This is a genomic window from Streptomyces formicae, assembly GCF_002556545.1.
In the GTDB taxonomy this organism is placed as follows: domain Bacteria; phylum Actinomycetota; class Actinomycetes; order Streptomycetales; family Streptomycetaceae; genus Streptomyces; species Streptomyces formicae_A.
The window spans coordinates 5,973,924-6,896,669 of record NZ_CP022685.1 but is presented as its reverse complement, the minus strand read 5'-3'; the positions used below and the strand labels follow the sequence as shown (position 1 = coordinate 6,896,669).

Annotated in this window: 780 protein-coding genes, 9 tRNA genes, 3 rRNA genes, 3 pseudogenes and 3 riboswitches (2 of these 798 running past the window's edge); of the genes and pseudogenes, 326 read left to right on the top strand and 469 right to left on the bottom strand. The window is 71.2% G+C overall.

Going from position 1 to position 922,746, the window contains the following annotated elements:
* Together KY5_RS30235 and KY5_RS30230 are read right to left on the bottom strand one after the other, a co-directional pair.
* On the bottom strand, positions 1 to 643 hold the 5' portion of the coding sequence (locus KY5_RS30235; protein WP_098245182.1) for a ribonuclease HII. It extends 59 nt beyond the left edge of the window; the window shows 643 of its 702 coding nt (coding positions 1-643); its start codon is at positions 641 to 643; its stop codon lies beyond the left edge, outside the window.
* 140 nt (positions 644 to 783) lie between these two features.
* On the bottom strand, positions 784 to 1,398 hold the full coding sequence (locus KY5_RS30230) for a TetR/AcrR family transcriptional regulator (protein ID WP_098245181.1): 615 nt from the start codon (positions 1,396 to 1,398) through the stop codon (positions 784 to 786).
* A 125-nt stretch (positions 1,399 to 1,523) separates the two neighbouring features.
* Here KY5_RS30230 and KY5_RS30225 point away from each other — a divergent pair, with 125 nt between their 5' ends.
* On the top strand, positions 1,524 to 3,080 hold the full coding sequence (locus tag KY5_RS30225) for an MFS transporter (RefSeq protein ID WP_098247555.1): 1,557 nt from the start codon (positions 1,524 to 1,526) through the stop codon (positions 3,078 to 3,080).
* A 101-nt stretch (positions 3,081 to 3,181) separates the two neighbouring features.
* Here the strand turns inward: KY5_RS30225 and KY5_RS30220 are convergent, their stop codons facing one another.
* From KY5_RS30220 to KY5_RS30205, 4 genes are all read right to left on the bottom strand, one after another.
* Positions 3,182 to 5,005 carry a DUF4173 domain-containing protein gene (locus tag KY5_RS30220; RefSeq protein ID WP_098245180.1) on the bottom strand — a complete coding sequence of 608 codons (1,824 nt, stop codon included), beginning with the start codon at positions 5,003 to 5,005 and terminating at the stop codon, positions 3,182 to 3,184.
* A gap of 133 nt (positions 5,006 to 5,138) precedes the next feature.
* Positions 5,139 to 6,047, bottom strand: coding sequence for an ADP-ribosylglycohydrolase family protein (locus KY5_RS30215; RefSeq protein ID WP_098245179.1), 909 nt, complete (start codon positions 6,045 to 6,047; stop codon positions 5,139 to 5,141).
* 12 nt (positions 6,048 to 6,059) lie between these two features.
* Positions 6,060 to 6,719 carry a histidine phosphatase family protein gene (locus tag KY5_RS30210; RefSeq protein ID WP_098245178.1) on the bottom strand — a complete coding sequence of 220 codons (660 nt, stop codon included), beginning with the start codon at positions 6,717 to 6,719 and terminating at the stop codon, positions 6,060 to 6,062.
* Positions 6,720 to 6,753: 34 nt separating this feature from the next.
* Complete coding sequence (locus tag KY5_RS30205) at positions 6,754 to 8,382, bottom strand: ABC-F family ATP-binding cassette domain-containing protein (RefSeq protein ID WP_098245177.1); 1,629 nt, start codon at positions 8,380 to 8,382, stop codon at positions 6,754 to 6,756.
* Positions 8,383 to 8,596: 214 nt separating this feature from the next.
* On the opposite strand from KY5_RS30205, the gene KY5_RS30200 reads away from it, so the two are divergent.
* Positions 8,597 to 9,226 carry a TetR/AcrR family transcriptional regulator gene (locus KY5_RS30200; RefSeq protein WP_234362916.1) on the top strand — a complete coding sequence of 210 codons (630 nt, stop codon included), beginning with the start codon at positions 8,597 to 8,599 and terminating at the stop codon, positions 9,224 to 9,226.
* A 76-nt stretch (positions 9,227 to 9,302) separates the two neighbouring features.
* On the opposite strand, the gene KY5_RS30195 is transcribed toward KY5_RS30200, so the two are convergent.
* On the bottom strand, positions 9,303 to 9,908 hold the full coding sequence (locus KY5_RS30195) for a YdbC family protein (RefSeq protein ID WP_098245175.1): 606 nt from the start codon (positions 9,906 to 9,908) through the stop codon (positions 9,303 to 9,305).
* Positions 9,909 to 9,941: 33 nt separating this feature from the next.
* A complete protein-coding gene (locus KY5_RS30190; protein ID WP_098245174.1) occupies positions 9,942 to 10,763 on the bottom strand; it encodes an arylamine N-acetyltransferase family protein in 822 nt (273 codons plus the stop codon).
* A gap of 169 nt (positions 10,764 to 10,932) precedes the next feature.
* On the opposite strand from KY5_RS30190, the gene KY5_RS30185 reads away from it, so the two are divergent.
* Complete coding sequence (locus tag KY5_RS30185; RefSeq protein WP_098245173.1) at positions 10,933 to 11,460, top strand: TerD family protein; 528 nt, start codon at positions 10,933 to 10,935, stop codon at positions 11,458 to 11,460.
* A 196-nt stretch (positions 11,461 to 11,656) separates the two neighbouring features.
* Here KY5_RS30185 and KY5_RS30180 read toward each other — a convergent pair whose 3' ends face one another.
* Both KY5_RS30180 and nrdR read right to left on the bottom strand, forming a co-directional pair.
* A complete protein-coding gene (locus tag KY5_RS30180) occupies positions 11,657 to 14,548 on the bottom strand; it encodes a vitamin B12-dependent ribonucleotide reductase (RefSeq protein ID WP_098245172.1) in 2,892 nt (963 codons plus the stop codon).
* A gap of 137 nt (positions 14,549 to 14,685) precedes the next feature.
* The gene (gene nrdR, locus KY5_RS30175) at positions 14,686 to 15,231 is read right to left on the bottom strand and encodes a transcriptional regulator NrdR (RefSeq protein ID WP_098245171.1); all 546 of its coding nucleotides are present in this window, start codon (positions 15,229 to 15,231) and stop codon (positions 14,686 to 14,688) included.
* 495 nt (positions 15,232 to 15,726) lie between these two features.
* On the opposite strand from nrdR, the gene lexA reads away from it, so the two are divergent.
* Entirely contained in the window at positions 15,727 to 16,512 is a 786-nt protein-coding gene (lexA, locus tag KY5_RS30170) for a transcriptional repressor LexA (RefSeq protein ID WP_030778599.1), read from the top strand.
* A gap of 122 nt (positions 16,513 to 16,634) precedes the next feature.
* Here lexA and KY5_RS30165 read toward each other — a convergent pair whose 3' ends face one another.
* From KY5_RS30165 to KY5_RS30145, 5 genes are all read right to left on the bottom strand, one after another.
* A complete protein-coding gene (locus tag KY5_RS30165) occupies positions 16,635 to 18,653 on the bottom strand; it encodes an ATP-dependent DNA helicase (protein WP_098245170.1) in 2,019 nt (672 codons plus the stop codon).
* A 40-nt stretch (positions 18,654 to 18,693) separates the two neighbouring features.
* Entirely contained in the window at positions 18,694 to 20,562 is a 1,869-nt protein-coding gene (locus KY5_RS30160) for an IucA/IucC family protein (protein ID WP_234362915.1), read from the bottom strand.
* 58 nt (positions 20,563 to 20,620) lie between these two features.
* The gene (locus KY5_RS30155) at positions 20,621 to 21,364 is read right to left on the bottom strand and encodes a GNAT family N-acetyltransferase (protein WP_098245169.1); all 744 of its coding nucleotides are present in this window, start codon (positions 21,362 to 21,364) and stop codon (positions 20,621 to 20,623) included.
* 36 nt (positions 21,365 to 21,400) lie between these two features.
* On the bottom strand, positions 21,401 to 23,494 hold the full coding sequence (locus KY5_RS30150) for an IucA/IucC family protein (protein ID WP_199843299.1): 2,094 nt from the start codon (positions 23,492 to 23,494) through the stop codon (positions 21,401 to 21,403).
* A 100-nt stretch (positions 23,495 to 23,594) separates the two neighbouring features.
* Positions 23,595 to 25,115 (bottom strand): diaminobutyrate--2-oxoglutarate transaminase family protein, encoded by a 1,521-nt coding sequence (locus KY5_RS30145; RefSeq protein ID WP_418952827.1) that lies wholly within the window; start codon positions 25,113 to 25,115, stop codon positions 23,595 to 23,597.
* 361 nt (positions 25,116 to 25,476) lie between these two features.
* On the opposite strand from KY5_RS30145, the gene KY5_RS30140 reads away from it, so the two are divergent.
* Together KY5_RS30140 and KY5_RS30135 are read left to right on the top strand one after the other, a co-directional pair.
* Positions 25,477 to 26,712 carry a trypsin-like serine peptidase gene (locus KY5_RS30140; protein ID WP_098245168.1) on the top strand — a complete coding sequence of 412 codons (1,236 nt, stop codon included), beginning with the start codon at positions 25,477 to 25,479 and terminating at the stop codon, positions 26,710 to 26,712.
* A gap of 179 nt (positions 26,713 to 26,891) precedes the next feature.
* On the top strand, positions 26,892 to 28,103 hold the full coding sequence (locus KY5_RS30135; protein WP_098245167.1) for a trypsin-like serine peptidase: 1,212 nt from the start codon (positions 26,892 to 26,894) through the stop codon (positions 28,101 to 28,103).
* 106 nt (positions 28,104 to 28,209) lie between these two features.
* Here KY5_RS30135 and hflX read toward each other — a convergent pair whose 3' ends face one another.
* From hflX to miaA, 6 genes are all read right to left on the bottom strand, one after another.
* On the bottom strand, positions 28,210 to 29,700 hold the full coding sequence (gene hflX / locus KY5_RS30130; RefSeq protein WP_098245166.1) for a GTPase HflX: 1,491 nt from the start codon (positions 29,698 to 29,700) through the stop codon (positions 28,210 to 28,212).
* A gap of 261 nt (positions 29,701 to 29,961) precedes the next feature.
* On the bottom strand, positions 29,962 to 31,461 hold the full coding sequence (locus KY5_RS30125; protein ID WP_098245165.1) for a M1 family metallopeptidase: 1,500 nt from the start codon (positions 31,459 to 31,461) through the stop codon (positions 29,962 to 29,964).
* 113 nt (positions 31,462 to 31,574) lie between these two features.
* Entirely contained in the window at positions 31,575 to 33,725 is a 2,151-nt protein-coding gene (locus KY5_RS30120; protein WP_098245164.1) for a RelA/SpoT family protein, read from the bottom strand.
* Between the two features lie 142 nt (positions 33,726 to 33,867).
* A complete protein-coding gene (dapF, locus tag KY5_RS30115; RefSeq protein WP_098245163.1) occupies positions 33,868 to 34,746 on the bottom strand; it encodes a diaminopimelate epimerase in 879 nt (292 codons plus the stop codon).
* A 65-nt stretch (positions 34,747 to 34,811) separates the two neighbouring features.
* The gene (locus tag KY5_RS30110) at positions 34,812 to 35,300 is read right to left on the bottom strand and encodes a hypothetical protein (RefSeq protein ID WP_098245162.1); all 489 of its coding nucleotides are present in this window, start codon (positions 35,298 to 35,300) and stop codon (positions 34,812 to 34,814) included.
* 107 nt (positions 35,301 to 35,407) lie between these two features.
* Positions 35,408 to 36,346 (bottom strand): tRNA (adenosine(37)-N6)-dimethylallyltransferase MiaA, encoded by a 939-nt coding sequence (gene miaA, locus KY5_RS30105; RefSeq protein ID WP_098245161.1) that lies wholly within the window; start codon positions 36,344 to 36,346, stop codon positions 35,408 to 35,410.
* Between the two features lie 183 nt (positions 36,347 to 36,529).
* Here miaA and KY5_RS30100 point away from each other — a divergent pair, with 183 nt between their 5' ends.
* Positions 36,530 to 36,829: a hypothetical protein gene (locus KY5_RS30100; protein WP_098245160.1), complete on the top strand. Its 300-nt coding sequence runs from the start codon at positions 36,530 to 36,532 to the stop codon at positions 36,827 to 36,829.
* 23 nt (positions 36,830 to 36,852) lie between these two features.
* On the top strand, positions 36,853 to 37,128 hold the full coding sequence (locus KY5_RS30095; protein ID WP_098245159.1) for an antitoxin: 276 nt from the start codon (positions 36,853 to 36,855) through the stop codon (positions 37,126 to 37,128).
* Positions 37,129 to 37,200: 72 nt separating this feature from the next.
* Here KY5_RS30095 and KY5_RS30090 read toward each other — a convergent pair whose 3' ends face one another.
* Positions 37,201 to 37,932 (bottom strand): class III extradiol dioxygenase subunit B-like domain-containing protein, encoded by a 732-nt coding sequence (locus tag KY5_RS30090; protein WP_098245158.1) that lies wholly within the window; start codon positions 37,930 to 37,932, stop codon positions 37,201 to 37,203.
* A 67-nt stretch (positions 37,933 to 37,999) separates the two neighbouring features.
* Positions 38,000 to 39,520, bottom strand: coding sequence for a tRNA (N6-isopentenyl adenosine(37)-C2)-methylthiotransferase MiaB (miaB, locus tag KY5_RS30085; RefSeq protein ID WP_098245157.1), 1,521 nt, complete (start codon positions 39,518 to 39,520; stop codon positions 38,000 to 38,002).
* Positions 39,521 to 39,632: 112 nt separating this feature from the next.
* Here miaB and KY5_RS30080 point away from each other — a divergent pair, with 112 nt between their 5' ends.
* Positions 39,633 to 40,628 (top strand): TAXI family TRAP transporter solute-binding subunit, encoded by a 996-nt coding sequence (locus tag KY5_RS30080; RefSeq protein ID WP_098245156.1) that lies wholly within the window; start codon positions 39,633 to 39,635, stop codon positions 40,626 to 40,628.
* 21 nt (positions 40,629 to 40,649) lie between these two features.
* On the opposite strand, the gene KY5_RS30075 is transcribed toward KY5_RS30080, so the two are convergent.
* On the bottom strand, positions 40,650 to 42,068 hold the full coding sequence (locus KY5_RS30075) for a sensor histidine kinase (protein WP_098245155.1): 1,419 nt from the start codon (positions 42,066 to 42,068) through the stop codon (positions 40,650 to 40,652).
* Positions 42,069 to 42,083: 15 nt separating this feature from the next.
* A complete protein-coding gene (locus tag KY5_RS30070; protein WP_098245154.1) occupies positions 42,084 to 42,776 on the bottom strand; it encodes a response regulator transcription factor in 693 nt (230 codons plus the stop codon).
* A gap of 273 nt (positions 42,777 to 43,049) precedes the next feature.
* On the opposite strand from KY5_RS30070, the gene KY5_RS30065 reads away from it, so the two are divergent.
* The 8 genes from KY5_RS30065 (at position 43,050) to KY5_RS30035 (ending at position 49,634) form a co-directional block, all read left to right on the top strand.
* The gene (locus KY5_RS30065; protein ID WP_055543637.1) at positions 43,050 to 43,829 is read left to right on the top strand and encodes an amino acid ABC transporter ATP-binding protein; all 780 of its coding nucleotides are present in this window, start codon (positions 43,050 to 43,052) and stop codon (positions 43,827 to 43,829) included.
* 55 nt (positions 43,830 to 43,884) lie between these two features.
* Positions 43,885 to 44,718, top strand: a complete 834-nt coding sequence (locus KY5_RS30060) for a glutamate ABC transporter substrate-binding protein (RefSeq protein ID WP_098245153.1) — start codon at positions 43,885 to 43,887, stop codon at positions 44,716 to 44,718.
* Between the two features lie 113 nt (positions 44,719 to 44,831).
* A complete protein-coding gene (locus KY5_RS30055) occupies positions 44,832 to 45,500 on the top strand; it encodes an amino acid ABC transporter permease (protein ID WP_098245152.1) in 669 nt (222 codons plus the stop codon).
* A complete protein-coding gene (locus KY5_RS30050) occupies positions 45,497 to 46,423 on the top strand; it encodes an amino acid ABC transporter permease (protein WP_098245151.1) in 927 nt (308 codons plus the stop codon). Before KY5_RS30055 ends, KY5_RS30050 begins: the two co-directional genes overlap by 4 nt.
* A 247-nt stretch (positions 46,424 to 46,670) precedes the next feature.
* Positions 46,671 to 48,338, top strand: a complete 1,668-nt coding sequence (locus KY5_RS30045; protein WP_098247551.1) for an FAD-dependent monooxygenase — start codon at positions 46,671 to 46,673, stop codon at positions 48,336 to 48,338.
* Positions 48,335 to 48,583: a putative leader peptide gene (locus tag KY5_RS43275; protein WP_418952826.1), complete on the top strand. Its 249-nt coding sequence runs from the start codon at positions 48,335 to 48,337 to the stop codon at positions 48,581 to 48,583. The genes KY5_RS30045 and KY5_RS43275 overlap by 4 nt, the downstream gene beginning before the upstream one ends.
* Before the next feature lie 83 nt (positions 48,584 to 48,666).
* Entirely contained in the window at positions 48,667 to 49,212 is a 546-nt protein-coding gene (locus KY5_RS30040) for a cysteine dioxygenase (protein ID WP_199843297.1), read from the top strand.
* A complete protein-coding gene (locus KY5_RS30035) occupies positions 49,209 to 49,634 on the top strand; it encodes a rhodanese-like domain-containing protein (RefSeq protein WP_234362914.1) in 426 nt (141 codons plus the stop codon). Before KY5_RS30040 ends, KY5_RS30035 begins: the two co-directional genes overlap by 4 nt.
* Before the next feature lie 74 nt (positions 49,635 to 49,708).
* Here the strand turns inward: KY5_RS30035 and KY5_RS30030 are convergent, their stop codons facing one another.
* The 4 genes from KY5_RS30030 to recA all read right to left on the bottom strand — a co-directional run bounded on the left by KY5_RS30030 (position 49,709) and on the right by recA (position 54,982).
* Positions 49,709 to 52,252 (bottom strand): FtsX-like permease family protein, encoded by a 2,544-nt coding sequence (locus tag KY5_RS30030; protein ID WP_098245149.1) that lies wholly within the window; start codon positions 52,250 to 52,252, stop codon positions 49,709 to 49,711.
* Positions 52,249 to 52,932, bottom strand: a complete 684-nt coding sequence (locus tag KY5_RS30025; protein WP_098245148.1) for an ArsR/SmtB family transcription factor — start codon at positions 52,930 to 52,932, stop codon at positions 52,249 to 52,251. Before KY5_RS30025 ends, KY5_RS30030 begins: the two co-directional genes overlap by 4 nt.
* 142 nt (positions 52,933 to 53,074) lie before the next feature.
* Positions 53,075 to 53,854 (bottom strand): recombination regulator RecX, encoded by a 780-nt coding sequence (gene recX, locus KY5_RS30020; RefSeq protein ID WP_098245147.1) that lies wholly within the window; start codon positions 53,852 to 53,854, stop codon positions 53,075 to 53,077.
* 3 nt (positions 53,855 to 53,857) lie between these two features.
* Positions 53,858 to 54,982, bottom strand: a complete 1,125-nt coding sequence (gene recA, locus KY5_RS30015; protein WP_098245146.1) for a recombinase RecA — start codon at positions 54,980 to 54,982, stop codon at positions 53,858 to 53,860.
* A 287-nt stretch (positions 54,983 to 55,269) separates the two neighbouring features.
* On the opposite strand from recA, the gene KY5_RS30010 reads away from it, so the two are divergent.
* The 3 genes from KY5_RS30010 to KY5_RS30000 all read left to right on the top strand — a co-directional run bounded on the left by KY5_RS30010 (position 55,270) and on the right by KY5_RS30000 (position 57,632).
* Positions 55,270 to 56,112 (top strand): class I SAM-dependent methyltransferase, encoded by an 843-nt coding sequence (locus KY5_RS30010; protein WP_098245145.1) that lies wholly within the window; start codon positions 55,270 to 55,272, stop codon positions 56,110 to 56,112.
* Positions 56,113 to 56,250: 138 nt separating this feature from the next.
* Positions 56,251 to 57,177, top strand: coding sequence for an RNA polymerase sigma-70 factor (locus KY5_RS30005; protein ID WP_098245144.1), 927 nt, complete (start codon positions 56,251 to 56,253; stop codon positions 57,175 to 57,177).
* Positions 57,165 to 57,632 carry an SRPBCC family protein gene (locus KY5_RS30000; RefSeq protein ID WP_098245143.1) on the top strand — a complete coding sequence of 156 codons (468 nt, stop codon included), beginning with the start codon at positions 57,165 to 57,167 and terminating at the stop codon, positions 57,630 to 57,632. The genes KY5_RS30005 and KY5_RS30000 overlap by 13 nt, the downstream gene beginning before the upstream one ends.
* Here KY5_RS30000 and KY5_RS29995 read toward each other — a convergent pair.
* Entirely contained in the window at positions 57,626 to 58,903 is a 1,278-nt protein-coding gene (locus KY5_RS29995; RefSeq protein WP_098247549.1) for an AI-2E family transporter, read from the bottom strand. The two genes, KY5_RS30000 and KY5_RS29995, sit on opposite strands and share 7 nt — an antisense overlap.
* Before the next feature lie 87 nt (positions 58,904 to 58,990).
* Positions 58,991 to 59,185, bottom strand: coding sequence for a DUF3046 domain-containing protein (locus KY5_RS29990; RefSeq protein ID WP_098245142.1), 195 nt, complete (start codon positions 59,183 to 59,185; stop codon positions 58,991 to 58,993).
* A gap of 459 nt (positions 59,186 to 59,644) precedes the next feature.
* Between KY5_RS29990 and KY5_RS29985 the strand changes: the two genes are divergently transcribed.
* From KY5_RS29985 to KY5_RS29970, 4 genes are all read left to right on the top strand, one after another.
* On the top strand, positions 59,645 to 60,277 hold the full coding sequence (locus KY5_RS29985; RefSeq protein ID WP_098245141.1) for a hypothetical protein: 633 nt from the start codon (positions 59,645 to 59,647) through the stop codon (positions 60,275 to 60,277).
* A 128-nt stretch (positions 60,278 to 60,405) separates the two neighbouring features.
* Positions 60,406 to 62,424, top strand: a complete 2,019-nt coding sequence (locus KY5_RS29980; RefSeq protein ID WP_098245140.1) for an SPFH domain-containing protein — start codon at positions 60,406 to 60,408, stop codon at positions 62,422 to 62,424.
* 106 nt (positions 62,425 to 62,530) lie between these two features.
* The gene (locus tag KY5_RS29975; protein ID WP_098245139.1) at positions 62,531 to 67,411 is read left to right on the top strand and encodes a DNA repair ATPase; all 4,881 of its coding nucleotides are present in this window, start codon (positions 62,531 to 62,533) and stop codon (positions 67,409 to 67,411) included.
* Between the two features lie 57 nt (positions 67,412 to 67,468).
* Positions 67,469 to 68,500 (top strand): hypothetical protein, encoded by a 1,032-nt coding sequence (locus tag KY5_RS29970; RefSeq protein WP_098245138.1) that lies wholly within the window; start codon positions 67,469 to 67,471, stop codon positions 68,498 to 68,500.
* Positions 68,501 to 68,551: 51 nt separating this feature from the next.
* Here KY5_RS29970 and KY5_RS29965 read toward each other — a convergent pair whose 3' ends face one another.
* The 3 genes from KY5_RS29965 to KY5_RS29955 are packed head-to-tail and all read right to left on the bottom strand — an operon-like array spanning position 68,552 to position 70,510.
* Entirely contained in the window at positions 68,552 to 68,860 is a 309-nt protein-coding gene (locus tag KY5_RS29965) for an AzlD domain-containing protein (RefSeq protein WP_098245137.1), read from the bottom strand.
* Positions 68,857 to 69,648, bottom strand: a complete 792-nt coding sequence (locus tag KY5_RS29960) for an AzlC family ABC transporter permease (protein WP_234362913.1) — start codon at positions 69,646 to 69,648, stop codon at positions 68,857 to 68,859. Before KY5_RS29960 ends, KY5_RS29965 begins: the two co-directional genes overlap by 4 nt.
* On the bottom strand, positions 69,608 to 70,510 hold the full coding sequence (locus KY5_RS29955) for an AraC family transcriptional regulator (protein WP_098247548.1): 903 nt from the start codon (positions 70,508 to 70,510) through the stop codon (positions 69,608 to 69,610). Before KY5_RS29955 ends, KY5_RS29960 begins: the two co-directional genes overlap by 41 nt.
* 136 nt (positions 70,511 to 70,646) lie before the next feature.
* Here KY5_RS29955 and KY5_RS29950 point away from each other — a divergent pair, with 136 nt between their 5' ends.
* The 3 genes from KY5_RS29950 (at position 70,647) to KY5_RS29940 (ending at position 77,240) form a co-directional block, all read left to right on the top strand.
* The gene (locus KY5_RS29950) at positions 70,647 to 75,323 is read left to right on the top strand and encodes an ATP-dependent helicase (protein ID WP_098245136.1); all 4,677 of its coding nucleotides are present in this window, start codon (positions 70,647 to 70,649) and stop codon (positions 75,321 to 75,323) included.
* 244 nt (positions 75,324 to 75,567) lie between these two features.
* Positions 75,568 to 76,368 (top strand): Fpg/Nei family DNA glycosylase, encoded by an 801-nt coding sequence (locus tag KY5_RS29945; protein ID WP_098245135.1) that lies wholly within the window; start codon positions 75,568 to 75,570, stop codon positions 76,366 to 76,368.
* Between the two features lie 74 nt (positions 76,369 to 76,442).
* Positions 76,443 to 77,240 carry an SDR family NAD(P)-dependent oxidoreductase gene (locus tag KY5_RS29940; RefSeq protein WP_098245134.1) on the top strand — a complete coding sequence of 266 codons (798 nt, stop codon included), beginning with the start codon at positions 76,443 to 76,445 and terminating at the stop codon, positions 77,238 to 77,240.
* Here KY5_RS29940 and KY5_RS42695 read toward each other — a convergent pair.
* The 10 genes from KY5_RS42695 to KY5_RS29890 all read right to left on the bottom strand — a co-directional run bounded on the left by KY5_RS42695 (position 77,188) and on the right by KY5_RS29890 (position 92,102).
* Entirely contained in the window at positions 77,188 to 77,559 is a 372-nt protein-coding gene (locus KY5_RS42695) for a hypothetical protein (RefSeq protein ID WP_098245133.1), read from the bottom strand. The two genes, KY5_RS29940 and KY5_RS42695, sit on opposite strands and share 53 nt — an antisense overlap.
* A gap of 247 nt (positions 77,560 to 77,806) precedes the next feature.
* Complete coding sequence (locus KY5_RS29930) at positions 77,807 to 78,277, bottom strand: Dps family protein (RefSeq protein WP_098245132.1); 471 nt, start codon at positions 78,275 to 78,277, stop codon at positions 77,807 to 77,809.
* Between the two features lie 179 nt (positions 78,278 to 78,456).
* Positions 78,457 to 78,828, bottom strand: coding sequence for a helix-turn-helix domain-containing protein (locus tag KY5_RS29925; protein WP_062782970.1), 372 nt, complete (start codon positions 78,826 to 78,828; stop codon positions 78,457 to 78,459).
* A 109-nt stretch (positions 78,829 to 78,937) separates the two neighbouring features.
* On the bottom strand, positions 78,938 to 79,462 hold the full coding sequence (locus KY5_RS29920; protein ID WP_234363232.1) for a CinA family protein: 525 nt from the start codon (positions 79,460 to 79,462) through the stop codon (positions 78,938 to 78,940).
* Positions 79,463 to 79,515: 53 nt separating this feature from the next.
* On the bottom strand, positions 79,516 to 80,199 hold the full coding sequence (gene pgsA, locus KY5_RS29915; RefSeq protein ID WP_098245131.1) for a CDP-diacylglycerol--glycerol-3-phosphate 3-phosphatidyltransferase: 684 nt from the start codon (positions 80,197 to 80,199) through the stop codon (positions 79,516 to 79,518).
* Positions 80,196 to 81,677, bottom strand: a complete 1,482-nt coding sequence (rimO, locus tag KY5_RS29910) for a 30S ribosomal protein S12 methylthiotransferase RimO (RefSeq protein ID WP_098245130.1) — start codon at positions 81,675 to 81,677, stop codon at positions 80,196 to 80,198. Before rimO ends, pgsA begins: the two co-directional genes overlap by 4 nt.
* A 117-nt stretch (positions 81,678 to 81,794) precedes the next feature.
* A complete protein-coding gene (locus KY5_RS29905; RefSeq protein WP_098245129.1) occupies positions 81,795 to 82,664 on the bottom strand; it encodes a helix-turn-helix domain-containing protein in 870 nt (289 codons plus the stop codon).
* A gap of 210 nt (positions 82,665 to 82,874) precedes the next feature.
* Complete coding sequence (locus KY5_RS29900) at positions 82,875 to 85,658, bottom strand: DNA translocase FtsK (protein WP_098245128.1); 2,784 nt, start codon at positions 85,656 to 85,658, stop codon at positions 82,875 to 82,877.
* A gap of 125 nt (positions 85,659 to 85,783) precedes the next feature.
* The gene (locus tag KY5_RS29895; protein WP_098245127.1) at positions 85,784 to 86,467 is read right to left on the bottom strand and encodes a response regulator; all 684 of its coding nucleotides are present in this window, start codon (positions 86,465 to 86,467) and stop codon (positions 85,784 to 85,786) included.
* Positions 86,468 to 86,711: 244 nt separating this feature from the next.
* On the bottom strand, positions 86,712 to 92,102 hold the full coding sequence (locus KY5_RS29890) for a HAMP domain-containing protein (RefSeq protein WP_199843295.1): 5,391 nt from the start codon (positions 92,100 to 92,102) through the stop codon (positions 86,712 to 86,714).
* Between the two features lie 373 nt (positions 92,103 to 92,475).
* Here KY5_RS29890 and KY5_RS29880 point away from each other — a divergent pair, with 373 nt between their 5' ends.
* A complete protein-coding gene (locus tag KY5_RS29880) occupies positions 92,476 to 95,151 on the top strand; it encodes a SpoIIE family protein phosphatase (protein WP_234362912.1) in 2,676 nt (891 codons plus the stop codon).
* Positions 95,152 to 95,209: 58 nt separating this feature from the next.
* Here KY5_RS29880 and KY5_RS29875 read toward each other — a convergent pair.
* The 8 genes from KY5_RS29875 to thyX all read right to left on the bottom strand — a co-directional run bounded on the left by KY5_RS29875 (position 95,210) and on the right by thyX (position 105,570).
* Positions 95,210 to 95,282: transfer RNA gene (locus KY5_RS29875), tRNA-Thr, on the bottom strand.
* Between the two features lie 110 nt (positions 95,283 to 95,392).
* The gene (locus KY5_RS29870) at positions 95,393 to 96,055 is read right to left on the bottom strand and encodes a DegT/DnrJ/EryC1/StrS family aminotransferase (RefSeq protein ID WP_234363231.1); all 663 of its coding nucleotides are present in this window, start codon (positions 96,053 to 96,055) and stop codon (positions 95,393 to 95,395) included.
* A gap of 116 nt (positions 96,056 to 96,171) precedes the next feature.
* Positions 96,172 to 96,288: ribosomal RNA gene (gene rrf, locus KY5_RS29865) — 5S ribosomal RNA — on the bottom strand.
* 88 nt (positions 96,289 to 96,376) lie between these two features.
* Positions 96,377 to 99,499: ribosomal RNA gene (locus tag KY5_RS29860) — 23S ribosomal RNA — on the bottom strand.
* A 313-nt stretch (positions 99,500 to 99,812) separates the two neighbouring features.
* Positions 99,813 to 101,338 (bottom strand): 16S ribosomal RNA (locus KY5_RS29855).
* The 16S, 23S and 5S rRNA genes sit together here, the layout of an rRNA operon.
* 566 nt (positions 101,339 to 101,904) lie before the next feature.
* Positions 101,905 to 103,590, bottom strand: coding sequence for a ribonuclease J (locus KY5_RS29845; protein ID WP_098245123.1), 1,686 nt, complete (start codon positions 103,588 to 103,590; stop codon positions 101,905 to 101,907).
* A gap of 149 nt (positions 103,591 to 103,739) precedes the next feature.
* The gene (gene dapA / locus KY5_RS29840; protein WP_098245122.1) at positions 103,740 to 104,639 is read right to left on the bottom strand and encodes a 4-hydroxy-tetrahydrodipicolinate synthase; all 900 of its coding nucleotides are present in this window, start codon (positions 104,637 to 104,639) and stop codon (positions 103,740 to 103,742) included.
* Positions 104,640 to 104,829: 190 nt separating this feature from the next.
* Positions 104,830 to 105,570: an FAD-dependent thymidylate synthase gene (thyX, locus tag KY5_RS29835; RefSeq protein ID WP_055548122.1), complete on the bottom strand. Its 741-nt coding sequence runs from the start codon at positions 105,568 to 105,570 to the stop codon at positions 104,830 to 104,832.
* A gap of 201 nt (positions 105,571 to 105,771) precedes the next feature.
* Between thyX and KY5_RS29830 the strand changes: the two genes are divergently transcribed.
* Positions 105,772 to 106,011, top strand: coding sequence for a hypothetical protein (locus tag KY5_RS29830; protein ID WP_055548124.1), 240 nt, complete (start codon positions 105,772 to 105,774; stop codon positions 106,009 to 106,011).
* Positions 106,012 to 106,136: 125 nt separating this feature from the next.
* Positions 106,137 to 106,694 (top strand): PH domain-containing protein, encoded by a 558-nt coding sequence (locus KY5_RS29825; protein ID WP_098245121.1) that lies wholly within the window; start codon positions 106,137 to 106,139, stop codon positions 106,692 to 106,694.
* 195 nt (positions 106,695 to 106,889) lie between these two features.
* On the opposite strand, the gene KY5_RS29815 is transcribed toward KY5_RS29825, so the two are convergent.
* From KY5_RS29815 to rpsO, 5 genes are all read right to left on the bottom strand, one after another.
* Positions 106,890 to 107,342 (bottom strand): hypothetical protein, encoded by a 453-nt coding sequence (locus KY5_RS29815; protein ID WP_098245120.1) that lies wholly within the window; start codon positions 107,340 to 107,342, stop codon positions 106,890 to 106,892.
* A gap of 13 nt (positions 107,343 to 107,355) precedes the next feature.
* Positions 107,356 to 108,108, bottom strand: coding sequence for a 4-hydroxy-tetrahydrodipicolinate reductase (dapB, locus tag KY5_RS29810; protein ID WP_098245119.1), 753 nt, complete (start codon positions 108,106 to 108,108; stop codon positions 107,356 to 107,358).
* A 37-nt stretch (positions 108,109 to 108,145) separates the two neighbouring features.
* Positions 108,146 to 109,525: a M16 family metallopeptidase gene (locus tag KY5_RS29805; protein WP_098245118.1), complete on the bottom strand. Its 1,380-nt coding sequence runs from the start codon at positions 109,523 to 109,525 to the stop codon at positions 108,146 to 108,148.
* Positions 109,522 to 111,738 (bottom strand): polyribonucleotide nucleotidyltransferase, encoded by a 2,217-nt coding sequence (locus KY5_RS29800; protein ID WP_098245117.1) that lies wholly within the window; start codon positions 111,736 to 111,738, stop codon positions 109,522 to 109,524. Before KY5_RS29800 ends, KY5_RS29805 begins: the two co-directional genes overlap by 4 nt.
* Positions 111,739 to 112,124: 386 nt before the next feature.
* Positions 112,125 to 112,412, bottom strand: a complete 288-nt coding sequence (rpsO, locus tag KY5_RS29795; protein ID WP_055548137.1) for a 30S ribosomal protein S15 — start codon at positions 112,410 to 112,412, stop codon at positions 112,125 to 112,127.
* A 449-nt stretch (positions 112,413 to 112,861) separates the two neighbouring features.
* On the opposite strand from rpsO, the gene KY5_RS29790 reads away from it, so the two are divergent.
* The 7 genes from KY5_RS29790 (at position 112,862) to KY5_RS29760 (ending at position 123,168) form a co-directional block, all read left to right on the top strand.
* Positions 112,862 to 113,176 carry a DUF397 domain-containing protein gene (locus KY5_RS29790; RefSeq protein WP_098245116.1) on the top strand — a complete coding sequence of 105 codons (315 nt, stop codon included), beginning with the start codon at positions 112,862 to 112,864 and terminating at the stop codon, positions 113,174 to 113,176.
* A gap of 390 nt (positions 113,177 to 113,566) precedes the next feature.
* Complete coding sequence (locus tag KY5_RS29785) at positions 113,567 to 116,851, top strand: SCO5717 family growth-regulating ATPase (protein WP_098245115.1); 3,285 nt, start codon at positions 113,567 to 113,569, stop codon at positions 116,849 to 116,851.
* Between the two features lie 329 nt (positions 116,852 to 117,180).
* The gene (locus KY5_RS29780; protein WP_098245114.1) at positions 117,181 to 119,067 is read left to right on the top strand and encodes an ABC transporter substrate-binding protein; all 1,887 of its coding nucleotides are present in this window, start codon (positions 117,181 to 117,183) and stop codon (positions 119,065 to 119,067) included.
* Between the two features lie 3 nt (positions 119,068 to 119,070).
* The gene (locus KY5_RS29775) at positions 119,071 to 120,165 is read left to right on the top strand and encodes an ABC transporter permease (protein ID WP_098245113.1); all 1,095 of its coding nucleotides are present in this window, start codon (positions 119,071 to 119,073) and stop codon (positions 120,163 to 120,165) included.
* Positions 120,162 to 121,094: an ABC transporter permease gene (locus KY5_RS29770; RefSeq protein ID WP_098245112.1), complete on the top strand. Its 933-nt coding sequence runs from the start codon at positions 120,162 to 120,164 to the stop codon at positions 121,092 to 121,094. Before KY5_RS29775 ends, KY5_RS29770 begins: the two co-directional genes overlap by 4 nt.
* Positions 120,983 to 122,143, top strand: coding sequence for an ABC transporter ATP-binding protein (locus tag KY5_RS29765; protein WP_199843293.1), 1,161 nt, complete (start codon positions 120,983 to 120,985; stop codon positions 122,141 to 122,143). Before KY5_RS29770 ends, KY5_RS29765 begins: the two co-directional genes overlap by 112 nt.
* A gap of 35 nt (positions 122,144 to 122,178) precedes the next feature.
* On the top strand, positions 122,179 to 123,168 hold the full coding sequence (locus KY5_RS29760) for an ABC transporter ATP-binding protein (RefSeq protein ID WP_098247546.1): 990 nt from the start codon (positions 122,179 to 122,181) through the stop codon (positions 123,166 to 123,168).
* 155 nt (positions 123,169 to 123,323) lie between these two features.
* On the opposite strand, the gene KY5_RS29755 is transcribed toward KY5_RS29760, so the two are convergent.
* From KY5_RS29755 to rimP, 9 genes are all read right to left on the bottom strand, one after another.
* Positions 123,324 to 124,274: a bifunctional riboflavin kinase/FAD synthetase gene (locus KY5_RS29755; RefSeq protein WP_098245110.1), complete on the bottom strand. Its 951-nt coding sequence runs from the start codon at positions 124,272 to 124,274 to the stop codon at positions 123,324 to 123,326.
* A gap of 29 nt (positions 124,275 to 124,303) precedes the next feature.
* On the bottom strand, positions 124,304 to 127,855 hold the full coding sequence (locus tag KY5_RS29750; RefSeq protein ID WP_098247545.1) for a trypsin-like peptidase domain-containing protein: 3,552 nt from the start codon (positions 127,853 to 127,855) through the stop codon (positions 124,304 to 124,306).
* A 383-nt stretch (positions 127,856 to 128,238) separates the two neighbouring features.
* Positions 128,239 to 129,144, bottom strand: a complete 906-nt coding sequence (gene truB / locus KY5_RS29745; RefSeq protein ID WP_098245109.1) for a tRNA pseudouridine(55) synthase TruB — start codon at positions 129,142 to 129,144, stop codon at positions 128,239 to 128,241.
* Positions 129,141 to 129,590, bottom strand: a complete 450-nt coding sequence (rbfA, locus tag KY5_RS29740; protein ID WP_055554469.1) for a 30S ribosome-binding factor RbfA — start codon at positions 129,588 to 129,590, stop codon at positions 129,141 to 129,143. The genes truB and rbfA overlap by 4 nt, the downstream gene beginning before the upstream one ends.
* Before the next feature lie 61 nt (positions 129,591 to 129,651).
* Positions 129,652 to 129,945, bottom strand: coding sequence for a DUF503 domain-containing protein (locus KY5_RS29735; RefSeq protein WP_098245108.1), 294 nt, complete (start codon positions 129,943 to 129,945; stop codon positions 129,652 to 129,654).
* A 150-nt stretch (positions 129,946 to 130,095) separates the two neighbouring features.
* Positions 130,096 to 133,230 (bottom strand): translation initiation factor IF-2, encoded by a 3,135-nt coding sequence (infB, locus tag KY5_RS29730; RefSeq protein ID WP_098245107.1) that lies wholly within the window; start codon positions 133,228 to 133,230, stop codon positions 130,096 to 130,098.
* 145 nt (positions 133,231 to 133,375) lie between these two features.
* Positions 133,376 to 133,666 (bottom strand): YlxR family protein, encoded by a 291-nt coding sequence (locus KY5_RS29725; RefSeq protein WP_098245106.1) that lies wholly within the window; start codon positions 133,664 to 133,666, stop codon positions 133,376 to 133,378.
* A 143-nt stretch (positions 133,667 to 133,809) separates the two neighbouring features.
* Positions 133,810 to 134,799 (bottom strand): transcription termination factor NusA, encoded by a 990-nt coding sequence (gene nusA / locus KY5_RS29720; RefSeq protein ID WP_098245105.1) that lies wholly within the window; start codon positions 134,797 to 134,799, stop codon positions 133,810 to 133,812.
* 2 nt (positions 134,800 to 134,801) lie between these two features.
* Entirely contained in the window at positions 134,802 to 135,299 is a 498-nt protein-coding gene (gene rimP / locus KY5_RS29715) for a ribosome maturation factor RimP (protein ID WP_098245104.1), read from the bottom strand.
* Between the two features lie 301 nt (positions 135,300 to 135,600).
* Here rimP and KY5_RS29710 point away from each other — a divergent pair, with 301 nt between their 5' ends.
* The 3 genes from KY5_RS29710 to KY5_RS29700 are packed head-to-tail and all read left to right on the top strand — an operon-like array spanning position 135,601 to position 137,548.
* Positions 135,601 to 136,149 (top strand): hypothetical protein, encoded by a 549-nt coding sequence (locus tag KY5_RS29710; RefSeq protein ID WP_098245103.1) that lies wholly within the window; start codon positions 135,601 to 135,603, stop codon positions 136,147 to 136,149.
* Positions 136,146 to 136,613 carry a ferritin-like domain-containing protein gene (locus tag KY5_RS29705; protein ID WP_098245102.1) on the top strand — a complete coding sequence of 156 codons (468 nt, stop codon included), beginning with the start codon at positions 136,146 to 136,148 and terminating at the stop codon, positions 136,611 to 136,613. The genes KY5_RS29710 and KY5_RS29705 overlap by 4 nt, the downstream gene beginning before the upstream one ends.
* A 35-nt stretch (positions 136,614 to 136,648) precedes the next feature.
* On the top strand, positions 136,649 to 137,548 hold the full coding sequence (locus KY5_RS29700) for an aminoglycoside phosphotransferase family protein (protein WP_098245101.1): 900 nt from the start codon (positions 136,649 to 136,651) through the stop codon (positions 137,546 to 137,548).
* A 60-nt stretch (positions 137,549 to 137,608) separates the two neighbouring features.
* Here KY5_RS29700 and KY5_RS29695 read toward each other — a convergent pair whose 3' ends face one another.
* The 8 genes from KY5_RS29695 to KY5_RS29660 form a co-directional block, all read right to left on the bottom strand.
* The gene (locus KY5_RS29695; protein ID WP_098245100.1) at positions 137,609 to 139,303 is read right to left on the bottom strand and encodes a proline--tRNA ligase; all 1,695 of its coding nucleotides are present in this window, start codon (positions 139,301 to 139,303) and stop codon (positions 137,609 to 137,611) included.
* 113 nt (positions 139,304 to 139,416) lie between these two features.
* A complete protein-coding gene (locus tag KY5_RS29690; protein WP_098245099.1) occupies positions 139,417 to 139,959 on the bottom strand; it encodes a GNAT family N-acetyltransferase in 543 nt (180 codons plus the stop codon).
* 108 nt (positions 139,960 to 140,067) lie between these two features.
* Entirely contained in the window at positions 140,068 to 140,916 is an 849-nt protein-coding gene (locus tag KY5_RS29685) for a GNAT family N-acetyltransferase (protein WP_098247544.1), read from the bottom strand.
* A 479-nt stretch (positions 140,917 to 141,395) separates the two neighbouring features.
* Positions 141,396 to 142,553, bottom strand: coding sequence for a flavodoxin-dependent (E)-4-hydroxy-3-methylbut-2-enyl-diphosphate synthase (gene ispG / locus KY5_RS29680; protein ID WP_098247543.1), 1,158 nt, complete (start codon positions 142,551 to 142,553; stop codon positions 141,396 to 141,398).
* 178 nt (positions 142,554 to 142,731) lie between these two features.
* Positions 142,732 to 144,033 carry a M50 family metallopeptidase gene (locus KY5_RS29675; RefSeq protein WP_098245098.1) on the bottom strand — a complete coding sequence of 434 codons (1,302 nt, stop codon included), beginning with the start codon at positions 144,031 to 144,033 and terminating at the stop codon, positions 142,732 to 142,734.
* A complete protein-coding gene (dxr, locus tag KY5_RS29670; protein ID WP_098245097.1) occupies positions 144,030 to 145,289 on the bottom strand; it encodes a 1-deoxy-D-xylulose-5-phosphate reductoisomerase in 1,260 nt (419 codons plus the stop codon). Before dxr ends, KY5_RS29675 begins: the two co-directional genes overlap by 4 nt.
* Before the next feature lie 77 nt (positions 145,290 to 145,366).
* Complete coding sequence (gene secA, locus KY5_RS29665; protein WP_234362909.1) at positions 145,367 to 148,033, bottom strand: preprotein translocase subunit SecA; 2,667 nt, start codon at positions 148,031 to 148,033, stop codon at positions 145,367 to 145,369.
* Between the two features lie 158 nt (positions 148,034 to 148,191).
* Positions 148,192 to 150,141: an acyl-CoA dehydrogenase family protein gene (locus tag KY5_RS29660; RefSeq protein WP_098247541.1), complete on the bottom strand. Its 1,950-nt coding sequence runs from the start codon at positions 150,139 to 150,141 to the stop codon at positions 148,192 to 148,194.
* A gap of 294 nt (positions 150,142 to 150,435) precedes the next feature.
* On the opposite strand from KY5_RS29660, the gene KY5_RS29655 reads away from it, so the two are divergent.
* Positions 150,436 to 150,840: a hypothetical protein gene (locus KY5_RS29655; RefSeq protein WP_234362908.1), complete on the top strand. Its 405-nt coding sequence runs from the start codon at positions 150,436 to 150,438 to the stop codon at positions 150,838 to 150,840.
* A 110-nt stretch (positions 150,841 to 150,950) separates the two neighbouring features.
* Complete coding sequence (locus KY5_RS29650) at positions 150,951 to 151,250, top strand: hypothetical protein (RefSeq protein WP_098245095.1); 300 nt, start codon at positions 150,951 to 150,953, stop codon at positions 151,248 to 151,250.
* An 81-nt stretch (positions 151,251 to 151,331) separates the two neighbouring features.
* Here the strand turns inward: KY5_RS29650 and KY5_RS29645 are convergent, their stop codons facing one another.
* From KY5_RS29645 to KY5_RS29635, 3 genes are all read right to left on the bottom strand, one after another.
* The gene (locus KY5_RS29645) at positions 151,332 to 152,777 is read right to left on the bottom strand and encodes an aldehyde dehydrogenase family protein (RefSeq protein WP_098245094.1); all 1,446 of its coding nucleotides are present in this window, start codon (positions 152,775 to 152,777) and stop codon (positions 151,332 to 151,334) included.
* Positions 152,778 to 152,941: 164 nt separating this feature from the next.
* A complete protein-coding gene (locus tag KY5_RS29640) occupies positions 152,942 to 154,663 on the bottom strand; it encodes a PucR family transcriptional regulator (protein ID WP_098245093.1) in 1,722 nt (573 codons plus the stop codon).
* Between the two features lie 206 nt (positions 154,664 to 154,869).
* The gene (locus KY5_RS29635) at positions 154,870 to 157,035 is read right to left on the bottom strand and encodes an ATP-binding protein (RefSeq protein WP_098245092.1); all 2,166 of its coding nucleotides are present in this window, start codon (positions 157,033 to 157,035) and stop codon (positions 154,870 to 154,872) included.
* A 265-nt stretch (positions 157,036 to 157,300) separates the two neighbouring features.
* Between KY5_RS29635 and gabT the strand changes: the two genes are divergently transcribed.
* On the top strand, positions 157,301 to 158,635 hold the full coding sequence (gene gabT, locus KY5_RS29630; RefSeq protein ID WP_098245091.1) for a 4-aminobutyrate--2-oxoglutarate transaminase: 1,335 nt from the start codon (positions 157,301 to 157,303) through the stop codon (positions 158,633 to 158,635).
* 417 nt (positions 158,636 to 159,052) lie between these two features.
* Positions 159,053 to 159,751, top strand: coding sequence for a phosphatase PAP2 family protein (locus KY5_RS29620; RefSeq protein WP_098245090.1), 699 nt, complete (start codon positions 159,053 to 159,055; stop codon positions 159,749 to 159,751).
* On the opposite strand, the pseudogene KY5_RS29615 reads toward KY5_RS29620, so the two are convergent.
* The 8 genes and pseudogenes from KY5_RS29615 to KY5_RS29580 form a co-directional block, all read right to left on the bottom strand.
* Positions 159,705 to 160,763 (bottom strand): annotated as a pseudogene (locus tag KY5_RS29615) (chitinase); the annotation flags it as partial. The gene KY5_RS29620 and the pseudogene KY5_RS29615 sit on opposite strands and share 47 nt — an antisense overlap.
* A 161-nt stretch (positions 160,764 to 160,924) precedes the next feature.
* Entirely contained in the window at positions 160,925 to 161,389 is a 465-nt protein-coding gene (locus tag KY5_RS29610; protein WP_098245088.1) for a hypothetical protein, read from the bottom strand.
* Between the two features lie 185 nt (positions 161,390 to 161,574).
* Entirely contained in the window at positions 161,575 to 162,993 is a 1,419-nt protein-coding gene (locus KY5_RS29605) for an NAD(P)/FAD-dependent oxidoreductase (protein ID WP_098245087.1), read from the bottom strand.
* A gap of 31 nt (positions 162,994 to 163,024) precedes the next feature.
* Positions 163,025 to 163,837: an ABC transporter permease gene (locus KY5_RS29600; RefSeq protein WP_098245086.1), complete on the bottom strand. Its 813-nt coding sequence runs from the start codon at positions 163,835 to 163,837 to the stop codon at positions 163,025 to 163,027.
* On the bottom strand, positions 163,837 to 164,787 hold the full coding sequence (locus KY5_RS29595; RefSeq protein ID WP_098245085.1) for an ABC transporter permease: 951 nt from the start codon (positions 164,785 to 164,787) through the stop codon (positions 163,837 to 163,839). The genes KY5_RS29600 and KY5_RS29595 overlap by 1 nt, the downstream gene beginning before the upstream one ends.
* The gene (locus KY5_RS29590; protein WP_098245084.1) at positions 164,784 to 165,944 is read right to left on the bottom strand and encodes an ABC transporter ATP-binding protein; all 1,161 of its coding nucleotides are present in this window, start codon (positions 165,942 to 165,944) and stop codon (positions 164,784 to 164,786) included. Before KY5_RS29590 ends, KY5_RS29595 begins: the two co-directional genes overlap by 4 nt.
* 120 nt (positions 165,945 to 166,064) lie before the next feature.
* Positions 166,065 to 167,318, bottom strand: coding sequence for an ABC transporter substrate-binding protein (locus tag KY5_RS29585; RefSeq protein ID WP_098245083.1), 1,254 nt, complete (start codon positions 167,316 to 167,318; stop codon positions 166,065 to 166,067).
* A gap of 58 nt (positions 167,319 to 167,376) precedes the next feature.
* The gene (locus tag KY5_RS29580; protein ID WP_098245082.1) at positions 167,377 to 168,879 is read right to left on the bottom strand and encodes a gamma-aminobutyraldehyde dehydrogenase; all 1,503 of its coding nucleotides are present in this window, start codon (positions 168,877 to 168,879) and stop codon (positions 167,377 to 167,379) included.
* Positions 168,880 to 169,084: 205 nt separating this feature from the next.
* On the opposite strand from KY5_RS29580, the gene KY5_RS29575 reads away from it, so the two are divergent.
* Both KY5_RS29575 and KY5_RS42680 read left to right on the top strand, forming a co-directional pair.
* Complete coding sequence (locus KY5_RS29575; RefSeq protein WP_098245081.1) at positions 169,085 to 169,651, top strand: NADAR family protein; 567 nt, start codon at positions 169,085 to 169,087, stop codon at positions 169,649 to 169,651.
* A gap of 53 nt (positions 169,652 to 169,704) precedes the next feature.
* Positions 169,705 to 169,956 (top strand): annotated as a pseudogene (locus KY5_RS42680) (WhiB family transcriptional regulator); the annotation flags it as partial.
* Positions 169,957 to 170,187: 231 nt separating this feature from the next.
* On the opposite strand, the gene KY5_RS29565 reads toward KY5_RS42680, so the two are convergent.
* From KY5_RS29565 to KY5_RS29555, 3 genes are all read right to left on the bottom strand, one after another.
* Positions 170,188 to 171,348, bottom strand: a complete 1,161-nt coding sequence (locus KY5_RS29565) for a serine hydrolase domain-containing protein (protein ID WP_098245079.1) — start codon at positions 171,346 to 171,348, stop codon at positions 170,188 to 170,190.
* A 161-nt stretch (positions 171,349 to 171,509) separates the two neighbouring features.
* Positions 171,510 to 172,190, bottom strand: a complete 681-nt coding sequence (locus KY5_RS29560) for a glycerophosphodiester phosphodiesterase (protein WP_098245078.1) — start codon at positions 172,188 to 172,190, stop codon at positions 171,510 to 171,512.
* Between the two features lie 21 nt (positions 172,191 to 172,211).
* Positions 172,212 to 173,303, bottom strand: coding sequence for an adenosine deaminase (locus KY5_RS29555; protein WP_418952884.1), 1,092 nt, complete (start codon positions 173,301 to 173,303; stop codon positions 172,212 to 172,214).
* A 134-nt stretch (positions 173,304 to 173,437) separates the two neighbouring features.
* Here KY5_RS29555 and KY5_RS29550 point away from each other — a divergent pair, with 134 nt between their 5' ends.
* Positions 173,438 to 174,199 carry a DUF4190 domain-containing protein gene (locus KY5_RS29550; RefSeq protein ID WP_098245076.1) on the top strand — a complete coding sequence of 254 codons (762 nt, stop codon included), beginning with the start codon at positions 173,438 to 173,440 and terminating at the stop codon, positions 174,197 to 174,199.
* Between the two features lie 27 nt (positions 174,200 to 174,226).
* Here the strand turns inward: KY5_RS29550 and KY5_RS29545 are convergent, their stop codons facing one another.
* On the bottom strand, positions 174,227 to 175,441 hold the full coding sequence (locus tag KY5_RS29545) for an epoxide hydrolase family protein (protein WP_098245075.1): 1,215 nt from the start codon (positions 175,439 to 175,441) through the stop codon (positions 174,227 to 174,229).
* 103 nt (positions 175,442 to 175,544) lie between these two features.
* Here KY5_RS29545 and KY5_RS29540 point away from each other — a divergent pair, with 103 nt between their 5' ends.
* Entirely contained in the window at positions 175,545 to 176,120 is a 576-nt protein-coding gene (locus KY5_RS29540) for a CGNR zinc finger domain-containing protein (RefSeq protein ID WP_098245074.1), read from the top strand.
* A 36-nt stretch (positions 176,121 to 176,156) separates the two neighbouring features.
* Here the strand turns inward: KY5_RS29540 and KY5_RS29535 are convergent, their stop codons facing one another.
* The 3 genes from KY5_RS29535 to KY5_RS29525 all read right to left on the bottom strand — a co-directional run bounded on the left by KY5_RS29535 (position 176,157) and on the right by KY5_RS29525 (position 181,711).
* Positions 176,157 to 177,320 carry an ABC transporter substrate-binding protein gene (locus KY5_RS29535; protein ID WP_234362906.1) on the bottom strand — a complete coding sequence of 388 codons (1,164 nt, stop codon included), beginning with the start codon at positions 177,318 to 177,320 and terminating at the stop codon, positions 176,157 to 176,159.
* Positions 177,321 to 177,443: 123 nt separating this feature from the next.
* Complete coding sequence (locus KY5_RS29530) at positions 177,444 to 180,044, bottom strand: MXAN_6230/SCO0854 family RING domain-containing protein (RefSeq protein WP_098245072.1); 2,601 nt, start codon at positions 180,042 to 180,044, stop codon at positions 177,444 to 177,446.
* A gap of 227 nt (positions 180,045 to 180,271) precedes the next feature.
* On the bottom strand, positions 180,272 to 181,711 hold the full coding sequence (locus KY5_RS29525; protein WP_098245071.1) for a gamma-aminobutyraldehyde dehydrogenase: 1,440 nt from the start codon (positions 181,709 to 181,711) through the stop codon (positions 180,272 to 180,274).
* Positions 181,712 to 181,874: 163 nt separating this feature from the next.
* Between KY5_RS29525 and KY5_RS29520 the strand changes: the two genes are divergently transcribed.
* The 6 genes from KY5_RS29520 (at position 181,875) to KY5_RS29495 (ending at position 187,626) form a co-directional block, all read left to right on the top strand.
* Entirely contained in the window at positions 181,875 to 182,420 is a 546-nt protein-coding gene (locus KY5_RS29520; protein WP_098245070.1) for an Lrp/AsnC family transcriptional regulator, read from the top strand.
* Entirely contained in the window at positions 182,405 to 183,784 is a 1,380-nt protein-coding gene (locus tag KY5_RS29515) for an aspartate aminotransferase family protein (protein ID WP_098245069.1), read from the top strand. The genes KY5_RS29520 and KY5_RS29515 overlap by 16 nt, the downstream gene beginning before the upstream one ends.
* 181 nt (positions 183,785 to 183,965) lie before the next feature.
* Entirely contained in the window at positions 183,966 to 184,733 is a 768-nt protein-coding gene (locus KY5_RS29510; protein WP_098245068.1) for an ABC transporter ATP-binding protein, read from the top strand.
* Positions 184,715 to 185,905: a hypothetical protein gene (locus KY5_RS29505; RefSeq protein ID WP_098245067.1), complete on the top strand. Its 1,191-nt coding sequence runs from the start codon at positions 184,715 to 184,717 to the stop codon at positions 185,903 to 185,905. Before KY5_RS29510 ends, KY5_RS29505 begins: the two co-directional genes overlap by 19 nt.
* Before the next feature lie 141 nt (positions 185,906 to 186,046).
* Entirely contained in the window at positions 186,047 to 186,451 is a 405-nt protein-coding gene (locus tag KY5_RS29500) for a VOC family protein (RefSeq protein ID WP_098245066.1), read from the top strand.
* Between the two features lie 38 nt (positions 186,452 to 186,489).
* Positions 186,490 to 187,626 carry an LOG family protein gene (locus tag KY5_RS29495; protein WP_098245065.1) on the top strand — a complete coding sequence of 379 codons (1,137 nt, stop codon included), beginning with the start codon at positions 186,490 to 186,492 and terminating at the stop codon, positions 187,624 to 187,626.
* Positions 187,627 to 187,703: 77 nt separating this feature from the next.
* On the opposite strand, the gene KY5_RS29490 is transcribed toward KY5_RS29495, so the two are convergent.
* Complete coding sequence (locus KY5_RS29490) at positions 187,704 to 188,843, bottom strand: glycosyltransferase family 4 protein (protein ID WP_098245064.1); 1,140 nt, start codon at positions 188,841 to 188,843, stop codon at positions 187,704 to 187,706.
* A 142-nt stretch (positions 188,844 to 188,985) separates the two neighbouring features.
* Here KY5_RS29490 and KY5_RS29485 point away from each other — a divergent pair, with 142 nt between their 5' ends.
* Both KY5_RS29485 and KY5_RS29480 read left to right on the top strand, forming a co-directional pair.
* Positions 188,986 to 190,236, top strand: coding sequence for a sensor histidine kinase (locus tag KY5_RS29485; protein ID WP_098247540.1), 1,251 nt, complete (start codon positions 188,986 to 188,988; stop codon positions 190,234 to 190,236).
* A 38-nt stretch (positions 190,237 to 190,274) separates the two neighbouring features.
* Positions 190,275 to 190,937, top strand: a complete 663-nt coding sequence (locus KY5_RS29480) for a response regulator (protein WP_199843291.1) — start codon at positions 190,275 to 190,277, stop codon at positions 190,935 to 190,937.
* A 38-nt stretch (positions 190,938 to 190,975) separates the two neighbouring features.
* On the opposite strand, the gene KY5_RS29475 is transcribed toward KY5_RS29480, so the two are convergent.
* The 10 genes from KY5_RS29475 to rpsB form a co-directional block, all read right to left on the bottom strand.
* On the bottom strand, positions 190,976 to 191,767 hold the full coding sequence (locus tag KY5_RS29475) for a maleylpyruvate isomerase family mycothiol-dependent enzyme (protein ID WP_098245063.1): 792 nt from the start codon (positions 191,765 to 191,767) through the stop codon (positions 190,976 to 190,978).
* A gap of 10 nt (positions 191,768 to 191,777) precedes the next feature.
* Positions 191,778 to 192,851 (bottom strand): ABC transporter ATP-binding protein, encoded by a 1,074-nt coding sequence (locus KY5_RS29470; protein ID WP_098247538.1) that lies wholly within the window; start codon positions 192,849 to 192,851, stop codon positions 191,778 to 191,780.
* An 11-nt stretch (positions 192,852 to 192,862) separates the two neighbouring features.
* Positions 192,863 to 194,584, bottom strand: a complete 1,722-nt coding sequence (locus tag KY5_RS29465) for an ABC transporter permease (protein WP_098245062.1) — start codon at positions 194,582 to 194,584, stop codon at positions 192,863 to 192,865.
* Entirely contained in the window at positions 194,560 to 195,645 is a 1,086-nt protein-coding gene (locus KY5_RS29460) for a thiamine ABC transporter substrate-binding protein (RefSeq protein WP_098245061.1), read from the bottom strand. Before KY5_RS29460 ends, KY5_RS29465 begins: the two co-directional genes overlap by 25 nt.
* 77 nt (positions 195,646 to 195,722) lie before the next feature.
* A riboswitch (TPP riboswitch) is annotated at positions 195,723 to 195,838 on the bottom strand.
* A gap of 34 nt (positions 195,839 to 195,872) precedes the next feature.
* Positions 195,873 to 196,979: a 23S rRNA (adenine(2503)-C(2))-methyltransferase RlmN gene (rlmN, locus tag KY5_RS29455; protein ID WP_098245060.1), complete on the bottom strand. Its 1,107-nt coding sequence runs from the start codon at positions 196,977 to 196,979 to the stop codon at positions 195,873 to 195,875.
* Between the two features lie 92 nt (positions 196,980 to 197,071).
* Positions 197,072 to 198,175, bottom strand: a complete 1,104-nt coding sequence (locus KY5_RS29450; protein ID WP_098245059.1) for a phosphatidate cytidylyltransferase — start codon at positions 198,173 to 198,175, stop codon at positions 197,072 to 197,074.
* A gap of 62 nt (positions 198,176 to 198,237) precedes the next feature.
* Positions 198,238 to 198,795: a ribosome recycling factor gene (gene frr / locus KY5_RS29445; RefSeq protein ID WP_055552949.1), complete on the bottom strand. Its 558-nt coding sequence runs from the start codon at positions 198,793 to 198,795 to the stop codon at positions 198,238 to 198,240.
* 158 nt (positions 198,796 to 198,953) lie between these two features.
* Positions 198,954 to 199,715 carry a UMP kinase gene (pyrH, locus tag KY5_RS29440; RefSeq protein WP_055552940.1) on the bottom strand — a complete coding sequence of 254 codons (762 nt, stop codon included), beginning with the start codon at positions 199,713 to 199,715 and terminating at the stop codon, positions 198,954 to 198,956.
* Between the two features lie 186 nt (positions 199,716 to 199,901).
* Positions 199,902 to 200,738, bottom strand: a complete 837-nt coding sequence (gene tsf / locus KY5_RS29435) for a translation elongation factor Ts (RefSeq protein ID WP_098245058.1) — start codon at positions 200,736 to 200,738, stop codon at positions 199,902 to 199,904.
* Between the two features lie 102 nt (positions 200,739 to 200,840).
* Positions 200,841 to 201,764, bottom strand: coding sequence for a 30S ribosomal protein S2 (rpsB, locus tag KY5_RS29430; protein WP_098245057.1), 924 nt, complete (start codon positions 201,762 to 201,764; stop codon positions 200,841 to 200,843).
* A gap of 356 nt (positions 201,765 to 202,120) precedes the next feature.
* Between rpsB and KY5_RS29425 the strand changes: the two genes are divergently transcribed.
* Positions 202,121 to 202,678 (top strand): murein hydrolase activator EnvC family protein, encoded by a 558-nt coding sequence (locus KY5_RS29425; RefSeq protein WP_098245056.1) that lies wholly within the window; start codon positions 202,121 to 202,123, stop codon positions 202,676 to 202,678.
* Between the two features lie 12 nt (positions 202,679 to 202,690).
* On the opposite strand, the gene KY5_RS29420 is transcribed toward KY5_RS29425, so the two are convergent.
* The 18 genes from KY5_RS29420 to proS all read right to left on the bottom strand — a co-directional run bounded on the left by KY5_RS29420 (position 202,691) and on the right by proS (position 217,279).
* On the bottom strand, positions 202,691 to 203,248 hold the full coding sequence (locus tag KY5_RS29420) for a TetR/AcrR family transcriptional regulator (protein WP_098245055.1): 558 nt from the start codon (positions 203,246 to 203,248) through the stop codon (positions 202,691 to 202,693).
* Between the two features lie 105 nt (positions 203,249 to 203,353).
* The gene (gene whiG / locus KY5_RS29415; protein WP_055552817.1) at positions 203,354 to 204,196 is read right to left on the bottom strand and encodes an RNA polymerase sigma factor WhiG; all 843 of its coding nucleotides are present in this window, start codon (positions 204,194 to 204,196) and stop codon (positions 203,354 to 203,356) included.
* 293 nt (positions 204,197 to 204,489) lie between these two features.
* On the bottom strand, positions 204,490 to 205,650 hold the full coding sequence (gene dprA, locus KY5_RS29410) for a DNA-processing protein DprA (protein WP_098245054.1): 1,161 nt from the start codon (positions 205,648 to 205,650) through the stop codon (positions 204,490 to 204,492).
* Positions 205,647 to 207,266 carry a YifB family Mg chelatase-like AAA ATPase gene (locus KY5_RS29405; RefSeq protein ID WP_098245053.1) on the bottom strand — a complete coding sequence of 540 codons (1,620 nt, stop codon included), beginning with the start codon at positions 207,264 to 207,266 and terminating at the stop codon, positions 205,647 to 205,649. Before KY5_RS29405 ends, dprA begins: the two co-directional genes overlap by 4 nt.
* A complete protein-coding gene (locus tag KY5_RS29400) occupies positions 207,266 to 207,670 on the bottom strand; it encodes a YraN family protein (RefSeq protein WP_098245052.1) in 405 nt (134 codons plus the stop codon). Before KY5_RS29400 ends, KY5_RS29405 begins: the two co-directional genes overlap by 1 nt.
* A 76-nt stretch (positions 207,671 to 207,746) precedes the next feature.
* The gene (locus tag KY5_RS29395; RefSeq protein ID WP_003965949.1) at positions 207,747 to 208,055 is read right to left on the bottom strand and encodes a DUF2469 domain-containing protein; all 309 of its coding nucleotides are present in this window, start codon (positions 208,053 to 208,055) and stop codon (positions 207,747 to 207,749) included.
* Between the two features lie 55 nt (positions 208,056 to 208,110).
* Positions 208,111 to 208,638 (bottom strand): NUDIX hydrolase, encoded by a 528-nt coding sequence (locus KY5_RS29390; RefSeq protein ID WP_098245051.1) that lies wholly within the window; start codon positions 208,636 to 208,638, stop codon positions 208,111 to 208,113.
* Positions 208,628 to 209,383, bottom strand: a complete 756-nt coding sequence (lepB, locus tag KY5_RS29385; protein ID WP_098245050.1) for a signal peptidase I — start codon at positions 209,381 to 209,383, stop codon at positions 208,628 to 208,630. The genes KY5_RS29390 and lepB (KY5_RS29385) overlap by 11 nt, the downstream gene beginning before the upstream one ends.
* Before the next feature lie 80 nt (positions 209,384 to 209,463).
* A complete protein-coding gene (lepB, locus tag KY5_RS29380; RefSeq protein WP_098245049.1) occupies positions 209,464 to 210,429 on the bottom strand; it encodes a signal peptidase I in 966 nt (321 codons plus the stop codon).
* Positions 210,314 to 211,405 (bottom strand): signal peptidase I, encoded by a 1,092-nt coding sequence (gene lepB, locus KY5_RS29375; protein ID WP_159072612.1) that lies wholly within the window; start codon positions 211,403 to 211,405, stop codon positions 210,314 to 210,316. Before lepB (KY5_RS29375) ends, lepB (KY5_RS29380) begins: the two co-directional genes overlap by 116 nt.
* Entirely contained in the window at positions 211,398 to 212,120 is a 723-nt protein-coding gene (gene lepB, locus KY5_RS29370; protein ID WP_098245048.1) for a signal peptidase I, read from the bottom strand. The genes lepB (KY5_RS29375) and lepB (KY5_RS29370) overlap by 8 nt, the downstream gene beginning before the upstream one ends.
* A 45-nt stretch (positions 212,121 to 212,165) precedes the next feature.
* Positions 212,166 to 212,516, bottom strand: a complete 351-nt coding sequence (gene rplS, locus KY5_RS29365) for a 50S ribosomal protein L19 (protein ID WP_098245047.1) — start codon at positions 212,514 to 212,516, stop codon at positions 212,166 to 212,168.
* A 131-nt stretch (positions 212,517 to 212,647) separates the two neighbouring features.
* Positions 212,648 to 213,469 (bottom strand): tRNA (guanosine(37)-N1)-methyltransferase TrmD, encoded by an 822-nt coding sequence (gene trmD / locus KY5_RS29360; protein WP_098245046.1) that lies wholly within the window; start codon positions 213,467 to 213,469, stop codon positions 212,648 to 212,650.
* Entirely contained in the window at positions 213,469 to 214,011 is a 543-nt protein-coding gene (rimM, locus tag KY5_RS29355) for a ribosome maturation factor RimM (RefSeq protein WP_098245045.1), read from the bottom strand. Before rimM ends, trmD begins: the two co-directional genes overlap by 1 nt.
* A 112-nt stretch (positions 214,012 to 214,123) precedes the next feature.
* Positions 214,124 to 214,363 carry an RNA-binding protein gene (locus KY5_RS29350; protein WP_014176063.1) on the bottom strand — a complete coding sequence of 80 codons (240 nt, stop codon included), beginning with the start codon at positions 214,361 to 214,363 and terminating at the stop codon, positions 214,124 to 214,126.
* A 2-nt stretch (positions 214,364 to 214,365) separates the two neighbouring features.
* A complete protein-coding gene (rpsP, locus tag KY5_RS29345) occupies positions 214,366 to 214,815 on the bottom strand; it encodes a 30S ribosomal protein S16 (RefSeq protein ID WP_098245044.1) in 450 nt (149 codons plus the stop codon).
* Positions 214,816 to 215,005: 190 nt separating this feature from the next.
* The gene (locus tag KY5_RS29340; RefSeq protein WP_098245043.1) at positions 215,006 to 215,602 is read right to left on the bottom strand and encodes a hypothetical protein; all 597 of its coding nucleotides are present in this window, start codon (positions 215,600 to 215,602) and stop codon (positions 215,006 to 215,008) included.
* A 261-nt stretch (positions 215,603 to 215,863) separates the two neighbouring features.
* The gene (gene proS, locus KY5_RS29335; protein WP_098245042.1) at positions 215,864 to 217,279 is read right to left on the bottom strand and encodes a proline--tRNA ligase; all 1,416 of its coding nucleotides are present in this window, start codon (positions 217,277 to 217,279) and stop codon (positions 215,864 to 215,866) included.
* Positions 217,280 to 217,496: 217 nt separating this feature from the next.
* Here proS and KY5_RS29330 point away from each other — a divergent pair, with 217 nt between their 5' ends.
* Entirely contained in the window at positions 217,497 to 218,369 is an 873-nt protein-coding gene (locus tag KY5_RS29330; RefSeq protein ID WP_098245041.1) for an SAM-dependent methyltransferase, read from the top strand.
* A gap of 28 nt (positions 218,370 to 218,397) precedes the next feature.
* Here the strand turns inward: KY5_RS29330 and ftsH are convergent, their stop codons facing one another.
* The 6 genes from ftsH to KY5_RS29300 all read right to left on the bottom strand — a co-directional run bounded on the left by ftsH (position 218,398) and on the right by KY5_RS29300 (position 228,638).
* Positions 218,398 to 220,332 (bottom strand): ATP-dependent zinc metalloprotease FtsH, encoded by a 1,935-nt coding sequence (ftsH, locus tag KY5_RS29325; RefSeq protein WP_098245040.1) that lies wholly within the window; start codon positions 220,330 to 220,332, stop codon positions 218,398 to 218,400.
* Positions 220,333 to 220,434: 102 nt separating this feature from the next.
* A complete protein-coding gene (gene ffh / locus KY5_RS29320) occupies positions 220,435 to 221,988 on the bottom strand; it encodes a signal recognition particle protein (RefSeq protein ID WP_098245039.1) in 1,554 nt (517 codons plus the stop codon).
* A gap of 637 nt (positions 221,989 to 222,625) precedes the next feature.
* Positions 222,626 to 225,109 (bottom strand): [protein-PII] uridylyltransferase, encoded by a 2,484-nt coding sequence (locus KY5_RS29315; RefSeq protein WP_098245038.1) that lies wholly within the window; start codon positions 225,107 to 225,109, stop codon positions 222,626 to 222,628.
* Positions 225,110 to 225,202: 93 nt separating this feature from the next.
* Complete coding sequence (locus tag KY5_RS29310; protein ID WP_084904268.1) at positions 225,203 to 225,541, bottom strand: P-II family nitrogen regulator; 339 nt, start codon at positions 225,539 to 225,541, stop codon at positions 225,203 to 225,205.
* Positions 225,538 to 226,896 (bottom strand): ammonium transporter, encoded by a 1,359-nt coding sequence (locus KY5_RS29305; RefSeq protein WP_098245037.1) that lies wholly within the window; start codon positions 226,894 to 226,896, stop codon positions 225,538 to 225,540. Before KY5_RS29305 ends, KY5_RS29310 begins: the two co-directional genes overlap by 4 nt.
* A gap of 266 nt (positions 226,897 to 227,162) precedes the next feature.
* Positions 227,163 to 228,638 carry a hypothetical protein gene (locus KY5_RS29300; protein ID WP_098245036.1) on the bottom strand — a complete coding sequence of 492 codons (1,476 nt, stop codon included), beginning with the start codon at positions 228,636 to 228,638 and terminating at the stop codon, positions 227,163 to 227,165.
* 457 nt (positions 228,639 to 229,095) lie between these two features.
* Here KY5_RS29300 and KY5_RS29295 point away from each other — a divergent pair, with 457 nt between their 5' ends.
* Positions 229,096 to 229,758, top strand: coding sequence for a bifunctional DNA primase/polymerase (locus KY5_RS29295; RefSeq protein ID WP_098245035.1), 663 nt, complete (start codon positions 229,096 to 229,098; stop codon positions 229,756 to 229,758).
* Between the two features lie 103 nt (positions 229,759 to 229,861).
* Here the strand turns inward: KY5_RS29295 and ftsY are convergent, their stop codons facing one another.
* Positions 229,862 to 231,094: a signal recognition particle-docking protein FtsY gene (gene ftsY, locus KY5_RS29290; protein ID WP_098245034.1), complete on the bottom strand. Its 1,233-nt coding sequence runs from the start codon at positions 231,092 to 231,094 to the stop codon at positions 229,862 to 229,864.
* A gap of 197 nt (positions 231,095 to 231,291) precedes the next feature.
* On the opposite strand from ftsY, the gene KY5_RS29285 reads away from it, so the two are divergent.
* Both KY5_RS29285 and KY5_RS29280 read left to right on the top strand, forming a co-directional pair.
* Positions 231,292 to 232,749 (top strand): purine-cytosine permease family protein, encoded by a 1,458-nt coding sequence (locus KY5_RS29285; protein ID WP_098245033.1) that lies wholly within the window; start codon positions 231,292 to 231,294, stop codon positions 232,747 to 232,749.
* Positions 232,750 to 232,891: 142 nt separating this feature from the next.
* A complete protein-coding gene (locus KY5_RS29280) occupies positions 232,892 to 233,875 on the top strand; it encodes an LLM class flavin-dependent oxidoreductase (RefSeq protein WP_098245032.1) in 984 nt (327 codons plus the stop codon).
* Positions 233,876 to 233,925: 50 nt separating this feature from the next.
* Here the strand turns inward: KY5_RS29280 and KY5_RS29275 are convergent, their stop codons facing one another.
* The 4 genes from KY5_RS29275 to KY5_RS29255 form a co-directional block, all read right to left on the bottom strand.
* On the bottom strand, positions 233,926 to 235,350 hold the full coding sequence (locus KY5_RS29275; protein ID WP_098245031.1) for a sugar porter family MFS transporter: 1,425 nt from the start codon (positions 235,348 to 235,350) through the stop codon (positions 233,926 to 233,928).
* A gap of 208 nt (positions 235,351 to 235,558) precedes the next feature.
* The gene (smc, locus tag KY5_RS29270; protein ID WP_098245030.1) at positions 235,559 to 239,110 is read right to left on the bottom strand and encodes a chromosome segregation protein SMC; all 3,552 of its coding nucleotides are present in this window, start codon (positions 239,108 to 239,110) and stop codon (positions 235,559 to 235,561) included.
* Positions 239,111 to 239,335: 225 nt separating this feature from the next.
* Positions 239,336 to 239,539, bottom strand: coding sequence for a hypothetical protein (locus KY5_RS29265; RefSeq protein WP_098245029.1), 204 nt, complete (start codon positions 239,537 to 239,539; stop codon positions 239,336 to 239,338).
* Positions 239,540 to 239,943: 404 nt separating this feature from the next.
* Positions 239,944 to 240,225 (bottom strand): acylphosphatase, encoded by a 282-nt coding sequence (locus tag KY5_RS29255; protein ID WP_098245028.1) that lies wholly within the window; start codon positions 240,223 to 240,225, stop codon positions 239,944 to 239,946.
* A gap of 129 nt (positions 240,226 to 240,354) precedes the next feature.
* Between KY5_RS29255 and KY5_RS29250 the strand changes: the two genes are divergently transcribed.
* A complete protein-coding gene (locus KY5_RS29250; RefSeq protein WP_098245027.1) occupies positions 240,355 to 241,245 on the top strand; it encodes a CAP domain-containing protein in 891 nt (296 codons plus the stop codon).
* Positions 241,246 to 241,297: 52 nt separating this feature from the next.
* On the opposite strand, the gene KY5_RS29245 is transcribed toward KY5_RS29250, so the two are convergent.
* Complete coding sequence (locus tag KY5_RS29245) at positions 241,298 to 241,888, bottom strand: flavodoxin family protein (protein WP_098245026.1); 591 nt, start codon at positions 241,886 to 241,888, stop codon at positions 241,298 to 241,300.
* Between the two features lie 125 nt (positions 241,889 to 242,013).
* Here KY5_RS29245 and KY5_RS29240 point away from each other — a divergent pair, with 125 nt between their 5' ends.
* A complete protein-coding gene (locus KY5_RS29240; RefSeq protein WP_098245025.1) occupies positions 242,014 to 242,394 on the top strand; it encodes a winged helix-turn-helix transcriptional regulator in 381 nt (126 codons plus the stop codon).
* On the opposite strand, the gene mutM is transcribed toward KY5_RS29240, so the two are convergent.
* The 9 genes from mutM to KY5_RS29195 all read right to left on the bottom strand — a co-directional run bounded on the left by mutM (position 242,367) and on the right by KY5_RS29195 (position 252,591).
* Positions 242,367 to 243,227 (bottom strand): bifunctional DNA-formamidopyrimidine glycosylase/DNA-(apurinic or apyrimidinic site) lyase, encoded by an 861-nt coding sequence (gene mutM / locus KY5_RS29235; RefSeq protein WP_098245024.1) that lies wholly within the window; start codon positions 243,225 to 243,227, stop codon positions 242,367 to 242,369. The two genes, KY5_RS29240 and mutM, sit on opposite strands and share 28 nt — an antisense overlap.
* A gap of 90 nt (positions 243,228 to 243,317) precedes the next feature.
* A complete protein-coding gene (gene rnc, locus KY5_RS29230; RefSeq protein ID WP_199843289.1) occupies positions 243,318 to 244,139 on the bottom strand; it encodes a ribonuclease III in 822 nt (273 codons plus the stop codon).
* Between the two features lie 7 nt (positions 244,140 to 244,146).
* A complete protein-coding gene (gene rpmF, locus KY5_RS29225) occupies positions 244,147 to 244,320 on the bottom strand; it encodes a 50S ribosomal protein L32 (protein WP_026165248.1) in 174 nt (57 codons plus the stop codon).
* Between the two features lie 2 nt (positions 244,321 to 244,322).
* On the bottom strand, positions 244,323 to 245,009 hold the full coding sequence (locus KY5_RS29220) for a YceD family protein (protein ID WP_098245022.1): 687 nt from the start codon (positions 245,007 to 245,009) through the stop codon (positions 244,323 to 244,325).
* A gap of 132 nt (positions 245,010 to 245,141) precedes the next feature.
* Positions 245,142 to 246,251: a cell division initiation protein gene (locus KY5_RS29215; protein WP_098245021.1), complete on the bottom strand. Its 1,110-nt coding sequence runs from the start codon at positions 246,249 to 246,251 to the stop codon at positions 245,142 to 245,144.
* A gap of 99 nt (positions 246,252 to 246,350) precedes the next feature.
* Positions 246,351 to 246,830 carry a pantetheine-phosphate adenylyltransferase gene (gene coaD, locus KY5_RS29210; RefSeq protein ID WP_199843647.1) on the bottom strand — a complete coding sequence of 160 codons (480 nt, stop codon included), beginning with the start codon at positions 246,828 to 246,830 and terminating at the stop codon, positions 246,351 to 246,353.
* A 26-nt stretch (positions 246,831 to 246,856) separates the two neighbouring features.
* On the bottom strand, positions 246,857 to 247,450 hold the full coding sequence (gene rsmD, locus KY5_RS29205) for a 16S rRNA (guanine(966)-N(2))-methyltransferase RsmD (protein ID WP_098245019.1): 594 nt from the start codon (positions 247,448 to 247,450) through the stop codon (positions 246,857 to 246,859).
* Positions 247,451 to 247,520: 70 nt separating this feature from the next.
* Positions 247,521 to 250,766: a helicase-related protein gene (locus tag KY5_RS29200; RefSeq protein WP_098245018.1), complete on the bottom strand. Its 3,246-nt coding sequence runs from the start codon at positions 250,764 to 250,766 to the stop codon at positions 247,521 to 247,523.
* 82 nt (positions 250,767 to 250,848) lie between these two features.
* Positions 250,849 to 252,591 (bottom strand): DAK2 domain-containing protein, encoded by a 1,743-nt coding sequence (locus KY5_RS29195; RefSeq protein ID WP_418952883.1) that lies wholly within the window; start codon positions 252,589 to 252,591, stop codon positions 250,849 to 250,851.
* 212 nt (positions 252,592 to 252,803) lie between these two features.
* On the opposite strand from KY5_RS29195, the gene rpmB reads away from it, so the two are divergent.
* The 3 genes from rpmB (at position 252,804) to KY5_RS29180 (ending at position 257,411) form a co-directional block, all read left to right on the top strand.
* Positions 252,804 to 252,989, top strand: coding sequence for a 50S ribosomal protein L28 (gene rpmB, locus KY5_RS29190; protein WP_016642993.1), 186 nt, complete (start codon positions 252,804 to 252,806; stop codon positions 252,987 to 252,989).
* Positions 252,990 to 253,107: 118 nt separating this feature from the next.
* Positions 253,108 to 256,122: a BTAD domain-containing putative transcriptional regulator gene (locus KY5_RS29185; RefSeq protein ID WP_098245016.1), complete on the top strand. Its 3,015-nt coding sequence runs from the start codon at positions 253,108 to 253,110 to the stop codon at positions 256,120 to 256,122.
* 35 nt (positions 256,123 to 256,157) lie between these two features.
* Positions 256,158 to 257,411 (top strand): FAD-dependent monooxygenase, encoded by a 1,254-nt coding sequence (locus tag KY5_RS29180; RefSeq protein WP_098245015.1) that lies wholly within the window; start codon positions 256,158 to 256,160, stop codon positions 257,409 to 257,411.
* Here the strand turns inward: KY5_RS29180 and thiD are convergent.
* The gene (gene thiD, locus KY5_RS29175) at positions 257,384 to 258,178 is read right to left on the bottom strand and encodes a bifunctional hydroxymethylpyrimidine kinase/phosphomethylpyrimidine kinase (protein ID WP_098245014.1); all 795 of its coding nucleotides are present in this window, start codon (positions 258,176 to 258,178) and stop codon (positions 257,384 to 257,386) included. The genes KY5_RS29180 and thiD overlap by 28 nt on opposite strands.
* Positions 258,175 to 259,143 carry a thiamine-phosphate kinase gene (locus tag KY5_RS29170; RefSeq protein WP_098245013.1) on the bottom strand — a complete coding sequence of 323 codons (969 nt, stop codon included), beginning with the start codon at positions 259,141 to 259,143 and terminating at the stop codon, positions 258,175 to 258,177. Before KY5_RS29170 ends, thiD begins: the two co-directional genes overlap by 4 nt.
* A 209-nt stretch (positions 259,144 to 259,352) precedes the next feature.
* On the opposite strand from KY5_RS29170, the gene KY5_RS29165 reads away from it, so the two are divergent.
* Together KY5_RS29165 and KY5_RS29160 are read left to right on the top strand one after the other, a co-directional pair.
* Entirely contained in the window at positions 259,353 to 259,586 is a 234-nt protein-coding gene (locus KY5_RS29165) for an Lrp/AsnC family transcriptional regulator (protein ID WP_016642988.1), read from the top strand.
* A 20-nt stretch (positions 259,587 to 259,606) separates the two neighbouring features.
* Entirely contained in the window at positions 259,607 to 260,104 is a 498-nt protein-coding gene (locus tag KY5_RS29160) for a DUF3515 domain-containing protein (RefSeq protein ID WP_098245012.1), read from the top strand.
* Between the two features lie 30 nt (positions 260,105 to 260,134).
* Here the strand turns inward: KY5_RS29160 and KY5_RS29155 are convergent, their stop codons facing one another.
* The 3 genes from KY5_RS29155 to KY5_RS29145 form a co-directional block, all read right to left on the bottom strand.
* A complete protein-coding gene (locus tag KY5_RS29155) occupies positions 260,135 to 261,316 on the bottom strand; it encodes a D-alanine--D-alanine ligase family protein (RefSeq protein WP_098245011.1) in 1,182 nt (393 codons plus the stop codon).
* A 34-nt stretch (positions 261,317 to 261,350) separates the two neighbouring features.
* Positions 261,351 to 262,301 (bottom strand): NAD(P)H-dependent glycerol-3-phosphate dehydrogenase, encoded by a 951-nt coding sequence (locus KY5_RS29150; protein ID WP_234363230.1) that lies wholly within the window; start codon positions 262,299 to 262,301, stop codon positions 261,351 to 261,353.
* Positions 262,302 to 262,375: 74 nt separating this feature from the next.
* The gene (locus KY5_RS29145; RefSeq protein WP_098245009.1) at positions 262,376 to 263,158 is read right to left on the bottom strand and encodes a lysophospholipid acyltransferase family protein; all 783 of its coding nucleotides are present in this window, start codon (positions 263,156 to 263,158) and stop codon (positions 262,376 to 262,378) included.
* Between the two features lie 165 nt (positions 263,159 to 263,323).
* Here KY5_RS29145 and cofC point away from each other — a divergent pair, with 165 nt between their 5' ends.
* Both cofC and KY5_RS29135 read left to right on the top strand, forming a co-directional pair.
* Positions 263,324 to 263,959, top strand: a complete 636-nt coding sequence (gene cofC, locus KY5_RS29140; protein ID WP_098245008.1) for a 2-phospho-L-lactate guanylyltransferase — start codon at positions 263,324 to 263,326, stop codon at positions 263,957 to 263,959.
* Positions 263,960 to 264,018: 59 nt separating this feature from the next.
* A complete protein-coding gene (locus KY5_RS29135) occupies positions 264,019 to 264,222 on the top strand; it encodes a hypothetical protein (protein WP_098245007.1) in 204 nt (67 codons plus the stop codon).
* A gap of 81 nt (positions 264,223 to 264,303) precedes the next feature.
* Here KY5_RS29135 and KY5_RS29130 read toward each other — a convergent pair whose 3' ends face one another.
* The 4 genes from KY5_RS29130 to leuC all read right to left on the bottom strand — a co-directional run bounded on the left by KY5_RS29130 (position 264,304) and on the right by leuC (position 267,666).
* Positions 264,304 to 265,005 carry an HU family DNA-binding protein gene (locus KY5_RS29130; RefSeq protein WP_055552746.1) on the bottom strand — a complete coding sequence of 234 codons (702 nt, stop codon included), beginning with the start codon at positions 265,003 to 265,005 and terminating at the stop codon, positions 264,304 to 264,306.
* A gap of 162 nt (positions 265,006 to 265,167) precedes the next feature.
* Complete coding sequence (locus tag KY5_RS29125; protein ID WP_055552748.1) at positions 265,168 to 265,404, bottom strand: hypothetical protein; 237 nt, start codon at positions 265,402 to 265,404, stop codon at positions 265,168 to 265,170.
* 238 nt (positions 265,405 to 265,642) lie between these two features.
* Positions 265,643 to 266,236: a 3-isopropylmalate dehydratase small subunit gene (gene leuD / locus KY5_RS29120; RefSeq protein WP_098245006.1), complete on the bottom strand. Its 594-nt coding sequence runs from the start codon at positions 266,234 to 266,236 to the stop codon at positions 265,643 to 265,645.
* A 5-nt stretch (positions 266,237 to 266,241) separates the two neighbouring features.
* Positions 266,242 to 267,666: a 3-isopropylmalate dehydratase large subunit gene (gene leuC / locus KY5_RS29115; RefSeq protein WP_098245005.1), complete on the bottom strand. Its 1,425-nt coding sequence runs from the start codon at positions 267,664 to 267,666 to the stop codon at positions 266,242 to 266,244.
* Positions 267,667 to 267,847: 181 nt separating this feature from the next.
* On the opposite strand from leuC, the gene ndgR reads away from it, so the two are divergent.
* Complete coding sequence (ndgR, locus tag KY5_RS29110) at positions 267,848 to 268,564, top strand: IclR family transcriptional regulator NdgR (RefSeq protein WP_055552755.1); 717 nt, start codon at positions 267,848 to 267,850, stop codon at positions 268,562 to 268,564.
* A gap of 107 nt (positions 268,565 to 268,671) precedes the next feature.
* Here the strand turns inward: ndgR and KY5_RS29105 are convergent, their stop codons facing one another.
* A complete protein-coding gene (locus KY5_RS29105; protein WP_199843287.1) occupies positions 268,672 to 269,157 on the bottom strand; it encodes a DUF4188 domain-containing protein in 486 nt (161 codons plus the stop codon).
* A gap of 108 nt (positions 269,158 to 269,265) precedes the next feature.
* On the opposite strand from KY5_RS29105, the gene KY5_RS29100 reads away from it, so the two are divergent.
* Positions 269,266 to 269,922 (top strand): MerR family transcriptional regulator, encoded by a 657-nt coding sequence (locus KY5_RS29100; RefSeq protein ID WP_098245004.1) that lies wholly within the window; start codon positions 269,266 to 269,268, stop codon positions 269,920 to 269,922.
* Between the two features lie 44 nt (positions 269,923 to 269,966).
* Here KY5_RS29100 and KY5_RS29095 read toward each other — a convergent pair.
* The 9 genes from KY5_RS29095 to KY5_RS29055 all read right to left on the bottom strand — a co-directional run bounded on the left by KY5_RS29095 (position 269,967) and on the right by KY5_RS29055 (position 273,945).
* Positions 269,967 to 270,039, bottom strand: a tRNA-Glu gene (locus KY5_RS29095).
* Positions 270,040 to 270,067: 28 nt separating this feature from the next.
* A tRNA-Gln gene (locus KY5_RS29090) sits at positions 270,068 to 270,139 on the bottom strand.
* A gap of 31 nt (positions 270,140 to 270,170) precedes the next feature.
* Positions 270,171 to 270,243 (bottom strand) — tRNA-Glu (locus KY5_RS29085).
* A gap of 62 nt (positions 270,244 to 270,305) precedes the next feature.
* A tRNA-Glu gene (locus tag KY5_RS29080) sits at positions 270,306 to 270,378 on the bottom strand.
* A 39-nt stretch (positions 270,379 to 270,417) separates the two neighbouring features.
* Positions 270,418 to 270,489 (bottom strand) — tRNA-Gln (locus KY5_RS29075).
* Between the two features lie 88 nt (positions 270,490 to 270,577).
* A complete protein-coding gene (locus KY5_RS29070) occupies positions 270,578 to 271,306 on the bottom strand; it encodes an HAD family hydrolase (RefSeq protein WP_098245003.1) in 729 nt (242 codons plus the stop codon).
* Positions 271,307 to 271,404: 98 nt separating this feature from the next.
* On the bottom strand, positions 271,405 to 272,883 hold the full coding sequence (gene gltX / locus KY5_RS29065; protein ID WP_098245002.1) for a glutamate--tRNA ligase: 1,479 nt from the start codon (positions 272,881 to 272,883) through the stop codon (positions 271,405 to 271,407).
* On the bottom strand, positions 272,876 to 273,664 hold the full coding sequence (locus KY5_RS29060) for a fumarylacetoacetate hydrolase family protein (protein WP_098245001.1): 789 nt from the start codon (positions 273,662 to 273,664) through the stop codon (positions 272,876 to 272,878). Before KY5_RS29060 ends, gltX begins: the two co-directional genes overlap by 8 nt.
* A gap of 80 nt (positions 273,665 to 273,744) precedes the next feature.
* Positions 273,745 to 273,945, bottom strand: a complete 201-nt coding sequence (locus KY5_RS29055; protein ID WP_098245000.1) for a hypothetical protein — start codon at positions 273,943 to 273,945, stop codon at positions 273,745 to 273,747.
* Between the two features lie 574 nt (positions 273,946 to 274,519).
* On the opposite strand from KY5_RS29055, the gene KY5_RS29050 reads away from it, so the two are divergent.
* The 9 genes from KY5_RS29050 to KY5_RS29010 all read left to right on the top strand — a co-directional run bounded on the left by KY5_RS29050 (position 274,520) and on the right by KY5_RS29010 (position 288,447).
* Positions 274,520 to 278,605 (top strand): nitrate- and nitrite sensing domain-containing protein, encoded by a 4,086-nt coding sequence (locus KY5_RS29050; protein WP_234362905.1) that lies wholly within the window; start codon positions 274,520 to 274,522, stop codon positions 278,603 to 278,605.
* The gene (locus KY5_RS29045) at positions 278,606 to 279,025 is read left to right on the top strand and encodes a roadblock/LC7 domain-containing protein (RefSeq protein ID WP_098244998.1); all 420 of its coding nucleotides are present in this window, start codon (positions 278,606 to 278,608) and stop codon (positions 279,023 to 279,025) included. It abuts the gene before it with no gap.
* A 130-nt stretch (positions 279,026 to 279,155) separates the two neighbouring features.
* Positions 279,156 to 279,560 (top strand): DUF742 domain-containing protein, encoded by a 405-nt coding sequence (locus KY5_RS29040; RefSeq protein WP_055552770.1) that lies wholly within the window; start codon positions 279,156 to 279,158, stop codon positions 279,558 to 279,560.
* Positions 279,541 to 280,125, top strand: a complete 585-nt coding sequence (locus tag KY5_RS29035) for a GTP-binding protein (protein WP_055552773.1) — start codon at positions 279,541 to 279,543, stop codon at positions 280,123 to 280,125. Before KY5_RS29040 ends, KY5_RS29035 begins: the two co-directional genes overlap by 20 nt.
* Positions 280,126 to 280,464: 339 nt before the next feature.
* Positions 280,465 to 283,632 carry a nitrate- and nitrite sensing domain-containing protein gene (locus KY5_RS29030; RefSeq protein WP_234362904.1) on the top strand — a complete coding sequence of 1,056 codons (3,168 nt, stop codon included), beginning with the start codon at positions 280,465 to 280,467 and terminating at the stop codon, positions 283,630 to 283,632.
* Between the two features lie 10 nt (positions 283,633 to 283,642).
* Positions 283,643 to 284,056 (top strand): roadblock/LC7 domain-containing protein, encoded by a 414-nt coding sequence (locus KY5_RS29025; protein WP_055564496.1) that lies wholly within the window; start codon positions 283,643 to 283,645, stop codon positions 284,054 to 284,056.
* Between the two features lie 95 nt (positions 284,057 to 284,151).
* Positions 284,152 to 284,742 carry a DUF742 domain-containing protein gene (locus tag KY5_RS29020; protein ID WP_098244996.1) on the top strand — a complete coding sequence of 197 codons (591 nt, stop codon included), beginning with the start codon at positions 284,152 to 284,154 and terminating at the stop codon, positions 284,740 to 284,742.
* Positions 284,723 to 285,307: a GTP-binding protein gene (locus KY5_RS29015; RefSeq protein WP_030361923.1), complete on the top strand. Its 585-nt coding sequence runs from the start codon at positions 284,723 to 284,725 to the stop codon at positions 285,305 to 285,307. The genes KY5_RS29020 and KY5_RS29015 overlap by 20 nt, the downstream gene beginning before the upstream one ends.
* Before the next feature lie 92 nt (positions 285,308 to 285,399).
* Entirely contained in the window at positions 285,400 to 288,447 is a 3,048-nt protein-coding gene (locus KY5_RS29010) for an NACHT domain-containing protein (protein WP_098244995.1), read from the top strand.
* Positions 288,448 to 288,506: 59 nt separating this feature from the next.
* On the opposite strand, the gene KY5_RS29005 is transcribed toward KY5_RS29010, so the two are convergent.
* The 7 genes from KY5_RS29005 to KY5_RS28975 all read right to left on the bottom strand — a co-directional run bounded on the left by KY5_RS29005 (position 288,507) and on the right by KY5_RS28975 (position 296,539).
* Positions 288,507 to 288,701 carry an acyl-CoA carboxylase subunit epsilon gene (locus KY5_RS29005; protein WP_098244994.1) on the bottom strand — a complete coding sequence of 65 codons (195 nt, stop codon included), beginning with the start codon at positions 288,699 to 288,701 and terminating at the stop codon, positions 288,507 to 288,509.
* Positions 288,702 to 288,750: 49 nt separating this feature from the next.
* Positions 288,751 to 290,352, bottom strand: a complete 1,602-nt coding sequence (locus KY5_RS29000; protein ID WP_098244993.1) for an acyl-CoA carboxylase subunit beta — start codon at positions 290,350 to 290,352, stop codon at positions 288,751 to 288,753.
* Between the two features lie 185 nt (positions 290,353 to 290,537).
* Positions 290,538 to 292,886, bottom strand: a complete 2,349-nt coding sequence (locus KY5_RS28995; protein WP_098244992.1) for a polysaccharide lyase 8 family protein — start codon at positions 292,884 to 292,886, stop codon at positions 290,538 to 290,540.
* Between the two features lie 172 nt (positions 292,887 to 293,058).
* Entirely contained in the window at positions 293,059 to 293,892 is an 834-nt protein-coding gene (locus KY5_RS28990) for an ABC transporter permease (RefSeq protein ID WP_098244991.1), read from the bottom strand.
* Entirely contained in the window at positions 293,889 to 294,854 is a 966-nt protein-coding gene (locus KY5_RS28985; RefSeq protein ID WP_098244990.1) for an ATP-binding cassette domain-containing protein, read from the bottom strand. Before KY5_RS28985 ends, KY5_RS28990 begins: the two co-directional genes overlap by 4 nt.
* Positions 294,855 to 295,002: 148 nt before the next feature.
* Complete coding sequence (locus KY5_RS28980) at positions 295,003 to 295,845, bottom strand: DUF4097 family beta strand repeat-containing protein (protein ID WP_098244989.1); 843 nt, start codon at positions 295,843 to 295,845, stop codon at positions 295,003 to 295,005.
* Positions 295,846 to 295,978: 133 nt separating this feature from the next.
* Positions 295,979 to 296,539 carry a hypothetical protein gene (locus KY5_RS28975; RefSeq protein WP_098244988.1) on the bottom strand — a complete coding sequence of 187 codons (561 nt, stop codon included), beginning with the start codon at positions 296,537 to 296,539 and terminating at the stop codon, positions 295,979 to 295,981.
* A gap of 319 nt (positions 296,540 to 296,858) precedes the next feature.
* On the opposite strand from KY5_RS28975, the gene KY5_RS28970 reads away from it, so the two are divergent.
* Positions 296,859 to 297,491, top strand: a complete 633-nt coding sequence (locus KY5_RS28970; RefSeq protein WP_098244987.1) for a YceI family protein — start codon at positions 296,859 to 296,861, stop codon at positions 297,489 to 297,491.
* Here the strand turns inward: KY5_RS28970 and KY5_RS28965 are convergent.
* Positions 297,475 to 298,005 carry an NADPH-dependent FMN reductase gene (locus KY5_RS28965; protein WP_098244986.1) on the bottom strand — a complete coding sequence of 177 codons (531 nt, stop codon included), beginning with the start codon at positions 298,003 to 298,005 and terminating at the stop codon, positions 297,475 to 297,477. The genes KY5_RS28970 and KY5_RS28965 overlap by 17 nt on opposite strands.
* Positions 298,006 to 298,045: 40 nt before the next feature.
* On the opposite strand from KY5_RS28965, the gene KY5_RS28960 reads away from it, so the two are divergent.
* Positions 298,046 to 298,621, top strand: a complete 576-nt coding sequence (locus KY5_RS28960; protein ID WP_098244985.1) for a hypothetical protein — start codon at positions 298,046 to 298,048, stop codon at positions 298,619 to 298,621.
* A 91-nt stretch (positions 298,622 to 298,712) separates the two neighbouring features.
* Here the strand turns inward: KY5_RS28960 and KY5_RS28955 are convergent, their stop codons facing one another.
* The 10 genes from KY5_RS28955 to ureA all read right to left on the bottom strand — a co-directional run bounded on the left by KY5_RS28955 (position 298,713) and on the right by ureA (position 310,914).
* Entirely contained in the window at positions 298,713 to 300,059 is a 1,347-nt protein-coding gene (locus KY5_RS28955; protein WP_098244984.1) for a hypothetical protein, read from the bottom strand.
* Positions 300,060 to 300,106: 47 nt separating this feature from the next.
* A complete protein-coding gene (gene cimA, locus KY5_RS28950) occupies positions 300,107 to 301,711 on the bottom strand; it encodes a citramalate synthase (RefSeq protein ID WP_098244983.1) in 1,605 nt (534 codons plus the stop codon).
* Between the two features lie 327 nt (positions 301,712 to 302,038).
* Complete coding sequence (locus KY5_RS28945; protein ID WP_098244982.1) at positions 302,039 to 303,307, bottom strand: PD40 domain-containing protein; 1,269 nt, start codon at positions 303,305 to 303,307, stop codon at positions 302,039 to 302,041.
* Positions 303,308 to 303,351: 44 nt separating this feature from the next.
* Positions 303,352 to 304,566 (bottom strand): PD40 domain-containing protein, encoded by a 1,215-nt coding sequence (locus tag KY5_RS28940; RefSeq protein ID WP_098244981.1) that lies wholly within the window; start codon positions 304,564 to 304,566, stop codon positions 303,352 to 303,354.
* Positions 304,567 to 304,586: 20 nt separating this feature from the next.
* Complete coding sequence (locus KY5_RS28935) at positions 304,587 to 305,660, bottom strand: hypothetical protein (protein ID WP_159072611.1); 1,074 nt, start codon at positions 305,658 to 305,660, stop codon at positions 304,587 to 304,589.
* Positions 305,657 to 306,739 carry a TolB family protein gene (locus KY5_RS28930; protein WP_234362902.1) on the bottom strand — a complete coding sequence of 361 codons (1,083 nt, stop codon included), beginning with the start codon at positions 306,737 to 306,739 and terminating at the stop codon, positions 305,657 to 305,659. Before KY5_RS28930 ends, KY5_RS28935 begins: the two co-directional genes overlap by 4 nt.
* A 102-nt stretch (positions 306,740 to 306,841) precedes the next feature.
* On the bottom strand, positions 306,842 to 307,468 hold the full coding sequence (locus KY5_RS28925; RefSeq protein WP_098244978.1) for a TetR/AcrR family transcriptional regulator: 627 nt from the start codon (positions 307,466 to 307,468) through the stop codon (positions 306,842 to 306,844).
* A 25-nt stretch (positions 307,469 to 307,493) separates the two neighbouring features.
* Positions 307,494 to 308,531 (bottom strand): agmatine deiminase family protein, encoded by a 1,038-nt coding sequence (locus KY5_RS28920; RefSeq protein WP_098244977.1) that lies wholly within the window; start codon positions 308,529 to 308,531, stop codon positions 307,494 to 307,496.
* Between the two features lie 11 nt (positions 308,532 to 308,542).
* Positions 308,543 to 310,225: an urease subunit alpha gene (locus KY5_RS28915; RefSeq protein ID WP_098244976.1), complete on the bottom strand. Its 1,683-nt coding sequence runs from the start codon at positions 310,223 to 310,225 to the stop codon at positions 308,543 to 308,545.
* On the bottom strand, positions 310,222 to 310,914 hold the full coding sequence (gene ureA, locus KY5_RS28910) for an urease subunit gamma (RefSeq protein ID WP_098244975.1): 693 nt from the start codon (positions 310,912 to 310,914) through the stop codon (positions 310,222 to 310,224). Before ureA ends, KY5_RS28915 begins: the two co-directional genes overlap by 4 nt.
* A gap of 177 nt (positions 310,915 to 311,091) precedes the next feature.
* Here ureA and KY5_RS28905 point away from each other — a divergent pair, with 177 nt between their 5' ends.
* On the top strand, positions 311,092 to 312,534 hold the full coding sequence (locus KY5_RS28905) for a cytosine permease (protein WP_098244974.1): 1,443 nt from the start codon (positions 311,092 to 311,094) through the stop codon (positions 312,532 to 312,534).
* A 45-nt stretch (positions 312,535 to 312,579) separates the two neighbouring features.
* The gene (locus KY5_RS41915; protein WP_159072610.1) at positions 312,580 to 312,750 is read left to right on the top strand and encodes a hypothetical protein; all 171 of its coding nucleotides are present in this window, start codon (positions 312,580 to 312,582) and stop codon (positions 312,748 to 312,750) included.
* A gap of 353 nt (positions 312,751 to 313,103) precedes the next feature.
* Here the strand turns inward: KY5_RS41915 and KY5_RS28900 are convergent, their stop codons facing one another.
* Positions 313,104 to 314,195, bottom strand: a complete 1,092-nt coding sequence (locus KY5_RS28900) for a branched-chain amino acid aminotransferase (protein ID WP_098247536.1) — start codon at positions 314,193 to 314,195, stop codon at positions 313,104 to 313,106.
* A 243-nt stretch (positions 314,196 to 314,438) separates the two neighbouring features.
* Positions 314,439 to 315,488, bottom strand: a complete 1,050-nt coding sequence (locus KY5_RS28895; protein WP_098244973.1) for a 3-isopropylmalate dehydrogenase — start codon at positions 315,486 to 315,488, stop codon at positions 314,439 to 314,441.
* Between the two features lie 151 nt (positions 315,489 to 315,639).
* Between KY5_RS28895 and KY5_RS28890 the strand changes: the two genes are divergently transcribed.
* Positions 315,640 to 317,238, top strand: a complete 1,599-nt coding sequence (locus KY5_RS28890; protein ID WP_098244972.1) for a purple acid phosphatase family protein — start codon at positions 315,640 to 315,642, stop codon at positions 317,236 to 317,238.
* Between the two features lie 13 nt (positions 317,239 to 317,251).
* Here KY5_RS28890 and KY5_RS42980 read toward each other — a convergent pair whose 3' ends face one another.
* Both KY5_RS42980 and KY5_RS28880 read right to left on the bottom strand, forming a co-directional pair.
* A complete protein-coding gene (locus tag KY5_RS42980) occupies positions 317,252 to 317,380 on the bottom strand; it encodes a hypothetical protein (protein ID WP_098244971.1) in 129 nt (42 codons plus the stop codon).
* 172 nt (positions 317,381 to 317,552) lie between these two features.
* Entirely contained in the window at positions 317,553 to 318,509 is a 957-nt protein-coding gene (locus KY5_RS28880; protein WP_098244970.1) for a LysR family transcriptional regulator, read from the bottom strand.
* A 101-nt stretch (positions 318,510 to 318,610) separates the two neighbouring features.
* On the opposite strand from KY5_RS28880, the gene KY5_RS28875 reads away from it, so the two are divergent.
* Positions 318,611 to 319,609, top strand: a complete 999-nt coding sequence (locus tag KY5_RS28875; RefSeq protein WP_098244969.1) for an MDR family NADP-dependent oxidoreductase — start codon at positions 318,611 to 318,613, stop codon at positions 319,607 to 319,609.
* A gap of 19 nt (positions 319,610 to 319,628) precedes the next feature.
* On the opposite strand, the gene KY5_RS28870 is transcribed toward KY5_RS28875, so the two are convergent.
* Positions 319,629 to 320,180, bottom strand: coding sequence for a GNAT family N-acetyltransferase (locus KY5_RS28870; protein ID WP_098244968.1), 552 nt, complete (start codon positions 320,178 to 320,180; stop codon positions 319,629 to 319,631).
* 166 nt (positions 320,181 to 320,346) lie between these two features.
* Between KY5_RS28870 and KY5_RS28865 the strand changes: the two genes are divergently transcribed.
* A complete protein-coding gene (locus tag KY5_RS28865) occupies positions 320,347 to 321,054 on the top strand; it encodes a nitroreductase family protein (protein WP_199843284.1) in 708 nt (235 codons plus the stop codon).
* Here KY5_RS28865 and KY5_RS28860 read toward each other — a convergent pair.
* Positions 321,033 to 322,154, bottom strand: coding sequence for an alkene reductase (locus KY5_RS28860; protein WP_098244966.1), 1,122 nt, complete (start codon positions 322,152 to 322,154; stop codon positions 321,033 to 321,035). The genes KY5_RS28865 and KY5_RS28860 overlap by 22 nt on opposite strands.
* A gap of 77 nt (positions 322,155 to 322,231) precedes the next feature.
* Between KY5_RS28860 and KY5_RS28855 the strand changes: the two genes are divergently transcribed.
* Positions 322,232 to 322,606 (top strand): MerR family transcriptional regulator, encoded by a 375-nt coding sequence (locus tag KY5_RS28855; protein WP_098244965.1) that lies wholly within the window; start codon positions 322,232 to 322,234, stop codon positions 322,604 to 322,606.
* Positions 322,607 to 322,689: 83 nt separating this feature from the next.
* Positions 322,690 to 323,598 (top strand): class A beta-lactamase, encoded by a 909-nt coding sequence (bla, locus tag KY5_RS28850; protein ID WP_098244964.1) that lies wholly within the window; start codon positions 322,690 to 322,692, stop codon positions 323,596 to 323,598.
* Positions 323,599 to 323,685: 87 nt separating this feature from the next.
* Here bla and pruA read toward each other — a convergent pair whose 3' ends face one another.
* Together pruA and KY5_RS28840 are read right to left on the bottom strand one after the other, a co-directional pair.
* Complete coding sequence (gene pruA, locus KY5_RS28845; RefSeq protein WP_098244963.1) at positions 323,686 to 325,317, bottom strand: L-glutamate gamma-semialdehyde dehydrogenase; 1,632 nt, start codon at positions 325,315 to 325,317, stop codon at positions 323,686 to 323,688.
* A gap of 48 nt (positions 325,318 to 325,365) precedes the next feature.
* The gene (locus KY5_RS28840) at positions 325,366 to 326,292 is read right to left on the bottom strand and encodes a proline dehydrogenase family protein (protein WP_098244962.1); all 927 of its coding nucleotides are present in this window, start codon (positions 326,290 to 326,292) and stop codon (positions 325,366 to 325,368) included.
* A gap of 162 nt (positions 326,293 to 326,454) precedes the next feature.
* On the opposite strand from KY5_RS28840, the gene KY5_RS28835 reads away from it, so the two are divergent.
* Entirely contained in the window at positions 326,455 to 327,660 is a 1,206-nt protein-coding gene (locus KY5_RS28835) for a PucR family transcriptional regulator (RefSeq protein WP_098244961.1), read from the top strand.
* Positions 327,661 to 327,755: 95 nt separating this feature from the next.
* Positions 327,756 to 328,109 (top strand): hypothetical protein, encoded by a 354-nt coding sequence (locus KY5_RS28830; protein WP_098244960.1) that lies wholly within the window; start codon positions 327,756 to 327,758, stop codon positions 328,107 to 328,109.
* A 225-nt stretch (positions 328,110 to 328,334) separates the two neighbouring features.
* On the opposite strand, the gene KY5_RS28825 is transcribed toward KY5_RS28830, so the two are convergent.
* A complete protein-coding gene (locus tag KY5_RS28825) occupies positions 328,335 to 328,922 on the bottom strand; it encodes a TetR/AcrR family transcriptional regulator (protein ID WP_098244959.1) in 588 nt (195 codons plus the stop codon).
* A 109-nt stretch (positions 328,923 to 329,031) separates the two neighbouring features.
* Between KY5_RS28825 and KY5_RS28820 the strand changes: the two genes are divergently transcribed.
* The gene (locus KY5_RS28820; RefSeq protein WP_098244958.1) at positions 329,032 to 330,576 is read left to right on the top strand and encodes an MFS transporter; all 1,545 of its coding nucleotides are present in this window, start codon (positions 329,032 to 329,034) and stop codon (positions 330,574 to 330,576) included.
* A 149-nt stretch (positions 330,577 to 330,725) separates the two neighbouring features.
* On the opposite strand, the gene serA is transcribed toward KY5_RS28820, so the two are convergent.
* The 6 genes from serA to KY5_RS28790 form a co-directional block, all read right to left on the bottom strand.
* Positions 330,726 to 332,330, bottom strand: a complete 1,605-nt coding sequence (gene serA / locus KY5_RS28815; RefSeq protein ID WP_098244957.1) for a phosphoglycerate dehydrogenase — start codon at positions 332,328 to 332,330, stop codon at positions 330,726 to 330,728.
* 318 nt (positions 332,331 to 332,648) lie between these two features.
* Positions 332,649 to 333,647, bottom strand: coding sequence for a ketol-acid reductoisomerase (ilvC, locus tag KY5_RS28810; protein WP_098244956.1), 999 nt, complete (start codon positions 333,645 to 333,647; stop codon positions 332,649 to 332,651).
* Between the two features lie 114 nt (positions 333,648 to 333,761).
* Positions 333,762 to 334,289, bottom strand: a complete 528-nt coding sequence (ilvN, locus tag KY5_RS28805; protein ID WP_098244955.1) for an acetolactate synthase small subunit — start codon at positions 334,287 to 334,289, stop codon at positions 333,762 to 333,764.
* Between the two features lie 29 nt (positions 334,290 to 334,318).
* Positions 334,319 to 336,166 (bottom strand): acetolactate synthase large subunit, encoded by a 1,848-nt coding sequence (locus KY5_RS28800; RefSeq protein WP_199843282.1) that lies wholly within the window; start codon positions 336,164 to 336,166, stop codon positions 334,319 to 334,321.
* Positions 336,167 to 336,400: 234 nt separating this feature from the next.
* Positions 336,401 to 339,385 carry a putative bifunctional diguanylate cyclase/phosphodiesterase gene (locus KY5_RS28795; protein ID WP_199843280.1) on the bottom strand — a complete coding sequence of 995 codons (2,985 nt, stop codon included), beginning with the start codon at positions 339,383 to 339,385 and terminating at the stop codon, positions 336,401 to 336,403.
* A gap of 385 nt (positions 339,386 to 339,770) precedes the next feature.
* Positions 339,771 to 340,724: a 2-hydroxyacid dehydrogenase gene (locus KY5_RS28790; protein WP_098244952.1), complete on the bottom strand. Its 954-nt coding sequence runs from the start codon at positions 340,722 to 340,724 to the stop codon at positions 339,771 to 339,773.
* Positions 340,725 to 340,849: 125 nt separating this feature from the next.
* Between KY5_RS28790 and KY5_RS28785 the strand changes: the two genes are divergently transcribed.
* Positions 340,850 to 341,866 (top strand): aldo/keto reductase, encoded by a 1,017-nt coding sequence (locus tag KY5_RS28785; protein ID WP_098244951.1) that lies wholly within the window; start codon positions 340,850 to 340,852, stop codon positions 341,864 to 341,866.
* 85 nt (positions 341,867 to 341,951) lie between these two features.
* Complete coding sequence (locus tag KY5_RS28780; RefSeq protein ID WP_107645713.1) at positions 341,952 to 343,118, top strand: PQQ-dependent sugar dehydrogenase; 1,167 nt, start codon at positions 341,952 to 341,954, stop codon at positions 343,116 to 343,118.
* A gap of 13 nt (positions 343,119 to 343,131) precedes the next feature.
* Here KY5_RS28780 and KY5_RS28775 read toward each other — a convergent pair whose 3' ends face one another.
* The 7 genes from KY5_RS28775 to KY5_RS28745 form a co-directional block, all read right to left on the bottom strand.
* Complete coding sequence (locus KY5_RS28775) at positions 343,132 to 343,335, bottom strand: DUF6191 domain-containing protein (protein WP_098244949.1); 204 nt, start codon at positions 343,333 to 343,335, stop codon at positions 343,132 to 343,134.
* Between the two features lie 80 nt (positions 343,336 to 343,415).
* Positions 343,416 to 346,529: a helix-turn-helix transcriptional regulator gene (locus KY5_RS28770; RefSeq protein WP_234363228.1), complete on the bottom strand. Its 3,114-nt coding sequence runs from the start codon at positions 346,527 to 346,529 to the stop codon at positions 343,416 to 343,418.
* A gap of 18 nt (positions 346,530 to 346,547) precedes the next feature.
* The gene (locus KY5_RS28765; protein WP_234362901.1) at positions 346,548 to 346,790 is read right to left on the bottom strand and encodes a hypothetical protein; all 243 of its coding nucleotides are present in this window, start codon (positions 346,788 to 346,790) and stop codon (positions 346,548 to 346,550) included.
* 137 nt (positions 346,791 to 346,927) lie between these two features.
* The gene (locus KY5_RS28760) at positions 346,928 to 347,602 is read right to left on the bottom strand and encodes a hypothetical protein (protein WP_098244947.1); all 675 of its coding nucleotides are present in this window, start codon (positions 347,600 to 347,602) and stop codon (positions 346,928 to 346,930) included.
* A 35-nt stretch (positions 347,603 to 347,637) separates the two neighbouring features.
* A complete protein-coding gene (locus KY5_RS28755) occupies positions 347,638 to 348,219 on the bottom strand; it encodes a GNAT family N-acetyltransferase (RefSeq protein WP_098244946.1) in 582 nt (193 codons plus the stop codon).
* The gene (locus KY5_RS28750) at positions 348,188 to 350,449 is read right to left on the bottom strand and encodes an MMPL family transporter (RefSeq protein ID WP_098244945.1); all 2,262 of its coding nucleotides are present in this window, start codon (positions 350,447 to 350,449) and stop codon (positions 348,188 to 348,190) included. The genes KY5_RS28755 and KY5_RS28750 overlap by 32 nt, the downstream gene beginning before the upstream one ends.
* A 235-nt stretch (positions 350,450 to 350,684) precedes the next feature.
* Complete coding sequence (locus tag KY5_RS28745) at positions 350,685 to 352,814, bottom strand: phosphocholine-specific phospholipase C (protein WP_098244944.1); 2,130 nt, start codon at positions 352,812 to 352,814, stop codon at positions 350,685 to 350,687.
* Between the two features lie 204 nt (positions 352,815 to 353,018).
* On the opposite strand from KY5_RS28745, the gene KY5_RS28740 reads away from it, so the two are divergent.
* Positions 353,019 to 354,239, top strand: coding sequence for an SMI1/KNR4 family protein (locus KY5_RS28740; protein WP_234362900.1), 1,221 nt, complete (start codon positions 353,019 to 353,021; stop codon positions 354,237 to 354,239).
* Positions 354,240 to 354,330: 91 nt separating this feature from the next.
* Here the strand turns inward: KY5_RS28740 and gatB are convergent, their stop codons facing one another.
* The 10 genes from gatB to KY5_RS28690 form a co-directional block, all read right to left on the bottom strand.
* Positions 354,331 to 355,845, bottom strand: coding sequence for an Asp-tRNA(Asn)/Glu-tRNA(Gln) amidotransferase subunit GatB (gene gatB / locus KY5_RS28735; protein ID WP_098244942.1), 1,515 nt, complete (start codon positions 355,843 to 355,845; stop codon positions 354,331 to 354,333).
* A 16-nt stretch (positions 355,846 to 355,861) separates the two neighbouring features.
* The gene (locus KY5_RS28730) at positions 355,862 to 356,092 is read right to left on the bottom strand and encodes a hypothetical protein (RefSeq protein ID WP_055544797.1); all 231 of its coding nucleotides are present in this window, start codon (positions 356,090 to 356,092) and stop codon (positions 355,862 to 355,864) included.
* Between the two features lie 5 nt (positions 356,093 to 356,097).
* Complete coding sequence (gene gatA / locus KY5_RS28725) at positions 356,098 to 357,591, bottom strand: Asp-tRNA(Asn)/Glu-tRNA(Gln) amidotransferase subunit GatA (RefSeq protein WP_098244941.1); 1,494 nt, start codon at positions 357,589 to 357,591, stop codon at positions 356,098 to 356,100.
* 6 nt (positions 357,592 to 357,597) lie between these two features.
* A complete protein-coding gene (gene gatC / locus KY5_RS28720) occupies positions 357,598 to 357,894 on the bottom strand; it encodes an Asp-tRNA(Asn)/Glu-tRNA(Gln) amidotransferase subunit GatC (RefSeq protein ID WP_010984178.1) in 297 nt (98 codons plus the stop codon).
* A 167-nt stretch (positions 357,895 to 358,061) separates the two neighbouring features.
* The gene (locus KY5_RS28715) at positions 358,062 to 363,125 is read right to left on the bottom strand and encodes an isopeptide-forming domain-containing fimbrial protein (protein WP_199843277.1); all 5,064 of its coding nucleotides are present in this window, start codon (positions 363,123 to 363,125) and stop codon (positions 358,062 to 358,064) included.
* A gap of 200 nt (positions 363,126 to 363,325) precedes the next feature.
* Complete coding sequence (locus KY5_RS28710) at positions 363,326 to 365,683, bottom strand: putative bifunctional diguanylate cyclase/phosphodiesterase (RefSeq protein ID WP_098244939.1); 2,358 nt, start codon at positions 365,681 to 365,683, stop codon at positions 363,326 to 363,328.
* Positions 365,684 to 365,995: 312 nt separating this feature from the next.
* Complete coding sequence (gene ligA / locus KY5_RS28705; RefSeq protein ID WP_098244938.1) at positions 365,996 to 368,179, bottom strand: NAD-dependent DNA ligase LigA; 2,184 nt, start codon at positions 368,177 to 368,179, stop codon at positions 365,996 to 365,998.
* A gap of 30 nt (positions 368,180 to 368,209) precedes the next feature.
* Complete coding sequence (locus KY5_RS28700; RefSeq protein ID WP_098244937.1) at positions 368,210 to 369,220, bottom strand: methionine synthase; 1,011 nt, start codon at positions 369,218 to 369,220, stop codon at positions 368,210 to 368,212.
* On the bottom strand, positions 369,217 to 369,915 hold the full coding sequence (locus KY5_RS28695) for an SDR family oxidoreductase (RefSeq protein ID WP_098244936.1): 699 nt from the start codon (positions 369,913 to 369,915) through the stop codon (positions 369,217 to 369,219). Before KY5_RS28695 ends, KY5_RS28700 begins: the two co-directional genes overlap by 4 nt.
* A gap of 7 nt (positions 369,916 to 369,922) precedes the next feature.
* A complete protein-coding gene (locus KY5_RS28690; protein ID WP_098244935.1) occupies positions 369,923 to 370,468 on the bottom strand; it encodes a TIGR00730 family Rossman fold protein in 546 nt (181 codons plus the stop codon).
* A 50-nt stretch (positions 370,469 to 370,518) separates the two neighbouring features.
* Between KY5_RS28690 and KY5_RS28685 the strand changes: the two genes are divergently transcribed.
* Positions 370,519 to 370,851 carry a DUF427 domain-containing protein gene (locus KY5_RS28685; RefSeq protein WP_098244934.1) on the top strand — a complete coding sequence of 111 codons (333 nt, stop codon included), beginning with the start codon at positions 370,519 to 370,521 and terminating at the stop codon, positions 370,849 to 370,851.
* On the opposite strand, the gene KY5_RS28680 is transcribed toward KY5_RS28685, so the two are convergent.
* Positions 370,835 to 371,812, bottom strand: a complete 978-nt coding sequence (locus KY5_RS28680) for a GlxA family transcriptional regulator (protein ID WP_098244933.1) — start codon at positions 371,810 to 371,812, stop codon at positions 370,835 to 370,837. The genes KY5_RS28685 and KY5_RS28680 overlap by 17 nt on opposite strands.
* A 122-nt stretch (positions 371,813 to 371,934) precedes the next feature.
* On the opposite strand from KY5_RS28680, the gene KY5_RS28675 reads away from it, so the two are divergent.
* Complete coding sequence (locus tag KY5_RS28675) at positions 371,935 to 372,870, top strand: NADP-dependent oxidoreductase (protein ID WP_098247534.1); 936 nt, start codon at positions 371,935 to 371,937, stop codon at positions 372,868 to 372,870.
* Between the two features lie 23 nt (positions 372,871 to 372,893).
* On the opposite strand, the gene mnmA is transcribed toward KY5_RS28675, so the two are convergent.
* Positions 372,894 to 374,024 carry a tRNA 2-thiouridine(34) synthase MnmA gene (gene mnmA, locus KY5_RS28670; RefSeq protein ID WP_098247533.1) on the bottom strand — a complete coding sequence of 377 codons (1,131 nt, stop codon included), beginning with the start codon at positions 374,022 to 374,024 and terminating at the stop codon, positions 372,894 to 372,896.
* A 67-nt stretch (positions 374,025 to 374,091) separates the two neighbouring features.
* Between mnmA and KY5_RS28665 the strand changes: the two genes are divergently transcribed.
* Positions 374,092 to 374,874 (top strand): N-acetylmuramoyl-L-alanine amidase, encoded by a 783-nt coding sequence (locus KY5_RS28665; RefSeq protein ID WP_098244932.1) that lies wholly within the window; start codon positions 374,092 to 374,094, stop codon positions 374,872 to 374,874.
* Between the two features lie 4 nt (positions 374,875 to 374,878).
* Here KY5_RS28665 and KY5_RS28660 read toward each other — a convergent pair whose 3' ends face one another.
* The 3 genes from KY5_RS28660 to KY5_RS42270 all read right to left on the bottom strand — a co-directional run bounded on the left by KY5_RS28660 (position 374,879) and on the right by KY5_RS42270 (position 376,599).
* The gene (locus KY5_RS28660) at positions 374,879 to 376,048 is read right to left on the bottom strand and encodes a cysteine desulfurase family protein (RefSeq protein ID WP_098244931.1); all 1,170 of its coding nucleotides are present in this window, start codon (positions 376,046 to 376,048) and stop codon (positions 374,879 to 374,881) included.
* 48 nt (positions 376,049 to 376,096) lie between these two features.
* Complete coding sequence (locus KY5_RS28655) at positions 376,097 to 376,315, bottom strand: DUF4190 domain-containing protein (protein WP_098247532.1); 219 nt, start codon at positions 376,313 to 376,315, stop codon at positions 376,097 to 376,099.
* Positions 376,316 to 376,446: 131 nt separating this feature from the next.
* Positions 376,447 to 376,599, bottom strand: coding sequence for a hypothetical protein (locus tag KY5_RS42270; RefSeq protein WP_098244930.1), 153 nt, complete (start codon positions 376,597 to 376,599; stop codon positions 376,447 to 376,449).
* 115 nt (positions 376,600 to 376,714) lie between these two features.
* Between KY5_RS42270 and KY5_RS28645 the strand changes: the two genes are divergently transcribed.
* Complete coding sequence (locus KY5_RS28645) at positions 376,715 to 377,341, top strand: TetR family transcriptional regulator (protein ID WP_098244929.1); 627 nt, start codon at positions 376,715 to 376,717, stop codon at positions 377,339 to 377,341.
* Between the two features lie 39 nt (positions 377,342 to 377,380).
* Positions 377,381 to 378,268: an alpha/beta fold hydrolase gene (locus tag KY5_RS28640; protein WP_098244928.1), complete on the top strand. Its 888-nt coding sequence runs from the start codon at positions 377,381 to 377,383 to the stop codon at positions 378,266 to 378,268.
* On the opposite strand, the gene KY5_RS28635 is transcribed toward KY5_RS28640, so the two are convergent.
* The 3 genes from KY5_RS28635 to KY5_RS28625 form a co-directional block, all read right to left on the bottom strand.
* Positions 378,216 to 379,205, bottom strand: coding sequence for a helix-turn-helix transcriptional regulator (locus tag KY5_RS28635; RefSeq protein WP_098244927.1), 990 nt, complete (start codon positions 379,203 to 379,205; stop codon positions 378,216 to 378,218). The two genes, KY5_RS28640 and KY5_RS28635, sit on opposite strands and share 53 nt — an antisense overlap.
* Positions 379,206 to 379,249: 44 nt before the next feature.
* The gene (locus KY5_RS28630) at positions 379,250 to 380,131 is read right to left on the bottom strand and encodes a thioesterase family protein (RefSeq protein ID WP_098244926.1); all 882 of its coding nucleotides are present in this window, start codon (positions 380,129 to 380,131) and stop codon (positions 379,250 to 379,252) included.
* 110 nt (positions 380,132 to 380,241) lie between these two features.
* Positions 380,242 to 380,916, bottom strand: coding sequence for a trimeric intracellular cation channel family protein (locus KY5_RS28625; RefSeq protein WP_098244925.1), 675 nt, complete (start codon positions 380,914 to 380,916; stop codon positions 380,242 to 380,244).
* A 174-nt stretch (positions 380,917 to 381,090) separates the two neighbouring features.
* On the opposite strand from KY5_RS28625, the gene KY5_RS28620 reads away from it, so the two are divergent.
* Positions 381,091 to 381,300 (top strand): hypothetical protein, encoded by a 210-nt coding sequence (locus KY5_RS28620; RefSeq protein WP_098244924.1) that lies wholly within the window; start codon positions 381,091 to 381,093, stop codon positions 381,298 to 381,300.
* Here the strand turns inward: KY5_RS28620 and KY5_RS28615 are convergent.
* The 9 genes from KY5_RS28615 to KY5_RS28575 form a co-directional block, all read right to left on the bottom strand.
* Positions 381,266 to 382,666 carry a M1 family metallopeptidase gene (locus tag KY5_RS28615; RefSeq protein WP_098244923.1) on the bottom strand — a complete coding sequence of 467 codons (1,401 nt, stop codon included), beginning with the start codon at positions 382,664 to 382,666 and terminating at the stop codon, positions 381,266 to 381,268. The genes KY5_RS28620 and KY5_RS28615 overlap by 35 nt on opposite strands.
* 121 nt (positions 382,667 to 382,787) lie before the next feature.
* Positions 382,788 to 383,972: an ABC transporter ATP-binding protein gene (locus KY5_RS28610; protein ID WP_098247530.1), complete on the bottom strand. Its 1,185-nt coding sequence runs from the start codon at positions 383,970 to 383,972 to the stop codon at positions 382,788 to 382,790.
* A 23-nt stretch (positions 383,973 to 383,995) separates the two neighbouring features.
* Entirely contained in the window at positions 383,996 to 385,096 is a 1,101-nt protein-coding gene (locus KY5_RS28605) for an ABC transporter ATP-binding protein (RefSeq protein WP_098244922.1), read from the bottom strand.
* Positions 385,093 to 386,094: an ABC transporter permease gene (locus KY5_RS28600; RefSeq protein WP_098247531.1), complete on the bottom strand. Its 1,002-nt coding sequence runs from the start codon at positions 386,092 to 386,094 to the stop codon at positions 385,093 to 385,095. The genes KY5_RS28605 and KY5_RS28600 overlap by 4 nt, the downstream gene beginning before the upstream one ends.
* A gap of 136 nt (positions 386,095 to 386,230) precedes the next feature.
* Complete coding sequence (locus tag KY5_RS28595) at positions 386,231 to 387,985, bottom strand: ABC transporter substrate-binding protein (RefSeq protein WP_098244921.1); 1,755 nt, start codon at positions 387,983 to 387,985, stop codon at positions 386,231 to 386,233.
* Between the two features lie 102 nt (positions 387,986 to 388,087).
* Positions 388,088 to 389,092: an ABC transporter permease gene (locus KY5_RS28590; protein WP_055544820.1), complete on the bottom strand. Its 1,005-nt coding sequence runs from the start codon at positions 389,090 to 389,092 to the stop codon at positions 388,088 to 388,090.
* Between the two features lie 340 nt (positions 389,093 to 389,432).
* A complete protein-coding gene (locus KY5_RS28585; protein WP_418952825.1) occupies positions 389,433 to 390,245 on the bottom strand; it encodes an enhanced serine sensitivity protein SseB C-terminal domain-containing protein in 813 nt (270 codons plus the stop codon).
* A gap of 119 nt (positions 390,246 to 390,364) precedes the next feature.
* Complete coding sequence (locus tag KY5_RS28580; protein ID WP_098244919.1) at positions 390,365 to 391,144, bottom strand: enhanced serine sensitivity protein SseB; 780 nt, start codon at positions 391,142 to 391,144, stop codon at positions 390,365 to 390,367.
* Positions 391,145 to 391,234: 90 nt separating this feature from the next.
* Complete coding sequence (locus tag KY5_RS28575) at positions 391,235 to 391,921, bottom strand: AAA family ATPase (RefSeq protein WP_199843645.1); 687 nt, start codon at positions 391,919 to 391,921, stop codon at positions 391,235 to 391,237.
* 130 nt (positions 391,922 to 392,051) lie between these two features.
* Positions 392,052 to 392,159: riboswitch (glycine riboswitch) on the top strand.
* A gap of 149 nt (positions 392,160 to 392,308) precedes the next feature.
* On the opposite strand from KY5_RS28575, the gene gcvT reads away from it, so the two are divergent.
* From gcvT to KY5_RS41910, 5 genes are all read left to right on the top strand, one after another.
* Entirely contained in the window at positions 392,309 to 393,433 is a 1,125-nt protein-coding gene (gene gcvT, locus KY5_RS28570; protein ID WP_098244918.1) for a glycine cleavage system aminomethyltransferase GcvT, read from the top strand.
* A gap of 75 nt (positions 393,434 to 393,508) precedes the next feature.
* Positions 393,509 to 393,886, top strand: coding sequence for a glycine cleavage system protein GcvH (gene gcvH / locus KY5_RS28565; protein WP_098244917.1), 378 nt, complete (start codon positions 393,509 to 393,511; stop codon positions 393,884 to 393,886).
* 23 nt (positions 393,887 to 393,909) lie between these two features.
* Positions 393,910 to 395,172 carry a serine hydroxymethyltransferase gene (gene glyA / locus KY5_RS28560; RefSeq protein ID WP_098244916.1) on the top strand — a complete coding sequence of 421 codons (1,263 nt, stop codon included), beginning with the start codon at positions 393,910 to 393,912 and terminating at the stop codon, positions 395,170 to 395,172.
* Between the two features lie 197 nt (positions 395,173 to 395,369).
* The gene (locus tag KY5_RS28555) at positions 395,370 to 396,740 is read left to right on the top strand and encodes an L-serine ammonia-lyase (protein ID WP_098244915.1); all 1,371 of its coding nucleotides are present in this window, start codon (positions 395,370 to 395,372) and stop codon (positions 396,738 to 396,740) included.
* A gap of 137 nt (positions 396,741 to 396,877) precedes the next feature.
* Positions 396,878 to 397,072, top strand: a complete 195-nt coding sequence (locus tag KY5_RS41910; RefSeq protein WP_159072609.1) for a hypothetical protein — start codon at positions 396,878 to 396,880, stop codon at positions 397,070 to 397,072.
* Positions 397,073 to 397,091: 19 nt separating this feature from the next.
* Here KY5_RS41910 and KY5_RS28550 read toward each other — a convergent pair whose 3' ends face one another.
* Positions 397,092 to 398,630 (bottom strand): alpha/beta hydrolase, encoded by a 1,539-nt coding sequence (locus KY5_RS28550; RefSeq protein WP_098244914.1) that lies wholly within the window; start codon positions 398,628 to 398,630, stop codon positions 397,092 to 397,094.
* A 194-nt stretch (positions 398,631 to 398,824) separates the two neighbouring features.
* On the opposite strand from KY5_RS28550, the gene KY5_RS28545 reads away from it, so the two are divergent.
* Genes KY5_RS28545 through KY5_RS28535 form a run of 3 tightly spaced genes read left to right on the top strand, consistent with a single transcriptional unit; the run spans position 398,825 to position 405,701 of the window.
* Positions 398,825 to 400,792, top strand: a complete 1,968-nt coding sequence (locus tag KY5_RS28545; RefSeq protein ID WP_234362899.1) for an HSP90 family protein — start codon at positions 398,825 to 398,827, stop codon at positions 400,790 to 400,792.
* Positions 400,789 to 404,001: a hypothetical protein gene (locus KY5_RS28540; RefSeq protein WP_098244913.1), complete on the top strand. Its 3,213-nt coding sequence runs from the start codon at positions 400,789 to 400,791 to the stop codon at positions 403,999 to 404,001. Before KY5_RS28545 ends, KY5_RS28540 begins: the two co-directional genes overlap by 4 nt.
* Positions 403,998 to 405,701: a serine/threonine-protein kinase gene (locus tag KY5_RS28535; protein ID WP_098244912.1), complete on the top strand. Its 1,704-nt coding sequence runs from the start codon at positions 403,998 to 404,000 to the stop codon at positions 405,699 to 405,701. The genes KY5_RS28540 and KY5_RS28535 overlap by 4 nt, the downstream gene beginning before the upstream one ends.
* On the opposite strand, the gene KY5_RS28530 is transcribed toward KY5_RS28535, so the two are convergent.
* Both KY5_RS28530 and KY5_RS28525 read right to left on the bottom strand, forming a co-directional pair.
* Positions 405,683 to 409,003 carry a helix-turn-helix transcriptional regulator gene (locus KY5_RS28530; protein ID WP_159072608.1) on the bottom strand — a complete coding sequence of 1,107 codons (3,321 nt, stop codon included), beginning with the start codon at positions 409,001 to 409,003 and terminating at the stop codon, positions 405,683 to 405,685. The genes KY5_RS28535 and KY5_RS28530 overlap by 19 nt on opposite strands.
* A 179-nt stretch (positions 409,004 to 409,182) precedes the next feature.
* A complete protein-coding gene (locus KY5_RS28525) occupies positions 409,183 to 409,842 on the bottom strand; it encodes a GNAT family N-acetyltransferase (protein ID WP_098244910.1) in 660 nt (219 codons plus the stop codon).
* 81 nt (positions 409,843 to 409,923) lie between these two features.
* On the opposite strand from KY5_RS28525, the gene KY5_RS28520 reads away from it, so the two are divergent.
* The gene (locus KY5_RS28520; RefSeq protein ID WP_098247528.1) at positions 409,924 to 410,136 is read left to right on the top strand and encodes an EF-hand domain-containing protein; all 213 of its coding nucleotides are present in this window, start codon (positions 409,924 to 409,926) and stop codon (positions 410,134 to 410,136) included.
* A gap of 58 nt (positions 410,137 to 410,194) precedes the next feature.
* On the opposite strand, the gene KY5_RS28515 is transcribed toward KY5_RS28520, so the two are convergent.
* Complete coding sequence (locus KY5_RS28515) at positions 410,195 to 410,989, bottom strand: ABC transporter ATP-binding protein (protein ID WP_098244909.1); 795 nt, start codon at positions 410,987 to 410,989, stop codon at positions 410,195 to 410,197.
* Complete coding sequence (gene leuA / locus KY5_RS28510) at positions 410,986 to 412,740, bottom strand: 2-isopropylmalate synthase (protein WP_098244908.1); 1,755 nt, start codon at positions 412,738 to 412,740, stop codon at positions 410,986 to 410,988. The genes KY5_RS28515 and leuA overlap by 4 nt, the downstream gene beginning before the upstream one ends.
* Before the next feature lie 316 nt (positions 412,741 to 413,056).
* Between leuA and KY5_RS28505 the strand changes: the two genes are divergently transcribed.
* Complete coding sequence (locus tag KY5_RS28505; protein WP_098244907.1) at positions 413,057 to 413,749, top strand: FadR/GntR family transcriptional regulator; 693 nt, start codon at positions 413,057 to 413,059, stop codon at positions 413,747 to 413,749.
* 173 nt (positions 413,750 to 413,922) lie between these two features.
* Here KY5_RS28505 and KY5_RS28500 read toward each other — a convergent pair whose 3' ends face one another.
* Together KY5_RS28500 and KY5_RS28495 are read right to left on the bottom strand one after the other, a co-directional pair.
* Positions 413,923 to 414,345: an RICIN domain-containing protein gene (locus KY5_RS28500; protein WP_098244906.1), complete on the bottom strand. Its 423-nt coding sequence runs from the start codon at positions 414,343 to 414,345 to the stop codon at positions 413,923 to 413,925.
* Positions 414,346 to 414,740: 395 nt separating this feature from the next.
* Positions 414,741 to 415,400: a MerR family transcriptional regulator gene (locus tag KY5_RS28495; RefSeq protein ID WP_098244905.1), complete on the bottom strand. Its 660-nt coding sequence runs from the start codon at positions 415,398 to 415,400 to the stop codon at positions 414,741 to 414,743.
* A gap of 204 nt (positions 415,401 to 415,604) precedes the next feature.
* Here KY5_RS28495 and KY5_RS28490 point away from each other — a divergent pair, with 204 nt between their 5' ends.
* Both KY5_RS28490 and KY5_RS28485 read left to right on the top strand, forming a co-directional pair.
* Positions 415,605 to 416,528 carry a hypothetical protein gene (locus KY5_RS28490; protein ID WP_234363226.1) on the top strand — a complete coding sequence of 308 codons (924 nt, stop codon included), beginning with the start codon at positions 415,605 to 415,607 and terminating at the stop codon, positions 416,526 to 416,528.
* Positions 416,525 to 416,989 (top strand): ABA4-like family protein, encoded by a 465-nt coding sequence (locus tag KY5_RS28485; protein ID WP_098244904.1) that lies wholly within the window; start codon positions 416,525 to 416,527, stop codon positions 416,987 to 416,989. The genes KY5_RS28490 and KY5_RS28485 overlap by 4 nt, the downstream gene beginning before the upstream one ends.
* On the opposite strand, the gene KY5_RS28480 is transcribed toward KY5_RS28485, so the two are convergent.
* Entirely contained in the window at positions 416,931 to 417,872 is a 942-nt protein-coding gene (locus KY5_RS28480) for an AraC family transcriptional regulator (protein ID WP_098244903.1), read from the bottom strand. The two genes, KY5_RS28485 and KY5_RS28480, sit on opposite strands and share 59 nt — an antisense overlap.
* 102 nt (positions 417,873 to 417,974) lie before the next feature.
* Here KY5_RS28480 and KY5_RS28475 point away from each other — a divergent pair, with 102 nt between their 5' ends.
* Both KY5_RS28475 and KY5_RS43270 read left to right on the top strand, forming a co-directional pair.
* Entirely contained in the window at positions 417,975 to 418,997 is a 1,023-nt protein-coding gene (locus tag KY5_RS28475; protein WP_098244902.1) for a zinc-dependent alcohol dehydrogenase family protein, read from the top strand.
* Positions 418,998 to 419,074: 77 nt separating this feature from the next.
* A complete protein-coding gene (locus tag KY5_RS43270) occupies positions 419,075 to 419,836 on the top strand; it encodes an endonuclease domain-containing protein (protein ID WP_418952824.1) in 762 nt (253 codons plus the stop codon).
* Here the strand turns inward: KY5_RS43270 and KY5_RS28465 are convergent.
* The 7 genes from KY5_RS28465 to KY5_RS28435 all read right to left on the bottom strand — a co-directional run bounded on the left by KY5_RS28465 (position 419,833) and on the right by KY5_RS28435 (position 427,161).
* Positions 419,833 to 420,387: a glycoside hydrolase family 25 protein gene (locus KY5_RS28465; protein WP_098244900.1), complete on the bottom strand. Its 555-nt coding sequence runs from the start codon at positions 420,385 to 420,387 to the stop codon at positions 419,833 to 419,835. The two genes, KY5_RS43270 and KY5_RS28465, sit on opposite strands and share 4 nt — an antisense overlap.
* Positions 420,388 to 420,477: 90 nt before the next feature.
* Entirely contained in the window at positions 420,478 to 421,722 is a 1,245-nt protein-coding gene (locus KY5_RS28460) for a YncE family protein (RefSeq protein WP_098244899.1), read from the bottom strand.
* Positions 421,722 to 422,498, bottom strand: a complete 777-nt coding sequence (locus tag KY5_RS28455) for a polysaccharide deacetylase family protein (RefSeq protein WP_098244898.1) — start codon at positions 422,496 to 422,498, stop codon at positions 421,722 to 421,724. Before KY5_RS28455 ends, KY5_RS28460 begins: the two co-directional genes overlap by 1 nt.
* A gap of 410 nt (positions 422,499 to 422,908) precedes the next feature.
* Entirely contained in the window at positions 422,909 to 423,412 is a 504-nt protein-coding gene (locus tag KY5_RS28450; protein ID WP_098244897.1) for an ATP-binding protein, read from the bottom strand.
* A gap of 293 nt (positions 423,413 to 423,705) precedes the next feature.
* A complete protein-coding gene (locus tag KY5_RS28445) occupies positions 423,706 to 424,473 on the bottom strand; it encodes an enoyl-CoA hydratase/isomerase family protein (RefSeq protein WP_098244896.1) in 768 nt (255 codons plus the stop codon).
* Positions 424,474 to 424,559: 86 nt separating this feature from the next.
* Positions 424,560 to 425,801 carry a L,D-transpeptidase gene (locus tag KY5_RS28440; RefSeq protein WP_098244895.1) on the bottom strand — a complete coding sequence of 414 codons (1,242 nt, stop codon included), beginning with the start codon at positions 425,799 to 425,801 and terminating at the stop codon, positions 424,560 to 424,562.
* 220 nt (positions 425,802 to 426,021) lie between these two features.
* Complete coding sequence (locus tag KY5_RS28435) at positions 426,022 to 427,161, bottom strand: L,D-transpeptidase (RefSeq protein ID WP_098244894.1); 1,140 nt, start codon at positions 427,159 to 427,161, stop codon at positions 426,022 to 426,024.
* A 226-nt stretch (positions 427,162 to 427,387) separates the two neighbouring features.
* Between KY5_RS28435 and glgX the strand changes: the two genes are divergently transcribed.
* The 3 genes from glgX (at position 427,388) to KY5_RS28420 (ending at position 432,455) form a co-directional block, all read left to right on the top strand.
* Entirely contained in the window at positions 427,388 to 429,685 is a 2,298-nt protein-coding gene (gene glgX / locus KY5_RS28430) for a glycogen debranching protein GlgX (RefSeq protein ID WP_098244893.1), read from the top strand.
* A gap of 59 nt (positions 429,686 to 429,744) precedes the next feature.
* Complete coding sequence (locus tag KY5_RS28425; protein WP_098244892.1) at positions 429,745 to 430,692, top strand: LysR family transcriptional regulator; 948 nt, start codon at positions 429,745 to 429,747, stop codon at positions 430,690 to 430,692.
* A 377-nt stretch (positions 430,693 to 431,069) separates the two neighbouring features.
* Entirely contained in the window at positions 431,070 to 432,455 is a 1,386-nt protein-coding gene (locus tag KY5_RS28420; protein ID WP_098244891.1) for a carbohydrate-binding protein, read from the top strand.
* Between the two features lie 9 nt (positions 432,456 to 432,464).
* On the opposite strand, the gene KY5_RS28415 is transcribed toward KY5_RS28420, so the two are convergent.
* From KY5_RS28415 to KY5_RS28400, 4 genes are read right to left on the bottom strand one after another with little or no spacing between them, the layout of a single operon-like run.
* Positions 432,465 to 433,097 carry a response regulator gene (locus KY5_RS28415; protein ID WP_098244890.1) on the bottom strand — a complete coding sequence of 211 codons (633 nt, stop codon included), beginning with the start codon at positions 433,095 to 433,097 and terminating at the stop codon, positions 432,465 to 432,467.
* The gene (locus tag KY5_RS28410) at positions 433,087 to 434,355 is read right to left on the bottom strand and encodes a sensor histidine kinase (protein ID WP_199843275.1); all 1,269 of its coding nucleotides are present in this window, start codon (positions 434,353 to 434,355) and stop codon (positions 433,087 to 433,089) included. Before KY5_RS28410 ends, KY5_RS28415 begins: the two co-directional genes overlap by 11 nt.
* Before the next feature lie 37 nt (positions 434,356 to 434,392).
* On the bottom strand, positions 434,393 to 435,172 hold the full coding sequence (locus tag KY5_RS28405) for an ABC transporter permease (protein WP_098244889.1): 780 nt from the start codon (positions 435,170 to 435,172) through the stop codon (positions 434,393 to 434,395).
* The gene (locus tag KY5_RS28400; RefSeq protein WP_199843273.1) at positions 435,169 to 436,071 is read right to left on the bottom strand and encodes an ABC transporter ATP-binding protein; all 903 of its coding nucleotides are present in this window, start codon (positions 436,069 to 436,071) and stop codon (positions 435,169 to 435,171) included. The genes KY5_RS28405 and KY5_RS28400 overlap by 4 nt, the downstream gene beginning before the upstream one ends.
* A 153-nt stretch (positions 436,072 to 436,224) precedes the next feature.
* On the opposite strand from KY5_RS28400, the gene KY5_RS28395 reads away from it, so the two are divergent.
* The 5 genes from KY5_RS28395 (at position 436,225) to KY5_RS28375 (ending at position 445,170) form a co-directional block, all read left to right on the top strand.
* A complete protein-coding gene (locus KY5_RS28395; RefSeq protein WP_098244887.1) occupies positions 436,225 to 438,057 on the top strand; it encodes an ABC transporter ATP-binding protein in 1,833 nt (610 codons plus the stop codon).
* Complete coding sequence (locus tag KY5_RS28390; RefSeq protein WP_098244886.1) at positions 438,054 to 439,931, top strand: ABC transporter ATP-binding protein; 1,878 nt, start codon at positions 438,054 to 438,056, stop codon at positions 439,929 to 439,931. The genes KY5_RS28395 and KY5_RS28390 overlap by 4 nt, the downstream gene beginning before the upstream one ends.
* 130 nt (positions 439,932 to 440,061) lie before the next feature.
* Entirely contained in the window at positions 440,062 to 440,676 is a 615-nt protein-coding gene (locus KY5_RS28385; RefSeq protein WP_234362898.1) for a hotdog fold domain-containing protein, read from the top strand.
* 555 nt (positions 440,677 to 441,231) lie between these two features.
* The gene (locus KY5_RS28380; RefSeq protein WP_098244885.1) at positions 441,232 to 443,265 is read left to right on the top strand and encodes a M4 family metallopeptidase; all 2,034 of its coding nucleotides are present in this window, start codon (positions 441,232 to 441,234) and stop codon (positions 443,263 to 443,265) included.
* Between the two features lie 276 nt (positions 443,266 to 443,541).
* A complete protein-coding gene (locus tag KY5_RS28375) occupies positions 443,542 to 445,170 on the top strand; it encodes a M4 family metallopeptidase (RefSeq protein WP_098244884.1) in 1,629 nt (542 codons plus the stop codon).
* Positions 445,171 to 445,272: 102 nt separating this feature from the next.
* Here the strand turns inward: KY5_RS28375 and glgP are convergent, their stop codons facing one another.
* Together glgP and KY5_RS28365 are read right to left on the bottom strand one after the other, a co-directional pair.
* Positions 445,273 to 447,933, bottom strand: a complete 2,661-nt coding sequence (gene glgP / locus KY5_RS28370; protein WP_098244883.1) for an alpha-glucan family phosphorylase — start codon at positions 447,931 to 447,933, stop codon at positions 445,273 to 445,275.
* A 421-nt stretch (positions 447,934 to 448,354) separates the two neighbouring features.
* Positions 448,355 to 449,689, bottom strand: coding sequence for a carboxylesterase/lipase family protein (locus tag KY5_RS28365; protein WP_098244882.1), 1,335 nt, complete (start codon positions 449,687 to 449,689; stop codon positions 448,355 to 448,357).
* Positions 449,690 to 449,835: 146 nt separating this feature from the next.
* Between KY5_RS28365 and KY5_RS42675 the strand changes: the two genes are divergently transcribed.
* A complete protein-coding gene (locus KY5_RS42675; protein ID WP_234362897.1) occupies positions 449,836 to 452,517 on the top strand; it encodes a serine/threonine-protein kinase in 2,682 nt (893 codons plus the stop codon).
* Between the two features lie 31 nt (positions 452,518 to 452,548).
* Positions 452,549 to 454,903 carry a protein kinase domain-containing protein gene (locus KY5_RS28355; RefSeq protein WP_098244881.1) on the top strand — a complete coding sequence of 785 codons (2,355 nt, stop codon included), beginning with the start codon at positions 452,549 to 452,551 and terminating at the stop codon, positions 454,901 to 454,903.
* Here the strand turns inward: KY5_RS28355 and KY5_RS28350 are convergent.
* Positions 454,891 to 455,355 carry a nuclear transport factor 2 family protein gene (locus KY5_RS28350; RefSeq protein ID WP_098244880.1) on the bottom strand — a complete coding sequence of 155 codons (465 nt, stop codon included), beginning with the start codon at positions 455,353 to 455,355 and terminating at the stop codon, positions 454,891 to 454,893. The two genes, KY5_RS28355 and KY5_RS28350, sit on opposite strands and share 13 nt — an antisense overlap.
* A 402-nt stretch (positions 455,356 to 455,757) precedes the next feature.
* On the opposite strand from KY5_RS28350, the gene KY5_RS28345 reads away from it, so the two are divergent.
* The 4 genes from KY5_RS28345 to glgB all read left to right on the top strand — a co-directional run bounded on the left by KY5_RS28345 (position 455,758) and on the right by glgB (position 463,735).
* Entirely contained in the window at positions 455,758 to 457,821 is a 2,064-nt protein-coding gene (locus tag KY5_RS28345; RefSeq protein WP_098244879.1) for an alpha-1,4-glucan--maltose-1-phosphate maltosyltransferase, read from the top strand.
* Entirely contained in the window at positions 457,818 to 459,536 is a 1,719-nt protein-coding gene (gene treS, locus KY5_RS28340) for a maltose alpha-D-glucosyltransferase (RefSeq protein WP_098244878.1), read from the top strand. The genes KY5_RS28345 and treS overlap by 4 nt, the downstream gene beginning before the upstream one ends.
* Positions 459,537 to 459,654: 118 nt before the next feature.
* A complete protein-coding gene (locus tag KY5_RS28335) occupies positions 459,655 to 461,097 on the top strand; it encodes a maltokinase N-terminal cap-like domain-containing protein (protein ID WP_098244877.1) in 1,443 nt (480 codons plus the stop codon).
* 37 nt (positions 461,098 to 461,134) lie between these two features.
* On the top strand, positions 461,135 to 463,735 hold the full coding sequence (gene glgB, locus KY5_RS28330; protein WP_324964957.1) for a 1,4-alpha-glucan branching enzyme: 2,601 nt from the start codon (positions 461,135 to 461,137) through the stop codon (positions 463,733 to 463,735).
* On the opposite strand, the gene KY5_RS28325 is transcribed toward glgB, so the two are convergent.
* The 3 genes from KY5_RS28325 to KY5_RS28315 form a co-directional block, all read right to left on the bottom strand.
* On the bottom strand, positions 463,710 to 465,959 hold the full coding sequence (locus tag KY5_RS28325; protein ID WP_098244876.1) for a HelD family protein: 2,250 nt from the start codon (positions 465,957 to 465,959) through the stop codon (positions 463,710 to 463,712). The genes glgB and KY5_RS28325 overlap by 26 nt on opposite strands.
* A 168-nt stretch (positions 465,960 to 466,127) precedes the next feature.
* Entirely contained in the window at positions 466,128 to 466,469 is a 342-nt protein-coding gene (locus KY5_RS28320) for a thioredoxin family protein (protein ID WP_098244875.1), read from the bottom strand.
* Positions 466,466 to 466,858 (bottom strand): MerR family transcriptional regulator, encoded by a 393-nt coding sequence (locus tag KY5_RS28315; protein ID WP_098244874.1) that lies wholly within the window; start codon positions 466,856 to 466,858, stop codon positions 466,466 to 466,468. Before KY5_RS28315 ends, KY5_RS28320 begins: the two co-directional genes overlap by 4 nt.
* A gap of 227 nt (positions 466,859 to 467,085) precedes the next feature.
* Between KY5_RS28315 and KY5_RS28310 the strand changes: the two genes are divergently transcribed.
* From KY5_RS28310 to narI (KY5_RS28295), 4 genes are all read left to right on the top strand, one after another.
* The gene (locus KY5_RS28310) at positions 467,086 to 470,772 is read left to right on the top strand and encodes a nitrate reductase subunit alpha (protein ID WP_098244873.1); all 3,687 of its coding nucleotides are present in this window, start codon (positions 467,086 to 467,088) and stop codon (positions 470,770 to 470,772) included.
* Between the two features lie 3 nt (positions 470,773 to 470,775).
* Complete coding sequence (gene narH, locus KY5_RS28305; RefSeq protein ID WP_199843271.1) at positions 470,776 to 472,374, top strand: nitrate reductase subunit beta; 1,599 nt, start codon at positions 470,776 to 470,778, stop codon at positions 472,372 to 472,374.
* 77 nt (positions 472,375 to 472,451) lie between these two features.
* The gene (gene narJ / locus KY5_RS28300; protein ID WP_098244872.1) at positions 472,452 to 473,081 is read left to right on the top strand and encodes a nitrate reductase molybdenum cofactor assembly chaperone; all 630 of its coding nucleotides are present in this window, start codon (positions 472,452 to 472,454) and stop codon (positions 473,079 to 473,081) included.
* Entirely contained in the window at positions 473,078 to 473,788 is a 711-nt protein-coding gene (gene narI / locus KY5_RS28295) for a respiratory nitrate reductase subunit gamma (protein WP_098244871.1), read from the top strand. Before narJ (KY5_RS28300) ends, narI (KY5_RS28295) begins: the two co-directional genes overlap by 4 nt.
* Before the next feature lie 13 nt (positions 473,789 to 473,801).
* Here the strand turns inward: narI (KY5_RS28295) and KY5_RS28290 are convergent, their stop codons facing one another.
* The 3 genes from KY5_RS28290 to KY5_RS28280 all read right to left on the bottom strand — a co-directional run bounded on the left by KY5_RS28290 (position 473,802) and on the right by KY5_RS28280 (position 476,432).
* Positions 473,802 to 474,743, bottom strand: a complete 942-nt coding sequence (locus tag KY5_RS28290) for an NAD(P)-dependent oxidoreductase (protein WP_267894301.1) — start codon at positions 474,741 to 474,743, stop codon at positions 473,802 to 473,804.
* Positions 474,744 to 474,835: 92 nt separating this feature from the next.
* Positions 474,836 to 475,459: a DsbA family protein gene (locus tag KY5_RS28285; RefSeq protein WP_098244869.1), complete on the bottom strand. Its 624-nt coding sequence runs from the start codon at positions 475,457 to 475,459 to the stop codon at positions 474,836 to 474,838.
* A gap of 4 nt (positions 475,460 to 475,463) precedes the next feature.
* Positions 475,464 to 476,432, bottom strand: coding sequence for a MerR family transcriptional regulator (locus KY5_RS28280; protein WP_234362895.1), 969 nt, complete (start codon positions 476,430 to 476,432; stop codon positions 475,464 to 475,466).
* A gap of 73 nt (positions 476,433 to 476,505) precedes the next feature.
* Between KY5_RS28280 and KY5_RS28275 the strand changes: the two genes are divergently transcribed.
* Positions 476,506 to 477,315 carry an alpha/beta fold hydrolase gene (locus KY5_RS28275; protein WP_098244868.1) on the top strand — a complete coding sequence of 270 codons (810 nt, stop codon included), beginning with the start codon at positions 476,506 to 476,508 and terminating at the stop codon, positions 477,313 to 477,315.
* On the opposite strand, the gene KY5_RS28270 is transcribed toward KY5_RS28275, so the two are convergent.
* A complete protein-coding gene (locus tag KY5_RS28270; RefSeq protein ID WP_098244867.1) occupies positions 477,312 to 477,929 on the bottom strand; it encodes a dihydrofolate reductase family protein in 618 nt (205 codons plus the stop codon). The two genes, KY5_RS28275 and KY5_RS28270, sit on opposite strands and share 4 nt — an antisense overlap.
* Positions 477,930 to 478,164: 235 nt before the next feature.
* Positions 478,165 to 479,844, bottom strand: a complete 1,680-nt coding sequence (locus KY5_RS28265) for an MFS transporter (protein ID WP_418952882.1) — start codon at positions 479,842 to 479,844, stop codon at positions 478,165 to 478,167.
* Between the two features lie 164 nt (positions 479,845 to 480,008).
* On the opposite strand from KY5_RS28265, the gene KY5_RS28260 reads away from it, so the two are divergent.
* Positions 480,009 to 480,611 carry a TetR/AcrR family transcriptional regulator gene (locus KY5_RS28260; RefSeq protein ID WP_098244865.1) on the top strand — a complete coding sequence of 201 codons (603 nt, stop codon included), beginning with the start codon at positions 480,009 to 480,011 and terminating at the stop codon, positions 480,609 to 480,611.
* 178 nt (positions 480,612 to 480,789) lie between these two features.
* Here KY5_RS28260 and KY5_RS28255 read toward each other — a convergent pair whose 3' ends face one another.
* Positions 480,790 to 482,208 carry a cation:dicarboxylate symporter family transporter gene (locus KY5_RS28255; RefSeq protein WP_098244864.1) on the bottom strand — a complete coding sequence of 473 codons (1,419 nt, stop codon included), beginning with the start codon at positions 482,206 to 482,208 and terminating at the stop codon, positions 480,790 to 480,792.
* Between the two features lie 566 nt (positions 482,209 to 482,774).
* Between KY5_RS28255 and KY5_RS28250 the strand changes: the two genes are divergently transcribed.
* From KY5_RS28250 to KY5_RS28215, 8 genes are all read left to right on the top strand, one after another.
* On the top strand, positions 482,775 to 484,517 hold the full coding sequence (locus KY5_RS28250) for a sensor histidine kinase (protein ID WP_098244863.1): 1,743 nt from the start codon (positions 482,775 to 482,777) through the stop codon (positions 484,515 to 484,517).
* Positions 484,514 to 485,197, top strand: coding sequence for a response regulator (locus KY5_RS28245; protein WP_098244862.1), 684 nt, complete (start codon positions 484,514 to 484,516; stop codon positions 485,195 to 485,197). Before KY5_RS28250 ends, KY5_RS28245 begins: the two co-directional genes overlap by 4 nt.
* A gap of 176 nt (positions 485,198 to 485,373) precedes the next feature.
* Positions 485,374 to 486,741 carry an extracellular solute-binding protein gene (locus tag KY5_RS28240; RefSeq protein ID WP_199843269.1) on the top strand — a complete coding sequence of 456 codons (1,368 nt, stop codon included), beginning with the start codon at positions 485,374 to 485,376 and terminating at the stop codon, positions 486,739 to 486,741.
* Between the two features lie 202 nt (positions 486,742 to 486,943).
* On the top strand, positions 486,944 to 487,846 hold the full coding sequence (locus KY5_RS28235) for a carbohydrate ABC transporter permease (protein WP_098244860.1): 903 nt from the start codon (positions 486,944 to 486,946) through the stop codon (positions 487,844 to 487,846).
* A complete protein-coding gene (locus KY5_RS28230; protein WP_199843639.1) occupies positions 487,843 to 488,694 on the top strand; it encodes a carbohydrate ABC transporter permease in 852 nt (283 codons plus the stop codon). The genes KY5_RS28235 and KY5_RS28230 overlap by 4 nt, the downstream gene beginning before the upstream one ends.
* A 179-nt stretch (positions 488,695 to 488,873) precedes the next feature.
* Complete coding sequence (locus tag KY5_RS28225; RefSeq protein ID WP_098244858.1) at positions 488,874 to 489,521, top strand: hypothetical protein; 648 nt, start codon at positions 488,874 to 488,876, stop codon at positions 489,519 to 489,521.
* Positions 489,518 to 490,579, top strand: coding sequence for a hypothetical protein (locus KY5_RS28220; RefSeq protein ID WP_234363224.1), 1,062 nt, complete (start codon positions 489,518 to 489,520; stop codon positions 490,577 to 490,579). Before KY5_RS28225 ends, KY5_RS28220 begins: the two co-directional genes overlap by 4 nt.
* Positions 490,580 to 490,647: 68 nt before the next feature.
* A complete protein-coding gene (locus KY5_RS28215; protein WP_098244857.1) occupies positions 490,648 to 491,364 on the top strand; it encodes a helix-turn-helix domain-containing protein in 717 nt (238 codons plus the stop codon).
* Between the two features lie 120 nt (positions 491,365 to 491,484).
* Here KY5_RS28215 and KY5_RS28210 read toward each other — a convergent pair whose 3' ends face one another.
* The gene (locus tag KY5_RS28210) at positions 491,485 to 492,510 is read right to left on the bottom strand and encodes a 6-phosphofructokinase (RefSeq protein ID WP_098244856.1); all 1,026 of its coding nucleotides are present in this window, start codon (positions 492,508 to 492,510) and stop codon (positions 491,485 to 491,487) included.
* 278 nt (positions 492,511 to 492,788) lie between these two features.
* On the opposite strand from KY5_RS28210, the gene pta reads away from it, so the two are divergent.
* The 3 genes from pta (at position 492,789) to pyk (ending at position 497,621) form a co-directional block, all read left to right on the top strand.
* Positions 492,789 to 494,876 (top strand): phosphate acetyltransferase, encoded by a 2,088-nt coding sequence (pta, locus tag KY5_RS28205; protein WP_098244855.1) that lies wholly within the window; start codon positions 492,789 to 492,791, stop codon positions 494,874 to 494,876.
* A gap of 26 nt (positions 494,877 to 494,902) precedes the next feature.
* Complete coding sequence (locus KY5_RS28200) at positions 494,903 to 496,117, top strand: acetate kinase (protein ID WP_098244854.1); 1,215 nt, start codon at positions 494,903 to 494,905, stop codon at positions 496,115 to 496,117.
* A gap of 73 nt (positions 496,118 to 496,190) precedes the next feature.
* A complete protein-coding gene (pyk, locus tag KY5_RS28195; protein WP_098244853.1) occupies positions 496,191 to 497,621 on the top strand; it encodes a pyruvate kinase in 1,431 nt (476 codons plus the stop codon).
* A 96-nt stretch (positions 497,622 to 497,717) separates the two neighbouring features.
* Here the strand turns inward: pyk and KY5_RS28190 are convergent, their stop codons facing one another.
* The 4 genes from KY5_RS28190 to KY5_RS28170 all read right to left on the bottom strand — a co-directional run bounded on the left by KY5_RS28190 (position 497,718) and on the right by KY5_RS28170 (position 502,076).
* Positions 497,718 to 499,103, bottom strand: coding sequence for a hypothetical protein (locus KY5_RS28190; RefSeq protein ID WP_098244852.1), 1,386 nt, complete (start codon positions 499,101 to 499,103; stop codon positions 497,718 to 497,720).
* Complete coding sequence (locus tag KY5_RS28185; protein WP_098244851.1) at positions 499,093 to 499,659, bottom strand: DUF6114 domain-containing protein; 567 nt, start codon at positions 499,657 to 499,659, stop codon at positions 499,093 to 499,095. The genes KY5_RS28190 and KY5_RS28185 overlap by 11 nt, the downstream gene beginning before the upstream one ends.
* A gap of 169 nt (positions 499,660 to 499,828) precedes the next feature.
* Entirely contained in the window at positions 499,829 to 500,449 is a 621-nt protein-coding gene (locus KY5_RS28180; protein ID WP_098244850.1) for a DUF6230 family protein, read from the bottom strand.
* A gap of 646 nt (positions 500,450 to 501,095) precedes the next feature.
* Positions 501,096 to 502,076 carry a tetratricopeptide repeat protein gene (locus KY5_RS28170; protein WP_098244849.1) on the bottom strand — a complete coding sequence of 327 codons (981 nt, stop codon included), beginning with the start codon at positions 502,074 to 502,076 and terminating at the stop codon, positions 501,096 to 501,098.
* Between the two features lie 312 nt (positions 502,077 to 502,388).
* Between KY5_RS28170 and KY5_RS28165 the strand changes: the two genes are divergently transcribed.
* Positions 502,389 to 503,021 carry a TetR/AcrR family transcriptional regulator gene (locus KY5_RS28165; protein ID WP_098247522.1) on the top strand — a complete coding sequence of 211 codons (633 nt, stop codon included), beginning with the start codon at positions 502,389 to 502,391 and terminating at the stop codon, positions 503,019 to 503,021.
* A 129-nt stretch (positions 503,022 to 503,150) separates the two neighbouring features.
* Here the strand turns inward: KY5_RS28165 and KY5_RS28160 are convergent, their stop codons facing one another.
* The gene (locus KY5_RS28160) at positions 503,151 to 504,176 is read right to left on the bottom strand and encodes a GDP-mannose 4,6-dehydratase (RefSeq protein ID WP_098244848.1); all 1,026 of its coding nucleotides are present in this window, start codon (positions 504,174 to 504,176) and stop codon (positions 503,151 to 503,153) included.
* Complete coding sequence (locus tag KY5_RS28155) at positions 504,173 to 505,354, bottom strand: UDP-N-acetylglucosamine--N-acetylmuramyl-(pentapeptide) pyrophosphoryl-undecaprenol N-acetylglucosamine transferase (protein WP_098244847.1); 1,182 nt, start codon at positions 505,352 to 505,354, stop codon at positions 504,173 to 504,175. Before KY5_RS28155 ends, KY5_RS28160 begins: the two co-directional genes overlap by 4 nt.
* A 64-nt stretch (positions 505,355 to 505,418) precedes the next feature.
* On the opposite strand from KY5_RS28155, the gene KY5_RS28150 reads away from it, so the two are divergent.
* Positions 505,419 to 506,162 carry a response regulator transcription factor gene (locus KY5_RS28150; RefSeq protein WP_098244846.1) on the top strand — a complete coding sequence of 248 codons (744 nt, stop codon included), beginning with the start codon at positions 505,419 to 505,421 and terminating at the stop codon, positions 506,160 to 506,162.
* On the top strand, positions 506,159 to 507,562 hold the full coding sequence (locus tag KY5_RS28145) for a sensor histidine kinase (protein ID WP_098244845.1): 1,404 nt from the start codon (positions 506,159 to 506,161) through the stop codon (positions 507,560 to 507,562). The genes KY5_RS28150 and KY5_RS28145 overlap by 4 nt, the downstream gene beginning before the upstream one ends.
* 12 nt (positions 507,563 to 507,574) lie before the next feature.
* On the opposite strand, the gene KY5_RS28140 is transcribed toward KY5_RS28145, so the two are convergent.
* The 5 genes from KY5_RS28140 to KY5_RS28120 all read right to left on the bottom strand — a co-directional run bounded on the left by KY5_RS28140 (position 507,575) and on the right by KY5_RS28120 (position 512,838).
* Positions 507,575 to 508,669, bottom strand: a complete 1,095-nt coding sequence (locus KY5_RS28140; protein WP_324964922.1) for an alpha/beta fold hydrolase — start codon at positions 508,667 to 508,669, stop codon at positions 507,575 to 507,577.
* A gap of 200 nt (positions 508,670 to 508,869) precedes the next feature.
* On the bottom strand, positions 508,870 to 510,570 hold the full coding sequence (locus KY5_RS28135) for an acyl-CoA mutase large subunit family protein (RefSeq protein ID WP_098244843.1): 1,701 nt from the start codon (positions 510,568 to 510,570) through the stop codon (positions 508,870 to 508,872).
* Between the two features lie 73 nt (positions 510,571 to 510,643).
* Positions 510,644 to 510,976 carry a DUF3817 domain-containing protein gene (locus tag KY5_RS28130; RefSeq protein ID WP_098244842.1) on the bottom strand — a complete coding sequence of 111 codons (333 nt, stop codon included), beginning with the start codon at positions 510,974 to 510,976 and terminating at the stop codon, positions 510,644 to 510,646.
* Positions 510,977 to 511,043: 67 nt separating this feature from the next.
* Positions 511,044 to 511,553, bottom strand: a complete 510-nt coding sequence (locus KY5_RS28125; RefSeq protein ID WP_055556497.1) for a MarR family winged helix-turn-helix transcriptional regulator — start codon at positions 511,551 to 511,553, stop codon at positions 511,044 to 511,046.
* 10 nt (positions 511,554 to 511,563) lie between these two features.
* Positions 511,564 to 512,838: an MFS transporter gene (locus tag KY5_RS28120; RefSeq protein WP_098244841.1), complete on the bottom strand. Its 1,275-nt coding sequence runs from the start codon at positions 512,836 to 512,838 to the stop codon at positions 511,564 to 511,566.
* Positions 512,839 to 512,997: 159 nt separating this feature from the next.
* Here KY5_RS28120 and KY5_RS28115 point away from each other — a divergent pair, with 159 nt between their 5' ends.
* Together KY5_RS28115 and KY5_RS28110 are read left to right on the top strand one after the other, a co-directional pair.
* On the top strand, positions 512,998 to 513,999 hold the full coding sequence (locus KY5_RS28115; protein ID WP_098244840.1) for an ArsR/SmtB family transcription factor: 1,002 nt from the start codon (positions 512,998 to 513,000) through the stop codon (positions 513,997 to 513,999).
* Positions 514,000 to 514,086: 87 nt separating this feature from the next.
* Positions 514,087 to 515,115 (top strand): glycoside hydrolase family 6 protein, encoded by a 1,029-nt coding sequence (locus KY5_RS28110; protein WP_098244839.1) that lies wholly within the window; start codon positions 514,087 to 514,089, stop codon positions 515,113 to 515,115.
* Between the two features lie 75 nt (positions 515,116 to 515,190).
* Here the strand turns inward: KY5_RS28110 and KY5_RS28105 are convergent, their stop codons facing one another.
* From KY5_RS28105 to KY5_RS28075, 7 genes are all read right to left on the bottom strand, one after another.
* A complete protein-coding gene (locus KY5_RS28105; protein WP_098244838.1) occupies positions 515,191 to 517,149 on the bottom strand; it encodes a kelch motif-containing protein in 1,959 nt (652 codons plus the stop codon).
* Between the two features lie 3 nt (positions 517,150 to 517,152).
* Positions 517,153 to 518,982, bottom strand: coding sequence for a glycosyltransferase family 2 protein (locus KY5_RS28100; RefSeq protein WP_418952881.1), 1,830 nt, complete (start codon positions 518,980 to 518,982; stop codon positions 517,153 to 517,155).
* Positions 518,983 to 519,685: 703 nt separating this feature from the next.
* Entirely contained in the window at positions 519,686 to 520,339 is a 654-nt protein-coding gene (locus KY5_RS28095; RefSeq protein WP_098244836.1) for a TetR/AcrR family transcriptional regulator, read from the bottom strand.
* Positions 520,336 to 521,025 (bottom strand): DUF4166 domain-containing protein, encoded by a 690-nt coding sequence (locus tag KY5_RS28090; RefSeq protein ID WP_098244835.1) that lies wholly within the window; start codon positions 521,023 to 521,025, stop codon positions 520,336 to 520,338. The genes KY5_RS28095 and KY5_RS28090 overlap by 4 nt, the downstream gene beginning before the upstream one ends.
* Positions 521,022 to 521,726, bottom strand: coding sequence for a hypothetical protein (locus KY5_RS28085; RefSeq protein WP_098244834.1), 705 nt, complete (start codon positions 521,724 to 521,726; stop codon positions 521,022 to 521,024). The genes KY5_RS28090 and KY5_RS28085 overlap by 4 nt, the downstream gene beginning before the upstream one ends.
* A gap of 213 nt (positions 521,727 to 521,939) precedes the next feature.
* Complete coding sequence (locus KY5_RS28080) at positions 521,940 to 522,233, bottom strand: MTH1187 family thiamine-binding protein (RefSeq protein ID WP_055549079.1); 294 nt, start codon at positions 522,231 to 522,233, stop codon at positions 521,940 to 521,942.
* Complete coding sequence (locus KY5_RS28075; protein ID WP_098244833.1) at positions 522,230 to 522,574, bottom strand: DUF3817 domain-containing protein; 345 nt, start codon at positions 522,572 to 522,574, stop codon at positions 522,230 to 522,232. Before KY5_RS28075 ends, KY5_RS28080 begins: the two co-directional genes overlap by 4 nt.
* Before the next feature lie 168 nt (positions 522,575 to 522,742).
* On the opposite strand from KY5_RS28075, the gene KY5_RS28070 reads away from it, so the two are divergent.
* The 4 genes from KY5_RS28070 (at position 522,743) to KY5_RS28055 (ending at position 525,431) form a co-directional block, all read left to right on the top strand.
* Entirely contained in the window at positions 522,743 to 523,381 is a 639-nt protein-coding gene (locus KY5_RS28070; RefSeq protein ID WP_098244832.1) for an AIM24 family protein, read from the top strand.
* 1 nt (position 523,382) lies between these two features.
* A complete protein-coding gene (locus KY5_RS28065; protein WP_098244831.1) occupies positions 523,383 to 524,033 on the top strand; it encodes an AIM24 family protein in 651 nt (216 codons plus the stop codon).
* 47 nt (positions 524,034 to 524,080) lie between these two features.
* The gene (locus KY5_RS28060; protein WP_098247521.1) at positions 524,081 to 524,836 is read left to right on the top strand and encodes an AIM24 family protein; all 756 of its coding nucleotides are present in this window, start codon (positions 524,081 to 524,083) and stop codon (positions 524,834 to 524,836) included.
* A 118-nt stretch (positions 524,837 to 524,954) separates the two neighbouring features.
* Entirely contained in the window at positions 524,955 to 525,431 is a 477-nt protein-coding gene (locus KY5_RS28055) for a MarR family winged helix-turn-helix transcriptional regulator (RefSeq protein ID WP_098244830.1), read from the top strand.
* A gap of 55 nt (positions 525,432 to 525,486) precedes the next feature.
* On the opposite strand, the gene KY5_RS28050 is transcribed toward KY5_RS28055, so the two are convergent.
* Positions 525,487 to 526,941 (bottom strand): sensor histidine kinase, encoded by a 1,455-nt coding sequence (locus tag KY5_RS28050; RefSeq protein ID WP_098244829.1) that lies wholly within the window; start codon positions 526,939 to 526,941, stop codon positions 525,487 to 525,489.
* Positions 526,938 to 527,603 carry a response regulator transcription factor gene (locus KY5_RS28045; protein WP_098244828.1) on the bottom strand — a complete coding sequence of 222 codons (666 nt, stop codon included), beginning with the start codon at positions 527,601 to 527,603 and terminating at the stop codon, positions 526,938 to 526,940. The genes KY5_RS28050 and KY5_RS28045 overlap by 4 nt, the downstream gene beginning before the upstream one ends.
* A 122-nt stretch (positions 527,604 to 527,725) precedes the next feature.
* Between KY5_RS28045 and KY5_RS28040 the strand changes: the two genes are divergently transcribed.
* Positions 527,726 to 528,421: a PepSY domain-containing protein gene (locus KY5_RS28040; RefSeq protein WP_098244827.1), complete on the top strand. Its 696-nt coding sequence runs from the start codon at positions 527,726 to 527,728 to the stop codon at positions 528,419 to 528,421.
* A gap of 81 nt (positions 528,422 to 528,502) precedes the next feature.
* On the opposite strand, the gene meaB is transcribed toward KY5_RS28040, so the two are convergent.
* Positions 528,503 to 529,459, bottom strand: coding sequence for a methylmalonyl Co-A mutase-associated GTPase MeaB (meaB, locus tag KY5_RS28035; RefSeq protein WP_098244826.1), 957 nt, complete (start codon positions 529,457 to 529,459; stop codon positions 528,503 to 528,505).
* Between the two features lie 68 nt (positions 529,460 to 529,527).
* Positions 529,528 to 530,730, bottom strand: coding sequence for an acetyl-CoA C-acetyltransferase (locus KY5_RS28030; protein ID WP_098244825.1), 1,203 nt, complete (start codon positions 530,728 to 530,730; stop codon positions 529,528 to 529,530).
* A 136-nt stretch (positions 530,731 to 530,866) separates the two neighbouring features.
* Between KY5_RS28030 and mce the strand changes: the two genes are divergently transcribed.
* The 8 genes from mce to KY5_RS27990 all read left to right on the top strand — a co-directional run bounded on the left by mce (position 530,867) and on the right by KY5_RS27990 (position 541,586).
* Positions 530,867 to 531,307, top strand: a complete 441-nt coding sequence (gene mce / locus KY5_RS28025; RefSeq protein WP_098244824.1) for a methylmalonyl-CoA epimerase — start codon at positions 530,867 to 530,869, stop codon at positions 531,305 to 531,307.
* Between the two features lie 247 nt (positions 531,308 to 531,554).
* The gene (gene scy, locus KY5_RS28020) at positions 531,555 to 535,526 is read left to right on the top strand and encodes a polarized growth protein Scy (protein WP_098244823.1); all 3,972 of its coding nucleotides are present in this window, start codon (positions 531,555 to 531,557) and stop codon (positions 535,524 to 535,526) included.
* A gap of 183 nt (positions 535,527 to 535,709) precedes the next feature.
* Complete coding sequence (locus KY5_RS28015; protein WP_098244822.1) at positions 535,710 to 536,645, top strand: cellulose-binding protein; 936 nt, start codon at positions 535,710 to 535,712, stop codon at positions 536,643 to 536,645.
* 125 nt (positions 536,646 to 536,770) lie between these two features.
* Positions 536,771 to 537,748 (top strand): ABC transporter ATP-binding protein, encoded by a 978-nt coding sequence (locus KY5_RS28010; protein WP_098244821.1) that lies wholly within the window; start codon positions 536,771 to 536,773, stop codon positions 537,746 to 537,748.
* Between the two features lie 3 nt (positions 537,749 to 537,751).
* Positions 537,752 to 538,522 (top strand): ABC transporter permease, encoded by a 771-nt coding sequence (locus KY5_RS28005; protein WP_098244820.1) that lies wholly within the window; start codon positions 537,752 to 537,754, stop codon positions 538,520 to 538,522.
* A 25-nt stretch (positions 538,523 to 538,547) separates the two neighbouring features.
* Positions 538,548 to 539,372, top strand: coding sequence for a hypothetical protein (locus tag KY5_RS28000; RefSeq protein WP_098244819.1), 825 nt, complete (start codon positions 538,548 to 538,550; stop codon positions 539,370 to 539,372).
* A 109-nt stretch (positions 539,373 to 539,481) separates the two neighbouring features.
* A complete protein-coding gene (locus KY5_RS27995) occupies positions 539,482 to 540,654 on the top strand; it encodes an ABC transporter ATP-binding protein (RefSeq protein WP_098244818.1) in 1,173 nt (390 codons plus the stop codon).
* 92 nt (positions 540,655 to 540,746) lie between these two features.
* Positions 540,747 to 541,586, top strand: coding sequence for an ABC transporter permease (locus KY5_RS27990; RefSeq protein WP_418952880.1), 840 nt, complete (start codon positions 540,747 to 540,749; stop codon positions 541,584 to 541,586).
* Between the two features lie 20 nt (positions 541,587 to 541,606).
* On the opposite strand, the gene KY5_RS27985 is transcribed toward KY5_RS27990, so the two are convergent.
* The gene (locus KY5_RS27985; protein ID WP_098244817.1) at positions 541,607 to 541,948 is read right to left on the bottom strand and encodes an ATP/GTP-binding protein; all 342 of its coding nucleotides are present in this window, start codon (positions 541,946 to 541,948) and stop codon (positions 541,607 to 541,609) included.
* A 211-nt stretch (positions 541,949 to 542,159) separates the two neighbouring features.
* On the opposite strand from KY5_RS27985, the gene KY5_RS27980 reads away from it, so the two are divergent.
* Entirely contained in the window at positions 542,160 to 543,194 is a 1,035-nt protein-coding gene (locus KY5_RS27980; RefSeq protein WP_098244816.1) for an LLM class flavin-dependent oxidoreductase, read from the top strand.
* A gap of 74 nt (positions 543,195 to 543,268) precedes the next feature.
* Here the strand turns inward: KY5_RS27980 and KY5_RS27975 are convergent, their stop codons facing one another.
* The gene (locus tag KY5_RS27975; RefSeq protein WP_005311822.1) at positions 543,269 to 543,661 is read right to left on the bottom strand and encodes an SCO5389 family protein; all 393 of its coding nucleotides are present in this window, start codon (positions 543,659 to 543,661) and stop codon (positions 543,269 to 543,271) included.
* Positions 543,662 to 543,903: 242 nt separating this feature from the next.
* On the opposite strand from KY5_RS27975, the gene nucS reads away from it, so the two are divergent.
* Positions 543,904 to 544,575 carry an endonuclease NucS gene (gene nucS / locus KY5_RS27970; protein ID WP_098244815.1) on the top strand — a complete coding sequence of 224 codons (672 nt, stop codon included), beginning with the start codon at positions 543,904 to 543,906 and terminating at the stop codon, positions 544,573 to 544,575.
* An 89-nt stretch (positions 544,576 to 544,664) separates the two neighbouring features.
* On the opposite strand, the gene KY5_RS41905 is transcribed toward nucS, so the two are convergent.
* The 4 genes from KY5_RS41905 to KY5_RS27950 all read right to left on the bottom strand — a co-directional run bounded on the left by KY5_RS41905 (position 544,665) and on the right by KY5_RS27950 (position 549,523).
* Positions 544,665 to 547,157 carry an ATP-binding protein gene (locus KY5_RS41905; protein ID WP_098244814.1) on the bottom strand — a complete coding sequence of 831 codons (2,493 nt, stop codon included), beginning with the start codon at positions 547,155 to 547,157 and terminating at the stop codon, positions 544,665 to 544,667.
* Between the two features lie 207 nt (positions 547,158 to 547,364).
* Positions 547,365 to 547,688 carry an STAS domain-containing protein gene (locus KY5_RS27960; RefSeq protein ID WP_030792181.1) on the bottom strand — a complete coding sequence of 108 codons (324 nt, stop codon included), beginning with the start codon at positions 547,686 to 547,688 and terminating at the stop codon, positions 547,365 to 547,367.
* 197 nt (positions 547,689 to 547,885) lie between these two features.
* Positions 547,886 to 548,734 carry a 3-hydroxyacyl-CoA dehydrogenase family protein gene (locus tag KY5_RS27955; protein WP_098244813.1) on the bottom strand — a complete coding sequence of 283 codons (849 nt, stop codon included), beginning with the start codon at positions 548,732 to 548,734 and terminating at the stop codon, positions 547,886 to 547,888.
* 147 nt (positions 548,735 to 548,881) lie between these two features.
* Entirely contained in the window at positions 548,882 to 549,523 is a 642-nt protein-coding gene (locus KY5_RS27950; RefSeq protein WP_098244812.1) for a TetR/AcrR family transcriptional regulator, read from the bottom strand.
* An 83-nt stretch (positions 549,524 to 549,606) separates the two neighbouring features.
* Between KY5_RS27950 and KY5_RS27945 the strand changes: the two genes are divergently transcribed.
* Genes KY5_RS27945 through KY5_RS27935 form a run of 3 tightly spaced genes read left to right on the top strand, consistent with a single transcriptional unit; the run spans position 549,607 to position 551,749 of the window.
* A complete protein-coding gene (locus KY5_RS27945; RefSeq protein ID WP_098247519.1) occupies positions 549,607 to 550,389 on the top strand; it encodes an ABC transporter ATP-binding protein in 783 nt (260 codons plus the stop codon).
* A gap of 18 nt (positions 550,390 to 550,407) precedes the next feature.
* Complete coding sequence (locus tag KY5_RS27940; protein WP_098244811.1) at positions 550,408 to 551,163, top strand: ABC transporter permease; 756 nt, start codon at positions 550,408 to 550,410, stop codon at positions 551,161 to 551,163.
* Between the two features lie 13 nt (positions 551,164 to 551,176).
* The gene (locus KY5_RS27935; RefSeq protein ID WP_098244810.1) at positions 551,177 to 551,749 is read left to right on the top strand and encodes a cob(I)yrinic acid a,c-diamide adenosyltransferase; all 573 of its coding nucleotides are present in this window, start codon (positions 551,177 to 551,179) and stop codon (positions 551,747 to 551,749) included.
* Here KY5_RS27935 and KY5_RS27930 read toward each other — a convergent pair.
* Positions 551,746 to 552,348 carry a hypothetical protein gene (locus tag KY5_RS27930; RefSeq protein WP_234362891.1) on the bottom strand — a complete coding sequence of 201 codons (603 nt, stop codon included), beginning with the start codon at positions 552,346 to 552,348 and terminating at the stop codon, positions 551,746 to 551,748. The two genes, KY5_RS27935 and KY5_RS27930, sit on opposite strands and share 4 nt — an antisense overlap.
* 225 nt (positions 552,349 to 552,573) lie before the next feature.
* On the opposite strand from KY5_RS27930, the gene KY5_RS27925 reads away from it, so the two are divergent.
* The 3 genes from KY5_RS27925 (at position 552,574) to KY5_RS27915 (ending at position 556,466) form a co-directional block, all read left to right on the top strand.
* Complete coding sequence (locus tag KY5_RS27925; RefSeq protein WP_098244809.1) at positions 552,574 to 553,764, top strand: sensor histidine kinase; 1,191 nt, start codon at positions 552,574 to 552,576, stop codon at positions 553,762 to 553,764.
* Positions 553,761 to 554,411, top strand: coding sequence for a response regulator (locus KY5_RS27920; protein WP_098244808.1), 651 nt, complete (start codon positions 553,761 to 553,763; stop codon positions 554,409 to 554,411). Before KY5_RS27925 ends, KY5_RS27920 begins: the two co-directional genes overlap by 4 nt.
* Positions 554,412 to 554,651: 240 nt before the next feature.
* Entirely contained in the window at positions 554,652 to 556,466 is a 1,815-nt protein-coding gene (locus tag KY5_RS27915; RefSeq protein WP_234362890.1) for a glycoside hydrolase family 18 chitinase, read from the top strand.
* Between the two features lie 78 nt (positions 556,467 to 556,544).
* On the opposite strand, the gene KY5_RS27910 is transcribed toward KY5_RS27915, so the two are convergent.
* From KY5_RS27910 to KY5_RS27790, 25 genes are all read right to left on the bottom strand, one after another.
* Complete coding sequence (locus KY5_RS27910) at positions 556,545 to 556,994, bottom strand: DUF2550 domain-containing protein (RefSeq protein WP_055696800.1); 450 nt, start codon at positions 556,992 to 556,994, stop codon at positions 556,545 to 556,547.
* A gap of 126 nt (positions 556,995 to 557,120) precedes the next feature.
* Positions 557,121 to 557,492: a F0F1 ATP synthase subunit epsilon gene (locus tag KY5_RS27905; RefSeq protein ID WP_098244806.1), complete on the bottom strand. Its 372-nt coding sequence runs from the start codon at positions 557,490 to 557,492 to the stop codon at positions 557,121 to 557,123.
* A 132-nt stretch (positions 557,493 to 557,624) separates the two neighbouring features.
* Positions 557,625 to 559,067, bottom strand: coding sequence for a F0F1 ATP synthase subunit beta (atpD, locus tag KY5_RS27900; RefSeq protein ID WP_098244805.1), 1,443 nt, complete (start codon positions 559,065 to 559,067; stop codon positions 557,625 to 557,627).
* Positions 559,067 to 559,984 carry a F0F1 ATP synthase subunit gamma gene (locus KY5_RS27895; protein ID WP_098244804.1) on the bottom strand — a complete coding sequence of 306 codons (918 nt, stop codon included), beginning with the start codon at positions 559,982 to 559,984 and terminating at the stop codon, positions 559,067 to 559,069. The genes atpD and KY5_RS27895 overlap by 1 nt, the downstream gene beginning before the upstream one ends.
* 20 nt (positions 559,985 to 560,004) lie before the next feature.
* Entirely contained in the window at positions 560,005 to 561,597 is a 1,593-nt protein-coding gene (atpA, locus tag KY5_RS27890) for a F0F1 ATP synthase subunit alpha (protein ID WP_098244803.1), read from the bottom strand.
* Between the two features lie 112 nt (positions 561,598 to 561,709).
* Positions 561,710 to 562,534 carry a F0F1 ATP synthase subunit delta gene (locus KY5_RS27885; protein ID WP_098244802.1) on the bottom strand — a complete coding sequence of 275 codons (825 nt, stop codon included), beginning with the start codon at positions 562,532 to 562,534 and terminating at the stop codon, positions 561,710 to 561,712.
* The gene (locus KY5_RS27880; RefSeq protein WP_055543558.1) at positions 562,531 to 563,079 is read right to left on the bottom strand and encodes a F0F1 ATP synthase subunit B; all 549 of its coding nucleotides are present in this window, start codon (positions 563,077 to 563,079) and stop codon (positions 562,531 to 562,533) included. Before KY5_RS27880 ends, KY5_RS27885 begins: the two co-directional genes overlap by 4 nt.
* A 39-nt stretch (positions 563,080 to 563,118) precedes the next feature.
* Positions 563,119 to 563,373 carry an ATP synthase F0 subunit C gene (gene atpE / locus KY5_RS27875; RefSeq protein WP_098244801.1) on the bottom strand — a complete coding sequence of 85 codons (255 nt, stop codon included), beginning with the start codon at positions 563,371 to 563,373 and terminating at the stop codon, positions 563,119 to 563,121.
* Positions 563,374 to 563,451: 78 nt separating this feature from the next.
* Positions 563,452 to 564,219 carry a F0F1 ATP synthase subunit A gene (gene atpB, locus KY5_RS27870; RefSeq protein ID WP_098244800.1) on the bottom strand — a complete coding sequence of 256 codons (768 nt, stop codon included), beginning with the start codon at positions 564,217 to 564,219 and terminating at the stop codon, positions 563,452 to 563,454.
* A gap of 276 nt (positions 564,220 to 564,495) precedes the next feature.
* On the bottom strand, positions 564,496 to 564,933 hold the full coding sequence (locus KY5_RS27865; protein WP_098244799.1) for a hypothetical protein: 438 nt from the start codon (positions 564,931 to 564,933) through the stop codon (positions 564,496 to 564,498).
* Between the two features lie 261 nt (positions 564,934 to 565,194).
* The gene (locus KY5_RS27860) at positions 565,195 to 566,532 is read right to left on the bottom strand and encodes an MraY family glycosyltransferase (RefSeq protein ID WP_098247518.1); all 1,338 of its coding nucleotides are present in this window, start codon (positions 566,530 to 566,532) and stop codon (positions 565,195 to 565,197) included.
* Between the two features lie 130 nt (positions 566,533 to 566,662).
* The gene (gene glyA, locus KY5_RS27855; protein ID WP_098244798.1) at positions 566,663 to 567,934 is read right to left on the bottom strand and encodes a serine hydroxymethyltransferase; all 1,272 of its coding nucleotides are present in this window, start codon (positions 567,932 to 567,934) and stop codon (positions 566,663 to 566,665) included.
* A 78-nt stretch (positions 567,935 to 568,012) separates the two neighbouring features.
* Positions 568,013 to 568,663 (bottom strand): protein-tyrosine-phosphatase, encoded by a 651-nt coding sequence (locus tag KY5_RS27850; RefSeq protein ID WP_098244797.1) that lies wholly within the window; start codon positions 568,661 to 568,663, stop codon positions 568,013 to 568,015.
* Complete coding sequence (locus KY5_RS27845; RefSeq protein WP_055543563.1) at positions 568,660 to 569,307, bottom strand: L-threonylcarbamoyladenylate synthase; 648 nt, start codon at positions 569,305 to 569,307, stop codon at positions 568,660 to 568,662. The genes KY5_RS27850 and KY5_RS27845 overlap by 4 nt, the downstream gene beginning before the upstream one ends.
* A 47-nt stretch (positions 569,308 to 569,354) precedes the next feature.
* A complete protein-coding gene (prmC, locus tag KY5_RS27840; protein WP_098244796.1) occupies positions 569,355 to 570,194 on the bottom strand; it encodes a peptide chain release factor N(5)-glutamine methyltransferase in 840 nt (279 codons plus the stop codon).
* 80 nt (positions 570,195 to 570,274) lie between these two features.
* Positions 570,275 to 571,351 (bottom strand): peptide chain release factor 1, encoded by a 1,077-nt coding sequence (prfA, locus tag KY5_RS27835; protein ID WP_098244795.1) that lies wholly within the window; start codon positions 571,349 to 571,351, stop codon positions 570,275 to 570,277.
* A 116-nt stretch (positions 571,352 to 571,467) separates the two neighbouring features.
* A complete protein-coding gene (gene rpmE / locus KY5_RS27830; RefSeq protein ID WP_098244794.1) occupies positions 571,468 to 571,689 on the bottom strand; it encodes a 50S ribosomal protein L31 in 222 nt (73 codons plus the stop codon).
* A gap of 158 nt (positions 571,690 to 571,847) precedes the next feature.
* A complete protein-coding gene (locus KY5_RS27825; protein ID WP_098244793.1) occupies positions 571,848 to 572,972 on the bottom strand; it encodes an LCP family protein in 1,125 nt (374 codons plus the stop codon).
* A 330-nt stretch (positions 572,973 to 573,302) separates the two neighbouring features.
* Positions 573,303 to 575,339 (bottom strand): transcription termination factor Rho, encoded by a 2,037-nt coding sequence (gene rho, locus KY5_RS27820; protein WP_098244792.1) that lies wholly within the window; start codon positions 575,337 to 575,339, stop codon positions 573,303 to 573,305.
* 388 nt (positions 575,340 to 575,727) lie between these two features.
* Positions 575,728 to 576,645 (bottom strand): homoserine kinase, encoded by a 918-nt coding sequence (gene thrB / locus KY5_RS27815; RefSeq protein WP_098244791.1) that lies wholly within the window; start codon positions 576,643 to 576,645, stop codon positions 575,728 to 575,730.
* A 266-nt stretch (positions 576,646 to 576,911) separates the two neighbouring features.
* Positions 576,912 to 577,970: a threonine synthase gene (gene thrC, locus KY5_RS27810; protein ID WP_098244790.1), complete on the bottom strand. Its 1,059-nt coding sequence runs from the start codon at positions 577,968 to 577,970 to the stop codon at positions 576,912 to 576,914.
* 6 nt (positions 577,971 to 577,976) lie between these two features.
* The gene (locus KY5_RS27805) at positions 577,977 to 579,269 is read right to left on the bottom strand and encodes a homoserine dehydrogenase (RefSeq protein WP_098244789.1); all 1,293 of its coding nucleotides are present in this window, start codon (positions 579,267 to 579,269) and stop codon (positions 577,977 to 577,979) included.
* A gap of 94 nt (positions 579,270 to 579,363) precedes the next feature.
* Positions 579,364 to 580,755, bottom strand: a complete 1,392-nt coding sequence (lysA, locus tag KY5_RS27800; protein ID WP_098244788.1) for a diaminopimelate decarboxylase — start codon at positions 580,753 to 580,755, stop codon at positions 579,364 to 579,366.
* A gap of 19 nt (positions 580,756 to 580,774) precedes the next feature.
* The gene (nrtL, locus tag KY5_RS27795; protein WP_098244787.1) at positions 580,775 to 581,842 is read right to left on the bottom strand and encodes an ArgS-related anticodon-binding protein NrtL; all 1,068 of its coding nucleotides are present in this window, start codon (positions 581,840 to 581,842) and stop codon (positions 580,775 to 580,777) included.
* Positions 581,843 to 582,144: 302 nt separating this feature from the next.
* Entirely contained in the window at positions 582,145 to 582,684 is a 540-nt protein-coding gene (locus tag KY5_RS27790; RefSeq protein WP_234362889.1) for a response regulator, read from the bottom strand.
* A 202-nt stretch (positions 582,685 to 582,886) separates the two neighbouring features.
* Between KY5_RS27790 and KY5_RS27785 the strand changes: the two genes are divergently transcribed.
* The 4 genes from KY5_RS27785 (at position 582,887) to KY5_RS27770 (ending at position 586,682) form a co-directional block, all read left to right on the top strand.
* Positions 582,887 to 582,958 (top strand) — tRNA-Arg (locus tag KY5_RS27785).
* Between the two features lie 270 nt (positions 582,959 to 583,228).
* Positions 583,229 to 583,921, top strand: a complete 693-nt coding sequence (locus tag KY5_RS27780; protein ID WP_098247517.1) for a response regulator transcription factor — start codon at positions 583,229 to 583,231, stop codon at positions 583,919 to 583,921.
* Positions 583,921 to 584,583, top strand: coding sequence for a DUF4255 domain-containing protein (locus KY5_RS27775; RefSeq protein ID WP_098244785.1), 663 nt, complete (start codon positions 583,921 to 583,923; stop codon positions 584,581 to 584,583). The genes KY5_RS27780 and KY5_RS27775 overlap by 1 nt, the downstream gene beginning before the upstream one ends.
* Positions 584,580 to 586,682, top strand: a complete 2,103-nt coding sequence (locus KY5_RS27770; protein WP_098244784.1) for an ATP-binding protein — start codon at positions 584,580 to 584,582, stop codon at positions 586,680 to 586,682. The genes KY5_RS27775 and KY5_RS27770 overlap by 4 nt, the downstream gene beginning before the upstream one ends.
* Positions 586,683 to 586,763: 81 nt before the next feature.
* On the opposite strand, the gene KY5_RS27765 is transcribed toward KY5_RS27770, so the two are convergent.
* From KY5_RS27765 to KY5_RS27750, 4 genes are read right to left on the bottom strand one after another with little or no spacing between them, the layout of a single operon-like run.
* Positions 586,764 to 588,092: a hydrogenase expression protein gene (locus tag KY5_RS27765; protein WP_234362888.1), complete on the bottom strand. Its 1,329-nt coding sequence runs from the start codon at positions 588,090 to 588,092 to the stop codon at positions 586,764 to 586,766.
* Between the two features lie 53 nt (positions 588,093 to 588,145).
* Entirely contained in the window at positions 588,146 to 589,747 is a 1,602-nt protein-coding gene (locus KY5_RS27760) for a peptidoglycan-binding domain-containing protein (RefSeq protein WP_098244782.1), read from the bottom strand.
* Positions 589,748 to 589,800: 53 nt separating this feature from the next.
* A complete protein-coding gene (locus KY5_RS27755) occupies positions 589,801 to 591,990 on the bottom strand; it encodes an ATP-binding protein (protein WP_098244781.1) in 2,190 nt (729 codons plus the stop codon).
* Positions 591,987 to 593,327, bottom strand: coding sequence for an AfsR/SARP family transcriptional regulator (locus KY5_RS27750; RefSeq protein WP_234362887.1), 1,341 nt, complete (start codon positions 593,325 to 593,327; stop codon positions 591,987 to 591,989). Before KY5_RS27750 ends, KY5_RS27755 begins: the two co-directional genes overlap by 4 nt.
* Positions 593,328 to 593,906: 579 nt before the next feature.
* Here KY5_RS27750 and KY5_RS27745 point away from each other — a divergent pair.
* From KY5_RS27745 to KY5_RS42265, 4 genes are all read left to right on the top strand, one after another.
* Positions 593,907 to 595,496, top strand: a complete 1,590-nt coding sequence (locus KY5_RS27745) for a phage tail sheath family protein (RefSeq protein WP_098244780.1) — start codon at positions 593,907 to 593,909, stop codon at positions 595,494 to 595,496.
* An 86-nt stretch (positions 595,497 to 595,582) separates the two neighbouring features.
* The gene (locus KY5_RS27740) at positions 595,583 to 596,026 is read left to right on the top strand and encodes a phage tail protein (protein ID WP_055548986.1); all 444 of its coding nucleotides are present in this window, start codon (positions 595,583 to 595,585) and stop codon (positions 596,024 to 596,026) included.
* Entirely contained in the window at positions 596,026 to 596,490 is a 465-nt protein-coding gene (locus KY5_RS27735) for a hypothetical protein (RefSeq protein ID WP_098244779.1), read from the top strand. The genes KY5_RS27740 and KY5_RS27735 overlap by 1 nt, the downstream gene beginning before the upstream one ends.
* A complete protein-coding gene (locus tag KY5_RS42265) occupies positions 596,487 to 596,648 on the top strand; it encodes a DUF6760 family protein (protein WP_098244778.1) in 162 nt (53 codons plus the stop codon). Before KY5_RS27735 ends, KY5_RS42265 begins: the two co-directional genes overlap by 4 nt.
* Before the next feature lie 1,313 nt (positions 596,649 to 597,961).
* On the opposite strand, the gene KY5_RS27725 is transcribed toward KY5_RS42265, so the two are convergent.
* A complete protein-coding gene (locus tag KY5_RS27725) occupies positions 597,962 to 598,657 on the bottom strand; it encodes a hypothetical protein (protein WP_159072606.1) in 696 nt (231 codons plus the stop codon).
* Positions 598,658 to 599,876: 1,219 nt separating this feature from the next.
* On the opposite strand from KY5_RS27725, the gene KY5_RS27720 reads away from it, so the two are divergent.
* From KY5_RS27720 to KY5_RS27675, 9 genes are all read left to right on the top strand, one after another.
* Positions 599,877 to 600,353 (top strand): hypothetical protein, encoded by a 477-nt coding sequence (locus KY5_RS27720; protein WP_098244776.1) that lies wholly within the window; start codon positions 599,877 to 599,879, stop codon positions 600,351 to 600,353.
* Between the two features lie 65 nt (positions 600,354 to 600,418).
* Entirely contained in the window at positions 600,419 to 600,856 is a 438-nt protein-coding gene (locus tag KY5_RS27715) for a phage tail protein (protein WP_098244775.1), read from the top strand.
* Position 600,857: 1 nt separating this feature from the next.
* Positions 600,858 to 601,607: a LysM peptidoglycan-binding domain-containing protein gene (locus KY5_RS27710; RefSeq protein WP_098244774.1), complete on the top strand. Its 750-nt coding sequence runs from the start codon at positions 600,858 to 600,860 to the stop codon at positions 601,605 to 601,607.
* A complete protein-coding gene (locus KY5_RS27705) occupies positions 601,604 to 603,523 on the top strand; it encodes a VgrG-related protein (protein WP_098244773.1) in 1,920 nt (639 codons plus the stop codon). The genes KY5_RS27710 and KY5_RS27705 overlap by 4 nt, the downstream gene beginning before the upstream one ends.
* 48 nt (positions 603,524 to 603,571) lie before the next feature.
* Positions 603,572 to 603,985 carry a GPW/gp25 family protein gene (locus KY5_RS27700; RefSeq protein ID WP_055546149.1) on the top strand — a complete coding sequence of 138 codons (414 nt, stop codon included), beginning with the start codon at positions 603,572 to 603,574 and terminating at the stop codon, positions 603,983 to 603,985.
* A 6-nt stretch (positions 603,986 to 603,991) separates the two neighbouring features.
* Entirely contained in the window at positions 603,992 to 605,983 is a 1,992-nt protein-coding gene (locus KY5_RS27695; protein ID WP_098244772.1) for a putative baseplate assembly protein, read from the top strand.
* Between the two features lie 140 nt (positions 605,984 to 606,123).
* Positions 606,124 to 606,705, top strand: coding sequence for a phage tail protein (locus tag KY5_RS27690; RefSeq protein WP_418952879.1), 582 nt, complete (start codon positions 606,124 to 606,126; stop codon positions 606,703 to 606,705).
* Positions 606,689 to 607,915 carry a discoidin domain-containing protein gene (locus KY5_RS27685; protein WP_098244771.1) on the top strand — a complete coding sequence of 409 codons (1,227 nt, stop codon included), beginning with the start codon at positions 606,689 to 606,691 and terminating at the stop codon, positions 607,913 to 607,915. The genes KY5_RS27690 and KY5_RS27685 overlap by 17 nt, the downstream gene beginning before the upstream one ends.
* A gap of 602 nt (positions 607,916 to 608,517) precedes the next feature.
* Positions 608,518 to 609,288 carry a thioesterase II family protein gene (locus KY5_RS27675; protein ID WP_098244769.1) on the top strand — a complete coding sequence of 257 codons (771 nt, stop codon included), beginning with the start codon at positions 608,518 to 608,520 and terminating at the stop codon, positions 609,286 to 609,288.
* Between the two features lie 20 nt (positions 609,289 to 609,308).
* Here KY5_RS27675 and KY5_RS27670 read toward each other — a convergent pair whose 3' ends face one another.
* Positions 609,309 to 610,343, bottom strand: coding sequence for a Ku protein (locus KY5_RS27670; protein ID WP_098247515.1), 1,035 nt, complete (start codon positions 610,341 to 610,343; stop codon positions 609,309 to 609,311).
* A 69-nt stretch (positions 610,344 to 610,412) separates the two neighbouring features.
* On the opposite strand from KY5_RS27670, the gene ligD reads away from it, so the two are divergent.
* The 3 genes from ligD (at position 610,413) to KY5_RS27655 (ending at position 612,754) form a co-directional block, all read left to right on the top strand.
* On the top strand, positions 610,413 to 611,309 hold the full coding sequence (ligD, locus tag KY5_RS41900) for a non-homologous end-joining DNA ligase (RefSeq protein ID WP_098244768.1): 897 nt from the start codon (positions 610,413 to 610,415) through the stop codon (positions 611,307 to 611,309).
* Positions 611,306 to 612,199 (top strand): ATP-dependent DNA ligase, encoded by an 894-nt coding sequence (locus KY5_RS41895; RefSeq protein ID WP_098244767.1) that lies wholly within the window; start codon positions 611,306 to 611,308, stop codon positions 612,197 to 612,199. The genes ligD and KY5_RS41895 overlap by 4 nt, the downstream gene beginning before the upstream one ends.
* A gap of 126 nt (positions 612,200 to 612,325) precedes the next feature.
* Positions 612,326 to 612,754 carry a hypothetical protein gene (locus KY5_RS27655; protein ID WP_098244766.1) on the top strand — a complete coding sequence of 143 codons (429 nt, stop codon included), beginning with the start codon at positions 612,326 to 612,328 and terminating at the stop codon, positions 612,752 to 612,754.
* 24 nt (positions 612,755 to 612,778) lie between these two features.
* On the opposite strand, the gene KY5_RS27650 is transcribed toward KY5_RS27655, so the two are convergent.
* Positions 612,779 to 613,588 carry a nuclease-related domain-containing protein gene (locus KY5_RS27650; protein ID WP_098244765.1) on the bottom strand — a complete coding sequence of 270 codons (810 nt, stop codon included), beginning with the start codon at positions 613,586 to 613,588 and terminating at the stop codon, positions 612,779 to 612,781.
* 264 nt (positions 613,589 to 613,852) lie between these two features.
* Here KY5_RS27650 and KY5_RS27645 point away from each other — a divergent pair, with 264 nt between their 5' ends.
* The 7 genes from KY5_RS27645 (at position 613,853) to KY5_RS27615 (ending at position 620,630) form a co-directional block, all read left to right on the top strand.
* Positions 613,853 to 614,362 carry a hypothetical protein gene (locus KY5_RS27645; RefSeq protein WP_098244764.1) on the top strand — a complete coding sequence of 170 codons (510 nt, stop codon included), beginning with the start codon at positions 613,853 to 613,855 and terminating at the stop codon, positions 614,360 to 614,362.
* A gap of 55 nt (positions 614,363 to 614,417) precedes the next feature.
* The gene (locus tag KY5_RS27640) at positions 614,418 to 615,086 is read left to right on the top strand and encodes a class F sortase (RefSeq protein WP_234362886.1); all 669 of its coding nucleotides are present in this window, start codon (positions 614,418 to 614,420) and stop codon (positions 615,084 to 615,086) included.
* Between the two features lie 51 nt (positions 615,087 to 615,137).
* A complete protein-coding gene (locus KY5_RS27635; protein ID WP_098244763.1) occupies positions 615,138 to 615,887 on the top strand; it encodes a hypothetical protein in 750 nt (249 codons plus the stop codon).
* Positions 615,884 to 617,197: an ATP-binding protein gene (locus KY5_RS27630; protein ID WP_098244762.1), complete on the top strand. Its 1,314-nt coding sequence runs from the start codon at positions 615,884 to 615,886 to the stop codon at positions 617,195 to 617,197. Before KY5_RS27635 ends, KY5_RS27630 begins: the two co-directional genes overlap by 4 nt.
* A 205-nt stretch (positions 617,198 to 617,402) precedes the next feature.
* Positions 617,403 to 617,753: an SH3 domain-containing protein gene (locus KY5_RS27625; protein ID WP_098244761.1), complete on the top strand. Its 351-nt coding sequence runs from the start codon at positions 617,403 to 617,405 to the stop codon at positions 617,751 to 617,753.
* Positions 617,754 to 617,811: 58 nt separating this feature from the next.
* The gene (locus KY5_RS27620) at positions 617,812 to 619,176 is read left to right on the top strand and encodes an FtsW/RodA/SpoVE family cell cycle protein (RefSeq protein ID WP_098244760.1); all 1,365 of its coding nucleotides are present in this window, start codon (positions 617,812 to 617,814) and stop codon (positions 619,174 to 619,176) included.
* Positions 619,173 to 620,630, top strand: coding sequence for a penicillin-binding transpeptidase domain-containing protein (locus KY5_RS27615; protein ID WP_098244759.1), 1,458 nt, complete (start codon positions 619,173 to 619,175; stop codon positions 620,628 to 620,630). Before KY5_RS27620 ends, KY5_RS27615 begins: the two co-directional genes overlap by 4 nt.
* Positions 620,631 to 620,655: 25 nt before the next feature.
* Here KY5_RS27615 and KY5_RS27610 read toward each other — a convergent pair whose 3' ends face one another.
* On the bottom strand, positions 620,656 to 621,762 hold the full coding sequence (locus KY5_RS27610) for a ferritin-like domain-containing protein (protein WP_098244758.1): 1,107 nt from the start codon (positions 621,760 to 621,762) through the stop codon (positions 620,656 to 620,658).
* Between the two features lie 128 nt (positions 621,763 to 621,890).
* Between KY5_RS27610 and KY5_RS27605 the strand changes: the two genes are divergently transcribed.
* The 4 genes from KY5_RS27605 (at position 621,891) to KY5_RS27590 (ending at position 625,345) form a co-directional block, all read left to right on the top strand.
* On the top strand, positions 621,891 to 622,829 hold the full coding sequence (locus KY5_RS27605) for an AurF N-oxygenase family protein (protein ID WP_098244757.1): 939 nt from the start codon (positions 621,891 to 621,893) through the stop codon (positions 622,827 to 622,829).
* Between the two features lie 107 nt (positions 622,830 to 622,936).
* Positions 622,937 to 623,662 (top strand): TetR/AcrR family transcriptional regulator, encoded by a 726-nt coding sequence (locus KY5_RS27600; protein ID WP_098244756.1) that lies wholly within the window; start codon positions 622,937 to 622,939, stop codon positions 623,660 to 623,662.
* A gap of 22 nt (positions 623,663 to 623,684) precedes the next feature.
* Positions 623,685 to 623,957: a hypothetical protein gene (locus KY5_RS27595; RefSeq protein ID WP_098244755.1), complete on the top strand. Its 273-nt coding sequence runs from the start codon at positions 623,685 to 623,687 to the stop codon at positions 623,955 to 623,957.
* Between the two features lie 230 nt (positions 623,958 to 624,187).
* A complete protein-coding gene (locus KY5_RS27590) occupies positions 624,188 to 625,345 on the top strand; it encodes a C40 family peptidase (protein ID WP_098244754.1) in 1,158 nt (385 codons plus the stop codon).
* On the opposite strand, the gene KY5_RS27585 is transcribed toward KY5_RS27590, so the two are convergent.
* The 5 genes from KY5_RS27585 to KY5_RS27565 are packed head-to-tail and all read right to left on the bottom strand — an operon-like array spanning position 625,315 to position 631,019.
* A complete protein-coding gene (locus tag KY5_RS27585) occupies positions 625,315 to 626,553 on the bottom strand; it encodes a styrene monooxygenase/indole monooxygenase family protein (RefSeq protein WP_098244753.1) in 1,239 nt (412 codons plus the stop codon). The two genes, KY5_RS27590 and KY5_RS27585, sit on opposite strands and share 31 nt — an antisense overlap.
* Positions 626,554 to 626,580: 27 nt before the next feature.
* Positions 626,581 to 627,198: a GTP-binding protein gene (locus KY5_RS27580; protein WP_098244752.1), complete on the bottom strand. Its 618-nt coding sequence runs from the start codon at positions 627,196 to 627,198 to the stop codon at positions 626,581 to 626,583.
* The gene (locus KY5_RS27575; RefSeq protein WP_098244751.1) at positions 627,179 to 627,610 is read right to left on the bottom strand and encodes a DUF742 domain-containing protein; all 432 of its coding nucleotides are present in this window, start codon (positions 627,608 to 627,610) and stop codon (positions 627,179 to 627,181) included. The genes KY5_RS27580 and KY5_RS27575 overlap by 20 nt, the downstream gene beginning before the upstream one ends.
* Complete coding sequence (locus tag KY5_RS27570; RefSeq protein WP_098244750.1) at positions 627,607 to 628,140, bottom strand: roadblock/LC7 domain-containing protein; 534 nt, start codon at positions 628,138 to 628,140, stop codon at positions 627,607 to 627,609. The genes KY5_RS27575 and KY5_RS27570 overlap by 4 nt, the downstream gene beginning before the upstream one ends.
* A gap of 8 nt (positions 628,141 to 628,148) precedes the next feature.
* Positions 628,149 to 631,019, bottom strand: a complete 2,871-nt coding sequence (locus KY5_RS27565) for a nitrate- and nitrite sensing domain-containing protein (RefSeq protein ID WP_418952823.1) — start codon at positions 631,017 to 631,019, stop codon at positions 628,149 to 628,151.
* A 359-nt stretch (positions 631,020 to 631,378) separates the two neighbouring features.
* Here KY5_RS27565 and KY5_RS27560 point away from each other — a divergent pair, with 359 nt between their 5' ends.
* Positions 631,379 to 632,224 carry a hypothetical protein gene (locus KY5_RS27560; protein WP_098244749.1) on the top strand — a complete coding sequence of 282 codons (846 nt, stop codon included), beginning with the start codon at positions 631,379 to 631,381 and terminating at the stop codon, positions 632,222 to 632,224.
* Between the two features lie 65 nt (positions 632,225 to 632,289).
* On the opposite strand, the gene KY5_RS27555 is transcribed toward KY5_RS27560, so the two are convergent.
* Positions 632,290 to 632,778: a MarR family winged helix-turn-helix transcriptional regulator gene (locus tag KY5_RS27555; RefSeq protein WP_098244748.1), complete on the bottom strand. Its 489-nt coding sequence runs from the start codon at positions 632,776 to 632,778 to the stop codon at positions 632,290 to 632,292.
* 258 nt (positions 632,779 to 633,036) lie between these two features.
* On the opposite strand from KY5_RS27555, the gene KY5_RS27550 reads away from it, so the two are divergent.
* Positions 633,037 to 633,864, top strand: coding sequence for a lysozyme (locus KY5_RS27550; protein ID WP_098244747.1), 828 nt, complete (start codon positions 633,037 to 633,039; stop codon positions 633,862 to 633,864).
* Between the two features lie 56 nt (positions 633,865 to 633,920).
* Here KY5_RS27550 and lon read toward each other — a convergent pair whose 3' ends face one another.
* Entirely contained in the window at positions 633,921 to 636,332 is a 2,412-nt protein-coding gene (gene lon, locus KY5_RS27545) for an endopeptidase La (RefSeq protein ID WP_098244746.1), read from the bottom strand.
* A 166-nt stretch (positions 636,333 to 636,498) separates the two neighbouring features.
* Between lon and KY5_RS27540 the strand changes: the two genes are divergently transcribed.
* The 5 genes from KY5_RS27540 (at position 636,499) to KY5_RS27520 (ending at position 641,174) form a co-directional block, all read left to right on the top strand.
* Positions 636,499 to 637,083: an RNA polymerase sigma factor gene (locus tag KY5_RS27540; RefSeq protein WP_199843267.1), complete on the top strand. Its 585-nt coding sequence runs from the start codon at positions 636,499 to 636,501 to the stop codon at positions 637,081 to 637,083.
* Positions 637,080 to 637,952: a hypothetical protein gene (locus KY5_RS27535; RefSeq protein WP_098244744.1), complete on the top strand. Its 873-nt coding sequence runs from the start codon at positions 637,080 to 637,082 to the stop codon at positions 637,950 to 637,952. The genes KY5_RS27540 and KY5_RS27535 overlap by 4 nt, the downstream gene beginning before the upstream one ends.
* Positions 637,949 to 638,740, top strand: coding sequence for an ABC transporter ATP-binding protein (locus KY5_RS27530; RefSeq protein ID WP_098244743.1), 792 nt, complete (start codon positions 637,949 to 637,951; stop codon positions 638,738 to 638,740). The genes KY5_RS27535 and KY5_RS27530 overlap by 4 nt, the downstream gene beginning before the upstream one ends.
* A gap of 470 nt (positions 638,741 to 639,210) precedes the next feature.
* Positions 639,211 to 640,545, top strand: coding sequence for a hypothetical protein (locus KY5_RS27525; RefSeq protein ID WP_098244742.1), 1,335 nt, complete (start codon positions 639,211 to 639,213; stop codon positions 640,543 to 640,545).
* Positions 640,542 to 641,174, top strand: a complete 633-nt coding sequence (locus KY5_RS27520) for a hypothetical protein (RefSeq protein WP_098244741.1) — start codon at positions 640,542 to 640,544, stop codon at positions 641,172 to 641,174. The genes KY5_RS27525 and KY5_RS27520 overlap by 4 nt, the downstream gene beginning before the upstream one ends.
* Here the strand turns inward: KY5_RS27520 and KY5_RS27515 are convergent.
* Positions 641,132 to 641,977 (bottom strand): rhomboid-like protein, encoded by an 846-nt coding sequence (locus KY5_RS27515; protein WP_234362885.1) that lies wholly within the window; start codon positions 641,975 to 641,977, stop codon positions 641,132 to 641,134. The two genes, KY5_RS27520 and KY5_RS27515, sit on opposite strands and share 43 nt — an antisense overlap.
* Positions 641,978 to 642,150: 173 nt before the next feature.
* On the opposite strand from KY5_RS27515, the gene KY5_RS27510 reads away from it, so the two are divergent.
* The 5 genes from KY5_RS27510 to KY5_RS27490 all read left to right on the top strand — a co-directional run bounded on the left by KY5_RS27510 (position 642,151) and on the right by KY5_RS27490 (position 649,117).
* Positions 642,151 to 642,828: a spermidine synthase gene (locus KY5_RS27510; protein WP_098244740.1), complete on the top strand. Its 678-nt coding sequence runs from the start codon at positions 642,151 to 642,153 to the stop codon at positions 642,826 to 642,828.
* A gap of 66 nt (positions 642,829 to 642,894) precedes the next feature.
* Positions 642,895 to 643,635 (top strand): response regulator transcription factor, encoded by a 741-nt coding sequence (locus KY5_RS27505; RefSeq protein ID WP_055555160.1) that lies wholly within the window; start codon positions 642,895 to 642,897, stop codon positions 643,633 to 643,635.
* Between the two features lie 13 nt (positions 643,636 to 643,648).
* Entirely contained in the window at positions 643,649 to 644,728 is a 1,080-nt protein-coding gene (locus tag KY5_RS27500; RefSeq protein WP_098244739.1) for a HAMP domain-containing sensor histidine kinase, read from the top strand.
* 276 nt (positions 644,729 to 645,004) lie between these two features.
* Complete coding sequence (locus KY5_RS27495) at positions 645,005 to 648,790, top strand: multifunctional oxoglutarate decarboxylase/oxoglutarate dehydrogenase thiamine pyrophosphate-binding subunit/dihydrolipoyllysine-residue succinyltransferase subunit (protein WP_098247512.1); 3,786 nt, start codon at positions 645,005 to 645,007, stop codon at positions 648,788 to 648,790.
* Positions 648,791 to 648,934: 144 nt separating this feature from the next.
* Entirely contained in the window at positions 648,935 to 649,117 is a 183-nt protein-coding gene (locus KY5_RS27490) for a DUF6104 family protein (RefSeq protein ID WP_055509879.1), read from the top strand.
* Here the strand turns inward: KY5_RS27490 and KY5_RS27485 are convergent, their stop codons facing one another.
* Complete coding sequence (locus KY5_RS27485) at positions 649,118 to 650,041, bottom strand: TIGR03620 family F420-dependent LLM class oxidoreductase (protein ID WP_098244738.1); 924 nt, start codon at positions 650,039 to 650,041, stop codon at positions 649,118 to 649,120.
* Between the two features lie 116 nt (positions 650,042 to 650,157).
* On the opposite strand from KY5_RS27485, the gene KY5_RS27480 reads away from it, so the two are divergent.
* Positions 650,158 to 650,739, top strand: a complete 582-nt coding sequence (locus KY5_RS27480; RefSeq protein WP_098244737.1) for a TetR/AcrR family transcriptional regulator — start codon at positions 650,158 to 650,160, stop codon at positions 650,737 to 650,739.
* A 52-nt stretch (positions 650,740 to 650,791) separates the two neighbouring features.
* On the opposite strand, the gene KY5_RS27475 is transcribed toward KY5_RS27480, so the two are convergent.
* The gene (locus tag KY5_RS27475) at positions 650,792 to 651,616 is read right to left on the bottom strand and encodes a hypothetical protein (RefSeq protein WP_098244736.1); all 825 of its coding nucleotides are present in this window, start codon (positions 651,614 to 651,616) and stop codon (positions 650,792 to 650,794) included.
* A 197-nt stretch (positions 651,617 to 651,813) separates the two neighbouring features.
* Between KY5_RS27475 and KY5_RS27470 the strand changes: the two genes are divergently transcribed.
* Both KY5_RS27470 and KY5_RS27465 read left to right on the top strand, forming a co-directional pair.
* Complete coding sequence (locus KY5_RS27470; protein WP_159072605.1) at positions 651,814 to 652,755, top strand: DUF4097 family beta strand repeat-containing protein; 942 nt, start codon at positions 651,814 to 651,816, stop codon at positions 652,753 to 652,755.
* A 1-nt stretch (position 652,756) separates the two neighbouring features.
* Positions 652,757 to 653,845, top strand: coding sequence for a PadR family transcriptional regulator (locus KY5_RS27465; RefSeq protein WP_098244734.1), 1,089 nt, complete (start codon positions 652,757 to 652,759; stop codon positions 653,843 to 653,845).
* A gap of 170 nt (positions 653,846 to 654,015) precedes the next feature.
* On the opposite strand, the gene KY5_RS27460 is transcribed toward KY5_RS27465, so the two are convergent.
* The 4 genes from KY5_RS27460 to KY5_RS27445 all read right to left on the bottom strand — a co-directional run bounded on the left by KY5_RS27460 (position 654,016) and on the right by KY5_RS27445 (position 657,192).
* Positions 654,016 to 654,594 (bottom strand): Clp protease N-terminal domain-containing protein, encoded by a 579-nt coding sequence (locus KY5_RS27460; protein WP_098244733.1) that lies wholly within the window; start codon positions 654,592 to 654,594, stop codon positions 654,016 to 654,018.
* The gene (locus KY5_RS27455; RefSeq protein WP_098244732.1) at positions 654,594 to 654,803 is read right to left on the bottom strand and encodes a helix-turn-helix domain-containing protein; all 210 of its coding nucleotides are present in this window, start codon (positions 654,801 to 654,803) and stop codon (positions 654,594 to 654,596) included. The genes KY5_RS27460 and KY5_RS27455 overlap by 1 nt, the downstream gene beginning before the upstream one ends.
* 71 nt (positions 654,804 to 654,874) lie before the next feature.
* Entirely contained in the window at positions 654,875 to 655,837 is a 963-nt protein-coding gene (locus tag KY5_RS27450; protein WP_098244731.1) for a zinc-binding dehydrogenase, read from the bottom strand.
* A gap of 131 nt (positions 655,838 to 655,968) precedes the next feature.
* Entirely contained in the window at positions 655,969 to 657,192 is a 1,224-nt protein-coding gene (locus KY5_RS27445) for an NAD(P)-dependent malic enzyme (RefSeq protein WP_098244730.1), read from the bottom strand.
* A gap of 493 nt (positions 657,193 to 657,685) precedes the next feature.
* On the opposite strand from KY5_RS27445, the gene KY5_RS27435 reads away from it, so the two are divergent.
* Genes KY5_RS27435 through KY5_RS27425 form a run of 3 tightly spaced genes read left to right on the top strand, consistent with a single transcriptional unit; the run spans position 657,686 to position 660,382 of the window.
* Complete coding sequence (locus KY5_RS27435) at positions 657,686 to 658,642, top strand: ABC transporter substrate-binding protein (RefSeq protein ID WP_098244728.1); 957 nt, start codon at positions 657,686 to 657,688, stop codon at positions 658,640 to 658,642.
* 34 nt (positions 658,643 to 658,676) lie between these two features.
* Positions 658,677 to 659,618: an amino acid ABC transporter permease gene (locus tag KY5_RS27430; protein WP_098244727.1), complete on the top strand. Its 942-nt coding sequence runs from the start codon at positions 658,677 to 658,679 to the stop codon at positions 659,616 to 659,618.
* Between the two features lie 11 nt (positions 659,619 to 659,629).
* Positions 659,630 to 660,382, top strand: a complete 753-nt coding sequence (locus KY5_RS27425) for an amino acid ABC transporter ATP-binding protein (RefSeq protein WP_098247511.1) — start codon at positions 659,630 to 659,632, stop codon at positions 660,380 to 660,382.
* 119 nt (positions 660,383 to 660,501) lie between these two features.
* Here the strand turns inward: KY5_RS27425 and KY5_RS27420 are convergent, their stop codons facing one another.
* Positions 660,502 to 661,287 (bottom strand): class I SAM-dependent methyltransferase, encoded by a 786-nt coding sequence (locus KY5_RS27420; RefSeq protein WP_098244726.1) that lies wholly within the window; start codon positions 661,285 to 661,287, stop codon positions 660,502 to 660,504.
* Positions 661,288 to 661,378: 91 nt separating this feature from the next.
* Between KY5_RS27420 and KY5_RS27415 the strand changes: the two genes are divergently transcribed.
* Positions 661,379 to 662,029 carry a CGNR zinc finger domain-containing protein gene (locus KY5_RS27415; RefSeq protein WP_159072604.1) on the top strand — a complete coding sequence of 217 codons (651 nt, stop codon included), beginning with the start codon at positions 661,379 to 661,381 and terminating at the stop codon, positions 662,027 to 662,029.
* On the opposite strand, the gene sodX is transcribed toward KY5_RS27415, so the two are convergent.
* Positions 661,912 to 662,346 carry a nickel-type superoxide dismutase maturation protease gene (sodX, locus tag KY5_RS27410; RefSeq protein ID WP_098244725.1) on the bottom strand — a complete coding sequence of 145 codons (435 nt, stop codon included), beginning with the start codon at positions 662,344 to 662,346 and terminating at the stop codon, positions 661,912 to 661,914. The genes KY5_RS27415 and sodX overlap by 118 nt on opposite strands.
* Before the next feature lie 144 nt (positions 662,347 to 662,490).
* On the opposite strand from sodX, the gene sodN reads away from it, so the two are divergent.
* Together sodN and KY5_RS27400 are read left to right on the top strand one after the other, a co-directional pair.
* On the top strand, positions 662,491 to 662,886 hold the full coding sequence (gene sodN / locus KY5_RS27405) for a superoxide dismutase, Ni (RefSeq protein ID WP_078075133.1): 396 nt from the start codon (positions 662,491 to 662,493) through the stop codon (positions 662,884 to 662,886).
* 173 nt (positions 662,887 to 663,059) lie between these two features.
* On the top strand, positions 663,060 to 663,647 hold the full coding sequence (locus KY5_RS27400) for a DUF2867 domain-containing protein (RefSeq protein WP_098244724.1): 588 nt from the start codon (positions 663,060 to 663,062) through the stop codon (positions 663,645 to 663,647).
* Positions 663,648 to 663,676: 29 nt separating this feature from the next.
* On the opposite strand, the gene KY5_RS27395 is transcribed toward KY5_RS27400, so the two are convergent.
* Together KY5_RS27395 and KY5_RS27390 are read right to left on the bottom strand one after the other, a co-directional pair.
* Positions 663,677 to 664,327: a response regulator gene (locus KY5_RS27395; RefSeq protein WP_098244723.1), complete on the bottom strand. Its 651-nt coding sequence runs from the start codon at positions 664,325 to 664,327 to the stop codon at positions 663,677 to 663,679.
* Positions 664,327 to 666,435, bottom strand: coding sequence for a histidine kinase (locus KY5_RS27390; protein WP_098244722.1), 2,109 nt, complete (start codon positions 666,433 to 666,435; stop codon positions 664,327 to 664,329). The genes KY5_RS27395 and KY5_RS27390 overlap by 1 nt, the downstream gene beginning before the upstream one ends.
* Positions 666,436 to 666,535: 100 nt before the next feature.
* On the opposite strand from KY5_RS27390, the gene KY5_RS27385 reads away from it, so the two are divergent.
* Positions 666,536 to 667,630, top strand: coding sequence for a CPBP family intramembrane glutamic endopeptidase (locus KY5_RS27385; protein WP_098244721.1), 1,095 nt, complete (start codon positions 666,536 to 666,538; stop codon positions 667,628 to 667,630).
* A 177-nt stretch (positions 667,631 to 667,807) separates the two neighbouring features.
* Entirely contained in the window at positions 667,808 to 669,904 is a 2,097-nt protein-coding gene (locus tag KY5_RS27380; RefSeq protein WP_234362884.1) for an elongation factor G, read from the top strand.
* 29 nt (positions 669,905 to 669,933) lie between these two features.
* On the opposite strand, the gene KY5_RS27375 is transcribed toward KY5_RS27380, so the two are convergent.
* A complete protein-coding gene (locus KY5_RS27375) occupies positions 669,934 to 670,848 on the bottom strand; it encodes a sigma-70 family RNA polymerase sigma factor (protein WP_098244720.1) in 915 nt (304 codons plus the stop codon).
* Between the two features lie 92 nt (positions 670,849 to 670,940).
* Between KY5_RS27375 and KY5_RS27370 the strand changes: the two genes are divergently transcribed.
* A complete protein-coding gene (locus KY5_RS27370; RefSeq protein WP_234362883.1) occupies positions 670,941 to 671,882 on the top strand; it encodes an aminoglycoside phosphotransferase family protein in 942 nt (313 codons plus the stop codon).
* On the opposite strand, the gene KY5_RS27365 is transcribed toward KY5_RS27370, so the two are convergent.
* Positions 671,879 to 672,541, bottom strand: coding sequence for an HAD-IA family hydrolase (locus tag KY5_RS27365; RefSeq protein ID WP_098244719.1), 663 nt, complete (start codon positions 672,539 to 672,541; stop codon positions 671,879 to 671,881). The genes KY5_RS27370 and KY5_RS27365 overlap by 4 nt on opposite strands.
* Positions 672,542 to 672,599: 58 nt before the next feature.
* Here KY5_RS27365 and KY5_RS27360 point away from each other — a divergent pair, with 58 nt between their 5' ends.
* Positions 672,600 to 673,430, top strand: coding sequence for a tyrosine-protein phosphatase (locus tag KY5_RS27360; RefSeq protein ID WP_234362882.1), 831 nt, complete (start codon positions 672,600 to 672,602; stop codon positions 673,428 to 673,430).
* Between the two features lie 66 nt (positions 673,431 to 673,496).
* Here the strand turns inward: KY5_RS27360 and KY5_RS27355 are convergent, their stop codons facing one another.
* Positions 673,497 to 674,300 (bottom strand): EamA family transporter, encoded by an 804-nt coding sequence (locus KY5_RS27355; RefSeq protein WP_234362881.1) that lies wholly within the window; start codon positions 674,298 to 674,300, stop codon positions 673,497 to 673,499.
* A gap of 578 nt (positions 674,301 to 674,878) precedes the next feature.
* On the opposite strand from KY5_RS27355, the gene KY5_RS27350 reads away from it, so the two are divergent.
* On the top strand, positions 674,879 to 675,391 hold the full coding sequence (locus KY5_RS27350; protein ID WP_098244717.1) for a CGNR zinc finger domain-containing protein: 513 nt from the start codon (positions 674,879 to 674,881) through the stop codon (positions 675,389 to 675,391).
* A gap of 14 nt (positions 675,392 to 675,405) precedes the next feature.
* On the opposite strand, the gene KY5_RS27345 is transcribed toward KY5_RS27350, so the two are convergent.
* The 6 genes from KY5_RS27345 to KY5_RS27315 form a co-directional block, all read right to left on the bottom strand.
* Positions 675,406 to 676,248, bottom strand: coding sequence for a hypothetical protein (locus tag KY5_RS27345; RefSeq protein WP_098244716.1), 843 nt, complete (start codon positions 676,246 to 676,248; stop codon positions 675,406 to 675,408).
* Between the two features lie 197 nt (positions 676,249 to 676,445).
* Positions 676,446 to 676,805: a GntR family transcriptional regulator gene (locus tag KY5_RS27340; RefSeq protein WP_098244715.1), complete on the bottom strand. Its 360-nt coding sequence runs from the start codon at positions 676,803 to 676,805 to the stop codon at positions 676,446 to 676,448.
* A gap of 4 nt (positions 676,806 to 676,809) precedes the next feature.
* Positions 676,810 to 677,757 (bottom strand): DUF1648 domain-containing protein, encoded by a 948-nt coding sequence (locus tag KY5_RS27335; protein WP_234362880.1) that lies wholly within the window; start codon positions 677,755 to 677,757, stop codon positions 676,810 to 676,812.
* A 587-nt stretch (positions 677,758 to 678,344) separates the two neighbouring features.
* On the bottom strand, positions 678,345 to 678,959 hold the full coding sequence (locus tag KY5_RS27325; RefSeq protein WP_098244713.1) for a GNAT family N-acetyltransferase: 615 nt from the start codon (positions 678,957 to 678,959) through the stop codon (positions 678,345 to 678,347).
* A 307-nt stretch (positions 678,960 to 679,266) separates the two neighbouring features.
* The gene (locus KY5_RS27320; RefSeq protein WP_199843264.1) at positions 679,267 to 680,355 is read right to left on the bottom strand and encodes a family 2 encapsulin nanocompartment cargo protein polyprenyl transferase; all 1,089 of its coding nucleotides are present in this window, start codon (positions 680,353 to 680,355) and stop codon (positions 679,267 to 679,269) included.
* Between the two features lie 108 nt (positions 680,356 to 680,463).
* On the bottom strand, positions 680,464 to 681,870 hold the full coding sequence (locus KY5_RS27315) for a family 2B encapsulin nanocompartment shell protein (RefSeq protein WP_098244711.1): 1,407 nt from the start codon (positions 681,868 to 681,870) through the stop codon (positions 680,464 to 680,466).
* 183 nt (positions 681,871 to 682,053) lie between these two features.
* Here KY5_RS27315 and KY5_RS27310 point away from each other — a divergent pair, with 183 nt between their 5' ends.
* The 4 genes from KY5_RS27310 (at position 682,054) to KY5_RS27295 (ending at position 686,749) form a co-directional block, all read left to right on the top strand.
* Entirely contained in the window at positions 682,054 to 684,657 is a 2,604-nt protein-coding gene (locus KY5_RS27310; RefSeq protein ID WP_159072603.1) for a bifunctional lysylphosphatidylglycerol flippase/synthetase MprF, read from the top strand.
* Positions 684,658 to 684,759: 102 nt separating this feature from the next.
* Positions 684,760 to 684,996 (top strand): hypothetical protein, encoded by a 237-nt coding sequence (locus KY5_RS27305; RefSeq protein WP_098244709.1) that lies wholly within the window; start codon positions 684,760 to 684,762, stop codon positions 684,994 to 684,996.
* Between the two features lie 139 nt (positions 684,997 to 685,135).
* A complete protein-coding gene (locus KY5_RS27300) occupies positions 685,136 to 685,726 on the top strand; it encodes an N-acetylmuramoyl-L-alanine amidase (RefSeq protein ID WP_098244708.1) in 591 nt (196 codons plus the stop codon).
* A 63-nt stretch (positions 685,727 to 685,789) separates the two neighbouring features.
* Positions 685,790 to 686,749, top strand: a complete 960-nt coding sequence (locus KY5_RS27295) for a 1-aminocyclopropane-1-carboxylate deaminase/D-cysteine desulfhydrase (protein WP_098244707.1) — start codon at positions 685,790 to 685,792, stop codon at positions 686,747 to 686,749.
* On the opposite strand, the gene KY5_RS27290 is transcribed toward KY5_RS27295, so the two are convergent.
* Positions 686,728 to 688,326: a Na+/H+ antiporter gene (locus KY5_RS27290; RefSeq protein WP_098244706.1), complete on the bottom strand. Its 1,599-nt coding sequence runs from the start codon at positions 688,324 to 688,326 to the stop codon at positions 686,728 to 686,730. The two genes, KY5_RS27295 and KY5_RS27290, sit on opposite strands and share 22 nt — an antisense overlap.
* 46 nt (positions 688,327 to 688,372) lie before the next feature.
* On the opposite strand from KY5_RS27290, the gene KY5_RS27285 reads away from it, so the two are divergent.
* From KY5_RS27285 to KY5_RS27275, 3 genes are all read left to right on the top strand, one after another.
* On the top strand, positions 688,373 to 688,633 hold the full coding sequence (locus KY5_RS27285) for a UBP-type zinc finger domain-containing protein (protein WP_055551725.1): 261 nt from the start codon (positions 688,373 to 688,375) through the stop codon (positions 688,631 to 688,633).
* A 259-nt stretch (positions 688,634 to 688,892) separates the two neighbouring features.
* Positions 688,893 to 689,306: an anti-sigma regulatory factor gene (locus tag KY5_RS27280; RefSeq protein WP_030780840.1), complete on the top strand. Its 414-nt coding sequence runs from the start codon at positions 688,893 to 688,895 to the stop codon at positions 689,304 to 689,306.
* The gene (locus KY5_RS27275; protein WP_098244705.1) at positions 689,303 to 690,334 is read left to right on the top strand and encodes an RNA polymerase sigma factor SigF; all 1,032 of its coding nucleotides are present in this window, start codon (positions 689,303 to 689,305) and stop codon (positions 690,332 to 690,334) included. Before KY5_RS27280 ends, KY5_RS27275 begins: the two co-directional genes overlap by 4 nt.
* 48 nt (positions 690,335 to 690,382) lie before the next feature.
* On the opposite strand, the gene KY5_RS27270 is transcribed toward KY5_RS27275, so the two are convergent.
* A complete protein-coding gene (locus KY5_RS27270; protein ID WP_098244704.1) occupies positions 690,383 to 690,841 on the bottom strand; it encodes a hypothetical protein in 459 nt (152 codons plus the stop codon).
* Between the two features lie 80 nt (positions 690,842 to 690,921).
* Here KY5_RS27270 and KY5_RS27265 point away from each other — a divergent pair, with 80 nt between their 5' ends.
* Complete coding sequence (locus tag KY5_RS27265) at positions 690,922 to 691,890, top strand: diacylglycerol/lipid kinase family protein (RefSeq protein WP_098244703.1); 969 nt, start codon at positions 690,922 to 690,924, stop codon at positions 691,888 to 691,890.
* 316 nt (positions 691,891 to 692,206) lie between these two features.
* Complete coding sequence (locus tag KY5_RS27260) at positions 692,207 to 692,464, top strand: WhiB family transcriptional regulator (RefSeq protein ID WP_016639615.1); 258 nt, start codon at positions 692,207 to 692,209, stop codon at positions 692,462 to 692,464.
* Between the two features lie 197 nt (positions 692,465 to 692,661).
* Here KY5_RS27260 and KY5_RS27255 read toward each other — a convergent pair whose 3' ends face one another.
* Positions 692,662 to 694,128: a PAS domain-containing sensor histidine kinase gene (locus tag KY5_RS27255; protein ID WP_199843635.1), complete on the bottom strand. Its 1,467-nt coding sequence runs from the start codon at positions 694,126 to 694,128 to the stop codon at positions 692,662 to 692,664.
* Positions 694,129 to 694,418: 290 nt separating this feature from the next.
* A complete protein-coding gene (locus KY5_RS27250; RefSeq protein ID WP_098244701.1) occupies positions 694,419 to 695,036 on the bottom strand; it encodes a TetR/AcrR family transcriptional regulator in 618 nt (205 codons plus the stop codon).
* A gap of 93 nt (positions 695,037 to 695,129) precedes the next feature.
* Between KY5_RS27250 and KY5_RS27245 the strand changes: the two genes are divergently transcribed.
* A complete protein-coding gene (locus tag KY5_RS27245) occupies positions 695,130 to 695,900 on the top strand; it encodes an SDR family oxidoreductase (protein ID WP_098244700.1) in 771 nt (256 codons plus the stop codon).
* Between the two features lie 13 nt (positions 695,901 to 695,913).
* Here the strand turns inward: KY5_RS27245 and KY5_RS27240 are convergent, their stop codons facing one another.
* Complete coding sequence (locus KY5_RS27240; RefSeq protein ID WP_098244699.1) at positions 695,914 to 697,002, bottom strand: SIS domain-containing protein; 1,089 nt, start codon at positions 697,000 to 697,002, stop codon at positions 695,914 to 695,916.
* Positions 697,003 to 697,287: 285 nt separating this feature from the next.
* Here KY5_RS27240 and nagB point away from each other — a divergent pair, with 285 nt between their 5' ends.
* Positions 697,288 to 698,073, top strand: coding sequence for a glucosamine-6-phosphate deaminase (nagB, locus tag KY5_RS27235; RefSeq protein ID WP_098244698.1), 786 nt, complete (start codon positions 697,288 to 697,290; stop codon positions 698,071 to 698,073).
* Between the two features lie 95 nt (positions 698,074 to 698,168).
* Here the strand turns inward: nagB and KY5_RS27230 are convergent, their stop codons facing one another.
* From KY5_RS27230 to KY5_RS27215, 4 genes are all read right to left on the bottom strand, one after another.
* On the bottom strand, positions 698,169 to 699,668 hold the full coding sequence (locus KY5_RS27230; RefSeq protein WP_098244697.1) for a glycoside hydrolase family 3 protein: 1,500 nt from the start codon (positions 699,666 to 699,668) through the stop codon (positions 698,169 to 698,171).
* Between the two features lie 9 nt (positions 699,669 to 699,677).
* Positions 699,678 to 700,508, bottom strand: coding sequence for a carbohydrate ABC transporter permease (locus tag KY5_RS27225; RefSeq protein WP_098244696.1), 831 nt, complete (start codon positions 700,506 to 700,508; stop codon positions 699,678 to 699,680).
* On the bottom strand, positions 700,505 to 701,494 hold the full coding sequence (locus KY5_RS27220) for a carbohydrate ABC transporter permease (protein WP_098247506.1): 990 nt from the start codon (positions 701,492 to 701,494) through the stop codon (positions 700,505 to 700,507). Before KY5_RS27220 ends, KY5_RS27225 begins: the two co-directional genes overlap by 4 nt.
* 147 nt (positions 701,495 to 701,641) lie before the next feature.
* Positions 701,642 to 702,916, bottom strand: coding sequence for an extracellular solute-binding protein (locus KY5_RS27215; RefSeq protein WP_098244695.1), 1,275 nt, complete (start codon positions 702,914 to 702,916; stop codon positions 701,642 to 701,644).
* 286 nt (positions 702,917 to 703,202) lie between these two features.
* On the opposite strand from KY5_RS27215, the gene KY5_RS27210 reads away from it, so the two are divergent.
* From KY5_RS27210 to mctP, 5 genes are all read left to right on the top strand, one after another.
* Positions 703,203 to 703,985: a GntR family transcriptional regulator gene (locus KY5_RS27210; RefSeq protein ID WP_098244694.1), complete on the top strand. Its 783-nt coding sequence runs from the start codon at positions 703,203 to 703,205 to the stop codon at positions 703,983 to 703,985.
* Between the two features lie 119 nt (positions 703,986 to 704,104).
* Complete coding sequence (locus tag KY5_RS27205; RefSeq protein ID WP_098244693.1) at positions 704,105 to 706,219, top strand: carbon starvation CstA family protein; 2,115 nt, start codon at positions 704,105 to 704,107, stop codon at positions 706,217 to 706,219.
* A 26-nt stretch (positions 706,220 to 706,245) separates the two neighbouring features.
* Positions 706,246 to 706,413, top strand: coding sequence for a YbdD/YjiX family protein (locus tag KY5_RS27200; RefSeq protein WP_098247505.1), 168 nt, complete (start codon positions 706,246 to 706,248; stop codon positions 706,411 to 706,413).
* Between the two features lie 121 nt (positions 706,414 to 706,534).
* Positions 706,535 to 706,789 carry a DUF3311 domain-containing protein gene (locus KY5_RS27195; RefSeq protein ID WP_098244692.1) on the top strand — a complete coding sequence of 85 codons (255 nt, stop codon included), beginning with the start codon at positions 706,535 to 706,537 and terminating at the stop codon, positions 706,787 to 706,789.
* Entirely contained in the window at positions 706,786 to 708,411 is a 1,626-nt protein-coding gene (mctP, locus tag KY5_RS27190; protein WP_098244691.1) for a monocarboxylate uptake permease MctP, read from the top strand. The genes KY5_RS27195 and mctP overlap by 4 nt, the downstream gene beginning before the upstream one ends.
* A gap of 63 nt (positions 708,412 to 708,474) precedes the next feature.
* Here mctP and KY5_RS27185 read toward each other — a convergent pair whose 3' ends face one another.
* The gene (locus KY5_RS27185) at positions 708,475 to 708,789 is read right to left on the bottom strand and encodes a type II toxin-antitoxin system PemK/MazF family toxin (RefSeq protein WP_098244690.1); all 315 of its coding nucleotides are present in this window, start codon (positions 708,787 to 708,789) and stop codon (positions 708,475 to 708,477) included.
* Positions 708,779 to 709,018 carry a CopG family transcriptional regulator gene (locus KY5_RS27180; RefSeq protein ID WP_098244689.1) on the bottom strand — a complete coding sequence of 80 codons (240 nt, stop codon included), beginning with the start codon at positions 709,016 to 709,018 and terminating at the stop codon, positions 708,779 to 708,781. The genes KY5_RS27185 and KY5_RS27180 overlap by 11 nt, the downstream gene beginning before the upstream one ends.
* 75 nt (positions 709,019 to 709,093) lie before the next feature.
* A riboswitch (cobalamin riboswitch) is annotated at positions 709,094 to 709,231 on the top strand.
* A 127-nt stretch (positions 709,232 to 709,358) separates the two neighbouring features.
* On the opposite strand from KY5_RS27180, the gene KY5_RS27175 reads away from it, so the two are divergent.
* A complete protein-coding gene (locus tag KY5_RS27175) occupies positions 709,359 to 711,752 on the top strand; it encodes a ribonucleoside-diphosphate reductase subunit alpha (RefSeq protein WP_098244688.1) in 2,394 nt (797 codons plus the stop codon).
* 56 nt (positions 711,753 to 711,808) lie between these two features.
* Positions 711,809 to 712,828, top strand: a complete 1,020-nt coding sequence (locus KY5_RS27170; RefSeq protein ID WP_199843634.1) for a ribonucleotide-diphosphate reductase subunit beta — start codon at positions 711,809 to 711,811, stop codon at positions 712,826 to 712,828.
* A gap of 66 nt (positions 712,829 to 712,894) precedes the next feature.
* Here the strand turns inward: KY5_RS27170 and KY5_RS27165 are convergent, their stop codons facing one another.
* The 10 genes from KY5_RS27165 to KY5_RS27120 all read right to left on the bottom strand — a co-directional run bounded on the left by KY5_RS27165 (position 712,895) and on the right by KY5_RS27120 (position 723,042).
* Positions 712,895 to 714,271, bottom strand: a complete 1,377-nt coding sequence (locus KY5_RS27165; RefSeq protein ID WP_098244687.1) for a cytochrome P450 — start codon at positions 714,269 to 714,271, stop codon at positions 712,895 to 712,897.
* On the bottom strand, positions 714,268 to 715,380 hold the full coding sequence (cyc1, locus tag KY5_RS27160) for an epi-isozizaene synthase (RefSeq protein WP_098244686.1): 1,113 nt from the start codon (positions 715,378 to 715,380) through the stop codon (positions 714,268 to 714,270). Before cyc1 ends, KY5_RS27165 begins: the two co-directional genes overlap by 4 nt.
* Positions 715,381 to 715,682: 302 nt before the next feature.
* On the bottom strand, positions 715,683 to 716,333 hold the full coding sequence (gene def / locus KY5_RS27155) for a peptide deformylase (RefSeq protein WP_098244685.1): 651 nt from the start codon (positions 716,331 to 716,333) through the stop codon (positions 715,683 to 715,685).
* A gap of 81 nt (positions 716,334 to 716,414) precedes the next feature.
* The gene (locus KY5_RS27150) at positions 716,415 to 717,395 is read right to left on the bottom strand and encodes a tetratricopeptide repeat protein (protein ID WP_055551119.1); all 981 of its coding nucleotides are present in this window, start codon (positions 717,393 to 717,395) and stop codon (positions 716,415 to 716,417) included.
* Between the two features lie 158 nt (positions 717,396 to 717,553).
* Positions 717,554 to 718,798, bottom strand: coding sequence for an HD-GYP domain-containing protein (locus tag KY5_RS27145; protein ID WP_234362878.1), 1,245 nt, complete (start codon positions 718,796 to 718,798; stop codon positions 717,554 to 717,556).
* Positions 718,795 to 720,141: an HD-GYP domain-containing protein gene (locus KY5_RS27140; RefSeq protein WP_098244683.1), complete on the bottom strand. Its 1,347-nt coding sequence runs from the start codon at positions 720,139 to 720,141 to the stop codon at positions 718,795 to 718,797. The genes KY5_RS27145 and KY5_RS27140 overlap by 4 nt, the downstream gene beginning before the upstream one ends.
* Positions 720,142 to 720,324: 183 nt before the next feature.
* The gene (gene rsrA / locus KY5_RS27135) at positions 720,325 to 720,633 is read right to left on the bottom strand and encodes a mycothiol system anti-sigma-R factor (protein ID WP_098244682.1); all 309 of its coding nucleotides are present in this window, start codon (positions 720,631 to 720,633) and stop codon (positions 720,325 to 720,327) included.
* Positions 720,630 to 721,313 carry a sigma-70 family RNA polymerase sigma factor gene (locus KY5_RS27130; RefSeq protein WP_199843262.1) on the bottom strand — a complete coding sequence of 228 codons (684 nt, stop codon included), beginning with the start codon at positions 721,311 to 721,313 and terminating at the stop codon, positions 720,630 to 720,632. Before KY5_RS27130 ends, rsrA begins: the two co-directional genes overlap by 4 nt.
* 231 nt (positions 721,314 to 721,544) lie before the next feature.
* Positions 721,545 to 722,186 (bottom strand): alpha/beta family hydrolase, encoded by a 642-nt coding sequence (locus tag KY5_RS27125; RefSeq protein ID WP_098244680.1) that lies wholly within the window; start codon positions 722,184 to 722,186, stop codon positions 721,545 to 721,547.
* A gap of 1 nt (position 722,187) precedes the next feature.
* On the bottom strand, positions 722,188 to 723,042 hold the full coding sequence (locus KY5_RS27120) for an SOS response-associated peptidase (protein WP_098244679.1): 855 nt from the start codon (positions 723,040 to 723,042) through the stop codon (positions 722,188 to 722,190).
* Positions 723,043 to 723,091: 49 nt separating this feature from the next.
* Between KY5_RS27120 and KY5_RS27115 the strand changes: the two genes are divergently transcribed.
* The 4 genes from KY5_RS27115 to KY5_RS27100 all read left to right on the top strand — a co-directional run bounded on the left by KY5_RS27115 (position 723,092) and on the right by KY5_RS27100 (position 726,637).
* The gene (locus KY5_RS27115; protein WP_098244678.1) at positions 723,092 to 723,814 is read left to right on the top strand and encodes a M50 family metallopeptidase; all 723 of its coding nucleotides are present in this window, start codon (positions 723,092 to 723,094) and stop codon (positions 723,812 to 723,814) included.
* 32 nt (positions 723,815 to 723,846) lie between these two features.
* Entirely contained in the window at positions 723,847 to 725,172 is a 1,326-nt protein-coding gene (aroA, locus tag KY5_RS27110; RefSeq protein ID WP_098244677.1) for a 3-phosphoshikimate 1-carboxyvinyltransferase, read from the top strand.
* Between the two features lie 17 nt (positions 725,173 to 725,189).
* Positions 725,190 to 726,200, top strand: a complete 1,011-nt coding sequence (rsgA, locus tag KY5_RS27105; protein WP_098244676.1) for a ribosome small subunit-dependent GTPase A — start codon at positions 725,190 to 725,192, stop codon at positions 726,198 to 726,200.
* 113 nt (positions 726,201 to 726,313) lie between these two features.
* A complete protein-coding gene (locus KY5_RS27100; RefSeq protein WP_098244675.1) occupies positions 726,314 to 726,637 on the top strand; it encodes a DMT family transporter in 324 nt (107 codons plus the stop codon).
* Between the two features lie 27 nt (positions 726,638 to 726,664).
* On the opposite strand, the gene KY5_RS27095 is transcribed toward KY5_RS27100, so the two are convergent.
* Positions 726,665 to 727,273: a TetR/AcrR family transcriptional regulator gene (locus tag KY5_RS27095; RefSeq protein WP_098244674.1), complete on the bottom strand. Its 609-nt coding sequence runs from the start codon at positions 727,271 to 727,273 to the stop codon at positions 726,665 to 726,667.
* A gap of 141 nt (positions 727,274 to 727,414) precedes the next feature.
* Between KY5_RS27095 and hisN the strand changes: the two genes are divergently transcribed.
* On the top strand, positions 727,415 to 728,215 hold the full coding sequence (gene hisN, locus KY5_RS27090; RefSeq protein ID WP_098244673.1) for a histidinol-phosphatase: 801 nt from the start codon (positions 727,415 to 727,417) through the stop codon (positions 728,213 to 728,215).
* A gap of 209 nt (positions 728,216 to 728,424) precedes the next feature.
* Positions 728,425 to 728,832 (top strand): cyclic nucleotide-binding/CBS domain-containing protein, encoded by a 408-nt coding sequence (locus tag KY5_RS27085; protein ID WP_098244672.1) that lies wholly within the window; start codon positions 728,425 to 728,427, stop codon positions 728,830 to 728,832.
* Positions 728,833 to 728,896: 64 nt separating this feature from the next.
* On the opposite strand, the gene KY5_RS27080 is transcribed toward KY5_RS27085, so the two are convergent.
* The gene (locus KY5_RS27080) at positions 728,897 to 730,366 is read right to left on the bottom strand and encodes a catalase (RefSeq protein WP_098244671.1); all 1,470 of its coding nucleotides are present in this window, start codon (positions 730,364 to 730,366) and stop codon (positions 728,897 to 728,899) included.
* A gap of 127 nt (positions 730,367 to 730,493) precedes the next feature.
* Between KY5_RS27080 and KY5_RS27075 the strand changes: the two genes are divergently transcribed.
* The 4 genes from KY5_RS27075 to KY5_RS27060 all read left to right on the top strand — a co-directional run bounded on the left by KY5_RS27075 (position 730,494) and on the right by KY5_RS27060 (position 733,929).
* Positions 730,494 to 730,910, top strand: a complete 417-nt coding sequence (locus tag KY5_RS27075; protein ID WP_098244670.1) for a Fur family transcriptional regulator — start codon at positions 730,494 to 730,496, stop codon at positions 730,908 to 730,910.
* A 222-nt stretch (positions 730,911 to 731,132) separates the two neighbouring features.
* Positions 731,133 to 731,909 (top strand): ABC transporter ATP-binding protein, encoded by a 777-nt coding sequence (locus tag KY5_RS27070; protein ID WP_098244669.1) that lies wholly within the window; start codon positions 731,133 to 731,135, stop codon positions 731,907 to 731,909.
* A complete protein-coding gene (locus tag KY5_RS27065) occupies positions 731,906 to 732,784 on the top strand; it encodes an ABC transporter permease (protein WP_098244668.1) in 879 nt (292 codons plus the stop codon). The genes KY5_RS27070 and KY5_RS27065 overlap by 4 nt, the downstream gene beginning before the upstream one ends.
* 11 nt (positions 732,785 to 732,795) lie before the next feature.
* Entirely contained in the window at positions 732,796 to 733,929 is a 1,134-nt protein-coding gene (locus KY5_RS27060) for an ABC transporter substrate-binding protein (protein ID WP_098247503.1), read from the top strand.
* Positions 733,930 to 733,999: 70 nt separating this feature from the next.
* Here the strand turns inward: KY5_RS27060 and KY5_RS27055 are convergent.
* From KY5_RS27055 to KY5_RS27040, 4 genes are all read right to left on the bottom strand, one after another.
* A tRNA-Met gene (locus KY5_RS27055) sits at positions 734,000 to 734,073 on the bottom strand.
* Between the two features lie 77 nt (positions 734,074 to 734,150).
* Positions 734,151 to 735,992 (bottom strand): tetratricopeptide repeat protein, encoded by a 1,842-nt coding sequence (locus tag KY5_RS27050; protein ID WP_098244667.1) that lies wholly within the window; start codon positions 735,990 to 735,992, stop codon positions 734,151 to 734,153.
* Positions 735,993 to 736,218: 226 nt separating this feature from the next.
* Positions 736,219 to 736,292: transfer RNA gene (locus tag KY5_RS27045), tRNA-Met, on the bottom strand.
* A 51-nt stretch (positions 736,293 to 736,343) separates the two neighbouring features.
* On the bottom strand, positions 736,344 to 739,286 hold the full coding sequence (locus KY5_RS27040) for a UPF0182 family protein (protein ID WP_098244666.1): 2,943 nt from the start codon (positions 739,284 to 739,286) through the stop codon (positions 736,344 to 736,346).
* A gap of 149 nt (positions 739,287 to 739,435) precedes the next feature.
* On the opposite strand from KY5_RS27040, the gene KY5_RS27035 reads away from it, so the two are divergent.
* Complete coding sequence (locus KY5_RS27035; RefSeq protein ID WP_098244665.1) at positions 739,436 to 739,975, top strand: PPA1309 family protein; 540 nt, start codon at positions 739,436 to 739,438, stop codon at positions 739,973 to 739,975.
* A gap of 75 nt (positions 739,976 to 740,050) precedes the next feature.
* Here KY5_RS27035 and KY5_RS27030 read toward each other — a convergent pair whose 3' ends face one another.
* The 4 genes from KY5_RS27030 to KY5_RS27020 all read right to left on the bottom strand — a co-directional run bounded on the left by KY5_RS27030 (position 740,051) and on the right by KY5_RS27020 (position 743,263).
* Positions 740,051 to 741,136, bottom strand: a complete 1,086-nt coding sequence (locus KY5_RS27030) for a PDZ domain-containing protein (RefSeq protein ID WP_098244664.1) — start codon at positions 741,134 to 741,136, stop codon at positions 740,051 to 740,053.
* A gap of 83 nt (positions 741,137 to 741,219) precedes the next feature.
* On the bottom strand, positions 741,220 to 741,396 hold the full coding sequence (locus tag KY5_RS42260) for a hypothetical protein (protein WP_199843260.1): 177 nt from the start codon (positions 741,394 to 741,396) through the stop codon (positions 741,220 to 741,222).
* A gap of 130 nt (positions 741,397 to 741,526) precedes the next feature.
* Positions 741,527 to 741,991, bottom strand: a complete 465-nt coding sequence (locus tag KY5_RS27025; RefSeq protein WP_098244663.1) for a molybdenum cofactor biosynthesis protein MoaE — start codon at positions 741,989 to 741,991, stop codon at positions 741,527 to 741,529.
* A gap of 159 nt (positions 741,992 to 742,150) precedes the next feature.
* Positions 742,151 to 743,263: an SDR family oxidoreductase gene (locus KY5_RS27020; RefSeq protein WP_098244662.1), complete on the bottom strand. Its 1,113-nt coding sequence runs from the start codon at positions 743,261 to 743,263 to the stop codon at positions 742,151 to 742,153.
* A gap of 188 nt (positions 743,264 to 743,451) precedes the next feature.
* Between KY5_RS27020 and KY5_RS27015 the strand changes: the two genes are divergently transcribed.
* Together KY5_RS27015 and KY5_RS27010 are read left to right on the top strand one after the other, a co-directional pair.
* On the top strand, positions 743,452 to 744,939 hold the full coding sequence (locus KY5_RS27015) for a zinc-dependent metalloprotease (RefSeq protein ID WP_098244661.1): 1,488 nt from the start codon (positions 743,452 to 743,454) through the stop codon (positions 744,937 to 744,939).
* Entirely contained in the window at positions 744,936 to 745,460 is a 525-nt protein-coding gene (locus KY5_RS27010) for an NUDIX hydrolase (protein ID WP_098244660.1), read from the top strand. The genes KY5_RS27015 and KY5_RS27010 overlap by 4 nt, the downstream gene beginning before the upstream one ends.
* Before the next feature lie 95 nt (positions 745,461 to 745,555).
* Here KY5_RS27010 and KY5_RS27005 read toward each other — a convergent pair whose 3' ends face one another.
* The 4 genes from KY5_RS27005 to KY5_RS26990 form a co-directional block, all read right to left on the bottom strand.
* Positions 745,556 to 746,311, bottom strand: coding sequence for an AIM24 family protein (locus KY5_RS27005; protein WP_098244659.1), 756 nt, complete (start codon positions 746,309 to 746,311; stop codon positions 745,556 to 745,558).
* A gap of 16 nt (positions 746,312 to 746,327) precedes the next feature.
* The gene (locus tag KY5_RS27000; protein WP_055556420.1) at positions 746,328 to 747,011 is read right to left on the bottom strand and encodes an AIM24 family protein; all 684 of its coding nucleotides are present in this window, start codon (positions 747,009 to 747,011) and stop codon (positions 746,328 to 746,330) included.
* 11 nt (positions 747,012 to 747,022) lie between these two features.
* Positions 747,023 to 748,753, bottom strand: a complete 1,731-nt coding sequence (locus KY5_RS26995) for a TerD family protein (protein ID WP_098244658.1) — start codon at positions 748,751 to 748,753, stop codon at positions 747,023 to 747,025.
* Between the two features lie 117 nt (positions 748,754 to 748,870).
* Positions 748,871 to 749,494 carry a M48 family metallopeptidase gene (locus KY5_RS26990; RefSeq protein WP_063806238.1) on the bottom strand — a complete coding sequence of 208 codons (624 nt, stop codon included), beginning with the start codon at positions 749,492 to 749,494 and terminating at the stop codon, positions 748,871 to 748,873.
* Between the two features lie 201 nt (positions 749,495 to 749,695).
* On the opposite strand from KY5_RS26990, the gene KY5_RS26985 reads away from it, so the two are divergent.
* Together KY5_RS26985 and KY5_RS26980 are read left to right on the top strand one after the other, a co-directional pair.
* Entirely contained in the window at positions 749,696 to 750,820 is a 1,125-nt protein-coding gene (locus tag KY5_RS26985; protein ID WP_098247502.1) for a TOMM precursor leader peptide-binding protein, read from the top strand.
* Between the two features lie 41 nt (positions 750,821 to 750,861).
* Positions 750,862 to 752,244: an ABC1 kinase family protein gene (locus KY5_RS26980; RefSeq protein WP_098244657.1), complete on the top strand. Its 1,383-nt coding sequence runs from the start codon at positions 750,862 to 750,864 to the stop codon at positions 752,242 to 752,244.
* Between the two features lie 31 nt (positions 752,245 to 752,275).
* Here the strand turns inward: KY5_RS26980 and KY5_RS26975 are convergent, their stop codons facing one another.
* The 5 genes from KY5_RS26975 to KY5_RS26955 form a co-directional block, all read right to left on the bottom strand.
* Positions 752,276 to 752,458 carry a hypothetical protein gene (locus KY5_RS26975; RefSeq protein WP_098244656.1) on the bottom strand — a complete coding sequence of 61 codons (183 nt, stop codon included), beginning with the start codon at positions 752,456 to 752,458 and terminating at the stop codon, positions 752,276 to 752,278.
* 157 nt (positions 752,459 to 752,615) lie between these two features.
* On the bottom strand, positions 752,616 to 752,939 hold the full coding sequence (locus KY5_RS26970; protein WP_098244655.1) for a hypothetical protein: 324 nt from the start codon (positions 752,937 to 752,939) through the stop codon (positions 752,616 to 752,618).
* The gene (locus tag KY5_RS26965) at positions 752,936 to 753,304 is read right to left on the bottom strand and encodes a WhiB family transcriptional regulator (protein WP_055555173.1); all 369 of its coding nucleotides are present in this window, start codon (positions 753,302 to 753,304) and stop codon (positions 752,936 to 752,938) included. Before KY5_RS26965 ends, KY5_RS26970 begins: the two co-directional genes overlap by 4 nt.
* A 170-nt stretch (positions 753,305 to 753,474) precedes the next feature.
* Positions 753,475 to 753,816: a hypothetical protein gene (locus tag KY5_RS26960; protein WP_098244654.1), complete on the bottom strand. Its 342-nt coding sequence runs from the start codon at positions 753,814 to 753,816 to the stop codon at positions 753,475 to 753,477.
* 163 nt (positions 753,817 to 753,979) lie between these two features.
* The gene (locus KY5_RS26955; protein ID WP_199843258.1) at positions 753,980 to 756,247 is read right to left on the bottom strand and encodes an ATP-dependent DNA helicase UvrD2; all 2,268 of its coding nucleotides are present in this window, start codon (positions 756,245 to 756,247) and stop codon (positions 753,980 to 753,982) included.
* 93 nt (positions 756,248 to 756,340) lie between these two features.
* Between KY5_RS26955 and KY5_RS26950 the strand changes: the two genes are divergently transcribed.
* Positions 756,341 to 756,580: a mycoredoxin gene (locus KY5_RS26950; RefSeq protein ID WP_098244652.1), complete on the top strand. Its 240-nt coding sequence runs from the start codon at positions 756,341 to 756,343 to the stop codon at positions 756,578 to 756,580.
* Between the two features lie 29 nt (positions 756,581 to 756,609).
* Here KY5_RS26950 and nudC read toward each other — a convergent pair whose 3' ends face one another.
* The 6 genes and pseudogenes from nudC to KY5_RS26920 form a co-directional block, all read right to left on the bottom strand.
* The gene (nudC, locus tag KY5_RS26945; RefSeq protein WP_199843256.1) at positions 756,610 to 757,557 is read right to left on the bottom strand and encodes an NAD(+) diphosphatase; all 948 of its coding nucleotides are present in this window, start codon (positions 757,555 to 757,557) and stop codon (positions 756,610 to 756,612) included.
* Between the two features lie 87 nt (positions 757,558 to 757,644).
* Positions 757,645 to 759,048, bottom strand: coding sequence for a dipeptidase (locus KY5_RS26940; protein WP_098247501.1), 1,404 nt, complete (start codon positions 759,046 to 759,048; stop codon positions 757,645 to 757,647).
* 10 nt (positions 759,049 to 759,058) lie between these two features.
* Positions 759,059 to 762,718 (bottom strand): ATP-dependent DNA helicase, encoded by a 3,660-nt coding sequence (locus tag KY5_RS26935; RefSeq protein ID WP_098244651.1) that lies wholly within the window; start codon positions 762,716 to 762,718, stop codon positions 759,059 to 759,061.
* 83 nt (positions 762,719 to 762,801) lie between these two features.
* Positions 762,802 to 763,506: a hypothetical protein gene (locus KY5_RS26930; protein ID WP_098244650.1), complete on the bottom strand. Its 705-nt coding sequence runs from the start codon at positions 763,504 to 763,506 to the stop codon at positions 762,802 to 762,804.
* Positions 763,507 to 763,655: 149 nt separating this feature from the next.
* Positions 763,656 to 766,991, bottom strand: coding sequence for an ATP-dependent helicase (locus tag KY5_RS26925; RefSeq protein WP_098244649.1), 3,336 nt, complete (start codon positions 766,989 to 766,991; stop codon positions 763,656 to 763,658).
* A gap of 275 nt (positions 766,992 to 767,266) precedes the next feature.
* Positions 767,267 to 767,659, bottom strand: a pseudogene (locus tag KY5_RS26920) (MGMT family protein); the annotation flags it as partial.
* 164 nt (positions 767,660 to 767,823) lie between these two features.
* Between KY5_RS26920 and KY5_RS26915 the strand changes: the two are divergent.
* A complete protein-coding gene (locus KY5_RS26915) occupies positions 767,824 to 770,640 on the top strand; it encodes a lysylphosphatidylglycerol synthase domain-containing protein (protein WP_098244648.1) in 2,817 nt (938 codons plus the stop codon).
* A 90-nt stretch (positions 770,641 to 770,730) separates the two neighbouring features.
* Here KY5_RS26915 and KY5_RS26910 read toward each other — a convergent pair whose 3' ends face one another.
* Positions 770,731 to 771,498 carry a YwiC-like family protein gene (locus KY5_RS26910; RefSeq protein WP_098244647.1) on the bottom strand — a complete coding sequence of 256 codons (768 nt, stop codon included), beginning with the start codon at positions 771,496 to 771,498 and terminating at the stop codon, positions 770,731 to 770,733.
* A 192-nt stretch (positions 771,499 to 771,690) separates the two neighbouring features.
* Between KY5_RS26910 and KY5_RS26905 the strand changes: the two genes are divergently transcribed.
* From KY5_RS26905 to KY5_RS26870, 8 genes are all read left to right on the top strand, one after another.
* Positions 771,691 to 775,326 carry a nitrate reductase subunit alpha gene (locus KY5_RS26905; protein ID WP_418952822.1) on the top strand — a complete coding sequence of 1,212 codons (3,636 nt, stop codon included), beginning with the start codon at positions 771,691 to 771,693 and terminating at the stop codon, positions 775,324 to 775,326.
* On the top strand, positions 775,326 to 776,867 hold the full coding sequence (gene narH, locus KY5_RS26900) for a nitrate reductase subunit beta (RefSeq protein WP_098244645.1): 1,542 nt from the start codon (positions 775,326 to 775,328) through the stop codon (positions 776,865 to 776,867). The genes KY5_RS26905 and narH (KY5_RS26900) overlap by 1 nt, the downstream gene beginning before the upstream one ends.
* Positions 776,864 to 777,481, top strand: coding sequence for a nitrate reductase molybdenum cofactor assembly chaperone (narJ, locus tag KY5_RS26895; protein ID WP_098244644.1), 618 nt, complete (start codon positions 776,864 to 776,866; stop codon positions 777,479 to 777,481). The genes narH (KY5_RS26900) and narJ (KY5_RS26895) overlap by 4 nt, the downstream gene beginning before the upstream one ends.
* The gene (narI, locus tag KY5_RS26890; RefSeq protein WP_098244643.1) at positions 777,481 to 778,203 is read left to right on the top strand and encodes a respiratory nitrate reductase subunit gamma; all 723 of its coding nucleotides are present in this window, start codon (positions 777,481 to 777,483) and stop codon (positions 778,201 to 778,203) included. The genes narJ (KY5_RS26895) and narI (KY5_RS26890) overlap by 1 nt, the downstream gene beginning before the upstream one ends.
* Positions 778,200 to 779,447 carry a TIGR04053 family radical SAM/SPASM domain-containing protein gene (locus KY5_RS26885; protein ID WP_098244642.1) on the top strand — a complete coding sequence of 416 codons (1,248 nt, stop codon included), beginning with the start codon at positions 778,200 to 778,202 and terminating at the stop codon, positions 779,445 to 779,447. The genes narI (KY5_RS26890) and KY5_RS26885 overlap by 4 nt, the downstream gene beginning before the upstream one ends.
* Positions 779,444 to 780,841: a protoporphyrinogen oxidase gene (gene hemG, locus KY5_RS26880; RefSeq protein ID WP_098244641.1), complete on the top strand. Its 1,398-nt coding sequence runs from the start codon at positions 779,444 to 779,446 to the stop codon at positions 780,839 to 780,841. The genes KY5_RS26885 and hemG overlap by 4 nt, the downstream gene beginning before the upstream one ends.
* A gap of 761 nt (positions 780,842 to 781,602) precedes the next feature.
* Complete coding sequence (locus KY5_RS26875) at positions 781,603 to 783,150, top strand: alpha/beta hydrolase (RefSeq protein ID WP_098244640.1); 1,548 nt, start codon at positions 781,603 to 781,605, stop codon at positions 783,148 to 783,150.
* 117 nt (positions 783,151 to 783,267) lie between these two features.
* Positions 783,268 to 784,845: an alpha/beta hydrolase gene (locus KY5_RS26870; RefSeq protein WP_098244639.1), complete on the top strand. Its 1,578-nt coding sequence runs from the start codon at positions 783,268 to 783,270 to the stop codon at positions 784,843 to 784,845.
* 116 nt (positions 784,846 to 784,961) lie between these two features.
* Here the strand turns inward: KY5_RS26870 and moeZ are convergent, their stop codons facing one another.
* The 12 genes from moeZ to KY5_RS26815 all read right to left on the bottom strand — a co-directional run bounded on the left by moeZ (position 784,962) and on the right by KY5_RS26815 (position 799,426).
* Complete coding sequence (moeZ, locus tag KY5_RS26865) at positions 784,962 to 786,140, bottom strand: adenylyltransferase/sulfurtransferase MoeZ (protein WP_098244638.1); 1,179 nt, start codon at positions 786,138 to 786,140, stop codon at positions 784,962 to 784,964.
* 63 nt (positions 786,141 to 786,203) lie between these two features.
* Positions 786,204 to 786,953, bottom strand: a complete 750-nt coding sequence (locus KY5_RS26860) for a spherulation-specific family 4 protein (protein ID WP_098244637.1) — start codon at positions 786,951 to 786,953, stop codon at positions 786,204 to 786,206.
* Positions 786,941 to 787,894, bottom strand: coding sequence for an NAD-dependent epimerase/dehydratase family protein (locus tag KY5_RS26855; protein ID WP_055553343.1), 954 nt, complete (start codon positions 787,892 to 787,894; stop codon positions 786,941 to 786,943). The genes KY5_RS26860 and KY5_RS26855 overlap by 13 nt, the downstream gene beginning before the upstream one ends.
* A 199-nt stretch (positions 787,895 to 788,093) precedes the next feature.
* Positions 788,094 to 789,482, bottom strand: coding sequence for a hypothetical protein (locus KY5_RS26850; protein WP_234362875.1), 1,389 nt, complete (start codon positions 789,480 to 789,482; stop codon positions 788,094 to 788,096).
* Complete coding sequence (locus tag KY5_RS26845) at positions 789,479 to 791,242, bottom strand: DUF3492 domain-containing protein (protein WP_098244636.1); 1,764 nt, start codon at positions 791,240 to 791,242, stop codon at positions 789,479 to 789,481. The genes KY5_RS26850 and KY5_RS26845 overlap by 4 nt, the downstream gene beginning before the upstream one ends.
* 201 nt (positions 791,243 to 791,443) lie before the next feature.
* Positions 791,444 to 793,066: a dipeptide ABC transporter ATP-binding protein gene (locus tag KY5_RS26840; protein ID WP_098244635.1), complete on the bottom strand. Its 1,623-nt coding sequence runs from the start codon at positions 793,064 to 793,066 to the stop codon at positions 791,444 to 791,446.
* Complete coding sequence (locus tag KY5_RS26835) at positions 793,063 to 794,052, bottom strand: ABC transporter permease (protein ID WP_098244634.1); 990 nt, start codon at positions 794,050 to 794,052, stop codon at positions 793,063 to 793,065. Before KY5_RS26835 ends, KY5_RS26840 begins: the two co-directional genes overlap by 4 nt.
* On the bottom strand, positions 794,049 to 794,975 hold the full coding sequence (locus tag KY5_RS26830) for an ABC transporter permease (RefSeq protein ID WP_234362874.1): 927 nt from the start codon (positions 794,973 to 794,975) through the stop codon (positions 794,049 to 794,051). The genes KY5_RS26835 and KY5_RS26830 overlap by 4 nt, the downstream gene beginning before the upstream one ends.
* A gap of 2 nt (positions 794,976 to 794,977) precedes the next feature.
* Positions 794,978 to 796,696: an ABC transporter substrate-binding protein gene (locus KY5_RS26825; protein ID WP_098244632.1), complete on the bottom strand. Its 1,719-nt coding sequence runs from the start codon at positions 796,694 to 796,696 to the stop codon at positions 794,978 to 794,980.
* A 191-nt stretch (positions 796,697 to 796,887) separates the two neighbouring features.
* The gene (locus KY5_RS43115; protein WP_324964634.1) at positions 796,888 to 796,980 is read right to left on the bottom strand and encodes an Ms4533A family Cys-rich leader peptide; all 93 of its coding nucleotides are present in this window, start codon (positions 796,978 to 796,980) and stop codon (positions 796,888 to 796,890) included.
* Between the two features lie 68 nt (positions 796,981 to 797,048).
* Positions 797,049 to 798,431, bottom strand: coding sequence for a DUF3152 domain-containing protein (locus KY5_RS26820; RefSeq protein WP_098244631.1), 1,383 nt, complete (start codon positions 798,429 to 798,431; stop codon positions 797,049 to 797,051).
* Between the two features lie 8 nt (positions 798,432 to 798,439).
* Positions 798,440 to 799,426, bottom strand: a complete 987-nt coding sequence (locus KY5_RS26815) for an alpha/beta hydrolase (RefSeq protein WP_098244630.1) — start codon at positions 799,424 to 799,426, stop codon at positions 798,440 to 798,442.
* 191 nt (positions 799,427 to 799,617) lie between these two features.
* On the opposite strand from KY5_RS26815, the gene KY5_RS26810 reads away from it, so the two are divergent.
* From KY5_RS26810 to KY5_RS26795, 4 genes are all read left to right on the top strand, one after another.
* The gene (locus KY5_RS26810; protein WP_098244629.1) at positions 799,618 to 799,845 is read left to right on the top strand and encodes a hypothetical protein; all 228 of its coding nucleotides are present in this window, start codon (positions 799,618 to 799,620) and stop codon (positions 799,843 to 799,845) included.
* A gap of 164 nt (positions 799,846 to 800,009) precedes the next feature.
* Positions 800,010 to 800,663, top strand: a complete 654-nt coding sequence (locus KY5_RS26805; RefSeq protein WP_098244628.1) for a TetR/AcrR family transcriptional regulator — start codon at positions 800,010 to 800,012, stop codon at positions 800,661 to 800,663.
* 139 nt (positions 800,664 to 800,802) lie between these two features.
* Positions 800,803 to 801,030, top strand: coding sequence for a DUF3107 domain-containing protein (locus KY5_RS26800; protein WP_055543834.1), 228 nt, complete (start codon positions 800,803 to 800,805; stop codon positions 801,028 to 801,030).
* 164 nt (positions 801,031 to 801,194) lie between these two features.
* Positions 801,195 to 801,464 carry a hypothetical protein gene (locus KY5_RS26795; protein WP_098244626.1) on the top strand — a complete coding sequence of 90 codons (270 nt, stop codon included), beginning with the start codon at positions 801,195 to 801,197 and terminating at the stop codon, positions 801,462 to 801,464.
* Between the two features lie 129 nt (positions 801,465 to 801,593).
* Here the strand turns inward: KY5_RS26795 and KY5_RS26790 are convergent, their stop codons facing one another.
* Entirely contained in the window at positions 801,594 to 802,340 is a 747-nt protein-coding gene (locus KY5_RS26790; RefSeq protein WP_418952821.1) for a ferritin-like fold-containing protein, read from the bottom strand.
* Positions 802,341 to 802,794: 454 nt separating this feature from the next.
* Between KY5_RS26790 and KY5_RS26785 the strand changes: the two genes are divergently transcribed.
* The 3 genes from KY5_RS26785 to KY5_RS26775 all read left to right on the top strand — a co-directional run bounded on the left by KY5_RS26785 (position 802,795) and on the right by KY5_RS26775 (position 806,697).
* A complete protein-coding gene (locus tag KY5_RS26785) occupies positions 802,795 to 805,038 on the top strand; it encodes a DEAD/DEAH box helicase (protein ID WP_234362873.1) in 2,244 nt (747 codons plus the stop codon).
* Between the two features lie 140 nt (positions 805,039 to 805,178).
* Positions 805,179 to 805,700, top strand: a complete 522-nt coding sequence (locus tag KY5_RS26780; RefSeq protein WP_098244624.1) for a DUF4232 domain-containing protein — start codon at positions 805,179 to 805,181, stop codon at positions 805,698 to 805,700.
* 118 nt (positions 805,701 to 805,818) lie between these two features.
* Entirely contained in the window at positions 805,819 to 806,697 is an 879-nt protein-coding gene (locus tag KY5_RS26775; protein ID WP_098244623.1) for an alpha/beta fold hydrolase, read from the top strand.
* 3 nt (positions 806,698 to 806,700) lie between these two features.
* Here KY5_RS26775 and KY5_RS26770 read toward each other — a convergent pair whose 3' ends face one another.
* Positions 806,701 to 807,609 (bottom strand): NYN domain-containing protein, encoded by a 909-nt coding sequence (locus tag KY5_RS26770; RefSeq protein WP_098244622.1) that lies wholly within the window; start codon positions 807,607 to 807,609, stop codon positions 806,701 to 806,703.
* A gap of 239 nt (positions 807,610 to 807,848) precedes the next feature.
* Here KY5_RS26770 and KY5_RS42255 point away from each other — a divergent pair, with 239 nt between their 5' ends.
* Complete coding sequence (locus KY5_RS42255) at positions 807,849 to 808,001, top strand: hypothetical protein (protein WP_098244621.1); 153 nt, start codon at positions 807,849 to 807,851, stop codon at positions 807,999 to 808,001.
* A gap of 76 nt (positions 808,002 to 808,077) precedes the next feature.
* Here KY5_RS42255 and KY5_RS26760 read toward each other — a convergent pair whose 3' ends face one another.
* From KY5_RS26760 to KY5_RS26750, 3 genes are all read right to left on the bottom strand, one after another.
* Positions 808,078 to 808,683, bottom strand: coding sequence for a MarC family protein (locus tag KY5_RS26760; protein WP_098244620.1), 606 nt, complete (start codon positions 808,681 to 808,683; stop codon positions 808,078 to 808,080).
* 172 nt (positions 808,684 to 808,855) lie between these two features.
* Positions 808,856 to 809,722 carry a PHP domain-containing protein gene (locus tag KY5_RS26755; protein WP_098244619.1) on the bottom strand — a complete coding sequence of 289 codons (867 nt, stop codon included), beginning with the start codon at positions 809,720 to 809,722 and terminating at the stop codon, positions 808,856 to 808,858.
* Positions 809,723 to 810,125: 403 nt separating this feature from the next.
* Entirely contained in the window at positions 810,126 to 810,767 is a 642-nt protein-coding gene (locus KY5_RS26750) for a DUF6758 family protein (protein ID WP_098244618.1), read from the bottom strand.
* Between the two features lie 162 nt (positions 810,768 to 810,929).
* Here KY5_RS26750 and KY5_RS26745 point away from each other — a divergent pair, with 162 nt between their 5' ends.
* Positions 810,930 to 812,183: an MFS transporter gene (locus KY5_RS26745; protein WP_098244617.1), complete on the top strand. Its 1,254-nt coding sequence runs from the start codon at positions 810,930 to 810,932 to the stop codon at positions 812,181 to 812,183.
* Between the two features lie 18 nt (positions 812,184 to 812,201).
* On the opposite strand, the gene KY5_RS26740 is transcribed toward KY5_RS26745, so the two are convergent.
* The gene (locus KY5_RS26740; RefSeq protein WP_098244616.1) at positions 812,202 to 812,786 is read right to left on the bottom strand and encodes a suppressor of fused domain protein; all 585 of its coding nucleotides are present in this window, start codon (positions 812,784 to 812,786) and stop codon (positions 812,202 to 812,204) included.
* 500 nt (positions 812,787 to 813,286) lie between these two features.
* On the opposite strand from KY5_RS26740, the gene KY5_RS26735 reads away from it, so the two are divergent.
* Together KY5_RS26735 and KY5_RS26730 are read left to right on the top strand one after the other, a co-directional pair.
* Positions 813,287 to 814,423, top strand: a complete 1,137-nt coding sequence (locus KY5_RS26735) for a magnesium and cobalt transport protein CorA (protein WP_098244615.1) — start codon at positions 813,287 to 813,289, stop codon at positions 814,421 to 814,423.
* 23 nt (positions 814,424 to 814,446) lie between these two features.
* Positions 814,447 to 814,959: a hypothetical protein gene (locus KY5_RS26730; protein ID WP_098244614.1), complete on the top strand. Its 513-nt coding sequence runs from the start codon at positions 814,447 to 814,449 to the stop codon at positions 814,957 to 814,959.
* Between the two features lie 79 nt (positions 814,960 to 815,038).
* Here KY5_RS26730 and KY5_RS26725 read toward each other — a convergent pair whose 3' ends face one another.
* Complete coding sequence (locus tag KY5_RS26725) at positions 815,039 to 815,812, bottom strand: hypothetical protein (RefSeq protein WP_098244613.1); 774 nt, start codon at positions 815,810 to 815,812, stop codon at positions 815,039 to 815,041.
* A gap of 193 nt (positions 815,813 to 816,005) precedes the next feature.
* Between KY5_RS26725 and KY5_RS26720 the strand changes: the two genes are divergently transcribed.
* From KY5_RS26720 to KY5_RS26710, 3 genes are read left to right on the top strand one after another with little or no spacing between them, the layout of a single operon-like run.
* The gene (locus KY5_RS26720; RefSeq protein ID WP_098244612.1) at positions 816,006 to 817,280 is read left to right on the top strand and encodes a magnesium transporter MgtE N-terminal domain-containing protein; all 1,275 of its coding nucleotides are present in this window, start codon (positions 816,006 to 816,008) and stop codon (positions 817,278 to 817,280) included.
* Positions 817,270 to 817,827, top strand: coding sequence for a DUF1003 domain-containing protein (locus tag KY5_RS26715; protein WP_098244611.1), 558 nt, complete (start codon positions 817,270 to 817,272; stop codon positions 817,825 to 817,827). The genes KY5_RS26720 and KY5_RS26715 overlap by 11 nt, the downstream gene beginning before the upstream one ends.
* Positions 817,828 to 817,871: 44 nt before the next feature.
* On the top strand, positions 817,872 to 819,005 hold the full coding sequence (locus tag KY5_RS26710) for an Mrp/NBP35 family ATP-binding protein (protein ID WP_098244610.1): 1,134 nt from the start codon (positions 817,872 to 817,874) through the stop codon (positions 819,003 to 819,005).
* A gap of 125 nt (positions 819,006 to 819,130) precedes the next feature.
* Here KY5_RS26710 and KY5_RS26705 read toward each other — a convergent pair whose 3' ends face one another.
* The 5 genes from KY5_RS26705 to sigE all read right to left on the bottom strand — a co-directional run bounded on the left by KY5_RS26705 (position 819,131) and on the right by sigE (position 824,181).
* A complete protein-coding gene (locus KY5_RS26705; protein ID WP_234362872.1) occupies positions 819,131 to 819,799 on the bottom strand; it encodes a hypothetical protein in 669 nt (222 codons plus the stop codon).
* A gap of 120 nt (positions 819,800 to 819,919) precedes the next feature.
* Positions 819,920 to 820,390 (bottom strand): sec-independent translocase, encoded by a 471-nt coding sequence (locus KY5_RS26700; protein ID WP_098244608.1) that lies wholly within the window; start codon positions 820,388 to 820,390, stop codon positions 819,920 to 819,922.
* A gap of 140 nt (positions 820,391 to 820,530) precedes the next feature.
* The gene (locus tag KY5_RS26695; protein ID WP_098244607.1) at positions 820,531 to 822,273 is read right to left on the bottom strand and encodes a S1C family serine protease; all 1,743 of its coding nucleotides are present in this window, start codon (positions 822,271 to 822,273) and stop codon (positions 820,531 to 820,533) included.
* A gap of 130 nt (positions 822,274 to 822,403) precedes the next feature.
* On the bottom strand, positions 822,404 to 823,318 hold the full coding sequence (locus KY5_RS26690; protein ID WP_234363220.1) for a zf-HC2 domain-containing protein: 915 nt from the start codon (positions 823,316 to 823,318) through the stop codon (positions 822,404 to 822,406).
* Positions 823,319 to 823,407: 89 nt separating this feature from the next.
* Complete coding sequence (sigE, locus tag KY5_RS26685; protein ID WP_199843252.1) at positions 823,408 to 824,181, bottom strand: RNA polymerase sigma factor SigE; 774 nt, start codon at positions 824,179 to 824,181, stop codon at positions 823,408 to 823,410.
* Between the two features lie 153 nt (positions 824,182 to 824,334).
* Between sigE and KY5_RS26680 the strand changes: the two genes are divergently transcribed.
* Positions 824,335 to 825,033, top strand: coding sequence for an O-methyltransferase (locus tag KY5_RS26680; protein WP_098247497.1), 699 nt, complete (start codon positions 824,335 to 824,337; stop codon positions 825,031 to 825,033).
* Between the two features lie 287 nt (positions 825,034 to 825,320).
* On the opposite strand, the gene KY5_RS26675 is transcribed toward KY5_RS26680, so the two are convergent.
* Both KY5_RS26675 and KY5_RS41890 read right to left on the bottom strand, forming a co-directional pair.
* A complete protein-coding gene (locus tag KY5_RS26675) occupies positions 825,321 to 825,488 on the bottom strand; it encodes a DUF3117 domain-containing protein (protein ID WP_003966491.1) in 168 nt (55 codons plus the stop codon).
* Positions 825,476 to 825,757: a hypothetical protein gene (locus tag KY5_RS41890; RefSeq protein ID WP_159072602.1), complete on the bottom strand. Its 282-nt coding sequence runs from the start codon at positions 825,755 to 825,757 to the stop codon at positions 825,476 to 825,478. Before KY5_RS41890 ends, KY5_RS26675 begins: the two co-directional genes overlap by 13 nt.
* Before the next feature lie 39 nt (positions 825,758 to 825,796).
* Here KY5_RS41890 and KY5_RS26670 point away from each other — a divergent pair, with 39 nt between their 5' ends.
* The gene (locus tag KY5_RS26670; RefSeq protein ID WP_098244605.1) at positions 825,797 to 826,597 is read left to right on the top strand and encodes an enoyl-CoA hydratase/isomerase family protein; all 801 of its coding nucleotides are present in this window, start codon (positions 825,797 to 825,799) and stop codon (positions 826,595 to 826,597) included.
* A gap of 192 nt (positions 826,598 to 826,789) precedes the next feature.
* Here KY5_RS26670 and KY5_RS26660 read toward each other — a convergent pair whose 3' ends face one another.
* A complete protein-coding gene (locus tag KY5_RS26660; RefSeq protein ID WP_098244604.1) occupies positions 826,790 to 827,380 on the bottom strand; it encodes a DNA-3-methyladenine glycosylase I in 591 nt (196 codons plus the stop codon).
* Complete coding sequence (locus KY5_RS26655; protein ID WP_098244603.1) at positions 827,377 to 827,772, bottom strand: DivIVA domain-containing protein; 396 nt, start codon at positions 827,770 to 827,772, stop codon at positions 827,377 to 827,379. The genes KY5_RS26660 and KY5_RS26655 overlap by 4 nt, the downstream gene beginning before the upstream one ends.
* A 126-nt stretch (positions 827,773 to 827,898) precedes the next feature.
* On the opposite strand from KY5_RS26655, the gene folP reads away from it, so the two are divergent.
* Positions 827,899 to 828,759, top strand: coding sequence for a dihydropteroate synthase (gene folP / locus KY5_RS26650; protein WP_098244602.1), 861 nt, complete (start codon positions 827,899 to 827,901; stop codon positions 828,757 to 828,759).
* Between the two features lie 45 nt (positions 828,760 to 828,804).
* Here folP and KY5_RS26645 read toward each other — a convergent pair whose 3' ends face one another.
* Positions 828,805 to 829,554 carry a TIGR00730 family Rossman fold protein gene (locus KY5_RS26645; protein ID WP_098244601.1) on the bottom strand — a complete coding sequence of 250 codons (750 nt, stop codon included), beginning with the start codon at positions 829,552 to 829,554 and terminating at the stop codon, positions 828,805 to 828,807.
* A gap of 98 nt (positions 829,555 to 829,652) precedes the next feature.
* Positions 829,653 to 830,732 (bottom strand): succinyl-diaminopimelate desuccinylase, encoded by a 1,080-nt coding sequence (gene dapE / locus KY5_RS26640; RefSeq protein ID WP_098244600.1) that lies wholly within the window; start codon positions 830,730 to 830,732, stop codon positions 829,653 to 829,655.
* A gap of 80 nt (positions 830,733 to 830,812) precedes the next feature.
* Between dapE and KY5_RS26635 the strand changes: the two genes are divergently transcribed.
* A complete protein-coding gene (locus KY5_RS26635) occupies positions 830,813 to 831,751 on the top strand; it encodes a heavy metal transporter (RefSeq protein WP_098244599.1) in 939 nt (312 codons plus the stop codon).
* A gap of 325 nt (positions 831,752 to 832,076) precedes the next feature.
* Positions 832,077 to 832,520 (top strand): ATP-binding protein, encoded by a 444-nt coding sequence (locus tag KY5_RS26630; protein ID WP_098244598.1) that lies wholly within the window; start codon positions 832,077 to 832,079, stop codon positions 832,518 to 832,520.
* Positions 832,521 to 832,587: 67 nt separating this feature from the next.
* Here the strand turns inward: KY5_RS26630 and KY5_RS26625 are convergent, their stop codons facing one another.
* The gene (locus KY5_RS26625) at positions 832,588 to 833,682 is read right to left on the bottom strand and encodes a bifunctional succinyldiaminopimelate transaminase/glutamate-prephenate aminotransferase (protein ID WP_098244597.1); all 1,095 of its coding nucleotides are present in this window, start codon (positions 833,680 to 833,682) and stop codon (positions 832,588 to 832,590) included.
* Between the two features lie 125 nt (positions 833,683 to 833,807).
* Positions 833,808 to 834,128, bottom strand: a complete 321-nt coding sequence (gene fdxA, locus KY5_RS26620; protein WP_030573070.1) for a ferredoxin — start codon at positions 834,126 to 834,128, stop codon at positions 833,808 to 833,810.
* A gap of 143 nt (positions 834,129 to 834,271) precedes the next feature.
* On the opposite strand from fdxA, the gene KY5_RS26615 reads away from it, so the two are divergent.
* From KY5_RS26615 to KY5_RS26605, 3 genes are all read left to right on the top strand, one after another.
* Complete coding sequence (locus KY5_RS26615; protein WP_098244596.1) at positions 834,272 to 835,273, top strand: GNAT family N-acetyltransferase; 1,002 nt, start codon at positions 834,272 to 834,274, stop codon at positions 835,271 to 835,273.
* A gap of 97 nt (positions 835,274 to 835,370) precedes the next feature.
* On the top strand, positions 835,371 to 836,219 hold the full coding sequence (locus KY5_RS26610) for a transglutaminase-like domain-containing protein (protein WP_098244595.1): 849 nt from the start codon (positions 835,371 to 835,373) through the stop codon (positions 836,217 to 836,219).
* A gap of 67 nt (positions 836,220 to 836,286) precedes the next feature.
* The gene (locus tag KY5_RS26605; RefSeq protein WP_098244594.1) at positions 836,287 to 837,141 is read left to right on the top strand and encodes a transglutaminase-like domain-containing protein; all 855 of its coding nucleotides are present in this window, start codon (positions 836,287 to 836,289) and stop codon (positions 837,139 to 837,141) included.
* Between the two features lie 30 nt (positions 837,142 to 837,171).
* Here KY5_RS26605 and KY5_RS26600 read toward each other — a convergent pair whose 3' ends face one another.
* The 8 genes from KY5_RS26600 to KY5_RS26565 all read right to left on the bottom strand — a co-directional run bounded on the left by KY5_RS26600 (position 837,172) and on the right by KY5_RS26565 (position 844,869).
* Positions 837,172 to 837,831, bottom strand: coding sequence for a response regulator transcription factor (locus KY5_RS26600; RefSeq protein ID WP_098244593.1), 660 nt, complete (start codon positions 837,829 to 837,831; stop codon positions 837,172 to 837,174).
* The gene (locus KY5_RS26595; protein ID WP_418952820.1) at positions 837,828 to 839,024 is read right to left on the bottom strand and encodes a sensor histidine kinase; all 1,197 of its coding nucleotides are present in this window, start codon (positions 839,022 to 839,024) and stop codon (positions 837,828 to 837,830) included. The genes KY5_RS26600 and KY5_RS26595 overlap by 4 nt, the downstream gene beginning before the upstream one ends.
* Positions 839,021 to 839,788 (bottom strand): ABC transporter permease, encoded by a 768-nt coding sequence (locus tag KY5_RS26590; protein WP_098244592.1) that lies wholly within the window; start codon positions 839,786 to 839,788, stop codon positions 839,021 to 839,023. The genes KY5_RS26595 and KY5_RS26590 overlap by 4 nt, the downstream gene beginning before the upstream one ends.
* Positions 839,785 to 840,744, bottom strand: coding sequence for an ABC transporter ATP-binding protein (locus KY5_RS26585; RefSeq protein ID WP_418952819.1), 960 nt, complete (start codon positions 840,742 to 840,744; stop codon positions 839,785 to 839,787). Before KY5_RS26585 ends, KY5_RS26590 begins: the two co-directional genes overlap by 4 nt.
* 95 nt (positions 840,745 to 840,839) lie before the next feature.
* Positions 840,840 to 843,017, bottom strand: coding sequence for a hypothetical protein (locus KY5_RS26580; protein ID WP_098244590.1), 2,178 nt, complete (start codon positions 843,015 to 843,017; stop codon positions 840,840 to 840,842).
* Positions 843,018 to 843,183: 166 nt separating this feature from the next.
* Positions 843,184 to 843,582: a DUF6113 family protein gene (locus KY5_RS26575; RefSeq protein WP_098244589.1), complete on the bottom strand. Its 399-nt coding sequence runs from the start codon at positions 843,580 to 843,582 to the stop codon at positions 843,184 to 843,186.
* Between the two features lie 137 nt (positions 843,583 to 843,719).
* Complete coding sequence (gene mshB, locus KY5_RS26570) at positions 843,720 to 844,643, bottom strand: N-acetyl-1-D-myo-inositol-2-amino-2-deoxy-alpha-D-glucopyranoside deacetylase (protein WP_098244588.1); 924 nt, start codon at positions 844,641 to 844,643, stop codon at positions 843,720 to 843,722.
* Positions 844,644 to 844,674: 31 nt separating this feature from the next.
* Positions 844,675 to 844,869, bottom strand: coding sequence for a hypothetical protein (locus KY5_RS26565; RefSeq protein WP_055548403.1), 195 nt, complete (start codon positions 844,867 to 844,869; stop codon positions 844,675 to 844,677).
* Between the two features lie 151 nt (positions 844,870 to 845,020).
* On the opposite strand from KY5_RS26565, the gene KY5_RS26560 reads away from it, so the two are divergent.
* The gene (locus tag KY5_RS26560) at positions 845,021 to 847,204 is read left to right on the top strand and encodes a prolyl oligopeptidase family serine peptidase (protein ID WP_098244587.1); all 2,184 of its coding nucleotides are present in this window, start codon (positions 845,021 to 845,023) and stop codon (positions 847,202 to 847,204) included.
* 13 nt (positions 847,205 to 847,217) lie between these two features.
* Here KY5_RS26560 and KY5_RS26555 read toward each other — a convergent pair whose 3' ends face one another.
* The 5 genes from KY5_RS26555 to KY5_RS26535 all read right to left on the bottom strand — a co-directional run bounded on the left by KY5_RS26555 (position 847,218) and on the right by KY5_RS26535 (position 852,908).
* Positions 847,218 to 848,282 carry an ABC transporter ATP-binding protein gene (locus KY5_RS26555; RefSeq protein ID WP_098244586.1) on the bottom strand — a complete coding sequence of 355 codons (1,065 nt, stop codon included), beginning with the start codon at positions 848,280 to 848,282 and terminating at the stop codon, positions 847,218 to 847,220.
* Entirely contained in the window at positions 848,269 to 849,315 is a 1,047-nt protein-coding gene (locus KY5_RS26550; protein ID WP_098244585.1) for an ABC transporter ATP-binding protein, read from the bottom strand. The genes KY5_RS26555 and KY5_RS26550 overlap by 14 nt, the downstream gene beginning before the upstream one ends.
* Before the next feature lie 6 nt (positions 849,316 to 849,321).
* Positions 849,322 to 850,293, bottom strand: coding sequence for an ABC transporter permease (locus KY5_RS26545; protein ID WP_098244584.1), 972 nt, complete (start codon positions 850,291 to 850,293; stop codon positions 849,322 to 849,324).
* Positions 850,286 to 851,209, bottom strand: coding sequence for an ABC transporter permease (locus KY5_RS26540; RefSeq protein WP_098244583.1), 924 nt, complete (start codon positions 851,207 to 851,209; stop codon positions 850,286 to 850,288). The genes KY5_RS26545 and KY5_RS26540 overlap by 8 nt, the downstream gene beginning before the upstream one ends.
* 67 nt (positions 851,210 to 851,276) lie before the next feature.
* Positions 851,277 to 852,908 (bottom strand): peptide ABC transporter substrate-binding protein, encoded by a 1,632-nt coding sequence (locus KY5_RS26535; RefSeq protein WP_098244582.1) that lies wholly within the window; start codon positions 852,906 to 852,908, stop codon positions 851,277 to 851,279.
* A gap of 397 nt (positions 852,909 to 853,305) precedes the next feature.
* Here KY5_RS26535 and KY5_RS26530 point away from each other — a divergent pair, with 397 nt between their 5' ends.
* The 5 genes from KY5_RS26530 to KY5_RS26510 all read left to right on the top strand — a co-directional run bounded on the left by KY5_RS26530 (position 853,306) and on the right by KY5_RS26510 (position 859,423).
* Complete coding sequence (locus KY5_RS26530; protein WP_199843250.1) at positions 853,306 to 854,331, top strand: ABC transporter permease; 1,026 nt, start codon at positions 853,306 to 853,308, stop codon at positions 854,329 to 854,331.
* 105 nt (positions 854,332 to 854,436) lie between these two features.
* On the top strand, positions 854,437 to 856,221 hold the full coding sequence (locus KY5_RS26525) for an ABC transporter substrate-binding protein (protein ID WP_098244580.1): 1,785 nt from the start codon (positions 854,437 to 854,439) through the stop codon (positions 856,219 to 856,221).
* Positions 856,222 to 856,329: 108 nt separating this feature from the next.
* The gene (locus tag KY5_RS26520) at positions 856,330 to 857,310 is read left to right on the top strand and encodes an ABC transporter permease (RefSeq protein ID WP_098244579.1); all 981 of its coding nucleotides are present in this window, start codon (positions 856,330 to 856,332) and stop codon (positions 857,308 to 857,310) included.
* 20 nt (positions 857,311 to 857,330) lie between these two features.
* Complete coding sequence (locus tag KY5_RS26515) at positions 857,331 to 858,356, top strand: ABC transporter ATP-binding protein (RefSeq protein WP_098244578.1); 1,026 nt, start codon at positions 857,331 to 857,333, stop codon at positions 858,354 to 858,356.
* Between the two features lie 26 nt (positions 858,357 to 858,382).
* Positions 858,383 to 859,423, top strand: a complete 1,041-nt coding sequence (locus tag KY5_RS26510) for an ABC transporter ATP-binding protein (protein ID WP_098244577.1) — start codon at positions 858,383 to 858,385, stop codon at positions 859,421 to 859,423.
* 76 nt (positions 859,424 to 859,499) lie between these two features.
* Here KY5_RS26510 and KY5_RS26505 read toward each other — a convergent pair whose 3' ends face one another.
* The 10 genes from KY5_RS26505 to KY5_RS26460 all read right to left on the bottom strand — a co-directional run bounded on the left by KY5_RS26505 (position 859,500) and on the right by KY5_RS26460 (position 872,312).
* The gene (locus tag KY5_RS26505) at positions 859,500 to 860,198 is read right to left on the bottom strand and encodes a hypothetical protein (protein ID WP_098244576.1); all 699 of its coding nucleotides are present in this window, start codon (positions 860,196 to 860,198) and stop codon (positions 859,500 to 859,502) included.
* On the bottom strand, positions 860,191 to 860,730 hold the full coding sequence (locus KY5_RS26500) for a SigE family RNA polymerase sigma factor (protein WP_098244575.1): 540 nt from the start codon (positions 860,728 to 860,730) through the stop codon (positions 860,191 to 860,193). The genes KY5_RS26505 and KY5_RS26500 overlap by 8 nt, the downstream gene beginning before the upstream one ends.
* A 79-nt stretch (positions 860,731 to 860,809) precedes the next feature.
* Positions 860,810 to 861,262, bottom strand: a complete 453-nt coding sequence (locus KY5_RS26495) for a GNAT family N-acetyltransferase (protein WP_098244574.1) — start codon at positions 861,260 to 861,262, stop codon at positions 860,810 to 860,812.
* A 101-nt stretch (positions 861,263 to 861,363) separates the two neighbouring features.
* Complete coding sequence (locus KY5_RS26490) at positions 861,364 to 862,518, bottom strand: ABC transporter ATP-binding protein (RefSeq protein ID WP_098244573.1); 1,155 nt, start codon at positions 862,516 to 862,518, stop codon at positions 861,364 to 861,366.
* Positions 862,511 to 863,572: an ABC transporter ATP-binding protein gene (locus KY5_RS26485; protein ID WP_098244572.1), complete on the bottom strand. Its 1,062-nt coding sequence runs from the start codon at positions 863,570 to 863,572 to the stop codon at positions 862,511 to 862,513. Before KY5_RS26485 ends, KY5_RS26490 begins: the two co-directional genes overlap by 8 nt.
* A gap of 11 nt (positions 863,573 to 863,583) precedes the next feature.
* Positions 863,584 to 864,546 carry an ABC transporter permease gene (locus KY5_RS26480; protein WP_098244571.1) on the bottom strand — a complete coding sequence of 321 codons (963 nt, stop codon included), beginning with the start codon at positions 864,544 to 864,546 and terminating at the stop codon, positions 863,584 to 863,586.
* A complete protein-coding gene (locus tag KY5_RS26475; RefSeq protein ID WP_098244570.1) occupies positions 864,539 to 865,468 on the bottom strand; it encodes an ABC transporter permease in 930 nt (309 codons plus the stop codon). The genes KY5_RS26480 and KY5_RS26475 overlap by 8 nt, the downstream gene beginning before the upstream one ends.
* A gap of 81 nt (positions 865,469 to 865,549) precedes the next feature.
* Entirely contained in the window at positions 865,550 to 867,175 is a 1,626-nt protein-coding gene (locus KY5_RS26470; RefSeq protein WP_098244569.1) for a peptide ABC transporter substrate-binding protein, read from the bottom strand.
* Positions 867,176 to 867,735: 560 nt separating this feature from the next.
* Positions 867,736 to 869,610 (bottom strand): translational GTPase TypA, encoded by a 1,875-nt coding sequence (gene typA / locus KY5_RS26465; protein WP_098244568.1) that lies wholly within the window; start codon positions 869,608 to 869,610, stop codon positions 867,736 to 867,738.
* Between the two features lie 335 nt (positions 869,611 to 869,945).
* Positions 869,946 to 872,312: an ABC transporter family substrate-binding protein gene (locus KY5_RS26460; protein WP_098244567.1), complete on the bottom strand. Its 2,367-nt coding sequence runs from the start codon at positions 872,310 to 872,312 to the stop codon at positions 869,946 to 869,948.
* A 356-nt stretch (positions 872,313 to 872,668) separates the two neighbouring features.
* Here KY5_RS26460 and KY5_RS26455 point away from each other — a divergent pair, with 356 nt between their 5' ends.
* The 6 genes from KY5_RS26455 to KY5_RS26430 all read left to right on the top strand — a co-directional run bounded on the left by KY5_RS26455 (position 872,669) and on the right by KY5_RS26430 (position 878,908).
* Positions 872,669 to 872,971, top strand: coding sequence for a hypothetical protein (locus KY5_RS26455; protein WP_098244566.1), 303 nt, complete (start codon positions 872,669 to 872,671; stop codon positions 872,969 to 872,971).
* Positions 872,972 to 873,024: 53 nt separating this feature from the next.
* Positions 873,025 to 873,861 carry a hypothetical protein gene (locus tag KY5_RS26450; RefSeq protein WP_098244565.1) on the top strand — a complete coding sequence of 279 codons (837 nt, stop codon included), beginning with the start codon at positions 873,025 to 873,027 and terminating at the stop codon, positions 873,859 to 873,861.
* Positions 873,861 to 875,804, top strand: a complete 1,944-nt coding sequence (locus KY5_RS26445) for a fumarate reductase/succinate dehydrogenase flavoprotein subunit (protein ID WP_098244564.1) — start codon at positions 873,861 to 873,863, stop codon at positions 875,802 to 875,804. The genes KY5_RS26450 and KY5_RS26445 overlap by 1 nt, the downstream gene beginning before the upstream one ends.
* Complete coding sequence (locus KY5_RS26440) at positions 875,801 to 876,571, top strand: succinate dehydrogenase/fumarate reductase iron-sulfur subunit (protein WP_098244563.1); 771 nt, start codon at positions 875,801 to 875,803, stop codon at positions 876,569 to 876,571. The genes KY5_RS26445 and KY5_RS26440 overlap by 4 nt, the downstream gene beginning before the upstream one ends.
* 98 nt (positions 876,572 to 876,669) lie before the next feature.
* On the top strand, positions 876,670 to 877,929 hold the full coding sequence (locus tag KY5_RS26435) for an alpha/beta hydrolase family protein (protein ID WP_098244562.1): 1,260 nt from the start codon (positions 876,670 to 876,672) through the stop codon (positions 877,927 to 877,929).
* A gap of 37 nt (positions 877,930 to 877,966) precedes the next feature.
* Complete coding sequence (locus KY5_RS26430) at positions 877,967 to 878,908, top strand: hypothetical protein (protein WP_098244561.1); 942 nt, start codon at positions 877,967 to 877,969, stop codon at positions 878,906 to 878,908.
* A gap of 4 nt (positions 878,909 to 878,912) precedes the next feature.
* Here KY5_RS26430 and KY5_RS26425 read toward each other — a convergent pair whose 3' ends face one another.
* Complete coding sequence (locus KY5_RS26425) at positions 878,913 to 879,650, bottom strand: SMI1/KNR4 family protein (RefSeq protein WP_159072601.1); 738 nt, start codon at positions 879,648 to 879,650, stop codon at positions 878,913 to 878,915.
* A gap of 198 nt (positions 879,651 to 879,848) precedes the next feature.
* On the opposite strand from KY5_RS26425, the gene KY5_RS26420 reads away from it, so the two are divergent.
* Positions 879,849 to 880,919, top strand: a complete 1,071-nt coding sequence (locus tag KY5_RS26420; protein WP_199843632.1) for a LacI family DNA-binding transcriptional regulator — start codon at positions 879,849 to 879,851, stop codon at positions 880,917 to 880,919.
* A gap of 48 nt (positions 880,920 to 880,967) precedes the next feature.
* Here KY5_RS26420 and KY5_RS26415 read toward each other — a convergent pair whose 3' ends face one another.
* Positions 880,968 to 881,978 carry an acetylxylan esterase gene (locus KY5_RS26415; RefSeq protein ID WP_098244558.1) on the bottom strand — a complete coding sequence of 337 codons (1,011 nt, stop codon included), beginning with the start codon at positions 881,976 to 881,978 and terminating at the stop codon, positions 880,968 to 880,970.
* Positions 881,979 to 882,330: 352 nt separating this feature from the next.
* Here KY5_RS26415 and KY5_RS26410 point away from each other — a divergent pair, with 352 nt between their 5' ends.
* From KY5_RS26410 to KY5_RS26380, 7 genes are all read left to right on the top strand, one after another.
* Positions 882,331 to 883,575, top strand: coding sequence for a sugar ABC transporter substrate-binding protein (locus tag KY5_RS26410; protein WP_098244557.1), 1,245 nt, complete (start codon positions 882,331 to 882,333; stop codon positions 883,573 to 883,575).
* A 9-nt stretch (positions 883,576 to 883,584) separates the two neighbouring features.
* Positions 883,585 to 884,616 (top strand): carbohydrate ABC transporter permease, encoded by a 1,032-nt coding sequence (locus KY5_RS26405; protein WP_098244556.1) that lies wholly within the window; start codon positions 883,585 to 883,587, stop codon positions 884,614 to 884,616.
* Positions 884,613 to 885,449, top strand: a complete 837-nt coding sequence (locus KY5_RS26400) for a carbohydrate ABC transporter permease (RefSeq protein WP_098244555.1) — start codon at positions 884,613 to 884,615, stop codon at positions 885,447 to 885,449. The genes KY5_RS26405 and KY5_RS26400 overlap by 4 nt, the downstream gene beginning before the upstream one ends.
* A gap of 63 nt (positions 885,450 to 885,512) precedes the next feature.
* Positions 885,513 to 886,718 (top strand): glycoside hydrolase family 1 protein, encoded by a 1,206-nt coding sequence (locus KY5_RS26395; protein ID WP_098244554.1) that lies wholly within the window; start codon positions 885,513 to 885,515, stop codon positions 886,716 to 886,718.
* Positions 886,719 to 886,850: 132 nt separating this feature from the next.
* Positions 886,851 to 888,275: a glucoamylase family protein gene (locus KY5_RS26390; RefSeq protein ID WP_098244553.1), complete on the top strand. Its 1,425-nt coding sequence runs from the start codon at positions 886,851 to 886,853 to the stop codon at positions 888,273 to 888,275.
* A 99-nt stretch (positions 888,276 to 888,374) separates the two neighbouring features.
* On the top strand, positions 888,375 to 890,474 hold the full coding sequence (locus KY5_RS26385) for a TPM domain-containing protein (RefSeq protein ID WP_199843248.1): 2,100 nt from the start codon (positions 888,375 to 888,377) through the stop codon (positions 890,472 to 890,474).
* A 103-nt stretch (positions 890,475 to 890,577) separates the two neighbouring features.
* Positions 890,578 to 891,291, top strand: a complete 714-nt coding sequence (locus KY5_RS26380) for a PspA/IM30 family protein (protein WP_098244552.1) — start codon at positions 890,578 to 890,580, stop codon at positions 891,289 to 891,291.
* Positions 891,292 to 891,323: 32 nt separating this feature from the next.
* On the opposite strand, the gene KY5_RS26375 is transcribed toward KY5_RS26380, so the two are convergent.
* From KY5_RS26375 to KY5_RS26340, 8 genes are all read right to left on the bottom strand, one after another.
* Complete coding sequence (locus KY5_RS26375; protein WP_418952818.1) at positions 891,324 to 893,981, bottom strand: SpoIIE family protein phosphatase; 2,658 nt, start codon at positions 893,979 to 893,981, stop codon at positions 891,324 to 891,326.
* A 173-nt stretch (positions 893,982 to 894,154) separates the two neighbouring features.
* Entirely contained in the window at positions 894,155 to 894,562 is a 408-nt protein-coding gene (locus KY5_RS26370; protein WP_098244550.1) for an ATP-binding protein, read from the bottom strand.
* A gap of 126 nt (positions 894,563 to 894,688) precedes the next feature.
* Positions 894,689 to 895,090: a (deoxy)nucleoside triphosphate pyrophosphohydrolase gene (locus KY5_RS26365; RefSeq protein WP_098244549.1), complete on the bottom strand. Its 402-nt coding sequence runs from the start codon at positions 895,088 to 895,090 to the stop codon at positions 894,689 to 894,691.
* A gap of 56 nt (positions 895,091 to 895,146) precedes the next feature.
* Positions 895,147 to 895,332: an SPOR domain-containing protein gene (locus tag KY5_RS26360; RefSeq protein WP_098244548.1), complete on the bottom strand. Its 186-nt coding sequence runs from the start codon at positions 895,330 to 895,332 to the stop codon at positions 895,147 to 895,149.
* Between the two features lie 281 nt (positions 895,333 to 895,613).
* On the bottom strand, positions 895,614 to 896,369 hold the full coding sequence (locus tag KY5_RS26355) for a GntR family transcriptional regulator (RefSeq protein ID WP_098244547.1): 756 nt from the start codon (positions 896,367 to 896,369) through the stop codon (positions 895,614 to 895,616).
* A 112-nt stretch (positions 896,370 to 896,481) separates the two neighbouring features.
* The gene (locus KY5_RS26350) at positions 896,482 to 897,693 is read right to left on the bottom strand and encodes an alpha/beta hydrolase (protein WP_098244546.1); all 1,212 of its coding nucleotides are present in this window, start codon (positions 897,691 to 897,693) and stop codon (positions 896,482 to 896,484) included.
* 118 nt (positions 897,694 to 897,811) lie between these two features.
* Positions 897,812 to 898,681 carry a DUF4190 domain-containing protein gene (locus tag KY5_RS26345; RefSeq protein ID WP_107645712.1) on the bottom strand — a complete coding sequence of 290 codons (870 nt, stop codon included), beginning with the start codon at positions 898,679 to 898,681 and terminating at the stop codon, positions 897,812 to 897,814.
* Positions 898,682 to 898,865: 184 nt separating this feature from the next.
* Entirely contained in the window at positions 898,866 to 900,440 is a 1,575-nt protein-coding gene (locus tag KY5_RS26340) for a S8 family peptidase (protein WP_098244544.1), read from the bottom strand.
* Positions 900,441 to 901,728: 1,288 nt separating this feature from the next.
* On the opposite strand from KY5_RS26340, the gene KY5_RS26330 reads away from it, so the two are divergent.
* A complete protein-coding gene (locus tag KY5_RS26330) occupies positions 901,729 to 904,500 on the top strand; it encodes a discoidin domain-containing protein (protein WP_098244542.1) in 2,772 nt (923 codons plus the stop codon).
* Positions 904,501 to 904,503: 3 nt separating this feature from the next.
* Here the strand turns inward: KY5_RS26330 and KY5_RS26325 are convergent, their stop codons facing one another.
* Positions 904,504 to 905,916, bottom strand: coding sequence for an amidase (locus KY5_RS26325; protein WP_098244541.1), 1,413 nt, complete (start codon positions 905,914 to 905,916; stop codon positions 904,504 to 904,506).
* 140 nt (positions 905,917 to 906,056) lie between these two features.
* Positions 906,057 to 907,145 carry a redox-regulated ATPase YchF gene (gene ychF / locus KY5_RS26320; protein ID WP_098244540.1) on the bottom strand — a complete coding sequence of 363 codons (1,089 nt, stop codon included), beginning with the start codon at positions 907,143 to 907,145 and terminating at the stop codon, positions 906,057 to 906,059.
* 197 nt (positions 907,146 to 907,342) lie between these two features.
* Between ychF and KY5_RS26315 the strand changes: the two genes are divergently transcribed.
* On the top strand, positions 907,343 to 908,002 hold the full coding sequence (locus KY5_RS26315) for a DUF6542 domain-containing protein (protein WP_418952817.1): 660 nt from the start codon (positions 907,343 to 907,345) through the stop codon (positions 908,000 to 908,002).
* A gap of 23 nt (positions 908,003 to 908,025) precedes the next feature.
* On the opposite strand, the gene ppgK is transcribed toward KY5_RS26315, so the two are convergent.
* Positions 908,026 to 908,769, bottom strand: a complete 744-nt coding sequence (gene ppgK / locus KY5_RS26310; RefSeq protein ID WP_098244539.1) for a polyphosphate--glucose phosphotransferase — start codon at positions 908,767 to 908,769, stop codon at positions 908,026 to 908,028.
* Between the two features lie 21 nt (positions 908,770 to 908,790).
* Entirely contained in the window at positions 908,791 to 909,774 is a 984-nt protein-coding gene (locus tag KY5_RS26305; protein WP_098244538.1) for a 4-hydroxy-3-methylbut-2-enyl diphosphate reductase, read from the bottom strand.
* A gap of 85 nt (positions 909,775 to 909,859) precedes the next feature.
* Here KY5_RS26305 and KY5_RS26300 point away from each other — a divergent pair, with 85 nt between their 5' ends.
* The 4 genes from KY5_RS26300 to KY5_RS26285 all read left to right on the top strand — a co-directional run bounded on the left by KY5_RS26300 (position 909,860) and on the right by KY5_RS26285 (position 913,599).
* Positions 909,860 to 911,254, top strand: a complete 1,395-nt coding sequence (locus KY5_RS26300) for an APC family permease (RefSeq protein WP_098244537.1) — start codon at positions 909,860 to 909,862, stop codon at positions 911,252 to 911,254.
* Positions 911,255 to 911,375: 121 nt separating this feature from the next.
* A complete protein-coding gene (xseA, locus tag KY5_RS26295; protein ID WP_098244536.1) occupies positions 911,376 to 912,593 on the top strand; it encodes an exodeoxyribonuclease VII large subunit in 1,218 nt (405 codons plus the stop codon).
* A gap of 9 nt (positions 912,594 to 912,602) precedes the next feature.
* Complete coding sequence (locus KY5_RS26290) at positions 912,603 to 912,860, top strand: exodeoxyribonuclease VII small subunit (RefSeq protein ID WP_098244535.1); 258 nt, start codon at positions 912,603 to 912,605, stop codon at positions 912,858 to 912,860.
* A gap of 148 nt (positions 912,861 to 913,008) precedes the next feature.
* Positions 913,009 to 913,599 (top strand): malonic semialdehyde reductase, encoded by a 591-nt coding sequence (locus KY5_RS26285; protein ID WP_098244534.1) that lies wholly within the window; start codon positions 913,009 to 913,011, stop codon positions 913,597 to 913,599.
* 83 nt (positions 913,600 to 913,682) lie between these two features.
* Here the strand turns inward: KY5_RS26285 and KY5_RS26280 are convergent, their stop codons facing one another.
* A complete protein-coding gene (locus KY5_RS26280) occupies positions 913,683 to 914,201 on the bottom strand; it encodes a DUF4245 domain-containing protein (RefSeq protein WP_098244533.1) in 519 nt (172 codons plus the stop codon).
* A 154-nt stretch (positions 914,202 to 914,355) separates the two neighbouring features.
* On the opposite strand from KY5_RS26280, the gene glpX reads away from it, so the two are divergent.
* Positions 914,356 to 915,387 (top strand): class II fructose-bisphosphatase, encoded by a 1,032-nt coding sequence (gene glpX / locus KY5_RS26275; protein WP_098244532.1) that lies wholly within the window; start codon positions 914,356 to 914,358, stop codon positions 915,385 to 915,387.
* Between the two features lie 133 nt (positions 915,388 to 915,520).
* Here the strand turns inward: glpX and KY5_RS26270 are convergent, their stop codons facing one another.
* Together KY5_RS26270 and KY5_RS26265 are read right to left on the bottom strand one after the other, a co-directional pair.
* A complete protein-coding gene (locus KY5_RS26270; protein ID WP_098244531.1) occupies positions 915,521 to 915,934 on the bottom strand; it encodes a WhiB family transcriptional regulator in 414 nt (137 codons plus the stop codon).
* Between the two features lie 126 nt (positions 915,935 to 916,060).
* A complete protein-coding gene (locus KY5_RS26265) occupies positions 916,061 to 916,750 on the bottom strand; it encodes a DUF1707 SHOCT-like domain-containing protein (protein WP_098244530.1) in 690 nt (229 codons plus the stop codon).
* Positions 916,751 to 916,932: 182 nt separating this feature from the next.
* On the opposite strand from KY5_RS26265, the gene KY5_RS26260 reads away from it, so the two are divergent.
* Positions 916,933 to 918,600 carry a fumarate hydratase gene (locus KY5_RS26260; protein ID WP_199843243.1) on the top strand — a complete coding sequence of 556 codons (1,668 nt, stop codon included), beginning with the start codon at positions 916,933 to 916,935 and terminating at the stop codon, positions 918,598 to 918,600.
* Positions 918,601 to 918,725: 125 nt separating this feature from the next.
* On the opposite strand, the gene KY5_RS26255 is transcribed toward KY5_RS26260, so the two are convergent.
* Positions 918,726 to 920,264 carry a ricin-type beta-trefoil lectin domain protein gene (locus KY5_RS26255; RefSeq protein ID WP_098244528.1) on the bottom strand — a complete coding sequence of 513 codons (1,539 nt, stop codon included), beginning with the start codon at positions 920,262 to 920,264 and terminating at the stop codon, positions 918,726 to 918,728.
* A 123-nt stretch (positions 920,265 to 920,387) separates the two neighbouring features.
* Here KY5_RS26255 and KY5_RS26250 point away from each other — a divergent pair, with 123 nt between their 5' ends.
* The 3 genes from KY5_RS26250 to KY5_RS26240 form a co-directional block, all read left to right on the top strand.
* Positions 920,388 to 921,800: a class II fumarate hydratase gene (locus KY5_RS26250; protein ID WP_098244527.1), complete on the top strand. Its 1,413-nt coding sequence runs from the start codon at positions 920,388 to 920,390 to the stop codon at positions 921,798 to 921,800.
* 73 nt (positions 921,801 to 921,873) lie between these two features.
* A complete protein-coding gene (locus tag KY5_RS26245; RefSeq protein ID WP_098244526.1) occupies positions 921,874 to 922,557 on the top strand; it encodes a DUF402 domain-containing protein in 684 nt (227 codons plus the stop codon).
* Positions 922,558 to 922,673: 116 nt separating this feature from the next.
* Positions 922,674 to 922,746, top strand: the start of a protein-coding gene (locus KY5_RS26240; protein WP_234362871.1) for a class I SAM-dependent DNA methyltransferase. It continues 569 nt past the right edge of the window; only the first 73 of its 642 coding nucleotides appear in the window; the start codon lies at positions 922,674 to 922,676; the stop codon falls past the right edge of the window.

Sequence of the window (922,746 nt, the reverse complement as noted above, 5' to 3'; positions counted from 1 at the left end):
GGGCCTTCTTGAGGTGCCGCCACTGGGGCAGCGCATCAAGATACGCCCACGAAAGCCGGTGGTACGGGGTGGGGCCCCGCTCCTCCAGCGCGGCCTTGTGCACCGGCGACGGATAGCCGGCGTTGGCCGCAAAACCGAAGTCTGCATGTTCGATGCCCAGTTCGGCCATCATTTTGTCGCGCCGGACCTTGGCGATCACCGAAGCCGCAGCGACGGCGATACAGGATTGGTCACCCTTGATCACGGTACGAACCTGCCAGGGAGACCCGAGGTAGTCGTGCTTCCCGTCGAGGATGACCGCGTCCGGGCGGACCGGCAGCCCTTCCAGAGCACGCACCGCGGCGAGCCGCAGCGCAGCCGTCATCCCCAGTCCGTCGATCTCCTCGTGCGAAGCGTGCCCGAGAGCGTGCGACGTGACCCAGCCCTCCAGCTCCTCCGCGAGCGCGGTGCGCCGCTTGGGGCTGATCAGCTTGGAGTCGGTGAGTCCTTCGGGCGGCCTGCGCAGTCCCGTGACCGCCGCACAGACGGTGACCGGGCCTGCCCACGCGCCGCGCCCGACTTCGTCGACACCGGCGACGATCTTCGCTCCGGTGGTGGCGCGCAAGGAGCGCTCGACGGTGTGGGTGGGTGCTTCGTACGGCATGGCGCCAGACAGCGTACGCCGCCGGACACCGCCCGCGACACCCAGGCTTGCCGAGTCGTCCGGAAGCTTGCGCCGACACCTCGCCCGAGGACGGCCGACCGGCGCTTTCACCACCGACCCACGGCGGCCTGAAGGCCCCCTCAGGGGCGGAGCAGCGGCACCATGACCTGGTCGATCAGGCCCTCGAATTCCTCGTCCGGCCATTCGCTCCCGCACACCTTGGAGCGATACATGAGCATGGCCGGAATGACGTCACACACATAAGAGTCGCCCCCTCCGGAACGCACCTCTCCGCGCTCAATTCCGCGACGTACGACCTCACTGATCAGTTTCACGACCGGCTCGATGACACCTTCGAAGATCACATCATGGAAGCGCTCGGCCGTTGCCGTATCGCATTCGTGAAGCACCGCACGCAGAGCGAATCCGGGGCGCGAGAACATCGCCTCTCGGACCTGTCTGCAGAGCTGAAGAAGATCTTCCCGAACGCTTCCGAGGTCCGGCGCGCTGTCGAGGCTGGGCAGTCCGGCCTGCAGCGCGTGCACGACCAGGTCCTCCTTGGACGGCCAGCGGCGGTACACCGCGGCCTTCCCCGTCTGCGCGCCCGCCGCCACTCCCTCCATCGTGAGCCCTCTCCAGCCGACCGTGCTCAGCTGCTCGAGGGCGGCTTCGAGGATCGCCTGCTCGAGGACGGGCCCCCGGCGGCGCGGTGATGCCGTCGGAGCGGCAGCTGCCGTCCAGCGCGAAGTAACCATCGTTTTCTCTCCGTTGAACGAGCGGGCAAGCCGTAGTGAACGCTTGCGTTCACTGAGGGGGAGTCACTACCGTCTTTCAGGACAGTGAACGGAACCGTTCACTATGGCGCTTGCGGGGGATCATGATGACCACCTCTCAATTGACGCACGATCAAAAGCCCGGGGCCGCCCGCCGAGAAGGGCATCCCGGCATAGCACTCACCGTCATCGCGGCCTGCCAACTCATGGTGGTCCTGGATGCGACGATTGTGAACATCGCGCTTCCCCACATCCAGGGCGCGCTCAAATTCTCGACGACCGACCTCACTTGGGTCGTCAGTGCCTACACCCTCACCTTCGGCGGTCTGCTGCTGCTCGGTGGCCGCGCCGGTGACATCCTGGGCCGTCGCCGCGTCTTCATGACCGGCATCCTCCTCTTCACCGTCGCCTCGCTCCTCGGTGGATTCGCCCAGGAGCCCTGGCAGTTGCTGGCCGCGCGCGTCCTGCAAGGCGTCGGCGGCGCGATCGCCTCCCCGACCTCGCTGGCGCTCATCACCACGACTTTCCCCGAAGGCCCGGAACGGAACCGCGCATTCGGCGTCTTCGCCGCCGTCTCCGCGGGTGGCGGCGCGATCGGGCTGTTGGCGGGCGGCATGCTCACCGAGTGGCTCGACTGGCGCTGGGTGCTGTTCGTGAACGTGCCCATCGGCATCCTGATCGCCGTACTCACCCCGCTCTACATCAGTGAATCCGAGCGTCACCCGGGCCGCTTCGACTTCCTCGGCGCGCTCACCTCGACGGCGGGCATGGCCTCGCTGGTCTACGGCTTCATCCGCGCGTCCGAAGAGGGCTGGCGCGACGGGCTGACCCTGGGGTCGTTCGGCGCCGCGGTCGTCCTGCTCCTGGCCTTCGTGCTGGTCGAGACCCGGGCGAAGGAACCGATCACCCCGCTCAGGATGTTCGCCGACCGCAACCGCTCGGGCACGTACGTGATCATGCTGAGCCTGGCCGCGGCGATGTTCGGCATGTTCTTCTTCATCGTGCTCTTCGTCCAGAACGTCCTGGACTACACCCCGATCGAGGCGGGCCTCGCCTTCCTGCCGGTGACCGTGGTGATCGCTGTTGGCGCCGCCCTGTCGCAAAAGTTCCTTCCGGTGCTCGGACCCAAGCCGTTCATGGTGACGGGCTCGATCATCGTCGCCATCGGACTCGGCTGGCAGACATTGATCAGCCCGGACAGTTCGTACGTCGGTGGCGTGCTCGGTCCGATGCTGCTGTTCGGCTTCGGCATGGGCCTGAACTTCGTGACACTGACGCTGACCGCGGTCTCCGGAGTGGCCCCTCACGAAGCGGGCGCGGCATCCGGGCTGCTCAACGCCACGCAGCAGGTCGGTGGTTCACTCGGACTCTCCATCCTGACCACGGTGTTCGGCACGGCGAGCCGCGACGAGGCCGAGAAGCAGGTGGGGGACTTCATGGCGCACGCCTCGCCCGAGCAGAAGGCCGAATTCGCCAGGACCCACGAACTCCCGGCTCCGTGGAGCCACGAAATCCTCTCCGAGGGCATCTCCACCGCCTTCATCCCCGCCGCAGCCATGGCGGTTCTCGCCCTGGTCACCGCCCTTCTGGTGATCCGCGTACGCAAGAGCGACCTCGACGCGCTCGCGGGTACGGCGAGCGCGGCTGGCCCGGCGGGCGGCTGACGGGGACGACTGCGCGCAGCGGGTCCCGGGCCTGCCTCAGGGGCGGCCCGGGACCCCCCTGGCGACACCTGGGGTCGCTGGCGGTGCCGTACGCGGAGTCCCTAGCCGTACGCGGGATCGGCGCTTGCCCCGTCGCAGAGTCCGGAAGACGCCGTGGGCGGCCGTTCCTCGGCGATCCGCCGGGCTCGGGACTCCCCCAGGCTCGTCGCGTACCAGGGGCGACCCTCCGTACCGAGCCGGTCCATGATGGCCTCGATCGCGCAGGAACGCTGGGGCTCCGGCAGCTTGTCCAGGGCCGGCACCGCATCGGCCGACATCTGCCGCATGTAGTCGAGGTCGAACTTGCCGGTCTCCGTGTAGCGCTGCACGTTGCGCTCGGCGATCAGCGCGTCCGGGGACAGCAGGCCGAAGGCGAGCACACCTGCCGCGGCGCTGGCGGCGACAGCGCGCGGCAGCCATCGGGTGCCCCAGATTCCAGCCGCCATGATCAACAGGATGACCACGCCGAGCCACAGCTCCCCCGCGACGACCGAGATCCTCAGCCTGGTCAGCCCGTACGCCTCCACGTACATGTCCATCCGGCGGACCGCTGACGCCACCACGACGAGCGTCAGCGCGCAGAGGGTGCCGAGCACGCCGCGCACCAGCGTCCGGTCACCGGCTCCGTCGCGAGGGGCCCAGCGCAGCGCGAAGACGATGACGAGCAGCGTCAGGAGAGTGGCGAGGAGCAGTTGCCAGAATCCCTGCCGCGCATAGGCGGAGTACGACAGTCCGGTCTTGTCGAGCACGGCGTCGTATCCGCCGAAGAGCACGGTCAGTTGCACGGCGTTGAACGCCGCGAACAGCACGTTGAGCACGATCAGCGGAAGCGCCCACTCGACCCGGGCGCGGGCACGGCCGGGCTTGATCACCAGCCGGTCCCAGAGCACGGGGGCGGCGGCCGTGTGCGCGGCAGCCAGCGCCCCGACCACGCCGACGATCAGGAGCAGGAAGCGCCAGGGGCTGCCCTCGATCGAGGCGTCGGGTATCAGGTCCCCGAGCAGACCCGCGAAGGCGGCATCGGCCCCGGCGAAGAGTGCCCCGAAGACCAGGAGCAGCACGGCGGTCACCGCGACCGCGCGCAGCACGGGGCCGAAGCCTCGTGCGCTGCCCGCGCGCCGACGCAGCCCCTGCCAGCCCCAGCGGACCCCGCTGAAGACGGCGTCGAAGATGCCGAGAGGGCTCAGGAGCACGCCGAGCCAGGTCCGGCAGCCGTGCAGCGCGAGCGAGCCGAGCGCGACCGCGGAGACGATCGCGAGGAACGACGGCCATCCCGCGTCGCGCAGCGCGGGCACGACCAGCAGGGCGAGGCCCCCGACCGCCCACGCCAGCGACCAGGGCCGGGGTCTGCGTCCTGCCGCCTGCGCGGCGAAGTAGGCGGCGAGCGCGGCAGGCACGGCGACGATCAGCAGGTTGAGCGCCAGCCCGTCACCGAGAAGCAGCATGCTCAGTACGCCGGTGGCGAGCACCGCGCACAGCGTCACCGTGCGGACCGGGCCGGGCGGGGCGGACCGCAGGTCGGCGAGCAGCGGTGTGTGAGAGGGCGCCGGATAATCCCACCCCGCGCGTGGCCCAGGAACTCCGTTCCCGGTGGACCGCCCTGGCGCGGGGCTTTCCGGCACGGGCCGGCCTGGCACGGGTTCCTGTACGGCGTCCTGGGGTTCGCCGCGGGCCCCCACCTTGTCGACGGCGTCACCACCGACGTCAGCGATGTCGGCGGCGCCAGCCGCGTCGCGCGGCTCCTCGCCGTCTGGCGCATCTGACGGTTCAGAGCCGTCCGAACCGTCGTGTCCGGCTCGTGATTCAGCCACGGGACCCCCTCCGGCCGATCCACGGGCGCACCGCACGGCACCTGTACAGAGCCGCGTGGCCCCCGGGACCGACATCTCGTTCAACGCACGCACGTCAAGATCAACTGACGGCCCGCCCACAGTAACGGCGCAGCCGACGGCAGCTCCCCCGCCGGACCTCCCCTGTGGCAGGACCGTGACAGTGCCGACCGGACGCCCGCGTCCGAGGTCAGCTCACGCCGACAGGAACCCAGTCCGGCAGTGCCTCGGTCCGCTCGAGCCACTCAGCGGGAGGCGCCCCGGCCTCACCGGAAGCGACCACACCGCCCACGATGGCGCACGTCGTGTCCATGTCCCCGCCGACCTGCGCGGTGTCCCAGATGGCCCGCTCGTACGCCCCGAGCCCCCGGGCGGCCGACCACAGCGCGAACGGCACCGTGTCATGGGCCGTCGTACGACGCCCGCACCCCAGCACCGCGGCGACGGTCGCGGAGTCGCCGTAGTCGAGCATGTCCCGCGCCCTGCGCAGCCCCGCACCGACAGCGCTCCGCGGCACCAGGTCGATGACGCCGTCGAGCAGTGCCCTGGGTGTGGGCGGCCCCGCGGGGTCGGCCGTCAGCGCCGCGGCCGCGGCCACCGCCATGGCCCCGACGACGGCTTCCCGGTGCTGGTGCGTGGGGTAGGCGGAGATCTCCGCCTGGTGCGTCGCCTGTTCCGGGTCGTCCGCGTACCAGGCGCCGAGCGGCGCGATCCGCATGGCTGCGCCGTTCCCCCAGGACCCCTGCCCCTTGAAGAGCGCGGAAGCCAGCTCCCGCCAGTCCCCGCCTTCACGGACCTGCCGCAGCAGCCGGTTCACGGCAGGGCCGTATCCCCGGTCGAAGTCGTGGTGCTCGGCGAAGGACCGGGCCAGCGCGTCCTGGTCGATCCGGTGATGCCGGATGAGGACGGCCAGCACGGAACAGGCCATCTCGGTGTCGTCGGTCCACTGCCATGGAGCGTCCGGCAACTGTCGGTGCTTGAGCAGCGGGTAGTGCGCGGGCACGAAGAACTGGGAGCCCAGCGCGTCCCCCACCGCCAGTCCGCGCAGGCTGGCCAGAGCGCGCTCCAGGCGCCGGTCGGGAGAGGAGTCAGCGGTCATCGCCCTGCCACTCTATCCGGTGACGCCGTACGGCTCGGGTTCGCGCCAGCGTTCGAAGGGACGGTCCAGCGTGTACTTGCCGTCGTCCCCGAGGACCAGCATCCGCATCTCACCGTTCCCCGGGTTGGACAGCGACTCGAACTCGGCGACCGACCAGTGGAACCAGCGCATGCAGAACAGCCGCATGGTCAGACCGTGAGTGACCAGCAGGACGTTCGGCGGGTGGTCCGGGGCTTCGAAGCTCCGGTAGAGGCTCTCCAGGAAGGCCCCCACCCGGTCGTAGACGTCGGCGCCCGACTCGCCCTGCGCGAAGCGGTAGAAGAAGTGCCCGTACGCGTCGCGATAGGCCTTCTGCAGCCGTACGTCGTCCCTGTCCTGCCAGTTGCCCCAGTCCTGCTCCCGCAGCCTCGGCTCCTCCCGGACGCGCACCAGCTCAGGGTCGAGCCGCAGCGCCTGGAAGGTCTCGTGGGTGCGGCGGTAGGGCGAGACGTACACGCTCACCCGCTCCCGGCCGAGCACCTCCCGCAGGCGTTTACCGGTGTCGGCCGCCTGGGACCAGCCCGTCTCGGTGAGGGCGAGCGCGTGATCGGGCTCGCGCTCGTACACGGTGTCGTCGGCGTTTCCCGCCGACTCGCCGTGCCGGACCAGGATGATGCGCCGCGGGCGTGCCATAGGAAGACCCTAGATCGGCTCTCTGCCGACCGGCTCAACCGGGTAGCCGTCCGGACTCCATCCGGCGTATTCGACCCGTGAAGCGCCGCCGCAGCAGTCGGTCGTGCGACACGACGACGAGGGCCCCCGCCCACTGGTCGAGCGCCGCCTCCAGCTCCTCGACCAGACCGAGCGCCAGGTGGTTGGCGGGTTCGTCGAGCAGCAGCAGGTCCGCGGGCCTGGCCAGGAGCCGGGCGAGGGCCAGCCTCCTGCGCTGCCCCGCGGAGAGCGATCCCACCGGGACGTGCAGGTCACGGGGCCGGAACAGTCCGTACGAAAGGATCAGTTCCGCCTGCTCCTCCTCGGTGAGCCCCAGACCCCTGCCGAACACCGCGAGAACCGGCTCGGCAGGTGCTCCCACAGGTATCTCCTGCGCGAGATACCCGATCCTGCCTCGGCGGACGACGGTCCCCTCGTCCGGTTCCAGGGCACCCGCCATGGTCCGCAGCAGAGTGGACTTCCCCGCTCCGTTGCCCCCGTGGATCAACAGGCGCTCGCCTGCCGAGACCGTGAGCTCGTCCACGACGAGGCGCTCGCCCACGCGAACGTCGCGCAGGGTCACCAGCGCCCCTTCGGCCGCTCCCGCGACCGGGCGCGCCGTGAAGCGCAGCGGCTCGGGAGGCTTGGCCACGGGCTGCTCGCGCAGCCGACGGAGCCGCTCCTGCGCATTGCGCACCCGTCCGGCGACCGATGCCTGGACACGGCCTCCCGCCCGGTCGTACGCCATCTTGTTGTTGTCCTTCATGCCACGGCCGCCCGCCACGGCATGGGCCGTCGTCGCCATGAACTCCTGGAGCCTGCTCGTCTCCGCGCACCACTCCTCGTACTCCTGCTCCCAGCGGCGCCGGGCGGCCGCCCGTTCCGCAAGGAGGCCCTGATAGCCGTCGCCGTGTCGCACGACCGAACGGCGGTCGGCGTCCACTTCGAGAATCGCCGTGGCGACACGCTCCAGGAACGTGCGGTCGTGCGAGACCGCGATCACGGTGCCCCGGTGCGCCCCGAGCGCATCCTCCAGCCAGTCCAGGGCGTCCTCGTCCAGGTGGTTGGTCGGCTCGTCAAGGAACATGACTTCGGGCGCCGCCGCGATGAGGCATGCCAAGCCGAGCCGCGCCTGTTCGCCACCGGACAGGCTGCCCAGAATCCGGTCGCGGCCGATGTGGGCGAGGCCAAGTCCGTGCATCGCCTTGTCCACGCGCGCGTCCGCCTCGTAGCCGCCGCGCAGCTCGAAGGCCGTGAGCAGACCCCCGTACTCACCCAGGGTCTGCTCGGTCGCGGTACCGAGATCGGCTTCGAGGTGGCGCAACCGCTGCTCCATGGTGCGCAGTTCGGCCAGCGCGGCATCGATCGTGTCTCCTACGCGGCTGTCCGGGGGCAGTTGCGGTGTCTGCGCGAGGAACCCAGCTCCGCGCTCGGCGACGGCCACGACCTCGCCCTCGTCGGGCAGTTGATGACCGGACATCAGGTGGAGCAGCGTGGACTTCCCGGCGCCGTTCTCCCCCACGACGCCGATGCGCTCGCCCGGGCGGATCGCAAGGGATACGTCATCGAACAACTGCCGTTCACCACGAGCCTTGGTCACGCCGTGCAACGAAATCTGAGTAGGCAAAGGCACCCCCGCACGCATGTCGACGATAAATAAATGCAACTGATGTCGCGTTACGACGAGTGTGACACGGCCATCGAGCTAATGCAACATGAGTTGCCATTAAAGTGCGTGCGTGAGACGTTCAGAGTCCGCGCACGGGGGCGGAAGAGAAGGAAGATCAATGACGGACAAGCGTGTTCCAGCTGGTCAGCGCGGCCGAGGCGCAAGCGCCACAGAGGCAGAAGGGGAAGCGGTGACGTCCACCGCCACCGACTCCGCGCCACCCGCACCCGGCACCCGGCGCCCCGGAGGCCGTACGGCCCGCACCCGCGCGGCCGTCCGCGACGCGGTGCTGAGCGGCCTTGCCGACCACGGCTACCCGGGCCTCACCGTCGAGTACGTCGCCGACCACTCCGGCGTCCACAAGACCACGCTGTACCGCCGGTGGGGCGGTCTCGAAGGGCTGGTCGCCGACGCCCTGGACATGGCGGGCGAGGACTCGTGGGTTCCGCCGGACACCGGCAGCCTGGAGGGCGATCTGCGCGAGCTCGCCCACGAGGTGGTCGACTCCTTCTCCGACAGCGCGGCCGCCTCCGCGCCCACCGCGTTCGTCGCGGCGGCCTTCCAGTCGGAGCGGGCCGCACAGGCCCTGCACGCCTTCTACGCCGAGCGGTTCACCCGCTGCACCGCCGTCGTCGCACGGGCGGTGGAGCGTGGAGAGGCGGACACGGACATCGACGCGGAGGCCGTCGTCCGCGCGGTCTCCGCGCCCCTCCTGCTCCGCGTGTTCATCACACGGGAGCCGATCGACGCGGCGCTCGCCGACCAGTCGGCGGCGGCAGCGCTCGCCGCCACACACGCCGGTGCCTACAACAGGCGATGACGATCCCTCCACCGCACCAGGCGGTGAGGATTCCTCCGCGCCGCCCACCGGCGCGCGATGGCGAAGGCCGGTGGGGTCACACGGTCCAGGACGGTTCCAACTCGACGATGTCGCCCGCGAGGGCCGAGACATCGGCGTCCGTCTGAGCTCTCAGCGAGAGGCGCTCCACCCGCTCGGCCCGGTACTTCCCGTGCTCGGCGGCCGACTGCCACATGGAAAGCACCATGAACTCGTGCCCGGGCGCCTCTCCGAAGAGGCCCCTCACCATCCCCGGCGAGCCGGCCATCGCCGGATTCCAGACCTTTTCCTGCATCAACGCGAAGTGATCGACGCGCGCTTCACGGACCCGGCAGTGCGCCACACGCACGACGTCCGCGTCCGTGAAGCGCGGTTCGAACCCCGTCTTCACGTCGAAACGGTGGTCGAAGAGCTTGGTCTGGAGGTTCTTGTAGGTGCCTCCCTGCGCGGCGGCCAGGCGGTCGTGCGAGCGGGCCATGAAGGAGTCGTAGAAGGCACGGCTCTCCCAGAAGGCGAAGACATGGGCCACGCCCGGCCGCCCCCGACTCCACCCTCCGCCCTGTCCTCGAAATCCCGGCTCGCCCAACAGCCCCGCCCACTTCCGCTGCCCTCGCTCGAACCCCCGACGGTCCACCACGGTGCAGCGAATCCACTTGACCAGCACCGCGCCATCGTACGGCGCGGAGCGTGGCCCGGGTCACGCTCCGGCGTAGTGCACCCGGATCAGCGTGGCCGTCTCCTCGGCATCCAACTCGACACCGAACTCCTGAACGAGAACAGCCGCCAATTCGTCCACAGGAACGCTTCGTTCAGTCACCGAGCCATCAGGGTGCGTCACCGTCAGATGATCACCGACCAGGCTGCGCCGCGCCGGGGAAGCGGCCTTCTGCACCACCGGGCGACGCATGAACGACGACTTGGGGTGGGTCGAGGTGTAGTGGTTCATGACTACGTAGTCGACGGGCAGGCGCGGTTCCTCCGTGTAGGCGTAGAGCGCGAACCACCCGTCGGGCCGCCAGGTCCGCAGCACAAGAACCCCGTCGGCCTCCCGGTCGAGCCGAAAACGCCACTCTTCTTGTCGTGCTTCGGTTCCCTCACGCAGCGGGATCGGCTCCAGGAGTCCGTCGCCGCCGAAGCCGACGTCACAGTGCCACTCCTCGCCGTCCGCCTCGACCTTGAGGAGCATGTGCGTCACCGCGCGCGTGGCGGACGCCCCGGCCCTGACCCTGGCGCCGAGTCCGGTCACCGTGAAACCGATGCGCTCCAGGGCCGCCGCGAAGAGCAGGTTCTGTTCGTAGCAGTAGCCGCCGCGCCGTCTTCGCACCAACTTGTCCTGAAGAGCGGTCAGTTCGAGCGGGACCGGACGACCGAGCATCATCTCCAGGTTCTCGAAGGGAATCGCCGCCACATGCGCCCGGTGCAGCGCGCGCAGCGTCTCCAGGTCCGGCTTCAGCTCTCCCGTGTGGCCGATTCGCGCCACGTAGGCTTCGAGATCGAGTTCTTCCCCGTTCCATGTCATGGGGCAATGATCCGCATCGCGGGAGCCCTCGCCAACCTGCTTTCCGCCTCGCGTACTTGACCACTTCTGATCAGGGAAGCTACGCCGTTGTCAGTCGTACGCCGTAGCGTGTGCCTTGGACTTGCCGAGTGAGTCCGCAGTGGCCAGGGCGCGAGAAGGGGGAAGTCCGGTGAGCAGTGTCAACAAGGGGATCTCGAAGGTCGAGATAGGGCTCAAGTGGGATCCAAGCCCGGCCGGAGAGCCGCCCAACGATCTCGACATCATCGCCGCGACGTACGCGAAGGACGCTCCGTACGGCAGCCCTGTCTATCTCGTGCACTTCGACAGCCGCTCACCGGACGGCACCATCACGCTGAACCGCGACAGCAGGACGGGGCAGGGCTTCGGTTTCGACGAGGTGATGACCCTGGAGCTCGACCGGCTCTCGTCCTCGTACTCCCGGGTCGTGGTGGGCGTCGCGATACAGCAGCAGGAAGAGCGGCGGGTGTTCGGCGACATCGCGAACACGGCGGTCCGGATCCGTGAAGGCCACACCGACCTGGCCCAGAGCGACCTGCGCGACGTCTCGCGGTCCACGGCCGCGGTCATCGCCGAGTTCGTACGGGACGACTCCGGAGCATGGTCCTTCCGCGAGGTCCTCCGGGGCTTCGACGCCGACCCGGCGGCGTTCGCCGCACTCATGGGAAGCGAGCTCTGACACCGCGCGGGAGACCTCCCCGCGGACCCGCGAACCGGCCGCCGCGCTCTGGGACCAGCGCACACGACGAAGGGGACCGACTTTTCGTCGGTCCCCTTCGTGCGCGGTGGATCAGCTGCCGCTACGGGTCAGCCACGCTGCGCTTCAGCGCCCCTCGGGGCCCGGCCGGAGGTGTGTCCGGCCAGATCCCACCGGGTCAGCTGCAGCCGCTGGTCGAGCCGCAGCCCTCGCAGATGTAGCAGGAGCCGGCCCGCTGCATCTTCGTACCGCAGGAGAAGCAGAGCGGGGCGTCGGCCTGGATGCCCAGCTGCATCTCGACGAGCTCGGCGCTGGTGTGCGCCTGCTGCGGGGCGGGCACGACCGCCTCGGCCTTCGGCGTGGAGACCGCCTTCAGCGCCTCGGTCTGCCGCGGGGCGGACTGGGCGAGACCCTCGACGTCGACCTCGTCCTCGGCGGGCTCGTACGAACCCGTCTCCAGGTGCCGCTGGCGCTCCTCGGCGGAGTGGATGCCGAGCGCGGAACGGGTCTCGAAGGGCAGGAAGTCCAGCGCCAGGCGGCGGAAGATGTAGTCGACGATCGACTGCGCCATCCGCACGTCCGGGTCGTCCGTCATGCCGGCCGGCTCGAAGCGCATGTTCGTGAACTTCGAGACGTACGTCTCCAGGGGCACGCCGTACTGCAGACCGACCGAGACGGCGATGGAGAAGGCGTCCATCATGCCCGCGAGGGTCGAACCCTGCTTGGACATCTTCAGGAAGACCTCACCGAGACCGTCGTCCGGGTAGGAGTTGGCGGTCATGTAGCCCTCGGCGCCGCCCACCGTGAAGGAGGTGGTGATGCCGGGACGGCCCTTCGGGAGGCGCTTGCGGACCGGGCGGTACTCGACCACCTTCTCGACCGCGGCACGGATCGTGTCCTCGGTCTTCTCGGTGATCTCGGCCTTCTCCTCCTCCTTCTTCTTGGCGGAGAGGGGCTGACCGACCTTGCAGTTGTCGCGGTAGATGGCGAGCGCCTTGACGCCCATCTTCCACGCCTCGAAGTAGACCTCTTCGACGTCCTCGACGGTGGCGGTCTCCGGAAGGTTGACCGTCTTGGAGAGGGCGCCCGAGATCCACGGCTGGATCGCGGCCATCATGCGGACGTGGCCCATCGCGGAGATGGAGCGCTCGCCCATGGCGCAGTCGAAGACCTCGTAGTGCTCGGTCTTCAGACCGGGGGCGTCGATCACATTGCCGTTCTCGGCGATGTGGGCGACGATCGCCTCGATCTGCTCCTCCTGGTAGCCCAGGCGACGCAGGGCCTGCGGCACGGTGCCGTTGACGATCTGCATCGAGCCGCCGCCGACGAGCTTCTTGAACTTGACCAGGGCGAGGTCGGGCTCCAGGCCCGTGGTGTCGCAGGACATCGCGAGACCGATGGTGCCGGTCGGGGCGATGACGGACGCCTGGGAGTTACGGAAACCGTTCTTCTCGCCGAGGCGGAGCACGTCCTGCCAGGCCTCCGTGGCGGCGGCCCAGATCGGGGTGTCCAGGTCGTCGACACGAGGAGCCGTGGCGTTGGCGTCGGAGTGCTGCTTCATGACGCGCTTGTGCGGCGTGGCGTTCTTGGCGTAGCCGTCGTAGGTGCCGACGACCGCGGCGAGCTCGGCGGAACGCTTGTACGACGTACCCGTCATCAGCGAGGTGATGGCGCCGGCCAGGGAGCGGCCGCCGTCCGAGTCGTACGCGTGACCGGTGGCCATCAGCAGGGCGCCGAGGTTGGCGTAGCCGATGCCCAGCTGACGGAAGGCGCGGGTGTTCTCGCCGATCTTCTGGGTCGGGAAGTCCGCGAAGCAGATGGAGATGTCCATCGCGGTGATGACCAGCTCGACGACCTTCGAGAAGCGCTCGGAGTCGAAGGACTGGGTGCCCTTGCCGTCGTCCTTCAGGAACTTCATCAGGTTCAGCGAGGCGAGGTTGCAGGACGTGTTGTCCAGGTGCATGTACTCGCTGCACGGGTTCGAGCCGTTGATCCGGCCGGACTCCGGGCAGGTGTGCCAGGCGTTGATGGTGTCGTCGTACTGGATGCCGGGGTCGGCACACGCCCACGCGGCCTCGGCCATCTTGCGGAAGAGCGACTTGGCGTCGACCTCCTCGATGACGTCACCGGTCATGCGGGAGGTGAGGCCGAACTTGCCGCCCTCCTCGACCGCCTTCATGAACGTGTCGTTCACACGGACCGAGTTGTTGGCGTTCTGGTACTGGACGGACGTGATGTCGTCGCCGCCCAGGTCCATGTCGAAGCCCGCGTCGCGCAGGGCGCGGATCTTCTCCTCTTCCTTCACCTTGGTCTCGATGAAGCCCTCGATGTCGGGGTGGTCGACGTCGAGGATGACCATCTTGGCCGCGCGGCGCGTGGCGCCACCGGACTTGATCGTTCCCGCGGAGGCGTCGGCACCGCGCATGAAGGAGACCGGACCCGAAGCGTTGCCTCCGGAGGACAGCAGTTCCTTGGAGGAACGGATGCGGGAGAGGTTCAGGCCGGCGCCGGAGCCGCCCTTGAAGATCATGCCCTCTTCCTTGTACCAGTCGAGGATCGACTCCATGGAGTCGTCGACGGCCAGGATGAAGCAGGCGGACACCTGCTGCGGCTGGGGCGTACCGACGTTGAACCAGACCGGCGAGTTGAAGCTGAAGATCTGGTGCAGGAGGGCGTACGCCAGCTCGTGCTCGAAGATCTCGGCATCGGCGGGCGAGGCGAAGTAGCCGTAGTCCTCGCCGGCCTTGCGGTAGGTCTTCACGATGCGGTCGATCAGCTGCTTGAGGCCGGTCTCACGCTGCGGGGTACCAACGGCCCCGCGGAAGTACTTGCTGGTGACGATGTTGACCGCGTTCACCGACCAGAAGTCGGGGAACTCGACGCCACGCTGCTCGAAGTTGACCGAGCCGTCGCGCCAGTTGGTCATGACGACGTCACGGCGCTCCCAGACCACCTCGTCGTACGGATGCACGCCGGGGGTCGTATGGATGCGCTCGATACGCAGACCCTTGCTGGCCTTGGATCCCTTGGCGCGGGAACCTCGTGCCGGGCCGCTCGTCGTCTCGGTCATGCCGCCTCCCTGTATCAGGCTAAAACGCCCTGAAGTGCCACGTTCTTCCCGTGGCACGGATGTGTGTCTGATGTCGCGGGCATCGCAGAGGACACCCACAACAGGTCTGGTTCGCCGCCGGCCGGTCGGTCAGCCGGTCAGTCGGCGGCGGTGGCGGGCACCGGGACTTCGACAGTCCCTCCGGGCCCGCAGTCATTCACGACGCGCTCTCCGTCCGCGTCGCACGGCTCGGCATCGAGCCGTTGTTCCCTCAGCTCCCCGATGGCGGCCTCGAAGTCCTCGAGCGAGTCAAAGGCTCGGTACACGGACGCGAAGCGCAGGTAGGCGACGAGGTCGAGCTCCTGCAGCGGACCCAGTATGGCCAGGCCCACGTCATGAGTGGTCAGTTCGGCACTTCCGGTGGCGCGCACCGCCTCTTCGACCCGCTGGCCGAGCAGAGCGAGGGCGTCCTCGGTCACCGGCCGCCCCTGGCATGCCTTGCGGACGCCATTGATGACCTTCGTACGACTGAACGGTTCGGTCACGCCGCTGCGCTTGACCACCATCAGTGAGCACGTCTCCACGGTCGTGAAACGACGGGAGCAGTCCGGGCACTGACGGCGCCTGCGGATCGACGTGCCGTCGTCAGTGGTGCGACTGTCGACTACGCGGCTGTCGGGGTGCCTGCAGAAGGGGCAGTGCATGGAACTCCCAACCCTCCTTCACGGCACGACTCATAAGCTTCAACAGGCCCTCGGGGCCCTCGAAGCAGCCCCAAGCATAGGCGATCCCAGGAGCCTCGAAAGACCAGGGACCACAACTTCTGGGCCGCTGTTGCAATCCAACCACTAGATCTGGGGTTTGGCCGCTTTTCCGACACCGATCGCGTGTCGCGCCGCCCCAGACCGTGACAGGCATACACAGCTGCGCCCACGCCGCCCGAAAAGGGGGTCGGTGCCGGGTTGACGGGGCACCGGATGGCACTATGGGGGCTCCACCGAGAGGCTGGCATCCCGGCGGTGAAGCGTACCGTAATGAACCGAATTGGCATTCGGCCCGAGCGCTAGCCATACACCTGAGCACATGGTCACGTCAGGTAATCTGCAATTTTTCACTCGAACGTGTGTTTGGCGCAACCTTTCGAAAGCAACTACCGTTGGCTAGCTAGGGAGAGAACATCTCGAGAGGGGCCGACCGACGTGACCACCACCGCAGACAGCGCCACCATCACTGCCCAGGACCGCTCCCAGAGCCGACTCGAGCCGGTGCATGCCATGAATGACGCAGCCACGAACCAGGAGGGGCCCAAGCCCACACGCTCCCTGCCGGGCCGACCTCCAGGAATCCGCGCCGACAGCTCGGGGCTCACCGACCGGCAGCGCCGGGTGATCGAGGTGATCAGGGATTCCGTCCAGCGGCGGGGGTACCCGCCGTCCATGCGGGAGATCGGGCAGGCGGTCGGGCTCTCCAGCACGTCGTCGGTCGCACACCAGCTGATGGCTCTGGAGCGCAAGGGCTTCCTTCGCCGTGACCCCCACCGCCCGCGCGCGTACGAGGTGCGCGGCTCGGACCAGCCGAGCAGCCAGCCCACCGACACCACGGGCAAGCCGGCCGCTTCGTACGTCCCGCTGGTCGGCCGCATCGCCGCAGGCGGGCCGATCCTCGCCGAGGAGTCGGTGGAGGACGTCTTCCCCCTCCCCCGGCAGCTCGTCGGTGACGGAGAGCTCTTCGTCCTGAAGGTCGTCGGCGACTCGATGATCGAGGCCGCCATCTGTGACGGCGACTGGGTCACCGTCCGCCGCCAGCCCGTCGCGGAGAACGGCGACATCGTGGCCGCGATGCTGGACGGCGAAGCCACGGTCAAGCGCTTCAAGCGCGAGGACGGTCACGTGTGGCTGCTGCCGCACAACTCCGCGTACCAGCCGATCCCCGGCGACGAGGCGACGATCCTCGGCAAGGTCGTGGCGGTACTGAGGCGGGTGTGAGACACCGCCCCTGACCGGGCCCCGGGACCACCTGCGCCGGTTCCGGGGCCCTGCTGTATCCGGGGAGCGCCGGGGGCACGGGGCCCCATGGAGAGCGAGGCGGCCCAGGCGAGTGAGCGAGGCTAGGCCTCCTCGCCCGCCTGTGTCTCGTCCCCCGCCTTCGTCTGATCCCCCGCCTCCGCAGCCTTCGCCACGGCGTCGATCGCGGCCAGGGAGCGACGCACCTGATTGCGGTCCGTCGTGTACCAGAATTCGGGCAGTGAGGCCCGCAGGTAGGAGCCGTACCGCGCGGTGGCCAGGCGGGGGTCCAGGACCGCCACCACGCCCCGGTCTCCCGACGCTCGTACGAGACGGCCCGCACCCTGCGCCATCAGCAGAGCCGCATGGGTCGCCGCGACGGCCATGAAGCCATTGCCCCCTGCCTCGTCCACCGCCTTCTGGCGTGCGCTCATCAGCGGGTCGTCGGGACGCGGGAACGGGATCTTGTCCATGATCACCAGCTGGCAGCTGGCGCCCGGCACGTCGACGCCCTGCCACAGGGAGAGCGTCCCGAAGAGGCACGTCTGCGGGTCGGCGGCGAAGCCCTTGATCAACTCCCCCAGGGTCTCCTCGCCCTGCAACAGAATGGGCGTGTCCAGGCGGCCCCTCAGCTCCTCCGCGGCGCTCTGTGCGGCACGCATCGAGGAGAACAGCCCGAGCGTGCGGCCGCCTGCCGCCTCGATGAGCTCCGCCAGCTCATCGAGCATGTCGCTGCGCGTGCCCTCGCGCCCCGGACGCGCCAGATGCTTGGCGACGTACAGGATGCCCTGCTTGCCGTAGTCGAACGGCGAGCCGACGTCCAGGCCCTTCCAGACGGGGGCGTCCTCCGACGCGGTGCCCTCCGGGGCGAGGCCGAGGGAAGCGCCCACTCCGTTGAAGTCGCCGCCGAGCTTGAGCGTGGCTGAGGTGAGGATCACCGAGCGGTCGGCGAAGAGCTTCTCGCGCAGGAGCCCCGAGACGGACATGGGCGCCACCCTCAGGGAGGCGCCGAAGCGCTCGTGCCGCTCGTACCAGACGACGTCGTACTCGGAGCCGTTCGTGATGCGCTCCGCCACGTCGTGGATCGACTCGACGGAGGCCAGCGCCTGCTTGCGGACCGCGTCCTCGTCCTGGACCGACTTGTCCCGGGTGGAACCGAGTGCCGTGATGACCGTGCGAGCGGCGTCGCGCAGGGCCATCAGCGCGTACCCGAGGTCCTCGGGGATCTCTTCCAGGCGACCGGGCAGGGCCAGCTCCATCAGCCTCTCGAAGCCCTCGGAGGCCGTCTGGAGCTGGTCGGCCGCCTTCTCGTTGACGAGCTTGGCGGCACGCCGCACGGCCCGGGTGACCTGCCCGGGGGTGAGCTCGCCCGTGGCCACGCCGGTCACCCGGGAGACCAGCTCGTGCGCCTCGTCCACGATCAGCACTTCGTGCTGGGGCAGGACCGGGGCACCTTCGATGGCGTCGATCGCGAGCAGCGCGTGGTTCGTGACGACGACCTCGGCGAGCTTGGCCCGCTCACGCGCCGCCTCGGCGAAGCACTCCGCTCCGTAGGCACACTTCGAGGCGCCGAGGCACTCCCTGGAGGAGACGGACACCTGCGACCAGGCCCGGTCGGAGACGCCGGGGGTGAGGTCGTCGCGGTCGCCCGTCTCGGTCTCGTCGGCCCAGTCCCGCATCCTCAGGAGGTCCTGGCCCAGCTTGCTGGTGGGCGCGGCCGCCTCGAACTGATCGAAGAGGCCCTCCTCCTCTTCCTGCGGCACGCCTTCGTGGAGGCGGTGCAGGCAGAGATAGTTCGAACGCCCCTTGAGCATCGCGAACTGAGGACGGCGGCGCAGCAGCGGATGCAGCGCGTCCACCGTCCTCGGCAGGTCCCGCTCGGCGAGCTGGCGCTGCAGGGCGAGAGTGGCCGTCGCGACGACCACCCGCTCCCCGTGCGCCAGCGCCGGTACGAGATAGCCGAGGGACTTGCCCGTGCCGGTGCCGGCCTGGACGAGCAGGTGGGAGCCGTCGTCGATCACCTCGGCGACGGTCTCGGCCATGGACACCTGGCCAGGGCGCTCCGTGCCGCCGACAGCGGTGACGGCGGCGTGCAGGAGCTCGGAGAGGGAGGGCTTCGTCATAGCGCGACCACCCTACGGTGCCCCACTGACAATCCCGCGATCACGGCTGGTGGAGAGGATTGGGCACGGTCCCGTGCACGGCGGCGTGCGGTCGCTCGGGGCGGTCGCGGTACCCGTCGAGGTGGAGCCGGTTCCGGTTGAGGCACAGCCGCTCGATCCGCGGGGTGAGCAGGTCGAACATCTCGTACCGCTCCTTCATCTCCGGAGCACGCGCCTGGTGCCTGAGGATCTCCGCCCGTACGAAGGACCAGAAATCGCGCTCCGGGACGCCCAGTTGTTCCTGGCACAGCGGTGCGAGGTAGCGGAAGACGCCTACGAAGAGGCCGGAATGGATGAACTGGGTGAGGAAGCCGGGCTGCTCCGTGAGCAGGACGTTCCGTACGTCGTCCGGCATGAAGTCGTGCTCCGGCAACGACTCGGCGCTGACGTTGACGTCGTCTACGAAGTCCTTCACCGCGAGCCGTACGGGTACGTCGTCGTCATCGAAGACGACGATGGCGTTCTCTCCGTGCGGGGAGAACACGGTGCCGTAGCGGTAGAGGAAGTGCAGCAGCGGAGGCAGCAGAGCGGCGAAGAGGCGCCGCAGCCAGACGTCCGGGGCCAGTCCCGAACGCTCCACGAGCTCCCTGACGAACGTCCTGCCGTCCGGGTCGGTGTGCAGGAGCGAGGCAAGCGTGCGGGCGCGCTCGCCAGGGGCCAGGTACCGGGTGAGGGGCTCGCGCCAGATGGCGCCGAGCAGTTCCCTGTACTGGTAGGGCACTTCGGGCAGGGCGTCGTACACCGGGTGCTCGACGGCCACCGAGGCGACCTCGCCGAGCAGGATCACCCGGCACTCGTCGCGCAGGAAGGGATCGGTGTCGCGCAGCTGGTGCATCCAGGCCGTGACGGCGGGCGCCGCGAGGGTCCGCACGGTCGGCAGACCGCGCCAGACCAGCGTGTTGAGCACCGACAGAGGCAACTTCACGGTGTGCCGGTCCGGCCTGGACGTGTTGAGGAAGGTGCGGATGGACTGCTGGGGAAGGCGCAGGTCTCCGTCGGTGGTGAGCGGCACGATGGTGCCCGCGGCCACGGAAGAGGCGAAGAGCGGCAAGACGACGTCGTCCCACTGCCAGGGATGGATCGGAAGGTAGAGGTAGTCCTGTGGGTCGAGCCCACGCGCGCAAAGTAAGTCCGCGAAGGCTTCCTGCGTGGTGGCCGACAGTTCGCGGGCGTAGAGCTGCTGCGCGGTCTCCAGTCCGGTGACGCCACGGTAGAGGCCGAGGTCCGTGTGGACGGCGATCCACGGCAGCGTGGTGGCACGGCGGGCTTCCGGCGCCCACCGGTCGGTGTCGCTCGCGGAGAAGCCGATGCGCCCCTTGTTGAGGACGAGCCAGGGGTGGCCTGTCTGGTGTCCTTCCAGGTCCGCGTAGCTGAGATCGGCCAGCTCGCCGGCGGTGAGCGCGGTGTTGTCGATCTTGGTGTCGGCACAGAGCGTGATGTTCAGCTCGCGGATGAGGTGGCCGAGGGTGGCGCCGTCGAGGCGCAGGGTCCGGCGGGCGAGGGCGAGGAAGCGCAGGGGGTCGCCGAAGGGCTCGGGCTGCCCGCCGCACTCGGCGAGAGCCACGCTGTCCGGGTCCACACACCAACTGCCGTACGCGCCGCGGCGGGCGCCGAAGGTGAGGTACGTGCCGTAGTGGCCGATCTGGGCCAGCGCCTGCCCCACCTCGGTGGATTCGAGATCGAGGCGGTAGGTGTCCGCCTCGCCAAGGGCTTCCGGCACGGGCCTGATGATCTCCTCGTACGCGAACTCCCCGAGCATCTTGGCGAGCAGGCGGCGTCCCGCCCGTTGCCACCTGTCCTGGTTCAGCTCGGGTGGGTCGAAGAGCTCGGCGGAAGGGTGGGGAATCTGACGGGCGGGCGGATTCGGCACGGGAACTCCTCAGGGAGGGAACCGGATCGGGTCGAGCGGTGTACTAAGAGTGACCGGGTCAGAGCACGGCGCGCAGGGCCCGGTCACGGACCATGAGCGCGGCTCGCTTGTCGGGCAGCTCCACTTCGGCAGAGAAGCGGAAGCCTGCGCTCAGGAATGCGGAGACGGAGGGGGTGTTGCGGAGGTCGGGTTCTGCTACGACACGTGCGCACGCGGGGCGATGGTCGAGCACCAGGTCGGCCACGGCTCTCAGCAGCGAAGTACCGAGCCCGCGGCCGCGGTTGGCGACACCACCGATCAGGAGGTGGATTCCGGTGTCGTGCGGACGCGCGGGATAGTGCCGGGCCAGCGGATCGAGGTCGGCCCGGTAGATCTCCCAGTAGCTCACCGGTGTGCCTTCGAGCACGCCCAGGCAGGGGACGCTGCGTCCATCGCCGTCGAGTTGGGGACGCAGATGGGATTCCGTGACGGTCTCGGGTCCCGCGAGTTCCCAGAAGGCCGCCACGGCGGGGTCGTTCATCCACCGACTGATCAGGGTGAGGTCGCGTTCCAGCCGGACGGGCACGAGTTGGAAGACCCCGGCCGTCGTCGTGGCAGGGCCCCATTGGGCGACGCCGTCGAGGAGATCGTCCGCGACGGCCCCCTCGCTGCCGAGGGGGCCGGTCCGCGCGGCTCGTGCATCGGTGTCGGCCAGCAGACCGATGAGCTCGTCGGGCAGCCGCAGGTCGAGGGTGTCGGTGCTGTCGGCACCCGCTGGTGCGGATTCGGTTCCGGCGTCGGTGCTCGCGTCGGTGGGAGGCACGGCGTCGCTCCTGTCAGAAGTGGTGGGTCATGTTCCTCAGGAATGAAGGGGGTTGGCGATGGAGACATAGACGGACTGGGTGTCGACCGGGCCGACGAGCTCGTCGAGGCCGTGCAGTCGGGTCAGCAGGTTGGCCTTGCACCGCAGCACGGGTGAGTCGAGCAGCGTCGCGGGCAGCGAGGTGCGCAGCCTGTCGGGGCCGGACGCGACGTCGCCGAGGAAGCGGCGGAAGGCCGCGAGCAACAGCCTTTCGTCCGCGAGTCGTTCGACGCCGAGAGCTCCGATGAGGCCGAGTACGTTGTTGATGCCGAGGTAGTAGGCGAAGCGCTCGTCCGTCACCTCGTCGGAGACGAACGTGTCGCTGTCCTGCCCGATGCCGGGGAGCCGCCGGTCGAGTTCGGCGCGCCGGGACTCGCGGAAGTAGTAGCCCTGGTTGTCCCGGTAGCGGCCGCCTACCGGCCAGCCGTCGATGTCAAGGAGAAGGAGCGTGTTCTGCTGGTGTGCCTCCAGGGCGACGCCCGCCTCGCTGTCCAGCCACAGCACGGGGCGGACGACGGTCTCGAGGTAGCGCAGGAACCACTCGGTGGCCACGGCGCCCCGGGGGCGGCCCGTTCGTCCGGCGAGCCGCGTGATGGTCTCGCCGAGCCGGGAGCGCATCGGGCGGCGACCGTGCTCCGCCTCCCGTGTCGAGGGCCTGGGCGACACGAGTCCGGCGATGCAGGTGGCATCGTCGCCGGGACCGAAGGGGTTGTGCCTGATCATGACGTCGAGCCCGAGGACGGGCGCGCCGTCGGGGCCCGTGACGGCGAGCCAGGCGGGGTCGCGGACCACGTCGAAGCCCGGGTGGGCGGCCTGCCACTGCTCGGCGAGGCCGCTGCGCAGCAGCCGGTGGACCTCGACGCCGCGGTGGAGTTCCTTACGGAGGTTCTCACGACGGGAGTTGGTGATGCGCAGGCCGAGCGAGAGCTTCAACATGGCTGCGGCGCCCGAGCGGTAGAGGGTGCGCACGGAGGAGGTGGGGTACCACGGGGCGCCGTGAGGACCGAGGTCCTGGAGGAGTCCGGCGTCCAGGAGGTCGGCGGCCGCGGGACGGTGCCGCAGTTCCCGGATCTGCCAGGGATGCACGGGCAGGGCCACGCGGCCGTCAGGCAACGGCAGTTCCGGTCCGGCGAGGCGGGCGGTGAGCTGGTCGGCGGGAAGGGCGCGGCCGCGCTCGGTCCAGGCCGAGTCCATGGCGAGCACGGACCGGTCGACCGCCAGCCAGTGCAGCGGGAAGGCGCCGCGCAACTCCGGTGAGTAGAGGCGGGATTCGGTGTCGGACAGGCCCTCGCGGCTCTTGGGGGTCGGATGGAGGGGGTGACCGAGGAGCAGGGACTGTTCGGCGGCGAGGAAGAGGTCGGGCTCATCGCCGGGGCTGTCGCGGCGGTCGGCGATGAACTCCGCGGTGCGGCGTACGGAGTCCGCGACCCGGCCGACGAGGTCGGCGCCGTCGACCTTGTCGACCAGGCCGATGTTCTTGGCGGTCCCGTCGGCGTCTGCGTCCGCAGGTGGGGCAGCCATGGCCTCGGGCTGGTCGGGCGTGGCCTCGGCCTGGTCAACCGCGGTCTCGGCGTGGTCAGCCGCGACCTCGGCCTGGTCAGCTGTCGGCTTCGGTTCGGGCGACTCCGCGGTCTGGGGCGTCGGGAACTCCGCACCACGGCGAGCGGTCTCCCGGCCGAGGAGCGCGGCGACGGTGACGGCGTCGACAGGAGGCGCGCTGTCAGGGCCGTCCGCCAGGTACGGGAGGCCGAAGCGGTGCCAGCCGGTTGCCGACCAGTAGTGGACGGGGACCAGCAGGGCCGTGCCGCTCGCGGCCAGCGGGATGCGCAGGGCGCCCTGGTCCGGCGCGGGGAGGTTGTTCTCCCTGACCCAGCAGCGCAGCAGGTTCTCGACGGCCGCCGCCTGCGCGGCGGTGTGCGCGTCGGGGTGCTCCAGCAGGTCGATGGAGATGCCGTGCAGGCGCTCGGCCTCCTGGCCGCCACCCTTCTGCCGGGGGACCGTACTGGAATCCGCCACCAGTGAGGATTGCGTACCGCACGCGCCTGAGGCGTGGTGGTGGGGTCGGCCTTCGGATGCGGGGGTGGCGTTCAAGAGGGCTTCCTTGTGAGGTTGTTCGGACTCCGTGGGGCGACGGGACTGGGCGCTCGTCGACAGTTCATGACCGACGCAGAGGCCCGAGTGTCCGCCTTGGCTATGTGTGGGGCGGGCGTGCCGCGGCGGCCAGCGCGTCGGCCAGGCGGTCGAGAACTGCGGCTGCCTGTTCGTCGGTGATGGTGAGAGGAGGAAGGAGTCGTACGACGCTGGAGTGACGGCCGCCGAGCTCGACGATGAGTCCGCGGCGCAGGCACTCGCGCTGCACGGTGGCGGCCAGTTCGGGGGCTGCCGGGTGGGGTCGGGTGGTGCGTGGCGGAGCGTCCGGGTCGGGTCCGCTCGGAACCGAGGCGTGCGCCTTGCCCTGTGCGGGGATCGGGGTGGCCGGTGCCGGTGCTGCCGGGCCCGCTCCTCCCCTCGTCGGGTCCACGAGTTCGACGCCGATCATCAGGCCCCGGCCGCGGACCTCGCCGATGCAGGGGTGTTCGGCGGCCAGGGAGCGCAGTTGGGCGAGCATGCGGGCGCCGAGGGCGGCGGCGCGTTCGGTGAGGTCGTTCTCCCGGACGTAGGCGAGGGTCGCCGTGCCCGCGGCCATCGCGAGCTGGTTGCCGCGGAAGGTTCCGGCGTGGGAGCCGGGCGGCCAGACGTCCAGGTCGTCGCGGTAGACCACGACGGCCAGCGGGAGGCTGCCGCCGATCGCCTTGGACAGCACCATCACGTCCGGGACGACGCCGCTGTGCTCGACGGCCCAGAAGGCTCCGGTGCGGCCGACGCCGGTCTGTACCTCGTCGGCGATGAGCGGGATGCCGCGCGCCGCGGTGATCTCGCGCATCCTGCGGAGCCAGGCGTCGGGCGCCGGAAGGACGCCGCCTTCGCCCTGGACGGGTTCGAGGATCATGCCGGCCGGTGCGGGTACGCCCGATTTGGTGTCGTCGAGGAGGCTCTCGGTCCACCGGGCGGAGAGTTCGGCGCCGTACTCGCCGCCGAGGCCGAACGGGCAGCGGTAGTCCTGCGGGTAGGGCAGGCGCGCGACGCGTACGTCCTGTGCGCCGCCGGAGGCTTCGAGGGCCCCTGCCGTCATCCCGTGGTAGGCGCCGGTGAAGGCCAGCATGCCGGTGCGGCCGGTGGCCGCGCGGACCAGTTTCAGGGCCGCCTCCACCGCGTCCGTGCCCGCCGGGCCGCAGAACTGGATGCGCGCCCGGTCGGCCAGGCCGCTCGGCAGGGTGCGGAAGAGCTCCGTGGTGAAGTCGTCCTTGACGGGGGTGGCCAGGTCGAGGACGTGCAGGGGAGCCTCCGAGTCGAGGACCTTCCTGATGGCTTCGAGCACCACGGGGTGGTTGTGGCCGAGGGCCAGGGTTCCCGCGCCGGAGAGGCAGTCGAGGTAGCGGCGTCCGTCCGCGCCCTCGATCGTCATGCCACGCGCGCGTACCGGCACGATCGGCAGGGCCCGCGCATAGGTGCGCGCCGCCGATTCGCGCGCCGACTGGCGGCGCAGGATCCCCTCCTGCGCCGCGGAGTGCGCGCCGGGGTGCTCCGCGGGGGTTCCGGTGGCGGGTGGGGCGGGGTGCGTCGCGGAGTGCGCTGCGGATACCGCCGCGGGCGCAGGCTCGGTCACGGCCACGACTGTTGGTCCTCCCGCTGGGGATGAGCGTGTCCCGCGTGGAGTCCGGGGAGGGCTCCATGTGGGCCTGCTCGGTGGCAAGTTGGCAGGGGGGATGAACGCACGGCGCGAGTCCCCCGTACGTACCAACGACGAGAGGCCCGGAGGATCACGGGTCACCAGAAGATCCTTGTCGTGACGGAACCGTTGCCCTTCCGTCGGCCGTCCCCAACGGCACCGGCATAGTGTGGGGTGCCGTTCATCAGGAACGGGGTGTTCCGCACCCGTGCCGAAGGGTGCTCCACGCCCGGTCGCAGCGGGTGCTCCGTGCCCGGATGAACAGCACTTTGGAACGATTTCTAGGCCCAGGGGGAATTTCACGATGCGACCCATACGTCCGCTCTCGACCGCGCGCAGCGGGAGGAACACGCGTTCCAGAACCTCCCCCGTGGCGGCCGCTGTGGCGCTCGGCGCGGCGCTCGTGCTGACCGCCACCGCCTGCGGCCCCGGCGACGACAACGCCGGTGGCGACTCGTCCGCCTCGCAGCCCGGCGACGGTGGCGGCGACGGCAAGGTCACGATCCCGGACGGTCTGAAGGACAAGCTCAAGGACCACGGCATCGACCTGGACGAGTGGAAGAACGGCGGCTGGAAGAAGAACTGGGACAAGGACAAGTGGCTCCGCGAGGCGGGTGAGTTCATCAACCCGATCATCAAGGACCTGTGGGACCCGGAGCGCATGCGGGACGCCGACAAGAACCCCGACCGCGGGGTCGACGACAACGACATCTCCGGTGACCAGGGCGTCACCGACCCGACGCCGCAGCCCGTGAAGGCGGCCGCCGTCAAGACGCCGTACCACGACCAGGTCGCCGAGTCCGGCAAGCTCTTCTTCGACGGTCCGGACGGCTCGATGGTCTGCTCCGCGACCGTCGTCAAGGACCCGGCCCGCCCCGGCAAGTCCAACATGGTGTGGACCGCTGGCCACTGCGTGCACGCGGGCGCCAAGGGCGGCTGGTACCGCAACATGGTCTTCGTCCCCTCGTACAACAACAGCGGCAAGTCGGTCGAGGAGCTCCAGAACGCCCCCAAGGAAGAGGTCGCTCCGTACGGCGTCTGGTGGGGCGACTGGGCGCAGACCTCTGACCAGTGGATCGAGCAGGGTGGCCCGACGGGCGGCAAGGGTGCCCCGTACGACTTCGCGGTCATCCACGTGACGCCCGAGAAGGGCGGTGACGGCAAGTCCCTCGAGGAGACGGTCGGTTCGGCCCTGCCGGTGGACTTCAACGCTCCCGCGGTGCCGCAGATCGACGGCATGACGGCGACCGGCTACCCGGCAGCGCCCCCGTTCGACGGCCAGAAGATGTTCCAGTGCGCCGACAAGCCCGGCCGGCTCTCGCTCAGCAAGCCCGACCCGACGATGTACCGCATCGGCTGCACCATGACCGGCGGTTCGTCCGGCGGCGGCTGGGTCGCCGAGGGCCAGGACGGCAAGCCCGCGCTGGTGTCGAACACCTCCATCGGCCCGGTGACGGCGGGCTGGCTCGCCGGTCCGCGCCTGGGCAAGGAGGCCAAGGGCATCTACGGCGCGGTCAGCAAGAAGTTCGCCGGCCAGTAGGCGGCGGCAGCGGCCGTACGGCGGCGGGGAACCGGAAATCTTCACGACCCCGCCGCCGTTCGCCCTCAACCTCACAGGCATAGTGAGGTGTTGCGTCGATGAGGAGCTCAGCGGAGTTCCCGCTTCGACGTATGACACGTACATGGCAATCACACGTTCTCAACGGGGGTAACACCACCATGCGTTCCACTCGTGCGCCCTTCGCGCGCCGCCGTGGACGGGGCGTCGCACTCGCCGCCACCGGCCTCGCCGCGACCCTGGCGCTCACCGCCACGGCCTGCGGCCCGAGCGAGGACAAGGCGGCTGACAAGCCGGACGCCGCCGCGTCGCAGGGAGCCGACGGCGGCTCCGACTCCGGCTCCCGGCTGCCCGGCGACATCGCCGACAAGCTCAAGGACCACGGCATCGACCTGGACGAGTGGAAGAAGGGTGGCTGGAAGAAGAACTGGGAAGACGGCGAGTGGCTTCGCGAAGCCAAGGACTTCGTCAATCCGGTCATCGAGGGGCTCTGGAAGCCCGAGCGGATGAAGGACGCCAAGGACCCGAACAAGACGATCGCCGCGAAGGACGCGAGCGCCGACCAGGGCGCGACCGACCCGGAGCCGAGGCCGGTCCAGGCCAAGCCCGAGAAGACGCCGTACCACGAGAACGCCGCCCCGGTGGGCAAGATCTTCTTCGACTCCCCCGAGGGTTCGATGGTCTGCTCCGGCACCGTCGTGAAGGACCCCCGCAACCCGGGCAAGTCCAACCTCGTGTGGACCGCGGGCCACTGCGTGCACGCCGGTAAGAACGGCGGCTGGTACCGCAACATCACCTTCGTGCCCTCGTACAACGACCTGGGCAAGTCCGAGGCCGAGCTGGGCAACGCGACCCCGCAGGAAGTCGCCCCCTACGGTCAGTACTGGGCCGACTGGGTCTCGACCTCCAACGAGTGGATCAACGAGGGCGGCCCGACGGGCGGCGCGGGCGCGACGTACGACTACGCCGTGCTGCACGTGAAGCCCGAGCAGGGCGGCAAGTCGCTGGAGGAGACCGTCGGCAACGCGCTCGACGTCGACTTCTCGACCCCCTCGACGCAGACCGTGAGCTCGATGGGCGCCTGGGGCTACCCGGCCGCCCCGCCGTACAACGGTCTGATGATGCACAAGTGCGTCGACAAGCCGGGCCGTCTCTCCCTGTCGCCGTCGCTGCCGACGATGTACCGCATCGGCTGCACGATGACCGGCGGTTCGTCCGGCGGCGGCTGGTTCCGGGTCGTGGGCGACAAGACCAAGCTCGTGTCCAACACCTCGATCGGCCCGGCCGCCAACACCTGGCTGGCGGGACCGCAGCTGGGCAAGGGTGCCGAGCAGGTCTACGACATGATGAGCAAGAAGTACGGCTCGCAGTAGCCCTTCGCACGAACGGAAGGCCCGCCCCCACCGAAGTGGGGACGGGCCTTCCGTCTGTCTGTCTACCTGCCGAAACGGGGCGGCGCGTGGCCGCTACCGAAACGGGTCAGCGCGTCACCGGCACGTACGGAGCGAGCTCCGCGGCAAGCTCCTCGTGCACCCGCGCCTTGAGCACCGTGCCCTCGGCGGTGTGCTCCTCGGAGAGCACCTCGCCCTCGGCGTGCGCCCGCGAGATGAGCTGGCCGTGCGTGTACGGAACGAGGGCCTCGATCTCGACCTCGGGGCGCGGCAGTTCGGTGTCGATGAGCGCGAGGAGCTCCTCGATACCGGCACCTGTCCGCGCGGAGACCACGATCGCGTGCTTCTCGTTGCGCAGCAGTCGCTGGAGGACCAGCGGGTCCGCCGCGTCCGCCTTGTTGACCACCACGATCTCGGGTACGTCGGTGGCGCCCACGTCCCTGATCACCTCGCGCACGGCGGCCAGCTGCTCCTCCGGCACCGGGTGCGAGCCGTCCACCACGTGCAGGATCAGGTCGGATTCGCCGACCTCCTCCATGGTGGAGCGGAACGCCTCGACGAGGTGGTGCGGCAGATGCCGCACGAACCCGACGGTGTCGGCAAGGGTGTAGAGCCGACCGCTCGGCGTCTCGGCCCGGCGCACGGTCGGGTCGAGGGTGGCGAACAGCGCGTTCTCCACCAGGACGCCCGCGCCCGTGAGTCGGTTGAGCAGGGAGGACTTGCCCGCGTTGGTGTAACCGGCGATCGCGACCGAGGGCACCTTGTTGCGTCGGCGCTCCTGCCGCTTGATGTCGCGGCCCGTCTTCATCTCCGCGATCTCCCGGCGCATCTTCGCCATCTTCTCGCGGATCCGTCGCCGGTCCGTCTCGATCTTGGTCTCACCGGGACCACGGGTGGCCATGCCGCCACCGCCGCCGCCACCCATCTGCCGGGAGAGCGACTGACCCCAGCCACGGAGCCTCGGCAGCATGTACTGCATCTGCGCGAGCGCGACCTGCGCCTTGCCCTCTCGGGACTTGGCGTGCTGGGCGAAGATGTCGAGGATCAGGGCAGTCCTGTCGACCACCTTGACCTTGACGACGTCTTCGAGGTGGATCAGCTGGCCCGGGCTGAGCTCACCGTCACACACGACGGTGTCGGCACCGGTTTCGAGGACGATGTCGCGCAGCTCGAGGGCCTTGCCGGAGCCGATGTAGGTCGCCGGGTCCGGCTTGTCGCGACGCTGGATGACGCCGTCGAGCACGAGCGCACCCGCGGTCTCCGCGAGGGCGGCCAGCTCGGCGACGGAGTTCTCCGCATCCTGGACCGTCCCGGAGGTCCACACGCCGACGAGCACCACGCGCTCCAGACGGAGCTGTCGGTACTCGACTTCGGTGACGTCCTCGAGCTCGGTGGAGAGGCCCGCGACGCGGCGCAGGGCCGCGCGCTCGGAGCGGTCGAACTGGTCGCCGTCCCGGTCTCCGTCGATCTCGTGGCTCCAGGCGACGTCCTCTTCCATCAGGGCATCGGCCCGAAGACCTTCGGGGTAGTTCTGCGCGAAGCTCTGTGCGTCCTGGGAAGGGGAAGAAGAGGAGGTCATTGGGTCCTTACGTCGATTCGTCGATGGGAATGCGGACGGCTGACTGATCCGTCACTTTCGACAACGCCCCGGACCGTCCGGAGATTCCCCGGACCGTCCCGAGCCGACCCCGAGATCTCCCCGAGGGGATGTCCCTGACGGGCCGCTCTGCCGACCTGAAGATGGTTGCACGGCACGCCCCGTCTCGTCACCCGGGTTATTGCGGGCTCGTCACCCGGGTCATCGCGGGGTCCTGCCCGGCGCGCCGCCCCCCGCCCCCGCTTACTTCCCGTCCTTCGCCGAGGTACGCCAGTCCGGGTGCCCCGGCATCGGCGGCGTCTTCTCCCCGTACAGCCATGCCTCGAAGAATCCGCCCAGGTCACGCCCCGCTTCCTGGGACGCGAGCCGCACGAAGTCGTCGGTCGTCGCGTTGCCGTCCCGGTACGCGTGGACCCAGGTCCGCTCCAGGCGGTCGAAGGCGGGCTGCCCGATCTCCTGCCGCAGGGCGTAGAGCACCAGCGCGCTGCCGTCGTACACGACGGGCCGGAAGAGGCTGATCTTCTGCCCCGGCGCGGGCCTCTTCGGCTTGGCGGGCGGACCGCCCGCCGCACGCCAGGCGTCCGACTGGCGATAGGCGTCCCGCATCCGCGTCGCGAGCGGCCGCTGGGACTTCTCCTGGGCGTAGAGCGCCTCGTACCAGGTGGCGTGGCCTTCGTTGAGCCAGAGGTCCGACCAGGACCGCGGGCTCACGCTGTCGCCGAACCACTGGTGCGCCAGCTCGTGCACCATGATCGCGTCGACGTACCACTCGGGGTACTCGGGACGGGTGAAGAGCTCTCTCTCGAAGAGAGAGAGCGTCTGCGTCTCCAGCTCGAAGCCCGTCTGCGCCTTCGCGATCAGCACTCCGTACGCCTCGAAGGGGTAGCGGCCGACCTTCTTCTCCATCCACCCGATCTGGCCCGGGGTCTTCTTCAGCCAGCGCTCCAGGGTCTCGCGGTCCTTGGTGGGCACCACATCGCGTACGGGGAGGCCGTGCGGCCCCTTCCGCCGGATGACGCTGGAGCGGCCGATCGACACCTGGGCCAGCTCCGTCGCCATGGGGTGCCGGGTCCGGTACGACCAGGTGGTGGCGGACCCGCCGTGCCGGGGCTCGGCCGCCGGGAGGCCGTTGGCGACCGCGGTGAGTCCCTTCGGAGCGGTGATCCGGAAGGTGAAGTCCGCCTTGTCCGAGGGGTGGTCGTTGCACGGGAAGACCAGATGGGCGGCGTCGGCCTGGTTGGCCATGGCGAGCCCGTCCCCGGTGCGCAGCCAGCCGCCCTCGGCACCCTTCGCGGCGACCGGGTCGCTGGTGTGCCGCACGGTGATCCGCATCCGCTCGCCGCTCGCCACCGGGGCGGCCGGCGTGATGACCAGGTCCTCGCCGCTCCCGGCGAAGCGGGCGGCCTTGCCGTTGACCTCGACGGAACGGACCTTGCCGTGCGCGAAGTCGAGATTCACGCGCTCCAGGGGCGCCGTCGCCCGCGCGTCGATCTTGGTCACGGCATCCAGCGGCTTGCTGTTGTCGCCGTGATAGGTGAAGGCGATGTCGTACGACGCCACGTCGTAGCCGGGATTGCCCAGGTGCGGGAAGAGCGGGTCGCCGATGCCGAGCGGGGTCGCGGGCGACGGCGCGCTCGCCGCGATGAGGGCGGCGGACGCGGACGCGGCGAGCAGGGCGGCGGCGACGCGGCGCGTGCGGAGCGCCTTCGTCCTGGCGGCCTTGGGCCGAGGGGTGAGCAGCATGAACTACCGCTATCAGCGCGGGCCTTCCCCGGTGGGACGGCGCGCGCCGTGCCACTCGAACGAGTCGCGACGATGGCCTCAGGGAACGCGCGGAGCGGGCCTCGGGGCGCAGGTCAGGGTGTTGCCGCCGCCGGGTGCTGGGCGCGGCTCACGTCGTACACCCCGGGCACGGCGCGCATCGCCCGCATCAGCCCGGGAAGGTGCGCGGCGTCCGGGAGTTGCAGCGTGTACGTATGGCGCACGCGCTGCTGGGTCGGCGGCTCCACCGTCGCGGAGATGACCGCCACGCCTTCGAGGGCGATCGCTTCGGTGAGGTCGGCGAGCAGATGTGCGCGGCCGAACGATTCAGCGATGAGCGTGACGCGGCACTCCGCGGTGTCGCCCCAGCGCACGCCGATCTCCGGGCGCCCCACTTCCTTCATGCGCTCCACGGCGGGGCAGCCGACCCGGTGCACGGTCACGACACCGCCGCGCACGGCGAACGCGGTGACCTCGTCGGGCGGCACGGGCGTACAACAGCCCGCGAGGCGCACGCTCGCACCCTCACGGTCCACGACGGCGTTCGCTGCGGCGGGGCGCGGGCCTTCGACGGATTGCGGTCCGGGCTCGGCCGGGGAGGGCTGACGCGGCGGCCTGCGCTGTCCGGCCGGGGCGGCAGCGGGGGTGTCGGGGGCCGGGTGCGTGGTGAGCCAGCGCCGGATGGCGATCCGCGCGGCGGGCGTGCGGGCGTGGTCGAGCCAGTCGCGCGAGGGCCCCGAGGCGGCGTCCTGGCCCATCAGCAGCTGGACCGTGTCGCCGTCGTGCAGGACCGTGCTGAGCGTCGCGAGACGGCCGTTGACGCGGGCCCCGATGCAGGCGTGGGCGTCCTCCCCGTACTGGGCGTAGGCGGCGTCCACGCAACTGGCGCCCGCGGGCAGGCCGAGGGTGCCTCCGTCGGGCCGGAAGACGGCGATCTCGCGGTCCTGTGCGAGGTCCTCGCGCAGTGTCGACCAGAAGGTGTCCGGGTCGGGCGCGGCCTGCTGCCAGTCCAGGAGCCGGGAGAGCCAGCCCGGCCTCGTGGGGTCGACGCGCTCGTCGTCGGCACCCGCGGGGATCTCCTCCGCGGGCGGGGCGTAGGGGTTGCGCAGCGCGACGACGCCCGCCTCAGCGAACTGGTGCATCTGGTGCGTGCGGATGAGGACTTCGGCGACCTCGCCGTCGGCCCGGGCCACCGCCGTGTGCAGCGACTGGTACAGGTTGAACTTCGGTACGGCGATGAAGTCCTTGAACTCCGAGACCACCGGCGTGAAGCAGGTGTGCAGCTCGCCGAGGACTCCGTAGCAGTCGGCGTCCTCGTTCACGAGGACGAGGAGGCGTCCGAAGTCCGCCGCGCGCAGCTCACCCCGCTTGCGGTGCACCCGGTGCACCGAGACGAAGTGCCGGGGCCTGATGAGGACTTCGGCCGTGATGCCCGCGTCGCGCAGCACGCCGCGCACATCGCCCGCGATGTCCCCGAGCGGGTCGCCCGCGCCCTCGGCATTTGCCGCGATCATGGCGTCGACCCGGGAGTACTCCTCCGGGTGGAGGATCGCGAAGACGAGGTCCTCCAGCTCGGTCTTGAGCGCCTGGACACCGAGGCGCTCGGCGAGCGGAATGAGGACGTCCCGGGTGACCTTGGCGATGCGCGCCTGTTTCTCGGGACGCATGACACCAAGGGTGCGCATGTTGTGCAGCCGGTCGGCGAGCTTGATCGACATGACGCGTACGTCGTTGCCGGTGGCGACCAGCATCTTGCGGAACGTCTCCGGTTCGGCCGCCGCTCCGTAGTCGACCTTTTCGAGCTTGGTGACGCCGTCGACCAGGTAGCAGACGTCCTCGCCGAACTCGTCGCGGACCTGGTCGAGCGTGACGTCCGTGTCCTCGACGGTGTCGTGGAGCAGGGAGGCGGTCAGCGTCGTGATCTCCGCGCCCAGTTGGGCGAGGATCAGCGTCACGGCGAGCGGGTGCGTGATGTACGGCTCGCCGCTCTTGCGCATCTGGCCGCGGTGCGAGGACTCCGCGAGGACGTACGCACGGCGCAGCGGCTCCAGGTCGGCGTCCGGGTAGTGGGCCCGGTGGGCCTCCGCCACATGGCCGATCGCGTCGGGCAGACGGTCCCGTGTCGCGGGGCCGAGCAGGGCGGCACGGCCGAGCCTGCGCAGGTCGAGACGGGCGCGGCCGCGCCTGCGCTGGACCCCGGATGTCACGGGGCCGGGCGTCGCAGGGTTCGTAGCCTCCGCACTCATGGGCACCTCCGGCTGCTTCTACCGGCGGTGAACGGACGGTGGCGTACTCCGTCCGGGCCGGTGCTTGATGCTACCGAGCCCATCACGCGGTGCTGACCGCCTCTCGCCGAGCGTGAAACGGATCACCCATTCGAGCGACAGTTCATGCGAGTACCGTTTCGAGCCATTCGGACGTGATCTCGCCCTCGGCGACGATGACGGCGGGTCCCGTCATCTCGATCTCGCCGTCGGGCCGCTCGGTGATGACCAGGCGTCCGCCGGGCAGGTCGACCGTGTACGTCACCGGGGCACCGGTCACCGCGGGGTCCACGCCGTCCTTGCGGGCGGCCGCGACGGCCACGGCGCACGCGCCCGTGCCGCACGACCGGGTCTCGCCGGAGCCGCGCTCGTGCACGCGCATGGCGACGTGGCGCGGGCCGCGGGCGACGACGAATTCGACGTTCACGCCGTCCGGGTAGGCGGTGGCCGGGCTGAAGGGCGGCGGGTCGTACAGATGGCCCGCTTCGGAGAGGTCGGCCACGAAGGCGACCGCGTGCGGATTGCCCATGTTCACGTTGCGCGCGGGCCAGCTGCGGTCGGCCACGGAGACGGTGACGTCGCCTTCGGGGAGCAGCGCCCTGCCCATGCCGACGGTGATCTCGCCACCGGATTCCGCCTTGGCGATGTGCACGGTCTTCACGCCGCCGCGGGTGGCCACCGCGACGTCTCCCTCGCCGACGTGTCCCGCGCGCTGGAGGTAGCGGGCGAAGACGCGCACTCCGTTGCCGCACATCTCGGCGACCGAGCCGTCTCCGTTGCGGTAGTCCATGAACCACTCGGCGCGGCCCGCGAGGTGGCGTGCCTCGGGGTGGGCGGCGGAGCGTACGACGTGGAGCAGGCCGTCGCCACCGATGCCCGCGCGGCGGTCGCACAGGGCGGCCACGGTGGCCGGGGCCAGCTCGACGGTGTTGTCGGGGTCGGGGATGATCACGAAGTCGTTCTCGGTCCCGTGCCCCTTGAGGAAGGCGATCCGCGTGCTCATTCCTCGATCGTACGGGGTGGGTACGACAACTCGGCCCGCGAGGCCGTCGGGGCCACCAGGAGCGTTCAGGAACGGAGTCGGGCCACCCGCCACACCGCGAGCCCCACGGCGGCCAGGAAGAGCAGTGCGTACGCGCAGACGACCCGCCAGTCCGGGCGGCGTCCGGAGCCGCGCTCCGGGAGCCCGGGCCAGGTGTGCCCCACGCGGCGGGCGGCCATCATGCCCCACCCCGCGGCGCAGCAGCTGATCAGCAGCCCCAGCATCGCGACCACGGCACCGCCGTCGGCGGCACCGCCCCCGCCACCGCCGCCGAACTCGAAGGCCAGCGGGAAGGCGAACATCAGGGAGCCGAGTGCGGCGAGGATCACGATCGGCGCGAGCTGCCAGATGCGCAGGCGGCGCTGCGGCCGGAGTTCGACCTCGACCTCGGCCTCCGGCGCCATCTCGTCCGCGCCGGGACCGTCGTCCGTCACGCCGCCCGCGAGGTCGTCGGGCCCGTCGGGGCTGAGTTGCTCCCCGCCGTCATGTGCGGTGTCACGAGGGCCGGCCTCCATCGCCACGCGCCCTCCCACTTCGGACTCCACCGGTCGATCGATGGTCGATGATGGCACGCCGTCAGGTACCGGGATGACCGCCTGAGCGTCCCGATGCCATCACGTGATCAGGCTGTGACCGGTCGTTCGAGCAACGCCAGTGCGCGCTCCGGAAGTTCCCCCCGATCGGCCACGGCCCCACTGAGCCAGTGCACCCGCGGATCGCGCCTGAACCACGAGTCCTGACGGCGCGCGAAGCGCTTGGTGGCGCGCACGGTTTCGGCGCGCGCCTCGTCCTCGGTGCACTCCCCCGCGAGCGCCGTGAGCACCTGCTGGTAGCCGAGCGCCCGGGACGCCGTACGCCCCTCGCGCAGCCCCTCGGCCTCCAGGGCGCGCACCTCGTCCACCAGGCCCGCCTCCCACATGCGGTCGACCCGGGTGGCGATGCGTTCGTCGAGTTCGGGGCGGGCCACGTCGACGCCGATCTGGACCGTGTCGTACACCGAGTCGTGGCCGGGCAGGTTGGCCGTGAACGGCTTGCCCGTGATCTCGATGACCTCCAGGGCGCGGACGATCCTGCGGCCGTTGCTGGGCAGGATGGCGTGGGCGGCCTCGGGGTCGGCGGCGGCGAGGCGGGCGTGCAGGGCGCCGGAGCCGCGCAGCGTGAGCTCCTCCTCCAGGCGGGCCCGGACGGCGGGGTCGGTGCCGGGGAACTCCAGGTTGTCCACGGCTCCCCTGATGTACAGGCCGGAGCCGCCGACCAGGATCGGCCAGCGCCCCTCGGCGAGGAGCCGGTCGATCTGCGCGCGGGCCAGCCTCTGGTACTCGGCGACGCTCGCGGCCTCCGTGACGTCCCAGATGTCGAGGAGCTGGTGGGGAACGCCGCCGCGCTCGTCGGGCGTCAGTTTGGCGGTGCCGATGTCCATCCCTCGGTAGAGCTGCATGGAGTCGGCGTTGACGACTTCGCCGCCGAGACGCTGGGCGAGGAAAACGCCCAGATCGGACTTTCCTGCCGCAGTGGGACCGACGACGGCGATGACCCGCGGGGCGGGAGCTGCACTACTCACCGTCCCAGTCTCGCAAACCCCACGCCCACTTCCCGAACGAGCTACGTGACGGCACGGCTCCGGGGTCGTTGCCTGTTGCGAGGTTCCGGCCGCCGGTTTCGAGGACCGATGACCCCGGGCGACGCAATGGGACGCACCGGGCGGCGCGGGATTTCGCCCACACGAGTACTGTATGGAGTAGATATGGGTGTCTTTTCACGGTTTCGCCGGAAGTCCAAGGCCACCGATGAAGCGTCGACGACCGATGCGGCTGCCGCCACGCTGACGGCCGAGCCGGAGGAGGCCGAGGAGTCCGCCAAGGAGTCCTCTGAGGCCCCCGCCGGCCCGAAGGCCGCCGCTGAGGCCACCGACGCGGACAGCGATGCCGAGGCCAAGCCGGAGGACGCCACCGAGGCGGCCGCAGCGGAGGGTGTGGAGATCCCGAAGCAGCAGTCCGCCGAGGAGGCGGCCGACAACGGGGCCGGTGAGAGCGCCCGCAAGTAGCCCCCAGCGAGGAAAGTGAATCCATGGGCTTCCTGGACCAACTGAAAGCCAAGCTCGCCCCTGCCAAGGACAAGGTCTCCGACCTCGCGCAGCAGCACGGGGACAAGATCGACCAGGGCCTGGACAAGGCCGCGAAGGTCGTCGACGAGAAGACCAAGGGCAAGTACAGCGACAAGATCCAGTCGGGTACGGGCAAGGCCAAGGAGGCCGTGGACCGCCTCGCAGGGACGGATGAGGGCAAGGACGCGGGTGGCGGCGCCACTCCCCCCTCGCCCCCGTCACCCCCTCCGGCGTCCTGAACCGCATCGGCGGACGGCCGTGAAGCAGCCACGCTTCGCGGCCGTCGCCGCGTGCCCGCGACCCGTGACCGCCTAGGACCAGGCCGCCACCACGTACCCCACGCCGTACGGCGCGTCCTCGTACAGCAGCTCGCCGCTCAGCCCCGCGCCGTCGGCCGCCCCCGCGAGCACCTGCCACGGGGCACGGCCCGCCGCCTTCAGCTCGTACGCCAGCTCCGCGTCCAGCGCCTTCAGCGCGGCCACGTCGGCCGCGCCCAGGGCCTTCCCGACCGCCGCGTCGAAACCGGCCGCTCGCTCGTCGAGATACCCCGGCGCCTTCAGCGTGCGGCACGCGCTGGCGTCGCCCATCACCAGCAGTGCCACCCGGTCCGCCCGCGCCGCGATGTCCCCTCCGACTTGGATACACCGCTCGGCGGCAAGTGGTTCCCCCACGCCGAGACCTTCCAGTGGGGCGGTCGACCACCGCGTACGCCCGAGCAGCCAGGCGGCCACGGCGAGCGAGGGCGGAAGTTCACGGTCGGCATCGCCGCCAGGGACATCGACATCGGCATCCGCGGACCCGAGCCGTACGTCGAGGTCCACTCCGAAGCCCCGGAACGATCCGCGCGCCCCTTGCGGATACGGCCCGCGCCCGGCCTGCTCGGCGGGGCCGACCACGACGAGCCGGTCGGGCCTTGCGGCGGCCAGGACCCCGATGGCGTCGGTGCAGGCCGCGCGCGCGGCGTCCAGTTCAGGAGCGGCGCCCGCGGCGACCTCGGGGACGAGCAGGGGCGGGCAGGGGCAGACGGCTGCGGCGACAAGCATGATCCGCAGCGTAACGCCCGCCCCGCGCGAGCGGACCCGAGCCGGTCAACTGAGCGAGCGGCCCCGGTCAGTCACAGCCGCAGCCACTGCCCGCGGCCACCGGAAGCGGCGCCGGAGCACCGATCTTCGGCAGGCCCAGCATCACGCCCGCGGGCTTGGCTGCCGCCTCGGCGTTCCGCTTCTCCCAGGCGTCCCCCGCGCGCGTGCGGCGCACGTTCAGGACGGCCCCCTCGGCGAGCAGGTGGTGCGGGGCGGCGTACGTGATCTCGACCGTCACCACGTCACCGGGACGCACCTCGGCGTCCGGCTTGGTGAAGTGCACCAGGCGGTTGTCGGGGGCGCGGCCCGAGAGGCGGTGCGTGGCGCCGTCCTTGCGGCCCTCGCCCTCGGCGACCATCAGCTCCAGGGTGCCGCCGATCTGCCGCTTGTTCTCCTCCCAGGAGATCTCCTCCTGGAGGGCCGCGAGGCGCTCGTAGCGCGACTGGACGACCTCCTTGGGGATCTGGCCCTCCATGGTCGCCGCCGGGGTCCCGGGGCGCTTGGAGTACTGGAAGGTGAAGGCTCCGGAGAAGCGCGCCTCGCGGACCACGTGCATGGTCTGCTCGAAGTCCTCCTCGGTCTCCCCGGGGAAGCCGACGATGATGTCGGTGGAGATCGCCGCGTCCGGCATGGCGGCCCTGACCTTCTCGATGATCCCCAGGAAGCGGTCCTGGCGGTACGAGCGGCGCATCGCCTTCAGGATCGGGTCCGATCCCGACTGCAGCGGCATGTGCAGCTGCGGCATCACGTTCGGCGTCTCCGCCATGGCGGCGATCACGTCGTCGGTGAAGTCGCGCGGGTGCGGCGAGGTGAAGCGCACGCGCTCCAGGCCCTCGATCCGCCCGCAGGCGCGCAGCAGCTTGCTGAAGGCCTCGCGGTCGCCGATGTCCGAGCCGTACGCGTTCACGTTCTGCCCGAGGAGGGTGATCTCGGAGACGCCCTCGCCGACGAGCGCCTCGATCTCGGCGAGGATGTCGCCGCTCCTGCGGTCCTTCTCCTTGCCGCGCAGCGCGGGGACGATGCAGAAGGTGCAGGTGTTGTTGCAGCCCACGGAGATGGAGACCCAGGCCGCGTACGCGCTCTCGCGGCGGGTCGGCAGCGTCGAGGGGAAGGCCTCGAGGGACTCGGCGATCTCCACCTGTGCCTCTTCCTGGACGCGGGCGCGCTCCAGGAGGACCGGCAGCTTGCCGATGTTGTGCGTGCCGAAGACGACGTCGACCCAGGGCGCCTTCTTGACGATGGTGTCGCGGTCCTTCTGGGCCAGACAGCCGCCGACGGCGATCTGCATCCCGGGACGCTTGGTCTTCATCGGGGCGAGGCGGCCGAGGTTGCCGTACAGGCGGTTGTCGGCGTTCTCGCGCACGGCGCAGGTGTTGAAGACGACGACATCGGCGTCGCCGTCCGCGTCCTTCGGAGCGCGCACGTAACCCGCGTCCTCAAGGAGACCGGAGAGCCTCTCGGAGTCGTGGACGTTCATCTGGCACCCGTAGGTGCGGACCTCATATGTTCGATTGACGTCCACTGCCTGGCTCCGGTCGCTGCTGGTCATGGAACAAGGGTAGGCGGTGTGAGAAGTCGTCCCCGACCCCGTCGGCCCACGGGCGCCCGGGCGTCCCCGACAGCCATGGACCGGGGGCGGGCGAGCTGGCAGGATCGCGCGCATGTTCCAGGCACTCCCCCGCATCAGCAGGCGCCGCGCCCTCCAGGGTTCGGCCGGGGCCCTCGTGGTGTTCGGGCTGCTGCTGTGGTGGCTGCTCCCGATGGGCGAGAGCTCGCCGAGCGGGCGGGTGACCGTCAGTACCGGCGTACGGAACGCGGTGTACGAGCACTACGGCAAGCTCCTGAAGACGGCGATCTCCCGGGACATGCCCGATGTCGACGTGAAGCTCATCAACAGCCAGGGCTCCCAGCAGAACGTCGAGCGGGTGGCGACCGGCAAGGCCGACTTCACGATCGCCGCCGCCGACGCCGTCGAGAAGTACCGCCTGGAGGGCGCGCCCGGCGCGGACCGCCTACGGGGCTGTGCGCGGCTGTACGACGACTACGTACAGCTCGTCGTGCCCCGGTCGTCCGCCGTCGACTCCGTGGAGAAGCTGCGGAACCTGCGGGTGGCCGTGGGGCAGGAGCGCTCGGGCGTGCGGCTGATAGCGGACCGGGTGCTCGAGGCCGCGGGCCTCGACCCGGCCAAGGACGTCAAGCCGGTGGCCGCGGGGATCGACACCATGCCCGAGCTCCTGAAGAAGAACAAGATCGACGCGTTCTTCTGGTCGGGCGGGCTGCCGACCGATTCCGTACGCGAGCTCTCCGAAGAGATGCCCGTCCGTCTGGTCAAGCTCGGCGGCCTGGTCAACAAACTGCACAAGCAGGGCGGCGCCTCGCGCTACTACCGGGCGGCGACGGTGCCGGCCGACGCCTACCCCAGCGCCCAGCAGGGCTCCGCCGTGCGGACCCTGGCCGTGGCGAACCTCCTGGTCACCACGGACCGGATCGATCCGGAGCTGACCGAGGGACTGACCCGCTCGGTCATCGACAGCCGCGACCACATCGGCGCACAGGTGCACGCGGCTCAGCTGGTGGACCTGCGTACCGCCCTCTACACGGACCCGCTCACCCTGCACGAGGGAGCGCGCCGCTACTACCGGTCGGTCAAGCCCTGACCCGCGCGGCCAGGGCGGCGCTCAGCGCGTCTGCGGCACCGGCTCGCTGCGCGGGACGCTGACGGTCACCTTGAGTCCACGCGGTTCGTGGCGCGCGTACGTGAGGGTGCCGCCGCCCGCCGCGAGCAGGGCCCGTGAGATGGACAGACCGAGGCCCGAACCCCGTACGTTCTGATGGCGGTTGCTGCGCCAGAACCGGTCGCCGACGCGGGCCAGCTCGTCCTCGGTGAGGCCGGGGCCGCCGTCGGTGACCACGACGGTCGTCGCGGCGGCACTGAAGGCGACGCTCACGTGGACCGCCTCCCCCTCCGGCGTGAACTTCAGGGCGTTGTCGATCACCGCGTCCAGCGCGCTGGAGAGGGCGACCGGGTCCGCCCAGCCGGTGGTGGCCGGGCAATCGCCGGTCAGCCGCACCCCGCGCTCGTCGGCGAGCGGCCGCCAGGCGCCGACCCGTTCGGCCGCCAGTTCACCGATGTCGGTCAGGCTCAGGTCGGCCGCGGCGTGTTCGGCGAGGGCCAGGTCGAGCAGGTCGTCGAGGACCTGGGCCAGGCGCTTGCCCTCGGTGCGGACCGAGGCCACCTCTTCGTTGCCCTCGGGGAGTTCGAGGGCGAGCAGTTCGATGCGCAGGAGCAGGGCGGACAGGGGGTTGCGCAGTTGGTGCGAGGCGTCGGCGACGAAGGCGCGCTGTTGTTCGAGAACGTCCTGGACGTTGTCCGCCATCTCGTTGAACGACCGGGCCAGGCGCCGGAGTTCCGGGGGCCCGCCCGCGGCCGCGACCCTGGACTTGAGGCTCCCTGTCGCTATGTCGTGCGTGGTCGCGTCCAGGACGCGGACGGGGCGCAGCACCCAGCCGGTGAGGCGCAGGGCCGCGCCGACCGCGAGGAGCATCGCCGCGGACTCGCCCGCGGCGATGAGCAGCCAGCCCCGCAGCGTCTGCGAACGCATGCGCCCGGTGGGCGAGTCGGTGACGACGACGGCGACGACGTCACCGTCCCTGATGACCGGTGTCGCGACGGACAGGCGCCCGCGCTGCCACGGCCACACCTGCTCGGGATCGTGGCTCCCGCGGGACCTGAGGGCCTCCTCGAAGGCGTCCCGCACCTGGCCGTCCGAGGGCAGGAACCAGTTGCCGGGAGCGTGGGCCATCGGGCCGCCGTCGCGGTAGAAGACGCCCGCCTTGATCCCGTAGACGTCGTGGTAGAAGTCGAGCTCCTTCTGGAGCGTCTCGCGGCGCTCGTCGGTGTCGCGCACCACCCGTGACCCCGTGACGCGTTTCGTGACGAACTGGGCGAGCGAGGCGAAGCGCGCCGTGTCGTCGATCCGGTCGACGACCACCTTCTGCTGCTGGGCGGCCGCGACGCTCACCGCGAGCGGGAAGCCGAGCGCGAGCAGGACGCCCGCCATGAGGATGATGAGCAGCGGGAGGAGGCGGGAGCGCACCTGTCCTCGCCCGCGCTACGTCGCCGGGGCGACGAGGCGGTAGCCGACGCCGCGCACGGTCTCGATCAGCGCCGGCATGTGCAGCTTGGCGCGCAGGGACGCCACGTGCACCTCCAGGGTGCGGCCCGTCCCTTCCCAACTGGTGCGCCACACCTCACTGATGATCTGCTCCCGGCGGAACACCACTCCGGGGCGCTGGGCGAGGAGCGCGAGCAAGTCGAACTCCTTGCGGGTCAGTTGGACGACCGAACCGTCCACGCTGACCTGCCGGGTGGGGAGTTCGATGCGTACGGAGCCGAGCCTGAGGTCGCCGACGTCCTCGGCGGCCTCCGGGCTGCCGGGCGCGGGGCGCCGCATGACCGCGTGGATGCGGGCGATGAGCTCCCCCGTGTCGTACGGCTTCACTACGTAGTCGTCGGCTCCGAGGTTGAGGCCGTGGATCCGGGAGCGTACGTCCGCGCGGGCCGTCACCATGATCACGGGGATCGAGCCGCGCTTGCGGATCTTGCCGCACACCTCATAGCCGTCCTGATCGGGCAGCCCCAGGTCCAGGAGGACCACTCCGAAGGGAGGCGTTTCGGCGGGCAGGAGCGCCTGTAGCGCCTCTTCGCCGTTGCGCGCGTGCACGACGTCGAAGCCGTGCCTGGACAGGACCGCGGACAGGGCGGCGGCCACGTGGTCGTCGTCCTCGACGAGAAGCAGTCTCATGCGGGCCCCCTCCAGTTCATCCGTGGTTCCTGCGTGGCCGGTATCCGCGCACACGCACCAAGGCATCCACGCCGATGGATAAGGACCGCGTCAAGAGGGTTCGGGGCGCGAGCACGTTCCGTTACCCACCCGGTACGCACGCCGTGCACCCTCTTCACACGGTGTGTCCGGTTGCGGCCGGATCGTTATGCTCAATTTCCCCTCAGATGTAATGACGCTGGTCGCACTGGGTTATTACTGTCCTCCCAACCGAGGAGGATGGAGCAACAAGCCGTGACCGAAGTATCGGTGACCAAGGACGCCATACCGCCCGGGGCGGACGACCTGGTCGTGCTGAAGAACGTCAACAAGCACTTCGGCGCTCTGCACGTCCTCCAGGACATCGACCTGACCATCGCCCGCGGTGAGGTCGTCGTCGTGATCGGCCCCTCCGGGTCGGGCAAGTCGACGCTGTGCCGCGCCATCAACCGTCTGGAGACGGTCGAGTCGGGAGAGATCTCGATCGACGGCAAGCCGCTGCCCCAGGAGGGCAAGGAGCTCGCCCGCCTCCGTGCGGACGTGGGCATGGTCTTCCAGTCGTTCAACCTTTTCGCGCACAAGACCGTGCTCGAGAACGTGATGCTGGGCCAGATCAAGGTGCGCAAGACGTCCAAGGCGGAAGCTGAGACAAAGGCACGCGGTCTCCTGGACCGCGTGGGAGTCGCCTCGCAGGCCGACAAGTACCCGGCGCAGCTCTCCGGTGGTCAGCAGCAACGCGTGGCGATCGCCCGCGCGTTGGCGATGGACCCGAAGGTGATGCTCTTCGACGAGCCCACGTCGGCGCTCGACCCGGAGATGATCAACGAGGTCCTCGAGGTCATGCAGCAGCTCGCGCGTGACGGCATGACCATGGTCGTGGTCACCCACGAGATGGGCTTCGCCAGGTCCGCGGCCAACCGCGTCGTGTTCATGGCGGACGGCCGGATCGTCGAAGAGGCCGTGCCGGATCAGTTCTTCAGCAACCCGCGCAGTGACCGGGCCAAGGACTTCCTGTCGAAGATCCTTCACCACTGACGCGCGACGCCCCCTGCGTCTCACCTCTCTCCTGCCGACACAAAGGATGTTCACCATGAAGGTTCGCAAGGTCACCGCGGCGGCCGCCGTCGCGCTCGCCCTTTCCGTCACCGCCACCGCCTGCGGCGGCTCGGACAAGGACGACAACGGCTCCGGCGGGGGCAAGAAGATCACCATCGGCATCAAGTTCGACCAGCCGGGTGTGGGCCTGAAGACGCCGGACGGTTACACCGGCTTCGACGTCGACGTCGCGACCTACGTCGCCAAGGAGCTCGGCTACTCCGCCGACGACATCGAGTGGAAGGAAACGCCGAGCGCGGACCGCGAGACCGCGCTGCAGCGCGGTGACGTGAAGTTCATCGCGGCGTCGTACTCCATCAACGACGAGCGGCAGAAGAAGGTCGACTTCGCGGGCCCGTACCTCCTGGCCCACCAGGACCTCCTCGTCCGGTCCGACGACAAGATCTCCAAGGCCACGGACCTCAACGGCAAGAAGCTCTGCTCCGTGACCGGCTCGACCTCGGCGCAGAACGTCAAGAAGACCATCGCGCCCAAGGCCCAGCTCAAGCAGTACGGCACGTACTCCGAGTGCATCAACGGACTGAGCAGCGGTGCCGTCGACGCGCTGACCACGGACGACTCGATCCTCGCCGGGTACGCGGCGCAGGACCAGTACAAGGGCAAGTTCAAGCTCGCCGGCCTGAAGCTGACCAACGAGAACTACGGCATCGGCATCAAGAAGGGCGACACCAAGCTCAAGGACAAGATCAACAAGGCCCTTGAGAAGATGGTCAAGGACAAGGCCTGGGACAAGGCCGTGAAGGACAACTTCGGTCCTGCCAACTACAAGAACGACCCCGCGCCGAAGATCGGCGACATCGTCAAGTGACCCCGTCGGGCCGACCGTTGAAGTCGTCCCCCTGACCGGGCACACGCCGGTACGCCGCCGCACGATCGCGGCGGCGTACCTCGCCATCACCACACGCGAGAGCGCGGGAGATCGTGTTCGACTTTCTTGAAGACTACGACTTGCTCGGAGCCTTCTGGGTAACGGTGAAACTCACCGTCTACGCAGGCATAGGCTCCTTGGTCTGGGGCACCGTACTGGCCGCTCTGCGCGTCAGCCCCGTTCCGGTCATGCGCTGGTTCGGCACGGCCTACGTCAACATCGTGCGGAACATTCCGCTGACCGTCATCATCGTGTTCAGCTCGCTCGGGCTCGCCGACGTCTTCGGCATCACCCTGGGCGCGGCCGACGACTTCGAGGCCCTGGGCTTCCGTCTCTCGGTGCTCGGTCTCGGGGCCTACACGGCGGCCTTCGTCTGCGAGGCGGTGCGGTCGGGCATCAACACGGTGCCGGTCGGCCAGGCCGAAGCGGCCCGCGCCCTCGGCCTCAACTTCCGCCAGGTGCTCGGTCTCGTCGTGCTGCCGCAGGCCTTCCGTTCCGTGATCGGCCCGCTGACCAACGTACTGATCGCCCTGACCAAGAACACCACGGTCGCGGCGGCCATCGGCGTCGGCGAGGCGGCTCTGCTGATGAAGGAAATGATCGAGAACGAGGCGCAGTTGCTCCTCATCACCGCGATATTCGCCTTCGGATTCGTGGTCCTGACCCTGCCGACCGGCCTCATACTCGGCTGGCTCAGCAAGCGCCTGGCGGTGAAGCGATGACCTCCGTCCTCTACGACGCTCCGGGCCCCCGCGCCAAACGACGCAACGTCCTGCTGTCCGTCCTCTTCTTCGCCGTGCTGCTCCTGGGCGCCTGGTGGGCCTGGTCCGCCATGTCCGACAAGGGGCAGCTGGAGTGGGCCCTGTGGCGCCCCTGGCTCGCGGACTCCGAGGCCTGGACGACGTATCTGCTGCCGGGGCTCGCGAACACGCTGAAGGCCGCGGGGCTCGCCATGGCGATCGCCCTTCCGCTGGGCGCCCTCTTCGGTATCTCGCGGCTCTCCGACCACATATCGGTCCGGGTTCCCTCGGCCGTGGTCGTCGAGTTCTTCCGCGCGATCCCGGTCCTGATCCTGATGGTGTTCGCCAACCAGTTCTACGCGAACTACACCGACATCAGCGTCGACGCGCGCCCGATGTACGCGGTGGTCACGGGCCTGGTGCTCTACAACGCCTCGGTACTCGCCGAGATCGTGCGGGCGGGCATCCAGTCGCTGCCCAAGGGTCAGACGGAAGCGGCCAAGGCGATCGGCCTGCGCAAGGGCCAGACGATGACGAGCATCCTGCTGCCGCAGTCCGTCACCGCGATGCTTCCCGCGCTCGTCAGCCAGCTCGTCGTCATCGTCAAGGACACCGCGCTCGGCGGCGCGATGCTCAGCTTCACGGAGCTGCTCAACGCGCGGAAGACGGCCGCCTCGTTCTACGCGAGCGTCATCCCCAGCTTCATCGTGGTCGCGGCGGTCTACATCGTCCTCAACCTGCTGCTCACCACTCTGGCGTCCTGGCTGGAGCGCAGGATGCGTCGCTCCAAGAAGAGCACGGGCGCCGTGGTGGGGCCTGGTGCGCTGGACGAGCTGGAGACGATCGGTCCCAAGAAGGTCCAGGCGCCGGATCACGGATACGGCGGCGGCGTAGGACCTGTCTGACTCGGTCCCTGACAGCCGTCGGCTCCCCCGGCACCACAGACACACAGCGAAAAGAGGCAGTGGCCACGGCGCCCCTGCCTCTTTTCGCTGCCTCTTTCATTTGAGGCGCCAGCTCACGACGTCGTCACTTGACGCAAGCACCGGCAATGGGTTGCATACGTTCTGTGATCGTGCACCGGGCTCCAACTGTCAGTTCCTGTACGTACGTCCAACGCTCCCGGGCCCTCGTGGCGGAGGGGTGCGCGCCGTGGACCCGGTGATCGTCGTCGGCGCGGGCCCCGTGGGGCTCACGCTCGCGCTGGCCCTCGCCCGTCACTCCGTACCCACAGTGGTGCTCGACGAAGGGCCCGGCAAGGACGAGCAGCGGCCCGCGCGGACCGTCGTCCTGCGGGAGGACACCGGAGCCCTCGTGGAGCGGCTCGCCGGTCACTCCTTCGGTGGGCAGGAGTCCGGCGCCCGGTGGGGCGGATGGCGGTCGCTGCGGCGCAAGCAGCTGATGCGGGAGCTCACGTTCAGTGATGAGGCACCGGCCCCGTTGCACGTACCGCAGCACGTGCTGACCGGTGCCCTGCGCGCGGCCATCGCCGACGAACGGCTGATCAAGGTCGCCGTGGAGAGCAAGCTCGACTCCCTGGAGCAGGACGCGGGCGGCCTGACCGCCCACACGCGCGGGCCCAAGGACACCTGGTGGCGTGGCAGTTACCTGGTGGGCTGCGACGGACCCCGCTCCACAGTGCGCAAGCTGCTCGACATCCGCTTCCCCGGACGCACCGCCGTCGAACGACACGCCGTGGCCGCGTTGCGCACGGAACTTCCGTGGCCCGGTGAAGCGTTGTTGCATCGGATGCCACCGTGGCGCGGCGGGGGCACCGAGGTGACGGGCCGTCCGCTCGCCGACGGGGTGTGGCGGCTCGACTGGCTGCTGCCGCCGCGCGGCGAACTGGTGACGCCCGACGCCCTCGTCGTGCGGATCAGGGAGACCCTCGCGGGCTGGTGCGGAGGCTCCACACCGCCGTACGAACTGCTTGACACGGGTGTGCACACCGTCCACCACCGGCTCGCCCGCCGGTGGCGGGTCGGCCGTGCCTTCCTCGCCGGGGACGCCGCCCACCTGCTGGGCGCGCTCGGCACTCAGGGGCTCGACGAGGGGTTGCGGGACGCCGACAACCTCGCGTGGAAGCTGGCCATCGCCTGGCACCACGGCGCCCGCGAATCGCTGCTCGACAGCTACCAGGCCGAGCGGCGGGCAGGCGTGGCAGCGCGGCTGCGCGCGGCCGACCAGTCGCTGCCGGTGCTGCGCGGCGGCGGAGGTCTTCGCTCGTACGTTCCGGGGACGGCGCGCGGGCACGACACGCTCCTCACGGACGGGCACGTGGGGCGCGGGCCGCTCGGTGCGCCGGGGACGTACGCCGAGTCCCCGCTGGCACCCGAGCCGTCCGACTCGGCGGTGGCGGTGGGCACGGAGCCGGGTGCGCCGGTCACCGATGTGCAGGTCACCGCGCCTGACGGGTCCTTCGTCCAGTTGCGGGACCGGCTCGGGCTCGGTCATCTGCTCGTCGTCCTCGTCGCCCCCGGCACGGTGGTGTGGGAGCGGCGGCACTGGGTCTCGGCCGGGATCATGCCGCGCCTGGCCGCCGCCGTCTCGGCGCTGCCGCACCGCGCCGAGCTGCTCGTCGCGGAGAGCTACCCGGGAGCCCCCGCGCACTCCGTGCTGCTCGTACGCCCCGACGGGCACCTGGTCACCGCGCTCTCGGGGGTGCGCCCTGCCGAGCTGTACGCGGCGGCGGAAGCGGCGCTGGGCGGGGCGGCACGGCCGGACGGTGCCGCCCGTTCGGACCGTTCGGACCGTCCTGGCAAGCAGGAGAGCGGCGCGGGAGCGTCGAAAGCGGTGGGGGGCACACGCCCCGCCGAGTGAAGGTACGGCCGAGTGAACGTACGCGGGTACGCGGGGCCGGGGTGTACGCACCCCGGCCCCGGCCTCGTCCGGGCCCTCGCCGACCGCATTGCGGCCCCCGTCGACCGCATGCTGAGCCGGAGTTGACCCGCCCCCACCCCCGTGGTCTACTCCGGATCGTGACCGACACCGATGTGCGCCTGTGGCGGAGGGTCCACATGGACCTCGTCCGCTATGCGGGCTGCGTGTGTCATCCGTCCTGCTGAATTCGCCTCCTTCTTCCTTCGCGCCGGGCCGCGGTCTGCTGACCCGTCCGCGCGTGCTTCCGCGAACTTCCAGGACGGTCACCGTGTCACCTTCCGCACCCGTTTCCACGACTTCCGGCTCCCGCGCTTCCGCCACGTCGCCCACCTCCGCCGAGCTCCTCGACTTCGTCCGCCGCACCGCTGCCGATCCCGAGCTGATCGCCTCGCTGCCGCTCGACCCGGAGGGCCGCACCTGGGTGCGCCTCCAGGGGCCCGGGGGCAGCGAGGCCTGGCTGATCGGCTGGCCGCCGGGCACCGGCACCGGCTGGCACGACCACGCCGAGTCGGTCGGCGCCTTCCTCACCGCGGCGGGCACGCTCAAGGAGAACTCACTCGCCGCACGGCTGCCCACGGACGGCTGGAAGACCCTGGAACTCTCCGAAGGGGTGGACAGGGAGCGGGAGTTGACGGCGGGCCAGGGCCGCGCCTTCGGCCGCAACCATGTGCACGAGGTACTGAACGAGTCCACGACCGAGCACGCCGTCTCAGTGCACGCCTACTACCCGCCGCTGCCACGGATCCGCCGCTACAGCCGCACCGGCGAGGTGCTCCGCCTGGAGTCCGTGGAGCGTCCGGAGGACTGGCAGTGAGCGAGCGCCCCATAGGCCCCGTGATCCCCCAGGGCTCCCAGGGCCCCCTGGGCATCGACGAGTTGCTGGAGCGCGTCCGTGCCGACCTGGACCGGGTCACACCCCACGAGGCGTACGACTCCGCCGAGGCCGGTGGGCTCCTTGTCGACATCAGGTACGCCGCGCTGCGCGACCGGGACGGGCTGATTCCCGGGGCGCTGGTCGTCGAGCGCAACGAGCTGGAGTGGCGCCTCGACCCGCAGGGCAGCCACCGCGCGCCGGAGGCCACCGGGCACGATCTGCGGGTCGTCGTGATCTGCAACGAGGGATACGCGTCGAGCCTCGCGGCCGCCTCCTTGCGGCAGTTGGGGCTCGCGAACGCCACCGATCTGGTCGGTGGCTTCCAGGCGTGGCGGGCGGCCGGGCTTCCGGTCACGGCCTGATCGCGTTGGTGGGTGCCCCTCCACTTCGGTCCCCTCCACTTCGGTAAGGGGCACCCACCATTGCGTACTGCCCCCTACTCCTTGGCAGTTGCCACCGTGACGGGGAGCGGCTTCAACGCTGCCCGGCCGGGCAGCGCCGTCGCGGCCAGGGCGAGCAGACCCGCAACGGCGACCACGGAGACGTACACCAGCGGAGTGATCGACGGTGCCGCGCTGCCCGTCATGCCGACGCTGAAGGCGGTCAGGACGGCGAGTGCCACGCCGCTGCCGAGCGCCGTGCCGATGAGCAGGACCGACAGCGCCTCGGTGCGCAGCATCCGCAGGACCTGGCGGCGTGTGGCACCCGCGAGGCGCAGCATCGCGAACTCGCGGACGCGTTCGGAGACCGACATCGCGAGGGTGTTGACGACGGCGATGGCGGTGAAGGCCAGGACCAGGCCCATGGCGAGGTAGTTCACCTCGGCGTTCTGCTGCTGTTGCGCCGCCTGGAGGTCGTCGACGGCGGCCGGGGCGAGGACCCGCACGCCCGGGAACTTCTGGACGTCGGCCGCGAGTTGTTCCCGCGTACGGTCGCTCTTGACGAGGACCGTGGCGGCGAGCGGGTTGTCCACGTGGCGGGCGACCAGGTCGTGCGCCATGGTCAGGTCCCCGAACCCGAGCCCGCGTGCGTAGACGGCGCGCACCGTGAGCTCGGTCTTCGTGCCGTCTCCGAGAGTGAGCTCGAGCGTGCTGCCCGGCTTCAGCCCGAGCCGGTCGGCGGCGAGTTCGCTCACGGCGACACCGCCCGTGCCGAAGCCCTTCAGGGATCCCTCGGTGACATCGGGGTCCCAGGTCCGGGTGAGTCCTTCGGGAGTGACGCCCTGCGCCGGGTACTTGTCGAGCCCGACGCGCACGGTGGTGCGGACGACCTCGGTGGCGGCATCGACGCCTTCGGTCGTACGCAGTTTCCGCGCGGCCTCGGCCGGGATGCCCGGGCCCTGCGCGGCGAGTGCCCAGTCGGCGTGGACGCCGTCGCGGGCCTGGGCCCGGGCGGCGTCGCCGAGGGTGGGCTGGACGAAGAGCACGGTGCAGGTCATGCCGGTGAGCAGGGCGAGCGGGGTGACGACGGCGGCCATCCGGCCCGCGTTGCCGCGCAGGTTGGCGTGGGCGAGCTTGCCGCCGGGCCCCGTCATCCGGAGCGGGCCGCGCAACAGGAAGGCGGCGGCCCGGACGACGAACGGCCCGAGCAGGGCGATGGCGCAGGCGAAGACCACCACGGCCAGGAAGGTGACGGGAGTCGACGCGGCCTCGGTGCGCAGGATGCTCAGCACGGCGACCAGGACGATGCCACCGGCCAGCAGGACGAGGCCGGCGATGACGCGGCCCCAGACCGGGCGGGCGCGTTCGACCCGCGCCTCGGCGAGCGCTTCGGCCGGGCGGATCCGGACGATGCGGCGCCCCGCGATGCGGGCGGCGGCCCAGGCGCCGAGCAGGGTCGCGGCGATGGCGGCGAAGGGCGGGAAGACGCTGACGGCGCGTTCCAGCGTGGCGGGGACGGCGCCCATCTCCACGAACCGGCCGTGCAGCCAGCCGCCGAGCGGGATACCGGCCAGCGCCCCGACGACACCGGCGACGCCGCCGACGAGCAGGGCCTCGCGGCCGAGCAGCCTGCGGATCTGCTGCGGCGTGGCGGCGATGGCGCGCAGCAGGGACAGTTCGCGGTGGCGCTGCTGGACGGAGAGGGCGAAGGTACCGACGACCACGAGAATGGCGACGAGCAGGGACGTGCCGCCCATGGCGCCGCCCATGCTGACGAGCTTGATCCGGGCGCCCGCCGCGTCGAGGAACTCGACGGGACCACGGCCCGCACCCGTGCTGACCTGCGCCGTCGTACCGTCGACGGCGTGCTCGACGGCCTGCTTGAGCGCGTCGGTGTCGGTGCCGTCCGCCGGGGCGACGCCGAAGGCCGTGACCTTGCCGGGGTGCGCCGCGAGCCGCTCGGCCTCCGCCGAGGAGAAGAAGAGCGAGGTCTGGTGGGCCAGGGCGCCCTGCTCGGGCGCGGCGATCCCGGTGACGCGGTAGGCGCGCGGGCTCCGCGTCGACTGGACGGTGAGGCGGTCGCCCGGCCTCAGCCCCGCGCGGTCGGCGAGCCCCCGGTCGATGACGAGGTCGTGGGCCGTGCGCGGCGCCTTGCCTTCGACGAGACGGAAGGGGGTCAGCGCGGCGGACTCCCAGGCGTGCCCGTACGAGGGCCGCTCGGTGTCGCCCTCGGCGGCGGGTGTCAACGGCTGGGCGAGGAAGGTGAGTTCGGGCACGACCGCGCCGACGCCCGGCGCCGCCTTCAGCCGGTTCTCGATGTCCCGTGGCAGCCAGGCCCGTTCGGCGATCGGTTTCGCCTTGTGCTTGACCTTGGTCTTGCCCTTCTTGTGCTTGACCGTGGTCTGGTGGACGTTCTGGTCAGCGGAGACGATCACGGGTGCGGCGGCGTAGCGCTCGGTCTTGATGGTGCCGCGCAGCCCGGTCTCCAGGAGGGTGCCGCAGGCCGTGATGAGGGCGGCGGCGCACATCAACGCGAGGAACGAGCCGAGGAATCCGCCCTTGCGGTCCCTGACGGTCTGCAGTGCGTAGCGCAGCATCATGAGGTCTCGGTCTCTTTTCGGTTGTCGCGGGAGGGCGCGTCGTTCGATGGCGCGGGAGCCGTCGGCGCGGGGAAGGCCAGGAGCCGGGTGAGCACGGTGCGGGCATCGGCAGGCGTGTCGGCGTCGGACCGCTTGTAGCGGTTGAGCAGCGCGATGTACTCCTCGAAGAACGCGTGGAGTTCGGGGAGGGTCAGCCGGATCGTGCCGCGCGAGGAGGGGAACGCGTCGGCCCACTCGCCGAGCGCGGCGCCGCTCTCCTGCCGCAGCTGTGCGAAGAGTTCGAGGTCGGCGGCGTACGAGAGCTGGTCGAGCTCGTCCATGACGAGCCGCACTTCGGGGCTCTGCCGACTGCGCGGCGGGAAGCGCCGGTCACCGGGGACGGCCCGCCACCAGCGCTCGCGACGCCCTCGCCCGGAATCAGCGGCACTCGTCTCCTCGACGAAGCCGTAGCGGGCGAGTTCGCGCAGGTGGTAGCTGGTGGCCCCGGTGTTGAGACCGAGCGCCCTGGCGAGCGTCGCGGAGGTGGCGGGACCGTGCACGGTGAGGTGCTGCAACATCCGCTGCCTGCGCGGCTGCGCCAGCGCCTTGAGTACGCGGAGGTCGCTCAGCTCTTCGGGAACGGGGCCCGACGCCGGGGCGCCGGACTTCGCCGCATCAGTGGTGCCGGGTTCCTGTGCCATGCGTACACAGTCGTCTGTGCACAGGTGTCTGTGCACTGCGGTGACCCGGCGTCTCCGCAGGGGGGTTAACCCCCCTGCGGAGAGGGCGTGTTGGGATACGGGGCTCGTCGCGGGCCGCCCCACCCCCGTGGGAGCGGCCCGGTCAGAACGCCTCGTATCCCAAGTCCTCGGTTTCCTCGCCCTCTTCTTCCAGGGCCTGGCGGACCACGCGGAGTGCCATGCCCTCCGGGTAGCCCTTGCGGGCGAGCATGCCCGCGAGGCGGCGCAGTCGCTTGTCGCGGTCGAGGCCCCGCGTGGAGCGGAGCTTGCGGGCGACCAGCTCGCGCGCGGTCTCCTCCTCCTGCTCGGAGTCGAGCTGCCCCACGGCCTCGTCGATCAGCGTGGAGTCCACGCCCTTGGTGCGCAGCTCCCGCGCGAGTGCCCGCCGGGCCAGACCCCGGCCGTGGTGCCGGGACTCCACCCAGGCCTCCGCGAAGGCGCTGTCGTTGATCAGACCGACCTCTTCAAAGCGGGAGAGCACCTCCTCAGCCACCTCATCGGGGATCTCCCGCTTGCGCAGCGCGTCCGCCAACTGCTTGCGCGTACGAGGGTTTCCGGTGAGCAGTCTCAGGCAGATGCCCTTCGCCCGCTCAGCCGGATCCCCCGTAGGCGGCTCCCCCTTCTCGGCCCTCGACGAGGAAGGGGAGCCGCTGTCCTGGTGGCCGTCGAAACCGCCGCGCCGTCGACGCCGTCGGCCGCGTCCGCGACCTCCGCCGTCCCCGAAGCCGTCTTCCCCGAAGCCGCCTTCCGCGAAGCCGTCCTCTCCGAAGCCGCCGCCCTGGCCGTGGTCACCCTGATCCACACCGCCCCCGTGGCCCCGCCCCGCGGTGCCGGGGCGGCTTTCGGAGGCGGTGTGGTCCGCCCAGTCGGTTCGTCGCGTCACGGACTAGCTCTTGGCCGCCGCGGTCTTGGACTTGGTGGCCTTGGCCGCCGGTGCGGGCACCGTCTTGGCGGCGTCATCGGCCGCTGCCGTGCCCGCCGCGTCCGCGCCCGGCTCGGCAGCCGCGGCTTCCGGCTTCACACCGACGCCCAGCTTCTCCTTGATCTTCTTCTCGATCTCGTTGGCGAGGTCGGGGTTGTCCTTCAGGAAGTTGCGCGAGTTCTCCTTGCCCTGACCGAGCTGGTCGCCCTCGTACGTGTACCAGGCGCCGGCCTTGCGGACGAAGCCGTGCTCCACGCCCATGTCGATCAGGCCGCCCTCGCGGCTGATGCCCTGGCCGTAGAGGATGTCGAACTCGGCCTGCTTGAAGGGCGGCGCGACCTTGTTCTTGACGACCTTGACGCGGGTGCGGTTGCCGACCGCGTCCGTGCCGTCCTTGAGGGTCTCGATGCGCCGGATGTCGAGCCGCACCGAAGCGTAGAACTTCAGCGCGCGGCCACCGGTCGTGGTCTCCGGCGAGCCGAACATCACGCCGATCTTCTCGCGGAGCTGGTTGATGAAGATCGCGGTGGTCTTGGACTGGTTGAGCGCGCTGGTGATCTTCCGGAGCGCCTGGCTCATCAGACGGGCCTGGAGACCCACGTGCGAGTCGCCCATCTCGCCCTCGATCTCCGCGCGCGGCACCAGGGCGGCGACGGAGTCGATGACGATCAGGTCGAGGGCGCCGGAGCGGACCAGCATGTCGACGATCTCGAGCGCCTGCTCGCCGTTGTCCGGCTGGGACAGGATGAGGTTGTCGATGTCGACGCCGAGCTTCTTCGCGTACTCGGGGTCGAGGGCGTGCTCCGCGTCCACGAAGGCGACCGCGCCACCGGCGCGCTGGGCGTTGGCCACGGCGTGCAGCGTGAGGGTCGTCTTACCGGAGGACTCCGGTCCGTACACCTCCACCACACGGCCGCGGGGGATGCCGCCGACGCCGAGCGCGACGTCGAGCGCGGTCGACCCGGTGGGGATGACCTCGATGGGGTCGTTCGGCCGCTCGCCCATGCGCATCACTGCGCCCTTGCCGAATTGCCGTTCAATCTGTGCGAGCGCGGCGTCGAGCGCCTTCTCGCGGTCGGTTCCTGCCATGGGTTCCACCCGATTTGCTTGAGTCGATCGCTTCACGTCAAAGACGCTAACGCCTGCCACTGACAATCCGCCCCGACGCCCGTCCAGCCTGTGGATAACTCGAGGCAATCCCTCACCGAAATCCTCCGGAGCCTGCCAGGGTTCCCCCCGCTCACCCCCGGAAAATCGCCGCCGGACAACCCATGAGAATGGATGTTCGATTTTAGTGTCAAGCGCATCGTGCGGCGAGTCGGCACCCTCATGAAGCACACCAAGCACACACGACGCACGAAGGATGGTGAACAGTCATGGACACCGACTGGGAGTGGGACGAGAGCCTCTTCTCGGGTGCGGCCGCCCACTACCGGCGCGGGCGACTCCCCTACGCGCCCGGCCTGGCCGACGCCCTCACCGAGGCACTGGCGCTCGACGGCCGGGGACGCCTGCTCGACGTGGGATGCGGTCCCGGCACCGTCGCGCTGCCCCTCGCGCACTCGTTCACCGAGGTCGTCGGCGTGGACCCGGACAGCGGGATGCTCACCGAGGCCGCGCGCGACGCCGCGACGGCCGGCGTGACCGACAGGACGCGCTGGGTGCGGATCCGCGCCGAGGAGCTGCCCGCGGGGCTCGGCACGTTCACCGTCGCGACCTTCGCGCAGTCCTTCCACTGGATGGACCGCGACCTGGTGGCGGCGACGGTCAGGGACATGCTCCGGCCCGGTGGAGCACTGGTGCACATCTCGGACCTGAAGACGGAGGACCTCTCCGTAGTGGGCCTTCCGCATCCGGCGGTGCCCCAGGAGGCGATCGGGGAACTGGTGCGGCGGTATCTGGGTCCCGTCCGGCGGGCCGGTCGTGGCGTGCTCCCGCACGGGACGCCGAGCGGTGAGACCGCGGTGTTCGCCGGGGCGGGCCTCCACGGCCCCCGGCGCCTCGTCGTGCCCGCGGGGCAGGCGCTCGAACGCTCCGTCGACGACGTCGTCTCGTCGGTGTTCTCGCTGTCGTTCTCCACCCCGCACCTGTTCGGCGCGCGCCGTGACGTCTTCGAGGCGGACCTGCGCCGACTGCTGACGGAGGCATCCCCTTCGGGCCGCTTCTCCGAGCGCCGGCCGAGCACCGAGGTCTTCGTCTGGCGCAAAGACCCTCCCTGATCCGCACTGTGAACTGAATCACAGCGGTCCACTGTCACGGTTCTCCGGTCCGCGGTGTCTCGATGGGCGGCCGAGGAGAGGAGCCGGGTGTGATGCCGAGACGCCGACACGCGCGCGTGGGAGCGGGAGGTCCGAGCCATGGCTGAGGACGCCTTCAACGAGAACGCCTCCGCCGAGGACGCCTTCAACGAGCACCGTCCGCTGCTGTTCACCATCGCGTACGAGATGTTGGGCAGCGCCGCCGACGCCGAGGACGTGTTGCAGGAGAGCTACCTGCGGTGGAGCGCGGTGGACCGGGAGAGCGTGGAGCACGCGCGCGCGTACCTGGTGCGTGTGGTGACCCGGCAGTCGCTCAACCACCTGCGCGCGGTCCGGGCACGGCGCGAGGAGTACGTCGGCGCGTGGCTGCCCGAGCCGATCCGTACCGCGCCGGAGGTGAGCGAGGACGCGATCCTCGCCGAGTCGGTGTCGATGGCCATGATGCTCGTCCTGGAGACCCTGAACCCGACCGAGCGCGCGGTGTTCGTGCTGCACGACGTCTTCGGCTACACCCACGGCGAGATCGCCGCTTCGGTCGGCAGGAACGAGGTCTCCGTACGGCAGATCGCCCACCGTGCCCGTCGGCACGTCCACGCGCGGCGGCGCCGTTTCGAACCCGACTCCGATGCCGGACGAGAGATCGTCCAGCGGTTCCTGCGCGCGGCGGCGACCGGTGAGATCCAGTCGCTGATGGACCTGCTGGCGCCCGACGTCGTGCAGATCTCCGACGGCGGCGGGAAGGTCGTCGCCGCACGCCGCCCGATCACCGGCCGCGACGATGTCGCGCGGTTCGTCCTCGGCGTGATCCGGACCACCACTGCGGCGACCGCCGTCGAACCCGCCACGTACAACGGCATGCCCGCGGCGCGATTCGTCACCGACGGCGAACTCGACTGGCTGGTCGCGTTCGAGATCCACGACGGGCGGATCACCGGCCTCTACGGAGTGCGCAACCCGGACAAGCTGCACCGCACCGAAGCGGTGCTCCCGCTCGACAGAGGAGGTCGCAGGACATGGAAACCATGACGGTGGAACGCGTCATCGCCGCCCCGATCGAGGAGGTGTTCAGCTGGCTCACCACGACCACCCACTACACGAGCTCGCCCCTCGTCCTGCGCTGCCGCCTGGCCCGGCGCGGCGAAGGCGCGCCCTACGGAGTGGGCGCCGTGCGCGATCACCTCTGGCTGATCGGCTGGTTCAAGGAGCGCATCACGCGGTACGACCCGCCGTATGCCACGGAGTACGTCGTGGAGCGCAGCCTGCCCCCGTCGCGGCACGAACTGGGCCGCATGACGTTCACCGAGGTCGACGGGGGCACCCGGGTGTGCTGGACCACTCGCGCCGAGATCCCCGTCCCGCTGCTCGGCCCGTTCCTCACGCGGCGCCTCGCGCGGCCGGTCATCACGCGCACCTTCGGCGCCATCCTCAAGGCGGCGGACAGGGCCCTGACGCGCACCACCGCGCCCAAGGGCTCCTACTGACGACCGTCCGGGCCGTCCTGCCCGGTCTCGGACTCCGCCGGGGCCGCGGGGTGGTTCGGCCCGCGCAGTGCGCGCCGCACGCGCGCGACGAGGGGCGCTCCGCCCCGGCGCCGGTGCCCGTGGACCCGGGGGTCGTCCGTGACGTCGTACCGCTTCACGTACGCCCCGAGGAACGCCTGTAGCGTCGCGACGGCCGGGATGGCGATGAGCGCCCCGACCGCGCCGAGCAGCGCGGTGCCCGCGATGACCGATCCGAAGGCGACCGCCGGGTGGATGTCCACGCTCTTGGCGGTGAGCTTGGGCTGCAGCATGTAGTTCTCGAACTGCTGGTAGACCACGACGAAGACCAGCACCCAGAGCGCGTACCAGGGGTCGACCGTGAAGGCGATCAGCATCGGCAGGGCGCCCGCGAGGTACGTGCCGATGGTCGGGATGAACTGGGACACCAGGCCGACCCAGACGGCGAGCACGGGCGCGTAGGGCACGCCCAGTGCCTGGAGCAGGATGTAGTGCGCGATCCCGGAGATCAGGGCCATCAGGCCGCGCGAGTACAGATAGCCGCCGGTCTTGTCGACGGCGATCTCCCAGGCCCGCAGGACCTCGGCCTGCCTGGCGGGCGGCAGCACCGAGCACAGGGCGCGGCGCAGGCGGGGCCCGTCGGCGGCGAAGTAGAACGAGAAGAGCAGGATCGTCAGGAGCTGGAAGAGGCCGCCGAGGACCTGCGCGGACACGTCCAGGACGCCGCTGGCGCTGTTCTGCACGTACTTCTGCAGCCAGTCGGAGTGGACCAGGCTGTCCTGGACCTCGACGCGGGAGAGGTCCGTGTGGAAGGTCTGGTTGATCCAGCTGATGACCTTGTCGAGGTAGTCGGGGAAGTCCTCGACCATGTCGACGATCTGGCCCGCCAGCATGGATCCCATCAACGTGATGAAGCCCGCGCTCGCGATCACGACGCTCAGGAAGACGAGGAAGGTGGCGAAGCCCCTGCGAAGGCCGCGCGCGGCCATCCAGCTCACCGCGGGTTCGACCGCGAGCGCCAGGAAGAACGCGATCAATACGTTGATCAACAGGCCGGTCAGCTGGTGGAAGGCCCAACTGCCCAGCTGGAAACAGGCGATGAGCGCGAGGGCGAGCACCATGGCCCGGGGCAGCCAGCGCGGCATGCGGGCGCCTCGGCCCGCGTCGGCCCCGGTGGGGGGCTGCGTGGGCGGCGTGGTGCCGAGTGAAGCGGTGTCCTGGGTGACCTGCACGGTCTCGTCTGTGGGTGCCACGGTGCCAGTCTCGCCCACTCCGGAGGCATTCGGTCGCCACCCCTGTCGGTCGGCACCCGCCCACGCGCGCGTGGGGCCGCCCCGGAGTCAGCGCTTTTCGGCCGGTACGTCCATCGCCGTGCAGACCGCGCGCCAGACGTCCTTGGCCTCCCAGCCCGCGTCCAGCGCCTCATGAACCGTACGTCCACCGAGCTCCGCCATCACATGATCACGCGCGAAGGAATCGGCGTACCCCGCTCCGAAGTGAGCCGCCATCCGCTCCCAGAAAACCGTCAACCTCATGCCATCCGCTCCACACTCGCTCTGCCCCGCATATCTTCCACCCCTCACTAGATCCGCACCATGATGCCGCTCCCTCACGCGGCGCACGAAGGGTTCTTCGCAGTCCCGGCGGCAGTGCCCGCGCTTACCCGGAGGTAATCGCCCCAGGCCGTCGGGGTCGCCCAGGCATTCGACACGGAGGGCGTGGAAGGCGTGGAGGGCACGGGGGTGCGGAGGGCCCCGGAGACGACCGCTGAGTTGCTCACCGAGGCGCCGCGAACGTCTTGACGGCGGCGCCCCCGCCCCCGCACGTCCGGCATCAAGAACGCGTAAAGATTGCCGGAATCCGGCAATGAACCGTGGCGCGCCGTCGGGTCATGATGGGCGCGGCAGAAACGGGGGCCTGGCCTCGGTGCCGGGTTGCGGAAGCGGAATCCGGCATCGGGGCCGGAGCTGCGGAAGCGCGAAGGGGGCGGACAAGTGCGGGAGTTCTTCGACGCCGCCACGGGGTTTCCGGCGTTCGCCTTCACCTCCGCCCTGGTGGTGGTCCTCGTCTTCTGGCTGCTCGTCATGGTCGGCGGGGCCGAAGCCGACGGTTTCGACGCCGATGTGGACCTCCATCCGGCGGGACTCGGCGGAGTGCCGGTCACCGTGGCGGTCTCGCTCGCGGTCCTGGCGGGCTGGTTCAGCGCCCTCACCGGCTCCGTACTCATCGGCAGGGCAGGGCTGACCGGGCTCGCGCACGCCGCGGCCGACGTCGTCCTGCTGCTCGTCTCCTTGCTGTTCGCCTGGCAGGGCGCGCGCGGCCTCGTACGCCCCCTCGCCAAGCTCTTCCCCGACGAACCCGGCCCTTCCCGGCAGGACTTCATCGGGTCGGTCTGCACCATCCGCACGGGGCGGGTGGACGCGGGCTTCGGTCAGGCGGAGGTCGCGGCCAGGGACGGTGCCGTCGCCGTCGTCCAGGTCAGGCAGGAACCGCGGGCGCGCGAGAGCGCGCTGACGGCGGGCAGCAGCGCGCTGTTGTACGCGTACGACGACGCCGGAGAGTTCTTCTGGGTCGCGCCCTACGCCGCGTCACTCGACCCGGGCCACCCGCGCGCCGACCACGGCTGACCCTCTCGTATCCAAGAGCCCCGGCACCCCGACGCCGCGTTCCGCGGCCGCCCCGCGCGCGCTCCCCCACTCCACCCGCTGCACCCGCTCACCGGGCCCATCGCCCCAGGAATCCCGAGGACTTCACCATGGATGCCATCACCCTGGGCATCGGCGTGTCCGTCGCCGCTGTCCTGATCGTCGTCGTCGCTCTGCTGCTCGTCCTCACCCGTCTCTTCCGCAAGGTGGAGCAGGGCAAGGCGTTGATCGTCTCGAAGATGCGGAAGGTCGATGTGACCTTCACCGGGCAGGTCGTGCTGCCGGTGCTGCACAAGGCCGAGGTCATGGACATCTCGGTGAAGACCATCGACATCATGCGGACCGGCAGGGACGGCCTGATCTGCCGGGACAACATCCGGGCCGACATCCGCATCTCCTTCTTCGTACGCGTCAACAAGACCGTCGAGGACGTGATCCGGGTCGCGCAGGCCATCGGTACGGCCCGCGCCAGCGACCAGAACACGTTGCAGGAGCTGTTCAACGCCAAGTTCTCCGAGGCGCTCAAGACCGTCGGCAAGCAGATGGACTTCGCCGACCTCTACACCAAGCGCGACGAACTGCGGGACCGCATCATCCAGGTCATCGGCACCGATCTGAACGGCTACAGCCTGGAGGACGCGGCGATCGACCACCTGGAGCAGACGCCGCTCAACCAGCTCGACCCCGCCAACATCCTGGACGCCCAGGGCATCCGGAAGATCACCGAGCTGACGGCCGTCGAGCACGTGCGCACCAACGAGTACACGCGGAACGAGGAGAAGGAGATCACCCGGCAGAACGTCGACGCGCGCGAGGCGATCCTGGAGCTCGAGCGCCGCCAGGCGGATGCCGAGATCAAGCAGAAGCGCGAGGTCGACACCGTGCGGGCGCGCGAGGAGGCCGAGACGGCGCGGGTGATGGAGGAGGAGCGGCTGCGGGCGCAGGGCGCGTTCCTCGCCACCGAGGAGAAGCTCGGAGTGCAGCGCGAGAACCAGGCCCGCGAGGTCGCCGTCGCGCAGAAGAACCGCGAGCGGGTCATCGCCATCGAGAACGAGCGCATCGAGAAGGACCGGCTCCTCGAAGTCATCGCCAGGGACCGCGAGACGGAGCTGACCCGCATCGCCGCCGAGAAGGAGGTCGAGGCGGAGAAGCGGGAGATCGCCGAGGTCGTGCGCGAGCGCGTCGCCGTGGACCGCACGGTCGCCGAGCAGGAGGAGTCCATCAAGAAGCTGCGCGCCGTCGAGGAGGCGGAGCGCGAGCGGCAGGCCGTCGTCATCGCCGCCGAGGCGCAGGCGCAGGAGGGCCTGGTCAAGAGCATCAAGGCGGCGGAGGCCGCCGAGCAGGCCGCCACGCACCGTGCCGCGGAGGAAATCACCCTGGCCGAGGCCCGGTTGAAGGCCTCCGACCTGGACGCGCGGGCCAAGCTCCGCCTCGCGGAGGCCGTGCAGGCCGAACGGGCCGCCGAGGGCCTTGCCGCCGTGCAGGTCCGCGAGAAGGAGGCCGGGGCCATCGAGAAGGCGGGCCGCGCCGAGGCCGAGGCCACCGAGGCCCGGATGCGCGCCGAGGCCGAGGGCGTGGAGGCGAAGCTGAAGGCCGAGGCCGCGGGCCTGACCGAGAAGGCGGCCGCGATGGCGGCGCTGGACGAGGCGTCCCGCACGCACGAGGAGTACCGGCTCCGCCTGGAGGCGGAGAAGGACGTCCGTCTCGCCGGCATCGAGGTGCAGCGCCAGGTCGCCGAGGCGCAGGCCACCGTACTCGCCACGGGTCTGGAGAACGCCGACATCAGCATCGTCGGCGGCGAGTCCGTCTTCTTCGACCGGCTGATGTCGTCGATCGCGCTCGGCAAGAGCGTCGACGGATTCGTCCAGAACTCCGAGACGGCGCAGGCCCTGGCGGGACCGTGGCTGGACGGCAGCGCGAGCTTCACCGACGACCTGACCAGGGTGCTCGGCTCCGTCTCCCCGTCCGACGTGCAGAACCTCACCGTCTCCGCCCTCCTGATGAAGCTCATGAAGAGCGGCGGCGAACAGTCCGGGCGGCTGGACGAACTGCTCGACAAGGCCGCCCAGTTGGGCCTGGCCGACCTGCCGCTCACCCAGCTCAACGGCTCCGCCGCACAGCGGAGCTGACCAGACCGGCCGGGGCCGTTCCACGGGGGTGAGCGGCCCCGGCCAGCACCGACACCGCACGCGGAACCCAGGACCGCGCAACTCAGGACAGGAGAGGAAGTCAGGCATGGCGAGCGGAGGAAGCGGTCCGGACGCGGGTACGTACGAGGTGCTGCGCGACCGCCTCGCGACGCGGACCCGGCAGCTGGCCGACCGGGCCACCGCCCTCAACGAGCAGCGGGCCGCCGCCTTCGGCTCCACCGAGCTGACGCTCACCGGCACCGGGAGCCTCCCCACCGAGCAGCCGTGCGTGCCGCGCGACATCGTCGCCGTCGGCGACGCCCTGCTCTTCGGGTACGCCGCCCACCTCGGGCCGAAGTCCGAGACCGCCGTCGGTGACGTGCTCGCGCTGCACGACCGCGATCTGAACCGGCTGCACGACAGCGCGGTCCCCGGCCTCCTCGACGACCCGGCCTTCGTACGCGAGTTCGCCGCGCTCTTCCGCTACTACCGCGACGCCCGCCTTCTCCAGCTCAGACTCACCGACGGCAGGCTCCTCGCCGTCTTCCGGACCGGCGAGAAGACCGAGGACATCCGGGTCCTGCGCTGGGCACTGTCCAGCGACGGAGGCGCCGAGTTCCTCGACGCGCGGGGCGAGCGCGACCACGTGTTCCCGCCGTCGCACGACGTCACCTGGACCGAGGCGACCCGCGAGGACCACGTCCTGGGCCGCCACCCGCACGTCTCCATCGGCGGCGAGGTGTTCGTCGGGACCACCGGCGGCACCCTCACCGTCAAGATCGAGAACGACACCGAGACGGGGCGGGGTGTCTACGAGGAGCCGGTCGACGAGCCGCTGCAGTCCCTCGCCGACGCGGAGGTGGCCCACGCGCGCGTGGGCGCGCTGATCCTGCTGCGCGTGCGCCCCTACAAGGAGGACGCCTGGCGCCACCTCGTCCTCAACACGCTCACCAAGGCCGTCGTACGCCTCGACGGCATCGGACGGGCCTGCCGCCGCCTCCCCGACGACCAGGGCATCGTCTTCCCCGGCGGCTACTGCCTGGCCACGGGCCCGCACAAGACCTTCGACGCCCTGGACACCGCCGGCCTGGAATTCGAGCGCGTGGTGCGCTCGCCCAACGGCGAGGACGTCCTTTTCGCCTTCCACGCGCGCGTGGAAGGCCGCAGCCTGCTCCTGCCGTACAACACGATCCGCAAGGAGATCGCCACTCCCCTGACCTGTCACGGGTACGCGCTCTTCGACGACGGCACCCTCGCCGTGCTGCGGGCCGACTCCCCGCAGGCCGCGCGGGTCCACCCCGTGCAGCTGTGGCAGTCCCCGTACGTCTCCGACACCCATGCCGCCGCCCGTCCCGCGGGACAGGGGCCGTTGGCACGCATCGGCAACGCCGAGCTGGTCCGCGGCATCTCCGACTGCCTCTCCATCGCCCGGTCCCTCACCGACACCGCGCCGACCGCGGAGGTGTACGCGGAGCTCGCGGCGTCCTGCGTGCGGGCCGCCGACTCCTTCCACTGGCTCGGCGACGCCGAGGTGGGCGATCTGCGGACCCCGCTGGAGGCCGTGCGCGCCACCGCCGAGCAGGTGCTCGCCGAGTTCGAGACCGTGCGGAGCCTGACCGCGCGGGCCGCCGACGCGCTCGACGAAGCCGCCTCGCGGATCACCGCTCTGGTCCGGCGCATCCGTGGCGAGGCCCCGCGCGGCGCCGCCGAGTGGGTCGTACGCCTGACCGAACTGCGGCGCGCGCAGGGCCACTTGCTGACCCTGCGTGACCTGCGGTACGTGGACACGGACCGCGTCGACGCGCTCGCCGACGGGCTGGCCGCCGACATCGCGTCGGCCGGACAGCGTGCCGTCGCGTTCCTGGAGCGCGCCGACGCCTTCGCCGCGCACCATGCCGACATCGAACAACTGACCGCCGACGCCGACGCCCTCGCCACCGTCGCCGAGGCCGAACCCCTCGCGGACCGGCTCCAGGAGCTGACCGAGCAGCTACAGACCGTCACCGAGGTCGTCGCGGGACTCGACATCGGCGATGCCACGGTCCGCACCGCCGTGCTGGAGCGCGTCGCCGAGGTCCTCGCGGGCGTGAACCGCGCCCGCGCCACGCTGGACGCCCGGCGCCGCGAGCTGACCGCGCACGAGGGACGGGCCGAGTTCGCCGCCGAGTTCGCCCTCCTCGGTCAGGCCGTCACCGGCGCGCTCGCCGCCGCTGCTACCCCCCGGAGCTGCGACGACCAGCTCGCCCGTCTCCTGCTCCACCTGGAGAACCTGGAGGGGCGGTTCGCCGAATCGGACGAGTTCCTGGCCGAACTCGACACCCGGCGCACCGAGGTGTACGAGGCGTTCGCGTCCCGCAAGCAGACCCTCGCCGACACCCGGGCCCGGCACGCCGAGCGCCTCGCCACCTCGGCGGCCAGGGTCCTGGAGACGGTCGCGCGGCGCGTGGCCACGCTCGCGTCCACCGACGAGATCCACACGTACTTCGCCTCCGACCCGATGGTCGGCAAGGTGCGCCGCACCATCGAGGAACTGCGCGAACTCGACGACCAGGTGGGGGCCGAGGAACTGGCGGGCCGTCTGAAGGCGGCCCGCCAGGAGGCCGGGCGCTCGCTGCGCGACCGCGCCGAGCTGTACGGCGACGGCGGCGACACCATCCGCCTCGGCCGCCACCGCTTCGCGGTCAACACCCAGCCCCTCGACCTCGCGCTCGTCCCGACCGCGGACGGCGACGGCATGTCCTTCGCGCTGACGGGCACCGACTACCGCGCCCCTGTCACCGACCCGTCCTTCGCCGAGCTGCGCCCCTTCTGGAACCAGCTCCTGCCGTCCGAGACCGCCGAGGTCTACCGCGCCGAACACCTCGCGGCCCGCCTCCTCGACGAGCACGGCCCCGAGGCCCTCCTGGCCGCCGACGACCTGCCGTCCCTGGTGCGGGCGGCGGCGCAGGCGGCGTACGACGAGGGCTACGAGCCCGGTGTCCACGACCACGACGCGACCCTGATCCTCGGCGCTCTGCTGCGCCTGTACGACGAGGCGGGCCCGCTGCGGCACACGCCAGAGGCGCGCGCGGCCGCCCAGTGCTTCTGGGCGCACGACACGACGGCCGACGAGCGGGAGCTGTGGACGCGGCGCGCGGTGTCCCTGGCCCGCGCCCGCGACACCTTCGGCCTCGTGCCCGCCATCGACGACCTCCGCGCTGAGCTCGCCCGGCACATCGGCGCCCCGGCCGCCGCGTACCTCTTCGACGAGCTCACCACGGGCCCCGCCGGGTTCGTCACCACGGAGTCCACCCGCGCCTTCCTCGACACGTTCCGCCGGGCCGCGGACAGTTCGGCGTACGAGGACGACCTGGCCCGCGTCGTCGACTTCGCGCCGCGGCGGCAACTGGTCCAGGCGTGGCTGTCCTCGTACGCGGCCGCCACCGGCGAGGGCGGCGACGACCTGGCCGAGGCGGTCGCCGTCGAGCTCTGCCCGGACCTGGAGCGCTACGACCGCGCCGCCCCACCCGCCGAGACCGTCGAGGGCCTCCTCGGCACGCACCCCCGCGTCCAGGGGCGCCGCCTCACCGTCCGGGTCGACGAACTCCTCGCCCGGACGCAGGACTTCCGCACCCGGACAGTGCCCGGTTTCCGCGCCTACCAGGCCCGCCGCACCGAACTCGTCGCGGCGGAGCGGAGCAGGCTGCGCCTGGACGAGTACCGGCCCACGGTGATGTCCTCCTTCGTCCGCAACCGCCTCATCGACGAGGTGTACCTGCCGCTCATCGGCGACAGCCTCGACAAGCAGCTCGGCACGGCGGGCGGCCTGCTGCTGCTCGTCTCCCCGCCCGGATACGGCAAGACGACACTCATGGAGTACGTCGCCGACCGCCTCGGTCTGGTCCTGGTCAAGGTCAACGGCCCCGCGCTCGGCCACGGCGTCACCTCGCTGGACCCCGCGCAGGCGCCGAACGCGACGGCACGCCAGGAGATCGAGAAGGTCAACTTCGCGCTCGAGGCGGGCAACAACGTGCTCCTCCACCTGGACGACATCCAGCACACCTCGCCCGAGCTGCTGCAGAAGTTCATCTCCCTGTGCGACGCCCAGCGCCGCATGGAAGGCGTCTGGAACGGCACGTCCCGCACCTACGACCTGCGCGGCAAGCGCTTCGCCGTCTGCATGGCGGGCAACCCCTACACCGAGTCGGGCGCCCGCTTCCGCATCCCCGACATGCTCGCCAACCGCGCCGACGTGTGGAACCTCGGCGACGTCCTGAGCGGCAAGGAGGACGCCTTCGCCGCCAGCTTCGTCGAGAACGCCCTCACCGCGCATCCGGTCCTTGCCCCGCTCGCCGGTCGCGACCGCGCCGACCTGGACCTCCTGATCCGCCTCGCCGGGAACGCCCCCACCGCGCGCGCCGACCGGCTCACGCATCCGTACGCCCCCGCCGAGGTGGAACGCCTCGTCGCCGTGCTCCGGCACCTGCTCACGGCCCGCTCCACCGTGCTCGCGGTCAACGCCGCCTACATCGCCTCCGCGGGCCGGTCGGACGAGACCCGCACCGAACCGCCCTTCCGGCTCCAGGGCTCCTACCGCGACATGAACAAGATCGCCGCCCGGATCGACCCCGTCATGAACACCGCCGAACTCGCCGCCGTCATCGACGACCACTACAACGGCGAGGCCCAGACCCTCACCTCCGGAGCCGAGGCGAACCTGCTGAAACTCGCGGAACTGCGCGGCACGCTCACTCCGGAGCAGGCCGACCGCTGGGCCGAGATCAAGGCCGCCCACGTCCGGGCCCGCACGCTCGGCGGCCCCGACGAGGACCCGATGATCCGCGCCGTCGCCGCCCTCGGCCTCCTCGCGGACCGCGTCGCCTCGGTCGAGTCGGCCATCAGCCGAGCGATCGACCCGCGCCAGAGGCTCGCCAATCCGGCGGCACGGCACGCCGGCCACGACCGCGCGTCGGCCGTCAACACCATGCCTCCCGTATCGCGCCCCTGAGAGTGCAGCCCGTCCCAGGGGGCTTGCCGAGAACGCTTTCCGTCCTACGGTCGGGACATGGCCGAAACCGGAGCATCCAACGACCCCGTGCCCTCCCCCGACGCGGCGCTCTCCCCGGTCGCCCGCGCCGAGCACTTCGTCTGGCTCACCGCGCGCGTCCTCGAACAGCGACGGTTCGCGTACCACTTTTCCCGAGGCACGACGGGTACCGCGGGCACGGGTACAGCGGGCACGGGTACCGCGGGCACCACGGGCACCACGGACGTCGGCGGCGACCAGGCCGCCGACGCGGTGGAGACCGCCCTGAACGCCTATGCCACGGGGGACGGCGGGTACGGCTACGCGCTGGAACCCGACCTGCGCGGTCCCGTCAGCCAGCCGCTGCACGTCGGGCACGCGCTGCGCGTCCTGGACTCGATCAGGCGTTGCGGCGGGCAGCGGGTGGAGCGCGTCTGCCGCTATCTGACGTCCGTGTCGACTCCGGACGGCGCCCTTCCGGCGATCCATCCCAGCCAGCGCGGCTACCCCTCGGCACCGTTCGTCCCGATCCTGGACGATCCGCCCAGCGAACTCCTCGCCACCGGCCCCGTGGTGGGCCTGCTGCACCGCAACGAGGTCTGGCACGCCTGGCTGTTCCGCGCCACGGACTTCTGCTGGGCGGCCGTCGAATCGCTGGAGAAGTCGCATCCGTACGAGGTGCAGGCGGCCGTCGCCTTCCTCGACGGCGCGCCCGACCGCCCACGCGCGCAGGCGGCGGCCGACCGACTCGGCCGCCTCGTGCGCGAACAGCGCCTCGTGGCACTGGATCCCGCGGCCCTCGACGCCCAGCCGGTGGCGCCCGGTTACGCGCCGGGCGAGCACCACTTCCCGCACGACTTCGCGAAGGCCCCCGAGTCCCTCGCGCGCGCGTGGTTCACCGACGAGGAGCTGGCACGCTCGCTGGACTTCCTCGAACGGGACCAGCGGTCCGACGGCGGCTGGCCCGTCCGCTGGCGTCAGTGGGCGCCCGGCACGGCCCTGGAGGCCCGCCCGATCGTGACCATCGAGGCGCTGCGCACGCTGCGGGCGTACGGACGGTCCATCGACTGAAGGCCGCTGACGGCTTACGGGACGCGACGACTCAGCCCGTCAGCGCCCGCATCAGCCCGTCAGCGCCCGCACCCCCGCCGTGACGGCGACGGCCGCCGCGATCACGACGAGGAACGGCGCGCGCAGCAGCAGCGCCACGGCCGCCGCCGCGAGCCCTGCCGCCTTGGCGTCCAGGACGAGCTCCCGCCCGTCGCCGAAGGCCTGCTGGGCCGTGAGCGCCGCAAGGAGGGCCACGGGAAGCAGGGCTGCCAGCCGTCTGACGAGCGGCCGCTCCAGCGCGCCCGCGGGCACAAGGAGTCCGGCGAGCTTGACGAGGTAGCAGCCGACGAAGGTCAGCGCGATCGCGATCCAGATGGTCAACGGGCTTCCCTCCGGAGCGTGCGGTCCGCTACTCGGCCCTCTACGTAGAGCACCATCGGCGCCGCGAGGGCCGCCACCAGGACCGGTACGCCGCCGGGCAGTACCGGCAGCAGCCCGAGCCCCAGGACGACGGCCAGGGCCGCGGCCGCGCGCTCCCTCGTCGTACGCAGCATCGGCGCGAGCAGCGCGAGGAAGACCGCGGGCCCCGCCGCGTCGAGCCCCCACGCGTCGGTGTCACCGATCGCCTCGGCGCCCAGCGCGCCGAGGAGCGTGGTGAGGTTCCACAGCACGTAGAGGCTGACCCCGGTGACGGTGAAGCCGATGCGGGCGCCGCGGCGGGTGGGCTGGGCGAGGGTGACCGCCGTGGTCTCGTCGATGACCCAGTGCGCGGCGAACGGCCGTACCGCGCGCGGGAGGGCCAGCACCTGCGAGAGCCGCAGTCCGTAGAAGGCGTTGCGCACGCCGAGGAAGAAGGCGCCCGCGGCGGCGGTGAACGGGTTCCCGCCGCCCGCGAGCGCGCCGACCAGGGCGAACTGCGAGGCTCCTGTGAACACCAGCAGGCTGAGCACGCAGGTCTGGAGCGCGGTGAGGCCGCTGCCCGCCGAGGTCACTCCGAAGGCGAAGCCGGAGAGCCCGACGGCGACTCCGACGCCGAGCGCGTCACGGACGACGGCAGCGTCCGGTTTCGGCTCCGCTCCCGGACCCGCTCCCGGCCTCGCGGGTTCGACGCCTCGCCCGCCGCCTCGGTCATGGTCGCCCGCGCCCGGCGGGATCGTCTGTTCTGCCACCTACGGGACGGTAGGAGGGGGCAGCTGCCAGGTCTTGTACGTTCTTGCGCTCGCGCTGGTACGCCCCAGGAGGCACCCCCACGATCCGGGTGAAGTGCCGGTTGAGGTGCGGCTGGTCGGTGAAGCCCACGGCGACGGCCGCCGCCGCGGGCGACGTGCCCGCGTCCAGGAGGCCGCGTGCCCGGCGCACCCGCGCGTCGGTGAGCCAGGCGTGCGGCGGCATTCCGTAGGCCTCGCGGAAGGCGCGCAGCAGGGCGAAGGGTCCCGTGCCGAGCTCGGTGGCGAGCTGTTCGAGGCTCGGCGGAGCGACGAGCCGCTGCTCCAGGACGGCACGCGCGCGTGCCGCCGTGCGCGCGCCCGCGGTGCGCACGGTCCGCTGCGGCAGACGCCCGCCGTTCTGCCGCAGCAGCCGCGTCACCGCCACCCGCAGCAGGGTGTCGGCGGCGAGCGCGTTGCCCTCCTCCGCGGCCCGCAGCACCCGGTGGACCAGGGCCACGGCGTACGGATCGTCGAGCACCGGACGGACGAAGCCGGGGGTGCCGCGGATGCCGGTGGTCTCCGCGGCGATGGCGGAGACCAGCTCGGGCGCCGGGTAGACGGCCCCGTACCGCCAGCCCTCGGGGACACCGGCCCGGCCCGTGTGCGCGGTGTCGGGATTGATCAGGGCGAGGGCGCCGGGCCCCGCGGCCTGCTCGCCGCCGCCGTGCTGGAAGACGTCGACGCCCTCGGCGATCGCGGCGATCACGAAGTGCTCGTGGGTGTGCCGGACGAACGTCTTGTGGATGTAGCGGGCCTGCAGCAGATCGACGCCGGGCAGCTCGGCGTACCGCCAGTGCCGTGCCTGCTCCGCCGAACCCGCCATGCCCCCATTCTGCGCGTCCCGGTCCTCGCGCTCACCGTGATTTCGCAGGTGGCCGCAGTGATCAGCGGCGTTGTCAGCGGCGTTGTCGGTGGCGTTGTCAGTGGCGTTGTCAGTGGCGGGGTGCACGATGGGGGGCATGGTCAGGTCCGCGCCCAGCGCCCCCAGCGCCCACGCCGCTCTCGACGGGTTCTCCCCGGCGACCCGCGGCTGGTTCACCGGTGCCTTCTCCGCGCCCACCGACGCCCAGGCCGGGGCGTGGCAGGCGATCGGCGAGGGCTCCGACGTGCTGGTCGTCGCGCCCACGGGATCCGGCAAGACCCTGGCCGCGTTCCTCGCCGCGCTCGACCAGCTGGCCTCGACCCCGCCGCCCGCCGACCCGAAGAAGCGCTGCCGGGTGCTGTACGTGTCGCCGCTCAAGGCCCTCGCGGTCGACGTGGAGCGCAATCTGCGCAGTCCGCTGACCGGCATCCGCCAGGAGTCGGTGCGCCTCGGCCTTCCGGAGCCCGAGGTGCGGGTCGGCATCCGCTCGGGCGACACCCCGGCCGCCGAGCGCAGGGCTCTTTCGACCAGGCCGCCGGACATCCTGATCACCACGCCCGAGTCGCTCTTCCTGATGCTGACGTCCGCCGCGCGGGACGCGCTGACCGGCATCGAGACGATCATCCTGGACGAGGTGCACGCGGTCGCGGGCACCAAGCGCGGCGCCCACCTGGCCCTGTCCTTGGAGCGCCTCGACCAGCTGCTGCCGAGGCCCGCGCGCCGCATCGGGCTTTCGGCGACCGTGCGGCCGGTGGACGAGGTGGCGCGCTATCTCTCCCCGCGGCGCAAGGTGGAGATCGTCCAGCCGCCGTCCGGCAAGGAGTTCGACCTGTCGGTGGTCGTCCCCGTCGAGGACCTCGCCGAGCTGGGAGGATCCCCGGTCGCCGACTCCGACGAGGGCGCCGAGCGCCCCTCGATCTGGCCGCACGTCGAGGAGCGCATCACCGACCTCGTCCAGGCGCACCGCTCGACGATCGTCTTCGCCAACTCCCGTCGCCTGGCCGAGCGCCTGTGCAACCGCCTGAACGAGATCGCGTACGAAAGGGCCACCGGCGAGGCGCTCCCCGAGGACCACTCCCCCGCGGAGCTGATGGCCGAGTCGGGCGCCGCCAAGGGCGCCCCGCCCGTCCTGGCCCGCGCCCACCACGGCTCGGTCTCCAAGGAGCAGCGGGCACAGGTCGAGGAGGACCTCAAGGCGGGCAGGCTGCCCGCCGTGGTCGCCACGTCCAGCCTGGAGCTGGGCATCGACATGGGCGCGGTCGACCTGGTCGTGCAGGTCGAGTCGCCGCCGTCCGTCGCCTCCGGACTGCAGCGCGTGGGCCGGGCGGGCCACCAGGTGGGCGCGGTCTCCACGGGAGTCGTCTTCCCCAAGTACCGGGGCGACCTGGTCCAGGCCGCCGTCGTCACCGAACGCATGCGCACCGGCGCCATCGAGTCGCTGCGCGTCCCGGCCAACCCCCTGGACGTACTGGCCCAGCAGTTGGTCGCGATGGTCGCGCTCGACACCTGGCAGGTCGACGACCTCCTCGCCACGGTCCGCGGGGCCGCCTCGTTCGCCTCGCTCCCGGAGTCGGCTTTCACGGCAGTACTCGACATGCTGGCGGGCCGCTATCCCTCCGACGCCTTCGCCGAGCTCCGCCCGCGCGTGGTCTGGGACCGCGTCGCGGGCACGGTCACCGGCCGCCCCGGGGCACAGCGCCTCGCCGTCACCTCCGGGGGCACGATTCCCGACCGCGGCCTCTTCGGAGTCTTCCTCGCGGGCGCCGACCCCAAGAAGGGCGGCGGCCGCGTCGGGGAGCTCGACGAGGAGATGGTGTACGAGTCGCGGGTGGGCGACGTCTTCACCCTGGGCACGAGTTCCTGGCGCATCGAGGACATCACGCGCGACCGCGTGCTCGTCTCCCCCGCCCCCGGTGTCCCCGGTCGGCTCCCCTTCTGGAAGGGCGACCAGCTGGGGCGCCCCCTCGAACTGGGGCGTGCGCTCGGCGCGTTCCTCCGGGAGGTCGGGGCGCTCCCGCAGGAGCGGGCACGCGCGCGTCTCCTCGCCGCGGGCCTGGACGCCTGGGCCGCGGACAACGTCCTGACCTACCTCGCCGAGCAGCGAGAGGCCTGCGGCCACATCCCGGACGACCGCACGATCGTCGTCGAGCGGTTCCGCGACGAGCTGGGCGACTGGCGGGTCGTCGTGCACTCTCCCTTCGGCGCCCAGGTGCACGCCCCCTGGGCCCTCGCGCTCGGCGCCCGCCTCACCGAGCGGTACGGCATGGACGCGCAGGTCATGCACGCCGACGACGGCATCGTGCTGCGCCTGCCCGACGCCGACCTGATGGGTCTTGACCTGCTCGACCAGGAGCCGAGCGCGCCCTCCATGGAGTACGACGCCGAGAAGGCACCCATCGGCGCGGGCGACGTCGCCTTCGACAAGGGCGAGGTCCACCAGATCGTCACCGACCAGGTGGGCGGCTCGGCCCTGTTCGCCTCACGCTTTCGCGAGTGCGCCGCCCGCGCGCTGCTGCTTCCGCGCCGCAGCCCCGGCAAGCGCACCCCGCTGTGGCAGCAGCGCCAGCGCGCGGCTCAACTGCTCGAGGTGGCCAGCGAGTTCGGTTCGTTCCCGATCGTCCTCGAAGCGGTCAGGGAGTGCCTCCAGGACGTCTTCGACGTCCCGGGCCTCACGGAACTGATGGGGGACATCGAGTCCCGCCGCGTCCGCCTCGTCGAGGTCACCACCCCCGAGCCCTCCCCCTTCGCCCGCTCGCTGCTCTTCGGGTACGTGGCGCAGTTCCTGTACGAGGGCGACTCCCCCCTCGCCGAGCGGCGCGCGGCCGCGCTCTCCCTGGACTCCCGGCTGCTCGCCGAGCTGCTCGGCCAGGCGGAGCTGCGCGAGCTGCTCGACGCGGAGGTCCTCACGGAGCTCGAGCAGGAGCTCCAGTGGCGTACGGAGGACCGCCGTGTCAAGGACGCCGAGGGCGTCGCCGACCTGCTGCGGCTCCTCGGGCCGCTCACGGAGGGCGAGTTGGCCGAGCGCGGCGCCGAGCCCGAATGGGCGGCGGAGCTGTCGTCGGCCCGTCGTGCCATCCGGGTCAGGATCGCCGGGACCGACCACTGGGCGGCGATCGAGGACGCGGGCCGCCTGCGCGACGCCCTCGGCACTGCCCTGCCCGTGGGCGTGCCCGAGGCCTTCACGGAGCCGGTCAAGGACCCGCTCGGCGACCTCCTCGCCCGCTTCGCGCGCACGCACGGCCCCTTCACGTCGGCCGCCGCGGCCGCCCGCTTCGGCCTCGGGGCTGCGGTCACGGAGGGCGCGCTGCAACGCCTCGCGGCGAACGGCCGCGTCGTACAAGGAGAGTTCCACCCGGCGGGCATCGGCCAGGAGTGGTGCGACGCGGCCGTCCTGCGCCGACTGCGCCGCCGCTCGCTCGCGGCCCTGCGGCACGAACTGGAACCGGTGCCACCGGCCGCGCTCGCCCAGTTCCTGCCCCAGTGGCAGCACCTGGGCGGACACGGTCTGCGCGGAGTCGACGGCCTGGTGCGGGCCGTCGAGCAGCTCCAGGGCGCGACCGTCCCCGCCTCCGCCCTGGAGAAGCTCGTGCTGCCCTCCCGCGTCGCGGGGTACGCCCCCGCGATGCTCGACGAACTCACCGCGGCGGGCGAGGTGGTCTGGGCCGGCGCGGGATCCCTGCCGGGGAAGGATGGCTGGGTCTCCCTCTACCTGGCCGACGCCGCGCCCCTGCTCCTGCCGCCCCCGCACCCCCTGGAGCTCACCGCGCTGCACCAGTCCGTCCTGGACGCCCTCTCCGGGGGCTACGGCCTCTTCTTCCGCCAGATCGCCGACCAGGTCCGCGCCACCACCCACCCGGACGCCACCGATCCCCAACTGGCCGACGCGGTCTGGGACCTGACCTGGTCGGGACGGCTCACGAACGACACGCTCGCCCCGATGCGCTCGCTGCTCGGCTCGGGCCGCACCGCGGGCGCCACGGCCCACCGCGCCAAACGCAGCATCCCGCGCGGGCGCTACGGCAGCCTGACCGCCGCCGCCCGCCCCGCTTCCCGCACCGGCCCCCCGACGGTCGCGGGCCGCTGGTCCCTGCTCCCCCTCCGCGAACCCGACCCCACCCTGCGCGCCCACGCCCTGGCCCGCACCCTCCTCGACCGCCACGGCGTGGTCACCCGGGGCGCGGTCGCGGCCGAAGGCGTCGAGGGCGGCTTCTCGGCGACGTACCGCGTCCTGTCGGCCTTCGAGGACAGCGGCCAGGCGCGCCGCGGCTATGTCGTCGAAGGGCTCGGCGCCGCCCAGTTCGCGATGGACGGCGCGGTGGACCGCCTGCGCGCCACGGCGAACTCCCGGGAGCGTTCGGACGGTTCACGCTCCTCCTCCGACACCCCGCCCGCGGTCGTCCTCGCCGCCGCCGACCCGGCCAACGCCTACGGAGCGGCCCTGCCCTGGCCCGAGCCGCCCAACGACGCGGGCCACAAGCCGGGCCGCAAGGCGGGCTCCCTGGTCGTCCTGGTCGACGGCGAACTGACCCTCTACATGGAGCGCGGCGGCAAGAGCCTCCTGGCCTGGCCCACCACTCCGGAGAGCCCGATCGCCGAGGACCCCCGCCTCCACGCCGCCGCCGAGGCCCTGGCCGCCGCGGCCCGCGCGGGCTCCCTCGGCACGGTCACCGTCGAACGCGTCAACGGCACATCCGCCCTGACCTCCCCCTTCGCCCCCCTCCTGGAGGGCTCCGGCTTCCACGCCACCCCACGCGGCCTACGGCTGCGTGCCTGACTCGGCGGAGGCCAGGAAACACGCCCCCGGCAGGGGCCGGGCACCTCCATGCCGTACCGGTACGCCTGGTGGCTGGTGCCGCGCGAACCCCAGCAGACCCCCAGCCGGTGCGCCAGCCAACCAGACACGGACCACACCCGCCCCGGGCACGGATCACCGGCGCCCCGGGCACCGGGACACCGGCTACCGCCCCCAGACCCCAGAAGCACCGACCACAGCCCCCCGCCATGCCACCCTGGACCCCATGCCCGAAGGAGACACCGTCCACCAAGCGGCCAAGCGACTGCACGCCGCGCTGGCCGGGCGCGGCATCACTCGGTCCGACCTCCGCGTCCCCAAGCTCGCGACGGTCGACCTCACCGGGCGTGCCGTCCTGGACGTGACCCCGCGCGGCAAGCACCTCCTCACCCGCATCGAGGGTGGCCTCACCCTGCACTCCCACCTCCGCATGGACGGCTCCTGGCGCGTGTACGCCCCTGGCGAGCGCTGGCGAGGCGGTCCCGGGCACCAGATCCGGGCGATCATCGGCAACCCCGAGCACATCGCCGTCGGCTACCGCCTGCCCGTGCTCGAACTGCTCCGCACCGCCGACGAGCACAAGGCCGTGGGCCACCTGGGCCCCGACCTCCTCGGCCCCGACTGGAACCCCGACCGCGCCCTCGCCAACCTCCTCGCGACCCCCGACCGCCCGCTCGGCGAAGCCCTCCTCGACCAGCGGAACCTCGCGGGCATCGGCAACATCTACAAGAGCGAGCTCTGTTTCGTACTCGGCGTCACCCCGTGGCTCCCCGTCGGCGAGCTCTCCGAAGACACGGCCGCCCGCCTGCCCGTCCTGGCCCAGAAGCTCCTGGAAGCCAACCGCGACCGCCCCTCGCGCACCACCACAGGACGCCCCCGCCCCGACCAGCGCCTGTACGTCTACGGCCGCGCGCCCCGCCCCTGCCTCCGCTGCGGCACCTCCGTGCGCACCGCCGAACAGGGCGACGGCTCCCGCAGCCGTCCCACGTACTGGTGCCCCACCTGCCAGCAGGGCCCCACCCCCTGAGCCCCACACCACCGCACCAACCCACCGCACCAAGCCAGTTGACGCCCCGTCAGAACCCGCCGTACCGTCCCGTCATGTCCCTCAAGGCGTACGACCTCACCGGACGCACCGCTTTCCTCACCGGCGCCGCCAGCGGCATCGGCCGCGCCTCCGCCCTGCTCCTCGCGGAGGCGGGCGCCACCGTCCACTGCGCCGACCGCGACGCCCAGGGACTCCACGAGACCGCGGCGCTCGTCAAGGAGAGCGGCGGCACGGCCCACGTCCACCCGCTGGACGTGTCCGACAGGGCACAGGTCGACGAGGCCGTGGCCGCCGCGGCACAAGCATCCGGCGGCCGCCTCGACATCATGGCGGCCATCGCGGGGATCATGCACAGCAGCCCGGTCCTCGAGACCACCGACGAGGACCTCGACCGCGTCCTGAACGTCAACTTCAAGGGCGTCCTGTACTCCTGCCAGGCCGCGGCCCGCACCATGCTCGAAGCAGCCACGACCACCGGCACCAGCCCCAGGGGCAGCATCATCACCATGGCCTCCGGCGCCGTGGACACCGGCGGCCCCGGCCTCCTCTGCTACGGCGCCGCCAAGGCCGCCGTCGTCCAGCTCACCAAGACCCTCGCCACCGAAGTGGGCCCCCACGGCATCCGCGTCAACGCCGTGGCGCCGGGCTGGATCCGCACCCCCATGACCCACCGGCACGACGCCGAGGCCCAGACCCACACCGAGGGATTCATGGCCCGCAGGTCACCCCTGGGACGCGTCGGCGAACCGGACGACGTCGCACACGCCGTACTGCACCTGGCCTCCGACGCCTCGGCCTTCACGACCGGCCAGATCCTCCGCCCGAACGGCGGCGTCGCCATGCCGTGGTGACCTGCCCCCGCGTCCACCCGCGCAGCCGCCCTGCCGCCGACACCGCGTGGGCCCTGCACCTCACGGCCGTACGTTCCCCGGGCCACCGCAGCGCGCCGTCAGGCCGCCTCGCGTGCTTCCGGGCCCCGGCCCCCGCCACACCGGCCGCCCGCGCCTTCGACACACAGTGCACGGGAAGCACGCTCAGCCCCCACCCCCCGGCCGCGACCGCACCCTCGAGCACTCCCGCGTCGGGCGCGAGGGCGAGCCTCAGCACGCCCCACCACCACAGCGCCCCGAGCCCCAGAGCGGGCAGCCAGCGCACCAGACGCCACACCACGGCTGCCACCTTTCGCCCGACCTGGGATCCGAGACCTGGGATCCCAGACCTGGGATCGACGCACAACGCTCATCGACGTAAAACGCTAAACGTCCCGCTTCACCCCACGGGAGGGCGCACCGGGGTCACCGGGAGCACCGGAGACACCCCGACGAACAGAACGAACAGAAGCGCCCTCGCACGCCACAGGGTCACCCCCGTACCGCGCGAGGGCGCCCCCTCGCTCCCCAGTGGGCCCTCAGGCCCGTCAGCTGTTCTCCGCCTGGAACATCCAGTGGTGCTTCTCGAGGTCGGCCGTGATCCCGATGAAGATGTCCTGGCTGACCGGGTCCGCCTCACCGGTCGCCTCGACCCGCTCACGCATCCGCGTGATCACGGCGCCGAGCGCGTCGACGAGCGTCCCCACCGCGTCCGCGTCCTTGACCCAGCCGTCCCCGACCGTGCCGATGCCGCTGCTCTGCGCCACCGTGACGGCGCGGCCGTCCGGCGAGACGCCGAGCGTCGAGGCGCGCTCCGCGACGGTGTCGGAGTGCTGCCTGGCCGTGTCCACGACCTCGTCGAGCTGCAGGTGCACGGAGCGGAAGCGCGGGCCGACCACGTTCCAGTGGATCTGCTTGGCCACCAGCGACAGGTCGACCAGGTCCACGAGCGCGCCCTGCAGCGCCTCCGAGACCGTCTTGAGATCCGCGTCGGACAGCGGGCTCTTCACGACGTACATCTGTCTCCTCCAACTCATCCACGAACAAGAGAAATCCCCACCAACCATGGCATATAAGAGCCATATAGGTCACTTCGGGGTACTTCAGCCCGTACGGAAACACGAAAGCCCTGGCCGGGTACCCGGCCAGGGCTTTCACAAGCATGAGCGCTCAGGGAGCGAACACCATCAGCGCGACATCACGCGGCGACGACGTCCACCGCCTCCGCGGGCGCCTTGATCGTTACCCGTTCCGGTGGCACACCGGCCACGGAGACGGAATTGAGCATCGGGCGAACCGGTGCGCGCACCGGTTCCGCTGCTGCAGACTCAGCCAGCTCGGCGAGCGACAGTTCATCGCTCACTTCACGCATGAGCTCGGACATCCGTACGTCAAGCGCGTCGCAGATCGCGGAAAGCAGCTCGGAGGATGCCTCCTTCTGCCCCCGCTCCACCTCGGAGAGATAGCCGAGCGAGACTCGGGCGGACGAGGAGACTTCGCGCAGAGTACGGCCCTGGCGCTGGCGCTGCCGACGCAGCACGTCACCCAGCAGGCGACGGAGCAGAATCATCGGTGGCTCCCTCCTCGGACCGCGTAGCCGCATCCTTCACGCCCCACCGTACCGCCTCGCGCGGCGGCCGTGCGGGGAGCGATGTCGTGTTCACTCAGGGCTGCAAACATCAATTCCCCCCGTTCTGTTCCGTATCCTGTGCCCGCCCATTCTCGGCACGTTCGCCGGAGAGCTGCTCCAGAAGCAGTGTGAGCACGCTCCGTACACTCTCCCTACGGATTTCCGAACGGTCGCCGTTCAACCGCGGAGCGGTCACTTTCCCCTCGGCTCCGCCATCGGCGTAACCGCGCACGCCTTCGGCATCCGGACCCACGACCGCCAGATACACGGTCCCGACGGCCTGCCCGTCCTGCGGATCCGGGCCCGCGACGCCGGTGGTCGCGATCCCCCAGTCCGCGCCGAGCGCCTTGCGCACACCGGCCGCCATCTGCCGCGCGACCTCCGGGTCCACGGCCCCGCGCTCGGCCAGCAGAGTGCCGTCGACGCCCAGCACGTCCCGCTTGAGGTCGGTGGCGTAGGCGGTGACGGAGCCGCGGAAGACCTTCGAGGCCCCGGGCGCCGCCGTGATCTCGGCGGCCACCAGGCCCCCGGTCAGCGATTCGGCCACGGCGAGCGTCTCGCCGCGAGCGGCCATCAGGCGCAGCAGCCTGCTCGCCGACACCGCGGTGGCCGAGAGCCCGGGGGACGTCACTTCGCGGCCTCCTCGGCCGCCTGAGCGGCGGACTCCCGTGCCTCGGCCATGCCCTGCCTGCGCAGCACCACGGCCTGCTTCACGTAGTCGAGTCCGGTCACCACGGTCAGCACCACGGCGACCGCCATCACCCAGAACCGCAGCGTCGCGAGCGGCCCGGTCAGCGCCAGGACGTACATCCCGACCGCCGTGCCCTGCGCGAGCGTCTTCATCTTGCCGCCGCGACTGGCCGGAATGACCCCGTAGCGGATCACCCAGAACCGCAGCAGCGTGATCCCGAGCTCACGCCCGAGAATGACCCCGGTCACCCACCACGGCAGGTCCCCGAGCCAGGAGAGACAGATCAGCGCGGCGCCCATGATCGCTTTGTCGGCGATCGGATCGGCGATCTTCCCGAAGTCCGTGACCAGGTTGTACGTGCGCGCCAGATGGCCGTCGAAGAGGTCGGTGATCATGGCGACGGCGAAGGCGGCCCAGGCGAAGGAGCGCCACGCCGGGTCGTACCCGCCGTTGCCGAGGAGCAGCATCACGAAGCCCGGCACGAGCAGCAGCCGGACCATCGTCAGCAGGTTCGCGACGTTCCACAGGCTGGCCTGGTTGACGGCCGCAGCGCCCAGCTTCCCGCCGCGCACCGGCTGCGCGCCGGAGCCGCCAGACGCGGATGCCGGGACTCCGGTCATCTGCCGGCCTCCTCTGGACACTCAGCCACCAAGTCCACGCCCTCCGTGCCGACGACCTTTGCCACGACCATACGGCCGACCTCCAGGCCGGCCCCACCGGTGGCGCCCGTCAAGCGGATCTGGCCGTCCGTCTCCGGGGCCTGGTGCGCGGCCCTGCCGAGCGGGCCCTCCTCCTCGTCGAGGGACTCCACGAGCACCTCGACGCTCTCGCCGAGCCGCTCGTCAGCGCGCTGCGAGGTGAGCTCCTCCGCGAGCCGCGAGATGTGCGCGAGCCGCGCGTCGACGACGTCCTGGTCGAGCTTCTGCTCGTAGGTCGCCGCCTCGGTGCCCTCCTCGTCGGAGTATCCGAAGACGCCGATGGCGTCCAGTCGCGCGCCCGTCAGGAACCGCTCGAGCTCCGCCAGGTCCGCCTCGCTCTCACCGGGGAAGCCCACGATGAAGTTGGACCGCACACCGGCCTGCGGCGCCTTGGACCTGATGGTCTCCAGGAGCTCCAGGAAGCGGTCGGTGTCCCCGAAGCGCCGCATGGCGCGCAGCACGCCCGGCGCGGAGTGCTGGAAGGACAGGTCGAAGTAGGGGGCGACCTTTTCGGTCGAGGTGAGCACGTCGATCAGGCCCGGCCGCATCTCGGCGGGCTGCAGGTAGCTGACGCGGACCCGCTCGATGCCGTCGACGGCCGCGAGCTCGGGAAGCAGCGTCTCCAGGAGGCGGATGTCGCCGAGGTCCTTGCCGTACGAGGTGTTGTTCTCGGAGACGAGCATGACCTCCTTGACGCCCTGCTCGGCGAGCCAGCGGGTCTCACCGAGCACGTCGGAGGGCCGGCGCGAGATGAAGGAGCCGCGGAAGGAGGGGATGGCGCAGAAGGAACAGCGCCGGTCGCAGCCGGAGGCCAGCTTCACGGAGGCGACGGGGTTGGTGCCGAGGCGTCGGCGCAGCGGCGCGCGCGGCCCGGAAGCGGGCGCGACGCCCTCGGGCAGGTCCTGCGGGATCACCGCGGCCTCGACGGGCGCGTGCCCGGGAAGCGCGACGGCCGCCTGGGCGTCCTGCCGCTCGGCCGGACTGATCGGCAGCAGCTTGCGCCGGTCACGCGGGGTGTGCGCCTCGACGCTGCCGCCGCTCAGGATGGTCCCCAGGCGGTTGGAGATGTCGGCGTAGTCGTCGAATCCGAGCACGCCATCCGCCTCGGGCAGCGCGTCGGCGAGCTCCTTGCCGTACCGCTCGGCCATGCAGCCGACCGCGACGACGGCCTGCGTCTTGCCGTGCCCCTTGAGGTCATTGGCTTCGAGGAGGGCGTCGACGGAGTCCTTCTTGGCGGCCTCGACGAAACCACAGGTGTTGACGACGGCTACGTCCGCGTTCTCAGCGTCCTCGACGAGCTGCCAGCCGTCCGCCTCCAAGCGGCCTGCGAGCTCCTCCGAGTCCACCTCGTTACGGGCGCAGCCAAGAGTGACAAGGGCGACAGTACGGCGTTCGGGCATGGTCTCAAGACTACTTCGTCCCTGCCTCGGCACCCGCCGCCAGGGTTACCCGGCGGTCAGCCCGGGGTCGCCGCCGCGTCACCGGGCCTTTCCACGGACCCGGCCCTGACCTGCCGCTCAGCCGACCTCGGGGTCGCCCTTGGTGTACGTGAGGCGCTCGACCTGGCCGGGTTCGAATTCGTTGTCGACCTGCTTGCCGTTCACGTAGAGCTGGATCGCGCCCGCGTCGCCGAGGACGAGGGCGATCTTCTGCTTGTCCTGGAACGTCTTGGCCTGGCCCTGCTCCAGGACGCCGTCGAAGAGGGTGCGTCCGCTGTGGTCCTTCGCCGAGATCCAGCTGCGGCCGTCCGCGGCGTCGACCTTGACCGTGACCTTGTCGCGCGGGACACCGGCGACGGCGCTGTCGGACGGGTCGGGCTTGGGGTCGGCGGGCTTGTGGGGCTTGGGCTTCTCCGCGGTCTTGGAGGGGGCGGGCGTGGAGCCCTCGGCGACCGACTTCGAGCCGTCGCCGTCGTCGCCGCCGCTGAACGCGGTGAAGCCGACGAAACCGATCACCGCGACGATCGCGGCGACCATGGCGGCGGTCCAGTTCGGACGCCGCGGCTCGGAGCGGATGCGCTCGGCCTCGAAGAGGGGCGCCGCCGGAGTGGGGGCGGGCGGGTGTCCGCCGTGCCCTTCGTCGTACTGGGCGAGGAGCGGGGCCGGATCGACACCGGCGGCGCGCGCCAGCGTTCTGATGTGGCCGCGGGCGTACACATCGCCGCCGCATCGCGAGAAGTCGTCCTGTTCGATCGCGTGCACGATCGGAATGCGCACGCGGGTGGACGAGCTGACCTCGTCGACGGTCAGGCCGGCGGCGACGCGCGCCTGCTGCAGGACCTGGCCGATCGAGGGCCGGTCGTCGGCCGGACGGTCACCCGAAGGGATCTCGTCCGCGAGGCGGTCGTCTGAAGGGCGGTCGTCTTCAGGGGAGTTGCCGATGGACACGGGGGCGCCTTTCGAGCGTGTAGCCACCTGCCGGAGGTTCATTTTATGGGGGTCTTGAAAGGGTGGGGCAACCGGGCGGACGGAGTTTGTACGCCATCAGAATGGCCGGACATCCTGATGGTGGGACATCGTGCTGCTCTTCCCCTCAACTTGACGTACGCCGAAGGGAAACGGTTGCCCGGCGATCCCATACGGGTGAGCCGCCCACCCTTACGGCTGAGCCTCCCCGCGGATCACGGCCAGCACGCCATCCAGCTCGTCAGGTTTCACAAGAACGTCACGAGCCTTGGATCCCTCGCTCGGGCCCACGATCGAGCGCGACTCCATCAGGTCCATCAGCCGTCCCGCCTTGGCGAAGCCGACGCGCAGCTTGCGCTGGAGCATCGACGTGGACCCGAACTGCGTGGAAACCACCAGCTCAGCGGCCTGGCAGAGCAGGTCGAGGTCATCGCCGATGTCCTCGTCGATCTCCTTCTTCGGCTTGCTGCCGACCGTGACGTCGTCCCGGAAGACCGGCGCCATCTGGTCCTTGCAGTGCTGGACGACGGCGTGGATCTCGTCCTCGGTGACGAAGGCGCCCTGCATGCGGGTGGGCTTGTTCGCGCCCATCGGCAGGAACAGACCGTCACCCTTTCCGATGAGCTTCTCCGCGCCGGGCTGGTCGAGGATGACGCGGCTGTCGGCGAGCGAGGAGGTCGCGAAGGCGAGCCGGGACGGCACGTTCGCCTTGATCAGACCGGTCACGACGTCCACGGAGGGACGCTGCGTGGCGAGCACCAGGTGGATGCCGGCCGCGCGCGCGAGCTGCGTGATGCGAACGATCGAGTCCTCGACGTCGCGCGGCGCGACCATCATCAGGTCCGCGAGCTCGTCGACGATCACCAGCAGATACGGATACGTCTTCAGCTCGCGCTCGCTGCCCTCGGGCGTCTTGAGCTTGCCGTCGCGGATGGCCTGGTTGAAGTCGTCGATGTGCCGGTAGCCGAACGCCGCGAGGTCGTCGTAGCGCAGGTCCATCTCGCGGACGACCCACTGGAGGGCCTCCGCGGCCCGCTTGGGGTTGGTGATGATCGGCGTGATCAGGTGCGGGATGCCCTCGTACGCGGTGAGCTCGACGCGCTTGGGGTCCACGAGGACCATCCGCACGTCCTCGGGCGTCGCTCTTATCATGATCGAAGTGATCAGGCAGTTGATGCAGGACGACTTGCCGGAACCGGTGGCTCCGGCCACCAGGATGTGCGGCATCTTCGCCATGTTCGCCATGACGTAGCCGCCCTCGACGTCCTTGCCGAGCGCCACCAGCATCGGGTGGTCGTCCTCGGCGGCGTCCGCGAGGCGCAGCACGTCGCCCACGTTGACCATCTCGCGGTCGGTGTTCGGGATCTCGATGCCGACCGCGGACTTGCCGGGGATGGGCGAGATGATCCGCACGTCCGGCGAGGCGACGGCGTACGCGATGTTCTTGGCGAGGGCCGTGATCTTCTCGACCTTCACGGCGGGGCCGAGCTCGATCTCGTACCGGGTGACCGTCGGTCCGCGCGTGAAGCCCGTGACGTCCGCGTCGACCTTGAACTCCGTAAAGACGTTCGACAGCGATTCGACGACCGCGTCATTGGCCGCGCTGCGCGACTTGCCGGGCCCGCCGCGCTCCAGGAGGTCGAGCGAGGGCAGCGAATAGGTGATGTCACCGGAGAGCTGAAGCTGCTCGGCGCGCGGCGGCAGGTCGCGCGGGGCCTCGGGCGAGGACTTGGTGAGGTCCGGCACGAGGCTCTCAGCGGCCTCCTGCGGCTTCTTCTTGAGCTTGCCGGGCACGGGGGCGTCCGTGGCGCGCGCGGTCGGCACAGGGGCCGCCCGCTCGCGCTCCTCCCGCTGTTCGCGCTCCTCGCGCTCCCCCGACACGCCCTGCGTCAGATCGGCGACGAGCGGCGAGGGCGGCATGCCGTGCAGCACGGCACCGTCCAGAGCGGCGGCCGCGGCGGCCGCCACGTCCACGGCGTCCATCGGACGGTCCATGTCCGGCTGTACGGGAGTCCTGCGCGGCCTGCGGCGCTTGGCGAGCGCCTCCTGCTCCGCCTGGTCCGGCTCGTACGCGTCGGGTGCGGCGGAGCGCCGCCGCGAGGAGCGCGCGGGCAGCGCCTCGCGCCACTGGTCCTCGTAGCGCTCGTCGTCCTGCGTGAAGTCGTCGGCCTCGGGCTCCTCCTGGATCACGCCGAGCTTCACGCCGAGCAGCCGCAGCCGCTGCGGGATGGCGTTGACGGGCGTCGCCGTGACGACGAGCAGCCCGAAGACGGTGAGGAGCACCAGGAGCGGCACCGCGAGGATCTCGCCCATGGTGAAGATCAGCGGCGTGGACGCACCCCAGCCGATCAGGCCACCGGCGTCCCTTATCGCCTGCATGCCGTCGCTGCGCGCGGGCGAGCCGCACGCCACGTGGACCTGCCCGAGCACCCCGATGACCAGGGCGGACAGACCGATCACGATGCGGCCGTTGGCCTCGGGCTTCTCCGGGTGCCTGATGAGGCGTACGGCGATGGCGCCGAGCAGCAGCGGAACGAGGAGGTCCAGACGGCCGAAAGCGCCGGTCACCAGGACCTCGACGAGATCGCCGACGGGACCGCGCAGATTCGACCAGGTGCCCGCGGCGACGATCAGCGCGATGCCGAGGAGCAGGAGCGCCAGCCCGTCCTTGCGGTGGGCAGGGTCGAGGCCCTTGGCGCCACGCCCTATGCCGCGGAACATCGCGCCGACCCCGTGCGCGACACCGAGCCAGACGGCGCGTACGAGCCGGTACACGCCCCCGGTGGGGCTGGGCGCGGGCTTCGGTGCGGGCTTCTTCGCGGGCGCCTTCTTGGCAGGTGCCTTCTTTGCGGGCGCCTTCTTCGCCGCCGACTTCTTCGCGGGCGGTTTGGCAGCGGCCTTCTTCGCCGGAGCCTTCGTCGGCGCGGCCGCCTTCTTCGCGGGCGTCTTCTTGGCTGCGGACTGACGTGAGGCCATGGGTGTGAGGTTACCGGTGCGGGCCACTGTGGACACGTGTGCCCACTGCTTCACCCGTCTGTGTCGCCCCTGCGGGGTCCGTCAACTGACGGGGAATCAACGGACCCGCGGGGCTCCATGGCACGTCAGTTCTGCGAGGGGACCGAGGGCGTGCCGCTGCCCGTGCCCGGCTCCAGCGCGTCAAGAGCCCGGCGCAGCCCGGTCAGTTTGCGTTCGAGATGGGCCGCGGTGGCGACCGCCGCCGCGTCCGCCGACTCCTCGTCCAGCTGCTTGGAGAGCGCCTCGGCCTGCTCCTCGACGGCCGCGAGCCGCGCCGAGAGCTCCGCGAGCAGACCCGCGGGCTCCTTCGCGTCGCCCGCCGCGGACTTGCCGCCGCCCTCCAGCTGGAGCCGCAGCAGGGCCGCCTGCTCCCGCAGTTGGCAGTTCTTCATGTACAGCTCGACGAACACCGAGACCTTCGCGCGCAGCACCCACGGATCGAACGGCTTGGAGATGTAGTCCACCGCTCCCGCGGCATAACCGCGGAACGTGTGATGCGGTCCGTGGTTGATGGCGGTGAGGAAGATGATCGGGATGTCCCGGGTCCGCTCCCGCCGCTTGATGTGCGCCGCGGTCTCGAAGCCGTCCATCCCCGGCATCTGGACGTCCAGCAGGATGACCGCGAAGTCGTCCGTGAGTAGTGCTTTGAGCGCTTCCTCCCCGGACGATGCCCGCACCAGTGTCTGATCGAGCGCAGAGAGGATGGCCTCCAGCGCCAGCAGATTCTCCGGCCGGTCATCGACCAGGAGGATCTTGGCCTTCTGCACCATGGCCCGCCCTCCTCGCCCCGGCGGTACACCGGGCGCCGCCCCAGAGGACGACTCCCTTGCGCCGTCCGTCCTTGTGCCGGTCATGGTAGCCGCACCCCGCCTGTCGCCACACCCTGTCACCGCGATGTCACTGTGCACGTAGCAGAAACGCGGTGGGAGACCAGAAGGTTCCCCGAATACCGCGCTTCTACACGGCCTCGGCCACACTCTGTCAGCAACTCCGTGTGACGAAGCCGGTTCTCGGTCACTCCGCGCGCATCCACTGCTCCATCACCGACAACAGGTGGTCGGGGTCGACCGGCTTCGTGACGTAGTCGGAAGCTCCGGAGTCGATCGCCTTCTCCCGGTCGCCCTTCATCGCCTTCGCCGTGAGCGCGATGATCGGGAGCCCGGCGAACTGCGGCATCCTGCGGATCGCCGTCGTCGTCGCGTACCCGTCCATCTCCGGCATCATGATGTCCATCAGAACAACGGTCACATCGTCGTGCTGTTCCAGGACTTCGATGCCCTCGCGGCCGTTCTCCGCGTACAGCACCGACAGGCCGTGCTGCTCCAGGACGCTCGTGAGCGCGAAGACGTTGCGGATGTCGTCGTCGACGATCAGCACCTTCTCGCCGCCGAAGTGGAACGAGGGCCTCGCGGTCGGCGCCTCCGGCGCCGGCGAGGGCCACTGCTCCTGCTGCCGCTCCTGGGAGCCCGCGGCGGGCAGGGCCGGGGGCTCCTGCGCGGGCGCGGGCCTGCGCCGCCTCCGGAAGAGCGCCGCGGGTCCCGTGGGCGCCTCGTGGTGCACCACGGTGCCCTCGGTCGGCACCGCGTCGTCGGCCGCCGGGGACTCCTCGATGGCGGGCAGTTCACGCGGCGCGGGCGGGGCCGCCAGCTGCGCGTAGCCCTGGGGCGGCAGTTCGCTCGGGTGCAGCGGCAAATAGAGCGTGAAGGTCGAGCCGCGGCCCGGCTCGCTCTGGGCGTGGATCTCGCCGCCGAGCAGCCGCGCGATCTCCCGGCTGATCGACAGGCCGAGCCCCGTGCCGCCGTACTTCCTGCTGGTCGTGCCGTCCGCCTGCTTGAACGCCTCGAAGATGACCCGCATCTTGCTGGCCGCGATGCCGATGCCGGTGTCGGTCACCGAGAAGGCGATCAGATCGGCGTCGGCGTCGCGCAGCGAGCCCGCTTCGAGGAGCTGCTCGCGGATCGCGTTGGGCACGTCGTTGTTGGCGTGCCTGATCACCAGCTCGACCGCTCCGGAGTCGGTGAACTTCACCGCGTTGGACAGGAGGTTGCGCAGCACCTGGAGCAGGCGCTGTTCGTCCGTGTGCAGCGTCGCGGGCAGCTCCGGGGAGACCCGTACGGAGAAGTCGAGGCCCTTCTCCGCGGTCAGCGGACGGAAAGTGGCCTCTACGTAGTCGACGAGCTGGACCAGGGCGATGCGCGTCGGGGAGACGTCCATCTTGCCCGCCTCGACCTTCGACAGGTCGAGGATGTCATTGATGAGCTGCAGCAGGTCCGAACCCGCTCCGTGGATCGTTTCGGCGAACTCGACCTGCTTCGGCGTGAGGTTCGCGTCGGCGTTGTCGGCGAGCAACTTGGCAAGGATCAGCAGGGAGTTGAGCGGCGTGCGCAGCTCGTGCGACATGTTCGCCAGGAACTCGGACTTGTACCGCATCGAGACCGCGAGCTGCTCGGCGCGCTCCTCCAGGACCTGCCGCGCCTCCTCGATCTCGGTGTTCTTGACCTCGATGTCACGGTTCTGCTGGGCGAGCAGCTCCGCCTTCTCCTCCAGCTCCGCGTTGGAGTCCTGCAGCGCCTTCTGCCGGTTCTCCAACTCGGCCGAGCGCTCCCGCAGTTGCTCGGTCAGCTCCTGCGACTGCTTGAGCAGCACCTCGGTCTTCGTATTGACGCTGATGGTGTTCACGCTCGTCGCGATCATCTCGGCGATCTGGCTGAGGAAGTCCTTCTGGATCTGCGTGAACGGCTGGAAGGCGGCCAGCTCGATCACGCCGAGCACGGTCCCTTCGAAGAGCACCGGCAACACGATGACCTGCGCGGGCGGCGCCTCCCCGAGACCCGACGCGATCCGCAGGTAGCCGGACGGCGCGTTCTCCACGAGGATCGTGCGCCGCTCCTTGGCGGCCGTGCCGATGAGGGTCTCGCCGGGCCGGAACGACGTCGGCATGGACCCCATGGAGTAGCCGTAGCTGCCCAGCATGCGCAGCTCGTACGCGTCCTCGTGGTCGCCCCCGAGGTCCGTGCCGTCGTCCGTGGGCATCGCCAGGAAGAAGGCGCCGTGCTGGGCCGAGACGACCGGCGTCAGCTCGCTCATGATCAGCGAGGCGACGTCCTCCAGGTCGCGGCGGCCCTGCATCAGGCCGGAGATCCGCGCCAGGTTGCCCTTCAGCCAGTCCTGCTCCTTGTTGGCGAGGGTGGTGTCGCGCAGGTTGGCGATCATGGTGTTGATGTTGTCCTGGAGGACCTGGATCTCGCCCGAGGCGTCGACCTCGATCTTCAGGTTGAGGTCGCCCCGGGTCACCGCGGTGGCGACCTTGGCGATGGCGCGCACCTGACGGGTCAGGTTCCCCGCCATCTCGTTCACGGACTCGGTGAGGTCGCGCCAGGTGCCGTCGACGTCACGCACGCGTGCCTGGCCGCCCAGCTGACCCTCCGTGCCCACCTCGCGGGCGACGCGGGTGACCTGCTCGGCGAAGGACGAGAGCTGGTCGACCATCGTGTTGATGGTCGTCTTGAGCTCCAGGATCTCGCCGCGCGCGTCGATGTCGATCTTCTTGGTCAGGTCGCCCTTGGCGATCGCGGTGGTGACCATCGCGATGTTGCGGACCTGCCCGGTCAGGTTGGACGCCATCGAGTTCACGGACTCGGTGAGGTCCTTCCACGTACCCGAGACGCCCGGCACGCGCGCCTGGCCGCCGAGGATGCCGTCGGTGCCCACCTCACGGGCCACGCGCGTGACCTCGTCGGCGAACGAACTCAGCGTCGTCACCATGGTGTTGACCGTGTCGGCGAGCTGCGCGACCTCGCCGCGCGCCTCGACCGTGACCTTCTTGGTGAGGTCACCGTTGGCGACCGCGGCCGACACCTGCGAGATGTTCCGCACCTGGCTGGTCAGGTTGTTGGCCATCAGGTTGACGTTGTCGCTCAGGTCCTTCCAGATGCCGGTGACACCCGGCACCCGCGCCTGTCCGCCCAACTGGCCCTCGGTACCCACCTCACGGGCCACGCGCGTGACCTGCTCCGCGAACGACGAGAGCTGGTCCACCATCGTGTTGACGGTCGTGACGAGTTCGAGGATCTCGCCCTTCGCGTCGACGGTGATCTTCTTGGAGAGGTCGCCCATGGCGACGGCCGTGGTGACCTCGGCGATGTTCCGCACCTGCAAGGTGAGGTTGTTCGCCATGCCGTTCACGGACTGCGTGAGGTCCTTCCAGGTGCCGGAGACGCCCTGGACCTCGGCCTGGCCGCCCAGGATGCCGTCCGTGCCCACCTCGCGGGAGACCCGCGTGACCTGCTCGGCGAAGGCGGACAGCTGGTCCACCATCGTGTTCAGGGTGTTCTTGAGCTCCAGGATCTCGCCGCGCGCGTCCACGTCGATCTTCTGCGACAGGTCGCCGCGCGCCACCGCCGTCGCGACCTGCGCGATGTTGCGGACCTGCGCGGTGAGGTTCCCCGCCATGCCGTTCACGGAGTCCGTCAGATCGCGCCACACACCGGCCACGCCGGGCACCTGCGCCTGACCGCCGAGGCGCCCCTCGGTGCCCACCTCACGGGCCACCCGGGTCACCTGGTCGGCGAAGGCGGAGAGCTGGTCGACCATCGTGTTGATGGTGTTCTTGAGCTCCAGGATCTCGCCGCGGGCGTCGACCTCGATCTTCTGCGAGAGGTCACCGCGGGCCACCGCCGTGGTGACCTGCGCGATCTGGCGCACCTGGGACGTCAGGTTCCCCGCCATGAAGTTGACGGAGTCGGTGAGGTCCTTCCACGTACCCGAGACGCCGTCCACGCGCGCCTGCCCGCCGAGCCGCCCCTCCGTGCCCACGTCACGCGCCATCCGCGTCACCTGGTCGGCGAAGGACGACAGCTGGTCCACCATCGTGTTCACGGTGTTCTTCAGCTGGAGCATCTCGCCGGACACGTCGACGGTGACCTTCTGCGACAGGTCACCGTTGGCGACCGCCGTCGTCACCTGCGCGATGTTGCGCACCTGCCCGGTGAGGTTGCGGAAGGCGGTGTTGACGGAGTCGGTGAGGTCCTTCCAGGTACCGGCCGCGCCCTGTACCTGCGCCTGACCGCCGAGCTCACCCTCGACACCGATCTCCCGCGCCACACGCGTCACTTCGGAACCGAAGGCGGAGAGCTGGTCGACCATCGTGTTCACGGTGTTCTTCAGTTCGAGCATCTCGCCCGCGACGTCGACCGTGACCTTCTGCGACAGATCGCCGCTCGCCACCGCCGTCGTCACCGTCGCGATGTCCCGCACCTGCGTGGTGAGGTTGCGGAAGACCGTGTTGACCGAGTCGGTGAGGTCCTTCCACGTCCCCGCGGCACCCGGCACGTTGGCCTGCCCGCCGAGCTGGCCCTCGGCACCGACCTCGTTGGCCACGCGCGTGACCTCGTCCGCGAACGTGCGCAGCGTCTCGGTCATCTGGTTGATCGTCTCTGCGAGCTGGGCGACCTCGCCGCGCGCGCTCACCGTGACCTTCCGCGACAGATCACCGTTGGCGACCGCCGTGGTGACCTCCGCGATCCCGCGCACCTGCGCGGTGAGGTTGCCGGCCATCAGGTTCACCGAGTCGGTGAGGTCCTTCCACACACCGGCCACACCGGGCACCTGCGCCTGCCCGCCGAGCTCGCCCTCGGTGCCCACCTCGCGGGCCACCCGGGTCACCTCGGAGGAGAAGGAGGAGAGCTGGTCCACCATGGTGTTCACGGTGTTCTTCAACTCGAGCATCTCGCCGGCGACATGCACGGTGACCTTGCGGGAGAGGTCACCCTTGGCCACCGCCGTCGTCACCAGGGCGATGTCCCGCACCTGAGCCGTCAGGCGGTACGCCATGGTGTTCACGGAGTCCGTGAGGTCCTTCCAGGACCCGGACATCCCCCGGACCCTGGCCTGCCCACCGAGCTTGCCCTCCGTGCCGACCTCGCTGGCCACGCGCGTGACCTCGTCGGTGAACGTGGAGAGCTGGTCGACGAGGTTGTTGACGGTCCTGCCGACCTTCAGGAACTCGCCGCGCAGCGGATGCCCGTTCCCGTCGACCGCCTGGGCCCGCAGCTCCATCCGCTGCTCGAGATCACCGTCGGCCACGGCGGAGAGAACCCGGCCGACTTCGGAGACGGGACGTACGAGATCGTCGACGAGCGCGTTCGACGCGTCGATCGCGGCGGCCCACGAGCCCTCGCTCGCTCCCGCCTCGAGCCGTTCCGTGAGTTTTCCCTCACGTCCGACCATCCGCCGCACCCGTGACAGCTCACCTGTCAGATGCAGATTCCGGTCAGCCACCTCGTTGAAAACAGCCGCGATCTCCGACATGACGTCGTCGCCGGAGACCGTCAGGCGCTTGCGGAAGTTTCCGTCCCGCATCGCTACCAGCGCCGCCAGGAGCCTGTTCAGCGCCGCCGCGTCCACGGAAGCGGTCGCCCCGTTGCGTGGTTTGCGCTGTTTGTTCAGGGACTGTCCGTCTTTCGCGCGCGTCTTAGTGCCCCGCGTCGCTGCGCCAGACTCCACTGTGTCCCTCCCGCAAGGGTCGACCGTACTGCTCGGGTTGTTCTGGGCTCTCTCCATGAAGCTTGCCCAGTGTTTCACCATGGCTGAACCAGGCCATAACAGTTCGGCAGCTTCGCACACCGTCCGCACACCCTCCGGGCGGAAACACTGACGACCGGCATCAGCATGGACGGCGAAGGTAAGTAACCTTGCATCCGGCTGTCCAACCACCCCGGTCCTGCCCGGCCAGGGCGGTGGTACACGAACAAGCGGGCATCGGAGGGGCGGCCGCACCATGAGTTCGGGAGACTTGGGCGTCGATACTGTCGATACTCGTACGAGGAGTGCTGTGATCACCGCGCGTGCGGCTGCGACCTTCGACCCCGTCGGACGTTCCGTCGCGACGGCTCGCTCCTTCGTCCGCGACACCCTCCAGGGCTGGGGGTTCACGGACGTCGTCGACGACGCCGTCGTCCTCACCAGCGAGCTGGTGACCAATGCCGTGGTGCACGCGGGCACGGCCGCCGACGTGCTGTGCCTGCGCTCCGAGGACGCCGTGCGCATCGAGGTCTCCGACCGCTACCCGGAGCGCGAGATCCCGCTCCAGCAGTCCTCCGTCAACATGGGCAGCCCCGACCGCGAGGGCGGCCGCGGCCTCCAGCTCTGCGCGGCGCTCGCCACCCGCTGGGGCGTCGACTACACCCCCACCCACAAGCAGGTCTGGTTCCAACTCGACCTCCCCGACCGCCCGGTGGGCACCCGCGCCGCGGGCCCCTCGCTGCCGGCCGACCTCCTTCCCATCGCCGACGGACGGGTCCGCGTCGCCGTCGTCCAGATCGACCGCGCGGGCGCCATCTCGGCCTGGAACGAGGACGCCGAGGAACTCTTCGGGTACGTCGCCGAGCAGGTCATGGGCAAGCCGCTCAACGACTTCGCGGCCTGGCCGCACACCCCTGGCACCAGCACCGGCATCGCCGAGGCCCTCCAACTCTCCCGCTGGGAGGGCAGTTACGGCATCCGCGGCTCCAACGGCTGCGTACTGCCCGTGTACGCCTCGCACCTGCGCGTCCGCGACACCGACGGCGAACCCTCCACCGTCTGCCTCCTCGTACGCGACGAGGAGCGCGCGGTCCTCCAGACCCCGCTCCGCGGCCCGAACCCCGACCAGAGCACCCTCAGCGAGCCGAACGCCACGGACCCCTTCGAGGTCTTCATCGGCTCCCCCGCCCCCGACGACCTCGACGGACTGCTCCAGCGCACCGTCGAGCGCGCCCGCGACATGCTGGACGGCGACGCCGCCTTCCTGCTCCTGGCCACCGACGACGAGACCGAGCTGGAGGTCCGCGCCTCCACCGGCCTGCCCTCGGCCCGCCAGCGCTTCGCCCGCGTCCCCGTCGAGGCGGGCCCCGGGCGCTACGGCTCGGCCCGCATGCCCGCCGTCCACGAGGACCTCACCGTCGTCCCGGGCGCCGTCCCGCTTCTCGGCGGCACCGGCATGCGCTCGGTCGTCACGGTCCCCCTCAAGGTCGAGGGCCGCCTCACCGGATCCCTCGGCGTCGCCGCCGAGGCCCCCGACCGGTACTCGAACGAAGAGGCGCTGCGCCTCCAGTTCGCCGCCGACCGGATCGCCCTCGCCGTGGAGTCCGCCCGCCTCGGCGAGCTGGAACGGCTGCGCCGCGGCTCCCTCTCCTTCCTGGTCGAGGCGTCCGACCTGCTCGCGGGCACCCTGGACCGCGACCAGACCCTCGCGCTCATGGCCCAGATGACGGTCCCGACACTCGCCACCTGGTGCGCCGTCTACACCATCGCCGACCAGTCGGCAGAGCCCTACCTCTCGTACGTCCTGCACGAGGACGAGGAGCGCATCGACGGCCTCAAGGCGCTCCTCTCCAAGATCGCCCCGCCCGAGCCCGTACCCACGCCGGGCGCCCGCGTCTGGGCGGCCCCCTCCGAGGCCGCGCACCAGGCGGCCCTCCGCTCCTCGATGCGCAGCCTGGGCCTCGGCGAACCCATGACCCTGAGCTCGGGCATCGGCACGACGCTCTCCACGGCGTCGGCGGTGGGCGGCGAGACCGTGGTCCTGCCCCTGGTCGCCCGCAACCGCGTCATCGGCATGCTGACCCTCGGCAAGCCCTCCGACGAACACTTCCGCCAAGAGATCCTGGAATTGGCCGAAGATCTCTCCCGCCGAGCCGCTCTCGCCCTGGACAACGCCCGCCTCTACTCCGAGCGCATGGCCATCAGCCAGTCCCTCCAGCGCAGCCTGCTGCCCCCGGGGCTCCCCCAGGTCCCCGGCGTCGAGGTCGAGGTCATCTACCGCGCGGCGGGCGAGGGCAACGAGGTCGGCGGCGACTTCTACGACCTCTTCCCGATCCGCGACGGCGCGTACGGCTTCGCGATCGGCGACGTCTGCGGCACGGGCCCCGAGGCGGCGGCCGTCACGGGCCTGGCCCGGCACGCCCTGCGCCTGCTCGCCCGCGAGGGCTTCGGTGGCCCCGCCGTCCTGGAGCGCCTCAACGCGGCGATCCTCGACGAGGGCGCCCGCAGCCGCTTCCTCACGCTCCTGTACGGCGAGCTGTGGCCCCAGGAGGACGGCTCGGCCGTCCTGAAGGTCGTCTGCGCCGGACACCCGCTCCCGCTCAGGCTGCGCCAGGACGGCACGGTCGAGCCGTACGCGGAACCGCAGCCCCTGCTCGGCGTCATGGACGACCTGGAGCTCTACGAACAGACGATGACGCTGGACCCGGGCGACGTCCTGCTCTGCGTGACCGACGGCGTCACCGAGCGCCGCGAAGGCACGCGCATGCTCGGTGACGACGGTCTTGCGGACGTCCTCACCACGTGCACGGGCCTGACGGCAGGGGCGGTCGCCGCCCGCATCATGCGCGCGGTGGAGCGCTTCGCCACGGACGCACCGTCCGACGACATGGCGATCCTCGCGATGCGCGTCCCCGGCCTCCAGAAGGACTGAGGCCCGCCGGGAAACGCAGAAGGCCCCCGCCCAACCGGGCGGGGGCCTTCATGAATTGAGCCCCCAAGCGGAATCGAACCGCTGACCTTCTCCTTACCATGGAGACGCTCTACCGACTGAGCTATAGGGGCCTGTTGTCCTTCGCGGTTTCCCGCTTGGCAACGAGATAGATCATACCTGAAATCGAAGGCCGCTCGAACCGCCCATTCCGCACGTCGTCAGAACACCGTCGGAACACTGGTCAGAATGCCGGCTGGAGAAGTCCACCGAGCGCGTTGCAGGCGGAGACCATGCGCTGAAGGTCCCGCCGCGACATCGACGCGTCGACGGGCAGCGCCAGCGTCTCGTCCGCGGCCCGCTCGGTCTCCGGCAGCACGACGTCCCGCCAGAACTCCGGCATGCGGTGGACCGGCGTCTTCACCGGCACCCGGCAGTCGACTCCCTTGACCCGTACGGCCCGTGCGAACGCGTCCCGGTCGGGCCGCCCGTTCCCCGGCACCCGCACGACGTACTGCTGGAAGCTGTGCCCGGCGCCACCGGTCGGCGTCACGACGCCACTGAGCCGCCCGTTGAGGTACGCGGCGTGCGCCTGCCGCCGCGCCTGCCCTTCGCGCGGCTCCGCCAACTCGCCCTGCTCCAGGACGAGAAGCCCGTGCCGCTGCCCCACGCCCCACAGCAGGCCCATGTCGGCCTGCTTCCCGAAGCGGTGGACCACCACGACGGCGGCCGTACGCGGGGTGATGGCGGCGGCGACGGCGTCAGGATCGAGGCAGTACGTCGATGGCTCTATGTCGGCGAAGACCGGCACGGCTCCCGCGGTGACGACTGCCTCGGCGACCTCGACATTGCCGTAGGCCGGCACGACGACCTCGTCACCGGTACCGACACCTGCGGCGCGCAACATTGCAACTGTGCCCATGTCTGCGGATGTTGGCTGCGCAACGTGAACGGAAGGTGACACAAAACAAAAAAGAGCTGGTCCCTGAACCGAAGTTCAGGGACCAGCTCTTATCAAGATGAGTTCGGCGGCGTCCTACTCTCCCACAGGGTCCCCCCTGCAGTACCATCGGCGCTGTGAGGCTTAGCTTCCGGGTTCGGAATGTAACCGGGCGTTTCCCTCACGCTATGACCACCGAAACACTATGAAACTGTCAACCGGAGCCGTGGCACATGGCTACGACGGTTGTTCGTGGTTTCAGAACCAACACAGTGGACGCGAGCAACTGAGGACAAGCCCTCGGCCTATTAGTACCAGTCACCTCCACCCGTTACCGGGCTTCCAGATCTGGCCTATCAACCCAGTCGTCTACTGGGAGCCTTAACCCCTCAAAGGGGGTGGGAATACTCATCTCGAAGCAGGCTTCCCGCTTAGATGCTTTCAGCGGTTATCCTTTCCGAACGTAGCCAACCAGCCATGCCCTTGGCAGGACAACTGGCACACCAGAGGTTCGTCCGTCCCGGTCCTCTCGTACTAGGGACAGCCCTTCTCAATATTCCTACGCGCACAGAGGATAGGGACCGAACTGTCTCACGACGTTCTAAACCCAGCTCGCGTACCGCTTTAATGGGCGAACAGCCCAACCCTTGGGACCGACTCCAGCCCCAGGATGCGACGAGCCGACATCGAGGTGCCAAACCATCCCGTCGATATGGACTCTTGGGGAAGATCAGCCTGTTATCCCCGGGGTACCTTTTATCCGTTGAGCGACGGCGCTTCCACAAGCCACCGCCGGATCACTAGTCCCGACTTTCGTCCCTGCTCGACCCGTCGGTCTCACAGTCAAGCTCCCTTGTGCACTTACACTCAACACCTGATTACCAACCAGGCTGAGGGAACCTTTGGGCGCCTCCGTTACTCTTTGGGAGGCAACCGCCCCAGTTAAACTACCCATCAGACACTGTCCCTGATCCGGATCACGGACCGAGGTTAGACATCCAGCACGACCAGAGTGGTATTTCAACGTTGACTCCACGAACACTGGCGTGCCCGCTTCACAGTCTCCCACCTATCCTACACAAGCCGAACCGAACACCAATATCAAACTGTAGTAAAGGTCCCGGGGTCTTTCCGTCCTTCTGCGCGAAACGAGCATCTTTACTCGTAGTGCAATTTCACCGGGCCTATGGTTGAGACAGTCGAGAAGTCGTTACGCCATTCGTGCAGGTCGGAACTTACCCGACAAGGAATTTCGCTACCTTAGGATGGTTATAGTTACCACCGCCGTTTACTGGCGCTTAAGTTCTCAGCTTCGCACGCCCGAAAGCGCACTAACCGGTCCCCTTAACGTTCCAGCACCGGGCAGGCGTCAGTCCGTATACATCGCCTTACGGCTTCGCACGGACCTGTGTTTTTAGTAAACAGTCGCTTCTCGCTGGTCTCTGCGGCCACCCCCAGCTCAGACAGTAAATGTCATCACCGGTGATGGCCCCCCTTCTCCCGAAGTTACGGGGGCATTTTGCCGAGTTCCTTAACCATAGTTCACCCGAACGCCTCGGTATTCTCTACCTGACCACCTGAGTCGGTTTAGGGTACGGGCCGCCATGAAACTCGCTAGAGGCTTTTCTCGACAGCATAGGATCATCCACTTCACCACAATCGGCTCGGCATCAGGTCTCACCCTTAATGAGTGGCGGATTTGCCTACCACTCGGGCTACACCCTTACCCCGGGACAACCATCGCCCGGGCTGGACTACCTTCCTGCGTCACCCCATCACTCACCTACTACAAGTCTGGTCCGTCGGCTCCACCACTTCCCTCAACTCCGAAGAGATCGGGACGGCTTCACGGACTTAGCATCGCCTGATTCGATGTTTGACGCTTCACAGCGGGTACCGGAATATCAACCGGTTATCCATCGACTACGCCTGTCGGCCTCGCCTTAGGTCCCGACTTACCCTGGGCAGATCAGCTTGACCCAGGAACCCTTAGTCAATCGGCGCACACGTTTCTCACGTATGTATCGCTACTCATGCCTGCATTCTCACTCGTGAACCGTCCACCACTGCCTTCCGGCGCGGCTTCACCCGGCACACGACGCTCCCCTACCCATCCATACAGGCGTTGGCCCTATTGTATGAATGACACGACTTCGGCGGTACGCTTGAGCCCCGCTACATTGTCGGCGCGGAATCACTAGACCAGTGAGCTATTACGCACTCTTTCAAGGGTGGCTGCTTCTAAGCCAACCTCCTGGTTGTCTGTGCGACTCCACATCCTTTCCCACTTAGCGTACGCTTAGGGGCCTTAGTCGATGCTCTGGGCTGTTTCCCTCTCGACCATGGAGCTTATCCCCCACAGTCTCACTGCCGCGCTCTCACTTACCGGCATTCGGAGTTTGGCTAAGGTCAGTAACCCGGTAGGGCCCATCGCCTATCCAGTGCTCTACCTCCGGCAAGAAACACACGACGCTGCACCTAAATGCATTTCGGGGAGAACCAGCTATCACGGAGTTTGATTGGCCTTTCACCCCTAACCACAGGTCATCCCCCAGGTTTTCAACCCTGGTGGGTTCGGTCCTCCACGACCTCTTACAGCCGCTTCAACCTGCCCATGGCTAGATCACTCCGCTTCGGGTCTTGAGCGCGCTACTAAATCGCCCTATTCGGACTCGCTTTCGCTACGGCTTCCCCACACGGGTTAACCTCGCAACACACCGCAAACTCGCAGGCTCATTCTTCAAAAGGCACGCAGTCACGAGATGGAAGCAAGCTTCCATCCGACGCTCCCACGGCTTGTAGGCACACGGTTTCAGGTACTATTTCACTCCGCTCCCGCGGTACTTTTCACCATTCCCTCACGGTACTATCCGCTATCGGTCACCAGGGAATATTTAGGCTTAACGGGTGGTCCCGCCAGATTCACACGGGATTTCTCGGGCCCCGTGCTACTTGGGTGTCTCTCAAACGAGCCGCTGATGTTTCGACTACGGGGGTCTTACCCTCTACGCCGGACCTTTCGCATGTCCTTCGTCTACATCAACGGTTTCTGACTCGCCTCACAGCCGGCAGACTGTGAAAGAGAGATCCCACAACCCCGCATGCGCAACCCCTGCCGGGTCTCACACGCATACGGTTTGGCCTCATCCGGTTTCGCTCGCCACTACTCCCGGAATCACGGTTGTTTTCTCTTCCTGCGGGTACTGAGATGTTTCACTTCCCCGCGTTCCCTCCACACTGCCTATGTGTTCAGCAGCGGGTGACAGCCCATGACGACTGCCGGGTTTCCCCATTCGGAAACCCCCGGATCAAAGCCTGGTTGACGACTCCCCGGGGACTATCGTGGCCTCCCACGTCCTTCATCGGTTCCTGGTGCCAAGGCATCCACCGTGCGCCCTTAAAAACTTGGCCACAGATGCTCGCGTCCACTGTGCAGTTCTCAAACAACGACCAACCACCCATCACCCCACTGGACAAGCCAGTGAGTGCACTGGGGTCGGCACTGAAGGCAGCCGAAACCGGCCGCACCTTCAGATACCCAACAGCGTGCCCGACCCGATCCCGTCCGGAGATCATGCTTTCCACGCTCCGAAGAGCAGTACTTGCAGCCTCCGACCCAGACTCAGGCCGAGTAGTCAACGTTCCACCCATGAGCAACCAGCATCGAACATTCGCCGATGTACTGGCCTCTGACCGAGCGAACTCGGTAAGAAGTGCTCCTTAGAAAGGAGGTGATCCAGCCGCACCTTCCGGTACGGCTACCTTGTTACGACTTCGTCCCAATCGCCAGTCCCACCTTCGACAGCTCCCTCCCACAAGGGGTTGGGCCACCGGCTTCGGGTGTTACCGACTTTCGTGACGTGACGGGCGGTGTGTACAAGGCCCGGGAACGTATTCACCGCAGCAATGCTGATCTGCGATTACTAGCAACTCCGACTTCATGGGGTCGAGTTGCAGACCCCAATCCGAACTGAGACAGGCTTTTTGAGATTCGCTCCGCCTCGCGGCTTCGCAGCTCATTGTACCTGCCATTGTAGCACGTGTGCAGCCCAAGACATAAGGGGCATGATGACTTGACGTCGTCCCCACCTTCCTCCGAGTTGACCCCGGCAGTCTCCTGTGAGTCCCCATCACCCCGAAGGGCATGCTGGCAACACAGAACAAGGGTTGCGCTCGTTGCGGGACTTAACCCAACATCTCACGACACGAGCTGACGACAGCCATGCACCACCTGTATACCGACCACAAGGGGGGCACCATCTCTGATGCTTTCCGGTATATGTCAAGCCTTGGTAAGGTTCTTCGCGTTGCGTCGAATTAAGCCACATGCTCCGCTGCTTGTGCGGGCCCCCGTCAATTCCTTTGAGTTTTAGCCTTGCGGCCGTACTCCCCAGGCGGGGAACTTAATGCGTTAGCTGCGGCACCGACGACGTGGAATGTCGCCAACACCTAGTTCCCACCGTTTACGGCGTGGACTACCAGGGTATCTAATCCTGTTCGCTCCCCACGCTTTCGCTCCTCAGCGTCAGTAATGGCCCAGAGATCCGCCTTCGCCACCGGTGTTCCTCCTGATATCTGCGCATTTCACCGCTACACCAGGAATTCCGATCTCCCCTACCACACTCTAGCCTGCCCGTATCGACTGCAGACCCGGGGTTAAGCCCCGGGCTTTCACAACCGACGTGACAAGCCGCCTACGAGCTCTTTACGCCCAATAATTCCGGACAACGCTTGCGCCCTACGTATTACCGCGGCTGCTGGCACGTAGTTAGCCGGCGCTTCTTCTGCAGGTACCGTCACTTTCGCTTCTTCCCTGCTGAAAGAGGTTTACAACCCGAAGGCCGTCATCCCTCACGCGGCGTCGCTGCATCAGGCTTTCGCCCATTGTGCAATATTCCCCACTGCTGCCTCCCGTAGGAGTCTGGGCCGTGTCTCAGTCCCAGTGTGGCCGGTCGCCCTCTCAGGCCGGCTACCCGTCGTCGCCTTGGTGAGCTTCTACCTCACCAACAAGCTGATAGGCCGCGGGCTCATCCTTCACCGCCGGAGCTTTCAACCCTCTCCCATGCGAGAGACGGTATTATCCGGTATTAGACCCCGTTTCCAGGGCTTGTCCCAGAGTGAAGGGCAGATTACCCACGTGTTACTCACCCGTTCGCCACTAATCCACCCCGAAGGGATTCATCGTTCGACTTGCATGTGTTAAGCACGCCGCCAGCGTTCGTCCTGAGCCAGGATCAAACTCTCCGTGAATGTTTTCCCGTAATCGGGACGACACCACGAGAGCGGAACCAAGGAGAGGAATAATCCCCCCGGTTCACAGCGTCCTCGCTGTGCTGCCTGCACGAGCCTCAAGGGCCGTACAGGACTTTTTCAAAGGAACCTCAACTCACCGAAGTGAGTCGGGGTATCAACATATCTGGCGTTGACTTTTGGCACGCTGTTGAGTTCTCAAGGAACGGACACTTCCTTTGTACTCACCCGCAGAACATTCTCTGGGGCTTTCCTCCGGGCGCTTCCCTTCGGTGTTTCTTTTTGTTCTTCGTTCTTGCGTTTCCGACTCTATCAGACTCTTTCGTGTCCGACTTCCTCGGTGCCTTTCCGGTTCCCGCTCCTGCCTTTCGGCTTTCGCGTTTCCCTTTCCGGCGGTTCCGACTTTATCAGAAGTTCTGAGTCGGAATTCCCGCCCCGCTCGGGTTGGTCCGTGGGCACCTGAGTGCGCCGGGTTTCCCTCGCTGGCGGAGCCGTAAACCTAACGGAGCGGGGCGCCCCGATGCAAATCGAGGCGCCCCGCTCCGGAGATCACGCGATCGTGAGGGTCAGACCTCGACGACCACGGGCAAGATCATCGGGCGTCGGCGGTAGTTGTCCGAGACCCATTTGCCCAGCGTGCGGCGGATGAGCTGCTGCAGCTGGTGGGGTTCGACGACACCGTCCTGGGCCGACTTGTCCAGGACTTCCTGGATCCGGGGCACGACGGCACTGAACGCCGAATCGTCGATGCCGGAACCGCGGGCCTGGATGGTCGGACCGCTGGTGATCTTGCCGGTGCTGGAGTCCACCACCACGAAGACCGAGATGATGCCCTCGTCGCCGAGGATCTTGCGGTCCTTCAGGGCGGGCTCGCCGACGTCGCCCACGGAGAGGCCGTCCACATAGACGTATCCCGCCTGGACCTTGCCGACGATCTTCGCCTTGCCCTCGACGAGGTCGACGACGACGCCGTCCTCGGCGATCACGATGCGGTCGTGCGGGACGCCGGTGAGGGCGCCGAGCTCGGCGTTGGCGCGCAGGTGGCGCCATTCGCCGTGGACCGGCATCAGGTTCTTGGGCTTGCAGATGTTGTAGAAGTACAGGAGCTCGCCCGCCGACGCGTGGCCGGAGACGTGCACCTTGGCGTTGCCCTTGTGGACGACGTTCGCGCCCCAGCGGGTCAGGCCGTTGATCACGCGGTAGACCGCGTTCTCGTTGCCCGGGATGAGGGACGACGCCAGGATCACCGTGTCGCCCTGGACGATCCGGATCTGGTGGTCGCGATTGGCCATGCGGGAGAGCGCGGCCATGGGCTCGCCCTGGGAGCCCGTGCAGACCAGGACGACCTCGCTGTCGGGGAGGTCGTCGAGCGTCTTGACGTCCACGACCAGGCCCGGGGGTACGCGGAGGTAGCCCAGGTCACGCGCGATGCCCATGTTGCGGACCATCGAGCGGCCGACGAAGGCGACCCGGCGGCCGTACTCGTGGGCGGCGTCCAGGATCTGCTGGATGCGGTGCACGTGGCTGGCGAAGCTCGCGACGATGATCCGCTTCTGGGCGCCCGCGAAGACGCCCCGGATCACGTTCGAGATGTCGCGCTCCGGCGGGACGAAGCCCGGGACCTCGGCGTTCGTCGAGTCGGAGAGGAGGAGGTCGATGCCCTCCTCGCTCAGCCGCGCGAACGCGTGCAGGTCGGTGAGGCGGCCGTCCATCGGGAGCTGGTCCATCTTGAAGTCGCCGGTGGCGACGACCATGCCCGCGGGAGTGCGGACGGCGACGGCCAGGGCGTCCGGGATGGAGTGGTTGACCGCGACGAACTCGCAGTCGAACGGGCCGAGGTGCTCGCGGTCGCCCTCGACGACCTCCAGCGTGTACGGCCGGATGCGGTGCTCCTGGAGCTTCGCCTCGATCAGCGCGAGGGTCAGCTTGGAGCCGATCAGCGGGATGTCCGGCTTCTCGCGCAGGAGGTAGGGGACACCGCCGATGTGGTCCTCGTGGCCGTGCGTGAGCACGATGCCCTCGATGTCGTCGAGGCGGTCCCTGATGGACGTGAAGTCCGGCAGGATCAGGTCGATTCCGGGCTGCTCCTCCTCGGGGAAGAGCACTCCGCAGTCGACGATCAGCAGGCGACCGTTGTACTCGAAGACGGTCATGTTGCGGCCGATCTCGCCGAGGCCGCCGAGCGGGGTGACCCGCAGGCCGCCCTTCGGGAGCTTCGGCGGAGCGCCGAGTTCAGGATGCGGATGACTCAAAAGACTCTCCTCACCACGCACGCCACGTACCTGAGGGGCACGTGGCGCGCATGACGTTCGTGCAGTAGCAGTTGTTGTGTGGGGTGCGGGCGGTCGACAGCTCGTGTCGCGCCCGCGGTGTTTCGCGTATTCAGTTGTGAAGTCTGTGGTTAGAGCTGTACCCCGCCGGCGGCGAGATCGATCTTGAGCTGGTGCGTCTCCTCGGGCGACAGCTCTACCAGCGGCAGCCGGAGGGGGCCCGCGGGGCGGCCCTGGAGGGTGAGCGCCGCCTTCGTGGTGATCACACCCTGCGTACGGAACATCCCGGTGAAGACCGGGAGCAGCTTCTGGTGGATCTCCGTGGCCTTCTGCACGTCGCCCGTGAGGTGTGCCTCCAGGAGGGCGCGCAGCTCCGGGGTGACGACGTGGCCGACGACGGAGACGAAGCCGCACGCGCCGACGGAGAGGAGCGGGAGGTTCAGCATGTCGTCGCCGGAGTACCAGGCGAGGCCCGAGCGGGCGATGGCCCAGCTGGCGCGGCCGAGGTCGCCCTTGGCGTCCTTGTTGGCGACGATCCGGGGGTGCTCGGCGAGGCGGACGATCGTCTCGGTGTTGATCGGTACGCCGCTGCGGCCCGGGATGTCGTAGAGCATGACCGGCAGTTCGGTGCTGTCCGCGATCGCGGTGAAGTGCCGGAACAGGCCCTCCTGCGGGGGCTTGTTGTAGTACGGCGTCACGGTGAGCAGGCCGTGCGCGCCGGCCTGCTCGGCGGCGCGGGCGAGCTCGATGCTGTGCCGGGTGTCGTTCGTGCCGACGCCCGCGACGACGTGGGCGCGGTCTCCGACGGCGTCCACTACGGCTCGTACGAGATCGTTTTTCTCCGCGTCACTGACGGTCGGGGACTCACCGGTGGTGCCGTTGATGACGAGGCCGTCATTGCCTGCGTCCACCAGGTGGGCGGCGAGCTGCTGCGCGCCGTCGAGGTCGAGTGCGCCGTCCGCCTTGAAGGGCGTGACCATGGCGGTGAGGACCCTCCCGAAGGGGGTCTGCGGAGTGGAGGTCGGAGCCATGGGTAACACGCTACTCGCTGCTCAGCGCGGGGTCGCCCCTCGGGGGATGCGAGCGGACCTGTCAAGTGTGGAGCCCGGCACTGCCTGCTCGGGGGTTCAAGCAGTGCCGGGTCCGTTTGATCAGGCTAGGTGAACTTCCCGAAATGCCGCAATACGGACACTTCACTCGGCCCACCCGTACATCAGTGCCTTACGGCGCCACGCGTCCGTTCTTGTTGAAGGCCGCGTGCGTCAGCGGCATCAGTTCGGCCCAGTGCTGCTCCATCTTCTCGCCGACCATCTCGATCTCCCGCTGCGGGAAGGACGGGACGGTGGCGAGCTCGTGCTGCGTGCGCAGGCCGAGGAAGTGCATCAGCGAACGGGCGTTGCACGTCGCGTACATCGAGGAGTAGAGGCCCACGGGGAGCACCGCTCGGGCGACCTCGCGGGCCACACCGGCTTCGAGCATCTCCTGGTACGCCTCGTACGCCTGGCGGTACGAGTCCTCCATGACGCGGCCCGTCAGCTCCTGCTGGGCCTGGGTGCCCTCGACGAACTCGTACTTGCCGGGGCGGCCCTGCTGGACCAGCTTGCGGGACTCACCGGGGACGTAGAACACCGGCTGGAGCTCCCTGTAGCGACCCGACTCCTCGTTGTACGACCAGCCGACGCGGTGGCGCATGAACTCGCGGAAGACGAAGATCGGAGCACTGATGAAGAACGTCATCGAGTTGTGCTCGAAGGGGCTGCCGTGGCGGTCCCGCATCAGGTAGTTGATCAGGCCCTTGGAACGCTCCGGGTCCTTCTGGAGCTCTTCGAGGGACTGCTCGCCCGCCGTGGAGACACGGGCTGCCCACAGGACGTCGGAGTCGGTGGCGGCGTGCTTCACCAACTCGACGGTGACCTCGCTGCGGAAGCTGGGCTTGAGGTCTTCGGTGGGGGTCTCGCTCACTGGCGGGGGTCCTTCCGTATGCGGCACTCGGGGCGGCGCCCACTCTATGGCCCGCCACTGACAATCGGCCGTTCGGTGACCCGCTACGACATTCTTCGACTAATTTGCCGAAACAGGGCACCTTTTGGGCGTTTCGAGCGTCTGTCTTAGTAACAGAGTCCACAGAGCTCCGTTCGAGACCCGTGAGGAGAAGCGCGCCCCATGTTCCGTCGGCGAGAGCCCGTCCCGTTCGCCTTCATCGCCGAAGCCGACAAGTTCCGCAGCAACGTCACTCCCCCGCCCCGCGAACGCGCCTCGGCCAGTCAGATCCTGGGGCGCACCCTGATGGGACTGACCGTCGTGGCCGGTCTCGTGGGATCCCTGATCTTCGGGATGCCCGCGATGTCCGCCGATCAGTCACCCGCCAAGACACAGCAGTCCGAAGCGTCCGACGGACGCTGATCAGCGCCTGACCTGCGCCTGACCGGCTCAGGTACCCCCTTGGCCCCCCAAGGGTGGTCGCGGGGGACGCGGCTCGATAGCCTCACCGGGCACAGCCCGTGCGTGGATCGAGTGAGGATCAGCCCGTGCCCCTGCCCTTCCTGACCGCGGACCGCGCTTTCGAAGAGACGGACGACACCGCCCTGCCCTTCGACGACCGCGACCAATGGCGTCGGCCCTACCGGCCGGGACCGTGGCGGGTGGGGTCCGGCGCACTCCTGCTGCTGCTCGCCTCTTTCGTCCTCGTCGCCGCCGTGATCATCGCGTTCGCCGGCTCCCTCGCGGGAGCGGCGATCTGCGCGGGGTTCGCCCTGCTCATCATCGCGAGCGCCCTGCGGCTGCTGCGCATGGGCACCTGGGTGAGCGCGCGGGGGCTGCGCCGCGTCGGTTTCCTGACCACCCAGACCGTGCCGTGGGCCCAGATCGCGGCCGTACGGACGGCGCAGCAGCCGGTGCGCTGGCTCGGGCTGCCGCGGACCGTGCAGGGGCAGGCGCTCGTTCTCGTACGCCGTGATCAGCGGGCCGAGGCGCAACAGCCGTTGCTGACCGACCGGAACGCCGACTTCCTGGCGCGGCACGAAGCCTTCGACCGGGCGGCCGACTCCATCGAGGTGTGGGCCGACGAGTACGGGCGCACGGCCTAGGCCCTGTCGTCAAACTCCCGTCTGCCCCGCGACGTCTGGCACCCACGCTCGCGGCGTTGCCGGAATGCCCGAGTAGGCCCACTACGAGGACATCCCGGCGCCTTGCGATCGCACGCACCAGACGCCGCGGGGCCGCCCTTCGGGCGACGACGGGAGTGTGACGACAGGGCCTAGGGACCAGCTGCCCACCACGGACTACGCGTTGATCGCCCTGCCTTCGTGCAGGGCGATCGCGCGTTGCATGGCCTTGCGCGCGCGGGGCGTGTCCCTGGCGTCGTGGTAGGCGACCGCCAGACGGAACCAGCAGCGCCAGTCGTCCGGGGCGTCCTCCGTCTCGGCCTTGCGCCGGGCGAAGACCTCGTCGGCCGAGTCGCGGTCGATGCGGCCGCCCGGCGTGCGCTTCAACTCGTCGACGGGGAGGCCGCCTTCGGCCTCCAGTTCGGCGGCGAGGCGGTTGGCGTTCCGGACGAACTGGGTGTTCTTCCAGAGGAACCAGACGCCGATGACCGGCAGGATGAGCACCGCGACACCGAAGGTGACGGTGAGGACGGTGCCGTGCTGTATCAGGAGCACGCCGCGGCTGCCGACCAGGACGAAGTAGACGACCAGGACGGCAGCCGTGACGGCGTAGGTGATTTTCGCTCGCATGAGGGTCAGGCGCTCAGCTCAGGTCCAGGAAGTGTTCCAGGCCGAACGTCAGGCCCGGCGTGCTCACCACGCGGCGCGCGCCGAGCAGGATGCCCGGCATGAAGCTGCTGTGGTGCAGCGAGTCGTGCCGGACCGTCAGGGTCTCGCCCTCGCCGCCGAGCAGGACCTCCTGGTGGGCCAGGAGGCCGCGCAGGCGCACCGAGTGCACGGGGACGCCGTCGACGTCCGCGCCGCGGGCGCCGTCCAGGGCCGTCGTCGTGGCGTCGGGCTGCGGGGCGCTGCCCGCCGCCCTGCGCGCCTCGGCGATGAGCTGAGCGGTGCGCGTGGCGGTGCCGCTGGGGGCGTCGGCCTTGTTCGGGTGGTGCAGCTCGACGACCTCGACGGACTCGAAGTACGGCGCCGCGAGCTGCGCGAACTTCATCGTCAGGACCGCGCCGATGGAGAAGTTCGGCGCGATGAGCACGCCCGTCTCCGGGGACTCGGCCAGCGAGGCCCGCAGCCGCGCGAGGCGCTCGTCGGTCCAGCCGGTCGTGCCGACGACGGCGTGGATGCCGTGTCGTACGCAGAAGTCGAGGTTGTCCATCACCGAGTCGGGGTGGGTCAGCTCGACCGCGACCTGGGCGCCGGTCTCCGCCAGCGTCTCCAGGGCGTCGCCCCGGCCGAGCGCCGCGACCAGTTCCATGTCGTCGGCGGCCTCGACGGCCTTGACGGCCTCGGAGCCGATGCGGCCCTTGGCGCCGATGACCGCCACGCGCAGCTTGCTCATGTCCTTCATTCCTTATGGGAGTCGGTCCCCTGGGGGACTACGCGACCGCTTCGTGGAGCCGGGCCGCCTGCTTGTCCTTGAGCGGGCCGATGGCCGAGAGGGACGGGCGGCGGCCGAGCACGTCGCGGGCCACCTCGCGCACCTCGTCGGGGGTGACCGCGGAGATCTTGGCCAGCATCTCGTCGACCGACATGTGCTCGCCCCAGCAGAGCTCGCTCTTGCCGATGCGGTTCATGAGGGCGCCGGTGTCCTCGAGGCCCAGGACCGTGGAGCCCGCGAGCTGGCCGATGGCACGGCCGATCTCGTCGTCCGACAGACCGTGCTGCGCGACCTGGTCGAGCTCGTCGCGGCAGATCTTCAGGACGTCGTGCACCTGGCTGGGGCGACAGCCCGCGTACACCCCGAAGAGGCCGGTGTCCGCGAAGCCCGACGTGTACGAGTACACGCTGTAGGCCAGGCCGCGCTTCTCCCTGACCTCCTGGAAGAGGCGCGACGACATGCCGCCGCCGAGCGCGGTGTTCAGGACGCCGAGGGCCCAGCGGCGCTCGTCGGTGCGGGCCAGGCCCGGCATGCCGAGGATGACGTGCGCCTGCTCGGTCTTGCGGTTGACGATCTCGACGCGGCCCGAGGTGCGCAGGGCGCGGGAGCCCTGGCGCGGGATCATCGGGGTCGCGTCGGTGCGCTGGAGGGCGCCCGCCTTCTCGAAGGCGGCGCGGACCTGGCGTACGACCTTCTGGTGATCCACGTTGCCCGCGGCGGCGACCACCAGGTGGGTGGGGTCGTAGTGCTTGCGGTAGAAGCGGCGGATGCGGTCGGCGGTCAGGGCGTTGATCGTGTCGACCGTGCCGAGGACCGGGCGGCCGAGGGGGGTGTCGCCGAGCATCGTGTGCGCGAACAGGTCGTGCACGCAGTCGCCCGGGTCGTCCTCGGTCATGGCGATCTCTTCGAGGATGACGCCGCGCTCCGCGTCGACGTCCTCCTGGAGGATCAGGGAGCCCGTCAGCATGTCGCAGACGACGTCTATGGCGAGCGGCAGATCGGTGTCGAGCACGCGCGCGTAGTAGCACGTGTACTCCTTCGCCGTGAAGGCGTTCATCTCGCCGCCGACCGCGTCGATCGCGGACGAGATGTCGAGGGCACTGCGCTTGCTCGTGCCCTTGAAGAGGAGGTGCTCCAGGTAGTGCGTGGCGCCGTTCAGGGACGGGGTCTCGTCCCTGGAGCCCACGTTCGCCCAGATGCCGAAGGTCGCCGAGCGGACGGAGGGCAGGGTCTCCGTGACGACGCGGAGGCCGCCGGGGAGGGTGGTCCTGCGGACCGTGCCGATGCCGTTCTCGCCCTTGATCAGGGTTTGGGTACGGGCGACGGCCCGCGCCTCCGAGGAGGTGCGGGCCGTCGTCGTGGTGCTACGCGACGTCACTTGTCGGTGTCGTCCTTCTTGTCGTCGTCCTCTTCACCCTCGATGACGGGGATGAGGGACAGCTTGCCGCGGGAGTCGATCTCGGCGATCTCGACCTGGACCTTCTGGCCCACACCGAGGACGTCCTCGACGTTCTCCACGCGCTTGCCGCCGGCGAGCTTGCGGATCTGCGAGATGTGCAGCAGACCGTCCTTGCCCGGCATGAGCGAGACGAACGCACCGAAGGTCGTCGTCTTCACGACGGTGCCCAGGTAGCGCTCGCCGACCTCCGGCATGGTCGGGTTGGCGATGCCGTTGATCGTGGCGCGGGCGGCCTCGGCCTGCGAGCCCTGCGCGGCACCGATGTAGATGGTGCCGTCGTCCTCGATCGTGATGTCGGCGCCGGTGTCCTCCTGGATCTGGTTGATCATCTTGCCCTTGGGGCCGATGACCTCACCGATCTTGTCCACCGGGATCTTGACGGTGATGATGCGCGGCGCGTTCGGGGACATCTCGTCCGGAACGTCGATGGCCTCGTTCATCACGTCGAGGATGTGCAGGCGCGCGTCGCGGGCCTGCTTCAGCGCGGCGGCCAGGACCGAGGCGGGGATGCCGTCGAGCTTGGTGTCGAGCTGGAGCGCGGTCACGAACTGCTTCGTACCGGCGACCTTGAAGTCCATGTCACCGAACGCGTCCTCCGCACCGAGGATGTCGGTGAGGGCCACGTAGTGCGTGTCGCCGTCGATCTCCTGGGAGATCAGACCCATGGCGATGCCGGCGACGGCGGCCTTCAGCGGCACACCGGCGTTCAGCAGCGACATGGTGGAGGCGCAGACCGAGCCCATGGACGTCGAGCCGTTGGAACCGAGGGCCTCGGACACCTGACGGATCGCGTACGGGAACTCCTCGCGCGTCGGCAGGACCGGCACGATGGCGCGCTCGGCGAGGGCGCCGTGGCCGATCTCGCGGCGCTTGGGCGAACCCACGCGGCCGGTCTCACCGACCGAGTACGGCGGGAAGTTGTAGTTGTGCATGTAGCGCTTGCGCGTCACCGGGGAAAGGGTGTCGAGCTGCTGCTCCATGCGGAGCATGTTGAGGGTGGTGACGCCCAGGATCTGGGTCTCGCCACGCTCGAACAGCGCCGAGCCGTGCACGCGCGGGATGGCCTCGACCTCGGCGGCCAGCGTACGGATGTCCGTGACGCCGCGGCCGTCGATGCGGACCTTGTCCTTGATGATGCGCTCGCGGACCAGCTTCTTGGTCAGCGCGCGGTAGGCACCGGAGATCTCCTTCTCGCGGCCCTCGAACTGCGGGAGCAGCTTCTCGCCGGCGATCTCCTTGACGCGGTCCAGCTCGGCCTCGCGCTCCTGCTTGCCCGCGATGGTGAGCGCCTGGGCGAGCTCGGTCTTGACCGCGGCGGTCAGGGCCTCGAGCACGTCGTCCTGGTAGTCCAGGAAGACCGGGAAGTCGCCGGTGGGCTTGGCGGCCTTGGCGGCGAGGTCCGACTGGGCCTTGCAGAGGACCTTGATGAAGGGCTTCGCGGCTTCCAGACCGGCGGCGACGACCTCTTCGGTCGGGGCCTCGGCGCCGTCCTTCACCAGCTGGATGGTCTTCTCGGTGGCCTCGGCCTCGACCATCATGATCGCGACGTCGCCGTCCTCGAGGACGCGACCGGCGACCACCATGTCGAAGACGGCGTCCTCGAGCTCGGTGTGCGTCGGGAAGGCGACCCACTGGCCCTTGATGAGCGCCACGCGCGTGCCGCCGATCGGGCCCGAGAAGGGCAGGCCCGCCAGCTGCGTGGAGCAGGAGGCGGCGTTGATCGCGACCACGTCGTACAGGTGGTCGGGGTTGAGCGCCATGATCGTCTCGACGATCTGGATCTCGTTGCGCAGGCCCTTCTTGAAGGAAGGACGCAGCGGGCGGTCGATCAGGCGGCAGGTGAGGATCGCGTCCTCGGAGGGGCGACCCTCACGGCGGAAGAACGAACCGGGGATCTTGCCCGCGGCGTACTGCCGCTCCTCGACGTCCACCGTGAGGGGGAAGAAGTCGAGCTGGTCCTTGGGCTTCTTGGACGCGGTGGTGGCCGACAGCACCATGGTGTCGTCGTCCAGGTACGCGACGGCGGAGCCGGCGGCCTGCTTGGCCAGGCGGCCCGTCTCGAAGCGGATGGTGCGGGTGCCGAAAGTGCCGTTGTCGATGACGGCCTCGGCGTAGTGGGTCTCGTTCTCCACTAGCGTTTTCTCCGTTACTTGTCGTCTTTCGTCCCCGGGCCCGTGTGGCGGGGGGACGGGGCGGAGAAGCGCGCCTCGGGTGCGGGCCGGTCTTCGATCGAAGCACCCGGGGCTGTTCGTCTGCGCATCCCGGGGGCCACTACCGAGGACCGGCGGCGGCTGGGGCGCCTCTCCTCGTCATTCGTTCATTTGTTCGCACGGGTGTGATGGCCCGTCCTTCGCGCGGAATGGACGGTCCGTTTCCGTCCCTTCCGTCACCGCGTGTGCGGTAATGCGCAATGCGTTGTGCGACCAGACTACAAAGCGTCGGTGACACTGCGCACGTACAGCAAAGGGAGCGGCCCCCTTCGAGTGCTTCGAGTGGGAACCGCTCCCTTCACGACGTCTTACTTGGCGCCCGCCGCACCGCGGCGGATGCCCAGGCGCTCAACCAGGGCACGGAAGCGCTGGATGTCCTTCTTGGCCAGGTACTGCAGAAGGCGGCGACGCTGGCCGACCAGGATCAGCAGACCACGGCGGGAGTGGTGGTCGTGCTTGTGCGTCTTGAGGTGCTCGGTCAGGTCGGAGATCCGACGGGAGAGCATGGCGACCTGAACCTCGGGGGAGCCGGTGTCGCCCTCCTTCTGGCCGAACTCGGTCATGATCTGCTTCTTCGTAGCGGCGTCGAGCGACACGCGTACTCCTCGTAGTCTTTTCGTGGCCACCGAGTGCCCCTGGTCCACATCTCAGGGGAGCTTCCATGACTCGGGAGGCGGGGTCCGCTGGGCGCTTCCTCCAGGGTCTCCGAGGGAGGTCCGGGGGAGCGTAGACATGCGGCCGTTACACAGGGTACCAGCCAGCCTGTCCACGATTCGCCGGTGGCCTCCGGCGCCTACCGCCCGGGCGGTAGGTCCGGGCTCGGCCGGTCAGCCGGTCAGCGGGCGCGCTGCCGCGAGAAGGTCCGGGTTTCGGGTCGGCGGGTGCGTCGCGGTCGGCGTCGCCAAGGTCGCAGTGTCCATGACATACGGGAGGGGCGTGGGGCCTCTCGTGCGGGTGAGCGTCCCGCTCCCCATCCCGGCGTCCCATGCCGCCAAGTAGGCTGAACCCACGGTTGGTTCGCACGTCGGGAAAGGGCCGGTTCGTCATGGGCGAAGGACAGGACGAGGACGTCAAGGCGCGCAAGGAGCGGGAGAAGGACGAGCTCTACGCCCTCGACATCTCCGGCGTCGAATGGAGCAGCGCGCCCGGTACGGAACAGGACGAGGAGCGGGTCGAGATCGCTTACCTGCCGGCGGGGGCCGTCGCGATGCGGTCGTCGTTGGACCCTGACACCGTGCTGCGGTACACCGAGGCGGAGTGGCAGGCCTTCGTGCTGGGAGCGCGGGACGGAGAGTTCGACCTGGAGCCGACCACGCGGAACGGCGGACTGCCGGCGGACGGCGCGGACGCCACCGGGTGAGTGCGGTCCACCCTGCCGATGCGGGGTGGAGGACGAAGCGTGGGAACGAAGCGTGGGAACGAGGGGAGCCGGGGCTCGTGACAGAGCCCCGGCTCCCCTTCGTTTATCGGTGAATTCGCGGCGAAGTGCCGGTCGTTGGGGGAATTGTCCGTCGCGGATTGATGTACGCGGATCGCTCCTGGATGGGGCGTGACGTAATGGACAGCATTGGTGGGGTGGACTGCCCTGCCGTGCTCGTGGTTTTGGTGATTAGGCTGGGACAGGGCGCAACGCCAGAACCCGTGAGCGGTTCGTGCGCGTCCCTCAACGGGGAGAGCCAGGCGGATCGGACGACAGGAACGGTCGCCCCCCACCACGGCACGAGGGTGCTCGACCACACCAGGAGGCATTGTGAACAGCGATCGGGACGAGATCCGCGGGGGCTGGGACACACCCGTCGATGATCAGTCCGACGCGGAGTCCGCTGCCGAGACGACGGGCGAGTTCACCATCGACTACGCCCCGCCCGCCTGGTACACGCAGAACGCGTCCGGCAGTGCGGGGGAGACTCCGTCCGCGCCGCCTGTCTCGACGCCGCCCGCCCCCGCGCCGGCCGCTCCGGACCCGGCCCCGGAACCTGCCCCGGAACCTGCCCCGGGACCGGCCTCGGGACCGGCCGCAGGACCCGCCTCGGTCCCCTTCGTTCCTGCTCCGGTGGCTCCGCCCGTCTTCACGCCGCCCTCCGCTCCGCCCGTCACCCCCGTGGGAGACGCTCCTTCGTCTTCCGATTCCGAGGCGTCGTCCAGTGCTGCGCCCGCGCCCAGCGCGCTGCCCAAGCTTCCCGTGGGGAACGGGTTCCTGCCCGCCTCCCCGTCATCGGACGACGCCTCGGTCGGCGCGTCCGGCAGCGGTGCATCCGACTGGAGCGGGGCCCTCGCCGGGCCCGCCGCCTCCGTTCACGTGACCGGTGTGGTGCCGAAGAGCGAGGTCGACTCCCTCGCCGCAGCCAAGGATGCCGAAGAGCTTGCTGCCGCCTCTTCACCCGTTGCCGAGAGCCTGGGGGGTGGCGATCTTGAGAGTGGCGCCACCATGCGGTTCTCCGCCCATGCGCTGAAGCGGGAGATCGAGGAGCGGGACAAGGAGAAGCGGGAGAAGAAGGAGAAGGAGAAGGAGAAGGAGAAGGAGTCGTCGGGCGAGGGCGACTCGGACGCGGGCGGATCGGGCAAGGACGGATCGGGCGCGGACGGATCGGGCGCGGGTGAGTCCGCGGTCGTACCTCCGCTTCCCGCCATGCCTCCGGCGCCGGTGCCCGCCCCCGTCGTGGACCCCGCTCCCGTCGTGGACGAAGTCGCCGACGACTCGGCGGACCCGGACGAGGACGGCGGTGACGAGCTGGCCGTGGCCGCCGAGGACGTCGCCGAGGTCGATGTCGATGGTGAGGCGGAAGCGGAGGCTGAGGCAGAAGCCGCCGATGGCGACCTGCCTTCCGTTCACTCGGGTCACGAGCAGGAGCAGGAGCAGGAAGAGGAGGAGAAGAAGCCTGAGGCTTCCGCTCCCGAAGCCGTCGCCCCCGTCGACGACGTGCAGGACTCCGTGCCGCCCGCCTGGACCCAGCCGCCCGCGCAGCAGGGCGGGCTCCCTCCGCTGCCGCCTGCCTATCAGCCCGCCGCTCCGACCTCCGCGCCGCAGTGGCCCGCGCCCACGCCGACTCCCCCGCCCGCGCAGCCGGTGCAGCCCGAGCCCGTACAGGCGCAGGCCCCGGTGCCCGCACCCGCCCCGGCTCAGCCGCACCCCCAGCAGCAGCCTCCGGTCCAGGCCCAGCCGCCGGTCGCGCCGCAAGCACCCGTCGTACCGCAGGCACAGCCACCGGCACAGCCGCAGCCGCAGCCCCAGGCCCAGCCGCAGCACGGCAGTTACGGGTTCCCGCAGGCGGGTCCGCAGGGCACTCCCCCGGCCGGTTACGGCTTCCCGCAGCCCGGTCAGCCCGGGCAGCCCGGGCAGCCCGCTCCCGGTACTGGTTACGGGTTCCCGCAGCCGCCCGCGCCGCAGGAGCAGCAGCCGTTCCCCGCCCAACCGCAACCGCAACCGCAGGCCCAGCCCCAACCCCCCGTCCAGGCGCAGCCTCCGATGCAGCCGCAGGCTCCCCAGCCGCCGCAGCAACAGCAGCAGCAGGTCCCGGCCCCGCAGCCGGAGCAGCCCGGCCAGATGGCGGGGCACCCGGAGCAGCCCCCGATCGACCCCCGCACCGGCGCCGCCTGGCCGCAGGCCCTGCAGCACGACCAGCGCGAGCGCACCAATCCCGGTGCGCCGCTCGGGTACACCGCCGCCGTCGAGCTCTCCTCCGACCGGCTCCTCCGCAACAACAAGCCGAAGGCGAAGAGCAGCCGTCCCGTGGGCGGCGGTTCGCGGTTCAAGCTCGGCGGCAAGAAGGAAGAGGCCGAGCGGCAGCGGAAGCTGGAGCTGATCCGGACACCGGTCCTTTCCTGCTACCGCATCGCCGTCATCAGCCTCAAGGGCGGCGTCGGCAAGACGACCACCACCACGGCGCTCGGTTCGACGCTCGCCACCGAGCGGCAGGACAAGATCCTCGCGATCGACGCCAACCCCGACGCCGGTACGCTCGGGCGCCGCGTGCGCCGTGAGACCGGGGCCACCATCCGTGACCTCGTGCAGGCCATCCCGTACCTCAACTCGTACATGGACATCCGCCGCTTCACCTCGCAGGCGGCGTCCGGGCTCGAGATCATCGCCAACGACGTCGACCCGGCCGTCTCGACGACCTTCAACGACGAGGACTACCGGCGCGCGATCGACGTACTCGGCAAGCAGTACCCGATCATCCTCACCGACTCGGGTACGGGACTCCTGTACAGCGCCATGCGTGGGGTCCTCGACCTCGCCGACCAGCTCATCATCATCTCGACCCCGTCCGTGGACGGCGCGAGCAGCGCGTCGACGACGCTGGACTGGCTCTCCGCGCACGGGTACGCGGATCTGGTCTCGCGGTCCCTCACCGTCATCTCCGGTGTGCGCGAAACCGGCAAGATGATCAAGGTCGACGACATCGTGTCGCACTTCGAGACGCGGTGCCGCGGCGTCGTCGTCATCCCCTTCGACGAGCACCTCGCCGCCGGTGCCGAGGTCGACCTCGACATGATGCGGCCGAAGGTGCGGGAGGCGTACTTCAATCTCTCCGCGTTGGTGGCGGAGGACTTCGTGCGGGCTCAGCAGCAGCAGGGGCTGTGGACGTCGGACGGGAACCCGCCGCCGCACATGGCTCCGCCGATGCCGGGGCAGCAGCAGGCCCAGCCGTACGGGGGGCAGGCGCCTCAGCCCGGACAGGCGCCCTACCCGGGGCAGGGTCAGCCGTACGCTCAGCCGCAGGCGCCCTATCCGGGGCAGCCTGCGCAGCCCGGGCAGTACGGGTATCCGGGGCAGCCCGGTGGGGCTCAGGGGTGGCAGTCGACCGGGCCTTCGCAGGCACACTCCGCGCCGGGGGCGGTGCCGCCGCCTCAGCCGCAGCAGCACCAGCAGCCGCAGCCGCAGCACCAGCAGCCCGCGCAGCCTCAGCACCCCGGGCAGCCCCAAGCCGTCCAGCCCGGAGCTCCCTTCCAGCCCGGGGCACCTTTCCAGCCGGGTCAGCCCGCGGCGCCCGGCGAGCAGCAGCCGACGCCTCCGCCGCCTCCGCAGCAGTAATCCCCCTACGACTGCCTCCAGTGGGCCCGCACCGTTCTCGGTGCGGGCCCACCCGCGTTTCCCCCCTCGTCAAGCGCACTCCGGAACGCCTGCCCACAGCTGCTGCCACCCCCTCACCAGCCATGCGTCAAAGGTCTTGACCAATGCGGATGAAATCCCGGTCAACTCGTTATTTCCGCAGGCCACATGGGGTTCACCTGCCGTTGACGCGCGCAGACTGGCGCTGGTAGACACTCACATCAACCAGCTGACGTCCCTTGATCACACAACGTGCAACAAGCGTTCAACCAGCCATCCCTGCGCGAGCGATGACGCGAGGTCACCGAGCCATGGACACACAAGATCAGCACGGCAGAACAGCAGCACCGAAGACCACAGCACCCCGCCGACCCCGCGGCCGCCTGAGGATCGCACTCGCCGGTGGCGCCGCCGCGTTCACTCTGACGGCCGGTCTCGCCACGCCGCTCAATCCGGCCCCGCAACAGGCCGAGGCCAAGGCGGGTGACGGCAAGAAGGTGCTGACCGTCGCCGTCGCGCAGAGCGTCGACTCGCTCAGTCCCTTCCTCGCCCAGCGGCTGCTCAGCACCAGCATCCACCGGCTCACGTACGAGTACCTGACGAACTACGACGCCGAGAACAACAAGGCGATCCCCGGCTTCGCCACCTCGTGGAAGCCCTCGGCCGACAAGCTGACCTGGACGTACACCATCCGGGGGGACTCCAAGTGGTCTGACGGCAAGCAGGCGACCGCCGATGACGCGGCGTGGACGTTCAACAAGGTGATGTCCAAGGAGGGCACCGCCACCTCGAACTCCAACTTCGTCACCAACTTCAAGAAGGTGACCGCGCCCAGCCCCACCAAGCTGGTCATCGAGCTGAAGAAGCCGCAGGCGACCATGGCCGCCCTCGACGTGCCGATCGTCCCCAAGCACGTCTGGGAGAAGGTCGACGACATCTCGAAGTTCAACAACGACAAGATGCCCGTCGTCGGCAACGGACCGTTCGTCCTCACGGACTACAAGACGGACCAGTACGTGAAGCTCAAGGCCAACAAGGACTTCTGGCGCGGCACGCCCAAGTTCGACGAGCTGGTCTTCAAGACGTACAAGGACCAGGACGCCGCCGTGTCCGCCCTCAGGAAGGGCGAGGTGTCGTTCGTCGCCGGGCAGCCCGCGCTCACTCCCGCGCAGGCCGCCTCGCTCAAGAACGAGAAGAACATCAAGGTCAACGAGGGGCCCGGGCGACGCTTCTTCGCCCTCGCCACCAATCCGGGCGCCAGGACGCTGGACGGCAAGAAGTTCGGTGACGGCAACCCTGCCCTGCTCGACAAGAAGGTCCGCCAGGCGCTGTTCCTCTCGGTCGACCGCAAGGCCATCGTCGACAAGGTCTTCCAGGGGCATGCCGTGGAAGGCGCGGGCTACATCCCGCCGCGCTTCTCCGACTACGCCTGGAAGCCGTCCGCCGACCAGGAGCTGACGTACGACCCGAAGCGGGCCGCCAAGCTCCTCGACGAGGCGGGCTACAAGAAGAACGGTGACGGCAAGCGCGTCGGCAAGGACGGCAAGCCGCTGGACTTCCGCATCCTGTGTCACGCCACCGACCCCAACGACAAGGCGGTCGGCAAGTACCTGAAGGAGTGGTGGGGCGATCTGGGCATCGGGCTCAAGGTCGACTGCCTGGACGACGTGTCCGTGCCCTGGTACGCGGGCGAGTACGACCTCGCCTTCGACGGCTGGTCGGTCAACCCCGACCCGGACTTCGTGCTCGGCATCCACACCTGCGCCGCGCTGCCGAAGAAGGCCAAGGAGAGCGCCGCCACCGACAACTTCATCTGCGACAAGAAGTACGACGACCTCTACGCCAAGCAGCTCGCCGAGTACGACCCGGCCAAGCGCGCGGACATCGTCAAGCAGATGGAGTCGTGGCTCTACGACTCGGGATACATGAACGTCCTCGCGTATCCGAACGCCGTCGAGGCCTACCGCACCGACCAGATCAAGTCCATCACCACCATGCCGAAGGCCGCGGGCAACATCTACGGCCAGGACGGATATTGGAGCTGGTGGTCGGCCGTGCCCGCGGAGGGGAAGAGTTCCTCCAAGGACGGCAGCTCGACCGGTGTCATCATCGGTATCGCCGCTGCCGCGGTGGTGCTCGTGGGCGGCGGAGCCCTGTTCGCCCTGCGCCGCCGTTCGACCGCAGAGGACCGCGAGTAACGCATGACCGCTGACAGCAATCCCGCACTGCTCGACACCGAGGGCCCGCTGGGTCCCGGGGCCGACGGCGACCCGGCAGCCGCCGGGCTGCCGTCGGCCCGCGGGCCGCGCGCCCGCGACACCCGCGCCTATCTCCTCTATGTGGCGGGCAAGATCGGCGGCGCCGTCGTGTCGCTGTTCGCCGTGCTCGTCACCAGCTTCTTCCTGTTCCGGCTCATCCCCGGCGACCCGGTCAAGCAGATGACGGGCGGCAAGCGCGTCTCCGCCGAGCAACTGGCCGCGATGCGCAAGGAGTTCGGCCTCGACAAGTCCGTCATGGCCCAGTTCCTCGACTACACGGGCAACGTCCTGACCGGTGACTTCGGCACCTCTTACCAGTTCCACGCGCCGGTCATGGACAAGATCACGGAGGCGCTCCCCGCGACCCTCCTGCTCACCGGAACGGCGTACGTCCTCTACACGCTCATCGGCATCTGGCTGGGCACCCGCACGGCCTGGCGCAACGGCAAGCTCGGCGACCGCTTCAACACCGGGCTCGCGCTGACGCTGTACTCCGTGCCGTCGTTCTGGCTCGGACTGCTGCTGATCATCACGTTCGCGGTGGGCATCGGGCCGATTCCGGGGATGTTCCCGACCGGCGGCCTGGAATCGGGCGGCGAGACGGGCATCGCGTACGTCCTCGACGTCGCGCACCACATGGTGCTTCCCGTGATCACCCTGGTCGCCGTCGGCTACGCGCAGACGCTGCTCGTCATGCGCTCCTCGCTGCTCGACGAGATGGGCAGCGACTATCTGACCACCGCGCGCGCCAAGGGGCTGCGCGACGATCTCGTACGCCGTCGGCACGCCGTCCCGAACGCGCTGCTGCCGACCGTCACGCTGATGTTCGTCAACCTCGGCACGGTGGTGGCGGGCGCGATCCTCGTCGAGACCGTCTTCTCCTGGCCGGGGCTCGGCGGGCTCTTCTACTCGGCCCTCAGCGTGCCCGACCTGCCGCTGGTGCAGGGGCTCTTCTTCGTCTTCTCCACCGCGGTGATCCTGATGAACACCCTGGCCGACGTGATCTATCCGCTGCTCGATCCCCGGGTGGGCCGATGACGACCGAATCCGCACCGACCGCCCCGGCAACGGCTTCCAAGAGCGCGCGCTCGCTCGCCTGGACCCGGCGCAGGCACTCCGCCGCCCGGTTCTGGCGCGAGTACCGCACGCACAAGGCCGGGCTCTTCGGGCTCGCCGTGCTCGCCGTGATCGGGCTCGCCGCGATCTTCGCGCCGCTGCTCGTCGGCGCGGACGCGCAGAGCGTGACCGACGCGCCGGGCAAGCCGATGGAGTCGCCGAGCGGCGAGTTCCCGCTCGGCACCGACCAGTTCGGCCGCGATCTGCTGGGGCTCCTGGTGTGGGGCGCGCGCATCTCGCTCTCCGTGGGGCTGCTCGCGGCCGTCCTCTCGGTGGCCATCGGCACCCTGGTGGGGATCACGGCGGGACACTTCAAGGGCTGGTACGCGACGGTCATCATGCGCGTCACCGACTGGTTCCTCGTGATGCCGACCCTGGTGCTCGCCATCGCCCTCGCGTCCGTCATGTCCCGGTCGATCTGGACGATCATCCTGGCGATCGGCGTGACGACCTGGCCGACGACGGCGCGCCTGGTCCGCGCGCAGACGCTCGCCGTGGAGTCGCGCCCCTACATCGAGCGGGCCCAGGCGCTCGGCGGCGGCCACGGCCACATCATGACCCGGCACGTGCTGCCCAACGTCATGCCGCTCGTCCTCGCGCAGACCACCCTCGTCATCTCCGGCGCCATCCTCACCGAGGCGACGCTCGCCTTCCTCGGCCTCGGCGACCCGACGAACGTCTCGTGGGGCGGACTGCTCCAGGACGCGCGCGAGGCGGGCGCGGTCAGCGCCGGCCACTGGTGGTACCTCGCCCCGCCCGGCCTCGCCATCGCGATCGTCGCGCTGGCGTTCACGCTGTGCGGCCGCGCCGTGGAATCCGTGCTCAACCCCAGGCTGGGGGCCTCCCGTTGAACCATGTGAGCAACGACGACGTAGCAGCAGGCGGTGCGCGCCCGGCCGAGCAGCGCCTCCTGGACGTCAAGAACCTCGAAGTGACGTACGCGAACGGCGCCGCCGCCGTCCGCGGCGTGCACCTCTCCGTCGACGCGGGCCAGAAGCTCGGCGTCGCGGGCGAGTCCGGCTGCGGCAAGTCGACGCTCGCGCTCGCCCTGCTCCGCCTCCTTCCCGCGGGCACCAAGGTGTCCGGCGAGATCCTGCTCGACGGCGAGGACGTCCTCACCATGAAGTGGGGGCGGGTCCGCGCGGTGCGCTGGGCGGGCGCGTCCATCGTCTTCCAGGGCGCCATGCACTCGCTGAACGCGGTGCACCGCATCGGCGACCAGATCGCCGAGCCGATCCTGCTGCACAAGAAGGCCACGCAGACCGGCGCGAAGAAGAAGGTCGGCGAACTCCTCGAACACGTGGGACTGCCCGCCGCCCGCGCCGACGCCTATCCGCACGAGCTGTCCGGCGGCCAGCGCCAGCGCGTGATGATCGCGATGGCGCTCGCCTGCGACCCGCGCCTGATCATCGCCGACGAGCCGACCACCGCGCTCGACGTGATGATCCAGGCCCAGATCCTGCGCCTGATCGAGCAGTTGGTGGCCGAGCAGGACCTCGGCCTGATGATGATCAGCCATGACCTCGCGGTGCTCTCCGACACCTGCGACCGGCTCGCGGTGATGTACGCGGGCCGCGTCGTCGAGGAGGGCCCCGCGTCCGAGGTCTACGAGAACGCCCGGCATCCGTACGGCAAGGCCCTGTCCGCCGCCTTCCCGCGGATCGGCGACGCGGCGTCGCGGTTCGCCCCGCGCGGCCTGCCGGGCGATCCGCCCGACCCGTCCGCGCTCCCCTCCGGCTGTACGTTCCATCCGCGCTGCCCGGTCGCCCTCGACTCCTGCGCCACCGACGACCAGGCCCTGCGGGACGCGGGCCCGCACCACCGGTCGGCCTGTGTCCACGCGGGCTCCCAGCTCCCCGCGCAGCCCACATCCGCATCGGCCGCGGAGCGCACATCGTGAACCAGAGCACGCCGACGAACCACGAGGAGCCGCGCATGACCACCGAGGCCCCGGGCGGTCCGCTCCTGTCGGCCGCCGACCTGCACATCGCCTTCCCCGGCCGACGGGGCGCGCCGACCGCACGCGCCGTGGACGGCGTCGACCTCGACATCAAGGCCGGTGAGATCGTCGCCCTGGTCGGCGAGTCGGGCTGCGGCAAGACGACGCTCGCCCGCTCCCTGCTGGGCCTGGTGCCGCCGACCACCGGCAAGGTGACGTTCGCGGGGAAGCCCCTCGACTACTCCGGCCGCGCCCTCAAGGCGTACCGCAAGCGGGTCCAGCTGGTCCTCCAGGATCCCAGCGGCTCGCTCAACCCCCGGCACACCGTGTACGACGCGGTGGCCGAGGGGCTGCGCATCCACGGCTACGCGGGCGACGAGCGGGCCGCGGTCGCCGACGCCCTCTCCCGGGCGGGCCTGCGCCCGCCGGAGCGGTTCTTCCTGCGCTACCCGCACGAGCTGTCGGGCGGCCAGCGCCAGCGCGTGGTCATCGCGGGCGCGCTCGTCCTGGAACCGGAACTCATCGTCGCCGACGAGCCGGTGGCCTCCCTCGACGCGTCCGTGCGCGGCGAGATCCTCGCGCTGCTGCTCCGGCTGCGCGACGAACTCGGCCTGTCCGCGTTGGTGGTGACGCACGATCTGGGGCTCGCCTGGAACATCGCGGACCGCGTGGCGGTGATGTATCTGGGCCGGATCGTGGAGACGGGGACGGTGGAGGAGGTGCTGACGTCTCCTCAACACCCTTATACGCAGGCGCTGTTGTCGGTGCTGCCCGAGGCGCCGGGTGACCCCGTGGTCCTCACGGGTGAGCCGCCGGATCCGTCGCGCATTCCCGGCGGGTGCCGGTTCCATGCTCGGTGCCAGGTGCTTTTCTCTGGCGAGGCGGAGCGGGTGGGGGTTGCGGATCGGTGCCGGGGGGAGGATCTGCCGGTTCTTTCCGGTGCGGGGGAGACGCAGGTTGCCTGTCACTGGGCGGTGGCGCGGTAGTCCCTGCCGGGGTCTGTTGTCACGCGACCGCGGGCCGGTGGGGGCTTGTCGCGCAGTTCCCCGCGCCCCTGCCCGAACCGCCCCTGCCCGTGCCGGGCCCCGTAAGGGGCGCGGGGAACTGCGCGAGCAACCACGACGCACCCGCGGCCGAAGGGCTACGCCTCCGCCGCCTCAACCAGCTCGCGGGACCGCTTGACGTCATCCGCCATCGCGACCAGCAACGTCTCGATCGAGTCGAACTTCGCCATCCCCCGCACGAACGCGAGGAACTCCACGGCGACGTGCAACCCGTACAGATCGAGCCCGACGCGGTCGATCGCGTACGCCTCGACCGTCCGCTCGGTCCCGTCGAACGTCGGATTCGTGCCGACCGAGATCGCCGCGGGCATCGCCTCGCCCTCGACGTGCAGCCACCCGGCGTACACGCCGTCCGCGGGGACCGCCGTGTGCGGCAGGGTCTCCACGTTGGCCGTGGGGAAGCCGAGCTCGCGCCCGCGCTGGGCGCCGCGCACGACGATGCCCTCGACGCGGTGCGGGCGGCCGAGGATCTCCGCGGCGCCCGTCACGTCGCCCTCGGCGACCAGGCGGCGCGTCAGCGTGGAGGAGAACGGCTCGCCGCCGCCCGCCGCGCCGCTGACGTACAGGTCGACGACGTCGACCTCGTAGTCGTACGTCTTGCCGAGCTCGGTCAGGAAGTCGACGTTGCCCGCGGCCTTGTGGCCGAAGCGGAAGTTGGGGCCCTCGACGACCACGCGCGCGTGCAGCTTGTCGACCAGGACCTTCACGACGAAGTCGGCGGGCGACAGCTTCGAGAACTCGGTGGTGAAGGGGAGGATGAGCAGCGCGTCCACGCCGAGGTCGGCCATCAGCTCGGCGCGCCGGTGGTGCGGGGCGAGCAGCGGCGGGTGACTGCCGGGGCGCACGACCTCGCTGGGGTGCGGGTCGAAGGTGACGACCACGGCGGGCACGCCGAGCTCACGGGCGCGCTCCACGGCGCGGCCGATGATCAACTGGTGCCCGCGGTGCACGCCGTCGTAGGAACCGATGGTGACGACGCTGCGCCCCCAGTCCTGGGGGATGTCCTCCAAGCCACGCCAGCGCTGCACTTCTTTGCTCCTCGCCGAACCCGTGTTTGTCACGTACTTCTGTACGTTCCCGATGCCGATTGCGCAGGTCTAAGACTGCCATGCCGACCGGTTCCCGCTCGCATCGGTGTCTCATCGGAGGGGGTGGCGGGGGTCACTGCGGTCCGGGCGGGGACCCGGCCCCCGTCCGCGATGCCGCCCAGCGTGCGGCGCGCGCTCGGGCCGACCAGCGCCGCCCACTCGTGCGGCGCCGCGCCGATCCAGCGGGTGACGAGCGCGGCGAAGCCCGGTTCGGAGCGGGCCAGTTCCACCAGGCGCCGGTCGAAGCAGACCGCGCCCTCGGGAGTGGGCACCAGGAGCAGCGCGGTGCGGTGGACCCGCTCGCGCGTACGGGCCTCGCCGCACTCGGGAAGAGCACGGACCACCGAGCACAGGACGCTCTCCAGGACGGCACGGTCCCGCTCCTGGCTCAGCAGTACGTCGAGCAGCTCGCCCCGCAGCTCCCGCGACGCGGCGGTGCCCGGCGCGGCGAGGACCGGCGCGAGGGCGGCACGCACCTGGGCGGGGCGGCTGTGCAGCAGGCCCGCGACCAGGGGAAAGAGCACGGCGCGTACGCCAGGACCCTGTTCGAGCCGCCGGTCGATGTACGCGGCGGCGGGTCCTGCCGCCTCGGGGCGGGCCTCCAGGAGGTCGTGCACGAGGGTGGCCACGCGGCGCGCCAGGGTGGGCGTCGTGACGTCGGCGAGGCTGCACAGGACGTCGTCGGCGGGCCGTCCGGGCGCGTGCAGGCGGGCCCGGAAGGCGGCGAGCACCGGATCGGGGTGGGTGGCGGCGGCCTCGGCGAGGGCGCTCGCGGGCAGCTGGGGGTCGCCGTCCGCGAAGTGCCGCAGGGCCCGGGCCAGGTGCCGTGACCGGGTGTGCGGATCGCGGACGAGGAGGGCGAGGGCGGCGCCGTGCAGGGTGTCGTCGGCCGGGCGGGCGAGCAGCGCGAAGGCGGCGTACCTGAGCAGCTCCCTGTCGGCCTCGGTGACGGTGTGCGGGGCGGCACGCAGGCCGTAGGCGACGGCGGCCACCCGGCGCGCGGGCCGCTCGTCGTGGGCCCAGCGGTCCACCGCGCGGCAGACCGCGGACGGCTCCTCCTCGGCGAGGGCGGCGAGCAGCTCGTCGGCGCGGGCGTTGGCGCACGCGACCAGGGCCTCGATCAGGTCGTCGATGGCGCGGTGCCGGTGGGTGTGGAGGAGCGCCTGCGCAGCGGAGGCGACGGTGGCGTCGGGCGCGGCGTCCAGCGGCCGCTCGTCGGCGAACCACCGGGCGAGGTGCGGCTGGACGCCCGCGGGATCCTCGGCGAGCAGCTCGGCGACGGCGTCCAGACAGCGGTCGGGGGTGCCCGGTGGCCCGTCCCGCACCACGCGCCGCCGCAACAGGTCGAACCGCGCGTCCTCCCCCAGCGGCAGCCCGAGCCAGAACCCGGTCCCGAACTCCCCCCGCTCGGCAAGGACCCCGAGCACCCCGAGGTACGGCGTGGCGTCCCCCACCCGCGACAGCACCTCCGACAGGAGCCTCCCGGCCCACCACCTCCCGTCCCTGGCCTCATTCCCCTCGGCCCCCTTGCTGCCGACGGCGCCGAGCTCCCCCAGCGCGTCCACCAACTCCCCCAGCCGCGAGGCCAGCTCGGCCGCCCCCCGCTGCCTTCCCAGGGAGAGCAGCGCCTGGATCACGGGGCCCACCCGGTGGCGCGGGACCGGCAGCGGGCGGGGGCCCCGCGGAAGCGGGCCCGGGGAGCGGTGGCGGTGGACCAGGGAGGACAGGGCGCCGTCCACGTCGAGGTGGAGGCCCTGGATCCAGTCGGCGAGTTCCTCGTGCGCGAAGCGGTAGCCCGACCCGGCGGGCACGAGCAGGCCCTCCGTGAGGACCGCTGAGGCCCACCCCGTGCAGGTGTCGAACCCCTTGCCCGGCAGCGCGCCCCACGGGAACACCTCCTCGAAAGCGGCCCGGTCGAGCTCGCCCTGACCGGGGCCGAGACAGCGCCGCGCCGCCTCGTGGAGCTGCCCCGACACCTGCGCCGCCAGGCGCCGCACGGCGGTCCCCCGCACTCCGTTCGCCGCCGCGAGCCGCACCGCGACCCGCAGGCACTGCAGGTCCAGGTGGGCCGCGAAGACCTCCGCGCGGTCCGGCCTGCCCGGCGGCGGCGCGTCCGGCAGCGCGGCCCGCACTTCCCTGAGCAGCCGCAGCGCCAGCGGATGCCGCGCGTCGGCGGTGGCGAGGGCGCCCTCCGGGATGCCGTACCGCGCACGGGCCCGCGCGGCCTGCGGCCCCGGCAGGTCACCGAGCCGTACGCAGCCGGGCAGACCGTCACCGGGGACCGAACCGTGCAGCGACGCCGCGTCGAAGTACGCCCCCGCCTGCTCCCAGTACTCCGCGCGGCAGGCGACGACGAGGCGCGCCCCGACCTCCCGCAGCCACGCGGCCGTGCCGTCGCTCCACCCGGCCAGCCGGTGCGCGAGCACGGGCGGCATCTCCTCCGGCCCGTCCAGGAGCAGCAGGAGCGGCCGTCCCGCGTCCCGCGCCACCCGGGCGACCCGCGCCGCCGAGACGTCCCCCAGCCCGTCGTCGGCCGGTGTCCCGTCGGACGCGGCGAGGATCCGGCCCGCGCGCTCCAGGGCGCGCGCCACCGCGTCGGCCACGGACGCGTCGTCGGCCCGCAGGTCGGCGCCGCGCAGCCAGAGCGTGGGGGCGGGCTCGGCACCCCTGGCCCGCCGGGCGGCGAGGGCGGCGAGCTCGGTCGTACGGCCGCTGCCGGGGTCGCCGACGAGTCCGAGCACGCACGCGTGCCCGTCGGCCGCCGTGAAGGCGTCGAACTCCCTTGTCGTGTCGGGCCGTTCGACGGGTTCGAGCTCGGCGGCGCGCGGCCCGTCGGAGCCCAGCGAGGTGGCGGTCAGATGCAGCGCCCCCGCCGTGTTGAGGTCGTCGCCGTACGCCGGGACGGTCGCCTCGTTGCGCGCGAGGAGCTCGGCGAGCGGCCCGCCGGGGTCGGCGGCCGCGGCCTCCCGCAACGGCACGGCGAAGCCCGCGGCACGGTGGGCGAAGGGCGCTTCCCCGGCCGGGGCGCGCTCGGACGCCTGCGGCAGCAGCGCGGTTCCGATGACGGCGAGCACCGCGCCGGACGCGGCGTCGACGACCGGTCCCCCGGCCGCGCCGCCGCCAAGACGCAGCGCGTCCGCGCCCTGTGTGCCGATCGCCAACTCCAGGGCGGCGCCCACCAGATGGAAGCGGTCGGTCGCCGTGTACGTCACCGGGGACGTGCCGAGGACCCGTGCCTCGCGCCACCCGCAGGCGGCGATCCGCACATAGGCGCCGGTCGTCACGGAGTCCCGCACGGTGACGGGCAGGGGCCGCAGATCGAGCCCTTCGGTGCGGACCAGAGCGAGATCGGTGCCGGGCAGCGCCACCACGGCGTCGGCCGGTACGACGCAGGTGCGCTCGCCGGGGCCGTGCAGGACGACCCTGGCGAGGCCGTCGACCGCTTCGTGGCTGGTGATGACCGTGCCGTGCTCGTCGGCGGCGAAGCCCGTACCGCGCGGGCGGCCCGCGAGGTCGCACATCCGCACCAGGGACCGGTCGAGCAGCCGGGTGTCACGCGCTCCGCCGGTGTCCCCCGCACCGCCGGTGTCCCCCGCGCCCTTGGCCCGCGGGCCCCTTCCCCCCATGCCCGAACCTCCCCGCCGCGCCCCGTCCTTCCGACCGTAGGTCGGCGGTGATCAGCGGGACAGAACGCGGCGCGAACGCGCCCCCTTCCGCTCCCCTGGTTCACTCCGAGCGCCTGCCCGAAGGGGTGAATCGGCGCGGGCCGATGGAAACACCTTGGGTGGGGGGTGGGGGGACCGTGGAGCGGCGCGCTGAAAAGCCCGCCGCTCCACGACGGAGAACACGCCGACGAACGCGCCGACGAACGCGGCGCGGAATACGGCTCGGAAGAGGCCCCGCCTCAGGCGAAGACGGCCAGGCTCTTGGCCTTGCCCCGCGACTCCTCCGCGAGGACCAGGAAGCGGCCCTCGGGGTCGAACGCGGCGACGGCGCCCTGGCCCGCGTACTCCTCGGGCATGTCGATCCGCACCCCGTTGAGCAGCAGCCGACCGCGCTTGTCGTCCACGTCCCAGCGCGGGAAGGCGCGGCTCGCGGCCTCGGCCACCGGCATCACCGTCAGCTCCTCCTGGAGCTGGTCGAGCGTCTTGGCGGCGTCCAGCTTGTACGGGCCGACGCGGGTGCGGCGCAGCGCGGTCAGGTGCCCGCCGACGCCGAGGTCCGCGCCGAGGTCGCGGGCGAGCGCCCTGATGTACGTCCCCGACGAGCAGACGACCGAGACGACCAGATCGAGGACGGGGGTGCCGTCATCGGCGACGGCCTCGCGCACGTCGTACACCGTGAAGCCGGAGACCGTCACGGGCCTGGCCGGGATCTCGAAGTCCTCGCCCTTGCGGGCCCGCGCGTACGACCGCTTGCCGTCGATCTTGATGGCGCTGACCTTGGAGGGCACCTGCATGATGTCGCCGGACAGCTTGGCGATGCCCGCGTCGATCGCCTCGCGGGTGACCCCGGAGGCGTCGGCGGACGAGGTGAGCTCGCCCTCGGCGTCGTCCGTGATCGTGTTCTGGCCCAGGCGGATGGTGCCCAGGTACTCCTTCTCGGTCAGCGCCAGATGACCGAGGAGCTTGGTGGCGCGCTCCACGCCGAGCACGAGGACGCCCGTCGCCATGGGGTCGAGGGTGCCCGCGTGTCCGACGCGGCGGGTCTTGGCGATCCCGCGCATCTTGGCCACCACGTCGTGCGAAGTGAAGCCGGACGGCTTGTCGACGATGACAAGTCCGTCCGGCGTGGTGCTGCTGTTGCTCATGCGGGGGCGTCGCCGTCCTCGTCATCCTCGGGCTTCTTGTACGGGTCGGCCCCACCGGCGAACTCGGCGCCCGCGGAGACCTCACGCACCTTGGCGTCGGACATCCGCGCCTTGTCGAGGAGGTCCTCGATGGCCCGCGCGTTGTCCGGCAGGGCGTCCGCGACGAAGGCCAGGGACGGCGTGAACTTCACGCCCGCGGCCTGGCCGACCGCCGACCGGAGCACGCCCTTGGCGCTCTCCAGGCCCGCGGCCGCCGCCGCGCGGTCCTCGTCGTCGCCGTAGACCGTGTAGAAGATGGTCGCCTCTCGCAGGTCACCCGTGACCCGGGTGTCCGTGATGGTCACATGCGTACCGAGCCGCGGGTCCTTGATCCCGCGCTGCAGCTTCTGGGCAACCACCTCTCGGATGAGGTCCGCCAGCCTTTTCGCCCGCGCGTTGTCGGCCACTGCTCCGTCTCCCTTTTTGCCACGTTCCCGGGGATCGGACCCCGGGCCGGTCTTGCTTCATTCAATCGTCGTCGCCGTGCAGCCGCCGCCTGACGGACAGCAGCTCCACTTCGGGCCGGCCCGCGACGAGGCGCTCGCACCGATCCAGTACGTCCGTCAGATGGCCCGTGTCACCGGACACCGCGGCGAGGCCGATCTCGGCCCTGCGGTGCAGGTTCTGACCGCCCACTTCCGCCGCGCTCACCGCGTACTTGCGCTGGAGTTCGGCGACGATCGGGCGGACGACGGAGCGTTTCTCCTTCAGCGAATGTACGTCGCCGAGGAGCAGATCGAAGGACAGAGTCCCCACATACATGTGTATCCGGATGTCCCGCCGGTACGGGGTAGAGGCCCCGCCAACCGCTTGGCAGGGACATCAGAACCGTACACGGAACGGCCGGGGCCGATCGACGGGATTTCTCCCGCCGACCGGCCCCGACACTGACCGCGCAGATCAGCTGGCTGATCAGCCGCGCGGCTTCTCGCGCATCTCGTACGTCGCGATGACGTCGTCGATCTTGATGTCGTTGAAGTTGCCGAGGTTGATACCGCCCTCGAACCCTTCGCGGATCTCGGTGACGTCGTCCTTGAAGCGGCGCAGGCCCACGATGTTGAGGCTCTCCGCGATGACCTTGCCATCGCGCAGCAGACGGGCCTTGGTGTTGCGCTTGACCTCGCCGGAACGGATGAGGACACCCGCGATGTTGCCGAGCTTGGACGAGCGGAAGACCTCGCGGATCTCCGCGGTGCCGAGCTCGACCTCCTCGTACTCCGGCTTGAGCATGCCCTTGAGGGCCGCCTCGATCTCCTCGATGGCCTGGTAGATCACCGAGTAGTAGCGGACGTCGACGCCCTCGCGCTCCGCCATCTGCGCGGCGCGACCGGCCGCACGGACGTTGAAGCCGATGACGATGGCGTCGGAGCCCATCGCCAGGTCGATGTCGGACTCGGTGACCGCACCCACACCGCGGTGCAGGACGCGGATGTCGACCTCTTCGCCCACGTCGAGCTGGAGCAGCGAGCTCTCCAGGGCCTCGACGGAACCGGACGCGTCACCCTTGATGATGATGTTGAGGTCCTGGACCAGACCGGCCTTGAGCACCTGGTCGAGGTCCTCGAGGGACACCCGGCGGGTGCGCTTGGCGAACGCGGCGTTGCGCTCGCGGGCGGCACGCTTCTCGGCGATCTGACGGGCCGTACGGTCCTCGTCGACGACCAGGAAGTTGTCGCCGGCGCCCGGGACGTTGGTGAGACCGAGCACGAGGACCGGAGTCGACGGGGTCGCCTCCTCCACGTTCTCGCCCTTGTCGTCGAGCATCGCGCGGACGCGGCCGTAGGCGTCACCGGCGACCATCGTGTCGCCGACGCGGAGGGTACCGCGCTGGACGAGGACGGTCGCGACGGCGCCGCGGCCCTTGTCGAGGTGGGCCTCGATCGCGATGCCCTGCGCGTCCTGCTCCGGGTTGGCCCGCAGGTCGAGCGAGGCGTCCGCGGTCAGGACCACGGCCTCGAGCAGCTGCTCGATGTTCTCGCCCTTGCGCGCGGAGATGTCGACGAACATCGTGTCGCCGCCGTACTCCTCCGCCACCAGACCGAACTCGGTGAGCTGACCGCGCACCTTGGCCGGGTCGGCACCCTCGACGTCGATCTTGTTGACCGCGACCACGATCGGCACGTCGGCCGCCTTGGCGTGGTTCAGCGCCTCGATCGTCTGCGGCATCACACCGTCGTTGGCCGCGACCACGAGGATCGCGATGTCGGTGGACTTCGCACCACGGGCACGCATGGCGGTGAACGCCTCGTGACCGGGGGTGTCGATGAAGGTGATGGCGCGCTCTTCGCCGTTGACCTCGGTGGCGACCTGGTAGGCACCGATGTGCTGGGTGATGCCACCGGCCTCGCCCGCGACGACGTTCGTCTTGCGAATGGCGTCGAGGAGTCGGGTCTTACCGTGGTCGACGTGACCCATGACGGTCACGACCGGCGGACGGGAGACGAGCATCTCCTCGCCGCCCTCGTCCTCGCCGAACTCGATGGAGAACGACTCGAGGAGCTCGCGGTCCTCCTCCTCCGGGCTGACGATCTCGAGGACGAAGTTCATCTCGTCCGCGAGGAGCTTCAGCGTCTCGTCGGAGACGGACTGCGTGGCGGTGACCATCTCGCCGAGGTTCATCATCACGCCGACCAGCGAGGCCGGGTTCGCGTTGATCTTCTCGGCGAAGTCGGTCAGCGAGGCACCGCGCGACAGGCGGACGGTCTGTCCGTTGCCGCGAGGCAGCATGACGCCGCCCACCGACGGGGCCTGCATGGCCTCGTACTCCTGGCGCCTCTGCCGCTTCGACTTGCGACCACGACGGGCGGGCCCACCGGGACGGCCGAAGGCACCCTGCGTGCCACCACGGGCACCGGGACCGCCGGGACGGCCACCGAAGCCGGGACGACCGCCGAAGCCGCCGCCACCACCGGGACGACCGGCACCGCCGCCGCCACCGGGACCACCGGGACGACCGGCGAAACCGCCGCCACCGCCACCGGGACGACCGGCGAAGCCGCCGCCGCCACCGGGACGACCGCCGCCGCCACCGCCGGGACGACCGCCACCACCGGGACCGCGGCCACCGCCGGGGCCACCGCCGGGACGCGGGCCCGCGGCGGGACGCTGCGGCATCATGCCCGGGTTCGGACGGTTACCGGCGGGACCGCCGCCGGGACGCGGAGCGCCGCCCTGCGGGCGAGGCATGCCGCCCGGGGTCGGACGGGCGCCGCCCTGACCCTGCGGACGGGGAGCACCCTGGCCGCCCTGGCCCTGCGGGCGCGGGGCGCCACCGGGACCACCGGGGCCGCCGCCGGGACGCGGAGCGCCACCCGGACGGGGCGCCTGCGGGCGCGCCATGCCGGTGGAACCACCGGAGGTGAAGGGGTTGTTGCCCGGACGCGGACCCGCGGGACGGGCGCCGCCGGGACGCGGGGCGCCACCCTGGCCGCCGGGGCGCGGGGCGCGCTCCTGACGGTCGCCACGACCGCCCTGAGCCTGGCCGCCCTGGCCCTGGCCCTGACCACCCTGACCGGGGGCCGGACGGCCACCGGGCTTCGGGGCGCCGGGACGGGTGCCGGGGCGCGGAGCCTGCGACTGCGGAGCCGCGGGGGCCGCGGGAGCGGCCGGCGGAGCGGTGAACTCCGGGGCGGAGGGCGCCGGGGAGGCCGGGGCCGGCTTGGGGGCCGGGGGCTTCGGACCGGGCGTCGGGCGCGGGCCCGGGGTCGCCGGAGCGGCGGCCGCGGGCTTCTCGGCCGCGGCGGGCTTGGGCGCCGGCGGCTTGGGCGCGGCCGGACCCGGACGGGCGGCCTGCGCGGGAGAGGGGGCAGCCGGACCCGAGGGGGCCGGCGGCTTGGGGGCGGCCGCCTTGCGGGGCGCCCCGGGCTTGGCGGCGGACTTGCCGTTGCCGCCCTGCTGCAATGCGTCAGTCAGTTTGCGTACTACCGGCGCCTCGATCGTCGAGGACGCCGAACGTACGAATTCACCGAGTTCTTGGAGCTTGGCCATGACGACCTTGCTCTCTACGCCGAACTCCTTGGCGAGCTCGTATACCCGGACCTTAGCCACTTCGCTCCTTTTAGGTCCGGGTTACGCCGGACCGTCGCTACTTCATGGGCGTACTCATCGCGTGCTCATCGAGTGCTCATCGCAATCTCGACCTACTTCCAACTCGCGGAATACCAGGCCACACGGGGTTCCGTGCGGCCACGTCTTACGGTGTCGCCTGCTGGGCAACTGTCTCGACGGCTCGGCGCAACGCCTCCGTGTCGAGCGGCCCCTGGGCGCGGAAGGCCCGAGGGAACGCCCGGCGGCGGACCGCCAGGTCCAGACAGACCAGGGCGGGGTGTACATACGCACCCCGGCCGGGCAGCGTACCGCTTGGATCGGGGGCGCAGGCGCCCTCTTTCCTCACGATGCGCAGCAGATCGCTCTTGGCCGCTCGCTCCCGGCACCCCACACAGGTGCGCTCAGGGCATGCGCGGGCATGCGTCCGGCCAGACACTCTTAAGTCTACCTCCCCGCACCGACCTCACCCCTTTGGGGCAACAATCGAACGGCTACTCGCCACATACTGTCGTGATCTCAGCGGTGATCGCCGGGAATTTATTCCCGGCGATCTTGCCGAAGGCCGTGCGCCGCGAACGGCTACTGGTCGGCGGGCTGCTCCGTGTCGGGCCTGATGTCGATGCGCCAGCCGGTGAGCCGCGCGGCGAGACGGGCGTTCTGCCCCTCCTTGCCGATCGCGAGCGACAGCTGGTAGTCGGGCACCGTGACCCGGGCCGAGCGGGCACCGAGGTCGACGATCTCGACCTTGCTGACGCGGGCCGGGGAGAGCGCGTGGGCGACCATCTCGGCCGGGTCGTCGGACCAGTCGACGATGTCGATCTTCTCGCCGTTCAGCTCGCCCATGACGTTGCGCACGCGGCTGCCCATCGGGCCGATGCAGGCGCCCTTGGCGTTGAGCCCCGACCGGGTCGAGCGGACCGCGATCTTGGTGCGGTGACCGGCCTCGCGGGCGATGGCCGAGATCTCGACGGAACCGTCGGCGATCTCGGGGACCTCGAGCGCGAAGAGCTTCTTCACCAGGTTCGGGTGCGTGCGCGACAGCGTCACCGAGGGGCCGCGGACGCCCTTCGCCACGCGTACGACGTACGAACGCAGGCGCATGCCGTGCGGGTACTCCTCGCCGGGGACCTGCTCCTGCACCGGCAGGATGGCCTCCAGCTTGCCGATGTCGACGAGCACGTTCTTCGGGTCGCGGCCCTGCTGGACCACGCCGGTGACGATGTCGCCCTCGCGGCCCGCGTACTCGCCGAGCGTCGCGTCGTCCTGGGCGTCGCGCAGGCGCTGCAGGATGACCTGCTTCGCCGTGGTCGCGGCGATGCGGCCGAAGTCGGACGGGGTGTCGTCGAACTCCTTGGGCTCCTGGCCCTCTTCGAGGTCCGCCGGGTCCTCCGTCGCCCACACCGTCACGTGGCCGCTCTCGCGGTCCAGCTTCACGCGCGCACGGCGGAAGCTGCCGTCCGTGCGGTGGTAGGCGATGAGGAGGGCCGACTCGATCGCCTCGACGAGGAGGTCGAAGGAGATCTCCTTCTCCCGGACCAGACCCCGCAGGGCACTCATGTCGATGTCCACGGCTACGCCTCCTCTTCCTTCTTGTCCTTGCGGTTGAACTCGACCTGCACGCGCGCCTTGTCGATCTCGGCGAAGGCGAGGCGGCGCGACGTGGCCTTGCGGCCCTTCACGCCCGGCACCTCGAGGTCGAGACCCTCGTCGTCCACGGTGAGGATGCGGGCGACGAGCTCGCCGCCCTCCGTCAGCTGGAACTTCACCAGGCGGTCCACGGCGCGCACGTAGTGGCGGTGCTCGGTCAGGGCGCGCTCGGCGCCGGGGGACCCGACCTCCAGGTCGTACTCCCCCTCGCCCATGGCGTCGCTCTCGTCGAGCTTCGCGGAGAGCAGGCGGCTCACTTCCGCGATCGTGTCGAGGTCCACGCCGTCCTCGGAGTCGATGACGACTCTCAGCACTCGCTTGCGTCCGACCGGGGTCACTTCGATCTCTTCGAGATCGAGGTCCTGGGAGCTGACGAGCGGTTCCAGTAGTTGCCGCAGCCTCTCGCTCTGGGTGGTGCTCATCCGGGTGACTCCTCGGCCGCGTGTGCTGTTGTGGGATCGTCGCGTGTCAGGTCAAAGGGTATCCGGTCCGGAGGGGTGTTGCCGCCCACGGGCGGGGCGGCGCACCGCTTCGCACCGAGCCGCTCGCGGGTACGGGAGGGGCCCGCGGGTACGGTGATCACGGACCCGTGCCACCCCTTCCTCCGCATCCCGCCAGGTTTCCCCTCGCCCCGCCTGCCCGCCTCCTGCCCGCCTCCTGTCCGCTTCCCGCTCGCTTCCCGCTCACTCACGCCTTTTGGCCCGCCTTCCGAGGACGTCTGCCGTGCCGTCGTATCTCACCGCCCCACGGTCCCCTTCGGGACCGCGCCGAAGGAGTCTGCTCACCGGGGTCGCCGGTGTCGCAGGAGCCGCCGGAGCCGCGCTGCTCACGGGCTGCTCGGACTCCGCGGACACCGACGAGCGCCCGTCCGCCGCCCGGCGGCTGCGCGCGCACGCGGCCGCGGACAGCAGGGAACTCCTCCGTCGCTACGACGCCGTCCTCGCGGCGCACCCCTCGCTCGCCGAGCGGCTGCGGCCGCTGCGGGCCGAGGTGCGGCGCCACGCGGAGGCGTTCGCGGACGACCGTGCTCCGGCTTCCGCCTCACCCGCGGGCTCCCCGGGCCCCGGGGGCTCCCCCGCCGCGTCACCCGCGCCGTCCGTCCCCGCGTCCCCCAAGGACGCCGTGCGCGAACTCGCCAAGGCCGAGAGGACGTTGGCGGACCGGCGGGCCCAGGCCCTGCTCGACGCCCCGGCGGAACAGGCCAGGCTGCTCGCCTCGGTGTCCGCCGCGGGGGCGGCACACGCGTATCTGCTGACGGAGGGCGACAAGTGAGCGGTTCGAAGGACGAGGAGCTGAAGGCCGTGCAGGCCGCGCTGGCCGCCGAGCACGCGGCGGTGTACGGCTACGGCGTGGTCGGCGGACGCGTCGGCGAGAAGCGCAGGGACGACGCGCGCACCGGGTACGACGCCCACCGCGCCCGGCGCGACGAGTTGCAGCGCGCGGTGCGCGACCTGGGCGGCGAGCCGCAGCCCGCGGACCCGGCGTACGCGCTGCCGTTCCCGGTGCCGGACTCCGCCTCCGCCGTGCGGCTCGCCGCGGAGCTGGAGGACCGGGTCGCCGGGGTCTACGCCGATCTCGTACGGGCCTCGACGGGCACCCGGCGCGGCAACGCGGCCCTCGCGCTGCGCGAGGCGGCGGTCCGTGCGGCACGGTGGCGCGGCGGGAGCGTAGCCTTCCCTGGGCTCGCCGAGCGGTCAGCCGCCGCCCCCTCGGCACCGGCGACGCCCCAGGCGTAACCCGTACAGGAAGTTCAGAAGGGAACGACTCGCGCATGGCTTTCGAACCGCCCCAGCGCCTCGTCACCGCGCTCGGCGAGACGGCGCGGGACGGCGACGACTGGCTGGACAAGCTGCCGATGGCGGCCGAACAGGCCGCCGGTCTACGCGAGTTGACCGTCGAGCGCGTGCACGTGCCCGGCGGGCGCAGCAGCCTCGTGCTCCTGGTGCGGCAGGCCGACGGCACCCCCGCCGTACTGAAGCTGGTGCCGCCACGGTCGCGTCCGGAGAGCGAGCGGGCGGCGCTCGCGCACTGGAACGGGCTCGGCGCCGTACGGCTGCTCGACCCCGCGGCGTCCGACGGGGCGCTGCTCGTCGAACGGCTGCACCGCGACGTGTCGGTGCGCTCGCTGCCCGAGGCCAAGGCCCTCCTGGAGGCTGCGGGGACGCTGCGCAGGCTCTGGGTGGAGCCACCGGCCGGACACCGCTTCGAGACGGTCGCCGAGCGGACCGGGCGGCAGGCGGCGGCGATGCGGGCTTCGGCCGACGCGGACGCCGAGCTCGGTCCCCTGGTCGACGCGGCGCTCGCGGCGCGGGACGAGCTGCTCGCCGCGGAGCCCGATGCCCGGCTGCTGCACGGCACGTTCCGGCAGAGCAAGGTGCTCGCGGGGGACCGGCTGCCGTGGCTGGCCGTGGGCCCCGACCCGGTGGTGGGCGAGCCCGCCTTCGACCTGGCGCGGCTCGTCAGGGACCGCGTGGAGGACCTCATCGCCTCGCCGTCCGGCGCCTCCATCACGCGGCGGCGCGTGAAGAAGCTCGCCGAGTCGCTCGAGGTCGAGCAGGAGCGGTTGCGCGGGTGGACGCTGTTCCGGGCGGTCGAGTCGGGCGTACGGGCGCTGCGCGTGGGGCGGGTGCAGGACTCGGAGCTGCTCCTCGAATTCGCGGGCTGGCTCTGACGCCGACTCCGACGCCGACGGAGGGACGCGGGGAAACCGCGCCCCTCCGGGCGGCGCCGACTAGGCGGTGAGGCGCGCGATCGCCTCGTCGACCGACAGCTCCTCGCGCTCGCCGGTGCGGCGGTCCTTCAGCTCCAGGACGCCGTCGGCGGAGCGGCGGCCCGCGACGAGGATCTTCGGGACGCCCATCAGCTCGGAGTCGGTGAACTTCACGCCCGGGGAGACGCCGGGACGGTCGTCGACCAGGACCCGGACACCGGCCGCGGCCAGCTTGTCGGAGACCTCGAGGGCCAGCTCGGTCTGGAGCGCCTTGCCCGCGGCGACGACGTGGACGTCGGCGGGGGCGATCTCCTCGGGCCAGATCAGGCCCTTGTCGTCGGCGTGCTGCTCGGCGAGCGCGGCGACGGCGCGCGAGACGCCGATGCCGTACGAGCCCATGGTCACGCGGACCGGCTTGCCCTCCTTGCCGAGCACGTCGAGCTGGAAGGCGTCGGCGTACTTGCGGCCCAGCTGGAAGATGTGGCCGATCTCGATGGCGCGGTCCAGCTTGAGTCCTGTGCCGCAGTTCGGGCACGGGTCGCCCTCCTGGACGACCACGACGTCGACGTAGGCGTCGACCTCGAAGTCACGGCCCGCGACGACGTTCTCGGCGTGCACGCCGTCCTTGTTGGCGCCGGTGATCCAGGCGGTGCCGGGGGCGACGCGCGGGTCGGCGACGTACTGGACCTTCGCCAGGCCCTGCGGGCCCACATAACCGCGCACCAGGTCGTCGCGGCCCTCGAAGTCCTCGGCCGTGACCAGCTCGACGGCGGCCGGGGCGAAGTGGGCCTCGACCTTGTCCATGTCGACCTCGCGGTCGCCGGGGACGCCGACGGCGACGATCTCGCCGTCGACCTTCACGAGGAGGTTCTTGAGCGTCGCGGACGCCTCGACGCCGAGGTGCGCGGCGAGCGTCTCGATGGTCGGCGTCTCGGGCGTCGGGATCTCCCGGAGCGCGGGCACGCCCGCCGCGTCGACCGGCTTCAGGGCGTAGGAGACCGCCTCCGTGTTCGCCGCGTAGTCGCAGTTCGGGCAGTCGGCGAAGGTGTCCTCACCGGCCGCGGCCGGGGCGAGGAACTCCTCGGACTTGGAGCCGCCCATGGCGCCCGCGGTGGCGGCGCAGATGCGGTAGTCGAGGCCGAGGCGCTGGAAGATCTTCTGGTACGCGGCGCGGTGCAGCGCGTACGACTGGGCGAGGCCCTCGTCCTCCAGGTCGAAGGAGTAGGAGTCCTTCATGAGGAACTCGCGGCCGCGCAGGATGCCGGCGCGGGGGCGGGCCTCGTCGCGGTACTTGGTCTGGATCTGGTAGAGGATCACGGGCAGGTCCTTGTAGGACGTGCACTGGTCCTTGACCAGGAGGGTGAAGATCTCCTCGTGGGTGGGGCCGAGGAGGTAGTCGCCGCCCTTGCGGTCGTTGAGCCGGAACAGCTCCGCGCCGTACTCGGTCCAGCGCCCGGTCGCCTCGTAGGGCTCCTTGGGCAGCAGGGCGGGCAGCGAGACCTCCTGGCCGCCCATGGCGTCCATCTCCTCGCGCACGACGCGCTCGACGTTGGCGAGGACCTTCTTGCCCAGCGGCAGCCAGGACCAGACACCGGCGGCGGTACGGCGCACGTATCCGGCGCGGACCAGGAGCTTGTGGCTCAGCACCTCGGCGTCCGCCGGGTCGTCGCGCAAGGTCTTCGCCATCAGTCGGGACATGCGCTGGACCTGGGCCATGGTGAACTCCTGCTGCAAGGTGGTCCCCCTGCTCGAACGGAGCCGAGAGCTCGGGGGAGGTGGTGTTCAGGAGGTTAGCCGGGGGCCGGGCGCGGGCGGAAATCGGTTACGGCTCAGGCCCGTTTCCGCAGGGGCAGCGGGGCGCCCATCACGGCGTACGGCTTGGGGGCGCTGGGGAACAGGACGCGGCGGGCCAGATCGGCGTACCCCAGGGAGCGGTAGAGGCCGCGGGCCGGGCTTTCGACGTCGATCGCGGAGAGGATCGAGCGGGGCTCGGGGACGCCGTCCGTGATGGTCGTGATGAGCGCGCGCCCGATGCCCCGGTTCTGGTAGCCGGGGTGCACGTGCAGCTCGGTGATCACGAACGACTCGTCGAGCCAGCCGTCCAGGTCCTGGCCGCGCAGATACGGCTCGACGACGGTGGACCACCAGTGGGCGCGGTCGTTGGGCATGCCGTAGACGAAGCCCACGAGACGGTCGTCACCGGTGGTCGCGCCGAACGCGCGGGCGCGGGGGTAGGTGAGGTGCCGCAGCACGATCTGCCGTCGTACGGCGACCTCGTCCTCGCTCAGCCCGAAGGCGTACGCCTGGACGCGCAGCGCCTCGTCCACGCGCGCGCCGAGGTCGAGCGGACCGATCACGACATCGTCTGTCATGACCCGACCCTACTTCGCACCGGCGCGCTTCTGAACAGGGCGCTCGGGGCGGGGGCTTGGCTTGCCGCGGGTCCTGGGCGGGTCTTGGGCGGGTCCAGGGCGGGCGGGTCAGAACAGCACGCTCATGAACGCGCCGATCTCCTTGAAGCCCACCTTCCGGTAGGCCGCCCTCGCCGCGGTGTTGAAGTCGTTCACGTAGAGGCTGGCGACGGGGGCGACGTCCGCGAGCGCGTAGCGCAGGACGGCGGCCATGCCGGGGGCGGCGAGCCCGCGGCCCCGGTACTCGGGGGCCACCCATACGCCCTGGACCTGGCAGGCCTGCGGGGTGGCGGCGCCGATCTCCGCCTTGAAGACGACCTTGCCGTGCTCGTCCAGGCGCGCGAACGAGCGCCCGGAGCCGACCAGTTCGGCCACCCGCGCCTGATAGAGCAGGCCGCCGTCACCGGCCATCGGCGAGATCCCGACCTCCTCGGTGAACATCGCCACGCACGCCGGCATGATCGTCTCCATCTCGTCCTTGCGGACACGACGGACGTACGGGTCGGGGGCGATGTCGTCCGGCAGCCGGTCGGCGACCATCAGGGGCTGCTGCGCGCGGATCTCGCGGGCGGGGCCCCAGGACGGCTCCAGGAGCCGCCACAGCTGGGCCGTGGGCTCCGCGGGCCCGACGATCGAGGAACAGCGCCGCCCGGCCCTGCGCGCCCGGTCGGCGAAGCCGCGGACGGCCCGTGGGGTGGCGCAGATCGGTACGAGATTGGCGCCCGCGTAACAGAGGGACCGCAGCATGCCGTCCTCGTACCAGCCCCACATCTCACCACCGAGCCGCCACGGATCCAGCCCCGCGACGTGCACGCGGGCGGCCACGAAGGCGTTCGCGACGGGCTCGCGCTCGAGCACGGCGAGCGCGGCGTCCAGGTCACTCGGTTCGAGGACCCTGGTGGTGGTCTGAGTCAACACGTGCGGGGGCCTCACCATACGGTCTGCTGATCTCCGCACTGTACCTGGCGGGGGCGCCTTGTGCGGGGGGTGGCATTTGTCCGTCGGGGCTCGGGCCCGGAGTGCCCGTTGCCCCCGGTGGGGGCTGACGCTCTTCCGCCGCTCCGCGGCGTGGTGCCCACCCGCCCACCCGTGACTCCGCGCCGGGGGTGGGGGTAGGGGCAGGAGCGGGACCGGGGCCCGCAGGCGACGATCCGCCGCGAGCGGGACCGGGGCCCGCAGGCGGCGATCCGGCGCGGAGCACGGGCGGGCGGGCTCCTACAGGGACGGATCGGCGCGGAGCACGGGCGGGCGGGTGGGGACCCGACCGCCGCGAAGCGGGCGGGCTCCTACAGGGACGGATCGGCGCGGAGCACGGGCGGGCGGGTGGGGACCCGACCGCCGCGAAGCGGGCGGGTCCCTACAGGGAGAGGGCGGTGCGGAACCACCAACAGACACCGCTACCCGGCAACCGCAACCGTCGGCTCGCCGGAGGCCACCCCGTCCTTCTCCATCTGCTCAGCGATCTTCATCGCCTCATCGATGAGGGTCTCGACGATCTTCGACTCGGGAACGGTCTTGATGACCTCCCCCTTCACGAAGATCTGCCCCTTGCCATTGCCCGACGCGACCCCGAGGTCCGCCTCACGAGCCTCACCAGGACCGTTGACCACACACCCCATGACCGCCACCCGCAACGGCACCTCCATGCCGTCCAGACCCGCGGTCACCTCTTCCGCCAGCTTGTACACATCCACCTGCGCCCGCCCGCACGACGGACACGACACGATCTCCAGACGCCGCTGCTTCAGGTTCAGCGACTCCAGGATCTGCATGCCGACCTTGATCTCCTCGACGGGCGGAGCCGACAGCGAGACACGGATCGTGTCGCCGATGCCCTCGCTCAACAGCGCACCGAACGCCACCGCCGACTTGATCGTGCCCTGGAACGCAGGACCCGCCTCCGTCACCCCCAGGTGCAACGGATAGTCACACGCCGCCGCCAACTGCCGGTAGGCATTCACCATCACCACCGGATCGTTGTGCTTCACCGAGATCTTGATGTCCCGGAAACCATGCTCCTCGAAGAGCGACGCCTCCCAGAGCGCCGACTCCACCAGAGCCTCCGGCGTCGCCTTGCCGTACTTCTTCAACAACCGCGCGTCCAACGACCCCGCGTTGACCCCGATCCGAATCGGCGTCCCCGCCGCCGAAGCCGCCTTCGCGATCTCCTTGACCTTGTCGTCGAACTGCTTGATGTTCCCCGGATTCACCCGCACCGCCGCACACCCCGCGTCGATCGCCGCGAACACGTACTTCGGCTGGAAGTGAATGTCCGCGATCACCGGGATCTGCGACTTCCGCGCGATCGTGGCCAACGCATCCGCGTCATCCTGCGTCGGACACGCCACCCGCACGATCTGACAGCCCGACGCGGTCAGCTCCGCGATCTGCTGCAACGTCGCACCGATGTCCGACGTACGCGTCGTCGTCATCGACTGCACCGAGACGGGTGCGTCCCCACCGACAGCCACAGAACCGACCTGGATCTTGCGGCTGACCCTGCGGTCGGCGAGCTTGGTCGGTACGGACGGGATTCCGAGAGAAACGGCAGTCATCTGGCGAGCATCCCCAAGAGTGTGGATCACAAGGTGTGGAACAAGGTCCCGAGATCGGCGGGCTCCAGGCTTCGAGATTACGGCACCCCGGCGGGCCCGGGCACATCACGCCCCGAAGTCCACTCAATGGTGGGCGGCCCGACACATAGAGTGCCGGGCCGCCGCAAACTTCTCGCAATCAGGAAATTCTGACCGGGTTCACCACGTCGGCGATGAGCACCAGGATCGTGAAGCAGATGAAGATCCCCGCCACCACGTAGGCGACCGGCATCAGCTTCGCGACGTCGAAGGGGCCCGGGTCGGGACGGCGCATGACCCGCGCGGTCTTGCGGCGCACCGACTCCCACAGGGCGCCCGCGATGTGCCCGCCGTCGAGCGGGAGCAGCGGCAGCATGTTGAACAGGAACAGGGAGAGGTTGAAGCCCGCGATGAGGAACAGCATCATCGCGATCTGGTTCTCCGGCGGGATGTCCAGGGTGAACACGTCGCCGCCGACGCGGGCCGCGCCGACCACGCCCATCGGGGAGTCCTGCTTGCGCTCGCCGTCACCGAAGGCCGCGTTCCACAGGTCGGGGATCTTGGACGGCAGGGCGACGATCGACTCGACGCCGTTCTCCATCATGTCGCCCATGCGGTTCACGGAGTCGCCGAAGGACTGCTGGACGATGCCGGACGCCGGGGTGAAGCCGAGGAAGCCCGCGTAGACGTACTTGCCCTCGACGTAGGCGCCGTCACCGTCGGTCTTGGTCACCTGGTTCTTGATCAGGTTCGCGTGCAGGTCCAGCTTCTTGCCGTCCCGCTCGACCGTGAGCGTGGCCGGGCCGATCGTCTCGCGGATCTTCGACTGGAGCGAGGACCAGTCGTCCACGGCCTGCCCCTGGAAGGCGACGATCTTGTCGCCCGCCTTCAGACCCGCCGCCTTGGCGGGCGCGGCCTTGTCGCCCTTCTCGCACTTGGCGCGGTTCTCGCTCTGCTGGATGACGCAGTCGGAGACCTTGCCGACGGAGGTCGTCTGGGTGCTGATGCCGAACGTCATCATCACGCCGAGGAAGATCGCCACGGCGAGGACGAGGTTCATGAAGGGGCCCGCGAACATCACGATCACGCGCTTCCACGGCTTGCGCGTGTAGAAGAGGCGGCGCTCGTCGCCGGGCTCCAACTCCTCGAAGGCCGCCGAGCGGGCGTCCTCGATCATGCCGCGCCAGGGCGACGTGGAGCGTGCCTCGATGCGGCCGTCCGGGCCCGGCGGGAACATGCCGATCATCCGGATGTAACCGCCGAGGGGGATGGCCTTGATGCCGTACTCGGTGTCGCCCTTCTTGCGCGAGAACAGGGTCGGGCCGAAGCCGACCATGTACTGCGGCACGCGGATGCCGAACATCTTGGCGGTCGACAGGTGCCCCAGCTCGTGCCAGGCGATCGAGAAGAGCAGCCCGATCACGAAGACGACTATCCCGAGGATCATCATCAAGGTCGTCATGCACGAGCCTCCGCGGTCGCCTTGCCTGCCAGTTCACGTGCCCGAGCACGTGCCCAGGTCTCCGCCTCGAGGACGTCCGCGACGGTCAGGGAGGTTCCCGCGGACGGTGTGCCGTGTTCCGCCACGACCTCCGTCACCGTCTCCATGATCCCGTTGAAGGGCAGCGCGCCCTTCAGGAACGCGTCCACGCACTCCTCGTTGGCGGCATTGAACACCGCCGGGGCCGTGCCCGCGAGCTCCCCGACGTGCCGGGCGAGCCCGACCGAGGGAAACGCGTCGTTGTCGAGGGGGAAGAACTCCCAGCTCGACGCCTTGGTCCAGTCGAAGGCGGGCGCCGCGTCGGGCACCCGCTCGGGCCAGCCGATGCCGATGGCGATCGGGCCCCGCATGTCGGGCGGGGTGGCCTGGGCGAGCGTCGATCCGTCGGTGAACTCGACCATGGAGTGCACGTAGGACTGCGGGTGGACGACGACCTCGATGCGGTCGAAGGGGATGTCGTAGAGCAGGTGCGCCTCGATGACCTCGAGTCCCTTGTTGACCAGGGTCGCGGAGTTGACCGTGATCACGGGGCCCATCGCCCAGGTGGGGTGCGCGAGCGCGTCCTCGGGGGTGACGTTCACGAGGTCGGCCTTCGTCCGTCCCCGGAAGGGGCCGCCGGAGGCGGTGACGACGAGCTTGCGCACGTCCGCGCGGGTTCCGGCGGCGAGCGCCTGGAAGAGCGCCGCGTGCTCGGAGTCGACCGGGATGATCTGGCCCGGCTTGGCGACCGCCTTGACCAGGGGCCCGCCGACGATGAGGGATTCCTTGTTGGCGAGCGCGAGGGTGCGGCCCGCCTCCAGGGCGGCGAGCGTGGGGGCCAGGCCGATGGATCCGGTGATGCCGTTGAGCACCGTGTGGCAGTCGGAGGCGGCCACCTGGGTCGCCGCGTCGGGTCCGGCCAGGATCTCGGGGAGCTGCTCCCCGGCGGCGTACTGCCCCTGGAGCGCCTCCCGCAGGGCCGGTACGACGTCCTCGCGGGCGACCGCGACGGTCTTCACCCGCAGCCGACGTGCCTGCTCGGCGAGGAGACCCACGCGGCCGCCCGCGGCGGAGAGCGCCGTGACGCGGAAGCGGTCGGGGTGGCTGAGGACGAGGTCGATGGCCTGGGTGCCGATCGAGCCCGTGGAGCCGAGGATGACGATGTCCCGCGGGTCCTCGCCGACGACCGGGTCGAAGACGAGATGCGGGTCCGCGAGGGGGGATGGGCTGTCGCTCATCCCCCCATTGTGGCCGCAACTCCTGTGGGCCCGGACCGTGTGGGCCCCGATGTGGCGCACGTGGCGTAGGACCGGCCTCATCGCCTCTTGTCGTCGGACGGCCCGAAGTCGCCCTCGACGACGCCCTCCGCGGTGTCCACCGTGGGCGCGCTGAAGTGGAGCTGGCCCGCGCTCCTGCGGTCCTGGAGGCCCTTCGCGCTGATCTCGACCGCGTCCAGGACGGTGTCGGGCGCGGGCTGCTCGACCTGGACCTCCAGGTTGAAGAGGAAGCCGACGGACTCCTCCTTGATGGCGTCCATCATGGCCGTGAACATGTCGAAGCCCTCGCGCTGGAACTCGAAGAGGGGGTCCCTGCCGAGGTAGGACCGCATCCAGATGCCCTCCTGGAGGTAGTCCATCTCGTAGAGGTGTTCGCGCCATTTGCGGTCGAGGACGGAGAGCACCACGCGGCGCTCCAGCTCGCGCATGGCGTCCTCGCCGAGTTCGCGCTCGCGTTCCTCGTAGCGTGCGTGCATGTCCTCGGTCAGCGCGTCGCCGATCAGTTCGGCGCTCACCTCGGAGCGGCCGCCCGCCTTCTCGTCGAGGTCGGCGGGGGTGACGCGCATCGGGTACAGCTCGCGGCAGGCCCTCCAGAGCCGCTCCAGGTCCCACTCCTCGGCGAATCCCTCGGCGGTGGCCGCCGCCACGTACGCGTCGACGGTGTCGTCCATGAAGTGGTGGATCTGCTCGCGGAGGTTCTCGCCCTCCAGGACCCGGCGGCGTTCGGCGTAGATGAGCCCGCGCTGGCGGTTGAGGACCTCGTCGTACTTGAGGACGTTCTTGCGGGTCTCGAAGTGCTGCTGCTCGACCTGGGACTGGGCGGAGGCGATGGCCCGGGTCACCATCTTGTTCTCGATGGGGACGTCGTCCGGCACGTTGGCCATGAGCATGACCCGCTCGACCAGCTCGGCGCGGAAAAGCCGCATCAGGTCGTCGCCGAGCGAGAGGTAGAAGCGGGACTGTCCGGGGTCGCCCTGGCGGCCGCTGCGGCCGCGCAGCTGGTTGTCGATGCGGCGGGACTCGTGGCGTTCGGTGCCGAGCACGTAGAGGCCGCCGAGCTCCTTGACCACGTCGTGTTCGGCGGCGGCCTCGGCCTCGATGCGCGCGAGGAGCTCGCGATGGCGCTCGGGGGCCTCTTCGGGGGTGAGCCCCTCGTCCGCGAGCGCGGCGTCGGCCATGGCTTCGGGGTTGCCGCCGAGCATGATGTCGGTGCCCCGGCCCGCCATGTTCGTGGCGACGGTGACCGCGCCCTTGCGGCCCGCCTGCGCGACGATCCGCGCCTCGCTCTTGTGGTTCTTGGCGTTGAGCACCTGGTGCGGGACCCCGCGCCGGGTGAGCAGCGCGGAGAGGTGCTCGGACTTCGCCACCGAGACGGTGCCGACCAGGATCGGCTGCCCCAGCTCGTGCCGCTCGATGATGTCGGCGACGACCGCGCCGAACTTCACGGACTCCTCGCGGTAGATCACATCGGCCTTGTCCTCGCGGACCATCGGCTTGTTGGTGGGAATGGGCACCACGTTGAGTTTGTAGATCTGGTGGAACTCGGCGGCCTCCGTCATGGCCGTGCCCGTCATTCCGGAGAGTTTTCCGTAGAGGCGGAAGAAGTTCTGGAGGGTGATCGTGGCGAGCGTCTGGTTCTCGTCCTTGATCGTCACTCCTTCCTTCGCCTCGATCGCCTGGTGGACGCCTTCGTTGTAGCGGCGTCCGGCGAGAATGCGTCCGGTGTGCTCGTCGACGATCAGGACCTCGCCGTCGGTGACGACGTAGTCCTTGTCCTTCTTGAAGTGCTCCTTGGCCTTGAGCGCGTTGTTCAGCTGCCCGATGAGCGAGGTGTGCGCGGAGTCGTAGAAGTTCTCGATCCCGAGCTGGTCCTCCAGGAATTCCACCCCGCGGTCGAGGATCGCGACGGTACGTTTCTTCGGGTCGTACTCGTAGTCGTACGCGGCCCGCAGCTCCGCCAGTTCCAGCTTGCGCGCCGGGGTGGTGAACTTCTCCTCCTGGATCGCGACGCCCTTCAACCCGCGCACGGCGTCGGCGAAGTAGCCGTACCAATGGGTGGGCTGATCGGCGGGTCCCGAGATGATCAGCGGTGTCCTCGCCTCGTCGATGAGGATGGAGTCCGCCTCGTCGACGATCGCGAAGTGGTGTCCTCGCTGCACCAGTTCGGCCTTCGACCAGGCCATGTTGTCGCGCAGGTAGTCGAAGCCGAATTCGTTGTTCGTGCCGTAGGTGATGTCGCAGGCGTACTGCTCGCGGCGGACGGCGGGCGCCATGTCGGACTTGATGACCCCCACGGTCAGGCCGAGGAAGCGGTAGGCGCGGCCCATCCACTGGGCGTCGCGCTCGGCGAGGTAGTCGTTGACCGTGACGAGGTGGACGCCCTTGCCCGCGAGCGCGTTCAGATAGGCGGGCAGCGTCGCCGAGAGCGTCTTTCCCTCACCGGTCTGCATCTCGGCGATGTTGCCGAGATGCAGCGCGGCGCCGCCCATGATCTGTACGTCGAAGTGGCGCATGCCAAGGGTGCGCCGCGCCGCCTCGCGGACGGCTCCGAAAGCCTCGGGAAGCAGATCGTCGAGGCTCTCCCCTTCGGCGTACCGCTCCTTGAACTCGGCGGTCAGCGCCTGTAGTTCGGCATCGGAGAGAGCCTCGAAGTCCGGCTCCACGGAGTTGACCTGAGCCGCGATGTGCTGCAGCTTGCGCAGCATTCTTCCCTCGCCCGCACGCATGATCTTTCCGGTGAGGCGATCCAATTTGAGGACGGACACGGAAATCCCCCACCCCTCGGCACCGGTCCGCTCATTGTTGTCGTGCGGAATCCGCACAGCAAGCAGTCCGGTGGCGCGAGGGACGGGGGAAACAGGGGTCAGCGAATGGGTCGGTGGACGTTTTCGTGAGTGGTGGGTCCGGGCGTGGCGTCAGCGATCCAGGGCCCTTCTCCGGAAGGATCGACAATTCCGGATTCGAGCCAGGTGTACGTTCCGGAAAGGACGCCCTTGACGACCTTGCGGTCCAGATCGTCGGTGTTGGTCCACAGTCGGCCGAAGAGTTCCTCGACGCGGATGCGGGACTGCTCGCAGAAGACGTCGGCCAGTTGGTACGCCTCGCGGCCGTGGTCCTCGGTGGTGCGCAGGAGTTCGGCGCGCACGCACGCCGCGCTCATCGCGAAGAGCTCGGCGCCGATGTCGACGACCCGGCCGAGGAAGCCCTGCTTGGTCTCCATCTTTCCCTGCCAGCGGGACATGGCGTAGAAGGTCGAGCGGGCCAGCTTGCGGGCGTTGCGCTCGACGTAGCGCAGGTGCCCGGAGAGGTCCGTGTGCCCCGCCGGGTGGAACTCTGCGTACGAACGCGGGAGTTGACCGGGCCCCGCGACCAGCTTGGGCAGCCAGCGGGCGTAGAAGCCGCCCGCCTTCGCGCCCGCCCTCGCCTTGTCGGACAGGGACTTGTCGGGGTCGATGAGGTCGCCCGCGACCTTCAGGTGGGCGTCCACGGCCTCGCGGGCGATCAGCAGGTGCATGATCTCCGTGGAGCCCTCGAAGATGCGGTTGATGCGCAGGTCGCGCAGGACCTGTTCGGCGGGGACCGCGCGTTCGCCGCGGGCCTTGAGCGACGCGGCGGTCTCGAAGCCCCGGCCACCGCGGATCTGGACGAGCTCGTCGGCCATCAGACAGGCCATCTCCGAGCCGTACAGCTTGGCGAGGGCCGCCTCGATGCGGATGTCGTTGCGGTCCTCGTCCGCCATCTGCGAGGAGAGGTCGAGGACGGCCTCCAGGGCGAAGGTCGTGGCGGCGATGAAGGAGATCTTCGCGCCGACCGCCTCGTGGTAGGCGACCGGCCTGCCCCACTGCTCGCGGGCACCCGACCATTCGCGGGCGATCTTCAGACACCACTTGCCCGCGCCGACGCACATCGCGGGCAGCGAGAGGCGACCGGTGTTCAGGGTGGTCAGGGCGATCTTGAGGCCCGCGCCCTCGGGGCCGATGCGGTTGGCGGCGGGGACGCGGACCCGGTGGAAGCGGGTCACCCCGTTCTCCAGGCCGCGCAGGCCCATGAACGCGTTGCGGTTCTCGACCGTGACGCCCTCGGAGGCCGCCTCGACGACGAAGGCCGTGATGCCGCCCTTGTGCCCCTCGGACTTCGGCACCCGCGCCATGACGACGAGCAGATCGGCGACGACGCCGTTGGTCGTCCAGAGCTTCACGCCGTCCAGGACGTAGTCGTCGCCGTCGGGGACGGCCGCCATCGCCATCCGCGCCGGGTCCGAACCCACGTCCGGCTCGGTGAGCAGGAACGCGGTGATGTCGGTGCGGGCGCAGCGCGGCAGGAAGGCGTCCTTCTGCTCCTGCGTGCCGAAGATCTTCAGGGGCTGCGGTACGCCGATCGACTGGTGTGCGGAGAGCAGCGCGCCGATCGCCGGGTTCGCCGAGCCGACCAGGGCCAGGGCCTTGTTGTAGTACACCTGGGTGAGGCCGAGCCCGCCGTACTCGGTGCCGATCTTCATGCCGAGCGCGCCGAGCTCCTTGAGGCCGTTGATGACCTCGTCGGGGATCTGCGCCTCGCGCTCGATGCGCGCCGAGTCGATCTTCGTCTCGCAGAAGTCCCGCAGCTTGGCCAGGAACTCCTCGCCGCGCTGCGCGTCCTGGTCGGGCGGCATCGGGTGCGGGTGGATGAGGTCGAGCCGGAAGCGGCCGAGGAAGAGCTCCTTGGCGAAACTGGGCTTGCGCCAGTCCTGCTCACGGGCGGCCTCCGCGACCTGCCTGGCCTCTCGTTCGGAGACCTTCGCCCGGTGCTGGGGTTCGGGGGATGTTGCGGACATGAGGTTCACCTCGCCGCGTGTCGGGGCCACCGGCCCGGCTCGTTACCGACCGGTGCTACTCGATCGTATGTACCCGATTCAGGGCATCTCAGCCAGCCCTCGCGCACGATCCGGCCCGACCTGAGGGTCGTGACCCGGCATCGCGGAATTCTTCGGCAGATCCCCATTCGTGTAAATCACCCGAATACGGCGTGGACTGAATGCGTGAATGCCGGTGACCTTTCCTCTCCGCTCCCCGTTCCAGCAGAACGACTGCTACAGAATGCAGCCGTCACCCCCTCTGCAATTGGAGAAATGATGATCCGGAAGGTTCTGGCCGGCGCCGCGCTCGCGACCGCCGCCACCGCCGCGACCGTGAGCGCCGCCGGTGTGGCCTCGGCCACGACGGGTGGTCCCGAGGCCGAGAACATGACCACCAGCGCGCACGACATGAACAAGGCCGCCCGCGTCGCCTACGGCGAGACGGTCAGCGGCACGGGCAACGGCTCCACGGAGTTCGCCACCAACAACGGTGACGTCGCCATCGCCGGTGACACGGGTGGTGTCGCCAACGCGTACGGCGCCCCGTTCGTCGACGTCGACCTGCGCTGCGCCGTCCCCGCGGCCCAGGGTGTCGGCGGCAACGTCCTCGGCGGCCCGGTCACGACCTGCAACAACGCGCCGGTCGACCAGTTCGACGCCCCCGAGCGCATCATCTGACCCTCCGCCGGGAGCCATTCCGCAATTCCACTCGCAAGTAATTGGCCGGGCATTGCACTGAACGCATGAAACACGGTGCCCTTTCCCTGGCCATTCCCATGGGAGCAAAGATGATCCGGAAAGCTCTGACCGGTGCCGCGCTCATGGCCGCGGCGACGGTCGCGACCCTCGGCGGTGCGGGCGTGGCCGCGGCGGACTCCACGGAGTTCGCCACCGACAACGGCGACGTGGCCATCGGCGGCGACGCGGGCGGCATCCTGAACAGCTACGGTGCCCCGTTCGTCAACGTCGACCTGCGCTGCGCCGTCCCCGCGCCGCAGGGCGTCGGCGGCAACGTGCTCGGCGGCCCCGTGGCGGCCTGCACCAACGCGCCGGTCGACCAGTTCGACGCGCAGGAGCGCGTCGTCTGACGCGGGCGTCGAGTCGAACAGGACCGGCCGGAGCCCCCGCACAGTGGGCTCCGGCCGGTCCTGTTCTCCTGGAGGGTTTCCCTAGAGGGCGAGGCCCGTCAGGACCATCACGCGCTCGTAGGTGTAGTCGTCCATCGCGTAGCGCACGCCCTCGCGGCCCACGCCCGACTGCTTCACACCGCCGTACGGCATCTGGTCGGCGCGGTAGGACGGGGCGTCGCCGATGACCACGCCACCGACCTCCAGGGCGCGGTGCGCGCGGAAGGCGGCCTGGAGGTCGTGTGTGAACACGCCCGCCTGGAGGCCGAACTTGGAGTCATTGACGGCGGCGAACGCCTCCTCCTCGCCGTTCACCTTCTTGAACGTGAGGACCGGGCCGAAGACCTCCTCGCAGGCGATCGTGACGTCGGCGGGCACGTCGGCGAGCACGGTCGGCGCGTAGGAGGCACCCTCGCGCTTGCCGCCGGTGAGGACCTTGGCACCGGCCTTCGCCGCCTCGTCCACCCAGGACTCCACGCGCTTGGCGGCGTCCTCGCTGACCAGCGGTCCCACGTCGGTCTTCGGGTCCGACGGGTCGCCGGTGACCTGGGCCTCGACGGCCTTGACGACGCGCGGTACGAGCCGGTCGTACACGGAGGCGTCCGCGATGACCCGCTGCACGGAGATGCAGGACTGGCCGCCCTGGTAGTTGGAGAAGGTCGCGATGCGCGACGCGGCCCAGTCGAGGTCCTCGTCCGAGGAGAAGTCGTCGAGGACGACGGCCGCGCCGTTGCCGCCGAGCTCCAGGGTGCAGTGCTTGCGCGGCACCGAGTCCATGATCGCGTAACCGACCTTGTCGGAGCCGGTGAAGGAGATGACCGGCATCCGCTCGTCCTGGACGAGGGCGGGCATCTTGTCGTTGGCGACCGGCAGGATGCTCCACGACCCTGCGGGCAGCTCGGTCTCGGCGAGCAGCTCGCCGAGGATCAGGCCGGAGAGCGGGGTGGCCGGGGCGGGCTTGAGGATGATCGGCGCGCCGACGGCGATGGCCGGGGCGATCTTGTGCGCGCAGAGGTTCAGCGGGAAGTTGAACGGCGCGATGCCGAGGACGACGCCCTTGGGGAAGCGGCGGGTCAGGGCGAGGCGGCCCTGGCCACCGGCGTCGGTGTCGAGGCGCTGGGCCTCGCCGCCGTTGAAGCGGCGGGCCTCCTCGGCGGCGAACCGGAAGACGGAGATCGCGCGGCCGAGTTCGCCCCGGGCCCACTTGATCGGCTTGCCGTTCTCGGCGGAGATCAGCTGGGCGATCTCCTCGGTGCGCTCGACCAGGCGGTTCGACACGTGGGTGAGGGCGGCGGCGCGGACGTGGGCCGGGGTCGCGGCGAACTCGTCGCGGACGGCGTACGCGGCGGCGACGGCCTCCTCCACCTGGGCGTCGGTCGGCACGGCCGCCTTGCCGACGACCCGTCCGTCCCAGGGCGAGGTGACGTCGAACGTGGTCTCGCCGGTGGTCTGGCGACCGGCGAGCCAGAAGGCGTGGATGGAAGTCATGTCGATTCCCGGCCCTTCCGCGGAGATGTGTCTGGGGGTACGTCCCTCACCGTAGGGGCAGGCGGTGGGGCTGACGCTTGTCCTACGCGGAGTACTGGCCCCTGGGCCTGCACCGGTTTGTATGTGTCCTGCCCCCCCGGGGTCTTAAGGGGCGCGCCGCTCCGTCAGTCCGAGCCCATTGATGTCGCCTTCAGGGACAGCCACAGCTCCATGCGGACGTCCGGGTCGTCCAGGGAGCGGCCGAGGATCTCCTCGACCCTGCGCATGCGGTAGCGCAGCGTGTGGCGGTGGACGCCGAGGTCGGCCGCCGCCGCGTCCCACTGGCCGTGCCGGGAGAGCCAGGCGCGCAGGGAGGCGACCAGGTCGCCCCGGCCCGTGGCGTCGTGTTCGTGCAGGGCCCGCAGCAGGCCGTCGGCGAAGGCGCGCACCGCGTCGTCCGCGAGCAGCGGCAGGACGGATCCGGCGGCAAGCTCCTCGTGCTCGACGAGGGCGCGGCCGCGCCTGCGGGCCACGGACAGGGCCTGTTCCGCCTGCTTGTAGGCGGTGGCGGCGGCGATCGGTCCTGCCGGTGCGGACAGGCCCATCACCAGCTCGGCCTCGTCGCCCGAGGTGGCAGGGGGCTCCGCGGCCGCGCCGACACGGCCCGCTTCCAAGGCCGCCGCGTACTCGGCGCAGGCCCGCACCCCGGCGCCGCCGTCCACCGCGAGCAGCACGAGCCGCTCCCCGTACGGCACGACGAGCAGCGCCTCGCCCGCGCGGGCGGCCGCCGCCTCGACGACGTCGACGAGCGCGGCCAGCCGGTCGGCGCCGTGCGCCTCCGCGGCCGCGAGGACGACGGCGGACGGCGTGGCGACGGGGCGCGCGCCCTCGTCCCGCGCGTCCCCCTCCCCCGCGGCGCCCGCGCCCGTTGCGCCTTGGGCACCGGCCCGCACCCGCGCGGCCGAGGCGGACGCGACGTCGGCGACGACGAGCCGGAAGGGCGCGTCGAGCAGCCCGCCGTACAGGTCGCCCGCGACGGTCCGCGCGTGGTCGGGCTCCCCCGCGAGCAGCATGCGCAGCACGGCCGCGCCGATGCGCTGCTCGGCGGCGTGCAGCGAGCTGGACCTTTCGGTGGTGAGGGTGAGCAGGGCGATGGCGGAGTGCACCGCGTACCGCTCGGCGGTGCCGAGGGTGGAGGCCGTGCCGACGGCGAGCGCGGCGCGCGGCCTGCGCCCGGTGCCGAGCGAGTGCAGCTCGACGCGGTCCTCGGCGCCCGCGACGACGGAGCTGGCGGGCGCGGGCCGCTCCCTGAGGCGCTCGACGTCGGCGGTGAGCCGGGCCGCCCTGCGCGAGGCCCACTCGGGCGCGGTGGCGACGACGGCGCCCGACGCGTCGTACAGCGCGGCCCAGCCGTCGACCTGTCCGGCGAGCGCGAGCAGCAGTCCTTCGGGGCCGTCGCTCAGCGCCTGTTTGGTCAGCTCGCGCTGGGCGGCGAAGCCCGCGGTCACCGCGCGGTACTGCTCGGCGGCGATGGCGGCGGACACGGCCTTGCTGATGGCGAGGAACGGGGTGCGCCGTGGCACCTCGATGAGCGGCAGGCCCGCGTCGGTCGCGGCGTCGACCAGGGCCGCGGGGATGTCGGGGTAGTGCACGCCGACGGCGAAGCCGAGGCCCACGACGCCGGCGCCCGCGAGGCGCTTCACGTAGCGCCGCATGGCCTCCGGATCCTCCGCGTCCAGCTTGAGCGCGGTGATCAGGAGGAGCTCGCCGCCCTCCATGTAGGGCACCGGGTCGGCGAGTTCGCTGGCGTGCGCCCAGCGCACGGGGGTGTCCAGGCGTTCCTCGCCCGCACGCACGGTCAGTTTGAGCGCGGAGTGGTGGACGAGCGAGGCGAGCGTGGGCGGCATGGGACCTTCAGGTCTGCGGCAGCGGGGCGGGCGGTTCCCGGCCCCCGGGTTGCGGGCGCCGGGATGTGGATCTTTTGGCCGGTCCGTATGAACGACCTGTGTCGATTCTGCCTCACCGTATGGTGCCCCCGAGACCGAACACCTCGTACGTACGGACCGCGGACCCCGGCCGCCCTGGACACCCCGGGTGCCCCGTCCCCGCCGCTTCAGGCCCGCAGGTCGACGAGGAGCGGCGGCGCGTACTCGCCCCGTACGTCTGTGAGCGAGAGCACCGCGTGCCCCGGCGGCACCCCGTGCGCCAGCTCGGAGGCGGACCAGCGCTCGCGTTCGACCTGCCGGACGGTCACGGCGCGGGCCGTCGGCGCGTTGCCGGTGATGACGCGGCGCAGCATGTGCACCGTCTTGCCCAGCGGGGTCTCGGCGATGATCTGCCGGTCGGTGACATCGCGTGCCTCCGTCCACTCCTTGCCCCAGACTTCCGCGAAGTCCTGGCCGTCCCACGGAGTGAGACCGGAGAGCGCCATGCGGCAGCCGATCGCGCCGAGCAGCGGGGTGCGCAGGGGCCGGGGTACGTCATCGAGCGTACGCAAGGTCATCACGACGCCCGCGTTGGCCGACCGCAGGCGCTGGACGCGGCGTACGGCTTCCGGGGTGACCGTGCCCGACGCGTCGTCCAGGACGAGGCAGGCGAACAGGGAGCGGTCCTCGCGGACGGCGGCGCTCGCGGTGAACTGGGCGAGGACCAGGCGGGCCAGGATGCGCGAGGCGTCCGCGTGGCCGCGCTCGGGCAGGTCGACACGGACGCGGACGGGGTGGTCGAGGGCCCGCAGCGAGAAGGGCGTGCTGCGGCCCGTGGTGTCGAAGAAGGCGGCGAAGGCCGGGCGGTCGAGCAGCGCGATGCGGTCGGCGAGGACCGCGCCCGGATCGCCCGGGTGACCCAACTGCCGCTCGCGTGCGTCGAGTTCGCGGATCATCGCCTCCTGGCCCGCTTCCTGCAACGCCTTGCGCAGCGCGCCGAGCGGCCCGGGGGAACCGTCGAGGAGCGCGCGCAGTTCCGGCACGGAGGGGAAGCGCCGGTGCACCGCGGAGTAGGGGCCGAGGAGCTGGGCGAGGCAGGTGGTGGAGCGGCGGCTGTCCCCGCTGGGGTGCGGGTCGACGAGGTCGCCGACGAGCGCCTCGGCGAGCACGGCGGCGGCCTCGTCGGGGTCGGTGGTGCCGCCGTACAGGTCGAGGTCGTACTCGGAGTCGGGGTGTCCCACGCGGACGACCACGTCGTAGTCCTCGGCGGGTCCGAGCCCCGCGCCCGCCGCCCCGACCACGACCACGGCGGCCCGCCCGGCCAGCGCACCCAGGCAGAGCGACTCCGCGATCGGCCACACCACGCGGGCGGTCTTGCCGGAGCCGCCGGGGCCGACGGCGAGCAGCGAGGTGCCGAGCAGCTCGGGCCCGAGCGCGAGCCCCGTGCCCCGATAGGCGTACGGATTGCGCGGGTCGTCGGCGGTCGTACCGATCCGCACCTGCGCGGTGGCCAGGTCGTGCCGGGCGGCCCGCGCGGGCAGGTCCCTGTCCCCCGAGGGGTGCGGGCAGGCGCGGGCGCCGTCGCGCACGACGGCGTCGGTGAAGGCGGCGAGCGGACTGCGCCCGGCCCGCACGGAGCGCCAGGCCCGCGCGATCCTCGCGTGGTCCACGTCCCGCATCAGGCCCGCGCCCGCGTCGGCGGCGAGCCGGTCGGCGGCGGCCTCCGCGCCCGCCGCGCGGAGCTGGGGCCAGCGGGCGGGGTCCTCCTCGGGCGGGGGCGGCGGGGCGGGGGCCTCGCGGCGGCGCAGGTGCGGGGCGACGAAGCGGCGCCAGACCTCGCCCCAGCGGCCGATCTTGCCGACCGCGATCATGATGCCGAAGGCGATGAGCGTGTAGTAGCCGTACCAGACGAACGCGTTGCCGAGCTCGTCGTGGGCGTAGATCCAGGAGTCGGGCAGGAACAGTTCGAGCGGCAGCACCCACCAGCCGCCCAGGTAGCCGTTCCAGAGCAGGGACCAGACGAGCCACCCGACGAGGAAGGCGATCAGCGCGCCGCTGAGCAGTTGCCGGGTCGGTACGACCTCGGGCTCCTGCGCGGGCCTCGGCTTGTGCGCGAACCGCCAGATGCCGGGCAGGGCGGCGGGACGCGGCGCCCGCAGCCAGCCGAGGAAGGCGGCCCCGTCGGGCAGCGGCGGGGCGCCGGGAGCCCCCGCGGGGCGGGGCGGCAGGCCCGGTGCGGGCACCCCTGAGTGCTGCCCTGAATGCGGCGCCACGGCCCCTGGCGGAGGCGCCGCCGGGCGCGGCACCGGTGTCGCGTGAGTGCCGCGTGCGTCGTGCGTGCCGTCGGAGTCCATGCCCCTTGCCCCCTGACCAGCCGATCTGTTGTTTCGCGGGTCAATCTAGTGCCCCGGAAGGGGGAGTTCACCGGATACGCGCCCGGGCCCTGGGTGATCCGGCGTCGCCGGGCCGTGTGCGCCGCTATGTCCACCACGGACAACCGCCACGCCGAACGACTCCCCCATGGAGCATGCCCACCCCCTGGCCCCACCCCTAACCTGCGAAGAAAGCAGTGAAGCGTCCGTATCGCCGCCCCACCCCCGTCAGCAACAGGAGCCCCTCATGACCGCCCTTCCGCAGGAGCGCCGCGTCGTCACCGCCATCCCCGGACCGAAGTCGCAGGAGCTGCAGGCCCGCCGTACCGCCGTGGTCGCCGGTGGCGTGGGCTCGGTCCTTCCCGTCTTCGCCGCGCGCGCGGGCGGCGGCATCATCGAGGACGTCGACGGCAACCGTCTGATCGACTTCGGTTCCGGCATCGCCGTGACCTCCGTCGGCGCCTCCGCCGAGGCCGTCGTACGCCGGGCGAGCGCCCAGCTCCAGGACTTCACCCACACCTGTTTCATGGTCACGCCGTACGAGGGCTACGTGGCCGTCGCCGAGGCGCTCGCGGAGCTGACGCCGGGTGACCACGAGAAGAAGTCGGCGCTGTTCAACTCGGGTGCCGAGGCCGTCGAGAACGCCGTCAAGATCGCCCGTGCGCACACCAAGCGCCAGGCCGTCGTCGTCTTCGACCACGGCTACCACGGCCGCACCAACCTCACGATGGCGCTGACCGCCAAGAACATGCCGTACAAGAACGGCTTCGGCCCGTTCGCGCCCGAGGTCTACCGCGTCCCGGTCGCCTACGGCTACCGCTGGCCGACCGGCGCCGAGAACGCCGGTGCCGAGGCCGCCAAGCAGGCCATCGACATGATCTCCAAGCAGGTCGGCGCGGACAACGTCGCCGCGATCATCATCGAGCCGGTGCTCGGCGAGGGCGGCTTCATCGAGCCCGCCAAGGGCTTCCTGCCCGCGATCGTGAAGTACGCCAACGACAACGGCATCGTCTTCGTCGCCGACGAGATCCAGTCCGGCTTCTGCCGCACGGGCCAGTGGTTCGCCTGCGAGGACGAGGGCATCGTCCCCGACCTGATCACGACGGCCAAGGGCATCGCGGGCGGCCTGCCGCTCGCCGCCGTCACGGGCCGCGCCGAGATCATGGACGCCGCGCACGCGGGCGGCCTCGGCGGCACCTACGGCGGCAACCCGGTGGCCTGCGCCGGTGCGCTCGGCGCCATCGAGACGATGAAGGAGCTCGACCTCAACGCCAAGGCGAAGGCGATCGAGGCGACGATGAAGGCCCGACTGTCCGCCATGGCCGAGAAGTTCGACATCATCGGCGACATCCGCGGCCGCGGCGCGATGATCGCCATCGAGCTGGTCAAGGACCGCGCGACCAAGGAGCCGAACCCGGAGGCCACCGCGGCCCTCGCCAAGGCCTGCCACGCCGAGGGCCTGCTGGTCCTGACCTGCGGTACCTACGGCAACGTGCTGCGCTTCCTGCCGCCGCTGGTCATCGGCGACGACCTCCTCAACGAGGGCATGGACATCATCGAGGGCGCCTTCGCGGGCGTCTGACGTGTGCGGACCCCGTCCGGTGCTGCCCCCGTGACCTGGGGTGACCGTCGGGGCCTGTGAAGAAGGTGTGCGGGCCCCATGTCGGGATGCTGTTCCGCCTGTTGGCCCGCACCTCGCTGCCGTACGGTTTCTGCAGTTGAGAGAAACACCCCGCCCACAGGGGACTGTGGGCGACACCATGGTGGAGCTTCCCCGGCCCCGCCCTGGTCGTGCCCTCGCGCACACACCCGGAGCTTCAGGTTCCGGAACTCCTCACCGATCGGATGGCCGCCCGCCCCACACCCCCCGGGGCGCGCGGCACCCCGATCCGGACGGCCACCCATCGGGAACGGCTGTTCACCGAAGGGCTAGCGCACACCCCCCCTTGCGCTAGCCCTTCGGCGCGTCCGGCCGCACCTTCCTGACAGGCTGCTGTCCATGGCTACCTCCCAGGACCCGCACTCCCCGCGGGCGGACGCGACGCCGGGGCGCCCCGCCCTGTCCCTCACGTCGTGCGCGCTCCTCTTCGCCCTCCTCACCTGGCAGGTCGTCGCCGAAGGGCCGCTGCGCGCGGCCGACGAGCGGGCCGGACGCGCCCTCGTCGGCAGCCGCATCCCCGGCCGGGCCGCCGAGTTCCTCGCCGACCTCGGCAACATCACGGTCGCCGTGCCGGTCCTCGCGGCGGTGATCGCGTACGTGTCCTGGCACCTCCGGCGCGCCGGAACGTTCCGCTGGTGGCTGCCGGGCCTGGCCGCCGCCGTCACGATGGCCTGCGTGCCCGCGCTCGTCGCCCCGCTCAAGTCCCTGATCACGCGGCCGGGACCGCCGGGCATGACCGGCGAGGGCGGCTTCTACCCCTCGGGTCACGCGGCGACGGCCCTGGTCGCCTACGGGGCGGCCGCCCTGCTCCTGCTCCCCCTGCTGCACTCCGCGTACGGCCGCCGCGAACTGGTCATCGGCTGCGCCCTGTTGAACGTGGCGATCGGCTTCGGGCTCGTGCGGCAGGGGTATCACTGGCCGCTGGACGTGGTGGCGTCCTGGCTGCTGTCAGCGATGTTGTTGCAGGGCATGGTGCTGGTCGTCGCGCGCCTCAGCCGAAGTACGCGTCGAAGTTCTTCGAGAACTCCCGGTTGTTGAAGCGGTCCCAGTTGATCGACCAGGTCATCAGGCCGCGCAGGTCGGGCCAGGTGCCGTGGGTCTGGTACGCGCCGCAGTTGGTCTTCTTCGTCAGGCAGTCCAGGGCCTTGTTGACCTCGGCCGTGGAGACGTGGCCGTTGCCCGCGTTGACGGACGCGGGCATGCCGATGGCGACCTTCTGCGGGGGCAGGGCCGGGAAGACGTTGTTCTTGTCGCCCGCCACCGGGAAGCCGGTCAGGAGCATGTCGGTCATCGCGATGTGGAAGTCCGCGCCGCCCATGAAGTGGTACTGGTTGTCCAGACCCATGATCGGACCCGAGTTGTAGTCCTGGACGTGCAGGAGCGTGAGGTCGTCGCGCAGGGCGTGGATGACGGGCAGGTAGGCGCCCGCGCGCGGGTCCTGGCCGCCCCATTTGCCGGTTCCGTAGAACTGGTAGCCGAGCTGGACGAAGAAGGTCTCGGGCGCCATCGTGAGCGTGAAGCCGGAGCCGTACTTGGCCTTGAGGGTCTTCACCGCCGAGATGAGGTTCACGATCGACGGGGTCTTCGGGTTCTTGAAGTCCGTGTCGTCGGCGTTCAGCGAGAGGGAGTGGCCCTCGAAGTCGATGTCCAGGCCGTCGAGTCCGTACTCGTCGATGATCGCCGAGACGGAGGAGACGAACGTGTCGCGGGCCGCCGTCGTCTTCAGCTGGACCTGGCCGTTCTGGCCGCCGATGGAGATCAGGACCTTCTTGCCCGCGGCCTGCTTGGCCTTGATCGCGGCCTTGAACTCGTCCTTCGTCTCCACGTTCGGGCACTCGGTCTTGGGACAGAGGCCGAAGCGGATGTCGCCCGAGGTCGCCGAGGTCGGTTCGCCGAAGGCGAGGTCGATGATGTCCCAGCTGTCGGGGGTGTCCGCGAGCCGGGTGTAGCCGGAGCCGTTGGCGAAGCTGGTGTGCAGATAGCCGACGAGGGCGTGGTCGGCGGGGGCCTTCGGCGCGGCGTCGGCGGTCTGCGCGGTCGCCGAGGTCACCGCGGGCGCGGCGAGCGCGAGCGCCGCGGCGATGGCAAGGGTCGTACGTCTGACATGGCTTATCAGCGAGCGGTCCACAAGTGCCTCCGGACATGGGGGGATTGGAGGGTGGCGCGCCCAACTTGGTCCAGACCAATTGAGTTGTCAAGGTTTCCGGCAGCTCAGCCCTCCGTCTCCCCCTCGCGCGCCATCCGCGCGGCCGCCTCGTGCATCGCGAGTTCGAGCAGCGCCGGGTCCGTCAGCGTGCCCGCGCCGTCCGGCGGGACCAGCCAGCGGACGCCGCCGGTGGACCGCCCCGGGTAGGGCACGACGATCCAGGTGCCCCGGCCGGCGCCGCGCACGCCCGTACCGATCCAGCGGGCGACCGTGCCCGGCGGCACGAAGAACCCCATGCGGGCGTCGCCGAAGTCGGCGAGCACGGGTCCCGGGCGGTCGACGCAGCGGGTCAGCACGTCGAGCGTGGGGTATCCGAGCTCGCCCGGCAGGATCAGCACGTCCCAGCGCCTGCCCGCGGGAAGGAGCGCGACCCCCAGCGGGTTGCGCTCCCACTCCCAGCGGCAGGCGTCCGGATCCGGCGCCACCGACACGAGCCATTCGACCGCCGACTTGGCCTCGGAGCCAGTCATGACGGGACCTCCCTTACCTGTGCGACAACAGTGCTTGCACAGGTGAGAGAGGTCCCGGGGCCACGCATTACGCAGGTTCCGACTACCAGTTGGTAGTGGAGGGAGTCACTGGCCGGAGGCGGGGCGTACGCCGGTCGATCACACCCCGCTCAGCCGCGCGGGACGGCTCCCCCGCGCCCGGCCGCTCAGCTGTCGAAGCCGAGCCCCAGCTTGTCCATGGTCTTGAGCCACAGGTTCCGCTTGCCGCCGTTGGCGTCGGAGCGGGCCAGCGACCACTTGGTGAGCGCCACCCCCGTCCACGCGAACGGCTCGGGTGGGAATGGCAGCGGCTTCGTACGGACCATCTCGAGCTCCGTACGCTCGGTGCGCTCGCCGGAGAGCAGGTCCAGCATGACGTCGGCGCCGAACCGGGTGGCTCCGACGCCGAGGCCCGTGTAGCCCGCCGCGTAGGCGACGCGGCCCTTGTGCGCCGTGCCGAAGAACGCCGAGAAGCGCGAGCAGGTGTCGATCGCGCCGCCCCACGCGTGCGTGAAGCGCACCCCCTCCAACTGCGGGAAGCAGGTGAAGAAGTGGCCCGCGAGCTTCGCGTACGTCTCGGGGCGGTCGTCGTACTCGGCGCGCACCTTGCCGCCGAAGGGGTAGATCGCGTCGTAACCGCCCCACAGGATGCGGTTGTCGGCGGAGAGCCGGAAGTAGTGGAACTGGTTGGCGCTGTCGCCGAGCCCCTGGCGGTTCTTCCAGCCGATCGCGGCCAGCTGGTCATCGGTCAGCGGCTCGGTCATCAGCGCGTAGTCGTAGACCGGAACGGTGTACGAACGCAGGCGCTTGACCAGCGAGGGGAAGATGTTCGTGGCCAGCGCGACCTGGCGGGCGAAGACCCTGCCGTAGGGCGTGCGGACCGCCATCCCCCCGCCCGCGGGGGCCAGTTGGAGCGCGGGCGTGTGCTCGTAGACGCGTACGCCCTTCTCCAGACACGCCCGCTTCAGGCCCCACGCCAGCTTCGCCGGGTGCAGCATCGCGACGCCGTCGCGGTCCCAGAGGCCGCCGAGGAACGTCGGCGAGTCGACCTGCTCGCGCAGCGCGTCCGCGTCGAGCAGCTCCGAGCCCTCGGCGAGACCGTGCTCGGCCATCTCCGCGTACATCTCGCGCAGTTCGGCCAGCTGGTGCGGCGCGGTGGCCACGTCGATCTCGCCGGTGCGTTCGAAGTCGCAGTCGATGGAGTAGCGCTTGACGGCCGCCTCGATCTCGTCGAGGTTGCGGGCGCCGAGCTCCTCCAGCTTCTCGATCTCGCCGGGCCAGCGGGACAGGCCGTTGGAGATGCCGTGCGTCAGGGACGCGGCGCAGAAGCCGCCGTTGCGCCCCGAGGCGGCCCAGCCCGCCTCGCGGCCCTCGACGAGGACCACCTCGCGGCGCGGGTCGCGCTCCTTGGCGATGAGCGCGGTCCACAGGCCGCTGTAGCCACCGCCGACGACGAGCAGGTCGCACCGGTCGTCACCGGTGAGGGCGGGTTCGGGGGCGGGCCTGCCGGGGTCGTCCAGCCAGTACGAGACCGGCTGGGCGTCGGAGAGGGACTTGGTCCAACGGGTCATGGCGCCAGGGGCCATGATTTCCACTCCTTCAGGAACTGCGTAATCGTTACTGAGATTGCTTGTTGCGGCGCTTGCCGATGAGCATTCCGGAAAGTACGAGGAGAACGGCGACGAGGAACATCGCCGTGCCGATCACATTGATCTGAACGGGCGTACCCCGCTGTGCGGATCCCCAGACGAACATGGGGAAGGTCACAGTCGAGCCCGCGTTGAAATTCGTGATGATGAAGTCGTCGAAGGAGAGCGCGAAGGCGAGCAGCGCGCCCGCCGCGATACCGGGCGCGGCGATCGGCAGCGTGACCCTGAGGAAGGTCTGCACGGGACCCGCGTAAAGGTCCTGCGCGGCCTGTTCGAGGCGCGGGTCCATCGACATGACGCGCGCCTTGACGGCGGTCACCACGAAGCTGAGGCAGAACATGATGTGGGCGATCAGGACGGTCCAGAAACCGAGCTGCGCGCCCATGTTGAGGAAGAGCGTGAGCAGCGACGCGGCCATGACGACCTCGGGCATCGCCATCGGCAGGAAGATCAGCGAGTTGACCGCGCCGCGCGCCCGGAAGCGGTAGCGCACAAGGGCGAAGGCGATCATCGTGCCGAGCACGGTCGCGCCGATCGTCGCCCAGGTGGCGATCTGCAGGCTCAGCGAGAGCGAGCCGCACATGTCGGCGACGCCGCACGGATCCTTCCAGGCGTCGAGCGAGAACTCCTGCCAGGAGTAATTGAAGCGGCCCTTCGGTTTGTTGAAGGAGAACACCGTCACGACGACGTTCGGGAGCAGCAGATAGGCGAGCGTGAGCAGACCGGCGATGACGACGACATTGCGCCGGAGCCAGCGGAAGAGGGCGGAGAAAGCGGCCATCAGACGAGGTCCTCCGTCCCTGACTTGCGGATGTAGAAGGTGACCATGAAGAGGATCGCGGCCATGAGGATGAAGGAGAGCGCGGCGGCCGTCGGGTAATCCAGAATGCGCAGGAACTGCGTCTGGATGACGTTTCCGACCATGCGGGTGTCGGTGGAGCCGAGCAGGTCCGCGTTCACGTAGTCGCCCGCCGCGGGAATGAAGGTGAGCAGCGTGCCGGAGACGACTCCCGGCATGGAGAGCGGGAAGGTCACCTTGCGGAAGGTCGTGGACGGCTTGGCGTAGAGGTCGCCCGCGGCCTCGTGCAGTCGGCCGTCGATGCGCTCCAGGGAGGTGTAGAGCGGCAGGATCATGAACGGCAGGAAGTTGTACGTGAGTCCGCAGATCACCGCGAGCGGGGTGGCGAGCACCCGGTCGCCGTCGGTGACGCCGAGCCAGCTGGTGACGTCGAGGACGTGCAGCGAGTTCAGGGCCCCGACGACCGGACCGCCGTCGGCGAGGATCGTCTTCCACGCCAGCGTACGGATGAGGAAGCTGGTGAAGAACGGCGCGATGACCAGGACAAGGATGAGGTTGCGCCAGCGGCCCGCGCGGAACGCGATCAGGTACGCCAGCGGATAGCCGAGCAGCAGACACAGGATCGTGGCGGCGCCCGCGTACATCACCGAGCGCAGGAACTGCGGCCAGTAGTCGCTCAGCGCGTCCCAGTAGGTCGCGAAGTGCCAGGTGACCTTGAAGCCCTCTTCGAGGGAGCCGGTCTGCACGGACGTCGACGCCTGGTAGACCAGCGGCAGCGCGAAGAAGACGACGAGCCAGAGGATGCCGGGGAGCAGCAGCCAGTAGGGGACGAGGCGGCCGCGCCTGCGGGTCTTGCGCGGGGCGGCGTCGGCCTCGGGGACGGGCTTGGCCTCCGGGGCCGGGGGCGGTGGTGCGTCGGTCACGGTCGTCATGCGGAGGTGTCCTCCTCGACCTTCTCGACGCCCGCCTCGACGTCCTGCGTCGCGTCGAGGCCGAAGGTGTGCGCGGGGTTCCAGTGCAGGACGACCTCGGCGCCCGGGGTGAGCCTGCCGTCGCGCTCGATGTTCTGCGCGTACACCTCGAAGGAGTCGCAGAGCGGGCTGTCGACGACGTACTGCGTGGAGACGCCAATGAAGCTGCTGTCGGCGATGGTGCCGGTGAGGCGGTTGCGGCCCTCGGGGATCTGCCCCGCGTCGTCGGCGTGCGTGAGGGAGATCTTCTCCGGGCGTATGCCGACCAGGACCTTGCCGCCCGCCGTGGTCGGGGCAGTACATCGGGCGGCGGGCAGCACGAGCTTGCCGTCCCCGGCCTTCAGGACGATGTCGTCGCCGCTGGTGCCGCCGATCTCGGCCTCGACGAAGTTCGACGTGCCGAGGAAGTTGGCGACGAAGGTGGTCCCCGGGTTCTCGTAGAGGTCGGCGGGGGCGCCCAGCTGTTCGACGCGGCCGCCGTTCATCACGGCCACGGTGTCGGCCATCGTCATGGCCTCCTCCTGGTCGTGCGTGACGTGCACGAAGGTGATGCCGACCTCGGTCTGGATGCGCTTGAGCTCCAGCTGCATCTGGCGGCGCAGCTTCAGGTCGAGGGCGCCGAGCGGCTCGTCGAGGAGCAGCACCTTGGGGTGGTTGATGAGCGCGCGGGCGACGGCGACGCGCTGCTGCTGTCCGCCGGAGAGCTGGTGCGGCTTCTTGCGGGCCTGCTCGCCGAGCTGGACGAGGTCGAGCATCTCGCCGACCTGCTTCTTCACGGACTTGATGCCGCGCCGGCGCAGGCCGAAGGCGACGTTCTCGAAGATGTCCAGGTGCGGGAAGAGCGCGTACGACTGGAAGACGGTGTTCACGGGCCGCTTGTAGGGCGGCAGCGCCGTGACGTCCTGGTCGCCGAGGTGGACCGTGCCCGTGCTGGGCTCCTCCAGGCCCGCGATCATGCGGAGCGTGGTGGTCTTGCCGCAGCCGGACGCCCCGAGCAGCGCGAAGAAGGAGCCCTGCGGCACGGTGAGATCGAGCGGCCGCACGGCGGTGAAGGAGCCGTAGGTCTTGCTGATCCCGCTGAGGCGGACATCGCCGCCGTGTTCTTGAGCAGTGGTCATGGTGGGTCCAGGGTCCAGGGGAGGTCGAGGGGGAACGGGGGGCGCCCCTTCAGGGGCGCGGGGAACTGCGCGAGCAACCACAAGAAGGCCGCGGCCGAATACACGCCGGAGCGCAGCCGCCTACGAACCCGTCAGCTTCGCGAACTTCTCTTCGTACGCGGTCTCTTCCTTCGGCGTCAGCGACCTGAACGCCCGGGACTTCGCCTTCATCTCCTTGTCGGGAATGATCAGCGGATTCGACGCCGCGTCCGCGTCGATCTTCGCGAGCGAGTCCCGCACTCCGTCGACCGGGCAGACGTAGTTGATGTACGCCGCCAGGCGGGCCGCGGGCTCCGGCTCGTAGTAGTAGTCGATGAGCCGCTCCGCGTTGCGCTTGTGGCGCGCCTTGTTGGGGACCAGCAGGTTGTCCGTGGACGTGATGTAGCCCTGGTCGGGGATGTGGAAGTCGACGGCCGGGTTGTCGGCCTTGAGCTGCACGATGTCACCGGCCCAGCCGAGGCACGCGGCGATGTCGCCCTTGTCCAGGTCGGAGGTGTAGTCGTTGCCGGTGAACCGGCGGATCTGCTTCTTGTCGACGGCCTTCTGGAGGCGGGCGATCGCCGCGTCGAAGTCGTCGTCGGTGAAGTCAGCGGGGTCCTTGCCCATGTCGATGAGGGTCATGCCGACCGTGTCGCGCATCTCGGAGAGGAAGCCGACGCGCCCCTTGAGCTTCGGGTCGTCGAGCAGCTGCGAGACGGACGTGATCTTCTTCCCGCCGGTCGCCTTCTTGTTGTAGGCGATGACGGTGGAGATGCCGGTCCAGGGGTACGAGTAGGCCCGCCCCGGGTCCCAGTCGGGATCGCGGAACTGGGTGGAGAGATGGGCGTACGCGTGCGGCAGGTTGGCCGGGTCCAGTTTCTGGACCCACCCGAAGCGGATCAACCGGGCGGCCAGCCAGTCGGTGACGCAGATGAGGTCGCGTCCGGTGTCCTGGCCCGCGGCGAGCTGCGGCTTGATCTTCCCGAAGAACTCGACGTTGTCGTTGATGTCCTCGGTGTACTTGACCGTGATCCCGGTGCGCTTGGTGAACGCCTCCAGGGTGGGCCGCCGGTTCGCGTCCTTCTCGTCGACGTCCATGTACTCGGTCCAGTTGGAGAAGGTGACGCGCTTCTCGTCGGCCGAGTGGTCATCGGCCGCGACGCCTCCCTTGGCCTTGCCCGCCGCGGGGATCCCGCAGGCGCTCAGCGCCCCGAATCCGCCGACGGCGAGCGCGCCGCCCGAGGTGGCGCGCAGCAGGGAACGGCGGGTCAGGGAACCCCGGCCGTTCCTCAGGCTGCGGTGCATGGCGGCCAGTTGGGCCGGGGAGGACAGGCGGTCTGGCTCGTACTGCTCCATGCGCGTGGTTGCCCTTTCGGGATGATGTGCGGCCGCGGGTCAGGCGGCCTGGTGATGGCTATCGGTCCCCGAAGATCGTGCGGTGCCAGTCCTTGCGGACCACCGCGGTGTTGTCGAACATGACGTGCTTGACCTGCGTGTACTCCTCGAATGAGTACGCGGACATGTCCTTTCCGTAGCCGGACGCCTTGTAGCCGCCGTGCGGCATCTCGCTGAGGATCGGGATGTGGTCGTTGACCCACACGCAGCCGGCCTTGATCTCGCGGGTCGCCCGGTTGGCGCGGAACACGTCGCGGCTCCAGGCCGATGCGGCGAGTCCGTAGGGGGTGTCGTTGGCGAGCCTGATGCCCTCGTCGTCGCTGTCGAAGGGCAGCACCACGAGCACGGGCCCGAAGATCTCGGACTGCACGACCTCGCTGTCCTGCGCCGCGTCGGCGATGAGCGTGGGCTTGTAGAACGCCCCGGGGTGCTGGAGCGCCTCGCCGCCGGTCACCACGCGCGCGTAGGAGCGGGCCCGGTCGACGAAACCGGCGACGCGGTCGCGGTGGACGTGCGAGATGAGCGGGCCCATGTCGGTGCTCGGGTCGAACGGGTCGCCGAGCCGCACGGACTCCATGAGGTCGGCGACGCCCGCCACGAAGGCGTCGTACAGCGGACGCTGGACGTACGCGCGCGTGGCAGCGGTGCAGTCCTGTCCGGAGTTGATGAGGGCGCCCGCGACCGCGCCGTGCACGGCGGCGTCGAGATCGGCGTCGTCGAAGACCACGAAGGGCGCCTTGCCGCCGAGCTCCAGGTGGAGGCGCTTGACGGTGGCCGTGGCGATCTCGGCGACGCGCTTGCCGACGCCGGTGGACCCGGTGAAGGACGTCATGGCGACGTCGGGGTGGCCCACGAGGCGCTCGCCCGCCTCCTTGCCCGCGCCCGTGACGATGTTGACGACACCGTCGGGGATACCGGCCTCGGTGGCCGCCTGCGCGAACAGGAGCGAGGTGAAGGGGGTCAGCTCGGCGGGCTTCAGGACGATGGTGTTGCCCGCGGCGATCGCCGGCAGGACCTTCCAGGCGGCCATCTGGAGGGGGTAGTTCCAGGGCGCGATGGAGCCGACCACGCCGATCGGCTCACGGCGTACGTACGAGGTGTGGTCCCCGGTGTACTCCCCCGCCGACTGGCCCTGCAGGTGCCGGGCCGCGCCCGCGAAGAAGGCGGCGTTGTCGACGGTGCCGGGGACGTCGAACTCCCGGCTCAACTTGATCGGCTTGCCGCACTGCAAGGACTCGGCCTGCGCGAACTCCTCGGCCCGGTCGGCCAGCACGCCCGCGAAGCGGTGCAGGGCGTCCGAGCGCTCGCCCGGGGTGGCCCGGGCCCAGCCGGGGAACGCCTCGGCGGCCGCGGCGACGGCGGCGTCGACGTCATCGCTCCCGGCGAGTTCGTACGAGTAGACCTCGTTGCCCGTGGCGGGGTCGACGACCGCGTGGTGGGTGCCCGACGTCCCCTTGGTCAGCCGCCCCGCGATGTACTGCGCGCCGTCCGAGAAGTGGTCCTGCGCCTGGAAGTTGTGCATGACGCTCTCCTCCGCCGCCCTCCCCGTCCCGGGGGTCGGCGTAGCTCCAGATCGATTTGAGTGCCGATCCTGGCAGAGCAGTAGTAGTCCAACAAGTGATTCCGTTGTTGCCTTTTGGTTACGCGACGGAATCTGTCGACCAGGTGTCGAGTCGTCCTGGAAAACCGAGGACGGAGTGTCAGTGGTGCCTGCCACACTCCCGTGTATGACGAAGATCGACTCGGTGCGTTCCGTGGCGGACCTCGTCCGCGTGGTGCGCGCGGGCGAGAAGGTGAAGTACCTGCACTTCTGGGGCCACGCCCCGCGAAGGGACGGCTCCCTGGGCGCCAGCTGCTTCAGCCAGTGGTGGCCCTCGCCGTTCACCGTGGACGGCGTCGGGTACGCGACGGCGGAGCACTGGATGATGGCCGCCAAGGCCCGCCTCTTCGGCGACGCGGAGGCGGAGCGGGCGGTCCTCGCGGCGCGGACGCCCGCGGAGGCGAAGAACGCGGGACGGCTCGTGCGGGACTTCGACGAGACGACATGGGCGCGGGAGCGCTTCGGGATCGTCGTCGAGGGCAGCGTCCACAAGTTCACGTCCGACCCGGCGCTCCGGGACTTCCTGGCAGGGACGGGGCGGCGGGTCCTCGTCGAGGCGAGCCCGCTGGACCGCGTCTGGGGCATAGGACTGGCCGCGGACGACCCTCGCGCGCAGGACCCCACGAGGTGGCAGGGCGCGAACTTGCTGGGATTCGCGCTGATGGCCGCACGAGAGCTGACGGAGGCGCCTTGAGCGAAGGGTTTCGGGGTACTCGCGGTGCTCCGTTACCCATGAGGGAGAAGGAAATGGAGTGGCTCGACAGGGCGGCGTGCGTCCGCGAGAACCAGGATCCGGAGCTGTTCTTCCCGGTGGGCGGGTCGGGGCCCGCCTTACGGGACGTCCGCGAGGCGAAGGCCGTGTGCCGCCGGTGCCCGGTGGCGACCCAGTGCCTGGAGTGGGCCCTGGAGACGGAGCAGTCCACCGGGGTCTGGGGCGGTACGTCGGAGACGGAGCGGGCGGCGCTGTCCAGGGCGTCGCGGCGCAGGGCACGCAACGCGAAGCGGCGTGCCCCGGCGGGCCGGGGCTCGGGCGGACGCGATGCGGGCGGACGCGGTGCGGACGGGCGGAGTTCGCAGGGGCGCCGGGCCACAGGGGCTCGGGAGCGCTCGACGCCGGGTGGGTGAGCGCTCCCTCGCGCAGGAGCGGAGTTCGTGCCGCGCGGGTCAGATCGTCGCGCCACGCGGATCAACTCGTTGCGCCGCGCGAATCAGCTCAGCGCGCCGCGCGAATCAGCTCAGCGCCGCCCTCGCGATGCGCTCGGCCACCGCGTTCATGTCCTTGCCCTTGGCATCGGTCGCGTTGACCGAGTAGACCAGGGTGCGTGAGCCGTTCTCGGTCGCGGCGATCATGTTCGTGTAGCCGTAGCGGGAGCCGGTCTTGAGCCAGACGACCCGGTCGCCGGCCTGGTACCGCTGGAGTCCCGCGCCGAAGGTCGCGTCCTTGACCTTCGCGGGCAGCGTGAACATCTCCTTCAGCTGCGGCCGCGGCACGACCTCCCCGCCGAACAGCGCCCGCGTGAACCGCTCCAGATCGGCCGTGGAGGAGATCATGTCGCCCGCCGCGAAGCGGTCGTACTGGTTCCACTCGGTCACGTCGACGAGCCGGGTGCCGCCGTCCGCCCGCTCCCGCGTCTGGTAACCGCGGTTGTGCGGACCGCGGATACGGGGATCGGCGCCGGGGAAGTACGTGTCGCGCATGCGCAGCGGCTCGAAGATCCGCTCGCTGGCCTGGTGCGCGTACGTGTCCCCGGTGACCTTCTCGATCAGCATGCCGAGCACGGTGTAGCCGATGTTGCGGTAGTGCTGCTCGACGCCCGGATCGTGCTCGGGGCCCTTCGCGACGGCCGACGCGACGACGGCCTCGTAGTCCAGCGTCTCGAAGCGGTGCGCGTACTCGTCGTCGAAGCCGTCGCCCGACTTCAGACCGCTGGTGTAGTTGAGCAGGCTGCGTACGGGGATGGGCTTGAACTTCCCCGTGAGCAGGCCCGGCATGTAGTGCTGCACGGGCTCGTCGAGGTCGAGCGTGCCCTCGGCGGCCAGTTGGAGCGCCACGGCCGCCGTCACGATCTTCGTCGTGGAACCGGCGCGGAACCGGCCGTTCGGATCGGCCTTGCGGTGCGTGACCAGGTCGTGCACCCCGGAACTGCCGCGCCAGGTCCCCTCCGGGCCGCCGACGCGGACGAGCGCGGCCGTCGCGTCGGCGTTCGGCAGGCCCTTGATCGCCTCGCGCAGGGCCTTGGCGTTGGGGCCGGTGGACGGCTCTGGCGCGGGCCGGTCGTGGGCGGCGAGGGTGTGGGCGGCGTGGGCGTCGGCCAGGGCGGGTGCGGCCGCCGCGCCGGTGAGGCCGAGGACGAGGGCGGCGGCGAGCGCGGCGCGGGCAGGGACCTTCACGGTGACGGGCTCCTCGGTCGTTTCGGTGTCGTGCTCTCATCCTGATGATCACCGGACCGGGGCGGATCGTCGGCGGGGAGGGGGTGGACCCGGGTTGTCGTCCGGGTCAACGGGCGTACAGATCAAGGGGGTTGCTGAGGGAAGCCCCCTAAGGGGTGCCCTCAGGAGGTGCGCAACGCGTCCAGGACGTCCACGCGGTTCGTGGTGATCGCGTCGACGCCCGCGTCGAGCAGGCGGCGCATCGAGCGGCGGGTGTCCGGCGTCCAGACCGAGACGAGGAAACCCTCGCGGTGGATCTGGAAGGCCAACTCGCGGTCGACCAGGGCGAAGCGGTAGTTGAGCCAGCGCGGCCGCACCGCGTCGAGCACGGCGCGACGCGGCGGTGCCAGGCTCGTCCAGGTCAGGGCGATCTCGGCGCCCGGGTCCGCCGCACGCACGGCGAGCATGGCCTGCGCGCCCGCGGTGTAGTACACGCGCTCGGCCGCCCCGCAGTCGGCGACGACCCCGACGATCGTGCGGACCGCGGCGGGCGTCGCGCCCGGCAGGTCGATCATGAGCCGGTGCCCGTCGGTGGCCTTCAGCGCCGCTTCGAGCGTGGGGACGCCGTCCTCGGTGAGCCCCGCGACCTCCGCGGCGGACAGCGCGGCGAGCGGACGGTCGTAGCCCCACAGCCGCTTGAGCGAATCGTCGTGCAGCAGGACGGGCGTTCCGTCGCCGGTCAGACGGACGTCGATCTCCACCGCGTCCGCGCCCCTTTCGAGCGCGGAGCGCAGGGAGGGGAGCGTGTTCTCGCGGACGCGGTAGGGATCGCCTCGGTGGGCCACAGCTGTCACGGTGCGCATGGGCCCATTGTGGTGCCGTCCTTACGGAGCGAGCCACGTCTCCGTGTACGTGTCGATCTCCGCGGCGATGCGGTCCTTGCCCGCGCGGTCGAGGAAGGACACCTCGACGGCGTTCTTGGCGAGGGCCGCGATGCCGCGCTCGTCGAGGCCGAGGAGGCGGGCCGCGACGGCGTACTCGGTGTTCAGGTCGGTGCCGAACATCGGCGGGTCGTCGGAGTTGATCGTCACCGTCACCCCGGCCTCGACGAACTGCTTGAGCGGGTGCTCGTCCAGGGTGCGGACCGCGCGCGTCGCGATGTTCGAGGTCGGGCAGACCTCCAGCGGGATGCCGCGCTCGGCGAGGTGGGCGAGCAGCTTCGGGTCCTGGGCGGCACTGGTGCCGTGGCCGATGCGCTCGGCACCGAGGTGGGTCAGCGCGTCCCAGACGGTCTCGGGCCCGGTGGTCTCGCCCGCGTGCGGCACCGAGCGCAGGCCCGCGGCGATCGCCTGGTCGAAGTAGGGCTTGAACTGCGGGCGCGGCACGCCGATCTCGGGCCCGCCGAGCCCGAAGGAGACCAGGCCCTCGGGGCGCAGCTTGTCGGTCGTGGCGAGCCGGAGCGTCTCCTCGGCCGACACGAGACCGGCCTCCCCGGGGATGTCGAAGCACCAGCGCAGTACGGTGCCGAACTCCTCCTCGGCGGCCTTGCGGGCGTCCTCGATGGCGTCCATGAAGGCGCGGTCGTCGATGCCGCGGCGCACGGAGGAGTACGGGGTGATGGTCAGCTCGGCGTAGCGGACGTTCTGCCGGGCCATGTCCCTGGCCACCTCGAAGGTGAGCAGGCGCACGTCGTCCGGGGTGCGGATCAGGTCCACGACGGACAGGTACACCTGGATGAAGTGCGCGAAGTCCGTGAACGTGAAGTAGTCGGCGAGCGCCTCGGGGTCCGTCGGTACGGCGGAGTCGGGGTGCCGGGCGGCCAGCTCGGAGACGATCCGGGGGGAGGCGGAGCCGACGTGGTGCACGTGCAGTTCGGCCTTGGGCAGCCCGGCGATGAAGGCATGCGGGTCTCTGTCGGGCGCGGCTGCGGGCTGCTGCTGCTCGGTCACGGTTTCCTCCCCAGGAACGGGTTTGATCGGCTGATCGGTGGGACGGGGCTCATCGTACGGTCGCCGCCGGTGGGGGCCGGTGCCGGTCGGGGACGGTGCCGGTCGGCGAGGGCGAACCAGGGGCCGTAGCATGACGGAACGTACGAAAGAGGTGACCCGCCATGTCCGAGGACGATGCCGCGCGGGGCGCGGACGCGCCTCAGGAGCGGGATCCCTGGGCCCCGCCCGCGGAGGACGCGGTGCCGCCGCCGTCCCTGGAGAAGCGGGGTGCGTGGCCGCCGCCGGGACCGGTGTCGGTGCAGCCGCCCGGTGACCCCTTCGCGCCGCCGCCCGGCGCGGGACAGGGGGAGCCGGTGCCGCCGCCTCCGGTGTCCCCTGACGGGCCCGGGCAGGCGCCATACGGGTATCCGGGCCATGGCTACGCGGGCTCCCCCGGCTACCCGGGCTACGACGGATATCAGGCGCCCCCGGGATACGAGGGGCACGGCCACCCGGGACATCCGGGACCCCACGGACCGGGCCCCCAGGGGTGGCAGGGCTACCCGGGGCATCCCGGCTACCCGGTCCAGGGCCCGCCCGGATACGGCTGGCCCGCGATGCCGATGGCGCCCGCCAACGGGATGGGCGTGGCCGCGCTCGTCCTCGGCATCGTCGCGGCGGTCGGCTTCTGCCTGTGGCCGCTGGCGATCGTGCTCGGCATCCTCGCGGTGATCTTCGGCTCGATAGGCCGCCGCAAGGCGCGACGGGGCGAGGCCACGAACGGGGGCCAGGCGCTGGCCGGGATCATCTGCGGCGCGGCCGGGATCGTGCTCGGGGTGGCCATGGTGGTCTTCCTGCTCGTGGTGCCGGACGAGGACGACGACACGGGCTCGTCGGACGACCCCGGCTTCTCGGCGACGCTGGTCGTGGACGCCCCGCGCTGACACCCGGCCGCGTTCACCCGGCCGCGTTCACCGAGGGGCGGCCAGCACCGCCGCGAGCCCCTCCCTCAGATCCTTGACGAAGAACTCGGGGACCTCGAGGGACGGGAAGTGTCCCCCGCTTTCCGGCGTCTCCCAGCGGACGATCCGCCGGTACCGCTCCTCGGCCCAGGGGCGTGGGCACTTCTCGATGTCGCGGGGATAGACGCTGATCGCCGACGGCACGTCGACCCGGAGACCGGGGTCCAGCGTGTTCACGCCGCCGTGGCTCTCGTAGTAGATGCGGGCCGCCGACGCACCGGTCCGCGTCAGCCAGTACAGCGTGACGTCGTCGAGGATCCTGTCGAGGGAGATCGTCTCGAACGGGCTGTCCTCGGTGTCCGACCACTCGGCGAACTTGTCGAGGATCCAGGCGAGCAGCCCGATGGGTGAGTCCACGAGCGCGTAGCCGATGGTCTGCGGCCGGGTCGCCTGCTGCTTCGCGTACGCGGCGCGACGGTGCCAGAAGTCGTGGGTCTCCTCGGCCCACCGGCGCTCGGCCTCCGTCAGCCCTTCCGTCGTCAGGCCGGGTGGCGCCTGCGCGAGCGTGGTGTGGATGCCGAGCACGTGTGCCGGGAACCTGCCGCCGAGGACCGTGGTGATCACGCCGCCCCAGTCGCCGCCGTGGGCCAGGAACGTGTCGTAGCCGAGCCTGCCCATGAGCTCCACCCAGGCGGCCGCGATCTTCTCGATCCCCCACCCGGTGGTGGTCGGCCTGTCGCTGAAGCCGAAGCCCGGCAGCGAAGGGACGACGACGTGGAAGGCGGGCGCGTCCGCGTCCGCCGGATCCGCCAGTTCGTCCACCACGTCGATGAACTCGGCGACGCTGCCCGGCCATCCGTGCGTCAGGATCAGCGGCGTGGCGTCCGCGCGCGCGGACCGGCGGTGCAGGAAGTGGATCCCCAGGCCGTCGACGGTCGTACGGAACTGACCGATCCGGTCGAGACGCGCTTCGAACGAGCGCCAGTCGTACCCGGTGCGCCAGTAGTGCACGACGTCGACGAGGTCGGCGAGCGGAACGCCCTGCTCCCAGCGGCGGGGGTCCGGCGCGGCACGCCGGACCGTCTCCGCCTCCGGCAGTCGCGCCGCGGCCAGTCTCGCGCGCAGGTCGTCGAGGTCGGCGTCGGCCGCACGGGCTTCGAAGGCGTGGACGTCGCCGGTCGCGCGGGCTGCACGCGCCCGTGCGTCGCTGGTGGGGCGGGTCATGGGACCTCCTGGCCGTCGCGGAACCGGCCACCACCTGTCGCGAACCGGCTAAGACGGTTCTAGCGCGCCTTCCCGCCCGCGCGCAACCGGCTATGGTGGTTCCATGTCTGCTGGGTTCCCTGACTTCCGCCTCGGTACGGTGCTGGCGACCAGCTTCACGGGGACTCTCTCGGAGCGGCAGGGCGACGCCGTCGAGCGCATTCCGACGCCGCGCCGGCTCATCGACTGGCTTGCGGTGTACGGCCTCGCCGTGGACTCCTGCACCACTGCCCAGCTCGACCTCGCCAAGGAGCTGAGGGAGTCGATCCACGCCGTCGCGACGGCGGCCGCGCTCCAGGACGCGCTCCCCGCGTCCGCCGTCCAGGTCATCAACGACCGCAGCACTCAGGGCCGGGCCTCTGCGGTCCTGACCCCGGGGGGCGAACGGCGGTGGCAGCTCAGCCCGACGTCCCCCGTGGAAGACGCCCTCGGCGTGATCGCCGCCGACGCGATCAGCGTCGTCGCGGGCGAGCGGGACGGAAAGCTGGCCCTGTGCGCGTCACCGACCTGCCGAGCCGCCTTCTTCGACACCAGCCGGAGCCGCACCCGCAGATGGTGCGACATGAACACGTGCGGGAACCGCCAGAAGAAGGCGCGCTTCCAGGCCAACCGGCGCGGGACGCCCGGCTCGGCGGGGTGACCGCCACCCGGACGTGCCGCGCGCGAGGCACCGCCCCTACAACCCCGCCAACGCGTTCCACCGCTTGGCGAACTCCGTGCGCTCCTTCGACGTGATGTCGCGCGCGATCGCGAGGCGCTTGCGCATCGTGTCGTCGGGGAAGATCAGCGGGTCCTCGGCGAGTTCGGCGCGTTCCTTGTCCTTGGACGAGGCCAGGACGTCGCGGGCGGCGGGGACCGGGCAGACGTAGTTGACCCAGGCGGCCAGCTCCGCCGCGACCTCGGGCTCGTAGTAGTAGTCGATGAGCCGCTCGGCGTTCCGCTTGTGGCGGGCGAGGTTGGGGACCATGAGGGACTCGGCCCACAGTTCGCCGCCCTCCTCGGGGACGATGAACTCGATGTCCGGGTCGTCCGCCTGGAGCTGGATGACGTCGCCGCTGTAGGCCTGGCAGGCCAGGACGTCGCCGCTGGAGAGGTCCTTGATGTAGTCGTTGCCGGTGAAGCGGCGGATGTGGTGGGAGTTCACCATCTTCTCGACCTTGTCGCACATCCGGTGGAAGTCGTCGGCCGTCCACTTGGTGACGTCGACGCCGTCGCCCTGGAGCAGCAGCGCGAACGCCTCGTCGAGCCCGGAGAGCAGGGTGACCCGGCCCTTGAGGTCGTCGGCCCACAGGTCGGAGACGTGCTTGATCTCGCGGCCGACCCTGCGCTTGTTGTACGCGATGCCGGTGATGCCGGACTGCCAGGGCACCGTGAACTTGCGCCCCGGGTCGAAGTGCGGCGAACGCAGCAGCGGGTCGAGGTACTTGGTGACGTGGGGCTGATGCGCGCGGTCCATCTCCTGCACCCAGCCGAGGCGTACGAAGCGGGCGCACATCCAGTCGCTGATGACGATGAGGTCGCGGCCCGTCTCCTGGTGGTTCATCAGGGACGGGCTGATCTTGCCGAAGAACTCGTCGTTGTCGTTGATCTCCTCCGTGTAGCGGACGTCGATCCCGGTCCGCTTCTCGAAGGCGGCCAGCGAGGGGCGCTTCGTCTTGTCCTTGTCGTCGGTGTCGATGTACAGCGGCCAGTTGGCGAAGGTCAGCTTCTTGTCCTGCCGCGAGCGGTCGCTCGCACCGCGCTCACCGGGGCCGATGTACGCGGCGGGCACACCGCAGCCCGCGAGCGTACTGACGGCCGCCCCGCCGCCGATGGCGCGCAGCAGGGAACGACGGGACACGGAGGAGACTCTGGGGTTCGCTCGCACCCCGGCAGCATGCGCCCCCGCTCCCCGGCCGGACAATGGACGCAGCGTCGAGCCCCGCCCCCTGGACCCGACACCCTGTCGATCACCCGCGCGCCCCTATGCGGGCCCCAGCCACCCCGCGAGGTCCCCCGCCGTGACCCGCTCAAGGGGCGCGGCGTCGACGGGCCCCGGGTAGAGGCGGTACGCCGTGCCGGACGCGACGCCCTCCGCGCCCGCCAACTCGCCGTGCAGCAGCGCGAGGAGAGCCCGGCGGTCGGCGAGCTCCGGCTCGGCGCTCAGCGCGTCGGGCTCCCAGCCGTCACGGACGCGCAGCGCGAAGTCGGCGCGCGGCTCGTCCTCGGCGCGGCGGTAGCCCCACAGGACGTGCCCGCGGCCGCGCACGTACACCTCGCCGTCGGTGCGGGCGGCCGCCGTCCAGCAGGCCAGGTCCCACAGCGTGGTGCGGCCGCACGGCTGGAAGGTGTCGAGCAGGTCGTTCCCCATCCGGCCGAGCTGTCCCCGGTAGCGCCACACGTCGTGGTCGGTGCCCTTCGTGGCGAGGGTGACGTCGGCCCACCAGGCGTGCCGGGTCCGCAGGTCGACGACCATCGGCACGCACAGCTTCGCGTCGCCCGCGAGGTCGAAGCGCTGCCGGACCGTGCGCGGGTCGTAGACGGCACGCTCCTCGCCCTCGACGGCCATGAACCCCGCGAAGGCGTCCGGGAGTTCGTCGAAGGGGACGTCGTTGTACGAGATGACCGCGGGCACCACGAACCGCACGCCCGAGTTCGCGAGCCTCGGCAGGTCGAGGTCCAGGTACTCGGTGGCGCCGTGCGGGGCGGGCGCCGACGTCAGGTCCCCGGAGTGCCGGGCAGCGCCGCCCGCGTACTCCAGATGCGTGTAGTCGCACAGGCCGACGAAGCGCCACAGGTCGTCGTAGAGCGCGACGGACAGGTCGAGGTCGACGCGCGTGCCCTTGGGCTGCGTCCAGTGCAGGAAGAGCCGCACGGTCTCGCTGTCCGCGGGCATGGGCAGCGAGCTGCCGCGCGGTACGGCGACGAGCGACGCGGCCGACGCGCGCTCGGCGAAGGGCACGGGAAGATCGGCGAGCGAGGCGTCCAGGACGGCCACGTCGTACCGCTCCCCCGCCCGCTCGGCGAGCCGCCGCACGGCCTCCGCCTCGATCAGCTCACCGGCGCGCCCCGCGACCCGCGCGGGCAGCGGAGGCCGGTGGTCCTCGACCGCGTACGCCTTGGTGACCCGGCCGCGCGGGAAGAAGACCCGACGGTGCCCCGGCACGGCACGGACCTTCATCCGGCCGTGCGCGCCGAGCAGCGGCCCGGGCCCCGCGCCCGGCAGGGCCTCGGCGAGCGCGCCGCGCACCGCGTCAGGGAGCGTCGGCTCGCCCGAGCGGGCCAGCAACAGGTCGAGCCTGCGCAGGAGTTCACCGGGCCGCTCACCGAGGAGCCGTACGGCGGCCGGGACGTCCCAGCGGGCGAGCGCCGCCTCGACGCGCCCCTGCCAGGTGATCACGCGCAGCCGGTCACCGGCGAGCCCGACCTCCTCGTGCCGGGCGGCCTCGGCGAGCAGCACCTCGCCGAGCGCGCCGTCACGGATGCGGGTCTCGCGCAGCACGGCGAACGCGAGCGCCACGCGCGCGTGCCGGTGGGCGTGCTCGAAGGGGTGCAGGATCTCCCCGACCCGCTTCCACGCGCGCGGGTGCCGCGCCATGTCCTCGACGAGGCGCGCGAAGGCCAATCCGTCGAGCAGCCCGAGGAGTTCACGGCGCACCGGTCGCGGGAGCCCGCGCAGACGCGGCGGTTCGAGCAGGTCGGGATCGCCCCCGGACCGTACGACGAGGATCCGCAGCACATCGGTGGCGGTGTCCGCGTGGCGCGCGACGAGCGGCCTGACCTCGGGCAGGTCGAGCAGCGAGGCGAGCGCGAGTGCCTTGCTCTCGCGCAGCGGTATGCACTCGGGCAGCCAGTCGGCGGCGCCGGCCGGGTCCAGCTGCCCCAGGAGCAGCATCAGGTCGTCGTGGTCCTGCGGGTTCAGCGGCGTACGCCGGGCGAGCAGCGCGGCGAGTTCGGCCGCGGCGTCGCCGGGCTCGGCGACGCGCAGCGCGCGCAGGACCTCGCCGCCGTCGCCGCCGAGGCCCGCTCCCGTGTCCAGCCACGGGTCGGTGGGCCCATCGGTCTCGTACCGCTGCTCGCAGATCGGGCAGGCGTACCAGACGCAGCACTCGTCGCAGCAGCCCCAGTCGTCGATCTTGGTGACGCAGTCGTCGCAGAGCAGGTGGGCGCAGGGCCCGAGGGCACGCACCCGGCGCGTGGTGCCCGCGCAGTTCATGCAGGGCTGATGCGGCTGGGCGGCGAGGCGCGCGACGACGAGGTCGGTGTAGTGGGCGCGCGCGTGCTGGTAGGGGATCTCGTCGGGGAAGCGCCGGAACAGCGGGGCGTGGTGGCGGTCGGAGCCCAGCAGCGCGTCGACGCCCGCGAGCAGCGCGCGCCCGGTGGCGGCGAGGTCCTCCACGGACAGCGCGGTCAGCGCGCGCCGCAGCGGGGCGGTCAACAGGTGCCCCCGGTCGGCGAGTTCGGCCTCGAGGACGACCACGGCGGCGTCGGTCACGGCGGACCGTCCGACGCCGGAGCCCACGCGCACGCTCTGCCTGCGGCGCAGCAGCAGCCCCGCGAGGTCGTCAGCGGTCGTCGTCGTCATCAGGCCACACCCCCGTAGTACAGAAAACGCGGGGGCGGGAAGTGGGTGCGCTACGGATCTTTTACAGAGATAAGAAAGAAGGAAGCACACCACGGAGCCGCCCCCGCGTACGCAACGGTACGCGGGGGCGGGGAGGCAGTCACCCGATTATCGGCGCAGGTGAGGGCGGCCCCTTAAGGGGCGCGGGGAACTGCGCGAGCAACCCCCACCGGCCCGCACGGGACGTGTCAGCCCTCAATCGACGTCATCACGTGCTTGATCCGCGTGTAGTCGTCGAACCCGTACGCCGAGAGGTCCTTGCCGTACCCGGACTTCTTGAACCCACCGTGCGGCATCTCCGCGACCAGCGGAATGTGCGTGTTGATCCAGACGCACCCGAAGTCGAGCACCTTGGACATCCGCATCGCACGCGCGTGGTCCTTGGTCCACACGGAAGACGCCAGCGCGTACTCGACGCCGTTCGCGTACTCGACGGCCTGCGCCTCGTCCGTGAAGGACTGCACGGTGATGACGGGGCCGAAGACCTCGTTCTGGATGATCTCGTCGTCCTGCTTGAGGCCCGAGACGACGGTCGGCGCGAAGAAGTAGCCCTTCTCGCCGACCCGCTGGCCACCGGCCTCCACGCGCGCGTGCGCGGGCAGGCGGTCGATGAAGCCGGAGACCTGCTTCAGCTGGTTGGCGTTGTTGAGCGGCCCGTACAGCACGTCCTCGTCGTCCGGCTGCCCGGTCTTCGTGTCGGCGGCGGCCTTGGCGAGCGCCGTCACGAACTCGTCGTGGATGGACTCGTGGACGAGCACGCGCGTGGCGGCCGTACAGTCCTGGCCCGCGTTGAAGAAGCCCGCGACCGAGATGTCCTCGACGGCCTTGGCGATGTCGGTGTCCTCGAAGACGACGACGGGCGCCTTGCCGCCGAGCTCCAGGTGGACCCGCTTGAGGTCCTTGGACGCGGACTCGGCGACCTGCATGCCGGCGCGCACGGAGCCGGTGATGGAGGCCATCGCGGGCGTCTTGTGCTCGACCATGGCGCGGCCGGTGTCGCGGTCGCCGGTGACGACGTTGAAGACGCCGGGCGGCACGATGGAGCCGATGATCTCGGCCATCAGGACGGTCGACGCGGGCGTCGTGTCCGAGGGCTTGAGGACGACCGTGTTACCGGCGGCGAGCGCCGGGGCGAACTTCCAGACGCCCATCATCATGGGGTAGTTCCACGGCGCGACCTGCGCGCAGACGCCGATCGGCTCGCGGCGGATGATGGAGGTCAGTCCCTCCATGTACTCGCCCGCGGCGCGGCCCTCCAGCATCCGGGCGGCACCCGCGAAGAAGCGGATCTGGTCGACCATGGGCGGGATCTCCTCGGACCGCGTGAGTCCGATCGGCTTGCCCGTGTTCTCGACCTCGGCCGCGATCAGTTCCTCGGCGCGCTCCTCGAAGGCGTCGGCGATCTTCAGCAGGGCCTTCTGCCGCTCGGCGGGCGTCAGGTCGCGCCAGGCGGGGAACGCGTCGGCGGCGGCCTTCATGGCGGCGTCGACATCGGCCTGCCCCGACAGCGGCGCGGTCGCGTACGCCTCGCCGGTCGCCGGATTGATCACCTCGGTGGTCCGTCCGTCGGCCGCGTCCCGGAATTCTCCGTTGATGTAGTTGCGCAGACGTCGCAGCTCGGTGGTCACTTCCGGCCCTCCAGGTCAGATGTCCAGTGGATGAGACACCCACCCTAGTCGCTGCACCGACGCTTTCAACATACCCAGCGGCCCAGAACTGCGGAATCCGTGACGATCGAAGTCGCAGACAACGAATTTCATCGATCTGGCCTTGCGGAAGTGACGAGACGTCGTGCACAGTGAGGTCGTGGCAAGTCGCAGCGCAGACCCCAGCAGCCCCCGCGGCTCACGCACCGGAAATCCGGGCGCGAGCGGCAGCGGGAACGGCACACCGCCCGTGGACGCCGTCTCTCTGGCGATCATCGAACAGCTCCAGGAGGACGGCCGCCGTCCGTACGCCGCGATCGGCAAGGCCGTGGGCCTCTCCGAGGCCGCCGTGCGCCAGCGCGTCCAGAAGCTGCTCGACCAGGGCGTGATGCAGATCGTCGCCGTCACGGACCCGCTCACCGTGGGTTTCCGCAGGCAGGCGATGGTCGGCATCAACGTCGAGGGCGATGTGGACCCGGTCGCGGACGCCGTGGCCGCCATGCCGGAGGCCGAGTACGTGGTGATGACCGCGGGCTCGCACGACCTCCTGGTGGAGATCGTCTGCGAGGACGACGACCACCTGCTCGAAGTCATCAACAAGCGCATCCGCGCCCTCCCCGGCGTGCGCTCCACCGAGAGCTTCGTCTACCTCAAGCTCAAGAAGCAGACCTACATGTGGGGAACCCGATAGCCGTGAGCAAGGACCTCAGCCAGACCGCGTACGACCACCTGTGGATGCACTTCACCCGCATGTCGGACTACGAGAACGCACCCGTGCCCACCATCGTGCGTGGCGAGGGCACCTACATCTTCGACGACAAGGGCAAGAAGTACCTGGACGGCCTCTCCGGCCTCTTCGTCGTCAACGCGGGCCACGGCCGTCACGAGCTCGCGGAGACCGCCTACAAGCAGGCGCAGGAGCTGGCCTTCTTCCCGGTGTGGTCCTACGCCCACCCCAAGGCCGTCGAGCTCGCCGAGCGCCTCGCGGACTACGCGCCGGGCGACCTCAACAAGGTCTTCTTCACCACCGGTGGCGGCGAGGCCGTCGAGACCGCGTGGAAGCTGGCGAAGCAGTACCACAAGCTCACCGGCAACCACACGAAGTACAAGGTCATCTCGCGCGCGGTCGCCTACCACGGCACCCCGCAGGGCGCCCTGTCCATCACCGGTCTGCCCGCGCTCAAGGCCCCCTTCGAGCCGCTGGTCCCCGGCGCGCACAAGGTCCCGAACACCAACATCTACCGCGCCCCGATCCACGGCGACGACCCCGAGGCGTTCGGCCGCTGGGCCGCCGACCAGATCGAGCAGGAGATCCTCTTCGAGGGCCCGGAGACGGTCGCCGCCGTCTTCCTGGAGCCGGTGCAGAACGCGGGCGGCTGCTTCCCGCCCCCGCCCGGCTACTTCCAGCGCGTGCGCGAGATCTGCGACAAGTACGACGTGCTGCTCGTCTCCGACGAGGTCATCTGCGCCTTCGGCCGCCTCGGCACGATGTTCGCCTGCGACAAGTTCGGCTACGTCCCCGACATGATCACCTGCGCCAAGGGCATGACGTCGGGCTACTCCCCGATCGGCGCGTGCATCGTCTCGGACAAGATCGCCGAGCCGTTCTACAAGGGCGAGAACACCTTCCTGCACGGCTACACCTTCGGCGGCCACCCCGTGTCGGCCGCGGTCGGCCTCGCCAACCTCGACATCTTCGAGAAGGAGGGCCTGAACCAGCACGTGCTCGACAACGAGGACGCCTTCTTCCAGACCCTCCGCAAGCTGCACGACCTGCCGATCGTCGGCGACGTCCGCGGCAACGGCTTCTTCTACGGCATCGAGCTGGTGAAGGACAAGGAGACCAAGGAGACGTTCAACGACGAGGAGACCGAGCGCGTCCTGTACGGCTTCCTCTCCAAGGCGCTGTACGAGAACGGTCTGTACTGCCGCGCCGACGACCGGGGCGACCCGGTCGTCCAGCTCGCCCCACCGCTGATCTCCACCCAGGAGACCTTCGACGAGATCGAGGGCATCCTGCGCCAGGTCCTCACGGAGGCGTGGACGAAGCTCTGATCGGTTATTGACTGATCAACACCGGCCCCTGGGGCGCCCGTTCGAGTGACAACGGGCGCCCCAGGGCCGCGTCGTTTCCGGGCAAGTCCGCCCGAATCCCTAGCGTGCCCAGTGACCGATCGGCCCCGCCTTCGTTCCCCCGTCCGGGGGAGGCAAACTGATCTGAACCGAGGTGTACGCGATGGCTGCCCCACCGGACAACGACGTGCTGTGGGCACGCGCTCTGCACGTCAAGCACAACGGCTCCCCCGCCCTCACCGGCGTCTCGCTCGGTGTCCGCGAGGGCGAGATCCTCGCGGTCAACGGCCCGCGCGGCTGCGGCAAGACGACCCTCCTGCGGTGTCTCTCGGGCCAGCTGCTCCCCCAGCAGGGCGAGGTGTGGTTCAACAGCACGCCCGTCCACACCATGCGCCCGCTGGTGCGCGAACGCCTGCGGCGCGACCGGTTCGGCTGGATCGACCCCGAGCCCCACCTCGTCCCCGAGCTCACCGCCTGGGAGAACGTCGCCCTGCCGCTCATGCTGCGCGGCGCCTCCCACCGCGTCGCCAAGCCCGTGGCACAGGAGTGGCTGGAGCGCCTCGACATCGGCACCTGCTCCCGCAAGCGGCCGCACGCCCTCCTCCAGGCCGAACGCCAGCGCGTCGCCGTCGCCCGCGCCCTGGTCACCACGCCCTCCGTGCTCTTCGCCGACGAGCCCACCGCCCCGCTGCACCGGGCCGACCGCGCGCACGTCCTGCGCACCCTGACCACCGCGGCCCGCTCGCACGGCATCACGGTCGTCCTCGCCACGCACGACGCCGAGGTCGCCACCCTCGCCGACCGCACCGTCACGCTGCTCGACGGACGGCGCGTCAACACGGTGCACCTGCCCGGCTCCGGCGACCCCGCCAGACCGGTGTCCGGGACCGCCACAGCGGAAGGCCGGGCCGCGTGCTCGCTCTCCGTCTAGCCCGCGGCGCCCACCCGCTCGTCCAGTTGCGGCGGCTCCTGGTCGCCGCCGCGACCGCGGGCACCGGCTTCCTGCTGCTCTGCACCCTGACGTACGCGATGGAACACCCCGGCGCCGGATCGGTCCTGCGCCTGGCCTGGTGCCTCGCGCCGATCGCCGCCACCGTGTACTTCGCGGTCGCCGTGGCCCGCACCGACCCCGCCACCCGCCCGCGCGCCGGGCTCTCCGCCGTGGGTCTGGGGCCCGGCCGCCTGATGGTGCTCGCCGCGATCTCCACGGCGGTGGCGTGCACGCTCGGCTCCATGCTGGCGCTGCTCTTCTTCCTGCATCTGCGCGGCGATCTGTCCGGGCTTCCGTTCGACGGGGCCGCGGCCGAACTGCTCGCCGCCGACAAGCCGTTGCCGCTGGCCGCCGCGCTGACGCTGCTCGCGCTCGTACCGCTCCTCGCGTCGGCCGCGAGCGCCGTCGCGCTGCGGCCGCGGTCCGTCAAGGCGGGCGGGCGGACCGACGGGGGCACCGCCTCCGAGCCGGAACCGGCCCAGGAAGGCCCCGCCCCCGCGCCCAGCGGTCTGCCCTGGGGCGTCGCGCTGCTCGCCGCCGGTCTCGCCGTCGAGACGTACGCGAGCCGTGCCGGGGGCGGTTCCGGCGCGGGCTCGGGGCTGCCCATGCCCGGCGGGCTCGCGGGCAGCCCCGCGGGCGTCCTCGTGGGCTGGGCGCTGACCGCCCTCGGCCTCGCGCTCGCGGGGCCGGGGCTCACGTACCTGTGCGGACGGATCCTCCAGGCGGTACGGCCCGGCGCGGTGCGGCTGCTCGCCGGGCGCGTGCTCCAGGAGGAGGCCCGGCGCATCGGGCGGCCGCTCGGGGTGGTGTGCGCGGTGGCCTCGGGGGCGTACGCGTCCGTCGTCCTCTACGCGGGGCCACGGCCCGACGTCGGTCCGCTCACCGCGCTCGGCGCGCTGCTCGTGGCGGGCTGCGCGGTGCTGACCCTGGCCACCGCGGCCGTCGAGGCCCGGCAGGCCCGCTCGGACACGACGGCGGCGCTGCTGCGGCTCGGGGCGCCCGCGACGATGCTGCGGAGCTCGGTGGCGCTGCGGGCGGGCGCGCTCGCCACCGTGTTCGGGACGCTGACCTGGGTGGTCGCGGAACTGGCCGCGGTGCCGCTCGCGCGCTGAGGACTCGTGGGCTGTGGACTCGTGGGAAGAAAGTTCGTGACGGGCGATGAGTTCCGGATCGAACGGCTGTCTACCCCTCCGTAAGGCACGCACACACGTACGGGCCGCACGCGCGGGACGCACCCACCGGGAGAAACACTCATGTACCAGCAGATGATCTTCGTGAACCTGGCCGTGAACGACATCGCGGCGTCGAAGAAGTTCTTCACGGAGCTCGGCTACGGCATCAACCCGCAGTTCTCGACCGACGACTGTGCCTGCGTGGTCATCAGCGACACCATCATCGCGATGATGCTCGGCAAGGAGCGCTACGCGGACTTCACCCAGAAGGAGATCGCCGACTCCACGAAGGTCAGCGAGACGCTGCTCTGTCTGAGCGCCGAGAGCCGCGAGAAGGTCGACGAGCTCGTCGACAAGGCGATCGCGGCGGGCGGCACCGCGGGCAAGGTCCAGGACTACGGCACGATGTACGGCCGCGCCTACGACGACCTCGACGGCCACACCTGGGAGATCATGTGGATGGACCCCTCCGAGGTCCAGGGCTGACCCGACCCGTCCCGCACGGCGCTGCTTAGCATGGGCGGATGCAGCCGAACCCCGAACACGCATCCGCCCCACAACTCCCCGGCACCGACCGTGAGATCGAGACCCTCGCCGAGTTCGACGAGGTCACGGCGCGCGGTGGCGTCGCCGGGTACCGCGTCCAGGCCGTCGACCTGACGCAGCGCACGTCCGCCCTCCTCGCGGCCGACGTGGCGGGTGCCGTCTTCCTCGGCTGCCCGATGGGGCAGGAGGCCGCTGACCGGGTGCGGGCCGCGGGGGCGCTGGTCTTCCCACCCGTCCCCGGACTGCCCTTCAACCCCTACCGGGGGCTGCTCTACGCCCCCGACGACCTGTTCGCGGGCCTCGCCGACGGCGGGTACGAGGCGACGCCGGACGCCCACGCGTACGCCTGGTTCCAGCGGACCAAGTCCGACGGCGACGTCTTCGCCTCGATGCTCCGCGCGATCCACGACGACTCCATCTCCGACGCCCTCGACGAAATCCTCGTCGGGGCGCGGGTGGTGGGCGTCATGGGCGGCCACGCGATGGCCCGGGGCACCGATGAGTACGCGGGCGCGGCGCGACTCGGCCGCGAGCTGGCCAGGGCCGGTTTCACGGTCGCGACGGGCGGCGGCCCCGGCGCCATGGAGGCGGCCAACCTCGGCGCCTACGCGGCCCCCTTCGACGACGAGATGCTCGACGAGGCCCTCGAACTCCTCGCCAAGGCACCCTCGTTCACGCCCTCCATCACCGAGTGGGCGAAGGCGGCCTTCGCGGTCCGCGAGCGCTGGCCGTCCGGCGGCGCGTCGGTGGGCATCCCCACCTGGTTCTACGGCCACGAGCCGCCGAACGCGTTCGCCTCCCACCTCGCCAAGTACTTCGCCAACGCCACCCGCGAGGACGGCCTGCTCGCCCGCTCGAACGCGGGCGTCGTCTTCCTGCCCGGCGCGGCGGGCACGGTCCAGGAGATCTTCGACAACGCCACCCCCAACTACTACGAGTCCCGCGGCGAACCCACCCCGATGGTCCTGGTCGGCCGCGCCCACTGGACGGAGCACCTCCCCGCCTGGCCGCTCCTGAAGGCCCTGGCCAAGGAGCGCCCGATGGAGGCGCGGATCGCCCTGGTGGACACGGTGGAGGAGGCGCCGGGGGCGCTGGGGGCGCTGCGGTCGGCGTAGGAAATCGCCCCTGCCTCGGCCGGTCGGTTCGGAGGTACGGGTGGGCGGCTGGGGATGATCCGTCGCGAAGCGGCGGGCTAGTGGTCCCGGTCGGCGCAGAGCAATCGCGACAGCACCTCGTACGACCGGTCCCAGTCCCACTCCCGCCGTACCCACGCCCGTCCCTTCTCCCCCATGGCGCGGGCGAGTTCGCGGTCCCTGAGCAGCCTTACGAGGCGGTCCGAGACGGCCGCGGGGGAACGGCCGTCCACGACGTAGCCGCTCTCGCCGTCCAGGACGGCGTCCGGCGCGCCGCCCGAGTCGCCCGCCACGACGGGCAGCCCGGCCGCTGCGGCCTCGAGGAAGACGATGCCGAGCCCTTCGACCTCCAGGCCGCGCCTGCGCGTGCGGCACGGCATGGCGAAGGCGTCGGCGGCCGCGTAGAAGGGCGGCATCGCCTCGTGCGGATGTCCGCCCGCGAAGACGACGCCGTCCAGGACGCCCTGTTCTTCGGCGATCCTGCGCAGCCTGGCCTCGTAGGGCCCCGCGCCGACCAGCAGCAGGGTGGTGTCGGCGACCGCCCTGCGCACCATCGGCAGCGCCTCGATCAGGGTGTCCTGCCCCTTGCGCGGCACGAGACGGGCGGCGCACAGGACGACGGGCCTGCCGTCGCCGAGCCCGTACCGCTCGCGCACCGCGCGCCCGTCGGCCCCGGGCCGGAAACCCGCCGCGTCGACACCGGGCACAAGGCGCGCGAACCGCACCCCGGGGTCCATCGCCCGCCGCACGGGGCCCCCGGTGCTCTCGCCGAGATACGTCACGCAGTCCGCCCCGGCCCCGACGCGCCGCAACAGCGTCCGCGCGCCCGGCGTGCGGGCCCACCACACCTCGTGGCCGTGCGTCGTGGCGACCACCGTCCGCACCGACGCCTCGCGCCGCAGCCGCCCGGCGAGCAGCCCGAGCGGCGCGGCCGCGCCGAACCAGACGCGGTCGCAGCCGTAGCGCCGGGCGAGGGCCACGGCGCGCTCCCCGGTGCGCCGGGTGGGCAACAGGGTGCGCGCCCGGTCGCGTACGACGGGGTGCGGGAACGTACCGTCGTACGTCACGTCGCCCGGCTCGGCCGAGGTGTACACGACGGCCGTGCCGGGCGGGAACCGGCGTACGAGCGCGTCCACGAAGGTCTCGATGCCGCCCTGCCGGGGCGGGAAGTCATTGGTGACGACGAGGGTGCGAGGCATGGCTCCGACGGTAGGAAGCCGCCGCGTCCGGGGCGTCACCCGGGACTCCGGACCCGGGCGTCAACCCGTGGCATGACGAGCGCCGTCCGTCTCCACCCCGGCGGCGACGCACCCGCCCCGTCCTGACGGAAGAATCATGGCCATGAGCACGACCACCTCGCCCCGGCAGGCGCCCCCTTCCCGGCCGACCGTTCCCACCCGGCCGACCGTCCTGCGCCGCCGCCTGCGCGCGCTGGCCGCCGCGCCCGCCTACCCGTGGATCACGGGCGCGGTCCTGACCGTGGGCGCGGCCGCCGAACTCGTGGTGTTCCCCGGCTCGGTGACCAACGCGAGCGCGATCCTGGTGTCCACGGCCTCACTGATGTGGCGACGCGCCTTCCCGCCGGTGGCCCTGGTGACCGTCGCCGCCGGGCTGGTCAGCTTCGGCGCCGACACCTCCCTGTCCATCGCGGTGATGACCAGCGGCCTCATCGGCTGTTACGTCCTCGGCAGGCACCGCGTCCTGCACCCCGCGCTGCTCGTCGCGGGCGGCACGCTCGGCGCCCTCGCCACCAACCTGTGGCACATCCTGAGCTGGGCCCGCGACGACCGCCTCCCCGACGTCCCCGCGCTCGGCAACGCGGGCTCGCTCGGTCTGTTCGCCGAGGCGTTCGGGCTCTGCGCGGTGATCCTCGGCGCGGTCAGCATGGGCGACGCGGTGCGCGCCCGCGAGGAGACCCGACGCGAACGGGCCCTTGCCCAGGCCCAGTTGATCGCCATGGAGCGACGGCAGGCCGCCCAGGCGGAGCGGGCGGCGATCGCCCGCGAGCTGCACGACATCGTCGCGCACTCGGTGTCGATGATCGCGGTGCAGGCGGAGAGCGCCACGTACACGACGCCGGGACTCACCCCGGGGGCCCGCGAGGGGTTCCAGCAGATCGCGGGCACGGCCCGAGACTCGATGGCCGAACTGCGCCGCCTGCTCGGCGTCCTGCGCACCCCGCAGCACGACGAGACCGCGGCGACCGCGCCGCAGCCCACGCTCGACCGCCTCGACGAACTCCTGGCCCGGCACCGGGCGGTGGGCGGCAGCGCGGAGCTGCGGATCACCGGCGAGCGGGTGCCGCTGCCCGCCGCGTGGGAACTGTCCGCGTACCGCATCGTGCAGGAGTCGCTGACCAACGCCCGCAAACACGCGCCCGGCGCCGCCACCGTGGTCGAACTGGGCTACCGCGCCGACCGATTGACGCTCCGCGTCGCCGACGACGGCCCGGGGCCACCACTGCCCGGCGGCTCGGCCGGCGGCCACGGCCTGACCGGGATGCGCGAACGCGCCGCCCTGGTCGGCGGCAGCCTCACCGCGGGCGCGGGCACCTCCGGCGGCTTCACGGTGGAGGCGGAACTCCCGTGGTGACACGGAACTCGGGCACCTCAGGACAGGACGGACCCCGCGTGATCAGAACCCTCGTCGCCGACGACCAGGCCGTCGTCCGCACCGGATTCGTGAACCTCCTGAGCACCCAGGACGACATCGAGGTCGTCGCCGAGGCGGCGGACGGCGCCCGGGCGGTCGCGCTCGCCGCCGAGCACCGCCCCGACCTGGTGCTCCTGGACATCCGCATGCCGACGATGAACGGCATCGACGCGGCCCGGGAGATCCTCGCCGCGTCCGGCGGCGCGACCCGGGCCCTGATGCTGACGACGTTCGGACTCGACGAGTACGTCTACGACGCGCTGGCCGCGGGAGCCTCCGGGTTCCTGCTCAAGGACTGCACGTTCCCCGAACTCCTGCACGCCGTACGGGTGGTAGCGGCGGGCAACGCGCTGCTCGCGCCCGAGATCACCCAGCGCCTCGTCGCGGAGTTCGCGCGCCAGCGGGCCGCCGTACCCCCGGCGCGGGACGTCGAGGGGCTGACCGCCCGCGAGGCCGAGGTGCTCGTCCTCATCGCGCGGGGCCTGTCGAACGCGGAGATCGCCGACCGCCTGACGATCACCGACCACACCGTGAAGACGCACATCAACCGGCTCTTCGCCAAGAGGGAACTGCGCGACCGGGCGCAGGCGGTGATCCTTGCGTACGAGTCGGGGCTCGTCAGGGCGTCACCCGAGCCCTGAGCGGGCCGATCCGGCACAGAACCGGTCAGCCGAACCGGTCAGCCGAACGTCGCCCGCTCCAGCCAGAAGTCGAGCAGTTCCCGCTCCCCGACGACCTCCACGAGACCGCTGTCGAGCGGCCGCCTCCGGTAGAAGGCGAGCAGCACCTCCGTGAGCGGCCCGCGCAGCGCGACGGACGCCTTCGCGTGCCCGCGCCGCCAGGTGAATCCGTCCTCGCCGAACTCGATGAGCCACTCGGCGTCCAGGCCCTGCGGGGCGTCGGTCGCGTGCAGGTGGATGCTGCGCCCCGCGCCCTTCAGCTCGGACGCGCTGTCCTCGGGAGAGGTCCGCTGCACGAACTGGACGATCTCCAGCCACTCGTCGATCGCGTCGGCCGCGACGTCCGGCGCCACCTCGTACGCGACACCCGCGGCGATCGCCGCGTCCGCGCGGTGGATCGCCAGCTCGTGCGTCATGCGCCGCGCCCAGAATCCCGCGGTGTGGTCCTCGGCCCACGCCCACACCTTGGTGTCGGCGTCGGTGTCCCGGAAGACGCGCTCGGCGAACTCGGCGGTCTCGGCGAGCCAGGCGTCGAGCGCGGCGGGGTCGTCGTCCTCGGGGCCCGGCGCGTTCGGCACGGCCTCGTCGGGGACGTTCTGCTCGGCGCGGGTCTCGATCAGGTGCCCGCTCCAGCGCACCGCTCCGCCCATGTGCCGGGCGAGCTGGCCCAGCGTCCAGTCCGGGCAGGTCGGCACGGTGACGGAGAGGTCGGCACCGGCCAGGGTCGTCCTCAAGAGGTCGAACTGGCGGGTGACTTCGGCACGGTACCGATCATGGCTCAAGGTGGTCATGGCTCGAACTCTAGAGCGACTTCACCGGAGCGGCACCTGTGTTTCGTCCGGCGCCGTCGGCGAGCACCACCACGTCCTCCGCGTCGAACCCGACGCCGACCCTCTCCCCCACCTCGGGCGCCCGCCGCAAAGCGCACGCCGCCTCCAGGCGCGGTCCCTCGGCAGCCTTGAGGTGCACGGCGACATGGGTGCCGCGGAAGGTACGGCCCGTCACCACGCAGGGCAGGCCCTCGGCGGTGGGGACGAGGCGCACTCCGGCCGGGCGCACCAGGATCTTGTGCCGTCCGGCCGGGGTGTCCTGCGGCACGGGCACCTTGCCCCAGGCCGTGTCCGCGCTGCCGCCCGACACCGTCGCCGCGACGATGTTGTCGAAGCCGAGGAAGCGCGCCACGAACTCGTCCGCGGGCCGCTGCCACACCTCGAGCGGGCTGCCGGACTGGGCGATCCGCCCGTCCCGCATCACGACGACCCGGTCGGCGAGCGCGAACGCCTCGCCCTGGTCGTGCGTGACGGCGAGCACGGTGGTGCCCAACTCGCCGAAGAGTTCGCGGAGTTCGACCACGAGGCGCTCCCGCAGCGAGCGGTCGAGCTGCCCGAGCGGCTCGTCCAGCATCAGGAGCCTGGGGCGCGGGGCCAGCGCACGCGCGAGCGCGACCCGCTGCTGCTCGCCGCCGGAGAGCGAGGCCACCGCCCGCCGCTGGGCCTTCGGGAGCCCGACGAGCTCCAGCAACTCGGCGACCCGGTCGGCCTGTTCACCCCGCGAAGCGCCGTGCATGCGCAGGCCGAAGGCCACGTTGCCCGCCACGTCGCGCTGCGGGAAGAGCTGGTGGTCCTGGAACATCAGACCGACGCCCCGCTTGTGCGCGGGCACCCCGGCCTGGTCACGGCCGCCGAGCAGGACCCGCCCCGCGTCGAGCCCCTGCAACCCGGCGACCGCCCGCAGCAGCGTCGACTTGCCGCTGCCGCTCGGGCCGAGCACACAGACGATCTCGTGCTCGGCGACATCGAGGTCGACGGCGTCGAGCGCGGCCCGCGCCCCGAAGCGTACGGTCGCGTCCCGCAGGCTCAGCAGGGGGTCCGTCAAGGCGGTCGTCATCAGAACTCCCCTGTGGTGCGGTCGGTACGGATGCGTTCCAGGAGCAGCAGCGACACCGCGCACACCACCATGAGGATCGTCGAAAGCGCCATCGCCTGGCCGTAGTTGAGGTCCCCGGCCCGACCGAGCAGGCGCGCCACGGCGACCGGAAGAGTCGGGTTGTCGGGCCGCGCGATGAAGACGGTCGCGCCGAACTCGCCGAGCGAGACGGCGAAGGCGAACCCGGCGGCGATCAGCAGCGCCCGCCGCACCATCGGCAGGTCCACCTCCCGCCAGGCCCGCAGCGGCGAAGCCCCGAGCACGGCGGCCGCCTCGCGAAGGCGTCCGTCCACCGCGCGCAGGACGGGCAGCATCGTGCGGACGACGAAGGGCACGCCCACCAGCGCCTGGGCGAGCGGCACCAGGATCCAGGAGGACCGCAGATCGAGCGGCGGCTTGTCCAGGGTGATCAGGAAACCGAAGCCGACGGTCACCGCGGAGACCCCGAGCGGCAGCATCAGCAGCGCGTCGAAACCGCGCACGAGCCGCCCTGCCCTGCGCGTGAGCGCGGCGGCGGCGAGCCCGCCGATGACGACCGCGATGGCCGTGGCCACGACCGCGTACTGCAACGAATTCCACACCGCCTCGATCGGCGGCACGAGGAAGGCGCCGCCCTCCGCCGAGGTCAGCTCCTTGTAGTACGCGAATCCGAACCCGTCGGGACCGTCGAAGGACCGCTGGATCAGCACCCCGAGCGGCAACAGGATCAGTACGGCGACCGTGGCCATGACCAGGCCGAGCAGCGTCCACTGCCCCGCGCCGCGCGGCCGCCGCGCGACGGCCGAGGCGTCGACGAGCTTCAGCGCGCTCTCGCGCCGCCGCACCGTCCACGCGTGGACGGCCAGGATCAGCCCGACCGCGGCGAACTGCACGATCGTCAGGACGGCGGCCGTCGGCAGGTCGAGCAGTTGGGCGGTCTGCCGGTAGATCTCCACTTCGAGCGTGGAGTACGCGGGTCCGCCGAGGATCTGCACGACGCCGAAGGAGGTGAAGGTGAAGAGGAAGACCATGAGCGCGGCCGCCGCGACGGCGGGCCCGAGCGCGGGCAGCGTCACCGTCCGCCAGGCCCTGAAGCGCGAGGCGCCGAGCATCCGCGCGGCCTCCTCCTGCCGGGGGTCGAGCTGCGACCAGAGCCCGCCCACGGTCCGTACGACGACCGCGTAGTTGAAGAAGACGTGCGCGAGCAGGATCGCCCAGACCGTGGTGTCCAGGCGCACGCCCCACAGCTCGTCGAGGAGCCCGCCCCTGCCGAGCAGCGCGAGGAAGGCGGTCCCGACGACGACCGTCGGCAGCACGAACGGCACGGTGACGACGGCCCGCAGGACCTGCTTGCCCGGGAAGTCGAAGCGCGCGAAGACGTACGCGCCGGGGAGCGCGACGAGCAGCGTGAGCGCGGTCGACGCGAGCGCCTGCCAGGTGGTGAACCACAGCACGTGCCGGATGTCGGACTGCCCGAGCACCTCGGTGATCCGCCCGAACCGCCAGGCGCCGTCGACGTGCAGTCCGCGCGAGACGATCGCCGTGACCGGATAGGCGAAGAAGAGCGCGAAGAACGCGACGGGCACGGCCATCAGACCGAGCCGCGCCGCGCCCCCGCGCGAACGCCCCTTCAGGGGGCGTCCCTTCAGGGGGCGCTCCTTCTCTCCGGTCGCCTCCGTCACTTCAGTACGAGCGAGGTCCACGACTTGATCCACGACTCGCGGTTGTCGGCGATCTTCTTCGGGGCCAGGGTCTCGGGCTTGTCGACCGTCACGCCGTGCTCCGTGAACAGCTCGGGCAGCTTGGTCCCCTCGCGCACCGGGTTCACGAACATGTTCAGCGGCATGTCCTCCTGGAACTCCTTGCCCGCGAGGAAGTCCAGGAGCGCCTTGCCGCCCTTCTCGTTCTTGGCGTTGCCGAGCAGGCCCGCGTACTCGACCTGCCGGAAGCAGGTACCGGTCGCGACGCCGGTCGGCGCCTGCTTCGGCTGCGGCTTGGCGTAGAGGACCTCGACGGGCGGGGACGAGGCGTACGAGACGACGAGCGGCCGGTCCCCCTTGGCCTTCTTGCCGCCCGCGGACCCGGAGAACTCCTCGTTGTATGCCTGCTCCCAGCCGTCGACGACCTTGACGCCGTTGGCCTTGAGCTTCTTCCAGTAGCCCTCCCAGCCGCCGTCGCCGTACGCGGCGGCGGTGCCGAGCAGGAAGCCGAGGCCGGGCGAGGAGGTCGCGGCGTTCTCGGTGACGAGGAGGTCCTTGTACCGCGGCTCGGCCAGATCGTCGAAGGACTTCGGCGGGGCCAGCTTCTTCTCTTCGAAGTACTTCTTGTCGTAGTTGACGCAGATGTCGCCGCTGTCGACGGGCGTGACCCGGTGCTTGTCCTGGTCGACCCGGAACTCCGGCTTGATCTTCTCCGAGCCCTTGGCCTCGTACGACTGGAAGAGCCCGTTGTCGAGCGCCCGCGAGAGGAGGGTGTTGTCGACGCCGAAGAAGACGTCGCCCTGCGGGTTGTCCTTGGAGAGGATCGCCTTGTTGACGGCGGCGCCCGCGTCCCCGTCCTTGAGGACGTTGACCTTGTATCCGGAGCGCTTCTCGAACGCCTTCAGCACGTCCTTGGAGACGTTGAAGGAGTCGTGGCTGACGAGCGTGACGCTCTTGGAGTCGGACGTGCCGGAACCGCTGTCGGAGCTGCCGCACGCGGAGAGCGCGACGAGTCCGATGCCCACCGCGACCGCGGTGAACGTGACCTTCTTGGTGGTGCTCACGGAAACCCCTCCTGGGTGACCAGGAGAAGACGCGGCCCCGCCCGCCGACCGGGTGGCCTGCGGGCAGGGCGCTACAGCTTGAGTAATGCCCGAACTTCCTACCCAGAATGACCTGGGCGAGGTTCAGAGGGTCTGCGGCGCACCTGTCCGGATGCCGCACTCTCAGCGCTGTGGCGCTCCCCTGTCGGAATATGCAGATGTGTGTACGAAGCCGTACGCCCGCCAGACTACCTCTCGGCCGCGGCGAGCTGGCCGCACGCTCCGTCGATCTCCTGACCACGGGTGTCCCGGATGGTCACCGGCACCCCATGGGCGGCGATGGCCTCGACGAACGCCTTCTCGTCCTCGGGCCGCGACGCCGTCCACTTCGAGCCCGGCGTCGGGTTCAGCGGGATCAGGTTCACGTGCACCGGCTTGTTCTTGAGCATCCGGCCGAGCCGGTCACCGCGCCACGCCTGGTCGTTGATGTCCCTGATCAGCGCGTACTCGATGGAGAGCCGACGCCCGGACTTCGCGGCGTACTCCCAGCCCGCGTCGAGCACCTCGCTCACCTTCCACCGCGTGTTCACGGGGACGAGGGTGTCGCGCAGCTCGTCGTCCGGCGCGTGCAGCGAGATGGCGAGGCGGCACTTGAAGCCCTCGTCGGAGAACCGGTGGATCGCCGGGACCAGGCCGACCGTCGAGACGGTGATCCCACGCTGCGAGAGGCCGAGGCCGTCCGGCTCCGGGTCGGTGAGCCGACGGATGGCACCGGCCACCCGGTTGTAGTTGGCGAGGGGCTCGCCCATGCCCATGAAGACGATGTTGGAGAGCCGCGCGGGACCGCCCGGAATCTCGCCGTCCCTGAGCGCCCGCATGCCGTCCACGATCTGGTGCACGATCTCACCGGTCGACAGGTTCCTGTCGAGACCGGCCTGGCCCGTGGCACAGAACGGGCAGTTCATGCCGCACCCGGCCTGGGAGCTGATGCACATGGTGACCCGGTCCGGGTAGCGCATGAGCACCGACTCCACCAGCGTCCCGTCGAAGAGGCGCCAGAGCGTCTTGCGGGTGGTGTCGTCGTCACAGCTGATGTGCCGCACCACGGACATCAGATCGGGCAGCAACGCCTCACGGAGCTTCTCGCGCGCACCGGCGGGGATGTCGGTCCACTCGGCCGGGTCGTGCGCGTACCGCGCGAAGTAGTGCTGCGAAAGCTGCTTGGCGCGAAACGGCTTCTCGCCGATGGCGGCGACGGCTTCCTTGCGCTCGGCGGGCGTGAGGTCGGCGAGATGCCGCGGGGGCTTCTTGGCACCGCGGGGCGCGACGAAAGTGAGTTCTCCGGGTACAGGCATGGTCCATCCAGTGTCGCAGACATACGACAAAGGGCTCGCCGCCCTGTGGACAACGAGCCCCTCACGCATGAATGCGCAGGTCAGACCGGCAATCAGCCGGACCCGACGAAGATCACGAGCAGCAGCCAGACCACGGGCGCCGTCGGCAGGAGGGAATCCAGCCGATCCATGATGCCGCCGTGGCCCGGCAGCAGCGTGCCCATGTCCTTGATGCCCAGGTCCCGCTTGATCATCGACTCGCCGAGGTCGCCGAGCGTGGCGCTCGCCGCGACCGCGAAACCGATGAGCAGGCCCTGCCACCAGGTGCCGTCCTCGATCAGGAACTGCATGCACAGCGCGCCCGCCGCCATCGCGAAGGTGACCGCTCCGAGCAGGCCCTCGCGGGTCTTGCCGGGGCTGATGCGCGGCGCGAGCTTGTGCTTGCCGAAGCGCCAGCCGATCGCGTACGCGCCGGTGTCGCTGACCACGGTCAGGAGCAGGAACGTGAGCACCCGCTGCGGGCCGTCGTCCGCGGTGAGCATCAGCGCCACGAAGGTCGCGAGGAACGGGACGTAGAAGGCCGCGAAGACCCCCGCCGTGACGTCCTTCAGATAGCCCTCGGGAGGCTCGGTCATGCGCCATACGAGGACCGCGAGCGCGGTGAGCGCCATCGCCACCCAGGCGCCCTCGGCCCCGCGCACGTAACCGGCGACGACCATCGCCGCGCCGCCCACCGCCAGCGGGACCAGCGGCGCCTTGATGCCCTTGCGCTCCTCGAGCCGGGAGGTGAGCTCCCACAGACCGACCACGACGGCGACCGCTATGACGCCGATGAAGACGGCCTTCACGATGAACAACGACGCGATGATCACCGCGCCGAGTCCCACACCGACTCCTATGGCCGCCCCGAGGTCGCGGCCCGCGCTCTTCTTCTGCGGCGCTGCCGGGGCGGGCTGTGGTGCGCTGGGCATGGGCTCCTGCGGAGGCTCGTCACGGAACAGGGGGCCGCCCATCCGAGTGGCCCCCCGGTCGTCGTCCTGGTCTCCGCCGCTCACGGGTACGTCGGGCACGATGGGCATGGGCTGCGTCTCAGACGGAAACAGCGCGTCCTGCGCATCGTACGCGGGACCTGCCGGGGTCGCCCCCTGACCAGGTCCCTGGTCGGACGGCCCCCAATACCCGGCTCTGGGCGGCGCCCCCCAGGAAGAGTCGTTCACGGATCGCTTTCCTGATTCCTCAGACTTCGATCAGCCTCGGTCGAACATCGAGCAGACCTCGGTCAGACCTCGAGCAGCTCGGCTTCCTTGTGCTTGAGCAGCTCGTCCACCTGTGCGACGTACTTCGCGGTGGTGTCGTCGAGCTCCTTCTCGGCGCGACGTCCCTCGTCCTCGCCGATGTCGCCGTCCTTGATCGCCTTGTCGAAGGCTTCCTTGGCCTTGCGACGGATCGACCGGATCGAGATCTTGGAGTCCTCGGCCTTGGTCTTGGCGACCTTGATGTACTCCTTGCGGCGGTCCTGGGTGAGCTCCGGGAACGTCACACGGATGATGTTGCCGTCGTTGCTCGGGTTGACGCCGAGGTCGGAGTCGCGGATCGCCTGCTCGATGTTGCGCAGCGCGCTCTTGTCGAACGGGGTCACCACGGCCATCCGCGGCTCGGGCACCGAGAACGAGGCCAGCTGGTTGATCGGCGTCAGCGCGCCGTAGTAGTCAGCCACGATCTTGTTGAACATCGCCGGGTGCGCACGGCCGGTGCGGATCGCGGCGAAGTCCTCCTTGGCGACCACGACGGCCTTCTCCATCTTCTCCTCGGCCTCGAGGAGGGTCTCTTCGATCACCACTTGCTCCTGCGTGTCTTGAGTAGGCCCGGCATTGCACGGGGGCGGCCGGCTGCGTCGCGTCTCTTTCCTGCACGGTGTCCGACCGGCAGGGCTTTGTCCATCCCCTCAAGGGGCGTCTCGCGTACGTCCCTTGAGGCTGGCCCAGGTCCCTGGGGTCAGGCCCGGCTTCCCTGGTCACCCACGAGAGTGCCGATCTTCTCACCCTTGACGGCCCGGGCGATATTGCCTTCGGAGAGCAGCTCGAAGACGAGGATGGGCAGTTTGTTGTCCCGGCACAGCGTGATCGCGGTCATGTCGGCGACCTTCAGGTCCTGGGTGATGACCTCGCCGTAGCCGAGGGCGTCGTACTTCACCGCGTCGGGGTTGGTCCTGGGGTCGGAGTCGTACACCCCGTCCACGCCGTTCTTGCCCATCAGCAGGGCCTCGGCGTCGATCTCCAGGGCGCGCTGCGCGGCGGTGGTGTCGGTGGAGAAGTACGGCATGCCCATGCCGGCGCCGAAGATGACCACACGGCCCTTCTCCAGGTGCCGCACGGCGCGCAGCGGGATGTACGGCTCCGCGACCTGGCCCATGGTGATGGCCGTCTGGACGCGGCAGTCGATGCCTTCCTTCTCCAGGAAGTCCTGCAGCGCGAGGCAGTTCATGACCGTGCCGAGCATGCCCATGTAGTCGGAGCGGGCCCGGTCCATGCCGCGCTGCTGGAGCTCGGCGCCGCGGAAGAAGTTGCCGCCGCCGATGACGATGGCGATCTGGGCGCCGTCACGGACGACGGCCGCGATCTCACGGGCGATGGCGTGCACCACGTCGGGGTCGACCCCGAGGCCGCCCCCACCGGCGAACGCCTCGCCGGAGAGCTTCAGCAGGAAGCGTCCGGCAACTTTGTCGTCGTCACTCTTCGAGTCGGCCTTGGTGGTCATGTGGTTCTCGCTTCTCTTACTTGGCACACATACGAAGGAGGCCACTGCCGGTGGGGTGTCGTTCGCATCCCATGCTCGGCAATGGCCTCCTCGTCAGATCCTGCGGTCGTACATCACGCACGAGGTGCCGTGCGCGGGCGACCGCTGTCGACCCTAGCGGGGTCTACCGTCGATCGCGGTACGGACTCAGATGCCGACCTTGATGCGCGAGAAGCGCTTCAGGGTGACACCGGCCTCGGCGAGAACCTTCTCGACCGACTTCTTGTTGTCCAGCGCGTACGGCTGACCGAGGAGGGTGGCCTCCTTGAAGAAGCCGTTGACACGACCCTCGACGATCTTCGGCAGCGCGGCCTCGGGCTTGCCCTCGGCGCGGGTGGTCTCCTCGGCGACGCGACGCTCGGACTCGACGACCTCGGCCGGCACGTCCTCCTTGGAGAGGTACTTCGGCGCGAAGGCGGCGATGTGCTGCGCGATGCCCTTGGCGACGGCGGCGTCGGCCTTGTCCAGCTCGACGAGGACACCGATCTGCGGGGGCAGGTCGGGCATCGTGCGGTGCATGTACGCGGCCACGTAGGCGCCGGAGAACTGCGCGAAGCGGTCCAGGACGATCTTCTCGCCCAGGTTGGCGTTGGCCTCGTCGACGTACGCCTGGACGGTCTTGCCGGCCTCGATCTCGGACGCGAGCAGCGCCTCGAGGTCGGCCGGGGAGGTCTTGGCGACGTGGGCGGCGAGGTTGTTCGCCACGGCCTGGAACTTGTCACCCTTGGCGACGAAGTCCGTCTCGCACTTCAGCTCGACGATGACACCGGAGGTGTTGTCGTCGGCGATGAGGGAGACCACGGCGCCGTTCTCGGCGGAGCGGCCCTCGCGCTTGGCGACGCCCTTCTGGCCCTTGATGCGCAGGGCCTCGACGGCCTTGTCGACATCGCCCTCGGCCTCGTCCAGCGCCTTCTTGCAGTCCATCATGCCGGCGCCCGTGAGCTCACGGAGCTTCTTGACGTCAGCGGCGGTGTAGTTCGCCATGATCGAAAATTCTCTCTCGAAGTCTGAAAGATCTACGAAGGTCTACGGGTGAACGGCGGGGGCCGATCGGGCCCCCGCCGTCAACTACCGAACCTGTGAGGGTCAGGCCTGCTCGGCGTCCGCGGCCGGAGCCTCGGCGGCGGGCGCCTCGGCGACGGGGGCCTCGGCGGCGTCCTCGGCCGGCTTGTCCTCGGCCTTGGCCTCGTCGGCCTTGGCGTCGTCAGCCTTGGGGGCCTCGTCGGCCTTCTTCTCGCCCTCGAGCAGGTCGCGCTCCCACTCGGCCAGCGGCTCGCCCTGGGCCTTCTCGCCCGGCTTCGAGTCGCCGGTGGCCACGCCGGAACGGGCGATGAGGCCCTCGGCGACGGCGTCGGCGATCACGCGGGTGAGCAGGGTGACGGAGCGGATCGCGTCGTCGTTGCCCGGGATCTTGTAGTCGACCTCGTCGGGGTCGCAGTTGGTGTCGAGGATGGCGACGACCGGGATGTTGAGCTTCCGGGCCTCGCCGACCGCGATGTGCTCCTTCTTGGTGTCCACGATCCAGACGGCGCTGGGCACCTTGGACATCTCGCGGATACCACCGAGGGTCTTCTCCAGCTTGGCCTTCTCGCGCGAGAGCACGAGAAGCTCCTTCTTGGTGAGACCGGAAGCGGCGACGTCCTCGAAGTCGATCTGCTCGAGCTCCTTGAGGCGCTGCAGACGCTTGTAGACGGTCGAGAAGTTGGTGAGCATGCCGCCCAGCCAGCGCTGGTTCACGTAGGGCATGCCGACGCGGGTCGCCTGCTCGGCGATCGCCTCCTGCGCCTGCTTCTTCGTGCCGACGAACATGACCGTGCCGCCGTGGGCGACGGTCTCCTTGACGAACTCGTAGGCGCGGTCGATGTACGACAGCGACTGGAGCAGGTCGATGATGTAGATGCCGTTGCGCTCGGTGAAGATGAAGCGCTTCATCTTCGGGTTCCAGCGACGGGTCTGGTGACCGAAGTGGACGCCGCTCTCCAGCAGCTCCCGCATCGTGACGACGGCCATGGCCGTACTCCTTGGTGTTCTCGGTTGTGCCGCGTCCGCCGGATGGCGGTCGCGCCTGACGCCCGCGTTGCGCCTTGCCACTAGGGACCGAGGGGCGCTGACACCGGCTTTTCATGGCCTGATGTCGGGGCGTGCGAAGTCGACCCGGTGACCCGGATCGCCACAAGAAGTGTACGGGACCCGCGGGGCAGCGGGTGACGCCGCTGGCCTCGACCGGCTGGGCCCCGCTTCCGACCGGCTGAGCCCCGCTCCGCGGTTCCCCACGATCGGGTGACACGGCTGTCCACAACCGGCCGGTGATCCACAGATCCGGACCAAGATCCCCGCGGCGCGGCCAGGCACGGGACGGTTCTCCCATGACCTTCCCGCGCCTGGAACTGCTGCTGCCCACGCTGGCGGCCCTGCTCGCGACCTTCCTGCCCACGCCCCCTGCACCGTCCGCGCCGTCCTCGGTCGCGACGCCGACGGCCGCGACCTGGCCGGTGGGCACCCGCCCTCCGGTCGTACGAGGCTGGGATCCCCCGGCGACGGAGTACGGCGCGGGCCACCGGGGCGTCGACCTCGCGGCGCCCCCGGGCGCCCCGGTGCGGGCCGTCGCCCCCGGGCGGATCTCCTTCGCGGGCCGCGTGGCGGGCCGTGGCGTGGTCGCCGTGGAACTGGACGGCACGGGAGACCCGCCCCTGCGCACCACGTACGAGCCGGTGCGGACAGCACTCCGCAAGGGCGACGAGGTCGGGGCGGGCGACCCTGTGGGCACGCTGGAACTTCCGACGGGCCACTGCCCGACGAGCTGTCTCCACTGGGGCCTGCGCAGAGCCGAGACCTACCTCGACCCGCTGACGTTGCTGCCCCCGTGGCTCCTGCGCCGAGGCCCTTCACGACTCCTGCCGATGACGGGACCGCTCCCGCCCTGATCGTCGGGTGCCTCAGCCCCGCACGCCCCGCAGGGCCATGGCGACGGCCGCCTCGGTGATGGCGGTCGGATCCTCCGCCGCCCCGAGCTCGATCCGCCGCACCGCCGCGTCCACCACGCCCTGCAGCAGCATCGCCGCGAGCCGCGGCTGCTCGTGGCCAAGCGCCTCGAGGGCCTCGACGATCATCGCGATGAGTCCGCCGTGCGCGGCCCGGATCTTCTCCCTGGCACCGGCGTCGAGCTCGCTCGCGGAGATGGCCACGACCGCGCGGTGGCGCCGGTCACCGACCAGGGCCAGCTGCTGGCGCACGTACGCCTCGACCTTGCCCTCGGCCGATTCCGCCCCCTCCATCGCCGCGGAGACCTCCGCGGCCCAGACGGGGAAGTCGACCTCGCACAGCTCTTCCACCACGGCGGCCCGTGACCGGAAGTACTCGTACACGGACGACCGGGCGAGCCCGGTGCGCTCGGCGAGTGCGGGGAAGGTCAACGCCTCCGTACCGCCTTCGGACAGCAGGGATCGCGCGGCGTCCAGCAGGGCGCCGCGCTGCATCGACCGGTGCTCGGCCACAGAGGCCGCTCGAATCCTTGGCACAGCTCCACTTTACGGACGGGACGCTCCGAGCGGGAGTGACTCCCCGCTCACACCCCCGGGGCAGGGACGATTCAGCGCCCCTCAGCGCCCAAAACTCGCCAGCTTCGCCCGCAGCTGCAGCACGGACTTCGTGTGGATCTGGCTCACCCGGCTCTCGGTCACACCGAGCACGTTGCCGATCTCGGCGAGCGTGAGGCCCTCGTAGTAGTAGAGCGTCACGACGGTCTTCTCGCGCTCCGGCAGGGTGTTGATCGCCCGCGCGAGCAGCCTGCGCAGCTCGCGGTCCTCCGCGACCTCCACGGGGTTGTCGGCCGCGTGGTCCTCGAGGGTGTCCATGAGGCTGAGGCGGTCGCCGCCGTCCCCTCCGGCGTGCAGCAACTCCTCGAGCGCCACCACGTTCGCCAGCGACAACTGGCTGAAAACGGCGTGCAGTTCCTCCAGCGCGATCCCCATCTCCGAGGCGACCTCGCTCTCCGAGGGCGTCCTGCGGAGCTGGGCCTCCAGCGTGGCGTAGGCCCGCTCCACGTTGCGCGCCTTCTGCCGCACGGAGCGCGGGATCCAGTCGAGCGCCCGCAGTTCGTCGATCATCGCCCCGCGGATGCGGGTGATCGCGTACGTCTCGAACTTGATGGACCGCTCGATGTCGAACTTCTCGATGGCGTCGATCAGGCCGAACACCCCGGACGAGACGAAGTCGGCCTGCTCGACATTGGGCGGGAGCCCCACGCTCACCCGCCCCGCGACGTACTTCACCAGAGGCGAGTAGTGCAGGATCAGCTGCTCCCGCAGCCGCCCGTCCCCGGTCTCCTTGTACGACCGCCACAACTCGTCCAGCGACGAGGGAGCGGGGGGCCGCTCCCGCTCCCCGCTTCGGGCGGCGGGGGGAACCGCCGCCCGGTCGGACCCTGAGGTGTGCTGGGGCATTCGTCGCCTTGAGCCGTTCTGCCGTGAACTGTTGAGGTCGCGTGGGCTGGTGAGATCTTGCGTGGAATGAATGAGGTTGTCCGTCTGGTCGCCTGTACGCGTCGGAATCCTTGTGAGCGTAGCGTGACTGAAGTGTCGCAGTGTGCGAAGACTATGGGATCCCGAGTGCGCAGATACGTTCCGCTGGGTGCACCAAGGAGTCGATTCCGTCGCACAGAGTGACGGAGCGGAAGTATCAACTGCACTATTTCCCAAGGTCGTCGGGGGCCCTCCATCCGGCGGAACACGCTCGGTCACGATTCCTCTCCGGCGCTGGAGACGGACAGAAACGCCTGGCGTGTCAACTGCCAACCGTCGCCGTGTCGTTCGACGAACCCGAGAGAGCGAAGCTCGTACAGTCGGCTTACGGCGTCGTCCTCCGTCGTGCCCGCGTCGCGGGCGACGTCCCGCGCCTGCGCGCACCCCCGCGCGGGCAGCGCGGCCAGGACGCGGGCCGCCCCCGGAGCGAGCAGATCCCGTGGCACGACGGGGCCCCGCCGCTCCGGTGCCAGCTCACCCATGTCCCCGACCAGCTCGACGACTTCCGCGGCATCGGTCACGAGGACGCCGTCCCCCCGCAGCAGTTCGTGCACCCCCGCGGAGAGGCCACTGGTCGCGGGCCCCGGCACCCCCATCGTGAAGCGCCCCAACTCCTGGGCACCGCGCGCCGTGACCAGCGCACCACTGCGGTAGGCGGCCTCGACCACCACCGTGCCCCGGGTCAGCGCGGCGATCACCCTGTTCCGTAGGATGAACCGGCTCGGGGTCGGATGATCACCCGGCGGCAACTCCCCGACCACGAGCCCCTGTTCCGCGATCCGCCCGAGCAACTGGGCGTGCCCGCGCGGATAGGGCCGATCCACCCCGCACGCGAGCACCGCCACGGTGGCCCCACCGGCGCCGAGGGCACCCCGGTGCGCCGCGCCGTCCACGCCGTACGCCCCGCCGGAGACCACGACCCAGCCGCGCTCCGCGAGCCCCGCTGCGAGCCCGGCCGCCATGTGCGCGCCGTACTCCGTGCAGGCCCGCGCGCCCACGACGGCCACCGACCGCAGCGCCCATATCCGCAGGGACGGCCGCCCGCGCACCCAGAGCCCCACGGGCCGCGCGTCCCCCAGATCGTCCAGCGGCACCGGCCACTCCGCGTCCCCGGGGACCACGAAGCGCGCCCCGATGTCCCGCGCCAGCGCCAGGTCCCGCTCGGGCCGCACCGTGGCGGCCCGCGCCCCGAGGCCCGCCCATCGGCGTCCCGTCACGCCGGACAACCGCTCCTCCCCCGCGCCGATCCGGCGCAGCACCTCGACGGCGCCCACTTCGCGAAGCCACCGCCCGCCCACGGTGTCCCCCGGTTCGAGCACCCGCGTCAGCGCGACCCGTGCGAGCCGCTCCTCGTCCGACGCGGACCCCCCGCTCACGCCCCCGCGCCGATCGCCATCGGCACGCCCCGCGAAATCCCGGTGCGCAGTTGCAGCGCGAGGGCCACGTCCTGCACGCCAGGCCGGTCGCGCCCCGCCAGGTCCGCGACGGTCCACGCGACCCGCAGCACCCGGTCGAGCCCGCGGGCGGTCAGGAAGCCGCGCTCCAGGTCGAGCTCGGCCGCGTCCAGAGCGCCTGGCTCTGCGGGCCACCGGGTGCGCAGCGCGTGCCCGGGGACCTCGCTGTTCGTCCGCCAGCCCGTGCCGGCCAGCCGGGCGGCCGCTCTCTCGCGCGCGGCACGCACCCGGTCCGCCACGGTCCGCGTGGAATCGCCCGCGCCGCCGTGCCCCACCAGCTCGGACCGGGTGACGGGCTCCACCACCACCTTCAGATCGACGCGGTCGAGCAGCGGACCGGAGAGCCGCCCCTGGTACCGACGGACCACGGAGGCGGAGCACTCGCAGCCCTCCCCCAGGAGCGTGTGCCGACCGCAGGGGCAGGGGTTGGCCGCGAGCACCATCAGGAATCTGGCGGGCAGCCGCACCACTCCGGCACTGCGGGCGATCACCACGTACCCGGATTCGAGGGGCTGGCGCAGGGAGTCGAGGGACTGGCTGTTGAACTCCGGCGCCTCGTCCAGGAAGAGCACGCCGCGATGGGCCAGCGAGACGGCCCCCGGCCGCGCGATCCCCTTCCCGCCGCCCACGAGCGACTGCATCGTCGCCGAGTGGTGCGGCGCGCAGTAGGGCGCGACGTCCACCAGCGGCCTGCCGGGCGGCAGCATGCCCGCCACCGAGTGCACCGCCGTGACCTCCAGCGACTCCTCGCGGGAGAGCCGGGGCAGGATCGCGGGCAGCCGCTCCGCGAGCATCGTCTTGCCCGCTCCCGGCGGCCCTTGCAGGAAGAGGTGGTGCGCCCCCGCGGCGGCCACCTCCAGGGCGGTCCGCGCCGCCACCTGTCCCACGACCTCGGCCAGGTCCAGCGCGTGGGCGTCGTCCGACGCGCCGCTCAGCCCCGTGCCCAAGCCCGTGCCCGGCACGCAGAGCCCCGCGAGCATCGGATCGGGCCGCCCCGGCTCCACCGGCTCCTCCTCGGGCACCGGCTCGTCGGTGAGGACGGCGATGAGCTGGCGCAGACTGCGTACGCCGAGGACCGAGACGCCGGGCACGAGCGAGGCTTCGGCCGCGGTGCACTCGGGGACGACGACCTGCTCGTACCCCGCGTCGGCGGCCGCGAGGACCGCGGGCAGCACCCCGCGCACCGGCCGCACCCGCCCGTCCAGGCCCAGCTCCCCGATCATGACGATGTCGGCGAGCACGCGCGGGTCGATCCGCTCGGCGGCCCCGAGCACGGCACAGGCGACCGCGAGATCGAATCCACTGCCGCCCTTGGGCACCGACGCCGGACTCAGTCCCACCGTGAGCTTCTTCTGGGGCCACTCACCGCCCGAATTGACCACGGCGGCCCTGACCCGGTCGCGGCTCTCGGTCAGGCTCTTGTCCGGCAGTCCCACCAGGGTGAAGGCCGCGACGCCGGGCTCCAGGTCGGCCTGCACCTCGACGACCACGCCCTCGACTCCGACCAGGGCCACGGAACACGTGCGCGCGAATCCCATCAGGCCACCCCCCGCGCGTGCTCGACGACGGGAGCGCCGCGCCGAGGGAGCAGGACGCCGACCAGGTCGATGCGGACGCCGCCGGGTGGCGGGCCGCCGCGCTCCTCGATCCAGTGCTCGGCGAGCCGCCGGAGCCGGGCCGCCTTGGCCGGGCTCACGGCCGCCATCGGATATTCGAAGGGCGTGCCCGTGAGCCCCGCCCTGCGCGTCTTGACCTCGCAGACGACGAGGGCCTCGCCGTCCAACGCCACGATGTCGATCTCACCGGTCCTGCCCGCGCGCCAATTGCGCTCCAGAACCGTCATGCCGGACTCGACCAGCCGCCGCGCGGCCAGCTCCTCGCCGTACTTTCCGAGTGCTCCTCGTGCGTTCATGTGGGCACCACCTCCGGCACCCACCGTCACGGATCAGCCCGCACCTATTGGATCTTGGTGCATTACTCGCCGGTTGTGGAAAACTCCGCCACCCCGGCGAGTGAACTCAGCCCCCCGGCAGTTCGAGATCGCTCTTGTTGAGCTCCTCGATATTCACGTCCTTGAACGTGAGCACACGCACCTGCTTCACGAACCGGGCGGGCCTGTACATGTCCCACACCCAGGCATCCGCCATGGACACCTCGAAGAAAACCTCACCCTGGACCGAGTGCACCTGCATCTCGTAGTCGTTGGTGAGATAGAAGCGCCGTTCGGTCTCGATCACATATTTGAACAGACCGACGACATCGCGGTACTCCCGGTAGAGCTTCAGCTCCATCTCGGTCTCGTACTTCTCGAGGTCCTCGGCGCTCATGGCATGTTCCCCTTCAGCCGTGCGTCCCCCTATTGTGCGTCAGCCCCGCGAGCCCCTACACGATTTCCGTGTCGAGGATCTCGGGCCTCTTCGGGGGCCCCTCGTCGAGCAGTCTGCGAAGCAGCTCGGCGAGCCTGGTCGGATACACCGTCTCACGAGCCTCGGTCAGTTCCCGGCACGACCACCAACGTGCTCCGGCGACACTGCGCCGTTCCAGCTCCGTCAGCCCTTCGGGAGCGGTCGCCGTCTGTGACGTACGCGCCAGGAAGTACCACTCGTCCTGATCCCAGCGCCGCCCGTCGAACGGGAAGGAGCAGACCCGCTGCCACAGGACGGGGCCGAGCTCGACGTCCGTGACGCCCGTCTCCTCGCGCAGCTCACGCAGGGCGGCCTGCTCGTGCGTCTCGTCGCCCTCCAGGCCGCCGCCCGGCGTGAACCACCAGTCGTCGGCCGGGTCCGCGGGCTCGTAGCCGTGCAGCAGCAGGATGCGGTCGTCGGGATCGAGCAGCACCACCCTGGCGACCCTGCGCAGCGGCCGCCCGGCCCCGGACGTCGTGGACGACCCGCCCTCCTCAGCCGGCACCGGTCACCGCCCGCGTACGGCTCGCCTCGCGCCTGCGGCCGAGCCGCTTGGCCACCGGGCCGTACGCGGCGCCGCCCAGGACGAGCACCACGCCGACCACCACCGCGGTCAGCACCATCCGCAGCGGACCCGGCTCGGAGATGCCGCCCGGCATGTCCGCGAAGCCGTCCGGACGTTCGAGCATCCCGAACTTGCCCATCGGCCAGGCCACCGCGTCGACCCGCGCCTGCACCGCGTCGCGCGGCACCGAGCCGTGGTCGCCGTCGCCCAGGTGCACGCTGGAGTCCAGGGAGCCGCTGCGCTCGTCACCGAGCAGGAAGAGGCGGCCCTTGGGCACGGTCGTGGTGGGGATGCCGGTGGCGGAAGCGCCCTTGCCCTCGGGGAGATACGGTTCTGCGACTTCCTTGCCGTTGACGGTCAGCTTGCCGTCCTCGCAGCAGGCGATCCGGTCGCCGCCCACGCCGACCACGCGCTTGACCATGGGCAGGTCGCCCCAGGTCGACTGCTTGAAGACGACGACATCGCCGCGGCGCACGTCGTCACCGTCCACCCGCTGGGCGAGGACGCGGTCCCCGGAGCCGATGGTCGGCGTCATCGATCCGGTCGGGACGGTGTACGGCTGGTACAGGACGGCGCCCCAGACGAAGCCTCCGAGGAAGAGCACACAGCCGAGGGCCACGGCGACACCCGACAGCACGCTGCCGAGCCGTCCGTGGCCCTCGTCCGTACGACGTGTCCTGCTCATCCCGGTGCTCCCCCGTCTCGGAGACGACCCCGCCGCCCGTACCCACGGGCGGCGGAAGATCGGCGATCTGGGACGGCACCCTACCTGGCGGTACCTCCGCCAGAAACCCTCGCGCCCTGGGCGGCGGCAACCGTGAGACGCCGCCTGCGCCACAGCACGATCGGCACCGCTCCGGCCAGTCCGAGGACGCCGGGCGCCGCGCTCGACAGCGCGTTGATGCCCGGCTGGTCGAAGGTGTCCGGCTTGGGCAGCGTGGCCCAGCGGGTGGGCGGCCAGGCGATCACGATGGCGCGGCCCACGACGTTGTCCACGGGGACGGCGCCGCCGCCCGGCTGGTTCTGGTGGTAGCGGGAGTCCAGCGAGTTCTGCCGGTGGTCACCCATGACCCAGATTTTGCCCTTGGGCACGGTGACCTTGAACTGACCGCCCTGGTCGTCGACGCTGCACGGGGTGTTCCCCGCGAAGACGTACGGCTCGTTCAGCGCCTTGCCGTTGACCTTCACCGGCCCGGTGCCCTTGCACTCCACGGTGTCGCCGCCGACCCCGATCACGCGCTTGATGAGGTCCTTCTCGTCGGCGGAGGGCATCAGACCGACCCAGCCGAGGACGCGCTGGATCGCGTTCGGGTCGGGGGTCGGCTCGCCGTCCAGCCAGTGGCCCGGGTCACGGAAGACGACGACCTCGCCGCGCTCGGGCTCGGAGCCGAACCACGGCGTCAGCTTGTCGACGAGGACGCGGTCGCCCTGCTGGAGCGTGTTCTGCATCGAGTCCGAAGGGATGGAGAACGCCTGGACCAGGAAGGTCTTGATGACCAGCGCGAGGACCAGCGCGATGCCGATGAGGAGCGGAAGCTCCTTCCAGAAGGAACGGGCCTTCTTGGGCGGCTTGCCACCCTGGTCGCCCTTCGCCTCGCCACCGCCGTCCGCGGCGTCACTCCCGGGGTTCGTGCCGTCCGCGACGGCCTCGCCGACCGGCTCGTCGGATCGCCCCGGCCGCTCCTCGGGCCCTTCGTGTCCGGATCGTGCGCCGACCGCCAAATCCCCCACATCCACTCCTCAGTCCGTGCCGCCGCCTGCCCCAGATGCGATGCAGGCCCACCACTCCCATAACGAGCGGGAGTTCCGCAGGGGTCGGGAGTCGGATCAATCCGTATCGATCGCCGGGGGCCACCCTATGCGACGCCCCTGTGACGACGTCCGATCCCCGGGGCGCGTCGGCCAGGGACGAGAAGGTGTCCGGCTCCTCCAGCTTGCGCCAGTGGCCGAAGGGCCAGGCGATGACGAGCGCCCGTCCCACCACCTCGTCCTCGGAGACGGTGCCGCTGAACTTCTCGGTGCGGTGGAACCGGGAGTCGGCCGAGTCGCTGCGGTGGTCGCCCATCATGAAGAGACGGCCCTCGGGCACCTTCACCGTGAACTCGAAGGCCGACGGCTTGTCGCCGGGGTGGATGTACGGCTCGTCGAGCGGCACTCCGTTGACGGTGACCTTGCCGTTCTTGTCACAGCACTTCACGGTGTCGCCGCCGACGCCGATCACGCGCTTGATCAGGTCCCGTTCGCTGTCGGAGGGCAGCAGCCCGATCTGGGTGAGCCCTTCCTTGATCTGCTTGACGACGACAGGGGGGTCCTTCTTCTTGCCCTGTTCCTCTTCGAGCCAGTTGCCCGGGTCCTTGAAGACGACGACGTCCCCGCGCTCCGGCTTCGACCCGAACCAGGGGGTGAGCTTGTCCACCAGGACCCGGTCGCCGATCCGGATCGTCTGCTCCATGGAGCCCGAGGGAATCACGAATGCCTGCACCAGGAAGGTCTTCAGGACGAGGGCTATCAGCAGCGCCACACCTATGAGGAGGGGTATCTCCTTGATCGCCGAACGCCGCCTGCGTCGCTTGACCTTCTTGGCGAGCTTGCGCCGCTCGGCCCTGCCGGGACGTGCGGGACCGGTGGTCGGCCGGGACCCGGTGGGCAGCGGCGTTTCCGTCCCGCGGTCGCCGGAGTCGGAGCGCACGCGTCCGCGGCTACCCATGTGCGCCGCCCGGTGCCGGCACGCGCGCGTAGCTCCCGGGACGCTTCAGAGAGGTCCAGTGTCCGGCGGGCCAGGCGATCCAGTCGGCCCTGCCGATCACCGCGTCCACCGGGATCATGCCGCCGCCCGGCTGGCCCAGGTGGTCGCGCGAGTCCCGGGAGTCGCTGCGGTGATCGCCGAGGAGGAAGAGGCTGCCTTCGGGAACGACGGCGGTGAAGGGCACCTGTGAGGGGGTGTCCCCGGGGTACAGGTACGGCTCGTCGATGGGCTCGCCGTTCACCTCGACCCTCCCCCGCTTGTCGCAGCAGACCACCCGGTCTCCCCCCGTGCCCACGACCCGCTTGATGTAGTTGGCGTCTCCGAAGTACCCGCTGCCGTCGAAGACGACCGCGTCACCCCGCTGCGGCTCCGAACCGAAACGGTACGCCAACTTGTTGACGAGTACCCGGTCCCCGACCCGGAACGCGGGCTCCATGGAGCCGCTCGGGATCTGGAAGGGCTGCATCACGAACGTGCTGAGGAGCAGCAGGAACCCCATGCACAGCAGCACCGACAGCGTGATGCGGCCACCGGGCAGCCAGGAGAGCAGGGACGCGAAAACGGAACGCGACCGTTCCTCCGTCTCCTCGGATTCTTCGGCGACGTGCGTGACGTCTCCGGAATCGGAGGGTGGGGAGGAGCGGTCGCGCTCCGTGTTCCGTGCTTCGGTGTCCATCGGGGCCAGATGCTATCCGGCCCCGCCGTGGACGCGCGCAGGAGCTCAGCTGTCGCGCTTCTCCTTGATCTTCGCGGCCTTGCCGCGCAGGTCACGGAGGTAGTACAGCTTCGCGCGACGCACGTCACCGCGGGTGACGAGCTCGATCTTCTCGACGATCGGGGTGTGCACCGGGAAGGTGCGCTCGACGCCGACGGAGAAGGAGACCTTGCGGACCGTGAAGGTCTCGCGCACGCCGGCACCCTGGCGACGGATGACTACGCCCTTGAACTGCTGCACACGGGAGCGGTTGCCCTCGATGACGCGCACGTGGACGTTGACGGTGTCACCCGGGCGGAAGGACGGGATGTCGGTGCGCAGCGACGCGCTGTCGACCGAGTCGAGCAGGTTAGCCATGATCGTCTGCTTTCTTCACTGATGCCACAGGTCATCAGCGGTACGTGTTGATGAGGTTTCGGTAGCTGATCGCGTCGGGCGGGCGTCGTTCCCCCTGTGGCAGGGGCGCACGCTGGACGTACAGCAGCGGTCTATTCTTCCACGGCCTCGGGGTCTCGCCCAAATCGGCCGTCGGGCCCCGGTCGCCACCCCAGGATCGAGAGCATCTCGCGATCCTTCTTGTCGAAAGCCTTGGGGTCGCAACGCTCAATGAGATCGGGCCTGTTGCGGGTGGTGCGCCGGAGCGCCTCGTCCCGCCGCCAGCGCGCGATCTTGCCGTGGTGCCCGCTGACGAGTACGTCGGGGATGCCGCGCCCGCGCCACTGGGGAGGCTTGGTGTACACCGGGCCCTCCAGGAGGTTGGCCATGGCGCCGGGGGCGAAGGAGTCGTCCTGGTGGGATTCGGCGTTGCCGAGGACTCCGGGCAGGAGCCGGGCCACGGCCTCGGTGACGACCAGGACGGCGGCTTCCCCGCCCGCGAGGACGTAGTCGCCGATGGAGACCTCGTAGACGGGCATGCGGGTCGCGTACTCGTCCGTGACGCGGCGGTCGATGCCCTCGTAGCGCGCGGGCGTGAAGACCAGCCAGGGCCGCTCGGAGAGCTCCACGGCGAGTTCCTGGGTGAAGGGGCGCCCACTGGGCGTGGGGACGACCAGGACGGGGCCGTGAGCCCCCTTCTCGTACCCGTCGGCCAGCACGTCGTCGAGGGCCGCGCCCCAGGGGTCGGTCTTCATGACCATGCCGGGGCCGCCGCCGTAGGGGGTGTCGTCGACCGTGTTGTGCCGGTCGTACGTCCACTCCCTGAGGTCGTGCACGTTGACGTCGAGCTGTCCACGCGCGCGTGCCTTGCCCACGAGGGAGACGTTCAGGGGTTCCAGGTACTCGGGGAAGATCGTGACGACGTCGAGTCGCATTACGCCTCGTCCCGCGTGGAAGCGATCTCGGCGCGGTCGTCGATCAGCCCGGGCGGCGGGTCGATGACGGCCTTCTGCTCCTCCAGGTCGATCTCGACGACGATCTCCTCGACGAAGGGGATCATCACCTCGCTGCCGTCGGGGCGCTCCACGATGAACAGGTCCTGCGAGGGCAGGTGCGAGATCTCGGTGATCCGGCCGACCTCCGTGCCGTCCTTCAGGACGACGTCGAGGTCCATGAGCTGGTGGTCGTAGAACTCGTCCTCTTCCTCGGGGAGCTCTGTGGGGTCCACCTCGGCGATCAGGAGGGTGTTGCGCAGCGCCTCGGCGCCGGTGCGGTCGCGCACGCCCTCGAAGCGCAGCAGCAGGCGGCCGCTGTGCACCCGGCCGGTCTCGATGGTCAGCGGACCCACGGAGGCGGGGTCGGTGGCGAGCACGGCACCGGGCCCGAGCCGCAGCTCCGGCTCGTCGGTGCGGACCTCGACGGTGACTTCACCCTTGATGCCGTGGGCACGGCCGATGCGGGCGACTACCAACTGCACTGCGTTCTCTCCTCATCCAACGACTACGGGCCGGGGACGGCTCGTAAGCCCTCCCCGGCCCGAGCCGGTGCTGCTGTGATTCTGTGAACCCTGTCGGTTCAGCGAACCCGGTTCAGCGAACCTGGTCCACGTCGACGAGGTCGACGCGGACACCGCGGCCGCCGATGGCGCCCACGACGGTACGCAGAGCGCGCGCGGTGCGGCCGTTACGGCCGATCACCTTGCCGAGGTCGTCGGGGTGGACCCGGACCTCGAGCACGCGTCCGCGACGCAGGTTGCGCGAGGCCACCTGCACGTCGTCGGGGTTGTCGACGATGCCCTTCACGAGGTGCTCGAGAGCCTCCTCGAGCATGCTCAGGCCTCGGTCGACTCAGCGGCGGACGCCGACGGAGAAGCCTCGGCCTCGTCCGTCTTCTTGTCAGCCTTCTTGGCCTTCTGGGTGATGGCCTCGCCCTTGGCGTCGTCGCCCTCGAGACCCTTGGTGAAGGCCTCGAACGCGGCGCGCTTGTCCTTGGGCTCCGCGACGAGCAGCGGCGCCGGGGCCGGCAGGCCCTTGTGCTTCTGCCAGTCACCGGTGAGCTTCAGGATGGCCATGACCGGCTCGGTCGGCTGGGCGCCGACGGACAGCCAGTACTGGGCACGCTCCGAGTTGACCTCGATGCGCGAGGGGTTCTGCACCGGGTGGTACAGACCGATCTCCTCGATGGCCCGGCCGTCACGGCGGGTACGGGAGTCGGCGACGACGATGCGGTAGTGAGGCGAACGGATCTTGCCCAGACGCTTCAGCTTGATCTTGACTGCCACGGGAGTGGTGTCTCCTGGTCTTGACGTGGGTGGGCACAACGACGATGCCGCGTGGGGTTGCGGTACTCGAGTGCCCGATGGACGCGTCAGCCGGAGGAGAGAGGGGTCCTATGCGGCTGTCGAGTACAGCTAGCCATTGTGCCATACGCCGCCGGGGCGGCCGAACCCGGTTCGGCCGCCCCGGTCCAGCTCAGCCCACGCCCGCGCCGATCGCCTCCGGGATGCGGAACGGCTTGCCGCAGCCGCCGCACATGATCGGCGCCTGGGCGAGCACGGACGGCACGACGCGGACATTGCGCCCGCAGTCGCAGACCGCCTTCACGCGCACGCCGCCCCCGGAGGAGCCGTGCCGCGCGGCCGGGCCCCGGAAACTGCGTCCGGTGTCCGCGGTCGTCGCCGCCGTGTGCGCCTTCAGGGCACGCTGGAGCCGCTCGATCGTCGGCCGGTAGCGCTTCTTCGCCTCGGGGTTGAGCGTGACCAGCGAGAAGCCGCTGCTCGGGTGCGGCTCCTCGGAGTGGTCGAGGCCCAACTCCTCGGCGATCGCCAGGAATCTGCGGTTGTGATAGCGGCCCGCACGTGAGGTGTCGCGTACGCCGCGCGAGGCGGCGATGCCATGGACTGCCTCGTGAAGCAGTCGCTCGAAGGAGAGCTCGGCGCCGCAGGCGGACGACGACTCTCCGATCAGGGATTCGGGCGCGGCAAGGTCGGGCAGCTCGGGGTGGTGCCGCTGAATGTCGGCCCACGCCTGTGCCAGCTCTGCGGCGAGAACAGGTGGTGTCGTGCTCACGTCGTGAACAACGAGCCGGAAGCCCCGGGGGTTCCATTCCGGGGCATCTCAAATAATTTGCACGTACCCGTCAGTTGCCGTTGATGCGTCCGGACGAGGGCGGGTGCGCTGATCTGCGGAGAAGCCTCACAGCTCGCACCAAGCCGGTACGTAGTGGCGCGTACGCCCCGGCGCGTAGGGCAACCCCTCGCGCCGGGACTCGTGTGGTCGGGGCGGGCGTACGAGCCCCGCCGGAGTGCGCTGGTACCGGAGGCGCCCTCCTCAGTAGGAGCGGGCCACGAGGGCGACGTTACCCGGGGTCTCGTCGGCGTCCGGCACCGCCCCGTCATCGGCGACCAGACACCGTACGGTCACGGAGTGCTCGGCGAGCGCGGCCTCGCCCTCCTCGCCGAGCACGGCCCAGGGGATGCGCGCCCAGTTGCCCGCCGCGGTGGCCTCCACCGCCTCCTCCAGGGTGCCGACGTCCGCGGTGCGGGACTCGCGGCGCTCGCGGGCCTGGGTGAGCAGCAGCGCCTGGTCCTCCTCGAGGGCGGCGGGCAGCAGCGCGGCGAGAGCGTCGATGGCGACCGGTGCCTTGCCTCCGGGAATGCGGCGGGCCACCATCGCGGTGCCGTTCTCCAGGTCGCGCGGGCCGACCTCGACGCGGACCGGCACTCCCTTGAGCTCCCAGTCGACGGCGCGACGCCCGAAGGGGGTGTCCGTGCGGTCGTCGACCTGGACGCGGAGACCGGCGGCCCGCAGGGTGTCGCCGATCTCGCGGACCTTGGCGAGTACGGCGTCGTCGCCCTTGATGGCGAGGACGACGACCTGGACGGGCGCGAGCCTGGGCGGCACGCGCAGGCCGTTGTCGTCGCCGTGCATCATCACCAGGGCGCCGACCATCCGCGTCGTACTGCCCCAGGAGGTCTGCCAGACCAGTTCCTGCTTGCCCTCCTTGGACAGGTACTGGGTGTGGAAGGCGCGGGCGAAGTTCTGGCCGAGCTCGTGGCTGGTGCCGAGCTGGAGGGCCTTGCCGTCGCCCATCATGCCTTCGAGCGTGAGCGTGTTGACGGCGCCCGCGAAACGCTCCTTGGCGGTCTTGCGGCCGAGCACGAAGTCCATGGCGAGGACCTCGCGCATGAAGTCTCCGTAGACGTCGCGGTGGATGCGGGCGGCGAAGTCCCTGGCGTCCTCGTACGTCGCGTGGGCGGTGTGGCCCTCCTGCCAGAGGAACTCCGAGGTGCGCAGGAACAGGCGCGGGCGCAGCTCCCAGCGGACCACGTTGGCCCACTGGTTGATCAGCAGGGGCAGGTCGCGGTAGCTCTGCACCCACTTGGAGAAGTACTCGTTGACGATCGTCTCCGAGGTGGGGCGGACGACGACCGGCTCCTCCAGCTCCTTGCCGCCGCCGTGCGTGACGACGGCGAGCTCCGGCGCGAAGCCCTCGACGTGCTCGGCCTCCCTGGTCAGGTACGACTGCGGGATGAGGAGCGGGAAGTACGCGTTCTGGGTGCCGGTCGCCTTGATGCGCGCGTCCATGTCCTGCTGCATCCGCTCCCACAGGCTGTACCCGTACGGTCGGATCACCATGGTGCCGCGCACCGGGCCGTTGTCGGCCAGCTCGGCCTTGTTGATCAGATCCTGGTACCAGCGCGGGAAATCGTCCGCACGCGGCGTGAGAACGGGTGTTTTGGCCATGGCGCGCATCGTAGGGGCGAGCCCTCGAAGGGCGTGAACGAATATCGCCCAGGGGGCGCACAACGGTGGCACGCAAGCATTGGCCCACAACCCCTGGACTCCACGACGGATGCGGAGTTCTCTGGCATACGGGGGGAGTGCGAGCGCACTACACGGGGGCGGACGAACCGTTGAATTCCGGCACGGCAGTAACTCTCGGCGGATTGGGGCGCTTTCGATGACACCAACGCTCGTGCATTCGCACCACCTCCATGCGAGCGCGACCCCTCGTGTGGACCTGTGGGCACGCGCGCGTGACTGGGCGGAGATTCAGGAACGGATGCTGGTCCCGCTCTACGAAGCGGTCTACGAACGACTCGAAGTGGGCACCGGCACCCGGCTCCTCGGCCTCGGCTGTGGATCCGGCCTCGCCCTGCTGATGGCGGCGTCGCGGGGCGCCGCGGTCACCGGCGTCGACCCCTCGGCGCCCGAGCGGCTCTCCCTCGCGCGCGAACGCCTGCTGCCGGACGCCGCGGGGGGCGTACGCGCGCGTACCGACACGCGGCTCGTCGAGGGCGGCCCCTCTGACGTCGCGGCCGCCGCGGGCAGCCCGGACGCCCTCCCGTACAACCTGGTGACCGCTTTCCATCCGATCGGCTGCGTGGCGGGCGACTCCGAAGGGCTCTCGACCCTCTTGGGGGCCGCCGCTCCGCTCGCCGCCCGCGGCACCCCGGTGGTGCTCGTCGGATGGGGGCCTCCGGAGCGCTGTGCGACCTCCTCGGTCCTGCGGGTGGCGACCAAGCTCGCCGACCCGCTCCGGAGCACGGGCAGTTGGCGCCCCGCGCTCCGGGACGACCTGGAGGAGGTGGCCCACCGGGCGGGCCTCAAACCGGACGGCTCGGGACGCGTCGCGTGCCCCTTCGGGTACGCGGACGTGGAGAGCGCGGCCCGCGGGCTGCTCTCGACGGGCCTCTTCGACGCGGCCGTGGGCGCCACGGACCAGGCGCAGGTCGACAAGGAACTCGCGGAGGCACTGCATCCGCACCGGCGTAGGGACGGGACGGTGTGGATGCCTAACGTCTTCCGGTACCTGATCGCGCGCACGAAGTAGCCACGACCTCGGCGGCCCTCAGCCGTCCTCAGCTGTCCTTGGTCATCCGCGTGACGCCCGCGACCCGGTACGCCTGCGCCTCCTCCAGCGTCTCGTTCTCCAGCAGCGCCGCAGCCAGGTCGTCCAGTTGCCCTCGGTGTTCCCTGAGCTGACGGCAGGCGCTGTCGTAGCACTCGTCGACGATCCGTCGCATCTCGCCGTCGATGGCGTCGAGGGTCTCCGGGGCGGCCGCGAGCCCGTAGGCCTGCTGCGCGTCGTTCGGGAGGGCCGAGAGGCGGCCCACCCGTTCGCTCATGCCCCAGCGGCCGACCATGCCGCGCGCGATGTTGGTGACCTGCTCCAGGTCGTTCTCGGCGCCGGTGGTGATGACTCCGTAGACGACGTGTTCGGCGGCCATGCCTCCTAGGGCACCGATGATTCGGCCCCGAAGGTAATCCTCCGTGTAGGCGTACTTGTCGGAGTCCGGGGTCGAGAGGGTGACGCCCAGGGCCCGGCCGCGCGGCACGATCGTGATCTTGCGGACCGGGTCGGCGCCGGGCTGGAGCATCCCGAGCAGCGCGTGACCGCTCTCGTGGTACGCCGTGCGCCTGCGCTCCTCCTCCGGCATGACCAGCGGCCGCTCGGCGCCCAGCTGGACCTTCTCCATGGCCTCGGAGAGGTCGGACTGCGTGACCTGCCGCTGCTTGCGCTTGACCGCGAGCAGGGCGGCCTCGTTGGCGAGGTTGGCGAGCTCGGCGCCGGTCATGCCCGGGGTCGTACGGGCGACCTGGGCGAGGTCGACGTCGTCGGCCAGCGGAATGGCGCGCGTGTGGATCTTGAGGATGGCCTCGCGGCCGCCGCGGTCGGGCGGCGAGACGTTGACGACGCGGTCGAACCGTCCCGGCCTGGTGAGGGCGGGGTCGAGGATGTCGGCACGGTTGGTGGCGGCCAGCACGATGACGCCCTCCGAGCCGGAGAAGCCGTCCATCTCGGTGAGGATCTGGTTCAGGGTCTGTTCGCGCTCGTCGTGCCCGCCCATCCCGCTGCCGCCGCCCCGCGCGCGCCCGATGGTGTCGATCTCGTCGATGAAGATGATCGAAGGGGCGACCTTGCGGGCCTCGGCGAAGAGTTCGCGCACCCGCGAGGCGCCGACGCCCACGATCATCTCGATGAACTCCGAGGCGGAGGCCGAGAAGAAGGGCACGCCCGCCTCGCCCGCGACGGCGCGCGCGAGCAGCGTCTTGCCGGTGCCCGGCGGGCCCGCGAGGAGCACGCCGCGCGGCATCTTGGCGCCCATCGTGCGATAGGCGTCGGGGTTCTTGAGGAAGTCGACGACGTCGTTGAGCTCGCCCTCGACCTCGTCGATGCCCGCGACGTCCGCGAACGTCGTCCGCTTCGCGCCGGGCTCCAGCTCGACCGGCTTGGGCGGCGTCTTGCGCCCGAGCATGCCGCCACCGCCGCCCATGCCCCCGCTCATCCGCCGGGCGATGAAGATCCAGAGCACCACGAGCAGCAGCATCGGGGCGAGCGAGATGAGCAGGTTGGAGAGGAAGCTGCGCTCCTGCACCACGGGCTCGGCGGTGACGGTGACCTTGTGCTTGGTCAGGTCGTCCCAGAGCTTGTCGTCGGCGAAGGCGGGGCGCTGCGTCGTGAACTTGGTGTAGTCGCCCTTGTCACCGTCCGGCTTGGGCTGCTCCTTCTTGAGCTGCCCCTGGATCGCGTCGCCCTTGGCGTAGATCTTCGTGACGTTGCCGGAGTCGACCTGCTTGCTGAACTCCGTGTACGAGATGGTCGGCTCGTCGCCGTCGTTGAAGAAGGACAGCACGAGGTTGGCGATGAGATAGACGATCAGAGCCGTCAGGATCAGACTCCCCCAGCCACCCGGCATCTTCTTCTTCGGCGGTGGCGTGGGCTCGGGCGGGGGCGCGCCCTCGGAGCGCCACGGCTGATCGGGCGCCTGGCGCGGCGGCACAGGGTTGCTCATATTCGGACGTTACGTCACAAAACACAGCAGGGCACCCGCTCCCGGAACGCGCTCGGGGCGCCCCTCCGCAGAGGGACGCCCCGGCTCGAACTCGTCGAAGGCTCAGCCCATGAACTTCTTGAACTCGTCCGGCAGCTCGAAGTCCTGCCCGGCCTGGCCGCCCGGGAGACCGAAGGCGCCGCCGGGCTGACCGCCCTGCTCGCGGCGCGTGGCCTCCTCCTGCTCCTGCTGCTTGCGCTTCATCGGGTTGCCGGAGCGCTGCTTGCCCTTGGCCTGCTTCTGCTTCTTCTTCTGCTTGCCGGGGCCACCGCCCATGCCCGGCATCCCGGGCATACCCGGCATGCCGCCGCCCTGGGCCATGCGGGACATCATCTTCCGCGCCTCGAAGAACCGCTCCACCAGGTTCTTGACGGCGCTGACCTCGACGCCCGAGCCCTTGGCGATGCGCGCACGCCGCGAGCCGTTGATGAGCGTCGGCTCCTGGCGCTCGCCGGGCGTCATCGACTTGATGATGGCGGCCGTGCGGTCGACGTCGCGCTCGTCGAGGTTGTTGATCTGGTCCTTGATCTGCCCCATGCCGGGCATCATTCCGAGCAGCTTGCTGATGCTGCCCATCTTCCTGACCTGCTCCATCTGGGCCAGGAAGTCGTCAAGCGTGAAGTCCTGCCCCTTCTTGGAGGCGAGCTTCGAGGCCATCTTCTCGGCCTCTTGCTGCGAGAAGGTCTGCTCGGCCTTCTCGATCAGCGTGAGCATGTCGCCCATGCCGAGGATGCGGGACGCCATGCGGTCCGGGTGGAACGCGTCGAACTCGTCGAGCTTCTCGCCGTTCGACGCGAACATGATCTGGCGCCCGGTGACCTGCGCGATCGAGAGCGCGGCACCGCCTCGGGCGTCACCGTCGAGCTTCGACAGGACCACGCCGTCGAAGCCGACGCCGTCCCGGAATGCCTCGGCGGTGTTGACCGCGTCCTGACCGATCATCGCGTCGACGACGAACAGGACCTCGTCGGGGCTGACCGCGTCGCGGATGTCCGCGGCCTGCTGCATGAGCTCCTGGTCGATGCCGAGGCGACCCGCGGTGTCGACGACGACGACGTCGTACTGCTTGGTCCTGGCGAAGTCGATGGAGTCCTTGGCCACCTGCACCGGGTCGCCGACGCCGTTGCCCGGCTGCGGGGCGTAGACGCCGACGCCCGCGCGCTCGGCGACCACGCTCAGCTGGTTCACGGCGTTCGGCCGCTGGAGGTCGCACGCGACGAGGAGCGGGGAGTGGCCCTGGCTCTTCAGCCAGAGGCCGAGCTTGCCCGCGAGGGTCGTCTTACCCGCACCCTGCAGACCCGCGAGCATGATGACCGTCGGCGCGGTCTTCGCGAACCGCAGGCGCCGGGTCTCGCCGCCCAGAATGCCAATGAGCTCCTCATTGACGATCTTGATGACCTGCTGGGCGGGGTTGAGCGCCTGGGAGACCTCGGCGCCGGCCGCGCGCTCCTTGATCTGCTTGATGAAGGCGCGGACCACGGGAAGGGCGACGTCCGCCTCGAGCAGGGCGATGCGGATCTCGCGCGCCGTGGCGTCGATGTCCGCCTCGGACAGGCGGCCCTTGCCCCGGAGGTTCTTGAATGTCGCTGCGAGGCGGTCGGAGAGAGTATCGAACACGGCGGTCGCGAATCCTCGGATCTGGGGGGCGGGCTGACAGGTCGCTTTCCAGAGTATCCGCCACGTGCCAGTGCCTGGGGCTCTGGGCGGGACTTCCCTTTCTCGGCACCGTGGGCACAGGGCGCGGCGCCCCGGGGTTTCGCGCGGGGCCCTGCCGGGTGGGTGGGGGAGGTGGGGGCCTCTTCCCCACGTCTGGCGCGACGGCACACGGGGGTTTTGCGCAGTTCCCCGCGCCCCTGAAGGGGCCACCGCGCGGGGTGGGTGGGGGAGGTGGCGGCTTCTCCCCCGCCACCACCGCGCGAGGGCGGGTGGGGGAGGCGGCGGCCTCTCCCCCACCACCACCGCGCGAGGTGCGTGGGGGAGGTGGCGGCATCATCCCCACGCCCGGCGCGGCGGCACACGGGGGTTCGCGCAGTTCCCCGCGCCCCTGAAGGGGCCCGCCCCCGCCGGGCCGCAGCCGCGAGCGCGGCCGAGGGGACGTGGGGGTATGTGCGCACGGAGCACATCAGTGAACGAGGCACGGAAGCAAACCCATTAGCAATGCTCTGGGACGGCGAGTACGCACATACCCCCGCGGCCCCGCCCCACAACCGAACCCAAGGCGCACCCCCCGCCCAAGGCGCCCCCGCCAGCAACCTCACTCCCGCGACGACAACACCCCCTCCACCCCCCGAGCCACCCCCACAGCCCGCTCCCCCTCCAACGGCACCCCATCAACCCCCGTCACATAAAACGCATCCACCGCATTGGCCCCCAACGTCGACACATGCGCACTCCGCACCACCACCCCCGCCGCCTCCAACGCCCGCCCGATCCGATGCAGCAGCCCCGGCGCGTCCTGCGCTCGCACCTCGATCACCGTCGCGAGCCGTGACGAGCCCGCCGATGCCACCGAGACCCGAGCCGCCGGCGCCACCGTCCCCCGCCGCCGCGGATACGCCGCGTCCCGTTCCGCGAGGCGTGCCGCGATGTCCAGCGATCCGTCGAGCGCCCGCACCAGATCCGCCCGCAACCGAGCCGCCTGGGGCAACGACCCGTACTCGGCGGCGACCCGCCAGTTCAGCAACAGCACACCCCCGCCTCCCTCGGCCCCGACCGGCGACGCCACCCACCGGAGCTCGGCGGTCCGCACCGCGAGCCGATGCAGCGCCAGCACCCCGGCCACCGCCGAAAGCACCCCGTCCTGCTCCGGCACGGCGATCAGCAACTCGACGCCCAACGGCTCCGCGGCCGCAGCCCCGGGGTCCCCCTCCGTCCTGGCCCGCAGCGCAAGCACCGGCCCACCCGTCCGTACCGCCTCCACCGCGAGCCGCTCCTGCTCGGCCGTCGGCGCCACGTCCACCGGCTCCGCCGGCTCGTCCCCGCAGAGCACCGCCCCCACCCGCTTCACCAGGTCGGCGACCAGCGCCCCGCGCCACGCGGACCACGCCGCGGGCCCGGTCGCGAGCGCGTCCGCCTCGGTCAGGGCGTGCAGCAGCTCCAGCGTCCCCACGGACCCGACCACGTCCGCGACACCCCGCACCGTCGCGGGATCGTCGAGGTCCCGCCGCGTGGCGGTCTCGACGAGAAGCAGGTGGTGCCGCACGAGGCACGCCAGGACGGCCACATCGCCCGGGTCGAACCCGATCCGCGCGGCGACATCGCGGGCGATGATCTCCCCGGCCACGGAGTGATCCCCCGGCCACCCCTTCCCGATGTCGTGCAGCAGCGCCGCGACCAACAACAGATCGGGCCGCCCCACCCGCCGGGTGAGCTCCGCGGCGCGCACCGCCGTCTCCACCAGATGACGGTCGACCGTCCACGTGTGGACGGCGTTGCGCTGGGGGCGGCACCGCACCCGCTCCCAGTCGGGCAGCAGCCGCGTGATGAGCCCCTCGGCCTCCAGCGCCTCCCACACCTGCACGGTGGGCCGCCCCGCGCCGAGCAGCGTCACGAGCTGCTCCCGCGCCTCGGCGGGCCAGGGCGTGGGCAGGGGCCCGGCCGAGGCCGCGAGCCGCCGCACCGCGTGCAGGGACAGGGGGAGCCCGGCCTGCGCCGCTGCCGCGGCGGCCCGCAGCGGAAGCACCGGGTCCCGTTCGGGCTTGGCGGTCCGCGCGAGAACGGCCTCCCCGTCGTGCTCCACGACGCCCTCGGCCAACGGCGACCGCTCGGCGGCGACCGCCGAGCGACCACCGAGCGCCGCCCCGCGACCACCGAGCATGGCCCGCAGCCGCGGCCTCGCGCCCCGCGCCCTGAGCACCCGCCCGACCTCGCGCCAGGTGACATCACTGGCGTACGACACGACGCGCGCGGCCTCGTACACCTGGCGCAGCAACGCGTCCGCGTCGAGCAGCCCGAGTTCGGCGGCGACCTGGTCCTGCTCCTGGAGGGCGAGCCGGTCGGTGGCCCGGCCCGTGGCGAGGTGCAGCGCGTCGCGCACGTCGAGCAGCCGCCGCCGTGCCTCGTCGAGCCCTTCGCGGGGCGCGTCGGCGAGCCAGGAGGCGGCGACGGCACGCAGCGCGGTGGCGTCCCGCAGTCCGCCCCGCGCCTCCTTCAGGTCGGGTTCGAGGAGGTGGCCCAACTCGCCCTGCCGCTCGGCCCGTTCCTCGCACAGTTCCCGCAGCTCGGGCAGCCGCTTCGGGGCCTGGTTGCGCCAGTCGGCGAGGACCGTGGTGCGCAGCCCCGCGGTGAGCCCGGGGTCCCCCGCAACGTGCCGCGCGTCCAGGAGCCCGAGGTGCACCTTGAGGTCGTCGCCCGCGGTCCCGCGCGCCTCGTTCGGCGTACGGACGGAGTGGTCGAGGGCGAGTCCGAGATCCCAGATCGGGTACCAGAGGCGGTCCGCGAGAGCGGCGAGCCGGGCGCCGTCCGCGCTGCCGTCGTGCAGGAGCAGCAGGTCGAGATCGCTGCGCGGGGAGAGCTCGCCGCGCCCGTAGCCGCCGACGGCGACCAGGGAGACGCCCCTGGACACCTCGGCGGCGGTGAAGAGCCCCGTCAGCCACTCGTCCGTGAGGTCGGAGAGGGCGGCACGGCGCGGCGGCCCTGACCGCGTCCCCTCGTGGAGGAGCCGCAGCCGGGCCGCCGCGTAGCCGCTGGGTCCGGAGTCTTCCGCTTCCGATTCGGTTCGTACGTCCACACGCGTCACCCAGCAGCTCCTGTTCAGTCCAGCTCAGCCCAGCTCAGTCCCGTTCGACCCCACCCGACCCCACCCGACCCACCGCCCCGACGCCCTACCGCCTCACAGCGCGTCGGGCCCCCGCTCCCCCGTCCGCACCCGCACCGCCGTGTCCACGGGCACGCTCCACACCTTGCCGTCCCCGATCTTGCCGGTACGGGCGGCCTTGACCACGACATCGATGAGTTGTTCGGCGTCGTCGTCCTCGACGAGGACCTCGATGCGGATCTTCGGCACCAGGTCGACGGTGTACTCCGCGCCCCGGTAGACCTCGGTGTGCCCGCGCTGGCGCCCGTAGCCGCTGGCCTCGGTGACGGTGAGGCCCTGGACGCCGAAGGCCTGGAGGGCTTCCTTGATCTCGTCGAGCCGGTGCGGCTTGACGACCGCGGTGATGAGCTTCATGCGTCCACCTTCTTGTTCTTCTTCGTCGGTACGCCGTCCGCGCCGGGCGCGGGCAGCGCCGCCGTGCGGGGAGCGGTGCCGCCGCCCGCGCCGCTGAAGTCGTACGCCGTCTCGGCGTGCTGGACCTGGTCGATGCCCGCGACCTCCTCTTCCTCGTCGACCCGCATCCCGATGGTCTTGTCGATGAGCAGGGCGAGGATCGCGGAGACGATCAGGGAGTACGCGAGGACGGCGCCGACGCCCGCGAGCTGCTTCCACAACTGGCTGAGGCCGCCACCGTAGAAGAGGCCCTGGGCCTTGGACTGCCCGCCACCGGTGGCGAAGAAGCCGACGAGGATCGAGCCGACCACACCGCCGACCATGTGGACGCCGACGACGTCGAGGGAGTCGTCGTATCCGAACCGGAACTTGAGGCCGACGGCCATCGCGCACAGCAGACCCGCGACGGCGCCGATGGCGATCGCGCCGAGCGGCGAGCAGGAGCCGCCGGAGGGGGTGATGGCGACGAGTCCCGCGACGGCGCCGGAGGCGGCGCCGAGCGTGGTGAACGCGCCGTGGCGGATCTTCTCGTAGGCGAGCCAGGCGAGCATGGCGCCGGCGGTGGCGACCTGCGTGTTGAGGAACATGAGCGCGCCGACGCCGTCGTCGTTGCCGAGCCACGATCCGGCGTTGAAGCCGAACCAGCCGAACCAGAGCAGGCCCGCGCCGAGCATCACGAGCGGCAGGGAGTGCGGCCGCATCGGGTCCTTCTTGAAGCCGACGCGCTTGCCGATGACGAGGATCACGCCGAGGGCGGCGGCGCCCGCGTTGATGTGTACGGCCGTGCCGCCCGCGAAGTCGATGACGCCGAGCTCGAACGCCCAGCCGCCGGTGCCCCACACCCAGTGGGCGACGGGGAAGTACACGATCGTGGCCCACAGGGTGATGAACAGCGCCCAGGCCGTGAACTTCACGCGGTCCGCGAGGGCGCCGCTGATCAGGGCGGGCGTGAGGACGGCGAACATCAGCTGGAAGACGGCGAAGACATAGACCGGGATGGTGTAGCCGTCCCAGAGCTCGTTCAGGCCGATGCCGCTGAGCCCGACGTAGTCGCCCTGCCACCCGAAGAGGCTGCCGTGGTCGGTGCCGAAGGCGACGGAGAAGCCGTAGAGGACCCACAGGACGCTGACGATCCCCAGGCTGATGAAGCTCATCATCAGCATGTTGAGGGTGCTCTTGACGCGGACCATGCCTCCGTAGAAGAAGGCGAGGGCCGGCGTCATCAGCATCACCAGGGCGGAACAGATGAGCATGAACCCGGTGTTGGCGGCAGACAGCTCGGGAGCGTCTGCGGCGATCGTGATGCCTGGGGGCATCGGCGTCTCCTCGTCGTCTGGGCCGGTGGTGCGCCAGAGACTGGCCCAGCGCGGTTTCGGCGCGTGCGCCTCGGTGTTTCGCCGGGGTGACGAAGAGGTCGTGGGTGTTACGCGGCCATGAACTGCCGGGTCGGCGGGGGTGGGATTTCCTCCCCCGCGCAGGGCACAAGAACCGGCCGCGGCGGCCATCCGACTGACCTGGCGTGGGGGAGCCGAGTCGGGCTGTTCGGGATGGTTGCCGCGGCCGGAGCCGGTCGTACCGGTTCTCAGACCGCCTCCGCGGTCTCCGGCATCTCGATGGCGAGCCGCTCGGTGATCTCCAGGACCTCGGCGACGTCTCCGAAGTCCCGCACGGCCGTGTCCACGGTCTTGCGCAGCCGGGTGTTCACCCGCTCCGAGCGGACCTTCTTGGCGATGTCGAGGGCCTGCCCCGCAAGCACCGTGCTCTGCTCGGGCTCGCGCTGGAGCAGGTGCACGGTGGCTTTGCCGATGAGGTTCAGGGCGTACGAACGCTGGTGCTCGATGTCCTTCCCGAAGAGCTCCACGGCACGGTCCATGACGGGTTCGGCGAGCGAGGCGTACGTGGGGCTGCGGCCCGCCACGTAGGCCAGGTCGCGGTAGGAGTGGGCGTTCTCGCCGTTCAGCTCGGCCTCGGAGAAGAAGCGGATCCAGTCCGGCTCGGGCTCGTCGAACTCCAGCGCGTCGGCGAAGGTGTCCTCGGCCATCCGCACGGCCCGCTTGCACTTGCCCGGCTGGCCCATGCTGGCGTAGGCGCGGGCCTCCATCGCATACAGCATCGCCTGGGTGCGCGGACTCGCGCAGTCCCGGCTGCCGTACTGCGCGAGGTGGATGAGCTCCAGGGCGTCGTCGGGCCGCCCGAGGTGGATCATCTGGCGGCTCATGCTGGACAGGATGTACGACCCGAGGGACTTCTCGCCCGCCTCCTTGGCGGCGTGCAGGGCGAGGACGAAGTACTTCTGGGCGGTGGGCTGGAGCCCCACGTCGTAGCTCATCCAGCCCGCCAGCTCGGCCAGTTCGCCCGCGACCTTGAACAGGCGCCGGGAGGTGGCTTCGGGCTGGGGCTCCTGCAACAGGTCCGTCACTTCGTGCAGTTGACCGACGACGGCCTTGCGCCGGAGCCCTCCCCCGCATTGGGCGTCCCACTGGCGGAACATCACCGTGGTGGATTCGAGCAGGTCGAGTTCGGGTTTGGAGAGCCGGGCCGGGCGGCGCGACGCGGCGGCGGACTCGGGCTCCTCGGGGGGCGTCGACGGGGTGGGCACCAGCCAGCGCTGCATGGGCTCGATCAGGGCGGGGCCCGCGGAGAGGGCGAGCGAGGTGCCGAGGAAGCCCCGGCGCGCCAGCATCAGGTCGCTGCGCGAGAACTCACTGATGAGCGCGACGGTCTGCGGTCCCGTCCAGGGCAGGTCGACGCCGGAGGAGGCGGGCGTGCGGTGCGGGGCGCGCAGGCCCAGGTCCTCGACCGCGACGACGCAGCCGAACCGCTCGGAGAACAGTTCGGAGAGGATGCGCGGGATCGGCTCGCGCGGATTCTCGCCGTCGAGCCAGCGGCGCACGCGTGACGTGTCCGTCGAGATGTGGTGGGCGCCCAACTGCCGCGCCCTGCGGTTCACTTGGCGTGCCAGCTCGCCCTTCGACCAGCCACTGCGCACGAACCAGGAAGTGAGCATCTCATTGGGGCGCTTCTCAGCGTTCATACCGCCTCCGCCACTGCCGCCCACTGGAACGCCCCCATCCTTCAAGACTTCTGTGCGCTGTCCACGCCTGTGTACTGCCCACCGGCCGCGCATCGTCCACGCCAAGCCCTAACAGAATGCCGCTACTTGCGGCCATCCGTCCGGTGAATGTCACCCATCGAACAGGAAACCGACTTGCCTCCGGCATACCCACGGGTGCCAGAACTCCCGGGGTCGTGCACTGAAAGTAATCCTACGATCACCCCTCCGGCGAGGGCGATTGCGGAAACGCCACCATTCGCCACCCCTTCGAATGAACTCCCTTGCCGCTACAAGCGATTCACTTGACATGGGACGACAGAAAGTGGGCGGAGCGGAGTGCGCCGGGGCGCATGACACCGGGCGCACCACCCGCGAGACCACCGGGCGCCGTCATGAAGACAGAGGGTCACGATCCGATTCCGTCACGTAACCGCGGCACGCTCGACCCGTTGGAGGGGGCATGGGCTTCACGATCGGCGGCATCCGGGGAACCGACAAGCCCCGGACCGGATCACGGCGACGCGCCCGCGCGTCGGACCGCACCACGGTGGCGGAGTACACCGGCTTGTGGGGATGGACCGCGGTGCCCGGCGCCCGGGCGCTCGACGGCGCCTGTTCGTGCGGCAGCGCGGCGTGCGCGGCCCCCGGCGCCCACCCGCTCGACTTCGCCCCTGAGGTCCCCGCCGGGGCCACGCTCGACGAAGTGACGGACGCCTGGGCCCAGTTCCCCGGCGCCTCGGTACTGCTGCCCGTGGGTCGCGCCTTCGACGCGATCGAGGTGGCGGAGACCGCGGGGCGGCGGGCGCTCGTGCGGCTGGAGCGGATGGGCCTTCCCCTGGGTCCCGTGACGGTCACGCCGGACGGCCGGGCGCAGTTCTTCGTCGCCCCCGGCGCCGCCACCGAACTCCCCCAGCTGCTCTACCGCATGGGCTGGGACGACGCGGCCCTCGACCTGCACGGCCTGGGCCCCGGCGACCACATCACGGCGCCGCCGTCCGACCGGGGCGGCCTCGGCCCGGTCCGCTGGCTGCGCCCGCCCGACCTCGACTCCGCGACCCACCCGCCGGAGGCCCGTCTGCTCCTGGGCACCCTGGCGTACGTGGCCCACCGCTCCCCCGCGTAGCGCCGCCCCGACCACCGTGGAACGGAAGGGCCCCCTCGCACCTGCACCGTGCGAGGGGGCCCTTCTTGCGTACGACGGGAGCGCCGGGCGTCCGGCGGATTCCCTAGTCCCCGATGAGCGCGTCCACGAACGCCTCGGGCTCGAACGGCGCCAGGTCGTCCGCGCCCTCGCCGAGGCCCACGAGCTTGACCGGGACGCCCAGCTCGCGCTGGACCGCGACGACGATGCCGCCCTTGGCGGTGCCGTCGAGCTTGGTCAGGACGATGCCCGTGATGTCGACGACCTCGGCGAAGACCCGCGCCTGCACCAGGCCGTTCTGTCCGGTCGTGGCGTCGAGCACGAGGAGGACCTCGTCCAGCGGGGCGTGCTTCTCGACGACGCGCTTGACCTTGCCGAGCTCGTCCATCAGGCCGGTCTTGGTGTGCAGGCGGCCCGCGGTGTCGATGAGGACGACGTCCGCGCCGTCCGCGATGCCCTCCTTGACCGCGTCGAAGGCGATCGACGCGGGGTCGCCGCCCTCGGGGCCGCGGACCGTGCGGGCGCCGACGCGCTCGCCCCAGGTCTGCAGCTGGTCGGCGGCGGCGGCGCGGAAGGTGTCGGCGGCGCCGAGGACGACGGACTTGCCGTCGGCGACGAGCACGCGCGCGAGCTTGCCCGTGGTGGTGGTCTTGCCGGTGCCGTTGACGCCGACGACCATCACGATGCCCGGGGTCTCCAGGCCCGACTCGGTCTTGACCGCGCGGTCGAAGTCGGTGCCCTCGCCCGTACCGAGCAGCGCGACGAGCTCTTCGCGCAGCAGCGTGCGCAGCTCGTCCGGTGTACGGGTGCCGAGCACGCGCACGCGCTCGCGGAGGCGCTCGACGAGCTCCTGGGTGGGGGCGACGCCGACGTCGGCGGTGAGGAGCGTGTCCTCGATCTCCTCCCAGGTGTCCTCGTCGAGGTGCTCGCGGGACAGCAGCGTGAGCAGCCCCTTGCCGAGCGCGTTCTGCGAGCGGGAGAGCCGGGCGCGCAGCCGGACCAGACGTCCGGCGGTGGGCTCGGGGGTCTCGATCTCCGGCGCGGCCGGCGCCTCGACGACCGGCTCCTCGACGACCGGGGCGGATGCCGAGGGCTCGACGAGCGGGAGTTCCACCTCCTCGATCGTGCGGCGCGGTTCGTCGCGCGGCGTCTCGGCCTCGTCGCCGACCTGAGGCTCGGCGGAAGGGGCGGTGATGGTGGGCGTGCCGGACGGGGCCTGCGGGGGCAGCTGCTTCTTCTTGCGGCTGCCGATCACGAGCCCGCCGAGCGCGCCGATCACGACCACGGCGATGACTACAGCAAGGATGACGATTTCCATAACCCACCCAGTATCGGCCATGGCCCCGGTGGAGGCCCAGATTGTGTGTTCCTCCAAAGAACATATGCCTCGGGAGGGGTTTACTCGGACTAAAGTACGATGGAGCTCGCCGCATCAACGCGCGTAGAGTCCAACGCGATCAACCCCACCGACGGATCGCGACGTTGCGAGCCGAGCGAGAGGCACGGACCACCCCCATGAGCACCACCGCCGAATCCGAAGGCGCCCTCGAGACGCGCGGCCTTGAACCCGTCCCGGACGCCGAGCGCACGGGCCGGACCCGCGAGCTGTTCCCCACCTGGGTCGCGGCCAACATCAGCGTCCTGCTGCTCACCATGGGCGCGGGCCTGATCGTGTCCAACGGCCTGAACTTCTGGCAGGTCCTGGTCGTCGCGCTCGTCTCGCCCCTGCTGAGCTACGGCATGGTCGGCCTGATCTCCATCGCGGGCAAGCGCGGCGGCTCGCCGGGCATGACGCTCTCGCGCGCGGTCTTCGGCCAGCGCGGCAACCTCTTCCCCGGCGCGCTCATCTGGGTCGCCCGCTGGGGCTGGGAGACGATCAACGCGGTCACGGGCGCGTACGCGATCCTGACGGTCCTGAACATCTGCTTCGGCGTGGAGTCGAGCACCTGGCTGACCGTCGTCACGCTGGTCGCCTTCGTCGCCTGCACCTTCCTGATCAGTGGCCTCGGCCGCAAGATCCTGCACATCTGCAGCACCTGGTCGACGTACGCCTTCGGCGCGTTCAGCGTGCTCGTGCTGGTCTACCTCCTCGCGGAGACCGACTGGTCGGCCGTCTTCGACAAGCCCGCGGGCTCCACGGCGATGATGGTCGCGGGCGTCGGCACGATCGCCGCGGGCGGCATCAGCTGGGTGCCCACGGGCCCCGACTTCACGCGCTACCTGCCGCGCACCGCGTCGAACAAGCCGCTCGTCGGCCACGCCATCGGCGGCGCGGGCATCGTCGTCGTCCCGATGGTCCTGATGGGCGCGGTGATGGCCGTCTCCGACCCGAAGCTGTCCTCGGCACAGGACCCGGTCTCCTTCCTCGGCGAGCTGCTCCCGATGTGGATCGCGGTGCCGTACCTGCTGATGGCCCTGATCGGCATGCTGCTGATCAACTCGATGTCGATGTACTCCGCGGGCTTCACCGCGATGACGCTCGGCATCAAGGTCCCGCGCGCGTGGGCGGTCAGCGTGAACGCCGTCATCAGCCTGATCTTCGGCTACATCCTGATGAACGTGGCGACGAGCTTCATGGGCTCGTTCATCTCCTTCCTCACGCTGCTCGCGGTCGCCTTCTCCGCCTGGATCGGCGTCTTCGGCATCGACATGCTGCGCCGCAGGACGTACGACGGCGACGCCCTGATGGACACCAAGCGCACCAGCGCCTACTGGTACAAGGCGGGCTTCGCCTGGCAGGCCATGACCGCCTGGGCGATCGCCCTGGTGGCGGGCCTGCTCTTCACCAAGGTCGACTGGTTCAGCGGCCCGCTGGCCACGTCCTGGATCGGCCGCCACGGCCTGGGCTGGCTGGCCACGATCGTCATCGCCGCCGTGCTGTACGCGGTCCTGCCGAAGTCCCCGCTCGTCGAGAAGGACGCGGCAGCCACGGAGGGCAAGGGCGAGGGCGAGACCGAGCTGGTCTCCGCCTGACCGGTCCGCGCCCGCCCATCGGCTCGATCCGCGCCAAGTCGCGTACGACGGCATCCAACTTCCGTACGAGGCTACCCATCTGATGTGGGGTCAACTAGCGTCCCCCTTCGCCCGCCCACGCTCGGTGAAGGGGGACGTTTCCATGCCCGTCACAGTCGTACGCTTCAATCTCGTCGATCCCGCCGCGACGCCCGCCTCGCTGAACGAGCGCTACCAGGCAGCCCTGGAGATGGCCACGTACGCGGACGACCGGGGCATCTCCACCATCCAGACCGAGGAGCACCACGGCGCCGAGAACAACTGGCTGCCCTCCCCCTTCGCCTTCGCGGGCGCGGTCTTCGGCGCGACCCGGCGCATCGCGGTGACGGTCTCCGCGATCATCGGCCCGCTGCACGACCCGCTGCGCCTTGCCGAGGACATCGCCGTGCTCGACCTGCTCAGCGGCGGCCGCCTCGTCACCGTGGCGGGCATCGGCTACCGGCCCGAGGAGTACGAGCAGTCCGGCGTGGAGTGGCACCGGCGCGGCAAGCTCCAGGACGAACTCCTCGAGACGCTCCTCAAGGCGTGGACGGGCGAGCCCTTCACCTTCCGCGACCGCACCGTGCGCATCACCCCGCGCCCCTTCACCCAGCCCCACCCGATGCTCCTGGTCGGCGGCTCGTCGAAGGCGGCGGCCCGGCGCGCGGCCCGGTTCGGCCTGCCGTTCTTCCCGAGCGCGCACCTGCCCGAGCTGGAGGCGTACTACAACGAACAGCTCGTGGAGCACGGCACCGAGGGCTGGACGATGATGCCCGCCGCCGAGACCCCGCTCCTGCACATCGCCGACGACCCCGACCGGGCCTGGGCCGAGCACGGCAAGCACTTCCTGCACGAGGCGCGGACCTACGCCTCCTGGCAGAACAAGGACATCCGCTCGGCGGTGAAGTCGGCGGCCACGACGGTCGAGGAGCTGCGCGCCGAGGGCGTCTACCGGATCCTGACGCCCGAGGAGTGCGTGACGTACGCGAAGGGCGACACCGGGAGCCTGGTCCTGCACCCGCTCTCCGGCGGCATGCCCGTCGACGAGGGCTGGCGCAGCCTGCACCACTTCTGCGAAAACGTACTGCCCCGGCTCAAGGACAAGTAGACGAGTCCTTCAGCCGGGGCAGCTTCCTGATGAGGAGGGGGCAGCGGGGTTTAGCCCATCTCCTCCAGGGCCTTGCCCTTCGTCTCCTTGACGAACTTCATGACGAAGGGGATCGAGACGGCGGCGAAGGCGCCGTAGATGATGTACGAGCCGGTCAGCGACCACTCGGACATGCTCGGGAAGGTCTTGGTGATCGCGAAGTTGGCGAGCCACTGGGCGGACGCGGCCACACCGAGCGCCGCGGCGCGGATCCGGTTGGGGAAGATCTCGCCGAGCAGCACCCAGACCACCACGCCCCACGAGAGGGCGAAGAAGAGCACGAAGGCGTTGGCGGCGATGATCGCGGTCAGGCCCTGCGCGTTGGGCAGCGAGACGCTGTCACCGGATCCCGTCCGGTACGAGAACGCCCAGGCCATGGTGAACAGCGCCGCCGCCATGCCCGCGGAACCGATGATCGCCAGCGGCTTGCGGCCGATCCGGTCGACGAAGATCATCGCGATGACCGTACCGACGATGTTCACGATCGACGTCTCGAACGAGTACAGGAACGAGCTGGACGGGTCCTTGCCGATCGACTGCCACAGCTGGTTCGAGTAGTAGAAGATCACGTTGATGCCGACGAGCTGCTGGAAGACCGAGAGCCCGATGCCGATCCAGACGATCGGCAGGAAGCCGACCTTGCCGAGCAGGTCCTTGAAGGAGGGCTTGTGCTCGCGGTGCAGGCCCGCCTCGATCTCGGCGGCGCGCGCGTCCAGGTCGATGTCGGTGCCCTCGACCTCGCCGAGCACCTTCTTGGCCTCGGCGGTGCGGCCGACCGAGATCAGGAAGCGCGGCGACTCCGGGATGATGAAGGACAGCAGGCCGTAGAGGAGCGCCGGGACGACCATGACCCCGAGCATCCACTGCCAGGCCTCGAGGCCCATCAGCTTGCCGCGCTGGTCGCCGTCGGCCATGTTCAGGATGCCCCAGTTGACCAGCTGGGAGACGGCGATGCCGATCACGATGGCGGCCTGCTGGAAGGAGGCCAGGCGGCCCCGGTAGGCGGGCGGCGCGACCTCGGCGATGTAGGCAGGGCCGATCACCGAGGCCATGCCGATGCCGATGCCGCCGATGAGCCGCCACATCGTCAGGTCCCAGGCCGCGAAGGGCAGGGCCGAGCCGACGGCGCTGGCCGCGAAGAGTACGGCGGCGATCTGCATGCAGCGGATGCGGCCGATGCGGTCGGCGATGCGACCGGCGATCGCGGCGCCCACGGCACAGCCGAGCAGCGCGGTGGCGATGATCCAGCCGAGCATGTTGGCGTCGACGTCGAAGCGGTGCTGGATGGCGACGGTCGCGCCGTTGATCACCGAACTGTCGTAGCCGAAGAGGAAGCCACCCATCGCGGCGGCCGCCGTAATGAAGATGACATGGCCGAGATGGTCCGGCTGGGCCTGCCTGGCTCCGGATCCTGGCGCCTGCGATGTGCTGGTCACGTGTACTCCTCGGGCCACCGGCTGCGTTGCCGGGGGTGGGGGCGAGCTCTTCAAGTGGCGCACAACTTCACGCCGCCCACCACCTGAAGGTAAAAGCAACGTTGCAGAGACTATGCCTTCAAGTTTCGAAGTCAATAGGTGGACTGCTGTGAATTTGTGGGCAGCGTGAGGCTTCGTACGTTCAAGACTTGAACTGTCGAAGAGATGCCTAGCGGAGCCGCTGGCTGATCACCTTGGAGACGCCGTCGCCCTGCATCGAGACGCCGTACAACGCGTCCGCGACCTCCATCGTGCGCTTCTGGTGCGTGATCACGATGAGCTGCGAGGCTTCCTGGAGCTCCTGCATGATGCGGATGAGCCGCTGCAGATTGGTGTCGTCGAGCGCGGCCTCGACCTCGTCCATCACGTAGAACGGGCTCGGCCGTGCCTTGAAGATCGAGACGAGCAGCGCCACGGCCGTCAGCGACCGCTCGCCGCCGGAGAGCAGCGAGAGCCGCTTGACCTTCTTGCCCGGCGGACGCGCCTCGACGTCGACGCCGGTGGCGAGCATGTTGTCGGGGTCGGTCAGGATCAGCCGCCCCTCGCCACCGGGGAAGAGCCGCGAGAAGACGCCCTCGAACTCACGGGCCGTGTCGTGGTAGGCCTCGGTGAAGACCTGCTCGACGCGCTCGTCGACCTCCTTGACCACCTGGAGGAGGTCGGCCCTGGTCTTCTTCAGGTCTTCCAGCTGCTCGCTCAGGAACTTGTGCCGCTCTTCGAGCGCCGCGAACTCCTCGAGCGCCAGCGGGTTCACCTTTCCGAGCTGCTGGTACGCCCGTTCGGCCGACTTGAGCCGCTTCTCCTGCTCGCCCCTGACGAAGGGCACCGGCCTGTTGCGCGGGTGCTCCGGGTCCTCGGGCAGCTCCTCGCCCTCGGCGGCGGGCGAGGGCGGCACGGGCTGATCGGGGCCGTAGTCGGCGACGAGTCCCGCCGGTTCCACACCGAGTTCCTCCAGCGCCTTGGCCTCCAGCTGCTCGATCCGCAGCCGCTTCTCGGCACCGAGTACCTCGCCGCGGTGAACCGAATCCGTCAGCTTGTCGAGCTCGGACTTGAGCTCGCGGCCCTGGTTGCGCTCGGCGACCAGATCGCGCTCGCGCACCTCCTTGGCGCGCTCGGCGGCGACCCGCTCCTCCTGCGCCCGTACGAGGGACACCTCGACATGGGCGAGCAGCTGGCGGCCACCGGACGCGACGGCCCCGGCGACGGCCGCCTCGTGGCGAAGGCGCGCCTTGCGCTGCTCGGCACGCGCGCGTGCCTCACGTTCGGCGCGCGCGGCCCGGTCGAGCGATTCGGCGCGGCCCGCGAGCCCCTTCACCCGCTCCTCGTGCGTGCGTGCCTGGAGCCTGGCCTCCATCTCGGTCTGGCGCGCGTTGGCCCCGTCGGCGGCGAGCCGGTCGCGCACCGAGGTGTCCGGCTCCTCGTCGGCCGGCGTCTCCTCGGCCACGGCGAGGCGTTCGGCCAGCTCCTCGGCCTCCTCGACGGCCCGGTCGAGGGCGTCCTGCGCCTTGGCGGCGGCAGCGGTGCTGCGCTCGGCCTCGCCCGCGGCGCCCCGCGCCTGTCCGGCGAGCCGTCCGAGCTGCTGCGCGACCGACGACTTCTCGCGGTCCGCGGCGCTGCGCCGCTGCCCCAGCTCGTCGACGAGCCGGGCACACTCCGTGCGGCGCTCGGTGGCGGCGCGCTGGGCGTCGGCCAACTCCTCGCACTGCTCGGCGAGTTGCTCCAGCTCGGCGGCCGCCTCGTCGACGGATGCCTGCACTTCGAGCAGGCTCGGCGCGCCGGCGGAGCCGCCGTGCGCGAAGTGCGCGCCGAGCAGGTCGCCCTCGGCGGTGACGGCGGTCAGCTCCGGATGCGCGTAGACGAGGTCCTCGGCGTCCTCCAGGGTTCCCACGGCGACGACGTCGCGCAGCAGGCGCCGCACGGCGGGCATCAGCTCATCGGGTCCCCGCACCAAGTCGGCGGCGTACGGCGGCCCTTCGGGTCGCTCCGGCCGTACGTCGTCGGGGGCGCCGCCGAGCAGCAGCGCGGCGCGCCCCGCGTCCTGCTTGCGCAGCAGGCGGATGGCCTCGGCCGCGGTGCTGGGGCCGCTCACGGCGATCGCGTCGGCACCGGCGCCGAGCGCGGCGGCGACCTGCACCTCGAACCCCGGGGCGACGGTGAGGAGTTCGGCGGCAGGGCCGAGCAGCCCGACCAGTTGTTCCCGCGCGGTGAGCAGCGCGCCGGTGCCGTCCTTGCGGCGCAGGCCGAGCGCGAGCGCCTCGTGGCGTGCGGCCACCGCGGCCCGCTTGCGCTCCACCGCGGTGGCCGCCTCCCGTGCGACGGTGAGGGCGGCCTCGGCCTCGGCGAGGCCCTGCTTCGCCGCGTCGTGCCGCTCGCCGAGCTCCGCGTCGTCCGCGTCGAGCCCGTCGACCTCGGCCTTGAGCTGCTCGTACTCCTCCTGTGCGGCGACCGCGCGCTCGGCGGCCTCGTCGCGCGCGAGGGCGAGCCGGTCGATCTCGGCCTGCGCGGAAGCGGCCCGCGAACGCGCCGCGTTGACCTGCCCGCCGAGCCTGGCGAGCCCTTCGCGCCGGTCGGCGATGGCCCGCGCCACGTCCTTGAGCCTGCGCTCCTCGACCGCCAACTCCCTTTCGAGCTGGGCCCGGTGGGAGACGGTGTCGTCGAGCGCGTGCTCGGCCGCTTCGAGCGCGGCCGTCAGCTCGGCCTCCTGCTCCCTGATCCTGGCGGCCTCGCGCTCCATGTCCTCGGGGTCGCGGCCGCGGCGCTCCTCGGGGGGCGCGGCGGTGGCGCTCTTGACCCGGGCGTCGGCCAGCGACACGGTGCCGCGCACCCGCTCGGCCAGCTGCGACAGGTCGTACCAGGTCTGCTGGGCGCGCTGAAGGCGTGGGGTGAGCCGCCGCACTTCCTCTTCCAGCTGCGCCTCGCGCTGCTGGGCGGCCCTGAGCTCGGCCTCGGCGCTCTCCTTGCGCTGCTTGAGCGCGGCCTCGTCGGCGACCTCGGCGTTGAGCGCCTCGCGCAGCCGTACGAGGTCGTCGGCGAGCAGCCGGAGGCGGGTGTCGCGCAGGTCGGCCTGGATGACGGCGGCCCTGCGCGCCACGGCGGCCTGTCTGCCGAGAGGTTTCAGCTGGCGCCGCAGCTCGTCGGTCAGGTCCTGGACGCGGGCGAGGTTGGCCTGCATGGCGTCGAGCTTGCGCAGCGCCTTCTCTTTGCGCTTGCGGTGCTTGAGGACGCCCGCGGCCTCCTCGATGAAGGCACGCCGCCCCATCGGGTCGGCGTGCAGCACCCCGTCCAGCTGTCCCTGTCCGACGATGACGTGCATCTCGCGGCCGATGCCGGAGTCGGAGAGCAGTTCCTGGATGTCGAGGAGGCGGCAGGTGTCGCCGTTGAGCTGGTACTCGCTGCCGCCGTTGCGGAACATGATCCGCGTGATGGTGACCTCGGCGTACTCGATGGGGAGCGCGCCGTCGGAGTTGTCGATGGTGAGGGAGACCTCGGCCCTGCCGAGCGGTGGCCGCCCGGTGGTGCCGGCGAAGATGACGTCCTCCATCTTGCCGCCGCGCAGCGACTTGGCGCCCTGCTCACCCATGACCCAGCTGAGCGCGTCCACGACGTTGGACTTGCCGGAACCGTTCGGTCCGACGACGCAGGTGATGCCCGGCTCGAACTTCAGCGTCGTGGCCGACGCGAAGGACTTGAAACCGCGCAGGGTCAGGGCCTTGAGATGCACGCCGTCGGACTCTACCTTTCACTGACCGTTTCACCCATGAAGGTGCAGGGCACATCAGACGTAAAGAAAGCAGCGTACGCGGGAGCGAGAAAGACAAGAAAGAAGGGACGCCGAAGCGTCCCTTGCAGATCTGGAGACAAGCGGCTGACACGAACAGCCCGACCACTTGTTGCTTACGAGACGCCTTTGCTGGGAGGCCCCTCGCAATCACTGTTCAAGCAGTGGTCAGGTGAGCGCAGGCTCCGCCTGGGGTACGTCGATGCTCTCCAGGAGCGATTCGTGAGAAGCGGCAGCCGCGAGCGCGTCGTTCTCGGCCTGGATCCTGACGAGCTCGGATTCCAGGTCCTGGACGCGCTGCTGGAGCCGTCGCATCTCGGCGAGGAGTCGCGGGTCGCTGCCGCCGACGTAACCGAGAAGCGCCTTTGCCATGATGGATGGTCCTCCACACTGAGTGACCGACCGAAGCGGTGTGGGTCGTGAGGGAATCGCACCCGCGGTGCTTGGCACTCGTTGTTACTTGCTGGTCTTGCTGGCCGTTCTCACATGCCAAACAGCTAAGGTGCGCGGGGATTCCAGAGTCTCACCAAAAAGTTTGACGGTCAACACGATCACGCCCCGTATTGGCGGGCGGCCCGGGCGCGCGCGGCCCTGGAACGGGCGGCGCTGCTACTCCTTCGGGGCCCTGGGGGCGTGGAGATCATCCTTACCTGGGGAGCCTGCCACGACAAGCGATTCTTGGCAACCACCAGGTCTTTTCTGCCTCAGGCAACTGCCCGCGACACCCCCGCCGGGCCGACGCCGACCCCTCGGGGAGGCGTCCGCCCGGGTCAGGGTCAGCGGATGGCGAAGCTCTCGTATATGCCACGTGGTGTGTCCCAGATCTCGGTGACCCCGTCGACCCGCCCGGGTGTGTCGCCCTCGCGGAGCCAGTCGAGCAGTGCCTGACAGCCGGTCCTGGGGCCCTCGGCGACGACCTGCACGCGGCCGTCCTCCAGATTGAGAGCAAAACCACTCAGGCCACCGATCTCCAAAGCCTTGGCCCGGGTGAACCAGCGGAAACCCACGGCCTGTACGCGTCCTCGCACCCAGGCGGTGAGTCGCACGTCTTCGTTCATGGGTGCACGCTAACCGGCCAATTGCTCTGGAGGCACTTCGCCCCCATCTGCCATCGCGTACAGTCCGGATTCGATGAGCCTCACCCGTATGGGCGAGTCACGTTGATCGTAAGAACGAAAGGCCAGGAGATGGGACGCCACAGACGCTCCGGCGCTGGGCGGGACGCCGACACCCCCGAGAATCACCCGGGAACGGTGTCGCACCGCCGCCGCGGGGGCCGGGCCTCCAAGCCGGTCCGCACGGGCCTGCTCGGTGTCTCCGCCGCCGTCGCGATGGGTGCCGTCGCGGTCGCCTCCGGCGTACTGCCCGGCGGCGACAACTTCCAGCTCGGCGGCAACGAGCCCGCCAAGGTGCGCTCGGCGGGTTCCCCGAGCGCGGTCGACACCCAGGGCGGTGCGGACGGCACCGCCGAGCGCGGCGAGGCGTCCGCGCCCAGCCGTGGTGCCGGACGGCCCGAGGCCCCCTCGCCGACCCCCTCCAAGGCCGACCCGAAGCCGTCGAAGACGCCGGACGAGCCCGCCGAGAAGCCGACGCCGAAGGCGCCGAAGCCCGACGCCGACAAGAAGAAGACGCCGAGCCCCTCGCGTACGCCTCAGGAGAAGGCCAAGGCTCCCGCGCCGAGCGAGCGGGCCCCGTCCGCCGAGAGCGCGGCCGAGGCCGAGGTACTCACCCTGGTCAACCAGGAGCGGGCGAAGGCGGGCTGCCGCCCGGTGCGCGCGGACGACAAGCTGGCGAAGCTGGCGGGCGACTTCAGCGCGGACATGGCGGCCCGCGACTTCTTCGCCCACACCGACCCGGACGGCGCGACCCCCTGGGACCGCGCGGAGAAGGCAGGCGTCCCCGACCTGGGCGGCGAGAACATCGCCCGCGGCCAGGCCAACGCCCGGTCGGTGATGGACGCCTGGATGAACAGCGAGGGCCACCGGGCCAACATCCTCAACTGCGACTACAAGACCATGGGCGTCGGCGTGCACTTCGGTGCCGGTGGGCCTTGGTGGACGCAGGACTTCGGGTTCTGACGGCGCGGGAGCGCGCTCGCTCCCGCGCTCGCCGTTGAGCTCATCGCCGAGGTCAGGCGGCGACCGCCGCGCGCCCCGCGAGGAACGTGCGGGCCGTCTCCGTGACGCGGCGGCCCAGGTGTTCCGCCGTGGCGATGTCCGCCTTGTGGACCGCTTCGGGGCCCTCGTCGGAGTTGGTCTGGGCGGCGGCTCCGGAGAAGAAGCCGAGGCGGTTGAGGTCGTTCTCGGAGCCGGTGGTGGAGTTCCAGCCGGGGAGCAGGCCGAGGTTCACCCAGTGCATCGCGTGCTGCGCGGCGAGCGTCTGGAAGTACTGCAGGGTGTGCAGCTTGTCGCCGCTCTTGGAACCGGAGTTGGTGAATCCGGCGGCCAGCTTGTCCTGCCAGTCCCTGCCGAACCAGCGCTTGGACGTGGCCTCGGCGAAGACGTGGAAGGCACCGGACGCGGTGCCCATGTAGGTGGGCGAGCCGAAGACGATCGCGTCGGCCGCGTCGAGCAGCTCCCACCCGGCCTCGGTGATCTCGTCGACCTTGATCAGGTGGACGGTGGCGCCCGCGTCGGCTGCACCGGCGCGGACGGCCTCGGCGACGACGGCGGTGTGGCCGTAGCCGGAGTGATAGGCGATCGCGACAACAGGGCTGGTCATTTCGGGCGTACTCCTCATGCGAAGGCGAGTCGTGGCGGCCTCGGCGAGGCACGAGAAGAAGGAAAGCACTACCTTTTGGTTAGCGCAACCCGTGAGTTAGCGCTGCGCGGGAGTATGGTGTCTTCATGGATGCCACGGACCTCGCCTACGACGTGTTCGCCAAGCAGTGCCCGTCCCGGACCACGCTCGAACACGTCACGGGCCGCTGGGGCGCACTCACCCTCGGCGCCCTGCACGACGGCACGTTCCGCTTCAACGAGCTGCGCCGCCGCGTCGACGGCGTGAGCGAGAAGATGCTGTCCCAGACCCTGCACGCGCTGGAGCGCGACGGCCTGGTGCTGCGCGACGCGCAGCCCACAAACCCGCCCCGGGTGGACTACCGGCTCACGCCGCTGGGACGCGAGATCGCCGAGCGGCTGCTGACCCTGATCCGCTTCGTGGAGGGCAGGCAGGACGACGTACTGAAGGCGCAGCAGAGTTACGACGAGGCGCGCGGCGGCCGCTGACAGCGCGGGCAGAAGTAGCTGGACCGGTTCATCCAGGGGCGCCTGCGGATCGCGGTCCCGCACCGGCGGCACGGCTCGTCCTCACGGCCGTAGGCGTCCAGGGACCGGTCGAAGTAACCCGACTCGCCGTTCACGTTGACGTAGAGACTGTCGAAGCTGGTGCCGCCGACCGCGAGGGCCGCGTTCATCACGTCCCGTACGTGGCCCAGGAGTTCGGCCGTCCGCGGGCGCGTGAAGGTGCCGGTGGGCCGCTCGTAGTGCAGCCGCGACCGCCACAGCGCCTCGTCCGCGTAGATGTTGCCTACGCCGCTGATCAGCGACTGGTCGAGCAGCGCCCGCTTGATCGTGGTGCGCCGCCCGCGCAGCGCCACGTGGAACGCCGCGTCATCGAACGCCTCGTCGAGCGGATCACGCGCGATGTGCGCGATGACGTCCGGCAGCCCGTCGGCGGTGTTGTCGTGGAGCGAGAGGCCGCCGAAGGTGCGCTGGTCGACGAAGCGGAGCTCGGTGCCCTGCGCGTCGTCGAAGCGGACCCTGATCCGCAGGTGCTTCTCGTCGTCGGCGTCGTGCGGCTGCACCAGGAGCTGGCCGCTCATGCCGAGATGGGCGAGCACGGACTGCGCGGAGTCGGCGAGCGGCAGCCACAGGTACTTGCCGCGCCGCCGCGCGAGCCCGATCCGGTGCCCCTTCAGCCGCGCCCCGAAGTCCTCGCCCCCCGCGACGTGCCGCCGCACGGCACGCGGATGCAGCACCTGCACGTCGGAGACGACCCGCCCACTGACCCAGCGCTCAAGGCCGCGCCGTACGACTTCGACTTCGGGCAGCTCGGGCATGTCCGCTCCGGGGCGATGAGAGGTGTGGGGAAAAGGGTGGTGCCGGTCACCCCTGAACAGGAGCGACCGGCACCAAAGGATAGGCGGCCGTCAGGCCGAGGGGGTGTCGGCGGTCCCCTCGGACTGCGCAGCAGCGGCGGCGGCTTCCGCCACCTTCAGCCGCTCGTCCGCCGCGGCGCGAATCGCGCGCCACGCGGACTCCGCGGCCTGCTGCTCCGCTTCCTTCTTGCTGCGGCCGGTGCCGGTGCCGTACGAGACGCCTCCGACGCGGGCGGCAGCAGTAAAGGTCTTCTCGTGGTCCGGGCCGCTCTCCGTGACGAGGTACTCGGGCACGCCGAGGCTCTCCATCGCGGTGAGCTCCTGAAGACTGGTCTTCCAGTCCAGGCCCGCGCCCAGGTTCGAGGACTTTTCGATCAGCGGGTCGAAGAGCCGGTGCACCAGCTCACCCGCCGCGTCCAGACCCTGGTCCAGATAGACCGCGCCGATCACCGCTTCGAGGGTGTCGGCGAGGATGGATGCCTTGTCCCGGCCTCCCGTGCCCTCTTCGCCCCGGCCGAGCCGGATGAAGGAGCCGAGTTCGAGGCCGCGGCTGACCTCCGCCAGCGCACGCGAATTGACCACCGCGGCCCGCAACTTGGCCAGCTGGCCTTCGGGCAGGTCGGGGTGGGTTCGGTACAGCGTGTCCGTGACGACGAGACCGAGCACGGAGTCCCCGAGGAACTCGAGGCGCTCGTTCGTCGGCAGACCGCCGTTCTCGTACGCGTACGAACGGTGGGTCAGCGCACGCACCAGAAGGGCGGACTCGAGCTTGTACCCGAGCCGCCCTTCCAGAAGCGTGTGGGACGAGGCCGTTGTCTCCGCCAATTTCTTGGCGTCTTCCGCCTTCTTGGGGCTAGACACGGTGCCTCTCACCAGCCGCTCAGACCTCGAGGACCTGGCGCTTGTTGTAGGTGCCGCAGCTCGGGCACGCGATGTGCTGCTGCTTGGGCTCCTGGCAACGCTCACACGAAACCAGGGTGGGGACCGCAGCCTTCCACTGCGACCGGCGGTGGCGCGTGTTGCTGCGCGACATCTTCCGCTTCGGAACAGCCACGGCTACTTCTCCTGCTTCTCGTCGGCGTGCGCTGATCGAGGCGCGCCGCCGCTCATCTCGTCCTTCTCGCCGTCCTGGATGGTCCCGGCGAGTCCTTGCAGTGCCGCCCAACGGATGTCGACGGCTTCGTGGTGGTGGTCCGGGTCGTCCGCGAGCCGCACTCCACACTCGGAGCACAGGCCCTGACAGTCGTCCTGGCACACCGGCTGCATCGGCAGTGCGAGCACCACCGCATCACGCAGCACAGGCTCGAGGTCGAACAAGCCGTCCTCGAGATAGAGCCTGTCCTCGTCTTCCTCGGCGTCGTCGGCCGGTTCCGCGGTGCGGCCCCGGTCGTCGGCGTCAGGGTACGAGAACATCTCCTGGAAGTCCGCGTCGAGCTCAAGCTCGAGCGGCTCCAGACACCTTACGCACTCCCCCTCGGCCGATGCACGGGCGGTGCCTGTGACAAGCACCCCTTCCATGACCGATTCGAGGCGGATCTCCAGCTCGACCGGGGCGCCCTGCGGCACTCCGATGACCCCGTCGATGCCGAAGGCGGCCGGCGGACCGGGCGCTTCGACCTCGCGGGTCAGCCGCTGCTGCGCACCGGGACGCCGACCCAGCTCGTGTGTGTCGAACACGAGGGGGTTGCGGTGGTCGAGGCGCGTACTCAGGGCTTTTCCTGCTTTCGAATCCTGGAAGTTCATACGAGGGGCCGCCGCACTGACGCGGTGGGAACACCGCTTGGGTGGGCAGCCCGGGTCGCGGACGTATGCGCGACCGAAGAGCCAGGATACTGGACCATTCGCTCTCGGCCCAATCCGACCCTGATGCGCCCCTCAGCGGCCCTGCTCGTACTGGCGCAGCTGCTCGGCGCTGATCATGGTCGTGTCGAAGAGGCTGGTCTCCTCAAGGGCGGCGGGCGCCTCGTACCGAGGCTGCTCGTAGCCCTGCTGACCCGCCTGCTCGTAGCCCTGCTGACCGCTCTGGTCGTAACCCTGCTGACCGGGCTGCTGATAGCCCTGCTGCTGGTATGCGTACTGATCCTGCTGCTGATATACGGCGTAGGGGTCCTGCTGGCCGTACGCCTGCTGCTGGTACGCGTACTGGTCCTGCTGCTGGTACCCGTACGGATCGGGCTGCTGCTGGGGCGGGTAGGGCTGCTGGGCCGGGGCCGCCGCCGGGACCGGCGGGGCCTGCTCCGGCGCCTGCGGGACCGGCTCCGCGGCGGCCGCGGGGCCCGCGAGGTCCGCCAGGTACTCGGCATCCGTGGTGTGGCCCTGGGCGCCGCCCGGCTCGCCGAGGGTGCCGAGCTCGTCGGCGGGCGCGCGGCCGTGCAGGGTCTGGCGGCCTCGGCCGACGGCCTCCAGGGTCTTGGCGAGGACCGCCTCGAAGGCGCCGAGCTTGGCGTCGACGTACGCGTCGGCGTTGCGGCGCAGCGTCTCGGGGTCGTGGCTGCGCTCGGGGGCGTCCTCGTCCTCGTACCCCTGCTCGTCCAGGCCGGGGCCCGTGCCGAGGAGCTTCTCGCGGCCCCGGCCGACGGAGCCGAGGGTCTTGGTGAGGACGACCTCGAAGTTGGCGAGCTTGCTGTCCACGTAGTCGTCGGCCTCGGCGCGGACCTCCTCGGCGGCCTGGCGGGCCTCGCTGAGGATGCGCTCGCCCTCGCCCTGGGAGCGGCGGGCGACCTCCGTGTCGGAGATCAGCGAGCCGCGCTCGGCGTGCGCGGTCTCGATGATCCGCTCCGCCTCCTGGCGGGCCTGCTCGACCAGCTGTTCGCGGCCCCCGATGAGCTCCTGGGCCTGCGCGAGGGAACCGGGCAGCGCCTGGCGCACCTCTTCGAGCATCGAGAGCAGATCGGCGCGGTTGACCACGCACGAGGCCGACATGGGCATGGACCGGGCACTGCCGATCGCCTCGACGATCTCGTCGATCTTCTTCTGCACGTCCACCGTGTGCTCGCCACTCTCTACAGCTGGTTGTGAGACGGACGGGACGACTGTAAGGCCATGGGGCGCCCGCCCGACACCGAGTGACGAGCCGTCAGCGGGTTACTTCTTGCCCAGGCGTTCGGTCAGGGCCTCGTGGACGAGCGGCGGCAGCAGGTGGGCGACGTCGCCGCCCCAGGCCGCGACCTCCTTGACCAACGAGGAGGACAGGAAGCTGTAGGTGGGGTTCGTCGGCACGAACAGGGTCTCGACGCCCGAGAGTCCGTTGTTCATCTGGGCCATCTGGAGTTCGTAGTCGAAGTCGCTGACCGCGCGCAGGCCCTTGACGATGGCCGGGATGTCGCGCTGCTTGCAGAAGTCGACGAGGAGGCCGTGGAAGGACTCGACCTCGACGTTGCCGAAGTCGGCGGTGACCTCGCGGATCATCTCGATCCGCTCCTCGATCTCGAACAGGCCCTTCTTCGACTGATTGATCATCACCGCGACGTGCACCACGTCGTACAGCTTGGAGGCGCGGGCGATGATGTCGAGGTGTCCATTGGTGATGGGGTCGAATGACCCCGGACAGACGGCGCGGCGCAACGTGAGTCCCTCGCTCTCCGGTCCGGTCATGGCGCGATCGCTGAGTCGTCGCACGTAGAGGCGGCGCGACCGTACCAAAACGTCCCTTCGCCGTAGCGACGGGACCTGAGGGGCTCGAAACCCTCCGGCCAGCCGAATTCTCCGCCTCTTGTACTGCGTTCAACGGTGACGAGCGCGTCGTCCGTGAGCCAGCTTTCCGAGCGGAGTGTGAGCAGGATCTCCCGAAGATCGTCATCGCTGACGGCGTACGGAGGATCGAGGAAGACGAGGTCGTACGGGGTGGTGGGGGTGCCGGAGCGGACGATCTGGGCGGCTTTGCCCGCTCTGACCTCGGCGCCCGGCAGGCCGACCGCCCGCACGTTCTCCCGGATGGTGCGGGCGGCCCTCGCGTCCGCCTCGACCAGCAGGGTGTGCCCCGCGCCCCGAGAGAGCGCCTCCAGGCCGACGGCCCCCGAGCCCGCGTAGAGATCGAGGACGCGGGCTCCGTCGAGCGTGCCGTGGAGGGCCTGCCAGGTGGAGAAGAGGCCCTCGCGTGCCCGGTCGGAGGTGGGGCGGGTGCCGTTGCCCGGCGGTACGGCCAGGCGGCGTCCGCCGGCCGTACCGGCGATCACGCGGGTCATCTGATTCCTTCTGGCTCGCTGGTGGGCGCCCCTTCGATGGGCTCACCCCACGATATGGCGTGCACGGGCCTCACCCCTTGTCGAGGTACTGCTCGCGCTCGGCGTCGAGCAGCGCGTCGAGGGCGGTGCGCAGCGCGGGCAGGCGCTCCAGGTCGGGGTCGGCGGCGACCACGGTGACCGCCTCGTCCCTGGCGGCCGCGATGACCTCCTCGTCCTCGATGACGGCGAGCATCCGCAGGCTGGAGCGGACGCCGGACTGGGCCTGGCCGAGCACGTCGCCCTCGCGGCGCTGCTCCAGGTCGATGCGGGAGAGCTCGAAGCCGTCGGTCGTCGAGGCGACGGCACCGAGGCGGGCCCGTGCCGGACTGGCCTCGGGCATGTCGGTGACCAGGAGACAGAGGCCCGCGGCCGAGCCACGGCCGACGCGGCCGCGCAGCTGGTGCAGCTGGGAGACGCCGAAGCGGTCCGCGTCCATGATCACCATCGCGGTGGCGTTCGGGACGTTGACCCCGACCTCGATGACCGTCGTCGCGACCAGGACCTGGGTCTCGCCCGCGGCGAAGCGGCGCATCACCGCGTCCTTGTCGTCGGGCTGCATGCGGCCGTGCAGGACCTCGATCCGCAGGCCCTGGAGCGGGCCGTGGGCGAGCTGCTCGGCGACGTCGAGGACGGCGAGCGGCGGCCGCTTCTCGGCGGTCGCCTCCTCCTCCGCCTTCTTCTCGGCCTTCTTCTTGGCCGCCTTGGCCTTCTTCGGGTCGGCGGACTCCTCGACGTCATCGCCGATGCGGGGGCAGACCACGTACGCCTGGTGGCCCTTCTCCACCTCCTCGCGCACGCGCTCCCACGCGCGGGCGAGGAAGTGCGGCTTGTCCTGAGCGGGGACGACGTGGCTGGCGATCGGCGAACGCCCGGCGGGAAGCTGGTCGAGGACGGAGGTCTCCAGGTCGCCGAAGACGGTCATCGCGACCGTGCGCGGGATGGGGGTGGCCGTCATGACCAGGAGGTGCGGGGGCTGCTTGCCCTTGCCGCGCAGGGCGTCGCGCTGCTCGACACCGAAGCGGTGCTGCTCGTCGACGACGACCAGGCCCAGGTCGTGGAACTGGACCTTGTCCTCGATCAGCGCGTGCGTGCCGATGACGATGCCCGCCTCACCGGTGACCAGGTCGAGCAGGGCCTGCCGACGCCCCGCCGCGCCCATGGACCCGGTGAGCAGCGTGACCTTGGTGGCCTGCTCCGCGCCGCCCAGCATCCCGCCCTCGGCGAGCTCGCCCATCATCTCCACGATGGAGCGGTGGTGCTGCTGGGCGAGGACCTCGGTGGGCGCGAGCATGGCGGCCTGCCCGCCCGCGTCCACGACGGCGAGCATGGCGCGCAGGGCGACCATGGTGTTGTGCGTCACCGTGAAGTTGTCGGTGATGTACGCCCGGCTCGGGTGGTCGACGCTGATGCACTGGACCGGCTTCCGCCCGACGAACTCGGCGCTGCGGATACCTCGTCGGAACGTGTTGTACTTCGGCCTCGGGCACACGCGCTCCGCCTTGCGCGTCAGCCGGAACGGCATGTACTCCTCGGGCAGCGCGATCGACACGTTGAAGGCGGCCTGCTTCGGCAGCACCCTGGCCCGGCCGCCCAGCGAGCGCACGAGCCAGGCGACGTCCTCGGCGAGCCGGAGGGACGCCGAGCACAGCGAGATGCTCAGCCCGTCCGACTCAATCGTGCCGTCCGTGTCCAGCAGCCCCTGCAACAGGGCCAGTCGATTCTTGATCGAGGTGTTCTTGAAGATCTCGGGCACGAATTTTCCGTGCGAGGTCACGCCCCACAACTCCAGGTCGCGAAGCGCTTGGATGACCGGATTGCGCACACCTCCTGCTCGGTGTGCCAGCTGAATCGTGTAGTCGCACGAGGAGCCTGCCACGGGGACCAGGCGGCATTCCGGTGCCACGGCGTCGACGGCCGCGTCGTGGATCTCCCTGTCGACCGTGGACAACCTCAAGTTGTGGCGAAACGACCCGTCTCCCAACAGCAGGCCGAAGAGGTAGGGGTCGAGCGGCAGCGGCTCGTCGTGCCCCAGGTCGGTCGGAGCCGCGGCGGGGAGGTACCACTTCGAGGAGCCGTTCGCCTTGAAGAGGTCGAGACGGATCTCCTTGGTCGTCAGGACCTTCGGCGACTGGCCCCGGTGCCAGCCACAGCTCGTGCCGACGATCCAGAGATGCTCGTCGTCACACTCGACGGAACTGCCGTCGGAAAGAGTCAGGCGCCATACGTCACGCTCTCCCTGAGGGAAGACGCCGCTGACGACGGCGGGCTCTCCCGTGGGCACGACGACGACGTCGCCGGTCCGCATGTCGCCCATCGGTCGGAAGCCTTCGGGAGTCAGCACCAGCGAGTCGAGCGGCTGTGCCTTACCGGAACCGACCTCCCCCTGCAGCAGCCGGTGCATCGGGTGTTCGGTCGCGAGGTCGTCGAAGATCTCCTTCGAGACCTTCTCCTGGCCCTCGGTGAGCGTGAAGGGCAGCTTGGCGTCGAAGGCGTCGAGGAGGCCGCCGTCCTGGGGTCTGCGGGCGACGGCGGGCAGTTGCGCGTCCGCGTAGCGCCGCCTGGCCAGGGCGACCTGGAGGACGAACGCCTCGTCCCACTTCAGGCGGTCCCTCGCGGCGGCGACGTCCGCCTTCGAATGCGGCCGGTGGATCTTCAGGAGGGCTTCGGTGAGCGGGACGAGGCCGCGGCCGTCGCGGAGCGCGGGCGGCAGCGGGTCCACCGCCTCCTGGGCGCTGGGCAGCACCATGTCGACCGACTTGGCGATCTTCCAGGACTCCAGCTTGGCGGTGGCCGGGTAGATCGGCAGGAGCGCGCCCGCCCAGGAGCCGACGGCCTCGCCCACCTCTTCGGCGTCGGCCTTCAGCAGTTCGTACGCCGGGTGGGCGAGCTGCGTCTTGCGGTTGAAGACCGAGACCTTGCCCGCGAACATCGCGCGGGTGCCGGGCAGCAGGTCCTTGTGCGGCTTGTGGATGCCCCGGCCGAAGAAGACGAGCTGGACCTGGCCGCTGCCGTCGGTGATCGTGACTTCGAGGCGCTGGCCCCTGCCGCCGTTGAACGTCAGGACGCGCGCGCTCGCGACCTGCGCGACCACCGTGACGTGCTCGTCCAGCGGCAGTTCGGCGAGGCGGGTGAGCTCGCCCCGCTCGGCGTACCGCCGGGGGTAGTGGTGCAGCAGGTCGCCGACCGTGTGCAGGTCGAGGTGCTCGGCCATCACCTTCGCGGTGGCGGGACCGACCACTTTCTTCAGGGGTTCTTCGAGCGCGGGCACGAGATCCATTGCACACCACGGCACTGACAATCCGCCGTACGTCCCCCGAATCCCGCGTACGTCCGCCGGATCCGGGGACGTGAGCGGGGCGCTACTCCACGCCGATCAGCAGCAGCGCCGACTGGCGGCCGCCGCGGTAGACCACGGTGTCGACGGCCAGATACGCCTCGCGCACGTGCTTCTCCAGATGCTCCGCGACGGTGTCGGGCACGGATTCGCCCAGCACGAGCGTGACCATCTCGCCGCCCGCCGACAGCATCCGGTCCAAGACGCCCGCGGCGGTGCGCGCGACCTCCGAGCCGATCACCGCGACGTCGCCGTCGATCAGGCCGAGGACGTCACCGGCCTGGCAGATGCCCGCCATGGTCCACGACTGCCGCTCGGCGACGGACAGTTCGCCGTACCGGGTCGCGCCGGCCGCCGACGTCATGGCGACGACGTCCTCGTCGAAGCGCCGGTCCGGCTCGTGCACGGCCAGCGCCGCGATGCCCTGGACCGCCGAGCGCGTGGGGATCAGCGCGACGCGCACGCCCTCCGTGCGGGCCTGGGCGGCCGCCGCGGCCGCGGTGTGCCGCAGCTCGGCGTCGTTGGGCAGGAGCACCACCTCGCGCGCGTGGGCGCGGCGGATCGCGTCGACGAGTTCACCGCTGGCGGGCGGCTCCCCCACGCGCGTGGGCACGGTGGTCGCCCCCGCCTCCGCGTAGAGGCCCGCGAGGCCCTCTCCCGGCACGACGGCGACGATGGCCCGCTGCGCGCGCTCCCGGGGCGGCTGGGGGGTGGTGTGCGCGTCGCCCACTCCGAAGTGGGTGATCCGGATGCGGTGCGGGCGGCCCGCCTCCACGCCCGCCTCAACGGCCGCACCCGCGTCGTCCACATGGACGTGGACGTTCCACAGGCCGTCGCCGCCGACCACGACGAGCGAGTCTCCGAGCCGGTCGAGGCGGGTCCGCAGCCGGGCGACGGCCGCGTCCTCCGCCTCCAGGAGGTAGATCACCTCGAAGGCGGGGCCGCCCTCCTCCACCGGCGGGTCGTCGCACTCGACGGGCTCCACGCGTGCGTGGCCGCCGCCGCTCCTGGATACCGCGCTCTTGGCGGCCGCCCCCTTGGGCACCGCGCCCCTGCGCCCCACCGTCTCCCCCGCCAGGGCGCCCACCAGCGCCCCCAGGACCGCGACGAGTCCGCTGCCGCCCGCGTCGACCACTCCCGCGCGGCCGAGCACCGCGAGCTGTCCCGGCGTCGCGTCCAGGGCCGCGCGTGCCCCTTCGTACGCCGCCCTGGCCACCGCCTCGCAGTCCCCTTCGGCGGTGGCCGCCGCGTCGGCCGCCGCGGTGGCCACCGTCAGGACGGTGCCCTCCACCGGGTGGGCGACCGCCTGGTAGGCGGACTCGGCGGCCTGCCGCAGCGCGCGCTCCAGGGTGTACCCGTCGACGTGATCTGCCTCACGGTCCCCGGTCTGCTCCGCCCCGAGGTCGTCGCCTTCGCCCTCGGCTCCGCCGATCACCTGCGCCATGCCCCGGAGCAGCTGCGACAGGATCGTGCCCGAGTTCCCGCGGGCCCCGATGAGCGCTCCGTGGGCCATCGCGCGCACGGTCTCGGCCAGCGAGGGGAGGGCCGGTTCGTGGCCGGTGAACACGGCGTCGACCGCCTGGGAGGCCGATTCCACGGTCAGATAGAGGTTCGTTCCCGTGTCCCCGTCCGCGACGGGATAGACGTTGATCGAGTCGATCTCCTCGCGGGCCCTGCCGAGGGCGTCCAGAGCCAGTCGGGACCAGGCGCGCACCGCGACCGCGTCGAGGTTCTGCGGCACCTGTTCGCCTCCTTGACCATCCGGAATGGACGCAGCGTAGACCCAGGGTGAACACGGGGGCCGGGGCGGGGGCCGGGCGGACCGTGGTAGTTTCGTTGTACCGAAGCAGTCGTTGTATGCTGCTCCGGTTGCCCGATACTCATCGGGACATTCCTCCTGGCAACGCCACCCCGATCATTGCACTGATCCCGGCATGCCGGGTTTAACCGTAAGTGCATCTGAAGTCTTTGGAGTGACCCGTGGCTGCCAACTGCGACGTCTGCGGCAAGGGGCCGGGCTTCGGCAACAACATCTCGCACTCGCACCGCCGTACGCCCCGTCGCTGGAACCCGAACATCCAGCGTGTGCGTGCCGTGGTGAGCGGGACGCCGAAGCGCCTCAACGCTTGCACCTCGTGCATCAAGGCCGGCAAGGTCTCGCGCTGACGCCAGCGCGGCCACCTAGCTGGTTGCTGAATCAGCCGGTTCCCTTCGGGGGACCGGCTTTTTCGTATGCCCGCACGCCCGTCCCCACGCGCGCGTGGCGCCTGCCAGAATCTGGCGGATGCGCTTCGGCATCCTCGGCCCGCTCGACGTACGCTCCCCCGACGGCACCCCGCTGGACCCCGGAGGGCCGCGCCCCCGCGCGTTGCTCACGCTGCTGCTCCTGGACGCGGGCCGCGCCGTCCCCCTCGCGCGGCTGACCGACGGGCTCTACGGGGACGAGCCGCCCGCGGGCGCCGCGAACGCCCTGCAGTCCCAGGTCTCCCGGCTCCGCAAGCGCCTCGCCCTGGACATCGAGGCGGTCCCCACCGGTTACCGCCTCGCGGTCTCCCCCGAGGACGTCGACCTCCACCGCTTCGAGCCCCTCGCGCGCGAGGGGCGGCGGCTGCTCGGCTCCGGTGATCACGCGCGGGCCGCCGCACTCCTGAGGGAGGCGCTGGGCCTGTGGCGCGGCCGCCCGCTCGCCGATCTGCCGGACGCCGCCGCCCTCCTCACCCGCCTCGACGAGATGCGCCTGGCCGCCGTGCAGGACAGGGTCGACGCCGATCTCGCGCTGGGCGGCGGCCCCGATCTCGTACCGGAACTGCGGGAGCTGCTCTCCGGGCAGCCGCTGAGCGAGCGGCTGTACGGGCAGCTGATGCGGGCGCTGCACGCGAGCGGGCGGCCCGCGGAGGCGCTCGCGGTCTACGAAGAGGCGCGGCGCGCGCTCGCCGACGCCCTGGGCACCGATCCCTCCGCCGAGCTGTCCGCGCTCCACCTGGAGCTGCTTCGGGGGCAGGAGCCCGCCAGGCAGCGGGGCGTGCCCGCGCAGCTGACGCGGTTCGTCGGGCGGGCCGACGAGCTCGCCAGGATCGGCGCGCTCCTCGCGGACGCCCGCCTGGTGACGCTCACCGGGCCCGGCGGCGCGGGCAAGACGCGGCTCGCCGTCGAGGCCGCGCGGACCCTGCCGGACGTCTGCTTCGTGGAGCTCGCGCCGCTCGCCGACGGGGCCCAGGTGCCGTACGCGATCCTGACCGCGCTCGGGGTGCGGGACGGTCTGCACGCGCCGGGCGGTGCCGCCACCGAGCGGCTGCTGTCCGCGCTGCACGGGCGTGCGGTGCTGCTCGTCCTGGACAACTGCGAGCACCTCGTCGACGCGGCGGCCGAGGTGGCCGGGCTGCTGCTCGCCGACTGCCCCGGGGTGCGGGTCCTCGCCACCAGCCGCGAGGCGCTCGGCATCACCGGGGAGGTCCTGTGCCCGGTGCCGCCGCTCGCCGCCGGGCCCGCGGCCAGGCTCTTCGCCGACCGGGCGGCCGCCGTACGGCCCGATCGGGCGGACGCCGACGACGAGCACCGGCGGCGTCTCACCGACGAGATCTGCGCGACCCTCGACGGGCTTCCGCTCGCCATCGAGCTGGCCGCGGCCCGGCTGCGCACGCTCACCCTGGACGAGCTCGCCGCGCGGCTCGGCGACCGCTTCCGGGTGCTCTCGCGCGGCGATCGCACGAAGGCGCCCCGGCACCGCACGCTGCGCGCGGTCGTCGAGTGGAGCTGGGAGCTGCTGGCGGACGAGGAGCGGGAGCTCGCCCGCCGTCTGACGGTGTTCCCCTCGGGAGCGACGCTCGACGCGGTGGAGGCCGTCTGCGGGATCCCGTACCCGGAGGACCTGCTCGCCTCCCTCGCGGAGAAGTCGTTCCTCGACGTGGTCGACGGGCGCTACGGCATGCTCAGGACCATCCACGCGTTCTGCGCCGGGCAGCTCGCCGACGCGGGCGAGGAGGACCGGCTGCGGGACGCGCACGCCGCGTACTTCCTGGCCCTGGCGGAGCGGGCCGAGCCGATGCTGCGCGGCGGGGACCAACTGCCGTGGCTGGCCCGGCTCTCCGCCGAGCGCGGCAACCTGGACGCGGCGCTGCGCAGGCTGACCCACTCCGATCCACGCGGCGGCCTGCGGCTGCTGGCCGCCCTCTCCTGGTTCTGGCGGCTGCGGGGCCTGAACGGGGAGCGGACGGCGCGTGCCGTCGAACTCCTGGACGCGGTCGGCCAGGAGCCGCCCGAGGGCCTGGCCGAGGAGTACGTCCTGTGCGTGATCAACACGCTCGCGGGCGACGGCGCCGACCCCTCGGAACCGGCGCGCCTGGCCCACGCCGACCGTCTCGTCGCCGGACTCGAAGGTCCGCTCAGACTGCCGCACCTGATCGTGCAGTGGTCGGTGACGGGCGGGCCCGCGCACAGCGAGAGCGCCCGCGTGCGCGCGCAGGTCGGCGACCATCCCTGGGGAGTGGCGCTGCTCGATCTCGGCCTGGGCTTCCAGGAGCAGTTCGCGGGCCGTCCCGACGCGGCGGACGCGGCGTTCGCGCGGGCCCTCGCCGGGTTCAGGGAGACCGGGGACCGCTGGGGCATGGCCAACTGCCTGGATCCGCTGGCGATGTTCGCGCACTGGCGTGGCGAGCGGGACCTGGCCATCGGCCTGCTCGACGAAGGTCTCGCGCACGTCGGCGAGTTGGCGGCCCCCGAGGAGACCGCCGATCTGCTGCACCAGCGGGCCACGGTCCTGCTGTACCGGGGCGATCTCGCGGAGGCCGCCGCCCACTACACGCGCGCCGCCGACCTGGCCCGCACCGCGGGCGTCCCCGACAAGGTGGCGACGGCGCTGCGCGGGCTCGGTGACGTGGCCCGGCGCCGTGGGGACACGGCACGCGCGCGTGAGCACTACGAAGCGGCCCTTCAGGCGTACGCCGCCAACTGGTTCAGCCTCGGGCAGAGCGTGCGGACGCTCGTGGGCCTGGGCCGCGCCGCGCTCGCGGAGTCCCGTGCCGAAGAGGCCGCCGACTGGTTCGAGCAGGCCCGCGTCCTGGCCTCGGACACCGGTGAACGCGCCGACGTGGCCGAGGCACTGGCGGCCGTCGCCACGGACCCCGAGGAGTCCGCCCGGCTCCTCGGGGCCGCGCACGGCCTGCGCGGCACGGCGATCGCCGGTGACCCCGACGTCGTGGGCGTCGCGGACGCGGCCCGCGCGCGGCTCTCCCCGCAGCGCTACGCGAGCGCCTTCGAGCAGGGCAGGCGCCTTCGGTCAGCGGCGGTCAGCCAACGGTAGGCGAACGGTCAGCGCCTCCCCCGACGCTTCCCTGCATGACGACATCGACGAGTACGAAGAGCCAGACACCGACCGCCGCCCACAGCCTCGCCCACCTGAACGTCCTGATCTCCGGGGCGAGCGTCGCGGGCCCCGCGCTCGCCCTCTGGCTGGCCCGCTACGGAGCGCGCGTCACCGTCGTGGAGAAGGCGCCCGCTCTGCGCGAGGGCGGCTTCGCCGTCGACTTCCGGGGTGACGCGCACCGCACCGTACTGCGCCGCATGGGCATCTGGGACGAGGTCCACCGCAGGCAGACGCACATGGGTCGCCAGATCCTCGTCGAGGCCGACGACACGGAGCGGGTGGACCTGCCCGCGTTCCTGATGAGCGGTGACGTGGAGATCTTCCGCGGCGAGCTCTCCAAGATCCTCCACGAGCGCACCCGGGACCGGGTGGAGTACGTCTTCGGGGACTCCGTCGCCTCGCTGACCGAGGACTCCGAAGGCGTCGCCGTCACCTTCGACCACGGCGCTCCCCGCCGCTTCGACCTCGTCGTCGGCGCCGACGGGCTGCACTCCCACACCCGCCGCCTGGCCTTCGGCGACGAGTCGCGGTACCTGCGCTTCCTCGGCTACTACGTAGCGGGGTTCGACGTCCCCAACCACCTCGGCCTGGACCGCACCGCCCGCATCTACAGCGAACCCGGCCGCACCCTCCTGCTCAGCAACTACGGCGCCGACCCGGCAAGGGCGGGCGTCGGCCTGGTCTTCGGCTCCGAGCGGCTCGACTACGACCGGCACGACGTCAAGCAGCAGAAGAAGATCCTCGCCGACCGGTTCGCGAACCTCGGCTGGCGGCACGCGGCGGGGGCCCTGGACGGCCTGGAGAGCGCCGGGGACCTGTACTTCGACGCCATCGCCCAGATCCACGTCGACCGGCTCTCGCGGGGCCGTGTGGTCCTGCTCGGTGACGCCGGGTACGGCGCCACGATGGGTGGCATCGGCACCGGCACCGCGCTGGTCTGCGCGTACGTCCTCGCCGGTGAGCTCGCGGCCGCCCGGGGAGACCACCACGTCGCCTTCGCCGCGTACGAGGCGGAGGTCCGCGACTACGCCAAGGGCTGCCAGAAGATCTCCGGCAACGCGGGCCCCTTCCTCGCCCCGCCGACCGAGAAGAAGATCCGCTCCCGGGACCGGATGTACCGCGTGCTCAGCTCCCGTTTCCTGGCGGGCTTCTTCAAGCGTCTCACCGAGAAGGCCGCGAGCGACATCGCGCTCAAGGACTACGCCCGGCTGGACCGCCAGCCGTGATCCACCGGGCCGATGCCGCCGCCGAGTGCGAACCCGGCCGCGATCGCCCCGGTGACGTACTCCTTGGCCGCGGCGACGGCCTCGGGGACGCTCCGGCCCTTCGCCAGCTCCGCGGCGATCGCGCTGGCGAGCGTGCAGCCCGTGCCGTGCGTGTGCCGGTTGTCGTGGCGCGGCGCGCGCAGCACGTGCTCCTCGGAGCCGTCGGTGAGCAGGTCCACCGCGTCACCGCGGAGGTGGCCGCCCTTGATGAGCACCCACTTCGGTCCGTACGCGAGGACGGCGGCGGCCGCGCGGCGCAGCCCGTCCTCCGACTCGACGTGGACGCCGGTCAGTTGGGCGACCTCGTCGAGGTTGGGCGTGGCGACCGTGGCGACCGGCAGCAGCTTCGTACGGACGGAGTCGAGGGCGGAGGACGCGAGCAGCGAGTCGCCGTGCTTGGAGACGCCCACCGGGTCGACGACCGCGGGCGCGTCCGTGCCCGCGAGCAACTCGGCGACGGTCTCGACCAGTTCGGCCGATGCCAGCATCCCGGTCTTCACGGCCTGCACGCCGATGTCGTCGACGACGCTGCGGTACTGGGCCCGCACCGCCTCGCCCGGCAGCTCCCAGAAGCCCTGCACGCCAAGGGAGTTCTGCGCGGTGACGGCGGTGACGACGCTCATGCCGTGGGTGCCGAGGGCGAGCATCGTCTTCAGGTCGGCCTGGATGCCGGCGCCGCCTCCGGAGTCGGATCCGGCGACGGTGAGCACCCGGGGCGGCGCGCTCACTCGGCGTCCCCGTTGTCCCCGAAGTGGTCCCAGCCCTTGCTGGTCCACGGGGCGCCGTCCACGGTCACCAGGGGCAGCGCCGAGGGGTTGAGAACCTCGCCGATGACCTTCCAGCGGGCGGGCAGCTTCACGTCCGGCGGGAAGGTCGCCACGATCGCGTGGTCCTCGCCGCCGTTGAGCACCCACTGGAGCGGGTCGACGCCGACGGCCTGACCGATGTCGTTCATCTGGGAGGGCACGTCGACGTCACCGGAGCGGATGTCGATGCGCACCTTGCTCGCGTCGGCGATGTGCCCGAGGTCGGCGATGAGGCCGTCGCTGACGTCCGTCATCGAGGTGGCGCCGAGCCCGGCGGCCGCGGGGCCCGCGTGGTAGGGCGGTTCCGGCCTGCGGTGGGCCTCCACGAAGGCGCGGGGCGAGCGGAAGCCGCGCGAGAGCACGGCGTGCCCGGCGGCGGACCAGCCGAGCCAGCCCGTCACGGCGACGACGTCGCCCGGCTGCGCGCCCGCGCGCGTGACCGGCTCGTGGTTGCGCAGATCGCCGAGCGCGGTGATCGAGACGGTGATGGTGTCGCCGCGTACGACGTCGCCGCCGACGACGGCCGCGCCCGCGACCTGGCACTCGTCCCTGAGGCCGTCCATCAGCTCCACGGGCCAGCTGGCGGGGAGTTCGGCGGGCACCACGAGGCCGAGCAGCAGCGCGGTGGGCACGGCGCCCATGGCCGCGATGTCCGCGAGGTTCTGGGCCGCGGCCTTGCGGCCCACGTCGTACGCGGTGGACCAGTCCCGGCGGAAGTGCCGACCTTCCAGGAGGATGTCGGTGCTCGCCACGACCCTGCGGTCCGGGGCGGACACCACCGCGGCGTCATCGCCGGGACCGAGCCGTACGGCCGGAGTGGAGGTGAGCCGGGAGGTGAGCTCTCTGATGAGCCCGAACTCCCCCAACTCGCCCACGGTTCCCTTCACCGAGTCTCACCATGCCCTTTCGCGCTGCCCGGCCCCCGGTCGCGAGCCGCCACTGTCGTCGGTACGGTCGACGTGACCGTCAACTTGTGTTGTCCGTCCACCACGATGTGCGCGCCACAGCTCCCCCGGGTCTCCCCGTGACGAGCGGTGACGCGGTACCGTGGCGTCCCTTCTCCCCACATGATCCTCGTGGCCGCCCTGGAGGTTCCGTGGTACAGGCGTACATCCTGATCCAAACAGAGGTCGGCAAGGCGTCGACCGTCGCCGAGCTGATCGGCAAGATCCCGGGAGTGATTCAGGCCGAGGACGTGACCGGACCCTACGACGTCATCGTGCGCGCACAGGCGGACACGGTGGACGAGCTCGGCCGCATGGTGGTCGCGAAGGTTCAGCAGGTGGACGGCATCACCCGAACTCTGACCTGCCCGGTCGTGCACTTGTAGCCCCCGTCTACCCTGGCCCGGTGAACATCCCCCGTCTCCGGCGCCGCTGCCTCGTAGGAACGTCCGCCCTCGCCCTGTTGATCACGACAGCGGCCTGTTCTTCTACGGACGACGAGGCGTCAGTGACGGTTCCGTCTCCGGAGGCGAAGGCCGCCGGGCTCTGCCGGGACCTGCACGAACAGCTCCCGGAGAAGGTCGAAGGTCTCGAGCGCACCGACCCGGGGCCCGAGTCGGAGCTGACCGCCGGGTGGGGAGACCCGGCGATCATACTGCGCTGCGGTGTGCCGCGGCCCCCCGAGATGATCGATCCCGACTACGCCGCGAAGAACGGCGTGAAGGTGAACGGCGTCGCCTGGCTCCTGCAGAAGAACGACGACGGCTCCTACACCTTCACTACGGGGGCGCGCCTCGCCTACGTGGAGGTGCGGCTGCCCGAGGAGCGCACGGGGGACGGTCTGGGGCCGCTCACGGACTTCGCCGGGCCCATCAAGAAGACCATTCCCCAGGGGATCGCCTGATCCCCTGGGGGGCGGCCGGCCCGGGGGCGGTCAGCGCAGGCCCGTCGAGCGGTTCAGCGCGGCCTGGATGAGCCGGTCCACCAGCTCCGCGTAGCCGACGCCGCTCTTCTCCCACATCTGCGGGTACATCGAGATGGGCGTGAAGCCCGGCATCGTGTTGATCTCGTTGATCACGAACTCGCCGTCCTCGGTGAGGAAGAAGTCCGCGCGCACCAGGCCCTCGCAGGACGCCGCCTCGAACGCCTCGACCGCGAGCCGCTGGATCTCCGCGGTCTCCTCGGGCGTCAGCGGGGCGGGCACGATGCCGGGCGTCGAGTCGATGTACTTCGCCTCGAAGTCGTAGTAGTCGTGCGCCTGCACCGGCGGGATCTCGGCGGGGACGCTCGCGCGCGGCCCGTCCTCGAACTCCAGGACGCCGCACTCGATCTCACGGCCCCGGAGCAGCGCCTCGATGAGGATCTTCGGGTCGTGCCGCTGCGCCTCGGCGATCGCCTCGTCCAGGCCCTCGAAGGAGTCGACCTTCGTGATGCCGATCGAGGAGCCCGCGCGCGCGGGCTTGATGAACAGCGGCCAGCCGTGCTCGCCCGCGAAGTCCGCGATGCGCTGCCGGGCGCCCGCCTCGTCCTGCTGCCACTCGCGCGGCCGGATCACCAGGTAGGGGCCGACGTTCAGTCCGAAGGACGTGAACACCCGCTTCATGTAGTCCTTGTCCTGGCCGACGGCCGAGGCGAGGACTCCGGAGCCGACGTAGGGCACTCCGGAGAGCTCCAGCAGCCCCTGGAGGGTGCCGTCCTCTCCGTAGGGACCGTGCAGCATCGGGAAGACGACGTCGACCTCGCCGAGCGCCTTGGGCACGGAACCCGGCTCGCTGTAGACGACCTCGCGGTTGCCGGGTGCCAGGGGCAGCAGGACACCGCCCTCCACGGAGTCGGAGAGGTCGTCCACGTTCGGCATCTGCCGGTCGGCGATCGCCATCCGCTCCGGCTCGTCGGCGGTCAGCGCCCAACGGCCGTCCGTGGTGATGCCGATCGGCAGCACGTCGTACTTGGCACGGTCGATCGCGCTCAGCACGGCGCCCGCCGTGACCACGGAGATGCCGTGTTCCGAGCTGCGGCCGCCGAACACGACGGCCACGCGCGGCTTGCGGAGCGGCCGCTCAGAGCTCGACTCGGGGTGCTGCTCAGGGCTCTGGGGGAGGTTCTCGCTGCTCATATCGCGTCGAGAGTACCCGCTGTCCCAAAAACAGTCAGCGACGCTCGGGCTTGGCGCTGCGCGACATGAGCTCCTTGAGGGCGACCATCGGCGGGGTGCCTTCGTGCACGATGCCCACGACCGTCTCCGTGATCGGCATGTCGACGCCGTGCCTGCGGGCCAGATCCAGCACCGACTCGCAGGACTTGACGCCCTCCGCGGTCTGCTTGGTGACCGCGATGGTCTCCTCCAGGGTCATGCCCTTGCCGAGGTTGGTGCCGAAGGTGTGGTTGCGCGAGAGCGGCGACGAGCAGGTCGCCACGAGGTCGCCGAGGCCCGCGAGTCCGGAGAACGTCAGCGGGTCGGCGCCCATGGCGAGGCCGAGCCGGGTGGTCTCGGCGAGGCCGCGCGTGATGAGCGAGCCCTTGGCGTTGTCGCCGAGGCCCATGCCGTCCGCGATGCCGACGGCGAGCCCGATGACGTTCTTGACGGCGCCGCCGAGCTCGCAGCCGACCACGTCGGTGTTGGTGTACGGGCGGAAGTACGGGGTGTGGCAGGCCGTCTGGAGGCGCTGCGCGACCGCCTCGTCCCGGCAGGCCACCACCGCGGCGGCGGGCTGCCTGGCGGCGATCTCACGGGCCAGGTTGGGCCCGGTGACGACGGCGACGCGGTCCCCGGGGACCTTCGTGACGTCCTCGACGACCTCGCTCATCCGCATCGCGGAGCCGAGTTCGACGCCCTTCATGAGTGAGACGAGGACCGTGTCGGGGGCGAGCAGCGGGGCCCAGGCCGCGAGGTTCTGGCGCAGCGTCTGCGAGGGCACCGCGAGCACGGTGAAGTCGGCGCCGTCCGCGGCTTTTGCCGGGTCGGTGGTCGCCCTGAGGTTCTCCGGAAGCTCGACACCGGGGAGGTAGTCGGGGTTGGTGCGGGTGGAGTTGACCGCGTCGGCGAGTTCGGCGCGGCGGCCCCACAGGGTGACGTCGCACCCCGCGTCGGCGAGCACCATGCCGAAGGCCGTACCCCAGGAGCCCGTTCCGAAGACGGCGGCCTTCACCGGTCCCGCCGAGTTCACGGGGTTCGTCACTTGCTGTCCTCCGGGGTGCTGTCCGCGGTGCTCGGGGGTGCGGTGGCACCCGCCGCCTTGCGTCGTTGCTCACGCCGTGCCCTGCGCGGGTCGTACGGCGTCTCTGGGGCCTTCTCGCCCCTGACCTCCTCCAGGAGTTCGGTGATCGCGGCCATGATGGTCTCGGTCACCTCGCGCAGCACCTCGGCGGTCGGCTCCTTGTCGTAGAAGCGCGACAGGTCGACGGGGGCTCCGGCCTTCACCTGAAGGGTCTTGCGGGGGAAGAAGGAGGGCTTCTTGCTGTACGGCGGCAGGGCGAGGTTGGCGCCCCACTGGGCGACGGGAACCACCGGGCACTTGGTCTTCAGGGCGACCCGCGCGGCACCGGACTTGGCGGCCATCGGCCACATGTCGGGGTCCCTGGTGAGGGTGCCCTCGGGGTAGAACGCGACGCACTCGCCGCGCTCGATGGCGTCGACCGCGGCGCGGAAGGCGTCCAGCGCGTTCGAGGTCTCGCGGTAGACCGGGATCTGGCCCGTGCCCTTCATGACCTTGGCGACAAAACCGCCCTTGAAAAGGCCGTCCTTTGCCAGGAAACGCGGCACCCGTCCCGTGTTGTACTGGAAGTGCGCGTACGAGAACGGGTCGATATGCGAGTTGTGATTCACCGCCGTGATGAATCCGCCGTCGGCCGGAATGTGTTCCATTCCACGCCAGTCCCGCTTGAACAGAACCACCAGCGGCGGTTTTGCGATGACCGCCGCCAGGCGGTACCAGAAGCCGATTCTGCGGCGGGACACGCGGGACACCTTCCTCCATGAACCTGGTCGGCCGCACAAGTGTCGCCCCAGGCTGCCTATCTGTCGAGAACACCGTACGCCCACCCGTCTCCGCCCACCGCTCCTCCCATCAAGCCTCTCGGTAGAGCAGGTCACAATGGGCGCGACGCGAAGGACGGAGCGCCCGTGCAGTGGACCCTGGTCATACCCCTGAAGCCGCTGGCGCGCGCCAAGAGCAGGCTGGCGGCGACCGCTGGCGACGGCCTGCGACCGGGTCTCGCCCTGGCGTTCGCGCAGGACACCGTGGCGGCCGCGGCGGCCTGTCCCGCGGTGCGGGATGTGGTGGTCGTCACGGACGACGCCCTGGCGGGCCGCGAGCTGTCCGCGCTGGGCGCGCGGATCGTCCCCGATACGCCGCAGGAGGGCCTCAACGCCGCTCTGCGGCACGGAACGGCCGCGGTGCGCGCCGAACGGCCCGACGTCGCCGTCGCGGCCCTGAACGCCGATCTGCCGGCGCTGCGCCCCCTGGAATTGGCCAGGGTGCTCGACGGTGCCGCCCCATTTCCCCGTGCTTTCCTGCCCGATGCCGCCGGAATCGGCACGACACTGCTCGCGGCGGCGGCGGGAACGGAATTGCGGCCGGTATTCGGCACCGCGTCCCGCGCCGGTCACGCGGCTTCCGGCGCCGTGGAACTCGCGCTCGACGGCGTCGATTCCGTACGCCAGGACGTGGACACCGGCGACGACCTGCGGGCCGCCCTCGCGCTCGGCGTCGGCCCGCGCACCGCGGCGGCCGCGGCCCGGCTGCTGATCGCCGACTGAACCGCCGAGCCGCTGAGCCGCTCGGGCTACGGCCGGGTGCGACTGAGTACGCTGCCCCCATGCAGGCCACCGCGTACACGTACGACTCCGAGACCCGCAGCGGCAGCGTGCTGCTCGACGACGGCACGCCCGTGCCCTTCGAGGCCCCCGCGTTCGACGCGGGCGGGCTGCGGCTGCTGCGGCCGGGACAGCGCGTGCGCATCGAGGTCGACGGCGACGGCGCCTCGCGCCGCATCACGCTGGTGACGCTGCAGACGTTTTGAGGCGGCGCCAGGGCGCGCACACGACGCGGGCCGGGCTCCCCCGTGGGAGTCCGGCCCGGCGCGTGAGTGCCCTCGGTGCCCTTACTTCTTGCGGGCCGTGGCCTTCTTGGCGGTCGTCTTGCGCGCCGTGGACTTCTTGGCGGGCGCCTTCTTGGCCGTGGCCTTCTTGGCGGGCGCCGTCTTCTTGGCGGTGGCCTTCTTCGCGGGCGCGGCCTTCTTGGCGGTGGTCTTCTTCGCCGTCGCCGTGGCCTTCTTGGCCGTGGCCTTCGTCGCCGTCTTCTTGGCGGTGGCCTTCTTCGCGGCCGCCTTCTTCGCCGTCGCCGTGGTCTTCTTCGCGGCGGACTTCTTGGCGGTGGTCTTCTTGGCAGCGGCCTTCGTCGCCGTCGCCGTGGCCTTCTTGGCGGTGCTGGCCTTCTTGGCAGCGGCCTTCTTGACGGTCGCCGAAGCACCGCCGGTCAGGCTGCCCTTGGGGGCCTTCTTGACCGCGACGTCGTTCTTCGGGAGCTTCTTCGAGCCGCTCACCAGGTCCTTGAAGCCCTGGCCCGCGCGGAACCGCGGAACCGAGGTCTTCTTGACGCGCACGCGCTCCCCGGTCTGGGGGTTGCGGGCGTAGCGGGCCGGGCGGTCGACCTTCTCGAACGAGCCGAAGCCGGTGACCGAAACACGGTCTCCGCTGACCACGGCACGGACGACGGCGTCCAGGACCGCGTCCACGGCGTCGGCGGCCTGCTGGCGGCCTCCGACCTTGTCGGCAATCGCTTCTACGAGCTGCGCCTTGTTCACGTCTTCCCCTTCGGAGACATTGCCGGGAGCGAAATACTCCGGCTTTTTCGCACGTTAGGCAGATATATACCGCAAATCAAACACGAAACGGCCTAATCACCCTTGTGCCGCAACGAACTAGACCATCTCGGAGTTCCTCGAAGGCATGTTGAGGCTTGTGGCTCAGGCGTCTTCGGGGAATCGGCCCTCGTCAGCTTCGTCGAGGGACGCCATCAATCGCTCCAGACGCCTTGCCGCATCGGCGAGATCGTGTTTGGCCGCGGCCGTAATGACCAGCAGCTTCCGGGTCAGCGCCATCCGTACGCCCTCCGGGACTTGCAGTGCACGCACCCGTGAGTGCGCTTCCTTCAGTTGGTCCGCGACGAGCCCGTAGAGCTCGAGTTGGCTGTCACGTTCCATGCACCGATTGTGCCATCTAGGGCGAGTTGTCGCCTCCGCAGGGGGTAACTACCGCCGTCCGGCGCTCTCCTGAGGGTACCCGGTCAGGCCGAGTACAAGGGGATTTCCAGCCTCTTCTCCCTTCCGAGCCAAGGGAGTTGAGACCACCCATTCAGGTCATCGGGGGCCCCTCGGGCGGCGCACACAGATGTACCCCCAACCGTCCACGATTGGGGGTACACGGGGGTGTTGCGGGATGTCAGACCTGCGCTGTGCGGGGCTTGTAGGAGGGGCGCCGGGTCTCGTACGAGGCGATGTCGGGCTCGTTCTGGAGCGTGATGCTGATGTCGTCCAGGCCGTTCAGGAGCCGCCAGCGGGCGTTCTCGTCGAGTTCGAAGTCGGCGGTGACGCCCTGCGCGCGGACTTGGCGGTCCCGCAGGTCGACGGTGATCTCGGCCTGCGGTTCGCTCTCCGTCAGCTCCCAGAGCGCGTCCACGACCTTCTGGTCGAGCACCACGGTGAGCAGGCCGTTCTTCAGCGAGTTGCCCCGGAAGATGTCGGCGAAGCGGGAGCTGATGACGGCCTTGAAGCCGTAGTTCTGCAGCGCCCAGACGGCGTGCTCGCGCGAGGAACCCGTACCGAAGTCGGGGCCCGCGACCAGGACCGTGGCGCCCTGGCGCTCGGGCTTGTTCAGGACGAACTCGCCGTCCTTGCGCCAGGCCTCGAAGAGTCCGTCCTCGAAACCGTCCCTGGTGACCTTCTTCAGCCAGTGCGCGGGGATGATCTGGTCGGTGTCGACGTTGCTGCGGCGCAGCGGTACGGCCCGGCCGGTGTGCGTGGTGAAAGCTTCCATGGTTCTCAGACTCCGGCGGTCACGGGGGCGTCGGACAGATCGGTGGGCGCGGCCAGGTGGCCGGTGACGGCGGTGGCGGCGGCGACCTGCGGGGAGACCAGGTGCGTGCGGCCGCCCTTGCCCTGCCTGCCCTCGAAGTTGCGGTTGGAGGTGGACGCCGAGCGCTCGCCGGGGGCCAGTTGGTCGGGGTTCATGCCCAGGCACATCGAGCAGCCCGCGTGCCGCCATTCGGCCCCCGCGGCGGTGAAGACCTTGTCCAGGCCCTCCTCGACGGCCTGCAGCGCGACCCGGACCGAGCCGGGCACGACCAGCATCCGTACGCCGTCGGCGACTTTGCGGCCCTCGACGATGGAGGCCGCCGCGCGCAGGTCCTCGATGCGGCCGTTGGTGCAGGAACCTACGAAGACGGTGTCGACCTTGATGTCGCGCAGCGGCTGCCCGGCGGTCAACCCCATGTACTCCAGGGCCTTTTCGGCGGCGTGGCGCTCCGAAGCGTCTTCGTACGAAGCCGGGTCGGGGACGCTCGCCGAAAGGGGCGCTCCCTGGCCGGGGTTGGTGCCCCAGGTGACGAACGGCGCCAGCGAGGTGGCGTCGATGTAGACCTCGGCGTCGAAGACCGCGTCGTCATCGGTCCTCAGGGTGTTCCAGTACGCCACCGCGGCGTCCCAGTCCTCGCCCTGCGGGGCGTGGGCGCGGCCCTTGATGTAGTCGAACGTGGTCGCGTCGGGGGCGATCATGCCCGCGCGGGCGCCCGCCTCGATCGACATGTTGCAGATGGTCATCCGGGCCTCCATCGAGAGCTTCTCGATGGCCGGGCCGCGGTACTCCAGGACGTAGCCCTGGCCGCCGCCGGTGCCGATCTTCGCGATGATGGCGAGGATGAGGTCCTTGGCGGTGACGCCGTCGGGCAGTTCGCCGTCGACCGTGATGGCCATGGTCTTCGGGCGGGCCATCGGCAGCGTCTGGGTGGCCAGGACGTGCTCGACCTGGGAGGTGCCGATGCCGAACGCCAGCGCGCCGAAGGCGCCGTGGGTGGAGGTGTGCGAGTCGCCGCAGACCACGGTGGTGCCGGGCTGGGTCAGTCCCAGCTGCGGTCCCACCACGTGGACGACGCCCTGCTCGACGTCGCCCAGCGGGTGCAGCCGCACCCCGAACTCGGCGCAGTTCTTGCGCAGCGTCTCCAGCTGGGCGCGCGAGACCGGGTCGGCGATGGGCTTGTCGATGTCGAGGGTCGGGGTGTTGTGATCCTCGGTCGCGATGGTGAGGTCGAGCCGCCGCACCTGGCGGCCCGCCTGGCGGAGGCCGTCGAAGGCCTGGGGGCTGGTCACCTCGTGCAGCAGGTGCAGATCGATGTAGAGGAGGTCGGGCTCGCCCTCGGCGCGCCGGACGACGTGGTCGTCCCAGACCTTCTCCGCGAGTGTCCTACCCATCGCTTTCCCTCCGACCGGCCGCATCGCCGGCCCAACTAGAGAATCTGATCGCCGACGCGCGTACCCCTCGTGCCGCACGTCGGCCGCGAAATCCGTTGGTCCGCGGATCGCTCGTACAGAGTGGCGCGTTCCACGGAAATGTGAACTTGCGTTTCACAGAGTGAGACGCGAGTATCGACGCATGGACAACTCTAGCGGCGTAGGCGTCCTCGACAAGGCAGCCCTTGTCTTGGGCGCCCTGGAGTCCGGTCCGGCCACCCTCGCAGGGCTGGTCGCGGCCACCGGGCTCGCACGACCCACGGCTCACCGGCTCGCCGTGGCACTGGAACACCACCGGATGGTGGCGCGGGACATGCAGGGCCGTTTCATCCTCGGCCCGCGCCTGGCCGAGCTGGCCGCCGCGGCGGGCGAGGACCGCCTCCTGGCGACGGCGGGCCCGGTGCTCACGCACCTGCGCGACGTGACGGGCGAGAGCGCGCAGCTCTACCGCCGCCAGGGCGACATGCGCATCTGTGTCGCCGCGGCCGAGCGCCTCTCGGGCCTGCGGGACACGGTCCCCGTGGGCTCCACGCTCACCATGAAGGCGGGCTCCTCGGCCCAGATCCTGATGGCCTGGGAGGAGCCGGAGCGCCTGCACCGGGGCCTCCAGGGCGCCCGCTTCACGGCCACCGCCCTCTCCGGCGTACGCCGCAGGGGCTGGGCCCAGTCGATCGGCGAGCGCGAGCCGGGCGTCGCCTCGGTCTCCGCGCCGGTGCGCGGCCCCTCGAACCGCGTGGTCGCCGCCGTCTCGGTCTCCGGACCGATCGAGCGCCTGACCCGCCACCCGGGCCGCATGCACGCGCAGGCGGTCATCGACGCGGCGGGACGCCTCTCCGAGGCCCTGCGCCGCACGGGCTGAGGCACCGAGCACCCGGACGGAGCACCAGGAGGGGCCGCCTCAACGCCGCGGCGCCCCCTCCTGGCCGAACTCCCCCGCTCAAGCCCCGCCGAGCCCTCGCGGGCCCCTCAGGCCGCCCTGAGCCGGTCGGCGGCCCGGTCCCCGCGACGGCCCACCGGCACCACGGTCGTGGCCTTGCCCAGACCGAACTCCGGCATGTTGACGTACACCGCCTCATGCGCCCCGGCCCGCACGACGAACGTCTCGTGCCAGAAGCCGACCTTCCCCTTGCCTTCCCGGATGCGCCGATTGAAGGCCGCCCACGCGGGCCGGTGCTCCTTGTCCGGCGCCGCCGAGTAGGCCAGCAGCTTCTCCTGCGACTCCCAGTACTGGACGACGTACATCAGGCGCGCGCCCCCGAGCAGCACCTGATACCCCAGCATCCCGCTCTCCGGGTCCTTGGACAGCTCCTTGAGCATGCGCGGCATCGCGAGGAAGACGGGCCACCAGCTGCGTACGGCACGGAAGTTGTTGATGCGCATCCCGATGTGGAAGACCACCACGCCGTCCTGCGCGCCGGCGGTCATGCGCCCTTCGATCGGCTTGCTGCTCATGACGGTTCCCCCTTCGTAGAGCCCTGGCCGTCGAGCCGGGCAATCTTTGGATAGTGCCGCTATCCATGATTGGATAGTGCCACTCTCCAATGGAAGGCGCAAGAGGACATGAGACTGGCGGAGCTGAGTCGGCGCAGCGGGGTCCCCACGGCCACGATCAAGTACTACTTGCGCGAGGGCCTGCTGCCGGCCGGTCACCGGGTGAGCGCCACCCAGGCCGAGTACGACGAGGCGCATCTCCAGCGGCTGCGCCTGGTGCGGGCGCTGATCCAGGTGGGCCGGGTGCCGATCACCTCGGCGCGCGAGGTGCTGACCGCCCTGGAGGACGACTCGCTGGACCACAACTCCCGCCTGGGGACGGCCGTCTGGGCCCTGCCGCACGGCCCGGAACCCACCGAGGAGGACGCGGCGGCACAGGAGGCGCGCCGCACGGTCGACGCGCTGCTCGCCGGACTCGGCTGGGCCAACGCCCAGGAGTACGCGGACGAATCCCCGGCCTACCGGATGCTGGTGACCGCGGTGGCCACCCTCTCCCGCCTCGGATACCCGTGCGCCGTGGACGACTTGGCGCCCTACGCCCGCTCGGGCCACCAACTGGCCGTCGCCGATCTGGACTTGATCGAGCGGTACGAGTCGCCCGACCGGCAACTGGAGGCGGCCGTCGCGCTGACGGTCCTGTACGAGCCGGTACTGCTGAGCCTGCGCCGGATCGCGCAGGCCGAGGAGTCCAACCGCCGCTACGGGCAAGGGAGTACGCGGGCATGAGAAAGGGGCCCTCCCTCACGGGAAGGCCCCTCGTCTCGCTCTTGTACCCCCGACCGGATTCGAACCGGCGCTACCGCCTTGAGAGGGCGGCGTGCTAGGCCGCTACACAACGGGGGCGAGGATCTCGTGTTGCCACGCGATCCAGCTGGGCTACCAGGACTCGAACCTAAACTAACGGAACCAGAAACCGTCGTGCTGCCAATTACACCATAGCCCAATGTGGTCTAGACCAGGTCTAGTACCTACAGTACCCCCGACCGGATTCGAACCGGCGCTACCGCCTTGAGAGGGCGGCGTGCTAGGCCGCTACACAACGGGGGCCCTAGCGATCCTGCATCAGAAACAGTGGGTGCGACCCGATCTGTCCCCGCGGGAAGGATCTGTACCCCCGACCGGATTCGAACCGGCGCTACCGCCTTGAGAGGGCGGCGTGCTAGGCCGCTACACAACGGGGGCCTGCGGATGAGATCCGCGGTTGCAGATGAGCTCTGCGAGCTGGCCTACCAGGACTCGAACCTAGACTAACGGAACCAGAAACCGTCGTGCTGCCAATTACACCATAGGCCATCAAAGCGCAACCCCTTGCGGGGGCTTTGTTTTGATTTACGCTTCCCGGCCGGACCTTTCGGCCCTCTCGGGCGGCGCAGGAAGAACATTACCCGAAGGTGGACGGCGCTCCAAAACGGGTATCCGCACGCAGCAGCGCGGGGAGCTCGGAGAGGTGCGTGATGCGGTGTACGCCCGACGGGCCTTGCCCCGCCGCGCCGTTGCGGTCGAGCCAGATCCCGAGCAGGCCCGCGTCCCTCGCGCCCCTGGCGTCGATCTCCGGCTGGTCGCCCACGTAGGCGATCTCGGCGGGCGCGAGACCCAGCTCCGTACAGACCGCGTGGAAGGCCCCGGCCGCGGGCTTGGAGACGCCGAGGTCGGCGGCGCATAGGACGGCCTCGAAGCGGTCGCGGACGCCGAGGAGGCGCAGCTTGCGGTCCTGGACGGCCAGGGCGGAGTTGGAGAGGACGGCGTGCCGGTACTCGCCCGCGAGGGCGTCCAGGGCGGGGAGGGTGTCGGGGAAGAGCGACCAGGCCGACTCGTAGTGACCGACGTAACGGGCGAACCAGGCGTCGGCGTCGGGGGCGGTCAGCGCCGGGGCGTCGAGGAAGTCCCGCACGCGGTCGCGGCGCTGCTCCTGGAAGTCCGTCTCCCCCGCGCCGAAGCGGGCCCAGTGGCGCTCGGTGATCTCCCGCCACAGGACCAGGGCGCGCTCGGCGGACTCGTACCTCTCCACCAGGCCCTCGGCGGTGAGGTGTGCCTGCATGCCCGCGGCGTCGGCGCGCGCGTAGTCGAAGATCGTGTCGTCGATGTCCCAGACCACGGCTCTGATCGGCATACCGACGACGGTAGGCGAAGGGCCCGGCAGCCGTCTCGGCTTCCGGGCCCTTCGTTTCGTGCGGTGCGGATCAGGCGGTGCTGATCAGGCGGTGCGGATCAGGCGGTGAGCTTCGCCAGGGCCGCGTCGACGCGGGCCAGTGTCTTGTCCTTGCCCAGGATCTCCAGGGACTCGAACAGGGGCAGGCCGACCGTGCGCCCGGTGACGGCGACGCGGACCGGGGCCTGGGCCTTGCCGAGCTTGAGCCCGTGCTCCTCACCGGCGGCCAGGACGGCTTCCTTGAGGGACTCCGGGGACGTCCAGTCGGCCGCCTCCAGCTTGGCGCGGGCCGTGCGCAGGAGGGCGTCGGAGCCTTCCTTCATGGCCTTGGTCCAGCTCGGCTCGTCGAAGACCGGCTCCGCGAGGAACAGGAAGTCCACGTTGTCCGTGATCTCGGAGAGGACCTTCAGGCGGGTCTGCGCGTGCGGCGCGATGGCCTGCCAGGCGGCCTCGTCGAAGTCTTCGGGGGCCCAGTTGGCGTGCGGGGCCTTGAGCCAGGGCTCGCAGGCCTCGGCGAAGGTCTTCACGTCGAGCATGCGGATGTGGTCGGCGTTGATCGCCTCGGCCTTCTTCAGGTCGAAGCGCGCCGGGTTGGCGTTCACGTCCGCGAGGTCGAACTTGGCGACCATGTCCGGGATCGAGAAGACGTCCTGGTCGGCGGAGAAGGACCAGCCGAGCAGGGAGAGGTAGTTGAGCAGGCCCTCCGGGAGGAAACCGCGCTCCCTGTAGAGGTTGAGCGAGGCCTGGGGGTCGCGCTTGCTCAGCTTCTTGTTGCCCTCGCCCATGACGTACGGGAGGTGGCCGAACGCGGGGATCGCCTTGGCGACGCCGAGCTCGATCAGCGCCTTGTAGAGGGCGATCTGCCGCGGCGTCGAGGAGAGCAGGTCCTCGCCGCGCAGGACGTGGGTGATCTCCATCAGGGCGTCGTCGACCGGGTTGACCAGGGTGTACAGCGGGGCGCCGTTGGCGCGCACGATGCCGTAGTCCGTGACGTTCTCCGCCTGGACGGTGATCTCGCCGCGGACCAGGTCGGTGAAGGTCGTGGCCTCGTCGGGCATCCGGAAGCGGACGATGTGGCTGCGGCCCTCGGCCTCGTACGCCTGCTTCTGCTCGGCGGTGAGGTCGCGGCAGTGGCCGTCGTAGCCGGAGGGCTTGCCAGCGGCGCGGGCGGCCTCGCGGCGGGTGTCCAGCTCCTCGGTGGTGCAGTAGCACGGGTAGGCGTTGCCCGCGGCGATGAGCTTCTCGGCGACGTCCCGGTAGATGTCCATGCGCTGCGACTGGCGGTACGGCGCGTGCGGGCCGCCGACCTCGGGGCCCTCGTCCCAGTCGAAGCCCAGCCAGCGCATCGAGTCGAGCAGCTGCTCGTACGACTCCTCGGAGTCGCGAGCCGCGTCGGTGTCCTCGATGCGGAAGACCAGGGTGCCCTCGTTGTGCCGGGCGTAGGCCCAGTTGAAGAGGGCGGTGCGGACCAGACCCACATGGGGGTTGCCGGTCGGCGAGGGACAGAACCGTACGCGTACGGGGGTCGCGTTAGCCACGCTTGATCACCTTGTTGGTGAGAGTGCCGATGCCTTCGATGGTGACGGCGACCTCGTCGCCGACGTTGAGGGGGCCGACCCCTGCCGGGGTGCCCGTGAGGATGACGTCGCCCGGGAGCAGCGTCATGGCCTCGGTGATGTTCACGATCAGGTCCTCGATGGAGTGGACCATCTCGCTGGTGCGGCCGAGCTGGCGCTGCTGGCCGTTGACCGTGCACTGGATCGTGAGGTCGTTCGCCGTGGCCAGGTCGATGTCCGTCTCCACCCAGGGACCGAGCGGGCAGGCGCTGTCGAAGCCCTTGGCGCGCGCCCACTGCTTCTCGCGGCGCTGGACGTCACGCGCGGTGACGTCGTTGGCGCAGGTGAAGCCGAAGATCACGTCCTTGACCCGCTCGCGGGGTACCTCGCGGCACATGCGGCCGATGACCACGGCCAGCTCGGCCTCGTGGTGCACTTCTTCGGAGAACGAGGGGTACGTGATGGCGTCGCCGGAGCCGATCATCGAGGTCGCGGGCTTGAAGAAGGCGAACGGGACGTCGGGGACGTCGCTGCCGAGCTCCTTGGCGTGCTCCGTGTAGTTGCGGCCGAAGGCCACGATCTTGTGCCCGATGACCGGGGGCAGGAGTCGGACCTTGCTCAGCGGGACCTTGACTCCGCTGAGCTCGAAGTCGGCGACGTACGGACTGCCCTTGATGATGTCGACGACGAGTTCGTCGGGCTTGTCGCCCTCGACCGCGCCGAAAGCGACATTGCCGTCGATGGAGAACCTGGCGATGCGCACGTGAGCGTTAGCCCCTTGCTGGGATTGGGTGGAGTCTGACGCTCCAGGCTAACGCGGCACGGCTCCCGGACCTCCCCTTTTCAACCCGCCACAGGGGCCTGCGGCTCCGGGGCGACCATCAGGATCGTCCGCTTGGGGTTGGCCGTCTGGGACGGGAGTTCGACCGCGTGCTCCGGGCGCTCGGCCGCGGCCTGGACCTCGTCGGCGTCCGTGAGGTGCGCGAGAGTGGTGCGGCGCGGGTTGGCTATGTTGCGGAACATCGTCGACTGCACAGTCTTCATCTGCTGTTCGGACCTTGTCGGTTGGGGCGTCGCGCGGTGGACGCCGCTTGTCGGATTCGCCATCCCTGTAAAGCGTCAGGCTAAACATCCAATTCCCGGCCAAAGTCCGGAAGAGGCCATGATCTTCATGTGAGTTTGCTCACGAAGGAGCGGGCAAAAGGGTCAATTCACCCCCTCGTATGGCCACTCGGAAACGGACATTGCGCCACTGAAGGCACTATTCCGCTCCTGATCATGAAGACTGGGACACCCCTCACCCCTAACTGCTTTGGGGTGATGCGCCCGATTTCCCCTAGATCATTTTCTACATCTCGTGACACCGCACTCACACCGTGTCACGTAGGTCGTGACGCGACACACGGGCCTTGTTGGAGATCCTGCACTGTGCTGGAATTCCCGGGACCGCCGCGGGATCGAACCGGCGCGCAGGGGCGCAACGCAGCGCCGAGTGGCGGCGGGAAGGGGGAGCAGCGCCGGTCACTCACGACCACCCATGGGGCGCCGCGCGCCCCACGACGCCGACACCGTCCCGCCGTTACGCGGAGGGACGCCTGGTCCAGAGGTTGCGACGCTAGTGCAGGGACGTTTCAAGAGGGATGGCAAGGGGTCTCCCCAGGCCGACCGCGGCCGAGGGGATGCTTCGGCGGAGCCGGAGCGCGGGACCGACCGCGGCTCCTCGCCCCAGCACGCTCCGAACCCCGGCCCGGGTGCGCCCGGCGACAGCGGCCCCGGCGCCGCGCGCCAGGGGACCACGGGCACCGGCCCGACGGCCGCCCCGGCCAAGGGCAAGGGGAAGGGCTCCGGCACCAAGACGCCCAGCGGCCCCGGCTCCCGAATAGCCCTGCGCAACTGGCGCATCTCCACCCGCCTCGTCTCGCTGCTCGCGCTCCCCGTGATCACCGCGACCTCGCTCGGCGCGCTCCGCATCAACTCGTCCATGGACGAGATCCAGCAGCTCGACAACATGAAGCTGCTGACCGACATGACCAAGCAGGCCACCGAGCTGGCCGCCGCGCTCCAGGAGGAGCGCGACAAGTCGGCGGGCCCCCTCGCGCACGGCGCGAAGGCCACCGACTACACGGTCAAGGGCGCGCGCGACAAGACCGACCGCGTCTACCGGAACTTCCTCCAGGGCACCCAGGACCTCAACGACACCGACGGCGAGAAGGGCCTTCTCGGCGTCCGGCACAGCGCGGTCCAGATCACCCAGCAGCTCCAGGGCATCAACAAGGTCCGCAAGGACGCCTACGCCGACAAGGCGTCGACCTCGCAGACCGTCGAGGCCTACAGCCAGCTCGTCGAGCAGCTGCTCGCGCTCTCGCAGGACATGGCGCAGGCGACCAGCAACCCGGACATGATCCAGCGCACCCGCGCCCTGGCCGCCTTCTCCTCGGCCAAGGAGTACGCGTCCGTCCAGCGAGCGATCATCGCCGCCGCGCTGCCCGCCAACGACGACGACTACGGCAAGCTCTCCGAGACCGACCGGACCTTCGGTCTCAGCGCGAACGAGAAGGAGCGCGCGGAGCTCCAGACGTTCAGCAAGATCTACGCGGGCAACGCCGACGAGCTGACCAAGCCGATCGACGGCGGCAACCCCGGCACCAAGGCCGCCAACGAGTACGCCAAGCGCGTGCTCGAGCAGGAAGGCGGCATCAAGCTCCAGGACAAGCGGTCCTACAAGGACTGGGTCGACGCGGACACCACCAAGATCGACGCGATGTCCAAGATCGAGCTGACGCTGCTCGGCGAGATGGAGCAGAAGGCCCGCCAGCTGCGCAACGAGGCCGAGCAGTCCGCCATCCTCAACGGTGCGCTGATCCTGCTCGTGCTCGGCGTCTCGCTCGTCGGCGCCTTCGTGGTGGCGCGGTCCATGATCCGCTCGCTCCGCCGCCTCCAGGACACCGCCACCAAGGTCGCACAGGACCGCCTGCCCGAGCTGGTCAAGCAGCTCTCCGAGTCGGACCCGCAGGACGTCGACACCTCCGTCGAGTCCGTCGGTGTGCACTCCAGGGACGAGATCGGCCAGGTGGCCGCGGCCTTCGACGACGTGCACCGCGAGGCCGTCCGCCTCGCCGCCGAGCAGGCCCTCCTGCGGGGCAACGTCAACGCGATGTTCACCAACCTCTCGCGCCGTTCGCAGGGCCTCATCCAGCGTCAGCTCTCGCTCATCTCCGAGCTGGAGTCGCGCGAGGCCGACCCGGACCAGCTGTCCTCGCTCTTCAAGCTCGACCACCTCGCGACCCGCATGCGCCGTAACGGCGAGAACCTCCTGGTCCTCGCCGGTGAAGAGCCCGGCCGCCGCTGGACCCGGCCCGTGCCGCTCGTCGACGTGCTCCGTGCCGCCGCCTCCGAGGTGGAGCAGTACGAGCGCATCGAGCTCTCCGCCGTACCCTCCACCGAGGTCGCGGGACGCGTGGTCAACGACCTCGTGCACCTGCTCGCCGAGCTCCTGGAGAACGCGACCTCGTTCTCGTCGCCGCAGACCAAGGTCAAGGTCACCGGTCACGCGCTGCCCGACGGCCGCGTCCTGATCGAGATCCACGACACCGGCATCGGCCTCTCCCCCGAGGACCTCGCCGCGATCAACGAGCGGCTCGCCTCGCCGCCCACCGTGGACGTCTCGGTCTCCCGCCGCATGGGTCTGTTCGTGGTCGGCCGCCTCTCGCAGCGCCACGGCATCCGCATCCAGCTGCGTCCCTCCGACTCCGGTGGTACGACCGCGCTGGTCATGCTGCCCGTCGACGTCGCCCAGGGCGGCAAGAAGGTGCCCGGCGCGCCCTCTCCGACCGGCGGTCCCGCGGCGGCCCAGGCCGCCGCGGGCGCTGCGGCGGCGCGACGCGGTGTCGGCGCGGGCAACAGCGCCCCCGGTCTGCCCGGTGGTCCCGGACGCGGCGGCCCCGGCGCGGGTGGCCAGGGCGGCCCCGGCCTGCTCGGCGCCGGTGCGCCGCGCGGCCAGGTGGCGGGCTCCGGTCCGCGGGCCGCGCTCCCCGCGAGGGACGCGGGCCAGCGCCCGCCGTCCGCTCCGCAGGGCCAGCAGCAGCCGGGCCTCCCGGGTCGGCCGCAGCAGGGGCAGCAGGGCCAGCCCCCGCAGGGCGAGCGTTCCGGTGCGGGCGCCGGTGTCTTCGGGCAGCAGGGCGGCCGCGGTGACGCGGGCGTCGCGCAGCCTCCGGTGCCGCAGCAGCGCACGAACGCCATCAACGAGCCCGGCGACCAGGGGCGTCGGCCGCAGCTGCCGCCCCGCGGTGGCCCGCGTGCCGAGCTGCCCGGTGGCAACCCGCAGCCGCGCGTGCCCAGCTGGAGCGACGAGAACGCGCAGCCGCAGGTCGCGCACGAGCCCTTCGACACCCCGCGCGGGCACGAGGAGCACGACTCCACGGGGCAGTTCGCGCAGCCCGCGGCCCCTGCCGCTCCCGCCGACGACTCGCAGGGTCCCGGCTCCACGGCGCAGTTCGCGCGTCCCGACTTCGACGGGCCGCCGCCCGGCACCTCCGTGCCGCAGCAGGACAGCGGTGCGGGTACGCAGGGTCCCGGCAACGGCGGCACCGGCCAGTTCGTCCGCTCGGACGTCTTCGGCGGGCCGCAGCAGGAGGCTCCGCAGAGCAGGCCGCAGGACCAGGGCAACGGCCCGGCGCCGCACGACGGCGGCCGGGAGATGCCCGACTACACCGTCCCGCGTCCGCCCGCTCCGCGCCGCGGCCAGGGCGACACGCACCAGGGCATACCCCAGCAGCCGAGCCAGCCCCAGAACCAGGGCGGACAGCAGGACCCGCAGGCACGGCAGGACCCGCAGGGACAGCAGGGACAGCAGGGACAGCAGGGCGAGCCGGACCCGCTGCGGGACCCGCTCAGCCAGCAGGACCTGCTGAACCAGCCCGCCTCCGGCGGCCGTACCCCGCTGTACGACACGCTGGAGACCAACTGGTTCCAGCAGCAGCAGAACCAGCAGGCCGCGCAGCAGGACCAGGGCCGCCAGGAGCAGGGCCACCAGGACCAGCGGCAGGACCACGGACAGCAGGGTCACGGTCAGCAGGACCAGGGCCGCCAGGGTCCGGACCTGTTCGGCGGACAGAACGGCGTCCGGGCTCCCGAGCCCACCCGCCACCAGGCTCCCGAGCCGCCGCAGCGCCAGGCACCGCAGGCCCCCCAGCGTCCGCTGCCCTCGCGTCCCCAGCGTCAGGGCCAGGGCGGCGCGCCGTCCGCCCCGACCTCGGGCGGCAACGGCGGGTTCAACGGCTTCAACAACGCCAACAGCTTCGGCGGGAACAGCGCCGGGTCGCCCGCGAACACGGGCAACCCGGCCAACGCGGCCACCGCGGCCGACGCGGGAAGCTCCGCCGCCTCCGGCAATCCCGGCAACGGCGCCGGTGCGCCCGGCACGTGGCGCACCTCGCCCAACGACGAGCTGGGCCGCCAGGCCGAGCGCGTCAGGCAGCCCACCGCGGGCGGCGTCACCACATCCGGTCTGCCGCGCCGCGTCCCGCGGGCCAACCTGGTCGCGGGCACGGCTCAGCAGCAGCAGGACAGCACAGGTCCGCAGGTCTCGCGTGCGCCCGATGACGTACGCGGCCGGCTGACGAATCTCCGTCGGGGCATCCAGCAGGGTCGCCAGGCCGGCACCGGCCAGACCGGCAGTTTCCCCACTCACCAGCAGGAGCGTTAGTTGAGTCCGAGTCAGGCGGCACAGAATCTGAACTGGCTGATCACGAACTTCGTGGACAACACCCCCGGGGTGTCCCACACGGTCGTGGTCTCCGCCGACGGCCTCCTTCTGGCGATGTCCGAGGGCTTCCCGCGTGACCGCGCCGATCAGCTGGCCGCGGTCGCGTCGGGTCTGACCTCGCTCACCGCGGGAGCCTCCCGGATCTTCGAGGGCGGCGCCGTCACCCAGACCGTGGTGGAGATGGAGCGGGGGTTCCTCTTCCTCATGTCCGTCTCCGACGGCTCGTCGCTGGCCGTGCTCGCGCACCCCGAGTGCGACATCGGCCTCGTCGGGTACGAGATGGCGCTCCTCGTCGACCGTGCGGGTGCCGTCCTCACTCCGGACCTCCGGGCCGAACTGCAGGGCAGCCTGCTCCACTAGCCCGAAGCCTTGCCCCCTTCGGCCGCCCCACCGACCGAACGTACTGACCAACCGTCCGGCCGCCACACTGCCCCCACCGGCTCTGTCAGACGGCACACGCAGATGACCTGCTGTCCCGCCCGGAGGATCCATGACCCCGCCCACCGCCTCTCACAACCCGTACGGCAATGACGCGTCGTACGGAATGGAGGGCGACCAGCCGCTGGTGCGTCCGTACGCGATGACCGGCGGCCGGACCAGGCCCCGCTACCAGCTCGCCATCGAGGCGCTGGTGAGCACCACGGCCGACCCGGCCCAGCTGATGGGTCTGCTCCCCGAGCACCAGCGGATCTGCCACCTGTGCCGTGAGGTCAAGTCGGTGGCCGAGGTCTCGGCGCTCCTGTCGATGCCGCTCGGTGTGGCCCGGATCCTCGTGGCGGACCTGGCGGAGGCCGGGCTCGTCGCCATCCACCAGCCCGGCGGCGACGAGAACGCCGGCGGCCAGCCTGACGTGACACTGCTCGAAAGGGTGCTCAGTGGACTTCGCAAGCTCTAGCGGTTCGGAGGCGACCCGTTCCACCACTTCCGCGAAGATCGTGGTGGCGGGCGGCTTCGGCGTGGGCAAGACCACGTTCGTCGGGGCGGTCTCCGAGATCAACCCGCTGCGCACCGAGGCCGTCATGACGTCCGCGTCCGCGGGCATCGACGACCTGACCCACACCGGGGACAAGACGACGACCACCGTCGCCATGGACTTCGGCCGCATCACCCTGGACCAGGACCTCATCCTGTACCTCTTCGGTACGCCGGGTCAGGACCGCTTCTGGTTCATGTGGGACGACCTCGTGCGCGGTGCCATCGGCGCGGTCGTGCTCGTGGACACCCGTCGTCTCGCCGACTGCTTCCCCGCCGTCGACTACTTCGAGAACAGCGGGCTGCCGTTCGTCATCGCACTCAACGGCTTCGACGGCCACCAGCCGTACACGCCCGACGAGGTGCGCGAAGCACTGCAGATCGGACCGGGTACGCCGATCATCACGACCGACGCGCGACACCGTGCGGACGCAAAGAGCGGCCTGATCACATTGGTTGAACACGCACTTATGGCACGTCTCAAGTAGGCAGAGCCGTACGGCAGTTGCCGTAGTCCACACGGAGCGGCCTGTGTCCTTTGACACGGCCGCCAGCCGTGTTCATAACGTTTCGACAGAGAATTGCCAGGTGACCGCCACACATCGCGGTCATCTGGTGTCGCTGCGCGCACAAGAGCCCCGCCTTTTGGCGGGGCTCGCTCTTTTTGACCGTTTTATCTGAGGCTTACGCCACTTGGAACTTCCGCTTCCGACTGTTTGGAAGAGCGGCCCCTGACGTGCTGGAATGCGCTGAACTGCCCAGTAGCACGGGCTATGGAGACGACAGCGGCACGACGTGAGTGCCGCCGCCGAGAGGTTGTTGGTCGAGTGAGGCGAAGCAAGCCGAGCCCCGCGGCATCCCCCACCGGGGACGCGCGGGGCAACTTCACCCCGCCGCCGCGCACAGCGGCGTCCCCCGCTGACGCGGCCGCACCCGGCACCGAGCCCCTGGCTCCCTCCGGCGGACGGATGTCCCCGCGCAACTGGCGCGTACCCACGCGACTGAACGCGATCCTGCTCATACCCGTGCTCGTCGGCCTCGTCATGGGCGGCTTCCAGGTCAAGGACTCCATCGACACCTGGCACGAGGCCCAGGACGCCGAGAGCACCGCCCGCCTGGTGCGGGCGTCGCTGAACTACGGCAACCGCCTCGTCGAGGAGCGCGACATCACCGCCGCTCCGCTGCTCAAGGGCGACCGGAACGACCCCGCCGTGATCAAGGCCCGCAAGGCCACCGACCGCGCGGCCGACGAGTTCGACGCGGCCGCCGCGAAGATGCCCGACAAGGAGGGCCTCAACCGGCGCCTCGACGGCTTCCACAAGGTGGAGCCGAAGCTCGCCGCGCTGCGTCAGGCCGCGTACACCACCAAGCTCAGCGGCGTGAAGACCGAAGAGGGCTACGTCGCCATCCAGCACCCGCTGATGGAGTTCGCCAACGAACTCGGTCTCGGCACCGGCAACATCACCAGCTACGGCCGGACCGTCTACGCCATCTCGCTCTCCAAGGCGGCGCTCTCCCTGGAGCGCTCCATCGGCACGCACCTGCTGGTCAAGCCGGGCCCCGGCACCGGCTCGCTCACGCTCCAGCGCACCTCGCTCTCCTCGTACGCCTACTTGGAGCGCATCGCCATCGAGGAGTACACCGGCGGCGGCACCCCCGAGGACGTCGCCAAGCTGGAGGACGCCAAGAAGCGCCTGACGGCCGCCGGTGAGAAGCAGGCCAAGGAGGCCGCGGCCGCCGCGAAGGCCCAGGGCAAGACGTTCGTCCCGCCGCCGTCGCAGGAGAAGATGGTCGCCGCCCTCGCCAACCTGTCGAGCACGCAGCCCAGCGCCCGCGTCGAGCTCGCCGGTGACGGCATCACGCGTGAGGCCTGGTGGGCGACGACCACCGCCAAGTTCGACGCGTACCGCGCCATCGAGTCGGACCTCGCGGACAAGGCCGTGGACGAGGCGTCCGACATCGCCGCCGGGGCCCAGCGCGACGCGTACATCTCCGGTGCCGTCGTGGTCCTCGCGCTGCTCGCCGCGTTCGTCCTGGCCGGGCTCATGGCCCGCCAGATGTCCCGCTCGATGCGTCAACTGCGCACCGCCGCCTTCGGCATCGCCGAGCAGCGCCTGCCGATGCTGGTCGACCAGCTCTCGCGCACCGACCCGGGCCGGGTCGACACCCGCGTCCAGCCCATCCCGATCACGTCCACGGACGAGATCGGCGAGGTCGCCCGCGCCTTCGACCAGGTGCACCGCGAGGCCGTGCGGCTCGCCGCCGAGCAGGCCCTGCTCCGCGGCAACATCAACGCGATCTTCACCAACCTCTCGCGCCGCAACCAGTCGCTGATCGAGGGCCAGCTGACCCTCATCACCGACCTGGAGAACAACGAGGCCGACCCGGACCAGCTGGAGAGCCTCTTCCGCCTGGACCACCTGGCCACCCGCATGCGGCGCAACGGCGAGAACCTCCTGGTCCTCTCCGGCGAGGAGCCGGGCCGTCGCTGGGACCAGCCGGTCCCGCTGGTCGACGTGTTGCGCGCCGCCTCCTCCGAGGTGGAGCAGTACGAGCGCATCGAGCTGTCCGGCGTACCGGAGGCCGAGATCCACGGCCTGGCCGTGACCGACCTCGTGCACCTGCTCGCCGAGCTCCTGGAGAACGCCACCACGTTCTCCTCCCCGCAGACCAAGGTCCGCGTCACCGCGACCCGTCTTCCCGACGGCCGCGTCATGGTGGAGATCCACGACAAGGGCATCGGCCTCACCGCCGAGGACTTCGCGGACATCAACCACAAGCTGGCCAACCCGCCGACCGTGGACGCCGCGATCTCGCAGCGCATGGGCCTGTTCGTGGTCGGCCGCCTCTCCGACCGGCACGGCATCCGCGTGCAGCTGCGCCCCTCGGGCGAGCAGGCGGGTACGACCTCGCTGGTCATGCTGCCGGAGGGGATCACCCACGGTGGCGGCGGCGAACACCACGCGCAGGACCCCGAGTTCACCGTCTCCTCGATCATCCCCGAGCAGCAGGCCCTGGCGGCAGAGCCGCTGCGCACGGCCGCGGAGCTCGGCTTCGACGACACCCGCTACCCCGGTGACGGCGGCGAGGCACAGCACGAACTCGACCCGGTCGGCCGCTCGTTGATGCGCGAGGAGCGCCGCGCGGCCCTTGAGGCGCAGGCCCACCAGCCCGAGGGCCACCGCCCGCTCTTCCGCGACGAGGTCGAACCGCGGCAGCAGCCCCAGCAGCAGGGTGCGTACGAGCAGCAGGCTCCCGTCTACGACGGACAGCAGCAGATCGCGTACGACCAGGGGCAGCAGTACGCCGACGGGCAGTACGGGAACGAGCAGTACGGCGACCAGCACTACGGCGACGGTCAGTTCGGCAACCAGCAGTACGCCACCGGCCAGTACGCCGAAGAGCAGCACACGGGCGAGCAGTACTACCCGGCCCAGGACGGCTACCAGGACCCCCAGATCGCCTATCCGGAGCGGTCCCGTCAGGACGACTGGCCCAGCGGTGAGGGACACAGGACCGAGTACGGCCAGGAACCGGAATCTGCTCCGGCGCCGCACGCGGCCGACGCCGAGCGCGTAGGCTTCGACCGGCCGGGGCCTGCCCCGTCCGCCGTCCACGAGATGACCGACGCGGGTCTCCCCCGCCGGGGTTCCTCCGCCGCGAACGGGAACGGAAGCGCTCCCGACGCGAACGAGGGCCCCGAGGACTGGCGTTCGTCGAACGACGAGCGCTGGCAGCGGGCCGAGCGCCTCAAGGAGCCGAAGGCGGGCGGGGTCACCCCGTCCGGGCTCCCGCGGCGGGTGCCCAAGGCCAACCTGGTCGAGGGCACCGCGGAACAGACCCCACAGGGCGGCCCCCAGGTCTCCCGCGATCCCGAGGACGTGCGGGGCAGGCTGAGCAACCTGCGCCGCGGCGTCCAGCGGGGCCGCACCGCAAGCAGTGACACGAATGGCCAGGGCTTCAGCCCTGATAGCACCTACCACCAGGAGCGTTAGTGTGAGCCCGATGAGCCAGGCGGCGCAGAACCTGAACTGGTTGATCACCAACTTCGTGGACAACACCCCCGGGGTGTCCCACACCGTGGTGGTCTCCGCCGACGGACTCCTTCTGGCGATGTCCGAAGGCTTCCCGCGCGACCGAGCCGACCAGCTCGCGGCCGTCGCCTCGGGTCTGACCTCGCTGACCGCCGGGGCCTCCCGGATCTTCGAGGGCGGCTCCGTGACCCAGACCGTTGTGGAGATGGAGCGAGGATTTCTCTTCATCATGTCCATCTCCGACGGCTCTTCCCTCGCCGTACTCGCCCACCCGGATGCGGACATCGGTCTCGTTGGGTACGAAATGGCACTTCTTGTCGATCGTGCGGGCACGGTGCTCACGCCGGACCTGCGCGCGGAGCTCCAGGGGAGCCTGCTCAACTAACAGACAGACGGTGCGTTTTCGCGCCTCGTGGCCGTAAGGTTTCGGGACGCGGCTCCACAGTGATGGTGCCCGGCACAGTTGGAGGAGGAAGCAACGTGGCAACACCCCCAGACGGTTCGTCTTCGGCGCACTGGTCCCCTGGTCACGGCCAGGGCGGTCAGCACGACGGCGGCCCGAACCGGTACAACTTCCCCTCCGCCCCGAGCCACCGCCGCCAGCCCTACGCACCGCCTCAGCAGCAGCCCCAGCAGCCGGGGCCGCGCCCGTACGACCAGGGACCCGGCCGAATCCAGCCGGTCCAGCCCCAGCGGCGCGCCCCCGAACCGGCGCCCGCGGGGTCGGTGAACAACCCCCTGGTGCGCCCGTACGCCATGACGGGCGGCCGCACCAGGCCCCGCTACCAGCTCGCCATCGAGGCGCTGGTGCACACCACCGCACAACCGCACCAGCTCCAGGGTCAGTTGCCCGAGCACCAGCGGATCTGCAACCTGTGCCACGAGATCAAGTCAGTGGCTGAGATCTCGGCACTGCTCTCCATCCCCCTCGGCGTCGCCCGGATCCTCGTAGCCGACCTGGCGGAGGCCGGACTCGTCGCCATCCATCAGCCCGGCGGCGACGAGTCCGCCGGCGGCCAGCCAGACGTGACACTGCTCGAAAGGGTGCTCAGTGGACTTCGCAAGCTCTAGCGGCGGAGCAACAGCCCGCTCCACCACCAGCGCGAAAATCGTGGTGGCGGGCGGCTTCGGCGTGGGCAAGACCACGTTCGTCGGGGCGGTCTCTGAGATCAACCCGCTGCGCACCGAGGCCGTCATGACGTCCGCGTCCGCGGGCATCGACGACCTGACCCACACCGGAGACAAGACCACCACGACGGTGGCCATGGACTTCGGTCGCATCACCCTGGACCAGGACCTCATCCTGTACCTCTTCGGTACGCCGGGTCAGGACCGCTTCTGGTTCATGTGGGACGACTTGGTCCGTGGCGCCATCGGCGCGGTCGTCCTGGTCGACACGAGGCGGCTCGCCGACTGCTTCCCCGCCGTCGACTACTTCGAGAACTCCGGACTTCCGTTCGTCATCGCGCTCAACGGCTTCGACGGCCACCAGCCGTACACGCCCGACGAGGTGCGCGAAGCACTGCAGATCGGTCCCGACACCCCGATCATCACGACCGACGCCCGGCACCGCGCCGACGCGAAGAGCGCGCTGATCACGCTGGTCGAGCACGCGCTGATGGCGCGCCTGCGGTAACACCGCGTCCTACGCGCGCGAGGGCGGGGGCAGTTCACCACGAATGCGGTGAACTGCCCCCGCCCTCGCGCGCGTTCGCCCACAATGCGCACATGAGTGCTGAGGCGGCGGCGATCAAGCTGGGCGGAACGGTGGCCACGCGGGCGGTCCGGCTGTGGCTCGGCCCCAGGGAGCGCGAGCAGTCGGCGCGCTCCTCGATGAGCGAGCTGATCCGGGTACGGGTACCGGGGCTGCGGGCCGGCCGGGGAATCGAGCGGCAGTTCGAGCAGATAGCCGACGCGGTGGCGGCCCGCGTCCAGCCGCTCATCGAACACGAGTTCCGTGACCTCACGGCCAACGGCAGGGAGGCGGTCCTGCGGGCCGTCACCGACACCTTCGTCCGGGCGGACCTCTCCGACGACGCCGTCCTCGGCTCCGACGCCGACCCGGCCGAGCTGACCCGGCGCGTACGGGCGTCGGTGCCGGTGCCGAGCGGGTTCTCCGAGGTGGAGGAGCGCTTCTACGAGGTGGTGCTCGGCGAGTGCTGCGACTGCTACGTACGCGTCCTGCGCAGGCTCCCGGTCTTCACCGAGCGGGCGGTGAGCGAACTCCTGACGCGCACGACCTCGCTCGGCGACGAGCTGGAGAAGGTCCTGGAACGCCTCCCGGCCCGCTCGCTGTACGCCCCGCAGGGCACCGGCCAGGACGAGGCGTTCCGGCGCCAGTACCTGGAGCTGATCAGCCGCTCCCTCGACGAGATCGAGCTGTTCGGGCTCGGCCCCGCCGACCAGGCGCCGCGCACCAAGCTGTCGGTGGCGTACGTGAGCCTGCGGGCGTCCGAGGACGACGGCGGTCGCGGACGGGCACTTCCCCGCCCCGTCCTCAGGGGCGGCGCGCGGCTCTGGGAGCCCGGCGAGGCCGAGCACGCCTCCAGCATGCGGGTGGAGGCCGCGCTCAAGGGCTCCCCCAGGGTGCTGCTGCGCGGCGAGGCGGGATCGGGGAAGACGACGCTCCTCCAGTGGCTCGCGGTGACGGCGGCGCGCGGCACCTTCACCGGCGCGCTCGCCGAGTGGAACGGCCTGATCCCGGTCCTGGTCAAGCTCCGCCAGTACGCCGGGGAGCCGCCGCCCGCGCCGGAGGCGATGCTGGACCGGGTGGCGGGACCACTGAGCGGCCTGATGCCTCCAGGGTGGCTGCACCGGGCGTTCGCCGACGGCCGTGTGCTGCTCCTGGTGGACGGCGTGGACGAGCTCCTCGCGGGTGAGCGGCGGGGCGTGCGCGACTGGCTGCGGGGGCTGTTGCATCAGTACGCCGACACCCGCGTCGTGGTGACCTCCCGGCCCGCCGCGGCCCGGGTGGACTGGCTGCGCGCGGAGCGGTTCACCGCGCTTCAACTGGAGCGGATGACACCGGCTGACCTGGCCTCTTTCATACGGCAATGGCATCAGGCGGTCCAGGGGCAGGACGCCGGACTGCCCTGCCCCGTGGCGGAACTGCCGCGCTACGAACGGTCCTTGCTGACCAGCCTCCAGGACCGCCCGCACCTCCAGTCCCTGGCCACGAACCCGCTGCTCGCGGCGCTGCTGTGCGCCCTGCATCTGGCCCGTCGGGGGCAGCTGCCGCGCAACCGCATGGAGCTGTACCGGATGACCCTGGAGGTCCTGGTGCAGCAGCGGGACACGGACCGGGGCGTGCGCAGTGAGCTGTCAGCGCCGCTGACGCTGACGGACAAGCTGTGCCTGCTGCGGGATCTGGCATGGCGGCTTTCGGACAACAGCCGCACCGAGATCGCCGTCGAGCGGGCGGCCGACCACGTCACCGCGAAGCTCGCGGCGATGCGACACCTGGACGAACTCGAAGGCCCCGCCGTCCTCGACCACCTCGTGCACCGCTCCGGGGTGCTTCGCTCACCTGCCGAGGGCCGCCTGAGCTTCCTGCACCGGACGTTCCAGGAGTACCTGGCCGGACAGGAGGCCGCCGTGGAGGACCGGATCGGGAACCTGGTGGGGCGTGCCCATCTGGACCTGTGGCGCGAAACGATCGTGATGGCGGCGGGCCATGCGCATCGTACGCAGCAGGAGGAGCTGATCGGCGGGGTCCTTCAGCGGGCCGGGCAAGAGCCCCGGCACGCGCGCGTGCTGCGTCTCGTCGCGGCGTCCTGCCAGGAGACGATGGCGTCGGTCCCCGACGGTCTCGCCGCCCGGCTCGACGAGGCGGTGGCGCGGCTCGTGCCGCCCCGGCGGAAGTCGGAGGCGGGGTCCCTGGCGGCGGTGGGCACTCCCCTGCTGCGCAGGCTGCCGACGACGCTCGACGGACTCAGCGACGCCGCCGCGGAGGCGACGGTCATGACGGCGGCGCGGATCGGTGGGAACGAGGCGCTGGGACTGCTTGCCGGGTACGCGACGGATCGCAGGTACGTGGTCCATACACGCCTGCTGGCCTGCTGGGAGTACTTCGACGCCGACGCCTACGGAGACGTCGTACTCCAGCAGTTGCCCCTGGACGAGGGGCGCGTCCTCACCCTGACCCTCACCTACTCCGGGCAGTGGAAAGCGGCGACCCGGCTCAGGCACGCCCGTTGGATCTCCGTGCAGTTCCCCTTCTCCACGGGCCTGGGCATCTTCGAAGAACTGCCCCCGCTCTTTGGCATGTGGCTGCACAAGCTGCGGCAGGACGTCGACATATCCACACTGCGCGGACAGCGGGAGCTGAGGGTGCTCGGCCTGATCGGGCAGGGCCACGACGTGAGCCTGTCCGCGCCCGAGGAGCTTGCCGAACTCCGCATGCTGACGCTGACCCGGTGGTCGACACCCCCTCCGCTGGAGGAGCTGTTGCCGCTCGCCTCGCTCAGCTCCCTGACCCTGGGAAACCTCCCCGCCGGATACGACCTGGGACCGCTGGCCGGGTTCACCGACCTGACGGAACTCGCACTGACCGGGAGCGACCAGGCGTTCGACTGCGACGACCTGGATTACCTGCCCCGCCTGGAACTCACCAAGTACGACCTCAGCGGCTGGGCCCCGTTGCGAGCCGGTTTCCCGCCCGCCCTGAACACCCTGAGGCGCTGCGTGCTGCCACCCGACATCGAGCCGCACGAACACTGCCTGATCCAGGGCTGCCGCACCCCCGACGGCCGCCCCCACCCCCTGAACGTCTCCTAGGAACGCACGCGGGCCCCGCCCTCCCGAAGGAGAACGGGGCCCGGCGTACAACGCGGGTGTCAGCCCTGCCAGCTGTGCGGCGCCCGGAAGCCCGGCGTGCGCTCCAGGCGGCGCCAGCCCGCCCTGTCGCGGCCGCGGCGGGCCGCGGGGGCGGCGGGCTGCGCGGCGGCGCGGGCCAGCAGGACGGCGGTGATGGCCGCGACCTCTTCGGGGTCGGCGAGGCCCTTCTCGACGCGGATGTCAGGGGTAGTCATGTGCAGCGTTCTCCTTGTGGGCTACTGCGGCGCAGGCGCAGGTGTACTGCTACTGCGGAGGGTTGCCGTGCTTGCGCGAGGGCAGGTCGGCGTGCTTGTTGCGGAGCATCGCGAGGGACTTGATGAGCACCTCGCGGGTCTCGGCGGGGTCGATGACGTCATCGACGAGGCCGCGCTCCGCCGCGTAGTAGGGGTGCATCAGCTCGGCCTTGTACTCCTTGACCATGCGGGCGCGCATGGCCTCGGGGTCGTCGGCGGCGGCGATCTGACGCCGGAAGATCACGTTGGCGGCGCCCTCGGCACCCATCACCGCGATCTCGTTGGTGGGCCACGCGTAGGTCAGGTCCGCACCGATGGACTGCGAGTCCATGACGATGTACGCGCCGCCGTACGCCTTGCGCAGGATCAGCGAGATCCGCGGCACGGTGGCGTTGCAGTACGCGTACAGGAGCTTGGCGCCGTGCCGGATGATCCCGCCGTGCTCCTGGTCGACGCCGGGCAGGAAGCCGGGCACGTCGAGCAGGGTGAGGATCGGGATGTTGAAGGCGTCGCACATCTGCACGAAGCGGGCGGCCTTCTCGGACGCCTCGATGTCCAGGACACCGGCCAGGGACTGCGGCTGGTTGGCGACGATGCCGACGACCTTGCCGTCCAGGCGGGCCAGGGCGCAGATGATGTTGCGCGCCCAGCGCTCGTGGACCTCCAGGTAGTCGCCGTCGTCGACGAGCTCCTCGATGACCTTGGTCATGTCGTACGGACGGTTGCCGTCCGCGGGGACCAGGTCGAGCAGGACGTCCGAGCGACGCTCGGCCGGGTCCTCCGACTCGTGCGCCGGGGGGTTCTCCCGGTTGTTGGAGGGGAGCATCGAGATCAGGTAGCGGACCTCGGCCAGGCAGGTCTCTTCGTCGTCGTACGCGAAGTGGCACACGCCCGACGTCTCGGCGTGCACGTCGGCGCCGCCCAGGCCGTTCTGGGAGATCTCCTCGCCGGTCACCGCGCGGACCACGTCGGGGCCCGTGATGAACATCTGCGAGGTCTCGCGGACCATGAACACGAAGTCGGTCAGGGCGGGGCTGTAGGCCGCGCCGCCCGCGCACGGGCCGAGCATCACCGAGATCTGCGGGATGACACCCGACGCCTTGGTGTTGCGCTGGAAGATGCCGCCGTACCCGGCGAGGGCGGAGACGCCCTCCTGGATGCGGGCGCCCGCGCCGTCGTTCAGGGAGACCAGCGGCGCACCGGCCGCGATGGCCATGTCCATGATCTTGTGGATCTTGGTGGCGTGGGCCTCGCCCAGGGCGCCGCCGAAGATCCGGAAGTCGTGGGCGTAGACGAAGACCGTGCGGCCCTCCACCGTGCCCCAGCCGGTGATGACACCGTCCGTGTACGGCTTCTTCGCCTCCAGGCCGAAGCCCGTGGCGCGGTGCCGACGCAGCTGCTCGACCTCGTTGAACGAGTCCGGGTCGAGAAGCAGCTCGATCCGCTCGCGTGCGGTCAGCTTGCCCTTGGCGTGCTGCGCCTCGGTCGCCTTCTCGCTGGGCCCGCGCAGCGCCTGGGCACGGATCCCGTGCAGTTCGGCCACGCGGCCACGCGCGTCGGTGGGCTCGCCCGCCGAATCACCGGCGGAAGCGGTCTCGTCCAAAACGGTCATGGATCGACCTTACGGAGCAGCCCCATGGAAACGGACCGTCGACTCTGTACAGTCTCCGGGCCGTTTTCCTGGCAGCCCCGAACAGAAGAGGGCGGGGTTACTGAAGAAGTGACTGTTCAGCACCCCGCCAGCTGTAGGGGTTCCACAAAAGATCCCCCCGGAAGCAACCCTTCCGGAGACCCGGGTCAGATGAGAGACACCTCACACCGGTGGCTCGCGCACGCGACTCCCGGCGTGATCCGCAGCCGCAGCGACCTGCCGGTGCCGAGCACCTCTATCGCGGGATCCTTGCCGACGACCCGTACTCCAGGCCGGTTCCAGGTGAATTCGAGGGGTTCTCCGGTGCGCGGAGGCTCGCTCACATGAACCGTAGCGCTTCTCCCCCGGCGGCGGACAAGGACGCTCGCGGGCCGTGAGACGGCCAGCTCACCGGCCTCCCCCGCCTGCCAGAAGGTGGCCGCGGTCAGGCCGAGCGAGTCGAGGGACACGGCCTGGACCGTGGCCGAATTGGCGAGGACCGACAACCAGCGCCGGTCGCGGGAGCGGGCCGCGAGGGTGCGGCGCGAGGCTCCCGGCATGAGCACATAGACGTACGAGGCGTCCTCGGGGTCGGTGCCGTGGTCGAGCCAGAGCGTCTGCCAGCGCCGGGTGCGGCGCTCGGTGGAGCTGGTGGTGTTGATGTCGGACCAGGCTCCGGCGCGCTCCTCGCGGAGGGTCTTCAGGGCCCCGGCGCCGTCGGGGAAGACCCAGCCGCCGTGCCCTTCGAGGTGGGCCCAGCGCGGCCGTGGCCCCTCGTCGAGGGTGAAGGCCGCGGTGCCCGCCTCGCCCAGGTTGCGGTTGTCGACGACCGTCTCGACGGGGACGCCGTCGGTCGCGGTGATCCCCGCCCCGAGACAGATCACGGCGTCGTCGACGCAGAACCACGACTTACGGGCCTGAAGGGTGGAGCCGAGGCCCTTGAGGTGCTGGCCGATCGCGGCGAACTCGCCGTCCGTGGCGCCGCCGACCCAGCTCACGGCGGGCCTGGCCGCGCCCCACTCGCCGCCCGCCCGGTCGGGGAGCCTCTTGGTCGACACGGTCGTGCCGGGCAGCCGGTAGGGGTCGACGGTCGGCCAGAACCAGTCGGTGTACTGGTCCGACGGCTTTCCCGCGGGCCACCAGGAGAGCATTCCCGCGCCCGTGTGCCAGCCGCGCGGGTTCTCGCCGTTGCCGCACTCGTAGTACGCGATCCGCTCCGAGGCCATCGAGAGGCTCGCGGCGAAGCCGGGGCGGCGGTGCACGGCGCGGTCCATCGCGGCGAAGAGCCGGTGCCCGACCGGCTCGGGCGCGGCCCGCACGGCGGAGTCCGCCACCGCGTGCAGCCGCGCGAGGTCGGCGACGCCGAACTGCCGGGCGGCGAGGATCGGGGTCACGGTGTCCCGCTCGATCCAGCCCTTGATCCGCGCGTGCCAGCGGGCGCGCTCCGCGGGGCTCGCGCCGCCCGCGAGCATGGCCATGGCGGCGATCAGGCCCTGCCCGTGGAAGTGGTCGCTGCGCATGATCTTGCGGTCGTCGCCCTTGAGGTAACCGCGGCTGACGGCACGGCCGTTGACACTGTCCATCGCGAGGCCGTCCAGGACGAGCGGCGCGTAGGCGTGCTCCACGCTGTCCAGGATGATCTGCTTCTTGGGGTCCTCGACCTCCCACGTCGACCCGGCGAGCAGCGCGAACAGCCGCCCGAGTCCGTCGAGCATGACCTGTCCGTACGTCCCCGAGTAGGCGACCCAGGTGTGCTGGACGAACGAGCCGTCCGCGTAGAGGCCGTCGCCCTTGGTGACGTAGGGGAAGACCGGCGAGAGCGCGTCGCGGGCGAGGGCGACCTTGGCCGGGTTCCTTCCGAGGATGCCGCGCAGGGCGACGGAGCGGCACAGGTCCACGCGGTTGGCGCCGGTCGACGTGCCGGTGTAGTCGCCGATCGCGGAGTCGGGGACGAAGTGGTCGACGGCGGCGAAGGCCGCGTCGCGCCGCGCCTGGGTGAGCCGGTCGTGGAGCGCGGCGACGATGTCCATCAGGAGGCGCGGGCTGCCGATCTGCCACTCCCACCAGTTGCCGTAGCGGGTGGTGGCCGCGTTGTAGACGGTGGCGCCGACGTGGTCGATGCCGCGCAGGATGTCGGCGAGCAGTCCGGCGTCCCCGGTGGATCCCGTGCCCTCGTACACATATGCCTGGGTCATCGTCCACAGCCTGCTGTAGCTGAGGGTGATGCCCGCCGGTGGGTCGAACGGAGCGGTGGGCCACAGGGAGCCCGCGGCCGGTGCCATCGACGACCGGAACCCGCGGGCGAGTTCGCCGGTCTCCTTCAGGCGGGCGGCGTAGGGCTCGGCGGTGGGGTCGTAGCCGGTGCCGAGGGATATCTCCAGCCAGCGCTTGCGCAGGGCCTCGAACTCGTCGTCCCCTTCGGCGGCGTACGCCGGGAAGGAAAGGTTCACCATGGCGGCGGCTCCAGCGGCACCGAAAGCGGTTGCGGCGAGAAATGTGCGACGGGTGGGCGTCATGCGACAGGGGTCTATCAACGAACAGAAAGCGCTGTCTACACCTCTGACAGAGATTTCGTGCCCCGCAGGGACGCTCCGGCCCGGGCCCCGTAAGGGGCGCGGGGAACTGCGCGCCCAGCCACAGCGGGCCCGCAGCTCCCCACCCCCCGAACCGAACCGCCCCAGCGCAGAGCTATCGCCTCGCGTCGCGACGGAACAGCGACCGCGCCCACAAGAAGCCGATCAGCGCGATCGCCACGCCCCAACCGACCGCGAGCGGACCGAACTTGCCGATCTCGTCGCCGAGGAGCAGTCCGCGCAGGGTCTCGATGAACGCGGTGTACGGCTGCCACTCCGCGAAGTGGCGCAGCCACCCCGGCATCGAGTCGAGCGGCACGAACGCGCTGCTGAGGAAGGGCAGCAGGAAGGAGAACGGCAGGGCGACGCTGCTGGCCGCCTCCGGGGCCTTGACCAACTGCCCGAGCGCGACCGCGAGCCAGGTGAGGGCGGCGCACATCAGGGTGAGGAGCCCGGCAGCCGCGACCCACTCGATCGGTTCGGCGCTGGACCTGAAGCCCACCAGGAAGGCGACGCCGACGACCAGGACGACGCTGAGCAGCGTCTGGACGACCGCGCCGACGGCACGCCCCGTCAGGACCGAGGAACCGTTGATCGGCATCGTACGGAAACGGGCCACGATGCCCTCGGTCATGTCGGTGCAGACGCCGACCGTGGTGGGCAGGACGCCGGAACCGACGGCCATCAGCAGGATGCCGGGGAGCAGGTAGTCGACGTACTGGCCGGAGGACGCGTCGCCGATGCCCGCCGACATCGTGCCGCCGAAGACGTAGTTGAAGAGCAGCAGCATGGCGATCGGCATGCTCACCAGGCTGATCGTCATCGCCGGGTAGCGCCGCGCGTGCAGGAGGTTGCGGCGCAGCATCGTGACCGAGTTCCGCAGCGCGGAGGTGGGGGCGGGGCCCTGGGGGCGCACGGCGGCGGCCGGGGTGCTGGTGACAGTGCTCATCGGGTCGTCACTTCCTGGTGGTCGGGGCGGCCGGTCACGGCGAAGAAGACGTCGTCGAGGTCGGGGGTGTCGATGCCGAGCCCCTCGACCTCGATCTCGGCGGCGTCGACCCAGTCGAGCAGCGCCTTGACGGACTTGAGGCTGCCGTCGCCGGGGACTTGCAGGGTCAGGGCCTCGTCGTCGCGGGTGCCGATGCCGAGCAGACGCGCGGCCTTCTCCAGGCCGCCGAGGTCGGCGAAGCGCAGGTGGACGTGGCCGCCGGGGACGAGTCGCTTGAGTTCGGCGGGGGTTCCCTGGGCGACCAGCCTGCCGCCGCTCAACACCGCGACGCGGTCGGCGAGTTGATCGGCCTCCTCCAGGTACTGCGTGGTCAGGAAGACGGTGACGCCGTCGGCGACGAGTTCGCGGACGATCTCCCACATGCCGTGCCTGCTGCGCGGGTCGAGGCCGGTGGTCGGCTCGTCGAGGAAGATGATGCTGGGGCTCCCGACGAGGGTCATCGCGATGTCGAGGCGGCGGCGCATGCCGCCCGAGTAGGTCGCCGCGGGCCTTCTCGCCGCGTCGACGAGGTCGAACCTCTCGACGAGCTCTGCGGCGATCTGCCTGCCCCTTCGGCGCCCGAAGCCGTACAGGTCGGCCATGAGCGTCAGGTTCTCCTCGCCGGTCAGGAGGTTGTCGACGGCGGAGAACTGGCCGGTGACACCGATCGCGGCGCGCACCGCGTCGGGCTCGCGGCGCAGGTCGTGGCCCGCGATCCGCACGTCGCCCGCGTCGGCGGTGATGAGCGTCGACAGGATCTGTACGGCGGTGGTCTTGCCCGCGCCGTTGGGCCCGAGCAGGGAGAAGATCGTGCCCTGGGGGATGTGCAGATCGATGCCGTCAAGGACGGTCTTCTCACCGAAGGACTTGCGCAGCCCGGTGGCGGTGATCGCCGCCGGACGCGCGGGATGAGGCGTTGCCATGTCCGTTCCTTTGCGGGTGTGGGCAGCCTCGACACCGGACATCAGTTCGAATCTGATTCCGGGCGGCTGCCTGGGTGGCAGCTGAGGGTGGGGGGCTAGGGGTCGGCGGCGCGGGGCCGGTGGCGAGAGGTGGCGCCCGCGCCGCTGGTCAGGCGCGGTGGATCACGATGTCCCCCAGCATCGTGCGGGCCCGCACCTTGAGGGTGTCCGTGGACTCGCTCGGCGTCCCCGACTCCTCCAGGGACTGGCGTACGGTGCCCGCCTTGGTCCGCACGTCGAGCCAGGCGGCCGTGCCCTCACGGACGCCGATCGCGATCCTGCCCGCGGCGCTCTCCAGGACGGTCGAGCCGCGCACCAACTCCCCCACCGTGATGGGCCCGTTGGCGGTCTTGACGGTGACGTCGGCGCCCGCGTGGTCGACGGTGACGCTGCCGTTGGAGGCCCGCACCGTGAGATCGCCCGCGACCTCGCCGACCTTGGTCGGACCGTTGGAGTTCTTGATCCTCGCGGTCCCCGCGGCCTCGCCGACGCGCACCTCGCCGGAGGACGTGGCGATCTCGGCCGCGCCCGCCGCGCGGCCGACGGACACCTCGCCGTACGCGGTGTTCAGGTCCAGCTCGCCCGCCTGCTCGACCTGGATGTCACCGGCCCCCGTCCGGAACGCGCAGTCGCCGAGCCTGCCGTGGGCGGCGAGTCCCCCCATGGCCGTCACCGCCCGCAGCTCGGACCCGGCGGGGAGCAGGATCTCCACGTCGACCGACGGGCTCGTCCGGCTGAAGAGGGAGCGCTCCTTGGGCCCCTTGACCAGCAGCTTCCCGTTGGCGAACTCGACGCGGACGCGCCCGGCCGTCTTGACGTCCTGGTCACTGGAGCCGTCGGTGGGGCGGACCTCGACGACGGTGTCCGCACGGTCCTCCGCCACGACCCGGAGGGATCCGACGGAGAACTCGACGGAGGCGGAGATGGGCTCGGGGGTCTCGAAAGCAGGCATGGCTGTCCCGTCCTGTTGGCTCGGTGAGAGATGAAGTCGTACGCCGGAACCGGTGGAGTCGTACGCCGGATGCGGTGAAGCCGTACGCCGGGTGGCGTGCCGGATGTGGTGAAGCAGCGGGCGGAGGGCGGTCCTACCGCACCCAGCCGGTGAATCCGCCCCCGAAGTTCTGGGCGTCCTGGCGCCCCCTGCCCCGCGCGGCCCGGCCGCCCTCGGGCTGGTCCACGGCGCCGGAGACGGCGCGGACCAGCCAGGCGTTGACCGAGAGCCCTTCGCGGTTCGCGGCTTCCTCGACGCGGGACTTCACGTGGGCGGGCAGACGGAGGTTGATGCGTGCGGTGCCGCCGTCGTCCCCGGCGTCGGGGGCGGCCGGCGGGGGCGGCGGAGCCGGGGCCGGTCCCGGCGACATGAGCGCCTCGTACTCGGCCTGGGCGTCGAACGCCTCCGCCGCGGGCGGCAGCGTCACCACGAACTCGGGGTCGAGTCCGCGCAGTCGCAGATCGACCGAGCCCGGCACGAGCTCACCGGTGATCTCTTCGGCGGCGGCGGACAGCGCGTTCAGCAGGGTGAGCCGGGCCGCCGACTCCAGCGGTGCGGTGAGGCGCTCGGCGAGAGCGCGAGCGTCGTCGCCACCCGCTTCGGCGGCCACCGCGAGCTCCTGCCTGAGCTGATCGACGTACTGCGTGAGGTTCATGGCACCATCATGGCGCCATGATGGTGCCATTGCAAGCGGTCGCGGCGATGAACTTGGCGCCATGGGGTGCCACAGGGGGCATTCAGGGCGGATCTGACGCTGCCGCGACACCGCGCGACACCCCCAGGAGGGCCTGCGACCTGCCAACGCCGCGCGGAATCCTCGCGGCGCGGAGACACTGAACAGAGACGTCGCGTTGCGTGATCGAGAGGACACCTTCCGATACAGGTTGAACATTGAACTGAATCGCGCTACATTCAATCTCGTTGAACATTCAACAGAAGCTCCGCACCGGAGCCCGTCCCCCAAGGAGCACGTCATGGGTCTCTTCAACCGCAAGAACGACACGGACGCCACCACCGCGCCGACCGCCGCCGCATCGCCCCCCGCCGGTGCCGACCTCGCCGCGCTGACCGGCACCTACACGATCGACCCCTCGCACACCACGATCGGCTTCGTCGCCCGGCACGCCATGGTCACCAACGTCAAGGGCTCCTTCCGCGACGTCTCCGGCACGCTGCACCTGGACGGCGCCGACCCGTCCCGCTCCACGGCCTCCATCGACGTCACCATGGACAGCATCGACACCGGCAACGCGGACCGCGACGGGCACCTGAAGAGCGCGGACTTCTTCAAGACCGACGAGTTCCCGCAGATGACGTTCCGCTCCACCGCCGCTCAGTCCCTCGGCGGCGACGACTACCGCATCACCGGTGACCTGACGATCCTCGGCACCACCAAGCCGCTCACCATCGACCTGGAGTTCAACGGCCTGGCCAAGGACCCGTTCGGCAACGAGCGCGTCGGCTTCGAGGGCAAGGCCGAGATCCTGCGCTCCGAGTGGGGCCTGACCTGGAACGCCGCGCTGGAGACCGGCGGAGTGCTCGTCTCCGACAAGATCAAGCTGAACTTCGACATCTCCGCGATCAAGGACGTCAAGGGCGGCGAATGAGCAGGCCGAGCGAGCTCGCCAGCTGTTCGCGGACCGCGGGGTCCCCGATGAGACCGTCCTCGTCGAGGGACCCCCGGTCCACCTGGACGCGTACGCACGCCTCCTCCACGACCGCCGCGCCCGTGTAGCCGAGCACGCTGCGAAGCGTGGCCGTCGCGCCCTCGCCCCTGCCGGGGGCCGCCGCGTTCACCCAGGCGACGGGCTTGTCGCTGATCTCCGTGCCGCCGACGGTCCAGTCGAGCAGGTTCTTGAAGGAGCCGGGGAGCGTGCCCGCGTACTCCGGGGTGCAGACCAGGATGGCCGCCGCCCCGTCGATCGCCGCGCGCAGCTCGGCCACCGGGGCGGGCAGCGAGTCCCCGTCGTCGTCGGGGTTGAAGTGGGGCAACGAGCCGAGGCCCTCGTACAGCACGGCACGTATCCCCTCGGGAGCCGCCGCGCGCGCGGTGCGCAGGACGAGTTCGTTCGACGAGCCCGAGCGCAGGCTTCCGGAGAGCAGAAGGATCACTGAAGACATCTCCCGAACCTAGCCGCGACAGCCGCGCTACGGTTCCGCTGTGCCCGAGTTCATACAGCAACTCCCCGCCCTCATAGGCGTGATCATCGGTGCGCTCGGTTCGTACGCGGCGATCATGCGCGGCGACCGGGCCCGCTTCCGGCGCGAGCAGGAGGCCCGCTGGGAGGAACGGCGGCTCGCCGTCTACACCGAGTACGCCCGGGTCCTGAAGCAGTCCGTCACGCTGACCTACCGGGTCGCCGCCCACCTCGGCAACGATCCGCATCCCCACCCCCTCTCCCCCGAGGCGGCCGAGCGGGACTTCACGGAGGCCGCCGACGCGCGCGATCCCGCGGGTGAGGCGCTGCTGCTTCTCGGGGCGCCCGACGTGGTGGACGAGGCACGGACGTGGGTCGTCACCGTGATCGAGATGGAGCGGTTCCTGCGGGAGGACCGGCGGGATCCGGAGGCGTGGGCCGTCCTGCTGGAGCGGCAGCGGGGCGCGCGTGAGGGGTATTACGCCGCTGTGCGGAGGGACTTGGCGTTGCCGCCTGGGCATTCTGGGCGGTGGCCGGTTACCGGGCCCGCGGCCGGGCCCGGGGCGGTGCCGCGGGGGGCTGCGCCCCGCGGTGACTGAAGCGACCGTCCTACAGTGCGGGTTTGATGTGGCTGGGCGCGCAGTTCCCCGCGCCCCTTGGGGGCGACCCCTTCGGGGTGCCCCCCCCCACTCAGAAGCTGCCGCCGCCGAAGTCCCCGCCGCCCCCGAAGTCCCCTCCGCCGCCGAAATCTCCGCCGCCCCCGAAGTCCCCCGGATCGAAGTCCGCCCCGGAGAAGTCGCCGCCGTCGTAGCCGCCGCCGAAGTCCCCGTAGCCCGAGCCGTAGTCCGCCGCGTAGGCCGGGCTCGCCATCATGCCGCCGAGCATCGTGCCGACCAGGAGTCCCGGCAGGATGCCGCCGCCGAAGTAGCCGCCCGCCCAGGGACCGTACGCCGGGCCCGCCTCCCAGTAGGGGCGCCGGCCGCCGGACTCGTCCGTCACCGTGCGCACCATCGGGTCCTGCCCGTCGGCCAGGCGGGCCGCGTCGGCCGCGCAGACCGGGACCTCGCGCTCGGCGCCGCCGACCGGTGTCCAGCGCGCGTCCTGGACGGAGGGGCCGTGCCGGGGGTCGAAGAAGCAGGGGGCGCGCCGCTCCGGGAGTTCCTTGCCTTCCCTGCGGGCGGCGAGCAGCGCGAGCGAGAAGCGGCCGTCCTCCAGGGCCTGGGTGACGCCCCGCACCTCTTCGGGGCGCGTCGCCGCCGCCATGAACGACTTCGCCTTCTCGTAGGCGTCGAGGGCCCGTTCGTAGTCGGCGCGCATCGCGTCGTCGGCGCCCGCCTCCGCCGGGTGGAAGTCGAGCCGGTCGAGCTCCTCGCCGAACGCGGTGATGTCCTCGTCGACCACGACCGCCAGCTTGCGCAGCGCCTCGCGCTGCTCCTCCTCACGGCGTCGCCGGTTGCGCCTGACCACCGCGTACGCGCCCGCGCCGCCCGCCACGACGACCGCGCCGACGCCGATCAGGGCGCCCACCGGGACCCCGTCGTCCGAACCGCCGCCCCAGGACTGCGGCGCGTGGCCCCTGGTCTGCACGAGCGCCTGGTCGACGAAGCGGTTGAGCTGCGTGTTCGCGTCCTCGCCCTGGACCAGCGACACGAGGTTTCCGACGGCGTTCTTCGACAGGACCGAGTGGTCCGCCTTGGCGTCGAAGGCGTTGCCGAGGCGCACCGCGTACACCCCGGTCACGCCCGTCTCGGTGCGCAGCTTCTGGAAGATCTCGGGGCGCGGGAAGCTCTTCGGCAGGACCGCGACGAAGACCGGCTTGTCCGCCTTCTTGATCTTCTCGGCGAGGGCGTCGGCCTGGGCGTCCGACAGCTGATCGGACGCCTGGGGGTCGACGTAGACCGGACTCTTCTCCCAGGCGTCGGCCACCACCGAGGTACTGGACGCCGCGACGGCCCCCGGTGCCGTGAACATCACGGCGCCCAGGGCGAGCAGCAGTCCCGTCAGAGCGGTGGTGATCCGGTTCGTCCGATTCCTCATGCTTCGAACGTAACCCAGCCGGGCCCGCGACGACGTACCCGGGAGGGCTACTCGACCGGTTCGACTCCGGCCCGCAGCAGACCGAAGGTGTAGGCGTCCTCCAGGGCGCCCCACGAGGCGGCGATGACGTTCTCCGCGACGCCGACCGTCGACCACTCGCCGACGCCGTCGGAGGTGGAGATCAGCACGCGCGTGGTGGAGGACGTGCCGTGCTTGCCCTCCAGGATGCGGACCTTGTAGTCGACCAGCTCCAGCTTGGCGAGCTGCGGGTAGATGCGCTCCAGGCCGACCCGCAGCGCCCGGTCGAGGGCGTTGACCGGGCCGTTGCCCTCGGCGGTGGCGACGATGCGCTCGCCCTTGGCCCACAGCTTCACGGTGGCCTCGTTGGCGTGCGTGCCGTCGGGGCGGTCCTCGACGATGGCCCGCCAGGACTCGACGCGGAAGTAGCGGCGGGCCCTGCCCTCGGCCTCCTCGCGGAGCAGGAGCTCGAAGGAGGCGTCGGCGGCCTCGTAGGTGTAGCCCTGGAGCTCGCGCTCCTTGACCCGCTCGACCACGCGGCCGACCAGCTCGCGGTCGTCGCCGAGGTCGACGCCGAGCTCCTTGCCCTTGAGCTCGATGGAGGCGCGGCCCGCCATGTCCGAGACGAGCATGCGGATGCGGTTGCCGACCAGGTCCGGGTCGATGTGCTGGTAGAGGTCCGGGTCGACCTTGATCGCGGAGGCGTGGAGTCCGGCCTTGTGGGCGAAGGCGGAGACGCCGACGTAGGGCTGGTGCGTGGAGGGGGTCAGGTTCACGACCTCGGCGATGGCGTGCGAGACGCGGGTCATCTCGCGCAGCGCGCCCTCGGGCAGGACCTGCTTGCCGTACTTGAGCTCCAGGGCGGCGACGACGGGGAAGAGGTTGGCGTTGCCGACCCGCTCGCCGTAGCCGTTGGCGGTGCACTGCACGTGCGTGGCGCCCGCGTCGACGGCGGCCAGGGTGTTGGCGACGGCGCACCCGGTGTCGTCCTGGGCGTGGATGCCGAGCCGGGCGCCGGTGTCGGCGGCGACGGTGGAGACGGTGGCCTGGACCTGCGCGGGCAGCATGCCGCCGTTGGTGTCGCACAGGACGACGACGTCGGCGCCCGCGTCGGACGCGGCGCGCACGACGGCCTTGGCGTACTCGGGGTTGGCGCGGTAGCCGTCGAAGAAGTGCTCGCAGTCGACGAAGACGCGGCGGCCCTCGGCGACCAGGTAGGAGACGGTGTCGCGGACCATCTCCAGGTTCTCGTCCAGGGTGGTGCGCAGGGCCAGTTCGACGTGCCGGTCGTGGGACTTGGCGACGAGGGTGATGACGGGGGCGCCCGACGCGAGGAGGGCGTTGACCTGCGGGTCGTCGGCGGCCTTGGCGTGCGCGCGGCGGGTGGCGCCGAAGGCGACGAGCTGGGCGTGCCGGAAGGTGATCTCCTGCTGTGCCCGCGCGAAGAACTCGGTGTCGCGCGGGTTGGCGCCGGGCCAGCCGCCCTCGATGAAGCCCACGCCGAAGTCGTCCAGGTGCCGGGCGATGGTCAGCTTGTCCGCGACGGTGAGGTTGATGCCTTCGCGCTGCGCGCCGTCGCGCAGCGTCGTGTCGAAGACGTGGAAGGAATCGTCGGGCGTGCTGGTTTCCGTCATGCTGATCTGGCTCCTGTGTCGGATCTCGGTCTACCGGAAGGACCGGCTCCACCACCCCCGATGATCCCGCGCGCTCCGCGTCCGGCTGCAGTTGGGCCGGGAAACGAAAAAACCCCTCGCGGGTGCGAGAGGTCTGCGCGCGGGTCGAGGACGACGGTGTCCGCCCGTACATGGTGGTACGAGACGGTCACTGCGGACCGGCGCGCCTGCTGCCAATAATCATGGCGAACGAGAGCACGGAGGCAGCTTGCCACGCTTTCGCCGTCCGTGGGGCTCCTGTCTCACGATGCGGGCGGCGCGTGGACACGCCGCCCGCATCGCCCCGGTTCAGCGCACGTGGCGCACGAAGACGTCGCCGCCGTCGTTGGTGTCACCGGGCAGCAGGGAGGCGTCCGACGAGTCGAAGGCGATGCGGCGGGCGTCGCCGGAGATGCCGCCGGGCAGCACGTTCGCGGTCGCGGCGCCGCCCTCGGTGTCCGGGGTCACCAGCGTGGTGGTGCCCTTCTTCAGGTCGCGCAGGTAGGTGGGCCACTCCTTGCCGTACTCGCTGCCGGGCTCGGTCAGTTCGGACATGTAGGTGAGGTAGCGGCCGTCGGCGCTGATCGCGGGCGAGCGGGTGTACGCCTCGCCGGGGCCGCCCTGGGTGCCGTGGACGCGCCGGTTGGTGCCGCTCGCGACGTCGTGGACGAAGACGTTCCAGGCGGCGTCGTTGTCGTCGGGCACCAGATGGGTGTCGCGGGACTCGAAGACGACCGTGCGGCCGTCGCCGCTGATGGAGGCGTCGAGCGACTCCTTCTCGGTCTTGGTCCCGTCGTACGAGCGGTCCACCTGCGTCAGCTTCCCGGTCGCGCGGTCGCGCAGCCACAGGTCGCTCCAGTCGTCGCCGCGCGGGCCGTTCACGAAGGAGGTGGCGTAGACGACGTGGCGGCCGTCGTCGCTGACGGTCGGCGAGTGCGCGTCGCGCTCCCCGTCGCCGCCCGTGTAGGGGTGGCTGATCCGCTCGGTGGTGCCCGCCCTGCGGTCGCGCAGGAAGACCGCCGTGCCGTCGAAGCGGGGCCCGTCCGTGCTGAAGACGGCGTAGCGCCCGTTCGCGCTCAGGGACACGGTGCCCGCGCTGTCGCCGGGGTAGCCGTCGGGCAGCTCGACGTCCAGGCGCTCGGTCTTCTTGGTCCTGCGGTCGTAGAGCCGTACGTCACGGACGGTCGGCCAGCCCTCGACGGTCGAGGCGACGAACGCGACGTAGCGGCCGTCGGCGCTGAGCGACGGGCTGCTCAGCTCCCGCCCGTCCACGGCGATCCGCTCCGTCCGGCCGCCGCGCAGGTCGCGGACGAAGACGTCGTCGTGGCCGTTGGTGTCCCCGGCCACCAGGTCGCTCGCGCCGGACACGAACGCCGCGTAGCGCCCGTTCCTGCTGATCGACTCCTGCGAGGAGCGGTCGTTGCCCGCCGCGCCCGCCGCGGTGACGCTGACGCCCTCGGTGCGGGGCGCGGGCGCACCGGCGGGCGCGGCGACGGCGGCGGGCAGGGCGGTGACGGTGGCCGCGGCGACGCCTGCCGCGACGGCCAGGGCGAGCCGGTTGCGCTGGGTGCAGTACATGGTCAAGTCCCCCGTGGTGTGCGGTGATCGAGATGTTTCCGATGTCATCGGACGGTACGCAAGAAGACGTCCGAGACCTTGTTGGTGTCGCCCGGCACAAGGTCGGGTGACGCCGAGTCGAAGGCCACGACGGTGCCGTCCTCGTTGACCGAGGGGTGGCCCGCCGCGAGGTCGTTGCGGCCGCCGTCGAGGTCGACGCTGATCAACCGTGTCTTCCCGGTGGCCAGTTCGCGCAGGTGGACGGCGGGCGCGGGGCCCTTGCCGCGGGCGCGCGCGGCGACGTAGGCGAGGTGTGTGCCGTCCTTGGCGAGCGACGGCTGCGTGGTGGCGTCCTGGGGGTGTGCGCCCTCGATCAGGGTCGTGGTGCCCGTGTCGAGGTCGCGGACGAAGACGTTCGCGGCGCGGTTCCTGTCGCCGGGCACGAGGTCGGACGCGCGGGACTCGAAGGCGACCCGGCGGCCGTCGGCGCTGAGCGAGGGCGCCGAAGAGGCACCGTTCGCCGCGCCGCCGCCGCGGGCGACGTCGGCCTTCTCCAGGGCGCCGGTGTCCAGGTCGCGTACGTACACGGCGCCGTCCTGCGCGTAGGCGACGTACCTGCCGTTCTCGCTGATGGACGGCTGCCCCGCCGCGCCGCCCCGCGCCTGGCTGACCAGGTCGGTGGTGCCGCCGTCGAACCGGAAGCGGTAGACGCGCGGGCGCGGGTCCGGGTCGGCCTCGGTCGGCGTGAGCGTGGCGGTGTAGGCGATCCACTGGCAGCCGGGGTCGACCCTGGGCTGTGTCATCGACGCGAACGGCACGCCCTGGTAGCCGTGCAGGCCGGTGATCTTGCCGACCGAGCGGTTGCGGACGTAGGCGAGCGGCCGGTGGTCGGGGCGCGGCGGGCTGCCGAGCGTCGTGGACTCGGAGACGAAGCCGAACATCCGCCCGCTCGCGCAGGGCCCCGCGTCGCGCGAAGGGCCGTCCGCGCCGTAGCTGACCTCGGAGTTGCCGCCGCCGTAGCCGTCGTGCAGGTACACGTCCGGCAGGCCGTCCGTGTCGACCCGCCCCGCGGGGCCCTCGGCGGTGAAGCCGGTGACGCGGCCCGAACCCATCGCGGGTCCGTAGGACGGCTCGGCCAGCTGCGCGCCCTCGTACGTGGTGCTGATCCGCTCGGTGGCGGGCGGCTGCGGGTCGGGCTCCGCGTGCGCGGGGAGCGCTCCCACCGTGCCGAGCACGGCGGCCAGGCACAGTCCGGTGACGGCTCTCTCGCTGCTGCTCATGTGTGGTCCCCCGATGTGGTTCAGCGTGTGTGCCGTACGAAGATGTCGAAGTCGCCGTTCGTGTCGTCCGGCACCAGGTCCGTGGCCCCTGAGGTGAACGCCACCTCGCGGCCCCGCGCGGTGACGGCGCCCGGTACGGCGTCGCCGTGGCCCACGGGCGTACGCCTGCCCGTGCGCAGATCGAGCAGCGTCAGGGTGCCCTCCTCCGCCGAGTCCCCCTTCACCGCGCGGACGACCGCGTACCGCCCGTCCCGGCTCGCGGAGACGGCGGGCGCGTCCGCGAGGTGCCGGGTCCTGCCGGTGCGCAGGTCGTGTACGTAGGTGCCGCCGTCGGCGACGAGGACCACCTCCCGTCCGCTCTCGCCGAGTTGGACGAGTCGGCTCCTTCCCAGGCCCTTGTCGACCTGGACGGTCTCGCCGGTCGTGCGGTTCCTGACGAGGACGTCGGCCCGGTCGTCGCCCGCCGTGCGCAGTTGGTAGGCGACGCGGGTGCCGTCGGCGCTGACCGACGCGAACTCCTTGTCGCCGTCCGCCTCGCCGGAGATCAGGTCGTCGGTGCCGCGTGCCGTGTCGCGCACGTACAGCCGCTGGGTGGGCCGGGGACGGGTGCCCGCGCCGTAGGCGACGTGGCCGCCGTCGCGGCTGAGCGACCACAGCTCGCCGACCCACGCCTGGTCGTCGGAGTCCGGCAGGACCCGTCGGGAGGTGCCGGTCACGCGGTCGTACACCTCGGGCACGGGGACCTTGGTGCCCGCCGTGAAGCCCACGTGGCGCCCGTCGCCGCTGAGGACCGGCGGCGCCCAGGAGAACCCGTCCGCGCCGGGCACCGCGGTCACCTCGCCGGTGGCCCGGTCCTTCACCTGGAGGCAGGTGTAGGCGTTGCGGTGACAGCCGAACTCGACGGCCTTCGTGGAGAAGGCGGCGTAGCGCCCGTCGTCGCTGAGCACGCCCTGGTGCGAGGAGCCGTCCAGCTGCGCGCCCGTGCTCGTGGTGCTGACGCGCTCGGTGCGGGGCGCCCGCGCGGTGGCCTCGGTCGCGGTGAAGGTCACGACGACGGCCGCCGCGAGGGCCGCTACCGCGGCGCCGTTCCTCATCGCGCCGTCCACTTGAAGACGTCGCGCAGACCGTTGGTGTCGCCCGGCACGATGTCGGCGTCCTCCGAGCTGAAGACGATGCCCCGCCCCTTCGCGGCGATCGCGCCGGGGCCCGCCGAGCCGTGCCCGACGGCCACCTCGTGGCCGCTGGAGAGGCGGCGCAGCACGACGTTCGACTCTCCGTCCCCGTAGAGGAGTTGGCGCCCGTCCCTGCTCAGGGCCTGCGCGTGGCCGCCCGGGAGGCGGCGGACCTTTCCGGTGCGCAGATCGCGTACGTACGCGCCGTCGGCGGAGTTCATCGCGACGCTGCGGCCGTTGACCTGCACCAGCGTGGACGCGGTGCCGTCGTCGACGCGGGTGAGGGTGCCCGTGGCCCGGTCGCGGAGCCAGACCTGTCCGGTGCCCTTGTCCTCGTAGGCGACATGGCGGCCGTCGGCGCTGAGGGACGGGTCCACCATGTCGCGGGTCGCGTCCTGCGGTCCTTCGCTGACGACCTCGCGGGTGTCGCTCACCCGGTCGTAGACCTCGACCCTGGCGGGGTCGCCGGGGTGGCGCGGCTGGAGCTTGTAGGCGACGAAGCGGCCGTCGGCGCTGATCGACGGGTGGGCCGAGCTGTCCTTGAAGCCCTTGCCGTCGATCTGCTCGCGCTCCCCCGTGCTCAGGTCGGTGAGGAAGACGTTGATGCCGTGCGCGCCCCAGCCGGTGTGTGCGGCATAGCGGCCGTCGTCACTGATGACGGGGGCGCCCATGGAGTTCTTCAGCCGGGTCACCTCGCCCGTGCGCAGGTCGCGCACGAATCCGTAGTCGTACGGACCCTGGTGACCCTGGGTCAGATTCTCGGCCGAGCTGCTGAAGGCCACGTGTCGCCCGTCGCCCGACAGGGACGCGGCGCCGGACGCGCCGTCGGCCTCGGTCCCGTCGGCCGCGACGCTCACCCGCTCGGCCCGGGGAGCGGGCGGCGCGGCCTGCGCCGTGGCCGGTGACACGGCGGCCCCGAGCGCGGCGGCCAGCACGACGCTCAGGGACACACGTCTGGCACCGGACACGACAGTGGACGTGGTGGACGTGGCAGTGGACACGGCTTCCCCCAAAGACCTGTCTCTCCCCCGGCCCGACACCGGGGCCCACGAGGATGGAAACGCACCACAAGGCAGCAGGCAATCCGATGGTTTGCGTACAACCTAGACAGGCCGCCGGGCGTCCGTGGCGAGCGTCTCGTCCAGGAACTCCCTTACGTGCGCGAGCACTTGGGCCCTCCCGGTGCCGCGCAGGCCGATCGCCACGTGGATCGAGAAGCCGTCGAGCAGCGCCCTGAGGCGGGTCGCGAAGCGGTCGGGGTCGACCGCGCCGAACTCACCGCGCGAGATGCCCTCGGCGAGCAGCGCCACCAGGTCGCGGTGCCAGGCGCCCTCGATCGCGGCCTGCCGGTCGCGGCCGCCCTCGTCGGCGTTCAGGGAGCGGTTCCACACCTCGAGCCAGAGCGTCCAGTGCGGATCGCCGGGAGCGTTGGGGACGTACAGCTCGACGTACGCGTCCAGGCGCTCGCGGGCCGTGCCCTGCCGGGCCAGGAGGCGGCCGCGCTCGGCGCCGAGGCGGCCCTCGCTCCACTCCAGGGTGCGCAGGAGCAGCTCGTCCTTGGTGCGGAAGTAGTAGAGGAGGTGGCCGGAGCTCATGTCGACCTCGCGGCCGAGCGCGGCCATGGTGAGCTTCTCCAGGCCGCGCTCGGCGATCATCTCCATGGCGGCGGCCAGGACGTCCTCACGCGGTGGGGCGTTCTTCCGCGCGCGGGACTGACCGCCACCTGCCATGGAGCACTCCTTGTCGATTCGCCGATCACACCCTCGGCTGCTGCTGGGTGATGCAGTGGATGCCACCACCCCCGGCAAAGATCGTACGGGCGTCGACGAGCGTCACGGTCCGCTCGGGGAAGAGCCCGCGGAAGATGCCCGCCGCGATCTCGTCGTTCGGGTCGCCGAAGGCGCACAGGACGACGCCGCCGTTGCAGAGGTAGTGGTTGATGTAGGAGTAGTCGACCCAGCCCTCGGCGTCCTTCAGGACGGTCGGCGCGGGCACCTCGACGATCTTCAGGGTGCGGCCGCGCGCGTCGGTCTGCCCCTCCAGGGTCGCGATGATCTCCTTGCTGACCTCGAAGTCGGGGTGGGCGGGGTCGCGCTGGGAGTGCACGAGGACCACGCCGGGCGCGGCGAACGCGGCGACGATGTCGACGTGGCCGATGGTGCCGAAGCCGTGGCCCGGGTAGTCGGCGGTGAGGCCGCGCGGCAGCCAGATCGCCTTCGTCGTGCCGAGGTGGGCGTGGATCTCCGCCTCGACCTGCTCCTTCGTCCAGCCGGGGTTGCGCTCGGGGCCGAGCTGCACGGTCTCGGTGAGCAGCACGGTGCCCTCGCCGTCGACGTGGATGCCGCCGCCCTCGTTCACCAGCCGCGACGTGTACGTCCGGGCTCCCGCGAGGTCGGCGACGTGCGCCCCGACCTTGGCGTCGTGGTCCCAGCGGGCCCAGTCCTGGGCGCCCCAGCCGTTGAACGTCCAGTCGACGGCGGCCAGTCGCCCCTTGCCGTCGGTCAGGAAGGTGGGGCCGATGTCGCGCATCCAGGCGTCGTCGAGCTCCCGCTCGGTCACCTCGACGTCCGGGCCGAGGAGCTCCTTGGCGTACGCGGCCTGGGCGGGCCCGCACACCACGGTGACGGGCTCGAAGCGGCGTACGGCACGGGCGACCGCGGCCCAGGCGAGGCGGGACTCGTCCAGGCCCTCCGGATCGTCGAAGGTGGGGTTGGGGCACGGCCACGCCATCCAGGTGCGCTCGTGCGGGGCCCACTCGGCGGGCATGCGGAAACCGTCGGCGGCAGCAGACATGTCGTACACCTTCAGAGGAAGTAGAGGCGGTTGAGGGAGACCGAGTCGGCGGGCTCGGAGCGGACCGGGTCGCCGTCGAGGGTGACCAGGCCGGTGCGCTGGTTCACGTCGACGGCTCCGGTACGGGAGTTCAGGCGCAGGTCGGCGGGCCCGATGCCCCGGGTGCCGCGCACGGCGACCCGCCTGCGCCGGGTGGGCATGAGGTCGTTGCCCTGGTCGACGGCGGCCTGCGCGACGAAGGCGACGGAGATGTCGGCGGGCACGGCGCCGTGCCCGCCGAACAGCGGTCCGAGTACGAGGGGTTCGCAGGTGTCGGTGGCGGCGTTCGGGTCGCCGGTGACTCCGTAGGCGGGGAATCCCGACTTGAGGACCATCTGCGGCTTGGCGCCGAAGTACTGCGGGCGCCAGAGCACGATGTCGGCCATCTTGCCGACCTCGATGGAACCGACCTCGTGGGCCAGGCCGTGGGCGAGGGCGGGGTTGATGGTCAGCTTGGCGATGTAGCGCAGCACGCGCGCGTTGTCGTCGTGCTCGCCGTCGCCCTCCATCGGACCCAGCTCGGCCTTCATCTTCCCGGCCATCGCGAACGTCCGGCGCACGGTCTCACCCGCCCGCCCCATGCCCTGCGCGTCCGACGACGTGATGCCGATCGCGCCCAGGTCGTGCAGGACGTCTTCGGCCCCCATGGTCCCGGCGCGGATCCGGTCACGGGCCATCGCCGCGTCACCGGGCAGATCGGTCTTCAGATCGTGGACCGAGACGATCATCCCGTAGTGCTCGGCGACCGCGTCCCGCCCGAAGGGGAGCGTGGGATTGGTCGAGGAGCCGATCACGTTCGGCACGCCCGCCATCTTCAACACGTTCGGCACGTGACCGCCGCCGCAGCCCTCGATGTGGAAGGCGTGGATCGTCCGCCCCTCCAGAACACTCAAGGTGTCCTCGACGGAAAGACACTCGTTCAACCCATCACTGTGCAGCGCGACTTGGACGTCATGCTCCTCCGCCACCCGCAACGCCGTATCCAGCGCCCGCGTGTGCGCGCCCATGTCCTCGTGCACCTTGAACCCGGACGCGCCGCCCTCGGCGAGCGCCTCGATCAGCGGCGCGTCGTACGAGGACGAACCGCGGCCCAGGAAGCCGATGTTGACCGGCCAGGCGTCGAAGGCATTGAAGGCATGCCGCAGCGCCCAGGGCGAGTTGACGCCCACACCCCACACCGGGCCGAACTCCTGGCCGATGATCGTGGTCACGCCGGACGCGAGGGACGCCTCCATGATGCGCGGCGAGAGCAGGTGCACATGGGTGTCCACGGACCCGGCGGTGGCGATGAGGCCCTCCCCCGACACGATGGACGTGCCGGTGCCGACGACGACGTCGACGCCGTCCAGGGTGTCGGGATTTCCCGCCCGCCCGATCGAGGCGATCCGCCCCTCCCGGATCCCGATGGACACCTTGCGGATGCCCTGCACCGCATCGATGACCACGACGTTGCTGATCACGACGTCACAGGTCTCACGGACCGCGGCGGCCTTCAGATGCAGCCCGTCACGGGCCGTCTTGCCGAAACCGGCGAGGAACTCGTCGCCGTGCCGCTGCGCGTCGGACTCGACCCGGATCGTCAGGCCCGAGTCACCGAGCCGGACGTGGTCGCCCGCGCGCGGGCCGTGCGTAGCGGCGTACTCATAGGGGTTCATCGCTCGTCCTCCGCTTCCGCTCCGAGGTAGCCGCAGGCGACGGCCCTGCGCAGCGCCTCTTCCTTCGCGCCGGGCGCGTCCAGCGGGCCGTCCACCAGACCCGCGAAGCCGATCGCGATCCGGGCGCCGCCGATGGGCAGCAGGCCGATCTCGACGCTCTCGCCGGGGCCGAAGCGCACGGAGGAGCCCGCGGGCACGGCGAGGCGCATGCCGTACGCGGCCGCGCGGTCGAAGTCGAGCCGAGGATTGGCCTCGAAGAAGTGGAAGTGCGAGGTCACCGAGACCGGGACGGTGGCGGTGTTGCGCACGGTCAGCGTGACGGCGGCCGCGGGCTCCTCGTGCGCGGGCCCGGGCAGCAGCGCGCCGGGCGCCGCGTCGCCGAGGCCGCCGCCGATCGGATCCGAGACCACCGCGAGCCGGGACCCGTCGTCGAAGACGGCCTCCACGTGCACCTCGGTCACGACGTCCGCGACGCCGGGCAGGACGTCGTCGGGGCCGAGCACGGAACGAGCCCGCTCGACGGCCTCGGCGAGCCGTGCGCCGTCGCGGGCCGCCTCGCACACCGTGTCGGCGATCAGCGCGGTGGCCTCGGGGACGTTGAGTCTCAGGCCGCGCGCCCTGCGGGACCTGGCGAGCTCGGCGGCCCCGAAGAGCAGCAGCCGGTCGCGTTCGGTGGGCGTGAGTCGCACGCGCCGTTCCTCCCTGTTCCCGATCCTGTTTCTGATCACATCTCTCGTTTAGAGCAACACTCTAAGCACAAAATCCGCATGCGGGAAGCATTGACGGGAGAGCTCCATTCGCGCCACATTGAGCGCTGCTCAAAAGTAGGGCAACCATCGGGACCAGCGAGCGTCAGGGGCAGCCTCATGCCGATAGAACAGCGCGGAGTCGACACCATCCCGGACGGGGAACGCACCAGCGGCCCCCGCGACCTCGTGTCGATCCTGATCGGGTCCAACCTCTGCCTCGGGGTGATCGTCTTCGGCTGGCTGCCGGTGTCGTTCGGGCTCGGCTGGTGGGAGTCGGTGAGCGCGGTGGTGGCGGGCACCGTCATCGGCACGGCCCTGACCGCGCCGCTCGCCCTCGTCTCGCTGCGCACCGGCACGAACCTGTCGACCTCGTCCGGCGCCCAGTTCGGCGTGCGCGGCCGCCTGGTCGGCTCCGTCGTGGGGCTGCTGCTCTCCCTCGGCTACACCGCGCTGACCATCTGGATCGGCGGCGACGTGATGGTGGGCGCGCTGCACCGCCTGCTCGGCCTGCCGACGGGCGGACTCTCGTACGCCCTCGTCTACGCACTGCTCGCGGCGGCCACCGTCACGGGCGCGGTGCACGGCTACCGCGTCCTGCTCCGGCTCTCGCGCGTCCTCGCCCTCGGCATGACGGCGCTCCTCGTCCTCGGCGTCGTCGCGTACGCCCCCGACTTCACGACCTCCGCGCTGCCCGGCGCGGGCGGCTACGCGCTCGGCTCGTTCTGGCCGACGTGGCTGCTCGCCCTGGTCGCGGCGGGCCTTTCGGGCCCGATCGCGTTCATCACCCTGCTCGGCGACTACACGCGCTACGTCTCCCCCGCCCGGCACGGCTCCCGTTCGGTCCTCGGCGCGGCCTGGCTCGGACTGCTCGCCGGGCTCCTGATCCCGCAGCTCTTCGGTACGTTCACGGCGTACGCAGCCCGTGCCGCCCTGGACTACGCGGGCGGACTCGTCGACGCGTCCCCCGCCTGGTACCTGGTCCCGCTCCTCCTCGCCGCCTCCGCGGGCTCGGTCGGCAACGCGGGCCTGATGCTCTACTCCATGGGCCTCGACCTGGACGCGATCCTGCCCCGCGCGTCCCGTGCCCGCGCCACCTGCACGGTCGCGGTCGTCGCCACGGCGTGCGTCTTCGCGGGCCACTACGCGTGGCAGGCACAGGACGCGATGACCTCCTTCGTCCTCCTGCTCACCGCGATCGGCACGCCCTGGGCGGTGATCACCCTGATCGGCTTCGCGCGCTGCCGCGGGGAGTACGACGCGGAGGCCCTCCAGGTGTTCAACCGCCGCTCCAAGGGCGGTACTTACTGGTACCGCGCGGGCTGGCACGTCCGGGCCACGGCGTCCTGGGCGCTCGGCGCGGGCGTCGGCGTCCTAGCGGTCTCCCTCCCCTCCTACGAGGGTCCGCTCCTGTCCCTGACGGGCGGGGTCGACTGCAGTTTCCTGCTGTCGGGGGCGGTGGGCGGGGCGGCCTATCTGGCGCTGACGGCACGGGAGCGGGGGGTCGTCGCGGGCACCCTGGAGACCACGCCGCAGGCCGTCGGCGTCGATCACGTAGCCTGACAAGGACCTGATCATCGGGGGACAGAGCAGCACGGGGAGTACGACATGGAAGAACTCATCGGACTCGGCGTCCGGGCGGCGAAGGGGGCCGGGGCGGCGGTCATGACCGTCGTCGACGCGATCACTAGCGGGCCGCTCAGCCCGGTGGGCTCGAACGTCCCCAAGCAGGACGAGGAGACCGCCTCCACGAAGCCCACGGAGGACACCGCCCCGTAGGGGCCCCTCCGGCGCCGACCGGGACGGACCACCCAGGGGCGCGGGGAACTGCGCGGCCAACCCCCACCGAACCCGCCACCGCACCTGCCAGGGCAGGCCCCACGGCGACTGCGGCCCCGCACGGGTCGCTCGCGCAGTTCCCCGCGCCCCTTACAGGGGCCCTCCGGCGCCGACCGGAACGGACCACCCAGGGGCGCGGGGAACTGCGCGGCCAACCCCCACCGAACCCGCCACCGCACCTGCCAGGGCACGCCCCACGGCGACTGCGGCTCCTCGGGGGTTGCTCGCGCAGTTCCCCGCGCCCCTTACAGGGGCCCTCCGGCGCCGACCGGAACGGACCACCGCCAAAGCCCTCAGCCGAGATCGTGCATCCAGCCATGGACATCCGAAGACGTCCCCCGCTGGACATCAAGCAGCGCCTCACGCAGCTTCAGCGTGACCTCGCCCGGCTTGCCCTCGCTCTGGAGCCACTCGCCGGAGGCGCACTTGACCGTGCCGACGGGCGTGATGACCGCCGCCGTGCCGCAGGCGAACACCTCGGTGAGCGTGCCGTTCTCGGAGTCGGTCTTCCACTGGTCGATGGAGACGCGGCCCTCCTCGGACTCGTAGCCCAGGTCACGGGCGACCGTGAGGAGCGAGTCACGGGTGACACCGGCGAGGAGCGAGCCGGTCAGGGTGGGAGTGACGATCTTGTTTCCGTACACGAAGTACAGGTTCATGCCGCCCAGTTCCTCGACCCACTTGTGCTCGACCGCGTCGAGGTAGGCCACCTGGTCACAGCCCTTGGCCGCCGCCTCCGCCTGCGCGAGCAGCGACGCCGCGTAGTTGCCGCCGGTCTTGGCGTCGCCCATGCCGCCGGGCACGGCGCGCACGCGGTCCTCGGAGAGCCAGATCGAGACGGGCTTGACCCCACCGGGGAAGTACGCGCCCGCGGGCGAGGCGATGACGATGAAGAGGTACTCGTTGGCGGGCTTCACCCCCAGGCCGACCTCGGTCGCGATCATGAAGGGCCGCAGGTAGAGGGACTCCTCACCGCCGTGCGCGGGCACCCAGTCCTTGTCCTGCTTGACCAGCGCGTCGCACGCCTCGATGAACGTCTCGACGGGCAGCTCGGGCATGGCCAGGCGCCGCGCGGACGCCTGGAAGCGGCGGGCGTTGGCGTCGGGCCGGAAGGAGGCCACCGAGCCGTCGGGCTGACGGTAGGCCTTGAGGCCCTCGAAGATCTCCTGGGCGTAGTGCAGGACGTTGGTGGCCGGGTCGATGGCGAGCGGGCCGTACGGCACGAGCTGGCCGTCGTGCCAGCCGCGGCCCTCCGTCCACTTGATCGTCACCATGTGGTCGGTGAAGTGGCGGCCGAACCCGGGGTTGGCCAGGATCGCCTCGCGCTCAGCGGCAGCCAGCGGGGCCGATGAGGGCTTGAGCTCGATGGTCGGCGTCGTCGTCATGAGTACTTCGTCCTTCACGTGTGATGGTGACGGACCGCGCTCACGCCCGTACCTCCGGTACTAGGACGTCCGAGCTTCCCTGTCTTCCACGGCCCCACGTTCGATTATCGCTCGCGGGGCCCCGAGGAAGAAACGGCATGAATGCGGCCCGGGGGTCGATCGTGACACCCGGGGGCGCATACGAGAAGCCGCCGGGTGCTTCGGAAGACCCGGCGGCTTTCGTGCGATGAACGAGCTACCGGGTCAGCCCGCTACTCGTACGGCGAGCGCGTCGCCGATCTGCTCGGTGCTGCGGACCGTCTCGCCGCGCTCGGCGAGGTCGGCGGAGACGGCGGCCTCGATGCGGGCGGCCTCGGGCTCGTAGCCCAGGTGGCGCAGCAGGAGGGCGACGGAGAGGACGGTGGCCGACGGGTCGGCCTTGCCCTGGCCCGCGATGTCCGGCGCCGAACCGTGCACCGGCTCGAACATCGAGGGGAAGTCGCGGCCCGGGTTGATGTTCCCGGAGGCCGCGACGCCGATGCCGCCGGAGACGGCCGCGGCGAGGTCGGTGATGATGTCGCCGAAGAGGTTGTCGGTGACGATCACGTCGAACCGCGCGGGGTCGGTGACCAGGAAGATGGTCGCCGCGTCCACGTGCAGGTAGTCGGTGGTGACGTCGGGGAACTCCTCGGCCACCTTGGCGAAGGTGTTGGTCCACAGGTGCCCGGCGTACGCGAGGACGTTGTTCTTGTGGACCAGCGTCAGCTTCTTGCGCGGCCGGGCCTGCGCGCGGGCGAACGCGTCGCGGACCACGCGCTCGACCCCGTAGGCGGTGTTCACGGAGACCTCGGTGGCCACCTCGTGCGGGGTCCCGGTGCGGATCGAGCCGCCGTTGCCCGTGTAGGGGCCCTCGGTGCCTTCGCGTACGACGATGAAGTCGATCTCGGGCTGGCCCTTGAGCGGGGTCGAGACGCCCGGGAGCAGCTTCGAGGGCCGCAGGTTGACGTGGTGGTCGAAGAGGAAGCGGAGCTTCAGCAGGAAGCCGCGCTCCAGGACGCCGGACGGGACCGAGGGGTCGCCGATCGCGCCGAGGAGGATCGCGTCGTGCTGCTTGAGGGCCTCGACGTCGGCGTCGGTGAGGGTCTCACCGGTCGCGTGGTACCGCTTCGCGCCGAAGTCGAATTCCTTCGTCTCCAGCTTCACATCCTGCGGGAGCACGGCGTTGAGGACCTTGAGCCCCTGGGCCACGACCTCTGGGCCGATGCCGTCTCCGGGGATGACTGCGAGATTGAGAATGCGAGAGCTTGCCGACATGCGGGCAGCCTACTCTTCGTCCCAGGGGCTGACACGCACCGTCCGGCATGCGGACACGCCTGGTCACCCGGCGGGTACGCCATCACTTGGACACCCCTTCTTCACCCGTAGGTCCGGCGGGAGTTGGGCTGCGCTGGGAACTTCTCCGGACATGGACACCCCCGATGTCGGCATACCGGAACAGCTCGCGAGCAGGCTGAGCATGCCGGAGCAGCACGCGTATCTGCGCGGGCGGTTCTCCCGGCGCAAGGTGCTCGCCGGGGCGTTCGCCGCGGCGGGCACGGTCGGCGGCGCCGCCCTCCTCGGCGGAAGCGCGGGCGGCACCGGCGGCCCGCACGACGGCGCCCCCTCCGCATATCGCACCTCGGCCGCGCCCGCCGCCCCGGTGCGCGTCGCGGGCTCGCTGGTGGCACCCTTCGGCCGGCACCTGGCGTTCGGGGCCGACCCGAGGACCCAGATGCGGATCTCCTGGCAGGTGCCGTTCGCCGTCACGTCCCCTTATGTACGCGTGGGATCGAAGCCCTGGGAGCTCGGCGAGAAGGTCGCCGCGGAGGTCCGCGACCTGCACACCCCCGCCCTCTCCAAGAAGCTGCCGAAGGTCGAGCAGTACTACCTGCACGCGGCCCTCGACGGGCTGCGCCCCGGCACGACGTACTACTACGGGGTCGGCCACGACGGCTTCGACCCGGCGTCGCCCGAGCGGCTCGGCACGGTCGGCACCTTCCGCACCGCCCCCGAACGCGCGGAGAAGTTCGTCTTCACGGCCTTCGGCGACCAGGGCGTCAGCTACCACGCGCTCGCCAACGACCAGCTGATCCTGGGCCAGGACCCGTCCTTCCACCTGCACGCGGGCGACATCTGCTACGCCGACACCACCGGGCACGGCAAGGAGTCGGACACCTATGACGCGCGCGTGTGGGACACCTTCCTCGCGCAGACGGAGTGCGTGGCCAAGTCCGTGCCGTGGATGGTGACGACCGGCAACCACGACATGGAGGCGTGGTACTCGCCGAACGGCTACGGGGGCCAGTCGGCCCGCTGGTCGCTGCCCGGCAACGGCTTCGATCCGAAGGGCGTGCCCGGCGTCTACTCCTTCCGGTACGGCAACGTCGGCGTCGTCGCCCTCGACGCCAACGACGTCTCGTACGAGATCCCCGCCAACCGGGGCTATTCGGAGGGGCGGCAGACCGCCTGGCTCGACCGGCGGCTCCGCGCGCTGCGCGCGGACGCGTCGGTGGACTTCCTCGTGGTGTTCTTCCACCACTGCGCCTACTCGACGTCGACGCACGCGTCCGACGGCGGGGTGCGCGACGCGTGGCTGCCGCTGTTCACCGAGCACCAGGTGGACCTGGTGATCAACGGCCACAACCACGTCTACGAACGCACCGACGCCATCAAGGGCGGCGAGGTCGGCAAGCCCGTGCCGGTCGGCGCGTCGACCGATCCGACGCGCGACGGCATCGTGTACGTCACCGCGGGCGGCGCGGGCAAGGACCTCTACGGGTTCGGCCCCGGCGTCGAGGACAGCTACGAGGGCAACGTCCACGATCGCGAGAGCATCGCGACCTTCCGCTGGACGAAGTCCCGCGCGGCGGACCCGGACACCGTGGAGTGGTCACGGGTGCGCTACACCGGCTTCTCGTTCCTCGCGGTGGAGGTGACGTCCGGCGCGCACCCGAGGCTCTCGGTCTCCGCGCTCGCCGAGAACGGCGAACGCGTCGACCACTTCGAGGTGGTGCGGGGAACCTAGCGCGGGAGGCGGCTCAGTGGCCGGTCTCGCCGCCGTTGTCCCTGCGGTCGAGGGCGCGCTGGAGGGCCGCCGCGGCGTTCTTGCGCTCGGCATCGCTCGTACGGGAGGTGTGACGGACTCGACGGACGGTCGTCTCGGCCATGGGAGATCCACTCCTTGAGGGAAGGGTGCATTCGAGACGCCGGAGGGGCGGGGAGCGGGGAGCGACAGGGTTCGCCTGCGTGGGGCTCCGGCTCACGACCGCCATTCGCTTGATCGAGCGAGACGTTCGGCTCCTACCAAGCTAAGCGAGGACGGAGCGTCTGTCTCCACAATTACTCGGACTTCCTACTATCTGAGACGGCGAGCTCCCTGAGCTCACGGATGAGGGCCCGCACCGCGACGGATCTGGCCAGCTCAGGGGTGGTGACATAGCCCACGGAGCGGATCGGGCGGTCCGTGCCGAGATCGGTGATCTCCACCGAGTCCGGTGCTCCGGTCAGCGAGAGCCCCGGCATGATCGCCATGCCGTGCCCCGCGCCGACCATCGCGAGCACCGCGCCGTCGTCCTCGGTCAGGACGGTCGCCTTCGGGATCCAGTCCTGTCCCGCCCACCACTGCCTGGTGTACGAACCGCAGTTCTCGTGCCAGTCGATCAGCGGCAGCGAGCGGGGGTCCGGGTGCCCCGCCGGGTGGACCAGGGAGTAGGGCTCCTCGACGAGCACGCCGCTGATGAGCCCCGCCGGGACCGTCGAGGTGCCGCCGATCGTCGCGATCCCCAGGTCGGCGCGCCCCTCGGCGACCTCGCCCGCCGTCCCCGCGCCCAGTTCCCGCACGACGCGGACCTCGGGCACGAGGCCGGGGTGGCGCGCGGTGAGACGCTCAAGGGCCGCGGGCAGCAGGTGCAGGGCGACACTGCGGAAGGCGGCGATCCGCAGCGGCCCCTCCACGGCGCCGCTTCCGGCCCCGCGCGCCTCGGCGGCCAGCGCGTCGAGCAGCCGCAGCACCCGCCGGGCGTGCGCGACGGCGGCGGCGCCCCCGGCGGTCGGCACGGCCCCCTTGCGCCCCCGCTCGAAGAGCACGGCGCCGACCTTGCGCTCGATGCCGCGGACCGAGTGCGAGACGGCGGACTGGGTGACGCCGAGCGCCCCCGCGGCGGCGGAGAACCCGCCCTCGCCCGCCACCGCGACGAGGACGCGGAGCTCGTGGGGCGCGAGGTCCCCTGGCCTGGCGGCACCCGGCGCGGGGTCCACGGATCCTGATCGGCCCGTACGGCTGGAGGCTGTCGTCATCAGGGTTCCCACCTGGGTCTATGAGGAGTCTTCATGGGTCGGGGCGTTCCATGAGCGCAACCCTCTGCCCGTGATCCGCATTCCTGCCTACGTTCTCGGACATGACCGAGACCGCGCTCACCGTGCACCAGATCGCCCGCCCCCACGGCTTCCCCACCCCCGACCAGCTCTCCTTCGTGGAGTCCGCCCTGCCCGCGCCCGCGCCCGGCACCGCCCTGGTCGAGAACCTGTACTGGTCCGTCGATCCGTACCACCGCGAGATGATGGACGGCGACTTCGCGCTGAACGCCCCGCTGGAGGGCCGGACCATCGGCCGGGTCGTCGAGTCGCGCGACCCGGCGCTCGCCGAGGGCGAGATCGTCCTCCACCGGAAGGGCTGGCGCACGCACTCCGTGGTCGCCCCCGACGAGGTGCGCCGCCTCCCCCGCTTCGACGGCGTACCCCTCTCCGCCTACCTCAGCATCCTCGGCGGCACCGGCCTCACCGCCTATGTGGGCCTCACCCGCATCGCCGAACTCCGCGAAGGACAGGACCTGTTCGTCTCCGCGGCGGCGGGCGGCGTCGGCACCGCGACCGGACGGCTCGCCCGGCTGATGGGCGCGGGACGGCTCGTGGGCAGCGCGGGCTCGGCGGCGAAGGCGGCGTACCTGACCGGACACGTCGGCTACGACGCGGTCTTCGACCACCACGCGGGCCCGGCGGCCGAGCTCCTGGCCGAGGCCGCGCCCGACGGCATCGACCTCTACGTCGACAACGTGGGCGGCGAGCAACTGGAGGCGGCGATCTCCGCGCTGCGCGAGCGCGGCCGCATCGTACGGATCGGCACGATCGCGCAGTACAACGCCACGAGCACCCCGTACGCGCTGCGCAATCTGCCCGACATCGTCGAGAAGAGCCTGCGCATGGAGGGCTTCCTCGTCCGCGACTACCCGCATCTCCAGGAGGAGTTGTACGAGTTCGTGGTGCCGCACCTCCAGAGCGGGCGCGTCCGGCTCGACGAGACGGTGGTCGAGGGCTTCGACCGGATCGTCGACGCGTTCCTGGGCATGCTGCGGGGCGAGAACCGGGGCAAGATGATCGTGCGCGGCACGGCGGCGTAGTGCGGCCCGGTACGTACGGCTAGTAGACGTCCCCGTCCCGCCATTCGATGAGCAGTTCGTGCGCCGGGTCGAGGTCCGCGCCCCACAGCAGCGGCGGCTCCTCGTCGGGCATGAGGAGGACGCCGTCGGGACCGAGCACGCCGACCGCGCCCTTCCACTCCTGCCAGCCGCGCCCGAGGTAGAGCCGCTGCCCCTCGTCGGACGCGGAGAGCGCCCCCAAGTCGTGCGCCGTGTCGATGATCCGCTCCAGCCCGCCCATCACCTGCCCGCCGAGCCCCTGTCGCTGCCGGTCGGGCCTGACGGCGACCGCTTCGACGTAACCGACGCGCAGCGAACGGCCGTTGTGCAGGATCCGGCGCTGGACCACGGCGCCGTGCGCGACGAGGTCCCCCTGCTCGTCGCGCACCAGGGCGTGCATGCCGCCGAGCGCGTGCTCCCAGTCCTGGTCGCTGAAGTCGCCCTCGAAGGCCGCGTCCATCAGTCGGCGGGCGGCGAGGAGGTCGCCCCGGGTCATATCGCTGGTGTGGGCGGTACGCAGGGTGGTCACACGCCCACCGTACTCAGCCCTCATCCGAGTGCGCACCCCGATTTCCCCGCGGCGGGCGTGGTGTGCGCGGCACTCCTCGTCGCGGGGTGGAGCCGAACCGGCCACCCCCGTCGGCCGAACCGGCCACCGCCGTCCCGCAATTGGTCTGCACCATGGCGCGGACACCCCCTTCCGCCGCAGAATCGGACCCATGTCTGAGACTGAACAGCAGCAGGAGTGGACCCCCATCCACGGCGCGCCCTACCGCTCGGTGCCCTACCGCCCGCAGCGCATGCCCGAGGCCGAATCACTGGCGCACGCGGCCGAGTTGAGGACGCGGATGGACGAGCGGCGCACGGTCCGGCAGTTCGCCACCGACCCGGTGCCCGCGCAGGTCGTGCGGGACGCCATCGCGTGCGCGGCGACCGCGCCGTCCGGCGCGCACCAGCAGCCGTGGACGTTCGTCCTCGTCCAGGACCCCGAGATCCGCCGCCGCATCCGCGAGGCCGCCGAGCACGAGGAGCAGATCTCCTACGACGGGCGCCTCGGCGAGGAGTGGCTCGCGGCCCTGCGTCCGCTCGGCACGGACGAGGTGAAGCCGCACCTGACGGACGCGCCCGCGCTGATCGTCGTCTTTCAGCAGCGCTACTGGCTGGGCGAGGACGGCACCAAGCACAAGCACTACTACGTCGACGAGTCGGTCGGCATCGCGGTGGGGATGCTCCTGTCCGCGCTGCACCTGTCGGGCCTCGCCGCGCTGATCCACACGCCGAGCCCGATGCGCTTCCTCTCGCAGGTGCTCGGCAGGCCGGAGAACGAGAAGGCGTTCGCGGTGATCCCCGTGGGCTATCCGGCGGCGGACTGCGAGGTCCCCGACCTCGTCCGCAAATCCCTCGATCAGGTGCTCGTGGAGGTCTGACCGGATGCCACCAACTCCCGCTCCAGGAAGGGGTAGTCGGTGTAGCCCCGCGCGCCGTTCGTGTAGAGGTGGGCGTGGTCGATCTCCTGGAGCGGCGCGCCCGTCGCCAGGCGCGCGGGCAGGTCGGGGTTGGAGATGAACGCCCGCCCGTACGAGACGAGGTCGGCGAGGCCGGACGCGAGGACGGCCTCGCCCGCCTCCCGTGTCGTCGGGTCGCCGTTCTCCCCGACGTTGCCGATGAGCAGGCCGTGCCAGCGCGGGCGCAGGTCGGCGAGGGCGGGATAGCGGTCGTTGTCGGTGAGGTGGAGGTAGGCGAGGCCGAGGCCGTCGATCTCGGCGAGCAGCGCGCGGTAGACGGGACCGGGGTCGGCCTCGGCCATGCCGAACTGCGGGTTGCCGGGCGAGAGTCGCAGCCCGAGCCGCTCGGCGCCGATGGCGTCGGCGACGGCGCGGACCACCTCGACGGCGAAGCGGATGCGGTCGGCGATCGACCCCTTGCCGTACTCGTCGTCCCGCAGGTTGGTGTTGTCGGCGAGGAACTGGTGGATCAAGTAGCTGTTGGCGCCGTGCAGTTCGACCCCGTCGAACCCCGCGTCGACGGCGTTGCGGGCGGCGGCCACGAAGTCCTCGACGGCCGTGCGGATGTCGTCCCTGGTCATCTCGCGCGGGGCGACGTAGTCGGGCTTGGTGCCGTCCGGGCCGTGCGCGTGTCCTGGCGGGGTCACGGCGGAGGGGGCGAGCGGCAGGTCGCCGTCGATGCGGGCCAGCGGGTGGCCGTTGCGGCCGCCGTGCATCAGCTGGGCGTAGATCCGGCCGCCCGCCGCGTGCACGGCGTCGGTCACGCGCCGCCAGCCCTCGATGTGCGCGGCGGTCTCCAGACCGGGGTAGCGCCAGCCGCTCTGGCCCCGGCTGCTGGGCCAGATGCCCTCGGTGACGATGAGTCCCGCGCCGGCGCGCTGGGCGTAGTGGTCGGCGACGACGGGCAGCGGGGTGCCGTCGTCGGCGGCGCGGGCGCGGGTCATCGGGGCCATCACGACGCGGTTGGGCAGGAGGCCGAGGGGGCCTGCGGAATAGGGGGCGAGAAGCTCGGTGTTCGTCATGCCGGAACGGTAGAAGCTGACACTGATGTCAGATTCAAGTCCGTGTCCCGACGGGGACGGCGACGAGAGGGCGGTACATGAGGATCGGCGAGCTGGCGAAGCGTACCGCTGTGAGCGAGCGGTCCCTGCGCTACTACGAGAAGCAGGGCCTGTTGCACGCCGAGCGCACCCCGGGCGGCCACCGCGACTACGCGGAGGCCGCGGTCGACCGGGTCGTCCACATCCAGGAGCTGTTCGCAGCGGGCCTGTGCAGCGCGAAGATCTACCAACTCCTGCCGTGCATGCGGGACAAGGACGGCGGCCCCTCCGAGCAGGCCACGCCGTGGCTCGCGGACGAGCTGATCAGGGAGCGGGAGCGGATCGACGGGCAGGTGGCGGACCTGCTGCGGGCCAGGGAGGTCCTGAACCAGGTGATCTCGGCGGCGGCCCGGCACCCGCAGCCCACGGCGTAGCCCCGGCGCCCGGCGGCCCACGACGCCGCCGCGGTCCCGCTGTCCACGGCGTCCCCACGGACCCGCCCGGTACGGTCGGGATCATGAAATCGACCTCCTCCCGCAGGACACTCCTCGGCGCCGCGGCCGCCGCGCCCGTACTCCTCTCGCTGTCCGGCACGGGCACGGGCGCCAGCACCGCGCACGCGGCGGCGGCCGCCCCCGACGTCCGGCGGCGGCTGCGCGAGCTGGAGAAGGGCTACCCGGGCCGGATCGGCGTGCACGCGCTGCACACCGGCACCGGTGCCACCGTCGGCTACCGCGCGGACGAACGCTTCGCGATCGCCTCGACGTTCAAGGTCCTCGCGGGCGCGGCGATACTGCGCCGCGCCCGCGAGCAGGAGCCAGGGCTGCTCGACGTACTCATCAGGTACGGGCGCGACGACCTCGTCACGCACTCGCCGCGCACCGAGATGCACCTCGAAACCGGCATGACGGTGCGGGAGTTGTGCGACGCGACGATCACCTACAGCGACAACGCCGCCGCCAATCTGCTGATGCGCCGCATCGGCGGCCCGTCCGGCATCACCGAGTTCGCGCGCTCGATCGGCGACTCCCGCACCCGCCTCGACCGCTGGGAGACCGATCTCAACACCAACATCCCGGGCGACCGGCGCGATACGACGACGCCCGCCGCGATGACGGAGAACCTGCGCAAGCTCGTCATCGGCGACGCCCTCCACCCGCTCGACCGCGACCAGTTGATCCGCTGGCTCCTGGAGAACACCACCGGCGACCAGCGGATCCGCGCCGGGCTCCCCGAGGGCTGGCGGGTCGGCGACAAGACGGGGTCCCCCGCCTACGGAGGGGTCAACGACGTCGCCGTTGCGTGGCCGCCCAAGGGGGCGCCACTGGTCGTCTCCGTCTACACGACCCGCCTGGACCCGGACACGCCCGGCGAGGACCGGATCGCCGAGGACATCACCCGGATCGTCGTCGACGCGCTGGGCTGACCCCGGAAAAGACACCGCCTCCGATCGGGGTGGGGCCCAGATCGGAGGCGGGGTTCAGGGGCGGGCCGCGAAGGCCCGGGAGGGGCGTCAGCCCATGTGCGGGTAGCCGTACTCGGTCGGCGGGACCAGCGTCTCCTTGATGGCGCGGGTCAGCGTCCACCGCTGCAGGTTCTGCGGGGCACCGGCCTTGTCGTTGGTGCCGGAGGCGCGACCGCCGCCGAAGGGCTGCTGGCCGACGACGGCGCCGGTCGACTTGTCGTTGATGTAGAAGTTGCCCGCGGCGTAGCGGAGCTTCTCCATCGTGTACGCGGCGGCGGCGCGGTCACCGGAGATGACCGAACCCGTCAGCGCGTAGTCCGAGGCCGACTCCATCTGGGTCAGCATCTCGTCGTACTTGTCGTCCTCGTAGACGTGCACGGCGAGGAACGGGCCGAAGTACTCGGTCTTGAAGACCTCGTTCTCCGGGTCGGCGCACTCGACGACGGTCGGGCGCACGAAGTAGCCCACCGAGTCGTCGTAGGTGCCGCCCGCGACGATCGTGCAGGAGTCGTCGGCCTTGGCGCGGTCGATGGCCGCCTTGTTCTTGGCGAACGCGCGCTCGTCGATGACGGCGCCGATGAAGTTCGACAGGTCGGTGACGTCACCCATGGTGATGCCGTCGACCTCGGCCGCGAACTCCTCCTTGAAGCCGGAGTTCCAGATGGAGGCCGGGATGTACGCGCGCGAGGTCGCGGAGCACTTCTGGCCCTGGAACTCGAAGGAGCCACGGGTCAGCGCGGTCTTCAGGATCGCGCGGTCCGCGGACGGGTGCGCGACGACGAAGTCCTTGCCGCCGGTCTCGCCGACAAGCCGCGGGTAGGTGCGGTAGTTGGCGATGTTCTCGCCGACCGTCTTCCACAGGTGCTGGAAGGTCGGGGTCGAACCGGTGAAGTGGATGCCCGCCAGGTCGCGGTGGGTGAGGGCGACCTCGGAGACCGCGATGCCGTCGCCGGTGACCAGGTTGATGACGCCCTTGGGAAGACCGGCCTCCTCCAGGAGCTGCATGAGCAGCACGGCGGCGTGGGTCTGCGTCGGGGACGGCTTCCACACGACCACGTTGCCCATCAGGGCAGGGGCGGTGGGCAGGTTGCCCGCGATGGCGGTGAAGTTGAACGGCGTGATCGCATAGACGAAGCCCTCGAGCGGGCGGTGGTCCAGGCGGTTCCAGACGCCGGTGGAGTTCGCCGGGGGCTGCTCGGCGAGCAGGTCACGGGCGTACTTCACGTTGAAGCGCCAGAAGTCGACGAGCTCGCACGGGGTGTCGATCTCGGCCTGCTGGGCGGTCTTGGACTGGCCGAGCATCGTGGAGGCGGCCAGCGTCTCGCGCCAGGTGGTGGAGAGCAGCTCGGCGGCGCGCAGGATGATCGCGGCGCGGTCGTCGAAGGACATCGCGCGCCAGGCCGGGGCGGCGGCGAGCGCGGCGTCCACCGCGTCCTGGGCGTCCTGCTTGGTGGCGCCGCGGCCGGTGCCGATGACGGCCTTGTGGTTGTGCGGCTGCACGACCTGGAAGGGCTCGCCGCCACCGAGGCGCTTGACGCCGCCGATGGTCATGGGCAGCTCGATCGGGTTCTCGGCGAGCTCCTTGAGCTTGCTCTCGAGACGGGCACGCTCCGGGGAGCCGGGGGCGTAGCCGTGGACCGGCTCGTTGACCGGGGCGGGGACCTGGGTCACAGCGTCCATGAGTTCCTGAGCTCCTTTGTGCGGGGGCTTTTGTACGGGGTGGGCGGCTCAGCCCTTGGTGAGGATGGAGCGGGCGAAGAAGAGCAGGTTGGCCGGCTTCTCCGCGAGACGGCGCATGAAGTAGCCGTACCAGTCGGTGCCGTAGGCGGTGTAGACGCGCATGCGGTGGCCCTCGGCGGCGAGCCGCAGGTGCTCGTCGCTGCGGATGCCGTACAGCATCTGGAATTCGTACTCGTCCAGCTTGCGCCCCGCGCGCCGCGCGAGCTCCTGCGCGATGGAGATCAGGCGCGGGTCGTGGGACCCGATCATCGGGTACCCCTCACCCTCCATGAGGATGCGCAGGATCCGGACGTACGCCTTGTCGATCTCGGGCTTGTCCTGGAAGGCGACCTCGGCGGGCTCCTTGTAGGCGCCCTTCACGATGCGCACGCGGCTGCCGTTGTCGGCGAGGCGCCGGGCGTCGTCCTCGGTGCGGAAGAGGTAGGCCTGGATGACGCAGCCCGTCTGCGGGAAGTCCTTCCGCAGCTCCTCGTGGATGGCGAACATCGAGTCGAGGGTGGTGTGGTCCTCGGCGTCCAGGGTGACCGTGGTGCCGATGGCGGCGGCGGCCTCGACGACGGGGCGCACGTTGCTCAGCGCGAGCTCGTGGCCGCCCTCGAGGGCCTGCCCGAACATCGACAGCTTCACCGACATCTCGGCCTTGGTGCCGAGGCCGAGGTCCTTCAGGCGCTCGATGAGCTCCAGGTAGGCGTCGCGGGCGGCGTGCGACTGCTCGACCGTGGTGATGTCCTCGCCGACCACGTCGAGGGTGACCTCGAGGCCCTTGTCGGCGGCGTCCACGATGATCGGCACGACCTGGTCGACGCCCTCACCGGCGATGAACCGGGCGACAACCTGCTTGGTGCCCGGGGCCGCCGAAACGAAACGGCGCATCTTGTCGCTGCGCGACGCGGCGAGGATCACGGGACCCAGCACGGGGCACCTCCACGGGTGTACGAAAGCGGGTGCCCTACCGGCATAGCCCTACAAAGGGGGAATGCGGCGGTACGGCACGGAGAACCACCGTGAAATTTAAGGATCCCTCCGATCCTGGGCCATCGACAGCTGTCACGCATCCGTGCCCTGGATCTCAGACATATGTCTGAAGGATCCGGCGGGCTGCGTGAGAATGGTGGGGTGAAAGGCGATTACCAAGAACTGGTCGACGAGATCTCGGCGCTGCTCGGCGCCCCGGCGACCCTGGAGAACCGCGATTTCGAGCTGATCGCGTTCGGCGCGCACGACGGCGGAGCCGACGGCGACAGCGGGTTCGACGCGACCGTCCTCGACCCGGTCAGGACCCGCTCGATCCTGACCCGCCGCTCCACGGCCGAGGTCCGCGCCTGGTTCGAGGGCTTCGGCATCACCCGGGCCACGGGCCCCGTCCGGATCCCGCCCACCCCGGAGGCCGGGGTCTACCGGGGCAGGATCTGCCTTCCCGTACGCCACAGGGGTTTCGCCCTTGGCTACGTGTGGCTGCTCGACGACGACCCGGGACCCGGCGAGCAGCAGCTGACCGCCGCCATGGAGGTGGCGGGCAGGATCGGCGCGCTGCTCGCCGACGAGGCGCAGGCGGGCGCCGACCTGACCCGCGAGTTCCGCGCGGTCCTCACCGCCGAGCGCGGCTGGCAGCGGGACATGGCGGTGGCCGCCCTGCGCACCGCGCTCGGCTCCCGGGGCGAGGGCCTGCACGCGGTGGTGTGCGTGGCCCCGTGGCGCTCGGCGGACCCGGACGACGCACCCGCGGCCCGCGCGGTGCCGGGCGCGGCCGCGGTGTGCACGGTGCCGTGGGGCACCACGGCGCAGTCCCTCGCGGCCCTGGTGCGGCTGCGGACGGCCGACTCGCTGTCGCCCGCGCACACGGCGGCCGCCCGCCTGCTCGACGCGGCGCCGGGCGCCACGGCGGGGATCGCCGGGGCCCGGTACGGCCTGGATGACCTGGGGGCCGCCTGGTGGGAGGCGGCGGGCGCGGCGCGCGCCGCGCTCGCCGAGCGGCGCTTCGGCCCGGTGGCGCAGTGGTCGGACGTGGGCCCTTTCCGGCTCCTGACGGCGCTGCCCCCGGAGGCCGCGCACGACCCGGTGGGCACCCAGCTCCTGAGCCCCACCCACCGCGAACTGGCGCGCACCGCCGAGGTGTTCCTCGACTGCGCGGGACAGGCGGGCCGCACGGCGGCGGAGTTGGGCATCCACCGCCAGACGCTGTACTACCGGCTCTCGCGCGTGGAGCAGCTCACCGGCCTCGACCTGGACGAGGGCGAGGACCGGCTGCTGCTGCACATGGTGCTGAAGTCGTCACGACTGTAAGGACCGCGCAACGAACGATTACAGCCATGATCGTGAGGCGATACGGTTCTCCGCGTCCGAACATTCATCCCCCCACTTGGGAGATCGAACACCACATGAAGTTCAGGCTGTTGGCCCCCGCGGTCGCCTTCTCCGCCGTCGCGCTCGTCGGCACCACCCTCGCCACGGGCGGCACCGCCGTCGCCGCCGCGAAGCCCGACTGCTCCCGGGGCATCACCAACGTCCCCGCCAAGGAGACGGTCAAGGTGCGCACCCACGCCAAGCTGAGCGCGACCGCGGTCGGCCAGTGGAACAAGGGCAAGAAGGGCTACCTCTGCAACGACGGCAAGTTCTACTCGGGCCAGAAGTACAAGCTGTGCGGCAAGACCTCCACCAAGTGGCTGTACGGCGGCCCGTACAGCAGCAACAAGCGCGGCTGGATCCCCGCCGCCTGCCTCAAGTGGTCATAACGACCGCTGACTTGAGGTCGGCCCGGAACGCGGGCCGCACCTCCACGCCGCACCACAGGCGGTAGACGGTCGTCCGCGACCGCCCGCGCACCCGGAGCCGCACCTCGGTCGGCCCCGGGTGCGCACGCCTCCGCCCAGGCCCTGCTCGACGGGGAGATCGGCGCGGTCTTCGCCCCTCTGCGCGAGCCCGCCAGGAACATCGACCCGACGGATCCCGCTCCGGCCTCATGCCTTCGTGGCCGCCCGCTCCATCACGCGCCGCATTCCCTCGGTGAGCTGACCGGCGCCGGTCGCCGTCTCGGGGTCGAAGAGCCACTGGACCAGCAGGCCGTTGAGCAGGACGGAGTACAGGCGTCCCTCGGCCTCCACCACGTCGTCGGTGACGGCGCTCTCCGGCACTCCGGTGAAGACCGACGCGAGCCCTCTGCGCCCCTCCACCTGCGCCTTGGCGAGCAGGTCACGGACCCCGGCGAGCCGGTCCCCCTGGGTGACGACCTCCAGATTGAGCATCCACAGGGACCTGGACTCCGGGAACGAGCGGATGATGCCCTCCCAGGTCTCCTGGAAGCGCTCGAACGACCCGACCTCGCCCGCACCACCGCCGGGCGGCACCTGCCCGAAGGTGCCGGTCATCTCCTCGATGAGCGCGAGGAACGCCTCGACGAGCAGCGCGTCCTTCGACCCGTAGTGGTAGCCGATGGACGCGAGGTTGGTCCCCGACTCCTTCACGATCTCGCGGGCCGTCGTGCGGACGAACCCCTTGTCCAGCAGGCAGCGCTTGGCGCCTTCGAGCAGATCTTCGCGGTGTCCCATGCGACCAGAGTACGCCCGGGTCATACAGGCGTCCCAGACCACCGTCTTATACGACCGATCTATACGTACGTACTAGACAGGCGTTTATGACGCCCGTACAGTCCCTGTCATGCAGACGAACCCGCGCGCCACCCGCAAGGAATGGACCGCCCTCGCCGTCCTGATGCTCCCGCTGCTCCTGGTCTCGATGGACGTCTCCGTCCTCTACTTCGCGATACCGGAGATCAGCGCCGATCTGGCGCCGAGCGGCACGCAGCAGCTGTGGATCTTCGACATCTACGCGTTCGTGCTCGCCGGACTCCTGATGACGATGGGCTCGCTCGGCGACCGCATCGGCCGTCGCAAGCTGCTCCTCTTCGGCGCCACCGCGTTCGGTCTCGCCTCGCTCACCGCCGCGTACGCCGACAGCGCCGAGACCCTGATCGCCGCCCGCGCGGTGCTCGGCATCGGCGGCGCGACCCTCATGCCGTCCACGCTGGCCCTCGTGCGCAACCTGTTCCGCGACCCCGGGCAGCGCGCGAAGGCGATCGGCCTGTGGCAGGGGGTCCTCGTCGCGGGCATCGCGCTCGGCTCGGTGCTCAGCGGCGTCCTCGTCGAGTACTTCTGGTGGGGCTCGGTCTTCCTGGTCAACCTGCCCGCGATGGTGCTGCTGCTCGTCCTCGCGCCGGTCCTGATCCCCGAGTTCAAGGACCCGACGCCGGGCCGCTTCGACCTGCTGAGCGTGCCGCTCTCGATGGCCGCCGTACTGCCGCTGGTCTGGGGCCTCAAGGAGCTGCCCGCCGAGGGCGTCAAGCTCCAGTACCTCGCGTCCGTGGCCGTCGGCCTCGCCTTCGGGGCCCTGTTCGTGCACCGCCAGCGCACCGCCGCGTCGCCGATGATCTCCCCGGAGCTGTTCCGCGGCAACGGCCGGGCCTTCAGCGCCGCCGTCTCGCTGAACCTCATCTCCTCGCTGGCGATGATGGGTTCGGCCTACTTCACCACCCAGTACCTGCAGTCCGTGCTCGGCAAGAGCGCCATGGAGGCCGCGCTGTGGGCGCTGCTCCCCTCGGTCCTGATCGGCTTCGCGGGTCCCGTCGCCACGGCACTCGTGCAGCGCGGCATGAACCGCGCCCACGTCGTCGCCACCGGCTTCGTCATCTCCGCCTGCGGCTACGGCCTGCTCACCCTGACCGACACCGATTCCCTCTGGCTGGCCCTCGCCGGTGCGGGCGTCCTGGCCTGCGGCGCCGTCATCATCGGCTCCCAGCTCACCGACCTGGCGCTCGGCGCCGCCCCCGTGGAGAAGGCGGGCACGGCCTCCTCGCTCCTGGAGACGGGGCAGGAGTTCGGCGGCGCGATGGGCATGGCCCTGCTCGGCTCCATCGGCAACGCGGTCTACCACGCGAGGATCCCGGACTCGGCCCCCGCCGAGGCCCGCGAGACGCTCGGCGGCGCGGTGGCGGTGGCCCACCACCTGCCGTCCGCGGCGGCGGACGACCTCCTGACCGCGGCCCGCACCGCGTTCACCGACGGCCTGCACGTCGCGGCACTGACCGGCACGGGGATCCTGCTGGCGGCGGCGGTCCTGGCGGCGGTGACGCTGCGGAGGGTGCAGGTACAAGCACCGGTGCAGGAGCCCGCGCCGGAACCGGATCCACAGAAGACACTCATCTGAAAACGCCGGACGGGCTGGATATTTCCAGCCCGTCCGGCGCTCGATATTTCCGGCCCGACCGGCGCTCGATATTTCCAGCCCGTCCGGCGTTTGAGGACGAACTCGGCGAAGCCGGTGATCTACATCAGCCGAACTCGCCGACCAGCAACCTAGTCCGTCAGATCAACTGCCCGCGCGGACTCCGCCCCGATCTCCGCAGCCAACTCATTGAGCACAGCCTGCGGCACGGTGTCGTCCACGGTGAGAACGGCCAGCGCCTCCCCGCCCACGTCAGCACGAGCGACCTGCATGCCCGCGATGTTGATGCCCGCCTCGCCGAGGACCCGGCCCACCGTGCCGACGACGCCGGGACGGTCCGCGTACCGCAGGACGACCATGTGGTCGGCGAGCGCCAGGTCCACGTCGTACTCGCCGATGGCGACGATCTTCCGGAGGTGCTTGGGACCGGCCAGCGTGCCGGAGACGGCGATCTCCTCGCCGCCCGAGAGCGTGCCGCGCACGGTGACCACGTTGCGGTGGTCGGGCGACTCCGAGCTGGTGGTCAGGCGGACCTCGACGCCACGCTCCTGCGCGAACAGCGGCGCGTTCACATACGACACGGTCTCGTCGACGACGTCCTCGAACACGCCCTTCAGCGCGGACAGTTCGAGCACCTTCACGTCGTGCTGGGTGATCTCGCCGTACACCTCGACGTCGAGCCGGGCCGCGACCTCGCCCGCGAGCGCGGTGAAGATCCGGCCGAGCTTCTCGGCGAGCGGCAGACCGGGGCGCACGTCCTCGGCGATGACACCGCCCTGCACGTTCACCGCGTCGGGCACGAGCTCACCGGCGAGCGCGAGGCGCACCGACTTGGCGACCGCGATGCCCGCCTTCTCCTGCGCCTCGTCCGTGGAGGCACCGAGGTGCGGGGTGCAGACGACCTGGTCGAACTGGAAGAGCGGGGAGTCCGTGCAGGGCTCCTTCGCGTACACGTCGAGACCGGCACCGGCGACGCGGCCCTCCTTGAGGGCGGAGTGCAGCGCCTCCTCGTCGACGATCCCGCCGCGCGCGGCGTTCACGATGCGGACGGTCGGCTTGACCTTGTGCAGCGCCTCGTCGCCGATGAGGCCGAGCGTCTCGGGGGTCTTGGGCAGGTGCACGGTGATGAAGTCGGAGACCTCGAGCAGCTCGTCGAGCGAGAGGACCTTCACGCCCATCTGCGCGGCGCGCGCGGGCTGCACGTACGGGTCGTAGGCGACGACCTTCATGCCGAAGGCGCTCATGCGCTGCGCGACCAGGGCACCGATGCGGCCGAGGCCGACGACGCCGAGGGTCTTCTCGGCGAGCTCGACGCCCGTGTACTTGGAGCGCTTCCACTCCGCGTTCTTCAGGGCGGTGTTGGCCTGGGGGATGTTGCGCGCGGTGGCCAGGAGCAGGCCGCAGGCGAGCTCGGCGGCCGTGACGATGTTCGAGGTCGGGGCGTTCACGACCATCACGCCGGCCTTGGTGGCGGCGGACACGTCGACGTTGTCCAGGCCCACGCCCGCGCGGGCGACGACCTTCAGCTTCTTGGCGGCGGCGATGGCCTCGGCGTCGACCTTGGTCGCGGAGCGGACCAGGATCGCGTCGACGTCGGCGATCGCGGGGAGCAGCTCGGCGCGGTCCGCTCCGTTGCACTGGCGGATCTCGAAGTCCGGGCCCAGGGCGTCGACGGTGGCGGGCGACAGCTCTTCAGCGATGAGTACGACGGGTTTGCCGGTGGCAGCAGTGCTCACGTGAGTCCTCACAAGTCCATTGCGGACGGCCGTCCCGACGGCCGCAGGCGGTGGAGGGTGCTAGCCGCGTGGAAGACGCACGACGCTGTGGGCCCGACGCGAATGTTGAACAGCAGTGTAGTGGCGCGACGGAGGTCATCTTGCGCCTCCGCGGAAGGATCACCCGTCCGTGAATGGACACGGTGGACAAGCGAGAAAGCCGGTCCCTACCGGTGGTAGGAATCAGCCCCTCCGGCTGGTAGGAATCAGCCCCTCCGGCGTTTGAGGAGCGGGGTCCGGGGCGGAGCCCCGAGGCATCGGCCCCGGACCCGAGCACCATCACTCCTCGTCGTTGACCCAAGACATGAGCTTGCGCAGCTCCTTGCCCGTGGTCTCCAGGAGGTGGTTCTCGTCCTGGGTCTTGTACTCGTTGTACTTCTTCAGACCACCGTGGTACTCGTCCATCCACTGCTGGGCGAACGTGCCGTCCTGGATCTCCGCGAGGACCTTCTTCATCTCGGCCTTGGTGGCGTCCGTGATGATCCGCGGGCCGGTGACGTAGTCGCCCCACTCCGCCGTCTCCGAGACGGACCAGCGCATCTTCTCCAGGCCGCCCTCGTACATGAGGTCCACGATCAGCTTCAGCTCGTGGAGGCACTCGAAGTACGCGATCTCCGGCTGGTAACCGGCCTCGGTCAGGGTCTCGAAGCCCGCCTTGACCAGCGCGGCCGTACCGCCGCAGAGGACGGCCTGCTCGCCGAAGAGGTCGGTCTCGGTCTCCTCGGTGAAGGTCGTCTTGATGACGCCCGCACGCGTGCCGCCAATGCCCTTGGCGTACGAGAGCGCCAGCGGGAAGCCCTTGCCCGTGGCGTCCTGCTCGACGGCCGCGATGCACGGAACGCCGCGGCCCTCCTCGTACTGGCGACGGACCAGGTGGCCGGGGCCCTTCGGGGCGACCATGCAGACGTCGACGCCCTCGGGGGCCTTGATGAAGCCGAAGCGGATGTTCAGGCCGTGGCCGAAGAACAGCGCGTCGCCGTCCTTGAGGTTGTCCTTGATGGACTCCTCGTAGACCTGGGCCTGGATCGGGTCCGGCACCAGGATCATGATGACGTCGGCCTCGGCCGCCGCCTCGGCGGGCGTGACGACGCGCAGGCCCTGCTCCTCGGCCTTGGCCTTGGACTTGGAGCCCTCGTGCAGACCGACGCGGACGTCGACACCCGAGTCGCGCAGCGACAGCGCGTGGGCGTGGCCCTGGCTGCCGTAGCCGATGACCGCGACCTTGCGGCCCTGGATGATGGACAGGTCTGCGTCGTCGTCGTAGAACAGCTCGGCCACTGGGAATCTCCTATGTGTGCTGGTGTTGCGTCCCACCGTACGGCGGGTTCGGTGAGGGAAGTTCGCGGGTCTCGCCATACGGGCGGACCCGGTGCGGGTTCAGGCCGCGCCGGCTCAGGCGCTGCGGTCGAGCGCCCGCAGGCTGCGGTCGGTGATGGAGCGGGAGCCCCGGCCGATCGCGATGGTGCCGGACTGGACCAGCTCCTTGATGCCGAAGGGCTCCAGCATCTTGAGCATGGCCTCCAGCTTGTCGCTGCTGCCGGTGGCCTCGATGGTGACGGCCTCCGGGGAGACGTCCACGGTCTTGGCGCGGAACAGCTGGACGATCTCGACGATCTGCGAGCGGGTCTCGTTGTCGGCGCGGACCTTGGCGAGCACCAGTTCGCGCGCCACCGCCCCGCCCGGCTCGAGTTCGACGATCTTCAGGACGTTGACCAGCTTGTTGAGCTGTTTGGTGACCTGTTCGAGCGGCAGGTCCTCGACGTTCACGACGATGGTGATGCGGGAGATGTCGGGGTGCTCGGTGACGCCCACAGCCAGTGAGTCGATGTTGAAGCCGCGGCGGGAGAACAGGGCGGTGATCCGGGCGAGGACACCGGGCTTGTTCTCGACCAGGACGGAGAGCGTGTGCTTGGTGGACATGACTGAAGGTCTCTCTTTCGCTCTCGGTCTCAGTCGTCTTCGTTGTCGCCGAAGTCGGGACGGACGCCCCGGGCCGCCATGACCTCGTCGTTCGAGGTGCCCGCCGCGACCATCGGCCAGACCTGGGCGTCCTCGTGGACGATGAAGTCGACCACGACGGGCCGGTCGTTGATGGCGTTCGCCTCGGCGATGACCTTGTCCAGGTCCTCGGGCCGCTCGCAGCGCAGCGCCACACAGCCCATCGCCTCGGACAGCTTCACGAAGTCGGGGACGCGCGTGCCCTTGTTGGGGCCGATGTCGTCGGGACCGCTGTGCAGGACGGTGTTGGAGTAACGCTGGTTGTAGAAGAGCGTCTGCCACTGGCGGACCATCCCGAGGGCGCCGTTGTTGATGATGGCGACCTTGATCGGGATGTTGTTCAGGGCGCAGGTGGTCAGTTCCTGATTGGTCATCTGGAAGCAGCCGTCGCCGTCGATCGCCCAGACCGTGCGGTCGGGCTGTCCGGCCTTGGCGCCCATCGCGGCCGGGACCGCGTAGCCCATCGTCCCCGCGCCGCCGGAGTTGAGCCAGGTCGCGGGCTTCTCGTACTGGATGAAGTGCGCGGCCCACATCTGGTGCTGGCCGACGCCCGCCGCGAAGATCGTGCCCTCGGGGGCCAGTTGACCGACGCGCTCGATGACCTGCTGCGGCGAGAGCGAGCCGTCCTCGGGCTGGGTGTAGCCGAGGGGGTAGGTGTCGCGCCAGCGGTTGAGGTCGCTCCACCAGGCGGTGTAGTCGCCGGTGTGGCCCTCGGTGTGCTCGGCCTGGACGGCCTGGACCAGGTCGGCGATGACCTCGCGCGCGTCGCCCACGATCGGCACGTCGGCGGCGCGGTTCTTGCCGATCTCCGCAGGGTCGATGTCGGCGTGGACGATCTTCGCGAACGGGGCGAAGCTGTCCAGCTTGCCGGTGACGCGGTCGTCGAAGCGGGCTCCGAGGGCGACGATCAGGTCGGCCTTCTGCAGCGCGGTGACGGCGGTGACCGCACCGTGCATGCCCGGCATTCCCACGTGCAGCTCGTGACTGTCGGGGAATGCGCCGAGCGCCATCAGTGTGGTGGTGACGGGCGCTCCGGTGAGTTCGGCGAGGACCCTCAGCTCCGCGGTGGCCCCGGCCTTGATGACGCCGCCGCCGACGTAGAGCACCGGCCGCTTGGCGGCGGTGATCAGCTTGGCGGCCTCGCGGATCTGCTTGGCGTGCGGCTTGGTCACCGGGCGGTAGCCGGGCAGGTCCTGGGTGGGCGGCCAGGTGAAGGTGGTCCGCGCCTGGAGGGCGTCCTTGGCGATGTCGACCAGGACGGGCCCCGGACGGCCCGTGGAGGCGATGTGGAACGCCTCCGCGATGGTCCGCGGGATGTCCTCGGCCTTGGTGACCAGGAAGTTGTGCTTGGTGATCGGCATCGTGATGCCGACGATGTCCGCCTCCTGGAAGGCGTCGGTGCCGATCGCCTTGGAGGCCACCTGACCGGTGATGGCGACCATCGGGACGGAGTCCATGTGGGCGTCGGCGATCGGCGTGACCAGGTTGGTGGCGCCGGGACCGCTCGTCGCCATGCAGACGCCGACCCTGCCGGTGGCCTGCGCGTATCCGGTGGCCGCGTGGCCCGCGCCCTGCTCGTGCCTGACCAGGACGTGCCGCACCCGGGTGGAGTCCATCATCGGGTCGTACGCGGGAAGGATGGCGCCGCCGGGAATGCCGAACACCGTGTCGGCCCCGACTTCCTCGAGAGAACGAATGAGGGACTGCGCACCCGTCACGTGCTCGACGGGGGCGGACGGCTGTCCTGAGGTTCGGGGCCGCGGCTGCGGATGGTGGGCCCCGGTGGCCTGCTCGGTCATCGGCATTCTCTTCTCGAAGCTGAGGGTTTTTGCGGGGTGTTTGCGGGGGTTTGGCAGGTGCCAGTGCAACAAAAAACCCCTCGTGCCGTGAGGCAAGCGAGGGGAGCGCGCCGGGTGCGGTCGCAGGGATTCCGGTGTTCGGACCGGTCAGTCCCAGCTTCAGCCGACGCGCTTTCCAAGTACGAGAATTCGGGTGCGCATGGCATTGACCCTCCCTCCGGCACGCAGTGCCTGTCAAGTAGGTGGGACGGGGGTCTCATTATGTGAGCGGACGTAGGTCGGGGCGTCCGCCGTGAGCGTCCCCGAAGAGCCGCCCACGAACGGTCCCGAGGCCCCGCCCGCGTACGACGCGGCGGGCCCGCCCGCGAACACCGGCTCGGCCGGGCAGCGCGGCACCCGGTACTCGCCCGTCGACAGGGCCCGGCGCAGCCGGTACTCGTCGACGGGTCCGGAGAACGCCATGCCCTGCCCGTGCGTGCAGCCCATCGCGCGCAGCGCGACCACCTGTTCGGGCAGGTCGACGCCGTCGGCCACGGAGAGCAGCCCGAGGTCGCCCGCGATGCGCAGGAGCCCCGAGGTGATCTTGTAGAGCCGGGCGGACTCGACGACGCCCTCGATCAGGCCGCGGTCCAGCTTCAGTACGTCGACGGGGAGCCGGCGCAGCGCCGTGATGGCCGCGTAGCCACTGCCGAACCCGTCGAGCGCGATGCGCACGCCGAGCCTGCGCAGGGCCGTCAGACGGCGCTCCAGGTCGTCGAGCGGCACCCGCGGGTCGCTGTCGGCCAGCTCGATGATCAACGCGCCCGACGGCAGACCGTGCCGGGTGAGCAGCGCCTCGATGGAGCCGAGCGGCATGGAGCGGTCCAGGAGACGACGCGCGCTCATCCGTACGACCACGGGCACCGCGTGGCCGGTGCGGCCACGCTCCGCGGCCTGTTCGACGGCCTCCTCCAGCATCCAGCGGCCCAGCTCGGCCGTGCGGTCGCCCTCGCGCCCCTCGCCGTTCTCGCTGACGCGCAGGAACTCGCCGGGCGTGAAGAGGATGCCCTGCGCCGAGCGCCAGCGGGCCTGCGCGGCGACCGCCGTGATCCGGCCGCTCTCCAGGGAGACCACGGGCTGGTGGAGCAGCGCGAACTCGCCGTCGTGCAGGGCGGCGCGCAGCCGGGTCGCGAGCTGCGCCTTGCGTACGACGTCGGCCTGCATCTGGGGCGCGTACAGCTCGACGCGGCCCTTGCCCGCGGCCTTGGCGCGGTACATCGCGAGGTCGGCGTTGCGCAGCAACTCCCCCGCGCCGATGCCCGGTTCGGCGAAGGACACGCCGATGGAGGCCGCCACGCGCACGTCGTTGCCGTCGATGGCGTAGGGCTGGGACAGGGTGATTCTCAGCCGGTCGGCGAGTTCGAAGATGTGTTGTTCTCTCGCGGCCTGGTCTCTGGTGCCGTCGCCGACGATGAGGGCCGCGAACTCATCGCCGCCGAGCCGGGAGGCGGTGTCGCCCGAACGCACCGCCTCCTGAAGTCTGCGCGCCGCCTGGATGAGGAGCTCGTCCCCGGCCTGGTGGCCGATGGTGTCGTTGACCGCCTTGAAGCCGTCGAGGTCGATGAAGAGCACGGCCGTGCCGCGGTCGGTGACTCTGCGGCCGGTCAGCGCCTGGCTGACGCGCCGGGTGAACAGGGCGCGGTTGGGCAGGTCGGTGAGCGGGTCGTGCTCGGCGTTGTGCTGCAACTGCGCCTGGAGCCTGACCCGTTCGGTGACGTCCCTGCTGTTGAAGATGAGGCCGCCCTGGTGGCGGTTGACCGTGGACTCGACGTTCAGCCAGTCGCCGTCGCCGGACCTGAAGCGGCACTCGATGCGGGTGGTGGGCTCCTCCACGGGGTTGGCCGCGAGGAATCTGCGGACCTCGTGGACGACCCTGCCGAGGTCCTCGGGGTGCATGAGCGAGGCGAGTTCGGATCCGACGAGCTCTTCGGCGTCGCGTCCGTAGACCCCGGCGGCGGCCGGGCTCACGTACCGCAGGATGCCGTTCGGCGCGGCGATCATGATGACGTCGCTGGAGCCCTGCACCAGGGAGCGGAAGTGGTTCTCCTTCTGGGCCAGTTCCTGGGTGAGGGTGATGTTGTCCAGGAGCATGATGCCCTGGCGCACCACGAGGGCGAGCACCACGGTGCCCGCGGTGAAGAGCACGACGTGGTCGACGCTGCGCCCGCTGAGGATGTTGTAGAGGATCCCCAACGTGCAGACGGCGGCGGCCAGATAGGGCGTGAGGGCGGCGAGCGAACCGGCGATCGGCCGGGTCGCGGCGGCGAGGCCCCGCGGCTCCTCGGGGCCGCTGTCGTACGTCACGTGCGCGTGCCCGCGACCGATGTCCCCTTGCGCGTGCCAGGGGGCCGCCCACGGCGCGTACGCGAGGAGCAGCGAACCGGCGAACCAGCCCGCGTCCAGCATCTGCCCCGAGCGGTAACTGGCGTGCAGCAGCGGCGAGGTGAAGAGCGCGTCGCACATGACGGTCAGGGCCAGCGCGCCGATCGCGGTGTTCACCGCGGTGCGGTTGGCGGACGAGCGCCTGAAGTGCAGCGCGAGGACCATGCTGACCAGCGCGATGTCGAGGAGCGGGTAGGCGAGCGAGAGCGCGGCGTGCGCGACGCTCTGGCCCTCGAACCGCGCGGTGTGCGCGAGCGCCAGGCTCCAGGAGAGCGTGAGGAGCGAGCCCCCGATCAGCCAGGAGTCGAGGGCGAGGCAGACCCAACCCGCCTTCGTCACCGGCCGCTTGGCTAGCACGAGGAGACCGATGATCGCGGGCGGGGCGAAGCACAGGAAGAAGAGGTCGGCGAGCCCCGGGCTCGGCACGGGCTCTTCGAGGACGACCTCGTACCAGCCCCACACCCCGTTACCGAGGGCTGCCATCGCGGAGGAGAGCGCGAAGAGCAGCCATGCGGGTCGAAACCGGCTGCGCCGGGTGCGGGAGTAGCGGAAGCAGGAGATCGCGGCGATCGATGCCGCGATGCTCAGCCCGAAGTCGCCCATGAACAGGGCGAGTCGACCGGAGCCCCAGCCGATCGCCGAGCCGGTCGCGTACCCGCCGCAGATGATCAGCAGGACCAGCTGGGAGACGAGACCGCGGCCGCCCGGCAGGGGGTGGCGGGTCAGTGGGGTCCTGGGAGGCAGTGGTGCCGCCAGGCCCCCGTCGAGGACGGTGGCGCCGGACGGGCGGGCATTCACCGGGCCGCCCTGGTCCGCGCCGCCCCCGTGTCCGTCCGGCCCCCGAGACAGGCGTGTGGGCTCTGTCGCTGATGAGTACGGCGACGGCCGCTCGTGCGACAGGCGCACCGCCTGCGTCTGCGGGCCGGTGCGTGCGAGAGTCGCCGGCGGCTGTCCCGCCGCGTCGGATCGTTCGCCCATAGGCCGTGCATCGCCCGTCGCCCCCCTCGCAGTCTGCTGTCTCATCCCCGCGCCGAACGTGCCACGGCGCATCCCCAGTCGGGACGATACACCAGTCTCGTCACTCAGGGACATAGTCTCTCTACGCTCCGTGACTACCGGAGCGGAAGCGGACACGGGGCGCACACAGGCGGGTGCGGAGCGTGCGCGAACGGACGTCAGGCGATCAACTGCCCGTCGTGAGCACGACGTTGCCCAGCGACCGCCCGGCCGCGTAGCGGCTCAGCTGATCGGCCAGCAACCGCTTCGCGCGGGGCAGGAAGGCCGAGCTCGATCCGCCCACGTGCGGACTGATGAGCACTCCAGGAGCGTGCCACAGGGGGTGACCTGCGGGCAGCGGTTCCGGATCGGTCACGTCCAGGGCGGCGGTGATGCGGCCGGACTCCAGTTCGGCCAGGAGCGCCTTGGTGTCGACGACGGGCCCACGGGCGACGTTCACCAGGAGAGCGCCGTCCTTCATGCGGCCCAGGAAGTCGGCTCCGGCCAGGCCACGGGTGGCTTCGGTGAGCGGCGTCGAGAGGATGACGACGTCGGCGTCGGGCAGCAGGGAGGGCAGTTCGACGAGCGGATGCACGGGGCCGCGCTCCGTGGCACGGGCGGAGCGCGCGACGCGCGCCACCCGCGCGCACTCAAACGGAGCGAGCCGGTCCTCGATGGCGGAACCGATCGATCCGTAGCCCACGATCAGTACGGACCTGTCGGCGAGCGCCGGATAGAACCCGGCGTGCCACTCCTCCTGCCGCTGCCCCTCCACGAAGCGCGGCAGCCCCCGCAGCGACGCCAGGACCAGGGTGAGCGCGAGTTCGGCCGTGCTCGTCTCGTGCACCCCGCGGGCGTTGCACAGCCGCACCCCGGGCGAGAGGAGTGGAATACCCGGCTCCACATGGTCGATCCCCGCGGTCAGTGTCTGTACGACGCGTACGGACGTCATCGCGGACAGCGGGCGTACCGCGACCTCCGTGCCCTTCATGTACGGCACCACGTAGAAGGCGCAGTCGGCCGGGTCGGCGGGGAAGTCGGGACCGCCGTCCCAGTACCGGTAGTTGAGGCCCGCGTCGGCGGCCGCGGGCAGCCCCTCGATCTCGTGCGCTTCGAACGGAAGCCATACGTCTGTCGTCATGCTCAGGAGGCTAATGCGCCTCCCCGCGCGCGGCCCGCGGGGAGGCCCCGCTCGGGACCGGGACGGCAGCGGTTAGTTTGGATGATCTCCGAACGAGGAGTGAGGAGTGGGGAGGGCACGACCAGGTGGAGCGCAGGACGATCGGTGCGGCGGCACTCGAAGTGGGCGCAGTCGGACTCGGTTGCATGCCGATGAGCTGGGCGTACAGCGGCTCGCGGCAGCGGGGCGACGCGTCGCTGCGCACGGTGCACGCCGCGTTGGACGCCTCGGGGCAGGCGGCGACCCTGCTGGACACGGCGGACATGTACGGCCCCTTCACCAATGAGCTGCTGCTCGGCAGGGTGCTGAAGGAACGGCGTGCGGACGCGTTCGTCTCGACGAAGTGCGGGCTGCTCGTCGGCGACCAGCACATCGTCGCCAACGGCCGCCCCGGCTATGTGAAGCGGGCCTGCGACGCCTCGCTGCGACGCCTGCAGACGGAGACCATCGACCTGTACCAACTGCACCGCGCCGACCCCGAGGTACCCGTCGAGGAGACCTGGGGCGCGATGGCCGAACTCGTCGCCGCGGGGAAGGTGCGGGCGCTCGGCCTGTGCGCGATGGGGGCGCGCGCCCGGCGGCGACCGGCACCGGGCCGCCCGGTGCCGGGGCTGCACGAGGCGACGGTCCGGCAGTTGGAGCGGGTGCAGCAGGTCTTTCCCGTGAGCGCCGTGCAGGCCGAGCTCTCGGTGTGGTCGCCGGAGGCGCTGGACGCGCTGCTGCCCTGGTGCGCGGCGCGCGGGATCGGCTTCCTCGCCGCGATGCCGCTGGGGAACGGTTTCCTCACGGGGACGCTGACGCCGGGGCAGGGCTTCGAGCCGGACGACCTGCGGGCCAGGCACCCCCGCTTCACCGCCGAGATGATGGCCGCCAACCAGCCGCTGGTGGTGGGCCTGCGCAAGATCGCGGAGCGGCACGGCGCCACGCCCGCCCAGGTCGCGCTCGCCTGGGTGCTCGCGCAGGGTCGGCACGTGGTGCCGGTGCCCGGCGCGAAGCGGGAGCGCTGGGCGGTGGAGAACGCGGGCGCCGCCTCGGTGCGGCTGACGGCGCAGGACCTGAGGGAGATCGCGGCGCTGCCCGCGGCGCTGGGGTCGTGGGACTGACGCCGTTCGGCTCTCGTGGCGGCGGATCGGGAACCTGCGGGGCGCGAGCGGTGTATGAACAGTAAGAGCGCTGCGTCGAAGGGACCTGATCGTGCAACGACCTGCTGTTACGGCCGTGTTGGCCGCCGCCGCCCTCGTGTTCGCGGCCGGGTGCTCGTCCGGTGGAGGCGATGATTCCGGCGGGCGCGAGAGCCCGCTGGATCCGGGGAGGTCGAGCCGGTCCCCCAGCGGGAAACCGGGCGCCGACGCCCCGCCGGAGAAGGGCTCGGCGAAAGTCACCCGCACCCTCACCAAGGGCCTGAAGTCCCCCTGGGGCCTCGCGGCGCTCCCTGACGGGGACCTGCTGGTGTCCTCGCGCGACGAGGGGACGATCACCCGCGTCGACGCGACATCGGGCAAGAAGACGGAGCTCGGCTCGGTGCCCGGCGTCTCCCCCGGCGGCGAGGGCGGCCTGATGGGCCTCGCCATCTCCCCGACGTACGCATCGGACCACATGGTGTACGCGTACTTCACGACCGAGTCCGACAACCGCGTCGCCCGCATGCTCTACGACGAGAAGAAGCCGTCCGGCGAGCAGTTGGGCGCGCCCGACACCCTCGTCAAGGGCATCCCCAAGGGCATGATCCACAACGGCGGCCGGATCGCCTTCGGCCCGGACAAGATGCTGTACGCGGGCACGGGCGAGACGGGTGACACCGGCCTCGCGCAGGACAAGAAGTCCCTGGGCGGCAAGATCCTGCGCCTCACCGCAGACGGCGAGCCCGCCCCCGGCAACCCCTTCGGCGACTCCCCCGTCTACTCGTACGGCCACCGCAATGTGCAGGGTCTCGCCTGGGACGAGCAGAAGCGGCTGTGGGCCTCGGAGTTCGGCCAGGACACCTGGGACGAGCTGAACGAGATCAAGTCCGGTGACAACTACGGCTGGCCCGAGGTGGAGGGCAAGGCCGGTGAGGAGGGGTACCACGACCCGGTCGCCCAGTGGAAGACCTCCGAAGCGTCACCGAGCGGCGTCGCCTACGCCGAGGGATCGGTCTGGATGGCGGGGCTGCGCGGCGAGCGGCTGTGGCGCGTCCCGGTCCGGGGCGTGACACCGGCGGGGAAGCCCCAGGCGTTCCTGAAGGGCGAGCACGGACGGCTGCGCACGGTGCTCGCGGCGGGCGGCGACAAGCTCTGGCTGGTGACGAGCGAGACGGACTCGCGGGGGACGCCGGAGAAGGGCGACGACAAGATCCTGGAGGTGAAGGTGGAGTGACCCGACCGGGGGGCTACGTCTCCTCCGTGCCCGGCGTCCCCTCCTCGCGCGATGACGGCACCGGCGCGCGCACGACCACCTTGCCCGACGTCAGATCTATCGGTCCCTTGCCGGGATCACCGTCGGCGAGATCCACGCGCGTCAGTTCCAGACGCCTGTTCTCGTCCTCGGTGTGCTTGCGTCCCGGTGCGAACAGAGCTTCAAACGGGGTGAACACCGCGCCTCCCTGGAGCCGAGTCTCTGCCGTCAAGCGTAGGCGAGCGGGCCAAAAACCGGCCGGGACCGAAAAAGTGCAGGTCAGCCGGGAGTCTGGGCGCTCTCGACCGGGAAGAGCCGGAGCCGGTGGGCGAGCGCCGCGGCCTCGCCACGGCCGGTGACGGAGAGCTTGGCGAGGATGTTGGAGACGTGGACGCTCGCGGTCTTCGGGGAGATGAAGAGCTCCTCGGCGATCTGGCGGTTGCTGCGGCCCACCGCGACCAGGCGCAGGACGTCCCGTTCGCGGCTGGTCAGGCCGAGCGCCTCGGCCGGGTCGGCGGGGGCGGCGGGCTCGCGCGCGGTCGCGGTCCTGTCGAGGTTGAGCCGGGCGCGCTGGGCGAGGCCGGTGACGGCATCGGCGAGCGGCCGGGCGGCGAGCCGCTCGGCGACCTCTCCGGCCTGGCGCAGGAGCTGGGCGGCGCGGTCGCGGTCCGTGTGCTGCGGGGCGAGGAGGGACTCGGCGAGACGCAGGCGCGCCTGGGCGAGGTCGTAGGGGCGGTCCATGGGTTCCAGTGCCTGGACCACGGCGGACCAGTCGTCGGGGCCGTCGCGGCCCTCGGAGCGCAGGAGTTCGGCGCGCGTCCACTCGTCGTAGGCGCGCCAGAGCGGGATGGGGGTGGCGAGGGACTTGGCGGCCGCGCGGATCCGTTCGACGGCGGCGGGGCGGCCGGGTTCGGCGATGGGCAGGCCCCGGGAGTCGGCCTCCATCGTGGCGGCGGCGAGCACCAGCGGCCAGCCGTACTTGTAGGTGCCGATGGGCAGACCGGTGGCGAGGCCGCGTTCGAACTCGGCGCGGCCGTCCAGGACGCGGCCCTCGCCCGCGGCGACGCCGAGGGCGATGCGGATGAGGACGAGGAGGTACTGCGGCTGTGGATCATGGGTGCCGAGGTGCTGGTGGGCGGTCTGCATGTGCTGGTCGGCGGCGACCAGGTCGCCTCGGTAGAGCGCCATGCGCGCGGTGCGTTCGGAGGCGGAGACGCGGGGTTTCGAGCTCTGCACACAGCGCTGGGTCTGGGCGACGGCTTCGGCCGCCTCGTCCCAGCGGCCCAGTGAGATCAGCGACTCGGCGGCGTTGGCCCACACCCAGCCCTCGGTGTCCACCAGGCCGTACTTCCGGCAGAACTCGATGCCTTCCATCGCGACCCGTACCGCCTCTGCGGAGCGGCCGACGCCTTCGAGCGACGAGGGGAGATTGATGTGGGCGCGGCTCAGGTTGGTGACCAGTGCCTCGCGGACGACGCGGTCCCTGATCTCGTACATCTCGGCGAGGCCCGCCTCGGGGTCGCCCGCCTCGACGAGGAGGGCGCCCCGGGTGAGCCGGGCGTTGAGCTCGATGACGTCGGCCTTGACCATGCGGGCGTACTCGACGGCCCGTTCGGCGGCGGCCAGGGTCTCGGCCCCCGGGTCGTGCAGCATGCCCCAGGAGGCGCGGTGCACGAGCACCTCCGCGTGCACCTCGGACGGCGGCAGTCCGCGCACCAGCTCCTGCGCCTTGGCGATCTCGTCCCAGCCGTCGCCCCGGCCGAGGGTGGAGACGAGGCGGGAGCGGGACACCCAGAACCAGGCGGCGCGGAGGGGGTCGTTCTCATCCTCCAGGATCCGCAGGGCGCGCTTGATGATCTTCAGGGCGCGTTCGCGTTCGCCGCACAGGCGTCCCGCGACGGTGGCCTCCGCCATCAGGTCGAGGTACTGGAGCGGGGTGGCGGCCGGGTCGCAGCCGCAGGCCGGGTAACCCTCGACGTAGTCGGCGGGGCGCAGTCCTTCGCGTACGGAGTCGGGAGCGTCGTCCCAGAGCTCCATCGCCCGTTCGAGCAGGCGCAGTTGCTCGGCGTACGCGTGCCGGTGGCGGGCCTCGACGGAGGCGCTGAGCACGGCGGGCAGGGCCTTGGCGGCGTCGTGCGCGTAGTACCAGTAGGTGGCGAGGCGGGCGGCGCGCTGGTCGGCGGAGACGAGTGCGGGGTCGGACTCCAGGGCCTGGGCGAAGCGGCGGTTGATGCGCGAGCGTTCGCCGGGCAGCAGGTCGTCGCTGACGGCCTCGCGGACCAGGGAGTGCCGGAAGCGGTAGCCGTCGCCGTCCGGCGACGCGAGCAGGATGTTGGCGCCGACCGCGGCCCGCAGCGCCTGGATCAGGTCGTCCTCGGCGAGCCCCGCGACCTCGGCGAGCAGTTCGTACTCGACGGTGGAGCCACCCTCGGCGACGATCCGGGCCACGCGCTGGGTGTCCTCGGGCAGTTCCTCGACGCGGACGAGGAGCAGGTCGCGCAGGGAGTCCGTGAGGCCCGCGCAGCTGCTGCCGTGGGCGGCGACCGCGAGCTCCTCGACGAAGAAGGCGTTGCCGTCGGAGCGGTCGAATATGTCGTCGACCAGGGACTGTTCGGGTTCGGCGGCGAATATCCCGGCCATCTGGCGGGCGACCTCGTCCTTGCTGAACCGGCCGAGTTCGATGCGCCGCACCGTGCGAAGCCGGTCCAGCTCGGCGAGCAGGGGGCGGAGCGGGTGGCGGCGGTGGATGTCGTCGGCGCGATAGGTGGCGAGCAGCACGAGGCGGCCGCCGCGCAGCGTGCGGAAGAGGTAGGCGAGGAGGTGCCGGGTCGAGGCGTCGGCCCAGTGCAGGTCCTCCAGGACGACGACGATCGTGCGGTCGCGGGAGAGGCGTTCCAGGAGGCGGGCGGTGAGTTCGAAGAGGCGGGCCATGCCCTGCTCGTCGGATCTGCTCGCCGGGTGGCCGACCGGGGCGGCGGAGCCCAATTCGGGCAGCAGCCTGGCGAGTTCCTCCTCCTGGCCCTCGGCCGCGGCGGCGAGTTCGTCGGGGAGCCTGCGGCGCAGCGCGCGCAGCGCCGTGGAGAAGGGGGCGAACGGCAGGCCGTCGGCGCCGATCTCGACACATCCGCCGAGCGCGACGACGGCGCCCCGCTCCTCGGCGGCGGCGGTGAACTCCTCGACGAGGCGCGTCTTGCCGACGCCCGCCTCGCCGCCGAGCAGCAACGCCTGGGGCTCGCCCGTGCCCGGCTCCCCGGCTCGGGCGAGTGCTTCGTTCAGTGCGCCCAGTTCGTCGGCCCGGCCGACGAACACCGGGCTGACGGACCTGGTCTCCACAGCGGCGAGCATCGCACAGTGGGCGGGCCTCGCGGCACCCGTTGTCCGCTGGGTGATCATCGACACGGTCGGGGCCCCTCAGGCGGCCCGGGTGAAGCGGGTTCTGCCGAGCTCCGCGATCACCCGCCCCTCGGCTTCGTCGCGGGCCGATCGGCGGGCGGCGGCGCGGGTCCTGCGGGCCTCGCGGACCAGGCGGCGGTGTGCGGCCTCCTGGGCCAGCTCGGCGGCGCGCATCTGGTGCATCTCGTAGTCGTACATCGCGTACCCCTCGGGTCTCTGGTGGTTCTCGGTGGTGTCCATCGCTCTCTGCGATGTCTCCACTTTCGTCTCCCAGGGTGGTCGCTCACATCGGGCGAGTGCCGCATCTCCGTGAGGTGGGGGGCCTTAGGTACGACGAAGGGCGGGGCAGGGTCCTTAGACCCTGCCCCGCCCTTGCCTTACGGCGCGTGTCCCGTTGCTCAGGAGGGTACGGACGGCAGTCCGAGCAGCAGGTCGGAGTACTTGGCGATGGCCAGGACCAGCCCGATCACACCGAGCACGAGACCCGCCCACGCCACGGACTTGATCCACGGTGCCTGCGGCTTGCCGGGCGCCCCGAAGGCGGGCTTGGCGAGCACGACGAAGGCGGTGACCAGGGCGGCGAGCGCGAAGAGCCCAGCGATCAGCGCGGTGGCCTTCCAGGAGTCGCCGTACATGGCCTGGACCGTCGTGGCGACGCTCGCGCCCTGCTGGGTCTCCAGCTGGCCGTACAGGTTCTCGCGGGCGGAGGCGATCGTGCCGAGCCAGCCGCCGGAGAGACCGATCACGCCGAGCGCGGCCGCGACGACCGCCGCGGCGCCCTCGCCGACACCGGACGACTTGGCGGTCGCGGCCGAATCGGCCGTGACGTCGTCCAGGTCGTCCAGGTCGTCCGCGTCGTCCTCGGCGTCCGCCGCGTGGGCGTCCGCGTCGGCGGCATCGGTCGTGTCGGCGTCGGTCTTGGTGAGATCGGCCTTGGCGGCGTCGGCCGTCTCGTCCTTTCCGGCCTCGTCCGCACGGACCGCGTCCGTACCGGCCGTGTCCTCGGCCACGGCGGTGTCCTCTGTTCCGGGTGCTTCCTTGGCCCCGGCCGCCTCATCAGTCTTGGTTCCCATGCCCCGCACCGTACGGACGGAGTCTGAGAGCTCTCTTAACGAACGGCCCCGGCCTCGGCGGCACGCGCCTCCCGCAGCGCCCGCCACTCCGGCGCGAGCACCGACCACACCTCCATGTCGTGCCGCACCCCCTGCCAGGGGAAGCTCTCGCGCAGGACGCCGTCCCGGGTGAAGCCGAGCCGCTCGGCCGTCGCCTTGCTGCGGTCGTTGAGGGAGGAGACGAGCCACTCCACGCGGTGCATGCCGCGCTCGTCGACGGCCCAGTCGACGAGGATCCGGGACGCCTTGTTGATCAGGCCGCGCCCGGCCACCGTCGGCTCCAGCCAGACGGCGAGCTCACAGCCGTCGACGCTCGTGTCGAAGATCCGGAAGGCGATACCGCCGACGAGCATGCCGTCGACCCAGATGCCGTAGAAGCGGCCGGTGTCGGAAGCCTGCTTGTCGGCGTACTTCTGGAGGTGGGCCCGCGCCGATTCGAGATCCTTCACGGTGACGGTGAAGGGCACCCAGGCCCCCGTGTACTCCCGCGCGCGCTCGACGTGCTCGTAGAACTCCTGCGCCTGCCACGGCTCGACCGGCCTCAGCTCAGCGCCCTCGCCCAGCGATATCGCGAACATCTCGCTCCCTCACCTCACGTGCGTCGTCCTGTACGTCCCGCTGTTCCGGGATACTCGCACGATCGCCGCGTGCGTTCGAACGACATTCCGGCGGCTCGATGCTGATGCGCGGAAGCAGCCGGTCGAGGCGCCTGGGCAGCCACCAGTTGGCGCCGCCGAGCAGATGCATGAGCGCGGGCACCAGCAGCGTGCGCAGGACGAAGGCGTCGAGCGCGACCGCCGCGGCGAGCGCGATGCCGAACATCGCGATGACGCGGTCGCCGCTGAGCACGAAGGCCAGGAAGACCGAAATCATGATCACGGCCGCGGAGTTGATCACGCGGCTGGTCTCGGCGAGACCGACCCGCACGGCCCTGCGGTTGTCGCCGGTCTCCAGCCACTCCTCGTACATCCGGCTGACCAGGAAGACCTGGTAGTCCATGGAGAGGCCGAAGAGCACGGACACCATGATCACGGGCAGGAAGGGTTCGATGGGCCCGGCCCTGCCGAGCCCGAGCAGTTCGCTCCCCCAGCCCCACTGGAAGATCGCCACGACGATCCCGAAGGCGGAGGCGACCGCGGCGACGTTCATCGCGGCGGCCTTGAGCGGGATGCCGATCGAGCGGAAGGCGAGCAGGAGCAGCACGCAGCCCAGCCCGATGACGACGCCCACGAAGAGCGGCAGCTTGCCGACGATGATCTCCGCGAAGTCGTCGTAGCTCGCGGTGACGCCGCCGACGTGTACGTCCAGGGAGCTGTCAGCACCGGCCTTCGGCAGCACGTCGCCGCGCAGCCGGTCGACGAGTTCGCTGGTCGCCTCGGACTGCGGGGCCGATGCGGGCACGACCGTGAGGAAGGCGGTGCGGCCGTCCTCGGCGTACGTCACCGGGCTCACGGAGGCGACGCCCTCGGTCGACTTCAGGGTGGTGCCGAGGTCGGTGAGCGCGTTGCGGTCGCCCGCTCCGTAGACCTCGCTGACCAGGGTCAGCGGACCGTTCACGCCGGGCCCGAAACCCTCGGCCAACAGGTCGTACGCCTGTCGGGTGGTGGCCTTCGCCGGGTTGTTGCCCTGGTCGGACGTGCCCAGGTGCAGCGCGAAGGTGGGCAGCGCGAGCACGGCCATGACGACGACGGCGAGGGCGCCGAGCAGCTTGGGGTGGCGCTCCACGAAGGCGGCCCAGCGGGCGGCGAAGCCGGTCGGCAGCTCCGGTTCGGGTCCGTGATCGGCGAGTCTGCGCCGTTCGCGGCGGCTGAGCGCGCGCGGCCCGATCCAGGAGAGCAGGGCGGGCAGCAGGGTCACGGACGCGGCCACGGTGAGGACCACGGTGAGCGAGGCGGCGATCGCGACGCCGTTGAGGAAGCTGAGCCGCAGGATGAGCATGCCGAGCAGGGCGATGCAGACGGTGGCGCCCGCGAAGACGACGGCGCGTCCGGTGGTGGCGACCGCCCGCTCGGCGGCGACGGGCACGGAGAGACCGCGTTTGAGGCCCTTGCGGTGTCTGGTCACGATGAACAGGGCGTAGTCGATGCCGACGCCGAGACCGATCAGGGTGCCGAGCATCGGCGCGAAGTCCGCGACCGTCATCACGTGGCCGAGCAGCACGATGCCCGCGTACGCCGTACCCACCGAGACGAGCGCGGTGGCGATGGGCAGCGCGGCGGCGGCGAGCGAGCCGAAGGCCAGGAAGAGGACGACGGCGGCGACGGCGACCCCGATGACCTCGGCGGTCTGGGCGCTCTTGGACTCGGTGAGCCCGATGGCGGTGCCGCCGAGCTCGACCTGGAGGTCGTCGGACGCGGCGCTCTTGGCGGCGTCGACGACCGCCTGGGCGTCCGCCTTCGCGATGTCGTCGGCCTGCTCGTGGAAAGTGACGGTCGCGTACGCCGTACGCCCGTCGGCGCTGACCTGGCCCGCGCCCGTGGCCTCGTACGGGCTGGTCACGGACGCCACCGCGGGCATCTCGGCGATCGTGTCCAGGGCCTTGGACACCGGCTGCTCGACGTCGGCCGCGCGCACGGACGTACCGGCCTCGGTGTGCCAGACGACGCTGTCGCTGTCGCCGCCGAGACCGTGGAAGCCCTGGTTCAGGAGCTGGGTGGCGCGGCCCGACTCGGTGCCGGGCACCTCGTAGTCGTTGGAGTACGCGGATCCGGCGACCGCGGCCGCCGACGCGGCGCCGCCGAGGGCGAGCAGCCACAGCAGGACGACGACGAGGCGGTGCCTGACGCACCACCGGGCGAGTGCTGCCACGGTCGGGCTCCCTGGATGGTTCGTGGATCTTTATCGGGAACAGCCGTAGATCAACCGAACAGCCCGCAAAGAACGCTTGAAAGGCGACATGAGCGCCAGGGTCACCTTGACAGCCCTTGGAGATCCTTAGTCCCTTTCGTGGCCTTACTCACAAGGGCACAAGAGGTGCATCGGGGCCGCACGAGAAGCGCGCGGGGGCTCGCACCGAGCCCCCGCGCGCCCCCTTGTCCGGACCTCAGCCCGAGACGCTCGGACGCCCGTTCTCGATGTGGCCCATCAGCCGTCGCCGGAAGGCTTCGTCGCCCTCGGCGGTGACCTCGACGTCGTACCAGCCGTGCTCGTCGGCGGTCCGCCAGGCGATCGTGCGGCTGCTTCCCGCCCGGACCCGGACGGTCCGCGTCCGCGACCGGATGTCGGATTCATCCACATATCCGAGCGGCTTGACCGTGAAGACGAGCTCCCCGCGGCCGCGGTTGGCCAGGGTGAGGTGGATCTCACGACGGGTGATCGCGGAGGCGAGCCGCGCGCCGCCGTCCTTGCCAGGACCGCCGCCCTTGCCCGGCTTGCCGCCCTCGAACTCGCGCCGGAAGCCGTTCGGCCCGGTGACCGTGAAGGCGTACGCGTCACCGGGCACCGGCACGGTCCAGGTGCCCTTGCGCACGACGTCCCTGTGCTGCGGGACCGTGAACTCACCGGCGTACGGATAGAGCGCGAAGTGTGCGCTGGAGCTGCCGCCGTTGCGCAGGCGCACCGTGAGCGCGCCGCCCTCGCCGGGCGTGACGTCCGCGTCGGGCTGGTAGGGCAGCGGGCGGGCGCGGCGGGATCCCGGCTCCTGGACGGGCATCGACTGCTTCAGGGGCGGCTGCGGGGCCCAGCGGCCGCTGAACGCCGGTATGGCGCCGGGCTGTTCGACCTCGGGCCTGCGGTGGCCGCGCCGGAAGTCGAAGGCGCCGGTGAGGTCACCGGTGACCTTGCGGCGCCAGGCGCTGATGTTGGGCTCCCGCACCCCGGTCCACTTCTCCAGGAAGCGCACCACGGAGGTGTGGTCGAAGACTTCGGAGCAGACGTATCCGCCGACGGTCCACGGCGAGATGACCAGCATGGGCACGCGCACGCCGAGCCCGGTCGGCTTCCCCTCCCAGCGCTCCTCCTTGTCCTCGGCGGACTCGGTGCCCGGCACGGGCGGCGGCACGTGGTCGAAGAAGCCGTCGTTCTCGTCGTAGTTGATGAACACGGCGGTGCGCCGCCACACCTCGGGGTGCGAGGCCAGGGCGTCGAGCACCTTGTAGACGATGGTCGCGCTGTGGATCGGCGAGGAGACGCTGGGGTGCTCGGAGTCCTGTGCGGACGGCACCAGATAGCTGACCTTCGCGAGCTTGCCGCCCGCGACGTCCTTGGCGAACTCCTCGGCGAGCTTCCCGGTGGGCACCCGCCGCAGGCCGCGCTCGAAGAGGGACCGCTCGCGCCTGTTCAGCGTGGCGACGCCCTCGTCCAGGGTGGCGAGCAGTTTGGCGCGCTCGGCCTCGTCCTTGGCGTCGCGCACCTTGGCGTAGAAGGCCTCCATGTAGGTGAGGCCGGTCTTGGCGAGGACCTTGCGGGCGATGGCCTTGAAGGTGGCGAAGAACTCGATCTGGTTGTCGGTGAAGTTCTCCCACTCCGTGTACGTCCGCCAGCTCACGCCCGCCTTCTCCAGGCGCTCGGCGTACGTCCCCCAGTCGTAGCCGGGATGCGTGCCCTCGTCGTACGCGTCGTTGCCGACGGCCCGCTTGCCGTTCGCCTCGTAGCCGGTCTTGCCGCTCCACAGGTGGTTGCGGTTGGGGCTGGTGGAGGTGTGGATGGAGGAGTGGTAGGCGTCGCAGACGGTGAAGGTGTCGGCGAGTTCGTAGTGCAGCGGGATGTCCCGGCGCGTGTAGTACGCCATCGTGGCCGCGGTCTTGGCGGTGATCCAGCCGTCCGACCAGCCGTCGTGCCACGCCTTGGAGCCACCGCTCCAGGAGTGGTCGAGCGCCCCGATGTACTGCAGGTCCTTCTTCTGCGTCTCGGCGGCCTCGCGGACCGGGAAGGGCAGGACCGTGCGCAGCCCGGCGGGCTGCTCGAAGACGGACGTGCCGCTGGGCAGGGTGATCGCGTTGCGGTCGCCGAAGCCGCGCACGCCGCGCAGGGACCCGAAGTAGTGGTCGAAGGAGCGGTTCTCCTGCATCAGGATGACGACGTGCTCGATCGAGTCGAGCCCGCCGCCCCCGTGCCGCGGCTCCCGCGCGAGCGCCTCCTGCAACGACGGCGGCAGGAACGAGCCCACCGCGGCGGCCCCGAGCGCGCCCCCGCCGATCGCCATCAGGCGTCTGCGCGACATCTCCCCAGTCACATCTCCCACGTCCGACCTCCCAGTCGACACCCAATGGTTCACGGTTGATCCATTGACCTGTTCGGCGGGGACGCTAGTGACGTCCGGTTTCCCTGTGAAGTCCATGGGCCAAAGTCGCGGTGAACGTCCAAATGGTTCTGGACGGAATGATGCTGATTCCTGCTCAGGGCGGCGTTGTCAGTGCCGGGTGCCATCCTCGGGGCCATGGATCTCACCGCGCGCCTCACCGCCTTCAAGGACCTGGTCGGACCCCCTCCAGGCCCCGCGCCCGCCGTCGACTGGACCGCGGTGGAAGCCTGGCTGGAGACCCCGCTGCCCGCGGACTACAAGGCGCTCGCGTCGGCGTACGGACCGGTGGAAATAGGCCACCCCGACTCCGCCGCCATCCGCCTGCACACGCCGTGCGTGAGCGCCGACGGCCGCTATGCGTACGGCTCCTGGCTGGTCGAGACCCACCGGCACTCCGCGATCAGGCCGCGCATGTTCACCCGGGAGCGGCGCCGCTTCCTGCCCGACGAGGGCGGCCTGCTCGCCTTCGCCACCACCTCGGGCGGCGACCACCTGTTCTGGGACACCTCCGCGGCGGACCCGGACACCTGGCCGGTGGTGCTCCTGACCACGTCCGTCGCGGTCGGCGGCGACGCGCCCTGGGTGGCGTACGAGGTCCCGCTGACCGAGCTGCTCCGCGCGGCCGTACGCGACGGCGTGCCGAACCCCGGCGAGCCCGGCGGCCTCCTCGGCCCCCTGCCCCGCACCGTCCGCACCTGGGCGCCGCTGTCCGGCGCCACGCCCTGGTCCCCGCCGCCCCGCGGGACGTACGTGGACGCCCGGCAGCACGCCGCGCTCACCGAGGGCGAGGGCCTCGACGCGATCACCGCGCTGATACCGCCGCCGCTCACTCCCCAGCTGGGCAAGGGCAGTTGGGAGGAGCTCTTCGAGCGGCTCGGCACCCGGCTGCCCGCCGACTTCGTGGCCCTGGCGCGGACGTACGGGGCGGGGATCTGGAGCTGGTGGCTCGACATGCCCGCGCCGCTCGACCTCGACCACCGGAGCGGTCTCGCGGCGGGCGTCGAGGAGATGCTGGACGGCTATCGGCAGCTGCGCGACGCGCACCCGGCGTACTACCCCTTGCCCGCCTGGCCCGAGCCCGGCGGCTTCCTGCCCGTCGTCTCGACCATCGACGGGGACCAGATCGGCTGGTGCGCCGAGGGGGACGACCCCGACCGTTGGCGCGTCGCCGTCAACCCACGGCACTCGAACCAAGGACCGCCCCTGACAGGGGACTTCACCGGGACGCTCCTGAACTGGCTGCGCGGCGGCCGCCCGGCCACCGAGGGGTTCTTCTGGCTGCGCAAGGACCAGGACCCGTTGGAGCACATGTTCTTCGAGCCGTTCCCCGCACCGCGCGAGGGTCACGTGCCATGAGGCCCGGACGACATGGCGAAGGGGCGGCACCCCCGAAGGTGTACCGCCCCTCACCTGCCGCGGAGGCAGACGCTTACCGCGAAGGCATGCCTCAGCCCTCGCTGACGCCCAGCCTCTCCAGGATGAGCTCCTTGACGCGGGCCGCGTCGGCCTGGCCACGGGTGGCCTTCATGACCGCGCCGACCAGCGCGCCGACCGCGGCGACCTTGCCGCCGCGGATCTTGTCGGCGATGGCCGCGTTGCCCGCGATGGCCTCGTCGACGGCCGTCGTCAGCGCGCCCTCGTCGGAGACGACCTTCAGGCCGCGCTTCTCGACGACCTCGTCCGGCGTGCCCTCGCCCTTGAGGACGCCCTCGATGACCTGACGCGCCAGCTTGTCGTTCAGGTCGCCCGCGGCGACGAGCTCGGTCACCCGGGCGACCTGCGCCGGGGTGATGGCGAGCTCTTCGAGGGCCTTGCCCGACTCGTTGGCGTTGCGCGCCAGTTCGCCCATCCACCACTTGCGCGCCGACGCCGCGTCGGCGCCCGCCTCGGTGGTGGCGACGATCGGGTCGACCGCGCCCGCGTTGAGGATCGACTGCATGTCGTGCTCGCTGACGCCCCACTCCTCGCGGAGGCGGTTGCGGCGCACGCGCGGCATCTCGGGCAGGGCGGCCCGCAGCTTCTCGACCCACTCCCTGGCGGGAGCGACCGGGACCAGGTCCGGCTCGGGGAAGTAGCGATAGTCCTCGGCGTTGTCCTTGATGCGGCCGGACGTCGTGGAGCCGTCTTCCTCGTGGAAGTGCCGGGTCTCCTGGACGATCGTGCCGCCGCCGTTCAGGACGGCCGCGTGCCGCTGGATCTCGAAGCGCGCGGCGCGCTCCACGGAACGCAGCGAGTTGACGTTCTTGGTCTCCGAGCGCGTGCCGAACTCCTCGCGCCCGTGCGGGCGCAGCGAGAGGTTCACGTCGCAGCGCATCTGGCCCTTGTCCATGCGGGCCTCGGAGACGTCGAGCGCCTTGATGACCTCGCGCAGCTCGGCGACGTACGCCTTGGCGACCTCGGGAGCCCGCTCGCCCGCGCCCTCGATCGGCTTGGTGACGATCTCGATGAGCGGGATGCCGGCGCGGTTGTAGTCCAGGAGCGAGTGCGAGGCGCCCTGGATGCGGCCCGTCGCGCCGCCCACGTGCGTGGACTTGCCGGTGTCCTCCTCCATGTGGGCGCGCTCGATCTCCACGCGGAAGATCTCGCCGTCCTCCAGCTGGACGTCCAGATAGCCGTTGAAGGCGATCGGCTCGTCGTACTGCGAGGTCTGGAAGTTCTTCGGCATGTCCGGATAGAAGTAGTTCTTCCGGGCGAAGCGGCACCACTCGGCGATCTCGCAGTTCAGCGCGAGACCGATCTTGATGGCCGACTCGACGCCGATCTCGTTGACCACCGGCAGCGCGCCCGGCAGGCCGAGGCAGGTCGGGCAGGTCTGCGAGTTCGCGTCGGCGCCGAGCGTCGTCGAACAGCCGCAGAACATCTTGGTCTTGGTGCCGAGCTCGACATGGACCTCGAGGCCCATGACGGGGTCGTACGTCGCGAGGGCTTCCTCGTACGACACCAGGTCAGTAGTGACAGTCACGGTGAAACTTTCCCTCTCAGCCCAGCAGGACGTCGTCGTCGCCGAGGCGCTTGAGCTCACGGAAGAGCAGCGCGACGCCGGTGGCGATGGCGGCAGCGGAGACGACGGCGTCCACGAGACGGAGCGTGTCGTGCTCGTAGCGGGCCTTCTTGGCCTGCTTGAGCACGCTGATCGCGCCGAACGCGGTGGTGCCGATCGACAGATACGTACCGGTCTTGGACTTCTTGAAGCCCTTGGCCTTGGTCATGGCACTCACAGCGACGGAGCCTCCTCAAGCAGCGGGTGCCCCCACTTTTCCACGAAGGCGGCCTCGACGGCAGCGCCCACCTTGTACAGGCGGTCGTCCTTCATGGCGGGGGCGATGATCTGCAGTCCGACGGGCAGGCCGTCCTCCGGCGCGAGGCCGCAGGGCAGCGACATGGCGGCGTTGCCCGCCATGTTCGACGGGATGGTGCACACGTCCGCGAGGTACATCGCCATCGGGTCGTCGGCGCGCTCGCCGATCGGGAAGGCGGTGGTCGGCGTCGCGGGCGACACGATCACGTCGACCTTCTCGAAGGCCGCCTCGAACTCGCGGGTGATGAGGGTGCGGACCTTCTGGGCACTGCCGTAGTACGCGTCGTAGTAGCCGGAGCTCAGCGCGTACGTGCCCAGGATGACGCGGCGCTTGACCTCGTCGCCGAAACCGGCCTCGCGGGTCAGCGCGGTGACCTCCTCGGCGGACTTCGTGCCGTCGTCCCCGACGCGCAGGCCGTAGCGCATGGCGTCGAACCGGGCGAGGTTCGAGGAGCACTCGGAGGGCGCGATCAGGTAGTACGCGGAGAGCGCCAGGTCGAACGTCGGGCAGTCGAGCTCGACGATCTCGGCGCCGAGCTCCTTGAGCAGCTCCACCGACTCGTCGAAGCGCTGGACGACACCGGCCTGGTAGCCCTCGCCGCGGAACTGCTTGACGACGCCGACGCGCATGCCCGCCACGGAGCCGTTGCGCGCGGCCTCGACGACCGGCGGGACCGGGGCGTCGATGGACGTCGAGTCGAGCTCGTCGTGACCGGCGATGACCTCGTGCAGGAGCGCGGCGTCGAGCACCGTGCGCGCGCAGGGGCCGCCCTGGTCGAGCGAGGACGAGAAGGCGACCATGCCGTAGCGCGAGACGCCGCCGTAGGTGGGCTTGACGCCGACCGTGCCGGTGACGGCCGCGGGCTGGCGGATGGAGCCGCCGGTGTCCGTGCCGATGGCGAGCGGGGCCTCGTAGGCGGCGAGCGCGGCGGACGAGCCGCCGCCGGAGCCGCCCGGGATGCGGGTGAGGTCCCACGGGTTGCCGGTCGGGCCGTACGCGCTGTTCTCGGTGGAGGACCCCATGGCGAACTCGTCCATGTTGGTCTTGCCGAGGATGACGACGTCGGCGGCCTTCAGGCGCTTGGTGACCGTCGCGTCGTACGGCGGGAGCCAGCCTTCGAGGATCTTGGAGCCGACCGTGGTCGGCACGCCCTCGGTGGTGAAGATGTCCTTGAGCGCGAGCGGGACGCCGGCCAGCGGGCCGAGCTTCTCGCCCTTGGCGCGCTTCTCGTCGACGGCGCGGGCCTGCGCGAGCGCGCCCTCGCGGTCGACGTGCAGGAAGGCGTGCACCTTCTCGTCGACGGAGTCGATGCGGGCCAGGTGGGCCTCGGTGACCTCGACGGCGGTGAGCTCGCCGGAGGCGACCTTCGCCGCGATCTCGGCGGCGGTGAGCTTGATGATGTCCGTCATGTTCTTTTAGTCCTCCCCCAGGATCTGCGGCACCTTGAAACGCTGCTGCTCCTGGGCCGGGGCGCCAGAGAGCGCCTGCTCGGGGGTGAGCGACGGACGGACCTCGTCCGCGCGCATGACGTTCGTCAGCGGCAGCGGGTGCGAGGTCGGCGGTACGTCTTGGTCGGCGACCTCCGAGACGCGGGCGACCGCGCCGATGATGTCGTCGAGCTGTCCGGCGAAGTGGTCGAGCTCCTCGGCCTTCAGCTCCAGACGTGCAAGGCGGGCGAGGTGGGCGACCTCCTCGCGCGTAATGCCAGGCATGCGGCGATCCTCAGGGGTGAGTGTGCGGGTTGTGACCCCAATCCTATGGGTCGCCGTCCCGTGCCCGCGAAACAGTTCCGCCGCCCCGGCCCGCGCCCGGGTACGGGGAGGGCCCCCGCGGCTGTCCCGCGGGGGCCCTCGGTGTCCGGCGCGCGGCCGGGCTCGGCTCAGCGGCGCCTCCTGGCTGCCAGGAGGAGACCCGCGCCGCCGAGCAGCAGTGCCGCGACCGCGCCGAGCGCCCAGAGCCGGTCGGTGCCGGTCTCGGGGAGCACCGGCGGCGGGGGCGGCGGGGTCACGGGCGGCGTCACCTCGGGCGTCACCCGGCAGCCCGGCTCCTCACCCGTACGGCAGTTGCCGCCCGGGGTGGTGGAGACGACCGCGTTGCGCAGCTTCCCGTCGCCCTTGCCGTCACGGCGGACGGTGACCGAGTACGTGACGGTGGCCGTCTCACCGGCGGCCAGCGGGCCGCTCCACTCCAGGCTGTCGCCGGAGCGTCGGACGGTGCCCGCGTCGGCGCGGGCGTCGCCGTTGTACGCCGCGTCGTCGAGCACGTTCGCCAGGTCGTCGGTGAAGGAAGCCCGCTCGTAGTCGGCGGTGCCGGTGTTGGTGGCGGAGATCACGAAGACGACCGTGTCGCCCCGCTTCACCTTGCCCGCGGGTTCGGCGCTCTTGTGCAGCTTCAGCGCGCGGACGCGGGTGTCGGTGGAGCAGTCGGGATCGATCGGCGCGCGCCCGGCGCGCGAGGACCGGGCGGGCATCGGCAGCGGGCAGTTGGACTTGTCGCCGCCGGTGACCGTGTTGCGCAGCCGCTTGTCGCCGCTGAGCGGGTCGTGCACGGTGACGGAGTAGCGGACGGTCGCGACGGCGCCGACCGCCAGGTCGCCGGTCCACGTCAGTCGAGGCGCGGCGAACGCGACCCGGCCCGCGCTCGCCCGCGCGTCCCCGTTGTAGGAGGCGTCGTCGAGGACGCCGCCGAGGTCGTCGCTGACCTTGGCTCCCTTGTAGCGGGCGGTGCCGGTGTTGCGGATGACCAGGGTGTAGCCGACCGTGCCGCCCGCGGTGGCCGGGGACGGCGCCCCGGTCTTGGTGATGTCGAGCCGGGGCTCGCCGTGCGGCTCGGGCTTGGGCGGCACGACCGTCTCGCAGTCCGGGTCGCCGGAGCCCTTCTCGCAGTTCGAGCCGGGCACGACGACCGTGTTGGTGAGCTTCTTGTCGCCCTTGAGGTGGACGGTGACCGAGTAGGTGAGGGTGACGGTCGCGCCCTTGGCGACGTCGCCGGTCCAGGTCAGCTTCGGCCGGTCGAAGTCCGTCGTCCCCGTGGTCGCCGTCGCGTCGTCGTTCCAGTCGGCGTCGTCGAGCACGCCGGTGAGGTCGTCGGTGAGCGTGGCACCGTCGTAGTCGCCGCCGCCGGTGTTCCTGATCGTGACGGTGTACGTGACCCGCTGCCCCTTGGTCACCTGCTTGACCGAGCTGGTCTTCTCGGCCTCGAGCTGGGCCAGCGGCGTCACCTTGCGGCAGTCCGGGTCGGTGGACCCTTCGGGGCAGGTGGATCCTTCGGGACCGACCACGGCGTTGGCCAGCTTCTTGTCGCCCTTCGGGGGCTTGCCGACCGTGACCTTATAGGTGACGGTGACCGTCGCGCCCTTGGCCACCTTGCCGTTCCAGTGGAACTTCTCGCCCGGCTCGTCGAACCGCGTCGTGCCCGCCGTGGCGGTCGCGTCGTCGTCCCAGGCCGCGTCGTCGAGGACTCCGGAGAGGTCGTCGGTGAAGGCGGCGCCTTCGTAGTCCGCCTCTCCGGTGTTCTTGACCGTCACGGTGTACGTCACCGTCTGGCCCGGCTTGGCGGCGGCGGGCGACACGGTCTTCTTGATCTCCAGGACCCCGACGGGCGTCTCGGAGGAGCAGTCGCCGTTCTTGCTGTCCTTCTCGCACGTGGAGTCGTCGGGGCCGACGACCACGTTCTTCAGCTTCTTGTCGCCCTTGGGCGGCTTGCCGACCGTGACCTTGTAGGTGACCGTGACCGTCGCGCCACCGGCCACGTCGCCGGTCCAGGTGAACGCCTTCTTCGCGGCGTCGTAGTCGGTCGTCCCCGAGGTCTTGGTGACCGCGTCGTTCCAGGTGGCGTCGTCGAGCACGCCGGTCAGGTCGTCGGTGAAGGTGGCGTCCTTGTACGCGGTGGACTTCTTGTTGTGCACGGTGACGGTGTAGGTGATCACGTCGCCGGGCTCGGCCTTCTTCGCCGACGAGGTCTTCTTGATCTCCAGGCCGGGCTCGGGGAGCACCGTGCGGCAGTCCGGATCCTTGGAGTCCGGCGGGCAGTTGCCCGAGGTGTCGCCGGTGACCACGTTGCGCAGGTACTTGTCGCCCGCGTTGGTCACCGTGACGGTGTAGGTGACGGTGGCCTTGGCGCCGACGGCGAGGTCACCGGTCCAGGTGAGCGTCTTCGCCGTGGCGTCGTACGCCGTCGTACCGGGGTTCGCGGTGGCGCTGTCGTCCCACGTGGCGTCGTCGAGGACGTCCGTCAGGTCGTCGGTGAAGGTGGCGCCGTCGTAGTCGACGGTGCCGGTGTTCTCGACGGTGACCGTGTAGGTGACCTTGCCGCCGGTCCGCGGGATCTTCGGCGACGCGGTCTTCTTGATCTTCAGGGAGCGGATCTCGGTCGTCTTCGCGCAGTCCGGATCGGTGCTCTTCGCCGGGCAGTTGGACCCCTCCGGGCCCGTGACGGCGTTGGTCAGCTTCTTGTCGCCCCTGGGCGGCTTGCCGACCGTCACCCGGTAGGTGACGGTGACCTTCGCGCCCTTGGCGACGTCCCCGCTCCAGGTGAAGGTCTTGCCGTCGGCGTCGAAGGCGGTGCTGCCCGCGGTCCTGGTGACGACGTCGTCCCAAGTGGCGTCGTCGAGCACCCCGGAGAGGTCGTCCGTGAAGGAGGCTCCCTCGTACGCGGCCTCGCCCGTGTTCTCGACCGTGACGGTGTACGTCACCCGGTCCCCCGGCTTCGCCTCGCTCCTGCTGACGCTCTTCTTGATCTCCAGTACGCCGACGGGGGTCGATGTCCCGCAGTCCGCCTTGGTGCCGCCCGCCGGACAGGTCGAGTCGTCGGGGCCGACCACGGCGTTGGTCAGCTTCTTGTCGCCCTTGGGCGGCTTGCCGACCGTGACCGTGTAGGTGATCGTCACCTTCTTGCCCGCGGCGATGTCACCGGTCCACGTGAGCTTCTTGGTCGCGGTGGCGTAGCTCGGCTGCGTGGCGGTGTTCGTGCCGTCCGTCCTGGCCACCGCGTCGTCGCCGTACGTCGCGTCGTCCACCACGCCCGTCAGGTCGTCGGTGAGGGTGACGTCCTTGGCCTCGGCGCCGCCGACGTTCTCCGCCGTGAGCGTGTACGTGACCTTGTCGCCCGGCTTGGCGTCGGCCTTGGAGGACGTCTTCTTGATGACGAGTCCGCCGACGGGGGTGACCGTCCCGCAGTCCGGATCCTTCGACCCGGCAGCGCAGTTGGAGCCGTCCGGGCCGACGACGGTGTTCGTCAGCTTCTTGTTGCCCGGCGGCGGATCGCCCACGGTGACCGTGTAGGTGATCGTGATGGTCGCGCCCTTGGCGACGGTGCCGACGTAGCGCAGCTTCTTGTCCGCGCTGCTGTAGGAGACGGAGCCGGGGGCCCGGCTCCCGTCGGCCTTCGTCGCTTTGCCGTCGAGGTTGTAGCGCGCGTCGTCCACCACGTCCGTCAGGTCGTCGGTGACCGCGGCGTCCTTCCAGTCGGCCTCGCCCAGGTTGCGGACGGTGATCGTGTACGTGACCTTGTCGCCCGGCTTGGCCTTCGCGGGCGACGCCGTCTTCTTGATGTCGAGGAGGGCGACGGGCACTTCGGAGGAGCAGGCGGCGTCGGCGGTGTCCTCACCGCAATTGCTCTTCTCCGACACCGCCGAGTTCGTCAGCTTCTTGTCGCCCTTCGGCGGCTTCCCCACCGTCACGGAGTAGGTGAGCGTGACGGTCGCGCCCGCCGCGATGTCGCCTCTCCAGTTCAGCTTCTTCGTCGCCGCGCTGTAGGTCGGCTGGGTGACGGCCCTGCCGCCCCCTGTCCTGGCCACGGCGTCGTCGTTGTACGTCGCGTCGTCGACGACGCCCGAGAGGTCATCCTTGACCTCGACGCCGGTGGCGGCCCCGTCACCGGTGTTCTTGACGGTGACCGTGTACGTGACGGTGTCGCCCGGCTTCGCGGTCTTCTTGTCCGCGCTCTTCTCGATCTCGATGTTGCTGGTCAGATCGGGCGCGACGGCACAGCTCGCCAGGTCGGTGATGGCCCAGCTACCACCGCCCTCGGACGTGATACGGCCCGTCTGGTTGTTCTGCGCCAGACCGCCGACCTCCACGGAGACCCCGGTCTTGGGGTTCACCTTGTAGAGGTTGCCGTTGTAGTAGCCGAGGTAGACCGACCCGTGGAAGTAGGCCATGCCGTAGTTGTTGAAGCCGTTGCCCGTGCCCGCGCCGGTGATCTTGGTGACCAGCTCCACCTTCCTGGCCGCGAAGTCGATGCGGTAGAGGTAGGTGTTGCTGCCGGAGAAGACGCCGACGTACACGCCGCCGCTGTTGTCCACGAACATGTCGGGAACCAGCGTGCCGCCGCGCCAGGGGGTACCGGCCGGTGCCCAGTCGGCGATGTTCGTGTAGTTCGTGATCGTCCCTGTGGCCAGGTCCATCGCGAAGAAGTTCTTGGCCGTGCCGCCGTTCTGCGCCCCGTACAGCATGCCGTTCGCCGGATTGACCGTGATGCCGCCCCAGGTGTACCCGGAGGGCGCGGTGCGGGTGGCCCCGCCCACGATCTCGTCGGTGACGGTGTTGGTCCCCGAGACATGCTTGTAGATCTTGTTCGTGTTGAAGTCCTGGTAGATGGCCGCGGTCCTGGACGCGTCGTCCGGGTCCTTGCCCATCGCCATGCTGGTCGACCAGTAGTCGACCGGGTTCGCCGTCTTCCGCTTGGTGATCACCGTGTTCTTGATCGTGGCGTCGCCCGAGGCGTCGTTGGCGAACTCCATCCCGGAGCGGTAGTTGCTGTAGTACAGGTGGTCGCAGTCGAAGGTGGAGGGGTTCTCCTCGCCTTCCACCGCCCAGCTGTCGGCGGCCGCGGACCCCGCGCCGAACAGGACGAGCCCCGAGGCCAGCACCGCCAGCGCGAGCAGCTGGGCGAGGAGTTTCCGCAACGGCGGCGAACTGCCGCGCAAACGCGATCGGGGCACGACCTTGACCCTCCGGATGATGTCGATCTGACATCCCCAAAGGGCCATAAAGCGCATTACGTAACAATGAGCAAAGGCGATTCACCGCCACGACAACCCGTACGCGCTCCGCACCGTCATCCGAACGGCGGCTGCCGGGATGCGCGGGCGCCCTCGGTGTGCTCCCGGCCGCTCCCCCGCCGCAGCCGGGCGGCGCCCGGCTACTGCACCGCCTGTCCCGACGGGTGCTCCGCGGCGTTCGGCGTCTCGGTCGGGTCGGCCTTGCCCGCCGCTGCCGCCGCCGCCCGCGCCGCGGCGAGGTCCGCGGGGCGCTGCCAGCCGCGCGAACCGCGCGCCCGCAGCCAGGCCGTGGTCTCCTCCGCGGGCATCGCCGCGGCGACCAGCCAGCCCTGCACGGCGTCACAGCCGAGGTCGCGCAGCCGCTCCCACGTCTCGTCGTCCTCGACGCCCTCGGCGACGACGAGCAGCCCGAGCGAGTGCGCGAGGTCCACCGTGCAGCGGACGATCTCCGCGTCCTCGTTGTCCACGGCGAGGCGCGCCACGAAGGAACGGTCGATCTTCAGCTCGCTCACCGGCAGGCGGCGCAGGTGCACGAGCGAGGAGTAGCCCGTGCCGAAGTCGTCGAGGGACATCTTGACGCCGTGTCCGGTGAGCCCGGCCAGGGTGTCGGCGGCCCGCTGCGGATCCTCCAGGAGCACGTGCTCCGTTATCTCCAACTGCAGGGCGCCCGGGGGGACTCCGTGCCGGGCCAGGCGCGCGGCGACGGCGCCCGCGAAGCCGGGGGTGTGGACGTCACGCGGGGAGACGTTGACCGCGACGGGGACCTTCAGGCCCTGCGCCTGCCACTTGGCGACCTGTCCGAGAGCCGTCTCCAGGACGTACTCCGTGAGGTGCGGCATGAGCCCCGAGGACTCGGCGATGGCGATGAACTCGTCCGGCGGCACCTTGCCGCGCTCGGGGTGCACCCACCGCACCAGCGCCTCGAGTCCCGCGACCTGTCCGTCGAAGCGGACCTTGGGCTGGTAGTGCAGCTCCACGTCGCCCGCGTCGAGCGCCCGCCGCAGGTCCCCCAACAGGCCGAGCCGGTCGGGGGTGTTGGAGTCGCGCTTGGACTCGTAGACCTCGACGCCCGTGCGGTCCCGCTTCGCCTGGTACATCGCGACGTCCGCCCGGCGCAGGAGTCCCTCCGCGTCGAGCGCGTGGTCGGGGAAGACGGCGAGGCCCGCGCTGGCCTCCAGGACCAGCGTCAGCCCGTCCAGGTCGAGCGGCGAGCCGAGCGCCGCGACCAGCTGGCGCGCCACGCGCGTGGCCGACGTCGTGGAGTCGGCGATCGGCAGGAGCACCGCGAACTCGTCGCCGCCGAGCCTGGCCGCCTCCGCGCCGCGCGGCAGCGCGAGCCGCAGCCGGTCGGCTATCTGCAACAGCAGCCGGTCACCCGCGAGGTGGCCGAGCGTGTCGTTGACCGAACGGAAGCGGTCCATGTCGATGAGCATTAAGGCGGCGCGCGCGCCGATCCGCTCGGCGTCGTCGAGCGCCGTCCAGGTGCGCTCCAGGAGCCACTGCCGGTTGGGCAGCCCGGTCAGCGGGTCGCGCAACTGCTCCTCCGCCCTGGCCCTGGCGATCCACAGGGTGGAGTCGAGCGCGACCAGCGGGATCGCGAAGAGCGGCAGCAGGATCGGCAGGGAGATCGCCACCACGCAGATCAGCGGCGCGATGCCGAGCAGCGCGATGCCGAGGAGACCCTGCCTGACCAGGGCCGTGCGGGTGACGGTCGGCAGGGCGCCGGTGCGTGGCGCGTGCACGTACCAGAGCAGGACGCGGGTGACGGCGAGATAGGCGACGGCGACGAGCGCCACCTCGAACGCGGTGTACAGGTCCCAGGTCTCGGGCAGCCAGGGCGACTCGGTCGTCGGCGCGGTGCCGAACGCGGCGAGCGTGAGCGCGCCCGCGCCGATGCCGAGGATGTCGACGGCGCCGTGCAGCACGCCCTGCCGCCAGCGGTGTCTGCGGGCCGCGCCGACCAGGACGACGACGGTGAGGCTGACCAGGCCCGCGGGCACCCAGCCGTACAGCAGCAGGACGGCGACGGTCAGCGCGCCGCCCGATCCCGTGCCGCCCCACCAGCGGTCGCGGCCCAGGGCCACCAGATGGCCCACGATGAGGCCCGTGAGGACCGCGAGGGACCAGCCCGCGGTGCCCGCGGGAAAGAGCGGGTGTCTGCCCGTGAGCGCCTGGAAGACGGCGGTGCCGAGCAGCACCGCGGCGGCGGTGACGATCACGACGGGCAGCAGCGGCCAGGGCTCGCGGACGGGCGGCACGGAGGAGCCGCCGGGCGTCGACAAGGGGCAGGGACTGTCCGGGGAGCGTCCCTCGGGGCCGCTCCAGGCGCGCTCGCGGGGTTCTATCGCCGTGCTCAGCGCCCCCGTCCCAGCCGGGGCCGTGCCCAGGGTGGTGCTGGTGGTCGGTGCTTCCCGGCGGCCACGCAGCCAGGCTCCCGGCGCGCGCCACAGGCGCGCGCGCAGCCGTGAGTCCGGGGCGGCGCTCTCGGTCGGTTCCATTCCCGTCCCTCTCACAGCCGGCGGTGCCCACGCCACGCGGACTCGGTCCGGAGTCGACCGCGTCCGATGTTCCTGTCCCAAGCCCTGACGAGCACGGGGTGATCCACTTCCGAACCCGCGCCGAGTGGGGGATGCCCCCTTCCAAGCTCTCGATGAGCAGGAGATACCCCGTTAGCAGCGGGGCACGGCAGGCGCACACCTCAACAGTAGGCCGCAGAAGGCTTCCACGGGCAGCGGTCGACTACGGTTGCCCGAATGCGACCCGGCCACCCGTATGCATCTGGTATGCGCTGAACGGGTGGCCTTCAACCGCTACTCCTCGGTCGGAAGCGCGACTTCCTTCGCCGCGTCCGGTCCCTGTTCGAGCAGGACAGCGAAGCCTTCCTCGTTGAGAACCGGAACCTTCAGTTGCATGGCCTTGTCGTACTTCGATCCGGGGTTGTCCCCGACAACCACGAACGCGGTCTTCTTCGAAACGGAACCGGTGACCTTGGCGCCACGGCTCTGCAACGCCTCTTTCGCGCCATCCCGGGTGTGGTGCTCGAGCGTTCCGGTCACCACGACCGTGAGTCCCTCGAGGGGTCGGGGCCCCTCGTCCTCGCCGCTCGCCTCTTCCTCCATGCGGACGCCCGCCGCCCGCCACTTGCGCAGGATCTCGCGGTGCCACTCCTCGGCGAACCACTGTTTGACGGAGGCGGCGATGGTGCCGCCGACGCCCTCCACCACGGCCAGCTCCTCCTCCGTCGCCTGCTCGATGCGGTCGATGGACCGGAACTCGCGGGCGAGCGCCTCGGCGGCCACCGGTCCCACGTGCCGGATCGAGAGGCCCGTGAGGACGCGGGCGAGCGGCCGGTCCTTGGCCGCCGCGATGTTCTCCAGCATGGCGAGGGAGTTCTTCTTCGCCTCGCCCTTCTGGTTGGCGAAGAAGGTGACGACCTTCTCCTCGCCGGTCTTCGGGTCGCGCTTGGGCAGGCCGGAATCCTGGTCCAGGACGTACGACTTGATGGGGAGCAGTTCCTCGATCTTCAGGTCGAAGATGTCGCCCTCGTCGCGGATCGGCGGATCGGCGGGCTCCAGGGGCCTGGTGAGCGCGGCCGCCGCGACGTACCCGAAGTTCTCGATGTCCAGGCTCTTGCGGCCCGCCAGGTAGAAGAGACGTTCACGCAACTGGGCGGGGCACGTCTGGGCGTTGGGGCAGCGGAGGTCGATGTCGCCCTCCTTCATGGGCCGCAGCGGCGTACCGCACTCGGGGCACTCGGCGGGCATCACGAACTCCCGCTCGCTGCCGTCCCGCAGGTCCACGACGGGGCCGAGGATCTCCGGGATGACGTCGCCCGCCTTGCGCAGCACGACCGTGTCGCCGATGAAGACGCCCTTCTTCTTCACCACGTCCTGGTTGTGCAGGGTCGCGAACTCGACCTCGGAGCCCGCCACGGTGACGGGTTCCACCTGGGCGTACGGCGTGACGCGGCCGGTGCGGCCGACGCCCACGCGGATGTTGATGAGCTTGGTGTTGACCTCCTCGGGCGCGTACTTCCAGGCGATGGCCCAGCGCGGGGCGCGCGAGGTGGAGCCGAGGCGGCCCTGGAGCGGGATCTCGTCGAGCTTGACGACGACGCCGTCGATCTCGTGCGCCACGGAGTGGCGGTTCTCCCCGAAGTACGCGATGAAGTCGCGGACGCCCTGGAGGTCGTCGACCACCTTGTTGTGCTGGGCGGTGGGCAGGCCCCATTCGTGGAGCAGCTCGTAGGCGTGGCTGAGGCAGTCGATGTCGAAGCCCTCGCGGGCGCCGATGCCGTGCACGACCATGTGCAGCGGGCGCGTGGCCGTGATGCGCGGGTCCTTCTGGCGCAGCGAACCCGCCGCCGCGTTGCGCGGGTTGGCGAAGGGCTTGTCGCCCGCCTCCACCAGGCGGGCGTTCAGCTCCTCGAACTTCTCCATCGGGAAGAAGACCTCGCCGCGGATCTCGACGAGGGCGGGCACGCGGTCGCCTTCGAGGCGGTCGGGGATGTCGGCGATCGTGCGGACGTTGGGCGTGATGTCCTCGCCGGTGCGGCCGTCGCCGCGGGTCGCGGCGCGGGTCAGCTTGCCGTCCTCGTAGGTGAGGTTGACCGCGAGGCCGTCGACCTTCAGCTCGCACAGGAAGTGGTAGCCCGGCGAGCCGACGTCCTTGGCCACGCGGTCGGCCCAGGCGGCAAGCTCCTCGTCGTCGAAGGCGTTGTCCAGGGAGAGCATCCGCTCGCGGTGCTCGACCGAGGTGAACTCCGTCTCGTACGCGCCGGCGACCTTCTGGGTGGGCGAATCCGGCGTGCGCAGCTCCGGATACTCCTCCTCCAGGGCTTCGAGAGAACGCAGGAGCTTGTCGAACTCGGCGTCGCTGACGACCGGTTGGTCCTTCACGTAGTACCGGAAGCGGTGCTCCTCGATCTGTTCGGCCAGCTGGGCGTGCTGATCCCGTGCCTCGGCGGGCACAGAGCCTTGCTGTTCGACAGCCACCGTTACGTCCTCCCGTTACGTCATACCCAATTACTCAGGGTTGTCCGCGAGTGATCTCGCCGCCTTGACGCAGTGGGCGAGCGCCGCGCGCGCGTACGCGGGAGAAGCTCCCGCGAGACCGCACGACGGAGTGATGACGACCGACTCCGCGAGTGATCCCGGATCCAGCCCCAGCCTGCGCCACAGCGTCCTGACACCCATGACGCTACCGGCAGGGTCTGACAATCCGCCGTCCACGCCGGGCACGACACCGGCGAAGAGCTTCGTACCCCCCTCGACCGCCTCACCGATCACCTCGTCGTCACGCTCGGTGAGCAGCGAGAAGTCGAAGGAGATCGCGTCGGCCCCGGCGCGGCGCAGCAGCGCGAACGGCACGTCGGGCGCGCAGGAGTGGACCACCGCCGCGGCGTCGCCCCGCACGGCGAGGACGTCCCGCAGCGTGCTCTCCACGAGCTGGCGGTCCACGGCGCAGTGGGTGCGGTACTCGCTGGCGGTCCTGACCTGCCCGCGCAGCACGGCGATCAGCGACGGCTCGTCGAGCTGGAGGACCACCCGCGCCCCCGGCACCCGGCGCCGGACGTCGGCGAGGTGCGCGCGCAGCCCGTCGGCGAGCGAGGCCGCGAGGTCACGGCAGGCGCCGGGGTCGGAGAGCGCGGCCTCGCCGTTCTTGAGTTCGAGGGCGGCGGCGAGCGTCCACGGCCCCACGGCCTGGACCTTGAGCGGGCCCTCGTACCCCTGGGTGAACTCCTCCAGGGCGTCGAGGTCCTCGCCGAGCCAGGCCCTCGCCCGCCGCGTGTCGCGGCCCGGCCGGTCGCCGATCCGCCAGCCGCTGGGCTCCACGCGCGCGTAGAGCTCGGTCAGCAGTCCCGCGGTGCGGCCGATCATGTCGGCGCCCGGCCCGCGCGCGGGCAGTTCCGCGAGGTGGGCAATGCCCTGCTCGGGGCTCTCGAAGCTGCCCGTGACGGTCTTCGCGGCCTCGCGCGCGTCGCCGCCCGGCATGGACCCGACGCCGGTCGCCGGGCCCCAACGGAACTCGCTCATCGTCCCGGCCGCACCGTCAGGTCGTTGACCTCGGCGTCGCGCGGCAGGTCCAGGGCCATGACGATGGTCGTGGCGACCGACTCGGGGTCGATCCAGCGGGACGCGTCGTACTCCTGGCCCTGCTGCTGGTGGACCTTGACCTGCATGGCGCTCGCCGTGCGGCCCGGGTAGACGGAGGTGACCCGGACGCCGTTCGCGTGCTCCTCCTGGCGCAGCGAGTCGGCGAGCGCCTTCAGGCCGTGCTTGGAGGCGGCGTACGCGGACCACTCGGGGCTCGCGCTGAGGCCCGCGCCGGAGTTGACGAAGACCACGTGCCCCTGGGCGAGCCGGAGTTGGGGCAGGAAGTGCCGGGTCAGCTCGGCGGGTGCGATGAGGTTGACGTTGAGCTGGTGGCGCCAGGCCTTGGGGGTCAGCTCGCCGACCGGGCCGAGGTCGACGACGCCCGCGATGTGCAGCAGGGAGTCGACCTGGGAGGGCAGCGACTGGTGGCCGAAGGCCCAGGAGAGCTTGTCGGGGTCGGAGAGGTCGCCGACGAGGGTGCCCGCGCCGGGGAACTGGGCGGCGAGCTCCTTGGCGCGGCCCGCGTCGCGCGCGTGCAGGACCAGGTCGTCGCCGCGTGCGTGGAGGCGGCGGGCGACGGCCGCGCCGATGCCGGAGCCCGCCCCGGTGATCACATGTGTTGCCATACCCGCCATGCTCGCATCACTGGGTGCCGAGCGATTCCTCCAGGTACGCGAGGGCGCCCACCGGCTCCTCGGCGAAGAAGACGAGGTCGGTCAGCGGCAGGGGCAGGAAGCCCTCGTCCTCCATGCGGCGGAACTGCTCCTTGAGGCCGTCGTAGAACCCGGCGGAGTTCAGCAGGACGACGGGCTTGGTGTGCTTGCCGTGCTTCTTCAGCTCCAGGATCTCGGTGGCCTCGTCGAGGGTCCCGGTGCCGCCCACCATGATCACGACGGCGTCGGCCTTCTCCAGGAGGAGGGCCTTGCGCTCGGCGAGGTCACGCGCGATCACCATCTCGTGGGGCGCGGCGACCTGCCTGGCCTTCGCCGCGAGGAAGTCCACGGAGATGCCCACGAGCCCGCCGCCCGCCGCGTCGACGCCGTCCGCCACGACCTTCATCAGACCGCTCTCGGAGCCGCCCCAGACCAGCGTGTGGCCGCCCTTGCCGAGCAGTTCGGCGAATTCTCGGGCGGGGCGCGTGTAGCGCTCGTCGAGGTCGGCGGCGGAGAGGAAGACGCAGATGTTCATGCGCCCACGGTACGTTCCGTCTCTGACAGCACTCGTCGAGGAGGGCACCCGTGACCCAAGGACACCGGATCACCATCGAGCAGGGCACCGACCACGTGCGCGTGGTGCGCGACGGGCAGGTCGTGGCGGAGAGCGGGCGTCCGCTGCTGCTGCGCGAGACGGGCTGCCCGGTGCGCCACTACCTGCCTCCGGAGGACGTGCGCACCGAGCTGCTGACCGCGTCCGACACCACCACGTACTGCCCGTTCAAGGGCACGGCCTCGTACTGGTCGCTGCCGGGCGCGGCCGACGCGGTGTGGGCCTACCCCGACCCGAAGCCGGACGTGGCCGCGATCAAGGACCACTTCTGCTTCTACGAGGTGGAGGTCATCGCGTCGCCGTGAACGTCCTGCGGTAGGCGGCGGGCGAGACGCCGAGTACGGCACGCATGTGCTGGCGCAGGGAGTTGCCGGTGCCGAATCCCGCGCGGTGGGCCACCACGTCGACGGGCAGGTCGCTCGACTCCAGGAGCGTCCTCGCCAGTTCGAGGCGCTGGCCGGTGAGCCAGCGCCCGGGCGGCATCCCCACCTCCTCCTGGAAGCGCCGTGTGAAGGTGCGCAGGCTCATGCGCGCGTGCCCCGCCAACTCCCCCAGGGACAGCGGCTCCTGGAGCCTTTCGAGGGCCCACGCGCGCGTGGCGGCCGTGGTGGCGAGCGTCGGCTCGGGGACGGGCCGCTCGATGTACTGGGCCTGGCCGCCGTCGCGCCAGGGCGGTACGACGCACTGCCGGGCGACGTGGTTGGCGACGGCGGAGCCGTGGTCGCGGCGCACCAGGTGCAGGCAGAGGTCGATGCCGGCGGCCACGCCCGCCGCGGTCAGCACGTCGCCGTCGTCCACGAAGAGCACGTCCGCGTCGACCTTGATCCTGGGGAAGGACCGCTGGAAGTCCTCGGCGACGTGCCAGTGCGTCGTCGCGGGGCGCCCGTCGAGCAGGCCGAGGGCGGCCAGGACGTACGAGGCGTTGCAGAACGAGACGATCCTGGTGCCGGGACCGATCCTGCCGAGCGCGGCGGCCACCGGCTCGGGCAGCTCGTCGCCCGCCATCCCCTCGTCGAAGTCCCGGGTCGGCGGGATCACCACGGTGTCCGCCCGCTCCAGGGCCTCGGGGCCGTGCTCGGCCGACACCGTGAAGCCGGAGTCCGTGCGCACCGGGCGCCCGTCGACCGTGCAGACGACGACGTCGTAGAGCGGCCGCTGCCGCTCGTCCCGCGCGGTGCCGAAGACCCGCGAGGGGATGCCCAGCTCGAAGGCGTAGACGCCGTCGAGGGCGAGGACGGCCACCCGGTGTGTGCCACTGCGCTCCATGGCCGAATCCTGTCACATCATGGCCAAACTGCCAGCACAAAGATCGGCCGGGGCGACGCACTCTGGGCCGAGCAGCCGTTCTCGGCGGCTCTTGGAGAAGCTGGAAGAGGAAGACCATGAAGATGCGTGCCGTCAGCCCCCTCGCCTGGGGCGCCCCCGAAAACCTGGTGCCCGTGGAGGTCGAGCGGCCCTCGCCCGGACTGACCGAGATCCTGGTCAGGGTGCACGCGGCGGGCGTCAATCCCGTCGACTGGAAGACCCGCGCCGAGGGCGCCTTCGGCACCTGGGGCGACACCCCGATCCTCGGTTACGACGTGTCGGGCGTCGTCGAGGAGGTCGGCCCCGGAGTGACCCTGTACCGGCCCGGCGACGAGGTGTTCGGCATGCCGCGCTTCCCGGAACAGACCGGCGGATACGCGGAGTTCGTCGCGGCACCCGCCCGTCGCTTCGCGCCCAAGCCGCGCGGCGTGGACCACGTGGCGGCCGCCGCGCTGCCGCTGGCGGCGCTCACCGCCTGGCAGGGGCTCGTCGAGACGGCGGGGCTGCGGGCCGGGCAGCGGGTCCTGATCCACGCCGCGGCCGGGGGCGTCGGCCACCTCGCCGTACAGATCGCCAAGGCGCACGGCGCGTACGTCATCGGGACCGCCCGCGAGGAGAAGCACGCGTTCCTGCGCGGCCTTGGCGCGGACGAGGTCGTCGACTACACGCGCGTGGACTTCACCGAGGCGGTCCGCGACGTGGACATCGTCCTGGACGGCGTGGGCGGCGCGTACGGCGAGCGCTCCCTGGACGTGCTGCGCCGCGGCGGCCACCTGGTGACCCTGCCCGACCCCGGCGGCCTGCCGGACCCCGTGCGGGCCGCGGAGCTCGGCGTACACACGGGCTGGACGGTCGTCGAGCCGGACCGCCTGGGCCTCCTGGAGATCGCGCGCCTGGTCGACGAGGGGAAGCTCCGCGTCGAGATCGACACGGTGCTGCCCCTGGAGGAGGCCGCCAAGGCGCACGCGCACGGCGAGCTGGGCCGCACCCAGGGCAAGATCGTGCTCCGGGTGGCGTGACGACGGCCTGCCGGACGGCCTTGCTACACCGCCGCCGTCGCCCGCTCCGTAGTGGCGATCGTCGCCGAGCCGACCACGCGCGTGCCGTCGTAGAGCACGATCGCCTGGCCGGGGGCCACGCCGCGCACGGGCTCGTCGAAGGAGACGTTCAGCGTCCCGTCGACGAGCTCGGCGGTCACCTCCGTCTCGCCGCCGTGCGCCCGCAGCTGGGCCGTGTACGTGCCGGGTCCGGTGGGCGCGAGGCCGCACCAGCGGGGCTTGATCGCGGTCAGGCCCGTCACGTCCAGGGCGGCGGCGGGGCCGACCGTCACGGTGTTGTCCACCGGGGAGATGTCCAGGACGTAGCGCGGCTTGCCGTCGGGGGCCGGGGTGCCGATCCGCAGGCCCTTGCGCTGGCCGATCGTGTAGCCGTACGCCCCCTCGTGGCTGCCGAGGACCGCCCCCGACTCGTCCACGATGTCGCCCTCCGCCTTGCCGAGGCGGTCCGCGAGGAAGCCCTGGGTGTCACCGTCGGCGATGAAGCAGATGTCGTGGCTGTCGGGCTTCTTGGCGACGGCGAGGCCGCGCAGCTCGGCCTCCGCGCGGATCTCCTCCTTGGTGGTGAGCGTGTCACCGAGGGGGAACATCGCGTGGGCCAGCTGCCGCTCGTCGAGCACCCCGAGGACGTAGCTCTGGTCCTTGGCCATGTCGGAGGCGCGGTGCAGCTCGCGCGTGCCGTCGTCGTTCACGACGACCGTCGCGTAGTGGCCGGTGACGACCGCGTCGAAGCCGAGGGCGAGGGCCTTGTCGAGCAGCGCGGCGAACTTGATCTTCTCGTTGCAGCGCAGGCACGGGTTGGGCGTGCGGCCCGCCTCGTACTCCGCGACGAAGTCCTCGACCACGTCCTCGCGGAACCGCTCGGCGAGGTCCCACACGTAGAACGGGATGCCGATGACGTCGGCGGCGCGGCGGGCGTCGCGCGAGTCCTCGATGGTGCAACAGCCCCGGGCGCCCGTGCGGAACGATTGCGGGTTCGCCGAGAGTGCGAGGTGCACTCCTGTCACGTCGTGTCCGGCTTCGGCGGCACGGGCGGCGGCGACGGCGGAGTCCACGCCGCCGGACATGGCGGCCAGGACACGGAGGGGGCGCTGGGCACGCTGCGGGGTCTCGGTCAAAGTCATAGCTCTAACAGGGTACGGGCCCGCGGGAACCGGATGCCCGTGAGTAAGCGTTGACGATCACATGGGGGAAGAAACCGAGGGCGCGGGGCAGCAGCCGGAGCGGCGGGGCATCGACCGGCGGACGCTGCTGATCGGCGGCGCCGCGGCGGCCGTCGGCACCGCGGTGCTCGCCAGGGACGAGCTGGGCAGGCTGTGGTGGCGGATGCCCGGCGTGGTCAAGCGGCGCAAGGAGGGCGAGGTGGACGCGCGGGGCGCGCAGTGGGTCGCCGCGTCGGACTACAACTGGCGGCGCGCGGACCGCCCGGACGACTACACGATCGACCGCGTCGTCATCCACGTGGTCCAGGGCAGCTACCGAACGGCGCTGCGCGTCTTCCAGGACCCGGCGCACGGCGCGGCCGCGCACTACGTGGTGCGCGCCGACGGGCACGTGGCGCAGATGATCCGCGAGCTGGACGTGGCGTTCCACGCGGGCAACAAGAGCTACAACGAACGCAGCGTCGGCATCGAGCACGAGGGCTTCGTCGACCGGAAGTCGTCGTTCACCGACGCGATGTACGCGGGCTCCGCGAGGCTCACCGCGGGGATATGCGAGCGGTACGACATCCCGGTGGACCGGGAGCACATCGTCGGCCATGTGGAGGTTCCCGGCACGGACCACACGGACCCCGGGCCGCACTGGGACTGGGACCGCTACATGCGCCTCGTGCGGCGGGAGCGGGAGCGGTTGGACCGCAAGGAGAAGAAGCCTGCCCGCGCCGGGGCGCGCGCTCCGGGGGCTTCGCCCCCGGGCCCCCAGTCCTCAATCGCCGGACGGGTTGATTCTTCGCGCGGACGGGCTTGATTCCTCAGCTCAGTCCCGCCGACCGCGCCCGCTCCACCGCCGGGCCGATCGCCGCCGCCACCGCGTCCACGTCCGCCTTCGTCGAGGTGTGGCCGAGGGAGAAGCGCAGCGTGCCGCGTGCCAGGTCGGGATCGGTGCCCGTGGCGAGCAGGACGTGGCTCGGCTGGGCCACGCCCGCCGTGCATGCCGAGCCCGTGGAGCACTCGATGCCCTGCGCGTCGAGCAGCAGCAGGAGCGAGTCCCCCTCGCAGCCGGGGAAGGTGAAGTGCGCGTTGGCGGCGAGGCGGCCCGCCGGAGAGGGGTCGCCGCCGAGGATCGCCTCGGGGACCGTCGAGCTGACGGCGGCCACCAGGTCGTCGCGGAGCGCCCCGATCTCGGCCGCGAACCGCTCGCGGTGCGCGGCGGCGTGCTCGCCCGCGACGGCGAACGAGGCGATGGCGGGCACGTCGAGCGTCCCTGAGCGCACGTGCCGCTCCTGGCCGCCGCCGTGCAGCACGGGCACGGGGCTGTACTCGCGGCCCAGCAGCAGCGCGCCGATGCCGTAGGGGCCGCCGATCTTGTGGCCGGAGACGGTCATCGCGGCGAGCCCCGATGCGGCGAAGTCGACGGGGAGCTGGCCGTACGCCTGCACGGCGTCGGCGTGCAGCGGCACGCCGAACTCGGCGGCGACGTCGGCCAGTTCACGGACCGGCTGGATCGTGCCGATCTCGTTGTTGGCCCACATGACGGTGGCGAGGGCGACGTCGTCGGGGTTGCGTTCGATCGCCGCGCGCAGGGCGTCGGGGTGCACGCGGCCGTAGCGGTCGACCGGCAGGTATTCGACGGTGGCGCCCTCATGCTCGCCGAGCCAGTGCACGGCGTCGAGGACGGCGTGGTGCTCGACGGGACTGGACAGGACGCGGGTGCGGGCCGGTTCCGCGTCGCGGCGGGCCCAGTACAGGCCCTTCACCGCGAGGTTGTCGGCCTCGGTGCCGCCCGAGGTGAAGACCACCTCGCTGGGGCGGGCGCCGAGCGAGGCGGCGAGCGTCTCGCGGGCCTCCTCGACGGTACGCCGCGCTCGGCGCCCCGCCGCGTGCAGCGAGGAGGCGTTGCCTGTGACGGCGATCTGCGCGGTCAGCGCCGCGATCGCCTCCGGAAGCATCGGGGTGGTCGCTGCGTGGTCGAGGTAGGCCATGGTGCGCACGATTCTACGAGCCGTGCGGGGTCCGACGACCCGGTGGTATCAGCCTGCGAGACTCCAGGACACGGTGTTGTCCATGGAGACGAGTGCGGCGAGCACGACGAGGTCGGCCACGCCGAGCCCGAGACCGAGCAACGCGCGGCCCCTGCGGGTGGTGCCGCGCCACAGGGCCAGGCCCGCGAGGACGATCGCGACCGGGCCGAGGAAGAGGTTGAGGACGAGCAGTCCGAGCAGGCCGAGCACGAAGGAGGCGACGGCCATCCCGTCGGCGTCCCGCCTGCCGACGGGGCGGCCCGGGGTGACTTCACCGGTGGCTTCCACGGTGCGTTCAGTGGCGCGATCAGCGATGAGTGCCATGGTGCGACTCCTGAGAGGTGGAGGTGTCGTACGGATCAGTGGTGGCGCGCCCGGCGCTCGCGGATCGCGAAGACCGTGAGCCAGACGCCGATGACGGCGGCGGCGACGAGGGTGACCGGCAGCGGGGCGTGGGCCACGGAACCCATGGCGACACCCAGCAGCAGGAGGGCGGCGACAAGGAAGAGCATGAGATCAGATCCCTCTCAATTCGGTGAACGCTTGTGGTAACAACTGTTCACTGACTGGAGAGTCTACTCCTTCCCCGGCTTCCAAAACTCGGAGAACAGCTGTTAACTGAATGGCATGAGTCACATCCCGCTCGGCACCCGGCAGGCCCAGAAGCAGAAGACCCGCCAGGCCCTCCTCGAAGCGGCCCTCGGCCTCCTGGAGGAGCAGAGCCTGAGCAGCCTGGGCCTGCGCGAGGTCACCCGCGCCGTGGGCGTCGCCCCCACCGCCTTCTACCGGCACTTCCGCGACACCGCCGACCTGGGCGTGGCCCTGGTCGAGGAGGCGCTCGACAGCCTGCACACGACGCTCGGCACGCTCCTGGCGACCACGGGCGACGGCGAGGAACGCATCTCCGCCACCGTGGAGTTGATCGCCGCGTACGTCGGGACGCACCCGGCGCACGTCCGCTTCATCGCCCGCGAGCGGCACGGCGGCGTCCAGTCCGTGCGGGCGGCGATCGGCGACCAACTCGCCCTGTTCGCGCGGGAGGTGAGCGACCAGTTCACCAAGGAGCCGGAGTCGGCGGGCTGGAGCGAGGACGACCTGCTGATGCTCGCGGGGATGTACGTCGACCACATGGTGATGACCGCGTCGGCGTTCCTGGAGGCGCCGCCCGGCACCGAGGAAAGCGTGGCGAACACCGCGCGCCGCCAGTTGCGCCTGGTGAGCCTGGGCCGCGCGCACTGGCTCGACGGCCGCTAGCCTCGACTCCACGGTAATGGGCAATTAGCCTCTACGCTCATGACAACCGCCCGTGAGAACCACGAGACCCGCGAGAACTGGGTCCTCGACCACAGCTTCGACAGCTCGTCCGGAACCGTCCGCTGGGCCGCGCTCGGCCCGGCCGACGCGCCGCCCGTCGTCCTGGTCCACGGCACCCCCTTCTCCTCGTACGTCTGGCGGGGCACCGCCCGCGCCCTCGCCCGCGAACACCGCGTCTACGCATGGGACCTGGCCGGATACGGCGCCTCCGAGATGCGCGCGGGGCAGGACGTCTCGCTCGCCGCGCAGGCCCGCGTGTTCACCGAACTGCTCGCCCACTGGGGCCTCGACGAACCCGCCGTCCTCGCCCACGACTTCGGCGGCTGCGTCAGCCTGCGCGCCCACCTGCTGCACGGCGCCCGCTACGAACGGCTCGCCCTCGTCGACCCGGTGGCGCTCGCCCCCTGGGGCTCCCCCACCTACCGGCTGCTCGGGGCGCACGCCGAGGTCTTCGGGCAGCTGCCGCCCGCCCTGCACGAGGCGCTCGTCCGCGAGTACGTGGGGTCCGCGAGCCACCGGGGACTGCACCCCGCCGTGCTCGACCGGCTCGTGGCGCCCTGGTGCACCGAGGAGGGCAGGCCCGCCTTCTACCGGCAGATCGAGCAGAACGACCAGCGCTACACCGACGAGATCCAGTCCAGGTACGGCGAGTTGGACCTGCCCGTGCTGATCTGCTGGGGCACGGACGACACCTGGATCCCCGTGGCGCGCGGCCACGAGCTCGCCGGGGCGATCCCCGGCGCCGAGCTGCGGCTCATCGAGGGCGCGGGACATCTCGTACAGGAGGACGCGCCCGCCGAACTCACGGGCGAGCTCAGCCGTTTCCTGCGGGCCCGGAGTCCTCGGGAGGCCCGTACAGCGCGGTGACGGCGGCGGCGGCGCGGGCGAGTTCCGCGCGGATCTCCGGCGGTGAGAGCACCTCCACGTGGTCGGTGAACGGCAGCAGCATCTTGGTCGAGCCCGGATGGCCGAATTCGAGCCGGACGGTGATCCACTCGCTGCTGCCGTCGTCGTCGGGCTGCTCCACGAGCGTGTTGCCGTTGATGCGCAGGAACTGGTCGAAACGGGTCCTGCGCACCCGGGCGGTCACCGCGATGCCGCCGGGCCGCTCCTCGACCTGGCGCTTCAACGCGGCCCAGACGTCGGCGAGATCGACCCCCGGGCGGCGGCGCACCGGCGCGTCCGTGAGCGTCGCGGAGCGGACCCGGTCGGCGCGGAAGAGCCGCGGCTCCCCGCGCCGGTCGGCGACCAGGTACCAGACGCCCGCCTTGGAGACGAGGCCGTAGGGGTCGACGGTGTACGTCCTCGGCTCCGCTTCCCCGCCGTGCCGGTAGCGAAGGCGCAGTCGCCGGTCGGCGAAGACGGCGTCCTGGAGCGTCTCCAGGTCGACGACGGGCCCAGGACCCCGCATCCAGCGCGAGGCGTCCACCAGGATGCGGCGGCTGGTCAACTCGGCGGCGGGGCGGTGCGGTTCGGGCAGCGCGGCCATGACCTTGCGCAGCGCGGAGCCGAGCGCCGCGTCCAGGCCGAGGGCGGCGTGCGTGCCCTCGGCGGCGAGGATGAACAGCGCCCGCGACTCGTCGGCGGTCAGGCCCGTCACGTCCGTACGGAACCCGGCGAGCAGTTCGATGCCGCCGTGCCGTCCCCGCTCGGCGTAGACCGGCACGCCCGAGGCGGACAGCGCCTCGACGTCCCGGTAGATCGTGCGGACGGAGACTTCGAGCCGCTCGGCGAGCTCGTGCGCGGGCACCCGCCCACGGGTCTGGAGCAGCAGCAGGATCGAGAGCAGCCGGTCGGACTTCACCCGCCCAAGGATCCCTCAGGGCGCTCCGCCCGGCCTCGCGGGCCCTACGACTTCAGCGCCCGCGCCAGCTGCCGCGACTGCGCCACCAGGCGCCCGGCGCTGTCCCAGACCTCCGCGTCCTCCTCCAGGAAGCCGCCCGCGAGGTTCCGCGTGGTGATCGAGACGCGCACCGGGCCCGGAGCCGGGCGGCAGCGGATGTGCACCGTCAGCTCCACGGTCGGCACCCAGCCCATCAGGCCCAGTTCGAAGGCGGTCGGCGGCAGCGCGTCGACCGCGAGGAGCAGGGAGAGCGGGTCGGCGTCACGGCCGTCGGCGAGGCCGAACCAGCCCCGCATCTCCCCCTTGCCGGACGGCTGGCCGAGCGCCCAGCCGAGCGTCGCCGGGTCGAGCTTGAGGAAGAGCCGCTCGGCGATGGGCGAGCCGCCGGGCACCGGTCCTTCGCCGGGGGCGTCCTCCGCGCCGAAGCAGTGCTCGACCGGCGGGATCGCGGGCGGTTCCGCCGTCGTGCGGACATCGTCGGGGAGGGCGTCGAGGTCGCCGTAGGAGGCGAGCACGCGGATCCGCTCGACCTCGCGGCCCTCGTCGTCGTACTGGAAGAGCGACGCCTGCCCGGTGGAGAGCGAGCGGCCGTCGCGCACCACGTCCGTGCGGATCACGGCCGGTCCCGGGCGGGAGGCGGTGAGGTAGTGCGCGGAGACGGTGAACGGGTCCGAGTGCGGCAGGGTGTCGGCGAGCGCGCGGCCGACGACGGCCAGGAGATAGCCGCCGTTGACGGCGCCGAAGATCGTCCACCCGGCGGAGAGCTCGGTGTCGTGGACGCCGGGCTCCCGCCGGACGACGGCGGTGTCGCGGTCGAACTCGCTGTCGCCGATGCGCGCGGGCACCGTGCCGGACGCCGATGCGGAAAGGGATGCTGCCGTTGCCATGCCAGCAACGTACAACACGAAACTACTGAGCGGTAGCTTTTTCTGCCGAGGCCCCGGGCGCCACCCCGCCGTCCCGCCGCCCGGGAGCCCAGGCAGCCCGAGCCACCCGGCTAAGGCGTCTCCTCGACCTCCGCCTCCACCGCCGTCGACCGCCGGTTCCAGGCCCTCGGCGCCCGCCAGTGGTAGTGCAGCGCGAGCAGCCGCAGGACGAACGCCGTCACCACGGCGAGGCCGCTGGTGAAGGCCGTCAGCATCTCGAAGCGGATGCACAGGGCGACCATCGTCGCGCCCACGATGGCGGGGACCGCGTACAGATCGCGGTCCCAGCGGACCAGCGAGGGCACCTCGTTGGCGACGATGTCGCGCAGCACGCCGCCGCCCACCGCGGTCATCAGGCCGAGAGCCGCCGACGCGGTGAGGCCGAGGCCGTAGTCGTACGCCTTGGTCGTGCCCGCGACACAGAAGAGGCCGAGCCCCGCCGCGTCGAAGACGTTCACCGCGAGCTGGGTGCGCTCCACCTCCGGGTGCAGGAAGAAGACCAGGAGGGCCGCGAACAGCGGGGTGATGAAGTAGCCGAGGTCGGTGAAGGCGGCCGGCGGGACCGCCCCGATCACCAGGTCCCTGAAGAGGCCGCCGCCCAGCGCGGTGACCTCGGCGAGGACGGCGATGCCGAAGACGTCGAAGTTCTTGCGCACGGCGAGCAGCGCGCCGGAGATCGCGAAGACGAAGATCCCCACGATGTCGAGCGCGTGCTGGACAGAGGGCGTGAACAGATCCTGGAGCACGCGCCATTCTTACCCGCGCGCGGCACGGCACCGCCGCCGCCTTCGCCGGGAGTTGAGACTTTCCCGTCACAGGGCCCGTGATCCCAAGGGCCCTCATCGGGAAAGTCCCCAAAAGCACTTCAATGAGAACGTTGAAGGAAGTGATTTTGGAACGACGGCGAATGGGGTGCGGGAATGAAGTTCGTCCTTGAGGTCGACATGGGTGAGGCGGCCTTCGAGGGGAAGGCCGCCGATGAGCTGGGGCGGATCCTGCGGTACTGGGGCGGCAACCTGCGGCACTACGCCCTGGAGCCCGGTGCCGGTGAGACGGTGTACGACTCCGGCTACCGCGAGGTCGGCGGCTGGCGCGTCACCGCGAAGGAAGCGCCGGCTTCCCCTTCGTGAAGAGCCAGGTGGTGAAGAGATCGTCGAGCTGCTCGCCGGAGATCTTCTCGGCGAGCCGCACGAAGTCCGCGGTGCTCGCGTTGCCGTACCGGTGTTCCTTCACCCAGGTCCGCAGCAGCTTGAAGAAGTCCTTGTCGCCGATGCGCTCCCTGAGCGCCTGGAGCGTCATCGCGCCGCGCTGGTAGACGGCCGAGGCGAACATGGTGTCGCGCTGCGGGTCGCCGACGGTGATCTGCCAGAAGGCCGAGTCGGCGGGGCGCGAGTTGTAGCTCGCGCGGAAGGCGTCATGGGCGCTCTGGGTGCCCTTGTGCTCGCTCCACAGCCACTGGGAATAGGTCGCGAAGCCCTCGTTGAGCCAGATGTTGTTCCAGGACTCGGGCGACACGGAGTCGCCGAACCACTGGTGGGCCAGCTCGTGGGCGATGGTCGACTCGCTGCGGATCGCGGAGTACACCGGCTTGGTCTGGGTCTCCAGGGAGAAGCCCGCCTGCGGCATGTCGTCGACGATCGCGCCGGTCTCCTCGAAGGGGTAGGGGCCGAAGAGCTTCGACCAGTAGTCGGTGACCTCGGCCGTGACGCCGTACACGTCGACGTTGTTGCTGTTCTCCAGGACGGGGTCGATGGCGACGTAGATCGGGGTCCCGCCCGGGGTCGTGCCCTTCTTCACGTCGAACTTGCCGATGGTGGCGGTCGCCAGGTAGGTCGCCATGGGCTTGGTGGAGCGCCAGTGCGCGACGCTCTGGCCGCCCTTGTCGTACGTCCCCACCAGGCGGCCGTTGGAGACCGAGGTCAGGCCCTTGGGCGCCTTGATGCGGATGTCGAAGGCGGCCTTGTCCGAGGGGTGGTCGCTGGAGGGGAACCAGGTGGAGGCGGCGTTCGGCTCGCAGGCCACGAAGACGCCGTCGTCGGTCTTCATCCAGCCGTAGTCGGAGCCGAAGACGATGGGTCCGGTGAGCGCTTCGGGTACGCCGCCGTAGGTGACCGTCACCGTGAAGTTCTTGTTCTTGCGCAGGGCGTCGCGCGGCGTGATCCGGATCTCGTCGCCGGTGCGCGTGAACGGGGCGCGTCTGCCGTTCACCTCGATCCGGGTGACCGTCAGCTTCTGGAGGTCCAGGTCGAAGGAGGAGAGGTTCTCGGTGGCGCGCGCGGTGATCGTGGTGCGGCCGTCGAGGCGGTCGGTGTCGGGGTTGTAGGCGATGTCGAGACCGTAGTGGCCGACGTCGAAGCCGCCGTTGCCGAGCTGGGGGAAGTACGGATCGCCGACGCCGTCGGAGCCGGGGTGGGGCGCGGGGGCCGCGGCGATCAGACAGAAGGAGAGCGCCGCGGTCGCGAGCGCTCCCAGACGTGCCGAACGGGAGAGTGCCATGAGTCTTCCCTTCGAACGCGTTCCGATGGGGTGTCCGAGGAGACGGACACGCAGACTCTGCACTCTCCCGCTAGGGCATGTACATGACCCAGGACGCGTACTTTGTCCGGGTCAACTTGCCTTATTCGTCAGTCGACTTCTGACCCTTGTCCTTCGAAGCCTCACCCTTGTCGGCGTCCGGCTCCGGCTTCGCCGTGACCTCCGCGGCCGTCTCCTCCGCCTTGGGCACCACCGTCACCACGTCGATCGCCTCCTTGGCGACCTGGAGCAGCTTGGTGTCCTGCGGAGCCTGGTCCTCGGCGTTCTCCGGGTGGTGGCACGCCACCTGGTGCCCGGTGCCGAGCGTGAGGAGCGGCGGCTCCTTCGTCTTGCAGATCTCCGTCGCCTTCCAGCACCGCGTGTGGAAGCGGCAGCCGGTGGGCGGGTCGATCGGCGAGGGCACGTCGCCGCGGAGCAGGATGCGCTCGCTCTTGGCGCCGCGCCGCCGCGGGTCGGGCACCGGCACCGCGGAGAGCAGCGCCTTGGTGTACGGGTGCATCGGCGTGGAGTAGAGGTCCTTGCGGTCCGCGAGCTCCACGATCTTGCCGAGGTACATCACCGCGATGCGGTCCGACACGTGCCGGATGACCGAGAGGTCGTGCGCGATGATCACGTACGTCAGGCCGAGCTCGTCCTGGAGGTCGTCGAGCAGGTTGACCACCTGGGCCTGGATGGACACGTCGAGCGCGGAGACCGGCTCGTCGGCCACGACCAGCTTGGGCCGCAGCGCCAGCGCCCGCGCGATCCCGATGCGCTGGCGCTGACCGCCGGAGAACTCGTGCGGATACCGGTTGTAGTGCTCGGGGTTGAGCCCGACGCGCTCCAGCATCTCCTGCACGGTCTTCTTCACGCCGCCCTCGGGCTTGACGCCCTGGAGCTTGAAGGGCGCGCCGACGATCGTGCCGATGGTGTGCCGGGGGTTCAGCGAGGAGTACGGGTCCTGGAAGATCATCTGCACGTCGCGGCGCAGCGGACGCATCCCGCTGGTGTTCAGGTGCGTGATGTCCGTGCCCTCGAACTCGACGCGGCCACCGGTCGGTTCGAGCAGGCGCGTGATGAGCCGCCCCATCGTCGACTTGCCACAGCCGGACTCGCCGACCACGCCGAGCGTCTCGCCGGGGCGTACGTCGAAGGAGAGCCCGTCGACCGCCTGCACCGCCGCCACCTGACGCTGGAGCAGCCCCTTCTTGATGGGGAAGTGCTTCACCAGGCCGTCGACCTTGAGCAGCGGCTCTGGCGAGCCCTTCGTCTGCGCCGGGATCGTCATCTCACGGCCCTTCACGTCGTCTTTCACAGCTTCGGCGCAATCTCTTCGGTCCAGATCCGGGTGCGCTCTTCCTGCCCCATGTGACAGGCGGTGTAGTGCCCCGCGGCCACCTCGCGCAGTTCCGGGCGCTCCTTGCGGGTGATCTGGTCCTTGGGGATGTCCGCGTAGGGGCAGCGCGGGTTGAAGGCGCAGCCGCTCGGCAGGTTGATCAGGCTGGGCGGGGAGCCCTTGACCGGGATCAGCCGCTCGGTCTCCTCGCGGTCGATGCGCGGCATCGAGCCCAACAGGCCCCAGGTGTAGGGGTGCTGGGGTTCGTAGAAGACCTTCTCCGACGTGCCGCGCTCGACGCACCGGCCGCCGTACATGACCAGGAGCTCGTCCGCCATCTCGGCGACCACGCCCAGGTCGTGCGTGATCATGATGACGGCGGAGCCGAACTCCTTCTGCAGGTCCCGGATGAGGTCGAGGATCTGCGCCTGGACGGTCACGTCCAGGGCGGTGGTCGGCTCGTCCGCGATGAGCAGCTCGGGGTTGTTCACCAGCGCCATCGCGATCATCGCGCGCTGGCGCATGCCGCCGGAGAACTCGTGCGGGTAGGAGTCGACGCGCTTGTCCGGCTGGGGGATCCCGACCCGGTCGAGCATCTCGACCGCCCGCTTGCGGGCGGTCTTCTTGTCGACGTCGTTGTGGACCCGGTACGCCTCGGTGATCTGCTTGCCGATGGAGTAGTACGGGTGCAGCGCGGAGAGCGGGTCCTGGAAGATCATCGCCATCTCGCGGCCGCGCAGCTTGCGCACCTCGTCCGGCGGCGAGCTCAGCAGCTCCTTGCCGTCCAGCCAGATCTCACCGGAGATCCGGGCCCGGCGGGCGCCGTACTGGCCCGCGGTGTGCAGGCCGAGGATGCCGAGCGAGGTGACCGACTTGCCGGAGCCCGACTCGCCCACGATGCCGAGGGTCTTGCCCTTCTCCAGCTGGAAGCTGAGCCCGTCGACGGACTTGACCAGGCCGTCGTCGGTCGGGAAGTGCACCTTGAGGTCGCGCACCTCGAGGAAGGCGGTGGGAGCGGGCGAGTCCGCGGCGACGGGTTCGCCCACCGCTGCTCCGCTCTTGGACAGTTCGGTCATCCCAGCCTCACTCGCGGGTCGATGACGGCGTACATAAGGTCGACGACGAGGTTGGCCACGGCGATCGCGAGCGCCGCGCACAGGGTCACGCCGAGAATGACGGGCAGGTCCTTGCTGCTGATGGCCCTGACCGCTTCGAGGCCGAGCCCCGGCAGGTTGAACGTGGACTCGGTGAGCACGGCGCCGCCCATCAGGACACCGAGGTCGAGTCCGAAGACGGTGAGGATCGGCGTCATCGCGGAACGCAGCGCGTGCTTGCGGATGACGGTGGCCTCGCCGAGACCCTTGGCGCGGGCGGTGCGGATGTAGTCCTCGCCGAGCACTTCGAGCATGGTGGCTCTGGTGAGGCGGGCGTACATGGCCGCGTTGAGGAAGGCGAGGACGATCCACGGCAGGATCAGGGTCTGGAGCCAGACCCCTGGTGAGTCGTCGGTACTGAGGCTGTCCGCGATCTTCACCCAGCCGAGCTGGTGGACGAAGATGCCCATCGCGATCATGCCGGTGAAGAAGACGGGGAGCGAGACGCCGCCGAGGGCGGTGGTCATCGCGGCACGGTCCCAGATGGAACCCCGCTTGAGCGCGGAGACCACACCGGTGGCGACACCGGCGACGAGCCACAGGACACAGGCACCGGCGGCGAGCGCGCCGGTGACGGGCAGCGCGTCCTTGAGGGTCTCCCAGACGGGCGCCTCGGTGCGGAAGGAGTAGCCGAAGCAGGGCGCGGGGCAGTGCGTGACGTCACTTCCGTTGACGTAGTCGCGCCCCATCGGGATGCCCTTGATGAAGTCCCAGAACTGGACGAGAAGTGGATCGTCCAGTCCGAGTTTGGTCCGGATGCCTTCGATCTGCTCGGCTCCGGTGGCCTTGCCGGCGAAGAGGACGGCGATGTCCTGTCCCGCCCACTTGGGCAGCATGAAGAAGACGGTGAAGGTCGCGAGCAGTACGACCAGCACCATGATGATTACGGCGATCAGGCGCCGGATGAGATAAGCAAGCACTGTGCGCGGCCCGGCGGTGACCGGGACCCCCTTGTGAGGGGTCCCGGTCATCGCCCGGGGCCATCACCTGCCCTTCGGACTGGCGGGATTCGGCGGCGATGTGACGGTCAATCAACTACTGGTACTGCGGGGGCAGTTACTTGACGACGCCGAGCGAGACGTAGTCGTAGCGGCCGTTGTACGCGTCGGACATGTAGGCGTTGGTGAGCCTCGAACCGCGCCAGGTGATGTTCTTCTCGTAGAGGAAGGGCATCCAGTCGGCCTGGTCCAGGATCCGCTTGTCGAGCTCCTTGTAGACCTCGCCCGCCTTGACCGGGTCGGTCTCGGCGATCGCCTTGTCGAAGAGCCCGTCGATCTTCTTGTCCTTGATCTGGGACTCGTTGTAGTTACCGGTCGGGTTCAGGAAGCGGCTGTCGAACAGCGGCTGCGCGTAACCCTGGCCCGACGGGAAGTCGGGGCCCCAGCCGCTCATCGTCATGCCGTAGCCGCGCTTCTTCACGACGGAGGGCGAGCCGGTGATGCTGGAGGTGTCGGCACCGTCGAGGGCGTCGACGTCGACCTTGATGTTGGCCTTCGCGAGCTGGGCCTGGAGCGCCTCGGCGGCGTCGACCTCACCCGGGTTGTTGTTGCGCGCGGTGAGCTTGGTGCTGAAGCCGTTCGGCATCTTGCACTGCTTCAGCTCGTCCTTGGCCTTGGCCAGGTCCGGCTTGCCCTTGCGCTTGAGGACGCCGTACGGGTCGTAGTCGCTGTGACCGGGGATCGCCACCGGGAAGGTGCTGTTGGCGATGTCACCGGCCGCGACCTTGCCGCCGCGGGTCTGCTGCAGGCTCGCGAAGTCCGTGGCGTAGAAGACGGCCTTGCGGCAGTGCTCGTTGTCGAACGGCTTCGCGGTGTGGATCAGCGCGACGTAGCGCACGAAGGACGTGTGCATGTTGTCGACGTTGGCACGGTGGTCCGAGACCGCGGTGACGCGGCCGGACTGGGTCATGCCCGTGCCGTTGAGGTCGACGTCGAAGTCGCCCTCCATCAGCTTCTTGTCGTTCTCCTCCAGGTTGGCGGAGATCGTCACGTCGATCTTGTCCGGCAGCGCGGCGCGGATCGGGTCCGAGGACTTCTTCCACTTGTCGTTGCGGACCAGCACGATCTTCTTGTTGGACTTGTACGTCTGGAACTTGTACGGGCCCGCGGAGAAGGGTCGCTGCGTGTACTTGGCCTTCGTGTCCTTGGACTCCTTCACCGGCGAACCGGTGGGCATGGCCAGGAACTGCTCGAAGTCACCGTTGCGCTTGGGCAGCTTGAAGATGATCGTCTGGTCGTCGGGCGTCTCGATCGCCTTCAGACCGCCCTTGTCCTTGTACGGCCCCTTGTACTCCTTCTTGGGGTCGAGCGTCTGGCGGATGTAGCCGGGACCACCGGTGATGGTGTCCGTCGCCCAGGCGCGCTCGATGCCGTACTTGACGTCCTTGGAGGTCAGCTTGGAGCCGTCCTCCCAGGTGAGACCGTCACGCAGCTTGTACGTGTAGGTCTTGCCGTCGTCGGAGATCTTCGCGGTGGAGGTGGCGAGGTCCGGGACCAGCTTCGTACCCGCCTTGCCCGGCTTGGTGTCGTAGGACACCAGCTGGCGCGTGTAGAAGCGCATGAAGTCCCACGACATGCCGTAGTAGGCACGCTGGGGGTCGGCGGAGTCCAGGTCCTGCTTGCCGACCATCTTCAGCGTCCCCCCCTTCTTCTTGGACGCGTTGGCGACCTTGTTGAGCGCCGCGTTGTAACCGGCACCCTTACCGCCGTCACCGTCACCGTCACCGCTGCCGCAGGCCGTGGTGGTCACCAGCGCCGCGACGACGAGGGCCGCACCAGCGGTGAGCCGTCGTTTCGAGGAAACTGTGGGCATTTTCTCGTAACCTCCGAGATTCGCGGTCCCTGGCCATGAGCTGCCGGAGAACCATGGGTAGAGCCACCTGACATGCGGCAGGGGCAAGTCAGTTGAGGACTTCTAGCGCGTCCCCTTCGGGTCGAGCGCGTCCCGCAGCCCGTCGCCGAAGAGGTTGAAGGCCAGGACCGTGATGAAGATCGTCACGCCCGGGAAGACCATGAACATCGGATCGTGCTCGTAGGTTTCGAGCGCGTCGCGCAGCATGCCGCCCCACGAGGCCGTCGGCGGCTTGACGCCGGCGCCGAGGAAGCTGAGGGCAGCCTCCGTGAGGATGTTGGTCGGGATCATCAGCGTCGCGTAGACGGTGATGGGGGCGACCAGGTTGGGCAGCAGCTCGCGGAAGAGGATGTGGCGTCGGCCGCCGCCGAGGCTGCGGGCCGCTTCGACGTACTCGCGCTCACGGAGCGAAAGCGTCTGGCCTCGGACGATGCGGCCGACGTACGGCCAGCCGAAGAAGCCGATGACCATCACGAGGATCGCGACGCGCACGCTGGTGCCCGTGAGGCCGAGCAGGTCGTCCGGCAGGACGGAGACCAGGGAGATGATGAAGAGCAGCTGCGGGAACGAGAGCAGCACGTCCATCACTCGGCTGATCAGCGCGTCGACCCAGCCGCCGAAGTAACCGGCGATGATCCCGAAGAGCGTGCCGAGCGCCACGGCGACGATGGCCGCGAGGAACGCCACGAGGAGCGAGATCCGCGCGCCGTAGACGATGCGGCTGAAGACGTCGCGGCCCTTGTTGGGCTCGACCCCGAAGAGGAAGTCGCTGCTCACTCCGCCGAGCGCGCCCTTGGGCAGGTTGGTCAGCTCGTCGAGCTTGTCCTGGTGGAAGTCGTTGGGCGGATGCCCCAGCAGGCTCACGATCAAGGGCGCGAAGATGGCGACAAGCACCAGGACCAGCACCGTGATGCCGCCGGCCAGGGCGACCTTGTCCCGCTTCAGGCGGTTCCAGGCGATCTGCTTGAGGGACCGACCCTCGACCTTCTTCACCCCTGCATCAACTGCGGGGGCGACGTCCTCGGTCGGGTCCGCGTCCGCAGGTGTGTCATGCAATGGTGCCGTCATCGTGGCAGGGACCCCTCTCAACCGGTGGTGACCGGCCCGCACTTGCCGCTGTAGCGACGTGATCAGTCCGTCGTACACAGGGGCGAAGGCCCCTTGGAGCGGGAGTCTTCATCCCCGTCGCGATCTGTTACCAGCCTTGGCGGTGAAAGGATGCGCAAACGTGATGCTGATCGAGGTGTTCCGTTATGCGGACGCGAGTGAACGAGGGTCGAACACGGGGCAGTTGGGGTGCAAGGCGTCACAGAAGCCCATAGGGCCCCACCAGCATCAGAACGGACATCACGCCCGTTCTCGCTGTTCAGTACCGCGATGCGTCTCGATGAGCGGTGAGTGGCGCTGTTCAGTACTGCGCGGGGTAGCCGTAGCCACCGGCGGGCGCGGGAGCCGCCTGGGCCTCGCGGTCGTAGAACGGCCTCGCGTTCGCGCGCAGCCACATCGCGACCGGGTCGTCCTCGTCGGACATCGCGACGGTCGACACGGGCAGCCCCTCGGGCACGGCCCCGATGGACTGCTGCATCATCGTCCGCACCGCGTCGACCGACGGCGGCGAGGTGTCGTACACATCGAGGCCGATGGCCAGATACGGCGCACCGAGCGAGGGCTGCACCCAGGCCCTGCGCAGCGAGCGGACCGCGGGCGTGCGGTGCGCGTTCTGCGTCAACAGGGCGTAGAACTGGGGGATTTCGATGCTCGGCTCGGTCAGCCTGAGCGGCCCCGCGGGCAGCAGGTCGAGGCCGGAGGCGATACGGCGCAGATCCAGCCACGGAATGCCGACGCCGCCGCCCGGGGCGTGCGGGTTGAGCCAGAGGCCGTAGTGATCGGGATAGAGGGTGCGGGACACGTCAATGCCGCGCACCACCTCGTAGCTACGGTTCCAGCCACTCGCGGAGAGCTCCTGCGCGGAGGTCACACACGGTGCGTAACCGAGCCCCTCGATCTCCATGTTCCCGTACTGGGCGTCGGGGGATCCGGCCTGGCCGTGCCAGAGCAGCATCCACACCTGGTCGGCGGCGAGCGCGCGCAGCAGTGCCTCGTAGGCGTCGTAGCGCCCCGGCGTCACCTGGCGCAGCACCTGCTCGACCTGTCCCCCGAGGCTCGAACCAGCTCGTCCAGGGGAGACCCCATCGCCCGCGGCCGTGCCCGACGCACTCACCCGTAACCGCCCCTTCATGACGAATCCGACGAACCCCGTCGCCGGGCACCACTGTGCCCCGGCCGGGTCATGGAACCAGCTTAAGCGGCGATCCCGGCGCGGACTTGACGTACGGGGCCTCAGCCCGCGCGGTGATAAAAGGGCCGCACCCGCTCGCGCAGCCAGTCGCCCACCGGGTCCTGCGCCACGTCGAGCAGCACGAGGTTCACCGGCCACGGCGCGGGCACCTGGCCGAGCGCCCGGCCGAGCGCCTCCATCGGCAGGTCGCGCGCGTTGCCGTCCCAGGTGGACAGCTCGACGCCGATGAAGAGGGTCGGGTCGTCCGTCTCGATGTCGGCGAGGCAGCGGCGCGCGGTGAGCACCACGCCCGTCGCCTCGAACTCCCGGCCCGCCGCGGCCAGGAAGTCCACCGGGTCGTGCTGCCAGTCCGGCTCGTACAGACGTACCCGGCCGCCGCCCGCGGGCCCGTCCAGCGGGGTGCGCCCGGCGCGGCAGAGCTCGGCGACGGCCGCGGGCGGCAGCGGGACGCCGACGGTGCCGTCCGGGTTCAGGGCGATGCCCAGCTGCGGGGGAAGGCCGCGCGCGAACTCGACGGCGGGCGCCACGGTGTGGCCCATGCGGTCCGCCGCCTCGCCCAGTGCCTGGCGGAACTGCTGCTCGGAGCTGAAGACGGGGACGTACGCCTGGCCCTCGATCTCCAGCGTCGGCAGGTCGAGCGTGCCGTTCTCGGGGCCGCCGCCGTTCGGCAGCGGGATCCAGATCGGGCTGCGGCCGAGCACCTCGACGATGCGCCCGCCCGCGGAGGCCGAGGCGCCGAGGGAGGCCGCGAGCACCTCCTCCAGTTCGTTGCCCGGCCATCCGCCGTACGGATGGGCATGTGCCTGCGCCGGAAAGTCCATCTGTCCAACCCCTGCTCGCGACCGCTCTGCCTGCGGCTCGAACCCTAACCCCCGAGGGGCGGCGGGCTCAGCCGACGGACTCAGACGGACTCAGCTCTCGAAGCCGATCCCCCGCAGCACCCCCGCGGCCCGGCGGTCCAGGAGCACCGCGGAGCCGCAGCCGCGCGGCAGGTCACCGCGCTCGGCGGCGCCGACCAGGCGGCCGACCGTTCTGCGGTGCCGGGCGAAGGCGTACCGCGAGACGCCCCGGCCGCGCGCCAGCTGGCCTTCCAGGGCGGTCTCCGCGGGCACGTCGAGCAGCAGCAGATGCAGGGTCGTGCCGCGCCGCGCCGCCTCGCGGGCGAGCCAGCGGCGCACCCACGCCTGGGTGCCGCAGTCGTGCACGACGACGCTCTCGCCGGAGCGCAGCACGCGGCGCAGGCCCGCGTAGTGCGCGAGGCGGACCAGGGGGCGGTAGACCGCGTACGGCAGGCGCCTCGGCATGCGGCGGGCCCAGCGGTCGCGGGTGTCCTGGGAGTCGACGCGCGGGCCGCCGACCGCCTGCCGCATCAGCGTCGACTTCCCGCCGCCCGGCAGGCCGGAGACGACGACCAGGTCGCCGGCGGCGAAGGTGAGGCGGTGCGGGCTGTGCCCCGACCGCTGCCTGAGGTCCCTGACGACGCCGGGGAGCGGGACACAGCTCTCCCGTGCCGGGGCGATGGCCTGCTTGGGCAGCGCCACCCCCGTGGTCGTGGCGTAGACACTGGCCTTGCTGCGCACCGTGATCGGCCTCCCCATAGCGGTCACGTACTGCTTCCCCGGCAAGTGTAAAGAGAAGGTAATGCGGCACAAGGGCATTCCCGGGCCACGGCTCCCCCTCAGCAGGGTCGCGTGCAATGATGTGCCCGCCAACTCCATACCGGCCGTTTGAATCCGCGCGGGAGAGTTCCCGGAGCCAGCACGCAGCGCGTGCCCGGGGCGCCGAAGGAGCAAGTCCCTCCCTTGAATCTCTCAGGCCCCGTACCGCGCGGGCGAGGCACATCTGAAAAGCGGACCGCCCTCGCGGTCCCACCCAAGGTGCAAGCCGGGTACCCCGTGTACGGGGCCACTCCCGGCGAACCTCTCAGGTTCCGATGACAGATGGGGAGGATCGACCTCGCCCGTCATGCCCTGGGAGTTCCCTTCATGAGCACTGCCCCCCGTCTGACCGCCCTCGATGCCGTGCATCGCGCCCTCGGCGCGACCATGACCGACTTCGCGGGCTGGGACATGCCGCTGCGGTACGCCAGTGAGCGCGACGAGCACGTCGCCGTGCGCACCAAGGCCGGTCTCTTCGACCTGTCCCACATGGGCGAGATCACGGTCACCGGCGCCGAGGCCGCCGACTTCCTGAACTTCTCGCTGGTCGGCAACATCGGCTCCGTGGGCGTCGGCCGCGCCCGCTACACCATGATCGTCGCCGCGGACGGCGGGATCCTGGACGACCTGATCGTCTACCGCCTGGGCGAGACCCAGTACATGGTCGTCGCCAACGCCTCCAACGCCCAGACCGTCCTGGACGTGCTGAGCGACCGGGTCACCCAGTTCGACGCCGAGGTCCGCGACGACCGCGACGCGTACGCGCTGCTCGCCGTCCAGGGCCCCGAGTCCGCCGGCATCCTGAAGTCGCTCACGGACGCCGACCTGGACAGGCTCAAGTACTACGCGGGCCTGCCCGGCACCGTCGCGGGCGTCCCCGCCCTGATCGCCCGCACGGGCTACACCGGCGAGGACGGCTTCGAGCTCTTCGTCTCCCCCGGCGACGCGGAGAAGCTGTGGGGCGCGCTGATGGAGGCGGGCACGCCCGTCGGCATGGTCCCCGCCGGGCTCTCCTGCCGTGACACGCTGCGCCTGGAGGCGGGCATGCCGCTGTACGGGCACGAGCTGACCGCCGCCCTCACCCCGTTCGACGCGGGCCTCGGCCGGGTCGTCAAGTTCGAGAAGACCTCGCAGTCCGACACCTTCGTGGGGCGCGCGGCGCTCGCGGCCGCCGCCGAGCGCGCCGAGGCCGCCCCGCCGCGCAAGCTCGTGGGCCTGGTCGCCGAGGGCCGCCGGGTGCCGCGCGCCGGGTTCTCCGTGGTCGCCGACGGCAAGGTCATCGGCGAGGTCACCTCGGGTGCCCCGTCCCCGACGCTGGGCAAGCCCATCGCCATCGCGTACGTCGACGCGGCGCACGCGGAGCCGGGCACCCAGGGAGTCGGCGTCGACATCCGCGGCACGCACGAGCCGTACGAGGTCGTCGCACTGCCGTTCTACAAGCGCCAGAAGTGACCCGCGCGCCCCGCGCGTGACCCCCTCGGCCCACCCGTTCATCAGCACTCCCCCGCGTACAGGAGAATTCAGGACATGAGCAACCCCCAGCAGCTGCGTTACAGCAAGGAGCACGAGTGGCTGTCGGCCACCGAGGACGGCGTGGCGACCGTCGGCATCACGGAGCACGCGGCCAACGCGCTCGGTGACGTCGTCTTCGCCCAGCTCCCCGAGGTCGGCGACACGGTGACCGCGGGCGAGTCCTGCGGCGAGCTGGAGTCGACCAAGTCGGTCAGCGACCTGTACGCCCCGGTCACCGGCGAGATCGTCGCCGCGAACCAGGACGTCGTCGAGGACCCGTCGCTGGTCAACTCCGCCCCGTTCGAGGGCGGTTGGCTGTTCAAGGTACGCATCTCGGGCGAGCCGGACGACCTGATGTCCGCCGACGAGTACACCGCATTCACCGCCGGCTGACCCATACCGATAGGGATCGTGTGATGTCGCTTCTCAACACCCCTCTCCACGAGCTCGACCCCGACGTCGCCGCCGCCGTCGACGCCGAGCTCCACCGCCAGCAGTCCACCCTGGAAATGATCGCCTCGGAGAACTTCGCTCCGGTCGCCGTCATGGAGGCCCAGGGAACGGTCCTCACCAACAAGTACGCCGAGGGCTACCCCGGCCGCCGCTACTACGGCGGCTGCGAGCACGTCGACGTCGCCGAGCAGATCGCGATCGACCGGGTCAAGGACCTGTTCGGCGCCGAGTACGCCAACGTCCAGCCGCACTCCGGCGCCTCCGCCAACCAGGCCGCCCTCTTCGCGATCGCCCAGCCCGGCGACACGATCCTCGGCCTGGACCTGGCGCACGGCGGCCACCTCACCCACGGCATGCGCCTGAACTTCTCCGGCAAGCAGTTCAACGTGGTCGCGTACCACGTGGACGAGGCCGGTCTGGTCGACATGGCCGAGGTCGAGCGCCTGGCCAAGGAGAACAGCCCCAAGGTGATCATCGCGGGCTGGTCCGCCTACCCGCGCCAGCTGGACTTCGCGGAGTTCCGCCGGATCGCCGACGAGGTCGGCGCGAAGCTGTGGGTCGACATGGCGCACTTCGCGGGGCTCGTCGCCGCGGGTCTGCACCCCAACCCGGTGCCGTACGCGGACGTGGTCACCTCCACCACGCACAAGACCCTGGGCGGCCCGCGCGGCGGCATCATCCTGGCCCGCAACAAGGACTTCGCGAAGAAGCTGAACTCCGCGGTCTTCCCCGGCTTCCAGGGCGGCCCGCTGGAGCACGTGATCGCCGCGAAGGCCGTCTCCTTCAAGGTCGCGGCCTCCGAGGAGTTCAAGGAGCGCCAGCAGCGCACGCTGGAAGGCGCCCGCATCCTGGCCGAGCGCCTGGTGCAGGACGACGCGAAGGCCGTCGGCGTCGGCGTGGCCTCCGGCGGCACGGACGTGCACCTGGTCCTGGTGGACCTGCGCGACTCCGAGCTCGACGGCCAGCAGGCCGAGGACCGCCTCCACGAGGTCGGCATCACGGTCAACCGCAACGCCGTCCCGAACGACCCGCGTCCCCCGATGGTCACGTCGGGCCTGCGGATCGGCACGCCCGCGCTCGCCACGCGCGGCTTCGACGCCGACGACTTCCGCGAGGTCGCCGACGTCATCGCCGAGGCCCTCAAGCCGGGCTTCGACGCGGAGGCCCTCAAGGCCCGGGTGACCGCTCTGGCCGACAAGCACCCGCTGTACCCCGGCCTGAAGTAGTTTCGTACGCTTTAGTTCGTACGTTCTTCCGGGGCACCGCGCACACTGGACACTGAGGACAGTGGGCGCGGTGCCCCGCACCACGTCACGCGCCCGGCGCCACCGCGCCACTCGCGTCACCCGCACGACCCGCACCACCCGTACTTCTGCACCACCCGGCAGACAACGGCGTCTACCAACCACCATTGGAGTTTCCCGTGGCCATCTCGGTCTTCGACCTGTTCTCGATCGGCATCGGCCCGTCCAGCTCCCACACGGTCGGTCCGATGCGCGCTGCCCGCATGTTCGCCAGCCGCCTCAAGAACGAGGGCCTGATGGCCCACACCACCGCGATACGCGCCGAGCTGTACGGCTCGCTCGGCGCCACGGGCCACGGGCACGGCACCCCCAAGGCCGTCCTGCTCGGCCTGGAGGGCGAGTCGCCGCGCACGGTGAACGTGGAGTCGGCCGACGACCGTGTCGAGGAGATCAAGTCGACGGGCAAGCTGAACCTGCTCGGCATGCACGAGATCGCCTTCGACTTCGACGAGGACCTGATCCTGCACCGCCGCAAGGCGCTGCCGTACCACGCCAACGGCATGACGATCTTCGCGTACGGCCATGACGGCGCGCTCGTCCTGGAGAAGACCTACTACTCGGTGGGCGGCGGCTTCGTCGTCGACGAGGACGCCGTGGCGGGCGAGAACCCGATCGTCCCCGACGACACGGTCCTGAAGCACCCCTTCCGCACGGGCGACGAGCTCCTGCGCCTGGCCTCCGAGACCGGCCTCTCCATCTCCGCGCTGATGCTGGAGAACGAGAAGGCCTGGCGCACCGAGGAGGAGATCCGGGCGGGCCTGCTCGACATCTGGGGCGTCATGCAGTCCTGCGTCTCGCGCGGCATGTCCCGCGAGGGCATCCTGCCGGGCGGCCTCAAGGTCCGCAGGCGTGCCGCGAACTCCGCCCGCCAGCTGCGCGCCGAGGGCGACCCCCAGGCCCGCGCCATGGAGTGGATCACGCTCTACGCGATGGCCGTGAACGAGGAGAACGCCGCGGGCGGCCGCGTCGTCACCGCCCCCACGAACGGCGCGGCGGGCATCATCCCCGCCGTCCTGCACTACTACATGAACTTCGTGCCCGGCGCCGACGAGGACGGCGTGGTCCGCTTCCTGCTCGCCGCGGGCGCCATCGGCATGCTCTTCAAGGAGAACGCCTCCATCTCCGGCGCCGAGGTCGGCTGCCAGGGCGAGGTCGGCTCCGCCTGCTCGATGGCCGCGGGCGCCCTCGCCGAGGTCCTCGGCGGCTCCCCCGAGAAGGTCGAGAACGCCGCGGAGATCGGCATGGAACACAACCTCGGCCTGACCTGCGACCCGGTCGGCGGCCTCGTCCAGATCCCGTGCATCGAGCGCAACGGCATGGCGGCGGTCAAGGCGGTCACCGCCGCGAAGATGGCGATGCGCGGCGACGGCTCCCACAAGGTCTCCCTCGACAAGGTCATCAAGACCATGAAGGAGACGGGGGCGGACATGAGCGTGAAGTACAAGGAGACGGCTCGGGGTGGGCTTGCGGTGAACATCATCGAGTGCTGAGGCCCGGCCCCGTCCATCGGCGCGGTCGCGGTCGACCGCATGCGGTGAGGAGTCCTCGGGTATGCCGGTAGGCACACGTCTCGGCGGCGGTGGCTCACCCTCGCCGAGGGCCACGGACCGCGGAGGGGGCAGGACCTGTGGACCCGACTGTCTTGGCAGCGCTGATCGGCGGAGTGTCGACCGTGCTCGCCGCCCTGATCGGCTACCGTGCCGCAACACGGGACCGGGGCAGGAGAGCCCAGGCGCGGCCACGAGCCCCGCGGGCCGAGCAGCGGCAGCCCGTCTGGGAAGCACACTCCAAGGGCAAGGGCGACATCCCGGACCAGCGGTGACGCGCCGAGGCCCGGACAGCTAACAGGTGGCGCCGGGGCGGACCGGCTTCCGGTCGATGAGGTAGGCGTCTACGGCCTCGGTGACGCAGGACCCCGCGCGGCCGTACGCGGTGTGGCCCACGCCTTCGTAGGTGAGGAGCATGCCGCCGGGGAACTGGTCGGCCAGGCTCTCGGCTTCCTCGTACGGTGTGGCCGGATCGCCCGTCGTGCCGACCACCAGGACCGGCGGGACGCCCTTGGCGCTGACGCGGTGGGGGCGCTGAGTGCCGGTCGGCCAGTTCGCGCAGGTCAGTTCGTCGACGACGCTTGAGGTGCCGTAGACGCCCGCGGACTTCTCCGCGGCGGTGAGGGCGTCCCAGTAGGGGCCCGGGGTGCGCGGGTGCGGGGTGTCGAGGCAGCTGACGGCGATGATGGCGGCGTCATCGTTCTCGGGGGCCGTGCCGCGTGCCTTCCGGTGGGAGTCGGTGGACGGCTCCTCGTCCTCCGCCAGCGCGGCGAGCTTCGTGCCGTCACCGTCGGCCGCCTCGGTCAGCGCATCCGAAAGGCCCTCCCACTCGTCCTCCGGGGTGTACATCGCGGCCGTGACGACGTCGAGCAGCGTCCTGGCGTCGACGTCGTACAGGTCCTCGTCATCGACCGGCAGCGGCTCGCGCGCCGCCTCCTCGTACAGGTCCTCGATCAGCTCCGATATCTCCGCCGGGGTCGCGCCGGGGCAGCTGTCGCCCGCGATGTCGGCGCACTGCTCGGCGTAGTCGTCCACGGCCCTGCGGAAGCCCGTGCCCTGGCTCAGCGCGCGCTCGCGCCAGTCGAGGGAGGGGTCGATCGCGCCGTCCAGGACGAGCGCGCGGACGCGGTGCGGGAACTGTTCGGCGTACGAGGTGCCGAGGCTCGTGCCGTACGACCAGCCGAGGTAGGTCAGCTTCGACTCGCCGAGGGCCGCGCGCAGGACGTCCAGGTCGCGGGCCGCGTCCACCGTGCCGACCTGGCGCAGGACGTCGCCGCTGGCCCGCACGCACCCGGCGGCCTCGGCACGGGCGGTGGCGAAGGCGCGGGCGCGGTCCTTGGTGGTGGCGGGAGTGATCGGTTCGGGCTCGGACTCCTCGCCGGTGTCCTCGTCGCACCTCACCGCGGGCTCGCTGCCGCCCACGCCCCGGGGGTCGAAGGACACGATGTCGAAGCGGGCGCGCACCGACTCGCTGAACGCCTCGCCGCCGTCGGACTTCAGGTCGCTCACACCGGACGCGCCGGGCCCGCCCGGGTTGTAGACGAGCGAGCCGACGCGCTCGCCCGGGTCGGCCGTCACCGCCTTCGCCACCGGCAGGACGAAGGTCTTGCCGTTCTCCGGGTGGGCGTAGTCCCTGGGCACGGTCAGGCGCGCACATCGCAGGCCGTCCCCGCAGGCGGTCCACTTCAGCCGCTGGGCGTAGAACGGCTTGAGCGCCGCCCGCTCCTCGGCGCCGGAGCCGTCCGCGGCGCTGCAGCCGACCAGCGAGGTGGCGGCCAGCGCGGCCAAGGACAGGGCGAGGAGTGGACGGACGTGCCGGGCGGCGCGGTTCAACGGGGTGCTCCCAGGATCGGTTCAGGGAGAAGCATGCCCCGGCGGGCCTCGGGCGCGAGCCGCGGGGCCGGTCTTGATTGCGTAGGCAATTGCGTAGTTCTACGGATGTCCGAAGGCCCGGACCTTTGACAGGCTCACTCCGGATGTATGCGCATCCATACCGCACGAGTCATCACCTGGTAGGCGCCGCACACATGTCACACAGCTTCCAGGTCGACCTGCGCGGGCTCGTCGACCTCCTCTCGCACCACCTGTACTCCAGCCCCAAGGTCTATCTGCGCGAGCTGCTGCAGAACGGCGTGGACGCCGTGACCGCGCGCAGGGGCTTCGAGCCCGACGCGCCCGCCGTCGTGCGGCTCCAGCCCGGCGACGGCGGGCTGCGCGTCGAGGACAGCGGTGTCGGGCTCACCGAGGCCGAGGTGCACGGGCTGCTCGCGACCATCGGGCGCAGTTCCAAGCGGGACGGCCTGGAGAGCGCGCGGGCCGAGTTCCTCGGGCAGTTCGGCATCGGGCTGCTCGCCTGTTTCGTCGTCGCCGAGGAGATCCGGGTCGTCAGCCGTTCGGCGCGGGACCGTTCGGCGCCGCCCGTCGAGTGGCGGGCCCGCGACGACGGTTCGTACACCGTCCGTACGCTGCCCGACGCGGCCCGCACCGAGCCCGGTACCACCGTGCACCTCACCGCGCGGGCCGGGTGCGCCGACTGGCTCGGGGCCGAGCGGGTCACCGAACTCGCCCGCCACTTCGGGGCGTTGCTCCCCTATGACGTACGCGTCGGCGACGTGCCCGTCTCCGAGCGGCCCGCCGTGTGGGAGCGCGCGTACTCCGGGCCCGACGCGCGCGGGGCCGCGCTCGCCGCGCACTGCCGCGAGACGTTCGGCTTCGCGCCGCTGGACGCCATCGACCTCGACGTGCCGCTCGCGGGCCTGCGCGGCGTCGCGTACGTCCTGCCCACCGCGGTCAGCCCCGCCCAGCGCGGCGCCCACCGCGTCCACCTCAAGGGCATGCTCCTGACCGAGCGGGCCGACGAACTCCTGCCGGACTGGGCGTTCTTCGTGCGCTGCGTCCTCGACTCGGACAGCCTGCGGCCCACCGCGTCCCGCGAGAACCTCTACGACGACGACACCCTCGCGGCGGTGCGCGAGGTGCTCGGCGAGCGGATCCGCGGCTGGCTCACCGAGCTGGCGGCCGGTGACAGGGAGCGGCTCGCGCACTTCCTCGGTGTCCACCACCTGGGCGTGAAGTCCCTTGCCCGGCACGACCCACAGCTGCTGCACGTCATGCTGCCGTGGCTGCCGTTCGAGACGACCGAAGGCACGGTCTCGCTCGACGAGTTCGCCCGCCGCCACCCGGTGGTGCACTTCACCCGCACCGCGGAGGAGTTCCGTCAGGTCTCCGCCATCGCCGCCGCCCAGGGCATCGGCGTCGTCAACGGCGGCTACACGTACGACTCCGAACTCGTCGAACTGCTGCCCGTCGCACGGCCCGGCAGCGTGGTGGCCGAGTTGGACACCGACACCGTCACCGCGCACCTGGACACCGTCGACCCGGCACGGGAACTCGCGCTCGCCCCGTTCCTCTCCGTCGCCAACGCCGCGCTCGAACCGCTCGGCTGCGACGTGGTCCTGCGCGCGTTCCAGCCGGTCAGCGTCCCCGCCCTGCACCTGGACGACCGCGACACGCGGCACGAAAGGGCCCGCGCCGAGGCGGCGGAGGCCGCCGACGGGCTGTGGGCCGACATCCTCGGCTCGCTGCGCGCCGGGCGGCCGCGGGCGCGGCTCGTCCTCAACCACCTCAATCCGCTGGTGCACCGCACGGCCGCGGCGCCCGACCCGCGGCTCGCCGCCACGGCGGTCGAAGCGCTGTACGGGCAGGCCCTGTTGATGTCCCAGCGGCCGCTGCGGCCCGCCGACTCCGCGCTCCTGAACCGGGCCTTCCTCGGGCTGCTGGACTGGGCGGTGCGGCCCTTGGAGGGCGCCGGGGGGCCGTACGGGGCGGTCGCCTCGGGCCCGTACGGGCAGGCCGGGGTGGCGCCCGCGTACGGAGGAGAGGCGGGGGTAGCGCCCGCGTACGGAGAGGCGGGGGCCGCGCCCGATCCCGCCGACCGGGCCGGTGACCGGCCCGACGACGACCCGACCGAACGACCCGCCGGGGAGCCCCGATGACCGCCCGCCCCAGCCACGAGATCCGCGCCGACATCTTCCGGCTCGACGACGAGCCGTACGGCAGCGCCCGCAACGCCCGCGCCGAGGCGCTCACCGACGAGGCGGCGGCCACCGGCGAGCGGCCGCTCCTCGTGGAGGCACTCGCGTCCCTGGTCCACGCGTACTCGTTCAGCGCCGAGTGCAACAAGATGTTCGTGCCGTTCGCGCGGCTGCTCCGGCTGTACGACGAGCATCCCGAGGACTTCGACGAGGACGACGTCCACCAGTTGCACTGGATGTTCAAGTGGGTGGCGGGGGACGCGCGGCAGCAGTACGACGTGCCACTCGCCTCCATCGAGGAGTGGCTCACCGAGATGCGGCGCCGCTACCGCGTCGCCGGGTACTCCGAACGGGCCGTGCACGGCTGCGAGTTCATGCTCGCCAGACATCTTGGCGACACCGCGCGCGCCGCCCGGGCGCACGCCGCGTGGACGGCCGCGGAGCGCGACGAGATGTCGGACTGCCTGGCCTGCGAGTGCGCCCTCGACGGCCTCTGGCAACTGGAACGCGGCGACGACACCGGCGCGCTCAAGGGCTGGCGGCCCGTCCTCGACGGCACCCACAGCTGCAACCGCGAGCCGCACGAGACCCTCGCCTGGTCCCTCCTCCCCCTGGTCCGCACCGGCGGCTCGGACCGGGCCCGCGCCCACCACCTGCGCGGCTACCGCATGGTCCGCTCCGACGAGACGTTCGGACCCGTCGTCGGTCTGCACATCGAGTTCTGCGCGCTCACCGGGAACGAGCCGCGCGGCCTGGAGATCCTCGCCGAGCAGGGCGCGCGCTGGACCCAGCACGGCGACCCGCTCGCCCGCCACGACTGGCTGGTGAGCACGGCCCTGCTGATGCGCCGCCTGGTCGAACTCGGGCACGGGGAGCGCTCCGTCCCGGGGCCCGTGCCCGTACCCGGAACGGGGCCCTCCGGCGGTCGGTGGACCGCGGCGACGCTCCTCGACCACGCACGCACCACGGCCCTCGACCTCGCGGCCCGCTTCGACGTGCGCAACGGCACCACGGCCGTCTCCGACCGCGCCCGCCGCACGATGGCGGCGCAGCCGCTGTGCGGGGCGCTGCCGCTGGGGCTGCGGGGGGAGCCGTTGGGGGGCGGGGGCGTGAGGGTCAGTCTCGGGCCTGGATTCGGGCCGGGCACCGACTCCGGCTCCGGCTCCAGCTCTGACGTCAGCATCGGCTCCGGCTCCGGCCCCGGCTCCGGCCCCGGCTCTGACGTCGGCATCGGCTCCGGCCCCGGCTCTGACGTCGGCATCGGCTCCGGCTCAGGTCGTGACGTCGGCACCGGCTCCGGCTCCGGCCCAGACATCGGCGCTGACCCCGGCCCCACCCCCACCCCCGAAGAACTCCTCCACCAAGCCCGCGAGTTCACCCGTCTCTCCCACCCCGCCGCGGGCACCGCCTGGCAGCAAGCCGTCGACGCTCTCGAAGTCAGTCGTGGCGGGCCGCTCGCGGACGCCGATCGTGCCGACTGGCTCGACGCCCTCGCGCTCGACCTCAACGGGGAGCAAGTGCCCCGGGGCGTCGCGCTGTTCGGGCGGGCAGCCGAGTGTCACGAGCGGGCCGGGCGGCACGGGCGGGCGCTGGTCTCGCGGGCGCGGGCCCTGCTGTGCCGTCCGGACGCCCTGACCGATCCGGAGACTCCGGGGCGGCTCGCGCAACTGCGGGCGCGGGCCGACGCGCTGCACCCGAAGGGCGGGGCCACGACCACCGACGTGGTCACCTTGTGGCTGCTGCACTGTCGGGTGCGCGCCACGCGGCTGGCCGCGGCGGCGCCCGGCGTGATGCGGGGCGGCATGGATCCGAAGAGTGAAAGAGGTGCTCTCGACGCCGAGTTGGAGAGTCTCGTCGACTACGCCCTGCGCCATCTCGACGACCCCGCCGTCTTCACCCACGTCGCCGGGGCCACCGAGCTCCTCGGGCTGCTCACCGTCGCCGACGACCCGGACGCCGCCGTCGACCTGTTCCGCACGGCCGTCGCCCGCCACCACGAGTCCGGCCGCCCCTGGCTCGCCGCCAACGCCGAGATCCAGCTCGCCACGGTGCTGCTGAGCCGCGGCCAAGGACAGCGGGCCGCGACCGTCGTACGCGCCGTCCTCGACGACCCGGAACGCCTCCCGCTGCTCGCGCCGCGCGACCGGGCGCGGCTGTGCCTGGTCCTGGCCCAGGCTCTGACCGGCACCGAGGAAGGTGCCGAGGAGGGCGCGCTGCTCATCGACGCCGCGCACTTCGCCGATCTGGCGGGCGAGAGCGCGGGGCTCGGCGCCCTGGCCAGGCTCCGGCTCGGCGGGCACTACTGCGAGCGCGGCCGCCACGACGAGGCGGCCACCGTCCTCGAGGCCGTGCTGCCCGACCTCGCGGCGGCGGGGCACGACCCGCGCGACGTGGTGCGGGCCCGCGTCTGGCTCGCGCACTCCTATCTGAGTACGGACGAACCCGCCCTGGCCGCCGAACAGTTCGCCCTCGCCGCCGACACCGCCTCGGCCAGGACCGATCAGCACCACCACGCGGCGCTCACCCAGCAGGCCGCGGAGGCACTGGGCCTCGCGGGGCTCGGGGCGGAATCCGTGCGGGCCTACGAACGGGCCGCCGAGCTGTGGCGCGGGCTCGGCGAGAGCGCGGCGGCGGTCCGCGCGCTGCGGGCCCTCGCGTGGCAGACCCGGGACACGGCAGGGCCGGACGCCGCCGAACCCGTCATGGCGCGGGCCCTCGACCTCTGCGAGCGTGCGGCCCTGGGGGCGAGGGACGACGCCGAACGTGCCGAACTCCACGCCGAACTCGGCCGTACCCACCAGCAGTTGGCGCAGCTGCACCTGGCGTACTCCGACGGTCCGCCCTCCCGCGAGCAGGACACCCCGCAGCGGTACGCCGAGAACGTCGCCGCGTACGAGCGGGCCCTGGCCGGCACGGAACGGGCCACCGAAGCGTTCGCGACGTGCGGCTCGGCCGGGCACGGCGATCTCTTCGCCGCCGAACTCTTCGCCGTACGACTGGAGTCGGGCCTCGGACGGCGGGCGGCCGCAGCCGAACGGGCGCGCCGCCTCGCCGCCCGGCTGCGCGAACTGCCCGACCCGGACGGCTCCCTGGCCGAACTCGGGGAGCTGTGCGCCGCGTTCGTGGACGAGAGCGCGGAGGACGGCGGCGACGGGAGTGGCAGCGCATGAGCTCGGCCGGATCCGCCCGTCGCGTGATCGACGACCGCTTCGAGCTGCTCGACCGGCTCGGCGGTGGCGGCATGGGCACGGTGTGGCGCGCCCGCGACCTGGCGCTCGACCGCGAGGTGGCGGTCAAGGAGGTACGCCCGCCCGACCCGGCCCTCGCCGAGTACGACCCGGAGGGCGCGCGGACGTTGCGGGCCAGGGTGCTGCGGGAGGCGCGCGCGCTGGCCCGTGTCGACCATCCCAACGTGGTGACCATCCACCACATCGTGGACGGCGGCGACGGCACGTACCCCTGGATCGTGATGGAGCTGGTCACCGGCGGTTCGCTCCAGGACAGGATCGGGCGCGGGACGCTGTCGCCCGAGGAGACGGCGGTCCTGGGCCGTGAGATCCTGGCCGCGCTGCGCGCCGCGCACGCGGCGGGCAGCGAGCACCGCGACGTGAAGCCCGCCAACGTGCTGCTGCGTCCGGACGGCCGCCCCGTCCTCACCGACTTCGGCATCGCCGCGATCCGCGAGTCCACCGCCCTGACGGCCACCGGATCCGTCATCGGCTCCCCCGACTACATGGCGCCCGAACGCGTCAGCGGCCGCGCGGGCGGACCCGCCGCCGACCTGTGGTCGCTGGGCATGCTGCTGTACGTCGCCGTGGAGGGGCACCATCCGCTCCGCCGCGACAACACCCTCGCCACACTGGCCGCCGTACTCAGCGAGGACGTCCCGCCCCCGCGGCGCGCGGGTCCGCTGAGCGGGGCGCTGCGGGCACTGCTCGTACGCGATCCGGAGGCACGGCCCGGGGCCGGGGAACTGGACCGGCTTCTCGCCGTGGCCGCCAACTCGCCCTCAAGGGAAGGGGGTTCGGCCTCGGGCTCCCCCACGGACGCGCGCGGCCCGGACGCCAGGCGCGGCCCCGCCGACGCCGAACCCACGCCCACCCCCACCTCCTACCGGCTCGCGCCGCCCGCGACGCCGCCGCCGACGCCCGGACCACCGCCGCTCGGGCCCGGTGCGGCACGGCGGCGGGTGCGGCGGGCGCGGATCACGACGGGGCTCGTCGCGCTCGGCGGGACCGCCCTCGTCGCGGTGCTGCTGTGGACGTTCCTGCCCGTGCCCGACGACGGGGCCGGGCAGGCGCGCGGCACGGCCGCCCCGTCCGCCGCCGGGAAGCCCGTGGATCGGAAGAAGCCCGAGGCACCTGAGACGGCCGGGACAGCGGAGACGTCCAAGTCCTCCGGAGCCGCCGGAAAGGCCGGTCTCCTGACGCCAGACGGCATCCGCGCCTCCGTCCGCGAGCTGACGCCGCTCATGGGCGGCGGCAAGGTCACCAGCTTCGTGGTGTACCCGGAGCACGTGAGCGCGCAGGCACTCGTCAAGGGCAGCACGAAGCGCTACGACTCCTTCTCCTACCGGGGCGGCGACTCGGCCACCCGGGACGGGGCGGGCGGCACCGTGATGTCCGGCACCGTCCCGGTGAACCTCGCGGGCTTCGACTGGGACGCGGTGCCCGCCCTGATCCGCAAGGCGGAGAAGGAACTCGGCGTCGAGCACCCCACCAGCCGCTACCTCGTCGTGAACACCGCGTCGACGGTGTTCGAGAGCCAGCGGCCCGGCATGAGCGTCCACCTCTCCGACGCGTACGGCTCCGCGTACCTGAAGGCCGATCCGAAGGGCAAGGTGATCGCCGCCTACCCGCGCGAGGACTGACCGCGCCCGACGGAACCGCGCGCCATCAGCGAGGCGAGGGCGGCGCGCGAGGTCACCCCGGTCTTGCGGTAGACCCGGGCGACATGGCTCTCGACCGTGCGAGTGCTGAGGCAGAGCTTGGCGGCCACCGCCTGGTTGGTGAGACCCTCGGCGACCAGCGCGGATATCTCGCGTTCGCGCGGCGTGAGCGTGGCGAGCGCGGCGCCGGGGGCAGCACCCGCCGCACCCGCTTGGCCCGGCGCGCCCGCCTGGCCCGGCGCACCCCCTTGGCCCGGCGCACCCGCTGCGCCCGGCACACCGACCGAGCCCGGCGGTCCGGCCAAGCCCGGCGGCCCCGCCAAGCCCGGTGGTCCGGCAAGGCCGGGCGGCCCCGCGGAGCCCGAATGAGCGGCGGTCGCGGCTGCGGCTGCGGCCGCAGCCGCCAGCGATCCGGTGCCCCCGGCCCCGGGAAGCCCCACGCCCGGAAGCCCCGCCCCGGAAAGCCCCGGTGCCACCGAGTGATCCGGCACGCCCTGCCCGTGCGGACCCGAAGGAACCGGTGCGGCCAGGTGAGCTGCCGAGTCCTGCGCTCCCGCGCTCCCCGCGCTCCCCGCGCTCCCCGCCCCGTCCGCGAGCCCGACCAGCAGCCGCGCCCCGCCCTCCTCGGCGATGCGACGGCCGCGCCGCCACATGGCGGCGGCCCGCGCTTCGTCACCCGAGGCGCGCACCAGCGGGGCGCCGAGCAGCAGGCTCTGCGCCTCCCTGAGCGCCGCTCCCGACCTGGCGCTCTCCTGCGCCGCCTCGGTGAACGCCCGCGCTGCCTCTTCGAGTTGGCCCTGCCGCGCCCGGACGAGTCCGACGGCGCGCAGCGCGGCCCCCCGCTGGGCGGGCAGGCCGAGCCGGTCGGCCTCGTCCCGCGCGCGGCCCGCCCAGCGCTCCGCGTCCGCGAGGTCGCCGGTGGCGAGCGCCGAAGTGGTGAGAAGCTCAAGGAAGTTGGGGCGCACGGAAGGCTGCAAGCGGGGCAGGTCGTGGCCGCCGCCCGCGGTCAGCAGGATGTCGCGCACGCGGTACGGGTCGCCCGCGCCCAGGGCCGCGTAGGCGAGCTGGCACCGGGCGAGCGTCGCCCACCAGCCGTCCAGCGCGCCGACGGTGGCCACCGCTTCCTCGGCGGCGGCGAGGACCTCCGGGTCGCCGGGCGGGCGGGCCTGCATGAGGACCATGGCGCGTATACCCCGCGCGATACCGAGGAGTTCGCCGCCGCCCAGGGCGCGGGCGACCGCCACGGACTCGTCGGCGAGGGCGAGCGCCTCGGTGACGCGGCCTGTGGTGAACCTGGCGTACGCGCCGCACAGCAGGAGCTGGGAGAGCGCGAAGGGGCGCCCTGCCCGCCTGGCGACCTCGACGCCGCGCTCGACGTGGCGCAGGGCGGCCGCGGTGTCGTCGAGGAAGACCTCGCTCCAGGCCAGGCGCACCAGGGACTCGCACTGCCCCGCGAGGTCGGCGTCGGTCAGGACGTCGGCGAGCGCGGCGGCCTCCTTCGCGTACGCGCGTGCGGTGGCGGTCTCCCCCTCGTACGCCTCGCCCATGGCGGACAGCGTGAGCGCCTCGGCCGTGCCGGGCCCGTCGCCGCGCGCGCGGGCGTCGGCGAGGGTGCGGGCGACCTCCTCGCGCACCTGCGGGAAGCGGGTGGCGAACAGGGCGCGGCAGCCCCATTCCACGACGAGCGCGGCGCGCCGGGCGCCCGGGGGCCCCGGGCGTCGGTCCAGTTCGCGGCGGAGCAGCGCGCCCGCTTCCACGTAGCGGCCCAAGTGGCGCTCCATGAAGGCGCATTGGACGACGGCGGCGGTGCGCAGCCCCGCACTGTCCCCGTCACCGCCCTCGCCCGCGTCACCGCCCTCGCCCGTGTCGCCGTCTCCGTCGCCGCCCTCCAGGTCGGGACCGTAGTCGTCGATCAGCCGGTGGAGCAGGTCCCTGCTCTCCTTGACGGCGCCGGTCATGCCGAGCGCGGTGGCGCGACGGAGCATCAACTCGCGTCGCAGGTCGCGGTGTTCGCAGGCGTCGGGCAGCACCCGGAGCACGGCGCCGAGGAAACGGGCGGCGTCGGCGGGCGCGGTGGCCGCCACCCGCTCCGCCGCCTCCGTCAGGACGGCGGCAGCGGCGGGGTCCCAGCGGGTCAGCGACCGGTCGACGTGGTGCGCCCGGTCGACGATCGTGGCGCCGGTCCCGGCGAGTTCGACGGCCGCGGCACGGTGCAGCTCCTGGCGGCGCCAGTGGTCGATGCCCGCGCGCAGCCGGTCCCACAGGAGCGGGTGGCGGGGCGCGAGCCGGCGCCGCACGGGGTCGGGGCGGAGCAGGTCACGTGCGACCAACTGCCGTAGGGAGCCCACGAGTTCCGCGCGCTCCGCGCCGGTGAGGGCGGCGATCGTGTCGGTGGTCGCGTGCTCGCCGAGGACGGCGGCCGCCTCCAGGGCGGCGCGCTCGGGCGGGGTGAGCGCGGCCAGTTCGTCGAGGGGCGCCGGATGACCGCCACGCCCGTCGTGCAGCAGCGCGAGGAAGTAGAGCGGGTTGCCCCGGCTCGCGGCGTGCATCTCCTCGGCCCGCTCGCGCGGCACTCCGGCGGCGAGCACGTCGGCGCACTCGGCGAGACCGAGCGGGCCGAGGCCGACGCGCAGTACGGCGCCGGTGTCGACGCCCCTGGCGAGCGCGGCGGCGAGCGAGGCGGTGGTCTGGCGTTCGCGGCGGGCGACAGCGAGCAGGAAGGGGGCACGCACGGGATGGCGTACGAGATGGTCGATCAGCTCGACGGAGGCGGCGTCCGCCCAGTGCAGATCGTCGAGGACGACGACGAGGCCGGGCGCGGGCAGCGCGCCGAGCGCCGCGGCGGCCGCGCGGCACAGCCCGAACAGGTCGTCCCCGGCGCCCTGCGCACGGCCCTGCTCCGCGCCCTCCCCCGGCACGCCCCGTACGGCCGGGGGCAGTTCGGTCAACGAGGGGAACGCCCGCGCAGCCCTCGGGTCGAGCTCGGCGAAGGCGTCGGCGAACGGGCGGAACGGGCGGCCGCGCGAGCGCTCCCCTGCCCGCCCGCGCAGCACGGTCGCGCCCCGCGCCCTGGCCCGCGCCGCGAACTCAGTGAGCAGTCTGCTCTTGCCGATGCCCGGCTCCCCGACGACGTCGACGACCACGGGCACCTCACCGTGGTCCCCCCGTCCCGGCCGGACTTCGCTCCCCACCCGCCCGAGCGGCGCTTCGAGCCGGTCGAGCTCCTCCGCCCTGCCCGCGAACGGCGCCCGCTGGGCAGCCCCCGCCCCTTCGAATGTCTCCACCACGTTCCCCTCACGGCGGCACACGGCCCCCTCGGTCACGTTGTACCGCACGCGTCCCGCCCGGAAAGGGGGCCATGATCTCAGTTTGTGAACAAGAAGTGGCGAAAGGTCTCGGTTGGAGAACGAACCCGGGGCGGAGCGGGGTCCACGTCACCCGCGCCGCCGCACGCCACGCCTCCTCACCGCGCGAAGAGCAGGGCCTCCGCGCCCACCGGCCGGTAGCCCGCCGCCTGGAAGGCCCGCACGCTGCGCGCGTTGCCCGGCGCCTGTTGCGCCCAGACCACGTCCCCGTCCGGCACGAGGTGCCGCGCCGCCCGGGCCAGCGCCCGCCCGAGCCCCCGGTGGCGCGCGTCCTCGCCCACCTCGATCGCGGTCTCCCACCGTCCGGCGACGCCGCGCCCGATGACCAGCACCCCGCAGCCTTCCGACGCCCACACCCGCACGTCGTCGCGGCGCTTGCGGGCCCGCGCGACACGGGGATGGTCCGGGTCGCCGAGCTCACGGAGACCGAGCTCGGGCGCGGGCCCGCCCGGCAGCGCGGGGGCCACGGTCAGCAGGTCGATGGTGTCCGTCGTCCGCCCCGTGCGGTCCATGAAGGCCGCGAGGAAGCGCGCGTTGAGGGTGGCGGCGAGGGGATCGCAGTCGAGCGAAGCGAGCGCGGACCGCACCCACCGGGGGTCCTCGTCGGTGAAGACGACCGAGTGGGCGGTGAAGGCGATGACGCCCGCGTCACGGTGCCCCGGCTGCGGGACGACCGTGGTGGCACCGTCCGGCGCGGGGAAGCTTCCCCGGGCCGCGGCGTCGAGGAGGGACCCGAGCGTGCCGGATGCGCTGGCCATGGACGTACTCCTTGTGATCCGGTGCCGGGACGGCCGTTACCCTAACCTCCGTCAGTAGTGCACCAAGAAGGGGTGGATCCGGTGGCGGACATCGAGGAAGCGCGCAAGACGTTCGAGCGGTTCGACTCGGACGGCGACGGCTTCATCACAGCGGCCGAGTGGAAGAGCGCCATGGCGCAGATGGGCGACTTCTACGTCACGGAGGCGGTGGCCGAGGCCGTCATCGGCACGAAGGACACCGACGCGGACAAGCGACTCTCGTTCGACGAGTTCTGGGCGAGCCTGAACAAGTAGGCGGTGCCGACCGCACGGAGGGGCCCCGCACACGCGATGTGCGCAGGGCCCCTCTCGCCTATCCGCGCGACGCCCGCACCGTCCAGCGTCCGTCCCTGCGTTCCAGGTGTACGGGGTGGTCGAAGCACTTGCTGATCCGGTCGCTGGTGAGGACCTCGTCGACCGGCCCGGACGCCAGCGCGCGGCCGTCCCTGAGCAGGAGTGCGTGCGTGGTGCCCGCGGGGAGTTCCTCCAGGTGGTGGGTGACCAGGACCGAGGCGAGTTCCGGGTGGGCCGCGCGCAGGGCGTCCAGGCTGTCGAGGAGCCGTTCGCGGCCCGCGAGGTCGAGGCCGGTGGCCGGTTCGTCGAGCAGGATCAGGCGCGGCTCCGGCATCAGGGAGCGGGCGATCAGGGTGCGGCCGCGTTCGCCCTGGGAGAGCGTGGGCCAGCGCGCTCGGGCGCGGTGCGCGAGGCCGAGCAGGGCGATGAGACGGTCGGCGCGCGCCTCCTGTTCGGGTGCGGGGCGCCAACGGGGCAGCGGTTCGACGCTGTTGGTGAGCCCGGTCAGGACGACGTCGCGGACCGCGAGCGCGGAGCGCAGCGGGTGGCGCGGGTTCACATGTCCGACGTACGCCCGCAGGTCCCGCAGGTCGACGCTGCCGAGGCGCCGCCCGAGCACCTCGACGGTGCCGTACGTGGGGTGGGTGACCGCACCGCAGAGGCTGAGCAGGGTCGACTTGCCCGCGCCGTTGGCGCCGAGCAGCGCCCAGTGCTCGCCGGGGCGGACGGTGAGCGTGACGTCCTCCAGGATGGGGCGGCCCTCGCGGACGACGGTGACGTCGGCGGCGTGCAGGACGGGGTCCTTCGGCGTCACCGGGTGACCCCCGCCCGGTTCACGGCGGCGAGCACGGCCTGCACGGAGGCGGCCAGCACGGACGTGTCCAGGCCCGCGCCCCAGCGGACGGCGTCGCCGACCCGGCACCGCGCGTACGCGACGGCCTCGCTCGCGCCGCCCGTCCCGACGGCGTGCTCGGCGTAGTCGAGGATGTCGACGGCGAGGCCCGCGGCGGCCAGGGCGTCGGCGAAGGCGGACAGCGGGCCGTTGCCGACGCCCTCGAAGTCCCCTGCCCTGCCGTCCCGTTGGAGCGTGCACACGAAACGGTGGGCGCCGTCGGGGGTCCGGTCCACGGTCCACGCGTCGAGCGCCACGTCACCCTCCCTTCCGGGCGCCACGTACGTCGCGCGGAACAGTTCGTACAGCTCCTTCGCGGTGGCCTCCCGCCCGCTGTCGTCGGTGGCTTCCTGCACCACGCGCGAGAAGTCGGGCCGCAGGTCCCTCGGCAGGTCGATGCCGTGCCGGTCCCGGAGCAGATACGCCATGCCGCCCTTGCCCGACTGGGAGTTGACGCGGATGACGGCCTCGTAGGTGCGCCCGATGTCGGCCGGGTCGATCGGCAGGTACGGCACCTCCCAGGGCGCCCGGCTCTCCGGCACGCCCAACTCGGCGGCGCGGCGGGCGTGATGGGCGAATCCCTTGCTGATGGCGTCCTGGTGGGTGCCGGAGAACGCGGTGTGCGCGAGCTCGCCCGCGTAGGGGTGGCGGGGGTGCACGGGCAGGCGGTTGCAGTGCTCGACGACCTCGCGCACGGCGTCGATGTCGGAGAAGTCGATCATGGGGTCGACGCCCTGGGCGTAGAGGTTCAGGGCGAGGGTCACCAGGTCCACGTTGCCGGTGCGCTCACCGTTGCCGAAGAGGCAGCCCTCCACGCGCTGGGCCCCTGCGAGGACGGCGAGTTCGGCGCAGGCCACGCCGGTGCCCCGGTCGTTGTGCGGGTGCACGGAGAGGATGACGGAGTCGCGCCGGGCGAGGTGGCGGTGCAGGTACTCGATCTGGTCCGCGTACACGTTCGGCGTCGCGATCTCCACGGTGGCGGGCAGATTGTGCGTGACGGGCCGGTCGGGGCTCGCGTCCCACAGCTCGGTGAGCCCGTCACAGACCTCCAGGACGTAGTCGGGCTCGGTGAGGTTGAAGGTCTCCGGGGCGAACTGGAAGCGGATGTCGGCACCGGGCCGCGCGTCGGCGAGCCGCGCCATGTGTTCGGCGGCGTCCTTGACGACGTCGAACACCTCGGCCCGCGACCGGCCGAGGACCACGTCGCGCCAGACCGGCGAGGTCGGGATGTAGAGGTGGACGACGGCGCGCGGCAGCCCCTCGATGGCCTCGAAGGTGCGCTCGATGAGGTCGCGCCTGGCGGGGGTGAACACGACGACGGTCACGTCGTCGGGCAGCGCGCCGCCGCCCGCCGCGCTCGACGCGGCGAGCTCGCGGACGAACGCGAAGTCGTCCCTGCTGGCCGACGGATAGCCGACCTCGATCTCCTTGAACCCCATCGAGACGAGCAGCTCGAAGAAGCGGCGCTTGCGCCCGGTGTCCATCGGCTCGGCGAGCGCCTGGTTCCCGTCGCGCAGGTCGACGGGGACCCACAGGGGCGCCCGCTCGATGCGCGCGTCCGGCCAACTCCGCTGGCCTGCAGGGACGTTGACGCGTTCCTGGTAGGGGCGGTAGCGGTGGTGGGGCATCGGCCCAGGACGCTGGGGGTTCCAGTCGTACGTGAGGGTGCTCATGGGAGGCGGATCCTCGATCCTCGGGTGCGCGCCTGCGGTGCGCGGTCGGTGGCCGACCGGCAGCACGGCATCCCGCGGCGGGGTGCCGGTCGCTTCAGACCCCGCCGCGGCAGCCGCGAAGAAGGAGACCGCGGAAGATCATGGCGCTACAGTAGACACACCTCAGCTCCTCAGACAAGTACTCCTCAGACAAGTGGGCTGCGGATAGGCACCCCTCAGGCAAGTACTTCCAGGACAATTGCTCCTCAGACAAGTTCCGCCCCATCCACGTCGCGCATCCCCATCCCCCATCCCGCCGCCCCCGAAAAGGTCCCCCATGCCGCTCGGCTCCGTACGTCCAAGCCCCCTCGTGGAACAGGCCGCCGCCCGGCTGCGCGAGCAGATCACCGGCGGCCACTGGCCCGTCGGCACCAAGCTCCCCGGCGAGACGACCCTCGCCAAGGAACTCGGCGTGGGCCGCTCCACCCTCCGCGAGGCGCTCCGCGCGCTCTCCGGTGCCGGGCTCGTGCGGTCGCGCCAGGGCGCGGGCGTCTTCGTCGTCGCGACCGAACCCGTCGCGGACTGGCCGACGCGGCTGCGGCGGGCGGCGGTCAGCGACGTGTACGAGGTGCGGATGCTCGTCGAGGTGCAGGCCGCCGGGCTCGCGGCGCGGCGCCGCACCGACGAGGACATCGCCGCGATGCGGGCCGCGCTCGACGGGCGCAGGGCGGCGTCGGAGCAGGGTGATGCCGCGTTCGTCGACGCCGACATCGCGCTGCACGCCGCGGTCGTGGCGGCGGCGCACAATCCCGTACTCACCGACCTGTTCGCGGAGTTCATGCCCGCGCTGCGGCAGGGCCTGATCGACCTGCTCGAACTCATCGACGTACGGACGGAGGAGTCGAACCACGGGGACGCCGCGCACGCGGACCTCGTGCGCGCGGTGGAGGCCAGGGATTCCGAGGAGGCGGCGCGGGTGGCCAGGGCGGAACTCCGGGAAACGCTCCGGCTCCTCCAGGACCACGGCTGAGGAATCGGCGAGCCCCGCCCGCTCGATACCGCCTTGGAACGTGCCGACAAATGACCGGCGGGCCCACATTCCACGTGGGCCCGCCGGCTTTCCCTCCGCCGCCCGCGCCGCTCAGTTCTCCTCATCCGGGAAGACGAGGTAAATCATCGGCGGGCGGGGATTCGCGACCTCTCTCACATCTTTTCGAAGAAGGTCCATGTCTGATTCGGCGCTTGGGGCACGGCCTCCGTGAGAGTGACCGGCTGGTCGACGCCGTTCGCCGTGATGAGCAGGGCCGGGAACTTCCGGCTCTCGATGGTCGTCTGTTCCTCGCCCGTGTCGATGACCCAGCGCTGCGACAGCTTGTCGGGGCTGCGCGGCTTCAGCGTCACCGTTCCTTCGCGCGTGGTGGCTTCGAGGCACTGGCCCGAGTAGTGGGTGCTCTCGATCGTGTAGATGCCGGTTCCTGCCGGGGTTTCGCCCACCAGCTCCAGCTTCCAGACCTGATAGGTCTGACCCGGGTCACGCGTCCACACGGTCTTGCCGTCGTAGGCGTCGAGATCGGTGTCGTCGCTGAACACCTGGATGGAACTCGTCAGGCTCTTCATCGAGGCCACGGAATTCCCCCTTTCAATCGACTGGTCCAGTTCGATTCCTGGGCGTCGACGGCTGGTCGGGCCGCCGAACGGATTTAACATTTCCAGAGGCGGCAGTTTCCTGGCAAGTTCCTTAATCAGCCACAGTCGAATTCCGCTTGAGCGACCGAATACCGAGGGAACTCGTCGGCGAATTCAGGACTTTCCCCTCCCCCGCACACACCGCACCGCACGGCACTTCCCTCACGACCGCCCCGGGAATTCCCCCCTCCCTTTCCGCTCACGCGCCACGGCTGGTGCGCGTGAGGCCCCGGGCCGCACGCCGCGTCAGAGGGGCGCGGGCGTCCGGCGCCGACCATGGCCCGCCGGACGCCGTCGCCGCGCCACCGATCAGCGGCCCTGAGACAACATGGCGGTCACCCCGTCTCCGCCCGCCCGGCAGCCCCGGGCTCCCCTCCGTACGACCGCGCCGACGCGTCCACGTGCGCGAGCCGTCGCATCGCGTTGAACACCGCCTCGCCGAGCACCGTGCCGATCACCACGCTCTCCACCACGTCGTCGACGGAGACCCGGCGGCCCACGTAGCCGAGGTCGGCGCGGGCGACGAGCTCGGCGGCGTCGGCGTAGTCGTCGAGCAGTTCCGTGAACGCCCCGTGGCCGACCCGGTCCATGGCGGCAAGCGCCCGCGCCAGGTCCTCGCCCGCCGGGTTCGACTCGTGCGCGACCCAGCCGCGCCGCGCGATCAGTTCCTGGACGGCGTCGCGCGCGGCCGTCGCCTCGGCGTCGTCGTCGGCGCCGCCCGCACCGCCGAGCCGGTCCGCCGCGGCGCCGAGCACCTTGTGCAGCGGGCGCCCCGGATCGTCGATGGCACCGAGCACCTCGGCGATCGCCGCCACTTTGAGGCCGCCGACGTCGAGGAGCGCACGGATCAGCCGCAGCCTGCGCTCGTGCGCCTCGTCGTAGTGCGCCTGGTTGGGGCTGCTCAACTCGCCGGGCGCGAGCAGCCCTTCGCGTACGTAGTACTTGATCGTCGGCACCGGAACCCCGGTCCTGCGACTCAACTCGCCAATGCGCACGGCCCGTCCACGCTCCCGTCCATCGAACTCCCCTTGCCAACCCCCTCCCCATCATAGATAGTGACGCTATCGGATAGCAGATAGCGCCGCTATCCATAATCCCTCGACACCCCCCTGGAGGGGATCCTTGTGCCCTTGCCGCCCCTGCCGTCCTTGCCTTTATGGCGCTCCTGGCACCGACCTCTGGTGCTGTTCTCCGCGTCGATGGCGGTCGTCGCCGTCATATCCGCCGTGGGACTCGTGGTCGACGACCGGGTCCTGGTGGGCGCGCGGATCTGGTTCAAGCCGCTGAAGTTCTCCGTCTCGTTCGTCGCGTACGGACTCTCGCTCGCCTGGATGCTGTCGCTGCTCGACCGGGGCCGACGCGCGGGCTGGTGGGCGGGGACCGTGGTCACGGCCACGAGCGCCGTCGAGATGGCGATCATCACCGGGCAGGTGGTGCGCGGGAAGCGCAGCCACTTCAACCACCAGACCCCGCTCGACGAGGCCCTGTTCAACACGATGGCCGTCACCGTCGTCGTCCTCTGGCTCGGCACCCTCGCCATCGCGGTCCTGCTGCTGCGCGCCCGTATCCCCGACCGCGCCGCCGCCTGGACGATGCGCTGCGGCATCGCCGTCGCGCTCGCCGGAGCCGCCGTCGGCTTCCTGATGACCCAGCCCGCGCCCGGCCAGGTCAGGGGCGAGTCGCCCATCGTCGGCGCGCACAGCGTCGGCGTACCGGACGGCGGCCCCTCGATGCCCCTGACGGGCTGGTCGACGACCGGCGGCGATCTGCGCATCCCGCACTTCGTCGGCATGCACGCGCTGCAACTGCTCCCCCTGCTGCTCATGACGCTGATGGCGCTGGCGCCGCGCTACGCCCGTCTCGCCGACCCGCGCGTCCGGCTGCGGCTCATCCTGGTGGCGTGCGCCGCGTACGCTGCCGTCTTCGCCCTGGTCCTGTGGCAGGCGCTGCGCGGCCAGTCGCTGATCCACCCGGACGGCGCGACGCTCACGGTCGCGGGCCTGATCGCCGCGGCCACGATCGCGGGGGCCGTCGCGGCACTGCGCCCTCACGCCTCAACTCACCTACGGGCCAACGTTGTTGAGCCAGCCGTGGAACCCATGGAAAAGGAGCTCGTCCCGTGACCGGATTCCTCTTCGACCTCTCCTTCTGGCTCGCCGCGCCGGTCTGGCTGCTCATGATCCTCGCCCCCGGCTGGGGACCCACGGCCCGCGTCGCCGCGTCACCGCTCACCGTCGTCCCCGTCCTGGCTGTCTACCTCGCGCTCGCGCTGCCCGTCTTCCCCGAACTCTGGTCCGCGGTCAGAAGCCCCGACCTCGACGGATTCCGCGCGCTCATGGAGGACGCCAACGGCGCGGGCGCGATCTGGGCACAGGTCATCGCCTGGGACCTGCTGATCGGACAGTGGATGTACCGGGAGGCGCGCAGGCTCGGCGTGCACCCACTAGTGATGAGCCCCCTCCTCGTCCTCACGATTCTCCTCTCCCCCTTCGGCGTGCTGCTCTTCCTGGGGCTGCGGGCCTTGCTCACCCGGCGGCGCGCAGCTTCCGGTAGCGCCCCGGCGCCATCCCGAATTCCCGCTTGAACGCCTTGGCAAAGGCGAACTCCGAGGCATAACCGGCACGTTCGGCCACCGAACGGAGCGGGGCGTCGTCCGGCTCCCGCAGCCAGCCCGCCGCCGTCGTCATCCGCCACCACGTCAGGTACGCGAGCGGGGGCGTCCCCACCGAAGCCGTGAACCGGCGCGCGAAAGGCGCCCGCGACAGGCTGGAGAGCGCACCGAGTTCCCCCACCGTCCAGGGATGCGCGGGGTCGCTGTGGATGGCGCGCAGCGCGGCCGCGACCACCGGATCGGCGAGCGCCGCCGCCCAGCCGGTCAACTCCCCTGCCCTGCCGCGCACTTGGAGCCACCAGGTGCGCAGGACGAGGAGAAGCAGCGTGTCGAGCATCGAGCTGACGATCGTGTCGGTGCCGGGCTGCGGATCCGCCAACTCGGCGCCGAGCAGCCCGAGTGCGGCACGCAGCGCGCCGTTGTCGCCGTCGCCCGCGGGCAGGTGCACGACGTCGGGCAGTTCGGAGAGGAGCGGGTGGGGCCGGTTCTCGTCGAGGAGGTACGCGCCGCAGACCATGACGGTGGACGGCGGGCGCCCCGCGACCCGTCGCAGCGCGGGCGGCTTGGGCCAGGTGCCGTCGGGGAGCAGCCCGATCTCCTCCACCGGCGTGCCGGGTTCGCTGACGAGCGCGTGGCCGCCGCTGCGCGCGACGAACACCACGTCACCGGCCCCGAGCGGCACGGGCTCGGCGCCCCCGTCCGCGTGCACCAGCCACGCGGATCCCTCCAGGACGGCGTGGAAGCCCGCCCTGCCGGGGCTGACGAACCGCACGCCCCACGGGGCGTACTTCTCCGTCCGCCCGGCGTGCGGGCGCCCGGTGCGCATCGCGGCTATCGCATCACTCAGTACGTCCATGACGGAACCGTAACCCGGCCCCCTGAACGGCGAGACGAACGGACATGGAGGCAGGATGACCAGGCATGGAGGCCGCCGCGCGGCCCGCCTAGCGTCTTGGACATGACGAAGAACACCGCGATGAAGACCGCGAAGAACACCGCACGGACAGTCCTCTTCGACGAGGTGGGCGGGCCCGACGTCCTGCGGGTCGAAGAGCTTCCGCTGCCCGCGCCGGGAGCCGGCGAAGTACTCGTCCGCGTCGAGGCGTTGGGCCTCAACCGCGCCGAGGCGCTGTTCCGCGCGGGGACCTACTACTACCCGCCGACCCTGCCCGCGTCCCGGCTCGGCTACGAGGCCGCGGGCATCGTCGAGGCCGTCGGCGAGGGGGTCACCGCGTACGCCCCCGGCGATGCCGTCCTCACGGGGCCCGGCATCGAGATGAGCGCGCGCGGCGTCTACGCCGACCGCGTCGTGCTGCCCGTCGACTCCGTCCTGCCGCGCCCGGCCGGACTCGACGCGGTGACGGGTGCGGCGACGTGGCTCGCGTACTCCACGGCGTACGGCGGGATGCTGGAGACGGGTGGCCTGCGGCCCGGCGACCACGTGGTGATCACGGCGGCGTCCAGCGGCGTCGGCATCGCCGCGCTGCAGACCGCGGCGCGGATCGGCGCGGTCCCGATCGCGGTCACCCGCACCGACGAGAAGCGGCAGCGGCTCCTCGACCACGGTGCGGCCCTGGTCATCGCGTCGGGCACGGAGGACGTCGTGAAGGAGGTCCACCGCTTCACCGGCGGCAAGGGCGCCGAGCTGATCTTCGACGCGGTCGGCGGGGCGGGCCTCGCGGAGCTTTCCGGCGCGGCGGTGACCGGTGGGACGGTGGTCGTCTACGGCTTCCTCGACCGGCGCCACCCGATGCAGATGCCGCTCAACTGGCCGCTCACCGTGCGCGGTTACGCCAATGCGCAGATGTCGGAGGACCCGGAGGGTCGACGCCGCGTGAACGCGTTCATCGAATCGGGCGTCCGCGACGGCACGCTCCGCCCGGTCGTGGCGGAGGTCTTCGAGGGCCTGGAGAGCATCAGGGACGCGCATCGGCTGCTTGAGGCCAATGGGCATGTGGGGAAGGTCGTGGTGCGGATCTAAATCGAACTGGTGAACCTATTCCGGCCAGCTTATCGGCGCGGCGGTGACCCGGATGCAATCGGTTCGTTGATCGAGTCATGCGCATATGTTCAGCAAGCGGGGCCGGGTGGGCCTGCGGCCGGTCTTCGGACAAATACCCTCTGACCAAGGGCCTGTGCCGATCCCACTACGCACAGGCCAGACGCGGCAAAAGCCCTTCCCCCCTCCGGGGCAATTCCGCCAACTGCGAAGAACACCGCGACTGCGCTTTCAGCGGATGCGACAGAGCAGCATCCGCCAAGGAATTGTGCACCGCTCATTACCAACAGCAGGCCGCTGGGCGCCCGTTAACACCAGTACGCCGAAAGAGAGACAGCTCTTCCTACCAAGCGATGATCCAGCGCGGCGTCATCGAATGCCTCGGCTGCGGTGAGAGCAAGCCAAAGTCCGAGTACTCACCGGTCAACCGAGGCGGCGCTCCACGCCCCTACTGCAAACCGTGCAACTCCGAACGCGTCCGTCTCAATCACTACAACGTGACCAAGGAATTCATCAACCAACTCTGGACGTACCAGGGTGAGCGATGCGCCATCTGCGGATCTGCCGAGGTGGCACAGTCACGTGCTCTGCACATCGATCACGACCACAGCTGCTGCAAAGGGAGAAGGAGTTGCGGCTCATGTGTCCGCGGGCTCGTCTGCAGCAACTGCAACGCCTACGGCCTCGCCTGGTACGAGGCACTCCCCCTCCCGCTCCGCACGTTCAGCTTGCTGAACGACTACATCGCCCGCCCGCCCGCGCAGCGGTTCAGGGAGGGAACGTCAACGGCGGGCGCGGAGGCTAGTTTCGACGGCCGCTAGGGCGTGGCCCAGTCCCGCAGCTCGTCCTCGTCCTCGAAATCGGCCACGTTCTTGTCCAACGGCGTCGACGTGTGCTGGTGGATCGTCCAGTCTGCCTGAATGCGCGGCTTGCCCGCCGTCACGTAGTCGGCTATCCACAGGCCGTCGCCCGCGTAGGACGTCACATCGCGGTTCAGCCAGAAATCGCGGTTCGTGTACAAGAGGACCCGGTGCGACGGGCGCAGTCGCTTCACCTCGCGGATGAAGCGGTCCTTCTCCCCGTTGGACGCGGCCGTGTGCTCACCCGTCCACTCCCAGTCCACCGCCAACAAGTCCCCCGCCTTCTCAGGAGCCTTGCTCACGAAGTACGCCGCCTGGGCCGCGATGTTCCCCGGCCACAGGAAGTGGTAGAAGCCGACGACGCAGCCGCCGTCGCGGGCCCGCTTCACCTGGGCGGTCATTTTCGGGTTGACGTACGAACGGCCTTCCGTCGCCTTGATGAAGACGAAGGAGAGGCCGTCCGTACTGAATGACGTCGACTGGTGCGAACTGACGTCGATGCCACGGATCATGGGCGCCTCCAGGAGTGGGGGGAGGGAGGTTCCTGAGCTGCCCATTTGGTGCCCGGTGTCAGCGACGGTCAACCGTCAACCATCCATGGTTCAACGGAAGATCCCCGTGTGCCCGAGCGAGTAGCGGCCCGGCTGCGGGTAGACCGCGAGGCCGTGCGGCCCCTTGCCCACCGGGATGCGCGCCAGCTGGACGCCGGTGCGGGTGTCGATGGCGTACACCTCGGAGTGGTAACGCCCGGACAGCCAGAGGGTGTTGCCGTCCGCCGAGACGCCGCCCATGTCGGGGCTGCCGCCCTGCGGGAGCTTCCACTTCTTGGTGAGCTTGTTCTTCGGGAAGTCGAAGACGGAGATGGTGCCCTCGCCCCGGTTGGAGATGTACATCTCCTTGGAGTCGCGGCTGACGTACAGGCCGTGGCAGCCCTTGCCGGTGGGCAGCAGCTTGGGCTTGGTGAACTTCTCGCCGTCCAGGACCCACATGCCGTGCGCCATCATGTCGGCGACGTAGAACGTCTTGCCGTCCGGGGACATCTTCACGTCCTGTGGCATCGCCCCCTCGAAGGGGATCTTCTGCTGGCCGACGACCTCCATCTTCTCGGTGTCGACCTTGAGGAGTTCGCCGGAGAACTCGCAGGAGACGATGAAGTAGCGGCCGTCCATGGAGAAGTCGGCGTGGTTGACGCCCGCGCAGGTGACGGGGACGGTCTTGACGCGGTTCATGGTCTTCGGGTCGCGGAAGACCAGTTCGCGGTCCATGGAGGCCATGACGACGGCGTACTTGCCGTTCGGCGTGAAGTAGAGGTTGTAGGGGTCGGAGACCTCGACGGTGCGTCCCGTCTTGCCGGTCACCGGGTCGATGGCGGTGAGGCTGTCGCCGAGGTCGTTGTTGACCCAGAGCGTCTTCATGTCCCAGGAGGGGACGACGTGCTGGGGCTGGTTGCCGACCGGGATGGTCTCGATGACCTCGAACGTCTTGGGGTCGATGACCGACACCGTGTTGGAGCTGGTGTTGGGGACGTAGACGCGCGGCAGGAACTTCTTGGCGACGGGCTGGAGGGCGTTGGGGCGGTCGGCCGCGTAGGCGTCCTCGGGGTCGAGGACGGGCGGCATGCCGGGCAGTCCGGGGGCCGCCTTCGGCTGGGCGGGCTTGCGGATGCCCGCCGTGCCGAGCGCCTCGTCGGCGCGTTCGTCGCCGCCGCTGCCGCAGCCGGCGAGGACGGCGAGCGCGGCGCCGGCGGCGAGCACGGCCGCGGTGCGCCGGGTCAGGTGGAGTCTCCGGGGCGGGGCGTGGTCCCCGGGCAGGGCGGGATTCCCGGGCGGGGTGGGTTTCCGGTGCATCAGGTCAGCAGCTCCGTGGTCGTCACCGCGCGCAGGCCGCGGCGTTCCAGTTCTTGCAGGACGGCGGGGAGCGCGGCGACCGTGTCCGCGTACCCGAAGTGGAGGCTCACCACGGATCCCGGGCGGATCTCGGCGGCGATCTTGCGGGTGACGGCCGGGGCGCCCGGCGAGGTGAAGTCGAGGGAGTCGACGTCGTACGAGAGGACGTGCGGGTAGCCCGCGCGGCGGGCGAGCCGTGCGACGAGGGGGGTCGCTGTCTGGGTGCGCGAGGGCCTGAACCAGGTGCCGATGGATCCGGTGAGGCGGCGCAGGCGGTCCGCGCAGCCGGTGATCTCGGCGTAGGCGTCGGCCTCGGACATGTCGTTGACGTCGAGGTGGTGGTGGGTGTGGTTGCCGAGGTCGTGGCCGCCTTCGAGGATGCGGCGGGCCAGCTCGGGGTGCTCGTCGAGCCAGCTGCCGACGGCGAGGACGGTGATTCTCGCGCCCGCCTTCTCGGCCTGGTCGAGCAGGGCCTTCGCGGTGGCGGGGTCGCCCTGGCCGTGGAAGGTGAGGGCCACCCGGGGGCGGGTGCGGGGGCCGTGGGTGATCTGGTCGGGCAGGCCGGGGAGGCGGCGGGGCGCGGGGGCCGCGGGGGCGGGCCCGGGGGTCTTGGCCCCGGGCGGGCGGGCGTGCGCGGCGGGTCCTGTGCCGGTCGCGGCGCACCCGGTGGCGAGCGCGCCCGTGAGGGCCAGTCCGGCGCCCGCGCGCAGGAGGGTGCGGCGGTCGGTCTCGATCACACGACCATTTAATGGGTAAAGAGGCAAAAAGGTACTGATTGCCCGCTTCGGGACCGTTACGGGTCGGGGTGGCCGGACGTCGGCCCCTGCGGGCGGACCTTGCTTATCGGCTGTCACAGCCTCCACTTAGCCAGCGTTTACCAGGCAGGTGTCCCATCTCACCAAGGATTCACCCCTAAACTGTCGCCTTTTGACCGACTATGCCCGGAATGGAGCTTTTGGATCGCTGGCCCCCGTCTGCCATAGTCGGAGACACGACCCCCATTGACCCGGGCTCAGGTCGTCATCAGCGGCCGTGGACCACACCCCAACAGGTCCCGGCGCTTCACGCAGGCCCCCGCAGCGCCGACATACCGGCCGACCCGGGGGCTTTCGTGTACCCGCCTTCCGCACGCCCGCCGGGGTGACGGTCAGCGGTCCAGGACCCGCATCTCGAACCAGGTCGTCTTGCCGCGCGGCAGCAGGTCGACGCCCCAGCGGTCGGAGAGCTTGTCGACGAGGAAGAGGCCGCGGCCGCTCAGGTCCGTCTCGCGGACCGGCATCAGGCAGGGCAGTCCGCGCGAGGGGTCGCGCACCTCGACCCGTATCCAGCCGCGCCGCCGCTGCATGCGCAGGCCGAAGACGCGGGCGCCGGTGTGCCGCACGGCGTTCCCCACGAGTTCGGAGACGAGCAGGACGACGTCCTCGGTGAGCTTCGGGGAGAGCCCCCAGTGGCGCAGGACCACGACCTGGGCGAGGCGGCGCGCGATGGCGGCGGACTCCGGGCGCGAGGGCAGCGGAACTTCCGCGTCCGTCGGATTGCCGAACAACTCCAGCGCCTTCAGCGCGTGTTCGTCCTCTACCGCCGGCGACCAGCGTGCCGCGGTCGCACTCCCGTGCCGCCGCGGCCGTTCATAACCCTCCAGCCCCGCCATGCCCCCCATCATGGCCGCCCAGAGCGCTCTCCGGGGCCGTTCCGGCGTAATAGGCCCCCCGGAACCAACCATTCCGGGGGGTCGGGTAGGCATATGCCACTGGCAGAACGGGCCGCCGGAAGCGGCCCTGACCTGCGATGACTTCTCGCTTACGGGTGATCACCGAGTGCCCCGAGCAGGGTGGGCTTAAGGTTCCGTTAAGTCGGCCATAAACCGCTCCTTCGGGGGACGTGCGGACTGACACGACCCAACTGGGGTAGCTCCGGGGGCAGTTCGGCGCTCCCCGGCGGGCCTCAGAGGAACTTGGCCTTGCCGGGCCCCTCCTCGACGAAGCTCCGCATGCCCCGCTCGCGGTCCTCGGTCGCGAACAGAGCGGCGAACCAGGTGCGCTCGATGGCGAGGCCCGTGTCGATGTCCGTCTGGAGGCCCGCGTCGATGGACTCCTTGGCGGCGCGCAGCGCGATGGCGGGCCCCTTGGCGAGGCGCGCGGCCCAGGCGTACGCCTGCTCGTACACCTCGGCGGCCGGTACGACACGGTCCACCAGGCCGATGGCGAGCGCCTCCTCGGCCTTCACGTGGCGGCCCGTGAAGATCAGGTCCTTCGCCTTGGAGGGGCCGACCAGGCGGGCCAGGCGCTGGGTGCCGCCCGCGCCGGGGATGACGCCGAGCAGGATCTCGGGCTGGCCGAGCTTGGCGTTGTCCGCGGCGACGCGGAAGTCCGCGCAGAGCGCGAGCTCGCAACCGCCGCCCAGGGCATAGCCGTTGACGGCGGCGACGACGGGCTTGGGGATGCGGGCGACGGCGGTGAAGGACTCCTGCAGGGCCCCGGAGCGCGCGACCATCGCCGCGTGGTCCATGTCCTGCATCTCCTTGATGTCCGCGCCCGCGGCGAACACCTTCTCGCCGCCGTGGATCACCACGGCGCGCACGTCGTCGCGGCGCGCGGCCTCCTCGGCGAGTTCCTTGATGCGGTCCTGGGTGGCGATGTCCAGGGCGTTCATGGGCGGGCGGTCGAGGCGGATCACGCCGACGCCGTCGGTGACTTCGAGGGTTGCGGTCATGGCAGCAGGTTAACGGGGGCTAACGCGCCGGGACCCGGTGCACTTGGTCACAGTGCGCCGGGTCCCGGGTCAAGCGGTGGTGGTCGTTACGCCTTCCACTTCTCCCACGACATGTTCCAGCCGTTGTAGCCGTTGTCCGGCTGGATCTTCTTGTCGGCGGAGTTCTTCACGACGACGAGGTCGCCGATCATCGAGTTGCTGAAGAACCAGCCCGCGGGCGTCTTCTTGCTGTAGCCGCCGCGCACGTCGCTCAGACCTATGCAGCCGTGGCTGGCGTTGGTGTTGCCGAAGGCGCCGCCCGACCAGTAGTTGCCGTGGATGAACGTGCCGGAGGTGGACAGGCGCATGGCGTGCGGGACGTCCTTGATGTCGTACTCGCCGCCGAAGCCGACGGTGTCGCCGTTCATCCGGGTCACCTGGAGCTTCTCGCTGATGACCATCTCGCCGTTGTACGTCGTCGTGCCCGGGGCGCCCGCGGTGATCGGGATCTTCTTGATCTGCTTGCCGTCGCGCACGACCTTCATCTGGTGCGTCTTGGCGTCGACGGTGGAGACCTGGCTGCGGCCGATGGTGAACTTCAGGGTCTTGGCCTGCTTGCCGTAGACGCCCGGGCGGCCCTCGACGCCGTCGAGGTTGAGCTTGACGGTCACCTTCGTACCGGCCGCCCAGTACTTCTCGGGGCGGAAGTCCAGGCGGTCGTTGCCGAACCAGTGGCCCTCGACGGGCACCGAAGGTTCGGTCTTGATGTCGATGGCCTTCTCGACGGCCTCCGGGTCGGTGATGCCCCGGGTGAAGCGGACCGAGAACGGCATGCCGACGCCGACCTCGGAGCCGTCCTCCGGGTTGAACTGGCCGATGAAGGTGTTCTTCGGGGTCAGCGTCGTGAAGGCGGTGTCCTTGGCGGACGCGCGTCCTTCGGAGTCCTTCGCCACGGCGTGCACCTTGTAGGTGGTGGCCGCCGCGAGGTGGTGGGCGGGCGTCCAGCTCGCGCCGCCCGACGTGATCTTGCCGGGGACGGGGTTGCCCTTGCCGTCCTCGACCTTGACCTCGGAGAGCTTGCCCTTCTCCGCGCCTATCTTGAGGGCGCCGTCGGTGGCGACCGACTTCGCGCCGTCCTTCGGCGCTATCGTCACGACGGCCGCCGACGCGGCGTTCTTGTCGGAGCCGCCCTTGCCCTCGCCGCCCTTGTCCGAGCCGCCTCCCCCGCCGCAGGCCGCGACGAGAAGCAGCGTCGCCCCCGAAACCGCTGCCGTGAGGCACCTGGCGCCCCTCCGCCGTACGCGCCCACGCGTATCCGACGAAGCCCCCGATATCGGTCGCCCGTTCACGATCTTGTCTCCCCTCGCACGGCCTGGTCACAGGCCCGCACCCCAGTGCACCCCGCGCGTTTCAGACACGCGCAAGCGTTAGATAACCACACGCCCCACGGCGATGACTCCCCGCCAATGTCACCGTTCCGTTCCAACTGGGCGCGAGGTGCGGGCAGACCAAGATCACCTGCCGGTCGACCGCCGGTCACCCCGCGATCACCTGCTGGTGGGCCGGCGGTCAGCTGTCGCGCTGCCACTCCTTCCATCCCATGTTCCAGCCGCCGAGGCCGTTGTCCGGAGCCACTTTCTTGTCATTGCTGTTCACGACTTCGACGACGTCCCCGATGAGGCTCCGGTCGAAGAACCAGCCCGCGGGCGTCCGTGAACTGCCGCCCTTCACATCGCGCAGACCCACACAGCCGTGGCTGACATTCGTGTTGCCAGGAGCGTCCGGGGACCAGTAGTTGCCGTGCAGGAAGGTGCCGGAGGTCGTCAGGCGCATCGCGTGCGGCACGTCGGGGATGTCGTACTCCCCGCCGAAGCCGACCGTGCGGCTGTTCATCCGGGTCACCTCCAGCATCTCGGTGACCACCATCTTCCCGTTGTACGTGGTGGTCTTGGGGGCGCCCGCGGTGATCGGCACGGTGGAGATCAGCTCGCCGTCGCGGCGCACCTCCATGGTGTGTTCGGCCGCGTCGACCAGGGACTCCTGGCTGCGGCCCACGGTGAAGGAGAAGCTCTTGTCCTGGAGGCCGTAGACCCCGCGCGCGGCCTGCACGTCACGCAGGCGCAGGCCGACGGTGACCTTCGTGCCCGGCTTCCAGTACTTCTCCGGGCGGAAGTCCACGCGCGTCTTGCCGAACCAGTGCGGCTCGATGTCGACGGCGGGGTGCGCGGTGACGTGGATGGCGCGCTGGACGGCGTCGCGGTTCTCGATCTCCCGGTTGAACTCCAGGGAGACGATCATGCCGGTGCCGACGGTGGCGCGGTTCTCCGGCGTCACGTATCCGATGAAGCGCTCGTCGGGGACGTACGTCGTGAACGTGGTGTGCCGGGCCGAGCGGCGGCCGTGGCCGTCCAGGGCGACCGCGTCGACCTTGTACCTGGCGGCGAGCGCGAGGGGACCCTCGTCGACGGGCCGCCAGCTCATGCCGTCCTCGTCGATCCGCCCCGGGACGTCGAACTCCTGCGCGTCCTGCGTCCGGACGACCTTCACCGACTCGAGGCGGCCGTCGGGGACCTTCACCTCGATCCGTTCGTCGGCCTTGACTCCCTTCATGTCGTCGTCGGGCGACACCCGGATCGCGTCGGCCGGCGAGCGCGATTTCCCGAGAACTCCGTCGATCCCACCGGCGGAGCAGCCCGCGGCCCCGGCCATCAGACCTGCCCATGTCAATACGGCGGCCAGTGCGGCCCCTGCGCGCCGTGCGCGCCTCGCAACCTGTCTCACGTGGGTCCCAACGACCGTCCCCCTGCTGGGGAAACGTGAGTGCGACGCACGCGGTGGGCAGAACAGTGAGGAGGACGACGTACGGGGAGCCGCGGCCGGGACGCCGCTCGCCCTTCTTCGCGCGTCGACCCACCGAGCCGCGGGAGGCTGACAGGTGTCGAGCGCACCCGAGCAAGGGACAGTGCAGGAGGCGCGGGCGAGGGGGCGGATCACGCCCGAGCGGCCCGCCGCCGCCCTGAACGGAAGTACGCGCGCCACGGTGCGTCCGGTGCTCACGCGGCCCGTGTGGCCGGGGACGCCGACGCCGTTGGGCGCCCGCTTCAGGATCGGGCCCGAGGGGGTCGCGGGCACCAACTTCGCGCTGTGGGCGGGCGGTGCGGAAGCGGTCGAACTGTGCCTGTTCGACGAGGAGGGGGCCGAGGCGCGGCACTCCCTGACGGAGCTGACGCACGAGATCTGGCACGGCTTCGTGCCGGACGTGCGGCCCGGCCAGCGGTACGGGTACCGCGTGCACGGCCGCTGGGACCCGTGGACGGGTGCCCGCTGGAACCCGGCGAAGCTGCTCCTCGATCCGTACGCACGGGCGGTCGACGCCGGTGCGGGGAACGACTACGGCGTGCTGCCGCCCGAGGTGTACGGGCATGTGCGCGACTGGCCCCAGCAGCACGTGGCGGACACCGTGCGCGACGACAGGGACTCCGCGCCGTACGTGCCCAAGGGCGTGGTCGTGCACGACGACGCGCCGGACGACGAGTGGACCGACGACCGGCGGCCCAAGACGCCGTGGGCGGACTCGGTCATCTACGAACTGCACGTACGCGGCTTCACCGAGCGGCATCCCGGGATTCCGGCCGAACTGCGCGGTACGTACGCCGGGTTGGCGCATCCCGCGGCCCTCGAACACCTCAAGGCGCTGGGGGTGACGGCGGTCGAGCTGCTGCCCGTGCACCAGTTCGCGCACGAGGACCATCTGCTGCGCAGGGGCCTGCGCAACTACTGGGGCTACAACTCCATCGGCTACTTCGCCCCGCACGCGGCGTACGCGGCGTCGGGGACGCGGGGTCAGCAGGTCGGCGAGTTCCGGCGGATGGTGCGGGCGCTGCACGAGGCGGGCATCGAGGTCATCCTCGACGTGGTCTACAACCACACGGCCGAGGCCGGGGAGCTCGGCCCGATGCTCTCCCTGAAGGGCATCGACAACCGCGGCTACTACCGGCTCCAGTCGAACGACGCGCGGCGGTACGCCGATTACACCGGGTGCGGCAACACCCTCCAGGTCGTCCAGCCGCACGTCCTGCGGCTGATCACGGACTCGCTGCGGTACTGGGTGAGCGAGATGGGCGTGGACGGCTTCCGCTTCGACCTGGCGGCGGCGCTCGCGCGCTCCTTCCACGACGTCGACATGCTGTCGCCGTTCCTCGCGGTAATCGCGCAGGACCCGGTCCTGCGGCGCGTGAAGCTGATCGCCGAGCCGTGGGACGTGGGCTCGGGGGGCTATCAGGTGGGCTCCTTCCCCCCGCTGTGGACGGAATGGAACGACCGCTACCGCAACGCGGTGCGGGACTTCTGGCGGGGCGCGCTGCCGGATGTCCGGGACCTCGGCTACCGGCTCTCCGGGTCGAGCGACCTGTACGCGTGGGGCGGGCGCAGGCCGTACGCGTCGGTCAACTTCGTGACCGCGCACGACGGTTTCACGCTGCGGGACCTGGTGTCGTACGAGCGCAAGCACAACGAGGCGAACGGGGAGGGCAATCGGGACGGGTCCGACGACAACCGCTCCTGGAACTGCGGCACCGAGGGCGAGACGGACGACGAACGGATCACGGCACTGCGCCGCCGGCAGCTGCGCAACCTGGTGACGACGCTGCTCCTGTCCACCGGCGTTCCGATGCTGGTCGCGGGCGACGAGATGGGCCGCACCCAGGGCGGCTCCAACAACGCGTACTGCCAGGACAACGAGACCAGCTGGGTCGACTGGACGCTGCGCGACGAGCCGGGCTGGCGCGACCTCTTCGCGCTGACGTCCCGGCTCATCGGGCTGCGGCACCGGCATCCGGTGCTGCGCCGCCGCGCGTTCTTCTCCGGGCGGGCCCATTCGGCCGACGGGCTGCGGGACCTGGCGTGGTTCACGACGCGCGGCACGGAGATGACGGAGAGCGACTGGTACGCGCCCGCGGCGACGCTCGGCATGTACCTCTCCGGGCGCGACATCCCGGGGCGTGACGCGCGCGGGGCGCCGGTCGTCGACGACAGTTTCCTGGCGATCCTGCACGCGGCGGACCGGCCCGCGAGCTTCGTACTGCCGGGACCGCCGTGGGCGGACGCGTACGAGGTGGTCGTGGACACCTCGGCCGAGGACCAGGGCGCGGCGCCGGGCACGGTGCACCGCGCGGGCGGCGCGGTGACGGTGCCGGGGCGTGCGGTGCTGCTGCTGCGGGTCGGCAGCGGCTGATCGGCGCTGGTCCGTACCAGAGTCTTGCCCCGGTACCCGTGGCACCTCAAGCTCACGGTATGGACCTGGAGTTGCGGCACCTGAAGACGATCCGGGCGATCGCCGACGCGGGCAGCCTGACCAAGGCCGCCACCGCGCTCGGGCTCGCCCAGCCCGCGCTGAGCGCGCAGTTGAAACGGATCGAGCGGGCCCTTGGCGGGGAGCTGTTCGAACGGGGACGGCACGGGGTGCGGGCGACCGCGCTCGGTGAGTTCGTGCTGGCCAGGGCCCGGGTCGTGCTGCCCGCCGTCAGCGGCCTGCGGGAGGAGGCGCAGCGGTTCGCGCAGACCTGGCAGGGCGGGGCGGGGTTCCGGCTCGGCGGTACGCACGGGCCGCTCTTCGGGGGGCTCGTGGACCGGCTCGCGGCCGCGCACCCCGGGGTGCCCGTGACGACCCACACCACCTGGTCGGAGCGGGAGATCGCGGCGCGCACGGCGGACGGGCGCCTGGACTTCGCGCTCGTGGGCACGTGCGGGGCGAGCGCGCCGCCGGAGAGCGAGCTGCTCGTCTGGCGCGAGGTGGCCCGCGACCCCGTCTTCGTCATGCTGCCGACGGGGCATCCGCTGGCGGGCGGGCAGGAGATCGACCTGGCGCTGCTCGCGGACGAGTCGTGGACGGACGTGCCGGGTGACGGGTGCTTCGCGGACTGCTTCAGCGCGGCGTGCGCCCGTGCGGGCTTCACCCCGTCGCGGGTGTACGAGACGGACGTCGCGTCGTGCGTCCATCTGGTGCAGGTCGGCAGGGCGGTGGGGCTGTGCAGGGCGACGTTCCCGCCGACGCCCGGCATGGTGACCCGCCCCCTCGCGGGCGCTCCCCTCTACTGGCGGCATCTGCTCGGCTGGCATCCGGCGGCTCCCGCGCACGACACGGCGGCGGTGGTGTTCGCGCAGGCGCGGGGGGCGCATGCGGACGCGGTGGCGCGGAGCGAGAGTTACACGGCGTGGCTGGCGGCGCCGCGGGGGGCTTGAGGGGGGTGCCGTGGCAGGTGCGGCGGTTCCGGTCCTCGGTGACGGGGCTGATCTCCCTCGGCGTCGCGCCTACGCCTGGGTCCAGCGTGTCGGCACACGGGGTTTCGCGCAGTTCCCCGCGCCCCTAAAAGACCCCACCGCGGCGGCACCGGGGGTGCGCGGTTCCCCCGCGAACCTGAAGGGGCGATAGCGGGTACGCACAGGCCCCCGCGGCCCCGCCCCACAGTCGAACCCGAGGCATAACGCCGACCACCGGGGTCAACTGACAGCTACTGCCCGTCAGTTGACGCTTCTACGGTATGGGCTACACCTCCACCCCTCCCCCTCCCCTCCCCCTCTCCCCTCCCCGCCCCGCGCTCTTCGAGGAGACCCCGCATATGCGTCCCACCCACCACAGACGCTTCACGGCCGCCTGCGCCGCCGTCGTCGCCGCCGGTGCGTTGGTTCTGGCCGGGCTGCCCGGCAGTGCGGCCGCCCAGGCCGAGCCGTCCTCCCCCGCTTCCCCGACGACCCTTTCCCCTGCCGAGACAGCATCCGTCGCCAGGACATCGCCCGGCGTCCTGAAGGCGATGCAACGCGATCTCGGCCTCACGTCGGCGCAGGCCAAGGCTCGTTTGGTCAACGAGGCCGAGGCCGGCGCCGACGCGGGCGTCCTGCGTGACGCGCTCGGCCGTACCTTCGCGGGCGCCTGGGTGGGCGGCGCCACCTCGGCCACGCTCACCGTCGCCACCACCGACGCCGCCGACGTCCCCGCGATCGAGGCGCGCGGCGCGAAGGCCCGGGTCGTGGACCACTCCGTGGCCCAACTGGACGCCGCCAAGGCCCGGTTGGACCGCGCGGCGAAGAAGACAGCGACGCGTGACGCGCCCGTCTGGTACGTCGACGTGCGCTCCAACGCGGTGGTCATCCGCGCCGTGCGCGCCTCGGCGGCCAACGACCTGGTCGCCGCGGCGGGCGTCGGCTCCTCGCTCGTACGCGTCGAGCGGACCGAGGAACGGCCCCGCCCGCTGTACGACCTGGTGGGCGGCGAGGCGTACTACATGGGCGGCGGCCGGTGCTCCATCGGCTTCCCCGTCACCAAGGGCACCCAGCAGGGCTTCGCCACGGCGGGCCACTGCGGGCGCGCGGGCACCGCGACCAGCGGTTACAACCAGGTGGCCCAGGGCACGTTCCAAGCCTCCATCTTCCCCGGCAGGGACATGGCCTGGGTCGCCGTCAACTCCCAGTGGACCGCCACCCCGTACGTGAAGGGCCAGGGCGGGCAACGGGTCGGCGTCGGGGGCTCCACGCAGTCCCCGGTGGGTGCGTCGATCTGCCGTTCCGGCTCCACTACGGGGTGGCACTGCGGCACCGTCTCGCAGCACAACACCAGCGTCACCTACCCCGAGGGCACCATCAGCGGCGTGACGCGGACGACGGTCTGCGCCGAGCCGGGCGACTCGGGCGGCTCCTTCATCTCCGGGAGCCAGGCGCAGGGCGTCACGTCGGGCGGCTCGGGCAACTGCTCCAGCGGCGGCACGACGTACCACCAGCCGATCAATCCGCTGCTCCAGCAGTACGGCTTGACGCTGAAGACGACGGGTGGCGGCGAGGACCCCGGTCCTGGTGAGCCGGAGCCGGGCGGCACGTGGGCCTCCGGCAAGGTGTACGCGGCGGGTGACACCGTCACCTACGGCGGGTCGACCTACCGGTGCCTCCAGGGGCACCAGGCTCAGGTGGGCTGGGAGCCGCCGAGCACGCCCGCGCTGTGGCAGCAGGCGTAGCGGCGCGGATCAGCCGAGGATCCCCCTGCTGTACGCCGTGGCCACCGCCGCCGCTCGGTCCTTGACGCCCAACTTGCCGTAGATGTGGGTGAGATGCGTCTTGACCGTGGCCTCGCTGATGAAGAGTTCGACGGCGATCGCACGGTTCGACGTGCCCTTGGCGACGAGCGCGAGCACTTCCCTCTCACGGGAGCTCAGCGGCTCGTTGCCAGGGGCACGCACGCGTGAGACGAGGCGGGAGGCGACGGCGGGCGACAGGACCGTGCGGCCCTCGGCCGCGGCGCGGACCGCGGTGAACAGCTCCTCGCGCGGGGCGTCCTTGAGGAGGTAGCCGGTCGCGCCCGCCTCGATCGCGGGGAGCGTGTCGGAGTCCGTGTCGTACGTGGTGAGGACGAGGACGCGGGCGCGGGCGCCGCGCCGGGTGAGCTCGGTGATCGCGTCGACTCCGCTGCCGCCGGGCATGCGCAGGTCCATCAGGACGACGTCCGGGTCGAGTTCGGCGGCGAGCGTCACGGCCTCCACGCCGTTGGACGCCTCGCCGAGCACCTGGAAACCGGGGTCCGAGAGGAACATGCCGCGCAGGCCGTCGCGGACGACGGGGTGGTCGTCGACGATGAGGAGAGTGATCACTTCAGTGCTCATGGCGGACCAACGGTACGCGAGCGGACACCGCGGTGCCCCCGCCGGGTTCGGACTCCACGGTGAGCGCTCCGGCGATGCGTTCGGCGCGGGCCCGCATGCCGTCGAGGCCGAAGCCGCCGGTGCCGGTGCGCTCCACGGTAGCGAGCGGGTCGAAGCCCCGGCCGTCGTCGCGCACGTCCAGGGTGACCTCGTCGCCCATGAAGGAGAGGGTGACGCCGACGCGGGTGGCTTCGGCGTGCCGGGCGGTGTTGGACAGGGCCTCCTGGACGATGCGCAGCAGGGTCGCCTCGATCTCGTCGTGGAGGTCCTCGGCGGTGCCGGTGACGGTGAAGTCGGCGCGCGCCCCGGTGCGTTCGGCCCATTCGGCGACGGTCTTCTTCAGGGCTTCGGGCAGGCGGTCGTACTCCAGGGGCGCGGGCGAGAGGTTGTGGACGGAGCGGCGGGCCTCGCCCAGGCTGTGCCTGGCCAGGTCGGCGGCGCGGCCCAGGTGCTCGCGGGCCAGCTCCGCGTCGGTGGTGCCCGCGACGACCTGGAGCTGGGCGATGATGCCGGTCAGGCCCTGCGCGATGGTGTCGTGGATCTCGGCGGCGAGCCTGCGCCGCTCGTCGGCGACGCCCGCCTCACGCGCTTGCAGGAGGAGCTGGGCGTGCAGGGCGACGTTCTCGTCCATGGACTCCTGGAGCGCGGTGTTGGTGCGCTCCAGTTCCTTGATGGTGGCGGCCTGCACGCGGGCGCGCTCGTCCTCCTGCTCGGCGAGGTGGGCGAAGACGCTGAGCAGGACGATGTTGACCGCGAGGAGCGCGCCGAAGACGCCCCAGCCCGCGCTGTTCCCCGGCGGCAGACCGCCGGACTGGGAGCCCGCCATGATGATCGCGGTGGCGAAGAGGCCGGGTTTGACCAGGCGGGGCGGGAGCAGCCGCTCGGCGCCGAAGTAGCCGACGACGGCGTAGAACGCGAAGAACGGGTTGAGCCAGGTGAGGACGAAGGCGAAGGCCCAGCGCACGGTGTAGTAGACGGTGCCCGCGACGCTGGGGTCAGGGCGGGTGCGCGCTGCCCGGCCCCACCACAGCTGGAGCACGAGCGCCGCGGCGACCGCGCCCCCGGCCACGTACCACTCGTCGGCGTGCATGCCGACCACCCCGCTGGTGCCGATCGCCATCAGGGTGCCGAAGCAGAGCAGGCCGTAGGGGCCCCAGCGGTTGAACAGGCCCCAGCGCTGCTCGACCGTCGTCGCGGCGTCCGCGGTGGTCGGGTTCATGTGCCAAGTGTCGGCCATCGACCAGGCCACGGCGGGCTCACTCCCACCGGAACCAGCGGGCCGCCCCCGCCGACAGGAGCACGGTCCACGCGAGGAGGACGCCGAGGTGGCCGAGGCTCGGCCAGTCGCCGGCCGCCGCGTCGCCCAGGGCCTGCGCGGCGGCTCCCAGCGGGGCGATCTCCACGATGCGGGCGAGCGTGTCGGGCATGGCCTGCACGGGCAGCCAGACGCCCGCGCTGAACATCATCGGGAAGAAGACGGCGGAGCCGATGGCGGTGGCGGCCTTCGTGGTGCGGGCGAGCGCGGAGACCAGGGCGCCGAGGGAGAGGCCGCACAGGATGGCGAGAAGCAGCGCGATCGCGTACCCGACGGCCTGGCGCGGCAGCGGTACGTCGAAGACGAGGCGCCCCACGGTGAGCGAGAGCAGGGCGGAGACGAGGGCCGCGGTGCCGTAGATGCCCATCTGCGCGCCGAGTACGGCGGAGGGGCGCACCGGGGTGGCGGACATCCGGCGCAGGATGCCGCGCTCGCGGTAGCCGGTGAGGAGCGGCGGCATGGCCTGGAGGCCCGCCATGATCAGCGAGAGGAGCACCGTGACGGGGACGTACGCGTCGACGAGGCGGAGCCCGCCGAGCGAGGCGTCGGTCTCGCGGAAGGAGGGGATGGAGCCGAGGAGCGTCAGGAGCAGGGTGGGGAACGCCATGATCCAGAAGACGGCGCCCGGCTCCCTGCGGAAGAGGCGGAGTTCGGCCCTGAGGACGGCCGATGACGCCTTGGGCCCGGTGGCGGTGTGCGGTGCGGCGACGGCGGTGGTCATGCCGATGCTCCCGTCAGGTCGAGGAACGCGTCGTCCAACGTGGCGTCGGAGACCCGGAGTTGGTGGGCGGTGATGCGGTGCCTGGCGAGCAGTGTGATGGCGGCGTCGACGGTCTCGTCGGTGCCGTTCAGGGTGTAGCGGCCGTCGCGTTCCTCCACGAGGGTGACCGCGGGCAGCGCGGCGAGCTGCCGCCGGTCCAGGGGCGCGGACGGGGTGAAGGACATGACGGTGGAGCTCGCGGCGCGGCTGATCAGGCCCGCCGGGGAGTCGAGGGCGGCGACCCTGCCCTTGTCGATGACCGCGATGCGGTCGCAGAGGCGCTGGGCCTCCTCCATGAAGTGCGTGACGAGCAGGACGGTGACGCCGCTGTCGCGCACGTCCTCGATGAGTTCCCAGGTGTCGCGGCGGGCGCGCGGGTCGAGCCCGGTGGTCAGCTCGTCCAGGACGACGACCTTCGGGTTGCCGATGAGGGCGAGCGCGATGAACAGGCGCTGCTTCTGGCCGCCGGAGAGCTTGCCGAAGCGGCTGTCGAGCTTGTCGGTCAGGCGCAGGCGCTCGGCGAGCGGCCGCCAGTCGGCGGGGTTCGGGTAGAACGCGGCGTACAGCTCCAGGGCCTCGCGCACGGTCAGCTTGGGCTGGAGCTCGCTCTCCTGGAGCTGCGCGCCGAGGATGCGGGTGAGGCGCTCGTGGTCGGCGACCGGGTCGAGGCCCGCGACGCGGACCAGGCCCGAGTCGGGGGTGCGCAGGCCCTCCACGCATTCGACGGTGGTGGTCTTGCCCGCGCCGTTGGGTCCGAGGATCCCGAAGACCTCGCCCTCCTCCACGGCGAAGGAGACGCCGTCGACGACGGTCCGGCCGCCGTAGAGCTTCTGCAGGTCGTGCACTTCGATGAGGGGCATGGGTCGAGAATCGCCGGTGGGCGGGGGTGCGGGCATCGCCCATCGCGCTCGAAGGCGCATCAACCGATCGGTTGACGGGGGCGTACGACTCCGTGGGCGGTCGGACCGAAACTCGGTGGGCTCTGTCAGTGGCGATCCGTAGGCTCGCCCCTGATGCCGAAATCAGATGCCCCCAGCAAGGATCGGTCGACCGTACGGACGCTGCTGCGCCTGTGGCCCTATGTCCGGCCGGTCCGAACTCGCCTGATCACCGCGGCTTTTGTCGCGATCGTCGCCTCCTGTACGGGGCTCGTCTTCCCCCTCGTACTGAAGTGGATGGTGGACGGCCCGGTGGCCGACGGCGACCCGGCGGGGGTGTGGCTCGGAGCGCTCGTGCTGCTCCTGCTCGGCGTCGCCGAGGCGCTCCTCTTCGGGCTGCGGCGCTGGCTCGTCGCGCGCCCCCTCGCGAGCGTGGAGGCGGCGATGCGGGCCGACCTCTTCCGCCATCTCCAGCGGCTCCCGGTCTCCTTCCACGACCGCTGGGCCTCGGGGCAGTTGCTCTCGCGCGGTACGACGGACCTGATGCTGCTGCGGATGTTCCTCGCCTTCCCGCTGACGTTCCTGCTGGTCAACGGCGCGACGATCCTGGTCGGCGTGATCATCCTCCTGGGCCAGGACTTCACGCTCGGCCTGGTGCTGCTCGCGCCCGTGGTGCCGATGGTGATCGCGTGCGCGTACTACGAGGGGCGGTACACCGCCGTGGCGCGGCGGGCGCAGGACCAGGTCGGCGATCTGACGACCGTGGTCGAGGAGAGCGTGCTCGGCATCCGCATCATCAAGGGGTTCGGGCGCCACCGCAGCCAGGCCCGGGCCTTCCGCGAGCTGTCGCACACGCTGCGCGGCACCGAGCTGGTCAAGGCCCGCATCCTCGCCTCGATCTACGCGGTGATCATGGCGCTGCCCGAGGCCGCGATCGGCGCCGCGCTGGTGCTCGGCACGGTGCGGGTGGCGGACGGCGACCTGTCGACGGGCACGCTGGTCGCCTTCCTGTCGACGGCGCTCGCGCTGCGCTGGCCCGTGGAGTCGATCGGCTTCCTGCTCGCGATGTCCCAGGAGTCGGCGACGGCCACGGAGCGGTACTTCGAGGTGATGGACGCGGAGCCGGAGGCGGCGGGACCTCGCACGGCGGACGCGGCGGCACCGGCCGCGGGCGGCGGACTCCAGTTCCACGGCGTGGAGTTCCGCTACCCGGACGCGGGCCCCGACGCTCCCCCGGTCCTCACGCACATAGACCTGCACGTACGCCCCGGCGAGACGATGGCCGTCGTCGGCGCGACCGGCAGCGGCAAGACCACCCTCACCGCGCTCGTCCCCCGGCTCCACGAGGTCACCGGGGGCCGCATCACGCTGGACGGCGAGGACATCACCGCGATGGACCGCGAGCACCTGCGCACCCTGGTCGCCGTCGCCTTCGAGGAACCGACCCTGTTCTCCGCGACGGTCGGCGAGAACGTCCTGATGGGCGCGGGGAAGACCGCGGGAGAAGCCGAGCTGGACCGCGCCCTGGAGGTGGCGCAGGCCGACTTCGCCCACGCGCTGCCCCAGGGCACGGGAACGCAGGTCGGCGAGCAGGGCCTGAGCCTGTCCGGCGGGCAGCGCCAGCGGCTCGCGCTGGCCCGCGCCGTGGTCGGCCGCCCCCGCTTCCTGGTCCTCGACGACCCGCTGTCCGCCCTCGACGTGCACACCGAGGCCCTGGTGGAGGCCGCGCTGCGGCGCGTCCTCGCGGACACCACCGCACTCGTCGTGGCGCACCGCCCCTCCACCGTGCAGCTCGCGGACCGCGTCGCGCTGCTCTCCGGCGGCCGGGTCGCCGCGGTCGGCACCCACCAGGAGCTGCTGCGGGAGAACGCGGAGTACGCCTGGCTGATGTCGGGCGCCGACACCCCGGCCGAACCCACGGTCGAACCCACCGCCGAACCCACCGCCGCCGAGGAGGCTGCCCGATGACCTCGTCGACCTCCGTACGCGAGAAGCCCGCACGCCCCGGGGAACCCGACCTCCCCGAGGCTCCCCAGGCCGACGGCGACCCCTTCGACAAGGACGATCTGCCCGCGCCCCCCGGCGCCACCCGCACCCTGCTGTTCTCGCTGCTCGCACCGCTGCGCGGCCGGGTCGTGCTCGCCACCGTGCTGCTCCTGGTGCAGCAGGCCGTCGTGCAGGCGGGCCCGCTGCTCGTCGCGTACGCCATCGACCGGGGCGTGCCCGCGGTGCGCGCGGGCGACCACGGCCCGCTGATCGCCGTGGGCATCGGCTACCTGCTCTGCGCCGCGTTGTCCGGCGGGCTCCAGTACGCCTTCATCGTGGCCTCCGCGCGCGTCAACCAGGACGTGCTGCTCGACCTGCGCGGACGGATCTTCCGGCACGCGCAGGCGCTGAGCGTCGACTTCCACGAGCGGTACACGTCCGGGCGGCTGATCTCCCGGTCCACCACCGACGTCGAGTCGCTGCGCGAACTGCTCAGCGAGGGTCTGCAGGAGCTCATCACCGTCCTGCTCTCGTTCCTGTACATCTCGGTGATGCTGCTCTGGCTCGACCTGAGTCTCGGCGCGGTGGCCGTGGCGTCCTTCGTGCCGCTCTACCTGCTCGTACGCCTCTACCAGCGGCGCGCGGGCGCGCTGTTCCGCGACCGTTCCACGGCGATCGCGGCCGTCATCGTGAAGTTCGCGGAGACGATGAACGGCATCAGGCCCGTGCGGGCGTTCCGCCGCGAGCGGGCCAACGACGCGGAGTTCGCGGTGCTCAACTCGCGGCACGAGCGGACCAACGGCAGCGCGATGCTGGAGATGGCCAGGTACGTGGTCGGCTCCCGGCTCGTCGCCAACGTCGCGGTCGCCGGGATCGTCCTGTGGGGCGCCTACCGCGTCGCGGACGGCGGGCTCGCGCTCGGCGTCCTTGCCGCCGCCGTGCTGTACCTGCGGCGCCTGTACGACCCGATCGACCGGCTCGGGATGTTCCTGAACTCCTACCAGTCGGCGGCCGCGTCCCTGGAGAAGATCGCCGGGCTGCTCGCGCAGACCCCGACCGTGCCCGAGCCCCCGGCCGCCGTCACGCGCCCGCTGCCCGCCCTGGAGTCCGCGCACCCGGGCCGCGAAGTGCGCTTCGACGGCGTGCGGTTCGCCTACCGTACCGGCGGCGAGGTGCTGCCCCGCTTCGACCTGACGCTGCCCGCGGGGCAGACCGTGGCCGTGGTCGGCTCGACCGGTGCGGGCAAGTCCACGCTGGCCAAGCTGCTCGCCCGGTTCTACGACCCCACGGAGGGCGGCGTCCTGCTCGACGGCGTCGACCTGCGCGAGCTCTCGGGCGCCGAGCTGCGGCGCGGGGTCGTCATGGTGACCCAGGAGGCGTTCCTGTTCTCCGGGACCGTCGCCGAGAACATCGCGATCGGGCGGCCCGACGCCACCCGCGAGGACATCGAGCACGCCGCGAAGGCCATCGGCGCCCACGACTTCATCACGGCGCTGCCCGACGGGTACGACACCGACGTGCGCAAGCGCGGCGGCCGGATCTCCGCGGGCCAGCGGCAGCTGGTGGCCTTCGCGCGGGCGCTGCTCGCCGACCCCGCCGTGCTGATCCTCGACGAGGCGACCAGCTCCCTGGACATTCCCGGCGAGCGGGCCGTGCAGCGCGCCATGCACACGGTGCTGCGCGGGCGCACGGCGGTGGTCATCGCCCACCGGCTCTCCACGGTGGAGATCGCCGACCGGGTCCTCGTGATGGAGCACGGCCGGATCGTGGAGGACGGCACCCCCGACGAACTCGTCGCGGGCTCGGGATCCTTCGCCGATCTCCACCGCGCCTGGCGGGACAGTGTGGTGAGCTGACCGCATGTCTACTGATCGCATGACCGAAGAGCTGGTCGTCCCCGCGCTGTACGAGGGCTAGCCCGGACTCGCCTTCGGCGGCTACGTCGCCGGTGTCCTCGCGGGGCGCACCCCGCCGGGGACGGTGCGGGTGGACTTCCGCGCCGCCGTCCGCGTGGGGGTGCCCGTACGGTTCGGTGAACTGCCCGACGGGGGCGCCGCGTTGACCGACGACTCGGGCAAGGTCCTGGTGGGCGCGCGGCCCGTCGCGGATCCCGCCCTGGACGTGCCGGACGCGCCCACCTGGGACGAGGCCGCGGCGGCCACGGCGGCCTACCGCGCCGCGCCGCCCAGCGGCGTCGCCGACGGCTCGGTCGACTGCTTCGGCTGCGGCGACCGCGCGCCGGACCGGGGCCTGCGCCAGCACTGCGCGCCCGTGCCCGGCCGCGATCTGGTCGCCGCGGCGTGGGTTCCGCATCCCGCGTTCGACGACGGCTCGGGCGTGCTCAGGTCCGACCTGGCCTGGGCCGCGCTCGACTGCCCGAGCGCGGCTCCCGGGATCCACTTCGGCGGGCTGCGCCGGGGCGCGGTGACGGCGTCGCTGACCGGCACGATGCTGCGTCCCCTGGCGATCGGCGAGGAGCACATCACGTATGCCTGGCTGATCTCCGAGTCGGGCCGCAAGCACGAGATGGGCGTGGCGGCGGTGACGGCTTCCGGTGAACTCTGCGCGGTCGGTTCGGCGTTGTGGGTGGACCCCCGCTGAACGCTGCGCTGTTCTTGGGGGTTCCGGGGCGGTGAGCCGCTGCGGGTGGCGTCGTGGCTGGTCGCGCCGTTCCTCGCGCCCCTTACGGGGCACCCCGCGATGTGCCGCGCCGTGACCGGTGAGCCGCTGCGGGTGCGTCGTGGCCGGGCGCGCAGTTCCCCGCGCCCCTGCGGGGCTCACCGGCGGGGCCCCCGCGAAGCCCACCGGCGAAAAGCAGCCACCGGCGACCGTCCGTTCCGTCAGGGGCACCCCCCGTCACCGGGGCTCACCAAGCTCTGCTACTAGGGCCCCTGTCAGACACCGGATAGCGAACGTCCCCCACCGGCCAACGGACTGATTCCGGCCAACTCTTGATGCGCTCCTGACAGCGACGTCCCTCTGGTGCCACTCTTCCCCTCGACCACCGCGCAGCTTTCAACAACGCGGCGGTTTCCCTCACGCAATACCCCGTGTGTACTGCCCAGTTCCGCGTTCCGCCTTGCTCTGCCCGGACGGCGACCCAACCGCCCGGTAGCTCTGGCCGCGCATCCCGCGGCCGCGCAGAAGGAGTCCGCGTTGAGAAGCACCTCCCACAGACGGGCCGCCGCAGCCGGCGCCCTTTCCGCCGTAGCCGCTCTGCTCGCCGTCGCCGTTCAGGCGGGCCCCGCGTCCGCCGACGACCCCTGGACCAGCGCCCCCAAGGCGCAGAAGCTCGGGAACGTCGACCCCGGCGCGCTCGCCGCCAAGCTCACCCCCGCCCAGCGCGCGGAGCTCCTCCGCGACGCCAACGCCACCAAGGCGGACACCGCCAAGGACCTGGGGCTCGGCGCCAAGGAGAAGCTCGTCGTCCGTGACGTCGTCAAGGACCGCGACGGCACCCTCCACACGCGCTACGAGCGCACCTACGACGGACTGCCCGTGCTCGGCGGCGACCTGGTGGTCGAGAGCGCCAAGTCCGGCAAGACCGAGGCGGTGACCAAGGCCTCCAAGGAGCAGCTCAAGGGCATCGACCTGAGCGCCGACGTCAAGGCGTCGGCCGCGGAGAAGCAGGCGCTCGGCGCCGCGAAGGCCGCGGGCTCGAAGAAGGCCGACGCGAACCGGGCGCCGCGCAAGGTCGTGTGGATGGCCAAGGGCGAGCCGACCCTCGCGTACGAGACCGTGGTCGGCGGCCTGCAGCACGACGGCACCCCGAACGAGCTGCACGTCATCACGGACGCGGCCACCGGCAAGAAGCTCTTCCAGTGGCAGGGCATCGAGAACGGCACCGGCAACACGCAGTACAGCGGCCAGGTGACGGTCGGCTCCGTCCAGTCGGGCTCCTCGTACAACCTCACCGACTCGGGCCGGGGCAACCACAAGACGTACAACCTGAACCACGCCACCTCGGGCACCGGCACCCTCTTCTCGGGTCCCGACGACATCTGGGGCAACGGGCAGGCCTCCAACCTGGAGACCGCGGGCGCGGACGCCGCCTACGGCGCCCAGCTCACCTGGGACTACTACAAGAACGTGCACGGACGCTCCGGCATCCGCGGCGACGGAGTCGGCGCCACCTCGCGCGTCCACTACGGCAACAACTACGTCAACGCCTTCTGGCAGGACTCCTGCTTCTGCATGACGTACGGCGACGGCTCGGGCAACTCCAAGCCGCTGACCTCCATCGACGTGGCGGCCCACGAGATGACGCACGGCGTCACCTCGGCGACCGGCAACATGACGTACAGCGGCGAGTCCGGCGGCCTGAACGAGGCGACGTCCGACATCTTCGCGGCGGCCGTGGAGTTCAACGCCAACAACGCCCAGGACAAGGGCGACTACCTCGTCGGCGAGAAGATCGACATCAACGGCGACGGCTCGCCGCTGCGCTACATGGACAAGCCCTCCAAGGACGGCGCCTCCCTGGACAAGTGGAGCTCCAACGCCGGCAACGTCGACGTCCACTACTCCTCGGGCATCGCCAACCACTTCTACTACCTGCTGTCCGAGGGCAGCGGCGCGAAGGTGATCAACGGCGTCCAGTACGACTCACCGACCTCCGACGGCCTGCCGGTGACCGGCATCGGCCGTGACAAGGCGTCGCTGATCTGGTTCAAGGCGCTCACCACGAAGTTCACCACGACCACCAAGTACGCGGACGCCCGCAACGGAACGCTCGCCGCGGCCGGTGAGCTGTACGGCACCACCAGCGCCGAGTACAAGGCCGTCGCCAACGCCTGGGCGGCCGTGGCCGTCGGCAGCCGTCCCGGTGGCGAGGAGCCCGGCACGTCGTTCGAGAACACCACGGACGTCAGCATTCCGGACAACGGTCCCGCGGTGACCTCGTCGGTCAACGTCACGGGCCGCACCGGCAACGCGCCGAACAACCTGAAGGTCGGCGTGGACATCGTCCACACCTGGCGCGGTGACCTGAAGGTCGACCTGCTCGCCCCCGACGGGTCGGTCTACCCCCTGAAGGCCGCCAGCGGTTCGGACTCCGCGGACAACGTCAAGGAGACCTACACCGTCGACGCCTCGTCCGAGGTGGCCAACGGCACCTGGAAGCTGCGGGTGCAGGACGTGGCCGCGCAGGACACCGGCTACATCAACAGCTGGAAGGTCACCTTCCCGTAAGCCCTCTCATCAGCCCTTTCGGCTGAGGAGAGAACGGACGGCGCCGCCCCGGGTGATCAACTCCCCGGGGCGGCGCGCTCGTTCACGCCCTGTTCGCAATGCGTATGTTGACCATCGCTCAACGAACTATTTCTGGCCAAGGTTTCGTCAAGAGGCTGACATGTACCTGGCTCGAATGACACTCTTCCCTCGCACGGCACAGCAGTAACCCGCACCGCATCTTTCACGTCCGGGCAGTCCCCAACGCCGCCCGGGCCCCCCACAGAAGGAGCCTGCGTGACCCCCCACATATCCCGGAAGCGTTCCACCCTGGCCATCGCCACCGCCGTGGCCGCCGGAGCGCTCCTCACCGCCGGACTGACCACCGGCGCCTCCGCACAGCCCGTCGCCGACGCGACCCCCTCCGCCGCGCCGCAGAGCCTGTCGGCGTCGGCCAAGGCGGGCCTCCTCCAGGACGCCAACGCCGACAAGGCGGCCACCGCCGACAAGATCGGCCTCGGCGCCAAGGAGAAGCTCGTCGTCCGTGACGTCGTCAAGGACCGCGACGGCACGGTGCACACCCGCTACGAGCGCACCTACGACGGCCTGCCCGTCCTCGGCGGCGACCTCGTCGTGCACACCGCCAAGAACGGCAAGCTGAAGGGCGTCACCAAGGCCACCAAGGCCACCGTGAAGGTCGCCTCCACGGACGCCAAGCTCGCCAAGTCCTCGGTCGCCAAGTCCGCCGAGTCGACCGCCGCGAAGGCGAAGACCGCCAAGGCCGACGCGCAGTCGCCGCGCAAGGTGATCTGGGCCGCCGAGGGCAAGCCCGTCCTCGCGTACGAGACCGTCGTGACGGGCGTGCAGAAGGACGGCACGCCCAGCAGACTGCACGTCATCACCGACGCCGCGACCGGCAAGAAGCTCTTCGAGCGTCAGGCCATCGAGAACGGCACCGGCAACAGCCAGTACAGCGGCAAGGTCGAGATCGGCACCAAGAAGGGCTCCAACGGCTTCGACCTCACCGACGACAGCCGTGGCGGCCACTCCACGATGAACCTGGAGAACGGCGAGGGCGAGGGCAAGCTCTTCACGGACGACGACGACACGTGGGGCAACGGCAAGCCGGACGACGCCCAGACCGCCGGTGTCGACGCCGCCTACGGCGCCCAGGTCACCTGGGACTACTACAAGAACGTGCACGGCCGTGAGGGCATCAAGGGCGACGGCAAGGGCGCGACCTCCCGCGTCCACTACGGCGACTCGTACGTCAACGCCTTCTGGGACGACAGCTGCTTCTGCATGACGTACGGCGACGGCGAGGGCAACAAGAAGCCCCTCACCTCGATCGACGTCGCGGCCCACGAGATGTCGCACGGCGTCACCTCGGCCACCGGCAACATGGAGTACTCCGGCGAGTCCGGCGGCCTGAACGAGGCCACCTCGGACATCTTCGGCACCTCCGTCGAGTTCAACGCCAAGAGCCCCGAGGACATCGGGGACTACCTCATCGGCGAAGAGATCGACATCAACGGCGACGGCTCCCCGCTGCGCTACATGGACAAGCCCTCCAAGGACGGCCAGTCCCTGGACAACTGGAGCGCGGACGCGGGCAACGTCGACGTCCACTACTCCTCGGGCATCGCCAACCACTTCTTCTACCTGCTGTCCGAGGGCAGCGGCGCGAAGGAGATCAACGGCGTGAAGTACGACTCCCCGACCGCCGACGGCTCCAAGGTCGAGGGCATCGGACGCGACAAGGCCGAGAAGATCTGGTTCAAGGCGCTGACGTCGTACTTCACCACGACGACGGACTACAAGGCGGCTCGTGAGGGCACCCTCAAGGCGGCGTCCGACCTGTACGGCGCCGACTCGGCCGAGTACAAGGGCGTAGAGGCGGCCTGGACCGGCGTCAACGTCAAGTAACCAGCAAGAGCGCAAAGATCGCGCAGTTCCCCGCGCCCCCGATCAGGGGCGCGGGGAACTGCGCAGTCTTTTGGGGCCACCCCCGCCGGCCCGCACACGGGGTCACCGCATGAGAACCCCCGCCCCCTCCCCGCCCCCTTCGAGCGGCACGGCCACAAGACCCAACTCCGCCCCGCTGGAAAGCAGCCGGTGCGAGGGCAAGATCCGCACCGTGTAGCCGAACGGCCCCGTGCGATCCAGCGCGAGAGGCCCCTCGTACACGAGACTCCCCTCCGCGTCGGGCCCACCCGTGGACTTCAGCGGAACCGGAGAGACATCGGCGATGTGGTCCTCCGGATCGACGCGCCCCGCGAGCACCTGCACCTCCACGTCGTCCGGCGTGAGCTCCCCGAGCCGCACGCGCACCCGCAGGGACAGCGTGGCCCCCAGCTCGGCGACGGCCCCCGTGGCCGACGCCTCCACATGGTCGACGGCGACCCGCGGCCACGCGGCCCGGACCCGCGCCTTCCAGGCCGCGAGTTCACCCGCCGCGGTGGCGTCGAGCACCCGGTGCGCCCGCGCGGCAGGGACGTACAGCTTCTCGACGTACTCGCGGACCATGCGACCGGCGAGGACCTTCGGGCCGAGCCGGGTCAGCGTCCTGCGGACCATCTCGATCCAGCGGTCGGGAAGCCCGCCGGGGCCCTGCTCGTAGAAGCGCGGCGCGATCCTGCGCTCAAGAAGGTCGTACAGCGCCGCCGCCTCGAGATCGTCGCGGCGGTCGTCGTCCGTGGCCGCGCCGTCCGCCGTGGGGATGGCCCACCCGAAGTCCGGTTCGAACCATTCGTCCCACCAGCCGTCCAGGACCGACAGGTTGAGGCATCCGTTCAGGGCGGCCTTCATGCCGCTGGTGCCGCACGCCTCCAGGGGCCTGAGCGGATTGTTCAGCCAGACGTCGCAGCCCGGGTAGAGCTTCTGCGCCATCGCCATGCCGTAGTCGGGCAGGAAGACGATGTGCCGCCGCACGCGCGGGTCGTCGGTGAACCGCACCAGCTCCTGGATGAGCCGCTTGCCGCCGTCGTCCGCCGGGTGCGCCTTGCCCGCGACGACGATCTGCACCGGGCGCTCGGGGTGCCTGAGCAGCTCCATGAGCCGGTCGCGGTCGCGCAGCATCAGCGTGAGCCGCTTGTACGAGGGGACGCGCCTGGCGAAGCCGATGGTGAGGACGTCCGGGTCGAGCACCTCGTCGATCCAGCCCAACTCGGCGGTGGCCGCGCCGCGTTGGCGCCACGACTCGTGCAGGCGCCGCCTGACCTCGTCGACCAGCTGGGCGCGCAGCGTACGGCGCAGCTCCCAGATGTCGTCGTCCTGGATGTCGGCCACCGCGTCCCAGCGGTCGTCGCCGCCGGGGGCGCCGCCGACGGAGAGCGCGTGCTCGGTGCGGCGTTCGCCGATCTGCCGGGCGCCGAGCCGGAACACCTCGGGCGCCACCCAGGTCGGGGCGTGCACGCCGTTGGTGATGGAGGTGATCGGCACCTCTTCGGCGTCGAACCCCGGCCACAGGCCCGCGAACATCTCGCGGCTCACCGCCCCGTGCAGCGTGCTGACGCCGTTGGCGCGGCTGCCCAGGCGCAGCCCCATCACCGCCATGTTGAAGACGTTGGGCTCGCCTCCCTGATAGCTCTCCATGCCGAGCCGCAGGACATCGCCGACGTCGATGCGGGGCAGTTCGGCGTCGGGCCCGAAGTGGCGGGCGACCAGTTCGCGGTCGAAGCGGTCAATGCCCGCGGGCACGGGGGTGTGGGTGGTGAAGACGGTCCCGGCCCGCACGGCCTCAAGGGCGGTGTCGAAGTCGACGTCCCGCGCGGCGAGTTCGTGGATGCGCTCCAGGCCGAGGAAGCCCGCGTGGCCTTCGTTGGTGTGGAAGACCTCGGGCTCGGGGTGTCCCGTCAGCCGGCAGTACGTCCGCACGGCGCGCACCCCGCCGATGCCGAGCAGCATCTCCTGGAGCAGCCGGTGCTCGCTGCCGCCGCCGTACAGCCGGTCGGTGACGTCGCGCTCGCCCGGGTCGTTCTCCTCGACGTCCGAGTCGAGCATCAGGAGCGGCACGCGGCCGACCTGCGCCTGCCAGATGTGTGCCCGCAGCGCGCGCCCTCCGGGCAGGGCGAGCGAGACGAGGGCGGGGGTGCCGTCGGTCTCGCGGAGGAGGGAGACGGGCAGTTCGTTCGGGTCGAGCACCGGATAGTGCTCCTGCTGCCAGGCGTCGCGGGAGAGGGACTGGCGGAAGTAGCCGTGCCGGTAGAGCAGCCCGACGCCGATGAGGGGGACGCCGAGGTCGCTGGCGGCCTTGAGGTGGTCGCCCGCGAGGATACCGAGACCGCCGGAGTACTGCGGCAGCGCGGCGGTGATGCCGAACTCGGGCGAGAAGTAGGCCACGGCGCGCGGGAGTTCGGCGCCGAGCCGGTCGGGGCCCTCGATGTCGCGGTCCCGTTCCTGGTACCAGCGGCTCCCCGTGACGTACCCCTGGAGGTCGTCGACGGCCTCGGTGAGCCGCCGCACGTAGCTCTCGTCGCGGGCGGCCTCGGCCAGGCGCGCGGGTGACACGGCGCCGAGCAGGCGCACGGGGTCGCAGCCGGATGACTGCCACAGGTCCGGATCGAGGGCCGCGAAGAGGTCGCGGGTCCGTGGATGCCAGGACCAGCGCAGGTTTCGGGCCAACTCGGCGAGCGGGCCGAGGGGTTCGGGGAGGACGGGACGTACGGTGAATCGACGGATGGCCTTCACAGCGACTCCACCTCTACGGGGAATGCGTTACGTATCGACCTACGGGTCGACGGTAGCGGTGACGGGCCCCGGCAACCACGGCGCACGGGCGGGCGCGAGAGGGCCCGTACCCATGGCTGTACGGGCCCTTCGGCAGCATGAATTTCCACGCCGCCGACCGGGTGCGCAAGGGACCCCTGCGGTTTCCGGCGGATCGGGAGAGGCTCAACTGAACACCTGTTCCCCGCCTCTTGGTGGCCCGCGCAACTGTCGAAGGATCAACCGTGCGACAGGAGTGCCCTGTGGTGCGCCAGGGGCCGCTGGACCGAACCAGCACCGCGCACACCCGGGCACGCCTACCACCTCGGCCGCGGACCGGACCCGTGTGTGCGCCGACCCTGTTCGGCCTTTTCCCCGGGCGAATTCCGACCGGATTACCGCGTCAGCGCACTGTTCCTTCGGCGGCCGCCATGGATGCCAGGCCCGGCTCGGCGTCCCAGATCCGGACCGTGCGCCGCCCCCTCGCGTGCCGCGGCCAGCCGCCGCCCGGGTCGAGGTCGCGGACGAAGGCGACCCAGGCCGCGTGCATCGCGGCGGCGAGGTGCCGCGGCGGGTCGTCGCCCGCGGCGGCCGTGACGCCTTCGGCGTCGAGCAGGTCGAAGGCGAAGGGCAGGTCGAGACAGTGGAAGGCGAGGCCCTCGGTGTCGCCGGGCACGGGCGACGGCCAGCCGAACTCGTAGAGCCAGGTGGGGCGGGAGCGCGCGGCGCGGGCGTCCGCGACCGCCAGGTTCGGTGCGCGGAACACGAGGTCGGTCAGCTCCTGCCCGCCGAAGGAGGTGAACTCGTGCCGGGTGAAGCCGAGCAGCAGCGGCACGTCCGCGCCCAGATCGCCCCCGGTGAGCTCGGTGAGCACCGCGCGCGGCACCAACTCCCCGTCGGCGAACGGCGCGAGGAGCAGGCCCGGCAGTTCCGCGCGGTCCGGGCCCTCCGCGCTCAGGGCGTCCTGGAGTTCCAGGAGGCGCGCGTCGGAGAGGTCGCGCAGCGCCGCCGCGGTCGCGGGCACCCCGGTGCGCCGGGTGAAGAGCTCGGAGACGGCGAGGCCCGCCCACCGCTCCCCCGGCACCATCGTCGCCGCCGACATGGCGAGCGCCGCGCGGAACAGGCCCCGGGCCGCGGGCGTGGCGAGCAGCGTCTGGACGGCGCCGCCGCCCGCCGACTGCCCGGCGACCGTGACCTTGGCGGGGTCGCCGCCGAACGCGGCGATGTTGTCGCGCACCCACTCCAGGGCGGCGATCCAGTCGCGCACGCCCCGGTTGTCCGGGGCGTCCGCCAGGTGCAGGAAGCCCTCGATGCCGAGCCGGTAGCCCAGCGAGACGAGCACGACGCCGTCGCGGTTGAACGCGACCCCGTCGTACCAGGGACTGGCCGCCGACCCCGCGACATAGCCGCCGCCGTGGATCCAGACGAGGACAGGGAGCGCCGCCGCCGGGTCCACGGCGGGCGTGAACACGTTGAGGTTGAGGGTGCCTTCGCCGGGGACGGACGGCTCGGGGATCGTGGCGCCCTCGCCGAAGCCGCGTCGCTGGGCGGTCGGCCCGTACGCGGTGGCGTCCAGCGGTTCGGTCCACGCCTTCGGGGGCTCGGGCGGCGCGAAGCGGAGGTCGCCGACGGGTGGCGCGGCGTAGGGGATGCCGAGGAACCGGGCCCCGTTCGGCCGGTGTTCGCCGCGTACGGGACCGTGGGCGGTGGTGACGGTGGGGCTCTGTCGGTCGGCCATGCCCCTACCCGACACCGGATTCGGCCGCCGCCGCAACATTCGTCCCCTCGCCCCGGCCGCCGCGCTCCCGCGGCACAACGGACGACCGACCGTCCCTGCCGCCCCACCCGCTGTAATCTGCAACCCGCCCGGGGAGCACGGGACGTGTGGACGACGGACGACAACACCATCGGGGGCGGCGGATGATCGGGCAGTTGAGGGAGTCGTCTCCCCTGCGGATAGGGCCGTACGAGACGCTGGCCAGGCTCGGCGCGGGCGGCATGGGCGAGGTCTTCCTCGCCGCCCCGGACCGCCGCGAGCCGGGCGGGGCCCTCGCGCCCGGCGCCCCCTACGACCCGGACTCGCTCGTCGCCGTGAAGGCGATCCGCGGCGAGATCGCGGGCGACGCCGCCTTCCGCGCCCGGTTCCGGCGCGAGATCTCCGTCGCCACGTCCGTCGAGAACCCCTTCGTGGCCCGCCTCGTCGCGGGCGACGCCGACGCCGAACAGCCCTGGCTCGCCACGGAGTACGTCGCGGGCCCCCACCTCGCCGAAGCGGTCCGCGCCCACGGGCCCCTGCCCCTCGCGTCCGTCGCCGCGCTCGGCGCCGGAGTGGCCCGCGCGCTGGCCGCCGTGCACGCGGCGGGCGCCCTGCACCGCGACCTCAAGCCCGCGAACGTGCTGCTCGGCGCGGACGGACCCAAGCTCATCGACTTCGGCGTGGCCCGGGCGCTCGACGCGACCACGATGACCTCCACGGGCCTCCTGGTCGGCACCCCCGGCTTCATGTCCCCCGAACACGTCGCGGGCGGCCGCCACGTGGTGCCCGCGTCCGACGTCTTCTGCCTCGGATCGGTCCTTGCCTACGCCGCGTCGGGCGACGACCCGTTCGGGGACGGGCCCGTCGCGGCGGTCCTGTACCGGGTGTCCGTCGCGGAGGCCCAACTGGACGGCGTACCGGCGGAGTTGCGTGAGCTGATCGGGGCGTGTCTGTCGCGGGACCCGGGCGAGCGGCCACATCCTGGGGAGCTTGCGGAGCGGCTGGCAGAGCTCGACCTGAGCACCCCGAACGACCGGCGGCCCGCCCACGGCACCGGCGACGACGGCGAGAGCGGACCCGGTGCCCGGTGGCCCTCGGCCGTGCGGGCGGCCATCGCCGAAGCCCGGCGCGACGCGGCGCAGTTGTGCGCGTCGGGGCAGCCACTGCTGCCGCTGCCACCGGCACCTGAGCACACCCCGTACTCACCGACGCGGACACCCACCCGGACGCCCACCCAGGCTCCGTTCGCTCCGGCCGCCCCTGGCGGTCCCGGCCACACCGCGCACGGGCTGCCCACCATGAGTTCCGCCGCGCCCACCGTGTCCCGCCGTCGCGGCATCGGCCGCAGGGGCGCGCTCGTCACCGTGCTCGCCGTGGCCGTGGCGGGCGGCGCCGTCGGGGCGCTGCTCGCGGCGCGGGGGCCCGACGGGGGCGGGGGCGACGGGCGGGCGGCGGGGCCCGGCCGGAGCGCGTCCGCCGCCGAACTGGTCGCCCGCGCCGGGGTGGACTCCGCGGGAACCCTCGAACACAACGGATCCGTACCGCAGTTGAAGGAGCAGCGCCCCCGGGGCTGGAAGCCGTGGCGCGCCGCGTTCGGCCACTCCCCGATGAGCTGCGCGGCCGACACGGAGGCCGTGGTGTGTCTGCTGACCAACGGTACGTACGAGGCACGGAGCGCCGCCGACGGACACCGCCTGTGGCGGTCCGACGGCCGCACGGCGGCGGACGCCGACGCGGGCGACACCGGCGACGAGGCGTACATCGGCCCGTCCGGCCATCTGTTCATGCCCGGTGACCAGGTGCGTCCCGTGGTCCGGGGCGGCAGGGCCGTCATCGCGCACAAGGGCCGCGTGCAGGTGCGCGACTCGGCGTCGGGCGAGGTCGACTGGTCCGTCGACGCCCCGGCGGGATCGCACGTCACCTCCGCGCTCCTCACTGACGAGCGCCTCGTCCTCTCCTCGGAGGTCACCTCGCGGACCGACGAAGGGCCGCAGGGCACCGAGCTCCTCGCGTATCCGCTGGACGGCGCGGACAAGCCGGTGTGGACGTACGAACTCAGCGACGAGGTCCTCGCCGAGGCCGAACTCGGCAACTACACCGCGGAGACCGCCCACGACGGCCGCGTCTACGCCACCTCCCGGGACGGTGTCGTCGCCATCGGCGAGAAGAAGGGCGGCCGCGAGGGCGGTGCCTACGACGACGGCCAGTGCCTGGCCCTGATGGTCGACCCGGTGGCCGACCAGATCCTGTGCACCCAGCTCGTCACCGGCACGGGCGACCTCGACGACCCGACGGCCGCCCCGGGGACCCGGGTGACCCGTCTCGACGCCAGGACGCTCGCGGTGCGGGGCAAGATCTCCTTCAAGGCGCCGCCGGTCAGCCCGCAAGGCGACCTCGGCCGCGACATCGTGGTGAGCGCGGTCGCGTCCGGCGCCGCGCTCGCGTACGACACGAGCGGCGAGAAGCTCCTGGTCGCCGACGCGAAGAACGGCCGGGTCACCCGCGAGGAACCGATCTCCGTCGCCGAGTACGTCATCAAGGAACCGATCTCCTCACCGGCCCTGATCGTCGGGGACCGGGCCCTGACCGCCGACAACTCCACGCTCAAGGCCGTGCCGCTGACGGGCAGGGGTAAGCCGGACGCGGTCCGCGTCCCCGGCGCGCCCGGCGACCGGGTGCCCGAGCAGCCCGAGGACACCGGCACGGTGATCGCGGACAAACCCAAGCCGCCGACGGTGCTCCCGCTGGGCGGGGTCGTGACGATCGTCTACGACCAGGGGACGGTCGTGTCGATGAAGATCCCGTCCTGACGCCGTTCCCGCCCCCGTTCCAGGAGGAGCCGTGCTCGATCCCCTGCCCGGGCCACCGCGCCACGTCGGCCCGTACCGCCTGCTCGCCACCATCGGCGCGGGCGGCATGGGCGAGGTGTACCTGGCCCGCGCGCCCGGGCCCGGCGCCCCGCTCGTCGCGGTGAAGACCGTCCGGCCCGACCTGGAGATCGACCGCGAGTTCCGGATCCGCTTCCGGCGGGAGATCGCGGCGGCCCGCGCGGTCACGGGAGCGGGCACGGCCGCGCTCCTCGACGGCGACGCGGACGCCGAAGTGCCGTGGCTGGCCACGGAGTACGTCGCGGGTCCCTCCCTGGCGGCGACGGTGGTCCGGTGCGGCCCCCTGCCGCCCGGCGCGGTGCGGGCGCTCGGCGCCGGGCTCGCCCGCGCGCTCGCCGCGGTGCACGACGCGCAGGTCCTGCACCGCGACCTCAAGCCGGGCAACGTACTCCTCACCCCCGAAGGCCCCACCCTCATCGACTTCGGCATCGCGCGGGCCCTCGACGCGACGGCCCTGACGGCGGCCGGGATGGTGGTGGGCACACCGGGCTTCATGGCGCCCGAGCAGCTCCAGGGCGGCCCCGCGGTGGTGCCCGCGTCGGACGTCTTCACCCTGGGCGCGGTCCTGTGCTTCGCGGCGTGCGGGCGCGGCCCGTTCGACGACCAGGAACTGGCCTCCGTGATCTTCCGCATCGCGCAGGGCGACGCGGACCTCTCCGACGTACCCGAAGAGCTGCGCGACGTGATCAGTGCGTGTCTGTGCCCGGCACCGGGCGACCGGCCCACGGCGGCGGAGCTCGCCGCCCGGCTCGCGCACGACGACGCCACCGCCGCGACCGCCGCCATCGGGAGTACGGTCCCGTGGCCCGCCCCCGTGCTCGCCCTCTTCGCCGAACACCGGGAGGCGGTGGCGCGCTGCGAACGGGCCACCGCCCAGGGCTCGTTCGCCACCGCGGCCACCGCGGCGGGCACGGACGGCCGCACCCCGCGCCTGCCGACACCGCCGCCTCCCGTGCCCCTCGCGCCCCCGGACTCCGGGCCCTCCCCGCGTCGGCGACGCCGGTCGTGGATCGCCGCAGCGGTGGTGGCGGCGGCCGCGGTGACCGTGGCGGCGGTGCTGCTGCCGGGAGACGGGAACGGGAACGGGAACAGCAACGGGAGCGGGGGCGCGAACGGGAACGGAGAAGGTACCGGCGACGCGGGCTCACCCCGCGTCGTCACCGAGTACGGAAACCCGGACCGCAGCGGCGAGTTCGGCGCCGCCGCGCGTGCCGCCTCCGCCCGCCCCGAGGGGTGGAAGCCCTGGTCGGCGGAGCGCCCCGAGAGTCTGGACGACAGGGGGTACGGCTGTGTCCTGGTCGGCCCGAAGCTGGTGTGCAGGGACGGCAAGGGCGCGGCGACGGCCCTGGACGCGGCGACCGGCGCCCACCGCTGGACCTCACGCGGCTTCACCGACGGCGCCGACGCGCTCCAGGGCATCCAGACCGTGCCGCCCGAGAGCGACGGCGAGCGCGTCTACGTGCCCAGTGAGCGCGGCGTCATCGCCCTGGACGCGGCGTCCGGCGCGGAACGCTGGCGCAAGCCGATGCCCGCCACCGCCGCCGTGATGGGGCTCGCACGGTCCGAAGGGGTGCTCTACACGGCGGAGTTCGGCTTCGCCGACGGTGAGTCGGGTTCCGGCGAGGCGATCGTGCGGGCCCGCAGGGGCCGCGACGGTCACACCCTGTGGACGTCGAAGCCGCTGCCGTCCAAGGTGCGGGAGGCGCTCGTCGTCAAGGAGGGACGGGTGTACGCGGCGCTGGAGGGCGGCGGCGTGGTGGCCCTCTCGGCGAAGGACGGCAGCCGTGCCGCCTCCGCCCCCGGCGAGCACTGCACCGGCGTCGTCGCCCACCGCGACGCGATCCTGTGCTGGGCCCTGGACCGCGCGGGGATCCGCGAGCTGGACGCCATGACCCTGAAGCCGCGCCGCACCCTGGCCCCCGACCGCACGCCCGCGCTGCCACCCTCGGTCGGCGAGGCGGACGTCCTGGTCGTGACGAGCCGCAACGAGGACACCGAGGCGCCGATCACGCACTTCATGACGGCGTACGACTGGCGCTCGGGCGATCGCCTGTGGCGCTACGGCGCCCCGAGGGACACCGTGACGGTGGCACTGTCCGGCAAGCGGATCCTCGCGGTGGGCCGGTACGAGATGTGGGGCAGGAGCACCGCGGACGACAAGGACTCCTACCGCAGGAAGACGATCCCGCACCCCGACGACGGCACGGCCTACGACGACGTGCAGACCCTCGGCCCGCCGCTCTACGTGGGCGGCGCCCTGTTCGCCGTGGCGCGGGACGGCAGGATCCTGTCGGGCTACGCCCCCTGACCCGCGTCCTGGCCCGAGGTGTGCCCGCACGCCGCCGCGATCTCGGCCGTGTCCCAGTAGAACGGCCACACCTCGGCGATCCGGCCCTCGCGCACCGTGAGCGTCTGGAGGATCGGGAACTCGAGCACCCGGCCACTGGCCCGTGCGCGGGCCCGCACCCGGGTGTGGACGACCGCCGTGCCGCCGGTGGCGAGGAAGCGCTGGTCGACCAGGTCGAAGGAGTCCCACGCCGCGCTCATCGCGAGGAAGAAGCGGGCCATGCCGTCGTGGCCGCGCCACGTCCCGCCGTACGGCAGGGCCGGTGCCTGGTGCAGGACGACATCGGGCGCGAAGTAGGGCGCGAGCAGATCGAAGGAGGCGCGGCCGGGGCCGCCCGCCGCCAAGTACCTCGCCTCCGCCGCATACATTCCGGTCAGTACGGGCAGCGAATCAACGGAATCGGTCGTCGTCATGGCCCCCACCCTGACCGCACGCCCCTCACCGCACCGGCGGATTTCGGACCTCTGCCTGCGCCGCGCGGCGCGTGGCACGGGCGCACTCCGGCCGAAAACCGCCGGGCCCGACCCGCGGGGACCGCCGGGGCGCTCGCCCCGCGCGCGGCGACCGGCAAGCTGGAGCAGGTGAACAACCCGTAGGGCATATGCGATTTGGGCCACTCCCACCGTTTTCGGCGGGGCCGGTCTTGCATGTGCTGTTACGCGATAGTAGTTAACAAAGCGCCGGATTGCGCACCCGAAGGGGGTGGGCAGACTTTTCCGGTACGCACTGCGGCAGACACATCCGCACGCGCACAGACCCACCGCGGAACCTCTCCACACCCCCGTATCCGTGCACGCGGACAGGAGCGGTCAGACATGCCCCTAGGCTCACCCTCGCAGCCCACCATTCCCGTTCTGGACGTATGCCCCATCGTCCTCCGCGGCCGAAAACCCGCGAAGGCCGTGGTGGGAGAAACGTTTCAGGTCACCGCGACCGTTTTCAGGGAAGGCCATGACGCGGTCGCCGCCAACGTCGTCCTGCGGGATCCCGAGGGGCGCGCGGGCCCCTGGACCCCGATGCGTGAACTCGCCCCCGGCACCGACCGGTGGGGCGCGGACGTCACGCCGGGCGCCGAGGGGCGCTGGACGTTCGCCGTGGAGGCGTGGGGCGATCCCCTCACCACCTGGCGCCACCACGCGGGCATCAAGATCCCCGCGGGTCTCGACACCGACCTCGTCCTGGAGGAGGGCGCCCGTCTCCACGAACGCGCCGCCGCGGGGGTGCCGAGCGCCGAACGCCCCGTCGTGCTCGGCGCGGCCGAGGCACTGCGCGACACGGGCCGCTCACCGGCGGCCCGTCTCGCTGCCGCCCTCACCCCGGAGGTCACCGGGGTGCTCGCCCGCCATCCGCTGCGCGAACTCCTCACCTCCTCGGAGGAGTTGCCGCTGCTCGTGGAGCGGCGCAGGGCCCTGTTCGGCTCCTGGTACGAGTTCTTCCCCCGGTCGGAGGGTGCCGTCGTCCGCGCGGGCGCCCCGCCCGTGCCCGGCACGTTCCGCACGGCGGCCGAACGCCTTCCCGCCATCGCGGAGATGGGCTTCGACATCGTCTACCTGCCACCGATCCACCCCATCGGCACCACGTACCGCAAGGGCGCCGACAACTCCCTGTCCGCGGGCCCGCACGACGTCGGCGTGCCCTGGGCGATCGGTTCGCCCGAGGGCGGCCACGACGCGGTCCACCCGGACCTCGGGACACTCGACGACTTCGACGACTTCGTCCGCGCCGCCGAAGCCCTCGGCCTCGAAGTCGCCCTGGACTTCGCCCTCCAGTGCTCCCCCGACCACCCGTGGGTGGAGAAGCACCCGGAGTGGTTCCACCACCGCTCCGACGGCTCCATCGCATACGCCGAGAACCCGCCGAAGAAGTACCAGGACATCTATCCGATCGCCTTCGACAAGGACATGCCGGGTCTGATCACGGAGACCGTGCGCCTCCTCCGCTTCTGGATGGACCACGGCGTGCGGGTCTTCCGCGTCGACAATCCGCACACCAAGCCCGTGGTGTTCTGGGAGGAGGTGCTCGCGGACATCAACCGCACCGACCCCGACGTCATCTTCCTCGCCGAGGCGTTCACCAGGCCCGCGATGCTGCGCACCCTCGCCGCCATCGGCTTCCAGCAGTCGTACACGTACTTCACCTGGCGCAACGGCAAGGACGAACTCACCGACTACCTGGTCGAGTTGTCCACGGAGACGGCGCACTACCTGCGGCCGAACTTCTTCGTGAACACCCCCGACATCCTGCACGCCTACCTCCAGGACGGCGGCAGGCCCGCCTTCGAGGCGCGCGCCGTGCTCGCCGCCACGCTGTCGCCGACGTGGGGCGTCTACAGCGGTTACGAACTGTGCGAGAACGCCGCCGTCCGGCGCGGAAGCGAGGAGTATCTGCATTCGGAGAAGTACCAACTCAGGCCCAGGGACTGGGAGTCGGCGGCCCGCAGGGGCGACACGATCGCCCCGCTCATCACCGCGCTGAACCGGGTGCGGCGGGCCAACCCGGCCCTGTGGCAACTTCGCGACCTTCACTTCCACGCCACGGACAAGGAAGCGGTGATCGCCTACTCCAAGTCGGCCGCCGACGCGACGGGATCGAACACGGTTCTGGTGGTCGTGAACCTCGACCCCCACCACACCCAGGAGGCGACGGTCTCGTTGAACATGCGGCGACTCGGCCTCGACCGGCACGAGAGCGTGCCGGTGCGCGACGAGCTCACCGGCGAGACCTACCACTGGGGCAGGGCCAATTACGTGCGCCTGGGTCCGGGCGGCGCGCACGTGCTCGTCGTCGGCCCGAGGCCGGGGGAGCACCACTCCCCCGACGCGCACGACCGGACCCTGCGGCCGTCCTCACCGTTGATCGGAGGGTCACCCACAACATGATCATCAACGAGCCCGTCCAGGACACCTTCGAGGACACACCCACCAAGGACCGCGACCCCGACTGGTTCAAGCGCGCCGTCTTCTACGAGGTGCTCGTCCGCTCCTTCCAGGACAGCAACGGCGACGGCGTCGGCGACCTCAAGGGCATCACCGCCAAGCTGGACTACCTCCAGTGGCTCGGCGTGGACTGCCTGTGGCTGCCGCCGTTCTTCAAGTCACCGCTGCGCGACGGCGGTTACGACGTCTCCGACTACACCGCGGTGCTCCCCGAGTTCGGCGACCTCGCCGACTTCGTGGAGTTCGTCGACAGCGCCCACCAGCGCGGCATGCGCGTGATCATCGACTTCGTGATGAACCACACCAGCGACCAGCACCCGTGGTTCAAGGAGTCCCGCAGCGACCCCGAAGGGCCCTACGGCGACTACTACGTCTGGGCGGACGACGACAAGCAGTACCAGGACGCCCGGATCATCTTCGTCGACACCGAGGCGTCCAACTGGACCTTCGACCCGGTCCGCAAGCAGTACTTCTGGCACCGCTTCTTCTCCCACCAGCCGGACCTCAACTTCGAGAACCCGGCCGTACAGGAGGAGATCATCTCGGCCCTGCGGTTCTGGCTCGACCTCGGCATCGACGGGTTCCGCCTGGACGCGGTGCCGTACCTGTACGCGGAGGAGGGCACCAACTGCGAGAACCTCCCCCGCACCCACGAGCTGCTCAAACGCGTCCGCGCCGAGGTCGACGCGCACTACCCGGACACGGTGGTGCTCGCCGAGGCCAACCAGTGGCCGGAGGACGTCGTCGACTACTTCGGCGACTTCGACAAGGGCGGCGACGAGTGCCACATGGCGTTCCACTTCCCCGTCATGCCGCGCATCTTCATGGCGGTGCGGCGCGAGTCGCGCTATCCGGTCTCCGAGATCCTCGCCAAGACCCCGGCCATCCCCTCGGGCTGCCAGTGGGGCATCTTCCTGCGCAACCACGACGAGTTGACGCTGGAGATGGTCACGGACGAAGAGCGCGACTACATGTACGCGGAGTACGCCAAGGACCCGCGCATGCGCGCCAACATCGGCATCCGGCGCCGCCTCGCCCCGCTCCTGGACAACGACCGCAACCAGATCGAACTGTTCACCGCGCTGCTGCTCTCGCTGCCGGGATCGCCGATCCTGTACTACGGCGACGAGATCGGGATGGGCGACAACATCTGGCTCGGCGACCGTGACGCGGTGCGCACCCCGATGCAGTGGACGCCCGACCGCAACGCGGGCTTCTCGTCCTGCGACCCGGGCCGGCTCTACCTCCCGACGATCATGGATCCGGTCTACGGCTACCAGGTCACGAACGTCGAGGCGTCCATGTCGTCCCCCTCCTCGCTCTTGCACTGGACGCGGCGGATGATCGAGATCCGCAAGCAGAACCCGGCGTTCGGCCTCGGCTCGTACACCGAACTCCCCTCGTCCAACCCGGCCGTGCTCGCCTTCCTCAGGGAGGCTCCCCCGTCCGGGGGCGAGGCCGACGACCTGGTGCTGTGCGTGCACAACTTCTCGCGTTTCGCGCAGCCCACCGAACTGGATCTCCAAGCCTTCAACGGACGCCACCCGGTGGAGCTGATCGGCGGGGTGCGCTTCCCGGCCATCGGCGAACTGCCCTACCTGCTCACGCTCGCCGGGCACGGCTTCTACTGGTTCCGGTTGCGCAAGGAAGCGGCGTAGGCTCCGGCAGCGCGGCTCTCGCGCGGGGCGGTTTCCACCGCCCCGCCCTGGGCACTCCTACGCACAACCGGCACTCCCGCACTCTGCCTTGTCCGCGACGCGGAAAGGACGCGACGCCATGTCGGAAGCCGCCACCCGCCCCAGTGTGAACTCCGGCGCGCTGCTCGCCTCGCTCGACCCGCTGCTGCGCGCCTGGCTGCCGCGGCAACGCTGGTTCGCGGGCAAGGGAAGGCCGATCAGCGTCCTCGAACCGGTGGCGGTGACCGAGCTCCTCCCGGCCGGCTCGCCCTCGGGCCTGCTCCACCTGCTCGTGAGGACCCGCAGGCCGATGGCGCCCGCCCAGGACATCGCGGCCGAGGGCCGTGCCGCCGAACGGGCCACCGACTGCTACCAGTTGCTCATCGGCGTGCGCCGGACGCTGCCGCCGCACCTGGCGCCCGCGCTCATCGGCCACGTCACCGAGGGCCCGCTCGCCGGGTTCACCGTCTACGAGGCGCTGCACGACCCCCGGCTCATGGCGCTGTTCCTTGAGCGACTGCGGATGCCGGGCAGGCACGGCGTGCTGCGCTTCGAGCGGGACCCCGGCACCGACATCCCCTCGGGGCTCGCTGCCCGCGTGCTCGCCGCCGAGCAGTCCAACTCCTCCGTGGTGTACGGAGATACGTTCATCCTCAAGCTGTTCCGCCGCGTCATGCCCGGCGTCAACCCCGACCTGGAACTGCCGCTGCGGCTCGCCGAGCGCGGCTGCGCACGGGTGCCCGCGCCCGCCGCCTGGTTCCACGCGCACCCGGCGGGCGGCGCGTCACCGGCCGACGAGGCGTACGGACTCGGGGTGGTCCAGCCCTATCTGGCGGGCGCCGACGACGGCTGGGAGCTCGCCCTGCGGATGATCGGCAAGGGCGAGGACTTCACCGGCGAGGCACGGGCGATCGGCCGCGCCACCGCCGAGGTCCACCGGGAGCTCGCGGCCGCGCTGCCCACCGTCACGCTCGGCCGGGCGCAGGTCGAACTCATCGCCGACGGCATGGCGGAGCGCCTGACCTCGGCGGCGCGGGCGGTCCCCGCGCTGCGGCCGTTCGCGCCCGCGCTGCTCACCGCCTACGAGGCGCTCGCCGACCTGGGCGGCGAGGGCCAGTCCTGGACCGCCCAGCGCGTCCACGGCGATCTGCACCTGGGACAGTGCCTGCGCTCCCCCGACGGCGGCTGGTCGCTCATCGACTTCGAGGGCGAACCCGCGCGCCCGCTCGCCGAACGCCGCCTGCCGCAGCCGACCGCGCGGGACGTCGCGGGCATGCTGCGCTCCTTCGACTACGCGGCGTACTCCGCGGAGCTCCGGGCACCCGGATGGGCGAAGGACTGCCGGGCCGCGTACTGCGTGGGGTACGCGGACGTCGCGGGCCGCGATCCCCGCACGGACCCGGTGCTGCTGCGCGCCCACGAGACGGACAAGGCCGTCTACGAAGTCCTCTACGAGGCCCGCCACCGCCCCGACTGGCTGCCGGTACCGCTGGCCGCCGTCCGCCGCCTCGCCGGGAACGGCTCCGCCGACGACGACCACTGACCATCCCTTTCGGATCCCTTCGGAGGAGGCCTCCCCCGTGACCCCCCGCTCCCGCAAACCGTCCGACGACGCCACCGAGCAGACCACCGGCCGCCGAGGGGGGCAGGAGGCGGCACGCGAAGAGAGCCGACCGGCCCCCGAGCCCGCGAAGCCCGCAGGGCCCGCGAGGGCCATCAGGGCGACGAAGTCCGCCAAGTCCCCGAAGGCGACGAAGGCGGGGAGGCCGGGGAAGGCGACGAGCCCTGCGAAGTCCGCCCGGGCCGCCGAGAGCGCCGAGACCGGCGAACCCTCACAGGGCGCCGAAGCCCCCGAAGCCACACAGCCCACCGGTCTCCCCGCACCACCGCAGTCGGCATCGGCATCGGCGTCGGCATCCGCAACGGCGTCTCGGAACGTCGCCCAAGTCACCCCCGACACCCCCGGCACCCCCGCATCCCTCTCCCCCGTCCCCGGGCCCGACCGCGCCCGCCTCCTCGACGGCACCCACCACGACCCGCACGGCGTGCTCGGCGCGCACCCCGTGCCCGGCGGCGTCGCCTTCCGTGCGCTGCGGCCCTACGCCAGGGCCGTCTCGGTGGTCGCCGCCGACCTCCGCGCCGAGCTGCGCGACGACGGCGACGGGTTCTTCTCCGCCGTGCTGCCGCTGCGGGCCGTGCCCGACGGCTACCGGCTGCACGTCTCGTACGAGGACGCGGAGCTCGACGTCCCCGACGCGTACGCGTTCCTGCCCGCGCTCGGCGAGTTCGACCTGCATCTGATCGGTGAGGGACGCCACGAGCAGCTGTGGCACGCGCTCGGCGCACGGCCGATGGTCCACCAGGGCGCGATCGGCACCCGGTTCACCGTGTGGGCGCCCAACGCCAGGGGCGTGCGGGTCGTGGGGAGCTTCAACTTCTGGGACGGCACCGGGTTCCCGATGCGTTCGCTCGGCGGCAGCGGCGTCTGGGAGCTGTTCGTGCCGTCCGTCGGCGAGGGCGAGCTGTACAAGTTCGAGATCACCCGGCCCGACGGATCCAGGACGCTGCGCGCCGACCCCCTCGCCCGCCGCACCGAGGCGCCGCCCGCCAACTCCTCCGTCATCGACGAGTCGCACCACGAGTGGCACGACGCCGAGTGGCTCGCGCGCCGGGGCGACGTGCCGGCGCACCGGGCGCCGTTCTCCGTGTACGAGGTGCACTTGGCGTCCTGGCGGCCGGGGCTCACCTACCGGCAGCTCGCGGAGCAACTCCCGGCGTACGTCGCCGACATGGGCTTCACGCACGTCGAGCTGATGCCCGTCGCCGAGCACCCCTTCGGCGGCTCCTGGGGCTATCAGGTCACCGGCTTCTACGCGCCGACGGCCCGCCTCGGCACCCCCGACGACTTCAAGTACCTCGTCGACGCGCTGCACCGCGCGGGGATCGGCGTCCTGATGGACTGGGTGCCCGCGCACTTCCCGCGCGACGACTGGGCGCTCGCCGAGTTCGACGGCAGGACCCTGTACGAGCACGAGGACCCGGCCCGCGCCGCGCACCCCGACTGGGGAACCCTGGAGTTCGACTACGGGCGCAAGGAGGTGCGCAACTTCCTTGTCGCCAACGCCAGTTACTGGTGCGAGGAGTTCCACATCGACGGCCTGCGCGTGGACGCGGTCGCCTCCATGCTCTACCTCGACTACTCGCGCGAGGACGGCGAGTGGACCCCGAACGAGCACGGCGGCCGCGAGAACCTGGACGCCGTGGCCTTCCTCCAGGAGATGAACGCCACCGTCTACCGTCGCACCCCGGGCGTCGTCACCATCGCCGAGGAGTCCACGGCCTGGGACGGCGTCACCCGCGCCACCCACCACGAGGGCCCCGGCGCCCCCAACAGTCCAGCACGCGGCGGCCTCGGTTTCGGCCTGAAGTGGAACATGGGCTGGATGCACGACTCCCTCGACTACATGACCAAGGAGCCGGTGCACCGCAAGTACCATCACCACGAGATGACGTTCTCGATGGTGTACGCCTACAGCGAGAACTACGTCCTGCCGATCTCGCACGACGAAGTCGTGCACGGCAAGCGGTCGTTGGTGTCGAAGATGCCCGGCGACTGGTGGCAGCGGCGCGCCAACCAGCGCGCCTACCTCGGCTTCATGTGGGCACACCCCGGCAAGCAACTCCTGTTCATGGGACAGGAGTTCGCGCAGGGCGCGGAGTGGTCGGAGGGGCACGGCCCCGACTGGTGGCTGCTCGACCCGGCGTACGGCGCGGAGGCCGACCACCGGGGCATGCGCGACCTCGTGCGCGACCTGAACATGCTCTACCGCGGCGAACCCGCCCTGTGGCAGCGCGACACCGACCCCGAGGGGTTCTCCTGGGTGGAGGGCGACGCCGCGGAGGACAACGTCTTCGCCTTCCTGCGGTACGACGCGGCGGGCTCGCCGCTGCTCGCCGTCTCGCACTTCTCCCCCGTCGTCCGGCACGCCTACCGCCTGGGCGTGCCTGACGAGTTCGGCGCCTGGAAGGAGGTCCTGAACACCGACGAGGCCCGCTACGGCGGCGGCGACGTCACCAATCCCGACCCGCTCAAGCCGGAACCGGTGCCGTCGCACGGCAGGCCCGCGTCGCTGCGCCTGACGCTGCCGCCGCTGGCTACCGTGTGGCTTCGACCCTCTTGAGCGCGACGGGCAACTCCTCGGCGTACAGGACGCCGAGGCGCTGGGTGGCCCGGGTCAGCGCCACGTACAGGTCGCTGGTGCCGTACCGCGCGGGCTCGACGACCAGGACCGTGTCGAACTCCAGGCCCTTCGCCTGACGCGGGTCGATCAGGACGACCGCCCGCGTCAGGTCCGGGGCCTCCCCGGCCGTCACTCCGGGGAGCTGTGCGGCGAGTTCCGCATGGAGCTCGCGCGGGGCGATGACCGCGAGGCGGCCCTCCTCGCGCGCCTCCGCCGCGACCGCTTCGGCCACGGCGGCGGCGAGGTCGTCGGTGCGGCGCGCCCAGGGGCGCACACCGGTGGACCGCACCGAGCTCGGGGGCCGGAAGTCCGGGTTCCCCGCGGCCCGAGGCACCTCGGCCGCGACCTCCATGATCTCCACGGGCGTGCGGTAGTTGACGCCGAGCCTGGTGTACTCCCAGCGGTCCTCGACGTACGGAGCGAGGATGCTCTCCCAGGAGCCACAGCCGCCCGCCTCCGCGGTCTGCGCCGGGTCGCCGACGAGCGTCATGGAGCGGGTCGGGCAGCGCCGCATCAGCAGCCGCCAGGCCATCGCCGAGAGCTCCTGCGCCTCGTCGACGATGATGTGCCCGAACGCCCAGGTGCGGTCCTCCGCCGCGCGCTCTGCGGCGCTGCGGTGGTCGGCCTCCTCCTGCCGTTCGGCCATCCGCTCGGCGTCGATGATGTTGTGCGCGAGCAGGACCTCGGCGTCCTCCTCGTCCTTGTCCTCGAACTCGTACGTCCGGGAGGCCCGCGAGACGTCGAGGACGCCCTGCGCGTACGCGATCTGCTTGGCCCGCTCCGCCTCGGCCGCCGCGAGCGCGGCGCTGTCGTCGTGCCCGAGCAGCTCGGCCGCCTCGTCGAGCAGCGGCACGTCGGCGGGCGTCCAGGCGGCGCCGCGCGGCCTGCGGATCGCGGCCGCGTCCGCCTCGTCGAGCCGGGTGGGCTCCGCGAGGAAGTCGTCGAGGAAGTCCTGCGGGGTCAGCGTGGGCCACAGCTCCTCGATGGCGGCGTGCACCTCGGGGCTGGCCGCGATGCCCTTGCCGAGCTGCGCGATGTCGTCGGGCCCGAGGAAGTTCGGCCCGCCGTACGGGTCGTGGCCGATGCGTTCGGCGAGCTGGGCGGTGAGCGAGTCGATGATCCGGAACGCGAAGTGCGGCCTGCCCAGGTTGTGCGGCACGTCCGCGTCACGGGCCGCCTCGCGCGCCTCGTGGGCGATCGTCCAGTCCAGGATCAGGTCGCCGTCGTCGTGCGCGATGACCAGGGGCTCGCCCGGTTCGGGGGTGGCCTGGCGGTCGCGCAGGGCCCCCGCGAGCACCTCCGCCATCTCCGCGCGGCCCTTCACCTCGGCGGCCTCCGGCGTGTCGGTGCCGGTGGCGCTCACGCCGGGGAAGAGCTCGCCGACGGTGGACAGGAGCACGCCCGTCTCGCCGAGCGCGGGAAGCACCTCGCCGATGTAGCCGAGGAAGGCCGGGTTCGGGCCCACGACCAGGACCGCGCGCTTGGCGAGCAGCTCGCGGTGGGCGTAGAGCAGGAAGGCGGCGCGGTGCAGCGCCACGACGGTCTTGCCGGTGCCCGGACCGCCCTCGACGACGAGGACGCCCCGGTGCGGGGCGCGGATGATGCGGTCCTGCTCGGCCTGGATGGTCTGCACGATGTCGTGCATGCGCCCGGTGCGCGCCGAGTCGAGGGCGGCGAGCAGCACCTCGTCGGCGTCGGCGCTCTCGAAGCCGGTGCGCGTGGTGTCGCTGAGGTCGAGGATCTCGTCGTGCAGGTCGGTGACCTCGCGGCCCTTGGTGGTCAGGTGCCTGCGCCTGCGCAGACCCATCGGCGTATGGCCGGTGGCGAGGTAGAAGGGGCGCGCGACATCGGCACGCCAATCGATCACGAGTGGGGTGCGTTCGGTGTCGGACGCGCGGATTCCGATGCGCCCGATGTGGTGGTCACGGCCGTCGCGGAATTCGAGCCTGCCGAAGCAGAGCCCGTTCTCCTCCGCGTTGAGGGCGGCGAGCACGCCGGACTGCTCCGCCACCATCACATCGCGCTCAAGACGCGCCTGGAGACCGTTGCCCACCTGCGACAACGACGCCTTCACGGCCGTCTCGGCCTCCTCGCGCAGCGCGTCCAGGCGCGCGTACAGCCCGGAGACGAATTGCTGCTCTTCCCGCAATTCCTCGGTTGACAATTCAGCCCCTCGCCGGTTACAGTGCTCTTATTGAACTTCTCGTGAAGTCGTCATGCGTAAATGGCAAGAGCTTCGCGAAAGAATCCAATATACGCAGAGATAAGCCCCGGACGTCAATTCGTCCGGGGCTTATCTCTTGTTCCCTCTCTCGTTCCGGCGCCGGAACGCTCAGAGCACGTCGGCCAGCTCCGCCAGGAGCTTGCGCTTGGCCCGCGCCCCCACCAGTTGCAGCACGGGCTCGCCGCCACGGAACACGATCATGGTCGGCGCCGAGAGCACCCGGTAGGCGATCGCCGCCTCGGGACTCCTGTCCACGTCCAGTTGCAGGATCTTGATCCGGTCCCGCTCCTCCCGCGCGATCTCGCTGAGGACCGGCGCGAGCTGACGGCACGGCCCGCACCAGTCCGCCGTGAACTCCACGAGCACCGGCCTGTCCCTCTCCCCCAGCACCTCCCCCGCGAAGTCCGCGTCCGTCACCTCGGCCACGCCGAGCGCTCTCATCGTCGTCATCCCCTCAGTTCGCACTTCGGTTCCGGACCCCCCGCAACCGCCGCCTCGGCCCGCGCGAGCTGCGCGCCGACCTGCGCCCGCACGGCCGACAACTCGCCGATCAGCGCGTCCAGTTCGGTGAGCTTGCGGCGGTAGACCGCGAGCGACGCCGGGCAGGAGTCGCCCTCCGGGTGGCCGGAGCGCAGACACTCCACGAAGGGCCTGGTCTCCTCCAGGTCGAACCCGAAGTCCTGGAGGGTCCTGATCTGTTCCAGGAGCCGCACGTCGCCCTCGTCGTACGTGCGGTAGCCGTTGCCGGTGCGCCGCGCGGGAAGCAGCCCGCGCGACTCGTAGTAACGCAGCGTCCGCGTGGTCGTCCCCGCACGCGCCGCGAGCTCGCCGATTCGCATGCCCTCGACCGTAAGCGTTGACGTGGGCGTCAAGGCCACCCGTCCGCTGAACGACGGCTTGGGCTCCGCTATACGAACAACGTTCCTTCGCCAACGCGAAGTAAAGATGCCTACCCAATCCATCCAAGTGGCGAGAAAGCGCTTCTGTTCACCAGCGGAAGCGGGAGCAGGCTGGCATCCAGACGTCGTGGGCGGCGCGGCAGGCCGGCCTGTTCCGCAGGTTCGGCATGCCCATCTCCGAAAAGGGGCACAGCGTGGGGCTTGGCAGGACCGGGCAGAAGGCGGAACGGGCCGCGGCCGAGGCGGCCGAGCGGCTCCTGCGGCTGGGCGGGCTGCTCAGCAAGGCGCCCCGCACCCCCGACCAGCGGGCCGCCTTCCGCACCGACCAGAGCGTCAACGACGCGCCCTACCGGGAGCGTTGGGCCCACGACAAGGTGGTCCGCTCCACCCACGGAGTGAACTGCACGGGCTCCTGTTCCTGGCAGGTGTACGTCAAGGACGGGCTCATCACCTGGGAAACGCAGGCGACCGACTACCCCACCACGGGGCCCGACCGGCCCGAGTACGAGCCGCGCGGGTGCCCGCGCGGCGCCTCGTTCTCCTGGTACACGTACTCGCCGACCCGGGTGCGCTATCCGCACGCGCGCGGCGTCCTGGTGGAGATGTTCCGCGAAGCGAAGCGGAATCACGGCGGGGACCCGGTGGCGGCCTGGGCCGAGGTGACCGGCGACCCCGACAAGCGGCGCCGCTACCAGGCGGCGCGCGGCAAGGGCGGCCTCGTCAGGATCGCCTGGGAGGAGGCCCTGGAGATCGCGGCCGCGGCCCACGTTCACACGTTGCAGGTGCACGGTCCCGACCGCATCGCGGGGTTCTCGCCGATCCCCGCGATGTCGATGGCGTCCCACGCGGTCGGGGCCCGCTTCCACGCGCTGCTCGGCGCGCCGATGCTGTCGTTCTACGACTGGTACGCGGACCTGCCGGTGGCCTCGCCGCAGGTGTTCGGCGACCAGACCGACGTGCCGGAGTCGGGCGACTGGTGGGACGCCGCGTATCTGATGCTGTGGGGCTCCAACGTCCCCGTCACGCGCACCCCGGACGCGCACTGGATGGCCGAGGCCCGCTACCGGGGCCAGAAGGTCGTGGTGGTCTCCCCGGACTACGCGGACGCCACGAAGTTCGCCGACGAGTGGCTGCACCCGCACCCGGGCACCGACGGGGCGCTCGCCATGGCGATGGGGCACGTGATCCTCAAGGAGTGCTTCGTCGACCGCCAGGTCCCCTACTTCGCCGACTACGTCCGCAGGTTCACGGACCTGCCGTTCCTGGTCGAGTTGGAGGAGCGCGGCGCCGACCACGTGCCGGGGCGCTTCGTCACCGCCGCCGACCTGGACCTCGCGCAGGAGGCGGAGCCCGCCGCGCGGCGCTGGATGCCGGTCCTGATCGACGCGCCGAGCGGCGAGGCCGTCGTACCGAACGGCACCCTCGGCGACCGCTGGACCAAGGGCGGCGAGGGCCGCTGGAACCTCGATCTCGGCTCGATCGAGCCGGAGTTGAGCCTGTACGGCGACGGGCGCGGCACGTGCGCGCGGGTGCGCCTTCCGCGCTTCGAGACGGACGGCGACACCGTGGCGCGTTCCGTGCCGGTGCGGCGCGTCGGCGGCCGCCTCGTGACGACGGTGTTCGACCTGATGCTCGCCCAGTACGGGGTGGCGAGGCCCGGCCTCGAAGGCGAGTGGCCCGCTTCGTACGAGGATGCCTCGGTCCCCTGCACACCCGCCTGGCAGGAGGCGCTCACCTCGGTGTCCGCCAGTGCCGTGGTGCGCGCCGCACGGGAGTTCGCCAGGACCGCCGAGCAGACCCGCGGCCGCTGCATGATCGTGATGGGCGCGGGCACCAACCACTGGTTCCACTCCGACACGATCTACCGGTCCTTCCTCTCCCTCCTGCTCCTGACGGGCTGTCAGGGCGTCAACGGGGGCGGCTGGGCCCACTACGTGGGGCAGGAGAAGGTCCGCCCCTACGCGGGCTGGCAGCAGCTGGCCACCGGCGCCGACTGGGCGCGCCCCTCGCGGCAGATGGCGGGCACGCCCTACTGGTACACGCACACCGACCAGTGGCGCTACGAGGGTTCGGGCGCCGACCGGCTCACGGCCACGACGGGCCGGGGCGCGTTCGCCGGGCTGCACACCGCCGACCTGGTCGCCCGCTCGGTGCGCAAGGGCTGGATGCCGTCCGCCCCCACCTTCGGCGCCAACCCCCTTGACCTGGGCGACCGGGTGCACGCGGAGGGCGCGGAGCCGCAGGAGTGGGTGCGCAGGGAACGCGACGAGGGGCGCCTCTCCTTCGCCTGCGAGGACCCTGACGACCCGGCGAACTGGCCCCGGGTCCTCACCGTGTGGCGCGCCAATCTGATCGGCTCGTCCGCCAAGGGCAACGAGTACTTCCTGCGGCACCTGCTCGGCGCCGCCGACAACGCGGACGCCGCGGAGGCGCCACCGGACGAGCGCCCGCGCGAGGTCACCTGGCGGGACGAGGCGCCCCGGGGAAAGCTGGACCTGCTGCTCGCCCTCGACTTCCGGATGACGTCGACCACGCTCTTCGCCGACCTCGTCCTGCCCGCCGCCACCTGGTACGAGAAGCACGACCTGTCCAGCACGGACATGCACCCCTACGTGCACGCCTTCTCGCCCGCGATCGACCCGCCCTGGCAGGCCCGCACCGACTTCGAGATCTTCCAGGGCCTCGCCGGGGAGGTGAGCAGGCTCGCCGAGGGCCGCCTGGACACCCGCCACGACCTGGTCGCCACCGCCCTCCAGCACGACACCCCGGACGAGGCCCCGCCGGAAGGTCTCACCGAACCGCGCTACACGCTGGTGGAACGCGACTACACCCTGCTCGCCGAGCGCCTCGCCGCGCTCGGGCCGCTGCCGGACTCCGCGGGCATGCAGGTGCGCGGCCTGACCGTGCACACCGGGGCGGAGTCCCGGTGGCTGGCCGAACGCTGCGGCACCGCCGCGTCGGGCGCGGCGCGCGGCAGGCCCCTCCTGGACACGGACGTCAAGTTCTGCGAGGCGATCCTGGCCCTGTCCGGCACCACCAACGGGCGCGTCGCCGCCGAGGGCTTCGACCGGCTCGCCGAACGGTGCGGACCGGGCAGCGACGTGGGCGAGCTCGCGGCCTCCGTCGCCGAGCGGCGCATCGTCTTCTCCGACACCCAGGCCCGCCCCGTCCAGGTCGGCGCCAGCTTCGAGTGGTCCGGCAAGGAGGGCCACGACCGGCGCTACGCCCCGTTCACCATCAACACCGAGCACCGCAAGCCCTGGCACACCCTCACCGGACGCCAGCACTTCTACCTCGACCACGAGTGGATCGCCGAGTACGGCGAGCAACTGCCCCTCTACCGGCCCCCGTTGGACCTCTCCGAGCAGACGCGCCGGTACGAGGAAGGGGACGAGCGATCGGTGACCGTGCGCTACCTCACCCCGCACTCGAAGTGGTCCATCCACTCCGAGTACCAGGAGAACCTGCTGATGCAGACCCTGGCCAGGGGCGGGCCCGTCATCTGGATCAGCCCCGACGACGCGGCCGCCATCGGCGTCGCCGACAACGACTGGATCGAGGCGGTCAACGCCAACGGCGTCGTGGTGGCCCGCGCGATCGTCTCGCACCGCATGCCGGTCGGCACCGTGTTCATGTACCACGTCCAGGAACGCCTGGTGAACGTGCCCAAGTCCGAGGCCACCGGGCGGCGCGGCGGCGTCCACAACTCCCTGACCAGGCTGCTCATCAAGCCGACTCATCTGATCGGCGGCCACGCGCAGCTCTGCTTCGCCCCCAACTACTACGGCCCCACCGGCAACCAGCGCGACGCCCTGACGACCATCCGGCGCCGCGCGCAGAACGTGGAGTACTGACTGATGAAGGTCATGGCACAAGTGGCGATGGTGATGAACCTCGACAAGTGCATCGGATGCCACACCTGTTCGGTCACCTGCAAGCAGACCTGGACCAACCGCGACGGCACCGAGTACGTCTGGTTCAACAACGTCGAGACCCGCCCGGGACAGGGCTACCCCCGCGGGCATGAGGACCAGGAGAAGTGGCAGGGCGGCTGGCGCCTCAAGCACGGCCGTCTCGTACCGCGCAGCGGCGGCCGCGCCCGGCGCCTGGCCCGCCTCTTCGCCAACCCCCGGCTCCCTTCCCTGTCCGACTACTACGAGCCGTGGACGTACGACTACGAGAACCTCACCACCGCCCCGCTGGGCGACGACGTGCCCACCGCGCCGCCCCGCTCCCTGATCGACGGCCGCCCCACCGAGGTGACCTGGGGACCCAACTGGGACGACGACCTGGGCGGCGGGCCCGAGCACCTGGCGGGCGATCCGGTCCTGCGCACGATGAACGAGCAGGTGCGCCACGAGTACGAGCAGGCGTTCATGTTCTACCTGCCGCGGATCTGCGAGCACTGCCTGAACCCGTCCTGCGTGGCGGTGTGCCCCTCGGGCGCGATGTACAAGCGGATCGAGGACGGCATCGTCCTGGTGGACCAGGACCGCTGCCGCGGCTGGCGGATGTGCGTCACCGGCTGCCCGTACAAGAAGGTGTACTTCAACCACCGCTCCGGCAAGGCCGAGAAGTGCACGCTGTGCTACCCGCGCATCGAGGCCGGTCAGCCCACCGTCTGCTCCGAGACCTGCGTGGGACGCCTGCGCTACCTCGGCGTCATCCTCTACGACGCCGACAAGGTCGGCGATGCCGCCTCCGTCGAGGACGAACAGAGGCTGTACGAGGCGCAGTTGGAGTGCTTCCTCGACCCGGAGGACCCGGCGGTGGCCCGCGCCGCAGAGGAGGCGGGCATCCCGCACGACTGGATCACCGCGGCCCGCCGCTCCCCGGTGCACGCCCTGATCAACACCTACAAGGTGGCGCTTCCGCTGCATCCGGAGTACCGCACCATGCCCATGGTCTGGTACATCCCGCCGCTCTCGCCGGTCGTCGAGTCGCTGACCGCCACCGGCCACGACGGCGAGGACCCGGCCAAGCTGTTCGCCGCGATCGATTCGCTGCGCATCCCCGTCGACTACCTCGCCGGGCTCTTCACCGCGGGCGACCCCGCCCCGGTGGAGGCGTCGTTGTGCCGCCTCGCCGCGATGCGCTCCCACATGCGGCGCGTCAACCTCGGCGAGGAACGCGACGAGAACATCTCCCGCGCGGTCGGCATGGATCCCGCGGGCATCGAGGCGATGTACCGGCTGCTCGCCCTCGCCAAGTACGAGGACCGCTACGTCATCCCCACCAGCTACACGGCCTCCACCGGCCGCAGCGCCCAGGAGCTGGCCGCCGGATGCAGCCTCGACGGCGCGGACGGCCCCGGCATGTACACGGCCGACACCTTCCACGCGTCGCCCGTACCCGAGCCGGAACCCGCGGCGGCGGGCGCGGGCCGGGGCCGCTTCAACCTCTTCGGCTGGAACGGCTCGGGCCGCCCCGAGGGCCTCTTCCCCGGCCGGCGCTGACTCCGGCTCCGGCTCCGCCACCTACCCACCGCACCACCGCCCCGTACCGGAAACCCGCACCGGAGAGCTGAACAGTCATGACGTACACCGCGGTCCTGCACCAGGCCGCTTCCCTTCTGCTGCAACACCCCGGCGCCCGCTGGGCCGAGCGCCTGCCCCTGATCCGCGCCTCGCTCACCGGACTGCCCGGCGACGAGGCCGACATACTGCGCCGGTTCTGCGACGCGGTCGCCGACACTCCCCAACTGGAGCTGTCCGCCCGCTACATCGTCACCTTCGACCGCAGCCGCCGACGCACCCTGCACCTGACGTACTACACCGACGGCGACACCCGACGGCGCGGCGAGTCCCTGCTGCGCTGGCAGCATCTGTACCGCGAGCACGGCTGGTGGCCGCCCGCCGACGAGCTGCCCGACTTCCTGCCGCTGGCCCTGGAGTTCGCCGCCCGCTGTCCCGCCCCCGGCATCCGCGCCCTCACCGAGCACCGCGCCGCGCTCGAACTGCTCCGCATGGCCCTGATCGACCACCGCAGCCCCTACGCCGACGTGCTCGGCGCGGTCTGCGGCACCCTGCCGGGCGCGGCCCCCGCCGACCGCGCCGCCGCCCTGCGCATGGCCCGCACGGGACCGCCGGTCGAGACCGTCGGCCTGCTGCCCTTCGCCGATCTGCCCACCGGGAAGGTCCGGCCACAGGAGGCCCGCCGATGAACCATCTGCACATCGCCCTGTGGGGCGTACTGCCCTATCTCGTCGTCGCCCTGCTCGTGACGGGCACCGCCTGGCGCTACCGCTACGACCGCTTCGGCTTCACCACCCGCTCCAGCCAGCTGCACGAGCACCGCCTGCTGGCCGTCGGCGGACCGCTCTTCCACTACGGCCTGCTGTTCGTCGTCGCGGGCCACGCCATGGGCCTGCTCATCCCCGAGTCGCTCACCGAACGGCTCGGCGTGCACGAGTGGCTCTACCACGTCAACGCGCTCGCCGTCGGCGGCACGGCGGGCCTCGCCACCCTCACGGGCCTCGGCATCCTGCTCTACCGGCGGCTGCGCGTGCCCGCCGTGCGCGCCGCCACCAGCCGCAGCGACCGCGCCGTCTATCCGATCCTGGCCACCGTCCTGTGCAGCGGCCTGTTCGCCACGGTCACCACCCTCGCCCCGCACCCCTACGACTACCGCCGAGGCGTGGCGATCTGGTTCCGCTCCCTGTTCTCCCTCGACCCCGATGTCTCCGCCATGGCGCACGCGCCGCTCGCCTACCAGACCCACGCCCTGCTCGGGATGGCGCTGTTCGCCCTGTGGCCCTTCAGCCGCCTGGTGCACGCCTTCACCGCCCCCGTCGGCTACGTCGCACGCCCCTATGTCGTCTACCGCTCCCGGGGCGCGAGCACCCGGGTCCCCGCGTCGACCCGCAGGTGACCGGGGCCCCCGCTCAGGCGGGGTCGCGGATGCCGACGACCGAGGCGGCCCACTCGTCGGCGCCGTGCCCGAGATCGATCGCCCTGCGGGCCACGGTGAGCACCCCCCGCAGGGCGGACGCGTCGAGGCCGCGGTGCTCGGCGGCGTGCACGAGGTGCTCGACGTTCGCGGCCTCCACGACGAGGTTGCTGGCCTCCGCGGGATACGTGCCGGAGTCCAGGTCCCTGGCGGTGCCCTCGACCGAACTCTCCAGGAGGGAGATGTTGGCCTTCAGATAGGGGACGAGCGCGGCGGCGGGCACGCCGTCCTTCGCCGCGAGGGCGAAGCCGTGCACCATGCCGTGCATCGCCGTCCAGAAGAAGTCGAGCAGGGCCAGGTCGTACACCGCGGCGAGCCCGTGGTCCTCGCCGACGTAGGCGCTCTGCCCGCCGAGCACCGTGAGCGTCGCCTCGTACTTCTCGTACGCGGACCTGGTGCCGCTGTGGAAGATCAGCGCGTCCGGCGTACCGATCAGCTGGATCGGCACCATGACCGAGCCGTCCAGGTAGGCGACACCGATCCCGGCGGCCCAGGCGGCGGCCTCGCGGGCGCGCTCGGGGGTGTCGGACGTGAGGTTCACCAGGAGGCGCCCGGCGAAGTCGGCCGGGTCCGCCCGGTCGAGGATGGCCTGCGCGGCGGCGTAGTCCACGACGCAGACGACGACCACCTCGCCCGCGCGGACCGCTTCGGCGGGGCTCGCGGCGCGGGTGGCGCCCCGGGCGACGAGGTCCTCGCCCTTGCCCGGCGAACGGTTCCAGACGGTGGTGGGGTGACCGGCGGCCAGGAAGGCGCCCGCGAGGGCCTGCCCCATGGACCCGAGGCCGAGGACGGTGACGGGCGGAAGGGCCTCGGAAGGCTCCGGCCGGGAGGCAGAGGGTGAGGTTGAGGGTGAGGAAAGAGGAGGCTGGTTCGTCATGACCACCATCGTTGGCGGAGCCCCAACTCCCCACAAGTACCGACTATTTAGTCAGGTACGCACCACGAGGTAAGCGTGGACGTCCGCCCCGCTCACCCGAAGTCCAGCTCCCCGTAAGGCCGTCTGAGCTCGTGGAACTCCGCGACCCCCGCCATCAGGACCACCCCGTCCCACAGCCGCCCCGCCGCCTCGCCCCTGGGCGCCGGGGAGACGACGGGCCCGAAGAGCGCGCCCACGCCCTCGACGGCGAGCACCGGCGTGCCGACGTCGTCGCCCACCAGCGCGACGCCCGCCTCGTGCGAGGCGCGCACCACGGCGTCGTACTCCGCGGTCATCGCCACGGACCCGAGCTCACCGGGGAGTCCCGCGTCGGCGAGCGCGGCCGCCATGCCGGACCAGTCCTGGCGGGCGTGGACGCGCGCACCGAGGGCGTCGAAGTACCGCCCGAGCGCCTCGTTGCCGTGCCGTTCGCGCACCGCGGCGCAGACCCTGCCGTGCGCCTTCATGTACTCCCCGTACAGCCCCTCGGGGTCCTCCGGGTCGACGTCCCGCGCCTCGTTGAGCGCGGCCAGGCTCATCACCCGCCACTGCACGGCGATGTCACGCACGCGCTCCACCTCGCGCAGCCAGCGCGAGGTGATCCAGGTGTACGGGCATACCGGGTCGAACCAGAAGTCGACGTTCACGCGGTGCCGTTCGGAATTCCTGACGTTCACTCAGTCACCGTACGCCTTCCGTAAGTTGAGGCTTACGTAGGGCCGCCCTGAGCCAGTCGTCCGCCGCGCCCGGCGTCGGTTCCGGCCGCCCGGACGGCGGGGCGGTGAGTTCCGCGACGAGGTTCCAGTAGGCGTCCAGGCGCGGCTCCGCGGCGAGTTGGGGGCCGAGCCCGCGCCGGAAGCCGGGGGTGTCGCGGACGCCGAGCGCGGCCGCATGGGCGGCGACGAAGCAGTCGAGCGCCTCGCCGCCGTGCGGCGCCCTGCCCTCGCGGACATCGGCAGCGGCCAGCGCGTACGCCTCGGCGAGGCCGTCGTAGAGCAGCTCGGGCCGGTAGCCGCGCCCGCCCTTGTGCGCCTCGGGCTGGAAGCGCGCGCTGCCGTCGCAGGGCGCGGAGACGAACGCCTGGAGCCGGGCGAAGGCCAGGACCTGGGCGGGCGTGGGGTCCTCGGGCACCGGAGGCACGGCCTGTTCGACGGTCGCGGAGACGACCCGCGCGGACATCCGCGCGGGCAGCCAGCCGCGCCAGAAGCGGGCGAGCGGGGCGGTGCTCGGCGGTGTGGTCATGGCACCGATCAGGCGCAGTCGCCCCGGGCGCTCCGCCGGGGCGCACTCGGCCACCAGGCGCAGGGCCGCCTCGCGCCAGCGCAGAGCGGTCAGGCGCGAGCCGATTTCGCGCAACTGGCCCGCGATGGCGCCCTCCAGGGCGTCGCCGAGGGAGTCCCCGGGGGAGTCGCCCAGGGCGTCCTGCTCGCCGAGGACCCGGCCCACCTCGGGGACCGGCAGGTCCAGGGCGCGCAGGGAGCGGATGAGCCGCAGCCGGTCGAGCGCGTCGGGTCCGTAGCGGCGGTGGCCGCCGCCGCTGCGGGCGGCTTCGGGCAGCAGGCCCCGGTCGGAGTAGAAGCGGACGGTCTTGACCGTGACGCCCGCCCGCTCGGCGAGCCCGCCGATGCTCCACAAACCGTCGGTCGACACGTCTTGAACCTCCCTCAGGGGGAGTTCTTACGGTACCGGCGAGCGAGACGCACACGGCATACGAGGAGGACTCATGACGACGTTCGTGCTGGTGTCGGGCGGGTACACGGGCGGCTGGATCTGGCGGGACGTGGCGGCGGGGCTGCGGGCCGCGGGCGCGGAGGCGCACCCGGTGACGCTGACGGGCACGGGCGAGCGCCGCCATCTGGGCGGGCCCGGGACGGACCTGGAGACGCACATCGAGGACCTGACGCAGGTGCTCGACCACCTGGACGCGCCCGATGTGATGCTGGTCGGCTACTGCTACGGCATCTACCCGGCCGTCGGCGCCGCCGACCGGCGTCCGGACCGGGTCGCGCGGCTCGTGTACCTGGACTCCCCGATGCCGCAGGACGGCCGGTCCATGCTCGACCAGGTGCGTGAGCAGATGCCCGAAGGGGCCACGCGCGGACGCGTGTTGGGCCTCCGGGAGCGCGCCGAGGGCGGCTGGCGGGTTCCGGCGCCGACGCGACAGGAGTGGCAGGAGTGGGGGAACCTCGCGGGCGTGGGCCCGCAGGCTCTCGACCGGATCGTGCGCCTCGCGTCACCGCAGCCGCTCGGCCCGCTCGACCAGAAGCTGCGGCTCACCGGGGCGGCGGCCGGCCTGCCGGTCACGGGCGTCTTCTGCACCGAGGGCGGCTCGATGGACATCGCCACCCTGGAGGGCCTGGTGGCGTCAGGACTGCCGCTGGTCCAGGGCCTCGCCGCCCCCGCCCACGCCTTCTTCGAGATCGCCACCGGACACTGGCCGATGATCTCCACCCCCGGCGAACTGACGGACGTGCTGCTCAGGTCCGCCGAGGGTGAGGGCCACCGGCTCGCGGCCCCTGCCGCCCGCGTCTAGTCGGCGCTTCCACCGGACTCGCCGCTCACCTTGTCGTACGTGAGGAAGACGGTGCCGCTGTCCAGCAGCTCGGCGTCCGTACGCTCGTACAGCGTGGGCTCGAAGGCGCTCTCGCCGCCGAACAGCGAGATGCCCGAACCCAGCGCCATCGGGCTGAGCTTGACGACGAGCCGGTCGATCTCGCCGCGCAGCGCCCCGGCGAGCTCACCGCCGCCGCACAGCCAGATGTCCTTGCCCTCCTCCCGCTTCAGCTCCCGCACCCGCTCGACCGGGTCGGTGGCGACGAGCTCGATCTCGGGGGCGGGCAGCTCGGTGAGGCTCCGTGAGAACACCAGGTGCCTCAGGTGCGGGTAGGCGTTGGGGATTCCGGCGTCGAGTCCGATGGCGTAGGTCCTGCGCCCTTCGAGGATCGTGTCGAAGTGGGTCCCCTCCGCGGTGATGCCGAGGGCGGCCCTGGCGGGAGCGGGCAGCGTCTCGGGATAGGTGGCGACGAGGTGCTCCACGTAGTCCTGCCCGACGGGCCAGAACCCGTCGGGCCCGGTGGGGTCGGCGCCGTCGGGCCCCGCGATGAATCCGTCGATGCTGACGGCGATGAAGTAGACGAGCTTGCGCATGCGGCCCCCTGGGTGTGGCCCGGTCGGCCACGTTGACTGTTGTACTTCAGATGAAGTGGTCAGAACGTAGTACTTCACCTGGAGTGGTGTCAACACTTTTCTTCGGGCCGCTTCCTCCGCGCGGCTGCGGCGGGGCCCCGTGCGGCTGACGCACGGAAGCCGGGCCTCCCCGAAACGGGGAGGCCCGGCTTCCGCGTGCGCGCGTCGGCGCCGAGATCGCCGCGACGCGCGGTCGTCAGTTCTGGAGCTGCGGTTCGGACGCTTCGTCGCGCGAGGGCTCCGCGTCCGCGCCGACGGGCCCGCCCCGCCCCTTGCGCGGCAGCAGCGCCGCGACGAGGACCGTGCCCACGCCGAGGATCACCGCGCCGATCAGGCTGGTGTGGGAGACCGCGTCCGAGAAGGCGGAGCCGACCGCGTCGGCCATCTTGCCCGCGCCCTGGGTGAGCTGTTCGGCCTGGCCCTTGAGCTGGGCGGCCTGCTGCGGGGAGGCCGCGTGGGCCGCCTTCTCGGCGAGCTCGCGCGCCTGGTCGCCGATGCCCTGCGCCACCGCGTACCCGGCACCGACGGAGTCCTGCGCGGTGTCCAGCGTGCCGTCGGGCAGCTTCGTACCGGAGGCCGCGGCCGCGTCGGAGAGCTTCGAGGAGTACGAACTGGCGAGCACCGAGCCGAGGATGGCGATGCCGAGCGAGCCGCCGAGTTCGAGCGACGTGTCGTTGACCGCGCCGCCGACGCCGAGCTCGGACTCGGGGAACGCGCCCATGATCGCGTCGGTGCAGGGCGAGAGCGCCAGACCGATGGCCAGGCCCAGGATGATCAGCGGGGCGACGAAGTCGCCGTACGTGGAGCCGGAGTCCACCCGGGTCAGCAGCGCCAGCGCCACCGTGCCCGCGACCATGCCCGCCGAGACCGTGATCTTCATGCCGATGCGCGGGGTCAGATAGCCCGTGAGCGCCGAGCCGACGAAGACCGCGCCCGCCAGCGGCAGCATGCGCACGCCCGTCTCGAGCGGGTTGTAGCCGAGCACGAACTGGAGGTGCTGGGTGAGGTAGTAGAACGCGCCGAAGACCGCGAGGAAGAACAGCGCGACCGCGAGGTTCGAGCCCGCGAAGCGGCGGTCCAGGAAGCGGCGGACGTCCAGGATCGGGTGCGGGTGGCGCAGCTCCCAGGCGACGAAGGCCAGCAGGGCCACGCCCGCGACGACCGCCGCCGAGATCGCCTTCGCGTCCCAGCCGAAGTGCGGACCCTGGATGATCATGTAGACGAGCGCGCCGGTCCAGACGACGGAGAGCGCGCCTCCGACGTAGTCGATCCGGTTGCTGTGGCCCGCCTTGGACGGCGGCACGAGGGCGAGCGCGCCGACGATCGCGAGGGCGGCGATCGGCACGTTGATCAGGAAGGTCGACGCCCAGCCGTGGCTCTCCAGGAGCGCGCCCGCGACCAGCGGCCCCGCCGCGATCGCGAGACCGGCCGTGGCGGTCCACAGCACGATCGCCTTGGCCCGCTCGGCCCGGGGGAAGGTCGCGGCGAGCAGCGAGAGCGTGGCGGGCATGATCATCGCCGCGCCGAAGCCCATCACGGCGCGGGCCGCGATGACCCCGCCCGAGCTGTCCACCAGCGAGCCCGCGACCGATCCGGCGCCGAAGACGACGAGACCGAGCACCAGCGCGCCGCGCCTGCTGTACTTGTCGCCGATCGCGCCGAGCAGCAGCATCAGGGCGGCGTACGGCACGGTGTAGCCGTCGATGACCCACTGCAGGTCCGAGCTGGAGAGCCCGAGGTCCTTGGTCATGTCGGGGGCGGCGACGGTCAGCGCCGTGTTCGCCATCACGATGATCAGCAGGCTCAGGCAGAGCACGCCAAGTGCCCACCAGCGCCGCGCGTACGGCTGCTTCATCTCCTCGACCGGTTGCTTCATGAGCAGAGCCACCGAAGCCTCACCCTTCCATGGTTCATGTGCGTTCCTGCTTGTCCGGTGACCTTGCACAGCACTGTGCAATTACACACGACTGTGCAACTTACGCCATGGCACACTGCCGTGCAAAACGGACGTCCGGAGCGCCGTACGCACCCGCGTGCACAATGGAGCCCATGAGCCGAGCCGACGCAAACCGCCGCCGCATCCTGGAGGTGGCACTCGCCGAGCTGCTGCGCGACCCGGAAGCGTCCATGGACCAGATCGCGCGCGCGGCGGGCGTCGTCCGCAGAACGGTCTACGGCCACTTCCCCAGCAGGGACGCGCTGATCGGCGCGCTCATCGACGGCGCGGTCGAGGCGGTCGCCGCGGCCCACGCCTCGGGCCGCGCCCGGGCGGACGACCCCGCCGAATCACTGGCCCACTCGATGGTCGCCGTCTGGGAGATCGCCGACGGCTACCGCCTGCTCGTCGCCCTCGCCCAGCGCAGCGTCGCGATGGAGGGCATCAGACAGCGCCTCGCCCCCGTCCGCGAGCAGTGCGTGAACGTACTCCAACTCGGCCTGGAAAAGGGCGACTTCACCTCGACCCTGCCGCCCGCAGCCCTCGCGTACGTCCACGAGCAGCAGCTCTTCGGCCTGATGGAGGCCGTCAACGACGGCCTGCTCGACCCGAAGGACGCGGGCCTGGCCGCCGCGTCGACGGCTCTCCTCTCGGCGGGGGTTCCGGCGGAGCGCGTACGGGAGATCGTCACGGGCCTCGCTCGCTGACCGCACGCCCCGGCGCTCCCCCGCGTACGCGAAAGCGCCGCCCACGACGTACGAGGGGGGAGTCTCGTACGGCGCGGGCGGCGCGGGTCGGCCCCGTTCCGGTGGGGCCTGTACCAGGGGGCCTGGCGGCCCGTCGCTACAACTACAGCTACAGCTAGAACTGGAACTAGAACTACAGCTACAACACCTTCGCGGGTTCCTTGCCGTCGCCCCGCGGCTCCGGCACGGCGTCGCCGTCTTGCGCGTCGTCCGTGTCGTCCGCGTCCCGCCGCGCCCCGTGCTCGTCGTCGACCAGCGTCTTCTCGTCGAAGGGCAGTTGGCCGTCGAGCACCAAGGCGACCCGTTCCTTGTCGACCTCCTTGGTCCAGGTGCCGATCAGCAAGGTCGCGACCGCGTTGCCCGCGAAGTTGGTGAGGGCGCGGGCCTCGCTCATGAAGCGGTCGACGCCGATGATCAGGCCGACGCCGTCGACGAGGGCGGGCTTGTGCGACTGGAGTCCGCTCGCGAGGACCGCGATGCCCGAACCCGAGACGCCCGCCGCGCCCTTGGACGCGATCATCATGAAGAGCAGCAGCGAGATCTGCTCGCCGACGCCGAGCGGCTGGTGCATGGATTCGGCGATGAACAGCGAGGCCATGGTCAGGTAGATCATGGTGCCGTCGAGGTTGAAGGAGTAGCCCGTCGGGACCGTGATGCCGACGACGGGACGGCTGACGCCCAGGTGCTCCATCTTCGCGATGAGCCGCGGCAGCGCGGACTCCGACGAGGAGGTGGAGAGGATCAGCAGGAACTCCCTGCCCAGGTACTTCAGGAGCTTGAAGAGGTTGACCCCGGTCACCACGCGCACCAGCGTGCCGAGCACGACGACGATGAACAGGGCGCAGGTGACGTAGAACCCGATCATGATCGTGGCGAGCGCCTTGAGGGCTGCCACGCCGGTCTCGCCGATGACGGCGGCCATCGCGCCGAACGCGCCCACCGGGGCGGCCCACATGATCATCCCGAGCACCCGGAAGACCAGCTTCTGGATGTGCTCGATGCCGCGGAGCACCGGCTCGCCGGAGCGGCCCATCGCCTGCAGCGCGAAGCCCACGAGCAGCGCGACGAGCAGCGTCTGGAGCACCTCGCCCTGGGTGAAGGCGGAGACCATCGTCTTGGGGATGATGCCGAGCGCGAAGTCGACGAGCCCCTTGTTCGCCTCGTCGGCCGCGGTGTGGCCCGCGTCCTTCTCGGACTGGCTGATGTCCATGCCCGAGCCCGGGTGCAGGATGTTGCCGACGAGCAGGCCGATGGCGAGCGCGACGACCGACATCGCCATGAAGTAGGCGAGCGCGAGCCCGCCCACCTTGCCGACCTTCGCGGCCTTGCGCACCGAACCGACGCCGAGCACGATCGTGCAGAAGATGATGGGCGAGATCATCATCTTGATCAGGCTCACGAAGCCCGTGCCGATCGGCTTGAGCTCCTTGGCGAAGTCCGGCCAGATGAAGCCGACGGCGATACCGAGCAGCGCGGCGCCGATGACGGCGATGTAAAGGTAATGCGTGCGGTCCCGCTTGGCTGCGGGTGCCGCGTGTGGGTCGGCCGTGCTGGTCACGGGGCCCTCCTTGAACGACGACGTCGGCGTTGGGTGACGTATCCCCGGAGCGTGTCGGTGACGTGCTCGCGGGATACGCACATCGGTGGCGCGCTCGCGGTGGGCTTGGATCCGGTGACCTGGCGGTCCGGTGACCCCGTGGTCCGGTGACCCGGTGGTCCGGTGACCCCGTGGTCCGGTGACCCGGTGGTCCCGTGATCCCGTGCCCGGCGAGTGCGCGGCTGCCCGCAGTGCGTGCGGCTCACGTCCTGGGCGATCCCGGTGACTATCTCTCGCCCTGTGAGGGCGGTCACCCTTGCGTTCATTTAGTTCGCACTTAGGGCCTGTCCGGCGGGCCAGGGCGCTGTCGCGGGGTCTGGCCCGCACATCTGCCGCGTTGTCGTCGGTTGCCGACTTCCCCAAGCTCTCGGCTCCGCTCGAGCAGGGGAGACCCCACTGCGTTGCCGCCCTCCTCCGCCTTGCAGCTGCACGCACCAGACCCCGCTCGTGCCCACCGGAAGGTGGGCGCCACCCGAGCGCGCCCTGCCCCGCCGGACAGGCCCTAACCGACCAGGCAGACTTGCGCCATGCCCCGCACCCCTCCACGCCGCCCCCGCCGGCTGCCGCGCAGCCTGGCGGGCCAGCTCTTCGCGATGCAGATCGTGCTGGTCACGGTGGTCGTCGCCGGGTGCGCGCTCTTCACGTACGTCAGTGACAAGCACCAGGCGGAGGAGGGCGCGCGGCGCCAGGCGACCGCGGCGGCTCGCGCGGTCGCGGACTCGCCCTCCGTACGCGAGGCGATAGCCGGCGACGACCCGACGCGACAGCTCCAGCCGTACGCGAGCCGGGTCCAGCGGCACACGGGCGTCGACTTCGTGACGATCATGGACCCGCGCGGCATCCGCTGGACCCACCCCGACGAGGAGCGCATCGGCGAGCGCTTCCTCGGCCACACCGCCGACGCGCTGCGCGGCAGGACCTTCTCCGAGACGTACACCGGGACCCTCGGCGCCTCCGTACGCGTGGTCACGCCGATCCGGGCGGGCGACGACGCCGAAGGACCCATCGTCGGCCTGGTCAGCGCGGGGATCACCATCCAGGAGATCACCGCCAAGGCGCGCGGCCAGCTGCTCGCGCTGCTCGGCGTCGCGGCCGCCGCGCTCGTCCTCGGCGGCATCGGGACGTACGTCATCAACGCCCGCCTGCGCCGCAGCACCCACGGCATGAACGCCGCCGAACTCAGCCGCATGCACGACTACCACGAGGCGGCCCTGCACGCGGTGCGCGAGGGGCTCCTGATGCTCGACGGACAGCGCCGCATCGCGCTGATCAACGACGGCGGCCGCGAGCTGCTCGGCGTCACCGGCGACACCGTGGGCCGCAACGTCGCGGACCTCGGCCTGCCCGCCCCGCTCACCGGCGCGCTCCTCTCCGCCGAGCCGCGCGTCGACGAGCTGCACCTGACCGCCGACCGCGTGGTCGTCGTCAACACCTCACCGGTGACCGGCGGGGAACGGCGCGGCACCGTCGTGACCCTGCGCGACCACACCGAGCTCCAGGCGCTCACCGGCGAGCTGGACTCCGAGCGCGGCTTCACCCGCGCCCTGCGCTCACAGGCCCACGAGGCCGCCAACCGGCTGCACACCGTGGTCTCCCTCATCGAACTCGACCGCGCCGAGGAGGCCGTCGACTTCGCCACCGCGGAACTGGAACTGGCCCAGGCCCTCACCGACCAGGTGGTCGCGGCCGTCAGCGAACCCGTCCTCGCGGCCCTCCTCCTCGGCAAGGCCGCCCAGGCCAACGAACACGGCGTGGAACTCGTCGTCTCACCGGACAGCAGCATCGACGACGGCATGCTCCCCGCTTCCCTGCCCGCCCGCGACCTCGTCACGGTCCTCGGCAACCTCATCGACAACGCGGTCGACGCGGCCCAGGGCTCCCCCGCCGCCCGCGTCACCGTCACGGCCCGCGCCGACGCGGCGGGCCTGCTCCTGCGCGTCGCGGACACGGGCCCAGGCGTCGCACCCGCCCAACGCGAAGCGGTCCTCGCCCGGGGCTGGTCGACCAAGGCACCCACCGGACGCGGCCTGGGCCTCGCCCTGGTCCACCAGACGGTGACGCGCGACGGCGGCACCCTGACGATCGGGGAATCCCCGGACGGCGGCGCCCAGTTCGAGGTGTTCCTGGCCACCGCACCGGCCGTGGGCCCCTCCGCGGGGGACGCCCCCGGTGCGCCCCCGGTGCGGAGCGCCGAAGACGAGGGCAGGGGCCGGCGCACGAGCGCGGACCGGCCGGGCGACACCACCGAACGTCAGGGAGGCACCCAGTGATCCGCGTACTCGTCGTCGAGGACGACCCCGTCGCGGCCGACGCCCACGTCCTCTACGTGAACCGCGTCCCCGGCTTCGAGTCCACCGAGAAGCCCGCGCACTCCGCCGCCGAGGCGCGCCGCGTCCTGGACCGCACCCCCATCGACCTGATCCTCCTCGACCTGCACCTGCCCGACGGCCACGGCCTCCAACTGGCCCGCTCCCTGCGCGCCGCGGGCCACCCCACGGACGTCATCGCGGTGACGTCGGCCCGTGACCTGGCCGTGGTCCGCGAGGGCGTGTCGCTCGGCGTCGTGCAGTACGTCCTGAAGCCCTTCACCTTCGCCACCCTGCGCGACCGCCTGACCCGCTACGCCGAGTTCCGCACGGCCGCCGCCGACGGCGAGGCCACCGGCCAGGACGAGGTGGACCGCGCCCTCGCCACCCTGCGCGCGCCGGGCCCCGCCGCCCTCCCCAAGGGCCTCAGCGGCCCCACCCTGGAACGCGTCGTACGCACCCTGCGCGCGGCCCCCGACGGCCTGACCGCCACCGCGGCCGCCCAGTCGGCGGGCCTGTCCCGGATCACCGCGCGGCGCTATCTGGAACACCTGGTGGAGACGGGCCACGCGGCACGCAGCCCCCAGTACGGCCACGTCGGCCGCCCGGAACTGGTCTACCGCAGACTGCCCGCCCCGGAGTGACCCGCCCGCCCCCTCGTCAACCCCTCGATAACAACGTTGTCACGACAATGACAAGCATCAACGCCGAGCCGCCGCACGGGCATTGACCTTGCTCCGAGCCCGCCCTTACGTTCACCGGGCAACCCCGCGTTGCGGCCCCCACGTGGCAACCCGGCCGCGTCGGCCAGTAGGAGGTCGTGCCCGTGCGCCCTACCACCGCCCCGCTGTTCCTCGCCGCCGCCACCCTGCTCGCCGCCGGAACCCTCACCGCGTGCGGCTCGGGATCCGGCGACGACCCGGACACCGTGAAGGTCTCCTTCAAGCAGTCCACGGACAACCAGATCAGGGTCATGGACACCTATCTGGCGGACATCAAGAAGCAGTTCGAAAAGGCGAACCCCGGCAAGAAGGTCAAGCTGGTGCCGATCAAGGCGCCGGACTCGGAGTACTACACCAAGCTCCAGCAGATGCTGCGCTCCCCCAAGACCGCGCCCGACCTGGTCTACGAGGACACGTTCCTCATCAACTCCGACATCACCAGCGGGTACTTGAAGCCGCTCGATCCCTACCTGGACAAGTGGAAGGACTGGGACCAGTTCATCGACACGTCCAAGTCGGCGGCGCGGGCGGCCGACGGCAAGACGTACGGCGTCCCCGACGGCACCGACACGCGCGGCCTCTGGTACAGCAAGGCGATCTTCAAGAAGGCGGGCCTACCGGCCCATTGGCAGCCCAAGACCTGGGACGAGGTCCTGGAAGCGGCCCGCACCATCAAGAAGAAGGTCCCCGGTGTCACCCCGCTGAACGTCTACACGGGCAAGCCCGCGGGCGAGGCGGCCTCGATGCAGGGCTTCGAGATGCTGGCGTACGGCACGGGCAAGAACCCCCTGTACGACCCGAAGTCCAAGAAGTGGGTCACCGGCAGCAAGGGCTTCAAGGACTCCCTGAGCTTCGTGGAGACGGTCTACAAGGAGAAGCTCGGCCCGGACGTCTCGGACGCGCTCGACCCCAACTTCGCGACGCGCGTGCGCGGTGAACTCCTGCCCGAGGACAAGCTGGGCATCAACCTGGACGGCTCCTGGCTCCCCCAGGACTGGGGCAAGGGCGCGGGCCACGAATGGCCCGAGTGGTCGAAGAAGCTGAGCCTCGCCGCGATGCCGACGCAGCACGGCCAGGCGCCGGGCAAGGTGAGCATGTCAGGCGGCTGGACCTGGGCGATCCCCGCCAAGGCCGACAACCCCGACCTCGCCTTCACGTTCATCAAGACGATGCAGACGAAGGCGAACGCCCAGAAGTGGTACATCGCCAACTCCGGCATCTCGGTCCGCAAGGACGTCGCGGCCGATCCCGCCTACGTGAAGGCCCAACCCGGCATCAAGTTCTTCACGGACCTGGTGGCCACGACGAACTACCGCCCGGCGTACCCGGCGTACCCCAAGGTCTCCACGGCGATCCAGGAGGCGATGGAGTCGGTGACGACGGGCGACGCCTCGGTCGACAAGGCGGCGTCCTCGTACGACGAGGAGGTCTCCTCGTCGACAGATGGCGAGGTCACCCAGAAGTAGCGGACGCGCCGTTCCCTGCCGGGTGGGTGGGGGAGGTGGGGGCATCTTCCCCACGTCCGGCGCGGCGGCACACGGGGGTTCGCGCAGTTCCCCGCGCCCCTGAGGGGCCCACCCCCACCGGGCCGCAGCCGCGAGCGCGCCGCCCCCACGACGAACCCAAGGCGCAAGACCCGCACCACCCGCAGAGAGTGAGTGCCGCAAAGTGACCACCGCACCCCACACGCACCGCGCACACCGCGCACACCGCACCCGCCGAGCCCTGCTCCGCGCCCTCCCCGTCTCCCCCGCCACCATCCTCCTGCTCCTCTTCCTCGCGGGCCCCATCGGCTACTGCGCCTACATCGCCTTCACCGACCTCCAACTCACCGGCCAGGCCGAATCCAGCTTCGTCGGCTTCGACAACTTCCGCGAAGCCTTCGGCGACGAACGCTTCCTCAACGCCGTCTGGCTCACCTTCGTCTTCACCGTCCTCTCCTCCCTCATCGGCCAGAACACCCTCGGCCTTGCCCTAGCCACCCTCATGCAACGCGCGTCAAAACCCATCCGCACCCTCACCGGCGCGATCGTCGTCACGGCCTGGGTCCTCCCGGAAGTCGTCGCGGGCTTCCTCCTCTACGCCTTCTTCCGCCGCGAGGGCACCCTCAACGCGGTCCTCGACTTCCTCCATCTCCCCTCCCAGAACTGGATGTTCACGCTTCCGATCCTGGCGGTCTCGTTCGCGAACGTCTGGCGGGGAACGGCCTTCTCGATGCTGGTCTACTCCGCCGCGCTCAACGAGATCCCCAAAGAGATCACGGAGGCCGCCGAGGTGGACGGCGCGAGCGGCTGGCGCCGCATGTGGCACATCACGCTGCCGATGATCCGCCGCTCGATCGGCACGAACCTCATGCTCAACACCCTCCAGACGCTCTCCGTCTTCGGTCTGATCTGGGTGATGACGCGAGGCGGCCCGGGCAACCGCAGCCAGACCCTCCCCCTGTTCATGTACGAACAGGCCTTCCAGAAGAGCATGATCGGCTACGGCACGGCGGTGGCCCTGCTCCTCCTCCTGGTCGGCTCGCTGTTCTCCCTGATCTACATGCGCCTACTCCGCACGGAGGTCTGAGAGTGACCACCAAGCCCAACAGGCTCTCCCGCCGTACGAAGCACCGCCTGGCGGCCGACGCGGGCCTGCTCGTCGTGGCCGCCGCGTTCGTACTCCCCCTGGCCTGGGTGGTCCTCTCCTCCTTCGACCCGAAGGCGGACCTCAAGGTACGGCTCCCCGACAGCCTCACCCTGGACAACTACGACAAGGTCCTGACCCCCGAGATCACCTTCACCCCGCTCCTCAACAGCCTGCTGCTCTGCGGCGGAGGCACCCTGCTCACGGTGGTCTGCGCGGCCCTGGCCGCCTACCCGCTCTCCCGCTACAAGTCGCGCCTGAACCGCCCGTTCATGCTGACGATCCTGTTCGCGACGAGCCTGCCGATCACCGCGATCATGGTCCCGGTGTACGCGCTGTTCGTGCAGGTCGACCTGATCGACACGATGCAGGGCACGATCTTCTTCTTCGCGGCGTCCCAACTCCCGTTCGCGATCTGGCTGATGAAGAACTTCATGGACGGCGTGCCCAAGGAGCTGGAGGAGGCGGCGTGGACGGACGGCGCGTCACCGTTCCAGTCGCTGCTCCGGATCGTGCTCCCCCTGATGGGCCCGGGAGTGGCGGTGGTGACCGTCTTCTCCTTCGTCATGATGTGGGGCAACTTCTTCGTCCCCTTCATGCTCCTGCTCACCCCGGAACAGATGCCCGCGTCGGTCAGCATCAACGACTTCTTCGGCAACAAGGGAACCGTGGTCTACGGCCAGTTGGCCGCGTTCTCGATCATCTACTCGACGCCGGTGATCCTCTTGTACGTCCTGGTCTCCCGGCGCCTGGGCGGCGGCTTCGCGCTGGGCGGCGCGGTGAAGGGCTGAAACACGCCACCCGGGTCCGCTCGGGGCCTCCGGGGCCGTCCGGCACAGAACTGTGACACGACTTCGCAGGCATACGTCCCCCGCACCCCATTCGTCACCCGCCAACCACCTGGTATCAGCCATCGGCTCGGGCTAGCGTGCGGAAATCGCGCCACCTCCCACCTCGCCAGGAGCCGACAGTGAACCGCCCTCTCCGCCTCGCGACGGCCGCACTCACCGCGTCCGCAGCCCTGCTCCTGTCGTCGTGCGGCAGCGGCGACGAGTCCCAGGACGACGACAAGATCGCCGGTGCGGAACAGGGCGGGGAGCAGGAGTCGAAGGCGCCGAGCGAGCCCGCTCGGCAGGTGGACCGGCCGAAGATCGAGCTGCCATCGGACCTGTCGTACGCGTTCCAGTGGAAGAAGACGGGCGACAAGGCGAAGGACGCGGTGCTCGCGGACAGGCAGCAGGCGATCCAGGCGGTCGACATGGCCATCGCCGACCAGGATCCGGCCGAGAAGGCGATGCGCTTCTACCACCGGGAGGACGCGGCGGCCGAGGCCGAGAAGTACGTCCGGGCCTACGTGAAGGCGCAGGCGCGGACCACGGGCGACTACCGCTACTACGCCGCGACCGTCACGACCGACGGCGGCAGCGCGGCCCTCACGTACTGCGAGGACCAGAGCAAGGTCTACGACAAGTACCTGAAGAAGGACACGATCGACAAGTCGCCCGCCACGAAGAACAGTTACGTGCTGTACGCGGCGAAGCTGCGCAAGAACGAGGCGGGCGTCTGGGTCACCACGAAGCTGAACGCGACTCGGGGGAGCGACACATGCCAACCATGAAGCACGGGAAGCGCAGGACGCACAGGACGCACAGGACGCACAGGACCGCGTGGCTCGCGGCCACGGCGGCCGTGAGCTGCGTCCTGCTGACCGCGGGGCCCGCCGCGGCCGAGAAGGGCGTCGGCGGAGGCACCCCGGCGGCGACGCCGGAGGTGTCGGGCGGCCAGGAGGGCGGATCCCTGCTCGCCTCCGCGGGCGGCATCGTCTACGACAGGTCGAAGAACGGCTCGGGTCCCAGGACCGGCGCGATCGCGCCCACCGGCACCTACAAGCCGCCGCCGTGCTGGTACGGCCCCACCTACACGCCCGCCGAGTTCAAGAAGGAGCGCGAGGCGGTCTGGTCGGTGGACTCCACGGGCTACGAGTGGGACGCGAAGCAGCGCAAGAAGTACGTCGAGGGCGAGCCGTACAAGGACTTCAACATGGACAAGGCCGGGAAGGGCTATTGGTGGACGTCGTTCCCCAACAAGTCGTACCCGCCCGGCTGGGACTCGTGCGACAAGGAGACCTTCTGGGTCGACAAGGGCGACCCGCCCCCGGCCGACGCGCCCGAGGCGATCGACCCGGAGATCCTCGCGAAGCTCGCGCTCGCCGAGATCCGCGTGCCCGGCACGAAGGTGTCCCTCGCCCCCGAGGCCACGACGAAGGTGAACCTGCCGACGTGGGCGTGGCTGGACGGCGCGGAGTTCAAGCCGGTGTCGGTGACGGCCTCGGTGCCGGTCCTGGACATCGAGGCGACGACGACCGCCGAGCCGGTCTCGCTGCGGATCGACCCGGGTACGCCGGACGCCGAGACGTACCCGGCCTCGGGCGTCTGCGACCTCACGAAGCAGGGGATCGGCGAGCCGTACGCCAAGGGCAAGTCGAAGGAGACCCCGCCCTGCGGCGTGAAGTACCTGCGCTCGTCCGGCAAGGGCTCGTTCCCGCTGAAGGCGACGGTCACCTGGAAGATCCACTGGGTGGGCACCGGCGTCAACGGTGAACAGGCCCTGCCCGACGGCGAGTTCGGGGCCGACCAGGACGTCGTGGTGGAGGAGATCCAGGCCATCAACCGCTAGGACGTTCGCACCAATCCGCAACCTCGTAGGAACACACCGTAGTCGCCGCTCCCAGGGGCGCCTACGGTGTGCCCGTGCAACCGAGCCAACCGCCGCACCAGCCCACGCCGCCCTTCAACTTCCCTGCCGCCCGCCGTCTGCGCGAGGCCCTCGGCATGGCGCCGGGTCACGTCGCGTACGGCATGCGCGCGAGCTACGGCCTCGCCCACATCACGCCCGACACGATCATGGCGTGGGAGCGCGGCCTCTCCTCGCCCACCTCCGCCGAGCTGACCGCCCTGGCCGCGACGCTGTGGTGCTCGCCCGGTGAACTCATGGGCGCGGCAAGGACGTTGCGCGAGCACAGGCTGGCGCGCGGTCTCGCGCCCGAGGACGTCGCGCGGGCGTCGGGCGTGGAGATCCAGGCGTATCTGCGCATGGAGGAGACGGGCACCTGGCGCGGGAACGAGCGGCAGTCCGAGGCGCTCGCCCGGGTCCTGGAGCTCGCGCTGCCCGACTTCGTGAACGTGACCGGACGCGCCGAGCCGCTCGCCGAGCTGTTGCGCAGCGCCGTCACCACCCGCTGGCAGGGGTACGTACGACCGGTCGCGAAGCTGCTGCCCGTGGAACGGCGGCGCGTGGAGCGCGTGCTGCGGCAGATGCACGAGGACTATCAGTCGCGGATGACGCGGACCCTGAGCTGGGGCGGCGGTGCGGGTTCGGACGCGTCCGGGGAGGCGGGCCGTGACTTCCTGGACCGAATCCTCGAACATTTCTGGCCTTTGGTCCTAGACGGCCGGACCTAAAGCCCCGCCCCGGCCGGGGCCAAGGGCCCCGTAAGGGGCGCGGGGAACTGCGCGCCCAGCCACAACGGCGCCGCAGAAGAACGACGGCACATCACGGCCAGATCCAGCGAAGCGCAAACGCTAGAAGACCGACTCCGCCTCGTCCATCCGGTCCTTCGGCACGGTCTTCAGCTCGGTGACCGCCTCCGCGAGCGGCACCATCGTGATGTCCGTGCCGCGCAGCGCCGTCATCTTGCCGTACTCGTCGCGGTGCGCCGCCTCCACCGCGTGCCAGCCGAAGCGGGTCGCGAGGACGCGGTCGTAGGCCGTGGGGGTGCCGCCGCGCTGGACGTGGCCGAGGATGACCGGCTTGGCCTCCTTGCCGAGGCGGGACTCCAGCTCGTAGGCGAGGGCCGTGCCGATGCCCTGGAAGCGCTCGTGGCCGAACTGGTCGATCGCGCCCTTGCCGTAGTTCATCGTGCCGTCCTGTGGGTGCGCGCCCTCGGCGACGCAGATCACCGCGAACTTCTTGCCGCGCGAGAAGCGCTCCTCGACGAGGGCGACCAGGTCGGCGGGGTCGAAGGGGCGCTCGGGCAGGCAGATGCCGTGGGCGCCGCCGGCCATGCCGGACTCCAGGGCGATCCAGCCCGCGTGGCGGCCCATGACCTCGACGACCATCACGCGCTGGTGCGATTCGGCGGTGGTCTTGAGGCGGTCCATGGCCTCGGTCGCCACGCCGACGGCCGTGTCGAAGCCGAAGGTGCGGTCCGTGGAGGAGATGTCGTTGTCGATGGTCTTCGGGACGCCGACGACGGGCAGGCCCGCGTCCGACAGCATCTTGGCGGCCGTCAGGGTGCCCTCGCCGCCGATCGGGATCAGCGCGTCGAAGCCGATCTCCTTGGCGAGCTGGGGCGCGTTCTCGCAGGCCGCGCGGAACCGGTCGCGCTCCAGGCGGGACGAGCCGAGGATCGTGCCGCCGCGGGCCAGGATGCCGCTGACCGCGTTCAGGTCGAGGGGGCGGTAGCGCCCGTCGAGCAGGCCCGCGTAGCCGTCCTCGAAGCCGATGACCTCGTCGCCGTAGTGCGTGACGGCGCGGTGCACGACCGACCGGATCACTGCGTTGAGGCCCGGGCAGTCGCCGCCCGCGGTGAGAATTCCGATACGCATCGCGCTGTGTCTCCTGCTCGCTGTTGGTACTTGTGAGCCGATCCGATTGTTCCACGGCCGGGAGGGGGTCGCCGCTCACGCGTGTCCGACGGATGCGCGTGCGATCCCGGGGCAGGGGCCTTATGGCCCTTGAGTCAGGGCCTTTCGTCCGGCGGGCGACCTAGCCAGCCGCAGAGGTATTGTCAAGAGGACACAGCAGCGATATCGGGTATTTTGTCCAGCTCGCACGGCGGCCCGCGCCGGGCGGCCACAGGACAGCGACGAAGGGGAGAGCACGCGTGACGCGCAGCGTGTACGTGACCGGGATCGACCGCGGCGACGGCCGCCAGGTCGTCGAGCTGGGAGTGATGGAACTCCTCACCCGCCGGGTCGACCGGGTCGGCGTCTTCCGCCCGCTCGTCCACGACGGGCCCGACCGCCTCTTCGACCTGCTGCGGTCCCGCTACCGCCTCTCGCAGGACGCCGCGACGGTGTACGGCATGGACTACCACGAGGCGTCCGCGCTCCAGGCCGAGCAGGGCACCGACGAGCTGGTCTCGCAGCTCGTGGACCGCTTCCACCGGGTGGCCCGCGACTACGAGGTCGTCCTCGTGCTCGGCACGGACTTCGCCGCCACCCAGCTCCCCGACGAGCTGGCGCTGAACGCGCGCCTCGCGAACGAGTTCGGCGCCTCCGTGCTCCCCGTCGTCGGCGGCAAGAACCAGACCGCCGAGTCGGTGCGCGCCGAGACGCGCAACGCCTACCGGGCGTACGACAGCCTGGGCTGCGACGTCCTCGCGATGGTCACCAACCGGGTGGCGCCCGCCGACCGCGACGAGATACACGAGCGGCTCGAGGCCAGGCTGCCGGTGCCCTGCTACGTGCTGCCCGACGAGCCCGCGCTCTCCGCGCCCACGGTCGCGCAGATCACCCACGCGCTCGGCGGCCGCGTGCTCCTCGGCGACGACGCGGGCCTCGCGCGCGACGCGCTCGACTTCGTCTTCGGCGGCGCGATGCTGCCGAACTTCCTGAACGCCCTGACCCCCGGCTGCCTGGTGGTCACCCCCGGCGACCGCGCCGACCTGGTGGTGGGCTCGCTCGCCGCGCACAGCGCGGGCACGCCGCCCATCGCGGGCGTGCTGCTCACCCTGAACGAACAGCCGGGCCAGGAGATCCTCACCCTCGCCGACCGGCTCGCCCCCGGCACCCCGGTGGTCGCCGTCTCCGGCGGCTCCTTCCCCACGGCCGCCGAGCTCTTCGCGCTCGAAGGCAAGCTGAACGCGGCGACGCCCCGCAAGGCGGAGACCGCGCTCGGTCTGTTCGAGCGGCACATCGACACCGCCGACCTGCTCAACCGCGTCTCGGCGCCCAGCAGCGACCGCGTCACGCCGATGATGTTCGAGCACAAGCTCCTTGAGCAGGCCCGCTCCGACAAGCGCCGCGTCGTCCTGCCCGAGGGCACCGAGGAGCGCGTCCTGCGCGCCGCCGACGTCCTGCTCCGCCGCGGCGTCTGCGACCTGACGCTGCTCGGGCCGGTCGAGCAGATCCGCAAGAAGGCCGCGGACCTCGGCGTGGACCTCGCCGACTCCGAGCTCATCGACCCCGGGGCCTCCGAACTGCGCGAGCGTTTCGCCACCAAGTACGCCGAGCTGCGCGCCCACAAGGGCGTCAGCGTGGAGCTCGCGTACGACGTCGTGGCCGACGTGAACTACTTCGGCACGCTGATGGTCCAGGAGGGCCTCGCCGACGGCATGGTCTCCGGCTCGGTGCACTCCACGGCCGCCACGATCCGGCCCGCCTTCGAGATCATCAAGACCAAGCCGGAGGCGAGCATCGTCTCCTCGGTCTTCTTCATGTGCCTGGCCGACAAGGTCCTCGTCTACGGCGACTGCGCGGTGAACCCGGACCCGAACGCGGAGCAGCTCGCGGACATCGCCGTCCAGGCGGCCGCCACCGCCGAGCAGTTCGGGGTGGAGCCGCGGATCGCGATGCTCTCGTACTCGACGGGCACGTCGGGGTCGGGCGCCGACGTCGACAAGGTCCGCGAGGCCACCGAGCTGGTGCGGGCGACGCGCTCGGACCTGAAGATCGAGGGCCCGATCCAGTACGACGCCGCCGTGGAGCCCTCCGTCGCCGCGACCAAGCTGCCGGACTCCGACGTCGCGGGCCAGGCCAGCGTGCTGATCTTCCCGGACCTCAACACCGGCAACAACACCTACAAGGCCGTGCAGCGCTCGGCGGGCGCGATCGCCGTAGGACCCGTCCTCCAGGGTCTGCGCAAGCCGGTCAACGACCTGTCCCGCGGCGCGCTCGTCCAGGACATCGTCAACACCGTCGCCATCACGGCGATCCAGGCCCAGGCCCAGACGCCCACGCCCTCCGCCTGACCCCCCACAGAAAGCGCCTCGAATCCGTGACCGCTACGCGCGTACTCGTCCTCAACTCCGGCTCCTCGTCGGTGAAGTACCAGCTGCTCGACATGCGCGACAGCTCACGCCTCGCCGTGGGCCTGGTCGAGCGGATCGGCGAGGAGACCTCGCGGCTCAAGCACACCCCGCTGACCGGCGAAGCCGGGTCCCGCGAGCGCGAGGAGCCGATAGCCGACCACGAGGCGGCACTGAAGGCCGTCGCCGAGGAGCTGGCCGCCGACGGCCTCGGCCTGGACTCCCCCGAGCTGGCCGCGATCGGCCACCGGGTGGTGCACGGCGGCCTGAAGTTCACCACGCCGACCGTGATCGACGACGTGGTGCTCGCCGAGATCCAGCGCCTGGTGCCCGTGGCCCCGCTGCACAACCCGGCCAACATCACCGGCATCCGCACCGCCCAGGCGCTCCGCCCCGACCTGCCCCAGGTCGCCGTCTTCGACACCGCGTTCCACACGACGATGCCGGAGTCCGCGGCGCGCTACGCGATGGACGTGAAGACCGCCGACGAGCACCGCGTGCGGCGCTACGGCTTCCACGGGACCTCGCACGCGTACGTCTCGCGCGAGACCGCGAAGCTGCTCGGCAAGGCGCCCGAGGACGTCAACGTGATCGTGCTGCACCTGGGCAACGGCGCGTCGGCGAGCGCCGTGCGGGGCGGAAAGTGCGTCGACACTTCGATGGGGCTCACGCCGCTTGAGGGGCTCGTGATGGGTACCCGTTCCGGTGACATGGACCCCGCGGTCATTTTCCATCTGGCCCGGGTCGGCGGGATGTCCATCGACGAGATCGACATTCTGCTCAACAAGAAGAGCGGTCTGATCGGGCTCTGCGGCGACAACGACATGCGGGAGATCAGGCGCCGTATCGATGCCGGTGACGAAGAGGCGGCACTCGCCTTCGACATCTACATCCACCGATTGAAGAAGTACATCGGCGCCTATTACGCGGTGCTCGGCCGGGTGGACGCCATCGCGTTCACGGCGGGCGTCGGCGAGAACGCGGCGCCGGTGCGCGAGGCGGCCGTGGCGGGCCTGGAGGAGCTCGGCCTCGCGGTCGACGGCGAGCTCAATTCCGTACGTTCCGACGAAGCCCGTCTCATTTCGCCGGAGTACGCGCGCGTGGCCGTCGCCGTGGTGCCCACCGACGAAGAACTGGAGATCGCCACTCAGACGTATGCATTGGTCGGCGACCGCAACGCCTGAGCGCACATCCGCCCATTTGTAGATTCCACCAGACGGAATATTCCGTAGCGAAACAAACCGATAGGATCGCCCCATGCGCCGTTCCAAAATCGTCTGCACGCTGGGCCCCGCCGTCGACTCCGAAGAGCAGCTCGTCTCGCTGATCGAAGCCGGTATGAATGTGGCCCGCTTCAACTTCAGCCACGGCACCCACGCCGAGCACCAGGGGCGGTACGACCGCGTCCGCTCGGCCGCCACGAAGACCGGCCGTGCCGTCGGCGTCCTCGCCGACCTCCAGGGGCCGAAGATCCGTCTGGAGACCTTCGCCGAGGGACCCGTCGAGCTGGTGCGCGGTGACGAGTTCACCATCACCACCGAGGACGTCCCCGGTGACAAGTCGATCTGCGGCACCACCTACAAGGGTCTGCCGGGCGACGTCTCCAAGGGCGACCAGGTCCTGATCAACGACGGCAACGTCGAGCTGCGCGTGGTCGAGGTGGACGGGCCGCGCGTGAAGACGATCGTCGTCGAGGGCGGTGTCATCTCCGACCACAAGGGCATCAACCTGCCCGGCGCGGCCGTGAACGTGCCCGCCCTGTCCGAGAAGGACATCGAGGACCTGCGCTTCGCCCTGAAGATGGGCTGCGACATGGTCGCCCTGTCCTTCGTGCGCGACGCCGACGACGTCAAGGACGTCCACAAGGTGATGGACGAGGAGGGCCGCCGGGTCCCCGTCATCGCCAAGGTGGAGAAGCCGCAGGCCGTCGCCAACATGGAGGGCGTCGTCGCGGCGTTCGACGCCGTGATGGTGGCCCGTGGCGACCTCGCCGTCGAGTACCCGCTCGAGAAGGTCCCGATGGTGCAGAAGCGCCTCGTGGAGATGTGCCGCCGCAACGCCAAGCCGGTGATCGTCGCGACCCAGATGATGGAGTCGATGATCACCAACTCGCGCCCCACGCGCGCCGAGGCGTCCGACGTCGCCAACGCGATCCTGGACGGCGCCGACGCGGTCATGCTGTCGGCCGAGTCGAGCGTCGGCGCGTACCCGATCGAGACCGTCAAGACGATGTCGAAGATCGTCAAGGCGGCCGAGGAGGAGCTGCTCTCCAAGGGCCTCCAGCCGCTCGTGCCCGGCAAGAAGCCGCGTACGCAGGGTGGTTCGGTGGCCCGTGCCGCGTGCGAGATCGCGGACTTCCTCGACGGCAGGGCGCTGGTCGCCTTCACGCAGTCCGGTGACACGGCCCGCCGTCTGTCCCGCTACCGCGCGGCCCAGCCGATCCTGGCCTTCACCACCGACGAGTCGACCCGCAACCAGCTCACGCTGAGCTGGGGCGTGGACACCTACGTCGTGCCGCACGTCGACAACACCGACGCGATGGTCGAGCTCGTCGACGCCGAGCTGATCAAGCTCAACCGCTTCAACGACGGCGACACGGTCGTCATCACCGCGGGGTCGCCCCCCGGCGTCCCCGGCACCACCAACATGGTCCGGGTGCACCACCTGGGCGGCGGCGACCGCGACTGATCCCCGCCTCGTACGACACCGAGGGCGCCCCCTGTGGAAGGGGGCGCCCTCGGTGCTTGTTGCGGCTCCCGGAAAGGTCCGTGTGCGACCGGTCGGCTAGTCGGTGATCGACTGTTGCAGGCCGGGAATGGTGAGGTTGCCGCCGAACTGGCCCGCCTGCTGCACCTTCACGTCCGTGAAGTAGATCAGCGGGATGTTGAGCGGCGGCGGGTGCTCGGGGTCGAAGGTGATCGGGATGAGGCCGAACAGCTTGCCGGAGATCCGCTCGGTGTACATCGTCGTCTCCCCGCCACGGATCGTGGACGTGGAGCCCTTGGCGGCCTCGACGTGGTACTTCTTGCCGGCCGGTCCCTCGACGATCTGGTGCAGGTCGCCGATGTCGGTGTTCTGGACGACGTACTTCAGGGCCTGCTTGGTCTTGCCGTTGGGCATCGTCAGGTTCACGACGCCCTGGTAGTCGGCGCCCTTGAGCGTCAGGGAGCTGGCCTCCAGGTTCCACGACTGGTTCGGGATCGGCGCAGGGGGCTTCTCGCCCTCTCCGGCGTCCTTCTTCTCGACCACGCACGGGAACGGCTTCTTGCCGTTCTCGTCCGGCGCCATCGGGTCCTCGGCCTGGTCCTCCCCGGCCTTGTCCGCGGCGTCCTTCGCCGCCTTCTCGGCGTCGTCCGTGACCTTGTCGGCCCCGTCCTTCGCCTTGTCGGCGCCGTCCTTCAGGCCGTCCTCGACCTTGTCGACCGTGTCCTCGACGGGCTTGGTGACCTTGTCCGTCGTGTCCTTGGCCTTGTCCTCAGGGGACTTGGGGGTCTCGGAGGACTCGGGGGTCCTGGTCCCGTCCGATTCCGACTCGGTCGGCTCCGGGCTCTCGGTCTTCTTCTCGTCGGGCGTGAAGGCGTCCTTGATGGCCTCGCCGACACCCAGCGGGTCCCAGGGGTTCTTGGTCTCGGTGGGCTCGGGGGCCGGCTCGGACTTCTTCTCGCCCGCGCCGTCGGAGGGCTTCGACGTGGGCTCGGACTTGCCGTCCGGGTCCGCCTCGTCACCCGCCTTGTCGCCCGCCTTGTCACCCGAGGAGGGCGTGGTCGACGGATCCGGCTCCTTGGCCTCGTCCTTCTTCGACCCGTCCTTCTTCGACCCGTCCTTCTTCGCCTTGTCCGCCGCGTCCTTCTCGGCCGCTTCGGGGTCCTTCTTGGCCTCGTCTTCCTTCGCCTTGTCCGCGGCGTCCTTCTCCGCGTCCTTGTCCGGCGCCGTGACGCACGGGCCGTCCTGGAAGGGGTTGTCCGGCACGCCCGGCTTGGCCTGCGCGAGCGTCGGGGTCAGGCCCATGCCCATGAGGACGGCGGTGGGCATCGCGGCGATGGCTATGGCCTTGCCCGCGGGCACCTGCAGCCGGGTGAGGAGCGGCTTCCTGGGTGCCGCGTGGCGCGGCCCGGTTCTCGCACGAGGCTCCCCCGCGGAGCTCTCGTGGTGGACCTCGTCAGCCGGCACGGTGCCTCCCGTTCGTCCCGTTTGTCGGGCTCGTTCCTGACAGATCGTCCAGCTCACCGCTCACCCCGCCCGCGGCCGCCGGAGCGGCGGGCTCGGGAGCCCCGTCGTCCACGGGGTCGCCGGACCCCGGTGCGGCTCCCTTCGCGGGCTCACCGGCAGGCCGTGCGTCCGCCCAGGAGACGCCGAGGGCGCCGCCGATCATGGCGAGCAGGAAGCCGATGACGAAGCCGCCGAAGTTGGAGACGACGAGGGAGACCAGGGCGAGCAGGATCGCCGCGACACCCGCGAAGACGCGGGAGAGCGGCTGGAACCACATGGTCAGGCCGAGCACGACCAACAGCACGCCGATGATCAGCGATCCGGCTCCGGCGGTGGTCGCCATCCGGATCGTCATCGTGCCGAGCGTGAGGTTCGCGTACGGGAAGTACATGATCGGGATGCCGCCGAGAAGTGTCAGCAGACCACCCCAGAACGGGCGCTGACCGCGCCACCCTCGGAACGATCGGCGCATCCGGCCGAGCTTGTCGCCCAGTCCCACTTGCGCTTCGGCGCTCATGTCGTACAGCTCCTCGGGAATGGCGTTGGTTCTGTGTGTCGTGCGGTGTCGGGCACGGGGACGGCTCCGCAAGTGTGCCGTCGCGCCCCCGCGCCCGGCCGTTCATCGCATCGAATGCGTACCGACCCGCGTACTCATCCGCGTACGCGGCACCAGGGCGTCAACCGCCCTAGTAGCACTCGTGCTTGCCCTTCTTGACCGACATGCCGAGGCCGGAGAGCTTGAAGGTGCCGGCGGTGGTCGCCCACGCGCGCTGCTGGACACCCTCGAAGTGCACCGACTCGGCCTGCTGAGCGAACGAGTCCGGGGCGTACTTGTCGCCCTTGGCCGGACCCGGCCCCTTGGTGGTCTGGTCGACCGAGACACCGATGTCGACGTTGTTGAAGGTCGGCTTGGCGACCTTCATGCTGTCGGCGTCGATGTAGAGCTTCTTGGCCTCGACCCGGTCGTGACCCTTGCCGCCGGCCTTGAGCACCATCGACACGTCGCCGAAGACCGGGACCGGAACGACCACGGACTGGCAGAGGTTGGTGATCTTCGCTTCTTCGATGCCGACGACGGACACCGGGTGGTTGCCCGACTTTCCGCTGTCGAGGGCGCCGTACTGGACGAACCCCGTACCGTCGAGCGTCTTGGCGGTCACCTTGAACTGCTGACCGGACACACTGAACGATGCCGCGAGCGCACCCTGGGACAGGGCCACGCCTATCGCGGCAGTCGCCGCGACGCTCGGCACCATGACTACGGCGAACCGCTTCCATCTGGTTCCGCCACGAGCCACGGATTCCATGACTTTCCTCCTTCTCGGACGTACATCTCCGGCCCTGACTGCTCCCGTTCGGGCGGTTCAGCCGGGCAGGGATGGGAGAAGTGCTACGTCCTCGGGAAGGAGAGCGCCCGCTTCGGAGGCGCACAACCGCACCACACATCACCGGCGATCACCCCCGAGCGACAACCACTGGTCGCGCCTGACGCATCACGCACAACCTCGCGGACAGGCCCTGCCGGAACCGGCAGAGACCCCCCTGTCCAAGACCGGCGACGGCGTCACCGGCCTGCTCGGTGGGGACCCAGAAACGCCGCTCCCCGATTGGCTGTCGGGCTGCGGGTTATTGGACCGAGCGTCGCCGATCGTGGTGCATTCTCGGCCCCCGCACAAGGGGGTTCGTTACTCGCTAGTAACGGGGGGATAACCGAAGCGCGACCGCGCGGTATCGGTCGAGCACGGACGGTGGCTCAATGGGCCGGAGCAGAACGGGGCATCGGCGGCCGAATGGGGTCAGAAGGACCGCGTCGTCTTACTCCAAGTAACAGCGGCCGCGTTTACCAAGTTTTGGTAAAGCGCGGCCGCTGTGACGCCTGGGGGCGAGGTTTTCACTCGGGCATCACAAGCCCCCGCGTTTAGGGACTGGTCAGCCGAGGGGTGGGTGCAGGCGTCAGAAGAGCACCCGCGCGAGCGCCGTGCGCGCCGCCGTCACCCTCGGGTCGTCCGAACCCACCACGTCGAAGAGTTCGAGCAGGCGCACCCGCGCGGCGTCCCTGTCGTCGCCCGCCGTGCGCTTGACCGCGTCGATGAGGCGCCCGAAGGCGTCCTCGACGTGGCCGCCGACCAGATCCAGGTCGGCCGCGGCGATCTGCGCCGCGACGTCCGCGGGGCGGTCGGCCGCGTCCTTGCGGACCTGCTGCGGGTCGAGGCCCTGGACGCGCTGGAGCAGTTCGGCCTGGGCGAGGCCGAGCTTGGCCTCCGTGTTGCCCGGGTCGTCGCTGAGCACGTTCTTGTACGCCTGCACCGCGCCGGCCAGATCGCCCGCGTCCAGCGCCCGCACGGCCGCTTCGAGCAGCGCGTCGTAAGGACCCGCGGGCACCTCGGCCGCCACCGGGGCCTGCTGCCCCTGCGCGTCCGGGTCGACCACCAGACCGGTCAGGCCGAAGCGCTCCTCGCCGACCTGGATCAGCTGGTCGAGCGTCTGGCGGATCTGCGCCTCGGGGGCCGCGCCCTGGAAGAGGGGCAGGGCCTGCCCGGCCACCACAGCGAAGACGGCCGGGATCCCCTGGACCCCGAACTGCTGCATCAGCATCTGGTTGGCGTCGACGTCGATCTTGGCAAGAAGGAAGCGGCCGTTGTACTCCTGCGCGAGGCGCTCGAGGAGGGGGCTCAGCTGCTTGCACGGTTCGCACCACTCGGCCCAGAAGTCGATGACGACCGGGACCTCGGCGGAACGCTGCAGGACCTCGTGCTCAAAACCCGCCTCGTCGACGTCGATGACGAGACTCGCCGGTGAGACGCCGGCCGGGGCACCACCGCCCTGCCTGGCCGCTTCGGCGCGCGCCTGCTCCGCCTTCGCCTTGGCCTCCTGGGCCGCCTTCACCGCGGCGAGGTCGACGACTCCACTCATGGACATGTTCCGTGGCTGCATGAGTACATCCTCCCCCAAGCCGTGCGGGAACCGTGCCGGTCCGCAGCCTCCGCCGGATTACGGGGCATGCGTGGGGCTCGGTTCAAGGTCCCGAGGAGGACCGGTGGTTGACGCGGGGTCCCCACCCCGCACATGTGGTTGTCTCTCGTGGCTCTCGCTCATGGGCGTAGGAGTGCGCCGTTCGCCGCGCCCATCTGCTTTCGCTACGCGTCGTAGCGTAACTGGCGCGCCCCGGACGTGGGAAGACGGCCGCGGTGATCTCGCTCACGCGGCACCCCGACCCCATCCGTACTGGCCGGTATGGTCGCGGGCATGCAGAGCCGCATCACACCTCCCGCCCGCACCGGAGGCCGCCCGCGCAGCGCGACGGCCGACGCCGCGATCCTGGAGGCGACCCGTCAGGGCCTGGTCGAACTCGGCTGGTCCAAGCTGACCCTGAGCGACGTGGCCACGCGCGCTGGCGTCGCCAAGACCACCCTGTACCGGCGCTGGGCGGGCAAGAGCGAGCTGGTCGTGGACGCGGTCGCGGAACTCTTCGACGAGCTGGAACTGCCGGACAGGGGCAGCCTCGCCGCGGACATCGAGGGCGTCGTCCTCCAGTTCGCGCTGCTGCTCGGGCGCCCCGAGACCAAGACGGCGCTGATGGCGGTGGTCGCGGAGTCGACGACGGACGCGCCGCTGCGGGAGCGGATCCGCACGTCCATCGTCGACCGCCAAAAGCGCCTGGTCCTCGCCGGACGGGCGCGGGCCCAGGAGCGCGGCGAACTCCCCGCCGAGCCGGACCCCGTCTCCGCCGCCCGCACGGCCGACCTCATCTTCGACGTGATCGCGGGAGCGGTGGTGCACCGCGCCTTGGTCAGCGCGGAACCGGTGGACACCGAATGGGCCCGCCGCTTCACCCTGCTCCTCCTGGGCGGCTTGGCGGCGGCCGCCGACGCCCCGTAAGGGCGCGCGGTCGCGTCTGCCGCCGACGGTCGCACGGCGGGTGAGGGCGCGCTTCGCTTGCTCGCGCAGTTCCCCGCGCCCCTGACGGGGCCGTGCCGACCGCAGCCCCCACCGGCCCGCGGCGAAAGGTCAGACCTGGTACCGCTCAGGAGCAAAGAGGTGCAGGTTCTCGGCGACCCAGGCGGACGTCAGCTTGAGGCCCTCCGCCAAGGAGACCTCGGGGACCCACCCGGAGAACTCGCGGGCCCGCGAGTTGTCCGACAGAAGCCGCTCCACCTCGCTGCCCGAAGGGCGAAGCCGCGCGGGGTCGACGACCACGGACGCCTCACGCCCGGACGCGACGATCAGCGCCTGAGCCAGATCGCCGATGGAGATCTCCCGTCCGACCCCCAGGTTCACCGCGTGCCCCAGCGCCCGATCGGCCACCGCGAGCGCCATGAACCCCCGCGCGGTGTCGGTGACATACGTGAAGTCGCGAGTCGGCGTCAGCGAGCCGAGCTTGATCTCCCGCGCACCGGCGTGCAGTTGGGCCAGGATCGTGGGGATCACCGCACGGGCCGACTGCCGCGGACCGTACGTGTTGAAGGGCCGCACCACCGTCACCGGCAGCTCGAACGCGTGCCAGTGGGACAGCGCCATCATGTCGGCGCCGATCTTCGAAGCCGAGTAGGGCGACTGCGGCTGGAGCGGATGCGCCTCGCTGATCGGCGCCGTGAGCGCCGTGCCGTACACCTCGCTGGTGGAGGTGTGGACGAGCCGCCGCACGGAGTGCCGCCTGCACGCCTCCGCGATGTTCTCGGTGCCGACCACGTTCGTCTGGACGTACGCGCCCGGCGAGTCGTACGAGTACGGGATGCCGATCAGCGCGGCCAGGTGGAAGACCGTGTCGCAGCCCTCGACCGCGTCCATCACGCGCCCGGCGTCCCGCACGTCGCCCGCGAGCATCTCGACCCTCGGGTCGCCGAGCAGATGGGCCAGGTGCCCCTTCTCGGCGTACGGCTTGTAATGCACGAACGCCCGGACCTTCGCGCCCGCTTCGAGCAGCAGGTCGACGAGCGTCGAGCCGATGAAGCCCTCGGCGCCGGTGACGAGGACGGTGCGGTCCTGCCAGGAGAAGTCCTGCCGGGAGAAGTCCTGCGGGGAAGAGGTGCTCATGCGTACTCCAGGTGGGGTGTGTGGTGGGTGAGTCCGAGGACCCGCTCGGCGAGCAGGTCGGCGGCGCGGGCGTGCGGCCCCGGCTCCGCGGCGCCGCTCATCGCGGCGAGCCGCGCGGGGTCCACGAGCAGCGGCCCCACGAGGTCGGCGAGGCGCTCCGCGGTCGTCTCCTCGTCGGGCAGCAGGAGCCCCGCGCCCGCGTCGGTCAGGACCCGGGCGTTGTGGGTCTGGTGGTCGCCCGGCGCGTGCGGGTAGGGCACGAGGACGGCGGGCACGCCGGTCGCGGCGAGCTCGGCGACGGTCGCCGAACCCGCGCGGCAGACGACGAGGTCGGCGGCCGCGTAGGCGAGGTCCATGCGGTCGAGGTAGGGCACGGCCCGTGCGACGCCACCGCCGCCCTCGTACGCGAGCCGGTCCCGCGCCTCGTCCAGGGCCGCGGGGCCCGTCTTGATCAGCAGATACACGTCGGGCCGCCCCTGCCAGCGCGCGGCGAGCCCGAGCGCGGCCTCCGTGAGGCGCTTGGCGCCCAGGCTGCCGCCGTTGAAGAGGACCAGGCGCCGCCCTTCGGGCACGCCGAGCGCCCGCCGCGCCTCGGCCCGCAGCGCGGTCCTGTCCAGGGCGGCGAGCGGCGCCGCGATGGGCATGCCCGTGGTGAACGCGCGCTCGCCGCCGGGCAGATGGGCGCGGCTGCGGTCGAAGGCGACCGCGATGTTCGGGGTGAGGCGGGCCGCGAACCGGTTGGCGCGGCCCGGCACGGCGTTGGACTCGTGGATCAGGCTCGGCAGGCCCGCCATGCGGGCGCCGACGATGACGGGGGCGCTCGGGTAGCCGCCCATGCCGACGGCGACCTGCGCGCCCTGCTCGCGCAGGATGGTCCGGCACTGGGCGCCCGACTTCACCAGCGCGGCGGGCAGCAGGTAGCGGCGGGCGCCGAGCGAGGGGTCGAAGGGGATCATGTCGACGGTGTGCAGGCGGTAGCCGGCGTCCGGTATCAGCCGGGTCTCCAGGCCGCGCTCCGTGCCGACGAAGGAGATCACCGCGTCCGGCACGGCCCGGCGCAGCGCGTCGGCGAGGGCGAGGCCCGGATAGATGTGGCCGCCGGTGCCGCCCGCACCGATCACGACGGAGAGACGGGAGCGGCCCGGACGATCCGCGGGACCGGAGTGAGAGGTTCGCATGGCAATGGAGCATTACGAGAGGGTCTAAGAGGGTTTTAAGAAGCACGTTTGGCACCGTGGGGGCATGAGCTTCACGAGCGCGCCCGGCAAGGGCGCCCCACCGGGCGGCGCGGAACCGGCGCCCCACAAGATCCTCGTCGTCGACGACGACCCCGAGGTGCGCGCCGCGGTGGAGGACGCCCTCACGATCGAGGGCCACCGGGTCCGCGGCGCGGCCGACGGCCACCGCGCGCTCCTCGCGGTCGCCCGCTGGCAGCCCGACCTGCTCGTCCTCGACGTCCTGATGCCGGTCATGGACGGCCTCGCCGTCTGCCGCCAGCTGCGCGCGGCGGGCGATCGCACCCCGGTCCTCGTGCTCACCGCCCTGGACTCGGTGAGCGAGCGCGTCGACGGCCTCGACGCGGGCGCCGACGACTACCTGGTCAAGCCGTTCGCCCTCGACGAGCTGGTGGCCCGCGTCCGGGCGCTGCTTCGCCGCGTGACGCCCGAGCAGCCCGAACGCGACGACGACGCCCTCTCGTACGGCGATCTGGTCCTTGACCCGGTCAGCCGCACCGGCCGCCGGGGCGGGCGCGCCGTGGAGTTCAGCCGCACCGAGGCCGCCCTCCTCGAACTGCTCCTGCGCAACGCGGGCCAGGTCCTGCCGCGCGACCTCATCCAGCGCACGGTCTGGGGCCGCGACTTCGGCCCGGACTCCAACTCCCTCGCGGTGTACGTCGGTTACCTGCGCCGCAAACTGGAGTCGGGCGGCGAGGCTCGCCTGGTGCACACCGTGCACGGCGTCGGCTACCGGCTCGGCACCCCGTGAGCGCCCGGCGCAGGCTCGGCGCGCGCTGGCAGCGCCGCAGGCCGCTGCGCACCCGACTGGCGCTGATGGCGGCCGCCGCCGTCGCACTGGTGGCGATCGGGGTGTGCGCCGCCGCGTTCTTCGTGATCCGCTACAAGCTCTACCAGCAACTCGACCAGAACCTCGCGCAGTCCGCCGGGCTCATCGCCCAGCAGCACCGCATCGAGGGGCCCGGCGTCGTGACGGGCGAGTGCCGCTTCCTGGGCGCCCCCGCCTGCTCGCAGATCGTCCCCGAGGACTCCGCGGACGACCCGTCGAAGCCGTACCTGCTGCCCGTGACGCAGCCGACCCGCCGCGTCGCCGCCGGTCAACAGGCCCCGTACTACTCGAACTTCACCCTCCCCGGCGGTAAGCCGGGGCGGATGTACACCACCACGTTCGGCAAGGACGGCGAGGCCGTCCAGGTCGCCCTGCGCGCCGACATCGCCGAACGCGGCGTCAGCCAGGCCGCGTCCCTGCTCGCCGCCGTGGGCGGCGCCGGAGTGCTGCTCTCCGGACTCGGCGGCTACTGGGTCTCGCGCACCGGCCTCGCACCGATCACCCGCCTCACCGCCACCGCCGAACGCATCGCGGCCACCCGCGACGCCCGCCACCGCATCGAACTGCCCCCCGGCCCGCCGGGACGCGAAGGCCACCAGGACGAAGTCACCCGCCTGGCCGCCACGTTCAACACCATGCTCGCCGAACTGGAGGAGTCCGTCGCGGCCCGCCGCCGCCTGGTCGCCGACGCCTCGCACGAGCTGCGCACGCCGCTCACCGCACTGCGTACGAACGCCGAACTCCTCGCCAAGGCCGAGCGCCTGACGGATGCTCAGCGCGACCGGGCGTCCGGCGCGCTCGGCCGCCAACTGCGCGAAGTCACCGGGCTCGTCAACGACTTGATCGAACTGGCCAGGGAGGAGGAGCCTCAGCCCCTCCTGGAGGAAGTGCGGCTCGCTCCCCTGGTCGCCCACGGGGTCGACGCCGCCCGCGGCCACTGGCCCGCCGTCCCCTTCGGCCTCCAGGTCGCACCGGAGGCGGCGGACCTCAGCGTCCCCGGCGTACCGGCGCGCCTGTCACGGCTGCTCACCAACCTGCTCGACAACGCCGCCAAGTTCAGCCCGCCCGGCGCCCCCGTCGAGGTCGCGCTGACCCCCACGTCCCTGACCGTGCGCGACCACGGCCCCGGCATCGCCGAGGAGGACCTGCCCTACGTCTTCGACCGCTTCTACCGCGCCGAGAAGGCCCGCGCCCTGCCGGGATCGGGCCTCGGCCTCGCGATGGCACGCCAGATCGCGCACGCGCACGGCGCGGAGCTGACGGCGGAACGGGCCCCGGGCGGCGGCGCGCTGTTCCGTCTGACCCTGCCCGCTTCTTCTTGACCCCGCTGACTGCTACTTCTTCTTGACCCAGGCGCAGCTGCCCAGCGTGGCCTTGCCCTTGTCGACGAACCGGTCGGCCTCACGCGCGACGAGCACCCGCGTCCTGCCGCCCTTGCACACGACCGTACGGTCCCCGTGCCCGGCCAGATCGACCAGGATCTGGTCCCAGTGCCGGTACTGCACGTCATGGCCGGAGTCGGCGTACGTCCGCACCTTCGCCTTGCCCGGCAGCGCCTCCTGCCACGTCTTCAGCGTCGACGGCGGCACGGTGGTGTCCTTCTTGCCGCCGTAGAGGTAGACGGGGGCGTCCAGCTTCGACAGGTCGGGCCCGGGGCGCTGGCAGTACAGCTTCTGCTCGTGCACCTGCGGCGCCGGGTCGGCCTGCTGGCCGCGCTGGTTGTAGGTGCGCGCTCCCTCCTCGTACGCGGTGTCGGCGAAGCCGGGAATCGACTTCACCGGGCTGTCGTCGGGGAAGGCCCACCACTTGCGCGGGTCCTTGATCTGGTCCTTGACGGCGGCGGCGAGCGCGTCGTCGGACAGGCCGCAGTAGGCCGGCTTGTCACCGTAGGGCGGCAAGGCGGCCGCGAGGTGGAGCTGCGAGATCCGGCCGGGGGCCCGCGCGGCGAGCTCGGCGGCGTAGGGGCCGCCACCGGAGATCGCGATCACCGAGACGTCGTCGACGCCGATCTTGTCGAGGACCTCGATGGCGTCCTTCGCGAAGTCGGCCTTGCCCAGCTTCTTGTCGTAGTCGGTGTCGCCGAAGCCGTTGCGCTCCACGGAGATGAGCCGCAGGCCCAGGTCCTCGCGCGTCGAACGGAAGAAGTCCGTCATGTGCGACGCACGGGCGCTGGTGCCGGTGCCGCCGATGAACAGCACGGGCTTGCCGTCCTTCTCACCGGTGTCCGAGTAGTGCGCCGTGCGCCCGTCGGAGAGCTTGGCCGCCCGCACCGCGGGGCCGAGCGAATCGAACTCGTCCTGAACCTTCGGCTCGGGCGGCGGGCTCGCACTGACTTCACCGGAGCCGCCGACGAGCAGCGCACCGAGAACGGTGCAGGTGGCGGCGCCTATCGCGAAGGCGGCGGTGCGGGCGTGACCGTTCGAGCTCAAGGGTGACTCCAGGGGCAGGACAGGCTGACCGGCCGCGCCTGCCCTGGCCCCTGGGCCTTAAACCTATGAATTCACGCCAGCCATCTGGATGAGGGACGATCGCCCCGGTTTGTCCTCATCTGCGGGGCAGTGGGGGCTGGGCGCGCAGTTCCCCGCGCCCCTGAAGGGGCTCCCCGCCGGCCCGCAGTCGATCGAAAGGGCTAGAAGCCCGGCGGCTCCACGTAGACGCCCCACTCGTCCCGGAGGACTCCGCAGATCTCTCCGAGCGTCGCCTCGGCCCGCACCGCGTCCAGCATGGGCGCGATCATGTTCGAGCCCTCGCGGGCCGCGGCCAGCATCCGGTCCAGCGAGGCACGGACCTTCGCGTCGTCCCGCCGCCCCTTGCGCTCCGCGAGCTCGCTGACCTGGTCCCGCTCCACCTCGTGGGAGACCCGCAGGATCTCCAGGTCACCGGTGACGGAGCCGTGGTGGACGTTCACGCCCACGACCCGCTTGTCGCCCTTCTCCAGGGACTGCTGGTACTGGAAGGCGGACTCGGCGATCTCGCCGGTGAACCAGCCGTCCTCGATGCCCCGCAGGATGCCCGAGGTGATCGGCCCGATGGGGTGCTGCCCGTCCGGATGGGCCCTGCGCCCCCGCTCCTTGATCTGCTCGAAGACCTTCTCCGCGTCGGCCTCGATGCGGTCGGTGAGCTGCTCGACGTACCAGGAACCGCCCAGCGGGTCGGCGACGTTGGCGACGCCGGTCTCCTCCATGAGCACCTGCTGCGTACGCAGCGCGATCTCCGCGGCCTGCTCGCTCGGCAGGGCGAGGGTCTCGTCGAGGGCGTTGGTGTGCAGGGAGTTGGTGCCGCCGAGGACCGCGGAGAGCGCCTCGACCGCCGTGCGCACGACGTTGTTGTACGGCTGCTGCGCGGTGAGCGAGACACCGGCCGTCTGCGTGTGGAAGCGCAGCCACTGCGCCTTGTCGGTCCGCGCGCCGTAGACGTCGCGCAGCCACCGCGCCCAGATGCGGCGCGCGGCGCGGAACTTGGCGATCTCCTCGAAGAAGTCGAGGTGCGCGTCGAAGAAGAAGGAGAGCCCCGGCGCGAAGACGTCGACGTCGAGGCCGCGCGAGAGACCCAGCTCCACGTACCCGAAGCCGTCGGCGAGGGTGTACGCGAGCTCCTGCGCGGCCGTCGCCCCGGCCTCGCGGATGTGGTAGCCGGAGACCGAGAGCGGCTTGTACGCGGGGATGTCGCGCGCGCAGTGCTCCATCAGGTCGCCGATGAGGCGCAGGTGCGGCTCGGGCTGGAAGAGCCACTCCTTCTGCGCGATGTACTCCTTGAAGATGTCGGTCTGCAGCGTGCCGTTGAGGACGCCGGGGTCGACGCCCTGGCGCTCGGCGGCGACGAGGTACATGCAGAAGACCGGCACGGCGGGCCCGCTGATCGTCATGGACGTCGTCACGTCGCCGAGCGGGATGTCCTTGAAGAGGACCTCCATGTCGGCGGCGGAGTCGATGGCGACGCCGCAGTGCCCGACCTCGCCGAGCGAGCGCGGGTCGTCGGAGTCGCGGCCCATCAGGGTCGGCATGTCGAAGGCGACGGAGAGCCCGCCGCCGCCGTTGGCCAGGATCATCTTGTAGCGCTCGTTCGTCTGCTCGGCGTTGCCGAAGCCCGCGAACTGGCGGATGGTCCAGGTCCTGCCCCGGTACCCGGTGGGGTAGAGCCCGCGCGTGAAGGGGTACTCCCCGGGCCAGCCGATCCGCTCGAAGCCGTCGTACGAGTCGCCGGGGCGGGGCCCGTAAACGGGCTCGACCGGGTCGCCGGAGAGCGTGGTGAAGTCCGCGTCGCGCTTGCGGGCCTTGTCGTAACGGGCCTGCCAGCGGAGGCGGCCTTCCTCGATCGCGTCAGCGTCCATGCCTTCGAATTTACTAGGACGTCCTAGTAAATGTCGATGCCAAACCGCCACGGACCTGTCCGTGGCGGTGGGGTTACGCCTTGGCGGTGACCGGGGAGCCGTCGGTGATCAGCGGCTCGACGTCGCGGACGACGTTGCGCTCGACGAAGAACGCGGCCGTCGGGATCGTGCCGGAGACGAGCACCCACAGGAGCTTGCCGAACGGCCACTTCGCCTTGGAGCCCAGGTCGAAGGCGAAGATCAGGTAGATGATGTAGAGCACGCCGTGGACCTGGGAGACGACGAGCGTCAGGCCCTCGCCCTTGTCGAAGCCGTACTTGGCCACCATGCAGGCGCACAGGATGAGGAGCATGACGGCGGTGACGTAAGCCATCACCCGGTAGCGGGTCAGCACGCTGGATTTCATGGCTACGAGCGTAACCGTCCGCATCGCGCGATCTTCGCCGCCCCCGCCCCGGGCCGAACCGGCGGCGCTACTTCTCCTCGAAGTCCTCCGCCGCCACCCGCAAGGGCCTCAGCATCGCGAAGATCTCCCCGCACTCCTCCGCGTCGTACACCCCGAGCCCGAAGTCCATCGCCATCAGTTCGCGCGTCGCCGACTCGACGACCTCGCGGCCCTTCTCCGTGATGGAGGCGAGCGTGCCGCGGCCGTCGTTCGGGTTGGGGCGCTTGTCGACGAGGCCGGACTTCACGAGCCGGTCCACCGTGTTGGTGACCGACGTCGGGTGGACCATGAGCCGCTCGCCGATCTTCGACATCGGCAACTCCCCGGCCTGCGAGAACGTGAGCAGGACCAGCGCCTCGTACCGCGCGAAGGTGAGTCCGTACGGCTTGACGACCGCGTCGACCTCGGCGAGCAGGATCTGGTGCGCGCGCATGATCGAGGTGATCGCGCCCATCGCCGGGACCGAACCCCAGCGCTGCTTCCAGAGCTCGTCGGCGCGGGCGATGGGATCGAAGGGGAGGCTGAGCGGCTTCGGCACGGAATCGACCTTACCCGTCGGTCACATGGTGGTCAGCCCCGTCTCGCAATTCGGGCGCATGTTCCCGTGCGGCAGGCACGGGACGGGGCGCGGTGCGCCGCACCTCGGCCACCAGGAGCAGACAGCAGAGCGTACCGAGCACACCCGCGGCGGCGACCACCGTGCTCACCGCGAAGAACTCGGCCGCCAGGCCCGCGAGCGCCATCCCCGCGCCCTGGACGGTCATGAGGCCCGCCGTGTGCACGGTCATCGCGCGGCCGCGCAGTTCGTCGGGGACCGCGTCGACGAACCAGCGGTCGAGGCCCAGGGTGTACGCCGATCCGGCGCCCGCGACGACCAGTGCGGCGACGGCCCAGACGAGGCCGGGGGTGAGCGCGTACACGGCGAGCGGGAGCAGGGTGAGCGCGGCGAGGGGCAGGACGACGCGGGCGCGCGCGGCGGCGGACAGCGCGGAGCCCACGTACAGCTCGGCGGCGATGGTGCCCACCGGCAGGGCGCACATCAGCAGGCCGACGCCCGCGACGCCGATGCCGATCTCGTCCGCGTAGGGGGCGGCGAGCACTTCGGGGGCGACCATGAACAGGGGCGGCGCCCAGAAGAGCAGGAGCAGGGCGCGGACGCGGCGGTCGGCGAGCACCTGCCGGGTGCCGCCGAGCGAGTACCGCACCAGCGTCCCGCCGCCCCGGCCCTCGCGCGCGGGCCGCCGCTTCGTGCCGCAGCGCAGGAGGAGTGCGGAGAGGGCGAAGGTGGCGACGGTGATGACGAGCGCGCCGCGCGGCGGGACGAAGGTGAGGAGGACGCCGCCGAGGCCGAAACCGACGAGGACGGAACTCTGCGAGACGATCCGCAGCAGGGAGCGGCCGAGGACGAAGAGGTCGCCGTCGCCGAGGACGTCGGTGAGGGTGGTCATGCGGGTGCCGTTGAAGACGGGGGCGACGAGGGCGTTGACGGCGCGCAGCGCGAGGAGCACGGCGACGGGGGTCGCGGGCAGTGCCATGAGGGCGGCGCAGGCCGCGCAGAGCAGGTCGCAGACGACGAGGACCCGGCGTGGCGGGTACCGGTCGGCGATCCCGGACAGGAGCGTCCCGCCGACGAGGTAGGGGAGCATCCCGAGCGCGAAGGTGAGGGCGCTCAGGAGCGGTGATCCGGTGAGCCGGTAGACGAGCACGGTCAGGGCGATCTCGCTGACGACGACGCCGAGCAGGGAGAAGGCGTGCGCGGCGAAGACGGTGCGGAACTCGCGTACGGCGAAGACACGGGTGTACCCGGTGGGCTCTGCTGGCATGGCCGCAGCCTCACGCGCGGGGCGGCGGGCGGCCTAGAGTTTCGGGCTGGGGCGAATCTTCGGCATCCGGTGAGTCGACATCCGGGCAGTCGGCATCCGGACAGTGGGCATCCGGGCAGTCGGCATCCGGACAGTGGGCATCCGGTTCAGGGGGGCGACATGCCGTTCCACATCCACTTCGGGCAGGACGATCTGCTGCGCTGCCGGTTCGCGGTGTCGCCGCTGTGGGAGACGCAGGAGGCGGTGCGGACGCTCAAGCGGCGCGACCGGCACGGCTACCACCCGCACTGGCTGCGCCGCATCCGGGCGGCGAGCCGGGAGCTCGACCTCAGCGGCCTGTGGCTGCTCATGCCGCAGCGCGGGCACTCCCCCGACTTCCTCGGGCCGCCGCCGATCGGGCCCGCCGCCCGTTTCGAGGAGGAGATCGCGGGTGTCCGCGCGTCCGACCCCGGGGCGGCGAGGGAGGATCTGGCGCGGGCGCTCGCCTGTACGCCGGGGGCCGCGGAGTCGGCAAGGGGGCGGGCGCTGCTGGCCGATCCCGCGGGGGCGGTGCGGGAGCTGGCGGATGCCCTGGAGGCCGCCTGGCACGCGTTGATCGAGCCGGACTGGCCGCGTCTGCGGGCGCTCCTGGAGGCGGATGTCGCCTTCCACTCGCGGCGGCTCGCGGAGGTCGGGCTCGGCGGGCTGCTCCCCGAGCTCGACCGGCGGCTGTCGTGGGACGCGGGCACGCTGACCGTGGAGTGGCACGAGGAGCACGTGCGGCATCTGGCGGGGCAGGGCCTGGTCCTGATCCCGAGCGTCTTCTCGTGGCCCGACGTGATCAGCGGGTTCGATCCGCCGTGGCAGCCGACGCTCGCCTATCCGGTGCGGGGCATCGCGGGGCTGTGGGCGGAGCCGTCGGAGCGTACGCCCGCGGCGCTCGTGCGGCTGCTCGGCCGGGGGCGCGCCACGGTGCTTGCCGCGCTCGACGCGCCCGCCACCACGTCGACGCTCGCGCACCGGCTGGGGCTCGCGCCGTCGACCGTGTCGGCGCACCTGGGGGCGCTGCGGGGCGCCGGGCTCCTGGTGTCGCGGCGGTACGGGCACCAGGTGCTCTACGAGTGCACGCCCCTGGGCATCGCGCTCGTCACCGGGGGCGGTGTGGCACAAGGGCGGGATTAGTCCTTTATGTAACGATTGCGGGGCTGACCGGCCGTCACTTTCGCGGTCACCGTCGTCAGCGTCGTCGCCGACGCCCAAGGGGTCCTGATGCACCGGCTGCTCCGCACCTGCACGGCACTCGCCGCCCTGACCGCCCTCGGGCTCGCGGCGGGCTGCTCATCGGGCTCCGGGTCAGGGCCGCAGGAGGCGTCCGCCGTGCGCGGCCCCGCCACCGACGGCACCCCGGCGCCCGGCGGCGCCTTCTGGGTCGATCCGGACAGCGCCGCCGCCCGCCAGGTCAAGCAGTGGCAGGAGCAGGGCCGCGACCGGGACGCCGAGGTGCTCAAGCGGATCTCCGAGCAGCCGGTGGCGGTCTGGCCCGCCGGGGACGACCCGGCGCCCGACATCAAGGAGGCGACGGGGGGCGCGGCGGCCGAAGGGCGCACGGCGGTGCTCGTCGCCTACAACATTCCGCACCGCGACTGCGGCCAGCACTCGGCGGGCGGCGCGGGCAGCGCCGACTACTACCGGACCTGGGTGGACTCCTTCGCCGACGCGATCGGCACCGCGCCCGCCCTGGTCGTCCTCGAACCGGACGCGGTCCCGCACATCGTGGACGGCTGCACCCCCGCCGAGTACCACGCCGACCGCTTCGCGCTGCTCTCCGACGCCATCCAGCGGCTCAAGCGGCAGCCGAAGACGAAGGTCTATCTGGACGCGGGCAACCCCGGCTGGATCTCCGACGCGCGCAAGCTCACCGAGCCGCTCCAGAAGGCGGGCATCGCGCGGGCCGACGGGTTCTCGCTGAACGTCTCCAACTTCCAGGACGACGAGACGACGAAGGCGTACGGCCGGACGCTCTCGGCCACCGTCGGCGGCAAGCACTTCGTGATGGACACCAGCCGCAACGGCAAGGGGCCCCTGGTGGGCGACCGCCAGGACGCCTGGTGCAACCCGCCGGGGCGGGGTCTTGGCACCCCGCCCACCGACCACACCGGCGATCCGCTCCTCGACGCCGTCCTGTGGATCAAGCGCCCCGGCGACTCGGACGGGCCGTGCCGGGGCGGCCCCGCGGCGGGGCAGTGGTGGCCGGACTACGCGCTGGGGCTCGCCAGGAACGCGAAGCCGACCCCGTAAGGGGCGCGGGGACCTGCGCGATCAGCCACGACGCCCCCCCCCCCCCCCCCCCCCCCCCCCGCTCCCCACCTCGACTCACTTCACATGAATCCACTTCGCCTCGGACGAAACCCCGTCCTTGTCCGTGACGAACAGCATGTACCAGCCGGGCGGCACGAGCGCCGCGTCGTCCCTCGGCACGTCCACGGTCACCGCGCCCTTGCCCTTGCCGACGTCGAGGGCGATCGAGCGCTGTTCCACGTCCGTCGTGTGCGTCACCGCGCTCGGGCGCATCAGCCGGGCCGACGCGATGTTCTCGGGGTGGTCGGTGCGGAACGTCGCCCTACCGTCCGCAGGGAGCTGCTCGGGACCCTCGCCGAGGACCGGGCGGTCCTTCCCGCCCCGGTGCAACGCGGGCGGCGTGAAGATCTCCATGCGCTGCTCGAAGTGGCCGAGCTTGGTGTTCTGTTCGTTGTCGTAGAGCGGGTCGGAGCCGAACGTGGCGACCCGTCCGTCGGGCAGCAGCAGCGCCTCGGAGTGGTAGTTGCGGCCCACCTTGGGTGACGCGGCCTCGCGGAAGGCGTTGGTCCTGGGGTCGTAGAACTGCGCCTTGAGGATGTTGCTCCCGCTGCGGCCCCGGTAGTCCGCGGAGCCGTTGGACGTGAACACCGAGTCGTCCGGCATGAGCACGCTGTTCAAGTACCGGGTGCCCTGCGGGAGTTCGGGTCCCGTCTTGAAGGACGGGTTGTCCTCCTTGAGGTCGATGACCGCCGTGCGGCGCGTCGCCTTCTCCGACTCGCCGACCCCGCCGCCGCCCATGATCATCACCTTCTGATCCTGCGCGGGCGGCAGCAGCACGGACGCCGAGGTCTCGGTCTGGTCGAGGTCCTCGAGACCGGGGACCTTCTCGAACTCGTTCGTCTCCAGGTCCCACAGGCCCGGCTCCCTGCCCTTGTCGGCGGGGCCGTAGCCCGCGTTCGACGCCGGGTAGAAGAGCTTTCCGCCCTTGGTGAGGAAGAGCGCGGGGTAGGTCGGGAAGTACCGCTTGGGGCCGTCCGACCACTGCTTCGTCTTCGGGTCGTAGATCTCGTTGTCGCCCGGGTCGATGACGCCCACGTCGTCGAGTCCGGAGACCGCGAGCACCTTGCCGTCCTCCAGACCCACCAGCGTGGGGTACCAGCGGGCCTTGTCCATCGGGTCCACCGGGATGTACTTCTCGGCCTTCGGGTCGAACTCGTACGCCGCCTTGATCCCCTGGAAGTCCTGCTTCTCCATGTCGATCTTCTCGGCGATGCCGTACGCGTTGTCCGCGTCCTCGCCCGCGAGGCCCTCGATCTCGTACTGCGCCGACTTCTCCGTCACCGCCTGCCTGCCCGGCTCCTTCGCCTCGACGAAGACCCGCACCTCGCTCGCCTTGACCTTCGTCTTCCAGGGCTGCATCACCCCGGCCTTGGAGTACGAGATCTCGAAGTCCCGCTTCGCCTTGGGGACTTCGACGTCGAACTTGCTGACGTACTCAACGCCGGAAGGCGAACGGAACGTGGTGCCCTTCTTGATGCTCACCGTCTTGTCCGGGCTCTCGTTCTTCACCCGCATGCCGCCGCCCGCGCGCTCCACCTCGCCGTCGAGCAGCTCGTAGCGGGCGGTGCCGCCCGCCACCAGGAGGCGCCCGTCGGGGAGTTGGGCGTGTCCGGAGCAGAAGAAGTCCTCCGGCGTGTCGATCTTCTTGAACGTGTCGTTCTTCGGGTCCCACAGGATCGTGTCGAACGATCCCGCGTCGAACTTCTTCTGCTCGTTGCCCGAGCCCGCCACGATCAGGACCTTGCCGGTGTGCAGGAGCGCCGCGTGGATGGCGTTGGTGCGGTACTCCTCCGGAATGCCGACCTGTTTCCACGACCCGTACTTCTTCTTGTAGCCGGGCTGGGCGATCTTGTACTCGTAGTACTGCTCCTCGGCGAAGGAGAGCGCGGCGGGGGCGTTCAGTCCGACGAGCAGCGCGCCCGCGCCGACTCCGATGAGCGTCTTCTTGGTGCGCTTCGAGGGCCGGTAGGCCATGGGTCAGTTCCCTCCTGTCGTCGTGCCGGTGGCGAACGCCGGCTCCGGCTCGCCCTCCGCTTCGGCTTCCGGTGCGGCGGCCCGCCGCACCGCCTCCTTGCGCGCCCTGCGCTCCTTGACCGTGGTGCAGCCCCAGATCGTCACCGGGGCGAGGGAGATGACCATCGCGAGCACCGCCCACGTGCGCATCGCCACGTGGGTGTGGCCGAGCACGAAGGAGGCGACGAGCGAACTGACGAGCACGGCCGCCCAGAACAGGTGGATGCGGAACGTCAGCAGGCGGTCCGGGCTGGCGTCGCCGCCCTTGGGCGTGACCACGAAGCGGCTCGGGCGGCGCACGAAGGCGGCGCCGAGGGACTTGGCGTAGATGGGCGCGGAGAGCGCCGACATCCCCATGCCCGCGAGGCCGCCGGATCCCTCCGGCTCGTGCGGGGACACGTTGTGGCGGCGGTTCCACAGGTACAGGCCGATCTGGAGAGCCGCCGCGTCGCTGTAGAGCATGAGCCAGACGGAGGCGGCGACCTGCGTCCCGCTCGCCCCGAACCACAGGAACAGCACGCAACTGAGCACGCCGAGCAGCCAGTTGACCGCCGTCATCGGGTAGTACACGAGCATCAGCGTGTACGAGAACAGGCGCCCGGGCGGCATCGTGAACGGTGCCTTCCAGTACTGCTTGAACAGCGTCTCGTACGTCCCTCTGGACCAGCGCATCTGCTGCGTGAAGAAGTCCGTCCAGGACGCCGGGCCCTCCCCGACGGCCAGCACGTCCGGCGTGTACACCGAGCGCCAGTGCCGCTTGGTGAGCGGGTTGCGGCGCCGGTGCAGCTCGAAGCCGGTCGCCATGTCCTCGGTGATCGAGTCGTACAGGCCGCCGATCTGGGTCAGCGCGCTGATGCGTACGACGTTGTTCGTGCCGACGAACATGGGGGCGCGGTAGCGGTTGCCCGCGCGCTGGATCAGCGCGTGGAAGAGGAACTGCTGGGACTCGGCGGCCTTGGTGACGGCGGTCGTGTAGTTCCCGTAGACCTGCGGTCCCACGACGAACGCGATGTCCGGATCCCGGAAGTAACCCATCATCCGCTCCAGGAAGTTGGGGAGCGGGACGTGGTCCGTGTCGACCGAGGCGAAGAACTCGTAGTCGGCGTGGTGCATGGCGAGCCACGCGTTGTAGTTGCCGTGCTTGGTGCGGGTCTTGTGCGGGCCCTTCTTGCGGTTCCACTCCGGTACGCCGTGGCGGGTGAAGTGGTGCACGCCGAGCTCTTCGCACAGGGCCTTGGCCCCGGGGTCGTCGCCCTCGTCCAGGAGCCATACGTCCAGGGGGCCCGTGTGGTGGATCCGGACGGCGCCCTCCAGGGTGGCGCGGACCATGGAGAGGGGTTCCTTGCCGGGGACGTAGGTGGTGAGGAAGGCGACGCGGGTGCCTTCTTCGGGGACGACGGGGATCGGGTCCCTCGCCACCATCGTCGCGTGGGCGATCGACACGACGTTCACGAGCATGAAGAGCTCGATGAGTCCGATCGCCACGAGCATCGTGATGTCCAGGCCGATCAGCCAGCGGTCGCCGCCCTCGCGTTCGGTCCAGTGGGTGGGCCAGACGAGGTAGACGAGGAGCAGGCCGGTGAGTACGGGGGCCAGTGTCATCAGGAGCACGGCGCGTATTCGGTGCGGCTCGCGGGAGAGGAGCTTGCTGTACTGGACCCGATAGCCGCTGCCGTCCTTGGCTTCGCCGGCGGCGGGCTCGGTGAGCGGGCCGGCGAGCGTGCTGTGGGTGTCGTAGTCGAAGCCCTCCGGCTGCGGCACAGCGCCCTCCAGGTTCTGGTGATCGATGGTGATCGAACAAACCGATACCCACACAAAAGTGGAGTTTCCCCGGCGTGTCGAACGGGGTTCGCCCGTGCGAGCGGTTTTAGGGTGGGCGGTTTTGGTGGGGTTGCGGGTGGGGGGTTGCGGTGCCTTTGCCTTCGGCGGGGGGCGGGGGGCTGCGCCTTCCGTGCGGGTGGGGGTGGGGCGGCGGCTGCGCCTTCCCTGCGGGTGGGGGCGGAGTGAGGGCTGCGCCGACCGTGCGGGGGGGGCGGCGGCGGCTGCGCCTTCCGTGCGGGTGTGGGGCGGGGCCGCGGCGGTATGTCCGTCCTCGCCGTCCCAGATGACCGCCACACTCCGGGCACCTCGGCACGTGGCCGCGAGTGCTCCGGGCGGACATACCGCCACGTCCCCTCGGGCCCGCTCGCGACTGCGGGCCGGTGGTCCTACCGCTGTGGGGGCACCGGTGCCCGGGCCGCTCCCACTCCCGCTGTGGCGGACCACGCCGATGCCGGTGGCTACCGCTGTGGCGGACCGCACCGATACCCGTGGCCACCGCTGTAGCGGACCGCGCCGGTGCCGGTAGCCGCCGCTGTGGGCAGATGTTCCGCAGGGCGGAACGGGTGGGCACAGCCCCCGTCGCCGAGGGGCGAGGGCCGGGGCGTCCACATGTCGCAGGCAGGCGCAGGTGCCGTGCCGAGGGGCGTGACCGGGACGCCGGCCCCGGCGCAGCCGGTCAGGGCCGGACGCGGCGCAAGCGGTGGCGGACCGCGCGCTGCGCGATGGGGCCCAGGTCCTCGATCGCCGTGACCAGCGTGGACAGTTGCTCCAAGGACTCGAGCGCCCTCTCCGTCCCGACGGCGTCCACCCCTTCGTACAGCTCAAGACCGACGAAGGACGCCGCCACCGCCCGGGAAAGCCCCACCGGATCCGCGAACTCCCCGAGCGGGGAGGCGGAAAGGACCCGGGTCAGGACCTTCTCGATCTCCTCGATCCAGAGGGCGAGCCCCGCCGCCGTCGCCGCCGCGAGGCGAGGCTGCGTCTGCGCCCCCGCGAGCAACTGCCCGAGGACGGCGACATGCCCGGCCTCGCGCTCCTCCTCGTGCATCTCCCGCCCGAAGGCGAGCAGTTCGGAGAGGGAGGAGATGCCGGAGAGCCGCTCCCGGTAGCGCGTCACGCGCTGCTCCGTACCGTGTCTGCACGCCTCGGAGAGGAGTTCGTCGACGGAGCCGAAGTGGTAGAAGACCAGCGCCTGGTTGACCCCCGCCGCCGCCGCGATCGTCCGCGCCGACGTCTTGGCGATGCCCTGCTCCGTGAGCGTGCGCAACGCGCCGTCGAGCAGCTTGGTCCGGGTCTCCAGGCCCTTGGCCGGGTCCTTCGCGGGTGTCACGCGCGCGCCTCCTCGCGCACCGGGCGCAGACCGGGACGGACTCCACAGGCACGGACGTCCGCGTACGTCGCCGTGAAGGAACCCTCGTACCCGAAGAGCGGCCCGAAGTGCCGGTTCACCACCCGCACCTGGATCCGGAAGCGGCCGGTCCGCTCGTCGTAGGACTCCCGCACCTCCGCGTCGCCGCCGATCAGCGAGGGCACGCGGCAGTCCACCGGGCCCTCCCGGAAACGGTGCTCTCCGGAGCGGATCACGAGCGAGCCGTCGGGCTCGGCCCTGAAGTGCAGGTCGCTGGCGAGGTGCTGGTGCGTGCCGAGGTAGTCGAGCACGCGGTCGCCCTTGGGGCTCAGGACCATCTGGGCGTCGAAGCGGCGGGGGCCGCCTGGCAGGTCGAAGGTGCGCACGAAGGTCACCGTCTCACGTCCGTACGTGTCGGCGTACGGCACGTTCTCGATGACGAAGGGCACGTTCCTGCCCTGGCGCGGTACGAGGATGTTGCGCGTGCCACCGGCCGCGAGGAACGGCTTCACGAAGCCCCTGCCGTGCCAGATCCGGTCCATCACGCCCCGGCCCGTGCACGCCTCGCCGCTCGCCAGGCCGACGGAGAAGCGGCGCTGGATCTGCGGGTGGAGGCGCTCGAAGTCGGCGCCCATCACGCTCCTGAAGATCGACGCGGGTCGCGTCATGACGACTGCTCCTTGGCGGTGGCGAGGGTGGTGAGGAGACGCGGGGCACGCGCGCGTTCCGGCGGCGTGCGCAGGCAGCGGCGGGCCGCGGGGGTCGTCGGCAGGGGCGGCAGCATCAGCATCAGGGCCGCCGTCGCGATGGCCGTCCAGGGGGCCAGGAGGACGGCCGCCACGACACACAGGACGCGCACGACGATCTCCGCGACGCCGTGCAGGAGCGCGCGTTCGGGGGTGATGCCCCGCTCCAGCCAGAGCCTGAGCCGGTCGAAGGACCAGGCCGTCGCCCAGCCCATCAGGGGGCGGAAGAGCGCACGGTCGGCGATCCGCCCGAAGCGGCCCCAGCGCGGGCGGTAGTCGTAGCCGGTGACGAAGCGGACGCCGTCGTCGGTCGGCACGTAGCGCCAGTAGCCGCTGCCCTCTTCGAGGAGGGAGAGCGGGTGCGGCGACGCGAAGCGCAGCGCGGAGGTCCTGGTGCCGTCGGGGCGGCGCTTCTCCCCCGCGGAGACTCCGGTGCCCGCGACGGCCAGGAAGGGCAGCACGCGCGTGGCGTACCGGAAGTGCTGCGGCTCGTCCTCCTGGCGCGGCAGGTAGTCGATCTCGGTGAAGCGCAGGTCCCAGCGCTGGTGCCGGTCGGGTTCCTGGGTGCGGGCCCAGAGGTCGTCGAGATCGGCGCGTATGCGTGCCTCGATGTACAGGCTCACGGTAAACCCCCACGTCAGCGTGTTTTTGAGCGACTGCTCAAGTCTTCTTCGAGGGAAGGTACAGATATTTGAGCACTCGCTCAAGTCGGTGGGCACAAAAAATCCCCCACCCGGAAGGGCGGGGGATTTCCGGGCCCCCGAAGGGGCGCAGGGAACTGCGCGACCGGCCACACGCAGCCCGCGGGGGCACGCGCCGGTCAACCGGCGAAGCGCTTACGCGGAGAGGTGACGCTCCACCGTCTCCACCTTGGAGGTGAGGCCGTCCGTCACGCCGGGGCGGATGTCCGCCTTCATGACGACCGAGACGCGCGGCGCGCGCTCCTCCACGACGGCGACGGCGCGCTTGATCACGTCCATCACCTCGTCCCACTCCCCCTCGACGGAGGTGAACATGGCGTCGGTCCTGTTCGGAAGGCCGGACTCGCGGACCACGCGGACCGCGTCCGCGACGTACTCGCCGACGTCGTCACCGACCCCCAGCGGGGTCACGGAGAAGGCGACGATCATGCGCCCACGACTCCCTCACGACGGGCGCGCGAGGCGATCACCGCGGCCTCGGCCTCGCGCTTCAGCTTGCGCTCGGCGAAGAAGCCGCCGGTCGGCAGGACGGAGAGCACGAAGTACAGGGCGCCGGTCTTCAGGTCCCACTTGGTGCGGTTCCAGGCGTCGAGCCAGAAGAGCACGTAGAGGACGAAGAGCACGCCGTGGATCATGCCCATCGCGGGCACGGCGTTGAAGTCCGAGGTCCGCTTGAGCACCGAGCAGACGAGCAGCAGCAGGAAGGAAACGGCCTCGGGGGCCGAGACCAGGCGGAGGCGGCGGAGTGCGGAAGCGGTCTTGATGTCCACGGAGCACCTTCGGGTGGGTGGGCGGCGGGAGGGGGCGGACGCACGGCGCGCGCCGATCTTGTGAACGCGCGCACAAGCGACCCCCATTGTGACATCGGGGCATTCTCGGGGTTCGCTCAGGGCCCTTCACCCTGTTCTGGGCGGGTACGGGGCGGCTACCGTCGGTTCGTGGCTACGTTCCGGCTCCAGGGGAGCAGAGTGCTCGCGGTCGACATGACCGGCGATGCCGTGAAGGCGAAGAACGGCTCGATGGTCGCGTACGACGGCCAGATGGCCTTCAAGAAGATGACCGGCGGCGGCGAGGGCATACGGGGCATGGTGACCCGCCGCGTCACCGGCGAGCAGATGACGGTGATGGAGGTGAAGGGGCACGGCACGTGCTGGTTCGCCGACCGTGCCACCGAGATCAATCTCGTCCAGTTGCACGGCGACAAGCTCTACGTGGAAGCGAGCAACCTGCTCTGCACCGACGCGGGGCTGCGCACGGGCACCAGTTTCACCGGGCTGCGCGGCGCGACCCAGGGCAACGGCCTGTTCACCACGACCGTCGAGGGCAGCGGGCAGGCCGCGATCATCTCCGACGGACCCGCGGTGGTCCTGCGCGTCTCCCAGCAGTACCCGCTGACGGTCGACCCGGGGGCGTACATCGCGCACCAGGGCAACCTCCACCAGAGCTTCCAGTCCGGCGTCACCTTCCGCACCTTCATGGGCGAGGGCGGCGGCGAGGCCTTCCAGATCCGCTTCGAGGGCGACGGCCTCGTCTATGTGCAGCCCAGCGAGCGGGCGACGATCGCGGGGGACGTCTGACATGCCCTTCCAGGAGATCAACTCGAAGATGATCGAGGCCACGGTGCAGCCGGGGACCAAGATCTTCAGCCAGCGCGGCGCCATGCTCGCCTACAAGGGGGACGTCTCCTTCACCCCCAACATCCAGGGCGGGCAGGGCGGCCTGATGTCCATGATCGGGCGCCGGGTCGCGGGCGAGGCGACCCCCTTGATGACCGTCGAGGGCAGCGGCACGGTCCTCTTCGGGCACGGCGGCCATCACATCCAGGTGATCGGCCTCTCCGGAGACACCCTCTACGTGGAGGCGGACCGGCTGCTCGCCTTCGACGGCACGCTCCAGCAGGGCACCATGTTCATGGGCTCGCAGGGCGGCGTCATGGGCATGGTGCGCGGCCAGGTCAGCGGCCAGGGCCTGTTCACCACGACCCTGAAGGGGCACGGCGCGGTCGCCGTCATGGCGCACGGCGGAGTCATCGAGGTCCCGATCTCCCCGCAGCGCCCGGTGCACGTCGACCCGCAGGCGTACGTCGCGCACCACGGTGACGTACGCAACAAGCTGTCCACGGCCCTCGGTTGGCGCGACATGGTGGGCCGCGGCTCCGGCGAGGCGTTCCAGCTGGAGCTGTCGGGCAGCGGCACGGTGTACGTCCAGGCCTCGGAGGAGAAGCTGTGAACCCGAACGTCTCGACTCCGGCGGGCGCTCCTGCCGTCTTCGACCCCATGACGCTGCCGAGCGACGACAACGTCAACGCGTACACCTTCTGCGTGGAGCTCAAGGCGAGCCAGTGGTTCCTGCAGAAGGGGAAGATGATCGCCTACTACGGGCGGGTCGACTTCAACGGCATCGGGCACGGCCGCCTGGACCGCCTGGTCCGGACCAGCTTTCATTCGCCGCTGCACGCGAGCGACTGGGTCGTGGCGGAGGGCCAGGGCAAGATGCTCCTCGCCGACCGGGCCTTCGACGTGAACTCGTACGACCTCGAAGACGGCAACCTGACCATTCGCTCCGGCAACCTCCTCGCTTTTCAGCCAACTCTCGCGCTGAAGCAATCGATCGTTCCGGGGTTTCTGACGCTGATCGGGACCGGCAAGTTCGTCGCCGCCTCGAACGGCCCGGTGGTCTTCATGGAGCCGCCGATCCGGGTGGATCCGCAGGCGCTCGTCGGCTGGGCCGACTGCCCCTCGCCGTGCCATCACTACGACCACGGATACCTCACGGGCGTGATCGGAGGCGTGCGGGCACTGACCGGCATCGGCGGCACCTCCGGAGAGGAGCACCAGTTCGAGTTCGTGGGCGCGGGCACCGTGCTGCTGCAGTCGACCGAGGCGCTCATGCCCGAGCAGGCCACCGGAGAGGTACCGCACCAGGCGGGCGTGCCGGGCGGACGGGGCACTCCGGGTCAACCGGGACAGCAGCCGGGCGCACCGCGTCTTCCCGGACAACTGGGGGACCTCCAGCGTCGCTTCGGGCTGTGAGCGGTAGTCTGCGGAGTGTGACGGCGAACGTCTGTGCCCCTCCGTGAGGCAGGGGGTGCGAGGCGCGTCACATCCCACCATTCGTTCACCTTTCAACTTCTTAGGTAGAATCGATTCCATGGAGACCGAGACGGCCCCGCAGTGGCTGACCGATGAGGAACAGCGCGCTTGGCGCATCCACGTGGAGGTCAACAGGATGCTGACGTATCAGCTCGAAAAAGACCTTCAGCCGTTCAACCTGACCATGAACGACTACGACATCCTCGTGCACCTCTCCGAATCCGATGAGTTGCGGATGCGCATGAGCGATCTCGCCGCCGCCACTCTGCAGTCCAAGAGCCGCCTTTCCCACCAGATCACCCGCATGGAGAACGCGGGCCTGGTGCGCCGTGAGAACTGCGAGTCCGACCGGCGCGGCCTCTACACCGTCCTCACCGAGGAGGGCATGGAGACCATGCAGAAGGTGGCACCACACCACGTCGCCTCCGTGCGGCGACACTTCGTCGACCTCGTCTCGCCCGAGGCGCTCGGCGATCTGCACAAGGCGCTGACCCCGATCGCCGAGCACCTGCGGGGACAGCGCGGCAAGCCCTGACGCCCACCCGCGCGTCCTCGCACCCGCACTTCTTCGCACCCGGCAGCGGCACCCCTCACTCCGCCGACGACTGAGGGATCGGCAGCCGGAGCTCGAAGAGCGCACCGCCCGACGGCGCCTCCCGGACCACGAGGGTGCCGCCGTGCCGCACCGCCACGTCCCGCGCGATCGCGAGGCCGAGCCCGGCCCCGCCGTCGTCCCTGCTGCGTGCGTCGTCCAGGCGTACGAAGCGCTCGAAGATCCGCTCACGCTCGCCCTCCGGCACGCCGCTCCCGTCATCGGCCACCTCGAGGACCGCCCAGGCACCATCGGTCCTCGTGGTGACCGCGACCCGGGAGCGTGCGTGCCGCTGTGCGTTGTTCAGGAGATTGCCGAGCACCCGCGCCAACTGACCACGGGAACCGGCGACTTCGAGACTCTTCAGGTCCATGCGCACGTCGACGCGGTCCCTGGTGCGCTGCGAGAGCTCCTCGCGGACGAGCGCCGCGAGGTCGACCCGCGCCCCGCCCGGCTTCTCCCCCGCGTCCAGGCGGGCGAGCAGGAGCAGATCGGCGGCGAGCTCCTGGAGCCGCACGGTGTCCTCGACCGCCCCGTCCACGTCCAGCAACTCCGGGTGGGCCGCGCCCACTTCGAGCTGGGTGCGCAGCGAGGCGATGGGGCTGCGCAGCTCGTGGGAGGCGTCCGCGACGAACCGGCGCTGGCGCTCCACGGAGGTCTGCAGCGCCGTGAGGGTCTCGTTCGTGGTGCGCGCGAGACGGGCGATCTCGTCGTGCGTGTCCGGCTCGGGGACCCGGCGCGCCAGGTCCTCCGACGCGGTGATCGCGGACATCTCCTCGGTGATGGCGGCCACCGGGCGCAGCGCGCGGCGCGTCACCAGCCAGGTGGTGCCCGCGACGACGGCGAGCAGCAGCGGGAAGCCGACCAGCATCGAGGTCAACGCCGTGGACACCGCGCTCTGTTCGTCGGAGAGGGAGCCGCCCGCGTAGACGGTGAGGTCCCCCTTCGACCCGTCCTCCGTGCTCACCTCGACGGCGGCGAAGCGGTAGTCGGCGCTCTCGCCGTCGACGGTGGCCGACCCTTCGCTGTACTCGGTGTCGTCGGAGATCTCACCGGCTCCCGAGTCGGCCCCGGAGTCCTCCTCCCCCTTCTCTTCCCTGTCGTCGTCACCCGACGGCTGCCCCGTCGCGGGCCCCGGCTTCACCGCGTCGACGCCGGTGCCGCTGATCCGCTCCAGATCCTCGCCGACCGCCACCAACCTGCCGTCCTCGTCCACGACTTGCACCGGACTGTCCTCGCTGTCCGGCAGGTCGAGATCGGCGTACGAGCGGCCCGAGACGAGCTGCGAGGCGACCTCGCGGGCGGCGGAGTTGGCGCGGGCGTCCGCCTGGCCGGTGAGGTTGTCGCCCAGCGAGAGCAGTACGGCGGCGCCCGCGGCGACCAGGGCGAGGGCGACGACGAGAGCGGCGCCGAGCGTGGCCCTGGCCCGCACCGAGCCGAAGAGCCGCCTCATCGCGGCACCTCCAGGCGGTAGCCCGCGCCGCGCACGGTCTTGATGAGGGTGGCGCCCAGCTTGCGGCGCAGCGTGCTGATGTACACCTCGACGATGTTGGGATCGCCCTCGTACGCGAAGTCCCAGACGTGTTCCAGGATGTCGCCCTTGGAGACCACCTCACCGGCCCGCAGCACCAGCTGTTCGAGGACCGCGAACTCCTTGGTGGTGAGGGTGACTTCGTCGTCGGCGCGGAAGACGCGGCGCGCCGCCGTGTCGACCTTGAGCGCCCCCAGCGTGTGCACCGGCGAAGGCCCGCCGGCTCCGCGGCGGCGCAGCAGCGCCTTCACCCGGGCGACGAGCACGACGTACGAGAAGGGTTTGGTGAGGTAGTCGTCGGCGCCCGTGTCCAGGCCCTCGGCCTCGTCGTACTCGCCGTCCTTCGCGGTGAGCATCAGGATCGGTACGTCGTTGCCCGCGGCGCGCAGCGTGGAGCAGATCCGGTAGCCGTTCATGCCGGGCAGCATGATGTCGAGGACGACCAGGTCGTACGTCCCCTCGCTCGCGCGGTGCAGCCCGTCGATGCCGTCGTGGACGACGTCGACGGCGTAGCCCTCCGCGGTCAGGCCCTTGGCCAGGGACAGCGCGAGCCGCTTCTCGTCCTCCACGATCAACAAACGCATGCGCTCAGGGTGGCAGAGCGAACCTGAAGAGTTCTTCAGGCGGCTTCAGGCTGGGTTCAGGGTCGCCGCGCCAGATTGGTCCTCGTCGAAAGCGAACGCCACCGTCTCGGGAGGGACCCCTCATGAAGCGCAACATCGTCATCGCCACCGTCGCCGCCGCCGCGCTGGTCGCCGGAGGCACCGCCACCGCCCTCGCGGTCACCGGCGACGACGAGTCGACGGCCGCCGAGCACTCCAGCGTCCAGGTCAAGGACGTCAAGGACGACGAGCGCGACGACACGGTGGAGAACGTCAGCGAGGCGAAGGCCGCGAAGGTGTCGGCGGCGGACGCGATCAGGGCGGCCCTCGCGGAGACCCGGGGCACCGCGGTCTCCGTCGAGCTCGACGACGAGGACGGCGGCCTGGTCTGGGACGTCGACGTCCTGAAGGGCAGCACCTGGCACAACGTCGAGGTCGACCCCGGCACCGGCAAGGTCCTCGGCTCCTGGGTCGACAAGGACGACGACGGTGACGACGCCGCCGACACCGCCCGCGTGAACTCCGCGCTCAAGGGCGCGTCCACCAGCGCCGGGGACGCGGCGAAGGCCGCCGCGGCCAAGGGCACCGTGACCTCCGTGGACCTGGACGACGACGGTACGGCCGGTGCCTGGGAGGTCGAGACGACCGACGCCAAGGGCGCCGAGGCCGACTGGCACGTGGGCCTGAAGGGCGACAAGGTCACGGCCGACCGCTCGGACCGCCACGACGACCGCGGCGGCAAGGACGACCACGACGACCGTGACGGTCAGGACCACGACGACGACGGCTCCGACGACTGAGGCAGCGCTGACCGGGGCCGCGCCGAGCACCACCCCGTCCCCCACGGAGGCGGCGTCACCGACGCCGCCTCCGCCGCGCGCTCAGCCCGACGTCAATCCGGCGACCAGTTCGTCGGCCGCCGCGTAGGGGTCCAGCTCGCCCGCCACGATCCGCTCCGCGAGAGCCGACAGGCGGCGGTCGCCGTGCAGGGAGCCGATCCGTTCCCGCAGGGCGGTGACCGCGATGGCCTCCACCTCGTGCGCGGCCCGCGCCGCGCGCCGCTCCGCGAGGACGCCCCGCTCCTCCATCCAGGCGCGGTGCTTCTCCAGGGCCTCGACGACCTCGTCGATGCCCTCGCCCCGCGCCGCGACCGTCTTGACAATGGGCGGCCGCCAGTCGCCGGGGCCGCGGGACTCGCCGAGCCCGAGCATGTGGTTGAGCTCGCGCGCCGTCGCGTCCGCGCCGTCGCGGTCCGCCTTGTTGACGACGTACACGTCGCCGATCTCCAGGATTCCGGCCTTCGCGGCCTGGATGCCGTCGCCCATGCCGGGCGCGAGCAGCACCACCGAGGTGTCGGCCTGCGAGGCGATCTCCACCTCGGACTGCCCGACGCCCACGGTCTCGACGAGGATCACGTCGCAGCCCGCCGCGTCCAGGACCCGGATGGCCTGCGGCGCGGCCCACGCGAGCCCGCCGAGGTGGCCGCGCGTGGCCATCGAGCGGATGTAGACGCCGGGGTCGGACGCGTGGTCCGACATCCGCACCCGGTCGCCGAGGAGCGCGCCGCCGGAGAACGGCGACGACGGGTCCACGGCGAGCACGCCGACCCGCTTGCCCGTACGCCGGTAGGCGCTCACGAGCGCGGACGTCGATGTCGACTTGCCGACTCCGGGCGACCCGGTGAGGCCCACCACGTACGCGCGCCCGGCCAGCGGGGCCAGCGCGGCCATCACCTCGCGCAACTGCGGGGACGCCCCCTCCACCAGGGAGATCAGCCGGGCCACGGCCCGCGGCCTGCCCTCGCGGGCCTGCGCCACCAGGGTGGGGACGTCCTGCATGAAACAGCTCCGTTCGCTACGTACGGGACACGGTCGGCCGTGGGTTCAGCCCCTCGCCACCTGGGCGGTCAGCCCTTCGCCACCTTGACGATCAGCGCGTCGCCCTGGCCACCGCCGCCGCACAGCGCGGCCGCGCCCACACCGCCGCCGCGCCGCTTCAGTTCGAGGGCGAGGTGCAGGACGACGCGGGCGCCGGACATCCCGATCGGATGACCCAGGGCAATGGCCCCGCCGTTGACGTTCACCTTTTCCGAGGACACCCCGAGGTCCTTCATTGACTGCACCGCGACGGCCGCGAAGGCCTCGTTGATCTCGATGAGGTCGAGGTCGTCGACGGCCAGGCCCTCCTTCTTCAGGGCGTGCTGGATGGCGTTGGAGGGCTGCGACTGGAGCGAGTTGTCCGGGCCCGCCACGTTGCCGTGCGCGCCGATCTCCGCGATCCAGTCGAGGCCGAGCTCCTCGGCCTTGGCCTTGGACATCACCACGACCGCCGCGGCGCCGTCGGAGATCTGCGAGGAGGTGCCCGCCGTGATGGTGCCGTCCTTGGCGAAGGCGGGGCGCAGCTTGCCGAGCGACTCGGTGGTCGTCTCGGCGCGGATGCCCTCGTCCTTGCTGAAGAGGACCGGGTCGCCCTTGCGCTGCGGGATCTCGACGGGGGTGATCTCGGCCTCGAAGATGCCGTTCTTCTGCGCGGCCGCGGCCCGCTGGTGGGACGCCGCGGCGATCTCGTCCTGCTCGGGGCGCGCGATGCCGAGGCGGGTGTTGTGCTTCTCCGTCGACTCGCCCATCGCGACACCGTCGAACGAGTCGGTCAGACCGTCGTGCGCCATGGAGTCGAGCATCTCGATCGCGCCGTACTTGTAGCCCTCGCGGGACTTGGGGAGCAGGTGCGGGGCGTTGGTCATGGACTCCTGGCCGCCGGCGACGACCACGTCGAACTCACCCGCGCGGATCAGCTGGTCGGCGAGCGCGATGGCGTCGAGGCCGGAGAGGCACACCTTGTTCACCGTGAGTGCGGGGACGTTCATCGGGATGCCCGCCTTGACCGCCGCCTGGCGTGCCGGGATCTGCCCCGCCCCGGCCTGGAGCACCTGGCCCATGATCACGTACTGCACCTGGTCGCCACCGATGCCGGCCCGGTCGAGCGCGGCCTTGATGGCGAAACCGCCCAGGTCGGCGCCGGAGAAGGACTTCAGGGAGCCGAGCAGGCGGCCCATGGGCGTGCGCGCGCCCGCGACGATCACTGAGGTGGTGCCGGTCGTTCCAGACATGTGCCACGGCCCCTTGGGAGGAGAAGTTAACGAGGGTTTATCTGAATGTACTGAGCGGTACTGCCCGCGTCATCGGGCGACGACTGTGATCGCGCGCACGTTGCGTAATCACCGCATGAAGCGCTGCACTTGACCCATGCTGACGCGAATCGATCACATCGGGATCGCCTGTTTCGACCTCGACAAGACCGTCGAGTTCTACCGCGCGACGTACGGATTCGAGGTGTTCCACACCGAGGTCAACGAGGAGCAGGGCGTACGCGAGGCCATGCTCAAGATCAACGAGACCAGCGACGGCGGCGCCTCCTACCTCCAGCTGCTCGAACCGATCCGCGACGACTCCGCGGTGGGCAAGTGGCTGGCCAAGAACGGCGAGGGCGTGCACCACATCGCCTTCGGCACCGCGGACGTCGACGGGGACGCCGCGGCCATCAGGGACAAGGGCGTACGCGTCCTCTACGACGAGCCCCGCATCGGTTCCATGGGGTCGCGGATCACCTTCCTGCACCCCAAGGACTGCCACGGAGTCCTGACGGAACTCGTCACTTCCGCGCCCTCCGAGTCACCGGAGCACTGACCTCCGTATATCTGGGCCGGTAGGGTTGGCCGCGGCCGCCCGATTTCTGGGCGGTCACATGCCGGGGTCCGGGTTTCGGGGGACGAGCGTCGGGGCAGCAGCCCATGCTCCGCTGTTGATCTGACACCATTCACCCGGGGGCCCCGTTCGGCGGATGGACGGGGCTCGTTGGAGAGACTTGCGACCAGGAGTGGGGCGTCCCCTGCTCGAGCGCAGCCGAGAGCTCGGGGAAGGATGGGACCGCGCAGTGCGGGGCTACGAACGCCAAGAGAACTCGCGGGCTGAGACCGACAGTCTTTCGCGCTTCGAGGCCGAGATGGACCGGCTGAAGACCGAGCGGGAGAAGGCCGTCCAGCACGCCGAGGATCTCGGCTACCAGGTCGAGGTGTTGCGCGCCAAGCTGCACGAGGCGCGCCGCAACCTCGCGTCCCGCCCTGCCTACGACAGCGCGGACATCGGCTACCAGGCGGAGCAGCTGCTCCGTAACGCCCAGATCCAGGCCGAGCAGCTGCGCGCGGATGCCGAGCGCGAGCTGCGGGACGCCAGGGCACAGACCCAGCGCATCCTCCAGGAGCACGCCGAGCAGCAGGCCAGGCTCCAGTCCGAGCTGCACACCGAGGCCGTGACGCGGCGCCAGCAGCTCGACCAGGAGCTGAACGAGCGCAGGCAGACCGTCGAGTCGCACGTCAACGAGAACGTGGCCTGGGCCGAGCAGCTCCGGGCCCGCACCGAGCAGCAGGCACGCCGGCTGCTCGACGAGTCGCGTGCCGAGGCCGACCAGGCGCTCGCCGCCGCCCGCGCCGAGGCCGAGCGCGTCGCCGAGCAGGCCCGTCAGCGCCTGGCGAGCGACGCGGAGGCCGCCCGCACCGAGGCCGAGGCCACGCTGCGGCGCGCCCGCGCCGACGCCGAGCGCCTCCTGAACGCCGCCTCCACGCAGGCGCAGGAGGCCACCGACCACGCCGAGCAGCTGCGCTCCAGCACGGCCACCGAGTCCGAGCAGGCGCGCCGCCGGGCCGCCGAGGCGAGCCGGGCCGCCGAGCAGCGCATGACCGAGGCCGAGACGGCCCTTCGCGAGGCGCGCGCCGAGGCGGAGAAGGTCCTCACCGAGGCCAAGGACACCGCGTCCAAGCAGCTCGCGGCCGCCGAGGGCGCGAACGAGCAGCGCACGCGCACCGCCAAGGAGCAGGTCGCCCGCCTGGTCGGCGAGGCCACCAAGGAGGCGGAGGCCACCAAGGCCGAGGCCGAACAGCTCGTCGCCGACGCCCGCGCCGAGGCCGAGCAGCTGATCGCGGACGCCGCCGAGAAGGCGCGCACGATCACCGCCGAGGAGACCGCGGGCCAGCTCGCGAAGGCCGCGCGGACCGCCGAGGAGGTCCTCGACAAGGCGTCCAAGGACGCCAAGGAGACCACCAAGGCCGCCACCGAGGAGGCCGAGCGGATCCGCTCGGAGGCCGAGGCCGAGGCGGACCGGCTGCGCGGCGAGGCGCACGACATCGCCGAGGGGCTCAAGGGCGCGGCGAAGGACGACACCAAGGAGTACCGCGCCAAGACCGTCGAGCTGCAGGAGGAGGCGCGCAGGCTGCGCGGCGAGGCCGAGCAGCTGCGGGCCGAGGCCGTGGACGAGGGCGAGCGGATCCGCTCCGAGGCCCGCCGCGAGGCCGTCCAGCAGATCGAGGAGGCGGCCAGGTCCGCCGAGGAGCTCCTCGCCAAGGCGAAGGCCGACGCGGACGAGCTGAAGTCCGCCGCGACCGCCGAGAGCGAGCGGGTCCGCACCGAGGCCATCGAGCGCGCCACGACGCTGCGCAAGCAGGCCGAGGAGACCCTGGAGCGCACCCGCGCCGAGGCCGAGCGGCACCGCGAGGAAGCCGCCGAGCAGGCCGAGACCACCAGGTCGGAGGCCGAGGACGCCGCGCGCGAGCTGCGCGAGGAGACCGAGCGGGCCATAGCGGCGAGGCAGGCCGAGGCCGCCGACGAGCTGGCCAGGCTGCACACGGAGGCCGAGGAGCGCCTGGCCGCCGCCGAGCAGGCGCTGACCGACGCCCGCGCGCAGGCCGAGCGCATCCGCAAGGAGGCCACCGAGGAGACCGACCGGCTGCGTACGGAGTCCGCCGAGCGGATCCGCACCCTCCAGTCGCAGGCCGAGACCGAGGCCGAGCGGCTGCGCACAGAGGCCGCCGCCGACGCCTCGCAGGCCCGCGCGGAGGGCGAGAACGTCGCCGTACGCCTGCGTTCGGAGGCCGCGGCCGAGGCCGAGCGGCTCAAGACCGAGGCGCAGGAGTCCGCGGACCGGGTGCGCGCGGAGGCGGCAGCGGCCGCCGAGCGCGTCGGCGCGGAGGCCGCGGAGGCCCTGTCCGCCGCCCAGGAGGAGGCTGCGCGGCGCCGCCGCGAGGCCGAGGAGACCCTCAACTCCGCGCGCGGCGAGGCCGATCAGGAGCGCGAGCGCGCCCGCGAGCAGAGCGAGGAACTCCTCGCGTCCGCCCGCAAGCGCGTCGAGGAGGCCCAGGCAGAGGCGGTCCGCCTGGTCGAGGAGGCCGACCGCCGCGCCACCGAGATGGTCTCGGCAGCCGACCAGCACGCCCAGTCCATACGGGACTCGGTGGCGGGCCTGCACGAGAGCGCGCAGGAAGAGGTCGCGGGTCTGCGCTCGGCCGCCGAGCACGCCGCGGAGCGTACGAAGACCGAGGCGCAGGAGGAGGCCGACCGCGTCCGCTCCGACGCGTACGCCGAGCGGGAGCGCGCCACCGAGGACGCCAACCGCACCCGGCGCGAGGCGACGGAGGCGTCCGAGGCCGCCAAGGCGCTCGCGGAGCGCACGGTCGCCGAGGCCATCGCGGAGGCCGAGCGGATGCGCTCGGACGCCTCCGAGCACGCCCAGCGGGTGCGCACCGAGGCGTCGGACACCATCGCGTCGGCCGAGCAGGACGCCGCGCGTACGCGTGCCGACGCCCGCGAGGACGCCAACCGCATCCGCAGTGACGCGGCGGGCCAGGCCGACCAGTTGATCGGCGAGGCGCGCAGCGAGGCCGAGCGGCTGCAGAACGAGACGATCGCGGAGGCGGACCGCGTCCGCACCGAGGCGGCCGAGCAGGCCGAGCGGCTGCGCGCCGACTCCACCGCGGAGGCCGAGCGCCTCAAGTCCGAGACGGCCACCGAGGCGGAGCGGGTGCGCACCGAGTCCGTGGCGCAGGCCGAGAAGCTCATCTCGGACGCGACGGGCGACGCCGAGCGGCTGCGCGCGGAGGCGTCCGAGACGGTCAACTCCGCGCAGCAGCACGCCGAGCGGATCCGCAGCGACGCCGAGCGCGTCAAGGCGGACGCCGCGCGCGAGGCCGAGCGGCTCACGTCCGAGGCGCGCGAGGAGAGCGAGCGCACCCTCGACGAGGCCCGGCAGGCCGCCAACAAGCGCCGTCAGGAGGCCGCCGAGCAGGTCGACACGCTCATCACGGAGGCCGCGGCCGAGGCCGAGAAGCTGACGAGCGACGCCCAGGAGAAGGCGCTCAAGGCGACCACGGACGCGGAGGCGCAGGCGGACACGATGGTCGGCGCGGCCCGCCAGGAGGCCGAGCGCCTCGTCGCCGAGTCGACGGTGGAGGGCAACTCCCTGGTGGAGAAGGCCCGTACGGACGCGGACGAGCTGCTCGTCGGCGCCCGCCGCGACGCGACCGCCATAAGGGAGCGCTCCGAGGAGCAGCGCGACCGTCTCACCGCCGAGATCGAGGAGTTGCACGAGCGTGCACGCCGTGAGTCCGCCGAGGCGATGAAGACCGCGGGCGAGCGCTGCGACGCGCTGGTCAAGGCCGCCGAGGAGCAGCTCGCCGAGGCCGAGGCGAAGGCCAAGGAGCTGGTGTCGGACGCCAACTCCGAGGCGGGCAAGGTCCGTATCGCCGCGGTCAAGAAGGCGGAGGGGCTCCTCAAGGAGGCCGAGACGAAGAAGACCTCGCTGGTGACCGAGGCCGAGCGGATCAAGTCCGAGGCGGAGGCCGAGGCGACGCGCATGGTCGAGGAGGGCAAGCGCGAGCTGGAGGTGCTGGTGCGCCGCCGCGAGGACATCAATGCGGAGATTTCCCGTGTCCAGGACGTGTTGGAGGCGTTGGAATCTTTCGAGGCACCGACGGGCGGCGCGAAGACCACGGCCAACGGCGGCTCCGGTGCGGGCGGCGTCAAGGCAGGGGCGGCTGCGGGATCGACTCGTTCGGGTGGCAAGCCGTCAGAGGGCTAGCCAACGAGTCATCTTCCGTGCTCGGTAAGGACCTTCGGCCCTGTCGCTGGCAAGTGCTCCGGCGGTTAGCCACTCAAAAGGGGTGTCATTCTCCAGATCAAACGGGCATCTGCTCGATGACACGCCGCTTGGACCCCTAGGATTCCCTCTATCACCTCACCGGTCTCATTCGACAGGAACCCCATGAGCGACACTTCCCCCTACGGCTTCGAGCTTGTGCGGCGTGGGTACGACCGCGCTCAGGTGGACGAACGTATCTCCAAGCTCGTCTCCGACCGTGACAGCGCTCTTGCTCGTATCACTGCTCTGGAAAAGCGCATCGAGGAGCTGCACCTCGAGACGCAGAACGCCCAGGCCCAGGTTGCCGACGCCGAGCCGTCGTACGCCGGTCTCGGTGCCCGCGTCGAGAAGATCCTCCGCCTCGCCGAGGAGGAGGCGAAGGACCTGCGCGAGGAGGCCCGTCGCGCCGCCGAGCAGCACCGCGAGCTCGCCGAGTCCGCCGCCCAGCAGGTGCGCAACGACGCCGAGTCGTTCGCGTCCGAGCGCAAGGCCAAGGCCGAGGACGAGGGCGTCCGGATCGTCGAGAAGGCCAAGGGCGAGGCGAACACGCTGCGCGCCGAGGCGCAGAAGGACGCGCAGTCCAAGCGCGAGGAGGCGGACGCCCTCTTCGAGGAGACCCGCGCCAAGGCCGCGCAGGCCGCCGCGGACTTCGAGACGAACCTCGCCAAGCGCCGCGAGCAGTCCGAGCGTGACCTGGCCTCGCGTCAGGCCAAGGCGGAGAAGCGCCTCGCGGAGATCGAGCACCGCGCGGAGCAGCTGCGCCTGGAGGCGGAGAAGCTGCGGACCGACGCGGAGCGTCGTGCCCGGCAGACCGTCGAGACGGCGCAGCGTCAGGCCGAGGACATCGTCGCGGACGCGAACGCCAAGGCGGACCGGATCCGCTCGGAGTCCGAGCGCGAGCTCGCCGCTCTGACGAACCGGCGCGACTCCATCAACGCGCAGCTCACCAATGTGCGGGAGATGTTGGCGACGCTCACGGGGGCGGCTGTGGCTGCCGCCGGGACGCCCGCGGAGGACGAGCCGATCAGCCGCGGGGTGCCTGCGCAGCAGACTCGCTGAGGTTGTGGGGGACCTGCCGGTCCGCTGTGGCTGATCGCGCAGTTCCCCGCGCCCCTTCCAGGGGCGCCCCAGCCCCCTGCCACTCCTAAGTGGCAGGGGGCTTTGTCGCGTTTTAGCGTTGGCGCATGATCGAGCTCGAGGGGCTGACCAAGCGGTACGGCGAGAAGGTGGCCGTCAACAACCTGACCTTCACGGTCCATCCCGGCATCGTCACCGGCTTCCTCGGCCCCAACGGCGCGGGCAAGTCCACCACCATGCGCATGATGCTGGGTCTGGACAACCCGTCCGCCGGCGTCGTCCGCGTCGACGGCAAGCACTACTCCCAGCTGAAGGACCCCCTCACGTACATCGGCGCCCTGCTCGATGCCAAGGCCATGCACGGCGGCCGCAGCGCCTTCAACCACCTGCTGTGCCTCGCCCAGAGCAACGGCATCCCGCGCGGCCGGGTCGACGAGGTCCTGGACACCGTCGGACTGACCGCCGTCGCCAAGAAGAAGGCCAAGGGCTTCTCGCTCGGCATGGGCCAGCGCCTGGGCATCGCGGGCGCGCTGCTCGGCGACCCCGAGATCCTGATGTTCGACGAGCCGGTCAACGGGCTCGACCCCGAGGGCATCCACTGGATCAGGAACCTGATGAAGTCCCTCGCCGCGCAAGGGCGCACGGTCTTCGTCTCCTCGCACCTGATGAGCGAGATGGCCCTCACCGCCGACCACCTCGTCGTCATCGGCCAGGGCCGCCTCCTCGCCGACATGACGATGTCGGACTTCATCCGGCAGAACTCCCGGTCGTACGTCAGGCTGCGCTCCCCGCAGCGCGAGCGCCTGCTCGACGTGCTGCACGAGGCGGGCATCACCGCCGTGGAGGCGGGCAACGGCACGCTCGAAGTGGACGGCACGTCGGCGGAGCAGCTCGGCGAGCTCGCCGCGGGCCACCAGCTCGTACTCCACGAGCTGAGCCCCCAGCAGGCCTCGCTGGAGGAGGCGTTCATGCAGCTCACCGCGGAGTCCGTGGAGTACCACGCGCACTCGGACCCCGCCGGGACGGGCGCACCGCCGCCCACCGAGGGCTGGGGCGACGGCTGGCAGCAGCGGAAGGGGGCCTGAGCGATGGCCGCGACGCAGGTACTGAAGTCGGAGTGGACCAAGATCCGCTCGGTCTCCTCGACGGTATGGACGCTCGGTCTCGCCGTGGTCGTCACGATCGCGCTCGGGATGCTGATCAGCATCCTGTCGAAGAACGACTACGACAAGCTCGACGCCCAGGACAGGCTGACCTTCGACCCGACCTACATCAGCTTCGCCGGGATGTCCCTCGGCCAGCTCGCGCTGATCGTCTTCGGGGTGCTCGTCGTCTCGAACGAGTACAGCACCGGCATGATCCGCACCTCGCTCGCCGCGGTCCCCCAGCGCGGCACGTTCCTGTTCAGCAAGGTCCTGGTGGCCACGCTGCTCGCGTTCGCGGTGGGCCTCGTCACCAGCTTCCTCACGTTCTTCGTCGGCCAGGCGATGCTCGGTACGCACCGGGCGCAGATCGGCGACCCGGGGGTGCTGCGGGCGGTCATCGGCGGCGCGATCTACATGACGCTCATCGCGGTGTTCTCGATGGGCGTCGCGGTGATGCTGCGCAGTCCGATGCTCTCCCTCGGCATCCTGATGCCGTTCTTCTTCCTGATCTCCAGCATCCTCGGCAACGTCTCGGCGACCAAGAAGATCGGCCGCTTCCTGCCCGACCAGGCGGGCAGCAAGATCATGCAGGTCAAGACGCCGTTCGACGACGACACCCCGTACGGGCCCTGGGGCGGTATCGCGATCATGGCGGTGTGGGTCGTCGTGGCGCTGCTCGGCGGGTATGCCCTGCTGAAGAAGCGGGACGCGTAGCCCGCATCCGGACCCAGGGGGGCGTGTGACGACTCAGGACCGCGGGCTCGCGGCACTCGGCTTCGACGGGGTGCCCGCGCTGCGGCCCCTGACCTACCCGGGCCGCCCGGTGGCGGCCCCCTCCCTGCTGACCGGCGACGAGCTGCTCGGGCTGCGCGTGGGGTCCGGCGGGCCCGGTGCGTGGGCCGTCGAGGGGCGCGGGCCGCGCCGCTCGCTCGACGCGGTCCTCACCGCGCTCGGGCAGGCTCCCGTCGCCGGGCGCCGCCCGGTCGTCGCCGTCGGCTCGAACGCCTGCCCCGGGCAGGTGGCCCACAAGCTCGCCGGACTCGGACTCTCCTGTGCCGTGCCGATGGTCCCCGTACGGCTGCGCGGCATCGGCGTCGGCTGCTCGGCCCACATCGGCAGGGCCGGATACGTGGCGGCAGCCCCCTACCCGGACCCCACCAGGCGGCTCTCCCTCGTCGTCTCCTGGCTGGACGCGGCGCAGCTCGCCGCGGTCGACGCCACCGAGCTGCCCAACTACCGGCGGACGTGGCTGCCCGGCGCCGCGTACGGGATGACCCTGCCCTGCGGGACGCCGCTGGACGGCGCGTACGTCTACGTGAGCGCGCGCGGCGTCCTCACCGACCCGGCGACGGGCCTGCCGCGCCCAGGCGGCGGCGACCAGGCGGCGCTGCTCGACGCGCTCCTGGCCGCGTCGCCCGCGCTGCACGCGCTTCTGGGGCCCGACGCGGCGGCCTGGGTGCGGCGGGCGGCCGAGGATGCCGCGCTGCGCGAGAGGGGCACACAGCTCTTCGCCGCCGCGGGCTGGGTGCTGCCGTCGACGGAGCTGCGGCCCCCTCTGGGGTGAGCCCGCGGTTTTACTCGCTCTTGGCTGGAACCGTCAGCTCCCCGTTATCCTCCTAACCCTTACGGGGGCGTGTGCCCCGACGTCCTGAACCATTCGATGGGTGCGGAGAATGATCGAGGCAGTCGGCCTGACGAAGCGCTACGGCGCCAAGACAGCCGTGTACAACCTTTCCTTCCAGGTGCGGCCCGGTACCGTCACGGGCTTCCTCGGCCCCAACGGCTCGGGCAAGTCGACGACGATGCGCATGATCCTTGGGCTCGACGCCCCCACCACGGGTCAGGTGACGATCGGCGGATACCCCTACCGCAAGCTCCCGAACGCCCCGCGCCAGGTCGGCGCGCTGCTCGACGCCAAGGCCGTGCACGGCGGCCGGCACGCCCGCAACCACCTGCTCTGCCTCGCGCAGCTCTCCGGCATCCCGGCCCGCAGGGTCGACGAGGTGCTCGGTGTCGTGGGTCTGCAGGACGTGGCGAAGAAGCGCTCCAAGGGCTTCTCGCTCGGCATGGGCCAGCGCCTGGGCATCGCGGCCGCGCTCCTGGGCGACCCGCAGGTGCTGCTCTTCGACGAGCCGGTCAACGGCCTCGACCCCGAGGGCATCCTCTGGGTCCGCAACCTGATGAAGTCGCTCGCCGCCGAGGGCCGCACGGTCTTCGTCTCCTCGCACCTGATGAGCGAGATGGCCCTCACCGCCGAGCACCTGATCGTGATCGGCCGGGGCCAGCTGCTCGCCGACATGAGCGTCAAGGACTTCATCTCGCACAACTCCGCCGACTTCGCGCGCGTGCGCACGCCGGAAGGCGACGGGCAGCAGCGCGAGAAGCTGTCGGCCGCGCTGAGCGAGGCGGGCGGCCAGGTCATGCCCGAGCAGGACGGCGCGCTGCGCGTGACCGGCCTGCCGCTCCCCCGCATCAGCGACCTCGCGCACGGCGCGGACGTCCGCCTGTGGGAGCTCTCCCCGCACCAGGCCTCGCTGGAGGAGGCGTACATGCGGATGACGCAGGGCGCCGTCGACTACCGCTCCACGGTCGACCAGCGCGCGGGCCTCCAGCAGCAGATGCCGCCCGGCGCGGCGCCCCAGGGCCAGATGCAGCCTCCGCTGCCCGGCCAGGGCCAGCCCGGCTGGTACGCGCCGCCGCCGCCCCAGCAGGGCGGTCAGCCCTTCGCGATGCCGCAGCCGCAGGACGGGCAGAACCCGTACGCCGCGGCGCCGCAGCAGCCCCCGGCCGCGGCTCCCGCCCCCGACATGTCCAAGCGCGCCACCGACAACGAGGATGCACGATGACCACGCCTCCGACTCCGCAGCAGCAGCCGCAGGCGCAGCAGCCCCAGCAGACGTACGCCACGGCCGGCGCGCCCGCGCCGCAGGGCGCCCCGATGGCTCCGCCGCCCGCCTCCCCCGCGCCGCCGTCCGCCTGGCAGCAGGCGATGGCCAACGCCTACACCTCGCCGATCCCGGTCAAGAAGACCCACCTCGGCAACGCGCTCAGCTCCGAGTGGACGAAGATCAAGTCGGTCCGCTCGACGATGTGGACCCTCGGCACCTTCCTGCTCCTGGTCGTCGGCATCGGCCTGCTCGCGGCCGCGAACACCGAGCCGCGCAACTACGCGGAGATGCCGTTCACCGTCCCGGCCTTCTTCGGCCTGATGCTCGGGCAGATCTGCCTGATCACGCTCGGCGTCCTCGTCACCTCGTCCGAGTACGGCACGGGCATGATCCGTACGACGTTCACGGCCTCGCCGCAGCGCCACCGCGTGCTGGCCGCGAAGGTCCTGGTCTTCTTCGCGACGGCCTTCGTCGTGTCCGCGGGCGCCATCCTGTTCGTCGGCCTGGTGACGTCGAGCATGAACAGCGGCCCCGAGGCGGGCGACGTCCCGTGGGCGGGCACGGTCGTCAAGGGCAGCCTGTACGTCTCGCTGCTCGGCGTGCTCGCGCTCGCCGTCGGCTCGATGCTGCGGCACTCCGCGGGCGCCATCACCGCGATGCTCGGCGTGGTCCTGGTCCCCGCGATCATGCCCGCGTTCCTGATGATCTGGGAGAGCACGCAGTCGCTCGGCGAGAAGATGAACGACTACAACGCCATCACCGCCCTCGCCAAGATCTTCGGCGCGGAGGACAACGGCACCGGCGGCGGCTCCCAGCTGGCGCTGCTCGCCGTCATCACGGCCGCGGCCGTCGCGGGCGCCTTCGCCCTCCTGGAGAAGCGCGACGTGTAGCCGTACAGCCGTACGAGGCGTCAGTACCTCGGAGCGTTACGGGACCGCTGCACCCGCGTGGTGCGGCGGTCCTTCGCGTTCCAGCACGCCTTGTGCCAGTGCCTGCGCTCGTCCACGCCCGAGTGCTCGGGCCAGGCCACCACGTGCGCGAGGCCCGAGGGGATCTCCTGGTCGCAGCCGGGGCAGCGGTAGCGCTTGCCCGCCGCGCTCGCGCCCGCGACCTGCCGTACCCTCCACACCTCGCCCTGCCAGTCCTCGGAGCGCTCGAAGCTTCCGTAGCGGCCGCCCTGTTCCGCGTCGGCGGACGGCGCGGACGGATTCGACTCTCCGGCGCCCTTGGGGCGGTTGCGACGCGGGGACACAGGACACCTCACGGGCTGTACGGCTATCAGGGGTGTGACCAGCCTACGCGCCACCCCGAGGGGTACCCGTCCCGCACCGGCGACCACAGGACCCCCTGCCATTGCGCAGAAAATCCAACAATCTTCATGCCAGGCCGTGCCTTTGGCACGTGTCACGCGTTGTTGCCCGTAGGGGGAGTGCCTGCGTCGGCGCCAAGGAGGCAGGAGTTTCATGCGTGTAGGTAGTTTTGTTCTGGCCGCCCAGTTCCCCGGTCAGGGGCAGGGGGAGGCGCTGCACCGGGCGGTGCGCTCCGCCGAGGTGGCCGAAGAGGCGGGGCTCGACGCGGTCTGGCTCGCCGAGCACCACTTCGTTCCGTACGGCACGTGCCCCTCGGCGGTGACGCTGGCCGCGCTGCTCCTCGGGCGGACCCGGCGGATCCACATCGGTACGGCGGTGAGCGTCCTGCCCACCGTGCACCCCGTCGCCCTCGGCGAGCAGGCGGCGCTGCTCCACCTGACGTCCGGCGGACGCTTCTCGCTCGGCGTCGGACGCGGCGGGCCCTGGGTGGACCTGGAGGTCTTCGGCTCCGGTCTCGACGCGTACGAGAAGGGGTTCCCCGAATCCCTCGACCTGCTGCTCAAGTGGCTGCGGGAACCCCGGGTCGAGAGCACGGGCGACCGGTTCGCCTTCCGTGAGGTCGCCGTCGTGCCGCGCCCCCAGGAGGCGCTCGGCGGTCAGGACGACGACGGCCCCGAGGTCGTCGTCGCCTGCACCTCGCCGTCGAGCGTGCGGCTCGCCGCGCAGCGCGGTCTGCCCATGCTGCTCGGCATGCATGTGGGCGACGTCGAGAAGGCCGAAATGGTGGCCTTGTGGAATCGGCACGCACGTGCTGCGGGGCATACGCCCGAGGAAATCGCCACCGCCCCCCACGTCTCCGCCGGTGTCGCCCAGATCGCCGACCGGCGTCTGGAGGCGGCGGAGGTCTTACAGAAGGCGATGCCCGGCTGGCTCAAACAGGGTCTGGACGCCCATGTGACCGTGGACGGCCGCAAACGGGCCATGCGCGATCCGCTCGCCTACACCGAACTGCTCTGCGGGCTGCACCCCGTGGGCACCCCACAGATGTGCGCCGACCGGCTCGCCGCCACCTCGGAGCGCACGGGCATCACGCGCTTCGCGCTGCTCGTCGAGGGCTCCGGTGATCTCACCGCCACCGAGGAGAACGTACGGAGACTGGGTGCCGAAGTGCTGCCCCAGCTCGGCTGAGGGCGACCGTCACGCTGCGGAGCTGCCGCTCCGGACTGAAACACCTCCCGCGTACGGAGCGGCAGCAACAGGCGTCAGCAGTCGCGCAGTTCGGGTGACTGGTTGAGCAGCTGGCCCCGGATCGAGGTGAAGCGGGCGAGCCGCTCGTCCACCGACGGGTCCAGCGGGAACACCGCCACACGGTGGCAGTTCTGGAATGCCAGACGCACCCCGAAGTGCCGCTGCAGAGCGCCGCGAATCGCGTCACTCGCGAGCGCGCGCAACAGCTGTCCACGTGCCTGCTCGTCCGGCGGCGGCGTCTGATTGTCGGCGAACTCTCCGCCGTCAACCTTCAGCTGGGCCACCAAGGAGCTGATCATCTCCCATGCGTAAGGCAGGGAGGTCCGGACGCAGTCGACGAATGCTGCTTCGTCCACCTCGCCTCGCTCGGCCTGTTCCAACAGTGCCGGTGAGACGTCGAGCGACATGGGTTCTCCTCTCGCACCCCCGGGGAGCGGGGGCTTACGGACAGGGAGGGAGTCCGCATACGCAGCGTGCACGGATGACGACCTCCCGCTTCTACGGTAGGCAACGGGCGGTAACGGCACCAGGAGATTGGGCGCATAACCGGCCAGGATCGAACAGGTTCATCGCCGGACAAGTCGTGCGCGTGCCGGAGAGGGACGGGCGAATCGCGTGCACCGGCCCCGGTCGAGTAGCGTTGCGCCCCATGCGTCTCGTCATTGCCCGATGCTCCGTGGACTACGCGGGCAGGCTCACCGCCCATCTCCCGTCGGCCCCCCGCCTGATCCTCGTGAAGGCGGACGGCAGCGTGTCGATCCACGCGGACGACAGGGCCTACAAACCACTGAACTGGATGTCTCCGCCCTGCACCTTGAAGGAGGGCTCGGGGGACGACGCCGGTGTGTGGACCGTCGTGAACAAGGGGGGCGAGAAGCTCATCATCACGATGGAGGAGATCCTGCACGATTCCTCCCACGAACTGGGCGTCGACCCCGGCCTCATCAAGGACGGCGTGGAAGCACACCTTCAGGAGCTCCTCGCCGACCGGATCGAGACACTCGGCGACGGATATTCGCTGATCCGCCGCGAGTACATGACGGCGATCGGCCCGGTGGACATCCTCTGCCGCGACGCCGACGGACAGACCGTCGCCGTCGAGATCAAGCGGCGCGGTGAGATCGACGGCGTGGAGCAACTCACGCGCTACCTCGAGCTGTTGAACCGCGACCCGCACCTGGCGCCCGTCAAGGGCATCTTCGCCGCACAGGAGATCAAGCCGCAGGCCCGGGTGCTCGCCACGGACCGCGGCATCGGCTGCGCCATCCTGGACTACAACGCGCTGCGCGGCATCGAGGACGACAAGCTGCGGCTGTTCTGACCCGTCGTACACGTTCTCGTACGCATGCGGAGAGGGCCGGGTCCACCAGGACCCGGCCCTCTCCGCGTGCGTGTACCGCGTCGGCTCGCCTAGGCCGTACCGGACTCGGCCGGGGACGGTGACCCGCCGCTCGCCGGGCCGCTCGCCGAGGTCGAGACGTCGGGCGAGGACGGCGGGGCGTCGCTGGTGGGCGGGGTCGTCGGCGGAGTCGTGGGGGGCGTCGTCGGCGGGGTCGTCGGCGGCTTGGTCGGCGGGTCCGTCGGCTTCGTCGGCTTGTCCGTCGGCTTGGTGGGCTTGTCGGTCGGCTTGGTGGGCTTGTCCGTCGGCTTCGTCGGCTCGTCGGTCGGCTCGTCGGACGGCTTGCCGCTCTCGCTCGGCGCGCCCGAAGGGTCGGCGCTGCCGCTCGGCGTGGGGTCGTCCGACGTACCGGCGACGCCGTCCTTGCCCGGGTCCTCGGGGCGGCTCGTGGAGTCCTTCTGCGGCTTGTCGGCGTTGAGGCCGTCGCCGTCGCGGTCCTCCTTCGCCGACTGCTCCGTCTTGACCTTGTCGCCCTGGGACGGGTCGTTGTTGTCGGAGGTGGCGCCGAGCGTGACGACCGTGCCGAGGACGGCGGCGAGCAGGGCGCCCGCGCCCGCCGCGATGAGGTTGCGCCGGGTGCCGCTGATGATGGAGCGGCGGCTCGGCGCGGGTCCCGAGCCCGCGGCGGGGCTGACCCTGCTGGTGACCAGGGTGTCCGGTTCCGGGGGCGGCTCCGGCAGCGCGAAGGCCGCGGGGACGCCGCCGGGGGGCGACGCCGACTCCTCGTACCGCGCGTCGGGCACCTCTTCGCCCGCGGTGGCGCCGCCGGGCGGGAGCCCGCCGCCCGAGCGGTCGGCGACCAGGGCGAGGGCCCTGCGCCCGGAGATCATGCCGCGCTTGTCGGCGAGCGCGCCGCGCAGGCCGATGGATGCCTCCAGCTCGGCGCGGGCCCGGTCGAGCTGTCCGCCGCAGAGCGCGAGGACGCCCAACTCGTGGTGGAAGTACGCCTCTTCGGCGACCTCACCGGCGTTCCGCGCGGCTTCCTGGCCCGAGCGCAGGGCGCGCTCCCAGGCGCCCCAGTCGAGGCCGCCCGCGAAGGCGGGCGCGGCGGTGCGGGCGAGCAGCACGGCGGCGCCGCTGGCCGGGGTGACCAGCGCGCCGAGCGCGGCGAGCACCGCGTCCGCCTCGGCGGCGACCCGCTCGGGGGTGACCGAGGGGTGCCCGGCCCACCAGGCGTAGTGCTGAGCGGCGGCCTGGGCCTGTGCTGCGGCGTCGTCGGCGTATCCGGCGGCCTCCAGCTGGGTGCGGACCCCGGCGGCGAGCCGGTAGTGCGCGCCGACCGCGCCGACCAGGGCGCAGCCCACCAGTTCGGCGAGGGCCGCGTCCGCGTGCGTGTCGCCCACCAGGGCGGGCAGGTGCGCCTGGTGCGGCAGTTCACCGCCGAGCGCGACGGCGAAGCGCAGCGTGGCGCGGGCCGACGGGCTGAGCCGGGACGCGAGCAGGGCCGCGGGCGCCGCGCCGTCGGCGAGCGAGGGCAGCGGTACGTCGGGGCCATCGGCGGCGTCGAAGGGCGCGTCGACCGGGGTCTCGGCGTAGTAGCCGTTCTCCTCGAAGGCGTGCGGGTCGGCGCGCAGTTGGTCGCGCTGGCGGAGCAGCGCGCCCGCCTGCACGAAGCGCAGCGGCAGCCCCTCGGACTCGAACCACAGGTCGCCCGCCCAGTTGGCCTCCTCGTCGTCGAGGACGCGGCCGACGACGCGCTCGATGAGCTCCAGGCTCCCGCCGCGGCCGAGCCCGCCGAGGAACACCTCTTCGAGGTGGGAGGCGCCGGACGGCGCCGCGACGTCGGGCGTGGCGCAGACGATGAAGGCGCACTCGGGTGTCGCGTCGAGCAGCTCGTCCAGGGCCGCGCCGCCGAACTCCAGGTCGTCCAGGACGACGACGGCGCCGATGTCGTGGACGAGTTCGAGCAGCAGGGCGCGCTCGGGGCGGTGCAGCGGTGCGTCGTAGACGTGCGCGAAGAGGTCGTGGAGCAGCTCCGTGACCGTCTTGCGGTAGCCGGAGAGCCGGACGACGCCGTCGGGCGCCAGGTCCGCGCAGTCCTCCGCGACGGCGTTCAGGAGCGTCGTGCGCCCCGAGCCCGCGGGTCCGGTGAGCCGTACGGAACGGCCGCGCGCGAGCAGTCGCACGAGGCGCTCGCGCTCCTCCTGGCGCTCAAGGAGCGGCAGCCTGGGCAGCGCGGGCCCCGGCGGCACGGGCGGCATCGCGGCCCTGCGCAGGTCGGCGCGCTCGGCCGCGGTGCGTTTGGCGGGCCTGCCCGGACGCTCGCCGGGCGGGCAGGGTTCGATCTCGCTGCCGTCGACGGGATTGACGGTGAGCAGGAAGTCGCCCGAGACGAGCTGCACGGTGCGGGCCAGCGCGGGTGCGGGCTGGCCGAAGTCCGGTGTCATGGGGTCGCGCTGCGGGCGCGCGGGGCGCGCCGATCCGTCGTCGTCGAAGTCGTCGCCGAAGCCGTTGTCGAAGCCGTCCTGGCCGTACTCTTCCGGTCCCCGGTTCATCGGGTCCATGGTCTTAGCCCCCCAGATGCGTGGTGTGCAGAGCCCCCTCCGGCCTTCGTGCACACTGCGCTGTCGCTTCTGGTCCGGTGCCCCCGTGCGGGTTCGTATATCGGTGGGCGACCGAACCCTAGACCTTTGCTCAGTATCTACGAGAGGGCGGGGTAGCGCCCCGCCCGAGACGTCACAGTCTCGTGAGGATTGTGCGTGAGGTGCGGTTCAGGCTCTGGGGAGCGATTCGACGCCGATGCCGCCCTCGATGGCGAGGATCCGGTGCAGCCGGGTCGCCACGAGGAGGCGCTGCATCTGGGGCGGCACGTGGCGCAGCACGAGTCTGCGTCCGCATCTGCCCGCCCTGCGGTGGGCGCCCATGATGACGCCGAGTCCCGTGGCGTCCCACGAGTCGAGTTCGGACAGGTCGAGCACCAGGTCGCCGGCTCCGTCGTCGACGGCCGAGTGCAGGACCGTACGGGCGTCCGCCGCGCTGCGTACGTCGAGGCGTCCCCCGACGACCAGCTGGGCCTGGTCGCCCCTGATGTGCATATGCGCTCCCCGAGAGTGCTGTGTCTGCTGTGACGTCTGATCCGTAACGCGTTCTGCGTATGTCACTGCAACTGACTGCCGCGCGGGCAAGGAAGTTGCCGTCTGTAAGCGAACCGATACCGAATTCACTCCGAGGGGTGACCCGCGAGGCGACGAAGCGTCCGACGAGGCGTCAGGCGGCGTACGTCAGTACTGGTTCAGTGCTTGTAGAACCCCTGCCCGCTCTTGCGCCCGATGTCACCGGCGTCAACCATCCGGCGCATCAGCTCCGGCGGCGCGAACTTCTCGTCCTGGGACTCGGTGTAGATGTTGCTGGTGGCGTGGAGCAGGATGTCGACGCCCGTGAGGTCGGCGGTCGCGAGCGGTCCCATGGCGTGCCCGAAGCCGAGCTTGCAGGCGATGTCGATGTCCTCGGCGGTGGCGACGCCCGACTCGTAGAGCTTGGCGGCCTCGACGACGAGCGCCGAGATCAGCCGGGTCGTCACGAAGCCCGCGACGTCGCGGTTGACGACGATGCAGGTCTTGCCGACGGACTCGGCGAACTCACGGGTGCGGGCGAGGGTTTCGTCGCTGGTCTTGTAGCCGCGCACGAGCTCGCAGAGCTGCATCATCGGGACGGGCGAGAAGAAGTGGGCGCCGACCACGCGCTCCGGACGCTCCGTCACGGCCGCGATCTTGGTGATCGGGATGGCGGAGGTGTTGGAGGCGAGCACCGCGTCGTCGCGCACGAGCTTGTCGAGCGTGCGGAAGATCTCGTGCTTGACCTCCAGCTTCTCGAACACGGCCTCGACGACGATGTCCACGTCGGCGACGGCGTCCAGGTCGGTGGTGGTCGTGATGCGCCCGAGGGCCGCCTCCGCGTCCTCGGCGGCGAGCTTGCCCTTGCTCACGAACTTGTCGTACGACGCCTTGATCCCGTCGGTGCCACGGGTCAGGGCCTCATCGGTGACGTCGCGCAGGACGACGTCCCAGCCCGCCTGGGCGGAGACCTGAGCGATACCGGACCCCATGAGTCCGGCTCCGATGACGGCGAGCTTCCGTGCCACTGTTCCGACTCCCCTACCGCTTATCACGCTTGACTTACACGCTGTTTACGTATGCCTCTTCGGCGCACGTTAGCGGTCGTGAGGGCGCCTGGGGCAACGAAGAGATGCGCGTCACGTCTCAGATGACGGACATCACACCGATCCGGCTCATTCGGCGGCGCGCACCGCGTAGTTGAGGACCTTGTCGCTCAGCAGGTCCTCCATCTCGTCGAGCAGCGCGAGCGCTTCGCGCGAGACCTCGGCGGCTTCCCTGCACTTGCTCATCTCGTCGCCGATCCAGGCCATCAGCGTGCTGTGGACCCAGGAGAGCTGGCCCGCGACGAGGCCGGGGAGCGGGTCCCCTTCGGCGGCTCCCGTCTCCTCGGCGAGGGTCTCGGTGAGCCGTCCGACGGCCTCCTGCTGGATGGCCCAGAGCCGGGAGCGCAGGGCGTGCGCCTCGGTGATGACCTTCATGAAGTCGGCCCAGCCGGGGAAGAGTCCGATGCGCGGCGAGACGCCCTCCACGTCGGCGCGCAGTTCGCGCAGGACGGCGTCGGCGGCGGACTCCTCGGCGCGGCGGCCGCGTACGTAGCCGGAGAGCCGGTCGACGACGTCCTCGCCCCGGTCGAGGAAGAGGTCCTCCTTGGCCGGGAAGTAGTTGTAGACCGTGTTGACCGAGACGTCGGCGGCGTCCGCGATCTCCGCGATGGTCACGGTCACGAAGCCGTGCTCCAGGAAGAGCCCGGTCGCGATGTCCGAGATCCGCTGCTTCGTCTGCCGCTTCTTGCGTTCCCTGAGCCCCTCAGCCATGGCTCCATCGTAGGCCGCTGTCTAGAGGGCCTGAAAACTTGGTGGCATTGCAAAATTTAAGAGACTCTGTTTTTGTGGTCGCCATGGCAATCATCAGTACGTCCGGGCTCGCCAGGACCTTCCGGACCAAGGGCGGCCCCGTCGAGGCCGTGCGCGGCATCGACCTGCGCGTCGAGCCGGGCGAGATCCTCGGCTTCCTCGGCCCCAACGGCGCGGGCAAGACCACCACTCTGCGGATGCTGACCACGCTCCTGCCGCCCACCGGCGGCGCCGCCACCGTCGCGGGCTGCGACCTGGCCCGCGACCCCGAGGGCGTGCGCGCGCGGATCGGGTACGTCGCCCAGTCCGGCGGCGTCGACCTGAGCGTCTCCGTACGCGAGGAGCTGGTCACCCAGGGCCGTCTGTACCGGCTGACGAAGACTCAGGCGGCCGCGCGCGCCGAGGAACTCGCGCGGGACCTCGGCCTGACCGAGCTGATGGAGCGGCCCTGCGCCGCGCTCTCCGGCGGCCAGCGCAGGCGCCTGGACATCGCCCTCGGCCTCACCCACCGGCCCGCCGTGCTCTTCCTCGACGAACCGACCACCGGGCTCGACCCGGGCAGCCGCGCCGACCTGTGGAAGCTGGTGCGGCGGCTTCGCGACGAGCACGGCACGACGGTCTTCCTCACCACGCACTACCTCGACGAGGCCGACGCGCTCGCCGACCGCCTCGTCGTCGTCGACGAGGGCGTGGTGGTCGCCGAGGGCACGCCGAGCGCGCTCAAGCTCCGGTACGGCGGCTCGATCGACGCCACCCTCCAGGACACCTTCCTCGCCATCACCGGGCGCACCGTCACGCCCACGGACACGGCCCCCGTCGCCGTCTGAGACCCCAGGACCCCTCCGATGCCCGCACTGCTCTCCGACACCGCGCTGATCTTCGGGCGGTACGCCCGGCAGACCCTGCGCTCCAAGTTCCAGATGCTCTTCGGCGTCCTGACGCCCCTGCTGTACCTGCTCTTCTTCGGGCCGCTCCTCGCCGATCTGCCGCTCGCCTCGCGGGGCGACTCCTGGCAGGTGCTCGTGCCCGGACTGCTGCTCCAACTCGGTCTGTTCGGCGCCTCGTTCAGCGGCTTCGCGCTCATCATCGAGAAGCAGTTCGGCGTGGTGGAGCGGATGCGCGTGACGCCCGTCAGCCGTCTGGCGCTGCTGCTCGGCCGGGTGCTGCGCGACGCCCTGCTCTTCGTCTTCCAGTCGGTGCTGCTCGTCATCGCCGCCCTGGCGCTGGGGCTGCGCGCGCCGGTCGGCGGCATCCTCATCGGGTTCGTGTTCGTGGCGGTCCTGAGCGCGGGGCTCGCCTCCCTCTCGTACGCCCTGGCGATGAAGGTCTCCAAGGCGCACGAGTTCGGACCCGCGGTGAACGCCATCAGCCTGCCCGCGATGCTGCTCTCCGGCCTGATGCTGCCGATGGCGCTCGCGCCCACCTGGCTCGACGTGCTCTCGCACTTCATGCCGTTCCGCTATCTCGTGGACGCGGTACGGGCGGGCTACGTGGGCGGGTACGGCACGACGGCCATGCTGTACGGCGTCCTGATGGCGCTCGGCTTCGTCGTGTTCTCCGTGACGGTGGGCACACGTGTCTTCAAGAAGGCCGGAGCGTAACTACGCTGGCCGCATGGTCAATCTGACGCGCATCTACACCCGGACCGGCGACCAGGGGACGACGGCCCTCGGAGACATGAGCAGGACCGCCAAGACCGATCTGCGGATCGCGGCGTACGCCGACGCCAACGAGGCGAACGCCGCCATCGGCACCGCGATCGCGCTCGGCTCGCTCGACGAGGAGGTCGTGAAGGTCCTCGTACGGGTCCAGAACGACCTCTTCGACGTCGGCGCCGACCTCTCCACACCGGTCGTCGAGGACCCCGAGTACCCGCCGCTGCGCGTCGAGCAGTCCTACATCGACAAGCTGGAGGCGGACTGCGACCGCTTCCTCGAAGAGCTGGAGAAGCTGCGCAGCTTCATCCTGCCGGGCGGTACGCCGGGCGCGGCGCTGCTGCACCAGGCATGCACGGTGGTGCGGCGCGCCGAGCGTTCCACGTGGGCGGCGTTCGAGGCCCACGGTGAGGTCATGAACCCGCTGACCGCGACGTATCTGAACCGCCTCTCCGACCTCCTGTTCATCCTGGCCCGTGCGGCCAACAAGGAGGTCGGGGACGTGCTCTGGGTGCCGGGCGGGGAGCGCTAGCGCTTGCTGAGGAAGCTCCGGCGGTCCGTCTCCCGCGGCTCCTGCGGCTCCTGCGGCTCCTGCGGCTCGAACGCCGGAGCCTTCTTCGGGAACAGCGTGTACGAACCGGCGATGACCACGTTGATGCCGATCAGCCAGAGCATCGTCTGCTGCCAGCCCCGCAGCGACTCGGTGTTCCCCTCGCCCACGTACCAGATCGCGCCCTGGAGCAGCGCCATGGCGATCAGGGCCGCGGCAATCCAGCGCGCGGCGATCCCCCACTCGTGCAGGGCGCGGCGGGTGCCGTACTTCGGGGTGCTCGGCGCGGGGCCTCCGGCGAAGCGGTGGGCGACGCGGACGTCCACCCACTTGATCGTGTAGTGGCCGAGCGCGACGGAGTAGCCGATGTAGACGGCGGCCAGGCCGTGCTTCCAGTCCGGCTCCGCGCCGTTCTTCAGGTCGATCGCGGTGGCGACGAAGAGGAGCGCTTCGAGCAGCGGCTGGCACAGCAGCACGGCGACGCTCGCGCGCGGCTTCTTCGCCCAGTACCGCAGGGCGAGGCCCGCGGCGATCAGCACCCAGAAGCCGACCTCGCAGATGATGATCAGTGTGACGATCACGGCGCACTCCTCCAGGTCGTTCCCTCGCTCGCCCTTCAAGGCTCTCCTCGCGTGCGCCGTCGATCGTCGTCACCAGTGACGAAGTGGGACTGCATCCTTCGATGTAGCGGCACCCCCGCGGCGCCGCCGCGACGGGCGCGGTAGGCAGTTCGATGTAGTCGCCACCGGCCGGGCTCCTCCCCCAGGACCAGGCAGGGCCCCCGGTCCACCGTGTTGGATGGGGTCATGGCCCTGTCCCCCGCCCGCCCGCACCGCGTCGATGTCGGCATCGCATCGGCCAGCCTGCTCAGCGGGCTCGCGCTGTGGGCGCTCGGGCTGCACGCGCAGACGGACCGGCCGCTGGACGCCGACTGGGCCCTGATCCCGCTGGCCGTCCTCGCCTGCCTGTCGCTGCTGCGCCGCACGGCTCCGCAGTTCGCCCTGACCGTGGCCACGCTCGCGTTGATCGCCGACCAGTTCACCGACGGCAACCTCGCGTCGATCATCATGTTCACGGACATCGTGTACGCGGCCGTCCTGTACGGCACCCCGGCCGCGGCCCGCCGCATCCCGGTCACCACGGGCCTGATCACGGTCGTGCTCACCGTCGGGTTCCTCGCCTGGTTCCAGGACCCGCAGGCCATCCTGATCGGCGTACTCGCCGGAGTGATCTCGTTCGCGCCCGCCACCACGGGCGTCCTCGTGCGCAACCACCGCGAGGCCGCGGACGCCGCCAGGCTGCGCGCGGAGCAGACCGCGCTGCTCGCCGAGATGGACCGCGTCCAGGCGGTCACCGCCGAGCGCGCGAGGATGGCCCGCGAGCTGCACGACATGGTCGCCAACCACCTCTCGGCGATCGCCATCCACTCCACGGCCGCGCTCTCCCTGGACAACCCGCAGACCAGCAAGGACGCGCTCGGCGTCATCCGCGAGAACAGCGTCGAGGGCCTCGCCGAGATGCGCCGCCTCATCGGCATCCTGCGCTCCGACAGCGGTGACCTGGAACCGGCGGCCGCGCCCACCCTCGACGGCCTGACCTCCCTGATCGCGGGTGCCCGCACCAACGGCCTCGCCGTCACCCTCGACGACGCCCGCGCCCCGGACGCGCCGAAGCTGCCCGCGCCGGTCGAGATGGCGGCGTACCGCATCGTCCAGGAGTCCCTCACCAACGCCCTCAAGCACGCCTCCCCCGGCCCCGTCACCGTGGCGCTCGCCCAGGAGTCGCGCGCCCTGACGGTCCAGGTGACCAGCCCGTACGACGACCCGTCGGGACCCCGCGCGCCCGGCTCGGGAGCCGGGCTCGTCGGCATGCGCGAACGCACCGAACTGCTCGGCGGCACCTTCACATCGGGCCCCGAGAGCACCCACGACGGCAAGGTGTGGACCGTGTCCGCGGCCCTGCCCGTCGACCCCGCGGACGAAGGAGTCAAGGAATGATCCGGGTGGTGGTCGCCGAGGACCAGTCAGCCGTGCGCGCGGGACTCGTCCTGATCCTGCGCAGCGCGTTAGACATCGAGGTGGTCGGCGAGGCCGCGGACGGGGAGCAGGCCGTCGAGCTCGCCCGCGAGCTGCGCCCCGACCTGGTCCTGATGGACATTCAGATGCCGCGCCTCGACGGGGTGTCGGCAACGCGCCAGGTGGTCGCCGAGGGACTTGCGGACGTCCTCGTCCTGACCACGTTCGACCTCGACGAGTACGTCTTCGGGGCGCTGCGCGCGGGTGCCTCCGGGTTCCTCCTGAAGAACACCGAGGCGAAGGACCTGCTCGAAGCGGTGCGCACGGTCGCGCGCGGCGAGGGCCTGATCGCACCGGCCGTCACGCGCCGCCTGATCGCGGAGTTCGCCGCCCCCGCCAAGGCCGTACGCAGGGAGAACGCGCCGGACCCGGCCGTCCTGGAGAGCCTCACGCGCCGCGAGCGCGAGGTCCTCTCGTGCATCGGCGACGGCCTGTCCAACGCGGAGATCGCGGACCGGCTCTCCATGGCGGAGGCGACGGTGAAGACCCATGTGAGCCGGATGCTCGGCAAGCTGGAGCTGCGCAGCCGGGTCCAAGCGGCGGTCCTCGCGCAGGAGTTGGGGATCTGAATCCCTGGCGCGCGAGGCACGAGGGGCACAATCCGGCCATTGGTTCAGACCTCTTGACCGCTGGTCCAGACCTTTCTATTCTCACCGCACTGCGGTGAGCACTCCCCCACGTGTTCCACGTGCTCACGGGCGGCGCAGGGTCCCAACCCCTCAGACCCCCGGAACTCACCCGAGGAGCACCTCGTGCGCTTCACACAGAGCCAGCACGCACGCTCAAGACCCAGACTCAGACACCGAACCGTGGCCGGACTGACCACCCTGCTGCTTCCGCTCGCCACGCTGGTCGCCCTCGGCGGTTCGGCCGAGGCGGCCCCCGAGGCCGCTCCCGAGGCCACCGCCACGTACGCCAAGACCCAGGACTGGGGCAGCGGCTTCGAGGGCAAGTGGACCGTCAAGAACACCGGCACCACCACGCTCAGCTCGTGGAACGTCCAGTGGGACTTCCCCGCCGACACGAAGGTGACCTCGGCCTGGGACGCCACCGTCACCAACTCCGGCACCCGCTGGACCGCCAAGAACCTCGCCTGGAACGGGACGCTCGCCCCCGGCGCCTCCGTCACCTTCGGGTTCAACGGCACGGGCTCCGGCGCCCCCTCCAAGTGCACGCTCAACGGCGGCAGTTGTGACGGCGGCAGCGTCCCCGGCGACAACCCGCCGAGCGCCCCGGGCGCCCCCGTGGCCTCCGGCATCACCGACACCTCGGTGAAGCTCGACTGGAAGGCCGCCACCGACGACAAGGGCGTCAAGAACTACGACGTCCTGCGCGACGGCGCCAAGGTCGCCACGGTGACGGGGACGTCGTACTCCGACACGGGCCTGACCAAGGGCACCGACTACTCCTACACCGTCCAGGCCCGCGACACGGCCGACCAGACGGGCCCCGCGAGCGACGCCGTCAAGGTCCGCACCACGGGCAGCACCGACCCGGGCCCGGGCCCCGGTGACAAGGTCAAGCTCGGCTACTTCACGGAGTGGGGCGTCTACCAGCGCAACTACCACGCGAAGAACATCGCCACCTCCGGCTCGGCCGGCAAGATCACGCACATCAACTACAGCTTCGGCAACGTCCAGGGCGGCAAGTGCACCATGGGCGACGCCTACGCGGCCACCGACAAGGCGTACACCGCCGACCAGAGCGTCGACGGCGTCGCCGACACCTGGGACCAGCCGCTGCGCGGCAACTTCAACCAGCTGCGCAAGCTGAAGGCGAAGTACCCGAACATCAAGATCCTCTGGTCCTTCGGCGGCTGGACCTGGTCCGGCGGCTTCACCGACGCCATGAAGAACCCGGCGGCCTTCGCCAAGTCCTGCCACGACCTGGTCGAGGACCCGCGCTGGGCCGACGTCTTCGACGGCATCGACCTGGACTGGGAGTACCCGAACGCCTGCGGCCTGTCCTGCGACACCTCGGGCCCGGCCGTCTTCAAGAACATGATGCAGGCGTTCCGCAACGAGTTCGGCACCAAGAACCTCGTCACGGCCGCGATCTCCGCCGACGGCTCCAACGGCGGCAAGCTCGACGCCGCGGACTACGGCGGCGCCTCGCAGTACGCCGACTGGTACAACGTGATGACGTACGACTTCTTCGGCGCGTGGGACGCCAAGGGACCGACGGCCCCGCACTCGCCGCTCACGTCCTACTCCGGCATCCCGAAGGACGGCTTCAACTCCGCGGCCGCCATCGCCAAGCTGAAGGCCAAGGGCGTGCCCTCCGCCAAGCTGCTGCTCGGCATCGGCTTCTACGGTCGCGGGTGGACCGGTGTCACCCAGAAGGAGCCGGGCGGCACGGCCACCGGCGCGGCGCCCGGCACGTACGAGGCGGGCATCGAGGACTACAAGGTCCTCAAGAACTCCTGCCCGTCCAACGGGACGGTCGCCGGTACGGCGTATGCCCACTGCGGCAGCAACTGGTGGTCGTACGACACGCCCGCCACCGTCCGCGCCAAGATGACCTGGGCCAAGGACCAGGGGCTCGGTGGGGCGTTCTTCTGGGAGTTCAGTGGCGACACCACCAACGGTGAGTTGGTGAGCGCGATCAACGACGGGCTCAAGTAGTCCGGCGCAGGTCCGCACGTAAAAGCCCGGGAGACGGGTACGCCCCCTGTCTCCCGGGCTTTCGTGTTGCCGTCCGCCCTACGCCACGTTCACCCGCTGGCCCGGAGGCGCCGCCTCCAGCCACGCCAGGAAACCCGTGAGCGCGTCCTCGCTCATCGCCAGTTCGAGGCGGACGCCGCGGTGCAGGCAGCCGAGGACGATGGCGTCGGAGAGCAGGGCCAGCTCCTCCTCGCCGTCCGGGGCGCGGCGGTCGACGACCTCGATGGCCGAGCGTTCGAGGACACGGCGAGGACGGGGAGCGTAGGAGAAGACACGGAACCACTCGATCCGGTCACCGTTGTAGCGGGCGACCCCGTAGCCCCAGCCTTTGCCGGACGTGTCGCCCTTCTCGGGCGCGTTCCAGCGCAGGCTGCAATCGAACGTTCCGCCGGAGCGCTGGATCAGCCGACGGCGCAGGCCGAAGACGAAGAGCCCCACCAATACCAGCGCGATCACAGCAAGTCCGCACACGAGCAGAGTGAGGATCATCGGCACCGACCTCCTCGCCTCTTCGAACGGACCAATACATTGCACCCGCATTGCCTCAGCCGCGACCCGGTCCGGAATGTTCCCGGACCTGGCCGCGGCTGAGTCACGTTACGCCGCGCGCTGGGGTCAGCGCGCCACCGCACGCAGTCGGACGTCGGCACGCCGCTCGGCGGAGGCGTCGGCCTCCGACTTCGCGCGCTCCAGCGCCCGCTCCGCACGCTGGACGTCGATCTCGTCGGACAGCTCCGCGATCTCGGCCAGCAGCGACAGCTTGTCGTCCGCGAAGGAGATGAATCCCCCGTGGACGGCGGCGACGACAGTGCTGCCGTCGCTCGTACGAATGGTCACCGGGCCCGACTCCAGCACACCGAGCAGCGGCTGGTGACCGGGCATGACGCCGATGTCGCCGGACGTGGTGCGCGCGACGACCAGGGTGGCCTCACCGGACCAGACACTGCGGTCCGCTGCGACCAGCTCGACATGCAGCTCAGCAGCCAAGGGTGGCTCCTCGGGTCACCACCCGGCGGTTCAGCCGGGTGTTGGGTCAAATTCTAGTGGGCGTACGAAGAGGGGCGGGACACGGCCCCTGCGCGGGGTGTACCCGCCCCTCTCCGAGATGAGCTACGGGGCTCAGGAGACGCCGAGCTCCTTGGCGTTCTTCTTGAGGTCCTCGAGACCACCGCACATGAAGAACGCCTGCTCCGGGAAGTGGTCGTACTCGCCGTCGCAGATCGCGTTGAAGGCCGCGATCGACTCGTCGAGGGACACGTCCGAACCGTCCACGCCGGTGAACTGCTTGGCGGCGTGGGTGTTCTGGGACAGGAAGCGCTCCACGCGACGGGCACGGCTGACGACGAGCTTGTCCTCTTCGCCGAGCTCGTCGATGCCGAGGATCGAGATGATGTCCTGGAGGTCCTTGTACTTCTGCAGGATCGTACGGACACGCATGGCGGTGTCGTAGTGGTCCTGCGCGATGTAGCGCGGGTCCAGGATGCGGGACGTGGAGTCCAGCGGGTCCACGGCCGGGTAGATGCCCTTCTCGGAGATCGGACGGGAGAGAACCGTCGTCGCGTCGAGGTGGGCGAACGTGGTGGCCGGGGCCGGGTCGGTCAGGTCGTCCGCGGGGACGTAGATCGCCTGCATCGAGGTGATCGAGTGACCACGGGTCGAGGTGATGCGCTCCTGGAGGAGACCCATCTCGTCGGCCAGGTTCGGCTGGTAGCCCACCGCGGAGGGCATGCGGCCGAGCAGGGTCGAGACCTCGGAACCGGCCTGCGTGAAGCGGAAGATGTTGTCGATGAAGAACAGCACGTCCTGCTTCTGCACATCGCGGAAGTACTCCGCCATGGTCAGACCGGCCAGGGCGACGCGCAGACGCGTGCCCGGCGGCTCGTCCATCTGGCCGAAGACCAGGGCGGTCTTGTCCAGCACGCCCGCCTCGTCCATCTCGACCATGAGGTCGTTGCCCTCACGGGTGCGCTCGCCGACGCCCGCGAAGACGGAGACACCGTCGTGCAGCTTGGCCACACGGACGATCATTTCCTGGATGAGCACGGTCTTGCCGACACCGGCACCACCGAACAGACCGATCTTTCCACCCTTGACGTACGGGGTGAGAAGGTCGACGACCTTCAGGCCGGTCTCGAACATCTCGGTCTTCGACTCGAGCTGGTCGAACGCCGGGGCCTTGCGGTGGATGGTCCAGCGCTCGGCGTCGGCGACCGTGGACGGGTCGTCGTTCAGAACCTCACCGAGGGTGTTGAACACCCGGCCCTTGGTCACGTCGCCGACCGGCACCGAGATGCCCGTGCCAGTGTCGGTGACGGGCGCCTGGCGGACCAGGCCGTCGGTGGGCTGCATCGAGATCGCGCGGACCACGCCGTCGCCCAGGTGCTGGGCGACCTCGAGGGTCAGCGTCTTCTTGGCGCCCTCTTCGGCCGGGTCGTCGACCTGGACGTGCAGGGCGTTGTAGATCTCCGGCATCGCGTCGACGGGGAACTCCACGTCGACGACCGGGCCGATGACCCGGGCGACGCGGCCCGTGGCAACGGCCGTCTCAACAGTGGTCGTCATTACTTGTCACTCCCCGCGGTCGCGTCGGACAGGGCTGCAGTGCCGCCGACGATCTCGCTGATTTCCTGGGTGATGTCGGCCTGGCGGGCCGCGTTGGCAAGCCGGGAGAGGCTGTTGATCAGATCCCCGGCGTTGTCGGTCGCCGACTTCATCGCGCGGCGCGTGGCGGCGTGCTTGGAAGCAGCCGACTGGAGCAGCGCGTTGTAGATACGGCTCTCGACGTAGCGCGGCAGCAGGGCGTCGAGGACGTCCTCCGCCGACGGCTCGAAGTCGAACAGCGGAAGGATCTCGCCCTTGGTGGGCGACTCCTCCGCGACCTCTTCGAGACTGAGCGGCAGCAGGCGGCCGTCGATGGCCGTCTGCGTCATCATCGAGACGAACTCGGTGTAGACGATGTGGAGTTCGTCCACGCCGCCCTCCGCCGTCTCCTTCTCGATCGCCTCGATCAGCGGTGCCGCGATGTTCTTGGCGTCCGCGTACGTGGGCTCGTCGGTGAAGCCCGACCACGATTCCACGACCTTGCGCTCGCGGAACTTGTAGTGGGCCAGACCACGGCGGCCGACGATGTACGAGTCGACCTCCTTGCCCTCGGCCTCGAGACGCGCGGTGAGCTGCTCCGCGGCCTTGATGGCGTTGGAGTTGAAGGCACCGGCGAGACCGCGGTCGCTCGAGAGGAGCAGCACCGCGGAGCGCGTCGCCGCCTCCGGTTCCGTCGTCAGCGGGTGCTTGGTGTTCGAGCCCGTGCCGACCGCGGTGACCGCGCGGGTGAGCTCGGTCGCGTACGGCGTGGAGGCCGCCACCTTGCGCTGTGCCTTGACGACACGCGAGGCGGCGATCATCTCCATCGCCTTGGTGATCTTCTTGGTCGCGGTGACGGATTTGATGCGACGCTTATAGACCCGGAGCTGGGCTCCCATGAGTCAGGTCCCTTCCGTCGTCACTTGCCGGCGGCGGCCGGAACGTCCTCGCCGAGAAGCTTCCCGTCCGAGGTCTCGAACTGCTTCTTGAACTCCGCGATGGCGTCGCCGACAGCGGTGAGCGTGTCGTCCGACATCTTGCCGCCCTCCTTGATGGAGGTCATGAGGCCCTGCTCCTTGCGGTGCAGGTACTCGAGCAGCTCGCGCTCGAAGCGGCGGATGTCCTTGACCGGCACCTCGTCCATGCGCCCGGTGGTACCGGCCCACACGGACACGACCTGGTCCTCGGTCGCCATCGGCTCGTACTGCGGCTGCTTGAGCAGCTCGACCATGCGCTGGCCGCGCTCGAGCTGGGCCTTCGACGCGGCGTCCAGGTCGGAACCGAAGGCGGCGAACGCCTCCAGCTCGCGGAACTGGGCGAGGTCCACGCGGAGACGGCCGGAAACCTGCTTCATCGCCTTGTGCTGCGCGGAACCACCGACTCGGGAGACGGAGATACCGACGTTCAGCGCGGGGCGCTGACCGGCGTTGAAGAGGTCCGACTCCAGGAAGCACTGGCCGTCGGTGATGGAGATGACGTTGGTCGGGATGAACGCCGACACGTCGTTCGCCTTGGTCTCGACGACCGGCAGACCGGTCATCGAGCCCTTGCCCAGCTCGTCGGAGAGCTTGGCGCAGCGCTCGAGCAGACGCGAGTGGACGTAGAAGACGTCACCCGGGTAGGCCTCGCGCCCCGGCGGGCGACGGAGCAGCAGGGACACGGCGCGGTAGGCGTCGGCCTGCTTCGAGAGGTCGTCGAAGATGATGAGGACGTGCTTGCCCTCGTACATCCAGTGCTGGCCGATGGCCGAACCGGTGTACGGCGCCAGGTACTTGAAGCCGGCCGGGTCGGACGCCGGGGCGGCGACGATGGTCGTGTACTCCAGGGCGCCGGCCTCTTCGAGGGCACCGCGCACGGAGGCGATGGTGGAACCCTTCTGACCGATGGCGACGTAGATGCAGCGCACCTGCTTGTTCACGTCGCCCGAGCGCCAGTTGTCGCGCTGGTTGATGATCGTGTCGACGGCCAGGGCGGTCTTGCCCGTCTGGCGGTCACCAATGATCAGCTGACGCTGGCCACGGCCGATCGGGGTCATCGCGTCGACGGCCTTGTAGCCGGTCTCCATCGGCTCGTGCACCGACTTGCGCTGCATGACCGTGGGGGCCTGCAGCTCAAGGGCGCGACGCCCGACGGTGTCGATCTCGCCGAGGCCGTCGATCGGGTTGCCGAGCGGGTCGACGACGCGGCCGAGGTAGCCCTCGCCCACCGCGACCGACAGGACCTCGCCGGTACGGCTGACCGACTGGCCCTCCTCGATGCCGCTGAACTCACCGAGGACGATCGAACCGATCTCGCGCTCTTCAAGGTTCAGCGCGAGACCGAGGGTCCCGTCCTCGAACTTCAGCAGCTCGTTGGCCATGGCCGAGGGCAGGCCCTCGACCTTCGCGATGCCGTCGCCGGCAAGGGTGACCGTACCGACCTCCTCGCGCGAGGCCGCGTCCGGCTTGTACGCCTGGACAAAGTTCTCCAGCGCGTCCCGGATCTCCTCCGGCCGGATCGTGAGCTCCGCCATCTGGGTTCCCTGCTCTCCTTGTTGGGCCCGAAAGTTTTCTTGGGGGGTCTGGGGTCAGCCCCCAGGAATCCTCTGCACGGCCCAACTAGGGCCGTAGGTCATGCTTGTTGAATTACTGGCCGACCACGCGGCGACCGGCTTCCTCGATGCGGTCCGCGATCGAGCCGTTGATCAGCTCGTCACCCACCTGGACCGTGATCCCGCCGAGGACCTCGGGGTCCACGTCGAGGTTGAGGTGCATCGGGCGTCCGTACACCTTCGCCAGGACGGCGCCGAGGCGCTGCTTCTGCTGATCCGAGAGCGGAACAGCGGAAGTGACGACGGCGACCATGCGGTTGCGGCGGTCCGCGGCCAGCTTGGAGAGGGACTCGAGTCCCTCTTCCAGGCTACGTCCACGCGGCGCGGTCACAAGGCGCTCGATCAGCCGCTCCGTGACGGTCTCGGCGCGACCGCCGAGCAGGCTGCGCAGCAGCTCGCCCTTGGCCGTACCGGTGGCGGCGCGGTCGGTCAGCGCGGCCCGCAGCTCGGTGCTCGACGCGACGATCCGGCCGAACCGGAAGAGCTCGTCCTCGACGTTGTCCAGGGCGCCGGACTTCTGCGCACCGGTCAGGTCGGCGAGGTCCGCCAGCTCTTCGAGGGCGTCCACCAGGTCGCGCGAACGCGACCAGCGCGAGCGCACCATGCCGCTCACCAGGTCGGCGGTCTCGCCGCCCACCTGGCCGGTGAGGAGACGGCCCGCGAGCTCGGCCTTGGCCTCACCGGACTGCGCCGGATCGGTCAGGACCCGGCGCAGCGAGACCTCACGGTTGAACAGCGCGGTGACCGAGGCCAGCTCGTCGGCGAGCTTCTTCGCGTCGACCGAGGTGCTGTCGGTCAGCGCGTCGAGGCGCTCACGCGCGGCGGCCAGGGCCTCGCGGCTCGCTCCGTGCGCTGTCATCGAGTTGCCTCGGCCTTCTCCTCGAGCTCGTCGAGGAAGCGGTCGATCGTGCGGCTCTGCCGGGCGTGGTCCTCGAGGGACTCACCGACGAGCTTGCCGGCCAGGTCGGTGGCCAGCTGGCCCACGTCCTGACGCAGCGACTGCGCGGCGGCCTTGCGGTCGGCGGCGAGCTGCGCGTGACCGGCGGCGACGATCTCCTCGCGCTGACGCTGGCCCTCGGCCCGCATCTCGGCGATGAGCTGGGCGCCCTGCTCCTGCGCCTCCTGGCGCAGACGCGCGGCCTCGTGACGAGCCTCGGCGAGCTGAGCCTTGTACTGCTCAAGAACGCTCTGGGCCTCGGTCTGAGCGGCCTCGGCCTTCTCGATACCGCCTTCGATCGCCTCCCGGCGCTCGTCCAGAACCTTGTTGATGTTCGGGAGGAGCTTCTTCCAGAAGAAGAAGAAGACGATGGCGAAGGCAAGGGCGCCGACGAGCAGCTCAGGACCCGGCGGGACGAGCGGGTTCTGCTCTTCCTCGGCCGCCAGCTGAACCAGGTTGGCGATCACATCAATGCCTTTCGTCGAAAAGTGTCAGGTAGCTGTTGCTTAGCGACCGAACACGAACGGCATGACGATGCCGATGAGGGCGAGCGCCTCACAGAAGGCGAAGCCGAGGATCTGGTTGGCGCGGATCAGGCCGGCGGCCTCGGGCTGACGGGCCAGGGCCTGCGTGCCGTTACCGAACACGATGCCGACGCCGATGCCGGGGCCGATCGCGGCGAGGCCGTAGCCGATGGAACCGAGGGAGCCGGTGACACCCTTGTCGGCGGCGAGGTTGACCATGTCGAGAGCAGCGGACATGCCGTTACTTCCTTCTCTTTCACTGGCCGGTGGGGGTTGGCCACCGGACGATCTAGGGGCTTGTGAGGTCGGGCAGACTCAGTGGTGCTCGGCGAGAGCGCCCTGGATGTACGAGCAGGCGAGGAGCACGAACACGTACGCCTGGACAGCCTGCACGAAGAGCTCGAAGAGGATCATGACCACGGTCATCACGAAGGAGACACCGGCGGCCGGGATCATGTAGCTGTTCAGCAGGTACCAGGAGGCGACGGTGAACATCACCAGCATCAGGTGACCGGCGAACATGTTGGCGAAGAGTCGCACGGCGTGCGTGAAGGGACGCACGAGCAGGTTCGAGAAGAACTCGATGAACGACACGAGCCACTTGATCGGACCGAGCGAGTTGTCGTAGCCCGTGATGTTCTTCCAGCCGCCCACGAACCCGTGACGCTTGAAGGTCAGGGACACCCAGAGCACGTAGACCAGGACGGCGAGCACGACCGGGTACGCGATGACCGACGACACCGGGAACTGGGCCAGCGGGATCACGGACCAGATGTTCATGATCCAGACGAAGAAGAAGATCGAGACCATCAGGGGGACGTACTTCTCGCCCTCCTTCTTGCCCAGCGTCTCGTAGACGATCCCGCGTCGTACGAAGTCGTAGCCGGCCTCACCGACCATCTGCAGCTTGCCCGGCACCAACTTGGCCTTGCCGAACGCCACGTAGAAAAAGGTGATGACGACGAGCGTGGTCAACAGGGCGAGCAGCATGACCTTGTTGAACTCGAACCCGCCGACGGTGAAGATCGGCTTGAAGAGGAACGAGTGCAGGCCCGGAGCCGGGAAGCCGCATCCGTCGGACATGATCCGACAGCTCCAGTCAAAGGCGAGCTCAGTTTGGTCAGCACTCACCGCGGGCTCCTTCGGCGTGACGCATAGGTACGGCAACCTCGTTGTCGTGTCGGCGCGGCGCGCGGCCGCGGGTCGGCACCGGACTGGTGTTTCGGAAGTGGGAGCGGCGTTCAGGCATCGAGCCTCGCGATCGTGCAGGCGTCAGCTCAGATGCCCGCGCCAGCAGTGCCGCAGTTGGCACCGGACGATAGCAGCATCTCGAACGGGCATTTATCCCGCCCCTACCCTTCACTGCGAGGACCCCGACTTCTCCGGCTTATTGCTGTTATCGGAGTCGGGCTCGACGTAAAGGATCTTGGCCTTCATGTGCGCTCGGGCCTGCGCTGCCATCCACGCGACGGTGGCCACCACAAGTCCGACGGCGAACGCCTTCGGGTTGAACAGAGTCGTGTCCTTGAACAGGGCCACGAAGAAGAGCAGCAGCAGGAGTTGCGCGACATAGAGCATCAGCCCCATTGCCTGGAACAACTGCGGAAGCGATTTTGCCGTCTTCTGCAGAACGAACAGACCGAGCCCCATGAAGGCGATGACGACCAGGGTGCCGACGACAGCGCCGATGGCCCCCTTGCCGCCGGCGACCACGGCGCTGACCGCGGCGACGATCGCGCCGACGGCAGCTGTGGGCACAGCGGACTGAAGGAGATTTCGGGCGTCTTGAGACGGCATGGCGGCAGCTCCGCTTACTGATGGGGGCAGGGTGTCGTCATGGACGAGCGTAGACCCGGGTCGAGAGGGTCCCTCGGGCCAATGGACCGTCGCACTACGGTCCTTCGGCTCTATCCCGGGGTTTCGTGAACGGTATCACAAACTATTTGATGAGGTCTTTACCTGCTCAGTGTGCTCACTGTCACACATGAGAGTGAACCCGCGCGTCTGTGCACTCACGGCGTCAACTTGTCTGGTAATGGGGCGATTTAGTGCCACGTCTCAGCGCGACGAACCCGCCTCGCGTCGATCCTGGAAGCGCGAACGGGCGCCGATCGCGGTCGCTCCGTTGACGCCCGCGGCGACCGGCGTCTTCTCCTCCGGGTCCACAGGGGTCTCCTCTCCCCCGTGCGCCCCCTCCGCCCCGCCCTGGGCGCCCTGTTCGGCCGTGCCGCGGCGCCGGTAGCGCGGCGGCACGAACGCCTCGGCCCAGCGCGGTGTGCGCGGTGTGAAGCGCGGAAGCAGCAGGAGCACCAGACCGAACGCGCTGAGCGCCACGATGAGGAGCAGGATCCACACGCTCGTGGAGTGCACCGAGTACGCCACGGTGCCGAAGGCGATCAGCGCCGACCAGAAGTACATGATCAGGACCGCGCGGCTGTGTGAGTGCCCGATCTCCAGGAGCCGGTGGTGGAGGTGGCCGCGGTCGGCAGCGAAGGGCGACTTGCCGTTCCACGTGCGCCGCACGATCGCGAGGACCAGGTCGGCGAACGGGATGGCGATGATCGTCAGCGGCATCAGGAGTGGGATGAAGACCGGGAGCATCGCGTGCGTGGCATCGCGGCCGCCGCCGAAGTTCAGCTTCATCGCCGCCGGGTCGACCTGCCCGGTGACGGAGATCGCGCCCGCCGCGAGGACCAGACCGATGAGCATCGAGCCCGAGTCGCCCATGAAGATCCGGGCGGGGTGCATGTTGTGCGGCAGGAAGCCCAGGCACATGCCCATCAGGATGGCGGCGAAGAGCGTCGCGGGGGCCGCGGCCTCGATGCCGTACCCGTACCAGATCCGGTAGGCGTACATGAAGGACGCGGCGGACGCGATGCACACCATGCCCGCCGCGAGACCGTCGAGGCCGTCGACGAAGTTCACCGCGTTGATGGTGATGACGACGAGCGCGACGGTGAGCAGCGTGCCCTGCCACTGGGTCAGCGAGACCGTGCCGACGCCGGGGATCGGGATCCACAGGATCGTCAGGCCCTGCATGACCATGACGCCCGCGGCGATCATCTGGCCGCCGAGCTTGATCAGGGCGTCGATCTCGAACTTGTCGTCGAGGACACCGATCAGCCAGATCAGCGCCGCTCCGGAGAGCAGGGCGCGCGGCTCGTTGGAGTTCTCGAAGACCTCGTTCAGGTTCGGCAGGTGATCGGCGACCAGGAGCCCCGCGCACAGTCCGAAGAACATCGCGATACCGCCGAGCCGGGGCGTGGGCTCCCGGTGCACGTCACGAGCGCGGATCTCCGGCATGGCGCCGGCCACGATCGCGAACTTCCGCACCGGGCCGGTCAACAAGTAGGTCACCGCGGCCGTGATGCAGAGCGTCAGCAGGTATTCACGCACGGGCATCCCCACAGATATCGCTGGCCATCTCAGCCCCACACCCTAGCTTCGCGCGCATATGGTTGGGGACTTCCGGGTAGCGACGATGGTTGCACGAGTATGCGCACGCCACGGACGCGGCTACCCCTTCCTAGCCCGGATAAGGCGGAAATCGCCCCGCCAGTTCACGTACCTCTTCTCGTACGTTCGGGTCTTCGCGCACCGCGTCGACCAGCAGTCCGGCGATGCGCACCACGTCCGGCCCGGTCATCCCCTGGGTGGTGATCGCGGCGGTTCCGAGCCGCAGGCCGCGGGTCTCGCCGTGCGGCAGCGCGCAGGTGTCGAGGACGATCCCGGCCGCCGCGAGGCGGCCGCGGGCGGTGCGCGCGTCGACTCCCAGAGGGGTCGGATCGGCCAGAATCAGATGTGTGTCCGTACCGCCGGTGGTGATCGCGAACCCGGCGGCGGCGAGCCCTTCGGCCAGCAGCCGCGCGTTGGTCACCACCTGATGGGCGTACGCGGTGAAGGCCGGTGTTGCCGCTTCGCCGAACGCGACGGCCTTGGCGGCGATCGTGTGCATCTGCGCGCCGCCCTGCGTGAACGGGAAGACGGCCCTGTCGATCCGTTCGGCGAGCTCCGCCCCGCACAGCAGGAGGCCGCCCCGAGGGCCGCGCAGGACCTTGTGCGTGGTCGCGCAGACCACGTCCGCGTGCGGCACGGGGCTGGGCGCCGCTCCCCCGGCCACCAGGCCCATCGGATGCGCCGCGTCGGCGATGAGGTACGCCCCCACGTCGTCGGCGATCTCGCGGAAGGCCGCGTAGTCGAGGTGCCGCGGATAGGAGATCGAGCCGCAGACGATGGCCTTGGGGTGATGCGTACGGGCCAGGGCGCGCACCTGGTCGTAGTCGACGAGGCCGCTCTCGGGGTCCACCCCGTAGCCGACGAAGTCGAACCAGCGCCCGGAGAAGTTCGCGGGTGAGCCGTGCGTGAGGTGTCCGCCGTAGGGCAGTCCCATCGCGAGGACCGTGTCCCCCGGTCTCAGCAGCGCGGCGTACGCGGCGAGCACCGCGGAGGACCCGGAGTGCGGCTGCACGTTGGCGTGCGCGGCGCCGAAGAGCGCCTTGGCGCGGTCGACGGCGATCCGCTCGGCGACGTCCACGAGCTCGCAGCCGCCGTGGTGCCTGGCGCCCGGGTAGCCCTCCGCGTACTTGTTGGCGAGCGGGGAGCCGAGGGCGGTGAGGACGGCGGGCGAGGTGAAGTTCTCCGCGGCGATCAGCTGAAGGGAGTCGCCCTGGCGCGCCGTCTCCCCCGCCAGGACGTCGGCGAGCTCCGGGTCCTGTCGGCGCAGCGCGTCGAGATCCGTGTACGCGGTGGTGGCGCCGCCGGGCGCGGTGCCCTGCGTGGTGACCGTGCTGAGCGACATGGTGGGCTCCGGGGCCGTGCGGGGGTGACCTCAGATCCAATGTAGGCCCGCGCGGGCGGCCCCGCGCGGGGCCGCCGGTCAGGTGTGGGCGGTCACCCCGGTCAGGGCCGTCACGACGGGGTCGAGGGCCTGGTTGATCTCGTCGCCGACCGAGCGGAAGAACGGCAGGGGTGCCCCGTAGGGGTCGTACACCTCGTCGGCCTCCACGCTGGGCGCGAGGAGCCAGCCGCGCAGCGCCGCCGCGGCCCGCACCAGCGCCCTGGCACGCTCCACCACGCCCTCGTCGGGGTCGGGCAGGGTCGTCGGGTCTATGGCCCGCACGAGCCGCGTGAACTCCTTGAGCGTGAAGGTGCGCAGGCCCGCCGAGTGGCCCATCGAGATGACCTGCGCCCGGTGGTCGCGGGTCGCCGTCAGGACGAGGTCGGCGCGGATGACGTGGTCGTCGAGGAGCTCGCGGCCCATGAACCCGGTGGCGTCCGCGCCGAAGTCGGCGAGGACGGTCTCGGCGTTGGTCTCCATGGGGGCGCCCTCGTGGCCCCAGGTGCCGGCGCTCTCCACGATCAGACCGCCCGTGGAGGGGTCGCCGAGCCGGTCGGCCAGGGCGTGCCGGGTCAGCCGCTCGGTGATCGGCGAGCGGCACACGTTGCCGGTGCTGACGTGGAGGATGCGGAACGCACCCGCAGAGCCCGGGAAGCCCGCTATGCCACGCCCCGTCTCAGGGGCTGTCAATTCGCCACCTCGAGGTCGGGTACGACCTTGCGCAGCTCCTCGGCGGAGAGCGCGCCCGCCCGGAGCAGCACCGGCACCTTGCCCGTGACGTCGACGATCGACGACGGGACGATGCCCGGGGTCGGGCCGCCGTCCAGGTACACGGAGACGGAGTCGCCGAGCATCTCCTGGGCGGCGTCGCAGTCCTCGGGGGCCGGGTGGCCCGTGAGGTTGGCGGAGGAGACGGCCATCGGGCCGACCTCGGTGAGCAGTTCGATGGCGACGGGGTGCAGCGGCATGCGGATCGCGACCGTGCCGCGGGTGTCGCCGAGGTCCCACTGGAGGGACGGCTGCTGCTTGGCGACCAGGGTCAGGGCGCCGGGCCAGAAGGCGTCGACGAGCTCCCAGGCCGACTCGGAGAAGTCGGTGACCAGGCCGTGCAGGGTGTTCGGTGAGCCGATCAGGACAGGGGTCGGCATGTTGCGGCCGCGGCCCTTGGCGTCCAGGAGATCGGCGCACGCCTCCGGGGTGAAGGCGTCGGCACCGATGCCGTAGACGGTGTCGGTGGGCAGCACGACCAGCTCGCCACGGCGGACGGCGGACGCGGCCTCGCGCAGACCGGTCGTACGGTCGGTCGCGTCGTTGGTGTCGTATCGCCGTGCCATTTAGCGGGCCTCCTCGTACACGTACTGCTGGCTTGACGTCATGGTGGTCACGGCATCGCCTTGCGGGCGGTGGCGAAGCGCGGCCGGTTGTTGAGGTCGGGGTGGTCGGCGGCGTCGGCCCAGCCCCGCTCCTCGGTGAAGATCCACGGCACCTGGCCGCCCTGGGTGTCGGCGTGCTCGATGACGACGACGCCGCCGGGGCGCAGGAGCCGGTGCGCGGTGCGTTCGATGCCCCGGATCAGGTCGAGGCCGTCCTCACCGGAGAAGAGCGCCAGCTCCGGGTCGTGGTCGCGGGCCTCCGGTGCGACGTACTCCCATTCGGTGAGCGGGATGTACGGCGGGTTGGAGACCACCAGGTCGACCTGCCCGTCGAGCTCGGGGAGCGCGTCACGGGCGTCGCCCTGGGAAAGCTTGACCCTGGATCCCTCGACGTTCTTCCGCGTCCACTTCAGGGCGTCCTCGGAGAGCTCCACGGCGTGCACCCGCGAGCGCGGGACCTCCTGCGCGAGGGCGAGGGCGATGGCGCCCGACCCGGTGCACAGGTCGACGATCAGCGGCTCGACCACGTCCATGGCGCGCACGGCGTCTATGGCCCACCCGACGACCGACTCGGTCTCCGGACGCGGCACGAAGACACCGGGGCCGACCTGCAGCTCCAGGTACCGGAAGTAGGCGCGCCCGGTGATGTGCTGGAGCGGCTCGCGGGCCTCGCGGCGGGCGATCGTCTCCCAGTAGCGGGCGTCGAAGTCCGCGTCCTTGACGGAGTGCAGCTCGCCGCGCTTCACACCGTGCACGAAGGCGGCCAGCTCCTCCGCGTCGTTGCGCGGCGAGGGCACGCCCGCGTCGGCGAGGCGCTGGGTGGCCTGGGCCACTTCCGCGAGCAGCACGCCGCGGGGGTTTGGGGGTCGCCCCCCAAGATGTTGCTGCACGCTGGTCCTCCGGGCTGAGCTGTGGACGGGCGGGGGTGTTACGCGGCGGCGAGCTTGGCGGCGGAGTCCGCGTCGACGCAGGCCTGGATGACCGCGTCGAGGTCGCCGTCGAGCACCTGGTCCAAGTTGTACGCCTTGAAGCCGACGCGGTGGTCCGAGATCCGGTTTTCCGGGAAGTTGTACGTCCGGATCTTCTCGGAGCGGTCGACCGTGCGGACCTGGCTGCGGCGCGCGTCCGCGGCCTCCTTCTCCGCTTCCTCCTGGGCCGCCGCGAGCAGCCTGGAACGCAGAATACGCATGGCCTGCTCCTTGTTCTGGAGCTGGCTCTTCTCGTTCTGGCAGGAGGCGACGACTCCGGTGGGCAGGTGCGTGATGCGCACCGCGGAGTCGGTGGTGTTGACGGACTGGCCGCCGGGGCCCGAGGAGCGGTAGACGTCGATCCGCAGGTCGTTCGCGTGGATCTCGACGTCGATCTCCTCGGCCTCGGGCGTCACCAGGACACCGGCGGCGGAGGTGTGGATGCGGCCCTGCGACTCGGTGGAGGGCACGCGCTGCACGCGGTGCACGCCGCCCTCGTACTTCAGCCGCGCCCAGACGCCCTGGCCGGGCTCGGTCGCGCCGTTGCCGCCCTTGGTCTTCACGGCGACCTGGACGTCCTTGTAGCCGCCCAGCTCGGACTCGGTGGCGTCGATGATCTCGGTCTTCCAGCCGACGCGCTCCGCGTACCGCAGGTACATGCGGAGCAGGTCACCGGCGAAGAGCGCCGACTCGTCGCCGCCCGCGCCCGCCTTGACCTCCAGGATGACGTCCTTGTCGTCGGACGGGTCCCGGGGCACGAGCAGCAGGCGCAGCTTCTCGGTGATCTCCTCGCGCTGCCGCTCCAGGTCCTTGACCTCGGCGGCGAAGTCGGGGTCGTCGGCCGCGAACTCGCGCGCGGTCTCGATGTCCTCCCCGGTCTGCTTCCAGGAGCGGTACGTCGAGACGATCGGGGTCAGCTCGGCATAGCGCTTGTTGAGCTTGCGCGCGTTGGCCTGGTCGGCGTGGACCGACGGGTCCGCGAGCTTCGTCTCGAGATCGGCGTGCTCGCCGATCAGTTCCTCGACCGCCTCGAACATTCGGGGGCTCCTGGTTTTCTACGCGAGGGTTCTACGCGAATTGGCTGCGGGACGGCAAAAGCGCCGGTCCCGGCCACCCCCTCCCGAGGGCGGCCGATGACCGGCGCAGTGGCTCGCTACTTGTTGGCGCCTGCAGCCTTGCCGAAGCGGGCCTCGAAGCGGGCCACGCGGCCACCGGTGTCGAGGATCTTCTGCTTGCCCGTGTAGAACGGGTGGCACTCGGAGCAGACCTCGGCACGGACGGTGCCGCTGGAGATCGTGCTGCGGGTGGTGAACGACGCGCCACAGGTGCAGCTGACCTGCGTCTCGACGTACTCGGGGTGGATGTCGCGCTTCAAGGTGTCTCCTAGTTTCGGGAGGGCGCCGGGTCGTACGCGCGGATTGCTCGTACGTGAACCGGGGCCGACGTACCAGTCTGCCAGGACCGGCCGTATCTCCCAAAACCGGGGTGGGGGCCGATCTATTCCTGACGGGTGCGGGGCGGGCGCAGGACCGCCTAGTCGCTGCTCACCACGGAGCCCACCGAGCCCTTGTCGCCCGCCGACTTGTCCGTGGCGGACTTGGGAATGGGCTTGTCGGCCTTGAGCGCGTCCCAGACCTCCCGGTCGGCCTTTTCGAGGGGCAGGACGCGGTTGAGGTCGGCCGGGTCGTACTCGACGGGCAGCGTGACCATCTTCATGTCGCCCGCGCCGATGCCCTTGAGACCGTTGGCGAAGCTCGCCAGGGACTTGACGTCGTTCAGGTCGGAGTCGGTGGTGATGGCGCTGGTCGCGTCGTCCGCGAGGTCGAAGAGCTTCTTCGGGTTGCTGAAGACGCCGACGTCCTTGACCTGGTTGAGCAGGGCCTTGATGAACGCCTGCTGGAGCTGGATGCGGCCGAGGTCGCTGCCGTCGCCGACGCCGTGCCGGGTGCGGACCAGGCCGAGCGCCTGCTCGCCGTCGAGGGTGTGCTTGCCCGCGTCGAGGTCGAGGTGGCTCTTCTCGTCCTTGATGGGCTTCTTCGTGGTGAGCTCGACGCCGCCGAGGGTGTCGATGAGCTTCTTGAAGCCCGTGAAGTCGACCTCGAGGTAGTGGTCCATCCTGATGCCGGACATCTGCTCGACGGTCTTGACGGCGCAGGCCGGGCCGCCGACCTCGTACGCCGTGTTGAACATCTGCCGCTGGCCGCCGGGGTCGGTCGTCTTGCCGTCCACGGACGTGCACTCGGGCCGGGATATCAGGGTGTCGCGGGGTATGGAGACGATGCTGGCCTTCTTGTGGCCCTTGTAGACGTGGACGATCATCGCGGTGTCCGAGCGGGCCGCGCCCTCGTCCTTGCCGTACTTGGCGTTGTCCCCGGAGCGCGAGTCGGAGCCGAGGACGAGGATGTCCTGGGAGCCGTTGTCGACGTCGAGCGGGCGGTCCGTGCCAAGGGCGGCGTTGATGTCGACGCCCTTGATGTTGCCGTTGAGCTTGAAGTACGCGTAGCCGAGACCGGCTCCGCCGATGACCACGACCGATGCGGCGGTCCAGGCCGTGACGACGAGCACCTTGCGGCGCTTGGGACGGGGCTTGCGGCGTCGGCCGCCTCCGCCGCGCGGACGCTTCGGCGTCGTATCGGCCGGCGTGCTCTCGTCGGTCATCTGCTCCTCAGTCCTCGTCGGTCGGTTACCCCCTGCTTTCAGGGACAGGCGCGGTTTTTCGTCACTTGTCAGACGTCGAAACCGCTTGAAGGGTTGCACAGCACTCTGTGTGCGCCCCGGGGTCCTTTCACTACGCACCGTGCGCCTCTGAGCCCCCTTCCCGCCCCTCACCTGCACTTTCGCCCGATCCGGAACTACTGCCCGTGATCGTGAGAATCTCTTAGCCGTGTGGCCAAGGTCTCGCTCGGGTCTCGTTTCGCACCCTGGGCACCAAAAGGGCCGCCCCGTCACAGCTGTGACGGGGCGGCCCCGGGGACCTGCTGAGGACGACTAGTCGTTGCCGTTGCCCGGCGCCGGGGTCGTCTTCTGGATCTGGAGCAGGAACTCGGCGTTCGACTTCGTCTGCTTCATCTTGTCCAGGAGCAGCTCGATCGCCTGCTGCTGGTCGAGCGCGTGCAGCACGCGACGCAGCTTCCAGGTGATGGCGAGCTCGTCGCTGCCGAGCAGGATCTCTTCCTTACGGGTACCGGACGCGTCGACGTCCACCGCGGGGAAGATGCGCTTGTCGGCGAGCTTGCGGTCGAGCTTGAGCTCGGCGTTGCCCGTGCCCTTGAACTCCTCGAAGATCACCTCGTCCATGCGCGAACCGGTGTCGACGAGCGCGGTCGCGAGGATGGTCAGCGAGCCGCCGTCCTCGATGTTGCGCGCGGCGCCGAAGAAGCGCTTGGGCGGGTAGAGCGCCGTCGAGTCGACACCACCGGACAGGATGCGGCCGGAGGCCGGGGCGGCGAGGTTGTACGCACGGCCCAGACGCGTGATCGAGTCGAGCAGCACGACGACGTCGTGGCCCAGCTCCACCAGACGCTTGGCGCGCTCGATGGCGAGCTCGGCGACCGTGGTGTGGTCCTCGGCGGGGCGGTCGAAGGTCGAGGAGATGACCTCGCCCTTCACCGACCGCTGCATGTCGGTGACCTCTTCCGGACGCTCGTCGACCAGGACGACCATCAGGTGGCACTCGGGGTTGTTGTGCGTGATCGCGTTGGCGATCGCCTGCATGATCATGGTCTTGCCGGTCTTCGGCGGGGCCACGATCAGACCGCGCTGTCCCTTACCGATGGGCGCGACGAGGTCGATGATGCGGGTGGTGAGCACGCCCGGGTCGGTCTCCAGACGGAGCCTGTCCTGCGGGTAAAGGGGCGTCAGCTTGTTGAACTCCGGTCGCCCGCGGCCGGATTCGGCCGCCATGCCGTTCGCCGAGTCGAGGCGGACGAGCGCGTTGAACTTCTCGCGGCGCTCGCCGTCCTTGGGCTGGCGGACGGCGCCGGTGATGTGGTCACCCTTGCGCAGACCGTTCTTGCGGACCTGGGCGAGCGAGACGTACACGTCGTTCGGACCCGGGAGGTAGCCCGACGTACGGATGAACGCGTAGTTGTCGAGGATGTCCAGGATGCCCGCGACGGGGATCAGGACGTCGTCGTCCGAGACCTGCGGCTCGTTGCCGAAGCCGCCCTCGTCGCGGCCGCGACGGCCCCGACGGTCCCGGTAACGGCCGCGACGGCCGCGGCGGCCACCGTCGAAGTCGTCGTCGTCCTGCGGACCGTTGTCCCGCTGGCGGTCCTGGCGGTCCTGACGACCGCCGCCACCCTGCTGCTGACGGTCCTGGCGGTCCTGACGACCGCCGCCCTGCTGGTCGTCGCCCTTGTTGCCGCGGCGGTCGCGGTCACGGCCGCGGCCCTGCCGGTCGCGGCGGTCGCGGCGGCCCTCGGCGTTGTTGTCGCCCGCGCCGTCGCCGCCCTTGGCCTCGGACGCGTCGCCCTTGGCCTCGGCCTTGGACTCGCCCTTCGCCTCGGCGGTGACGGTCTCCGGGCTGCCCGCGTCGGCGGTGGCCCTGCGGCGGCGGCGCTCACCGGCCGGCTGGTCGTCGCTGGCGGGCTGGCCGGGGATGTCGATCTGCTGCTGGGCGGTGGCCTTGGCGGCGGCCTTCTCGGCCTTGCCGCCCTCGTTCTTGTCGGCCTTGCCCGCCTTGCCGGTGCTCTCCGCGGCGTCCTCGCCCGTACGGGCCTTGGAGGTGGCGCGGCGCTTCGGCTTGGTCTCCGCGGTGTCCGCGGCGGCGGCGCTCTTCGCCGGGGCTCCGCCCCCTGCCTGCGCCTCCTTGATGACCTCGATCAGCTGGCTCTTGCGCATGCGCCCGGTGCCCTTGATCCCAAGGCCCGATGCGACCTGCTGCAGTTCCGCCAGCACCATGCCCTCGAGGCCGGTGCCGCGGCGCCGCCGGGACCCGGCCGAAGCACCGGTGGCAGGCGCCGCGGAGGCGTCCGTGGCGGGCGTGTCGGCAGTCACGCCCATCAGATCGGTGGTGTCGCTCACGAAGGGTCCTTCCCTGGAGCGGACGTCGGCCTGTCTGGCTCGGCGACCGGTTGTGCTGTCCGGCGGTCCCTGTGGTGGGGAACGTGCCGGGGCGGTGGTCCGCCAACGCGGCGGAAGAATTCACTGGTGATGGCGATTCCCGGTGCGGTGCCACTGATGTGCGGTGTCACCCGGCTCGGTCACGCCGGTTCCGGAGCGTGCTCAGGACCGTTCAGTGCGAGGCACAGAACAGTTTGGGAGGCTCCCGGAAGAATGGTTGTCCCGGACGGGGACACAAAGCACCTCGCCATGGTGGGGTCGGGTGCAGACTTGAGATTAACACTACCGGATCCAACAAACATTCCCCCTCTCCGAACCCGGACACCCCGGATTCGCGCGTTTTCCCGCCTCAGGGCGCAAGCGGCAGCACGCTCGCGCCTGTGGCGTCGAGCGCCAGGCGATTGGCCGCCCAGCCCTCTCCTGCCAGGCGTGCGACCTTGTCGGCCGCACTGTCTTCGGCCAGCGCGAGGACCGTGGGTCCCGCGCCGGAGATCACCGCGGGCACGCCGTCGGCGCGCAGCCGCTCCACCAGGGCGGCGCTCTCCGGCATGGCCGGGGCGCGGTACTCCTGGTGCAGTCGGTCCTCGGTGGCGGGCAGGAGCAGCTCGGGGCGCCTGGTCAGGGCCTCGACGAGCAGCGCGGCCCGGCCCGCGTTGGCGGCCGCGTCGACGTGCGGGACGGTGCGCGGGAGCAGTCCGCGCGCGGTCTCGGTGAGGACGGGCTTGCCGGGGACGAAAACCACCGGAACGATGGAATCGGCGGGTTCCATCCTGATCCCGCGCGCCGCTCCCCCGTCCATCCAGGACAGCGTGAAGCCGCCGAGCAGACAGGCCGCGACGTTGTCGGGGTGGCCCTCGATCTCGGTGGCCAGTTCGAGCAGCGCCGCGTCGTCCAGCTTGGCCTCGCCGCCTATCGTCACGGCGCGCGCGGCGACGATTCCGGCGCAGATGGCGGCGGAGGAGGAGCCGAGGCCCCGGCCGTGCGGGATGCGGTTGGCGCAGACGATCTCAAGTCCGCGCGGCTGTCCGCCCAGCAGGTCGAAGGCGGTGCGCAGGGACCGGACGAGCAGGTGCGACTCGTCGCGCGGAAGGGTCTCGCTGCCCTCCCCGGCGATGTCGATGTTCAGGCCGGAGTCGGCCACCCGGACGACCACGTCGTCGTACAGACCGAGCGCCAGGCCGAGGGCGTCGTAGCCCGGGCCGAGGTTGGCGCTGGTGGCGGGGACGCGCACCCGGACGGCGGCGGCGCGGAACGCGGGACCGGCCATCGCTCGATGACTCTCCTTGAGCTGCGTGTTTTCGAGGCTGCGTATTTTTACGCTGCGTATTTTCAACTACGTGCCACATGTACGGAACACCCGAAGGCCGCGAACAACGGCGGCACCGCGGCATATGCGGCGGGGCGGGTTCGGTACAGCCTATCGAAGGAAGGTTCTGTGGCGACATAGGGCGCACAGGAGGCGCACGATGCGTGTCGTAAGCCCCCTGTGCACCCCCTGTACGGAACTGCGGGTTTTCCCTGCTCTTGTGGCGGTTACGCCAGGCCGAGGCGTTCCGCGGCGGCGGCCGCGTCGACCGGGACGGTGACCGGCTGGGGGGCGCCGGCGACGGCCCAGTCGGGGTCCTTGAGGCCGTTGCCCGTGACCGTGCAGACGATCCGCTGGCCCTTGTCGACCTTGCCCTGCTCGGCGGCCTTCAGCAGGCCGGCGACCGAAGCGGCCGACGCGGGCTCCACGAAGACACCCTCCTGGGACGCCAACAGCTTGTAGGCGCGCAGGATCTCACGGTCCGTCACCTCGTCGATGAAGCCGTCCGACTCGTCGCGCGCCGAGAGCGCGTGCTGCCACGACGCGGGGTTGCCGATGCGAATCGCGGTGGCGATCGTCGAGGGGTCCTTGACGATCTCGCCGCGCACGATGGGCGCCGAGCCGGAGGCCTGGAAGCCCCACATCCGGGGAGTGCGCGTCGACACCGAGTCGGCGGCGTACTCCTTGTAGCCCTTCCAGTAGGCGGTGATGTTGCCCGCGTTGCCGACGGGAAGGACGTGGATGTCGGGGGCGTCGCCGAGCGCGTCGACGATCTCGAAGGACGCGGTCTTCTGACCCTCGATGCGGAACGGGTTGACCGAATTGACCAGCGCCACCGGGTAGTTCTCGGAGAGGCCGCGGGCCAGGTTCAGGCAGTCGTCGAAGTTGCCGTCGACCTGGAGGATCTTCGAGCCGTAGACGAGCGCCTGCCCCATCTTGCCCAGCGCGATCTTGCCCTGCGGGACCAGGACGGCACAGACCATTCCGGCCCGCACCGCGTAGGCGGCGGCCGAGGCCGACGTGTTGCCGGTGGAGGCGCAGATGACGGCCTGCGCGCCCTCCTCCTTGGCCTTGGTGATCGCCATGGTCATGCCGCGGTCCTTGAAGGACCCCGTGGGGTTGGCGCCCTCGACCTTGAGGTGGACCTCGCAGCCCGTGCGCTCGGAGAGCACCTGCGCGGGTACGAGCGGCGTACCGCCCTCGCGAAGCGTCACGACCGGCGTCGTGCCGGAGACCGGAAGACGGTCCCGGTACTCCTCGATGATTCCGCGCCACTGGTGGGTCATTGCTGCCTACTCCCCTTCAACCCGCATGATGCTGGCGACACCACGCACGGTGTCGAGTTTGCGCAACGCGTCGACGGTGCCGGTGAGGGCGGCGTCGGGCGCGCGGTGAGTGACGACGACGAGGGATGCCTCGCCGTCCTTGCCCGTCTGACGGACCGTGTCGATCGACACGCCGTGCTCGCTGAAGACCGTCGCGACCTGGGCGAGCACGCCCGGCTTGTCGGCCACGTCGAGGCTGATGTGGAAGCGCGTGACGACCGCGCCCATGGAGCTCACGGGCAGCTGGGTGTACGCGGAGTCGCCGGGCCCCGTGGACTCGGCGAGCTTGTTGCGGCACACGGCGACGAGGTCGCCGAGGACGGCGGACGCGGTGGGCGAGCCGCCCGCGCCGGGGCCGTAGAACATCAGCTGGCCCGCGGCCTCCGCCTCGACGAAGACGGCGTTGTACGCGCCGCGGACCGAGGCGAGGGGGTGGCTGAGCGGGATCATCGCGGGGTGCACGCGCGCGGTGACGGACTCGCCGTCGGCGGCCCGCTCGCAGATCGCGAGGAGCTTGATGGTGCAGCCCATGCGCTTCGCGGACGCGAAGTCGGCGGCGGTCACCTCGGTCATGCCCTCGCGGTACACGTCGTCGAGACGCACGCGCGTGTGGAAGGCGATGCCGGCGAGGATCGCGGCCTTGGCGGCGGCGTCGAAGCCCTCGACGTCGGCGGTCGGGTCGGCCTCGGCGTACCCGAGCGCGGTGGCCTCGTCGAGGGCCTCCTGGTAGCCCGCCCCCGTGGTGTCCATGGCGTCGAGGATGAAGTTCGTCGTCCCGTTCACGATGCCGAGGACGCGGTTGACCTTGTCGCCCGCGAGGGACTCGCGCAACGGCCGGATCAGCGGGATGGCACCGGCGACGGCGGCCTCGTAGTAGAGGTCACGGCCGTGCTCGACGGCGGCGGCGTGCAGCGCGGCGCCGTCCTGCGCGATGAGGGCCTTGTTCGCCGAGACGACGGACGCGCCGTGCTCGAAGGCGGTGGTGATGAGGGTCCTCGCGGGCTCGATGCCGCCGATCACCTCGACGATGACGTCAATGTCACCGCGTTTGACCAGGGCGGTCGCGTCGGTGGTGATGAGGGAGGGGTCGATTCCCTCGCGCACCTTGGAGGGGCGCCGCACGGCGACCCCGGCGAGCTCCACCGGGGCGCCGATCCTGGCCGTGAGGTCCTCGGCGTGCGTCGTCATGATGCGCGCCACCTCTGAGCCGACGACCCCACAGCCCAGCAGCGCCACCTTCAGCGGACGCGTACGCATCATCCGACCTCACTTCTCCTACATCTACGGTGGGACCAGTCTCACCCACCGGAACGGACTTTCTATCCATTGTCCGGATTCTGAGACACCAATTTCATCATCCGACGTCGAGACGCAGGAGATCTTCCTCCGTCTCGCGCCGGACGATCACCCGCGCCGCACCGTCGTCGACGGCCACGACGGGCGGGCGAAGAGCGTGGTTGTAGTTGCTCGCCATCGATCGGCAGTACGCGCCGGTCGCGGGCACCGCGATCAGATCGCCGGGCGCGAGGTCGGCGGGCAGGAAAGCGTCCCGTACGACGATGTCACCACTCTCACAGTGCTTGCCGACCACCCTCACCAGGACCGGCTCGGCGTCGGAGGAGCGGGAGACGAGGGCGACCGTGTACTCGGCGTCGTAGAGCGCGGTGCGGATGTTGTCCGACATGCCGCCGTCCACGGAGACGTACGTACGCAGCCCGTCGAGCGGCTTGATCGTGCCGACCTCGTAGAGCGTGAAGGCGGTCGGGCCGACGATGGCGCGGCCCGGCTCGACGGAGATGCGGGGCGTGCTGAGCTGCGCGGCGGCGCACTCGCGTCCGACGATCTCGTTCAGCGCCGCGGCGATCTCGTGCGGCTCGCGCGGGTCGTCGTCGGAGGTGTACGCGATGCCGAGGCCACCGCCGAGGTCGATCTCGGGCAGCTCCACGCCATGCTCGTCACGCACCTCGGCGAGCAGCTGGACGACGCGGCGGGCGCTGACCTCGAATCCGGCCATGTCGAAGATCTGCGACCCGATGTGGCTGTGGATCCCGATCAGTTCGAGCCCGTCGAGCTTGAGCGCCCGCCGCACGGCCTCGGCGGCCTGTCCCCCGGCCAGCGCGATCCCGAACTTCTGGTCCTCGTGCGCCGTGGCGATGAACTCGTGGGTGTGCGCCTCGACGCCCACGGTCACGCGGATCTGCACGCGCTGGCGCTTGCCGAGGCGCTCGGCGATGTGCGCGACGCGCACGATCTCCTGGAAGGAGTCGAGCACGATCCGCCCGACGCCGGCCTCGACGGCCCGCTCGATCTCGTCCACGGTCTTGTTGTTGCCGTGGAAGGCGATGCGCTCGGCGGGCATCCCCGCGGCGAGCGCGGTGGCCAGCTCGCCGCCGCTGCACACGTCCAGGTTCAGCCCCTCCTCGTGCAGCCAGCGCACGACGGCGCGGGAGAGGAACGCCTTGCCCGCGTAGAAGACGTCGGCGTCACCGCCGAACGCGTCGCGCCAGGCGCGGCAGCGCGCGCGGAAGTCTGCCTCGTCGATGAAGTACGCGGGCGTGCCGAACTCCTCGGCGAGCCGCGTCACGTCGATGCCGCCCATGCGGACGACGCCTTCGGCGGTACGGGTGACGGTGCGGGACCAGACCTTGGCGTCGAGGGCGTTGAGGTCGGTCGGCGGTGCGGCGTAGTGACCCTCGGGCAGGACGTCTGCGTGGCGGGGCCCGGCGGGGTGTGCGGATCGGCTCATGGCTCTGTCGTCTCGTCTTTCACAGGTGGTCGGGTGCGCTGATGCCGAGCAGGGACAGGCCACCGGCGAGCACCGTCCCGGCGGCTTCGGCGAGCGCGAGCCGGGCGCGGTGGGCGGCCGAGGGTTTCTCGTCACCGAGCGGCAGCACGGTGTGCTGGAAGGCGAGCAGGGCGTCGGCGGTGGTGACGAGGTGCCGGGCGAGGCGGTCCGGCGCGTGGTGGCGGGCGGCGGAGGCGAGGGCGCGGGGGTAGGCGGTAAGCACGTCGAGCACTTCCTGCGCTTCCCGCGCTTCCTGGTCCCGCAGCCCCCCGGCGTGGCCGCTCGTGGCTTCGCTCTCGAATCCGAGGTCGGCGGCGTTCCGTGTGAGGGCGCGGGAACGGGCGTGGGCGTACCGCACGCGGAACAGCGGGTTGCTCTCGCGCTGCGCGAGGTGCTCGTCGCCGACGCGGGGGCGGTCGTGCCCCGCCGGGTGGAGCAGGGCCCAGCGGGCGGCGTCGCGGCCGAGCCGCAGGGGGTCTTCCGGGGCGGGTACGGGACGCAGGGTGCGGAGGTCCTCCGGCGGGCGCCCGTACGCGGCGACGCGTACGTCCAGGACCGTCACCCAGTCGGGATCCGGGGCCTCGTCACAGGTGGTGCGGACCAGGACGCCCTGGGAGCGCAGGATCCGGCGCAGCGCGTCGGCGACGACGACGGCACGGACCTCGTGCGGCACGTGGAGCTGGGCGAGCTGCCCGGTGTCGGGGTGGACGTGCCCGTAACAGCTTCCACGCCCGATCACGTCACGTACGAGAGCGTCACCGCGCGTCCCCGCCAGGGTGATGTTCAGGAACCCGGGCCCGGTGATGTCGATCCCCGCGATGCCGGGTTCCCGGGCGAGCCTCGGCGACAGGACCTCGGCGACCTGCCGCGGCGACCGCCCTGCGGCGCGGGCCACCTGGAGCGCGACGTTGGTGGCGTAGTCCCCACACCCCCCAGGCCCCGGCCGCTCGACCCGGACGGCCTCGGGCACCGCCACGCTGAGCTCACCGGCATCGACGGCGCGACGCATGGCGCGCAGCACGGTGCGGGAGAGCTCGACGGGGGTCACGGGACAAGCGTATGGGAGGAGGGGGGTGGGTAGGCGACTTGGTTTACGGGATGGTCCGGGATGTGGACGGGGCGATGTCTCTGCGACTGGGTGGGGGGCGTCCGGGGCGGGTCGGGGTGAGGTGGGGTGGGTCGGGGTGGGGTGCGGTCCGGGGCAGACGCCCCGTGCATCCGAGGCGGTGGGTCAGACGCCGGAGGGTCCGGCGCGGCGGGTCAGATGCCGGGGTGTCCGGGGCGGTGGGTCAGACACCCCGTGCATCCGAGGCGGCGGGTCAGACGCCGGGGGGGGGCCGGCGCGGCGGGTCAGACGCCGGGGCGTCCGGCGCATTCCGCTTCGCCGGTGCTGCCGCCTGTGACGCCGCTGCCGCCGGTGCCACCGCCGCGGCGGCCGGTGGGACTGCCCCCTGAGATGTCCCCGAGCGGTTCGCCCCCGACCGCGTCGGCCCCGGCCACCCCGCCACCGTGCCCCTCACGCTCCATCAACTGCCGGACGACCCCGACCAGTTCACTCGGCTCGAAGGGCTTGGCGAGGAAGGCGTCCACACCGACGTCCAGGCCGCTCTCGACCTCGTACTGCGTGCACGCGCTGACGACGACGATGGGCAGGCTCCGGGTGCGCGCGTCGGACCGCAGCCGGGCCGCGGTCCGCAGACCGTCGAGCCGGGGCATCACGACGTCGAGGGTGACCACATCGGGCTGGACCTGCTGCACGACGTCCAGGCACTCGACACCATCGGCCGCGGTCACGACCTCGAAGCCCTCCAGCTCGAGGTTGACCCTGATCAGTTGCCGGATGACCTTGTTGTCGTCCACAACAAGCACGCGGCCGGGCACGCCTGACACAACTCGAGAGTAGGTCCGCACCGGCCACCGCGTCCGGGTTTTCCCCACTTCCGCCCCGTGCGAGGGAGCCGACGACGACACCCGGGCCACCCGACACGGCGGCACCACCCCGCTGACCACGGAACCCCGGAAATACCCGTTCATGGAGAGCCCCGGAGAGCTGGTAAGGTTCAACCCGTCGCCGCTCAACCAGCGCCGATACGCCCCCGTAGCTCAGGGGATAGAGCAACGGCCTCCGGAGCCGTGTGCGCAGGTTCGAATCCTGCCGGGGGCACCTTGTAGTTGGTGCCCAGAGACCCCGCCGTCAGCGCTTTCGCTGAGGACGGGGTCTTGGCGTTTCCGCCTCGGGAGTCGCGCTTCCCGCGCAGCGGACCGTACTTGCCGGGATGCGGGGCCTTTGGCTCCTCTCGGCCTCTCCCCCTCGCGGCCTTCCCTCATCACGCCTGCTCACCACGCCGAACCCCACCGCTGACGTCCCCGCGTAAGCCCCGTTGATTCATCGGCAATCGAATGTTGATTCGCCGTGGGCACTCTGTGCCTATTGATGCTCGGGGGAAGACAGGGAAAGCCAGTGCCAGATACACGTATCTCTGTGGCTGTCCATGCCGCGGATCCCTTGGGGCGGGCCGGGGTCATCAGTCACCTCCGGCAGCAGCCCAGTGTCGAGCTCGTGGATCGTCTCGGTGGTGCGGAGGCAGGCGGCGATGACACGGAGCAGGTTGCCGTCATGCTCGTCGACCGGCTCGACGACGTCGCGGGTGCCGAGCTGCGGCGGCTCGTGCGGTGCGGGGAGCAGCGCGTCGTGCTGATCGCCAGTGAACTGCGCGAGCCCGAGTTGATGGCCGTCGTCGAGTACGGCGTGCAAGCCATACTCTGGCGCCATCAGGCCACCCCGCAGAAGCTGTTGCACGCGGTGCACAGTGCCGCGCGCGGTGAGGGGGAGCTGCCGCCGGACCTGATCAACCGGCTCATGACGCAGCTCGGACAGTTGCGGCGGTCCGCGCTCGACTCCTCGCCCGGTGGCAGCGGGACGCTCGTGCCGACGTTGGGCATGGCCCCCCGCGAGGTGGACGTCGTCCGGCTCATCGCCGAGGGGCTCGACACCAAGCAGATCTCGGAGAAGCTCGCCTACTCCGAACGGACCGTCAAGAACGTTCTGCACGCGCTGATGACGCGCCTGCAACTGCAGAACCGCGCGCATGCCGTCGCGTACGCGCTGCGGGAGGGGTACATCTAGTGATTCACGACGTCGACGAGGTCCTGCGCGGGTTGTTGCGCGGGGCCCTTCCCGACGCGGCCGGTGACGTCGTCTTCGAGGCGCCCACCCGGGACTGGGCCGCCCGGCGGAACGCGCCCACGCTCAACGCCTACCTCTACGACATCCGCGAGGACGTGGCCCGGCGCGAGCGCGGCGCCTACGCCGAGCGCGGGTCCGACGGCACGGTCCTTCGCAGGCGGCAGCCGCCCCGCTGGTTCCGGCTCTCGTACCTGCTCACCGCCTGGACCAACCGGCCCGAGGACGAGCACCGGCTGCTCTCCGCCTGTCTCGGCACCCTCCTCGGGCACGAGTTGCTTCCGCCCGACGCCCTGCCCGAGTCGCTCGCCGCGCTGCGCGCCTCGATGCCGCTGACCGTCGCCGTGCCACCGCCCGAGTCCCGGTCCATCGCCGACATCTGGTCCGCGCTCGGCGGCGAGCTCAAGCCGTCGCTCGACGTCGTGATCACCGTGCCGTTCCCGGTCTCGCCCACGTACGACGTGGCGCCGCCCGTCACCGAGAGCGCGGTCGTCGTCCGCGGCTTCGACGGCCTCAACTCCGACGCGCGGCCCCGCGTGCTGCGTACGTCCTCCGCCGACCGGGCCGACCGGGCCGACCGGGCCGAGCGTACGGAGGGTCCGTGAGCGGGCCCGACGGCCTGCTCGTCCGGCTCGACGCGCTGCGCGGCCGCGTGGCCGAGCTCGTCGAGCGGCGCAGTGCCGACGATCCGACCGCGGGTGATCCGCTGCGCGGGCTGTATCTGACGGCGGAGAGTGCCCTTCGGATCGCCCACCAAGGGCAGGGGCAGAGAGAGGGGCAGGGAGAGGGGCAGGGGGCCGCGGCGTCGTCCGGTGGGGCCTCGGAGGGGGCAGGGCACCTTCCCGATCCCTCCTCCGACCCCTTCGGCGAGTTGGCCCTGCGCTTCTCCCTCTCTCCCCTCGACCAGCACATCCTCCTCGCCGCCCTCGCCCCCGACGTGGACCGTCGTTTCGAGCCCCTGTACGGGTACCTCAACGACGACGTCGGACGGCGGCGGGCCACCATGGCGCTGGCCCTCGACCTCCTCGGCACCGGGCCGCACGACCCCGTCGCCCGCGGCCGCTTCCATCCGCTCGCGCCGCTGCGCGCCGGTGGGCTCGTCCAGCTCGACGACGAGGAGCGGCCGTTGCCGGGGCAGGCGCTGCGGGTGCCCGAGCGGGTGGTGGCGTGGCTCCTCGGCGATGACGCCCTGGACCCCGAACTCGTCGGGCGTGGCGTTGAATTGCTGCCATCGAAGAGCGGCTCGGAAGGCGGCGGTGACGGCGTCGCCGCCCGGCTCGCCGCCGTCGCCGCCGCCGGGCCCCTCCTCCTCCATCTGCGCGAGCGCAGGGAAGGCACGGCCGCCGAGCCGGTCGCCGACGCGCTGCGGGCCGCGGGACTGCCCGTACTGCTGTACCGGCCCGCCCTCTCGGACTCCCCCCGGAGCGGCGACGCGCCCGGCAGGAGCGGCGAGTCCGAGCAGGCCGCCGCCCTGACGGCCCGCACCTGTACCGCCCTCCTGCGCGAGGCGCGGCTGCGCGGCGCCGCGCTGCTCGTGGGGCCGCTCTCCGGCGAACCCGGATCGTTGGTACGGCAGTTGGCCACCGGCGACGTACCCGTGGTCTTCTTCGGCAGTGACGCGTACGACCCGGGGTGGGCTCCGGACGCCGGGATCCTCGCCCTGGACGCGCCGCAGGAGCAGACCGACGCGCCGCGCGCCTGGCGGGCGGGGCTCGGGCAGGACGACGAGCTCGGGTTCGATCTGCCCGAGGCCATCGCGCCCTACCGGCTCGGTGCCGCCCAGATCAGGCGGGCCGCCCGCGCCGCCGTCGGTCTCGCCGCCTTCGAGGGCACGGGACTGACCGCCGCGCACGTCCAGCTCAGCGCCCGGCAGCAGTCGGCGCCGCTCCTCGACCGGCACGCACGGCGGATCCGGCCCGCGGTGGGCTTCGACGACCTCGTACTGCCCGATGAACCGCTCGGCCTCCTGCGGGAGCTCGCGCTGCGGGCCCGGCACCGCGATCAGGTGCTCGGCGAGTGGCGGCTGCGCACCGGGGGCGGCCGGGGGCGCGGGGTGATCGCGCTGTTCGCGGGCGACTCCGGGACCGGCAAGACGCTCTCCGCCGAGGTGGTGGCCGGTGAACTCGGCCTGGACCTCTACGTGGTGGACCTGTCGGCCGTGGTCGACAAGTACATCGGCGAGACGGAGAAGAACCTGGAGCGGATCTTCGCCGAGGCGGACCGCACCGACTCGGTGCTGCTCTTCGACGAGGCCGACGCCGTCTTCGGCAAGCGTTCGGAGGTCAAGAGCTCGCACGACAGGTACGCCAACCTGGAGAGCGCCTACCTGCTCCAGCGGCTCGAGGCGTTCGACGGGATCGCCGTGCTGACCACCAACCTGCGGGCGAACATCGACGACGCGTTCACCCGGCGGCTCGACCTGGTGGTCGACTTCCCGTTCCCCGACGTCGAGCAGCGGGTCGCCCTGTGGCACACCTGCCTCGCGGGCACGCCCCGCGCGGCGGACATCGAGGACGAGATCACGCGCTGCGCCAAGGACTTCGAGCTGGCGGGCGGCGCGATCCGGTCGGCCGCGGTGACCGCCGGATACCTCGCGGCGGGGCACGGCGGGCCGGTGTCGGGCGCGGACGTACGGGCCGGTGCGCGGCGCGAGTACCGCAAGATGGGCCGCCTGGAGCCGGGGGTCTCGCTGCCCTGGCGGTGACCTGCCGGACAGCGGCGTAAGACGTACGGGAGAGGGCGGCACGCCTGAGCGTGCCGCCCTCTCCCGTACGTGCCGCGCGCTCTACTCGGGCCAGCCCTCGATCGTCCAGCCCATGCTGTTGCGGTCGTCGCACTTCCACGTGACCGCGCTCGTGTCGTTCTGCATGTCGACCAGGCACTCACCGGAGCCGACGGCGACGATCCGCGTCTTGCCGTCCGGGCGCTTCTCCAGCTTCCACTTCTGGTTGTCGCCGAGGCGGCCGGTCTTGATGTTCTCCGGTGCCGCGTGGACGATCTGGACGATGTTGGTGTTGACCTTCTGGTCCATCACCGTGCCGGGGGCGCTCGCGGGCTCCAGGGCGTAGGTGTCGGACTCGGGGTAGTGGTGCAGGATCCAGTCCTGGTTCTTGCCGAACTTGTCCGTGAGGTTGGGGTTCTGTCCGACGTACGTGCCGTCGTCCTGTCCGCCCTTCACGACCTCCAGGTACCAGCCGCTGCCCTCGACGCTGCGGATGGTGTGCGTCTTGGGGCCCTTGGGCTTCTCTTCCCCGCCGCCGCCACCGCCGCCGCCCGGCTTGGAGTCTCCCCCGCCGCCACCGGTCTCCGGCTTCTCGGGCTCCTTCTCCTCCTCCTTCTCGGAGGGCTTGGGCTTGGGCGCGGGCTTCATCTCGTCGTTCTGCGGCAGCGGCTTCTGCTGCTCGACCTTCTCCTTGGCCTGCGTGGAGAAGGCGGGCTTGTGCTGGAACCACACCACCGCGAACGCGATGGCGAGCGCCAGGACGACCGAGCCGACGGCCGCCACCCAGCGCGGGATCACCGACGGCTGGACGTAGGTGCCGCGCAGCTCGACCGGCTCGGGCACGCCCGCCCGCAGCACGGAGACGGTGAAGGGGTGCTTGCGGGTGCCGCCGATCCAGCTCACCGCGCCCGGCTTGATCCCGAGGTCCGCGAAGGCGGCCCGGCCCGGGGAGACCTGGACGGAGCCGGGTTCGGAGACGACCTCCAGCTCCTCGCCGTTCTCGCGTCCCGAGAAGGAGGCGGTCAGCGGCTGGTTGCCGAGGTTGTCCACGGCGATCGCGGCCTTGGCGCGCATCCGGCCCCGGACGACCGAGGGCACGAGCTCCGAACGGAGCTCGGTGAACGGGCCCACCGTCACCTGGCCCTCGACCACGTTGACGGCCTCGGGGGCCTCGCGCGGCTGCACCCGGACGCCGAACGGCGTCGGGCCCGCCTGGGCGTCCGAGGTTCTGGGCGGGGCGATCTCGATCTCGGCGGTGCCCTCGGCACCGGGGTACAGGCGCAGCACGTCCGGCTGGACGCGGGACCAGCCGGCCACCGCTCCCACCATGTGCAGCCGGTACTCCTCGACCGTGTCACCTGTGTTGCGGATCCGCAGGCGCACCTTCGCCACGGAGCCGGGCTCCACGGTGGTCGCCGTAGGTTCCAGTGCGCTCCACATATAGCTCAACGCCCTACTACTCCGGGGTTCTTCACACTTCCGCCGACCATGGCCTGCAAGGTGGCGCTGTCCGCGACACCGCTGGCGGGCAGGCCGACCGCCTTCTGGTACTCCTTGATGTGCTGGGCCGTGCCGCTGTTGTACCTGGCGGTCTTCGGCGCCCTGCGACCGTTCTCGAAGTAGCTGACGCCGTACTGGGCGTAGGCCCGGTCGCGGTCCAGGTCGTCGTCGCTGATACCGGCCTGCGAGGCCCACCAGAACGCCGCCTGCAACTGCATGACCTGCCAGTTCTCGGCTCCCGAGCGGACGTCGTCGGGGCGGATGCCCTGGGCCCACAGCGAGGTGAGGGTGGCCCGGCCGAGGGTGCCCTCTTCGTCGGTGGCGAAGATCTGCGCCGTGTTGTGGCCGGTGCTCTCGCCGTCGCGGATCACGGCACGCTGGTAACAGATCAGGCTGGCCTCGGTGTTGGCGTCGATGACGCCGGGCGACCAGTCGCCGGTGAGCTGGCACTTGTTCTTGGAGCCGAGCGCCTCGAGGCGGCGCTGGGCGTACTCGACGACGACGTCCTTCTCGTAGCCGCGTCCCCACGCGGGTCCCACCTTGGCGCCGCCACCGCCGCGCTTGGTCTTCTTCGCGCCGGAGCCACCGCCCTCGTCGCTTCCGCCGCCTCCGCCGCCGCCCCCGCCGCCGGAGGACGAACCCGAGCCGCCTCCGGAGCCGTCGGACACCTCGTCGACACCGCCCTCGCCGCCGTCGCCGCCCTTGTCCTTCGGGGGCGGCGGCGCGTCGTCGAGCTTCTCCTTCTCGCCGCCCTGCGGCGCGGAGTTCGGGGTGGCGGCGGCCTGGTTCTCCCTGGCCCCGCCGGAGATCTTGGGCGAGAAGGAGAACCAGCACACCACGAAGGCCACGGCGAGCGCCGCGACGACGCTGCCCGCGGTGAGCAGCCAGCGCGGCAGGACCGGACGCTGGTCGAAGCTGCCCGGCACCTCGTAGGCACTCTCGTCGCCGGAGCGGCGCACGGAGACGGTCAGCGGGTGCGGCTGGGCCGAGCCCGTCCACTGCACCCGCTGGGGGCGCACCGTGAGGCGGGCGAACGCGGCGCGGCCCGGGGCGATCTGGACGCTGCCGGGGTCGAGGTCGAAGGAGAGCCGTCCCGCGTCGTCGCGGACGGTGAGCGCCGCGGTCAGCGGGGAGTTGCCGAGGTTGTCCACGGCGATGGAGCCCCGGCCGCGGAAGCGTCCGACGATGGTGGGCGGCAGCAGTTCGGCCCGCACCTCGGCGAACGGCGTGACGGTGACCTGGCCCTCGACGACGTCGCGCGCCTCGGGGTGTTCCCTGGGTTCGACACGGATGCCGTACGGCGTGGGGCCCGCCGGTGCGTCGGGTGAGCGGGGCGGTGCGAAGGAGATCTCCGCGGTGCCCTCGCTGCCCGGGTACAGGCGCAGCACGTCGGGTTCGACGCGGGACCAGCCCGCGGGCGCTCCGAGCACCGACAAGCGGTACTCCTCGACGGTGTCTCCCGTGTTGCGTACGCGAAGCCGCGCAGCGGCGCGCCCACCAGGATCGACGGTCACCGCGGCCGGGTCCAGGGAGTTCCACCACGTCATATGGGGCACGGTAGAGGGCGAGGGGCGCCGACTCCCTGTACGAAAGGGCCGCCTCAGGGGCAGACCGGGCTGCCCTTGCGTCCCTGTTCCCGCGGGGCATCCAACTCGGTGAGCACGGCCGCGATTTCGGTGGCCTCCACGGCGCCGCGCCGGTCCATCACGCGGTGGGCGCCGCGCAGGGCGGCGCGGGCGCCGTCCAGGTCGCCGCGCGCGAGCAGCGCCCTGCCGCGGGCGGCCTTGGCCAGGGCGCGGCAGAACACGTCGCCGAGTTCGCTCTCGATGGTCAGGGCCTGGTCCGCGCAGGCCAGGGCCTCCTCGGTCCTGCCCTTGGCCAGTTCGCAGGAGGCGAGGCGGGCCCAGCACAGGGCCTCCCAGCGCGGGGACCGCGACCAGCGGTGCAGCCGCTGTGCCTCGCGCAGCCGTTCGGCGGCCTCGGCGGTGCGTCCTTCGGCGAGCAGTGCGCAGCCGATCTGGTAGAGCGCGTGCGCCAGGGTGCCCGTACTGCCCGACGCGCGGGCCTGGCCGAGGGCCTCGGCCCGCGCGGTGTCCGCGTCCGCGTGCCGCCCGAGCGCGGCGTACGCGCGGACCAGGTGGGCCAGGATCTGGATCCGGTCGCCGCGCCCGTCGAGCGTGCCGAACCTGTCGTAGGCACGCGTGAGTTGTTCGAGTGCTTCCTCGGCGCGACCCATGCCCATGAGCACGATGCCCAGTTCGTGGCTGCTCTCGGCGCCGACGAGCGCGTCGCCCGCGGACTCGGCCAGGCGCAGGCTCTCGCGCAGGAGGCGTTCGGCGCGCGCGTAGGTCTCGGTGCCGTAGTGGAGGGTGCCGAGCAGGCGCAGGGCGCGGCCTCCTGAGAGGTCGTCGCCGTGTCGGCGCGCGGTCTCCAGGGCCAGTTCGGCGAGCGGTTCGAGGTCGCGGTGGCGTGCGGTGCCCGCCACCAGGTGGGACCAGGCGGTGAGCAGGTCGACGGTGGGGCGCAGGCCGGGCGGCGGGGTGGTGTCGGGCGCGGCGTCGGGTATGTGGCGCAGCGCGTTCTCCGCCGCCGCGTACAGCCGGGTGTGGGCGACCACCAGCCAGTCGTGCGCGGCGGCCGCGTCGGGCAGGTGCTTGCCGTCGGACGCGGGCTGGTGCAGCAGCGCGGGGAGCACGCTGTGCGGTTTCGTACGGCGGATCGCGGTGACGACGGTGGCGAGGACGTAGTCGAGGAAGCGGAGCCGGGCCGCGGCGCGTTCCGTGCTGCTCTCCTGGCGCTCGCACTGGCGGGCGGCGAAGAGCCTGACCAGGTCGTGGTACCGGTAGCGGTCGTCGTCGTGCAGCTCCATGAGCCCCGCGTCGACCAGGCGTTCCACGGTCGTCTCCGCCTCCTCCTCGCTGACGTCGAGGAGGGCGGCGGCGGCGCCCCTGCAGAACGACGGCATGTAGCAGAGCGACAGGACGCGGAAGGCGCGGGCGAGTTCGGGGGCGAGCGCCTCGTAGCCGAGCCGGAAGGTGGCCTCGACGCCGAGGTCGGCCACCCGCAGCTCGTCCAGCCTGCGGCGTTCGTCGCGCAGCCGGGCCGCGAGGTCGGCGACGGAGCGTCCGGGCCGCGCGGCGAGCCTGGCGGCGGCGATCCGGACGGCGAGCGGCAGCCCGCCGCAGGCGGCGACCAGTTCCCCGGCGGCCGCCGGTTCGGCGGACACCCGCTCGGGGCCGACGATCGCGGAGAGCAGGCCGAGCGCCTCTGCCTCGTCCATGACGTCGACGTCGATCAGGCGCACACCCGGCAGGGCGATGGTGCGCGAGCGGCTGGTCACCAGGACCGCGCAGCCCGGGGCGCCGGGCAGCAGCGGGCGGACCTGGGCGGTGTCGCGCGCGTTGTCCAGGAGTACGAGGACCCGGCGCCCCGCGAGCAGGGAGCGGTACAGCGCGGTCTGCTGGTCGAGCCCGTCCGGCACGGCGCTCTCGGGTACGCCGAGGGCGCGCAGGAAGCCGACGAGGGCGCTGCCGCTGCTGCCGTCGGGCGAGGGGTCGGGGGCGCTCAGGTCCACGTAGAGCTGTCCGTCGGGGAACTCCGCCCGCACGGCGTGTGCGACGTGCACCGCGAGGGCGGTCTTGCCGACGCCGCCGAGTCCGGTGAGCGCGGCCATGGCCATCGCGCTGCCGTCGACGGCGGTGCGCAGGACCTCGCGGAGGGCGCCGGATTCCCGCTGACGGCCGGCGAAGTCCGGTACGTCAGGGGGGAGTTGGGCGGGTACGGGGATCATGCGGGTCGGCCCCCGGCGCCGGGCTGCTGGGGCGTGCGCGCCGGGGCGGGGGTGGTGCGGCGGCGGGGCGGGGTCTCGGGCTGGCCCGAGGCGGACGGGGCGGACGGGGCGGGCCGCACGGGGGTGCGGGGGCTGGCCGCGGCGCGTTCGGGGGCCGCGGTGAGGGGCGTGCCGCCGTCCGGTGCGGTGGTGGGTTCGGGGGCCTCGGTGCACATCGGGCGCCGGACGGTGACACCGGCCGCGGGGCGCCGGTCGCGGGCGCGCGCCCCCTGGGCGGTGCCGCGGGTCTCCGTCCTGCCGTCCGCTTCGCCGCGCTCCCGGGCCGTCTCGGAGAGGCGGCGTGCGGCGTTGGCGCGCTGCGCGCCGACGCGCTGGGGCGGGACCTGACGCGCCGTTCCCGTGCGCTGCGCGGGTGCCGTCGGCGCCGGGAACACGTCGCCCTTCAGGAGGTCCTCGTGGAGCGTGGCGAGTTCGGCGCCGGGGTCGACGCCGAGCTCAGTGGCCAGGGTGTGGCGCGTGGCCTCGTAGACCGCGAGGGCGTCCGCCTGCCGGCCGCCGCGGCGCAGGGCCAGCATCAGCAGGGCCTGGGCGCGTTCGCGCAGCGGGTGTTCGGCGGCGAAGGCGCGCAGCGGCGGGGTGGCCTCCGAGTAACGGCCCAGTTCCAGGGCGCAGGCGAAGAGTTCCTCCTGGGCGGTGACGGAGAGTTCGGTGAACCGGTCGCGCTGGCGCTCGGCGTAGGGGCCCGGGAGTCCGGCGAGCGGCGTGCCGTTCGACAGGGCGAGGGCCGCGGTCAGCTCTCCGTACGCACCCGCGTGCTGGCCGGCTCCGCGCAGTCGGCGCGCGGCGGTGAGGCGGTCTTCGAGGCCGGTCGCGTCGAGCGCGCCGCGCGGCACCCGCAGGGCGTAGCCGCCGCCCGCCGAGACGAGGAGGCTGGCACGCCCCCTGGCCTGCCGGTCGGGTTCGAGGAGGGCGCGCAGCCGGGAGACGTACGTACGCAGGGTGCCGACCGCACGCGGCGGCGGCTCCTCGCCCCACAACGCGTCCACCAGCTCCGACACGGACACGGGGCGGCCGTGGCTCAGGAGCAGCACCGCGAGGATGGCCCGCTGCTGCGGCGACCCGAGCGCCAACTGCCTCCCGCCGCGCCAGGCGCGGACGGGGCCGAGGAGCTGGAAGGTCAGGGTGTGGCTGGGGGAGGCAGGGTCGGTGGGCTCCGGTGGGCCGCCGGGACCGGCCTCCTCCCCCGGGCCGCTCGGATCGCCCGAGCGGCCCGGACCGTTCCCGTCCGCTTCGGATTCCGTGTTCCGGCCCGGGTCGCCGTCCGCGTCGCCCAGCATTGTCAGCCCGCACCCCTTGCCCCGTGACGCACCGCGAATGTGCCCGTTCGTACTGGCCGCGGTTGGCCATACGAACCAAACGTTACGTCAGTACCCCGGGTCACCCGGACCCCGTAGGAACCTTGCCGACCTTGTTGACCAGCAATTGACGTGGAACAAGCCACAGGGCAAGGGAAACGCGCCATCGAGGAGTCACATTCGGCCGGACCGCGCGTTCCGCCCGTCGTCCATGATCGAACGGGCAGTCCGCCCTGCCCCCGGGGACGTCCGTCCGCCTCTGTGGCCAGCCGCGCGGACGCCGCACCATCGGGACGGGCGTCCGTACCGCGACCGGACCGATCCCGCGCGAGGAGCCGCGCCAGCCGCCGCGAGCCATCGGCCGACCCGTGCGGTGGCCGAACGGGCAGTGGCCTCTGCCCTCGGTGACGTCCGTCCGTCTCTACTGCACGGCCGTGCCCTGGGACATCGTCGTATGAAGACCGTACGACCAGCGGGAGCAGACCGCGGCCACGGGGAACCGGCACACCCGGGCCGACGTGCCGGCGCAGGATCCCGTCATCGCGAGGAGAGAACGGAAACATGCCCAACTACCTGTCCCCCGGCGTCTACATCGAGGAAGTCGCCAGCGGCTCGCGGCCCATCGAGGGAGTCGGTACCTCGGTGGCGGCCTTCGTCGGTCTCGCGCCCCACGGACCGCTCAACGAGCCGACGCTGGTGACCAACTGGTCGCAGTACGTGGCCGCGTTCGGCGAGTTCACGGACGGGTACTACCTGGCGCACTCCGTCTACGGCTTCTTCAACAACGGCGGCTCCGCCGCGTACGTCGTGCGCGTCGGCGGCCACGGCGCCGACGAGCCGCAGCAGCCCGCAGCCGCCACCGCGCAGGCCCCCAAGGAGCTGACCGCGGGCACCCCCGTGGCGCTCGGCGGCTTCTCGGTCGCGGCGATCACCGCCGGTTCCGCCGCCGGTGGGGCCCTGACCGTCGAGGTGCAGGACGGCGAGGGCGAGAGCGCCGCCGACCGCTTCAAGCTGGTCGTCAAGGACGGCGAGAAGGTCGTCGAGAGCTTCGACGTCAGCTCGAAGAAGACGGCCCGCAACTACGTCGTCACGCAGGTCAAGCAGCGCTCCAAGACGATCGTCCTGGAAGAGGCCGCGGCCGGTGGCCAGGTGGCCAAGCCCGACGCGCAGACCGTCACGCTCGCGCCGCCCGCCGCCGCGCCCGCCCCCGCCGTGCCCGCGTCGAACGGCGCGGCCGCCCCGATCCAGACCGGCCAGTTCATCGGCGACTCCGCCGACCGCACCGGCTTCGGCGGCCTCGAGGCCCTCGACGAGATCAACATGGTCGCGGTGCCGGACCTGATGGCCGCCTACCAGCAGGGCCTGATCGACGAGGAGCAGGTCAAGGCCGTCCAGCTCGGCCTGATCTCGCACTGCGAGCTCATGGGCGACCGCATGGCGATCATCGACCCGCCGCCGGGCCTCAACGCCCGCCAGGTCCGCCAGTGGCGCCAGGAGCTCGCGGGCTACGACTCGCGCTACGCCGCGCTCTACTACCCGTGGATCAAGTCCTTCGACCCGGCGAGCGGCCAGTCCGTGGTCGTGCCCCCGTCCGGCCACATGGCCGGTGTGTGGGCGCGCAACGACGCCGAGCGCGGTGTGCACAAGGCGCCCGCCAACGAGATCGTGCGCGGCGCGATCGACCTGGAGCTGCAGATCACCCGCGGTGAGCAGGACCTGCTCAACCCCATCGGCGTGAACTGCATCCGTGCCTTCCCCGGCCGCGGCATCCGCGTGTGGGGCGCGCGCACGATGGCCTCCGACCCGGCCTGGCGCTACCTGAACGTGCGCCGCTACTTCAACTACCTCGAAGAGTCGATCCTCATCGGCACCCAGTGGGTCGTCTTCGAGCCGAACGACCACGCCCTGTGGGCGCGCATCCGCCGCAACGTCTCGGCGTTCCTGGTCAACGAGTGGCGCTCGGGCGCCCTGTTCGGCCAGCGCCCCGAGGACGCCTTCTACGTGAAGTGTGACGAGGAGACGAACCCGCCGGAGTCGGTCGACCTCGGCCGCGTCGTCTGCGAGATCGGCATCGCGCCGGTCAAGCCCGCCGAGTTCGTGGTGTTCCGCCTCGCGCAGTTCTCCGGCGGTGGCGGCGAGCTGGAGGAGTAGCCCGCCCCGCGCGCGGGCCGCGTCGGCCCGCGCGCTTCCGGACCCCACATACGTATCGGCAAGAACCGCAACAGGAGTGAACCCCCTTGTCCCTTCAGCCCGGTGATGCGCTCACTACCCACAACTTCGGCCTCCAGATCGACGGCGTCATGGTCGAGTACCTCCAGGAGGTCAGCGGCCTGTCGATGGAGCAGGAAGTCATCGAGTACCAGCAGGTCTCGGCGGACGGCAAGCCCGTCGTCAAGAAGATGCCCGGCGTCAAGAAGGCCGGTGAGTGCACCGTCACGCGCGGCATGACGCAGAGCCCGGTCTTCAGCGAGTGGATCAACAAGTCCATCGCCGGTGACATGGGTTCGGCGCGCAAGAACGCCACGATCATGATGATGGACTACCAGAACTCCCCGGTGAAGCGGTACAACCTGCGCAACGCCTGGTGCAGCAAGGTGGAGACCAGCGGGGTCAAGGCCGGCGACGCCGCCGCGCTGACCGAGCAGGTCACCATCGTCTTCGAAGAGCTGGTCATCGAGTAATGCGGCGTGATGGCCCGGCGGCGGGCATGGCAGCGGGTACGGCGGGTCCGGCGGGGCCCGCCGCGGCGGGGACCGGTGCGGGGGCGCGTGAATCCCTGCGTACGGAGTTCGAGTTCGAGCTCCCGCGCGGGTACGTCGACGAGTCGGGCACCGTGCACCGCAACGGCGCGATGCGGCTCGCGACGGCGCGCGACGAACTCGTCCCGCTGCGGGACGTGCGCGTGCGCGAGAACCCCGCCTACCTCTCCGTCGTGCTGCTCGGCCGGGTCATCACCCGGCTCGGCACACTCGGCTCCGTCCACGACGGCACGGTGGAGAACATGTTCGCCTCCGACCTCGCCTTCCTCCAGGACTTCTACCGGCAGATCAACGCGGAGGGGCACACCCGCGCGGCGGTGGCCTGCCCGCACTGCTCGGAGTCCTTCGAGGTCGAGCTGGCCGGGAGCCGCCTGGGGGAATCGTGACGTACGCGGCCGACCGCATCGAGGAGGAAGTCGCGTACCTCGCCTATCACTTCCACTGGGGCCTGGACGACATCCTCGACCTCGAGCACGCCGACCGGCGCGGGTACGTGTCGCGGACGGCCTCGCTGGTGGAACAGGCCGAAGCAGCACGGCAGTGACGGGACAGTGTGGTGTCGGTGGTCGGTGAGTCGAGGTAAGTGATGGGCTTGTTCAGGTGGGGCCGGGGGGATCGGTCCCGGGGGCAGCGGGATGCCGCGGTGACGCCGGGTGCGCCGGTCGCGCCCGAGGCGACCGCTCCGGACGCGGGTGCGGACGGTGTGGTTGCCGCGTCGTCCGGTGCGCCCGGTGCGTCCGGTGCGTCCGGTGCGCCCCGTGACGGTGGCTGGGCCGCCGCGCCGCCCGTCCAGCGGGTGCTCGCCGCGCCGCGCCCGGTCTCCGAGCCCGGCTTCGCCTCGATGCTCGCCACTCACCAGAACCCGTCCTTCGGCGGCCAGTTGGGCCACGCCGTCCGCTCGTCGGCCCCCGGCGGCCTGCTCCGCGACGTGCTCACGCCCGTCGCGGGCACGCCGGGCAGCCTCGACCTGCCGTCGCTCCGGTTGCCGGTGCGGCGGGAGGGCGGGGCCGAGACGGGATCGGCCGAGGTCGGCGACGGGACGGGTGCGTCTGCTGCTTCTGCTACTTCTGCTGCTTCCGGCGCCTTCGGTTCTTCCGGTGGCGGGCAGGCGGCGCCTCGGGGGCGTGGGTCTGCTGCGACGCGGAAGGGGCCGGGGGCTGCTGCGGTGACGCCGCGTACGGCTTCGGCGGGAGGGACTTCTCCGGCTGGAGGGGCTTCTTCGGCGGCAGGTGGGTCTTCGGCCGGGACCGGCGCTCCGGTGCAGCGGGCCGCTTCGGGGTCGTCCAAGGCTGCTCCCGCGCCCGGTGCGGCTTCGGCGCCGGGCAGGGGTCCGGGGGCGAGCGGGGCTTCGGGGTCGTCCACGGCATCCCGTACGTCCGGGGCTTCGGGACCGGCTGCCGTGACTCCCGGTCCGTCCGGGGGCGCCGAGCGGTCCGCCGCTTCCGGCTCGTCCAAGGGGCCGGGGCAGTCCGGGACGTCTCAGCGGCCCTTGTCCTCCGACCCGTCCAGGACCTCCGGTCCGGCCTCGGCCTCCGGCCCCGCCAAGAGGCCCGGCCAGTCCGGGGCATCAGGGCTGCCCGTAACTCCTGGCCCGACCGGCGCTACCCAGCCGCCTTCGGCTTCCGCCCCCGCCAAGGGCTCCGGTCCGGCCCCGGCCTCAGGTCCCGCCAAGGGGACCGGTCCGTCCGGGGCATCGGGGCTGCCCGTGGCTCCTGGCCCGACCGGCGCTACCCAGCGGCCCTCGACCTCCAACCCGTCCAAGAGCTCCGGTCCGGCCTCGGCCTCCGGCCCCGCCAAGGGGCCCGGCCAGTCCGGGGCATCGGGGCTGCCCGTGGCTCCTGGCCCGACCGGCGCTACTCAGCCGCCCTCGGCTTCCGCCCCCGCCAAGGGCTCCGGTCCAGCCCCGGCCTCAGGTCCCGCCAAGGGGACCGGTCCGTCCGGGACCTCGGGGCTGCCCGTGGCTCCTGGCCCGACCGGCGCTACCCAGCCGCCCTCGACCTCCAACCCGTCCAAGAGCTCCGGGCAGGCCCCGGCCTCCGGCCCCGCCAAGAGGCCCGCCCAGTCCGGGGCATCAGGGCTGCCCGTAACGCCTGGCCCGTCCAGCGCCTCCAAGCCGTCGGCACCCGGCCCCGCCACGGGACCCGGTCCGTCCGCACCTGCCCACCGGCCCTTGTCTTCCGACCCCTCCAGGAGCAGCGGTCCTGCCAAGGGGCCCGTCCAGTCCGGGACTTCGGGCCCGACCGGGGCGGGTGGCCCGTCTGCGGCGTCCGGTCCGCCCACGATCGCCAGGTCGGCCAGGACCGGGAACCCGTCCAGCCCATCCGACTCGTCCAGCGCTCCTGGCCCGTCCAGGACCTCGGGACCGGTCGTCCCCCTCAACCCGCCCGCGACCGACGGCCCTTCCGCGACGCCCGGCTCACCCAAGGCCCCGAGTACGTCCGGGACTTCGGGTCCGTCCGGGACCCCTGTCGCGCCCGCGCCGCGCGCCTCGTCGGGCGCCAGCCCCGCCGTCCAGCGCACCGCCGCCGTGCCGCGCGACTCCGGAACACGCACTCCCAGCCGTACGCCCGGACCCTCCGGAACTCCCGACCCTTCCGGAACTCCCGCCACGTCCGCACCCGCTCCCGTCCGTACGGGCGGGTCCGACCGTCCCGGGCGCACCGCGCCACTCGCCGGTGACCGGTCCCTCTCCGTGCCCGGCGCGGACAACTCCCCGGCAGGCGAAGCCCGTACGGCCGACAAGGGCTCGTCCCCCGTACAGCGCAGCGCGAGCGCGCCCTCGGGCGAAGGCCCCGGGCCCCGGCTGACTCCGCTGTCCGACGCGGACGTTCAGGCGCTCGGACCGGCCGTTCCCGTCGTGCAGCGGATGCCCGTGAAGCGGTCGCCGCTGGTTTCCGCGACGCCGCCCGTGGAGCCTCAGCGGCGGTTGTTCCCCGTCGGCTCGGTGCCCACCGTGCCCGCCGTGCCCGCCGCAAGCTCCGCCCCCGCGATGGCCCCCTCAGACCCGGCCCCCTCCGGGCCGACCGAAGTCCCCGGGCCGGTTCCCCCGGCCGGTCCGGGGACGCAGACCCGGACCGCTCGCACGTCCGCGAGCGCGTCCGAGGCGGCGGGTCCCGTCGCTGCACGGGCGGGTACTACCCCCGTTCCGTCCGTGCAGCGTCGGGCCCCGGTTCGCCGGATCCAGCGCAAGCCCGACGGGGGCGGCAGCGCTGCCGCCGCCGCCAAGGGACGTCCCCGTACGGGACTCGGCTCGCCTCTCGCTGAGGTGCCCACCAGCGGCCCCGCGCCCGCGGCCCCGCCCGCACCCGCGCCCAGCAGCAAGGCAGGCTCTCGCCGCAGCCCGATCGGCGCGCCCGTCACGCCCCCGGAGACCTCCGCCCCCGTGCAGCGGGCCGCGGCCAAGGCCGAAGCACCCGCGCCCGCCCCCGCGGACCCGCCGGTGCCGACAGCCACGCCTTTGCCCATGCCCACGCCCCCGCCCACGCCCGCATCGGCGGAGGCACCCGCACCGGTGACCGCGCCCGCCCCCAAGCCCCTCCCCCGGCCCCTCCCCGTCGTGCCCGTCAACCGGCGCATCGCACCCGGGAGTTACCGGCCCGGCGGCCTCGGTGGTCCTCGTCCGCTGCCGCTCAGTTCCTCCCGGGGACTCGCGGTCCCGACGCCGGACGACTCCGGACCCGCGCCCTCCGTACCTCCCACATCTCCCGCATCTCCCGCATCTCCCGCATCTCCGAAGAGCACCACACCTGCACAGGCGGCAGCGTCCGCCCCCGTGCCCCTCCAGCGGTCCGCCGCGACGCCCTTCCACGCCGCGGCCCCCGTCGTCGTACCCCTGGCCAGGCACGCGGCCCAGGCGCCCGCGCGCCCCGCCGTGCCCGCCCCGGCACCGGCCCCCGTGCGCCCCACCGTCCAGCGGCGCGCGGCGGCCCCCACGCCCGCTCCCGCGCCGCCGCCCCCGCCGGCCCCGGCACCCGCACCCGCGCCCGCCCCCGCGCCCCAGCGCCCCGCACCCGTCCAGCGCACCGCCCCCGCCGACCACGGCGGCCAGCAGTCCAGCACCGGCGCCGCGCCCAAGGCGGCGGCACCCGTCGGGGCCTCCGAGTCCGGTCCCTCGTCCCCGGAGCCGCCCGCCCCCGCCGAGATCGACGAGCTCGCCCGGCGGCTCGTCGCGCCCCTGTCCCGGCTCCTGCGGGCCGAGTTGCGCGGTGACCGCGAGCGGCTCGGGCGGCTGCGTGACCACGGCCGCTGATCCGTCCGCCCGCCGTACTCGACCACCCGGTCTCCCCTCCGTCCGCCACAGGAAAGAACAGCCCGATGCCCTCGACCCTGGACCCCGGTTCCACCGTCTTCTTCAAGCTGACCATCGACGGCCAGGACCTCGGCCTGTTCAACGGGTGTGACGGCCTGTCCTCCCAGGTGGAGGTGGAGCAGCGACAGGAGGGCGGCAACAACGGGTTCGTCTGGCAGTTGCCCACCCGCGTGACGTTCTCGACGATCCGGCTGACCCGGCCGCTGACCGCCGACACCTCCCGCGTGGCCGCCTGGATCTCGTCCATCGCGACCGGGATCACGCGACCCACCGCGCAGATCGCCGCGCTGCGCGCGGACGGCTCGATCGTCGCCCAGTGGGGGCTCGTCGAGGTGCTCCCGGTGAGCTGGCAGGGGCCGAGCCTGAGCCCGGACAGCCCCGGCGTGGCGACCGAGACGCTGGAGATCGCCCACCACGGCTTCACCGACGCGGGGGGTGCCTGAGATGGCCGCGCCGTCCGGCGGCAAGGCGGGCGCGAGCCTGGTCCGCGCCGCCCTCGCCATCCACCAGCCGCCCACCGATCTCGGTGGATCGATGGGCGGGCGCATCGGGGAGGTGGAGTTCCAGTTCAACCCGACGCAGCTCCAGATGGGCCGCACCGCGGAGTGGCGCACGCAGCCCGCGGTCGCCTACACGCGGGGCGCACCGCCGAAGTTCACCGGCTCCCAGCCCGCCACGCTGCAGCTTGAGGTCTTCCTCGACTCCTCCGGCAAGCCCAACGGCGGCAAGGTGCAGAAGCAGGTGGAGATGCTGCTCTCCTGCTGCGAGGTGACGCCGCAGAGCGTGTCGACCAAGCGTCCCTCGCCGCCGTGGGTGCGGTTCTCGTGGGGGTCGTTCAACACGGTGCAGTTCGTCGCGTACGTGACCAGCGTCAACGCGACGTACACCCTGTTCAACCCGACCGGCGAGCCGCTGCGCGCCACCTGTTCGCTGGCCCTGACCGAGGTGGCCATGCCCACCAAGGGGCAGAACCCGACCTCGGGCGCGCTGTCCGCGCGGCGCGTGCACCGCACCGTCGCCGGTGACTCGCTGGCCTCGCTGGCCTGGCGCGAGTACGGCGACGCGACGCGCTGGCGGCTGATCGCGGAGGCCAACGACATCGACGACCCGATGCGGCTGCGGCCGGGCACGGAACTGCTCCTGCCCGCCGCCGACGAGCCCCGCATCGCCCCCGTTCACCCGGAGTCCGCATGAGCGAGAAGACGTACACGACAGTCCTGCACGCCGAGATCGGCGGCTCCCGGCTGCCCGACAAGCTGGCCGTGCTGCTCGTGGAGGGCTGGGTGGACTCCAGCGTGAACGTGCCGTCCGCATTCCAGTTGACCTTCGTCGACAGCGGCGGCGACATCCTGGAGAAGTTCCCGCAGATCAAGGTGGGCGCGGAGGCGGTGCTCGCCCCGTTCACCGACGGCGTGCGCGGCAAGCCCATGCTGACCGGCGAGGTGACCGCCCTGGAGGTGGACTCGGACGCGAGCGGCAAGACCCTCGTGGTGCGCGGCTACGACCCGGGGCACCGTCTCCTTCGCAACCGCCGGGTGCAGGGCTATCCGAACATGACGGCCTCCGACATCGTGCGCCGCGTCGCCGGTCTGAACCGCCTCAAGATCGGCAAGATCGAATCCACTCCGACCGTGTACGAGCTGGCGACCCAGCCCAACATCACGGACTGGGACTTCCTGTCCCGCCTCGCCCAGGAGAACGACAGCAGGCTCTCCTTCGACGAGGACGGCAAGCTGAACTTCGCGGGTCTCAAGCCCGCCGCGGGGGCGCCCGCCGACACCACTCCGTCCTCGCAGAGTCCGTACGTCCTGGAATTCAGGCACAACGCCCTGCACAGCCGGGTCGCGGTGACCGCGTCGGGGCAGGTGGCCACCGCCGGTGCGCGCGGCTGGGACGTGCGGTCCAAGCGCGCCCTTTCTTCGACGTCCCCGGCCACCGTCAGCAAGGACATCGACGCCGGCATCACCCCGGCGCAGCTGTCCCAGCCGTTCGGCAAGTCCGAACTCACCAGCACGCAGACGCCGTACACCACCCAGGCCCAGGTGCGGCACGCCGCCAAGTCGCTCGCCGACGACGTGTCGGGCTCCTTCGCGGAGCTGGAGGTCGCGGTCACCGGCAACCCCGACCTGCAGCCGGGCAGGCCGGTGGCGCTCAAGGGCGCGGGCTTCCCCTTCGAGGGGAAGTACACGGCGACCGGGGTGCGCCACGTCTTCGAGTCCGGGCGTCCCTTCACCACCTGGCTGACCGTGTCGGGGCGGCAGTTCCGTTCGCTGTACGGGCTCGCTTCCGGCGGCGCGGACGCCGCGCCGCCGATGCCGGGCGTCGCCATGGCGCTGGTCAGCAACGCCAAGGACCCGCTGAAGATGAACCGGGTCAAGCTGCGCTTCCCGTGGCTCTCGGACACCTACGAGAGCGACTGGTGCCGGATCGCCCAGCTGGGCGGCGTACGCGGTGGCGGTCTGATCATGCCGGAGGTGGGTGACGAGGTGCTCGTCGCCTTCGACCGGGGCTCGCTGGAGCACCCCTACGTGCTCGCCGGTCTGTACAACGGCAGGGACAAGCCGACGCCGAACACGGACGGGCTCCAGCCGATCGACCCGACCAGCGGGCGGGTCAACTGGCGCTCCATCTCCTCGCGCAGCGGCCACACCATGGAGCTCGTCGACGCCAAGTCCCGCATGAAGAGCGGCATCAGGCTCCAGACCGGCAACGGCCGCCTCACCGTCCACATGGACGAGACGAAGACCAGCGTGACCATCAAGAGCGACGGCTCCGTCTCCATCACCGGGACCCGGAACGTCAGCATCAAGGCGGGCGGCAACCTCTCGCTGACCGCGGGCGGTTCGCTGACGATGAGCGCGGGCGGGGCGGTCGACATCAAGGCGGGCGCCAAGTTCGGCGTGATGGCGGGCGCCGCGGCCGACATCAACGCGACCGGCGCCGTCAGCCTCAAGTCGGCGGGCGCGGTGGCCGTCAACTCGGTCGGCGCGGTCTCCGTCACCGCGGTCGGCGCCGTGGCCGTCCAGGCGGGCGCGGCGGCGGCGATCAGCTCGCCCGCCACGGTCGCGCTGAGCGCACCGGCCGTCCTGCGCAACGGCATCCCGTTCTAGAGGACGTGAGGAAGTGGAGTCACATGTGCCGCAAGGGGGTCACCGGAGATGAGTGAACAGTTCGTCGGCGCGGGCTGGACCTTCCCGCTGCGCACGGACGCGGGCGGCGGCATCGCGCTCGCCCGCCGCGAGCGCGAGATCGAGGAGTCGATCAGGCTGGTCCTCGCCACCGCGCCCGGCGAGCGGCCGATGCGGCCCGAATTCGGCTGTGCCGTCCACGACATGGTCTTCGCGCCGGTCAACGAGGCGACGGCGGGCCGGATCCGGTACGAGGTGCGGTCCTCGCTCGACCGCTGGGAGCCGCGGATCGAGGTCATCGACGTCGAGGTCAGCCCCGCCCCCGACGACCCGTCCGTCCTGTTCATCGACGTGAGCTACAGCGTGCGCGGCACCAACAACCCGCGCAGCCTCGTCTTCCCCTTCTACGTGATCCCTTCCACGGAAACCGAAAGCGGAGTCTGAAGTCCGATGGCCCTGCCCGCACCCCACCTCGACGACCGGCGCTTCCAGCAGTTCGTCGACGACGCCAAGCGCTACATTCAGCAGCGCTGCCCGGAGTGGACCGACCACAACGTCTCCGACCCGGGCGTCACCCTCATCGAGGCGGTCGCGCACATGGCCGACCAGGTCGTCTACCGCCTCAACCGGGTGCCGGAGAAGAACCACCTGGCCTTCCTCGACCTGCTCGGCGTCACCCTCTTCCCGCCCGCCGCGGCCCGCGCCGACGTCACCTTCTGGCTCTCCGCGCCGCAGACCGAGCCGGTGGTCCTGCCCGCCGGTACGGAGGTGGCCACCAGCCGCACCGAGACCGAGGAGGCGGTGGCCTTCGCCACCGAGGACGACCTGACGGTGGTGCCCTGCGAGCTGGAGTCGGTCCTTCGCCAGGAGTCGGGCGGCACCCCGCAGGACTGCGGCCAGGACGTCTTCGGCGGCCGCGACGTGGCCGCCTTCTCGGCCTCGCCGCAGCCCGGCGACACCCTGCTGTTCGGGCTCAGTTCGCCGGTCCCGCGCTGCGCCGCCGTGCTCCAGCTCGACAGCCGCGTCGACGGCGTCGGCGTCGACCCGCGCCAGCCGCCCCTGGTGTGGGAGGCGTGGACCGCGGAGGGCTGGACGGAGTGCGAGGTGGAGGAGGACTCCACCGGTGGCCTCAACCGGCCGGGCGACGTGGTCCTGCACATCCCCGTGGGGCACACCGTCTCGCGGATCGGCCGACAGGACGCGGGCTGGCTGCGCTGCCGGGTGACCGAGGCCGTGCAGGGCCAGCCCTTCTACAGCGCCTCGCCGACCGTGCGTGCCGCGTCCGCCTTCACCATCGGCGGTACGACGGCGGTGGCGCACGCCGACGTGGTGCGCGACGAATCGCTCGGTGACTCCTCCGGCGTGCCGGGGCAGCGGCTGCGGCTCGCCCAGGCGCCGGTCGTCGCCGACCGGCCGCCGCTGGTCCTGGAGATCGCCGAGCACTCCGCCGACGACGGGGGCGACGGCGAGAACGAGGGCGCGGGCTGGCACCAGTGGCAGGTCGTCTCCGACTTCGCCTCGTCGGGCCCCTTCGACCCGCACGTGACGCTCGACGCGGCGACCGGCGAGATCGCGTTCGGCCCCGCGGTGCGCGAACCCGACGGCTCCCTGCGGCAGTTCGGCGCGGTGCCCGCCAAGGGCGCGGCGATCCGCGCGACCCGCTACCGCACCGGCGGCGGCCGCGCGGGCAACGTGGCGCGCGGCGCCATCCAGGTGCTCCGCAGCTCCATCCCGTACGTCGCCCGCGTGGAGAACCGGGAGGCGGCGCGCGGCGGCGTGGACGGCGAGACCGTGCAAGAGGCCAAGGTCCGCGCGCCGATCGCGCTGCGCGCCCAGGAGCGCGCGGTGACCGCGCGCGACTACGAGGAGCTCGCGCGGCGCGCGGCGCCCGAGACGGCCCGCATCCACTGTCTGGCCGCGGACGCCGCCGAGGCGGGCGAGAACGCCGTGCGGGTTCTCGTCGTCCCGCAGGCCGTGTCGGACCGGGGCGGACGGCTCCGCTTCGAGCAGCTGGTGCCGGGCGAGGAACTCCTCTCGCGCGTCACGCAGTTCCTCGACGACCGGCGCCCGATCGGCACCCGGCTCGCGGTCGGGCCGCCGTTCTACCAGGGCGTCACGGTCGTCGCCACGCTGCACTCCTTCCGCGCCGCCCAGTCGGAGAAGGTGCGCACCGAGGCGCTCGACGCGCTGTACGCCTACCTGGACCCGCTGACCGGCGGCGCGCACGGCGACGGCTGGCCGTTCGGGCGTCCGCTGCGCGCGGGTGAGATCTTCGCCGCGCTGCAGCGCGTGCCCGGCGTCGAGCTGGTCGACGAGGTGCTCCTGCACCCCGCGGACCCGCTGACCGGGCGGCGCGGTGACGCCACCGACCGCATCGACCTCGCGCCGTCCGCGCTGCTGTTCCCCTTCGACCACCGCGTCCGCGTCATCGAGGCCCGATGAGCGGGCAGAACGGCGACGGGTCCGGCGCCGCGTCCATGTCCAAGGGCGCGGGGTCGTCCTCCGCGTACATGTCCAAGGGCTCGCCGTCCGCCGGGCAGGGGACCGGGAACGGCGCCGAGAACGGCACCGGGCCCGCGACCGTGTCGCACCGGGGCAGCATCGCGACGCTCGGCTCCGCCCATCCGCTCGACGAGCAGCTCCCCGCCGTCTTCGCCGACGACGACTTCGTGCTGCGGTTCGTCTCCGGGCTCGACGTCGTGCTCGCCCCCGTCTTCACCGTCCTCGACTGTCTGGAGGCGTACTTCACGCCCGCCCTGGCGCCCGAGGACTTCCTCGGCTGGCTGACCGACTGGGTCGGCACGGAGCTCGACGGCACGGAGCCGCTGGTGCTCCGTCGGCACGCGGTGGCCTCGGCGGTCGCCCTGCACCGGGTGCGCGGCACCCGGCGCGGCCTGGCCGCCGCCGTCGAACTCGCCTTCGGGGTACGGCCCGAGATCACCGAGAGCGGCGGCGCCACCTGGTCGGCGCGGCCGCTCGGCTCCTTTCCCGGCAACCCGCGCCCCGGACTGCACATCGCTCTGCCGGTCCGCGACCCGGCGTCGGTGGACGAGCACCGCCTGCACGCCGTCGTCGCCGCGGCCCGCCCCGCCCACCTCCCCTTCACGGCCGAGGTGACCACCACACCGTCCCTGAGGGAACCCACCCATGACCGAGAAGCCTGAGATGCCCGACTCCCCTGCGAACACCGCTCCCTGCCCCGAGTGCGGCACCCCGGCCCGCAAGCACGGCCAGTCCTTCTGCGACTCCTGCGGCGCCTTCCTGCGCTGGGACACCCCGGCCGCCCCCGCGGGCACCGGGCCCGGCGCTCCCCCCGCCGACGACGCCGTGCCCGACCTGCCGCCGGGCCCGGCGCGGGACCACGCGCGGGAGGGCTCCGTGCCCGGCGCGTCGGCGACGACCGTGCCGCTGCCGACGGCCGCGCCCGGCGAGCCCGCCCAGCCCCCGCACGCCCCGCAGCAGCAGGCGGCCCACCCCGACGGCGGTTACGCCCGCCAGGACGACCAGCGGCCGCCCGCCGGGAACTCCGACACCGCGATCAGGTCGCTGCTCGTGCCGGTGCCCGAGTCCGAGCCCGTCGCACCGCCCGAGGCGCCGGGCGGCGTGCTGCCCGGCAGGCCCGAGGCCGCCCGCCCCAGGGTGCGCCAGGCCGCCGTGCCCGCCGAGCCCGAGTCGGGCATGCCGTGCCCGGGCTGCGGGACCCCCAACGCGCCGCGCAGGAACTTCTGCCGCAGCTGCGCGACGCCCCTGAAGGACCACTCGGGCCCGGCGGCCGAAGGCCCGTACGCCGGTCAGCGGCCGCGCCTGAACCGGGACCGCACCCGGTGGATCTACCGCGCCGTGGTGGCCGCGATCGTCGTCGGCGTGGTGCTCGGCGGGATCTTCGGCGGACCGCCCGCCGCGCGGGCCGTGCAGGACCACTTCGCCAAGCGGGTCCCGGTCCGTCCGACGGACTTCAGCGCCTCGCACTCCTCGCCCAAGCACGGCCCCAAGGTGGCCTTCGACGGCTACTCCAACACCTGGTGGGGGACGGGCTATTCGGGCGACTCGGCGGGCCAGTGGCTGCAGGCCGAGTTCGGCCAGCCCACCGACCTGCTCAACCTGCTGATCACGCCCGGCACGTCGCCGCGCACCGCGCAGGCCGCCGAGCAGGCGCGTCCCATGGAGTTCGACCTCGTGGTGACGGACTCGGCGGGCAAGGAGCGCACCTTCAAGCGCCGGATCAACGACGGCGGCGCGCAGAAGGTCGACGTGCGGGTCCGCGACGCGGTCTCCGTCCGCCTGGTGGTCCGCTCCGCGTACGGCGCGGGCGACAAGCGCCAGCTGGCCATCGCCGAGCTGGAGTACTTCGGCAGGTCGACCGGCGGCCAGTGAGCCGGTAGGCGAGGGCGGGGGCGGTCCGGTGCCGGGCCGCCCCCGCCTTGTCGGTGGCGCGTGCCATGACCGCTCGCATGACCGTGACACTCCCCCACCGGGCGAACTCGTCGACCGTGTAGGTCGATGCCGACCTCGACCTGCCGGGCCTGCTCCTGCGCGTACGCCAGGTCCAGACGCTGCACGACGGCGTCGGCGGCCTGTCCCGCATGGTCGAACACGCCGCCAATTCCCCCGCAGTTGCGGGCGGTTAGGAGTGCGACCGCGGCTGAGCGCCCCCGACCTGGTTGCCGTGGCCGCCGGGGCGCTGGGCGTCGGCACGGACGCGGCGGAGCTCCCTCTGCAACTGCTCACCCTGCCCCGCCCGACCGACCGCGACGGGCGCAGTGGAGACGGGCAAGCGCCCACGCGCGGGCCGCACGGCGTTCGTGCCGGGCGGCTGGACCGAGGCCAAGGCCCCGCACCCTGCTCCCGCCCCTCCCTGCCCGCGAGTTGTTCACCCGGGCCTGGCCAAGGCCGAGGAATGGCATCCTGTCCGAGACGGTGCCGAAGCCGTGGACGGCAGGCGCCCCCATCACGGAGATGACGAGAGGACGCGGTCAGTGAGCGACTGGATACGGTGCTTCCACCCCGCCCCCGAGGCCCCGGCCCGGCTGCTCTGCTTCCCGCACGCGGGTGGCTCGGCCAGTGCCTACCACCCGCTGTCGGCCGCCGTCAGCGGCACGGTGGAGCCGCTGGTCGTGCAGTACCCGGGCCGGCAGGACCGGCACGGCGAGCCGTTCGCCGAGCGGACCGAGCAGGTCGTCGACGCGGTGGTGGGCGCGCTTCCGCGACGCCGAGGAGACGCCCCGCTCGCCCTGTTCGGACACAGCATGGGCGCGGTCATCGCCTACGAGACGGCCCGGCGCCTGACGGCCCAAGGGCGCCCGCCCGTAGCCCTGTTCGTCTCCGGACGCCAGGCACCCGCGCTGCCGCGCAGGACCGCAGGACCGCGCCCGGCCCGCGAGCTGAGCGACGCCGAACTCCTCGAAGACATGCGGCAGTTGTCCGGCACGGCCGACGAACTGCTCACCGACCCCGACCTGCTGCCGCTCATCCTTCCGCCGATGCGCGCCGACTACCAGCTGCTCGACGACCACGTCCACCGCGCGGGCCCCCGCCTCACCTGCCCGATCATCGCCCTGACCGGCGACAGCGACCCCCGCGTCGCCCCCGACGGCGTACGCCCCTGGGCGGACGAGACGAGCGCGGCCTTCGACTGCCACGTCCTGGCGGGCGGCCACTTCTTCCTGGACGCCCACCTGCCGTACGTCACGGAGGTCATCGCCTCCGCACTGCGCCACCGCGAGACCGAGGGCGCCCGGGTGGGCTGACGCCGTGGCCCGCCGGGACGTCAGGCGGACGCACGCCTCTTGGCCGTCGTCTTCTTCCCCGTAGCCGACTTCTTCTGCGTCGCCTTCTTGGAAGCGGCCGCCTTGCGCCCCGACTGCGCCGACTTGGACGCGGACTTCTTCGCGGGCGCGGCCGCCGCCTTCTTCTTGGTGGCGGTCGACTTCTTGCCCCCCACCTGCTTCGGAGCGGCAGGGGCCGACTTGCCGCGCCGGGACGGCAACGGAGTCACCTCCGCCACCTCCTCGCCGCCCTCGCCCCGCGCGGAGCGGGCCGCGCGCACACTGCTCTCCAGAGCGGCCATCAGATCGATGACCTTGCCGCCCCCCGCCTCGGCGGCGGGCGTCTGCTCCGTGGGGGCCGTCCCCCCGACCTTCGCGGCGATGAGCTCCTCGACCGCGTCGCGGTAGTCGTCGTGGAGCGTGGAGATGTCGACCTCGCCGAGGGTGTCCATCAGGGCGTCCGCCAGGTCGAGTTCGGCGTCGCGGACGGTGACGTGCGAGTCGGGCGCGACGCCTTCGGGGACCCGGATCTCGTCCGGCCAGAGCAGCCCGTGCATGGCGATCACGTCGTCGACCACCCGCAGCATGCCGAGCCGCTCCTTGCCCCGCAGTGCGAACTTGGCGATGGCGACCTTCTTGCTGCGCTTCAGCGCCTCGCGCAGCAGCGTGTAGGGCTTGGCGGCGGGGACGCCGTTCGCCGAGAGGTAGTACGCCGCGTCCATCTGGAGCGGATCGATGCGGTCGGCGGGGACGAAGGCGACGATCTCGATCGTCTTGGCGGTCGGGATCGGCAGCGCGGCCAGGTCCTCGTCCGTGATGGGGATGACGGAGCCGTCCGCGTCCTCGTACCCCTTGCCGATCTCCGCCGACGTCACCTCGCGGTCCTCCAGCTCGCACACCTTGCGGTAGCGGATCCGCCCGCCGTCCTCGGTGTGGATCTGACGGAAGGAGATGGAGTGGTTCTCCGTGGCGTTCACGAGCTTGATCGGGATGCTGACCAGACCGAAGGAGATCGCACCGTTCCATATGGATCGCACGTCCGGCACCTCTCACGGGTGAGACAGAGGAGAAAGTCGACATATCCCAATTTATGGGACTCTCATCGTATGACGCCGATCACGGAGGTGGAGGGCCGAAGGCTCGCGCTCAGCAACCTGGAGAAGGTGCTGTACCCGGCGGTCGGCTTCACCAAGGGCGAGCTGCTGCACTACTACGCCAGCACGGCGGGCGCCCTCCTCGCGCACCTCCACAACCGGCCCGTCTCGTTCCTGCGCTACCCGGACGGCCCCGAAGGACAGCGCTTCTTCGCCAAGAACGTGCCGCCGGGCACCCCCGCCTGGGTGCGCACCGCCGACGTGCCCCGCTCCGACGGCACCGCGCGCCAGATCCTCGTCCAGGACCTGGCCACGCTGATGTGGGCGGCCAACCTGGTCACCGAGTTCCACACCCCGCAGTGGCAGGCGGACGCCCCGGGACAGGCCGACCGCCTGGTCCTCGACCTGGACCCCGGCGCCCCCGCCACCGTCGTGGAGTGCTGCGCGGCCGCGCTCTGGCTGCGGGAGCGGCTGACGGCGGACGGCCTCCACGTGTACGCGAAGACGTCGGGCAGCAAGGGCCTGCACCTGCTCGTACCGCTGGAGCCGACCCCCGCCGAACGGGTCACGGCGTACGCGAAGGAGCTGGCCGTCGAGGCCGAGCGCGAGCTGCCCGCGCTCGTCGTGCACCGGATGACGCGGAGCCTGCGCCCCGGCAAGGTCTTCGTCGACTTCAGCCAGAACGCCGCGGCGAAGACGACCGCCACGCCCTACACCCTGCGGGCCCGCCCCGAGCCGACGGTCTCCACCCCGGTGACCTGGGCGGAGATCGAGGAGTGCGACGACCAGGAGCAGCTGGTCTTCCGCGCGGACGACATCGCGCCCCGCCTGCGCAGGTACGGGGACCTGCTCGGCCCGCTCATCAACCTCAACCGGGCCAGACCGCTGCCCGCGCGGGCGGCGCGGTGAGCCCGATCGACGCTCCCGTCCGGGTGGCCCTCGCCAAGGCGGTGAGCGCGCTGCCGGAGGGCGGCGGCTGGGCCTACGAGCCCAAGTTCGACGGCCACCGCCTGGTCGTGCACCGCGCGGCGGACGGCCGGGTGACGCTCCAGGCGCGCTCCGGGCGCCTGGTCACGACGGCCTTCCCCGACCTCGTGGAGGCGGCGGCCGCGCTGCCCGCGGGCACGGTCCTGGACGGCGAGGTCGTGGTGTGGACCGAGGGCCGCATCGACTTCGCCGCCGTCCAGCGGCGGGCCGCGGCCACGCGGACGCACGCCACCCAGCTCGCCAGGGCCCTGCCCGCCTCGTACGCCGCCTTCGACCTGCTCACCGAGGACGGCACGGACCGCAGGAGCGCGCCGTACGCGGAACGCCGCGCCCACCTCGTACACCTGCTCGAACCGCTCGGGCCTCCCCTCCAGGCGGTCCCCTCGACGACAGACCGCGCACTGGCGCTGACCTGGTACGAGACGCTGCCCTCGACCGGCGTCGAGGGCCTGGTGATCAAGCGGCTCGACGGCGCGTACCGGGGCGGCACGCGCGCGTGGCTGAAGCTGCGGCACAGCGACACCCGCGACGCGGTGGTCATCGGCTGCACCGGAGACCCCGCGCGCCCGCAGGCCCTGGTCCTCGCCCTGCCGGGCGACGGCACCCCGGTGGTGTCGTCCCCGCTCTCGCCCGCCGTGCGCGCGGCCGCCGCACGGACGCTGCCCGCACCGGCGGGCGAGGGCGTGGCGACGGCGATCGGCATCGGCGACGTCACGTACGCGGCGCTGCCCGCGGAGCCGGTGGTCCTGGTCGAAGTCCGGCAGAACACGACCCGGCACGCGACGGCGGTGGTGGTGCGGTTCCGCACGTGAGCGCCGTCGCGCGCACCGCGGACATGTGACGGGCATCACCACTCATCAAGTTTGACTAGTGAGCATCCGAGGCATACCTTCTCCATCAGTAGTCAAACTTGGCGAGTTGCTGAACAAGGAGACCGTGTGACCTTCCTTCCCGAGACCGGATACGCGCCGACCGACGAGGACCGCGCGAGCCTGGACGCCTGGTTCGCCGCCTACGACGGGCACAGCGCGCGGCGCGACGTGGAGCGCATGGCCGACCTGGCCGTCTTCCCGCTCAACCTGGTCAGCGACGACTCCGCGGGCGACGGGCGGGCCGCGCAGTGGGACCGGGAGCAGTTCGTGGGCACCATGACGCACGTGATGGGCGAGGGCGGCGAGGACATCACCTTCGAGTCCACGCGCACGCCCGTCTTCCTCTCCCCCGCGATGGCCGTCGTCTTCACCGACTCGGTGATGACGGCGAACGGCGAGAAGCAGCACCTGCGGTACGCCGACATCCTGATCAGGCGCGGCGGATCCTGGGCGTTCCAGACGATGATCCAGGGCGGCTGGGGAGACAACCTGTAAGCGCCACCGGCCCCCGCGCGGCCGTCAGACGCGCTGCCAGGTACGGCGGTCCCTGGCCAGCGCGTGCAGCGCCTCCACGTCGGCCGGTTTCAGCACGCCGCCCAGACGCGCGAGGCCCGGCAGGTCCGGCTCGCGCAGGACCCGCACGTCGCGCGGCGGCGCCGCGAGGTGCAGGTCCACCGCGCCGGTCCCCGCGATGGCGAGGACCGGCCGGACCTCCGCCGTCAGCGCGAAGGAGGCGCGGCCCGCGTCGGAGCGCAGCCCGCGCAGCAGCGGTACGGGGTCTCCCCTGCCGACCGTCACCAGCGGGTCGGCGATGCGCACCCGCTGCTTGCGGACGGCGAGGGTGCCCACGCAGAACAGCCCGCCGGGCCCGATCAGCAGGTGGTGGACGCGGGCGCCACCGGGCAGCGGGATCGAGTGGAGCACGCGCCAGCCCGCGCCTTCGAGCCCGTCGAGCGCGGCGCCGACGGCCTTCTCGCCGACGAGCGCGCTGTGCCTGGCGTCGGCACGCAGCCTGCGGGGCGCCACCGGGTCGCGCTCCAGGGCGATCCGCAGGGCCTCGCCGGGCCGGTTCGGCGCGAGGTCGTCATCGGGGTGCAGGGCCATGCGGGCCATCTCGACGGGGGTCGGCACCGGCGGCGGGCCCACCGCGACCTGACCGGTGAGGAAGGGCCCGAGAGCGTCGAGCACCTCCGCCTCGCGGTCCTCGCTCAGCAGGTTCACCCGGGACGTCTCCCGGTCGTACCACGCCACATTCCTGCCGTCGGCGAGGCAGACGTAAAGCCGCTCCTGGCCATGCCGCCAAGCCGGTACGACGCGCAGTCCGCTCATGCACCACCACCCCCTCGACCATGGGAGCAGCCCGGAAGCCCGGGGGCAAGAACCCGGTGGGGGCGGAGAGAAGTTGGGGCGTCTTTGCGCCGACTTCGGCCGTTCCCCGCGTGATGTCCCTCCGGTCCCGTAACGGCACTGCCTGCACAGCTATGGCGGGCTGTTACGTAGCCGCTGAATTGCCGCAACGGCAGACATCTAGCTTCGTAGATGTCCACCCCACCGCACCGGAGCGACCAGCCGACAGACCGTAAGGAACGTCCCGTGAGCACCCACCGCCGCCACCCCCTCCTCCGCACCGCCGCCGTCTCCACCCTCGTCGGCGGCGCGCTGCTGATACCAGCGGCGGGCGCCTTCGCGGCCACCCCCTCGCCCGAGCCGACCGCCTCGCAGCCGAGCGACAAGCGGGGACCCGTCTTCGAGGTCACCCTCGGCAACGGCGCCAAGGCCAAGGTCCAGAACCGCGGCGGCGCGTACGTCGCGACGATCTCCGTCAAGGGCAAGGAGACCGCGACCCTCTCCGCCACCCACTCGACCACCACCCAGGACGGCGTGCGGTACGAGCTCTACCCCTCCAACGGCCACATCGGCATCACCTACCTGAAGGGCGAGCACGAGCGGCAGGCCACCCCGAAGGGCGGCGTCAAGGCCGGCGCGGAGGGCGTGCACGGCGCCGGTGACCCCGCCTTCCTGGTGGCGGGCGGCGGGATGGCGGCGGCAGGTGCGGCGGGCCTCGGCTTCGCGATGCTGCGCCGGGGCCGCACGGACGCCTGACGCCGCACCCCCCAGAAGCCCCCCTCCCCCGCTTCCCTCCCTCCCAGGAGCCCTCGTGAGCACCCCCACCGACTACGAGCCCGTCGAGACCCCCGAAGGCCCCGAGGCCCGACAGCGCCGCCACACCCTCCGCATCGCCGCCTCCGCGGCGCTCCTGGTGACCCTCGGCGTCGGCCTGATCGCCTGCGGCCAGGGCGGCAAGGGCGACCCGGCCCCCGACGTGAAGGTCGACAACGCGGCCACCACGCAGGCCAGGCAGTCCCCCGAGTCGCTGAAGGCGTCCAAGCCGACCGGTCTGCGGATCCCCTCGGCGGGCGTCGACGCCACGTCGATGCTCGACCTGGGCGTGGGCGCGGACAAGGCGCTCGAAGTGCCGCCGGTGGACAAGGCCGACGAGCCCGGCTGGTGGACCGGTGGCGTCACGCCCGGCGAGAAGGGCGCGGCCGTGATCGTCGCGCACTACGACACGGCCAAGGGCCCCGCGCTGATGAAGAACGTCGCGAAGGTCAAGGTCGGCGACACTGTGCAGGTGCCCCGCGCGGACGGCTCGACGGCGACGTTCAAGGTCCGCGAGATCCAGCAGGTCGACAAGAAGGACTTCCCCACCAATAAGGTGTACGGGGCGACCGACCGACCCGAACTCCGCCTGCTGACCTGCGGCGGACCCATCGTGGACGGTCACCGCTCGGACAACATCATCCTCTACGCCGACCTGGTGTCGTAACAACAGGCCTGGTGCCACGACAGGCCGCGCCCCGCGGCAGGCAGGAGTGCAGTGAACCGCAGCCGCCTCGCGCTCGCCGCGGCCCTCACCGCGGCTGCCGCGCTCCTCGTCGCCGGTTGCGGCGACCCGGGCGGACTGCGCGGGGCCGGGGCGACGCCGACCGCCGAGGGCCCCACCCACCTCTGGCCCGACCTGCCGCCGCCGTCCGCGCCCGCCGAGGACTACGGCGCGATAGAGGCCGTGAAGGTCACGGGCGTGAAGGTGCCGGGCGGCGATCTGCACAAGGTCGACCCGGCCGACGTCGTGCGCGCGGACTTCATCCAGAACCCGGGGACGTACGAACCCTCCGACACCGCCTACAAGAAGACCGTCGACCGGCTCAAGGACTGCGCCGCCGACAACTCCGGCGGTACGGGGCGCTGCCCGGTCCTCAAGGCGTACTACCGCGATCTGACCGGCGACGGCAAGGACGACCTGATCGTCGGCATCTCGACGCCCGACGACAACCTCGACATCCGCGTCTACGCCGAGGAGGACCGGCGCCTGACGCAGATCATGGAGATGAGCGATGCCGTGCTCGGCGTCGAACTGGCGGGCCGCGACCTGATCATCCGGGCGATCTCCAGCCTGCCGGGGTACGAGTACCACACGGTCTGGTCCTGGGACGCGCACCAGAAGACGATGCTGCCGACCAGCGACGAGATCGTCCGCTCCGCGAACGCGTCCCGCCCCAAGTCGCCCAGGCCGTCCCCCGCGAGGCCCTCCGGGAGCGCCTCGCCGTCCGCGGGTGGGAGCCGATGACCCGCCGTCAGCCGCGCGGTCCGCGGCTGCCCGCGTGGACGGCGACGCTCACCTGGAAAGCGGCCGTCTTCATCACCGTGATGTGCTGCGCGCTCGCCGCGATGCTCGGCGCGCTCGTGCACGTCTCGGTGACCAACCAGACCGTGGGCCAGGCCCGCGAGCGCGCGCTCGTCCGCCTCAAGGACGTCACCGAGCGGTACGAGGCGGGCGACCGGCTCGGCCCCGGCGCGGGCGTCGATCCCGCGGGCCTGCCCGAGAGCCTGCGCGACCTCGCGGTGAGCGGACAGCGCGCCACGATGGTCGCCGCCCACGAGTCCCGGCCCACCATGTGGGCGGCGGGGCCCGCCGACGGGGGGCGCGCCATCGCCGTCCAGGTCGACTACGCGCAGGGCGCCCGCACCATCGACGGCCTCGACCGGGCCATCCTCGGCTCCTCCGCCCTGGCGATCGGCGCGACGCTGCTCGTCGGCGCGTTCGCGGTGACCCGGGTGACGCGGCGCCTGCACCAGACGGCGCAGGTGGCCAGGAAGATCAGCGCGGGCGACCTCGACGCGCGCGTCAACGACCCGCACTCGGGTCCTTCCGCCCAGGGCACGCCGCGCCACCAGGACGAGGTCGCCGCGGTGGCCGGGGCCCTGGACACCATGGCGTCCTCGCTCCAGGGCAAGCTCCTGAGCGAGCAGCGCTTCACCGCGGACGTGGCGCACGAGCTGCGCACCCCGCTGACCGGCCTGCACGCGGCGGCCGAACTGCTGCCACCGGGACGGCCCACGGAACTGGTGCGGGACCGGGTCGCCGCGCTGCGCACGCTGACCGAGGACCTCCTGGAGATCTCGCGGCTCGACGCGAAGAGCGAGCGGGTGGACCTGGACGCGCACCGGCTCGCTCCACTGGCGGAACGGGTGGTGCGTTCTTCGGGCCCCGGCACGGAGCTCGTCGTCGTACGCGACGTGTGCGTGGAGACCGACCGGCGGCGCCTGGAGCGGGTGCTCGGGAACCTGGTCGCCAACGCGCTCAAGCACGGGCGGGAGCCGGTGGTCGTGACGGTCGACGGGCCCGTGGTCACCGTGCGGGACCACGGGGACGGGTACCCGGACTATCTCGTGGAGCACGGGCCCCAGCGGTTCCGTACCGAGGGCACGACGAAGGGGCACGGTCTTGGCCTCACCATCGCGCTGGGGCAGACGCGGGTGCTCGGCGCCCGCCTGACGTTCGCCAACGCTCCCGGCGGAGGCGCCCTCGCCACGTTGCGGCTCCCCTACGAGGAACCGCCCGAGGCGGACTCGGACGGCGCCGAGGACGCCCCGTAAGGGGCGCGGGGAACTGCGCGAGCGACCACGAAGAAGTCGCAGCCGCGTCTGCCGAGGTCCCGGCAGTCGCGACTGCGGCTTTTCGCGCGCTGAGCGCGCAGTTCCCCGCGCCCCTGACGGGGCGTGTGCCATTGCACACGCCCCGTGCCACTTTTACGGTGAATTGCGGCTTAAGTGACGCCGCAACACTCCCCGAGGAGGCCCCATGTCCCTGCGGACCACCACCACCCGGCTCGGCATAGTCGCCGCCGGCGGCGCCGTCGCCGCGCTGACCGTCGCCGGTCCCGCCGCCGCCCTGGACGACTCGAACAACCACCCGCCCGTCTACAAGGGGCGCGTCACCGCCAAGACCGGACTCCTGCTGCGCGACGCCCCGACCCGCGGCAGCCGCGTGATCCGCAGCGAGCCGTACGGCAAGGTCGTCACCATCTACTGCAAGACCACCGGCGACACCGTGGGCCGCAACAACCTCTGGTACCTCCTCACGGACGGGACCTGGGCCTGGGGCGCCGCGCACTACATCGCCAACATCGGACAGGTCCCGCGCTGGTGCTGAACGTCGACATAGTCGACATAAGCGGACTTTAGGTCCCGTCACTTGCTACGTTCCCGGCATGAGCGGAACAAGAGCGGGCACGGCATCCACCGTGGTCCCCGCTGTCCGCGTCCCCCGGCGCCGTGGCACCGAACTGGCCCTGCTCGTCGTCGCCGTCCTGCTCTCCGTGTACGGCTACTGCGACGTCGGCCTCGCGAAGAACGGCACCGTCCCGCCCGGCGCCGCCGGATACGGCGCCGGGCTCGGCGTGCTCGCGCTCCTCGCGCACCTCGCCGTCCGCTTCCGCGCCCCGTACGCCGATCCGCTGCTCCTGCCGATCGCGGTGCTCCTCAACGGCCTCGGGCTCGTCCTCATCTACCGGCTCGACCTGGAGACCCCCCACGACGAGGCGGCGCCCACCCAGCTGATCTGGTCGACCATCGGCGTCGGCCTGTTCATCGCCGTCGTGCTCGTCCTGCGCGACCACCGGGTGCTCCAGCGCTACGCCTACCTCTCCGTCGTCACCGCGCTGGTCCTGATGATCGTGCCGATCTTCTTCCCCGCCGTGAACGGCGCCCGGATCTGGATCAGGATCGGCGGCTTCTCCATCCAGCCCGGCGAGTTCGCCAAGATCCTGCTCGCGGTCTTCTTCGCCAGCTATCTGGCGGCCAACCGCAACGCGCTCGCCTACACGGGCCGCACCGTCTGGCGGTTCAAGCGGCTCCAACTGCCCACCGGACGCGTCCTCGGCCCCATCGTCGCCATCTGGCTGCTGAGCGTGGGGGTCCTGGTCCTGGAGCGCGACCTCGGCACCTCGCTGCTCTTCTTCGGGCTCTTCGTGATCCTGCTGTACGTCGCCACGGGGCGCACCGGCTGGATCGCGGTGGGCCTGCTGCTCGCCGCGCTCGGCGCGTTCGCGGTCGGCTCGCTCGAACCGCACGTGCACAGCCGCGTCACCGACTGGCTGCACCCCTTCGCCTCCATCGACGCGGGGCAGGGCCCCAACCAGCTCGCCCAGTCCCTCTTCTCCTTCGCGGCGGGCGGGATGCTCGGCACCGGGCTCGGCGCGGGCCACTCCATCCTGATCGGCTTCGCCGCGAAGTCCGACTTCATCCTGGCGACGGCGGGCGAGGAGCTGGGCCTCGCGGGGCTCTGCGCGATCTTCCTGCTCTACGCCCTGCTCGTGGAGCGCGGCTACCGCGCGGGGCTCGCGCTGCGCGACTCCTTCGGGCGGCTGCTCGCCATCGGGCTCGCCTCGATCGTCGCGCTCCAGGTGTTCGTGATCGCGGGCGGCGTGATGGGGCTGATCCCGCTCACCGGCATGGCGATGCCGTTCCTCGCCCAGGGCGGCTCGTCCGTCGTCACCAACTGGATCATCGTGGCGCTGCTCATCCGGGTCAGCGACTCGGCGCGCGGCCAGCCGCTCGGCAAGGAGGCCAGGTGACCCGCTACATCCGGCACGCCGCCGCGTTCTGCGCGCTGCTCCTGATCGCGCTGCTCGTCAACGCCACCCGTGTGCAGGTCGTGCAGTCCGACGCGCTCGACGACAACCCGGCCAACCGCAGGGGCGCCATCGTCCGCTTCGACCAGCCGCGCGGCGACATCGTCGTCGACGACCGCCCGGTGACCGGCTCCAAGGACACCGGGGAGCAGCTCCGCTACGAACGCACCTACAAGAACGGGCCGTTGTACGCCCCGGTGACCGGCTTCGCCTCGCAGGTGTACGGCACGACGTTCCTGGAGAACGCCGAGGACGACATCCTCTCCGGCACCGACCCGATGCTCGCCCCGCTCCCCCTGTGGAACGACATCACGCGCGCGCAGAATCCCGGCGGCAAGGTCGTCACCACCATCAAGTCGGCCGTGCAGCAGGCCGCTTACGCGGGGCTCGGCGGAAAGAAGGGCGCGGTCGCCGCGATCGAGCCGTCCACCGGGAAGATCCTCGCGCTGGTGAGCACCCCTTCGTACGATCCCGAACGGCTCTCCGGGACGAGCAAATCGGTGGCGGACTCCTGGGCGGAGCTGAACGGCAGCGCCGCCAAGCCGATGCTGAACCGGGCGATCCGCCAGACCTATCCGCCGGGGTCGACGTTCAAGGTGGTGACGGCCGCCGCGGCGCTCGACGCGGGCGTGGTGACGGACCTGGACGCGGCGACCAAGTCCCCCAACCCGTACACGCTGCCCGGCACCAGCACCCAGCTGACCAACGAGGTGGACGGCTGCACCAACGCGAGCCTGCGCTACGCCTTCGAGTGGTCGTGCAACACGGCCTTCGCCAAGCTCGGCGTCGACACCGGGCTGAGCGACATGGCGGGCACGGCGCGGAACTTCGGGTTCAACGACAGCGGCCTGAGGATCCCCTCGTCCGTCGCGGCCAGCAACTTCGACACCTCGATGGACAAGGCGCAGCTGGCGCTCTCCGCCATCGGGCAGTACGACACCCGGGCCACCCCGCTCCAAATGGCGATGGTCGCGGCGGCCGTCGCGAACGGCGGCTCGGTCAAGTCCCCCTACCTGGTGGACCGTACGACCACGCGGGACGGCGACGTCGTCGACACCACCGGGACCAAGACCCTGCGCCAGGCGATGAATCCGGCCACCGCGATGCAGCTGCGCGAGATGATGACGGACGTCGTCGAGGAGGGCACGGGGACGAACGCGGCGATCCCCGGGGCGACGGTGGGCGGCAAGACCGGCACCGCCCAGCACGGCATCGACAACTCCGGCACGCCGTACGCCTGGTTCGTCTCCTGGGCGCAGGCCGCCGACTCCGGGGAGCCCGCGGTGGCCGTCGCCGTGGTCGTCGAGGACGCGGCGGCGGACCGAGGGGACATCAGCGGGGGCGGCAGCGCGGCCCCGATCGCCAAGGCGGTGATGGAGGCGGCGCTGAAGCACTGACGCCCCCGGCGTCCGGTCCCTGGGCTCAGACCGCCTCACCGGACGCGATCGCGTCCGACACCTCCGCCACGCGCGCGTGCTCCTCGGCCGCGAAACGCTCCGCGTCCAGCTTCTCCGCGATCTCCTCGTCCTGGGCCATGAGCTGGTCGAGGTTGGCGTTGCCCATCTCGAAGACGCCCATGTCGACGTACGCCTGCTGGAGGCGCTTGCCCCACAGGCCGATGTCCTTGACGCAGGGCACGATGCGGGAGAAGAGCAACTGCCGGAAGAGCGCGAGGTATTCGGACTGTTCGCTGTACTCCTCGGCCTGCGCCAGCGGAATGCCGAAGTTCTCCAGGACCTCCACGCCGCGCAGCCGGTCGCGCATCAAGTAGCAGCCCTCGATGACGAATTCCTCGCGCTCGCGCAGCTCCGCGTCGGTGAGCTGCCGGTAGTAGTCGCGCAGCGCCATCCGCCCGAAGGCCACGTGCCGCGCCTCGTCCTGCATGACGTACGCCAGGATCTGCTTGGGCAGCGGCTTCTCGGTGGTGTCGCGGATCATGCCGAAGGCGGCGAGCGCGAGGCCCTCGATGAGGACCTGCATGCCGAGGTAGGGCATGTCCCAGCGGGAGTCGCGCAGGGTGTCGCCGAGCAGCGCCTTGAGGTTGTCGTTGACCGGGTAGAGCATCCCGATCTTCTCGTGCAGGAAGCGGCCGTAGATCTCGGCGTGCCGGGCCTCGTCCATGGTCTGGGTCGCGGAGTAGAACTTCGCGTCCAGGTCGGGGACGGACTCCACGATGCGCGCCGCACACACCATCGCGCCCTGCTCACCGTGCAGGAACTGGCTGAACTGCCAGGAGGTGTAGTGCTTGCGCAGCTCGCCCCTGTCCTTCTCGGTCATCTTCGCCCAGTGCGGCGTGCCGTAGAGCGACATCGACTCGTCGGGGGTGCCGAGGGGGTCGAGCGGATCGACCTCCAGGTCCCAGTCGATGCGCTTGTTGCCGTCCCACTGCTTGTCCTTGCCCTTCTGGTAGAGAGCGAGGAGGCGGTCGCGCCCTTCGTCGTACTCCCAGCTGAAGCGGGCCGAACTGGCTGACGGCACCTGCCAGTTGAGCCCTCCGGTTGTGGTGGTGTAGAGCTCGTGCGTCGACATACGGGCAGGCTCACACGCTGTTGTACCAGGGGTCAACAAGTCGTGCGCGAGGGATTGACGCCCTTACTGACAAGCAGTCTCATAAGTGGTGACCGCCGGTAACCCGCATCGACAAGGCAGGAACAGCCATGACGACCGTGACGGAAGACGTTTCGCTCGAAGGACTGCGAGACGCGCTCGGTCTGCTCAAGGACCGGGAACAGGTGGCCGTGCGTCTGCTGGAGTCCTCGGCCAAGCACTCCTTCGATCCCGACAAGGAACTCGACTGGGACGCCCCGGTCGAAGAGGGCAAGTGGTTCTGGCCGCCCGAGCTCGTCTCCCTCTACGACACCCCGATGTGGAAGCGGATGTCCGAGGAGCAGCGCCTCGACCTCGCCCGGCACGAGGCCGCATCGCTCGCCTCGCTCGGCATCTGGTTCGAGATCATCCTGATGCAGTTGCTCGTGCGGCACATCTACGACAAGTCGGTGACCAGCGCGCACGTGCGGTACGCGCTGACCGAGATCGCCGACGAGTGCAGGCACTCGATGATGTTCGCGCGGATGATCCAGAAGGGCGGCGCCCCGACGTACCCCGTCACGCGCCTCAACCACAACCTCGCACGCGTCCTCAAGACCGTCTCCACGACCCCCGGTTCCTTCGCCTGCACGCTGCTCGGCGAGGAGATCCTCGACTGGATGCAGCGGCTGACCTTCCCGGACGAGCGCGTCCAGACCCTCGTCCGGGGCGTGACCCGCATCCATGTGGTCGAAGAAGCCCGCCATGTCCGCTACGCCCGCGAGGAGCTGCGCCGCCAGATGGTGACGGCGCCCGCCTGGGAGCGCCAGCTGACCCGCCTCAGCTGCGGTGAGGCAGCCCGCGTCTTCTCCATCGCCTTCGTGAATCCCGAGGTGTACACGAACGTCGGGCTCGACCGCCGTGAGGCGGTGGCCCAGGTGAAGGCGAGCGGGCATCGCAGGGAGGTCATGCAGACGGGCGCCAAGCGCTTGACGGACTTCTTGGACGACATCGGTGTGATGCGGGGGGTCGGGCGACGCCTTTGGAGGTCTTCGGGTTTGTTGGCCTGAGTTCTTTCACCGCGGGTGCGTCGCGGCTTGTCGCGCCCACGCGGCGGAGCCGCATATGTCGCAGTCCCGCGCCCCTCAAGGGGCTCACCCCGAGTTACGCTGCGGGCATGACTTCGCCTGCCACCACCCGCGCGTACCGCCGCCTGAGCGTAGAAGCGCGGCGGAGGCAGTTGCTGGAGTCCGCGCTCGGCCTCTTCGCGCACCGCGCGCCCGAGGAGGTCAATCTCGACGACGTCGCCGAGGCGGCCGGGGTCTCGCGGCCGCTCGTCTACCGCTACTTCCCGGGCGGCAAGCAGCAGTTGTACGAGGCGGCGCTGCGGTCTGCGGCGGACGAGCTCGAGCAGTGCTTCGCCGAGCCCCCGCAGGGCCCGCTCACCCAGCGCCTCTCCCGCGCGCTCGACCGGTACCTGGCCTTCGTCGACCAGCACGACACGGGCTTCAGCGCACTCCTCCAGGGCGGCAGCGTCGTGGAGACCTCGCGGACCACCGCCATCGTGGACGGCGTGCGCAGGGCCGCAGCCGACCACATCCTGGTCCACCTGGACGTGCCCGAGCCCGGACCCCGGCTGCGGATGACCGTGCGGATGTGGATCACCTCGGTCGAGGCGGCCTCGCTGATCTGGCTGGACGAGGAGAAGCAGCCGCCGCTCGACGAGCTGCGGGACACGCTCGTCGAGCAGTTCATGGCGGTGCTCGTGACGACGGCGGGCCGCGACGAGCAGACCGCGGGGGTCGTGCGGTGGGCGCTGGCCCTGGAAACGCCGGACGGTCCCGTGGGCGGCCTCGCGCGGCGCGTGCTGCCGGTGGTCAGCGACGCGGCGCATCTGCTGTGACCCGTGGTGTGACACTGGTGCCGTGAAGAGCCAAGACACCCCCTTCGTCGGCGGCCCGCTGGACGGCCGCGTGCTGCCCGTCCTGCTCGGCCCCACCGGGCACCCGCCGAAGGTCTACCGCGTCCCGGTCCCCGACGACGCGGGCGGCCCGCCGACGGTCCTGGTGTACCGCAGGGTGGCGGCGGAAACCGGCAGGCGCCTCGCGCTCACGCCGAACTGGCACTACGAGTACGACGCCGACGGCGACAAGACCACGGGCTTGAAGTGGCCGTGGTCGAAGCCTGACAAGAACTGAGCGGTGCGGGCAGAGGAGCGTCCCGAAGGGGCGCGGGGAACTGCGCGAGCAACCCGGACGCGCCCGAGGAAGCCCACCCACACGCGGAAGCAACCCCCCACGCCGACGCCCACCGCACGAGTGACCTCATTGCGCCACCCGCCCACCGCCGGGAGGCGCCCCCGGGCGCCCGGCCACATGCTCACGGTGCGCGCCGGGAAGTCCCCGGCGCCCGCACCGGAGGTGACGAGGTGTCAAGAACGCTCCTTCGCTGGATCTGCACCGGAGCCGCGCTCGGCGGACTGCTCGCCACCACGCCCCCGGCCGGAGCCGACCCCGCCCCAGGCCCAGGGGCCAGACCCGTCGCCGAACTGCTCACCGACCTCCAGCGCCTCTACCAGTCCGCCGAAGAGGCATCGGAGACGTACAACGCGACCGAGGAGAAGCTCACGGCGCAGCGCAAGAAGGCGGCCGACCTCCACAAGAAGCTGGTCAGGGCGCGCGCATCGGTGCACGACAGCAGGGGCGACGCGGGCCGCCTCGCCCGCCAGCAGTACCAGGGCGTCAGTGAGCTCTCCCCCTATCTGCGGCTGCTGCTCGCCCGCGACCCGCAGCACGCGCTCGACCAGGGCCATGTGATCGGCCGGGTGGCGGCGGGCCGGGCCGCCACCGTGGAGCGCCTGGTCGGCGGCGAGAAGAAGGCGGACGACCTCGCGGGCGCGGCGAAGAAGGCCCTGGACGCCCAACTCGCCCTGGCCGGACGCCAGAAGAAGCAGCGGGACACGGTGCGCGGACAGCTCAGGGAGGTCGAGGAGCTGCTCGCCGCGCTGACCGCGGACGAGTTGGCCGCCCTGCGGCAGGCGGAGGACTCGGGCACGGCCGACGCCCAGCGCCAGTTCCTGGACTCCGGCGCGCTCAGCGGCGGACAGGCCGCGCGGGTGCCGTCCCGGCAGGGCGGCCGCGCGCTCGACTTCGCCGTACGGCAGATCGGGCGGCCCTACGAGTGGGGCGCCGAGGGCCCGGAGGCGTACGACTGCTCGGGGCTGACCCAGCGGGCCTGGGCGCGGGCGGGCCGGGAGATTCCCCGGACGAGTCAGGAGCAGTGGGCCGAGCTGCGGCGCATTCCGCTGTCCGAGCTGCGCCCCGGCGATCTCGTCGTCTACTTCCCGAAGGCCACGCACGTGGCGATCTACCTGGGCGACGGCAAGGTCGTCCAGGCGCCGCGCCCCGGCGCGCGGGTCAAGGTCTCGCCGATCGCGGCGAACCCCGTGCTCGGGGCGGTGCGGCCCGACCCCGAGGGCCGGGCCGACCGCGACTACACCCCGCCGGTGCTGCCCGAGGGGGCCACCTCGGGCAGCGACCTGGGGTACGGCTCCGGTCAGGCGCCCGGCGCGACCGACTCCAGGTAGGCGGCGGCCTTGTCCGGGTCGTAGAAGAAGTTCTCGAAGTCGGCCGGGTCGTTGAAGCCGTTGGCGAACCGGTCGGCGACCGGCTGCAACTGGCCCGCCGCGCCGAGGATGTTCAGGACGTGCTCGGGCGGCGCACCCAGCATCGCGTTGGTCCACTTGGTGACCCACTGCGCGGTGTCCCAGTAGCGGTCGAACGCGGACTGCATCCACTCCTCGTCGAACGGCTTGTCGCCGTGCTCGACGATGGAGGAAATGTACGAAGCGGCGCACTTGGACGCCGAGTTGGAGCCCTGCCCGGTGATCGGGTCGTTGGCGACGACGACGTCGGCGACGCCCAGGACCAGGCCGCCGCCGGGCAGTCGGCCGATCGGCTTGCGCACGGTGGGGGCGTAGCGCCCGGCCAGCGTGCCGCCCGCGTCGGTCAGTTCGACCTTCGTGGCGCGCGCGTACTCCCAGGGCAGGAACTTCTCCAGGAGTTCGAGGGTCAGGGCGAGGTGCTCGCTCGGGTCCTTGATGCCCTGGAAGACGTCGAGCGGGCCGCCGGGGACGCCCTCCCAGAAGAGGATGTCCGCGCGGCCCGAGGTGGTGAGCGTCGGCATGACGAAGAGCTCGCCGACGCCGGGCACCAGGTTGCAGCGGACCGCGTCGAACTCGGGGTGCTCGGGGCGCGGGCCGAGCCCGTGCACGTACGCGACGGAGAGCGCGCGCTGCGGCTCGGTGAACGGCGAGCGGGACGCGTCGCGCTCGAACATCGAGACGAGCTCGCCCTTGCCCGCGGAGACGAGCACCAGGTCGTAGGCGCGCGAGAAGTAGTCGAGGTCGCCGACCGCGGCACCGTGGATGACCAGCTGGCCGCCGCGCTGGGCGAACGTCTCCATCCAGCCCGCCATCTTCACGCGCTGGTCGACGGACTGGGCATACCCGTCGAGCTTGCCGACCCAGTCGATGACGCGCGAGCCGTCGGGGCCCGCGACGGAGACGCCGACGCCCTCGATCTTCGGGGCCTGCGACTCCCAGAAGTTCGCCTGGATGTCGCGCTCGTTCTGGAGCGCCGTGTGGAACATGCACTGCGTGGACATGACCCGGCCCGCCCGGATCTCGTCCGCCGTGCGGTTGGACATCAGGGTGACCTCGTACCCCTGTGCCTGGAGCCCGAGGGCGATCTGGAGCCCGGACTGACCGGCTCCGACGACAAGTATCTTCCGCATGCGGGTCCTTCTTCTTCCTCGGGGCTCTTACTCGGGGGTGGCGTCGAGCGCGTGGCCGACCAGGGCGAGGAGCGACTCGATCGCCGAGATGCGCTGCCGGGCGTCCATGATCAGCACGGGTATGTGCGGCGGCACCGTCAGGGCCTCGCGCACGTCCGCCACCGCGAACTCCTCGCTGCCGTCGAAGTGGTTGACGGCCACGATGTACGGCAGGCCGCAGCTCTCGAAGTAGTCGAGCGCGGGGAAGCAGTCGGACAGGCGCCGGGTGTCGGCGAGCACGACGGCGCCGATCGCGCCGCGCACCAGGTCGTCCCACATGAACCAGAAGCGCTGCTGCCCAGGCGTACCGAAGAGGTAGAGGACCAGGTCGTCGTCGAGCGTGATCCGGCCGAAGTCCATCGCCACCGTGGTGGTGGTCTTGCCCGGCGTGCCGCTGAGGTCGTCGGTCTCGGCGCTGGCCTGGGTCATCAGCGCCTCCGTCTGGAGGGGCTGAATCTCGGACACGGCGGTGACCAGTGTCGTCTTGCCGACGCCGAAGCCGCCCGCCACCACGATCTTCGTGGCGATCGGGGCGCGCGACCTGTCCGTCTGCCAGGGCTGCAACTGCTCCTCGTCCTCGAGGAGTTCAGAGACGGCGGAGTCCACTCAGCACCCTTTCCAGCAGTGCGCGGTCGGGCTGACCCGGGCCGTGGCCCGTTCCGTACACGCGGATCTTTCCCTGGTCGGCGAGGTCGCTCAGCAGGACGCGGACCACGCCGAGCGGCATCTTGAGGAGGGCCGCGATCTCCGCGACCGTGCGCATCCGGCGGCAGATCTCGACGATCGCCCGCATCTCCGGCATGACACGGGTGGAGAGGTTGCCCTTGGGCAGTTCGAGGCGCTCCTCGGGCGCCTCGATCGCGGCGTTGCTCGCGACGAACGTCTCGACGAGCAGCACGTGCCCGAACCTGGTCCGCCCGCCGGTGAGCGAGTAGGGACGCACCCGGGCGGGTTTTCGGTCGCCGCCGCGCTGCGGCAGCCTCGGCGTCGTACGGCTGCTGCTCCTGCTACCGCTCATCGGGCGCTCTCCATCGACTGGCGCAGTTCGCTGCGGAGTTCGGGAGTGAGGACGTGTCCGGCGCGGCCGACGAACAGCGCCATGTGGTACGCCACGACGCTCATGTCGCAGTCCGGCGTTGCGTGCACGCCGAGCAGCGAGCCGTCACTGATCGACGTGACGAAGAGGCTGCCCTCCTCCATCGCGACGACGGTCTGCTTGACCGCGCCGCCGTCCATCAGCTTGGCGGCGCCGATGGTGAGCGAACCGAGGCCCGACACGATGGTGGCCAGGTCGGCGCTGGACCCTTTGGGGCCCGTGGGGCTCGCCGCGGGGTGCCGTTCGGCGTTGCGCCCGGGGTCGGAGGAGAGCAGCAGCAGTCCGTCGGAGGAGACCACCGCGACGGAGAGCAGGCCCGGCACCTCCTCCACGAGGTTGGTGAGCAGCCAGTGCAGGTTGCGGGCTTCGCTGCTGAGTCCGTACGCGGACGGGTCCTTCGTGGTGGATGGGCCGGCGGCACCGGCTGCGGCGGAAGAACTGGGCGTGCGCATGGGCGCAGTCAACTGCTTGCCTCCTCGACTGAATCCCCCATTACGTCTGCGGCTTCTGCGTTCTTTTCGTTACTTTGCGGCGGTTCGTCGCCTTGTCCCGCGATCTCGGCCTCCACGTCCCGTCGGCCGCTCAGCGCGCCCTGGTGGAAGCCGCCGAGCCTGCGGCGGAGCGCCTCCGCGTCCACGGATCCCCGCGCCTTGGGCGCGGCGGGCGCGGGCGCGGTGACCTTCGGCGTCCGCTTGGGCAGCCCCTTGTCGGTGACGCGCTCCCACTTGGGGGCCTCGGGGGCTTCCCGCGCGGGCTCTGCGGGCTCCTCGGGCTCCTCGGGCTCTGCGGGCTCCGCGGGCTCGGGGGGCGGAGGCGTCAGCTCCATGGTCGTTTCCGACGAGGGCTCGGGCTTCGGCCCGGACTCGGGAGCCGCCTGCGGAAGAGCCGCCTCGACGGTCCGCTCGGCCGCCGCGATCAGCGGATCCTCCCCGCCGGTGGTCAGCCGCCCGGGCAGGACGTTGGAGTTGGCCTCGGCCTCGGAGCCGGGCAGGTGCGTGAGGGGCTCGCCCGCGCGCGGCGGCGCGACCACCGCGGGCGAGGGCGCCGCCGCGAGGATCGACTTGGGCAGCACCACGACCGCCGCGACGCCGCCCTGCTTCTGCTCCCGCAGCCGCACCCGCGCCCCGTGCCGCGCCGCGAGCCTGGCGACCACGTAGAGACCGAGGCCGAGGCCGTCCCCGCCCTCCTGGTCGTACGCCGCGTCCGGGTCGAAGTCGGCCAGGCGCGCGTTCAGTTCGCGCATCCGGTCCTGGGTGACGCCGATGCCCTCGTCCTGGACGGAGAGCATGACCTCGCCGCTCTCCAGGAGCCATCCCGAGACCTCGACGGAGGCGTCGGGCGGCGAGAACGACGTCGCGTTCTCCAGCAGTTCGGCGGTGAGGTGGCTGATGTCGTCCGCCGCGAAGCCCGCGACGTGCGCGTGCGGCGGCAGCGTGGCGATGCGAACGCGTTCGTACCGCTCGATCTCGGAGACGGCGGCGCGCACCACGTCGACCAGCGGGACCGCTCCCGGGTGCTGGTGGCCGTGGTCGGCACCGGCGAGGACCAGGAGGTTCTCGCTGTGCCTGCGCATGACCGTGGCGAAGTGGTCGAGCTTGAAGAGCGTGGCGAGCCGGTCGGGGTCCTGCTCGCGGTCCTCCAGGTTCTCGATGACGGCGAGCTGGCGCTCCACCAGGCCGAGGGTGCGCAGCGCCAGGTTCACGAAGGTGCCGTGGATGGACTGGCGCACCCGCTGCAGGTGCACGGACGCCTCGGCGAGCTCGGCGCGCAGGGCCTCGCGCTCGTCGGCCATGGACTCGCGCCTGCCGATGAGGTGCTTGCGGTCCGCTTCGAGCGTGGTGATGCGCTCGTGCAGCGCGGCCGCGTGCCCGTGCAGGGCGTTGACGGAGCGTACGACCTGGGCGAACTCGTCGTCGCGGCCGGTGAAGCGGATCGGCTCCTGCGGCGCGGGCTCGGTGGCGAGGCGGGCCGAGCCCAGGCGCAGCACGGCGAGCGGGCGGGTCAGCGAACGGGCCGCGGCCATCGAGACGCCGACCGCGACGAGGAGGCAGACGCCGACGAGCGCGACGCGGATCTCCAGGGCCGTGACCTCGTCGTCGCGCAGCTGGGCGAGCTGCTTGGTGCGCGCGACGCCGAGCGCGGACTCGGTGCCGCGCATCGTCTCGATGCGGGCGGAGAGCGCGGCGTCGACCTTCTTGCGGTCGAAGCGGCGCTCGGCGGCGGAGAGCGTGGGCTCGTCGGTGAGGCGGGCCAGGTACTTCTCCGCGGTGCCGACCTCGGCGCCGGTGACGGCCGATTCGTACGTCGCGCGGGCGGAGTCGCCCGCGGTGTCGCTGAAGTCGGCGAGCGCGGCCAGTTCGCGGACGTGGGCCTGCTGGGCGGCGGCGCTGAGCTCGTCACGGCGCTTGCCGTCGGCCGGGGAGTCCTCGGTGACCGTGGTGGGCAGCCCGGTGACCGGGTCGACGGACGACGTGGAGGTGGATCCCGGCACGGCGAGCGCGGCGAGCAGCAGTCCGCGGGCGGCGGCGGCCTGCTCGACGGCGTGGTCGAGGTCGGCCAGGGCGAGGGCGCCCCTGTTGGCGTCGGGCGGCAGCCGCTCGGCCAGTTCGCGGGTCATCCCGTGCAGTTCGGCGATGACCTTCGTGTACGCCTCGTGCGCTTCCAGAGCGGTGCTCTTGCCGGTGAGCGCCTCTCTGCGGACGGCTCCGATGTCGGCGAGGTCGTCGCGCAGCCCGGCGGGCGCCTCCGCGTCGCGCAGCTCGTCGATCTGCCGGTCGACGCGGGCGCTGCGGCTCTGCGAGAGGCCCTTGCCCTGGGGGCGGCCCGCGGCGATGAAGGAGGTGACCTCGTCGCGCTCGTCGGCCAGCGAGTGCCCGAGGGAGACCGCCTGCTGGGTCCGCTCGGCGAACGTCACCAGGCTCTGCGCGTCGTTCAGTTGACCCGAGGCGGCGAGGATGGCGGGCGCGCCCGCGCCCACGACGGCGGCGGCCACCACGGCCACGGCGACCATCAGCCGATTGCGTACGCGCGCGGTGGGCGCCTTGTTGACGTGCGCCGCGGTGGACGGCTCGGGCGCGGCGGACTGGTCGGCGGGGGTGCTCACGGCCGACAAGGACCCCGAGTCGGCCGGATCGCCCTGCGCGGGCGGGGCGGACTGGGCGGACGCGGCGGGTCCTGGGGCCGATGAGGCCGCGGGCGGCGCCGCCGACGGGTCCGTGGCGGTGCGCTCCGACGCACGCTCGGTCGGGGTGGTCGCGCCCGGCGTGGCCTCTTGGGAGGCCGACTGCTTGCCTTTGCGCCCAGGCCGCATCTTCTGCACCGGTGCTCGCATTCTTGGTTTTTCGTCTGCCCTTGGGCCCGGGTGACGATCTGTCAACACGAGCGCGCCCCCGGTACGGCTCCCGACCCTTCCAGCGCCGGTGAGTGGCGGTCGGGCATCGCCTGCCCGGCCACCCGAAGGAGTGAACATCGGCGGGGAGTTGGCGGGCAAGTCCCGGTCGGCGGGGTCGCGGGCCCGCGCGGTGCGCCGGTTGGACGTCTCCCACAGGCTTTGGCAGGATGCGCCGCCACACCCCGCCGGAGGTGATCATTCCGGCCGAATTCCGGCGCCCCTTGCGCTGGTACGGGCCTTTCGGCCGCCCCTTTGCGGCTTCTGGTGGGCCTTGTGAAGGGGTCGTGCAGACTGGCCGGATGCGTATCGAACTCGCCACCGAACCCGGCGACCCCGCGCGCCCCAACGAGGACTACGCGTCGGTCGCGCTTCCCGCTTCCGGACAGGGCGGATCGCTCGTCCTCCTCGACGGCGTCACGCCGCCCGAGGGGGCAGTGGGCTGTCTGCATTCCGTCCCCTGGTTCACCGCGCGACTCGGCGGCGCATTGAGCGAACTGTCCGTTTCACTCCGGGATATGACGCTGCCTGAGATCCTGGCGGAGTCCATCTCGCGTACCGCCGAGGCCCATAGTTCAACCTGTGACCTTTCTCACCCACGCACCCCTCAGGCCACCGTGGTCCTGGTGCGCTGGGACGCGGAGCGCGTCGAGCATCTGGTCCTCTCCGACTCGGCGCTGCTCCTCGCGGGGCCCCGCGGCGCGGTGACCGCGGTCCTCGACCGGCGCCTCGCCGAGCTGCCGCCCCCGGTCCGCGCCATGCGTGACCAGGTGCGCGCCCTGCCGCGCGGCTCGACGGAGCGCGAGGTGGCGGGCCGCGCCTACGCGGCGAAGGTGGAGGCCCTGCGCAACGCGGAGGACGGCTTCTTCACGGCCGCGGCCGACCCCTCGGCCGCCCTGCGCGCGGTCGCGGGCGAGACGGCGCGGGCGGACGTGGCGGCGGTGGCGGCGCTCACCGACGGCGCGGGCCGCTGGACCGACACGTTCCGCGAGGGCGACTGGACCGACTGCTTCGCGCTGCTCCGCAAGGAGGGGCCGCAGCATCTGATCGACCGGGTGCGCGAGTTGGAGACGGCGGACCCCCAGGGCCTCGCCTTCCCGCGCGGGAAGCGGCACGACGACGCGGCGGTGGTGTACGCGGAGTTCTGAGCCCCGACGGGGTTCCGGTCCCGGCGGGGTTCCGAGTCCCCCGACGGGGGCCTCCCCCGGCGCCCTCAGGTGTCCGCGCTCGCGTTCAGCTGGCCGAGGAGGCGGGCGAGTTCGGCGACCTCCGCCCGGTCCCAGCCCGCGAGGCGGCGCACGTACTGGGCGCGGCGCCCCGCCCGCACCGTACGGAAGCGGGTGCGGCCGTCGGGCGTCAGCTGGATCAGCCAGGCGCGTCCGTCGGCGGGGTCGGGCTCCCTGGCCACCAGGCCGAGTTCCTCGAGGGCGCGCAGCTGACGGCTCATCGTGGCCTTGCCGACACCGATGAACGCGGCGAGGTCGGTGGCCCGCTGCGGACCCGAGTCGTCCAGACAGACGAGCAGGCCGTAGGCGGCGGGCTCCAGGTCGGGGTGGACCTGACGCGCCATCTCGCCGGACGAGGCCCGCGCGCGGCGCATCAGGAGCGACAACTCCCGTTCGAGGGAGAGGAACTCGCTGTCCACCCCTTGTTCGACGCCGTCGTGCGCGCCGCCCCGCGCACCCTCTTCTGCAGCACCCATGTCCCGCTTTCCCGATTCTGAAAGTTATCGCCGGATGACCCGCTCGCCGTGGCCGTCGTGGCAGCGGCCTGACCAGTATTTCGCAAGGTCGGGACGGTGCCGCCCCGAAGTCACCGTCACAGGAGTGGACCAACGGCACAACCCGCGCCCTCTTCCCCCGCACGGGTCTACGTGCGTAGCTTTTCACGTGACATGTTCACACCACGGCATGTCGACAGGTCCCCACCGAGCACCACCGAGGCCTTCGGAGGCACGCAGATGCCCGTGCACAGACCGGCCCGCCGCTCGCGCTTGTCGCCGGCGGGGGTTCTCCTCGCAGTACTGTCCGCTCTCTCCCTCCTCCTGACGCTCCCCACGGCGGCCCAGGCGGACGACGTCCCCGAGCGGGGCACCGCCCGGCTCGGCCAGGGCGTCATCGAACACGACGGCCAGGGCGGCCGGCCCACCGGCGGTGACGCCGCCCAGACCGAGGGCGTCGACGTCAGCAGCCACCAGGGCAACGTCGCCTGGCAGACGCTGTGGAACAGCGGCGTGAAGTGGGCCTACGTCAAGGCCACCGAGAGCACCTCGTACAAGAATCCCTACTTCGCGCAGCAGTACAACGGTTCGTACGGCGTGGGCATGATCCGCGGCGCGTACCACTTCGCGACCCCCGACACCTCGTCCGGCGCCACCCAGGCCAACTACTTCGCGAGCAACGGCGGGGGCTGGTCGCGTGACGGCAGGACGCTGCCCGGCGCGCTCGACATCGAGTGGAACCCGTACGGCGCGGCCTGCTTCGGCAAGTCCCAGTCGGCGATGGTCAGCTGGATCCGGGACTTCCTGACCACGTACAAGGCGCGCACCGGGCGCGACGCGGTGATCTACACGGCCACCAGCTGGTGGAAGCAGTGCACCGGCAACTACGGCGGCTTCGGCTCCACCAACCCGCTGTGGATCCCCCGCTACGACACCAGCCCGGGCGAACTCCCGGCGGGCTGGGGCTTCCACACGATGTGGCAGTACACCTCGTCGGGACCGACGGTCGGTGACCACAACAAGTTCAACGGCGCCCTGGACAGGGTGGTGGCGCTCGCCAACGGCTGAGCCCACGAGGAGGCGGCCCGCCCCGGTGCCGGGGCGGGCCGCCTTTCCCCCGTCGCCTACGCGGCGGCCGGGATCCGCACCTCGGCCTCGGTCAGGGCCAGTTCGAGCACCTGACGGACGTCCGTGACCGGGTGCACGTCGAGCTTCTCCAGGACCTCGGCCGGGACATCGTCGAGGTCCGCCTCGTTCCGCTTGGGGATGATCACCGTGGTGATCCCCGCGCGGTGCGCGGCGAGCAGCTTCTGCTTGACGCCACCGATCGGCAGGACCCGTCCGGTCAGCGAGATCTCACCGGTCATCGCCACGTCGGTGCGGACCAGGCGCCCGCTGAGCAGCGACGCGAGGGCGGTGGTCAGCGTGACGCCCGCGCTCGGCCCGTCCTTGGGGACCGCGCCCGCCGGGAAGTGCACGTGCACGCCCCGGTCCTTCAGGTCGCCGACCGGCAGCTCCAGTTCGGCGCCGTGCGAGCGCAGGAAGCTCAGCGCGATCTGCGCCGACTCCTTCATCACGTCGCCGAGCTGACCGGTGAGCGTGAGCCCCGAAGCGCCGGTCTCCGGGTCGGCGAGCGACGCCTCCACGAAGAGGACGTCACCGCCGGCGCCCGTGACCGCGAGCCCGGTGGCCACGCCCGGCACCGCGGTGCGGCGCTCGGCCGGGTCCTGGGCGGACTCGGGCACGTGGTGCGGCCGCCCGATGAGCCCGCGCAGGTCCTCGTCCTTCACCGTGAACGGCAGCTCCCGCTCGCCCAGTTCGTGCTGGGCAGCGATCTTGCGAAGCAGCCGTGCGACGGACCGCTCCAGGTTGCGTACGCCCGCTTCGCGCGTGTACTCACCGGCGAGCTTGCGCAGCGCGCTCTCGTCGAGGACCACCTCGTCCTCGTTCAGGCCCGCCCGCTCCAGCTGGCGCGTGAGCAGGTGGTCGCGGGCGATGACGACCTTCTCGTCCTCGGTGTAGCCGTCGAGCCTGACCAGCTCCATGCGGTCGAGCAGGGCCTCGGGGATGGCTTCGAGGACGTTGGCCGTGGCCAGGAAGACGACGTCGCTGAGGTCGAGTTCGACCTCCAGGTAGTGGTCGCGGAACGTGTGGTTCTGCGCCGGGTCGAGCACTTCGAGGAGGGCGGCGGCCGGGTCGCCCCTGAAGTCCGAGCCCACCTTGTCGATCTCGTCGAGGAGCACGACCGGGTTCATCGACCCGGCCTCCTTGATGGCCCGCACGATGCGTCCGGGCAGCGCCCCCACGTACGTACGACGGTGGCCGCGGATCTCCGCCTCGTCGCGCACGCCGCCGAGCGCGACCCGCACGAACTTGCGGCCCATGGCGTGCGCCACGGACTCGCCGAGCGAGGTCTTGCCGACGCCGGGCGGGCCCACCAGGGCGAGCACCGCGCCGCCGCGGCGTCCGCCGACGACGCCGAGGCCCCGGTCGGAGCGGCGCTTGCGCACCGCGAGGTACTCGGTGATGCGCTCCTTCACGTCCTGGAGCCCGGAGTGCTCGGCGTCGAGGACCTCCTGGGCGCCCTTGATGTCGTACGCGTCCTCGGTGCGCTCGTTCCAGGGCAGTTCGAGGACGGTGTCCAGCCAGGTCCTGATCCAGGAGCCCTCGGGCGACTGGTCGCTGGAGCGCTCCAGCTTGTCGACCTCCTTGAGGGCGGCCTCGCGGACCTTCTCGGGCAGGTCGGCGGCCTCGACGCGGGCGCGGTAGTCGTCGGACTCCTCGGCCGCGTCCTTGCTGTCGCCGTTGATCTCGCGCAGCTCCTTGCGCACGGCGTCCAGCTGGCGGCGGAGCAGGAACTCGCGCTGCTGCTTGTCCACGCCCTCCTGGACGTCCTTGGCGATGGTCTCGGCGACGTCCTGCTCGGCGAGGTGCTCGCGCAGCTGCGCGGTGGCGAGCTTGAGCCGGGCGACCGCGTCCTCGGTCTCCAGGAGCTCGATCTTCTGCTGGGTGGTGAGGAACGGCGAGTAGCCGGAGTTGTCGGCGAGCGCGGAGACGTCGTCGATCTGCGTGACGCGGTCGACGACCTGCCAGGCGCCGCGCTTCTTCAGCCAGCTGGTGGCGAGCGCCTTGTACTCCGTGACGAGCTCGGTGACGGCGCCGGGAAGCGGCTCGGGGACCGAGTCGTCGAGCCGCAGGCCCTCCACCCAGAGCGCGGCACCGGGCCCGGTCGTGCCCGCACCGATGCGGACGCGGCCCCGGCCGCGGATGAGCGCGCCCGGGTCACCGTCCGAGAGCCTGCCCACCTGCTCGACGGTGCCGAGCACGCCCGTCGACGCGTACGTCCCGTCGATGCGCGGAACAAGCAGCACCTTGGGCTTGCTGTCGCCACTGGACCGCGCGGCGGCCTGTGCCGCCTCCACGGCGGCGCGCACGTCGGCGTCGGACAGGTCGAACGGCACGACCATGCCGGGCAGGACGACCTCGTCGTCGAGCGGCAGCACGGGCAGAGTGAGCGGTGTGGACGTCGAAGCCATGATCTCCCCTTCGGCATTCAAGTTGAGCTATACCGACTCAATGCTTATGAGCTTCGGGATGTTCCCCGGGGCGCGTTCGCTGTGAGCGATCAGCGAAATCTCCTCCGCGACGGGCGGCGGTCCGCTCCCGTGAACCGCCGGGCGGCGAACGCCCGATAGGGAGGGCGTGAGACTGTTCCGCCCCATGGGGGCCGACCGCGACGACGACGCGGCGCTGCTGCGGTCCGTCGCCGAGGGCGACGCGCAGGCGCTCGCCGCGCTCTACGACCGGCACGCCGGATGGCTGTACGCGCGCCTCGCGCGGCGCTGCGGCGACCCCGACGTCGTACGCGAGGTACTCCAGGACACCTTCATGACCGTGTGGCGGTCGGCGGGCTCGCACCGGGGCGGGGAGGCGGGCGGCTGGCTGTGGGTGATCGCGGCGCGCCGCCTGGTGGACGCGCGGCGCGCACAGCCGCGGACGCCCTCGGCCCTCGCCCAGCCCCCCGCGCTCGCGCCCTCCGCCGAGGAACACGTGCTGGCCGGGCTGGAGTACGCGGACGTGGGCACCGCGCTCGACCGGATCTCCCCCGAGCTGCGCGAGGTGCTGCGCGCCACGGTCGTCGACGGCCTGACCACCCGCGAGGCCGCGCACCTGCTCGGGATACCCGAGGGCACGGTCAAGACCAGGGCCATGCGGGCCCGCCGCGAGCTGCGCGAAGCCCTGGCCCACCTCGCCTCCGGCGGCGATGCCCTGGGAGGACTGACATGACGACGACCTGGCACGTGACGGCCGCGAACGCGGCCCGGTACGCGGCGGGCGACCTGCCCGACACCGACGCGTGGTCACTGGAGAAGCACGTGGAGGTCTGCGGCCGCTGCGCGCCCCTGGTGACCGGCGCGGTCCGCCGTGGGCCCTCGGGCCCGGACCTGGCGGCCGTCAGGGGGGCGGTGCTCTCGGCGGTACAGGGGTCCGCCGAGAGCCCGGCCCCCTCCCCCCTCCCCGGCTCCTGGCAGGTGTTCCGGGCCGTGGGGCCCGCGCTGCGGGGGCCCTGGCTCGTCGCGCTCGTGACGGTGTGCGCGGGGGCCGTCGGGCTGGCGTACGCGACGGGGTTCCACGGAGCGCGCACCCTGCTGCTCGCGCTCTCCCCCGTCCTGCCGCTCGTGGGCGTCGCCGTCTCCTACGGTCCGCACGCCGATCCCGTGCACGAGCTCGCCGCCTCCACCCCGTCGGGCGGCCTCCGGCTGCTCCTGACCAGGACCCTCGCCGTGCTCGCCGTGAGCCTGCCGCTGCTCACCGCCGCCGGTGCCGCGGCGCCCGGCACGGGCGGCGCACCGGGTCCCGCCGCCTGGCTGCTGCCGGGGCTCGCCCTGACGGTGGCCGCCCTGGTGCTCGGTTCGTACGTGGGCTGCCGCGCCGCCACCGCGACGGTCGCCGCCGGGTGGCTCCTCGCGGTGCTCGCCCCGGTGCTCGCCGGGCCCGACGGCGGGACCGGGGTGCTCCCCGTCACCGCACTGAACCGGCAACTCGCCCAGTACCTCGCGGGCCCCGGAGCCCAGAGCTGCTGGGCCGCCGCGGCCGTCCTCGGCGCGGCCCTGCTCGCCCTGCGCCGCCACTCCTTCGACCTGGAGAAGCCGTGAACCACCCCGCCCCCGGCGCGGCCCGCGTCACCGGACTCACCGTCCGCCACCGCAAGGCCCTCGCCCTGGACGCCGTCGACCTGGACTTCGGCACCGGGGTGCACGGCCTGCTCGGCCCGAACGGCGCGGGCAAGACCTCCCTGATCCGCGTCCTCGCGACGGTCGCGAAACCGGACGGCGGCCGCGTCGAGCTGTTCGGCCAGGACATGACCGGCCACCGCGAGCGCTCGGCGGCCCGCCGCAGGCTCGGCTATCTGCCGCAGGAGTTCGGCTACTACCCGGGCTTCACCGTGCGCGAGTTCGTCTCGTACGTCGCCTGGCTGAAGGAGATGCCGAGCGAGCGCACCGCGGCCGCGGTGGAGCGCGCGGTGCGCCGCGTGGGTCTCGCCGACCGCATCGACGCGAAGGTGCGCACCCTCAGCGGCGGCATGGTCCGCCGGGTCGGCATCGCCCAGGCCGTCGTGAACGACCCCGACGTCCTGCTCCTCGACGAGCCGACCGCCGGACTCGACCCCGAACAGCGGGTCGCGTTCCGCGAGCTGCTGAGGGAGCTGGGCACCGGGTGCACCGTCATCGTCTCCACCCACCTGGTGGAGGACGTGGCCGCGGCCTGCACCGAGGTGACCCTCATGGAGTCGGGCCGGGTCGCCTACCGGGGCACGCCCGCCGCCCTGACGGAACTCGGTGCCGCCGCCCCCGACGCCGACCCCGGCGCCAACCCCATCGAGCGCGGCTACACGGCGGCCCTGCGGGACCACCGCACGGCCACCGCCGGAGCCCGAAAGTGACCACTTCCCGCACCACACGCCCCCACGGCACACGCCTCCGCACCACGCATCCCCCGGCCGCCGAACTCCGCCCCGACCCCAGCCCCAACCCCATCGAGCGCGGCTACACGGCAGCCCTGAGGAACCACCGCACGGCCACCGCCGGAGCCCGAAAGTGACCACTTCCCGCACCACACGCCCCCACGGCGCACGCCCCCGCACCACGCATCCCCCGGCCGCCGAACTCCGCCCCGACCCCAGCCCCAACCCCATCGAGCGCGGCTACACGGCAGCCCTGAGGAACCACCGCACGGCCACCGCCGGAGCCCGAAAGTGACCACTTCCCGCACCACACGCCCCCACGGCGCACGCCCCCGCACCACGCATCCCCCGGCCGCCGAACTCCGCCCCGACCCCAGCCCCAACCCCATCGAGCGCGGCTACACAACGGCCCTGAGGGACCACCGCACGGCCACCGCCGGAGCCCGAAAGTGACCACTTCCCGCACCACACGCCCCCACGGCGCACATCCCCGCACCCCGCACCCCCTCGCCGCCGAACTCCGCCGCGGCCCCGGCCCCTGGTCCGGCCTCGCCGTGCTGGGTGTCGTCGCCCTCGCCATGGGCACCCACGCCCAGGACTGGCAGGGCAGTTGGGCCAGGACCGGGGACTCGCTGCGGACCGCCGGACTGCTGCTCGGCGGGCCGCTCGCGCTCGCGACGGGCTGCTGGACCGGGGGCCGCGAGCGGCGCCGCGGCACCCTCGCCCTGCGCGCGTCGCTGCCCCGGTCGCCGCTGCGGCAGACCCTGCTCGCGCTGGCGCCCGCCGTGTGCTGGCCCGTACTGGGCCATCTCGTCGCCGCGACCGGCTGCCTGCTGGCGACCTGGCCGTACGCGAGCGCGGGCCGCCCGTTCCTGTCGCTGCTCATGGCGGACGCGGTGGCACTCGGCGCGCTGGCCGTCCTCGGCTTCGTGGCGGGCCGTGTGGTCCCCTGGCGGCTGACCGCGCCGCTGCTCGCCGCGGCGGCCTACGTCGTCCTCGGCTCGGCGAGCTACACCACGTCGCACCTCAGCCTGCTCTCCCCCGCCCTCGACCACGGCTACGACTGGGACCGCCCCGTGTGGTGGTTCGGCCCGGTGAGCGCCCTCTGGACGGCCGGGCTCGCGGTCGGCGCGCTGCTGCTGCTCGCGGCCAGGACACGGTCCACCGCACTCGTCCCGCTCGCCGCCGCGGGCTGCGCCGCGGCACTGCTCGTACAGACCGGCGGAGGTCTGTGGCGCCCCGATCCCGCGGCGGCCGCACTCGTCTGCGACGACGGCGCCCCGAAAGTGTGTGTGACCCGTGTCGAGCGGCGGCTGCTCCCCCAGGTGGGTGCGGCCCTGACGGACCTGCGCACCAAGCTGCGCGGGGTGCGAAGCGCGCCCGAACGGCTCGTCGGCGGGCCCTGGGAGACGTCGCCCGACGGCCGTCCCGCGCCCCGCTCGGGCACCGCCGCGGGCACGGCCCGCCTGGCCGACCTGGAACTCGCCTCGGTGCGCGACCGGCTCGTCGACCCCGCCGCGTACGCGAACTCCGTCGCCGGCGAGCTGTTCGCCGAGGAGTGCCCGCCGGGCGCGGACGGGGGCGGTTACTCGACGCGGTCCACGGAGATCGCCGACGCCGTGATCCAGTGGCTCGCGCCGTCGCCGTCCTTCGCGTACTACGGGCCCGGTGCGGAGCGCCAGTTGCGGAAGATCGAGGCGTTGGGCGCCCGGGAGCGGGCGGCCTTCCTCACGGAGTACTTCGCCGCGGACCGCTGCGACGCCGCTCGGGTGCCGTCGCCGTGAACCTCCGCCACCCGGCCCGCGCCGACGGTCGGCTGCTGCACGCACGGTCCCAGGCGCTCCCCCTCACCCTCGCGAGCCTGCTGTGCGCCGCCGCTGCCGCCGCCTGGGGCGGCCACCTGCTCCAGGAGCGGCTCGGCTACGGGAACAACGCCCGCGTCCCCGTCGTCGTGCTCGCCCCGCTCCTCGTCGCCGCCGCCGTCGGCACCGGGCTGCACAGCCACAGCGACGAGCTCGACCGCACGGCCGTACGACCGTGGTGGCCGCGGCGCGCCGCCCAGCTCGTGGCCCTCACGGCGCTCGCGGCGGGGCTGCTCGCGCTCGCCCTGCCGGGGTTCCCCGCCCGGTTCGGCGCCGCCGCGGTCGTCCGCAACGTCCTCGGGGACGTGGGCCTCGCGGCCGGGGCGGCCGCGCTGATCGGCGCGCGGCTGAGCTGGCTGCCGGTGACCGTTTACGCGGGCGCGGTCTACCTCGCCGCGCCCGCGCGGCCCGGCGGGTCCTCCGCCGTCTGGGCCTGGGCGATGCAGCCGGGGCCGCAGGGCGCGGCCTGGGCGGTGGCGGCGGCTCTCTTCGTCTGCGGCGGCGCGCTCTACGCCTCGTGCGGGGCGCGTCCCGACGGGGCGCGCGACTGACGCGCGCGCCTGAGCAGGGGCCAGGTGGCCACGCCGATCAGGAGCGCCAGCAGGTGGCCCCAGTTCGTCATCGGGTCGGCGAACGCCACCAGGTCGTCGATCAGCATCAGACCGAAACCGGCCAGGACGATCCAGCGCAGCCAGGGCGCGAGCAGGCCCGCGAGCGCGCCGACGCTGGCCGCCACGCCGAAGCTGATGCCGTAGTCGAGGCGGTGCAGCGAGCTGTCGGGCAGGTGGCCCGCGAGGACCGAGAGGCCGACGGGGATCTCGGTGGCGAGCGTGGCGACCCCGTGCCCGAGCAGGAAGACGCCCGCGGTGCGCCAGGCGCCGATGCGGCGTTCCAGCGCGGTCAGGACGAGCAGGAAGCCGATCGCGTACGGCGAGGTGATGCCGCCCGCGATCCACAGGGCGCTGGCCACCAGGACCAGGGCGGGCGCGTGGGCGAGGTTGGTGACGTCCGTGCTGGAGCCCTGGAGCAGCGAGTAGACGAGGTCCGGGTCGGCGTACTCGGTGAGGAGGGAGGTGGCCACCAGGACCAGGGCGTAGACGAAGGTGAAGGGGGTGCCCTTGGGGGTGGGGAGGAGGTGCCGGGGGCGGAGCTTCGCCGCGGTGACGGTCCGCCCGCGCGTGTCCGCCGAGTGCGCGGAAGGCTCCGGTTGCGCGAGTGCGGGACCGTCCCGGTACACCCGTTCTCGAACGCGGCCGTCCGCCGGTGGGGGCTGCGCGGGGATTCCGTTCAGGTGCGGCGCCGGGTCCTCCTGGGACCCGGGCGCGACCTCGGCAGACTTGACGCTCTGGTTCACGGGTGAGGCGCTCCTTCCGTCCCGGCCCACCCTTTGCCCCCTTTTCCCGCGTTGTCTATGACCGACGCCACGTGAGGGCCGATTCACAGCAACCCGGGAGCCCGAATGCGCGTTGTCGCCGGGTTCGGTCGGGGCCGGGTGGGATGACGGGCCTCTCTTCTACGCTGAGCGCCATGCACACCCACACCACCGCCCCCGTCGTCCTCGACCGGCGCGAGGGGCCGTACGGCGAAGTCGTACTGCGGCGCCACGGTGAGCTGCTGCAGATCATCGCCAACGGCTGTTTCCTGATGGACACCTCGGACGGACGTTCGGAGCGGCTGCTCGTCGACGCGGCGCGCGACGCCCTCGACGACCGGCCGGCGCCCGATGTCCTGATCGGCGGACTCGGCGTCGGCTTCTCGCTCGCCCACGCCGCCGCGGACCCGCGCTGGGGACGCATCGCCGTGGTCGAGCGCGAGCGGGCGATCATCGACTGGCATCGCGGCGGGCCGCTGGCCGGGCTCTCCGGCGCGGCCCTCGCCGATTCCCGCACCGAGATCCTGCACACAGACCTGGTCGCGTACGTCGAGGGCACCGATGACACCTTCGACGCCCTCTGTCTCGACATCGACAACGGACCCGACTGGACCGTGACCGAGGGCAACAACTCCCTTTATTCGCCTGCCGGTCTGGCCTCCTGCAAAGCCCGCCTCAACCCCGGCGGAGTACTCGCCGTCTGGTCCGCCCAGCCCTCGTCCATTTTCGAAGACTCTCTACGGAATGCCGGATTCTGTGGGGTACGCACCAAAGAGATCCCCGTTGCCCGAGGCGTCCCCGACGTGGTGCATCTCGGCGTAAGGGCTGCGTAGCCGAGGTGCCTTCGCGCCCCGTACCCTGCTGACCGAACACAAGCGATCAGTGTCAGGGGCGGGGCGATGGAGCAGACACACACCTCCCACAACGGCGCTACGGCGGCGATGCCCGGCGCCCAGCGCCGGGTGCTGGTGGTCGAGGACGACCCGACGATCGTCGACGCCATCGCCGCCCGGCTGCGCGCCGAGGGTTTTGTCGTGCAAACGGCGGGCGACGGTCCTTCGGCGGTCGACACCGCCCAGGCGTGGCAGCCCGACCTGCTGATTCTCGACATCATGCTGCCGGGCTTCGACGGCCTGGAGGTGTGCCGCCGGGTGCAGGCCCAGCGGCCCGTGCCCGTCCTCATGCTCACCGCGCGTGACGACGAGACGGACATGCTGGTCGGGCTTGGCGTCGGCGCGGACGACTACATGACCAAGCCGTTCTCCATGCGAGAGCTGGCGGCGCGCGTGCACGTGCTGCTGCGCAGGGTCGAGCGGGCCGCGCTCGCCGCGACCACGCCCCGCAGCGGCATCCTGCGCCTGGGCGAGCTGGAGATCGACCACGCCCAGCGGCGGGTGCGGGTGCGCAGCGAGGACGTCCACCTGACGCCCACGGAGTTCGACCTGCTCGTCTGTCTGGCCAACACACCGCGCGCGGTGCTCTCGCGCGAGCAGCTGCTCGCCGAGGTGTGGGACTGGGCCGACGCGTCGGGGACCCGCACCGTCGACAGCCACATCAAGGCGCTGCGCCGGAAGATCGGCGCGGAGCGGATCCGCACGGTGCACGGTGTCGGGTACGCCCTCGAGACACCCACACCGTGAGGCGGGCCCTGCGATGAGCGGGCCCTTCGGAGGGCTGCAGCCTTTCTCCATCAAGACGAAGCTCGGCGCCCTCGTCGTCGTCTCCGTCTTCATCACCACGGGCCTGCTCCTGGTGGCGATGAAGACGGAGACCGAGCTGCGCTTCATCACCGTCTTCTCGGTGATCGCCACGCTCCTGATCACCCAGTTCGTGGCGCACAGCCTCACCGCGCCGCTCGACGAGATGAACGCGGTGGCCCGCGCCGTCTCGCACGGCGACTACACGCGCCGGGTGCGCGGCGCCGACCGGCGCGACGAGCTGGGCGACGTGGCCTCCACCATCAACCGCATGGCCGACGACCTGGAGGCCCAGGACCGGCAGCGCAAGGAACTCGTCGCCAACGTCTCGCACGAGCTGCGCACCCCCATCGCCGGTCTGCGCGCGGTCCTGGAGAACGTCGTGGACGGCGTCTCCGCTGCCGACCCGGAGACCATGCGTACCGCCCTGAAGCAGACGGAACGCCTCGGCAGGCTCGTGGACACCCTCCTGGACCTGTCCCGCCTGGACAACGGCGTCGTCCCGCTGAAGGCCCGCCGCTTCGAGGTGTGGCCCTATCTGTCGGGCGTCCTGAAGGAGGCCAACATGGTCGCCTCCGCGCGCGCGGGCATCGCGTCGGGCTCCGGCAGCCATACGCGTACGGACGTCCATCTGCACCTCGACGTGTCGCCGCCCGAGCTGACGGCCCACGCGGACGCGGAGCGGCTGCACCAGGTCGTGGCGAACCTCATCGACAACGCCGTCAAGCACAGCCCTCCGCACGGGCGGGTGACGGTGCGCGCCCGGCGCGGCCCCTACCCCGAGTCGCTGGACCTGGAGGTGCTCGACGAGGGCCCCGGCATCCCGGAGTCCGAGTGGCACCGCGTCTTCGAGCGCTTCAACCGGGGCAGCCACGCGGGCGCCCCCGTCCACGGCCAGGGCAACGACGGCGGCACGGGCCTCGGCCTCGCCATCGCCCGCTGGGCGGTCGATCTGCACGGCGGTCACATCGGAGTGGCCGAATCCCCTCGGGGCTGCCGCATCCAGGTCACCCTTCCGGGCCTGCCCGAAGTGTGAAGTTGACGTAGGGTTCGAGACGGAAGCGGACCGCGGGCGGATGTCAGCCCCGCCCGGGCGCCGCCGCCGCGCGTAGACGCCTCACCGGCGTACCCGCGCGGCCATCTGGCGTTGCAGAACCTCGCTTGTTTCCCGCCATTCAGCGCCCTGAAACCCTCGTTCCGGTGTGACTTACGCGACGGATGACGGGCCCGGTCTGCACCTCGTGGCAATGGAGGCGTAGCCTTAATTCCCGCTGTCCATCACCTTGTGAAGCGGAAGAGGGCGGTTACCGCCGTGTCGTCACAGTCCCCCAGTAGCTCGAGCATCTCGACCGACCAAGACGGTCAGGGCAAGGACCCTGCTGCTGCCTTCGGTCCCAACGAGTGGCTCGTCGACGAGATCTATCAGCAGTACCTCCAGGACCCGAATTCGGTCGACCGAGCCTGGTGGGACTTCTTCGCCGACTACAAGCCAGGGGTGGGCGCTTCCGTAGCCGCCGCCCCGGCGAAGCCGGCGGGTGACGCGGCCGCGGGGGCCGCGCCCACCACTCCCGCCGCCCCGGCGAAGCCCGCGGCCAAGGCCGCGCCCGCCGCCCCCGCGGCTCCGGCAGCCCCCGCCGCGAAGCCCGCGGCCGCCGCTCCGGCCCCCGCGGCCAAGCCCGCCGCCGCGAAGCCCGCCGCCAAGGCGGAGCCCGCGAAGGAGGCCCCGGCAGGGCCCGAGTACGTGACGCTGCGCGGTCCCTCGGCCGCTGTCGCGAAGAACATGAACGCCTCCATCGAGGTCCCCACCGCCACGTCGGTGCGCGCGGTCCCGGTGAAGCTGCTCTTCGACAACCGCATCGTCATCAACAACCACCTCAAGCGCGCCCGCGGCGGGAAGATCTCCTTCACGCACCTCATCGGGTACGCGATGGTGCAGGCCATCAAGGCCATGCCGTCGATGAACTACTCCTTCGTGGAGAAGGACGGCAAGCCGACCCTGGTCAAGCCGGAGCACATCAACTTCGGCCTCGCCATCGACCTGGTGAAGCCCAACGGCGACCGCCAGCTCGTGGTCGCGGGCATCAAGAAGGCCGAGACCCTGAACTTCTTCGAGTTCTGGCAGGCCTACGAGGACATCGTCCGGCGCGCCCGCGACGGCAAGCTCGGCATGGACGACTTCACCGGCGTCACGGTCTCGCTGACCAACCCCGGCGGCCTCGGCACCGTCCACTCGGTCCCCCGCCTGATGCCCGGCCAGTCGGTCATCATGGGCGTCGGCTCGATGGACTACCCGGCGGAGTTCCAGGGCACCTCCCAGGACACCCTGAACAAGCTCGGCATCTCGAAGGTCATGACGCTCACGTCGACCTACGACCACCGGGTCATCCAGGGCGCCGCCTCCGGCGAGTTCCTGCGCATCGTCGCGAACCTCCTCCTCGGCGAGCAGGACTTCTACGACGAGATCTTCAAGGCGCTCCGGATCCCCTACGAGCCGGTCCGCTGGCTCAAGGACATCGACGCCTCGCACGACGACGACGTCACGAAGGCCGCCCGCGTCTTCGAGCTGATCCACTCCTACCGGGTGCGCGGCCACGTCATGGCCGACACGGACCCGCTGGAGTACAAGCAGCGCAAGCACCCCGACCTGGACATCACCGAGCACGGCCTCACCCTGTGGGACCTGGAGCGGGAGTTCGCGGTCGGCGGCTTCGCCGGCAAGTCGATGATGAAGCTGCGCGACGTCCTCGGCGTCCTGCGCGACTCGTACTGCCGCACCACCGGCGTCGAGTTCATGCACATCCAGGACCCGAAGCAGCGCAGGTGGCTCCAGGACCGCATCGAGCGCCAGCACGCCACGAAGCCGGAGCGCGAGGAGCAGCTGCGCATCCTGCGCCGGCTGAACTCCGCCGAGGCCTTCGAGACCTTCCTGCAGACGAAGTACGTCGGCCAGAAGCGCTTCTCCCTGGAGGGCGGCGAGTCGGTCATCCCGCTGCTCGACGCCGTCATCGACAGCGCCGCCGAGTCGCGCCTGGACGAGGTCGTCATCGGCATGGCCCACCGCGGCCGCCTGAACGTCCTCGCCAACATCGTCGGCAAGTCGTACGCCCAGATCTTCCGCGAGTTCGAGGGCAACATGGACCCCAAGTCCATGCACGGCTCCGGCGACGTGAAGTACCACCTGGGCGCCGAGGGCACCTTCACCGGCCTCGACGGCGAGCAGATCAAGGTCTCGCTCGCGGCGAACCCGTCCCACCTGGAGACGGTCGACCCGATCATCGAGGGCATCGTCCGCGCCAAGCAGGACATCATCAACAAGGGCGGCACGGACTTCACGGTCCTGCCCGTCGCCCTGCACGGTGACGCGGCCTTCGCGGGCCAGGGTGTGGTCGCCGAGACGCTGAACATGTCGCAGCTGCGCGGTTACCGCACGGGCGGCACGGTCCACATCGTCATCAACAACCAGGTCGGCTTCACCGCCGCCCCGGAGTCGTCGCGCTCCTCCATGTACGCCACGGACGTGGCCCGCATGATCGAGGCGCCGATCTTCCACGTGAACGGCGACGACCCCGAGGCCGTCGTCCGCGTCGCCCGCCTCGCCTTCGAGTTCCGCCAGGCGTTCAACAAGGATGTGGTCATCGACCTCATCTGCTACCGCCGCCGCGGTCACAACGAGTCGGACAACCCGGCGTTCACGCAGCCGCTGATGTACGACCTGATCGACAAGAAGCGCTCGGTGCGCAAGCTCTACACCGAGTCCCTCATCGGTCGCGGCGACATCACCCTGGAAGAGGCCGAGCAGGCGCTCCAGGACTTCCAGGGCCAGCTGGAGAAGGTCTTCACGGAGGTCCGCGAGGCCACCGCGCAGCCCGGCGAGGCCGAGGTCCCGGCGCCGGAGGCCGAGTTCCCCGTCAAGATCGACACCGCGATCTCCCAGGAGATCGTGAAGCGGATCGCCGAGTCCCAGGTCAACATCCCCGACCGGGTCACCGTCCACCCGCGCCTGCTGCCGCAGCTGCAGCGCCGCGCGACGATGGTCGAAGAGGGCACGATCGACTGGGGCATGGGCGAGACCCTCGCCATCGGCTCGCTGCTCCTGGAGGGCACCCCGGTCCGCCTGTCGGGCCAGGACTCGCGCCGCGGCACGTTCGGTCAGCGCCACGCGGTGCTCATCGACCGCGCGACGGGCGAGGACTTCACGCCGCTTCTGTACCTCTCCGAGGACCAGGCGCGCTACAACGTCTACGACTCGCTGCTCTCCGAGTACGCGGTGATGGGCTTCGAGTACGGCTACTCGCTGGCCCGCCCCGAGGCTCTGGTGATGTGGGAGGCGCAGTTCGGCGACTTCGTCAACGGCGCGCAGACGGTGGTGGACGAGTACATCTCGGCCGCCGAGCAGAAGTGGAACCAGCACTCCGGCGTCACGCTGCTGCTGCCCCACGGCTACGAGGGCCAGGGCCCGGACCACTCGTCCGCCCGCATCGAGCGCTTCCTCCAGCTGTGCGCGCAGAACAACATGACCGTCGCGATGCCGACGCTCCCGTCGAACTACTTCCACCTCCTGCGGTGGCAGGTGCACAACCCGCACCACAAGCCGCTGGTCGTCTTCACCCCGAAGTCGATGCTGCGCCTGAAGGCCGCCGCGTCGAAGACGGAGGAGTTCACCAGCGGTGGCTTCCGCCCGGTGATCGGCGACGCGACGGTCGACCCGGCCGCGGTGCGCAAGGTGGTGTTCTGCGCGGGCAAGCTCTACTACGACCTGGAGGCGGAGCGCACCAAGCGCGGCGCCACGGACACGGCCCTCATCCGCATCGAGCGCCTGTACCCGCTGCCGGGTGCCGAGCTCCAGGCGGAGATCGCCAAGTTCCCGAACGCCGAGAAGTACCTGTGGGCGCAGGAGGAGCCGGCGAACCAGGGCGCGTGGCCCTTCATCGCCCTCAACCTCATCGACCACCTGGACCTGGCGGTCGGCGCCGACATCCCGCACGGCGAGCGCCTGCGCCGCATCTCGCGCCCGCACGGCTCGTCCCCCGCGGTCGGCTCGAAGAAGCGTCACGAGCAGGAGCAGGAGCAGCTCGTACGCGAGGTGTTCGAGGCCTAGACCTCGGCGGTTCTCCGTACGGTGGGCCCGGTCCCGAGCGCTTGTCGCTCGGGGGCGGGCCCACCGTCGTTGGCGCCCCGGGTGGCGCCGCCGACCCACCGCTTACGATGAGACGCAAGAGACCGACCGCACCAGGAGCATGAGTTGTACTTCACCGACCGTGGCATCGAGGAGCTGGAGAAGCGGCGCGGCCAGGAGGAGGTCACCTTCGAGTGGCTCGCCGAGCAGCTCCGCACCTTCGTGGACCTCAACCCGGACTTCGAGGTCCCGGTCGAGCGCCTCGCCACGTGGCTGGCGCGTCTCGACGACGAGGACGAGGACGAGTAGTCACCTGCCGAGCAGGACGGGGGCCAGTTCGCGCCACTGCGGCAGCGGCAGCTCGGCCGGGTCCTCGGTGAGCACCTGTACGCAGACGTGGTCGGCGCCCGCGTCGAGGTGTTCCCGCACGCGCGCGTGGAGCGCGTCCACGTCTCCGTAGGCGACGATCGCGTCGACCAGACGGCGGCTGGGGCGTCCTCCCGCCAGGTCCTCCTCGCCGAACCCCAGGCGGCGCATGCTCGCCGCCTGATGGGGCGCCATCGTGACGTAGCCCGCGACGTGCGCGGCGGCCACCTCGCGGGCCCGGTCGACGTCCGTGTCGAGGACGACGGCCTGTTCGACGCCGAGGAACGCGTCGGGCCCCATCGCCTCGCGGGCCAGCGCGGTGTGCTCGACGGGGACGAAGTACGGGTGGGCGCCCCAGGTCCGCTCGGCGGCGAGACCCAGCATCTTCGGGCCGAGCGCGGCCAGGACGCGGCGCGGCGCCGGGTCGGGGGCCGGTCCGTGGGCCGGGGCCGCGTCCATGGAGTCCAGGTAGCGGCGCATCGTCGACAGCGCCTTCCCGCGCGCGGGGACCGGATATCCGTCGACCTCGCTGACGGTGTCGTCGACCCGGTGGCCGCCGAGGCCGAGCACGTAGCGCCCGGGAAAGGCCTCGCCGAGGGTGCGCTCCGCCGCGGCCATGGCGAGCGGCTCCCTGAAGGCGATGTTGGCGATGCCCGACGCGACGACGATGCGGCGGGTCGCGGTCAGCAGCAGCCAGGCCTGCCCCGCCGAGTCCCGGCCGAACGCCTCCCCGTACCAGAGCGCCCCGTACCCCAGCTCCTCGATCTCCGCCGCCGCTTCACGCACCCGCCCCGCGGGCTGTCCCTCGAAGGCGAACGTCCAGATCCCGGCCTCGCCGAGCCCCGTCCGTGCCAAGGCGTCACTCATCGCCCCTCCTTGCGCCACAGTCGATGCGGAGAGCTTCTCCGCTTGCCGGATGAGACCATACGGAGAACCTCTCCGCATGGCTAGCCCCCGGCCCCGGAGAACGGAAGGATGGCCCCATGACGACGGCCCACGAACGACAGCCGCGCGCCGATGCCCGACGCAATCGCGAGCGCATCGTCGCCGCCGCGCGCGAAGCGTTCGCCGAGTCGGGGCCCGACGCCTCCCTGAACGACATCGCCCGCCGCGCGGGAGTCGGCCCCGGCACGCTCTACCGGCACTTCCCCGCGCGCCCCGCCCTCCTGACGGCGGTCCTGAAGGACCGCATCGACACGCTGTGCGGCCGCGCGGACGAGCTCCTCGCGACGGACTCCCCCGACGACGCGCTCGCCGGGTGGCTGCACGTCCTACTCACCCACGCCCGTGCCAACCAGGGCCTCGGCGGCGCCGCCATGCTCGAGGAACTCAGCAGACCCGACGCTCTCGGCTTCGACTGCCACCAGCGCATCCAGGACACCGCCGAGCGCCTCCTGACCCGCTCCCAGCACGCGGGCACGGCCCGCCCCGACCTCACGGCCACGGACCTGATCCAGCTGGTGGTCGGCATCGCCCTCTCCACGACGCACCGCACCACGGATCCGTCCCAGCCCGAGCGGCTGCTCGCGTTGGTGCTGGACGCGGTGGTGGGGAGGCGGACCTAAGGCCCTTTGCGGTACCGGTACCGGCCCGCCTATCGCGGGCGCGCGCACCCCCTCAGTCGCGGGCGCGCAGCCTGTCGTACGCGAGGCCCAGCGCGCCCTGCACCAGGAGCAGCGCGGCCGCCGCCGCCCAGCCCCCGCTGCGCCGCCGTACCGCCCACGCGGCCAGCGGGAGTCCGGCCGCCACCTGTGCCGCGGCGAGCGCGCGGGCCCTCGGGCCGCGCACCCAGGGACCCAGCGGGCCCTTCTCGACCACGTCGAACTCCGCCCGCACCGCATCCCGCCAGCCGGACCACTCGACCTGGCGCGCGCCCCGCTGGACCCGCGCCACCTCGCGCAGCCGGTCGGCCGGTTCGCCGGGGGTGAGGCCGGTGGGGAGCGTGAGTCCGGTGCGGGTGAGCACCGCGAGGAGGCCGAGCATCCTCGCGCGGGCGTCGGCCTCGGTGTCGGGGCGGGCGAGCGCCTCCAGGGACTGCATGTCGAGGACGGGGTCGAGGCCGAGGCGCGCGGCGAACGTCCGCATCGCCTCGTCCTCGCCGACCGGCGTCCCGTTGGCCAGCCACACGTAGCCGACCGTGCGCCGGAAGCCCGCGGCGAGGGTGTAGCCGGAGCGGTCCGCGTCCCACCACAGGGCGAGGACCGGCCAGGTCGACCCGACGGCGAGCGCGGTGGCCCAGCCGGTGAGGACCCGGTCGACCGGCTCCTCACCGTGCAGCCAGGGCTTGCCCTCGGGCACGAGCACGCTCCACCCGGGACCGGCGGGCGCGAGCAGCATCCGCTCGCGCAGGAGCTGGGCCACCGCGTCGACGGTGTCGGGCTCGGCCCGGCAGAGCAGCAGCGCACCGGCCGATCCGGCGCGCTCGGAGACATCGGACGACATGGCCCCACGCTAGGACAGATCGGCACGAGGCGCATAAATGCCGCAGCCGGACGGCGGCCTCTCGCCGACGGTCTCTCGTCGGCGGTCTCCCGCTCGGGTCCGCATTGATGTCTTGACTTTCCATATCCGCGATATATCGTGAATAGCAGAGACGCGATATGGCGCGTCGCGCCCCCCGATCCGCCAAGGAGGTCACCATGTCCGAGTGGTCCGTCGCCGAGCCCCGGAAGCTCACGTTCGACGCCCCTGTGACGACACTCCATGTGCGCGTCGTCAACGGCACGGTGAACGTCGTGGGCACCGACGAAGGTTCCGCCCGCCTGGAGGTCTCCGAGATAGAGGGCCCGCCCCTGACGGTGACCCACGAGGACGGCACCCTCACCGTCGCCTATGACGACCTGCCCTGGAAGGGCTTCCTGAAGTGGCTGGACCGCAAGGGCTGGCGCCGCAGCGCGGTGGTCTCGCTCGCCGTGCCCTCGGGAGCGCGCGTCGAGGTGGGCACGGTCGGCGCGGGCGCCATGGTCTCCGGCATGGAGGGCCGCACGGAGGTGCGCGGTGTCACGGGCCAGACGACCCTCGTGGGACTCTCGGGCCCGGTCCGCGCGGAGACGGTGTCGGGCAGCGTCGAGGCCCAGGACGTCACCGGCAGCCTGCGGTTCTCCTCCGTCTCCGGCGACCTCACCGTCGTCGAGGCGGCGGGTTCCTCCGTCCGGGCGGATTCGGTGAGCGGCTCGATGATCGTGGACCTGGACCCGGCGGGCGGCGCGACCGACGTCGGTCTGACGAGCGTCTCGGGCGAGATCGCGATCCGGCTGCCGCACCCGGCGGACGCGGAGGTGGAGGTGGACACCGCGAGCGGCTCGGTGTCGAACGCCTTCGAGGACCTGCGCGTGAGCGGCCAGTGGGGCGCGAAGAAGATCACCGGTCGGCTCGGCAGCGGCCGGGGCAGGCTCAAGGCGACGACGGTCTCCGGCTCCATCGCGCTGCTGCGCAGGCCACCGATGGAGGAAGATCCTTACGACGAGGTCCCTCTGGAGACCCCTCCGGAGGACGCCGCCCACCCCGCCCCACCCACGGACCACACCCCCGAGCCGACCGACGGCCCCGTCGACGGCCCCACCGACAAGAAGGTGCTCTGAAATGCCCCCCGTGTTCGCCCACGGCCGCCTCCGCCTGTACCTGCTGAAGCTGCTCGACGAGGCGCCGCGCCATGGGTACGAGGTGATCCGCCTCCTCGAAGAACGCTTCCAGGGCCTGTACGCGCCTTCGGCGGGCACGGTGTATCCGCGCCTGGCGAAGCTGGAGGCCGAGGGCCTGGTCACGCACACCACGGAGGGCGGCAGGAAGGTGTACTCCATCACGGACGCGGGCCGCGCCGAGCTGGCCGACCGCAGCGGCGAACTGGCCGACCTGGAGCTGGAGATCCGCGAGTCGGTCGCCGAGCTCGCCGCCGAGATCCGGGACGGCGTGCAGGGCGCCGCTGGCGACCTGCGCCGCGAGATGCGCGCGGCCGCGGAGGAGGCCCGCGCTTCCGGCCCGTCCGGCGGCCGCAAGGGCCAAGGCCGCGGCTACCCCGACCCGTCGGACTTCTTCGACTGGGCGTCCGGCGACAAGGAGGGCTGGCGCCAGGCGAAGGAGGAGTTCAAGCGCGCCAAGCAGGAGTGGAAGGAGCAGGCGCGGCGGGCGAAGGACGAGAGCCGCCGGGCCCGCGAGGAGGCCCAGCGGGCGCGCCGCCAGGCCAAGGAGGCGCAGGAGCAGGCACAGACCCAGGCCAAGGAGGAGTTCCAGCGCATCGCCCGGCACGTCCAGGAGCAGGTGCAGGACCACTTCACCCGGGGCGACTGGCCGACGGGCGTGCGGGAGGGCCTGACGGAACTGGCCAAGGAGTTCGGCGAGTTCGGGAAGGAATTCGGCAAGGACTTCGGCAAGGGCTTCGGCCGCGGCGAAGCGGAGGCGGGCGCCAAGCCCGGACCGGCCACCGAGCAGCCCAAGTTCAGCAAGGGCGACCCCGAAGGCCCGGCCGTGGACTACGCCCCCGACTGGGCCAAGGAGGACCCGACCGGCGACCCGGCCCGCGACCTGGACCGCCTCCTGGACCGCTTCCGCGACGACATCCGCGACGCGGCCCGCGACCACGGAGTCTCCTCCGACCAACTCCGGGAGGCCCGCCAGCACTTGTCCACGGCGGCGGCCCACATCGGAGCGACGCTGCGGTCACCTCGCCCCTGAGACGGGGCGAGGCGGGCCACAACGGACGAGGTGGCGGGCGTGGGGTGAAGGCCCCACGCCCGCGGCCGCCAACGAACCCCCACCCCCACAAGAGACTCCAGCTCGCCGGGTAGGAGCACGGGTGGAGCGGGCGGGCAAGGGGGCCGCCCGCAGGGCGGAACAGTCCACCGTTACCCCGCCATCGCCTCCCCGCCCCCACCATGAAGAACCCTCCGGACCGACCCCTCCGTCACCCCGTGGTCCGCGAGGACATCGGCGACGGCGCCACGCCCCAGGGTGAGCGCGAGGAGGAGGTGCTCGTCGCCGAGTTGGCGCCCCCGTTCACCGGTGACGATGCGCAGCGCCCGGACGAGTACGTCCTTGGCTTCGGGGGTGAAGGGGCGGTGACCGGACCGTACGACGCCGAGCAGGCCGCGTCGGGGGCGTGCGTCCGACAACGCCCCGGCGCCATGCGCCTGTTCGACCCGGGAGACGATCTCGCCGAGGTCGATGCCGAGACCGGCCAGGGCATCGACGTCCGCCCGGCTCATCCCGCCCCTGCGCCGTACCTCGTCGAGGGCCGCGGCGATCGAGTCACGCCGCCCCTTCGCCCCGAGCGCGGCCAGGACGAAGGAGGCCCGGCTGCCCTCGCGATCGAGGAGCGAGAGGAGGAGATGGGCCTCTTCGACGCTGTCGTGCCCCGCCCGCTCGCAGTGGACGACAGCACCCTTGACGACATCCCTGGCGTTGCGCGTGAACCGTTCGAACATCACTGCCTCCCGTACTTCTTGTGCACGGCCTGCCTGCTGACCCCGAGCTCCGCGGCGATCTCCTGCCACGACCAGCCCTGCACACGCGCGCTGCGCACCTGCACGGCCTCCAACTGCTCCACCAGCTTCCGCAGCGCGGACACGGCTCGCAGCCCGATCCGTGGATCGCGATCACCCGCCCGCTCGGCGAGATCCGTTGCTTCGCTCATACATGTCAATGTAGGTTGACACGCCACCGGATGTCAACCGCAGTTGACATCCGGCAAGCGAGGAACGCCCCTCAGACCTCCAGCACGATCTTCCCGAACTGCCCGCCGGACTCCATCCGCTCGAACCCCTCGCGCGCCCGGTCGAGCGGCAGCACCTCGTCGATGACGGGCCGCACACCCGTGGCGGCGCAGAAGGCGAGCAGGTCCTCCAGCTCGTCCTTGGTGCCCATGGTCGAGCCGACGACCTTCAGCTCCAGGAAGAAGATCCGGGTGAGCTCGGCGTGCGAGGGCCGGTCGCCGCTCGTCGCCCCCGAGATCACCAGCGAGCCGCCCGGCTTCAGCGACTTGACCGAGTGGGACCAGGTCGCCGCGCCCACCGTCTCGATCACCGCGTCCACCCGCTGCGGAAGGCGCGCGCCCGGCTCGACGACCTCCACGGCGCCGAGTTCGAGGGCGCGCTTGCGCTTGGCCTCGTCCCGGCTGGTGGCGAAGACTCGCAGGCCCGCGGCCTTGCCGAGGACGATCGCGGCCGTGGCGACGCCGCCGCCCGCCCCTTGGACGAGCACCGAATCCCCGGGGCGCACACCGGCGTTGGTGAAGAGCATCCGGTAGGCGGTGAGCCACGCGGTCGGCAGGCAGGCGGCCTCGGCGAAGGACAGTTCCTTCGGCTTGGGCAGCACGTTCCAGGTGGGGACGGAGACCTGCTCGGCGAAGGTCCCCTGGTACTTCTCGGTCAGGATGGACCGGCCCTCGCGGGGCCCGACGCCGTATCCGGACTGGCCGATGACGGAGTGCAGGACGACCTCGTTGCCGTCCTCGTCGACGCCCGCGGCGTCGCAGCCGAGGATCATCGGCAGCTTGTCCTCGGCCAGACCGACCCCGCGCAGCGACCACAGGTCGTGGTGGTTGAGGGAGGCGGCACGGACGTTCACGGTCGACCAGCCGGGGCGCGTCTCGGGGGCGGGCCGCTCCCCCAACTCAAGGCCTTCGAGCGGCTGGTCACGGTCGATACGGGCGGCATAGGCAGCGAACATGCGCCGACCCTAGGCCGCCGCCGGGCCGCGGCGGAACCACGTACGACTGTGACACGCACCGCGCCCCCTGCCGTACGACGCGAACTCATCGCGTACGGCAGGGGGCGCGGGTCACACCACGGGGCGGGGCCTCAGCGGCGGGCCACGCCCTCGGCGCGCGCGGCGGCCGCGACCGCCGCCGTGACGGCCGGGGCGACCCGCTCGTCGAACGGCGAGGGGATCACGTAGTCCGCCGAGAGCTCGTCACCGACGACGCCCGCGAGCGCGTCGGCGGCGGCGATCTTCATGCCCTCGGTGATCCGCGAGGCACGGACCTGCAGCGCCCCGGCGAAGATGCCGGGGAAGGCGAGGACGTTGTTGATCTGGTTCGGGTAGTCCGAGCGGCCCGTCGCCACCACGGCCGCGTACTTGTGCGCGACGTCCGGGTGGACCTCGGGGTTCGGGTTGGCCATGGCGAACACGAAGGAGTCGGGCGCCATGGAGGCCACCGCGGGCTCCGGGACGGTGCCGCCGGAGACGCCGATGAACACGTCGGCGCCGTTCAGCGCGGCCTCGAGGGAGCCGCTCAGACCGGCCTTGTTGGTGATCTCGGCGAGCTCCCGCTTGACCGGCGTCAGGTCGTCCCTGTCCCGGCTCACGACGCCCTTGCGGTCGGCCACGGCCACGTCCCCGAGTCCCGCTTCGAGCAGGAACTTGGCGATGGCCACACCGGCCGCGCCCGCACCGGAGATCACGGCGCGCAGATCGCCGAGCGTGCGCCCGGTCAGCTTCGCCGCGTTCCGCAGGGCGGCCAGCGTCACGACGGCCGTGCCGTGCTGGTCGTCGTGGAAGACGGGAATGTCGAGCCGCTCCTGGAGCTTGCGCTCGATCTCGAAGCAGCGCGGGGCCGAGATGTCCTCGAGGTTCACGCCGCCGAAGGAGGGGGCGAGCCGCACCACGGTCTCGACGATCTCGTCCGCGTCCGTGGTCGCGAGCGCGATCGGCACCGCGTCCACGCCGCCGAACTGCTTGAAGAGGATGGCCTTGCCCTCCATCACGGGGAGGGACGCCTCGGCGCCGATGTCGCCGAGACCGAGCACCGCGGTCCCGTCGGTCACCACGGCGACGACATTGGATTTCCAGGTGTAGTCGTGCACGAGCTCCGGCTGCTCGGCGATGGCGCTGCACACCTTCGCGACGCCGGGTGTGTACGCGAGGGACAGGTCGTCCTTGTCGCGGACCGGCACGGTGGCCTGCACGGCCATCTTGCCGCCACGGTGCAGCGCGAATGCCGGATCGAAGGGCTCATCTGCACCCGCAGGGCCCACGTGATCCGTATCGCTGTCGCTGCGAGGATTGACGATCTCCGCTGCCACTTGTCTGACCCCTTAAGTCTTATTCATCAGTTGAGGGTGTCCACTCCTGGTTGAGAAGTGGGCGGGCACCGCGTCCGTTCCCCGCCTGTCGGCGGAGGGAGGTACGAACACGCGGGCGCGCCGCACACGCGCCCTGAGCCCCGGATGAGGGGTGTAACCGTCTTTTCTACCGGATAGGTCCGACCGCCGACGAGCTGTATTTGTTTCGACCCTAGGTCATTTGACCGATTTTACCGAAAAGTGCATTTGCGTTGTCCGCATCGCGAGATAGGTCGGCTTTCACTTGGTTAACGGCGATTCGCTCCCGCACCGATAAGCCCTTGCTGTACCGGGCTGTTCGGATTCGAGGCTGGCCCGTTATCCGATTTTGACATCTCCGGCACCCAGAATCGGACGGTCCGAATGGCAAGATGCCGTCATCACACGAGGTCGCGACACCCGAAGGTGTGTGCCCGACCCATCGGCAACTCCCTCATCCGCCGGAGGACCCACCATGACCGCAAGCTCCCTTTGTCGTAAGACCGCAGCGAAGTCCGCGAAGTCCCGGATTGCCGCGGTCGGCGCGATCGCGGTCGCCGGCACGCTGCTGCTGTCCGGCTGCGGCGACCAGACCAAGGACAAGGGGTCCGACTCGGTCAGCAACGCCCCGCTCGCCGACAAGCTCCCCAAGGACATCCGCGACAAGGGCGTCATCAAGGTCGGGTCCGACATCGCCTACCCGCCCGTCGAGTTCAAGGACAAGTCGGGCAACACGGTCGGCATCGACCCGGACCTGGGCGAGGCGCTCGGCAAGCAGCTCGGCGTGGACTTCGAGTTCGAGAACGGCACCTTCGACACCCTCCTCGGCGGCCTGCGCTCCAAGCGCTACCAGATCGCCATGTCGGCCATGACCGACACCAAGAACCGCCAGGAAGGCGTCGACGAGGACACCGGCAAGAAGGTCGGCACCGGCGTCGACTTCGTCGACTACTTCACCGCGGGCGTCTCGATCTACACCAAGAAGGGCGACGACCAGGGCATCAAGACCTGGTCCGACCTCTGCGGCAAGAAGATCGTCGTCCAGCGCGGCACCGTCTCGCACGACCTGGCCAAGGCCGAGTCGAAGAAGTGCGGGGGCGGCAAGAAGATCGCCATCGAGCAGTTCGACAACGACCAGCAGGCCCAGACGCGACTGCGTTCCGGCGGCGCCGACGCGGGCTCCTCCGACTTCCCCGTGGCCGCGTACGCGGTGAAGACCTCGGGCGGCGGCAAGGACTTCCAGCTGGTCGGCGAGCAGGTCCAGGCCGCCCCGTACGGCATCGCGATCTCCAAGAAGAACCCGGAGCTGCGCGACGCGATCAAGGCCGCGCTCGACGCGATCATCAAGAACGGCGAGTACGAGAAGATCATCAAGAAGTGGGGCGTCGAGGCAGGCGCGGTCAAGGAAGCCACGGTCAACGGCGGCAAGTGACCGCGTCCCTCCTAGTCGCTGAAAGGCCACTCCCGTGACCACCGACATCTCCAAGAAGGGCCCCGAGGACGGCGTCCCGAAGGCGCGCCCCGCGGAGGCCATCAAGGCCATCCCGGTCCGCCACTTCGGCCGCTACGTCGCCGCGGTCCTCGCGATCGGCGTCCTCGCCGCGATCGTCTACGCCTTCTCGCAGGGCGACATCAACTGGGGCGCGATCCCCGACAACTTCTTCGACGAGCGCATCCTCAAGGGTGTCCGAGAGACACTGATCCTCACCTTCCTCTCGATGCTCATCGGCGTCGTCGGCGGTGTGGTCCTTTCGGTGATGCGCCTGTCGAAGAACCCGGTGACCTCCTCGATCGCCTGGTTCTACATCTGGTTCTTCCGCGGCACCCCGGTCCTGGTCCAGCTCTTCGTCTGGTTCAACCTCGGCTTCGTCTTCGACTACGTGAACCTCGGTCCGATCTACAAGGACGAGTGGTCGGACTTCATGACGCCGTTCCTGACGGCGCTGCTCGGCCTCGGCCTCAACGAGGCCGCGTACATGGCGGAGATCTGCCGCGCCGGTCTGCTCTCGGTCGACGAGGGCCAGACCGAGGCGTCGCACGCGCTCGGCATGAGCCACGGCAAGACCCTGCGCCGCGTGGTGCTCCCGCAGGCGATGCGCGTGGTCGTGCCGCCGACGGGCAACGAGTTCATCAACATGCTGAAGACGACCTCGCTCGTCGCGGCCGTCCAGTACTACGAACTCCTCAAGTACGCCCAGGACATCGGCACCTCGTCGGGCGCGACGGTGGAGACGCTGCTGCTCGCCGCCGCCTGGTACCTGATCATGACGTCGATCCTCAGCGTCGGTCAGTACTACCTGGAGCGCTACTACGCGCGCGGCTCGTCCCGCACCCTGCCGGACACACCGTTCCAGAAGATCAAGGCCAACATGTTGTCGCTCGGCAACCGCGCGGGAGGTGTCCGCTGATGACCACCGCCATGGTGAAGTCCGAGGGCGTCCACAAGTCCTTCGGCAACGTGGAGGTGCTCAAGGGCATCGACCTGGAGGTCAAGTCGGGCGAGGTGTTCTGCCTCATCGGCCCGTCGGGATCCGGCAAGTCGACGTTCCTGCGCTGCATCAACCACCTGGAGAAGATCAACGCGGGCCGTCTCTACGTCGACGGCGAGCTGGTCGGCTACCGGCAGAAGGGGGACAAGCTGTACGAGCTGAAGGACAGCGAAGTCGCCCTGAAGCGCCGGGACATCGGCATGGTCTTCCAGCGCTTCAACCTCTTCCCGCACATGACGGCGATCGAGAACGTCATGGAGGCGCCGGTCCAGGTCAAGGGCATCCCCAAGGCCAAGGCGCGGGAGCGCGCCGGGCAGTTGCTCGAACGGGTCGGCCTCGCCGACAAGGCGGGCAACTACCCCTCGCAGCTCTCCGGCGGCCAGCAGCAGCGCGTGGCGATCGCCCGCGCGCTCGCGATGGACCCGAAGCTGATGCTCTTCGACGAGCCGACGTCGGCGCTCGACCCCGAGCTGGTCGGCGACGTCCTCGACGTGATGCGCGACCTCGCGGAGTCCGGCATGACGATGATCGTCGTCACGCACGAGATGGGCTTCGCCCGCGAGGTCGGCGACAGCCTCGTCTTCATGGACGAGGGCGTGGTGGTGGAGTCCGGGCATCCGCGTGACGTCCTGACGAACCCGCAGCACGAGCGGACGCAGTCGTTCTTGTCGAAGGTGCTTTAGCGCGGACTTCCGGTGCGGGTATTCCGGTGGCTGGTCGCGCAGTTCCCCGCGCCCCCTTGCAGGGGGCGCGGGGAACTGCGCGAGCAACCCCCACACACCCGCACCCGAACAACGACCCCTTACTTCAGCCCGAGAACCAGGGAGTCGGACGGCGACGCCCACACGACGCGCGCCTCGGCGAAGCCCCCGTCGCGGAGAGACTGAGCGTGCCACTCGGCCGAAGGCATGTCCCCGTCCGCGTGCTCCCCGTAGATCTCGAACCGCTTCGCGGTGGGCCCGGCCAGCACGGGATCAGCGGCGGCGAGCTGCCACCACTCCTTCCAGTCCACCGCGCCCTCGGCCTTCGCACGGTCCATCCGCCGGTGGCGCAACGCCCGCTCCGCCGCGTTGATGCGCGGCGTCGCCGGATCCGGCATGTGGTCCGCGTTCATGAAGACACCGCCCGCACGAACGAGGCCCGCGACCTGGCCGTACAGAGCGGCGAGCGGTTCGCTGAAGAGCCAGTGCAGCGCCGTCGCCGTGAGCACCGCGTCGTACGAGTCGTGCGGCAGCGCCGCCGTCCACTCGGGGTCCTTCAGGTCCGCGGTGACGAAGGTGACCCGGTCGTCCCCGGCGAAGGTGCCCTCGGCGATGGCGAGCAGCGCCGGGTCCAGGTCGACGCCGACACTGGTGGCGTCCGGGAACCTCTGGAGCAGCCGGTCCGTAATACTTCCCGTACCGCACGCCAGATCGAGCACGCGCGGCGCGGGGCCGACGACGGCCTCGACCATGTCGAGCATGATCTGGAACCGCTCCTCGCGGTCGGGCAGATACCACTGCTGCTGCCGGTCCCAACTGTCCTGCCAAGCGCGCCAGTTGGTCCCCGTCTCGGCGTCGGTCTCGGCGCCCGTCCCCGTTTCAGCCATCAGAACCCCTCCGCTTCGTAATACCCTGGTACCGCCATCGGTCATTACCGGCCGACGACTCGACCCTAGCCCGCGCCCGTAAGGACTACAAGTGGAACTGGCCCATTACTCAGACTTCGCCGTACGCCTGGTCAACAGCGAGGAGCCGGGCCGCGACAAGGACACGCTGACCTCGGTCGAGGCGGTCAAGGAGCTGTTCGGGCCGAGCACGCAGATGGCCCGCCGCGCCACGGACTCCGACCTCACGCGCTTCCGTTCGGTACGGGCCAGGCTCAGGGCGGTCTTCGAGGCGGCCGACGGGGGCGACGAGACGCTCGCCGTCGACCTGCTGAACTCACTGCTCCTGGAGTTCCCGGTCAGCCCGCAGATCTCGGGCCACGACCACCGGGACGAGGACGGCCGCCCGCTGTGGCACATGCACCTGGCGGACCACTCGTCGAACGCGACCGCGGGGTACGCCGCGATCGCCGCGATGGGCCTCGCCTTCCACCTCACCGAGCACGGCGTGGACCGCTTCGGCCTGTGCGAGGCGGCGCCGTGCCGCAACGCCTACCTCGACACCTCGACGAACCGCTCCCGGCGCTACTGCTCGGACCGCTGCGCGACCCGCGCGAACGTCGCCGCCTACCGCGCCCGCAAGCGCCTGGAGACGGAGCGGTCGGCCGCCACGGGCCGCACGGCGGACAGCGCCCAGCGCACCGCGGCGAGCGGCGAGCGGCGCCCCGGTGCGGGCGGGCGGTAGCGGAACCGCACCTTCCCCAGAACGAGTTCCTCGGGAACGACGCCGTAGTCCGTGCTGTCGCCGCCCGCGAACGCGTTGTCGCCGAGCACCCACCAGCCGCCGTCGCGGCGCTCGGTGGCGCGCTTGACGACCAACAGGTCCTGTTGGAACGGATGACGCAGCACCACCACGTCCCCCGGGCGCACGCGCGCGCCCCAGTGCACGAGCAGCCGGTCCGCGTGGCACAGCGTGGGCACCATCGAAGGGCCCCTCACCTCCGCCGCGCCGAACGGCAAGACGGCCCTTCCGCGCTCGGTCTCCTGCGACAGCTCCGGCATCACCGCACCTCCCCGGTCCTATCCTCCACCAGTCCCAGTCTGACCCTGGACTTTTGTCCTAAGCCCATGGGGGCACTCGCGAAAACCCGCCTCTCACGGAGTAATGTCCCACCTGAGAAGACGATCACGAGGAAGGACAGCTACATGCTTTCCCGCCTGTTTGCCCCCAAGGTGAAGGTCAGCGCCCACTGCGACCTGCCCTGCGGCGTGTACGACCCGGCCCAGGCCCGCATCGAGGCGGAGTCGGTCAAGGCCGTCCAGGAAAAGATGGCCGGTAACGACGACGCGCACTTCCAGGCCCGCGCCACCGTCATCAAGGAGCAGCGCGCCGAGCTCGCCAAGCACCACGTCTCGGTGCTCTGGAGCGACTACTTCAAGCCCCCGCACTTCGAGAAGTACCCGGAGCTGCACCAGCTGGTCAACGACGCCCTCAAGGCCCTCTCGGCCGCCAAGGGCTCGACGGACCCGGCCACGGGCCAGAAGGCGCTGGACTACATCGCCCAGATCGACAAGATCTTCTGGGAGACCAAGAAGGCTTGATCTCCCCCCAGGCCGACTGACCCGTGGTTCCGCGGGTCGCGTCGCCCACTCGACCGCATCCGGTCCGCAGGTCGCCGTCACGGCGTCCACGGCGGACGGGGTGCGGTCTTGTTTTTCCTGGCTACCGTACGTATGTGGTCGTAAGCCCCTGCGCCGAAGGAGACGACGTCGTCATGAGGCTCCCCGACACCGCGCACACCTCGCGCCCGTGGCGGATCCACGCGATCGCGCACGACTTCCGCCTCTACGACGTCTGGGCGCTGCCGACGCCCGGCGGCCCCGACGACTTTCCGCGCCTCGTGCGGAACACGGCCGCGGGCGACACGTCGGACAACCCCTCCTGGATCGCCCGCACGCTCTTCGCGATCCGCTGGAAGCTCGGGAGGCTCTTCGGCTGGGACGACCCGAAGGCGGGCCTCGGCTCCCGGGTCCCGACCCTGCGCGACCGGCTGCCGCGGGATCTGCGCGAAGGCCCGACCGGGCCGGACTTCGCCGGACTGCCCTTCACCCCGGTCTACCTCACGGACGACGAGTGGGCGGCGGAGGTGGCCAACTCCACCGTGCACGCGGTGCTGCACCTCAGCTGGGTCCCTGACGGGTCCGGCGGCTACCGCGGCCAACTGGCCGTGCTCGTGAAGCCCAACGGCCTGCTCGGCAAGGCGTACATGGCGGCGATCGCCCCCTTCAGGCACCTGCTCGTCTACCCGGCGATGCTGCGCGGCATCGCACGCGAGTGGCAGGAGTCGGCACCCCGCGCGTGACCTCGCGAGATCCTCCGACGCATGGCGCGCTAGGGCGTACGCCGTGGCCTGGCGAGGCCCAGGTCGTACGCGAGGATCGTCGCCTGGACCCGGTCGCGCAGGCCCAACTTGCCGAGCAGGGCGTTGACGTGGGACTTCACCGTGCCGGTGGTCACGCCGAGCGCCTCGGCGATCTCCGCGTTGGTGTGGCCCGCGGCCACCAGGGTCAGGACCTCGCGTTCGCGGGGCGTGAGGGACTCCAGGAGTTCGGGGTCCGGGGCGGGTGCCGTGTCGGCGAAGGCGGCGATCAGGCGGCGCGTGACGGTGGGCGCGAGCATGGCCTCGCCCGACGCCACCACGCGGATCCCGGCGAGGAGCTCCTCGGGCAGCGCGTCCTTGAGCAGGAAGCCGGACGCCCCTGCGCGCAGGGCGTCGTGGACGTAGGCGTCCTGGTCGAAGGTGGTCAGGACCAGGACGCGCGGGGCGTCGGCGCCCCGTCCCTCGGTGAGCAGGCGGGTCGCGGTCAGACCGTCCATGCCCGGCATGCGGATGTCCATCAGGACGACGTCCGGCGCGAGTTCGCCCGCGAGCCGCACGGCGGCCGCCCCGTCCTCCGCCTCGCCCACCACGTCCAGGTCCGGCTCCGCGTCGACGATCGCCGCGAAGCCCGCACGGACCACGGCCTGGTCGTCGACGACCATCACTCGGACGGTTCCAGCACGGTCCGCGCCGCCGCCGGTCCGCTCTTCGCCGGTGCGCCGTTCGCCGGCGCGCTCTTCGCCGTCCGCGCTCTCGGCAGTGTGGGGGGTGATGGCAGTGTCTCCTTCGGTGTGCCGGGGGGTGTGGGAGTCGTCGCCGAGGCGGTCGTCTCCCGCAGGGTGCTCAAGAGGTCACGCATCGCCGACAGCGCCGCCCTCGCCCCGTCCGCGACGGCCCCCAGGTCGCCGGCCTCAGCCCGGGTGATGACGTCCGAGGCGTGCCGCAGGACCTCGCCGCGCAGCTCCTCGGCGATGCGGCAGCGCTCCTCGTACGCCTCGACGACCGCCGAGTGGACCGTCGCGGCGAGGGCGTGGTCCTCGTACGCCCTGACGCGTTCGCGGCGGGTCCGGACGGCCGCGCCGACGGCCCAGAGGGCCGCCAGCGGGAACAGGAAGGCCAGGCCCACGGCGCAGACCAGGAAGAGCAGGAGGCCGAAGCCGCCCTCCGTCCTCAGGTCCGCGATGCCGTCGGCCGACGCGACGGCGATGGAGGCCAGCGCGAGTCCGGCCGCGCCCACCGCGGGCACGGGCCAGGTGACACGGGCCGGACCGGCGTACGCCCCCACCGCGTACACGCCCACGCACGCCGCCACGCCGCCGGACACCAGCAGACACAGCGCCACGTCCGGGTGCAGCAGGCCGAAGGCGCGGCCGAGCGGCGCGAGCCAGGTGAGGGCGAGCACCGCGCAGAGGGCCGCCCAGGGCGCCCGCCGCCGCCACAGCAACGGCAGGGCGTGCGCCAGGACGGGCCCCGTGGCGAGCCAGACGTCCGAGGGGCGCTCGACGAGCACCGCGAAGACGGGGAACGCGGCGACCGCGAGCGCGGTCGCCCCGTCGGTCGCGTCCAGGCCGCGCAGCGCCGGGTGGCGTGCCACACGGCCGCGCGGGGCCGCCGTGCCGCGCGGGAGCCGCGCGCGTACGGACCAGCCGGGTCCGTCCTCGCGCGGCCCCGCCTCCAGGGTCCCGCCGAGCGCGGCCGCCCGCTCCCGCATGCCCGTGGTGCCGCGCCCGGAGCCGAGCCGCTGCCGGGCCGCGGGCGCGCCTCCCGCCGCCGCGTCGCCGCACGCCCCGCCGTCCTCGACCGTCAGGTCGACCGCGCCCTCGTCGTCCGCCACCGCGACGCGTACGCGGACGGCGGCCCCGGGGGCGTACCTCAGCGCGTTCGTGAGGGCCTCGCGCACGATGCCGAACGCCGCGTCGGCCACCGGTCCTGTCAGCGCAGCGAGGCCCTGCGCCACCTCCACGGCCGGGCGCAGCCCCAGGCGGGCGAAACCGTCGGCGAGTTCACCGACGCGTTCCTCCAGGGCGCTGTCCTCGTCGGCCGCCGACGTCCGCATCATCGCCACCAGGCGGTGCAGCGAGGCCAGGGTCTCGCGGCCGCTGTCCGCCGCGAATTCCAGGGCCTGCGCGGTCAGTTCCGGCTTGCGCTCGCCGAGCCGCAGCGCGGCGTCCGCGGTGACCACCACCGAGGTGAGGTGGTGGGCGCTGACGTCGTGCAGTTCGCGGGCCAGGCGCTGGCGTTCGGTGGTGGCGGCCCTGCCCCGTTCGGCCTCGGCCCGCGCGAGGTCCCGGGCGGCGGCCCGCCGTCCCGCGTGCCAGCGGCGGCGTCCTCGGCCCAGGCCGAGGACGGTCAGGACGAGCGCGCCCGTCACCAGGACCTCGCCGCCGACCTCGGCCGCCGAGCCGAGCTGCACCGCGGCACGGACCGCCTCGGCCGCGGTGAGCACCGCTCCGACGAGTGCGGCACGCCGGTCGTCGCAGCGCACCGCGACCGAGTACAGCGCGACCAGCACGCTGATCGAGTGCAGCAGCGCCGCGTCCTCGGGGAGGGGCAGACAGGCGAGCAGGACGGCTTCGACGGCGAGCGCGGCGACGGCGGGGTGGCGTCGGCGTACGCCGAGCGCGACGGTGACGGCGACCGCCGCGCCGAGCGCCGCCGCGAGCGGGACGGCGCCGACCGGGTCGCCGTCCCGCAACGCGCGTCCCGGCCAGAAGGCCAGCTGCTGGATCGCCAGCAGGACGGGCAGCAGCCAGTTCCGTATCCGCTCCATATCGGGCACAAGGATACGGAGCCGCGTCTATCCCTGGTTGGAGAGCACGATCGTGCCGTCGGCCGACGAATCCGCGGGTCGGGGCCGCAATGCTGGAGGCATGACGACGACGCCCCACCCGGCAGGACCGCCGCCGCACCACCCGCCGCACCACCCGGACAGTGCGCAGGGAAGCACGCAGGCGCACGGATACGGATACGGATACGGATACGGATACGGATACGGATACGGGTACGCCCCGCCGCCTCCGTACGTCGCACCGCCCCTCCCCTACCATCGCCTCGCCCTGATCACGGGCCGCCACCGCTGGTGGCGCCCGCTGGCCGGGACCGCCCTGCTGCTCGCCGGTGCCGTGGCCGTCTCGCTCGTGGTGCTGCTCGGCGGCGAGATCCTGGGCGCGGCCCTGGACAAGCCCACCGGCAAGGACGGGTTCCGGGTGTGGGGCGGCGTCGGCGAGACGGGACAGGCCCTGCTCGCGTTGGCGCTGCTGCTCCCCGTGGTGCTCGCCGCCGCGCACTGGGCGCAGCGGCGTCCGGCCGGGACGCTGTCGTCGGTGACCGGGCGGCTGCGGTGGGGCTGGCTCGGACGGTGCGCGCTGGTGGGACTTCCGCTGGTCGCGGGGTCGTTCGGAGTCATGCTGCTGCTGCCGGAAACGGGGGGCGCGGGGCCGGAGGGCTCGGAGTGGGCGGGGCTCGGGAACTTCCTGCTCGGGCTCGCGATGGTGTGCGTGCTCGTGCCGTTCCAGGCGGCGGCGGAGGAGTACGCGTTCCGGGGCTGGCTCACCCAGGCGGTCGGCGCCTGGTGCCGTTCGCCGTGGGTGGCGATCGTGCCGCAGGCGCCGCTGTTCGCCGCGGCGCACGGGTGGGGCACGCCGTGGGGGTTCGCGGACCTCGTGGTGTTCGGCCTCGTCGCGGGCGTGCTGACCGTGCGTACGGGCGGGCTGGAAGCCGCGATCGGCCTGCACGTGCTCAACAACCTGCTCGCGATGGGTGTCTCGGCGGCGATCGCGGGCGCGCTCGCCTCCGACGAGACGGCGGCCGACATGGACTGGACGGCGGTGGCCGTCGACGTCGTGATGCTCTGCGCGTACGCGGCGGTCGTGCTGTGGATGGCGCGGCGCCGGGGGATCCGGTCGATGAGCACGGGCGCGGGCACGGGCACGGATGCCGGTGCTCTCTCGGGGGCCGCGCGGTAAATCGGTTGCCGCACGCGTGGGCCGCCTGCTGCACTGGGGAACGTCGGGGAGAGCCCGGCACCACCGAACAAGGCCCGAGTCAGGTCCGAATCAGGTCCGAATCAGGAGAGAAAATGCGGCGTTCGCGCATGTCCATCCCGGAAGGAAGTCACCCCTCTTCTAAGGACATGACGGTACGTGCATTCACCTGCTCCGCACACCCTGAACCTGGGCATTCTCGCCCACATCGACGCCGGTAAGACCAGCCTGACCGAGCGGCTCCTGCACGCCGCCGGTGTCATCGACGAACCAGGACGCGTCGACGACGGCAGCACCCAGACCGATTCGCTCGCCCTGGAGCGACAGCGCGGCATCACGATCAAGTCCGCGGTCGTCTCCTTCGTGATCGACGCCCCGGCGGGTGCCGACGCGGGCGACGGCGTCGAGGTCAACCTCATCGACACCCCAGGACACCCGGACTTCATCGCCGAGGTGGAGCGGGTCCTGAGCGTGCTCGACGGCGCCGTGCTCGTGATCTCCGCCGTGGAGGGCGTGCAGGCGCAGACCCGCGTCCTGCTGCGCACCCTGCGCCGGCTGCGCATCCCCACGCTGATCTTCGTGAACAAGACGGACCGCCGCGGCGCCCGGTACGAGGGCGTGCTCGACCACATCGCCACGCGGCTCACCCCGGACGTCGTCCCGATGGGCACGGTCCCCGGCCTCGGCACGCGCGAGGCCCGCTTCGTCCCCTTCACCGCCGAGAGCGGCACCGACGGCAACGGCTTCACCGCCCGTCTGACCGAGCTGCTCGCCTCGCACGACGACACGGTTCTTTCCGCGTACGTCGAGGACGCGGCATCCCTTTCGTACGACCGGCTGCGCGCCGAGCTGGCCCGCCAGACCCGCCGCGCGCTGGTGCACCCCGTCTTCTTCGGCTCGGCGATGACGGGCGTGGGCGTCGGCGAACTGGCCGACGGCATCCGCGAGTTGCTGCCGTCGAACGCCGGGGACGCCGAAGGGCCCGTCTCCGGCAGCGTCTTCAAGGTGGAGCGCGGAGCGGCCGGGGAGAAGATCGCCTACGTCCGGATGTTCTCCGGCACGATCCGCACGCGCGACCGCGTCGACATCGTGGCGGCGTCCGACGGGGCGAGCGAGTCGCGCGAAGGCAAGGTCACCGCCATCACGGTCTTCGACCAGGGCACCGACGTCCGGCGAACGGAGGTCGGGGCGGGCCGGATCGGCAAGCTCCGGGGCCTCGGCGACGTCCGCATCGGCGACGTGATCGGCGTACCGCGCCCGGGCGTCGAGCCCGGCGCGCACCACTTCGCGCCGCCGACCCTGGAGACCGTCGTCGCCCCGGTCCGCCCGTCCGACCGGGGCGCCCTGCACGTCGCGCTCACCCAACTCGCCGAGCAGGACCCGCTGATCGGCCTGCGGCAGGACGCCGTCCGCCAGGAGGTGTCGGTCTCGCTCTACGGAGAGGTGCAGAAGGAGGTCGTCCAGGCGACGCTCGCCGAGGACTTCGGACTCGACGTCTCCTTCCGCGAGACCACGACGATCTGCGTGGAGCGGGTCGTCGGCACGGGCGAGGCGTTCGAGATCATCGACAAGGACCCCAACCCGTTCCTCGCCACGGTCGGCCTGCGGGTGGCGCCCGCGCCGGTCGGCGCCGGGGTGGAGTTCCGGCTCGGCGTCGAACTCGGCGCGATGCCGTACGCGTTCTTCCGCGCGGTCGAGGAGACCGTCAGGGAGACCCTGCACCAGGGCCTGTACGGCTGGCGCGTGCCCGACTGCACGGTCACGATGACGCACTGCGGCTACTGGCCGAGGCAGAGCCACGCGCACGGCACCTTCGACAAGAGCATGTCGAGCACGGCGGGCGACTTCAGGAACCTGACGCCGCTGGTCCTGATGGACGCGCTGCGCCGGGCGGGCACGGTGGTGCACGAGCCGATGCACCGCTTCAGGATCGACGTGCCCGGCGACACGTTCGGCGCGGTCCTGCCCGCGCTCACGCGACTGCGGGCGGTGCCGCACACGCCGACCACGAGCGGAGCTTCGTACGTACTGGAGGGGGACATCCCCGCGAAGCAGGTGCACGCCCTGGAGCAGATGCTGCCCGGACTCACGCGCGGCGAGGGCGAGTGGGAGTCCGCGTTCGACCACTACGAGCCCGTGCGGGGCGCCCCGCCCACCCGCGCCCGGACGGATCACGACCCGCTGAGCCGCAAGGAGTACCTGCTGCGGGTGGTGCGCCGCACGTCCGGCGGGGGCCGGGAGGAGCCGGTCGCATGACACCGACTCCCCGCCGTCGTACGGCCTCCTCAGTCGTCGAACGACGGCATGCCGAGCCCCGCCAGCCGCTCCCGGTCCGCGATGATGTTGATCTCCACGATCCTGCCGTCCACGACCGTGAACGACGCGAGGGAGAACGGCTCGCCGTCCGGCACGGCGACGAGCCCCGGCGCCCCGTTGACCAGGACCAGGCGCGAGACCAGCGCGAACCGCGCGAACATCGCCGCCTGCCCGGCCACCGTCGCCGCGCCCCGCACCAGCTTGGACAGGCCCGACGACAGTTCGCCGGTGTCCGCGCGCAACACCACGTCCGGGTCGAGGAGTTCGAGCAGCGCCTCGAAGTCGCCGGCCTTCGTCGCGGCCATCCACGCCTCGACGACCTCGCGCTGCTTGGCGAGGCCGGTGTCCGTGGCGGGCGCCGAGCCCTGCACTCGGCGGCGGGCCCTGCTGGCAAGTTGCCGGGTCGCGGCCGTCGAGCGCTCCACCACGGGCGCGATCTCGTCGAAGGGCACGGCGAACATGTCGTGCAGCACGAACGCGAGCCGTTCGGCGGGCGCGAGGGTCTCCAGTACGACGAGGAGGGCGAGGCCGACCGAGTCGGCGAGCAGCACCTCCTGCTCGGGATCGGCCACCGCGTCCATGCGGCTCACCACCGGGTCCGGCACGTGCGTGTCCATGGAGACGTCCAGGGAGTCCTCGCGCCGGGACTGCCGCGAGCGCAGCATGTCGAGACACATCCGCCCCACGACGGTCGTCAGCCAGCCGCCGAGGTTCTCCACCGCACCGGAGTCGGAGCGGCTGAGCCGCAGCCACGTCTCCTGGACGGCGTCCTCGGACTCGCTCAGGGAGCCGAGCATGCGGTACGCGACGGCGTTCAGGCGGGGCCTGTGCTCCTCGAACCGGGCCGCGAGGGCGGCGGCGGCAGCGGCTTCGTTCTGGTCCATGCGTCACATTCTCTCGTCGCGGTCCGTCATGACAATGACGGACCGGACCGTTCCGGTGTGACGTTCACCCCTGCTCTCACCAGGAGTTCCTCTTGTCGACCGACTCGCCCGGCCCTGACCGATCGCCCGACCTGATCGACGACGACCTCGTCCGCGGCCTGCTCGCCGAGCAGTTCCCGCGGTGGGCGGACCTGCCCGTCTCGTCCGTGCCGCTGCCCGGGATGGACAACGCGACGTTCCGGCTCGGCGACGACCTCTCGGTCCGGCTGCCCCGCTACGAGCGCTGGATCGGGCAGGTCGAACGCGAACAGCGGTGGCTGCCGTGGCTGGCCCCGCAACTGCCCCTCCCCGTCTCCGCACCGCTCGCGTCGGGAAGGCCCGGCCTCGGCTACCCCTTCCCGTGGTCGGTCTACCGCTGGCTGGAGGGCGAGGCAGCGACCACCGAGAACCTCGCGGACCCGGTGCGCACGGCCACCGAACTGGCCGGATTCATCAGGGCGTTGCAGAGGATCGACGCGACCGGTGGCCCTGCTCCCTGCCTGAGCAACGCCTTCCGGGGCGAGCGCGTGGGCACCGAGTGCGATGCGCTGGCCGCCGACTCCCTCGTACGCGCGAAGATCGCCAAGCTGGACGGGATCGTCGACACGGACGCCGTGACGGCGGTGTGGGAGGCCGCGCTCGCCGCGCCCGCGTGGGACCGTCCCCCGGTCTGGCTGCACGGCGACCTCGCGACCGGCAACCTCCTCGCGGTGGAGGGACACCTGAGCGCGGTCATCGACTTCGGCACGCTCGCGGTGGGCGATCCGGCCTGCGATCTGATCCCGGCCTGGATGTTCCTGCCCGCAAAGGCGCGGGAGACGTTCCGCGACGCGGTCGACCAGGACGACGCGACGTGGGCACGGGCGCGCGGCCTGGCGCTCGCCGGGTCGCTGCCGGTCCCCGACGATCCGTTCTTCGCGGTTCCCGCGCGGGTGACCGCGTCGCTGCGGCATCTGGACGCGGTGCTCGACGACTTCAGGACGTACGGGGGTTAGTCGCCCCGCGCACGCGCCCGCGCCCCGGTCCGGAGCGCGGGCTCCAGCACCGCGCGCAGATCCGCGTGGTCGCGGTAGAGCAGCCCGGTCATGCCGAGCGCGGCGGCCGCGTCCACGTTCTCCTGGCGGTCGTCGACGAAGAGGCAGCGGGCCGGGGCGACCCCGGCCCGCTCCGCCGCCACCTCGTAGATGCGACGGTCCGGCTTGACGATGCCGAGGTCGGCGCTGCTGATCACGTCGTCCACGAGCCCGGTGGGCCCGGTGAGACCGAGCAGCGCGAGATCGTCGGCCAGCCACGGCGTCGCGTTGGTGACGAGCAGCACCGGCAGACCGGCGGCACGGGCCTGCCGCAGCATGCCCACGACCACCTCGTCGGCGCGGAACTTCGCCTCGGCGAGCGTCGTCGCGAGTTCCCGGCCGCGCTCGTGGGGCACGCGGTCGGCGAGCCCGTGCGCGATCGCCTCGGTCCACTGGTCCTTGGTGATCTCGCCGCGCATCAGGGGCAGGTCGGTCTCGGGCGCGAAGGCGATCTCGGCGGTACTGCCCACGGCGAGGCCCGCCGCGCGCTCCGACTGCTCCAGTTCCGCCATGTCGTAGAAGCGGATCACGCCGTCGAGGTCGCTCAGTACGGCGTCGAACGCCCGGCCGGAGATCTTCATCGCATGTGTCTATCACGGGGGCGAGGTCCGGCCCTCCCGCCCTCTAAGGTCCCGTTACGTGAACCGACACGACAGAGACACGCACGACAGAGACACGAACGACAGGCACATACCGTTCGCGCGCCTGCACAACGTCCGCGACCTGGGGGGCCTGCGCACCGCCGACGGGGGCCTCGTGCGGTCGGGGCTGCTGTACCGCGCCGACTCGCTCGGCAAGCTGCGGGCCGACGACGGGGCGGACGAGGCGGAGCGCGCGGACTGGGCACGCTTTTGCGCACTCGGGCCGCGCGCGGTCGTCGATCTGCGCTACGACTGGGAGATCGCCGCCAAGGGCCGGGTACCGGAGCTGCCCGGACTCGCCTACCACCAGCTGAGCATCGAGCACCGGCCCTACGACCAGGCCGCGCTCGGCCCGGACGTCGAGCCAGGACCGTACCTCGCCGAGCGGTACGTGGAGGTGGCGCACGACGGCGTCAAGGAGATCAGGGCCGTGCTCGACGTCATCGCGGCATCGGCGGCGGCGAAGGAGCCCCTCGTCTTCCACTGCGCCTCCGGCAAGGACCGCACCGGCCTGATCGCCGCCCTGGTCCTCGCGCTCGTCGGCGTCCCCGAGGACGCGATCGTCGAGGACTTCGCCCTCACCGGCCTCGCATCGGACCGCCTGCTCGCCGACTGGCGAACGACCCACCCCGAGGCCACCGGGATCTGGCCGGGCTACGGCAAGGCCCCCTCGGAGGTCATGACCCTGTTCCTCGCGGCGCTGACCGAGCGGTACGGGTCCGTGCGGGGGTACGCCGATGAACTCCTCGGCACGGATGAGGAGTTCGCGGCGGCGTTGCGGAGGGCTTTGGTGGAGGTGGCGGTGGAGGCGGAGGCGGAGCGGGGGTAGTTCCGGGTGAGGGCTCGGGGGCCCGGCGTCCGGGCCCCTGGAACCGGGTGGTTCAAGCCCGCGCCCTCACTCCGCCGTCCGCACGGACCACGCCGCCGCCGCGACGACCAGCGCCACCGCCGCGTACTCCCGGAGCCCGAGCCGCTCGCCGAGGGCGGCGTAGCCCACGCCGGTGCCCACCGCGGGCCCCAGCGCGAGCAGTACGCCGAAGGCTCGTGCGCCGATGCGGCGCAGGGCGAGCATGTCCAGGCAGTACGGGATCAGCGACGAGAGCAGCGCGACCAGGAACCCGGTGCCGAGCAGCGCCGGATGCTCGACGACGGACCGTCCGTCGACCGCCCCCGCGACCGGCACCAGCAGGCACGCCCCGATGCCCAGCGCCACGGTGAGCCCGTCCCAGCCGGAAAAGAGCCGCCCCACCCGCTGGTTGAGGACCACGTAACCCGCCCTGCACAGCGCGGCCACCGCCCCCGCCATGACGCCGACGCCGGGCAGCGCACCACCCGGCACCGCGAGCAACAGCACCCCGGCGAGCGCGAGCAGCCCGGACAGGAGGTGCGCGGCCCTGCGGGACAGCGCGAGCGCGAGGGCCAGCGGGCCGAGGAGTTCGAGGGTCGCCGCGACGCCCAGCGGGAGGTGGCGGATCGCCTGGAAGTACGCGGAGTTCATCCCGGCGAAGACGACACCGAGCCCGGCCGCGGCCCGCCACTGCGCGGCCGAAAGCCGCGAGAGCCGTGGCCGGACCACGGTCCACAGGACGAGCGCGGCGAACCCGAGCCGCATCCCGGCGAGCGCTGTGGGCCCGACCTGACCGTACGTCCCCTTGGCCAGCGCGGACCCGCACTGCAGGCTGACGATCTGCACAAACACGAGCCCGACAGCAACGCGAGCACCCCGCACCGCGCCCTTCCCCAAGCCACTCGCCGCCTCACCCCTCCCCGAGCCCTCTGCCACCACACCACTCCGCGAGCCCCTTACTGCCTCGCCTCTCCCCGAGCCACTCGCCGCCTTACCTCGCCCGGGGGCCTGTGCCACCTCACCTCTCCGCAAGCCACCTACCACCTCACCCCTTCCTGAGACCCTCACCGCCTCGCTTCCCCACAGGCCCCCTACCGCCTCGCCTCTCCCCGAGCCACTCGCCGCCTCGCTCCTTCCTGAGCCCCTCGCCGCCTCACCCCTCCCCGGGCCCTCTGCCGCCTCACCACTCCGTGAGCCACTCGCCGCCTTACCTCGCCCGGGGCCCTCTGCCGCCTCGCCTCTCCCCGAGCCCCCTACCGCCTCACCCCTTCCAGAGACCCTCACCGCCTCGCTTCTCCCCAAGCCCCCTGTCGCCTCACCCCTCCCCGAGCTCTCCGTCCCCTCACCCCCCGCCGAGCCCTTCGCCGCCTCGCCACTCCCCGAGTCCCGCGCCACATCTCTCACGCCCGTCAGCGTGATGTCATGCCCTTATGCATTTCAACCATTACGGGGGCGAGGCGGCCCTGCTCGCCGCCGACCTGGTCAACTCCCTCGCCCCCGCACCCCCTCTGGCCCCGCTCCTCGCCGCGCGCGGCGTCACGGACCACGCCCTCACCACCGCCCAGGAGGCCGACCTCCGCGACTGGGCCGTACGCCTCGCGGAGTGTTTCGGACCGCAGGACCTCCCCCGCCGCTGCGCCCGCGTCAACGCCCTGCTGGCGCACGCCTCCAGCAGCCCCCGCATCTCCCTGCACGACGGCCACCCGCACTTCCACTACAGCGCCCCCGCCGCGGATCCGGCCGCCCACGTCCGCGCCCTCACTGCGGCGGGCCTCGCCTACGTCGTCTGCTTCGCCGAGGCCCACCGCCTGGGCCGCTGCGCCCGCACGCCCTGCGGCACCGCCTTCGTGGACACGTCCCGCAACGGCCGCCGCGCGTACTGCTCGGTGCGCTGTGCGAACAACGACGCGGTCGCCCGCCACCGCGAAAGACGGCGGCACTGAGGACCCCGCGGCCCTCACTTCTCGCCGAGCACCTCGCGCAGGGTCCCCCGCAGCCGCTCCTGGTCCGCGCGCACGGCCTCGTACCGCGCCGCGTGGCGACGGATGTCGGCGCGCTGCTCCTCGTCGCTGACGACCCACCACACCCCGGCGACGTTCAGCTTCCTGTTGCACTCGACGTCGGCGACGGCCGTCCCCAACTCCCGCTGGCTACGTGCGGTGTTGCCGTCCGGGGCCCCGTCGCGCCACGCCTTGTCACGGAAGGCGTCGCGCGGACTTTCGTACGCCTTGTAGCCCTTGTCCTGAACGCAGCGCGACCACTCGCCAAAGATCCTGCGCACCCTCGGATCCTTGGCGACGACCTTGTCGATCTCCTCGGCGCGCTCGTCGACATACGCCCACAGGCGCGAGCGCTTCGTCTCGTCGCCCAGCAGCCGACGCGAACTCTCCCCGGTGCAGCCGCCGTTGGGCACCTTGCGGCCGTTCACCACGGCGGCCGTCCGCCCGGCCTCGCCGAAGTCGTTCAGCACCTCGTATTCCCGCTGCGTCACGGCCCGCCCCTCCGGCCCCTCGGCCTTCGGCGTGAACGTGGCGTCCGGGTCGAAGCCGTACCCCCAACGGCGGGCGTGGCCGAGGTCCAGCGTCCCGTACGGGGAGATCGAGACCACCGTCGAGGTGAAGGCCGACCCCATCTTCGGAAACGGCTCCGGCCGGGGGTTGAGGGGGAAGTCGGCGAAGCCGTAGGAGCGCATGCACCGCTGCACGAGACGCGACTTCGCCTGTCCCATGCGGCGGTTGTCGCGGTCGCTCAACTCATAGGCATCCAGGGGGAGTTCGGGGACGTCCGCGCTGGTCCTCACGCGCGGCTCGCCGTCCTCCGGCTCGCGACCTGAGACCCCGCCACCAGGACCGCCCCCGGCCCCACACCCCGCCAACACCGCCAACACCGCCCCCACCAGAGCGAGTACACCCCACCGCGCCCTCATCGAACCCCTCCCCGGGCGACATCACCGACCGTGGGACCCTACCCCCGCCGGAGCCGGGCCCCCGGACGGCCTCACGCCTTCAGGGCGGCCCCCACCATCGAGAGAACCTCGTCATCGGAAAGCCCGAGGTCGAGCGCGTCCGATACGAACTCCCGCACCCGCTCCACGAGTTGGGCGCGGGCCCGCGCCGCCGCGCTGTCGGCGACGATGGCACCCCGCCCCCTGCGGAGCTCGATCAGCCCCTCGTCCCGCAGGCGCTGGTAGCCGCGGAGCACGGTGTGGACGTTCACGCCGAGCGATCCCGCGAGCATCCGGGCGGCGGGCAGCCGCTCCCCGGGGCCGACGCTGCCGTCGACGACGGCGCGGCGCGCGCAGGCCGCGATCTGGTCGCCGAGCGGCACGGCCGATGTCGTATCGATCCGGAACAACATGTCGTCAGCGCTCCGCGGTCCGTCGTTCGACCAGGGTGTTGAGGAGCGCGGCAGCCGTGGCCGAGTCCTCCACGGTCACCGCGAACACCCTGCCACTCGTGCGCCGCACGACCAGCGCCTCGCCGGACCTGAGGATGATCCCGGACCGCCCTGGCCACACCCGGTAGCCCCAACCCCCGTAGTCGCCAACGGCGTTGACGTACTCGCTGTCCGCCCGCTCCATCCGGTCGAGCGGCAGCCGTACGCGCGGCCAGGGCACCACGCTCGGCGAGACGGTGAGACCGCGCCGGTCGACGGCGACGCAGGGCCTGGCGAACGCGGCGACGAGCAGCCCGGCCGCGACCAGGGAGAGCGGGGCCACCCACTCCCGCTGCACCCACGCCAGGCCGACCCCCGCCCCGGCCGTCGCGACACCGAGCCCGAAGAGCCACGGCGAGCCCGTCCTGCGCACCCACCCGGCCTGCTCCGCATCGCCGAGCCCGAGCCGCGCGGCATCGGTGTCCCGCACGGCGCCGCCCCCGTGCACGTCCGGCAGCGCCGTACGCCGGGCCAGCGCGAGCCCGAGGAGGGCCCCGATCCCCGCCGCCACCGCGGCGACGCCGACGGTCACGGCCAACTGCCACAGCGGGAACCGGGCCGACGCGCCGTCCGCGAGGTCACGGTTGGCGACGAGGCTCGCCGTCATCGGCCACCCGAGGAACGCGGCGGTCGCCCAGCAACCGGCCAGCAGCCCCACCACTCCACGCCGGTACGCGCGATATCCGCTCTTCAGCGCCACGAACGCGCCCACCGCGCCGAGCCCCACGAACAGCCCGCCGCCCACGGCGAGAAAGGCGCCCCGCCCGACGTACCCGTCGGCGGCGCCGTCGGGACCGAAGTGACTGGCCATCCGCCCGGGCAGCCGGTCCCTCAGCGCGGCGTACACCGCCAACTCCACGAGGAACGCGAGCACGAAAGGCAGGACGGCGAGCGAGACAAGACGAGCATCGGCGCGACGACTCCCGCGACCGGAATCTCCAACGAACCCCTCAACCTGCGACATATGAAAACCTCCCTTGTTCGCATCCTACTAGAACAATGAAGGCGCAAGAAGGCGCAAGAAGGCGCAAGAAGGCGAACAACCCACCGCCCTTCCGTGTCAACGGCCCCCGGCGGCCCCGGCATCGGCACTCCCGACGTCCGGCGCGTCCTCCCCGCCGGACGAACCCACGCCCCCGGACACCCCGGGGCCCTCGGCGTCCCGTCGGCCCCTGGACCTGACCCGCGAGTGGGAATGCCCGTGCCCGCGACGCCGGACGGCGGCCTCCCCGCTCTCCTCGTCCACGACGTACGCCGCACACTCCGGGTTACGGCACGGTCCCGGCCCCCACACGGGGACGAACACCCCGAGCACTTTGCGCCGCCGGATCGCCGTACCCACGATCTGCCCACAGCGCGCGCACACGGGTTCACCCTGCACTCCGGGGCCTGCCCCGCCCCCATCACTGCCCATGGCTTCAGGCTATTCCGGCCACGAACAGCGAGGCAGCCCCCGCGCCGTCAGCCGCTGACCCCGCCCACAACTCCGCGCGGCTCACGCCACATCGGCCACATGCGCGGGCCGTCGGGCAGGTCCAGCGCCGTCCCCATGAAGACGAACCCGAGTCGCGCGTACAGGTCGCGGCTGCGCGCGTTGCTCGCTTCGAGGTAGGCGTGCAGCCCGTCGCGGTCGCACCGCTCGAGGACGGCGTTGACCAACTCCGTGCCGAGCCCTTCGCCCTGCCGCTCCGGCCGCACGGCGATCATGTGCAGATACTCGTGGGCCCGGTCGGTCGGGTGGATCGCGTCCGTCAACCGCCCGATGAGCTCGACGCGTTCGTTCTCGGCGTCCACGGCCTCACGCAGCAGCGCGGGCCCGTCCTCCTCCCCCTCGGCCACCCCGCCGGGCACCGACCACCACAGGGCGGCGGCATCGCCGTCCTCGGTCACATCGACGTACCCCTCGGCGAGCGCGAGATCGAAGAAGGCCGCCATCAGCCCGCCGTGCATGCGCCGCCGGTGCTCCTCGCCGGGAAACACCCAACTGCTCACCGGATCCCGCAGGAACGCCTCGTCGAGCAGCCGGACGATGTCCGCCCGATCGGCCACCCCGGCCCGCCGTATCGCCACACCCACAGCCCACACCTCACCCAACTACACCGCTCACGCCAGCGGTTGCACCCTAAGCGATCACCTCCGTGGGCGGACGGCCGCGTGGCTGCGTGATTGCGTGCCTGTGTGGATGCATACCTGCGTACCTGCGTGGATGCGTGGCTGCTTGGCTGCTTGGCTGTGTGAGGGGACGAGCGCATCACGGGGCGGGCGACACCCAACGAGCGCATCACGGGGCGGGCGACACCCAACGAGCCGACGTCCAACGAGCCGACGCGTCACGCACCCGCCCCTGGCGCACCCGCAAGCTGCCGCACCTTAAGCCGCACCCTCAATACGTACGGCGAGTGACGAACTCCGCGAGCGCCAACAACCCACCCGCGGCCTCCGGATCGGGCACGGCCCGCGCCAACTGCCCCACCGCCCGGGACATCCGGTCCGCCGCGTGCACCTGCGCCCAGTCCCGTCCCCCGGCCCTCTCCACGGCCACGGCGACCCGCGCCAACTCACCCTCCCCCGAACCCGATCCCGCCGCCCCCGTGCCGTACAACTCCGCCAGCTCCCCCGCGGCCACCGTCCCCGACCCCAACGCGGCCACCACGGGCAACGACTTCCTCCGGGCCGCGAGATCCGCCCCCGCGGGCTTCCCGGCCCGCCCCGGATCCCCCCAGATCCCGATGACGTCGTCGATGAGCTGGAACGCGAGCCCGGCCTCGCGCCCGAACCCGTCGAGCGCCTCGACCTCCTCGCAGCCCGCCCCCGCGTACACCGCCCCCAGCGCACACGCACACCCGAGCAACGCCCCCGTCCTGGCCTCGGCCATCGCGAGGCACTCGTCGAGCGTGACCTCGTCGGGCCCGCGCCGCTCCAACGCCCAGTCGGCGTGCTGCCCCGCGCACAACTCCACCACGCACGCCGCAAGGCGGGCGGCCGCCACCGAGGCCCCGGGATGGGGGTCCTCGGCGAGCAGCCGCTGCGCCAGTGCCTGCAAGGCGTCCCCGGCAAGGATCGCGTCGGCGTCACCGAACACGGTCCACGCGGCGGGCCGGTGCCGACGCGTGGGGTCGCGGCCCATTACGTCGTCGTGCAGCAGCGTGAAGTTGTGGATCAACTCGACGGCCGCCGCGGCCCGCACGGCCATCGCGGGCTCCCCGCCGAGCGCCCGCACCGCGGCGAGCACGAGCGCGGGCCTGATGGCCTTGCCCGCGTGGCCGGCCGCGGCCGTACCGTCCGCGTGCTCCCAACCGAAGTGGTAGAGCGCGACCCGGCGCATGGACCCGGGCAGCGAGTCCACGGCCCGGCGAAGCTCCGGATCGACGCAGAGCCGCGCGGCCGCCAATATCTCACCGGCCTCACGTCCCGCGCCCGCTTCCGCCTCCGAACCCGTACGGAACCCCGAACCTGCCGTCGTGTCCGTCATGGACTCACCCCGAAAAGGATGTGGACGGTGGCTTTTCCTCGGCCTGTGGGCGCGTACGAAAGGCATGTACCCGGTGCGTCGAGCACGAACACGACCACGGCCGTTCTCTCACCTCCAGCGGCCGATCTCGACGTTCTCCAGTACGCCGAGCGCATCGGGCACGAGCACCGCGGCGGAGTAGTAGGTCGACACCAGGTACGAGATGATCGCCTGCTCGCTGATGCCCATGAACCGCACGGACAGGCTCGGCTCGATCTCGTCGGGGATGCCCGTCTGGTGCAGCCCGACGACGCCCTGCTCGTCCTCTCCCGTACGCATGCAGATGATGGACGTCGTCCGCGCCTCGGTGACCGGGATCTTGTTGCACGGGTAGATCGGCACCCCGCGCCAGGTCGGGATCCGGGTGCCGCCCACGTCGATGGTCTCGGGGACGAGCCCGCGCTTGTTGAGCTCGCGGCCGAACGCGGCGATCGCGCGCGGGTGGGCGAGGAAGAGCTTGGATCCGCGCCTGCGGCTGAGCAGCTCGTCCAGGTCGTCCGGGCTGGGCACGCCGTCGTGCGGCTGAAGGCGCTGGTCGTACTCGCAGTTGTTCAGGAGTCCGAACTCGCGGTTGTTGATGAGCTCGTGCTCCTGGCGCTCCTTGAGCGCCTCGACGGTCAGCCGCAGCTGGTGCTCGGTCTGGTTCATCGGCTGGTTGTAGAGGTCGGCCACGCGCGTGTGGATGCGCAGCACGGTCTGGGCGACGCTCAACTCGTACTCGCGCGGGGACGATTCGTAGTCGACGAACGTGCCGGGCAGCACCGCTTCGCCGACGTGGCCCGCCGAGAGGTCGATGGCCGCTTCACCGAACGCGTTGGTGCGCTGCGCAGGCACGGTGCGCAGCTGCTGGAGGTGGGCGCGCAGCGACTCCGAGCGCTCGGCGACCTGTTCGAGGTCCTGGCGGGGCAGCGTCAGGACGGTGCACGCGGTCACCGCGCGCGTGGTGTACTCCCAGATCGACTCGGCGTCGACGAGCGCCTGCTCGCCGAAGTAGGCGCCGTCGGCGAGCGTCCCGAGCACCGTGTCGTCGCCGTAAGGACCCGTGCCGATCTGCTCGACGCGGCCGTGCGCGAGCAGGAACACCTCGTCCGCCGCGCTGCCGAAGGAGGCCAGGACCTCACCCGCGGCGAATTCACGCTGGCGGCAGCGCTGCGCGAGCTCCCCGAGCACGTCCTGGTCCTCGAAGTCGCGCAGCACGGGCAGCTCACCGAGCTCGGCGGGGATGACCTGGACCTGGTCCCCCGTCTTCACGAAGGTCACCCGGCCGTCGCCAACCGAGTAGCTCAGCCTTCGGTTCACCCGGTACGTACCGCCCTGTACCTGCACCCATGGCAGCATCCGCAGCAGCCAGCGGGAGCTGATCTCCTGCATCTGCGGTGCCGACTTGGTGGTGGTGGCCAGATTCCGTGCCGCCGACGTGCCGAGACTCTGCTGCGGCTGCTCCGACTCGGCACGGATCTCTTCGCCTACCGACATTGGCTATGCCCTCCCCAGTACCCGCGGTGGTCTAGGCCGCCCACCCTTCCAGCACGGAGCGTGCTGGCGCCATTACACAAACGAGCGGGAATGGATCTCCCCCCGGCTGGGCAGGGCGGGCGTTTCCACTCGTTCGGCCCAGCTCGGGATGTGTCGGACCCCGCCGACTGGTGGGCTCGGGAGATGACCACCTCCGAGGCATCCGCAGCCGCCGCGGAGGACCCGGCTCCGTCGGCCCCGCTCGCGCCGCCGGGTGAGCGGGGCCCGGTCCGCTGGCTGCGCGCCGTCGGCCGGGCCTTCGAACCGGCCCGCCGCGCGCCCGTCACCGTGTTCGTCGTCGTCGCGCTGTGGGCGGTGGGCGCGTTCACGGGCAGCCTCGGCGGCGGCCCGCCCGAGGCGCTCCTGAACGACGTGGGCGTGGGGGTGCCCGCACTCGCGGGCGGCCGCTGGTGGACGCCGCTGACGTCGCTCCTGTGGTGTTCGGGGATCGGCAACTACGTCGGATCCACGCTGTTGTTGCTGCTGCTCGGCTCGGCGGCCGAACAGCGCATGGGGTCGGCGCGCACCGGCGTGGTGCTGTTCATCGGGCAGGTGCTCGGCTCGCTGCTGGGCACCGGGGTCGTCGAGCTCGGCTCGCTGGCGGGCGAGGACTGGCTCGACGGCCTCGCGCGGGACCTGACCGCCACGCCCGGCATCGCCGCCTGCGCGGTCGGCGCCTTCCTCAGCTTCCGGCTCAGCGCCCTGTGGCGGCGCAGGCTCCAGCTGACCCTGATCGTCTTCCCGCTGATGCTCGCGCTGTACGTCGGCCACCTCCAGAACGTCCTCGTACTGTTCGGCACGGTCGTCGGTCTAGGGCTCGGCGCGCTCGCGCACCGCGAGACGCACCGGCTGCGGATGCCGCACGCCTCGCACTCCGAGGGCCGGGTCTTGGTCGCCCTGGTGGTGGCCGCCTCCGCCATCGGCCCGCTCGTCGCCACGCTCTACAAGGACTCGCTCGGCCCCTTCAACGTCCTCGACCTGTACGTCTCGGGCGGCCCGAGCGCCCAGGAGATCGCGGACGCCTGCGTGAGCGCGGGCACGGAGTGCGCCCGCGTCCGTGCCGAGGACCACTTCTACGGCTCCCCCGCGATGCTCATGGGCATCGCCATCCCGCTGCTGCTCCTGGTCCTGGCCGAGGGGCTTCGGCGCGGTCTGCGGCTCTCCTGGCGGATCACGGTGGCCGCGCAACTGCTGTGGCTGGGGCTCATGGCGTACCTGCTGAGCGACATCGCCTCGCACGCGGACCGCTACGTCCTGGAGGGCAGCGAGCAGGCCGACCAGAAGGCCGCGATGATCCAGGCGGTCGTCGAGCAGATGCTGCTGCCGCTGCTCGTCCTCGTGCTGCTCCTCCTCGCCCGGAGGCTTTTCGACCAGCTCCTCGCCAAGGCCACCGTGACCTGGCTCCTGGGGACCGTCGGCGGCGCGCTCCTGCTGGCCTGCCTCGCCTACGTGGGCATCGGCTACGCGGTGCGCGACCAGTTCACGCCCGAGGCGACGTTCGCGAAGCTGGTGTCGGGCCTGCCCACCCAGTTCTTCCCGCCCAGCTACGAACCGTTCTTCTTCCAGGGCCAGGCCCCCGTCCCGGTCGGCGGGACCGCGCTCGCGCTGTACGAGTACTGCGGGATGCTCTTCTGGGTGGTCACCCTGATCGCCCTCTTCGTGGCGTTCCGGCGGCCCCTGACGCACGCCGACGACGAAGCGGCCACGCGCGCGCGTGCCCTGCTCGCGGCGCACGGCGGTGCCACGCTCTCGTATCTGACGACCTGGCCGGGCAACCACTACTGGTTCGCCGCGGACGGCAGGGCCGCGGTCGCCTACCGGGTGCACTCCACGGTCGCGCTCACCACGGGTGACCCGTTCGGCGCGGCGTCCGCGCGCGCGGACGCGATCGACGGCTTCGCCGAGTACTGCGACGAACGCGGCTGGACCCCCTGCTTCTACAGCGTCACCGCCGAGACCAAGGCCCGTACGGACGCGCTGGGCTGGAGTGCGGTGCAGGTCGCGGAGGACACCGTCGTACCGCTCGCGGAGCTGGCCTTCACGGGCAAGAAGTGGCAGGACGTGCGCACGGCCCTGAACAAGGCCAAGAAGGACGGCATCACCGCCGAGTGGCACTCCTTCCCCGACGCGCCGATCGCCCTGACGGACCAGATCCGCTCGATCTCCGAGGAGTGGGTGGCCGACAAGGGGCTGCCGGAGATGGGCTTCACGCTCGGCGGCCTCGACGAGCTCGACGATCCGCACGTGCGCTGTCTGCTCGCGGTCGACGAGGACCGCACGGTGCACGGCATCACGAGCTGGATGCCGGTCTACGGAGACGTCGGTGCGCTCGGGGACGGCGCCGAGCCGCGTCCGGTGGGCTGGACCCTGGACTTCATGCGACGCCGCTCCGACGGGTTCCGCGGCTCGATGGAGTTCCTGATCGCGTCGGCGGCACTCGGCTTCAAGGAGGAGGGCGCCGAGTTCCTGAGCCTCTCCGGAGCGCCACTGGCCCGCTCCGACACCGGCGAGCCGCCCGCCGCCCTGCAACGCCTCCTGGACCACGCGGGCCGCGTCCTCGAACCGGTCTACGGATTCCGTTCGCTGCTCAACTTCAAGGCGAAGTTCCAGCCCAGGTACCACCCGATGTACATGTGCTACCCGGATCCGGCGGCCCTGCCCAACATCACCCGGGCGATCGGCAAGGCGTATCTGCCGCACATGAAGCCGTCCCAGGGGGTACGCCTGATGCGCAAGCTCACGGCGTGACCGCACGGGTGCGGGGAACTACAAGATCCGCGCACCCGTTCAGACCACACGCGGGGCACCGGCCCCACCCGTACCCACCGCACCGACCGACAGGAGACAGCAATGGCAGGCTTCCTGGATCGCGCCAAGGAACAGGCGCAGAGCGCCCTCGCGCAGGGCAAGCAGAAGGTCGACGAGGTCCAGGAGAAGCGCGCGGGCGACGCCCTCCTGAAGAAGCTGGGCGCCGCGTACTACGCGGAGCGCCGGGGCACCGGCTCTCCCCAGGCCACCCAGCAGGCACTCCAGGCCCTGGAGAGCCACGTCGCGGCGAACGGCGACGGCTTCCTGCACGGCACCTGACCGGATCGGCTCGCACGGTGCCCGAACAGCCACCGGATTGCTTCCGAACAACTGGTCCGGGCACCGGAGTTCCGGTACAAGCAGGGCATACGAGGCGGACCGCGACCGGCGGCCGTCGCGCCTTGCAAAGGAGACGGTCATGGCCCCACCCATGTCCGCTGGCAGGTTCCTGGACATCCTGCGAGACGAAGGCGTGACCGTCGTCGAGGTAGGCGACTGGGAGCACCACAACCGCAACCACAAGGGCCCCTGGGGCCCCGTGCACGGCGTCGTGATCCACCACACGGTGACGTCGGGCAGCCAGCGCACGGTGGAGATCTGTCGCGACGGCTACGCGTCGCTGCCGGGCCCGCTCTGCCACGGCGTCATCACCAAGGACGGCCACGTCCACCTGGTCGGCTACGGCCGCGCCAACCACGCGGGGCTCGGCGACGACGACGTCCTGCGCGCGGTCATCGCCGAGAAGCGGCTGCCGCCCGACAACGAGGCGAACACCGACGGCAACCGCTACTTCTACGGCTTCGAGTGCGAGAACCTCGGCGACGGCGAGGACCCCTGGCCCGATGAGCAGCTGGAGGCGATCGAGAAGGTCTCGGCCGCGATCTGCCGCCACCACGGCTGGACGGAACGCTCGGTCATCGGCCACCTGGAGTGGCAGCCGGGCAAGGTGGACCCGCGCGGTTTCACCATGGACTGGATGAGGGACCGCATCGAAGAGCGCCTCAAGTAGCGCGCCGAGGGCCCGGCAAGGGGCTCCCCTGCCGGACGGCGTGCCACGGGGGACAATGGCGGGGTGCGTCCCACCCCGCCCGTCACCCCCGCCCCGGCCGCCCTGCGGCCCCGGCTGCCGTCGCCGTTGCAGGACGTCGACGACGACCGTTTCACCCGCCACGGCGTGCGGCTGCGACTCAAGCGGGACGACCTGATCCACCCGGACCTGCCCGGCAACAAGTTCCGCAAGCTCGTCCTGAACCTGGCGGCCGCGACCGACGCGGGCCACGACACCCTGCTCACCTTCGGCGGCGCCTACTCCAACCACCTGCGCGCCACCGCCGCCGCGGGCCGTCTCCTCGGGCTCGCCACGATCGGCGTGGTGCGCGGCGACGAGCTCGCCGAGCGTCCCCTGAACCCGTCCCTGACCCGTTGCGTGTCCGACGGCATGCGGCTGCGCTTCGTCGACAGGTCGACGTATCGCCGCAAGCACGAGCCCGGGACGCTGGCCGGGCTCCTGAGCGCGGCGGGCGCCCGCGACGCGTACGTGATCCCGGAGGGCGGCAGCAACTCCCTGGCCGTACGCGGCTGTACCGCGCTGGGCGAGGAACTGCGCGAGAGCACCGACGTGGCGGCCGTGGCCTGCGGCACCGGCGGCACCCTCGCGGGCCTGGCCGCCGGGCTCGGCCCGGACCGGCGGGCGCTTGGCATACCGGTCCTCAAGGGCGGCTTCCTGGGCCCCGAGATACGCGCGCTGCAACGCGGCACGTTCGGCGCCCCGACCGCCAACTGGCACCTGGACGACCGCTTCCACTGCGGCGGTTACGCCCGCACCACCCCCGAACTGCGCGCCTTCGCCGAGGACTTCGAGGACCGGCACGGCGACGAACTCGGCCTCTCCGTGGAACGCCTCTACGTGGCCAAGCTCCTGTACGCGCTGACCGCCCTCTCCGAAGAGGGCGCCTTCCGCCCCGGGACCCGCCTCACCGCCGTGATCACCGGCGCGCGCGAGGACACCTCTCAGTCCTCGACCTCCCGGTAGGCCGCCGCCTCCTCCAGGTCCAGCTTGCGCAGCAGCGTCCGCATCATCTCGTCGTCGATGCGCCGCTCGTCCCGCATCCTCACGAAGACCTCCCGCTCCGCGGCGATCGCCTCGCGCGCCAGCCTGCGGTAGGTGTCGTCCGCCGACTCCCCCGTGACGGGGTTCGGTTGGCCGAGCCGCTCCCACACGGAGTTGCGGCGCCGCTCCAGAACGGTCCGCAGACGGTCCTGGAGGGGCGGAGGAAGGCAGTTGCGGCGGTCCCGCATGAGTTCCTCCACCCGGGCCTCCGCGGCCTGCGAGGCGGCGTTCTGGGCCTGCGCCTCCGCGAGGGTCTGCGCCTGCGCGTCCCGGCCCGGCAGTTTCAGGACACGGATCAGCCACGGCAGCGAGAGTCCTTGCACGACGAGCGTGCCGATCACCGTGGTGAAGGTCAGAAACAGGACAAGATTGCGCGCGGGGAAGGGCTCCCCGTCGTCCATGACGAGCGGGATCGAGAAGGCGATCGCCAGCGAGACCACGCCCCGCATCCCGGCCCAGCTGACGATCAGCGGCCGCCGCCAGTCCATGTCGTCCTCGCGCTCCTTGATCCGCGTCGAGAGCCACCGGGGCAGATAGGTCGCCGGATACGACCACACGAAGCGCACGAGCACGACGAAGACGAAGACCCCGACCGCGTACCAGACCGCCTGTCCGACGCTGTACTCGCCGAGGCCCTTGAGCACGACGGGCAGCTGGAGCCCGATGAGCGCGAAGACCGCCGACTCCAGGATGAACGCGACGACCCGCCACACCGCGGCCTCCTGGAGCCGCGTCTCGAAGTCGACCTGCCAGGAGCGGTGCCCCAGGTAGAGGGCGACGACGACCACGGCGAGCACTCCGGAGGCGCCCACCTGTTCCGCGGCCGCGTACGCGACGAAGGGGATGAGCAGCGACAGCGTGTTCTGCAGCATCGCCTCCTTCAGGTGGGTGCGCAGCCAGTGGATCGGCACCATCAGGAGCAGCCCGACGCCGACCCCGCCGACCGCGGCCACCAGGAACTCCTGGATGCCGCCCGCCCAGCTCGCGCCCTCGCCGACGGCCGCGGCGAGCGCGACCTTGTAGGCGGTGATCGCGGTCGCGTCGTTCACCAGGGACTCGCCCTGGAGGATCGTGGTGATCCGCGAGGGCAGCCCCACCCGGCGCGCGATGGCGGTCGCCGCGACCGCGTCCGGGGGCGCGATGACGGCGCCGAGGACGAGCGCGGCGGTGAGCGGCAGGTCGGGGATGAGCAGATACGCGAGCCAGCCGACGGCGAGCGTGGCGAACAGGACGTAACCGACCGAGAGCAGCGCGACCGGCCTGAGGTTGGCGCGCAGGTCCAGATAGGAGCTCTCCAGGGCGGCCGTGTGCAGCAGGGGCGGCAGGATCAGCGGCAGCACGACGTGCGGATCGAGGTGGTAGCCCGGCACTCCGGGGACGTAGGCGGCGATGAGCCCCACCCCGACCAGGAGCAGCGGCGCGGGCACCGGAGTCCTGCGCGCGGCACCTGCCACCACCGCGCTCGCCGCGATCAGTGCCACCAGCGGCAATACGTCCATCGCCAGACCCCTCCGCGTTCCACGTTCCCGTCGTAACCTGGCCATCATGAACGAGTGCTCGCACGTCACAGCGCTGCCGCACCCCGAACCCGAGCCGCTGAGCGAAACGTGCCTCGAGTGCCTCGCGGTCGGCAGCCACCCCGTCCAACTGCGGTTGTGCCTGCTGTGCGGGCACGTGGGCTGCTGCGACTCGTCGCCGTTCCAGCACGCGACGGCGCACTTCAAGGACACCGGACATCCGGTGATGCGTACCTTCGAACCGGGCGAGAGCTGGCGCTGGTGCTTCGTGGACGGTTCGATCGTCTGAGCCCTGGGTACGTCACCCCCCTGTTGAAGTGACGGCCCGTACTTTGCAATTGGGCCCGCAGACCCCTAGCCACTGTCCGTACCCGTAGGCTTACTATGAGTGACAGCATCGGGGCGGGGTCCCCGGGACACGGAGCTGGGGAGCGCGGTAGCGTCACCGCAGAACGACGTGGTGCGTTACCCGTGTGACGCAGTCCGGACCCGCCGCTGCACGGCAGGCCCGGAGCCCCGAAAGTGCTTGTACCACCTTGGAGGTGAGGGTGTCCCAGATCGCAGGCGAGCCCGGGAATCAGGACTTCGTGGAGGTCCGCCTTCCGGCTGCGGGCGCCTACCTGTCGGTGCTGCGGACGGCGACGGCCGGCCTCGCGGCGCGTTTGGACTTCACTCTCGACGAGATCGAGGACCTCCGGATCGCGGTCGACGAGGCCTGCGCGATCCTGCTCCAGCAGGCCGTGCCCGGCTCCGTGCTCAGCTGCGTGTTCCGGCTCGTCGACGACTCACTGGAGGTGACGGTCTCGGCACCCACGACCGACGGCCGGGCCCCTGAGCGGGACACCTTCGCCTGGACTGTGCTGTCGGCCCTCGCGGGCCAGGTCGACTCCACCGTCGCCGAGGACAACACCGTCTCGATCAGCCTCTACAAGAAGCGCGGCGCGGGACCCGGGCCGGCGTGAGGAACGGGGACGGGCCGGTGCGGGACGAAGAGCGTGGCACACGAGGTCTGCCCGTCGGCGGCAGGGAGGGGATGCCCCGTATGACCACCGGAATCCCCGAGCAGCAGGCCAAGCCGCACCCGGAGGACCCGGGGAAGCCGGGTCCGCTGACAGTGGCCGATGTGTCGGAGCAGGCAGAGCCGACCGCCGAGGAGGGGCTCAGGAAGCTCTCCGGCCGAGGCGGCGGGCGACGGGCGGGAAACATGAGCGAGCACGAGCACAGCCGGCACGATCCACAGGACCGCAGCGGCGCACGCGCGATGTTCATCGAGTTGCGCGCCCTGAAGGACGGCAGTCGGGAGTACGCGGAGCTGCGCAATCAGCTGGTCCGCATGCACCTGCCGCTCGTCGAGCACCTGGCCCGCCGCTTCCGCAACCGCGGCGAGCCGCTCGACGACCTCACGCAGGTCGCCACGATCGGTCTGATCAAGTCGGTGGACCGCTTCGACCCGGAGCGCGGCGTGGAGTTCTCCACGTACGCGACGCCGACGGTCGTCGGCGAGATCAAGCGGCACTTCCGCGACAAGGGGTGGGCGGTCCGCGTGCCCCGGCGTCTTCAGGAGCTGCGGCTCGCGCTGACGACGGCGACCGCCGAGCTGTCCCAGCTGCACGGCCGCTCCCCCACCGTGCACGAGCTCGCGGAGAAGCTGGCCATCTCCGAAGAGGAGGTCCTGGAGGGCCTGGAGTCGGCGAACGCGTACTCCACGCTGTCCCTGGACGTCCCCGACACGGACGACGAGTCACCGGCCGTGGCGGACACGCTGGGCGCCGAGGACGAGGCCCTGGAGGGCGTCGAGTACCGCGAATCGCTCAAGCCCCTCCTGGAGGACCTGCCGCCACGCGAGAAGCGCATCCTGCTCCTGCGCTTCTTCGGCAACATGACGCAGTCGCAGATCGCCCAGGAGGTCGGCATCTCCCAGATGCACGTCTCGCGCCTGCTCGCACGCACGCTCGCGCAACTGCGCGAGAAGCTCCTCGTCGAGGAGTGACTGCTTCGCGGAGTGATTACTTCGCGGAGTAGTTACTTCACGGAGTGACTACTTCTGGTCCTGCACATCACCGGGGCCCCGGATCCCCAGGGCCTCGGTCGTCGCGGGATTGACCAGGAGGACGAGCGAGGCGATCGCCACGGCCGCGAGCGCGATGCCCGCCGGAATCGCCGCGCTGTCGGCCTGCAGCAGCTGCCAGGCCACCGGAAGCGCCATGATCTGCGTGATGATCGCGGGCCCCCGGCTCCAGCTGCGCAGCTTCAGGAGCCCGCGCGCGGCGAGCAGCGGAAGCAGCGCGAGGACGATCAGCGTGATGCCGCCCGTCTCGGCCTGCCGCGGGCTGTCGGGCGAGCCCGCGAGCCCCATCACGAGCATGTAGACACCCCCGCCGAGGAGGGCGAGCCCCTCCAGACCGGCGAGTGCCGCGGCGGCGGACAGCCGACCGGGGCGCGGCCCCGTCTCGGGCGCCTGAGGGGCTTCGGGGGTGGGTTTCCGCTCAGTACTCACTCCAGCAGGGTAGCTCTGCGTAGGCGCGGCCCGGCACCTCGGTCTAGGCCAGGTAAAGACGGCTAGGTAGTCTGCTTCGCATGCGTGCACTCCTCGTGGTCAATCCAGCGGCAACCACCACCAGTGCGCGTACGCGTGATGTCCTGGTCCACGCCCTCGCCAGCGAGATGAAGCTCGAGGCGGTCACTACGGAGTACCGCGGCCACGCCAGGGACCTCGGCCGGCAGGCCGCGGAGAGCAAGGACATCGAGCTGGTCGTCGCCCTCGGCGGCGACGGCACGGTCAACGAGGTCGTCAACGGCCTGCTGCACCACGGCCCCGACCCGGACAGGCTCCCCCGCCTCGCCGTCGTGCCCGGCGGCTCCACCAACGTCTTCGCGCGCGCCCTGGGGCTGCCGAACGACGCCGTGGAGGCCACCGGCGCCCTCCTCGACGCCCTGCGCGAGGGCAGCGAGCGCACGGTGGGGCTGGGCATCGCGGGCGGCACTCCGGGCACGGAGGACGAAGCCGTGCCGTCGCGCTGGTTCACGTTCTGCGCCGGTCTCGGTTTCGACGGCGGCGTGGTCGGCAGGGTCGAACAGCAGCGGGAGCTCGGCAGGCGCTCGACGCACGCCCTCTATGTGCGCCAAGTGCTCCGTCAGTTCCTCGACGAGCCGCACCGCAGGCACGGGATGATCACCCTGGAGCAGCCCGGCGAGGACCCGGTGACCGACCTGGTGATGTCCATAGTCTGCAACACCTCCCCCTACTCCTACCTGGGCAATCGCCCCCTGTACGCGTCCCCGCAGGCGTCCTTCGACACGGGCCTGGACGTGCTGGGCCTGAAGAAGCTCTCGACCGCCGCGGTGGCCAGGTACGGCACGCAGCTCCTGACGTCGACGCCGGATCGGGGACCGCACGGTAAGCACGCGGTTACGCTCCACGACCTCACGGACTTCACCTTGCAATCGAAGGTCCCCCTCCCCCTCCAGATGGACGGCGACCACCTCGGACTGCGGACGAGCGTGACGTTCACAGGCGTACGCCGTGCACTGCGTGTGATTGTGTGAGTGGAAGGGCCTAAAGTCCTTTCACTCGAACGTTTAGACCAGGGTCCACCCCATAGAAGTACGGCTGTGACCCAGTCGACACTGAGGAATCAAAAAAAACTTTCCTGAAGGGGTTGTATCCGCCGCCGAGGTTTGCGAATCTCTACATGGCGATCGGGACGGCCCGCAACATCGGCCCCACAGAGAGCCAGAACCCCTCCTCCACCACAGGTCCACACCAGGCGACTGGTTGTCGGCCCTTCCCGTGCGGGGGGATTCGTGAAAGCGTTCACATTCACAAGCAACCCGCATGTAATACCAAGGAGAGGTAGCAGCCATGGACTGGCGTCACAACGCCGTTTGCCGCGAGGAAGACCCCGAGCTCTTCTTCCCTATCGGCAACACCGGTCCTGCGCTGCTGCAGATCGAGGAAGCCAAGGCCGTCTGCCGCCGCTGCCCCGTCATGGAGCAGTGCCTGCAGTGGGCGCTCGAGTCCGGCCAGGACTCCGGCGTCTGGGGTGGCCTCAGCGAGGACGAGCGCCGCGCAATGAAGCGCCGCGCCGCTCGCAACCGTGCACGCCAGGCCAGCGCCTGACGACCACGCCCCCTACGAGCCTGAGCTTGGCGGCGCGTACAGCGAGTACGCATCTCCCGCCCCCGAGCCGCAGCCGCGCAGTACCCCCGATGCGCATCGCAACGTGAGCAGTGAGCCCCGGACCACATCGGTCCGGGGCTCACTGCTTTGCCGTGTCCGTTTGCCGTCGCTACGTACGGCTACCGCTCGTCACCCGTCTACTTGTCGCCGCTCACCGGCACGTCGAGGATGACCTGCGTGCCGCGCTCGGGGGCGCGGACCATGTCGAAGGTGCCGCCGAGCTCCCCCTCGACCAGCGTGCGCACGATCTGCAGGCCGAGGTTGCCCGAGCGGTGCGGATCGAAGTCGTCGGGCAGACCGACGCCGTCGTCCTGGACGGTGATCAGCAGCCGCGCCTCCTTGCTGGTGCCGCCGCGCACCGCGGAGACCTCGACCGTGCCGATGTCCCCCTCGCGGAAGCCGTGCTCCAGGGCGTTCTGCAGGATCTCCGTGAGCACCATCGACAGCGGGGTGGCGACCTCCGCGTCGAGGATCCCGAAGCGTCCGGTGCGCCGGCCCGTCACCTTGCCGGGTGAGATCTCGGCGACCATCGCGAGCACCCGGTCGGCGATCTCGTCGAACTCCACGCGCTCGTCCAGGTTCTGCGAGAGCGTCTCGTGGACGATGGCGATGGAGCCCACCCGTCGTACGGCTTCTTCGAGGGCTTCGCGGCCCGTCGCGGAATCGATGCGGCGGGCTTGCAGGCGCAGCAGCGCGGCGACCGTCTGGAGGTTGTTCTTCACCCGGTGGTGGATCTCCCGGATGGTCGCGTCCTTGGTGATCAACTCGCGCTCGCGGCGGCGGAGTTCGGTGACGTCGCGCAGGAGTACGAGCGAACCGATGCGGGGCCCCTTGGGCTTGAGCGGGATCGCGCGCAGCTGGATCACGCCGTCGCCGCCCTCGATCTCGAACTCGCGCGGCGCCCAGCCGCTCGCGACCTTGGCGAGCGCCTCGTCCACCGGGCCCCGGGACGGGGCGAGTTCGGCCGTCGCCCTGCCCAGGTGGTGGCCGACGAGGTCGGAGGCGAGCCCGAGGCGGTGGTACGCGGAGAGCGCGTTCGGCGACGCGTACTGGACGATGCCGTCGGCGTCGAGCCGCAACAGACCGTCGCCCACGCGCGGGGAGGCATCCATGTCGACCTGCTGCCCCGGGAACGGGAACGATCCCGCGGCGATCATCTGCGCGAGGTCGGACGCCGACTGGAGGTAGGTCAGCTCCAGGCGCGAAGGGGTGCGTACGGTCAGCAGGTTGGTGTTGCGCGCGATGACGCCGAGGACGCGCCCTTCCCTGCGTACGGGGATGGACTCGACCCGCACCGGGACCTCCTCGCGCCACTCCGGGTCACCCTCGCGCACGATGCGGCCCTCGTCGAGCGCGGCGTCGAGCAGCGGGCGGCGGCCGCGCGGGACCAGGTGGCCGACCATGTCGTCCTGGTAGGAGGTGGGGCCGGTGTTCGGCCGCATCTGCGCCACGGAGACATAGCGGGTGCCGTCGCGCGTGGGGACCCAGAGCACGAGGTCGGCGAAGGAGAGGTCGGAGAGCAGCTGCCACTCCGAGACCAGCAGGTGCAGCCACTCGAGGTCGGAGTCACCGAGAGCGGTGTGCTGGCGTACGAGTTCGTTCATGGAGGGCACGCGTGCGAGCGTACCTTTCGCTTCCCGACGAGCCGCGGCGCCAGGGGCAGGACCCTCAACCCACCCGCGGCACCGCAGCCCTTCAGGTGCATCGGCCGCCAGAATGTGCGGTACTGGCCGCCGATCGGGAGGCTCCGGCGCGGTCAGGGCAGAGAGCGCCGGTTCCTCGGTCCACCCTCCTGTGCGGGGAGGGCGGATGCTTTACCCACGCATTGTGGACTAGACCATTCTCCCATGTCTATGCGTCGGCGGATGTTTGTTGTCGTCTCTTCCTCCGAGTGTCAGACCGGGTTCTCCGGCCGTCGGCCCTGCGGCCACGCGCGCATGGCGAGATCGGCGACGGCCTCCAGGTCCTGCCGGGTCGCGCCGTCCCTGGCCTGCTGCGACATCCCCTGGAAGACCGCCGCCACATAGCGGGCAAGGGCGGCGGGGTCGGTGTCATCGGGCAGCTCCCCCGCCGCGACGGCCGCGCCGATGCGCGACTCGATGCCCGCCACGTTGGCGTTCCGCCGCTCCCGGAGGGCCTCTTCGACTTCGGGTGTCGTGCAGTTGGTGGCCGCGGTGATGACGAGGCAGCCACGGGGGTGGTCCGGGTCGGTGAACTCGGCGGCGGCCTCGTGCAGCAGCCGCGAGACCGCGCCGCGCACCGTCGGCTCCTCGTCGAGGGCGCGGCCGCCGAAGGCGCCGTGGGTGAGGCCGTAGCGCACGACGACCTCGTCGAAGAGCGTCCGCTTGTCGCCGAACGCGGCGTAGAGGCTGGGGGCCCCGATGCCCATCACGCGGGTGAGGTCGGAGACGGACGTCGCCTCGTACCCGTGCTCCCAGAAGGTGCGGATCGCCTGTTCGAGGGCCGTCTCGCGGTCGAAGGAGCGGGGTCGTCCGCGCTGTTTCGTCGCCATGGGGTGAATTGTATAGCGGGCGCTAGTAAATGGAATCGGGATCGGGTACGGTTTTTTCTGTAGCGACCACTAGAGAAAGAGGGGGCGCCTGACATGGGTGCACACGCGGGCAGGTTTGCGGGGAAGACGGCGCTGGTCACGGGCGGCAGCCGGGGCATCGGGCGGGGCATCGCCGAGCGGCTCGGGCGGGACGGGGCACGGGTCGGCGTGCACTTCGGGAGCAACGAGGTCGCGGCGAAGGAGACCGTGGCCGCGATCGAGGCCGAGGGCGGATCCGCCTTCGCGATCGGCACGGAGCTGGGCACCGAGGGGGACGCCCGGGCGCTGTGGTCCCGGTTCGACGCCCACGCGGACGGCCTGGACATCCTGGTGAACAACGCGGGGATCGGTACGTCGAGTTCCTTCACCGAGACGGAGGTGGCGGAGTACGACCGGCTGTTCGCCGTGAACGTGAAGGCGCCGTACTTCATCACGCAGCTCGGCGCGGAGCGGCTGCGGGACGGCGGCCGGGTCATCAACATCTCGTCCGGCCTCTCGCGGGCCGCGGCGATGCCGGAGATCATGGCGTATGCCATGACCAAGGGCGCCCTGGACGTGTTCACGCAGAACCTCTCGAAGGTCCTCGGCCCGCGCGGGATCACGGTCAACTCGGTGGCCCCGGGGATCGTGGACACCGACAACAACGCCGGATGGCTGCGCGGCGAGGAGAACAAGGACGCGTGGGAGAGCTCCGCCAAGCTGTCCGCGCTCGGCCGCATCGGCGAGGCGTCGGACATCGGCGACGTGGTGTCCTTCCTCGCCTCGCACGACGGCCGATGGGTCACCGGGGCGTGGATAGACGCGACGGGCGGGTCCCTGACGTGACCCCTCGGCCGCGTCAGCGGGTCTCCGTCACCTTGGCCAGAGCCCTGGGCGCGTCCGGGTCCTGCCCGCGCGCGATCGTCACCTCGTAGGCGAGCAGTTGCAGGGGGATGATCTCCAGGATCGGCTGGAGCGCCTCCGGTACGCCGTCGGTGGGCAGGACGAAACCGGCCGACGCCTGCTCGACCTGGGCCTTCGGGCCGATGACCACCAGGTCGGCGCCGCGTCCGCGCAGCCGGTCGAGCACGGGCTGGAGCGCCTCGCCGCCCCGGCCGTCCGTCACGACGGCGATGACCGGTGAGATGTTGTCGACCATCGCGAGCGGGCCGTGCAGCAGGTCGGCGCCGGAGTAGGCGAGCGCCGGGATGTAGCTGGTCTCCATCAGCTTCAGGGCCGCCTCTTTGGCGGTCGGGTAGCCGTAGCCACGAGAGGTGATCACCATGCGTTCCGCGAAGCGGTAGCGGGCGGCCAGGTCCTTGATCTCGCCCTGTCTGTCGAGGAGTTGGGCCGCGAGGTCCGGCAGCCGCGCGGCGCCCGCGTCGTCGCCGCCGGGGCCGGCGAGCCCTTCGACGAAGAGGTGGAGGGCGAGCAGGGCGGCGGTGTAGGTCTTCGTCGCGGGGAGCGCCTTCTCCGGTCCCGCGAGGATGTCGATGTGGTGTTCGCAGACGGCGGCCAGGGGCGAGTCCGGGTTGTTGGTCACCGCGAGCGTGATCGCACCGGCCTCGCGCGCGGCCTGGGCCGAGGCGACCAGATCGGGCGAGCCGCCGGACTGGCTCACGGTGACGACCAGGACGTCCCGCAGGTCGGGCTTGGCGCCGTAGGCCGTGATCGTGGACATCGAGGTGAGGCCGCAGGGCAGGCCGAGACGCACTTCGAGGAGGTACTTCGCGTAGAGCGCGGCGTGATCGGAGGTGCCACGGGCGGAGAGCAGGACGAAGCGGGGCTTCTTCTCGGCGACGCGTCGCGCGGTCTCCTGGATCTCGGGGGCGCCGGTATCGAGGATGCGGCGCAGGACCTCGGGCTGCTCGGCCATCTCCCGGCACATGATCCGACCCGGCCGCTCGCTCTGCGGGTGGTGCCCGTCCTGGGGAGTCATGGCGGTCATGCCTCCCACTCTCCCCGCTCGGGGCGCGGGGCGCCTCTGCTGCGGGCCGACTCGTGACGAGGCAGGGGGCGGGAGCGGAAGAGCGAGGGCAGCGGGAGGGGCAGGGGGCGGGGGCGGGAGGGATGTGGGGTGGGGTTCGCGTCGGTGTCGGGCGCTCGACGGGCGGAGGCGGTGTGGAGAGCCCAGCATGGACCGCAGGAATCGACTGTTCTGGCGGCCCAGCTCTGCTAGATTGGTCTATACCACCAGTCCTCTTGAGCCCCTCTCCAGATCGGCAGGCCCAGCGTGGAAGTTGTCATCGTCCCGGACGCCAAGGCAGGCGGCGAGCTCATCGCGGAGGCCATGGCCGCCCTGGTGCGCCGTAAGCCTGACGCCCTGCTCGGTGTCGCCACCGGATCCACCCCGCTGCCCATCTACGAGGCGCTGGCCGCCAAGGTCGCCGCCGGTGCCGTGGATGCCTCGCGCGCGCGCATCTGCCAGCTCGACGAATACGTCGGGCTGCCGGTCGGGCACCCCGAGTCCTACCGTTCCGTGGTCCTGCGCGAGGTCGTCGAGCCGCTCGGGCTCAGCGAGTCCTCCTTCATGGGTCCCGACGGCAGCGCGGACGACGTGCAGGCCGCCTGCGAGGCGTACGACAAGGCGCTCGCCGCAGCCGGTGGCGTGGATCTCCAGCTGCTCGGCATCGGGACCGACGGGCACATCGGGTTCAACGAGCCGTGCTCGTCGATCGCCTCGCGGACGCGCATCAAGACGCTGACGGAGCAGACGCGGGTGGACAACGCGCGCTTCTTCGACGGCGACATCGAGCAGGTCCCGCACCACGTCATCACCCAGGGGATCGGCACGATCCTGGAGGCGCGGCACCTGGTGCTGCTCGCCACGGGCGAGGGCAAGGCGGACGCGGTGGCCGCGACGGTCGAGGGCCCTGTGGCCTCCGTCGTGCCGGCGTCGGCGTTGCAGCTGCACCAGCACGCCACGGTCGTCGTGGACGAGGCCGCGGCCTCCAAGCTGAAGCTCGCCGACTACTTCCGGCACGCCTACACCAACAAGCCCGACTGGCAGGGCCTGTAAGGGAGTTCGGCGGCTCGACGGCCGCCGGTCAAGACGCCGGAAGGGGCGCCCCCACCAGGGGGCGCCCCTTCCGGCGTCGGTGCCTGTCGCGGGCGTCAGCCGCCGGTGACGACCTCCGCCGCCGCGGTCCCGCACACCCGTGCCGCACCCCGCGTGGCGATGTGCAGGGCGCCGATCGGGGCGGACTGGGGCACGCCCATCTCCACCACGACCGTGTCCGGACGGGCCGAGACGAGGGTCTTCAGGGCGTCGGACATCCAGGCGTGCCGGTGGGCGTCGCGGACCACCGCGACGACGCGGCGCTCCCCCGCGGCCGCGAGCGCCTTCGCGCCCGCGCCGTCCCCGGAGAAGGTGCCCGACTCCGTGCCGGGGAAGGTGGCCGTCAGTTCGGCGGTCACGCCCCAGGGGGTCTCGTCGCCGACCGCGATGTTCGGCAGCGGGGAGAACGTGGCGACGTAGGGGGCCTCGGTGACCGGGGCCGCGTACGTCTCGCCGCGGGTGACGGTCAGCGCGCGGCGGGCCGCGACGAGACCGATCTCGGTGTCGGGCGCGCCCCCCGAACGACTGGCCGCGCCCGACACCGAGGTCCAGCTCGCCAACGCCCTGACCCGCTCGGCCGCGTCGGCGAGGCGCTCCTCGGAGAGCTCCCCGGTGCGGACCGCCTCGATGAAGGCGTCCCGCAGGCGCACCACGGTCCCCTCGTCCGAGGGGCCGCCGCCGGTGCAGATCGCGTCGGCGCCCGCGGCGATGGCGAGCACACAGCCGCGCTCGAAGCCGTAGGTCCCGGCGATCGCGTGCATGTCCATGCCGTCGGTGACGATCAGGCCCTGGTAGCCGAGTTCCTCGCGGAGCAGGCCCGTGAGGATGCGGCGCGAGACCGTCGCCGGGTTCTCCGGGTCGAGCGCGGGCACCAGGAGGTGGGCGCTCATCACGGCGCGCGTGCCCGCGGCGATCGCGGCGCGGAAGGGCGCCAGGTCGCGGGAGTCGAGCACGTCCCTGCCGACGTCGATGAGCGGCACCGAGTGGTGCGAGTCGACCGCGGTGTCGCCGTGCCCGGGGAAGTGCTTGGCGGAGGTGGCGACGCCGGACGACTGCATGCCCTCGACGTAGGCGGCGGTGTGCCGCGCGACCAGGAGGGGGTCGGATCCGAAGGAACGTACGCCGATGACCGGGTTGTCCGGGTTGGCGTTGACGTCCGCGGACGGCGCCCAGTTGAAGTTGATGCCGCAGGCGGCCAGGCGGCGGCCGAGGTCGGCGGCGACCTCACGGGTGAGGTCGGTGTCGTCGACGGCGCCGAGCGCGTGGTTGCCCGGGTAGGAGGAGCCGGTGCGCACCTCCAGGCGGGTGACGTCGCCGCTCTCCTCGTCGATGGCGATCAGGAGGTCGTCGCGCTCGGCCTTGAGCTGGGCGGTGAGGGCGGTGACCTGCTCGGCGGTCCGCACGTTGCGGCCGAACAGACTGACGGAGGCGAGGCCCTCGTCGATCCGGCGGCGCACCCAGTCCGGCACGGCGGTGGTGCCGTCGAAGCCGGGCTGGAGGACGGTCAGGGCGTTGCGGGTGAGCGTGTCACCGGCGTGGGTGGTGGAGGTCGTCATGGTGCGGCGTTATCCCTTCACTGCGCCGTCGGTCAGGCCGCTCACGGCCCTGCGCTGCAGGAAGACGAAGAGGATCAGGATCGGGATGGCGAAGAGCGAGGCCGCGGCCATGGTGGCGCCCCAGTCGTCGCCGAATTGGGTCTGGAAGCTGGAGAGCCATACCGGCAGGGTCTTGGACTCTGCTTCCTTGTTGAGCACGAGGACCAGCGGGAACTCGTTCCAGGCGGTGATGAAGCCGAAGAGCGAGGTCGACATCAGGCCCGGCGCGAGCAGCGGCAGGATCACCCGGCGGAACGCCTGCATACGGGTGCAGCCGTCCACCATGGCGGACTCCTCCAGCTCCTTGGGCACCGCGGCGACGAAGCCGCGCAGCGTGAGGAGCGTGAAGGGCAGGATCATCACCATGTAGAAGAGGGTCAGCGGGATCAGGCTGTTCAGCATGTCCGCGTCGCGCACGATGATGTAGATCGCGATGACCATGACTTCCCACGGCGCCATCTGCGCCAGCATGAAGCCGATGATGAAGCCGCGTCGGCCCTTGAAGCGCATCCGGGCCAGGGCGAAGGCCGCGGTCACGCCGATGATGAGCGAGAAGACCACCGCGAGCAGCGTGACGATGAGGGAGTTGCCCGCCATCGTCCAGAAGTGGTCGGCGTTCACCGCCGTCTTGAAGTGTTCGAAGGTGGCGTCGGTCGGGAACCAGACCGGGTCCTCGGCGATGATGTCGCCGGTCGGCTTGAAGGCCGTCGCGAACATCCAGTACACGGGGAAGACGCAGAAGACGAACATGACGACAGCGACCAGGTTGGGCCACAGGCGGCCCATCAGCGAGCGCTTCACAGCTCGTCCTCCTCTTGCTTGAGCACGATCCGCAGGTAGAACGAGGTGATGGCCAGCAGGATGATGATGGTGAGCAGCGCGATCGCGGCACCCATGCCGAAGTGCTGGTTGCCCATGCCCTCGATGTAGGCGTAGACGGGCAGGATCTCGGTGAGCCGGTCGGGTCCGCCCTCGTTGATCGTGAAGACCTGTACGAACGCCTTGAAGACCCAGATGATCTCCAGGAACGTCGTGGCGTAGAGGAAGGGCCGCAGGTACGGCATCGTGACCTGGGTGAACTGCTTCCAGGCACCGGCGCCGTCGAGCGACGCGGCCTCGTACAGCTCCTTGGGAATGGTGGTCGTGGCGGCGTACAGGTTGATCGCCACGAAGGGGATGGACATCCAGACGATCAGCAGCAGGACGACGAAGAAGGTCGAGTACTGCGTGGCCAGCCAGTCGTGGTCGGCCATCGACTCGAAGCCGATCTTGGCGAGCACCCAGTTGACGACGCCGAAGCGCTGCGCGAACAGCCACTGGTAGACGGTGCTCGCCGCGACGACGGGCATGGCCCAGGCGAGCACGAGGCCGACCAGGAGGAACGTGCGCATCTTCCGGCCGAGGCGCGCGAGGAGCAGTCCCACCAGCGTGCCGAGGACCATGATCAGCACGACGTTGACGGCGGTGAAGGCGATCGAGCGTCCGGTGACCCGCCAGAAGTCCTCGCCGGTGAGGACCTCCTTGTAGTTGTCGAACCCGTTCCACTCGGTCAAGTGCAGGATGAACTGCCGCATGTTGAGGTTCTGGAACGACAGGATCCCGTTGTTGACCAGCGGCCAGCCCAGCAGCAGCAGGGTGACGATGATCGCGGGGGCAAGAAGCAGATAGGGCGTGACGCCGGTGAGACGTCCGGCGGATCTGCGCGGGCCCCCTGGTCGTGGCCCGCCGTCCGATGTCTGCACCTCCGTCGGGCCGGAGGGCGGCCGTTCGGTCTTCTGCACGGTCATGCTCGCCATCTCTTTCGTGGGCAACGCGAGGCGCTGTGATCAGCGCGGAGAACGCGGAGTGCGCGGCGGGGGAACACGCGGCACTCATGGGTACGCCGGGGGCGGCGGGGTCACGTCACCCGCCACCCCCGGCAAGAGGACGCGTTGTTACTGCTTCTGCGCCAGGCGCTTGTTGAGCTCGCCCTCGACCTGCTTGGCGGCGGCGGCAGGCGACTTACCGTTGAGCACCGCGGTCATGTAGTTCTTGATCGGGTTCGGCGGGTTCTCGACCGCGCCCCACTCCGGGATCAGCGGGGTGGTGCCGCCGCCGGAGGTGGCGGGGGCCGCGGCCTCGGCGGCCGGGTTGCCCTTGAGGTTGGACTCCAGCGCCTTCTTGTTCGGGATCGTGCCGCCTTCCTTGGCGAACTGACCCTCGAACTTGTCGGACAGCGCGATCTTCAGGAACTCCTTGGCGAGGTCCTGCTTCTTGCTGGTCGCGGCGATGGCGAGGTTGGAGCCGCCGAGGAAGACGCCCTCGGGCTTGTCGGCCGTGGCGCCGGGGATCGTGAAGAAGCCGATGTCCTTCTCGATCTTCGGGTTGGCCTTGATGGCGGTGGGGGCTTCCCAGCTCATGCCGATGAAGGCGCCGGTCTTGCCCTTGGCGAAGACCTCGGCCTGCTGCGGGGTGGCCTCGTCCTTGTTCTTGGGGGCCTTGGAGAGGTCCGCGAACTCCTTGTACGTCTTCATGGCCTTGGCGACCTTGGGGTCACCGAGGTTGGAGACGTACTTGTCGCCGTCCTTCTTGACCAGCTCGGCGCCCTCACCGATGGTCAGGCCGACGAAGTGGTACCAGTTCTGGCCGGGCAGGTAGATCGGCTCGGCGTCGGTCTTCGCGCCGATCTGCTTGAGGTCCTTGAGGAACTCGGCGCGGGTCTTGGGAAGCTCCTTGATGCCGGCGTCGGCCCAGATCTTCTTGTTGTAGACCACGACGCGGTTGAGGACGAACCACGGGGCGGCGTACTGCTTGCCGTCGATGACCGAGGCCTTGTTCATCGACTCGGTCCAGTCGGCGCCGATCGACTTCTTGAGGTCGTCGAGCTCGGCGAGGCCGCCCGTCTTGGCGTACGCGGCGGTCTGGGTGTTGCCGATCTCGAAGACGTCCGGAGGGTTCTCCTCGGAGAGGGCGGTGGTCAGCTTCTGCTGGATGCCGTTCCACTGCTGGACTTCGAACTTCAGCTTGGCGCCGGTCTTCTTCTCGAAGGCCGCCGTGACGTCCTTCTGCCACTGGTCCGGCGTCGAGCCGTCCATCGCCCAGAGCGTCAGCGTCTCGCCCTTGTAGCCGTCGGCTCCACCGGACTTCTTGTCCCCGTCGTCACCGCCGCAGGCCGCGACCGACACCAACATGCCCGCGACACCGATGGCCGCTATGAGCTTGCGCTTCACGTCACCCTCCTCAAGGGATGCCAGTCAACCCCCCACCCGCAGCGACCAAATGGACCGAGATCTGCCCGTGGGACTGGAACCTGGTCTTTAATGGTGTAGACCAGTACGGGGAGCTTGGCCTAGACCTTTAGGGGTGTCAAGGGTGTATAAGAAGGGCTGTCGCGTCCGTTATCGGACCGACACCTGAGCAGGCGGAGTCTGCTCGGCCCGTACCGTGCCACGATGTGAGCCGCGACAGACGGAGGAGCCGGTGACGGCAGCAGCACAGGAGCCGGGAAGGCAGTCGATGGGCACCGAAGCGGGTGGCACGGGCACCGATGTGGGCGCGCCCTCGGAGGGCGCGAGCATCGGCCGGACCGCGCGCGTGCCCAAGTATTACCGCCTGAAGCGGCACTTGCTCGACATGACCGAAACACTGCCCCCCGGCACCCCCGTCCCGCCGGAGCGCACGCTCGCCGCCGAGTTCGACACCTCCCGCACGACGGTGCGCCAGGCCCTCCAGGAGCTGGTCGTCGAGGGCCGTCTGGAGCGCATCCAGGGCAAGGGCACCTTCGTCGCCAAGCCGAAGGTCTCCCAGGCGCTCCAACTCACCTCGTACACCGAGGACATGCGGGCCCAGGGCCTGGAGCCGACCTCGCAGCTCCTGGACATCGGCTACATCACCGCCGACGACACCCTCGCGGGCCTGCTCGACATCAGCGCGGGCGGCCGGGTGCTCAGGATCGAGCGGCTGCGCCTGGCCAACGGCGAGGCGATGGCGATCGAGACCACGCACCTGTCCGCCAAGCGCTTCCCCGCGCTGCGCCGCTCCCTGGTCAAGTACACCTCGCTCTACACCGCGCTCGCCGAGGTGTACGACGTCCACCTCGCGGAGGCCGAGGAGACCATCGAGACCTCGCTGGCCACCCCGCGCGAGGCGGGCCTGCTCGGCACCGACGTCGGCCTGCCGATGCTGCTCCTGTCCCGGCACTCCCTGGACGGCTCGGGGCAGCCGGTGGAGTGGGTGCGCTCGGTGTACCGGGGCGACCGGTACAAGTTCGTGGCCCGTCTCAAGCGCCCCACGGACTGACCCGCCCACCGGCCGACACCCGACCGGCGCCCGACCGACCCCCGTCCGGGGTCTGGCGCGGATCACGCCGCTGCTCTACCGTCCTCCCGTCATCGCATGGTGAACGGGAGGACGACCCGGTGCGCACAGCGAATCCTCGATCCATCGTCATCTGGTCCCTCGTCGCGCTGATCGGCGCCGCGGGCTGGACCGTCCTGGCACTCGCCCGCGACGAGGAGGTGTCGGCCGCCTGGATGGTGGCCGCGGCCCTCGGCACGTACGCCATCGCGTACCGCTTCTACTCCAAGTTCATCGCGTACAAGGTCCTCAAGGTCGACAAGTCGCGGGCGACGCCCGCCGAGCGGCTCGACAACGGCATCGACTTCCACCCGACCGACCGCCGGGTCCTCCTCGGTCACCACTTCGCCGCGATCGCGGGCGCGGGCCCCCTTGTGGGGCCCGTGCTCGCCGCGCAGATGGGGTACCTGCCGGGCACCATCTGGATCATCGTCGGCGTGATCTTCGCGGGCGCCGTGCAGGACATGGTCGTGCTGTTCTTCTCCACCCGGCGCGACGGCAAGTCGCTCGGGCAGATGGCCCGCGAGGAGATCGGCCCGTTCGGCGGGGCCGCGGCGCTGCTCGCCACCTTCGCGATCATGATCATCCTGCTCGGGGTGCTCGCGCTCGTCATCGTCAACGCGCTCGCCCAGTCGCCGTGGGGCACCTTCTCCATCGCGATGACCATCCCGATCGCCCTGCTCATGGGCTTCTACCTGCGCGTACTGCGTCCGGGCCGGGTCAGTGAGGTCTCCCTCATCGGCATCGCCCTGCTGCTGCTCGCGCTGGTCTCCGGGCGCTGGGTCGCCGAGTCCTCGCTCGCCGACACGTTCACGCTCGCGCCCTCGACGCTGGTCATCTGGCTGGTGGCGTACGGCTTCATCGCCTCGATCCTGCCGGTGTGGATGCTGCTCGCGCCGCGCGACTACCTCTCCACGTTCATGAAGATCGGCACCATCGTGCTGCTCGCGCTCGGCGTGGTGATCGCCCTGCCGACGCTGAAGATGGACCCGGTCACCGACTTCGCCTCGCGCGGCGACGGCCCGGTCTTCGCCGGATCGCTCTTCCCCTTCGTCTTCATCACCATCGCCTGCGGCGCCCTCTCGGGCTTCCACGCGCTGATCTCCTCGGGTACGACGCCGAAGATGATCCAGAAGGAGACGCAGGTCAGGATGATCGGCTACGGCTCCATGCTGATGGAGTCGGCCGTCGCGATCATGGCGCTCGTCGCCGCGTCGATCATCGACCCCGGTCTCTACTTCGCGATGAACGCGCCCGCGGGCGTCATCGGCGACACCGTCCAGGAGGCGTCGAAGGCCGTCGCGGGCTTCGGGTACTCCATCTCACCGGCCGATCTGGCGCAGGCCGCCAAGAACGTCGAGGAGTCCTCGCTGCTCTCGCGCACGGGCGGCGCGCCCACCCTCGCGATCGGCGTCTCCGAGATCTTCTCGAAGGTCACGGGCGGCTCGATGCGGGCCTTCTGGTACCACTTCGCGATCATGTTCGAGGCGCTGTTCATCCTCACCGCGCTCGACGCGGGCACGCGCGTGGGCCGCTTCATGCTCCAGGACATGCTCGGCAACGTCTACAAGCCCTTCAGGAACGTGAGTTGGCGCCCCGGGCTCGTCCTCACCAGCGCCGCGGTCACCGGCCTGTGGGGGTACTTCCTCTGGGTCGGCGTGCACGAGCCGCTCGGCGGGATCAACCAGCTCTTCCCGATCTTCGGCATCGCCAACCAGCTGCTCGCGGCCGTGGCGCTCGCCGTCTGCACGACGCTGCTCGTGAAGTCCGGGCGCCTCAAGTGGGCCTGGATCACCGGGATTCCGCTGGTCTGGGACGCGACGGTCACGCTCACCGCGAGCTGGCAGAAGGTGTTCTCCAGCGATCCGCGCGTCGGCTTCTTCCAGCAGCGCTCCAACTACCAGGACGCGATCGACGCGGGGAAGGTCCTGCCGCCCGCCAAGACCATGGACGACATGCACACCGTGGTCACCAACTCCACGGTGGACGGCGTCCTTTCGGCCGCCCTCGCCCTGCTCATCGTCATCGTGATCGCCGACGCGGCCCGGATCTGCGTCAAGCACGTCCGCGACCCCGCCTCCTCGCGGCTGAGCGAAGCGCCGTACGTGGAGTCGAAGTTGACGGCCCCCGCGGGCCTGATCGCGACGCGCGAGGAGAAGCGGGAGCTGATTCCGTGACGTGGCTGCTGCGCGGCGCGCGCTGGATGCGGTGGTACGTCCGCGAGCTGACCGACGAGTCGGCGTACGAACGGTACGTGGCTCATGTCCGCAGGGACCATCCGGCCGCAACTGTCCCCAGCCGCCGCGCTTTTGAGCGTATGCGGACAGACAACCAGGAGTCGGACCCCCGGCAAGGCTTCCGCTGCTGCTGAACAGGCACGTTGACGCACTGGTGACCCGTCCGTTATCCGGACGGGGGTTCCGTAGATCAAGACTCTCGCTTAGATTTCCCGCACGTCAAACGTGGGATGAGCGAGGGAGCGGAGCCGTGACATGTCAGATGCGCCTGAAGTGAGCAGACCGGTGGTCACGCCGGTCCGCGTGGTCATCGCCCTCTGCCTCGTCGCGCCGTTCGTGGCGATGCTCTGGGTCAGTTCCTACGCCAAGGTCGAACCGACCTTCATCGGCATCCCGTTCTTCTACTGGTACCAGATGCTGTGGGTGCTCATCTCCACGGTCCTGACGATGATCGCGTACAAGCTGTGGCAGCGTGACCAGCGCGCCCGCAAGGAAGGCGGGCGGTCATGAACGACGGAGTCAACGGCGTCGCGCTCGCCGTGTTCATCTTCTTCTTCGTCGCCGTCACGGTGATGGGCTTCCTCGCCGCCCGCTGGCGCAAGGCCGAGACCGAGAGCCTGGACGAATGGGGCCTGGGCGGACGGTCGTTCGGCACCTGGGTCACCTGGTTCCTGCTCGGCGGCGACCTGTACACGGCGTACACCTTCGTGGCCGTCCCCGCGGCGATCTACGCGGCGGGCGCGGCCGGCTTCTTCGCCGTCCCGTACACGATCCTCGTCTACCCGCTGATCTTCACCTTCCTGCCGCGCCTGTGGTCGGTCTCGCACAAGCACGGGTACGTGACCACGTCGGACTTCGTCCGCGGCCGGTTCGGCTCCAAGGGGCTCTCGCTGGCCGTCGCGGTCACCGGCATCCTCGCCACGATGCCGTACATCGCGCTGCAACTGGTCGGCATCCAGGCCGTGCTCGACGTGATGGGCGTCGGCGGCGGCCCGGACACCAACTGGTTCGTCAAGGACCTGCCGCTGCTCATCGCCTTCGCGGTGCTCGCCGCCTACACGTACTCCTCGGGTCTGCGCGCCCCCGCGCTGATCGCGTTCGTGAAGGACGGCCTGATCTACCTCGTCATCGTCGTCGCCATCATCTACATCCCGATCAAGCTCGGCGGCTTCGACGACATCTTCGCCAAGGCCGGTCACGCCTTCGAGCAGACCAACCCGGCGACCGACAAGCCGCGCGGCGCGCTCGCACCGCCCGAGGCGGGCCAGTGGACCTACGCGACGCTGGCGCTCGGCTCGGCCCTCGCGCTGTTCATGTATCCGCACTCGATCACGGCGACGCTCTCCTCCAAGAGCCGCGACGTGATCCGCCGCAACACCACGATCCTGCCGCTGTACTCGCTGATGCTGGGGCTGCTCGCGCTCCTCGGCTTCATGGCGATCGCGGCCGGGATCAAGGTCGACAACGGACAGCTCGCGATCCCGCAGCTCTTCGAGGACATGTTCCCCGACTGGTTCACCGGCGTCGCCTTCGCCGCGATCGGCATCGGCGCGCTCGTCCCCGCCGCCATCATGTCCATCGCGGCGGCGAACCTCTTCACCAGGAACATCTACAAGGACTTCCTCAAGCCCGACGCGACGCCCGAGCAGGAGACCAAGATCTCCAAGCTGGTCTCGCTCCTGGTGAAGGTGGGCGCGCTGGTCTTCGTCCTGACCATGGACAAGACCGTCGCGATCAACTTCCAGCTGCTCGGCGGCATCTGGATCCTGCAGACGATGCCCGCGCTGGTCGGCGGCCTGTTCACCCGCTGGTTCCACCGCTGGGCGCTGCTCGCGGGCTGGGCGGTCGGCATGGTCTACGGCACGCTCGCGGCGTACGGCGTCGCCTCGCCGACGCAGAAGCACTTCGGCGGCTCGTCCGACACGATCCCGGGCATCGGCGAGATCGGCTACATCGGCCTCACCGCGTTCGTCCTGAACGTGATCGTGACCGTGGTCCTCACCTTCGTCCTGAAAGCGCTGAAGGCCCCCGACGGCATCGACGAGACCGCGCCCGGGGACTACACGGCGGACGCCGGTGACCCCGGCGTCGCCACGGAGCTGCCGAAGGCGACGGCGGGCGCGGGCCACTGAGTCTTCCGCCGCGTACGCGTGACGGGCCGCCGGAGTGTCCGGCGGCCCGTCGTCGTACCCGCGTCAGAGAAGCCCGAGCACCAGCTTCACGGCACGCTCGATGTCGCTCCACTCGTCCGGCTCGACCCGCCCGGCGAAGTCACCGAGGCGCTCCGGGTCCACTGCGGTCATCTGCTCGACGAGCACCACGGTCGCGGTGCCCTCCATGTCCAGCTTGGGGTGCAGCAAGCCCGGAGCCGCGCTGGTCGACGTCGGCGCGACGATCAGCGTGGACGTGTTGAGCGCTTCGGTCTGCAGCACGACGGCGTACCGGGCACCGCGCTGCTCGTGCCCCACCGCACCCTTGCGGGAGCGCAGCCGGTAGAGGTCACCACGCACGGAGTTCGTTCATCTCTTCCCGGACTTCGGCGATCTCCGCCTGGTACGCGGGGTCGTTGCGCCAGCCGTCGAGCTCCGCGGCGGCCCGTCGGTACTGCTCCCGCACGTACGCCTCGTGAATGGCGAGCCTTATGGCGTCGGACGCCGTGATGTCGCGCGCCTCGGCCAGCTTCTCCAGCTCGCGATGCGTCTCGGCGTCCGGGCGGAAACTGATGGTCTTCGGCGTCATGACCCTATTGTAATACGCCCCGCATTACACGCAACTCCCATCGGTGACACAAGATGTGGGCCTGCTTCAGAAACCCGGCACAAGATGTATGCTCGTGCTCGCTGTCGTCGCAGGGGAATCCGGTGCAAGTCCGGAACTGTCCCGCAACGGTGTATGTGTACGTCTTTGTCGTACCCGCAAGTCCGAGGACCTGCCGGCAGCGCACCCGAGTCGTCCGGCCCGGGTGCCGACCGTCCGGGCCTCGTGGAGTGGGCCGGTGGACGCGGTACGCCGCCCTGTCCGGGTGCGCCCGTGCACCATTCCCTCCCCTGGCCCAGAGCCGAGCGAGGGAGAGCTCCACGTGACCATCGCGCCTGCCGAACCTGCGTCAGCGACGTCCACGCCGACCGCCGAGGGTACCGACGGGCCAGGGACCGCGCTGCTGCGCACCCTGACCGACCTCACCGCCGACCTGCCCGACGCCGACGCGGGCCGGGTCGCGGCCGCCGCGCTGCGCGGCAGGTCGGCCAGGGCCGACGTGGCCGAGCTGCGGGAACTGGCGACCGAGGCGGCCGCGGGGCTCATCTCCGAGGACCCGGCGTACTCCAAGCTCGCCGCCAGGCTCCTGTCGATCGGCATCCGCGAGGAGGCGGCCACGCAGGGCGTGCGCTCCTTCACCGACTCCGTCGCCGTCGGGCACCGCGAGGGTCTGATCGCCGACCGCACGGCGTCCTTCGTCACCGAGCACGCGGCCCGGCTCGACGCCCTGGTGGACGCCGCGCTCGCGGACGGCGCGGACTTCCGCTTCGGCTACTTCGGCCTGCGCACCCTGCACAGCCGCTACCTCCTGCGCCACCCCATCACGCGGCAGGTCATCGAGACCCCGCAGCACTTCATGCTGCGCGTGGCGGCCGGTCTCGCCGAAGACGACAGCGCCCGCGCGCTCGACGAGGTCGCCGCGCTGTACGGCCTGATGAGCCGCCTGGACTACCTGCCGTCCTCGCCGACGCTGTTCAACTCGGGCACCCGGCACCCGCAGATGTCCTCCTGCTACCTCCTGGACTCCCCGCTCGACGAGCTCGACTCGATCTACGACCGCTACCACCAGGTCGCGCGGCTCTCCAAGCACGCGGGCGGGATCGGACTCTCGTACTCCCGCATCCGCTCGCGGGGTTCGCTGATCCGCGGTACGAACGGGCACTCCAACGGCATCGTGCCGTTCCTGAAGACCCTCGACGCCTCGGTCGCCGCCGTGAACCAGGGCGGGCGCCGCAAGGGCGCGGCCGCCGTCTACCTGGAGACCTGGCACTCCGACATCGAGGAGTTCCTGGAGCTGCGCGACAACACCGGCGAGGACGCGCGCCGCACGCACAACCTCAACCTCGCGCACTGGATCCCCGACGAGTTCATGCGCCGGGTCGCCGCCGACCAGGACTGGTCGCTGTTCTCCCCGGCCGACGTGCCCGAGCTCGTCGACCTGTGGGGCGAGGAGTTCGACGCCGCCTACCGCGCGGCCGAGGCCGCGGGGCACGCGAAGAAGACCATCCCGGCCCGGGACCTGTACGGCCGCATGATGCGCACCCTCGCGCAGACCGGCAACGGCTGGATGACCTTCAAGGACGCCGCCAACCGCACCGCCAACCAGACGGCGGAGCCCGGCCACACGGTGCACTCCTCCAACCTCTGCACGGAGATCCTGGAGGTGACGGACGACGGGGAGACGGCCGTCTGCAACCTCGGCTCGGTCAACCTCGGCGCCTTCGTGGTGAACGGCGACATCGACTGGGAGCGGCTCGACGAGACCGTCCGCACCGCCGTCACCTTCCTCGACCGCGTCGTCGACATCAACTTCTACCCGACCGAGCAGGCCGGGCGCTCCAACGCCAAGTGGCGCCCGGTGGGCCTCGGCGCGATGGGCCTCCAGGACGTCTTCTTCCAGCTGAAGCTGCCGTTCGACTCCCCCGAGGCGCGCGCCCTCTCCACCCGCATCGCCGAGCGGATCATGCTCGCTTCGTACGAGGCGTCCGCGGACCTCGCCGAGCGCAACGGCCCGCTGCCCGCCTGGGAGAAGACCCGCACCGCGCGCGGCGTGCTGCACCCTGACCACTACGGCGTCGAGCTGACGTGGCCCGAGCGCTGGGCGGCGCTTCGGGAGCGCATCGCCACGACCGGCATGCGCAACTCCCTGCTCCTCGCCATCGCGCCGACCGCCACCATCGCGTCCATCGCGGGCGTGTACGAGTGCATCGAGCCGCAGGTCTCCAACCTCTTCAAGCGCGAGACGCTGTCGGGCGAGTTCCTCCAGGTCAACGCCTACCTGGTGCAGGAGCTCAAGCGGCTCGGCGTGTGGGACGCGCAGACCCGTGAGGCGCTGCGCGAGGCCAACGGCTCGGTGCAGGACTTCAGTTGGATCCCCGAGGAGGTCCGCGCGCTGTACCGCACCGCGTGGGAGATCCCGCAGCGCGGTCTGATCGACATGGCGGCCGACCGCACCCCGTTCCTCGACCAGGCGCAGTCCCTGAACCTGTTCCTGGAGACGCCGACCATCGGCAAGCTCTCCTCGATGTACGCCTACGCCTGGCAGCGGGGCCTGAAGACCACGTACTACCTGCGCTCGCGCCCGGCGACGCGCATCGCCCGCGCGGCAGGCGGCTCCCAGGCCACCGCCGCGGCCCCCGTCCCCCAGCAGGTGACCGACCCCGACGCCGTCGCCTGCTCCCTGGAAAACCCCGAGTCCTGCGAGGCCTGCCAGTAATGCCCACCCGTCTCCCGACCACCACCCCTGATGGACAGCGCTCCGCGCCGGAAGCCCTGCCCACCACCAACTCCGAGAAGAACCTGCTCGACCCGGGCTTCGAGCTGACCCTGCGTCCCATGCGCTACCCGGACTTCTACGAGCGCTACCGGGACGCGATCAAGAACACCTGGACCGTCGAGGAGGTCGACCTCCACTCGGACGTCGCCGACCTCGCCAAGCTCTCGCCGGGCGAGCAGCACATGATCGGCCGCCTGGTCGCGTTCTTCGCGACGGGTGACTCGATCGTCTCCAACAACCTGGTGCTGACGCTCTACAAGCACATCAACTCCCCCGAGGCGCGGCTCTACTTGAGCCGTCAGCTCTTCGAGGAGGCCGTGCACGTCCAGTTCTACCTGACGCTGCTCGACACCTACCTGCCCGACCCGGAGGACCGCGCCGCCGCCTTCGACGCGGTCGAGGAGATCCCCTCGATCCGGGAGAAGGCCGAGTTCTGCTTCAAGTGGATCAACGAGGTCGAGAAGCTGGACCGCCTGGAGACGCAGGCCGACCGCCGCCGCTTCCTGCTCAACCTCATCTGCTTCGCCGCGTGCATCGAGGGCCTCTTCTTCTACGGCGCCTTCGCGTACGTCTACTGGTTCCGCAGCCGCGGTCTGCTGCACGGCCTCGCGACCGGCACCAACTGGGTGTTCCGTGACGAGACGATGCACATGAGCTTCGCCTTCGACGTGGTCGACACCGTCCGCAAGGAGGAGCCCGAGCTCTTCGACGACGCGCTCCAGGACCAGGTCACGGACATGCTCAAGGAGGCCGTCGAGGCCGAGCTGCAGTTCGCCCGCGACCTGTGCGGCGATGGCCTGCCCGGCATGAACACGGACTCGATGCGCGAGTACCTGCAGTGCGTCGCCGACCAGCGCCTGCAGCGGCTCGGCTTCGCGCCGGTCTACGGCTCGGAGAACCCCTTCTCCTTCATGGAGTTGCAGGGCGTGCAGGAGCTGACCAACTTCTTCGAGCGGCGGCCCTCCGCGTACCAGGTCGCGGTCGAGGGTTCGGTCTCCTTCGACGACGAATTCTGAGTCTGGCGCAACCGGGCCCCGGTGTGCCCGCCCCGTCACGGGGGGCGGGGTGGGCACACCGCTCGTTCAGCGCGGGTCGGCCCGCAGGACGAGCCGCTTGGGGTGCAGCGTGATGCCGATCTTGGTTCCGGTGTCGGTCTCCCCGACCGGTGTCAGGCGCCATTTCGGGATCACCGTGCCCAGGATCAGGGCCAGTTCAGCGAGGCTGAAGTGGTCGCCGGGGCACTTTCGGTTGCCGACACTGAACGGCATCATCGCGAACTCGGGGACCTCCGAAGCGCGTTCCGGATTCCAGCGGTCCGGGTCGAACTCCAAGTGCCGCTCGAAGGAACGCGGGTCGCGCTGCATCGCGTACACGCTGTAGACGATGTCGGCGTCCGCCGGAATGCGATAGCCGCCCAGCTCGGTTTCGGCCACGGACCTGCGGGTGAATATCCAAGCCGCGGGCCGTATACGCATGGCCTCCGTGACGACATTGCGGAGGTGCGGCAGCTCGCCCAGGTCCGCGAATGTGATCGCCCGCCCCTGCGTGACGGAATTTACCTCTTCAACCAACCGCCTTTCCTGCTCGGGGTGTTCGGTCAGCAGATGGAACGCCCACGCCAGTGTCGAGGCCACATTCTCGGCTCCTGCGACGACCAGGGAAACCACGTGGTCGTGGATCTCCTGATCGGTTATGGGGGCCCCTGATTCGTCCGTGGCCCGCAGCAATTCCGCGAGCAGGTCGTCGGGGCCGCCGGGCCCTGCCGCACGGCGCTCCGCGACGATCTCGTCGACGAGCGCGTGCAGATCGGCGAGCGCGCGCTCGAAGCGCCGGTTGGCCGGGGTCGGCACGCGGTAGAGCGGCCCGACCGAGAGCACCATCCGGCGGTAGAGCCCCTCGAAGACGGTGTGCAGCGACTCGCTGATGCGGTCCGCCTTCTCACCGATGGAGTCGACCTCCAGGAGCGAGCGCGAGACGACCCGGACCGCCGTGCGGAACATCTCCGCACTGACGTCGACGGTGCTTCCCGGCTGCCAGCGGGCGGCCGTGGCGCGCGCCTCCTCCTCCATCACCTCGGCGTAGTCGGCGATCCGCTCGGGCCTGAACGCGGGCTGCATCATGCGGCGCTGACGCCGGTGCAGTCGGCCGTTGCTGGTCGCCACGCCCTTGCCGAGGAGCACCTCCAGGGTGTCCCAGAGCGGCCCTCCGACGATGTACTCGGGGTTCTTCAGGAGGGCGCCGACCAGTTCGGGATCGCACACCGCGTACGCCGTCTTGGGCCCCAGCCTGATCCGTACGAGATCCCCGTGGTCACGCAGCGCGGCGAGGAAGCCTAGCGGGTCGCGCACCAGGTTCCAGGCGTGGCCGAGTAAGGGCGCTCCCCCGCCGACGAGCGGCGGGGTACGCAGCGGGCCCTGTCCTGACGCGGCGGGGGCGGTTATCGCGGATTCGACGCTCATTCCTCACCTACCAGTTCGTTTTCCGCCACGATGCCTTCCGTGACGTAGGGGGGTATGGACCTGTCGTCCCAGCTGTCGACGCGATAGCGGCCGGATTCGTGATGGAACCAATAGACGGAAGAGAACCAGTTCCGCATATTGAAGACGCATGATTCCACGGTGTCCGCGAGTTTCCTTCCCTCGACGGTTCCGTCCGCCAATTGAGCGGCGAATGAATGCACTTCCTCCTCGGCCGCCATGAATTCCGTGACGCATCGCGTGACGCGCCTGTGGACCTCCGCCACGGCCTGTTCGAGCGTCATTCCCTCATGGTGGATGAGGCTGATTCCGAGATTGTGCAGTTCGTCTCCCGCGAGTTCTTTCGGGAGCGAGCACAGGTCGTTGTACCAGGCCGAGAAGTCCTGGGTCGCAAGGGCCGCCCGCCGGTATGCGGGGTGTTTCCTCACGGGGCGCGGCAGTTCGCGGCGCGCGGTGGGTTCGAGCAGATCGATCCACGCCCAGTGCGCGAACGTGAGGCGGCGCAGCTCGACGTACGCCTCGACCGTGGGCACCGTGCCGGCGCGCCGGTTCCTGAACTCCTCGTCGTACGCGTCGATCACCGGGTGGAAGTGCCGGGCGAACCTGGCGTTCCAGCTGGGACCGAGGAACGAGTAGAGCCGCAGGACGCAGTCGGCGAACCCCGCGACCAACGGGTCCCCGTGGTGCAGGTACGTGCGCGGTTCGTTGAGGGTCCCGTGCAGGCCCCGGCACAGCCACCGCCACTGTGCCGTCCTGCCGTGCACCGAGTCCCTGTCGTGCCGGTCGTCCCATGCGAAGAACCAGCTGCTGAGGTCCGCTATCGCGGTGAGCAACTCGTCCGGCGCGCCAATGTAGTAGCCCGCCACCAGGTCGGTGTAGCAGAGGCTGTCCGCGTACCGCTCGACCTTGTCCGGGGGCATGAGCCGCATTTCGCGGAGCCAGGTCCTGGACTTCTCCTGAAGCTTTGGCCAATACGGATGCAGACGGCGAGGAAACGCTGCCTCGATCACCGGAACGGCCAGCGCCGGTGGGACCGATACCGTCTGTGTGGGTGGCTGTGTCTGTGAAGTGCTCCCGGAATATGCAGGCACGGACGAACCCCTTTCAGCCGCTTGTGGACGCACGCCCCTCCCGCCGTACCGGGCGCGCGCCGTTGCGTATCCCCGCGCTTTCCATTCAGCACCACAACTGACCGTTCAGGGAACAGATTTGCGCCATTCACTACCCCCCAGTGCCGAGAACCTCCCCTTACGTGACTGAATATGGATCACCGGCAGCCGGTTCTGCTCGCACATCCGATCGGCCCACGACAACGGCCCCTGGTCAGGGAGTAGTTCCCGACCAGGGGCCGCTCGTGTCACGCGGTTCCCACGCCCCTCAGGCGTGGCGCACGTCAGTCGTTCGGCACCACGGGGTAGCGCGGCGTGCCCTCTTCCATCTGCCGCAGCGCGTCCTTGCGCTCCCGCTTGGAGAGACGGTCGATGTACAGGTAGCCGTACAGGTGGTCCGTCTCGTGCTGCAGGCAGCGCGCGAAGTAGCCCGTGCCGCGCACCTTGATGGGGTTGCCCTTCTCGTCCTGCCCGGTCACCTCGGCGTAGTCCGGGCGGGCCAGCGGGGCGTAGGCGGTCGGCACGGAGAGGCAGCCCTCGCCCGAGTCGTCCAGGCTGCGCCGCTCGGCGGGCAGCTCCTGGAGGACCGGGTTGCAGACCACGCCGACGTGGCGCACGCCCTCGTCGTCCATGCAGTCGTAGACGAACACCTTCAGGTCGACGCCGACCTGGTTGGCGGCCACGCCCACGCCCTGCGCCACGCGCTGGGTCGCGAACATGTCGTCGATCAGCTTCGCGAGGTCGTCGTCGAAGGCGGTGACGTCCTTGCACTCCTTGTGCAGGACCGGATTGCCGACGACCGTGATCGGCCGCGACGTGCCGCGCTCGCGGTAGGCCGTCTCGCGCTCCTCGCAGTCCTCCGTGTCGATGACGAAGCCCTCGTCGTCGACGGGGAGCACCCCGCCGGAGGTCTGCTGCTCAGTGTCCTGCGCCATGTCCGCCGTACGCCTTCCTTGAAGCCCTCAAGAGTTTGTGCCGGTACAGCCTACGGCGAAGTGCCCGGGGACCTCCTCGGGTCAGCAGACCTCTTCGAGGTCCCGCCAGTCGCGGGAGTCCGGGCTGTCCGCCACCCAGCCGTCGAGCAGGCCGCGCACCAGGCCCGCGGGCGCCGCGATGCCGCACTCGCGCTCGGGCACCCAGACCGCGCCCGGGCTGCGGTGGCCGAGCGGGCCCGGGTGTCCCGGCTCGCTGTGGTCGTGCGGGTCCAGGTGCTCGCCGTCGCCCTCGTCGCTCGGCATCCGGGACTCGGAGCACATCCGGCAGAGCAGCCGCACCGAGGACGACCAGTCCTCGGCGGCAAAGCCCGCGTCGGACGCGAGCTGCTCCAGGGCGTCCCTGTCGGCCTCGGTGGCGGCCTCCAGGAGCACCACCCAGGTGGGCACGGGCGAGGGCGCCCAGAGCTCGATCTCGTCGAAGACGGGATAGGAGTGGCCCGCCGCCGTCGTCCGCTCGCCGTGCGGGACGCCGTCGTGCAGCACGACCTCGCCCCAGCGCCGCCCCGACGAGGGCAGCGGGATGGACAGGAGCTCGATGCGGGCCGGGTCGAGCCTGCGGCCCCACACGACCTCCGCCTCGCCCTCCGGCGAGAGCCGCACGGCCGCGCTGCCCAGGTCCATGCCCGTCGGCTCGCCGGACGCCGCGACCCCGCCGGGCACCTTCAGGCCGTACGCCTGCCAGGCGCGGCGGGCCAGCGGCCAGTCCTGGAGGGCGGTCGCCGCGATGCCGACGTTCCACCAGTCGGGGGCGCCCGCCGACCGGTCCAGGAGCGCGACGGCGCGCAGCCCCGCGGCCCGCGCCTGCTCCCAGTCGTGCCGGAACTTGTGCAGGAGCGCGAGATTGAACCAGGACTCGGACAGCCAGGGCTCCAGATCCGCCGCGCGCGTGAGCAGGGCCCCCGCGTCCTCGTACCGGCCGTCGCCGATCAGCGTGAACGCGCGGTCGGTCGCCTGCCGCCATGAGGCGGAGGGCCGGTGCCGTCCCTTGCCGAAGATCCTCACGATTCCCGCCTGATTCCCGCCTGTCACGATTTCGGAAGACACATCCTCTGAGGGCGCGGCATCGGGGTCCGTGCCCCCGTGCACCCTCTTCTTCGCATCCAACCACGTACGGTCGGACGGCCGCTCATTACCCATGGGTTACCCAGCCTCGGCCCGCCTCAGGCCCGCCCGTTCCCCGCCCGCGAAAGGACCCGGGCGAGGGACTCCACGACTTCGGCCTGGTAGTCGCGTCCTGTGGCCAGGCGCAGCCGTTCCAGGGCCTGCAGCGGGCCGTCGAGCGACCCTGTGGGTCCTTCTCCCCGCGCCATCTCGTCGTACGCGTTCGCGGTACGCACAATTCGCGCGGTGAGCGGCTGGTCGCGGTACGGATCCGCCTGGCGCTCCACGACGACGGCGACCGCCGAGTCCACCCCGGTCTGGCGCACCACGGCCCCGCCGAGCAGGGCTATCCGACGCTGTTCCGTCTCGGGAAGGGCCGCGGTGGCGCCCGCGGGGACCGGGTCGACCAGGGAGAGCTGGCCGATGTCGTGCATCAGCGCCGCGTGCTCCAGGACGATGAGGTCGGGCTCGGACAGGCCGAGGTCGCGCCCCACGGCCCTGCTGAGCCCGGCGACCCTGCGGGCGTGCCCCTGCGGGGTGTATCCGGCGATCTCCGTCGCCCTGGCCAGGGACGCGATGGTCTGCCGGTAGGTCGCGCGCACGGCCGCGTACCGCCGGAAGGACAGCTGGGTGAGCAGCAGCGGGATGCTGAACACCGGCAGCGCCCAGAGCCCCGCGACGGCCACCGCGAGCGCCATCACCGCGCCGGTCGCGCACACCGCGGAGCCGATGCCGAGCATGGCCCGCAGCTCGTCCCTCAGGAGCGGGCCGAACGGCCAGCCGGTGCGGGCGTGCGCCGTGGTCGCGGCGAGCACGGCGTCGCAGAGCGCGGTCAGGACGAGCAGCGCGACCATGACGAGCGCGAAGGAGGGCCCGTGGCCGACCCACTCCTTCAACTTGCCCGAGTTGTACAGGGGTTGGAAGCACACGGCGGCGAACCCGACGGTCAGCACGCGGCGCGCCATGTGGTCGGGCGAGGGCCCCTTGCCGAGCGCCACGTGCGGCACGGCGCCCACCAGCGCGGCCGCGACGACCACGGCGATCACCTGCGGGGCGCCGTGGTGCGTGGGCTGTCCCGCGTTCTCCCCGAGCAGGGCGTACGCCAGGGCCCCCGCGGCCCCGAGCGGCGCGGGCTCCCGGTCCCGCACGCTCCCCCACCGGGCCAGCTCCCCGAGTGCGACGAGCACCCCGAAGGCGAACGCGGTCCGCCCCTCGGTGACGCCGTGCCAGAGGGTCCAGGCGAGTGACAGCACGGCGAGCAGCCCGGCGAGCGCCGTCGCCGCCGTGGGCAGGCGGGAACTCACCGCGGGGCCGAACCGGGCACCGCGGGCGCGGACACCGTCGGCGCGGGCGGCACGGGCCCCGCCTGGCCGGGGACGTCCGAGGTGACCTCGGGATGCCACCCGTACCGCTCCAGCGCCCGCGCCAGCGCCCCGACCATCGCGGGGTCGAACTGCGCGCCCGCGCACCGGGTCAGCTCCTCCAAGGCCACCGGCACGGGCCGGGCCCGCCGGTAGGACCGCGTGGACGTCATCGCGTCGAACGCGTCCGCGACGGCCACCACCCGGGCGGACTCGGGGATCTGCGCCCCGGCGAGGCCGTACGGATAGCCGCTCCCGTCGATCCGCTCGTGGTGGTGCAGGATCGCCGCCCGCGCGTCCCCCAGGAATCCGATGCCGCGCACCATCTCGTGTCCGTACTCGGGATGCAGCTCGATGACGCGGCGCTCCTCCGGCGTCAGGGGTCCTTCCTTGCGCAACAGCCGGGTGGGTACGCCGAGTTTGCCGACGTCGTGCAGGATGCCCGCGAACCGGAGCACCTCCACGCGGTCGTCGCCCATGCCCAGTTCCCTGGCGATGAGCACCGAGGCGCGGCCGACCCGTTCGCTGTGGCCGCGGGTGTACTTGTCCTTGAGGTCGACGGCCTGAACGAGCGCCCTGATGGTGGCCTGGTGGGCGGCGCGCTCGCGGTGGTACTGCGCGAACACCCAGCAGGAGACGCCCATCGGAAGCAGCACGAGCAGCCCGGCCGCGGGGCCGTACGGACTGGTCCACAGGACCGCCATCATCAGACCGGCGAGGCCGTGCACCGCGACGGGCGCGAGCGCGCGCGGGAAGAGCCCCCGCCAGGCCAGGCGCGCGGGCACCCGCTCGGCGGTCACGGCGACCCCGCCGTCCAGGGCGGCGAGCACGGCGGAGAACGCGAGCACGGTGGCTCCCGCGGGAGCCAGGACGTAGGGGAAGTCGGGCGCCGCGCAGGCCCCGGGACCGCCGAGCGCCTCGAAGACGCGGGCCGACACCCAGGCGGCGACGGCGAGTTGGGCCGCGCGCCAGAGCCTGCGCACCCACCGGGGATGCCGCTCGACGCGGGCGAGCAGCGCGCCGGGCACGGCGACGAGGGCGGCGGCCGAAGGAGGCAGCAGGAAGACCCCGGCGAGCAGCACGGGGAAGAAGGTGCCGAGACCGCGCGGGGCACGGCGGCCGACGAAGCGGCACCGGGTGATCTGCTCGCACCCGGCGTAGAGCACCGCGAGCAGGGCGACGGCGGGCCACGGCGTGCGCGCGCCGAGCGCGGGCACGGCGCAGGCGGCGCCCGTCAGGGCGACGCACAGGATGTACACGCGGGCCCACGCCGGCACCGACCGCATGGAGTTCTCCTCACCGTTCCAGCTCCGGAGAGTAGAACGGTGGCATCGCGGCCAGAGCCCGGCGGCCGTGAATTAGCACGTTCGAGTGACCGGAGGGGAGAACGGGGAGAACGAGGGCGGGCCGCGACAGAAAATGTCGCGGCCCGCCCTCGTACGGTCAACTCACGCCGACGGCGCGGTGGTTCAGGCCTCGCCCGCCGCCACGTCCTGCGTGACGTCGTTCTCCGGAACGGTCTGCCCGGAGCGGATGAGGTCGATGCGCCCCATCACCTTGGCCCGCAGGTCGACGGGGACGTCGTCCTGGCCGCAGCAGCGCTTCACCAGCTTCTTGACCGCCTGCTCGAGGCCGTACTTCTCCAGGCACGGAGAGCACTCCTCGAAGTGCGTCTCGAACTTGGTGCAGTCACTGTCCGGCATCTCGTGGTCCAGGAACTCATAGAGATGGTCCAGGACTTCACTGCAGTCAGTCTCGTGCGGCTCTCCGCAGCTCATGAGCCCGAGCCTTTCGTTCCGTTCGACTCCCCGGCGCCCGCCGGGACGAGCCCGCGATCACGGGCGTAGTCCTCCAGCATGCCGCGCAGCTGGCGACGGCCGCGGTGCAGTCGGGACATCACCGTACCGATGGGTGTCCCCATAATGTCCGCGATCTCCTTGTAGGCAAAGCCCTCTACGTCGGCCAGATAGACGGCGATGCGGAATTCCTCGGGGATCGACTGCAGTGCGGTCTTCACGTCCGAGTCGGGCAGGTGGTCGAGCGCCTGCGACTCGGCGGAGCGCAGACCGGTGGACATGTGCGACTCCGCACGCGCCAGCTGCCAGTCCTCGATCTCCTCGGCGGCGCTGCGCTGGGGCTCGCGCTGCTTCTTGCGGTACGAGTTGATGAAGGTGTTCGTGAGGATGCGGTAGAGCCACGCCTTGAGGTTGGTGCCCTCGCGGAACTGGTGGAACGACGCGTACGCCTTCGCGTAGGTCTCCTGCACCAGGTCCTCCGCGTCCGCCGGATTGCGCGTCATGCGCAGCGCCGCCGAGTACATCTGGTCGAGGAACGTCAGCGCGTCCCGCTCGAAGCGGGCCGTGCGCTCCGCGGCCGTCTCGGACCTCTCCGACCCTTCTCGGGGCTGCTCCGCCTGGCCGTGCTCGGCCCCTGCGTCGGTCCCAGTGACCGGACCCACCTCCTCCAACGACGTGGTGAGACCGAAAGCAGCCCCACTCGAATCGGAGGATAGACGACGATCCGCTCCGCGCGCCGCCCGAATAGGTGTGGTTTTGGGCGCGCTCAGCACCGTCCACTCCAGGTCAGGCGACGTGGAGCGGTTCGGGCAGATGGTCGAACCCATGCGGCGGACTCCCTCTCGTACGAACAGCTGGTGACGGCGTCTGCCGTCTGCTGTGCACAACAGAGGTCACCCGGCCAACATTCCCGCCCACCGGGCCACCGCGTCCGTGATGCCCTTCACTGCCTCGTCCTGCGTGATCTCCGCCCGCTTGGGCACCGCGAACCCGTGGTCGCCGTGGGGCACCTCCACCAGTTCGTACGGTCCCTCCGGGAATTCCGCGGGCTTCCCGAAGGGGTCGTTGCCGCCCTGCACGACGAGGGTCGGCACCCCCGCGCCCAGCAGTTCGTCGGCGCGGGACTTCTCGGGCTTGCCCGGCGGGTGCAGCGGGAAGGAGAGCGCGAGCACGGCCGCGGCGCCGAGCTCGGTCGCGGTGCGGCAGGCCACGCGGGCGCCCGCGCTGCGGCCGCCGGAGATCACCGGGAGGCCCTTCTTCTCCAGCGCGGGCCAGATCCCCCGCCACCCCACGTCCAGCGTCTTCGGCGCGGGCGCCACCTTCTTGCCCGCCACCCGCCAGGGCTGCTCGACGAGGGCGACGCTCACGCCGTGCGCGGGCAGCTCGGCGGCGATGGCCTTCAGGTCGCGGGCCTCGATGCCGCCGCCCGCGCCGTGGCTGACGGCGAGCAGCAGGCGGGCGCTCTTCCCGGGGGCCGGGTGCCAGGTGATCCGCGCCTCGCCCGCGTCGGTCTCAACGATCTCGCTCTTGGTCACGTCAGAAGAGTGTGCCCTCTTCGGGCCCTGCCAGCTCCGTAAGCAGCTCCGGGCCGTTGTTGCGGACGTTGCTGACGGCGGTGGAGACCGGGTAGGCGCGCAGCAGGCCGTGCGGCGGCGGCTCCAGGAGGGTGCGCAGGTCGTCGGCGTCGGTGCGGGACGGGTCGAGCCAGGCGTCCCAGCGGTCCGGGGTCAGCATCAGCGGCATCCGCGGGTGGATGTCGGCGAGCGAGCGCGGGCCCTCCTCGGGGGTGTCGGCGAGCGGCGTGGTCTCCGCCTCCGTGGTGATCACTGTGCACGTCACCCACCAGGCAGTGGGGCCTCCCCTGCTCGAGCGAAGCCGAGAGCTTGGGGAAGGGTGCTCGTCGGGCAGGGTCTTGTCCCGCCAGAACTCGTACAGCCCTGCCATGGCGAAGACCGAGCCGTCGGCCGGGGTCACGAAGTAGGGCTGCTTGCGGGGCCGCTTCTTCTTGCCCTCGACCTCCAGCTGCCGCTCGTCGGGCGCGGTCACCCACTCGTAATAGCCGTCGGCGGGCAGGACACAGCGCCGGGAGGCGAAGGCGCGGCGGTAGGACGGCTTCTCGTGGACGGTCTCCGCGCGCGCGTTGATCATCCGGGCGCCGCCCTCGGGCGTCTTGGCCCAGGACGGCACGAGACCCCACTTCAGGGTGCGCAGCTGGCGAACCGGACGCGGGTCCGCCGCGTCTTTCACAGGACGGTCGAGGACCGCGTAGACCTCTTTGGTGGGCGCCACGTTGAAGTCGGGGGCCAGGGACTCCTCCGGCTCCCACTTCTCGATCTCGAAGATCCCTGCGAGGTCCTCGGGCCTACGACTGGATGCATACCGTCCGCACATACGTGCCAGACTGCCAGACCGCGTACGACCAGAGGGAGCAGTCCAAGCAATGGAAAGCACCGCCAACGCCAGCCCGGCCGCCCTCTGGGACCGGCTCTTCGGCACCCAGGCAGCGCCCGAGCAGTGGCTGGTGATCGCGGCCGGTGTCGTCGCCCTCGCCGTCGTCGTCCCGCACGGCGTCTGGCGCGTGGCCCGCAACGCCATCACCATCGCGCACGAGGGCGGCCACGGTCTGATCGCCCTGCTCACCGGCCGCCGCCTGGACGGCATCCGGCTGCACTCCGACACCTCGGGCCTGACCGTCTCGCGCGGCAAGCCGACCGGCATCGGCATGATCCTGACCGCCGCCGCGGGCTACACCGCGCCGCCGCTGCTCGGCCTCGGCGGCGCGGCCCTGCTCGCTTCGGGGCGCATCACGGCGTTCCTGTGGATCGCCACCGCGCTGCTCATCGCGATGCTGGTGATGATCCGCAACGCGTACGGCGCCCTGACCGTCGTCGTCGCGGGCGGCACCTTCCTGGTCATCTCCTGGCTCGCCAGCACGGACGTGCAGGCGGCCTTCGCGTACGCGGTGGTGTGGTTCCTGCTCCTGGGCGGCGTGCGGCCCGCCTTCGAGCTGCAGTCCAAGCGCAGGCGCGGGGGCGCGGGCGACTCGGACGCGGACCAGCTGTCGCGGCTCACGCACGTGCCCGCGGGAATGTGGCTCTTCCTCTTCCACGCCGTATCGCTGTGTTCGCTGATGGGCGGCGGGCGCTGGCTGCTCGACGTCTGAGCGGGCTCCCGGCCAGCCACTAAAGTGAGGGCATGACCGAAACTCCGGCGCACACCGCCCTCTGGCCCGCCCCGCACGCAAGCGGAGCCGTCACCGCGACGGTCCACGTCCCCGGTTCGAAATCGGTCACCAATCGCGCGCTCGTCCTCGCCGCGATCGCCGCCGAGCCCGGCTGGCTGCGCCGCCCGCTGCGCTCGCGCGACACCCTGCTGATGGCGGGCGCCCTGCGCGCCATGGGCGTCGGCATCGAGGAGGGCGTGGGCCCCGACGGCTCGGGCGAGGCCTGGCGCGTGATCCCCTCGGGGCTCCAGGGCCCCGCCACGGTCGACGTCGGCAACGCGGGTACGGTCATGCGCTTCCTGCCCCCGGTCGCCGCCCTCGCCGACGGTCCTATCCGCTTCGACGGCGACCCCCGCTCGTACGAGCGCCCGCTGACCGGCGTGATCGACGCGCTGCGCGTGCTCGGCGCCCGGATCGACGACACCACGCTCGGCAGCCCCGGCGCCCTGCCGCTGACCGTGCACGGCGGCGGCGCACTGGAGGGCGGCCGGGTCGAGATCGACGCCTCGTCCTCCTCCCAGTTCGTCAGCGCCCTGCTGCTCTCGGGCCCGCGCTTCAACCAGGGCGTGGAGGTGCGGCACGTGGGAGGGCCGCTGCCGTCCATGCCGCACATCCGGATGACCGTGGACATGCTGCGCGCGGTCGGCGCCCAGGTGGACACCCCGGAGTCGGGCGGCGAGCCGAACGTGTGGCGGGTCACCCCCGGCGCCCTGCTCGGCCGCGACCTGACCGTCGAGCCCGACCTGTCCAACGCCCAGCCGTTCCTCGCCGCGGCCCTGGTCACCGGCGGCACGGTCACGATCCCCGACTGGCCCGCGCACACCACGCAGCCCGGCGACGCGCTGCGCCGGATCTTCACGGAGATGGGCGGCTCCTGCGAGCTGACCGAGCAGGGCCTGGTGTTCACCGGGAGCGGCTCCGTGCACGGCATCGACGTGGACCTGAGCGAGGTCGGCGAGCTCACCCCGGGCATCGCGGCGGTCGCGGCCCTCGCCGACTCCCCCTCGACGCTGCGCGGCGTCGCCCACCTGCGCCTGCACGAGACGGACCGCCTGGCCGCGCTCACCAAGGAGATCAACGAACTCGGCGGCGACGTCACCGAGACCGCGGACGGCCTGCACATCCGGCCCCGCAGGCTGCACGGCGGCATCTTCCACACCTACGACGACCACCGCATGGCGACCGCGGGCGCGATCATCGGCCTGGCGGTGCGGGGCGTGGAGATCGAGAACGTCGCGACGACGGCCAAGACCCTCCCCGACTTCCCCGACCTCTGGACCGGAATGCTCGGGAACTGACGGGCGGAACGAGAACCATGCGCCGTTACGGCAAGAACCCCGACGAGGACGACATCCGCGTCCGCCCCAACCGCAAGGGCAACCGCCCCCGCACCCACATCAGGCCCAAGCACGAGGACGCGTCCGAAGGGATGGTCCTCACCGTCGACCGGGGGCGGCTCACCGTCCTGGTCGACGACCGGATCGTGATGGCCATGAAGGCCCGCGAGCTGGGCCGCAAGGCCGCCGTGGTGGGCGACAGGGTCGCGGTCGTCGGGGATCTGTCCGGCAAGAAGGACACCCTCGCGCGGGTCGTGCGCATCGCGGAGCGCGCGTCGGTCCTGCGCCGTACGGCGGACGACGACGACCCCTACGAGCGTGTGGTGGTGGCCAACGCCGACCAGCTCGCCATCGTCACCGCGCTCGCCGACCCCGAGCCGCGCCCGCGCCTGATCGACCGCTGTGTCGTGGCGGCGTACGACGGCGGGCTCGAACCGATCCTCGTCCTGACCAAGTCGGACCTGGCACCCGCCGACAAGATCCTGGAGACGTACGCCGCGCTCGACATCCCCTATGTGGTCACCAGCCGCGAGGAGTTCACCGACGGCGCCGAGCTCGCGCAGGTCCACGAGCTGCTCGACGGGCACGTCACCGCGTTCGTCGGGCACTCCGGAGTGGGCAAGACGACGCTCGTCAACGCGCTCGTACCGCCGGAGCGGCGGCGCACCACCGGGCACGTCAACGCGGTCACGGGCCGCGGCAGGCACACCACCACGTCCGCCCTCGCGCTCCCCCTGGAGGGCGCGGGCGGCTGGGTGATCGACACCCCGGGCGTACGGTCGTTCGGGCTCCACCACGTGGACCCCTCGCGCGTCATCCTCGCCTTCCCCGACCTGGAGCCGGGGACGGTGGACTGCCCGCGCGGCTGCAGCCACGACGAGAAGGACTGCGCCCTGGACGCCTGGGTGGCCGCCGGGCACGCCGACCCGCAGCGCCTCTACTCGCTGCGCAGGCTGCTCGCAACGCGGGAGCGACGCGAGGGCGACTGAACAGCCCGTTGTTTGCGCCGCCCCGGCACAGGTAAATGCATAATCGCACCAAGCCGGATTCAAGCCAGGCGAAGCGGTCGCGGAATGCGTACGGGTACGGGAGGCAGGGACACATGGCGTGGCTGCTGGTCATCGTGGCGGGGATTCTTGAGACCGGCTTCGCGGTCTGTCTGAAGCTCTCGCACGGCTTCACCCGGCTCTGGCCGACGATCGCGTTCGCCTGCTTCGCGCTCAGCAGCTTCGGTCTGCTGACGCTCGCCCTGAAGAAGCTGGACGTCGGGCCCGCGTACGCGGTCTGGACGGGCATCGGCGCGGCGGGCACCGCGATCTACGGGATGGTCTTCCTCGGCGACCTGGTCTCCACGCTCAAGCTGGTCTCGATCTCGTTCGTGATCGTCGGCGTGATCGGGCTCCAGCTGTCCGGCTCGGCGCACTGAGCGCCGCGCGCCGCGTGGGCGTGCCGCTCACTTGGCGCTGACCCAGCGTCCGATGGCCCCGCGGACCAGCTCCGCGGGGTCGTCGTCGCTCCCGGCGGGCGCCACGACGTACGACAGGGCGAGCCGGACCGCGCTCTCGCAGGCGAGGGCGAGTTCCGGATCCCGTGCCGAGCGGCCCCGGCCGCCGAGCGCGAGCACCGCGCGGTCCCGCACCAGCGCGAGCAGCTCCGCCGACGTGGGCACCCCGGCGTCCGCGCGGCGCTGCGCGGGCACCGGCGACGTGGACCCCGCCGACCTGCTCGGCGCGGGCAGCCGCTCGCCCCAGCAGCCGGTGAGCGCGGCCCGCACCAGCGCGTTGCCGCGCGCGGCGCCCACCGTCCAGGCGGCCACGGCGGCCAGGCGCTCCGCCGGTTCGCGTTCCTCGGCGAGCGCGCGTTCGACGCCGTGCAGATAGCCGTCCGTCTCGCGCCGCAGCAGGGCGCGGGCGAGCCCGTCCTTGCTGCCGAACTCGTTGTAGAGGGTCTGCCGGGACACCCCGGCGACGGCCGCGACGTCGACCATGCGGACGCCGGGCCACGGTCGCCTGGCGAGCGCGGTGTAGGCCGCGTCGAGTAAGGATTCCCGTGCTGCAGGCATCGTCGCCTCCCCGGGCCGAAGCGGCTCCGGTGCCAGAGTTGACGCGCTCGGCAGCACTGTCAATAGCTCCGGCGCGAGCTGGTCGAGAGCTCGCACACGGGTGCTGTGGCTCGTGCTGTACGAGATCGATACTGTTCACTCATGCCCGACTACCACGATGATCTGCGTCTCGCCCATGTCCTCGCGGACGCCGCCGACGCCCAGACCATGGACCGGTTCAAGGCCCTCGACCTGAAGGTCGAGACCAAGCCGGACATGACGCCGGTGAGCGAGGCCGACAAGGCGGCCGAGGAGCTGATCCGCTCCCAGCTCCAGCGGGCGAGGCCGCGCGACGCGATCCTCGGCGAGGAGTACGGCATCGAGGGCACGGGCCCGCGCCGCTGGGTGATCGACCCGATCGACGGCACCAAGAACTACGTGCGCGGCGTCCCGGTCTGGGCCACGCTCATCTCCCTGATGGAGGCGGGCGAGGGCGGCTACCAGCCGGTGGTCGGCGTCGTCTCCGCGCCCGCGCTCGGCCGCCGCTGGTGGGCGGCGAAGGGCGGCGGCGCCTACACGGGACGCAGCCTCACCTCGGCGACCCGGCTGCGGGTCTCCGAGGTCTCGCGGCTCTCCGACGCCTCCCTCGCGTACTCCTCCCTGACGGGCTGGGAGGAACAGGGCCGCCTCGACGGCTTCATGGACCTCACGCGCGCGGTCTGGCGCACCCGCGGCTACGGCGACTTCTGGCCGTACATGATGGTGGCCGAGGGTTCGGTCGACATCTGTGCCGAGCCGGAGCTCTCGCTGTGGGACATGGCGGCGAACGCGATCGTGGTGACGGAGGCGGGCGGCAGCTTCACCGGCCTCGACGGCAGCCCTGGACCGCACAGCGGCAACGCCGCGGCGTCGAACGGGCTGCTCCACGACGAGCTGCTCGGCTATCTCAACCAGCGCTACTGAGCACGCGCCGAAGGCCCACCCACAGGCGTATGTCACACCGGCGCGCGCCCTGAACTGACCACGCGCGCCCTCTTGTTGACGTCCCGCATGGCTGCGACTCTGAGAGTCCCCCCACTTGTGAACTTGTGAATCCCTTCTCCAGCAGGGAGCGGAGGCAATCCTTCGCCCACCGGGAGCCCTCGGATTCACCAAGGAGGTGGCTCACGCCCATGCTCGTCCGCGACGCCATGAGCTCGATGGTCCTCACCATCGGCCCCGCCCACACCCTCCGTCAGGCCGCCCGGCTGATGTCGGCCCGCAAGGTCGGCGCCGCCGTCGTCCTGGACCCCGACACCTGTGGCCTCGGCATTCTCACCGAGCGGGACATCCTCAACTCCCTGGCCACCGGCCAGAACCCGGACCTGGAGACCGCGGGAACGCACACCACGACAGAGATCGTCTTCGCCACCCCGGCCTGGACGCTCGAGGACGCCGCCGACGCCATGTCGCACGGCGGCTTCCGGCACCTGATCGTCATGGACCACAACGAACCGACCGGCATCGTCTCCGTCCGCGACATCGTCCGCTGCTGGGCACCCGACCGACGGGCGACGCGCACCGCCACCCTGACGGGCTGAACACGGCGGCGGGCCGGCCCCCATGGGAACCGGCCCGCCGCTCTCCTACGACAAGGGGTACGGGTCAGCCGCGCAGGGCCTGGACCGCGGCCTCCAACCGCTTGCCGAAGTCACCGTCCGCCTGGCGGAAGTTGTCGATGGCGCGCTGCGCGATGTCCTCGCGCGAGACGCCCGCGATGTTGCCCGCGAGGTTCTCGATCAGGCGCGCCTTCTCGTCCTCCGACATCAGCCGGTAGAGGTCGCCCGCCTGCACGAAGTCGTTGTCCTCGGCGTGCGAGGGCGTCTCGTGGTTGCCGGTGCCGCCGGAGACCGCGGTGGTCGCCCAGAGCGGCCGGTCCGTCTGGAACGGGCCGCCGAAGGAGTTGGGCTCGTAGTTCTTCGCGCCCTTGTGGCGGCCGTCGTACAGGAAGCCGTCACGGGAGTGGGTGCGCGCCTCGGTGGCGTGCGGGCGGTTCACCGGCAGGTGGTCGGCGTTGATGCCGACGCGGTAGCGGTGCGCGTCGCCGTACGCGAAGAGGCGGCCCTGGAGCATCTTGTCCGGCGAGGGGCCGATGCCCGGCACGAAGTGCGCGGGCGAGAAGATCGCCTGCTCCACCTCGGCGAAGATGTTCTCCGGGTTGCGGTTGAGCTCCAGCTTGCCGATCTCGATCGGCGGGTAGTCCGCGTGCGGCCACACCTTGGTGAGGTCGAACGGGTTGAAGCGGTACGTCGCCGCGTCGGCCGCGGGCATGATCTGCACCTGCACGGACCAGCTCGGGAAGTCACCGCGCTCGATGGCCTCGCGCAGGTCGCGCTGGTGGGAGTCGGGGTCCTTGCCCGCGAGCACCTCGGCCTCGGCGGCGGTGAGGTTCTTGATGCCCTGGTCGGTCTTGAAGTGGTACTTGACCCAGAAGACCTCGCCCGCCTCGTTGTTCCACTGGAACGTGTGCGAGCCGAAGCCGTCCATGTGGCGGTACGACGCCGGGATGCCGCGGTCGCCGAAGAGCCAGGTCACCTGGTGGGTGCTCTCCGGGCTGAGGCCCCAGAAGTCCCACACGTTGTCGGCTTCCTGCGAGCCCGTGTACGGGTCGCGCTTCTGCGTGTGGATGAAGTCGGGGAACTTGATGGCGTCCCTGATGAAGAAGACCGGGGTGTTGTTGCCGACGAGGTCGTAGTTGCCCTCCTCGGTGTAGAACTTCAGCGAGAAGCCGCGCGGGTCACGCACCGCGTCGGCCGCGCCGAGGTTCCCGGCCACGGTGGAGAACCGCAGGAACGTCTCGGTCTCCTTGCCGACCTCGGAGAGGAACTTCGCACGCGTCCACTGCGAGACGTCCCGGGTGAGCGTGAAGGTGCCGTACGCACCGGCACCGCGCGCGTGCACGATGCGCTCCGGGATCCGCTCGCGGTTGAAGTGGGCGAGCTTCTCCAGGAGCAGCTGGTCCTGGATCAGCATCGGCCCGCCGACGCCCGCGGTCTCGCTGTTCTGGTTGTCGGCGACCGGCGCTCCGGCCTCCGTGGTGAGCGGTCCCTGCGTCACGCGCGCCTCCTGCGTCATTACCTGCGATTCCTGTCCCTTGGCGTATGCCGGTTCCGATCCTACAATGGACATTGTCTAAGTCAAGTAAACGTCCAAAGTCACACCCGTTCGGGACTTAGGTCCCTTGCCTGTTAGGCTGGCCCTCATGAGTGACCTACTGGAACGACTGCGCGGACGCGGCTGGCGCATGACCGCCCAACGACGCGTCGTGGCCGAGGTTCTCGACGGGGAACACGTCCATCTCACGGCGGACGAAGTGCACGCCCGCGCCGTCGGCAGACTGCCCGAGATCTCCCGGGCGACCGTCTACAACACGCTGGGCGAGCTGGTGACCCTCGGAGAGGTCCTCGAAGTCTCGACGGACCGCCGCGCCAAGCGGTACGACCCGAACGCGCACCAGCCCCACCACCACCTGGTCTGCGCCCGCTGCGGCGCGATCCGCGACGTCCACCCCACGGGCAACCCCCTGACCAGCCTCCCCGACTCCGAACGCTTCGGCTTCACGGTCGAGGGCGTAGAGGTCACGTACAAGGGCATCTGCCCGAACTGCGCGACGGCGTAGCGCTTCTCCGTACGCTCACGGCGGCCCCGACACCGAGAGGTGCCGGGGCCGCCGCCGGTTTGTGGGCAGGCGTTCCGCACGGCGGAACGGGTGGGCACAAACCACCCACGATCCGCAGTGAACAACGAATCCCAGCCAAGACGCACCCCTTCCAGAATCTGACGGTGCGTCATATCGTCGACGGCGCCCAGAAATCCGCCTGCCCTCCGCAAGGAGACCCCCGTGGGAGACCCGCACCCCAAACTCCAAGCCCACGCAGTGACCCGCACCTTCGGCCGAGCCCCCCAAGCCGTACACGCCCTGGGCCCCATCGACCTCACCATCGCCCCCGGCGAGTTCACCTGCGTAGTCGGCCCCTCCGGCTGCGGAAAAAGCACCCTCCTCCGCATAGCCGCGGGCCTCCTGCGCCCCAGCAGGGGCGAGTTGACCATCCGCACCGCCTCACAGCGCCCCGCCGCGATGATCTTCCAGGACTACGGCATCTACGACTGGAAGACCGTCCAGGCCAACGTCCGCTTCGGCCTGGACATCCAGAAGGTCCCCCGCCGGGAGGCGAACACCCGCGCCACGGACTGGCTCACCCGCATGGGCCTCGCCGACTTCGCCGACGCCTACCCCGCCGCCCTCTCCGGCGGCATGCGCCAACGCGTGGCGATCGCCCGCGCCCTCGCCGTGGAGCCCGAGATCCTGCTGATGGACGAGCCCTTCGCGGCCCTGGACGCCCAGCTCCGCACGATCCTCCAGGACGAACTCCTCGCCCTCACCCAGACCACCCGCACCACCACCCTCTTCATCACCCACAGCCTGGAAGAGGCGATCGTCCTCGGCGACCGCGTCCTGGTGATGTCCGCCCGCCCGGGACGCATCATCGCCGAGCGCCGCCCGCCGTTCCCCCGCCCCCGCTCGGGCGAGATCCGCACCACCCCCGAATTCACCGCGCTCAAGAGCGAGTTGTGGGACCTGCTGCGCGGCGAGGTCGGCACGGAGGCGGCGGCATGAGCACGGTCACCGGCAAGTCCACCGACGCGGACCCCGGCGAGGACGTCCTGGTCAGAAGGCCAGGACCACGCGAACTGCACCCCACCCGCACCCATCGCAGACGCCGCGCGCTCGAACTGTCACTCGCCGTCGGCGTCCCCGCCATGCTGGTCCTGCTGTGGCAGCTCGCCGCGGTCCAGGGCTGGATCGACGACCGCGTCTACCCCGCGCCGCAGACCATCGTCGAGGACGGCTGGGGCCGGGCGGCCGACGGTGACCTGTGGCCGGACGTCTGGGCGACCCTGAAGCGCGTACTCGCCGGATACGCGATCGGCACCGTCGCCGGGTACGCGCTCGGCCTCCTGATGGGCTCGCTCTCCCTCGTACGCGCGGCGCTCGAGCCCACGCTCGACGCGCTGTACGTCGTGCCGAAGCTGGCCCTGCTGCCCGTCTTCCTGAACATGTTCGGTCTCGGCGAGGGCCCGCAGGTCGCCCTGGTCGCCGCCACCGTCTTCTTCTTCGTCTGGATCTCCACGATGGCGGCGGTCCTCGCCGTGCCCTCGGGACACCGCGACGCGGGCCAGGTCTTCGGCGCGTCACCGTGGCAGATGTTCCGCCACGTCCTGCTGCCCGCCTCGCTCCCCGCCGTCCTCGTCGGCGCGCGCATCGCGGCCGGGGTCGCGGTCCTGGTGATCGTCGCCTCCGAGCAGATCGCGGCGGCGGACGGCCTCGGCCACCTCATCTTCGACTCCCGCGCGCTCTTCCAGAACGACGTGATGTTCGTCGGCATCGTCTGCGTCGCCCTGCTCGGCGTCGTCTTCTCCGAACTGGTCCGGATCGCGGGCCGGTTGCTCACCCCCTGGGCCCCGCGCGACCGGGGCCGGAGCCAGTCATGACCGGAGGCACCATGCGCATCCGCACCACCGCACTGCCACTGCTCGCGGCGGGCGTCCTGCTCGCCGCGACGGGCTGCGCGAAGGAGGACGACGCGGCCCCCTCCAGCCCCGCCGGGCCCCGCACGGTCACCTCGGTGTCCGGCTGCGGCAAGGGCAGTTGGACCGACCCCGCCGACCTGGACCCCGACCGTGAGCCCGCCCGCTGCGCGCCGAAGGCGCCCGCCCCCAGACCCCTGTCCAAGGAGCGCAGCCTCACGATCGCGACCGGCACCCTGAGCGCCGAGTACGTGGCACCGCTCCAAATGGCCGTGAAAAAAGGCGAGTTCAAAAAGGAGGGCCTCAACGTCCAGCTGAAGGTCCTGCCCACCCCCGACGCCCTCCCCCTGCTCGCCAAGGGCGACATCGACGCCCAGTGGGCGGCCCCCGAGGCCGCCGTCATGAACGGCATCACCAGCGGCTTCGACATCAAGTGGACGGCGGGCAACTTCTCCCCCGCGGCCGACTCCAAGAGCGGCCTGTGGGTGAAGCTGAAGAAGAACGAGACGGCGTCCCACGTCCCCATGGCGGGCCGCAAGCTCGGCACGATGATCGGCAAGGGCTCCGTCATCGCGTACCCCATGAACAAGGCCCTGAAGAAGCACGGCGGCGGCCTCGACGAGATCCAGTTCCAGCAGCTCGGCTCCGCGGACGTCCTCACCGCCCTGCAGAACGGCGGCACCGACTCGGCCTGGCTGCTCGACCCGGTGTGGCGCAAGGTCGACGGCGACAAGCAGTACGCGTTCCTGGGCGGCCAGCCCCGCGGCGAGCCCCTGGGCGGTCTGCTCTTCGGCCCGAACCTGCTGACCAAGGACCCGGACGCGGGCGTCGCGCTGCTGCGCGCGTACATCAGGACGGTCAACACGTACTTCGCGGGCGACTACAAGCGGGATCCCGCCTTCGTCAGCGATCTGGCGAAGCTCCTGAAGACGGACGAGGCGGTCCTGAAGTCGACGCCGTCGCTGCGCATGGACTGGGAGATCCGCGCGGGCACCACGGACCGCCTCCAGGACGCGTACCGCGCGGCGGGCGTCTCGGAGGGCGACAGGATCCCCGAGAAGAAGGCGGTCAACCGCGAGCTGTACGCGGAGGCGGTGGGCCACAAGTGACGCGCCGCGCATGACGGGCCACACACGACGAAGGCCCGGATCCATAAGGATCCGGGCCTTCACCTTGCAGTAGCGGGGACAGGATTTGAACCTGCGACCTCTGGGTTATGAGCCCAGCGAGCTACCGAGCTGCTCCACCCCGCGTCGGTGAACCCAACTCTACGTCAGGCCCCCGACCAGCGCAAATCCGTTCCCGTTCGCCCCGCCCACCCCGCCGCGCGTCACGCGGTCAGCTCCTGGTGGAGCGCCTCCTTGAGGCGGGCGGCCCGCTCCGCGACCTCCGCGGGCCCGAGCTCGACCGCGCGCGAGGCCCACCGCTGCCCCTGCGCCAGCTGCCCGCGCCGGGCGTAGAGGAGGGCGAGCCTGAGCGCCGCCCGTCCGTGCCCCGCGTCCGCGGCCCGCGTCCACCAGAGCGCGGCCTCCGGCTCGCTGCCCTCCCTGGCGAGCAGCAGCCCGAGGTTGAACGCGCCGTTCCGGCTCCCGGCCTCCGCCGCGAGGCGGTACCACCGGGCCGCCTCGACCACGTCGCCGCGGCCCGCGGCCAGCATCCCGACCCGGACCTGGGCACGCCGGTGCCCCAGCTCGGCGGCCCGCTCGTACCACTCCTCGCACTCGGTCTTCTCCGTCGCGGGCTCGCCGAGGACCGGCGGCCCGACGGACGGGCTCCGCGCGTCGAGCACGGTGCCGAGCCGGTACGCGGCCTCCGCGCTGCCGCCGCCCGCCGCACACCGCAGGTGCCGCTCGGCGTCCTGCTCGTCGCCCTCGCGCAGCCGCGCCGTGCCCACCTGGAGCGCGGCGTCGGTGTGCCCGGCCGCCGCCGCGCGCTCGTACCAGCGCAGGGCGGCCGCCTCGTCGTCCCTGCTCGCGTAGAGGATCCCGAGGTTGAACGCGGCGTCGACGCTGCCCGCCTCCGCGGCCTTGGAGAACCACGGCTCGGCCCCCGCCGCGTCGCCGTGCTGCAGCAGCAGCACGGCGAGCGCGTTGGCGGCCTCGCGGTGCCCCGCGTACGCGGCACGGCGGTACCACTGGTCGGCCTGCGCGGTGCGTCCCTGCTCGGCGCAGAGCAGCCCGAGGTTGTACGCGCCGTTCACGTCGCCCGCGTCCATCGCGGCGCGGTACCAGCGCTCGGCGGTCTGGGTCTCGCCCCGCTCCGCGTGCAGCGCGCCGAGCGCGTTCGCCGCGTTCCCGTCGCCGTCCTGCGCGGCCTTCAGCCACCACACGGCGGCGCTCTCCTCGTCGCCCGCGTCCCGCAGAAGGAAGCCGAGCGCGCAGGCCGCCCTGGACTCCCCGTCCTTGGCGGAGTTCAGGTACCAGCGCCCGGCCTCCTTGAGGTCGCCGCGCTGTTCCAGGATCGCGCCGAGGTGCAGCGCGGCACGCCGGTGCCCGCGCGCGGCCGCCTGGCGGTACCACCGCTCGGCCTCGTCGGCGGGCGACGGCGCGCCGTCCCCGGTCCGCTTGGCCCGCCCGGCCTGCCCGCCGCGCTCGGCACCGGGCTCGGCGCCTTCCGCGTCGGCGCGCCGGTCCAGGGCGCGCGCGAGACGGTAGGCGGCCTCCCGGTGTCCCCGCTCGGCGGCGGTCCGCATCCAGCGCTCGGACCCGACGTCACCGCGGTGCTCCAGGAGATCGGCGAGCGCGTACGCCCCCAGGGTGTGGCCCTGCTCGGCGGACTGCCGCAGCCAGTACTCGGCGGCGGGCTCGTCCCCGCGCTCGCGGTGGTGCCGTCCGAGCGCGTGCGCCGCCGCGGCGGAACCGGCGACGGCGGCGACCCGCCACCAACCGGCCGCCTCGTCGGCGTATCCCCGCTGGTGGAGCAGGACACCGAGGTTGTTCGCCGCGGCGCGGTCGCCCTCGGCGGTCGCGGCGCGCAGCATCGCTTCGGCCCCGTCGAGGTCACCGCGGCGCAGCAGCAGGCTTCCGAGCACACTCATCGCGTCGACGTCCCCGGCCTCGGCGGCCAGCCGATGACGCATTTCTTCGGCCGCCGCCCCGGGATCCTCCCGGTCGGCCGGCTGCACAAACCGCCCTGTCTCCAACAGAGTTGCCTTGTCCCCCATAACGTCCATCGTCGCACCACCTGCAACCTGGGTACACCTGGTATACCGCAGCCAGTGAGGTCACTTCAGCGTTTTGTCGACATGCCCACAGAGAGATAAGTGAAACACAGATCCCCCAACTCTCCCCCGACAGCGCACCGTTCGCGTTTCTTGGCATAGGACACCCGCACACGACGGGCACCACCACACACGACGAAGGCCCGGATCCGTAAGGATCCGGGCCTTCACCTTGCAGTAGCGGGGACAGGATTTGAACCTGCGACCTCTGGGTTATGAGCCCAGCGAGCTACCGAGCTGCTCCACCCCGCGCCGTTGTGTTCAAACCGTACCACGGCGCGAGGTGGCGCTTTTACCGCCCGGTCAGTCGGCCTTGTCCGCGTTCTTGTCGGCGTTCCTGTCGTCCTTCTTGTCGGCGTTCTTGTCCGCCGCCTGGCCGCCGTTCTTGCCGCCCTTGTCGGCGGCCTTCGATGCCTCCTCGGCCCGCCCCAGCGCCTCCTGGAGACGGTCCTGGGCCTCGCCGTACGCCTTCCAGTCGTTGTCCTTCATGGCGTTCTCGCCGTCCTCGAACGCCTTCTGGGCGTCGTCGAGGGCGTCCTGGACCGTCGGGTCGTTCGTCTTCGGCGGCTTGGTGGTGTCGCCGCCGTCGCCCGGTGGCTTGGTGCCGCCGTCCGCCCCGAAGACCTGGTCGAGACCGTCCTTCAGCGAGTCCGCGAAGGCCGTCTCCGTGCCGTACGACACGGCCACCTTCTTCAGGAGGGGATACGCCGACTTGCGTCCCTGTACGTAGACGGGTTCGACGTACAGGAAGCCGTCGTCCAGTGGCACGGTCAGCAGATTGCCGTAGAGGACGTCGGAGTCGGCGCCCTTCATGTCCCGGACGAAGTTGCCGACCTCCGCCATGGAGTTCAGCTTGTTCTGCACCTGTTCCGGACCGTCGACGTCGCCGCCCACTCTCAGCAGCCGCATCTTGCCGTAGTTCTTGCTTCTGGCATCGGCGTCGACCGACATGAAGGCCCGTAGGTTCGGCCGTTCGTTCGGAGTGAACGTCGTCGTCAGGGAGAACTGCTGCTGCGAGTCGCCCGGCGACTTCATGGACAGGTAGTACGGCGGGACCGCGCTGTCGTCCTTCTTCGTCGGGTCGTTCGGGACCTGCCAGGCGTCACTCGCGTTGTAGAACTGCCCCGCGTCCGTGACGTGGTACTTCGTCAGCAGCTCGCGCTGGACCTTGAACATGTCCTGCGGGTAGCGCAGGTGGTCCATCAGCGACGGGGGGATGTCGCCCTTGTCCTTGACCGTGCCCGGGAACGCCTTCTTCCAGGTCTTCAGGACCGGGTCCTTGTCGTCCCAGGTGTAGAGCTTGACCTCACCCGTGTACGCGTCGACGGTCGCCTTCACCGAGTTGCGGATGTAGTTGACCTGGTTCTGCTGGGCGATCACCGTGCGCTGGCTGTCGGCCTGCGACAGCGAGTCCGCGGTGGAGTCGCCGAGCGTGGTGCGCGACGCGTACGGATAGCCGTTGCTCGTCGTGTAGGCGTCCACGACCCACTGGATGCGGCCGTCGACCACGGTCGGATAGACGTCGCCGTCGATCGTCAGCCAGGGCGCGACCGCCTCGACGCGCTCCTTGGGGGTGCGGTTGTACAGGATCCGCGAGCCGTCGCCGATCGCTCCGGAGTAGAGGATCTGCGGCTCTCCGAAGGACACCGCGTACGCGGCGCGGTTGATCGGGTTGGAGAGGTTGACCCCGCTCTTGCCCTTGTAGCTGTACGTCTTCTGACCGCCGCCGTCCTCTTCGTAGTCGAGCTCCTTCTGGGGCCCGCCGACGATCGAGTACTGCGTGGTCTTCTCGCCGTAGTAGATCCGCTGCTCGTACTCGCCCAGGCTGCCCTTGGTGGGCAGGCCGGACTCGGTGAACGCCGGGGCGCCCTTGGAGCCCTTCTTGGTCTCCGTGCCCTTGGCGGCGACCATGCCGTAACCGTGGGTGTAGGCGAAGTGGTCGTTGATCCAGTTCCGCTTGTCGAGCTTGTTCACGTTGAGCTCGCGCAGGCCGACGATGGTGTCCTGGCCGTTGTAGCGGTCCACGTCCAGCGTCTTGGGGAACTGGTAGTAGCTGCGCTCCTGCTCCAGCTGCTGGAAGGTCGGCGAGACGATGTTCGGATCGTTGAGGCGGTAGTTGGCCGCCGTGTCGGCGTCCTCGCGCTTCTTCTTGGGCTCCGCGTCGACCTTGCCCTCGCCCTTGTAGGACTCGGGCTTCACCCCGCTGATGCCGTAGGCGTTGCGGGTCGCCTCGATGTTCTTCTCGATGTACGGCGCTTCCTTGGCCTGCTCGTTCGGCTGGACCTGGAACTTCTGGACGATCGCGGGGTAGAGCCCGCCGATGAGGATCGCCGAGAGCACCATCAGGCCGAAGCCGATGACCGGCAGCTGCCAGGTGCGCCGCCACAGGGTGGCGAAGAAGAGCAGGGCGCAGATGACGGCGATGCAGAACAGGATCGTCTTCGCCGGCAGGTAGGCGTTGGCGTCGACGTACTTCAGGCCCGTCCAGTTGTCCGTCGCCTTGAAGTCACTGGACTTCACCGCCAGGCCGTACCGGTCGAGCCAGTACGCGATGGCCTTGAGCGAGACGAAGACGCCGAGCAGCACCGAGAGGTGGCCCGTCGCCGCCGCCGTCGCGCGCGCGCCGGGGCTGGTGATCCGCAGCCCGCCGTACAGGTAGTGCGTCAGGGCGGCGGCCACCAGGGAGAGCACCGTGGCCGCGAAGCCGAAGCCGAGCAGGAAGCGGTACCAGGGCAGGTCGAACGCGAAGAAGGACACGTCCATGTGGAACTGGGGGTCCTTCTGGCCGAACGGCACCCCGTTGACCCACAGCAGCCACGTACGCCACTGTCCCGCGGCGGAAGCGCCCGCGATCAGGCCCACCAGGGCGGTGATCCCGATCAGCAGCCACTTCTTGTACGGAGCGATGCCCATGCGGTACCGGTCGAGGCTCTGCTGCTCCATCGACATGGCACTCAGCGGCGGGCGCAGCCGGTGCGCCAGCCAGATGTTCACTCCGACGGCGGCCGCCATGAGCAGGCCGAAGACGAAGAAGAGACCGATCTTGGTCCACAGGGTCGTGGTGAAGACCGATGAGTAGTGGACCGAGCGGTACCACAGCCAGTCCGTCCAGAACCCCGCGAACATGACGAAGGCCATGGCCAGCACGGCCAGGACGCCCAGTGTCATGAGCAGGGTCCGGACCCGCCGGGAGGGCCGGCCCACTCTGATCCGTGGCCCCGTCGGGCCTCCGCCGCGGTCCGGCATCTGGAAAGCCAAGGTGCGCACCTCGAAGTTCGCTGTTGATTCTCTGTTGGTCCGTCAGGCCCCCGGAGATCGCGGACCCACACCTATGCAACTTACCTACGCTTTACTCGGTTCCCGTTTCCCGGGACTAACGAGGCAGGATTGTGACCATGTCCAACACTCCCATGGCAGCGAGTCCCCTCACCCGGGCCGTACTCGAGATCGACGAGTACGTATCCGGCCTCGGCTGGGACCGGCCCGCACGCCTCTTCGCGCTGGTAGACACGGCGCGACTGCGCACCCAAGAACCCGGCCTCGCCTCCCAGCTCGGCCTCGACGACGGCGTGGAGCACGCCGGATTCACCCCCATCGAGCAGGAGGAGATCCCCGCGGACAAGCCGCTGGACGAGTTCCTCGGCACCATCGCCTGGCCGGACGCCGTGACCGGCTGCGCCCTCACGGTGGAGCGGCTGATGCTGCCGCCGTCGGCGGAGACGTCCGTCCCCGAGGGCCTCAGCGAGGCCCAGCTCGCCAAGTGGGTGGCCGAGCACCCGGACCGCCAGGAGGTCCGCATGACGGTCGCGGTGCTCCGTGACGGCGCCCGTGAGTCGGCGCTGCGGCTGCGCCAGAAGGACTCGGCCACCGAGGTCCTCACCGGTTCGGACCTGGTGCCCGGCCTGGCGGACGCGCTGGCCGCGACGTTCGCGTAGCCGCCCCGGCTCGTCCCGTACGCGGGTGGGTCCTCCCCCACCCGCGTACGACCGTTCCCGTGCCCGGTCGCCGTGCTACTCGGCGGTGCACTTGGGCAGGTCGGCGGTGTCGCCCTTGCGGAGGTCCTTGAGCGACTTCACGGCGTCGTCGATGGTGTCCACCTTGATGAGGGTGAGCCCGTCGGGGACGTCCTTCGCGGCGGTCGCGCAGTTGTCCTTGGGCGTGAGGAAGTACTCGGCGCCCTTCTCGCGCGCGCCGACCGTCTTCATCTCGATGCCGCCGATCGGGCCGACCTTGCCGTCGACCTCGATGGTGCCGGTGCCCGCCACGAACTTGCCGCCGGTGAGGTCCTCCGGAGTCAGCTTGTCCACGATGCCGAGCGCGAACATCAGACCGGCGCTCGGCCCGCCGACGTCGGCCAGCTTGATGTCGATGGTGAACGGGAAGGTGTGGTCGGTCCCGGCCTCGATGCCGACGACCGCGCGGCCGTCCTTCGCCTTCTCCGTGGTCATCTTGACGTCCTCGGTCCTGGTCGGCTCCTTGCCCGCCTTCTCGGCGGCGGCCGCCTCCTTGACCGGGACGACGGTGAAGACGACGTCCTCGCCCGCCTTGTGCTTGGTGACGAGCTTGGCCACGTCGGGCCATTCCTTCACGGGCGCGCCGTCGACCTTCTTGATGACGTCGCCCGCGTGCAGCTTGCCCTCCGCGGGGCCGTCCTTGAAGACGGTGGCGGCGACGACCTGCGACTTCACCGGGATGTCCAGCTCCTTGAGCGCCGCCACCTTGGCGCTCTCCTGGGACTGGCTGAACTCCTCGGCGTTCTCCTGGGAGGACTGCTGCTCGGTCTTGCCGTCCGGGTAGAGCGTGTCGTGCGGCACCACGATGTTGTCGTGGGCCAGCCAGCCGTACACGGCCTCGGCGAGGTTCATCTTGTAGTCGGCACTGGTGACCCTGACCGTGGTCATGTTGAGGTTGCCGGTCGTGGGATAGGTCTTGTGCCCGGAGATCTGCAGCACCGGCTCGCCGTCGTGGTCGCCGAGGGTGTTCACCGTGGGCCCCGGGGACATCTCCGAGTAGGGCACCTTGATGAGCACTCCCGCGCAGAGCAGCGCGATCAGCATCAGGGTGGACGCGAGCATCGTCGTGGTGCGGCGTGGCATGGAACGACAGTACGGGACGGGCCTGTCGGTGCACCCCTGGGGCCGGTCCGTACGGGGAATTCACAGGATGTCGCGGTGACGTCTCAGGTGCCCGAGTGCGAGTGGGATTTCTCCATGGCCTCGCGGAACGCCGCGTAGCCGTTGAGCTCGGTGACGTCGCCGGTCCGCCCCGACTTGCGGTTGCGGGCGGCCCAGCTGCCCCACAGACCCGCGCCGACCGCTGCGAGAAGCGGAATCAGCAACCAGGCGAGCGATGCCACGTCGACCTCCCGACCCCATGAGCGACCACAACTGACAGATCAGCAGATTAACCATCCGCAGGGTCAACGCTCACGGCAGGGGTCCGGTTACGCAACCGGAGCCCCCTGCTCCCATCCCGCACCAGGAGCCTCAACAGGCGCCGACCCACTCCTCCTTGCCGTCGGAGAACCTCTGGTGCTTCCAGATCGGCACCTCGTGCTTGAGGTCGTCGATCAGCTTGCGGCAGGCGGCGAAGGCCTCGGCGCGGTGCGGGCAGGAGACGGCCACGACCACCGCGAGATCACCGACGGCCAGGTCACCGACGCGGTGGACGGCGGCCAGCGCGCGCACCGGATATTCGGCGACGACCTTCTCGGCCACCCGGCGCATCTCGGCCTCGGCGGTGGGGTGCGTCGAATAGCCGAGCTCGTCGACGTCCGCGCCGCCGTCGTGGTTGCGGACCGTCCCCACGAAGAGCGCCGTGCCGCCCGCGGCCTCGTCGCCGACGGCCCGGAAGACCTCGTCCAGGGAGAGCGGGGTCTCGCGGATCGCGAGGAGGCGGATCGGGTCCTGGGCGGCCTGCTCGCCGGGGTGGTCCATCGTGGTGCGTGCCATGCCGCCATGGTGCCGCACTCCACGCCCGGCGCGGAATAGACCTTTCGACCGGCACGCGCGCGTCACGGCTTGGAGTTCCCTACAGGGCGCCCTGCCCGCCCGCGCGGGGGCGGGGCCGCGCCGCTCCTCGGCGAGGGCGAGCGGCCCCTCCCGCGAGCCTCAGATGCGCCGCCGGGCCTTGCGCGCCCTGCGGACCACCGCGGCGGCGCCGAGCAGCGCGACCGTGGCGCCCGCGGCACCCGCCGCCGTCGCGTCCTTGCGGCCGAGTCGGCGCCCGGCGACCGTACGGCGGCCAGAGACCTCTTCGAGCAGCTCCGCGAGGACCTCCTCGTTGGTCCACTGCGGCCGCCATCCGGCGTCGTGCAGCCCGCTGACACTGACCACCCAGGGGTACATCGTGTACGCGAGGTCACCGGCGGGGGACGGCGTGAGACCGATGCGGTGCAGCCGGGCGGCGGCGCCGAGCGCGACCGTCGACGGCAGCTCCATGCGCCGGATCCCGCTGAGCTCCTCGACCTCCTCCTGCTCCAGCCAGCCGTCGCAGCCGACGGCGAGCTCGCCGTCGACCTTCTCCAGGACGGCGTACTCCAGAGCGCTGCACAGGTCCTCGACGTGGCAGAACTGCCAGGCGGGCCGCGAACCGGCGACGACGAGGAGGCGGGGCGACTCGAAGTAGCGAGTCAGGGCCGTGTCCGTGCCGCCGACCAGGGTCGCGGGGCGGACGACGGTGACGTTGAGGCCGGGGTGCGCGCGCGGGGCGCGGCGGGCGAGCCGCTCGACCTCCAGGAGGTCTCCGACGCCGGTGGCCTCGGCGGTGGCGCGCAGTTCGGCGTCTTCGGAGAGGGGCAGTTCGTTGTCGGGCAACGCTCCGTAGACCATCGCCGACGTGCAGAGCACCACCCGGTGCACGCCCGCGGCCGCGGCCGCCGTGAGGACGGTCTGGGTGCCGCGCACGTTGTAGGCGGTGCGAGCCGCGCCGTCGGTCTCCAGGTCGAGGTCGAGCGCCAGGTGCACCACGACGTCGGCGCCGCGCAGCTTCTCGGCGATCGCCGGGTCCCGGACGTCCAGGATGTGCCACTGAGCCTGCGAGCAGTCGCCGCGGCGCTCGTCGATGGCGATGACCTGCTTGATCTCCTCCGAGGCCGCGAGGCGCTCGGTCAGCAGCGCGCCCACCCCCGAGGCGGCGCCGGTGACGGCGACCACGGGCCCGCGGCCGGGCGACGGGGTTGAGGGGTTTCGCGCTGCGCGAACCTGTGGATCTGGGGAACTCACCGGGCGTCTCCAGCGGTTGTCTTCAGTACGTACGCGAATGACGCGTACGTACCAGGTGGCATCCATCCTGCCGCAGGCCATGAGTCGGCGAAGCACCGAGGCCCGATCCCGTCACGGTGTCTACGCTGGGTGGTGTTGTAGCGCCGCCGCCGGAACGATACCGGCGGCCTGACGAGCCGAGGAATCCCGTGAGTGACACCCCATTCGGATTCGGCCTTCCGCCGGAGGAGCCGGAAGACGGCGACGAGGGCAAGAAGAAGGAATCCCCTGGAGAGGGCCAGAGCGGGGGACAAGGCGGGGGCCAGGGTGCCGGCGGCCCCGCAAATCCGTTCGGTTTCGGGTTCCCCGGAGCGGGCGGTCCCGGCGGGCCCGGCGGCGGTGACAATCCGTTCGCCGCGATGTTCGGTTCGATGAATCCGAACGACCTGGGTGCCGCCTTCCAGCAGCTCGGCCAGATGCTCTCGTACGAGGGCGGCCCGGTGAACTGGGACATGGCCAAGGACATCGCCCGCCAGACCGTGTCCCAGGGCACGGCGGACGGCACCAAGGACGCCAGCGTCGGCCCGGCCGAGCGCTCCGCCGTCGAGGAGGCCGTGCGCCTGGCCGACCTGTGGCTGGACGACGCGACGTCGCTGCCCTCCGGGTCCGGCACCGCCGTGGCGTGGAGCCGCGCCGAGTGGGTCGAGGCGACCCTGCCGGTGTGGAAGGAGCTCGTCGACCCGGTCGCCGAGCGCGTCGGCCTGGCCATGGGCGACGTACTGCCCGAGGAGATGCAGGCCATGGCGGGCCCGCTGATCGGCATGATGCGCTCCATGGGCGGCGCCATGTTCGGCCAGCAGATCGGCCAGGCCGTGGGCGTGCTCGCGGGCGAGGTCGTCGGCTCCACCGACATCGGCCTGCCGCTCGGACCGTCCGGCAAGGCCGCGCTCCTGCCGGTGAACGTCGAGGCCTTCGGCAAGGACCTGGGCATCGACAAGAACGAGGTGCGGCTCTACCTGGCGCTGCGCGAGGCCGCCCACCAGCGGCTCTTCGCCCACGTGCCGTGGCTGCGCTCGCACCTGTTCGGCGCGGTGGAGGGGTACGCGCGCGGCATCAAGGTCGACACCTCCAAGCTGGAGGACGTGGTCGGCCAGCTCGACCCGCAGAACCCGGAGCAGCTGCAGGAGGCACTCCAGCAGGGCATGTTCCAGCCGGAGGACACCCCCGCGCAGAAGGCCGCCCTGGCCCGCCTGGAGACGGCTCTCGCGCTCGTCGAGGGCTGGGTGGACGCCGTGGTGCACGCCGCCGCCAAGCCGCGTCTCGCCTCCGCCGACGCCCTGCGCGAGACGCTGCGCCGCCGCCGTGCGACGGGCGGTCCCGCCGAGCAGACGTTCGCCACGCTGATCGGTCTCGAACTGCGCCCGCGCCGTCTGCGGGACGCCTCGCGCCTGTGGGCCTCGCTCACGGACGCGCGCGGCGTCGACGGCCGCGACGGCCTGTGGGAGCACCCTGACATGCTGCCGACGGCCTCCGACCTGGACGACCCCGACGGCTTCGTGCACCACGAGCAGCTGGACTTCTCCGAGCTGGACAAGATGCTCGGCGAGGCCGCTGGTGGCGGCTCCGCCCCGAAGCCGGACCTCACGAAGGACGAGGCCGACCAGGGCGACGAGGACAAGGGCGAAGACGGCAAGTGAGTCTGTACGACGACACGGCCCTGGTGCTCAAGGGCTACCAGGGCCAGCCCGAGCTGCGCCAGGTCTATCTGGACCACCTGTCCGCGCACGGCGAGGACGGCATGTGGAAGTCCTGCACGGACGGCCACGTGACGGCCAGCGCCCTGGTGGTCGACCCCTCGCGCGGGCGCGTGCTGCTGACCCTGCACAAGAAGCTGCGGATGTGGCTCCAGATGGGCGGCCACTGCGAGCCGGGCGACGCGACGCTGGCCGAGGCCGCGCTGCGCGAGGCCACCGAGGAGTCCGGCGTGCCGGGCCTCACGCTCCTCGCGGGCGGCCCCGTCCGCCTGGACAGACACCCGATCCCGGGCCCGTGCACCCAGCACCTCGACGTCCAGTACGCCGCACTCGCCCCCGCCGACGCCGTCGAGGCGATCAGCGACGAGTCACTGGACCTGCGCTGGTTCGCGTACGACGAGGTGGCGGACGTCGCCGACGCATCGGTGGTACGCCTCGTGGAAGCGACAAGGGCGCGCCTGTAGGACGCGCCCCGCAAGGGGCGCGGGGAACTGCGCGACCAGCCGTACACGGCCCGCAGAAACCCTCGCGCCCCTCGGTCACCCTGCCCGGGCAGGGCTCAGCTCCAGACGTTGCCCTGGTTCGCCCCCCGGGCGCCCTGCTGGCCCATCCCGAACTGCGCCTGGGCGCCCCGCCCGATGACCGCGTTCTGGGGCGGCAGCATCTCGCTGGGCTGGACGAGCGCGTAGCCCTGTCCCATGAAGCTGAGCTCCCAGCCCTCACCGGTGTTGCCGCGGCGCCGCCACACGCCCGATGAATGGGTCTGCGCCTGCATCTGGACGCGCAGCCCGTTGGACCACGCGACGATCGCGTCGGCGTCGGCGTTGACGTACCGGTCCGGCGTGACCTGGAGCATCAGCGGCTGGCCCGACGTCATCAGGGCGACCTTGCCGCGCCCGGTGATGTTGAGCTGGTACTTGCCGGAGCCGGAGATGCCGTACTGGCTGTCCACGGCGATCACCTGGTGGGTCAGCGACGAGTCCATCGCGAGGACATAGCTGCTGTCCACGGTCAGGCCGTCCTGGTCCACGTCCACCACGTGGATGTACTGCGCGAGGTTGGCGAGGTAGACCGTGCCCTGTCCGTGGCAGCGCATCAGGTCGAGGCCCTCGCCGGTGTGCGCGCGGGCCCGCTGGTTGCCCCGGCTCTGGTACTCGGCGTCGAACTCCATCAGACCCTGGTAGGCGACCATGGCGCCCTTGCGGGCCAGGACGTCGTCGTGGCCCTCCAGGGCGACCCGCAGCATCTGCGGGTTCTGGACGGAGTAGCGCTCCTGCGTCTGCTGTTCGGCATGCGCGAAAAGTGGGCTCTGCATGGTGTGTTGCTCCCCCTCAGCCCCGTGCTCGGAGGCGGTCGGTGCTGTCCTCGCTGGGCTGGACGACGACGATGCCCTCTCCGGAGAAGCCCATCTGGTAGGCCTCGCCGCTGCCGCGCCCGATCAGTGAACCGGCCTTGAAGCTGCGCTTGCCCTTCACCTTGAGGTTCGGGGACCAGGCGATCAGCGCGTCCGGGTCGACGTACGTCTCGTCCTCGCCGCGGCCGCAGTCGACGACGATCGGGGTGCCTCGGGAGGTCAGCGCGACCCAGCCCTGGCCGGAGATCTTGATGTTCCACAGCCCCTGTCCGGCGAACTTGGCCATGCCCTTGACCCGCTCCACGCCCCACTGGAGGGAGGCGTCGAAGGCGAGCAGGTTGGTGCCGTTCACCGAGAGGGAGTCGCCCGCCAGGTTGATGACGACGACGTCCGCTCCGTAGTCGGCGAGGTAGAGGAGGCCGTCTCCGGAGCACTTCATCAGGGGCGCGCCCTCACCGGTCATCCACTCGCGCGCGACCTGTCGGACGGCGGGCGGATTCGGCTCGTACTGCACGAACCCTTCGTAGGCGACCATCGAGCCCACGCGCGCGAAGAGGTCGTTGCCGGTCTGCATGGCCACCTTGAGCATGTGGTGGCCGTGGTTCTCCATGCGGGCGGCGACGGGTGCGGGAGCGAAGCCCGCGAACTGCTGCTGATTCATGACGGGCTCCCTCAGACCTCGTACGGCTGGACGACGATGAAATTGCCGGGCGCGCCACGGAACTGGAGGTTCACGCTCTCCCCCGTGGAGCCCGCGTACGCGTTGCTGCGCAGCCGCACCTGGCTGGAAACGATCGCCTGTGCGGCGGCCGACCAGGCGACGACGGCGTGGCAGTCGGCGAACGTCGTCGGCGTGACGGGCAGCACGACGGGTACGCCGTGGGTCTTCACGATGACCGTGCCGGTGCCCTGGAACTGCATGACGAACAGCGCGCCACCGGGGATGCCGTGACCCTCGATCCTGCGCACCTCGTGCTGCAGCGTCTCGTCGAAGGCGAGGACGTTCTCCGCGGAGACGCAGATCGCGTCGCCCTGGAGTTCGATCGGGTGCAGATGCGTGCCCTCTTCGGCGAGGAAGACCTGACCGCGGCCGGAGCACCGCATCAGCTGCATCTCCTGGCCGGTGGAGTTGCCCACGATGCGGCCCGCGAACCCGGCGCCCTTGTAGCTGAACTCGACCTTGCCCTGGTAGAGCACCATGCTGCCCTGGCGGGCCAGTATCGGCTGGTCGGCGACGCCCAGGTCGACGCGGATCAGCTTCTCGTTCTGCTGCGTCCAGCGCTGTCCCGTGGGGGCCTCGCGGTACTTCTGGAGGGCCGCCGCGACACCGGCGCCCTGCGGGGCCGCGCCCTGCGGAGCCGCTGCCTGTCCGGGGAACTGTCCGCCCGGAGGCTGCTGACCGTACCCGGGCGGCACCGGGGCACCGGGCTGCTGACCGTACCCAGGAGGCATCGGGGCCCCCGGCTGCTGGCCGTAGCCGGGCGGCAGGGGCGCGGTCTGTCCCGGGGCCTGCTGCTGCCCCGGCACCTGGCCGAATTGCGGCTGCTGCGGCGGCTGCTGTCCCGGCTGACCGTACGGCGCGGGGGGCGGGGGCGGCACGGTGCCACCGGGCGGCTGGTGCACCGGAGCCACGATGGTCTGCGCCGCGTGCACCGACGGGTCCGCGGGAGCCGGAGCCTGGGGCGGAGTGGCGCCCTGGGGCGGCGCGAAGTTCTGCGCGGGGGCGGGGGCGGGGGCCGGGGCCGGGGCCGGGGCCGGGGCCTGAGGCGGCGCGGCCGCTGCCGGGGCGCCGAAGGCGGGCGGCGCGGCGGCCGCCTGCGGGGGCGGCGCGAAGGACGGCGCGGCGGCCTGCGGCTCCGGGGCGGCGGTCTCCTCCTCCGCGACCTCTCCGCCGAAGTTCTTCAGCAGGGCGTCGAGCCCGCCGTCGAAGCCCTGGCCGATCGCGGCGAACCGCCAGACGTCCTTCAGGTAGAAGTCGCCCAGCATGACGGCGCGTTCGGTGGAGAACTCCGCGCCGTTGAAGGAGTAGCGCGCCACTTCCTCGCCGCCCGCGACGATGCGGACGTACCCGGAGGCGACCTGCGACATCTGCCCGGCGCCGTCGATCGTCGCCGTGAAGGAGAGCCGCTGGATCTGCTGCGGGACGCGGTCGAGCGTGACGCGGAAGGACTCGGTGTCGCCCGCCTGCGCGCCCAGGAGCTGGATCGACTCCTCGGGCGACTTGGGCTGGTTGAAGAAGACGAAGTAACGGTCGTCCGAGAGCCGCTCGCTCGCGTCCAGGCCGAAGCAGCTGATGTCGAACGTCAGTCCGGGGGCAGAGATCTGTACGCCTACGTACAGATCGGTCCCCGCGGTGAGGTCACTGATCTTGGCCTTGTGGCCGCGTTGGAATTCCCTGGCCATACGTAACGACCGTCCCCCATCCCGAATGTGAATGCGTCGCGTCAGGCTAACCGCAAAGTCCGACAGCGAGCGAAGCCGGTACAGACCCGCTACACAACCGCGGAATCCGGCGGACGTTCACTCCTCGCGGGCGGCCGGCAGGTGGGGCAGCCGGTCGGCCGCGACCACCCCTTCGAGGTACCCCCTGGCCCGCTCCGTACGGGGGTAGGCCTCCAGGAGACGCCAGAAGCGGGGGCCGTGTCCGGGGACGAGGAGATGCGCCAGTTCATGGACGAGGACGTAGTCGACGACGTATTCGGGCATGCCCTGCAGCCGGTGCGAAAGGCGGATGCTGCCCTCCGAGGGGGTGCAGGAACCCCAACGGGTGTTCTGGTTCGTGACCCAGCGAACGGAGGCGGGCCTGGCCCGGCCCTCGAAGTACTGATCGGACAGCTGCCCCGCGCGCTCGGCGAGCTCCGCGTCACCGAGGAGACGCTTGCTCTCCTGCGCCGCGAGCTTGTCGAGCATCACGTTGACCCAGCGCTGTTCCTCCGCCTCGGACATCCGGGCGGGGATGAGGACGACGGTGCGATCGCCCTCGCGGTAGGCGGAGACCGTTCTGCGGCGGCGGGCGCTCCGTCTGACCTCGACCGCGCTGGCACCTCCGCCGGACGAGGGTGGACTGGTCGTGCTGCGCTGTGGAGTTCCGGCGCGATGCGCCGAGGTCTCCCCAGCGACGCGAGGAGACGGGTCGGCGGGCACGCCCCGACGTTACCCGCTGGGCATGGGGGAAGTCCCGCCTCCGGGACGGTTCGGCGCTGTTCCGCTCCCCATGCGCTGGATTAGTACGACAAGCATCCCGTGCCTGTGGACAACGCGACGCGGCTGCTCGGCGTGACGGGCATTCTGGCCATCGATCGACACGGCGGACGGGACGTGCCGAGCGGCCTACGGGGGACGACCATGCATCCGATCTTGAAGCCCGCGCTGCGGCGCGGCTGGCGCGACCTGAGCACCGTGCAGTTCGGGGTCGCCCCCGCGCACGCCTTGATGCTCGGCCCGATGGACACGGCGACGGGCAGCTTCCTGACCTTGCTCGACGGGACCCGGGGACTGCCGCTGCTGCGGGCGGAGGCGCAGCGGATGGGCCTGCCCGACGGACACGTGGACAGACTGCTCGGCGAGCTGTCCCGGGCGGGCCTGCTCGACGACTCGACGGGCGGCGGGCCCGCGGCTCAATCCCTGCGCAAGCGCGGCGCGGCCATGGACCGGCTCCGGCCCGACCTGGCCTCACTCTCACTGCTCTCCCCCGAACCGGGCGAGGCGATCGACAGACTGGCGGCGCGCCGGTCCATGCGCGTGCGGGTGCAGGGCGCGGGGCGGCTCGGCGCCGCGCTGGCCTCGGTGCTGGCGGGGGCGGGCGTGGGCCGGGTCGACGTGCTGGAGGGCGGGCACGTCGAGCCGTGGGACGTCGCGCCGGGCGGGCTCCCCGCCGAGTCGATCGGTGAGCGCAGGGACACGACGGCGCGGCGCGTCGTGCGGCAGTGGGCACCGGACCGTCCGCCCCGGGCGGCGGAGGGAGAAGCGGGGCTCTCCCTCGTGATCATCGCCCCGCGCGACGGACTCGCGGCGTACGCCCCCGACCCGGCGGCCGTCGAAGGGCTCATCGCCTCGGGCACGCCTCATCTCTACGCCGGGGTGATCGAGGGCACCGCGGTGGTGGGCCCCCTGGTCCTGCCCGGAGCGAGCGCCTGTGCGGGCTGTCTCTTCCAGCAGCGCGCCGACCGCGACCCCACCTGGCCACGGATGCTGGCGCAGTGGCGCTCCGGGCCCGCGCGGCAGGTGCCCGCCTGCGACCTGGCCCTGTCGACCGCGGCCGCGGGGCTGGCCGCGGGGCATGCGCTCGCTTTCCTTGACGGAGCCTCCTCGGCCTGTGCGGGCACCCGCTGGGAGGCGTCCGTGCCCGGATTCGCGTGGCACTCTCGCCCGGTTTGGCCACATCCCGCATGCCCTTGCGGAGCGGGTGCGCGCAATAAGGGGGATCAGGCCACCGTGGACCGGGAGCCGCACGACACAATGGCCGGGTAACCGCCTGACAAGGCGCGGCTGTCTGGGACTTGGAGGGGCGCATGTCTGATCTTCCCCGGAAGGCGGTCACCCGTACCGCCAAACTGGCCGCGCTCCCGCTCGGCTTCGCGGGGCGCGCGACCTGGGGGCTCGGCAAGCGGATCGGGGGCAAGTCCGCGGAGATCGTCGGACGCGAGCTGCAACAGCGCACGGCGGAGCAGCTGTTCAAGGTCCTCGGCGAGCTGAAGGGCGGGGCGATGAAGTTCGGACAGGCCCTGTCCGTCTTCGAATCGGCGCTGCCGGAGGAGGTCGCAGGGCCCTACCGCGCGGCACTCACGAAGCTGCAGGAAGCGGCGCCGCCGATGCCGACCCGCACGGTCCACGCCGTGCTCGCGGAGCGCCTCGGCGAGGACTGGCGCGACCTGTTCCAGGAGTTCACGGACAAGCCCGCGGCGGCCGCGTCGATCGGCCAGGTGCACCGGGCCGTCTGGGCGGACGGGCGCGAGGTCGCGGTCAAGGTCCAGTACCCGGGCGCGGGCGAGGCGCTGCTGTCCGACCTAACACAGCTGAGCCGGTTCGCCCGGCTTCTGGGGCCGCTGATTCCGGGGATGGACATCAAGCCGCTGATCGCCGAGCTGCGCGACCGGGTGTCGGAGGAGCTCGACTACGGCTTGGAGGCGCAGGCACAGCAGGCGCACGCGGAGGAGTTCGCGGACGACCCCGATGTGGTCGTCCCCCAGGTGGTGCACCAGAGCGAGCAGGTCCTGGTGACCGAGTGGATCGACGGGACGCCCCTGTCGGAGGTGATCTCGGACGGGACGCAGGAGCAGCGCGACCGGGCGGGTCAGCTCCTTGCCCGCTTCCTCTTCTCCGGCCCCGCGCGCACCGGCCTGCTGCACGCCGACCCGCATCCGGGCAACTTCCGTCTGCTGCCGGACGAGAAGAGCGGCTGGCGCCTCGGGGTCCTCGACTTCGGCACGGTGGACCGGCTACCCGGCGGGCTGCCGGTGCCCATCGGCGCATCGCTGCGGATGACGCTGGAGGGCGAGGCCGACGCGGTCTACGAGATGTTGTGCGAGGAGGGCTTCGTCAAGGAGAGCGTCGATCTCGAACCGGACGCGGTGCTCGACTATCTGCTGCCGATCATCGAGCCCATGCTGGTCGACGAGTTCACGTTCACGCGCGGCTGGATGCGCAGCCAGGCGGCCCGGGTGGGCGACCCCCGCTCCCCCGCCTACCAGTTGGGCAAGCAGCTGAACCTGCCGCCGTCGTATCTGTTGATACACCGCGTGACGCTGAGCACGATCGGGGTGCTGTGCCAGCTGGGCTCGACGGTGCGGATGCGGGACGAGCTGGAGGAGTGGCTGCCCGGCTTCGCCGTGGAGGCCGAGCCGGAGGAAGAAGTGGAGGAAGAGGTGGAGGAAGAGGCAGGGGCCGAGGCCTGAGCCCAGGGGTCAAGGGCCAAGGGCTGGGCCTTCACCACCAGGACGAGTCGAGGCGGCCCTCGATGGCTCTGATGTTGTCGCGCGCGCAGGAGTCGCAGAAGTAGTGACGGCTGCCGTTCTCCACGGAGCAGGTCCAGGTCGGCGGCGCGCCTTCGGCGACGGTGCCGCAGCGGGAGCACACGAGATTCTCCGTGCCCGCATTCTCCGTGCCCATGGGCTGAGGATTCTGCTGGTCCACCCGGCGACCATAGCGCCGCGCGGGGAAGATCGGTGACTACAACGCACCGCGGGGGCCGGTCCGTTCGGACCGGCCCCCGCCTCGTTCTGTCGTGGTACCGGGCCGCCCGCGGGGGCGGCCCTTCCTGCGTGTCCTACTGCATGACGGCGATGGCGATCGCACGCCGGGCGCGCAGCGACGCGCGCTCCGCGCGGCGCTGCATGCGGCGGGCCGCCATGAGGCGCTCGACCGGGCGCTGGGCCTCGGCCTCACGCAGGCGTTCGTGCATATGCGCACGAGCCATGGCTTCTGGGATGAGTTGCATCTCACGGGTCCTGTTCTGGCGCGAGGTGTTCGCACCGGTGGTGGTGAAGTCTGTGATCGCGGAGCCGGCGGGCTCGCTGGTGGCTGTCTTCATCGGGGCCTGCTTCTGGGGGTCGTGCGTCAGGGGGCGATCGATCGTTCCGGCGGTGCTCATGCGGCGACCGGGTTCTTGCGCGGACGACCACGCGGCCGCTTGCGAGCGACGACCACGCCCTGGACGAAGAGCTCGCCGCCCCAGACGCCCCACGGCTCACGCCGCTCCTTGGCACCGGCGAGGCAGGCCTCCATCAGCGGGCAGGTACGGCAGAGCGACTTGGCGTACTCGACATCGGCCGGCGACTCGGCGAAGAAGACCTCCGGGTCGTACGCGCGGCAGGGAACGGGTACGCCGAGGTTCTCGATGGCGTCGTCGAGCGCGGTGAGCGCGGTGAGGGGAGTCAAGGTCGGGTCCTCCGTGGGTGCGGGCGGGGGGAGCGTCTGTGAAGGCGGTACGGACGGGGCGTGCGCTTCGAGTTGCACGGTGGTGTTTTCCTCGTCTGGTCGTGCCGGCCTGGGTCGGCCGGTTGGCGGCTGGTACCGGGTCTTTCTCTTGGCCCCTTCACTCCGTTCTCCCTGTTCTGGGGAAAACAGAAGGGCCGCGGATCCCGGGTGGGGTTCCGCGGCCCTGAAGGCGCCGGTCTGATCGAGGATCAGACTGGATCACTCCAGGGTTCGAGCCCACGGAAGGCCCACATCGTGTGGTGCTGCGTCGTCTGCTTCCGGAATCCGGCACCGGCTGCCGCAAAGGCATAGGCCTGAGCCTGCGCCTCCGCTACTGCTGCTTCCGGTGCCTTGGTCGGTCGCTCATTGCCCTCATTGGCCTCGACGATCGGGAGACCGGCGAGAGGCAGGGCGGGGGACATCGGACGCACGGCGGGGATGCCGCCGGACAGACCGGTGCCCTGGTTCGAGAAGCCGAGCAGGCAGGAAGCGACGACCGAGCGATCGGTCATTTTGACGGTGCTGATGAAGCTCTCGTTGATGCTGATCACTGGAATTCGCCTCCTCTCGGCGTCTAGGGGATCGACCGGGGTCGATCCTGCGGACTGTCAAGTACAGCACGGAACCGGGGCTTCGGAGAAGCCGCCGTTTCCGTGTTAAGAACCTATGGGTCTTCCTTGCGCATGCGCAAACTATTTTTTCGACGAGTTTGAATCATTCTTCATCGGCGCCCCTTACACAGTCCTGACCTGCGCAAATAGCGAGGACGTCGGCTCCGAAGCGGTGGAACTTACGGACGCCGACTCCCGGGATCCGGGCCAGCTCGCCCTCGTCGTCCGGCACGGCCTCCGCGATGGCGATCAAGGTTTTGTCCGTGAAGACGCAGTACGCGGGCTGTCCCAGGCGGCTCGCCTGCTCCGATCGCCACTCCCGCAGCCGCTCGTAGAGTCCTTCGTCCATGTCGGAAGGACAGTCTTCGCACCGCATGAGCTTCATCTCGCCCGCCTCGGTCAGCGTCCGCCCACAGACCCGGCAGCGGGCGGGCGTGCGGCTCTTGCGCTGCCGACGGCCCGCGAGGGCTCCGGTGCCCTCGCCGCCGCTGCCGCGCTCGACGCCCCCGGGACCACCGCCCGCGGCACGCGCCGCCGCACCCGCCCCCGAGCCCGGGCGCAGGCCGTCCATGAAGCGGCTGGGACGGCGGTTCGGACGGCCGCCGGGGGAACGGGAGAGGGCCCAGGAGAGGGAGAGGTGGACGCGGGCGCGGGTCACGCCGACGTACAGGAGCCTGCGCTCCTCCTCGATCTGCTCGTCGGTCTTGGCATAGGTGATCGGCATCATGCCCTCGGCGAGGCCGACCAGGAACACGGCGTCCCACTCCAGGCCCTTGGCCGCGTGCAGCGAGGCCAGCGTGACGCCCTCGACGGTGGGCGCGTGCTGAGCGTTCGCCCGCTCGTCGAGCTCTGCCACGAGGTCGGCGAGGGTCGCCTCCGGCTTGGCCCGCGCGAAGTCCTCCGCGAGGCGCACGAGCGCCGCGAGGGACTCCCACCGGTCCCTGGCCGCCCCGGAGCCCGCCGGGGGCTGGTTCGTCCAGCCCTTGGTGGAGAGCACGGCCCGGACCTGGGAGGGCAGGTCGACCACGTCGTCCAGGAGGGCGTCGTTGCCCCCGAAGCGGGCCGCGCCGCGCAGGGCCGCGCCCGCCTCCCGCACCTCGGTGCGCTCGAAGAACCGCTCGGCGCCGCGCAGCTGATAGGGCACCCCCGCGTCGGCGAGCGCCTGTTCGTAGATCTCCGACTGCGAGTTCGTACGGAAGAGGACCGCGATCTCGCTGGCCGGGACGCCGTCGGCGAGGAGGGCGCGGATGCGGCGGGCCGCGCCTTCCGCCTCGGCGGGCTCGTCCGCGTACTCGACGTAGACCGGCTCGGCCCCGGGGTCGCGCTGGGAGATCAGCTCCAGGCGGTGGTCGGCGGCGCGGCCGCGGGCCTGGGAGAGCAGGCCGTTGGCCAGGTGGACGACCTGGGGCGTGGAGCGGTAGTCACGGACCAGCTTGACGACGGTCGCTCCCGGGTGGCGGGTGCGGAAGTTCAGCAGGTGGTCGGGGGTCGCGCCGGTGAAGGAGTAGATCGTCTGGCTGGCGTCGCCGACGACGCAGAGGCTGTCGCGCTCGCCGAGCCACAGCTCGAGGAGGCGCTGCTGGAGGGGGCTGACGTCCTGGTACTCGTCGACCACGAAGTGCTGGTACTGGGAGCGGATCTGCTCGGCGATGTCGTGCCGGTCCTGGAGGATGCCGACGGTGAGCAGCAGGACGTCCTCGAAGTCGATGACGGCGCGGTCGCGCTTGAGGTCCTCGTACGCCGCGTAGAGCTGGGAGATCTCGGCCGGGTCGCGCGGGACGTCACGGCCGGACTTGGCGGCGGCCGCGGCATAGTCCGCCGGGACGGTCTGGGTGACCTTGGACCACTCGATCTCGCTGGTCAGGTCGCGCAGCTCATTGCGGTCGAGCCGGATGCGGCAGGCGGCGGCCGCGTCCGCGACGAGCTTGATCTTGCGGTCGACGATGCGGGGCAGCGAGCCGCCGACCGCTTTCGGCCAGAAGAACTGGAGCTGACGCAGGGCCGCCGAGTGGAACGTGCGCGCCTGGACGCCGGAGGCGCCGAGCTGGCGCAGTCGGCCGCGCATCTCGCCCGCCGCGCGGGCGGTGAACGTGACGGCCAGGACGCTGGCGGGCTGGAGGATCCCGGCGCGCACGCCGTAGGCGATCCGGTGGGTGATCGCCCGTGTCTTGCCCGTCCCGGCACCCGCGAGGACGCACACCGGCCCGTGCAGGGCGGTGGCCACCTCGCGCTGCTCCGGGTCGAGCCCGGCGAGCACCGCGTCGGCAGAGTCCGGGACCTGCGGGAAGAGAGTGGAGTGCGTTACTGATGTCACCCTGCCATGCTGCCAGGTCGCCGGAGACGGGTGAGCCGCTTGTCCACAGGCAGCCACGACCGGTCGTACTAATACGGGAATGGTGGCCGACTCGCGTACGTTCGATTGATTGCGAAGACGCACCCCGAGCGATGAAGGAGCACACGAGAGATGCCGGGCACTGTGACGATGTACAGCACCACGTGGTGCGGCTACTGCCGCCGCCTCAAGGGCCAGATGGACCGTGAGGGCATCGCGTACGAGGAGGTCAACATCGAGCAGGACCCGGATTCCGCGGCCTTCGTCGAGAAGGCGAACGGCGGGAACCAGACGGTCCCCACCGTCCTCTTCCCGGACGGCTCCACGCTCACGAACCCCTCGCTCGCGCAGGTCAAGCAGAAGCTGGCCTGATCAGGCGGGAGCCGGGCCGAGACCTCGGCTCAGCCCACGGTCCCCGGCTTCGGCAGGGGCTTGCCGTACCAGAGCTCGATCAGACGGGCCGCAATCGAGATTCCGTAGGGAGGCAGGACCTCCCCGGACTCGAATGCGGCCCGCAGGTCTTCCCGGGAGAACCAGCGGGCCTCCTGGATCTCCTCGCCGTCGACGTTGATCTCCGAAGAGGTCGCGTCGGCCATGAAGCCCAGCATCAGGCTGGAGGGGAAGGGCCAGGGCTGGCTGGCGACGTACTCGACGTCGCCGACCGTGACGCCCGCCTCCTCGAAGACCTCCCTGCGCACCGACTGCTCGATGGACTCGCCCGGCTCGACGAAGCCCGCGAGGGTGGAGAAGCGGCCCTCGGGCCAGTGCACCTGGCGGCCCAGGAGGATGCGGTCCTCGGCGTCCCTGACCGCCATGATCACCGCGGGGTCCGTTCGCGGGTAGTGCTCGGCGCCGCACGCCTGGCAGCGGCGGATGTGGCCCGCGGCGGCGATGACCGTGCGCTCGCCGCACCGGGAGCAGAAGCGGTGCAGGCGCTGCCAGTTCTCCAGGGCGACGGCGTGCACCATCAGGCCCGCGTCACGCGGTGAGAGCAGCAGTCCCGCCTCGCGCAGTCCCGCGGGGCGCGCGGACTGGTCCATGCGGCCCGGCAGGGTGTCCTTCTGCAACGCGAAGTAGCTGACGCCGTCGTCGTCCGTGCCCAGGAAGTAGCGGTGCTCCTCGGTGAGGGGCGCTTCGAAGGCGGGCGTCATCACCAGTTCCGTGGCGCCCTGCGGTGTCTCGTCGATGAGCACCTGACCACCGGAGACCACGAAGACCCGGGTCGTCGGGTGGCTCCAGGCTGCGGCGAGCCAGGCCTCGTCCATGCGGTGGTGGGCCGCGCGGTCGATGCCGCTGGGCGCGGTGAGCGAGACGGGCCGGTCTGCGGTGCGGTCGGTCCAGGTGGTCACAGGTGCTTCCAACTCCCCCGATGGAATGGGTGGTTCAGCAGGACGTGCTCAGTGGTCCGCCGGGCGGGCTCGGCGATCCGGGGACTCTCAGTGTGCATCGCGCCAGTTCTCCGCCAGGTCGCCCCACAGGTAGGCGGTCGTCTCCACGCCCTTGAGGAGCAGGTCGATCTCGACCTTCTCGTTCGGCGCGTGCCAGCCGTCGGAGGGGACGGAGATGCCGAGGAACAGGACGGGCGCCCCGAGGACGTCCTGGAGGTCGGCGGCCGGTCCCGAGCCGCCCTCGCGCGTGAAGCGGACCTGCTGCTCGAAGGCGCGTCCCATCGCCCGGACGACGGACCGCAGCGCCGGGTGGTCGAGCGGGGTCAGGCACGGGCGCGTGGCGGCACCGAAGGTGATCGTGTGCCGGATGCCCGCGGGCATCCGCTCGGCGACCCAGGTGCGCACGGCCTCCTCGACGCGGTCCGGGTCCTGGCCCGCGACGAGCCGGAACGACAGCTTGAGGAACGCGGACGACGGGACGATCGTCTTGCCGCCCGCTCCCTGGTAGCCGCCGCCGATGCCGTTGACCTCGGCGGTGGGGCGGGCCCAGATGCGCTCCAGGGTGGTGTGCCCCGCCTCGCCGTGGGTCGCGTGCGACTTGGCCGTACGCAGCCAGCGCTCCTCGTCGAAGGGCAGCTCGGCGAAGAGCTCGCGCTCGCGGTCGGTGAGTTCCGTGATGCCTTCGTAGAAGCCGGGGACCGCCACGCGCGCGTGCTCGTCGTGGAGGGCGGCGACGAGGCGGGCGGCCTCGGTGGCGGGGTTCGGGACCGCGCCGCCGAAGGAGCCGGAGTGGATGTCCTGGTCGGGTCCGCGCAGTTCGATCTCGCAGTCGGCCAGGCCCCGCATGCCGGTGCAGACGGTGGGGGTGTCCTCCGACCACATGCCGGTGTCTGAGACGATCACCGCGTCGGCGGCGATGCGCTCGCGGTGCTCCTCGATGAGCGCGCGGAAGTGCGGGGAGCCCGACTCCTCCTCGCCCTCGACGAGCAGCTTCAGGTGGACGGCGGGCGCGGTGCGGCCGGTGGCCGCGAGGTGGGCGCGGACACCCAGGGTGTGGAAGAAGACCTGGCCCTTGTCGTCGGCGGCCCCGCGCGCGTACAGCCGGTTTCCCTGGACGACCGGCTCGAACGGGTCAGTGTCCCAGCCGTCCTCGCGGGCGGCGGGCTGCACGTCGTGGTGGCCGTAGACCAGGACGGTGGGGGCCTGCGGGTCGTCCGAAGGCCACTCGGCGAACACGGCGGGCGCGCCCGCCGTCGGCCAGACCTCGACGGTCGGGAAGCCGGTCTCCTTGAGCTTGGCGGCGAGCCAGTCGGCACTGCGGCGCACGTCCTGGGAGTGGTCGGGCTGGGCCGACACGGACGGTATGCGCAGCCACTCGGCGAGGTCGTCGAGGAAGGCGGCACGGTGGTTCTCGATGTACGTACGGACGGCGCTGTCCGGTGTCTCGCTCATGGTCACGAGCCTATCCGCCATCCGGGGTCGGCTCTTCCCGCGGTTCGGCGTCCGGAGCGGTGTCCGGTTCTTCGAGGAGCAGGCGTTCGAGCTCGGCGCGGCCCGGCAGGTTCCGGGGCCGCGCGGTCTCGCCGCTGCGCACGTACAGGAAGGCGGCCTTCACCGACTCCAGGGGCACGCCCTGCTGCTCGGCCCAGGCCAGCCGGTAGACCGCGAGCTGGAGGGGGTCGGCGCTGTGGGTGCGGCTGGTCTTCCAGTCGACGATCTCGTACGTCGTGTCGTCCCCGTCACCGTCCTTGTAGACGGCGTCGATGCGGCCCCTGACGACGCGGCCCGCGATCACGAACTGGAAGGGGACCTCGACGCGGTAGGGCGTGCGGTGGGCGTACTCGGTGCGCTCGAAGGACTCCTTGAGGGCTTCCAGGTCGCGCTCGTCGGCGATCTCGGCCTCGTCGGGGCCGCCGCCCGGCAGGTCCTCCGGGGCGAGCATCGGCAGCGTCAGCGCTTCGAAGCGGGACTCGATCCAGGCGTGGAAGCGGGTGCCCCGGCGGGCCGCGGGCTGCGGCGGGCGCGGCATGGGGCGGGCCAGCTCCTGCGCGAACCCTTCGGGGTCGGCGGCGAGGCGCATCAGCTCGGACGCGGTGAGCGAGGGCGGCACGGGCACGTCCCTGACGGCCTCGCGGGCGCGCAGCAGCTCGCCGGTGAGCGCGTCCAGGTCGCGGTCCCAGGAGGCGAGGGTGCGGGCCTCCTCCGGGGTGAGGCGGGCCCGGGGCCCGTCCGGCGCGGGGCGGGTGTCAGGGACGCGCTCCGCGGGGTGTGGGCGGGCGTCGGGCGCGGTTGCGGGCAGCGGTACGCGTGCGTGGCCGCCGTCGGCGGGGGCGCCGGGGCGGGCGGTCTCGGCGCCGGGGGCGTCCGCGGGGTGCGGGACGGCCGGGCGCTCCTTCGCCAGGGAGTCCCAGTCCACCGGGTCGGCGTCGTCGGGGTAACCGGGGTCTTCGTGACCACCCTCTCCGTAGGAGCCCGCTTCGGCCCCTCCGCCCTCTTCTTCGTCCTCCGGAGGTGGCGGTGGCCACTCGGGGTCGTCGGCCGGGGGCACGTCGTCGTGTGCCGACGGGTGGGCCTCCTCGTGGGAGCGGGCGTGCTCGGGCGCGCTCTCCCCCGTCAGGCGGTCCAGGTGGTCGAGGACCGTCCGCGCGGCGGCGCGGCGGCGGGCCAGCGAGGCGTCGTCCAGCGGGAGCGGCCAGGCCCGGTCGGCGGTCGCCTCCTCCAGCGCCGGGTTCTCCTCGTCCTGCTCCGGTTCGTCCGCCCAGACCTCGATCTCGCCGTGGCCCGCCGCGCAGTGGTCGTGCAGGGCCTGGAGGAAGTCCGAGGGGCCGCGCGGCTTCTTCTGGGAGGGGCCCCACCAGTGGCCCGAGCCGAGGAGCAGCGAGCGGGGGCGGGTGAACGTGACGTAGCCGAGGCGGAGTTCCTCGGTGCGCTGGTGGTCCTTCATCGCCTCGTGGAACGCCTTCATGCCCTTGGCGTCCCAGGCGTCGATGTCGGGCAGCGTGGCCGCGTCACCGCGCAGCTCGTGCGGCACGACCTTGGCCTGGGCGGTCCACTTCTCGCGGCCCTGTGCGCTCGGGAAGGTGCCGTTGACCAGGCCGGGGACCACGACGACGTCCCACTCGAGGCCCTTGGACTTGTGGGCGGTGAGCACCTTGACCGTGTTCTCGCCGCCCGGCAGGGCGTTGTCGAGGCCCTTCTCGTACTGGGCGGCCGTGCGCAGGAAGCCGAGGAAGGCGAGCAGCGAGGCGCCCTGGTCGTTGGCGGCGAAGGACGCGGCGACGTCGAGGAAGTTGGAGAGCGTCTCGCGGCGGCGGGCCGCGAGGGCGTGCGGCGAGGCGGAGAGCTCCACTTCCAGGCCCGTCACGGCCAGCACGCGGTGCAGCACGTCCATCAGGGGGTCGGACAGCGAGCGGCGCAGCTCGCGCAGTTCGGCGGCGAGCCGGGCGAAGCGCACCCGCGCGTCCGCCGAGAACGGCAGCCCGTCGTCCCCTCCGGAGGGGTCGTCCGCGGTGAGCGGTGTCTCCAGGAAGGTGTCCAGCGCGTCCGCGAGCGATATGACCTCGGCCGGGTCGACCCCCTCGACGGCCTCGGCGAGGCGCCGGTCCGGGTCGTCGGGGGCGGCGTGCCCGTGTCGTACGAGGAGGCGGGCGCGGCGCCCCAGGAGGGCGAGGTCGCGGGCGCCGACGCGCCAGCGGGGTCCTGTCAGCAGGCGCACCAGGGAGGCGTTGGCCCCCGGGTCCTGGAGGACCTCGCAGACGGCGACGAGGTCGGCGACCTCCGGCAGGTGCAGGAGTCCGGAGAGGCCGACGACCTCCACGGGGATGTCGCGGGCGACGAGGGCGCCCTGGATCTCGCCGAAGTCCGTCGCCGTGCGGCACAGGACCGCGATCTCGCCGGGCGCCTTGCCGGTGCGCACCAGGTGGGCGATCGAGTCGGCGAGCCAGTCGATCTCCTCGGCGTGCGTGCGCAGGAGGGCGCAGCGCACCACGCCGTCGCGCTCGGCGCCGGGCGCGGGCCGCAGGGCCTCCACGCCCGCGTGCATGGCGCGCAGCGGCTCCGCGAGGCCGTTGGCCAGGTCCAGGAGGCTGCCGCCGCTGCGGCGGTTCTCGCTGAGCGCGTGACGGGTGGCGGGGCGCCCGTCGGCGTACGCGAAGTGCTCGGGGAAGTCGTCCAGGTTCGCCACGGAGGCGCCGCGCCAGCCGTAGATCGCCTGGCAGGGGTCGCCGACCGCGGTCACCGGATGGCCCGTGCCGCCGCCGAACAGGCCGGACAGGAGGATGCGCTGGGCGACCGAGGTGTCCTGGTATTCGTCGAGGAGGACGACGCGGAACTCGTCGCGGAGGATCTCGCCGACCTCTCCGCGGGTGCGGGCGAGCGTCGCGGACAGGGCGATCTGGTCGCCGAAGTCGAGGAGGTCGCGGGAGCGCTTGGCGGCGCGGTAGTGGCCCACCAGCTCGGCCAGTTCGAGGCGGGCGGCCGCCGTCTCCGGGACCTTGCGCAGGTCGGCGTTGCTGAGCTTGGCGTCCGCGAGGGCGCGCAGCAGTTCGGTGTCGTACTGGCGGAGGCGCTCGGGCCGCACGAGGTGCTCGGCGAGCTCGCTGTCGAGGGCGAGGAGGTCGCTGACGAGGTCGGGGAAGGACCGGGTCAGCGCCGGGTAGGGTCCTGGCGCCTCGCGCAGCACGCGCGCGGCGAGCTGGAAGCGGGTGGCGTCGGCGAGCAGGCGTGAGGTCGGCTCCAGGCCGATGCGCAGGCCGTGGTCGGTCAGGAGGCGGCCCGCGAAGGCGTGGTACGTGGAGATGACGGGCTCGCCGGGAGGGTTGTCCGGGTCGACCGCTTCGGGGTCGGTGACGCCCGCCTTGACGAGGGCCTGGCGCACCCGCTCGGCGAGCTCGCCCGCCGCCTTGTTCGTGAACGTCAGGCCGAGCACCTGCTCGGGGGCGACCTGTCCGGTGCCGACCAGCCAGACCACGCGGGCCGCCATCACCGTCGTCTTGCCCGACCCCGCTCCGGCAACGATCACCTGCGGGGCGGGCGGCGCGGTGATGCAGGCCGTCTGCTCCGGGGTGAACGGGATGCCGAGGAGCTCTTTGAGCTGCTCGGGGTCGGTGATGCGAGGTGGCACGTCAGAGAGGCTAGCGGTGGCCACTGACATCCGGGACGAAACCGGACGTGGGCGGCCACCGCTCGCTCAGGGCACGCGTGGGGTCAGGAACCCGCGGCCAGCTTCTTCGGGTCGACGACCTCGCTGTCCGCCGGGGCCTTGACGTCGACGGCCTTGCCGTAGTCGCTGAAGGTCACGGTGCCGGGGCCTTCGCTGCCCTTGTTCACGACCTTCAGGAAGTACGGCTTGCCTTCGAGGGCGACGTAGAAGGTGGTGGTCTCGCTGCCCTTCTTGCGGGTCAGGACGGCCGCCTTCGCGCCGCCGACCTCGGCGTCGTCGCCTCGCTTCAGCTTCTTGAGGTTCTTGTTGCTGAACATGTCGTCCGGGTTGCAGACGGGCTTGCCCCCCTTGTTGGACTGCTTCATCCAGCGGCCCTTGAGGAGCTTGGCAGCGCCGCCACCACCGGTGGTGGACTCCCAGAACTTGTCGTCGCCCTTGGTGTACGAGAACTCGCCGGAGGCCAGGAACTCGGCCTTGCCCGTCTCGGCCGAGCCCATCGTGCCCTTGCAGTCACCGGACTTGGCGACGGCGAACTCGATGTCGCTCGTCTGTCCGCTCTGCTTCATCTGGCCCTTCATCCGGTAGGACCCCGCGTCCTTGGACGCCTTGGAGGCCTTCTCGGCGATCTTGTCGGCGCTCATGCCGTCGAAGGGGTCCTTGTCACCGTCGCTGCTGCAGCCCGTGACGCCGATGACGGCGGCGGCGCAGGCGGCGGCGGCCACTGCCAGGAGCTTCCGGTTGGCTGCCATGTGTATGTCTCCTCGGAAAGGTGCACGATCGGACGGTCCGCTGAGTGCACTGTTCAGCTTTACCGAGACCTTAGATGGCCTGTGAGCCTGCTATGAACGCGGTCGGCCCACCGTGACTTCCACCACCAACCGCACACGTGTAGCGCGGGTCACTCCACGACCTGTCGGCCCTCCGGGCGCGCGCTGCACGAGGCGCGGAAGGCGCAGTGCGTGCAGTGCTGGCCCGTGGTCGGTGTGAAGCGCTCGTCCAGGACCTTGCCCGCGGCCGTCGCGAGGAGGTCGCCGATCCACTCTCCGGAGAGGGGCTCCTGGGCCTGGACCTTGGGCAGGGCGTCGCCGCCGTTCTTCTTGGCGGCACCTTGGCGCAGCTGCACCAGTTCGGCGCCGCCCGGTTCGGGACGTACGCCTCCGAAGACGTCGTCCGCGGCGCCTTCGCGGACCGCCAGCTGGTAGACGGCGAGCTGCGGGTGGCGCGCCACGTCGGCGGCGCTCGGTGCCTGTTTGCCGGTCTTGAAGTCCACTACGTAGGCGCGGCCTTCCGCGTCCTGCTCGACGCGGTCCATGGAACCGCGCACCCGCACTTCGTAGGGACCCGCTCCGAGGGTCACGTCGAAGCCGTGCTCGCTGGCGAGCGGGGTGCGGCTCGCGCGGTCCATCACGTGCCACTGGAGGAAGCGTTCGAGCGCCACGCGCGCGTGCTCCTTCTCCTGCGACGACTTCCAGGGCGCGTCGAAGGCGAGCGCGTCCCACACCGAGTCGAGGCGCTCCATGAGGACGGCGAGGTCGGCGGGCGTGCGTCCGGACGCGACCTCGTCGGCCAGGACGTGCACCACGTTGCCGAAGCCCTGGGCGGCGGTCGCGGGCGCGTCCGCCTTCACCTCGCGGCCAAGGAACCACTGCAAGGAGCAGGTGTTGGCGAGCTGGTCCAGGGCGCTGCCGGAGAGCACGACCGGCTTGTCCCGGTCCCGCAGGGGGACTTCGCTCGCCGTCGGCTCGTACATGCCCCACCAGCGGTAGGGGTGCGCGGACGGCACGAGGGGGCGCCCGTCGGCGTCACCGAGCGCGGCGAGCTTGGCCAGGCGCTGGGCCGCGCCCTCGCGCAGGGCCTCCGAGACGCGCGGGTCGACGGTGGTGGCGCGCAGCTCGGCGACGAGCGCGGCGACCGACAGGGGGCGGCGCGGGCGGCCCGTGATGTCCCGTGGTTCAACGCCGAGTTCGGTGAGGAAGCGCGACGGCTGGTCGCCGTCGTCCGCCGGTGCCTTGACCGCGGTGACGACGAGGCGCTCACGCGCGCGCGTGGCGGCGACGTAGAACAGACGGCGCTCTTCGGAGAGGAGCGCTCCTGGCGTGAGCGGTTCGGCGAGGCCGTCGCGTCCGATGCGGTCGGCCTCCAGGAGGGAGCCCCGGCGACGCAGGTCGGGCCAGAGGCCCTCCTGGACGCCCGCGACCACGACGAGGCGCCACTCCAGGCCCTTGGCGCGATGCGCCGTCATGAGGCGTACGGCATCGGGGCGCACGGCCCTGCGGGTGAGTGTGTCCGCGGCGATGTCCTGCGCCTCGGTCTCCTCGAGGAAGTTGAGGGCGCCTCGGCCGCCGGTGCGCTCCTCGGCGCGGGCCGCCGCCGCGAACAGCGCGCACACCGCGTCGAGGTCGCGGTCGGCGTTGCGTCCTGACGCGCCGCCGCGCCGCGCGGTGCGCTCCAGGCGCTTGGGCCACGGTGTGCCGTCCCACAGCTCCCACAGCGCCTCCTCGGCCGTACCGCCGCCCGCGAGGCGCTCACGGGCCTTGCGCAGCAGCGCGCCGAGGCGCTGGGCGCCGCGGGCGTACGTCGGGTCGTGCGCGACGAGCCGCTCCGGCTCGGCGAGGGCGCGGGCCAGCAACTCGTCGGAGGGCGGCGGCAGGTGGTTGCCCGCGGCGCGCTCCTCCTCGCGCAGCGCACGGCCGAGTCGGCGCAGGTCGGCGGCGTCCATGCCCGCCAGGGGGGAGGTCAGGAGGGTGAGGGCGGTCTCGGTGTCGAGCCAGGCGGGCACGGTGCCGGTGTCGGCGGTGGCTTCGGCGCGTGGGGCGTCGGGTCCTTCCTCCAGCACCGCCGTCGCCACCACCCGCAGCGCCGACAGCAACGGCACCACCGCGGGCTCGTGCCGCAGTGCGATGTCGTCTCCGTCGATGTCGAGGGGGACGCCCGCCGCGCTGAGGCTGCGCCGGACCGCGGGGATCGTGCGGGCGCCCGCGCGGACCAGGACCGCCATGTCGCTCCAGGGGACGCCGTCCTCCAGGTGCGCGCGGCGCAGGATGTCCGCGATGTTGTCGAGCTCCGTGCCGGCCGTCGGGTACGTGTAGACCTCGACGCGGCCGCCGTCACGGACCGGCGTCGGCTCCCGGTGGACCCGCACCTTCTCGGCGGGCAGCCTGGTCAGCGGCATGCGGCGGGTGAGCAGCCGGGTCGCGGCGAGCAGCTGTGCGCCGGACCTGCGCGACGTCGTCAGGACCTCGACGGGCGCCGGGGCGCCGTCCGCGCGCGGGAAGGCGTACGGGAACTCCAGGATGCCGTTGACGTCGGCGCCCCGGAACGTGTAGATCGACTGGTCGGGGTCTCCGAAGGCGACCAGGGGCCTGCCGCCCCCGGCGAGCGCGTGCAGCAGCCGCACCTGGGCGGGGTCCGTGTCCTGGTACTCGTCCACGAAGACCGCGTCGTACTGCGCGCCGAGCACCCGTGCCACCTCGGGGCGGCGCGCGAGGAGCACCGCGCGGTGCACCAGTTCCGCGTAGTCGAGCACTCCTTGCATGTCGAGCACGTCCAGGTACTCGGCGAGGAAGGACGCGGCGGCGGCCCAGTCGGGGCGGCCGCTGCGCCGGGCGAAGTCGTCGAGGGCCGCGGGCCCGAGACCCAGCTCGCGGCTGCGGGCGAGCACCGCGCGCACCTCGTCGGCGAAGCCGCGGGTGGTGAGGCAGGCACGCAGTTCGTCCGGCCAGCGGATGTGCGCGCGGCCCTCCTGCGCGAGGTCGAGCTGGCCCGCGAGGAGCTCGCGCACCGCCACGTCCTGTTCGGGCCCGGAGAGCAGCCGCAGCGGCTCCACGAACAGGTCCGCGTCCTGGTGGGCCCGGACCAGGGCGTAGCAGAAGGAGTGGAACGTGGTCGCCTGCGGGGCGCGCGCGGCGCCGACGCGCAGCGCCATGCGGTCGCGCAGCTCCACGGCGGCCTTGCGGCTGAAGGTGAGCACCAGGATCCGCGCCGGGTCCGCGCCCTCGGCGACACGGGCGGCGACGGCCTCCACCAGCGTGGTCGTCTTGCCGGTGCCCGGTCCCGCGAGGACGAGGAGCGGCCCGCCCCTGTGGTCAACCACCGCGCGCTGACGTGCGTCCAAGCGAGGGGGATCCAGCCGGTCGGGCAGGGTACGCACCAGTCGGTAGGCACCCGGGGTCCCCTGTCGCACCTGGTGGTGCGATGGGTGTCGGATGTGCCGGGCGGAAGAAGGGGAGCTCACGTGGGTCGCCGGTCCTGGTGGGGGTGCTGGTCGATGAGCGGCCGGGCGGTGGCCGAGGGATGACGGGGATGCGTGCTGTCGACGCTACGCCAGTGGGTACGGAGGACGCGGTGCTTCCCCCGTACGGGCCACCGGTCCCCCATCGGGCCGCGGGATGGCGGAAGCTGTCAGGTGTGAGCCTCCGGAGCCTGCGGGCGAGCGCCCCCCGTGGTGTCGGCCCTCGTGTCGGCCCCCGTGTCGACCCTTGTCCCGGCCCTCGTGTCGTCGTCGGCACCGTGACCGGTGTCACCGTCACCGCCGTCCCAGCGCGCCCTGCGCATGTCGAGCTTCGGCACGTGCCCCTGGGCGGCGCGCGAAGCCTGTCGCAACGGAGTGCCCTCCTCGCGGTACCGGTCCAGCGCCCGCAGCTCGTGACCCGGCAGAAGCACTCCGTCCGAGCGCACGACACGCCACCACGGAACGGCTCCTCCGTAGAGGGCCATCACCCGTCCCACCTGCCGGGGACCGCCCTCCTCCAGCCACTCGGCGATGTCCCCATAGGTCATCACGCGGCCCGGAGGGATCAGTTCCGCGACATCGAGGACCCGCTCCGCGTACTCCGGCAACGCCTGCGCCGCATGGTCGGACGGGGCCTGTTCCCTTCGGCTCTCCTCGTTCATCCGGCCCATCCTGCCGCACCCCGCCGACACCGCGACGAGCTCGGAACGGAACGTGCCGCGCTCTGTGCGGCAGACCACAAAGTGTCGTTTCGTGACCACTTCGCGTCCTTGCGTTGCCCCCTGCTGCCCCCCTGCGGCGGCCTGGCATGCCACCATCGTGCGGGCGGTGACTGGTGATACGAGATCAAGAAGAGACGACGGAACGGCAGGGCGTGCATCCCGATGAGAAAGCGGGCACCTCTGCGTCCGAGTCACACCTGGACACCGGTGAGCGCGCCCTGAAGACCGAGAAGAACGAGAACGAGCAGGCCGAGCAGGCCGCGGAGCGGACCGAGCAGACAGCGGGGCAGACCGACCACGACGCCGAGTGCCTCGACGGCGACGGCGCGCACACCGACCGCGTGGAGCGCGACGAACCGCTCCTCGCCGCGCGCGTGCACCGCCCCTCCGACCTCATGCGGCTGCTCGTCGGCGTGCTGGCCATCGCCGTCCTGCTCGCGATCGCCGCGTTCGCGCACGGCACGACGTCCGGGCTCGAACAGGACATCGACAAGGGCACCGAGCAGGCACCCGATCTGCTGATCAAGGTGGCGGGTCTCGTCGCGAGCATCGGGGTCCTCCTCGTCCCCGTCGCCTTCGCCATCGAGCGGCTGATCAAACGCGACGGACTGCGCATCGCCGACGGCGTGCTCGCCGCCGTCCTCGCCCACGGCGTGACGCTGGCCACCGACCTCTGGGTCGCGAAGGCCGCACCGGGATCCATCCAGGACGCGCTCACCAAGCCGTCCCCCGCCGACATCCACGCGTTCACGGACCCGGTGCACGGCTATCTCGCGCCCGTCATCGCGTACATGACGGCCGTCGGCATGTCCCGCCGGCCGCGCTGGCGCCTCGTCCTGTTCGTGATCTTGCTGCTCGACGCCTTCACGATGCTGGTCACCGGCTATACGACGCCGTTCTCGATCATCCTGACGGTGCTGATCGGCTGGGCCGTGGCGTACGGCACGCTCTACGCGGTCGGCTCGCCGAACGTGCGGCCCACCGGGCAGACCCTGCTCGCGGGCCTGCGGCACGTCGGCTTCCACCCCGTGAGCGCCGCGCGCGAGGAGTCCCCCGACAGCGAGCACGGCGACCGGGGACGCCGCTATTTCGTCACGTTGGAGGACGGCCCTCCGCTCGATGTCACGGTCATCGACCGCGAGCAGCAGGCGCAGGGCTTCTTCTACCGCGTGTGGCGCAGGCTCACGCTGCGCGGGATCACCCAGCGGCGCAGCCTGCAGTCGCTGCGCCAGGCCCTGGAGCAGGAGGCCCTGCTCGCGTACGCGGCGATCGCGGCGGGGGCCAACGCGCCCAAGCTGATCGCCACCTCCGAGCTCGGCCCCGACGCCGTGATGCTCGTCTACGAGCACATGGGCGGCAGGTCCCTGGACTCCCTGCCGGACGACGACGTCACCGACGAACTGCTGCGCGACACCTGGCGGCAGGTGCAGGCGCTCCAGTCCCGCCGGATCGCACACCGCAGGCTCGCGGGAGACGCGATTCTGGTGGATCGTTCCGGCACGGTGATCCTCACCGATCTGCGCGGCGGCGAGATCGCCGCGGGCGACCTGGTGCTTCGCATGGACATCGCCCAGCTCCTGACCGCCGTCGGTCTGCGGGTGGGCGCCGAGCGCGCGGTGGCGTCGGCCGTCGAGGTGCTCGGTCCCGACGCGGTGGCCGACTGTCTGCCGCTGCTGCAGCCGCTCGCCCTCACCCGCTCCACCCGCGCCACCCTGCGCAAACTGGCCCGCGAGCGGTCCCAGCGCGAGCGCGAGGCGGTCCTCGAGGCGTCCCGCACGGCCAAGCAGGGCGCACGCGCGCACGTGGCGGACGACGAGCAGACGGGCAAGCAGGCCCAGAAGCAGGAGAAGCAGGCCGCCAAGCAGGAGCGGCAGGCCGAGAAGCAGGCCATAGACGAGGCCCTCGAACAGGCCCGCGAGGAGGATCTGCTCACCCAGATCCGCCACCAGGTGCTGCTGATCCGCCCGACCGCGCCGGTCGAGCCCGCGCAGCTCGAACGGATCAGGCCGCGCACGCTGATGAGCTTCATCGCCGGTGCCATCGGCGCGTACTTCCTGCTGTCGCAGCTCACGCACGTCGAGTTCGGCACGCTCTTCCAGCAGGCGCAGTGGGGCTGGGTGGCCGCCGCGGTGGGCTTCTCCGCGCTGAGCTACTTCGCCGCCGCGATGAGCCTGCTCGGCTTCGTGCCGGAGCGGGTGCCGTTCCTGCGGACGGTGGCGGCGCAGGTCGCCGGGTCGTTCGTGAAGATCGTGGCGCCCGCCGCGGTCGGCGGCGTCGCGCTCAACACGCGCTTCTTGCAGCGCTCCGGCGTGCGGTCGGGGCTCGCGGTGGCGAGCGTGGGCGCCTCGCAGCTCTTCGGGCTCGGCTCGCACATCATGCTGCTGCTCGTCTTCGGCTATCTGACCGGTACGGAGAAGACGCCGTCGTTCACGCCGTCCCGCACCGTCATCGCCGGTCTCCTCTCGGTCGCGGTGCTCGTCCTCGTGGTGACCGCGATCCCGTTCCTGCGGAAATTCGTCGTCACGCGCGTGCGCTCGCTCTTCGCCGGTGTCGTGCCGCGCATGCTGGACGTGCTCCAGCGGCCGCAGAAGCTGCTCACCGGTCTCGGCGGCATGCTGCTGCTCACGCTCCTCTTCGTGCTCTGTCTCGACGCGTCGGTCAGGGCGTTCGGCAGCGACGAGATGACCAACCTGAGTCTGGCCAGCGTCGCGGTGGTCTTCCTCGCGGGCAACGCGCTGGGCTCCGCGGCGCCGACTCCCGGCGGTGTGGGCGCGGTCGAGGCGACGCTGACGCTCGGTCTGATCGCGGTGGGCGTGCCCCGGGACGTGGCGGCGCCCGCTGTGCTGCTGTACCGGCTTCTCACGTTGTGGTTGCCGGTGCTTCCGGGGTGGCTGTTCTTCAACCACCTCACAAGGAAGGGACTGCTTTAGCGCTCCGCTGGGGGGGCGGGGGGCGGGGTTTTCTGCGGGTGCGTGGGGGCTTGGCTCGCAGTTCCCCGCGCCCCTGACGGGACGCCCACGTCAGAACAGCAGCAGGAGTGCCACCAGCAGCAGCACTGCCCCCACGACCTCCACCGCGCCCACCACCGGCACCTTCACGCCCCTGCCCGGCAGCAGCGCCGCGCGGACGAGGTAGGCCGCGAACGGGACCGCGAGCCAGGGGTTCAGCGCGTACGCGGCGGGCACGGCGAGCGCGTGGTAGGTCACCGACGCCCGGTAGTAGGCGCGTGAGCCGCGCTCGCGGATCATCGTCTTCACGTACGGCACCGTCCCGACGAAGAAGAGCAGGCAGGCCAGGGCGGGGCGCAGGCCGTCGGCGAGGTCGCCGCCGCCCATCCGCAGGGTCACCAGGAGCATGCCGCAGGCGGGGACCACCGCCACCAGGCCGTTGAGGAGCGCCCGTTCCCTGTTCCGCCACGCGTACCAGGTGTTGAGCGCCACGAAGGGTGCCGCGCAGGCCGCCGCGAGCAGCAGCCACGGGTAGCCGAACAGGAGCGGCACTCCGCAGGCCGCGCAGAGCGCCGCGGAGCCCAGGGCGGGGCGCACGTGGCGGCGCGGGGCGCGCGGGTTGCGGGAGAGGCGGCGCAGCCTGAGCCACTGCTGTCCGTGGAAGGCGGCGACGTACCCCGTCAACCAGGCGGCGAAGAGCGGCAGATGGGCCCACCGGGGCCCGGCTCCGGGGCCGTCGGCGAGGAAGACGCCCGCTACGAAGGGCACCGCGAGCATCGCCCACGCACCGTGCTGGTTCGGCAGCCAGATACGGAGCACGCCCCTCTTCTTCTTGGCCATGCGTCCAGTCTGGCAGCACAGGGCCCGGGGAATTCCGGCAGGAGGTCACGCCCTTACGGGACCTAAGTCCCCGGGGTGGCAACGGAATTGAGGCTTAGGGTCGGTGCAGGCGGCACGTGCCGTGCGGCCTTTTCTTCGGGACGCCCAGGAGATGTGACGTTGCAGCAGAGAAAAGACGTCGCGGAGACGCTTGTGAAGGCCGGAAGTTTCTTTTCCCGTGCCGCCGAGACGTCCGATGATCTGCACCGGGTGCAGCACGTCGGGGGCCGGGAAGGCGAAGCCTTCTACCGGGACCGATGGAGCCACGACAAGGTCGTGTATTCCACGCACGGCGTGAATTGCACGGGCTCGTGCCGCTGGAAGGTGTACGTCAAAGACGGCATCATCACCTGGGAGACGCAGGCCACGGACTATCCGTCCGTGGGGCCCGACCGTCCCGAATACGAACCCCGGGGATGTCCGCGCGGCGCCTCCTTCTCCTGGTACACGTATTCGCCGACGCGCGTGCGCCATCCCCATGTGCGCGGCGTCCTTCTGGAGATGTACCGGGAGGCGAAGTCCCGGCTGAAGGACCCGGTGCTCGCCTGGGCGGACATCCAGGCCGATCCGGAGCGCCGCAGGACGTACCAGCGGGCGCGCGGCAAGGGCGGCCTGGTGCGGGCGACGTGGGACGAGGCCGTCGAGATCGTCGCGGCCGCGCACGTCCACACCATCAAGGAGCACGGCCCCGACCGGGTCGCGGGCTTCTCCCCCATTCCCGCGATGTCGATGGCGTCGCATGCCGCGGGCGCGCGTTTCCATTCCCTCATCGGCGCCCCGATGCTCTCCTTCTACGACTGGTACGCGGATCTCCCGGTGGCTTCGCCGCAGGTGTTCGGCGACCAGACCGATGTGCCGGAATCGGGTGACTGGTGGGACGCCGCTTATTTGATGATGTGGGGCTCCAACGTCCCGGTGACGCGGACGCCGGACGCGCACTGGATGACCGAGGCGCGCTATCGGGGGCAGAAAGTCGTCACCGTGTCGCCGGACTTCGCGGACAACACGAAATTCGCGGACGAGTGGATGCATCCGCACCCCGGCACGGACGGCGCACTGGCCCTCGCCATGGGGCACGTCATTCTCAAGGAATTCTTCGTAGAGCGGCAGACGCCGTTCTTCGAGGATTACGTACGCCGTTATACAGATCTCCCTTTCCTGGTCACTCTCGACGAGACCGACAAGGGCCTCGTACCGCACAAGTTCCTCACCGCGGCCGATCTGGGCGAGGAGACGGAGAACGCCCAGTGGAAGACCGTCCTGATCGACGACGCGAGCGGCGAGCCGACAGTGCCGGGCGGCACGCTCGGCCACCGCTGGAGCGAGTCGAAGACCCCCGACTGGAACCTCGACCTCGGGGACACCGTGCCCCGGCTCACGCTGCACGGGGAGAGCGCCGAGGGAGCAGAGGGCACGGAGAGCGCGGAGATCCTGCTGCCCCGCTTCGAGGACGACGCCCAGGGCGTCATCCGCCGAGGCGTCCCCGTACGCCGGATCGGCGGCCGCCTCGTCACCACCGTCCTGGACCTGATGCTCGCCCAGTACGGCGTCCCGCGCGCGGGTCTGCCCGGTGAGTGGCCCGACTCCTACGAAGACGCCTCCCAGCCCGGCACGCCCGCCTGGCAGGAGACGCTGACCTCGGTACCCGCGGCGCAGGCCACGCGCGTGGCGCGGGAGTTCGCCGAGACCGCCGAGGCGTCGCAGGGCCGCTGCATGATCCTGATGGGCGCGGGCACCAACCACTGGTTCCACTCCGAGACCATCTACCGCACCTTCCTCGCGCTGCTCACGCTCACCGGCTGCCAGGGGCGCAACGGCGGCGGATGGGGGCACTACGTAGGGCAGGAGAAGTGCCGCCCGGTGACCGGCTGGGCGACGCTGGCGAGCGCGTCCGACTGGGCGCGGCCGCCCCGGCACATGATCGGCGCGGGCTGGTTCTACCTCCACACCGACCAGTGGCGCTACGACACGCTGCCCGCCGAGTCCCTCGCCTCGCCGCTCGGCGACGGGCGCTTCGAGGGGATGACCGGCGCCGACTGCCTGGCCGCGTCCGCGCGGATGGGCTGGATGCCGTCCTACCCGACCTTCGACCGCAATCCACTGGACCTCGGTGACGCCGACGACCCGGTGGCCAGCACCGTCCGCGAGCTCAAGGAGGGCACGCTGGGCTTCGCGGGCGAGGACCCCGACGCGCCGGGCAACTGGCCGCGCGTGCTCAACGTCTGGCGGGCCAACCTGCTCGGCTCGTCCTCCAAGGGCAACGAGTACTTCCTGAAGCACCTGCTCGGCACCCACTCCAACCTGCCCGACGACGGGCCGCGTTGCGCGCCGCGCGACGTGAAGTGGCACGCCGACGACGTCGAGGGCAAGCTCGACCTGCTGCTCTGCCTGGATTTCCGGATGACGTCCACGACGCTGCTCTCCGACGTCGTCCTGCCGGCCGCCACCTGGTACGAGAAGCACGATCTGTCGTCCACCGACATGCACCCCTTCCTGCACGCCTTCACACCGGCCGTGGACCCGCCCTGGCAGGCGCGCACCGACTACGACGCGTTCCACGCGGTGGCCAGGCGCTTCGGCGAACTCGCGGGCGAGCACCTGGGCGTACGCCGCGACCTGGTCGCCACGGCGTTGCAGCACGACACCCCGGGCGGCGAGATGGCCCAGCCCGGCGGGGTCGCCCTCGACTGGTCGAAGGGCGAGTGCGAGCCGGTCCCGGGGCGCACCATGTACAACCTCGCCGTCGTGGAGCGTGACTACGGAGCGGTCGGGGAGAAGTTCGCGGCGCTCGGCCCGCTGGTCGACGGGCTCGGGGTCACCACGAAGGCGGTCACCTTCGACGTCTCCGAGGAAATCGCGTACCTGAAGGAGAAGAACGGCACGGTGCGCGGCGGTGTCGCGGACGGCAGGCCGCGTCTCGACACCGCTCAGCGGGCCTGTGAGGCGATTCTGTCGCTCTCCGGGACCTCCAACGGCCGCCTGGCCACCCAGGGCTTTAGGACCCTGGAGAAGCGCGTGGGGACGGAGCTCGCGCACCTGGCGGCCGAGGCCGAGGGCAAGCGCATCACGTTCGCGGACACCCAGGCCCGTCCGGTGCCGGTCATCACGTCCCCGGAGTGGTCGGGCAGCGAGTCGGGCGGGCGCCGCTACACCGCGTTCACCGTCAACACCGAGCACCTGAAGCCCTGGCACACGCTCACCGGGCGGCAGCACTTCTTCATCGACCACGACTGGATCCACGAGGTCGGCGAGTCACTGCCCGTCTACAAGCCGCCGCTGAACATGCACCGCCTCTACGGAGAGCCCGAGTTGGGTTCTCAAACGGACGGCCGTGAGGTCGCGGTGCGCTTCCTGACCCCGCACAACAAGTGGGCGATCCACTCCATGTACCAGGACAACCTCTACATGATGTCGCTGGGACGCGGCGGTCAGACCGTGTGGATGTCGCCGCAGGACGCGGAGGCCGTCGGCGTCCGCGACAACGAGTGGGTCGAGGCCGTGAACCGCAACGGCGTCATCACCGCCCGCGCGATCGTCTCGCACAAGATGCCGCCCGGCACGGTCTACATGAACCACGCGCAGGAGCGCACGGTCGGCGTCCCCAAGACGCAGACGACGGGCCGCCGGGGCGGCATCCACAACTCGCTCACCCGGATCATGCTCAAGCCCACTCATCTGGTGGGCGGTTACGCCCAGTTGACCTGGGCCTTCAACTACCTCGGCCCGACCGGCAACCAGCGCGACGAGGTGACGGTCATCCGCCGCCGCGACCAGGAGGTCACCTACTGATGCGCGTCATGGCTCAAGTGGCGATGGTGATGAACCTCGACAAGTGCATCGGCTGCCACACCTGTTCGGTCACCTGCAAGCAGGCGTGGACCAACCGCAAGGGCACCGAGTACGTCTGGTTCAACAACGTCGAGACGCTCCCGGGACAGGGCTATCCGCGCCGCTGGGAGGACCAGGAGCGCTGGCAGGGCGGCTGGGAGCGGACCAGGTCCGGGCGGCTGCGCCTGCGGGCCGGAGGGCGCCTCAAGCGGCTCGGCCAGATCTTCGCCAACCCCGAACTGCCGGAGCTCTCGGACTACTACCAGCCCTGGACGTACGAGTACAAGAACCTCACCGACGCCCCGGCCGGTGACGACATGCCGGTCGCCAAGCCGGTCTCCCAGGTCACCGGCGAGTCCATCGGCACCATCGAGTGGGGCCCCAACTGGGACGACAACCTCGGCGGCGCCCCCGAGCACGCGCCCAAGGACCCGCTGGTCGAGAAGATCCGCGACGAGGTCGGCGAGCGGATCCGCTTCGAGTTCGAGCAGAGCTTCATGTTCTACCTGCCGCGGATCTGCGAGCACTGCCTCAACCCCGCGTGCGTCTCCTCGTGCCCCTCCGGAGCGATGTACAAGCGCGTGGAGGACGGCATCGTCCTGGTCGACCAGGACCGGTGCAGGGGCTGGCGGATGTGCGTGACCGGCTGCCCGTACAAGAAGGTCTACTTCAACCACTCCACCGGCAAGGCCGAGAAGTGCACGTTCTGCTTCCCGCGCGTGGAGGCCGGGATGCCGACGATCTGCTCCGAGACGTGCGTGGGACGCATGCGCTATCTCGGCGTGATGCTGTACGACGCCGACAAGGTGGCCGAGGCCGCCGCGGTCGAGGACGAACACGACCTCTACCCGGCCCAGTTGGAGTGCTTCCTCGATCCGCACGACCCGGCGGTCGCGGCCGCCGCGCGCGCGTCCGGCATCACCGACGAGTGGCTGGACGCGGCCCGCCGCTCCCCCGTGTACGACCTGATCAGGACGTACCAGGTGGCGCTGCCGCTGCATCCGGAGTACCGCACGATGCCGATGGTCTGGTACGTGCCGCCGCTCTCCCCGGTGGTCGAGGCGGTCGCCGCCGCCGGGCAGGACGGCGAGGACGCGGGCAACCTGTTCGGCGCCATCGACGCGCTGCGGATCCCGGTGGAGTACCTCGCCGCGCTGCTCACGGCGGGCGACACCTACGCCGTGGAGGCGGTCCTTCGCCGGATGGCCGCCATGCGCGCGTACATGCGCCGCATCAACCTCGGCCAGGAGCGCGAGGAGTCCATCGCCGCGGCGGTCGGCCTGACCGGACAGGAGATGGAGGACATGTTCCGTCTCCTGGCGATCGCCAAGTACGAGGACAGGTACGTGATCCCGACCGCGGCCCGCACCGACGCGGACGCCCTCGCGGACGCGCATCCCTTCGAGGACGCCGCCGGCGGCTGTCCGGTGGCCGACGCCCCGGGCGACGCCTCCGGAGAGCGCGTCCTGCTCAACCTCAGCCCCACCCGGAGGAGCGCATGACCCCCGAGGCCCTCGTCAGGCTCGTCGCGGGACGGCTCCTCCAGTACCCCGACGAGCGCCTCTACGCGGATCTGGACCTGCTCCACGAGGCGGTGGACCACCCCGCCCTGCGGGAATTCATCGCCCACGCGCGTGGGCAGCGGCCGCTGGACCTCGCCGCGCACTACACGGACGTCTTCGACACCCGCAACCGCCGCTGCCTCTACCTCACCTGGTGGTCCGACGGCGACACCCGCAACCGCGGGCTCTCCCTGGTGCGCGTCAAGCAGGTCTACCGCGAGCACGGCCTGGAGTTCACCTCCGAGGAGCTCCCCGACTTCCTGCCCGTGCTCCTCGAATTCGCCGCCCGCGAAGAGGCCGCGGGCACCGCCCTGCTGGAGGAGCACCGCGCCGGACTCGAGCTGCTCCGCCTTGCCGTCACCGACGTCGGCACGCCCTACGCGCGCGTGCTCGAAGCGGTCTGCGGAACGCTCCCCGGGCCCTCTCCGAAGACGCGCGCCGAGGCGAAGGCACTGGCCCGCAGCGGGCCGCCGCGCGAGAGCGTCGGGCTCGAACCCTTCGGCCTCGGGACCGAACTCCCCTGGCCCACCGTCCCGGAAAGGACCCCGGCGTAATGGACCTCCTCCTGTGGGGCGTCATGCCCTACGTCGCCGTCACGCTCCTCATCGCGGGCCTGGTGTGGCGGGCCCGCTACGACCGGTTCGGCTGGACCACGCACTCCTCGCAGCTGCACGAGTCGCGCCTGCTGCGGATCGGTTCGCCGCTCTTCCACTTCGGGATGGCGTTCGTGGTGCTCGGGCACGTCGTCGGGCTGCTGATCCCGGACAGCTGGACGGACGCGGTGGGCGTCAGTGATCACGCGTACCACCTGATGGCCGTCTCCACAGGCGCCGTCGCAGGGCTCGCCGCTGCCGTCGGCGTCGGCATCCTCGTCTACCGGCGCCTGCGGGTGCCCGCCGTACGCAAGGCCACTCTCCGTAGTGACCACGTGATGTACACGGTCCTGCTCGGCGCGATGCTGCTCGGCCTGGTCGCGACCGTGCTCAACTCCTCCGGAGCCACCGACTACAACTACCGCGAGGGCATCTCCGTCTGGTTCCGGAGCCTGTTCACGCTCCGGCCCGACTACCACCTGATGGGCGCGGCGCCGCTCGCCTTCAAGCTGCACGTCGTCTTCGGCTTCGCGCTGTTCGCGCTGATCCCCTTCTCGCGGCTCGCGCATATCGTCAGCGCCCCCTTCAGGTACCTCTTCAGGCCGTACGTCGTCTACCGCGGCAAGGACCCCCGCCAGCTCGCGAACCGCAAGCCCGAGCGGGGCTGGGAGCGCGTCTCATGAGCGGCGCGGGGGAACGCCCCGCACGCGTCGTACGGCGGCCCCGGCACGCCGTCGACGAGCGGCCCTTCATCGTCATCTGGGAGACCACGCGCGCGTGCCCGCTGGCCTGTCTGCACTGCCGGGCCGAGGCCCAGCCCGAGCGGGACCCGCGCGAGCTCGACGGAGCGGACGCCCGCCGCCTGATGGACCAGATCGCGGCCTTCGGCAAGCCGTCCCCTCTCTTCGTGCTCACGGGCGGCGATCCGTTCCAGCGGCCCGACCTGACCGACCTCGTCGCGTACGGCACGGCGCTCGGCCTGCGCGTCGCCGTCTCCCCCTCCGGGACGCCGACGCTCGACCGAGCCAATCTGACGGCGGTCAGGGACGCGGGAGCCATCGCCCTGTCCCTGAGCGTCGACGGGTCGACGCCCGCGCGCCACGACGCCTTCCGCGGTGTGGACGGCGTCTTCGAATGGACCCTCGACGGCTGGCGCACCGCCCGCGAACTGGGCCTGAAGGTGCAGGTCAACACCACCGTCACCCGCGACAGCCTGGAGGACCTCGCGGACATCGCGGCGCTGGTGCGGCGCGAGGGCGCGATGCTCTGGAGCGGCTTCGTGCTGGTCCCGACGGGGCGCGGCGAACAGCTCTCCGCGCTCGGCGCCGACGAGGTCGAGGACGTCCTGCACTTCCTGTACGACACGGGCGCGGTGCTCGCCACCAAGACCACCGAGGGCCATCACTTCCGCCGGGTGGCGCTCCAGCGGACCATCCTGGAACGGCACGGCGAGACGCCCGAGTTGGGCCCCCTGTACGCGCGTCTGACGGCACGCGCGCGTGAGCTCGGTCTGCACGACGGGGAGCGGCGCGCGGTGCGCAGGCCACCCATGGACGTCTCGTCCGGGCGCGGCTTCGTCTTCGTCTCGCACACCGGCGAGGTGCACCCCAGCGGCTTCCTGCCGCTGTCCGCGGGCAATGTGAAGCACCATCCGCTCGGCGACATCTACCGGGGCTCCGCGCTCTTCACGACGCTGCGCGACCCCTCGTTGCTCGGCGGCGCGTGCGGGCGCTGCGAGTTCAACACCGTGTGCGGGGGCTCCCGTTCGCGCGCGTACGGGGCGACGGGGCGGGTGCTCACCGCCGATCCGTGGTGCGCGTACGAGCCGGGCAGCTTCCCCTACCAGGACGAGCTGCGGGAGCTGCTCGCGGACGCGGCGACCGCCCGTCCCGCGCGCGCCGCCCGCACGGAAGGGAGCGCGGCATGACGCGTTCAGTGATCGTCGTCGGCGGCGGCATCAGCGGTCTGACGGCCGCCTGGCGGCTGCGCGACGACGCGGAGGTGACCGTCCTGGAGGGCGGCCCGCGCATCGGCGGCAAGCTGCGCACCGGCACGCTGGCGGGCGTGCCCGTCGACGAGGGCGCGGAATCGCTGATGGCGCTGCGTCCCGAAGCGGTACGGCTCGCCCAGGACGTCGGTCTCGGCGCCGAGCTGTGCGACCCGGCGCCCGCGCCCACCACCCTGTGGTCGGGCGGCGCGCTGCGGCCGCTGCCGCGGGGCCACGTCATGGGCATCCCCACCGAGCCCGAGGCGCTGACGGGCACCGGGCTGCTGTCCGAGGAGGGCGCGGCCCGGCTCCGCCACGAGGAGGCGCTGCCCGCCGAGGCGCTCACGGAGGACGTGTCCGTGGCCGAGTACCTCGGCGGGCGACTCGGCCAGGAGGCCGTGGACCGCCTGGTGGAGCCGCTGCTCGGCGGGGTGTACGCGGGCCGCCCCGACCGGCTCTCGCTGCGGGCGGTGCTGCCGAGGGTGGCGGCGATCGCGGAGCGGGGCGAGCCGCTCCTGTCCGCGCTGCGGAGGACGCGTACGCCCCCGGGGGCGACGCGGAGCCCCGGGGTCGTGCCCGTCCAAGGGCTGCGCGGCGGCACGGGGCGCCTGCCGCGGGCCGTCGCCGAGGCGAGCGGCGCGCGGATATTGACCGGCACGCGCGCGCGTGAACTGCAACGCACCGCGGCGGGGCGGTGGCGGGTGCTCGCCGTGACCAGTGACGGGCCGCTCCTGCTGGAGGCGGACGCGGTGGTCCTCGCGGTGCCCGCGTACGAGGCGGCCGAGCTGCTGCGTCCGCACGCGCCGCTCGCCGATGCCGATCTCGGCGCGATCCAGCACGCGAGCACCGCCGTGGTGACGATGGCGTTCCCTCGCACGAAGGCGCTCGCCCGGGGTGACGCGCTGCCCGAGGGCAACGGCTTCCTGGTGCCCGCCATCGACGGCCACACCATCAAGGCCGCCACGTTCCTCTCCACCAAGTGGGGGTGGCAGGGCGAGGCGGCGCCCGACGTCTTCCTGCTGCGCACCTCGATCGGCCGTGTCTGCGAGGAACACCGGCTCGACGTGCCCGACCGGCACCTCGTGCGCAGCTCCGTCATCGAGCTGCACCAGGCGCTCGGGTCCATCGGCGAGCCCGTCGCCGCGCGGGTGACGCGCTGGGAGCGGGGGCTTCCGCAGTACGGGGTGGGCCACAAGGAGCGGATTGCCCGTGTCAGGGAGGCGGTCGGGAAGCTCGCCGGGATCCAGCTGTGTGGGGCGGCGTACGAGGGGGTGGGGGTGGCGGCGTGCGTTTCCACGGGGACGGGGGCCGCTCTTGCCCTCGCCGAAGGCTGAGGTCACCGGGGCGGTGGCTTGTGCCCCGTCTTCCTCCTCGGCGAAGCGTCTGTGCCCACCGGCACCGTGACCGCGTCCCCTTCCCCGCTCCTCGGCAACGCGACTGCACCCACCCGCACCGTGACCCGCACCCCCTCCCCGCCCCTCGGCGACGCGGCCTCGCCCGCACGGCGGCTGACGCACCGCCTCTCCCCCCCTCGGCAACGCGGCTGCCCCCATCCGCACCGTGACCCGCGCCCCCTCCCCGCCCCTCGGCGACCCGGCCTCGCCCGCACGGCGGCTGACGCGCCACCTCTCCCCCTCGGCAACACGGCTGCACCCACCCGCACCGTGACCCGCGTCCCCTCCCCGCCCCTCGGCGACGGGGGCTGTGCCCACCCGTTCCGCCCCGCGGAACAATTGCCCACAGCGGTAAGCGCCCACGGCGGGAGCGGCCTGCCCCGGGGCGGGGGCGGGGGCAGGGGCGGCGCGGAAGCGGGGCGGAAGCCCGGCGGAAGCAGCGCGGAAGCCGGGCGGAAGCGGCGCGGAAGCCGGGCGGAAGCGGCGCGGAAGCCCGGCGGAAGCCCGGCGGAAGCCCGGCGGGTGGGCTCGGGGGTGCGGGTGCCGGTGGAGTGTGGACGTGGTGGTGGGGCCGCCCGGGGCGAGGCGGGCACACCGCCGCGGCCCGGCCCCACGACACGGTCCGAGGCGCCCCGCCAGCAAACTCACCCACACGGCCCGCGCCCCGAGCGCGCCATCAGGAGCCCCCGCAGGATGGGGACATGCCCACACAGTCCCCGCCACGCACCACCGCCGTGGCCGCCACCGCCGCCCTGCTCGTCGCCACGCTCGCGGCCTGTGGCGGCAGCGACTCCAAGGACGAGGCCCTGCCGGACCAGAAGCTGAGCTGGAAGGACTGCCCCGCGCCCTCGGCCGCCGAGGGCGGCGGAGGCGCCCCGTCACCGCTGCCCGGCGGAGCCGAGTGGCAGTGCGCCACCATGAAGGCGCCGCTCGACTGGGCCGACCCCAAGGGCGACACGATCGACATCGCGCTGATCAGGGCCGAGACGAGCGGGGACGATGACGACCGCATCGGCTCCCTGGTCTTCAACTTCGGCGGCCCCGGCGGCTCGGGCGTCACCACGCTGCCCGCCTTCGGCGCGGACTACGCCAAGCTGCGCACCCGCTACGACCTGGTCAGCTTCGACCCCCGCGGCGTCGGCCGCAGCGCGGGCATCAAGTGCGAGGACGACGAACAACTGGACGAGTACTTCCAGCAGGACTCCACCCCCGACGACGACGCCGAGAAGAAGAAGCTCGTCGAGAACGTGAAGTCGTTCAACGGTGCCTGCGAGAAGAACTCCGGCAAGACGCTCCCCCACGTGCGCACCACCGACGCGGCCCGCGACATGGACCTGATGCGCCAGGTGCTCGGCGATGACAAGCTGCACTACTTCGGCATCTCGTACGGCACCGAACTCGGCGGCGTATACGCCCACTTGTTCCCCAAGAAGGTGGGCCGGGCCGTCTTCGACGCGGTGGTCGACCCCACCCAGACGGCCGAACAGGGCTCCCTCGGCCAGGCGAAGGGGTTCCAGCTCGCGCTGGACAACTTCGCGAAGGACTGCACCTCCAAGGTGACGGACTGCCCCGTCGGCGACACCGAACAGGACGTCAAGGACAAGATCGCCAAGCTGCTCGATGACCTCGACAGCAAGCCGATCACCGGCCTGCCGCCCCGCGAGCTGACCCAGACCGCCGCCACCAACGGCATCGCGCAGTCCCTGTACTCCAAGGACTTCTGGCCGTACCTCACGCAAGGGCTCGAAGAGGCGTACGACGGCGACGGCAAGATCCTCATGTCCCTGTCCGACTCGATGAACGGACGCGGCGAGGACGGCGAGTACAGCAACATCCAGGCGGCCAACGTCTCCATCAACTGCGCGGACGACAAGGCGCGTTACACCAGGGAGTACGTCGAGCAGAAGCTCCCCGGGTTCCGCGAGGCGTCACCGCTGTTCGGCGACTACCTGGCCTGGGGCATGGTCGGCTGCACGGACTGGGCGGTGGAGGGCCAGGCCGACCACCCGAACGTCGGCGCCGAAGGCGCGCCGCCCATCGTCGTCATCGGCAACACGGGCGACCCGGCCACGCCTTACGAAGGAGCGCGGAAGATGGCGCAGGCACTGGGCAAGGGCGTCGGCGTCGAGTTGACGTACAAGGGCCAGGGCCACGGGGCGTACGACAGCAAGAACGCGTGCGTACGGGGTGCCGTGAACGGCTATCTGCTGGACGGCACCGTGCCGAAGACGGGAACGGTCTGCGGCTGACCCCGACACCGGCAACAGCGACAGCAACACGGGCAGGGGCCGACACCACCGGCCCGGACCCTGTCAGTGGCCCCGCCTACTATGGCCTGACTGTCTTCCAAGGGGGGAAGCGCCTCAATGCAGCGTTTCGTGCGTTCCGCGGCCCTCGCCGCGGCCGGAGTCCTGATGGCGGGACTCGCCGTCGGCTGTTCGTCGGACGACGACGCGAAGGGGGACGGCAAGGGCAGCGGCAAGGGCCCGTCGACGGACACCTCGGGCGCGGCGCCGAAGCCCGACCCCTCCTCCTCCCTGCCGCTCTCGGTCACCGCGCAGAAGCTGGACTGGTCGCGCTGCAAGGCCCCCGAGGGAGGCACCGCGCCCGGCGCGGAATGGCAGTGCTCGACCCTCGACGTCCCCCTCGACTACGCGAAGCCGAAGGGCGAGACGATCGGCATCGCCCTGATCCGCGCCAAGACCACCGGCAAGGGCGACCGCATCGGCTCGCTCCTCTTCAACTTCGGCGGCCCCGGCGGCTCGGGCGTCTCCGGGCTGCCGTCCTTCGCCGACATGTACGGCTCACTGCGCGAGCGGTACGACCTGGTCAGCTTCGACCCGCGCGGCGTCGCGGCCAGCGAGGGCGTGCGCTGCCGGGACGACAGCGCGACACAGGCCGCCGAGCGGAAGGTGGACCTCACGCCGAACACGGCGGCCGAGGAGAAGACCTACTTCAAGGACGCGGCCGACTTCGGCGCGGGCTGCGCGCGCGGGGCGAAGAAGGTCATCGGCCATGTCTCCACGGCCGACGCCGCCCGCGACATGGACGTCATGCGCCAGGTCCTCGGCGACGACAAGCTGCACTACATGGGCATCTCGTACGGCACCGAACTCGGCGGGACGTACGCGCACTTGTTCCCCGAGCGGGTCGGCCGCCTCACCCTCGACGCGGTCGTCGACCCGAGCGCGGACTCGGTGGGGCACGCGGAGAACCAGGCGCGTGGCTTCCAGCGCGCCCTCGACAACTACTTCACGTCGCTCGGCGAGGACCCGAAGAAGGGCTCCGCGAAGGTCGTGAAGCTGCTCAAGGACCTCGACGCCAAGCCGCTGCGCGCCTCGGGCGACCGCGAGCTGACCGAGTCCCTGGCGATGACCGGCATCACCATCACGCTCTACAGCAAGCAGACCTGGCCGACGCTGACCCGTGCCCTCCAGGACGCGGAGAAGGGCGACGGCTCGGCGCTGCTGCAACTCGCGGACGCCTACAACGAACGCGATCCCTCCGGTCACTACAGCACGCAGAGCCACTCGCAGCGGGCGATCTCCTGCCTGGACGACAAGGCGCGCACGACCCCGGAGGAGGCGAAGCAGCGGCTCGGCCGGTTCCGTGAGATCTCCCCGGTCTTCGGCGAGTTCCTCGGCTGGGACACGGCGGGCTGGTGCCACGACTGGCCGGTGGCCGGACTGCACGACTCCCCCGAGGTGAGCGCCCCCGGCGCCGCCCCGATCCTCGTCGTGGGCAACACCGGCGATCCGGCGACGCCCTACGAGGGCGCCCGCAAGATGGCGGACGAGCTCGGCAAGGGCGTCGGCACGCTGCTGACCTGGAAGGGCGAGGGACACGGGGCGTACGGCAACGGCAGCGACTGCGTGGACGGCACGGTCGACGACTACCTCCTCACCGGCAAGGTCCCGAAGGACGGCAAGGTCTGCTCGTCCTGAGGAGAACCAGCCCGTCCGGCGTTTGAGGACGAGCCCTCAAGGCGAGCGGTTGACGCAAGGACGGAGGGCCCGCACCTTCATGGTGCGGGCCCTCAGTCTCCGTTCAGGCGCTACGCCTAGTAGACCGGCTTGTCGGGTTCGATCTGGTTGACCCACCCGATCACGCCGCCACCCACATGCACCGCGTCCGAGAAGCCCGCCGACTTCAGGACCGCGAGGACCTCCGCACTGCGGACACCCGTCTTGCAGTGCAAGACGATCTTCTTGTCCTGCGGAAGGCTCTCCAGGGCGGTGCCCATGAGGAACTCGTTCTTGGGGATCAGCTTGGCGCCGGGGATGGAGACGATCTCGTACTCGTTCGGCTCGCGAACGTCGATGATCTCGATCTTCTCGTCGCCGTCGATCCACTCCTTGAGCTGCTTGGGAGTGATCGTCGAACCGGCCGCCGCCTCCTGGGCCTCCTCGGACACGACGCCGCAGAAGGCCTCGTAGTCGATGAGCTCGGTGACGGTGGGGTTCTCGCCGCAGACCGCGCAGTCGGGGTCCTTGCGGACCTTGACCTGGCGGTACTGCATCTCCAGGGCGTCGTAGATCATCAGGCGGCCGACCAGCGGCTCGCCGATGCCCGCGAGGAGCTTGATGGCCTCGTTGACCTGGATGGAACCGATCGACGCGCACAGCACGCCGAGCACGCCGCCCTCGGCGCAGGAGGGGACCATGCCGGGCGGCGGGGGCTCCGGGTAGAGGCAGCGGTAGCACGGACCGTGCTCGCTCCAGAAGACCGACGCCTGGCCGTCGAAGCGGTAGATCGAACCCCAGACGTACGGCTTGTTGAGCAGCACGCACGCGTCGTTGACCAGGTAGCGGGTCGCGAAGTTGTCCGTGCCGTCGACGATCAGGTCGTACTGGCTGAAGATGTCCATCACGTTCTCGGCCTCGAGCCGCTCTTCGTGGAGGATCACGTTCACGTACGGGTTGATGCCGAGCACCGAGTCCTTCGCGGACTCCGCCTTGGAGCGGCCGATGTCCGCCTGGCTGTGGATGATCTGGCGCTGCAGGTTGGACTCGTCGACCTCGTCGAACTCGACGATGCCGAGCGTGCCCACACCGGCGGCGGCCAGGTACATCAGGGCCGGAGAGCCCAGACCACCGGCGCCCACACAGAGCACCTTGGCGTTCTTCAGCCGCTTCTGCCCGTCCATCCCGACATCGGGGATGATCAGGTGGCGGGAGTACCTGCGGACCTCGTCGACGGTGAGCTCAGAGGCGGGCTCGACCAGGGGTGGCAGCGACACGGGGACTCCGTTGGTCGGAAATTCGGAACGGTTGTTCTGCGTGTAACACTGCCACGCCCTCCTTCATTCCGAGACACCTGTTCCGATGCGCGAGACGATCTCGTCCCAGTAACCGGGCATGGACTCCCAGGGCGCGTTCGTACCGCCGTCGCCGACCCGGTCGGTGAAGTAGATCGTCGAGGCACCCTGCCAGCGCGCGATGCGCAGCGCCTCCTCCAGGTGCCCGCGCGGCATGCCGTGCACGAAGTGGCAGAAGCGCTCGGGTGGGTAGTCGGCGGTCCACTCGGCCACCTGCGACCAGCGGTAGTCGCTCCACGGGCCGGTGAAGGTCACCAACTGGTCGCCCGTCTCGGCGTATCCGGGGTACGGATGGGTGCCGTGGCCGAGCACGATGTGCGCGTCGTCGATCAGCGCGCGCAGCGTCGTGACCGTCCTGCGGACCTCGGGCAGCACGGCCCGCTCGGTCGGACAGCGGTCCAGCGAGAAGCCGTCGACCTGGTACCAGTCGAGATAGCGGTGGGCGTCGGAGACCAGCTCGCCGAAGGGCCGGGCGCCGTACGTCATGTCGAGGTGCCCGAGGACGCGGACGCCCGCGTTCCGCAGCCGTCCCGCCGCCTCCAGGCAGTGCGGATCGGGGCGCTCCCCCGGACCATTGGCGACATTCAGGACAACCCACTTCAAAGGGGTGCCGGGACGGGTGAGTTCGGACCACTCGGCGGGGGCGACGAGCGGGTGGGCGAAGCCCGGAACGCCGAAGCCGATGCGTACGTCGGTGCTCGCTGTGCCCCTGGCGGTCCTGGTCAGATGCGGCATGCGGCCTCCATCCAGATGTCGGCGAGTGACTCTTCGAGGTTGATGCGGGGCCGCCAGCCGAGCCGGTCGCGCGCGGTGCGCACGTCCGCCTGCTGCCAGCTGCCGCAGCCGTCCGGGTAGGGGTAGGCGGCCGGGGCCCCGTGCTCTGATTCGGTGCGGGGGTGCCCGATGGATGGCCGTACGGGCACCTGGTCGAGTTCGTGCAACGCGCCGCCGTATCCCGCGACGCGGGCGAGCACGGCGGCGGCGTCGCGCAGCCGCACGGCGCGGCCCGCGCCGATGTTCACCACGCCCTGGGCGGCGGAGAGCGAGGCGGCGTGCACCGCGCGCGCCACGTCCCGTACGTCGACGAAGTCCCGCTGCACGCCCAGGCCGCCGAGCTTGAGCTCGCCGTCGCCCGCCTGCATCGCGCGCCGCATGGCCTCCGCGAGCCGCCCGAGCGGCGACCCGGCAGGGGTGCCGGGCCCGGCGGGCGAGAAGACCCGCAGGACGACGGCGTCGAGCCCGGAGCCGAGCACGAGTTCGGTGGCCGCCAGCTTGCTGACGCCGTAGGGCCCGCCGGGCCGCGGCACCGCGTCCTCCGCGGTCGACGAGCCGGGCTGGCTCGGCCCGTACTCGGCGCCGCAGCCCAGCTGCACGAGCCGGGCGCCGCAGCCGCTGCGGCGCAGGGCCTCGCAGATGGTGGCGACGGCGACGGTGTTGTGCCGGGTCAGCTCGCGGGCGCCGCCTCGGGTCGCGCCCGCGCAGTTGATGACGACGCCCGGGTGCACCGCGTCGAGGAAGCGGGTCAGCGCGCCGGGACTGCCGCTCGCGAGGTCGAAGCGCACGTCCGAGTCGTCGCCGCGGCCGAGCGCGGTCAGCTGCACCGCGGGGTCGGCGAGCAACCGGTCGGCGACGAAGCGGCCGAGGTAACCATTGGCTCCGATCAGCAGCACCCTCATCGGGGGCCTCCCGGGGTAACCGCGCGGAGGCGGAGGTGGCTGCGGGTGATCATCTGTCTTTCTCCTTCGGGAGGTTGCCGTGGTTCACGGGATAAGGCCCGCGGTGTCGGCCCCGCGGGAGAGTGGTCTGCACGGTGGTGCGTGAGGGTCCCCGCGGAGCGGGCCGAGGTGCGGTCGTGGGCGCTCGCGACGCGCCGGTTCACGGCGCCTCGCCGGGTCCGGCGTGGGCGGACGCCCTGGTCAGGGTCCTGGTCGCGTGGACGAGCAGGGCGAGGGCCGCGGTGCCGCAGACGATGACGGGTACGGCTCCGGGGCCCCAGGCGTCGACGACGGCCGTGCCGGGCTCCGCGAGCACCTCGCACCCGGGCAGCCGCCCCGCGAACACCAGGGCCACGGCCAGCGCTTCGGCCGCGCCGACCGCGCCGAGCAGCAGGGCGGGCGCCCGCGTGCATCCGTACGCCCCGAGCAGCCGCGCGAGCAGCAGCAGCGCCCCCAGCGCACCGGCCCCGCCGAGCGCGCCGGCGGGCGCGGCGCCGCGCTCTCCGCCCCACGCGTCGACTGCCGCGCCGGACAGCACGAGGAGCGCCGCGAGCGCCGCGAGGAAGATACCGATCACGCCGAGGAGCAACGGCCGTACGGAGTGGGCGAATTCATCGAGTCCGCGGCTGGCGCGGAGCCGTCCCCCGGCCCGTACGGCGAAGAGTCGGGCGCACCAGATCGCGGGCGCGACGGCGAAGGACAGGCCAAGGGCCGCGGCGAAGGACGGCGCCCAGAGCTCGTCGGGTCCGCCCGCCACGGCGCCCGCCAGCAGCCCGTCGCCCAGGAGCGCGTACGCCAGGAGGAAGCACACCCACGCGCGCGTGGAGGGCGCCGGACGAGCCGGGGAGCGCAGCGGCCCGTACCGCAGGGCGATGCGCAGGGCCACCGCCACGGCGGCCGCGCCCCCGAGCCCCACCACGAGGCGCGTGGTGCCCTCGGAGAGGGCGATCCCCCCGACGGTGAGCGCGCACACCGCACCGGGCAGCAGCGCGAACAGGGCCCATCCGGGCGGCACTTCGGGTGCGTTGCGCACGTCGTCGGCGGCGCTCGGCGACGCGTGTTCAATCCCGTCGTCGCCACCGCGCGGCACGCGCGCGTACATCTCCTCGGCCAGGGCGAACACATCGCGGTGGCGGAAGCGGGCCGCGGTGCGGTCGGTCACGCCGTGCGCCTCGAGGCCCGCGGCGATCTCCAGCGGGTCGACGGCGCGGGCGCACAGCTCGCGGTGCCGGTGCATCAGCGCTTTCACGGGGTCGGCGCCGCCGCGCCGTCCCACCTTGGCGACGGCGGCCCGCGCGCGCCCCGCTCTGCTGGTGCCGGTACTGATGCCGGTGCCGGTGCTGATGCCGGTGTCCGCCTCCCCGAAGGCGGGGATCGACGCTCCGAACTCAGGCGCCCGAGCCGACGCCCCCGGCAGCAGTTCCGACGCCCCCGGCGTCAGCGCCGCGTCCGCGAGAAGCTCCTCGGACCGCGTGTCCCAGCCGTCCGCGCCCTGCGGTGCGCGGGGCGCGTCCACGGCATCGGATGCCGTCCGCTCCACGCCGTTCATACGGCCGCCCCCTTCAACTCGGCGTCCGCAGGAACGCGGTCCACGGCCCAACTCGGCACGCCCGCGCTCTCGTTGCCGGGCTCCATGCCGGACGCGGGCCCCACAGCGACCGCCCAGCGGCCCGGCACGGACGCCTCGGCGGGGTTCGCGAAGGGCACCGGTTCGCCCGACGCGTCGAGGGCCTCCCTGCGGACCGGGCAGTGCGAGACGATCTCCAGATAGATCCCCCGGAAGGCCGCGACGTTCTGCTCGACGGTGAAGAGTTCGAGTGCCCGCGCCCGCGCCGCCGCGCCCAGGCGCGCGCAGCGCTCGGGGTCGCGCAGGAGCGCCACGCACGCCTCCGCGAGCGCCCGCGGATTGCGCGGCGGTACGACGAGGCCCGTGCCGCCGATGACCTCCACGACAGCGCCCACGTCCGTCGAGACGGTCGCGCGGCCGCAGAACATGGCCTCGACGAGGCTGATCGGGAAGCCCTCGACGACGCTCGAAAGGACGACGACGCCCGCGCCCGCGTACGCGTCGACGAGCTCCGGGGTCTCGGGCCCGCCGATCTCCTCGAAGGAGACGGGGTTGTCGCCGACCGCGTGCGCGCCGTCGGCCTCGTCGGGGAAGAGCTGCGCGGCGAGCGCGCGGCAGTGCGCCAGATAGGCGGCCGCCTCGGGTCCTTCTGCGGGCGCCCCGACGATGCGCAGCCGCGCGTCGGGCTCCTCCTTGCGGACCTCCGCGAAGGCGTGGAGCAGGGAGATCAGGTCCTTGGTGGGCTCGATGCGGCCGACCCACAGGAGGGTGCTCAGGTCGGCGGCGGAGTCGTCGTAGCCGCCCTCGCCGACCTCGGCGAAGCGGTCCGCCTCCATGCCGGGGTGGACCGTGCGCAGCTTGGCCCGGTCGGCGCCGCAGCGCTCCTGCCAGCGACGGGCGTGCGTGTTGCCGGGGGTGATGAGGGTGGCCCTGTCGTACACCTCGGCGGCGAGCAGACCGTGGAAGGAGGCGAGCAGGGCGCGTGCGGGGGCGCTCAGGTCGGTGTCGCCCGCGGCGAGGTAGTGCGCCCGCAGCTGCACCCCGTACTCGGTGACGAGCAGCGGCACTCCGGCGAAGTGCCTGGCGAGCAGCCCGGGCAGCGCCGCGGGTCCGCCGGAGGTGGCGTGGCACAGGTCGACGGCGCCGAGCCCGTCGTCCCCGTACCAGTCGAGGGAGAGGGGGCGCAGCGCGCGCTCGAGCAGGCCCGCGACGGCGAGCAGATCGGGGACCCGGACGGTGCGTGCGGCGCGCAGCGCGCCGGGCGCGCGGCAGGCGCTCTCCAGGGCGCGCACGGCGGACTCGGAGCGCAGGGCACCGGCGAGGCCGCCTTCGTCGCGGGCGAGTTCGGCGAGCCCGTACAGCGCGTTGCCGAAACGGTCCGCCACGTCCTGCGGGCGGCGCTCCGTGTCGGTCGCCGCGCCCCCGGAATCGCCCCGGCAGATCACCGCCGCCAGCTCCCCGAAGCACTCAGTGAAGCGTCGCCTGGCCCGCCTGCCGTGGCCTCCCCGGGGGCCCGCGCCGGACAGCGCGCCGTCGTCGACGGTCCACAGCGGCGCCGTGCGCACCCGGCTGACCTGGGGCGGGAGCGCGATCCAGCCCTGCTGCTCCTGCCGCCTGCTGCGGCTGAGGGCGTAGATGTCGAACTCGTGCCGCCCGAGCCCACGGACGAGCCGGTCGCACCACAGCCTGGCCTCACCGCTCACATACGGATAGCCACCCTCCGTAAGCAGTCCGATGCGCACGAGTGCACCCCCGATCTCCCGTTTGGGGAGCCGCCGTTGGACCGGCGGCTCGCAGCGGGACGAACGTATGCGGTCATGACGGTGGCGCGATGGACGGTTGTCCATCGCGCCACCAAAAGGGGTGAACGGCCGTAACTTTCCCGCGCCGGTAGCGTTCTGTCGCGCTATAGCGCCTCGAAAGCCCCTTTTCGCTACGGAGAGTCAGGCTGCGGCCATCTCCTGGCCGTCCGCCGCCAGCTCCGCGCGGGCCTCGCGCCGCCGCGCCGCCGCCTCGGGATCGAGCGCGGGCACGGCCGCGAGCAGCCGCTTCGTGTACGGGTCCTGGGGCGCGCCGTACACCTCCTCCGCCGGGCCGCACTCCACGATCCGCCCCTGACGCATCACCGCGACGCGATCGCTGACCTGGCGCACGACCGCGAGGTCGTGCGCGATGAAGACCAGCGCGAGCCCGAGCTCGCGCTGCAACTCGGCGAGCAACCCGGTCACCTGGGCCTGCGTCGTGACGTCGAGCGCGGAGACCGGCTCGTCGCACACGATGACCCGGGGCTCGGCGGCGAGCGCCCTGGCGATGCCGACGCGCTGGCGCTGGCCGCCGCTGAACTCGTGCGGATAGCGGTCGTAGTGCGCGGGTTCGAGCCCGACGCGGGACAGGAGATCGCTCACCCGTTCCCGTACGAGGGTGTCCTCGGCGCCCCGTGCGCGCAGCGGGTCCGCGATGGACTCGCCGATGGAGCGCCGCGGGTTGAGCGAGGACACCGGGTCCTGGAACACCATCTGCACATCGGTCCTGACCCGGCCGCCGGGCCGCTCCGCACCCCCGTGACGGAGTTGCCCGGCGGTCGGCTGGAGGAGACCCACGAGCATGCGGCCGAGCGTCGTCTTGCCGCTGCCGCTCTCCCCCACGATGCCGAGGGTCTCGCCCTCGCGCACGGTGAGCGACACCCCGTCGACCGCCGTGACCGCGCGTCGGCCGCGCCCGAACTCCCGCCGCAGGCCGACGGCTTCGAGCACCACGTCGCCCTGCTCCGCGGCGGGGCGCCCGCGCGGCGCGTCCACCCGGGGCACCGCGTCGAGCAGCTCCCGGGTGTACGCCTCGCGCGGAGCGCCCAGGATGTCGCCCACCGCGCCCCGTTCCACCGCGCGCCCGCCGCGCATGACCAGGACGTCCTCCACGCTCTCCGCGGCGACCCCCACGTCGTGCGTGACCAGGAGCAGCCCCATGCCGGTCTCCTGGCGCAGCGCGTGCAGCAGGTCGAGGATCTGGGCCTGCACGGTCACGTCGAGCGCGGTGGTCGGCTCGTCGGCGACCAGGAGCGCGGGTTCGCAGGCCAACGCCATGGCGATGAGCGCGCGTTGGCGCATGCCGCCGCTGAACTCGTGCGGCCGCGCCCGCGAGCGGCGGGCCGCGTCGGGAATGCCGACCCGGTCGAGCACCTCCACGGCACGCGCGCGTGCCGCTCGCCGGGAGGCTCCCGAGTGCACCCGGTACACCTCGGCGATCTGGTCGCCCACCGCGTAGTACGGGTCGAGGGAGGACAGCGGATCCTGGAAGACCATCGCGGCCCTCCCGCCGCGCAGCCGCCGCAGCTCCGCGTCCGGTGCCCGCTCCACGTCGACGCCGTCGACGAGGACGGAGCCGGTGACGCGCGCGCCGGTGCCCCGGTGCAGCCCGAGCAGCGCGGCCGCCACGGTCGACTTGCCGGACCCCGACTCGCCGACCAGGGCGAGCGCCCCGCCCGCGTCGAGCGTGAAGGAGAGGCCGTCCACGGCGCGTACGCCCGAGGTGAACTCCACGGAGAGATCCGTGACGTCTACGAGAGTCATGCGAGGACCACCCGTCGGTCGGCCACCGCGTACAGGACGTCCGCGACGGCATTGGCGAGCACCACGAAGAAGCCGGTGACCATGACCATCCCGACCACCACCGGCAGGTCGACGACCTTGACGGCGTGCACGAGTTCGCGCCCGATGCCGGGCAGGCCGAACAGCGTCTCGCTGAGCACCGCGCCGCCGAACATCGACCCGAAGTCGTTGGCGGTCAGCGCGATGACGGGCGCCAGGGCGCCCCGCAGCGCGTGCCTGCCGATGATGGACCGCTCCCCCACGCCGTACGCGCGGAAGGTGCGCACGTGGTCGTCGGCGAGCGTCTCCAGCATCGACGAGCGGGTCAGGCGCGCGTACTTGGCGGCCTCGATGAGGGCCAGCGAGAGCCAGGGCAGCAGCAGGTTCCACGCCCACTGCGTCGGGTCGTCGGCGAAGTCGACGTACTGCGGGAAGGGCAGCCACTGGAGCTGGCCGCAGACCACGATCATCAGCAGCAGGCCGATGACGAAGACGGGCGTCGCCGTGCCCGCGAGCGTGACGGCGGTGAGCACCCGCTCGCTGACCCGGCCGCGCCGCCAGGCGGAGAGCACGCCGGTGCCCACGCCGAGGATCAGCCACATCACCATCGCGCCGAGCGCGAGGGACCCGGTGACCGGCAGCTTGGCCGCGATCAGCGCGGTGACCTGCTGGTCGCTCTGGTAGGAGAGGCCGAGGCAGGGCGCGTCGCAGTGCTCCACCGCCGTGCCGGTCGAGTAGTCATGGCCGACGAAGATGCCCTGCAAGAAGTCCCAGTAGCGGACGTAGAGCGGATCGTCGAGCCGCAACTGCTCGGCGACCTGCTGCACTTGGGCGGGCGAGCAGCGCGGTCCGCAGGTGATCTGGGCGACGTTGCCCGGCGCGGCGTAGAACACCACGTAGATGATCACCGAGATGGCGAACAGCGTGACGACGGCGCCGATCAGGCGCCGCAGCAGGAATCCGGTCATGCCTTGGCCTCCTGCCTGCGGCCCGTGCCGACCCGCAGCCGTGACGCGGCCCGCGGGTCGAGCGCGGTGCGCACCCCGTCACCGAGGACGGTGAGCGCGAGCACGGTGACGAACAGCGCGCCCGCCGGGAACAGCAGGTACTGCGGCGCCGCCTGGTACCAGACGTCGGCGGCCGTGAGCATCTGTCCCCACGACGCAGTCGGCGGCTTCACTCCCACGCCGAGGAACGACAGCGCGGCCTCGACGGTGATGTTCACGGGGACGAGCAGCGCGGCGTAGGTGATGACGGGCGCGGCGAGCGCGGGAAGCAGCTCGCGCCGGGCGATCCGCACGGTGCCCCAGCCGCTGAGCCGCGCGGCGGCGACGTAGTCGAGTTCCTTGAGCGTGACCGTCTGGGCGCGCACGATCTTGGCCATGTTCCCCCAGGCGACGAGCCCGATGACCAGCGCGACCAGCACGGGACGCGGGAATCCGCTCGGCACGATCGCCATCAGGGCGAGCGCGAGGACCATCAGCGGCAGCGCCACGATGACATCGGTGGCCCGGCTGAGCAGCTGGTCCACCCAGCGGCTGCCGATCCCGGCCGCGATGCCGACGGCGACACCGAGGAACACCTGCACGACGGTCGCGGCGAGCGCGACGCCGAGCGAGACGCGCGCGCCGTACACGAGGCGGGCGAAGAGGTCGCGCCCGGTCTGCGGTTCGACGCCGAGCCAGTGCTCGGCGCTGATCCCGCCGAAGGAGCCGATGGGCACGCCGCCGCGCGCCGAGTCGACGAGCTCCGGGTGGTACGTGGTGGGGTCCTGCCCCTCCAGGGCGGTGAGCAGCGGCGCGGCGAGCGCCACCAGGACGAGCAGCGCGACGACGCCCGCCGCGACGAGGGCGGCGCGCTGCTCGCGCAGCCGCCGCCAGAAGGTCGTCACGACTACTTCACCGCGACCTGGGAGACGTCGAGCACACCGGTCCAGTCACTGATGACGACGTTCTTGACGTCCTTGCCGTAGAGGCGCTTGTAGACCGGGTGGAACAGCGGAACGTTCAGGGCCTTGGCGCCGATCTTCTTGTCGAGGGCGCCCCAGCGCCCGGCGGCCTCGGCGTGGTCGGTCAGCTTGTTGATCGCGTCGATCTCGCTGTTGACCGACTTGTCGTTCAGGAAACCGGAGTTGAAGTTGTAGCCGTCCTCGACGATCTGGCGGCCGTCGAAGATCGGGGAGAGGAAGGGACCGCCGGAGGGCCAGTCGGCACCCCAGTGCGCGAGGAAGAGTCCGGGTTCCTGCTTGACGTTGTGGACCTTGTCCTCGTAGTCGTTCTCCTCCAGGCCCTGGAGCTTGACGGTGATCCCCGCCTTCTTCAGGGCGTCCTGGACGGCGGTGGCGATCTCCGGGCTCGACTCGAAGTTCTTGGCGTTGGAATGCGTGAGCGTGATGGTCAGGCCGTCCTGGTGACCGGCCTCCTTCAGGAGCTCCTTGGCCTTCTTCGGGTTGCCGCTCGCGCCCGCGGGGAAGTGGTCGAACTTCGTGTAGCCGAAGGCCTTCTGGTTCGGCAGGAAGGTGGTGGCGGGCTCGGCGAGCGAGGAGCCACCGGCCGCGTTGACCAGGGAGGTGCGGTCCACGGCGTACGCGATGGCCTGGCGCACCTTCGGGTCGTCGAAGGGCTTCACCTTCGGGTTGAAGGCGAGGTAGTTCGTGTAGCCGAAGTGTCCGGTGCCGACCTGCCCTGCGAGCTTCTTGTCGCCGCTGACCTTGGCGAGTTCGGCGGGCCCGAGGTTGGTGTCGGTGGTGACGGCGGCGGCGTCGTCGCCCTGCGAGGCGGACAGGCGCTGGTTGATGACGGAGGAGTTGAGCCCGGAGCGCACGTCGATCCGGTCCGGGTAGGCCTTGCGCTCGTCGTCGGTCTTCGCCGACCAGTGAGGGTTGCGCTCCAGTTGCAGGCGCTCGCCGTCGTTGTCGTTCTTGACGACCTTGTAGGGCCCCGAGGAGATCGGGTGCTCGGCGTACTTGGTCCCCTTGTCCTTGCTCTTGGGGACGGGCGCGAACGACGTCTGGGTGGCCACGTAGTCGAAGTCGCCGACGGGCTTGTTGAGACGGAACACGATGGTCCGCGCGTCGGGCGTCTCGACGGACTTGAGTCCGCCCTTGTCCTTGTACGGCCCTTCGTAGTCGGCGCCGCCGATGAGCCAGTCCCTCAAGAAGGGTGCCCCGCCGGAGAGTTCGGCGGCGAAGGAGCGCTCGATGCCGTACTTGATGTCGGCCGTGGTGATCGGCGAACCGTCCTCGTACTTGAGGCCCTTCTTCAGGGTGTACGTCCACGCCGTGGCGTCCTTGTTCGGCTTGCCCAGGCCCGTCGCGAGGTCGGGGACGACCTTCGTGCCCGCGGCGCCGTCCTCGCGGTTGCGCGTGGTGAGCGTACGGAAGACGAGACTCGGCACGTTGCCGCCGCCCGAGGTGTAGAGCCTCGCGGGGTCGAAGGTCTTCTGCGGGTCGCGGTTGAGGACGGTGAGCGTGCCGCCCTTGGCGGGCTTGCCGTCGCCGCCGCTCCCGGCGTCGCTGTCCTTGGGACCCGCGCAGGCGGCGACGCCCGAGGCCAGGACCAGGCTGACGGATGCCGCTGCCACGCGGCGGGCTATGACGGACGATTGACGCATCGGAAGAGGACCTCTCGGGGGACGCCGCGAAAGAGCGGCGGATCAGCGGGAATTGAGCAGAGCTCGCCCCGGGGAGGTGCGGGAAAAGGCAGCGGAATCCGACAGCGGACAGCGAAGGGCCCGTACGGGTCCACGGAGGACCTAAGGGCAGCCGGAGCCGGGAAAATGCGACGCACGCACCGGGGCGGTCGTCAGCAACAGTGAATGTCGGCGACGCAGAGCGCGGTCACGCCGAACAGCGCCAGCTCAATGGCGGCGCTCGACGGGGCGTGACGGTTCGACATGCGGAGAAATATGAACGAACTTCCGACGGATGTCAAAGCGACCGCCGTGACGCCCCCGCCCGCCCGGCTCAACCCTTGGGAAACACCCAGGGGTTGGCCTTGCACGTGATCCCGTCGTGATCAAGGAATTTGGTCTGCTGCTGCATGACGGGCGCGAGGTCCCCGTCCTTGTCGCAGTCCGTGTGGTTGTAGCCGAGCCGGTGCCCGACCTCGTGGTTGATCAGCATCTGGCGGTACGGGAAGATCGCGTTGCCGAATTCCTTCTGCACGGCGTCGCCGTAGGTCTTCGCGCCCTGCGCCCACCGATAGGCATTGATCATCACGCGTTCCGTCGCCGCGGAATCGCAGGACACATTGTCCTGAGTCGTATCGAGGCCGGATTTCGCGCACCAGTCAGCGGTCGTTCCCGGGCTCGCGAGGGTAATGACGAAATCGGGCTTCCCCGACGATATCCGCTCGAAGGTGCGGGCCTTCGCATGGGCCCAACTCCGGTTGTCGTTCAGGGTCTTCTGCACGGCCTTCGCGAAGAGTTCACCGTCCAGACCGAGTCCCTTCTCGACGTCGACGCGATACTTCCAGAGCCGCCCCTTGCCGGGCGCCTTCTCGAATCCGGATATCGCTTCGAAGTCCCCTGACGCCTTCAGCTTCGCGTCCAGCGGGTATTTCTTGCCCATCTTCTGTTCGTACGTCGCCGGGAGCACCTTCGGCTTGTTGCTCGGAGTCGCACGGTCGTCCGAGCGCGAGGCCGGGTCGTCCGTGTCGCGCGCTCCGCCGCCGGGCACCGACCGGCTCTCCGCGGTCGAGTCCTTGGCCCCGCCCGTGACCTGACCGGCCACGACGACCGCGAGCACGGTGGTCACCGCAGCGGCCGCGATGCCGGTGAAGGTGCGGCCCCTGCCGCCCTTCGCGCCGCCCGCGCCCTTCGCCTCCGCGTCGGTCCCCGCACCGTCCCCGCCCTCGGCACCGTCGGCGCCGAGCGGGGCGTCGGGGTCCTCGTCCCAGTCGGTGACGGAGGCGTACGGATCGCGGGGCGGCGGGGGCGCGCTCGGCGACGGGGCCGCCGCCGGGGACGAGGTGGCCGCCGGAGACGAAGCGACCGCCGACGGCGCGTCCGGGGTCGCGCCGTCCTGGTCGCCGTCCCGTTCGGGGAAGGCCGTGACGTACTCGCGCCGGGGCCCCGGCACCGTGTACCCGGCCCCCATCCGCGGCCCTGAACCGCTGCTCGCGACGTCGCCCCAGCCGCCGCCGGACTCGCGCTGCTCGGGATGCCCGCCCCGCACATGCGGAGCGCCGTCCGGCGCCGACGCCCCCGTCGACGACGGTGCCGGCACCTTCCGCCTGCGCCCGGTGCCGGGTCCCGGCGGGCGGGCCGCGCCCTGTGCGAGCGGTATGTCAGAGGTGTCCGTGGTGTTCCCGGTGTCGACAGGACCGCGACGGCTATGACGTCCCACGCGCCGCCTCAGCTCCCCGAAACCGTACGTCGAGCAGTCAACTCGCCCGTATCCACGAGCAGTTCACGGAAGGCCGTGGCCACGCTCTCCGGATACTCCATCATCGCCACGTGCCCCGCGTCCGGCAGGGTCAGCAGCCGTGAGTCGCGGAACGCGGCGGCCGCCCTGTGCGCCATGCGGTACGAGACGAGCAGATCGCGCCCTCCGTAGACGAGCAGCGTCGGCGCGAGCACCCGCTCCGCCTGCCGCCACAGACCGTGCTGGCCACCCAGGGTGTACGCGTTCACGATCCCGCGCGCCGAACGCGCCATCGCGTCCCAGAAATAAGGGAGCTGGAGCCTGCGCTCCATCTCCCGCACCGCGGCACTGAACCCTTCCGGCGTCACTCTGCCGGGGTCGCCGTAACAGAGCCCCATGACGCCGCGCACCCGCTGCTCGGCCGTCCAGTCCTTGGTGAGCCTGGTGAAGAGCGACGCGACGCCGGGCACCGCGAGGAGCCCGGTCGGCAGCGCCGTGCGCTGCACCCGCAGCTCGGGGAGCGCGGGCGACACCAGCGTCAGCGTGCGGACGAGGTCGGGGCGGACCGCGGCGACGCGCGTCGTGACGGCGCCGCCCATCGAGTTCCCGACGAGGTGGACGGGGCCGCGGGCGCGCGCGTCGAGATATCGGATGACCGCGCGCGCGTGCCCGGTGATGGAGTAGTCGCCGTCGTCCGGTGGCGGGGAGTCCCCGAATCCCGGCAGGTCCAGCGCCTCGCAGTCCACGACGTCTTCCAGGAGCGGCATCAGGGCCGACCAGTTCTGCGAGGAGCCGCCGAGGCCGTGCACGTACAGCGCGGGCGGCAGTCCGGTGCGCGTCGAGGGCCTCGACCGCACGGACAGCGTGAGTCCCGGCAGGCCCACGGAGTCGAGCCGCTCACCCTCCGCGACCGCCACGGCACCCGGCTTGGGCGCGACGGCACTGGCCAAGAGGTTCGGCAGCTCGGTCGAAGACATGCGGCAATGTTACGAGACGATCACGCGGTAGTTCACGTGTTCGCTGTCACAGATCTCCCACGGATCACGGCCGACCCCCGCATCGCGCGCCGACCGATCACATAGCGCCCCGCGCGGGTGTCTCCTACGCTCATAGAAGAGGGCGAACAGGGCACTCGCTCCACTAGGCACCACTAGGGAAGAGAGCCACGATGACCGTCGATCCCAGCGACCCGGACACCTTCGAGCCCGAAAGCGCGGCGACAGAGGCGGCCGAGGCCGATGTCGAGGCCCCCGAGGCCGACTCCGTCGAGCAGCACACGGACCTCACGCCCGAGCGCGACGACTCCTTGCGGGACGCCGATCCCGGCGCCGCGAACGAGGCGGACCTCGCCGAACAGGCCCGCGTCGTCAGCCTGGACGAGGACGACTACCGCTAGGCGGGCGGCGACCTGACCGTGTTTGCCCTGCTACGCGCAGTCGCGGGGCCCTTCTGCGGCGGTCCAGTCCGTGAAATTCTGCGCTCGCACCGCGCACATCACTGTTACCGAAAAGTACGATGGCGGCGCGGCGCTCACCGCACATCGGACGATTGGGAGGCGGCGTGACAGCCATCGAGCAGACAGAGGCAGCACGCCCGCGGGGGACACGCCTGCCGCGCCGTGCCCGGCGCAATCAGCTCCTGGGCGCGGCCCAGGAGGTATTCGTCGCCCAGGGGTACCACGCGGCCGCGATGGACGACATCGCCGAGCGCGCCGGCGTCAGCAAGCCGGTGCTCTACCAGCACTTCCCGGGCAAGCTCGACCTCTATCTCGCGCTGCTCGACCAGCACTGCGAGTCCCTCCTCCAGTCCGTCCGCACGGCGCTCGCGTCCACCTCGGACAACAAGCTGCGCGTCGCCGCGACGATGGACGCCTACTTCGCGTACGTGGAGAACGAGGGCGGCGCGTTCCGGCTCGTCTTCGAGTCGGACCTGACCAACGAGGCGGCGGTGCGCGAGCGCGTGGACCGCGTCACGCTCCAGTGCGCCGAGGCGATCTGCGAGGTCATCGCCGAGGACACCGGCCTGCCCAGGGACGAGGCGATGCTCCTCGCCGTCGGGCTCGGCGGGTACTCGCAGGTGGTCGCGCGGTACTGGCTGGCCAGCGGCAGCACGGTCCCCCGCGACAAGGCGGTGGAGCTGATCACCTCGCTCGCCTGGCGCGGCATCGCGGGCTTCCCGCTGCACGGCATCGAGGGGCACGGAGAGGGTCACTGACCTCTCGCGCTCCTGTTCCCGTCCGGTGTTCGCTACCGGCGTTCACGGCCGCGTCCTTCCCCGTCCCCTCACCGGGCTAATGTGTGCTGGGTACGGCGCGGACGGCCGCGCACAGACTGACCGTCGGAGGGACAAAGCCGTGGAGGTCAAGATCGGCGTGCAGTACGCGCCCCGCGAGATCGTGCTGGAGAGCGGCCAGAGCGCCGAGGAAATCGAGCGCGCGGTGTCCGAGGCGCTGACCGGCAAGTCGCCGCTGCTGAGCCTCGTGGACGACCACGGCCGCAAGGTCCTGGTTCCGGCCGACCGCCTCGCGTATGTGGAGCTCGGCGAGCCCACCGCGCGCAAGGTGGGCTTCAGCGCCCTGTAGGACGCACACACGAGAAGGGCCCGGTGGTCACCAACCACCGGGCTCTTCTTGCGTGTTGACCGAAAGGACGGCGGTGGCGCCCGCCGACGGAGGGTTGCGTTCCGGCCGCCTGGGGTAGACCGGCTACGACCGATTTGCACCTGGCCGCGAGGGAGGGCACCACCATGATTCTCGAAGCACTCGGCGCCACATTGCTCGGCCTCGCCCTGGCCTGGGCCACCGCGCACCGCCTGAGCCACCGGCTCCCGGCGCGCAGCCTCGTCCTCTCGACGGGCCCCGCGGGCGCCCTCATCGGCGCCTTCATCACGCACATGGCACTCGGCCCCGGCCACGCGGCGGCGACGCTCGCAGGCGCGGTAGCGGTCTCCGCGGCCCTGCTCTCCCTCCTGCTCCGCCCCACCCGCGGCAGACTGCGCCACTCGGCAACAGCATGAGCGACGCGGGCTGAGGGGGGAGCCCCGCAAGGGGCGCGGGCTGAGGCGGTGCCCCGCAAGGGGCGCGGGGAACTGCGCGAGCAACCAGAGCCAGCCCGCAGCCGACCGAACCGGCCCCTCGGAACGGACCTACGCCGCCAAGCCCAGCGCAGCCATCCGCTTCGTGTGCGCCTCAGTGATCCGCGAGAACATCCGCCCGACCTCGGCAAGGTCGAACCCGTCGGCCACGCCCCCGACGAGCATGGTCGACAACGCGTCCCGGTCGGCGACGACCCTCTGGGACTGCGAAAGGGCCTCGCCCATCAGCCGCCGCGCCCACAGCGCGAGCCGCCCCCCCACTCGCGGATCCGCGTCGATCGCGGCCCGCACCTTCTCCACGGCGAAGCTGGCGTGCCCCGTGTCGTCGAGGACGCCGAGCACCAGCTCGCGCGTATCGGCGTCCAGCCTGGCCGCCACCTCGCGGTAGAAGTCGCTGGCGATCGAGTCGCCGACGTACGCCTTGACCAGGCCCTCCAGCCAGTCGGAAGGAGCGGTCTGCCGGTGGAAGCCGTCGAGCGCGGCGACGAACGGCTCCATCGCCTCGGTCGGCTCCTCGCCGATCGCCGAGAGCCGGTCCCTGAGCTGCTCGAAGTGGTGGAACTCGGCCGACGCCATCTTCGCGAGCTCCGCCTTGTCGCCGAGCGTCGGAGCCAGCTTCGCGTCCTCCGCGAGCCGCTCGAACGCGGCGAGCTCCCCGTAGGCGAGCGCACCGAGGAGGTCCACGACCGCGGCGCGGTAGTGGGGCTCGGCGGAAGCTTTCGCCCAGTCCTGGGCGGCGACTCCGGTCGGTTCGGGGGCGGATTCAGCAGGGGTGTCAGGAGTCTCCATGAAGCGCACAATAGCCCGCCTGCCGTAACGCGGAAGGCCCTGGTCATGCACTGTGACCACGACCATGTGACCAATTCGCCGGACACGCATGCGAGATTCCGGGGTACAGTGGTAATGCGCCCGCTGAATATTCGACGGGCCGTACGAATGAGGATGCCCGGTCGGTGGCCCGATCGGCTCCGACCTGACAGCCCTCCAGGGCGTACGCGCAGATGCGTACGGCATGAGGAGGGAACCTCAGCGGTATGAGCGCTCGAGCGCAGGCAGTGGTCCCGCGCCCCCGGCCCGCCCCCCAAGCAGCCGGCGGTAGTGGCACGGTCACGACCCCCAGCGTTCGCCTCGCGCCGCGTCTCACAGAAGAGGCATTGCCCTGACTACGACTTTCCGAGAGCTCGGGATTCTTCCCGAGACGGCCGAGGCCCTTGAGGCCGTCGGCATCATCAATCCCTTCCCCATCCAGGAGATGACGCTCCCCGTCGCCCTTTCCGGCACGGACGTCATCGGCCAGGCCAAGACCGGCACCGGCAAGACGCTCGGCTTCGGACTCCCGCTCCTGGAGCGCGTGGTCGTCCCCGCCGACGTCGAGGCGGGCCGCGCCGAGCCCGAGCAGCTGACCGAGGCGCCCCAGGCGCTCATCGTCGTCCCCACGCGCGAGCTCTGCCAGCAGGTGACGAACGACCTCCTGACCGCGGGCAAGGCGCGCAACGTCCGCGTCCTCGCCATATACGGCGGCCGTGCCTACGAGCCGCAGGTCGAGGCCCTCAAGAAGGGCATCGACATCGTCGTCGGCACCCCCGGCCGACTGCTCGACCTCGCGGGCCAGCGCAAGCTCGACCTCAAGCACGTCAAGTGCCTGGTGCTCGACGAGGCCGACGAGATGCTCGACCTGGGCTTCCTGCCCGACGTCGAGAAGATCATCAACATGCTTCCCGCGAAGCGCCAGACGATGCTGTTCTCGGCGACCATGCCGGGCGCCGTCATCGGCCTCGCCCGTCGCTACATGTCGCAGCCCACGCACATCCGCGCCACCGCGCCGGACGACGAGGGCCAGACCGTCGCGAACACGAAGCAGCACGTGTACCGCGCGCACAACATGGACAAGCCCGAGATGGTCTCGCGCATCCTCCAGGCCGAGGGCCGCGGACTCGCGATGATCTTCTGCCGTACGAAGCGGACCGCCGCGGACATCGCCGAGCAGCTCGAGAAGCGCGGCTTCGCCTCGGGCGCCGTCCACGGCGACCTCGGCCAGGGCGCCCGCGAGCAGGCGCTGCGCGCGTTCCGCAACGGCAAGGTGGACGTGCTCGTCTGCACGGACGTCGCCGCGCGCGGCATCGACGTCGGTGGCGTCACGCACGTCATCAACTACCAGTCCCCCGAGGACGAGAAGACCTATCTGCACCGCATCGGCCGCACCGGCCGCGCGGGCGCCAAGGGCATCGCGATCACGCTGGTCGACTGGGACGACATCCCGCGCTGGCAGCTGATCAACAAGGCCCTGGACCTGGGCTTCCCGGACCCGGTCGAGACGTACTCCAGCTCGCCGCACCTGTACGAGGAGCTCGACATCCCGGTGGGCACCAAGGGTGTTCTGCCGCGCGCCGAGCGGACCCGTGCGGGTCTGGGCGCGGAGGAGATCGAGGACCTCGGCGAGACCGGTGGGCGCGGCCGCGGCGGCCGCTCCGGCGGGCGCTCGCAGGACCGTGACCGGGACCGCGACAGGAACCGCGACCGGGGCCGGGACCGTTCGGGCCCGGCGGCCGCCGAGGAGGAGCGCCCCGCGCGCACCCCGAGGCGTCGTCGCCGCACCCGCGCAGGCAGCCCGCTGGACGCCACGGCGACCACGACCGCGCCGGTCGCGCCCGCCGCTCCGGAGGCCGACGCGGCCCCCGAGGCGACGGAGCCGCGCACCCCGCGCCGTCGCCGTCGCACGCGCGGCGGAGCGGCGTCGGAGGCCCTGGCCACGGCCGAGGGCACGACGACCGTGACCGAGGCCCCCGTGGCCGAGGTCGTCGCTGAGGCTGTCGAGGTGGTCGAGGCTCCGGTGACCAAGCCGCGTCGCCGTACGCGCAAGGTCGCGGAGAAGGTCGCGGAGCAGGTCGCCGAGGCGGCCGTCCCCGAGGTCGAGGCCGAGGCTCCGGCCGAGAAGCCGAAGCGCAAGCCCCGCAAGACCGCGGCGGCCAAGGCCGCCGAAGCCGTCGAGGCGGAGGCCCCGGCCGCCAAGCCGCGCCGCCGCACCCGCAAGGCAGCCGAGGTCGCGGTGGACACCGCCGAAGGCGCCACGGACGTGGCCGAGGCCCCCGCCGAGAAGCCGAAGCGCCGCACGCGCAAGGCCGCCGCCGCGGTCGAGACGGCCGAGACCGTCGTGGAGACGGCCGAGGCCGAGGCTCCGGCCGCCAAGCCGCGCCGTCGTACGCGCAAGGTCGCGGAGAAGGTCGCCGAGGCGGCCGTCCCCGAGGTCGCGGCGGAAGCCCCGGTCGAGAAGCCGAAGCGCAAGCCCCGCAAGACCGCGGCGGCCAAGGCCGCCGAGGCTGCCGCGGCGGTCGAGGCCGAGATCCCCGCGCAGTCCGCGGAGGAGCCGAAGCCCAAGCGCAGGACCCGCAAGGCCGCCGCCGCTCCGGTGGCAGCGGCCGAGGCCGAGGCGCCTGCCGAGAAGCCGAAGCGCCGTACGCGCAAGAAGGCCGAGCCCGTGGAGACCACGGAGAGCTGACGCCAGGTCCCGCGCTCGTACGAAGGCCCGCCCCCGTTCGGGGCGGGCCTTCGCGCGTCGTACAACCACCGGGGCCCCTCACCGGTCATCCAGGACGACAGCGGATCATCCGGAACAAGCGGAACAGAGGACGACACTCCATGCACGCTCGCTCCTTCCTCGCCGCCGCGGCCACGGCCGGGCTCGGCGCCACCCTGCTGACCTTCGCTCCCGCCGCGGGGGCCCACCCCGACGCGTCCGCCGCCCGCGCGGCCACCTGCAAGGAGGCGTCGCTGCGCGTGGCGGCGTCCGCCTCGGACGAACCCGGCGTACTCCGCGTCAGCGTCACCAACCGCGGCCCCGCCTGCGTCGTCGACCGCGTCCCGACGGTCACCTTCGGCGATCTGGACGGCGCGGCCCAGCCGGTCCCGCCGTCGGAGAGCGCCCCGTACCGGCTCGCCACGGGCGGTACGGCGTACGCGGCGGTGCGCACCGTCGACGACCCGGGCAACCCGCAGGCGCGCGTCGTGGACTTCGTGACCGTCGCGGGCGACCCCTCGCACGCGGGCCGCAGCTTCACCGCCGACGCCCTCGGCCTGCCCGACGGCGTGCGCGTCTGGGAGCCGGTGACGACGTGGTGGAAGCCGACGCGGGCCCAGGCGGACGCGGCGCTCCCCGCCTGAGCCTCGGGCCGGACCGGCCCGCCTGAGCCCGGCGTACCGGGGCCGGGCGGGCCGGTCCGGCCCCGGTAGGCCGCAGGTGCGCCGCCGCGCCCCGAAGCCGACCGGTTAGCCTCGGCCCATGAGCCGGCCTCCCACCTTCGTTCCGCCCCCGTGCGCCACCGCGCGCACCCTCAGGACCGCCCGCGGCGACTTCGCGGTGCTCGACGCGGTCCCGCCGCGCGGCGTCCCGGTCGCGGGGACCGTCCTCATGCTTCCGGGCTTCACCGGCAGCAAGGAGGACTTCATCGCCCTCCTGGAGCCGATCGCCGCCGCGGGCTACCGCGCCGTCACGGTGGACGGCCGCGGACAGTACGAGACCGAGGGTCCGGCCGACGAATCGGCGTACGCCCAGGAGGAGTTGGCCCGCGACGCCCTCGCCCAGGCGGCGGCGCTCGGCGACGAGACCGGCCCCGCCGCCGGAACCATCGCGCTGCTCGGCCACTCCCTCGGCGGCCAGGTGGCCCGAGCCGCCGTGCTCCTCGCCCCCGACGTCTTCTCGTCGCTCACCCTCATGTCCTCGGGCCCCGCCGCGATCACCCCCACCCAGCAGGCCCGCGCCAAGATGCTGGCGGACGCCGTCGGCGTCCTGTCGATGGACGAGGTGTGGCAGGCGATGCGGGCCATGGAGCCGCCGCCCCCGCAGGACGCGGAAACCGGCGCCGACGACAGCGAGGCCCTGCGCGCCCGCTGGCTGCGGCACAATCCGGCCCAGTTGATCGCCACGGCCGGGCAGCTCTCCACGGAACCGGACCGGATCGACGAGCTCGCCGCGACGCCGCTGCCCAAGCACGTCCTCTCGGGCGAGCGCGACGACACCTGGCCGGTGCCGCTCCTGGACGAGATGGCGCAGCGCCTGCGGGCCCACCGTTCGGTGATCGCCGGTGCCGAGCACTCCCCCAACACGGACCGCCCCGCGGAGACGGCGGCGGCCCTGATCGCCTTCTGGAACCGGGTCTGACGGTCAGTACTGCGTCTGGAGGTGGTCCCAGAAGCCGTCCCGCAGCGCCCTGCGCAGGTCCGACTGCCCGCGCAGCGAGTACTGCAGCAGCCGCTCCGCCTCCACGAGCAGTTCCTGGTCCACCGAGCCCGGCAGATACGGATGGCCGGGGAGCAGCCCCACCAGCGCCTCGCGCCCCCGCGCGGCCAGCCACTTCGCGGCGATCTGCGCGCCGACGAAGCGGACGTCCTCGCGCGAGGGCCGGTGCGCGGAGGGGCCCGTCTCGTACGTCGTGGCCGCCCGGCGCGTGACGTACGGCTTGAAGAAGTCGAGGTCGAACGTGCGCTGGCTGTCGACCTCCCAGAGCAGCGGCTCCGCCTGGTTGCGGCCGTCGGGCGCCTCGATGCCCCAGAGGTGGACCCGCGCGCCGTACCCCTGTGCGGCCTCGACCGCGGAGACCAGGTCCTCGTCGCCGCCGATCAGCGCGGCGTCGCTGATCGCGCGGTGCCTGGCGAGGGACTCCAGGTCGCTCCTGATCAGCGAGTCGACGCCCTTCTGCTGATTGTTGGCGTTCAGGTTGCCGAGCCTGACCTTGACGTCGGGCAGCTCGGCGATGGACTGCTGCTCGGTCGTGTGGATGCGGCGCCTGGCCCCGTCGTACCAGTAGACGCGCAGCAGTCGGCTGTCCGCGAAGATCGTGCGCGCCTTGTCGATGAGCGCCTCGATGAGCCCTTCGGCGTCCAGGTCGAAGGCGCGCCGGTCCTCGGTGCCCGTGGCGAGCCGTCCCGCGGCCGCGTACAGGTATCCGGCGTCGACGAAGATCGCGTGGGTGGACGGGGTCTTGGCCACCTCGGCGAGCATCCGCTCCAGGAGCCCGTTGGCGCGCTCCAGCTGAGCACTGATGTCGGCTGCGCTGTGGTCGGCGTGGTTCATAAGGAACCCAGTCTCCCGCCGGTCACACAGCGAACACAACCGGTCCCGCTACTCGTAGGTAATTAGGTTCGCGAAAAATTTCCTTAGCGTAGGGAATGTTTGCTGGAAGCAACTCGTTGTACCCATCAGGAACGCGAGGCCCACTGGCCCCGCAACCCACACTTAACAGGCAGGCAACGGCCTGACCATCTTCAGTAGTTCTCCTTCAGGAGGATGACCAGACGAAGGGAGAAGCCACCATGCGCTTCGAAATCATGCGACTTGACGACGTCGACGGCTCCGCCGTGGACAGCACCGTCGTGGACGCCGCCTCCGTCAACCGGATCGTGCAGCAGGCCGCAGCAATAGGCCAGCGCATCTACATCCGCCCGGCCGAATCCTCGGCTTCGTAACACTTACGCGTACGCAGACGTCGAAGGGCCCCGGCACCACGTGGTGCCGGGGCCCTTCGTGTGCCGGGACGCGACCTCAGCCGCCCTTGATCACCTGCGTCACGCCGTTGATGATCTGCTGCACGGCGATGGCGGACAGCATCATGCCCGCGAGCCGGGTCACGAGGACCACGCCGCCGTCCTTGATCACACGGATGATCAGCAGCGAGTACCGCATCACCAGCCACAGCACCACGTGCATCGCCACGATCGCCGCCCAGACGGAGATCTGCGTGGCGGCGCTGTGGGCGTTCTGCACGGCCAGGATCACCGAGACGATCGCGCCGGGCCCGGCGAGCAGCGGCATGCCGAGCGGTACGAGCGCGACGTTGACGTCCTTGGTCTGCTTCGGCTCGTCCGTCTTGCCGGTGAGCAGGTCGAGCGCGATGAGCAGCAGCAGGAGTCCGCCCGCGATCATCAGCGCGGGCACGGAGACGTGCAGGTAGTTGAGGATCTGGTGGCCCACGAGACCGAAGACGGCGATCACGCCGAAGGCGACGCAGACGGCCTGGAAGGCCATCCGCTGCTGCACCTTGGCGGGGCGTCCCGCGGTCAGGCCGAGGAAGATCGGGGTGATCCCAGGGGGGTCCATGATCACGAACAGCGTGAGGAAGAGGGATCCGAAGACGGCGACGTCGAACACAGTGATGGCCTTGCAGAGAGTGGAGAGACGGTACGAAGGAGCCACGCGGGCACGCAGGGCGGCGCCGGTCGACGCCGGGCACGGGGCACGGCGCACGGCGACAGCCGCCGCGGAAGCGCGGTGGAGTGGAGTGAAGTGAGGAGAGAGGGGAGCGCGAGGGTCTCGCGGGGCGCTACGCCGCGGGGCGTCCGCCGGCGCCCGGCACGGGGAACGCGCCCGTCGCCCTACGGGTGATCTCGCCGTAGATCTCGGGGTCGGTGGTGAACTCCCCGAGCACGCACGTCTTGCGACTGCCGTGGTAGTCGCTGGACCCGGTGACGAGCAGGCCCAGGTCGGCCGCGAGGCCGCGCAGCCGGGCGCGGGTCTCGGGCGCGTGGTCCATGTGGTCGGCCTCGATGCCGTCGAGACCCGCCGCGGCGAGCCGGGCTATCGCGGCCTCGGGAACCACCTGGCCGCGCTTGACGGCGGCGGGGTGCGCGAAGACGGTGACGCCCCCGGCCGCCTTGACCAGGCGGATGGCGTCGAAGGGGTCGAGCTCGTGCTTGCCCGCGTACGCGCGACCGCCGTCGGCGAGCCACTCGGGCGTGAACGCGTCGGAGACGGTGGGCACGACGCCCAGCTCGACGAGGGCCTCGGCGACGTGCGGACGCCCGACGGAACCGTCGCCCGCGATGCGCGCGACCTGCTCCCAGGTCACCGGCACCCCGAGCTCCTGGAGCTTGCGGACCATCGTCTTGGCGCGCGGCACCCGGTCGTCCCTGACCAGCTCGCGCTCGCGGGCGAGGTCCGGCTCATCGGGATCGAAGAGGTACGCCAGCATGTGCAGGCCCACGCCGTCCAGGCGGCAGGAGAGCTCGGCGCCGGTGACGAGGGTGAGTCCGGCGGGCAGGGCCTCGATGGCCGCGGCGTGTCCCCTGGTGGTGTCGTGGTCGGTGAGCGCGACGACGTCGAGCCCGGCGGCGGAGGCGTTGCGCACCAGCTCGGCCGGGGTGTCCGTGCCGTCGGAGGCGGTGGAGTGGGTGTGCAGATCGATGCGCACGCTGCGGACTCCAGGCTCTGACGGGTGGCACGGGGGGACGCCCAAGGATAACGGGAATCGCCCCCTCCACCCGCCGCGGCGAACGAGGCATCGCTCACGGTCGCCACTCCGTGGCCGGTGCCCCCGTTCGGCACGACCGGCCCCGGGGTTTCGCGCAGTTCCCCGCGCCCCTTAACTGCGACGCACCGGCCAGCACGGTTCCGTCAAGGGGCGCGGGGAACTGCGCGCCAAGCCACAGCGGACCCGCAGACCACCGACAGCCGAGGCAAATCCAAGGGGTGCGGGGAACTGCGCGCCAAGCCACAGCGGGCCCGCAGGCCACCGACGGCCGGGGGAAAATCAAGGGGCGCGGGGAACTGCGCGAATCCCCGGTGCGGGCCGCACAAACGACGGCAGCGAGCAACTACGGCATGAGCAAGCGCGGCGACAACGCCCCACACGGCAACAGATCGACCTCCGCCCCCGCGTCCCGCAAATCCGTGAGCACCAACTCGTCGTACATCAAGAGCCCCGACTGCTCCGGCCAAGCGATGGCCCACAGCCACAACCCCCGCGCCTCCCCCGCGAAGACCGCGCGGTCGTCCGGAGTGCCCGAGACGTGCCACATCGGCGTCGGCCGCCCCGCCGCGAGGAGCTTGGCCTGTGGCGGCTTCTCGACGCCCATGAAGGGGCCGGGATCGGGCCCGTCGATGCCCGCGTAGCGCGCGCCGAGGCCGACGCCCAGCTCCTCGGCGACGAGCACCAGCTCGCCGACGCCACCGAGCGGCGCGGGCCCCGAGCAGGCCACCGCGGTCGCACGCCCACCACTCCGGTCGTCCCCCGCGCAGGCCACGCCCGTGAACAGCCAGCCGACCGGCAGCGGCCACGGCATCCACACCGGTACCTGCGCGCGGCGCACCACGACCTGGAGGGCCTCGACGCTGGGCGGGATCACGGGCTGCAGCGGGTGCACGGTGCCGTGCACATCGCACTGCCAGGAGTCGGCAAAGAGACCGGGAGCCCTGACCCGGCCACCACACTTCGGGCAACTGGGTTCGCCCCTCATAGCGCCCAACGGTCCTCCCCGGTCGTCGCCCCGTCAAGGACGATCACCCGTCCGGTGGCGCTGTCACCAGGCAAAACTAGATGTAGCTTGCATCATTTAGCCTCCCTAACTTAATATGTGTATACGTCAACGAACTCACCGGAAGCGTGAAGGAGCGGCTGTATGAACAGCAGTACGGGAGGCCCCGCCGAAGGGGATCCGTTCGACGCGGGGGCGACCAGCCTCCTGCGCCAGCCGAAGGCCGTGTGGGCCACGGCGGGCGCCTCCGTCGTGGCCTTCATGGGCATCGGCCTCGTCGACCCGATCCTGCCCTCCATCGCCAAGGGCCTGGACGCCAGCGCCAGCCAGGTCTCGCTCCTGTTCACCTCGTACTTCCTGATCACCGCCGTCGCGATGCTGGTGACCGGCTTCGTCTCCAGCCGCATCGGCGGCAAGAAGACCCTGCTGCTCGGCCTCGCGCTCGTGGTCGTCTTCGCCGGACTCTCCGGCACCTCGGGCTCGGTCGGTGAACTCGTCGGGTTCCGGGCGGGCTGGGGCCTCGGCAACGCGCTCTTCGTCTCGACCGCCCTCGCCGTCATCGTCGGCGCCGCGGCGGGCGGCAGCGCGGCCGCGATCCTGCTCTACGAGTCGGCCCTCGGTCTCGGCATGGCCTGCGGCCCCCTGCTCGGCGCGCTGCTCGGCGACGCCAGCTGGCGCTACCCGTTCTTCGGCACCGCGGCCCTGATGGCGATCGGCTTCCTGTGCATCACGGCGTTCCTCAAGGAGCAGCCGAAGCCCGCGAGGAAGACCTCGCTGCTCGACCCGATCAAGGCACTGGGCCACGGCGGCCTCGCCTCCGCGGCGGCCTCGGCGTTCTTCTACAACTACACGTTCTTCACCGTGCTGGCCTTCACGCCGTTCGTGCTGAACATGACGCCGTACGCATCGGGCGCGGTCTTCTTCGCCTGGGGCGTGCTGCTCGCGGTCTTCTCGGTGCTCGTCGCGCCGCGTCTCCAGGCCAGGTTCGGCTCGCTGAAGGTGCTCGGCGGCTCGCTGGTGCTGCTCGCCGTGGACGTCCTGGTGCTCGGGTACGGCAACCACACCGCGGCCGTCGTCTGCACGATCCTGTCCGGCGCCTTCATCGGCGTGAACAACACCGTCTACACCGAGCTCGCCCTCGGCGTCTCCGACGCGCCGCGCCCGGTGGCCAGCGCGGGCTACAACTTCGTGCGCTGGTTCGCCGCGGCCGCCGCGCCGTTCTTCGCGCCGAAGATCGAGGAGTGGAGCGACATCCACATCCCGTTCGTGGTCGCGGCGGTCACGGCGGTGCTCGGCGCGGTCGTGGTCTGGGTGCGCAGGAACGCCCTCACCCACGAGGCCGAGGAACTGGAACCGAAGCACGCCACCGAGGACAGCGTCACGGTCTTCGCCAACTAGGGCTCACCGCGAGGAGTTTCAGTCCAGCGACACGGACTTGCGCAGCGGATCGCGCAGGTCCGTTCCGCTGTTCAGCCAGCGCTCCCGCAGGGCCTCCGCGCCGTGCACCCGCTTCCACGCCGCCTCGTTCGGCGTCATGGGCAGCAGCGGCAGGAACCGCACCGGATCCATCGGGTCGTCCAGGTCCAGGTCCTCGACGAGGCCGCCCGGCTCCGCGACCAGGACCGAGGTGAACGGCGCGCCCGGCCACAGCGGTTCGCCCACGTCCAGCGACGCGCCCGGCGCCACCACCAGCCCTTCGACCTGGGGCGAGGCGGCGAGGACGGCCAGGGGGCGCAGCACCTTGTCGGTGTCGGCGAGCCCTCCTCGTACCGAGAGGACGAGCTCCGCGCGCGGGCCCTCGACCGGGTCGGCCAGTGCGGCGGTGGGGTCGGTCATCGGCTGGGCCGACATGCCGAGCGTGGCGTAGCGCACGACGTCGCCGTCCGTGAAGCGCAGCACTTCGAAGCGGTCGGTGCCGAGGAAGGTCACCGCGGCGCGCGCGTCGGGTTCCCCCAGGCCGGTGCGGAGACGGGCCTCGACGAGGGTAAGAACATCAGCCATGACGCGAGCATAGAACTCGTCAGTGAAGCGCAAAGCGGGGGCTTGACACTTCAGTCGGCTGATAGTGTTGGCCGCTGGCTCAGGGCAGCACGCAGAAGCGTCGCTTTCAAGCCCTGCAGACAGACACTGACTCTGCGCCACGGGCGCAGAGGGCGCATGGGACTTCCCTTACGGGGGACCGGCCGGAGGAGGTGGGGCTGCAATGGACCGAAGTCGACCGTGCAGTACCACCCGCTCTTCCGCCCGGTGAATCACGCAGCCCGGTAGCTGCGCACGCACACACACGCACCGCATGCACTGTTCGTGCCGTGTGCGACGGAAGAGCACTTCGTTTTCACCTGATCTGTCTGAGTTCCCTGATCTGTGTCAGTAGCGAAGCTGCCACCGCGACGGTGCGGTGCTCCCCGCTTTGTGGACGTGCCAAACATTCCCGCAGTAGGACGTCCCCATTCCGGGCAGTTCCAACCGTCGCAGGCGGCCTCCGTCGAAGGAGCCTGCCCATGTCGATGATCCGCGACCTTCGTGCCGCCGTCCGCCCCTCGCTGCGCAAGGACGGCAGCGGCTACCCCTCGTCGCCCACCTCCCCCTACCCGTACGACGCGACCAGGGACGCCGCGTCGGCCGTGGTCGACTGCGCCGTCTACCGCGACGGGCGGCGCCTGGAGTGCGCCGACGCCCTCACGCCGCACGAGGCGATGCTGGAGGTGCGCAAGCGGGGCGGCTTCGCGTGGATCGGCCTGCACGAGCCGACCGAGGCCGAATTCGCCGGTATCGCGGCCGAGTTCGGGCTGCACCCGCTCGCCGTCGAGGACGCGGTCCACGCCCACCAGCGGCCCAAGCTGGAGCGTTACGACGACACGCTCTTCACCGTCTTCAAGACCATCCACTACGTGGAGCACGACGAACTCACCGCCACCAGCGAGATCGTGGAGACCGGCGAGGTGATGTGCTTCACCGGCCGGGACTTCTTCATCACCGTGCGGCACGGCGGGCACGGCTCGCTGCGCGCCCTGCGCCGCCGCCTCCAGGAGGACCCCGAGCTGCTCGCCAAGGGCCCCTCCGCCGTCCTGCACACCATCGCCGACCACGTCGTCGACGGTTATCTCGCGGTCGCCGACGCCATGCAGGACGACATCGACGACGTGGAGAGCGAGGTGTTCTCCGCGCCGAGCAAGGGCAAGGGCAGCTCGCGCGGTGTCGACGCCGGACGGATCTACCAGCTCAAGCGCGAGGTCCTGGAGTTCAAGCGGGCCGTGTCCCCGCTGCTCCGCCCGATGCTGCTGCTCAGCGAGCGGCCGATGCGGCTCGTCGACCCCGACATCCAGAAGTACTTCCGCGACGTCGCCGACCACCTCACGCGCGTGCAGGAGCAGGTGATCGGCTTCGACGAGCTGCTCAACTCGATCCTCCAGGCCAACCTCGCGCAGGCCGCCGTCGCCCAGAACGAGGACATGCGCAAGATCACCTCGTGGGCGGCGATCATCGCCGTGCCGACGGCCGTGTGCGGCGTCTACGGCATGAACTTCAAGCACATGCCCGAGCTGCACTGGCGGTACGGCTACCCGATGGTGCTCGCCCTCATCGGCGGCGTCTGCTTCGCGATCCACCGGACCCTCAAGCGCAACGGCTGGCTCTGACCGCCACTCGGTAGGCTGCCGCCATGACTGCTGACCCGCTGCTCGACCGCGCCCTCGTCGAGGAGGCCACCAAGAAGTCCGGCCTCGTCTGGGTCCAGGGCGAGGACTCCCCCGCCCGGGCGCTGTGGCACGTGTGGCACGAGGACGCCGCGCATCTCGTCGGCGACGGGCCCGGCGAGCAGCCCCTGCCCGGACTCGTCGACGGGGGCGTCGCCGAGGTGACCGTGCGCAGCAAGGACAAGGGCGGCCGGGTGGTCGCCTGGACGGCGCGGGTCAGTGAGCTGGCGCCCGGCTCCGAGCCGTGGGAAGCGGCTGTCGCCGAGCTCAAGGGGAAGCGGTTGAACGCGTCCGACGCGGAGGGGATCACCGACCGGTGGGCCTCACAGTGCCGGGTCGTCCGGCTCACCCCGCTGGACGGGGTCGCGGAGTTGCCCGAGGGGTCGCTGGCGGCTGCGCCCTTGGCCACGGGGGCGACTACGCGTCAACCGGTGCCCGGGGGCCTTCCGAAGCTGCTCTTCAAGCGCAAGCGCCGCTGAAGGATTCGCCGTCTTCGACTGCGGGTGCGTACTGATTGCTCGCGCAGTTCCCCGCGCCCCTTACAGGGCTTCCGCCCCCCTAGGACGTCGGCAGTTGTGCGCCGTAGTCGACCAGTTCCGTCTTGTCCGGCTCCTCGGCCCTGAAGTCCTTGCCCCAGTCCGTGAGCTTGAGGGTGCCCGCGTGGCCGCCGCGCTCCAGGCGCAGGGGGTAGGGCTTGCCGTCCAGGGAGACGTCCAGGGTGCCGCCCGCGCCCTCGTCGCCGGTGATCTTGATGGTGCGGGTGCTGCCCGTCTTGCCCCGGTCGCCCTTGGCGAGTTCGCCGTGCAGCGTGAGCATGCCGTCCAGGAGCACGCTCTTGTCCGTGAAACCGCTCAGCTGCTGGTAGGCGGGGTCGCCCTTGGGGACCTTGACGTACTTGCCGTCCAGCTTGGCCGCGGCCGCCTCGTCCCCCTGCGCGCCCTTCCCGTCGCCGCCCTGACCCTTCTTGTGCGTCCAGAACTCCGAGTCGGCCTTCAGGTACAGCTGCTCGCCGACACGCAGGAGCTGGAACGTCTGGCCCTTGGAGGTGACCGAGCCGGTGCCGCCCTCGTCCTTGACCCGCATGTCCAGGGTGTAGGTGTGGTCCTTGCTCACCACGGTGCCGGAGAGCCGGACCGCCGACGCGTCCTGCGCGGCCTTGCTCGACTTGCTCTGGATCTTCGACGCGGGGAGCTTGCCGACGCCGTTGGTGCCCGCGTCCGGGTCCTCGCTGCTGCACCCCGTCAGACTGGTGACCCCCACCACCAGGCCCGCGCACATCGCGCTCACGAGTGCGGCCCTGCGGGTGCGGCTTGCCGGGGGAAGTGCGGTCACAGGTGGCGCTGCCTCTCGTGCGGACGGCCTCTACGGCTTCGGCAGTACGGCAGCGTACCCGTGCCGACGCAGCGGTACGGCGCAAGGCCGTCCGGACCCTCCGCCGGGGCGCATCCGACAGGGACGGGCTAGCCTGAAGCCCGTATTGCCGGATCAAGCGGGATGAATCCCCAGGTGAGAAGGGAGCGCACGCATGGCGGCAGGCGCCCCCAGAGTATTCGTCTCACATCTCTCCGGCGTCCCCGCGTTCGACCCGAACGGCGACCAGGTGGGCCGGGTGCGCGACGTGGTCGTGATGCTGCGCGTCGGCCGCAGACCCCCTCGGGTGCTCGGTCTCGTCGTGGAGCTGTCGACGCGGCGGCGGATCTTCCTGCCGATGACCCGCGTCACCGGCGTCGAGTCCGGCCAGGTCATCACCACGGGCGTACTGAACGTACGGCGTTTCGAACAGCGGCCCACCGAACGGCTCGTCCTCGGCGAGATGCTCGACCGCAGGGTCAACCTCGTCGACACGGGCGAGGAGGTGACCGTCCTGGACGTGTCGGTCCAGCAACTGCCCGCCCGCCGCGACTGGGAGATCGACCGGGTCTTCGTACGGAAGGGCAAAGGCGGAACGTTCCGCCGCAAGGGCGAGACGCTGACCGTCGACTGGTCGGCGGTCGACGGCTTCTCCCTGGAGGAGCACGGGCAGGGCGCCGAGAACCTGCTCGCCACCTTCGAACAGCTGCGCCCCGCCGACCTCGCCAACGTCCTGCACCACCTGACGCCGAAGCGACGGGCCGAGGTCGCGGCCGCCCTCGACGACGACCGGCTCGCCGACGTCCTCGAAGAGCTCCCCGAGGACGACCAGATCGAGATCCTCGGCAAGCTCAAGGAGGAGCGCGCGGCGGACGTCCTGGAGGCCATGGACCCCGACGACGCCGCCGACCTGCTCGCCGAGCTGCCCGAGGACGACAAGGAACGCCTGCTCACCCTGATGCAGCCGGACGACGCGGCGGACGTGCGGCGCCTGATGGCCTACGAGGAGCGCACCGCGGGCGGTCTGATGACGACCGAGCCGATCGTGCTCCGCCCCGACGCCACCGTCGCCGACGCCCTCGCACGGGTGCGCATGGAGGACCTCTCCCCCGCGCTCGCCGCACAGGTGTACGTGTGCCGCCCGCCGGACGAGACGCCGACCGGCAAGTACCTGGGCACCGTGCACTTCCAGCGGCTCCTGCGCGATCCGCCCTACACGCTGGTCGGCTCGATCCTCGACGACGACCTGCTGCCCCTCGCCCCGGACGCCACCCTGCCCGCCGTCGCCGGGTTCTTCGCGACGTACGACATGGTGGCCGCGCCCGTCGTCGACGAGGGCGGCGCGCTGCTCGGGGCGGTCACCGTCGACGACGTACTGGACCACATGCTGCCCGACGACTGGCGCGAGACGGAGTTCCATCTGGAGGAGGAGGCGGGACATGGCGGCTGACCGCGACCGCGAGAACCGCGCCGAGCCGAGGCCCTCCCGATTCCGCCTCGACCAGCCGCGCGTCCCGCGCACCAAGCTGCTGCCCGACTACGACCCCGAGGCGTTCGGGCGGATGTCCGAGCGGATCGCCCGGTTCCTCGGCACGGGCCGGTTCATCGTCTGGATGACGGTCGTCATCATCATGTGGGTGGTGTGGAACATCGCCGCCCCGGACGCGTACCGCTTCGACCAGTACCCGTTCATCTTCCTGACGCTGATGCTCTCCCTCCAGGCGTCGTACGCCGCTCCGCTGATCCTGCTCGCGCAGAACCGCCAGGACGACCGCGACCGCGTCAACCTCGAACAGGACCGCAAGCAGAACGAGCGCTCCATCGCGGACACCGAGTACCTCACCCGCGAGATCGCCTCGCTCCGCATGGGGCTCGGCGAGGTCGCCACCCGCGACTGGATCCGTTCCGAACTCCAGGACCTGGTCAAGGAGCTGGAGGAGCAGCGCGCCGTATTCCCGCAGGAGCGCTCGCGGGGAAGTGATGTAGGCGACCGTTGACGGGCCTTTCCCGGCCCGGGTTACCGCGCCGTACTATCGGTCGTATGGCTACGGAAGACGCGGTGCTTGAAGCACTGGCGACGGTGAACGACCCCGAGATCCAGCGACCCATCACCGAGCTGGGGATGGTCAAATCGGTGGACATCGCCCCCGACGGGGCGGTGGCGGTCACCGTGTACCTGACGGTCTCCGGCTGCCCGATGCGCGAGACGATCACCAAGAACGTGACGGACGCGGTCGCGGCCGTCGAAGGCGTCACGCGCGTCGACGTGACGCTCGACGTGATGAGCGACGACCAGCGCAAGGAGCTGGCCGCCGCGCTGCGCGGCGGCACCGCCGAGCGCGAGGTCCCCTTCGCCAAGCCGGGCTCCCTCACCCGCGTCTACGCGGTCGCCTCCGGCAAGGGCGGCGTCGGCAAGTCCTCGGTGACGGTGAACCTGGCGGCCGCGATGGCGGCGGACGGCCTGAAGGTCGGCGTCGTGGACGCGGACATCTACGGCCACTCCGTCCCCCGCATGCTGGGCGCCGACGGCAAGCCCACCCAGGTCGAGAACATGATCATGCCGCCGTCCGCGAACGGCGTGAAGGTCATCTCCATCGGCATGTTCACCCCGGGCAACGCACCGGTCGTGTGGCGAGGACCGATGCTGCACCGCGCCCTCCAGCAGTTCCTCGCCGACGTCTTCTGGGGCGACCTGGACGTGCTGCTCCTGGACCTGCCGCCGGGCACGGGCGACATCGCGATCTCCGTGGCGCAGCTCGTGCCGAACGCCGAGATCCTCGTCGTCACCACGCCCCAGCAGGCCGCGGCCGAGGTCGCCGAGCGCGCGGGCTCCATCGCCGTGCAGACCCACCAGAAGATCGTCGGCGTCGTCGAGAACATGTCCGGGCTGCCCTGCCCGCACTGCGACGAGATGGTCGACGTGTTCGGCACGGGCGGCGGCCAGCGGGTCGCCGAGGGCCTCACGAAGACGACGGGGGCGACGGTCCCCGTCCTCGGCTCCATCCCGATCGACGTCCGCCTGCGCGAGGGCGGCGACGAGGGCAAGCCCGTCGTCCTGACCGACCCGGACTCCCCCGCGGGCTCGGCGCTGCGCGCGATCGCGGGCAAGCTGGGCGGCCGCCAGCGCGGCCTCGCGGGCATGTCGCTCGGGGTCACGCCGCGCAACAAGTTCTGAGTTCTGAGAGGTGCCCCGGTAGGAGCGCCCCGTAAGGGGCGCGGGACTGTGTCAATTTGCGGCTCCGCCGCGTGGGCGCGACCAGCCACGGTCGACCCGCACAGAACCACGCGCCCCACGGAGTGTCAGGCGTACGCGGTGATGTCCTTGATGACGGCGAAGCCGAGCCCGTACGCACTCATCCCGCGCCCGTAGGCGCCGAGGTGCACGCCCTCCTTCGTGGACCCCGCCAGCACCCACCCGAACTCGGACTCGCGGTAGTGGAACGGCGTCGGCACCCCGTCCACCGGCAGCGAGAGCGCCGACCAGTCGGAGCCCTCCAGATCGTCCGCGAGGGCCCAGGCCGTCTCCGTCTGCTGGTCCAGCCAGTCGTCGCGCAGCGTGTGGTCCATCTGCCCGGGCCAGGTGTGGGTCAGCAGGCCCACACCGGCGAGCCAGGCCGCCGAGGAGACCGAGGTGGCCTCCAGGACGCCGGTGCCGTCGGAGCTGCGCCGCACGGGATTGGCCGCGACGGTCACCACGACCGCGAAGCGCTCCTTGTCGCTGGTGCCGAGGGTGCCCTCGGCCCGGACCGACGGCTCGTCACCGTGCCCGATCGAACCGTGCTCCACGGCACCGTCCGCCGTCGCGCCGACCTGCATCAGCCAGCGCTGCCCCGTGAAGGCCTCGTCAAGGCCGTACCAGGGGAAGGGCGCCAGCAGGTAGCCGTCGACCGTGCGCCGGGCGGAGGGCACCGCTTGTGCGGTGCCGTCCGCGGCCGGCGCCTGCGCGCCTACCCGACTTGTCGTCTCCATGTACCCGGCCGCCTCCTCGCTCTCGTCGGTCCGGAGCGGCCCGCCCCCCTCGGGCGTCCTCACGCCGGACAACAAGGCAGGATAGCCACACCGGTTCCCGGCGGCGGCTCAGGCGATGGCTCAGGTGGCGTCCGCGTCGAAAGGCGGGCGGTCCCCCGCGTCGAGCTTCTTGGGCTCCGCGGGCTTCTTCAGCATGTCGACGCGGGCCCCCTTGGAGAGCGCGGCGGGCGCCTCCGAGGAGTCGTCGGAGTCGTCCGAGGAATCGCTCTCGCGGCCGTGCACGGCGTCCGCGACCTCGTTCATCTCCTTCTTCAGGTCGAAGCCGTTGCGGATTTCCTTGAGCCCGAGCTCGTCGTTGTCGAGCTGCTTGCGGATGAACTTCTTCGGGTTCAGGTCCTCGAACTCGAAGTCCTTGAACTCCGGGCCCAGCTCTTCCCTTATGTCCGCCTTCGCGCTGTCGGAGAACTCGCGGATCTTGCGGATCGTGCGGGAGACGTCCTGAATGACCTTCGGCAGCTTGTCGGGACCGAAAATGAGCACGGCGAGGACGACCAGCGTCACTATCTCGAGTGCGCCAATGTCATTGAACACCTTGAGCTCCTTGCGATGTCCTCAGCCCGTTTGTCCTCAGCCCGTATGCGTGGTCTGGACCGTGACCACGGTACCCGCCGCTCGTGTCCGTCCGGTAGCCGCTGCACGACAACCCGGGACACACCTGGCCAGTCCTTTACTCAGCTCCCGCCGGCCGAGCCGAGCACCAACGTCACCTCGCGGTCCGCGCCGCCGCGCTCGACGGTCAGCGCCAGGCGGTCCTTGGGGCGGTGCGCGCGGACCTTGATGATGAGCTCGTCGCTGGAGTGCACGGCGTTCCCGTCCACCTCGGTGATGACGTCGCCGGGCTTGAGACCCGCCCGGTCGCCGGGTCCTCCCGCGTTGACGGCGGGGCCGCCGTCCCTGCCCTTGTCGGCGATGCGGGCGCCGTCGCCGGTGAACTCGGTGTCGAGCGTGACGCCGATCACCGGGTGCGTCGCCTTGCCGAAGTTGATCAGCTCCTCGGCGACGCGCTTGCCCTGGTTGATGGGGATGGCGAAGCCGAGGCCGATCGACCCCGCCTGGCCGCCGCCCTGCTCGGAGCCCTCGTCGGCGGAGCGTATGGCGCTGTTGATGCCGACGACGCGGGCCTTCGAATCGACCAGCGGGCCGCCCGAGTTGCCCGGGTTGATGGGGGCGTCCGTCTGGAGCGCGTCGACGTACGAGATGTCGCTGCCGTCGCCCTTCTCGCCGCCCGCGGTGATGGGCCGCTCCTTGGCGCTGATGATCCCGGAGGTCACCGTGTTCTCCAGGTCGAAGGGGGCGCCGATCGCTACGACGGGGTCGCCGACCTGGACGTTCTCGGAGTTCCCGAGGGGCAGGGGGTGCAGTCCGCGGACGCCGGAGACCTTGACGACGGCCAGGTCGTAGCCGGAGTCGCGGCCGATGACCTCGGCCTTGGCGGTCTCGCCGCCGCTGAAGGTCACCGTGATCTCGCCGCCGGTCCCCGCGGGCTCGACGACGTGGTTGTTGGTCAGGATGTGGCCTTTGGCGTCCAGGACGAATCCGGTCCCTGTGCCCTGCGCCGAGTCGCCGCTGACGTGCAGGGTCACGACGCCGGGCAGGGCCGCGGACGCGATGCCCGCGACGCTGCCCTTGGGCCGGTCCTTGGACTCCGTGCCCGCCTGCGGAAGCTCGATCTCACCGACGCCGCCGTTGCGCTCCAGATACGACCCGATCGCACCGCCGATCCCTCCGGCCACGAGAGCGATCACCACGAACCCGACCACCACCACCCGCCGCGCCCGCTTGCGCTGCTTCTCCGGCGGCTCGGGGGGCAGCGAACCGGTCTGCTGGAGCGGCGCGTTCCAGGGGTCGTACGGCTGCCGGGGCACACCGCCCCGCGGGGGCGTGGAGCCGTCGTACGGGGGCGGGACGGGCGCCTGGGTGCCGTGCGGCGGGGTCGCCCCGTGCGGGGGCGGTGAGGTCGGGGGGAGCGCGGTGCCGTGGGCCGGGGTCGCCACCGGGTGCTGCACCGGCGGGGCGGGGGCCCAGGGGCCCGGTTCGCCGTACGGCGGGGTGCTGTACGGGTCCGGATCGTGCAGGGGGCGCGGCCGCTCGGCGGGCGCGGCGGCGTCCGGGGCGGGCCGCGCGGGAACGGGCGGCAGCGCGTCGGCCGGTGCCGTGCGCTCGGGGGCGGGGCCCTGCGGGGCCGCGTCGAACCCCGTGCCCACGGGCGGCGTCGGGCCACCCGGTATCGGAGCGTGCGGTATCGGGCCGTGCGGCGCCCCGGCGGCCGGGGGCGAGGGCTGGGCCGGATCCGGGGCCGCCCGCGGTGCGTGCCGGTCCTGCTGCGACTCCTGCTGCGGCGCGGGCGCGATGCCCGGTACCTCCGGCCGGGGGCGGCTCCACCACTTCGCCTTCGTGGGCTTCCCCTCGTCCATGTTCTCCCCACAACTGGCCCGCGGCGGACGCCGATTAGGTACTCAACCCCGCGCCCGCCGAGTCCTCGGCAAGCACGGCCCACCGAGGATTCAACCAGGTTCGCCCGCCGGAGCGCAGGGCGACGTCACGTCAGCGCAGCTGCGACGTTCCCTTCAGCGGTCCCGGGTCGGGCGCCGACGTGGCGGCACTGAACGACTCGGAACCCAGGGGCCCCAGGGAGCCGCCCGTGCCCGGCAGTTCGGACTCCTGGGTCTCGGCGACCCGGCGGTCCGGGGACGGCGGGCGTATCAACGGGGACATCGCGGTGGCACCGCCCACCAGCGGCGCGGTCAACGCGTACACCGGGTCCTGCTGCCGCAGGGGCTGCGCGGGGGCGCCGGGCAGCAAGGGCCCTGCCACCTCGGTCGGCGCGACGGGCGTCGCGAGGACGCCGGGGCGCCTGCCCTGCACCGACAGCGGATTGCCGCCGCCGCGGCGCCGCGTGGAGTCCGACGTCGCCGCGGGGCCCGAGCCCTGCGTGCGCTGCGGAGTCACGTTGCTGTTGCTGCCGGAGCCGCCCGCGCGGGAGTCGCTCACATCGGCGGGGGCGACCGCCGTGACACCGCCCAGCGCTATCGCGGCCAGCGACACCGCGCCCGCGGCGGCGAACGCGAACCGGCGCCCGCGCCAGGCGGAACGCTCGGGCTCGGGCCTGCGGACGTCGTGGATGCGGAAGCCCCGCTGCTCGCTGGGGAGCACCGCGGCGTGGATGCCGGACGGCACGTACCCCACGAAGGACTCCGTGCTCACGCCGAAGACCCCGGACCGGGGCAGTCCCGTCGATCCGGTCGATCCGGTGGCGAATCCGTCACCGTCCCCGTCCCCGGGGGGCTCGATGCCGCCTCCTGGAAGACCTTGGAGCCTGGCCAGGAAGCTCTCGGTCGGCGGCGGCGGGGCCGCCTGCGCGAAGACGTTCTTCAGGCGACGCTGGGCGTCGGCCTCGGTCTTGCACATCGGACAGGTCGCCAGATGTGCGAGGACGCGCTCGCGCGCGTCATGGCCCAACTCGCCGTCCACCAGGGCGGCGAGTCGGTCCCCCAGATGCTGCTCGGCCTCGGCTAGTTGCCGTTCGGCAGGATTCGACCGTGATCCACTCACGCGGTCGCGCCCCCTCCTCCCGGCACCACGGCCCCCGTCACCGCGAGCGAGCGGCGCTCGGCGCGGGCCTCGGGCGAGCGGTGCTGGAGCGCCTTGCGCAGCTGCGAACGGCCACGGTGGATACGGCTGCGGACCGTACCCAGCTTGACGCCGAGGGTCGCGGCGATCTCCTCGTACGACAGGCCCTCGATGTCGCAGAGCACCACGGCGGCACGGAACTCGGGCGCGAGGGTGTCGAGCGCCTGCTGGACGTCCGCGTCGAAGTGCGTGTCGTTGAAGACCTGCTGGGGCGACGGCTCGCGGCTGGGCAGCCGCTCGGCCGCGTCGTCCCCGAGCGCGTCGAAGCGGATGCGCTGCTTGCGACGCACCATGTCCAGGAAGAGGTTGGTGGTGATCCGGTGCAGCCAGCCCTCGAAGGTGCCGGGCGTGTAGGTCGAAAGGGACCGGAAGACACGGACGAAGACCTCTTGCGTGAGGTCCTCGGCGTCGTGCTGGTTACCGGTCAGGCGATACGCCAGGCGGTATACGCGGCCGCTGTGCGTGCTGACGATCTCCTCCCAGGTGGGCGGAGTCCACGCCTGCGCATCCGCGTCAGCGGCAAAGGTCGCGGTCTGAGCGGAGTCGTCGGCACGGAATCGGTCAGCGGTGTTGGTCACGGATTTCGGCTCACCCGCCAACCTGAGAAAACGCCGGAGCGCTCCTCCCCGATCCGCGGACGCAGCCGCACCTCCCCTATCGGCTCTGGTGGTGTCCAGTGGAGCCCCTACCATAACCACCTCGCCCGTTAGCTCCGGATAAGCGTTTTTACGTGAATTTGGTACGGGCTTCCGCGTAGGTGTCCTGCCCCTTCGTCGCGCCCGCTTCCCGTCTTGATCCATCCGTTACCCCCGTTGCGCTCCCACCCCCTCATAACGCCCGGTCCCATCTGCGGGTTCCCGGCCCCAACGGATACAGTCACGGCCAGGCAACCACGGGGACAGGAGAGGGCCATTACCGGCAACCGGCAGACGAGCTGGGCGTTCGCCGACGCCTTTGTCGCCGAGGACGAGGCGCTGCGCTGGGCCCGGGACCGGGCCCGGGAGACAGGGCTGCCCTCGGTGTCGCCCGGCACCGGCGCCGCGCTGCGGATGCTCGCCGCCACCGTTGACGCGAAAGCGGTGGCCGAAATCGGTACCGGGACCGGGGTGTCGGGGATCCACCTGCTGCACGGGATGCGGCCCGACGGCGTACTGACCACGGTCGATCCCGAGCCGGACCGCCAGCAGTTCGCCCGCCAGGCCTTCCGGGCGGCCGGGTTCGCCGGGAACCGGGCGCGGTTCATCCCGGGGCGCGCGCTGGACGTCCTGCCCCGCCTCGCCGACGGCGGCTACGACCTCGTCTTCTGCGACGGCGACCGCACGGAGTCCCTCGAATACCTCGCTGAATCGTTGCGCCTGCTGCGGCCCGGTGGGCTCGTCTGCTTCGAGGGCGTCTTCGCGGACGGCAGGACGGTGGACTCGGGGCCGCAGCCGGTGGAGGTGCTTCGGCTTCGGGATCTTTTGCGGACGGTGCGGGAGAGTGCGGAGCTGGTGCCGTCGTTGGTGCCGGTGGGGGATGGGCTTCTCTGTGTCGTCAAACGGTGACGCTGCGCTGGCTTGGGCGGTTTTCCCGTTCCTCGGGTCCCCGGTGCGGCTTCTCTTCCGTGACGGGGGCTGTGTAGCCGTTTTGCGCTTCCGCGGCGGGGTTTTGCGCAGTTCCCCGCGCCCCTAGATCCTTCCGCGACGGGGCTCGTGTGACCGTTGCCCGCCTCCGCGACGGGGATTCGCGCAGTTCCCCGCGCCCCTAGGGCGCGGGCTCGACCCGGAGACAGCACTGCCCCGGCATCGTCGTACGATGCCGGGGCAGTGAAAAGTTCGGGCGCGCTTCCGCGTCAGCCGACGACCTTCTTCAGGGCGTCGCCGAGCGCGTCGGCCTCGTCCGGAGTCAGTTCGACGACAAGTCGTCCGCCGCCTTCGAGCGGAACGCGCATGACGATGCCCCGCCCCTCCTTGGTCACCTCGAGCGGGCCGTCGCCCGTCCGCGGCTTCATGGCCGCCATGCTCGTTCCCCTTCCTGAAACCAGCTCATCGCAGCCGACAACCCAGGTGTCACCGGCATCGAACACATTGCTTCCAGGCCATTATCCCGCATGGCAGGACCCGATGACCAACATCGGTCGGCATCGCTTGCGCAACGCGCGCCCGCAAAACCACCCAATTCGGCGATGTGGCTGCGATACTTCGCCGCCCCATACGCCTCAGGGCCCCGGATTTCTTTGACGCAGGTCACATCTCCGGCCTCGTACCGGAGCCCGATGATCTCCGTCATGCTGAGCTCCTACGTACTGGACCAGCGGAGGGGACCACCATGTCGGACAGCGTGCTCTACGAGGTGAGCGACGGACTCGCGACGATCACGATCAATCGCCCCGACGCGATGAACGCGATGAACACCGAGGCCAAGGTCGCCCTGCGCGACGCCGCGCGGGCCGCCGCCGACGACGACGCCGTGCGGGCCGTCCTGCTCACCGCGACCGGGCGCGCCTTCTGCGTGGGGCAGGACCTCAAGGAGCACATCGGGTTCCTGATGACCGACCGCGAGGCGGGCACGGGGCAGACGATGACCACCGTCAAGGAGCACTACAACCCCATCGTGCGGGCCATCGCCGGGATGCCGAAGCCCGTGGTCGCCGGGGTCAACGGAGTCGCCGCGGGCGCGGGATTCGGCTTCGCGCTCGCCGCCGACTACCGCGTGGTCGCGGACAACGCCAAGTTCAACACCTCCTTCGCCGGGGTCGCGCTGACCGCCGACTCGGGTGTCTCCTGGACGCTGCCGAGGGTGATCGGTCCCGGCAGGGCCGCCGACCTGCTGCTGTTCCCGCGGAACATCAGCGCGCAGGAGGCGTACGACCTGGGCATCGCCAACAAGGTCGTACCCGCCGCCGAGCTGGCCGAGGAGGCCGCGAGGGTGGCCCGCACCCTGGCCGAAGGCCCCACGCTCGCCTACGGGGCCCTCAAGGAGTCCCTCGCCTATGCCGCGGGCCACACCCTGGACGAGGCTCTCGACAAGGAGGACGAGCTCCAGTCGAAGGCGGGGCAGTCCGAGGACCACACGATCGCCGTGCGGGCCTTCATCGCGAAGGAGAAGCCCGAGTACCTCGGGCGCTGAACGGCCGCCGGGCAGGCCCTAGGCCCTGTCGTCAAACTCCCGTCGTCGCCCGAAGGGCGGCCCCGCGGCGTCTGGTGCGTGCGATCGCAAGGCGCCGGGATGTCCTCGTAGTGGGCCTACTCGGGCATTCCGGCAACGCCGCGAGCGTGCGTGCCAGACGTCGCGGGGCAGACGGGAGTTTGACGACAGGGCCTAGCCCGCCGCCTCGCGGGCCACGCAGTCCGCGAGGTGGTCGTTGACCAGACCGCAGGCCTGCATCAGGGCGTACGCCGTGGTGGGGCCGACGAAGCGGATGCCGCGCTTCTTGAGGGCCTTGGACAGGGCCGTGGACTCCTCGGTGATCGCGGGCACGTCGGAGAGCTTCCTGGGCGCCTTGCGGGAGGCGGCGTCCGGCGCGAACGACCAGATCAGGGAGTCCAGTTCGCCGTCGGACCAGTCGGCGAGCACGCGCGCGTTGGCCAGGGTCGCTTCGATCTTGGCGCGGTTGCGGATGATCCCCGGGTCGGCGAGGAGCCGCGCACTGTCCGCGTCGGTGAACTCCGCGACCGAGGCGATCTTGAAGTCGGCGAAGGCGGTCCGGAAGCCCTCGCGGCGCCGCAGGATCGTGATCCACGACAGGCCCGACTGGAACGCCTCCAGGCAGAGCCGCTCGTACAGCGCGTCGTCGCCGTGGACCGGGCGGCCCCATTCGTCGTCGTGGTACGCCACGTAGTCCTCGGTGGACAGGCCCCAGGGGCAGCGCAGGCCCCCGTCGGGTCCCGCGACGGCGTCGCTCGTGCTCACTGGTCGTCCCCTGTCTGCCGCTGCTCGTCCGGTCCCGCCGCCTTGCGCGGTTCGTACCCGTCGAAGAGGTCCTTGCCGCCGACCGCCGTGGCCTGCGCCCCGGCCAGGGCCGCCTCCAGCTCGGCGATGCGGGCGTCCCGCTCGGCGAGCTCGGCGCCGAGGCGGCCGAGCACGTCGTCCACCTCGCCCATGTGGTAGCCGCGCAGCGTCAGCGGGAAGCGGACCTCGTCCACGTCGGCACGGCGCAGCGGGCGGTCCTCGGGGAGCGGGTCGGTGAACCGCTCGGGCGCGGCATCGGGCAGCGCGCCGCTCTCGCCGCCGCCGACCACGGCGAGCGTCACCGCGCCGACCACCACCACGAGGGCGATGACCAGGAACAAGAACAAGACCATCTCTTCAGGCCCCCACGCTCGACGTGCCCGTGCTGAAACTGTCAGGGTCCGATCGTGCCATGCGGCACTGACAGTTAAGGTCGCAGGCGGCCGCAGTGCGACAAGGACCCAGGAGGATCACAGGGGATGCTCAGGCTTGGCAGGCGCGAGTTCGACGCGCACGAGCCGGTGATCATGGCGATCGTCAACCGGACCCCGGACTCCTTCTACGACCAGGGGGCCACGTTCCGCGACGAGCCCGCGCTGGCCCGGGTGGAACAGGCGGTGGCCGAGGGCGCCGCCATCATCGACATCGGCGGGGTCAAGGCGGGACCCGGCGAGGAGGTGACCGCGCAGGAGGAGGCGCGCCGCACGGTCGGCTTCGTCGCGGAGGTGCGCAGGCGGTTCCCCGACGTGGTGATCAGCGTCGACACCTGGCGGCACGACGTGGGCGAGGCGGTCTGCGAGGCGGGCGCCGATGTGCTCAACGACGCCTGGGGCGGGGTGGATCCGAAGCTCGCGGAGGTCGCCGCGCGGTACGGGGCGGGCCTGGTGTGCACGCACGCGGGCGGCGCGGAGCCTCGGACGAGGCCGCACCGGATCACGTACGACGACGTGATGGCCGACATCCTGCGCGTGACGGTCGGCCTGGCCGAGCGCGCGGTGGAACTCGGCGTCCCGCGCGAGTCCGTGATGATCGACCCGGGGCACGACTTCGGCAAGAACACCCGGCACAGCCTGGAGGCCACCCGCAGGCTCGGCGAGATGACGGAGACGGGCTGGCCGGTCCTGGTCTCGCTCTCCAACAAGGACTTCGTGGGCGAGACCCTCGACAAGCCGGTCAAGGAGCGCGTGATCGGCACCCTGGCGACGACGGCGGTCTCGGCGTGGCTCGGCGCCCAGGTCTACCGCGTCCACGAGGTCGCCGAGACGAGGCAGGTCCTGGACATGGTGGCGACGATCGCGGGGCACCGGGCGCCTGCGGTGGCGCGGCGGGGGCTGGCCTGAGTGCGGCGGGGGCCGGCCCGAGAGCCTGCCCCCGCGCGCGGGGTGCTACTTACCGACTTCCTTCGTCACCAAGGAGATCGCCTCGTCCACGTCGTCCGTGACGTGGAAGAGGAGCAGGTCCGCCTCCGATGCCTTGCCCTGGGCGATGACCGTGTTCTTCAGCCAGTCGATCAGGCCGTTCCAGTACTCCGATCCGAACAGGACGATCGGGAAGCGCGTGACCTTGCGGGTCTGTACGAGGGTGAGCGCTTCGAAGAGTTCGTCCAGGGTGCCGAGGCCGCCGGGCAGGACCACGAAGCCCTGGGCGTACTTCACGAACATCGTCTTGCGGACGAAGAAGTAGCGGAAGTTCACGCCGATGTCGACGTACTGGTTGAGGCCCTGCTCGAAGGGGAGCTCGATGCCGAGGCCGACGGACGTGCCCTTGGCCTCGACCGCGCCCTGGTTGGCGGCCTGCATGGCGCCGGGACCGCCGCCCGTGATCACCGCGAAGCCCGCCTCCACGAGCGCCTTGCCGATCTCGACGCCCGCCGCGTACTCGGGCGAGTCCTCCGCGGTGCGCGCCGAGCCGAACACGCTGATCGCGGGCGGGAGTTCGGCGAGCGTGCCGAAGCCCTCGATGAACTCGGACTGGATGCGCAGGACTCTCCAGGGATCCGTGTGCACCCACTCGGAGGGTCCGTCGGAGTCGAGGAGACGCTGGTCGGTGGTGCCGGGCTGGACCTTGTCCCTGCGTCGCAGCACCGGGCCGAGCCGCTGCTCCTCGGGACGCTTCCTGCCCTCAGGGTTGCTCATCGTCTGCTCCCTCCATGCGTACGTGAATCACAGCGTAGGTCTACGCGGGTTACAGCCGAGGGACGTCGGGATGTCCGGTTCCGGGAGCCTCATCGATGTCACGCCGTCAGCCAGCCGCGCAGCCGCTCCTCCGCTTCCGGGATCCGCTTGGCCTCGACGCGCTCGTCGACCTTGTGGGCGAGCAGCGGGTTGCCGGGGCTGTAGTTGACCGCGGGCACGCCGAGCCTGCTGAAGCGCGCCACGTCCGTCCAGCCGAACTTGGGGCGGGCCTCGCCGCCGACGGCCGCGACGAACGCGGCGGCGGCCGGGTGCGTCAGTCCGGGCCGGGCCGCGCCGGTGTGGTCGTCGACGATGAACTCCTCGACGCCGCAGTCCGCGAAGTAGTCGCGCACGAAGGCGAGCGCCTCCTCCTCGCTGCGGTCCGGCGCGTAGCGGAAGTTGACGGTGACGGTGCACTCGTCGGGGATGACGTTGGTGGCGACGCCGCCCTCGATGCGGACGGCGTTGAGCCCCTCGTGGAACCGGAGGCCCTCGACGACCGGCGTGCGGGGCTCGTACGCGGCGAGCTTCTGGAGGATGGGCGTCGCGGCGTGGATGGCGTTGGAGCCCATCCACGCGCGTGCGGAGTGCGCCCGCTCGCCCTTGGTCTTCAGGAGCACCCGGAGCGTGCCCTGGCAGCCGCCCTCGACCAGGCCGTCGGTCGGCTCCAGGAGGATCGCGAAGTCACCGGCGAGCCAGTCGGGGTGGGCCTCGGCGACGTGCCCGAGGCCGTTCAGGTGCGCGGCCACCTCTTCGTTGTCGTAGAAGACGAAGGTGAGGTCGCGGTTGGGTTCGGTCACCGTCTGCGCGATGCGCAGCTGGACGGCGACGCCCGACTTCATGTCGCAGGTGCCGCAGCCCCACAGGACGCCGTCGTCGTCCAGGCGCGAGGGCACGTTGTCCGCGATCGGCACCGTGTCGATGTGCCCGGCGAGGATGACCCGCTCCGCGCGGCCCAGGTCCGTGCGGGCCACCACGTTGTTGCCGTACCGGTCCACGGTGAGGTGCGGCAGGGCGCGCAGGGCCGTCTCGATGGCGTCGGCGAGCCCCTTCTCGGACCCGCTCGGGGACGGGAAGTCGACCAGCCTCGCGGTCAGCTCCGCGGCGTCCAACGTGAGGTCAAGCGGCGTATCGGTCATGCTCACGACCCTAACGCCCGCCGTCCCCGCGACCGCTCGCAGGACTCGGGCACCGCACGGAACTCCAGTACCGTGGACACGTGCCTGAGCCCCCCACCCCACGGTGGCGCGGCCGTCTTCCGCGCCTCGGGACCGCGTTCGCCGTGCTGCTCGCCGTCGCGGGTTACGTGGCGGTGCAGTACGTGTACGGGGGCAAGCCGGAGCCGCGGTGCACGGTGGTGTCGGGCAACGGCGACGGCGCTTCGTACACCTTCACGGCCGAGCAGGCGCGGAACGCCTCGACGGTCGCCGTGGTCGGCACCTCGCGCGGCATGCCCGAGCGGGCGGTGACCATCGCCCTGGCGACCGCGCTCCAGGAGTCGGGCCTGCACAACATCCGCCACGGCGACCGCGATTCGCTCGGCCTCTTCCAGCAGCGGCCCTCGCAGGGCTGGGGCGACGAGCGGCAGATCATGGACCCGGCGTACGCGTCGGCCCGCTTCTACGCCCACCTCGCCGACGTCCCCGGCTACTCACGGCTGCCCCTCACGGTCGCCGCGCAGCGCGTGCAGCACAGCGGCTATCCGCAGGCGTACGCCAAGCACGAACCGGACGCGGCGCTGCTCGCGGCGGCGCTGACCGGGCGCGCGCCCGCCACCCTGAGCTGCGAGGGCCGCCCCGGCACGGACCCGGGCGGCCCCGCGCAGGTACGGGCCGCGCTGGTCCGCGACTTCGGCCGGGCGGTGCGCCCTGACGACACCGGGGGCCGCACGGTCTCCGTGCCGGTGTCCTCGACGCCGACGACGACGGACGGCGGCGCCCCCGCGCGCGGCTGGGAGCTGGCGCACTGGGCGGTGGCCCAGTCCTCCGCGCTGCGCATCGAGCGGGTCTCCTACGCGGGACGCGAGTGGCGCGCGGGGGACGGCGAGGGCTCCGGGGACGGCGCGGGGCGATGGCGCAGGACGCCGAAGGGCCGCGAAGAGGGCGCCGCGGGGGCGGAGCGGGACGCGGCCGAGGTCCGCATTGTCACCGGGCAGTAGTACGGCGGGTCACTCGATCGGGGCACGGAGATCACCGGTCGACGGCCTCTCTCCCTGATGCGCCCCGCCCCTCCCCCGTACTCCCCACATCCCTTGAGAACAAAGGGGATTAAGGATTCCGCGGCGATTCGCGACGAAGGGCGTTTGCCCGTTTTTATCCGAAGCCGATAATGCGATGCATTGCCAACTCTTTACGTTGCGCCACCGCAACCTTCGCGGGCTTCGAGCGGTAGTCACTGCGTCCGATCGCCGGAACCCATCCGGCGGGCAGCCGGAGCCGATCCGGCCGGACGACCCCATGTTCTCTCCCGTCTGAAGGAGCATCATGTCCCTCCCCCTGACCCGCCGGATCGCCCGTGCCGCGCTGCTCGGCGCAGCCGGTGCAGCTGCCGCGGTCGGTGCGGCCGGCTCCGCAAGCGCCGCGGCTCTCCCCGCCGCCCCCGACCTGGGCGGACTCACCGCCCTGGACGGTGCCAACCTGGGCAACACCGTCGACGGTGCCGCCCAGCACACCAGCAAGCTCGCCGGTGAGACCGGCAGCAAGACCGTGAAGAAGGCCGTTCCCGCCGCGGGCAAGGCCGTTGGCAAGGGCGCCAAGACCACCACCCCGGCCGCGCAGAAGGCCGCCGGTGACGTCGCGGGCAGCGCGGGCGAGGTGCTCGGCGACACCGCGGGCACGGCCACCGACGGCGGCCTGCCCACCGACGCGGTCACCAAGGGCGGCCTGCCCACCGACCAGCTGCCGCTCAAGGGCCTGCCCCTCGGCTAGTCCCGGCACGGACGCGGGAAGGGCCCGGAGCCAGTGGCTCCGGGCCCTTCCCGCGTTCCCGTGCGCCTCAGGCCAGGCGCGCGACCGCCTCCGCCACGCGCTCGTCCGTCGCCGTCAGGGCCACGCGCACGAAGCGCTCGCCCGCCGGGCCGTAGAAGTCGCCGGGCGCCACGAGGATGCCGAGCTCCGCGAGGTGTCCGACGGTGTCCCAGCAGGACTCGTCGCGGGTCGCCCACAGGTAGAGGCTCGCCTCGCTGTGCTCGATGCGGAAGCCGTGCTTCAGGAGCGCGTCGCGCAGGGCCGCGCGCCGGGCCGCGTACCGCTCGCGCTGCTCGCGCACGTGCTCGTCGTCACCGAGCGCCGCGACGACCGCCGCCTGCGTCGGCGCGGACGTCATCATGCCGCCGTGCTTGCGGATCTGGAGCAGGTCGCCGAGCACGCCCGCGTCACCGGCGACGAACGCCGCGCGGTAGCCCGCCAGGTTGGAGCGCTTGGAGAGCGAGTGGACGGCCACGATCCCCTCGTACGAACCGCCGCACACGTCCGGGTGCAGCACCGAGACCGGCTCCGCCTCCCAGCCGAGCTCCAGGTAGCACTCGTCGCTGACGAGCAGCACGCCGTGCTCGCGCGCCCAGGCCACCGTGCGGGTCAGCTCGTCCTTGGACAGGACGCGACCGGTCGGGTTCGAGGGCGAGTTGAGCCAGAGGAGCTTGAGGCCCGTGGGGTCCAGCTCCGTCGGGTCGTCGTAGGCGACGTACTCCGCGCGGGCCAGGCGCGCCCCCACCTCGTACGTCGGGTAGGCGAGCCGCGGGTAGGCGACGACGTCGCCGGGGCCGAGGCCCAGCTGCGTCGGGAGCCAGGCCACCAGCTCCTTGGAGCCGACGACCGGCAGGACGTTGCGGTGGGTGATGTCCCGTGCGCCGAGGCGCCGTTCGCACCATCCGGTGATCGCGTCGCGCAGCTCGGTGGTGCCCCACACCGTCGGATAGCCCGGCGAGTCCGCGGCCGCGACCAGTGCTTTCTGGATGAGCTCGGGCACCGGATCGACCGGGGTGCCCACCGACAGGTCGACGATGCCGCCGGGGTGGGCGGCCGCCGTGGCCTTGTACGGCTCGAGCTTGTCCCAGGGGAAGGTGGGAAGGCGGTCGGAGACTACGGACACGTGGTGACTCCCGTAATGCGTGTGGTGCGTGCGGCGCTTGTACGACGCGACGCGTCGCTGTGCAAATGCCCCGGTCCCGTACGGCGGACGTGCCGTACGGGACCGGGGCGGCGCTCTGACTGCCGTTACTGGTTCTGCGGCGGCAGGGCGGCGATGAAGGCGTGGTCGCGCTCGATCAGGCCGAGCTTGCTCGCGCCACCGGGCGAACCGAGCTCGTCGAAGAACTCGACGTTCGCCTTGTAGTAGTCCTTCCACTCCTCAGGAGTGTCGTCCTCGTAGAAGATCGCCTCGACCGGGCAGACCGGTTCGCAGGCTCCACAGTCGACGCATTCGTCCGGGTGGATGTACAAGGACCTGGAGCCCTCGTAAATGCAGTCGACCGGGCACTCCTCGATGCACGCCTTGTCCTTGACGTCGACACAAGGCTGCGCGATGACGTAGGTCACGCTGTCGTTCCTCCTCGATACGGGCGTTGGCGGGCCGTCTTCAGGCTCCGCTCGCCTGGCGCGCGGGAGCGCGGCGTCGTCGATGCCCGCCCCTAGTATCTCCGTTCCCGGGCATGATCCGAACAGGAGGGGCGTACAGAGCTGTGGAATTCACTGCGGGCGGACGGCTTGAGGTCCGAATCACCCCTGCTGACGTGGGTAAACGCGTCTCTGTTCGACGCGTGAGCGAGGCCCTTGAGCCTGCCGGGAAGTTCACCGACACGGTGGGCGTTCTCACATCGTGGAACGACGGTGTGGTGCTCATCACACGACGCGACGGGGAAAGCGTCAGGATCGACGAGCGATCCCTCGTCGCGGGCAAGGTCGTCCCCGCCGCCCCGGCCCGCAGGCGGGGCCCCGCCGCCTCGTACGAGGAGCTGGCGCGGGTCAGCGCGCGGGCCTGGCAGCCGGTGGAGAGCGAGCGGCTCGGCGCGTGGGAGCTGCGGGCGGCGTCGGGGTTCACCCGGCGGGCCAACTCGGTGCTGCCGCTCGGCGATCCGGGCCGACCCCTTGACGAGGCCCTGCGGCAGGTGCGCGACTGGTACGCGGCCCGGGAGCTGCCCGCCTACGTGCAGACCGCGACGGGCGCCGAGGGCACGCAGGAGCTGCTCTGCGCCGAGCTGGCGGCACGCGGCTGGGAGCGCGAGGTGAGCGCCCGGTTGCACATCGGCGGACTCGCCCCGGTCGGGGACCTGGACGCGGACGTGTCGCGCGTGGAACTCTCCCGGTCCTATGACGAGGCGTGGCTGCGGCGGTACAAGCGGTTCGGGGTTCCCGGACCGCATGTGCTCAAGGTGCTGGCGAGCGGGCCCTCGGTGTGGTTCGCTTCCGTGCCCGGGAGCGGGGAATCGCCGGCCGCCATCGGGCGGTGCGTGGTGGACGGGCGCTGGGCCGGTTTCATGGCGGTCGAGGTGGACCCGGAGCACCGGCGGCAGGGACTCGCCACCGCGGTGATGACCGCGCTGTCGCGGCAGGCCCTCGCGGAGGGCGCGTCGGCGGCCTGGCTGCAGGTGGAGGACGACAACGACGGTGCGCGGGCGCTGTACGGCGAGATGGGCTTCGCGGCGCATCACGCGTACCACCACTACCGGTACGGGGCCGCCTGAGCGGTCCCGGCGGGACGGGGGCTCGCGGGCGGGAGACGCGCGGGCGAGCGGCACACTGCACGAGAGCACGGCACGGGAAACAGCGCCCGTCGAGGGCATGAGACACGAGGCACGTATGCACGCGGAGTCCGGCGAATGGCGGCGGCGGTTCGCCGAAGAGGCACGGTCCGAACGGCCCGGTCTCGCGCCGCTGTGCCTGCTGATCGGCGCGGAGGCGGATCCCGCCCTCGACGAGGCGGGCATCGACGCCGCCGAGATCGAACTGGACCGCCTCGCGGGCCTCCTGCCCTTCCGGCCCGGCGGCCCGCGGGCGTGGGCGACCGCGCTCGCCGAACTCCTGGGCGGACAGTGCGGGTTCGAGGGAACACCGGGCGACTACCAGCGCCTGGAGTCCTCGCTCCTGCACGAGGTGCTGCGGCGCCGCAGGGGGCTGCCGATCCTGCTGTCCGTGGTGTGGATGGAGGTGGCGCGGCGCGCGGGCGCCCCCGTGTACGGGGTGGGCCTGCCGGGCCATTTCGTCGTCGGCTTCGGCCCCAAGGACGACCAGGTGCTCGCCGACCCCTTCGACGGCGGACGCCTGTTGACCGGCGCGGACGCGGAACTCCTGGTGGCCGGTACGACGGGCGGCGGGATCCAGCCCTCGATGCTGACGCCCGCCGATCCGCTGAACATCGTCCAGCGCATCCTCAACAACATCCGCGCCTGGGCCGCCGCCCGCCCCGAGCGCTCCGACGTCGCGCTGTGGGCCCTCGAACTCTCCCTGCTGCTGCCCTCGCACCCGGCGAGACTGCGCTACGAGCGGGCCCAACTCCTCGTCCAGCGCGGTGACTTCCTGGGCGGCGCGGAGGCGCTCGACGAGTACGCCGACGTGGTGACGACGGTCGAGCCGACCACCGCGGAGCGGGTCAGGCACCAGGCGCGGGCCGCCCGCGCGATGCTCAACTGACGTACGGACACGGCCAGGTCGGCCCCGGACGGACGTATCGATCGGCCCGACCGGGCACCAGGGACGTATGCACCCCCGAACCGCCCGGTGGCGGCGCCTGTTCGCGGACGAGGCCGGGTCCGAGCGGCCCGATCTCGCGCTGCTCTGTCTGCTGATCGGCACGGAGGCGGACCCCACGCTCGACACGACGGACCTCGACATGGCGCGGCGCCTGATCGACCGCCTCGCCGCGCAGGTCGCCCGGGCCGCGTCCGCGCGCGGGGCCGCGGCAGCCGAAGCCGCCCGCTCCTGGGCCCTCGCCACGGCCGAACTCCTGGGCCAGCGCTACGGGTTCAAGGGCGGGCCCGGCGTCTACCAGCGTCTGGAGTCCTCCCTCCTGCACGAGGTGCTCAGACGCCGCAGGGGGCTGCCGATCCTGCTCTCGGTGCTGTGGATGGAGGTGGCGCGGCGCGCGGGCGCCCCGGTGCACGGCGTGGCGCTGCCGGGACACTTCGTGGTCGGCTTCGGGGGCGGGGACGACCAGGTGCTCGCCGACGCCTTCTCCGGCGGCCGCGTGCTGACCGCGACGGACGCGGAGCTGCTCGTCGCCGCGGCCACCGGGGCGCCGCTCGTGCCGTCGATGCTGCGGCCCGCGGGGACCCTGGACATCGTGCGGCGGATCCTGAACAACGTCCGCGCCTGGGCGGCGCCCCGGCCCGAACGCTCCGAGGTCTCCCTGTGGGCGATCGACCTCTCGCTGCTGCTGCCCGCGCCGCCCGCCCGGCTGCACTACGAACGCGCCGAACTCCTGGTGCAGCGAGGGGATTACCTCACGGGCGCGCGGGAGCTCGACACCTACGCGGACGCCGTCGCCGCGGAGGACGCGGCGGCGGCGGACCGGGCCAGGCGGCAGGCGCACGGGGCCCGGGCGATGCTGAACTGACCTCTCATGCCCGGGGGTCGGCGCCGGGGCTCAGAGCCAGCCCTTGTCCCGTGCGACCTTGACCGCCTCGGCGCGGTTGCGCACGGCCAGCTTCTGGATCGCCGTCGAGAGGTAGTTGCGGACCGTGCCCTGCGAGAGGTGCAGCTCCTTGGCCAGTTCGGCGTTGGTGGCGCCGTCGGCGGCCGCGCGAAGCACCTCGCGCTCGCGGTCGGTGAGCGGGTTCGCACCCCCGGCGAGGGCCGCGGCGGCCAGCGTCGGGTCGATGACCCGCTCCCCCGCGAGGACCTTGCGCACCGCGGCGGCGAGCTGGGCCGCGGGCGCGTCCTTGACCAGGAACGCGTCGGCGCCGGACTCCATGGCGCTGCGCAGATAGCCGGGCCGCCCGAACGTGGTGAGGATGACCACCTTCAACTCGGGGAACTCGGCGTGCAGTTGAGCCGCCGCCTCGATGCCCGTGCACCCCGGCATCTCGATGTCGAGCAGCGCCACGTGCACGTCGTGCGAGCGGGCCGCGGCGAGCACCTCGTCGCCTCGGGACACCTGGGCGACGACCTCGATGTCCGGTTCGAGCCCGAGCAGGGCGGCGAGTGCCTCCCTGACCATCGACTGGTCCTCGGCGAGCAGCACCTTGATGACGCCGCCCGCACCGCTGCCGTCCGTGCCGCTGCTCCCGCTGTTCACGCTGCTCATGAGGGGGATCCTACGGCCGCGTCGGCGAGCGGCACGCGGACGGTGAGACGGAAGCCGTGGCGGGCCGCGGGGCCCTTCTCCAGGTCTCCCCCGACGGCCTGGACGCGCTCGGCGAGGCCCGTGAGGCCGTTGCCCGGCGCGGCGCCCGAGCCACCCGAACCGTCGTCCTCCACGCACAGTTCCAGGCGCCGCCCCGCGAGCGTCTGCCGGGCGGTGAACGTCACCGTGCACCGCCGGGCGCCACTGTGCCGTACGACGTTGGTCACGGCCTCCCGCAGCGCCCAGGCGAGCGCCGCCTCGCCCTCCTCGTCCGGCAGTTCGGCGGGCGCGTCCAGGGGCACGTCGGCCTCGACGCCCGCGGCGGTGAGCGCCGTGCGCGCCCCCGCGAGCTCGCCCGCCAGGGTGCGCCGCCGGTAGCCGGAGACCGCCTCGCGGACGTCCACCAGGGCCTGGCGGCTGACCTGTTCGATGTCGGCGACCTGCTGCGCGGCCTTGTCGGGGTCGGTGGGGAGCATCCGCCCGGCCAGCTCGCTCTTGAGCGTGATCAGCGAGAGCGAGTGGCCGAGCAGGTCGTGCAGGTCCCTGGCGAGCCGCAGCCGCTCCTCGTTGGCGGCGAGTTGGGCGACGGTGGCGCGGGCCTGGCGGAGCTGGATCGTCGTACGGATCAGCTCGCGCACGCCGGACATCGCGAAGCCGACCAGGAGGGTGATCACCCCGAGGTTGGTGATCAGGTCGCCGAGACCGTCGTCGCGCAGGCCCACCAGGATCATCAGGAGGGTGACCGCGGGGATGACCCACAGCGCGTACCGCACCGGCAGGACCGCGCCCGCGGAGACCGCGACGTACACGAAGAGACCGAGCCACTGGTCGCCGAAGCAGAGCGCGAGGACCGCGGCGAGGACGACGAGCGCCGTGAACGAGCCGATGACGGGGGCCCACTGGAGGATCCTGGTGGTGTAGCGGAAGACCAGGGTCAGGTAGCAGACCACGAAGACCGCGAGGCCGAGCCAGCCGAACACCGTGGCGGGCGTCGTGTGGTGGCCGTCGGCCAGGTCCTTCATCGGGGAGCTCAGGAAGACCAGCCAGACGCCGATCCAGGCCGCCTTCGTCAGGAACTGACGGCGGCCCTGGGGCGGTCGCCCGAACGTGTACACGGGGTGCAGCTCGTTGCCCACAGCGTCGTTCTCGCTCACGCCTTCAGTGTGTCCTTCCGGTACAGCCACGCCGCGCCGCCCGCGAAGAGGAGGAAGTAGGCGACGAGGAGCGTGACGTCCTTCGCATGCGGGGCGTTGCCCAGTTCGATGGCCTGTCCGAGGGCAGCGTACGCGTGGGTGGGCAGCCAGGACGCGATGTCCTGGAGCCACCCGGGGAAGGTCGTCGTCGGCATCCACAGGCCGCCGAGCACGGAGAGCCCGAAGTAGACGATCATCGTGATCGGGCGCACCGCGTCACCGGACGCGAGATAGCCGATCGCCACGCCGAGCGCGGCGAAGCAGAGGCTGCCCGCCCAGATCGCGCCGGTCAGGGCCAGCCACTGCCAGGCGTCGAAGCGGACGTCCTTGACGGCCGCGGCGACCACGAAGACCACGACGATGGACGGCAGGCTCACCACGGCCGCGCTGGCGGTCTTCGCCAGGACGTAGCCGTGCCCCGGCAGCGAGGTCAGGCGCAGCTGCCGCACCCAGCCGTTCTCGCGCTCCTTGGCGATGCGCTCGCTGTTGCCCATCAGGACGGCGGTGAGGGCGCCGAAGGACGCCATGGACACCATGAAGAAGGCGGGCAGGTTCAGGCCCGTCCCCTCGACCTTCGTGGTCGCGGACTGGCCGCCCGCGATGATCAGGAAGAGCAGCGACGGGTAGATCACCGAGAAGAACAGGAACTTGCGGTTGCGCAGGGCGCGGGTGATCTCCAGCTTGACGAGCGCGCGCGAGGCGAAGGAGTACGTCGGGTACGTCATCGGGTCCTGGCCTCCTCGGCCTCGGTGATCGCCACGAAGGCCTGTTCGAGGCCGAGTCCCGCGACCTCCAGGTTGCGGGGGTAGACGCCGAGCCCGTACAGCGCGTGCACGGTGGCGTCGGCGTCGGTCGACTGGAGGCGGACCGTGTGGCCCGAGACGTCGATCGTGGTCAGGAACGGCAGCGCGCGCAGCTCGGCCGTGAGCGCCTCGTCGATGCCCGCGAGCCCCTCCCGGCCCTCCCGGCCCTCCAGGTCGAAGGAGACCTTCCGGGCGCCCGCCTTCGCCTTGATCTCGGCGGCGGTGCCGTCCGCGAGGAGACGGCCGCGGTGCAGCACCAGGACGCGGTCGGCGATCGCGTCGGCCTCTTCCAGGTAGTGCGTGGCGAAGAGGACCGCGCGGCCCTGTTCGGCCTGGTCCCGCATGGTCGCCCAGAACGCCTGGCGGGCGGTGACGTCCATGCCGGTGGTCGGCTCGTCCAGGACGATCAGGTCGTTCTCGCCCGCCGTGGCGAGCGCGAAGCGCACCCGCTGCTCCTGGCCGCCGGAGAGCTTGTTGACCTTGCGGTCGGCGATCTGCGTGATGCCCGCGTGGGCGAGCACGTCGCTCACCCGGTGGGGCCGCGGGTGCAGCGCGCAGGCGAGCCGCACCAGTTCCGCGACGGTGACCTCGTCCATCAGGCCGCCGCTCTGCAGCATGGCGCCGACCCGGCCCGCGGTGATCGCCTCGCGCGGGCTCGTGCCGAAGACCCGCACGGTGCCGCTGTCCGGCTGCCGCAGGCCGAGCAGCAGGTCGAGGGTGGAGGACTTGCCCGCGCCGTTCGGGCCGAGCAGGGCCACGGTCTCGCCGGGGCGGAGGTCGAGGGTGAGGGCGTCCACGGCGCGCACGTCGCCGTAGCTCTTGGTCACCCGTTCGAAGCTCACGGCCGGGGCGCCGTTCGCCGCTGAGGTCGTCGTCATGCCGTCCATCGTCGCGAAGGCGCAGGTGGGGGCGGCAGTGTCGACTGTGGTGACTCCGGCATGACATCTGTCATGCCGGAGTCGTCGGGCGGCGGCTAGCTCGCGTTCGTCTCGATGACGCCGACCCGCTCGGCGGGCGTCTTGCCGAGCAGCGCCTTGCCCATCGCCTGGGCCACGTCGGTCGGCTGGACCGGCGTCTTGTCGCCGTTGCCGCGCTGGATCAGCACGCCGTCGAAGACGTTGCCGTAGAGCTTCTTGAGCTCTTCGAGGTCGTAGTGCGGCTGGAGCGTGCCGTCCTTGAGGACCTTCGTCTCCAGGATCTTCGGCAGCGACTTCGCCGGGCCGAACGGGATCGACTTGCCGCCCGCCGAGATCGTGACGTTGGCGGACATCGCGGGCTTGGCGAAGGTGGTCATGAACTTGTCGACCTCGGCCTTGGCGACCGTCGGCTTGCGCGTGGTGACCGGGACCTGGACGGTGCCCGCGCTGCCGGTCTCGACCTGCTTCTTGTAGGCCTGCGCGACGGCGGTCGCCGAGGCGCCCGCGTCGATGCCCTTGCCGACCTTGCCGTAGACGGGGACGGCCTTGCCGGGCACGAACTTGACCGTGCCCTCCTTCGCCGAGCCCGAGCCGCCCGCGGCGCGCTCCAGGGCGGCCGCCAGCTTCTCCTCGTCGACGGGCATGACCGGTTCGACGACCCGCTCGCCGCCGAACAGCGAGCCGACCACCGAGACGGGGTTGTAGTCGCTGCCCGCGGCCTCGCGGACGGTCGACTGGCTGTCCAGGGTCAGCCCCGCCTGGTCCGGCTTGAGGGTGACGGGCGTGCCCGCCACCGACAGCTTCAGGGGTTTGGTCACGCGCTCGCCGAGCGCCGCGTCGAGCTTCTTGACGGCCTCGTCGCGGGTGCCGCCGCCGATGTCGACGCCGAGCACCGTGGTGCCCTTCGGTACGTCGGCGTGGTTCATCAAGAGCCCCGCGCCGTACGCCCCGCAACCCACGACGACCGCGGCGACCACGACGAGGACCAGCTTGCTGCGGCCCTTCTTCTTCGCCTTCTTCGCCGCGGGCGCGGCGGGCGGCACGTCCGAGCGGACCGGCTCGGGCAGCTTCGGCGGGGTGTGCGCGCCCGGCCCGTCCGCCTGCGCGCCCGGCGCGAACGGGGAGGTGTCCTGGGCGGGCGGTACGACGGGGATGCCGCTGGTCAGCGTCTCGCCGGAGACATTGCCGCCGGGCGTGGGCGCGCCGGGGCCGCCGGGCAGGGATTCGGGACCGCCAGAGGCGGGCGGACGCGGGCCGCCGGGCGGCGGCGAGACGGGCCCCGCCTTCTGCGGCGTCAGGATCGCGGTGTCGTCACTCATGCCGCCGGAACGGGGCGTCCTGCCCGCCGAGTTGGCGGCGCCCTGGGGCCCGCCGGGGCCCGTGGGGCCTCCCGGGGGCGTGGGCGGCCCCAGCGGGCTGTCGCCGGTCACCGGACCGCCCGTCGGGCCCGCGGGACCGCGCGCGCCCTGACCGCGGAAGTCGTCCGCGCCGCCGGAGAAGTACGGCAGGTCGCCGCGCGTCGGGTCACCGCCCTGCGGGGCACCGGCGCCGAGGGGGCCCGACGCCACCGCGCCGGACACGTCGTAGGCACCCGAGCCGCCCGCGCCGGAAGCCCCCGAACCGGCGCCCGGGGAGCCGCCGTTGGCCGACGGGCCCGCGCCCGTGCCCGGCGCGCCCTCGCCGCCGCGCGGCGCGGACTTGCGCGGCGCGAACCAGTCGCTGGTCTTCTCCTCGGCCGCCGCGCCACCCGCACCGGCCGACGCACCGCCGACGCCACCGGACGAAGCCTGCGACGCACCCGTGGCGAAAGCCGAACCGGAACCGAGCGAGTCACCGGCCGCACGGCGGGCACCCGCGCCGCCGCCGGAGGCCAGCGAGCCCCCGGCCGACGGGTCCTGGCCCGCCTCGGCCGCGCCCGGAGCGCCCGGCGCGGGGGGCTCACGGCGGTCCTCGTCGTCCCCGCGCGAGGCGTCACCTTCACCGACGGGCGTCCGCATGACGACCGGCGGGATGGGGCGCGATCCGGGGATGTTGATCCGGATCCGCGTGGTCAGTGTGGTCTGGGTCTCGGGCTCGTCCGGCCGCTCGTCGGCGGCCTGCCGCCGCGCACCGTCCGCGCCGCCGTCACCGGCAGCGCCCTGTGCGGGGGAGCCGTACGGCGGCGTCCCCGAAGGGTATGCGGCTCCACCGCGCCCCTGGGGCCCGGAGGACGAACTGTCAGTTTCACGACTCAAGGCAGGTTCTCCCGGTTGGTTCCGCCGCCCGTCTCGGCCTCTCGCAGGGGGTCCCCCCGGCCGGAGGTGGGGGAGGCTCGGCGGCCGCACCACCATACTGGCCGCCGTCGGCACTCATCCTGTGACCGGCGTCAAACCCGTGCGGGACACGGGCCGAAGTGGTACGTCACTTGCCAAGTCGGGCGGCGGAGCCGCCCGGTTGCGACGGCCGGGCGAGCGTGGCACACATCACAGCCACCGCCATGCCGCCGAGCAGGAAGCCGTAGGAGCCGAGTCCCGCGGCGAAGACGAAGTCGCCTTCGGGTCTGGTGGACGTCAGCAGGACGACGGCGACGAGCCAGCCCGCGGCGGGCGCCACGGCGCCCGCTCTGGTGCCGATCGCGCACGCGCCGCCGTAGAAGGCGCCGGCGGCGCCGAGGAGCCCGAGCAGCAACCCGGCGGGGAAGAAGCCGCCTTGGACGAGGGCCCCGGCCACACCGACGAGGGCGCCGAGCACGAAGAGCCCGGCGTAGGCGGCAAGTCGCCCCGCCCGCAGGGGCTGTGCGAGGAAGCTCCCGGCCGGCACGGCGGCCGCGGCACCAGAAGCGGAACCGGAACCGGAGTCACCAGCACTAGCACCGGCACCGGCACCGGCACCGGCACCGGCAGGAGTCTTCGAGGGCTTGGGAGCACCGGCTCCCGACGACGCACGAGAACGCGTACTCACAGCGCGGTCACCTCAGCCACATCCGTCACCCTTTCGAGGCCGGCGAACAGATCGTGCTCACGACCACCGTCCCCCGTCGGCACTTCTCCCCGCACCAGCTCGAAGTACTCCACCTCGAAGATCGGCTGCGCGCGGTCGTTGGAGAGGATGAAGAGCGGCTCGCTGACCTGGATCTGGGTGGCGTGGGCGCGCATCGCCGCCGCCTTGGCCGCCTTGACGGCGGTGCCGTCGATCTCGGTGGTGACGCGCTCGTCGTCGGTGACGCCCGGCACGTCCTCGACGACGGCAGGGGTGGTGAAGGGCGAGAACCGCAGCGCGTCGGGCAGGCGCGCGAAGCGCTCGTCGGCGACGGAGCGCGGGACGCGGTTCCAGTAGATCTTGGCGATGGTGTGCGGCTCGCCGAGGTCCGCGCGGAAGGCGGGCTCGGCGGCGAGGTCGGCGGCCCGCATCGCGACGCGGTGCGCCTGGATGTGGTCGGGGTGGCCGTAGCCGCCGTCCGGGTCGTACGTCACCAGGACCTGCGGGCGGACCTCGCGGATCACCTCGACGAGGTACGCGGCCGCCTCGTCGAGGTCGGCCGACCAGAAGGCGCCCGCCCGGTGGTTCTGCTCGGCGCCCATCATCCCGGAGTCGCGGTAGCGCCCGGTGCCGCCGAGGAAGCGGTGGTCGGTGACCCCCAGCTCCCGCATGGCGGCCGCGAGCTCCCCGATGCGCTGGGCGCCCAGGGAGTCCTCGCGGTCGGCGGCGAGATGGGCGAGCTCGGCCGGGATGATCTCGCCCTCCTCGCCGAGCGTGCAGGTCACCAACGTGACGTGGGCGCCGTCGGCCGCGTACGTGGCCATGGTCGCGCCGGTGGTGATCGACTCGTCGTCGGGGTGCGCGTGCACGAGCAGCAGGCGCCGGGCGGGCAGTTCCGTCATGGGACCACCCTACGAGCACCACGGGGAGGGGTCAGAACTTGATGTCGCCGATCATCCCCGCCACGTTGGTCGTCAGCTCGCTGATCGTCGGCGCGACCGACGAGCTCGCCAGGTAGAAGCCGAGCAGCGTACAGACCACCGCGTGCCCGGCTTTCAGCCCTGACTTCTTGACCAACAGGAAGACGATGATCGCCAGCAGCACCACCGCCGAAATCGAGAGTGCCACGGCGGTCACCTCCAAGTCGTTGCCGTAACCCAGTGCGGACGCACGCCAGCAGGTTCATACCCACCAAGCGCTACGGATCATAACTATCCGTGTGGACGCATGAGTCGGAGCACGGCAGCACAGGGGGGCGCATGCGGCCTAGGCTCGGGGGATGACCACCGAGAACCCCGGAATCACCAGGCCCGACGAGAGCCCGGCACAGCGGCTCTCCTTCCCGCGCGAGCATGCCCGCACGCAGCGCTTCACGCTCGGCGCGCCGCGTGCGTTCACGGTGGCGCCCGACGGGTCGCGGGTCGCCTTCCTGCGCTCCCCGTCCGGTACGGACCGCACGCACCAGCTCTGGGTCCTCGACGTGGCGGACGGCGGCGGCGAGCGCGTGGCGGCCGATCCGGGGGCGCTGCTCGGCGGCGCGCGGGAGCAGCTCTCGGCGCAGGAGCGCACGCGACGCGAGCGCAGCAGGGAGAGCGCGTCGGGCATCGTCGGCTACGCGACGGACGCCGCCGTGGAGCTGGCGGCCTTCGCGCTGTCGGGCAGGCTCTTCGCGGCCGAGCTGCGCGCGGGCACGACGCGCGAACTCCCCGCTCCGGGGCCCGTGCTCGACCCGCGGCCGTCGCCCGACGGGCGGCACATCGCCTACGTCGCCGGGGGCGCGCTGCGCGTGACGGGCGCCGACGGCACCGGGGACAGGGCGCTCGCGGCGCCTGAATCCGGCCAGGAAGAAACCGTCACATACGGTCTCGCCGAGCACGTCGCCTCCGAGTCGATGGCGCGCTACCGCGGCTTCTGGTGGTCGCCCGAATCCGACCGGCTGCTGGTGACCCGGGTCGACGACTCCCCCGTGCGGCGCTGGTGGATCGCCGATCCCGCGCACCCGGAGCGTGCGCCCCAGCGGGTCGCGTACCCGGCCGCGGGCACGGACAACGCGGACGTACGCCTCTTCGTGCTCGGCCTGGACGGCACCCGCACCGAGGTGGTCTGGGACCGGGTCCGCTTCCCCTATCTCGCACGTGTGCACTGGTCGGCGGATGGTGCGCCGCTGCTGCTCGTGCAGTCGCGCGACCAGTGCGGCCAGCTCTACCTCGCGGTGAACCCGGCCGACGGCTCCACGGGGATGGTGCACGCGGAGGACGCCGATCCACAGACGGCCTGGCTCGACCTCTTCCCCGGCGCCCCCTGCTGGTCCCCCAGCGGCAAGCTGGTGCGCATCGTGGACGAGGGCGGCGCCCGGGTCCTCGCGTGGGGCGAACGGCCGCTCACGGGGCCGCAGTTGCACGTCCGCGCGGTCCTCGACGTGACCGAGGAAGATGTCTTGATCTCGGCGTCGGCGGGCGAGGCCGCGGCCGATCCCGAGACCGGCGAGATCCACGTCTACCGCGTCAACGAACTGGGCGTGGAGCGCTTCTCCCAGGAGCCCGGGGTGCACTCGGCGGTCCGCGCGGGCGGCCTCACCGTCCTCGTCTCCGCCTCGCTGGACCGCCCGGGCTCCCAGGTGCGGGTGCTGCGCGACGGCAAGCAGGTGGCGACCGTCGCCTCACACGCGCGGCGCCCGGGGCTCACGCCGCGCGTGACGCTCACCGAAGGGGGCGCACGGAAGATCCCGTGCGCCGTCCTGCTCCCCACGGAATACCAGGCGACGGACGGGCCGCTTCCGGTACTGCTCGATCCGTACGGCGGCCCGCACGGTCAGCGCGTTCAGCATGCGCACAACATCTTCCTCACCTCCCAGTGGTTCGCCGACCAGGGCTTCGCGGTGATCGTGGCGGACGGCCGGGGCACCCCGGGCCGCTCCCCCGGCTGGGAGAAGTCGATCAAGAACGACCTGACGCTGACCCTCGAGGACCAGGTCGACGCGCTGCACGCGCTCGCGGCGAGCGGGGAGTACCCCCTCGACCTGGACCGGGTGGCGATCCGCGGCTGGTCCTACGGCGGCTACCTGGCAGGGATGGCCGCGCTGCGCCGCCCCGACGTCTTCCACGCGGCCGTGGTCGGCGCCCCGGTGACGGACATGCGGCTCTACGACACCCACTACGAGGAGCGCTACCTCGGCGACCCGAACAAGTCTCCGGACGTCTACCGCCACAACTCCCTGGTCTGGGACGACGGCATCGTGGACGCGGCCGAGCCGCACCGCCCGATGCTGATCGTGCACGGCCTCGCCGACGACAACGTGGTGGTGGCGCACACCCTGCGGCTGTCATCGGCGCTGCTCGCCGCGGGCCGCCCGCACGAGGTGCTCCCGCTGTCCGGCGTCACGCACATGACGCCGCAGGAGCAGGTCGCGGAGAACCTGCTCCTGCTCCAGGTGGACTTCCTGAAGCGCTCGCTGGGCCTGTGAAGGACCGGACCGGCTACGGCACGACCTGCTTCTCCTCCGCGAAGTGGCACGCCGAGTCGTGCGCGGCCGGTCCGCCGCCGATGCGGAACTCCGCGGGCACCGCGAGCTCGGGCACTTCGAGGGAGCACCGCTCCCGTGCCTTCCAGCAGCGGGTGCGGAAGCGGCAGCCGGAGGGCGGGTTGGCGGGCGAGGGCACGTCGCCGCTCAGGATGATCCGCTCCCGGTGCTCGCGCGCCTCGGGGTCGGGCACCGGCACGGCGGAGAGCAGCGCCTGGGTGTAGGGGTGCGTGGGGTGCTCGTAGATCTGTTCGTCCGAACCGATCTCGACGATGCGCCCCAGGTACATCACGCCCACCCGGTCGGAGATGTGCCGCACGATGGAGAGGTCGTGGGCGATGAAGACGTAGCTCAGGTCGAACTCGTTCTGGAGCTTCTCCAGGAGGTTGATGACCTGGGCCTGCACCGAGACGTCGAGCGCGGAGACCGGCTCGTCGGCGACGATCACCTCGGGCCTGAGCGCGAGACCGCGCGCGATGCCGATGCGCTGGCGCTGGCCGCCGGAGAACTGGTGCGGATAGCGGTTGATGTACTCGGGGTTGAGCCCGACCACGTCGAGCAGCTCCTGCACCTTCCGGCGGCGCGAGCCCTTCGGGGCCACCTCGGGGTGGATCTCGTACGGCTCCCCGATGATGTCGCCGACCGTCATGCGCGGGTTCAGCGAGGTGTAGGGGTCCTGGAACACCATCTGGATGTTGCGCCGGACCGCTTTGAGGGCCCGCCCGGACAGCTTGGTGATGTCCTCGCCCTTGTACCGGATCTCACCCGCGGTCGGCCGCTCCAGGTTGACGAGCATCTTCGCGACGGTCGACTTGCCGCAGCCCGACTCGCCCACGATGCCGAGCGTCTCGCCCTGGGTCAGCTCGAAGTCGACGCCGTCCACGGCCTTGACCGCGCCGACCTGTTTGCGGACGACGATGCCCTGGGTCAGCGGATAGTGCTTGACCAGGCCGCGCACCTGGAGGATGGGCTCCTGGGCCGGCTTGTCGCCCACGGGTTCGCCGCCTTCACCGTGTCGCATCGATCGTCTCCTTCCAGAAGTGACAGGCACTCCTGCGGTCGGCGACGAGGCCCTCGTACGTGACCTGCGCGAGCGGTGGCTCGTCGGTGCGGCAGATGTCCTGGGCCATGGGGCAGCGCGGGTTGAAGGCGCAGCCCGGCGGGATGTTCATCAGGTTCGGCGGCAGGCCCTTGATCGCGTAGAGGTCCTGGCCCTTCTGGTCCAGGCGCGGGATGGATTCGAGCAGGCCCCGGGTGTAGGGGTGGGCGGGCGCCCGGTAGATCTCGTGGACGGGGGCCTTCTCGACGATGCGGCCCGCGTACATGACGGCGATGGTGTCGGCGACGTCCGCGACGACCCCGAGGTCGTGGGTGATGAGGATCAGGCCCATGTTCATCTCGCGCTGGAGTTCCGCGAGGAGGTCCATCACCTGCGCCTGGACGGTGACGTCGAGGGCGGTGGTCGGCTCGTCGGCGATGATCAGCGAGGGTTCGAGCGCCATCGCCATGGCGATCATGATGCGCTGGCGCATGCCGCCGCTGAACTGGTGCGGGTACTGGCCGACCCGCTCCTTGGCGGCCGGGATGCGCACCCGGTCCATCAGCTCGACGGCCTTGGCCTTGGCGTCCTTCCTGGACAGCCCCTTGTGGACGACGTACATCTCTCCGAGCTGTTCGCCGACGCTGAGCACCGGGTTCAGCGAGGACAGCGCGTCCTGGAAGATCATCGCCATTCCGGCGCCGCGCACCTTGCGCCGCTCCTCCTCCTTGAGCGTGAGGAGGTCCCTGCCCCGGAAGAGGATCTCGCCCGCGGTGATCCTGCCCGGCGGGACGTCGAGGATGCCCATGATGGCCTGGGCGGTGACGGACTTGCCGGATCCGGACTCGCCGAGGACGGCGAGCGTCTCGCCCGCCGCGACGCTGTAGTCGACGCCGTTGACGGCCTTGGCGACCCCGTCCCTGGTGCGGAACTCCACGTGCAGATCGCGTACTTCGAGGAGCGTGTCCGCCCCCGGCGCCCCGGGTACGACGGCCTCGGATGCCACGGTTGCCATGTCCGCCTACCTCAGCTTGGGGTCGAGGGCGTCGCGCACCGCGTCGCCGAGCATGATGAACGCGAGCACCGTGATCGCCAGCGCGCCGGCCGGCCAGAGCAGCATGTGCGGGGCGTTGCGGATGTACTGGGACGCGGCCGAGATGTCGATGCCCCAGCTCACCGTCGGCGGCTTCAGGCCGACGCCGAGGTAGGAGAGCGTGGCTTCGAGCGCGATGTACGTACCCAGGGCGATGGTCGCCACGACGATCACCGGGGCGACGGCGTTCGGCGCGATGTGGCGCAGGAGCATCCGCGAGTTGGAGGCGCCGAGGGCCCGCGCCGCCTGCACGTAGTCGTTCTGCTTGGCGGTGATGACGGAGCCGCGCGCGATGCGGGAGAGCTGCGGCCAGCCGAGCAGCACCATGAAGCCGACCACGGGCCAGACCGTGGAGCTGGTGACGACCGACAGGAGCACCAGACCGCCGAGGACGACCGGGATGGCGAAGAAGATGTCGGTGATCCGGGAGAGGATCGCGTCCCACGCGCCGCCGAAGAACCCGGCGAGCCCGCCGAGCACGCTGCCGAGGATCGCGACGCCGAGCGTGGCGCAGACGCCGACGGTGACCGAGACCCGGGTGCCGTACACGACCCGCGTGTAGACGTCGCAGCCCTGCTCGTTGAAGCCGAAGGGGTGCCCGGGCGACGAGCCCTTCTGGCGGTTGGCGAGGTCGCAGTCGAGCGGGTTGCCGGAGGCGATCAGCGAGGGCCACAGGGAGATGACGACGAGGAAGACGATGATCAGGCCCGAGACGATGAAGATCGGGTTGCGCCGCAGGTCCCGCCAGGCGTCGGACCACAGGCTGCGCGCGGGCGCCGAAGGGCCCGTGCCGTCGGGCCCGCCCGGGGTCAGGGAGGTCGCCTCGCTGGTGGCGAGGTCCATCGCGCCGCCCGCACCGGTCGCGGCGATGGCGCCCTGCGGCTCCTTGGGTTCAGGCATAGCGGATCCTCGGGTCGAGTACGGCGTACAGGAGGTCGACGATGAGGTTGGCCACCAGGAAGACCAGGACGAGGACGGTCACGAAGCCGACGACGGTCTGCGTGCTCTGGCGGAGGATCCCCTGGTAGAGCTGGAAGCCGACCCCGTGGATGTTGAAGATCCGCTCGGTGACGATCGCGCCGCCCATCAGCGCGCCCACGTCCGTGCCGATGAAGGTGACGACGGGGATCAGGGAGTTGCGCAGGAGGTGCCGGGTGATGACGCGGCGCCGTGGCAGGCCCTTGGCGATGGCGGTGCGGACGTAGTCGGCGCGCCGGTTCTCCGCGATGGAGGTGCGGGTGAGCCGGGTGACGTACGCCAGGGAGACCGAGGCGAGGACGAGTCCGGGGACGAGCAGTTCGTCGAAGGGCGCCTCGCTGGACACCGAGGGTTTGATGACCCCCCACTGGACGCCGAGCACCAGCTGGAGCACGAGCCCGGTGACGAAGGTGGGCACGGAGATCACCACGAGCGTCACGAGCAGGACGACGGTGTCGACCGGGCGCCCGCGCCGCAGCCCCGTGAGCACGCCGAGCGAGATGCCGATGACGATCTCGAAGACGATCGCGACGATGGTCAGCCGGATGGTGACGGGGAAGGCCGCCGACATCAGTTCGGTGACCTTCTGGCCGTTGAAGGCGGTGCCGAAGTCACCGGTGAAGACGTTGCCCATGTACGTCAGGTACTGCTGCCACACCGGCTTATCGAGGCCGAACTCCTTCTTCAGCTGCATGGCCGTGGCGGGGTCGCACTTGCGGTCGCCGCACAGGCCCGCGACGGGGTCGCCCATCACGTTCACCATCAGGAAGATCAGCAGCGTGGCGCCGAAGAAGACCGGGATCATCTGCAGCAGACGCCGGATCACATAACGTCCCATGGGGGCTCCGGAATTAGGGGGAGCGGCCGCCGGTGCCCGCGCGGGGACGGCGGCCGCTCCCGGCGTCTCAGTTGACCTTGATCTCGTTGTAGACGGGCACGCTGAACTGGTTCAGCGCGACGTCGGAGACCTTGTCCGAGTAGCCGGCGCTGCCGTTCTGGTACCAGAGCGGGATGGCCGGCATGTCCTTGGCCAGGACCTTCTCGGCGTCCTGGAAGGTACTGACGGCCTTGGCCTTGTCGGTCTCCGCGTTGGCCTGGTCGACGAGCTTGTCGAACTCCTTGCTGTCGTACTTGCCGTCGTTGGACGGGGCGTCCGTGTAGTACGTCGGCTGGAGGAAGTTCTGGATCAGCGGGTAGTCCATCTGCCAGCCCGCGCGCCAGGCGCCGTCCAGCTCCTGCTTGGACGCCTTGCTGCGGAAGTCGGCGAAGGTGCCGACCGGGTTGCCGACGCAGGCCTTGTCGTTGCCGAGCGCCTTGTTGATGGAGTTGCAGACGGCGTCGACCCACTCCTTGTGGGAGCCGGTGTCCGCGTTGTACGAGATCTTGAGCTGGCCGCCGGGGATGCCGCCGCCCTCGGCGACGAGCTTCTTGGCCTTCGCCGCGTCGTACGTGCAGGGGTCGCCGCAGAGCCCGTCCTTGTAGCCGCCGTCGTCGCCGAGGACGGGCGAGGTCCAGTCGGTGGCGGGCGTGCGGGTCTTCTGGAAGATGCCCTCGGTGATCTGTTCGCGGTTGATCGCCATGGACAGGCCCTGGCGGACCTTCTCCGTGCCCGGCTTGTTCCACTTGCTGTCGTAGAACGGGAAGGCGAGGGTCTGGATGATGCCCGCGGGGGTGTTGATGTAGCGGTCGCCGAGGTCGTTCTTGGCGTTGCTGAGCTGCGAGGCCGGGACGTCGTCGACGAGGTCGAGGTTGCCCGCCATCAGGTCGGTGTAGGCGGTGTTGTTGTCGGTGTAGACCTTCATGTCCACACCGCCGTTCTGCGCCTTGTCGTCGCCGGGGTACCCGTCCCACTTGCGCAGGGACATCTTGGAACCCTTGGTGTACGAGTCCACGGTGTACGGGCCGTTGCCGACGGGCTTGGAGAGCCACTTGTCGTGGTCGTCGTAGAACGCCTTGGGCAGCGGGGAGAAGGCCGGGTAGCCGAGGGTGTCGGGCCAGGTGGAGAACTTCTGGCTGAGCTTGACCGTGAAGGTCTTGTCGTCGACGACCTTGAGCCCGGAGAGGGTCTGGGCGCTCGCGTCGCCCTTCTCCGGGTGGACCTTGTCGTAGCCATCGATGTAACCGAAGAAGTAGGCGTTCTTCTGGTTGTTCTTGAGGTTCGCGCCGTAGTTCCAGGCGTCCACGAAGGACTTGGCGGTGACCTTCTCGCCGTCGCTGAACTTCCAGTTGTCCTTGATCTTGACCGTGAAGTTCTGCGCGTCCTTGGTCTCGATCGAGTCGGCGATCATGTCCTTCGCCTCGCCGGTCTTCGGGTCGTACCGCTTCAGGCCGCGGAAGACCATGTCGAGGATCTTGCCGCCCTGGACCTCGTTGGTGTTCGCGGGTTCGAGCGGGTTCTGCGGGTCGCCCCAGGAGGAGCTCACGATGCCGGAGCCGTCGCCGCCACCGCCGCTGCTCCCCCCGCCACCACAGGCCGTCGCCGCGAGGGCGACGGCGACCGCACCTGCGGCCCACTTGGCGTGCGTGGCTCCACGCATGGAGTCCTCCTGTCCTGAAGCTGTCCTGAAGCTCCGCGATACGTGACCTGTCTCACTTACCGCCAAATATCGCCGCAGGAGGAATGAACCGCATATTTAGCCCACCCGTACGAGTCGGAGCCCATCCGGATGTACGCATTCCGAGACAGTGGCGCCCGTATAACGGACTCATTGCCCGGCTTGTCATGAACAATCCGAGTTGTCCATCACGCTTGATTACGCCAAGGCAATGGGCATGCCAACCTTGCGCAAAGTTGCGGTAAAGGATCCCAAGGTCGACTCAAGGGGCCCGACGATTCATTGACCGCGCGGGAAATGCCTTGCGAAAGTCGCGCCTAGCCCGTAGGCGCCCGGTTGTCCTGCGGATTCCTGACGACCCTGCCGGGCCTGGAGTGCCATGACCTCGCCAACTCCCGTCGATGCCGCCACGCTTGAAGTGACGGACGCCGTCGACAGCGCGTCTGCCTCGCCCAACGACCAGGGCAGCAAGGGCCGTTCACCCGGACGGCTCGCCTGGACCCGGTTCAAGCGGGACAAGTCCGGCGTCATCGCCGCCGGCGTGGTCGTCTTCTTCTTCGTGATCGCCCTGTGCGCGCCGCTGATCGCGAAGGCGTACGGCAAGGACCCGTACACGACGTACGGGCTCGACGACCCCTCGCTGCTCAACGAGTTCGGCTATCCGGTCAAGGCGAACGGCGGCATCGACGGCAACTTCTGGTTCGGCGTCGAGCCGACCCTGGGCCGCGACGTCTTCACCTTCCTGCTCTACGGAATCCGCAACTCCCTGCTGATCGCGGCCGTCACGACGCTCCTGGTGACGCTGCTCGGGGTGGTCGTCGGCATCACCGCCGGATACCTCGGCGGCAAGACCGACTACCTCATCGGCCGGATCATCGACATCCTGCTCGCCTTCCCCTCCACGCTCTTCTACATCGCCTTCTTCCCGGTGATGATCTCGATCCTGGTCAGCCCCGAGGACAAGACCCCGATGTGGCTGATCGTCACCAGCCTCATCACGGTGATGACCGCGTTCGGCTGGGCGCCCATGGCACGGCTCCTTCGGGGTGAGGTACTCGCCCTGCGAGAAAGGGAGTTCGTGGAGGCGGCGAAGGTCACGGGAGCGTCTCCCGCGCGCATCATCTTCAAGGAGCTGCTGCCCAACCTGTGGACGCCGATCCTGATCCAGGCGACCCTCGCACTGCCGCTGTTCGTCACCGCGGAGGCCGGACTCGCCTTCCTCGGCGTGGGACTCGAAGAACCCACGCCGGACTGGGGCGTGATGATCCAGAACGGTTCGAAGTACTACCAGGACGACATCACCTTCATGGTGTTCCCCGGTCTGGCCATGGTGATCTTCGTGGTCGCCTTCAACCTCCTCGGCGACTCGGTGCGCGACGCGCTCGACCCGAAGACCAGGCGCTGACGCTCTCGTGACCGGCCCGCCCGACGGGGGGGCGTGCCGGTCCACCTTCTCCGCCTTCTCAGCCTTCTCCGCTCTTCCTCCTTCACACACAGGGTTGGTAGCAACATGGCAATCTCCCGCAGAAACCTCCTCATCGCCTCATCGGTGGCGGCGGGCGGCTCGCTCGTCCTCTCCGCGTGCAGCAGCGGTGACTCGGGCGGCGGCAAGGGCGGTTCGCACGGCGGGGCCACGGAGTACACGGGCGCCAACGTGAAGATCGGCACCGCGGAGGACTCCACTGGCCCCGCCGCCGAGGTCCCCGGCGCGAAGAAGGGCGGCACGATCTACGGCGTCGCCGAGGACGACGTGTCGCACATGGACCCGCAGCGCATCTACTTCGCGTACAACTCCTCGATCGCCATGCTCTTCGCGCGCGCCCTCACCGGCTACAAGACCGACATGAAGGGCCGCCAGACCCTCGTCGGCGACCTCGCCACCGACACCGGCAAGGCGTCCGACGGCAACAAGACCTGGACCTTCACGCTGAAGGACGGCCTGAAGTGGCAGGACGGCAGCGAGCTGACGGTCGACGACGTCCGGCACGGCATCGAGCGCCTGTGGGCCTCGTTCATCACCGAGAGCGCCACCTTCGTCCAGATGGCGCTGACCGGCAAGGGCGCCAAGTGGCGTGACGAGTACGAAGGCCCGTACAAGGGCAAGCACCTGGACTCGATCGTCACCGACAAGGCGAAGAAGACCATCACCTTCAAGCTGAAGGAAGCCCGCCCGGACTTCAACTTCACGCTGGCGATGACCTCGTACTCCCCCACCCCGGTGAAGCACGACACCAAGGAGAAGTACGACAAGGCGCCCTTCTCCTGCGGCCCGTACATCCTCAAGGCCCGCTCCATCGACAAGTCGATGACGCTGACGCGCAACAAGCACTGGGACCCGAAGACCGACCCGATCCGCAACGGCTACCCGGACGGCTTCGAGTTCGAGTTCGGTCCGACGGGCCTCGAGTCCTGCGACCGCTTCATCGCGGACCAGGGCAACGACAAGCAGATGGTCGCCATCTACGAGCCCATCCCGGCCGAGCGCATGCAGAAGGTGCTCACCACGCCCGACATCAAGGCGCGCAGCTTCAGCGGCCTGTCGACGGGCACCTACTACTTCGCCATCAACATGAAGCGGGTGCCCGACCTGGAAGTCCGCAAGGCCCTCCTGATCGCCTGGCCGCTGGAGCAGAGCCGCAAGATCTACGGCGGTACCAGCGCGGGCGAGTACGCGACGACGATCCTCAGCCCCGACATCATCGGCCGCGAGAAGTTCGACCTGTACGGCAAGCTCGACAAGCCGCAGGGCGACGTGAAGCGCGCGCACGACATCCTGAAGAAGGCGGGCAAGCTCGGCACGAAGATCGTGTACGCCTTCCCGCGGCGCCCCACGTACGACAAGACCAAGATCGTCATCGAGAAGAACCTGCGGGCCGCGGGCTTCGACCCGGTCATCAAGCCGCTCAACTCGACGGACTTCTACGACCAGGCCCAGCGCCTGGACAACAAGTTCGACGTGATGTGGTTCGGCTGGTCCCCGGACTGGCCGACCGCCTACACCATGATGCAGCCGCTGTTCGACGGCGACGCGATCGGCGACGGTCAGAACAACGTCTCGCAGGTGAACATCCCCTGGATCAACGAGGCGATCAAGAAGAACTCGGTCATCTCCGACCCCCAGGAAGCGGGCAAGGCCTGGGCCGCGCTCGACAAGCGGATCATGAAGGAGGTCGTGCCGATCATCCCGGAGACCTTCCAGCGCCGCTGGTACCTGCACGGCTCCAAGGTCGGCGGCGCCATCCACGACCCGCAGTTCGCGGCCACGCTGCTCTCCAAGGTGTTCGTCAAGGCCTGACCACGGTGTACGTCGAGGTCTGACGACCGGCCCCCGGGGCGGACTCCCGCACGGGCGTCCGCCCCGGACACCACCCCCTAACGGCATCCGTCAGGAATCCCAACTCCCATGCTCCGCTTCCTCATTCGCCGCATCGTCGGCGGCGCGGTGATCCTGCTGATCATCAGCGCCATCGTCTTCCTCCTCTTCTACACCGCCCCGCGCGACCCCGCGCGTCTGGCCTGCGGCAAGGTCTGCCCGCCCGAGACGCTGGCGCTGGTGAAGCACAACCTGGGGATCGCCGACCCGGTGCCGGTGCAGTACTGGCACTGGTTCGAGGGCCTGTTCGTCGGCCGCGACTACGACACCTACGGCTTCTGCGACGCGCCGTGCCTCGGCTATTCGTTCCGCAACCGCGAGCCCGTCCTCGCCACCATCCTGGACCGCTTCCCGACCACCGTGTCCCTCTCGCTCGGCGCCGCCGTGGTGTTCGTCGTCTTCGGCGTGGGCACCGGCATGCTGGCCGCCATCAAGCAGGGCAAGGCCGTCGACAAGATCGCCTCGTCCGCGTCGCTGATCGCGTCGTCGATGCAGATCTACGTCGTCGGCGTCTTCGCCGTCTACGTCTTCACCGACCAGCTGCACCTCCTGGACCGGCCCTCGTACACGCCGGTCTCCGAGAACCCCGCCGCCTGGTTCTCCGGGCTGCTGATCCCCTGGCTGGTGCTCGCGCTGATCTTCACGGCGAACTACACGCGCATGGCGCGCTCCCAGTTGGTCGAGTCGATGAACGAGGACTACGTCCGCACGGCCAGGGCCAAGGGGCTCTCGCGCCGCACGGTGTTCTTCCGCTTCGCCTGGCGCGGCGCGATGGGGCCGATCGTCACCATCTTCGGCCTCGACCTCGGGGTGCTGCTCGGCGGCGCCATCATCACCGAGAAGACCTTCGCCCTGCACGGCATCGGCGAACTCTCCGTGAAGGCGGTCGACACCAGCGACCTGCCCCTGCTGCTCGGCGTGGTCCTGGTGGCCGCGGCGGCGATCGTCGTCTTCAACATCATCGTCGATGCCCTGTACGCGCTGATCGACCCGCGCGTGCGGCTGGCCTAGGGCTCAGGGAGCGAGAACTGATGAGTACCCCCTTCCTGTCCGTGCGCGACCTGCACGTCCACTTCTCCACCGAGGACGGCATGGTCAAGGCCGTCGACGGCCTCGACTTCGACCTCGAACAGGGCAAGACCCTCGGCATCGTGGGCGAGTCCGGCTCCGGCAAGTCCGTGACCAACCTCGCCATCCTCGGCCTGCACCACAAGGACAGTGCCGTCATCGACGGCGAGATCCTGCTGGACGGCCAGGAGCTGCTCACCGCCACCGAGCGGGAGTTGGAGCGGCTGCGCGGCAACAAGATGGCGATGATCTTCCAGGACGCGCTCGCCTCGCTGTCGCCGTACCACACGATCGGCCGCCAGATCGGCGAGACGTTCCGCAAGCACACAGGCGCCTCCAAGAAGGAGGCGCGCGACCGGTCGATCGAGATGCTGAAGAAGGTCGGCATCCCGCAGCCCGATCTGCGCGTGGACGACTACCCGCACCAGTTCTCCGGCGGCATGCGCCAGCGCGCGATGATCGCGATGGCGCTGGTCTGCGACCCGTCGCTGCTGATCGCCGACGAGCCGACGACGGCGCTCGACGTGACGGTCCAGGCGCAGATCATGGACCTGCTCAAGGAACTCCAGCAGGAGTTCGGCACGTCGATCATCTTCATCACGCACGACCTCGGCGTGATCGCGGACATCGCGGACGACGTCCTGGTGATGTACGGCGGCCGGTGCGTGGAGCGCGGCACCAAGCAGGAGGTCCTGCGGGCGCCCCAGCACCCCTACACCTGGGGCCTGTTGGGATCCATGCCCTCGCTCGAAGGTCCGGTGGACGTGCCGCTCTCGCCCATCCCCGGCACCCCGCCGAGCCTCCTCAACCCGCCCACGGGCTGCCGCTTCCATCCGAGGTGCACGTTCACCGAGCAGGTGGGCGGCACGCGCTGCGCGGACGAACTGCCGCTCCTGTCGCTCTCCGAGGGCCGCGGCGCCGCCTGTCACCTCACGGCGGAACAGCGCACCGAGTTCTTCGCCGACTTCGCGGGCACGCGCACCGACTGACGTACAAGAGACGGGACTTCACGACGATGAGCAGCACCACTCCCACTCCTCTCCTGGATGTCAGCGGGCTGACCAAACACTTCCCGGTGATGGGCGGCTTCCCGTTCCGGCGCAGGATCGGCGCGGTGCAGGCCGTGGACGGCCTGGACTTCACCGTCGCCGAGGGCGAGAGCCTCGGCCTGGTCGGCGAGTCCGGCTGCGGCAAGTCGACGACGGGGCGCCTCGTCACGCGCCTCCTGGAGCCGACCGCGGGCAAGATCTCCTACCGCGGGCAGGACATCGCGCACGCCACGCGCAAGCAGTTGGCGCCGGTCCGCTCGGAGATCCAGATGATCTTCCAGGACCCGTACGCCTCGCTGAACCCCCGGCAGACGGTCGGCAAGATCATCTCAGGGCCGATGGAGGTCAACGGCATCGAACCGCCGGGCGGCAGGGAGGCGCGCGTCCGCGAACTCCTGGAGACGGTCGGGCTCAACCCCGAGCACTTCAACCGCTTCCCGCACGAGTTCTCCGGCGGACAGCGCCAACGCATCGGCGTGGCACGGGCGTTGGCGCTCGAACCCAAGCTGATCGTCGCGGACGAACCGGTCTCCGCCCTGGACGTCTCCATCCAGGCGCAGGTGGTCAACCTGCTCCAGCAGCTCCAGCAGGACCTGGGCATCGCGTTCCTCTTCATCGCCCACGACCTGGCCGTCGTGCGGCACTTCTCGCAGCGCGTCGCCGTGATGTACCTCGGCCGCATCGTGGAGATCGCGGACCGCGAGGACCTGTACGGGAATCCGCGCCACCCCTACACCAAGGCGCTCCTGTCCGCCGTCCCCGAGGCGACCGCGGACGACGTGCCGCGCCGCGAACGCATCCTGCTGACCGGCGACGTGCCGTCCCCGGTCAACCCGCCCTCCGGCTGCCGCTTCCGTACGCGCTGCTGGAAGGCGGAGGCCAAGTGCGCGACGGACAGCCCGCCGCTGCTCCAGCTCGACGGCAACCGGGACGGCCACCTGACGGCGTGCCACTTCCCCGAGCCTGCCTCCGAGTTGGCGATCCCGGCGGCCCGCAAGTCGCTGTAGCCCGCACAGCGACCCGGCTCCGGCCCGCGCCTCCCCCTGACCCGAGCTGGGCGCGGCGCCCGGAGCCGGGCCACCCTCAGGACGACCGGTCGAAGTCGTCCACCGTCTCCACCACCGAGACCCACGTGCGCCCGTGCTCCAGGTACACGCGCAGGTGGGACCTCGGGCCCGTACCCGTGCCCGTGTAGTACGCGTCCGCGCCCTTCCCGCGCCGCTCCATGCCGCAGTCGCCGAGGACGTTGCGCAGGTGGCGGACGACCGCGTCGGTGTCGGTGGCCGAGCGGAACTCCGCGTAGCGGTGACGGGCGGCGGCGTTCTCGTCGCCCCGGTACATGCGGGTGAAGCGGCTCTGGTCGGGCTCCTTCCCCCCTCCGGTGGGCGTGCAGCCGACGTCGTCGATGCCGACCTTCCCCAGGGGCAGGTCCACGTCGCCGCCGCGGTCCCGCTCCTGCCAGTGCCACGTTCCGTACAGCGGCAGCTCCTTGGCCCGCAGCAGGTGCACGACACCGTCCTTCTTGTACGGGGTGTCGCCCTGTCCGTACGAACGCGAGGGCCCCGCCGGACGCACGTCTCTGCCCCCGTCCCCGCCCCCGGGCCCCGCCGCCCACACCACCGCGCCCGCCACGACCGCGACCGCCGCCGCGGACAGCGCCACGCGACGCCTGGTCTGCCGCCTGCCGCCCCTGGCCCGCAGCTCCGCGCCGTCCGGCATGCGCAGCGGAACGTCGTCGAGCAGCTCCTCGACCCGGGCCTGCCGCCCCCTGATCTCAGCCATGGTTCGCCGCCCCTTCCGTGCGGAACGCCGTCGTGTCGGTGAGGCGTTCGCCCAATACCTTGCGGGCCCGGCTCAGCCGGGTGCGGACGGCGCCGTTGGAGGCGCCGGTCTCCCGTGCGACCTGCTCCACGGGGAGGTCGAGGAGGTGGTGCAGGACCACCACTTGCCGCTGCTGGGGCGGGAGTTGACGCAGAGCCTCCACCAACGCCACCCGATCGGCGGACAGTTCGGGGACGTCGTCGCCGGGCCCGTGCTTGAACTGCGCGCGCACCCGGTTCCGCGTACGCCGCCAGGTGCTGATGGCAAGCCGGGACGCCACCGTCCGCACCCACGGCAGCGGATCCCCCTCCCAGGTGAGCCGCTCCCACCGCTGCCACGCCCGTACGTACGCCTCCTGCACCGCGTCCTCCGCCTCCGCCAGGTCGCCGGTCATCGCGTAGACCGTGGCGACCAGGCGTTTGGCCGTGGCGGCGTAGAACGCGTCGAAGTCGGCGCCCTGTCCCCGCTCTGCCTCTTCGGACCGCGTCGTCATCGTCCCCCGTCCATCCCTCGTCCGGCGCGCGCCTCCGCCCGCCGCTTCTGACTCATACACGCCGGGCGGACGCGGGATGTTACAGACGACTTCCCGGCACCGGGTCGGAGGCGAGCCTGGCGTGCAGCTCCACGTCGTACCGCACCCCGTCGTACGCGAGCTTCTGCCGCTGCACCCCCTCCACGGCGAACCCTGCGGCGCGGGCCACGCCGCACGAGGCGGGATTGTCGGTGCGGTGGCCCAGCTCCAGGCGGAACAGGCCGAGTTCGGTGAAGGCCCAGCGGGCGAGCGCCGCGCAGCCGCGTACCGCCACGCCCCCGCCGCGGGCGCGCGGCACCGTCCAGTACGACACCCAGCCGGTGCCGTGCGCGCGGTTGACCGCCCCCACCGCGACCTGGCCGAGGGGCCGGTCCCCGGCATCCACGACGGCGAAGGCGTACGCCGAGTCCACCGCGCGCTCCGCCTCGCGCCGGGCGATCCAGCGGCCCGCCGCCTCCGCCGAGTCGACGGGCTCGTCCGCCTGGCGCTCCATCAGCGGCGCGCGGAAGGCGGCGAGGACCGCGGGCGGAACGGGAAGCGCCCGGGACCGATCAGGTCCCGGGCGCTCCCCGTCAGGTACGGCTGGGTCGTGCGCTAGCCGACCAGCACCGCCTTCTCCTCGGCGAAGTGGCACGCCGACTCGTGCGCCGCGGGCGTGTCCTGCCCCGCGAACCGCTGCGGGATCGCGAGCAGCGGGACCTCCTTCGCGCACTTGTCCTCCGCCTTCCAGCAGCGGGTGCGGAAGCGGCAGCCGGAGGGCGGGTTCGCCGGGGACGGCACGTCACCGGTGAGGATGATGCGCTCGCGGCCCTCACGAGCCTCCGGGTCCGGCACCGGCACCGCGGAGAGCAGCGCCTGCGTGTACGGATGCGTCGGGTGCTCGTAGATCTGCTCGTCCGAGCCGATCTCCGCCATCTTGCCGAGGTACATCACGCCCACGCGGTCCGAGATGTGCCGGACGATCGACAGGTCGTGCGCGATGAAGAGGTAGGAGAGGTTGAACTCGTCCTGGAGCTTCTCCATCAGGTTGATGACCTGGGCCTGGACGGAGACGTCCAGGGCCGAGACCGGCTCGTCGCAGATGATGATCTCGGGGTTGAGGGCCAGACCGCGCGCGATGCCGATGCGCTGGCGCTGACCGCCCGAGAACTGGTGCGGGTAGCGGTTGATGTACTCCGGGTTCAGGCCCACCACGTCCAGGAGGTCCTGGACCTTCTGGCGGCGCGAGCCCTTGGGAGCCACCTCGGGGTGGATCTCGAAGGGCTCCCCGATGATGTCGCCCACCGTCATGCGGGGGTTCAGGGACGTGTACGGGTCCTGGAACACCATCTGGATGTTGCGGCGGACGGCCTTCAGCGCGCGCCCGGACAGCTTGGTGATGTCCTGGCCCTTGTAGAAGACCTCACCGGCGGTGGCCCGCTCCAGGGTCATCAGGAGCTTGGCGACCGTGGACTTGCCACAGCCGGACTCGCCCACGATGCCCAGCGTCTCGCCCTGGTACAGGTCGAACGAGATGCCGTCGACGGCCTTGACGGCGCCGACCTGCTTCTTGATGAGGATTCCCTGCGTGAGCGGGAAGTGCTTCACCAGGTTGCGGACCTGGAGGATCGGCTCGCCGCGCTCGACCGGCGCCTCGATGGCCGCGACGGCCTCCTCGGCGGTGGCCGCGTCGACCGTCTCCACCTCGGAGACGTTGGGCGTCGCGTCCTGCGGCTCGTCGGCCTTCGAGAGCTTCTTCGGCTCAGCCATGGATCGTCTCCTTCCAGAAGTGGCAGGCGCTGCCGCGGCCGGCCAGCTCCGCGCCGTCCTGCTCGGTGACCGGCACCAGGGCCGGGATCTCCGTACGGCAGATGTCCTGCGCCTTGGGGCAGCGCGGGTTGAACGCGCAACCGCCGGGGATCTTGAGCAGGTTGGGCGGCAGGCCCTTGATCGCGTAGAGCTCGTGGCCCTTCTGGTCAAGGCGCGGGATCGAGTCGAGCAGACCCCGGGTGTAGGGGTGCGCCGGGCGCTTGTACAGCTCGTGCACCGGCGCCGTCTCGACGATCCGACCCGCGTACATGACCGCGATCTTGTCCGCGACGTCGGCGACGACGCCGAGGTCGTGGGTGATCAGGATCAGGCCCATGTTGTACTCGCGCTGGAGCTCCGCGAGCAGATCCATGACCTGCGCCTGGACCGTCACGTCGAGGGCCGTGGTGGGCTCGTCGGCGATGATCAGGTCCGGCTCCAGGGCGAGCGCCATCGCGATCATGATGCGCTGGCGCATGCCGCCGGAGAACTGGTGCGGGTAGTCGTTCACCCGCTCCTTGGCGGCCGGGATCTTGACCTTGTCCATCAGCTCGATGGCCTTGGCCTTGGCCTGCTTGCGGCTCGCGCCCTCGTGCACGCGGAACATCTCGCCGAGCTGGTAGCCCACCGAGAGAACCGGGTTCAGGGAGCTCAGCGCGTCCTGGAAGATCATGGCGATCTTGCGGCCGCGGGTCTTCCTGCGCTCCTCGTTGGACATCTTCAGCATGTCCTGGCCGCGGAAGAGGATCTCGCCCTGCGGGATCTTTCCCGGCGGCATGTCGAGGATGCCCATGATGGCCTGGGCCGTGACCGACTTGCCGGAGCCCGACTCACCGAGAACGGCGAGCGTCTCGCCCGCGTCCACGCTGTAGTTGACGCCGTTGACGGCCTTGACCACACCGTCTCGGGTGTGGAACTCGACGTGCAGGTCCTTCACGTCCAGGAGCCTGCCGCTCCGCTCCTCGCCCGAGCGGGGGGCGGGGATCGAGTCTTCCTTGATGTCGATGCTGGTCATGTACGCCTCCCTCAGCGCAGCTTCGGGTCGAGGGCTTCGCGTACGGCGTCACCCATCATGATGAACGCCAGCACCGTGATACTCAGCATTCCTGCTGGGAAGAACAGCGTGTGCGGGTTGTTCCGGATGTCCTGCGTGGCGTCGGAGATGTCGCCACCCCACGAGATGGCACCGTCGCCGAGGCCGAGGCCCAGGTACGACAGGGTCGACTCGGCGACGATGTACGTGCCGAGGGAGATGGTCGCGACGACGATCACCGGGGCGATGGCGTTCGGCAGGATGTGGCGGAAGAGGATCCGCTTGGTTCCCGCGCCGAGGGCGCGTGCCGCCACCACGTAGTCCGCGTGCTTCGTCGTGATCACCGCGCCGCGCATCACGCGGGCGATCTGCGTCCAGCCCAGGAAGGCCAGGGCGCCCATCACGACCCAGACGGTGCGGTCGGTGAAGGCGTTCAGGACGACCATCGCGCCGAGCAGGAACGGGATGCCGAAGAACACGTCGATGAGACGCGAGATGAGGCTGTCCCAGAAACCGCCGAAGTAACCGGCGAGCATGCCGCACAGGCCACCGAACAGGGTGACGAGGGCAGTCACGCCGACGCCGACCAGGATGGAGTTGCGCGCACCGTGCACCACGCGGGCGTAGATGCTGCGGCCCGTCCTGTCGTAACCGAACCAGTCCGCCTGGAAGAAGTGCCCGAGGTTCGGCTTGCCGAGGAAGTGGTTGACCTGGTCGCCGGTCTCCGGATTCGTGCTGGTGAACATGCCGGGGAAGGCCGCCACCAGAAGCAGGATCAGGATCAGGACCGCGGAGATCACGAAGAGCGGATTGCGCCGCAGCTCGCGCCACGCGTCGCCCCAGAGGCTGCGCGGCTTGCCCGAAGAGGCCTTGGCCGAGACCGAGGTACCCGCCACGACTTCGTCCTGCGCCGCGGCTGTCTCGTCCGTCGTGGAGGTCTTGGTGAGGTCAGGCATAACGGATCCTCGGGTCCAGGACCGCGTAAAGCAGGTCGACGATCAGGCTGGCTACGAGGTACACGAGCACCAGGACGGTGACGATGCCCACGATGACTGCACCCTCACGGCGCGCCAGCGCTTGGAAGAGCAGGTTGCCGACGCCCGTCACGTTGAAGATGCCCTCGGTGATGACCGCGCCGCCCATCAGGGCGCCGACGTCCGTACCGAGGTAGGTGACCACGGGGATCAGCGAGTTGCGCAGCAGGTGCCGGGTGATGATGCGCTGGCGCGGCAGGCCCTTGGCGACCGCGGTGCGCATGTAGTCGGCCTGGCGGTTCTCGGCGATGGACGTACGGGTCAGGCGCGCCACGTAGGCGAGACCGACCATGCCGAGCACCAGGGCGGGCACGAGCAGCTGCCCCATGTTCTCGGAGTCCTGAACCGTGGGTGTGATCCACCCCAGCTCGTTGCCGAAGAACAGCTGGCAGAGCAGGCCGACCACGAAGATCGGGACGGAGATCACCAGGAGCGTGAAGAGGGTGACCGTGTTGTCGACGAACCGACCGCGCCGGATGCCCGCGAGGACACCGAGGGTGATGCCGACGATGAGTTCGAACGTCCAGGCCATCGAGGCCAGTCTCATGGAGACCGGGAAGGCCTGGGTGATCTCGTCGAGCACCGGTCGGTTGCCGGCGATGGTGTTGCCGAAGTCTCCCTGCAGCAAACCGCCCATGTAATGCAGATACTGCTGCCACAGCGGCAGATCCAGACCACGGTCGTGCCGGATCTGCGCCACCTGGGTGGGGTCCGGCGGCTTGTCCCCCCACAGCGCCCGTACGGGATCGCCGGGGAGCACGTTGACCATGATGAAGATCAGCAGGGTTGTCCCGATGAAGACCGGGATCATCTGGAGCAGTCGCCGTGCGACGTAGCGCCCCATTGGTGCCTCCGTCCAATCCGGAGCCGTCCGAAGCGACGCCCGGGGTACCCGGGCGTCGCTTCGGGAACGGACCTCCGTCGACTACTTCTCGAAGACCTCGATGTCGGACAGGACGGGGTCACCGGCCTGGTCGAACACCACGTTCTTCACGTTCTTGGAGTGCGCGGAAAGCGTCTTGTTGTACCAGAGCGGAATGCCCGGGAAGCTGTCCCGCAGGGACTCCTCGGCCTTCTGGTAGAGCGCCGCGGACTCGTCGATCGTCTTGGCCGCGTCGGCCTTCTTGGTCAGCTCGTCGAACTTCTTGTTCGAGAAGCCGCCCTTGTTGCCGTCGACGCCGGTGCCGTAGAGGTCGGCGAGGAAGTTGCCGTTGAACGGGTAGTCGAGCACCCAGCCCGACCGGTACATCGCCTTGACCTGCTTCTTGTCCCGCACCTCGGTGTCGGCCTGGAAGTCGGTCTTCGGGTCGCCGACGCACTTGACGCCGGTGGACTTGGTGATGGAGTTGCACACCGCCGTGACCCAGCCCTTGTGCGGCTGGTCGGCGTTGTACTGGATCGAGATCTTGTTGCCGGGAACGCCGCCGCCGTCCTTGACGAACTGCTTGGCCTTCTTCGGGTCGAACTTGCAGTACTCGCCACAGGCGCCGGCCTTGTAGCCCTTGACGCCCTTGGCGACCCAGCCCGAGGCGGACTCACGCGTACCGGCGAAGGTGGTCTTCGCGATGGTGTCGCGGTCGATCGCCATCGACAGGCCCTGGATGACCTTGACGTCCATGTCCTTGAACGTCTTGCTGTAGAAGGCCGGGTTGACCGTGTTGATCGCCGAGAAGTCCTGCTCGATGGCGCGGTCGCCGAAGTCCTGCTTGAAGTTGGCGAGCTCGCTGTCCGGGATCAGCGGCATCGTGTCGACGTTGTCCGAGCGCAGGTCGTTGTACGCGGCCTGCGGCGTCGTGTACGCCTTGAAGTCGATGCCGCCGTTCTTCGGCTTGTCCTCGCCCTTGTAGCCGGACCAGGCGTCGACCTTGATCGACTTCTTGTGGTCCCAGCTCTTGAACTTGTAGGGACCGTTGCCGACCGGGGCCTCGCCGTACTTCTTCGGGTCCTTCAGCGCGGCCGAGGGCATCGGGTAGAAGGGCTTGTAGACCAGCTTGTACGCGTAGTACGGGATGCCGGAGTTCAGCGTGATGGTGAAGGTGTTCTCGTCGACGACCTTCAGACCGGACATGGCCTTCTTCTTGGCCTTGCCCTTCGCCGGGTGGACGTCGTCGTAGCCGACGATGTCGCGGTACCAGGAGCTGTTCTGCTGGCCGTTGGCCGGGTCGGCGGCCCAGTTCCAGGCGTCGACGTACGACTTGGCGGTGACGGCCTCGCCGTTGTGGAACTTCCAGCCCGGCTTCAGCTTGACGGTCCACACCTTGTTCGCCTTGTCGGGCTTGACCGACTCGGCGTTCTCATAGGTGATGTTGCCCTGCTTGTCGTAGTACACCAGGCCCGTGAAGAGGGCGTCGATGACGACGCTGCCGTACGCCTCCATGGTGTTGGACGGCTGCAGAGCGTTCTGCGGCTCACCGTTGGCGTAGCTGACGATCCCCTTGGGGTCGACCTTGCCGCTGCCCTTGCTGTCACTGTCGCCGCCGCCACAGGCGGTGGCAGTCAGCGCCACAACACCGGCTATCGCGACCCACTTGGCGCTCTTGGCACCACGCATGGGGTTCCTCCTCATGAGTCCACTTGTTCACTACAAGAGGGGGTACGAGAAATCCCGCCGACACCCCTGACGGCGAAGATCGTGTACCCCAGTGTGCTCGTGAGTCGGCGCTCCCCACAGCGCGTGACCCATTGACCCGAGCTATACGCGGTCAACTATTAGCCATGAGGTACCGCCCGACCACACCCTTTTGGTCTCGGTTCAATCACACCTGGCACGTACAACTTCCAAAATCCGGACAAACCGATCCGAGATAGATGGTTGCGAAACGGACGTGTTACACATCTAACGGTCAGTGACGTCCGCATAGCGGACGTTCGGTGCCCGAAATCCGGTTGCTGAGAGACACTTCGCGTCACCTTCGAGACCTGGAGTCGCCGAGGCGTCACCGGGTGGGCGGCGAGAAGCGCCACCGTACCGTCCCCGGCTACGCGAAAGGCCGGTTTCCCCCGCCCCCGCAGGAGCGTCGGAAACCGGCCTCTGAAGCCCGAACTGGCTGTGTGCCAGCCTCAGTTGTGCGGGGCCCGCAGCGGGCCCCCGTGCCCCCGGAGGGGCCCGCGTCAGCTGTGCTTGGCGCGCGAGGCGGTGCGGCCGCGCTGCTTCTGGTCCAGGACGACCTTGCGGATGCGCACGGTCTCCGGGGTCACCTCGATGCACTCGTCGTCGCGGCAGAACTCCAGGGACTGCTCCAGGGAGAGCTTGCGGGCGGGCACGACGTTCTCGGTCGTGTCCGCGGAAGCCGCACGCATGTTGGTGAGCTTCTTCTCCTTGGTGATGTTCACGTCCATGTCGTCGGCGCGCGAGTTCTCGCCGACGATCATGCCCTCGTACACCTCGGTGCCGGCCTCGGTGAAGATGACACCGCGCTCCTGGAGGTTGACCATCGCGAACGGCGTGACCGAACCCGAGCGGTCGGCGACCAGCGAGCCGTTGTGACGGGTGCGCAGCTCGCCGAACCACGGCTCGTGGCCCTCGAAGATCGAGTGCGCGATGCCGGTGCCGCGGGTCTGGGTCAGGAACTCCGTACGGAAGCCGATGAGGCCGCGCGACGGGACGATCCACTCCATGCGGATCCAGCCCGAACCGTGGTTCGTCATGGTCTCCATGCGGCCCTTGCGGGTCGCCATGAGCTGCGTGATGGCGCCGAGGTGCTCCTCGGGCGAGTCGATCGTCATGCGCTCGATCGGCTCGTGCGTCTTGCCGTCGACCTGCTTGGTGACGACCTCGGGCTTGCCGACGGTCAGCTCGAAGCCCTCGCGGCGCATCTGCTCGACCAGGATGGCGAGCGCGAGCTCACCACGGCCCTGGACCTCCCAGGCGTCGGGGCGCTCGGTGTCCAGGACGCGGAGCGAGACGTTACCGATCAGCTCCTTGTCCAGGCGGTCCTTCACCTGGCGGGCGGTGACCTTGTGGCCCTTGCCGCCCTTGCCGACCAGCGGCGAGGTGTTCGTACCGATGGTCATGGAGATCGCGGGCTCGTCGACCGTGATCAGCGGCAGCGCGATCGGGTTCTCGGGGTCGGCGAGGGTCTCGCCGATCATGATGTCCGAGATGCCGGCGATGGCGCAGATGTCACCGGGGCCGGCCTTCTCGGCGGGCTTGCGGGTGAGCGCCTCGGTCATCATCAGCTCGGTGATGCGGACGTTCTGCATCGTGCCGTCACGCTTGATCCACGTGACGGTCTGGCCCTTCTTCAGCTCGCCCTGCTCGACACGGCAGAGGGCGATGCGGCCGAGGAAGTTGTCCGCGTCGAGGTTGGTGACGTGGGCCTGGAGCGGGGCCTCCTCGTCGTACTCCGGAGCCGGGACGTGCTCCAGGATCGTCGAGAAGAACGGCTCCAGGTTGGTGCTGTCCGCTGGGACGGTGCCGTCCTCCGGCTTGGTCAGCGAGGCGATGCCGTCACGGCCGCAGGCGTAGACGATCGGGAACTCGATCTGGTCCTCGTCGGCGTCCAGGTCGAGGAAGAGGTCGTACGTCTCGTTGACGACCTCGTCGATCCGGGAGTCCGGGCGGTCGGTCTTGTTGATGCACAGGATGACCGGCATCCGGGCCTGGAGGGCCTTGCGGAGCACGAAGCGGGTCTGCGGCAGCGGACCCTCGGAGGCGTCGACGAGGAGGACGACCGCGTCCACCATCGACAGGCCGCGCTCGACCTCGCCACCGAAGTCGGCGTGGCCGGGGGTGTCGATGATGTTGATCGTGATGACGTCGCCGCCATCCTTGGGGTGGTACTTGACGGCCGTGTTCTTGGCCAGGATCGTGATGCCCTTCTCACGCTCCAGGTCGTTCGAGTCCATCATGCGGTCGTCGAGCGACTCAGCAGCATGCGCGGCGAAGGCACCGGCCTGCTTGAGCATGGCATCGACGATGGTCGTCTTGCCGTGGTCGACGTGGGCGACGATGGCGACGTTACGAATGTCATGGCGCGTGGGCATACGAGCTGCGCTTCTCCCGGGAAGAGTGGACGGCGGCGCGTACGGTCCGGTACGCGTGCCCTGCCGGGCAGACAACACGCCACGGCCTTACCCCAGTCTACGTGGCTCGCGCGGAGGCGGCCTCCGCGGGGGTCTGGGCGCCGTCTTCGACGGGGTGCGGGGAGCAGCTGGGGTGAAGGGGAAAAGCGCAGGTCAATGGGTAGGCACGACCTTGCCCGCCGGGGTGTGCGGCGGGCAAGGGAGTTGAGCGGAATCTGAGCGTCAGACGCGTGAAGACTCGGTGTACGCCGCTTTTCGGAAGGCGGTGTACGCCACTTTCCGGAAGGCGGTGTACGTCACTTCTCCGAGGGCTTCACCGACGGCTTGGCGCCCGGCTTCAGGAAGCCGATGTCCTCGAATTCCGGGGACTGGAAGCCGAAGGCTCCGGCGTTCGCGAGATTCGGCCTGGCCGCCACCAGCTGGGGGCGCTGGTAGAGGGGGATGGAGCCCGCCTCCGCCCAGATGCGGGCGTCGGCCTTCCTGACCAGGGAACGGGCGGTCTCCTCGTCGAGCTCCCCCGCCGCCTGGTCGAAGAGCTGGTCGATGTGGTCCGTGCCCACGCGCGTGTAGTTCTGCTCGACGTTCAGCGAGCCGTCCGCGGCCGGGACCGGCTTGGCGAAGATCGGGCGGGCGTCGGTGGCCGGGAAGGCGGAGGCGGGCCAGGAGTAGAGCGCCAGGTCGTACTGTCCTGACGCGATGTGGTCCTTGAAGTAGCTCTCGTCGGCGACCTTGGAGATCTCGGTGCGCACCCCGATCCGCTCCAGCATCCGCGTGATCCGGTCGGCCACCGCGCGCAGCGGCTCGGAGCCCTCCCCCGACGGGAGCACGAAGCGCAGCGTGAGCGGCTTGCCGTCCTTGGCGAGCGGTCCGCCGACCGCCGCGGGGGCCGCGGTGCCCCGGGGCGCGTAGGCGCCGGGGGCGCCGCCCTTGGCCTGGTCGTGGGAGCCGGTGTGGGAGCCGGTGTGGGACTTGGCCGCGGACTGCTTCTCGGCGTGCTGCTTGGCCTGGCCGCCCGGGTCCTTCTTCTTCTGTTCCTTCTCGGCCTCGCCGGGCAGGCCCAGCACGTCGGCCTGCCGGTTCAGCGCGGCCCGCTGGTAGGCGGCGGCGGGGGCCGGGGCGAGCACGGTGGTGCCGCTGTCGCCGGGCTTCCCGTCGTCCTCGCCGACGATGTACGTGCCGTCGTCCCCCGAAGTCTCGGAGTTCGAAGTCTCGGAGTTCGAAGCCTCGGAGTTCTCTGAGCCCTCGCCCTCGTCGGACTCGCGCGCCTTCTTCTTGCGGTCCGCCTCGCTGCCCGCGGTCTTGGCCTTCTTGTCCTTGAGCGGGGCGCCCGGCATCCAGCCCGCGTCCGCGAGCAGCGCCCTGGCCTCGGTGGTGTCCTGCTCACCGAGGGCCCCGCTGTTGTCGGCGTACGCCTGCTGCCCGGCCAGCGCGAGGTGGCTGCCGACCGGCTTCGCGGGCAGGCCGAGCGGCTTGAGCACGGTCTCGGCGAGCTGCTCCCTGTCCAGGGCGCGGGCCACCGCGCGGCGCACCCGGTCGTCCGCGAGCGGGCCCTCCGAGCCGTTGAGCGCCAGCTGGGTGTAGGCGGGCTCCAGGGACTTGCGGACCACGTAGCCGCGCAGGCCCGTCTGCTCCTTCGCGTACTTCTTGACGGCCTTGCGCGTCTTGGAGCGCGCCGCCGCCTCTGTCTCCGCGGCCTCCTCGTCGGAGCCGTGTGCGATCGCCCAGGAGCGCAGCGCCCTGCCCGGGGTGATCGTCGAGCCGGGGCCGTGCGCCAGTGGCCCCTGCGCGCCCTTGTCGCGGGCGGCCAGCGTGATGCGGTCCGCCTCCGCCGGGTCGATCTCCGCCAGGTCGACGTCGCCGTCGGCGAGCGCCTTGGCCCGCTCGTCGCGCGGCACCTCGCGCAGCACGAGCTTGTCCAGCTTGGCGGGCCTGCCCCACCAGCGCGGGTTGCGCGTCAGCGTCACGTCGCCCGCCTTGCGGTCGACGTCGGAGAGCGCGAAGGGTCCCGCGGTCACCTTGAGCTTGCGGCGCGCGCCGTCGTTGAAGCCGTCGGGGGTCCCCATGACCTGCTTGGGGTACAGCGGCGAGAACAGGGAGCGCCAGTCGGCGTACGGCTTGGCGAAGGTGACCCGCACCTCCAGGTTGTTCGCGCCGCGCTCGATCTTCTCGACGCGGTCGTAGCCCGCGTTCCGCGCCGTCCAGTACGCGGTGTCCTTGCCGGAGAGGGCCCGCCACTGCGCGGCGAAGTCGTCGGCGCCGATCTCCCGGCCGTCGCTCCAGACCGCCTGCTGGTTGAGCTTGTACAGGACGACCTGCTTGGGCTCGCTCTCCACGACCTCGGCCGACTCCAGGAAGTCGGGGTTGGCCTGCGCCCTGCCCTGCGCGTCGATCCTGAACAGCGAGGGCAGGACCGCGCCCGCGACCCGCGAGGTGCCCGGATCGGCGTCGGCCTGGAAGGAGTTGAGGGTCTCGGGCAGGGCGTCGACCGCCCACTTCACGGTTCCCCCGTCGGCGACCAGGTCCCGGGCCGCGGGTGCGACGTCCTGGCCCGCCGTCGGCCGTCCTGCCTCGTCGTTCGAGCTGCATCCGGCGAGGGCGGGCAGAGCCAGTACCCCCGTCGCGAGAAACACGACAGATCTGACTCTGACGCGGTCGTGGGACATGGCTGGTACCTCCGGGGTGCGGGGCTCGCCCGGCCGCCCGCTGCCAGGTCCGGGCCGGGTTTGATCACGTTTGGGGGTATATGGAGCTGATCACATCTATCGCCCCACTGAAGGGGACGGGATCGGTGGTGCGGCGGAGGCACGACGTGGGGGCGCGCAGATCCCACTCGTGCGGCCCAACGGCGCGGTCACCGGCGATCACTTTCGGTCCCTGTCGACGCGACCGGCGCGTGATCCGGCGCATTCACGGCCGTCGACCCGGCAATCGGTGCAGATCCCTTCACAAGCCGGGATGTGACGCGCGACACTCGCAGGCGCATGAGCGTTGCCACCGCACACCTGAAGTGAGGCAAGTGATGGCTCTGCACGATGAATTGACGGATCTTCAGCGCTGCGTCGACGACCTGGTCCGCACCGTCGGCAAGCTGGAGCGGCAGGCCGGTGACGAGCTGGCGGACAGCGTCGACGTACGCCGGGTGCGCACGGACACCGACCATCTGCGGGAGAGCGTCGCCCTGCTGCGCGCGGCCGCCCCCGTTCCCGGCGGGGCGCCACGCAGGCCGGACCTGGTGACGATCCCCGACACGCCGTACGACAGCGCTCTGTGGACGGACTCCGACGACGAGGGCCTGGGCGCCCGCGACCGCCGCGCGCCCTGAGCCACGCCCCTCAGAGCCCCTCCCCCAACCGTGGAAGAAGGAGTGGAGCCTCGTTGGCCACCGGCACGGAACCCCAACCGAAAAGCGGCAGGACCCCGGCAGGCGGCGTGCGCGACGGCACGCGCGCCGCGATCGGCGCTGCCCATCTGCGGACCGACCGCTGGTGGCTCGCGCCCGCGGTGACGGCCGCCGGGCTGCTCGCCTTCGTCGTCTACTCGACGTGGCGGGCCTTCGCGAACGCGGACTATTACCAGGCGCCCTACGTGTCGCCGTTCTACTCGCCCTGCCTGGCCGACAACTGCGCGCCGATGCGCTCGGGCCCCAACTGGGAGATCTTCGGCAGCTGGTGGGGCCTGTCCCCCGCGCTGCTCATCCTGATCTTCCCGCTCGGCTTCCGGCTGACCTGCTACTACTACCGCAAGGCGTACTACCGCGGCTTCTGGGCCTCACCACCGGCGTGCGCGGTCGCCGAGCCGCACAAGAAGTACTCCGGTGAGACCCGCTTCCCGCTGATCGTCCAGAACATCCACCGGTACTTCTTCTACGCGGCGGTGCCGGTCGCGGGCATCCTCACGTACGACACCGCGCTCTCCTTCCGTGACGAGCACTACGCGTGGGGCCACATGGGCCTCGGCACCCTGATCTTCGTCGTCAACATCTCGCTGATCTGGGCGTACACGCTCTCCTGCCACTCCTGTCGGCACATCGTCGGCGGCAAGCTCAAGCACTTCTCCAAGCATCCGGTCCGCTATCGCATGTGGCAGTGGGTCGGAAAGCTGAACGCCCGTCACATGCTGCTCGCCTGGGCGTCGTTGGTGAGCGTGGCGCTCGCCGACTTCTATGTGTACCTGCTCGCGTCCGGCGCCTTCGACGATCCGAGGTTGTTCTGATGTCTCCAGTGGAACGGCAGCAGTGGGACGTCGTCGTGGTGGGCGCGGGCGGGGCCGGGCTGCGGGCCGCGATCGAGGCCCGTGAGCAGGGCGCGCGGACCGCGGTGATCTGCAAGTCGCTCTTCGGCAAGGCCCATACGGTGATGGCCGAGGGCGGCATCGCGGCCTCCATGGGCAACGTGAACTCCGGCGACAACTGGCAGGTCCACTTCCGGGACACCCTGCGCGGCGGCAAGTTCCTCAACCAGTGGCGGATGGCCGAGCTGCACGCCCGCGAGGCGCCCGACCGCGTCTGGGAGCTGGAGACCTGGGGCGCCCTGTTCGACCGCACGCCCGACGGCCGGATCTCCCAGCGCAACTTCGGCGGACACGAGTACCCGCGCCTGGCCCACGTCGGCGACCGCACGGGCCTCGAACTCATCCGCACCCTCCAGCAGAAGATCGTCGCCCTCCAACAGGAGGACTACCGCGAATTCGGCGACTACGAAGCACGCCTGAAGGTCTTTCAGGAGTGCACGGTCACCCGGGTGTTGAAGGAGGAGACCGGCGACGGCGGCGGGCGGGTCTGCGGGACCTTCTGCTACGACCGCGAGTCCGGGCGCTTCTTCGTCCTGGAGGCGCCGAGCGTGGTCCTGGCGACCGGCGGCATCGGCAAGTCCTTCAAGGTGACGTCGAACTCCTGGGAGTACACCGGTGACGGGCACGCGCTCGCGCTGCTCGCCGGGGCACCGCTCCTGAACATGGAGTTCGTGCAGTTCCACCCGACCGGCATGGTCTGGCCGCCGTCGGTGAAGGGCATCCTCGTCACCGAGTCCGTGCGCGGCGACGGCGGCGTCCTCAGGAACTCCGAGGGCAAGCGGTTCATGTTCGACTACGTGCCCGACGTCTTCAAGGAGAAGTACGCGCAGTCGGAGGAGGAGGGCGACCGCTGGTACGACGACCCGGACCACAACCGCCGCCCGCCCGAGCTGCTGCCCCGCGACGAGGTCGCGCGCGCCATCAACTCCGAGGTGAAGGCGGGCCGCGGCTCACCGCACGGTGGCGTCTTCCTCGACGTCTCCACGCGCATGCCCGCCGAGGTCATCAAGCGCCGACTGCCGTCCATGTACCACCAGTTCAAGGAACTCGCCGACGTCGACATCACCGCGGAGGCGATGGAGGTCGGGCCGACCTGCCACTACGTGATGGGCGGCATCGCGGTCGACTCCGACACCGCGGCAGCGCGCCGCGTCGCCGGGCTCTACGCCGCGGGTGAGGTCGCGGGCGGCATGCACGGCTCCAACCGGCTCGGCGGCAACTCGCTCTCCGACCTGCTCGTCTTCGGACGGCGCGCGGGACTGCACGCGGCCAGGTACACCGCGGGCCTTGCGGCGCGGCCCGCCGTGGACGAGGTGCAGGTGGACACCGCGGCGGCCGAGGCGCTGCGGCCGTTCAGCGCGGAGGGGCCCGAGGACGGGGCGACGCCGGAGAATCCGTACACCCTTCACCAGGAACTCCAGCAGACGATGAACGACCTGGTCGGCATCATCCGCCGCGAGGGCGAGATGGCGCAGGCCCTGGAGAAGCTCGCCGACCTGCGGGTGCGGGCCCGGCGGGCCGGGGTCGAGGGGCACCGGCAGTTCAACCCCGGCTGGCACCTGGCGCTCGACCTGCGCAACATGCTGCTCGTCAGCGAGTGCGTGGCACGGGCCGCCCTGGAGCGCACGGAGAGCCGCGGCGGCCACACCCGCGAGGACCATCCCGCGATGAGCCGCGAATGGCGCCGCGTCAACCTGCTCTGCCAACTCACCGATCCCAGCGGCGGGTTGGCGGCCACCGATCCCGTACGCGGCCAGATCGACCTCGTCCGCGTGACCACCGAACCCATCCGCCCGGACCTGCTCGCCCTCTTCGAGAAGGAGGAGCTGGTCAAGTACCTGGCCGAAGAGGAGCTGTACGAGTGAGTTCGTACGACGCGCGATTCAAGGTCTGGCGCGGGGACACCGGCGGCGGCGCCCTGGAGGACTTCACCATCGAGGTCAACGAGGGCGAGGTCGTCCTCGACATCATCCACCGCCTCCAGGCCACCCAGGCGCCCGACCTCGCGGTGCGCTGGAACTGCAAGGCGGGCAAGTGCGGTTCGTGCTCGGCGGAGATCAACGGGCGGCCCCGGCTGATGTGCATGACGCGCATGTCGGTCTTCGAGCCCGACGAGCTCATCACGGTGACACCGCTGCGGGCCTTCCCCGTGGTGCGCGACCTGGTGACGGACGTCGGCTTCAACTACACGAAGGCGCGCGAGGTCCCGGCCTTCGTGCCGCCCGCCGACCTCGGTCCCGGCGAGTACCGCATGCAACAGGCGGACGTGGACCGCTCGCAGGAGTTCCGCAAGTGCATCGAGTGCTTCCTGTGCCAGGACACCTGCCACGTGGTGCGCGACCACGAGGAGAACAAGGGCGCCTTCGCCGGGCCGCGCTTCCTGATGCGGGTCGCCGAGCTGGACATGCATCCGCTGGACGCGGCGGCGGACTCCGGCCTCGACCGCAAACGCACCGCGCAGGACGAGCACGGGCTCGGCTACTGCAACATCACCAAGTGCTGCACGGAGGTGTGCCCCGAGGGCATCAAGATCACGGACAACGCGCTGATTCCCCTGAAGGAACGGGCGGTCGACCGGAAGTACGATCCGCTGGTGTGGCTGGGGAACAAGATCCGGCGGCGGGGGGACTAGGGTCTGTCCGGCGGGCGGGCCCCTGGGGGTAATCCCCCAGGGGGATTCTCGTGATCGCCCCCATGGTCCGGCGGACCGCCCGGAAGCAGCATGGGGGCATGACTTCTTCCACGGCTTCCTCCGCTTTGACGCGTCGTACGTTGATGGGAATCGCGGCCACCGGGCTCGCGGCGGCGCTGCTGCCGGTGTCCGCCTCGGCGTCCACGTCCGCGCCCGGGTCGGCGCGTGCGGCCGCGGCGGCCGGGGCCCCCGCCGCCCAACTCCCCGCGCCCACCGGCCCGTACGGCATCGGAACCGTCTCGGCGCGGCTCGTCGACCGTTCGCGCCACGACCCGTGGGTGCCCGCACGGCCGTACCGCGAGCTGATGATCAGCGTCTGGTACCCGGCCGCGCCCGGCTCCGGCGACGACCGCGCCCGCGCGCACTACATGGCGCCGGGCGCCGCCACCCGCTGGGACGCCATGTCGCCGCACGGCGTCCCGAAGGGCGCGCTCGACTTCGCCGCCACGCGTACCCACGCCCGCGAGGGGGCGCCCGCCGACGCGCGGGGCGGGCGGCGCCCCGTGCTCGTGTACGCCGCGGGTGCGGGCGACCCGCGCACCTGGGGGACCTCGCTCGTCGAGGAGATGGCCAGCCGGGGATACGTCGTCGTGACCGTCGACCACACCTACGAGAGCCCGGCCGTGCAGTTCCCCGACGGCTCGGTCAAGGACTTCGCGCCGCTGATGGAGGCGTTCGAGGAGGCGCGGAAGAACGACGCCGTGCCGGAATTCCTCAAGAAGACCACCGACGTACGGGTCGCCGACTCCACGTTCCTGCTCGACAGCCTCGGTTCGCTCCCCCACGGCCTTTCAAAGATCGTCGACCGGCGGCGCGTGGGCATGTTCGGCCACTCCGCGGGCGGAATCGCCGCCGCGGAGACGATGTACGAGGACCGCAGGGTCAGGGCGGGCGTCAACCTGGACGGCACGCTGGAGTTCAACCCGGATCCGATCGGCACGAACCTGATGCCGGTCGCGCGGCACGGCCTCGACCGCCCGTTCCTGCTGATGGGCAGCGACCGCCCGACCGAGCCGTCCTGGCGCGCGTTCCTGTCGCACGGCACCGGATGGCAGCGCGACCTGACGCTGCGGGGCTCGCGGCACCAGGCGTACACGGACCTCTCCGCGCTCCTGCCGCAGGCCGGGGTCGACCGGGGGACCGTCGAGGAGAACATCGGCACGATCGACCCGGCGCGGGCGGTGGCGGCCCAACGGGCGTACGTGGCCTCGTTCTTCGACCGGTGGCTGCGCGGGAAGGACGACGGCCTGCTCGACGAGCCGTCGAAGCGCTACCCGGAGGTGGAGTTCACCGGCTGAGCCTCCCCGCTCCGCCCCTTGTGCCACACTGCCGCGCATGCGCATACCCCGCCCCTTCCTGGCCCTCCTGCTCACCGGCGCGCTGAGCGCGAGCGCGGCGGCCTGCTCCCTCCCCGGCGGGGACGACGGGGACGGCGACGACGGCACGGGCCTCGAACAGGCCCTCGACGCGGTCCCGGCGTCCGCCTCCGACCAGGCGGTGACCTACCGCGACGTGCGCACCACGCGCCGACTCGTGGCCGCGGACCCCGCGCTCTACCGGGGCCTCGCGGGCTACGGAATCCTCGAAGTCGTCCAGCACGGGTACACGGGCGGCAACGTCCGCGCGGACTGGGGGTTCGACGCGAAGGACGTACGGGCGTCGGTCCAGGTAGGCGACGGCTCGCTGCTCACCGGCCGCTTCGACACGGACGCGGTCGCCCGCGCGATGAAGAAGCGGGGCTACCGGGCCACCGACGCCGACGGCGGCACCCGCTACAAGAAGTCCGGTGACGCCACGACCTACGAGGTGTCCGACTCCACTCGCGTCAGCATCCGCTCGGACGTGAAGCTGGGGCTCGCCGAACCCGACAAGTCCCTGCTGGACGAGGACGCTTACGCGGAGATCGCGGACTGCCTGGGGGACGTGTACGAAGCGACGTACTACGCCGAGCGCGAGGACGCGGACGCCGTGCTCTTCGCGATCGGCGGGCGCCTCGGCAAGGGCGGCGCGTCGTCCTCGTCGTCCGCGTCGTCCTCGGAGAAGTTGTGCGCGCGTACGGCGTCGAAACGGGCGGCCGAGTCCATCGCGGCCCGGCTGCGCGAGAAGACGGCCCCCGGCGAGCGCTACGCGGGCTCGAAGGTGACCGTCGGCGAGGGCGGAACCCCGCTCGTCACGATGACCTGGAAGAACAGCGCCAAGTCAGGGCTGCGCCCCGGTGACAACGACAAGACGGGGGAACTGCCGGGGCTGCTGATCTGGGGGCGGAAGCAGGGGTAGCGGGCTACGCCCCGGCTTCCTTCCGCGCGGGCTCCTCCCACGCCCGGCGTTCCGCGATCGTCAGCCAGTGGACGTACCACTGGGCGAACGTGACCCTCTCCGCGCTGCCGGCGAGTTCGACGGGGATCACCCCCTCGGCGGCCGCGCGGGCGTCGTGCCACATCGTGCCGCGCTCGGGTCCGGTGAGGGCGAGCAGCGTGTAGTAGGCGCAGCCCTGCTCGCTCACGTAGAGGGCGCCGTCGGTCAGGGCCGCCAGGAGTTCGTCGTCGCGCGCGTCCCAGGCCGCGTGGTCCGCGCGGAACCTCGCCGCCTCCCCTGCCGTGTCGCCGTACGCGGACCGCTGGGGCTCGGCCGACTGGTGCTCCTCCCACTCCGCGGTGCGCTCGGGGCGGAACAGCGGGGGTGCGGTGTCGATGTCGGCATCGGTGTCGGCATCGGTATCGGCGTCGGCGTCGGCGTCGGTTCCCGACGGGGCCGCGTCCTCGCCGGGATCCACCGGGAACAGCCCGTAGTCCGGGCCCGCACCGCCCGCCCCCACCTCCAGGAGGAAAGCGCGGTACTCGGCGGGGAAGGTCACCCCGCGCCGCCGCTCCACGGCCTCGACCTGCTCCTCGGTCAGCACCGGGCGCAGTGCGAAACCGTGGCCGCACTCCTTGAAGTACGCGCCGAAGACCGCCCGCCGGTTCGGCGCGGCGCGCAGCGCGAGCACCCGCTCGCGCACCCCTGCCCAGACCCCGCCCACCTGCGCTCCTCCCCGTTCCCGCCACCCCCGGAAGGGGACCCGGCCTTGCTCACGGTCACCGTACGCGCCTACTGTGAATGCGCTTTCAATCCGGCCGAGGCCGGTTCCGCAAGGCGTCGGTGACGGGCATCGAAGGCGTCAGTGACGCACATCAGCAGCGAGAAACGAGCAGGCGATCGGGTGAGCACAACTCCCACGGTGTACGACGTCGCCGAGCGGTCGGGCGTCTCCATCGCGACGGTGTCGCGCGTCTACCGCACCCCGGACTCGGTCCGTGAGAAGACCCGCGAGCGGGTGCTCGCCGCGGCCCGCGAGCTCGGCTACGTGCCCAGCGGGAACGCCCGCGGGCTCGCCAGCCGTTCCACCGGCGTGCTCGGGCTCTGCTTCCCCGACCTCTCGGACCCGGACACCGAGACCGAGGCCGCCGCGGCCGACGCCGACGACGACCACGCCTTCATGCTCTACTCCGACCAGATCATCCGCGGCATGGAGCGGGCCGCCCGTCGGCACGGGTACGCGCTGCTGATCGCCGCCTCCCTCAAGGGCGGCCCGGAGAGCCTGGTCGCCAAGGTCGCGGGGCGGGTCGACGGCTTCGCCGTGCTGTCCAGGACCGTGCCGACCGAGGACCTCGACGTGATCTCGCGGCGGCTGCCCGTCGTGATGCTCGCCGGGCCCCGCGAGAACGACGAGCTCGACCACCTCGACCACATCGAGGTCGCCAACGCCGACGGGCAGCGCGAGCTGACCCGGCACCTGGTCGAGGACCACGGGCTGCGGCGGCTGGCCTTCGTCGGCGGTGAGGAGCGCTCGCCCGACGCGCAGGCGCGGTTCCTCGGCTATCGGGAGGCGTGCCGGGCGGCCGGGCTTCCGGTGCGCGAAGAGCCCGATCTGCGCGCCGAGATGATGACCCAGGCGGAGGGGGCGCGGGCCGCCGACGAACTCCTCGACCGGGCCGACGCGGCCGGACCGCCGCCCGATGCCATGCTCTTCGCCAACGACCAGATGGCCATCGGCGCGCTGCACGCGCTGGAGCGGCGCGGGGTGCGGGTGCCGGACGACATCGCCGTCACCGGATTCGACGGGATCCCGCTCAGCCGCCTGGTGCGGCCCGCGCTGACGACCGTGCGCCAGCCGATGCGCCAGCTCGGCGAGGAGGCGGTCGAACTGCTCGTACGCCGACTCGGCGCGGAGCGCGAACGGGAGCCCGTCGATCTGATGCTGCCGGTGAGCGTGGTGCGACGGGCCAGCTGCGGGTGCGGGCGCGAATAAGGCGATAGGGCGCCTCTTCTCCTGCGGGGGGGGCGGTGCGGACCGGCCTCAGTCGAGGTGCTCGGCGAAGAACCTCTCGCGGGCGTCCCGCAGCGCCTTCGTCTCCCGCTCCGTGCCTTCGTACGCGAAGTGGCCCGCCTCCAGGACATGGAGTTCGCGCGGGCCCGCGATCGCGTTGTGCACCGCGAACTGGCCCGGCGGCGGGACCGAGGGATCGAAGAGCGCGGGCGCCGTCAGGGTCGGTACGCGGAGGTACGTCGCCGCCGTCGCCGCGTCGAAGTAGCGCAGCACACCGGTGACTTCGGGGTGCTCCCGGTGGTACGCGCGGACCGCCTCCCCACTGCCCACGCACGGGAGCGTGAGCCGGAGCGGGTGGTTGCCGAAGGTGGGCACGGTCAGCTGCGCGGCGGCGAAACGGTCGTCCCAGGGCAGGGCGAGCGCGCCCAGGCCACCGCCGAAGCTCTCCCCGAGGTAGCCCAGGGAAGGCTGCCTCTCTCCCCCGTCGCCCCCGGTCAGCCCGGGAACCAGTTCGAGCAGCGCTGACGCCGCACACCAGAGGTCGGCCACGCAGTCCGCGAGCACGTAGGTGTCGCGGGACCCGATGCCGTGCAGCACGTGCTCGTCGGCCCGGCTCGGGATGCCGGGCCGACGGCCCCGGGTCTCCATGCCCCGGACACAGGGCAGCAGCGCGGCCGAACGGGGCAGCGGAAGCGGGACGTCCGGGCCCGGTTCATCGCGTCCGCCGTAGCCGTGCCCGACGACGAAGCCGTGCTCCACGGGGCCGTGCTCCACGGGACCGTCGTCGGGCAGCACGAGCCAGCCCCCGACGCGCACTCCACCGACCGACGTGTACGTCACCCCGTGCACACGGACCCCGTCGCGCACCTCTTCCACGGGGCCGACGACGGGCGCGGTCGGAACCGCGCGGGCGGCCTCGTGGCGGGCCCGCCAGAAGGCGGCGAAGTCGGCCGGTGCGGGCGGCGCGGGCACCGCGAGGAGGTCGTCGAGGGTGTGGCCGTACGCCGGGTCGAAGGGGAAGTCGTGCGAGAACGCGGGCATGCGGCGACCCTAACGAGGGCCCGGCGCGACCCGGACCAGGGACCGATGCGGCCCGGACCAAGGTTCGGCGTGGCCCGGACCGGCGAGGCTCAGGCCACCCGGCGCCAACTGGACTGCGGAGCATGAGGCAACCGCCACATTTCCTTTCAGGATGCAAACATCCCGCATAGCTTGCTCAAGCCACGCACTTCGCCCACGCCTCCCATGTCACCCCCGTTACGGGAGTGTGACCAAGACCCTCTTGCGGTCACCAGGGACACTGCCACAGAGTGATGTATGCGCTTACAGACAGCGCATACATCCGGCACCGCAAGACGCCGGGACGTCAGGGAAGCTCAAGGAGGAGCCGTCCATGCACCGCGCCGCCAGAACCGCTTCGGTCGCCATCGCACTCGCGACGGCGTTCGCCGTCACCGCGTGCGGCAGCTCCGCCGGTGACGAAGTCGCCGCCGACAAGAAGCAGACGCTCACCGTCTGGGCCATGGGTGCCGAGGGCGAGAAGCTCGCGGAGGTCGCCGAGAAGTACGAGAAGGCGAACCCGAACATCACGGTCAAGGTCACCCCCGTCGGCTGGGACGTCGCCCACCAGAAGCTGGTCTCCGCGGCCGCCGCGGGCAAGCTGCCCGACGTGGCCCAGATGGGCGGCAGCTACCTCGGCGAGTTCGCCGAACTCGGCGTCCTGGAGCCGGTGGACACCAAGACCTTCGACAAGAAGGACTTCTTCCCCGCGGGCTGGCAGCAGGGCGAGGTGGACGGCACCTCGTACGGCGTGCCCTGGTACGTGGACACCCGCGTGCTCTACTACCGCACCGACCTCGCGAAGAAGGCGGGCGTCGGCAAGCCCCCGGCCGACTGGAAGGGGCTGCGGGACATGGCATCGGCCCTGCGGGACAAGGGCGACGGCAAGTGGGGCATCTACCTCCAGCCCCGCGGCCTCGACACCGTGCAGTCCTTCTACCCCTTCCTGTACTCGGCGGGCGGCGAGATCGTCGACGGGGACGGCAAGGCCGCCTTCGACAGCCCCGCCACGGTGAAGGCCCTCAAGGAGTACGGCGCGTACATGAAGGACGGGCTCAGCATGAAGAGCTCGCAGCCCGGCTACGACCCGCTGAAGGACTTCAACACCGGCGACGTCCCGATGTTCTTCTCAGGACCCTGGATCAGCACGCTGATCAAGGACCAGTACCCCGGCCTCAAGGGCAAGTGGGGCGTCGCTCCCGTGCCCGCCGACAAGACCTCCACGTCGATGGCCGGTGGATCGAGCCTGGTGATCTCCAAGGACAGCCCGCACAAGGCCGCCGCCAAGGAGTTCATCCAGCACCTGACCGACACCAAGGGCCAGGCCGACTGGTTCGAGCGCACCAGCGACCTGCCCGCCAACACCAAGGCGTGGGAGAGCGGCGAACTCGCCGACAACCCCGATCTGCAGGTCTTCAAGAAGCAGATGGAGACCGCCAAGACCTCGCCCGCGCTGGCCAAGTGGACCGAGGTGACCTCCAAGGTCGACGCGGCCATCGAGTCGGTGACCCAGGGCAAGGCCTCCGCCGAGGACGCCGCCGAGAAGGCGCAGTCCGAGATCGAGAACCTCGTGAAGTAGGCAGCGATCATGAGCACCACTAGCGGAAAGGCCGCCGCACCGGTGGCCGGAGCGCGGGGCGGCGGCCCGGGGACTGCTCCGTCCCCGGCCACCGGCTCCGAGGACGGCCGCGAGGGCCCCGACGGCCGACGACGCGAGCACGGACGCGGACGCAAGCGCGGCCTGGGCGTTCAGAACTGGGCCGGGTGGCTCTTCTCCACCCCCTTCCTGGTCCTGTTCACCGTCTTCATGGCGTTCCCCATCGTCGCCACGCTGGCCATGAGCTTCACCGACTTCGGGCTGCGCAACGTGACCCGGCCCTGGGAAGCGAACTTCATCGGCTTCGAGAACTACACCAAGCTCTTCGGCGACGAGAAGTTCCTCACGGCCCTCTTCAACACCGGGTACTTCGTGGTGATCGGCGTTCCGCTCACCCTCTTCCTCGGGCTCCTCGTGGCCGTCCTCCTCAACAACGGGATCGATCGCGCCCGGACCTTCTTCCGGGTCGGGTTCTACGCACCTGTCGTGACCTCCATCGTCGCGGTGGCCGTCGTCTGGCGGTTCGTGCTCGACCCGAGCGACGGGCTCATCGCCGGACTCTGCGCCGAACTCGGGCTCACCGCACCGGACTTCCTCGGCAGCGAGACGCTCGCCATGCCCTCGCTCATCGCGATGGCCGTCTGGCGCAACCTCGGCACGGTGATGGTGCTCTTCATCGCCGGACTGCAGGCCATTCCGACCGAGGTCCGCGAGGCCGCCAAGCTGGACGGGGCCGGCGCCTGGCAGGAACTCCGCCGGATCACCGTTCCCCTGCTGCGGCCCACGCTGCTCTACGCCACGGTGATCACCACGATCGGCTATCTCAATGTCTTCGAGGAGCCGTTCGTCATGACGCAGGGCGGTCCTTCGGACTCCACGCTCACCGTGTCGCTGAACATGTACCGCGAGGGCTTCAACTTCTTCCACATGGGCTATGCCAGCGCCATGGCGTACGTCCTCTTCGTGGTGATCATGGGCATCACGGTGCTCCAGCTCCGACTGCTGAAGGACAACACCAAATGAGCGCCAAGTCCCAGGTGATGAAGCGGCCGCTCGTCTATGTGCTCCTTTCCGCCGGACTTCTCGTCATGTCCGCGCCGTTCCTCTGGATGGCCCTCTCGGCCTTCAAGTCGGCCGAGGAACTGACCGCGAGTCCGCCCGTCTGGATTCCGTCCGAGTGGACCCTGGACAGCTTCCACCGGCTGCTCGACAAGCTCGATCTGCCGCTCTACTTCATGAATTCGGTGATTGTCGCGGTGCTCGTCACCGTCGCCAATCTCGTCTTCTGCTCGATGCTCGGATATGCACTGGCCAAGCTGAACTTCATCGGCCGGAACAAGATCTTCGCCCTGGTGCTCGGCGCCCTGATGGTGCCCGGCAACCTGATGCTGCTGCCCTTGTTCGTGCTGATGAGCAAGTTGCAACTGATCGACTCCTATGCCGCCTTGGTGCTGCCCTTCGCGGCCGGTGCCTTCGGGGTCTTCCTCATGCGGCAGTTCATGCAGTCGATCCCCGACGAGCTCCTCGAAGCGGCCCGGATGGACGGCGCCGGCGAGTGGTACATCTTCTGGCGGATCGTGATGCCGCTGGTGAAGCCCGCCCTCGCGACGCTCTCGATCTTCACGTTCCTCGGGTCCTGGAACAACTTCGTCTGGCCCCTGATCGCGACCAACGACCCCGACAAGTACACCCTCCCGGTCGCCCTCGCCACCTTCGCGACCGACCCCAACAAGTCGTCCGGATCCAACGGGATGCTGATGGCCGGGGCGTTCCTGATCGTGCTGCCGGTCCTGATCGTCTTCGCCGTGCTGCAGCGGTACTTCACCCAGGGCATCGCCACCGCGGGCATGAAGTAGCCCCACGGGCGCCGCTCGCCCCGCCCGGCACTCCCCCACCTTGCAAGAGAAAGACATCTCGCGATGACGCACACCCCGATCCCGTTCCCCGAAGGCTTTCTGTGGGGCGCCTCCACCGCCGCCCACCAGATCGAGGGCAATAACACCAACAGCGACTGGTGGGTGAAGGAGCACAGCACCGGCACCCACATCCAGGAACCCAGCCTGGACGCCTGCGACAGCTACCACCGCTGGCCCAAGGACATGGACCTGCTCGCCGAACTCGGCTTCACCGACTACCGGTTCAGCATCGAGTGGGCCCGCATCGAACCCGCCGAGGGCCGGTTCTCCCGGGCGGAGCTCGCGCACTACCGGCGGATGGTCGAGGGCGCGATCGAGCGCGGTCTGCGGCCGATGGTCACCCTGCACCACTTCACCGTGCCGCAGTGGTTCGAGGCGCGGGGCGGCTGGACGGCCGAGGACTCCGCCGAACTGTTCGCGCGGTACGTCGCCGCCTGCGCGCCCGTCATCGCCGACGGTGTGCCGTACGTGTGCACCATCAACGAGCCCAACATGATCGCCGTCATGGCCGGGCAGGCCAAGCGCGGCGACATCGGCTTCCCGCCCGCGGGGCTGCCGACCCCGGACGACGAGACCACGCACGCGGTGATCGCCGCGCACCACGCCGCCGTGAAGGAGGTCAGGGCGATCGACCCGGCCATCCGCGTGGGCTGGACCGTCGCCAACCAGGTCTACCAGGCGCTGCCCGGCGCGGAGGAGGTCACCGCCGCGTACCGCCACCCGCGCGAGGACGTCTTCATCGAGGCCGCGCGCGGCGACGACTGGATCGGCGTGCAGTCCTACACGCGCACCCGGATCGGCGCCGAGGGTCCGATACCGGCGCCGGACGACGCCGAGCGGACCCTCACGCAGTGGGAGTACTACCCGGCCGCCGTCGGGCACGCGCTGCGCCACACCGCCGCCGTGCTCGCCGATGCCGGAGTGCCCCTGATCGTCACCGAGAACGGCATCGCCACGGACGACGACGCGCGCCGCGTCGACTACTACAAGGGCGCGCTCGACGAGGTCGCCGCCTGCCTGGAGGACGGCCTCAACATCGGCGGCTACCTGGCCTGGAGCGCCCTGGACAACTACGAGTGGGGCTCCTACGCGCCCGCGTTCGGACTGATCGCCTGGGACCGCGAGACGTTCGCCCGCACGCCGAAGCCGTCCGCGCACTGGCTGGGCGGGCTCGGCCGCACGCGGGAACTCCCGCGCCTGGCCGACTAGTTCAGCGCACCCTCCCCAGCTCGGGGGCCGACCGCACCTGACAGCGGTCGGTCCCCGTATCACCGCCGCACGCCACGAACCTCCCCTTCCATACCTGTCACCGGCACACCTGTCACTGGGAGTTGGACCTTCATGGATCGTCGTACATTCCTCGCCGCCGGGGCGGGAGCCGGGGCCGCTGCCCTGGCCCTCGGTGGCGCACCGGCCGCCGCAGCGGCCCCGCGGGTTCCTTCGTTTCGTCCTCATACCTCTGATACACCGCTGCTGCGGAAGTGGTTCCGTGCCACGCATCACTCGATCGAGGCAATGACGACCGACCTCGGTCTCGCCGCCGACAAGATCGACGTCAGCGGCCCCGGCACCCCGGTCCCCTCGCGCCAGACCTCGCCGACCAACATCGGCTGCGGGCTCTGGACCACCGTCGCCGCCCGCGGCCTCGGCGTCATCGGCGACGGCGCGATGCACCGCCGCCTCGCCCGCACCGTCGCGGCCGTCGAGAAGCTGGAGCGGCACCACGGCTTCTGGCTCAACTGGTACGACGCGCACGACGGTTCGGTCCTCACCAGCTGGCCGGGCACCGGCGACCCGGTCCGCCCGTTCCTGTCGTCCGTCGACAACGCCTGGCTGGTCACCGGTCTGCGCATCGCCGCCCACGCCGACCCCGCCCTGCGCCCCCGCGTCGCGAAGCTGCTGGCGGGCGCGGACTGGTCGTACTTCTACACGCCGTACGACCCGGCGGACCCGGTCGCGGGCCCCGGACAGCTGCGCGGCGGGTTCTGGACCGACACCGGCGAGCCGACCGCCCATCACTACGGCGCCCTCAACACCGAGCCGCGCATGGCCAGTTACCTCGGCATCGCGGACGGCTCGATCCCCGCCGACCACTACTGGCACCTGCTGCGCACCATGCTCCCCGAGCACGAGCAGGAACAGCGGCCCGGCGGCGGCTACGTCACCATCGACGGCGTCCGCGTCTGGCAGGGCCACTACACCTACCGGGGGCGCAAGCTCGTGCCCACCTGGGGCGGCTCGATGTTCGAGGCGCTCATGGTGCCGCTCTTCGTGCCCGAGCCCGAGTGGTCCCCGCGCGCGTGGGGCACCACGCACGACCGCTATGTGCGCGCCCAGATCGAACACGGTCTGATCGAGGAGAGGTACGGCTACTGGGGCTTCTCCCCCGCGAACATCCCCGACGGCGGGTACCGCGAGTACGGCGTCGACGCGATCGGCATGCAGGTCGACGGCTACCACTCCCTCGGCGTCGTCACGCCGCACGCCTCCTTCCTGGCGCTCCCCCACGCGCGCGGGGCGGCCATCGACAACCTGAAGGCGCTGGAGCGCGACTTCGGGGCGTACGACGAGACGTACGGATTCCGCGATTCCGTGGACGTGCGCAGCGGACGGGTCAGCGACTTCGCGCTCGCCCTGGACCAGGGCATGATCGCTGCGGCCCTCGCCCAGGAACTGCGGCCCGGACTGCTGCAGGCGCCGTTCCGCACCGGCGGCTTCGCCACGCGCGTGCGGCCGCTGCTCGCCAAGGAGCGCTTCAGCATCTGAGGGGACGCGTGGGAGGGCGCGCGGTGGCCACGCGCTGCTTCGGAGTGCCGCCACCCGGCCCGGTCGCGTCCCCCCGAATACCGCCATACGCTCCCAAATGTGACGCCGCCCTCGCACCTGGCCGGGCGGGCGGCAGCGGCCGCGGTGGCCGTGCTGCTCGCCTGGTTCCCGTTGCTGTGTCCCCCGCGCGCGTTCGCCGACGATCCGGTCACGCTCTCCCGCACCGGCCAGATCACCGACAAGGCGGGCGCGCTCGGGGACCGGAAGGACGCCGCCGAGCAGGCACTCGACCGACTCTACGACGACCGCGGCGTGCAGCTCTTCGTCGCCTACGTGCGCGATTTCTCCGGCCGCTCCGCGCAGAGCTGGGCGGATGCCACCGCCCGGCGCAACGGCCTCGGCATCGACGACGTGCTGCTCGCCGTCGCCACCCGCGACCGGCAGTTCGCCTACTCCGTGGACGACGCTTCGCGGCTCACCGACGCACAGCTCCGGGACGTCGCCACCACCGCGATCAGGCCCGCCCTGCGCGAGAACGACTGGGCGGGAGCCGCCGTCGGCGCCGCGAACGGCTACCGCGCGGTCCTCGCCGGGCAGCCGGTGCCGACCCCCGCGATCACGCCGGGCTCGGCCGACCCCGGGGCCGACGACGACGGCTCCACCGCCGGTGACCTGGTGCTCCCCGTGGTCGCTGTGGGCGCGGCCGGGATCGCGGCGACGGTCGCGTACAAGCGGCGCAGAAAGCGGGTCACCACGCGCACGACGCCCGGCGGCGGTCGGGGCCGCGGCACGGGCAAGGACCTCACCCCGCTGCCCGAGCTCGACCAGCAGGCCAGCCGCCTGCTCGTGGAGACCGACGACGCGATCCGCACCAGCACCGAGGAGCTCGGCTTCGCCACCGCCCAGTACGGCGAGGAGGCGGCCGAGCCCTTCAGCGCCGCGCTGACGTACGCACAGGCCGAACTGACGGCCGCGTTCCGGCTGCGGCAGGAGCTCGACGACGCCTTCCCCGAGGACGACCCGACCAGGCGCCGCATGCTGGACGAGATCGTCGCGCGCTGCACGGAGGCGGGCCGCCGCCTCGACGCCGAGACGGCGGGCTTCGACCAGCTGCGCGCCCTGGAGAAGAACGCCCCGGCGGCCCTGGAGCACGCGGAAACCGTGTTCCGGCAGGTGGCGGGGCGTACCAACGCGGCAGGCGAGACCCTCGACGCCCTCCGTGCGACGTACGCGCCGAGCGCGTCCGCGTCCGTCGTCGGCCATGTCGAGCAGGCCAAGGACCGCCTGGTCTTCGCCACCACGCACCTCAACCAGGCCCGGCAGTCCCTGGACGCGGGCGAGAGCGGGAACGCCGCCGTCCATCTGCGGGCCGCCGAGGGCGCCGTCGACCAGGCGGGCACCTTCGTGGACGCCGTCGACCGCCTCGCCGACGAGCTCGCGCGGGCCGCTGAGAAGCTGACCGCCGCGCTCACCGACGCCGAGGCCGACCTCGCCGACGCGCGCGGCCTCCTGGAGGGCACCGCGGAAGGCGTCTCCACGGCCGATCTGCGGGGCCGTGTCGCCCGCGCGGAGTCTGTGGTCGCCGAGGTGCGCGGGCGGACGTCCGCGGGCCCCTACGACCCCATCGAGGCCCTGCGCCGCGTCGAGGAGGCCGACGCCGCACTCGACGCGGCGCTCGCGGGCGCCCGCGAGCGCGAGGTCACCGACCGCCGCGCCCGGTCCCTGCTCGCCCAGGCCCTGCTCACCGCGCGCAGCGCCGTCGGCGTCGCGGCGGACTTCGTGACCACGCACCGCGGCGCCGTCGGCAGCGAGGCGCGGACCCGTCTCGCCGAGGCACAGCGCCACCTCGGGCAGGCGGAGGCGGCCCAGGACGACGACGCCACGGCCGCGCTCGCCGACGCCCAGCAGGCGGACGCGCTGGCCCGGCAGGCGCAGCAGCTCGCCGAGCGGGACGTACGGGGCTACGGCAACCCCTACGGAGGGCTCGGCGGTGGCGGTGGCCGGGGCGGCGGTACGGGTGGCGCGGTGCTCGGCGGGATCATCCTCGGCGAACTCCTCGGAGGCATGGGCCGGGGCATGGGCGGCGGCGCGGGCGGCGGAGGCGGTCACTACGGAGGGGGCGGTTTCGGTGGCGGCGGACCCGGGAGCTTCGGTGGCGGCGGGACGCGGGGGCGCCGGGGCGGAGGCGGCAGGTTCTGACCTTCCACCGGCTCTGACCAGCCCTGACGGCTAGCTCCAAGGCCCCCTCGTAAGAAGACCAACGCAAAGACCCACGCGAAGACCAACGCAAAGAGGCGAGCTCATGACCAAGCAGACCATCCTCGGCCGCGTCGCCCAGCTCGCCAAGGCGAACATCAACGCGCTCCTCGACCAGGCCGAGGACCCGCAGAAGATGCTCGACCAGCTGATCCGCGACTACACGGACAACATCAAGGAGGCCGAGGAGGCGGTGGCCGCCACCATCGGCAATCTCCGGATGCTGGAGCAGGACCACAAGGAGGACCAGGACGCGGCCCTGGAGTGGGGTGCCAAGGCGCTCGCCGCGAGCAGGAAGGGCGACGAGCTGCGCGCGGACGGGAACGCCGCGGAGGCCGACACGTTCGACCGGCTCGCCAAGGTGGCGCTCGGCCGACAGCTCCAGGCCGAGAAGGAGGCCAAGGAGGCCGAGCCGACGATCGCGTCGCAGACCGAGATCGTGGACAAGCTGCGGTCCGGGCTGGACCGGATGAAGGTCAAGCTGACGGAACTGCGCGCACGCCGAGACCAGTTGGTGGCCCGCGCCAAGACCGCCGAGGCCCAGAACCAGATGCTGGACGCGGCCCGGAACATCGACGTCCTGGATCCGACCAGCGAGCTGAGCCGCTTCGAGGAGAAGGTGCGGCGCGAGGAGGCACGGGCGCTCGGCAGGCAGGAACTCGCCGCCTCCTCGCTCGACGCGCAGTTCGAGGAGCTGGACGGCCTGGGCGACGCGGCGGAGGTCGAAGCCCGCCTCGCCGCCCTCAAGGCGACCACCTGAACCCTCTCAAGGCCGCCACATGAACGTGACCGTCAGAACAGACTGAGCAACGCCTCCGCCGCGTCCATCGGCTCCACTTCCCCGTTCGGCAACGCCAGTTCGAACCAGACCGTCTTGCCGTGCGGCGTCCTGCGCGAGCCCCAGGCCGCGCTCAGGAGGCCGACGAGCTGGAGTCCGCGCCCGCCCTCGTCGGTGTCGCGAGCTCGGCGCCGACGGGGCTGCACGAAGCCGCCGTCCCACACCTCGCACACCAGGGTGCGGTCCAGCAGGAGCCGCAGTCTGATGTCGCCCTCGCCGTATCTGAGCGCGTTGGTGACGAGCTCGCTGACCAGGAGTTCCGCCGTGTCGCAGAGCCGCTCCAGGTCCCAGGAGCGCAGCTGTTCGCAGGCCAGTTCGCGGGCGCGGCCCACGGACTTGGGGTCGCGCGGCAGCGTCCAGTCGCCGACGTGCTCGGCGGGCAGTCCCTCGACGCGCGCCATCAGGAGCGCGATGTCGTCCTCTCCGTGGTGGGTGTCGAGGGTGCTCAGGACGTGGTCGCAGACGTCCTCCAGGGCCGGTGGCGCGTCGCTGAGCGCGCGGACGAACGCGTTCAGGCCCTCGTCCAGCGGATGGTCGCGGGATTCGACGAGGCCGTCGGTGTAGAGCGCGAGCAGGGCACCCTCGGGGAGTTCGACCTCGACGTCCTCGAAGGGCTCGCCGCCCACGCCGAGCGGCATGCCGGGGGGCACGTCGAGCATGAGCGCGGACTCGCCTGGCTCGACGAGCACGGGCGGCAGGTGGCCCGCGTTGGCGAAGGTGCAGCGTCGCGTGACGGCGTCGTAGACCGCGTACACGCAGGTGGCGAGGTACACCTCACTGAGGTCCGCGTCCGCGGCCTTGCGGGCCGCGCGGGTGGCCTGCTGGGGCCCCGCGGGGTTGCCGAGGCCGCGGGCGATCTCGTCGAGGGCGGAGAGGACGTCGGCGGGCTCCAGGTCGAGCAGGGCCAGGGTGCGTACGGCGGTGCGCAGTTCGCCCATGGCGACGGCGGCGCGCAGGCCGCGGCCCATGACGTCGCCGACGACCAGCGCGGTGCGGTGCCCCGGGAGCTCGATGACGTCGAACCAGTCGCCGCCGACCTCGGTGGCCGCGTTGCCCGGCAGGTAGCGGCAGGCGATGTCGAGCCCGGACGCCTCCGGGTCGCCGGGCGGCAGCAGGGAGCGTTGCAGTATCAGCGCGCGCTCGTGCTCCCTGCGGTAGAGGCGGGCGTTGTCCATGCAGACGGCGGCGCGCGCGGCCAGCTCGACGGCGAGGGCCCTGTCGCGCTCGCCGAAGGGTTCGCTGCCCTTCGTACGGGAGAACTGGGCGAGGCCGACCACGGTGTCGTGCGCGACCATCGGCACGGCGAGCGTCGACTGGATGAGGCCGCCGGTGAGGCGGCTCGCGGACTCGTCGTCACCTGCCGTGATCAGCCGGGGCCGTGCCGTGCGCAGCGCGTCGGCGCACGGCGACGTGAACGCGTAGCGGTGCACGGCGCCCACGTCCACGGGCCCGGTCCCCGCCGGAAACGGAGCGTCCGCGACGGCGCTCGCGAAGGCCACTCTGCGCAGCTCCGCGCTGCCGTCGGCGAGTCCGGGCGGAGTCTCGTCGCCGTCGAGGAGCCCTTGGTAGAGGTCCACGGACGCGAGGTCGCAGAAGCCGGGGACGGCGACGTCGAGGAGTTCCCTCGCGGTGGTCTCCAGGTCGAGGGAGTTGCCGATGCGGGCGCCCGCCTCGTTCAGGAGTGCGAGGTTGCGGCGGGCGTGGGCGGCTTCGCGGGCCGCCGCGTGCCGCCTGGTGACGTCGGTGCCGAGGCCCGCGACCCCGATCGGGCGGCCCGAACCGCTGTGCACGCGGTAGAGGTTGATCGACCAGTGCCTGCGGTCGGTGCCGCCGGGCGTGGGGCCCACGATCTGCATGTCCGTCACGGCGTCGCCGGTTTCCAGGACCCGTTTGAGGGCGGCGGACATGCGGTCGGCCTCGTGGCGCGGCAGGTAGTCGTGCACAGTGCGGCCGCGCTGGTCCTCGGCGCCGCCGCCGAAGACCTCGACGAAGCGGCGGTTGGCGCGCTGCACCTTCAGGTCGGTGCCGAACAGCAGGAAGCCGAACGGAGATTGGCCGAAAATGGCCTGCGAGGCCGCGAGGTCCGTCTCGATCTGCCGGAGCGCGCGGACGTCGACGACGATGCAGACCGCGGCCCGCTCACCGTCCTCCGTCTCGGTCGGCATCACGTAGACCTCGGCGATGCCTTCCGTGCCGCCGCCGTCGAGCCGGCCCCCTTCGGGCAAACGGAAGGGGACGACGCCCGTCCACTCCCGCCCGTCGAGGATCTCCGCCATCTTGCGGTGACCGCCCGCGCGCAGCTCGGGCGGCACGAACGCCTCGATCGGGTCCTTGCCCACGGCGTCCCGCGCGGCCACGCCGAACAGCCGCTCGGCACGCACGCTCCACTGGTCGACGAGGCCGTCGGCGCCGATCGAGAACGAGGCGACCTTGATGTAGTCGTAGATCGAGCCGGGTGGGTTGCTCTGCCAGGTCTCGTCCGCCGTCGCTTCCGCGGGCCCCTCGGCCCCGGCGCCACCTGGCTCGTCGGCCATGCCGTCGCCGACACCCTCGGCAGTCGCGTCGCCCGACGGGCCGCTCGGCCCCGTCGCCTTCGCTGGTATCTCGCTCACGCGAACCGTCCCCTCCAGCTCACCGCGTCCGGCACCGGTCACCGCATACGGCTGCCCGCAGTATCCAGCACTACGGCACCGCGCCACACGGCGTTCACGATCACAGCACGGACTCGACTCCTTTTGGCCCGTGCCGCCCTTGTGCCCGACACCTTTCGCACACTGCAAGTCTTCTAACCCGGCAGCGCCAGCTCGAACCACACCGTCTTTCCCGTCCGGCCCGTCCGGCCCGGACGTGTGCCCCAGCTCCTGGCCGAGCGGGCCACCAGCTGGAGGCCCCTGCCGCCCTCGTCGTCGGGCCCCGCGTTCCGTTCCAGAGGGGGGTCGGGGAGCGGGTCGGACACCTCCACACGCAGCGTGCCCATGGGGTCCACGGGACGTACGAGGCGTACGCCGATGGGCCCTGACGCATAGCGCAGGGAATTGGTCACCAACTCGCTCACGAGCAACACGGTGACGTCGCCGAGCGGCGCGAGGCCCCAGTCGCCCAATTGCTCACGGACGACGGCGCGGGCGGTGCGGACGGCGCCGGGGTCCGCGGGAAAATCCCATTCGGCGCAGTCGCCTTCGGTGTCGATCACGCCGAATCACTTCCAGACCAGATGCGGAACCTGTCCGGTTTCATGGGGTTAATGGGCACATACCCGATATCCCGGCAGGATTACCGCTTACCTGGGCGCACTGTGGCACGAACGGCGTAGGCGGAGTCAGTCCGCGGCGCCCGGCACCGCGAGCGCCGCGGAGACCGCGGGCACGTCGGCGGCCAGCCAGTCCACCGACCAGACCTCGTCCGGCGTCAGCCAGCGCAGCGCGTCGTGATCCTCCAGGGGCTCCGGCTCTCCGGAGACCAGGCGGGCCTTCCACACCCGCAGCGCATACCCCTTGGGCAGCGGCCACTGCCCGGGCACGCGCTCCAGGGGTACGGCCTCGACGCCCAGCTCCTCGCGGAGCTCGCGCACGAGGGCGTCCTCGCAGCGCTCGCCGGGCTCGACCTTGCCGCCGGGGAGCTCCCAGCCGCCCGCCAGTTCCGGCGGGGCGGAGCGCCGCGCGGCGAGCAGGCGGCCCTCGTCGTCGTACAGGGCGGCGCCCACCACGATGCGATCGTTCATGGGCCGGAGCCTAGGCGCTCCGCTGCGGCCGGTTCGAAATCCGCGGGCCGCCCTCGTTACCGTCCGCTGCCGCTCGGGCTCAGCTTCTCGATCCAGTACAGCTGCTGGTGGCCGCGGTCGTCGAGGCTGTCCGCGATCTTCTGCGCCTCGGCCTTGGTCGCGTACCTGCCCACGCGGTAGCGGTTGCCGTTGTCGTCCTGGCGTATGACGAGCCAGGGCAGCAGAACCGTCCCGTCGTTCATCGCGCCCCTCCGCTCGCCGCCCCCGGCGCGCCCCACGCCTCGATCAGTAAGGAAACCGCAATCCGCATATGCCCGAGCCTACGCCCGACCTTTACTCAGCGGATACGAGTTTGCACAAAGAGATACGCAGGAGGTGCGCAATCGGCCAACGGGCGGGCAACGGCGGGGGCGCGCCCGAGGGGCGCGAGGGTCGGGCCGGAGCATCCGGACCCCGCCCCGACAGCGGGCGCGCGGGCCCCTTCACCCTCCGGTCGCGCGCCGCCACGACGGCGCGCGACGGGTCATTTGACCGGCAGGTGGTACGCGACCCGGTAGCGGTCTGCGGGTACGACGACGTCGGCGGTCTCGACGGGGCGGCCCGACGCGTAGTACGTGCGCTGGACGACGATGACGACGTGGCCGGGGACGCCGCCGAGCGAGGTGAGCTCCTCGGCGAGGCCGGGGCGGGCGCCGACCTCCTCGGCGACGTTGTCCACGATCACGTCGATGGCGGCCATCCGCTCCACCACGCCGCAGCCGCCGAGCGGGCCCTCCTCGGGGAGCATCACGGGGGTGCGCCCCGTGACGGCGAGGGGCTCCCAGGAGGTGGAGAGCATCATCGCCTCGCCCGCGTCCCTGAAGACGTACTTGGTGCACATCACGCGGTCGCCCACGCGGATCCCGAGCCGCTCGGCGATCAGGGCGTTCGCCTCCACCTGCTCGCTGCGGGACTCCCAGGTGCCCCGCGCCCCGTCGGCCGCCTGCTCCTGGCGGAAGGGCGTGGAGCCGCCGGTCAGGGAGCGGTAACCGGTGCGGGCGATCTTGCGCGGGACGGGTCGCTCGCGCACGTAGGTCCCCGAACCGGAGCGGCCCTCGACGAGCCCTTCGGCCATCAGGACCTTCCGGGCCTCCAGGGCGACCGTGTCCGAAACTCCGTACTCCTCGCGGATCCTGGCCTGCGAGGGGAGCCGGGTGTGCGGCGGCAGCGAACCGTCGGCGATCTTCTTGCGGAGATCACCCGCGACACGCAGATACGCCGGCTGCTCACCGAAAGTCACTGGCCACTCCCATCAGGTTGACAGACAGCAACAGCCTGGCAACCGTGGGTTGTTGGGTGCAACCCAAGGCCAAGGAATCACCCGAAGTGATGATTTCTCTCCCCGCAGGTCTTTACGCAGGGCCTTTCCCCGGATATAGCGATCGCTCAAGCGTGGTGAGGAAACGTTCGGTCGCCCCGCGGGCGATCTGACTGCCCCACCCGCCCCAGTTCACGTCGAAACAGTGGTCGGCCCACGGCAGTTCGACGTACGTCGCCGGGGCCCCCGCCCCCTTCAGACGTCGCGCGAGCTCGCGCGCCTGACTCACCGGAACCGCCCGGTCCGCGCTGCCGTGCAGCAGCAGCGTCGGCGGCACGTCGCCCCTGACCAGGCGCGCCGGTGAGCCCAGGCGGTAGCGAGCGGGCACGGCGTTCGCCGAACCGCCCATCAGGCGCGGCATCATCGGGTCGCGCCGCAGCACGGTCCCCGCGATCAGGCGGCGCATGTCGGTGGGTCCGTAGAGCGAGATCACCCCGGCCACGGAGCTGTCGCGCACGGCACAGGAGGCCGGAACCCGCTCGTCACCCTCCGTGTACGCGGCGGAGAGCGCGAGGTTGCCACCGGCCGAACTGCCCGCAAGGAGAAGGCGATCGGGGTCGACGCCGTACACGCGCGCGTGACGGCGCACCCAGCCCACCGCGCACTTCACGTCGCCGATCTGGTCGAGCTGGGTGGCCCCGGGCGCGAGGCGGTAGTCGATGTCGAAGACGGACCACCCGCGCGAGTTGAACCACCGGTTCCACTCGGGGGTCTGACTGCGGTGCCCCTTGTTCCACCCGCCGCCGTGCACCCACACCACCACGGGGTGACGGACCGCGCGCCGCTTCGGCAGCGCCCACAGGTCCAGCTTGAGCTTCTCCTTGCGCCGCGCGCCGTGGCCGTCGCCCACGCGCGCGTACGTGAGGGAGCGCCCCCGGGCCGGCACCTTGGCGTAGTTGACGCCGTCGAAGTACCGGGCCGCGCCGAGCTCTTGACCCGCGCGCCCCGCGGCGCCCAGGGCCGCCGCGTACGGCATCACGCCGTACACCAGGGCGGCGAAGGAGGCGAGCGCGGCCAGACCCGCGCACCAGGGGTGGCGCCGCCCCGCGGCCGCGGCGGCGGCGAGGCCGAGCAGACCCGGCGGCACGAGCAGCAGACCCCAGGAGGTGATGGCGGCCGCGACGAGCACCAGGAGCGGGACGCGGGGCAGCGGGGCGGCGACGAGGACGGCCAGCGTGGCGTTCAGGAGTCCGGCGGCGAGGAGCAGGACGCGGGCCGCTGCGGGAGGCGGCTTGGCGGACGTCACGCCGAAGAAATATCACAGAAGCGGACAAAAGGCCCTCAGGGTGGGCGTTTCGACGACACCCGCACCGCACGACCTCCCGGCGGGCACGCGCCGCACGCCCTCCCGCAGGCGTCGCCGGTCAGACCTCGGCGCTGTCGCCACCGTCCGCGCCACCGTCCGCGCCGCCGCCCGTGTCACCGTCCGTGTCACCGTCCGGGCGCCCACCGGTACCGTCGCCCCGCAACGACCCCTCCAGGGAGCGCGACTGGTCCGCGGCGGCGTACAGGCAGGTGATGTGCCTGCTGCCCTGGCGCCAGGTCTCGCGGTCCGGGACGAAGAAGACGACCTCGGCGCCGCTCAGGTCGGCCGACGTCCCTTCCGTGTACGAGGTCGCGAACGCCGTGCACTTGCGCTCGGCGAGGCCCTGGACGGCCGCGTCACCGGGGAAGGACGGGTTGTTCACCCGGAACGACGCGAAGACCTCGGCGTCGTGCGGGCGCGCGCAGGGCACTTCGTCGATCTCGTACTCGTACGTCGCGCTGTCGAGGTCGCTGTCGGGGACGTTGAAGCAGCCGCCCTTGTCGACGGGGAAGGAGCCGCTGCGGGACTCGCGCGCGGCCTCCCTGAAGCCGTCCACGAAGTCGCGCGCGGCGCCCGTGGTGACGCCGATGACGAGCAGCACGACGCCGAGCGCGGACAGGATGCTGCCCGCGATCGCGAGGCCCTTGCCGCGTTCACCCTTCTTCTTGATCTGTGAGAGGCCGACGAGGCCGAGAATCAGGCCGATGCCGGGTATGCAGCACAGGATGCCGAAGACCAGGGAGGCGATCGCGAAGCCGTTCACCGGCGGGCGGGAGTACGGCGAGTACGGGCCGGGCCACTGCTGGTACGGGGGCTGTCCCTGCGGGCCGTACGGAGGCTGTCCGGGCGGGCCGTACGGGCCGGGGTAGGGCTGCGGGTGCTGGTGCGGGCCCGACGCGTACGGGCCGGGCGGCGGCGGTATGTCCACGGGGCCGTGCTCCTGAGGGTGGGCGATGCGGAGAGCTTGGCGCATCGTAGTCGGGAGCGAAGGCGAAACGGCAAATGCGGCCCCAAAGCTCACATCTCGGACACCTGGTCCGCTCCGGCCCCGCGGACCGGAGCGAACCAGGCGAGAAACGAACGGGACGGACCATAGTCAGAACGTCAGAACGTCAGAACTGCAGACCCCAGGAGTCGATCTTCCCGGTGTCCTGCGCCGCGTTGTCGCTGACCCGCAGCTTCCACGTGCCGTTGGCCACCTCGGACGAGGCGTTCACGGTGTACGTGGTGTTGATGTTGTCCGAACTGCCGCCGGTCCCGTACCCCTTGAGGGTGTACGCCGTGCCGTCCGGCGCGATCAGCTGGACCTGGAGGTCGCCGATGTAGGTGTGCTGGATGACGACGGGGACGGCGAGCGACGCGGGCGCGTTGCCCGTGACGCCGGTGACGGTGATCGGCGACTCGGCCGTGGCGTTGTCGTTGATCGCGTAGTCGTCGGTGTTGCTGAACGACTTGCCGGGCGGGTTGGTGGTGCCGCCGGGGACGTTCAGGAGCCGGTTGGGCGAGCCGGAGCCGGGGCTGCCGACGACGCCGGTCGAGGAGGCACTGACCAGGCCCGCGGAGACCTGCGCCGGGGTCGACGAGGGGTTCAGGCCCAGGTAGATCGCGGCCGCGCCCGCGACGTGCGGGGACGCCATCGACGTACCGGAGATGGTGTTGGTCGCCGTGTCGTTGGTGTTCCACGTCGAGGTGATCGAGGAGCCCGGCGCGAAGATGTCGAGGATGCTGCCGTAGTTCGAGTAGCTCGCCCTGGCGTCGGTGCTGGTCGTGGCACCGACGGTGATGGCCTCCGCCACGCGCGCGGGCGACTTGGTCGACGCGTCGGTCGACTCGTTGCCCGCCGCGACCGCGTAGGTGATGCCGGACGCGATGGAGTTGCGGACGGCCGTGTCGAGCGCGCTGTCGGCTCCGCCGCCGAGGGACATGTTGGCGACGGCGGGCTTGACCGCGTTCTTGGTCACCCAGTCGATGCCCGCGACGACCTGCGCCGTGGTGCCCGAGCCCTGGTTGTTGAGGACGCGGACGCCGACGATCTTGGCCTTCTTCGCGACGCCGTGCAGGGTTCCGGCGACGGTGCCCGCGACGTGCGTGCCGTGGCCGTGGCCGTCCTGCGCGGTGTTGTCGTTGTCGATGGCGTCGTAGCCGTAGGAGGCGCGGCCGCCGAAGTCGGTGTGGCTGATGCGGACACCGGTGTCGATGATGTACGCCGTGACGCCCTCGCCCGCGGAGTCCGGGTAGGTGTACTTCTGGTCGAGCGGCAGGTTCTTCTGGTCGATGCGGTCCAGGCCCCAGGACGGCGGGTTGTTCTGGGTCGCGGTGGCAGTGAACGTCCGGTTCTGGACGACGGCGTCGACGGCCGGGTCGGCCGCGAACTTCTTCGCCTCGGACTCGGTGAGCTCGACCGCGTAGCCGTTGAGGGCCTTGTCGTAGGTCCGCTCGATCTTCGCGCCGTACGCCTTGGCGAGGGCTTTGCCCTCGGCGGAACGGGCCTTCGGCGCGCCCTTGTCGAGGCTCACGATGTAGCTGTTCTTGATCGAGCCGGGGACTCCGGCGTTCTCGATCGTGCCTTCCGCGCGGTCCGGGCCCGCGTTGGCCGGAACGGCGGAGACGATGCCGAGGGCGAGGGCCGCGACCGCTGTCGCGCTGATCCCGGCCAGTCTTCGGCGGGTGTGACGCATCACTGCCATCTGAGGGGTCCTCCTCAATAGGTGGTGCGTTGGTGGGGGTTCGGTGCCATTGGTTCTTTTGGGGCCATTGGTTCCGTTGGCGCCCACACGCGCGGAGACTTCGGACAGGAACATGTCAAGGTGGCTTGCCGATCCTTGCCTCCGTCGGGACGAAAGATTGGCGGATCCATAGGAGACCCACAAGAGTCAGGTTCAGACGTAAATCAACTGTCCGGCAGGTGTCATGCCAGGTCGTCAGGAACTGTCACGAAGGGTGCGGAGTGCGTACGGAGGGGTCTCGCGAACGCCACCGTTGTCCGCCGCCGAGTAGGGGGTGAGGCCGCCGTCCCGCAGTCCGGGAGGGCGGGCTCCTGACACCGGACGAACGGGCGGGCCCCGCTGGCGGCGAAGCCCTGCCGTCCCGCGCCGCGCGGGACGCGACGGCCTTCGAACCGCTGGTGGTGCGCCGCTCGGCCGCGCCGCATGGGTACGTCGCCGGGCGCGCGCCCGGCGCCGCGGGCGACCTGCTGGCCGAGGCACGGCTCCAGGAGTACGCCGCCCGGCGCGGGTTCGACGCGACGCGCGGCCGCGCACGGGCCTGCCTCTTCGGCGTGGCCGGAAACGTCCTGTCGGCGCGCTGGCGACGCGGCGGCCGTCAGCGCTCCCGGCCGTCCGGTGGGGCCCGCGACGACACGTCCCGTGGGCGGGGTTGGCGTGCGGCTCGATGCGGCGGTCGGGGCGTGGGCGCGGGGTGCTGGCGCTGGCGCTCGCGGGGCACGGGCGCTGCGTGGGGCACGGGTGCTGCCTGGGGCACGGATGCTGCGCAGGGCACGGGTGCTGCGCAGGGCGCTGACGCCGCGCGGGGCACTGGCGCTGCACAGGGCACTGATGCCGCGCAGGGCGCTGGCGCTACGCGGAGCACTGACGCTACGCAGGCAGGGCGCTGACGCCGCGCGGAACACGGGCACTGCGCAGGGCGCTGGCGCCGCGCAGGGCGCTGGCGCCGCGCAGCACTGACGCTACGCCGAGCACGGGCCCTGCACGTGCCCCCTGCCGAAATGCCCGCCGACGAACGCAAGTTGCTGCTACCCGCCCCCTGGAAACAGCTCCCACCCGGGGAGGCAGCCACAGTGGTCGGCACCCCCATGGGTACGGCCCACTCACGACCGCACCGCACCGCACCGCAGGCGCACCGCACCCCGCACCCCGCACCCCGCACCCCGCACCCCGCACCCGGCTACGCTCCGGCACGCACCTCACCCCCGCACACCCACGCGCCCACCCGTCCGCAGGACAGCTCCGGCGCGGCATGCCCCGCTCGGGCCGGTCCACGGAGCATCGTCAGTCCGTGAAGCCACGCCTCGCCGCCGCCCTCCTGACCGCCGCCGCCCTGACCCTGACCACCACGGGCACCACCACGGCCTCCGCGGGCACCCCCGCAGCCAACCCCAACCCCAACCCCAACTCCACCCCCACCCCTCGCCCCGATTCACGCTGCGACCCCCCGGGCGATCCGACCTGGACCCCGACCGCCACCCGCCGCAGCCCCGCGAAAGGTGCCTACAACCCGTACGTCGGCAACGGCTACCTGGGCGTACGCGTGCCGCCCGCCGGTACCGGCTACAGCCCGCCCGACCCGGGCGACAAGGGGGAGAAGACCGGCTGGCCCCTCTACACCCCGCGCTACGACGGGGCCTTCGCGGCGGGGCTCTACGCGCGCGGGCCCGAGAACACCGCCCACCGCGAGGCCATCGCCGCGCTCCCCCACTGGACCGCCCTCGACCTCACCGTCGGCGGCGAGACCTACGGCCCGCACAGCCACGTCTCCGGCTACCGGCAGACCATGAACCTGCGCTGCGGCTTCGTACGCACCTCGCTGACCTGGACAACGACCGACGGGCGCCGCACCGACCTGACGTACGACGTCCTGACCGCCCGCGACCGGGCGCACACCGGCGCCGTACGGCTGCGCCTGACCCCGCACTGGACCGGCACGGCCACCGTCACCGACCGCATCGACGGGCGCGGCGCCCGACGGATCGCGCAGACGGGCGGCGGGCCGCGCGGCAAGAAGACGATGGACGTGGCGTTCCGCACCGACGGCACCCGCGCGGACGGCGCCGTCGCGTCGACCCTCAAGGCGCCGGGGGTGACACATGCGGCAGGCCGAGCAAGGGAGTTGAGCAACAGTCAGGCCGCTGAATTCCGCGTCCGGGACGGCGGGACGTACGACGTCACCAAGTACGTGGGCGTCGACACCACCCGCGCCACACACACGCCCCACTCACCCCGCGCCGCCGCCCAGCGCGCGTCACGCCGGGCCGCCGCCCTCGGCTGGGACGCGCTGTTCGCCTCGCACGCGGCGGCCTGGCGGCGCCTGTGGACCTCCGACATCGAACTCCCCGGGCGCCCCGACCTCCAACTCTGGGCGCGTGCGGCGCAGTACGGACTACTGTCGTCCACCCGCGCGGGCTCCCGCGACAGCATCGCGCCCGCCGGTCTGACCAGCGACAACTACGCGGGCATGATCTTCTGGGACGCCGAGACCTGGATGCTCCCGGCGCTGCTCGCGACCCGCCCCGAACTGGCCGAACCCGTCCTCGCCTACCGGCACTTCACCCGCGACGCGGCCCGCGAGAACGCCCGCAAGACGTCCGTCAAGGGCCTCTTCTACCCGTGGACCAGCGCGAGCCGGGGCGCCCTGTGGTCGGAGTGCCAGAGCTGGTACCCGCCGCACTGCGTCCAACAGAACCACCTCCAGGGCGACATCGCGCTCGCCGCCTGGCAGTACTACCTGGCGACGGGCGACCGCGCCTGGCTGCGCGAGCGCGGCGGACCGCTCCTGAAGGGCATCGCCGAGTACTGGATGTCCCGCATCACCCGTAACACGGACGGGAGTTACTCGATCCAGAACGTGGCGGGCCCCGACGAGTACAGCAACGGCGTCACCGACGGCGTCTACACCAACGCCGTCGCCGCGACCTCCCTGCGCGCGGCGGCTCGCGCGGCCCGCGTCCTCGGCGAGAGGGCACCGGCGTCCTGGACCCGGACCGCCGACCGGATCCGCATCCCGTACGACAAGAAGCGCAAGATCTATCTCCAGTACGCCGGTTACGACGGGTCGACCATCAAGCAGGCCGACACCGTCCTGCTGACCTACCCGCTGGACTGGCCCATGCCGAAGGGCGCGGCCGCCGCCACCCTCGACCACTACAGCGCCCGCACCGACCCGGAAGGGCCCGCGATGACGGACTCCGTGCACGCGATCGACGCGGCCGCGATCGGCGAGCCCGGCTGCGCCTCGTACACGTACCTCCAGCGGTCCGTACGCCCCTTCATGCGCGGCCCGTTCGCGCTCTTCTCGGAGTCGCGCGGCACGAAGGCGGGCGCGGGCGACGCGCTCGCCGGATCGCCCGCGCAGGACTTCCTCACCGGCAAGGGCGGCTTCCTGCAAGTGTTCACGCACGGCCTCACGGGGCTCAGGCTGCACGAGGGCGACGCGCTGCGCCTGGACCCGACGCTGCCGCCGCAGCTCGCGAAGGGCGTGACGCTGCGCGGGATGCGGTGGCGCGGGCGGACGTTCGACATCACGATCGGCCCCAAGAGGACGACGGTCAGGCTGACTTCGGGCGACGTCTTCCGCATCACCTCACCGCGCGACGGCACACTCACCGCCACCCCGCACTCCCCCGCCACGCTCACGACCCGACGCCCTGACCTGACCCCCACCACCAACGCGGCGCGCTGCCGCCCGGCGAAGGCGACCTCCGAGGACCCGGGCCTGTACGCGGCGGCCGCGGTGGACGGCAACCCGGTCACCACCTGGTCCCCGACCGCACGGAACGCCTCCCTGACCGTCGACCTGGGCCGCCCGACCCGGCTCGGCGCGATCACCCCCAAGTGGGCGGTGCGGCCCGCGAGTCAGCGCGTGCGGACCTCGACGAACGGACACACCTGGCACACACCCACCGCGAACCCCCCGGCCGCCCGCTACGTACGGATCACGGTCCGCGCGGCGGACGACAAGGCGCCATCGCTGCGGGAGCTCACGGTGAAACACGCCTCTCCTAGTACTGGCTGACGCTCACTCAGGCAGTTGCGGCCTGCGCCTCCCGTGCCCGGTCGCGGCCTCGTAGGCGGCGCCGACTTCAAGGACGGCCCGATCGGCGCGCGAGGGTCCGACGATCTGCAACCCGACAGGGAGCCCGTCGGACGTGAACCCGGCGGGCACAGAGAGCGCGGGCGTGGCGGGCACGGAGAAGAGGTACGCCGAGCGCATCCAGTCGATGTAGGTGTGCTGCGGCTGCCCGTCGACGACGACCGGATACTCCAACTCGACGGGAAATGGCGCCACTTGACTCACCGGAGCGAGCAGCACGTCGTACCGCTCCAAGAAGCGGGCCACCGCGAGATGAATGCGGGTGCGCTCGGTGGTGGCACGGGCGAGGTCGGCGCCGGTGAGCTTGCGCCCCTCCTCGATGTTCCACACGAGGCTCGGCTTGAGCGCGCCGGGCGACGCCTCCAAGAACACCCCGAGCGACTGCTCGAAGGCCTGCGCACGCAACGTACGGAACACCTCATCGGCCCCGTCGAGATCAGGGCACGCCTCCTCCACATGACACCCCAACTCCTCGAAGACCTTGGCCTGTTCGTCGACCACGGCGCGCACATCCGGATCGACGGGCACCCTCCCCCCGAGATCGGGCGCCCAGGCGACCCGCAGCCCTCTCAGATCACGCTCTAGAGGCGCACGGAACACCTCTCCGGGCGTCTCCAACGAGAGCGGACACCGCGGATCGGGCCCGGCCATCACCGAGAGCAACAGCGCGACATCGGCGACGGTACGCCCCATCGGCCCGGCGACGGTCAGGCTCCCCCACAGATCGAGCGCCGGGTAGACGGGCACGCGCCCCGGCGTCGTACGCAGCCCGACGACATTGCAGAAGGAGGCCGGATTGCGCAGCGAACCACCCATGTCACTGCCGTCGGCGATCGGCTGAAGCCCGGCGGCGAGCGCGGCGGCCGCGCCCCCACTGCTGCCCCCCGCACTGCGATCGAGCCCGTACGGATTATGCGTGGCCCCAAAAACAGGATTGAAGGTGTGCGACCCGGCGGCGAACTCGGGAATGTTGGTCTTCCCCACCCGAATCGCACCACCCAACTCGATGCGCTGCACGAGCAGTTCATCCTCATCGGGCACGAAGTCGGCGAGCAACGGCGACCCCTGCGTGGTGCGCATGCCTCGCGTGAGATGCGTGTCCTTGAAGGCGATGGGAAGCCCGTGCAGGGGCCCGGGCTCCACCCCACGCACGACCCGCTCATCAGCAGCGGCCGCAGCGGCGAGCGCCCCGTCCCCATCGAGCGTCACGATGGCGTTGACGACGGGATTGACCCGCTCGATCCGCGCCAGATGAGCCGCGACCACCTCCCGCGCCGAAAGCTCCCGGCGACGAACGAGACGTACGAGCTCGGTGGCGTCCAGCAGGCAGATGTCCATGCGGGGAGTCTGCCCATGCGGCGACGGGTTTCCCGGCGGGTATCGGCCTTCTCGGGCGACGGGAAAGGGCCGGACTCGGGAGAGTCCGGCCCTTTGCTACACCTCAGGAGCGAGATGGCTACATCTCGGCAGGGGGGTGGCTACACGTTGAACCGAAACTCCACCACATCCCCATCCTGCATCACATACTCCTTGCCCTCCATGCGCGCCTTCCCCGCCGACCGCGCCTCCGCGACCGAGCCCGTCTCGACCAGGTCCGCGAAGGAGATGACCTCGGCCTTGATGAAGCCCTTCTGGAAGTCCGTGTGGATGACGCCGGCCGCCTCGGGGGCCGTGGCGCCCTGCTTGATCGTCCAGGCGCGGGACTCCTTGGGGCCTGCCGTGAGGTAGGTCTGGAGGCCGAGGGTGCGGAAGCCCACGTGGGCGAGGGTGGCGAGGCCGGGCTCTTCCTGGCCTACGGACTGGAGGAGTTCGAGTGCCTCCTCGTCGTCGAGCTCGGCGAGGTCCTGCTCCAGCTTGGCGTTGAGGAAGATCGCCTCCGCGGGGGCGACCAGCGCGCGCTGCTCCGCCTTGAACGCGTCGTCCGTCAGCTCGTCCTCATCGACGTTGAAGACGTAGAGGAAGGGCTTGGTGGTGAGGAGGTGCAGGTCGTGGAGGAGTTCCTCCTTGCCCGAGCCCTGGACGATGCCAGCCGAGAAGAGCGTGTCGCCCTTTTCCAGGATCTCCTTGGCCGCCTCGACCGCCGCCACCTTCGGAGCGATGTCCTTCTTGATGCGCGACTCCTTCTGGAGGCGCGGCAGGACCTTCTCGATGGTCTGGAGGTCGGCGAGGATCAGCTCGGTGTTGATCGTCTCGATGTCGTCCTTGGGCGAGACCTTGCCGTCGACGTGGACGACGTTCTCGTCCTTGAAGGCGCGGATGACCTGGCAGATCGCGTCCGACTCGCGGATGTTCGCGAGGAACTTGTTGCCGAGGCCCTCACCCTCGCTCGCGCCCCGCACGATGCCCGCGATGTCGACGAAGTCGACCGTCGCGGGAAGGATCTTCTGCGAGGAGAAGATCTCGGCCAGCTTCGTCAGGCGGGGGTCGGGGACGCCGACCACGCCCACGTTCGGCTCGATCGTCGCGAACGGGTAGTTGGCCGCAAGGACGTCGTTCTTGGTCAGGGCGTTGAACAGGGTCGACTTGCCGACATTCGGCAGACCGACGATTCCGATCGTGAGCGACACGTTGCGACTTCCCGTACGTGAGGGCTGTGGGTGGACGGCCCGGAGGGCCGTAGCGACCGTGGGGCGATCCCCCAGTCTACGGCGTGCGGGCCAGGCCCCCGTCTCCGTACCGGCTACGTATCGAACGCATGGCCAAGCTCGGCCAAAGCGCGTGTCCCGCGCACGGTTCCGTACGGGAACCGACCTAGGTTGGTCCGGTGGAGCAACACAGGACTCGTCCCCCTCAGTCCGCGCAGAAGGCCACCCCCAAGGCCCGGCAGCGGCGCACCGCGCCGTTGCCTCCGCAAGGCGGCCCCACCGACCGGTCGGCCGAGCGGTCCGCCGAGTCCGCGACGGTCTACCGGGCCGCGGCACGTCCCCGCCGCCCCGTCCCGCCGTTCGTCCTCGCCCTGCGCAGAACGCCCCTGTACCGGACGCTGCGCCGGGTGCCGAACCCGCGGCTCACCGGGCTCGGCAGCGGGCTCTTCTGCTCGGCGGTGATGTTCCTGCTCGCCTGCCTGATCTGGCTGCTCGTCGGCGAGTCCGCCGTCACCTACGGCGTGCTGTTCCTGCCGGTGGCCGCGCTCACCGCGTTCTGGGTGCGCCCCGCCGACCTGATCACCGCGCCGATCGCTGTGCCGATCGCCTTCGCCACGGGGATCCTGCCGATCTCCGGGGGCACCGGCGGGTTCGGCGGCCACTTCATGGGGCTCGTGACGTCCCTCGCGCTGCACGCGGGGTGGCTGTACGGCGGCACGCTCGTCGCCGGGATCGTCGTGACCGTACGCAAGGTCCGGCTGGTGGCACAGCGACGCCAGGGGCGCCAGGGGCATCCGGCACAGGGGGCCGCCCCTGGGAAGCGCCTGCCTACCGCGTAGCCGGGGCGGTCCTGGGCCCGGGCCTACGCCTTGCCCGCCGCCGCCATCGCCGCCCCCACGATCCCCGCGTTGTTCTGCAGCTGGGCCGGGACGACCTCCGCCCTGATGCCCTCGATCAGCGGCAGGAACTTGTGTGCCTTGCGGCTCACGCCGCCGCCGATGATGAACAGCTCGGGCGAGAACAGCATCTCCACGTGTGCCAGGTACTTCTGGACGCGCCTGGCCCAGTGCTCCCAGCTGAGGTCCTCGTCCTCGCGGGCCTTGGAGGAGGCCCGCTTCTCGGCGTCGTGGCCGTGCAGCTCCAGGTGGCCGAGCTCGGTGTTCGGCACCAGGCGGCCGCCGGTGAACAGCGCGCTGCCGATGCCCGTGCCGAAGGTGAGCAGGATGACCGTGCCGGTGCGGCCGACGCCCGCGCCGAAGTGCATCTCGGCGACGCCCGCCGCGTCCGCGTCGTTCAGGACCGTGACGGGGACGCCGCCGAGGCGTGCCGAGACCAGGGACTGGATGTCCGTGCCGATCCAGCTCTTGTCGACGTTGGCCGCCGTGCGCGCCGTGCCGTCCGTGATCACGCCGGGGAAGGTCGCGCCGACGGGCCCCGACCAGCCGAAGTGGTCGACGACCTCGCGGACGCCGCCGACCACCGCGTCGGGGGTGGCTGGATGCGGGGTCAGTACCTTGTGCCGTTCCGCCGTCAGGTCTCCGCGGTCCAGGTCCACGGGAGCGCCCTTGATCCCTGATCCGCCGATGTCCACACCGAAGATCTGCATGGACCCCACGTTACGGGGCGGTCACCGCTGTGACAGCTCGGCCGCCTCGGCGCGCAGGTCCCTGCGGAGCTCCTTGGGCAGCGAGAAGGTGATCGACTCCTCGGCGGTCTTCACGGTCTCCACGTCGCCGTACCCGCGCTCGGCCAGCCATTCGATGACGCCGTCCACCAGGACGTCCGGCACGGAGGCGCCGGAGGTCAGGCCGACCGTGGTCACGCCCTCCAGCCAGGCCTCGTCGATCTCCTCGGCGTTGTCCACCAGGTGCGACGCGGGCGTGCCCGCCTCCAGGGCGACCTCGACCATGCGGATCGAGTTCGAGGAGTTCTTGGAGCCGACGACGATGACGAGCTCGGCGTCCTCGGCGAGCTTCTTCACCGCGATCTGGCGGTTCTGCGTGGCGTAGCAGATGTCGTCGCTGGGCGGCGAGAGGAGGTTCGGGTACTTGCCCTTGAGGGCGTCGACCGTCTCCATGGTCTCGTCCACGGAGAGGGTGGTCTGGGAGAGCCAGACGACCTTGTCGGGGTCGCGGACCTCGACGTTCGCCACGTCGTCGGGGCCGTCGACCAGCGTGATGTGGTCGGGCGCCTCGCCGGACGTGCCGATGACTTCCTCGTGGCCCTCGTGCCCGATCAGGAGGATGTCGTAGTCCTCCTTGGCGAACCGGACCGCTTCCTTGTGGACCTTGGTGACCAGCGGGCAGGTGGCGTCGATGGTGGCGAGCTTGCGCTCCGCGGCCTCCGCGTGGACGGTCGGGGCCACGCCGTGCGCCGAGAACATCACGATGGAGCCCTCGGGGACCTCCACCGTCTGGTCGACGAAGATGGCGCCCTTCTTCTCCAGGGTCTGCACCACGTACTTGTTGTGGACGATCTCGTGGCGGACGTAGATCGGGGCCCCGTACTGCTCCAGGGCCTTCTCGACGGCGATCACGGCACGGTCCACGCCCGCGCAGTAGCCACGGGGAGCGGCGAGCAGGACACGGCGGGTGCCAGGCGTTGCAGTCATACCCACCATCGTAAGGCCGCGTTCAACGCGTCAAAGATCGCCTTCTTGGAGAGACTGGGGGCCTGCGTAGATCTACGGAGGCACCATGTCCGGACAGTCCGCAAGTACCGGAGTCCCCGCAGGGGGCGCCACACCCGCCGATGGCGAAGGGCTGCGGCGAAGTCTGGGCTTCCGGGACCTCGTGGTCTACGGCCTGCTCTTCATCGCTCCGATGGCCCCGGTCGGTGTCTTCGGGACGCTCGACGCGAAGTCGCACGGCGCGGTCGCCCTCGTCTATCTGATCGCCACGGTCGCGATGGCGTTCACCGCGTTCAGCTACGCGCAGATGGTGCGGGTGGTCCCCCTGGCGGGCTCCGTGTTCGCCTACGCGCGCGTGGGGCTCGGGAACGGGCCCGGTTTCATCGCCGGGTGGATGGCGATGCTCGACTACCTCCTCATCCCCGCGGTCGCCTATCTCTTCTCCGGCATCGCGATGAACTCGCTGGTCCCCTCGGTGTCGCGGTGGGTGTGGACGGCGCTCGCCGTGCTCATCACCACGGCGCTGAACCTGTGGGGCGTACGGGCGGCCGCGCGGGTCGGCTTCGCGGTGCTCGCGATGGAGGTCGTGGTCCTGCTGGTCTTCGTGGTCGCGGCCGTCGTCGTGCTCGTCCAGGACGGGGCCCGGCGGGGCTGGCTCTCGCCGCTGACCGGTGACGGTTCGCAGGGCGCGTTCGCGCTGTCGGCGGTGGTCGGCGCGGTGTCGATCGCCGTCCTGTCCTATCTGGGCTTCGACGCGATCGCGACCTTCGCCGAGGAAGTGACGGGCGGCTCGGCGAAGGTCGCGCGCGCCGTGCTGATCTGTCTCGCGCTCGCGGGCTTCCTGTTCATCCTCCAGACGTACCTGGTGGCGCTCCTCGAGCCGCTGTCGTCGGCCGAGCTCGCGGCGGACCCGGCCAAGCAGGGGACGGCTTTCTACGACACGTCGGAGGCGGCCTCCGGAGTGTGGCTGTCCAAGCTGGTGGCGGTCAGCAAGGCGATCGGGGCGGCGTTCGCCGCGCTCGCGGGGCAGGCCGCGGCCGGACGGCTGCTGTTCGCCATGGCGCGGGACCGGCGGCTGCCCAAGGCCCTGTCCAGGACGGACTCAGGGACGCCGCGGATCGCGCTGCTGTGCGCGGCCGTGGTCACGATGGTCGCCGCGGTGTGGGCGGCCCGGCGGGACGACGGGATGGACCACCTGGTGTCGGTGGTCGACATCGGCGCGCTCACCGCGTTCCTGCTGCTGCACGCGAGCGTGGTGGGCTGGTTCGCGGTGCGCCAGCGCGACGCGGGGTTCAGCTGGTGGCGGCACATCCTCATCCCCGTCCTGGGCGCGGCGATCGTGGTGGCGGTCATCTGGGAGGCGGCCGGATCCGCGCAGGTGGTCGGCGCGATCTGGCTGGCGGTGGGCCTGGTGGTCCTCTTCGTACAGAGGCGCGGACGCCGCGAGCCGAGCGCCCCGTAAGGGCCCCGCAAGGGGCGCGGGGAACTGCGCGCCCAGCCCAGAGCGACCCGCGCAGAAGCGACCGCACACGCCCACCCCAAGACACGGCGTCCGTGTCACACCCGCCGACTACGCTCACCACATGGCTCTCAACACGTCCGCGGACACCCCGCTACCCGTCGGGGAGGTGTCACGCCTCATCGGCGGCTGGATCGACCGGCTCGGTGCCATCTGGGTCGAGGGGCAGATCACGCAGCTGTCCCGCAGGCCGGGCGCGGGCGTCGTCTTCATGACGCTGCGCGACCCGTCGCACGACATCTCGGTGAGCGTGACCTGTTACCGCCAGGTGTTCGACGCCGTGGCGGACGTCGTCTCCGAGGGCGCGCGCGTCGTGGTGCACGCCAAGCCCGAGTGGTACGCGCCGCGTGGCCAGCTCTCCCTGCGGGCCGCGGAGATAAAGCCGGTCGGCGTCGGTGAACTGCTCGCGCGGATCGAGCAGTTGAAGAAGAGCCTGGCAGCCGAGGGGCTCTTCGCGCCCGAGCGCAAGAAGACGCTGCCCTTCCTGCCGCAGCTCATCGGGCTCGTCACGGGCCGCGCGTCGGCCGCCGAGCGCGACGTTTTGGAGAACGCGCGCCACCGCTGGCCCGCCGTCCGCTTCGAGGTGCGCAACGTGCCCGTCCAGGGCGTGCACGCGGTGCCGCAGGTCGTCCAGGCCGTGCAGGACCTCGACGCGCTCGACGCGGTCGACGTGATCATCGTGGCGCGGGGCGGCGGCAGCGTGGAGGACCTGCTGCCGTTCTCGGACGAGCAGCTGGTGCGGGCGGTGGCGTCCTGTCGTACGCCCGTCGTGTCGGCGATCGGCCACGAACCGGACAACCCCCTGCTCGACCACGTGGCCGACCTGCGCGCCTCCACGCCGACCGACGCGGCCAAGAAGGTCGTGCCGGACGTCGGCGAGGAGTACGAGCGCGTGCGGTGGCTGCGGGACCGCGCGCGGCGCAGCGTGGACGCCTACCTCGACCGCGAGGAGCGCGGCCTCGCGCACGCCCTGGCCAGGCCCTCGATGGAGCATCCGCACCGGATGATCGAGGAGCGCGAGGAGCAGGTGGCCGCGCTCGTCGACCGCAGCCGCCGCACGCTCGGGCACCTCCTGGACCGGGCGGGCTCCGAGCTGACGCACACCCACGCGCGCGTGGTGGCCCTCTCCCCCGCCGCGACCCTCCAGCGGGGGTACGCGGTGCTGCAGAAGACGGACGGCTCCGTGGTCCGCGACCCCGAAGAGGTGGGCGCCGACGAGGAGTTGCGGGCCCGCGTCGCCGGGGGCGAATTCACCGTACGAACCACACAGGACGACATTTAGGGTGGGCTCATGACCAGCACAACGGACGAGGCCGCGGGCCCGGCGGACGCCCTCGGCTACGAGCAGGCGCGGGACGAACTCATCGAGGTGGTGCGCCGCCTGGAGGCCGGTGGCACGACCCTGGAGGAGTCGCTGGCCCTGTGGGAGCGCGGCGAGGAGCTGTCGAAGATCTGCCGCCGCTGGCTGGACGGCGCCCGCGCCCGCCTGGACGCGGCGCTCGCGGCTCCGGAGGCGGACGGCGACCCGGAGGACGACGCCGACTCCTGAGACGGCACCACCCTGACCTGCGCCCCTGTGAGGCGGATCACGCAGCCCCAGCTTTGGTTGAAAGTTGAACAGTGACGGCGTAGTGTCATGGACGCAAGCCCGGAAACGGGCATGGCAGACACCCCCGTACGTATCGAGAAGGTTGATCATGTCTCTCGCCCTTGACCCCGCCGCCCAGGACCTGCTCTTCCGCGAGGCCCGCACCGCGAACACCTTCACCGACGAGCCGGTCTCCGACGAGCAGGTTCAGGCGATCTACGACCTGGTCAAGTACGGCCCGACCGCCTTCAACCAGTCGCCGCTGCGCGTCACCCTGGTCCGCTCGCCCGAGGCCCGCGAGCGCCTGGTCGCGCACATGGCCGAGGGCAACCGGCCGAAGACCGCCACCGCGCCGCTCGTCGCGATCCTCTCCGCCGACAACGAGTTCCACGAGGAGCTCCCGGCGCTGTTCCCGCACTTCCCGCAGGCCAAGGACGCCTTCTTCTCCGAGCGTCCGGTCCGCGAGCAGGCCGCCGCGCTCAACGCCGGCCTCCAGGCCGCGTACTTCATCGTCGGCGTGCGCGCCGCCGGCCTGGCCGCAGGCCCGATGACCGGCTTCGACTTCGCCGGTGTCCAGAAGGAGTTCCTGGACGACGACCACACCCCGCTGATGGTCGTCAACATCGGCAAGCCGGGCGACGACGCCTGGTTCCCGCGCTCCCCGCGCCTCGCCTACGACGACGTCGTCACGACCGTCTGAGCGAACCCCCGAACGACGCGAAGGGCCCCCGGCACACCGCCGGGGGCCCTTCGCGCATGCGCGCTCTTACTGGTCAGAACGGGTCAGGACGTCTTCAGCGACTCGGCCATCTTCGTCAACTGACCGAACGACGCCGTGCCGAGGACGACCGTCGTGGCGCCCTTCTCGGTACGCACCAGGGCGTCGTACGCCTCGCCCTCGTACCGCTGCCACTCCTGGCCGCCGATCTCCTCGGTGGCCTTGGTGCGCTTGGCTTCCTTGGTGACGGCCTCGACGAACTTGGCCGGCTTCTCCGTGGACTGCTTGATCGCCACGTACTCGCCGTCCGGATCGAGGAAGCCGAGGTGCCAGCTGTTGTGCTCCTCGCCCCTGTACCGCACCGACGTCGCCTTCCAGCCCTTGGAGAGACCCTCGGGCGCCGCCACCGGATAGGGCGCGCCACGGCGGGCCGTCAGGAGCTCCACGCGGTAGTCCTTCCGCTCGACCGGGGTCTTGGACTCGTCATGCGGGATGAAGAGGTAGATCACACCCGCGACGAGGGCGATCACCACCAACGACCACAGCATGTTCTTGACGGTCTGGTTGCCTTGTCTTCCTGCCACGCCCCCATGCTCTCAGGCGCCGGATCCAGCCCTTCCCCCGGTGCCCGGTCCGCTCATGCGTGGGGCCCTCTGCTCATTTTGTCAGCCTGCGGATAGAGTCATTCACAAATCCCTCATCCGGCCGTCGTCGTATCAAGCAGAAAGGTGCGCTCCGATGACCGAGCATCATCTCCCCTCCGAGCTCGAGGTTTCTCCCGAGGCTCCCGACCGCAACCTCGCCCTCGAGCTGGTCCGGGTCACCGAGGCGGCCGCCATGGCCGCGGGCCGCTGGGTCGGCCGCGGCGACAAGAACGGCGCCGACGGCGCCGCCGTCCGGGCCATGCGGACCCTCGTCTCCACCGTCTCGATGAACGGCGTCGTCGTCATCGGCGAGGGCGAGAAGGACGAAGCCCCGATGCTCTTCAACGGGGAGCACATCGGCGACGGCACCGGCGCCGAGGTCGACATCGCCGTCGACCCGATCGACGGCACCACGCTGACCGCGAAGGGCCAGCCGAACGCCATCGCCGTGCTCGCCGCCGCCGACCGCGGCGCCATGTTCGACCCGTCGGCCGTCTTCTACATGGACAAGCTGGTCACGGGCCCCGAGGCCGCGGACTACGTCGACATCAACGCGCCCGCTTCGGTCAACATCCGCCGCGTCGCCAAGGCCAAGAACTCCTCGCCCGAGGACGTCACGGTCATGATCCTGGACCGCCCCCGGCACGAGGGCATCGTCAAGGAGATCCGCGAGACCGGTGCCCGCATCAAGTTCATCTCGGACGGCGACGTCGCGGGTTCGGTCATGGCCGTCCGCGAGGGCACCGGCGTCGACCTGCTCATGGGCATCGGCGGCACCCCCGAGGGCATCATCTCGGCCTGTGCGATCAAGTGCCTCGGCGGTGTGATCCAGGGCAAGCTGTGGCCGCAGGACGACGCCGAGCGCCAGCGCGCCATCGACGCGGGCCACGACCTGGACCGCACGCTCTCCACGGACGACCTCGTCCGCGGGGACAACGTCTTCTTCGTCGCGACCGGCATCACCGACGGCGAGCTGCTCCAGGGCGTGCGCTACCGCGCGGCGAACGCGTCGACGTCCTCGCTGGTCATGCGCTCCAAGTCGGGCACGATCCGCAAGATCGACTCCGATCACCGGCTGTCGAAGCTGCGCGCGTACAGCGCGATCGACTTCGACCGCGCCAAGTAGGCGCCGCGCGCCGGAGCGAGCACCGCATACGTCGAAGGGGGCGCCCCGTGCGGGGGGCGCCCCCTTCGGCGTACGCGATCGGGCCCGCGTGAATCGGGCCTGAGGGAATCGGGCCCGCGGAACGTGGCCCCGCCTACCCCGCGGCGGCGATTCCCGCCGTGTGGGCGGCCTTCTTCAGCTCCAGGTCACGCCTGCGGCGCCGGGCCAGGACCACGCGGCGCTCGGCGGCGGTGAGGCCGCCCCACACCCCGTACGGCTCGGGCTGGAGCAGGGCGTGCTCGCGGCACTCGACCATCACGGGGCAGCGGGCGCAGACGCGCTTCGCCGCCTCTTCGCGGGAGAGCCTGGCCGCGGTCGGCTCCTTGGACGGTGCGAAGAACAGTCCGGCTTCGTCTCGGCGGCACACGGCTTCCGTGTGCCATGGGGCGTCATCGTTCCTGTCCCGCACTGGCACCCCTCCCCAAGCGCTCGACTGCGCTCGTGCAGGGGACACCCCATCGGCCGGCACGGCGGCGACCTGCAGGGACTGATGCGACGGTTGCAGCACGGTCTACTCCTGACGACGGCTTCGCGAGCGAGAGACGATGCAGCAAGCTCTACCCGCTGTGTACGCGCCTATGCACTGAGTTCCGATATACGGAGGTTCAACTACCCTGTGCGGCGCGTGCCGTTGTCAGTGACCGAGGTGTTTGCGCATCTGCCGGTGCAGATCGCGGACGATCCTGCCGCGCTTGGGCCGCGCCTCGATGTTGCCGAGGAGCGCGAAGCCGTCGACGAAGACGACCGGGGCGTCCTGCTCGGCGGAGTCGAGCGTGTCCACCTCGAAGTTCCCGAGGATGCCCGTGCCGCTGCCGCGCAGCGACACGTTCTCCGGGACGCGGACCTCGACCGAACCGAAGATCGAGACCGCCTTGATGACCACCTGGCGCTGCTCGAAGATCGCCTCGCTCAGGTCGATCTCGACGCTGCCGAAGATCGCGTACGCGTGCGTGCGGCGGCCCACGCGCCAGCGGCCCTTGCGGACGCTGCTGCTGAGCACCGCGACCAGGTTCTCGTCGGCGACCGGCGGGACGGCGCCCGGCGACGGCCTCGCGGGGGCGGGGTCGGCGGCGCGCGCCGCGGCGGGCGCGGTGCCGTGCGCCGCGGGCAGGTCCCTGACCAAGGGCTCCAGCTCGGCCATGGTCTTGGCGCCGTAGACCCCCTCGATCCGCTCCGCGTGCTCCTCGGCGGTGAGGCGGCCCTCGGCCAGGGCCTCGCGGAGGATGTCCGCCGTGCGGTCCCTGTCGGCGTCGGAGGCGCGGAGCGAGCCCGGCGCGTCGGTTGCGGCGGGAGCGGGCGGCGAGGGGCGCTTTTCGAGGTCCACACCAGCAGCGTACCCAAACGCGATAGATCGCGACTACCCCCTGTGGACAACCCGGGGGGACCGATCGCGGCGGATGTACTGAGCCTTACCTCACAAACCCGGCCCGCCCCACGCGCTCTACGCTGGTTGGCGCGTCGCCAATGGAGGCCGCGCCGCTGTCTGCCGAGTGAGGAATGGCCGTAATGCCAGAGTTTGCGTACTCCGATCTGCTCCCGCTGGGAGAGGACACCACCCCGTACCGGCTGGTGACCGCCGAGGGTGTCTCCACCTTCGAGGCCGACGGGCGGACGTTCCTCAAGGTCGATCCGGAGGCGCTGCGCAAGCTCGCCGCCGAGGCGATCCACGACATCCAGCACTACCTGCGGCCCGCGCACCTGGCCCAGCTGCGGCGCATCGTCGACGACCCGGAGGCGTCGGGCAACGACAAGTTCGTGGCGCTCGACCTGCTGAAGAACGCGAACATCGCGGCGGCGGGCGTGCTCCCCATGTGCCAGGACACCGGCACCGCGATCGTGATGGGCAAGCGCGGCCAGAACGTCCTCACGGAGGGCGGCGACGAGGAAGCGCTCTCGCACGGCATCTACGACGCGTACACGAAGCTGAACCTGCGCTACTCCCAGATGGCCCCGCTGACCATGTGGGAGGAGAAGAACACCGGCTCCAACCTGCCCGCCCAGATCGAGCTGTACGCGACCGACGGCGGCGCCTACAAGTTCCTCTTCATGGCCAAGGGCGGCGGCTCGGCGAACAAGTCGTTCCTCTACCAGGAGACGAAGGCCGTCCTGAACGAGTCCTCCATGATGAAGTTCCTGGAGGAGAAGATCCGCTCGCTGGGCACGGCCGCGTGCCCGCCGTACCACCTGGCGATCGTCGTGGGCGGCACGAGCGCCGAGTTCGCCCTGAAGACCGCGAAGTACGCCTCCGCGCACTACCTGGACGAGCTGCCCGCCGAGGGCTCGGCGACGGGCCACGGCTTCCGCGACAAGGAGCTCGAGGAGAAGGTCTTCGAGCTCACCCAGAAGATCGGCATCGGCGCGCAGTTCGGCGGCAAGTACTTCTGCCACGACGTGCGCGTGGTGCGCCTGCCCCGGCACGGCGCCTCGCTGCCCGTCGCGATCGCCGTCTCCTGCTCGGCCGACCGCCAGGCCACCGCGAAGATCACCGCCGAGGGCGTCTTCCTCGAGCAGCTGGAGACGGACCCGGCGCGCTTCCTTCCCGAGACCGAGGACTCCCACCTGGACGAGTCGGCCGACGTCGTGAAGATCGACCTCAACCAGCCGATGGACGACATCCTCGCCGAGCTGACCAAGCACCCGGTGAAGACCCGGCTCTCCCTCACCGGCCCGCTCGTCGTGGCCCGCGACATCGCGCACGCCAAGATCAAGGAGCGGCTCGACGCGGGCGAGGAGATGCCGCAGTACCTGAAGGACCACCCCGTCTACTACGCCGGTCCCGCGAAGACCCCCGAGGGCTACGCGTCCGGCTCCTTCGGGCCGACGACGGCGGGCCGGATGGACTCCTACGTAGAACAGTTCCAGGCCGCGGGCGGCTCCAAGGTCATGCTGGCCAAGGGCAACCGGAGCAAGCAGGTCACCGACGCGTGCGACGCGCACGGCGGCTTCTACCTGGGCTCGATCGGCGGCCCCGCCGCGCGCCTCGCGCAGGAGTGCATCAAGAAGGTCGAGGTCGTCGAGTACGAGGAGCTCGGCATGGAGGCGGTCTGGAAGATCGAGGTCGAGGACTTCCCCGCGTTCATCGTCGTCGACGACAAGGGCAACGACTTCTTCCAGAACCCCGCTCCGGAGCCGACGTTCACGCACATCCCGGTGCGCGGTCCCGGCCAGGCGTAGTACGGGAAGGGGCCCTCTCGGCGAGAGGGCCCCTGAGCGACCGGCCTCGGGTGCGCCCCGTAAGGGGCGCGGGGAACCGCGCGACCAGCCACGACGCACCCGCGGAAGAGGTCCGGCAGATGGCGTCAGGCGAACCGCTGGTTCGCCGCCCCCGTGCACTTCTGGAGCCGCACCGGCTCCTTCGCTCCCGCCAGGGTCAGGCAGAGCCCGCCCTCGGCGGCGGGCCGAACCGTCCCCGACTGGCGCACGAACTTCTGGTTGTCACCGCCGTGGCAGTTCCACAGGGTGACGGCCGTGCCCTCCTTGTACGACCCTTCGGGCACGTCCACGCAACGGTCCTGGGTCAGGCCCGTGTGCAGCGACTTCTGGGTGTCGTCGTACCACCAGGTCTGGTTGCGGTTGCCGGTGCAGTCCCAGCCCTGGACCTTGGTGCCGTTGCGGCTCTTGGACGCGTCGACGTCCACGCAGGTCCCTGTGCCCTCGTTCTTGAGGGGCTTGTACGCGTCGTCCCAGGCGCCCTTGTAGAGCTTGGGGCTGCCCGTGCTCGCCGGGTCGGCGCAGCTTCCCTCGCCGTAGCCCGAGTTGTAGATCTGGGTCAGGCAGGACGCGAAGGCCGCGTGGCCGCGGGCGTTCGGGTGGAAGGACTGGCGCACCGAATTGGAGTCCGGCGGGAAGGGGTTGGACACGTCGATGTACAGACCGCGCGCCCAGGTGTCCTCCATGCAGACCTCGTGGCCCTGGAAGAGGCGCGAGTTGTCGAGGTAGGTCGCGCCCGCGTTCTTGGCAGCCTTGCGCATGCCGGTGGCGAAGGTCGGCACCGCGTAGTTGCGGCCCCACTCGGTGTCGGAGTCGTAGCCGAGGCCGCCGCAGACCAGCTTGCCGGGGAACGTGGGGTTGTCGCGGAAGTCGGGGCCGATCGGGCTCGGGTACCCCATGGCGACGAGCTTGTAGTCGCCCGCCTGGTAGCCCGCGTCCTTCATGACGGTCTTCAGGTCGCGGATGGACTGCTCGACCTTGGGCACGAGCCCGTCGACGCGCGCCTGCCAGCCGTCGTTGTACTTGCCCGCGCACGCGCCCTGGCTGAGCAGGAAGCGGGTGACGCAGTCCGTCATCACCCCGGAGAAGTTCAGGTCGTCGTTGGCGCCGATGACGAGCAGAATCGTCTTGATCTTGGTGTTCCGGGCCTTGATCGCGAGGTTGTCGCTCTGCACCAGCTCATCGGCGTACTGCTTCTGACCGCCGATCTTGATGTTGACGGTCTGCGCCCCCGAGCACGCGACGTTGTACGTCACGTCGGCCGGGATGCCCGTGCGGTGTATCGCGGCGTCCGGCGAGCGGTGGCACCAGTTGTCCGGGCCGTCCGTGCCGGGTTCGTACGTGCCGACGCCCTCGCCGGAGATCTCGCTGTCGCCGAGCGAGATCAGGCCGGTCTTGCGGTCGGCCATGGGGCGCTCGCCCGGGCTGCCGTAGAGCTTGGTGGCCTCGTCCGCCCGGATCTTCTCCAGCTCGGGCGGGAGCGGCGTCGACGCGGGCGCCTTCGCCGCGCCCCCGTCCGCCGCCTGGGCGGGCACCGCCGCCGCCGTGCCGAGCACGGCCGCCATCGCGACCGCCGCCGCGAACGAACCTCGCAGACGGCCCCGTCCGCTGCGCCTGATGCGCTTCATTGCGCCTCCCCGGTGTGGTGTTACCCAGGGTTTTACTGGCCGGTAGCAGGGCTTGGGAATACCTGGAACAAGACAAGTGCTCAACTTTTTACGGGGTTTGGACGGAGAGGTAGGTTCGAGAGCATGACCAGCGACGCCAGCGACGACCGCACCGGCGAGTACCGGACCGAGCACGACTCCATGGGCGAGGTGCGGGTTCCCGCGCACGCCAAGTGGCGTGCGCAGACCCAGCGCGCGGTGGAGAACTTCCCCATCTCGGGGCAGACCCTGGAGCGGGCGCACATCGCCGCCCTGGCACAGATCAAGGCGGCCGCCGCCAAGGTCAACGCCGGGCTCGGGGTGCTCGACGAGGACGTCGCCGACGCCATCGCCGGCGCGGCCGCCGAGGTCGCCGAGGGGCGCTGGGACGACCACTTCCCCGTGGACGTCTTCCAGACCGGCTCCGGCACCTCGTCCAACATGAACACCAACGAGGTCATCGCCACGCTCGCCACCGAACGGCTCGGCCGCGACGTGCACCCCAACGACCACGTCAACGCCTCGCAGTCCTCGAACGACGTCTTCCCGTCCTCGATCCACATCGCGGCCACCGGCGCGGTGACCGGGGACCTGATCCCCGCCCTCGACCACCTCGCCGCCGCCCTGGAGCGCAAGGCCGAGGAGTTCGCGGACGTCGTGAAGTCCGGGCGCACGCACCTCATGGACGCCACGCCCGTCACCCTCGGCCAGGAGTTCGGCGGGTACGCGGCGCAGGTGCGCCACGGCGTCGAGCGGCTGCGCGCCTCGCTGCCGCGCCTGGCCGAACTGCCGCTCGGCGGCACGGCCGTGGGCACCGGCATCAACACCCCGCCCGGCTTCTCCGCCGCCGTCATCGCCGAGGTCGCGCGGGCGACCGGGCTGCCGCTGACCGAGGCGCGGGACCACTTCGAGGCACAGGGCGCGCGGGACGGCATCGTCGAGACGAGCGGCCAGCTGCGGACGATCGGCGTCGGCCTGACGAAGATCGCGAACGACCTGCGCTGGATGGCCTCGGGGCCGCGCACGGGTCTCGCCGAGATCAGCCTGCCGGATCTGCAGCCCGGTTCGTCGATCATGCCGGGCAAGGTGAACCCGGTGCTCCCGGAGGCCGCGCTGATGGTCGCCGCGCAGGTCACGGGGAACGACGCGACCGTCGCCGCGGCGGGCGCCGCGGGCAACTTCGAGCTGAACGTCATGCTGCCCGTCATCGCCAAGAACGTCCTGGAGTCGATCCGGCTGCTCGCCAACGTCTCGCGGCTGCTCGCCGACAGGACCGTCGACGGGATCACCGCGAACCGGGAGCGGGCGCGGGAGTACGCCGAGTCCTCGCCGTCCGTCGTGACGCCGCTGAACAAGTACATCGGGTACGAGGAGGCGGCGAAGGTCGCCAAGAAGTCCCTCGCCGAGCGGAAGACGATCCGCGAGGTCGTCCTCGACGAGGGGTACGTCGACCGCGGCGCGCTCTCCCTCGACCAACTGGACGAGGCGCTCGACGTGTTGCGCATGACGCACCCCTGAGCCCCTCGCCGCGTCGGCCCGCCGCTGAGCGATCTCCATCCGCCCGCGACGGGTCGGCGTCTAATATCTGTTCATGACAGACCTCGACGGGAACACGGCGGCGGACGGGGCGGCCCGGTGGGCGCCCGGGGAACACATCCTGTGGCGGTACCGGGAGAACGCCGGGCGCCGGTTCCACATCTGTCGCCCCGTCACCGTCGTACGGGACAGCCCGGACCTGCTCGCCGTGTGGATGGCCCCCGGCACCGAGCTGATGAAGCCGGTGATCGCCGACGGGACCCCGGTGCACCGCGAGCCGCTCGCCACCCGCTACACCAAGCCGCGCGCCGTCCGCAGGGACCACTGGTCGGGCACCGGCGTCCTGAAGCTGGCCCGCCCCGCCGAGCCGTGGTCGGTCTGGCTGTTCTGGGAGGCCGACTGGACGTTCAAGAACTGGTACGTGAACCTCGAGGAGCCGCGCACTCGTTGGGATGGCGGGGTGGATTCCGAGGATCACTTTCTGGACATCTCCGTGCGCCCCGACCGCAGCTGGCGCTGGCACGACGAGGACGAGTTCGCGCAGGCCCTCCGGGTGGGCCTGATGGGCGCGGGAAAGGCCGCTGACGTCCGCGCGGCGGGCCGGGACGCCCTTGACGTGATCGATGCGTGGGGGGCACCTTTTTCGGACGGCTGGCAGCACTGGCGTCCCGATCCGTCCTGGGTCGTACCCTCCCTGCCGGATGACTGGGACCGTACGCCCGCGCATGTGTCCTCATGAGACCCTTGATGCGCCCCCGTGGTTCAAACGTAGGATCGTCCTCCGCAAGGGCGCACAGCAGTAACTCGGTGGGTCTGCACGGTGCCTGACAGGAAGTCATCGAGGGGCGGCAGAACGTGAGCGAGGACCGCAGGGGTCAGGCCGAGGCCTTCGACGCCATCGGGCAGCACTACGACGACGCCTTCCCGC

Coding starts and splice junctions, on each gene's coding strand:
- KY5_RS30230 (WP_098245181.1), bottom strand. CDS start 1,398: ATGGTTACTTCGCGCTGGACGGCAGCTGCCGCTCCGACGGCATCACCG.
- KY5_RS30225 (WP_098247555.1), top strand. CDS start 1,524: ATGACCACCTCTCAATTGACGCACGATCAAAAGCCCGGGGCCGCCCGC.
- KY5_RS30220 (WP_098245180.1), bottom strand. CDS start 5,005: ATGTCGGTCCCGGGGGCCACGCGGCTCTGTACAGGTGCCGTGCGGTGC.
- KY5_RS30215 (WP_098245179.1), bottom strand. CDS start 6,047: ATGACCGCTGACTCCTCTCCCGACCGGCGCCTGGAGCGCGCTCTGGCC.
- KY5_RS30210 (WP_098245178.1), bottom strand. CDS start 6,719: ATGGCACGCCCGCGGCGCATCATCCTGGTCCGGCACGGCGAGTCGGCG.
- KY5_RS30205 (WP_098245177.1), bottom strand. CDS start 8,382: ATGCGTGCGGGGGTGCCTTTGCCTACTCAGATTTCGTTGCACGGCGTG.
- KY5_RS30190 (WP_098245174.1), bottom strand. CDS start 10,763: ATGACATGGAACGGGGAAGAACTCGATCTCGAAGCCTACGTGGCGCGA.
- KY5_RS30180 (WP_098245172.1), bottom strand. CDS start 14,548: ATGACCGAGACGACGAGCGGCCCGGCACGAGGTTCCCGCGCCAAGGGA.
- nrdR (WP_098245171.1), bottom strand. CDS start 15,231: ATGCACTGCCCCTTCTGCAGGCACCCCGACAGCCGCGTAGTCGACAGT.
- KY5_RS30165 (WP_098245170.1), bottom strand. CDS start 18,653: ATGACGAAGCCCTCCCTCTCCGAGCTCCTGCACGCCGCCGTCACCGCT.
- KY5_RS30140 (WP_098245168.1), top strand. CDS start 25,477: ATGCGACCCATACGTCCGCTCTCGACCGCGCGCAGCGGGAGGAACACG.
- KY5_RS30135 (WP_098245167.1), top strand. CDS start 26,892: ATGCGTTCCACTCGTGCGCCCTTCGCGCGCCGCCGTGGACGGGGCGTC.
- hflX (WP_098245166.1), bottom strand. CDS start 29,700: ATGACCTCCTCTTCTTCCCCTTCCCAGGACGCACAGAGCTTCGCGCAG.
- KY5_RS30125 (WP_098245165.1), bottom strand. CDS start 31,461: ATGCTGCTCACCCCTCGGCCCAAGGCCGCCAGGACGAAGGCGCTCCGC.
- KY5_RS30120 (WP_098245164.1), bottom strand. CDS start 33,725: ATGAGTGCGGAGGCTACGAACCCTGCGACGCCCGGCCCCGTGACATCC.
- dapF (WP_098245163.1), bottom strand. CDS start 34,746: ATGAGCACGCGGATCGCCTTCCTCAAGGGGCACGGGACCGAGAACGAC.
- KY5_RS30110 (WP_098245162.1), bottom strand. CDS start 35,300: ATGGAGGCCGGCCCTCGTGACACCGCACATGACGGCGGGGAGCAACTC.
- KY5_RS30100 (WP_098245160.1), top strand. CDS start 36,530: ATGGGTGTCTTTTCACGGTTTCGCCGGAAGTCCAAGGCCACCGATGAA.
- KY5_RS30095 (WP_098245159.1), top strand. CDS start 36,853: ATGGGCTTCCTGGACCAACTGAAAGCCAAGCTCGCCCCTGCCAAGGAC.
- KY5_RS30090 (WP_098245158.1), bottom strand. CDS start 37,932: ATGCTTGTCGCCGCAGCCGTCTGCCCCTGCCCGCCCCTGCTCGTCCCC.
- miaB (WP_098245157.1), bottom strand. CDS start 39,520: ATGACCAGCAGCGACCGGAGCCAGGCAGTGGACGTCAATCGAACATAT.
- KY5_RS30080 (WP_098245156.1), top strand. CDS start 39,633: ATGTTCCAGGCACTCCCCCGCATCAGCAGGCGCCGCGCCCTCCAGGGT.
- KY5_RS30070 (WP_098245154.1), bottom strand. CDS start 42,776: ATGAGACTGCTTCTCGTCGAGGACGACGACCACGTGGCCGCCGCCCTG.
- KY5_RS30060 (WP_098245153.1), top strand. CDS start 43,885: ATGAAGGTTCGCAAGGTCACCGCGGCGGCCGCCGTCGCGCTCGCCCTT.
- KY5_RS30050 (WP_098245151.1), top strand. CDS start 45,497: ATGACCTCCGTCCTCTACGACGCTCCGGGCCCCCGCGCCAAACGACGC.
- KY5_RS30030 (WP_098245149.1), bottom strand. CDS start 52,252: ATGATGCTGCGCTACGCACTGCAGACCGTCAGGGACCGCAAGGGCGGA.
- KY5_RS30025 (WP_098245148.1), bottom strand. CDS start 52,932: ATGGCACAGGAACCCGGCACCACTGATGCGGCGAAGTCCGGCGCCCCG.
- recA (WP_098245146.1), bottom strand. CDS start 54,982: ATGGCAGGAACCGACCGCGAGAAGGCGCTCGACGCCGCGCTCGCACAG.
- KY5_RS30010 (WP_098245145.1), top strand. CDS start 55,270: ATGGACACCGACTGGGAGTGGGACGAGAGCCTCTTCTCGGGTGCGGCC.
- KY5_RS30005 (WP_098245144.1), top strand. CDS start 56,251: ATGGCTGAGGACGCCTTCAACGAGAACGCCTCCGCCGAGGACGCCTTC.
- KY5_RS30000 (WP_098245143.1), top strand. CDS start 57,165: ATGGAAACCATGACGGTGGAACGCGTCATCGCCGCCCCGATCGAGGAG.
- KY5_RS29990 (WP_098245142.1), bottom strand. CDS start 59,185: ATGAGGTTGACGGTTTTCTGGGAGCGGATGGCGGCTCACTTCGGAGCG.
- KY5_RS29980 (WP_098245140.1), top strand. CDS start 60,406: ATGGATGCCATCACCCTGGGCATCGGCGTGTCCGTCGCCGCTGTCCTG.
- KY5_RS29975 (WP_098245139.1), top strand. CDS start 62,531: ATGGCGAGCGGAGGAAGCGGTCCGGACGCGGGTACGTACGAGGTGCTG.
- KY5_RS29970 (WP_098245138.1), top strand. CDS start 67,469: ATGGCCGAAACCGGAGCATCCAACGACCCCGTGCCCTCCCCCGACGCG.
- KY5_RS29955 (WP_098247548.1), bottom strand. CDS start 70,510: ATGGCGGGTTCGGCGGAGCAGGCACGGCACTGGCGGTACGCCGAGCTG.
- KY5_RS29950 (WP_098245136.1), top strand. CDS start 70,647: ATGGTCAGGTCCGCGCCCAGCGCCCCCAGCGCCCACGCCGCTCTCGAC.
- KY5_RS29945 (WP_098245135.1), top strand. CDS start 75,568: ATGCCCGAAGGAGACACCGTCCACCAAGCGGCCAAGCGACTGCACGCC.
- KY5_RS29940 (WP_098245134.1), top strand. CDS start 76,443: ATGTCCCTCAAGGCGTACGACCTCACCGGACGCACCGCTTTCCTCACC.
- KY5_RS29930 (WP_098245132.1), bottom strand. CDS start 78,277: ATGTACGTCGTGAAGAGCCCGCTGTCCGACGCGGATCTCAAGACGGTC.
- KY5_RS29925 (WP_062782970.1), bottom strand. CDS start 78,828: ATGATTCTGCTCCGTCGCCTGCTGGGTGACGTGCTGCGTCGGCAGCGC.
- KY5_RS29920 (WP_234363232.1), bottom strand. CDS start 79,462: ATGGCCGCTCGCGGCGAGACGCTCGCCGTGGCCGAATCGCTGACCGGG.
- pgsA (WP_098245131.1), bottom strand. CDS start 80,199: ATGACCGGAGTCCCGGCATCCGCGTCTGGCGGCTCCGGCGCGCAGCCG.
- rimO (WP_098245130.1), bottom strand. CDS start 81,677: ATGCCCGAACGCCGTACTGTCGCCCTTGTCACTCTTGGCTGCGCCCGT.
- KY5_RS29900 (WP_098245128.1), bottom strand. CDS start 85,658: ATGGCCTCACGTCAGTCCGCAGCCAAGAAGACGCCCGCGAAGAAGGCG.
- KY5_RS29895 (WP_098245127.1), bottom strand. CDS start 86,467: ATGGTGCAGAAGGCCAAGATCCTCCTGGTCGATGACCGGCCGGAGAAT.
- KY5_RS29880 (WP_234362912.1), top strand. CDS start 92,476: ATGAGTTCGGGAGACTTGGGCGTCGATACTGTCGATACTCGTACGAGG.
- KY5_RS29870 (WP_234363231.1), bottom strand. CDS start 96,055: ATGTTGCGCGCCGCAGGTGTCGGTACCGGTGACGAGGTCGTCGTGCCG.
- dapA (WP_098245122.1), bottom strand. CDS start 104,639: ATGGCTCCGACCTCCACTCCGCAGACCCCCTTCGGGAGGGTCCTCACC.
- KY5_RS29830 (WP_055548124.1), top strand. CDS start 105,772: ATGTTCCGTCGGCGAGAGCCCGTCCCGTTCGCCTTCATCGCCGAAGCC.
- KY5_RS29815 (WP_098245120.1), bottom strand. CDS start 107,342: ATGCGAGCGAAAATCACCTACGCCGTCACGGCTGCCGTCCTGGTCGTC.
- dapB (WP_098245119.1), bottom strand. CDS start 108,108: ATGAGCAAGCTGCGCGTGGCGGTCATCGGCGCCAAGGGCCGCATCGGC.
- KY5_RS29790 (WP_098245116.1), top strand. CDS start 112,862: ATGGGCGAAGGACAGGACGAGGACGTCAAGGCGCGCAAGGAGCGGGAG.
- KY5_RS29780 (WP_098245114.1), top strand. CDS start 117,181: ATGGACACACAAGATCAGCACGGCAGAACAGCAGCACCGAAGACCACA.
- KY5_RS29775 (WP_098245113.1), top strand. CDS start 119,071: ATGACCGCTGACAGCAATCCCGCACTGCTCGACACCGAGGGCCCGCTG.
- KY5_RS29770 (WP_098245112.1), top strand. CDS start 120,162: ATGACGACCGAATCCGCACCGACCGCCCCGGCAACGGCTTCCAAGAGC.
- KY5_RS29760 (WP_098247546.1), top strand. CDS start 122,179: ATGACCACCGAGGCCCCGGGCGGTCCGCTCCTGTCGGCCGCCGACCTG.
- KY5_RS29750 (WP_098247545.1), bottom strand. CDS start 127,855: ATGTGCGACCTCGCGGGCCGCCCGCGCGGTACGGGCTTCGCCGCCGAC.
- truB (WP_098245109.1), bottom strand. CDS start 129,144: ATGAGCAACAGCAGCACCACGCCGGACGGACTTGTCATCGTCGACAAG.
- KY5_RS29735 (WP_098245108.1), bottom strand. CDS start 129,945: ATGTATGTGGGGACTCTGTCCTTCGATCTGCTCCTCGGCGACGTACAT.
- rimP (WP_098245104.1), bottom strand. CDS start 135,299: ATGAGCACCACCCAGAGCGAGAGGCTGCGGCAACTACTGGAACCGCTC.
- KY5_RS29700 (WP_098245101.1), top strand. CDS start 136,649: ATGGCTTTCGAACCGCCCCAGCGCCTCGTCACCGCGCTCGGCGAGACG.
- KY5_RS29695 (WP_098245100.1), bottom strand. CDS start 139,303: ATGGCCCAGGTCCAGCGCATGTCCCGACTGATGGCGAAGACCTTGCGC.
- KY5_RS29690 (WP_098245099.1), bottom strand. CDS start 139,959: ATGACAGACGATGTCGTGATCGGTCCGCTCGACCTCGGCGCGCGCGTG.
- ispG (WP_098247543.1), bottom strand. CDS start 142,553: ATGACTGCCGTTTCTCTCGGAATCCCGTCCGTACCGACCAAGCTCGCC.
- KY5_RS29675 (WP_098245098.1), bottom strand. CDS start 144,033: ATGACGACCTTGATGATGATCCTCGGGATAGTCGTCTTCGTGATCGGG.
- dxr (WP_098245097.1), bottom strand. CDS start 145,289: ATGAGCGACAGCCCATCCCCCCTCGCGGACCCGCATCTCGTCTTCGAC.
- secA (WP_234362909.1), bottom strand. CDS start 148,033: ATGCTGCGCAAGCTGCAGCACATCGCGGCTCAGGTCAACTCCGTGGAG.
- KY5_RS29660 (WP_098247541.1), bottom strand. CDS start 150,141: ATGTCCGCAACATCCCCCGAACCCCAGCACCGGGCGAAGGTCTCCGAA.
- KY5_RS29655 (WP_234362908.1), top strand. CDS start 150,436: ATGATGATCCGGAAGGTTCTGGCCGGCGCCGCGCTCGCGACCGCCGCC.
- KY5_RS29650 (WP_098245095.1), top strand. CDS start 150,951: ATGATCCGGAAAGCTCTGACCGGTGCCGCGCTCATGGCCGCGGCGACG.
- KY5_RS29645 (WP_098245094.1), bottom strand. CDS start 152,777: ATGACTTCCATCCACGCCTTCTGGCTCGCCGGTCGCCAGACCACCGGC.
- KY5_RS29640 (WP_098245093.1), bottom strand. CDS start 154,663: ATGCCGCCCACGCTCGCCTCGCTCGTCCACCACTCCGCGCTCAAACTG.
- KY5_RS29635 (WP_098245092.1), bottom strand. CDS start 157,035: ATGGACTCCGACGGCACGCACGACGCACGCGGCACTCACGCGACACCG.
- gabT (WP_098245091.1), top strand. CDS start 157,301: ATGACCGCCCTTCCGCAGGAGCGCCGCGTCGTCACCGCCATCCCCGGA.
- KY5_RS29620 (WP_098245090.1), top strand. CDS start 159,053: ATGGCTACCTCCCAGGACCCGCACTCCCCGCGGGCGGACGCGACGCCG.
- KY5_RS29610 (WP_098245088.1), bottom strand. CDS start 161,389: ATGACTGGCTCCGAGGCCAAGTCGGCGGTCGAATGGCTCGTGTCGGTG.
- KY5_RS29605 (WP_098245087.1), bottom strand. CDS start 162,993: ATGGCCCCTGGCGCCATGACCCGTTGGACCAAGTCCCTCTCCGACGCC.
- KY5_RS29600 (WP_098245086.1), bottom strand. CDS start 163,837: ATGGCCGCTTTCTCCGCCCTCTTCCGCTGGCTCCGGCGCAATGTCGTC.
- KY5_RS29595 (WP_098245085.1), bottom strand. CDS start 164,787: ATGACGACCGTGACCGACGCACCACCGCCCCCGGCCCCGGAGGCCAAG.
- KY5_RS29590 (WP_098245084.1), bottom strand. CDS start 165,944: ATGACCACTGCTCAAGAACACGGCGGCGATGTCCGCCTCAGCGGGATC.
- KY5_RS29585 (WP_098245083.1), bottom strand. CDS start 167,318: ATGGAGCAGTACGAGCCAGACCGCCTGTCCTCCCCGGCCCAACTGGCC.
- KY5_RS29580 (WP_098245082.1), bottom strand. CDS start 168,879: ATGCACAACTTCCAGGCGCAGGACCACTTCTCGGACGGCGCGCAGTAC.
- KY5_RS29575 (WP_098245081.1), top strand. CDS start 169,085: ATGACGAAGATCGACTCGGTGCGTTCCGTGGCGGACCTCGTCCGCGTG.
- KY5_RS29560 (WP_098245078.1), bottom strand. CDS start 172,190: ATGCGCACCGTGACAGCTGTGGCCCACCGAGGCGATCCCTACCGCGTC.
- KY5_RS29550 (WP_098245076.1), top strand. CDS start 173,438: ATGTCCGAGGACGATGCCGCGCGGGGCGCGGACGCGCCTCAGGAGCGG.
- KY5_RS29545 (WP_098245075.1), bottom strand. CDS start 175,441: ATGACCCGCCCCACCAGCGACGCACGGGCGCGTGCAGCCCGCGCGACC.
- KY5_RS29540 (WP_098245074.1), top strand. CDS start 175,545: ATGTCTGCTGGGTTCCCTGACTTCCGCCTCGGTACGGTGCTGGCGACC.
- KY5_RS29530 (WP_098245072.1), bottom strand. CDS start 180,044: ATGACGACGACGACCGCTGACGACCTCGCGGGGCTGCTGCTGCGCCGC.
- KY5_RS29510 (WP_098245068.1), top strand. CDS start 183,966: ATGGCTGCCCCACCGGACAACGACGTGCTGTGGGCACGCGCTCTGCAC.
- KY5_RS29500 (WP_098245066.1), top strand. CDS start 186,047: ATGTACCAGCAGATGATCTTCGTGAACCTGGCCGTGAACGACATCGCG.
- KY5_RS29495 (WP_098245065.1), top strand. CDS start 186,490: ATGCAGCCGAACCCCGAACACGCATCCGCCCCACAACTCCCCGGCACC.
- KY5_RS29490 (WP_098245064.1), bottom strand. CDS start 188,843: ATGCCTCGCACCCTCGTCGTCACCAATGACTTCCCGCCCCGGCAGGGC.
- KY5_RS29485 (WP_098247540.1), top strand. CDS start 188,986: ATGAGCACGACCACCTCGCCCCGGCAGGCGCCCCCTTCCCGGCCGACC.
- KY5_RS29475 (WP_098245063.1), bottom strand. CDS start 191,767: ATGACCACCTTGAGCCATGATCGGTACCGTGCCGAAGTCACCCGCCAG.
- rlmN (WP_098245060.1), bottom strand. CDS start 196,979: ATGCCTGTACCCGGAGAACTCACTTTCGTCGCGCCCCGCGGTGCCAAG.
- pyrH (WP_055552940.1), bottom strand. CDS start 199,715: ATGACCACCAAGGCCGACTCGAAGAGTGACGACGACAAAGTTGCCGGA.
- tsf (WP_098245058.1), bottom strand. CDS start 200,738: ATGGCGAACTACACCGCCGCTGACGTCAAGAAGCTCCGTGAGCTCACG.
- rpsB (WP_098245057.1), bottom strand. CDS start 201,764: ATGGCCGTCGTCACGATGCGGGAGCTGCTGGAGAGCGGCGTCCACTTC.
- KY5_RS29425 (WP_098245056.1), top strand. CDS start 202,121: ATGACCTTCCCGCGCCTGGAACTGCTGCTGCCCACGCTGGCGGCCCTG.
- whiG (WP_055552817.1), bottom strand. CDS start 204,196: ATGCCCCAGCACACCTCAGGGTCCGACCGGGCGGCGGTTCCCCCCGCC.
- KY5_RS29405 (WP_098245053.1), bottom strand. CDS start 207,266: ATGGGATTCGCGCGCACGTGTTCCGTGGCCCTGGTCGGAGTCGAGGGC.
- KY5_RS29395 (WP_003965949.1), bottom strand. CDS start 208,055: ATGAGCGCCGAGGACCTCGAGAAGTACGAGACCGAGATGGAGCTGAAG.
- lepB (WP_098245050.1), bottom strand. CDS start 209,383: ATGAGCAGGACACGTCGTACGGACGAGGGCCACGGACGGCTCGGCAGC.
- lepB (WP_159072612.1), bottom strand. CDS start 211,405: ATGGGTAGCCGCGGACGCGTGCGCTCCGACTCCGGCGACCGCGGGACG.
- lepB (WP_098245048.1), bottom strand. CDS start 212,120: ATGGACACCGAAGCACGGAACACGGAGCGCGACCGCTCCTCCCCACCC.
- rplS (WP_098245047.1), bottom strand. CDS start 212,516: ATGGCTAACCTGCTCGACTCGGTCGACAGCGCGTCGCTGCGCACCGAC.
- trmD (WP_098245046.1), bottom strand. CDS start 213,469: ATGCGACTCGACGTCGTCACGATCTTCCCCGAGTACCTGGAACCCCTG.
- KY5_RS29350 (WP_014176063.1), bottom strand. CDS start 214,363: ATGCTCGAGGAGGCTCTCGAGCACCTCGTGAAGGGCATCGTCGACAAC.
- proS (WP_098245042.1), bottom strand. CDS start 217,279: ATGGCCAAAACACCCGTTCTCACGCCGCGTGCGGACGATTTCCCGCGC.
- KY5_RS29330 (WP_098245041.1), top strand. CDS start 217,497: ATGACACCAACGCTCGTGCATTCGCACCACCTCCATGCGAGCGCGACC.
- ftsH (WP_098245040.1), bottom strand. CDS start 220,332: ATGAGCAACCCTGTGCCGCCGCGCCAGGCGCCCGATCAGCCGTGGCGC.
- KY5_RS29310 (WP_084904268.1), bottom strand. CDS start 225,541: ATGAAGCTCATCACCGCGGTCGTCAAGCCGCACCGGCTCGACGAGATC.
- KY5_RS29305 (WP_098245037.1), bottom strand. CDS start 226,896: ATGCCCCCAGGCATCACGATCGCCGCAGACGCTCCCGAGCTGTCTGCC.
- KY5_RS29295 (WP_098245035.1), top strand. CDS start 229,096: ATGGGCTTCACGATCGGCGGCATCCGGGGAACCGACAAGCCCCGGACC.
- ftsY (WP_098245034.1), bottom strand. CDS start 231,094: ATGGAAATCGTCATCCTTGCTGTAGTCATCGCCGTGGTCGTGATCGGC.
- KY5_RS29285 (WP_098245033.1), top strand. CDS start 231,292: ATGAGCACCACCGCCGAATCCGAAGGCGCCCTCGAGACGCGCGGCCTT.
- KY5_RS29280 (WP_098245032.1), top strand. CDS start 232,892: ATGCCCGTCACAGTCGTACGCTTCAATCTCGTCGATCCCGCCGCGACG.
- KY5_RS29265 (WP_098245029.1), bottom strand. CDS start 239,539: ATGGCAAAGGCGCTTCTCGGTTACGTCGGCGGCAGCGACCCGCGACTC.
- KY5_RS29255 (WP_098245028.1), bottom strand. CDS start 240,225: ATGAACGAAGACGTGCGACTCACCGCCTGGGTGCGAGGACGCGTACAG.
- KY5_RS29250 (WP_098245027.1), top strand. CDS start 240,355: ATGGGACGCCACAGACGCTCCGGCGCTGGGCGGGACGCCGACACCCCC.
- KY5_RS29245 (WP_098245026.1), bottom strand. CDS start 241,888: ATGACCAGCCCTGTTGTCGCGATCGCCTATCACTCCGGCTACGGCCAC.
- KY5_RS29240 (WP_098245025.1), top strand. CDS start 242,014: ATGGATGCCACGGACCTCGCCTACGACGTGTTCGCCAAGCAGTGCCCG.
- mutM (WP_098245024.1), bottom strand. CDS start 243,227: ATGCCCGAGCTGCCCGAAGTCGAAGTCGTACGGCGCGGCCTTGAGCGC.
- KY5_RS29220 (WP_098245022.1), bottom strand. CDS start 245,009: ATGAACTTCCAGGATTCGAAAGCAGGAAAAGCCCTGAGTACGCGCCTC.
- rsmD (WP_098245019.1), bottom strand. CDS start 247,450: ATGACCCGCGTGATCGCCGGTACGGCCGGCGGACGCCGCCTGGCCGTA.
- KY5_RS29200 (WP_098245018.1), bottom strand. CDS start 250,766: ATGGATCTCGTGCCCGCGCTCGAAGAACCCCTGAAGAAAGTGGTCGGT.
- KY5_RS29185 (WP_098245016.1), top strand. CDS start 253,108: ATGCGCTTCGGCATCCTCGGCCCGCTCGACGTACGCTCCCCCGACGGC.
- KY5_RS29180 (WP_098245015.1), top strand. CDS start 256,158: ATGACGACATCGACGAGTACGAAGAGCCAGACACCGACCGCCGCCCAC.
- KY5_RS29155 (WP_098245011.1), bottom strand. CDS start 261,316: ATGAGCAGCGAGAACCTCCCCCAGAGCCCTGAGCAGCACCCCGAGTCG.
- KY5_RS29150 (WP_234363230.1), bottom strand. CDS start 262,301: ATGGTGCTCGCCGACGCGGGGTGCGACGTCACCCTGTGGGGCCGCCGC.
- KY5_RS29135 (WP_098245007.1), top strand. CDS start 264,019: ATGCAGGCCACCGCGTACACGTACGACTCCGAGACCCGCAGCGGCAGC.
- KY5_RS29125 (WP_055552748.1), bottom strand. CDS start 265,404: ATGGAACGTGACAGCCAACTCGAGCTCTACGGGCTCGTCGCGGACCAA.
- leuD (WP_098245006.1), bottom strand. CDS start 266,236: ATGGAAGCTTTCACCACGCACACCGGCCGGGCCGTACCGCTGCGCCGC.
- leuC (WP_098245005.1), bottom strand. CDS start 267,666: ATGGGTAGGACACTCGCGGAGAAGGTCTGGGACGACCACGTCGTCCGG.
- ndgR (WP_055552755.1), top strand. CDS start 267,848: ATGGACAACTCTAGCGGCGTAGGCGTCCTCGACAAGGCAGCCCTTGTC.
- KY5_RS29105 (WP_199843287.1), bottom strand. CDS start 269,157: ATGAGCAGCAAGCCGATCGAAGGGCGCATGACCGCCGGCGCGCAGGAC.
- KY5_RS29100 (WP_098245004.1), top strand. CDS start 269,266: ATGAGACTGGCGGAGCTGAGTCGGCGCAGCGGGGTCCCCACGGCCACG.
- KY5_RS29070 (WP_098245003.1), bottom strand. CDS start 271,306: ATGCCGATCAGAGCCGTGGTCTGGGACATCGACGACACGATCTTCGAC.
- KY5_RS29055 (WP_098245000.1), bottom strand. CDS start 273,945: ATGAAGACTGTGCAGTCGACGATGTTCCGCAACATAGCCAACCCGCGC.
- KY5_RS29040 (WP_055552770.1), top strand. CDS start 279,156: ATGACCCCGCCCACCGCCTCTCACAACCCGTACGGCAATGACGCGTCG.
- KY5_RS29025 (WP_055564496.1), top strand. CDS start 283,643: ATGAGCCAGGCGGCGCAGAACCTGAACTGGTTGATCACCAACTTCGTG.
- KY5_RS29010 (WP_098244995.1), top strand. CDS start 285,400: ATGAGTGCTGAGGCGGCGGCGATCAAGCTGGGCGGAACGGTGGCCACG.
- KY5_RS29005 (WP_098244994.1), bottom strand. CDS start 288,701: ATGACTACCCCTGACATCCGCGTCGAGAAGGGCCTCGCCGACCCCGAA.
- KY5_RS29000 (WP_098244993.1), bottom strand. CDS start 290,352: ATGACCGTTTTGGACGAGACCGCTTCCGCCGGTGATTCGGCGGGCGAG.
- KY5_RS28995 (WP_098244992.1), bottom strand. CDS start 292,886: ATGACGCCCACCCGTCGCACATTTCTCGCCGCAACCGCTTTCGGTGCC.
- KY5_RS28990 (WP_098244991.1), bottom strand. CDS start 293,892: ATGAGCACTGTCACCAGCACCCCGGCCGCCGCCGTGCGCCCCCAGGGC.
- KY5_RS28985 (WP_098244990.1), bottom strand. CDS start 294,854: ATGGCAACGCCTCATCCCGCGCGTCCGGCGGCGATCACCGCCACCGGG.
- KY5_RS28980 (WP_098244989.1), bottom strand. CDS start 295,845: ATGCCTGCTTTCGAGACCCCCGAGCCCATCTCCGCCTCCGTCGAGTTC.
- KY5_RS28975 (WP_098244988.1), bottom strand. CDS start 296,539: ATGAACCTCACGCAGTACGTCGATCAGCTCAGGCAGGAGCTCGCGGTG.
- KY5_RS28970 (WP_098244987.1), top strand. CDS start 296,859: ATGGGTCTCTTCAACCGCAAGAACGACACGGACGCCACCACCGCGCCG.
- KY5_RS28965 (WP_098244986.1), bottom strand. CDS start 298,005: ATGTCTTCAGTGATCCTTCTGCTCTCCGGAAGCCTGCGCTCGGGCTCG.
- KY5_RS28955 (WP_098244984.1), bottom strand. CDS start 300,059: ATGAGGAATCGGACGAACCGGATCACCACCGCTCTGACGGGACTGCTG.
- cimA (WP_098244983.1), bottom strand. CDS start 301,711: ATGACGGAAACCAGCACGCCCGACGATTCCTTCCACGTCTTCGACACG.
- KY5_RS28945 (WP_098244982.1), bottom strand. CDS start 303,307: ATGTACTGCACCCAGCGCAACCGGCTCGCCCTGGCCGTCGCGGCAGGC.
- KY5_RS28940 (WP_098244981.1), bottom strand. CDS start 304,566: ATGAGCAGCAGCGAGAGAGCCGTCACCGGACTGTGCCTGGCCGCCGTG.
- KY5_RS28935 (WP_159072611.1), bottom strand. CDS start 305,660: ATGAGGAACGGCGCCGCGGTAGCGGCCCTCGCGGCGGCCGTCGTCGTG.
- KY5_RS28925 (WP_098244978.1), bottom strand. CDS start 307,468: ATGGCAGGTGGCGGTCAGTCCCGCGCGCGGAAGAACGCCCCACCGCGT.
- KY5_RS28920 (WP_098244977.1), bottom strand. CDS start 308,531: ATGTCTGCTGCCGCCGACGGTTTCCGCATGCCCGCCGAGTGGGCCCCG.
- KY5_RS28915 (WP_098244976.1), bottom strand. CDS start 310,225: ATGAACCCCTATGAGTACGCCGCTACGCACGGCCCGCGCGCGGGCGAC.
- KY5_RS28905 (WP_098244974.1), top strand. CDS start 311,092: ATGCCGATAGAACAGCGCGGAGTCGACACCATCCCGGACGGGGAACGC.
- KY5_RS41915 (WP_159072610.1), top strand. CDS start 312,580: ATGGAAGAACTCATCGGACTCGGCGTCCGGGCGGCGAAGGGGGCCGGG.
- KY5_RS28900 (WP_098247536.1), bottom strand. CDS start 314,195: ATGACGACGACGCCGACCATCGAGCTCAAGCCCTCATCGGCCCCGCTG.
- KY5_RS28895 (WP_098244973.1), bottom strand. CDS start 315,488: ATGTCGGCAAGCTCTCGCATTCTCAATCTCGCAGTCATCCCCGGAGAC.
- KY5_RS28890 (WP_098244972.1), top strand. CDS start 315,640: ATGGACACCCCCGATGTCGGCATACCGGAACAGCTCGCGAGCAGGCTG.
- KY5_RS42980 (WP_098244971.1), bottom strand. CDS start 317,380: ATGGCCGAGACGACCGTCCGTCGAGTCCGTCACACCTCCCGTACGAGC.
- KY5_RS28880 (WP_098244970.1), bottom strand. CDS start 318,509: ATGACGACAGCCTCCAGCCGTACGGGCCGATCAGGATCCGTGGACCCC.
- KY5_RS28875 (WP_098244969.1), top strand. CDS start 318,611: ATGACCGAGACCGCGCTCACCGTGCACCAGATCGCCCGCCCCCACGGC.
- KY5_RS28870 (WP_098244968.1), bottom strand. CDS start 320,180: ATGAGGGCTGAGTACGGTGGGCGTGTGACCACCCTGCGTACCGCCCAC.
- KY5_RS28865 (WP_199843284.1), top strand. CDS start 320,347: ATGTCTGAGACTGAACAGCAGCAGGAGTGGACCCCCATCCACGGCGCG.
- KY5_RS28860 (WP_098244966.1), bottom strand. CDS start 322,154: ATGACGAACACCGAGCTTCTCGCCCCCTATTCCGCAGGCCCCCTCGGC.
- KY5_RS28855 (WP_098244965.1), top strand. CDS start 322,232: ATGAGGATCGGCGAGCTGGCGAAGCGTACCGCTGTGAGCGAGCGGTCC.
- bla (WP_098244964.1), top strand. CDS start 322,690: ATGAAATCGACCTCCTCCCGCAGGACACTCCTCGGCGCCGCGGCCGCC.
- pruA (WP_098244963.1), bottom strand. CDS start 325,317: ATGGACGCTGTGACCCAGGTCCCCGCCCCGGTCAACGAGCCGGTCCAC.
- KY5_RS28835 (WP_098244961.1), top strand. CDS start 326,455: ATGTCTGAAGGATCCGGCGGGCTGCGTGAGAATGGTGGGGTGAAAGGC.
- KY5_RS28830 (WP_098244960.1), top strand. CDS start 327,756: ATGAAGTTCAGGCTGTTGGCCCCCGCGGTCGCCTTCTCCGCCGTCGCG.
- KY5_RS28825 (WP_098244959.1), bottom strand. CDS start 328,922: ATGGGACACCGCGAAGATCTGCTCGAAGGCGCCAAGCGCTGCCTGCTG.
- KY5_RS28820 (WP_098244958.1), top strand. CDS start 329,032: ATGCAGACGAACCCGCGCGCCACCCGCAAGGAATGGACCGCCCTCGCC.
- ilvN (WP_098244955.1), bottom strand. CDS start 334,289: ATGTCCACCAAGCACACGCTCTCCGTCCTGGTCGAGAACAAGCCCGGT.
- KY5_RS28800 (WP_199843282.1), bottom strand. CDS start 336,166: ATGACCGAGCAGGCCACCGGGGCCCACCATCCGCAGCCGCGGCCCCGA.
- KY5_RS28790 (WP_098244952.1), bottom strand. CDS start 340,724: ATGACGACAGACGTATGGCTTCCGTTCGAAGCGCACGAGATCGAGGGG.
- KY5_RS28770 (WP_234363228.1), bottom strand. CDS start 346,529: ATGATCACCCAGCGGACAACGGGTGCCGCGAGGCCCGCCCACTGTGCG.
- KY5_RS28760 (WP_098244947.1), bottom strand. CDS start 347,602: ATGGGAACCAAGACTGATGAGGCGGCCGGGGCCAAGGAAGCACCCGGA.
- KY5_RS28755 (WP_098244946.1), bottom strand. CDS start 348,219: ATGTTCGCGATATCGCTGGGCGAGGGCGCTGAGCTGAGGCCGGTCGAG.
- KY5_RS28740 (WP_234362900.1), top strand. CDS start 353,019: ATGGATCTCACCGCGCGCCTCACCGCCTTCAAGGACCTGGTCGGACCC.
- KY5_RS28730 (WP_055544797.1), bottom strand. CDS start 356,092: ATGACCAAGGCCAAGGGCTTCAAGAAGTCCAAGACCGGTACGTATCTG.
- gatA (WP_098244941.1), bottom strand. CDS start 357,591: ATGACGGACATCATCAAGCTCACCGCCGCCGAGATCGCGGCGAAGGTC.
- gatC (WP_010984178.1), bottom strand. CDS start 357,894: ATGCCTGGCATTACGCGCGAGGAGGTCGCCCACCTCGCCCGCCTTGCA.
- KY5_RS28710 (WP_098244939.1), bottom strand. CDS start 365,683: ATGGAACCGACCGAGAGCGCCGCCCCGGACTCACGGCTGCGCGCGCGC.
- KY5_RS28700 (WP_098244937.1), bottom strand. CDS start 369,220: ATGAGCGAGTTCCGTTGGGGCCCGGCGACCGGCGTCGGGTCCATGCCG.
- KY5_RS28695 (WP_098244936.1), bottom strand. CDS start 369,915: ATGGCGGGTATGGCAACACATGTGATCACCGGGGCGGGCTCCGGCATC.
- KY5_RS28690 (WP_098244935.1), bottom strand. CDS start 370,468: ATGAACATCTGCGTCTTCCTCTCCGCCGCCGACCTCGACGAGCGCTAC.
- KY5_RS28680 (WP_098244933.1), bottom strand. CDS start 371,812: ATGGAGCGCAGTGGCACACACCGGGTGGCCGTCCTCGCCCTCGACGGC.
- KY5_RS28675 (WP_098247534.1), top strand. CDS start 371,935: ATGCGTGCCGTCAGCCCCCTCGCCTGGGGCGCCCCCGAAAACCTGGTG.
- KY5_RS28665 (WP_098244932.1), top strand. CDS start 374,092: ATGGGGGAAGAAACCGAGGGCGCGGGGCAGCAGCCGGAGCGGCGGGGC.
- KY5_RS28660 (WP_098244931.1), bottom strand. CDS start 376,048: ATGGCCTACCTCGACCACGCAGCGACCACCCCGATGCTTCCGGAGGCG.
- KY5_RS28655 (WP_098247532.1), bottom strand. CDS start 376,315: ATGGCCGTCGCCTCCTTCGTGCTCGGCCTGCTCGGACTGCTCGTCCTC.
- KY5_RS42270 (WP_098244930.1), bottom strand. CDS start 376,599: ATGCTCTTCCTTGTCGCCGCCCTCCTGCTGCTGGGTGTCGCCATGGGT.
- KY5_RS28645 (WP_098244929.1), top strand. CDS start 376,715: ATGAGTCACATCCCGCTCGGCACCCGGCAGGCCCAGAAGCAGAAGACC.
- KY5_RS28640 (WP_098244928.1), top strand. CDS start 377,381: ATGACAACCGCCCGTGAGAACCACGAGACCCGCGAGAACTGGGTCCTC.
- KY5_RS28630 (WP_098244926.1), bottom strand. CDS start 380,131: ATGGCAACGGCAGCATCCCTTTCCGCATCGGCGTCCGGCACGGTGCCC.
- KY5_RS28620 (WP_098244924.1), top strand. CDS start 381,091: ATGAAGTTCGTCCTTGAGGTCGACATGGGTGAGGCGGCCTTCGAGGGG.
- KY5_RS28615 (WP_098244923.1), bottom strand. CDS start 382,666: ATGGCACTCTCCCGTTCGGCACGTCTGGGAGCGCTCGCGACCGCGGCG.
- KY5_RS28610 (WP_098247530.1), bottom strand. CDS start 383,972: ATGACGATCCCGGCGCAGACGAAGGGCTCGCCAGAGCCGCTGCTCAAG.
- KY5_RS28605 (WP_098244922.1), bottom strand. CDS start 385,096: ATGACCGAACTGTCCAAGAGCGGAGCAGCGGTGGGCGAACCCGTCGCC.
- KY5_RS28595 (WP_098244921.1), bottom strand. CDS start 387,985: ATGCCCACAGTTTCCTCGAAACGACGGCTCACCGCTGGTGCGGCCCTC.
- KY5_RS28590 (WP_055544820.1), bottom strand. CDS start 389,092: ATGACGGCACCATTGCATGACACACCTGCGGACGCGGACCCGACCGAG.
- KY5_RS28580 (WP_098244919.1), bottom strand. CDS start 391,144: ATGGACTTTCCGGCGCAGGCACATGCCCATCCGTACGGCGGATGGCCG.
- KY5_RS28575 (WP_199843645.1), bottom strand. CDS start 391,921: ATGGGGAGGCCGATCACGGTGCGCAGCAAGGCCAGTGTCTACGCCACG.
- gcvT (WP_098244918.1), top strand. CDS start 392,309: ATGAGCACTGCCCCCCGTCTGACCGCCCTCGATGCCGTGCATCGCGCC.
- gcvH (WP_098244917.1), top strand. CDS start 393,509: ATGAGCAACCCCCAGCAGCTGCGTTACAGCAAGGAGCACGAGTGGCTG.
- glyA (WP_098244916.1), top strand. CDS start 393,910: ATGTCGCTTCTCAACACCCCTCTCCACGAGCTCGACCCCGACGTCGCC.
- KY5_RS28545 (WP_234362899.1), top strand. CDS start 398,825: ATGTCACACAGCTTCCAGGTCGACCTGCGCGGGCTCGTCGACCTCCTC.
- KY5_RS28540 (WP_098244913.1), top strand. CDS start 400,789: ATGACCGCCCGCCCCAGCCACGAGATCCGCGCCGACATCTTCCGGCTC.
- KY5_RS28535 (WP_098244912.1), top strand. CDS start 403,998: ATGAGCTCGGCCGGATCCGCCCGTCGCGTGATCGACGACCGCTTCGAG.
- KY5_RS28525 (WP_098244910.1), bottom strand. CDS start 409,842: ATGGCCAGCGCATCCGGCACGCTCGGGTCCCTCCTCGACGCCGCGGCC.
- leuA (WP_098244908.1), bottom strand. CDS start 412,740: ATGAGCACCCTCACGTACGACTGGAACCCCCAGCGTCCTGGGCCGATG.
- KY5_RS28505 (WP_098244907.1), top strand. CDS start 413,057: ATGCCGCTCGGCTCCGTACGTCCAAGCCCCCTCGTGGAACAGGCCGCC.
- KY5_RS28490 (WP_234363226.1), top strand. CDS start 415,605: ATGGCGGTCGTCGCCGTCATATCCGCCGTGGGACTCGTGGTCGACGAC.
- KY5_RS28480 (WP_098244903.1), bottom strand. CDS start 417,872: ATGGACGTACTGAGTGATGCGATAGCCGCGATGCGCACCGGGCGCCCG.
- KY5_RS28475 (WP_098244902.1), top strand. CDS start 417,975: ATGACGAAGAACACCGCGATGAAGACCGCGAAGAACACCGCACGGACA.
- KY5_RS43270 (WP_418952824.1), top strand. CDS start 419,075: ATGCGCATATGTTCAGCAAGCGGGGCCGGGTGGGCCTGCGGCCGGTCT.
- KY5_RS28465 (WP_098244900.1), bottom strand. CDS start 420,387: ATGATCCGTGGCATCGACGTCAGTTCGCACCAGTCGACGTCATTCAGT.
- KY5_RS28460 (WP_098244899.1), bottom strand. CDS start 421,722: ATGCACCGGAAACCCACCCCGCCCGGGAATCCCGCCCTGCCCGGGGAC.
- KY5_RS28450 (WP_098244897.1), bottom strand. CDS start 423,412: ATGGCGGGGCTGGAGGGTTATGAACGGCCGCGGCGGCACGGGAGTGCG.
- KY5_RS28445 (WP_098244896.1), bottom strand. CDS start 424,473: ATGACCGCAACCCTCGAAGTCACCGACGGCGTCGGCGTGATCCGCCTC.
- KY5_RS28435 (WP_098244894.1), bottom strand. CDS start 427,161: ATGGCCGGGGCCGCGGGCTGCTCCGCCGGTGGGATCGACGGAGTTCTC.
- KY5_RS28425 (WP_098244892.1), top strand. CDS start 429,745: ATGGACCTGGAGTTGCGGCACCTGAAGACGATCCGGGCGATCGCCGAC.
- KY5_RS28420 (WP_098244891.1), top strand. CDS start 431,070: ATGCGTCCCACCCACCACAGACGCTTCACGGCCGCCTGCGCCGCCGTC.
- KY5_RS28415 (WP_098244890.1), bottom strand. CDS start 433,097: ATGAGCACTGAAGTGATCACTCTCCTCATCGTCGACGACCACCCCGTC.
- KY5_RS28410 (WP_199843275.1), bottom strand. CDS start 434,355: ATGAACCCGACCACCGCGGACGCCGCGACGACGGTCGAGCAGCGCTGG.
- KY5_RS28405 (WP_098244889.1), bottom strand. CDS start 435,172: ATGACCACCGCCGTCGCCGCACCGCACACCGCCACCGGGCCCAAGGCG.
- KY5_RS28400 (WP_199843273.1), bottom strand. CDS start 436,071: ATGCCCCTCATCGAAGTGCACGACCTGCAGAAGCTCTACGGCGGCCGG.
- KY5_RS28395 (WP_098244887.1), top strand. CDS start 436,225: ATGCCGAAATCAGATGCCCCCAGCAAGGATCGGTCGACCGTACGGACG.
- KY5_RS28390 (WP_098244886.1), top strand. CDS start 438,054: ATGACCTCGTCGACCTCCGTACGCGAGAAGCCCGCACGCCCCGGGGAA.
- KY5_RS28365 (WP_098244882.1), bottom strand. CDS start 449,689: ATGGCCGACCGACAGAGCCCCACCGTCACCACCGCCCACGGTCCCGTA.
- KY5_RS28350 (WP_098244880.1), bottom strand. CDS start 455,355: ATGACGACGACCGATTCCGTTGATTCGCTGCCCGTACTGACCGGAATG.
- KY5_RS28345 (WP_098244879.1), top strand. CDS start 455,758: ATGCCCCTAGGCTCACCCTCGCAGCCCACCATTCCCGTTCTGGACGTA.
- treS (WP_098244878.1), top strand. CDS start 457,818: ATGATCATCAACGAGCCCGTCCAGGACACCTTCGAGGACACACCCACC.
- KY5_RS28335 (WP_098244877.1), top strand. CDS start 459,655: ATGTCGGAAGCCGCCACCCGCCCCAGTGTGAACTCCGGCGCGCTGCTC.
- KY5_RS28320 (WP_098244875.1), bottom strand. CDS start 466,469: ATGACGACGATGAGAGCGCTCGGCGTGGCCGAGGTGACGGACGCGGAC.
- KY5_RS28315 (WP_098244874.1), bottom strand. CDS start 466,858: ATGCGAATCGGCGAGCTCGCGGCGCGTGCGGGGACGACCACGCGGACG.
- KY5_RS28310 (WP_098244873.1), top strand. CDS start 467,086: ATGCCCATCTCCGAAAAGGGGCACAGCGTGGGGCTTGGCAGGACCGGG.
- narH (WP_199843271.1), top strand. CDS start 470,776: ATGAAGGTCATGGCACAAGTGGCGATGGTGATGAACCTCGACAAGTGC.
- narJ (WP_098244872.1), top strand. CDS start 472,452: ATGACGTACACCGCGGTCCTGCACCAGGCCGCTTCCCTTCTGCTGCAA.
- narI (WP_098244871.1), top strand. CDS start 473,078: ATGAACCATCTGCACATCGCCCTGTGGGGCGTACTGCCCTATCTCGTC.
- KY5_RS28290 (WP_267894301.1), bottom strand. CDS start 474,743: ATGACGAACCAGCCTCCTCTTTCCTCACCCTCAACCTCACCCTCTGCC.
- KY5_RS28275 (WP_098244868.1), top strand. CDS start 476,506: ATGACGACGTTCGTGCTGGTGTCGGGCGGGTACACGGGCGGCTGGATC.
- KY5_RS28270 (WP_098244867.1), bottom strand. CDS start 477,929: ATGCGCAAGCTCGTCTACTTCATCGCCGTCAGCATCGACGGATTCATC.
- KY5_RS28265 (WP_418952882.1), bottom strand. CDS start 479,844: ATGAAGCAACCGGTCGAGGAGATGAAGCAGCCGTACGCGCGGCGCTGG.
- KY5_RS28260 (WP_098244865.1), top strand. CDS start 480,009: ATGGAGCCCATGAGCCGAGCCGACGCAAACCGCCGCCGCATCCTGGAG.
- KY5_RS28250 (WP_098244863.1), top strand. CDS start 482,775: ATGCCCCGCACCCCTCCACGCCGCCCCCGCCGGCTGCCGCGCAGCCTG.
- KY5_RS28220 (WP_234363224.1), top strand. CDS start 489,518: ATGAAGCACGGGAAGCGCAGGACGCACAGGACGCACAGGACGCACAGG.
- KY5_RS28210 (WP_098244856.1), bottom strand. CDS start 492,510: ATGCGTATCGGAATTCTCACCGCGGGCGGCGACTGCCCGGGCCTCAAC.
- pyk (WP_098244853.1), top strand. CDS start 496,191: ATGCGCCGTTCCAAAATCGTCTGCACGCTGGGCCCCGCCGTCGACTCC.
- KY5_RS28185 (WP_098244851.1), bottom strand. CDS start 499,659: ATGAGCGCCGAAGCGCAAGTGGGACTGGGCGACAAGCTCGGCCGGATG.
- KY5_RS28180 (WP_098244850.1), bottom strand. CDS start 500,449: ATGGAATCCGTGGCTCGTGGCGGAACCAGATGGAAGCGGTTCGCCGTA.
- KY5_RS28170 (WP_098244849.1), bottom strand. CDS start 502,076: ATGCAGCCACGGAACATGTCCATGAGTGGAGTCGTCGACCTCGCCGCG.
- KY5_RS28165 (WP_098247522.1), top strand. CDS start 502,389: ATGCAGAGCCGCATCACACCTCCCGCCCGCACCGGAGGCCGCCCGCGC.
- KY5_RS28160 (WP_098244848.1), bottom strand. CDS start 504,176: ATGAGCACCTCTTCCCCGCAGGACTTCTCCCGGCAGGACTTCTCCTGG.
- KY5_RS28155 (WP_098244847.1), bottom strand. CDS start 505,354: ATGCGAACCTCTCACTCCGGTCCCGCGGATCGTCCGGGCCGCTCCCGT.
- KY5_RS28150 (WP_098244846.1), top strand. CDS start 505,419: ATGAGCTTCACGAGCGCGCCCGGCAAGGGCGCCCCACCGGGCGGCGCG.
- KY5_RS28135 (WP_098244843.1), bottom strand. CDS start 510,570: ATGGACGCTGACGCGATCGAGGAAGGCCGCCTCCGCTGGCAGGCCCGT.
- KY5_RS28130 (WP_098244842.1), bottom strand. CDS start 510,976: ATGAAATCCAGCGTGCTGACCCGCTACCGGGTGATGGCTTACGTCACC.
- KY5_RS28120 (WP_098244841.1), bottom strand. CDS start 512,838: ATGCCAGCAGAGCCCACCGGGTACACCCGTGTCTTCGCCGTACGCGAG.
- KY5_RS28115 (WP_098244840.1), top strand. CDS start 512,998: ATGCCGTTCCACATCCACTTCGGGCAGGACGATCTGCTGCGCTGCCGG.
- KY5_RS28110 (WP_098244839.1), top strand. CDS start 514,087: ATGCACCGGCTGCTCCGCACCTGCACGGCACTCGCCGCCCTGACCGCC.
- KY5_RS28105 (WP_098244838.1), bottom strand. CDS start 517,149: ATGGCCTACCGGCCCTCGAAGCGCACCAAGAAGACGCTCATCGGAGTC.
- KY5_RS28090 (WP_098244835.1), bottom strand. CDS start 521,025: ATGACGCGACCCGCGTCGATCTTCAGGAGCGTGATGGGCGCCGACTTC.
- KY5_RS28080 (WP_055549079.1), bottom strand. CDS start 522,233: ATGATCGTCGCCTTCTCCGTGACCCCGCTGGGGGTCGGTGACGACGTC.
- KY5_RS28065 (WP_098244831.1), top strand. CDS start 523,383: ATGCCCTTCCAGGAGATCAACTCGAAGATGATCGAGGCCACGGTGCAG.
- KY5_RS28060 (WP_098247521.1), top strand. CDS start 524,081: ATGACGCTGCCGAGCGACGACAACGTCAACGCGTACACCTTCTGCGTG.
- KY5_RS28055 (WP_098244830.1), top strand. CDS start 524,955: ATGGAGACCGAGACGGCCCCGCAGTGGCTGACCGATGAGGAACAGCGC.
- KY5_RS28050 (WP_098244829.1), bottom strand. CDS start 526,941: ATGAGGCGGCTCTTCGGCTCGGTGCGGGCCAGGGCCACGCTCGGCGCC.
- KY5_RS28045 (WP_098244828.1), bottom strand. CDS start 527,603: ATGCGTTTGTTGATCGTGGAGGACGAGAAGCGGCTCGCGCTGTCCCTG.
- KY5_RS28040 (WP_098244827.1), top strand. CDS start 527,726: ATGAAGCGCAACATCGTCATCGCCACCGTCGCCGCCGCCGCGCTGGTC.
- meaB (WP_098244826.1), bottom strand. CDS start 529,459: ATGCAGGACGTCCCCACCCTGGTGGCGCAGGCCCGCGAGGGCAGGCCG.
- KY5_RS28030 (WP_098244825.1), bottom strand. CDS start 530,730: ATGTCTGGAACGACCGGCACCACCTCAGTGATCGTCGCGGGCGCGCGC.
- mce (WP_098244824.1), top strand. CDS start 530,867: ATGCTGACGCGAATCGATCACATCGGGATCGCCTGTTTCGACCTCGAC.
- KY5_RS28015 (WP_098244822.1), top strand. CDS start 535,710: ATGAGCGACACTTCCCCCTACGGCTTCGAGCTTGTGCGGCGTGGGTAC.
- KY5_RS28010 (WP_098244821.1), top strand. CDS start 536,771: ATGATCGAGCTCGAGGGGCTGACCAAGCGGTACGGCGAGAAGGTGGCC.
- KY5_RS28005 (WP_098244820.1), top strand. CDS start 537,752: ATGGCCGCGACGCAGGTACTGAAGTCGGAGTGGACCAAGATCCGCTCG.
- KY5_RS27995 (WP_098244818.1), top strand. CDS start 539,482: ATGATCGAGGCAGTCGGCCTGACGAAGCGCTACGGCGCCAAGACAGCC.
- KY5_RS27990 (WP_418952880.1), top strand. CDS start 540,747: ATGGCTCCGCCGCCCGCCTCCCCCGCGCCGCCGTCCGCCTGGCAGCAG.
- KY5_RS27980 (WP_098244816.1), top strand. CDS start 542,160: ATGCGTGTAGGTAGTTTTGTTCTGGCCGCCCAGTTCCCCGGTCAGGGG.
- KY5_RS27975 (WP_005311822.1), bottom strand. CDS start 543,661: ATGTCGCTCGACGTCTCACCGGCACTGTTGGAACAGGCCGAGCGAGGC.
- nucS (WP_098244815.1), top strand. CDS start 543,904: ATGCGTCTCGTCATTGCCCGATGCTCCGTGGACTACGCGGGCAGGCTC.
- KY5_RS41905 (WP_098244814.1), bottom strand. CDS start 547,157: ATGGACCCGATGAACCGGGGACCGGAAGAGTACGGCCAGGACGGCTTC.
- KY5_RS27960 (WP_030792181.1), bottom strand. CDS start 547,688: ATGCACATCAGGGGCGACCAGGCCCAGCTGGTCGTCGGGGGACGCCTC.
- KY5_RS27950 (WP_098244812.1), bottom strand. CDS start 549,523: ATGGCTGAGGGGCTCAGGGAACGCAAGAAGCGGCAGACGAAGCAGCGG.
- KY5_RS27945 (WP_098247519.1), top strand. CDS start 549,607: ATGGCAATCATCAGTACGTCCGGGCTCGCCAGGACCTTCCGGACCAAG.
- KY5_RS27940 (WP_098244811.1), top strand. CDS start 550,408: ATGCCCGCACTGCTCTCCGACACCGCGCTGATCTTCGGGCGGTACGCC.
- KY5_RS27935 (WP_098244810.1), top strand. CDS start 551,177: ATGGTCAATCTGACGCGCATCTACACCCGGACCGGCGACCAGGGGACG.
- KY5_RS27925 (WP_098244809.1), top strand. CDS start 552,574: ATGGCCCTGTCCCCCGCCCGCCCGCACCGCGTCGATGTCGGCATCGCA.
- KY5_RS27920 (WP_098244808.1), top strand. CDS start 553,761: ATGATCCGGGTGGTGGTCGCCGAGGACCAGTCAGCCGTGCGCGCGGGA.
- KY5_RS27910 (WP_055696800.1), bottom strand. CDS start 556,994: ATGATCCTCACTCTGCTCGTGTGCGGACTTGCTGTGATCGCGCTGGTA.
- atpD (WP_098244805.1), bottom strand. CDS start 559,067: ATGACGACCACTGTTGAGACGGCCGTTGCCACGGGCCGCGTCGCCCGG.
- KY5_RS27895 (WP_098244804.1), bottom strand. CDS start 559,984: ATGGGAGCCCAGCTCCGGGTCTATAAGCGTCGCATCAAATCCGTCACC.
- atpA (WP_098244803.1), bottom strand. CDS start 561,597: ATGGCGGAGCTCACGATCCGGCCGGAGGAGATCCGGGACGCGCTGGAG.
- KY5_RS27885 (WP_098244802.1), bottom strand. CDS start 562,534: ATGACAGCGCACGGAGCGAGCCGCGAGGCCCTGGCCGCCGCGCGTGAG.
- atpE (WP_098244801.1), bottom strand. CDS start 563,373: ATGTCCGCTGCTCTCGACATGGTCAACCTCGCCGCCGACAAGGGTGTC.
- atpB (WP_098244800.1), bottom strand. CDS start 564,219: ATGTCCGACGGATGCGGCTTCCCGGCTCCGGGCCTGCACTCGTTCCTC.
- KY5_RS27865 (WP_098244799.1), bottom strand. CDS start 564,933: ATGCCGTCTCAAGACGCCCGAAATCTCCTTCAGTCCGCTGTGCCCACA.
- glyA (WP_098244798.1), bottom strand. CDS start 567,934: ATGTCGCTCAGCACGGTCACCACGCAGGGCACCGCGCCCGGCGGCGCC.
- KY5_RS27845 (WP_055543563.1), bottom strand. CDS start 569,307: ATGGCACGGCGATACGACACCAACGACGCGACCGACCGTACGACCGGT.
- prfA (WP_098244795.1), bottom strand. CDS start 571,351: ATGTTCGAGGCGGTCGAGGAACTGATCGGCGAGCACGCCGATCTCGAG.
- KY5_RS27825 (WP_098244793.1), bottom strand. CDS start 572,972: ATGACCGACGAGAGCACGCCGGCCGATACGACGCCGAAGCGTCCGCGC.
- thrB (WP_098244791.1), bottom strand. CDS start 576,645: ATGGCCGGTCCCGCGTTCCGCGCCGCCGCCGTCCGGGTGCGCGTCCCC.
- thrC (WP_098244790.1), bottom strand. CDS start 577,970: ATGACCCACCAGTGGCGCGGAATCATCGAGGAGTACCGGGACCGTCTT.
- KY5_RS27805 (WP_098244789.1), bottom strand. CDS start 579,269: ATGATGCGTACGCGTCCGCTGAAGGTGGCGCTGCTGGGCTGTGGGGTC.
- lysA (WP_098244788.1), bottom strand. CDS start 580,755: ATGAGCCGATCCGCACACCCCGCCGGGCCCCGCCACGCAGACGTCCTG.
- KY5_RS27780 (WP_098247517.1), top strand. CDS start 583,229: ATGCTCGGGGGAAGACAGGGAAAGCCAGTGCCAGATACACGTATCTCT.
- KY5_RS27760 (WP_098244782.1), bottom strand. CDS start 589,747: ATGACGTGGTGGAACTCCCTGGACCCGGCCGCGGTGACCGTCGATCCT.
- KY5_RS27755 (WP_098244781.1), bottom strand. CDS start 591,990: ATGATCCCCGTACCCGCCCAACTCCCCCCTGACGTACCGGACTTCGCC.
- KY5_RS27750 (WP_234362887.1), bottom strand. CDS start 593,327: ATGCTGGGCGACGCGGACGGCGACCCGGGCCGGAACACGGAATCCGAA.
- KY5_RS27745 (WP_098244780.1), top strand. CDS start 593,907: ATGCCCAACTACCTGTCCCCCGGCGTCTACATCGAGGAAGTCGCCAGC.
- KY5_RS27735 (WP_098244779.1), top strand. CDS start 596,026: ATGCGGCGTGATGGCCCGGCGGCGGGCATGGCAGCGGGTACGGCGGGT.
- KY5_RS27715 (WP_098244775.1), top strand. CDS start 600,419: ATGCCCTCGACCCTGGACCCCGGTTCCACCGTCTTCTTCAAGCTGACC.
- KY5_RS27710 (WP_098244774.1), top strand. CDS start 600,858: ATGGCCGCGCCGTCCGGCGGCAAGGCGGGCGCGAGCCTGGTCCGCGCC.
- KY5_RS27705 (WP_098244773.1), top strand. CDS start 601,604: ATGAGCGAGAAGACGTACACGACAGTCCTGCACGCCGAGATCGGCGGC.
- KY5_RS27700 (WP_055546149.1), top strand. CDS start 603,572: ATGAGTGAACAGTTCGTCGGCGCGGGCTGGACCTTCCCGCTGCGCACG.
- KY5_RS27695 (WP_098244772.1), top strand. CDS start 603,992: ATGGCCCTGCCCGCACCCCACCTCGACGACCGGCGCTTCCAGCAGTTC.
- KY5_RS27685 (WP_098244771.1), top strand. CDS start 606,689: ATGACCGAGAAGCCTGAGATGCCCGACTCCCCTGCGAACACCGCTCCC.
- ligD (WP_098244768.1), top strand. CDS start 610,413: ATGACGCCGATCACGGAGGTGGAGGGCCGAAGGCTCGCGCTCAGCAAC.
- KY5_RS27650 (WP_098244765.1), bottom strand. CDS start 613,588: ATGAGCGGACTGCGCGTCGTACCGGCTTGGCGGCATGGCCAGGAGCGG.
- KY5_RS27630 (WP_098244762.1), top strand. CDS start 615,884: ATGACCCGCCGTCAGCCGCGCGGTCCGCGGCTGCCCGCGTGGACGGCG.
- KY5_RS27625 (WP_098244761.1), top strand. CDS start 617,403: ATGTCCCTGCGGACCACCACCACCCGGCTCGGCATAGTCGCCGCCGGC.
- KY5_RS27620 (WP_098244760.1), top strand. CDS start 617,812: ATGAGCGGAACAAGAGCGGGCACGGCATCCACCGTGGTCCCCGCTGTC.
- KY5_RS27610 (WP_098244758.1), bottom strand. CDS start 621,762: ATGTCGACGCACGAGCTCTACACCACCACAACCGGAGGGCTCAACTGG.
- KY5_RS27605 (WP_098244757.1), top strand. CDS start 621,891: ATGACGACCGTGACGGAAGACGTTTCGCTCGAAGGACTGCGAGACGCG.
- KY5_RS27600 (WP_098244756.1), top strand. CDS start 622,937: ATGACTTCGCCTGCCACCACCCGCGCGTACCGCCGCCTGAGCGTAGAA.
- KY5_RS27585 (WP_098244753.1), bottom strand. CDS start 626,553: ATGCGGAAGATACTTGTCGTCGGAGCCGGTCAGTCCGGGCTCCAGATC.
- KY5_RS27575 (WP_098244751.1), bottom strand. CDS start 627,610: ATGAGCGGTAGCAGGAGCAGCAGCCGTACGACGCCGAGGCTGCCGCAG.
- KY5_RS27570 (WP_098244750.1), bottom strand. CDS start 628,140: ATGCGCACGCCCAGTTCTTCCGCCGCAGCCGGTGCCGCCGGCCCATCC.
- KY5_RS27565 (WP_418952823.1), bottom strand. CDS start 631,019: ATGCGAGCACCGGTGCAGAAGATGCGGCCTGGGCGCAAAGGCAAGCAG.
- KY5_RS27560 (WP_098244749.1), top strand. CDS start 631,379: ATGCGTATCGAACTCGCCACCGAACCCGGCGACCCCGCGCGCCCCAAC.
- KY5_RS27555 (WP_098244748.1), bottom strand. CDS start 632,778: ATGGGTGCTGCAGAAGAGGGTGCGCGGGGCGGCGCGCACGACGGCGTC.
- KY5_RS27550 (WP_098244747.1), top strand. CDS start 633,037: ATGCCCGTGCACAGACCGGCCCGCCGCTCGCGCTTGTCGCCGGCGGGG.
- lon (WP_098244746.1), bottom strand. CDS start 636,332: ATGGCTTCGACGTCCACACCGCTCACTCTGCCCGTGCTGCCGCTCGAC.
- KY5_RS27535 (WP_098244744.1), top strand. CDS start 637,080: ATGACGACGACCTGGCACGTGACGGCCGCGAACGCGGCCCGGTACGCG.
- KY5_RS27510 (WP_098244740.1), top strand. CDS start 642,151: ATGCACACCCACACCACCGCCCCCGTCGTCCTCGACCGGCGCGAGGGG.
- KY5_RS27505 (WP_055555160.1), top strand. CDS start 642,895: ATGGAGCAGACACACACCTCCCACAACGGCGCTACGGCGGCGATGCCC.
- KY5_RS27500 (WP_098244739.1), top strand. CDS start 643,649: ATGAGCGGGCCCTTCGGAGGGCTGCAGCCTTTCTCCATCAAGACGAAG.
- KY5_RS27485 (WP_098244738.1), bottom strand. CDS start 650,041: ATGAGTGACGCCTTGGCACGGACGGGGCTCGGCGAGGCCGGGATCTGG.
- KY5_RS27480 (WP_098244737.1), top strand. CDS start 650,158: ATGACGACGGCCCACGAACGACAGCCGCGCGCCGATGCCCGACGCAAT.
- KY5_RS27475 (WP_098244736.1), bottom strand. CDS start 651,616: ATGTCGTCCGATGTCTCCGAGCGCGCCGGATCGGCCGGTGCGCTGCTG.
- KY5_RS27470 (WP_159072605.1), top strand. CDS start 651,814: ATGTCCGAGTGGTCCGTCGCCGAGCCCCGGAAGCTCACGTTCGACGCC.
- KY5_RS27465 (WP_098244734.1), top strand. CDS start 652,757: ATGCCCCCCGTGTTCGCCCACGGCCGCCTCCGCCTGTACCTGCTGAAG.
- KY5_RS27460 (WP_098244733.1), bottom strand. CDS start 654,594: ATGTTCGAACGGTTCACGCGCAACGCCAGGGATGTCGTCAAGGGTGCT.
- KY5_RS27455 (WP_098244732.1), bottom strand. CDS start 654,803: ATGAGCGAAGCAACGGATCTCGCCGAGCGGGCGGGTGATCGCGATCCA.
- KY5_RS27450 (WP_098244731.1), bottom strand. CDS start 655,837: ATGTTCGCTGCCTATGCCGCCCGTATCGACCGTGACCAGCCGCTCGAA.
- KY5_RS27435 (WP_098244728.1), top strand. CDS start 657,686: ATGACCGCAAGCTCCCTTTGTCGTAAGACCGCAGCGAAGTCCGCGAAG.
- KY5_RS27425 (WP_098247511.1), top strand. CDS start 659,630: ATGGTGAAGTCCGAGGGCGTCCACAAGTCCTTCGGCAACGTGGAGGTG.
- KY5_RS27420 (WP_098244726.1), bottom strand. CDS start 661,287: ATGGCTGAAACGGGGACGGGCGCCGAGACCGACGCCGAGACGGGGACC.
- sodX (WP_098244725.1), bottom strand. CDS start 662,346: ATGCCGGAGCTGTCGCAGGAGACCGAGCGCGGAAGGGCCGTCTTGCCG.
- sodN (WP_078075133.1), top strand. CDS start 662,491: ATGCTTTCCCGCCTGTTTGCCCCCAAGGTGAAGGTCAGCGCCCACTGC.
- KY5_RS27400 (WP_098244724.1), top strand. CDS start 663,060: ATGAGGCTCCCCGACACCGCGCACACCTCGCGCCCGTGGCGGATCCAC.
- KY5_RS27395 (WP_098244723.1), bottom strand. CDS start 664,327: ATGGTCGTCGACGACCAGGCCGTGGTCCGTGCGGGCTTCGCGGCGATC.
- KY5_RS27390 (WP_098244722.1), bottom strand. CDS start 666,435: ATGGAGCGGATACGGAACTGGCTGCTGCCCGTCCTGCTGGCGATCCAG.
- KY5_RS27385 (WP_098244721.1), top strand. CDS start 666,536: ATGACGACGACGCCCCACCCGGCAGGACCGCCGCCGCACCACCCGCCG.
- KY5_RS27375 (WP_098244720.1), bottom strand. CDS start 670,848: ATGGACCAGAACGAAGCCGCTGCCGCCGCCGCCCTCGCGGCCCGGTTC.
- KY5_RS27365 (WP_098244719.1), bottom strand. CDS start 672,541: ATGAAGATCTCCGGCCGGGCGTTCGACGCCGTACTGAGCGACCTCGAC.
- KY5_RS27350 (WP_098244717.1), top strand. CDS start 674,879: ATGCATTTCAACCATTACGGGGGCGAGGCGGCCCTGCTCGCCGCCGAC.
- KY5_RS27340 (WP_098244715.1), bottom strand. CDS start 676,805: ATGTTGTTCCGGATCGATACGACATCGGCCGTGCCGCTCGGCGACCAG.
- KY5_RS27320 (WP_199843264.1), bottom strand. CDS start 680,355: ATGACGGACACGACGGCAGGTTCGGGGTTCCGTACGGGTTCGGAGGCG.
- KY5_RS27315 (WP_098244711.1), bottom strand. CDS start 681,870: ATGTCGGTAGGCGAAGAGATCCGTGCCGAGTCGGAGCAGCCGCAGCAG.
- KY5_RS27310 (WP_159072603.1), top strand. CDS start 682,054: ATGACCACCTCCGAGGCATCCGCAGCCGCCGCGGAGGACCCGGCTCCG.
- KY5_RS27305 (WP_098244709.1), top strand. CDS start 684,760: ATGGCAGGCTTCCTGGATCGCGCCAAGGAACAGGCGCAGAGCGCCCTC.
- KY5_RS27300 (WP_098244708.1), top strand. CDS start 685,136: ATGGCCCCACCCATGTCCGCTGGCAGGTTCCTGGACATCCTGCGAGAC.
- KY5_RS27290 (WP_098244706.1), bottom strand. CDS start 688,326: ATGGACGTATTGCCGCTGGTGGCACTGATCGCGGCGAGCGCGGTGGTG.
- KY5_RS27285 (WP_055551725.1), top strand. CDS start 688,373: ATGAACGAGTGCTCGCACGTCACAGCGCTGCCGCACCCCGAACCCGAG.
- KY5_RS27265 (WP_098244703.1), top strand. CDS start 690,922: ATGCGTGCACTCCTCGTGGTCAATCCAGCGGCAACCACCACCAGTGCG.
- KY5_RS27260 (WP_016639615.1), top strand. CDS start 692,207: ATGGACTGGCGTCACAACGCCGTTTGCCGCGAGGAAGACCCCGAGCTC.
- KY5_RS27255 (WP_199843635.1), bottom strand. CDS start 694,128: ATGAACGAACTCGTACGCCAGCACACCGCTCTCGGTGACTCCGACCTC.
- KY5_RS27250 (WP_098244701.1), bottom strand. CDS start 695,036: ATGGCGACGAAACAGCGCGGACGACCCCGCTCCTTCGACCGCGAGACG.
- KY5_RS27245 (WP_098244700.1), top strand. CDS start 695,130: ATGGGTGCACACGCGGGCAGGTTTGCGGGGAAGACGGCGCTGGTCACG.
- KY5_RS27240 (WP_098244699.1), bottom strand. CDS start 697,002: ATGACCGCCATGACTCCCCAGGACGGGCACCACCCGCAGAGCGAGCGG.
- KY5_RS27230 (WP_098244697.1), bottom strand. CDS start 699,668: ATGACGACCTCCACCACCCACGCCGGTGACACGCTCACCCGCAACGCC.
- KY5_RS27220 (WP_098247506.1), bottom strand. CDS start 701,494: ATGACCGTGCAGAAGACCGAACGGCCGCCCTCCGGCCCGACGGAGGTG.
- KY5_RS27210 (WP_098244694.1), top strand. CDS start 703,203: ATGGGCACCGAAGCGGGTGGCACGGGCACCGATGTGGGCGCGCCCTCG.
- KY5_RS27200 (WP_098247505.1), top strand. CDS start 706,246: ATGCGGTGGTACGTCCGCGAGCTGACCGACGAGTCGGCGTACGAACGG.
- KY5_RS27195 (WP_098244692.1), top strand. CDS start 706,535: ATGTCAGATGCGCCTGAAGTGAGCAGACCGGTGGTCACGCCGGTCCGC.
- mctP (WP_098244691.1), top strand. CDS start 706,786: ATGAACGACGGAGTCAACGGCGTCGCGCTCGCCGTGTTCATCTTCTTC.
- KY5_RS27180 (WP_098244689.1), bottom strand. CDS start 709,018: ATGACGCCGAAGACCATCAGTTTCCGCCCGGACGCCGAGACGCATCGC.
- KY5_RS27165 (WP_098244687.1), bottom strand. CDS start 714,271: ATGAGCGTCGAATCCGCGATAACCGCCCCCGCCGCGTCAGGACAGGGC.
- def (WP_098244685.1), bottom strand. CDS start 716,333: ATGGCGCAGGACACTGAGCAGCAGACCTCCGGCGGGGTGCTCCCCGTC.
- KY5_RS27140 (WP_098244683.1), bottom strand. CDS start 720,141: ATGCGGTCGGTGCCGGCGTGGGCCCGCGTGTACATCCTGTGCGTCGCC.
- rsrA (WP_098244682.1), bottom strand. CDS start 720,633: ATGAGCTGCGGAGAGCCGCACGAGACTGACTGCAGTGAAGTCCTGGAC.
- KY5_RS27120 (WP_098244679.1), bottom strand. CDS start 723,042: ATGTGCGGACGGTATGCATCCAGTCGTAGGCCCGAGGACCTCGCAGGG.
- KY5_RS27115 (WP_098244678.1), top strand. CDS start 723,092: ATGGAAAGCACCGCCAACGCCAGCCCGGCCGCCCTCTGGGACCGGCTC.
- aroA (WP_098244677.1), top strand. CDS start 723,847: ATGACCGAAACTCCGGCGCACACCGCCCTCTGGCCCGCCCCGCACGCA.
- rsgA (WP_098244676.1), top strand. CDS start 725,190: ATGCGCCGTTACGGCAAGAACCCCGACGAGGACGACATCCGCGTCCGC.
- KY5_RS27100 (WP_098244675.1), top strand. CDS start 726,314: ATGGCGTGGCTGCTGGTCATCGTGGCGGGGATTCTTGAGACCGGCTTC.
- KY5_RS27095 (WP_098244674.1), bottom strand. CDS start 727,273: ATGCCTGCAGCACGGGAATCCTTACTCGACGCGGCCTACACCGCGCTC.
- hisN (WP_098244673.1), top strand. CDS start 727,415: ATGCCCGACTACCACGATGATCTGCGTCTCGCCCATGTCCTCGCGGAC.
- KY5_RS27085 (WP_098244672.1), top strand. CDS start 728,425: ATGCTCGTCCGCGACGCCATGAGCTCGATGGTCCTCACCATCGGCCCC.
- KY5_RS27080 (WP_098244671.1), bottom strand. CDS start 730,366: ATGACGCAGGAGGCGCGCGTGACGCAGGGACCGCTCACCACGGAGGCC.
- KY5_RS27075 (WP_098244670.1), top strand. CDS start 730,494: ATGAGTGACCTACTGGAACGACTGCGCGGACGCGGCTGGCGCATGACC.
- KY5_RS27065 (WP_098244668.1), top strand. CDS start 731,906: ATGAGCACGGTCACCGGCAAGTCCACCGACGCGGACCCCGGCGAGGAC.
- KY5_RS27060 (WP_098247503.1), top strand. CDS start 732,796: ATGCGCATCCGCACCACCGCACTGCCACTGCTCGCGGCGGGCGTCCTG.
- KY5_RS27050 (WP_098244667.1), bottom strand. CDS start 735,992: ATGGACGTTATGGGGGACAAGGCAACTCTGTTGGAGACAGGGCGGTTT.
- KY5_RS27040 (WP_098244666.1), bottom strand. CDS start 739,286: ATGCCGGACCGCGGCGGAGGCCCGACGGGGCCACGGATCAGAGTGGGC.
- KY5_RS27035 (WP_098244665.1), top strand. CDS start 739,436: ATGTCCAACACTCCCATGGCAGCGAGTCCCCTCACCCGGGCCGTACTC.
- KY5_RS27030 (WP_098244664.1), bottom strand. CDS start 741,136: ATGCCACGCCGCACCACGACGATGCTCGCGTCCACCCTGATGCTGATC.
- KY5_RS27025 (WP_098244663.1), bottom strand. CDS start 741,991: ATGGCACGCACCACGATGGACCACCCCGGCGAGCAGGCCGCCCAGGAC.
- KY5_RS27005 (WP_098244659.1), bottom strand. CDS start 746,311: ATGCAGAGCCCACTTTTCGCGCATGCCGAACAGCAGACGCAGGAGCGC.
- KY5_RS27000 (WP_055556420.1), bottom strand. CDS start 747,011: ATGAATCAGCAGCAGTTCGCGGGCTTCGCTCCCGCACCCGTCGCCGCC.
- KY5_RS26995 (WP_098244658.1), bottom strand. CDS start 748,753: ATGGCCAGGGAATTCCAACGCGGCCACAAGGCCAAGATCAGTGACCTC.
- KY5_RS26985 (WP_098247502.1), top strand. CDS start 749,696: ATGCATCCGATCTTGAAGCCCGCGCTGCGGCGCGGCTGGCGCGACCTG.
- KY5_RS26980 (WP_098244657.1), top strand. CDS start 750,862: ATGTCTGATCTTCCCCGGAAGGCGGTCACCCGTACCGCCAAACTGGCC.
- KY5_RS26975 (WP_098244656.1), bottom strand. CDS start 752,458: ATGGGCACGGAGAATGCGGGCACGGAGAATCTCGTGTGCTCCCGCTGC.
- KY5_RS26970 (WP_098244655.1), bottom strand. CDS start 752,939: ATGAGCACCGCCGGAACGATCGATCGCCCCCTGACGCACGACCCCCAG.
- KY5_RS26950 (WP_098244652.1), top strand. CDS start 756,341: ATGCCGGGCACTGTGACGATGTACAGCACCACGTGGTGCGGCTACTGC.
- KY5_RS26940 (WP_098247501.1), bottom strand. CDS start 759,048: ATGAGCGAGACACCGGACAGCGCCGTCCGTACGTACATCGAGAACCAC.
- KY5_RS26930 (WP_098244650.1), bottom strand. CDS start 763,506: ATGGCAGCCAACCGGAAGCTCCTGGCAGTGGCCGCCGCCGCCTGCGCC.
- KY5_RS26910 (WP_098244647.1), bottom strand. CDS start 771,498: ATGGCCAAGAAGAAGAGGGGCGTGCTCCGTATCTGGCTGCCGAACCAG.
- narH (WP_098244645.1), top strand. CDS start 775,326: ATGCGCGTCATGGCTCAAGTGGCGATGGTGATGAACCTCGACAAGTGC.
- narJ (WP_098244644.1), top strand. CDS start 776,864: ATGACCCCCGAGGCCCTCGTCAGGCTCGTCGCGGGACGGCTCCTCCAG.
- narI (WP_098244643.1), top strand. CDS start 777,481: ATGGACCTCCTCCTGTGGGGCGTCATGCCCTACGTCGCCGTCACGCTC.
- KY5_RS26885 (WP_098244642.1), top strand. CDS start 778,200: ATGAGCGGCGCGGGGGAACGCCCCGCACGCGTCGTACGGCGGCCCCGG.
- hemG (WP_098244641.1), top strand. CDS start 779,444: ATGACGCGTTCAGTGATCGTCGTCGGCGGCGGCATCAGCGGTCTGACG.
- KY5_RS26875 (WP_098244640.1), top strand. CDS start 781,603: ATGCCCACACAGTCCCCGCCACGCACCACCGCCGTGGCCGCCACCGCC.
- KY5_RS26870 (WP_098244639.1), top strand. CDS start 783,268: ATGCAGCGTTTCGTGCGTTCCGCGGCCCTCGCCGCGGCCGGAGTCCTG.
- KY5_RS26860 (WP_098244637.1), bottom strand. CDS start 786,953: ATGCCGCATCTGACCAGGACCGCCAGGGGCACAGCGAGCACCGACGTA.
- KY5_RS26855 (WP_055553343.1), bottom strand. CDS start 787,894: ATGAGGGTGCTGCTGATCGGAGCCAATGGTTACCTCGGCCGCTTCGTC.
- KY5_RS26850 (WP_234362875.1), bottom strand. CDS start 789,482: ATGAACGGCGTGGAGCGGACGGCATCCGATGCCGTGGACGCGCCCCGC.
- KY5_RS26840 (WP_098244635.1), bottom strand. CDS start 793,066: ATGACTCTCGTAGACGTCACGGATCTCTCCGTGGAGTTCACCTCGGGC.
- KY5_RS26835 (WP_098244634.1), bottom strand. CDS start 794,052: ATGACCGGATTCCTGCTGCGGCGCCTGATCGGCGCCGTCGTCACGCTG.
- KY5_RS26825 (WP_098244632.1), bottom strand. CDS start 796,696: ATGCGTCAATCGTCCGTCATAGCCCGCCGCGTGGCAGCGGCATCCGTC.
- KY5_RS43115 (WP_324964634.1), bottom strand. CDS start 796,980: ATGTCGAACCGTCACGCCCCGTCGAGCGCCGCCATTGAGCTGGCGCTG.
- KY5_RS26815 (WP_098244630.1), bottom strand. CDS start 799,426: ATGTCTTCGACCGAGCTGCCGAACCTCTTGGCCAGTGCCGTCGCGCCC.
- KY5_RS26810 (WP_098244629.1), top strand. CDS start 799,618: ATGACCGTCGATCCCAGCGACCCGGACACCTTCGAGCCCGAAAGCGCG.
- KY5_RS26795 (WP_098244626.1), top strand. CDS start 801,195: ATGATTCTCGAAGCACTCGGCGCCACATTGCTCGGCCTCGCCCTGGCC.
- KY5_RS26785 (WP_234362873.1), top strand. CDS start 802,795: ATGACGCTCCCCGTCGCCCTTTCCGGCACGGACGTCATCGGCCAGGCC.
- KY5_RS26780 (WP_098244624.1), top strand. CDS start 805,179: ATGCACGCTCGCTCCTTCCTCGCCGCCGCGGCCACGGCCGGGCTCGGC.
- KY5_RS26775 (WP_098244623.1), top strand. CDS start 805,819: ATGAGCCGGCCTCCCACCTTCGTTCCGCCCCCGTGCGCCACCGCGCGC.
- KY5_RS26770 (WP_098244622.1), bottom strand. CDS start 807,609: ATGAACCACGCCGACCACAGCGCAGCCGACATCAGTGCTCAGCTGGAG.
- KY5_RS42255 (WP_098244621.1), top strand. CDS start 807,849: ATGCGCTTCGAAATCATGCGACTTGACGACGTCGACGGCTCCGCCGTG.
- KY5_RS26750 (WP_098244618.1), bottom strand. CDS start 810,767: ATGAGGGGCGAACCCAGTTGCCCGAAGTGTGGTGGCCGGGTCAGGGCT.
- KY5_RS26745 (WP_098244617.1), top strand. CDS start 810,930: ATGAACAGCAGTACGGGAGGCCCCGCCGAAGGGGATCCGTTCGACGCG.
- KY5_RS26740 (WP_098244616.1), bottom strand. CDS start 812,786: ATGGCTGATGTTCTTACCCTCGTCGAGGCCCGTCTCCGCACCGGCCTG.
- KY5_RS26735 (WP_098244615.1), top strand. CDS start 813,287: ATGTCGATGATCCGCGACCTTCGTGCCGCCGTCCGCCCCTCGCTGCGC.
- KY5_RS26730 (WP_098244614.1), top strand. CDS start 814,447: ATGACTGCTGACCCGCTGCTCGACCGCGCCCTCGTCGAGGAGGCCACC.
- KY5_RS26720 (WP_098244612.1), top strand. CDS start 816,006: ATGGCGGCAGGCGCCCCCAGAGTATTCGTCTCACATCTCTCCGGCGTC.
- KY5_RS26715 (WP_098244611.1), top strand. CDS start 817,270: ATGGCGGCTGACCGCGACCGCGAGAACCGCGCCGAGCCGAGGCCCTCC.
- KY5_RS26710 (WP_098244610.1), top strand. CDS start 817,872: ATGGCTACGGAAGACGCGGTGCTTGAAGCACTGGCGACGGTGAACGAC.
- KY5_RS26705 (WP_234362872.1), bottom strand. CDS start 819,799: ATGGAGACGACAAGTCGGGTAGGCGCGCAGGCGCCGGCCGCGGACGGC.
- KY5_RS26695 (WP_098244607.1), bottom strand. CDS start 822,273: ATGGACGAGGGGAAGCCCACGAAGGCGAAGTGGTGGAGCCGCCCCCGG.
- sigE (WP_199843252.1), bottom strand. CDS start 824,181: ATGGTAGGGGCTCCACTGGACACCACCAGAGCCGATAGGGGAGGTGCG.
- KY5_RS26675 (WP_003966491.1), bottom strand. CDS start 825,488: ATGGCGGCCATGAAGCCGCGGACGGGCGACGGCCCGCTCGAGGTGACC.
- KY5_RS41890 (WP_159072602.1), bottom strand. CDS start 825,757: ATGACGGAGATCATCGGGCTCCGGTACGAGGCCGGAGATGTGACCTGC.
- KY5_RS26670 (WP_098244605.1), top strand. CDS start 825,797: ATGTCGGACAGCGTGCTCTACGAGGTGAGCGACGGACTCGCGACGATC.
- KY5_RS26655 (WP_098244603.1), bottom strand. CDS start 827,772: ATGGTCTTGTTCTTGTTCCTGGTCATCGCCCTCGTGGTGGTGGTCGGC.
- folP (WP_098244602.1), top strand. CDS start 827,899: ATGCTCAGGCTTGGCAGGCGCGAGTTCGACGCGCACGAGCCGGTGATC.
- KY5_RS26645 (WP_098244601.1), bottom strand. CDS start 829,554: ATGAGCAACCCTGAGGGCAGGAAGCGTCCCGAGGAGCAGCGGCTCGGC.
- dapE (WP_098244600.1), bottom strand. CDS start 830,732: ATGACCGATACGCCGCTTGACCTCACGTTGGACGCCGCGGAGCTGACC.
- KY5_RS26630 (WP_098244598.1), top strand. CDS start 832,077: ATGTCCCTCCCCCTGACCCGCCGGATCGCCCGTGCCGCGCTGCTCGGC.
- KY5_RS26610 (WP_098244595.1), top strand. CDS start 835,371: ATGAGACACGAGGCACGTATGCACGCGGAGTCCGGCGAATGGCGGCGG.
- KY5_RS26605 (WP_098244594.1), top strand. CDS start 836,287: ATGCACCCCCGAACCGCCCGGTGGCGGCGCCTGTTCGCGGACGAGGCC.
- KY5_RS26600 (WP_098244593.1), bottom strand. CDS start 837,831: ATGAGCAGCGTGAACAGCGGGAGCAGCGGCACGGACGGCAGCGGTGCG.
- KY5_RS26590 (WP_098244592.1), bottom strand. CDS start 839,788: ATGACGTACCCGACGTACTCCTTCGCCTCGCGCGCGCTCGTCAAGCTG.
- KY5_RS26585 (WP_418952819.1), bottom strand. CDS start 840,744: ATGACGACGACCTCAGCGGCGAACGGCGCCCCGGCCGTGAGCTTCGAA.
- mshB (WP_098244588.1), bottom strand. CDS start 844,643: ATGACGGAACTGCCCGCCCGGCGCCTGCTGCTCGTGCACGCGCACCCC.
- KY5_RS26560 (WP_098244587.1), top strand. CDS start 845,021: ATGACCACCGAGAACCCCGGAATCACCAGGCCCGACGAGAGCCCGGCA.
- KY5_RS26555 (WP_098244586.1), bottom strand. CDS start 848,282: ATGCGACACGGTGAAGGCGGCGAACCCGTGGGCGACAAGCCGGCCCAG.
- KY5_RS26550 (WP_098244585.1), bottom strand. CDS start 849,315: ATGGCAACCGTGGCATCCGAGGCCGTCGTACCCGGGGCGCCGGGGGCG.
- KY5_RS26545 (WP_098244584.1), bottom strand. CDS start 850,293: ATGCCTGAACCCAAGGAGCCGCAGGGCGCCATCGCCGCGACCGGTGCG.
- KY5_RS26540 (WP_098244583.1), bottom strand. CDS start 851,209: ATGGGACGTTATGTGATCCGGCGTCTGCTGCAGATGATCCCGGTCTTC.
- KY5_RS26535 (WP_098244582.1), bottom strand. CDS start 852,908: ATGCGTGGAGCCACGCACGCCAAGTGGGCCGCAGGTGCGGTCGCCGTC.
- KY5_RS26530 (WP_199843250.1), top strand. CDS start 853,306: ATGACCTCGCCAACTCCCGTCGATGCCGCCACGCTTGAAGTGACGGAC.
- KY5_RS26525 (WP_098244580.1), top strand. CDS start 854,437: ATGGCAATCTCCCGCAGAAACCTCCTCATCGCCTCATCGGTGGCGGCG.
- KY5_RS26520 (WP_098244579.1), top strand. CDS start 856,330: ATGCTCCGCTTCCTCATTCGCCGCATCGTCGGCGGCGCGGTGATCCTG.
- KY5_RS26515 (WP_098244578.1), top strand. CDS start 857,331: ATGAGTACCCCCTTCCTGTCCGTGCGCGACCTGCACGTCCACTTCTCC.
- KY5_RS26510 (WP_098244577.1), top strand. CDS start 858,383: ATGAGCAGCACCACTCCCACTCCTCTCCTGGATGTCAGCGGGCTGACC.
- KY5_RS26505 (WP_098244576.1), bottom strand. CDS start 860,198: ATGGCTGAGATCAGGGGGCGGCAGGCCCGGGTCGAGGAGCTGCTCGAC.
- KY5_RS26500 (WP_098244575.1), bottom strand. CDS start 860,730: ATGACGACGCGGTCCGAAGAGGCAGAGCGGGGACAGGGCGCCGACTTC.
- KY5_RS26495 (WP_098244574.1), bottom strand. CDS start 861,262: ATGGAGCGCCAGGCGGACGAGCCCGTCGACTCGGCGGAGGCGGCGGGC.
- KY5_RS26490 (WP_098244573.1), bottom strand. CDS start 862,518: ATGGCTGAGCCGAAGAAGCTCTCGAAGGCCGACGAGCCGCAGGACGCG.
- KY5_RS26485 (WP_098244572.1), bottom strand. CDS start 863,572: ATGACCAGCATCGACATCAAGGAAGACTCGATCCCCGCCCCCCGCTCG.
- KY5_RS26480 (WP_098244571.1), bottom strand. CDS start 864,546: ATGCCTGACCTCACCAAGACCTCCACGACGGACGAGACAGCCGCGGCG.
- KY5_RS26475 (WP_098244570.1), bottom strand. CDS start 865,468: ATGGGGCGCTACGTCGCACGGCGACTGCTCCAGATGATCCCGGTCTTC.
- KY5_RS26470 (WP_098244569.1), bottom strand. CDS start 867,175: ATGCGTGGTGCCAAGAGCGCCAAGTGGGTCGCGATAGCCGGTGTTGTG.
- typA (WP_098244568.1), bottom strand. CDS start 869,610: ATGCCCACGCGCCATGACATTCGTAACGTCGCCATCGTCGCCCACGTC.
- KY5_RS26460 (WP_098244567.1), bottom strand. CDS start 872,312: ATGTCCCACGACCGCGTCAGAGTCAGATCTGTCGTGTTTCTCGCGACG.
- KY5_RS26455 (WP_098244566.1), top strand. CDS start 872,669: ATGGCTCTGCACGATGAATTGACGGATCTTCAGCGCTGCGTCGACGAC.
- KY5_RS26445 (WP_098244564.1), top strand. CDS start 873,861: ATGTCTCCAGTGGAACGGCAGCAGTGGGACGTCGTCGTGGTGGGCGCG.
- KY5_RS26435 (WP_098244562.1), top strand. CDS start 876,670: ATGACTTCTTCCACGGCTTCCTCCGCTTTGACGCGTCGTACGTTGATG.
- KY5_RS26430 (WP_098244561.1), top strand. CDS start 877,967: ATGCGCATACCCCGCCCCTTCCTGGCCCTCCTGCTCACCGGCGCGCTG.
- KY5_RS26415 (WP_098244558.1), bottom strand. CDS start 881,978: ATGCCCGCGTTCTCGCACGACTTCCCCTTCGACCCGGCGTACGGCCAC.
- KY5_RS26410 (WP_098244557.1), top strand. CDS start 882,331: ATGCACCGCGCCGCCAGAACCGCTTCGGTCGCCATCGCACTCGCGACG.
- KY5_RS26405 (WP_098244556.1), top strand. CDS start 883,585: ATGAGCACCACTAGCGGAAAGGCCGCCGCACCGGTGGCCGGAGCGCGG.
- KY5_RS26400 (WP_098244555.1), top strand. CDS start 884,613: ATGAGCGCCAAGTCCCAGGTGATGAAGCGGCCGCTCGTCTATGTGCTC.
- KY5_RS26395 (WP_098244554.1), top strand. CDS start 885,513: ATGACGCACACCCCGATCCCGTTCCCCGAAGGCTTTCTGTGGGGCGCC.
- KY5_RS26390 (WP_098244553.1), top strand. CDS start 886,851: ATGGATCGTCGTACATTCCTCGCCGCCGGGGCGGGAGCCGGGGCCGCT.
- KY5_RS26380 (WP_098244552.1), top strand. CDS start 890,578: ATGACCAAGCAGACCATCCTCGGCCGCGTCGCCCAGCTCGCCAAGGCG.
- KY5_RS26365 (WP_098244549.1), bottom strand. CDS start 895,090: ATGAACGATCGCATCGTGGTGGGCGCCGCCCTGTACGACGACGAGGGC.
- KY5_RS26360 (WP_098244548.1), bottom strand. CDS start 895,332: ATGAACGACGGGACGGTTCTGCTGCCCTGGCTCGTCATACGCCAGGAC.
- KY5_RS26340 (WP_098244544.1), bottom strand. CDS start 900,440: ATGGCAGTGATGCGTCACACCCGCCGAAGACTGGCCGGGATCAGCGCG.
- KY5_RS26330 (WP_098244542.1), top strand. CDS start 901,729: ATGCCCCGCTCGGGCCGGTCCACGGAGCATCGTCAGTCCGTGAAGCCA.
- KY5_RS26325 (WP_098244541.1), bottom strand. CDS start 905,916: ATGGACATCTGCCTGCTGGACGCCACCGAGCTCGTACGTCTCGTTCGT.
- ppgK (WP_098244539.1), bottom strand. CDS start 908,769: ATGCAGATCTTCGGTGTGGACATCGGCGGATCAGGGATCAAGGGCGCT.
- KY5_RS26305 (WP_098244538.1), bottom strand. CDS start 909,774: ATGACTGCAACGCCTGGCACCCGCCGTGTCCTGCTCGCCGCTCCCCGT.
- KY5_RS26300 (WP_098244537.1), top strand. CDS start 909,860: ATGTCCGGACAGTCCGCAAGTACCGGAGTCCCCGCAGGGGGCGCCACA.
- xseA (WP_098244536.1), top strand. CDS start 911,376: ATGGCTCTCAACACGTCCGCGGACACCCCGCTACCCGTCGGGGAGGTG.
- KY5_RS26290 (WP_098244535.1), top strand. CDS start 912,603: ATGACCAGCACAACGGACGAGGCCGCGGGCCCGGCGGACGCCCTCGGC.
- KY5_RS26285 (WP_098244534.1), top strand. CDS start 913,009: ATGTCTCTCGCCCTTGACCCCGCCGCCCAGGACCTGCTCTTCCGCGAG.
- glpX (WP_098244532.1), top strand. CDS start 914,356: ATGACCGAGCATCATCTCCCCTCCGAGCTCGAGGTTTCTCCCGAGGCT.
- KY5_RS26260 (WP_199843243.1), top strand. CDS start 916,933: ATGCCAGAGTTTGCGTACTCCGATCTGCTCCCGCTGGGAGAGGACACC.
- KY5_RS26255 (WP_098244528.1), bottom strand. CDS start 920,264: ATGAAGCGCATCAGGCGCAGCGGACGGGGCCGTCTGCGAGGTTCGTTC.
- KY5_RS26250 (WP_098244527.1), top strand. CDS start 920,388: ATGACCAGCGACGCCAGCGACGACCGCACCGGCGAGTACCGGACCGAG.
- KY5_RS26245 (WP_098244526.1), top strand. CDS start 921,874: ATGACAGACCTCGACGGGAACACGGCGGCGGACGGGGCGGCCCGGTGG.